Here is an 891,421-nt window from a genome sequence, read left to right as displayed (position 1 = left end):
GTCGCCTGGATGGGTGCCGTCCGACCGGGTCGACAGATCAACGCCAGGACACGAAGTCGGTCATAACAGGGGTCAGACCCGGGCCGACGGCGACAGGGACATCATCATCACAGTCCCAGCACACGCCGGTCTTCCCCATCGATTGCGACACCCCGTGCCGGTCGCAGAGCGTGCGGTACTCTGCTGATGTGTATTGACAGCCACGATCCGAGTGAAAGATCACGCCGGCGACGTGGCCACCGCGCGTGGCGACGGCCATCTCCAGGGCCTCGCCGACGAGCTCGGCCCGCATGGGGTCGGCGAGCGCGAAGCCCAGTACACGGCGCGAGAAGACGTCGAGCACCGTCGCCAGGTACAGCCAGCCCTCCCACGTGCGGACGTACGTGATGTCGCCGACCCACAGCACGTCGGGCGCCGGCGCCGCGAACTGGCCGTGCATGCGATCCGGGATCGGCGACGTCGGCTCGGGCGTGGTCGTCCGCACCCACCGCGGCGGCCGGCGCCCGCGCAGGCCCGCGGCCTTCATCAACCGCGCGACGCGCTTACGCGACGTCCCCGTCGTGCGCCCGCAGCTCCGCGACCACGCGCGGCACGCCGTCCTGGCCGCCCGAGGCCGCGTGGATGGCCCGAATCCGCGCCGTGAGGGCCGCTGTGGTGTCCCCCTCGTTTCCGTACAGCTCAGGTGCTAATTGCTCCCGATATGCCTTCGGCGTGAGATAGCCGAGGGCCGAGTGCGGACGGACGGCGTCGTAGCGATCAAGCCACTCCGCCACGACCTGGAAGGCGTGGTCCCGGCTCTCGAAGCGCTGGAGCCACACGCATTCCTGCTTCAACGTCAGGAAGAAGCGCTCGATCATGCCGTTCTGCTGCGGCGTTGTATGGGGTGAGGTACTCTTGGGTCAGGCCGTAGCGCCGCGCGACGCGGACGAACGCCTTCGCGCCGAACACGAGGCCATTGTCGCTGCGTAACACCAGGGCGGGGCTCGTCCGATCAATGCGCCGGCTGCGGAGGGCCTCCTCAAGTGCCGCCGCGGCAACCCCCGCGATTCCTGACCGCGACAAACGCCAGCCGACGATCGTCCGATCGTAGCAGTCGATGATCGCCGTGAGGTGGCACCAGCCGTCCCGCCCACAGAAGAGATGCGTCGTGTCGATCGCCCAGCGCTCATTCGGGCGGGTGGCCCGCGAGACCCATCCCTGGGCCCGGGGGCGATGCCCCTGGGGCCGGCGCTGACACTGCCACTGGTTCAGTTTGATGATGCGGTGGATCTTCTTCCGGTTCACCCGGGTCGCCGCGGCGCGCCGGATACGGGCGGTGATCATCCGCAGGCCGACCGCTGGCTCAGCGTCGATGATCGCGCGGAGGGCGCTTTCGAGCGCCGTCTCTACGATGGGGACGCGGGCGGCGGGCGCCACCGGCCGCCGGTAGTAGAAGGTCGACCGCGCCACGCCGAACCACCGGCAGAGCTGCACGATCGACACCGTCTTTCCTTCTTCGCGCATCTGGCCCTGCACCGTCAGAAGGGTTTCTCGGGTTTCCCGGTGAGGGCATCGAGCTTTTTTCGGGCGTCGAGCTCCAAGACGAGTGCGCCCACCTTCGCGCGCAACTCGCGGACCTCGCGGTCATGCGTGGCCTGCTCGTCCTCCGAGCGCGCCTTCAGCCCGCGCTCCCCGGACTTGAGGAACGTGTCCATCCAGCCCTCGACCTCGGACTGCTTGAGGTCGGGCTCGCGGCACACGTCCACGAGCTTCGCCTCGCCCTTGATCAGCTGCAGGAGCACCTCGACCTTGCGCCGAGCCGTCCATCGCTGAAAGTCTTTCTCCATCGTCGCTCCCTCTGGACCCGGGCACTATGCCCTGTCCAGTCCAGGAGGGGGACGACCTCACGCCCGCTGTAACGGCTCGCCCGTTGAAGCTGTTCGCTTCGACAACGACGCAGTGGGGCATCGGAAGCTGATACGACGGCTAACCAAGGGCGGCAGGACCGCACGGGTCGCTCTCGAGGCTACCGGCACCTACAGCCTCGACGTGGCCCTGGCCCTTCAGCGTGCCCACGGCATTGAGGTGATGGTGCGAACCCCCGGGCAGTGAAGCAGTTCGCTGGGGCGCTCATGCAGCGCGCGAAGACCGACGTCACTGCGGCGGTAGCCCTGTGCGAGTACGTCGCACGCATGCCGTTTGTAGCATGGGGTCCCCCGGCGGCGTCGGTATTGGTCTTACGCGCCATCGCGGCGGATTGCCACGCTCGTCGTCGAGCGGACGCGGGAAACAAATCGCTGGCAGGCACTCCAGGCGCCGACCCAGCATCCAGCCGTCGTGCGAAACGACGTGGCGGTGCACATTCGATACCTGGGTCGGCGAATCGACCTGCTGACGGCGGAGGCGGTCGCCGTGATCCGTAGTGACGCGACGCTGCAACGTGCGTTCGATCGGCTCACATCCGTGCGGGGCATCGCGACCGCGAGCGCCGTGCAGCTTCTGCCGGAACTCCTGGCGTTACCGGCGGACATGACGGTCCGGCAGTGGGTTGCCTACGCTGGCCTCGATCCTCGCCCGTCGCAGTCCGGGACGTCGGTGAACAAGCCGGTGCACATCTCGAAGGTCAGGAACGCCCACATTCCTCGGGCGCTGTTCATGCCCGCACTCGTCGCGACTCAGCACGAGCCCCGCGTGAAGGCCTTCTTCGAGCACCTCGTCGCTCGCGGAAAGACGCCCCTCCAGGCCTACGTGGCGGTGATGCGCAAGCTGCTCCACGCGATCTACGGCATGTTCAAGACGAACACGGCGTGCATTCCCGAGAAGTTCTATGCCACGGGTTGACCGCTCACTGGACAACGAAGGGAGTATCCAGTCTCGGAGGGGAGCCACCTCAGGACGTCCGCGAATTCCTCTACTACGATCTGGGCACAGACGCCCAGGAGGAGCGACCGATCAGTATACGATACGTTTGACAGATGTCACTGAGCTATTGTTTGAGCATGGGCTAGCTTCCCGTGCGGCACGCGATGCGCTTCGCTACGTCGCTCGCCGGGACGCCGGGCAGCGCGGCGATTCTGCGTACCCCGACCGCAGATTACATCACCTATCTCGTCCGGCACGTCTCCGCCGGTATTACTGGCCCATAGCGGGACAGTTCTCGAGCGGCGCGTCTTGCCGCGCATTTCCCTATCTTAGAGAGTCCTTCGCCACTGACACCTGGTTCCAGACAAGCACCCCGGACAACAGCAATGCCGAGATGAGAGGCGCCGAGAATCGCCCGGGAACGCTCTGCACGGCGGCTAGCTCGCGCAGGGGCTCAAGCGCTACTGCTTGCCATGACAGAAGCGCCGCCATCAACAGCGCCAGTTGCCCCTCGTATCGCTGGCGCCCCCTCAAGGCGAGCAGGCACACTGCGGTGCATCCCGCACTCACGCTGAAGTAGAGCTGCAGGGGGTGGACGCCAAGCGAGTGAGGCGCCGTGGCTGATATCAGTCCTCGCGCGACGTGATTGAAGAACGGCTCGGTTCCCGGCGGGTACTGTGTAGCCAATGGCAGTGAGGACACCTTCCCAAAGCAGCACGACGCGAAGAAGCAGCCAAGGCGACCGACGGCGAGAACGATGGCGGGCACAGGCGCCAGGGTGTCCGCTAGCCTTCTAAACGGCAGCCGCAGGCAGCGCGATACGAGAGGCGCGGCGCCAAACGCAGCTATGAACCCGCCTGCGGCGCGATAGCCTGGGCGCACGAGGACAGCGGGCCCCTCCCACAGCGTCGCAATCGGGAACCGGTGCTCGAACAGATGCGACTGCAATCGAGCGCCAATCACAGCAACGACCCCGAGCAGGACAGGTGAGCACCTTACCGACTGGATGTTCGTCCACCCAGCTTAAATAGACGGCTACCGCCTAACCGATAGCGACCCAGCCTCCCCATGCCACAAGATAGGGGGACACCGTGACTATTCTGGCAGCAACACGGGGACCGACAGCGTCAACGCGCTTCGGTAAGCTTCATCGATTCCAGGCGAGCCAGCAACCGCTTCGCGCAGCGAACGCACGCTCTCGTGGTCGCCTGGATTGGAAGCAATGCGATCCGCCATTGGTCGCAAGCGACCGTACACCTCGTCGCCAAGCATGCCGGCGGCGTTAGCCTTTTGCATATCATCGACGATCTTTCGCACGGCCTCGGTGCGAGAGTCGCCGCCATCCGCCGGACGGCGTATCGCTGGCCCAACCGTCGTGACCACAACCTTGCCTTCATTCGCGATGAGGTCATTCGTGAGATCGCCCAGCCAGGTCGGAAGCCCCTCCTTTAGCGGTTGATCGTCGGGGCCGTGGCGGTTGCCCCCGCCGACCTCGGCAGCTACGACCCCCGGAAGATCGTCGCTATCGAATGTGATGTCTTGCGCACGGCTACCCGGCTTGACTTCTAGCCCGGCAACTGAGGGACGCCATTCAATCGCCCTCGCGTCATCGCATTCCGCGCATGGGGCAAGATGAGCGTCGACCCACCCGAGTGATCCCGAGCCGGGTATGTCGGATACGCCCTTCGCGTTCATCCTAACCCAGGCAATCGGCTGGACAGCCGAACCTCCATTCGCGATATCGTAGGCGTACCTGAAACGACCATTGGTTAAGCGCTCCACGCGTACGCTTATGGACGGCTCGACGCGGCACGGGAGTTCGAACTGTCGGACGTCGAGTTCTTTCGTCGAGAGGCGATACGCGAACTCGAACTCGCAGCGCGATATCCGTCGCATCCACTCACCTGTCGAGCGGTGCACGAACACGTAGCCCTGTCGTTTGAGCTCCTCCACTGGCATTTCATCCAGCACAGTCGGCGGATACTGCCTGGCAGCGGCGATCCCGCGATCAAAGGCCGCCTTCGCGGCGGGATGTTCGACGGGCTCCAATCGATTCGGCGGGATAGGAATCACGAAATCGTCGCCCGCGAGTGCACCGCCCCAGATTCCTACCGATAGCTGCAGCGCCCCCCAGAACCACAACGCACGACGCACGCCCCATCTCCTTCCAATCGGCATCATCATTACAGCTCAAGATGCCAGTGTTTAATGGTGCTTGGCTCGCACAGAGAGCGTGGACTGCAGTCAGTCCCCGTCGGATAGGAATTGTCGTTGCGCGGAATCTCCAAGCACGCTTTTGTGAAACCAGCATGCCTTGCGAGCGTGCAGAATGGGTTCTCCTCGCCAACAGGTACACCGAAGTTAGAGTTCTGCCGTTGCGGTCGTATATCAACTGCCCGACCGCGCCCGTGATACTTGTGCGGCGTGAACCAGTTGCCATCGATGTCGAAGATGCCCCCAGGCTCGAGCGAAATGTCGTTGATAGCGAACTTCCCATGAGAGCCGCATACGTAGCCATCGGGATCGGTTCCCAACCACGATTGAGAGAGGTGCTCGAGCGCTGCCTTCATCGCTGGCGTTCCCCAGTGATTGCCATCCTCGTGGTTGCTCCAGCCTGGGGCGTGGCGCTGCCTACCACCGACTCGCTCGTAGAGCGCGGGATTATGGGGTAGTCGCACTAGCGACGTCAGTGTCGACGGGGCACCGATCTTGCTCCAGATGCCAGACAGCCCCGAAGACGGATTCGGATCTGAGGGTGTGCTGAACGTCAGCTGCGACACCATGCTGTACCCGGCCGCGAAGGACGCGTAGCACAGCCGACACACAACTCCGTCCCCCTGAGCGCAATAGGCGGTGTAGTCGATTGGCGGTAGGGGCTTGAGGTTAATATCGTGATCCCCGACGATATTGGAGTGCCCCCCTTGGCACTGCCCGTTGCCGCTGTTGAAAATCATGAGCGGACAGCCGCCGCCACCTCCGACAAATGACCCTTGCCCGTTTACCAGAACACAGGCGAACGGAAGGATGGCATTTGTGCTCAGGTTGCGCACAACTTCGCAGCACGCCTGAGGGGTCGTCTCTTGGTCGGCGGGAAGAATCCAGCAATGATCGCCACCGCAATGCGTCGCTAGTGCAGCAGTAGGATCGAGTGCCGCGACACAGAGAGGCAGCATCCATGTCGCGATGCCTCGCAAGGCTTTCTTACGAATCCAACGGTTGCCGACGGTCATGACGAGTCGCATATCTGGCCTGGGCGAGAACTGCCAACCTCTTCGCCGTGATGAGCTAGCGGTGTCAGCCGTCTTCGCGATCGCGTTTCGAACCTGCCCCCTCATTCAGTAAGCAAAAGCATGCGGGCATGGTGGTCACCGAGAGGCTCCGACCGGGCTGCCGGGTGGTCAAGTCTGGCGGTGAGCTCATCGAAGGCGCCGACCTACTAGCGGCGATGCCTGAATCCGACGATGTCGTTGCGCTTGTCGACGGCGAAGCGACGATCAAGCGCTTTGCTCGTGAGAAGGGCTATGTTTCCTTGAAGCCGGCGAGCACGTCCGACATCACCCGCGCCAGCAGGATGCCGGGCGTCGTCTGGGTGGCCGGGATCGCCGCGGCCGGCGCGTCCGCCTGGGTCTGGGCGGGCGCGCTCGACGCGTACTTCTGGAACGACGACTTCGTATGGCTCTACCTGCTGCACGATCGCCCGCTGCCGGAGGTGCTGCTGACGCCGATCGGCGGCAGCACGCTCGTGTTGCGCAATCTCGTCTTCGCGCTCCTCGACCGCACCGCCGGGCTCGATCCCGTTCCCTACTTCGCGAGCCTGCTCCTCACCCACGCGCTCAACGTCGTCCTGGTCGCGCGCCTCGCGTGGCGCGTGACGGGCGCCACCATGCTGGCGGGCCTCGCGGCGCTGGCGTGGGGAACCTGCCCGCCAGCGAATCGCTGACCTGGTACTCGGCCTTCGGCGGCGTCGCGTCGACCACCTGCGTGCTGCTCGCGCTCGGCCGTGTCGCCGGACGCCGTGTCGAGACGCTCGGGCGACGCGTGTGGCTCGTCGTCTTCGCGTGGCTCGTCCTGGGCGACCTCTTCTTCGGCACGGCGCTGCCCGTCGCCCTCGTGCTGCCGGCGGTCGTGGCGATCGCGTTCCCTGCGACGCCGCAGCGCCGCGCCGCCGTCCGCGCCGCGCTCGCCGTGGCCGGTGGCGTCGCGCTCGTGCACCTCGGTCTCCAGTGGGTGGCCACAACGGCGTTCGCGGCGGCGGCGGTGCAGGGCGCCGAGCTGCGGTGGCTGCTCCACGGACTCGAGCCCGCCGCGCGCTCGTTCGCCGCGCTGCTGCGCAGCGGGGTGACGTCGCTGCTGCTCGGCGCCTGGTGGTCACCGGTACCGGGCTCCGCGGCCACGGCGTGGATCGCGCTCGGCGTCGCCGCCGCCGGCAGCCTGGCCGTGCTGGGCCTGGCGCCCGCGCCGCGCTGGTTCGCCGCCTGCGTGCTCGTCGCCCTCGCCGTCTACGCCGCGGTGGCGGCATCCCGCGGCCCCCTGCTCGTCGGCCTGCTGGGCCAGGAGCCGGCGGAGATCGGCGCGACGCTGCGTTACCACTATGCGTCGCAGGCCTTCCTGGCCGTGGCCGCGTGCATCGGCCTGACGGCGCTGCTCGCCCGCTCGCCCGGCACGCAGGCCGTCGTCGCATGCGGCGTGGCCGCCGTCCTCCTCGCCGGGACGGTGCGCCGTCCGGTGCCGCTCGAGCTGCACGAGCTCACGCGCCGCCGCGTCACCGAGGCGCTCACCGCGCTCCGCGTCCGCATCGCGCTGACCCCGCCCGGGCAGACGGCGTCGATCGGCAATCGGCAGCTCCCGGGGCTCGGCTGGATGCCGAACACCACCGCCCCGCTTCCCGGGCTCGCCGCCCTCTTCGTGATCGCGTTCCCGTCGGACGCGATCGACGGCCGCCGCGTCCGCTTCGTCGAGCACGACCTGCCGACCTACTGGACCTTCACCGCGCGCCCGGGGCGGCTCGCCGACGTCCTCGCGCCCGACGAGCTCTTCGGCGGACCTCCCGCTGTCTCTCCACTGGATACAGCCGCATCCAGGTTGCAACAACATTGACAGCGTCGCCATCGCGGCGTACATGCTTCGCGACGATGCGACGTGCGATGCGCCCCATGCGCCGGATCATCGGCGCCCTCGCCCTGGTGGCGGTGCTGCTCGCCATCGTCGGCTCGGTGACGCATCGGCACGACGATCACGGCCTCGTACCGGTCGACTGTGCGGCGTGTCTCGCCGCACACCATGCGCCGGCCGTGCTCGCGCCCATCGTCGCGATCGCGACGCCGGTGGAGCGGAGCATCGCCGTCGGCGACGGGCCGCATCACACGCCCATCGTCGCGCGCGTGCACCGTACCGGCGGCCGCGCGCCGCCACGCCTCCCGCTGGTCTGATCATCCCTCGCAGGTCCGCGACCGCCGTACGGCTCGCGGACGGATCAGCGGAGTTCCGTGTGCCGCTCGGCGCACGGCGGAGGCTACGTGCAACGGTTCTGGTGGATGGCGTGCGCCGTGACGGCGGTGCTGCTCGCGCCCGGCGTGGTGGCGGCGCAGCACATACACGGCGCATCGGACGACATGGCGATCGGCTCGACGCGACGCGCAGGCGGCGCACTGTCGATCGTCTTCGACTGGACGACGCCCGTGCGGGCGGCGTTCAGCGACGCGCTGGGCTCGCTCGTGCTCCACGCCGCCGTCGACCCCGGCTTCGCCGCCGTCACCGAGCCGACAGGCGGCCTCTTCCCGCTCGAGGCCGACACCGAGGTCCACGTCGTCCTCGTCGCGAACGACCCCGATCGGACCGCGCTGAAGGTCGGCGAGACGCTGCTTGCCGCACCGGGCGACCGCGCGGTCCTCGGTATCGCGCGCGGCGGGGACCTGCACCAGCACCCGGAGTTCCAGCTCCGCACCCACGGCGACGCGACCGACTTCGTCGAGGGTCGGCTCGGCTTCCGGCTCGAGACGCCGTCCAGCCGCTATCGCGCCTCGGCCGTCTATACGCTCGAGCTCACGAACGGCCATCTCGCGCCGGTCACGTACACCACCGGGGCGTACGACCGCACCGCGATGCGATGCCAGACGACGGTCGCACGCGAGGTCGGCATGTGGCTCCGCGAACTCGCCCGCACCGCGAGTGATTGTCCAGGCGCCGTGTCCCCGGCCTGTGCGACGGCGTGCGCGGGCGAGGTCTCGGTGCGGCGCACGGCGCTCGCCCCGCGCCGTACGGCGATGCTGCGACGCCTCGCCGCGCGCTGCGCCGGCGTCGCCGAGCGCGGCCGGAGCAATGCATGGCACTCGCGGGCCCACGTCGGTCTCGCGGAGTGCCGCCTGGCTCGGAGCGTCGACGCGGCGCCGTGTCTCGCCGGCGCCTGCGCGCGCTCGCCAACCTCTTCGTTGCACGCGCGTGCCAGCCCGGCAGCCTCGTAGTGGCTCGCTGCACGCCGGCGGAGCGAGGCGGCCGGACGCACGACGTCGCACCGCCTCGTGGCGGCCGCCTGCCGGCGTCGCGTCGCCGACGGCCGCATGCTCGATCGCGTGACGCAGGCCCGACGCCGCGCGCGGCGTGCCGTCGGCCGGATCTGCGGCGACGCGGCCGCGGCGACGGTGCGCGCGACGTCCTGCGCCGCCGACGACCTCGTCTCCGCGGCCTGGCCCGCGGCGCGCAGCGACTTCGCCGCCTTCACGAGCCGGCCGGCGCAGGGTGCACGGCCGCTCGCCTCCTACTTCCCCTGCCTGCGCGGCGGCACGGCCGCCCACACCCACCTCCATGCGCACTGAGGAGACACGACGATGCGAACCGGACGACTCGTGGCCGCGGCGCTCCTGAGCACCTTCGCCTGGACCACGGCGGCACGTGCGCAGCACACGGGCGACATGCTGATCGGCTCGACCGCCCCCGGCGGCGGCGCCCTCGCCCTGCGCTACGACTTCGGGAGACCCGTGCGCGCGACGCTGAGCTTCACGGGACCGACCACCTCGCTCTTCACGTCGACCGATCCGGGCTGGGACCTGCTCGTCACACCGGGCGACGGCTTGTTCCCCCTGCCGGCCGGCGTCCCCGTCACGGTCGAGATCACCGCGATCGATCCGGACCTGTCGCTGAAGGTCGGGCCGAGCACGCTCGCCGCGCCCGGTGAGTTCCGCCTGCTCGGGACCACGTCGGCGATCCACGTCCACCCGAGCTGGCAGCTCGTGCTGGCGAACGGCACCACCGGCACGCGGTCCGTGTCGTTCCGGCTCACGACCACGAGCCCGAGCTTCGCCGCGTCGGCCTCCCATACCGCGACGGTGACGAACCTCCCCGAGCCGCCGCCGACCACGACGAGCAGCACCACGTCGACGACGGTCGCCCCCGGCTCGACGACGACCACCAGCACCACGCTGGTGCCGCCGCCGGCGCAGCGCCTCGGCGGCAAGAAGCTGGTCGCGAAGGACGCGGCCGACGCCCGCAAGCGCATGCTCGGCGTCGTCTCGACGGACCCGACGCTCCAGCTCGGCGCCGAGGATCCACGGCAGGCGAGCGCCGCCGTTCGCGTCCGCAGCGCTGCGGCCGGCATCGATCTGGTCTTCGTCCTGCCCGCCGCCTCGTGGAAGCCGATCGGCAAGCCCGGCAGCGGTCGCGGATGGAAGTACGCCGACAAGAAGCTGCGCGCGGGCGCGGTGCAGAGCCTCGTCCTGAAGCCCGGCAAGACGCTGAAGATCGCAGCGAAGGGCGCCGGCCTCGCGCTCGGGCTCACGCACGACCCGACGCCGATCCAGGTCGAGCTCGCGATCGGCGCCGAGCGCTGGTGCCTCGCCTTCGGCGGCGTCGTGCGCTTCACCACCGACCGCAAGCTCGACGCCAGGGACGCCGCCGCCCCCGCCGCCTGCGCCCCGTGATCGAACCTGCCGACATCCGGCGCATCGCCGTCGTTCTCGCGCTGAGCTTCGGGCTCCAGCTCGTGGGCGACGTCGCGGCGCACGCCGCGCACGAGACCGACGCCCGCGCCTGCGTCGTCTGCCACGTCGCGAAGGCGACGGCGTTCCCGCCCGCGGTCGCGCCGGCCACGCCGCCGGCCACGGTGACGACGACCGTCGTGGCGCGCGTGGACCGCCCGGCCCACCGCCCGGCGCTCGGCCCGGCGCGGGATCGAGGGCCGCCGGCAGCCGCGACCGTCGGCCACGCACCCATCCACGCCCACGCACCATGAACCAACTTCCATCGGAGGAAGCATCCCATGCACCGCTCGACCGCACTCCTCGGCGCGCTGACCCTCGCCGGCGCGCTCGTCGCCACGGCCCGGGCCGACGAAGAGCACCACCACGTCGATTGGAACATCGCCTCGACCGCCCCGAGCGGCGGCCAGCTCGCCGTCGACTGGAACTTCGCCACCGTCGTCGGCGTCGACTACGACGCGACGCTCACCGGCGTGCTGCCCCCCGGCTTCACGGGCTACAGCGGAACCGACCCGGGCTTCGCCTCGATCGCAGACGATGAGATCGACGAGGGCCTGTACCGCCTGCCGGCCGGCACGACCGTCACGCTCGAGATCACCGCGATCGACGCCGGCAGCGTCTCGATCTTCTTCGCGTCGCCGTCGCCCGCCACGTTGAGCGCCGTCGGACAGACGCACGTCCTCGGCACGCAGGACGCGCCGCCGCCGGGCGACCTGCACCATCACGGCGAGATGCGCCTGATCCTCAGCCTGCCGGTGGACCAGCCCGGCACGGGCACGTTCTCGTTCCGCCTCGCGGCCCCGGGCTTCACGCCGTCGGAGGAGTACACCGTCACCCTCGCGAACACCCACCTGTTCGTCGACTACGGTGCGGGCACGCCGAGCAGCAACCTCAAGTGCCAGAAGGCGATCGGCAAGAACGTCGCCAAGTTCCTCGGCGGCTACGCCAAGACGCTCTACAAGTGCCTCGACAAGGTCGCAGCGGTGGTCGCGGCCGAGGAGCAAGGCCTGCCCACCGAGTCGGCCGAAGCGCAGGCCGACCGCGCCTGCGGTGACGCCGGCGGCTCGCTGGTGCTCCGGACGACGCTGATCGGCCGGCTCGCGAACGTGTCGCAGAAGGCCCTCGACGGCGTCGCGAAGTCCTGCAGCTCGGCGTTCGGCGCCAACCAGATCGCCCGGCATCTGAACAAAGGCGCTTGCGACGTGCAGTACCTGGCGTCGCAGGGCTACGCCGAGGCGCACGCGGTGCTGGGCGCGATCACCTCGGGCGGCACGCCCGTCGTCGAGCTGCTGCCCTGCATCCTGCCGGCCCGAGCCGGCGAGGGCGAAGCGCCCTTCTGATCACCTCCCGTGGGGCCGCCGCCCGTGCGGCGGTCCCACGCCTCCGGCCGCGGGCTCCTCGTGGGCCCGCGGCCGGACCCTCGATTCCGGGAGAGCCGACGCATGCCACGACTGCTTCGTACCCTCGCCGTCCTCGCCGTCCTCCACGCCGCGCCCACGACGGCGGCGCCGCCCGTCGACGACGTCGACATGGTGGTCGGCGCCAGCGGCGAGAACGGCGGCCAGCTCCTCGTCGTGCACGACTTCGGACGCCCGATCCGCACGTCGTTCAGCGTCTCGGCGGACGGGCTCACGCGCTGGACCAGCACGCAGCCCGGCTTCGACGCCGTCGATCCGCTGACGGAAGCGGGGCCCGGCTTCCATCCCGTGAGGGCCGGCACGCCGATCCGCGTCGAGCTGCTCGCGGCCGACCCCGGTGCCTCGTTCAAGCTCGGCACGACCGTGCTCGACGCCCCCGGCGCGTCGGCGTTCGTCGCCAACGCGCCCGATCTGCACGTGCACGGCGAGTGGCGCCTCGTCCTGCCCGACGACGTACGCGGCGCGTTCCAGATCGCGCTGCGCCTCACCACCACGTCGCCCGCGTACCGCGCGTCGCCGCCGTACGTCTTCGTCCTCGTGAACGACCCCGACGTCTCGATTCCGACGACCACGCTGCCCGACGTCGGCAGGGCGCCCGACGTGCTGCTCGCAGGGCGCCGGCTGCGGCTTCGCGCCGCACGGACGGGATGGACCCTCTCCCTGCGCGCCGGCGATCGCGGCGTTCCCGCGATCGAGCCGGGCGGCGCCGACGACCCGTCGGTCGGCGGCGCCGCGCTCGTGATCGCCGGCCCGCAGGGCACGGCGACGCTTGCGCTGCCTGCCGTCGCCTGGGCCGTCCGCAAGGGCGGCCGCGTGCTGCGCTACGCCGACCCGCGCGGCGCCGCCGGACCCGTCCGCGCGGTCAGGTTGAAGACCGGCAAGCGGCTCGTCCTCACCGCCCGCAGCGACACCCCCGGGCTCGACCTCGCGACCGACCCCGGGCCGCTCCGCGTCGTCCTCACCTTCGGGACGCGGCGCACGTGCCTCGTCTTCGGCGGCACCACCAGCTGGAAGCCGGGAACGCGCTGGAACGCCCGCAACGCGCCGGCGCCCGCGGCCTGCGAATGAAGGGAATGCACGCCATGCACGGCATCCGCCTCCGCACCGCCGCGGCGCTCCTCGTCCTCGCCCCTGTCGTCGCACGGGCGCACCACGTCGTCGACTTCGTCGTGACGTCGGAGCGCGCCGACGGCGGGCGGCTGCTCGTCTCGTACGACTTCCGCAGCGTCGTCCCGGTGGGCTTCGACTTCAGGCTCGGCGACAACGCGATCTACTCGGGCACGAACCCGGGCTTCGACACCGCCGACGGCGACGAGTTCTTCCCCGGCACGAACGTTCCCTACCCCATCTTCCCGCCGGGCATCCCGATCCGGGTCCAGCTCATCGACAACGACGGCGGCCGCACCGCGATGAAGGTGGGCGGCGTCACGCTCGCGCAGCCTGGCGACGACGCCCTCGTCGGCGTGTCCGGCGCGGCTCCGCCCGGCGATCTCCACCGCCACCCCGAATGGCAGACGCTCTTCACGACGCCGCCGGGCAGGTTCGGCGAGGCCCGCATCGCGTTCCGCGTATGGACGGACGCACCGGGCTACGAGCCGTCGCCGATCTACTCGCTCGTCCTCACGAACGGTCATCTGCCGGCGCCCGAGTTCGCCGGCGACCGCTACGATCGCGACAGTGTCCGCTGCCAACAGGCGGTCGGCGCGGCAACGGCGCCGTTCGTGGCGGTCCTCTCCGCAGGGCTGCGCCGCTGCCTCGATCGCGTCCAGGTCGTGCGCGCGCGCCAGGCCGCGGCGATCGACGACACGCGGGCGTTCGCCGCGGCGGGCAAGGCCTGCGACGATCGCCTCGTCGCCCGCGTCGAGCGGGCGCAAGCCAAGGCCCGCGCCCGCCTCGTCCAGCGCTGCGGCGAGGGCGGCTCGGCGGACTTCGCCGAGACGACGATCGACCAGCACCTCGGCCTGCTGCGCTGCCGCACCGAGGGCATGCTCGCCGCCTCGTACTTCCGCGCGCGCACGTACCTTCGCCTGTTCGCAGCGTCGGACGGCCGCGCGCTCGCCGACCACTTCCCGTGCGTCGTGCAGACCGCCGGCGAGGAAGAGGGACCGAGCTGATGCGCCGCGCCGCCGTCGTCGCGCTCCTCCTCACGCTCGCAGGCCACGCGCTCGCCGATCCCGCGATCGGCGATCCGCCGGAGATACTGCTCGGCAACCGTCTCTTCGACGAGACCCGCTTCGCGCAGTTCGCCGCCGTCCACGGCGCCCCGGACCCGAACGCGCCGCTCGCCGTGGGCGACCCCGTCGTCGACGACACCGCGACCACCGGCACGCCGCTGCCGGGGCCTTTCGCCGGCCAGGCGATGAACTGCCGCGCCTGCCACCTCGACGTCGAGCACAAGACGACGCCGGGTGGCGGCGGACGCAACTACGCCGACTTCGCCCGCCGCAGCCCGATCCCCGCCCGCGACGACGGCGAGACCCACACCGTACGCAACTCGCAGCAGCTGCTGAACGCGTCGCTGCGCCGCGACGGAGCGTTCGCGCTCCACTTCGACGCCGAGTTCGCGACCCTCGAGGATCTCGTGGCGGCGACGTTCACCGGCCGCAACTTCGGCTGGTACCCCGACGAGCGCGCAACCGCGGTGGCGTGGATCGCGCGCGTCGTCCGCGAGGACGACGGCCGCGGCGCCCTCGCCCAGGCGTTCGGCGGGGCGTCCTACGCCGGCCTCTTCGCCGGCTACGACTCGCTCCACCCGATCGATCTGCCGATCCCGACGGCACGCCGGTTCGACGTCCGCCGCGCCAGCGACGAACAGATCCTGGCCGCCGTGGCGGCGTTCGTCGCGGACTACGTCCGCTCCCTCGTCGGCGCGCAGGACACGGCCGGCGCCTTCGCTGCGTCGCCCTACGACGTCTTCCTGCGCAAGAACGGCCTGCCCGTGGCCCCCCGCCGGGCGGAGAGCCCCGCGCGCTACACGCGGCGGCTCGCGCGGCTCGTCGCACGGCTCGACGCGCCGGCCTTCGTCGACGCTGCCGACGGACGCTTCCTCCTCCACCCGCACGACTTCGTCTTCGGCCCCGACGAGCTGCACGGGCTGCGCACATTCCTCTCGCCGAAGGCCGGCAACTGCGCCGCCTGCCATCCCGCCCCCGCCTTCACCGACTTCGGCGTCCACAACACGGGCGCCACCCAGGACGAGTACGACGCCGTCCACGGCCCCGGCAGCTTCGCGACGATCGCGATCCCGGACCTCGCCGCGCGCAGCGCCGACCCGGCCCGCTTCCTCCCACCCAGCGCCGCCCATCCACGCGCGCCGGGACCGTTCCGCGCGATCGCCCGTCCGGATCGTCCCGGCTTCACCGACCTCGGGCTCTGGAACGTCTTCGCCAACCCCGACGTCGCCGACACCCGCCGCACGCGAGCGCTCGCCAGGCTGGTGTGCGCGAGTCGCGGGACCCGCGGCTGCCCCCGCCGCCCCGCGGCGCTGCTTCCTGCCACGGTCGCGCTCTTCAAGACGCCGGGGCTGCGCGACCTCGGACACTCCGCGCCCTATCTCCACGACGGCAGCCGCGACACGCTCGCGGACGTCGTGCGGTTCTATGCGCGGAGCGCCGACCTCGCCCGTGCCGGCCTTCTGCGCAACGGCGCGCGGCAGCTGCGCAAGGTCCGCATTGCGGACGCCGAGATCGCGCCGGTGGCGGCGTTCCTGCGGGCGCTCGATGAGGACTTCGAATGACCTGGGCACAGGTCGCTGCGACGCTGCTCGTGGCCGCGGTCGCGCGCGCCGAGGTTCGCCTCGAGGCGAGGCTGACGCCCTTGCCCGGCGGGCCGCCGGAAGCACGCGGTCTCGCCGTGCTGACGCTGCGGGACGACGGCACGGTGCGCTGGGAGCTTCGCGTCGCGGACCTCGGCGGCTTCGCGACGGTCACCGAGCTGCGCGTCGGCGCGGCGGGGCCGGGCGTCGTCGCGCTCACCAACCCGCCGGCGAGCGGAACCCACATCGGCCGGTTCGGCCCGCTCGCCGCCGAGGCGCAGGCCGCGCTCGTCGATGCGCGGTGGTGGCTGCACGTCGCGACCGCGTCGGCGCCGGACGGCGCGCTGCACGGGCTCATCCTGCCTGCGGCGATCGACGGCCGCACCTGCGGCTGCGCAGGCGCGGCGAGCGGCGCGGCGTTTCGGGCCTGCGTTCGCACCGCCGTGCGCAGACTCCCCCGCGCGCAGCGGCGCACGCCCGGGGTGCGTGCGCTGAAGCGCGCGGCGCAGGCGGCGAGCTGCGGGCCGCCCACGCGCCGTGCCCGCACGCGGCCCGGCTGCTGCCTGCCGCGTACCCCGGCGGGCAACGTCGTGGTCGAGCGGCTCTGCGTGCCGCGGGCCGCCGGTCCGTGTACGCGCCTCGGCGGGATGCGCGCCTCCGGCGCGTGCTCGGCTTCGCCGCCTGCATGCTCTAGGGAAGCCCCATGACGACGATGCGTCGCCCGCTTCTCGCCGCGCTGCTGCTTCTCGCCTCCGCCGCCGGCGGCGCCGCCCAGGTTCCCGCCAAGGCCGACGTCGAGAGGGCCCTCGCCGCCGCGCGCGCGAGGTACGCCGGCCTCACCGAAGGCAGGAACGCCGACTACATCCCCGCGCTCGCGACCGTGCCGTCGACGCTGTTCGGCATCGTCGTCGTCACCGTCGACGGGCAGATCACGGCCGTCGGCGACGTCGAGCGGCGGTTCTCGATCCAGTCGATCTCCAAGGTCTTCACGCTGGCCGAGGTGATGCAGCAGCGCGGCGACGAGGCGATCGCGAACGGGGTCGGCGTCGACGCCACGGGCCAGGCGTTCAACTCCATCACCGCCATCGAGCAGTACAAGGGCCGCGAAATGAACCCGCTCGTCAACGCCGGCGCGATCGCCGTCACGAGCATGGTGGAGGGCGAGAGCGCCGACGAGGTCTGGGCGACGATCCTCGCCGGCTACGGTGCGTTCGCCGGGCGCACGCTGGCGATCGACGCCGAGGTCTACGCCTCCGAGGCGGCGACGAACCAGCGCAACCAGGCGATCGGCATGCTCATGCACGCCTACGGTCTGATCGCGAAGAACCCGGCCCAGGCGACCGACCTCTACACCCGCCAGTGCTCCGTCGCCGTGGACACGCGCGATCTCGCCACCATGGCCGCGACGCTGGCGAACGGCGGCGTGAATCCGGTGACCAAGGCGACGGTGATCGACGCCCGCCACGTGCCGGGCGTCCTCGCCGTGATGGCGACGGCCGGGCTCTACGACGACTCCGGCAAGTGGCTGTTCCGTACCGGCCTGCCGGCGAAGAGCGGCGTGGGCGGCGGCATCATCGCCGTCTCGCCGGGCAAGTTCGGCATCGCCGCCTTCTCGCCCCCGCTCGACGCCGCCGGCAACAGCGTGCGCGCCCAGCGCGCGATCATGGACGTGTCGAACGCCCTCGGCGGCAACCCCTACGCCGTGACGCCGCGCTGAGCGCCCGCGGCGCGCGCCGGTTTGCATCCCGGGTGGTCCTGCGACAGCGTGCGCTCCGCGCCGCATGGCCAGGCCCCGCACCCGCCCGAAGACCCGCCCCGCGTCCCGCCGGACGGCGACGCCGCGCGCGCCGCGGCGGGCGACGCTCACCGAGGCCGAGTTCGCCCGCGTCGCCCGCGCCTTGGCCGAGCCGCGCCGCTTCCGCATCCTCGCCGACATCGCCGCGTGCGACGCGGCCATGCCGTGCACCCACCTCACCGAGCGGCACGACGTCTCCGCCGCCACGCTCTCGCACCACCTGAAGGAGCTCGAGGCGGCCGGGCTCGTGGCCATCGCCCGCGAAGGGAAGTTCGCCCACCTCACGCTCCGCCGCAACGTCCTGCGCGCCTACCTCGCGCGTCTCGCGCGCCTCTGAGCCGAGCGTCCCCCCGTTGACTCGGGTCGGGGCGGGTGGAACGTTTCGATGGCCGTCGAAATGAACCCGCGACGGCAAGGAGACGTACAGTGGGCAGACTCACAGGCAAGGTGGCGGTCGTCACCGGCGCCGCCAAGGGCATCGGTGCCGCGATCGCGAAGGAGCTCGGGGCCGCGGGTGCGGCCGTGGTGGTGAACTACGCGGCGGACCGCGAGGGCGCCGAGCGCGTCGTGGGACACGTCACCCGGCGGGGCGGCAAGGCCGTCGCCGTCCAGGCCGACGTCGCCCGGCCGGACGACGTGCAGCGCCTCTTCGCCGAGACGCAGAAGGCGTTCGGCCGGCTCGACGTCCTCGTCAACAACGCCGGCATCTATCGCTTCGCACCGCTCGAGGAGGTCACGCCGGAGGAGTTCCATCGCCAGTTCGACGTCAACGTGCTCGGGCTGATCCTCGCGACGCAGGCGGCCGTGGCGCGCTTCGGGCCGGAGGGCGGCAGCGTCATCAACGTCGGCTCGGTGGCGAGCACGAAGCCGCTGATCGGGTCCGTGATCTATTCGGCCACGAAGGGCGCCGTCGACACCGTCACCCGCGAGCTGGCACGCGAGCTGGGACCGCGGAAGGTCCGGGTGAACGCCATCAACCCCGGCGTGGTCGCGACCGAGGGGGCGACCGCGATCGGCTTCATCGGCAGCGACGCCGAGAAGCAGATCGCCGCCGAGACCCCGCTCGGCCGCAACGGCGTCCCCGAGGACATCGCGCCCATCGCGGTCTTCCTGGCGTCGGAGGAGTCGGGCTGGCTCACCGGCGAGCTGCTCGTCGCCGCCGGCGGCTACCGCTAGCCGGCGCCGGGGCCGTCGCGACCGACCCGCGTCGGCGCGCGGCTCCGGCGGCCGGACCCGCGTCCGCGTTGACCTCGCCGGGCGCCGGCGCCAGGCTGGCGCCACCGTGACCGCCGACCGCGACGCCCAGCTCGCCCGCCTCGACGCCGACGGCTACGTCGTCCTCGACGGGCTGCTGTCGGCTCGGGATCTGCGCACGTACCGCGACGCGCTGGCGCCGCACTTCGCGCGTCAGGCCTTCGGCCGCAACGACTTCGAGGGCCGCCGCACCGAGCGCGTCTACACGCTGCCCGCCGTCCACGCGGCGTTCGCGGCGCTCGCGGCCCACCCGCACGTGCTCGCGCTGCTCGACGCCCTGCTCGCACCGCACTACCTCCTCACCGCCGGGCAGGCGATCCGCATCCATCCCGGCGAAACGGCACAGGCGCTCCACTTCGACGACAGCTTCTATCCCTTTCCCCGCCCGCGCGCGCCGATCAGCGTCGCCACCATCTGCGCCATCGACGACTTCACCGCCGAGAACGGCGCCACCGAGGTGATCCGCGGCAGCCACCGCTGGGGCGACGTCGTCCCGCGCGGCGTGGTGTCGGCGGGCGACTTCGCGCAGGCGACGACGTACGGCCGCGGCGCCGACTCCGCGCTGGCGCTGTCGGCCGAGCACGCGCCCGACGTCGTCGACGCCGCGCCGCAGCCCGTCGTCATGCCCGCCGGCTCCGTCGTGCTCTTCCTCGGTACGCTCTGGCACCGGGGCGGCGCCAACCGCAGCGCGGCGCCGCGGCTCGCGGTCACCTACCAGTACTGCGAGCCGTGGGCGCGCCAGCAGGAGAACTTCACCCTCGCGATCGCGCCCGAGGTCGCGCGCGCGATGCCCGAGCGCGTGCAGGAGCTGCTCGGCTACACGATCCATCCGCCGTTCATGGGGCACGTGGGCGGCGTGCACCCGAAGCGCCGGCTCGCGTAGACGTCACCCGCCGACGCGCCCGCTGCCCGCCGCGCAGGCGCGGGAGCCGCTGGTCGCGCCGGCGGCGAGCGTCCGGGCGGTGAGCAGCACGTGCCGGCCGCGCGCCGCGACGTCGAGGGCGTCGCCCGTCATGCGCTGGAGATCCTCCACCTGACCGAGGCCGGCGACGACGAAGACGCGGTCGCGGCGCGCGAGCACGTGGCGCAGGTCGCGCGGCCGCTCGATCCGGTGCGTGGGCCGATCGAGGTAGAACGCGAGCGAATCGGGCGTGTCGCCCCAGACCAGCACGGGTCCCACCGCTGCCGGGTCGCACGCCCGGATCAGACGCGCCAGGGGAGCGTCGCTGAAGCGTGCTTCGAGCCCGGGCACGACGAGACCGTAGAAGGCTGCCGCCGTCGCCATCACCGCGCCGACGAGGCCCGCGGCCGCCGTCTCGACGGGGGCGCGCCGCGCGAGCCGCGCCAGGACGCAGGCGATCGCGACGCTGGCGACGGCCAGCGCCGCACGCTGCGGGAAAGGCGTCGTGATGCGCGCGAGCCCGGCCGCGAGCAGGCCGGCGCCGGCCACGATCCAGGTGCCGCTCGCGACCACGAGGCCGCCCCGCACGAGCCGCCGCGTCGGCTCCGACACCCGACGCCGCGCCGCTTCGGCCAGGACGCGGCCACCGAGCAACGCGAGCGCCGGCATGGCCGGGAGGACGTAGGTGGCGAGCTTGCCGCTCGACACGGTGAAGAACGCGACCACGGCCGCCGCCCAGATCAGGCAGAAGCGCTGCGCCTCGTCGAGCCCGCGCTCCCGGCCGTCGCGCACGACCGCGGGCAGGAGCGCGCTCCAGGGCCAGAACACCGCGAGCGCGAAGACGGGCGTGTACCAGAACGGCGCCGGATGGAGACGCTCCGAGGCCGCGAGAAAGCGCTTCAGGTGATGACGGACGAGGAACTCCGAGAGATACGCCGGGTCGAGCCAGGCGGCGGCGACGTACCACGGTCCCGCCACCACGAGGCACGGGAGCGCGACCACGAGCAGGGAGCGCCCGCGCAGCAGGCGCACCCGCCCCGTCGTCGCCAGGTGCACGACGACGATGGCGCCGACGAGGACCGGCGCCACCGCGCCCTTCGCGAGGAGTCCCACGCCGAGCGCGACGCCGGCCAGAGCGAGCGGCGTCCGCGGCCCCTCCTCGCGGCTCCAGGCGTACAGCGCGACGAGCGCCGACGTCACGGCGACGGTGAGGAGCATGTCGAGCGACGAGAAGCGTCCGAGGCCGAGGAAGCCGAGCGCCGTGACGAGCATCGTCGCCGCCGCGACGGCGGCCGCGAGGCCCCAGGCGCGCAGCGCGAACCAGAAGACGAGCCCCACCGTCGCGAGCGCGCTGCACGCCGAGACCCAGCGCGCGGCGACCGTCGTCGGACCGCCGAGCGCGTACGCGACCGCCGTGAGCCAGTAATAGAGGATCGGCTTGTCGTGATACGGCCGGCCGTGCAGACGCGGCAGCAGCATGCCGCGCCAGTCGGTCGCGGCCCACAGGTTGCGGGCGATGAGCGCGTGGCGGCCCTCGTCGGGATCCCAGAGCGGATAGGCGCCGAGCCCCACGAAGAGGAGGAGCGCCGCGAGCGCGAGCACGGCGCAGGCGGCGACCGCGACGAGCGGCCGGGGTTGCCGCGACGAGCCTGCCGGCGCGACGCGGAGTCCGCGTCGCCCGGCCGTCGGATGCGATTGCACGCGGGGGCGGCTACCAGCGCGCACCTTGCGTGCACGTGAACGGCGCACGCGCCGCACGCCGCGCCGGTGCGCCACCCGAGCGCGAGGATGACACGAGCATGAACGCCACGGACGGCGCGCATTGTGTCGGCGCCGCGCGGGCTGCTAGCGCAACCGCGCCGGACGGCGTGCCGGCACGTACGACCTGAACGACAGCCGCAGCGTGGTCGACATCCCGACGCAGCAGGGAACGGCGGTGACGGCGAAGACGCCCACCTTGAGCGTGCAGGCGACGTCGGTCGCGGGCGAGGTCGGCGTGGGCCTCGAGTACTTCCTGAACCACGACGTCAGCGTCGGGCTCGCCCTGCCCGTCTACCTCTACCCCGACATCGCGACGACGGTGCAGCGCGGCCACAAGCCCGTCGAGCACGGCCACGTCAACTTCTCGGGCCTCGTGCCGCAGCTCCAGGTGAAGGCGTACTTCGAGTGAGCCGGCCGGCTCAGCCCGGTAGCCAGACGCGGTAGTACGTCGGCGTCTCGAAGCCCATGCGCCGGTACACCGGCTCGCCCATCGGCGACGCCTGCAGCGACGCCGCCGCGAGCCCGCGCCGCCGGCCCTCCGCCACCACCGCCCACGTCACCGCCGCGCCGTAGCCGCGCCCCTGCGCGTCGCCGACCGTCCCCACCCAGCCCACGCCCGCGAGGCCGTCGGCGGGATACAGCACCGCCCCTGCCACCGCCTCGCCGCCGCGCCAGGCGAGGAACGCCTGCGCGGCCGCGCCGGCCAGGCCGGCCAGCGAGGCGAAGCGCGCCGCGGTGCTCTGCGCGGGCACGCCGTACACGCTCCACGCGTCGAGCATCACGCGGCGGTAGGCGGTGACGTCGCGCGCGTCGGCGACGGCGCGCACGACGACGTCCTTCGGCGTCGCCGGCTCGGCGCCGGCGCCGACGAGCGCCATGCCCGGCACCTCCGCCAGCGGGAAGAAGCCCGCCTCGGGCAGCGCCTGCTCGAGGGCGGCGTCGGCATGGGCGCGCGTCCACGCCGACCACGGCAGCGCCGCCGGGGCGAACGCCGCGGCCGCGTGGGCGCGCAGCGCGACGGCGGCGAGCGGGCCGGTGACGATCGCCATGTTGGTCAGCACCGTGCCGTGGGGATGGCCGAGGCAGACGAGGCCGTCGTGCTCGTGCACGAAGCCGCCGGCGGTGACGCGCGCGTCGAGCCGGTTCATCGCCGCCATGTTGCGGTCCATGGCCGCGAGCAGCGCGGGGCGGGCCAGGGCGCCGGGTGCGGTGGCGGTGCTCACGGCTCGGACGGCTCGGCGAGCGCAGCGAGGAAGTCGGCGCCCCAGCGCGCGACCTTGGCAGGCCCGACGCCGGGCACGTCGAGCAGCGCCTCGGGTGTCGCCGGGCGCATCGCCGCCATGGCGAGCAGGGTCGCGTCGCTGCACACGATGTAGGCCGGCACGCCGGCGGCGTCGGCGAGGCGGCGGCGCAGCGCCTTCAGCCGCTGCACGACGGCGTCGTCGGCGACCGCCGGCTCCGCGGGCGCCAGCGTGCCGCTGCGGCCCTTGCGGGGCATGCGCGGCGCGGCGGCGAGCAGGTCGGCGCCGGTGCAGACGTCGCACGAGGTGCCGCACGCTTCGCGGCGCTCGCCGAAGTGGCCGACCAGCACCTGATGCCGGCAGCCGCGGTTGTCCACCAGGCGGAAGAGGTCGCGCGCCTGGCGGCGGCGCTGTGCCGCGAGCTCCTCGTCGCCGTCGTCCTGCAGCGCGTCCCAGCTCATCACGTCGGCCCAGGAGTAGAAGAGGATGCAGTCGCTCGCGAGGCCATCGCGGCCGGCGCGGCCGATCTCCTGGTACCAGCCCTCGACCGAGCGCGGCAGATCGCGGTGGATCACGTAGCGCACGTTGGGCTTGTCGATCCCCATGCCGAAGGCGACCGTGGCGACGACGACGTCGACGTCGTCGCGGCGGAAGGCCTCCTGCGTCCTGGTGCGGGCCTCGTGCTCCATGCCGGCGTGATACGCCATGGCGCGCACGCCGTGCTCGCGCAGCCACTCGGTCATCTGCTCGACCGCCTTGCGGGTGAGGCAGTAGACGATGCCGCTCTGTCCGGCCCGCGCCCGCACCAGACGGCCGATCGCCTCGCGCACGCCGAGGCCGAGCCCGTCGCCCTTGCGGTAGGCGTGCACGTGCAGGTTCTGGCGGAAGAACGAGCCGCGCACCTGCAGCGGCGCCTCCATGCCGAGCTGGCCGATGATGTCGCGCGTGACCGCCGGCGTGGCCGTCGCGGTGAGCGCCAGCACCGGCACGCCGGCGAAGCGCTTCTTCAGGCCCTGGAGGTTGCGGTAGGCGGGACGGAAGTCGTGGCCCCACTGGCTGATGCAGTGGGCCTCGTCGACGGCGACGAGCCGCAGGTCGACGCCGCCGAGCGCGCCGCCGACCGACGCCTCGAGCCCCTCCGGCGCCGCGTACACGAGCTCGTAGGCGCCGGCCCGCAGCCCCTCGACCCGAGCCCGCCGCTCCGCCGGCTCGAGGCTCGAGTTGAGGTAGGTGGCGCGCAGGCCGGCGGCGTCGGCCGCGTCGACCTGGTCCTTCATGAGCGAGATGAGCGGCGAGAGCACCAGCGTCGTGCCGCCGAGGCAGCGGGCGGGAACCTGGTAGGTGAGCGACTTGCCGGCGCCGGTCGGCATGACGCCGATACAGTCGCGGCCGCCGAGGACGGCGTCGATGATCTCGGCCTGGCCGGGCCGGAACGCCTCGTAGCCGAAGACGGAGCGCAGCACGTCGTGCGGCGTGGCCGCCGAGCCGATGGTGAGCGGGCGCTTCGGCGCCGGCGCCTTCAGGGCGGCGGCCAGGAGCCGCAGGGCCTCGATCGCACCGGTGTCGAAGAGCGCGCTGCGCTCGCGCCAGGTGGCGCGCAGCTGCTCGAGCCCGCCCAGGCAGCGGCGCCGCAGCGCCGGGTCCGCGGGATCGCCCGCCTCCCAGGCGGCACGCAGCGCGGCGACGGCCCGGGCGACGTCCTCGCGCGAGCCGAGCGGCGGCGGCGCGAACCCGGGGAGCGCGGTCTGGGCGGCGTCGTCGAGCTCGGCCATCGGCGGGAGCGGAGTCTAGTGCGCGGCGGGCGTCGGGGAAATCGCTACGATCGGAACCTGCACGGGACGTGGGCCCGGCTACGCGCTCGCGCCGCCGAGCGCAAGCGACCCGCGGCCGACTGCACGGTAGCGATGGCTGCGCAGTCGCCGCCGGTTGCCAGGAGCGCGGGCGACTTGCTAGCCACGCGCAGTGCCGACTCCCTCGACCCGCCGTCTCGTCCTCGCCGGCCTCGCCCTCGTGGTCGCCACCACGGCGGCGGCCCGCGACCGCGCTCCCCGTACCTTCGTCACCGAGCAGCAGCCGTTCGTGCTCGGCCAGGCCGTCGACTGGCTCGACGCCGACACGGTCGTCTGGCACGACGCGTTCATCCGCGACGAGGACGGCGACGGCGAGTTCGACATCCATCGCTCGCGCCTCGACGGCTCGGCGCGCGTCTGCCTCACCTGCGACCTCGAGGGACGCCACCAGGTGCCCGTCGTGCAGCCGGGCGGGCGCTGGATCCTGTTCCACTCGTGGCACGGCCACACCGTCACGATCGGCGCGCCGGGCTTCGGCGGCATCGGCTCGGACGTGTGGGTGATGACGGCCGACGGCCAGCAGAAGACGAACCTCACCCGCAGCGGCGACCTCGAGGACCACTTCCACGCCTACTGGTCGCCGGACGGGAAGTGGATCGTCTGGACCGCGCTCAACTGGAACGCGAGCGCCGGCGGCACCGGCAGGTCCGACGTACGCGTCGCCCGCTTCGATCCGAACGGGCCGAACGGCCCGCAGCTCGTCGACGAGCGCGTCGTCCGCCCGGCCAACGGGCACTGGTACGAGACGCAGTGGTGGGCACCCGACGGCTCGGGCTTCCTCTACACCGAGACCGTCGACACGGCGGTGAACCCGGAGCTGTTCTTCTGCCATCTGAAGAAGCGCGACCGCGGCGAGTGCCGCCCGGTGCGCCTCACCGACCACCTCGCCTGGGACGAGCAGGCGATCTTCACCCCGGACATGAAGCACGTGATCTTCATGTCGTCGCGCGACCTGCCCGGCGCGCACAACACCTGGACCACCGCGGCCCACCTGCTCGGGCTGCCGGCCGACTACGACTTCGCCCTCATCCTCTCGGTGTTCGCGAACAACTTCCTCCAACCCCGCTTCGAGCAGGCCACCGACCTCTGGGAGCTGACGCTGCAGTGGAACCGCGGCCGCACGCGCTTCAAGCCGGGCGCGCTGCGCCGGCTGACGCACACGGGCAACGACGGCTGGGTCATTCCCGAGTTCGCCTGGGACCCGAAGGGCAAGCGTCTCCTGTGGTCGCAGGCGCGCATCAGCGCCGCCACCCGCATCGACCAGGGCTGCACCATCCGCCGCCTGCGCGACGCCCTCGTCACCCGCCTCGCCGGTGTGCAGACCGTCGCCGACCTGCCCCTCGACCTCGACGTCCGGATCCGCGACGCCGCGGCGGAGATGCTGCGCGACCCGCGCGCCTACACGCCGCCCGACGACGCCTGCGGCGGCTCTTTGCCGGACACGCCGCCCGTCTTCGAGCAGCAGACCCTGATCGGACGCTACGAGTGACGGCCCCGCGGCGTCTTGCGAAGCCCGGCGGCGGCCGGCTACCCAGGCCGTCCGGAGGATCCATGACCCACGCGACCCGCACCCGCCTCGCCGCCGCCCTCACCCTCGCGCTGCTGCCCTCGCTCGCCGCCGCCCAGTTCGGCAACTGCGGGCCGGACGTCGAGAAGTACTGCAAGGGCGTCCTGCCCGGCCGCGGCCGCCTGCTGCGCTGCCTCGAAAGCCGCGCGGCGGACCTCACGCCCGCCTGCAAGCAGACCGTCGGCGTGCCCACCTTCACCAACCCGGAGAGCGCCTGCCACGACGACGTCGTGAAGTACTGTCGCGACGCCGCCCCCGACAAGGCGAAGGTGAAGGCCTGCCTGCAGGAGAACGCGGCGAAGCTCTCCGACGCCTGCAAGACCGCCCTCGTTGCGCACGGCAGCTGAAGCGCCCTGGCGCCGGACCACACGCCGCGGGCCGGGGCCGCGCGGCTCAGCGCGCGAGCTGCACGGCGACGAAGCGCTGCATCGCGCGGATGCAGGCCGTCGCGGCGCCGCCCGGAAAGTTCGCGAACGAGTGGCCGACGCCCGGGAACACCTCGAGCGCGGCCTCGCCGCCGGCCGACCGCCACACGTCGCGCAATCCCTCGGACATCGGCAGGGTGACGTTCTCGTCGAGCTCGGGATGCGCGATCCAGAGCGGCGGCAGGGCCTCGTGCTCGCCCGCGGCCACGATGCGCGGCACGCTGGCGCGCTCCATGGTGGCGGCGTCGCCGAAGAACGCGTCGTGGGCCGCTTTCAGGTGCTCGGGACGGAAGAAGCGATCGCGCGGCGGCACCGGATCGGTCATGCGCTCGCGCAGGTAGTGGTAGCGCGTCAGGGGATCGGCGACCGGCCACAGCGCCAGCACGTACGCGACGGCGAGCGGCGCCGCCGCGACCGGCGCCGTCCCGAGCGAGGACGTGGTCGCGTACTCGGCGGCGTTCGGGCGCAGCGCGGCGAGGAGTGCCAGGTGCCCGCCGCTCGAGCCGCCGACGAGCCCCGGCGGCGCCGCGAGCGCGCCCAGCTCCGCACCCGCGTCGCGTACGAACCGCAACCCGGCGACGACGTCGGCGACCGCGGTCGGGTAGCCGTGGTCGGGCGCCTGGCGGAAGTCGAGCGCGACCACGACCATGCCGCGCGCCGCGAGCGCGCGGCATATGTTGGCGTCGACGGTGCGGTCGAAGTGCGACCAGGCGCCGCCGTGCACGTCGACCAGCGCCGGGTACGGCCCACCGCCGCGCGGCCGGTAGACGCGGGCGAGCAGGCGCTCGCCCGCAGGCGCGGCGTACTGGACGTCCTCGACCTCGACGGCGTGGACCTCCTCGGCGTGGACGGTGGGACGCAACGCCGACCGCTCAGCCGTGCCGGCCGAGGCGCCGCAGCGTGCGCGGCGGGAGCAGCCAGCGCAGCGTCGCACCGCCACCCGGCGCGAGCGCGGTGAGCTCGACCGCGGCGCAGGCACCCTTCTTCAGGGCGATCGCCGCGCCGTCCGGCGACCCGGTGAGGAGCAGCGCGAGCAGCTGCCCGAGGTTGGGCTCGTGACCGACCAGCAGCACGTGGCGGCTGCGTGCGAACAGGCGCAGGGCGCGCAGCGTCTCGGCGGCCGGGACGTCGGGCTCGAGCGCCTCGAGCTCGCGCGGCGCCGGCACGTCCGGGAGGCGGGCAGCCACGATCGCCGCGGTCTCGGCGGCGCGCGCCAGCGGGCTGGTCGCGATCGCGTCGAACGACAGCCCGAGCGCGCGCAGGCCGGCGGTGGCGCGCTCCACGCGCCGGCGCCCGCGCCGCGTGAGGCCGCCGGCTGCGGTCGTCGCCGTCGCCGCGATCCTCGGCGACGCCGTGCCGCATCACGTAGAGCATCATGGCGCGGGAGCCTCGGGCGGCGGTGGCGCCGGCGCGAGCGCCGGGACCCAGGGCTTCGATGCAGCGCGCCGCTTGGTGCCGCGCCGTTCGAAGCGGCGCCAGGCGCCGAGGAAACGCCGGCGGCGGCGCCGGGCGCGCCGCGCGAGCCCGGCGAGGAGCCCGCCGGTCGCGAGCAGGGTGGCCGGCGGGAAGCTCGTGCGCTGGGCGGCGGCGTGCAGCCACGCCGCCTGCATGACGGCGTCCTGGTGGTCGCCGAGGACATCCTGGAGCGTCACCAGCCGCGCCACCACCGGCCCCATCGCCTCGGGATCGAGCCCGGCCAGCGCCTCGCACGCATAGCGCAGCCGCTTCACGCGCACGCGCAGCTCGTGCAGCGCCTCGTCCGACGCCTTCGCGACCGCGTCGCGCGACGCGAGCGCCCTCCCCCGCCGCTCGACGCCGCGGAGCAGCGGGCGCGTGACCGCCGGGGCGACTTCGGCCAGCCGCACCGGCGCACCGCGCGGCCCTGTGGCGCCGAGCTTCTCCGCTCGCGCCAGGAGTCGCCGGACGCGCGGCGTGCCCAGCCGTACGCGCAGCGCCTCGAGGGCACGCACCCGCTCCGCGGCGACGTAGTCGGCGAGCGGCGGCAACGCCCGGCGCGCGGCCGGGTCGAGCCGCTCGGCCCCGGCGGCGATCGCGGCGGCGAGGACGTCGAGGTCGCGAACGCTGCCGATGCCGCGGCCCAGCTCGGCGAAGCCGTCCATCAGTGCGGCGACCGTCGCCGCGGGCAGGAACCGCTCGAAGAGGCGCAAGGCGACGCGGATGCGGCGGGTCGCGACGCGCAGCTGGTGCACTCCCTCGACGTCGCCCGCGTGCGCCGCCTCGGCGTTCGCCGCGAAGCTCGCGAGGTAGAAGGCGACCAGGGCTCGTCCCACGCGGCGGGCATCGTCGTCCGGTCCCGGGGTCGGCGGGCCGGGCTGCGCGGCGTGCCGCCCGCCCATCAGCTACGCCCGCTCAGCGTCCGGCGCGGGCCCGCAAGCGTTCCTCGCCGCGCGCGCGGCTGGCGCGGCGGGCGCGCAGGAGGACCGGGCGATCCAGCAGCCGTCCCAGCAGGTCTGTCCGTCGTTCCGCGGCCCACAGCTCGAGCTCCGCGCGTTCGGCGCCCGCGTCGACCCGGATCACGAGCCGACCCTCGGAGCGCGACACGTCGAGCGAGCTAATCACACCCTGATGGGTCCGGTCGAGAGCGTCGGCGACGCGCAGGAGTGCCGCGAGCCCGCGCACGATACGCCGCCGCGCGGGCGGCAGCACCTCGACCTCCGGATCGGAGAGCCGCGGCGGCTGCTTGCGGTGTCCGCGGGCGACCTGGGCGAGCATCTCGATCTCCACGGGCGAGAATCCGAGCAGCTCGCTGTTCTTGACGATGTAGTAGGTATGCCGCTGGTGGCGGTCGTGCTCGACGGCGCGCCCGACGTCGTGCAGCAGCGCGGCGTACTCGAGCATCTCGCGCGACTCGATGGGCAGCCCGAGGTCGCCGGCGAGCGCGTCGAACAGCTGGCGGGCCAGCACGGCGACGTGCCGCCCGTGCACGTCGGCGCCGACCCAGCGGTGGGCGAGCGCCTCGACCGAGCGCCGCCGAACCCCGGTGGTGCCGGTCCGCGTCTGGCCGCCGACGCCCGCCAGGTCGAGCAGCACCCCCTCGCGCAGCGCCCACGAGCAGGCGACGAGGTCGGGCCCGCCCGCCCGCTGCAGAATGGTGTCGACGAGGACGACCGCCGCCGGCATCAGGTCGATGCGCTTCTGATCCATGCCCGGCAGCTCGGTGCGGTCGGCGGCCGACACCTGGAGCACGCGGCGCCGGATGCGCGCGATCTCGTCCGCGGTCGCGTGCGCGCCGTGGAGGCGCGCCGATTCTTCGCCCCGCGCCGCCAGCGCCATGGCGACGAGCGTATTGATGGTCCCCGACGTGCCCACCGCCTGCACCGCGCCGGCGCGCTTGGCGCGCTCGAGCGCGCCCATCTCGTGCGCGAGGTGGCGCTCGAGACGCTGGACCTGGCCCGCGCTCGGCGGATCCTTCGTGAGGAACGTGTCGGTGAGACGCGCGACGCCGAGCGGCAGGCTTTCCAGCCACAGCGGCTTGCCGTCGTAGGCCAGCGACAGCTCGACGCTGCCGCCGCCGACGTCGACGAGGAGGTGCGGTCCGCCCTCGAGGCCGATGGCGTGCCGCGCCGCCTGGAAGATCAGGCGCGCCTCCTCGAGCCCGGAGATGACCTTGATGGGCATCCCGGTCTCGCGCCGCAGGCGGGCGACGAACGCCGCCCCGTTGCGCGCCTCGCGCACGGCGCTCGTGGCGACGGTGCGCAGGCGCTGCACCTTGCGCGCCCGCGCCAGCCGCCCGAACGTGCGCAGCGCCTTCGAGGCGAGCGTCATGGTCTCGGGTGCGAGGCGACCGGTCGTGAACGCCTTGCGGCCGAGACGGACCATCTCCTTCACGCGGTCGACGACGACGATGCGACCGTCGGGCGTGACGTCGGCGATGACCATGTGCACCGAGTTGGTTCCGAGGTCGATCGCGGCGAGACGCACGCGGCGATGGTACTCCCCGCCGACGGCGAAGTCATGTCGCAGGCGTTGTCTGACGGCGCGCCGGCGCGCATACCACGGCGATGCTCGTGCCGCGCTGGCTGCGCATCGCGTTGTTCGCCACGGCGATCGTGAACCTCGTCGCGGCGGTCGGCTTCCTGCCGGAGGTCGCCGCCGTCCGCCGGCTGGCGCACCTGCCCGTCGACGCCCCGCCGATCTACCTGCGCACCATCGCGGTGTTCGTCCTCCTCTTCGGCACGGGCTACCTGTGGACCGCCGTCACCGGGCTGACGGACCGGCTCTTCGTCGCCCTCGCCGCCGCGGGCAAGCTCAGCTTCGTCGGCGTCACCGCGTGGTGCGTGCGGGACGGCTCGCTGCCGCCGGCCGCGCTGATCGCGGTCAGCCCCGACCTCGGCTTCGGGCTGGCGTTCACCGCCTGGCTGTGGACGACGCGCGCCGCCCCCTGGCCGCACTTCGCGCGCGTGCCGGGGGCACGCTGAGGCCGCGGCGGCATCGCGAGCGGGCGCGCCGCCCGGGGGCTCAGGGGGCGGGCAGCCGCAGCCGTGCCGGGTCGACGGCGAAGGCCGCGCAGCAGTGGGCGACCGCGTCGGCGAGCGCGACGAACCCGGCGCTGTCGCACGCTCCCGCCGCGGCCAGCTCGTCGGCCGCGCCCGTGCTATGGAGGTAGAACGCGAGCGGATCCGGCACGGCGGTCATCCCGAGCGCCGGGCGCACGTACTGGAACTCGAAGAGGTGGCGCACGAGCAGGCGCCAGAACGCGGGCGGCGGATACTCGGGGCGCAGCAGGCGCACGTTGTGCCGCACGTAGGTCTCGCGCTCGGTCGCGTCGAGCAGCGCGCGAGCGACGAGGTTCGCGCGCCAGTCCGGCAGGCGGCGCAGCGTGACCTCGGCCAGCGCGGCGCCGGGCGTTCCGTCGCGGCCCAGCGCCGCCAGGTCCGCGGCGGTCGTGCGGTGCAGCGCCGCCGGCGCCGCGGCGATGGTCGCGTCGAGGGCGTCGGCCAGCGCGGCGCGGCGGGCGTGACGCCGCGGGCGCGAGCGTGCACGGCCAGCCCAGCCGTGTCCGCGAGGTGCGCCCACTCGTGCGCCGCGCGCGCCGCGACCATGGCCCGCGCGTAGGGCAGCGGCGGCCCGTGCAACCGCTCCATGCCGGGCTCGTGGAGGTTGTAGGCGACGAGCCCGCGCGCCGCATGGAGGTAGCCGTAGCCGCGCTGGAGCGCGCCCGCGGCCGACGCCGGCAGCGCCGACGGCTCGACCACCGCCGCCCGGAAGTCGCGCGTCACCCGCGCCACCGCGTCGAGATCGTTGCGCACGGCGGCGACGGCCGCCGCGTCGGCGTCGCGCAGCACGGCGCGCAGCGGGCCGAGGCGGTCGGGCGTCGCCGGGTCCCACACGATGCGCCCGCGCTCGCCGACGACGAGGAGCGGCGGCGCGTCTCCCGCGAGCCAGTCGAGCAGCGCCGCCGTGACGGCCGGGTCGCGCACGCGCCAGCGTCCCTGGAAGGCGGCGACGGTCGACCGTGCGACCGTCGTCCAGCGCGCCACGAGCGCCGGCGGCTCGGTCTCGAGATGCGCCGGCACGAGGAGCCCGGTGCCGGGCACGGGCCGGTGCGCGCCGAGCAGAGCCGGCGGGCGGAGCGTCTCGTGCGCGAGCCGGCGCAGCCACGGCACCGCGTCCGCGGTCGCCCGCACGGCGTCCGCATCGGGGCGCGTGCTGCGCCGTGCGGCGGCCGCGAACGCGGCGCACTCGGCGTCGCTGCGCTCGAGCCACCACGCCGCGGTCTGGACGGCGGCCAGCGTCACCTCCCCCGTCGCCGCCATGCGGTCGCCGAGGGCCAGGAGCCACGCCAGCAGCTCGGGATCGGAGGTGGCCGGGTCGACGTCGGCCTCGTAGAGCAGCCAGGCGCTCGTGTTGAGGAGCTGCGCGTACGGCCGGACGGCGAGCGCGTCGCCGGTGACGACCGCGAGGTGCCGCCGGCGTGGCGGCACCCAGGCGGCGCGCGCCGCGAGCGCCGTGCCGCGGCTCCAGTAGCGCGCGAAGCCGGCGTCGAGGAGGTCGAGCCGGTCCGGGGACCAGCCGGCGCGGGCCTGCGCGAAGGCCCGGAACGCAGGGCTCGTCCCCGCCGCCGAGAGATGCTCGATCGGGACGAGGACGACCCGCGGATCGTGGACGTAGTAGTCGCCCGGCGACGGCGCTACGGCAGGAACCCCAGGTTGAAGTTGGCCGTCTGCCAGTAGTCGGACGCCGGCCCCTCGGTGTCGACCGGGAGGATGTCGGCCGCCACGGCCGCGGGAGGCATGTTCACCCAGCGCGTCAGGATGGTGCCGTAGACGTCGCGGAAGTCCGTCGAGCGGTGCGGCCCGGGCGCCTGGCGATAGACGGTGTTCTCGTTCCAGTCGAGGTTCGCGATGTCCGGGTGATTGCCGTAGACGCCGCCGTTCACGCTGCCGCCGACGACGAACATCGGCCCCTGCGAGCCGTGGTCGGTGCCGTTGTCGTTCTGCGGGATGCGGCGCGCGAACTCGCTCCAGACGAGGAGGCAGACCTTGTGGGCGAGGCCCATGCTGGCGACGTCGTCGTAGAAGATCTTGATCGCCGCGCCGATCTCGGCGAGCAGGCCGAAGTGCTGCCCGGTGGGCTGCGCGGCGCCCTGGTCGGAGTGCGTGTCGTAGCCGCCGTTGGCGAGCGCGAAGAAGCGCGCGCCGATGTTCGGGACGCCCTGCGCGCTGCCGTAGATGATCTTGGCGATCTCGCGCAGGTCGTAGCCGGTGCTGCGGTCGAGGCCGTCGTACTGCGCGCTCCAGCTCGCGCGGTCGGCCTGGTAGAGGTCGTGGAGCTGCGGGTAGCTCTCGCTGCTGACGAGCGTCGCATGCCCGCTGGCGCCGAGATAGGCCTTGCTCGGCAGCGCATCGCCTGCGGCGAGATCCTGGTGGAGCCGGCGGAACGCCTCGCGCTTGGTCGCGGTGTCGTCGTCGAAGTCGTAGTCGTACGGGAAGCCGAAGTCCTCGAGGCGGTCGATGGCGAGCACGCTCGTGCCCGACTGCCGCAGCTCCGGCGCCACCGAGCTGCCGATGGTGACGGCGGGCACCTGCGTGCCGCCGTAGCCGTACGCCGGATGGGCCAGGTGCCGTCCGCCCCAGCCCGTGCCCGTCAGGCCCGGCACCCCGAGCGGGTTCCCCGTCTGCCAGATCACCCGCGACTCCTCGTGCGAGAGGCTGTAGTCGGGGTAGCCGCAGCCCTGGATGACGGCGACCTTGCCGGCGTCGTAGAGCGCCTTCAGGCCGCCGACGCCCGGCCTGCCGCCGAAGCCGGCGAGACCGGGGTGGAGGCCGAGCTGGGCGCCGGTGCCGGGACAGTTGCCGATCGCCGTGGCCGCGAGCGCCGCCGCGGGGACGGCGATGCCGCCGCCGCCCGTGCGACGGTAGCCGTCGTACAGCGTGCGCAGGTTCGCGCTGCCGTTGGAACGCGGGATGACGGTGTTCTGCCCGTCGTTCCCGCCGTCGAGGAAGAGCACGATGAAGTAGCGATCGCCGATGGTGTCGGCCATCGCGCTGCGGACCAGGGGATGGGCGAAGAGGCCCGGGCCGAGCAGCGCGCCGGCCGTCGCGGCGCCGGTGCGCTGCAGGAACTGGCGTCGTGTGACGTTCATGCGAGGCGTCCCCCGTCCGTCAGTGGAGCTGGTAGGCCGGCGACTGCATCACCAGCGCGAAGAGGCCGTTCAGCTTCGTGTTGCGCACGTCCCAGTTCCGCAGGTCGATCGACGGCACGGTGCCGTTCTCGGTGAGATAGTCGACGAAGACCTGGCGCTCGGCCGGGCTCAGCTGGTCGCGCACGCCGAAGAGGTCGGTGACGGCGTCGACGATGGCGCCGGGATCGGTGAGGCCGGTGTTGACGAGACGATCCGTCTTGAGGGCGCCGCCGCCCCACCGCGCCATGATGATGTCGCGCGCGAAGTTGTAGCGGGCGAGCAACGTCGAGCTGCTGACCCAGCTCGTCTCCCAGTCCCAGCCGAAGACGCTCGGCGGGTCCATCAGCGTCTGCCCCATGTTGCCGAGGTGGTCGAAGACGCGGCGGTAGCTGCCGCCCTGGATCACTTGGTAGCGGCCGCGCGGCTTCAGGCCGAGGATGCGCAGCGTGCCGACGACGTAGTCGATCGGCCAGCGCACCGACTTCCGGCTCGCCTCCGTGTACGGCGGGCCGGCGGCGCTGGCGTAGAATTCGTCGTGGCACAGGAGCGAGCGGACGAGACGGCGGATGTCGAAGCTCACGTCGAAGCCCGAGTGCGCGACGATCTGGTCGACGAACGCCAGGCTCGGCTGCGGGTGCGCGAAGTACTCGCAGAGCCGGTAGGCGGTGCGGCGCGCGACCGTGTTCTTGCCCTGCGAGTCGGTGTGCTGGAAGAGGACGTCGACCACCTGGTCGATCTCGGTCGCGCCCTCGGGGCTCGCGAACGACGCGCCGCCGGCGGGAAAGCCCGGGCGCCCCGCGAAGAGCGTCTTCGGCCCGCGCTCGGGGAACTCGGCGGCGTAGTCGTGCCGGTAGTCGTCGAAGCGCGGCTTGTTGCTGCCGTCGTAGGTCCAGCCGGTGAACGCGCGCGCGATCTGCACGATGTCGGCCTGCGTGTAGTTGGGCTGCCCGGCGAGGTCGTAGACGCCCAACGTGAACAGCTCCTGGAGCTCGCGGGCGTAGTTCTCGTTCGGGATGCCCTTGTCGTTCCGGACCGTGTCCAGGAACTCCATCATCGCGGCGTCCTTGTTCATCGCCTTGACGAAGGTCTTCAGGTTGCCGTTGCAGTGCTGATGGAGCAGGCCGACGTAGAGCCCCATCCGCTTCACGTCGATCACCTTCGCGATCGCGACGGCGAAGTGGTCGTGCCAGAAGAGCGCGAGCTTCTCCATGAGCGGGAACTTCGCCTTGAGGATGTACGTGACCCACTTGTCGTGGGCCTGCTCGAAGTAGCTGCCGCCCGGCTTGAAGGCCTTCGCCTTGAAGCCCACCAGGCGGTCGGCCGCGGCGCCGCGGGAGAGCCCCGTGTAGCGGCTCACGTCGCGTGCGAGCGCCCCGAACCCGGTGCGCCGCAGGAGGTGTCGCGCCGCCGCCGCGCCGAGCGTTGCCCCCTCGTTGACCATGTGTCGTCCTCCGGTGCCGTCAGTCGGTGCCCGGCACCCAGCCGTTCGCCGGCGCCCCGGCGGCGATCCACGCGCGCACGATGTCGACGAGATACGCGTCGAGCTTCGGACGACCGTACGGCATGCGGGCGCCGAGGGCCGGATTGCCGCCGAAGTCGCCCGTGATCTTCCGATAGAGGAAGCTCGTGCTCGTCTGCGCGTTGGCCGCGTCGATCCGGCGCCAGCCCATACCCGCCGCCGCGAAGTTGCTCGGGATCACGTTGACGACGTTCGCGTACGCCGACGGCTGCTCGAGGAGCATGTTGCCCGCCTGCGTCTGCGAGTCGTGGCAGCCCGAGAGCGCACAGCTCCGGTTGAAGATCTGGCGCTGGATGCGATCGTACGTACCGGTGAAGAGCACCTGCGGATCGCAGCCCGAGGGCGGCGGGTCGCACATGAGCTTCAGCTTGTCGACGTCCTTGTAGATCTTGCCGAGCTGGAACGTCGACATCGACGTCAGCCGGATCTGCTTCTTGCCGCGCTTGCAGACGGCGCCGGGCAGCGGTCCGGTGAGCGGCACACGGATGCGGGTCGCGAACGTGCACTTGTCGGCGCTCGCCGTCGGCGGCTCGATCTCGTTGTTCGTGCGCTGCTGGAGCGCCTGGAAATCGGGATCGAACTTCGGGTCGCCGTTGTCCTGGGCGTGGTCGACGCGGATCGACTGCACGCCCGCGAGCGTGCACCGGGTCGGGTTGTAGGTGCTGTTCGCGCACAGCGCGACCTCGAACTCGCAGACGCCGTTGACCACGCCGTCCCTGTCGCAGGCCGGGTCGCCGTCGGCGCAGCGGATCATCCTGGGCTTCTTCGCCGGATGGTTGAGCGCTGCGTCGAAGGCGACCAGGCAATCGGTCGTCGCGCTGCCGCCGCCGCCGAACACCACCGCTCCGGCCGGAATCGCGCCGCCGAACAGCGCACTCGCGAGGACGGCCGCGACCGTCCACCCAGAGGCCGACATGGCGCGCCCATACCACGACCCGCGGCTTCCGCGTCAATGAAAAGTCACTGGACATCCGTCCCCGCGACGCGACGACGCCACCACGCCGGCGCGCCGCCCGGCCGAGGCCGCGTCGCGTGAAGAGCCGCGCGCGCGCGGCGACGACACGGGCGGGCACACGTGCCGCGCCCGTCAAGGCCGGCGCACGCGACGCCGCTCGCGCCCCCGCGAAGCGGCGCCGCGGGCTGGCACGTCGCTCGCTCCGCCGGCGGCGAGGGAGGAGACCGACATGCACCTACGCTACGCGCTGCTGGCCCTGCTCGCGCAGGGCGAAGCCCACGGCTACGAGCTGGTGAAGCGCTTCGACCGGCAGCTGGGCCCGCTCTGGCACCCGAACATCGGCCAGGTCTATCAGCTGCTCCACGAGCTCGAGGCGCGCGGCTTCGTCGTCCGCCGCGACGAGCGCTACGGCTGCCGCCTGCGCCGCCTCTTCCGCCTCACTGCCCGCGGCGACCGCGCGCTGCGCACCTGGCTCGCGCGCCGTCCGACCTGGCCGCCGCCGCTGCGCGAGGAGATCTTCGTCCGCTGCCTCGCCGCCGAGCGCGACGGCGCTCCCGCCATCCTCGCCCAGCTCGACCGCCAGGAGAGCGAGTACCGCCGCTACCTCGCCCTCGTCCGCGAGGAAGCTGCCCGCGACGGCGCCGCGCCACTGCGTCGCCTCGCCCGCGAAGCGGCCCTGGCCCACGCGGAGGCCCATCTGCGCTGGCTCGCGCACTGCCGCGAGGTGCTGGGCGGGGCTTCCGCGGCACGCTCGGTCGCGTGATCGCGGTGGCGCGTTCGGGGCGGGGGACGCGGGGGGGGGACGCCGCCCCCCCCCCGAACGCGCCGCCAGCCACACGCCGGGACCGCGGCTCCTCAGTTCTCCCGCGAACGGATGACGAGGTCGTGGATGCTCGCCGGCTGCGGCGTCGTCAGCTGGAAGACGACCGCCCGCGCCACCGCATCGGGCGTCAGCATGGGCGCCTGGCGGTTGAAGACGCCGAGCTCGATCCAGCGTCTCATCGCGTCGGGAAGGACCGCGGGGTCGAAGTCGCGCGCGAAATCGGTGCCGGCGACGTTGTGGATCTCCATGGTCATGACGCGAATGCCCGCCGTCGCCACCTCGGCGCGGAGGCTGCGCGCGAGGGTGAGCAGCGCCGCCTTCGACGCGGCGTAGACGCCGAGATACGGCCACGCCTCTTCGGCCGACGCGGAGCCCATGATGACGACGTCGCCGGCGCCGGCCGGCAGCATGTGGCGCAGGGCCGCGCGGCACGCGCACAGCGTGCCGATCACGTTGGTGTCGAAGATCGTGCGCCACTCGTCGAGCCGGCCGTCGGCGATCGCGCGCACGTAGCCGACGGCGGCGTTGTTGACGAGCGCGTCGAGGCGGCCGTGGCGCGCGACCGCGCCGTCGACGAGGGCGTCGATCGTCTCGGGCCGGCACAGGTCGGTCGGCACGGCGTCGGCCCGGCCGCCGGCGGCGACGATGTCGTCGCGCACGGCGGCGAGCTGCTCGGCGCGGCGGGCGCCGAGGACGACGGTCATGCCGGCCGCCGCCAGCGCGCGCGCGGTGGCGGCGCCGATCCCGGTCGAAGCGCCCGTGACGATGCCCACGCGTCCGGCCAGCGGTCGATCCATCGCGTCCTCTCAGGCGGCGCGCAGCGGCGCGAGCGCGGCGGTGAGCTCGGCCGGCGGCGTCGCCGGTACGAGCGCCGGCTCGTGCTGCCAGCGCCAGGTGGTGGCGGCCCGGACGGCGAGCACGCCGTCGCCGCCGCGCCGCATCTCCTGGTGCACGACGAGGCCGTCGGCGGCGGCCGCACACCAGGTGAGCGTCGCGAGCTCGTCGCCGTGGCGAGCGGCGTCGAGATACTCGAGGTCGCCCGCCACGACGTGCGGCATCGCGCCCGCGGCGACCAGGCGCGCCGCCGGCCAGCCGAGGCCGGCCAGCACCTCGAGCGTCGCCTCGACGAGGAGGTCGAGCCAGGCCGCGTTGTTGACGTGCACGAGCGCGTCGAGGTCGCTCCAGCGCACGCGTTGCACGGTGCGGACGGCGCCCGGCGGCGGCGGCGGCGCGCTCCAGGCGTCGCGCGCGGGGCCGGGCTCGGCGAGGTGGCCGAACCCCTCCTCGATCGCGGCCGGGATGCGTCGCGGCCGCCCGCTCGCGAGATCGACGTAGACCCAGTCGGTGCGCGCCGTGGCGACCGGCACCCCGGCGTCGGTCTGCACCTCGTAGCGGCGATGCGAGCGCACGCGGCGGAAGTCCTCGACCCAGGTGCGCACCGCCAGCACGTCGTCGGCGCGCGCGACGCCGCCGCGCGCGAACGTCGTGCGGCGCACGATCCAGTGGCCGCCGGCGGCGGCGTACCAGGCGGCGTCGAAGCCGGCGTCGGCGCTGGCGTCGATCGCGACCTGCGCGCAGTGGCGCAGGAGGCTCGCCGGGGTCAGCCGCCCGAAGGGGTCGACCTCGTGATGTCGCACACGGACACGCGCGGTGTAGACGTGGGCCACGACGCCGCGGCGTGGTAGCATAGACCTCCGGACGCCGACAGAGCCGCCCATGCCCCCGGCCTTCCCCCTGCCCCTGCGCAACGCCCTCGCCGCCCTCGCGGTCGAGGCGGCGACCGACGACGTCGCGTGCGCCGCGCTCGTCTGGCTGACGGCGCCGCACGCGACGCCGCCAGCCGAGGTCGCGGCGCGGCTCGCCGCCGGCCACCTCGTCGATCCGGGCAGCGCCGCGCTGCTGGACGTCCATGCGCCGTGGGCGGATGCGGTCGCGACCCACGCGCACCGGGCGGCACGCGCCGCCGCCGCCCGCCGCGCGCGGCCCTCGTCGCCCGGCGCCGGTGCCGTCGACCGAGCCCTCGACGATGCCGCCGCGCTCTGGGCCGAGGGTCTGTTCTTCGAGGTCCACGAGGTGCTCGAGGCGGCGTGGCAGCCGCTCACGGGCGACGCGCGACACGGGCTCCAGGGCGTCATCCAGATCGCCGTCGCGTTCCACCACCTGCGCCACGGCAACGCCCGCGGGGCGCGCAATCTGCTGCGCGACGGCAGCGAGCGGCTGCACGGCGCCGCCGATGCCCTGCCCCATCTCGACGCCCCGGCGCTGCTCGCCGGCCTCGGGCCCTGGCAGGTCGCCCTCGAGAGCGGCGCCGAGCCGCCGGCGACGCCCCCCCCGCCCCTCACGCTGCGCTGAGCGGCTACTCAGACCGCGAGCGTGCGCTTCATCGCGGCGACGGTGTCGAGCTGGACGCGAACCGTCTCCAGCTGGGCGATGCCGCGCTCGACCTCGGCGCGCAGCCGCTCGATGTCCTCGAGCGTGACCGGGGCCAGCGCCTCCTCGACGCGCGAGAGCAGCGCCCCGATCCCCCCCATGGAGCCGCCGAGGACGGGGTGGATGCGGCGGTCGATCACGTCGCGGGCGGCGAACAGCCGGGCCGCGCGATGGCGCAGCGCCGGCGTGCCGTCGGGCGCCTGGTCGGTCTCGGCGGCGGGCATGGCGGGCTTCTTCACCACCATCACCACGCGGCGCTCGCCGGCGACCGCGGGGATCGCGGGCCGCGCGACGACGGTGGCGACGCCCTCGTCGGCCGGCGCCACCCGCTCGAACGGACCGAGCGCCCGCACCCAGAAGCGCTCGTACTCGGCCCGACGCTCGGGATCGCGCAGGATCTCGTACGCCTCCTTCACGAGGCGGAAGCGGCCGGCGTCGCCGCCCACGTCGGGGTGGCCGGTCTTGGCGAAGTCGAGCCAGCACTGGCGCAGCGTGTCGGGCGTCGCCAACGGCGGCGCACCGAGCAGCCGGTAGAGGTCGGTACGGCGGCGCTCCTCCATCGAGGCCAGCATGACCGCCGCGCGATCGATGACGTACTCCGGGGTGACGCCCCGCCGGCGCGCCGTGCGGCAGATCTCCCAGTAGCAGCTCGAGGCGCGGCCGCGGGCGACGTCGGCGAGGAGATCGTAGAGGAGCGCGGCCTCGTCGTCGGGCCCGGTGAAGAGCTCTTCGAGGCCGGCGGCGTCGAGTATCCTCGACAGCCCATCCAGCGCCGCGCGCCTGTTCCACATATCTTCGGGTTCGCCCTCGTGCGGGCGCGCTTCTAGCAGAATCGCGGCGACGGCGGAAAGACGCGGCAGACGGAAACACGGCGCAGGTTCCGGTTGAAAACCGCCCCGGCATGGACCAGACTCCGCGCCCGATGTCACCCGCGCGTCGCGCCGCCCTGGTGGCGGCCATGCTCCTCGTTCCGGGTCTGCCGCACCTCGCCGGCGCTCAGGTACCGGCGGCGCAAGACGGGCGCCAGCAGATGCGCGACCGCTTCACCGGCACCAACAAGGCGGCGCAGCAGGCGAAGCTCGACGAGGCCGTGCGCAAGTTCCAGGACGAGGACCTGCCGACGCGGCTCGAAGGCGTCGGCGAGCTCGGCATCGCCGACGACCGCGCGAAGGCGATCGGCTATCTGATGCAGGGTCTCACCGACGACGAGCCGAGCATCCGGCTCAAGTCGATCGACACGCTGGGCAGCATGCGCGCCGAGGAGGCGATTCCGTCGCTCGTGCAGCTGCTCTTCCTGCGCGACACGGACGCCACCACCAAGCGCATCGTCCTCGTCTCCCTGGGCAAGATCGGCAGCGATCGCGCGACCCGCCCGGTGCTCGACTTCCTCGCCCGCGACAACGAGTCGCCGCTGGCCGGCAACGCGATCTTCTCGCTGGGCGAGATCGGCGATCCGATCGCGATCCCGGCGCTCGAGGCGATCGCCGCGCGCGAGACCGCCACGCCGCAGCTCCGTACGCTGGCCGACGCGTCGGTGCGCAAGATCAAGGAACGGCCGGCGCCCGAGGTCATCCCGCCGGCCCTCGTCGCCGAGCGCCGCGGCGGCCAGTCGGGGACGCCCTGAGGCGTCCCGCGACCGCGCGCCACGGCCTATCGTTTTCCCCGGTTCTTGAGGTGCTCGAGCAGCGCCTCGGTGATGAACGAACGCAACAGGCGGTTGTCCTCGAGACATCGCAGCCGAACGCGTCGCCAGAGGTGCTTGGGGACGCGGGCGTTCAGGTTGACGAGCGGCTCGGTGGCGTCCTCGCGTTGCGCCGACGACGAGCGTTGTACCACGGAAGATCCCTCCCGATACCCGTCGGTAGCACGCGTCCCCGGGGTCGAATAGCCCCCTTCGTGGGCAACATGCTTGCGGGAAATTGAGGGGTTCCGGACCGCGTGTTAGGGTCGCGCCGATGTCCGCCGCGCCGCTGCGGCTCACCGTCCGTGAGCACCTCTCGCCCGGCGGCTGGCACGCCCTGCGCCGTCGCGTGCTGCGCGCCGCCGCTGCTCCGGGGGTCGTGCTCGACCTGAGCGGCGTCGAGCGGCTCGACGCGCCGGGCACCGCGCGCCTCCTCCAGCTGGTGGCCGACGGCCGCGCGGCGGGCGTGCCGATCGGCATCGCTCACGCGGCCGAGGAGGTGCGGCGCCGGCTCGCCGAGCTGCCGCCGGTGATCGTCGAGCCCGCCGAGGCTCCGCCCCGCCGCTCCATCCTCGAATGGGTCGGCGGGCTCGCGCTCGACGCTGCCGGCACCGTGCGCGACGTCCTGCTCCTGATCCGCGACGTCCTTCCCGGCCTCGTCCCGTTCGGCGCGCAGGGCATCAAGTGGGACCTGACGATCGCGCAGATGGCCGCGGTCGGCGCGCGCGCCACCGGCATCGTGGTCTTCATCAGCTTCCTCGTCGGCATCGTCCTGGCGCTGAACGGCGCGCTCCAGCTGCGTCAGTTCGGGGCGCAGATCTACATCGCGAACCTGGTCGCGGTGTCGATGGCCCGCGAGATGGGACCGCTCATGACGGCGGTCATCGTCGCCGGCCGCAGCGGCTCGGCGATCGCCGCCGAGCTCGGCGCCATGGTCGTGTCGGAAGAGGTCGACGCGCTGCGCACCATGGGGCTGCGGCCCGCGCGCTTCCTCGTCGTGCCGAAGCTCGTGGCCCTGTGCCTCACGATGCCGCTGCTCTCGGTCCTGTCGACCGCCGCGGGCGTCCTCGGCGGCTACGCCGTCGGCACGCTGACGCTCGACCTGCCGCACGACGCCTACCTCAGCCAGACCGTGAAGGCGCTGTTCACCGAGGACGTGCTGGCCGGGCTGCTGAAGAGCGTCGCGTTCGGCGCCATCATCGGGCTCGTCGGCGCGTACCGCGGGCTGCACGTGCGCGGCGGCCCCGAGGGCGTCGGTCGGGCGACCACCGCCTCGGTCGTGACCGCGATCGTCCTCTGCATCATCGCCAACGCCTGCTTCACCGCCCTCTTCTACCTGGTCGGATGACGATGCCTGCCGCTCCGCCGCTGCTCGAAGTCGAGAACCTGGTCGTCGGCTACGGCGACCGCATCGTCCTCGACGGCGTCAGCCTGCGCCTCACGCGCGGCGAGATCCTCGTCGTCCTCGGGGCGAGCGGCTGCGGCAAGAGCACGCTGCTGCGGGCCATCGTCGCCCTGCTCGAGCCGGCGGCGGGACGCGTGCGCATCGACGGGCGCGACATCCACGCCGCGTCCGACACCGAGCGCGAGACGATCCTGCGCGACGTCGGCATGGCCTTCCAGGCCGCCGCGCTGCTGAACTCGCTCACCGTGGGCGAGAACGTGGCGCTGCCCATCGTGGAGCACTGGCGGCTCGACGAGCCCACCGCCGACATGCTGGCGCGCGTACGCCTCGCACGCGTCGGCCTGGCGCAGGCGGCGCGGCTGATGCCGGCGGAGCTGTCGGGCGGCATGCGCAAGCGCGCCGGCATGGCGCGGGCGCTCGCGCTCGAGCCGTCGCTGCTGCTCGTCGACGAGCCGTCGGCGGGGCTCGATCCGGTCACGGCGCGCGGCATCGACGACCTGATCCTCTCCCTGCGCGACGACGGCATCGGCTGCGTCGTCGTCACGCACGAGCTCGGCAGCATCGAGACCATCGCCGACCGCGCGCTCATGCTGGCCGGCGGCCGGGTCATCGCCGAGGGCACGCTCGACACCGTCCGCCGCAATCCGCACCCCGCCGTGCAGGCCTTCTTCCGGCGCGAGGCGCCGGCGCGCGACGCGGCGGCGAGCCTGCTGGAGAGCCTGGAGCATCCTGCGTGAGACGCACCCGACGCGACCTCGTCCTGACCGGCCTCTTCGTCCTGTTCGCCGGCGCCGTGCTGGCCGGCGGCCTGGCGTGGATCGCCGGCGCGCGCGTCTTCCGCACGGTCGACCGCTACACGGTGCAGTTCGACCGCTCGGTGAGCGGCCTCGCGCCCGGCGCGGTGGTCGAGTTCCAGGGCGTCAACGTCGGCCGTGTCGAACGCCTCCATCTCACCGAAGACCTGCCGCCCAAGGTCGCGGTCGCGATCGCCGTCTCGCCCGGCACGCCGATCCGCACCGACACGCGTGCGGCCCTCGTCGGCTCGCTGGTGACGGGCATCAAGTACGTCCAGCTCGAGGGCGGCCGCGGCGAGCCGCTGCCGCTCGGCAGCACCATCGAGGGCGACGTGGGCTCGCTCGAGGACATCCAGGCCCGGGTCACCGACGTCGCCGACCGTTTCAGCCGCGTCCTCACGAAGCTCGACGACGACGTCTTCACGCCCGACAACAACCAGAAGCTCGGCACCCTCATCGCCGACGTCAGCGCCGTCGCCCGCGAGCTGCGCAACGCGATGGAGGAGTTCCGCGAGCAGGAGACGGGCACGTCGCTCGTGCAGCTCGTGAAGCAGGTGGGTCGCGTCGCCGACCGCCTCGACGGCGTCCTCGCCGGCTTCCAGAGCAAGCAGGGCGACGTGCTGACGAACCTCAACGCGACCATCGAGAACCTGAACGGCGCCGTGACCGACTCGCGCGGCCTGCTGCGCGCGCTGAACACCCAGCTCCAGTCGACCGGCGGGTCGCTCGGCGGCCTGCTCTCGGACTTGACCCGCATCACCGCCCAGCTCGAGGAGACGCTCGACGTGATCCGCTCCGATCCCTCGCTCCTGCTCCGCGGCCGCCGTCCGGACGCCGACACGGTGGGCGAGTGACGCGCCTCCTCGTCGCGCTGGCGCTGGCCGCCGCCCTGGTCTCGGGCTGCTCGCTCGCCCGCGAGACGCCGGCCGTCCGCTACTACGTCCTCGCGCTGGAGCCTGCCGCGCCGACCGCGATGCCGGGCCCCGTCCGCGTCGGCACGTTCACCGCCGATCCCGCCTACGGCTCCGCGCGCATGGCGGTGCGCCCGTCGCCCTACCGCATCGACTACTCGTCGTATCACCGCTGGGCGGCACCGCCGCGCAGCCTCGTCGCCGCGACCGTGCGCGACTACTACGCGCACGTCCCCGACGACGGCCGCACCTACCTCGACGTCGAGGGCCAGGTCCGGCGCCTCGAGACCGTGCGCGACGGCCAGGGCGAGCGCGCAGTGATCGACGTCCAGCTGCGCGCCGTGCGCGGCGGCGAAGTGCTCGTCGATCGCGTCTACGCCGAAGAGGAGCCGCTCGACGGCAAGGGCGCGGACGCTGCCGCCGCGGCGACGAGCCGGGCGCTGGGTCGTGCGCTCGCACGGTTCACGGCCGACGTCGCGGCGACGTCGCGGTAGGATCCCGCGCATCTGCCGCAGCGCTCGATGCGTCCGCGCCGGGCACCCCGGCGGCACCGATCGGGTGCCTAGCAGCGCGGCTCGAGTCATCTTCGAAAGACGTCCCGCTGCCGGATGCACGGCAGCTACGCCCGTTCAGCCTGGAGGACTTCCACTGCCGTTCATCCGGGATAAAGGATGAGCCATGCGTAGCGGTCATCGTCACAGCGTGCTCGTCGTGGACGACGACCCGACCTTCGCAAACGGTCTGGCCGAGCTGATGCGCGCCGAGGGCTACGAGCCGCGCACCGCCGCCGACGGCGTCGAAGCACTCGACGCCCTGCGCACGCACCGTCCCTGTCTCGTCGTGATCGATCTCAACATGCCGCGCCTGAACGGCACCGGTCTCCACAGTCGCATGGTGTCCGACGCACGCCTGCGCTCGATCCCGGTCGTCGTCATGACCGGCGACGACCGCCCCGCCAGCGAGCTCCCGTCGCTGATCGGCGCCCCGATCCTCCGCAAGCCCCGCGACCTCGGCCGCCTGACGAGCATGGTCGCAACCTGCTGCGACCTCGACGCCCGCCGGGCGAGCTGAGCCCGGTCCGCTCGCCGCCCTGCTGCCGATCCGCTAGGTAGGGCCCGTCCACCGGGCCGAGGTGGCGGAACTGGCAGACGCGGGCGACTCAAAATCGCCAGCCCGTAAGGGTGTAGGGGTTCGAGTCCCCTCCTCGGCATGAGGAAAAGCAGGTAGATAGCCCGCTGGCGGTCGTCCCTGCGGCGGCCCCAGCGGGCGACCTGTCCCCAAACTGTCCCTATTCCTCGGATCCACTTAGCACTTCGAGCGCCGTGCCGCAGAAGATCTCGACGAGCGTGTCATAGTCCGGGATGCGATCCTTAATCGGCGCACACACCTTAAGAAGCCGGCAGGTTTGCCGAGCCACGAAAAACCGCGCCTGGTCCTTCTCCAACTCAGAGTAATCACCACTGTCGATCTGCCGTGCCTTGTCGAGCAGACCCTCCAGCCTCTTCGTGTTGTTCTGGATGACCTTCTCCAGCGGCCCCGCCATCGTCCCTATCGGAGACGGCGTCGACCGCCCCCGAAAGAGGCCCGTCAGCGACCACCGAGAAGCATTCACTGCGTCCAGTATGACGGGGGCTCCCTGCAAAACGGTAACCGCAGCGGCCAGTGTATTGAGAAGCTCAGGTCCCGTGAGTGGCATAGGCCCTCCCATAGCTGCGTTCGACGAATGCGAGCCCAGCAGATCGCATGCCAACAGCGTGTCGATGGGCCGTCTTGCAGCGCCCTCGATCGGCCCCGCGTTCCGTAGGCTCGCGACTCGATCCGCCTGAGTCGAGCGTCTTCTCGGCTGGACACCGCGTCTCCGATTGCGGAACCGGCCTGATCCTGTCGAACGCCTCCCCATGGTCGGCAGGCGATTTTCATACCGGCGCCGGAAGTGCTCGCAGCCCTCTCTCCATCCGCTTCGCCAATACCAGCGGCTGTTGCTTGCGAGATCGTCGAATAAGAAGACGATCGTGAAAAAAATCGCATCCAGAATGGTGCGAGCAAGCGGAGGGATCGCGACAGAGAGCTTAGGGCTGTAGTTGAGCAGCCGCACATCGCACAGATGCCGAACCGCTCGCTGATCCAGACGGCAACGCGGAACAGCGTCGTGACAAGGGCGTCGGATCCATCGACACGGAGACGTGCAGGATACTCTCGCTCAAGAAGATTCCCCGTGGCGACACAGAGGCGATTCAACGGCTCTTGGATGACTCCGAAGCTCAGGTCTCCCATCTGTCGCCTCTCATGGGTTCACCGCCTCGCGAAACATCGACGGCGAGTCGGTGCTACCTTAGCCCACTCCGGACACACGCGCTCGACGTTGTCGGTGCGTGGCGCCGACGCAGCACTGGCTCGCGGTCTCCCGCACGCCGTCGGTGCCTGCCGATCCTTGTTTTGCTCGGCGCTGTACCATGACGAGTTGCCGACGGCCGCGCTCGACGAGCGTGAATCGGCCCCTCCGAGCGTTGTTCCCCCAGGGAACAAACTCGCCCTCACGCGCCCTCTCTTGTGCCCACTGCTGCCCGCCGCGCACGCGCCGTGCGCTCGCTAAGTCGCGGAGTTCTTGCGCTTCGTCGTCGCGGCCGACGGGTTCGAGTCCCCTCCTCGGCACCTTGTAATCCAGGCAGTTAGCCCGCTGGTGGTCGCGCAGAGTGGCCCAGCGGGCTCGACTGTCCATGCGATATCCATGAGGCCGGGGAAAGTCGGGCGTAACCAGCGCTGTCCGTGTGACAGCGGCCTGAAGGCAAAGCACTGTTGCCACCGTGGACTCCCCGATCCCCGCAAGGCGATCGGGCACTTCGTCGACAACGACCAGAAGACCATCGGCTTGTTCACGCGCGACATGTTGGTGAACCAGCTTCGGCGAGACTGCCCGTGTATCGCTGGCTCCTTCGATCGGCTTTGGCTGGCCGAATTGGAGGAGATCAGCGACCGACTGAGGGGCGGCGAGCACCTAGCGGTCGGGCCGCAGGCACTCGCCGCACTCGCGGTTCAGGCGTTCGGAACGCAGCAGCCCGACGGAGGAGCGGCAGCCCCGCCGTCCTGATCGAGAAAGGCGCGAAGCTGGGGATCGGCAGCGGTCTCCGCCTCATCGGCGTCCGCCAGCACGGCGTACAGCTCCCACGGGATGCCGCCGGCATCGCGAACCCAGAATTTGTCCGCCTTCGCGTAGCAGCACGTCGTCCCGGTCTGCTGAAGGAGCGGAACGCCCGTCTGCTTTACCCGCACCATCTCGGAGGCGACGTCGCCCGTGCCGGGGTACCGGATGCCGAGATGGCTCAGGGTGCCGGGCTCTCCGCCGACGTTGAGGGAGAGGATCACGGGCGGATCCGCGATCTCAAACTTGGCGTAGTCGCGCCGCACCTTCGCTGGTTCGAGACGGAGGATCTTTCGGTACTGCTCGACGGCAGCCGGGATGCTCTCGACATAGAGCGCGACATGGAACGTGTTGGGCATGGAGGACTCCTTTTGGAAGATCGATGAGCGTCGATGTAGTGTTGTGACGTACATCGAAGCATGTCAATGTCTGAGTCATGCGATCGAAGTCCACCGGCTGCTGCGCCCCGGTCCTCCAAGCTCCGCTCGGGAAGGCGGAGGCGGAGGAGCTGGCGGCTGGACTGCGTGCCTTGGCCGACCCGGTCCGCCTGCGGCTCCTCAGCTTCATTGCGGCGCAGCCGAAGGCAGAAGCCTGCGTGTGCCACCTAACGGCCCCCGTCGAGCTGTCGCAGCCGACGGTGAGCCATCATCTCAAGCTACTCCACGAGGCCGGCATCCTGGATCGGGAGAAGCGCGGCACCTGGGTGTTCTATCGGATCAAGCCGGAACGGCTCGATGCGCTACGGGCGGCGCTGTCGACCAACGGTGTGAGTCGACGGTCCAAGGCGGCAGCACGATGACGGACAAGCCCTGTGTCCTCTTTCTCTGCACGCACAACTCCGCGCGCAGCCAGATGGGGGAGGCGCTGCTTCGCCACGCAGCCGGAGACCGGTTCCGGGCATGCAGTGCCGGCACCGAGCCGACCTCGGTGCATCCGATGACGATGCGCGTCCTCCAGGAGATCGGGATTGATACCGCCCCGCTGCGGTCCAAGGGTCTCAAGGAGATGCTCGGGCACGCGAAGGTGCGGACGGCGATCGTGGTCTGCGCGCAAGCGGCGGAGTCGTGTCCCCGGCTGTTCCCGTTCGCTCGCGAAGTCTTGCAGTGGCCGTTCGATGACCCGTCGAGGGTGCAAGGTGCGGAGGAGCTACAGCTTGCCGCCTTCCGCCGCACCCGTGATGAGATCCGGGAGCGGCTGCATCAGTGGCTCGCAACGCACTAGATCCCCGCAGAGCCTGGCGCTGGCTGCGACGGATCCCGACCTAGCCACCAGCCCCGCAGCGTGGCTCTCCGGGGGATCTCCGTGCGTCCTGGGGCGTTGTGGCGGTGCGGGCTTCGGCGATCTACTGCTCGGGGCAGAAGGAACCCCCGATGGACACAGAGACCGACGCTGAGCTGATCGCCTATCTCAACCGGCTCCATCAGAAGATGGCGATGTTTCGCGGCGCCTTCATCGATCAGGCAGTGACCGCGGATGTGATGATCGAGGAGCTGATCGCCCTCATGCTCGCGCCTGACCCGGGCCTCCGACAAATGCTTCAAGGCGAAGTGATCCAGCGCCAGGAGATCACCTTCGGCGTCAAGATCGACATCTTCAGCAACCTGCTCGGGCGTCGGTTCCCGATCTCAGCAACCCGGACTTGCTGCGCGGCCTCACCTGATGCGAAAGCGGCGGAACAAGCTGGCGCATCTCCTCCTCGACACGACCGAGGAGTTCTTGCGGCATCGGTATCAGGACCGACTCCAGCTGGCGTGGTACGACGCGGGGAAGAAAAAGCAGGAGTTGCTCAAAGACGATGAGGCCCACCAGTGGCTCCGTGACTGCACGAACCTGGTGGTCTTTCCTTTAGCCGCGCTTCAGCAGACGATCCGCGCCCGGGTCGACCCGACCCGCAGGAGATCGGACACGGTTGATGGGAGCCCAGCCCACTCAGCTGGCGACAAGCGCCCAGCACGAGAGACCCTCGGCTTTCGCGACCTGGGCACCAACTCGGACTTCGACTTTCGCGAGTTCCAAACGCTTGAAGGCGAGCGGGCCTCTCACAACGCAGAGCCGATGTCTCTTATCGGAGCCCACAATCGTGCAGCGCATCGCGGTCTCTCGGAGCTGATCGGGCGTACTCCCCTTGGAGACCACGATCGTGATGTCATGCCCAGGCCCAACCCTTGGACTCCGACGCTATGGCAGCCGAGTTCCATCCAGGTTTCGGCCTGCGGAATGGGGAACGGAGCAAGGTTCTCCTGATCCGGAGCCTTCAACTCTGTTGGCGTAAGCCATATCTTGGCGCCGGCCGAGTAGCTGCTGACACGGGAACCGAAGCGGGACGAGCGGCGCCCTTCTGTCGGTTGGAGTTCCCAGGATCTAGTGGACACCCCGGCGCTGCGCCTCCTGTGTCGCTTCAAACACGTCCGGGCTCAAGCCCCCGAGATGACTGTGGCGCCGAATACCGTTGTAGAAGGCGTCGATGTAGTCGGCCACGTCGGCGAGCGCGAGGGCACGAGTCCGGTAGATATGCTTCTTCACTCGCTCCTTTTTGAGGCTGCCGAAGAAGGACTCGGCGACGGCGTCCCAGCAGTTGCCCTTCCGGCTCATGCTCGGCTCGAGCCGATGGGAACGGCGTAGGCCGCTCCCTTGCCGAGGATGACGAGCGGTCGCTGCGCGCCGGCCAGCAGCGCGAGGGCGCGCGCGATCGCCTCCGGCGCGGAAGCTGCCGCGGCCGGGTCGACCACGGTGACGAGCGAGCGCTCGCCCTCCGCCGCCGCGAGCGTTGCCGCGAGGACGGCGGCGGGGAGGTCGGGGTACACGCCGCCGGGACGGCCCGATACGGCGGCCCGGATGGCACGCGCCACCCCACCCCGGCTTGCCGATCGCCTCGCAGGTCCGCGCCCAGCTCTGCTCCTGGATCGTGAAGCAGAAGTAGATGTAGGCGTTCGGGTTGGTCTGCCAGCCCTTGCACTTGAGGATCCAGCCTGGCTGGCCGCCGCCGGCGTTGCTGCCGCGCGGGACGGCGTCGCCGAACGGCGTCTTCGGGTACTGCGGATACTCCTCCAGGTAGCCGACGTGCTCGAGCCGCTCATGGTCGCGGAGCTTCACCCGGCACAGGTTCAGCACCGCGTCCTGCATCGACACGGCGACCTTCAGGCCCTTCCCGGTCTTCGCACGCCCGATCAGCGCGGTGAGGATGCCGAGGCGAGGTGCATGCCGGTGTTGCTGTTGCCGAGAGCCGCGGCGCTGCGACGTCGCGCAGCTGATTGCGCGTGACGTCGCCGGTGTGAGGCCGCTCGACCTTGAGGACGTCGGCGCCGAACCATGCCAGCAGCTGCGTGCACGCGGGTCCGGCCTGCACGCCGGTGAAGTCGATGATCTTGATGCCCGTGAGCGGCAGCTCCATGATCCTTGCCCTCCTTCGCTCCTGCCGTCGTTCGCGTGCGGTTCGGTGCAACGATCGCGCCACCGCGGCGCAGGCCGCAAGCGCAGGCAGCCGGCATCGGTCGTGCCGAGCGCTCGGCAGACGTGCCGAGCGCTCGAGCGAACGCCGGGAGGTGCCCGGCAGGGGACTCGCAGCTACGAGGCGCGCGGCACGCCCGGCGGCGACGCGACGCCGTCCGCCGCCGGTCCCGTGCGCCGCACGGGCGGTCGACCACCGAGCCACCGGGGCGCCCACCAGTTGAGGTCGCCGAAGAGGCGCATCGTCGCCGGCACGATCAGCACGCGGACGAGCGTCGCGTCGACCGCGACCGCGAGCGCGAGCGTCAGACCGAGCGACTTCACCAGGATCACGCGCGCCAGACCGAACGCGCCGAACACCGCCACCATGATCGCCGCCGCGCTGGTGATGAGCCGCCCCGTGCGCTCGAGGCCCTCCGCCACGGCCCACTCGTTGTCGCCGGTGCGCAGGTACTCCTCGCGGATGCGCGAGAGCATCAGCACCTCGTAGTCCATCGACAGGCCGAAGAGCGCGCAGAACATCACCACCGGCCCGGCGACGTCGAGCGGCTGCGGCTCGAACTGCAGCAGCCACGCCAGGTGGCCCTCCTCGAACACCCACACCAGCGCGCCGCCCGAAGCGCTGATCGAGAGGAGGTTCATGATCACCGCCTTGATCGGCAGGATCACCGAGCGGAGCATCACGAAGAGCGCGACGTACGTCACCACGAAGATGAACCCGATCGCATACGGCACGCGCGAGAGGATGAAGGCGTTCAGATCGACGTCGTTCGCGGGCGCCCCGGTGACGATGAACGTGCCGTCGCCGACGCGGCGGTCGGCGCGGATCGCGCGCACCAGCGCGCGCGCCTCTTCGCTGGTCGGCCCGGCGTCGGTCAGCACGATCAGCAGCGCGAGGTTGCCGGTGGTTCCGAGCCGGCGCACCTTCTGCGCCGCCAGCGGCAGATCCTCGAGCGGCGTCTCGGCGTCGGCGACGAAGTACTCGACGCTGAGCCGCGGGTCGGTGTTGACGGCGCCCTCGACGTCGACGACGCCCGGCAGCGTGCGGATGCGCTGCGCCAGCGCGTAGAGCGCCGGCACGCGCTCGGGCTCGTAGGCGAGCCCGTCCGGGTACTGCACGGCGACGAGGATTCGCGTGCGCGTCTGCTCCGGGAACGCGACGCGCAGCTCCTCGTAGACGTCGCGTGCCTCGATGCCGCGCGGCAGGGTGCCGATGTCGGCGGCGGCGATGGTGAGGCGGATGAAGGGCGAGCCGAGCAGCAGGAGCAGCGCCAGCGACGGCACCAGCACGAGCACCGGCCGCCGCATGACCCACGTGGCGATGCGGTGCCACATGCCGTCGAACGAGGCGAAGCGGCCCATCGGCAGCCGTCCCGCGTCGATGCGCGGCCCGAGCGCCACCAGCACCGCCGGCAGGAACGTCAGCGCCGCCACCACGGCGAGCAGGACCACCATCATCCCGCCGAGCCCCATGCTGGCGAGGAACGACCCCTGGAAGAACAGCATCGCGCCGAGGCCGATCGCCACCGCGAAGCCCGAGAACACGACCGCGTGTCCCGCGGTGTCGAGCGCCGTCACCAGCGCGTCCTCGCGGCTCGCCCCGCGCGCCACCTCGTCGCGGTAGCGCGTGACGATGAACAGCGAGTAGTCGATCGCGACGCCGAGCCCGATGAGCGACGCGACGTTGATCGCGTACACCGCCATGTCCGTCACGTGCGACAGCGCCGTGATCGCGGCGACGCCCGTGACCACCGCCAGCGCGCCGACGCCGACCGACACCGCGGCCGCCGCGAAGGTCCGGAACACCGCCACCAGGACGAGGAGCGCGAGCGGCAGGCTCACCAGCTCGGCGAAGAGCACGTCGTGCTCGAGCGTGCGGTCGAGATCGCTGCGATAGGCGAGATGGCCGGTGAAGCCCGTCTCGAGGCGGTCCGAGGTCACCGTCGCGCGCAGCGACGGATAGGCCTCCATGGCGGCACGGTACTCGTCGCGCAGGGTGACGATCGCGAACGCCATGCGACGGTCGGCCGACACCATGCGCCCGCCGACCACCTCGGGCGCGTCGTCCGGCGACAGCACGGAGCGCACCCGCGGGTCGTCGCGCAGCCCCGCGAGCGCCGCGGTCATCGCCTCGCGATAGGCCGCATCGCGCCAGGTGAGCCCGTCGCGCCCGCGGAAGAGCACGATGAACGAGGACTCGCCGGGATAGGCGAGCTCCTGCGAGATCAGCTGCTGCGCGATCTCGGATTCGATGCCCTTCGTGGTCCCCGAGCTGAGCGTGCCGCCGTGCCACAAGGTGAGGCCGGCGAGGAGCAGCACGAGGGCGGAGGCCGCGAGGATCGCCCGATGCCGGCGCAGCGCGAGTCGGGCGAGCCAACGGTACATCCCGGGTCCGCCGACACCTATCGCCCCTCCGGCGGAGCGACAAGCCTCGTCCTGCGCGCCGGGGCGCAACGGAGGGGTCGGGCCGCCGCGGCGGCCCGACCCTCGGGATCACTCCTCGTAGTCGTGCAGCTGCACCGCCATCCGGCCCTCGGTGGACACGATGCGCCGGACGTTCAGCGTCCGCGTCTTCGACGCGTCGCCGCGCGGGACCGTCACGATGGGCAGGGGCGTCGTTCCGACCGGGATGTAGAGATCCGCGCCGGTCAGGAACGACAGCGCGCCGAAGGGCACCGGCACGACGTCGAGGTGGGAGACGAAGTCGAGACCGACGTCGAGCAGGAACATCGCCACCGCGGCGGCGCCGACCTGGCCCGACGGCGCCGTCACCGGATTGATGACGTTCGTACCGTCCACCGAGAGGACGTCGTTCCGTGCCCCGCGATCGCCCCAGTACTCCTTGTAGCGGATGATCGACAGGCCGGTGTGCTGCGGGCTGCGCGAGAAGAACGGCTCGAGCGCCGGCGCCGCGTTGACGCGCACCAGCTTGTCGCTGCGCGGGAAGCGCTCGTAGAAATAGTGCAGCGGCAGCTGGCCCGGCAGCATCAGCACGAACTCGTAGTTGGCCTTCTGCCGGCCCACGAACGTGAACGCGCCGTCCGGACCGAGGACGTAGCTCGCCCGCGGCTTGCGGCTCGTGCGCCGCGCCGTGCGCGGCTGCACGCGCCAGATCTGGAGCAGCGCCCCGTTCGCGCCCGCGTTGTCCGGGAAGATCACGGCGCGGCCCGAGAGCTCGATCGCGCCGCGGGTCGGCACGATCGTCGGCGACGCCGGCTCCTCGCCGGTGAGGAAGCGGAACATCTCGCGGAACGCCTCCTTCGACGTCGCGACCTCGACGTGCTCCTGGTTCGGGATCGTCACGTTGGTCGCGCCGACGATCTGCGGCGGCGTCGGGCGGTTCACCGCCCCAGCCCACAGCGCCAGCGTCGGTACGCCGCCGGGCGGTGCGCTGCCGGTGCGGCCGTCGATGTTCACGTAGTGCGCGATCTTCGCCGCGCGCGCGGGATCGGCGAGGTAGCCGTGGCTGAACGTCGTGCCGAGCGAGTGGCCCATCAGGTCGATCTTGGGCTTCCCGGTCTTCGCCTGGAGCTCGGCGATGCGGGCGTCGATCCGTCCGTAGACGAACGCCGCGTCGGCCGAGTTGGCCGGGCTCAGCGCGGCCGAGTTGTACTCGACCACGGTGAGGATGTCGGGGTCGTAGCCGTTGCTCGCGAAGCGCATCGCCTGGGTGGCGAATTGCGCGCCGGAGCCGGAGCCGCCGTGCACGAAGATGATCGGCGTGGCGTCGCGGTAGGCGGGCTTCTTCTTGGCGTCGACGCCGGCGGTTGCGGCGAGGACGGCGAGCGGGACGACCGCCCAGACGAGTCGCTTCATGTCGTGTCTCCTCCGTCGAGTGCGAGGGCGCACCGCGTCACCGGGACGGCACGCGGGTGCCGCCAACAACACCGGCGACCCCCGTCGGGTCCAATACTTCGTCGTGCACCGATTGAGACGTCTGCGATATGACTCGGCGCGATGGAGCTTCGCCACCTGCGCTACTTCGTCGCCGTCGCCGAGGAGCTTCACTTCAGCCGCGCGGCGGCGCGCCTGCACATCGCCCAGCCGCCGCTGAGCCAGCAGATCCGGCATCTCGAGCACGAGCTGGGCGTCACCCTGCTCTTCCGCACGCGGCGCCGCGTCGAGCTGACGGACGCGGGCCGCGCCTTTCTCGAGGAGGCGCGCCGGCTGCTCGCGCAGGCCGAGCGCGCCCAGCGCATCGCGCGGCGGGCCGGCGGCGGCGAGGTGGGCCAGCTGTCGATCGCGTTCGTTCCCTCGGCCGACCTCGACCTGCTGCCGCGCGTGCTGCGCGTGTGGCACGCACGCTTCCCCGACGTCGAGCTGGAGCTGCGGACCCTCCTCCCCGCCGCGCAGCTCGAGGGTCTCGCCGGCGGGCACATCCACGTGGGGCTCGTGCGGCTCCCGGTCTCGGTCGGGCGTGACCTCGTCGTAGAGCCGCTCCTCTCCGAGCCCATCGTCGCCGTGCTGCCCCAGCGCCATCGGCTGGCGCGCCGCAGCCGCGTCCGGCTCGCCGAGCTGGCCGACGAGACCATCATGCTGTTCCAGCGTCACGTGGCGCCGGGCTACTACGACCTCCTCATCAGCGCCTGCCTCGGCGCGGGCTTCACGCCGCGCACGTTCCACCCCGGCTCGCTCCAGACGAACCTCGCGCTGGTGTCGGCCGGGCTCGGCGTCTCGCTGCTGCCGGCCTCCATCCGCAACCTGCGACGCGCGGGCGTCGTGCACCGCCCCCTCGCTCCGCCCGTCCCCCGCGTCGCACTGGCCGTCGCCTGGCGTCGCGACGAGCGCTCCGCGGTGGTGCCGGCCTTCGTCGACGTGGTTCGTACCGTCGCGCGTGGGACGCCAGGACGGGCGACGTAGAACGACGGCTCCCGTCCCGCCCGCAGCGGGGCGCCGCGCCCGCCGCGCGCCTCCGGATCGCCGAAGACGGTGGTGAATGGCGCGCATGAAACCGTGCGCCACCGTCCGCGGTGCGATCTACGGCTCCTTCTCATATCCGCTGTCGGGTCCGGCGGCCGTTGGCCCCGTGTCGATCAGCGGCGAGCTGCCGTTCGCGTTCCCGGTGAAGGTGCAGTAGCCGCCTCGTCGCCCCGGGCGCGCGGCGTGAGCCGGCGGCGCGTCTGCGCCGACGCGCCGGGCCCCGCGACCGCGCGGATGTCGCGGCGGCACAACGCCCGGCCGTCGGCGTCGGTCATCCGCAGGCGCGGGACGCGCTTCCCCGTGCGGCGGTCGTGGAGGACGAGCGGCTCGTTGCCGCGGCCGAAGACCCAGGCGTCGGACCACTCGCGCAGCGCGGTGAGAACGGTGAGCAGATCCTCGCCCTTCGCCGTCAGGCGATACTCCCAGCGCAGCCCCGTAGTGCCGACGTCGACGCGCTCGAACACCCCGTGGTCGACGAGGTGCTGGAGGCGCGCCGCGAGGACGTTGCGGGCGATGCCGAGGCTCTTCTGGAAGTCGCCGAAGCGGCGGGCGCCGAAGAACGCGTCACGCACGACGAGGAGACTCCACCAGTCGCCGATGACCTCGAGCGCGCGGCCGATGCCGCAGTTCATGTCCGCGAAGCTGGTCCGCCCCATGGCCCGGATACTATCCCGACAGGTGGTTGCTTCAAGCAACCAAAGCGACTACCCCGGGGCCCGGACCCGAGCGCCCCGAGGAGGACCGTCATGGCAGACAAGGCCACCCCCGCCGCACCCGAGTGGAAGTCCACCGCCTGCATCCTCTGCGAGTGCAACTGCGGCATCGAGGTTCAGCTGGGCGGCCCCGATGGCCGGCGCTTCACGAAGATCCGCGGCGACGACGCCCACCCCGCCTCGCAGGGCTACGCCTGTGAGAAGCCGCTGCGCCTCGACTACTACCAGAACGGCGCCCACCGGCTGACCAGGCCCCTGCGGCGCCGTGCCGACGGCGGCTTCGAGGAGATCGACTGGGACACCGCGATCCGCGAGGTCGCCGCGCGCTTCGCCGAGATCCGCGACACCCACGGCGGCGAGTCGATCTTCTATTACGGCGGCGGCGGACAGGGGAACCATCTCCCGGGCGCGTACGGGCGCAGCACGCGCGCCGTCCTCGGCTCGATCCATCGCTCGAGCGCGCTGGCGCAGGAGAAGACGGGCGAGTTCTGGGTCGCCGACAAGATGATGGGCGGCTACACCCGCGCCGACTTCGAGCACTGCGAGGTCGCGCTCTTCCTCGGTAAGAACCCGTGGTTCTCGCACAGCATCCCGCGCGCCCGCGTCACGCTGCGCGCGATCGCCAAGGATCCGGCGCGCTGCCTCGTGGTCGTCGACCCGCGCCGCACCGAGACCGCCGAGCTGGCCGACGTCCACCTCCAGGTGAAGCCCGGCACCGACGCGTGGCTGCTGGCGGCGATGGTCGCCGTCCTGGTCGAGGAGGATCTCGTCGCGCACGAGTGGCTCGGCGCCCACGCCGACGGCCTCGCCGACGTCCTGCCGCACTTCGCGTCGCTGTCCGTTGCCGACTACTGCGCCGCGTGCGGCGTGCCCGAGGAGCTCGTGCGCACCACCACGCGCCGCCTCGCCCAGGCGTCCAGCGTCGCGACGTTCGAGGATCTCGGCGTGCAGATGAATCGGCACTCGACGCTGGTCTCGTACCTGCACAAGCTGCTCGTCTTCCTCACCGGCAACTTCGGCAAGCAGGGCGCCGCCTACGTCCCGACGCCGTTCATGCCGCTCGCCGGCGGCAAGGAGGGCGGCGGCGGCGCGCCGCGGCGCACGCCGGTGACGGGCGCGCGCATCATCGGCGGCCTCACGCCGTGCAACGTCATCCCCGAGGAGATCCTCACCGACCACCCGAAGCGCTTCCGCGCGCTCCTCGTCGAGAGCGGCAACCCCGCCCACTCGCTCGCCGACAGCGCGCGCATGCGCGAGGCGCTCGCGGCGCTCGACCTCGTCGTCGTGATCGACGTCGCCTTCACCGAGACCGCACGCCTCGCGGACTATGTGCTGCCGGTCGCGAGCCAGTACGAGAAGGCCGAGGCGACCTTCTTCAACTTCGAGTTCCCGCACAACTACTTCCACGTGCGCAAGGCGCTGCTGCCGCCCCTGCCCGGCCTCTTCTCGGAGGCCGAGCTGCATGCACGACTCGTCGAAGCGCTCGGCGCCATGCCCACCGACGCCGTCGCCGCGCTGCGGGGCGCATGGGCCCACGGCCGGGTGCCCTTCCGCGAGAAGTTCTTCGAGCTGGCCGGCACGAGCCCGCAGCTGATCGCGATCGCGCCCGCCGTGCTCTACCGCGCCATCGGCGACCTCCTTCCCGAGGGGCTCGGCGAAGCGGCGGCCGTGTGGGCGCTCGCACACATCGCGGCACAGCGGCAGGCGGCGTCGCTGGCGCGCGCCGGCTTCGGCGGCAACCCGATGGACGCGGGCGACGCGCTCTTCGACGCGCTGCTGGCGGGACCGAGCGCCGTCGTCTTCGCCGTCGACGAATGGGACCAGACGCTGTCGCGGCTGCGCACGCCGAACGGCCGCGTCCAGCTGGCGATCCCCGAGCTGTTCGCGGAGTTGGACGGCCTCGCCGGCGAGACCCCGCCCGGACCGACCGCGGAGTTCCCGCTGCTGCTCTCCGCCGGCGAGCGACGGTCGTTCACGGCGAACACGATCATGCGCAACCCCGAGTGGAGGAAGAAGGACCGCGGCGGCGCCTTGCGCATGCATCCCGACGACGCCAGGCGCTTCGGCGTCGCCGACGGCGGGCGCCTGCGCCTGTCGACCAGGCGCGGCAGCGCCGAGGTCGACGTCGAGCTCTCGGACCGCATGCAGACGGGGCACGTCGCGCTGCCGAACGGCCTCGGCCTCGCCTTCCCCGACGCGCAGGGCGGCCAGGTCACCGCGGGCGTGGCGCCGAACGACCTGACCCGCTGCGAGGACCGCGACTGGGTGGCCGGTACGCCGTGGCACAAGAGCACACCGGCCCGGGTCGAGGCGCTCTAGCGCCTCGGCTTCTTCCGCGTCGTCGCCGACTTCGTCCGCCCGTGGCGCGCGTGCCACTCGGCGATCGACAGCTCGGGATAGCGGCGGTAGCGCGGGCCGCGCCCGTCGACGGCCACCCAGGTCGGCTTCGAGCCGAGCATCAGGTGCACGTAGGACGGCGGCGGCGGCAGCGGCGTGTCGATGGCACAGGCGTTCGGCCACACGCCGTCGGGCCACTCGTCGTCCTGGAGCCACAGGTGCGTCCCGCAGGTGCCGCAGAACCAGCGCTCCGCGCCGCTGCGCACCGCGCGCCTGCCGGGCTCGCGGACGAGTGCGTGCAGCATCTTCAGGTGGCGGCGCCCGCGCATGCGCAGCGTCTTGCGCACGCCCATGACGTTGATGCCGAACGGTCCGCCGCTGGTCTTGCGGCAGATCGAGCAGTAGCAGCGCTGGTAGGGATACGGCGTCTCCGAGTCGACGCGGAACCGCACCGCGCCGCAGTGACACGAGCCGCGCAACAGCATGTCGCCGGTCTAGCAAGGGACGACGCCGGCGCGAAGCCGGGTCGGTTGCGCCGGGACGGCGAATGCCGGAAGCACGCGCGCGTGATCACGACGCTCGGCCTCGTCGCCGCCCTCCTCACCACCGGCGCCTGGATCCCGCAGGTGCGCAAGACGCTCCACACGCGCAGCGCGCACGACTTCTCCTGGGCGTGGATGGTGGCCTTCGGCAGCGGCGTCGCGACCTGGGCCGTGTACGGCGTCCTGCGCGAGGACGTGGTCATCGTCGGCGCGAACGTCGTCACCGCGGCGCTCCTCGTGGCCATCGCCGGCGTGAAGCTCGGCGAGCGGCGCGGCCGGGCCATGGTGCCCGGCGACGCCCAGCCGGACCGGCTGCAGGGCGATCTCCCGCCGGCATAGCGTATTTCCCGTCCTTGCCAGCGGCAGTGCAGATTCGGGAACGCCCGCAGGCCCACCGGCATCGCAAGCTCGGAAGATGGCGGCGGCAGGCACGTCGGCTGTGCGGCACACGGCTTGCTTCGCTCTCGTTCCGAGAGGAGCGCCCGTGAACCAGCGGAGCGGCGATGCGATCGGTACCTGGGCGGCAGCGACGACGCTGCTGCTCGGACTTATGGCCTGTAGCCTTCCGCCCGGCGCCGCTCGCCTGGTCGGCAGCGGCGTGCTCGTCGCGGGCGGCGTCGCCGGCGTCCTCGTCGGCCTCGTCAACGTGCGCTGGGCGCTGCGCCTCGAGGGACACGATCTCTACCCGGCGATCCTCGGCACGCTGGTGCCGGCGGTGGCCGGGGTCGCGTTGCTCGCCCTCGCCTGGGGTGACGCCGCACCGCTGCTGGCGCTGCGGGGGCTCGGCGTCGTCGTCGCGGGCGTCGGCCTGGCCCTGCTCCTACCGCCCCCAGCCCCCGTGGCCGACGCGTTGTCGCGCGCTTCCGGTCGCCGTCGCGGCCGTCGCGGCGGGGCCGTTCGCTGAGACCGGGCTCCGGTGGCGCCCAACCCGCAGATGCGCGGCGCCGACCGGGGTCCGGCCTCGCAGGACCAGGCTCAAGCCCGGCGACGGTTCGGCCGATAGTGCGTCGGGGAGAGGATGGGATGCCGCACGTGGCCTGCGCCTACGAGTTCTGCGATCTGAAGCACGACGGCCCGGTCGAGGGCTCGACCTGCATCTGTTCGATCTGCCGGATGGGTCCCCTGCACCACTCCGGCTGCTGCACCGACCACTTCCGCGAGCAGCACCGCGGGATCGGCGCGTGCGAGCCGGTGGTCGAGCGGCGGCGCGGCCTCTTCGCCCGCGCCGCACGGTAGCCGCGGGGCTAGAGCACGCAGGCCTGCTCGGGCGGCGCCGACGGGTCGGCGTCGAAGTAGTAGCCGGGCAGGATGCACATCTCGTCCCACGAGCGGAACCCGAAGACGAGGTTGGCCGGCACGCAGGCGCCGGTGAAGGTCCTCTCCGGGAACGCCGGATCGAACCTCGGGCACTCCGCCGGATTCGCCCCTGCCGCCGTGCATATCTTCGCGCTGCCGTCGACGTTCTCGAAGCCGCCGTTGGCGATCAGCAGCTGGGTGACCGAGACCCCGGGCGCCTCGCCGGCGACTTCCTCGCAGCCGAGCCGGGTATGCGTCGCGTTGTCGTGCGTGCAGTTGTACTCGATGCGGTCGCCGACGCCGACGTAGAGCGGCGGATCGAAGCGGATCGACGGCGGGTCGGCGTACCGGGTGTTGGTGTAGAGACGCCGGCGGCTGCCGTCCTGACGCACGAGGTCCGCGGTGAAGAGCGTGCCGCGCTCGTGCATGTGGCCGATGAGCCAGGTCACGCACGCCGGACCTTCGGGCGGCAGCGTGCCGCTGAGGAAGGTGCCGAGGTTGCCGATGGGAGCGGTGCCCGGTGCCCAGCGGAAGCCGACCTCCTGCACCTTGCCGGGCGGAACCCGGATCGCGCCGTTGGCGACAACCTCGAAGATCGGCTGGAGCGTCCGCTTCACGTTCGCCGGCTTCGCCAGGATCAGCTTGAGCTTCGCCCGGCCCTTGCGCGGCCGCGTGTCGCCGTTGATCCAGTGCGAGTTGACGACGAGGCCGACCGCGTTCTTCACCTTGCCCGCGCCCGGCACGGTCCGCAGCTTCAGCGCCGTGCCGCGAGGCATCGGCTGGCGCGAGCTCGGTCCCTGCGCGGTGGCGACGATACGCAGGTTGGCGGGATCGCGGTCGCCGAACTCGAGACAGGCGGTGTCGTCGATCGCCTGACCCTTCACGCCCTCCACGCCCGCGAGGTCGCCCGTGTAGGCGTAGAGGATCAGATGGTGGCTGGCGAACGAGCCCTTGCCGCCCTGGTGCTGCATGACGATCTCGCTGACGTCGAGATCCGTCTTCGCCGGCAGCGGTACGTAGATGCAGACCTCACGGTTCGTCTTGGCCGGGATCTCGAACTTCTTGGTGACGATCGTCATGGTCCGGCGTGCGAGCGCGGAGCCGGGCGCGAGGAGCAGTGCGAGGACGAGAGCGGCAAGGACGGGGAGGCGCATGGGCGGCGGTGGTAGCACAGCCCCCCGGCCGACACGCAACGCAGTCGCCGCGTTGCGGGGCAGCGGCGCGCGGTGGTAGCGCCCGCCCATGGCACTCACCGGCATCGCGGGGAAGGTCGCGCTGGTCACCGGGGCGGCGCGGCGGCGTGGCATCGGACGGGCGACGGCCGTGCGGCTCGCACGCGAGGGCGCCGACGTCGCCTGCCTCGACATCGCCCGGCCCTACGATCGCTTCCCGGGCTATGGCGTCGCGAGCGCCGACGAGCTCGACGAGGTGGTGGCCGAGATCCAGGCCCTCGGCCGCCGCGCCGTCGCCCTGCGCGCCGACGTCGCGTCCTGGGACGAGGTGCACGCCGCGGTCGCCGCGGCAGCCGAGCACCTCGGCGGGATCGACATCGTCTGCAACGTCGCCGGCGGCGCGGGCGCGGGCATGGGAGCGGGGCCGCTGCTCCAGCTCCGCGAAGTGGAGTGGGACCGCGTCCTCGACGTCAACCTGAAGGGCACCTGGATCGTCGCGCGGGCGGGCGCCGAACGGATGCTCGCGGCGGGACGCGGCGGCCGCATCGTCAACGTGTCGTCGCAGGCGGGCAAGCGGGGCTTTCCGATGCTCGGCGCCTACTGCGCGGCCAAGGCGGGCGTCATCCTGCTCACGCAGGTCCTCGCGCAGGAGCTCGGCCCCGCCGGCATCACCGTCAACGCCGTGTGTCCCGGCACGGTCGACACCGATCTCCTCAACAAGGACCGCCAGTTCGAGCATATGCTCGGCATGCTCGAGGGCGACGCCGAGAAGTGGATCCGGCGCGAGATCCCGCTCGGCCGACTCCAGACCGCCGACGAGGTCGCCTCGGCGATCGCCTATCTGTGCAGCGACGACGCCGCCTACGTGACCGGCGAGGCGCTCAACGTGAGCGGCGGCCAGACGATGGTGTGACGCTCACCCGCCCGTCAGCGCCGCGAGCTGCTGCGGGTTCCAGTACTCGCGCCAGTCGACGATGAGCCCGTCGCGATAGCGCGTGCGGCTCATCCCGTCCCAGCCGATCTCGTGGCCCGTCGCACGGTGCACGACGTCGATGCGCCACTCCGCGAGCACGACGTCGCCCACCACCGCGAGGTGGAAGACGTCGAAGCGCAGCGGCCGCGTGTGCTCCGCGGACGCCCGCACGAGCGCCGCATACGCCGCCCTGCCGCGCAGCGGCTGCACGTGCAGCGGTGAGGTGAAGGTCATGTCGTCGGACCAGCAGGCGAGGTAGGCGTCGACGTCCTCGCGCAGCCAGGCGTCGACGCGTCGCTGGAAGTACAGACCGGCTTCCTCCGCGGTGGGCATGCGCGCTTCCTAGCATCGTTCCTCCGAACCCGCGCGCCCCACCTTTCCTCGCTGAAATCCCTCTGCTACGGTCGCCCGCATGGCCGACGTGACTGCCGTCTCCGACGACACCTTCGAGCGCGAGGTGCTCCAGAGCCCCACCCCGGTGCTCGTCGACTTCTGGGCTCCCTGGTGCGCACCGTGCCGCGCCATCGCCCCCACCGTCGAGGAGCTCTCGCGCGAGTACGCGGGCAAGCTGAAGGTCGTCAAGATGAACGTCGACGACAACCCCCGCACCCCGACCCAGTACGGCGTGCGCGGCATCCCCAACCTGATCGTCTTCAACGGCGGCCAGGTGAAGGAGCAGATCATCGGCGCGGTACCGAAAGCGAAGCTGGTCGACGCGATCTCGACCGTCGTCGCATAAACGACGCGCAGCCGATTCGACGACGCCCGTCGCGGTCCCCGGCGCTCCGACGTGCCCCAGGACCTCGGCGGGCGTTCGCATTTGAGCCCCCGGCGTCCGCCGGACCCGCCGTCCCGCTACGGCAGGCGTGCTGCGACGCGCGCGCCGTCCCCTCAGAAGGTGAAGCGCCGCGTCGACACCGACATCACCAGCCCCACCCCCGCCAGCAGGCACAGCATCGACGATCCTCCGTAGCTGAAGAAGGGCAGCGTGATGCCGACGACCGGCAGCAGACCCGTCGTCATCCCCACGTTCACCGCGACCTGCCAGAAGATCGTCGCCGACACCCCGAGCGCGCACATCAGACCGAAGCGGTCGCGCGAGCGCGACGCGATGAGCATGCCGCGGATCAGCACGGAGAGGTACAGGCCCATCAGCGTCGCGGCGCCGACGAAGCCCCACTCCTCGGAGAACACCGAGAAGATGAAGTCGGTGTGCTGCTCGGGGAGGAAGTTCAGATGGTTCTGGGTGCCCTTCAGGAAGCCCTTGCCCCAGAGCTGGCCCGAGCCGACGGCGATCTTCGACTGGATGATGTGATAGCCGGCGCCGAGCGGATCCTGCGCCGGGTCGAGGAACATGAGGATGCGCTTCTGCTGGTACTCCTTGAGGTGCGTCCACAGGATCGGCGCCGCCGCGACGAGCGGCGAGGCGAGCAACGCGAGCCAGCGCAGGCGCACGCCGCCGAGGATCATCATCGTCATCGAGACGGCGATGAGCAGCACCGCCGAGCCGAGATCGGGCTGTACGAGGATGAGCGCCGCCGGCACGAGCGTCAGGACGAGCGGAAACACCATCTCACGCGGCCCGAGCCGTGCCGGCGCGGTGCGCGAGAAGTAGTGCGCGAGCACGATGACCATCGAAAACTTCGCGAACTCCGACGGCTGGATCGACACCGGCCCGACACGCAGCCAGCGGCGCGACCCGCCGCCGACCTCGCCGATCAGCTCGACCGCGATCAGCAGCACGACCACGGCGACGTAGATCAGGTACGCGCGGCGATCGAGCCGCCGGTAGTCGAAGCTGACCATCAGCAGCATCACGACGACGCCGGCGCCGAACCACGTCAGCTGGCGCGCCGCAGACGTCGGCAGCCCGACGACGTCGGGCGTGTGCGAAGCGCTGTAGACGCACAGGATGCCGAGGCCGCTGACCGCAATGACGAGCAGCGGCAGCAGCCACTCAAAGTGCGTCAGGAGCCGGCGATCGAACCGCATGCGCCTCCTGGGTGACCCGCCGCGACGGCACCGCGTCCGGCGCCGCCGGGACGCGTCCCTGCCGCTCGAAGTAGTACTGGAGCACTTGCTGGGCGATCGGCGCCGCGTTCGCGCCGCCGCCGCCGCCGGCGTGCTCGACGAGCACCGCCATCGCGATCTCGGGCCGCTCGACGGGCGCGAAGGCGATGAACCAGGCGTGGTCGCGCGAGGCCCGCGTCTTGCGGTTCGAGTCGGCGAGCTTCACGACCTGCGCCGTGCCGGTCTTGCCGGCCACCTCGATGCCCGGGACGCGCGCCTTCTTGCCCGTGCCGTTCGGCGCCATCACGACGTCGCGCATGGCCGACTTCACCTCGGCGATGGTCTCCGGCGCGACCCCTGCCTCGCTCAGGACCTCGGGCGCGACCTCGCGCACGAGCGAGCCGTCGGGTGCCTCGATGCGCTTCACGTAGTGCGGGCGATAGCGCGTGCCGCCGTTGGCGATGGTCGCGGTCATGTGGGCGAGCTGGAGCGGCGTCACGGTGACGTAGCCCTGCCCGATGGCGACCGACAGCGTCTCGCCCGCGAACCACGGCTGCTTGAACCGTCGCTGCTTCCACTCCGTGTCGGGAATGATGCCGGGCTTCTCGTTCTCGAGCTCGACGCCGGTCGGAAGCCCGAGCCCGAACTTGCGCGCGTACTCCGCGATGCCGTCGACGCCGAGCCGCTGGCCGAACTGGTAGAAGAAGACGTCGCACGACTGGACGATGGCCTCGTGGATGCCGACACCCCCGTGGCCGCCGCGCCGCCAGCAGCGGAAGTAGTGATTGCCGAACGGCACACCGCCGCTGCAATGCACGCCGCCGCGCCCCGAGACGAGGTTGCGCTCGAGGATGCCGGCGGCCACCGCCACCTTGAACGTCGAGCCCGGCGGGTACTGCCCCTGCACGGCGCGATCGTTGAGCGGGCGCAGCGGATCCTGCGTCAGCGCCCGCCACTCGCTGTGCAGGATGCCGCGCGCGAAGACGTTCGGGTCGTAGGCCGGCTTCGACGCGAGCACGAGTATCTCGCCGTCCCGCGGGTCGATCGCGACGACGGCGCCGGCGCGGTCGCCGAGGGCGTTCTCGGCGACCTCCTGGAGCTCGCGGTCGAGCGTCAGGGTGAGCGTGTTGCCGGGCACGTCCGGCTCCTCGTGCAGCACCTGCACGCGGCGGCCGAGCGCGTCGACCTCGACCTGCTGCCCGCCCGGCACGCCGCGCAGCTGCGCGTCCCAGGCGCGCTCGAGGTTGGCCTTGCCGACGATGTCGCCCGGCCGCAGGGCGCTGGTGCTCTCGGCGAGGTCGCGCTCGCTCGCCTCGCCGACGTAGCCGAGCACGTGCGCCGCGAGCGACCCGAACGGGTAGAAACGGCGCGGGCCGACCTGGAGGGTCACCCCCGGCAGCTCGAGCTGGTGCGTCTCGAGCGCGACGACGCCCTGCCAGTCGAGGTCGCGGCGCAGCACGATCCCTTCGTAGGGCGGGCGCTTCGACGGCGCCTTGAAGCGCTCCAGGACGGCCTGCTCCGGCTCGGCGAGCTGCGTGGCGAGCGTACGCAGCACGGCGCGCCGGTCGGGCGCGTCCTCGGGCACGAAGACCACGTCGAACGACGGCCGGTTGTCGACCAGGATCTCGCCGTTGCGGTCGTAGACCACGCCGCGGGCCGCGGGCACGCGCACGAGCCGGATGCGGTTCTGCTCCGACACGATGCGCATCTCGGCGCCCTTCGCGACCTGGAGGAACCAGAGGCGGGCGAAGATGCACGCGAACACGAGCAGCACGACCCCGCCCGCCACCGCGATGCGAGTCACGAACTCGTTCGGGATGTCGCGTGACGAGAAGGGCACGGCCTACCTGTCGTCGATGCCGAGGAGGCGGTGCTCCCAGTTGACGAAGCCGAACACCGCCGGCGCCGCGGCGGCGGCGACCCCCGCCTCGAAGAGGCCGTAGCGCAGCGCGTGCTGCCAGAGCGGCGCCGACGCCTCGATCAGCCACGTGATGAGGACGGCGGCGGCCGTGTGCACGCAGGCCGCGGCGAACGCCATCACCATCGCCGGCAGCCCCCCTTCCGTCCAGAGCGTCCGGGCGACCAGGTACACGGTCAGGTAGACCACCGTCATCGCGAACGCATTCAACCCGAGCAACGTACCGGAGAACGTGTCGACGAAATAGCCCAGGAGGAACGCGCCGACGGCTCCGCCGACGCCATGCCGGTGCAGCCCGAGGTAGACGACGAGGACGAGGATCAGGTTCGGGGTCGGGATGCGCGGGAACAGCGTCGGAAACACGGCCGTCTGCAGCACCATGGCGAGGACGGCCGCAACGACGATGGCAAGGGCGCTGCGCACCGGCCCTCACTGCACTGCGGGCATGCCGGCCGCCGGCGGCACGGGCGTCGCGGGAACCAGCTCGGGCGCCGTCCCCGGCATCGGCGTGTGATCGATCCCCGGCCCGCCGGTCACGTCGGGGGCCATGAGCGGGGCGACCGGCCCGAGCGTCACCAGCACCTCCTCGAGATGGTCGAAGTCGACGGTCGGCTGCACGGTCGCGTACTGGAACAGTCCCTGCCCCTTCTTGTCGACGGCGACGATCGTCCCGACCGGCAGGCTGCGCGGGAAGACGCCGTCGAGGCCGGAGGTGACGACCAGGTCGCCCACCTGGAGATCCTCCGTGCGCTTCACGAACTTGAGGCCGCAGCGCCCGTCGACGGTGCCCTCGACGATGCCGCGGGCGCGCGTACGCTGCACGATCGCGTCGACGCCGCTGTTGTGATCGACGATCAGGAGCACGCGCGCGGCGTGCGGGCTCACGAGAAAGACGTGGCCGACGATCCCGTCGGGCGCCAGCACGGCGGCGCCCTTCTGTACGCCGTCGGCGTCGCCGCGGTCGAGCGTCAGGGTACGGGCGAGCCCGGTGGCGTCGTGCCCGATGACGCGGGCGGCGAGGAGATCGCCGGCGAGGCCCTCGCGGAAATCGAGGAGCGTGCGCAGACGCTGGTTCTCGAGCTCGACCTCCTCCAGGCGCACGGTGTTGCGTCCCGCGACCTGGAGCTCCTCGCGCAACGACACCACCTCGTCGCGCGCCTGGATGAGGCCCACGAGCTCCTCCCAGGCGCCGCCGACCGCACGGCTCGCAGCGCTCCCCGCGCGCTGGAACGGCGCCAGCGCCTCGAGGAAGAGCCGGCCGAGCCGGTCGTTGCGCAGCCGTTCCGCGCCGGCGCCCAGCACCAATCCGGCGGCCAGCGCCAGGAAGAGCGCCGCGGTCGCCAGGACGCGGTTACGCCGGAGAAACTCGATCATCACGCCCCACGGGGGCGGTCACTGGATCGCGATGTCTTTGAGGAGCGAGAGCTCGTCCAGGACCTTACCGGCCCCCATCACCACCGCCGTCAGCGGGTCGTCGGCCAGCATCACGGGCAGCCCGGTCTCCTCGCGCAGCAGCGTGTCGAGGTTGCGCAGCAGCGCCCCGCCGCCCGCGAGCACGATGCCCTTGTCGACGATGTCGGACGCCAGCTCGGGCGGCGTCCGCTCGAGCCCGATGCGCACCGCCTCGACGATCTGGTTGATGGGCTCGAGGAGCGAGTCGCGGATCTCCTCGTCGGTGATCTCGACCGTCTTCGGCACCCCGGCCACGAGATCGCGTCCCTTGATCTCCATGGTCTGCACCTCGTTGCCGGGATAGGCGGAGCCGATCGTGATCTTGATCAGCTCGGCGGTGCGCTCGCCGACGAGCAGGTTGTACTTGCGCTTGATGTACTGGACGATCGCCTCGTCCATCTTGTCGCCGCCGACGCGCACCGACTTCGAGAAGACGATGCCGGCGAGCGAGATCACGGCGACCTCGGTGGTGCCGCCGCCGATGTCGACGATCATGTTGCCGGTCGGCTCGGTGATCGGCAGCCCGGCGCCGATCGCGGCGGCCATCGGCTCCTCGACGAGGTAGACCTCGCGCGCGCCGGCCGACTCGGCCGACTCGCGCACCGCCCGCTTCTCCACCTCGGTCACGCCGAACGGCACGCAGATGATGATGCGCGGCCGCACGAGCGTTTTCCGATTGTGGATCTTCTGGATGAAGTAGCGGAGCATCGCCTCCGTGATCTCGAAGTCGGCGATGACGCCGTCTTTGAGCGGCCGGATGGCGGTGATGTTGCCCGGTGTGCGCCCGAGCATACGCTTCGCTTCCGCGCCGACGGCGAGGACGCGACGACCACCGCGCGCGTCCTTTTGCACCGCCACCACGGAGGGCTCGTTGCACACGATGCCCTCCCCCTTCACGTAGACGAGGGTGTTGGCGGTACCGAGGTCGATCGCGAGATCGTTGGAGAAGAGTCCGAGGAGGCGGTCGAAGATCATGTAGCGTTTGCCATGGCAGCTAGCAGAAAGGTCATGGGTGGGCAATGAAACGCACGGCGTCGTGCAGGTTTGCAAACCCGGAGGGCGTCTTGTAGCTGTGGCCGCCGGTCTCCCGTGCTCGAGTCCATTCGCAAGTATTCCTCGTCGCTCGGCGTGAAGATCCTCTACGGACTTCTCGCCCTCTCGTTCGCCCTGTTCTTCGTCGCGCCCGGCAACGATCCGCGCGTCAACGTGGTCGCCGAGGTACAGGGAGAACGCATCACGCGCCAGCAGCTCGACAATCAGACCGCGCTGCTCGAGCGGCGCTTCGCCGAGTTGCTGCGCGGCGCCGCGCTGCCGCGCGGCTTCGACCTGCGCAGCCAGGCGCTCGATTCGCTGGTCGACGACGCGCTCTTCGCCCACGAGGCGCACCGGCTCGGGCTGGTCCCCACCGAGACCGACGTCATCGCCGCGATCCAGGAGATGCCCGAGCTCCAGGAGGACGGGCGCTTCAACCGCGAGCTGCTCCAGCGCGTCCTCGAGCTGAACCGCGACCGCGGCGAGTTCGAGGCGCAGGTGCGCCAGGACCTCATGAATCGCCGCGTGCGCGCGCTCGTCACCGACGGCGTCCAGGTCACCGACAGTGAGGTCGAGGCCCGCTACGCGCTCGAGCGCGAGCAGGTCGACCTGCGCTACGTGCGCGTCGACGCCGCCGCCCTCGCCGAGGGCCTCGAGCCCGGCGACGAGGAGCTGGCGAAGTACCTGGCCGACAACGCCGACCGCTATCGCACGCCGCCGCGCGTGCGCGCGCGCTACGTCGCCTACCGGCCGGCCGACTTCGCCGACGAGGCCGCGCCGTCCGACGCCGACGTCGTCGCCTACTACGACCGCGTGAAGGACGACCACTTCGCGCAGCCCGAAGAGGTCCGCGCGCGGCACATCCTGGTGGCCGTGGCGGCCGACGCCGACGAGGCCACGCGGGTCGCCGCCAGCAAGAAGGCCGACGATCTCCTCGCCAAGGCCAAGGGCGGCGCCGACTTCGCGCTCCTCGCCAAGGAGAGCTCCGACGATCCGGGCTCGAAGGAGAACGGCGGCGACCTCGGCTTCTTCCCGCGCGGTCGCATGGTGCCCGAGTTCGACGCCGTCGCCTTCACGCTCGAGCCGGGTCAGGTGAGCGAGATCGTCGAGAGCCCGTTCGGCCTGCACATCATCAAGGTCGAGGAGAAGCGCGAGGACGGGGCGAAGCCGCTCGAGGAGGTGCGCGAGCAGATCGTCCGCGCCCTCACCGACGAGCGCGCGATGGAGCTGGCCCACGAGCAGGCGCGCACCGACCGCCGCGCGGTCGTCCTGGGCAAGAAGCTCAGCGACGCCGTCGGCGATCGCAAGGTCGAGGAGACGCCGCCGTTCGCCGCCGACGCCACCATCCCGGGCGTCGGCCGCATCGAGGCGTTCAACGACGCCGCGTTCGCGCTCTCGCCCGACCAGCCGAGCGACCTCATCGAGGAGGACGACGTCGTCTACCTGCTCGAGCCGATCGAACGCCTCGAGCCCGCGGTTCCGCCGCTCGACGAGGTGCGCGACACGGTCAAGGCCGACGTCGTCCGGACGACGAGTGAGCGCCTCGCCCGCGAGAAGGCCGACCAGATCCTGACCCGGGCACGCGAGATCGGCTTCGACGCGGCGGCAGCGGAGGGGAAGCTGCCGGTCGAGGAGACGGGGCCGTTCGAGCGCCGCAGCGGCGTCGTGCCGAAGCTCGCGGGCGCGAACGACCTGCGCAACGACGCGTTCGCCCTGACGCCCGAGTCGCCCCTCGGCCCCAAGGTCTACCCGGTCGGCAGCGACGCCGTCGTCGTCGCGTTGAAGGAGCGCACGCCCGCCGACATGCAGGGCTTCGCCGACGCGAAGGACGGCCTGCGCCAGCAGCTCCTCCAGGAGCGGCAGGCCGAGACCGTCACCGCGTTCGTCACCTACCTGAAGGAACGCGCGCAGGCGGCCGGCGCGCTCGCGGTGAACGCCGACGCCGTCGGCGGCGAAGGCTGACGCGCCGCCGGGCTTCCGGCTGCCCGGCACGCGGCCGTTCGGCTGCGTCCTGCTCCATGGCTTCACCGCCACGCCGGCGGAGATGCGGCCCCTCGGTGAGGCGCTCGCCGCGGCGGGCTTCCCCGTCGTCGCCCCGGCGCTCGCGGGCCACGGCACCGAGGTCGCCGATCTCGCGCGCACCGGATGGCCGGACTGGCTCGCGTCGGCCGAGGCCGCGCTCGCGGCCCTGCGAGCCGAGGTGCCGCGCGTCGCGGTCGCGGGACTGTCGATGGGCGGGCTGCTCGCCCTCGTGCTCGCCGCGCGGCGGCCGCACGACGTCGCGGCCCTGGTCCTCGCCGCCCCCGCCCTGCGCCTCGCCGATCGGCGCATCGGGCTCTTGCCCTGGGCCGCGCGCATCCCCCCGCTGCGACGCCGGCTCGGGCTCATCCCGAAGCGCGGCGGACGCGACATCGCCGACCCCGACGCGCGCGCCGCGAGCCGCGCCTACGACGCCGCGCCGCTCGACGCCGTGCTCGCGCTCCTCGCCCTGCGGCGCGAGGCCCGGCGCGCGCTGCCGCGCGTGACCCAGCCCGTGCTCCTGCTCCAGGGACGGCTCGACCGCACGGTCCCCGCGTCGGTGGAGGCGCTCGTGCGCCGGCGCCTCGGCTCGCGCCGGCTCGAAACCGCGACGCTCGAGCACAGCGGCCACGTCCTCACCGAGGACGTCGACCGCGCCCGCGTCGGCGCGCTCGTCACGGACTTCCTCGGCCGCGTCGAGGCCGCGACTCAGGAGCGCTGAGCCGCGTCTTCGCCGTCCGTGGTCGCGGGTTGGCCTCGCGATTCCATGGCGAAGTGCAGCCGCGGATAGCGCAGCGGCATGCGCATGAGGTTGGCGACGAAGACGCCGGTGGCCATGCGGTCGATCCACGACGACGTCGGCCACCCGAAGCGGATCGTGAGCTCGCGCCCGCCGAGCTCCTCGTCGAGGAGCTCGAGCACCGAGTCGATGCTCGCCGAGACGCCGCCGCTCTGGATCGGGAAGCGGTAGTGGTTGGGCGACAGCTTGTCGGGAATCGACTGGCGGGTGTCGAAGAAGGTCACGTACACGCGTCCGGGGACGACGGCGCAGTCGGCTTCGCCGGGCCGGCGGAAGCAGACGTCGAGCGGCCCGTCGTGCTCGCCGAGCGCCAGGATCATCTCCATCGGATAGTCGCTGCGCCGCTTCTCCTTCACCTCGGGCCCGAAGCGACGCGAGAGCGGGATGCCGGCCAGGATGAAGACGCCGACCACGCTCGCCCACAGCCCGGTACCGTACGGGCGGTGCGAGGCGAGATAGACGAAGCAGGCGACCAGCAGCGCCTCGAGCAGCACCGTCACCGTGCGCGACGTGTAGTACTCGAGGATGTCCTTCGTCCCGCGGAAGAAACGGTAGATGATGAGGCAGCCGATGCTGATGCAGAAGCTCGCCAGCAGGCCCACCGCGTACATCTCGGCGAGCAGCTTCTGCGACCCCGCCGTGAGCAGGATGACGGCGGTGTAGAGCGACGCGTTCAGGACGTGGATGCGGTAGAGCGACGCGCGCCGGTTCGTCGCCGCCAGCCAGTCGGCGCGATATCGATGGGCCACCCGCTCGAGCAGCTCGGCCGAGGCGACGAAGGCGGTGTTCACCGCCATGATCAGGATGACGCTGCCGATGAGGCCGATGGCGACGCCGAAGGGGACGTTGCCGACGACCGTCGCGAAGTGCGGGATGAGATCCGCCTCGTGCGCGTCGAAGTCGATGGGTGCCGACAGCGCGAGCGCCGAGATGATCGGTGTCACGATGCCCACGGTCAGGGCGAGGAACCAGTACGCCTTGCGGATCTCGCGCCAGCCCGAGACGAACCCCGCCGTCTGGATCACGGACTCGATGCCCGAGTACGCCAGCACGCAGCTCGCGACGCCGATCGTGAGCACCGAGATCGCGTGCGCCACGCCGCCCTCGGTGATGGTCGAGACCACGTCGGTGGCGCTGCCGAGCATCACCCCGGGCGCCGACGGATCGAGGTTCAGGAAGCCGAGCGCGATGAGGTTCAGCAGCGCGACGGCCGCCACGCTGAAGATCGCGAAGGTCACGCGCGCGCTCTCGCGGATGCCGAGGATGTTCAGGCCGGCGATGCTCCAGATGACGGCGAGCACCAGCACCTGCTCGACCCGATCGGGCATGTCCCAGAACGCGTCGCTCTGGTTCACCGCGCTGACGCTCGAGATGCAGGCGGTGAGGATGTACGTCACCATGATCGAGGCCACGGCCACGAACGACGCGACCGGCCCCAGGACCAGATACGAGAACGAGTAGACGCCGCCGCCGAAGATCTTGTTGTGCTCGAGTATCTCGGCGATCTCGACCATCCGGCTCGACAGCACGCGCATGAGGAGCGACGTCGCCGCGATGAAGAAGATCGCCTGGTGGCCGATGAAGCGGTGCGCCTCGGCCGGCGCGTAGAAGATGGACGTCAGCTCGTCCATCAGCGTGATCAGCCCGATCGCGAACCAGGTGAGGTACCAGCGGCCGCCGCGCGCGTAGCCGAGCAGGCCCTGCTGCCGCGCCATCCAGGCGAAGAGGCCGACGAGCCCGAGGTTCAGGAGCACCAGGACGATCGGCGTCACGCGAGCTCCAGGGCGTCGAACAGCTGGTCGAGCGCGGCGACGCCGCGGAGGCGCGTCCCCGCCGGCGCGGCCAGGCCGCGCGCGTTGCCCGCCGGCAGGATGCACGTGCGGAAGCCCTGACGCGCCGCCTCGCGCACGCGGATCTCGGCGCGCGCCGCCGAGCGCACCTCGCCCGTCAGCCCGACCTCGCCCCAGACGACGACGTCGCTCGGCAAGGGCCGGCCGCGCGCGCTCGACGCCACCGCGGCGACGACGGCGAGATCGGCCGCCGGCTCGTCGACACGCAGCCCACCCGCGACGTTCAGGAACACGTCCTGGTCGTGCAGCTGCACGCGCATGCGCTTCTCCAGCACGGCGATGAGGAGGGCGACGCGGCCGGGGTCGAGCCCGATCGCCGTCCGCCGCGGCATGGCGAGCCCCGAGCGCGAGACCAGCGCCTGGATCTCGACCAGCATCGGCCGCGTCCCCTCGAGCGTCGCCAGCACCGCCGAGCCCGGCGCGTCGACCGGTCGCTCGGCCAGGAACGCCGCCGACGGGTTCTGCACCTCGGACAGCCCACCCTCGCCCATCTCGAAGACGCCGACCTCGTTGGTCGAGCCGAAGCGGTTCTTCACCGCGCGCAGCACGCGCAGCGCGTGGGCGCCGTCGCCCTCGAAGTAGCAGACGGTGTCGACGAGGTGCTCGAGCACGCGCGGGCCGGCGAGCGAGCCCTCCTTGGTGACGTGGCCGATCAGGATGCACGCGGTGCCGCTCGCCTTCGCCTGCGTCGCCACCAGCGCCGCCGACTCGCGCACCTGCCCGACGCTGCCCGGCGCCGAGCCGAGCGCCGCCGTGTGCAGCGTCTGGATGGAGTCGATGACGACGGCGACCGGGCGCAGGCGCTCCATCTGCTCGACGACGGCCTCGGCGCCCGTCTCGGGCAGGATGAGGACGCCGGCGTCGGCGAGCCCGAGTCGATCCGCGCGCAGCCGCACCTGCTCGGGCGACTCCTCGCCCGCGACGTACAGCACCGGCTGCCCCTGCGCGGCGAGATTCGACAGCGCCTGCAGCGTCAGCGTCGACTTGCCGATGCCGGGATCGCCGCCGAGCAGCACGAGCGAGCCGGCGACCAGCCCGCCGCCGAGGACGCGGTCGAGCTCGGCGAGACCCGTCGAGCGGCGGATCGCGTCGCCCGCGGTGACGCTGGCGAGCGGGCGTGGTCCGTCGGCGGCCGCCGGGCGCGTCGCGGCGTGGGAGCTGCGCGGGCGCGCGTCCGGCAGCGCCTCCTCGACGAGCGTGTTCCAGGCTTGGCAACCGGGGCACTGCCCGAGCCAGCGCGGCGAGGCGTGACCGCACTGCTGGCAGACGAACGCGGTGCGGACCGCGGACTTGCGCCCCTTGTCAACCACGGCGAATCATCGAGTTGACAAGCGCGGACAGGGCCGGCATCACCCGCGCGTGCCTGCGCTGGAGCGCGAGCTCAGGGAAGAGCTGGACCGGCTCGATGCCGACGGGCTGCGGCGGAGACTGCGTCCCCTGGACGGTCCCTCCGATGCCGAGGTGCTGGTCGACGGGCGCCCGATGCTGCTGCTCTCGTCGAACAACTACCTCGGCCTCGCCACCCATCCCGCGTTGCGGGCGGCGGCGCGGGCCGCGACCGACGCCTGGGGCTGCGGCGCGGGGGCGTCGCGGCTGATCGCCGGGCATCTCGCGCTCCACGCCGAGGTCGAGGACGCGCTCGCGCGTCTGAAGGGCACCGAGGCCGCGCTGCTGTTCCCGTCCGGCTACCAGGCCAACGTCGGCGCGATCACGGCGCTCGTCGGTCGCCGCGATCACGTCTTCAGCGACGCGCTCAACCACGCCAGCATCATCGACGGCTGCCGGCTCTCGCGCGCCACCGTCCACGTCTATCCCCACAACGACGCCTCGGCCCTCGAGCGGCTGCTCGCATCGACCCCGCCCGGGGGGCGGCGCCTCGTCGTCACCGACTCCGTGTTCTCCATGGACGGCGACCGGGCTCCGCTGCGCGAGCTCGTCGCTGTCGCGCGTCATTACCACAGCCACGTGATGGTGGACGAGGCCCACGCGACCGGCGTGCTCGGCCCCGGCGGCGCAGGTCTCGCCGCGGAGACCGCCACGACGGCCGACGTCGCCGTGCACATGGGCACGCTCGGTAAGGCACTCGGCGGCGCGGGGGCGTACGTCGCCGGCAGCCGGGCGCTGATCGACCTGCTGGTGAACCGGGCGCGCAGCTTCGTCTACACGACCGGGCTGCTGCCGGCCGCCGTCGGCGCGGCGGGTGCGGCGCTCGGGCTCGTCGCGCGCGAGCCGGAGCGGCGCGCGGCCCTGCGCCGCAACGCCGAACGGCTGCGTGGCGGGCTCGTCGCCCTCGGGCTCGACGTCCCCGGCGACACCCACATCCTTCCCGTCATGCTGGGCGACAACCGTCGCGCGCTCGCGCTCGCCGCCGCGCTCGCGGAGGAGGGCGTCCTCACCCACGCGATCCGTCCGCCCACGGTCCCGGCAGGCAGCGCGCGCCTGCGCGTGACGCCGATGGCCACCCACACCGAGGCGCAGATCGATCGCGCCCTCGACGCCTTCGCCCGGGCGCTGCGCGCGCTCGGGCGCCCCGGAGCCGCACGATGACCACGCCGCCGACCGAGCCGCAGACCCTGGTCGCCTGGGACCGCGCCCACCTCTGGCATCCGTTCACGCAGATGGGCGACTGGATGCGCGAGGAGCCGCTCGTGGTCGCCGAGGCGGAGGGCTGCTGGCTCGTCGACACCAGCGGGCGGCGCTACCTCGACGGCGTCTCGTCGCTGTGGTGCAACGTCCACGGCCATCGTCACCCGGTGCTCGACGCCGCCCTGCGCGCACAGCTGGACCGCGTCGCACACACGACGCTCCTCGGGCTCGGCAGCGTGCCGTCGATCGAGCTCGCCCGCGCGCTCGTCCAGGTCGTGCCGCCCGGGCTGACGCGGGTCTTCTACTCCGACGCGGGCGCGACCGCCGTCGAGGCGGCGCTGCGCATCGCGCTCCAGTACCACCAGCTGCGCGGCGACGAGCGGCGCGTGCGCTTCGCGTCGCTGGTCGAGGCCTACCACGGGGACACGCTCGGCGCGGTCGGGATCGGCTATTCGGAGACGTTCCACCGCTTCGTCGCCGGCGCCGTCGTGCCCGCGGTGCGGCTCACGCCGCCGCACGTCTTCCGCTGGCAGCGCGGGCTCGACGCGGACGCGGCCCTGAACGCCGCGATCGCCGACGCCGAGCGCACGCTGGCGGAGCATGGGCCGACGCTGGCCGCGGTGGTGGTGGAGCCGCTGGTGCAGGGCGCCGCCGGCATGTGGATCCATCCGCCCGCCTATCTCCGGGCGCTGCACGCGCTGGCCCACCGGCACGGCACCCTCCTCGTCGCCGACGAGGTGGCGACCGGGTTCGGGCGCACCGGGCGCATGTTCGCCTGCGAGCACGCCGGCATCACCCCCGACCTCCTCTGCATCGCCAAGGGCATCAGCGGCGGCTACCTGCCGCTCGCCGCGACCCTCGCCACCGAGGCGGTGTTCGACGCCTTCCTCGCGCCCTACGAGGACTTCCGCGCCTTCTTCCACGGCCACACCTACACCGGGAACGCGCTCGCCTGCGCGGTCGCCACGGCCAGCCTCGGGCTGTTCCGCACCGAGCGCACGCTCGAGCGCCTGGGCGCCCGCATCGCACGGCTGCACGCCCGCCTCGACGCCGACGTGGCCCCGCTGGCGCACGTCGGCGAGGTCCGCCAGCAGGGCGTGATGGTCGGCATCGAGCTCGTCGCCGACCGGGCCGCGCGCACGCCCTACCCGGCCGCGGCGCGCATCGGCCAGCGCGTGGTGCGGGCCGCCCGCGCACGCGGCGTCGTCGTGCGCCCGCTCGGCAGCGTGCTCGTGCTGATGCCGCCGCTGGCGATCACCGACGGCGAGCTCGACCTCCTGGTCGACGTCACGCGCGACGCCATCGTCGAGGCGACGGAGGGCTGAGGCGATGGGCGCGCTGTTCGTCACCGGGACCGACACCGGCGTCGGCAAGACCTTCGTCACCTGCGGCCTCGCGCTCGCATTGCGCGCGGCCGGACGGCGCGTCGCGGTGATGAAGCCCGTCGAGACGGGCGTCACCGACGAGCCCGAGGACGCGGTGCGCCTGCGTGCCGCCGCCGCCGATCCGGCGCCGCTCGACGTCGTCTGCCCCTGGCGCTTCCGCGCCCCCCTGGCGCCGAACGAGGCGGCGCGCGCCGAGGGCGCCGCGGTCGACGTCGACGCCCTGGTCGAGCGCGTGGGCGCGCGACGCCGGACGGCCGACGTCCTCCTCGTCGAAGGCGCCGGCGGGCTCCTCGTACCGATCCGCGACCGGCTCACCTGGCTCGACGTCCTCGGCCGCACCGGTCTCGAGCTGCTGATCGTCGCCGCGAACCGCCTCGGCGTGGTGAACCACGCCGCGCTGACGGCCCGCGTCGCGCGCGACGGCGGCGTGCGCGTGCGCGGCTTCGTGCTCTCGCACCCGACTCCGCCCGGCGATCCGTCGTGCACCCGCAATGCGTCAACGATTGCCGAGCTGACCGGGCTCCCCTGCCTCGCGGTGGTGCCGCACGCCCCCGACCCGGCCGCAACGATCGCGGTTTTCGACGCGGCGCGTTTCGACTCGTGAGATTTTCACTTCCAGGACCGCGAATTCCCTGCCAATTTCCTTGACAGCACGGCGGATGCGGCGATACCCACGACAGCGCCTGTTTCGGCCCACCGGTAGTCGCCACGCGCATCGCTCGCAAGGAGGTCGGGAATGAAGAAGCTCGGGAGGTACCTTTCCTTTTCCACAGCACTGTTGTTCGTGCTGGGCGGCGTCGCCTTCACGGCGGATCAGACCATTCTGGGTCGATCCCTGGTCGTGAAGGACCCAGGTGCGGCCACCAAACGCAAGGTCAGCAGCGTCGCCAAGGAGAAGGGCAGCATCAACACGATCGTCGGCAACCCGACCCTGTCGGGCAGTGCCGGCGGCGCCATCCTGACCATCTTCGTCGACGGGGCATCCTCGGCGAACCAGTCCTTCGTCCTGAACCAGGGCATCAGCACCACGGGCAAGTCCTTCTGGACTCCGAGCGGCACGACGGGCTTCAAGTATCGTGACCCGCGCGGCGACCAGGGCGCCGTGAAGCTCGTCGTCGTCAAGCGCAGCCCCAACGGCATGTTCTCGATCAAGGCCCTCGTCATCGGCAAGAACGGCCCGGTGTCGATCGTGCCCCCGAACCCCGGCACCGAGGGCTGCGTCGCCCTGAAGCTCGGCGTCGGCAACACCTCGACGGGCGATCGCTACCACATGAAGTTCGGCCCCGACGGCACGGTGAAGAACGTCGGCACCAAGCTGTTCAAGGTGAACAAGCCGCTCACCGAGGGCTTCTGCCCGAACGGCCCGACGCCGACGACGACCACTACGACCACGACCACCACGACGACGATCGTGCCGACCACGACCACCACCAGCTCGACCACGACGACCACGATGTACGGATCGCCGAGCCGGGCCTTCCTCGTCACACCCGCGGACCTGCTCGAATAGGCCCGCTCGCCTGGGCCGGGTTCGCCCGGCCCGCCCAATCCCCGACGCCCCCGGGAGGTTCCGCCTCCCGGGGGCGTCGTGCATAGAGGCCCATGGTGCGCTCGTCTCGCCTCGCCGTCGCTCTCGCCGCGGCTCTCGTGGCGGTCGCCCTCGCCGTGGCGGCGCGCGGGCTCGAGCGGCGCACCACCTGGTACCTCGCGAGCGATCAGTTCGCGTTCCTCACCTTCGCCGGCGACCTCGCACACGGGCGCGTCTTCCACGACCCGAGCGCGCTCGCCCTGCTCGCGGGCGGCACGCTGCCGGCGACGCCGGCCGACGCCTACTACCAGACGTACATCTGGAACGACGGCCGCCTCTACACGCGTTATCCGCCCGGCTACCCGGCGCTGCTCGCGGCCGCCGGCCTCCTCGGCGGCGAGATCGGGCGGCATGCGCTGAACCCCGTCCTCTACTGCGTGCTGCCGCTCGTGCTGTTCGCGCTGGCGCGACGCATGGACGCCGGGCTCGCCGCCGGCGCCGCCGTCGTCTGGCTGCTGCTGCTCGTCCCCGCCGAGGTGCACTACTGGGGGCTGACCGTGGCCCGCGACCTGCCGGCGCACCTGCTGGCGCTCGGCGGCGTCCTCGCGGGCCTGGGCGGCGGCCTCGCGGCGAGCGGCCTCGCGCTCGGGCTCGCGGCGACCATCCGACCCGACGCCGCGCTGTGGGGTCTCGCGACCGGGGCGGCGTCCTGGCGCGCGCGGCCCCGGCCGGGTCGGGTCGCCGCCGCGAGCACGGCCTTCCTCGCGGGCGCGCTGCCGCTGTTCGCGTACAACACGGTGACGCAGGGCCATCCGTTCGCGTTCACGCAGGGCAGCGAGTTCCGGCACGTGCTCTCCGCGGCGCCCCAGGCGTTCGCGCTCGCGAGCGGCATGGTGTCGGGCGGCGGCTTCCGCCTGTCCCACCTCGCGGACACGCTGCCGCTGCACGCCGACTATCTGCTGCGCGCGTTCGGCGCGCTGCTGCTGCCGGCGGCGGGGGCCCTCGTGTGGGCGCTGCGCGCGCGGCGCCCGGCCGTCCTGGCGCTGGTGCCCTACGCGGCGTTCGCCTTCCTCTTCTACAGCTGCTGGGGGCACGGCGACGCGCGCTATCTCGTCGGCGTCGTGCTCTGCCTGCTGCTCTTCGCGGCGGTCGGCGTGACGCGGTGGGCGCACTGGCTCGCGACGCCGGGGTGGACGCGGCCACGGCGTGCGCTGGCGGCGGTGCTGTCGGTCGCCGTCGTCGCCGCTGCCCCGCGCGTGCTGCCGCGCAACGACCCGGACCGGACGCGCCCCGTCGAGTACGCGGTCGCCGCGGGCCTCGGACTCGCCGGCGTGGTCGGCCTGGTCGCGCCGGGCGCGGCGCCACTCGCCGCCTTCGCGCCGGCGCTCGTGCTCGCGGGCGTCGGCGTGGCGCGGGCGGCGAGCGGCAGCGGGGAACGCGACGCCTTCCAGCGCGCGCAGGTGACGCGGGCGCGGACGGCGATCGAGACGCTCGTCCCCGCGGGCGCGCTCGTGCTGACCACGCCCGCGCTCGGGCGTCCGGCCGAGAACATCACCCACTACACGCACGCCGAGGCCCACTACTTCGGCGAGCTGCAGGCGCTCGGCAGCACCGGGCGCCGGACGGCGGAGGCCTATCTCGCGCAGGGCCGGCGCGTGTTCGTGCTGTGGCCGTCCGGCGGACGCCGCCCCCCGCTCGGCGGCCGGCGGGTCGTGCGCTCCTGGCACGGCGGGCGGGCGTTGCTCGACTGGTTCGTCGATCCGCGGCGCGCGCCCGACGGCGCGGATCTGATCGAGGTTCTGGGCTTCCCGCCGATCATGCCAGCGCGGCCGCGAGCGCGGCCTGGTGCACCGTCTTGAGCGGTACGCCCGCGGCCAGCGCCAGGCGGCGGCAGTCGTCGAACTCCGGGGCGACGTTGCGCGTGCCGTCGGGTGCGACGGCGATCTTCACCCGCACGCCGCCCCACGGCGTCGCGACGGTGCGCTCCTCGCGCGGCAGCACGAGCCGCTGCCAGGTCGCGAAGCGCAGCCCGATCGTCGACGTCTCCGCGAAGACGATCGTCGCCAGCCGATCGCGATCCGCCGGCTCGGCGAGCACGCGCAGCGTGGTTCCCGGCCGGCTCTTCTTCATCAGGGTGGGGACGAGGAACGCGTCGCGGGCGCCCGCCGCGAGCAGGCGCTCGAGCACGTGCTCGTAGAGCTGCGGGCTCATGTCGTCGATCGTCGCTTCGAGCACGACCACCTCGTCGCCGGCCGCGGCCTCGAGCGGCGTGCCGACGAGGATGCGCAGCAGGTTCGGCCGGTCGGCGAGGACGCGGTCGCCCGCACCGTAGCCGACGCCGTCGAGCCGCAGGCGCGGAAGCGGCGCCGGGGTCGCGAGCGCCGCGACGATGGCGGCACCGGTCGGCGTCACCAGCTCGGTCGTGGCCTCGTCGAGCACCACGGCACGCCCGCGCACCAGCTCGGTGACCGCCGGCCCCGGCAGCGGCAGGCGGCCGTGCGACGTGCGGACGAAGCCGCGCCCGAGCGGCAGCGGCGCGGCGTGCACGACGTCGACGCCGAGGTGCACGAAGCCGAGCGCAGCGCCCACCACGTCGACGATCGCGTCGAGCGCCCCGACCTCGTGGAAGTGGACGGCGTCGGTGGGCACGCCGTGCACGCGCCCCTCGGCTTCGGCGAGCCGGGCGAAGATCGCGAGGGCACGATCGCGCACGGCGGGAGCGAGACCGCCCGCGCCGAGCAACGTGCGGATCTCCGCCCAGGCACGATGGCCGTGCGCATGGCGGTGTGCGTGCGGGTCGTCGGGATGCTCGCCGTGCACGCGCACCTGGAACTTCGTCGCCGCGACGCCGGCGCGCTCGGTGCGCTCGCTCCACACCTCCACGTCGCGGAGCCCGAGGGCGCGGATGGCATCCCGCACGGCGTCGATCGGCATGCCGAGGTCGAGCAGCGCTCCGACCGTCATGTCTCCGGCGATTCCGGAGAAGGCATCGAGGTAGGCGACGCGCATCCGAGGGGTCGTTCGTCGTTGCAGGTCTGATTGACGGGTGGTAGGGTCGCCCGATTCTCATCCGGGACAGGGTTGCATGAGACAGCGGGAACTTAGCACGTTGCAACGGCTCCTACACGAACGGAAGCAGGAGCTGCTCGGAGAAGCAGGACGCACGGCCTCGGGGATGTCGGAGCGCGAGCATTTCCCCGACCCCACGGATCGCGCCCTTCTCGAGGGCAACCGCAACCTGGTGCTCCGCATCCGCGACCGCGAGCGCAAGCTGATCTCGAAGATCGACGAAGCGCTGGGCCGCATCGACGACGGCACCTACGGCAAGTGCGAGGAGTGCGGCGCCGAGATCGGCTTCGCCCGCCTGAAGGCGCGGCCGGTCACCACGCTCTGCATCGCCTGCAAGAGCGAGCAGGAAGCCGACGAGCGGCGACGCCGCTACTCGTGATCGCGTGGCGCCCGGCGACTACGACGCCTTGCGCCACTTGATCGAGCACCCCATCGACGGGATCTGCGGCGTCGGCGGCGCACCGCCCGCCAGCAACGCCTCGAACGCCGCCGCGAGCTCGCGGCGCGCGACCTTGTCCGGCTCCTTCCAGTTGTCGTCGAGGCGACCGTGGTAGGCGAGACGGCGCTCGGGCCCGTACACGTAGATGTCGGGTGTGCACACCGCGGCGAACGCGCGCGCGACGGTTTGCTCCGCGTCGACCAGATACGGGAAGCCGTAGGCCTTCTCCGTCCAGCGCGCGAGCAAGCGCGACGGCGCGTCGTCGGGATAGGCGACGGGATCGTTCGAGCAGATGCCGACGAGCTGGACGCCGCGCGGCCCGTACTCCGCCGCGAGCGCGATCACGCGGTCCTCGATCGCCTGCACGTAGGGACAGTGGTTGCAGATGAAGAGGACGCAGAGGACGGGGCGGTCGCGGAAGTCGTCGCGCGCCGCGACTCCGCCGTCGACGGTGGGCAAACGGAAATCGGGGCACGGACTGCCGAGCGGGACGTCCTGGTTCTCCGTGAGCGCCATGCCCTCTCGCTAGCGCCGGCGCCCGGCGCCCGCAAGCCGGCCGGCGCGTGAACGTCGTCGTCGATCTGCCCGCCGTGCGTCCCGGTCGCTTCGCGGCCGCGCATGCCGGCGAGCCGCTCGGTGACGAGGCCCGGACACTGCGCTCCCTCCTGCGCGCCGCGCCGGCCCAGGTCGAGGAGATCCGCGACGGCATCGCGCTGGTGCTGAGGCTCGACGTGCAAGCGCTCGCGGCGCTGGCCGACGCCACGCGTGCCCTCGCCGACCGCTGGCCGTTCCTGTCGTTCCGCCTGCTCGAGGACGCACCCCGCTGCCGGCTCGAGGTGACGGGCACCGGCGCGGGCGGCGGCTTCGCGCGCGCGGTGTTCCGCGAGCTGGCCGCCTGAGCCCAGACGCGATCGGGTTGCGCGAGCGTTCCCGTCGTGTAGTTGAACCCGGCCCCGTTCATGTCGCCGGCCGCCCTCGCCATCCTCGCCACGCTCGCCGTCAGCGCCATCGCGCTCGTCGGCATCGTGTTCTTCGTCACGGCACGGCCGAAGGAGCGCAGCGAGACGGTCCTGCTCAGCTTCGCGGCCGGCGTGCTGCTCGCGACGACCTTCCTCGAGCTCGTGCCGGAGGCGGTCGAGAAGGCCGGCGGGGACGGGCGGATCTTCGTGGCGACGCTGGCGGCGATGATCGGCTTCTTCCTCCTCGAGCGCCTCCTGCACGGCTTCCACGAGCACGAGGAGATCCACACCGCGCCGTCGCGCTGGCTCATCCTGATCGGCGACGGACTCCACAACTTCATCGACGGCGTCGTCATCGCGGCGAGCTTCGCCGTGAGCCCCGAGCTGGGCTTCCTCACCACGCTCGCGGTGGCGATCCACGAGATCCCGCAGGAGCTGGCCGACTTCACGATCCTGGTGGCCGGCGGCTTCACTCTGCGGCAGGCGCTCTTCCTGAACCTGGCCTCCGGCATCACGGCCGTGTTCGGCGCCCTGGCCTTCATCGCGCTCGAGCACACGCTGGAGAGCCGCATCGCGTGGTTCATGAGCACGACCGCCGGCATGTTCATCTACATCGCCGCGTCCGACCTGATCCCGCAGCTGCACCACCATCGCAAGGGACCGAACGCGCTGGTCTACGCGCCCTTCCTCGGCGGCGTCGCCGTCATCGCGGCGCTGAGCGCCGTGCTCGGGCACTGAGCACGCGTCAGCCGTCCCCGTAGAGCGCGGTCGCGCGCCGCTGCATCTCGTCGGTGGACACGTCCTCGATGCGCGTCGACACGATCCACTGGTGCCCGAACGGATCCGCGACCCGTCCCGCCCGCTCGCCGTAGAACTGGTCCGCGACCGGGATGACGACCGTCGCACCGGCGGCGACCGCACGCGCGACCACGGCGTCGACGTCCGGCACGTTGAGCACGAGGCGCACCGCGGTTCCGCCGAGGCTCGCCGGGCTGTGGTTGCCCCAGGCGGCGTTCTCCTCGGCGAGCATCACCGGCGCGCCGCCGAGCCGCACCTCGGCGTGGATGACGCCGCCGGCGGGATCGACCAGGCGTCGCGTCTCCTCGGCACCGAAGGCGTCACGATAGAAGGCGAGCGCACGCGAGGCGTCGCGCACGCTGAGATAGGGGACGACGGTCGGATACTCCGGCATGTCCCGGATCATGCCGGAGGTGCGGCCCGGCGTCTTGGAGAAAAAGCTCACAGCGGCGCGCGCCGCAGGCGCAGCGCGTTGCCGATGACCGACACCGAGCTGAGGCTCATGGCCGCCGCCGCGAGCATGGGGCTCAGCAGGACGCCGAACCACGGATACAGCACGCCCGCGGCCACGGGCACGCCGAGCGCGTTGTAGACGAACGCGAAGAAGAGGTTCTGGCGGATGTTCGCCATCACCGCGTGCGAGAGACGCCGCGCGCGCACGATGCCGCCGAGGTCGCCCCGCAAGAGCGTGACGCCCGCGCTCTCCATCGCGACGTCGGTACCGGTCCCCATCGCGATGCCGACGTGGGCGCGCGCCAGCGCCGGCGCGTCGTTGACGCCGTCGCCGGCCATGGCGACGACGCGGCCCTCGCCGATCAGCCGCTCGACGACGTCGCGCTTGTGCGCGGGCAGGACCTCCGCCGCCACGTCCGTGATGCCGAGCTGCCGCGCCACCGCCTCGGCCGTGGCGCGCGCGTCGCCCGTCAGCATGACGATGCGCAGCCCCGCCGCACGCAACGCCGCCAGGGCGTCGGACGTCGTCGCCTTGATCGGATCGGCGACGCCGACGAGCCCCGCCGCCGCGCCGTCGACGACGACGAACATGACCGTCTGCCCCTCGGCCCGCAGAGCCTCCGCACGGCCCGCGAGCGCCCCGGGATCGATGCCGAGCGCGTCGAGGAGGGCCCGGTTGCCGAGCCCGACACGGCGTCCGTCGACGATGCCGGTGACGCCCTTTCCGGTCTCGGACGCGAAGTCGCGCGTCTCGGCGAGCGACATGCCGCGCTCCTCGGCACCGCGCACGATCGCGGCCGCCAGCGGATGCTCGCTGCCGCGCTCGAGGCTGGCCGCGAGGCGGAGCAGCTCGTCCCCTCCCTCGACGGTGACGAGCCGCGGCTTGCCCTCCGTGAGCGTACCGGTCTTGTCGACGACGATGGTGTCGACCCGCTCCATCACCTCGAGCGCCTCGGCGTTCTTCACGAGGACGCCCGCCTGCGCACCCCGCCCCGTCCCGACCATGATCGACATCGGCGTCGCCAGCCCGAGGGCGCACGGGCACGCGATGATGAGGACCGACACCGCGGCGACGAGCGCGCCGGCGAGCCGCGGCTCGGGGCCGACGAGCATCCAGACGACGAACGCCGCCACGGCCACCGCGACCACGGCGGGCACGAACCACGCCGCCACCACGTCGGCGAGCCGCTGGATCGGCGCGCGGCTGCGCTGCGCCTCGCTCACCATGCGCACGATCTGTGCGAGCAGCGTGTCGCGCCCCACCCGCGTCGCACGCACGACGAGCCCGCCCGTCCCGTTGACCGTGCCGCCGGTGACGGCCGCGCCCGCGCTCTTCTCGACGGGAACCGGCTCGCCGCTGATCATCGCCTCGTCGACGGCGCTGCGGCCCTCGAGCACGACGCCGTCGACCGGCACCTTCTCGCCCGGACGCACGCGCAGGCGATCGCCGACCTGGACGGCGTCGAGCGCGACGTCCTCCTCGCTGCCGTCGTCGCGGAGCCGCCGTGCGGTCTTCGGCGCCAGGCCGAGCAGCGCGCGGATCGCGCTCCCCGTCTGGCTGCGCGCCCGCAGCTCGAGCACCTGGCCGACGAGGACGAGCGTCGTGATGACCGCCGCCGCCTCGAAGTAGAGCGGCACGCCGTGCGCCCCCGCGGCCGGGATCGCATGCGGGAAGAGCACCGCGACGACGCTGTAGCCCCACGCCACGCCCGTGCCGATCGCGATCAGCGTGAACATGTTCCAGTTGCCGCTGCGCACCGAGGCCATCCCGCGCGCGAAGAACGGCGCCCCGCCGAAGAACACCACCGGGGTCGCGAGCGCGAGCTGGAGCCACGCCAGCGCCGTCCACGGCAGCGCGTGCTGCACGGGCTGGCCCGGCAGGAGATCCGACATCGCGAGCAGGAACAGCGGCACGGTGAGGACGGCGGAGACCCGGAGCCGGCGGCTCATGTCGAGCAGCTCGGGATCCGGACGCTCGGCGGTCTCGAGCGTGATCTCGCGCGGCTCGAGCGCCATGCCGCAGATCGGGCAGCTGCCGGGGCCGCGCTGCACGACCTCGGGATGCATGGGGCAGGTGTATTCGGCGTCGGGGTCCGCCGCAGGCGCGTGGCCCGCGGCGGGCGCCCCCGCGGCGCCGGACCCCACGGCATGCCCGTCGCACGCGTGAGCGCCGGCGGACGCACCGGCCGCCTTGGCGAGAAAGCCCTGTGGATCGGCCGCGAAGCGCTCGCGGCAGCGGGCGCCGCAGAAGTGGTACGCGACCCCGTCCAGCTCGTGGCGGTGCGGCGTCTTCTCCGGGTCCACGGTCATGCCGCAGACGAGATCGCGGGTGCCCTCGGCCATGCGCTCGGATCTGGAGACGCCGGACGTGCGAGTCAACGCGCGCGGCACGCGCCGTGCTTCTGCCTCTCCGCATGCGGTGGCTGCTCGTGGTGATGATGGTCGGTGGGCTGGGCATCGGCGGCGCATCCGGCGCCCGCAGCAGTCCGGCGCTGGAACCGCCGCGCGCAACGGATCTGTTGCGCGCGCAACGCATGGCCGAGGACGTCGAGGACCGCCGCCGGATGCCGGCGGCGCAACGGGGCTCGCGGTGGCGGCGGGGTGGCGAGGGCGGATGGGGAAGCCGCGAGGGGTCCGCGTCCCCGCGGGGCGGCGAGGCGATCGAGGAGACGCCGCCGTCCCGTCGGGGGCGCGGCGGAAAGTGAGACCGCGGGGCGGCGAACGCCGTCCCGCACGAAGGGCCGGCGGTGCGTCGCCACCCCCGACGTGCCGCCGGCCCCGCAGGCGCGCGAGAAAAGCTCGCGCCCGGCGCAACGACGGGAATCGACGCCCGCTGCGCGCCGGCTAGCGTGCTTTCTGTCGATGCGATCTCTCCGGCGCCGTCGCGTGCCGGCCGTCGCGCTCCTGCTTCTCAGCAGCAGCGTCGGCCCGCCGCCGTCAACCACCACGACGACACGGCCGGCCACCGGCACGCCGCGCGTCCCGGCCGACTACCCGACCTCCAGACCGCCGTCGCCGCCGCGCGCGCCGGCACGATGATCCTCTTCGCCCCGGCGACCACGTGGAGTCGGTGCGCGCGACGGCCTCAGCATCGCCGGCACCGATCCAGGCGCGCCGCCCACCATCGTCGGCACGTACGACGCCGTACGCTTGAATCGCGTCCGCGGCACGTCGCTCGCCGACCTCCACCTCGAGAACGGCGCCCTCGCGATCCGCGGGAACGGCGGCGCCGCGAACACGATCGCGCGCGTCACGACCGCCGGCACCCGCGGCGAGAGGGCATCGAGACTGGTCGACGCTCCCGGCAGCGCGATCGTCGACACCCGGTCACCGGCAGCTACCGCGAGGGCATCCGCGTGAACGGATCGGCCCGACGTCCGCGTCGAGCGCAATATGCTGACGTCGCCCCGCAGCGGCATAGGCGCTTGGCGACGTCCCCCGCGCCGTGCTGCGCGACAACGCCGTCCGGGACGCCTACGACCACGGCCTCCGCATCGACGATGCCGACGACCTCGTCCCCCCTCACCGACAACCAGACCGCCGACGACCACAGCGCCGGCCTCCGCCTCGAGAACGCGCCCCCGTTCGACAATCGTTGCCGGCGTCCTGGCCGCCGGCCATGCCGGCACCGGCAAGACGCCAGGCCGACGTCGTCGTCCATCCGTGACCTTCCCGGTTGACCACCGCGGAGGGCCTGGGTATAGCCGAGCCTCCTCGTTTCACCACCTCGCCGTGTCGTCCGTGCGCCGTCCTGGCGCGTTTCGTGTGGGGCCGTAGCTCAGCTGGGAGAGCGCTAGAATCGCACTCTAGAGGTCGGGGGTTCGACTCCCCTCGGCTCCACTTCTTCTTCTCGCAGGCTTAGGACACCGAAGAGAGCGGCCTTCGACCGCAAGTGGCAGTTCTGGTGGCAGTTCCACTCCGCACAGCGCGCTTCGAGTCGTGCGCTGACAGAGGGTGTCCTGCCCGCCGTCATAGCCGCTGCGGGGCTCGGAGTGACGCGGCGCCGGGTTACGATCGCGTCCGCCGTCATAGCTGAGACGACGTTAGCATCTTCCAGCTCCCGCGGAGCACGCCGTCATAGCTCGAGGCGGCCTGAGGCCGCCCTACCAAGAGCTGCGCCAGCAGCGGGGCTACGGCGGGAGCTACGACACGGTGAAGCGGTTCGTGCAGCCACTGCGCGCCGTGCGGCTGCAGGCCGAGCGCGCGCTGATCCGCTTTGAAACGCCGCCCGGCCACCAGAGCCAGATCGACTGGGGCCAGGCGCGCGTGCACTTTCGCCACCAGCCCGTCGTGCGCCATGTCTTCGTGCTGACGCTCGGCTTCAGCCGCCGGAGCTTCTACCGCGGCTGCGCGGCCGAGACGCTGCCGCTGTTTCTGGACGCCCACGAGCGGGCCTTCGAGCACTTCGGCGGCCACACCCAGGAGCACCTGTACGATCGGCCTCGCACCGTCTGTCACGGCGGCGTCGGCCGGGACGTCGTGTGGAATCCGACGTTCAAAGCGTTCGCCGACTACTGGAGTTTCGAGCCCCGAGTCTGTCAGCCGTACCGGGCGCAGACCAAGGGCAAGGTCGAGAGCGGGTGAAGTACTGCCGCCGCAATTTCCTGCCCGGCCGAACCTTCATCGACGAGGTCGACTTCGACGAGCAGCTGGTGCAGTGGACCACCGAGATTGCCGATGTCCGTGTCCACGGCACGACCCACGAGCGGCCGATCGATCGCTTCGCCCGCGAGCAGGCGCTGCTCATCCCCACGGCCGGCCAGGCCGGCTTTCGCCTCGACACCCGGCAGGCCCGGATCGTTGCCGACGACTATCTCGTCAGCTTCGAGACGAATCGCTACTCCGTCCCTTTCCGGCTGATCGGGCAGCCGGTCGAGGTCCTCCGGCAGGCGGGCACGCTGCACGTCTTCCATCGCGGGACGCTCGTGGCGACGCACCCTGAGCTCTGCGGCAAGCACGAGGTCCGCATCCTGCCTGAGCACGGGCCGTGGCCCATTGCCCGCATCACCCGGCAGCGGCCGTCGACCCGCGGGCCGGCGACGGGCGATCCGCGCCAGCTCGGCACCGACGTCGAGATCCGCGACCTCGGCGTCTACGACGCGCTCGGCGCCGGCGAAGCGGTGTCGTCATGAAGGCCGCCCAGCTCGAGCGACTGCAGGAGCATCTCCCAACGCCTCCGCCTCTTCAAGAGCCGCGAGCGCCTCGAAGCGCTGCTGCAGGAGGCGACGACGCGGGAGCTCTCCTACGCCTGACCTGACCCCCGAAGTCGGCCGCTTATGATGGCAGAGCGCCCTGCGCGTACTCGATTGGAGTCCGGTTCCCCAGCGCGCTGTGGGGCCGGGCCTCGTTGTAGTCGATGCGCCAGGAGCCGATCTTGGTGCGCGCCTCGCCGAGATCGACGAACCAGCTCTCGTTCAGACACTCGTCCCGCATCCGGCCGTTGAAGCTCTCGGCGAACGCGTTCTCGATCGGCTTGCCGGGCCGGATGAAGTGCAGCTGAACACCGCGGGCATAGGCCCACGAGTCGAGCGCCCGGCCGGTGAACTCCGGACCGTTGTCGCAGACGATCATGGCGGGCAGCCGGCGGCTCTGGGCAATGCGCTCGAGGACCCGCACGACGCGGAGGCCGGGCAGCGAAGTATCGACCTCCGTCGCGATCGCTTCGCGGCTGTAGTCGTCGACGATGTTCAGGATCCGGAACGTGCGGCCGGTGGCCAAGCTGTCGGCCATGAAGTCCATCGACCACCGCTGGTTTGGTCCCGTCGGCGACGCCAGGACGATGCGCGCGCCGGCGGCGAGCTTCTTCCGCCTCCGGCGGCGCACGGTGAGCTGCTCCTCGCGGTAAAGGCGATAGACCTTCTTGTGATTGACGAGCGTGCCGCCGCGACGGAGCAGCACGGTGAGCCGCCGGTAGCCAAACCGACGGCGCTGCGCGGCGAGCGCGATGAGCTGCGCGCGCAGCGCGGCGTCATCGGCCCGACGTGAGCGGTACGGGATCGTCGAGCGCACCGCTCCGAGCACCTCGCACGATCGGCGCTGGCTGACGCCGAACCCGTCCTGCAACCACCCCACCGCCAGACGGCGTGCAGCGGGCGTCACCACTTTCGCTGCGCCACGGCCTTGAGCATCTGCACGTCGAGCGTGAGGTCCGCGACGAGCGTCTTCAGGCGCCGATGCTCGTCGTCGAGGCTCTTCAGCCGTCGCGCGTCGCTCACCTCGAGGCCGCCGTACTTCGCCTTCCAGCGATAGAAGGTGTGCTCGCTGATGGCGTGCTTGCGGCAGACCGTCTCCACCTTCTGGCCTGCCTCCGCCTCCTTGAGCACGCCCACGCTCTGCTCTTCCGTGAACCGGCTCTTCCGCATGTCGCCCTCCTTCGCGCGGGGGCCTCTGCCATTTCAAGTGGCCGCGATCGCGGGGGTCAGGTCAATCTCGCCCCGCAGCACCGGCCTACGGTACTTCGTGATGAACACGAAGTGATAGTGGCACTCATAGACGGCGTGAGCGGCGCGACGGTCGCTGCGCATCCCGCCCTACGTACCGCAAGCCTCCTAAAGGCGTCACCTAAAGGTGAGGGGTTCTACCCTCCCAGAGTGGGACAATGAATCTCGGGCTGTTGCTGCGGACGCGCTACGGCGTCGGCACGCCGCGCAGTCTCCAGGGGCGCGCGGCCGCCCTGCGGACGGTCTTCGACGCGTGGGCGCAGTGGTGGGCGGCGACGAAGGCGGGCCGTGCGGCGTGCCGGTGGGCGATCATCCGATCTGTCGCGCAGTCACTCGACGCACGGTCGTCCGAAACGAATGGCATCCATATACCCGCCGGCATCGCGGCTTTCACCACGGGCTGCTAGCACGTTGTCAGATCAGGTCTGAGCACTTCCAGGTCAGCCATGCGGCGTAGAAATCAGACCCGACCGCCCAACCGAAGGGCGACCTGGGCAACGCCTCACGGGACAACGCCTTCGGGGCCTTCACGGCGTCATGACACAAAGCCAGCTTGACCTGCTCCCACAGATGACCTAGAGAGTATTACATGCTGCTCCACCGGAGCCTTAGGATTCTTGCCCTCGCGTTGCCTGTGATTTTCGGCGTGGGCTTCTCGACCTGCAGCCGGAACCCATACGGGATAAATGTCACCTTCGACGCGGCCAACAGCGATACCGTCAGACTCGATCTTGCAAGGGATGCGGGAGTAAAATGGGTACGAATCTTTGTTCCTTATGATAAGGTCGTGGGTGCCGACGGGGGAAACTTCGCGGCCCAGGAGGCAAACTTCAACACGATTGTCGCAGGGGGCTCTACTCAGTGGCTGGACGGAATCATTGCGGACACGATGCTCGCCCGTCAGCAGGCGCACGGCGCGATGTCGATCCTGATCGTTCTCAAAGGCAATCCCCCCTTCAACAAACGGACGACCGGCCTCCGCAGTTGCCCGACCAACCCCCAGAACGAAGGGTGGCCACCAAAGGATATCCAAGTCATTGCGCAGTTGACGGAGGCTCTCGCCCGGAAGTTCAAAGACCTGGCTGATGGTTTTGAAATCTGGAACGAACCAACCTCATGCACGCGATGGGGCGGTACTCGCCAGGAGTTCGTCACCCAGATATTGCCTACGATGTACGATGCTATCTTCGCCGTACAAGCGGAGCGTACGGTTCCGGCCGTCATTGGGGGTGTAGCGGTTGCGGGGCAACCGAACATCAACGTCGTCCGCAATTGGGTTACGTGGAACGGCAGCATGGTTCGTCCGCTGGACTTCGTTTCGGTGCACTACTATGCCACCCGGGCCAACACGAAGTCGCTGATGACCCAACTAAATGGCTTCAACGAATGCTACACGGGTCCGCCGAACTTCCTCGGAGCCCCGGCATGCACGACGAAGTTCTGGGTTACCGAGTGGGGCATGGCCAACAATCCTGATGCCCCCTGCACGGTATGCCAGAACGCCCACGACAGCCAGCCGGGGCAGGCCATCAGAGCTATTCTCGACCACTGCAACTCGCTCTCAAACTGCCAGAGAATGTTTTATTTCTCCCAGGGCATCTCTGGGTGCACGCCGACTGCATGCCAGCTCAGCCTCTTTAAGCCGAATAATGATCCTCGCGCTAAGTACTTCGACTTCCAGGACTACGCCTGGGTGGACGCTGACGACTTCTGCTGGGATTACGATGCAGGGATCTGCGTCACCCCGGGGCATGCGGTGTCCGACATGCACTGCGCAGCGTTCGCGGAGACGGCAGATCCGCATGCGTGGTCAGATAACGAACTTTGTACCCATAAAAACCTTGGTCTAGTATTCGCAAAGAGCGAGGCCGAAAAGACAGCCGCAGGGGCCGCGGGGCTGTATTGCGTCAAGATTGAGGAGCCGTCCGATCCGGATAGCTGGAACGATAACTATTTGTGCGCCAAATGGGATGTGGGTGTCCAGTGGAGTCATGCTGGCCCGATTGCGGGCAAGAGCTGCATCCAAATCACCGAGCCCATAGAGCCGGCGGGCCACACCTGGACGGATAACTGGCTGTGCTTCAATCCGAAGCCCGTGGTCCCGAGCGGCGAATCGCTCATGGGAGGCGGTGGGGACTCGATGAGTGATGGGGGAGAAGAACTCGAAGCCTCCCCCAGCGGCGCGTTCCTCTCCGGAAGACCTCGGTAACAGGAGATGCGAATCGCTGGCATGTGACGTTAGCCAGGGCCTGCTATCGCTGATATAAGCGCAAGCGATGTTTCGCGACGCGGCCCAAGCTCTTGGGCGCCGACTTCGGCGCCAACCGCCAGTGCAGGATGTTAACCGAGCGCTGATCAAGCGGGTAGCCCGAGGGCGTAGTGTCGTCGATGTCGGCTGCATGTGGAACGTCGATGGGGACTATGCGTTTGGGGCCGTTGCTCACGGTGCCGCAACGGTCACCGGGCTCGATGTTGTCACCGCCACGCCAGAATTCCTTCAGCGCAACGATTCGCTTGGAAACCGCGTGCGGTTCGTTCAAGGCGATATCAATGATTCCCGAGTGGCCGCTGTGGTAGGCCCACACGACGTGGTGTTCTGTTCGGGAGTCCTCTATCATGTGCCGCACCCGCTGCTGACGCTTGAGCGACTGCGATCAATTTGCAAGGCATATCTGATACTCACAACAGCGACCATCTCGGAGCGACGCGCTCCACAAGGTGCGGTGTTCTTCCCCTTTTTGGATGACCGGGGCCGACGGTTCTACAATTACTCTACGCCCGGTCGCGCGAAGGTCGGATTAGATCGCGAGTTTGTTCCCGAATGGGGATATGCGAATTACTATTGGGGCTTCACGCCCAGCTGCGCCATCGCGATGCTGAGGCTGGCTGGATTTCGCGTGCTGGAGCAGTTCTTGTGGCGCCGAGGAGCCTGCTTTCTCTGCGTTCCGGCCGACATTCCGGAAGGCGGTATCCCCACGCCCCGAGCCAGTTCCAACGGAACTCGCGAGTAAGAGCCTACCCCACAAGTGAGTCAACGCTGGATCCGCGGCTTGCTACGTAAGTACCCACATCTCGCGTGTCGCAAGGGCATGAAGTGGAAGTGGGGATGGCGGCAAAGCGACGGCGACGGTGGGCAGCCGTTGGCGATGGTGTGGCGGGTGCCGGACAACCTGTGGAATCGGATCGCGCCGCAGTTGCCATCGAGGAATTCCGGCCGACGGGTGAACGCCGGTGGATTTGACGTTCCCGTGAACATGGCCGCGTGCCATGAAAGCGCCGCCGATCGTGGTCTGCCCCCCGACGCCGGGCCATCACGCCACTCGTAAAGGTACGTCTTTGCGGTCCGCGTGAGTCCTCTGTCCGGCGGCGTACTGTGCCGGGGGTTTGCGCCCCAAGCTGCTGTACGGGCGGTGGTTGTTGAAGTCGTCCCGGTAGGCCCCGAGCACGACCTAGGCCTCAATAAGAGTCGCAAAGGAATGTGTGAGGCCTCGCAGCGCGTTCTCGAGCGCGGCCGCCGCGACGCCCTCATCCCGGACTTCGTCAGGCGCCAGCCGACGATCGTGCGGTCGATGATCGCCATGAGATGGCACCAGCCGTCACGGCCGCAGAGAAGGTGCGTCGTGTCGATTGAGGTGGTTCCCCTCCGAGACTGGACAGGGTACCCGGGACACCCGAGAAAGCCTTCTGACGGTGCAGGGCCTCATGCGGGCAGAAGGCCACCGCGTGTCGATCGCGCCGCTGTGCCGGTGGTTCGGCGTGCCGCGGTCGACCTTCTCCTATCGGCCGCCGGCGCCGCGCGCGTCGCGTCCGCTGGTCGTGGACGTCGAGCTGGAGGGGCAGATCCGGGCCATCATCGCCGCCGAGCCGGCCGCCGGCTTGCGCATGATCACGGCGCGGATCCGTCGGGCGACCGCCCAGCCGGTGAACCGCAAGAAGATGCACCGCATCCTGAAGCTGAACGGCTGGCAGGTCTCGTTTGCGGCCGCGACGGCTGGTGCCACCTGACGGCGATCATCGACTGCTACGACCGCACGATCGTGGGCTGGCGCCTCGCGACGTCCGGGATCGCTGGCGGCGCGGCGGCGGCGCTCGAGGAAGCGCTGCGGGCGCGCCGGATCGACGCGGCCTCGCCGCCGCTTGTCCTGCGGTCGGACAACGGCGTGGTCTTCGGCGCGAAGGCCTTCGTCGCGGTCGCGCGGCGCTACGGCCTCACCCAGGAGTACAGCACGCCCTATACGCCCCAGCCGAACGGGCTCATCGAGCGCTTCTTCCTAACCTTGAAGCAGGAGTGCGTCTGGCTGCACCGCTTCACGAGCCGCGATCACGCCTTCACGGCCGTCGCGGACTGGCTCGACAAGTACGCCCGCGAGCGGCCGCACTCGGCGCTCGGCTACCGCACGCCGAAGGCGTATCGCGAGCAGTTAGTGGCCTGACCTGTACGAAACCGAGGGGGACACCACATCCCCCCCCCCGCCTTCCACCAGCCGAAGATCTCTTCGACGAGCTTCCGCTTCCGTTGGCTGATGGCGTACCCCGGATGCCGCGTGGCGCGGCCGTCCCCGTGGGAGCCGCGATGCCGCGTGATCTGCTGCGCCCCGTGTGGCGTCACCCCCGCCGCGCGCCGCGGCTCCACGAAGCGGCGCCCGTCGTAGGCCTGGTCCGCGCCGAGCGTTCGCACCCGCTGGCCCGCCGCCTGTTGCCGCCGCACCAGCCGCAGCGCTTCCTCCCACTCCACCTCGCCCGTGGCCGCGGCCACGCTGAGATCGACGCACAGCCCGTGGCGATTCTCCATCAGCACGTGCGCGGAGTAGCTGAGCTTCGCCGCGTGGGCCGCGCCTTTGCGCGCCAGCTTCGCCGCGGGGTCGGTCGGCGACGCATGCGTCGCGTTGCTCCACCGCTCGCCGTGCCAGTTGACCGTCGGATTGCCCGGATCGTCCGGCGGCGGCCGATCCTCGGGCCGCTCGGCCTTCGGCCGGAAACTCTTGAGCGACGCCCAGGCCTCGATGTGCGTGCCGTCCACGGTGAAGTGCTCGCTCGAGAGCAGCTGGGCCGCCCGCGCCTGCGCCACGACGCCCTCGAAGAAGCGCCGCGCCACGTCGGCGGCCAACAGCCGGGCCTTCTTCTTGGCGAAGACCGTCGCGTCGAAGGGCCGCTCGTCCAGCCCCAGATCAAGGAAGTAGCGGAACTGCAGATTGTCCTGGAGCTGCTCGCAGAACTGCCGCTCGCTGCGCACACGGTAGAGTGCGATCAACAGCTGCGCCTTGAGGAGCGCCTCGGGCGGAATCGAGGGCCGGCCGCGCGGCGCGGACAGTGCGTCGCACACCGGCGAGAGCCGCACGAGCTCGGCATCGGCCAGCGCCTTCACCCGCCGGACCGGATGGTCACGCGGCACCATCCGCTCCGGGCTCAGCCACGTGAGCATCGAGACCTGCTGGCGCCGCTCGCCCCGCATCGGCCGCCCTCCTTGGCGGCCCGTCTTAGATCCGACCGCAGCGCCTGTCGAGCGCGCGTGGCGGGCTTTTCAGCACCCTGCTAGGCGCAATGCCGGTCACTTAACGTAAGTGACCGGATTCTGGATCTCAGCGTCCGCCGGGAGTAGATGGAGTGCCCTACCGGAGGTGGGGCGATGGCGGCAGGCGCGGAGATCACGCTGCTGGGGGCGGGTGAGCGGCCCGCGAGCTTCGAGCAGTTCAGCGCGGCGCTCGATCCGCAGTGGATCGCCGACGCGCTGGCCGCGACCGGGACAGCCTCTGTACGCCGCCGGAAGTTGCCGGCCGAGCACGTGGTCTGGCTCGTGATCGGCCTGGGCCTGTTCCGCGATCGCAACATCGCGCAGGTCGTGCACCATCTGGATCTCGTGCTGCCCACGCCCGGCGGCGCACGGCAACCGATCAGCAATGGCGCCATCGTCCAAGCGCGCGACCAGCTCGGCGCGGCGCCGCTCGCCGCCTTGTTCACGCAGACGGCGACCGCGTGGGCGCACGGCGCGGCCGCCGCGGATCGGTGGCACGGGCTCGCCGTCTACGGGCTCGACGGCACCACCCTGCGCGTCGCCGACACGCCGGAGAACGTCGCGCACTTCGGACGGCCGGCGAGTCGGCACGGCGAGGGGGCGGGATACCCGCAGCTGCGCCTGGTGACTCTGCTCGCCCTGCGCGCTCGCCTGCTCGCGGCCGCCGCCTTCGGCCCCTACACGACGAGTGAGCTCGCCCTCGCGACGCCCATCTGGGCGACGCTGCCCGAGCATGCCGTCGTCGTGCTCGACCGCGGCTTCTACGGCTACGCGCTCTTTCACGCCCTCGCCCTGCCGGACCGCGACCAGCACTGGGTCATCCGCGCCCGCGAGGGCCAGGGCGCGCTCACGCAGACCGTGGTCGAGCGCTTCGGTGCCGGCGATCACCTCGTGGAGCTGCAACCGAGTCGCGCCACCCGCGACAAGCATCCCGACTTGCCGCCCACATTGCGCGTGCGGGCCGTCCGGGTGCGGCGCCGGGGCGTCCGCCCCTACTGGGTCCTCACCTCGTTGCTCAATCCGGCGACGCACCCCGCCGCGGCGGTCGCCGCGCTGTATCACGAGCGCTGGGAACTCGAGCTCGCCTTCGATGAGCTCAAAACCCACACCTGCGAGCGCGTCGAAGCGCTGCGCAGCAAAGCCCCCGGCCGCGTCGCACAGGAACTCTGGGGGCTCTTGCTCGCCTACAACCTCGTCCGCCTCGTCATGAGCCGCGCCGCCCCCCGCGCCGACGTCCCACCGGGCCGCCTGAGCTACCGCTACGCGCTCCTGGCCGTGCGGGCTTTCTGGCAGGCCGCCTGGGACATCTCGCCGGGGACGCTACCGCGCCGCCTCGACGCCCTGCTCGACGAACTCACCGCCTTCGTCATTCCCGAGCGGCGGCCGCGCCACTACCCGCGGGCCGTCAAGATCAAGATGAGCAACTATCCACGTAACCGCCCGCAGCGTCGGAGGTCTCGTGCAAAGTGACTGGCATTGGGGCTAGGATCAGAATCGCACTCTAGAGGTCGGGGGTTCGACTCCCCTCGGCTCCACTCTTCTTCTCGCACGGACACGATCCCGGCGTGACCGCGATCACCTGACCGCGGTGCGGCCCGCTCCAGGCGGCGACGGCACGAGCGGGCCGGGCTCGTGATCTCGGGCGAGGCTCAGGTCGAGCGGAGGCTTCCGAGCGTGCGGCGGGCCGGCGCGAGACGGTCGGCCGCGTCATGGATCCAGCGGCGTGCCGTCGCGTCGAGCCGGAGCGCGATCGACGCCGTCCGTGGCGGCGGTGGATCGAGGGGAACCGTGGCGGCGGCGAACGGCGTGATCGCGCGGACGGGGATGTGGGGATGCATCGCCTGGACCCGTCGCGCCACCAACACCCGCAGCAATCGCTCGGCGGACTCGGACATCGGGATCATCGCGGCCTCCCACCGCGCGAGATACTCGGGCCGCGTACCGATGGCCTCGGCGAGCTCGGCGATGCCGAGGCCGAGCTGGGCGCGCAGGAAGCGGATCGCGGCCGCGTCGAGCCGCTCGCGACACGTCACCCGGGCGAGGGCCGCAGCGGTGGCGAGGTCCGTCATGTTCGGCACCACCCGCGCCGTCCAGACGTCGCACGGCACGCAGCCGTCGGCCTCGACGGCGTCGAGCAGTACGACGCCGGGCAGGTCGAGCACGGGCTCGGCCCAGCGCGGGACGCGGCGCGACTCGAGCGGTCCTCGACAACGACCGCACGTCGCGGCCGACCGCTGGCGATTCTCCGACATGCCGGCGCTCCGAGCAGTCGGCGTGCCATGGATGGCCCGACGAAACGGCGACTCGCATCACGCCGCGCCGCACGATGTCGCACCCGACACCCCGACGCTGCCCGAACGTCCTACGACGAAGGTGGGGGCAGCGTGGGCGGCGCCCGGCGCTCAGTCGGTGGCGACGGTGTCGTTGAGGCGCAGCTCCAGCTCGGCGTTGCGGCGCTCGAGCGCCTCGACGCGCTCCTCGAGCGCGCGCAGCTGCGGCAGCGAGGCGGTGCGCAGGCGCTTCGACACGCGCGCCTCGAGCTCCGCGAGGCGGCCGTCGACCGAGGCAAGCGCCTGCTTGCCGCGGCCCTCGATGTCGCGGATCGCACTCGTGGCGCTGCCGCGGAGATCCTTCTGGAGCGTCTTCAGGTCGGACACGATCTCCGACCTGGCGCGCCGGGCGAAGGTGCCGACGTCGCGCTGGAGACGGCCGACGAGCCGCTCGCCCTCGCGCCGCAGCCGCCCCACGGCGGCTGCGGCGTCGGATCTGATGGTGGTGGCGCCCATGATGCTCTCCTCCTCGTGGCAGCGAGCTCGCGCGTATCGCGCGCTCCGGCCTGTGCGGAGCATGCGGCATGCCAGGCGATCGGTTCCGACCCGGGCGGCGAGCGGCCGCCGCGTTCCCGTCGCCGCCAACGCCGTCGCCGGCGGATCTTCGGATCTGCGACGCCGGCGGACGGGCGCAGGCCCCGTACCCACGCCGCGCCGTGCGACACCGCTGGCACGGAAGTCGTGACCCGACGGACTGCGATGGGCCCTCTCGACTGGATGCGGCCGCTCTTCGACTTCACCAGCCGGCACGGGCGACGCACCAACGTCGTCGACGGTCGCGCGCATGTCGAGCTGCGCGCCGTCCTTCGGACGCGCGATCGTCGAGCTCGACGCCGACGCCTGCGACCTCGGCTACATCGCCAAGGTCGTCGAGCGGATCGAGCGGGAGCTCGGGCTCGAGGCGCTGCCGGGGCGGCGGCCGCCGCGGCGTGGCGACGAGCCTCTGCTCGCTGGCTCGAGTGCTGCGCGGACATGACGGCGCGTTCGCATCCCTGCGGCGACACCGCGCCGCGGTTCCCGCGCCCTTCCCAGCCGCGCGAAGGCGCGCCGCATCCGCCATCCCCGCCCCCCTGGCACGCGGTTCGCTCACTCGAGAGAGAGGCGGGCGAACGTCGCCCGCCCAGCGCAGGAGGAAGACGACGATGGACGACCGGAGCTTCTTTGCCGAGATACGGCGCCGGCTCGGGTGCGACGAACACCGCGCGGAGGCGATCACGCTCGTGGTGTTCCAGGAGCTGCGCGACTGCCTGCCCGAGAAGGAGGCGGCGGACGTCGCCGCGCAGCTGCCGCAGCCGCTCAAGAACCTGTGGTTCGAGCCCGGACGGGAAGGCAAGCCGATCGAGAAGACGCACCGCCCGGAGCTCGTCGCGCGGGTGCGTGCGCGCGTGCCGCTGCACAACGACGCCGAGACCGAGCGCGCGATCCGGGCGGTGTTCGGGGCGCTCCAGCACCTCCTGCGTAGCTCGCGCGGGCTCGAGGGGGAGGCGTGGGACGTGTTCAGCGTCTTGCCGAAGGATCTGAAGACGCTGTGGGTCGACGCCCGCGGCGCAGGAGAGCCGCCATGCCTGTGAGCACCACGCAGCCGGGAAAGGGACGCATCCGCGCGCTGAGCCGCCGCGGCACGAACGCCGGCAAGCTCACGCCGGCGAGGTGACGACGGGCCGGCGCTCCGAGCCGCGCGCCTGCGAGCAGTGCGGCGCTCTACTCCAGCGCCGCGTCTGGCGCACCGGCGTGCCGATGACACGCACGCTGCTCGACCGCATCACCTGGGACGTCTGCCCCGCCTGCCGCCAGGCCGAGCGCGAGATGGGCCAGGGGCGGATCGTGCTCGAAGGCACCTTCGTCGGCGCCAACATGACGCCGCTGCGTGCCCGCATCCGCAACGTCGCCGCGCGCGCCGCACTCGGGCAGCCCGAGCGCCGCGTCGTCACGATCACCCGCTGCGGCGACGCGCTCGAGGTGATCACGACCTCGCAGAAGCTGGCCCACCGCATCGTGCGCGAGCTGGAGAAGGCGTTCCGCGGCCGCGCCACCTACGCCTGATCCGACGACGGCACGCCGTTCGCCCGCTGGCGCCGCGAGGTCACGCCCGCCGCCGGCGGACGCCGCACGCGGCGGCGCGTGCCGGCGTAAGTCGCGCGCAGGCGACCGGGACGCCGAGCAGCGCCGGCACGGCACGCGCGGGATGCCGCGCGCCGCGGCGGTGTGCGCGCGAGCGTGCCGCCGCCTCGCCGCCCCGAGGTCGGGCTCAGCGGCCGCGGGCGAGCGTGCGCACGTATTCCGCCGCTGCCGTGAGCCGTGCGGCGTCGAGGTCGGTGAGCGCGCCGATGCCCTGGTGCTTCGGGTTCGAGCGGATGGCCTCCACGATCGCGACGACATCCATGCCGGCGAGCGTCGGATCGTCGGCCAGCGGTCGGACCTTGAGCGCGCGGGCATGGGGCGTGTCGGTGCGGCCGGACGCTCCGTGACAGGTCGCGCAGTGGCGCTGGAAGACCGCGGACCCGTCCGGCTCGGCGGCAACGGTGGCGGTGACGAAGAGCGCGATCAGGGCGACTGCGGCGGTTCCGGGGATTCGACTCACGGCTGGCTCTCGATGTCACCGATCGGCGTCGACGACACGGCCTTGCGCGAGAGGCCCGGCCGGGCACGTCGAAGGCCGCCAGATCTTTGTAGGCGAAACCCGCCCCCTCGGCGATGCCGGCGGCCGGCTGGAGCTCGGCACCCTCGCACCGGGCGTCCCGCTCGAGCTCGACCGGACAGACGCGGCCCGCGGGCAAGCCGCGTCTGTCCGGTCGGGGAGCGCCTCGCCATCTACGCCGGCGGAGGTCAGGCCGCCGTCGCCAGCTGGTGCGCACGCCGCGGCGCGCACACCGCTCCGAGCGTGTCGGCCACCTCTTCGCAGCCGAGCTCGTGCCGTGCGGCGCCCGCTTCGCGCCGCACCTCCTGCGCGAGATCGTTCAGCGACAGGATGCCGACGAGCACGTTCGCCGCGTCCACGACCGGGAGACGTCGCACCTGCGCCAGGCGCATGATCCGCTCCGCCTCGGCCAACGTGTCGCCCGTCCGACAGGCGTGTACGTGGCGCGCCATGGCCGCGCCGACCGGCAGAGACGACAGCGTCCGGCCCTGCGTGTAGGCGGCCATGCAGGCATCCCGGTCGGTGATCATGCCGATCGGATGCCGCTCCTCGTCGACCACGGGAATGCAGCCGCAGTCCTGCTCCCACATGATCTGCACCGCATGGTTGATGGTGTCGTCCGCTCGGCACGTGTGCACCGGGCGCTGCATCAGCTGCTCGACTTTCATCATGGCTCTCCTTCGCCGAGGCCCGGTCAGGCGACCGGGATGTCCAGATGCTTCGCCTTGCCCGCCGCCATCTTCGGGATGGTGATGGTGAGCATGCCGTTCTCGAGCGTCGCCGCCGCCTTGTCGGCGTCGACCTCGGCCGGCAGGGGCATCGAGCGCTGGAAGGCGCCGTAGCGGATCTCCTGGCGATAGAAGCTCCGCTTCGTCTCCTCGCGCTCCTTGCGGGTCTCGCCGCGCACGGTGATCGCGTCGTCGGTGACCGAGACGTGGAGGTCCTTCTTGTCGACGCCGGGAACCTCCAGCTTGACCGTGATCTCACCGTGCGACTCGGCGATCTCCGCCGCCGGCTCGAGCAGCCCCGCCCCGGCCTCGCCGAAGCGGAACGTGTCGCGCAAGAAATCCTCGAACAGGTCGTCGCGCCGCCCCAGCATGGGGAACGGGCGCCAGGTCGTGAGGGCTCTCATGGCAGGCCTCCTTTCTCGACCCATACCGGTCGCAAATCTCCTGCCAAGATTCCGGCGTGGAAACGGCGGCGGAGCTTCCGAAAGCCGCGATCCGCCCCCCTCGTCGCGCACGACGTGCGACCGCGGCGATCGGCCGCACCGGGCGAGATCTGCGGCCGGTTCGGCGAGCCCGTCCCTTTCCCGCGTGCGGTAGCGCGCGCCGTGCGACGCTCCGAGGAGCGCCAATGCGATCTCGGTGCGGCGCCATCATCCGCATCCGAGCGCGCCGCTCAGACGTGCTCGTAGAGCGTGATGCGCTCCGACTCGACCAGCGACGACAGCCGCTCGAGCACCGCCTGCCGCGCCGGCGCCGCCACCCACCCCTCCCAGTCCGCGCGGTGGCGCCAGGTCGAGATCACGACGTAGTGGTCGGGATCGTCGAGGTCCCGCCAGGTCTCGCCGGTGAGATAGCCGTGCTCCCGCAGGGCCTCGAAGCGCAGCTCGCGCTGGAGATGCTCGTAGGCCGGTCCCCGGCCCCGCCGGACACGCCGTTCGATCAGCACGCGGATCATCGACGACCTCCCCGGATCGGCGTCGATACGCGAGCGGCGCGGCCGATCCGTCCGCGCCGAACGCGTCGGGCAGCCGCGCGAGCCCGGCCGACGTGCACACGGGCCCGTCCGTGCACACGGTGATTCACGTAGCGGACGCGGGCGTCATCCGGTCGGCGTCCCGGGCCGGCTCAGCTCCACGAAGGCGTCGAGCACGTCGCTGCGGGTCAGCATGCCGACCAGGCGCCCCCCGGCGACGATGGGCATCGCGCCGATGCGCTCGCGGCGCATGATCCGGGCGGCGTCGGCAACCTGAGCGTCGGGCGGGAGCGTGACGACCGTGGTCGCCATCAGGTCTTCCACCGGGATCGTCTCCGGGTCGGCGCTCGGCCCGCCGCCCGCCGCGAGCTCGAAGACGGACGGAAAGGCGTCGCGCAGGTCGCGATCGGTCACGATGCCGACCAGGCGGCCGTCGGTCACCACCGGCAGCTGGTTGATGCGGTGCCGAGCCATGACGGTGCGGGCATGCGCGGCGGAATCGTGCGGCTTCACGCTGACGACCGGGTGCTTCATCCAGGGTTCGATTCGCATGCGCCGGTCGCCGCAAACGGCATGCCGAAACCCCGACGCCGGCCCATCGGCATGCGGCCGGCGTCCATTCCCAGCGCTGCCAAGGGCGAGAATCGCCGATTCCCACGCGCGGCGCCGAGGCCGCGGCGCAGCGTCTCGCCGCGGCGGTGGGACCGCCGAGGCAGAGCGTCTCGTCGACGCCGGGTTGGAGGTGAGCGAGAGGATCACGGCGCGGCGGCGGGTGTCTGCAGCGAGCGCACGTAGTCGGTGATGAGCAGGACCTTTCCCTGCACCTCGACGCGGCGGCTCATCTCCCAGCCCGGCTGCTGGCGGAAGGTCTCGCCCCAGACCGGCATCGCCGAGTCGCCGTGGGCGCGGACGCTCGAGGTGCCGTCGATGTACGCCGCGATCCGCTGGAACGGGAACTCGCCGCCGTTCGCCTTGGCGATCCCGGTGATATCCGGCGGCTTCGGCTGCATCAGGCTGCCGGCGATGCCGTCGCCTTTGCCGGCGGGACCGTGGCAGGCGGCGCAGTAGCGCAGGTACATGGCGCGGGCCGGCGTTTCGTCGGGCTCGGCGGCGCGGGTGGACGATGTGGCCGCGAGCAGCGCGAGCAGCGCGGCGGCGGGAGCGGCGTGACGGAGCGTGCGCGTCGAAACCATCGATGGAGTTCCTCCTTGCGGCGTCGCACGAGCAGGACCCGTGCCGCGCGCCCCGCCACGACGGCGTGCCGCGCGTTCCCACCCCTCGGACGGACCGCCGCACGGACTCCCGTAGGCGAGAACCCGCACCCGCCGGGTCTTGCGCCCGCGGTGGACGGCCCCTTGCACCCGGCGAGGGCATGCTGCTCGGCGACCTGCTCGATCGATCCGTGGCGCTCGAGGAGCGTGCGCAGCGGCTCTACGCGCGCTTCGCCGCGGGCGCGTCCGACGCCGCGCTGGCCGGCTTCTGGGCGCAGCTGGCGGCGGAAGAGACGGGCCACGCCGAGGCCGTACGCAGCGCCCGCGCGCAGCTGTCCTTCTCGGCGGCGCGGCGCACCCGCGTCGACGGCTGGGCCGAGGCGCTCGCCGAGATCGAGGGACGGCTCGCCGCGGCGGAAGCGCTCGGTGCCGACGCCGGCCTCGACGCGCAGCTCTCGGCCGCGCTCGCCCTCGAGGGCAGCGAGATCGACGCCATGCGACAGGCGGCCACCGCCGTGGCCGCGGGCGTTCCGCCGGCGGCAGAAGCCGCCCACGTGCGCGAGCTGGCAGCGGCGGCGCTGCGCCTCTCCGCCGACCCGCACGTCCAGCTCGAGGCGACGCGCCTGCTCGCGCAGGCGCACGTCATGGGACGCTGACCGCCTCGCGCTCCCGGCTCACCCGGCCCGCACCCAGGCCGCCAGCGTGTCGGCGCCGTTGCCGCGCATGCGATGACCGCGGCACGCCGACACCCGCCAGGCCTGGTCGTCGATCATGCGCTGGAACGGGGTGAACGTGGTGCGCTCGGCCCAGCCGAGCCAGTGCGCCTCCCAGAAGCTGTTGTAGCCGGCGCCGGCGATTACGACGTCGGCGTCGCCGAGCCATTCGGCGAGCGGGAAGAGAGCGGCGTCGCCGAGGAGGTCGCAGCGGACGGTGCCGTCACCCGCGCCCTGCGCGAGCGCGTCGATCTCGCCCGGCACGCCGGCATGCGTGACCACGACGAGCGCTGCGTCCGGGGCGACGCCGAGGTGCGCGCGCAGGGCGCCGCGCGGCCGGCACTCGTCGGGGTTGCACACCACCACCGGGTCGACGTGCTCGGTGATCACGCCGTGCAGCACGGGCTCGATGCCGACGATGCGGCGGAAGCGGCGCGGGTCGAAGCGGGCATCCGGCGGTCCGCCGAACCAGGCGCGCGGGCACGAGCGCACCAGCAGCCACGCCGGGCAGCCGGCGAGGGGTAGCAGGTGGCGCAGCGGGCCCCAGTAGAGGTCGGCGATCAGCAGGTCGGGGGCAAACGCGGCCAGGGCCCGGGCGAGCGCGCTCTCGGGCGCACGCACCGGGCTGCGCAGGTCCGCGGGGACGAGCGCGACGACCTCGTACGGCAGCGACGCCAGGATCGGGAAGCGCAGCTGCGGCCCGAACATCCGGTAGTCCGCGTCGACACCGGCGCGCCGCAGGGCCCGCCCCACGGCGACCCCACGCATGAGGTGGCCCGCCCCGACGTCGCCGCCGGTGAAGTAGGCGATCCGCATCGCGGCGCATTCTGCCCGTTCGCCGGACGGGGGGCCACGCACGGCGGGACACGAAATTGACCGCCGCGCAGCGCAGATTTCGCTTTCGACCCGCGCCCGAATGCGGCACCATCGTCGCGACGCAGGCGCCGCCGCGGCGGCCGGCGAAATCGCAGCGTGAGGCGGAGGTCGAGGATGCGGATGGGGATGCGGTGCACACTCGTGGCCCTGATCGGGCTCGTGATCGGCACGACGGCGCGCGTGGCCTGCGCGGCTCCGTCGCACACGCTCGACGACTACGTCGTCATGGGCCTGGAGCGCGTGCACCTGAAGGACCTCGCGACCGTGCGCTCGGGCGACGTCGGCGTCAACGGCGCCGTGCGGCTGGCGCTCGTCATCGGCCGCGGCAGCACCTTCGCGAACGGCACCACGCTGGTCGGCGACTGGGCGCGCGCGGACCGCGTCACCGTCTACGACTTCTACACCAACCGCCACCTGTCGCCGCCGGCGGGCCTCGTCGTGAACGGCGTCGGGCCGCTGCCGACCGGGCCGCTGCCGCTGGTCGATCCGCTCCCGCCGCTGCCGGCGTTCGCGCCGTCGGGCGTGTCGGTGGTGGTCATGGGCCAGCAGGCGCTGCCGCCCGGCACCTACGGCAACGTCACCGTCCGATCCGGCGGCCGCCTCGAGCTCTCGGCCGGCACCTACGAGTTCCACACCATCACCGCCGCGAAGGGCGCGTCCATCCTCGTGAGCGGCCCCGCGACGCTCAACGTCCAGCAGACGCTGCGCATGGGGAACGGCTCGGTCTTCGGGCCGGCGAGCGGCACGATCACCGCGGAGGGGATCGTCGTCAACGTGGGCGGGCGCGTCGCCCGCTTCGGCTCGGCCGCCCGCGCGTCGCTCAAGCTCTATGCCCCGAACGCGCGCGCCTCCTTCGGCCGCAACTTCCAGGGCATCGGCCAGTTCGTCGCCAAGACGGTCAACACCGACCACTCCACGAGCTTCTCGCGCGGCGACTGCGGCAACGGCATCGTCGAGACGGGCGAGCAGTGCGACCCGCCGGACGGCGTCACCTGCGACGCGAGCTGCCGCGCCATCGGCGCCACCACGACCACCTCGTCGAGCAGCACGACGTCGGTACCGACGACCTCGTCGACGACGACGTCCACGACGTCCACGACCACGACGACGGAGCCGACGACCACCACGACGTCGTCCTCGACCACGACCACCGAGCCGACGACCACCACGACGTCGTCCTCGACCACGTCGACCGAGCCGACGACCACCACGACGTCGTCCTCGACCACGACCACCGAGCCGACGACCACCACGACGTCGTCCTCGACCACGTCGACCGAGCCGACGACCACGACCACCGCGCCGCCGGTGACGACGACCACGACGACCAGCACGACGTCGACCACCGAGACGACCACCACGACCTCGTCGACGACCGTCCCGACCCTGGCCACGTCGACGACGACCGTGCCGCTGCCGCCGACGACGACCACGACGACGATGCCGGTCGCGATCTGCGGCAACGAGAAGGTCGAGTTCCCCGAGGAGTGCGATCCGCCGGGCGCCGCGTGCGGGCCGGACGGCTACTGCAACGAAGACTGCCTCTGCATCTTCGGCGGCGGCTCCTGAGCGCCCGGCCTGCCTCGCGCCGCCGCGGCGCGAGGCAGGCCCACGGCGGGCCGAGGGGGCCCGCCCCACGAGTGCCGGCGACGTGGACAGCGGCTGACCGGCTCCACCCGGCACCTGCCCGAGCGCACTGATTCTGCGCTTGTCAGCGTCCCCGCCGGGCGACTAAGCTCCCGCCGCTCGTCACCATGTCCCCTCTCGACACGCCCCCGGATGCACGCTCGTCGCTTTCGGCGGGCACGGTGTTCGAGGCGCGGTTCGAGATCGTCGAGCTCGTCGGCGAGGGCAGCTGCGGCAAGGTCTACCGTGCGCTGCAGTCGTCGACCGGGCAGGAGGTCGCGCTCAAGATCCTCCGCCACGACGACGGCCCCGCGGAGCGCACGAGCACGCTGCGGCAGCGCTTCCATCGCGAGATGCGGCTCGGCGCCGCGCTGTCGCACCCCAACATCGTGCGCCTGCTCGACTCCGGCGAGTGCCCGGATGGCACGCTCTACGCGGCCTTCGAGCACGTCGCCGGCTCGACCCTGCAGCGCGTGCTCGAGGAGGAGGGCAGCCTCGCGCCGGCCGAGGCCGCGCACCTCATGACCCAGGTGCTCGACGCCCTCGCCTGCGCCCACCGGCGCGGCGTCGTCCATCGCGACCTCAAGCCCGCGAACATCATGGTCACGCACACCGGCGCCCGGCGGAACGCGCTGGTCCTCGACTTCGGCCTCGGCGGCTTCGCCGAGGGGCATCGCGACTGGGCGAGCCCGCAGATCACGCGCACGCGCGAGATGCTGGGGACGCCCGCCTACGCCGCCCCGGAGCAGCTGCGCGGCGAGCCCACCACCACGCGCTCGGACCTCTACTCGTGGGGTCTCGTCTTCCTCGAGTGCCTCACCGGCGAGCCCGTCGTGCGCGGGGCGACGGTCCAGCACGCGCTCCACCAGCAGCTCGGCCCCGAGCCGATCGCGATCCCGGGCTGGCTCGCCGAGCAGCCGCTCGGCGCCCTGCTCGCCTGCGTCACCGCCAAGGAGGCGGACGCCCGCTCGCGCTCGGTCGTCGAGCTGGTCGCCGAGCTCGACGCACGGCCGGCGGTGCAGGGGCGCGATCCCGCGCTGCGCCCTCCTCCCGCTGCCGAAGGCGGGGCCGGGCACGATCAGCAGCGGCAGGTGACGGCGCTGAGCTGCCGCCTCTCCGCCAACGTCGTCGGCAACGGTACGGCGCGCATCGATGTGCTCGACCAGGCGCTGTGGAACGTGCGCGGCCGCTGCCTCGAGATCGTCGATCGGCTCGGCGGCCGCACGATCGGGACGCTCGGCGGCACGCTCCAGGCGGCCTTCGGGCATCCGCGCTCCGAGGAGGACGCGCCCCGGCGCGCCCTGCTGGCGGCGCTGGAGATCGTCGAGACGGTGCGCCAGTGCAGCGCCGAGACCGAGCGTCGCCACATCCGCCTGAGCGTCCGCGTCGGCATCCATACCGGCCCCGTCGTCGCCCGACGCGTGGGCGCCGGAACGACCGCCGATCGCATCGACGGCACCACGCTCGACGGCGCCTCGCATCTCGACGCGGCGGCGGGCCCGAACGAGATCCTCGTCTCCGCGCCCACCTACGCCCTGTTCCGCCAGCTCGACGCCGAGCCCGCCCCGCCCGTGCTCCTCCCCGGCGCCTCGACCCCGGCGGCGGTCCACCGCCTGATCGGGCCGCAGGACGAGTTCCGCCGCGGCCGGTTCCGTGCCACCACCACGCCCTTCGTCGGCCGGCCCGACGAGCTCGCCACACTGCGGCGCGCCTGGGAGCACGCCGTCCTGGGCGAGTCGCAGGGCGTGCTCATCGTCGGCGAAGGCGGCCTCGGCAAATCGCGCCTCGTGCACGAGCTGCGCAACGAGCTCGCCGGCGCGGCCTGGATCGAGTGCCGCTGCACCCCCGACACCCAGGCGAGCCCCCTGCGGCCGTTCATCGAGGGCCTCGCCGACGCGCTGGGCGGCCGCCCGCTGGCGGCCTTCCTCGACGCCCACGGCCTCGACGCCGCGCTCCTCGCGTCGCCGCTGGCCTCCCTGCTCTCGCTCGACGCGGAGCGCGCCGGCGGCGGCGGCGAGCCGTCGCCGCAGGAGCGGCGCAAGCGCACCTTCGACGCGATCGTCGCGCTGCTGCTCGGCCTCGGTCAGTCGGGCCCGACGGTGCTGGCCGTCGAGGACCTCCACTGGGCCGATCCCACGACGCTCGACCTGCTCGCGACGCTGCTGTCCGAGCTCGCCGGCACGAGCCGTGACGAGGATCCGTCGGCGCCGTCGCTCCTCGTGCTGCTCTCGACGCGCACTGCGTTCGGCCTGCCGCGCGCCGTCGCCGACCTGCCGAGCCTGCATCTGAAGCCCCTCTCGCGCAGCCTCGTCGGCGAGATGATCGCCTCGATGCTGCCGGCCGAGCGTCCGCTGTCGCCCACCGTGGTCGATCTCGTCGCGCAGCGCGCGGAGGGCGTGCCGCTGTTCGTCGAGGAGCTCGTGCGCATCGCCGCCGACGCCGGGACGAGCGCGCGCGCGAGCCACCCGGCCGAGCCGCTGGAGCTGCCGGGCACGCTGCGCAACCTGCTGATCGCCCGGCTCGCGGGACTCTCGCCGAGCGCGCGCCAGACCGCGCAGCTGGCGGCGGCACTGGGCCGCGAGTTCACCCATGCGGTGCTTGCCGCGGTCGCCGGCAAGGCGCCGGCCGACCTCGACCGGGATCTCGAGGAGCTGGCGGCCGAGGGACTCGTCCACCGCCGCCGCTGGCGCGACACCGAGCGCTGGATATTCAAGCACGCGCTCCTGCGCGACGCCGCCTACGAGTGCCTGGCGCCCGCCACCCGCCGGCGGGTCCACGAGACCATCGCGAGCGCGTTCCGCGACCGCTTCCCGGAGGTCGAGGCGCGCCAGCCCGAGACCGTCGCGCTGCACTGCGAGCGCGCGGGGCTCGCCGAGTCGGCGATCCGCTACTGGACGCGCGCCGCCCGCGTCGCGGCCGCGAAGTCCGCGAACGCGGAGGCGGCGATGCACTACTCGCACGCCATCGACCTGGTCGCCGAGCTGCCCGACACCGGGCAGTCGCGCACGCAGGAGCTGGAGCTCCAGCTCGACCGCGGGCACGCGATCGCCGCCTTCGAGGGCTTCGCCTCGACGCGGGTGGCGGACAGCTTCAAGCGCGCCCGCGTGCTCGGCGAGTCGGTCAGCGATGCGGCGCGGCAGTTCTGGGTCGCGAACGGGCTGTGGTCGTTCCATCTCGTGCGCGGCGACCGGGCGCTCACGTGGGAGTACGCGAACCGGCAGGCGGCGCTGGCGGAGCGCACGCGCGACCCCGTGCACGCGCTCGGCGCGCTGCACGCGGTCGGCTCCACGGCGTTCTTCGCCGGCGAGTTCGAGCGCGCGGCGCGGCTCCTCGCGCGCTCCAGCGCGCTCTGCGCCGAGCAGGCCGCCCGCATCGCCGCCGGCGAGCTGGTCGACCCGCGCGTGCGCGCGTTCTTCCAGTCGCCCTGCTACCACGGCTGGGCATTGCTGCACGCCGGCGACGCCCCGGGCGCGCTGCGGGTGCTCGAGGAGACGCTCGCGGCGGCGCGCCGGGCAGGCAGCGCCTACCACGTCGGCGAGGCGCTGAACCACGTGCTCGCCTACTGGCACGACGTCGGCGAGCCGGCGACGGCCCTGCCGCTGGCCGAGGAGTGCGTCGCCTTCTGCGCCGAGAAGGGTCTGCACTACTGGGGCATCGTCGCCGACTCCGTGCGCGGCTGGGCGCTCGTCCACCGCGGTGACGCCGACGACGGCCTGGCGCGGCTCGCGGCGGGCCTCGCCGCCTATCGCGCGACCGGCGCCAACACGCCCTACGCCTACCGCGTCGCCTACGAGGCCGAGGCGCTCCTCGTCGTCGGGGACTCCGCCAAGGGTCTGCGCGTGATCGAGCAGACGCTCGACGCCTTCGCCGACAACCTCGACCGTTTCTACGATGCCGAGCTGCACCGCCTGCGCGGCGAGCTGCTCGCGGAGCTCGGCGACCGCGCCGCGGCGGTGGTGGCGTTCGCGACCGCGGGCGCGCTCGCCGAGGCCGGCGGCGGCCGCTTCACCGCGCGGCGCACCGCCGCGAGCCGCGCGCGCGTCCTCGGCGACGCCGCCCCGGAGACGACGCATGCCCCCCGCTGACGGCGCCCCCTACATCGAGCTGCCGCAGGACCGCTTCCCGCTGCCCCCGTACACGCTGGGCACGAGCGGGCGGCGCTGCGGCTTCGAATCGCACGGCTTCTTCTGCAACGTGGATCACCCCGCGGCGCTCGGCGTGCTCTGCGAGCGGATGCTGAACACGCCGCTCCAGGGCCGGCACGACGTGCGCTTCGTGCCCGCGGGCGACCTCCTCCTCGTCACCGTGAACCGCTATCGCGGCACCGGCGGCCGCTCGCCCTACGCGCCGGGCGCCGCGCCGGCGGACTACCGTATGCCGTCGGTCCCGTATCTCGAGTTCTGCTTCATGGTGCCGGTGCGCAACGTGCGCGATCCGCGGCACGAGCGGCGTCTCTTCTGGTTCATGCCGCTCGTCTACATCGCCCCCTACGTCGGCAGCCGCGACGATCCCGATCCGGCTCCCGTCGACGACGCCTCCGTGCACGCCATCATCACCGGCCGCGAGGTCTACGGCTTCCCGAAGGCGCCGTCGCGCATCACCTACGACGTCCACGGCGGCGACTGCTGGGCGACGCTCGCCGCGCTCGTGCCCGACGCGGGAGGGACCATGCGCTACCAGCAGATATGCGACGTGCGCCCGAAGCCCGACCTGCCGCCGGCCGGGCCGATGTCACGCCAGGAAGGTCTCCAGCGGCTGCTCACCGCGGTCGTGACCGGCCCCGAGCAGACGCCGGTCCAATGGAGCGGCACGCCCGAGGGGGCGCTGGTCGCGAAGACCACGCCGACCAGCACGTGGCACTTCGACCGGCGTCAGGTGTTCGGCGCGCCGCTGCTGACGCTGAAGCAGCAGCGCGACCCGCGCAATCCCGAGCGTGCCGCCTATCAGGCCGTGGTCGCCACGCCGCTCGACGTGATGGACATGAGCTGCCAGCACGAGACCGCGCGCGACCACGTGATCGACGTGAGCGACCCCGCGGGCCAGGGCATCTGGGAGCAGCTCGGGCTCGACGCGGCCCACGACTTCTCGGCCGACGGCCAGGACTCGTACCGCGAGAGCGCCTCGTACCACCTCCTGTCGTGGCTCAGCTTCGGCGATCCCGCGCGCACGACGGTGTGGCCCATCACCTGACGCCGGCGGACGGCGCCGCCGTCAGCGCCTGGGCGACCAGCCGAGCGTCACGACGGTGGCCGCGACGGACATGCGGACGAACGCCTCGACCGCGGGCGCGACCGGCCCCCCCGTCGGCACCGTGGCGGACCAGAGCCAGAACCCGAGGCAGGCCGAGTGGCAGCCCTCGAGCGCCAGCCCGGCCATCTCGATCGTCACCCAGGGATAGAGGACGAACTCCGTGCCGTTCACGAAGGCTTCGACGGCGCTGAAGTAGTACTGGGCATGGTTGATCGAATGGCCGACGGCCACCAGCGCGGCGTCGGCGCGGCCCCAGGGAACCAGCACCGACCCGACGCCCCGTCGCGCCGTCTCCTGGGCGCGCGGGAAGCGCTGGAGCCGCTCGATCTCGCGCACGATCCATGCGGCGACGAACGCGTCCAGCGTGGGGTCGTCGCCGAAGAGCGTGCGCTCGCGATAGGCGTTGCGGAACTCGTCGTCGAAGCGGCGGAAGAGCGCGCTGGCGTCGCCGCCGTCGCCCGCCGACTCCATCGTCTCCTGCGTCTCGACCATACGGCGTTCCCTCTCTCCGCTGGCGTCAGAGCCGGCAGCCGAGCGGCCAGCTGAGCCGCCACGTCATCCCCGAGACCTCGCAGCAGCGGTCCGCGCCGGCGAGGGTTTCGCGGGCGGCGAGCCCGCTCGCGAGGTCGCCCGAGACGCTCAGCCGGGCGCGGACCGGCCGCGCCCGGGCGTCGCGCGCGCCCCAGTCGAAGTAGGACGTCACGAGCCGGTCCGCGGCGCAGCGGCCGAGGACCGGCAGGTCCGCCAGGCGGTGGGCGCCGCGGAACGCCTCGACCCCGGCGGCGTCGCCGAAAGGCCCCGTCGGCTCGACCGTCGCGTGGAAGAGGAGGCGCCCGGCCTCGTCCGTCATCCAGAAGATCGGCGGCCGCCACTCCATGTGCGCCAGCCGCTTCGCGAGCCCATAGTGCAGGTTGCCGTCGGCGACGGCGGGGAAGTAGCTCGAGCACATGCGCGGGAAGAACAGGTGCCGGTAGCGTCCCTCGCGATGACGCACGAACGGCACCGCCAGCCCGAACTCGCAGAAGTCGATCGCCAGCGGCATGGGCACGCCGCCGTAGACGACGGTGCTGCGGGTCTGCTCGCCGAACAGGAGCAGCACCGGGTGCGTCGGCGCGGCGGCGTCCGCGAGGCGGAGCGCCGGCGGCAGCAGGCCCGCCACGACCTCGCGCGGCCAGTCCAGCGTCGCGAGCCAGCCGTTGAAGCACGACATGCCGACGAAGCGGGCCCCCGCCGCGGCGGCGCCCAGCACGCGTCCGTCGACGGCTTGCGCGAGCATGCGCGAGCCTCGTACCACATTCGCGCGCTCTGCCACGACGTGCGGCGCGCGCTCCCATGACGAACCCCCTACTGATCTACGGCGCCACCGGATTCACCGGAAAGCTATGCACCCGGGCAGCCCTCGACCTCGGGCTACGTCCCGTGCTCGCGGGCCGCGACCCCGGGCGGGTCGCCGCGGCCGCTGCACCGCTCGGGTTACCCCATCGTGCCGCCCCGCTCGACGATCCCGCCCGCCTCGCCGAGTTGCTGCGCGGGATGCGCGTGGTGCTGCACGCGGCCGGCCCGTTCTCGGCCACCGCTGCCCCGATGGCCGACGCCTGCCTCGCCGCCGGCGTGCACTACCTCGACCTCACCGGCGAGGTCGCGGTGCTGGAGGCGCTCGCCGGACGCCATCGCACGGCGCGCGAGCGCGGGGTCATGCTGATGCCGGCCGTGGGCTTCGACGTCGTGCCCTCCGACTGCCTCGCGGCGTGGGTGGCGGGCCGGCTCGCGCGCCCGCGCCGGCTCGCGCTCGGCTTCACCGGTCTCCAGTTCGCCACCCGCGGCTCCCTGCGGACGCTCGTCGAGCACGCCGGCGTGGTGCGCGTGCGCCGCGACGGCCGGCTCGTCGACGTCGTGCCGGGGACCTTGCGCCGGGCGTTCGACTACGGCCGGGGCGCCCGCGAGAGCCTCCACGTGAGCTGGGGCGACGTCGTCACCGCGCACTATACGACGGGCATCCCCGACATCACGGTCTACTTCGACGCCACCCCCTCGCTGCGCGGCATGCTGGCGGCGAGCCGCCACCTGGGCTGGGCCCTGCGCACCCCGCCCTGGCAGACCTGGTTGAAGGCGCACGCCGTGCTGCTGCCGGAGGGACCGACGCCGGCGGAACGGGCCGCGGCCCGCATGACGATCGTCGCCGAGGTCGAGGACGGCGCCGGACGCCGGGCCGCCGGGCGCCTGCACACGCCCGAGGCGTACACGCTGACCGGACTCACGGCGGCGGCGATCGCCCGCCGCGTGCTGAGCGGCCGGGCCGAGCCGGGGTTCCAGACCCCCGGTCGGGTGCTCGGCCCGGACTTCATCCTCGGGTTTCCCGACGTGGTCCGTGAAGATCTGCTCGGATAGAGAGAGATCGCTTTCTGCTGAACCTTCGCCTGTGGTAACTCTCCGCGGCACGTGCCGTCCGAGGGGAGACCGATCCGCGTCGCCGTCGTGGGCGGAGGCTGCGCCGCCATGGCCGCCGCCTTCGAGCTGACCCGACCTGCGCTCGCAGGCCGCTACGAGGTCACCGTCTATCAGCTCGGCTGGCGCCTCGGCGGCAAGGGCGCCTCGGGCCGCGGGCCCGCCGGACGCATCGAGGAGCACGGGCTGCACCTCTGGATGGGTTTCTACGAGAACGCCTTCCGCCTCATGCGGGAGTGCTACGCCGAGCTCGGACGCGATCCGGCGACCTGTCCGATCGCCGGCTGGCGCGACGCCTTCGCCCCCGCGCCGCTGGTCGGCGTCATGGACCGCGCCGGCGACGGCCCGTGGCTGCCCTGGCTGGCCGATCTGCCGCGTCCCCCGGGCCTGCCCGGCGATCCCGACGCCGCGGGCCGGCGCTGGACGATCGCCGACTACCTCCTGCGCTCGGCGGCGATGCTGCGCGCCCTCTTCGCCTCGCTCGGCTCGCACGCGGAGAGCGGCCCGCACGGCGACGGGGCGGGCGCCTCCGCGAACGGCGGCGACGGCCTGGTCGAGCGCGTGACGCAGCTCCTGCGTGTCGGCGAGCTCGCGACGCTCACGGCGCTGGTCGAGGCGGTGAGCCTCCTCGAGCTGGTGCTGGGCCAGCTCGGACGCCAGGGCGACGCGCTCGTGCTGCGCCTCCTCGACGCGCTGGGGACAGGCGTGCGCCGGCACATCGCCGCGCGCGCCGCGACCGATCCGCCGCTGCGGCGGCTGTGGATCATCGCCGACCTGACGCTCGCCACCATGCGCGGGGTGATCCGCTTCGGCCTCATGACCGACCCGCGCGGCTTCGACGCGATCGACGACTACGACTGCCGCGAGTGGCTGCGCCTCAACGGCGCGTCCGAGGCCGCCCTCGCCTCCGGCTACCTCGCCGGCCTCTACGACCTCGGCTTCTCCTACGAGGACGCCGATCCCGCCCGCCCCCGCATCGCCGCCGGCCAGGCGCTGCGCAGCATGGTGCGCGCCTTCTTCACCTACCGCACGGCGTTCTTCTGGCGCATGGAAGCCGGCATGGGCGACGTCGTCTTCGCGCCGCTCTACGAGGTGCTCCGGCGGCGCGGCGTCCGCTTCGCGTTCTTCCATCGCCTCGAGAACGTCGGCCTCGCGCCGAGCGGACCGCCGCACGTCTGCCGGCTCGAGTTCGACGTCCAGGCCTTCGTCCGCCGCGCCCCCTACGAGCCGCTGGTCGACGTCGACGGCCTGCCCTGCTGGCCGTCGGAGCCCGACTGGAGCCAGCTCGTCGACGGCGAGCGCTGCCGGCAGGAGGGCTGGCGCTACGAGTCGCACTGGGACCGGCGGCGCATGAGCGCGCGGACGCTCACCGTGGGTGAGGACTTCGATCTCGTCGTCCTCGGCGTCGGCCTCGGCGCCGTGCCGCACGTGTGCCGCGAGCTCGTCGCCCGCGACCCGCGCTGGCGGGCGATGGTGGACAACGTGAAGACCGTCGCCACGCAGGCGTTCCAGATCTGGCTTTCGGCCGACATGGAAGCCCTCGGCTGGAGCGGTCCCGCACCCGCGGTCTCGGGCTTCGTCGAGCCGTTCGACACCTGGGCCGACATGCGTCACCTCCTGCCCCGCGAGCCCTGGCCGGTTGCGCCGCGCGCCCTCGCCTACTTCTGCAACGTGCTGGCGGACGAGCCGGGGGCGGCGGCAGACGATCCGGCCTACCCGCTCCGCCAGCACGAGCGCGTGCGCGAGCACGCGGTGCGCTTTCTCGAGCGCGACGTCGTCCACCTGTGGCCGCGCGCGGCGCGCCGGCCGGGCGGGTTCCGCTGGGATCTGCTCGTCGCCCCGGACGATCCGCACGGCGCGCCGCCGCCCGCCGACGGCCCGGGTCGGTTCGCGACCCAGTTCTGGACCGCCAACGTCAACCCGAGCGACCGCTACACCCTGTCGCTGCCGGGGAGCAGCGCCTACCGCATCTCGCCGCTCGACGACACCTACGACAACCTGACGATCGCCGGCGACTGGACCGCCTGCGGCTTCAACGCGGGATGCGTCGAAGCCGCGGTGATGTCGGGACGCCTCGCCGCGCACGCGATCGCGCAGTCGCCGCCGCTCGAGGACATCGTCGGCTACGACCATCCGTGAAGAGGACCCTGCCGTGAGCCAGGACGACCGCATCAAGCGCCCCCGCCCCGAACGCACCGCCCCGATCCGCGGCTGGAGCGGCCTCTTCGGGCGCCCCGGCGGCGAGGCCGGCCCCGGGGGCGGGCTCGACGACGTCGTCACGCGCTCGGTCGAGCTGGGCTATCGCGTCATCGACGAGTACGTGCGCCAGGGCCAGCGCGCCGCCGCCGGCCTGCGCGACCGCCGCACCGATCCCGAGACGCTGACGAGCGACCTCCAGGGGCTGCTCGGCCGCATGGCGCAGTACACCTCGGAGTTCCTCGGCGTGTGGGGCGAGTTCGTCGAGCTCGCCACCCGGGGGACGATGCCGGGCTTCGCCGCGACCGGCGGCGGCACACCGCCGCCGGCTTCCGCGCCGGCGGCGGCGACGGCCGCGAGCGACGAGCCGGGCGTGCGCGTCGAGCTGTGCGCGGCGCGTCCCACCGAGGTCGCCGTCGACCTGCGGCCGCACACGCCCGGCACGCGCCTGTGCGTGCAGGGCATGCGGGCGATGGACCCGGGCGAGCCGCGCCTCGAGGGCATCACGCTCGAGGCCGCCGCGCCCGGCGCGCCGCTCGTGCTGCGCGTCGTCGTCCCGCAGGAGCAGCCCGCGGGCACGTACAACGGCATCGTCGTCGAGGAGGACACGAGCCGGCCCGTCGGCACGGTGAGCGTCCGCCTGCCGCCCGCATGACCGGGGCCGCAGCCGTCCTGCCCGCCGCCGACGATCTCGTCGCCGGCCTCCTCGAGGAGTACGGCCGCGTGACCCGCGTCGCGCTCTGCGACTACCTCGAGCGCCGCGAGCCGCGCCGCCATCTCTACGACCTCGTCGCCGACTACCCCCGCCGCGGCGGCCGCATGCTGCGCCCGAGCCTCTGCATCGCGGCGGCACGCGCGTTCGGTGCGCAGCCGGAGGACGCCGTCCGCTCGGCCGTCGCGCTCGAGCTGCTGCACAACGCGTTCCTCGTCCACGACGACGTGCAGGACGAGAGCGACGAGCGCCGCGGACGCCCCACGCTGCACGTCCTCCACGGCGTGCCGGTGGCGGTCAACGTCGGCGACGCGCTGCTGCTGCTCGGCCTGCGCGCCCTCATGGACAACCGGCGCGCGCTCGGTCCCTGGCTCGCGATGCGCATCCTCGAGGAGGCGGAGCGCATGGGACGCGAGAGCGTCGAGGGTCAGGCGATCGAGCTGGGCTGGCGTCGCGACAACCCGCCGTGGCTCGAGGACGGCGACTATCTCCACATGGTCCTCAAGAAGACCTGCTGGTACACGACCGTCTACCCGCTGCGGGTCGGTGCGCTGCTCGGCGCCCGGCGCGCCGGCGCCCTCGACGCCTGCGTGCGCTTCGGCTTCTTCCTCGGCGCCGCCTTCCAGATCCAGGACGATCTCTTGAACCTGGTCGGCGATCCGCGGAAGTACGGCAAGGAGCTGGAGGGCGACATCTTCGAGGGCAAGCGCACGCTGATGCTGATCCACCTGCTGCGGCATGCCGACGACGCCGAGCGGGCGGCGCTGCTCGCGTTCCTCGCCCGCCCCCGGGCGGCGCGCCGTGCCGCCGACGTGCGCTGGGTGCGAGCCCGCATGGACGCGCACGGCAGCGTCGAGCATGCGCGGCGGGTGGCCCACGGCCTCGTGGGCGCGGCGCAGCACGAATGGCGGCAGCTCGCGCAGGCGCTGCCGGACGGACGCGACGCGCGCTTCCTGGGCGCCCTGCCGACGTGGGTGCTCACGCGCGCCTGAGGAGACCGCGACCATGGCCGACGACTTCGAATCCCAGGTGCGCTCGGCGATGGAGGCGCTCGGCGGCGCGCACGCCGTCCGCCACATGACCGACGTGGATCGCGCGGCACGCGCCGCCGTCACCGGCGGGACCCAGGTGCCCATCCACACGACGCACAGCGCGGCGGCGTACGATCCGCTCCACGGCATCTCGCATCTCGACGTCGAGATCGCGGTCGGCCTGCCGCTCGCGAAGCTGGCGCCCTTCCTCGACCCGCGCGGCTGGAGCCGCTTCAGCCCGAGCTTCGCCGCGAGCCACGCCGTCGCTCCGGGCACCTACGCCCCGCTCGCCGCCCAGGCCGCGGGCAGCGCCTGGTCCGGCTACCTGTTCGAGGACTTCCAGGTGCCGATCGGCCGCTTCCGCAACATCCTGAAGGTGCGCTTCGACCTGGATCCGGATCGCATCGTGGCGCGCTACGACCTGCACCATGGCCTCTCCTTCGAGTTCGTCGCCTGGCATGCGCCCGGCGGCGTCGAGATCGACCTCGGCGAGGTCGTCGCCACGCCCATCGACGCCGGCCGCACCGCCGTGCGGATCACGAAGACGCTCGCCTTCCGCGATCTGACCCCACGCGATCCGGGCCGTCGCATCGACCACGGGCGCTGGCTCGGCTACCTCGCGCCGGCCATGATGACGCTGCACGCCGCGGAGACGAGCGGGTTCGGCCCGCTCGTCGTGGACGAGGCCTGACCAACGCAGGCCGGAGAGGAGACCGTACGATGTACCGATCGGGAACCTATTTCTCCGCCCTGGCGAGCTTCTGGGGGGGCGTCGCCGAGGACGCGACGACGCGCTGCCGCCGCGCCTGGACCGAGATCGAGGAGCGCAGGTACTCGCCCGCGAGCCTGTTCTCCGACGGCGTCGGCTTCTGGACGACGACCGTCGAGCAGTACTGGAGCAGCATCCTCTCGAACGCCAGCACGCCGGTGCCGGTGGTGCTGTTCGAGGTGTCCGTGGGCGCCAAGGACCCGCGCACGGCGACGCAGAGCAAGACCGCCGCCGTGCCGCTCGGCCTGCTGGCGCCCGACCGCGCCCCGCACGCGACCCCGCTCGCCTGCATCGCGACCGAGCCGGCGGGCGCGAACCGCGTCGACATCCCCGCCGCGAACGTCCACGTCACGGTGACGCCGAACCGCAACGAGCTCGAGGTCTCGCTGGTCGGCCTGGCGGACGTCCACCTCGGCCCCGGCCACTACTGGGGGCTCGTCTACGCCGCCGGCACGCCGCTCGCGACCGTGCACGTCGTCGCCACGGCCTGACCGACCGTCACGCCTCGCGTCGCGCCACGCTGCCGAGCCGCTCGTGCAGCGCGTGCGCGACGCCGCGGAAGAAGCGCGCGGCGAAGCCGGGCCGCGTCGCGACGACCTCGCCCAGGACGCGGGTGTCGAGCACGTCGACGTGGACCTCGGACTCCGCGACCGCGGTCAGCGCGGCCTCGGCGGCGCCGAGCACGGCGCCTTCGCCGACGACGTCCGCGGGCCCGAGCCAGGCGAGCGCGGCCTCGTCCTGCCGGCCGCGACGCTCGAGCCGCACGGTGCCTCGGCGCAGCACGTACAACGACGTGGCGGGGGCGCCCTCGCGCACGAGCACGTCGCCGGCGCTGTAGACGAGACGTGTGCCAAGGTCCCCGAGCAATTGATCGTCCTCCGGGGTGAGGTAGCGGAGCGTCCGTGACACAGGCGTCACCGAAGCAAGCACGGTGCCAGCGCTCCGCGCTCGTGTGTGTGCGCGCACCGAGCGCCGTCGTCCGCGCTCGCGGACTCGGCGGCGCATGCGCGGAAGCGGCGCGGCGCTCAGGGTTTGTCGCGCCCGAGCCCGAACGCCTTGATCATCTGGTAGATGTTCGACTTCTTGAGGTCGAGCCGGCGGGCCGCCTCCATGACGTTCCAGCCGGTGTCCTCGAGCGTGTCCCGCAGCAGGCGCGCCTGGAAGCGGCGCGTCGCCTCCTGGAACGTCTCGCTCTGGCCGCCGTCCGCGCCGCGGCCGTTCGCGGGCGGGAAGAGATGGCGGCGCTGGATCTCGAGCACGCCCTCTCCGGCGGCGCGGATCATGGCCGCCTCGACGGCGTGGGCGAGCTGGCGCACGTTACCCGGCCATTCCGCGGCCTGGGCTGCGCGGATGGCGCCGTCGGACATCCGCATCCGCCCGAGCCCGTGCCGGCGCGCCGCCGTGGCGCAGAACGCGCTCACGAGGTCGGGGACGTCCTCGAGGCGCTCGGCCAGCGACGGCATGCGCAGCGGCATCACCTGGAGCCGGTAGAAGAGGTCCTCGCGGAAACGACGGCTCGCGACGGCGGCCGCGAGATCGGTGTTGCTCGCGGCGATGACGCGGACGTCGGCCTGCACGGTACGCGCCGAGCCGAGCGGGGTGTACTGCTTCGACTGCAGGAGCTGGAGCAGCTTCGCCTGCGCCGACGGCGACAGCTCGCCGATCTCGTCGAGGAGCAGCGTCCCGCGCTCGGCGGCGGCGACGCGCCCCGTGATGCGGCGCAGCGCGGTCGAATGCGCTCCCGGCAGCGCCCCGAACAGCTCGCTCTCGATCAGCGTCTCCGGCAACGCCGCGCAGTTCACCTCGACGAAGGGCTGCCCGGCGCGCGGAGAGCTGTCGTGGACGACGCGGGCGAGCTGCGTCTTGCCGGTTCCGTTGTCGCCGGTGAGCAGGATCGTCACCTCGAGCGGCGCCAGCAGCGCGGCCTGCTGGAGCACGGCCACGAGCGCCTCGCTGCGGCCGACGACGCCCTCGAGCCGCAGCGTCTGGCGCAGCCGCGCCAGCGGGTCGGCCTCCGCCGGTCGACGCTCGGCGAGCAGACGGTGGGCGCACAGCGCGAAGTGGCGGGCGAACGTCTCGGCCCGCTCCTGGTCCTCGGCCGAGAACGACTCGGGGACGTCGCGCCCCTGGAGATAGAGCACGCCCATCGGCGCCTCCTCCCCGATCGGCGCGCACAGCACGGCCTCGATCTGCCCGCTGAGGACGCTCTCGCGGCCGCTGAAGCGCTCGTCGCGGAGGGCCGACGAGGTGAGGATCGTACGCCCGCCCGTGAGCGCCATCGCGATGATGCCCTGCGAGACGCGCGCCCGCACCGCGTCGACCGCCTCGGGCGTGAAGCCGTGGGCGATCGACCACCCGGGCCCATGCTCCGGCTGCAGCTCGAGATATCCCTGGCGGGCGCGGGCGACCTCGACGATGAGCGCGAGCGCCTCGCGCAGGAGCGGCTCGAGCTCGGTCTGGCGGTTCAGATCGAGGAGGCGCCGATAGAGGTCGCGCTCGAGGCGATAGGCGTCGCGCTCCTCGCGCAGGCGCACGATCGATTCCGGCTCCTCCCGATCATTCATCGCCGCCTCGTGGTCGCCAATACTGCATCCGGCGTAACGCACGCAACGAACCGAACCGCGTCGGCCGCCCGCCATGAGCCATGGCACATGGCCCCTGCGAGGTCGCACGGCCGGCCTGCGGGCTCGCTCGTGCGGCCCCGGCGACAACGAGGGTCCGCACCCATGGAAGCGGATTCCGGACGCGCGCACGCCGCGCAGACGCGCACCCGCCGCGGGTCAACGCGCCACGAACCGCAGCGGCACCACCGTCGGGCCGAAGATGCCCGTGCGCGGCCGCCAGCCGATCGGGCCGTCGATCCGCAGGTCGTGCAGGCGGCGCGCGAGGATGGCCAGCGCCTCCTGCATCTCGGCGCGCGCGAGGTTGGCTCCGAGGCAGTAGTGCGCGCCCCCGCCGAACGTCAGCGGCGGCTCGCGCGGGACGGTGACGTCGAAGCGCTCGGGATGCTCGAAGGCGGCGGGATCGTGGTTGGCCGCCGCGGTGGACAGCGTCAGCAGCGTGTACGGCGGCACGAGGTAGTCGCCGACGACCACCTCTGCCGTCGTCATCCGCGGCGCCACCGCCACCGTACCCTGGAAGCGCAGGACCTCGTCGACGGCCGCCGGCGCCAGCTCGGGCCGCTCGCCGAGGAGACGCCACTGCTCGGGGTGCTGCGCGAACAGCGTCATCGCGATGCCGAGCTGGTTGCGCGTGGTGTCGTAGCCGGCGAACAGCAGCGCCCCGATCATGCTGCGCAGCTCGAGCGGGCTCAGGCGGTCGCCGCCGTCCTCGGCCTCGATGAGGCGGGTCACGAGGTCGTCCTCGGGTGCCCGCCGGCGCGCTTCGATGAAACGCTCGAGGTAGCCGGTGAGGCCCTCGTACGCGGCACGGATCTCGTCCATGTGGTTCGCGAGATCGAACGACAGGACCCAGGTGAGGCCGTTCGCCCACTCGCCGAAGCGCGCGTAGTCCTCGCGCGGCACGCCGAGGAGCTCGCAGATCATCTGGATCGGGTAGTGGTCGGCGAAGTCGGCCATGAACTCGCACCGTCCCGCCGGCGCGAAGCGCTCGACGAGCTCCTCGGTCAGCGCCGCCATCGACGGCCGTAGCCGCTCCACCGAGCGCGGCGTGAAGGCGCGGCTGACCAGGCGGCGCAGGCGGCTGTGGTCCTCGCCGTCGACCGACAGCAGGGCCCGCGACAGCAGATCGAAGATCGGCCCGTCGGTGAGCCCCTGGAGCCGCACGATGGGGAGCAGCGAGCTCACCAGACGGGTATCGCCGAGGAGCGCCTCGACGCTCCGCCGCTCGACGACGAGCGCGCCGATCGCCGTGCGTGCGAGACAGCTCCGGGCGCGGATCGCGGCGATCGCGGCGGCCGGGTCGGCCTCGAACTCCGGCGTCATGAAGTCGAGGAACGGCGCCTCGTCGAGAGACCTCATGTCTATGGTAATGCGGGGCCGCCCGCCGGGAGTCCAGCCGCGGGCCGCTCGGGCCTGGGCACCGCGGCGGCGCCGGCGAGCACCAGCAGCCCCCGCGACCGTCGTCCACCCGGCCGTCGCGCCGAGGATCGTGGTCGCGGCCACGGCTCGGCCACGCCGCGCCGGCCGAGGTCGGGCGGCCGGCGCCGATCGCTCAGTTCCGATTCTGCGCGTCGTGCTTCTGCTTCCAGATGCGCTCGCTCTGCGTCTTCTGCTCCTGCCGGATCGCGTGCCGCTCCTTCTGCGTGACGACGCCGTCTTCGCGCGCGTCCTCGTGCATCTCACGGACCTCGCGTTGGCCCTGGCGCAGGCGCTGCGCCTCCTTGCGCGTGAGCTCACCGCTCTCGACGCCGCGCCGGATGCGCTCCTGCTGGTTCTGCTGCCGCTCCTTCAGGGTGGGTGGGTCGTCGGCCTGCGCCGCGGCGCCCAGCGAGAGCACCAGCACGGCCACGACGAGCGTGGTACGCATGCCCTTCGGCTAGCACGCCCGCGAGCGCGCGGAAGCCCCGTCGTCGCACGGGGTACGCATGCGGGGGAGCGGACGGGGCGCGGGCACCCCGCCCGTCCCGTCAGCCCGCTTTGCGTTCCATGGTCCCGTTCGCAGACGTCCCCGCCCGCAGGAACGCCTCGATCTCGTCGATCCGCGCGTGCGCGTCGCGGTAGCCGATGTCGATCAGCGCACGCGTGTAGGCGGAGTCGAAGAGGAGATACGACATCAGGTCGGCGCTCTGCGCGTCCGGTGTCCCGAGCCCCTCCATCACGTAGCGCACGAGCACCGGCATGCGGTGCGCGAAGCGCTGGGCCACCAGCGCGAGGTCCTCCGACGGGCTCAGCACCAGCGGCTCCACCGGCCGCATCGGCTCGCTCGGTCCGGCGCCCGGCTCCGCAGGCGGTCCCCCGCCGCCGTACGACGCGATCAGCTCGTTCATGCGCTGGAGATGGTCGAGGTCGGCGTCGAGGTGGTCGAGGAAGATCGCGTTCAGGAAGACGCCGCAGATCTGCGCCAGCGGCGGACACGCCAGCTCCGAGCCCGCCGCGCCCGCCTCCTCGGCCGACGCGAGCTCCTCGCGCGACAGCACCTCGGCGGCACGCTGCGAGCGGATGCCGATCGCGAGCACGCGCGAGGCGCCGAGGCGGATCGCGGGACTGAACGGCGTCACCAGGCGCATGGCGCCGTCGCCGAACCAGAGCGCGCCCGCCGTCGTCTTCACCCGCACCGGTGGGAAGATCATCGGGATCGCGGCCGACGCCAGCACGTGGTCGACCGTCAGCTCGACCGGCAACGACACCCGCCGGCTCTTGCGCCACAGCGGATGCCCGGACCGCCCCTGGATGAAGGTGTAGCAGCGTCCCGAGTGATAGCTCGCCGCCGTGATCGCGACGGCGTACAGGTGCCCGCGCCGGATCGCGTCGGCGATGCCGCCGAGGGGCAGCGCCTGGCCGAGGTAGGCGCGCAGCGGCGCGGCGTCGAGCAGCGCGTGCGTGACGGTGTGCCCGAGCACGCCGCCGAGGACGAGATCCTTGAGGAGGCCCGCGACGCCGCGCCCGAGCGAGAGCGCGTCGGTGCGGAATACCTGCTCGCACGCGAGCCGTCCCCAGACGGCCGCCAGCTCGGTCGCGGTGGCGCCGAACGCCGAGCTGCCGGCGGCGACCATCGCCCCGTTGATGGCCCCGGCGGACGCACCGGTGACGATCGCGAACGGCGACGGCCCGTCGCGGAAGGCGGGGATCTCGCCCAGCCGCTTGAGGACGCCGGCCTGATACGCGCCGCGGGCGCCGCCCGCCGTCAGCACGAGCCCGGTCACGCGGACCCGTTCCCCTGGCGCGCCCTTCCCGGACCGGCAGCCCTGTGCACGAGGGGAGGGCCAGCAACCCCGGTGCCAGCGCAAAGCGCGCCGCGCGGCGACGAATTCGCCGCCCCGTGTGCGGCGCGTGCTCGCCGGGCAGGCAGCGACGTGACGAGAAATCGATCAGCGGCCGGCGCGCGTGCAGGTGAGCTGCTTCCCCGCCCAGCGCACCGTCGCCTCGGCGTCGCGGACCCAGAAGGCGATCGCGCCCTCGGCCTCGTAGCGGACGCCGTGCTCGCTGGGACGCAGCACGGCGACGACCTTGCGGTCGCCGCGGGTGAGCGCCACCGTCGGCGCCGGCGGCGCGGCACGGGCCGGCCCCGGCCGCGCCGGACCTCCCCCGCGCCCCGCACCGCCCGGGCCGCCCGCCTCGCCGTAGGAGGCGACCAGGACGAGGCTGCCGTCGCCGCACTCCCAGGTCTCCGAGCCGAACGCCTGCACGAGCCCGTAGCGGATGCGGAGCTCGGCCAGCCGCAGCTCGTAGGCGAAGGCGACGCACGCCGGCGGGTCGTCGTGCGTGAGGCAGGCGTCGCGACGCTCGACGAAGGCGCGCTGCTGCTCGTCGAGGCGCTCGCGCTCGCCCGGCAGCGCCGCCGCGCGCGCCTCCGGCAGCACCTCGGCCATGCTGCGATCGAGGCCGGCCAGCGTGGGGTCCGCGCAGAGGAGCTTCGCGACGCCGGTGGCGGTGGTGCAGTCGGGTGGCGGCGCCGCCGGGGACGCGGCGGCGAGCCCGAGCACGAGGACGGCGAGCACGCGGCGCATGCCCGTCCGTGTATGCCCGCGCCCCCCGGGACGCGAGCCGCGGCGACCGGTGCGGACGGGTCGAAGCCTCAGCGGCGGCTGCTGGCGACGACCGAAGCGCACGCCCGACGGCCTGCCGGCGCTGCCCTTCCCCTGCCGCTGGTGGCCCAGCTCCAGACCACCGGAGGATGCTGGGAGATCACCTACGGCGGTGCGCGGCTGAACGGCCCTACGTGTTCGAGGCGAAGTGACGGCCGGGGCGGGTTCCGGGCGGCCGAGCCCGGAACTCGCCCGTCGCCGGCCGTCAGGCCGCGATCGGCTCGGCCATCTGCTCGCCGAGTTCGGCGTTGCGCTCGTCGCCGAGACGCTTCTCGGCCATCGGGAACATCTCGTCCTCTTCCTCCTCGACATGGTGGGCGACGAGTTCCTTCAGGACCGTCATCTTGGCCTCGAAGTTCTCGGCGTCGGCGTCGAGATCCGGCAGCTCCGCCAGGACCAGCTTGACGACGTGGTGCTCCTCATAGGCCTCGCCGACCATATCGTCGGCCTTCTGCGTGCCGATCCCGCGCACCGCCGGATAGAAGATCGTCTCCTCGATCTCGGTGTGATGCTCGAGCGCCGCGATGATCTGCTCCACGGTGGAGCGCCGCGTCTTCGCGTCCTTCGCCTTCAACGCGGCCGAGAACAGGCGCTCGACCTCGCGGTGCTGTCGCTTGAGCAGGGCGGTTGCCTTCATGGGAGTCTCCCTCCTCCGATGGTGAGCGGGCCACGGCGTGCGACCCTGCCCACGAGGCAACACCCGTGCCATCGTCGGGGGCGGCGGATCGCCGCGCCGGACGGAGGCGACGTCGCCCGCACCGCGCCGTCGCGAACGCCGATTCTACAACCGCGCGTGCGACGGACCCCGACGGCGCGCCGGCACGGGCGGGTACGTCGCGGCCCCGGCCCGTTCGGGCCGGGGCCGCCGACGCTCAGGCGCTCAGGGCGCTTTGCACTTGAGGACGATCGGGTTGTTCGCCGCGCACGGCGTGATCGTGCCCTGGCGGACCGTCCCCGGGCCGTACGTCAGGGTGATCGTCGCCGGACCCAGGAGCGGGCCGTTCATCGGCAGCGCCCCGAGCCGGAGCTTGTACTGGAACCGGTTCGGGACCTTCTTGTCCGCCTTGAACAGCGCCTTCGACTTCCGGTCGACGCTGCGACAGATGATCTTCGGCAGCGACGTGCCCTTGGTGATGCAGGTGCCGATGCCGAAGGTCACCGACTGATCGGCGCCGCTCGCGGCCTGGAAGCGGACCGTGATCGGGCCGAGCGTGTTGAACGTGTCGGCGGGCGGGCTCGTCGGGAAGGTGCCCTTCGCGACCACCTTGCCGTTGCCGCCGGGGCCGGACTGGGCCTTGGCGGTGAGACGGTTCACCGTGAGCGGGCCGACCTCGTCGAGGTCGCAGGTGCCGCTCATGTCGGTGTCGGGCTCGCCCTCGCAGACGCCGGCCTGGCAGGTGTCGGGCACCGAGCAGGTGACGCCGTCGTCGCAGGACGTGCCGTCGGCCACCGGCGCCGAGGCGCAGGTGCCGAGCGGGTCGACGCAGGTGTCGGTGGTGCAGGCGTTGCCGTCGTCGCAGGCGATCGGCGTGCCGGCGAGGCAGAGGCCGCCGCCGAGATCGCAGGTCTCGACGCCGTTGCAGGCGAGACCGTCGTTGCACTGCGCGTCGGCGTTGCAGGCGACGCAGGCGGGCGGCGTCGCGGCGAAGGGCGCGGCGTCGACGTCGCCGACGACCGTGTCGCAGCCGGGATTACCGGGACCCGCGGCGCAGCCCCAGTAGTTGTTCTCGGCGTCGACGCCGGCCGGCGCGGCGCCGTTGACGACACCCGCGTCGCCGTTGCCCGCGATCTGGTTGTTCGCGACCGTGAGCGTCGCGCCCGGAGTCAGCCCACCGTACGTGTTGGTGAACGAGTCGAACACGCTGACGCCGTTGCGGAAGCCGCCGATGCGGTTGCAGGTGGCCGTGATGACCGTCGTCGCCGGCATGATGACGCTGCCCGAGCGCGACTGGACGAAGATGCCGGACGTGGCGGGCGTGGTGCCGCTGCCGCCGACGTTGCCGCCGTCGAGCACGTTGCCGGTGATGTTCACCGGGCCGTTGCCGCGCAGCTGGATCGCGTGCGCCGCCGAGACCGGGCCGATGGTGCCGGAGAGCGTGATGTCGTTGTTCACCAGGTTCACCGCCGCGTTCGGCTGCGTGGGATGGAGGCGCACGAACACCGCCGCCCCGACGACGGCGATGCCGACGTCCTTGTCGACGACGTTGTCCTCGAAGGCGAGCGGGTTCTCGAGACCCATGCCGTTCATCTCGAAGTCGAGCGCGTTGCCCGTGAAGGCGCTGAACGTGTTGCGGCGGATGCCGACGTTCGAGACCGCCTGGCCGTTGCTGGCGTAGAACTTGAACACGCCGATGGCGGTCACGCCGCCGACGAAGGTGTTCTCCTCGATGGCCGCGTCGCGCAGCTCCTCGACGTAGATCGCGTAGCTCGCCGGGTTCGTGAACGTCGTCCCCGTCACCGTGAGGCCGGTCAGCGTCGAGGTGTTGCCGTCGTTGGCGCCGTAGATGCCGAAGGTGTTGCCGGTGAACTGGCTGTCGGTCACCGACAGGTTCGCGATCTGGCTCGCCGACGACATGCGGATGCCGATCGCGTTGGTCGCGAACGTGCAGTCGTCGACGCTCACGTTGCTCACCGGCGTCGCCGCGCCGAGCGAGAAGTCGATGCCGCGCGAGGTCTGGCCCGTGAAGGTGACGCGGCGGATCTCGGTGCCGCTGCTCGTCACGCTCTGGAACGACACGCCGGTGGCGCCGTTCTCGATCGTGAAGTCGCTCAACACGAGGTCGTCGGCGCGCGCCGAGAAGGCGATCACCCCCGCCGACGGCTGGACCAGCGTCGCACCCTGCCCGGCGCCGGTGATCGTCAGCGTCTTGTTGAGGATCACCGTCGCCGGCACGGCGTGCGCGCCCGCGGCGAGCTGGATGGTGTCGCCGGCCGTCGACGCGGTGACCGCGGCGGCGATCGTGTTGCAGCTCGGCGTCACGACCGTACAGGTGTTGGAGCCGTCGCCGGGCACACCCCAGGTGGTGGCGGCGGCCAGAGCGGGCAGCGCGACGCCGACGAGCGCGGCACCTGCGATGGCGAGGAACGAGCGATGCGTGCAGGACTTCACTGAGGACCCTCCCTTGGGTGCCCCCCGGTTCCCCCCGGGGAAGCGGTGCGGCGAGCGAGCGCCACGAGGTCTGCTGTGTCCCATCCGCCGGCGTCCGGGGGCAAGGAAAAATCACTCGGTTCCGACTCGAAGCCGCGTCGTCCCCTCGCCGCCGCATCGACGCCGTGCGTACGCTCCCAAACGGGCGTTTCACCCGGGCGGCCGCACCCCTTTCGCGACGCCCCCGGTTCCGATAGCGACCCCGCACATGCCAAGTCCGCGCTTCGCGACCGTGCTCGTCCTGCTCCTCGGCCTCGCGGCCTGCGGCTTCGCGCCGAAGGGCCCGACCCGCGTCCAGATCAGCGCGGAGACGCTGCCGTGGGTCGACATGTCGACCTACCGGACGTGGGCCTGGTGGCGCGGCGCGCTCGAGTCCCGGCCCGACGCCGGCACCGACGAGGCGCTGCTCGACTGGCGCGTGCGCCAGGACGTGGCCCAGAACCTCGCCGCGCGCGGCTACCGCGAGTCGGTGTACGGCGAGCGCCCGGACTTCATCATGGTCTACGACGTCTCGCGCGACGTCGCCTCGACGTCGTCGTTCCGAGACTACCTCACCTATCGCGCCGACGGCGGCTCCGAGGACATGGGCGAAGCGTTCATGGGCTACCAGGAGGGGCAGCTGGTCCTGCGCGCCATCGACGCCGCGAGCAAACGCGTCGCCTGGCGGGGCCGCGCCACCGCCATCCTCGAGGGCCGCGTGCAGCCGGACCTGATCGACCGTGCGGTCGCCGACCTGCTGGCGAAGTTTCCCGCCCGCCCCGGGTCGTGATCAGCCGGCGGGCGGGCGCCAGAACGCCGCCACCCGCTCGAGCGTCCACATCACGGCGAGCGTCCCGACGGCGTAGGCCGGCAGTCGCTGCACCACGACCGGCGCGCGGCGCAGCGCCGCCCGCAGCGGCAGCAGCAGGACGACGAACGCGAGCTGCCCCAGCTCGACGCCGAGGTTGAAGCCCACGAGCGCGAGCGCCACGCCGTCGGCGGGCACGCCCACCTCGCGCAGCGCCCCGGCGAAGCCGAGCCCGTGCAGGAGGCCGAAGGCGAAGGCGATCACCCACGGATACCGGCGGGCCAGCGACGGCGCCGTCGCGGTGCCGCGCGCGACCTCCGCCGCCACCAGCACGATACTGAGCGCGATCGCCGCCTCGACCGGCGCCGGCGGCACCGCCACGATCCCCAGCACGGCCAGCGCCAGCGTCAGCGTGTGGGCGAGCGTGAACGCGGTGACGGTGGCGACGAGCGCGCGCGTGCGGTCGACGAGCAGCACCAGCACGAGCACGAAGAGCAGGTGGTCGATGCCCTCGGCGATGTGCTCCACCCCGAGGCGCACGTAGCGCGCGAACAGCGCGGCGACCGGCTCGCCGCCGGCGACGCCGGGCACGACGAGGGTCTCCGCCCCGCTGCGCAGCGAGCCGAGCGAGACGCGGCCGTCGGCCCAGGTGACGCGCACGAGCACGTCGACGCGGCTGCCCGGCAGCCCCTCGACGGCGACCTCCGCCCCCGCCAGCCCGGCGGCGCCGCAGTCGACGCGGAAGAAGCGCGCGACCTCGACGCTCTCCGTCTCGGGCTCCGCCGGCGCGCCGGGGTCCGCCAGCGTGCGGCAGTGCGCGGGCAGGACGGGCGTGAGCCCGCCGATCGGGTCGTCCGCGCCCCGCGGCATCGGGCTCTTCCACACCACGTCGAACAGCCCCCCGCCCACCTCGCGCAGCGCCAGCAGCGCCGGCTCGAACGAGTGCGGCATGGCGACGACCGGGAGCAGCAGCCCCGCGAGCGCGGCGACGAGCGCGTGACGGCTCACGGCGCCGCCTCGCGGCGCACGGGCCAGCGCGCGCGCAGATCCGCCAGCGCCTGCGCGTCGAGCGCCTCGCGCCGGGCGGCGCGCCAGTCGCGCGCGACGCGGTCGCGGATCGCGTCGAGCGGCGGCACTGCGCCGGGCCGGCGCACCGTCACCCGCACCGCGTGCGCGCCGTAGCGCGACGGGATGGGGCCCTGCCACGGACCCACCGGCAGCGCCAGCACCGCGTCGGCGAACTCGGCGCCGAAGAGGTTCGCGAGCTCGTCCTGCGAGCGGGCGGCGAGCGTGCCGCCGTGCAGGAAGGGATCGCCGAGCGTGCCGGGCGGCGTTCCGTCGGCGAGCGCCGGCAGCCACACGGCCGCGCGCGCCGCCTCGTCGCCGGCGGGCCGATGCGCGGCGAAGACGTGCTCGATCGTGACCCGGTCGGGCGTCGCCCAGCGCTCGGGATGCGCCGCCAGCCAGGCCTCGAGCTCGGACGTGGTCGGCAGCGGCAGCGGCGTGCTGCCCTCGAGCAGGAAGTCCATCTTCTGGACGAGCCGGCGGCGCACGATGAGGTCGCCGCGGTCGAGCCCGAGGTCGAGGGCCTCGCGGTAGCGGACCTCGTCGTCGATCCAACGCTCGACCATCGCGTCGGCCTCGGCGGGCGTCGGCGTCCTGCCGGTGCGGCGCTCGGCGTCGCGCACGAGCCCCTGCACCAGCGAAGCGGGCACGACGATCTCGCGCACCGGCGCCGGGGCCACCCGGTCGTAGAGGAGGAAGAGGGCCGTCCCGAGCACCACGAAGTGCACGAGCGGCTCGCGCAGGAACGTCGACCTCAGGTGACGGGCTCGTACCACACCGGCGAGGTCCAGGCCCGCTCCTGCACCGTGCGCGGCACGGCCGGATCGCTGCACGACGCCGGCCGCTCCGCCGGCGGCAGCGCGTTGCAGCCGACCGTGTGCCAGCGGCAGCGCGGGTTCTCGAGCACGCGCGCGTAGTAGAAGGCCGGCGCGGTGGGATCGAAGTCGGGGTCGGTCCACACGGTACAGAGCGAGCTGAAGCCCGCCCCCGACGTCGCGCACGTGCCGGGGTCGACGCTGGCGCCGTTGTTCGGATCGCCGGCGACGTCGTACACCCGCTGGTGCGACTGGCCGCCGGCGACCCAGCCCTTGACGATCTGGATGCGCTGGAGCGGCAGTCCGGGCTGCGCCGGCGTGCCCGCGTCGGCCAGCGCCGAGACGAGCAGGCGTGGCGCGCCGCCCGGGCCCGCGCCGAGCGAGCCGCCCATCGGCACGCCCTGCGCGTAGGCGACCTCGAGCATCGCCGGATCGCTGCACAGGCCGGCGGGCAGGTCCCAGCCGCCGAAGAGCCGCACGGCGATGCGCGGGCCGCTCGTGCCGAACGTCTCGCGCCGGCGGAGCGCGTCGAAGAGCGCCGGGCGCGCGTTCTCCTCGGCCCATACGCCGACGAGGCCGCCCGGGCTGAAGCGCCAGCCGCCGGGGTAGAATTGCCCGTTGCCGAGCAGCGTCGCGGGCGTGCCGTCGTCGGTGCCGCGATGGCCGATGAAGCCGTCCTCGGAGACGGCGCCGGGCGTGCCGTTGTGCGTGTCGGTGCTGGCCACGACGCCGAGCCGCAGCGGGTTCACGCCGATGCGCTGCTGCTCGCGCATGCCCTCCAGCAGCGCGCCGCGCAGGAAGTCGCGGCGCGAGAGACAGCCGCTGGTGATGGTGCCGCCGATGCCGGTGCCGTCGCCGCAGTCGGGCGGGGCGTCGTAGCGGCGCTTCTCGAACTCGCACTGCTCGTCGGACGCGCCGACGATGCCGCCGATGCCGTTGAAGCACTCCGAGCTGCCCTTGTGCTGGTAGACCTCGAAGAGCGGCTCCATCGAGCTGCGCAGCGCCGCCTGCGTGCGCTCGTCCTCGAAGCCCGCCGCCCCCGGGTACTCGAGCAGGAACATCTTGCCGTTGCTCTCGTTGGCGTTGTGCGGAACGACGAGCGCGTCGCAGCCGACGCCGCCGCCCTGACAGGTGTCGGCGAGCTGCGTCCACAGCTCGTTCGCCGTCGGCGCCTCGAACACCGAGGTCGGGTACGGCACGCGGTCGTTGCGGAAGATGACGTTGCGGTGGAGCGTGCTGACGAGCCGCGAGCCGGTGTACTCGTAGCCGACGAAGCTCGTGAAGGCGCAGGCGTCGCTGCGGTCGTAGGCGTCGGCGGCCGCCTCTTGGATGCGGCCCCAGACCGAGTCGCCCTGGGTGAGGCAGAGCGCGTTGTCCGGCCCGCAGACGTCGGGCAGGCGCGCGGGCGGGCTCAGCGCCACGCGCACGCCGAAGTGGGTCGTGCCGTCGTTGCCGCCGACGCGGTAGGCCTGACAGCTCGCCGAGTCGTAGACCGGCGAGCCCGGCGTCGTGCACAGCGCGACCTCGCCGAGGAACTCGGAGTGGTCGGTCACCGCGGCGAAGTCGAGCGGGCGGTCGATCGCGATCGTCTGCGTGCCGTTGCCCATCGGGTCGAGCGGCGGCAGCGATACCGGGTCGCCCTGCGCGAAGCGGTAGGCGTCGGCGGGCGTCGTGCGCACGTCGAACGCCTGCGCGTCGAACGACAGCGCGGTGTGCACGTGGAGGTCGCCGAAGTAGGCGTGGCGCAGGCGGCTGCGCTGACTGCACGCCGCGCGCTCCTCGGCGTAGGGCGCCTCGACGGTGCTGCGCACCGCGGCGATGCGCTGGGCGACGAGGCTGCCGCGCAGCACGGCCCGCGCCAGCGTCACCCGCGTCGCCGGCGCGCACACGCGTGCGCGCACGTCGGCGCCGCGGCGCAGCCGTGCCTTCGGACCGGCGAGATGGAGGCGCACGTCGTCCGGCGACAGCGCCACGCCCGGCGTCGGCCCGACCACGGCGTTGACGGTGAGGCGGCCGGCGACGACGAGCTCGACCGGGCCGAGCGCGCGCACCGTCGTGCCGCGCAGCGCCTTCAGGTCGCAGACCACGTAACGCCCCGCCGCGAGCGACAGCGTGCTGCCGGCGCCGCGCACCACGACGTTGCCGAAGCGCCCCGGCGCCAGCGTGCGCGCGGCGCCGCCCTGCACCACCACGGGCCGCGCCGCATCGCACGCGGCCGCCGTCCCGGGCAGCGTGCAGGCCTCCGCCAGCGCCGGAACGAGGTTGCCGGGGGCGTCGCCGGCGCGCGGGCACGTGCCAATCGCGCCCTGCACGTCGTCGCCGAGCACCGCGGCGCACGTCGCCGCGCCGGCGATCCGCACCGCCGGAGCCACGAGCTGCCGTCCCGCCGCGTCGAGACCGCCGCGCACGATGAGACGGCCCTGGCCGACGGCGACGTCGCCGCCGCGCACCTGCATCGCGCGCAGCCGCATGCTCTCGGCGGAGGCGAGCGCGTAGGCGTCGAGCCGGCGTCGGGCGGTGGCCGCCTCGAGCACGGGCGCAGACGTCGCGAGCACGAGACCCGCGACGGCGAGGATGAGCGAGCGCCGCATGCGGGGCTCATAACCGACGCCTCCGGTCACGGGCGAACGAAATCGCATGACACGGCGTGACAAGGCCGCCGGCGGGGGCGCGGCGGGGCGGCGGAGTTTGACACCCCGGCGGGCGATGGGATTGGCTGCGCCGGGCCCGGCGTTCCGGGCGAGGGGAGAGACGGATGCGCGATCGTCGGAACGGCGCCGCGGCATGGCGCAGCCTGTGCCTCGGCTTCGTGATGCTGGCGGCCCTCGTGGCCTGGCCCGCTGCCGCCGCGGCCAAGCCGTGCGTGAAAGCGTGCACCACGCTCGAGAGGAACTGCGCCGGGTTCGCGCGCACGGCCTTCAAGAGCGCGCGCGCCGCCTGCGCCGATCGCGACTGCCGCAAGACCGCCAAGCGCACGCACCGCACCGCGACGGCCGAGTGCCGCGCTGCCCGCAAGGCCTGCCGGCCCTGCTGCAAGATCGGCAGCCCGAACGCCTGCGCGCAGAAGACCGGCGTGCGGCTCGCGGCCGAGCCGCAGGAGACGGGCGATCCGGCGCTCGGCCGCGACCTGCTCCTCGGCGGCGACTACATGACCTGCGGCATTCCGTACAAGGTGTGGGAGCTGACGCCCGAGATCATCGCCGGCAGCTACGGCAACGCGGCCGACGCGCCCCGCATCCCCGGCCGCCCCGGCGACAACGCCGCCCTGCCCTACTTCCTCAACGTCTTCGAGGCGCCCGACAGCGGCGCCCGCGTCGTCGCCGCCAACTGCCTCATGTGTCACGGCAGCGAGTTCGACGGCACGTTCCACCTCGGCCTCGGCAACGCGACCGCCGACTTCACCGCCGGCGCCGGCGGCGCCGCCACCGGCATCGACCTGACCGACGCGTTCATGGACCTGCTCGGCCTCGACGACGCCGAGCGCGCGCAGCTCCAGAAGATCGCCGGCCGCGGCGCGGCGCTGAGCGGGCTCACCAGGATGCGCACCGTCGGCATGAACCCGGCCGAGCTGTTCGCCGTCATCCTGATGGTGCACCACGACCGCGACACCCTCGCCTGGAGCGACGAGCCGCTCGCGCCGCTGACGCCGCGCGATCACCAGGGCCAGCCGCTCGCCGATCCGCGCCTCACCTCGGACCCGCCGCCGTGGTGGCGCGTGCACAAGAAGAACGCGCTCTTCTACAACGGCATGGCGCGCGGCGATCATCGCGGCACGATGGCGCTCGCCACCTCGGTCTGCGTCGACGACGTCGCCCGCGCGCAGCAGGTCGACGAGCAGTTCCGCCACATCCAGGCCTACGTCGCCTCGCTGCGCGCGCCGGCCTATCCGCGCGCGATCGACACGGCGCTGGCGGCGAAGGGCAAGCCGCTCTTCGAGCGCGACTGCGCCATCTGCCACGGCACCTACGCCGACAGCGACGAGCACGAGAGCTATCCGAACCTGCTCTTCCCGCTCGACGCCATCGGCACCGACCCCGCCGTCGCCGAGGCCGGCACCGTGCACTCGCCCGAGCTGGTCGCCTGGTACAACGGCTCGTTCTACGGCGGCGTCACGCGCATGGTCCCGGACGACCCCTTCGCCGGCTACATGGCCCCGCCGCTCGACGGCATCTGGGCGACGGCGCCGTTCTTCCACAATGGCTCCGTGCCGACGGTCGAGCTGGTGCTGAACAGTCGCGCGCGGCCGGCGTACTGGCGGCGCGTCGACCAGGACAGCCGCCACTTCGACGAGGACGCCCTCGGCTGGCCGTGGGTCGCGAGCGAGGTGCCGCAGGCGGCGGCGCCGGCGGCGGAGCGCAAGTACGTCTACGACACGACGTACTGGAGCCAGTCGAACGCCGGCCATCCGTTCGGCGACCACTTCACGGCCGACGAGCGCCGCGCCGTCATCGAGTACCTGAAGACGTTCTGACGCCCGCAGCGCCGGCGGCGCGGGACCGGTTGCCGCCCCGCCGTCGCTCCGTCCCCGTCGATGCGAGGTGCGCGGCTCACCACGTGTCGACGCAGGGCCGCTTCTTGCCCGTCCGCGGCGCGGGCGGCGGCCCCTGGTGGAGCGCGCTCGCCACCACCCGGCGCGAGTCGATCGGATCGATGACGTCGTCGATCTCGAAGTGCGACGCCATGTTCACGCCCTTCCCGATCTCGTACATGCGCGCGACCATGTCGTCGAAGAGGCGGCGGCGCGCCGCCGGGTCCTCGACCGCGGCCAGCTCCTTGCGGAAGCCGAGCTTCACCGCGCCCTCGAGGCCCATGCCGCCGAACTCGCCGGTCGGCCACGCGACCGTGAGCACCGGCGCGTGGAAGCTGCCGCCTGCCATCGCCTGCGCGCCGAGCCCGTAGCCCTTGCGCAGCACGATGGTGCAGAACGGCACCGAGAGGCTGGCGCCGACGACGAACAGGCGCGCGGCGTGCCGCACCATGGCGCGCTTCTCGACCTCGGGGCCGACCATGATGCCCGGCGTGTCGCAGAGGAAGAGGAGCGGCACGTCGAAGGCGTCGCAGAGCTGCAGGAAGCGCGCCGCCTTGTCGGCGGCGTCGGGGTCGATGGCGCCCGCCAGGTGCATCGGGTCGTTGGCGACGATGCCGAGGGGCCGCCCCTCGACGCGCGCGAGCGCGGTCACCATGCCGGCGCCGAAGCCGCGGCGCAGCTCGAGCACCGAGCCGGTGTCGGCGAGCGTCTCGATCACGCTGCGCACGTCGTAGACGCGCAGGCGGTTCTCCGGGATCGCCGTCCGCAGGCGCCGCTGATCCGCGCACGACCAGTCCGCGACCGGCCCCTGGAAGTACGACAGGTACTGCTTCGCGACCCGCACGCCCTCCGCCTCGTCGCGCACGGCCACGTCGACCACCCCGTTCGCGCGCTGCACGCGCATCGGCCCGACCTCGTCGGGGTGGAAGACGCCGAGCCCGCCGCCCTCGATCATGGCCGGGCCGCCCATGCCGATGCTCGAGTCCTCGGTGGCGATGACGACGTCGCAGCAGCCGAGCAGCGCGGCGTTGCCGGCGAAGCAGCGGCCGGCGTTGACGCCGACCAGCGGCACCAGCCCCGACAGCCGCCCGAAGGAGCGGAACGCGAGGCAATCGAGCCCCGCGACGCCTGCGCCGTCGGTGTCGCCCGGCCGGCCGCCGCCGCCCTCGGTGAAGAAGACGACCGGCAGGCGCTGCTCGTGGGCGAGCGCGAAGAGGCGGTCCTTCTTGCGGTGGTTCTGCAGGCCCTGCGTCCCGGCGAGCACGGTGTAGTCGTAGGCCAGCACGGCGCAGCGTGCGCGCTCCGGCGAGAAGCGGTCGCCGTTCACGCGGCCGACGCCGCACACGAGGCCGTCGGCCGGCGTGCGCGCGACGAGGTCGTCGAGCGTGCGGCGGCGGCGCTGCGCCGCGAGGGCGAGCGCGCCGTACTCGACGAACGAGCCGGGATCGCACAGGTCGTCGACGTTCTCGCGCGCCGTGCGCTGGCCCTTCGCGTGCCGGCGCGCCACGGCCTCGGGCCGCGCGGCGTCGAGGCCGACGGCGTGGCGCGCGTGCACCTCGGCCAGGTCGGGCCGGACGTGATCCAGATCGACCGTCACCGCCACCGCCCCGGCGGCGACGGCGACGTCCCGGGCCGCGAGCACGACGAGCGGGTGCCTCTCCCGCACCGTGTCGCCCGCCGCCGCGCCCAGGCGGCGCACGACGCCGCCGGCCGGCGCGGCGACGACGTGCTCCATCTTCATCGCCTCCATGACCAGCAGCGCGTGCCCGGCGGCGACGGCGTCGCCCACCGCGACGTCGACCGTCACCACGGTGCCCTGCAACGGCGCGACGACGCACACCTCGTCGGGCCCGAGCGGCGGCACGTCCGCGAGCGGCGAGGACGGCCGCGGCGGCGCGGCCGCGCCCCCGGCCGTCGATCCCTTCCCGTGCGCGAGCACCGCGAGCGGATCGACCGCGTCGATCTGCGCCCCGGCGCGGCCCGCAGCGCCATGCGGCGGCGCCTCCGACGCGAAGAAGAGCGGCGCGGGCGCCGCCGGCTCGGGCGCGAGGAGCGCCGCGAGCTGCTCCTCGACGAAGCCGGTGTCGACCGCGCCCGCCGCCACCGCCGGCAGGGCGAGCAGGCGCTCCAGCAGCGGCAGGTTCGTCGGCACGCCCTCGACGCGGAACTCGCGCAGCGCCCGCCGCGCCTTCGCGACCGCCGTCGCATGGTCGGCGGCGTGTGCGATCAGCTTCGCGAGCAGCGCGTCGAAGCGCGGCGTCGTCGTGTAGCCGGCGTAGCCGAAGGTGTCGACGCGCAGGCCGGGACCGCTCGGCGGCTCGAACACCGCGATCGTGCCGCCCCCCGGACGCACGGTGCCGGCGGCGTCGAGCGTCTCCATGTTGACGCGCACCTGCACCGCGCAGCCGCGCGGCGCCGGGACGCGGTCCTGCGCGAGGCCCAGCTCCGCCAGCGTGGCGCCGGCCGCGAGGTGCAGCTGGAGGTGCACGAGGTCGAGGCCGGTCACCATCTCGGTGACGGTGTGCTCGACCTGGAGGCGCGGGTTGGCCTCGAGGAACACCGGCCCCGGCTCGCCCAGCAGGAACTCCACGGTGCCGACGCCGGCGTAGCCGACCGCGCGGCCGAGGCGCACGGCGGCGTCGGTGAGCCGCGCGCGGAGCACGGCCTCGAGACGCGGGCTCGGCGCCACCTCGACGAGCTTCTGGTGGCGGCGCTGGAGGCTGCACTCGCGTTCGCCGAGATGTACGACCGCGCCGCTGCCGTCGCCGACGATCTGCACCTCGAGATGCCGCGCCCGCGGCAACAGCCGCTCGACGTAGAGGGCACCGTCGCCGAACGCCGCGGCCGCCTCGGAGGCGCAGCGCCGATACGCGGCGTCGAGATCGTCGCCGGGCCGCACGACGCGCATGCCGCGGCCGCCGCCGCCGGCGCGCGCCTTCACGACGAGGGCGTCGTCGGGCCCGAGCGCGGCGCGGAACCGCCGCGCCTCCTCGAGCGTCGTCGCGGCGAAGGTTCCGGGCAGGACGGGAACGTCGTGCCGGCGGGCGAGGTCGCGGGCCGCCGTCTTGTCGCCGAGCAGCGCCAGCGTCTCGGGACGCGGTCCCACGAAGCCGAGGCCGGCGTCGCGGCAGGCCTCGGCGAAGTCGGCGCGCTCGGAGAGGAAGCCGTAGCCCGGATGGACGAGGTCGCAGCCCGTCTCGCGCGCGATCCCGATCAGCTGCGCCGCGTCGAGGTAGGCCGTCGGGCCGGCGCCGCGCAGCGGCCGTGCGACGTCGGCGCGGCGGACGTGCAGGGCCCGCGCGTCGTCCTCGGAGAACACCGCGACGGTGGGCCAGGCGAGCTCGGCGGCCGCGCGCAGGACGCGCACCGCGATCTCGCCGCGGTTCGCGACCAGGAGGCGCTTCGGGGTCGGGGGACGATGCATCGGGGCGCCAGTGTTGCCGTCGCCGGCCTGCCGGTGTCCAGCGCCGTGCGACACCGTCGGGCGTTGACAGCCCGCCCGCCGAGCACGCAAGGTCCGCGCATGGCGAGCGACGACCCGGCGTCCCAGCTCGATGCCCTGCGTCTCATGCTGACGTCGGCGAACGACCTGACGGCGGGGCTGCTGGCCGATCCGCTGGTCCCGCGGCTGCTGCGTGCCTTCGGCCGGCTGCCCGAGCCCGACCGCGAGCCCATCCTGCGCGTCCTCGAGCGCGACGCGACCTGGTGCCGCATCGCGGAGCAGACCGTCGAGGTGACCGGCGTCACGGTCCGCGCGAACCCGCAGGCCAGCCTCTACCTCCACGTCCTCGAGTCGCCGCCCACCGAGCCGCTCCAGCGCGACGTCGACGTGATCGCCTTCGGCATGATGCAGTTCGTGCATCTCCTGCCGCTCTTCTTCCAGGACGGCGTCCACGCGCAGTGGACCGCGGCGGCGCGAGTGCTGGCCGCGAACGCCTCCGAGGACACGATCGCGAACGTCCGCCGGATCGCGACCGAGGTGCTGGCGCTCGTCGAGGAGCCGCGCTCGCCGTCCTGAGGCGGCCGCCGCCCGTTCCCGCGTGCCCGATCCGCAGGTCGTCCTCGTCGGCCTCCTCGGCGTCCTGGCGGCGGCGTTCGCCGTCGGCTGGGCCGTGCGGCTCGTGCACGCGCCGCGCGCCGCCGCCCGGCCGGGCGCCGCCGGCCTCGGCATCGGCGCGCTCACCAACTTCTTCGACACGCTCGGTGTCGGCTCGTTCGCGCCCACCGCGGCGCTGTTCCGCGCCTTCCGGCTGGTCCCCGATCGGCTGATCCCGGGCACGATGAACGTCGGCCATGCCCTGCCGTCGGTGGCGCAGGCGCTGATCTTCATCGCGGTGGTCGCGGTGGATCCCGGCACGCTGACGGCGATGATCGGGGCCGCGATCGCGGGCGCGTGGCTCGGCGCCGGCGTGGTCGCGGGCTGGTCGCGCCGCCGCGTCCAGCTGGGCATGGGTGCGGCGTTGCTGGTGGCGGCCGCCCTCCTCGCCCGCCAGCTGCTGCTCGGCGCGCCGGTGGGGGCCGACGCGCTCGGGCTGTCGGGGCTGCGCTTCGTCGTCGGCGTGGCCGGCAACTTCATGCTCGGCGCGCTCATGACCCTCGGCGTCGGCCTGTACGGGCCGTGCATGATCCTCGTCACGCTGCTCGGCATGAACGCGACCGCGGCGTTCCCGATCATGATGGGCTCGTGCGGCTTCCTCATGCCGTTCGCCGGCTGGCGCTTCGTCGCCCGCGAGGCGTACAGCCCGGGCGTCGCGCTCGGCCTGACGCTCGGGGGCATCCCCGCCGTCCTCGTGGCCGCGTTCGTCGTCCGCTCCCTGCCGCTCGACGTCGTCCGCGTGCTGGTGCTCGTGGTGGCGGTCTACACGGCTGCGGCGATGCTGTGGGCGGCGACGCGCGGGCAGGCGGCGGCCGGCCGATAGCATCCCGCGCCCCGGCTGCGACGCGCCCGGCTCCCCCTTCAGTCCGGACGGACGCGCCGGGCGGCGGGCGCAGACGGTGCGAGCGGTGTGCGACGCCGCCGCGCCAGCTCGGCGACCTGATCCCCGGCGAGGAGCTTCAGCAGCACGTAGCGCATGTCGTCTTCGATCGCGGCCAGCTGGCGGACCCGCCCCGCGCGGACCTCGCGCGCGACCAGCTCCGTGGTGAGGATCACCGAGGCGCTGACGTCGACGTCGCGCAGCGGCGGTGCGTCGCCGGACAGCGCGCGCGCCCGCTCCGCGACCCGCCGGTGGATGGTCTCGAAGCGCCGGTACTGCCGCTCGCGCGCCGCCATCGCGCGCGGCCCCGCCATCGGCAGCTCCACGAAGTAGGCCCGCGCCATCGCGGGCTGGTCGGACCACCAGCGCAGATAGGCCCGGAGGCCCGCGTCGAGCGCGGCGAGGGCCTCCTGCGGCGTCGCGGCATCGGTCTCGAAGGCGGCGAGCTGGTCGAACAGCTGGTCGCCGAGCTGCTCGCTCAGCGCCAGGAAGCACGCGGTCTTGTCGGTGAAGAAGCGGTAGAACGTATTGCTCGACACGCGCGCCGCCGCGATCACGTCGGGCACCGTGGTCGCACCGTAGCCCCGCTCCCCGACCAGCTCCGCCATCGCCAGCAGGAGGCGCTGGCGTTGCGAATCCTCGACCGCCTCCTGCGGCAGCTTGTGACGTCCCCGCGGCAGGGGCTGGGCCCAGCCCTTGCGCCCGGCGCGGCGAACGAGGGGAACGGAGGCGGCGGTGGATCGCTCGGCGCCGTCGTCGGTGCCGGGGCTCGGGCGGCCGCGGCGGGTGCCGCGGCCGCCCGCTTGCGTGGGACTCATGTCGTCATTCCATAGCCCGTGCCGGGGGCGGCGCGACAACCGAATCGATCCGGCGGCCGATCGGTCGTCGCGCACGCGGTCCCACGCGGTCAGAGCATGGCCCGCTCCGCCTGGCGGCAGAGCGCCTTGAAGGCGTTCCACGGCTGGCGGCCGCGGGCGCGCTTCTTCTCGATGCGCGCGAGGACGCGGGTCACGCGCAGCGCCGGCTTCCCTGCGAGCTCGCCGTGGGTCGTGGCCGTGGTGAAGGTGCGGCGCGCCTGCGCGTACAGCTCGGCGAGCTGCTGCTGGTCGGCCGCGAGCGACGCCGGACAGAGCTTGCGGTCGCGGCGCGCGTTGCGGGCGCGGTCGGCGCCGGCGCACACGACGTCGCGGAAGAACACGTCGTGCCGGATCGGCTGGTACTTGCGGATGCCGCCCACCGGCGGCGCCACCGCCACCGGGATGATGCCGAGGTCGCTGAGGCAGGAGGCGTACAGCCGCCGCAGCGGCGAGTTGCCGATGTAGAGCGCGCCGTCCGGCCCCGTGCTCATCACCGCGACGGTCTCGTCGAAGCCCTGGGTGAACCAGCGCACCGATCCGTCGGCGCGATCGAGCAGCCCGAGCCCGGTGTTGGTGAAGAGCGTGGTGCTGAACTGGTAGCCCGCGCCGGCCTGGAAGGCGACGCCGTTCGCGCCGATGCCGGCGATGTTGGCGTTGCCCGAGATCAGGCCGGGCTGGAGGTCGAAGACGTCCAGGCCTGCGCTCCACGCGATGCGCGCCGTGGCGCCGTCGTCGATCACCTGGTGGATCGTGCTCGCGGTCGCCGCGTAGACCTCGCGGTTGTCGGCCGCGACGCCGATGGAGCCGCGGATCTGCTCGCCCAGCGGCAGCGACCACACCTGCTGGCAGTTCTGGTCGACGGCGAGCAGGTTGCCGACGTTGTCGCCGACGTACACCCGCGAGCCGTCGCGCGGCAGCGCCGGCGTCGAGGCCGTGCCGCCGGCGAACGAGGCGTGGCACACCTCGTCGACGGCGAAGGTCGGACCGACCGGCGTCAGCTCGAGCCGATAGAGGGCGCCCAGCGCCGAGACGCCGTCCGCGGTGCCGTCCTCGGCGTCGGGCGCGGTGGCACCCACCCAGAGCCGCCCGGTGGTGGGGTCGATCGAGAAGTAGTTCGCGACCTCGGAGCCGTTGCCGCCGAGCACGGCGATGATCTGCGCGAGCGTCACGCCGCCCGGATCCACGAACTGCTCGAAGAGCTGCTGCGCGCAGGCGGTGACCGCCGGCGGTGTGGTCGACGGCGGGCCGAGGGGCGCCGGCTCGCCCGGCAGCTGGAACGGCGCCGGCAGCACCGACAGCCCGGTGCGGCGATCGACGGCGTAGAGCCAGCCGTCACGGCTGAGCCCGACGATGGCGTCGGCCTGGGGATGGTAGTTGACGCCGAAGACGCCGGTGGCCGGACCGGGCAGACCCGTCGGGCGATCCCAGACGATGCCGCCGTCGGTCCGTACCGCCAGCACGCGGTCGTAGAGCCCGAGGTAAACGATCTGCTCGCCCGGACGGTCCGGATCGTCGAGGACGAGCGGGGTGCCGGTACCGACCGGGGTACCGGTGGTGTTCGGGATGGCCCAGCGGCGGGTGCCGGCGATCGGCTCGAGCGAGATCAGCACGACGTCCTCGTGCGGATTGAACGGCGCGAAGTAGAGGTTGCCGGCGTCGTCGAAGACCGGGCCGGTCGGGTTCCAGGTCTGCGGCTCGGCCACCCAGTCGGCCGCGAACATGGGGGCCATGGCGATCGACACCTCGTCGGTGTTCACCTCGTCGGCGTGCAGGCTCCGCCACGCCGCACGCGACGCCAGCGGCCCACCCGCCGGATCGGGCGTCCGGCAGCCCTTCGGCGCCCAGGTCGTGCGCCGCGGCGGCGGGAAGGTCTTCGCGATCGCCCCGCCGTCGCAGGCGGCGATGGTGCACTCGGCACCGTCGGCAGCGGCGGTGTTCCCGGCCGCATCCGACCCCTTCGCATACCCCGTGGCACCGGCACGTCCGGATGCCGCGACGACCATGCATGCGGCCAGGATCACGATCCCGGCAACTCTGCCGACGGCGACTCCCGTGGCTACGCGCCCTCTGCTGCCCATGTACGCCCCCTCGCCGCCGCGGAATCGAGGTCACCGCGAGCGGGGTTGAGTTAGCTCGTCTACTTGGAATCTTCCGAGACCGGCCGGTCGCCCGTCGAGGACGACGTGGCCGTCGCATTCGCAGCCCGACGGATTGGCCGGCCGGGACCGGTCGCGGCCCGCCCCCTGCCCCACGCCGACGGCGCCGGGGCCGGAGACGAGCCGCGCGCCCGCTCCGTCACTTACACTTGACCGTCTTGCCCCCGCCCGTGGCGATGCAGCTGGGCTTCGCCGGTGCGGTGTTGGGGAAGGTCGCCTCGCCGCACAGGCCGGTCTCCGCGACCGGTGGATCCAGCACGATGGTCGGCAGCAAGGGCAGCGCGGCGACGCCGTAGCTGCCGTTCTTCCCGAGGACCTTCACCTTGAGCGTCCCGGGCTTGGCCGGGAAGCGCTTGATCTGCACCGTGGTGATGCCGCCGATCGTCGGCACGATGGTGCCGGCGTTCTTGTACGTCCACGCCGTCGCGGCGCCGTTGACCTTCCAGCCGGCCTTCTCGGCGGCGACGTAGGCGCCGCCCGGGATGGTCACGTCGACCGGCAGCGCGCCGCTCGCGTCGGCGATCAGGAAGCGCACGCCGGCGGCGAGCGGATCGATGTCGGCGGCCCCGGGGACGGCGGCGAAGAAGCTCGTGAAGCTGAGCTTGTCGTCGCCGGCCGGCGCCAGGAGCTTATCGAGGACCAGCGCGGTCTTCGACGCCACCGCGGGACCGAGATTGGTGCACGGATCGCACGCATCGCCGTGCCCGTCGCCGTCGCCGTCCGCCTGCGTGGGGTTCGCGACGCCGGGGCAGTTGTCGAGCTCGTCGCACACCGTGTCGCCGTCCGTGTCCGGCAACCCCGTGTCGTCCGGACAGGCCACGGCCGACCCGCTGCACTGCTCGGCGACGTCGCATTCGCCCGCCGCCGGCCGGCACACCGTGCTCGCGGACGCGAAGGCGTCGGCGGGGCACGCCGCCGCGGCGCCGCTGCACTGCTCGGCGACGTCGCATTCGCCCGCCGCCGGCCGGCACTCCTCGCCCGCCAGGCGGTACGAGCAGGATGCCGTGCAGCAGGCGCTCGGGTCGCCGTTCAAGGCTCCCTCGTCACAGGCCTCGTCGCCGACGACGAGCCCGTCGCCGCAGGTGGGCTCGCAGGTCGACGGCTCGCCCGTACACTGGTACCCGGGCTCGACGACGCAGGTCGCGGAGCAGCCGTCGCCGGCGACGATGCCGCCGTCGTCGCATCCCTCGTCGCCGGCGACGACGCCGTCGCCGCACGTCATCACGGCCGGACAGGTGACGGCCGTGCGGAAATCGCGGATCTTGTCGCTCGGACCCGGGTTCGGACAGAGGAACGGATAGTAGCGCAGGTCCGCGTCGACGAAGACCTTCAGCCACACGATCATGTACATGCCCTGGGTGTCGTTCCCCTGGGTGGACTCCGAGTGCAGCGCGTTGCGCAGCTCGATGTACGCCTTCTCGGTGGAGCCCGGAATGGCGGTATAGAATGGGATCGCGTGCGTCGCGACGGGCGCGGTGGTGTCGCCGTCGGATCCGACGATGAGGGTTGGCGAGACGACGCCGTTCCAGTTGGTCCAGGTGGCGTTGAACGGCTGCGTCGCCACGACCGCCCGCAGCCACGGGGTGACGTTCGCGGCCTCGAGCGCACCGCCGCCGCCCATCGAGTGTCCGGCCGCCGCGAGGCGGCTCGGGTCGATCCGGCTGGCCACCGGGCTCGACGAGATCAGATAGGTGAGGGCAGCCAGGATCTGCTGTCCCCGCGAGGGCGCGTTGTCGAGCGGCGAGTTGGTGTTCATCAGCAGGACGACGAACCCGTGCGAGGCCAGACGCGGCCCGAGCCAGGCGTAGTTCGCGCTGCTGCCGAGGAAGCCGGGCGCGAAGGCGACGGCGCCGTAGGTCCCCTGGCTGGTGTCGGTCGGATAGTGGACGACCCCGCCGCCGAAGCCCGACACCGACGACGGCACGGACGCCGACGCGGTCGCGAACGGCCCGGTCCCGAGCAGCATCGCCGCCGTCGGATCCGGCCCCTTCGCATGCCCCGGGTCTGCGCCCGCCCGTCCGGGTGCCGCGACGATCATGCCTGCGGCCAGGATCACGGCTCCGGCGACCCTGCCGACGGCGACTCTCATGGATACGCGCCCCCTGCTGCTCATGAACGACCCCCCTTGCCGCCCCGGAATCCGGCGTCCCGCGAGCGGGTTTAAGTTAGCTCACCTATTTAATGCTTCCGAAACCCGCCCGTCGCCTGTCAAGGACGGGCTCGCGGTTGTCCTCGCAGGACGAAAAAATGGCCGGCCGGAACGAGGCACGCCGCGTCGTCGGGACGCACCTGCGGGGCAGCGTCGGTGCGCCCGCGCCGCGATGATGCTAGAGCCGCGGCGTGGCGCGTCTCGCGAACCCGGGTCTCGCGCTGCTGAGCGCGCTCGTCGCCCTGCTCGCCATCGAGGGAGCGCTGCGCCTCCTGCGGCCGTCGGCCCTGGCGCCCGAGATCCAGGCGCTCGTCTACGAACCCGACGACGACCTCGGCTACCGCTACCGCCCGAACGCCAGCGCCCGGGTCGCGCGCGGCTTCGAGATCGACACCGTCGTGCACGTCAACGGGCTCGGCTTCCACGACGTCGCGCGGTCGCTGCCGGCGACGGGCGGCCCGCGCGTGATCGCGCTCGGCGACGCGTTCACGTCGGCGAAGCACGTGCCGGTGGCGCAGGGCTGGACGCAGGCGCTGGAGGCGGCGCTGCGCGCGGCGGGACATGCCGGGGCCCAGGTGTGGAATCTCGGTCTCGACGGCACCGGGACCGACGTGCACGTCGCGCTCCTCGAGCGCTGGGTCGACCGCGTGCGCCCCGACCTCGTCGTCCTCGCCTTCTCCGCCGACGACGTGCAGGACATCGCCGAGCGGCGGACGTTCCGCGAGGACTACCGCGGCTACGTGCTGGCCTATCTCGATCCGGCGCAGCGCGACGCGCTGCGGGCGTTCGTCGACGCCAACGCCCCCGGCACCGCGAGCCGCCTCCTGTGGACGCACGTGTGGACGAGCCGCGCCTTCGCCCGGCTGTCCCCGGCCGCGGCGCTGCGGCGTACGAACTACGTGACGCCGACGCGCGTCGGCCTCCCCGCCGGCCTGGCCCGGCCCGACGCGCCGCCCCTCGAGGCGTTCGTCGGACGCCTGCACGCCATGGCCGCGCGGCATCGCTTCGCGCTGATCGTGGCGCCCGTGCCGCCGAAGCGCCATCCGCGCGGCAGCGCACGCCGGCTCGCGCGCGGCCTCGAGCCCGGCGTCCTGGCGACGCTCGACGTCGTCGACGTGCAGCCCGCGATGGCGGCGGACGTCGCCCAGCGCGGGACGTCGTGGGAGACGCTCTACTGGCGGCGCGACGATCACTTCGACGCCGACGGCTACGCGCTCTTCGGCCGCCTGCTCGCGCCGGAGATCGCGCGCCGCCTCCCAGCCCCCACGGCCGGTTGAGCCGCGTCACCCGCCGGACGGCGGCGCGCCGGCGAGCGCGCGCAGCGCCCGGTGCAGCCCGACGAGCGCCCGCGTATCGGCCGCGCAGTACGCGAGCAGATCGCGCCGCAGGCGCGCGGCGTCGCCGGCGCCGGCGCGCAGCGCGAGGAAGGCCTCGGACGCCGCGAGGCCGCCTTGCACGTCGCCGGCGTCGCCCCAGGCGACGTCCGGCGCCAGCACCGGCCCGGTGCGCTTCAGCGAGAACGACCCCGCGAACGCCGGATGATAGACGTGCGCGAGGACGATCTCGAGGAGGTCCACGAGCCGTGCGCGCAGCGCGGCCAGCGCCGCGGCGTCGGCCGGAAACGCTGCGCCGAGGCCGTCGAGCACGCGCGCCTCGTAGCCCGAGTACACGAGGATCGGCTCGTTGCCCGCCGTCGCGGCGAGCAGGCTGGCGACGAAGGCCGGGCGCGGATCGCCGGCGCCGTCCGCGAGGAAGGCCGCGTGCGCGAGCGCGCCGGCCGCATCCTCGCGGTGCAGCGACCACTGGAACGGCACGACGTCGTAGGGCCGCGTGCCCGGGAAGAGCGGCACGGCGGGCGAGATCGTCTCGAAGTCGAGGTAGCCGGCGGGCGGCGCGGCCGCGGCGAGGGCGGCCGCGAGCCCCGGCGAGGTCACCACCCGGCCCGTGCGCAGCGCCAGACGCGCACGCGCCTGCGGCCCGGTGAGCCACCAGTCGCCGGGGATGGCGCCGATGCGGGTGACGCCCGCGGCGTGCAGCGCGGCGTGCTGGTTCGCCGCCAGGCGCGGCAGGCGCATGATCCAGTCGTCGGGCATGGCCGCCGTGCAATGCGCCCAGAACGGACAGCGGTGCGGTCGCTGGCAGTGCGGCGAGGGGACGACGTCGGGCTGCACGCCCTGTCGCGTCGCGCGAATCGTGGCGAGCCGCGCCGGCACGGCGGCGGCGCGCGCACGCACGTCCTCGCCGACGTCGACCGCACGCAGGAGCCGGCCGACCGGCACCTCGTCGGCGTCGCGGATCTGCTCGCGGTCGAGGTGCAGGACCCACGCCGCCGCGACGTCGACGCCGGCGGCGTCCAGCACGTGGTGCTGGAGCGCCAGGTCGTCGAGGTGCTCGGCGCGCACCGCGGGCGCCGCCCGCACGGCCCAGAGGTCGACGCGACCGTCGGAGCGGCGGCTCAGCACATCGACGCGCACCCGCGCGCCGCCGGCCGAGACGACGCCGTCGACGATCGCCGGAACGGCCGCGGCGACCAGCAGCGCCCGCGTGCGCGCTTCGGGCTCGGCGTCGCCGACCGCGACCGCGCCGGGAAAGCGCTCGCGCGCGCGCCGGGCGATCGCCCCGCGGATCGCCCCGCCCCGCGCCGCCTCCGCGTCGGGCTGCTCCGCCGTCTCCGGTGCGTGCACATGGAGCCACACGCGCCGTGCGCACTGGAGCGCCGCCCGCCACTGCGACGCCGTCACCACCGTGGGCTCTCGGGACGCCACGCCGCTCGTGTGTAGCGCGCCCGCTTCCGGCGCGCACCCGCCGGAGACGTCGGCGCGCGGCGACCCCGCCGGATCGCCGCGCGCAGACAGGGGCCGCACAATCCGCGATCACCCCGGTGCGGTCGATGCTGCCGTCGTAGGTGAGCACGACGTCGACCGGTCCCGGGAACGGAGCCGTCAGCGCCTGCTTCTTCGACCCGACGGTGAAGCGCCACTGCCCCGGCGCGGTGGGCTTGGTCGTGAAGCTGCCCTTGGACGCTTTGTCCGGCGTCCGGCAGGAGCGCGAGGAAGCCGCCCTTCACCCGGAGCGAGCCGTTCGGGTTCGCCCCGCCGCCGGGTGGCCTTCAGCCGCAGGCGCGTCGGATTGAGGGGACCTTCCGACGGATCGCACACGTCGCCGCCGTCCTCCCCGTCGATGTTGCGCTGATCGGGGTTCGGGTCGAGCGGACAGTTGCCGTCGGGATCGCAGACGGTGTCGCCGTCGACGTCGCCTTACGCCGCCGGCGAGGCAGACGCCGCCCTGGCAGCTGTCGGGCAGCGAGCAGGCGCTGCCGCTCGTGCACACGGTGCCGTTCGGCTTCGGCACGGCGACGCAGGCTCCGGCCGGCTCGAGGCACGCACCGACGTTGCACTGGTCGCCCGCCTCCGTACAGTCGACCGGCGTGCCGGCCGTGCAGGTGCCGGCCTGACACGTCTCGCTGCCGGTGCAGATGAGACCGTCGTCGCACTCGGCGTCGGCCGAGCACGCGAGGCAGGGCGGGATGGCGCTGCGGAACGGGGTCGCGGCGACGGCGCCCACGGTCGGGTCGCAGCCGGCCGTGTTCGGGCCCGTCGCACAGCCCCACCAGTTGTCCGCGGCGTCGAGCATGCCCGACGTGATGGCGCTGCCGTCGATGCCCGTCGCGTTGCCCGCGATGGCGTCGTCACGCACCGTGCTCGCGGCCGCGTCGGCACTGACGCCGACGTCGTACGGCAGGTCGTCGTGGCCCGTGATGCGGTTGCAGGTCGCGACGTTGCCGGTGCTGTCGCCCGGCAGGCACAGCCCGAACGAGCCGCCCTGGAAGACGAGGCCGCTGACGGTCGCGCCGAACTCCGTCTGGAAGCCGGCGTCGCCCGCGGCGACGATCTCGTTGTCGCGCACCGTGACCAGGCTGTGGTTGCCCTGGAGGTATACCGTCGCGCTCTCGATCCCGGGCGAGAGGTCGTCGACGCCGTGGATCGTGAAGCCGCCGGCCGGCCCCCCGATCTCGACGCCGTTCATCCCGGGGGAGAGCCGGATCGTGCCCAGGTTCGCCGTGGGCGTCGCCGGCGGCGCGATGATCGTCGCGGCGCGTCCCGTCGTGGAGCGCAGGCTCACGCTGCGATCGATGGTGACGAACTCGGTGTACGTCCCCGGTCCGACGAGGACGACGTCGCCGCCGCCCACGCTCGCGAGCGCGATGCCCGCCCCGATCGACGCCGCGGGGACGCCGCACGAGCCGTGAATCCCGAGACTGGGGACGCAGATCACGGCGGCCGAGGCCGGCGACGCCGCCAGCACTCCGCCGAGCGCCAGCATCCCGACCCCAACCGATACGCATCAGCACACCGCATGCGAGACCCTCAACTAGAGATCTTGAGTTAAATAACTTAGACTCTAGCTGCACCCATGCAAATGCACCCCGCGTCAAAAGAGAAGATGAAATATACATGACGGTACCTCTTCGGCGCCCCCCTTTCGGCACGACCTTCGGGTCGTGCGCGCCGCACCGGGTGCAGCGCGCCGCGATTTGCTATGGAGCACCCATGACCACGACCCTGCACCCGGACGCGGGACGCCCCGCCCCGGTCGATGGACTCGTCGACGTCGCCGCGCTGATCGCCGCCTACTACCGCGAGCGTCCCGACCCGGCCGTGCCGGCCCAGCGCGTCGCGTTCGGCACCTCGGGTCATCGCGGCTCGTCCCTCCACGCGAGCTTCAACGAGGCGCACATCGTGGCGATCACGCACGCGATCTGCCTGTATCGGCGCGCCCAGGGCGTGAGCGGCCCGCTGTACCTCGGCTGGGATACGCATGCGCTCTCCGGCCCGGCCCGCCAGACGGCGCTCGAGGTGCTCGCCGGCCACGGGGTGGACGTCATGGTCGACGGCGACGACGGCCCCACACCGACGCCGGTCGGCTCGTGGGCGATCCTGGTCCACAACCGCGGCCGCGCCTCGGGGCTGGCCGACGGCATCCTGGTGACGCCGTCGCACAACCCGCCCGAATACGGCGGCTTCAAGTACAACCCGCCGCACGGCGGCCCGGCCGACTCCGAGGCGACGTCGTGGATCGAGCGCACCGCGAACGCACTGCTCGCGGAGGGCCTCGACGCCGTGCCGCGGGTCGCGTGGCCGGCGGCCGGTCGTGCCGCCACCGTGCACCCGTTCGACTACCTCGGCGGCTACACGCGCGATCTCGCGGCCGTCATCGACGTCGACGCCGTACGTGGCAGCCGGCTGCGCGTCGGCGTCGATCCGCTCGGCGGCGCCTCGGCGGCGTACTGGGGCCCGATCGCCGAGCGCCTCGGCATCCGGCTCGAGGTGACCAACCCGACGATCGATCCGACCTTCCGCTTCATGACCCTCGATTGGGACGGCGCCATCCGCATGGACCCGTCGTCACCGTACGCGATGGCGCGCCTGATCGAGCTGCGCGACCGCTACGACCTCGCCTTCGCCAACGACCCCGACGCCGACCGTCACGGTATCGTCACGCGCAGCGCCGGCCTCATGAACCCGAACCACTACCTCGCGGTGGCGATCGACTACCTGTACCGCCAGCGCCCGCGGTGGCGCGCCGACGCCGGCGTCGGCAAGACGGTGGTGTCGAGCAGCCTCATCGACCGCGTCGCGGCGCGCCTCGGCCGCCGCCTCCACGAGGTCCCCGTCGGTTTCAAGTTCTTCGTCGACGGGCTGCTCGACGGCAGCCTCGGCTTCGGCGGCGAGGAGAGCGCCGGCGCCTCGTTCCTGCGCCAGGACGGCACGGTGTGGACGACCGACAAGGACGGCCTGATCCTCGGCCTCCTCGCCGTCGAGATGACGGCCCGCACCGGCCGCGACCCGGGCGAGCTGTACGCGGCGATCACGGCGGAGCTCGGCGAGCCGGTCTACGAGCGCATCGACGCGGCCGCCAGCGCCGCGCAGCGCGCCGCCCTGAGCAAGCTGTCGGCCGATTCCCTCGCCTTGCAGGAGCTGGCCGGCCACCCGGTCACGGCGGTGCTCACGCACGCCCCCGGCGACGGCAAGGCGATCGGCGGCGTGAAGGTCGTCACCGACCAGGGCTGGTTCGCGGCCCGGCCGTCGGGAACCGAAGCGGTCTACAAGCTCTACGCCGAGAGCTTCGCCGGGCGCGACCACCTGCGCCGCATCCAGGCCGAGGCGCAGGCGGCGGTGGCGCGGGCGCTGGCAGCGGCGGGCGCGCAGTGAGCGGCGGGAGGCGGCGGGCGCGCGCCGCCTCCCGCGCCCCCTCAGCTCGCCGGCTTCACGAAGCGCAGCGTCATGCGGTCGCTCTCGCCGATCGCGACGTACTTGGCGCGGTCCTTGTCGCCGCCGCGCAGGACCGGCGGCAGCGACCACACGCCCTCGGGGTGATCGGTCGTGTCCTTCGGGTTGGCGTTGATCTCGGAGCGCGCGTCGAGCCGGAAGCCGGCCGCCTCGGCGGTGCGGATCACGAACTCCTCCGAGAGATAGCCGGTCTTGGCGGTCACCTTGGGGTCGGTCCCCGGCTTGGCGCGGTGCTGGACCACGCCGAAGACGCCGCCGGGCTTCAGCACGGCGAACGCCGCCGCATAGACGTCGGCGTCGACGCCGTCGTTCACCCAGCCGTGCGTGTTGCGGAACGTGAGCACGAGGTCGGCCGACCCGGGGGCTCCCAGGTCGCCGCCGGTGCCCTCGATCGAGGTGACGACCACCTCGCCGAACACCTCGGGCTGCGCCGCGAGGCGGTCGCGGAACTCCTTCGCGTAGCGCACGCGGTTGGGCATCGGGCTGTTCGGGTCCGTCGTCGCCGCGACCAGCTTGCCCTTGCCCCTAAGGACCGGCGCCAGCACCTCGGTGTACCAGCCGTTGCCCGGCCACAGCTCGACGACCGTCATGTTCTCGCGCAGGCCGAAGAACGTGAGCGTCTCGTAAGGATGGCGGGCGCCGTCGCGGGCGCGGTTCTCGGCCGAGCGCTGCGGTCCGGCGAGCGACGCCTGGAGCGCCGCGGCGGTGCCGTCGACCGGCGCGGCCGCCGTGGGCGCCGGCCGGGTCTTGCCGCACCCGAGGGCGGCGACGAGGACGAGGGAAAGGGCCAACGGGATCGATCGCATCCAGATGTGCTGCCCGCGGTCGCCCAGGCGCGCAATACGGTCCCGCCCTTGCCCGGTGCCGCAGTGCGGCGTAGTCGGGTCGGGCGAGGAGGTGAGACATGGGCGCTCCGGGAGGTGCGAGCTGGCTCGTGGAGCCGGTCGGGTCGACGGCCCAGTTCACGGGCGCCGACTTCAGCGAGGAGGATCTCCTCTACGCGCGTACCGCGGAGGACTTCGTGCGCGGCGAGGTGCTGCCGCTCCTCGACCGCATCGAGGCCAAGGAGGAGGGCCTCATGCCGGCGCTGCTGAAGCGCGCGGGCGAGCTCGGGCTCCTCATGGTCGACGTGCCCGAGGCGTACGGCGGGCTCGGGCTCGCGAAGACCACGTCCATGCTGGTCTCCGAGCGCAGCGCGCTCTGCGCCTCGTTCAGCGTCTCGTGGGGCGCCCACACCGGCATCGGCTCGCTACCGCTCGTCTACTACGGCAGCGACGAGCAGAAGCGCCGCTACCTGCCGAGAATGGCGACCGGCGAGTGGCTCGCCGCCTACGCGCTCACCGAGCCGCAGGCGGGTAGCGACGCGCTCGCCGCGCGCACCCGCGCGACGCTCGACGCCGACGGCACGACGTACCGCCTCACCGGCACCAAGCAGTTCATCACCAACGCCGGCTTCGCCGACATCTTCACCGTCTTCGCGAAGATCGACGGCGAGAAGTTCACCGCCTTCCTGGTCGAGCGCACGACGCCGGGGGTGAGCGTCGGCCCCGAGGAGCACAAGCTCGGCATCCGCGGCTCGTCGACGCGGCAGGTGATCCTGGAGGACGCGCCGGTGCCGGTGGCCAACGTGCTCGGCGACATCGGCAAGGGGCACAAGATCGCGTTCAACATCCTCAACATCGGCCGCTTCAAGCTCGGCGCCGGCTCGGTCGGCGCGGCCAAGGACTGCCTGTCGATCGCCCTCGCCTACGCGCGCGACCGCCATCAGCACGGCCGCGCCATCGCCAGCTTCGGCATGATCCAGCGCAAGCTCGCCGACATGGCGACGCGCATCTACGTCGCCGACAGCATGAGCTACCGGACCGCGGGGCTCATGGACGCGGCGTCGGCGGGCGTCGATCTCGCGGCGCCGGGCGCCTACCGCACGATCATCGACCAGTCGATCGAGGAGTACACGATCGAGGCGTCGGTGATGAAGGTCTTCGGCACCGAGACGCTCGACTTCGTCTCCGACGAGGCGCTGCAGATCCTCGGCGGCTACGGCTTCACCGCCGACTACCCCGTCGAGCGGCATTGGCGCGACGCGCGCATCAACCGCATCTTCGAGGGCACGAACGAGATCAATCGGCTCATCATCCCGGCGACGCTGGTGAAGAAGATCGGCCGCGGCGGCCTCCCCTACCTCGAGTTCCTCCAGCAGGTGGAGCGCGAGATCGGCGACCCCAACGCCTTCCCGGCGCCCGAGAGCGCCGGCGCGCTCGCCCGCGAGGTGCGTGCCGCCGAGGTCGCGAAGCGCATCATCGCCTACACGGCGAAGCTGCTGATCGAGCGCAGCCTCGATTCGCTGAAGGACAAGCAGCAGCACCTCGAGATCCTCGCCAACATGATCATCGACTGCTACGCCATGGACAGCGTCGTCGGCCGCTCGCTCGCGCTCCAGGAGATCGGCTCGCCGGACGACCGCGAGCTGCGCCGCATGATGACGAACGTCTTCGTCGCGTCGGCGAACGAGCGCGTCCTCGACGGCGCGCGCCGCATCCTCGTGAACGAGTTCGAGGGCGAGGAGCTGCGCCGCCACCTCGCGCTCCAGTCGATCGTCCCCCACATCCCGATCCGCACGATCGCGCAGAAGACGAGGATCAGCGAGGCACTGGTGGCCGGCGGCCTCGGACCGGTCTTCCTGCGCTGAGGTGTCGATGACCACGGTCCGGACCACGTCCCGCGACGCCCACGTCCACGGCCCCGACTGCGCGCACGAGCATCCGCCGCAGGAGCCCGTGCGGCGCGCCGAGCCCAAGGTGGGGCGCAACGATCCCTGCCCCTGCGGCAGCGGCCGCAAGCACAAGAAGTGTCACGGCGCCGCCGGCGCCGACCCGCCGCGATAGCGCGTGCCCGCCGACGTCTATACCCACGGACATCACGAGTCGGTGCTGCGCAGCCACGTCTGGCGCACCGCCGAGAACTCCGCGGCGTACCTCCTGCCGCACCTGCGCGCGGGCTTCGACCTGCTCGACGTGGGCTGCGGGCCGGGCACCATCACCGTCGACCTCGCCCGCCGCACGGCGCCCGGCCGCACCGTCGGCATCGACCGCGCCCCCGCCGTGGTCGCACAGGCGCGGGAGCACGCGACCAGCGCCGGCGTCGACGTCGTGCTGCGCGTCGGCGACGTCTACGCGCTGCCGTTCGCGGAGGCGTCGTTCGACGTGGTGCACGCCCACCAGGTGCTCCAGCACCTCACGGACCCGGTGGCGGCGCTGCGCGAGATGCGACGCGTGCTGCGGCCGTCCGGCGTCCTCGCCGCACGCGACAGCGACTACGCCCGCTTCTCGTGGGCCCCGGCCGACCCGCTTCTGGGGCGCTGGCTCGACGTCTACCGCCGGGTGGCCCGCCGCAACGGCGCCGAGCCCGACGCCGGCCCGCTGCTGAAGGCGTGGGCGCTCGCCGCCGGCTTCACGCGCGTGCGCGCCTCGAGCTCCACCTGGACCTACGCCGACGCGAAGTCGTGCGCCTGGTGGGGCGGGCTGTGGGCCGACCGCTGCGAGCTGTCCGCGTTCGCCGAGCAGGCCGTCGCGTACGGCCTCGCCAGCGAGGGCGAGCTGGCCGAGATCGCCGCCGCTTGGCGGCGCTGGGCGGCGCGACCCGACGCGTTCTTCGCCGTGCTGCACGGCGAGGTGGTCGCCTCCGGGTGAGGCCCCGCGCCGGGCTCAGCCCGCGCCGCCGCCCACCAGGTACCGCCCCAGATACGCCAGCAGCCCGTGGCCGTCGGCCGGCTGGCAGCGGAAGCCGACGTAGCCGTCGGGCCGCACGACGACGAGGGTCGCCACCGTCGCGTGCAGCCTGTCGTGGAGGCGGCCCTCGGTGTCGATCCACGTGCACACGCCCGGCGTCTCCAGCGTCGGCGCGCTGCCGGCGGGGAGGACGACGTGGGCGTCGAGCAGGTCCGGGAAGGCGCCGGCCGCGTCGGCAGCGATCGCCGCCAGGCGCGCGACGGCGTCGCGCGCGTGCGACGCGGGGATCAGGAGCAGCGCCTGCCGGCGCGCGCCGCGCAGCACCGTGAAGACCGAGGTCGCGTCGCCGTCGGGCGCCGTGAGCGGGGCGTCGCACAGGCGATCGCCGGCCGGCAGGCCGCCGCCGTGCGGCGGCCACTGCTCCCACGAGAGCGGACTCTGCCGATAGTTGATCGACAGCTCCCACCATTCGTTGCGCACCCGCTCCTGGACGGCGCCGAAGGCGCCGACGATCGGGGCGATGTGGTCCCGCAGCCAGCGTGCGATCGGGCTGCGCAGCGTGGCGATCGTCGTGAAGCGCTCGGCGTTGCGCAGGACCTGATCGCCGACGGCGCTGCGCTCGACGGAGTAGCTGCGGAGCAGCGGCTCGGTCTGGCCGCGGCCGCGCTGGATCAGGGCGAGCTTCCACGCGAGGTTGAACGCATCCTGCATGCCGGTGTTCATGCCCTGCCCGCCGGCCGGGCTGTGGATGTGCGCGGCGTCGCCGGCGAGCATCACGCGGCCGCGGCGATACTCGGCCACCTTGCGCTCGTTGATGCGGAAGTTCGTGAGCCAGATGGGATCGGACAACACCAGACCGCCGGGGCCGCGCGCATCGAGGACCGCCTGCGCATGGGCCAGCGTGACCTCCGCCTCCGGCTTCCCCGGCTGCGCGATGCCCTGATCGGCGATCAGGCGCACGCGGCGGCGATCGATCGGGAACACCGCGAGCACGCCCTCGTCGTTCCAGAAGATGCTGACCTCGTCGCGCGCGAGGTCGCCCGCGACGTGGACGTCGGCGAGCATCCAATCGCTCGGGTCCGGATGCCCGGCGAACTCCATGCCGAGCGTGTGCCGGACCGTGCTGTGGGCGCCGTCGCAGCCGACGAGCCACGGCACGACCAGCGTCTCGTCGCGGCCGTCGGGATGGCGGAGCGTCGCCTGCACGGCGTCGGCCGTCTCGACGAAGCCGGTCAGCTCGACGCCGCGCTCCACCGCCACGCCCGCGCCGGCGAGGTGCTCCGCCAGCAGCCGCTCGGTCTCGTTCTGCGGGATCATGAGCGGGAAGCCGAACGGGCTCTCCGTCCCGGTGAGATCCAGGTGCACGAGGCGCTTGCCGCCGGCGTACATGCTGCCGCCGCCGATCCTGAGCCCGGTCTGCAGGAACGCGTCGGCCAGCCCGAGGCCGTCGAGCAGCTCCATCGATCGCGTCCAGACGGCGAGTGCCTTCGACTTGTCGCTCGGCACCGGCGCCTTCTCGACGAGCCGACAGCGAACGCCGTGATGCGTGAGCGCGGCGGCGAGCGTCAGCCCGACGGGACCGGCGCCGACGACGAGCACATCGAGCGATGGTTCGACCATGGACGGCGCATAGCACAACGCGGCCGCGCAGGCCCGTCCGGGCGCACGGCGGCATGCTCAGCCGGTTCGTCGGACGCGACGCCGGGGTCGCACCGGCTCGTGGCGACGCCCGCCGTGGCCGGCGACCGCCGGGCGGCGGCGCGCCTATGGCCGGGTCCACGGCGCCGGCGACGCGGCGGTGCCATGGAGCGCCCGCACGCGTTCCCGCCGGTGCGCAGGCGCGCTACACACCGCAGCGCCCGCCCGCCGCCGCAGCGCTTCGGCCATCGCCCGCGACCGGACGCGCGCTTCCCGCTCGCATCCACGGGCATCGAGACGGTATGGAGCGCGCCATGCTTCGTCTCGTCCCGGCCGCCCTGCTCCTCGCGGCGCTGGCGGTCGCCCAGCCTGCGTCCGCCGCCTGCACCAGCAAGAAGTGCCCCGACCAGCTCGCCATCGACGACCTGCGGGCACGGATCAGCGCCCGCTGCGACTGCGCGGCCGCTGCATCGCGCCGCGCGTGGGTACGCTGCGTGAAGCAGGTGACGAACGGGGCCATCAAGTCGGGCGAGGTGCCGCGCGCGTGCGCGAAGGCCGCGCACCGCTGCGAAGCGGCGGCGACCTGCGGCCGCGGCGACGCGGTCGTCTGCTGCGAGGAGAAGCGCGGCGACGTGCGGGGCCGCATCGTCAAGAACGCCGGCCGCTGCCGCACGGGCACGGTGTGCACGGCGAATCCGACCACCGCCGACGCCTGCCGTCCCGACGCGGCCTGCGGGCCGCCGCCGCTCGACGATCCGGGCACGGCGGCGTGGGAGCCCGTGCCCACCGCTCGCGTCGCCGCCGAGTGCGGCCTCGACCCGGTCATCCTCGCCGAGGCGAACGGGGCGCTCGACCGCCCGTTCGCGGTGATCCGTCACGGCAAGCTCTGCCACGAGTACTACCCGCCGCCGCGCACCGTCGACGAGGTGAACGAGGCGTTCTCGACCACGAAGACGCTGGGCGCGCTCGTCACCGGCATCGCGGCCTGGGAGACGCGCAACCTGCCGCGGACTGGCCGCAAGACCGGCCCGATCTCGGACCTCGACCGCGTCGACCACTGGCTCGACGAGTTCACGTTCAACCCCGACGCACACCTCGCGCACGTGCTGGCGATGATCGGGCACAACGCGAACCTCGCCTACGGCCAGCGCACCTACCAGTACGACATCGTCGGCGGCGTGCAGATCAATCGCCTGAGCGACGTCGTGACCACCGCGCTCCAGCAGGATCCGGAGCGCCTCGGCACGAACCTCGAGGAGTTCACGCAGCGCTACCTCTATGCGCCGCTCGGCATGCACGCGTCGACCTGGACCAACGGCGACGCCAACAAGGTGTACGGCTTCACCTGGGAGACGACGGTGCGCGACATGGCGCGCGTCGGCCTCCTCATGCTGAACGGCGGGCTCTGGAACGGCGAGCGCATCCTGTCGTCGGAGTGGATCTACCGCATGACCCATCCCTCGTTCGAGGACACCAACTACGCCTACGGCTATCTCACCTGGCTCGCCATCGACTCCGAGGACGGCCTCTCGCAGTGCGCGCCGCCCGCGATCTACGGAACCTATCCGCACGGCCTCTCGGAGGCGCCCGACTGCGGCTTCGTGTCGGGACGCCCGTGCACGCAGCGGTACGACGCCGGCGTGTGGGCGGCGCTCGGGCTGTTCGGGCAGTTCATCATCGGCCACCGCGGGCTCGACCTCGTCCTGGTCGCGAAGGACATGGGGACGCAGGAGGACACCACCCGCCTCTGGCGCGCCGTCCGTCGCGCGCTGGTGCCGCTCGATCCGCGCTTCCAGGGCGATGAGGCGGCCTTCTGCACCGCCTACGACGCGGGCGAGTACGCCCCGGACCTGCGCTGAGCGCCGCCGTCAGGCGTCGAGCGTGATCTCGAGGATCACGCGGCGCTCGAGGCCGCCGACGAGGCGGCGGAGCAGCGTGCCGAGCCGCATCTGCCAGCCGTACTTGGCCTCGAGCGCGGCGTAGGCGCGCACCTCGCGCGCCGCATCGGCGACCAGCCGGCACGTGCCCGGGTACCACGGCCCGGAGACGGCGCCGAGCATCGAGCAGCGCGCCAGCGCGACGGCCGGGTTGCGGCGGATGCGCTTCACCTTGAACGACTCGCGCAGGGTGAACACGACGAGACGCCCATCCAGCGGCGCCGCCCAGACCGGCGTGTCGACGCCGCCGCCGTCGCGCTTCCAGCTACGCAGACTGACGTACGGGTCGGCGTCGAGGGGCGTCGGCATTGGCGTCCCTCCATGACAGCGCCCCGGCGCGGACGCCAGCGGAGCGCGGTCAGGGCTCCCCGGCGCGCCGGACGCGCCAGCGCAGCGCGACGGGATCGTCGGCCGGCGCGGCCTCGGGCTGACCGCCGTCCTCGCGGCGATCGATCCAGCGCGCGTGCGTCCAGTCGCCGAGCGCCGGCGTCGAGGCCGGATCGCGGCCGAGCGACAGCGAGAACAGCCGCACCGGCTGGCCGGGCAGCCGGACGACGAGCAGGCGCGAGCGCGTCTTCATCGCCAGCTCGACCCGTCCCACGACGACACGCTCGCCGCCGTCGTCGCGCACCTCGGTGAGCAGCGCGTCGGCCGCATTCTTGTCGGTGTTGATCTCGATGCGGACGGCGGCGCGGTCGTCGGGCACCATCGCGGCCGGCGCACGGACCTCGAACGCCAGCGTCGGCGGCAGCTCGTTCGTGTAGGTGTCGGAGAGCTGGAGCCGCAGCACGATCGCGCCGGCGACGGCCGCGACGATGCCGAGGAGCACCGCGCCGACGCGCGCGAGCGTCGCGCCCAGGGCCGCACGGCCACGGCCGACGCGCAGCACGCCCCACACCGCGAGCACCATCGCGACGAGACCGCCGAGCGGGCCCACGACGAAGGCCGCGAACATCCCGCGCGCGCCCTCGAAATCGCTCATGCCGGCGAGCCCGGCGAGCCAGACGCCGAGCGCCGCGGCGACGCCCCAGCCGACGACGGCGGCGACCAGCCCGGCGAGGGCGGCGAGCACCCAGCTCACGGCGCCATCGATGCGGCGGAGGCATGCATGCGCGAGGAGTAGCGGGGAGCCGCGCCGCGTCGCAAGGCGATAGCGGTTTCGCTGGCCCGCCGCGCGCGAACCGTGGCATGTCGCCCGTGGACGATGCGGCGGCTCGCCGGTCACGCGAAGCGTTCGAGGACGGCGCGGGGGCGGCGCGTGCGCGCCGTCGTCGCCGTCCTCCTCGCCGTCCTGCCGGCGGCCGCGCACGCCCACCCGCTGGCGCCGGCGCTGCTCGAGGTCGTGCAGCGGCCGAACGGCACCGCACGCGTCACCTGGCAGACGAGCCGTCTCCAGGTGCGCGGCGCGCGCGTGACGCCGTCGCTGCCGGCGGACTGCACGCCGCTCACGGCGCCGCGCGCCGCGCCAGCGCCAGCGCGCGCCGCACGCGCTGGAGCGTCGCCTGTCCGCCCGGCGGCCTCACGGGCGCGGAGCTCGCCGTCGCCGGGCTCGAGAGCGCGGGCCACGACGCCCTCGTGCGCGTGCGTCTCGCCGACGGCCGCCTCGTCCAACGACTACTCACCGCGGAGGAACCCCGCATGACGATTCCCGCCCGCCCGACGGCGCGCACCGTGCTCGGCGACTACGGCCGGCTCGGCGTCCGCCACATCCTGTCGGGCCCGGACCATCTGCTCTTCGTCTTCGGCCTCGTGCTGCTCGGCGGCACGCTACGCCGCGTGGCCGGCACGGTGACGGCGTTCACCCTCGGCCACAGCGTGACGCTGTCGCTGGCCGCGCTCGGGCTCGCCGACGTCCCCGCCGCGCCCGTCGAGGTGCTGATCGCGCTCAGCGTCTGGGTGCTGGCGCTCGAGGTCGCGCGGCCGCCCGCGCGGCGCGGGGCGATCGCACGCTGGCCGTGGATCGCCGCGGGCGGCTTCGGGCTGCTGCACGGGCTCGGCTTCGCCGCCGCCCTGCGCGAGGCGGGGCTGCCGTCGGGCGACGTGCCGCTGGCGCTCGTCGGCTTCAACGGCGGCGTCGAGCTGGGGCAGCTCGCGTTCGTGGTCGCGGTGCTCGCCGTCCTCGCCGCGGGGCGGCGCCTGCCCCTGCCCGCTCCCGGCTGGCTGCGCGCGGCGCCGGTCACCGCGATGGGCGCGCTCGCCACCTACTGGTGCCTCGAGCGCGTGGCGGTGCTGGTCGGATGAGGCGGCTCGCCGCCGCGCTCGTCGCCCTCGCCGTCGCGAGCCCGCTCGCGCACGCCGAGACGCCGCCCTGGTCGCGCACCGAGTCGCGTGCCGCCTGCGCCGCGCAGGCTCCGCTGCGCCGGCCGTTCTTCGGCGACCTCCACATCCACACCGCCGCGTCGGTCGACGCCTACATCTACGGCACGCGGCTCGACGCGCGGGCGGCGTACGCGTTCGCGCGCGGCGCCGAGGTGCCGGTGGCCGACGCGCAGGAGGAGCAGACGCGCACCGCCACCATCGACCGGCCGCTCGACTTCGCCGCGGTCACCGACCACGCCGAGTTCTTCGGCGAGGTGGCCGTCTGCCACGCGCCGGGCTCGCCGGCGGCGTCGCAGCTCCTGTGCACGAACCTCGAGCTGCACGAGCCCGACCAGGACGCCCGCTTCCTCACCCAGATCGGCTGGATGTTCCCGCTCGGCATCCCGCCGCCGGCGCCCGCGCTCGCGGTCTGCAACGTCCCCGGCGTCGACTGCGACGCAGCCGCCGTGTCGGTGTGGCAGCAGATGCAGGCCGCGGCCGAGGAGGCCTACGACCGCACCGACGCCTGCGCCTTCACGACCTTCGTCGGCTACGAGTACACGGCGGCGCCGATCGGACGGCACCTCCACCGCAACGTCGTCTTCCGCAACGCCCAGGTGCCGCCGGCGGCGGCGAGCTACATCGAGACCGCCACGGGCGGCATCCCGCAGGGCGTCTGGACGGCGATCGAGAACGAGTGCCTCGGCGCGGGCACGGGCTGCGACGCGGTCATCATCCCGCACAACCCGAATCTCAGCGACGGCGAGCAGTGGCTCGATCCCGTCGACGCCGCCGAGGCGCTGCGCCGCCAGCGCATCGAGCCGCTGGCGGAGATCCACCAGCAGAAGGGCAACTCCGAGTGCCGCTTCGACCGCCTCGCGGGCGCCGGCGCCGACACCGCCGACGAGCTGTGCACGTTCGAGGTCGAGCCGCGCGGCTCGCAGATCCCGAACCAGGGCGTCCCGCCGATCGCCGAGTACCCGCGCCGCAACATGATCCGCAACGCCCTGAAGGACGGCCTCGCGCTCGAGGACGCGCTCGGCGCGAACCCGTTCCGCCTGGGCTTCGTCGGCTCGACCGACACCCACAACGCCACCGGCGGCAACACCGCCGAGGACGGCTGGGAGGGCGGCGAGGCCGCCAACGACGCCTCGCCCGAGCTGAAGCTCTCCGACCAGCTGCGCACCAACCCCGGCGGCCTCACCGGCGTGTGGGCCGAGGAGAACTCGCGCGACGCGCTCTTCTCGGCGCTGAAGCGGCGCGAGACGTTCGCCACCAGCGGCGGGCGTCCCGTCGTGCGCTTCTTCGCCGGCAGCTACCCCGACGCCTCCTGCGACGACCCCGACCTCGTGCGCACCGGCTACGCCGCCGGCACGCCGATGGGCGGCGAGCTCGGCGCCGTGCGCGGCGCGCGCAGCCCGCACTTCCTCGCCTGGGCGGCGAAGGATCCCGCCGGCGTCGATCTCGAGCGCGTGCAGATCGTGAAGGGCTGGGTCGACGCCGCCGGCACGACGCACGAGCGCGTCTACGACGTCGCCGGCCCGGTCGGCGACGGCCCGGCCGTCGATCCCGCGACCTGTGCACCGGCCGGCGCCGGCGCCGCCGAGCTCTGCGCACGCTGGGAAGACCCCGAGTTCGACCCGCAGCAGCGCGCCTTCTACTACGCCCGCGTGCTCGAGCGGCCGAGCTGCCGCTGGAGCACGCGCCTGTGCCTCGAACGGGGCGTCGACCCGTTCGCGGCCGACTGCGCGGCGCAGGCAGCGGGCAAGGATCCGGCGTTCGCGTCGTGCTGCCTCGGCGAGGCGAACGACGCGTTCCTCTCGCCGCTCATCCGCGAGCGCGCCTGGACGTCGCCGATCTGGTACCAGCCCGACGGCGTCGGCCGCGTCCAGGGCACGCTGCGCTTCGGCAAGCGCACGGGGAAGGATCGGCTCGACCTGCGCCTGCACCTCGCCCGCGTGCCCGCGGCGCTCGATCCCGCCGGCGCGACACTCACCGTGACCCTCACCGACGACGACGAGATCTGGCGCGCGGAGCTGCCCGCCGGCACGCTGCGCGCCCGCGGGCGCGGCCGCTTCGTGCTGCGCGGCCGGGGGCCGGGCGGCCTCGTCGCCGCGACGCTGGCCCGCAAGCGCGACGGCAGCGCCGTGCTGCGCCTGCGCACGGGGCGTCTCGACCTGGCGCGCGCCGACCGCAGCGAGCATGCAGTGACCATCGCGCTCGCCGCCGGCGTCTGGCGCGCCGAGGTGCCGCGACGCTGGACCGCCGGCCGCCAGCGCCTCCGGACGGCGACGCCGTGAGACGTCTCGTCGGTTCGCCGGCGCTGCGCTTCCTCGTCCTGGGCGGCGCGCTGTGGCTCGCCCGCGACGTGGTGTTCCCCGCGCCGGCGCCGACGATCGTCTTCGACGCCGCCGAGGTCGCGCGCCTGCGTCGCGCCTGGACGGCCGCGCACGGCGCCGTGCCCGACGAGGACGCCATGCTCGACCAGGCGATCGACGACGAGGTGCTCTACCGCGAGGCGGTCGAGCGCGCGCTCGACCGCACGCAGCCGATCGTGCGCGACCGCCTCGCGCGCCTGGCCGCGTTCGTCGACGGCGGGCCGATCGAGGACGAGGACGCGCTCGCCGCCACCGCCCGCGCGCTCGACCTCGAGCGCCGCGACCTCGTCGTGCGGCGCCATCTGGTGCGCACCATGCGCCTCGCGCTGGGCCACCTCGGCGCCGCCGACGTGCCGGACGAGGCCGCGCTCGCCGCCTGGTACGCGGCGCACGCCGACGCCTTCCGCGAGCCGCCGCGCCTGCGCCTCACCCACGTCTACCTGCGCCGCGGCGAGGCGGCCGCCGCACCGGCGCTGCTCGAGCGCCTCGCGCCGCGACGCCGTGCCCCCGGCCGAGGCCGCGGCGCTGGGACGCCGCTCCCGCAGGGCGCGTCGCTCGGCCCGGGCTCGACGCCGACGCGCTCGCGCGCGTCCTCGGGCCGGCCTTCGCGCGCGACGCCGCGGCGCTGGCCGGTCGGGACCTGAGCGGACCCGTCGCGTCGCCTACGGCGTCCACCTGGTGTGGATCGCCGAGCGCCTCCCGGGCGGCTCCGCCGCCGCTCGACGCGGTCCGCGGCCGCGTCGCGCACGCGGTGCTCGCGGAACGCCGCGAGGCCCGCACGCGCGAGCGCCTCGCCGCGCTGCGGGCGCGCTACGCGGTACGCGTCGAGGCCGACGCCACGCCGGGATCGTAGCGCCGCGTCGCGCGCGCGGCCTCAGGGCGTGCCCTTGCCCTTGTAGAGGCCGGCGGCGTTCTTCTGCGTGGTCGCCGCCGTGAAGCGGGCGCCGAAGCAGGCGCCGCTCTCGCCCTGGAGCTGCACACGCAGCGGCAGCGCGAAGCCGGGCGCCGGCATGCCGTCGGGCCGCTGTGCCAGCGCCGAGCCCTTGCCCTTCAGCAGCACGGCGGCCTTCCCCGGCGCACCGGTCCTGAGCGCCAGGCTGACGAGGCCGTCGCCGATGCCCGTGCGGTTCTTGAACCGGAAGCCCCTCGAGCCGGTCGGCATCCAGCACGGGTCGGTGCCGCACGCACCGGGCGGCGCCGCCGCGGTGAAGAGCACCTTCGGCTTCGCGCCCGACTCGTCGTAGACGCACAGGGTGTAGCGCTCGTCGACGGTGGGCAGCCCGAGGTCGGCGAGCGCGACGCCGCCGCCGCCCTTCCACTTGAAGACGAGCGTCGGCGGGCGGCTCGAGATCACCGGCAGGCGGCGCGCGAGCAGCGATACCTTGTTGCTCGTCGGCGCCTCGCACACCGGGCGCGGCGCGGCGACGCAGCCGTCCTGCGGGTCGCAGCCACGGCACGCGCCGCACTCGAGCGGCGGGCCGCTGCACGTCCCGCCCGTACAGGTGTCGACCGTGGTGCAGGCGCTGCCGTCGTCGCACGACGTGCCGTCGGGCACGACGACGCAGCCGGCGACGGTGTCGCAGCTCTCGCAGGTCCCGCAGACCTCGGGGGCGCCGCCCCCGCAGGTGCCGGCGGTGCAGGTCTCGCCGACGTTGCAGGCGTCGCCGTCGTCGCAGCTCGTGCCGTCGGCGACCGGCACGCAGCCGACCTCGACGTCGCACGTCTCACACTGGCCGCACTCCTCGCCCGGACCGCCGACGCAGACGCCCGCGCTACAGGTGTCGTCGACCGTGCACGCGTTGCCGTCGTCGCAGCTGGTGCCGTCGGGGACGACGAAGCCGCCGCACGAAGAGCCGGTGCAGACGTCGTCGTCGGTGCAGGGGTTGCCGTCGTCACAGGCCGCACCGTCGGGAAGCGCGGCGCAGGGGTTCTGGCGCGTGCCCGTGAGCGTGGTCGGAAGGCCGTCGCAGGCGAACGGGTCGGCGAGCGCGAGCAAGCCGTTGCCGGTGTAGCTGGTGGCGTCCGCGACGCCCGCGAAGGGGATGCGCTGCTCGGGGCAGATCGGGTTGCCGAAGGGCATCGACGCGTCGAACGCGCCGCTCGCGGTGTCGATCGTGCCGACGTAGCGCAGGCCGCCGGCGCGCACGACGAGGATGCCGTCCCGCTGCTCGACGTCGTAGTCGAGCACGGCCGGCGGGTCGACGCCGGTGTCCTCGGACGAGGTCCAGACCCCGTTCATGTCGACGCACGCCGGCACCGGCGCGCCGCCGCCGCAGAGGCCGGCCTGGCAGGTGGTGCCGGTCGTGCAGTCGCGACGGTCGTCACAGGCGGCGCCGTCGCCGAGCGGCGTGCAGACCGACGGCGCACCGGTGCACGTCCAGCACGGCTCGACGCGGCAGGTGGCGTCGCAGCCGTCGCCCGGCGCCGCGTTCTCGTCGTCACACTCGCAGCGCGCGAGCGTCAGGCGGGAGGCTTCGGTGTGGTCGGGATGCGAGCACGCGACCGTGAGCTGGCCGTCGATCAGCGTCTCGCCGGGCAGCACGAGGCCGTCCCATCGGACGAGGCACGGGTGCCCGCCGGCGTCGAGCGTGAACGCCCCGGCGACGCTGCCCGTGAACGTCGCCGGCTCGCCGGCGACGTCGATGGTCAGCGTGACGTGGCCGCCGCCCGCGTCGACGATCACGTGCTGCTCGAGCGCCGGCGCCTGCAGGCGGCGCCAGGTCCCGTCGACCGCAGCATTCGCGGTGGTGGCGAGAAGGCCTGCCACGAGGACGAGCAGGCTCCGTGCGATCGTTCCGAGCTGCGCGCGCACCCCCCGAATCATGGGCGGGGTGGATACGATCCGGGCGTCGCGGAAGTCAAAGAAAAAAGTGCCGAAACGCCATCATAGGACGCTTCACCGGTCGCCGGACCGCAAGCTCGACCGCGGAAGCCTGGTCAGATGCTCAGGGACGGGAAGCTCGCTGCGGCCCCCCGTTCCCCACCAGCTCGCGGTGAGCAGATGCGGGCCCGGGGTGCTGCGCACCCACATCTCCTCGAAGGTGCGCTTGTACGCGGTGCGGGCGATGAGCCAGCGCCCGTCCGCCCCCTTCGCGTAGTCGTCGGTGTAGAAGGCGGCGCCGCGCAGCGCGAAGTCGCGGGTGGCGTCGATGACGACGTCCTCGAGCGCCCACACGCCGGTGGCCGTCGCCGGGCCCGTGAGGTCGATCTCGGGATGGTGGACGCGGTGGCTCGAAAGGAAGCTCTCCGCGCCCATCGCCTGGCGGAAGAACTCGAGGATCGCGGCGCGGCCCTCGAAGGCGTACTTGCCGCCGCTGTACGAGGCGATCGCGTCGTCGGTGAGGCAGTCGGCCATCTCGTCCCAGAGCTTCTGGTCGAGGCAGCGCATGTAGCGGTACTTGAGGCGCTTGATCAGCTCGATCTCGACGAGGTCGGCGGGCGTCATGGGGCGGGGGTAGCGGGCGCGCCGGCCGGCGGTCAAGGCGCGCCTTGCAAGCAGGGTGCAGAAAGGGCGACGCCGGCGAGACGGAAGTCGCGGCGCATCGGGGCGCGGCGCTGGCGCGATTTCTGCTGCGGGCAGCGCCATGCCACGCGCGATGCCGGCGGCGCCGGCGACGGCTCCGACCCCGGCTCGCGTCTCCACCCGCGACGACCTGCGCGCTCGCCTCGTACGGGCGCGGGCGAACGAGCGCGTGCCGCCGGAGCGCTACGGCTTCGATCTCGCCGCCGCCACGCGCCTCTACCGCGTCACGACGTTCCTCCACCGGCGCTGGTTCCGCACCGTCTGCCACGGCATCGAGCAGCTACCGCGCGGGCGCGTCATGCTGGTCGCCAACCACGCCTCGCACGCGCTGGCGTGGGACGGCGCGAACATCCTCTCCGCCTGCCTTCTCGACGCCGAGCCGCCGCGGCTCGTGCACGCGATGGCGGACCATCGCCTGATGCAGCTGCCGATCCTCGGCAGCTCGGCGCGGCGCATCGGCGCGGTCGACGGCAACCGCGCCACCTGCATCCGCCTCCTGCGCGACGGCGGCGCCGTGCTGGTGTTCCCCGAGGGCGCGCGTGCCCACGACCGTCGCTTCCGCGACCGCTACCGGCTGGCGCCGTTCGGCTCGGGCTTCCTGCGCGTCGCGATGCTGGCGCGCGCGCCGATCGTGCCCGTCGCCGTGGTGGGCGGCGAGGAGGAGGCGCCGCTGCTCGCCAACCCGGGCTGGCTGAAGCGCCTGGTCGGTACGCACGCGGCGCCGATCACGCCGACGCTCGTCCTGCCCCTGCCCGTGCGCTACCGCCTGCACTTCGGCGCGCCGATCCGCCTGCACGGGCCCTGCAACACCTCCACGGTCGCCGCCGGCGTCCGCCGCGTGCGCGAGGCGCTGTGCGCGCTGCTCGCACGCGGTCTCGCCGCACGCCGCCGCGTCTTCTGGTGACGTGCGGGGCGGGCGGTCAGGCGACCGGCGGCCGCAGCGGCGTGCGCAGCGACAGGGCCGCGAGCGGGAAGATCAGCACCGACAGGATGCCGGCGCCGACCAGCGCCGCGGCGTTCTCCGGCAGCATGCGACCCGTCGCCTTGCCGAGCTCGGCGATGACGACGATGAGCGGCAGGCTGGTCGCCGAGAAGAGCGCCAGCACGAGGCGCTCGCGCGCGCCGAGCTCGCGGCGGTAGAGCAGCGCCGGCAGGCCGCGCACGACGAGCAGCAGCGCCAGGAACAGCGGCACGCGCACGAGGCTCTCGGAGCTGGCGAAGAGCGCGCGCAGGTCGACCTGGGTGCCGCTCACGACGAAGAAGATCGGGATCAGGAAGCCGAACCCGAGCGCGTCGAGCTTCTGCCGGAACGGGCCGGCGCCGGGCCCGCGCGCGAGCAGGCCGACGACGCTGCCCGCCGCGAACGCGCCGAGCAGGATGTCGAGCCCGAGCAGGTCGGCGAGCACCACGAGGCCGCCGAGAAGGAACATCGACAGGCGGATCGGCAGCTGGCTCGTGCTCTGGAGCGTGCGCGCGAAGAGCCCGACCTTGAGCGGCGGCCCGAGCCGCAGCGCGACGGCGGCGCACGCGAGCGCGATGAACACGAACGTGGCCATCAGCCCCGAGCGCACGGCCACCCCGTCGTCGCCGGTGATGACGAGCGAGAAGAGCAGGATCGGGCCGAACTCGCCGAGCGCGCCCGCGCCGAGGACGAAGCGCCCGAACGGGGTGCCGAGCTCGCCCGCGTCGCGCAGGATCGGCAGCAGCGTGCCGATCGCCGTGGTGCCGAGCGCGATCGCCACCAGCACCTGGTCCGAGACGACGCCCGCGAGCCGCAGCGCGTGCGTCAGCCCGAGCGCGAGCGCCAGCGACGCCGCCCAGCCGGCGAGCCCGAGCTGGAGCGGCCGCCCGCGCAGCTCGTGGAAGTCGAGGTCCATGCCCGCGAGGAAGAACAGGAACGAGAGCCCGAGCGCCGCGAGCGCACGCAGGATGCCCTCGTTGGCGACGAGGTCGAGCACCTGCGGGCCGACGACGATGCCGAAGACGAGCTCGAGCACGACGAGCGGCAGGCGGAGCCGGATCGGCAGCTCGTTGAAGAGCGGCGCGACGGCGGCCACGAGCAGCACCACCAAGAGGGCGTGCGGATGCGTCTCGGCCACGCTCAGAAGGGGTCGTAGGTCGTGGGCGGCGGCGCGTGCGGCTGCGGCGCCGTCGACGGCGTGACGGTCGGGGTGGGTGGCGCCGGGGCGGGCGGCGCGTCCGCACGGCGTCCGCGCCGGGCGCGGCGTCGGCCGCCGGTGCAGGTGCGGCCGGGGCCGTGGGTACGTGCCGTGGGCGGCGCTGGCGCGGCCCGGCGGCGCCGCGCCCGCGGCCGGCAGGCGCCAGACGAGCTGCCTGCCGTCGACCCAGCCGTCGAGCCCGTCGCGATCGGCGACGACGTGCGCGTAGCCGTGCCGCAGCTCGGTGCGGAGGACGCGTGCGTGCAGCGGCAGCCGCCCGACCACCGGCGACGTGCCCGCCGGATCGGCGTAGACGGCGAGGCCGTCGACCGCCGCGTAGTAGACCTGCCCGTCGGCCGGGTTCGCGTCGCCGCCGAGCCAGCCGGGTAGCCGCGTGCTCGCGCAGCCCGCGAGCACGAGCGCCGCCGCCATCGTTCCCACGCCGAGGCGTATCCACCGCATTGCCGGGCGCGAGTCTGCTCCGCCGCCGTGTCCGTGTCGAACCGCGCGCAGGAGGGATTGCGCCCGCGCCGCCGCCGGTGCTCTACCGAGAGCCATGGTCGTCGTCCATCACCTGAACGAGTCCCGCTCACAGCGCATCCTCTGGCTCCTCGAGGAGCTGGGTGTGCCGTACGAGGTGCGACGCTACCAGCGCGACGCGACCACGAGCCTCGCGCCGCCCGAGCTGAAGGCCGTGCATCCGCTCGGCAAGTCGCCCGTGGTCAGCGACGGCGAGCGGACGATCGCCGAATCGGGCGCCATCGTCGACTACCTGATCCGCCGCTACGGGGAGGGGCGCCTGCAGCCCGACCCGGCGTCGCCGGACTACGATCGCTACGTCGAGTGGCTCCACTACGCCGAGGGCTCGGCGATGCTGCCGCTCATGCTCCAGCTCTACACCATGCGGCTCGGCGACGGCGGCGCGCCGCTGAAGCCGCGCATCGACGCCGAGATCGCGAACCACCTCGGCTACGTCGACGCCGCCCTCGCCGGGCGCCGGTTCCTGGTCGGCGACGAGCTCACCGGCGCCGACGTCCAGATGACCTTCGTCGGCGAGGTGGCGCGCATGTTCGGGCAGCTGGCCAGCTGGCCGAACCTCGCCGCGTACGTCGAACGCATGCACGCGCGGCCCGCGTTCCGGCGCGCCGTCGAGCGCGGAGGCGGCTACATGCTCGGCGGCTGAGCGCCCGCCGACGCGGCGTGGCGTGAAATGGTAAGACCCCGGCCGCGCCGGTCCGCTAGCTTCGCCGCATGCTCGATCCCTTGCGTCGGATACGGCCCCTCGTTGCGGTGCTCGCGGCCTCCTGGCTGCTCGGCGGCTGCGTCATGCAGTCGACCTACAACTCGATGCTCGCACAGCAGCAGTCGCTGGAGGCGGCGTTGCAGTCGGAGATCTCGGCCCAGCAGGTCGAGATCGAGCAGCTGAAGAACGGCATCCGCGTGCGCATGGCCGACGCGCTGCTCTACGGCGAGGGCCAGGTCGCCCTCAGCGAGAAGGGCATCAGGGCCCTCGATGCCGTGGCGCCGCAGTTCGCGGGCGAGACCTACGAGATCGACGTCGTCGGCAACACCGACGATCTGCCGATCGCCGCCGCGTTCGCCGGCCGCTTCCCGAGCAACTGGGAGCTCGCCGGTGAGCGTGCCTCGATCGTCGTCCGCCACCTCCAGGCGCAGGGCGTGGACCCCGGCCGCATGCGCGCGATCTCCGCCGGCCAATACCATCCGGTCGCGCCGAACGACTCGGCCGCCGGGCGCGCCCAGAACCGCCGCACCGAGATCCTGCTCCGTCCGCGCTGAGCGGACGCACACGTCGCGGCCGGCACCCCCGCGGCGTGCGCCGGCCGTGCGGCCGACCTCAGGTCGGACGCCGGCCGGTGAGCCGGAGCGCCAGCAGCCCCGCCAGCACGAGGGCGTAGGCGACGGGCTCCGTCAGGTCGACCTTCACCCGCCACACGAAGTGCAGCACCGCGAGGCCGGTGGCGAGGTAGGCGAGACGGTGCAGCAGCTTCCAGCGCGCGAAGCCGAGCCGCCGTACGGCGCCGGCCGTCGAGGTCGCCGCGAGCGGGACGAGGAGCAGGAACGCCGCCGCGCCGACATGGATGAAGCGACGCTTGGTGACGTCGGCCCACAGCGCCGCGCCGTCGAAGCCCTGGTCGAGGGCCACGTAGGTGGCGACGTGCAGCGCGGCGTAGGCGAACCCGAGCAGCCCGAGCATGCGCCGCAGGCGCAGCGGCCAGGTCCAGCCGAGGAGCGTCTTCGCCGGCGTGCACGCGAGCGCGGCGACGAGGAAGATCAGCGCCAGGAGCCCGAGCTGGTTCAGCGCCTCGGCGATGGGGTTGGCGCCGAGCGTGCCGTGCAGCGCACGCCGGCACAGCACCGCCAGCGGCACGAGCGCGCCGAGGAGGACGCCCGGCGCGAGCCAGCGCAGCGGGCGGGCGCGCGCCATCAGAAGTCCCTGCGCAGGTCCATGCCGGCGTAGAGGCCGGCGACCTGGTCGGCATAGCCGTTGAAGGGCAGCGTCGGCCGCCGCCACAGCTCGCCGATGCGGCGCTCCGTCGCCTGGCTCCAGCGCGGGTGGTCCACGGCCGGGTTCACGTTGGCGTAGAAGCCGTACTCGTTCGGCGCGACGCGGTTCCACGTGGTCTCGGGCGGCGTCGCCACGAGGCGGATGGCGACGATCGACTTGATGCCCTTGAAGCCGTACTTCCACGGCACCACGAGCCGCAGTGGCGCGCCGTTCTGGTTCGGCAGCACCTTGCCGTACAGCCCGGCGGCGAGAAGGCTCAGCGGGTGCATGGCCTCGTCGAGGCGCAGCCCTTCGACGTAGGGCCAGGGTAGGACGGTCGTGCGCTGCTCGGGCATCTGCTCCGGATCGAGCAGCGTGGTGAAGGCGACGTACCGCGCCCGCGATGTCGGCTCGACGCGGCGGAGGAGATCGCCGAGCGGGAAGCCGAGCCACGGGATCACCATCGACCAGGCCTCGACGCAGCGCATGCGGTAGATGCGCTCCTCGAGCGGAAACCAGCGCAGCAGGGTGTCGACGTCGACGGTCTGCGGCTTCGCGACCTCGCCCTCGATGCGCACCGTCCACGGACGCGCGCGCAGGCTGCCGGCGTTCGCCGCCGGGTCGCCCTTGCCGAGGCCGAACTCGTAGAAGTTGTTGTAGGTGGTGACGTCGGCGTAGGGCGTCGGCGCCTCGCCGCCGGCGGCGTCGACGCGGCTCGCGATCGGCAGATCGAGGGCCGCCGGCGCGGGCGTCGCGTCCTCGCGCCGGTCGGCGCGCGTGCCCTGCGTCAGCCACAGGAGCCCGCCGCCGACGGCGGCACCGGTGCCGACCAGGCGGACGGCGTCGCGCAGGAACTCGCGGCGGCGGAGGTAGAGCGACTCGGGAGTGACGTCGTCGGGCCTGGGCATGGGGGAGACGCCGGCCATTGGATGCCGGCGCCGGACCTCACGCTACGGACGCAGGGGCGTCACTTGCACTTCACCGTCTTGCCGTCGGTCCGGCAGCCCTGCAGGGGCGCGTCGAACGACGCCGTGCCGCACTGGCCCGTCGCCCCGGTGGGCGGGTCGAGGATCACGACGCCGGTGAGCGGCAGGTTCGCGGTGTTCACCGCGTATGCGCCGTTCTTGCCGGTCACCTTGATCTGCACGAGGCCGGGCGTCTTCTTCGAGAGATCCTTGATCGACAGCACCGTGATGCCGCCGACCGGCGGCACCTTCGCGGTGTACTTCCAGGCGAGGCCGTTCTTCGCGGCCTTCCAGCCCACCTTCGTCACGGGATCGTACGCGCCGCCCGGGATGGTGGCGTCGAGGGCGCGCACCCCGGTCGAGTCGGCGATCACGACGACCGCCCCCGAGGTCGCCGGATCGAGCGCCGGCGTGAAGGGATGCGGCACCACGACGTCGCCCTTGAAGATGAGCCCGTCGTCCGCCGCCGGCGTATCGAGCTTCTTCAGGACGAGGTTCGCCCTGGCCAGCGCGGAGCCGGTCTCGCAGCTCGTCCGACAGGGCGGCAGCAACCCCGGCGGCGGCAGCTCCTTGATCTCGACCGGGGGCGGGTTCGGCAGCAGGATCACGTCGACCGTCATCACGAACGGCCCGCGCGGCGGCTGCACGCCCTCGCACAGGCTCACGACCTTCCCGAGGCTCTCGTTGTTCGCGAACGTGGTGTTCGTGTGGCCCCAGATGAAGCGATAGGGATTCGGGCTGCCGGTGATGTTCGCGACGTTGTCCGCGATGACCGTGCCGGCGACCGGCTGCCCCAGGTGGAGCGTGCGGTGCTGGGTGCCGACCACGATCGCCTCGTCGATGGGATCGCTGCTGGTGAAGGTGTTGCCGGTGATCTCGGTGCCGTCGTCCTCGACACGGATGCCGAAGGTCACGTCCTCGAACCGGTTGTTCCGGATGACGTTGTCGTCGGCATAGTCGAGCGCGTAGCCGGGGGCGTACTGCGGATCGCTGCACTCCATCGGGAAGATGTTCTCGCTCATGCGCGAGCCGACCCAGATGCCGTTGTCCTCGCCGACGAAGGTGTTGTTCTCGATGACGTTGCCGTCGGCGCCGTAGCGGCGGTGGTACCAGCGCTGCGGCCGCGAGCTCCAGTACTCGCCGCAGTTCTTGTAGAGGTAGATGCCGCCCGCGGTGTTCGTCTGGAAGACGTTGTTGCGCACGACGTTGAAGCGCGAGCCGTCGATCGACAGCCCCTCGCGCCCGGTGCCCCAGTACCAGAAGTCGATCCCGGCGAGGGTGCGGACGCCGCCCGCCGGGCCGTTCTCGCCGTAGCCGTTGTCGATGATGAGGTTGTTCTCGACGACGCCGTTCTTCGAGCCCGCCTCGAGGTAGATGCCGCTGCTGCTGGCGCCCTCGACGCGGAGGTTCCGCAGCGTGACGCCCTCGACGTAGCCGTTCACGAAGATGCCGACGCCGCGCGAGTTCTTGCTCGTCCCGTCCTCGATGGTGATGTTCGAGAAGCCGTTCTCGTACTCGACGCCCGCGGCGAGCTCGCGGAAGCCTTCGCGCTCGATGTGATAGTTGTTGAGGAAGCCCTCGACGTGACAGTTGCGCACGGTGATGTCGGTGAGCGGCGTGTCGACCGGCGCGTGGATGTAGACCCCGTAGCGCCGGTCCGGCGCCGCGATGTGCGCGCCCTGGCAGTCGAGCGTGACGTTGGACGCCACGATCTCGACGCCGCGGGTCCAGGTGCACGACGGGTCGAGGTGCGACGTCGCCGTCAGCGTGACGACCTGATTGGCGCGATCGCAGGTGACGAGCTGTGAGCCGGGATCGACGGCGGCAGCGGGCCGCGGCGCGAGCGCCGCGAGCGCGGCGGTGCACGAGAGAAGAGCCAGGGTCGAAGGTCGTCGCATCGGGTCGGGTCTCCACGATCGCCGGGCCGCGTCGGGCCGCCACGCCGCCCGTTTTGCGACGCGGCGACGATCGTCCATGGGTCATGGCGCTACCGTCGCGGGCCGGGCCGGTCAAGAAGATTCCTCCGTAACGGCGCGCCGATCCGACGTCGTTTCGCGGCCTTGGCCGGGAATCGCGACCGACGTGGCGAGCGCCGCCCCGCCGCCCCCGTGCGGACCTGTGAGCCCCCCCATCCGGCGCTTCAAATCCCGGGAGGGGACGTGGTAGCGGGTCGCCCGGAGCGCGCCGATGTCCCGCGATCGCCCCGAACGCACGAGCCTCCTCAGCCGGGGGCTGCTGGTCCGCCGCACCCGGCTCGTGCTCGTGATGTCGATCGCGGGGGCGAGCACGTTCTCCGCGCTCGATCTGCTGGCGTGGCGGGCGGCGCTGCTGCCGACGTTCCTCTTCAAGCTGTTCGGCATCTCCTGTGCCGTCCTCGCCTTCGTGCTGATGGGGCGTCCGTGGGCACGGCGGCGCGCCTGGGGGCTCTCGATCCTCGTCGTCACCGTCGGCTATCTGCTGACCGGCACCGACCGCGTCGTCAGCCACGGCGGCGACTACCAGACGACGACCCTGCTGTTCGTCGGCGCCGCACTGACGACGGGCGCGATCGTTCCGTGGGGCGTGGCCGCGCAGGCGGTCACCGTCTCGGTCGCGGCGGCCGTCCTCGGCACCGCGGTGCTGCTGCACGACGGCACGCTCGCCTCGGTGAGCCGCGATCCGGCGGCCGCAGTCGTCATCGCGTTCCTGCTCTCGCTCGCGGCGGCCAACGAGGTGACGCGCTACCGCGTGCAGCTGCGCCGCGAGCTGCTCGAGCGGCGGCGGGCCGAGGCCACCGTGCGCCGGCTCGCAGCGCGCCTCGAGCAACGCGTCGCCGAGCGCACGCGCGCGCTCGAGGAGGCGCACGCGGCCCTGCACCATCACCAGGCCGAGCTGGCGCACGCGCTGCGCCTGCACACCGTGGGGGAGATGGCCGCGGCGCTGGCCCACGAGATCAACCAACCGCTCTGCGTCATCACCAACTATGCCCAGGGCGGCCTCCAGCGCCTGCGCGCGGGTCCCGTCGACCCGCACGTGCTGCGCACCGCCTTCGAGGAGATCGCGCGCGAGGGGCTCCGCGCCGGCGACGTCATCCGCGGCCTGCGCAACCTCGTGCAACGCGAGACCGCCGTGAGCGACGGCGTCGACGTCAACGCGCTCGCCGCCGACGCCCTACGCCTCATCGGGCCGCAGGCACGCGTGCACGGCGTCGTCGTGCGGCTCGAGCGCGCGGCCGTGCTGCCGCCGATCCAGGCCGACGCGACGCAGATCGAGCAGGTGATGCTGAACCTCGTGCTGAACGGCATGCAGGCCGCCGCGACGAGCGGCGGCCTGCGCGAGGTGGTCGTCGCCACGGCCGCGCGCGACGGCGGCGTCGAGGTCACGGTGCGCGACACCGGCCACGGCTTCGGCGCGGACGTCGAGCAGCGCATCTTCACGCCGTTCTTCACCACGAAGCCGCAGGGCCTGGGCCTCGGCCTCGCCATCAGCCGCTCGATCGTGGAGTGCCACGGCGGGCAGCTGTCGGCCACCGCACGACCCGGTGCGGGCGCGACGTTCCGCTTCTCGCTGCCCGCGCACGACCTCGGCCCGTCGGCCGCGGGCGGCGGCAAGGCGATCGCCATCTAGTGTCCGCCGCTACCGGCCGCAGAACACGTCGAGCGGCCGGCGCTCGTCGGGCGCCAGGGTCACGTCGAGCGTCGTAGGCCCGTCGGCCGAGCCGATGCGGCAGCCGCGCCGCCCGCGCGTCGCCGTGATGCGCTGCGTGCCCGAGGCGACCTCGAGCTCGAACGCGCCGCGCGGCTTCTTCCGCCGCGTCGTCACGGTCGCCGTCCCGACCGTGACGGTGACCTTCGGCAGCGCCTTGCCCGTCTTGCCGTTCGGCCGCAGCTTGCGCGCCCGCCCGCTCACGACGGCGACGCCGGTGCCGCCCCCGTCCCCACCGCCCCCGGCGGCGCGCCGGCAGTTGGCGCTCCACGCGGTCTTCAGCACCTCAAGCACGGGCGACGGCTCGTGCATGTTGAACGGGTCGATGAAGCCCGCCGGCTGCCAGACCCACACCGCCCAGCTGCCGAGCAGGTCCTGGACGGCGATGCGATCGGCGAGGTACTGCGCCGCGTTCGGGGCGTTGCGGTGCACGCCGAACTCGGTGAGCGCCACCGGCACGCCGTGCGTGTCGACGTACGTCTGGAGCGTCTGGAGATAGGTGCCGAGGAAGGCGGCGCCGACGAGCGTCGCCGCCCCGTCCACGTCGTACGTGCCCGGGTAGGTGGCGCCGCCGACCTGCTGGTGGGTGTAGTCGAACGGCGTGTAGTCGTGGGCCGTGTAGACGACGTGCGCGTCGGCCTGCGGGCGGACGTACGGCAGCCAGGTGACGTTCCCGTAGCCCTCCGGCTCGAGCAGGATCGGCGTCTCCGGATCGACCTGGCGGATGGCGGCGATGGCCGCGGTGTAGAGGCCGTTCACGTCCTCGAGCGTGTTGCCGTACTGGGCGTAGAACTGCGGCGGGTCGACGTAGCCGCGGCGCGCGTAGGCGTTGGGCTCGACCATGATGGAGTAGCCGATGACGGTCGGGTTCGCCCCGTAGCGCTCGGCGGTGTGGCGCAGCATGTCGACCCACGCGGCCTGCGCCGCCGGATCCGTCCAGATGCTCTCCTTCACGCCGGCCTCGCGGTTGCTGATCGCGTTCTCGTTGCGGCCGGGCCCGGAGCGGAAGGCGATGACGGCATAGAGGTTGGCCGCGCCTGCCATCGCGACGACGCGGTCGAGGTTCGCCTGGGCGGCGGCGTCGAGCGCGTACGGCGGCGCCTCGGCGAACAGACCGGCGTGCGAGAGCTGCACGTAGTTGGCGCCGGCGGCGGCCAGGTCGTCGAAGTCGGACTGGGCGAAGTCGCCGTCGCCGATGCCGTTGGTGGCGCCGCCCGGGTTGCGACCCTGGAAGACGTTGGCGCCGCGCAGGATGCCGGCGGACCAGAGCGCGTAGGCGTCGGCCGGGCAGTCGGCCGCGGCGGCGACGGAGGCCAGGGCGACGAAACCGGCGACGAGACCAGCGACGAGGGCGGACGGCATGCGCGGACGCTATCGCAATTCCCCGCCCGGGTGCAGCCCAAAGCCGCCGCCGCGGGCGCGACCAGGCCCGGTCCGCGAGGGGCGCGGCGGCGGCACCTCGTGCACCGCTCGAGCCGGGCACCGTCCCGGCGTCGGCCGCGAAGCGCGAGCGCGCGCCGCACCGACGCGCTCGTCGCGGCGGGCGGCAGCGGCTATGGAGCGGGACGGCGCCGCCGATGCTGCCCGTTCCCGTAGACCTCCCTGCCCTGCTCGCCCGCCTGCGCGCGGCGGAGCGCGGCGAGCAGGAGCGCCTGGCCGGGCTCGAAGCCCGGCTGCGCGCCTTCGAGGACGTCGAGCGGCCGGCGTACGCGCGCTGGCTGCGGCTCGAGCTCGGCCCGACCCTGAGCGCGCTCGACGCGCGCCGCGACGAGCTGCGCGCCCGGCAGGCCACCGCGTTCCGCGTGCAGACGCTCATCGAGCGCGACGGCTTCGCACCGCGCGAGGCCCTGCACGCGATCCTCCATCCCGAATCGGCGCCGCCGCGGCGCGACCGCATGGACCCCGACGTCGTCGACGCGCGCCACGCGAAGACCCTGCGCAAGCCGGGCCGAGCGCCACGCCGCGGCGGCGGGCCGCGGACGCACCGGCGCGCCGCGGCACCGGACGCGCGCGCCCGGTGACGCTGTTCCGCGCCATCGCGCGTCGGCTGCATCCCGACTCGCCGCACGCGCTGCGCGGCCCCGACCCCACCCGCCTGAAGGCGCTGTGGAGCGAGGCGCAGACGGCGTACGCCGCGGGCGACGCCGACCGACTGCTCGCGCTCGCCACCTGGCTCGACGCCGCGGGCGACGGCGGCACGCCGCCCGTCCTCCCCACGTCGCTCGGCGAGCGGTACGCGCGTCTGCGCGGCCTGGCGCGCGCCGCCGACGGCGTCGCGCGCCGCCTCGCCGCGCTCGAGGCCGATCCGGCCTGGGACTTCACCCGGCGCAGGGCGCGCGAGCGCATGCGGCTCCGCGCCGACGCCGCCCGCGGGCTCGACGCCGAGCTGCGCCGCCTCGAGGCGGCGATCGCCGAGGTCGGCGCGATGCTCGACGCGATCGGCCCGGCGCGCGCACCACGCCGCGCGCGCCGGCGCTGATGGATGTCCGCCAGCGATTGACGCCGCGGCGGCACATCGACTACCCGACGCGAGGTGAGCCGGCTCCGACTGCCCCCGCTAGGCTGCGTCGCCCCGCCCCCGCTTCCCCCGCCGCCGACTCCGACCCAGGCCGTCCGCATCCTGCTCACGCGGCGTCAGTTCCTGGGCGCTGCGGGCGCGGCGCTGGTGGTGGCGGCCTCGCCGTGGACGCGGGTGGAGCAGGCCTGGGCCGCCCGGCGCGGCCGCTTCTTCACCAAGGCCGAGCGACGCACCCTCGACGCGCTCGTCGACACCATCCTGCCGCCCGACGCCGATCCCGGCGCCGGCGCGCTCGGCGTCGTGCGCTACCTCGACCGCTACCTGACGGCGCTCGACTTCCGCACCCCGCTCCTCTACGCCGGCGGCCCCTTCAGCGGCCGCCGTCCCTTCATCGACTACGCCACCGGCCGGCCCGCGAAGAAGCGGCCGAAGAACGCGTTCGCGACGTTCGTGCCGCCCACCCGCCTCCAGGCGCTGCACTGGCGCTGGGAGCTGCTCGGCAGCGCCGGCCTCGATGCGGACGAGCGCGCCCTCGTGGCCCCGCTCGACGCCCAGCGCGGCGGCCCGCTGCGCGGCCTGCGCGACGTCTACCGCGACGGCCTGGCGCAGCTCGACGCGCTGGCGCGCATCGAGGCCGGCACCGCGTTCGCGAAGCTCGACGCCGAGACGCAGGCGGCGATCCGCGACCTCGCGCGCACCCGCTTCCCCGTCGACGCGCGCCGCGGCCGCGGTTTCGTCGACCTCGTCGTGCAGCACACGATCGAGGGCTGCTTCGCGGCGCCGGAGTACGGCGGCAACCGCAAGACGCGCGGCTGGGCGCTGCTCGGCGTCGAGGGCGACAGCCAGCCGCTGGGATACGCGCTCTACTCGCGGGCGACGGACGCGTACGCCGAGCGCCCGGAGCAGCCGCTCACGACGCCGAACCCCGACGAGATCGCGGCGCCGAAGCCGATCTCCGCCGAGGCGGAGTCGATCCAGACGTTCATCGCCGCGACCGGCGATGCGCTCGAGCGGGCCTGCTCGTGAAGCGACGCCGGCGCCGCGACGACGACGTGCTCGGCAACCGCGGCCTCGCGGCGTTCGACGTCTGCATCGTCGGCAGCGGCGCCGGCGGCGGCACCGCCGCGGGCGTGCTGGCGGCGGCGGGGAAGACGGTGCTCGTCCTCGAAGCCGGGCCGAACCCCTTCCCCGGGCTCGACCAGCCGGGCCCGCTCGCCCCGACGCTGCACTCCAACGACGAGCTCAAGTACCAGGTGCGCAACTTCATCACGCCGTCGCCCGGGCTCGAGCCGCGCACCTTCCGCCGCAGCGACGGCGACACCGCCGCCATCCACGACGACGTCAACGTGCTGCCGAAGTGCGTCGGCGGCGCCTGGTCGCACGCCGACATGAAGACGCCGCGCTTCACCGGCGTCGACTTCGAGATGGTGAGCGCGATGCAGCGCGCGAAGGACGCCCACCCGAGCCTCGAGGTGCCGGGCTTCTTCGCCGACGCGGGCAGCGCGAGCTGGGTCGACTGGCCGCTGCGCTACGACGACCTGGAGCCGTTCTACGACGCGGCCGAGCGCCTGCTCGGCGTCTCCGGCGACGACTCGAACCCGTTCGCGCCGCCGCGCCGGACGCCCTGGCCGATGCCGCCGGGGCTCGACATGTACCTGGCGCACGTCCTGCGCGAGGGCTGCAGCCGGACGACGTTCCTCGGCGGGCCGCTCTCGCCGCACCGCTACCCCGCCGCGATCAACACGCGCTTCTATCCCGAGGCGCCCGACCTGCAGCGGCCGCCCTGCAACCAGTGCGGCCCGTGCAGCGGCTTCGGCTGCCCGATCCACGCCAAGGGCTCGAGCGCGGTCACCGGCCTGCGCCGGGCGCTCCTCTCCGGCAACTGCCAGCTGCGCGTGAACTGCCAGGCGACGCGCCTCGCGAACGACGGCGGTCGCGTGACCGGCGTCGTCTACGTCGACGCGACCGGCGCCGTGCAGACGGCCACCGCGTCGGCCTACGTGCTCGCCGCCTCGGCGATCGAGTCCGCGCGCCTGTGCCTGCTCTCCCCGACGCCGGCCGGCGGCGCGCTCGGCAACGGCAGCGGGCATCTCGGGCAGAACCTCATGTTCCACTACCAGACGAACGTGAACGGCTTCCTGCCCCGCCGCGTGCACGGCAACCGCGGCATGGCCGTCACCAGCGGCCTCTCGGACTTCCGCGGCGTGGAGCCCGGCGGCGCCGAGGTCCGCGTCGTGCAGACCGACGCGGGCGCGCGTGCCCATCTCGGCGGCGTCGTCGAGTTCTCCGCCCCGCAGGGGCTCACGATCACCGAGGACGGCTTCGTCTACGCCTTCGATCTGCGCCGGCCGCTCGGCCAGCCGCTGAAGGACGCCATCCGCGACCAGCCCATCGGCCAGCACCTCTTCGGCCTCCTCATGCAGGGCGAGGACGCGCCCCGGCGCGAGAACGCCGTCACGCTCGACCCGAGCGTGCGCGACGTCTTCGGCCTGCCGGTCCCGCGCGTCACCTACGAGAACCACGCCTTCGAGCGCGAGGCGCGCAAGTTCTACCTGCCGACGATGCGCGAGATCGTCCGCAACAGCGGCACCGATCGCGTCTTCGCCGCGCCCTGCGACGCCGTCTTCGGCCCGCCGACCTCGCGCCACGTCCTCGGCACCCTGCGCATGGGCACCGACCCGGCGGCGTCGGTCACCCGTCCCGACGGCCGCTTCCACGAGGTCGACAACCTCTGGTGCGTCGACGGCGCCATCTTCCCCACCGGCGGCGGCTGGAACCCGACGCTGACGATCGTGGCGATGGCCCTCCGGATCGCGCACGGCATGGCCGGCACGACGCCGTAGCGCGCTACGACGTGGCGCGCGGCCGCGGCGCCAGCGCCGCGGCCTGCCGCTCGCTGAGCCAGGCCTGGGTCGCGGGCGGGTAGAACGCGAGCGTCACGAGGTCGTGCACGAGCTGGCCCGTCGGCGTCAGCGCGAGCGTATCGCCCTCGTCGGCGACGAGGTCGGCCGCGCGCAGGCGGTCGAGCACCGGGCCGAACTCGGCCTCGATCGGCGTGCCGAAGGTCGCCTGCCAGGCGCCGCGGTCGAGCGGGCGGCCGTCGCCGAGCGACTGCCCCAGGAAGCGGATGCGGCGGTCCTGATCGGCGAGCGCGAAGGTCTCGGCGACCGGGCTCTCGCCCGCCTCGACGCGCGCGCGCCAGGCGTCGAGGTCGGCGTGGTTGCGGTAGACCGTGGCCGCGAGACGCGAGCGGGCGCTCGGCCCGGCGCCGAACTGGTCGCCCGTACTGCCGGTGTCGTCGATCGCGTCGGGCCCCGGCGCCTGGCCGCCGTCGGGGCGCACGAACGTGTGCCAGCGCGTCTGCACGAAGCCCAGCGCGTCGGCGGTGCGCTTCACGTGCGCGCGCCAATGGAGCTTGCGCGGGAGATCGAGCCGCTCGGCGGGCGCGAGCGCGCGCGCCACCGGCGTGCGCTCGTTGACGCGCAGGCTGTAGGTCGTCACCGCGTCGACGCCGGTGGCGACGACGTCGGCGAACGCGCGCGCGAAGGTCGCCTCGGTCTGTCCCGGCAGCCCGTAGATGAGGTCGACGTTCACGACGAAGCCGCTCGCCACCAGCATGCGCAGCACGTCGAGCGCGTGCGCCGGCGCGTGCCGGCGGTGGACGCGGTCGAGCTCGCCCGCGTCGAGCGACTGCACGCCGACGCTGACACGGCCCACGCCGTGCGCCCGCAACACGTCCACGTGCGCGGGCGTCACCGATTCGGGCGAGCTCTCGACGCACCAGCGCGCGCGCGGCTCGCGCACCGTGCGGTCCAGCACCGCCCCGAGCAGGCGGTCGAGCAGGTGCGGCGGCAGCGCCGTCGGCGTGCCGCCGCCGAGATAGAGATGGCGTAGCCCCGTGCCCGGTGGAATCCAGGCGAGCTCGCGCACGGCGGCGTCCACGTAGCGCGCCTTCGCGGCCTCGTCGTCGCCGATGCGCTTGGCATAGAAGCAGAAGGTGCAGGCGTAGTTGCAGAACGGCACGTGTACGTACACCGCGAGCGGGCCGTCCCCGCGCCGCGTGCGCGCGGCGCCGGCCGCGGCGCGGAAGACCGGCGCCGCCATCGGATAGATATGCGGCGGCGCGTAGGGCACGTGCAGGGCCCCGGCGAGGGCGTCGGCGATGCGGTCGATGGCGGCGGGGTCGAACGTCATGCGCGTCCTCCGTCGGCGCACAGGGCGGCGATGTCGCGGGCGATCGCCCCCACGGCGTTCGGCCCGAGAGCGGCGAAGAACGCGTGCTGGCGGGCGGCGAGCGCGGCCAGGTCGCCCTCGCACATGGCGCGAAGCGCTGCGCGGAGACCGCGGCGCGTCTCCGCGTCGTGCAGCCGTGGGCGGACGAGCGCCCGCACCCGCTCGGTGCGACCCGCCTCGGGCATCCCGACGACGATGCTCTCCGGCGGCAGGCGGTCGGCCCAGTGGAAGGCGTGCGGCGCCAGGCCCTGCGCGCGCAGCGCCTCCAGGATGAGCCACTGGCTGTAGCCGAGCGGCGGGAGAAAGCCGGTCGGCACGCCGAGCTGGAAGCACTCGAGCGCCGTGGTGAGCCCGGGCGCCGCCAGGACGAACGCGGCCGACGCGAGCAGGCGCGCCGCCGCGGCCGGCGCCAGCGACGTGAACGTGATCCCGCGCCCGGCGTGGCGCGCGGCGAGCCGCGCCCGGCAGGGCTCGCTCGCCATGCAGACCGCGCGGCCCGCGAAGCTCGCGACCAGGCCGGCGTCGACGACGGCCTCGACGAGGAGATCGAGCCAGGCGCCGTCGGCGGCGGCGTCCCCGAACGGCGACGCCGTGCCGCCGAGCGCGATCACGAGTCCCGCGCCGTGTACCCGCGGGGCCGCCGTCGGCGGCACGACGGGGCCGATCACGGTCGCGAGCCCGGCGGCGCGTCCGCGGACGCCGACGAAGTCCTGGGCCCAGTAGCGCGTCGCGGCGCGGAACGCGGGCGGCACGTGGTCGCGCATCCAGAGGAGGCTGTCGACGACGAAGGTCGGGCGTCCGCGCCGCTGGGCGACGGCGAGATGCTCGCGCTCCATCAGCGAGAGGAGACCGGCGCTCGCGTCGATCGCGGCGCGGACCGCCGGCGCGTCGCCGGGCCCGGTGAGCACGTCGTCGAAGACGGTGCTGCGGCGCGCGGCTTCGAGGGCGCTGCCCTCGCCGAGGAAGACGGGACGCAGCCCGTGCCCCCGCAGCGCGCCGGCGAGCGTGGCGAGCTTGGTCGCCGGTCCGTAACCGATGGGCGCCGCGCAGCAGACGAGCGTCGGCGCCACGCGCGCCTCAGGCCGCCGCGGCGCCGCGCCGGGCGCGCTCGAGGAAGGTGAGATCCTTGAAGCCGGCGTCGGGACGGCGCGCGAGGTAGCCGCGGGCGAGCATGACGTCGAGCACGGCGTCCATGGCCGCGCTGCGCCCGAGCGCATGGACGTCGGGGGCGTTGTGCGCGAGCGCGCCGGACACGTGCCGCGCCTCCACGCCAATGTGGCGCGCGCCGATCGCGGCGGCGCGCTCGGGATCGTCGCCGACGACGCGCGCGCCGGCGACGAACGCGCGCACCATGCGCTCGACCACGTCGGGCCGCTCGGCGATCAGCGCCGCCGACGTCGTGAGCGAGCAGCCCGGCACGCCGGGCCAGACGTCGCGGGTCCGGCGCACGACGTCGCCGAGCCCGAGGTGGTGGAGCATGGTGGCCCAGGGCTCGACCATCGACGCCGCGTCGACGCCGCCGCCGACGAAGGCGAGGATCGCCGCGTCGCCCGACGGTAGGCGCAGCGTCTCGGCCTCGCCCCAGCCGAGGCTCTGCACCAGACCGACGGCGGTGAGATCCTTCATGCCGCCTTCCTGCGGCAGCGCCACGCGGGCGACGTCGGTAGGCGCGCAGCCGCGGCGCACCACGAGCGCCGCTTCCTCGCAGCCGGAGCCGCAGATCAGGACCAGCGGCTCGCCACGCGCCCCGGCCGCCGCGACACGCGTCCACGGGATCACCGCGAAGTCGACCTGCCCGCGCAGCATGCGCTCGGGCACCGCCCACGCGGTGGGCGCGTAGTCGAGCGCGACCTCGAGCCCGTGCGCGCGGAACAGACCGAGATCGGCGGCGACGTATGCAGGCAGCTGGCAGACCCCGCGCAGGAGCGCCAGGGTCACGCGATCCACGAACGCTCCACGGCCACGCGCGCGGTTCTAGCGGCGCGCGCCGACCGCGGTCAAGAAAACCGTCCTCGCCGGGCGTCGAGTTGACTCCGCCCCCCGCGCGCTCCTATGCCGCTCGGCGATGATCGTGCGGCGACCGCGCGGGGAGCCGGCGGGAACGCGCGCCCGGCTCGCCACCCGCGTCGACGGCGAGTCCGGCGCCTCCGCCCCGGGCACGCCGTCGATCGGGGTCCCGCGCGCGTGAACGCCTGGATCGCGTCGCTCCTCGCGGAGCCGTCGTTGCTGCGCATGGGCCATCTCCAGCGCGCCGCCGACGCCAACCTCGGCCTCGGCTGGATCTACTACGCACTCGGCCGCGCGCTGCGCCCGACCACCGCGGTCGTCGTCGGCTCGTGGCGCGGCTTCGTGCCGCTGATCCTCGGCAAGGCGCTCGCCGACAACGTCGAGAGCGGCACGGTGTGGTTCGTCGACCCGTCGCTCGCGGACGACTTCTGGACCGACCCCGGCGACGTCGACCGCCATTTCCGCCGCTTCGGCGTCGACAACGTGCGCCATCTGCGCATGACCACGCAGGAGTTCGTGACCAGCGACGCCTATGCGGCGCTGCCCCCGCCGGGGCTCGTCTTCATCGACGGCCTCCACACCGCCGAGCAGGCCGCCTTCGACTGGGAGGCGTTCGCACCGCGCCTCGCGCCCGGTGCGGTCGTCTGCTTCCACGACAGCCGGAGCGAGAAGACGTCGCCCATGTACGGTCCGGATCGCGCCTATCGCTGCAGCGTGGGCACGTTCCTCGCGACCCTGCGGGCGCGCCCCGACCTCCAGGTGTTCGACCTGCCCCTCGGTCCGGGCCTCACCCTCGTCCGCCGCCACCCATGAGCCGCCTCGCCGACTGGCTGTACCTCTTCCGCCGCGGCCGCAACCTCCCCGCACGCATCGGCGACCAGGTGCGCACGCTGCACGGCATCGCCGAGCAGATGACCACGCTGCGCACGCGCATCGACCGGGTCGAGCAGGAGGTGCGCGACGTCGGCGCGGGCGTCGCGCGCACGATCCACGGCATCGATCTCGCGAACTTCGAGAAGGCGTCGGCGGCGCAGCTGGCGGAGGTCGCCGCGGGCACCACGGCGCTGGCGCAGGCGCTCGGCGCCCTGCGGACGGAGCTGGCGCAGGCGCGCATCCAGCTCGGCGCCGAGCTGGATGCCACCGCCGCCGCCCTGCGCGACGAAGCGCGCGAGCAGGCGCTCGTCCTCGAGGGCGAGATCCGCGCGCCCGCCCGGCGGGCGGCCGAAGCGGCGCTGCTGGCGACGCTCCCGCCCGTCGAGGCCCGCGTCCCCGGCGTCAGCGTCCTGGTGCCGTGCTGGCAGCACGCGCCCCTGCTGCCCGCCGCGGTCGCGAGCGCCCGGGCCGCGCTCGACCGTCTCCCCGTTCCGGGCGAGATCGTGATCTCCGACGACGCCTCGCGCGACGCGAGCCGCGCGCGCGCCCGCGCGCTCGCCGCGGAGGACGCGCGCGTCCGCGTGCTCGAGAGCGACGTCAACCTCGGGCTGGCACGCGCCCGCAACGTCCAGCTCGCGCAGGCCCGCTTCCGTCACGCGCTCCTGCTCGACGCCGACAACACCCTCGAGCCCGACGGCGTGGCGACGCTGTACGCGTCGGCGGTGGCGACGGGCGCCGTGCTGACCTACGGGCCGAGCACCGTCGCCGACGAGCACGGCCGTCCGCGCACGGTCTACGGCGGCGAGCCGGCGGCGCCCGCGCTCCTGTGGGCGAACTGGATCGACACCATGTCGATCGTCGACGTCGACGCCCTCCTCGCGCTCGGCGGGCTCGACGCGGAGGCGCACGGGCTGCAGGACTGGGAGCTGGCGCTGCGCCTCGTGGCCCTGCGACGCCCGATCGCGTTCGTGCCGACGGTGGTCGGGCACTACCGGGCGTCGCCGCTCTCGATGATCGCCGACGCGCCGGGCACGCGGCGGCACCGGCGCCTCCAGCGCCTGTACGGCATCGACGGCCCGCTGCCCGATGCCGCGCTCAGCGCCGCCGTCCATCATCCCGCGCTCGGCTGGCTGTCGGCGGCGCCGGGCTGGAACGGCGCGCCGGCGCCCGCGCCGCCGGCGCCCGCCGCGGTCACCGTGCGGCGCCCGCGGCTCCTCGTGGTGGCGTCGGGCGGCGTGCGCAACCACGGCGACGACGCCATCCTGCGTGCGACGCTGGAGCGCCTCGCGCGCCTGCGCCCCGGCTGCGTCCCGGTGGTGGTCACCGACGGCGACGCCGTACCGGCCCTCGGGCGGCTCGGCGTGTGGGCGGGCACGACGGCGGAGCTGTGCTACGGGCTCGACCCGGAGGCGATCCGCGCCGGCGCACCCGCCGACGTCGCGGCGACGCTGATCGCCCGCACCGGCGCCGTGGGTCGCCCGATCGACCCGGCGCTCGCCGACCTGCGCGGGTTCGACGCCGTGCTGCTCGCCGGCGGCGGCAACCTCGCCGCGCCGTGGCTCTATCTCGTCGCCTGGCGGGCGGCGATCGCCGCCGCCGCACGCGGCAGCGGCGTGCCGGTCGTCGTCAGCGGCCAGGGGCTGGGCCCGCTCTCGGAGGAGATGCTGCCCCTGCTCGCGGTCGTGACCGCGAGCGCCGCCGCCTTCGGCGTGCGTGATCCGGGCTCCGCGGCGCTGCTCGCCGCGCACGGGCTCGGCGGCGACCACGTCACGGTCGCGGGCGACGACGCGCTCGGGCTGCAGGTCGACGTCGCCGGCGCGCGCGCGCCTGCGCGCCGGCGAGACTCGCCGGCGACCGCCCCCTCGTCGGCTTCCAGGCCCGCGTCGCCGACTACGTCGGCTGCGGCGGCGACGTGCTCACGCGGCTGGCGGCCGCCGTCGACGGCCTCGCCGCGGCGCGCGGCGCGACGGTGGTGGGCATCCCGATGAACGCGCAGGCGCCGCAGACGGAAGCCGAGCTCCAGCTCGCCCTGCGCGACGCGGTGCCGCACCGCCGCGCCCGTTGGGCGCTCGCCGCCGTCGACGACGACGCCGTCGCCGCCGCCGCGACCATCAAGGCGTGCACGGCCGTGGTCACGTGCAGCTTCCACACCGCGCTGTTCGCGCTCGAGGGCGGCGTCCCCGCGGCGCTCGTCGCCGGCACCGAGTACTACGTCCGCAAGGCGCAGGCCCTGTACGACGCGTTCGGCCTGCCGGCGCCGATCGCGGTCGCCCCCGGCGCCGACGCCGCCACCCTCGGCGCGACGCTCGACGGGCTCGGACGCGCGCCGTGGACGCGCCCGTTCGGGGCGGCGTCGGTGGAGTCCTGGCTCGACGGCGCGCTGCCCACCGCGGACTACTGATCGCCACGCGAGACGGTGTCGATCGCGGCCTGGATCCAGGACGCGAAGAGCGCCACGTTGGTGTCCCAGCTGAGCTTCCCCGGGCAGTCCGGGAAGCCGCCCGAGGTGAGGCCGGCGACGGCCCCGCCCACGATCAGCGGGCCGCCCGAGTCGCCGCGGCAGGTGTCGCTCGTCCTGCGCTTCGGCTTCCAGCAGATCGAGGTGCGAAGCTGCCCCTTGGCGAGGCCGGCCCGGCGAAAGACCTTCGGACACCGCTTCACGCGCACCTCGCCCTCGCGCTTCGTGCCCGCAGCGCCGCCGGCCCCGTCGGCGCCGAAGCCGACGATCGTGGCGTGGGTGCGCGGGCGCGGCACGGCGGTCGCCCAGGGCAGCGGCGTCACGTCGGTCACGGGCTCGGCGAGAAACAGCAGCGCGATGTCGGCCCACGCCGCGACGCCCGCCCGATACTCGGCGTGGACGACGGCCCCGATGCCCGGATGGAAGCTCTCCTGGACGCCGTTCGGCGAAAGGTAGATCCCGGCGTCGAGCACCTCGCCTTCCAGGCAGTGTGCCGCCGTGAGGACGACGTCGGACGCCACCAGCGTCCCCGAGCAGAGGCCGACGACGTCGCCCTCGAACGACACCATCACCGCGCCGACCGCGGGATACGCGGCCGTCGGCACGCCGTTGTGGATGCTGGTGCTCCCAGCGGAATCGGCGGCCGGTACGGCGGGCGAGGCGACCACGAGCCAGGCGGCCGCGAGCGGGACGACGAGGGCCAGACGACGACGGGCCAGCACGCGTGTCGGCTACCATGGCCGACTCGGGGTCACCAGACGGACTCTGCGTGGTCCAGCCTGCTGGACCTCCGCCCGGTGATGTCGGATATCCGCGGCATGCATGCTGCGATCCTCGCCCTGGGTCTGCTGCTCTTCGCGCTGACGAACGGCTGCCAGTGGCAGGCGCCCAGTCCGGCCGAGATCCGCGAGATCGATCCCGACACGCCCACCCGACCGAGCCAGCTCCCGCCGCCCGCCGAGGGCGTACTGGAGAACGAGGAGGTCATGGAGCCGGAGTCGGACCCCGATCAGTGACGGGGCCTGCGCCGGTCTCGTTCCGAGCCATGTCGAACCGGGGGCTCTTCGTCGTCGGGGTCGCCTTCGTCGCGTTCTGCGCCGCGGTGATGCTCCTGCCGCGCCGGACGATCCGCGACACCGAGCGGCGCGGCAGCGTGGTCGCGCGGACGGCCGACGGCACGCCCGTCGTGGTGACGCTGCTCCAGCGCGAGGTCGACGAGATCGTGATCCGGGGCGGCCTCCGCTCCATTCCCAGGATCGCGTCCGTCACCTGGTACGAGCCGATCCTGGTCGCGCACGACGCGCGCAGCGGCGCGGCGCGCTGGACACGCACGCTGGAGCGCATCGACGCGCACGACGTGCAGGAGCAGAGCCGCATCCTCGCCGCCGACGGCGACCGCGTCTGGCTCTTCGCGGCCGGCATCCTCGGCGTCGACGCGGCCAGCGGCGAGACCGTCGTCGACGCGGCGGCGCTCGAAGCGACGAACCCGGCGCTGCGCGACGTCCTCCCTCGCGAGGGCCGCTGGTTCGAGGTCGAGCGTAAGACGCGCAAGCTCCTCGTCACCGCCGCCGACGGCCGCCTCTGGCGCGTCGACGCACGGCCGCTCGCCGTCACGCCGGCGACGAAGGCCGCGCCCCACACGATCGCCGGCGACTACCTCCGTGGCCTCCAGCAGTGGAGCGCCGGGCCGGCGATCGGCCACGCGCCGCACGACTACACGCTCCAGGGCGACCTCCTGGAGACGCAATGGGTCGGCCTCCTCGCGCCGGAGGAGAAGTCGCGCTTCGAGGGGCAGCTCTCGCAGCCGCTGCGTCCGTCCAACGACCCGCCCCGGCGCCGCCGGCTCTGGTACGCCGATGCGAGCGCGCGCAACGGCATCACCGGGGTGACCTGGTCGTCCCGCGACCTCGCGCCGGCCGACGAATCGGCCGAGTTCCTCCAGGGCGGCCTCCTCCGCGACGGCGGCTACCTGCGCGTCCTGCGCCCGAAGGCGCCCGACGGCTTCCTCGTCCTGCACACCGACCGTCTCGGGGACGGCGGCCAGTACCTCCTGTCGCGCGTCGACACGCGCGGCAGGCCGCGGTGGACGGCGGCGCTGCCGCTGCGCCGGATCGCGGACCTGATCCCCGGCGACGACGTGCTCGTCCTGCTCGGCCCGGACCGCACCGCCGAGCACCCGGGCGACGCGCACGAGCTGCTCGTGACGCTCGACCTCGCCACCGGCCGCTGCCGCACCTGGGACTTCTTCGCCGACGCCGCGCTCGAGACCGCCTGCACCCCCACCGGGGGCTGACGTCGCGCCGGGAACCCGGCGCGGCTAGACTCGCCGGCGCCGTGCGCATCCTGCTGGTCTCCGATCTCCACTACACCCTGAAGCAGTACGACTGGGTGCAGTCCGTGGCGGCCGACTTCGACGTGGTGGTCATCGCCGGCGACCACCTCGACATCGCGGCGGTGGTCGACGGCGACGCGCAGGCGCTGGTCATCCTCAAGTACCTCGAGCGCCTGCACGGCAAGACGCGGCTCCTCGTCAGCTCGGGCAACCACGACCTCACGCGCGACGACGAGCACGGCGAGAAGACGGCGCGCTGGCTGCGCAAGGCGCGCGCCGCGGGCATCCCCATCGACGGCGACCTGTGCGACGTCGACGGCACGCTGTTCACGATCTGCACGTACTGGGACGGACCGGTCGGGCGCGCCGCGGTGGGCACGCTGCTCGCCGAGGCGGCGACGCGGCCGCACCGCCCGTGGATCTGGGTCTACCACGCGCCCCCCGACCAGACGCGCACCAGCTGGATCGGCAAGCGGTTCGTCGGCGACGAGTACCTGAACGGCTGGATCGCGCAGTACCGCCCCGATCTCGTGCTCTGCGGCCACATCCACCAGTCGCCGTTCCGCAAGGGCGGCTCCTGGGTCGACAAGATCGGCGACACCTGGGTGTTCAACGCCGGCCGGCAGATCGGCCCGGTGCCGACCCACGTCGTCATCGACACCGCGGCGCGCACCGCCGCGTGGTCGTCGCTCGCGGGCGAGCAGCAGGTCGGGCTCGACGACGCGGTCGTCGCGCCGCAGCCCGAGCTGATCCTCTAGTCGTCCGCGTCGCGCTGGTGGTGGAGCAGGCTGTCCAGCACCTCGTCGACCATGCCGAGGTGGTCGTCCTGGCCGCCGAACTGGCCCTTCAGGTCGGCGAGGTAGCTCGTCACCATCTGGAGGCGCTTCGCGAGCAGGCGCGACACCTCCAGCGTGACGTCGGGCACACGCAGGAACACGGACGTGTCCTCGACGACGCGGAAGCGCGCCGGCGTCCGCGTGCGCACCGACGCCGTGTGCGCCACGTCGAGCAGCACGGCGACCTCGCCGAACACCGCCCCCTGCTCGGTGATCGTGCCGACCCGCACGTTGCCCTTCAGCACGTCCACCGTCCCCTCGACGAGGACCCACACCAGGCCCGAGCGCTTGCCTTCGTGGATGAACGTCTCCCCGGCCGCGAGCCGGCGCTCCGGCAGATCCCGGCAATGATCGAGGATGGCGGCCACGGGTTCGTCCTACTCGCGTCGCCGTACCGGAGAAAGCGCGCCGGCGGCGGCGTCCACCTCCGCCGCGAGGCGTGCGACCAGCGCCGCCGCCGGCAGCACGCGCGCCAGCGGCGCGCCCTGCCCCGCCCATTGCGCGCCCCAGCCCCACTCGCCGCGCGCCTTCGCGGCGGCGTGGAGCGCCTTCGCCGCGTCGTAGGCGATCGGGTAGTCGGGCACGGCGGCCGCCGGCGTCGCCTCGCCGAGCGCGGTGAAGCGGTTCGCGAGGCAGCGCGCCGGACGGCCCGACACGGCCCTCGTCATCGTCGTGCGGTGCGCCGCCGGGCTCGCCAGCGTCGCCCGGAAGCCCGCGTCGGCCTCCGACTCGGGACAGGCGACGAACGCCGTGCCGAGCTGCGCGGCGGCCGCACCGGCGGCGAGCGCCGCGGCGATGCCCGCCCCGTCCATGATGCCGCCCGCGGCGATCACCGGCACCGGCAGGGCGGCGACGCAGAGCCGCGTCAGCGCGAGCGTGCCGAGGCACGCGTCGGGCGCCGACGGATCGAACACGCCGCGGTGCCCGCCCGCCTCGAAGCCCTGCGCGATCACCGCGTCGACGCCGGCGTCGACCGCGGTCTGCGCCTCGCCCAGGTTCGTCGCCGAGGCCAGCGTCAGGATGCCGGCGGCCCGCAGCGCCCCGACGTGCGCAGGCGGCGGCACGCCGAAGTGGAAGCTCACGACCGCCGGGCGCTCGGCCAGCAGCAGCGCCTGCATGGCGTCGTCGACGAGGTAGCTGCGGTAGATCTCGCGCAGCGTCGCCGGCGGCTCGGCGCCCACGGCGGCGAAGTGCGGCCGCAGGTACGCGCTCCACGCCGCCTCGCGCGCGGCGTCGGCGACGGCGGGCCGATGGCAGAAGACGTTCACCCCGAACGGCCGCGCCGTCGCGGCGCGGGCGGCGGCGATCGCCGCGCGCGCACGCTCCACGTCGACGGCGCCGACGGCGATCGATCCGAGGGCGCCGGCGTTGCTCACCGCCGCCGCCATGGCCGGCGTCGACACGCCGGCCATCGGCGCCTGCACGATCGGCAGCCCGATGCCGATCCGCTCGCACAGCCCGCTCACCGCACGGCGCTCCCGGGGAACCCGCGGATGCGCGCGCCGATCGCGCCGGCGTGCGTCGCGGGCAGCAGGAGGGCGATCACCGCAGGCACGGGCGCCGTCTCAAGCCCGCGTGCCGGCGGCGCGCTCGGTCGCCAGCGCATACATTCCCGCGAACATCGCCGGCACGTCGACCGGCGCGTCGAGCGGCTCGCCGCGGAACTCGCGGTACGCGCGGGCGACGTTGAAGACGATGCGCTCCGGCTCGGTCCACCCGGCGTACGGGCCCAGCTCGATGCGCCGGCAGGCGTCGAGCACGTCGCGGCCGGCGTCGAAGTGGCGGCGCGCCTCGGCGCGCACGTAGGCGAGGTAGTCGCGCATCTCGCGCGGGCCTTCGACGCCGCAGAGCGGTCCGTGCCCGGGCACCACGACCTCGGGCTGCAGCGCGACGATGCGGTCCAGCGCCGCGGTCCAGTGCGCGAACGTCCCCTCCCAGCCGATCGGCGTGCACAGGCGGAAGAGCACGTCGCCGGTGAAGACGACGCGCTCGCTCGGCAGGTGGACGATGACGTCGCCGATGGTGTGCGCCGGGCCGACGTAGACGAGGTGCACCGGCAGCCCGTCGAGGTCGAGCTCGAGGCGGTCGTCGAGGAGGCGCGTCGGCGGCGTCGGTACGACGCCGGTGAAGTCCCACTCGGCGAGCCGCTGCGCCAGCGCCTCGAGGATCGGGTTGCCGCTGCCGGCGCCGCCGCGCAGCGCCTGCATGCCCGCCGGCGTCTCCTTGCCGAAGGCGGCGGCGCAGAGGCGGTGGCCGATGATCTCGGCCTGCGGGAAGAGCTGGTTGCCCCAGCAGTGGTCGCCGTTGTGATGCGTGTTGACGACGCGGGCGACCGGCTCCGGGTGCACCCGCGCGTACTCGGCGATCAGGCGGCGCGTGTGCGGCAGGTCCCAGAAGGTGTCGACGACGAGACCGCCGCCGCGCGCGACGAGCCCGGAGTTGCTGTAGCCGAGCCCCTTGTCCTCCTGGAGGCAGACGTGGACGTCGCGGGCGATCCGGCGGAGCTCCATGGGGCGGCCGTAGCACCGGCCGCGCGCCGCCGGCAACCGCGACACCGCGGCGTCGCGGACACGGTGATCCGGCGGCCCCCGAGGCGCGGGGACCGCCGGACCACCGTCGAGCTCAGCGGACGCGGCCCACGCACTCGAGGCGCAGGCGATCCCGGTCGTGACGCCCCCGGGCGTCGCTCGTGTCCGTGCGGATCCAGCGCCGCACGCGGCGGGCGCGGCCCGTCGGCGCGGGCACCTGGACAAGGGCGGGCTCGGTGCAGGTGTTGCGCACGCCGATGGTGGTGCCGGCGGTGGCCGACGGGGTCACGATCTGCTGGCCCTTCAGCCGCGCCTCGAGCCCGGCGCCGCTCGCGAGCGCGAGGAGGCGGGCCCCGGCGAGACCGTCGGGCGCCGCGAGGATGTCGATGCGGCGCGGCTCGGCCGCCCGGCAGGCGCCGAGGCGCGGGTCGTCGTTGGCGAAGCAGAGGGAGACGGCGAAGGTGCAGCTGCCGTCGGCGGTGCCGTCGCGGTCGCAGACGGGGTCGCCGTCGATGCAGCGGAGGACGCGGCGCACCTTGCCGCCGCGGCGGTGCAGCACCGGCCCCGGCGTATTGAACTCGGCGAGGCAGTCGGTGCGCGGGTTACCGCCGCCGGGGATGCAGCGGCCGGGCGCCGGCAGCGTGCACTGGCAGAGGTCGCCGATGCCATCGCCGTTGAGGTCGCTCTGATCGGCGTTGGCCATGAACGGGCAGTTGTCGTCGGCATCGTCGATGCCGTCCCCGTCCGAATCGCGGGGATCGGGCCCCGGCGGCGTGACGATCGGATCGCAGGCGTCGCCCAGCCCGTCACCGTCGCTGTCCGCCTGGTCGGGGTTCGCGACGTCGACGCAGTTGTCGATCTCGTTCGGCACGCCGTCGCCGTCGTCGTCGTCCTGCCCCGGCGGCGGCGTCACCGTATCGCAGGCGTCGCCGATGCCGTTGCCGTCGCTGTCGGCCTGATCGGGGTTCGCGACGAGCGGGCAGTTGTCCTCGCCGTTCGGGACGCCGTCGCCGTCGGCGTCGCCGTCGGGCGTGAACGGCGCCTCGCAGACGTCGGGAAGGCCGTTGCCGTTCAGGTCGGGCGAGTCCACCGGCGCCGTGCAGGAGGCGATGGCGACGCGGCTCGGGCGACCCTTGCCGTCGTAGAGGAGGCGGATCGTGGCGGCACGGCAGGGCGCCGCGATGCGGGTCTCGAGGAGCAGCTGCATCGGCTCGTCCGCCAGCGTGGCGGGCGCGCCCGGGGCGAACTGGAACGGCACCGAGACGGTGTTCACGCGGTCGCGCAGCGTGACCCCGGACACGAACGTGCTCGCGACCGTCGTCCCGCTCTCGGCCCCGCGCAGCGTGAGCGCGAGCGTCACGCAGCTCGGAAGGCTGCGGCTCGCGCGCAGGTAGAGCAGCGCGGCGCCGTTCGTGAGCTCGTTCGCGGACACGCCCTTCGGCGCGAGCAACGCGCCGATCGTCTGCGTGGTGGCGAAGGTGGGGAAGGCGGCGAGCGTCGGCGCGCCGGGCGTCAGCGTGAGGCTGTCCGACGGCGCGCTCAGCTTCGTCGGCGGCAGGAGGAACAGCGTGTGCCCCGAGCGGAGGAAGAAGTCGTAGGCCTGGAGCGTCGGCGCGGCGGCGCGGCCGACGGAGACGGAGGCCAGGACGAGCAGCGCGGCGAGTGGGAGGCGGAGGGAGGAATGGCGCATCGCGAGGGCGAAAGAGCAGCCGACGTGCCATCGCCGAAGGCCCGCCGGCCGTGGCCGCGCGGCGGCGAGTGCGCCGTCCGCGACCCACCTGCGCGCGCGACGGTGGCACACCTGTGCCACCCGCGCAGAGGTCACAGCACGAGGTCGGTGCCCGAGCCGCCGTGCGCGCGGATCCGCCGGCAGACGCCGGCGATGGTCGCGCCGGCCTCGGCGGGATCGAGGCCGGCGGGGCGGATGTTCGAGATGCACTTGCGGTCGGCGTCGGTGGTCGTCGGCCCGGGACGCCAGGTGAGATAGCAGCCGAGGCCGTCGGCGGCGGCGAGCCCCGGACGCTCGCCGATCAGGTGCACGACGACGTCGGCGCCGGTCGCCGCACCGATCGCGTCGCCGACGGCGACACGCCCGTTGCGCACGGCGATCGGCGTCCCGAGCGGACCCAGCGCGGCGAGATGCCGCGCGAGGTCCGGCCAGAGGCGCTCGAGGTGCGCCTCGGCGGCGCGTGGCGAGAGACCGTCGGAGAGGACGACCTGCCACGCCGGCCGCGTCGCCGCGGGCAGCACCGTGCCCGGCGCGAGCCGCCGCCCGCAAGGAGGCTCGCGCACGTAGGCCGCCCGGTCGGGCGCGGCCGACGAGACGATGGTGAACCCGAGCCCGACGAGCCGCGCCTCGAACGCCGGCGACCACGCGGACCACACGGCGTCCCGCGCGGCGGCGTGATCGCGCTGGAAGGCGAGCCACGTCGCCGTACGCGGGCGGCTGCCGGCACGGCCGACGTCGAGGCGGGCCGGCGTCGTGCGGCGGGCGCGGTCGAAGTCCGGGGCCATGCGACCGGCGCTCACGCCAGCAGCCGCGCGTCGCCCGCGCGCGCCGTCAGCCGTCCCTCCGCCATGAGGCCGCGCGCCTCGCACCAGCGCTCGAACTCCGGTGCCGGGCGCAGGCCGAGCAGCTCGCGCAGCGCGGCGCCGTCGTGGAAGGACGACGTCTGGTACGAGAGCATGCAGTCGTCGCCCATCGGCACGGCCATGAGGTAGTTGCAGCCCGCCGTCCCGAGCAGCACGGCCAGCGACTCGAGGTCGTTCTGGTCGGCCGCCATGTGATTCGTGTAGCAGACGTCGACGCCCATCGGGACGCCGAGCAGCTTGCCCATGCAGTGGTCCTCGAGCCCGGCACGGATCACCTGGCGCGCGTCCCAGAGATATTCGGGGCCGATGAACCCGACCACCGTGTTGACGAGCAACGGCGCGTAGCGCCGCGCGACGCCGTAGCAGCGCGCCTCGAGCGTCACCTGGTCGAGCCCGCCGTGGGCCTCGCTCGACAGCTCGGAGCCCTGCCCCGTCTCGAAGTACCAGTGCGCGCCGCCGCCGAGCCGGCCGTGCGCGCGGATGGCGGCGTCGGCCTCGTCGAGCAGCGCGAGGTCGATGCCGAAGGCGCGGTTCGCCGCGGCGGTGCCGCCGACGGACTGGAACAGCACGTCGAGCGGCGCCCCGGCGGCGAGCGCGTGCAGCTGCGTCGTCACGTGCGCCAGCACCGAGACCTGCGTCGGGACCTCGAGGCGCGTGCGCACGTCGCTGAGCGCGTCGGCGACGCGACACACCACCTCGACGCGATCGTCGACGGGGTTCACGCCGAGCACCGCGTCGCCGCAGCCGTAGGCGAGACCCTCGAGCGTGCTGGCGACGATGCCGTCGACGCCGTCGCGCGGGTGGTTCGGCTGGATGCGCGTCGCCAGACGGCCGGGCATACCGAGCGTCGTCCGGCCGCGCACCACGACCGGCAGCTTCTTCGCCGCGAGCAGGAGATCGAGGTTCGACATCAGCTTCGCGACGGCGGCGGCCATCTCGGGGAGCAACCCCGGGCGCAGGGCCGCGAGGACCCCGGGCGCGTCGGCGAGGAGGTGCTCGCGCAACTCACCCACCGTCCAGCCGGCGGCGGGCGCGAAGGCGGCCGCATCCTGCGCCTCGAGGAAGACGCGCGTGAGCGCGTCGTCGGGAAGCAGCGGCTCCTCGACGAAGCGGCGCAGCGGCACGCCGGCGAGCGCGGCCTTCGCGGCGACGCGCTCCTCGCCGTCGGCGGCCGCGAGCCCGGCCAGGCGATCGCCCGACTTCTCCTCGTTCGCCTTCGCCATCACCTCGGCGAGGCTCGCGAAGGTGCGGCCGTGCCCGCGCAGCGCCATGCGCGCCCGAGGATAGCGGCGGCCGGTCCCGCGTGCGACCTTTCGTCGCACGCGAGCCGAGGCACGCCGCTCCGGCGGCGGAGCCGGCGCGGGGACCGAGCCTCCAGCGCGAGTGCGCCTGGCCGCCCGCCGGGCGTGGTGCCGGCCGGCGCCGGCGGCTATCGTCGCCTCCGTGCAGCCCTCCCTCGTCGAGCAGGCCGGCGGTCCCGAGGCGATCCGCGCCGTCCTGCGCGACTTCTACGGCCACGTCTTCGGCGACTTCATGATCGGCTTCCTCTTCAAGGGCGCCGACAAGGAGCGCCTGATCGCGAAGGAGACCGAGCTGACGCTGCACGCGCTCGGTGCCGACGTCGCCTACACCGGCCGCGACGTGCGCCAGGCGCACGCCACGCACCCGATCATGGGCGGCCACTTCATGCGCCGGCGCAAGCTCCTCGCCGACGCCATCGCGCGCGCCGCGCTACCCGACGCCGTCCGCGACGCCTGGCTCGCGCACACGGACTCGCTGCGGCCCGACGTCACCCGCGACCGGACCGACGAGTGCGACGCCGCCGGCGCCCACGCCCGCCTGCGCGGCGGCTGACGGCCCACGTTCTGGCACGCTGCCGGCGGCGTGTAGACGCCGGCGCATCCCTCGCGTCTCGGCGCCTCGACGTGGCGCGCTCCGCACCAGCTCTCGGGCGCGGTCGACGGTGGCGCCAAGCCGCGCGCGGCATTCCGCGGAGATTCCCCCCTTCCTGCCGGCGACGAGGATCCCCACCGTCGTCCGCTCGAGCGCCCGCGCGGCGTTGCGGAGACGCCGCCGACGCTTCTTGGTGGGGGAGTCGGTGAGTCCGGGCTCCAGCCAGGCGATGGCGCGAGCCAGCGGCCGTGCCACGCGCCGTGGCATTGGTCGCGAAGCGCATTCTCCGGTGCTCCGCCCGTCGACGAGGTAGCAGTGTGCTCGCTCGAGCCCGCCCAGGTTCGCGCAAGCGTCGACGGGTGGCCCGGGGGCCGGTGTGCATCCGGTCGGCTCCACCTGCCCATCCTCGCCGCTACTGGCAACTAGAGCTCCGTCGACGGTCGTCGACAGGATGTCGCCGCTGCCGGACAGCGCCATCGTCCCGTTGGACGACGGCGGGAGCGGAAGAGTCGTCCTCGCGTCCAGGCCTCGGGGCCATCGGGCCAGCCCGTATCCAGGTATCGTAGGCGGCTGGTGGAATACGAGGTATCCGATCCGGCTGCCGTCGGCGGCGACCCAGAACTCGCTTCCGACGTTCCCCGTTTCGACGACCCGCGCGGCCCCCACCGCGCAATCGAACACGGCGACGCCAGAGAAGGCCTCGCCGGGGTCGAACCCGAAGAGCACCAGGCAGCCGTCCCGAGACAGAGCGGGACTGCCCTTCACCCGAAGGTGGTCACCGTCCGCCGTCCTGCTGAGGAGACGCAGGGTGTGGGACGCGAGGTCGCGGGCATAGAGAGCCACGTCGCTCGACGTGTCGCCGGGCAGTAGACGCGAGCGCGTCGCGAATACCGCAACCGTCCCGTCGCTGCTGATGGCTACCGCGGAGACGCTCTCGGTGCCGGGGCCACCGAGCGGGGTCCGATCGAGCAAGGACGTGGTGCCGGAATACCTGTCTCGGACGAAGGCATGGAGGGTCGAGCACGCGGCTTCCGGGCAAGGGGGAAGCTCGGGGGTCAGGTTCGTTGCGCCGCTCATGAACGCCACCAGCCGTCCGTCGCCGGAGACCGACGGCGTGGCAACCGCAGCCCAGGCGGAACCGACGCCTCGAGCGAGGGCGCCCTCGGACGATACGCTCACGACCTCCGTGGTGCCGGCCACGAGATCACGAACGAAGACGTCGGCAGCCTGGTTGGTGTCGGCGGGCGTCAGGTTCGTGGCGCGGCTTACGAACGCCACCACGGTTCCGTCCGCGGAGATGGCCCCGTGAGAGCTGTCGCCGTTCGCCTGCAACCCGTCAGGCGTCACGCTGACGCGATGGGTGTCGCAGGCTCGGAGGTCTCGAACGAACACGTCGAGACCCAAGACCGGATCCGGAATGGCGTCAGGATCGGCGTTGGTGTCGCCCGCGACGATCGTCGAAGCGACACTGTCGAACGCGATGTGCTCGCCGGTGGCGGAGAGGCTTGGCCGAGCCCCGACCACCGGCTCCCCGAACTGGGACACACTGACCCATATGGAAGCGGCCGTTGCAGGAGCACCTGCCGCAACCAACACGGCGAACGCGAGAGCAACGGGATGGACGACCCGTGTCGCGCTTCGCGGTGACGAGGAGCGCACGCTGAGGAGTCTAGCGGAACACGGCCGGGGCGTGAAGCAAAAGTGGGTGCTTGCACACCTTTCTTTTCCACGCAGCGACCCGCCGTCCGGCAGCGATGCCCGACGGCCACGACGAACGGCGTAGCGAGGGCGCGCCATTGCGGCATGTCCTCGGCGGGCGCTGCCCCACCGGATGGCCGCGGCGACGCGCCGCCCGTCTCGCGGGACATCGGATCGGACGACCCAGCGACCTCGGCGACCACGCTCCACGAGGAGTTCGCATTTCGCCGACGGGTCGCCTCGAGCGTTGCCTGGCGCCGGTACTCGACCGGCAGGGCCCCACCCGCCTTGAGACCGTGGACGGCGCCGCGTCTGGTACCGCCCGGGCTGGATGCGTAGTCTCGCGCGCACCGTCGCATGCATCCCGTCACCACGGCCCTGCTCCTCGTCAACGTCGCCGTCTTCGTGCTCCAGGGCGTGATCGGCGACGAGCTGATCCTGGAATTCGCGCTCTGGCCGCTCGGGGCGCGGTCGCGGCACCTGGCGCCGAACGAGCTGGGGCACTTCGAGCTCTGGCAGCTCCTCACCTCGAGCGTGCTGCACGGCAGCCCGTCGCACCTCTTCCTCAACATGTTCGCGCTGTGGATGTTCGGGCGCGACGTCGAGCAGCTGCTCGGCTCGTGGCGCTTTCTGCAGCTCTACCTGGGCTCGGTGCTGTCGGCGGCGGTCGTGCAGCTCGCGGTCGTCTCCTACACGGCCGGCCCGGAGCCGTATCCGACGATCGGGGCGTCGGGCGGCGTCTTCGGGGTGCTGCTCGCGTTCGGCGCGCTCTTCCCGCGTCGCATCCTGATCCTGCTGTTCCCGCCCATTCCGATGCCAGCGTGGCTCTTCGTGCTGCTCTATGGCCTCGTCGAGCTGGCGAGCGGCGTCACCGGGACGCAGTCGGGCATTGCGCACTTCGCGCATCTCGGCGGCATGCTCGGTGCGGCGCTCGTGCTGGCGCGGTGGCGGCGGCAGGAGCGACGCCGGGCATGACGGTGCGGGCGGCGGTCACGAGCCGAACTTCGCCTCCAGCCAGTCGAAGAAGTCGGCCTGCCAGAGCGTCGTGGCGCCGAGCTGCGAGTGCTCGGCGCCGCCCGACGCGCGGTCGTACACCTTCGCGGTGACGCTGCGGGCGTTGACCAGCGCCTCCTGCATCTGCCCGATCTGCTCGATCGGCACGAACTGATCGCCCTCGCCCGCGAGGAGCAGGACGTCCTGCCGGATGCGGCCGGCGACGCCCTCCAGCGTGAAGGGCGCGAACGCGTCGGCGACGCCGAGCGGCGTCGACGTGCCGGTGACCCAGCCGCCCTGCGACAGCGACCACGCCGTCGCCGGGTCGACGCGGGCCAGCACCGCGCCCGCCGCATTCACCAGGGGCTCGAGGCCGATGCGGCGCAGCCCGAACGCGATCGGCGGGACGCGGCGGCGCACCACGGCGCCGGCGTCGTACATGGCGTCGTACGCCACCACGCCGTCGATGCGCTCGTCGAAGGCGGCGGCGCGCGGCGCGAGATAGCCGCCGAGGCTGAGGCCGACGAGCACGATCGCGGGCGGCCGCGGATGGGTGGCGAGGAAGGCGTCGAGCACCGCCGACGTCGGCCGCTCCCACTCGTGCGTGAACGGCACGTGCTGCTCGCGCAGCACGGCGCCCTGCCCCGGCCCCTCGAACGTCAGCACGGGCCAGCCGCGCTCGTGCGCGGCGGCGACGAGGAAGAAGTAGAGCTCCTCCAGCGTCGAGTCGACGCCGCCGCAGAACACGACGAGCGGCCCGTGCGCCGGGACGGACGCCGGATAGTAGATCGCGTTCAGATGGTGCGGCCCGTACGGCACCGTCAGCCGCTCGTACGGCACCCCGAGCGTGTCGAGCCCCTCGTAGAAGGCGCGGGTGTTGCGGGCGAACGAGTCCGGGCGCTTGGGATCGTCCGGCGGCAGGAAGAACTCGGCGCGGAGGTAGTAGGTGTGGGCGCGCAGCAACGCCTGTCCGCGGCTGCGCCGATCCGCGGTCGCCCGCGCGCGGGCGAGGTTGCGGTCGCCGAGCGCGGTCCACACCGCGTACCAGCCCTGCGCATCGCCGGCCCGCACGTGGCGCGTCGCCTCCAGCACCTCCGACACGTCGGCGCCGCCCGCCGCCGCGTGGTTCAAGGCCCGCAGGGCCTGGTGATGGTAGGTCTGGTCGCGCAGGAGCCGCCCGCTGCCGCGATCGTCCCAGCGCCGGTACGCGAGGACGGCGAGCACGGCCAGCGCCGCGAGGACGATCACGCGACCGGTACGGCGTCTCGTGGCGGGGCGTTCGGGCATGGGCATGGCGGCGATCCCTCCGGCGCCGAGCCTAGCGCGTCGGCGTATCGTCGACGTTGGCGGACGACGCCCGGGGTTTTGGTGGAACGCGCCACGGCATGCTAACGCAGCGGCCGCCGTGACGCCGCCGTTGCCGATCCCGAGCGTCTCGATGCACGTCGCGCGTGCCGCCTTCGCCGAGGCGATGGCGCGCGGGCACGACGAGCGCGCGCTCTGCGCCCGCTTCGGGCTGACGCCGGCGGCGCTGGCGGAGCCGAACGGACGCATCCCCGTCGACGTGCTGCGCGAGATCTGGAGCGAGCTGCCGGCGCTCACCGGCATCGACGATCTCGGCATCGCCGTCGCCCGGCGCGCCGGAGAGAGCGGCGCGCTGCCCGCGCTCGCCCACCTGCTGCGCTCGGCGGCGACCGTGGGTGACGGCCTGCGGCTGGCGCTGCGCTACCAGCGCCTCGTGACGGAGGCGGTGACGACCCACTGGGTCGATGCCGGCGACGAGATACGGCTGGTGGTCGACGACCGCGACCCCGCGTTCCGGCTGCCCCGCCACGCCATCGAGTTCGGCGTCGCCGCCCTGCTCCTCCTCGCACGCAGCGCCACGGAGCACGCGTTCGTGCCGCGGCGGATCGCCTTCCGCCACGCGGCCCCGCGTGACCATACCGAGTCGCGCCGGCTGTTCGCCTGCCCGATCGCGTACGACGCGGGCGTGAACGTGATCACCTTCGCCCGCGCCGACCTCGCACGCCCGCAGCGCTCGTCCGACCGAAGCCTGGCCGAGATCCTCGAGCGGCACGCACGCGCCCTCGAGGCGCGGCTCCCCGGGTGCGAATCGTTCGCCGCCGCCGTGCGACGTGCCCTCGTCGACCTGCTCGAGGCGAACGACCCCGGCCTCGCGACGGTGGCTGCGAAGCTGCGCGTCAGCCCGCGCACGCTCCAACGCCGGCTGGCGGCGGAAGGCACGACGCACCGGCGCGTGCGCGACGAGCTGCGGTGCGACCTGGCGTTGCGCCACCTCGAGTCCGGCGACCTCGGCCTCCAGGAGATCGCGTTCGTCCTCGGCTTCTCGGATCAGAGCACGTTCCACCACGCCTTCGTGCGCTGGACGGGTCGCACGCCGGGGGCCCATCGCCGGCAGCGGCTCGGTTGAGACGCCGCCATCGCCTGCCGCCCGCTGCGGCATGCGCCATGGCGTTGCGAGCCTGCCCGTCGACGCCGGGCGCGACGCGGGGAGCCCTGCGTCAAAATGAAGCGTTGCCGGGGCGGGCAGCGGCTGCCATCGCCTTCGCGAGCGGAAGCTCACGATCCATGTCCGCACCCCCCGTCGCCCGCCGCGGCTCCTCCTGGCTCGCCGTCCTCGTGCTGCTCGTCGCCGTCCCGGCGGCCGGACCCGCGCTCGGCTGCGACGCCCACTCGGTCTACGTCGAGCCGGACCGCATCCCGCAGCGCCGACGTCTGACCCTCGGCGTCGCCGAGCAGTTCACGCACATGGGCACCGTCATGATCGACGGCCACGAGGTGCCGTCCGAGGGCGAGCGGCTGAACAGCTCCATCACGCAGGTGTTCGCGACGTACGGCTTCACCGACTGGATCGGCGTGCAGCTGAACCTGCCGATCGTCGCGCGCGACTACCGCCGGCTCGAGAACGGCCGGCTCACCTCGGGCAGCGTCTCGGGCTTCGGCGACCTGACCCTCGTCGCCATCGGCACGCCGTTCGACGCCGAGCTGCCCGTGGGACGGCTGACGGCGAGCCTCATCGGCGGCCTCAAGCTCCCGACCGGCGACGCCTCGCTGCTGGCGGAGGAGCTCGGGGCGCTCCGTGGCGTCGCCCGCCGCCGCGACGCCCGCGACGGTGGCGTGACCCACCACGGCCCCGGCCCGGGGCACCCCGCCCCGTCGCCGGGCGGGCGGCGCACCGTGAGCGCCATCCGCGGCCACGATCTCGCCATCGGCTCGGGCTCGGTCGACGGGGTCGTCGGTGGCCAGCTCGGCTGGCGGCGCGGCCGCGCCTTCGCCTTCGGCTTCCTCCAGTACGCGGTCCGCAGCGAGGGCGCGTACGCGTACACGTTCGCGAACGAGCTCTCCTGGAGCGGCGGTCCGGGCTACGACGTCCTCACCGGCGACACCTGGAGCCTCGGCGTGCAGGCCGTCCTCTCCGGCGACACGAAGGGCAACGACACCCAGGCCGGGATCAAGCTCGACGACACCGCGCGCACGCGCCTCTACGTAGGCCCCGCCATCCTGTTCGACTGGACGGACCGTCTGGCGGCCGAGGTCGGCGTCGACGTCCCCGTCGTCCGCGACGAGACGTCGCTCCAGATGGTGCCCGACGTCCGCGTGCGCGCCGGGCTCAGCTGGCGCTTCTGAGCGGCGCGGCCGCTACGCGATCGCCTTCGCCGCGCGCAGCGCCGCGATCTCGTCCGCCGCGAAGCCCCAGTCCGCGAGCGCGGCGTCGGTGTGCTCGCCCGGCCGCGCCGGCGGCGACTGGATCGCACCGGGCGTGCGGCTGAAGCGCGGCGCCGGCGCCGGCTGCACGACGCCGCCCACCTCGACGAAGGTCCCGCGCGCGACGTTGTGCGGGTGCGCCGGAGCCTCGGCCATGGGCAGCACGGGCGCGAAGCAGGCGTCGGTGCCCTCGAGGATCGCGCACCACTCGTCGCGCGTCTTCGTGCGGAAGACCGCCGCGAAGCGCTCCTTCAGCGCCGGCCACTCGCCCTGGTCGTTCTGGGCCGGCAGCGTCGCGGGGTCGAGCCCGATGCGCCGGCACAGCTCGGCGTAGAACTTGGGCTCGATGGCGAGCACGCTGACGTACTTGCCGTCCCGCGTCTCGTAGATCTCGCCGAAGTGGGCGCCGGTGTCGAGGAGGTTGCGCCCGCGCTCCCCGTGCCACAGGCCGGCGCCGGCGAGGCCGTAGAAGAGCGTCATCAGGGACGCCGCGCCGTCGGTGATCGCGGCGTCGACGACCTGCCCCTTGCCCGACCTCTGCGTCTCGAGCAGGCCGGCGAGGATGCCGACGGCGAGGTAGAGCGAGCCGCCGCCGAAGTCGCCGACCAGGTTGAGCGGCGGCACCGGCGCCTCGCCGGCGCGGCCGATGGCGTGCAACGCGCCGGTGATGGCGATGTAGTTCCAGTCGTGGCCCGCCGCCTGCGCGAGCGGCCCCGTCTGCCCCCAGCCGGTCATGCGGCCGTAGACCAGGCGCGGGTTGCGGGCGAGGCACGGCTCGGGTCCGAGGCCGAGGCGCTCCATGACGCCGGGCCGGAAGCCCTCGATGAGGGCGTCGGCACGCGCGACCAGCCGCAGCACCGTCGGCACGCCGTCCGGCGTCTTCAGGTCGACGGCGATGCAGCGGCGGCTGCGGTTGTAGAGGTCGAACTCGACCGGCTTGGCGATGCCGAGCCCGGCGTCGGCGGTGCGCTCGACGCGCAGCACCTCGGCGCCGAGGTCGGCGAGCAGCATGGCGCAGAACGGGCCGGGGCCGATGCCGGCGAGCTCCACGATGCGGAATCCGGTGAGAGGTCCCATCCCGGGTGGGCTAGCAGAGACCGCCCCGCCAGACACGCGCCGCCGCGGTACGATGCCGCGAGCCGTTCGGGCCGACCGACGTCAGTGGTCGCCGGGGCCGGCGGCGAAGAGCGTATAGGCGCGCGCCCGCAGGGTGTCTCGCACCCCGGCATAGCCCGGATCGGCGGCCCGGTTCTCGAGCTCGTACGGATCGCCGACGAGATCGTAGAGCTCCTGCTCGCCGGTGTCGCGATCCTCGACGAACTTCCAGGTCTCGGTGCGCACGGCCACGAACTGCCGGCTGTTGAGGACGCGCCACTGCTCGAACAGGAGGTCGGTGCGCCATCCCGCGGTCTCCCCGAGCAGGAGCGGCACGACGCTGCGCCCGTCGAGCAGGTTCGGCGGCACGACACCCGCGAGCGCCGCCACGGTCGGGGCGACGTCGATGTTCTGTACCAGACGCGGGCTCGTCGCACCCGGCGCCGCGAGGCCCGGCGCGCGCAGCACCATGGGCACGCGCAGGCATTCCTCGAACTCGCACAGCTTCTGGAGGTGGATGCGGTGCTCGCCGAAGGTGAAGCCGTTGTCGGAGCTGTAGATGATGACGGTGTCCTGATCGACGCCCAGGGTGTCGAGACGGTCGAGGATGGCGGCGACGGCCTCGTCGATCGACTGGAGGGTCTCGGCGGTCACGCGATAGCTGAGGCCCGAGAGCGCCACGCGCAGCGGGTCGTTCAGCGGCAGCGAGCGGATGGCGAGCGGCTTGTCGCTGACGTCGACCTCCTCGAAGCTCGGCCCCATGGGCAGCGCCAGGTCGGCGAACAGCCCCGCGTGACGGGGAGCGGGCTGCGGGATGACCGCGTTGAGCGCCGCGTGCGGGCCGAACGGCGTGTAGTGCACCAGGAACGGCTTCCCGGCCGCCACCGCCTCGTCGATGAAGGCCAGTATCTGATCGCGCAGGACGTCCGTCGAGTAGTTCTCGGGACCCGCATAGGGCTGCACGAGGCCGGTCTCGGTGACGATCTCGAAATCGAAGTAGCTCTCGGCCCGCATGGCGCGCCACCGGTCCCACCCCGGCGGGATGTACCAGGTGGGCTGCGTGGGCGGCCCGATGAGATAGTACGAGTTGAGGTACTTGCCGAAGAAGCCGGTGCGATAGCCGGTCGCACGCAGCCACGTCGCCATCGTCGAGGCGTCGGGGCCGATGAACTTCGGCGCCCCGCCCTTCGGCGGCGAGATGGTGAGCGTGCCGTGGTTGTGCGCCCACAGGCCGGTGAGGAACGACGCCCGGCTCGGGCAGCACACCGGCGTCGAGACGAAGGCGTTGTCGAAGTGCATGCCCTCGCCCACCAGCCGCGACGAGACCGTCGGCATGAAGCCGAGCGAGTCCCAGCGCTGGTCGTCGGTCACGATCACGATGACGTTCGGCCGGCGGGAGGCACCGCACGCGAGACCGCGCGTGCCCAGCGGCGCACAGCTCGCGAGGCGGTTGACGACGGCGTCGCGTCCGAGGCCGTCGACCAGCACGCGCAGGGGACTCCTCGCCCGCTGCGCGCCGGCCTGGGCGGTCGACAGGTGCTTGGCGACCAGCTGGAGCTCCCAGGTCGGCACGCCCGCGACGGTGCGTAGGCGCAGCCGCATCGCGAGCCCGTTCGCCCGGCTGCGGCAGGCGACCTTCGTCGCCGCGATCCGACAGCCGTTCGGGACGATGGTGACGCGGACTGCGGCGCCGTCCTGGACGCGCAGGCGCAGCGCACCGGACTGCACGGCCGCCACGACGTCGATCTGGCGCAGCTCGGCCTCGAGCCGGACGCTGCCCGACGTGGTGCCCTCGGACGCGGCCGTCACCTGGAGCTTGCGCACCAGCACCTGCCCGGGCGGCGGCACCTCTGCAGCCCGCGTCGCCGGCGCACCGAGGAGCAGAGCCAGACACCCGGCGGCGACGAGCCCCGACGGGAAGCGGAGGTGTGGACGCGACCCGTCGGTTCCCATGCTGTGGGCGCGCTATACCGTGGGATCATGGCCATTGGCCAGTAAAATTCTGCGTCGCCGCAAAGCGCGGCCGAGCTCGTGCGGCGCGGCTCGGCGACGCCGCCGGGGGAGACGCTCGTGGCGGGCTGGCGCGCGCTCCGCCGGCGCACGCGCCGACGCCAGGTCGCGGCGATCACCACCGCAGCGTGACGGTCGCCGGGCAGCGCGGGACGGTGACCGCGTCGCCGCCGGCGCTCCGCACGGGCGTGCCGTCGATCTCGACGGCGACCAGCGTCCCGCCGAGCGGCGGCCGCAGCACGACGCCGCCCGGCGGGGCGGCGTCGCCGCGCAGCGCGAGCGCGAGCGTGCGGGCATCGACGCGGCGGAGCGTGAAACCGAGGCTGCCCCAGTAGGTGGCGAGCCCGTCGACGACGACCTCGCCCTCGTCGAGCCACGCGGCGGAGACCCCGTGCGCCACCACGAGCGCCTCGTCCTCCATGCGCTCGTATGCCAGCATCGTGCGCAGGGAGAGCACCCACTCCGCGGCGATCCAGGCGTGTGGTACGTCACCGATGTGGCCCGGGCTGCGCGGGTCGCGCCAGGAGATCTCCGGCCACTGGTTCCACGCCGGCGGGCGGCGATCGCCGATCAGGAACTCCGCCAGCTCGTTGGCCGCGTCCCGCTCGCCCAGGCACACCAGCGCGCCGACGATGCGCACCTCGTAGGCGGTGTAGTTCTTCCACGGCATCGTGCCGTCGCGCCGCTGCCGGAAGCCGGCGAGGTACTTCACGTAGGTCTGCGCGGTGGCGGCGCGGGGCAGCGTCGGCAGCTCGCCCAGGAGCGCGACCGCATTCGAGGTCGCGGTCGGATCGAAGTCCGCCCACTCGACCGAGCCCGGCACGTAGTCGAGCCCGCGCACCGCGATCGTCGTCTCGAGCGACGTGCGCACGTCGGCGCGCATCGCGTCGCGCCGCGCGCGCAGGCGCGCGGCCTCGGCCGCGTCGCCGCGCACGGCGGCGAGATACGCGGCGTCGCCGAAGGCGCGGACGGCCCAGAAGTCGTCCCAGTACGCGTGCACCGGATGCGCGAGGTAGCCCTCGTGGCTCGCGGATTCGGGCAGCAGACCGCGGAACGCCCGCTTCTCGGGCGTCTCGTACGCGGGCTCGAGACGCGTCTCGCGCAGGCGTGTGAGGAAGCCCACGGCCCGCTCGACCGCCGGCCACAGCGCGTCGAGGAAGGCGCGCCCGGCGCCGAAGCGGACGCACTCCGCGACCGCGAAGACCAGCTCGCCGTGGCTGTCGTGCTCCACGAGCCAGTCCGGCCCGCTGCGATCGACGACGCAGGGCACGTCTCCGTCGGGCTTCTGGAACGGCGCGTACCAGCGCACGAACGCCTGCGCCTCCCCGGCGCAGCCCATGCGCAGCAGCGCCGCCGCCATGATGGCGCCGTCGCGGATCCAGGCCCGCGTGTAGCGGCGGGGGCCGGGCTGGAGCGCCGGGCCGTCGCGCAGCGCCAGCACGTGGCCGACGGCCGTGCGCATCGTCTCGGCGAACGCCCGCCGGGGCTCCGGCAGCGCCACGGTCACCCGACCGAGGCGCTCGCGCCATTCGCGCCGGACGGCGTCCAGCACCGCGTCGCCGCGTATGCCCGGCGGTAGCGCGTGCTCCGCGTCCGCCGTCGTGCCGAACGGGATCGCCAGGTGGACCTCGCCCGCGCCGCCCGCCGGCAGCACGACGTCGAAGCGCAGCGCGCCCGATGCGAAGCCGAAGGCGTCCGCGACCTGCGCCCGCGGCGGCACGTCGCCCGCGTGGAGGTGCGCGACGACGCCGCCCTGGTCGAAGGTCGCGACGCCCCCGCCGCCGGCCGGCGTCAGCGCGTGCACCGTGCGCGCGGCGTCGACGCGCAGGCCGTGCGCCGACGCCGCGATGGTGCGGATCGGGCTCGTGCCGCCGAGCGTGCCGAACGCCTGCCACGGCGGCGTCACCTGGAACGGCCGGGCGGCGACGAACAGCCGCACCGTGCGCGCGGGACCGTCCTGCTCGAGGCGGTAGCGGACGAAGAGCACGGGCCGGCCGTCGACCCGCGCTGCGCACGCGGTGGTGCGGAGCACGAGCCCGCGCAGGCGCCACACCGACGACGGGATCGGCAGGCAGCCGTCCTCGAGCTCCTGCGTGACCGCGGCGTCGGCCCAGGTGACGAGCGTGCCGTCCAGGTGGAGGAAGGGCTCCAGCGAGAACGTGCCGCGGTCGACCTCGATGCGCCCCTCCTCGTCGACGAGGGCACAGGCGTCGCCGTCGGCGAGGCCGATCGGCGTCCAGTAGCTCTGCTCGCCGGCGAGCCAGCGGGGATGGTCGCCGCGCGGCTGATCGGCCGCGACGGCGCGGAAGAAGCTGTCGAGCGAGCGCGAGAACTCGTACGGACGTACCTCGACCCGCGTGAGGCCGAAGCCGTCGCCGGCGCTCTCGTCGAGCTCGAGGCGCAGGAAGCGCGCCGCGGTGCCGGGCATGTAGACCCAGCTCCGCTCGGCGTCGGCGTGCGTGGTCGTGTGCGCCGTCCGCCAGGCGGCGCCGTCGTTCGAGGTCCGCACGCGAAACGCGCGCGCGCGCCGGCCGTCCTCCCAGTGGAGGACGAGGCCGCCGTACTCGCGCTCCCCTTGGAAGTCGACCGCGAGCCACTGCGGCGCGCCGCCCGCGCTCCGCCAGCCCGCCTCGGGCGCGGCGGCGAAGAGCCGCTCCGGCCCGTGGCCCGGCAGCGCGCTCGACGCGCGTACGACGGGCGCCGCGCGGACCGTGCGGTCCTCGAAGCGCAGATCGGCGAGCCGGACGCTGCCGCGGCCGCCGGGGCCGGCCGCGAGCGCGATCTCGATGGCGGCGACGTCCGTGATCGCGCCGCCGCCCGCGGGGCCCCACGCGAACTCGAGCTCGCGCGAGCGGATCGCCATCGGCTGCCACTGCGCCGGCAGCGCGAACGCCTCCTCGCAATACCACCAGACGTTCTCCCCGCCCGGCGCGGCGAGCTTGATCTCGAGCCGGTTGCGCGGCCCGACGCCGCGCAGCGCGAAGACGAGCGCCCAGGTCTCGGGCAGACGCAGCGCCAGCTCCTTGCGCGCCACCACGAAGCCGCCGCCGCCGGCGAAGTCGAAGTCGAGGCGCATGGCGCGCGCGCCGTCGGGCCCGTCGTCCGGCGAGAGGCCCAGGCGGGCGAGTCCGGAGGCGATCGTCTGCCACCCGGAGAGGTCGGTGAAGTCGTCGCGCAGGATATCCGCCATGCGGGCGCCCACCGGCGCTGCGCGAGCCTTAGACGACGCCCCTGCGGCCGGCAACCCGAGCTGCTCGCGGCCCCGGCGTCGAGTGCGCTACAGAGGAGGCCGCGCACCCCATGACTCTCGCCGCCACCGGCCCGAAGCAGAGCAGGCTCTCCCGACAGACCTGGCGGCACTTCGTCAATGCCATCCGCAACCTCCTCACCAGCGAGGTGCGCGGCAAGGCGATCTTCCTGTGCGTCGCGCTCCTGCTCATCTTCCTCGCCATCAACGGCCTCAACGTCGTCAACAGCTACGTCGGCCGCGACTTCATGACGGCGATCGAGACCCGGGACCGGGCCGGGTTCTTCCGCGAGGCGCTGCTCTACGTGGCGGTGTTCGCGGCCTCGACGGTGGCGGCGGTGCTCGCGAGCTACACCCAGGACATCCTCGGCCTGGTGTGGCGCGACTGGCTCACCCGGCGGGTCGTCGGCATCTATCTCCGCGGCCGCTCCTTCGTGCGTCTCGGGCTGCCGAACCCCGACCAGCGCATCTCGGAGGACGTCCGGACGTTCGTCACCATGACGCTGTCGGTGAGCCTCATGCTGCTGAACGGGACGATCACCGTGATCGCGTTCTCGGGCGTGCTGTGGTCGATCAGCCGCCTGCTGTTCGTGGTCGGCTTCGTCTACGCGGCCGTCGGCTCGGTGGTCACCATCGCCCTCGGACGCCGTCTGGTGCCGCTCAACTATGCGCAGGCCGACCGCGAAGCCGACTTCCGCGCGCAGCTGATCCACGTGCGCGAGAACGCCGACGCGATCGCGCTCCAGCACCGCGAGCCACGGCTGCTGCGACGCCTCCTCCACCAGATCGGGGCGCTGATCGCGAACCAGCGCCGCATCATCGACGTGTCGCGCAACGTCGGCTTCTTCACGACCGGCTACAACTACATGATCCAGATCATCCCGGCACTCATCGTCGCGCCGATGTTCATGCGCGGCGACGTGCCGTTCGGCGCGGTCACGCAGGCGGCGATGGCGTTCTCGACGCTGCTCGGCGCGTTCTCGCTGGTGGTCACGCAGTTCCAGACGCTGACGTCGTACGCCGCGGTCATGGCCCGGCTGAACGTGCTGATCGACGCGCTCACGCCCGGCGCCGCCGCCGACGGCCTCACCGTCGTCGAGGACGGGAAGCGGGTGGCGTGGGAGCACCTGACGCTGCGGAGCCCGCGCGACGGGCGCGTCCTCGTGCGCGACCTCGACGTCGACACGCCGCGCGGCGTCCGCCTCCTCGTACGCGCGACGGACGGCACCGCCCGCACCGCGCTGCTGCACGCGACGGCCGACATCTTCCACTCGGGCGAGGGCCGCATCGTGCGGCCGCCGCTCGGGGACCTCGCCTTCCTGCCCGAGCGACCCTACCTGCCGCCGGGTACGCTCCGGCAGGTGCTCGTCGGCGAGCTGCACGGAGACGGCGCCGGCGACGCGGAGCCGTCCGGCGTGCTGCGCCAGCTCGGCGCCGAGCGCATCGTGGAGCGCGTCGGCGGGCTCGATCGCGAGGAGGATTGGAGCGACGTCCTCTCGCTGCGCGAGCAGGAGCTGCTCGCGATCGCGCGCGTGCTGCTGTCGCGGCCCTCGTTCGTGATCCTCGACAACCCGAGCCGCACGCTCGAGCGCGAGCACATCACGATGGCCCTCCAGGCGCTCTGCGCGTGTACCGTGACTTGCATCACCTTCACCGGGATCGACGAGGAGGAGAACCACGTGGCCGAGCACGACGCGCTGCTCGAGGTCGCCGCCGACGGGAGCTGGAGCTGGAAGCCGATCCGCGACGGCGTCGTCGTCGAGGGCGAGGCGCGGCGGGCGAGCGCGCCATGAGCACGCCCGGGCCGGTGCGGCTCGAGAGTCCCTCGGGGCTGGCCGCGGTCGTGAACCGCAACGGCTCCCTGCGGCGCCTGGAGCACCGCGACGTGGTAGTGAACACGTTCCCGGGCACCGAGATGGAGGGCGGGCCGGCGAACCTGTGGCTGCGCCGCCACGGCGCGGCGCTCGCGCCGGTACCGCTCCTCGGGCCGCGCAGCCCCGGCCGCATCGTGCTCGACGCGGCCGGGCTCCGCGTCTGCGGCGAGTGGGACGGCATCCGCTTCGCCGTGGCCCTCGTGCTCGCTCGCTCGGCGCCGGCGTGGTTCTGGCACGTGCGCCTCGAGAACGCGGGCGCGACGCCGGTGCGCGTCGACGTCGTGCACGCGCAGGACGTGTCGCTGGCGCCGTACGGCGCCATCCGCATGAACGAGTACTACGTGAGCCAGTACCTCGATCACGTCGCGCTGTCCCACCCCGCGCGCGGCGTCGCGCTCGCGGTGCGCCAGAATCTGGCCGTCGGCGATCGCAACCCGTGGCTGCTCGTCGGGGCGCTCGGCCGCGGCGTCGCCTGGGCGACCGACGCGCTCCAGCTGCACGGGCTCGCGACGCGGGTGGGCGACGCGCCCGCGGCGCTGGCGGGCGACCTGCCGAGCCGCCGCCTCCAGCACGAGCACGCGATGGCGGTGCTCCAGGACGAGGCCACGACGCTCGCGCCGGGCGCGGCCGGCACACGCGGCTTCTTCGGCTGGCTCGAGCCGCACCACCCGGCGCCCACCGCCGACGCCGACGTCGCGCTCGTCGATCGTGCCCTCGCCCTGCCCGAGGCGGCGGCGCCGGCGTGGCCCGCAGCGGACGCCGGCACGCCGCCGACGCCGACGCTGTTCAGCGCGCGGCCGGTGATCGCCGGCGCCGACCTCGACGACGCCGCGCTCGACCTCCTGCGGCCCGGGGAGCGCCGCCACGTCGAGCGCGACGGCGACACCCTGCTGTCGTTCTTCACCGCCGCCCATACCCACGTCGTCCTCCCCGCCAAGGAGCGACGCTGCCTGCGCCCGCACGGGCACATCGTGCGTACGGGCGACCGCCTCGCCCCCGAGGAGGCGTCGCTCACCTCGACGGCGTGGATGGACGGCGTGTTCCACTCGCTCGTCACGCAAGGGCACGTGAACATCAACCGCGTCCTCTCGACGGTGCGCTCGTACCTCGGGCTCACGGTCGCGGGCGGCCTGCGCCTCTTCGTCGAGCGCGCGGACGGCTGGCATCGGCTCGGCCTGCCGTCGCTCTTCGAGACCACGCCGTCCGGCTGCCGCTGGGCGTACGCGCTGCCCGACGGCGTCGTGCGCATCGCCAGCGCCGCGGCGACCACGCGCCACGCCCTGACGCTCACCGTCGACGTCGAGGGCGGCCCGCCCCGCCGCTTCCTCCTCTCGCACCAGATCGCGCTCGGCGGCGACGACGGACTCGAGCCGCGCCCCCCGCGCGTCGCCCGCGACGGCGACGCGGTGCTGCTGCACACCGATCCCGACACCGACATGGGGCGGCGGTTCCCCGCCGGCGTCGTGCGTATCGACGCCGCCCCGGGCGTGCTGGCGCGCGTCGCCGGCGACGAGGCGCTGTTCGCCGACGGGCAGTCGCGCGGCGAGCCGTATCTCGTGCTGGTCACCGCGCCCGCCACCACGCTCGCGTTCCACGTCACCGCGGGGCTCGTCGCCGACGAGCGCGTGCAGGACGCGGCGCCGGACGACGCGGCCGCGGGCGAGGCGTTCTGGCGCGCGATGGCGGGCGACGTCGCGCTGCCGGTGCCGGCGAGCCCCGCCGCCGGCGTGGTCGAGATCCTACCCTGGTTCGCGCACGACGCCCTCGTGCACTTCCTCGCGCCGCGCGGGCTCGAGCAGTACTCGGGCGGCGGCTGGGGCACGCGCGACGTCTGCCAGGGGCCGGTCGAGCTGCTGCTCGCGCTCGGCCGCTTCGACGAGCTGCGCGCCCTGCTCCTGCTCGTCTTCGCGAACCAGAACCCCGACGGCGACTGGCCGCAGTGGTGGACGTTCTTCGCCCGCGACCGCGGCATCCGCGCCCCCGACGCGCACGGCGACATCGTCTTCTGGCCGGTGCTGGCCCTGGCGCAGTACGTGCTCGCGTCCGACGACGGCGGCATCCTCGACGCCGAGCTGCCGTTCTTCCACCCCGGCGGCGACGACCGCGCCGAGCGCGGCACCGTCCTCGCCCACGTCGAGCGCGCGCTGGCGGCGATCGCCGCGCGCCGGATCCCGGGCACGCGCCTGGTCGCCTACGGGCACGGCGACTGGAACGACTCGCTCCAGCCGGTCGATCCGGTGATGCGCGAGCGCCTGTGCAGCAGCTGGACGGTGACGCTCCAGCACCAGACCGCGACGACGCTGGCGGCGGCGCTGCGTCACGTCGGCCGCGAGGCGCTGGCCGGGCCGCTCGACGACCTGGCGGCCGGGACCCGGACCGACTTCCAGCGCCTCCTCCTGGTCGACGGCACGCTCGCCGGCTTCGCCTGGTTCCACGAGGACGGCGGCGTCGAGCCGCTGCTGCACCCGCAGGACGCGCGCACGGGGATCCGCTACCGGCTCCTGCCGATGATCCACGCGATCATCGACGATCTCCTCACGCCCGAGCAGGCCGCGCGGCACGTCGAGCTCATGCGCGCGCATCTCCTCGCCGCCGACGGCGCCCGCCTCTTCGACCGTCCGCCGACGTATCGAGGCGGCGTACAGCGCGTCTTCCAGCGCGCCGAGACGAGCTCGTACTTCGGACGCGAGATCGGGATCATGTACGTGCACGCACACCTCCGCTACGCCGAGGCGATGGCCCGCTACGGCGACGCCGACGCCTTCTGGCTGGCGCTGCGACAGGCGGTGCCGATCGGGCTCCGCGACGTCGTGCCGAACGCGCGCCTGCGCCAGGCGAGCTGCTACACCTCGAGCTCCGACGCCGCGGTCGCCGACCGCTACGAGGCGCAGGCGCGCTACGCCGACGTGCGCGCCGGCACGATCCCGGTCGAGGGCGGCTGGCGGGTCTACTCGAGCGGCGCCGGCATCGCCTGCCGCCTGATCCACCAGCGTCTCTTCGGCCTGCGGCACGGGCGCTCGGCGACGGTGATCGACCCGGTGCTGCCGCGCGCGCTCGACGGGCTCGCGCTCGACGCGACGCTGGCGGGCCGGCGCGTGCGGATCGAGTACCGCGTCGCGCGCCGGGGCGCAGGCCCGGCGGCGCTCACGCTGAACGGCGCCCCGCTGCCGTTCGAGCGCGAGGCGAATCCGTACCGGACCGGCGGCGCGGTGGTGTCGACGGCGACGCTGCGCGCCCGCCTCGGCGGGCCGCACGACGTCCTCGTCGTCGCGCTGGCCTGAGCACGGCGGCCGCGCCGGCGCGGGTCACCCCGGCGACGCGGCCGCCAGCGGACACATCGTCGCCGCCTGGAAGCAGGCGCGCGAGCGCTGGAGGATCGCGGTGAGCCGGCTCGCCATGACGCGGCGGCCGACCGCCTGCTTCAGCGACGACCCGAAGCCGCGCAGCTGATCGGTCGACACGCGGTCGCGGTAGAACACCATCGTGCCCTCCGCCACGGGGATCAGCCCGGACACCGCCTGCGACGTGTTGTAGCCGTGGCTCACGTAGAAATCGCGGTCGACGACGACGATGCCGCCGTCGCCGAACGGCACCTCGAGCCGGTGGCGCAGCGCATAGTTCGGCCGGTCGTTGAGCTCGTAGGTCACGACGTAGAAGCGCTCGTCGAGGTTCGCCGGCTTGCCCTGCGGGTACGCCCCGAGCATCTGCCACACGGGCGGCGCATAGCGCCGCAGCAGGACGCCGGCGGCGAGCGCGGCGCGCAGCTCCTCCGATGGCCGGCGCACGTCGCCGCCCGCGCGGGCGTACGGCGCCAGGGCGTCGAGGCCGTGCGCCGCGTAGGCGCGGTAGCGCTCGAACAGCACCTGCGCCAGTACCTGTTGCGCCCTCGCGTGCGCATTGCCGCCGGCGGCGGCCGCCGCCTGGAAGGCGGCGATCTCGTCCGCCGACAGGTTCAGCTGGTCGCCCGGCCGCGCCGCCAGGTAGCGCGCCGCCTCGTCGGCCGGGAGCGCCACGCCCGCGAAGTCCGCGAGCGTCCCGTGGACGCGGGCCAGGGCACGCACCTGCGCGTCCACGTGCATGTCGAGCGCGGCGCGATAGTCCGCCGACACGTCCGCCAGCGGGCGCTCGACGAGGAACGCCAGACCGATCGCGAGCTCGTGGGAGGAGGCCGGGGCGACGTCCGTGAGGACGATGTCGCCGCCACGGATGCGCGACGCGGCGTCGGCCGACAGGCCGACGAACGCGAGCGCCTGCTCGACGTCCGCCGCCGCGGCCGCCGCGCGCACGAGGCACGACAGCACGAGGGCGCCGAAGCGCAGCACGCGGCGCACGCCGGCCCGCCGCGGCGGCCGCCCGCGCACGCTACCTCGGCGTGTCACGCACGAGGCCGCGCCGCTCGGCCGACTCGCACAGGTCCGGGTGATGCAGCCGCAGCGTCTCCCACGCCATCGACCAGAGCACCAGGCTCGTGCTGCGCGCCGGGTTGGCGAGGTTGAGCCACGGCTTGCGGCCGATCGTCCAGTGCACGCCGAAGCTGTGCGGGATGTCGGTCCGCATCGAGTTGAAGCGCGGATCGATCGCCGTCCACGCCTGCTGGAACTCGACCTGGAGGAAGTGCTGATCGGGAAAGCCGTAGCGGATGCCGCGCGCGTAGAGCTCGCGGTGATGCTCGCCCCACTCGGGCATCGGACGCCGGATGCGCGCCACCATGTCCTCGAAGCGGGCGCGATCCGGCGCCAGCACGAGCAGCCCGCTGTTGATGCCGCCCGTCACGTCGTCGGCGGAGGTCGGCTCGAGGATGGCGGGCGGGACGGGCGCGCCGTGCCGCACGCCGTGCATGTGGTGGATGTAGGCGTACTGGCTGGTCGCATCGACGCTCTCGATGACCGCCGCCGGAACGTCGAGGGTGAAGAGGTGATCGAAGCAGCGCAGCGGCAGGAGGTCGGCGTCGACGAAGCAGACGCGCGCGTACGGGAAGAGCTCCGCGTCGAAGAGGTGGAGCTTCGTGTACATGTCGCGGTAGGCGTCGGAGAGGAGCTCGGGGGGATACGAGCTGTCGTGCGCCCGCAGGCGCGGCACCAGCGCGACGCGGTCGTAGACCCGTGCGAGCGCGTCGCGGGCCTCGGCGGGCACGCTGTCGTCGACCAGGCAGACGAGCGTCGCCGGCGTGCGGAGGTGCCACCGCAGCGCGGCGCCGACGACGAGGCACCCGGGGAGATACGACTCGCCGCCCATGAGCAGCGTCGCGAACGCGTAGCGCTCGGGCGCGAGGTCGGGCGGCATCGCGGTGAAGACCCGCGGGTCGAGGTCGGGATCGACGATGTCGCCGTGGTGGTCGGCGAGCAGCAGCTCGCCGGCGAGCCCGCGGGCGAGTCGTCGGATGGCGATCTGCTCGGTGAAGCGCGCCAGCAGCCGCGCGGCGCCGGCGTCGAGCACTCCGGGCTTGTCGGTGTGGACTCCCATCGTATCGACCGCGAGGCAATGTATCGGCCGCCGGGGATGAGTCCACCCGGGGTCGCCAAGCATGGCGACGTCGCACCCGTTTGCGGCCGCGGCGTGCAGCAGGCTTAGCCTGTCCCGATGCATCGCTCGCCCCGGTCCCTCGCGGCCGCCGTGCGCCGGCTGCTGCCGCTGCTGATCCTCGTCGCCGCCGGCGGCGTGCCCGCGCGCGCCGACGTCCCCGCCGCGCCGGTCATGACGGTCTACCGCTTCAACGGGCCGCTCGACGTGCCGTACTACGGCGCGGACGCGGTCGCCCGCAGCGGCGCGACGACGCCCGCGGGCACGCTGGCCCAGGGCACGTCGGTCGTCCCCTGCCTCGTCGTGCGCGACGGCCGGCCTCTGGTCGACGCCGGCGGCACGCCCTGGGTCGGCTTCGAGATCGTGGTGGACGCGCGGCGCGCGGAGCGCGCCGACACGGCCCGCTTCAAGGCGACCGTCGCGCAGCGCAAGACGATGCGGGTCGCGAACCACCACTGCCCGCCGGGCGTGAGCCGGGTGCTCGACGTGCGGCGCCTCGCGGTGATCGAGAAGCCGCCCTCGTTCGATCCGCCCGCCGCCGGCCGCGCCGAGCCTGCCGGCGGAACCGGCCTCGACGCCGTCGTGCGCGCCTTCCACGCCTCGTCCCAGTGCGCCGAGGCGCACGATCGCCTCATGGGACGCCGGGCGGCGCTCGCGCGGGCCTGGGACGCCTTCGGCCGCGCCAACGCGGGCCGCTGGCCTGCGGCCGAGATCGCGCGGGCGCGGAACCTCGACTACGTCATGCGCACCGCCCTCTACGAGGGGCATCTCGACCGCGGCTGCACCGCCTACGGAGCCTGCGAGCGCAACGTCATCGCGCTGTCGATCCGCAACCGCGGGCGCGAGGGCTGCACGCCGTCGCAGGGCTGCCGCGCCGTCGGCGACTTCGAGGGCGTGGCGTCGGCGGTGTCGCAGTACAACATCTGGGACGAGCTCCTGACCCAGACCTCGGGGCTCACGTCCTGCTTCCTGCGCCCCGACCTCGTCGGCCACCCGGACTACCTGAAGCTGCGCGCGATGTACGCCCAGAACGTCGGCGACGTCGAGCGCATCCTGTACGGCGACGCCGACGACCTCGCCGCGGTCTTCCCGGACTCGACCGGCGCCCGCACGGCGATGCGCCACTACTACCACCCGCCGGCGATGGGGAAGTGCTTCCCCGACCATCCGCGCGTCGAGTTCATGAGCGGCGCGGTCGCCCGCCGCGGCGACGACTTCGTCCTGATCGCCGGCACCCGGATCGAGGTCGGCACGGCGCGCGACGGCGGCTACCTCTTCCGCGAGGCCCTGGTGACGGCCGGCCCCACGGGCGACGCCGTCGAGGTCGTCGACCGCTACCCCGGCTTCGTCGTGGACGGACGCAAGGTGTCCCTCGCGAAGCCGGCCGGCTGCCGCCCGTACGGTACGCCGGCCGGCTGCCGCTTCGAGCGTATCGGCCGCCACCGCAAGGTGCCGAGCTGGCTCGACGCCGGCCGTGCCGTCGCCCTCACCTGCCGCATCCGCGCTCGCGGCGAGACCTGCAACCGCCCGCCGACGCTCGAGACGGCGCGCGTCGGAGGCGTGTGCGACGTGGAGATGCAGCCGGTGGCCGGCGTGCCGTGACGAGGGGCCGCCGCGGGCAGGAGGGCGCTGCCGTTCAAGCATGATAGCTCTTGACGTCTTCACGTTGCTTGCGTTACCCACGACGCCCATGCCCCACGCGCGGCCCCCCACCCTCGCGGCGCACGACTCGCGGCGCGGATTGGCCACCATGCTGCTCGGCTGCCTCGTGCCGCTGGTGGGATGCGCGCTGCACCCGGGCCACACGATCCAGCCGTACGCCGACACCCCGTCGGCGGCGCATGCCCTCGAAGACCGGGCGGCGGCCGAATGCCGGACGCGCCGGTCGGGCGCACGGCCGCCGTACAGCTTCACCACGGACGGCTGCTCCTTCTGGCCGGACGGCACCTGGGCGGGCTGCTGCGTCGAGCACGACATCGCCTACTGGTGCGGCGGAACCCACTCGGAGCGCATGGTCGCCGACGCCGCCCTCCAGGATTGCGTCCGTCGGGACACGCACGACCCGGTCCTGTCGTCGGTCATGCGCGTCGGCGTGCTGCTCGGCGGCGGGCAGCTGATGCCGACGGCCTTCCGCTGGGGCTACGGCTGGCCCTACCCGTTCGCCGGTCCGTGATCGGCGTCCTGCTCGACACTCCCCAGGAGACCACATGCAGAGCGAGAGCTTCGCGACCCGCACCTTCACGGTCGACGACCCGGATGCCCGCCTTCGCGTGCCGGGCTCCCTGTTGGAATTCGTGCGTGAGGGGCCCGACTTCCGCCGCATCCCGCGGGGAACGCGCGTCCACATCGCCGAGATCGCGATCGTGCCGGTGTCGACCAGGGATCGCATCGTCTTCGGCCATGCCGTCGGCACGAACCGTGCGGCCCTCGGATGGACGTCGACGCGCAATCTGGCCGGCCGCTTCGTCAACGAGACGCTGGGCGAGGTCCCACCGCCGGCAGGGACGGGTCGCTACGGTCCGAACGCCGCCTGGCAGGGCGGGACCTTCATCGGCCAGAGGACGCTCGTACGGATCGTCGATGCGCGCCTCGAGATCGAGCACGTCGCTCTCGACACACTCGGTGCCTACCAAGCGCTCTGCGCCGCTGCGGCGGCCGACGGCGTGGCGATCACGCTCAACAGCGGCTTCCGGTCGTATGCCGAGCAGAAGCGACTGCACGAGGACTACACCCGCGATCCGAGCCGCTTCCCCCGCGCCGCAGAGCCGGGAAGCTCGAACCATCAGAACGGGATCGCATTCGACATCGCGGTCGCCGGCGGGGCCGGCAACCCGACCTACGACTGGCTCGCTCGGCACGCCACGGCGCACGGCTTCGTACGCACGGTGAGCAAGGAGCCGTGGCACTGGGAGCATGATCCGGCGAAGGCCGCGAAAGCGGCCCAGCGCGGCACCTTCACGACGCCCAACGTACGCATCTGACGACGCGTCCCGGCGCGCGCCCTGCCCCTCACGCCGCGGCCGGCCGCACGCTCACCACGATGCTCTTGTACGCCGGGATGTCGCTGAGCGCCTCCGTGCGCCCGATCGGCGGTCGCCGGGGCCGTTCTCGTGCTGGGTGAGGCCGAGACACCACGCGATGATGATGCGCTCGCGGGTGCGGACCAGCTCGGCGACGCCCCGGATCTCGTTCCGCCCGATCCCGGAGCCGCGCTCGACGGCCTCCCACGGCACGGCGCGCACGTCGGCCAGCAGCGCCTCGATGCCGAGCGTGTGGGCGCGGACCCAGTCCCACGCGATCGCCGATCCCGGGGTGCGATCCTCGGCCTCGACCAGCGCCTTCAGGATGCCCTTCAGGAGCGCGACGTCGCCGTTGATGCGCACGGGGAGGAACAGGTCCCCCGGGCGCCGACGTCGCGCTCGCCGTCGGCTTCCTCTTCGCCGAGGGGATCGTCCGCCACGCCGACGACGTCGTGCATGCGGCTCCCTGCGGCCCGGCGCGCAGCCCGGACGGTCTGCGCAACGTCGTCCGCGTCGAGCTGGCCCCCGGCGTGGACGTGGACGAGCAGCGGCTGGCGCGCAGCTTCGCCAGCACCGCCGGCTGCGGGCTGTGCGGCAAGACGTCGCTCGCGGCGCTCCCCGTCCTGCCCCGGCCGGCGCGCGCCGGGCGGCTCGCCGTCGACGCCGCCCTGATCCACGGCCTGCCCGAGACGCTGCGCCGAGCCCAGTCCGTCTTCGACCGCACCGGCGGGCTGCACGCGGCGGCGCTGTTCGACGCCGCCGGCCGCATGCTGGACGTCCACGAGGACATCGGCCGCCACAACGCCGTCGACAAGGTGATCGGCGCGCGGGTGCTGGCGCGCGCCACGCCGCTCGCGCGCCACATCCTCCTCGTGAGCGGACGCGCCGGCTACGAGCCGGTGCAGAAGGCGGCGGTCGGGGCGCCGTCGAGCCTGGCGGCGGAGCTCGCCGCGGCGGCCGGCATGACGCTGATCGGCTTCGTCCGCGACGGCCGCTTCAACATCATCTACGGCGGTGCCGAGCGCGTGATCTGAGGGTGCGGGGCGGCGGAGGCAGCCGCCGCCCGCACGCGCCTCACTTGATGAAGAGCATCTCCTGGTACGTCGCGAGCGGCCAGAGGTCGTCCGCGACCGTGCCTTCGAGCTCGTCGGCCGACTTGCGCAGATCGAGCATCGCCGGGAGCACCTTGCTGCAGCAATGCTTGGCGTGGTCGAGCGTCGACTTGAAGCCGTTCGAATCCATCGCCTCCTCCAGGGTGGCGATGCCGTCCTGGAGGTCCTTCACCATGGCCGTCACCTTGTCGAGCGTCTTGGTGTCGAAGGTGTAGCCGACCGCCTTCAGGTTGGCGCACGTCTGCGCCAGCTCGCCCTGGTAGCGGATCGCGGCGGGGAAGACGATCGTCTTCGCCATCTCGATCGCCGTGCGGCCCTCGACGTTGACGCTCTTGATGTACTGCTCGAGGTAGACCTCCTCGCGGCTCTCGAGCTCGCGCTTGGTGAGCACGCCGTACTTCTCGAAGACGTCCTCGATCTCCTTCGTGCCGAGGATCGGCAGCGCGTCGATCGTCGTACGGAGGTTCGGTAGGCCGCGCTGCTCGGCCTCCTCGTGCCAGGCGGCGGAGTAGCCGTCGCCGTTGAAGATGACGCGGCCGTGCTCCTTGATGATGGTCTCGAGCAGCGACTGCACGGCGGCGTTGAACGCGTCCTTGCCCTTGCCGGCGGCCGCCTCGAGCTGGTCGGCGATCCAGTCGAGGGACTCGGCGAGGATCGTGTTGATCGCGACCATCGGGCCGGCGATCGACTGGCCCGCGCCGACGGCGCGGAACTCGAAGCGGTTGCCGCAGAACGCGAACGGGCTGGTGCGGTTGCGGTCGCCGGGGTCCTTCGGCAGCGGCGGCAGCGTGTCGACGCCGACCGTCAGCGTGCCCTTGCCCTTCGACGTCTTCGCGCCGCCGGCGGCGATCTGCTCGAAGACGTCCGTCAGCTGGTCGCCGAGGAAGATCGAGATGATCGCGGGCGGCGCCTCGTTGGCGCCGAGGCGGTGGTCGTTCGCGGCCGACGCCACCACCGCGCGCAGCAGCGGCGAGTACTTGTCGACGGCGCGGATGACGGCGGCGCAGAAGACGAGGAACTGCGAGTTCTCGTGCGGCGTCTCGCCGGGATCGAGCAGGTTCCCCTGGGTCGCGTTGCCGAGCGAGAAGTTGACGTGCTTGCCCGAGCCGTTGACGCCGGCGAACGGCTTCTCGTGCAGCAGGCACGCCATGCCGTACTTCTCGGCCACGCGGCGCAGCGTCACCATGAGGAGCTGCTGGTGGTCGGTCGCGAGGTTCGCGCTCTCGAACACCGGCGCCACCTCGTACTGCCCGGGCGCCACCTCGTTGTGGCGCGTCTTCACCGGGATGCCGAGCTTGTAGAGCTCGTGCTCGCACTCGAGCATGAAGGCGAGGACGCGCTCGGGGATGGCGCCGAAGTACTGGTCCTCGAACTCCTGGCCCTTCGGCGGCGGCGCGCCGAACAGCGTGCGGCCGGTCGAGACCAGGTCGGGACGCGAGAAGTAGAAGTGGCGGTCGACGAGGAAGTACTCCTGCTCGGCGCCCGCGTACGAGAACACGGTCGCCGGCTTGGCGTGCCCGAAGAGCTTCAGCACGCGCTGCGCCTGCTTGTTGAGCGCCTGCATCGAGCGCAGGAGCGGCGTCTTCTTGTCGAGCGCCTCGCCGGTCCAGGACACGAACGCGGTCGGGATGCAGAGCGTGGTGCCGTTCGGGTTCTCGAGGATGTAGGCCGGGCTGGTGACGTCCCAGGCGGTGTAGCCGCGGGCCTCGAAGGTCGCGCGGATGCCGCCGTTCGGGAAGCTCGACGCGTCGGGCTCGCCCTGGATCAGCGTCTTGCCCTGGAACTCGGCGAGGGCGCCGCCCTGGCCGTCGGGGGAGAGGAAGCTGTCGTGCTTCTCCGCCGTGAGGCCGGTGAGGGGGTAGAAGACGTGGGCGTAGTGGGTCGCCCCCTTCTCGATCGCCCAGTCCTTCATGGCCGAGGCGACCATGTCGGCGACGGTCGGATCGAGGATCGAGCCCTCGTCGATGGTGCGACACAGCGACTGGAACACCGGCTTCGGCAGGCGCTGCTTCATCACGGCCCGGCTGAAGACGTTCGACCCGAAGAGCTCGCTCGCCGTGATCTTCGAGAACGACAGGGGCTCCGAGATCGGCTTGTACTTGGTCACGGCCTCGATGGCCTGGAGGCGTTCGGCGGTCCCGCTCACGATGGCTCCTTCCTACGTCCCGCGGCGGTCGTGCCGCGGCTGCCGGCGCAGCGCCGGGAAGCCCCGTGCGACGCAAAGGCCATGCCGACCCGTATGGGTCCCCGGGGCACGGTCTCCGTTGGGAAAATCGACGGCCCGATTCCCCGCTGCCGCTCGATCGGTGGGCGCCTGCCGCCGCAGTAGGCAGCGGCGACGTCAGGCGTCTCGCAGCGGCCGCGCCGTGGCACCCCGGATCAGGTCGACGAGGACGCGCGTGAGGCGCTCCTCGCGCATGGGCCGGCGCCGCTTGGACTCGGTGAGCAGCCACCCCTGCATGCTCACCCGGATGAGGACGGCGAGCGCCTCCGGGTCGCGGCAGAGCAGCCGGCGCGCCGCGACCGCGGTGCGGATCGCCTCGGTGCAGCGGGCGTCCATCATGTCCTCGATGGGCGCGGCCTCCTGCTCGATCTCCGCGTCGCCGATCCGCCGCGGCGTCACCAGCAGCTGGCGCAGCAGGGGGTCGGCGGCGATGGCGTGGTTCAGGTGGGTGATGCCGGTGAGCAGGCGGTCGAGCGGGTCGGGGATCTGCGCGGCACGCTCGATCGTGCCGCGCAGCGCCTGCTCCCAGCGGGCCTGGATGAGCGCGCGGATCAGGTCGGTCTTGGTCGAGAAGTGGGCGTAGATCGTGGCCGTCGAGACGCCCGCCTCGGCGGCCAGCGCGCGCATCCCGGTGCCCCCGAAGCCACGGCTCGGGAACAGCTCCCACGCCGCCTCGAGGATGGCGCGTCGCTTCGCCGCCGAGCGCGGGACGCGGTCGACGTCCGCGCCGGCCGCGGCGGCGCGCGTGGTTGACAGCGCGGGCGGACGCCGGGTAGTCGAGCGACGAGGCGAAACGATCCGCTCATTTCGTTTCAGTTTCGGCATCGCCGCTCCTCTACCACGACGCGACGCGCCGCCGACAGCCGGCGGGAGCCCCGCCCTGGGCCGCGTCGCGAACCGCGTCATCGACGAACCCGAACCCGAAGGAGACCCGGCATGACGACCCCCGACGTCCGCGTGCCCACGAAGCTCGCGCACTTCGTGCTGCGCTCGAAGCACTACCCGGAGACCGTCGACTGGTATCGGCAGGTGGTCGGTGCGCGCGTCGTGTTCGCCAACGAGCAGCTGACGTTCCTCACCTACGACGACGAGCACCACCGCATCGCGGTCGCGAACGTGCCCTGGCTCGAGGACGGGTCGCCCACCGCCGCCGGCGTCGACCACATCGCCTTCACGTTCGCGACGCTGGCGGACCTCCTCCATACCTATCGCCGCCTGAAGGACGCCGGCATCCTGCCCCACTGGTGCATCAACCACGGCCCGACGACGTCGCTCTACTATCGCGACCCGAACGGCGTGCAGGTCGAGCTCCAGATCGACAACTTCCCCGACGAGGCGGCGCTCATGGCCTGGGTACGGAGCGACGCCTTCCGGCAGAACCCCATCGGCGTCAGCTTCGATCCCGACGTGCTCGCGGCGCGCTTCGACCGCGGCGATCCGCTCGCGGAGCTGATCAAGCAGGGCTCCGCACCGCCTCCGGGCTGACATGGCCGACCTGACGACGCCCGTCCTCATCGTCGGCGGCGGCCCCGTCGGTCTCGCCGCGTCGATCTGTCTCTCGCGTCTCGGCGTGCCGTCGCTGCTCGTCGAGCAGCACGAGACGACGACGAGCCACCCGCGCGCCACGGTGGTGAACACGCGCACCTGGGAGCTGTTCCGCGAGTGGGGCGTCGACGCCGAGGTGCGTCGCGGCGGCCTGCCGGCCGAGCGCTCGCGCTACGTGGTCTGGGCCACGACGCTCACGGGGTGGGAGCTGGGTCGCCTCGACCTGATGGCGCCGAAGCCCGGCGAGGACGCGCGCACGATGGTGCGCAACCTCGGCCGCCAGAGCCCCGCGGTCACGGGCATCTGCCCGCAGGACGTCTACGAGCCCATCCTCCGCCGCACGGCCGAGGGGTTTCCGCTCGCCGACGTCCGCTACCACACCCGGCTCGTGACCTTCGCCCAGGACGCGGGCGGCGTCGACGCCACGATCCGCCGGCTCTCCGACGGCCGCGAGCAGACCGTCCGCGCGCGCTGGCTCCTCGCCTGCGACGGCGCCGCCAGCCCGGTGCGCGAGCGGCTCGGCGTCGCCATGGTCGGTCCGGACGACATCGGCCGCATCCTGAACGCCTACGTCCACGCCGACCTCACGCCCTACCTGGCCGGCCGCGAGGGCCCGCTCTACTGGATCCTCAACGCGGACGTCGCCGGCGTCTTCATCGCGCTCGACGGCGCCACGCGCTGGCTCTTCGACACGCCCTTCCAGCTCGGCCCGGACGAGACCGTCGCGCGCTTCACGCCCGCGCACTGCGCGGCGCTCGTGCGCCGCGCCGTCGGCGTGCCCGACCTGCCGGTCGACGTGCGCTCGATCGACCCCTGGATCATGCGCTCGCAGGTCGCGGAGCGGTACCGCGACGGCCGCTGCTTCCTCCTCGGCGACGCCGCCCATCGCTTCCCGCCCACCGGCGGCTTCGGCATGAACACCGGGGTCCAGGACGCGCACAACCTCGCCTGGAAGCTCGCCGGCGTGCTCCAAGGCTGGGCGCCCGAGGCGCTGCTCGACACCTACGAGAGCGAGCGCCGCCCCGTCGGCCAGTTCAACGCCGATCAGAGCTTCAAGAACACGCGCGCCATGCCGAGCCCCGGCACGCCCGCGGAGCGCGCCGCCGAGCCGCTCGCCCTGATCGAGCAGGACACGCCGGAGGGCGCCGCGGTGCGCGCCATGATCGCGGCGGGCATCGAGAGCACGCGCGAGCACTTCAGCGCCCAGGGGCAGGCGAAGGGCTTCGCCTATGCGTCGGCGGCGATCGCCCCCGACGGCTCCGACGACGGCACGCCGAGCACCGTGATCGACTACGTGCCGACGGCGCGGCCGGGCAGCCTCGCCCCGCACGCCTGGATCCGGCGCGACGGCGTCCTGGGCTCGCTGCTCGACCTGTTCGGCTCGCGCTTCGTGCTGCTCACCGGTCCCGACGCCACCGGCTGGCACCGGGCGGCCGCCGCCCGCGACGTGCGCCTTCCCCTCGCCGTCCACCGGGTGGGCGGCGACGTCCAGCTCGACGACGGCGCGCCCGCCGATTGGTGCGCGCTCTACGGCGTCGATCCGGACGGTGCCGTCCTCGTCCGCCCCGACGGCCACGTCGCGTGGCGTGCCCGCGGCGCGGCCGTGGACGCCGCGGCGGTCCTCCGCGACGTGCTCGCCCGGGCGACGGGACGATCGTGACGCCGCGAGGGGCGACGCCCGCTCGTCGCCTGTGCTAGGTGGCGCGGACCATGCGGGTCATCGCCTTCCTCGTCGCCTCCCTCCTCGCCTCCACGGCCGCCGCGGCCGACAAGAAGCTCGCCGAGGGCTGGACGCCCGAGGCCGTGAAGGAAGCGAACGTCGCCTGCACCGACGCCCTCGTCGACGGCGCCTGGAAGAACACGAAGCGCGAGCAGAAGCTCGACGAGACGCTCGCGCTGACGCCCGAGATCCGCGAGCAGCTGGCGCCCCAGATCAAGGCCTTCGGCAAGCTCTGCGAGTGCACGGTGCGAAAGATGGCCGAGAAGTTCAGCCGCAACGACTACGAGCACGACGACGGGCAGGTCGAGAAGTACGCGCGCGAGCTGGTCGAGAACGGAACCTGCAAGCTTCCCAAGCCGTAAGGCATCTGCTCGCCGCCGCGCATACGTGAATCCACGTACGCGCACGGGTGGACGGCAGCCCCGTGGCGCAGGCACCATCCGCACCATGCGGGGACGCACGCTCGCCGGTCTGTTGTCCCTGCTGCTCGCCGCTCCGGCCTGGGCCGTGTCCGTCGACCTCGCCCAGCTTCCGAACGGCGGTGGACCGGTGCCGAACGGGACGGTGCTGACCGATCAGTGGCGCTCGCTCGGCATCCTCTTCTCCGCACGCACCGCCGACGGCGACCCGATCGACGCCATCGCGCACGACTTCGGCACCGGCCTGAAGCACCTCTTCTTCAGCCCGGACGTCTTCGGCGCGGTCGCGATCTTCGACTTCGTCGAGCCCGGCACGGCGACCCCGAGCGACGTCCAGCACTTCCAGCTCGACGTGTACTTCGAGGCCGGCGAGTCGGCGACGCTCGTCGCGCTCGACGCCAACGGCATGGTCGTCGATCAGTCCGTGGTCGACAACGCCGCCGGCGGCGACGTCACGATGGCCGTCACCGGCGTGCTTCGCCGCGTCGAATGGCGAACGCAGGGCAACCCGGGCATCGCCGGCAAGCTCATCGAGTTCACGCCATACACTCCGCCGGATCCGCCGGATCCGCCCGACCCGCCGGATCCGCCCGATCCGGCACCGTGCGCGGCGGCGCCGATCGGCGGCTGCCGCAGTGCCGCCAAAGCGAAGCTGGCCGTCGACGCCCGCAAGGCCGGCAAGGAGAAGACGGCGCTCCGGCTGCGTGCCTTCACCGCCGCGACCACGCGCGCCGACTTCGGCGATCCGGTCGCCGGCACGACCCGCTACGCGGCCTGCATCTACGACGCCGGCGACCGGCTCGCCGGCGCCCTCGTGGTGCCGCGCGCAGGCGCCGCCTGCGGCCCGAAGCAGAAGCCCTGCTGGAAGGCGAAGAAGACGACGGGCTGGCGCTATGCCGACCCGTCCGCCGCGGCCGACGGCGTGAAGGCGATCACGGCCGCCGCCGGCGCCGCCGGCAAGGGCACGCTCCAGATGCAGGCGGGCAACGCCGCCCGCAAGGGTCGGACGGCCATGCCGACGGGCACGGCCGCCGCGCTCCAGGGCGCGACCCGCGTACGGGTGCAGATCGTGACCGGCGACGCCGCATGCTTCGAGGCGACGCTGGGCACGGTGACGAAGGCCGACGGCCGGCGGCTCGTGGCGAAGGCCCCGTAACCCGCCGGCGCCGGCCGCGCGGCGCCGCCCGTTGACCCACGGCCGGCGCGCACGGAAGGTGGCCGCGTGCCTCGGACCGCTCGCCGCGTCTCGCGCGTGACGCCCCCCGGGCCGGCGCGGCGCGGGTGACGGCGCGGCGCCCGCGCGGCTTCCGCATCCTCTTCGTCTGCCTCGTCTGCATCGGGCTCGGACAGTCGATGCTGTTCGCGATCCTGCCGCCGGCGGCACGCGAGCTCGGCATCTCGCCGGTCCAGATCTCGATCATCTTCGCGACCTCGGCCACGTTCTGGATCTTCGTCAGCCCGTGGTGGGGGCGGCAGAGCGACGTGTGGGGACGGCGGCCCGTCGTGCTGATCGGGCTCCTCGGGTTCGGCCTCTCGATGGGGCTCCTCGGTGCGACGATCGCGCTCGGCGGCGCCGGTCTGCTGCCGCCGCCACTGGTGTGGCCGCTGCTGATCGCGTCGCGCTGCGTGTTCGCGCTGGTCGGCTCGGGCACCGGACCCGCGTCGCAGGCGTACGTCGCCGATCGCACGTCGGCGAGCGAGCGGGCGCGCGGCGTCGCCTTCGTCAGCGCCGCCGTCGGCTTCGGCGAGACGGTCGGCCCGGCCGTCGGCGCGGTGCTGGCGACGCTGGCGCTCACCGCGCCGCTCTTCTTCACCGCCGGCCTCTCGGCCCTGAGCGCCGCCGTCATCTGGCGGTGGCTTCCCGAGGAAGGCCCCGTCCGCAAACACGGCGAGGCGCCGCGGCACATCCGCTGGACCGACCGCCGTGTGACGCCGTTCCTCCTCGTGACGGCCGCCCTCCAAGCAGTGCGCGCCACCACCGTCATCACCTTCGCGCTCTTCCTCCAGGACGTCCTCGGCCTGACCGCGACCGAGGCCGCCCAGCGCGCCGGCCTGGGATTCGTGGCGCTCGCCGCCGCGGGGCTCGTGTCGCAGCTCGTGCTGATCCAGCGCCTGCAGCCGACGCCGCGCCAGATGCTGCGCGCCGGCACGCCGCTCATGCTGGTCGCGTTCGGCCTGCTCTGCTTCGCCGACGGCCTGCCGGCGTTCCTCCTCGCGCTCGCTGCGCTGGGCGCCGGCGTGGGCCTCGTCCGTCCGGGCAGCGCCGCGGGAGCGTCGCTCGCCGTCGACGCCGACGAGCAGGGCGCCGTCGCCGGCCTCCTCGGCGGGCTCACGGTGCTCGGCAACGTCCTCGGGCCGGTCCTCGGCACCGCGCTCTACGAGCTCGACCCGCACGCGCCCTACCTGCTGAACGCGGCGATCATGGTGGCGACGCTGGCCTTCGTCTTCGCGAGCCCGCGGCTGCGCCGTCTCGGCACGTAGCGCCTGTCGATCCGGGCCCCGCTCGTTCGACGAGGAGGCAGGAGGACACATGATCGAGTGCTACGCCTTCCGGATGGTTCCCCCGTTCGCCCAGGGGCTCGTACGCGACCTGCGCGTGCGCTGGGCGCTCGAGGAGGCCGCCCTGCCCTACCGCATCGTCCACGTCGACATCGACGACGGCGGCGACGCCATGCCCCGCAGCACGTACCGCGAGGTCCAGCCCTTCGGACAGATTCCCGCGCTCCGCGACGGCGAGCTGCGGCTATTCGAGTCGGGCGCCATCGTCCTGTACCTGGCCGAGCGCTGCGAGCGGCTGCTGCCGCGCGACGCCGCCGGACGCGCGCGCGTGACGCAGTGGATGTTCGCGGCCATCGACACGATGGAGAACCCGATCCAGGAGCTGGCCGGCATCGACCTCTTCCATGCCGACGAAGCCTGGGCGCAGGCCCGGCGGCCGGCGGTCGTCGACGCGGTCCGCCGGCGCCTGGCGGAGCTCGCCGCCGCGCTCGGCGGCCGCGAGCACCTCGCCGGCGCGTTCTCGGCGGCCGACGTTCTCATGGCGACGGTGCTGCGCATCCTGCGCCACACCGACCTCGTCGCGGAGCAGCCCGTCCTGACGCGCTACCTCGAGCGCTGCGTGCGCCGCCCGGCGTTCACGAAGGCGCTCGCCGACCAGATGGGGGACTTCACGCAGGCGGCCTAAGCGTCGTCCACCGCCGCGAGGGCGCGCTCGAGCTCCGCGACGCTCGCGCGCGTCCGCGCCGCGGCCTCCTCGGCGAGACGCAGCTCCTTACGGAGCGCGGCGATCCGCTCGCCGCGCCGGTCGGCGTCGAGCCGCGCGGTGCGCAGCCGCGTCTCGAGACGTTGGCGTTCGGCGGCACGCCGCGCACGCTCGGCCTCACGCCGCCGGCGCTCGGCCTCCGCGGCCGCGCGGGCTGCAGCGTCGGCCCGCATCCGCGCGCGGCGCGCTCGATCGCCGCCGGCCTTCTTCGCCGCCGGGCGCGAGCGTGCCGGGCGGGCCGGCGCAACCGCCCCCACCATCGCCTCGAAGCCGGGCGGATCGCGATCCTCGGCGAGCGTGCCCGGCAGGCCGGGCGCGAAGCCGCCGCGCGCCGCCAGCGCCGCGAGCGTCGTGGTCACACGGCGCAGCGTCGCCTGTTGGCGGCATGGCCGCCTCGCCGAGCAGGCCCGCGGCGCGTTTGCGCAGCGTCGCCATCGCCTGACGATGCGCCGCCGCCGCCGCGAGGTCGCCGCGCATGCGCTCGGCGGCCGACAGCAGCGCGTGGAACGCCGGCCGCGCCTGCCAGTAGAGCTGGTTCACCGCCCACGCCGACAGCGTCGGCCGACGTCGCCGTGCCGCCAGCTCCGGCCGGCCGCGTCGCGCACCGCAGGGCGGCGACACCCTCCTTCCGCTGAGCGACGAAGTTCGCCGGGCGCGAGCGTGCCGGGCGGGCCGGCGCAACCGCCCCCACCATCGCCTCGAAGCCGGGCGGATCGCGATCCTCGGCGAGCGTGCCCGGCAGGTCGGGCGCGAAGCCGCCGCGCGCCGCCAGCGCCGCGAGCGTCGTGGTCACACGGCGCAGCGTCGCCTCGTTGGCGGCATGGCCGCTCTCGCCGAGCAGGCCCGCGGCGCGTTTGCGCAGCGTCGCCATCGCCTGACGATGCGCCGCCGCCGCCGCGAGGTCGCCGCCGCGCATGCGCTCGGCGGCCGACAGCAGCGCGTGGAACGCCGGCCGCGCCTGCCAGTAGAGCTGGTTCACCGCCCACGCCGACAGCGTCGGCCGACGCCGTGCCGCCAGCTCCGCCGCGCCGGCCGCGTCGCCCGCACCGCGCAGGGCGGCGACACCCTCCTTCCGCTGAGCGACGAAGTCTGCCAGGGAGGCGCGGTAGAGCGCCTGGAGCGCCTCGTCGAATCCCGCCACGCACGCGATCCTACCCCGGACCGCCGCGCGGGTCGCCTGGAGGAGGACCGTCCGTGAAGTTCATGTGCCTGGCATACGAGGAGGAGTCGCAGCTCGACGTCCTGTCGCAGAGCGAGTGGGACGCGCTGCGCCGCGAGACGATCGCCTACGTCGACCGGCTCCGCGCCGGCGGCCACCTCCTCACCACCTACGCACTCCAGCGCGCCGGCACCGCAGCGACGGTGCGCCGCCGCGACGGCAAACGTCTCGTCACCGACGGCCCCTTCGCCGAGGCGAAGGAGATCGTCGGCGGCTTCTTCCTGATCGAGGCCCGCGACCGCGAGGAAGCACTGGCCCTGGCGGCCGACTGGCCGTCGGCGCGCTTCGGCGCGATCGAGGTCCGGCCGGTCGAGGAGGCGCTGCCGGAGGCAACGCGGTACCGGTGAACCCCACCGTCCTGCTTCTCGGGTTCGAGTTCGCTTCCTCAAGCAGCCGCCGTCGCGACGGTTGCCTTCCAGTCCCTCCTCGTCGGGGATGACTCGGCAACCTTCACGGATCTGCGTGGCCCCGCGGCGGAGCGCATCAGGTTTCAGTCCCCTCCTCGTCGGGGATGACTCGGCAACGTCGGGGACGTAGCCGCTCGTCGGGAGGGTGGTCGACGTGTTTCAGTCCCCTCCTCGTCGGGGATGACTCGGCAACACCAGTGCCACGGGTTTCATCGTCGGATGCAATTCCGGTTTCAGTCCCCTCCTCGTCGGGGATGACTCGGCAACAGAATTGTGGCGCACCGGCCGCCCGCGGCGGCTGCGGGTTTCAGTCCCCTCCTCGTCGGGGATGACTCGGCAACTGAGGCGACTCACACCGCGCGCCCGTATGTGAGCTGTGTTTCAGTCCCCTCCTCGTCGGGGATGACTCGGCAACAGGAGGGCGACTATATGCATAGCCGGATCGCTACCGCGTTTCAGTCCCCTCCTCGTCGGGGATGACTCGGCAACCCGAGCGCGACCCCGGCGGCGCGGGTGCGCTGCGAAGCGTTTCAGTCCCCTCCTCGTCGGGGATGACTCGGCAACGCGAAGCCCCGGACCTGGGCCGCGGCACCGCTGTCGTGTTTCAGTCCCCTCCTCGTCGGGGATGACTCGGCAACCCTTCGCCGTCATCGGCGGTGGCGGGGCCGCGGTCCTGTTTCAGTCCCCTCCTCGTCGGGGATGACTCGGCAACGCGGTCGTGCTGGATCGCGCGCTGCAGACCAGCTTTTAGTTTCAGTCCCCTCCTCGTCGGGGATGACTCGGCAACGCTGGTGCTCCTGATCGCCGACGTCGTGCTCACGCTTCGTTTCAGTCCCCTCCTCGTCGGGGATGACTCGGCAACCCGTCACGGCGGCGACGGAGCCCATCACCGCCGCAATGTTTCAGTCCCCTCCTCGTCGGGGATGACTCGGCAACGACGTTCACGTTCGCGACGGGCGTCGGCAGCGTGCCCCGTTTCAGTCCCCTCCTCGTCGGGGATGACTCGGCAACCCGCGGCCCGTCATCCACCTAGCGGACGCGCTCTGTGTGTTTCAGTCCCCTCCTCGTCGGGGATGACTCGGCAACATCGCGACGTACGAGCCCGGACTCGCGCCGGCGTTCTGTTTCAGTCCCCTCCTCGTCGGGGATGACTCGGCAACGTGAGCGTGTGCCCGTTCGAGCCGCTCGATCCCCGATGTTTCAGTCCCCTCCTCGTCGGGGATGACTCGGCAACGTCAAGAGCCGCGAGCGGGGTCCGGGAGGCTCAGGGTTTCAGTCCCCTCCTCGTCGGGGATGACTCGGCAACTTACCCATACGTTCGTCCAACGTTCGGGTGAACGTTTGTTTCAGTCCCCTCCTCGTCGGGGATGACTCGGCAACCCTGGAGCCGCTCGAGCCACGCGCTCAACGACTCGGCATGTTTCAGTCCCCTCCTCGTCGGGGATGACTCGGCAACGATGTCGAACTCATACTCGACGCCGTCGCGCTGGATGTTTCAGTCCCCTCCTCGTCGGGGATGACTCGGCAACGTGCGCTACGTCTGAAAATGTACCTCGACGAGTCGCCGTTTCAGTCCCCTCCTCGTCGGGGATGACTCGGCAACCGGGACACGACGACGGTCGGCGCCATCGGCGCGCACAGTTTCAGTCCCCTCCTCGTCGGGGATGACTCGGCAACTCGATGCTGATGCGCTTCCCGTCGGCGCCGTAGAGGTTGTTTCAGTCCCCTCCTCGTCGGGGATGACTCGGCAACCAGATATCGCAGCGCAACCGGGACGACGTCCGCAAGTTTCAGTCCCCTCCTCGTCGGGGATGACTCGGCAACACGCCCGTCGTCGCCGAGGCGATCGGCAACAGCTGCACGTTTCAGTCCCCTCCTCGTCGGGGATGACTCGGCAACGCGAGCGTTCGAGCCACGACCCGAGCGACGGCGCCGGCGTTTCAGTCCCCTCCTCGTCGGGGATGACTCGGCAACCAGAGTGGCCAAGGCCTGCGTTCCGAGCTGGCCGGGGAGTTTCAGTCCCCTCCTCGTCGGGGATGACTCGGCAACACGCAGCTCCACCTCAACACCGCGGTCGTCGCCAACAGTTTCAGTCCCCTCCTCGTCGGGGATGACTCGGCAACCGGGACTCGTGTCGGGCGAGCTCGGCACCGGCCGCGTGCGTTTCAGTCCCCTCCTCGTCGGGGATGACTCGGCAACTTGTGGGGAGGGCGTCGACCGGTGGGCACGATCCACGTTTCAGTCCCCTCCTCGTCGGGGATGACTCGGCAACCGCTCCACCATACTCGGCAATTCGCGGAGTTGGGCGTGTCCTTTGACCATTTCCCTTCGCAACGCCGCGTTCTGCTCAACAACCTGCCGAATTTGCGAACTCCGGATCACCATATGTCCGCGCAGTAGTTCTGGAACTCGCAGCCCGTGCACCGTCTGCGCACCGGTGTGGGCTCGGGTAGCCGCTCTTCTGCGATCATGGTGCGGACACTGTCAACCGCCTCGAGAGTCCACGATCTGTCGGGCTCGGCAGCGTCCACGCGCACCACTTCATCGCTAGGAATCAGGTAGACGAAGCCGCATGGCACCGGACGGTCGAAGGACTCCTCGATCAACACCGCATACGCGGCAAGCTGCAGCCGATGGTTCCTTCGCACGCCGCCTTCGGTGTCCTTGAAGTCGATCGGGAAGCAGGCGTCGTCGGTTACCACGAGCAGGTCGATGCGTCCGGACAAGCCGAGGATCGCCGAACGCACCCAGACATCGAAGCGCCGCTCGCCGGCGACGAGCCCGTACTCCTTCAGGCGCCGCCGCCGCTCGAGCGCTTCGACGGCAGCTTGTGCGGCGTGGCCGCGACGCATCTTGTACGAGCGCACATGGTCGACGGGAAGGACGTATCGATAGAAGGGGATCCGAGGGCAGTATGCCCACTGCTTGAGATCGGTTACGTTCAGCTCGATCTCGGCAGCCGCATCCGTCATCGTCATCCCGTGCGCTGGACCGTGCGCCGCGCCTTGGCGTCCTTCTCACATACGGGGACGACAATGATGTGCCCGGCCTCGGAGCCGAGCGTGTCGGAGAGACGGGCGAACAGCTCGTTGCGTCGGGTAGCATCGAGCGGCCCCGAGAAGACACTGTACTGCGTGTGCGCCAGGCCGTAGTCGCGACACGTGTTCATGATCCGCATGCGGGTGCGGTCGTCCGGGATGTCGTAGACGACGAACGTCAGAAGCTGCTCCATCCTCACCACTTGAAGGCGAAGGCCCGGTAGGCAGTGCGATCTCTTAGGCTCGTCGCCAGGTTGCGCGCCTGGATCTGAATCACCGACTTGATCCGATGGCGGCGCCCCCGGAACCCGACTTCGCCCTCGAGTCGCTCAATGACCGAAGCTGCCACCGCGTGCCGGCCATCGTCGGTCAGGAGACCGCCGCGCATCTCGAGTGACGTCCCCTTTGTCACGAGCGACACGACGGCACGGTCGACGATGGGCTGCCGAAACTCCTCGATCAGGTCGAGCACGAGCGACGGCTTGCCGGGACGGTCGACGTGCAGGAAGCCGGCGAACGGCTCGAGGCCGGCGTTCATGATCGCGCCCCACACCTGCGTGTAGAGGATGCCGTAGCCGTAGTTCAGCGCGGCGTTCACCGGGTCCGTCGCGCCGCGGTGCTCGCGCACTGCGAAAGGGGTCTTTGCTTCGAGCAGGGCTCGGATCCCCGCCCAGTAGTGTCGTCCCGCTGAGCCTTCGAGCGCGAGCAGGCTAGGGCGTGCGTCGTCGATGGATGCGCCCTCCACGCCGTCAACCTCACGCCGGAGCTTCTCGATACCCTTCACCGCCGCCGAAAGGCGAGCGAACGCATCCGGGTTGGTGCCCTTCTGATATTTTCCGAAGTACTTCAGCAGCGCCGCCTGGTTGCCGAGCTTTCCGCGCACGACGGCCTGCGCCACCGTGAGGCCACGGTCGTCCGTGTAGGCGGCCATCTGCGCCCGGCGCGTGATGACCGTGGCCGTCAGCATGGGCGACGACACCATGGCGATCGGTCGGCCGGCCGAGCTGAGAAACGCGAGTCGAATGCCACGCTCGCAGCAGGCCTGGATGAGGTCTGTGGAGAGCGTGACACCCGCACCCGTAACGATGATCTCGCTCACGCGGAACAGGGGTAGCTCGACCTGCTCTGGCTGCGTGCGTGGCTTTGGAGTGGCGCCGCGCAAGCGTGCCGGCTCGGTTCGCTCGCCGGCGGAGGTAAGGACCGTGAGTCTCTGCGGAGGGGGTATCTCGAAAGGCAGAAGGAGCTGTGGCCCGCCGTCGACGAGCTCCAGCCGCGGTTTGGGGCCGCGGACGACAAGGCGCTCGCTGGTCTTGCCGAGAAAGACACCGGGCTTGCTGACGACGACGCTGTCCATGGATGTGTCCGCTGATGGGATAATAGCATGATGCGATCGGCCGAGGTGGAAGACTTTCGGCTTCGGGTGCTGTGGCAGATGCGACACGCGCGTGAAGCGTGACGATGCACGTGTTGCAGCTGCTCGGGCTCGGCCCCCCACATGCAGCCGCCAAGCTGGCCCATGGATTGCGACCGGGCGCTCGTGCGCCTTGTTTACGACCGCGGCACGATTTCTGCTCCTGAACCCGCCGTCCGGCTTCGACGTGCACGGGCGCCCAAGCGTTGTCTGGGATACCCGGGTCGGCGCCCATCGGACCCCGGCCTTTCGCTTGGTGGAGCTTCGGACCTGGCTGGCCAGCCACCGCATCCCTTGCGCCGACACGACGCGCTCCTTCGTGCCCCGTCCGACAGACTGGACGATGCCGACCGTACGCGTTCTTCCGGCGCACGCTGCTCTATGGGCGCGCGCTGGCGGCGCTCCTGCCGGCGCTCGCGTGGTGCCCCCGGTTCCATCTCGAGGCCGAGTGCCTGCTCGGCGGCCAGCCCGGTACGGCTTCACCTCGCATCTGGTGACCCCATCTTCCCGAGCAACGAGCCGCGGCGCTTCGATAGCCGCGTCGAGGAGCGCTTCGCGCGCGACATGGCGCGGGCGGCACCGGAATGGGACGTCGTGCGCGAGCCCGAGGCGGTACCCGCCGGCGCATCGCTCGCCGTCTTTCCGGACTTCGCGCTCAAGCACCGCTACGACGGGCGGCGATGGCTGGTGGATATCCTCGGGTTCTGGTCGCCGGCGTACGTCACGCGGAAGCTCACCCGCCTGCGGGCGGCGGGGATCCCGAACCTGGTGCTGTGCGTGGCCGAGGAAAGGAACTGCGGCGAGGACGACCTGCCGGCGGCGGCGCGGGTGGTGCGGTATCGGCGGTGGGTGAACGTCGGGGCGGTGCTGCGGGTGATGGGGGAGGGGTGATGCGGGATGCCCCGACGGTTGCGGGTGCACCGAAAACGGTGCACAAGGTCGAGCGGTAGGGAGTGCCCATGGCCGGGCTGCTCCCGAAGCTGGAATGTCGCTTCTATCGCATGCCGAGCGGTCACGAACCCGTGCGCAGATGGCTGCTGGACCTCTCCTCCGACGAGCGCCAAGAGATCGGCGCGGACATCAGACGTGCGCAGTGGCGATGGCCCGTCGGGCGGCCGTTGGTCGGTACTTTCGGACGAGGTCTCTACGAGGTCAGGTCGAGCCTTCGCGGCGACATCTATCGCGTCCTGTTCTGCGTGCGGCAGGACACGATGGTGCTTCTGCACGGGTTCAAGAAGAAGACGGTGGCGGTCCCGGCGGGTGATCTCGCGTTGGCCCGTAGGCGCCAGCACGAAGTGGAGCGTTCGGAATGACGACTCGTATTGGATCGACCTTGGACTCGCTGCTCGAGCAGACCGGCGACCTCGAGGAAGTGAACCTTCGAGCACAGAAGAAGGAGCTGGCGCTGGCCGTCGACAAACGGATGCGCGGGCTTCGGATGACGAAGTCTGCCCTCGCGAGCCGGATGCGGACGAGCCGGACCGTCGTGGATCGGCTGCTGGACCCTGCCGACACGAGCGTGACGCTGGCGACACTGGCGAAGGCATCGGCGGCACTGGGGTGTCGGCTGAGGATCGGGCTTGTGAGAGACGGGCTCGGGGCGAGAGCAGCGCTGGCTCAAGGGCGGGGTGCGAAGGCTCGGCCGAACGTTCGATACTAGTGCACCGCCGTTGACGTTGAATCAATATGACGTGCGCCCGTCCATCGTGGCATGGGACGCGGGATGGTGGTGCGGGTGTCGGCGCAGCAGCGCCGCGCGTTGACGGCGATCGTGGCAGCGGCCACGGCACCGGCGCAGGAAGTGCGGCGGGCGCAGGTGATTCTCTGGACCGCGGACGGCGTGAGCGGGGCGGACGTCGCCGCGCGACTCCACGTGTCCGCGGAAGCGGTTTCGCGGATCCGGCGGCGGTTCGTCGAGCATGGCGTGGCCGGGCTGGTGACGCGGCCGAAGGCCGGGCGCACGGACCACGCGGTCCCGGCGGCGACCGCGGAGCGCCTCGTCGAACTCGCGATGTCGCCGCCGCCCGCGGGCCGCAGTCGCTGGACCACGCGCCTGCTCGCGCGACAGGTGGGGCTCACCAGCGGCTGCGTCTCCGATCTCCTGCGCCGCAATGGGCTGAAGCCCCACCTGGTGCGCACGTACAAGGTGAGCCGCGATCCCGCGTTCGTGACGAAGGTGCGCGACATCGTCGGCCTCTACCTCCATCCCCCAGAGCACGCGGTGGTGCTGAGTGTCGACGAGAAGACGTCGATTCAGGCGCTGGAGCGCACGCAGCCGCCGTTGCCCCTGCGCGCTGGCCGGGCCGCGCGGCATACGCACGACTACAAGCGGCACGGGGTCATCGACCTGTACGCCGCCCTCGAGATCGCCACGGGCGCCGTGACGCATCGGCTCACCGATCGCCACCCGGCCGCTGACTTCCTCGCCTTCATGCGCCAAGTGGTGCGCACGTATCCCGGCCGCGAGTTGCACGTCATCCTCGACAACTCCGCGACGCACAGCACCCCGGACATCCGCGCCTGGCTCGCCGCGAACCCACACGTCCACTTCCACTACACGCCGACGCGCGCGTCGTGGCTCAATCAGGTCGCAGGCTTCTTCGGGATTCTCGGAAAACAATGCCTGAGCCAGAGCAATTGTCCCTCGAAGAAGGCGCTGCGCGCCCACCTCACCGCGTTCCTGCACGGGTGGAAAAAGAACCCGACGCCGTTCGTCTGGACGAAACCGGCCCAGGCCATCATCCGCTCCTACCGCCGCATGCTTGAGCGCATGTCGACGGCGGTGCACTAGTCGCTCGGGTCGAACGGTCGAACACCACCCGGCGACCCGCGTTTCCTCGGTTTTATCGTCCGACGGTCGGTCGTCGTCGCCATCAGGCGTCATCCCTCAGGCTCAGAGTCGAGGCCGCTACGTGTGTACGGAACCGAGGGGATCTTATTGCGACCGCCTGTCGGCCGTCAGCGGCAACTGAGTGAGTTCGGCGGTGGGCTCGCAGTGCTCGGCTATGTCTTATCGCCGACGCGCCGGTAGAGTGAGAAGTGATGAGACGATCGCTCGTGCCTGAGCGGTAGAACGCGGAAGTGAACAATACGATCTCGGTTCCAGCGGGCTTGCTCTTCCGAAAACGGGGCTATCCGGTCGACGGTCGCCCCAGGGCCGAGGTCGTCAAGTGGCGCCACCAGGTCGCCTGCTACCAGCACGCTTGGCTTCCATCCTTTCGGGTCGACGATAACGGAAATCGGATGCGGCTCGGTTCGGTGCTCGACGGACGTCACCTGTACGAAACCGCCTCGCCTGCCCAGGTAGTTGATGGCCCAGAGTACGTCGCGGACAGCCGGCGGGGCATGGCCGCGAAAGCCGAGTCCAATCTCGAACGGGCCACCAAAGCTGCACACCTCGCGGTAGATTAGCGTTGAACCGAATGGGCCACCTTCCGGGGGTACCTCGTCGTCCGCTGCCGCATCGTCGTCTGCTCCATACTCCCGAACGCGGCGCTGCGCTCTCATGAACGTGTTCGTGACCGCCAAGAACGGGGGCGGGAGTATCGCCGTCGCCGCCTCCTTGAGCAGAGCGAACAATCCGCGACCGGCGCTCTCACCTTCGGTACGATAGGCGGCATCGATCAGCGCGCACTTCACAGCGTACGGGGTTGGCACCAGCATCGTCTTGCCTCCCGCGCTCGTGGAGGCGCTCGACCGGAGCGAGAAGAGCGCCGCTGGTTCCAGGCGGCCAACCCACCATCGATCTGGAGCCGACAAGCCCACGTCAGGCTCCGAGACTGGCTGTGATTCGATGCATCTCGCTCACGAAGGCATCCATCGTATCGAATCGCTTCGACTTCACGACCTCATTCCGACCCAACGTGTTGAGCTCTTTGGTCGTTGCCTCGACACGCTCCCGGTACGAGTCTACCAACGCGCTCGCCGACGGTGCCGGTGGCGCTCCACTGCTCGTCGCGATGATTCCCTGGAAGCCGAGCACGTGCGGCAGCTGCGTGTTCCGGTGGGCCCCCCGTGGCCGTACAAACGTGTACGTAACGCTCTGGAGCAGAGCCTTGATGCGCTGGCGTCGGTCATCCTCTGCTACAGCGTATTCGAACGTAACGTCGTTGCGACCAACGCGATCGAGCTCAAGGTGAACGACTGCGGCGTACTGCCCACTGCTCGCTGGGCGATAGAAGAGCGCCTGACCGAGCCCAGACTCCTCTCCTGCGCTCGCGCCCCTGAACTCCGGATCGTACTTGACGTGCACGTACGAGTCGGTCCGAGTGTGCCCTGGCCTGCCGACGACCCAGCCGAACTCCACGCACGACTTGCGTGGGACGGAGTAACCGTACTGGACGAGCAGTGTGCCCTCGACATCGGTGAGTGCACAGCGCTTCATGATTTCCCCGAGAACCTCACTGGCCGGTCGAGCAAATTTGCCGTTTCCCTTCGACGAAATGGACCACTTCTGCTCGAGCTCACGTGCCTTCTTTCCGGTCTTCTCGACGAGCCAATCGCGGAAGCTCTCATCGGCATTGATACGGTTCGCATCGCTGCGACGCGCCGGGTGGCATAGTGGCAGATTCGCCTCGTCCGCGACCTCTCGGAAGTACTCACACTGCGCATGCTTGAGCATGTCGCCGCTGATAGCGTTCACTGTGTGGAACGACCCGTCTTCGAGGGCGACCTGTACCTGTCGAGTGAGCTGCCGGTTGCCCTCCGTGCCCTCGTTGCTGAGCGAGTGGAGGTCAAGTGTGAGAACGCCACTGATGCTGACCGAACGCACCATCTCATTCCCCCTTCCCAGCCAGCGGGCTGCTATCGTCTCTCTTGGTCTGCGCGTAGCCGAATCCGAGAAGCAAGTGCGCCACGAGGGAACTGGACGAGCCTGGCTCCTCCATGAGCTGGAGCACACTCGCAAGCTCGTCCTCGGTGACGAGCTTGATGCGCGGGCGCTCGCCCCCCTTCTTTCGAGAGTCCTCGACCTTGCGCGCGACGGCGGTGTTGAACCGCTGCACAAATTCGCCGAGCAGGCTTGCGAGAACCGGCTTGTCCGAGGCGTGCTGCTTCCAGGTCTGGGCCAGGCCGTAGAACGGCTCGAGCGCTGAGTCCTCGTCGAGCATCGCATGAATGGTGGCGCGACGCATCGCGGTCGCGACCGCCTGGAACCCCGCGTCGTCGATGATGCGCTTCACGAGCTCGTCCTGTGCCATGAGTATCCTCCGGACCGTGGCGGTCGAAAGAAACTGCGCGTACGCCCCCGCCGTGAGGCGCGCCGTTACCGCAACAGCCATCCGTGCCAGGAAAGTGAGCGTCGCCTCGAGCGTGCCAGTCGCCAGCATCTCACGGAGAGCGCGCAGCGTGTCGGCGTCGATCACTTTCCCCTTGTCGTTCACGAGCTGCCGCTGGAAGATATCGATATCTTCGATCACGTCGTCGCAGGCGACCGCGTCCGCTCGCGTCTCAATCGCCATCCAGCCCGGTAGGCCCAGGAAGGCGACGTTCATCACCGCCGAGGCCGTACCCATCTTTTTGTACGTGGTCACGTGGAGCCCCGAGATCACGTCGGAGGGCCTTCGCCGACCGAACCGGAACGGGTTTGGTCCCTCCGCGTACTCGGCGCTGTGGCGTACAAGTGCTCGGGTCGTTTCGAGGATGACCCGCACTTCGAGGTTGCCACCGCCTACTCGCCGATCGCGCAGGTTCCCTCGCACGGACGTGCCGAGAGTATGGAAGGGGATCCCTCCCGCTGCACCTGGCGCGATCGCGCAGAGCACGATGTCGTCGCTGACCACGTGGCCAGTCAGGCAATGGTACATGCCGACGAACCGCATCCATGACTCGAACCAGTCGAGCCGGGCAGATGGGAACTGAACCAACGCAACGCCGTTCGCCTTGACGCGGCAGATACCTTTGCCGGTCAGTGGTGTGAACCACTGGCTTGCCGTCAGCTTGATCTGGGGCCCAGCAGGCTCATCGGCCGAACGCGTCGCGCCCTTTCGCAAAGCGGCCAGGCGCGCGCGCAGCGCCTCCCGTGGAGGGTTGGCGCGTAGCGCCTTGTGCATGTGGAGGTCACCGAAGAACCCCTTGCGCATTCCGTTGAGCATTCGCAGCAGTGCGATTTCGGCGTGCGGCTCCTCGGTAACCGCGCTAAGCGTGGTGTCTTCGACCGTCGCGACTGTCGGCCGCTTCCGCTTGGCCCTGCCCCCCGTGCGTTTGCGCGCCGCATCGAGCTTCTTGGATTCGCCTGCGTAGTCGATCGCCCCAGCGGGGACACCAGAGTCTCCCTTCAGCACGCCGCGGATGTACGGGTAGAAGGGATCACCGTCCCAGCAATCGATAGCATCTGACTCGAGGTCGGGCGTAACATCAATGCGATAGCGCGATCCTTCGTCCTTGAGTGCGACCTCGCGAGGCTGACCGCCTCGCCCGATCGAGGCGAGCACTTGTGCCAGGCCAGCAGCGACGAGCACGTCCGCGTGCGTGCCTGTACTCTTGGACCACAGGTACCCCGCCATCACCTGTTCGCTCCTTCGCGCGCTCCTGCGGCGGTGCCGGCCTGATCGGCGAGCCGGAGGCCTCGCACGACGAACGTGTACAGCGGCCAGAGGTGCGCCGCTGTCGGATCGTTCGGATCAACAAGACAGCGGCTAGCATCGCGGCCGTCGTTGGCGAGGCAGATGCCCTCTCGCGGCGTGCCAGCCAGCACGCCTTCAAAAGCTTCAACCACGTGGCCGAGCGCGTCTTCGACCAGTTCGAAGGGTCTCGCATCCGTGGCGCGCGGCGCGTGGTGGCGAGCCACGGCGGAGGCGACCACGCACGTGGCATCGTTGACCAGTATTGCTGGGGTACCAAGCTCGAGAAGCCAGGAGCCGACTAGATCCATCGACGCAAGCGCGCCCTCGACCGCATGCCGGCCGAAGGGCGATCGGCACCGACGATCCCGTTCCGGATGATAGTCGGTATGTGCAAGCGGCTCGCCGGGCGTATCAGGCCGGGAGCGCGCGCGCTGCCACTCGTGGGCGGCCATCTGGCTTTCGCGATCGAGCTTCCCCACGTCGTGTAGGCCGGCCGCGAGGAGAACGAGGGCCTCTACGACGACTGCCGACATCCCGTATCGCACAGCGAGTCGCTCGACTGCTACCGGCTGCTTGGTGAGCCAAAGACGTGCAGCGGAGAGGACTCGCCTCACATGGTCCCGGTAGGACTCGCGCCAGTAGTGAGGACGGGTACCTCTAGGAGCCCGCCCGGCCGGAGGCTCTCGCACCGCATCATCGGATGGCACCCCGAGCTCAAGGCCAAGCTGGCGCGTGTACCGAGCAAGTGACGTGGGTACGGTATACGCCAGGCACGCTTCCTCGGCAGTGCGAAGAGGGCGCCATTCGAATGCACTCCACGCGGCGTCGCAGCCCGCGTCCTCAGACTCAGACAGGCCGTGGATCGAGGTCGGATCGATGTTGTGGAGGAATGCTCGCCAGGTTGTAAGGGGAACCGAGAGCGCGAGGGCTCCACGAGCAGGCTCGACGGTGCGGACATCATCAACCACGTACACTGAGACAGCCTGCACGTCGCGAATCAGTTCGCGCACGGCTGCAAGGTCCCCGCGCGACCATACGCTGCGAATCCGTTCGGCGCGGGTCCGTGCGCCCAACTGTCCGAACACTTCAGTCTCCAACTTGGCCATCTCTGAGCGTCCGAGGCCGGCTTCGAGGAGCGTACACTCGCCCGCCACGTCGAGCACCGTTGGACGCGTCGGCAGCGCCTGCCACGTATCCTCGATGACGCCCTTGAGTCCCTTGTACGGGCCCAACGCACGGCGGCCGTCCTTGCCGAGAGTGTTGTAGACGTACACCTGGCCAAGGCTTCGTGGGGGTGCGTAACGTGCACAGCGACCAGCTCGCTGTACAATCGCGTTCGCGGGCGCAACCTCCGTCATCAAGAGCTCGCAGGAGATGTCCATGCCTGCCTCGATCACCTGCGTCGTGACGACAATCGCATCACAGGGGGGCGCATCCGGGCCCATGATCTCGGCGACGCGATCTTCGGCACGCTTGCGGTCGTCCGTGTAGAACCGTCCGTGGAGCACAATCACCTGGCAACCTCGCGGCTTACTGGCGAGCAGTGCACGGCCGATGTCCTGCGCCCGTCGAACTGTATTCGCTACCACGAGCGTACGACCACCACGGTGAGCCGCCAGCACCTCTGTAGCGTCGAGCGGCCCGTCGCAGGTGGTCCAGGTTCGCTCACGCGACCGCAACGCGGGCATCTCGCAGAATTCGGCTCGTTGCGGTCCATCTTCGTAGAGGCAACGGCGTGAACAGAGAAGCTCGCGGGCCGCGGTGGTCAACGTCGCTGTCGCGAGCACGAACTGCGCGAGGCCTCGGAGATTCTCCATGAGATGGACGGCGGTGCCCAGGGCGCGCGCCGGCTCGAGCAAGTGCACCTCGTCGAACACCACAAGGGCCCCAACGAGGCCCCCTGCGTTGATGTTGTCGAGCTTGCGCGGGAGCGAGAGAGGCACGTGCAGATACGCTGACAGCAGCTGGTCAATCGTCGTGAATACGATGTCACCTTGCAGAAGGTCATCTTCGGGCTGGTCACCCGTTTGCACCGTGACCCGAACCGAGGGGTCGACCCGCTCGACGACCGGTCGCAGGTCGACCGCGAGCTTCCGGGCCAGCGTTCGCAAGGGCAACGCGTAAAGGATGCGGTCGGCGATCGGACGGCCGACGCGCCGAGCATGGAAAAACGGGGCGACCGTCGCGAGCGTCTTGCCTGAACCCGTAGGGGCCGTGAGCAGTAAGTCGTGTGCAGACTGCAGGTGCCGATCAACGCGCTCCTGGTACGCATAGGGTCGCCGCCCCCCGGTCAGCGCAGTAAATGTGTCTGCAAAGGAAGGTTCACTAGTAGGCTTCACAATAGGCGAAGGGGTGTTGCCCTGAGATGCCCCGTCTGGTCGGCTCACGCAGCCTCGACCTCCACTCTCCCATTCCCCCACACCGCGTACTTCCCCACGTGCACCGCCTCCCCCAGCCGCAACAGCGGCATCCACGGCCCGACCTCCCCCGCGTACACCGCCTCCCCCACGAACCCTGACGTCTCATGCACCGCGCCCGTCCGGTTCGACCGCCGCGTCCGCCGCTCCCATCGCGTCCGGCACTCCACCGTCCGCACCGCCGAGGCGGCTCCCCCGACGCCCGCGAAATCCATCTCCACCGGCCCGTCGCCGTAGAACGCCGCCAGCGACGACAGCCGGTCACGAATGCGACAGACGACGTCCGCGAAGGACGGCGTCTCGACCCACCGCCCGTCACGCTTGAGCGTCGTCGGCGTGACGAAGCGGATGCGCACGCGCCGGGCGCGCTCGTCGTTTGGCTGACACAGATGAGGAAGTCGCAGCCCGTCGAGCACTGGCCGCACCGCTGCCGTGCCGGCGTCGAACACGCCATGCTCTCCGTCCGGCGTCTGCCCCACCACCCGCCCGATGCGGAGCCGTCCCCGCGTCGGGCCGAGCCCACGGTCGGCCAGCGCGCGCAGCGCCACGACGAAGTACGGCGCGAGGTCATTGGCGCGTCCGAAGAGCGTCAGGCCGACATCGAGCTCGTCGCCCGGTCGCAGCCGAGCCGGCGCATCGACTGGCGGCTCGAGCACGAACGGACGCGGCAGGTCCTGCGCGCGCGACAGACGCTCCGCTCCTGCCGGCGGTGACGGTCGGAACACGGCGGGATAGGGACATGCGCTCAGGAGCGGGCACGCGCGACAGTCGAGAGATATGTCGTGGCAGACGAGCCGCCGGAAAGTGATCTCGAACGTCCCTCGCAGCATGTTCGGCAGGCGAGCCGAATTCGCGAAGATGGGATCCACTGCCGACACGGTGACGCGGTGGCGGAACACCGTGAGCCGGTCGAGCCCAGGAGGTTCGAACGGAAACGGGGGCGGGGATCCCGCTGGACAACCTGGCTGCACGGCAAGATCGGTAATATCGCCGCGCTCCTCGTGCCGTCAACGATGCGCGACGAGAGGATGACAGCGGCTGTCTGCTGGAGTGAGGCATACCCGGTCGCCGGCGGCTCGTCGAGATCGCTCGACGTCCCGGACGACCTGCCGCGACCGCGCCGCACCCGACTCGGCGCAGGGCGCGCAGCAGGTCGCGCCGGGACGCTCGCGTTTACGCCGCCTGCTCGTACTCGAGCACCGCCGCGACGGCGTGGATCACCGCCGCCACGCGTACCGCGCTCTGGATCGCCTCGCGCGGTACGCCTTCCTTGCGCAGCGTCGCCTCGTGCGCGGTGATGCACATGCCGCAGCCGTTCACCGCCGACACCGCGAGCGATGCCAGCTCGAAGTCGGCCTTCGGAACGCCGGGGTTGCCGATCACGTTCATGCGCAGGCGAGCCGGCATGCTGCGGTACTCGGCATCGTCCACCAGGTGCACGAAGCGGTAGTAGACGTTGTTCATGCCCATGACCGCCGCGGCGGCCTTGGCGCCCGCGAGCGCGGGGCCGCCGAGGCGCTCGCCGGCGCTCGCTTCGACGGCCCGCGCGAAGGCGGGGTTGCGCGCGGCGATGGCCGAAGCCACCGCCACGCTCCACAGCTGGGTCTCGGTGAGGCCCGGCGCGCCCTGCGGCGTCAGCACCGAGCCCAGGTTGAGCTTCAGGTCGCGGGCGTGCTCGGGCAGCGCCTCGCGGATCGCGTCGAGCGTCATCATGGCCTCCGTTACGCCGCCGTCAGGGTGGCGTCGCCCTTCTTCCAGTTGCAGGGGCACAGCTCGTCGGTCTGGAGGCCGTCGAGCACGCGCAGCACCTCTTCGGGGCTGCGGCCCACGCTCAGGTCCGTCACGTAGACGAAGCGGATCACGCCCTGCGGATCGACGATGAACGTCGCCCGCTGCGCCACGCCCGCCTCCGGGTCGAGGACGCCGAGCGCCTGCGACAGCTCGCGCTTCACGTCGGCGAGCATCGGGAACGGGAGGTCGCGGAGCTCCTCCTTGTCGCGCCGCCAGGCGAGGTGCACGAACTCGGAGTCGACGCTGACGCCGAGCACCTGCGCGTCACGATCCTTGAACTCGCGGTCGAGCTTGCCGAAGGCCGCGATCTCCGTCGGACAGACGAACGTGAAGTCCTTGGGCCAGAAGAAGACGACGAGCCACTTGCCCGCGTGGGTCTCGCTGGTGACGGGCTGGAACGCCGTCGTCATGTCGTTCGACACGACGCCGGTGACGTCGAATGCGGGGAACTTTTGACCGATGCCGAGCATGAAATCGATCCTCCTTGTGCGTCGGAGGATGCGCCCGGCGGCGGCGAACGGCCAATTCTTTCGGCCGATCGCCGCGATAGATCCGGCCCTCCCTCCTCGCGCCCTACTTCTTCGGGCTGCCCGCCGCGACGATCTCGCCGTCGGGCTGCACGAGCACGCCCTCCGCGCCCGACGGGCCTGGGACCGGCGTCGTCACCGTGCCGCCGGAGCCGAACTGCGGATCGAGGCTGCCGGTGACGGCATGAGCGCCGGACGCGACGAGCAGGAGCCGCAACGAGCGGGCGAGCGCGTGGGCCATGATCCCCGACGTCTCACGAATCCTCTCCGTCCCACGGCGACCGCGCGTCTGCGCGGTCCGGGCCGATCGCGACCGCGCCCTGCCTGCTGGCGCGCTTCGTCGTTGACGCCCGCGCCGCCCGCCCTCTACGTTCCCCTCGTGCTCGCCCGGCTCACCGCTCTCGCCCTGCTCGCCCTCGTCCCGTCCGGCCACGCCGCCCCCGCACCGTGCAGCCTCGGCGACCTCGCCGCCCGTGCCGGCGTCGAGATCGGCGCCGCCTTCGTCGAAGGCAGCGACCAGCCGGCGTTCCGCGCGCTGCTCGGGCAGGAGTTCGGCTCCACCACCATGGGCGTGTACTGGTCCGCCGTGCAGCCGCAGCCGGGCGTCTTCAACTTCGCCAGCTCCGACACGGCGATGGCCGAGGCGACGGCGCGCGGGCTCCGCGTCCGCGGGCATCCGCTCGTCTGGGGCCGTCTGGCGCTGCCTGCGTGGGTGAACGCGATCACCGACCCCGCCGTGATGCGCACGGTGATGCATACGCACATCGAGACGCTCGTCGGCCGCTACGCCGGCCGCGTCGCGCAGTGGGACGTGGTCAACGAGCCGCTGACGTTCTTCGGTACGCCGGGCACGACGGACGGGCTCGAGCCCTACGTCTTCCAGCGCCTGCTCGGCCCCGGCTACATCGAAGAGGCGCTGCGCGTCGCGCACGCCGCCGACCCGCAGGCGAAGCTCTTCGTCAACGAGCTGCTCGCGTTCGCGCCGGGCCCGAAGCAGGAGCGCTTCTTCCGTCTCGTGCAGGACCTCCTCGCCGCCGGCGCGCCGCTCCACGGCGTCGGCTTCCAGGGGCACATCACGCCGCCGTACGCGCCCGCCTACCGGCCGACGCGCGCCGAGATGGAGGCGACCATCGCCCGCTTCGCGGCGCTCGGCCTCGCGGTCGAGATCACCGAGCTCGACGTCAGCCTGCCGGCGCCGCACACGCCCTGCGCCCTCGCGCGGCAGGGCGAGACGTATCGCGACGTGATGGCGGCGTGCCTCGCGGTGCCGGCGTGCACGGGCGTCACGGTGTGGGGCATGGGCGACGGCTTCTCGTGGATCCGGAGCGTCCTCAACTACGACGGCGCGCCGCTGCCGTTCGACGCGGCCTGGCAGCCGAAGCCGGCGTACCGCGGTCTCGCGCGCGCCCTCTTCGCGGCGGCGGGCGCGCCGGCGGACTGCTCCGTCGCCGACCGCGGCGATCGCATCGATCTCGCCGGCTGCGTCTGCGAGACGCCGGTGCCGGCGGGCTGCGGCACGGCGTTGCCCGTGCAGCTGGCCGGCAACGTCGCGAAGGCCTGCGGGCTCATCGCCGACGCTCGCGCCGGCGGCGATCCGGCGGCGCGGCGGCAGCTGACGCGCGCGGCGTCGCAGCTCGGGCGCGCGGGGCGTACCGTGCGCAAGCTGGCGCGCAAGCGCTTCCTCGAGCCGTCGTGCGCGGAGCCGCTGGCGGCGACGGTGGCCGAAGGCCGCGCGCGGGCACGCGCCGCGCGACGCTAGTGTCCCGAGTCCGCAAACGCCTCGGGCGACGTGCCGGAGCCGCGTCCCACCCGTCAGAGCCGGGCGAGCCGCGCGCTCTCGTCCCACAGCCGCCGCGCTGCCTCGGCGTCGCGCGCGTTGCGGCCGGGCTGCTTCGCCTTGCGGTCGGCGAAGTAGCCGCCGGTCGGGCCGGCCGCGGGATCGGCGCACAGCCACACCAGCGTCTCGGCGCCCTGCTCCGGCGTGCGACGGAAGCGCTCGACGAGCCGCGTGCCCCAGTTGAAGAAGCCCTCGGTGTTCTGCCCGAAGCGCGTCGCCACGTTGCCGGGATGGACGCACGTCGCGGTGACGCCGCTGTCGCCGAGGCGCCGGGCGAGCTCCTGCGTGAAGAGCAGGTTGCAGAGCTTGCTCGCCGCGTACGCGTGGAAGGGACGATAGCGCGCGCCGGGCTGCGTCCAGCCGAGGTCGAACCGCCCCGCCATGCGATGCGCGACCGAGCTCACCGTGACCACCCGCGCCGGCGCGCTCGCGCGCAGCCGGTCGAGGAGCAGGTTGGTCAGCAGGAACGGCGCGAGGTGGTTCACCGCGAAGCAGGTCTCGATGCCGTCGGCGGTCTCCTGGCGACGGTCCATCATGAGGCCGGCATTGTTGAGCAGGACGTGCAGCGGGCGCTCGCTGGCGAGGAACTCGGCAGCGACGCGGCGCACGTCGGCCTGCACCGCGAGGTCCCCGTAGAGGACGGCCGGCTGCGCCTGCGGCGCGACCGCGCGAATGCGGGCGATCGTCGCCTCGGCGCGCGCCGGGCTGCGCGCGACCAGCACGAGCCGCGCGCCCGCTTTCGCGAGCGCCGAAGCCGCCGCCTCGCCGATGCCGCTCGTTCCGCCGGTGACGAGGCAGGTCTTGCCTGCGATCGACCAGCCGTTCACGAGGCGCGCAGCTGCCCCACGAGCGGCGCGTAGCCGTCGAGCATCGGCAGGACCTCCTCGGGCTTGCCCGACGGCACCGCGAGGATGCCGCGCCTGAAGCCGAGGTCGCGGTAGCGCCGCAGCATGTCGAGGTCGCCCGGCGCCCAGAAGAGCGAGAGCTCGATCGACTCGGGATCGCGCCCCTTCGCCTTCGCCTTCTCGCGCAGCTCGGCGATCACGCCCGGGAGATCGCTCACCGCGAAGCCGATCGGCACCCAGCCGTCGCAGTAGTCGACGACGCGGTCGAGGCTCTTGCGCGATGCGCTGCCGAGGATGACCGGCGGGTGCGGCTTCTGCACCGGCTTCGGGTACGACCAGATCGGATCGAAGTCGACGAGCTCGCCGTGGTACTCGGCCGCCTCCTGCGTCCAGATCTGCTTCATCGCCAGCACGCGCTCGCGCAGGAGCTTCCAGCGGCGCTTCGGGTTCGTGCCGTGGTTCTCCATCTCCTCGACGTTCCACCCGCCGCCGATGCCGAAGAGGAAGCGGCCGCCGGAGAGGAGGTCGAGCGAGGCGACCGCCTTCGCCGTCGTGATCGGATCGCGTTCGACGAGGAGGCAGATGCCGGTCGCGACCTTGATGCGTGTCGTCGCCGCCGCCGCGGCCGTGAGCGCGACGAAGGGATCGTGGCTGTGCCAGTACTCCGGCGGCAGATCGCCGCCGGCGGGATACGGCGTCCTGCGGCTCGCCGGGATGTGCGTGTGCTCCGGGAACCACACCGACTCGAAGCCGCGCTCCTCGCAGGCGCGCGCGAAGTCGTCGGGGCGGATCGAGTAGTCGGTGGGGAAGATGACGACGCCGAGGTCCATGCGGGCTCCCTAGCGCGCGGCCGCGTCCAGCACCAGCCGCGCGGGTTGCACGCGGCCGGCACGCCGCGTAACGCCGTCGCCGCAGGATGCCGGACGCGCCGACCACGTTCGCGATGACCGTCATCGGCCACGCCCGCACGCCGTGGCCGCGCAAGGAGGACGCGCCGCACCAGCCGTCGGCGGCGCCCGATTCCGCCGGCGTGCTCGCGATCCTGCCCGCCTATCGCGAGGGCCTCGCCGACCTCGGCGCGTTCGGCCGCATCTGGGTGCTGTTCGCCTTCCACCACCACGGCGAGACCTTCGCGCTGCGCGTGAAGCCGCCGCGCGGCGGGCCGAAGCGGGGCGTCTTCGCGACACGCGCGCCGCACCGGCCGTCGCCGATCGGGCTCACGTCGGTCGAGCTCGTCGGCGTCGACGTGGCGGCCGGCCGCGTCGAGGTGCGCGGCGTCGACCTTCTCGACGGCACGCCGATCCTCGACCTGAAGCCCTACCTCCCGAACGTCGACGCGTGGCCCGACGCGGGGCACGGCTGGCTCGAGCCGTACCTCGCGGCGGGCATCGAGCCGCGGCTGAAGAAGCCCTATCGTCCGCCGCGCTGAGACGTCACCCGAACGCCCACGCGATCCCCGCCCGCACGCGCGCCGCGCGCGCCGCCTCGAAGGCGCGCTCGCCGCCGACGAGGAGCGCCGCGAAGATCGGCTCGACGTCGTGGGTGAACGCCGCATGGCAGCCGGCGCGGTCGAAGCCGGAGCGATACAGGCCCTCCTGCCAGCCGAGCGGATCTGGCGCGTCGGTGCGCTCGAAGTAGAGACGGGCGAGCCCGGACCAGAGCGCGACGCGCGCGTCGCGCGCCGCCGGCTCGAGCGCGGCGAGCCGTGCGCGCAGGGTACCGAGCGCGTGCCAGGTGCGGCGCAGGACGCGCCCGGCGAGCCAGGCGACCAGGCGCTCGCCGAGGCTCGTGTGGCCGGCGGCGCGCACGGCCAGGCGGTCCTCGTCGAGCGCGAGGGCCGCCCACTCGCCGGCGGCCTGCAGCACGTTGCCGCCGAGCTCGGGCAGCAGCTCGCGCCGCCAGATGCGCTCCAGCTCCTCGGGCGCGTACCCCGACTCCACGAGCACCGCGGCGATCGCGGGCAGCTGCCAGCGGGTCTCGGTGTCGAGGAACAGATCGGCCAGCGCCTCCCAGACCGCGCGCCGCCGCGCCAGCTCCGCCCCCTCCAGCACCGGGCGCACGCGATATGCTCGGGAGTCCGCCCGGTCAACGCGTCGCGGGTGGACAGCTCCGCCCGGCCCGCCCTACTCTCCCGCCATGCACGACCTCGTCGTCCGCAATGCCACCCTCGTCGACGGTACCGGCGCCGCCCCCGTGGAAGGCGACCTCGCCATCGACGGCGAGCGCATCAGCAGCGTCGGCGGCACCGCCGGCCGCGGCCGCGAGGAGATCGACGCCAGGGGCCTCGTCGTCGCGCCCGGCTGGGTCGACGTGCACACCCACTACGACGGCCAGGTGACGTGGGACCCGCTGCTGACGCCGTCGTCGTGGCACGGCGTGACGACGCTGGTGATGGGCAACTGCGGCGTCGGCTTCGCGCCCGCGCGCCCCGACAAGCACGACTGGCTGATCGCGCTGATGGAGGGCGTCGAGGACATCCCGGGCACGGCGCTCGCCGAGGGCATCACCTGGGAGTGGGAGGGCTTCCCGCAGTACCTCGACGCGCTCGACGGCAAGCCGCGCGTGCTCGACGTCGCCGCGCAGGTGCCGCACGGCGCGGTGCGCGCCTACGTCATGGGCGAGCGCGGGGCGAAGAACGAGCCCGCCACCGCCGACGACATCGCCGCGATGGCGGCGATCGTGCGCGAGGGCCTCGCCGCCGGCGCGCTCGGCTTCACGACCTCGCGCACGATGCTCCACCGCGCCAAGGACGGCGAGCCGGTGCCCGGCACCTTCGCGGGGCCCGACGAGCTGCTCGGCATCGGCCGCGCGCTGGGCCAGGTCGGCTACGGCGTGGTCGAGCTCGCGGCCGACCTCATGCCCGAGGACCCGGAGCTGGCCTGGATGGAGCAGCTGTCGACCGAGACCGGCTGCGCGGTCACCTTCGCGTGCCTGCAGAACGACATCGACCCGCAGCAGTGGCAGCGCCTGCTCGCCGCCGCCGACCGCGCCGCCGCGCGCGGCGCGCGGCTGGTGCCGCAGATCGCGGCGCGGCCGACGAGCCTGCTGCTCGGCCTCCAGGGCGACGTCCACCCGTTCGCGCGCCACACGGGCTATCGCGCGCTCGCGGGGCTGCCGCTCGCCGAGCGCGTGCAGCGCCTGCGCGACCCCGCCGTGCGCGCCGCCATCCTCGCCGAGCCGCCGCCGCAGGTGGATCCGATCGTCGCCTTCATCGCCGGCGCCTTCCACAAGATCTTCCCGCTCGGCGATCCGCCCGACTACGAGCCGGCCGCCGACCGCAGCGTCGCCGCGATCGCGCAGGCGCAGGGGAAGACGCCGCACGAGGTCGCCTACGACCTGCTGCTCGAGCGCGACGGCCGCGCCTTCCTCTACCTGCCGCTGCTCGGCTACTCGGGCTTCGACTTCGAGGCGATCCGCACCATGCTGCTGCACCCGCGCGCGGTGGTCGGCCTGGCCGACGGCGGCGCCCACTGCGGCGTCATCTGCGACGCGGGCACGCCGACGTTCCTGCTGACGCACTGGGTACGAGACCGCCGCCGCGGCGAGCGCCTCCCGCTCGAGTGGGTGGTGCGCCGCCAGACGTCGGAGACCGCGGCCCTCTACGGCCTCGCCGACCGCGGCCGCCTCGCGCCCGGCCTCCTCGCCGACGTGAACGTCATCGATCTCGACGCGCTGGCGCTCGACGTGCCCGAGATGGTCTACGACCTGCCCGCGCAGGGCCGCCGCCTGATCCAGCGCGCCCGCGGCTACCGGGCGACGATCACGCACGGCGCGGTCACCTTCCGCGACGGCCAGTCGACGGGCGCGCTGCCCGGACGCCTCCTGCGCGGGCCGCAGGCCGCCTGAGCCGTCGGCTCGGCGCCAGCTCCGCGTCTTTGTAGAGGAAACACGCAGCGTGTAGAGACCGCCTGCATCGGAGCGGAACGCAGGAGCGGCGACACGCCAGGCTCGCGACGGCACGGCCGCTAGGGCCACGAGAGGAGGACGTGCATGGACCGGAACCAGGAACGGCGGGGCCTGTCGCGACGCGGGCTGATGACCGCAGGCGCTGCGACCGCGCTGGCCGCACTCGGCACCCGGGCGACGGCGACCGCGATCGCGGCGACGCCGCCCACGGTCCCGCACCCGGCGACGCCGCAGTACGTGCTCCAGGTCGCCGCGACCACGCTCGACCCCGACGGCAAGGCGGCCGTCCCCGGCATCACGGTGAACGGCACCTACCCCGGACCCCTGATCCGCGCCCGCGAGGGCGACGTGCTGCGCCTCCAGGTGGAGAACCGGCTCGCGACGAGCCCCACGTCGATCCACTGGCACGGCCTCCTCGTCCCCGCCGGCATGGACGGCGTGCCGGTGGTCTCGAACGCGCCCATCGCCGCGGAGCGGGTCGCGATCTTCGAGTTCCCGCTGCGCCAGAGCGGCACCTACTGGTACCACTCGCACTTCGGCTTCCAGGAGCAGATCGGCCTCGCCGGCCCGCTCGTCATCGAGCCGCGCGACGAGTCGCTGCACGCCGACCACGACGCCGTCGTCATGCTGTCCGACTGGACGCACCAGTCGCCCGAGGCCCTCTTCGCGAAGCTGCGCGGCGACACGAAGCCCGCGGCGGGGACGGCAGGCATGGCGAAGCCCGGCGACATGGCGAAACCCGACGCCGCCGCGAAGCCCGCGGGCGGCGCGATGCAGATGGACGGCGGCGGCAAGCCCGATCTGTCCGACGTGCGCTACGACGCCTTCCTCCTGAACGGCCGCGCGGCCGACGATCCCTGGACGCTCGCCGCGCGCCCCGGCGAGACGATCCGCCTGCGGCTCATCAACGCCGGCACCTCGACGTACTTCCGCGTGCGGCTCGACGGCCACCCGCTGCGCATCACCCACGCCGACGGCCTGCCCGTCGAGCCGGTCACCGTCGACCACGTCTCCATGGGCATGGCCGAGTGCTACGACGCGGTCGTCACGCTCGCCGGCTCCGGCAGCTTCACGCTGCACGCCGTGGCCCAGGACGGCTCCGGCCAGGCGATCGGCGTCCTGCACACGCCCGACGCGCGGCCGACGCCGAACGCGGCCCTGCCCGCCTTCGACGGCCGCGCGCTCGCCTATGCCGACCTGCACTCCCCGATCCCCACGACGCTGCCGCCCGGCGATGCGCACCCGATCGCTCTGCCGCTCGGCGGCGACATGCAGCGCTACGTCTGGACGCTCGGCGGGCAGGCGTGGCCCGAGGCGGATCCGCTCGTCGTCCGCCAGGGCGAGCGCGTGCAGCTGACGCTCGAGAACCGCACCATGATGTGGCACCCGATGCACCTGCACGGCCACTTCTTCCGCGTGCTCCAGGGTGCGGGCGAGTATGCGCCGCTCAAGCACACCGCGAACGTGGCGCCGGGCGAGACGCTGCGCGTGGAGTTCACCGCCGACAACCCGGGCCGGTGGTTCTTCCACTGCCACAACCTCTACCACCTCGAGGGCGGCATGGCGCGGATGTTCGAGTACGCGGTCTGACCCGGCGTCAGCGCAGGCGGTAGCGGATCGGAACGCGCTTCGGGCCGCCGACGAACGTCGACTCGGTGTACTCCGGCTCGCCCGCGAGCTCGATCGACTCGACCCGCGCGAGCAGCTCCGTGAGGAACGCGCGCAGCTCCATGCGGGCGAGGTGCGCGCCGAGGCAGAAGTGGACGCCGAGCCCGAACGCGACGTGATCCGCGGCGTTCGGCCGGCGCACGTCGAAGCGCATCGGATCCGCGAACACCGCCTCGTCGCGGTTGCCCGAGAGATACGAGAGCAGGAGCGCGTCGCCCCTGGCGATGCGACGCCCGCCCACGACCGCCTCCTCCTGCGCGTAGCGCATGAAGTGACGGACGGGCGTCACCCAGCGGATCATCTCGTCGACGGCGTTCGGGACCAGCGACGGGTCGTCGCGGAGCGCGCGCAGCTGGTCGGGGTGCTCGAGTAGTGCGATGAGGCCGCCCGCCAGGGAGCTCGACGTCGTATCGTGCCCGGCGGTGGCGATGATGACGTAGTAGCTGATGGTCTGGAGGTCGCCGAGGGGCGCGCCGTCGATGGTGGCGTTGGCGATCGTGCTGGCGATGTCCTCCGTCGGCTGGGCGCGGCGCGCCGCGGTCATGGCGTTGAAGTAGGCGGCGAAGTCCATGAGGGTCGCGAGCATCGTCGCCTCGCGGTCGGGGCCGCCGAACTCCGGATCCTCCGCGCCGAACAGCTTCTGGGTGAGCTGGAGCATGCGCGGCTCGTCCGACTCCGGCACGCCGAGGAGGCTCATGATGACGTGCAGCGGGTAGTAGAGGGCGACGTCGGCGGCGAAGTCGCAGCGCTCGCCGAGCTGCGCCATGCGGTCGACGTAGCGCCGGGCGAGGTCCGTCACGGCGCCCTCCAGCGATTCGCGCAGGCTCGCCGGCTTGAAGCGGTCGTTGGTGATGCGGCGATAGGCGCGGTGCTCGGCGCCGTCCATGTGGATCAGCGTCTTCAGCTCGGCACCCACGGCCTGCGCCCGCTCGAGTGCGCCGCGCGTGCGCAGCACCGAGTCGGTGGTGTTCCAGAAGCGGTCGTGCTGGCGCTCGACGTCGACGATGTCGGCGTGCCGGGTGAGCGCCCAGAACGGGGCGTACTCCTCGGACTCGACCCGGGGGATCGGGCTCTCGCGCCGCAGCCGCGCGGCGGCCTCGTGCCACGCCGCCGGCCGCGCGTAGGCGCGGGGGTCGATGAAGATACGGCCGGGGTCGTCGAGCCAGGGGTTCATGGGTGCTCCTTCGCCGCGACGGGCGGCCTCTCGCCTCTACTGCGGCCGTGAATCGGCGTGCAACGCGGCCGCGCGTGCTTGCCTGGAGGAGGCGGATGCGCGAGGGCGGTGCCTCACCATGCCGCGCAACCGCTTCCTCACCCTCGTCGTCCTGCTCGCCGGCGCGCTCGGCGCGGTCCCGCTCCGGGCGGCCGACGAAGACCCCTGGGCCATTCTCGAGAACGCCAGGAGCCTCGCCCGCGGCCCCCGACGCTGGAGCGCGCGGCAGGCGGTGCTGACGCTGTCCACGACGGACACCGCGGAAGCGCCCCCGGCACCGACGCGCATCGCACTCTTCCAGCGGCGCAACGGCGACGACGAGGAGACCGCCGCCTTCGTTCGCGAGCCGGCGGCGCTGGCCGGGCACGCGCTGCTGCTGCACGCCCACGGCGCACGCCCGAGCGAGGCCTGGCGCTTCGATCCGGCACGCGGCCCCGCCGAGGCCGTCGCCGGTGAGACGCTCGACGCGGCGGTCGCCGGCACCCCGCTCACGTTTCGCGACCTCGACCTGCTCGCCCGCATGTGGAGCTGGACGCCGGCCGACGCGGACGCCACGTTGCGCGGCCGGGAGAACATCGACCTCGAGGCCGCGTGGGCGATCGAGCTGGCGCCGAAGTCGCCCGACGTCCGCTATCGCCGCATCGTCGTCTGGATCGGCGCCCACGACGCGATCGTGCGCGAGATCCACCTCGTCGGCACGGGCACGCTGCCCGACCGACGCATCCGCATGACGCGCATCCGCGACGAGGGCGCCGTGCCCTGGATCGAGACGCTGGAGATCGAGGCCCGCGCCCCGCGGCGCACCACGCGCATCGACGTGACCGACGTCCGCTTCAACGCCGCAGTGCCGGCGGAGACGTTCACCCCCGCCGGCCTCGCCCGCGGCGAGCCGGGCTCGTGAGGCCCTTCGGGTCAGCGGGCGCTGGCGGTGGCCCCGGCCGGCTGCCAGTTCTCGACCAGCGTCTGGGCCACGAACTGCGACGCCGAGAGCGACGCCTCGAGGCTGGAGCGCGGCTGGTCGGTGGGCACCTGCCAGCCGGTGCGCGTGATCGTCCACAGCGTGCGACCGTCGCCGCCGTCGACGAGCGACGCGGTGAGGTCGACCGTGACCGTCGAGTAGTCCGCGGTGTACGGCTCCCAGCGCTTCAGGTCGACGCGCAGCGCCGGCGCGCTGCCGCTCGCGCCGGTGACGACCGTGAACCCGCGCCGCGCCAGCGCCTTGCGGAGGTCGCCGGCGAGGATGTCGGGGAGCGTCGAGCGCTTCTCGCCGAGAAGGCCGGAGAGGAGTCCGCGGTCGTCGATCACCAGCTCCTGTCCGGTCTGGTTCACCGGCGTGTCGACGGCGATCCGGGCCACCCCCGCGGGTCCCGGGGGCGGCGGCGCGACCGGCGTACAGGCCCCGAGCACCACGGCGGTGAGTGCAGCGGTGAGGGCCAGAGCCGGACGCGACCTCGTCATCGTGTCGCCTTAGGCGGAACGCGCATGCGACGCAACCGCAGAGCGGCGATGCACGACGGTCCGCCGCGCTCGACGCGGCGACGCCGTCGCGTCGCCTCTGCTCAGCGCGAGCGGCTGCCGACGAGGACCAGCGCCACGCCGCCCGCGAGCGCGAGCGCACCCGCGATGGGCGGGATCGGCAGGCTGTGCCGCTCCTCCTTCTTGGCCTCGATCGGGCCGAGGTCGACGATGGTCTTCTCGGTCTCCCAGCTGATGCCCCGCACGACGAGGCCCGCGATCCCGAGGACGATGAGAAGGACGCCGATGATCGTGGCTGCTTTCATGCCGGCCGGACGGAGCAACGCGCGTGCCGCCGGCCAGGGCCCAAAACCCCCCAGGCGCAAGGTCCCGGCGTGCGGCGCCCGACCGGATCGCCTTGTAATTTCTGGATTGCGACGGCACGGCGTTCCGTCGCAGGGAACGCCCGCGGGGCTGCGGCGAGACGGGACCCGGCCTGCCGGCGGCGCACGCGCCCACGCCGAGGGAGCGCTCTTCAGCCGCTCGCCGCGCTACCGGAGGCGGCCTGCCGCCGGCCTTAGGAGCCGCGGGCGGCGAGGCGCCGCAGGTTCTCCTCGTGCCCCGCCCGGCTGATCCGGTAGCGGGAGAGGAACGCGAGCGCGCACCCGTAGAGCACGACCAGGGTGGGGGCGAAGATGATCCCGAGCCGCTCGACGATCACGGGATCGACCGCATCCGGCTTGGCGTCGGCCGGGAAGCCGATCGCGCGCAGCAGGAGCGTCGAAACGAAGATGCCGATGCCCGACACCGTCTTCTGCACGAACGTGTTGGCCGCGAAGAAGAGGCCCTCGGAGCGGCGTCCGGTGGAGAGCTCGCTCTCCTCGACGATGTCCGCGATCATCGACGCCGTCACGATGCTCGACATGATGATCAAGGTGACGATGATCGTGTTGAACAGGAGCAGCAGGAGGAGCAGCAGCGCCGACGGATCGGGCGGCAGCAGCCCGAAGAGGCGGAGCGCGATCGGCAGCGGCCCCACCACGATCGCGGCGAGCGAGATGCGGATCGCCGCGGGCTTCTTGCCGAACCGCGACGACACGCGCGGCGCCAGCGCCAGCGCGATCGCCGCCGAGACGAAGTTGCCCAGCGCCAGCACCGTGATCTGGTCCGAGGTCAGGCGCCAGAAATAGGTGTTGAAGTAGATGTTGAGGGCGGCGCTGAGCCCGCCCGCCATCGCGGCGAACACGTTCGCCCCGAAGAGGACGAGGAAGTTGCGGTTGTGCAGCGACTCGCGCAGCTCCGCGAGCCACCCGCGCAGCCCGAGCGCGCGCGCCGGCGGCGGCGACTTCAGGTGCGGGATGTACCCGTGGGTGCCGATGGACGAGAGGAGGATCGCGGCCAGCATGACGATCGCCGCGACCACGCCGTACCCGCGATAGCCGTCGGGGTTGAGCTGGCCGATGGGATGCTGCGCGTCGGGCTGCAGGTAGACGGCGTAGGCGACGATCGCCATCGTGAGGCCGCCCCACCAGCCGAAGAAGAACCGCAGGCCGAGGACCTGCGTGCGCTCGTCGTAGCGCTGCGTCAGCTCGGCCGCGAGCGCCGTGCTCGGCACCTCGTAGAACGTGAGGCAGGTGCGCACGACGATCGCGAGCACCAGCAGCCAGACGAACAGCCCCTCGTGCGACAGCCCCGGCGGCGGGTTCCACAGGAGCACGTAGGACACCGCGATCGGCAGCGCGGAGGCGTACATGAACGGGTGGCGGCGGCCCCAGCGCGAGTGCAGGTGGTCGGACCAGTGGCCGACCACGGGGTCGCTCAGCGCGTCGGCCACCAGCGCCAGCATGAGGGCGAGGCCGACCCAGGCCTCGGGCAACCCGAGCACCTGGTTGTAGTAGAGCAGCAGGAAGAACGAGAACCCGTTGTCCTTGACCCCGAAGGCGACGGCGCCGAGGCCATAGAACAGCTTGGTGGACCGACCGGGGGCGGGGCGCATGCGCGGCGCGGGACCCTAGTCGGGGCGGATGCGGCTGTCGAGCCTGAGACGGCCGATCGACCCGCCGCGGGGCCCAGACGGTCACCCGGCCTGGTCGAGCAGGTCGAGGACGCCGCGCAGCGGGATGCCGACCCACCCCGGCCGGTTGTCGAGCTCGTAGCCCAGCTCGTAGACGACCTTCTCCATCGTCAGGACGTCGAGGAGGAGACGCCGGTCGTCGCGGGTGCGCGGCAGGAGCGGCGAGGCGCCCATGTCGTGCAGGTAGGCGCGCAGGAAGGCCGAGCTCACCCAGCGCGACCAGAAGGCGCCCCAGCGCTCCAGGCGGGGAACGTCGCCGGGCTTCAGGATGCCCCGGGTCCGCAGGCTGTCGAGGGCGCCGTGGACCGCGTAGTCGAACGAGCGCAGCATCCCGGCGACGTCGCGGAGCGGCGAGCGCTTCAGCCGGCGTTCGCCCAGCGGTCGCGCCGGCTCGCCCTCGAAGTCGATGAAGACGAAGTCGGTGCCCGAGCGCAGCACCTGGCCCAGGTGGAGGTCGCCGTGGCAGCGGATGCGCTGGCCGCCCAGACCGCGGCCGACGATGCCGCGGCAGATCTCGAGCACCTTCCCGTCCGTCGCGAGCAGCCGTCCCGCCGCCTCGGCCGCCGCCGGCGGCAGCGTCGCCAGGCGGTCGCCCAGCTTGCGGAACACCTGCCCGACGAGGTTGCGCAGCGACTGGTAGAGGCTGCGCTGGTAGAGCAGGCCGTACGGCTCGGGCGCGAAGGCCGGGTCGTCGGTCCTGCGGCCGAGCGCCTGATGGAGCGCCGCCAGGCGGAAGCCGAGCGCGCGCGCCACCTCGAGGTAGGCGCCGAGCAGCTCCATCACGAGCGCCGGCGGATCCTCGTCGGCGAGCGCGACGGTGCCCGCCGCAGGCACGGGCACCGCCTCGGCCGCCTCGGCCCGCAGCAGCGCCGTCTCGAGGAAGTGCTCGACCTGATCGAGGGTGGACTTCCAGAGATCGCCCTCGTTCGGCACCCAGCCCTGCACCACGGCCAGCGTGATCGGCTCGCCCTTGGGCCGACGATACTCGATGGCGCCGGCGAGCGGCGCGACGTTCGGGAACCGCGCCTGCTCCGTGAGGTAGCGACCCACCTCGAGCTCCGGGTTGCTGCCGTCCGACAAGCGGCGGAACAGCTTCAGCATGAGCCGGTCGCCGAAGCGCACCGAGGTGTTGCTCTGCTCCGCACCGAGCGCGGTGGGCGGCGGCAGCGTCGCGGGATCGCCGCGCAACGCCCCGAACTGGCGCGTGGTCGAGCCCACGAGCCTCCCCACCTGCCCCTGCAGCTTGCGCCGGCGCGCGATCAGATCGAGCAGCAGGCGGTCGACGGCGGGATCGTCGGCGGCGTCGACGCACACGCCCGCGCTCCGCTCGCCGCCGGCGTCGACCTCGAGGTCGACGAGCACCCGCGCGGGCCGGTCGTGGCGCAGCTTGGCGGCGCGATCGCCGGTGGCGAAGACGAGCGGCAGCGCATAGAGCGCCGGGTCGCCCTGCACGGGCGTCACCCGGGCGACGACGATCCAGGTGCCCACGTCGCCGTTCGGCACCGGGATCGCGTCGACGAGCGCGACCGCCTTCACGCCGCTGCTCTTCGCGCCGTACCAGCGCTGCGACGGCAGCACCATCGCGAGCGCCGCCTCGAGCGCCGGACGCTCCTCGCCCCGCAGCAGCGCCGTCCAGTCGCCGCTCACGTGGATCGCCGGCCGCGGCGGGCCGCCCGGCGCGGCCACGGCGGCCGGCCGCGTGTCGGGCACCAGCCCGAACCAGTAGAACGCGTGCGGCCCGAGCGTCAGGAGATACGGCAGCTCGCCGATGCGTGGGAACGCATGCTGGCCGAACAGCTCGATCGGCACCGCGCCGGCGTACTTCGCGAGATCGAGCTCGACGTACTGCACGAAGCGCGACAGGTTCGCGACCACGAGGATCGTCTCACCCTCGAACTGCCGCAGCAGGACGAGCACGCGCGGGTTGCTCGGCTGGAGGAACTCGATCGTGCCGCGGCTGAACGCCTGGTGCCGCCGGCGCAGGCCGATGAGGCGCCGCATCCACAGGAGGAGCGAGTGCAGGTTCTCCTGCTGCGCCTCCACGTTGACGCTCTCGTAGTGGTAGGCGGGATCGATGATGATCGGCAGGTGCAGCTTCTGCGGGTTGGCGCGCGAGAAGCCCGCGTTGCGGTCGGCGCTCCACTGCATCGGCGTCCGCACGCCGTTGCGGTCGCCGAGGTAGATGTTGTCGCCCATGCCGATCTCGTCGCCGTAGTAGAGGACGGGCGTCCCCGGTAGCGAGAAGAGCAGCGCGTTCATCAGCTCCATGCGCTTGCGGTCGTTGCCGAGGAGCGGCGCGAGGCGGCGCCGGATGCCGAGGTTGATGCGGGCGCGCGCGTCGAACGCGTAGACGCGGTACATGTAGTCGCGCTCCTCGTCGGTCACCATCTCGAGCGTCAGCTCGTCGTGGTTGCGCAGGAAGAGCGCCCACTGGCACGTATCCGGGATCGCGGGCGTCTGCTGGAGGATGTCGATGATCGGGAAGCGGTCCTCCATGTGCAGGCTCATGAAGAGCCGCGGCATGACCGGGAAGTGGAAGCACATGTGACATTCGTCGCCGGCGCCGAAGTAGGCGACGGCGTCCTCGGGCCACTGGTTCGCCTCGGCGAGCAGCATGCGGCCGCCGTACTTGCGGTCGACGTGGCGGCGCAGGTCGCGCAGGACCGCGTGCGTCTCGGGCAGGTTCTCGCAGTTCGTCCCCTCGCGCTCGACGAGGTACGGAATCGCGTCGAGCCGCATGCCGTCGACGCCCAGGTCGAGCCAGAAATCGAGCGCGACGAGCACGGCGCGACGCACCGCGGGACTGTCGAAGTTGAGATCGGGCTGGTGCGCGTAGAAGCGATGCCAGTAGTAGGCCTTCGCGACCGGGTCCCAGGTCCAGTTCGAGGGCTCGAAGTCCTTGAAGATGACGCGCGCGTCCTGCCAGCGCTCGGGCGTGTCGCTCCACACGTAGAAGTCACGGTGCGCGCTCCCCGGCGGCGCGTGCCGCGCGCGCTGGAACCAGGCGTGCTGGTCCGACGTGTGGTTGATGACCAGCTCGGTGACCACGCGCAGGCCGCGCCGGTGCGCCTCGCGCAGGAAGATCTTGAAGTCCTCGAGCGTACCGAAATCGGGGTGCACCGAGGTGTAGTCGGCGATGTCGTAGCCGTCGTCGCGCAGCGGCGACGGGTAGAACGGCAGCAGCCACAGCGCCGTGACGCCGAGGTCGCGCAGGTAGTCGAGCCGTGTGGTGAGACCGCGGAAGTCGCCGATGCCGTCGGCGTCGCTGTCCTGGAAGGCGCCGACGCGCAGCTCGTAGATGACCGCGTCTTTGTACCAGAGCGGATCGGCGGCCGAAGGGGCCGGGCGCTTCCGCGGTGCAGGGCGGCGGGAGGTGGACGGCATGCGCGACGCGGTCTCAGAGCCAGTAGTCGAAGTCGCGCTCGGTGCGCACGTGCTGGTGGACGCGGAAGACGTGCGCCGGCAGCCCGCGCGGATCGAGCGCGACGAAGTTGCGTCCGCCCTGCCACAGATAGCGCCCACCGCCCAGCAGGTCCTCCACCTGATAGGTGCGGTCGCCGGCGATGCCGAGCCCGGCGAGCGGCAGGTCGAGCCAGCCGGACTGCGGATGGTGCGGGTCGAGCGTCACCACGACGATCACCTGATTCGACCCGTCGGGCGTCGCCCGCACGTAGGCGAGGAGCGCGTCGTTGTCGGTGGGCACGAAGCGCAGCCCGCGCAGGTGCCGGAAGGCCGGATTCTCGCGCCGGATGCGGTTCACCAGCGTGACCAGCGGCCGCAGGCTGTGCGACGCCGCGAGGTCCCAGTGCCGCAGCTCGAACTTCTCCGAGTCCTGGTACTCCTCGGTGCCGGGCAGCGCGCGCGCCTCGGCCAGCTCGAACGGCGGCCCGTAGATGCCGAAGCTGCCCGCGAGCGTGGCTGCGAGCACGAGGCGGATCGCGTGCGCGCCGCGCCCGCCGGTCTGGAGGTACTCGTGCAGGATGTCGGGGGTGTTCGCGAACAGGTTCGGCCGCATGTACTCGCGCACCGGCGTCTGCGTCAGCTCGGTGAGATACGCGACCAGCTCGGCGCGCGTGTTGCGCCACGTGAAGTAGGTGTACGACTGCGAGAAGCCGACCTTCGCGAGATGGCGCATGACCGCCGGGCGCGTGAACGCCTCGGAGAGGAAGATCGTCTCGGGATGCCGCTCGCGCACCGCCGCGATCAGCCACTCCCAGAACGCGAACGGCTTGGTGTGCGGGTTGTCGACGCGGAACACGGTGACGCCGCGCGAGATCCAGAAGAGCACGACGTCGCGCAGCGCCGCCCACAGCGTCGTCCACGCCGTCCCCTCGAAGTCGAACGGGACGATGTCCTGGTACTTCTTGGGCGGGTTCTCGGCGTACTGGATGGTGCCGTCGGGGCGGTGGCGGAACCACTCGGGGCGCTCCGCGACCCAGGGATGGTCGGGCGCGCACTGGAACGCGAGGTCGAGCGCGATCTCCAGCCCGAGCTCCTTCGCGCGCGCGACCAGCGCGTCGAAGTCGTCGAGCGTGCCCAGCTCGAGATGGACGGCGGTGTGGCCGCCGGCCGGGCTGCCGATGGCCCACGGGCTGCCGGGATCGTCGGCCCCGGCGACCAGCGTGTTGTTGCGGCCCTTGCGGTGGCGGAGCCCGATCGGGTGGATCGGCGGCAGATAGACGACGTCGAAGCCCATCTCGGCGACGTACGGCAGGCGGGCAGCGAGGTCGCGGAGCGTGCCGTGCCGCCCCGGCTCCGGCGACGCCCCGCGCGGGAAGCACTCGTACCAGGCGCCGAACGCGGCGAGGGGCGGCTCGACCACGAGCGGCAGCGCGACGCCGAGCGCGGCCGCGCCGGCGCGGTCGGGATGCCGTGCCATGGTCGCGGCCAGCGCCGGCGACAGCGCCGCCTCGGCGCAGGCCGCGCTCGCTGCCGCCGCAGGGCGCCGGCCTGGGCCGTGAGCCAGCCGGCGTCGGCGCCCTCGGCGTGCGCCGCGGCCGCGCGCAGCAGCGCCACCCCCTCGCGCAGCTCGACGTCGACGCCCTGCCCCGCCTCCGCCTTGCGGGCGAGCCCGCGCCGCCAGGTCGCGAAGCGATCGATCCACGCCTCGACGTCGTACTCCCAGCGTCCGAGGGCGTCGGGCACGAAGCGGCCGACCCAGCGGTCGTCGCGCTCCGGCGCGAACGCGACGCTGCGCCACGTGGGCGCGCCGGCCGGGCGATAGAGAAGCCGCGCCGCGAGCAGGTCGTGGCCCTCCGCGACGATCGTCGCCACCACGTCGACCGGCTCGCCGACGACACGCGACACCGCATGGCGCCCGCCATCGACCTGCGGCTGGACGTCGGCGATGACGACGCGGGACGGCGGCGCGGGGCCCGCGTCCGGCACCGGCGCGGCGGCGGAGGCGGCGGCACCCGATCGGGTCGGTTCGAACCCCATCGGCACCGGCACCCTAGCAGCATTCACACCCGACGGAATCCTCAGAATGCACCCGCGCGCCACGCCGCCGCCTCGACGTCGAGCGCGGCCGCGAGCGCGGTCGCGGCCGGGTGCCGCGCGCGCACCGCCAGCGCGAGGCTGGCGGGAAGGTTCAGGGCCGCGTCGTCGCCGAGCCGCCGGCGCAGGCGCGCCGCCCAGTCCGACGGCAGGCGCAGCGACCAGTTCTCCGCCGCCGTGGTCCCCGGCGTGTTGTAGACCTCGGCGAGCCCGAACGCGTCGGCGAAGAAGACGAGCACGTGCTGCGCGCGGCTCGCGAAGAGGTCGGCGAAGTGCGCGCTCACGAGCCGGGTCGGATGCGCGGCGAGGTCCGCCGCGAGCGCCGCCTGCGCGCCCGGATCGGGCGCCAGCCGCCAGGCGAGATAGGCGGCGCGTTCGCGAACGTCGGTCCACTGCGGGGCGCGCCGCCAGATGGGCGGGGTGTCGTGCGTGCCGACCATCACCCAATCGGCGGGCGCGGCGTGCTCGGCGCGATACACGTCGGTGGGATCGTCGAGGCGCGCCTTCTGGGTCACACGGAAGCGCCCGAGCCCGAGCCGCTCGAGCACCCGCCGCAGCGGATAGGGACAGGTGCTCAGCACCTCGCAGGCGAGCGCGTCGGCACCGCGGCCGTGGCGGTGCGCCGCTGCGGTGAGCTCGAGGGCGAGCCAGGCGTAGCGCTCGACCTGCGCGGGCTCGAGCTCCGTGACCCAGTCGTCGGCCCAGCGCGGCACCGCCGGATCCCGCGTCAGCTGCTCGCGCCGAGCGATCGCGAAGCGCGCGAGCGACGGATGGTCGGGCAGATCGGGCGCGTCGCGCAGCCGCGCGCCGGCGCGCACGGCGGCGTGCACGTCGCCGGCGTCGGGGCGATAGACCCACGGGCAGACGAGACCCTGCGGATGGTCGATGCGGACGCCGTCGTAGTCGGCGAACATACGCTCGGCACGCGCCGCGACGAAGGCGGCGACGGCCTCGGGCCGTCCCGGATCGAGGACGGGATAGCCCCACGGCTGTCCCTCGGGGGTCGTGCGGCTCGGCGGCGCACCGAGCGCGTAGCCGGAGAGGAACAGGGCGCGATAGGCCCAGGCGTCGTGCTCCGACGGACCGACCTGCATGTCGCCCCACACCCGCATCCCGAGCTCGGCGAGCCGGACGCGCAGGGCCGCGTGCTGCGCCGCCGCGGCCCATTGGCCGAAGGCCCAGCGGGCGACGGTCGCCGCGTGGGTGCGGCGCAGGACGGCCCGGTGCGCGGCCGCCTCCGGCAGGTCGAGCCAGAGGTCGCGCTCGGCGTCGGGCCAGGCGCGCCACGAGGCACCGGCGTGCGCCGCCTGGAGGGCTTCGTAGAGCGCGTCGCGCTCGAGCCAGCTCGCATGCGTGCGGGCGAAGGCGTCGACCTCGGCGTGCACCGCCCGTGCGCGCGCGTCGCCGGCGGCGGCCCGCGCGCCGAGCGCGGCCCAGGCGAGGTCGAGGGCGGCGCCGTGCGCACGCCGGGCGTAGGCATAGGCGAGGCGATCCGGCGCCGCCCGCGGCCGCTGTGCGACGAGGGCGTCCACGACCTGCGGCTCCAGCAACCCCACGGCGACCAGCCACCCCGGCGCGACGCCCATGCGGCTGCGCGAGAAGAGCGTGCCGTCGTAGGGCGACGCGTTCACGTCCGAGGTCTCGCCCTGCGGGCCGAGCTGGATGCCGGTGAAGCCGAGACGGCGGACCCGGGCGAGGAAGTCGGCCGCACCGTGCGAGCCGCTCGTGCCGACCCCGGTGTCCTCGTCGGGCCGGCTGGGGAAGCAGCGGTCGGGGACGGCGAGCAGCAGTGTATCGACGTCGAGGAGGCGCAAGGCGTCTGCGACGGCAGGTGCGGGGCCGGCGGCGGCGCGGGTCATACGGGGCTCCGCTCGGGGCGTCGCATCGGCGGCAGGATGCAGCGCGGAGGGGCGACGGCTCAAGCGTGCTCCCGTGTGCCGCTTCGACTACACTCGGTGCGGTGTCGTTGCTCGTCCTGCTCCTGTTCGTCGCGGCGTGCGCGTCGCCGCCCCCGCCGCCCCCGCCGCCGCTGATCGCGATCGGCACGACGCCCGAGCGGCTCGGCGCCTTCGCGGATGGGCGGCAGCAGCTCAGCGTCGCCCTCGGCATCGAGACACGCCCCGTGCTCGACCCCGCCGTCGCGACGCAGAGCTTCCGCTTCGCCGCCGTGCCGCACGCGAGCGTGCTGGCGCTCGGCCTCGGCGTCGAGCCGACGGGCGCCCCGGCCGCGTGGCGGGCCGAGGTCGTGCTGACGCGGGCCGACGACACGAGCACGACGCTGCTCGACGAGACGCTCGAGGCCACGCCGCAGCGCTGGAACGACCGGCGCCTCGAGCTCGCGGCCGGCGAGCTCAGCGACGCCACGATCACGCTGCGGGCGACGCCGCAGGGCGAGCCCGTCCCGGACGGGCGGCGCCTGGTGTGGGCCGAGCCGCTGCTGCTGCCGCGCGTCCCCGCCGCCAGGCCGTCCGTGATCCTGGTCTCGCTCGACACCCTGCGCACGGATCACGTCGGGCCGCGCCCCGACGGGCGGCCGAGCCTCACGCCGCAGCTCGACGCGCTCGGCGCCGCGTCGACGGTGTTCGCGCACGCCTATGCGCCGTCGACGTGGACGCTCCCGTCGCACACGGCGCTCCTCTGGGGACGGCACGCGACGATCCTCGATCGCGCGCGGGCCGACTTGAAGCGGCCGCTCACCGAGGCGGTCGGCCCGGTCGCGTCGCTGGCGGAGTCCTTCCGCGACGCCGGCTTCGTCACCGCGGCCTTCACGGGCGGCGGCTGGATGTCGCCGAAGATGGGCCTGCGTCCCGGGGTCGGCTTCGCCAGCGGCTTCGATCGCTTCGTCGCGTATCCGGTTCCGACCGCCCATCCCGGCCAGTGCGTCCCGGCCCGCTTCGACGGCGACGCGGTGTTCCACTGGGCGACCGCCTGGATCCGCGAGTACGCCGCCGATCCGTTCTTCCTCTTCATCCACACCTACGAGCCGCACGACCGCTGCCCCTTCGTCGCTCCCGGCCGTCTCGACTTCGACGACATCGCGACGCAGCCGGAGCGCGTGCGCGCGCTGCGCACCTACTACGACACGCTCGTCGGCCGCACCGATGCGCTGGTGGGACGGCTGCGCGAAACGCTCGCCGCCTCCGGCCTCGACGACCGTACGGTGCTCGCGATCACCTCGGACCACGGCGAGGCCTTCTTCGAACACGGCGTCGGGGGACACGGCTGCACGGTGGCGCCCTGGGACGAGCTCGCCCGCGTGCCGCTCCTCGTCCACCGGCCGGGCGGCGCGCCGGCACGCGTCGATGCGCCGGTCGCGCTCGTGCAGGTGGCGCCCACGCTGCGGGCCCTCGCCGGCGTCGACGGCCCGCCCGCCGACGGTCCGCCCCTGCCGGGCCTGGACATTCCCGGCGGCACCGCGCCGGCGCTCGTGCACACCGGCTGCGGCGAGCACCTGGCCGTCCGCGCCGGTCCCCACAAGCTCATGACCACCCGCAGCAACACCGAGCCCGACCGCCTCTACGACCTCGTCGCCGACCCGGGGGAACGCGACGACCTCGCCCCGAGCCGGCCCGATACGGCGCGGGCGCTGCGCGCGGCCGCCGACGCCTACTGGGAGAGCGGCGGCCCGCCGGCCGACGACGAGGTCCCGGACGTCGACCCGACCCTGCGCGAGCAGCTGCGCGCCCTGGGCTACGCCTCGTAGGGCTCGCCCAAGCACCCGCCGTCTCCTGCCGACATTCCGGCCATGCGCCTCCGCCTCGCGGTCGCCGTGGCTCTCGTCGTCGGCCTCGCCGGCAGCGCCGTCGCGGCGCCACGCCGCGTGATCCTGCTGCGTCATGGCGAGAAGAACGGCGGCTTCGCGCCGTCGGCCGTGGGACAGCTGCGGGCCGAGGCCCTGGTCCACCAGTTCCTCGGCCAGGGCGCCGCCATGTCGCTCTTCCGGCCGCGCGAGCGGCCGGCGGGATCCTCAGCATCACGTTGCACACGATCGAGCTGATCTCGCCGGTCGCCGAATCGTGGAGCCTGCCGCAGACGAGCTTCAGCGTGGTCCCGGCGACGCAGGCCGGCACGCTCGACGACGTGGACCTCAACCGTCGCACGCAGGAGGCCCACCGCCACCTCATGCGCAGCCGTGCCTATCGCGGCAAGACGGTGATCGTCTGCTGGGAGCACGAGCACATCGCGGACGCGAAGCTCGAGGCCGAGTACCCCGGCGAGCGTGTCACCTGGCGCCAGCTGCTCGAGCTCGACCGCCTGCCCGACGGCATGGGCGAGCTCGTCCCGACGACCTGGCCCGACGACAACTACGACTACTTCTGGATCGTCACCTTCGACGCCAAAGGTCGACCGAAGACCTTCGAGTCGAAGCTCCAGGCGTTCACGGCGCCGTGGAACGACGTGCCGCAGAATCCCTGGGGCGAGCCGGAGCAGTAGGCCGCGCCGGCCCCCTCACGCCGCCGCGCGACCGTGAGGGCGGCGGACGGCGGCGGCGTCAGGCGCCCGCCGGACGGCGCTCGAGCTCGTCCAGCCACGCCTCCACGCGGCGCACGTCGGTGAGGCTGCGGAACGGGCGCGGCCCGGCCATGGGCGGATCGTCGAGCCCGCCGGGGAAGAGCGGGCGGGTCTCGACGAGGGCGTCGAGGTCGGGCTCGTCGAAGCCCATGCCCTCGCGGTGGAGCGGCTGCGCGCGGCGCTGGAGCGCCGCGGTGAGCGCATGGCCGACGCGGAAGATCAGCAGGAGCGGCGCGCTCGCCAGCACGCCGCGGGCGCGGCCGAGCTCGCCGCCGGCGAGGTACTCGAGGCCGAGCGAGAGCGTGTCGCGGGCGCGGGCGGCGACCGCACGCACCGTCTCGACGTCGGCCGGATCGACGCGATCGGCGGCGAGGACGCGGTTCACCAGCGCGACGAGCATCTGCGCGAGCGGTCCGAGGAGCTTCGGATCGTCGATGCCCGCGAGCACGCGTCCGAGGAACGAGTCCTCGCCCAGGGGCTCGCCGAGGGGCAGCGGCAGCGCCTCGGGCTCGCCGCTCTCCACCGCCTCCGCCGCCGGCGGCGCGCCCTCGACGCGAACGCGGCTGGGGTCGATCCAACGGTAGACCTCGAGCGCCTGGTGGTAGTCGACGAAGCCGAGGTCGGCCATGCGGCCCGAGCGCCAGCGGAAGGCGTCCTCCTCCATCTCGGCGTCGACGCCCCACTTCGCGTCCTGGAGGACGCGGCGCGCGAGGTCGGGATCGCCCTTGTAGAGCCGCTCGAGCACGCGCTCGAGCGTGCGCGCCGCCTCGGCGTGCGAGGTGACGAGCTCGACGAGAAACGTGCCGTCGGGGCTCGGCCACACGGGGTGCCGCAGATGCGGGTCGGGCGCTTCGTCGAGCGTGCGGTCGTGGACGACGGCGTAGCGCGCGATCGTCAGCGCGACGAGCTCGTCGTCGAGCCCGCGCACGGCGGCGGCGAGCCGCACCGGATCGAGCTCGTCGAGGACGTGCAGCCAGGCGAGCGCGCGCGCCGGGCGAACCCGGTCGCGATCCCAGACGTCGAAGTCGAGGCAGCCGCGGATCTGCTCCGGCGTGGCCAGACGCAGCAGATCGAGCGCGTCCTCGGGCCCCACGCTGCGCACGAGGTAGTACAGCTCCTCGACGCCGAGCTGCGGCACGATCGCTGCGGCGGACGCATCGCCGAGCAGCGCCTCGAGCCGCTTGCGCGGCTGGCGCGAGCGCGCGACGAGCGCACGCCAGCGGCTGAGCGCGACGACGTCGCTCCCGGTCCGGTCCTCGGTCATCGAGGGCGCGCCGTCAGCGCTTGCGAGCGGCCGCCTGGGTCGCGCGCGCCTCGGGCGAGCGGACCTCGCGCTGTCGCTGGCGGGTGAGGTTGCTGTTCGGCTTGGCGCGGTTCTTCGCGCGCCGCGACGACTTCCGCGACGGGCGGCCCGTGGCCGAGTCCTCGAGCGCGTAGGTCGCTTTCTTGGCGGCATGCGTGGAGCGGTTGCGCGCCGCGGTGCTGCCGGCGCCCACCTTGCGATCGCTGGCGCTGACGCCCGGCTTCGCGGTGTCGACCGGCATGTCGCGCCGCTTGCGCTTCGGCTGCTTCGGCTTGTCCGGCTTCGCCCGCTCCTGCTCCCATCGATGCCGCTCGGCCTTCGTCGCCATGGGTTGGGATTAAACGCACGGCGCCTGGGGCGCAAGGCAGGTCAGCGCTCGCTGTGGCCGAGGTCGCGCCCGGGCGCGATGCGGTCGCGGACGCGCTGCTTCACGTCCTTCGGCTCGGGGAAGCGACCCGCGTCGGCCCGCGACCAGACGAGCTCGCCGTCGAGGCGCACCTCGAAGACGCCGCCGCGGCCCGGGCGCAACGTCACCGCGGCCAGCTCCGCGTCGAACGTGGTCAGCAGCTCCTGCGCCAGCCAGGCCGCGCGCAGCAGCCAGCGACACTGCGTGCAGTAGGTGATCTCGACGTGGCCGCGCCGGCCGGCGTCGCCGGACGCGGAAGCGGGCGGCGACGGGTCGGCCATGCGCGGCGCGCGCCGGGATCAGGCGTTGGCGGCCCGCTGCGGATCGCGGGCCGGCTTCGCGGCCGTCGCGGCGGGGGCGGGGATCGCGGGCTTCGCGGCGCCGTTGGCGTGGCCGTTGGCGTGCCCGTTGGTGGCGCCGCAGCCCGCCAGCTCGGCGCGCGGCTCGGCCTTCTGCCCCGTCAGCGCGCGCCACATCTTGCGCATCTTGAGGCTCGACCACTCCTTCAGCACCGCCGGCATCATCAGCGGGTTGAACAGGATGTTCACCGTGAGGAAGCACTCGTACGTGCAGAAGCACTTCGACTCGCGGATGAACTTCCGCGTCGCGTCCGCCGCGGGGCTGAACCAGATCCGCTTGAAGTCGTAGTCCGCCTCGCGCACGTTCCCGAGCTTGCGGTCGATCAGCAGCTCGCACGGATACACGTCGCCGTTCGCGAACAGCGCCCCGCCGAGGTTCCCGGCGTAGCACGGAATCTGGTACGTGTTCTCGCGCGCGATCTTCGCAATCAGATTGTGCCGCACGATCCGCTTCGCGTTGATGAAGTCCGCGAACGGGAAGTGGTCGTAGCCGCTCAGTGACCCCGACTTGTACTCCCGCTCCATGTGGTCCGCGTACGCCTGGTACTTCTCGACGTCGAAGAACTTCGCCAGCGGCTCCTTCGGCGACCCGCGCGTGAGCAGCGTGAAGACCGTGTCGACGTCGAGGTGCGTGCGGAACCACTCGTAGTTCTCGATCAGCACGTCCTCGTTGTGCTTGGAGACCGTCGTCTCCACCTGCACCGAGAAGTTCTTGTAGTGCTTCTCGAGCTCGCGCAGCGCCTTGTAGGTCTCGATCGAGCGCTTGAAGAGGCCCGGGAAGACGCGGATCTCGTCGTGCAGCTCGCCCACCCCGTCGAGCGAGATGTCGATGTGCAGGTCGAGGTCCGGGCAGCTCTCCACCAGGTCCTTCACGATCGCCACCGTGCGCGCCGTGGTCGAGCCGTTCGACGGGATGCCGACGTTCCGCACCCCGGTGTTCTTGTGCCAAATCTTGACGATCTCGCCGATGTCCTTGCGCAGGAACGGCTCGCCCCCCGTCGGCAAGAGGAACATCAGGCTGCCCTTGCCGTAGCTGGCGGTGATCTTCTCGAGCTCCTCGAGCGACAGCTCCTGCTTGCGGTACGTCATCGACGGCTCTTCCCACCCCGGGTGGGCGCCGTCCGCCAGCAGGCAGTGCTTGCACTTCGCGTTGCAGGCGTCGGTGATGAACTGCACCAGGTACACGGGAAGCTCGCCCTTCTTGCGGAACATCTTCTTCCCGTGCTGCAGGTAGTCGAGGTAACCCATCTACGCTCCTTCGGCGTGGGCGCCGCCCACCGGGGGTCGAGCCTCCACGGGTAGCGGCCGGGTGGCTGCGGAGTCAAGTTAGAGTTTGCGCCAGCACGGCGATTTTCCAGGATTCGCCCCGCGCACCTGCGCGGTTCGGGCCGCGCTTGCCGAGGACCATCCGGATTCGTGTAGAAGGCGGCCCCATGGTGGTCGTGACGAACCGCATCCCGGTGGCGAAGGGGCACGAGATCGACTTCGAGGATCGCTTCCGCAAGCGGGTCCACCTGGTCGACCAGGCCCCGGGCTTCGTGCGCAACGAGGTGCATCGGCCGAAGCCGGTGCGCTTCGGCCACGAGCAGGGCGGCTGGATCGACGACCCGGACGCGCAGGGCTTCTACGAGGTGAAGACGTGGTGGCGGACGTTCGAGGACTTCGTCGCCTGGACGCAGAGCCCCGCCTTCGCCGAGGCGCACTCGAGCCGACCGCCGAAGGAGATGTTCGCAGGGCCGAACGTGCTGGAGGTGCACGAGCTCCTCACGAGCACGGACCTCGACCTCGGCTGATCGCTCCGCCCTGCGGACGTCCGGCCGCCGGTCTCGACGCGGGGTCCCTCACGTGCGACATCCCACCTTCCCGCGGCGGGACACGGAGTCCCGCCCGAGTGAAGGAGGAGAGAGCATGCGGAAGACGACCTGGGTCGGCGCGGCCCTGCTGCTGAGCGGCCTCGCCGCGAGCAGCGCCCTCGCAATCGGCGACGACACCGCCATCGGCGACCTGGCCGCGCGCGACAAGTCGATCGCGGCGACGAAGATCGTGTGCGAGGACTTCCTCGTCCTGAGCGAGCAGCGTCAGGCGGCGGTGGCCTGGTTCATCGAGGGCTACTCGCGCAACGGCAAGGTCGAGGAGGAGGAGGTCGGCGAGGCCGAGCTCGATCGTCCGGTCGCCGAGCTGGTCGAGGCCTGCAAGAAGCAGCCGAAGGAGTCGGTCTTCTCGGTGCTCAAGAAGGACTGGAAGAAGGCCGAGAAGAAGATGTAACGCCGCGGTCGCCGGGCGCCCTGCGGGGCGCCCCGCCCGGCCCGGCGCGAGCCGTCAGCGCCGGGCCCGGTAGCGCGCCGCACCGCGACGGAGCGCGGCGCCGACCTCCGCACGCAACGTCGCCGGCGCGAGCACCTCGACGTGCGGGCCGAGGCTCAGGATCCAGTTCGCCAGCTCCGCCGTGCCCCGCACCGTCATGGTGAGGAGCGTCGTGCCGTCCGCTCGCGCGACGAAGCGCTGCGTGCGGTGGATGCGCCGGGCCTTCAGGAGGGCCGCGCCTTCGGGACTGTGGATCAGCAGCTCCACCCGCGTCTCGGGTCCCTCGACGATGCCGAAGGTGCCCTCGGTGTGCCGCTCGGGCGAGTAGCCCGGCGGGTAGGCGAACGTCGCCGGCAGGCGCTCCACCGCGCGCAGACGCTCGACCGCGAGGTAGATGAGCTTACGGTGCTTGTGGCTGCGCCCGAGCACGTAGAGCCCGCCGCGGTACAGCGCCAACGTGTACGGGTCGACGAGATGCGGCGTGGCGGCGTCCTCGTCGTCGCGCCACGGGCTCGCGTACTCGACGCGCATGGTGCGCTGGTCGACGAGACACTTGAGGACCTCGCCGATGACCTCGTCGCAGCCCGCGTAGTCCTTCACCAGGTAGGGTACGGTGTAGAACTTGTGCTCGAGGTGCCCGAGCCGGCGGCGGACGTCGGGCGGCAGCAGCGCGTAGAAGCGGCTCCACAGCGCGGCCATGTCGTCCTTCAGGATCGTCCCGTCGAGGAACTGCAGGACGCTCGACGCGAAGTAGAAGCTGAGCGCCTGGTAGGCGTTGGAGCTCGGCGGCTGCCCCTGGTCGCGCAGGCGCAGGAAGCGCCGATCGCCGCGCGCGACCACCGCGACGAGCGACTCGCCGTCGCGGTCGACGAGCGCCGCCCGCAGCATCTTCACGTAGCGGGCGAGCGTGCGCTCGCCGACGCCGAGCTCGCGCTCGACGTCTGCCCAGCTCCAGCCGCGCGGCCGCTCCGTCAGCCCGAGCACGAGCCGCGCAACGCGGCTCCCCGCTCCGTACGTCGCCGGACGCGATCGTTTCTTCACCACGCCCCGCACGTCGCGCGCCGACGTGCGATCCTCGCCGTGCCCGAGCCGGGCCTGCCCGCGCCGTGCGACACGCCCGCCGTGTAGCGCCGGGCGGCGCGCCTGTAAATCCGCAACGGCCGAGCGCGGCGGCGTGGCGCTCGCCTCACCCGAGCGCACGCGTGCGGAACGCCGACGGCGACACGCCGAACCACCGCCGGAACGCCTTCCCGAACGCCGTCAGGTCCGCGAAGCCGACGCGCGACGCGACCTCGCCGAGATCGAGTCCCCGCTGGCGCACCAGCTGCTCGGACTGGGCACGGCGCACCTCGTCGACCACGTCACGGAAGTGACGCTGCTCGGCGGCGAGGCGGCGGGCGAGCGTCTTGCCGCTCATGCCCAGCGTGCGGGCGAGGGCTTCGCGGTCGACCCGGTCGCCGCGCGCGATGGCGTCGCGAACGGCCGCGGCCAGGCGGGCGCTCGCGGAGGTCGGCGGAAGGACGGCGGGACGGCTCAGAGCGGCGGCGAGCGCGGCCGCGGCGTCGGGGTTGGCGGCGCGGAGCGGACGGTCGAGGTCGCGCGTGCGGATGGCGATCGACGTCTCCGGTCGCCGGAAGCGCACGGGGCAGCCGAGCACGCGCTCGTACTCCTTGGTCGCGCCGCCGGGCGGGTGCGGCAGGCCGACCTCGGACGCGGCGGCGCCGCTGCGGCGGAGCGAGATCACGGTGCGCGTCACGACGTACTCGGCGGCGTGACGCGGCAGGTCGCGCCCCAGCGCCAGGCGGACGACCGTGCGCGCACCGCGCGGGTCGATGCACACGGCGTCGGGATTCTCCCAGCGCGCGCCGGCGAAGCGGCGAAACGCCTCGAGACCGTCGGCCACCGTCGCCTGCGAGCGCGCCAGATACGAGAGCACACCGCGGCCCCGGGCACGCTCGCCCATGTGCAAGCCGAGGAGCGGATCGTTGGCCGCGTCCTCCGCCCGCGCCAGAACGCGCGCCAGCTCGGCTCCGCCGAGCGACGCGTCGTCGTCGTGCAGGACGCGCGGATCGACGCCGGCCTCGGCGCAGATGCCGGCGGCGTCGAGTCCCACGCATGCGAGCTCCGCGAGGATCACGCGGTACGCGGCGCCGACCGACATCGGCCCGTTCTTAGCCGATCCGCGCCGCGTCGAACCAGGGTGGTGCGCACGTGGCGTGCGCACCTGGCGTGCGCGGCCGGGGAGGCGCTGCGGTTGTCCGCGGCGAACGAGCGATTGTCCGCGCGGGACGAGCCGCACGGGCGACGCGGGCTATAGTTCCCGCATGCTCGCCGCCGCCCTTCTGGTGGGCCTTCTGGCCTCCGCCACCGCTGCGCTCGCCGCCCCGGCCGACGCGATCACGCCCCGGCCCCTCCCCGTGCCGCCGCCGACGTCCTGGAAGCCGGACGACTGCCGCAGCGTGCCGTTCTCGCATCCGGCCCTGCTGCCGCGGACCGGGTTCCGGCGCGCGCATGGCGACCTCGAGAGCACCGACGAGGTCGAGCTGGCCTACGCACCGGTGTACGCGCGCGAGTGGAGCGTCGAGCCGAACCTCTACCAGGTGACGACGCCCGCGTTCGACGGCGCCGGCAACCTCTACATGACGCCGCTGCTGCCCCACGAGCCGATCCTCCTGCTGTCGCTCGACCCGAGCGGGGCACGGCGCTTCGTCGTGCCGCTCGCGCCGGGCGACCGCGGCGGCGGCGCCGTACCGGTGGTGCTGCGCGATCCCGACAGCGGCGACGAGGTCGTCTACGTGAACCGCTACGACCGCGTCGTCGCCGTGCGCACCGACGGCACGCTCGTGTGGGATGCGCCCACCGGGCTCGCGCCGGCGACCACGGCCGACCAGGGGCCGATCGGCCTCGCCTGGGTGCCGAACGCCGACGCCATCGTCGGCCTGACCCGCGACGGCTGGGTCTTCCTGCTCGACCGCCGAACCGGCTCGCCGGTGGTCCCGCCGCTCCAGCTGCCCGGCGAGCGCACGCCGCCGCGCAGCTCGAACGTCCCGCCCGCGCTCGCCGCCACGGTCGACACCCTGCTCCAGCCGCTGATCGCGTATCCGCCGGGCTTCAGCGTCGTCGGCCTCATCGAGGTGCTGCTCGGCGGCAACAGCGAGGTCGCGAACAACCTCTCCGTCGACCCGCGCACGAACCGGCTGTGGATCGCGGCCAGCGCCCGCGACGCGGAAGACGGCACGGTCGACGGCGTCTCCGAGCTGGGCGCCGTCTATCGCTTCGACGTGGTCCACGACGGCACCGCCTGGACGCTCCAGGAGATCTGCCACCGCAACTTCCCCGGCGGCTCGGCGTCGACGCCGTCGCTCGGCCAGGACGGCCGCCGCGTCTACCTCGGCGACGACGCCGGCGCGCTCATCGCGCTCGACGCCGCCGACTGCAGCGATGCCTGGACGGTGCAGCTCGACGCGCAGATCTTCGGCTCCGTCGCGACCACCTCGAACGGGCGCGAGGTGTTCGCCTCGTCGGCCAGCGGCATCTTCCAGGTGTTCGACGACGGCACGTCGGGCCGGCGCGGCTGGACCGCCGAGCTCGATCTCTACGACGTGCCGCCCGATCTCGCCGACTATCGCGGCCTCAACCTGCTGCTCGCCGGCGTCGGCGCGAACGGCCTCCTGATCCAGACCGGCGTCGGCCGTCAGGTCGGCACGCTGTCGCTGCCGGTGCGGACCGGCATCGCGCACGTCGACCGGCTGACCGGCCGCGCCCGCTGGTTCGCGGACGGCCTCGAGGAGTCGCTCGGCGCGATGAGCACCGGGCCGGACGGCGCACTCTACCTGCCCCAGGCGCCGCTGCGGCGCGCGTTCTCGCTCGCGCTCGGCCTCACCGCCGAGCCGCTCGTCGGCGGCGTCAGCAAGTGGTCGTCGACGCGCGACGACCTGCTCGCGCGCGACGCCGCCTGCGCGGCGGCGGACCGCGCCGCGAACGCCTGGACGCATCGGCGGACCTGCCTGCCGTCGGCGCTCGCGGACCTGGAGCAGGTGGACGCGCTGCGCGCGCAGATGCTCGCCGCGACCGAGCGCGCCGCACAGGGCGGTGTGCTCGCGACGGCCAAGGTGCGGCGCCTCCGCCGCCTCGGCGGCAAGGTGCGGCGTCCCACCCGGCCGGCGACGGTGGTCACCGTCGGCAGCTACCACAAGAAGGCGTCGCGGGCGCTCGGCCGCGCCTGCCGCCTGCTCTCGAAGCTCGCGAGCTGAGGCGGAGACCATCGGGCCCCGAGGCGGCGGCCTCACGGCGCCTGCCCGAGCCAGCCGAGCGTCGCGCGCAGCAGGATGAACCAGAGCGCCAGCGCGGACGCGGCGTAGAGCCAGAAGCGCAGGAGCACCTTGTTGAAGGTGCAGTGCACCGCGCTGTGGAGCACGCGGAAGCCGGCGAACAGCCAGCCGGCGACGACGTAGACCACGTCCACCTGCTGCGTCGCGAAGAGGTAGAGCGCGAGCGCATAGAACAGGACCGGCATCTCGAAGAGGTTCTTCAGGTTGTCGGACGGGTTCGCGACCGCCGGCGGCGAAAGCCGCGCCAGCTCGAGCGGCGTCACCTGGTCGGGAGGGATGCCGCTGCGGGTGAGGAACGGGATGCGGCGCGCGTACATGTACGTCCACACGACGAGCGTCAGCAGCATCGTCGCGAGGAAGGGCCCGAAGATCGCCGTCTGCTCCACGCGCCCGCGCTAACACGCGCGCGGCGAAGCTGGGAAGCGCGGCGCCGAGACCGGCGCTGCGGGCTCGAGGAGCGGACGGGCTTGACCGCAGCGCGAGGACGGGAAGAGAGTGACGCACATGTCACGATCGATCGCGGTCATCGGGGCGGGTCTCGGGGGGCTGTGCGCGGCCGTCAAGCTGCGTGAGGCGGGCTACGACGACGTCGTCATCTTCGAGAAGGCCGACCGCGTCGGCGGCACCTGGCGCGAGAACACCTACCCCGGCTGCGCCTGCGACACGCCGGTGGCGATGTACCAGCTGTCGTTCGCCCCGAGCCTCGGCTGGAGCCACATCTACCCACGCGCCGGCGAGATCCAGCGCTACACCGAGCAGATCGCCGACGACTTCGGGCTGCGGCCGCACCTGCGCCTCGGCGAGGAGACGGTGTCGGCGGCGTGGGACGAGGGCCGCGCCACGTGGCAGCTGCGCACGGCGTCGGGCGCACGGCACGAGGCGTCGGTGCTGGTCACCGCGCTGGGCCAGCTGAACCGCCCCGTGATCCCCGCCTACGAGGGCACGTTCCGCGGCCCGTCGTTCCACTCCGCACGCTGGCGCCACGACGTCGATCTCGCCGGCAGGCGCGTGGGCGTCGTCGGCTCGGCCGCGAGCGCCGTACAGATCATCCCCGAGATCGCCCGCGTCGCGGCCCGCGTGACCGTCTTCCAGCGCACGCCCAACTGGGTCATCCCGCGCATGGACCGGCCCATCTCCGACGAGGAGAAGGCGCTGCTGATGACGGCGCCGCACCTGGCCGCGAGCCACCGCGAGCAGATCTACCAGATGGCGGATCAGCTCTTCTGGCAGGCGTTCAGCTTCACCGACGTCGGCCGCGCCGCCTACACGCGCGTCGCGCTGAATCATCTGGAGACCCAGATCCCCGATCCGGCGCTGCGCGCGAAGCTCACGCCCGACTATCCGATCGGCTGCAAGCGCGTGCTGATCTCGGACGACTTCTACCCCGCCCTCGTGCGAGCGAACGTCGAGCTGGTGACGGCGCGCATCGCCGGGCTGAACGCGCAGGGGATCGCCACGCTCGACGGCGCGCAGCACGACTGCGACGTCCTCGTCTGGGCGACCGGCTTCGAGACGACGGGCTGGCACTGGTCGCTCGACGTGGCGGGTCGCGGCGGTCGTCGTCTGCAGGAGGCATGGAAGGACGCACCCGAGGCCTACTTCGGCATCACCACCGCCGGGTTCCCCAACCTGTTCATGCTGTACGGCCCCAACACGAACCTCGGCCACAACGCCATCACCTTCATGCTCGAGCGCCAGGCCGAGTACGCGGTGCGCGCGGTGCAGCTGCTCGACGCGCGCGGCGCCGCGGCGATCGAGGTCACGGCCGAGGCGCAGGCGCGCTTCAACCGTGAGCTCCAGGCGGCGCTCGCGCAGACGACCTGGGCCGACCCCGGCTGTCGCTCCTGGTACAAGACCGCCGACGGCCGCATCACGCAGAACTGGTCGTCGCACACGCGCGACTACGCCGCGCGTACGGCGCGCGTGGCGGAAGAGGACTACGCGCTGGCCTGAGCCGGCCGGCGCCTACCGGCCGTCGACGAAGGCGCCGCTCGGCGACCCGGTGCCGGCGGCCGCCGCACGCACGGACCAGTCGCCGCCCGTCGCGGCGGCGAGGACGAACGTCCCGCCCCACGCGGGCCGCGTCTTCACCTGCCGCAGCCCCGTGACACGCACGTTCGGCGCGCCGTGCAGCCGGGCCGGCCAGTAGAGCACGAGCTGCCGCTTGCGCCGCGCCCCGGTCCCCGAGGCGACGAGGACGCCCGTCTGCGCATCCCAGGCCATGGCCGTCAGCCGCCCGGGCGCCGCGCGTACCCAGCCGCGCGTCAGCTGGTCGAGCAGCGGCTGGCGCACGCCGGTCACGGTGTTCGTCGTGCAGTCGACCTCGAACTCGCCCCACACGTACGGCACGTGCCCGGCGCGCACGTCGCCGGCCTTGTGCGGGTCACCGCACGACTCGCGCCACGTCCACAGCGTCGCCGAGAAGCGGAACTCGTCCTGCCACGCCTGGTGCTGGCGGAAGTAGACGTCGGCCGGATCCGCGGCCCGGCGCGGGTCGCCGCCCCACTCGCCGACCAGCACGGGGACGTTGCCGTGGGTCGCGGCGTCGGCGCGGGCGCGGGCGAAGTCGCCGTACGGGATCGTGCCGCCGCCGATGCCGCCGCGGTAGATGTGCGGCGCGAAGGCGACGTTGCCGTCGTGCGCGAACGGCGGCGGATTGCCGAGGGCCAGGTCGGACCAGGCCGCGCTCGGCTCGAAGAACACGATGTGCGGGAAGCCCTTCCTGGCCGCCGCCTCGCCCGCGCGGATCGCCGGCACGGCTGCGGCGTAGAGGTCGGCCAGCTGCGCGATCTGCACGTCGGTGAAGGCGTTCGGCTCGTTGGTGAGGTCCCAGCCCGCGACCGACTTGAGCCCGCCGAAGCGCCACGCGACGTGATGCAGCATGGCGACGTAGCGGCTGCGGATGCCGACGCCGCCCGGTCCCGGCGCGTCGGCGAGGAACGCGGCCCACGACGCCATCACCGCAGGGCTCAGCTCACGCAGGAGGTTGAAGCAGCGGCTCGCGCCGCCGTCGAGCGTCGCCCACGCCGGCGCACCGTCCCAGCCGAAGGCGGGCGCGGACGGCGGCGTGCACGTCGTGCCCGGCGGCGCGGCGAGGCTCGGCCCCCAGGCGTCCTGGTGCAGGTCGACGATGGTGTAGACGCCGTGCTTGGCGAGCAGCTTGATGGTCTTCTCGACCGCGCGCAGGTACGCCTCGTCGTACTCGCCCGGCGCCGGCTCGACGCGCGACCACGACACCAGGAGGCGCACGACGTTCCAGCCGATCGCGGCGATGCGGTCGGCGTCCTCCGGCGGAAACGGGAACACGGTCGGGAAGGTCCCGTACTGCCAGTAGTCCGCGTGCGCGTTGACGTTGACGCCGCGGAGGATCACCTCGCGTCCCCGAGCGTCGACGATGCGCCCACCGGCGGGATCGGCTTCGGCATGCAGGGCCGGCAGCGCGAGGCGGAGGCCGCGTTTCGGCACGTCCTGGGCGACGGCGACGGCGGCGACGAGGGACAGCGTCAGCGCGACGAGGCGAAGCACCGCCGTAGCCTGCGGGCGGCCGCGGATGCGGTCAAGAGCCGCGCGGGCGGCGGACGAGGCCCCGAACCAGGTCCCCCCGCGGATTTGACCCCCCGGGCCGGCGCCTCCAAGCTGGCGGACGTGCCCGCCGTCCCCTGGCGACCGCTCGTCGCGCTGGTCCTGGTCGCCGGCCTCGCCGCGCGCGCGCCGGCGGCGCTGCGCGACCACGGCGCGGTGCCGCCGGAGTGGCAGGCGGCCCTCGCGGCCTACGGGCAGGATCCGGTCGCGAACCGCAGCGCGCTCGATCCGATCATGAAGGTGCCGCTCGACCAGCTGCCCGAGCTCTATCTGGTCGCGGTGGCCGACGCGGAGCTGCGCGCCGGCCATCCCCGCGCGGCCGTCCGTGCCTACCGCGAGCTGCGCCAGCGCGACGCCGGCCCGCTCTCAGAGCTCGCCGACCTCGCCCTGGGGACGCTCGCCCTCGAGCTCGGCGCGACGGCGGGGACACGCGACAACCTCGTCGGCCTCCTCGGCGATCCCGGGCCGAACGGCGCCATCGCGCGCCTGCTGCTCGCACTCGACGACGCCGGCGACGGCAACACCGACGCCGCGGTGGCGGCCTTCGAGCGGCTCGCGGGCGCGCCCGACGTGATGCCCGCCGTGCGCAACGCCGCCCGCCTCGGCGCCGGCTACGCGCGCTGGTGGGCAGGCCAGTACGAGGGGGCCGTGGCGGCCTTCGACCTGGCCGCCAACGCCGGCGATCCCCGCCTCGCCGACGACGCACGCTACGCCGCGGCGCGCGCCCGCCTCGCCCTCGGACAGGAGGACGCCGCGCGCCGCGCCTGGGAGGCGCTCGCCGCCGGCGTCCCCGAAACCCGGAACGCGCCCAAGCCGAGCAGCGCGCTCCTCGACCTCGAGTACCGCGCGGTCGTGCGCAGCGCCGCCCGCCGCTACCGCCGCGGCCCGGTCATGGGCCCGGCCGACCGCGCCCTGCTGGTCCTCGATCTCGACGGCGTGACGCTCGCGAAGGCCGCCCTCGCCCGCACGCAATGGGGCCCGCGGCCGGCGCATCCGCTGCCCGCGGGATCGCCGCCGCGCACGGAGACGGCCACCGCCGCGCCCGCCGCCGGCCCGACCGCCGCACCGTCCGGGACGCCGCCGCCCGACGCAGCCGGCGTCGCGGTTCACCCCGCGGGGCCCGCGCCGGAGCAGCGTCCCCATGCCGTCCTCGTGATCCTCCTCCTCGCCGGGGTCGTGCTGGCGGCGCTCGAGCTGCGGCGGCGGTCGCGCCGGGCCGATCCGCGGGCGCGCTGACGGCCCGTCAATCTGGCCAAACCAACGCGCCGCGCTAGAATACGCCCGTGCCGCTCCTGACGCCGTTGACGCCCGACCAGCGCACCACGTTCATCGTCGTGACGCTGCCGGTGAAGACGCTGCGCAAGCTCGTCGGCCGCCTCGGCACCGCACCGACGGGCACCCGCATCGACGGCATGGCGGTATGGGACCTCGCCTGGAGCCTCGTCGACTACTACGAGAACGACACCGAGGTGGCCGCGGCGGTCGACCGTACGCTCGAGCGCGAGGTCGGCGCCTCGCCGCTGGCCGGCGCGATCGCGGCCCCCGACGGCAGCCAGTCGGTCACGGATCTCCTGCTGGCGTCGAAGGATCCCGCCCGCGATCTCGCCTGGGCGCTGCTCACCGGGCCCGGCGGCGACGACGGCGCCCTCGCCGCCCGCTGCGTGCAGACGATCATCGCCGACTTCGACGCCGCCGACGAGCGCGCGCGCCAGGAAGAGAGCGCAGCGGGCGCCCAGCCGGCGCCGGCCGAGAGCACCGACCCGACCGCCGAGCTGCTGCGCGAGAAGGAGCGCGAGGCGAAGAAGGCGAGCACCAGCCGGGCCCGCGCCCTGAAGCGGCTCGACGCCGTCCGCGAGCGCGTCGTGGAGCTCGAGCAGGCGCTCGCAGGCGCCCGGCGCGACCTGCGCACCGAGCAGGACGCCCGGGCCCGCGTCGTCACCGAGCGCGACCGCCTCCAGGAGGAGCGCGAGCAGCTCCGCGGCCGCCTGCACAGCGGCACGGCCGGCGAGGTCGAGCGCCTGCGCGAGGAGCTCGAGACCGTGCGGCGGCGTGTGCGCAGCCTCGAGGGCGAGGTCGACGAGGCACGCGACGCCGAGCAGACCGCCACGGCGCGGCTGCGCGCGCTCGAGCAGGCGGCGTCGACCCGCCCGAGCGGCGGCGGTCCCGAGGAGGCGCCGGCCGCGGGCGGCCCGGGCTGGTACATGCCGATCTTCACCGACGAGTTCTACGAGTCGATCCGCCGCTGGGACCGCAAGATCGTCCACAACGCGTTCGAGAAGATCCACCGGCTCGCCGAGGACTGGCGTCACCCGAGCCTGCGCGCGATCCCGCTCGAGGGGCTGCCCGGCTGCTTCCGCATCCGCGTCGCCACCGACGTTCGCCTGATCTATCGTCCGCTCGAGGGGAATCGCATCGAGGTCATGTCGCTGATCGATCGCGAGGACCTCCAGCGCTACATCCGCCAGGCGAAGACGCGCGTCAGCTCCTGAGCGCCGTCGCGACGGGCCGGCGGGCGTCACGACCCGCATTGCGCGCCTGCGCCGGCGGCACTATGGCTTGCTCGTGGGCTCGTCGAGCTTGCTACTCGCGCTGCTCCTTAGCGCCCTGCCCGTCGCGAGCGGCGATCCGTGGCTCGGCCGCGTCACGACCGGACCGCAGAGCGAGCGCCCCGCCCGCGGCAAGCTGCTCGTCGCCGCCCAGAGCCTCCAGGATCCGCCGTTCGCCCGCAGCGTCGTGCTGCTCGTCTCCCACGACGCCGAGGACGGCTCGATGGGCGTCATCGTGAACCAGCCGCTCGACGTCACGCTCGCGAAGATCCTCCCCGACGTCACACACCGCCGGGACAGGCTCTGGCGCGGCGGCCCGATCCTGACCACCTCGCTGCTGACGCTGATCCGCCACCCGAAGAACGTCGCCGACACCGAGCCGCTGTTCGCGGACGTCCGCATGCTGACCAGCCGCGTGGCGTTCGAGCGGGCCCTCGCCAGCGACGTCCCCGCCGATCGCCTGCGGGCCTTCGCCGGGCATGCCGGCTGGGCGCCGGGCCAGCTCGAGACCGAGCTCGCGCGCGGCGACTGGTCGCTCATGCCCGCGACCGCCGAGATCGTCTTCGCGACCGAGCCTGCCCGTGTCTGGCCGAAGCTGATGCAGCGAGGGAACGGCGAGTGGACGCGCCTACGCGCCCCACAGCGCGTCGCGCAGGCCCGATGACCGCTCGAGCCGCCGCTCGATCGCCGCGGCGAGCACCGCGGCGCTGCCCCAGATCGCGACCCGGCTCCGCGCCCGCGTGATCGCCGTATAGAGCAGCTCGCGCGTCGTCACCCGCGACGGGGCGGCGGGCAGCGCGAGGAGGACGCGATCGAACTCGGAGCCCTGGCTCTTGTGGACGGTGAGGGCCCAGACGGTCTCGTGCTCGGGCAGGCGGGCGGGGGAAACGGGGCGCAGGCCCTGCGGCGTCGGGAACCAGACGCGCAGCGTGCCGTCGTCGTCCGGCAGCGCCACGCCGACGTCGCCGTTGAAGAGATGCTGGGCGGGATCGTTGCGCGTCACCATGATCGGGCGGCCCGCGTACCAGGGGCCGCGTTGCGAGGCGATGCCGCGGTCCGCGAGGCGCGCCTCGACGTCGGCGTTCAGCAGGGTGACGCCCCCGGGGCCGTCGCGGTGCGCGCACAGGACGCGGAACGTACCGAACGCCGCGGCGATCGCCTCGCGCGGCGCCCCGGCACGGACGAGGTCGAGATACGGGACGAATCCCTCGACGGCCGCGCCGGCGAGCGCGTCGCGCAGCCCCGCGACGCCGTCGACGGCGCGCCAGGCGACGTCGTCCGCGCCGGTGCGCAGCAGCGCGAGCGCGCCGGCGGCGTCGCCGGCGTTGACGGTCGCGGCGAGGCGGCCGATGCCGCTCGTGGCGGGGAAGCGATGGCTGTGGCGCAGCACGACGACCGAGTCGCGCAGCGGCGAGCGCGACGGCGTGCTCGGCGGCAAGGGGGCGCCGGCGAGGGCCTCCAGGCGTGCGCGCAGTGCGTCCGCCGGACCCGGCACGGGGCCGCAGACGTCGCCCAGCACCGCCCCCGCCTCGACCGACGCGAGCTGGTCCTTGTCGCCGAGGAGCACGAGACGCGCGGCCGGCCGCAGCGCATCGACCAGCTTCGCCATCAGCGCGAGGTCGACCATCGACGCCTCGTCGACCACGACGACGTCGTGCGGCAGCGGGTTATCGGCGTGATGACGGAAGAAGACCGAGTCGGGGATCGGGCCGAGCAGCCGATGCACGGTTGACGCGGTCGCCGGCAGCGCGGCCAGGATCTCGGGCGGCACCGGCAAGCCGTCGCGGGCGGCCGCGACCGCCTCCTGCAGGCGCGCCGCCGCCTTGCCGGTGGGGGCCGCGAGCGCCATGCGCAGCGGCGTCGCCGCGTGCAGCGCGAGCAACGCCAGCAGCCGCACCACGGTCGACGTCTTGCCGGTGCCGGGCCCGCCGGAGATGACGCAGAGGCCGCGCAGGACGGCCGTGGCCGCCGCCACGCGCTGCCAGTCGGGCGGCGCGACGCCGGCCGGCGGCGGAAGAGCGCCGCCAGGTCGCGGGCGACGGCCGCGTCGGCCGGCGCGGTCGGCAGCTCGACGGCGCGGGCGCGCAGGCCGCGCGCCACCCGCTGCTCGTAGTCCCAGTAGCGCCACAGGTAGAGCCGGTCGGCCGCGTCGAGCACGAGCGGCCGCGCCTCGCCCGGACGGCCGACGACGCCGCTCGCATGCAGCGCCGCCGTCCAAGTCGCGAGGGGCGGCGGCGTCGGTCCGTCGGGTGCGAGCGGGCGGCCGGCCACGGTCGACAGCTCGAGGCAGACGTGGCCGTCGCCCGTGCGCCGGCTCGCGAGCGCGGCGGCGAGGAGGAGCGGCTCCCCCCCCACGACGGCGCGACGATCGAGCAGCCGCGCGAAGTGGACGTCGAGGGCGTCGATCACGCCCGCGGCGGCGAGGGCGTCCAGCACCGCGCTCATGCGCCGCCCATCCAGGCGTCGAGCGCCTCGACCAACGCCGCCGACGGGCGATCGTGGAACACGCCGCACGCCGCCCCACGCGCCGGCTCGAGGCCGCGCAGGAAGACGTAGAAGACGCCGCCGAAGTCGCGCTCCCAGTCGAATCCGGGCACGCGCCGCGCGAGGAAGCGCCGCGCGACGACGGCGTAGACGAGGTATTGGAGCCAGTAGGCCTCGCGCGCCATCACCCCGGCGAGGCGCGCGGGCGTGTAGTCGTCGGGCGACGGCCCGAGCCAGTTCGACTTCCAGTCGAGCAGCCACCAGCGGCCGTCGGCACGGAACAGGAGATCGACGTAGCCGCGCAGGAAGCCCGCGACGGCGTCGAAGCGCAGCCCGCGCGCCGCCTCGTCGAAGGCGCCGCCGCCCAGGGGATGGGCGCGCAGCAGCGCACGCAGGCCGCCGACGTCGAAGCGGCCGAGCCGGTAGGTGAACTCCAGCTCCGCCAGCCGCTCGCGCGCCGGTACGCCGCCGACGCGCACCCGCCCGGCGGCGTCGAGCGGCGTCGCCAGCGCGCGTTCGGCGAGGCCGAGCACCGCGTCCTCCCATGCCGGCGCGAAGCCGTGCGCTTGCAGCTGCCGGCGAACGACGGCGCGCCGGGCGTCGGCTCCCGCCGTCTCGGGCACGAGGTGCTCCAGCACGCCGTGCAGGCACCGGCCCGCCGCCGCGCCGGGCGGGAACACGTCCGGCGGCGCCGGCGCGACGACGGCGCCGGGGTCGGCGTCGTGGTCGGGGCCTTCGTCGCGCCGGCCGGCGGCCAGGGTGGTGAAGCTCGTGATCGCCCACGACGCCGGCACCGGACGCACCAGGCGGCGGGGGGCGAGCGCCGCCGCGTCGACGGCGTCGCTCGGCAGGCGCTCGCCGCGGCCGTCGGGCAGCGGCACGACGCGGATCGCGCCGTCCGAGGCGCGCACGAGCCGATCGAGATCCGCGCGCAGATCGGCGTCGGACCGCTCGCGGAAGGCGGAGGCGCGGGCGGCGACCTTGTCGTCGTCGCGCGCCGGATCGCCGAGCAGCCAGGCCAGCGCCGAGAACCCCGCGTCGCCGGCGCCGCCCCACACGATGGTGCAGCGGTGCTCGGCGCGCGTGAGCGCGACGTAGAGGAGCCGCAGCCGCTCGGCCAGCTCCTCGGTGCGCGCGGCTTCGCGCGCCGGGTCGTCGTTGCCCCGCTTCACGCCGAGCGAGAGGCAGCGCCGGCGCTCGGCGTCGTGGTGCACGACGTCCGGCAGCTGGTCGCTCATCAGCCGGCCGTCCCACACGAACGGGCAGAAGACGATCGGATACTCGAGGCCCTTGCTCTTGTGGATGGTGACGATGCGGACGAGATGCTCGTCGCTCTCGAGGCGCAGCTGGTGCTCGTCGCTCTCGACCCGCCCGCCGGCACGCCGCTCCGCCATCCAGGCGACCAGCGCCTCGGGCCCGCCCGGTCGCGTGCTCGCGGCCTCCTGGAGCAGCTCGCCGAGGTGGAGGACGTTGGTGAGGCGCCGCTCGCCGTCGCCGAACGCGAGCAGGCGCGGCGCCACCTGCTCGTCGGCGAGCAGCGCGCGGAACATCTGTACGAAGCCCTTCTCGCGCCACCGCTGCCGCCAGCCCTGGAAGCGCAGCAGGATCGTCGACCACGCCGCCTCGTCGCCGGCGACGCGCTCCAGCTCGGCGCCCGACCGCCCCAGCATCTCGGTGGCGAGCGCCGCCCGCACGGCGCCCTCGGCGCCGGGGTCCGCGGCGGCACGCAGCACCAGCTCGAGCTCGCGCGCCTCGCGCGAGGCGAGCACGCTGTCCTGCGCGTGCTGGACGCTCGGGATGCCGAGACCGAGCAGCGCGTCGCGCACCAGCCGTCCCTCGCGATGCGTGCGCACGAGGACGGCGACGTCGCCGCCGGCGAGCGGCCGTCCGTCGTACGTCGCCGTACCGGCGGCGGCGGCGCGCAGCAGGCGAGCGATCTCGGCCGCGGTCGCGGCGGCGGCACGCAGGCGCGCCTGCGGCTTCGGGACCACCTTCGGACCGCCGGGCTCGCGGCCGAGGAACCAGACCGTGAACGGCGCGGCGTCGTCCGGGACGACGAGGCGCTTGCGGTCGCCGCGATCGGCGGGCTGCGCCGCGCGGAACTCCACGTCGTCGAGCAGGAACGGCCGCTCGGCGCGACGGAAGATCGCGTTGACCGCGGCGAGCAGCGGCGCATCCGAGCGCCAGTTGCGGTCGAGCGGCCAGCGCGCCGTGGCCTCGGCGCGGGCGCGCAGATAGGCGTAGAGATCGGCGCCGCGGAACGCGTAGATCGCCTGCTTCGGATCGCCGACGAGCACGAGCGGCCCGCCGCCGTCGCCCCAGACGCGGCGGAGGATCGCGTACTGCACCGGGTCGGTGTCCTGGAATTCGTCGACCAGCGCCGCCCGCCAGCGCCGCCGCACCGTGGCGGCGAGCGCCGCGCCGCCGGGCGCGTCGAGCGCCGCCGCCACCCGGCGCAGGAGGTCGTCGTAGGAGAGGAGGCCGCGCCGGCGCTTGCGCTGCGCCAGCGCCTCGGGCGCCGCCTCGAGCAGCGCGCGCCGCAGCGCCAGCCGCCGGGCCTCGTAGCCATCGCGCAGCTGGGCGCCGGCGGTCTCGAGCGTCTCGACGACGTCGAAGAACGCATGCGCCGGCGGCGTGCCGCTCTTGTTCCTGCCCTCGCGCAGGCGGTCGGCGCGCAGCTTGTCGAGCGGCGCCAGCGCGGCGATGCGTGGGGTCTCGGACGCGAAGTAGCCGTTCACGAGCTCGAACCAGCCGGGCAGCGACCCGAGCTTGTAGCGCACGCCGCTCAGCTGCTTCGTCTGCACGGCCGCGACGAGGCGCGCCTCGATGGTCGCGCGCTCCGCCAGCCAGAGGGCACGCGCGTCGCGCCAGGCCGCCGCATGGCGCGCCTCGACCTCGGCGGCCGGCGCCGGCACCTCGGGCGCCAGGACCCGCACGTCGGTCCGGCCGAGATGCGCGCCGAGGTGCTCCAGCAGGCGATCGGGGCCTTCGCGCTTCTCGAGCAGGTAGTCCGCGAACGGCGGCGACGCCTCCGCCACCGCCCGGCGCCAGTGGTCGTCGACCACCTCCTGCACGAGCTCGGCTTCGTCGGGCAGGATGTCGCCGTCGAACGGCTGCCCGCTCTCGAAGGCGTGGTCGGCGAGGATGCGCTGGCAGAAGCCGTGGATCGTGTGGATGGCCGCTTCGTCGAGCGTGGTCAGCGCGCGCGCCAGCGCCGCCGCGGCCGCGGCCCGATCGGGGAGGCGCGCGAGGAGGCCGGCGAGGAACGGATCGGGCTCGGCGTCGCCCGCCAGCACCGGCTGGGCGGCGACCAGACGCTCGCGCAGCTTGCGACGCAGATCCTCGGTGGCGGCCACCGTGTAGGTGACGACGAGGATGTCCTTCGGCGCCAACCCGCGCTCGAGAACGAGGCGCAGGTAGAGCTGGCCGAGCGTGTAGGTCTTGCCCGTGCCGGCGCTGGCCTCGACGACGGTCTGCCCCTCGAGCGCGACCGCGAGCGGATCGAACGGCGACTCGGCGGCGCTCACGCCGCGGTCCCCTTCATGGCCGCGAGCAGCGGCTCGAACACCCGGCGCGCCAGCGCGCTGAACTCCGCGTCCAGCGGATCGGTGTCGCGCCACGCGAGCACGTTCCACGCGTTCTCGGACTCGCCTGCTCCCGGCCGATACTCGTTGCCCTCCCAGCACTCGACCGCCGCCCACCACGCCTGCCGCTCGCCCCTCGGCAGCTGCTCCTGGTAGGCGTATGCGCTCTCGGGGAAGAGCCGCAGCAGCTCGCACCGCCCGCGCCGGTAGAGCGCGACCAGCTCCGCGAGCAGCGCGCCGGGATGCGCGACGCGGTGGAGCACGACGGCCTCGACGTCGCGCGAGCCGCCGAGCCACAGGCTGCGCGCGCCGCCCTTGCCGTCCGCCTGCAGCGCCAGGTGGCGCACCCAGAGGCCGAGCAGATCGCGCGCGCGCAGGCCGCCCATGCGCCACTCGATCAGGCCGCCGGCGAACACGCCGGGAACGATGCCCGCGAGACGCGTGCCGTCGGCGAGCGCGTGGGCGACGGGCACGGACACGCCGGCGCCGACCGCGCCGGCGTCCTCGAGGCGGCGGTGGAACGCCTCCACCTCGCGGGCCGCGCCCCGGAACGCCGCCCGGCCCATCTCCCCGTGCGGCAGCATCCCGCGCGCGCGCAGCAGCCGCTCGGCGGCGTCGGGATCGACGCCGTCGCGGCGGAGCGCGAGCAGCTCGGTGCGGGCGGTCCAGGCGCCGAGGCCGTCGAGGCCGAACGGCTCGCGGTCGTCGAGACCGGCGTCGTCGCCCGCGACCCGCAGCCGCAGCCGCTCGCGCAGGAAGTCCCGCGTCGGATGGGCGAGGAAGTCGACCAGCCGATCGAGCCCGACGTCCTCCGCCGGCGGCGCCGGCAAGGGCGCCTCGAGCAGCGGGCCCGACGCGCGCGCCGTCGTCCGCAGCGTACGGCTGGCCTCGCACAGCTCGGTCGAGTAGCTCGCCAGGCGCGCGTCGTCGCCGCCGAAGTAGCGGCGGCTGAACGGCTGCAGCGGATGCTCGACGACGACCTGCTCGCGCAGCGTGCGGCAGCCGGGCGCGGTGGGCGCGAAGCCGCGCTCGAGGACCTCGAGCAGCTCGCTCACGACGACCGAGGGTGGGATCTCGGCGTTGTCGCGGATGCCGCGTCCGACCCAGCTGAGATGGAGACAGCGCCGCGCGGACAGGATCGCTTCGAGGAACAGCCAGCGATCGTCGGCCCGACGCGAGCGATCCCCGCGGCGATGGTCGTCGGCCATGAGGTCGAAGCCCGGCGCCCGCCGCGTGCGCGGGAAGCTGCCGATGTCGAGCCCGAGCAGGCACACGACCGGGAACGGGATGCTGCGCATCGGCACCATCGCGCAGACCGTGACGCCGCCGGTGAGGAAGCGCCCGCGCGGCCGGCTCTGCTCGAGCGCGCGCTGGAGCTCGGCACGCACCAGCGCGCGCGACACGGGCGCGTCGGCGCCCGCCGCCTGCGCGGCCTCGGCGAACGCGGCACAGGCGTCGCGAGCCGCGGCGACGGCCTCGTCGTCGTCCGCACCGGGCGCGAAGAAGTCGTCCAGCAGCGCGAGCAGCTCGGCCGCCCACGCCGCCGGCGGCCGCGGGGCACGCAGGCGGGCGTCGAGCCCGAAGGCGGCGTCCGCGAACGCGGCGAGGCCGCCGAGGGCGCGAGCGGCGGAGCCCTCGATCTCGTCGAGGGGCAGGACGTCGCCGTCGAGCCGGCGGTTGCGGCCCGGCAACGCCCAGCCGAGCAGCAGCCGATCGAGCCCGAAACGCCAGGTGTGCTCGGCCGTCGGCGGCAGCCCCAGCTGCGCGCGCCCGGCCGCGTCGATGCCCCAGCGGATGCCGGCCTCGCGCACCCAGCGCTGGACCTGCGGCAGATCGGCCTCGTCCAGCCCGAAGCGCCGGCGCAGCGCCGGGACGTCGAGCAGCGCGAGCAGGCCGGTGGCGTCCCAGCGGCCATCCGGCAGGTCGACGAGGCGCAGGAACGCCTCGATCAGCGGGCTCTCCGCGCGCACGCTGCGGTCGGCGATGGAGAACGGGATCCAGCGCTCGGGCGGCGCCGTGCCGAACACCGCCTCGATGCAGGGTGCGTAGGTGCCGACGTCGGGGGTCATCACCACGACGTCGGCGGGGCACAGCTCCGGGTGGGCGTCGAAGAGCGCGAGCAAGCGGTCGTGCAGCACCTCGACCTCGCGCATCGGCGCGTGGCAGGCATGCAGGCGGATCGAGTCGTCGGCGGCGGCGACGGGCGTGCGCGCGCCCCCGTCCCAGGGCCGCTCGCGCAGCTCCAGGACGTCCATCTGCACGGCCTCGAGCAGCGTCGCCTCGCCCGGCTCCCGCCAGCAGTCGTCGTCCAGCGGCGCATGGGTCTGCAGCTCGTCGATGACGTCGCGTCCCTGCTGCCCGAGCGACGCGAGCAGCGCGTTGCCGCTCTCGCGATGCTCCGCCTCGGCGTCGCCGCCGAGATGGGCGATGGCGCGCGCCGAGAGTACGTGGGCCCAGTGCTCCCGCGACGGGTTCAGGACGAAGCAGTGGACGTCGCTCCGCGCCCCGAGCGCCGCGAACGCCTGCACCTGCGCCGGCGGCATGGTCGGAACGCCGAACAGCGCGACGCGGGCCGGCAGCGCGTCGCCCGCGGCGGCGCCGGCCATGGCCGCGAGAAACTCCTGCGCCAGCCGCGCGCCGTGCCGTCCGTCGGTTCCGGCCACGAGCCGGCGCCAGAGCACCGCCTGCCAGCGCGCGTCGGCGCCGCCCTCCCAGTCGCGCATCCAGTCGGGCCGATAGACGACGTACTGGTCGTAGAGCTCCGCCAGCCGCCCGGCGAGCGCGAAGCGACGCGTGCCGTCCGGGTCGTCGCCCATCCAGGCGTGCAGCGGCGCGAAGGTCGCGTCGCGCTCGAGCCCGCCGAGGAGCCCGAAGAGCCGCCACGTCGCCACCGCGGGCTCGAGCGGCGAGCGGGCGGGCACGTCCGGCAGCACGCGCCGCCACATCTCCCAGAGGAACGCCGCCGGGAAGGCGAAGCGCACGTGCGCGCACACCCCGTGCCGCCGCGCCAGCTCGAGCGACAGCCAGCGCGCCATGCCGGCGTTCTGGACGACGACGTGCTCGGGCGCGAGCGGGTCGTCGGGCGGGACGGCCAGCACCGCGGCGAGGCGGTCGACCAGCACCTCGAGGCGATTGCCCTGGTGGAGCGTCAGCATGACGGGCGTCTGCCGGAGTAGCGGACCCCGGCCTGCACCCGCAATGGCTACCGCAGGCGAAGCGTCAGCGGCTGTCGCTCAGCTGCCGGTCGCGCGCAGCGCCGCCGGCGGCGCCGGCAGGCGCACCGTGAACGTCGAGCCGACGCCGACCGTGCTCGTCACCGCGACCGAGCCGCCGAGCAGCTCGGCCAGGCGGCGCACGATGTGCAGCCCGAGCCCGACGCCGCCGAAGCGGCGCGTGGACGAGCCGTCCGCCTGGCGGAACATGTCGAAGACGTGGGGCAGCTGGTCGGCGGCGATGCCGATGCCGGTGTCGGCGACGCGGACCTCGAGCACGCCGTCGTCCCAGGTCACGTCGACCTCGACGCGGCCGGCGCGCGTGAACTTGAGCGCGTTGCCGGCGAGGTTGCGCAGGATCGTCTTCAGCTTGGTGCGGTCGGCGAGCACCGCGGGCAGGCCGCCGTGCCGCCACACGAGCGTGGTCTCCTCGGCGACCAGCGGGCGCAGCTCGCGGTCGAGCTCGCCGCAGATGCCGGCGACGTCGACCGCGGCGCGCGCGATCGGCTCGCGACCCGATTCCAGGCGGCCGACGTCGAGCGTCGCATTCACCAGCTCGAGCAGCTCCTCGGCGCTGCGCGCGACGCGGGCGAGCGTCTCGTGCTGCGGCGGCGCGAGCGTGCCGAACGCCTCCTCGAGCAGCATGTCGGTGTAGCCCATGATGACGTTGAGCGGCGTGCGCAGCTCGTGCGACATCGTGGCGACGAACTCGGTCTTGAGACGGCTCGCCGCCTGGAGGTCCGAGATCAAACGGGCGTTCTCCAGCGCCAGCGCCGTCGCCTGGGCCATGCCGAGCGCGAGCCGGCGCTCGAGTGGCGTGAAGGCACCCGTGCGCGTGCGGCGCCCGTGTGCCTGCACGCCGGCGATCCGGCCGCGTACGGTGATCGGGACGCACATCGCCGAGGCGACGTCGATGCTGCGCAGCAGCGCCGGATCGACGAACGGCTGCGCGTCGGGCGACGGGATCTCGATGAGGTCGTCCGGATGGGCGCGCGCGATCTGCTCGAGCCCCGCGGCGGGGAACGCCATCGCGGCGATGGTGGCGTGGATCGCGGGACGGCTTCCCGCCGAGGCGAGCATGCGCACGACCTCGCGGCGCTCGTCGAGCGTGAACGTCGTGCTCCAGTCGCAGCCGAGAACCTTCAGCGCGACGGCGTGTGCGCGGTCGAGCATGTCGGGCTGGCCGAGGTGCGCCGCGAGCGTCTGCGAGACCTCGAGCAGCGCGGCGGAGACCGCGGCCTCCTCCTCGGCGCGCTGGCGGGCGGCGTCGAGCGCCGTGTCGGCGACGAAGCGCGTCCGCCGCGCCCGCTCGCTGGCCGCGGCGGCGAAGACCGCGCCGATGAGCAGCACCGCCCCCGTCGCGACGAGGTGGCCGAGCTCCTCGAAGCCGCCGCGCACGAGGATCAGCGAGGCCGCGTTGGTCACGCCCGCGAGCGCAGTCATCGCGATCTGCGGCCCGACGCCCCACGGCAGCAGCGCGGCGGTGACGAGGCAGGCGACGAGCGACACCAGCGCCGTCGCCTCGAAGGTGCCGCTGACGGCGTCGGACAGGACGCCGCTGACGAAGAGCAGCGCCATGAGGCCGAGGACCAGGACCACCGTCGCCGTCCACCCGACCGCGCGTCGCAACGCGAGCCAGGTGCCGGCGACCAGCGCGATCTGCCCGGCCGCGATCGCGAACAGCGCCGCGAAGAGATGCGGGCGGAAGACCAGGTCGACGAGCGCGAACAGCGCGATCGCGACCACGATGAGGGCGAGGCCCGCACGGACCCGCTCCCGCAGCTGGGGTAGCGTCGCAGCGCGCAGGGCCGCGGGGGCGTCGGGGGATGGATCGGACGGCATTTCGGTGACGGCGGAGCAGGCCCGGGGCACGGCGGCGCCCACTCCCGACGCTGCCGGGGGATCGTGGGGGCCGCAACAAGCAACCGCCGTGCCGTTCGCCGGGCAATTGGCCGGCTGCTATACGCGCGGCCCATGCGCATCGCCGACGGCTGGGATGCCCAGGCGGACGTCTCCCTGCACGCCGGCGACACCCGCCATCTGCTCGCAGCCATGCCCGACGGCTGTGCCCAGCTGGTCATCACCTCGCCGCCCTACAATCTCGCAAAGGTCTACGAGCGTCGCCGCCGGCCCCTGGACGCCTGGGCGGCGGAGCAGGCGGCGGTGATCGCGGAGTGCGTCCGCGTGCTGGCACCGGGCGGCAGCCTCTGCTGGCAGATCGGCAACCACGTCGCCGACGGCGCCGTGCTGCCGCTCGACCTCGTCCTCTGGTCGCACTTCACGGCGCACGACTGCCTGCGGTTGCGCAATCGCATCGTCTGGCACTTCGCGCACGGGCTGCACTGCACGCGGCGCTTCTCTGGACGCTACGAGGTGGTCCTCTGGTTCACCAAGGGCGACCCCTACCGCTTCGACCTCGATCCGGTGCGCGTGCCGCAGAAGTACCCCGGCAAGCGCGCCTGGAAGGGGCCGCGCGCCGGCACCTACACCGGCAACCCGGCCGGCAAGAATCCCGGCGACGTCTGGGTGTTCCCGAACGTCAAGGCGAACCACGTCGAGAAGACGATCCATCCGTGCCAGTTCCCGGTCGAGCTCGTCGAGCGCTTCGTGCTCGCGGTGACCGCGCCGGGCGACCTCGTCGTCGATCCGTACCTCGGCGTCGGCTCGACGGCGTGCGCCGCGGTGCTGCACGGCCGGCGCGCCGCGGGCGCGGAGACCATGCCGGCGTACGTCGCGATCGCGCGCGAGCGCATCGCGCTCGCCGCGCAGGGCGCGCTGCGCACGCGGCCGATGCACCGCCCCGTGCACGAGCCCGATTCGCGCTCCGCGCTCGCCCGCCGCGACGATCCGGCGCCGCGCGCCAAGCAGGCGCGGCCGCGCACACCGGCCCAGGGCCTGCGGCTCACGGCGGCGGTGCTCGCGCGGCGCCGCGACGGCTGACGCCCCTCCTAGACGGGTCGCTCCCCGCGCGTTGACCGCCGCGACGGCGCTCTGCTAGCCGCTCGCGCATGCAGGCCGACCTCGTGGTCCGCGGCGGCACGGTGATCGACGGCAGCGGCGGCCCGCCGCGCGAGGCGGACGTCGTCGTGCAGGGCGATCGCATCGTCGCCGTCGGCACGCACGCGGGCGCGGCGACGACCGAGATCGACGCGCGCGGCAAGCTCGTCACGCCCGGGTTCGTCGACGTGCACACGCACCTCGACGCACAGCTCACCTGGGACCGGCTCGGCACGCCGTCGTGCTGGCACGGCGTCACGTCGGTCGTGGTCGGCAACTGCGGCGTCGGCTTCGCGCCCTGCCGCCCGGCCGACCGCGACTACCTCATGTTCCTCATGGAGGGCGTCGAGGACATCCCGCGCGCCGCGCTGGCCGCCGGCATGCGCTGGGAGTGGGAGTCGTTCGGGCAGTATCTGGACGCGCTCGGACGCGGCGGCACGGGGCTCAACGTCGGCGCGTACGTCGCCCATGCGCCGCTGCGCGTGTGGGCGATGGGGACGCGTGCCGCGAGCGAGACGCCGCCCACCGACGACGAGCTCGGTCGCATGACCGCCGCGGTCGACGAGGCCGTCGCCGCGGGCGCGCTCGGGGTCTCGACGGGACGCACGACGATGCACCGCGCGCCCGACGGCGAGGCCGTCCCCGGCACCTACGCCGCGCGGCGCGAGCTGGCCGCGCTGATCGCCCCGCTCGCGCGCCGCCGCGCCGGCCTGCTCCAGGTCGTGCCGTACGGCGCCGCGGGCGAGGCGGAGCGCGGCTTCGCGCGCGACCTCGACGAGATCGTCTGGGCGGCGCGCGAGACCGGCCGTCCGGTGAGCGTCACGCTGACCCAGGCGCGCCACTACCCCGACACCTGGCGCGAGGATCTGGCGGCGGTGGAGGCCGCGGTGCGGGCCGGCGCCCACATCGTCCCGCAGGTCGCCCCGCGCAGCATCGGGCTGCTGCTCGGCTTCGGCGGCCTGCTCTCGCCGCTGCTCCTCTTCCCCGAGGCCGGCGAGCTGTTCGGGAAGCCCGACGCCGAGGTGCTCGCGGCGCTGCGCGACCCCGCCGTGCGCGCGCGCCTCGCACGCGGCCTCGACCCGTGCGGCGAGATCATGGCCGGCATGACGACGCTCGACCGCGTCTTCCCGCTCGACGAGCCCAGCGTCCGCGGCTACGAGACCGCCCCCGCGCGCAGCGTCGTCGGTCGCGCCGCCGCGCGCGGCGTCCTCCCGGGCGAGGTCATCCTCGAGGCGCTCGCCGACTCGGAGCTGCGCCGCCTCTTCATGGTCGCACTCTTCAACTTCGACCTCGAGGCCGCGCGCACCATGATCACGCACCCGCTCTGCGTCCCCGGCCTCGGCGACGCCGGCGCGCACACCAGCCAGACCTGCGACGTCGGCGTGCCGACCTTCGTCCTCGCCTACTGGGTGCGCGAGCGCCGCGCCCTGACGCTCGAGGCCGCCGTCCACAAGCTCACGCACGCCACCGCCCGGGTGTGGGACATCCGCGATCGCGGCCTCGTCCGCCCCGGCGCCTACGCCGATCTCAACGTGATCGACTTCGACCGCCTCGACCTCGACCTCCCCGAGGTCCGCCACGACCTCCCGGGCGGCGCGCCGAACCTCTCCCAACGCTCGCGGGGCATCGAGGCGACGATCGTCAACGGGTGCGTCGTGGTGCGGGACGGGGAGCACACGGGGGCGCTGCCGGGCCGGGTGCTGCGTGGGGCGGGGGTTGCCGCGTAGCTCGTCGCGCCCACCGCGGGTGCAGCCACACGTTCCGCGGGCGAAGAGCCGGACGCGGCACTCACGCCGCCGAGCTGACGACCCCCGCCACCGGCAGCACGAAGAGGAAGGTCGCCCCCCGCGGCGCCTGCGGCTCGGCCCACAGCCGCCCCTCATGCGCCTCGACGATGGAGCGGCTGATCGACAGCCCCAGGCCCAACCCCTCCCGCTTGGTCGTGAAGAACGGATCGAAGAGCCGCGCCAGCACGGCCGGCGGCAGCCCCGGCCCGGTGTCGCTGACCGCGACCCCGGCGGCGCCGTCCTCGGTCCAGGTGCGGATGGTGAGGCGGCGCACGCGCTCGCCCTGGCGGTCCATGGCTTCGAAGCCGTTGCGCACCAGGTTCAGGATCACCTGCTCGATCTGTACCCGATCGACGAGCACCGTGACGCCGTCGACCACGAGGTCGAGCTCCAGCTCGACGCCGCGGTGCCGCGCCTCCACCTCGAAGAAGCCGACGGCCTCGTACACGAGCGCGTTCAGCGCATGCCGCGAGCGCGGCACCTCGGCGAGCCGGACGAAGTCGTGGATGCGGCGCAGAACGTCGCTGGCGCGCATCGCCTGCTTGCTGATCTCCTCGAGGACCTCGACGAAGGCGGCGGGACCGAGGTCGCCGGCGCGCAGGCGCCGGGCGCAGCCGCGCGCGTAGCTCACGATCGCCGCGAGCGGCTGGTTGATCTCGTGCGCGAGCCCGGCCGCCATGCCGCCGAGGGTGCTGAGCCGCGCCGCCTGCGCCAGCTCCGCCTGGTGCGAGCGCGCGTGGAGCTCGGCCTCGGCCTGCTCCGCGCGCCGCCGCTGGTGGTGATAACGCTCGGAGACGTGCGCCGCGTACACGCCGGCGAGCGCCCCCATCACGACCGCGACCGGCTGCGACGCGACCTGCGCCAGCCCGAGCACCGCGTGGACGTTCCACAGGATCGCCGCCGTGGCGACCGCCTGGACGACGAGCTGCGGACGCATGCCCCAGGGCAGGAGCGTCGCCGCACCGAGCGTCAGCACGAGGAGGATGGCCGGCGTCGTGGCGGCGTCGCCGGCGACGATGCCCGAGGCCGCGGTCGACAGGCACATGAAGCTCACGAAGAGGACGCCGAGCCCGATCGCCTGGCTCGCACTCAGCGGATGGCGCAGCCGCCACAGCGCCGTCGCGGCGACGAGGAGCTCGGCCGCGATGATGATCCACAGCGGCACGAGGCGGTCGGGGTGCACGACCGGATCGGTGGCCGCGAAGAGCAGGATACCCGACACCGTCAGCCACACGCCGGCGTGCAGACGGTCGCGGAGCAGGCGGGTGACGTCGTGGTCGAGGCGGCCGGCGCCGAGCATCGTTCCCCTGCCCCGGTCCTACCGCCATGCCGTCGTGGCTGACAACGGGGACGGGTTGTACGGCGCGACGCCCCGGGCCAGACTCGCGCCGCGATGGAGCACGTCGAGGTCCTCCGCACCGCCCTCCCCGCGAAGCTGCGCGGGCTGCGCGACGCCAAGGTCGTCCAGCTCGCGCGCGAGTGCTGGGGTTACGTGAACGACCCCCGCGTCCCGACCGGCTACAAGGTGCTCGCCGTCGGCGCCCTCCTCTACCTCGTGAACCCGGCCGACGCCGTCCCCGACTGGATCCCGGTCGGCGGCTACGCCGACGACGCCGCAGCGCTCGGCGCCCTGGTGCTGGCCGTCCGCAATATCCTCGCGGCCGCGGCGGAGGCGACGAAGGAGGTCGTCGACCACGGCGTGCAGCGCATGGAGGAAGCCTGGACCCGGCGCGGCGTCGGCCAGATCGCGCTCGGCCTGTGGGCGGCCTCCCTGGCCGCCTGTCTCGGCCTCGCCTATCACGTCGGCCGCGCGCTCCTGGTTCCGGGACACGACGTCGCGGACCCCTTCCTGTGGGCCGCCGTGGTCACCGCCGGCGCAGGTGCGGCCTACCACGCGCGCCTCGGCTGGCAGACGTGGACGACGTACACCGCGCTGCCCGCGTTCGTGCAGGCGCCGCTCGCCGAGGCGGTGGCGCGCAACGCGACGCGGGCACGCCTCGCCGGGCTCGTCGTGCCGATCGCGGCCCTCGTCGGGCTCGGGATCGCGCGCGCCGTGCTCGTCCTCGTGGGCTGAATCAGCTCGCGGACGCGGCGGGCTGCGGCGCCGCCGGCTGCGACGACGCAGTCGCCGCCGACGGCGCGGCGGCGGCCGGCGGCGCAGCGGCGGCCGCCGGCGCACCGTCGTCGACGGCCGGCTCGGGCGCGGCCGCCGGCTCGCTCGTCAGCAGCACGGGCGCCTGCCCGAGCTGCTCCTCCAGCGCGGCGACCCGCTCGGGACAGAGGTCGCGCGCGCCGCTCGCGAGGTGCTGCCACAGCGTCCCGTACTGCTGGGTGAGATCGCGGAAGAGCGTGGCGGTGCGGCCGAAGTGCTGGGCGACCTGCTCCTGGTAGCGGGCGCGATCCTCGCGGACCTGCGCCAGCTCGGCCTCGAGCGCGCGGGAACGCGCGTCGCCGCGCCGGCCGATCGAGATGCCGAGCCCGATGCCGAGGGCGACGAGCACGATGCCGACGAGCGCGAGGAGCCAGGGGTCGAAGGTCATCGGGGCTGGCTATCGGCTTCGCGCCGCCCCCGCAAGATCAGTCGTCGTCGTCGGCCGCCGCCGATCCCGGGCCGAGCGCGGTGCCGATCGGGCTGCGGTCGAGCGGTCCCTTGGGACGGCGCACGGGCGCCTCGTCGAGGTCCACCGGCTGCGGCGCCTCCTCCTCGTGCTCGCCGTCGTCGTACGGATCTTCCGGCTCGCCGTCGTCGTCGGCGTCGTCCCGCTCGTCGGGGTCGTCGAAGTCGTCGTGCTCCTCGTCGAGCGGATCGGGCTCTTCCCAGTTGGGCGAGGCCTCGCGCTGCACCTGATCGTCGATCTGCCTGAGGCGTTTGGCGCGCCCGGGGACGCCGGCGCCGTCGGACCCGTCGTCGTCCTCGGCCCGAACGCCCGTGCCGATCACGTGGAGGAGCAGAGCGATGACGACGAGCGCGCGCGCGCAGCGCATGCGAGAGCGCTACCAGCGGCGATCGTGCATGTCCACGACGCGCGCAGGAGCGCACGACGTTTCGCGCGCCCGCATCGGCACCCGCCACGGCCGAGCGCGCCGCACCGAGCACGTCGGCTGCGTCACGCCGCGCATGCGCGCACGCACCTGCCGGCGCGCCCCCGCCATGCGCGTCCCACGCGCCGTCGCCCGCACCTGCGCCCCGACGCCTCGCGGTTGCTGGCCGCAGCGGCCGCGGTGCATGGCCGCACGCACGGCGCGTGCGCCATGTGCCGGCGGCCGCGCAGCCGCACGTCGGCACGCATCTTGGACCCGACGCGCAGCACAACCATGCAGAACGACTGGGGACATGCCGTCGTCATCGACCCGCGCGAGCTCACGGGCCTGCGCGACGAGGTCGCGCGTCTGCGCCGCCAGAGCCGGCGGCGCGCGGTGCTGGCCGTCGCGCTGGCGAGCGGGCTCGGGCTCGCCGCGGCGTCGAGCACGGCCTGGGGCCTGCGCCTCGAGGCGGTGCTCGACACCACGAACGAAGAGCACGCCACGTGCCGCGCGGCGCTCGAGCCGTCGCAGGCAGCGCTGGCCGCGCTCGCGCGCAGCCAGGACTCGATCCTCTCCGCCACGCAGCAGGCGCCGTCGGTCGGCACGAAGTCGTGGGGCCGGCGCTTCACGGTGACGAAGTACATCCCGAGACACCCCGACTATGGGAAGTTCAACGACGGCTTCACCGCGACGATGAAGAAGGCCGACCCCAAGGAGCGCATCGTCGCCGTCGACCCGAAGCTGATCCCCTACGGCTCGTGGGTATGGATCGAGGGCCTCGGCTGGTACAGGGCCGAGGACTGCGGCGGCGCCATCAAGGGCTTCCGCCTCGACGTCCTCACCGCGACCACCGCCGACGCGATGGAGTACGGCAAGCAGGACCGCTTCGTGCTCGTGGTGCCGCCGGCGGGCGAGACCGAGGCGGCGAGCTAGTCGGCGCTCGTGGGGGGCAGGCGCGGCCCGTAGGCAGGACAACCCTGGGAAGTTGACCGAGCCCGGCCTATCGGACGTTGCTGGTCTGGCCCAGGCGGCGCGGCTCCGCCTCTCCCCCCGCTCGCACGCGCTATCCTGGAGTGCCCGAGCATCGACGGATGCGGGTGTGGTCACCACTCAGGGCGTACCACCGTGGGCTGTCTACGACGAAGCCCAGCGCCTCGGCTTCGGCCATGCGCCGATCGTAGGTGACGATCCGCGTGGAGGGATGGCGCCACGAGCTGCGCCGCCGCCAGATGGATCGCATCGAGTGAGCGCAGCCGATGGGCTCGAGCATGCCCGCAGCGTCGCAGTGCATCGTCGACGCGGATGAGATCGAGACGCCGCAGCACGCGCCGGGCGGAGGCCAGGGCCACCGGCCCGGTCGGTCGCACGGGGCGCAACACCTCCGTGCGGGCGAAGGCGCAGGACACGCGAACCGGGTCGCGCCGCAGCCGAGCGCGCAGGACCGTCGACTCGGCTTCGACGACGGCCAGCTTCACGAGCGCCGACGAATCCAGGATAGAGCATCAGCGTTCGTCGTCGCGCAGGCGAGCGAGCCGCGTCGACGGTCGCTCCGGGCGCGCGGGCGTGCGCACCGGCGACAGCTCGAGCAGGTCTCCCACGCCACGGGTGAGCCGTCCCGCCGCATCGAGTGCGTCGAGCGCGTTCCTCGTCGTGGCTGGTGCCAGGATGGCCACCGTACGGCCGCGGTCGGTGACTTCGAGCGGCTCGCCACGCCGGACGCGCCGCAGAGCCGCTGCTCGCTGCGCAACCCGGTCTACACGTGGCCGGTCGCAGGCCGAAATGCGGTGCCGCGGCGACCAGATGGCGATCACTGCTGTAGATCTCGCGCAGCCCCGCCTCCGACGCACGGGCACCAGGTGTAGCGCATCGGCTGCGCCGAGGAACATGTTCGCCGACAGGAAAGACATCCGTCGGGCTACGTCACGGATAGCGAGGTCCACAAGCCGGTGTCGGGATCGGCTGCGAGCTGCCGAAACTCCCGCTGCATGAGGCGCTTCTCCCGGAAAGTGACGCTGGAACGCCGTGATCATCTCCCCACGACCGACCGAGCAGCACGCCAGTCCGTCGGAGGCCTCGGCCTGGGTCCGCATCCTCGGGCTGCCCGGCTCCATGAGATAGAGCTTCGCAAGGTAGCAGGAGTCGAAGTAGATCGTCGGCCCTCGCGCATCGACGCGATGACCTCGGCGCTATCGGGCCCGCCGGTGTGCGGAGCGTGAACGCTAGCTCGATGGCGGCGAAGAGCAGCCCCGTCATCGGCCCCGCCAGCAGTGCCACCAGCGATGACGGCAGCGGCACCAGGCCGAAGCACACCACCACGACGTAGAAGATGACGCCGTACAGCGACACGTGCGTCACGGCCCGCGAGACCTCGCCCGCCAGCACATGCGAGCCGTCAGAACGGACCGGCTACCGCACCAGAATTCTCTTGCGGCAATATCCCATTATAGGATAGCACCTGATCCTCGATGTCACTTGTTCATCGGGCAGGAGCAGAAGGCCCCTGATGGGCGCTGACGGTCTCGTTCGCCGCACAAGCCGGGGCCTAGGAACAAACGACAGCCGGAGGCTCGAATAATCGGACGTTCCGTCGACTTCGCGGCTTTTGTCCCGACCACAAGCTGCCCAGGCTCGATGTGTACGGCGCGGCATACTGAAAAGGAGGACTGACATGCTTTCACGAGGAACTATCGTTGCGGTGGCGGCCGCGTTGTCCTGGAGCGCCGGGCTGCACGCAGCGACGTTCGACATCGGCGCCGGGGATGTGGCCGCCCTCGTTGCGGCCATCGACAGCGCCAACGGCACGCCGGAAGCCGACACGATCAATCTCGCCGCAGGCGCGTACGTCCTGACGGCCGTTGCGACGAGCGAGCCGTGGGGGCCGTCCGGGTTGCCGACGATCACGTCGGACATCGCGCTCGTCGGCGCCGGGTCGGGCGCCACCACCATCGAGCGTGATGGCTCGGCTCCGGCGTTCCGTTTCCTGACCATCACTGGAGGCCGGACGACCCTCTCGGGAGTCACGCTTCAGGGTGGCCTGGCCGTCGATGACGGGGTTCACCCGCAATCTCCAGCGGGAGGCGCCGTATTCAACGAAGGAGACCTCGAGATCCAGGACGTCGTCCTCCGCGCGAACTACGCCCAGCTGGAAGGCGGCGCGATCTTCAGCGCCGAGCGTACCTGGCTCACCGACGTGGTCATGGAAGACAACCAAGTCGGCGTGTCGGGTGGCGCGCTATTCCTCCTTTCCGGGAACCTGACGCTCGCGCGAGCGACGGTGACCAACAACGATGCGGGCGTATTCGGCGGCGCAATGGCGATCCTCGGCAGCCAGGCCGAGATCAGCGATACGAGCATCACGGGGAATACCAGCCCAACCGGCGGTCTCGACGCCCACGACTCGGAGGTCTTCCTCAGCCGCGTCGCGATCACCGGCAACGTCGGCACGTACTACGTTGGCGGAGTCGGGATCTCCGGCTTTGCGCGCGTCACGATCGACGACAGCCTCATCGCCGGAAACACCAGCGACGAGGCGGCAGGCCTACGCGTCGATGAGCAGGCCGTGGTGCTCATGACGAACACCACCGTCAGTGGAAACCACGCGACCGGAGACGGTGGCGGGGTGTTCGTCGACGGGCCTGGAAGCGCCGGGATTCCGGGGCGTCTCATCGCCGTGAACTCGACCATCGCGGGGAATACCGCCGATAGCGATCTCAGTGGCCATGGTGGCGGCGGCGGCATCTTCGTCGAGCTCGGGGGGCGCGCGACGTTCCGAGCCGTTCTCCTCGGCGACAACGTCGCGAACGAGGGGATGGATTGTCTCGGGACAGTGACGTCCGACGGCTACAACCTGATCGAGACGGTCGCCGGGTGCACCGTCAAGGGAACCAAGACGGGCAACGTCGTCGGCGTCGACCCCCTTCTGGGAGCGCTCGGTCCGAACGGGGGAGCAACCGACAGCATGCCGCTGCTTCCAGGGAGCCCCGCGATCGATGCGGCCGAGTACTGCCCCGGACTCGACCAGCGCGGGTTCGCCCGTCCCGTGGACGGCAACGGCGATACGCTGTCCCGGTGTGACATCGGTGCCGTCGAGCAGGAGGCGCTGCTCGCCTCGCTCACCCCAGCCGATACGTTCTTCTGCTACAAGGACAAGCGCGAAGCCTGGTCGCCTGCTTTCGTGCCGGTGCCGTCGCTCGCCTTCGACGATGCGATCGAGACGAGCAGCTACGGCGTCAACAAGCACAACTCACTCTGTTCGCCGGCCACGACCGCCGGCGACGACATCGCCGACCGGTCGATCTCTCTCATGGAATATACCCTCAGAAAAACGCCTGCCACGCCTTTCCACATGCGGCAGGTCGGGCTCCGGGTTTCGAATCGATTCGGCGCCGTGACGTTGGATACGGTGAAACCCAGCACTGTGCTGATTCCCGCCCAGACCTCGTACCTGGGTCCGGTCGCTCCTCCGAATCCCGTCGACCATGATGTCGATACCTTCCGTTGCTACGACGTGAAGCCGTCGAAGGGGAGCCGTGGCTTGGCGAAGGCGGTCTATGCCGTGGTTCACAGCGCCCTCCCCGACGACTATTTCAAGATTCGCAAGCTCTTCGCCGTAGGGAAGCCCCGACGCCTGTGCGTGGCGAGCAGCATCGACGGAGCCGGCGTCGAGAGCGCCACGGCTGCCTTGCTGTGCCATCAAGTCAAGGCGGCGAAGCCGCTCCTTCCAACGATCTGGCCCGATCCAGTGTTCGCACGCATCCCGGCGATCAACACCGGCGATGCGTTCGGCCAGCTTGGCGTCATGGCGATCAAGGAAGAGAGCCTCTGCGTACCGTCCATCATCAACCCATGACCTGAGACTGTCGCCGGGCCGGGGTCGACGCCGTCCGCGTGGACGGTCGTCGGCGTCTGCCCGGCGAGTTTTCATGGATACAATCAGTATGGCTAGCTATTGGCAGCGAGTCGGAGACCGAGCGCACCAGTCTGTTCCTGAGCGCGCGCGCCAGGCGGACACCGGCGCCGCGAAGCTCGCTGGCGTCGGGACCGCGGGGCGCCCGGGCAAGCGAGGTGACCTGCTCGCCGGCACCGCGCCACAGGGCGCGCCCCATCGGCCAGCACGATCTGCGGGCTGTACACCGAAGACCTAGCGCCGCGGCGTTCTGGGCCGTCGCACTCGCTCGTACCGCGCGGCCGGCCGCTCCCGCGCAATCGAAGCCGCCGACGGCCCCGCGGGGCGCGCCGGCTCCTTCTTCTTTGGCCCCAACCGCGTCGCGGGCGCCTCGAGGAAGTAGGCGACCGGCTTACGGTAGAGCGCGGCGTAGTCCTCGAGCTCGATCACGTCGATGCGGCGCTCGCCCGACTCGCACTTCGAAACGAAGGACTGCGGCCGCCCCAAAGCCCCGGCGACCGCAGTCTGGCTGAGCCCAGCCTCCTGGCGCGCGCGCCTGAGACGCACCAGGAACTCGCCGTATCGCTGCGAATGGACGCTCTTCATGTCCGCCGGCGCCGCCGACGGGGCTAAGCGAGCATCCCGAGATAGGCTATCCCAAAATCGTATGGCTCGTGCGCGGCGAGCCGCGCCGTGCAAGGACCGACCGGCGAGCCCACTGCCGATGTCTCGCCAGCGAGGTGCTGCGGGCGATCCTCGTCGGCATCGATCCGTCCGAGGAGATGCGCACGATGGCGAGCGACGCCAACATGTTCGCCATCGCCGCCGGGCACGTGCGCCTGCTGCCGGGCGACGGCACGCAGTCCCCTACCCCGACGGCTTCGCCCGTGCGTACTGCGTGCACACGATCTACTTCTTCTGGAACGAACCGCTCCGGCAGCTGCGCGAGCTGCGATGCGTCCTGCGCCCGGGTGCTCGCCTCGTGATCGCGTTCCGTCCGCGGAGCGATCCGGGTGCGCGCGACTTCTCGGAGACCATCTATCGGTTCCAGGAGGCCGACGAGGTGCTCGCGGTGATCGCGACAACGCCCGCAACGTCGCACCAGGCAGGTGAGCCCCAGCCGCGACAGCGCGCGCCACGCGTGGGTCGAGCGGTCGGGCAGCGTTGCACGTGCCAGCGCGGGTCGGTGGCGGCTGGCGGTGTCGGCGCGGCACATCGACGACCAGGGCGGCGCGGCCCAGCGGCGGGCCCGAGGCCGCAGCCGGCGGCGAGGAGAGAGGACGAGGAGGACCGGCACGCGGCCCCCGGGATCGTCACGCCGTCCGCGCTTTCCGGCTCTCGGCCCGCGTGCTACCCCGCTCGACATGGGCGCTTCGCAGGCGAGCCGCGGCCAGGCGGCGGTGGCGATTCCGGTCGTCGTGCTGCTGCTGATCCTGATCGTGCCGCTGGTCCTGCACTTCACGCAGAAGCGCCACGACGTGCTGCCGATGTCGGTGACGGCGGAGTACCCGCGCGAGCGGCCGATCGTGAGCGGCGAGGTGTTCGGCACCACCGTCGCCGCGATCATGGATCACGAGCTGAACGGCGGCACCGGCTGGCGCCCCAACGACTTCGTCCTGTGGGGGCCGTCGGCGATGGCCGACAACAACGCCAACCGCCAGCTCGGCATCCTCCAGGCGATCCGCGAGAGCACGCGCGTGCTGAAGGACCATCTCACCAAGGTGTCCGCGACCGAGTTCGATCCCAACCTCGTGGTCGCCGACACCGCCTTCCGCAACGACGCCACCCGCTTCTGGCTGCCGTCGGCCGAGAGCAAGTTCCGCGAGGGCACGGCGGCGATGCGCGCCTACGTCGCCGGCCTGCGGACGACGCCGCCCACCTCGAAGCCGATCGCGCGCCGCAACGCCGAGCTGATCCGCCTCTTCCAGTCCTGGACCGATCTCCTGGGCGACGCCCACGGCATGCTCTATCGCGACCGCGAGAGCGACGGCGGGAGCATCCCGCCGTGGCGCACCGACGACTACTTCTACTACGCGCAGGGCATGGCCCACGTGCTGCACCATCTCACGCTCGCGACCGCGCGCGAGTACGAGCAGGAGATCGCGAGCCGGGCCGAGCTCCAGCAGCTGTTCACCGAGGTCGCCGACGCGCTCGGCCGGGCGGCGGTCCTGAAGCCCGTCGTCGTGCTCGACGGCGGGCCCGCGAGCGTGATCGCGAACCATCGCCGCAACCTCGACGTCTACATCGTCGAGGCGCGCCAGAAGATGTTCTCGATCCGCGACGAGCTCGAGAAGTAGCGTGGCGGGCGCGACGGCGACGGGCGTCGCCACGCTGTTCTACGACGGCGGATGCGGCCTCTGTCATCGCGCGGTGCGCTTCGTGCTCGCCCGCGACCGCACCGGGCGCGCCTTCCGCTTCGCGCCGCTCCACGGCGAGACCTTCGACGCCCTCGTGCCGCCCGCCGCCCGCGCGACGCTGCCCGACAGCATCGTGCTGCGGACGCCGGACGGCGCGCTGCACGTGCGCAGCGCCGCGCTGCGTGCGATCGGCCGGATGCTCGGCGGACCCTGGAGCGTCCTCGCCGCCGCCGCGGGCGTGCTGCCGACGCGCGTTCTCGACGCCGCGTACGACGCGGTCGCGCGCGTGCGCCACCGCCTGTTCGCACCGCCGCCGGACGCGTGTCCCGTGCTGCCGCCGGCGCTGCGCGCGCGCTTCGACCCGTAGCGGGGTCAGGCGAGCGTCAGCCAGGCTTCCAGCGTCGAGAGCGTCGTGAAGGCGGCGCGCCGCGTGGCGGCGCGATCCGGCGTGGCGTCGAGGAGGGCGTCGAGCCCGGGCATGCCGTCGTCGGCGGCCGCGGCGCGGAAGAAGTCGGTGCCGGCGCCGGCGCAGTCGCCGAGACACGCCGTCAGCGCCGGGACGATGCGGCGGGCGTTCAGGGTCGCGGCGTCGAGCGCGAACAGGACGCCGAGGATGTCGGCCTGCGTCTCGACGGACGGCAGCACCCAGCACGTCGTCACCTCGGCGGGGTTGCGGCCGACGCGACCGAGGTGACGCAGGTCGCGCTCGAGCAGCGGCACGCGCCGGCGGGCGTCGAGGTCGAGCGCGAGGTCGAGTCGGCGCGCGGCCATGGTGAGCCGGTACTCGAGCGGGCGATACCAGCCGAGGAGCCGCTCGAGGAGATCGGCGTAGGCCGAGCGGTCGAGCTGACCGCGGGCGAGGGCACGCAGGACGGGCAACGTCTCGAGCTGGGCGAGGCGGTCGGCCGTCGCTTCGCTGAGGACGCCGCGCACCGGCCGGCGGCTCGACCGCGCGCGCGCATCGACGTGTTCCTGGATCATTCTGCCGATCGGCAGAAGCAACCATCGTACCGACCGTGATCGGCTTCGCGTGACGAGATTCATTCGATGGATACCGCGTCTATACGGCGGCGCGCTGCTGCGGCGTGTCAGACGAGTGACGATTCGTATCGCCTTTCCGACATCGCCCGCGGGCGCCGGCTAGACGCGGATCGCGCGCACGCCGGGAGGCGGCGTCGTGCGCACGAAGGTCGCGAGCGCGTCGAGCGCGTCCGCACGTGGGAAGCTGCGCCGCCAGGCGAGGCCGATGGTGCGGCCGGCGTGCGCGCCGGCGAGCGGGCGCGTGACGGTGCCGTCGTGGGCACGCAATGCCAACGCAGGCAGCAGCGTGACGCCCAGATCGGCCGCGACCAGATGCCGCAGGGTCTCGAGGCTGGTGGCGCGGAAGTCGTCGCCATCGCGCCGGCCGTCGGCGTCGCCGCAGACCGCGAGGGCCTGGTCGCGCAGGCAGTGCCCCTCGTCGAGCAGCAGCAGGCGGCTGCCGGCGAGGTCGGCCTCGCGCACGCGCCGCCGTCCCGCCAGTGCATGTCCGGGCGGCAGTGCCGCCCAAAACGGCTCCCGGAAGAGCGGCGTCGCGACGATGCCCGGCGCCTCGAGCGGGAGGGCCAGGAGGCCGGCGTCGAGGCGGTGCGCCAGCAGATCGTCGACGAGGGTGGCCGTCAGGCCCTCGCGAACGACGGGCCGCAGCTTCGGGAAGGCGTCGGCCAGACGCGGCAGCAGCCAGGGCAGCAGGTACGGCCCGAGCGTCGGGATGATGCCGAGGCGCAGCGGGCCGACGAGCGGCTCGGCATGCCCGCGTGCGACGTCACCCAGCGCCTCGAGCTCGGCCAGCATGGCGCGCGCGCGCTCGACCACCCGCTCGCCCGCCGGCGTCGGCCGCACCCGCTTGCCACGTTCGAAGAGGCGCACGCCGAGGTTGTCCTCGAGCTTCCTCACCTGCGCGCTGAGCGTCGGCTGGGTGACGTGGCAGTGCGCGGCGGCGCGCCCGAAGTGCCCCGTCTCGGCGATCGCGACGACGTAGCGCAGCTCGGTGAGCGTGACGGCGGTCAGGTCCATCGCGGGTGCTCGACGGCGGATCTAGACGACGACGTTCTACGACGCCAGGCAGCCCGGTGGTTGACTCTCGCATCGAACCTGCAAGACATGGCTCCCATGCCCGCGAGCGACCGACTGCACGAGCAGCGCCTGCGCCCGGAGACCATCGATCGCCATCGCGCGATCGCGTCCCTGGGCGAGGAGCTCGAGGCCGTCGATTGGTACGACCAGCGCGTCGACGCCACCGACGACGACGCGCTGAAGGCGATCCTCGCCCACAACCGTGACGAGGAGAAGGAGCACGCCGCCATGACGCTGGAGTGGCTCCGGCGTCGAGACCCCAAGCTGGACGAGGTGCTGCGCACCTATCTGTTCACCGAGGGCTCCATCCTGGCGGTGGAGAAAGCGACCGAGCACGGCGGCGGAGACGACGGCGACGAAGCCGGCGGCGCCGCGGGCGACGGCTCCCTCGGCATCGGCAGCCTCAAGCACCTCCACGCGAGATAGGAAGACGCCCCGACCATGGAAGACCTCCTCCGACGCCACGCACCGATCTCGTCCAAGGCCTGGGAGCTGATCGACGAGCAGGCCAAGCAGGCCCTCACCCCGAACCTCGCCGCCCGCCAGGTGCTCGACTTCGTCGGCCCGAAGGGCTGGCGCAAGAGCGCCGTGAACCTCGGCCGCGTGAAGCCGCTCGAGGGCACGGCGGTCGACGGCGTACAGGGCGCGATCCGGCAGGTCCAGCCGCTCACCGAGCTGCGCTCGGTGTTCGAGCTGTCCCGCCAGGAGCTCGAGACCGCGGAGCGCGGCGCGCCGGATCCCGATCTCGAGCCCCTCGTGCAGGCCGCCATCCGTATCGCCCGCGCCGAGGACAAGGCCGTCTTCCACGGCTGGAAGGCCGCCGGCATCGAGGGCATCGTCGACGCGTCGCCGCACGCGCCGATCACGATCCCGAACGACTACGAGCACTATCCGCGCGCCGTCGCCGAAGCGACGCGCGTGCTGCGCATGGCCGGCGTCGGCGGCACGTACGCGATCGCGCTCGGGCCGCGCTGCTACACCGGCCTGATGCAGGCGATGAGCCGCGGCGGCTATCCGGTGCTCGAGGTCGTGCGCCAGGTGGTCGGCGGTCCGGTCGTCTGGGCGCCTTCGGTCGACGGCGCGGTCGTGCTCACCACGCGCGGCGGCGACTTCGAGCTCACCGTCGGCCAGGACATCTCGATCGGCTACCTGCACCACAGCGCCACGTCGGTCTGCTTCTACCTCCTCGAGAGCATGACGTTCCGTGTGCTCACGCCGGAGGCGGCCGTGTGGCTCAAGTACGCCTGAGCGCCGTCTGACGCCGTGCCTCGCCGGCGGCATCGGCCGCCGGGCGGGACGCGGCGCCGTCAGCCCCGCGTGAGCTCGTCGTAGGCGCGCTGGAGGGCGACCGTCTTCTCGTGCGCGAGCTGCTGGAGCTCGGGCCCGAGGTCGGCGACGCGATCCGGATGATAGCGCTTCATCTGCTCGCGGTGCGCGCGCGTGATCTCGTCACGCGACGCGCCGCGCGGCACGCCGAGCACGGCCCATGGGTCCCACGCACCCGGCGGCGGGGCCGGGACGCGCGGCCGGAGCAGGGTCCGCACGACGCGGACGAGCGCGAGGATGAACGCGACGACGAGGAGAAGGCGGATCACCGGCCCGCGGCGGGCGTCTGGACGGACCGGCTGGGCGCGCTGCGCTGGAGCAGCGCGAAGAACTCGCTGTCGGGCGAGAAGATCATCGTCGTGTTCTCGCCGAGCGTCTTGCCGTAGGCCTCGAGCGTGCGCTGGAACTCGTAGAACGCGGGATCACGGCCGTACGCCTCGGCGAAGACGCGCGTCGCCTGCGCGTCGCCGGTGCCGCGGGCGATCTCCGAGGTCTGGCGCGCGTCGGCGAGGAGGATCTGCACCTCCTTGTCGGCCTCCGAGCGGATCTTGCGCGCCTCCTCGTCGCCCTCGGCGCGATACTTCTTGGCCAGGCGCTCGCGCTCCGTGCGCATGCGGTTGAAGACGTTCTGCTCGTTCTTCTCCGGCAGATCGGCGCGCTTGATGCGCACGTCGACGATCTGGATGCCGTACTCGCGCGCCTTCTCGTCGCTGCGCGCGGTGACCTCTTCCATCAGCCCCGCACGCTTGCCGCTGACGATCTCGGTGAGCGTGTGCCGGCCGGTCGTCTCGCGGAGGTTCGAGTAGACGATGTCGTCGAGCCGCGACTGCGCCCCCGACTCGGTGCGCACGGTGCGGAAGAACTGGAGCGGATCGAGGATGCGCCAGCGGACGTAGTTGTCGACCACGAGCTGCTGCTTGTCGCGCGTCAGCAGCTCCTTCGGCGTGGCGTCGTAGTCGAGCAGGCGCTTGTCGAAGTAGCTGACGCTCTGCACGAACGGGATCTTCCAGTAGAGCCCCGGCTCGTAGACGACGCGCACCGGCTTCCCGAGCTGGACGACCATCGCCATCATCCACTGCGGCACGACGAAGACGCAGAGGTTCCACGCGAGAACGACGCCGCCCACGAGCGCCCCGACGACGAGCCAGCGTCGATCCATCAGGGCGCAGCTCCACTGGACGTGCTCGGCTTGCGCAAAAGCGGCTCGAGCGGGAGATACGGCACCGCCTGCTTCCCCGACAGATCGTCCATCACGATCTTGTTCATGTTCGGCAGTATCTGCTCCATGGTCTCGAGATAGAGCCGCCGTCGTGTCACGTCCGGGGCCGTTGCGTAGGCCTCCTGCACGGCGACGAAGCGCTGCGCGGAGCCGGCGGCCTCGCGCACCTTCGCCTCGCGGTAGGCCTCGGCCTCGTTGATCAGCTGGGCCGCGACGCCGCGGGCACGCGGCACGACGTCGTTGGCGTAGCCGCGAGCCTCGTTGATGAGCCGCTCCTTGTCCTGCTGCGCGCTGATCACGTCTTTGAAGGCGTCGGACACCTGGTTCGGCGGGTCGACGTCCTGCAGCTTCACGGTGACGACCTCGACGCCCGTTCCATAGCGGTTGAGGACGTCCTGCATGGTCTTCTGGGCGTCGAGCTGGACGCGCTCCTTGCCCTCGGTGAGCGCGTCGTCGATCTTCGTGCGTCCGACGACCTCGCGCATCGCCGCCTCGCCCACGGCGCGCACGGTCTCCTGGGGATCGCGCACGTTGAAGAGGAAGTCGGTGGTGCCGGTGGCGTCGGCGCGGACCTTGTACTGGACGATGAACTCGAGCTTCACGATGTTCTCGTCGCCGGTCAGCATCAGCGCCTCGGCGGGCACCTCGCGGTAGTCGGCGGGCGGGCCGGCGGAGAGGGTGCGGAAGCCCACCTCCTCCTTGCGGATGGCGGTGACGCTCGGGCGCAGCACCTGCTCGATGGGCCACGGCAGGTGGTAGTGCGGGCCGGGCTCCGTCTCGCGCACGACCTGGCCGAAGCGCAACACGACGCCGCGCTCGTCGGGGCGAACGATGTAGATGCCGGTGAGCAGCCAGGCGGCGACGACGAGGGCCAGGACCAGGAACGGGTTCACGCCGAATCCGAAGCTCGGAACGACCCCGCCACGGCCGCCGCCACCGCCCCCGCCGCCGGGGATGCGAGCCCGGATCTGCGTCCACAGATCACGCAGCTCGGCGAAGGGGTCGCCACCCGGCGGGGGACGACGCGGGGGCCACTCGCCTGGGAAGCGGTCGGGCATCGCGCGGCGAAGGGAATGACGGGCGCCGCCCCGGCTGTCAACCTCGGGGCCGGATCAGTAGCGCCCGCCCGACACGTGGATGGTCTCGGCGGTGACGTAGGCCGCGTCGTCGCTGGCGAGGAACGCGGCCACGCCGGCGACGTCCTCGGCGGTGCCGAGGCGGGGGATCGGCAGGGTCGGGGCGACGCGATCGACCAGCGTCTGGTAGTGGGGCAGCTCGGTGACGCCCGGCGTCGCGATGACGCCCGGCGCGATGCAGTTCACCGTCACCCCGAACTTGCCGAGCTCGAACGCCAGCGAGCGCGAGAAGCCGATCACGCCCGCCTTCGACGCCGAGTAGTTCGTCTGACCCTTGTTCCCGAGATGGGCGCGCGAGCTCATGTTGACGACGCGGCCCCAGCCCTTCTTCACCATGTGCGGCGTCGCCGCCTTGCAGACGAGGAACGTGGCGCGCAGGTTCAGGTTCAGCACGGCGTCGAAGTCCTCGATGGTCAGGTCGCGCAGCAGCTTGTCGCGCGTGATGCCGGCGTTGTTGACGAGGACGTCGAGCCCGCCGAGCTCGGCGACGGTGCGCTCGACGAGCGCCGTCACGACCGCCGGATCGGTCACGCTGCCGGCGAAGACCGCTGCGCGGCCGCCGGCGGCGCGGATCGCCTCGGCCGTGCGCCCCGCGGTCTCATCGCGCAGATCGTTCACCATGACGGCGGCGCCCTCGCGCGCGAGCCGCTGCGCGATGGCTTCGCCGAGTCCCTGCCCCGCCCCGGTCACCAGGGCCACCTTGCCTGCGAGTCGCATCGTGCGGCGGGAGTAGCGTCCCCGGGGGCGGCCGGGCAAGCGCCGCGGCGGCTGCGGCGTCCCGCCCTGCACCGCGGCGTCATCGCCGCGTCGCGTCCGCGCCGCGAGGGCACGGCGCGGCGCACGGTGCCCGTGGCCCGTGCCTTGCAGCCCCACCGGCATGCGCACGCGCTCGCTCGTCGCCGCCGCCCTCACGGGAGTCCTTCTCGCCTTCCCGCATCGCGGAGCCGCCGAGCCGACCGATCCGGTCGTCTCCGACGCGCTCGCCGCGACGCTGGGCTCGCTGCGCCAGACGGCGCCCGACGCCGCGGGACCGCAGGACGAGCGCCTCGGTGCGCTCCAGACCTCGCCGGAGCTCCAGCAGGAGCTGAGCGACCTGACGGCAGCGATCTTCACGGAGCTGGTGGCCAGCACCGGCGGCGATCCGACCGCGATGACCGCGATCGTCGGCAGCGGCAAATCGGATCCCGAGGCCTTCGCGCAGCGCCTGTCGCCGGAGACGCGGCGCAAGCTCGAAGCCCTCGCCAAGAAGCTCGAGCGCTAGCGAATGGCGTCGATCTCGAGCAGCTCGCGGCCGATGACGAGCTGCTGGATCTGCGTCGTGCCCTCGGCCAGCGTCAGGTGGCGCAGGTCGCGGTAGAAGCGCTCGACGGGGAACTCGCGCGTATAGCCGTAGCCGCCGTGCACCTGGATCGCGAGGTGGGCGACGCGCAACCCCGACTCGGTGGCGAACAGCTTCGCCTGCGACGACTCGAGGATGCCTTTCTTCCCCGCTTCCAGCGCCGCCGCGGCGCGATAGCTCATGAGACGCGACGCATCCGTCAACGTCGCCATCTCGGCGATCATCTCCTGCACCAGCTGAAAGCCGCCGATCGTCTTGCCGAACTGCCGGCGCTCGCGCGCATAGCGCACCGCCGCGTCGAGCGCGGCGCGCGCCAACCCCACGGCCGCGAATGCGACCGAGCAGCGCCCGCGCGCCAGCCCCGCGAGCGCGACCCGCAGGCCCTTGCCCGGCGTGCCGAGGAGATTCGCCTTCGGCACGCGCACCTCATCGAAGGACAGCTCGGCGAGCGGCGTGGCCAGGTTGCCCATCTTCTCGAGCGCGCGCGCCTCGAACGGCGACTCGTCGCGGTCGACGAGGAACGCCGTCGGACCCTGGTCGCCGAGGCGCGCGAAGACGACGCCGGTCTGCGCGATGGTGCCGTTGGTGATGAGCGTCTTCGTGCCCGACAGGCACACCGCGTCGCCGTCCTCGCGCGCGACCAGCTCGACGGCGCTGGCGTCGGAGCCGACGTTCGGCTCGGTGAGGCCGAAGAAGGCGATGCGGCGGCCGTCGAGGAGCGGCGGCAGGAAGCGCGCGCGCAGCGCACCGCCGGCGGCGTCCGCGATGATGCCGGCGACCATGTTGTGCGTCGTCACCGAGCTGCGCAGCGAGCCCCAGCAGTAGGCCAGCTCCTCGACCAGCACCAGGTACGACGTGAAGTCGAGCCCGTGCCCGCCGTGCTCCGCCGGCACCGTGGCGCCGACGAACCCGGGCGCGACCAGGCGCGCGTAGATGCCGTCGGGCAGCGCGCCCTGCCCCTCCTGGGCCGCGACCAGCGGCGCGATCTCGCGCTCGAGGAAGCGGCGGGCGTTGTCGCGCAGGAGCGTCTGCTCGGGGCTCAGCTCGAGGTCCATGGTCGGCGGGCTTGTAGGCCCCGGCCTTCGCGGGGGTCAAGCCGCGCCTTGCGCCGACGGATCGCCGGCGCCAATATCCCGCCCATGGAGCGCATCGAGCTCACGCGCGACTGCGAAGCGGTCGCGATCCCCGCCGGCCATGTCGTCACCATCGAGCAGGGCACCGAGGCCATCATCACGCAGGCGCTCGGCGGTTCGTGGACGCTTCAGATCCCCGCCCTGGGCGGCCTCTACCGCATCGCCGGCCTGGACGGCGACGCCATCGGCAAGGAGCCCATCGCCCCCGTCGAGCACGACGCCGACGCCACGCTCGAGGACCAGGTCATGGCGGTGCTGCGCACCTGCTACGACCCCGAGATCCCGGTGAACATCGTCGACCTCGGCCTGATCTACGACATGGCCATCTCGCCCGGCGACGACGGCAGCCAGATCGACGTCAAGATGACCCTCACCGCGCCCGGCTGCGGCATGGGCGGCGCGATCGCCGCCGACGCGCGCCAGAAGCTGATCGCGCTCGAGGGCGTCGCCGACGCGAACGTGGAGATCGTCTGGGACCCGCCGTGGAACCCGCAGATGATCTCGCCCGAGGGCCGCGAGCGCCTCGGGATGGCCTGACCTCACGGGTCACGGGTCGACCCCCTCTCGAGCCTCCATCCCGGCGGGCCGCTCGGCACTCCTATCGCCCGTCTCGCGCGTCGCCGCCCGCCATGCCGGGCGCAGGATCATGGGCCGCCCCACGCCGCATGCGACGCCGCGTCGGCGGGGACGGCGTCGCGTAGAGGTGCGGCGCGCCGTCGTCCGCAGCCGCGCGCGCCTTCGACTGGAGCGCCGCGAGCGCCGCATCCCACGACACGCCGAGCGCATCCCGCGTCACCCGGGCAGCGCGGGCGTCGTCCTCGAGCCGCGCGATCGCTTCGACCGCCTGCTCGACGGCGCATGCCGCATCGAGCGCGGCCCGCGCCGCCTGGACGCTCCGCGGGCTCGCGTCGCTCCGCCGCATCACCGCCTCGACGAGGCGCGCGATCGCCGCGGCGCCGTCGGTCACGGCGAGGCGGCCGATTGTGCCCGGCGACGGCGCGCCGAACGCCGCGAACGGATTCTTCCGACCGTGGCCGTCGACGACCAACGTGCACGCGAGCGTCTCGAGGGCATCGCCCTGGACGGCGCGCAGCTCCCGAACGCGAACGCGCGCGGCGTCGAGCGCGGCCTCGGCGGCGTCGACCCGTCGCTGCGCGTCGACGTACTCGCGGTGGGCCCCCTCGAGTCGTCGCACGCTCTCCTGCACGAGGCGTGTATCGACCGCGGCGGCGGCGACCAAACACCGAGGCGCCGCGCTGCAGCCGCATTCCGGGACGCGCCTTCTTCGTCCGGGCTGGCATGGGCCTCCGTGCAGGGGTCGGTCGGTCGCGCCCAGGTACCAGACCGGCGTTGGTGGCGCCAAGCACGGGATGTCCGCGCGCGAACGGCCATCGGAGAGCCGTATCTCGCGAGCGGCACCGTCGCCGCAGGGTCCAAAAACGGCCCCGGTCGGCCGCAGCACCGCCGTTGCGGGGCTCGAAACGGCGTCGAGCGTGCGCAGCACCGCCCTTGCAGGATCAGGATGTGGATCGTCGTCGGACACGCACAGCACCGCCTCTGCGAGGTCCGAAACGCGGTCCCGGGGGCGCGGCACCGCCGTCGCACGATTCGAAACGAGGGTCCGCGCGGGACGGGAGCTGCGAGCAGCTTCGCGGTGTGACGGGCGCGCCGCTGGGCTAGACGAGACGTCCTACTGGCACGTGCCCGAAAGCCCCGAGCCCTCGACGGAGCAGGAGCAACACGCCGAGTAGTGACCGACGCCGGTGCCGGCGGGGGCGCACCCCGGCATGTCCGGGCAGCAGTCCTCCTGACACGCGCAGTGGTTAGGAATGGATCCGCCAGGGATTCGGAGCTTGCACGAGCAGCAGCAGCGCGAGCTCTGGGAGAACGCGCCGTCGGGCAGGCACCCGGCGAAGTTGGGTGTGCACTCGGTCGCGCACGTCTGAACACATTCGGTGACGCTGGCGATTCCCGCACTCTTGCAGACACACGGATCGGTGATCACCCGCCCGTCGATCATGCACTCCTGGGACCGCCCGCAGTCGCCACCTTCGCAGCAATCGCTCGGGCCCGGTTGCGAGCCGTCGAAGAAGCACTTCACCACCCGCCCGTGACACTCGAGGCAATCGGCCGAGCACGGCGCCGGTCCGTATGCCGCCTCCAGGGCGCCCAACACGTTGCCGCACTCCCCCTGATTCCCGCAGTGCGTGGTGATGCAGTCGTCGTGGACGTCGCAGCATTTGCCGATCGGCCCGCAGTCGAGCTCGTGCAGCTGATCACACCCGGAGGTGTTCGAGAGCGTGTTGGGGCCGGTGTAGGAGGCCGTGACGCCTGCGTCGCTCGCGCGACTCCGGTGAAGGAGCAGCGCCGCGCTGCTCACCCCGGCCGCGTCGGCAGGCGCGCCGGCAACGGTGACCACCGGTCCCGGGACGCCGCCGGCCGGCCGATACTGGAAGGTCGTCGAGTCGCCGGACACGGTCCAGACGATCTCGGCAGCACCGGCGGGGCCGTTGATGATCGTCCGATACCCGGTGCCGGTCGATCCGGTGACGACCTCGTCTGCTCCCACGGTCTGGCGGTCGCAGCTCGCGGCGTTGCCGCAGGGATCGCCCGAGCCGTCGCAGACCGTCAGTCCCTCGGTCTTGCACCGTTTGATGAGCGTGCGCTTGCAGCTCTTCCGACATTTGCGCCGCGGTTTAACGGTCGAGCCGGTGCACCCTTCGCGACAGATGCGAGTCTCGTCCTTGCACTCGCGCCGGCACTGCTTCGCGAGCGACGCGGCCTCCGTCCCGGGCGCGAGAAGCAGGAGGATGAGGGTGCCGAGCAGGACGCCCGCACGAGTGCGTCCTCGTCGAAGCCTCATCGTCCGTCTCGTGTGCATGGCACTCATCGTTCCGGCACCTGGAGGACGGTAACGCCGCGGGGAACCGAGCGTCAAGGAAATCGCTGGCTCGAAGGGGGCGGGGCTGACCCGCGCGAGTGGTTCACGCGCGTCAGCCCCGCCTCGTCCGTTTCCGGCCGAAACGTCGGCATCCCGGGAGCCCCGACTGGCTCGCCGGCGTCTCGGCTCGGCATGATCCGGTCACGACCATGGACGCGCGCCACTTGGCGGGGTAGTTTCATTCCTCGCATGCCTGTTCCGGCCACCGCCGTCGCGTTCGCCGTCGCCGAGCAGCCGCCGGCGTACGGGCAGCGTCAGCCGCGCCTGCTCGATCGCGTGCGCATCGCGCTGCAGACGCGGCACATGAGCCGCCGAACCGAGCAGGCCTACGTCTTCTGGATCCGACGCTACATCCTGTTCCACGGCCGGCGGCACCCGCCGACGCTCGGCGCGGACGAGGTGCCGGCGCTCCTCTCGGCGCTGGCGGTGGAGCGGCGGGTGGCAGCGTCGACGCAGAACCAGGCGCTGAGCGCCCTGCTCTTCCTCTACACGGCACGTGCTCGACGTCGATCTGCCGTGGCTCGACGGCCTCGTCCGCGCGCAGCGGCCGGCGCACGTGCCCGTCGTGCTGAGCCGCGCCGAGGTGGCCGCCGTCCTCGGGCAGCTCGGTGGAAGCCGGTGGCTCATGGCGGCGCTGCTCTACGGGGCCGGCCTCCGCCTGCTCGAGTGCCTGCGACTGCGGGTGAAGGACGTCGACTTCGAGCGTGGAGAGATCGTCGTGCGCAGCGGCAAGGGCGGGCGCGACCGGCGCACGATGCTGCCGGCGGTCGTGCGGGAACCGCTGGCCGCCCACCTCGCACGCGTGCGACGGCAACACGCCGACGACCTGGCCCGGGACGCCGGATGGGTGGAGCTGCCGCACGCGCTCGACCGGAAGTACGTCAATGCCGGCCGCTCGTGGCCGTGGCAGTGGGTGTTTCCCGCCACGCGCTCCTACCGGCATTCCGAGACGGGCCAGCAGCGGCGGCACCACTTCCACGAGTCGGCCCTCCAGCGCGTCGTGCGCGAGGCCGTGCTCGCGGCGGGCATCGCGAAGCCCGCGGGCTGCCACACGTTCCGGCATTCGTTCGCGACGCACCTGCTGGAGGACGGATACGACATCCGCACCGTGCAGGAGCTGCTCGGCCACCGCGACGTCCGCACGACGATGATCTACACGCACGTCCTCAACCGCGGCGGCCTGGGCGTGCGAAGTCCTGTCGATGGACTGGCGCCAGCGCGGTCGGGCGCTGCAGGTCCGGTGCGGATAGGCTGCGAACCGTCGCCGCCTATCCGCGCGAAGTCGGCCACACGTGCGGTCGAGGCCCGCCGGGATATTCGGAGTTTGCCTGTTCCTTCCCGCCCGCCCGGCGCCGCGGATAGGCCGCGAGCGCCGCGTGGGGGCCGGGATTAGGCAGGTCGGTCGAAGGTTCGTTAGACGTGCTGAGACAGGCTCGACGGATGAGATTCGCACTGGTTCCCATCGTGCTCCTTGGACTCTCTGAGATCTGCGGCTGTCGCCCGTCTCAACCGAAGCTTGAAGTCGGGGCTCTCTATTCGGTCGACGACGGCGAGGGCCACTATCGCATCGCAAAGATTCTCGCGCTCGATGATCGCGGCGTGCACATGAGGCTTTACAAAAAGAAGTTCTCCACGCGCCCGGCGACTGCCGACCCGAGCTCTTTGACACTGGGAAGTGTCGACGACGCCGACGGATTCGGGATGGGACATCTTCCCCTGACCCGAAGGGCATTCCTCGCATGGGAACCAGTCTTCATCGCACCCGGAGTCGTGAGTGCCGAAGAACTGGATGGATACGAGATATGGAAAGAGGGCGGAGGTTATTTCGGCGATGAGTAACGAGCAGTCGCCGGGCGCTCAGCGCTACGGCGTTAGACGCACCGCGGTCTCGTGCCTCGAGTCGAAGCATGTACTTCGAGCTGCTCAGTGAGATCGAGGACGTGGTCGTCATCGCGTCAAGGCAAGGCATCCGCGATCTCGCACGCCTCAGGCGGCAGCACGGCCGGGGGCGGTGGCGAAAGCTCAAGGGGGTCGCGTTCGTCCGCCTTCGGGGTGGGCGCGTGCGGCAGGCAGAGGTACACTGGTACGAGGCGCACGGTGTTGGGAGGGTCAGGATGAAAGTGAAGAGGCTGCTCGACTGATGAGCGCGATGCGGAAGAAGCAGTATCTGCTCTGCGTCCGCAACTCCGGGTGCGAAGACCTCGAGCTACGGAAGTTGTACGTGAAGCTGCCCGACGCGCTTGCGGCACGAGAGGGGTTCGTTCGTGTGGTGGACGAGTCCGGAGAGGACTACCTCTATCCCGCCGCCAATTTCGTGCTGGTCAGGCTGCCGCTGGCGGCTGAGCGAGCGTTGGCGAGACGGATGCCCGTGAGAGCGTCTAACCCGCCGCTGATCGCCAGGGGCGTTAGACGACTCCGGCGAAGAACATGACCGCACTTCCAAGGCGCATCTTCCTGCTCAGCGGCTCCGTCGATCACTGGATGCTCGGACGGAAGAAGCTGCTCTGGGGTCTCCCCCGTGGGCGGCATCGCAGGGAAGAGTGCCGCGCGATCTTGCAGGAGTGCGGCTTCGGATCGGCTGCTGAGTTCGTCGCTTGCGCCGGCCCGCTCGCACTCTTCCGAGCGGTCATCGATGGCGACGTCTTCTACGATGACACGCCCGTCTGGACCTACGGGAAGCAGCGCGGCGAACTCTATCCGGTCCGGTTTCGTTTCACTCGGGTCACCGACGTGAACCAGAACTGGTATACACGCCGTGACAACAACTGGCGCCTTGTTCTCCGGGATATCTGGCAGCCGAAGGGTAGTTGCCTCTTCGAGCCGCGGCCCGAAGTGATGTCGGATGGTGGTGTGGATCAGGGCGTCCTCTTCGCTCCGGTACAGGCGAGTGTCGAGCTCGTCGAGCGGTCCCAACAGCGGAGCGACCCGCAGCCGGATCCGCGACCTACGCCCCCGGTGCAGCTTCGTGCAGACGATGGCCATTTCGTCCGGTCGAAGTCGGAGCTGACGATCTGCAACTGGCTCCACCATCATCATGTGCCTCATGCGTATGAGCGTCGGCTACCCATACCAGAGAACGCGTTCTGTGATTTCCACATCGACCTCGGCGCTGGTTGCTACATCGAGCACTGGGGGCTCGATTCGCCCGCTTACCAGAGGCGTCGAGAGGAAAAGCTGAAGCTCTACCAGCGGCACAAGCTCAACCTCCTGGAGCTGGAGGAGGTGGATATCGCGCGCCTTGATGATGTCTTGCCGCGGAAGCTCCACCGCTTCGGAATCGGAGTGAAGTAAGATGGGCGAACCCTTCATCTCGTCGTCTAACCTGGCGATGGAGCGGACCGCGGGAACGAACGGGCGCGGCGAGAATCGAAGCGGGCGTGTTGCCCGCGGCCGCTCATCGCCTGGTCGTTAGGCAGCAGGAACCGAAGGGGAGTAGAGACTGCCTGTGCCGGTGATCTCCACCTTCTTCGGCATCGTGATCCGCATGTTCTACCAAGAGCATGGCGTGCCCCACTTCCATGTGGAGTACCAGGGGCAGCAGGCGACCGTCACCTTCGACGGGAAAGTGCTCGCCGGGGCGATCCGTTCACGGACCGCTCTGAGGTTGGTAGAAGAGTGGGCCAGCCTTCATGGGCCCGACCTGGAAGCGAACTGGCGGCGGGTGCAGGCGGGTGAGCCGCTTGAGAAGATCGCGCCGCTGGATTGAGGACAACCATGAGCTTCTTGCCGAACGTGACGAGAGCGGAGCACCGTGGCGGGTACTCCATCCATCTGACCTTCAACGATGGGCTGGAGGCGGTGGTGGACTTTGCTCCTTGGCTGAACGGGCCGGTGTTCGAGCCCCTCCGGGACCAAGACTACTTCGCGCGCTTCTTCATCGAGGGCGGCACGGTGACCTGGCCGAACGGCGCCGACATCGCCCCGGAGACTCTCTATGAGCGGGCGAAGTCGAGTGCGGCCGCCTAACCCGCCGATGGAGCGGACCGGCTACGCCGGCCGCTCATCGCCCGGCTGTTGGGCAGCCCCAGCGGACGAGGCACCATGGGTGAGAAGCGAACGACGATCCCTGTGGCAATCCAGGTCGAGGTCCTGTTCAGGGATCGCTGGCTGTGCTCACTCTGCCACGGGCGCCGACGATCTTTCCGCTGGCGATGAAATACCTCGCCTCGTTCGTTCGGGGGAAGGGCCTCGAAACTCCCGCTCGCGTACTACGACCTTCGCTATCGACGCGACGCCGCGCCGCTTCTTGACCAGCTCGCCTGCGTGATCGACCATATCACGCCGCATGCGAGAGGTGGGGCAGCCGCGTCGGAGCGTAAGCACCCCTCGTTCGGACACCGCGCGATGGTAGACTCCGCGGGCCGTCGCAGGAAGGGAACATGCGCAAGTCCCGCTTCGCGGAAGAGCAGATCGTGTCGATCTTGCGGGAGGGAGAAGCCGGCGTGCCGGTGGCTGAGCTGTTGCGCCGCCACGGGATCAGCCGCGCGACCTACTTCAACTGGCGCGCGAAGTACGCCGGGACGTCCGTCGCGGAGCTGCGGCGGATGAAGGAGATCGAGGCCGAGAACACGAAGCTCAAGCGGATGTACGCGGAGCTCGCGCTCGAGAACGCCGCGATCAAGGACGTCCTGCAGCGAAAGCTGTAGGGCCGGCCGCGAGGCGCCAGGTGACGGCGATCCTGGTCACGGAGCATCAGCTCCCGGTTCGACGCGCGTGCCGAGCGGTCGGGCTGTCGCGGACGGCATGGTATCGACGGCCGGCGGAGGCGACGACCCGGGATGCGGCGGTGATCGCGGCGCTGCTGGCGCTCGTCGAGCAGCACGGCCGCTGGGGCTTCTGGAAGTGCTTCACGCGCCTGCGCCTCGATGGCCACGGCTGGAACCACAAGCACGTGCATCGCGTGTACTGCGCGCTGCGCTTGAATCTGCCGCGGCGCACGAAGCGGCGCGTCCCGACCCGCCTGCGCGAGCCGCTGGTCGCCCCCTCCACACTCAACGGCATCTGGGCCCTCGACTTCATGCATGATGCGCTCTACGGCGGCCGGCCGTTTCGAACCCTCAACGTCCTCGACGAGGCGAACCGGGAAGCGCTCGCGATCGAGGTCGGGACGGCCCTCCCGGCGGCGCGCGTCGTGCGGGTGCTCAAGCAGCTGATCGAGATCTACGGGCGGCCTGAGGCGGTGCGCGTCGACAACGGGCCGGAGCTCACGGCCCAGCTCTTCGCCGACTGGTGTCAGCAGCACCGCATCGCGATCCGGTACATCCAGCCCGGCAAGCCCGATCAGAACGCCTTCATCGAACGCTTCAACCGCACCTACCGGAACGAAGTGCTCGACGCGCACCTCTTCGGGTCGGTGCGTGAGGTGCAACGGCAGACCGACGACTGGCTCGTGACCGACAACGACCACCGGCCGCACGAATCGCTGGGCGACGTCCCGTCCACGCGCTTTCTCCCGCGGCCCCCAACCCCGATGGAGTCCAGCAATGCCTGGGGTCCTTGACGGGGGTGCTTACGGGAGAATCTCGCCGTGGCATGTAACAAGTGCAACGCGCGTAAGAGCAGCAGTGAGAAGGGGCGTGCACCTGGCGAGGCATCCATCGAAGATCATCCGTGGCCGTTACGGTGAGCCCACACGGTGGGACGGGCTTGCCTCGGTCTTCATCGCGATCGGGCGTGAAGCGCCACAGCGTCTAACATCTCGAGAGCGGGTGTGGCTTCGTGAACTCGAGAAGAGAATCGGCAATGGCGACGGCGCTGGCTAGTCGAGCGCCAGTCGTTGTTAGCCAGGCGGCAAATCGCGCTCCCGCATGCTAGAAGTGGCAGCTCTCGATGGACTTGAGCTTCGAATGGGACCCGAAGAAGGCGGCGGGGAACCGAGAGAAGCATCGCGTCTCGTTCGAGGAGGCCGTTGGCGCATTCGGAGACCCTCTGGCCCGCATCTTCGACGACCCGGATCACTCCGGCAGCGAGGCGCGCGAGATACTAGTCGGTCACGATGCTCGCCGCCGGCTGATTGTCATCTGCTTCGTTCAGCGGTCCGCCCGCATTCGCATATTCAGCGCGCGCAGGGCGACGCGACAGGAAAGGCAGGACTATGAAGAAGGCACCTCGTAAGCGTAGCGTGGCCTCGGCGACGGACATGCGTCCGGAGTATCGCTTCGACTATCGGACGGCGAAGGCGAATCGGTTCGCAGGGCAGGTGCCGAAGAACGCAGTCGCCGTGGTGCTCGCGCCCGACGTCACATCGGTGTTCAACTCGTCCGATTCAGTCAACTCGTTCCTGCGCTCGGTAATCAAGGCGATGCCGGCGCGTAGGAAGGCGGGTCGGAGGGCTGGCTAACCTGCCGCTGCAGCCGACCGGCTCCGCCGGCGGCTGAGCGCCCAGGTCGTTAGCGCGCCAAGGTCGGAATGGATCAGAGGGCCTGTCAGCGATGCCGACGATCCTGCGAGTGGGGCCTTACCGGTTCTTCTTCTACGCGAGCGATCGCGCTGAGCCGCTTCACGTGCATGTGGAGGGTGGCGGCGGGAGCGCCACGTTCTGGCTTGCGCCGGTCCGCCTCCACTCGAGTCGCGGCTTGGTCCGCCATGAGCTATCCCGTGTATCGAGCATCGTCGCTGACCATCAGGAACGATTTGTGAGGGCGTGGAATGAGTACTTCAAGGGTTGAGCAGCCGTCGGCGGTGGCGGTCAGAATTGGGGAGGACGAACTCGCCATCGATCTGAGTGACGGCCGCTCCGTGACCGTGCCATTGGCCTGGTATCCGCGCCTGGTGTCCGGAACGGTCCGCGAGCGGCGACACTGGAGACTGATCGGTTCGGGCGAAGGCGTCCACTGGCCCGACCTTGATGAGGACATCAGTGTTGAAGGAGTTCTTGCAGGCCGCCCCTCCGCGGAGAGCCAAGGGTCTTTCGAACGGTGGCTCGCGAGCCGCAAGCGCGCTAACAAGCGGAGGCAGCCGGCGCGCTCGAGCCCCGGGAAATCCGGCGTGCGTCGCCGGGCGCGCGGCTGATCCGCACGACGTTAGACACACTGACGCCGGCTTGCTGCCCGAAGTCGACAGGCGGAGAACACAGCCATGAGCGCCGTCCGCAGAGAAGCCCTCGCCCTGAGTGCCAAGGCCCGTCTCAGCCTGATCGAGGAGCTGTGGGACAGTCTCGCGTCCACCCCTGAGGTGGTTCCTGTCACCGATGCTCAGCGTAAGGAGCTGGCACGGCGCCGCCGAGCGCATGCGCGAGATCCGCAGGCCGCTCGCCCGTGGGGCGAGGTGCGCCGGAGGCTCGAACGGCAGAAGTGAAACCGCTGTGGCTACTACCGGAGGCAGAGGTTGATCTTGCGGAGGCCCGAGCCTGGTACTCTGCCCGGCGTTCGACCCTGGGACGCGAGTTTCTCCGAGCCGTCGATCGACGCTTCGTCGCCATCAGACGGCATCCGGCTGCCTATGGGCTCGTCGATCACCATATGCGCCGTGCGCTCCTCTCTCGTTTTTTCCGTATGCCGTGTTCTACGAGATCGGTGAGGCCGAGATTCTAGTCTGTGCCGTCTTCCACTGCGCCAGGGACCCGCGGGCGTGGAGACGTCGCTGAGGTGCACAAGACGCCGTTGCAGCCGCCCGGCTGCGCCGGCAGCTGAACGCCGAGCCCGTTAGATGGCTGAAGTCGACGAGAGCCGACCGGCGGGCAGGCGCACGACGCTGTCGCGTGTTCATAGTCGCGCAGTGTGGCGCAGTGCGTCGTTGCGTGCAGTGCATGTGGTTGGCCGCGCTATCCGTATTGAGTGTCCGGTCCTACGTGTATCGCCACTCGCTGACGCTCATGGAGGGCTCGATCAGCACGGCCATCGCCGAGCTGCGCGGGCTACACCTCGTCCGTCCGCGCGCCGGGTGAGCTTCCGCGTTGCCACGAGGAGAGACTTCGATGCGAGAGCCAGACGCCACGACCGTGGCAATCGTGGGCGCGGGACTCTCCGGATTGATCGCGGCACGTGAGCTCCAGCGGCGGGACGTCGCGTTTCTCGTGCTGGAAGCTGCGGACCGTACCGGCGGGCGGGCGATGAGCGCGACGACGGCGCTCGGCTCGCGGGTCGACCTGGGCGGTCAGTGGATCGGGCACGACCACCACCGCATCGCCGCGCTCGCCGCCGAGCTCGGCGCGACGCCGTTCCGCATGCACACGAAGGGCGTCCCCACCCTGCTCGACGACGAGCGCCGCGTGTCCCTGGCGTCACCGTCCATGCTGCTGGCGGTGATCGCGCTCGTCGGTGTCGAGGCTCTCACTCGGCTCCCGACTCCGCGGCGACGGCGGAACACCACCGTCGCGTCGTTGCTGAAGAAGGTGCCGGGCGTCACGGCGCGCCGGCTCCTCGGCGTCCTGGCCGATGTGTCGTGGACGGCCGATCTCGACAAGATGACGGTCGACTCGATGGTCAACATGATTCGGCGCCAGGGCGGCCTCCGCACGATGCTGTCGACGGCAGGGGGCGCGCAGGACACGCTGGTCGAGGAAAGCATCGGCTCCCTCACGGATCACCTGGCCAGCGAAGTCGGACCCCGCATCCGCACCGGGCGTCGCGTGACGGCGATCGTGCAGGACGATGCCGGCGTCACCGTCGCGACGACGGACGGCGAGGTGCGCGCGTCGAAAGTGATCGTCACGGTGCCGCCGCCTTTGGCCAGGCGCATCCGGTTCGATCCGCCGCTTCCGATGGCGCTCACAGCCCTGCAGGAAACCACCTACATGGGCTCGGTCTTCAAAGGGATCGCCGTGTACGAAGCGCCGTTCTGGCGAGAGCGAGGCGGCGGCGAGTTCATCGTCCTCGACGCCCCCGGCCGCGCCGTCTTCGACAGCGGTGCACCCGGCGGGCCGGGCCATCTGGTCATCCTCGTCGGAGGTCCGACCGCGCGGCTTCTCGACGATCTCGACCCGGCGAAGCGCCGCGCGATGCTCCTCGACGACCTCGTCCCGCACGTCGGCCGCGAAGTCCTCGAGCCCGCGAGCTGGCACGAGAAGTCGTGGCACCTCGACGAGAACGCCGGCGGTGGGTACCTGGCACTGGCCGGACCGGGTTCACCGGCCGAGTTGCCGTTCCCGCACGCGCCCATCGACCACATCCACTGGGCCGGCACCGAGACCGCCCATGACCATCCCGGCTACCTCGACGGCGCCATCGAGGCCGGACTGCGGGCGACGGGGGAGATCGACGTGCGGCGTTGAGCGAGGCCCTCAGACCCCTTCGGGCGCGGCAGCCGCGACCGACGCGCCGCTGCGACGTCCGCGACGGCGGCGTCCGCCGCGACGGCGGCGGCGGCGCGCCGTGCCTTCGGCACCGGCCTCGCCCGCGGCCCCCGACGGCTCCGTGTCGTCGCCGCCCTCGTCGTCGCCGGTTTCGGGCGTGAGCAGCTCGGCTTCGAGCTCGACCGGCGCACCCTCCCCCGGCTCCAGACCCTGGAACCCGAAGGTGTCCTCGTCCGGCGCCTCGAGCGGCAGGTGGTCCGACAGCGGCACGACCGCGGTCTGCGACCGCGCCGCGCCGCGCGGCTCGGCGGCCGGCGGCGCATCGGGATCGAACACGCGGATCAGCCCGCGCGCGGTGACGTCGAGCTCCTTGATCCGGCGCAGCCGCGTGATCAGCCGCGGCGATCCCGGCGGCCGGCTGAAGCCGCGCGTACGCAGCTCGTTGGCGAGCGCGTCGAGCGTGACGCCGCTCGGCGAGCCGACCATGAGATCGCGCACCACGTCGACGATCTCGTCGTGGGGCGCGGTCTGCGGCACCGCCGCGGCCTCCTCGCTCGCGACCGCGGCGCGGTGCCGCGGCTCCTCGCGGCGGCGGGCGTCGTCGCGGTGCCGCGGCTCCTCGCGGCGGCGCGCGCGTCGTCGCGGTGGCGGGGCTCCTCGCGCGGCGTGACGCGCTCAGGCCGCTCGCTGCGACCGCGGCCGCCGCGGCGACCGCCGCGACCGCGCCGCCGGCTGCGGTCGGCGGTGCTCGACGCCGGCACCGGCTCCTCGACCTGCCCGCCCGCGAGCGCCCGGTACGAGGTGCGGCGGAACGTGACCCCGAGGCTCGCCGCGACGTCGCCCACGGCGTCGAACGCCTGATCGTCGGAGACGATCTCGATGACGTCGCCGGGCCGCGCACCCGCGAGCCAGACGCCCGCGGCGACGGCGATGCGCAGATCGCTCCAGTCGCGGACGCCGACCGACGGTGCGCTGTGGACCAGCGCCGCGCCCTTGTGCGCGAGCAGGCGGGCGGTGTCGTGGCCGACCACGCGCCAGTTGCCCACCGCGAAGAACTCGGTGCTCGTGCCGACCCAGTCGAGATCGAGGTGCGCGAGCACGCGCGAGATGTCGGCGGCGCGGCTGGTGTTCTCGACGTCGAAGAACACGCCGCGGCGGTGCGCCGGGCGCGGCCGCGGGGCATCGGGCTCGGGGATGCGCGCCGCGAGGCCGGGCTCCGGTACGACCGTCACGATGACGGGGGCGGGCTCGGGATCGAGCGGCGTCTCGAGGGGATGCTCGGCCGGGGTCGTCTCGACGACCGGCTCGGCCTCGGCGGCGAGCGGCGCGGCGACCAGCGTCTCGAGCGCTTCGAGCGGGTCGGCGACCTTCTCGGGGGCCTTCTCGGCCACCTTCTTGCGGCGGGTCCGCGGGGCGGCGGCGGTGGTCTTCCGGACCTTGGCGCGGGGTGCTTTCGGGGTGCTGCTCGCGGCCTTCCTGGGCCGTTTCGGCGTACTCACACCCGACGCATAGCACGCTCCGTCGGGGAGGTCAGCTTGCGCGGGCCCCGTCAACGGGGGGCGTGAGCGTCAGCTTTTCGGCGCCCCGGGGCCCGACGGAGGCCGCGGCGGCGCGCGTGCCCCGTGGCACCACCCTTGCTGTCCGCCTTTCGATGCAGGGCCCCGCCGTGGAGCGCCGGGCCGGCCACGGTGCCGGCGACCTCGCCGTCTTCAACGCGTGGCTCAACCGTAGCCGGCTGCGCGTCGTCGGCGCGATCGCCGCGTTCGTCCTGGTCACGCACGCGCTCGGCATCGACCAGGTCCGGCTCGCGCCCGCCCTGGCGGTCTGCGCGACCCTCGCGCTCTTCTCGCTGGCGGGGCTGCATGCGCCGGCGCGGACGCAGGGCTCCATGGCCTTCTTCGTCGCGCAGACGGCGATCGATCTGGCCGGCGTCACGGTCGGGCTGTGGGCGTCGACGAGCGGCGTCGCCAGCCTCGTCCTGCGCCCGATGTTCGTCCTCGTGATCGTCCCGGCGAGCCTCATCTCGGTGCCCGTCGGGCTGGGAACGGCGGCGGCCGCGACGGCGGCGCACGCGCTCCTCTTCGTGCTCGATCAGCCCGCGAACAGTGCCGACCTGCTGAGCCCGGGCTTCCTCGGACCCGCCTTCCTCTTCTTCCTCGTCGCCCAGCAGTCCTTCTTCTATGGCGGACACCTCGCCCGGAAGAACGACGACCTCGCGCGCCTGGCGGGCGTCCTCGAGCAGCACCGCCGCGACCTCGAGCTCGAAGCCCGCACGGCGGCGGCCCTCAACGCGGTGGCGCGCTCGCTCGGCTCCGACCTCGAAGCCCCGGCGTTGCTCGGCCGCGTGAACGACACCGCGCGCGGCTATCTGTCGGCGGACTGGGCGGGGACGTTCGTCATCGAGGCCGGCGGGACGAGCTTCCGCGTCGGCGCCTTGAGCGATCCCGAGGTGCCGGCGGTCGAGCTCGGCCGCATCCCGATCCCCTTCGGCTCGTGGCGCGCGCTCGAACGCCTGGCCGGCGAGCGGGTCGTCGCCCTCGGGCTCGACGAGGCGGCACGCGTCCCCGCGCCGTTCCTCGGCGGCCGCACCCTCGGCACCGTGCTGCTCGCCGGCCTGCGACGCGAGGACGCCCTCATCGGCTTCCTCGCCGTCGGCTGGTGGGAGGGCAAGGACCCGCCGCCGCAATGGACCGAGCGGTTGCTCGGAGGCATCGCCGAGCACGCCGCCATCGTGCTGCACAACGCCGACCTCCTCGAGCAGGTGCGGGCCGCGAGCCGGCTCAAGTCCGAGTTCGTCGGCACGATCTCGCACGAGCTGCGCTCGCCGCTGAACGTCATTCTCGGCTACGTCGAGATGCTGCTCGACGACGGCCTCGGCACCCTCGCGCCCGAGCAGCGCCGCGCCCTCGACCGCACGCAGCGCCAGGCGCTGACCCTGCTCGAGATGATCACCGCCATCCTCGACCTGAATCGGCTCGAGGCGGGCCAGCTCCCCCTCGCATGCGCGGACACGCCGATCGCCGGCCTGCTCGCCGAGCTGCGCGAGCAGCTGCCGGAGAGCTGGCGCCGGCCCGAGGTCGTGCTCCGCTTCGAGCTCGCCGACGATCTCCCCGTCGTGTGGACCGACGGCGCGAAGCTGAAGGCCGCGCTGCGCAACCTCGTCCACAACGCCCTCAAGTTCACCGCCGAAGGCCACGTGACGCTCACCGCCGAGGCCACCGCGGCCGGCGACCTCCTGTTCACCGTCGCCGACTCGGGCTGCGGCATCCCGCCCGACGCCCTGCCCTACGTGTTCGACATGTTCCGCCAGGTCCCGGGCGCGGGCGGCGGCGGCGTGGGCCTCGGGCTGCACATCGTGAAGCGCTTCGTCGAGGCGCTCGGCGGCACGGTCCAGGTCGAGAGCGGGGTCGGAGCCGGAACGCGCTTCACCGTGCGGCTGCCCGCGGCGGTGCGGCCGCGGCGCGCCGCCTGATCCGTCGTGCGTTGACTCGCGCGGGGCGCCCTGTCACCACGCGCTCCGGAGGGACGCTCCCTCCGCACGGCCTCGACGGGAGGACGCATGGGACGATCGCGCGCGGTGCTGGGGATCGGAATCTCGGGGCTGCTGCTCGGCGTCGCGCTGGCGACGGCGGCGCTCGCGCCCGACGTCGTGAAGGCGCTCGAGACCGACAAGCACGTCTACATCGCCACGCAGCGGGCCGACGGCACGCGCAGCGACGCGGCGCCGGTGTGGTTCACCTGGGACGGGACCAACGTCTGGACCACCACCGCACCCGGCAGCTGGAAGGCGAAGCGCATCGCCAAGGGCAGCCCGGTGTTCGTGAACGTCGGAACCAAGGACGGCCCCGGCTTCGAGGGCACCGCCGAGATCGTCACCGATCCCGCCCAGGCGGCGAAGATGGCGCCCGCCTACGACGAGAAGTACTGGATCTCGTGGATCGGCTTCTTCCGGCCGCGCCCCGAGCGCGTGCAGGCCGGCAAGACGCTGATCCTCAAGATCACGCCCGCGTCGTAGCCTCGCCGACGACCTCGCGCCGCTTGGGGTCGTAGCGCATCGTCATCTCGCCGCGCGCGATCTGGAGCAGGGTGTCGCCGACGAGCCGCTTGCGCCACCCCTGGAGCAGCACGGGCTCCTCGCCGTCCTCGGTCTTGCCGCCGGTCGCGGCGGCGACGAGCGCGTCGAGGTCGCGGGCGCTGGCGATCACCTCGGGCGCCAGCTCGTCGCGGTCGGCCGCGGCCTGGACGGCGGCGCGCAGCAGCGCCACGAGCCCGCTCGGCGGCGCCGAGCGCCGCACGCGCGGCGGCGGCTGCGGCCAGGTGTCGGGCGGCGACGCCTGCCCTTCCTTGATCGCGGTCAGCATCGCACGACCGTGGCGGTCGACGGTGCCGCCGGAGAGGCCGCGCACGCCGCGCAGCTCGTCCATCGTCGCCGGCGGGCGCTGGGCGAGGGTGACCAGCACGACGTCGTTGGCGAGGAAGTTGGGGCGGATGTTCGCCCGGCGCGCGCCGCTCTCGCGCCACCCGGCGAGCGCGCGCAGGACGGCCAGCTCCTCGGCGTCGAGCCGCTGCCAGCCCTTCACCGTGCGGTAGCGCTCGTCGTCGCCCAGCGCCTGCCAGCGTTTCGGGTCCTCGAGGTCCTCGAGCTCCTCGTGCACCCAGGCGAGCCGCCCGCGCCGCTCGAGGTCGGCGCGCAGCCGGTCGTGCATGGCGAGGAGGTGGATGACGTCGCCCCGCGCGTACTCGAGCTGCTCCTTCTTGAGCGGCCGCCGCGTCCAGTCGGTGTACGTCTGGTCCTTGCGGATGCGCACCTTCAGCACCCGCTCGAGCAGCACCGAGAGGCCCACCTGGAGCCCATAGCCGAGGAAAGCCGCCTCCACCTGGGTGTCGATCACTCCCCGCATGGGCTCGCCCATGAGCAGGGCCATGATCTCCAGGTCCTGTCCGCCGCCGTGCAGGATGACCGGGATGTCCGGATCCTTCAGGACGGGGAACAGCGGCTCGAGGCTCGGCAGGACGGTGGCGTCGAGGATGGCGCAGGCCTGCTCGGTGGCGATCTGCACGACCCCGAGCGTGGGCCGGTAGGTCCGCTCCCAGACGAACTCGGTGTCGATCGCCAGCCGCCCCGCCTTCCGGACCTCCGCGGCGAAGTCCTGCAGCTCGTCCGTGGTCGTCAGGAGCGGAGGGGGGGCCGACACAGCCCGCCCTGGTACCCGTGTACGTCGCAGGTCGCAACCCGCGGCGAAAGGCGGGTCGCGAGACTCCGGCAGGCCGGCTCTCTCGATCCCGTCCGTCTCGGGATCGGTCCTGGCGACGACGTCGTCGCCCGGCTCCTCCGGCTCCTGCCCCGGCCGACGAGGGCCGAAACGACAGCGGGAAGAGGCGACGCTCCGCGCCCCGGATCGCGTCCCACCGCTCACCCCGGCGCCGTCGCCTGGAACGACGGGCGTGCCCACAGCCGGTCGAGATACCGCGCCAGACGCGGCCAGCGCTGCGGGTCGACGCCCTCGCCGACCACGGGCAGGACGCCGAGGTGCGCATCGATCGCGGCGTCGGCGATGCCGAACGCGGGCAGCAGCGTGTCGCGCTCCGGGTGGACCTGGGGCTCGAGCCAGTCGCACACCGCCGGCAGCTCCTCGGCGAGGATCGCGGCGACGCGGCGCTCGTCGGCGGGCTGGCCGAAGAGGCGCGGCTTCACGAAGCGCTCGACGAGGAGCCCGCCGGCGACGTCGAAGATGCGCGTGTCCGCGTACTCCTCGAGGAACAGGGCGCGCGCGTACTCCTTGGCGTCGGCCGGATACATCGCCGGCGCCGGCTGGATACGCTCCAGGTACAGTGCGATCACGGACGAGTCGGGCACGTAGGTGCCGTCGTCCAGCTCGAGGATCGGGATCTTGCCGAGCGGGTGCTTGGCCAGCAGCGCGGGCGTCTTCGGAACCGGCACGAGGTCGCGCCGCTCGTAGGGGACGCCCTTCTCGGCGAGCAGCGTGCAGACCTTGCGCACGAACGGGGAGGCGGTGCTTCCATGGACGATCATGACGACGTCCTCCTTTCACGAAGACGTCGAACCGCCGTCCGCGGAATCGACATCCGCCTCCGCGAGCCGGCGCGTGAAGAAGGCACGCTCGGCGGCGTTGCGCGCGAGCGCCAGCGCGCGGCGCCAGGCCGCGGCGGCTTCGTCGCGACGGCCGAGACGCCGCAGCAGCTCGCCGCGCGCGGCGTGATAGAGATGCACGCCGTCCATGTCCTCGACCTCGGCGAGGAGCCAGAGCCCCGTGTCGAGCCCGTCGGCCATCGCGTGTGCCACCGCGCGGTTCACGGCCACGACCGGGGTCGGCGCCAGCTCGAGCAGCCGATCGTAGCAGGCGGCGATGTGGCTCCAGTCGGTCGCCGCCGCCGTCGGCGCGTTGGCGTGCAGCCCGGCGATCGCCGCCTGGAGCTGGTAGGGCCCGGGCGGGCCGAGCGCGATCGCCGCCTCCAGCACGCGGTTCGCCTCGACGATCTGGCGCCGGCTCCAGCGCGTGCGGTCCTGCTCCTCGAGCAGGACGAGCATGCCGGCGTCGTCGGTGCGGCCGGCCCGCCGCGCGTCGTGGAAGAGCATCAGCGCGAGCAGGCCGAGGGCCTCCGGCTGGTCGGGCACGAGCGCACACACGAGGCGGGCGAGGCGCAGCGCCTCGGCGCAGAGATCGGCGCGCACGAGCGCGTCGCCGGCCGTCGCGGCATAGCCCTCGTTGAAGACGAGGTAGAGGACCGCGAGCACGCCGCCCAGACGCTCGGGCAGCTGGGCGGCATCCGGCACGCGGTACGGGATGCCGGCCTCGCGGATCTTGCGCTGCGCGCGCACGAGGCGCTGCGCCATGGTCGGCTCGCTGGTGAGGAAGGCGCGCGCGATCTCGGGGGTCGTCAGCCCGCAGAGCGTACGCAGCGTGAGCGCGACGCGGGCCTCGAGCGGCAGCGCGGGATGGCAGCAGGTGAACACGAGCCGCAGGCGCTCGTCGGGGATCGCAGCGTCCACGGGCGCCTCCTCCTCGGCGTCGAGCCGGGCGAGCACGGCGAGATCCGCCTGCTTGCGCTGCCACCTCGTCGCGCGGCGCAGCTGATCGATGGCGCGGCGGCGGGCCGTCGTCACGAGCCAGCCCGGCGGGTTCTCCGGCACGCCGTCGCGCGGCCACGACGCGAGCGCGTGCGCCGCCGCGTCCTGGAGCGCGTCCTCGGCGAGGGCGAAGTCGCCGAGGACGCGGATCAGGAGCGCGAGCAGGCGACCCGGCTGGTCGCGCAGCGCACGCTCGAGCGCCGCCTGCGCCGCGGCCGCGGGCTCGGGATGGGGGCTCACTCGACCACGGGGCGCACCTCGATCGAGCCGCGGCGCGCGGTGGGAATCTGCGCCGCCAGCTCGAGCGCCTGATCGAGGTCGCGGCAGTCGAGCAGATAGAGGCCGCCGAACTGCTCGTGCGTCTCGGCGAACGGCCCGTCGGTGCACAGCACCTTGCCGTCGCGCACACGGACGGTGGTGGCGGTGCTCGTCGGGCGCAGGCGATGGCTGCCGCGCAGGATGCCCATGCGCTCCACCATCTCCCGGAACCGCCGGTGCTCGGCGACCAGCTCCTCGAAGCCGGGGTGTCCCGGCCATACGTCGCCGCGCTCGTCGCTGGCGATCAGAAAGGCATACAGCATGACGTCGATCTCCTTCTCGGGGTGGTGGGACGATCCCGTCCCCGCCCCGGTGACGAACGGCCCGGAGCGGAATCGACAGGGCCGCCGCGATTGACTCGTGCCCGTCCGGCGGGTGAACCCGTGCAGATCATGGCCCGAGGAACGGCGCGCCGCGCACCCCGGCCGGCGGCGCCGCGCCCGCCGGACCCGCCGATCGCCGCGCCGGTCCCGCTCGGGCTCCTCGGCGTGCTCGGCGCCGGGCTCGTCGCGCTCGTCCTGCTGGCCTTCCTGCCTGCGTTCTCGGCCGAGTTCCTCGACTTCGACGACGACAAGCTCTTCACGCTGAACCATCGCTGGCGGGGCCTCGGGCCGGAGCAGCTCGGCTGGATGGCCGCGACCGGCCACATGGGACACTACCAGCCGCTCACCTGGCTGTCGTTCGGGGTCGACTACGTCCTCCACGGCCTCACCGGACCGGCGTATCCGGAGGCCGGCGCCTACCACGCGACCAACGTCGTGCTGCACGCGCTCGGCGCCCTCGCCTTCCTCTGGCTCGCCTGGCGCCTCTTCGCCGTCACGCTGCCCGCGCTCGACCCGACCCGGCGTGCGCTCGCGGCGGCGGCCGCCGCGGCGCTGTGGGCCGTGCATCCGCTGCGCGTCGAGTCGGTCGTGTGGCTCACCGAGCGCCGCGACGTCCTCTCGACGCTCTTCTTCCTGCTGGCGCTCGACGCCTGGCTCGCGTGGGCGCCGCCCGCGACGGTGTTCACGCCGTCGCGGCGCACGGGGCTCGCGCTCGGCGCCTGTACGCTCGCCGCCCTCGCGGGCGTGCTCGGCGGGCTCGACCTCTCCGCGCCGGCGGCGCTGCGCGTCGCCTCGCTCCCCCTCCTCGGGCTCGGCGTCGCCGCGTGGGCCGCGTCGGTCGTCCTCGCGGGGCGCGGCAGCGGACGCGGCGGATGGCTCGTGCTCGCGGCGGGCTGCCTCGTGCTGTCGCTGCTGGCGAAGGCCTGGGGGATGGTGCTGCCGGCGCTCCTCGTCGTGCTCGACGCCTGGCCCCTGCGCCGCTTCGGCACGGCCCGCGTGCCGGCGCTCGTGCTGGAGAAGCTGCCGCTCGTCGTGCCGGCGCTGGTCTTCGCGCGCCTCGCGCACTGGGCGCAGGCGAGCACCGTCGGCGTCATGCCGGCGTGGGACACGCACCCGCTCGGGGCCCGCGTCGCGCAGGCGTTCTACGGGCTCGCGTACTACCCGGCGCGCACGCTCGCGCCGCTCGACCTGCTGCCGATCTACGAGCTGCCGGCGTCGATGTCGCTCGCCGAGCCGCGCTGGCTCCTGCCGGCGCTCGCCGTGCTCGTCCTCGCCGGGGCGGCCGTCGCGCTGCGCCGGCGCGCGCCGGCGCTGCTCGCCGCGGGATGCGCCTACGCCGTCCTGGTCGCGCCGGTGCTGGGGTTCGTCCAGAGCGGGCCGCAGCTCGTGGCCGACCGCTACGCGCATCTCGCGACCATGCCGCTCGTCCTGCTCGCCGCCGGCGGGGCCGCGGCGCTCGCGCGCACGCAGGGCGCGGCGGTCGCCCTCCTCGGCGCCGGGCTCGTCGCCGGCTCCGCCGCCCTCACCTGGCACCAGGCGACGTTCTGGACCAGCTCGACGGCGCTCTGGGAGCGCGCCTATGCCGTCGCACCGGAGAGCCCCCTCGTGCTCAACTCGCTCGGCGCGCAGCGCACGCGGGCCGCGGAGGCCGCCGGCGATCCGGCCCGGGCCCTCGCCCTGCTGCGCGAGGCGGACGCCCTCTATCGACGGGCCTTCGCGCGCAAGGAGGACCCGCTCGTCCTGCGCAACCAGGCCCAGGTGCGCACGGCGATGTCGGTCCACGACCGCGCCAACGCGCGCCTCCACCAGCGCGCCGCGCTCGAGCTGTCGCAGCGCGCGCTGGAGCTGGCCCGCGCCCGCAACGAGCTGACGCCCGACTACCTGCTCGCCTGGGGCACCGACCTCGTGAACGACGGCCAGCTCGACGCAGGCATCGCGCAGCTGCGCGCCTACGTCGACGCCGAGCCCGACCGCCTGCGCGGCCTCGTGAACCTCGGCGGCGCGCTGACGCTCGCGGGGCGCGCCGCCGAGGCGCTGCCGCATCTCGAGCGGGCGTGCGCGCTCGAGCCGGGGGATGCGCGCGGCTTCGTCGGCCTCGCCCGCGCCTATGAGGCGCTCGGCCAGCGCGCCGACGCGCTCGCCGCGTGGGAGCGCGCGCGCGTACTGGGCGACGCGCTCGCGGCGCAGCGCGTGCAGGCGCTGCGCGCCGGCGACTGAGCCCTACGCCTCGCTCTCGATCGCGACCTCGACGGTCATGCCGAGGTAGTCCTCGGGCTCGCCGGTGTAGGCGCCGGAGATCGGGATCGCCTGGCTCGGATCGCGCGTGACGCCGACGCGGATCAGGTTGGCGCTGCCCACGAGGCCGTTGGTCGGGTCGAACTCGATCCATCCCGCGCCCGGCAGGTAGACCTGTACCCAGGCGTGCGTCGCGCCGCCGCCCGTCGAGCCCTCGCCGTAGAGGTAGCCCGTGACGAAGCGCGCTCCGAGCCCGAGGCTCCGCACCGCCTCCATCATGAACAGCGCGAAGTCGCGGCAGCTGCCGGTGCGCTTCTCGAGCGTCTCGACCGGTGTCTGCGTCCCCTCCTCGTCCCGCCGCACGTAGGCGAAGCCGGCTTTGATCGCCTTCGTCATGTCGACGAGCATCGCGTGCGTGTCGGTGTCGGCACCGGCGGCGACGAACTCGGTCGCCCAGGCGTCGATGCGATGCTGCGGATCCGGATAGTGCCGCTCGGCGAGACGCCCGATGTCCGGCACCTCCGCGCCCGAGTAGCTGAACGGGTAGGTGCGCGCGTACGGCTCGATCGCGAAGTCGGGCTCGGAGGACGGGTAGTGCTCGAGGCGCAGCGTGCTGACACAGCGCAGCTCGTCGGCCGGCTCCTTGAAGCTCGCGACGGCGATCGAGTTGCCGAACACGTCGTGCAGCCAGCGGATGCTCGCCGCCGGCGCGAGCTCGATGTCGGTCGAGAGCAGGCGCAGGTCGTGGCTGTCGCGCGGCCGCACCATCAGCCGGTGCTCGCCGAACGCGACCGGGCGCGCATAGCGGTAGATCGTGGTGTGCCGGACGACGAGGGTGGCCATGGGATCGCGCCAGTGGACCCGAGCGGCCGGCCGGCGCAAGCCCGTCGCACGCCGCGGTCCGCCTTGACAGACACGGGGGGCCGCGGGCGAGCATCGCCTCGCCCATGCGCGCCCTCGGCCTGCTCGTCGCCGCGCTCGCCGTCCCCGGCGTCGGCGCCGCCGGGCCGAGCGCGCAGGTGAGCACCTTCGTCGGCACCGCCGCGCGCACGGTCGACTTCGGCACGGGCGGCGGCGCCGGCAACACGTTCCCCGGCGCCTCGGCGCCGTTCGGCATGCTCCAGTGGAGCCCCGACACGCTCCCCGGCCTCGTGAACTCGCCCGGCGGCTACACCTGGGACGACCGGACCATCCGTGGTTTCAGCCTGACGCATCTCAGCGGCGCGGGCTGCTCGGTGTTCCAGGACGTGCCGATCCTGCCGACCAGCCTGCCGATCACGCGCGCGCCGGCGGTCGCCGGAACGTGGGACATCGAGCCGCGTTACCTCGCGGCGTTCTCGCACGACGACGAGGCGGCCGAGCCGGGCTGGTATCGCGTGCGGCTCGACCCCGGCACGCCGCGCGCGACGCTGGTCGAGCTGGCGGCGCGCACGCGCTCGGGCGTCGGCCGCTTCACCTTCCCCGCCACCGCGACGGCGAGCCTGCTCTTCAACGCCGGCGGCAGCGCGATGGCGAACGGCGACGTCGGGCTCGCGATCGACCCCGCACGGCGCGAGGTGTCCGGCCACGTCGCGGCCGGGCAGTTCTGCTACCATCGCAACCGCTACGTCCTCCATTTCGTCGCGCGCTTCGAGCGGGCGTTCGCCGGATTCGGCACCTGGGGCGAGCAGACGCTGGCGCCGGGCTCCACCGCGGTCGCCCGCCAGGTCGCGAATCCCTTCCACCTGCGGCCGCAATCCGGCTTCCCCGAGTTCCCGCACACGAGCAACGGCGCGCAGGCCGGCGCGTGGGTGACGTTCGACGCGACGGCCGACCCGGTGGTGCGCGTGCGCGTCGCCGTCTCGTGGGTGAGCGTCGACGGCGCCCGTCGCAACCTCGACGCCGAGAGCCCCGACTTCGACGTCGACGCCGCCCGCGCCGAGACCCGCGCCGCGTGGGACGCGCTCCTCGGTCGCGTCGCCGTCGCCGGCGGCACGCCCGCCGACACGCGCACCTTCTACACCATGCTCTACCACGCCCTGCTCGCACCCAACGTCTTCAGCGACGTCGACGGCGCCTACGCCGGCATGGACGGCGCCGTGCACCGCACCGGCGGCTGGACCAAGTACGCGAACGTCTCGGGATGGGACGTCTACCGCACGCAGCTGCCGCTGCTCGCGCTGCTCGACCCCGCGCGGACGTCGCACCTCGTGCGCTCGCTGCTCGCCGACGCGGCGGAGAGCGGCTGGTTGCCGCGCTGGCCGGTGGCGAACGGGCATACGAACGTCATGGTCGGCGATCCGGCGTCGATCATGATCGCGAGCGCGCACGCGTTCGGCGCCCGCGACTTCGACACGGGTGCGGCGCTCGCAGCGATGGTGAAGGGCGCCACGCAGACCGGCCGCAGCCCGAACGCCGACTACGTCGAGCGCGGCGGCCTCGCCGACTACCTGCGCCTCGGCTGGGTGCCGCACGACGGCACCGAGACCTCCACCGGCTCGACGACGACCATCTTCGGGCGGCCCGAAGCGGTGTGGGGCTCGGCCGCGACCACGCTCGAATGGGCCGCCGCCGACTTCGCCCTCGCGCGCTTCGCGGCCGCCACCGGCGACGCGCAGGCGGCGCGCACGATGCTCCGCCGCTCCGGCGCCTGGCGCCTCCTCCTCGATCGCACCTCCGGCTACCTGACGCCGCGCTACGCCTCGGGCGCGTTTCCCGCCGCCTTCGATCCGCTCGCGGGCGAGGGCTTCGTCGAGGGCAACGCCGCGCAGTACCGCTGGTTCGTGCCGTTCGACCCCGCCGGCCTCGTGCGCGCGCTCGGCGGCCGCCCGGCGGCGATGCGGCTGCTCGACGCCCACCTCGCGCGGCTGAACGAAGGACCGACCTCGCCGTACGCCTTCCTCGGCAACGAGCCGTCGCTCGGCACGCCGTGGCTCTACCCCTGGATCGGCCGTCCGTGGCGCACGCAGGAGCTGGTGCGCCAGGCCCTGCGCGAGCTGTACGACACGACGCCCGCCGGTCTCCCCGGCAACGACGACCTCGGGACGATGTCGGCGTGGTGGGTGCTCGGCGCGCTCGGCCTCTACCCCGCCGTCCCCGGCGACGACGTGCTCGTGCTCGGCAGCCCGCTCTTCCCGCACGCCACCGTGCGCCTCGCCGGCGGCGACCTCGTGCTCGACGCGCCGGGCGCGCCGGAGCTGCCGTACGTGCACGCCCTGCGGCGCGACGGCCGCGAGCACCCCCGCGCCTGGCTGCGCTTCGCCGACGTCGCCTGCGGCGCGCGGCTCGACTACACGCTCGCCTCCGGGCCGGATCCGCGCTGGGGCGCGAAGCGGCGTGACGCGCCGCCGTCGTATGCGGCGCGCGGGACGCTGCGCCCGCCCCGCGGCGCCGCCTGCCGGTGAGGGCCCGTCAGCTCGCGAGCGAGCGCGACGCAGGCGCCGTGGCCGCGGCCGACAGCTCGGCGAAGCGCCGCAGGTAGCCCGGCACCAGGCGCGCCGGGGCGAGATCGTGCTCGGCGAGCAGCAGCTCGCGCACCGCGGGCAGGTGGTAGAACGGCACGGCGATGAAGCGGTGATGCTCCCAGTGGTAGTTCATGTTCACGGGTCCCAGCACCGCGCGCTCGAGGCGGTTCGGCGCGAAGGTCAGCATGCGCTCCGGCGGCGCGCCGCGGTCGGCGTGCTCGAGCGTGCTGCGTACGCCGTTGAGGCCCGCCGCCACGGTCAGCATCGGCGCCACCCACAGGAGCGCCCAGGCGAAGACGTGACCCGTCAGGGCCCAGAACGTGGCGATCAGCACGAGCTGGCAGACGGCGATGGCGGCAACGTCGCCCGGGCCGAGCGCGGCGACGCCGCGGCCGCCGACGTCGCGCGCGTAGCGGCCGCGCAGCAGCTTCTGCAGGTTCGGCACCAGCACGCCGCCGGCGAAGAAGAGGAGCGCCCAGCGCCGCAGACCCGCGCCCGTCTCACGGCCGTGCAGGGCGAGGTCGTAGTAGTAGCGGTCGGGATCGTCGTCCTGGCCCAGGCGCGCGTGGTGCTGGAAGTGGATGAAGCGCTGCTGGCGGAGCGCGTTCAGCAGCGGCGCGTGCAGCAGCCACGTGCCGACCGCGTCGTTGAGGCGCCGGCTGTCGGCCAGCTCGAAGTGCTGGCTGTGGTGCGCGAGCACCACGAGCGAGTGCTGGAGGACGCCGATCGCGATCGCGGCGGCGATCCACACGAGCGGGTTCGGCCACTGCCCCACGCACCACGCGGCGGCGACGACGAGCGTCCACGTGCGCAGCACGGGCGGCAGCCCGCGCCACGCGGAGCGCGCGAGCAGCGCCCGCGGCAGATCGCGCTGGCGCAGCGGCGTCGCCCGCGCGGCCGTCATCGCGTCGCCGTCCCGGCGGGTTTGCCGCCCGGCTTGCGCAGGACGAAGTCCATGTGGCTCGTCGAGCCGACGAGCGACTGCGCCACCGACACCGGCGCGAACGCGAGCATCAGCACCGGATAGAGCGGCTCGTGGATGCCGCGGAACGGCCGTCCCCGCCGCTTCGCCCAGGCGCGCAGCGTGCCGCCGCTCCACTGCGTCGCACCCGACGGCGAGCCGGCGACGCGCACCACCTCGAAGCCGGCGCGCTCGGCGAAACGGCGGATGGTCGCCGGGTCGAAGAGCACGAGGTGGCGCGGCACGTGCCACTGCGGCCAGAGGTCGCCGAAGAGGCGCGCCTCGAGCGAGGAGCGATCCGGCGTCTGCCCGATGACGACGCCGCCCGGCGCCAGCGCCTCGTACAGCGCCGCGAGCAGGCCGTGCGGATCGGGCACGTGCTCGATCACGTGGTGCAGGTTGATCACGCCCGCGCTGCCGGGCGCGACGTGCTCCCGCAGCGTGCGCTCGTCGGCGACGGCGGCGGCGATGTCCTGCGCACGGGCGCGCGCGACGAGCTCTTCCGACACCTCGGTGCCGAACAGGCGCCACGGCGCGCCGGCCTCGCGCAGGAGGCGCAGCCAGGTGCCGATGCCGCAGCCGTAGTCGACCATGAGGTCGCTGCCCGGCGGCATCAGGCGGCGCAGCGCCCGCAGCTGCTGGCGCGTGGTGACGCGGACCAGCGCGCGCACGATCGGCCCGCGCGCGTCGAGCGGCTGATAGCAGCAGTACTCCCCCTGGTAGAAGCGCCAGAGCTCGGCCCCCGCGGGGCGCTCGCGCAGGTAGGCGGTGTCGCACTGCGTGCACGCGACGAGCTGGAAGCGCAGCGACGCGAACGGCTCGTCGAGATGCGCGCTCTCCTCGTCGGCCATCCTGCCGGTGATCGGCGCGTGGGCGGCGCTGCCGCAGAACGGGCAGTCGACGACCTCGGTGACCGGGCCCCCGGCGGGGCCGACGGCGTGGGAGCTGGTGACTGGCATCGCTTCTCGAAGGACGCGGTGCGACGCGCCGACCCGTCCGGTCTTCCCGCATCGCCGCCGGCGCTGTCAACGTGGCGCCCCTCAACGCATCTGCCGTCGGCGGCTCGACGCCGCCGGGGCGGGGCTGCTATCGCCCGCCCATGTCCGATGCCTTTCGCGAGGAGCTGCGCACCTGGCTCGACGCCCACGTCCCCGACGATCTGCGGCGCGAGCACGTGGGCCGCCTGTCCGACGACGAGCGTGTGCGCCGCCTGCGCGCCTGGCAGGGTGCGATGGCGGCGGCCCGCTGGGTCGGCATCACCTGGCCGCGCGAGTACGGCGGCCGCGACGCGGGCATCCCCGAGCAGGTCGCCTACGTCGAGGAGATGGCGCGCGCCCGGGCGCCGGAGATCATCGGCAACCTCGGCATCGGCATCGCCGGGCCGCCGATCATCGCCTACGGTACCGACGAGCAGAAGCGCCGCTTCCTGCCGCGCATCCTCTCCTGCGAGGATCTCTGGTGCTTCGGCTTCTCCGAGCCCGGCGCGGGGTCCGACCTCGCCTCGCTGCGCACGCAGGCGGTCGTCGACGGCGACCACTTCGTGCTGAACGGCCAGAAGGTGTGGACGACGCTCGCGCACCACGCCGACTGGATCATGGTGCTCGCGCGCACCGACCCGACGACGAAGCGCGCCAAGGGCGTCTCGTGCCTCCTCGTCGACATGAAAACGCCGGGCATCACCGTACGCCCGCTGCGCCAGATCACCGGCGAGGCGGACTTCAACGAGGTGTTCTTCGAGAACGTGCGGGTGCCGAAGGCGAACCTCCTCGGCGCGCTCGACGACGGCTGGCAGATCGCGGTGTCGGCGCTGCAGAACGAGCGCGGCATCCTCTACGTCGTCGGGATGCAGATACTCCTGAAGGAGCAGCGCGACGGCGTCCTCGCGCTGGCGCGCGCCCGCGGCGCCGGGCGCGACCCGGTGCTGCGCCAGGAGATGGCGCGGCTCTACCTCGGCACCGAGGTCTTCCGCTTCACCTGCCAGCGCACGCTCGACAAGCTGATACGCTTCGGCTTCCCCGGCCCCGAGTCGGCGATCATCAAGCTGCACTGGACGGAGCTGACGCAGGCGCTCCCCGAGCTGGCGATGGCGGTCCTCGGCCCCGCCGGTCTCCTCTACGACGCGCCCGAGCCGCGCGGCGGCGAGGGCGATCCGGCGCAGCTGCCGCAGAAGGCGTTCCTCGCCGCGCGTGCGGCGAGCATCGCCTCGGGCACGTCCGAGATCATGCGCGGCATCATCGCCATGCAGGTGCTCGGCCTCCCGCGGGGCCAGTGACGGCGCCCCGCCCCCGCGGGCGGGTCCGCGATCTCTTCCTGCGCTGCCTCGGTGCGCTCACCGCGATCGCGTTCGCGTCGCTGTGGGTGCAGCTGCCGCTCCTGCTCGGCAGCCGCGGACTGTCGCCCGCGTGCGAGGTCGCGCCGCGCGCGCTCTCGCTCCTGCGCTTCGGCTGCTCGGACGCGCTGCTCGCGGCGACGGCCGCAGGCGGCGTGCTCGCCGGGCTCGGCATCCTCCTCGGCCTGGCGCCGCGGCTGCTGCTTCCCGTCGCGTGGCTGCTCTACCTCTCGCTCGCCACCGTCGGCGGCGACTTCCTCTCCTTCCAGTGGGACAACCTGCTGCTCGAGACGCTGGCCTTCGCGCTCCTGGTGGCGCCGCGCGGCTGGCGGCCGCGCGGCGCGCCGTCGCCGCATCCCGTCGGCGTCTTCCTCATGCAGTGGCTGTGCTTCCGCCTGCACGTCGAGTCGGGCGCCGCGAAGCTGCTGCTCGGCGACCCCGGCTGGCGCGACCTCACGGCGATGATCGCCTACTGGGAAACGGCGCCGCTGCCGACGTGGCTCGGCTGGTGGGCGCACCAGCTCCCCGAGACGGCGCAGAAGGGCTTCGCGGCGGCGACCTACGTCGTCGAGCTGGGCGTGCCGTTCCTGCTCTTCGGTCCGCGCCTGCTGCGCCCGCTCGGCTTTCTCCTGCTCGCGGGCTTCCAGCTCGGCGTCGCCGCGACGGCGAACTACGGCTTCTTCAACTGGCTGTCGCTGGCGACGTGCCTGTGGCTGCTCGACGACGACCACCTCGCCTGGCTCGCGGCCCGCGCCGGGCGACCGTTCGTGCCGGCGGCGCCGCGCGCGCCGCAGCCGCTCGCGACCGCGGCATACGCGACCCTCGCGCTCGTCGTCGTACCGCTCTCGCTGCTGCCGTTCTCGCGCTTCGTCGGACCACTGCCCGCATGGGCGGCGCCGCTGGTGCCCGTCTATCGGCTGGTCGCCCCGCTGCGCTCGCTGAACGCCTACCACCTGTTCGCGTCGATGACCTACGTGCGCGACGAGGTCGTGCTCGAAGGCTCCGACGACGGCGTCACCTGGCGCGAGTACGAGTGGCGCTGGAAGCCGGGCGACCCGGCGCGCGCGCCGGCGTTCGTCCAGCCGCACCAGCCGCGCGCCGACTTCCAGGCCTGGTTCCTGCTGCTCGGTGCCCGTCGCGGGGCGCCGTGGTTCGATACGCTGCTCGGCCGCATGCTCGCCGATCCCGCCGCGGTGGCGTCGCTGTGGGCGCACGATCCATTCGACGGTCGCGCGCCGGCGCAGCTGCGCGTCGCGGTGTATCGCTACCGCTTCACCGATCGCGCGACGCGCGCCGCGACGGGACGCTGGTGGGAGCGCACGCTCGAAGGCACGACGACGCCGCGCCACCGCGCAGACCCGCCGCCGGGCTAGTCGGCCGGACGCCAGCGGCCGTCGCGCAGCACGAGCCGGCGCGGCGGCAGCTCCGCATGGCCGGCCTCGTCCGGGTACTGGAGCGCCGGCTGGCCGCCGACGGTCACCACCTGCGGCCGCACCGCGCGCACCACGCGCCGGCGCGCGTCGGCGAGCACGGCGTCGATCGACGGGAAGCGCGCGAGGTCGTCGAGTGTCCGTACCGTCGGCGGGATCAGCGTGATGGCGCCCGACTCGTAGGCGGCGAGCGCTTCGCGTGGGCCGAACCAGCGGCAGCTCACCGTCTCGGTGCCGTCGGCGCACGCCTCCTGCACGTCGGGCAGGCGCGCGACGAGAAAGCGCGTGTCGAAGCGGCGCGGGTTCTGCTTCGGCGTGATCCAGCGCGCGAGGTAGTAGAGGGCGTCGGTCGCGGGCGTGAGATCGTGCTCGGCGAGCAGCTCGGCGAACGGCGCGCCGGCGTGGAGCCGTGCGCGCAGGTCCGCGAGGTCGGGCAGGTCGCACGACGCGACCGGCGCGCCGGCGCGCGTCGAGAGCAGGATGCCGACCTCCTCGAACAGCTCGCGCACCGCGGCGACCCAGTAGGGCAGCGCGTCGTCGGGGCCGTCGCCCTCGCCCGCCGGCGCCCACGCCTGATCGGGCGGCAGCCGCGCGCCAGGCACGACGTGGTCGCCGGGATCGACGACGCCGCCCGGGAAGGCGTGCACGCCGGGGAAGGTCACGCTGCCGTGACGCTCGAGCATCAGCACCGCGAACGGGTCGGCGGCAACCGGCTCGGCGCGCAGGAGGATCAGCGTGCTCGACGGCAGGGGCTCGGCGTCCGCCACGGGCGCATAGAAGCAGCCCGGGCGGCGCCGCTCAAGACGAAAACGCTCAGGCTTGGCGGTCGACGTGCCGCCCGCGCGTGTCGGACGGCGGATCGTGGGTCTCGGTCTGCGGGGCGCTCGCGGCGACGTGCTTCACGGCGGCGCGCCCTTCGAGCTCCTGCTGGTCGAGGGCCTTCTTCGTGGCGGCGACGCCGACCTCGCTGGCACGAGCGGCGGCGGCGGCGGGCTGGAGGGCGGGATCTGCGGCTCCGATCGCGATGGGCATGTGTGGAGTCCTCCATCTTCCGGTATCGGTGGAGACGCGCCGGGACTTGAACCGACGGGACCCGTCCCGCAGAAGCTGTCGCAGCCGCCCCGGCGCCCCACGACGCATGATCGAGGTCGACGACATATCCCGCTCCTATCGGCGCGGCGTGGACGTGGTCCATGCGCTCGATCACGTCACTCTGCACATCCCGGCGGGACGCTTCGTGGCGCTCATGGGTCCGTCGGGCTCCGGCAAGTCGACGCTCCTCAACCTGCTCGCGGGGCTCGATCGCCCGGACGGCGGCGAGGTCACCGTCGCCGGCAAGGCGCTCTCGCAGCTCGACGACGACGCGCTCGCCGCCTGGCGCGCACGCCACGTCGGGCTCGTGTTCCAGTTCTTCAATCTGCTGCCCGTGCTGACGGCGGTCGAGAACGTCGAGCTGCCGCTGCTGCTGACGGACCTGAAGCGCGCCGAGCGGCGCCGGCGTGCCGAGATCGCGCTCGCCGCCGTCGGCGTCCCGCATCGGGCGGATCACCGGCCGCAGCAGCTCTCGGGGGGCGAGCAGCAGCGCGTCGCGATCGCGCGCGCGATCGTCACCGACCCCGACCTGCTCGTCGCCGACGAGCCCACCGGCGACCTCGACGCGAAGAGCGCCGTCGCCATCCTGACGCTGCTGCGCGAGCTGAACCGCGCCTTCCACAAGACGATCGTGATGGTGACGCACGACCATCGCGCCGAGGCGTTCGTCGACGAGGTGATCCGTCTCGACAAGGGCGTGCTCGCCCCCGACGGGGCGGCGGCGTGACCTGGCCCGGGCTCGTCTGGCGCAACCTCTTCCGCCACCCGCTGCGCACGGTGCTGACGATGCTGTCGATCGCGCTGTCGATCTTCCTCGTCTGCGCGGTGCTGTCGCTGCCGGCGGCGCTCGACACCATCCTCGAGAAGGCGGTGTCGAACGTGCGCATCTCGACGCACCACGAGGCCGGGCTCACCTACCTCCTGCCCTACTCCTACCTCGCCAAGGTGCGCCAGGTGCCGCACGTGGCCGCGGTCAACCACTATACCTGGTTCGGCGGCGTCTACGACGAGCCGAAGAACATGTTCCCGCAGTTCGCGGTCGATCCCGAGACCGTGGGCGAGGTGTGGCCCGACTACCAGATTCCACCCGAGGAGCTCGCGGCCTTCCGCAAGACGCGTAACGGCGCGCTCGTCGGCGAGGGCACCATGCGCAAGTTCGGCTGGCGCGTCGGGCAGAACGTCACCCTCGTGCACTCGGCCTGGGGCGTCGACCTCTCGTTCCGCATCGTCGGGGTGATCCATTCGATCACCGGCAACGCCAACGTCATGTGGTTCCAGCACAAGTACCTCGAGGAGTCGCTCGGCCCACGTCCCGGCTTCGAGATGGGCGGGCTGCCGGCCGTCAGCATGATCTGGCTGCGGGCCGAGGGGCCGGAGCACGTCGAGGGCATCATCCGCAGCATCGACGGCATGTTCCGCAACGCCGAGGCGGTGACGGCGTCGGAGACCGAGAAGTCGTTCGTGTCGAACTTCATGGCCTCGTTCCAGAGCTTCGTGCGCGTGATCCTCATCGTCGGCTTCCTCGTGGTCGCGGCGGTGGTGCTGATCGCGGCGAACACGGCGTCGATGGGCGTGCGCGAGCGCATCCCCGAGATCGCGATGCTGAAGAGCCTCGGCTTCGGGCGACGGCCGATCCTCTTCGCGCTGCTCGCCGAGTCGACGTTGCTCGGCTTCGTCGGCGGCATGGCCGGCACGCTCGGGGCATGGTGGCTCTTCAGCGCGCTCGCGGCGGCGGGCAAGACGGGCAACGCCGCGTTCCTGGGGCCGCTCGGCAACTTCACGATGTCGCCGGCGATCCTGCTCCAGGGGCTCGCCATCGCCACCGTGGTGGGACTCGTCGCCGGCGCCGTGCCGGCGTGGACGGGCGCACGGCTGAACGTCGTCGAGGCGTTGCGCCGCCTGGCCTGAGCGATGGCGATCCCGCTCGCGTACACCACCCGCAACCTCGCGGTGCGGCGCTGGACGGTGGCCTTCACCGCCGGCGGCATCGCCCTCGTGGTCGCGGTGACGATGCTGCTCGCCGCCCTCGTCGGCGGCCTCACGCGCATGCTCGTCGCCACCGGCGAGCCCGACAACCTGATCGTCATGCGCAAGGGCTCGACGAGCGACGGCTCGAGTTTCATCACGCGCGACGCGGCCGAGAACGTGCGCGTGATGCCCGGCATCGGGCTCACCGCCGACGGCACGCCGCTGGCGTCGCCCGAGCTCGTCAACCAGCCGTTCCTGCGCACCCGGGAGGGGCTGCGCGAGAACGTGCTCGTCCGCGGCGTCGAGCCGATCGCCTGGGCCGTGCACCGCGACGTACGGCTCGCACAGGGCCGCATCTTCGACCCGCAGCTCGGCGAGGTCGTGATCGGGCGCGGGGTCGCGCTGCGCTACGAGGGGGCCACGCTCGGGAGCACGATCGAGTTCGGACGCCGCCGCTGGACGGTCGTCGGCATCAACGACGCGAACGGCACCGCCTTCGACAGCGAGATCTGGGCCGACGTCCGCGACATCCAGGGCGACACGCGACGGGAGGGCTACTCGGGCATGCGCATCACCGTCGCGCCCGGCGCCGATCGCCAGGCGCTCCAGCGCCGCATCGAGGCCGACGGCCGCTTCACGCTCGAGGCGAAGCCCGAGCAGGACTACTACCGCGAGCAGGCCGAAACGGCGCAGGCCCTCTACGTCCTGGTGCTCTCGCTCGCGAGCGTGATGGCCGTCGGCGCCACGTTCGGCGCCGCCAACACGATGTATGCCGCGGTGGCGGCACGCACGGCGGAGATCGGCACGCTGCGGGCGCTCGGGTTCGGGCGCGGCTCGATCCTCATGGCCTTCCTGCTCGAGTCGGTCCTAATCGCCGGGCTGGGCTTCGCCGCCGGCGTCCTGCTCGCCCTGCTCGCGATCTGGGGCGTCAATACGTTGCTTGCGGGCGTGGCCTTCAGCATGATGACGTTCAGCGTGGCGACCGTCCTCCTCGAGCCTTCGATGGGCGGCGTCCTCACGGCCCTCGGCTTCGCGGTCCTGATCGGCTTCCTCGGCGGGCTGGCCCCGGCCTGGCGCGCGTCCCGGCTCCAGGTCATCGAAGCGCTGCGACACGCATGACGGCAGACGCCCATCCCGAGCTGCGCGAGCAGCTCGCCCAGCTGCGGCTCGAGCGCGGCGACGCGGCCGCACGCGGCCGGCGGCGCTGGCCCTGGGTGATCGGCGCGCTGGTGCTCGTCGCGCTCGGGCTGGCCGCGCTCGCCGGCCGCGGCCGCCCCGTCGCCGTCGAGACGGCCACCGCGAAGACCGTCGCCGCCGAGCGTGGCGGCGCGCCGGCGGTGCCGGTGCTCTCGGGCGCGGGCTACGTGGTCAGCGCCGACCGCTACATCTCGATCGGCGTGCGTGTCGCGGGCCGCATCGACCGCTACGTCGTCGAGGAGGGCGACCACGTGCAGGTCGGCGATCCGCTGGTCGAGCTCGACGCGCGCGAGTACCGCGCCGCGGTCGACCGCGCCGAGGCCAATCTGCGGCTGGCGCGCGCCAACCGCGCCCTCGCCGACGCGCAGCTGCGCCGCGCGCGACCGCTCGGGCAGGGCGGCATCATCTCGCGCGAGGAGCTCGACGTGAAGGAATCCGAGGCGCGCAGCGCCGCGGCGCGCGTCGGCCAGGCGGAGGCCGAGCTCGAGCAGGCACGCGTCGCGCTCGACTACACCGTGCTGCGCGCCCCGCGCAGCGGCGTGATCCTCGCCAAGCTGAAGGAGGTCGGCGAGATCGCCGTCCCCGGCGGCTTCGACGGCTCCGGCGACCTGATCCGCATGGCCAACCTCGCCGACCTGCGCGGGCAGGTCGACGTCACCGAGAGCGAGCTCGCGAAGATCCGCCTCGACCAGCGCGCCGAGGTCGTCCCCGACGCCCTCCCCGACCGCCGCTACGCGGCCCACGTCGTGAAGCTCTACCCGCAGGTCGATCGGCAGAAGGGCACCCTGCGTGTCGAGGTGCAGATCGAGCAGCCCGACGACAAGCTGTGGCCCGACATGAGCGCGCGCATCACCTTCCTCGAGGAGGTGCCGGGCACGGCCGGGCCGAGCGGCGCGGTGCTCGCACCGAAGAGCACGGTGCACACCGACGGCGACGCGCGCTTCGTGTGGGTGGTCGCCGACGGCCGTGCGCGTCGCACGCCGGTGCAGGTCGGCCCCGCCTTCGGCGACGACCTGCAGGTGACGTCGGGCCTCGCCGGCGGCGAGACGCTCGTCGTCGGCGACGTGGCCGCGCTGCACGACGGCCAGGCGGTCACGACCGGCGCCGCGAAGTAGCGTCGCGCCTCGGCGCGGCAGCCGAGGCGGCCGCCAGCGGCGACGTCCGGCCGTAGCCACCGTCGCCACGGCACGGATGCCGAAATGTCGTCGGGCGCTGCGTTCGACACCCGCCGTCACGCCCCTCGCCGGCGGCACGACGGTTGCATCGCCAGGCGACGCGAGGCGGCGTCCGGACGGACCGGTCCAGGGCGCCGGCCGTCCGTGGCGCACGCCGACGACGACACGAGCTGCTGTCGGCCACCCGGACCGGCCGACGCGGGAGAGGTGATGGAGACGATCGACCACAGCCGACGCGACGCGAGCTGGCGTACGACCTCTGGGTCCGGCGCGGCCGGCCCCTGGGCTCTCCCGAAGAGGACTGGCACGCGGCCGAACGCCGCCTGGCCGACGACGATCGCCTGCTCCGCGACTACGCCGGCGGCCTCGTCCTCGAGGCGGCCGAGGGCTGACCACCATGGCGACGACGACCGCTGGTGAGGGGCGCGGCCGGCAACGTCGGCCAGGCCGACGTCGGCCCTCGCTTCGGGCCGAACGCGCCTCGCCCCCGACGTCGCCACCCCGGCGACGTCCGGCTTCTGCCGTGCGGAACGACCGGTCTCTCACCAACGACGCGCCGGACGTATGCTGAGCCGCGCGGCGAACACTCCCACGTACCTCGGCATCGGGAACGATCCGGTGGCCGCCGGACCATCGCCGGTCTTCCCCTACGTCCCGCCCGTGCCCTGAGCACGGCGGACCACCACCCACGAACCACCCCGACAGGACGCGCGCAGGAGGAGCCATCGCATGAGCAGGATCACCACGAAGGACGGGACCGAGATCTTCTACAAGGACTGGGGCAGCGGGCGGCCCATCGTGTTCCATCACGGCTGGCCGCTCAGCGCCGACGACTGGGACGCGCAGATGCTGTACTTCCTCGCCAAGGGGTACCGCGTCATCGCGCACGACCGGCGCGGGCACGGCCGCTCGACGCAGACGGCGACCGGCAACGAGATGGACACCTACGCGGCCGACGTCGACGAGCTCGTGAGCGCTCTCGGGCTCCGCGACGCCATCCACATCGGCCACTCGACGGGCGGCGGCGAGGTGGCGCGCTACGTCGCCCGGTACGGCAAGGGCCGGGTCGCGAAGGCCGTGCTGATCAGCGCCGTGCCGCCGGTCATGGTGAAGTCGGAGAAGAACCCGGGCGGCACGCCGATCGAAACCTTCGACGGCCTCCGCGCTGCGCTCGCCGCGAACCGCGCCCAGTTCTATCTCGACGTCGCGAGCGGCCCGTTCTACGGCTACAACCGCCCCGGGGCGAAGCCGGCCGAGGGCGTGATCCGGAACTGGTGGCGCCAGGGCATGATGGGCGGCGCCAAGGCGCACTACGACTGCATCGCGGCGTTCTCGGAGACCGACTTCACCGAGGACCTGAAGCAGATCGACGTGCCCGTGCTCGTCGTCCACGGCGACGACGACCAGATCGTGCCGATCGCCGACTCCGGGCTTCTGACGGCCAAGCTGGTCAGGAACTGCGAGCTCAAGGTCTACAAGGGGTTCCCGCACGGCGCGTTCACGATCCACGCCGACGTGATAAACTCGGAGATCCTCGCCTTCACCGAAGGCTGACCGGAACGGGCGCCCGCCTCCGACGTCGGCGGCGGGCGCCGCCGGCTACTGCCGGCCGACGAAGGTCTCGAGGACGCGCGAGCGGTTCGGGCTGCGCAGCTTGCGCAGCGCCTTCGCCTCGATCTGGCGGATGCGCTCGCGCGTGACCGCGAAGCGCTGGCCGACCTCTTCGAGCGTGTAGTCGGACTTCTCGCCGATGCCGAAGCGCAGGCGCAGGATCTGCTCCTCGCGCGGCGTCAGCGTCGCCAGCACCTTGCGGGTCTGCTCCTCGAGCGAGAGTGCCATCGCGGCGTCGGCCGGCGACAGCGTCTGCCGGTCCTCGACGAAATCGCCCAGCGAGCTCTCCTCGTCGTCGCCGATCGGCGTCTCGAGGGAGACCGGCTCCTTCACGATCTTCAGCACCTTGCGGACCTTGTCCGCCGGCATCTCCATCTGCTGGGCGATCTCCTCGGCGCTGGGCTCGCGGCCGTACTGCTGCACGAGGTAGCGCGAGGTGCGGATCACCTTGTTGATGGTCTCGATCATGTGGACCGGGATGCGGATCGTGCGCGCCTGGTCGGCGATGGCGCGCGACACCGACTGGCGGATCCACCAGGTGGCGTAGGTCGAGAACTTGTAGCCGCGCTGGTACTCGAACTTCTCGACCGCGCGCATGAGGCCGATGTTCCCCTCCTGGATCAGGTCGAGGAAGCCGAGGCCGCGGTTCGTGTAGCGCTTGGCGATCGAGACGACGAGGCGGAGGTTGGCCTCGATGAGCCGGCGCTTGCCCTCCTGCGCCTTGCTCTCGCCGCGGCGGATCACCATCAGGACCTCGCGCAGCGTCTCGGCCGGCATGCCGAGCTCGTCGGTGACGATCTTGATCTTGCGCCGGGCCTCCTTGATGGTCTCGCCCGCGTCGACGACCTGCGCCGCCGGCGCGTGGAACATGCGGCTGGCCTGGCGCGCGGCGTCCTTCTCCTCGTTCTTGATGCGCTGGGCGAACTTGATCACCTCGCTGCCGGGGTGGCCGAGACGCTCCTCGAGGCGCTTGGTCTCGAACTGCTCGCGGTCGACGATGCGGAAGCCGTCCTTCAGCTTGTCGACCATGCTGGTGACGTGCTTCGGGCCGATCTTGGTCTCGAGCAGGGTCTCGCGCGTCTGCTGCGCGATGACCTCGAGGCGCTTGTCGATCGCGACCTTGCGCGCCTTGGAGGTGCGCGCCTTCTTGCGCTCCGCCTCCAGCTTCTCCTGCTCGCCGGCGAGCCGCTTCAGCTTGCTCACCTGCTTCAGGAACGCGTCGGCGCGCTTGTCCTCGCGCGGACCGGACTCGGCGGTGTCACTCTCGGTCTGCTGCTCTTCGTCGCCGAAGAGATGGCGGGCCTCGATCTCGCCCTGCCGCAGCCGCTCCCCGAGGGTCAGGATGTACTGATGCGCGATGTCGAGGGAGAAGACGGCCTCGCGGACGTCCTTCTCGCCGGCCTCGATCTCCTTCGCGATCGCGACCTCCTCCTCGCGGGTGAGCAGCGGGACGCCGCCCATCTCCTGGAGGTACATCCGCACCGGATCGGCGGTCTCACCGGGGGCCCGCTCGACCTCTTCCTGCTCGGGCTTCTCCTCGCCCCACTCCGCCCCTTCCTGCTTCTCCCCGTCCTCCGCCAGCGCCGTTTCGTCGACCGATTCGGTCTCGACGTCGATCTCGCCGAGCATCGAGACGACGGTGTCGATCTCCTCGGCGCCCCCGCCCTCCGGCGCACCGTCGCCGCCACGCGGCTCCCGGGCCTCACGAGCCTCTCGCCGCGCTGCGGGCGCCGCCGCCGCCGCAGCCCGCGTCGCCGCGGGCCGGGACTCCTTGGCCGAGGTTTTCTTGTCGTTCGAACGCTTTTCCATGCGCATCACGCCACGGGCGGACGGCAGCATGGCGCTGCCGGCACGGCTCGGCCGGGGCCTCTCAACCGATACACGCGAGGCTCGGGCTGGTTCCGCTCAAGTAGTGGAAATCCTGAGGGATACGCAGTCCTGGCGGAGGCGGGTCGGGCGGTATTCAGCGAGCCAGAACGCGATCTCAGGGGGGCGAACCTACTGTCGCACCCCCACACAGTCAAGGAGAAAAGCATTATCCATGGCGTTCTCGCCCGCACCCGAGAGGGCGGAGATACGACGGGAAAGTGAGCCCGGCGCCTTCGACGTGACGTCGCCAGTCGCAAGCGGATATCCATCTTCTCAATGCATTTTCGGATCCCACCCGGGGTGCGCCACTGCCACTACTCCGGGCTCGACCTGGCGCTCGCCAATGGTGCTGTTCGCGGCCCCGAACGCTTCCCGGGGGAGGCCGCCGCGTTCGTGCTCGCCCACCCCGACGGACGGATCGACGGACGCGGCACGCGCGCTTCGTCGCCTGCTCGCGGCGGCCGCCGCCGTGGTCGCCGCCCGCCGCTTCCCGCGTCAGGTCACGTTGCTCGTCGTATGCTGCGATCGCCGTCGGCCGCGTCGGCCTGGAGCTCGCCGTCTCCACCGAGCCGCGCTACCACTACCAGGGCTCGCTGCTCTGCGCGCTGCTGCTGACGTTGGCCACGGCTGCGCTGCGCATCTCCACCTGGGTCGCCGCGCTGCTGCTGGTCGCATGCCCGATCCGTGCCGGAACGACGAGCCCGAGCACGTTGCGCCCGAGCGTCGACGCCGAGCTCGCGGCTCTGTACGCCGAAGTGCGCGCGAGGCCCGGGACGATGGCGCTCCTGCCGAACGCACCCTTCAGGCCGGCCGCGGTGGCGCTGCGCGCGCCGGAGGGACGGTTTCCCGGCCGTGCGGCCGCCTTCGTCCTGCACCATCCGGATGGCACGCTCGACGGCGGCGGATGCTCTTCGTCGCGGAGAGCTGGGAGCAGTATCACGCCGCGATCGCCGGCGGCGGTCCCATCACGCGGGTGCTGGCGCCGCCGGGAACGACCACCCGACGCAGCGCTCCGGTCACACGGCCACCTTTCGCGACCAAATGACCTCGTCGAGTTGACGGGCCGCACCGCGCTGGCTCAAAAGGGCGGTCATGCAACCGGCTCTGGTGGCTGCGGTCCTGCTGACGCTCGTTTCGGTGGCACACGCAAAGGTGTGGAAAGGCACCTTGACGACGGCCGAAGGCTCGACGCGGGTAACGGTGATCGGCCTGCTGGTCGGATCGGGAGATCGGATCGACGGCCGCTGGTACTGCCGTGGCTCCGTGTGTCCCGTCAAAGGCGCGAAGATCCGTTTCAAGTGCGCCGGGGGCGGGTTCGGAGTCTCGCCCACGACGGAAGGAATCCTCTGGACGGGACGCCGCAAGTCTCCGCGCCGGAAGTGGCAGCTCGCCAACCCGGCCCCGTGCGAGGTGCTGTTTCCGACCATCCAGGCGACGCTCTTCCTGGCCGACGGGAACCAGGGTCTCGTGAGCCTCAAACCTGGCCCCGCGAGTCCGAGCGGTGCCTTCCTCGACATGGACCTCGACGAGTAGCGCCGGTTCACGCCGCTTCGCCGAGATGCAGCTTCGCCCCGGCGGAGGGCTCTCGGTGGCGTCGCGTACCGCTCACGAGCGCCAGAGCGACCGCGACGCGTCGGGCGGCCGGTAGACGCAGAACGCCCCGGTACGGATCGACGCTTCGAGGTAGCGCTCGAGGGCCGGATGGTGGACGCGGATGCGCTTCAGCGCGTCGGTGATCGCCCGCGTGACCGCCACCCGTCCGCGCTCGGTCGCGCTCGCCGCACGGCGATCGCGGCCTCCCAGACCGACGGCGCTCGCCAGCTGGTGCGACAGCGCGTCGATCTCCGCGCGCGCCGCCGCCGTGCGATCGACGTCGGCGAGCGCCTCTGCCTCGCTCAGCTCGGCGCGCAGGTCGAGCAGGCGGGCGCGATAGGCGGCCTTGGCCGCCTCGTCGAGCATCGGCCCTGCGTCGCCGAGCGTGGCCCCCGGCCGCTCGGGCGCCTCACCGCGGGCGAGGGCGACCAGGTCGAGGACGTGCACGCTCTCGTCGGGATGGCCGAGCAGATGGGCGAGGTAGCGGAGCCCCTTGGTGTCGCGCAGCCGGCACGCGACGCCGTCGAACTGGACGGTCCAGTACTCGCCCTCGCGGCGGAAGATGCGTGCGCTCGGATCGTCGGCACCGGCCGGCGCGGCGCCGTCCCCCGACGCCGCCCGCAGCAGCCGGAACGCCGTCACGGGCCGCGGGAACCCACGCAGGGTGAGCGCTCCCGTCGGCTCGGCGTCGACGAGCGACTCGACGTCGGCCAGCGCGCGCTGCGCCAGCAGGATATCCCCGGGATGCGCCGCCTCCGACAGCCGGGCCGCGAGCTGCGTCACGGCGCCCACCGCGGCGTAGTCGGAGCGCGCGTCGAGGCCGATCGCCCCGAGCGTCGCGTAGCCCTGGGCCACGCCGATGCCGACGTGCAGCTGGATGCCACGTCGCGCCCAGCGGCTCGCGAGCGCCCCACCGGCTTCGCGCAGCGCGAGCGCGAGCGCCACCCCACGCTCGGCTGCGTCGGGCTGCTCCAGGGGGTCGTTGAAGAAGGCCGTGAGGCCGTCGCCGGTGAAGCGTTCGAGCGTGCCTTCGTGCGCGAGCACGAGGCCGCCGAGCGCGTCGTGGTAGCTCTGCAGGACGGCGAGCAGGTCCTCCGGCGCCGCACCGTCGGCGAACGCCGTGAAGCCGCGCAGCTCGAGCGCCACGACGACGATCTCGCGCCGATGGCTGCCGAGCGGATCGTCCGTCCCGCCGCGCAGCACCAGCTCCGCCACCTCGGGCGGCAGGAAGCGCTTCAGCTGCCCGAGCCGCGCGAGCTCCCCCAGCTGCGTCTCCACGCGGCGCTCGAGCCGCTCGTTCCACTCCCGCAGCTGGCGCGCCTGATCGTCGATGGTGTCGTAGAGCCGCTTGATGCGCAGCAGCGAGCGCACGCGCGCCAGCAGCTCGGGGCGACTGATCGGCTTGGTGACGAAATCGTCGGCGCCGGCGTCGAGGCCGCGCACCCGCTCCTCGGGCGCGTCGAGCGCCGTCACCAGCACGACGGGCACCCAGCGCGTCGCCGGGTTCTCGCGCACGGCGCGGCAGACGTCGTAGCCGCTCAGGCCGGGCATCAGGACGTCGAGCAGGACGAGGTCGACGCCGCCCTCGGCGATGCGTGCGAGGGCCTCGTCCCCGCTGGTCGCGGCCGTCACCGCGTAGCCCGAGACCTCCAGCAGATCGACGAGGAGCCGCAGGTTCGCCGGCGTGTCGTCGACCACGAGGACGTGTGCCGGCGTCATCCCGGCGCGACCATGCGCTCGACCAGTGCGACCAGCGCCTTCACGTCGATCGGCTTGTCGTGGTGGCCGTCGAAGCCCGCGGCCCGGACCTGGGGGCGCGCCGCGGAGGTCGCCGACGCCGTCACCGCGACCACCGGGATGGCGCGCGTCGCCGGATCGGCCCGCAAGAGCCGCAGCGCCGCGATGCCGTCCAGGCGCGGCAGCTGGAGGTCCATGAGGATGAGACTCGGGCCGAGCGTCTTCGCGAGCCGCACGCCCTCGTCGCCCGCCGTCGCCTCGGCGGTGCGAAAGCCGCGGTACTCGAGGACGTCGCGCACGAGCCGGCGGCTCCTGGGGTCGTCCTCGACGATGAGGATCAGCTCACCGGCCACGCGCGCTCCGGCAGATCGAAGGTGAAGGTCGCGCCGCGGCCGGGCGCGCTGTCGACGCGCAGCCGCCCGCCGTGCAGCTCGACCATCTGCTTGGCGACCGCGAGGCCGAGGCCGGTCCCCTCGCCGTTGGCCGTGCCGTTGCCGCTGCGCACCTGGTGAAACGCCTCGAAGATCGCTGCCTGCTCCGCCGGCGGGATGCCGACGCCGGTGTCCTGCACGGCGATCTCCACCCGATCCGCGCGGCGGCGCGCGCAGACGTCGACGGCGCCGCCGTCGGGCGTGAACTTGATCGCGTTCGACAGGAGGTTCACCAGCACCTGCTTCACCTTGCGCTCGTCCGCGACGTACGCGCCCACGCCGTCGTCGACGTGCGTCGCCAGCCTGATGCGCTGCCGATGCGCGCGCTCGCGCACCAGCGTCACCGCGTTCTCGACCGCCGCCGACAGGTCGAAGCGTGACAGCTCGAGCTCCATTCGACCGGCCTCGATCTTCGAGAGGTCGAGGATGTCGTTGATGAGCGACAGCAGGTGCCGCCCCGAGCCGTGGATCTCGTCGACGTACTGCGCCTGCTTCGCATTGAGCTCGCCGAACATGCGCGCAGCGAGGACGTCGGAGAAGCCGATGATCGCGTTGAGCGGCGTGCGCAGCTCGTGCGACATGCGCGCCAGGAACTCCGACTTGTGCCGATTCGCGCGGGCGAGGTCGGCGGTGCGCTCGTCGATGCGGCGCTCGAGACCGCGGTTGAGATCCCGGACCTCGTGCATGCTCGCCGCGAGCTCGGCGTTGAGCACGTTCACCCGATCCGCCAGCCCGAGCGAGAGCGTGACCGCGCTCGACAGGACCAGCAGCTCGAAGGCGCGGTCGGTGACGGCGTTGCTCGGCGCGAGGCCGTAGCCGCGCAGCGCCCAGACGAAGAGCGCCGCGATCGTCACCGTCCAGGTGAGCAGATAGTAGCGCGCCGGACGATACCCGGCGCGCCACGCACGATAGCCGCTCACCAGCAGCAGCACCGACCCCGTGAGGCCGACGGCGCCGCCGATGGGGATGAACGAGCGCACGTCGCCGAAGAGCGGCCAGACGAGAAACACCGCGCCGATCGCGGCGAACACGAGCAGCAGGCGGTCGAGACCCGGCGCGTGGCGCCGCGTATCGAGGAAGCTGCGCGCGAACACGGCCGACAGCGTGAAGGCGAGGCTCGCCGCGAGGTGCACCGACCACGACGCCCACGCCGGCGACCGCGGCCACAGGTACTGCGTCGCGAATCCCGCGACGGCGGCGTGGTAGAAGCCCCACGCCGCGATCAGGAGGACGTACAGGAGGTAGCTGCGGTCGCGCAGCGTGGCCCACAGGGCCAGGTTGTAGGCCACCAGGATCGCGACCACGCCGTAGAACGCGCCGTACGCGAAGGCCTCGGCCCGTCGCTTGGCGTCGAAGGCGGCGGGCGCCCACGACGTCAGCGGCAGCAGCATGGTGTCCTCGCCGCGGACGCGGAGGTACGCCGTCGTCGGGCCGGCGAGGCGGAACGTCGGGTTGCGGTAGTCGACCTCACGCTCGACGAAGGCATGGTGGTCCCCGGCACGGTGCTCGGTGAAGCCGCCGCCGGGCGCCGGCACGTAGAGGCGCACGTCGTCGACCGGTGCCCACGCGACCTCGAGGAGACGCTCGCCGCCGCCCGCCCCGGCCGGCCATGGGATGCGCACCCACCACGTCGAGCTGGTGAGCCCGAGGTTCGGCACGTCCGCGGTCGCAGCCACGAACTGCGCCGCCGCGGCGGGTGCGGTCACGTCGTCGATGGTCAGGACGCCGCTCCGATCCTCGAGCAGCGCGATGGCGGCGCCCCCGAGACGCAGGGCCGGTGTCTCCGCGGCGGCCGTCCGCTGTGCGACCGCCGCGAGGCCGACCGCGAGCACGGCGACGCACCATGACGACACGGGCGAGCATCCGCGAAAGCCGCTGCCGTGGTCAACCACACCGCATCCGCCGCGTGCCGGCACCCATGCTCCGAAGGCGTGAGCCTCGACCGAACGACGTGCGGTCCGATCTCACGCCCCCGACGTGTGACGACCACGGTCCGCACCGGCGCTGCCACCGTGGGGCTGCTGCTCCTCTTCGTTCTCGTCTGCGTCGCCGTGCCGGAACCGGGGTGGCCGGCGGCGAAGAAGCCGTGCGCGCGGCTCTGCCGCGAGCCGGTGGCCGCGTGCCGGCAACAGGTCGTCGCGGCGCACGCGTGCACGACGCTCCGGGGCTCGGCACGACGCGCCTGCCGGCGGGCGCAGCGGCCCGAGCGCAAGCGCTGCCGGCGGCTCCTGCTGACGGCGTGCCGCGCCGATCCGGCGTCCGATCGCTGCCTGGCCGACGGCCGGGCGCCCGTCGACACCCCGAGCGCCTGGGAGGCCGTCCTCGCCGACGTCGAGCGCGCCGGCGTCGTCACCGTCGACACCGCGCGCGCCGCATTCGCGCTGCTCGTCGCTCCGCTGCCCGGCGTGCCCACGCCGCCGGGTGCTACCGCGGGGACGGCGGCAGCCGTCGGCCACGACACCGGCGACGTCGGCGGCTGTGCCGCGCTGCGCTGGATCCGGGCCTTCCGCGACCAGCTGACGCCGGAGCAGCGCGACGCCGTCGACGCGGCGCTGGCCCGGGCGACCGCCGTGCCCGCGCCCGCGGCGACGCCCGCCGCCGACACGACACGCGACGCCGCGTCCGACGCCATGCGCTTCCGCAGGCTGGTCGACGACGCCGTCGCCGCCATCGGCGCGCGGCTCGGCGTCCCGCTCGCCGTCCCGATCGAGGTCGTGTTCATGGAGCCGGCGAAGCCGGGCGCCCCGGCGGCACTCGAGGCGCTCGACGCGGCCGGGGACGCGGCCGGACCACTCGCCCGCTGCCGGCTCTACGTCGCGGCGCGCGCGCGCGTCGATCCCGACGCGGCCACGGTGCGCGGCACGATCACGCACGAGGTCTTCCACTGCTTCCAGGCGCAGCTCGCAGGGCTCGCGCGCTACGTCGACGTCACGGCGCCGCAGTGGCTCGACGAAGGCGGCGCGAACTGGGTGGCGGCCGACGTCGTCGGCATCTACGCCGGCGTCGACTCCACCTGGGCGGACTGGTTCCGCAAGCCGGCGGTGCCGCTCGACCGGCGCACCTACTCGGGCATGGGCGTCTTCGCCGAAGCCGCGTGGCTCGGCGCGAAGCCGTGGGCGCTGTTTCCGACGCTGACCCGCGCGACGACGCACGGGGCCGCGTTCGGCGTGCTGTCGGCGCCGGTCGCCGTCCGCCTCCAGCGCAGCTGGGCGGCGTCGCTGCTGCGCCTGCCGGCGCGCGGCGCCGAGTGGGACGTGCAGGGCGGCGGCGTGCCCGGCCACGCCCTCGTGCCGCCCGAGACGACGCTGCCCGAAGGCGACGTCGAGGCCGTGGACGTCGCCCCGTACGCGGCGAGCGCGCTGCGTCTCACGGCGGCGGCGCCGAACCTCCTCGTCGACGTGGCCGGCGGCAACGTGCGCCTCGCCGACGCCGCGGGCCGGGACCTCGTCGCGCCCGCAGGGACGCTGCTCTGCACCGCGCCGCCGTGCACCTGCCCGAGCGGCGCACCGCCGCCGGGGACGACGCTCGACGTGCGCCTGCCGCTCGACGTCGCCGTCACCGGCTGGAGCACCGGCGCCCGCGGCGCGCTCACCGGCCTCTCGGTGGCCGAGCGCTGCCGGTACGATCCGACCAACGCCACCGGCTTCTGCCGCGCGCTGCAGCCGCTCACGACGCTCGGCCCCGCGCTCGCGACGGCGCTCCTCGAGGGCACGCCCGCCGACCTGCGTGCGGCGTGGGGGCCGTGGAAGGACACGATCGTCCTCGCGGCACCGGTGCCGGCGCCGATCGCCGCCGCCTGGGCCGGCGTGGTCAGGGCCTACGGCGACGTCACCACGGCCTACTACGAGGCCATCGGCTACGACATCGTCGACGCGCTCGTCTGCGAGGAGGGCGAGAGCGCCGAGGAGTGCGCGTACGAGATCACGCTCTCCGAAGCCTACGCCGAGGCGATCGCCGACCGCCACGGCGATCTCGTCGCCGCCGACGCCTACCTGCGCGAGGTCTGCGGCTTCCCGCTCGCGCTCGAGTTCGACTTCTGACGGAGCCTGTCATGTACGGACGATCGCTGCTGTCCCGCGCTGCCCTGGCGCTGGTCCTCCTGCTCGCGGCGCCGCCGCCCGCCCCGGCCATCGTGTTCTACTCGTCGCAGATCGGCTGGCGCTTCGCGTCCACCCCGGGCCGCGTCGACGAGGGGTTCGACTTCAAGCTCAACCGTCTCGAGCCGACGACGGTCGGCGTCCGCGGGCTGCTCCTCTCGCGTCGCGGCGCCCTCTGCCCCGCGCCCGGCACGCCGGACTTCCTGTGCGCCGAGGCGTTCAGCAAGGCCGGCAGCGTAGGCGGCCGGCTCACGCTCCACTCGTCGACCCGGCTCGTGCGCGCGGCGGCGACCGGCCTCGGGGCCGCCGTGGATGCGGTCTACGCCGACACCACGGTCGAGATCGTGCAGCTGGGCGCGGTCGGCGTCACGCCGCCGATCGCGATCGCCTACATCGTCTTCGGCCTCCACGGGACGGCGTCGACGAGCGCCTCCGACCCGTCGGTCACCGCCCTGGCGTTCTCGTCTGCACGCCTCGACGGCGCCGGCGTGCAGTGCGTCGGCACGATCTGCGAGCCGGTGCGCCGGCAGAACTGGACGCCGCAGTCCCTGCGTCTCAACCTGCGCACCGACGTCATCGTCGCGGCGCCGGACGGGCTACCCTTCGCCGCCGAGGTCGTCGCCGACTTCGCCGACACGTTCGAGCTGCTGGCGATCGCGCTGCACGACGAGAACGACGAGCCCATTCCGGGCGCCGCCGTGGTGGTGACCGACGGCGACGGCGCGACGCTGTTCACGATCCCGAGCACGGTCGAGACCACGACCAGCACCACCCTGCCCGGCGACACCACCACGACCACGTCCACCACCACCCCCGGCGGCGACCCCACCACGACGACCACGACGCCGCCGAGCGGCTGCCCGACCGGCGCCACGTTCGGGTCGATCGCCTGCCGCCTCGACGCCCTCGAGGCGCTGCTCCCGTCCGGCGCGGGCAACCTCGGGGCGAAGCTCCTCGCCCGCGTCACCGCGGCCAGGACGGCGTTGGCGACCGCCCAGGCCGGCGGCGCCCCGGGACGGATCGGCAAGGCGCTCAAGAAGGTGCGCAAGGCGCTGGCCGCCTTCGGCCGGACGCTGCGCACGCGCAAGGCGCAGCGCCTCGTGCCGGAGCCGGCGCGCACGCAGCTGCGCGATGCCGGCGCGGCGCTGATCGCCGACGTGCGTGCCCTCGCGAGGCTGGACGTGGCCGACAAACAGGGCGAAGGTGCGGCCCCACATGAGCATCGCACTTCTCGGTGGGACGGGGGCCCTGGGCCTCGGGCTCGGGATGCGTTGGGCCGCGGCCGGTGAGCCGCTGGTGATCGGATCGCGCTCGGCCGAGCGGGCCGAGGCGGCGGCGGCGAGCATCCGCGCCGCCGTCCCGGGCGCGACGGTCAGCGGCGCCCCGAACGACCAGGCGGCCGCGGCGGGCGACCCCGTCGTCCTCTGCGTCCCGTTCGAGGGCCTCGCCGAGCTGATCACGGCGCTGCGGCCGGCGCTCGCGGGCAAGGTGGTGGTCGACGCCATCGTGCCGCTCGCCTTCGCGAAGAGGTTCTGCGGCCTCGAGACCATCGCCGGCGCCGCCTCGGTGAGCGAGTGGCTCCAGACGGCGCTGCCCGACGCCAGGGTCGTGAGCGCCTTCAAGAACCTCCCCGCCGGCGCCCTCCAGGACCTCGCCCAGACGCTCTCCACCGACGCCCTCCTCTGCGGCGACGACAAAGAGGCGCGCGACCGCGTCGCCGCCCTCACCGCCCGTATCCCCGGGCTGCACCCGCTCGACGCCGGCGACCTGCGCAACGCCCGCTACCTCGAGGCGCTCACCGCGCTGCTCGTCAACCTGAACCGCCGCCACGGCGGGCACGGCGCCATGCGGGTCGAGGGGCTCGGCAAGCACTGACCGCCCATCGGGTCCTGCGGGGCGTGCAGTGCCTGCATTGCAGCCAGGCCGCCGCCTCCCCGTCCCGACCCTGACGAATCGCGGGGTTGGCGCGCCCAGCCCACTGGCACGCCGCGTGCGTATCGAGCCTCCCAACAGGAGGACGCCTCGATGCTGCCGTTCGGACTACCCCCCGTCGCCCCCGCCCTGACGCTGGCCGAGCTGCTCGGCCCGCTCGCCCCCCTCAGCCTGATCCCGGTCGTGGTCGGCCTCGCCGTGATCCTGGGGATGCTCGCGCTGCGGCCGCTCGCCGGCCGCGGCCTGCGGGCGCCCCAGCCGACGACGCGGCTCCGCCCCGGAACGCCCGCGCCGCTGCGGCCCGCGGCGTGAGCCGTCCGACGGACGACGCTCAGTACCGCGCGACCACCTGCTCGGCGAAATCGCGCATCTGGCGCGCGGGGTCGTCGGTCGGCTGGATCGCGAAGTGCGACAGCCCCGCCGCCTCGAGCGCGCGCACGCGCGCGATCACCGCGTCGGGCTCGCCGATGATCGCGGCCAGCTCCGCCAGCTCGGGCACGACGTACTCGCGCTCGTCGGGGCGCGCGTAGACGAGATGCCCCTCGTGCAGCAGGAGATGGCGCGTCGGCCCGGGCAGCGCCTCGGCCCATGCCTGGTAGCGCTCGACGAGCGGCTGCACCGACGCGGAGAGCGGCAGCGGCGCCGACTTCCACTCCACCTGCACGTGCAGCAGGTTGGTGACGAACGGCGCCGCTGCGGACAGCACTCGCTCCGAGGCGCTGGTCTCGCCCGGTGCCAGCACGACGGTCGGGAAGATGCCCTTCGACGGGATGCCCGCCACGTCGCGGCCGGCGCGCGCGGCGCTCTCGGCGATCGCGGCCCGCTGGAAGGCGAGCACGTCGGGCCCGACGCCCCAGGTGAGATGCGCGTCGGCCTCCTCGCCGCAGAGCGCCAGCGCCTTCGGCAGCAGCGCCGAGAGCGTGATCGGGATCGGATCGTGGAGGTTCAGGAAGCCGCGGTCGCGATGCAGGAAGCGCACCGGGTACGCCCCGCCCTCGATCTCGAGCACGGCGGTGTCGCCCGCGAGCAACGCGCGGATCGCGCGCATCTCGCGGCGCAGCGTCGCGAGCCGCATCGGCGGTAGCCCCATCGTGTAGCGGGCGGTGTTGCCCGCCCCGATGCCCAGCTCGACGCGCCCGGGCGCCAGCTGCGCGACCGTGGCGATGGCATGGGCGATCACCGGCGCGAGGCGCGTCGTCGGCACGGCGACGCCGGTGCCGAGGCGGATGCGCGACGTCCGCATCGCCGCGACGGCCATGGTCGCGTAGACGTCGGAGTACAGCATCTGCGAGTCGTAGAACCACGCCTGCGTGAAGCCGAGCTCCTCGGCCAGGGCAACCAGGGCGTGATCGCCCACGCGAGCGGGCAGCGCGACGCCGAACTCCATGTCGCCCTCCTACTCGGGCTTCAGGCGTCGAGGAAGACCTCGCGGAAGCGCGGCATGACGCGCGCCGGCGTGAAGTCGCGGAAGGCGTTCCAGTCGTGCGCGGGGCGCGGCTCGAACGCCGCGAGCCGGAGCGCGAGGTCGGCGGCGGACTCGTAGCGCAGCGCCCGCGCGCCGAGCAGGTCGAGATGCGCCTGCTCCGGCACCCAGCGACTGTCCGCGTAGGTGAACACCGGCCGGTTGCACGCGGAGAACTCCGCGATCGCCAGCCCGAAGCACTCGCCGCGCAGCCGGGCGTGCAGCATGGCGTCGCAGGTGGCGACGAAGCGCCACTTGCGCGCGATGTCGCGGGTCGCCGGCAGGTGCACGACGTTGCGCCGCGGGGCGCAGAACGGGGCGGTGTTGAGGAAGACGAACCAGACGTCCGGACGCGTCGCCGCCGTCTCCGCCACGACGCGCTGGACGAAGGGGATGTCGAACGCGTCCGGCCCGCCGTGGCGGCCGAAGACGATGGCGTCGCGCGGGATGCCGAGCTCGTCGCGCAGATCGCCGTCGGGCGGCGGCACGTCGACGATCAGCGGCACCCACGGCTGGCGGCCGCCGCTCACCACGCGCGAGAGCCACGGCGAGATGTAGGCGTAGGCGTCGCCGTGCGGCTCGTGGAAGGTGAACACGGCGTGGACGGCGGTGCGGCAGCCGCCGGCGACGATCCCGTCCCGTTGCCCGGTCTTGATCGTATAGAGGCAATCGACGCGCTCGCGCTCGAGGATGCGCTCGGCGGCCGCGAACGCGCCCTCGTAGAGGAACACCGGGAAACGCGCCTGGAAGCGGGCGAGGTCGTCGTGGACGACGCCCGCCGGCGCCACGACGATCGACCGGTTGCCGAGCAGCGCCTCGTTCCAGTGGGCGAAGTCGTAGAGGGCGACGTCGGTGCCGCGCAATCCGAGCTGCCCCGACCAGAAGGCGACCGTACGAGCCATCGGCGCGAAAGCACGCCGCGTGCCCGGCGCGTGCCCCGCGGGGCGGGACCGGCCGCCCGGCAGGGTCTGCCCGATGGGCAGATTCAGCCGCGCCGGCGGTACTGCTCGGCGTCGATGCCGTAGTCGGCCAGCTTCTGCTGGAGCTGCTGGCGATAGACGCCCATGTCTTCCGCCGCCTTCGAGATGTTGCCCTGATGGCGGGCCAGCGCGGCGCCGATGAAGTCGCGCTCGAAGCGTTCGACGACGCGCTGCTTGGCGTCGCGGAAGGTCGCGGACGCGCCGTCCGTCGCGGCCGGCTGCGCCGCGCCCTCGGCGTCGGGCGCCGCGCCGGCGAGCGTCCGCGGCAGATCGTCGAGCCCGATCGTCTCGCCGCCCGAGAGCGCGACCGCCTGCTCGAGTGCGTGCTCCAGCTCGCGGACGTTGCCGGGCCAGGCGTGCGCGCGCAGCGCCCGATAGGCCGCGGGGGCGAGCGTCGGCCGCGGCCGGCGCAACCGCGTCGCCGCCGCGTCGAGGAAGCGCTCGATGAGGAGCGGCAGGTCCTCGGGCCGCTCGCGCAGCGGCGGCAGGTTCACGGCCACGACGTGCAGGCGATAGAAGAGGTCCTCGCGGAACGTGCCGGCGCGCACGCGCGCCTCGAGATCCTGGTTCGTCGCTGCGAGCACACGCACGTCGACCTTGATGGTGCGGTTGCCGCCGACGCGCTCCAGCTCGCGCTCCTGCAGGACACGCAGGATCTTGGCCTGCGTCTCGAGCGGCATGTCGCCGACCTCGTCGAGCAGGAGGGTGCCGCCGTCGGCGACCTCGAACTTGCCCTCGCGCGCCGACACGGCCCCGGTGAAGGCGCCGCGCTCGTGACCGAACAGCTCGCTCTCGACCAGCTCGCGCGAGAAGGCGGCGCAGTTCACCTTCACGAAGGGCCGCTTCTGGCGCGGGCTGCGCCAATGGATGGCGTTGGCGACGAGCTCCTTGCCGGTGCCGCTCGGGCCGCGGATCAGCACGGTGAGGTCGGTGTCGGCGACCTTGCGGATGACGTCGAACACCCGCTGCATGGCGGCGCTCTTGCCGACGAGACGCTCGAAGCCGGTCGCCTCCGCCACCTGCTCGCGCAGGCGCGCGAGGTCGCGGCGCAGCGCCTGGCCCTCCAGCACGCGCTCGACGACGAGCACCAGCTCGTCGTTGTCGAACGGCTTCGGCAGGTAGTCGGCCGCGCCCGCCTTCATCGCCTCGACGGCCACCTTCTCCGACCCGTAGGCGGTGATCATCACGACGGCGGTCGCGCGGCCGCGCTCCTTCACCGCGCGCAGCACGTCCATGCCCGACTCGCCATGGCCGAGGCTCAGGTCGGTGACGACGAGATGGAACGACTCCGCGGCGATGGCGGCGCGCGCGTCCGCGAGCGAGGTCACGGCGGCGACGTCGTGGCCGCGACCGCGCAGGAGGCGCTGGATGGCGATGCCGATGGCGCGCTCGTCGTCGACGACGAGGATGCGTGCCGTCACGCCGCCACCACGCGCGACGCGGCCGGCAGCTCGACGGTGACGGTCGTCCCCCCCGCCGCTCCGGGCGCGAGCGCGATGCGCCCGCCGTGCGCGTCGATCGTGCGCCGCGCGATCGCCAGGCCGAGCCCCGTCCCCTGCGCCTTCTGCGAGAAGAACGGCTCGAACACGCGCGGCAGCGCGTCGGGCGCGACGCCCGTGCCGGTGTCGCCGACGCGCAGCACGACGCGGCTGCCGCCGTTCGCCGCCTGCACGGTGAGCCGGCGCGGCGCCGGCCCGCCGGCCATGGCGTCGACGGCGTTCTCGACGAGATTCACGAGCACCTGCCGCAGCTGCTCGCCGTCGCCGCGCACGGCGATGCCCGGCGCGAGGTCGCACACCACGCCGACGTCGGCCGCCTCGAGCCGCCCGCGCAGCCCGGCGAGCGTGCCGCGCACCAGGGCGGCGACGTCCACCGTCTCGGACGCCGGCTCGTCGGGCCGCGCGAAGCGCAGCAGCGCGGCGACGCGGCGCTCGACGCGCTCCAGCTCACCGAGGATCAGCGTCGCCAGCTCCGGCGCGTCGGCGGCGCCCGGCTCGCGGGCGAGCATCTGCGCGAGGCTCCGGGCCGCGGTCACGGGGTTGCGGATCTCGTGCGCGAGCGACGCGGCCGTCTCGCCGACGGCGGCCAGCTTCTCCGCCTGCGCCAGCGAGCGCTCGACGGCACGGGCGCGCCCGAGCAGCTCGGCACCGTCGAGGACGAGCGCCAGCTGGGCCGCGAAGCTCTCGACGGCCTCCACGTCGGCCGCGCCGAAGAACGCGCCGAGCGGGCCGGTCGTGATGAAGAGGTCGCCCCAGCGGCGTCGCGGGCTGACGATCGGCACGACGCCGGTGACGTCGGCGCCGACGAGCGCCAGCGCGATCGGCCGCGGCAGCTCCTCGAACGAGCCCGCGCCGTACACGCGCGTCGGCAGGAACGCGGCCGCCGCGCCGCGCGGCCAGACGTCGGCCACCGGCGCGATCGCGAGCGTGCCCTCGCACAGCGGCGCGCTGCCGTCGTCGAGGATCACCGCCGCGCCGCGCAGCTGGAGCACGCGGAACGACTCGGCCAGCGCGAGCCGCGTCGCCTCGCGGACGCCGAGCTCGGGGGCGAGCGTACGCACGAAGCCCTGGAGCTCGGCTCGCCGCCGGCGGCTGCGCCGGAAGAGCAGGTGCTCGAGCCCCGCCCGCACCCAGAGGTGGGCATGCCCGATCGCGACCACGATGAAGGCGACGGCGCCCACGTCGACGAGGATGCGCCCCCACGACGTCGGCACCCGCTCGCGGAGCAGCGGCCCGCCGACGTACGCGAGCGCCACCACGGCCCCCATCGACAGCGTCAGCAGGTAGAGCCGCACGACCTCGCCCAACGAGCGCATCACGAACGGGATCGCGAACGCGAAGCCGACGAGGGCGTCGAGGATCGCGATGCGCTCCTTCACGAGCGGCGACTCGCTGACCACCATCACCGCGAACAGCAGCGACAGGACGACGAGCGCCGCGCCCAGCACGACGACGTCCGAGCGCCGCGCCACGCCGAGCCCGCCGGGCCGCCAGCCGCCGTCCCGCGCGACGCGATGGATCTGGAGCAGCGCCAGGCCCAGGATCACGACGACGAACGCCACGAACACGAGCCGCGCGACGCGCCACAGCTCCGACGCCGGCTCCGCCGTCGCGCACACCACGGTGCAGAAGACCGCGACCGCGAGCGCGGAGCCGTAATTGACCAGCAGCCAGCGCCGGCTCGGCACCCGCACCTCGAGCGGGAAGTAGCGCGTCATGTGCCGGAAGGCGCTGGTCCCGAGGATGACGGCGACGTCGCGCAGGACGCCGAGGAGGCGCAGCCCCATGGGCTTCTCGGCCCGCATCTCCGGCGGGATCAGACCGAACGGGACGCCGCCCGCGTAGGCGACCGTCATCGAGACCGCGACCACGAGGCCGAGGAAGGGCAGCGCCCGCCGCTGCGGCCGCGCCCGCAGGCTCGAGCCGATGTCCCACGCGACCACCGCCCAGAGGAGGGCCACGGCGCCGTGCGCGGCGCCGGCGGTGATCAGCGAAGAGCAGAGGGGCGACGACTCCATCGGGCCTCGGGGGAGGTTCGCAAGGTCGATGCCAAGCGACCGCCACCTTCTAGGCCCACCGGGCGGAAGGATTCCAGGCCACCCGGCGGCAGCCGCATGGCGGCGCATGCAGCCGGTCGCATGCCCGGTCGGGCACCTGACCGGCGGCGCGTTGCCTCGCGGAGCCGATCGGGCAAGAACCCCCGCCCATGTCGGAGCGTCGCGACACTCCCGAGCAGGCCGAGTTCCGCCGGCATTGCCGCCGTTGGCTGGCCGAGAACAAGCCGGCCCCCCCGCCCTTCCGCATGCCCATCGCCGCCATCGAGGTGATGACCGAGGAGCAGCGCCGCTGGCTCTGCGCCTGGCAGAAGCAGTGCTACGACGCCGGCCTGGTCGGCTCCGACTACCCGAAGGAATACGGCGGCGGCGGCCACAAGGGCTTCCAGGCGATCGCCACCCAGGAGCTCGGCCGCGCGGGCGTGCCGTTCATGATCAACGTGATCGGCCTCGGCATGGCCGCACCGACGATCCTGAACCACGGCACCGAGGAGCAGAAGCGCCGCCTCCTGCCGCCGCTGCTGTCGGGCGACGAGATCTGGTGCCAGGGCTTCTCCGAGCCGAACGCCGGCAGCGACCTCGCCGGCGCGCAGGCGGCGGCGGTGCGCGACGGCGACCACTGGATCATCAACGGCCACAAGGTGTGGACGAGCCTGGCGCACTTCGCGAGCTGGATGATCATGCTCACCCGCACCAGCAGCGACGACAAGTACAAGGGGCTCACGTACTTCATCGTCCCGATCGCGAACACGCCCGGGGTCACCGTGCGGCCGCTCATCAAGATGACCGGCGAGACGGGCTTCAACGAGGTGCTGTTCGAGGACGTGCGCGTGCCGGACACGCTGCGCGTCGACGCGGTCGGCAAGGGCTGGACGGTGGCGATGACGACGCTCCTCTACGAGCGCGGCGCCGCCGAGGGCGCGGGCAGCGGCGGCGGCGCGTCGCTCGACGACCAGATAAAGGCGCTCGTCGCGCTCGCCAAGCGCACGCCGCGCGGCCCCGGCACGGCATGGGACGACGCGGTCGTCCGCGACAAGGTCGCCGCGCTCGCCGTACGCGCCGAAGGCCTGCGCCAGAACGGCCGCCGCGCCCGCGTCGAGGCGCTGTGCGACCATCCGATGCGACTTCCGCTGCAGCAGAAGGTGCTGGTGAGCGAGCTGCTCCAGGACATGGCGGGCGTCGGCGTCGAGATCGCCGGGCCGTGGTCGACGCTCTACTTCGGCGACCCGAACGCGCCCGACGCGGCGCACTGGCCGCACGCCCACATGAACTCGTACGGCTTCACGATCGCCGCCGGCTCGAACGAGATCCAGCGCAACATCCTGGGCGAGCGCGTGCTCGGTCTCGCCAAGAGCAAGTAAGGACGCACGACGATGGCACAGCCCAAGGATTTCGGCTTCGGCAGCGAGGAGCAGATGGTGCGCGACCAGGCGCGCAAGCTGCTGCGCGAGAAGGCGGGCATCGAGCGCCTCCGCGTGCTCGCCGCGAAGGATCACCACGCCGCCTACGAAGGCCCCGAGCCGCCCTGCGCGTGGGACGAGGCGCTCTGGGACGAGATGGTGGCGCTCGGCTGGACGGCGCTGTGGGTGCCCGAGTCGGCCGGCGGCGTCGGCATGAAGACCGTCGCCGTGACGGCGGTCGCCGAGGAGATCGGCCGCGCCGCCGCCCCCTCGCCGCTGCCGGCGACGCTGCAGGCGACCGCCGTGCTGCGCTGCGCGCCCGAGGAGAGCGCCAAGCCCTGGCTCGAGCAGATCGCGGGCGGCACCGCGGCGACGCTCGCCGTCGCCGGCCGGTCGGCGTCGTGGGAGCCGGGCGAGACGGACGTCACGGTCGCGGAGGACGGCACGCTGTCCGGCACCGCCTGCTTCGTGCAGGACGCCCGCAAAGCGGGGCTGTTCGTCGTCACCGCGAGGGACGCGTCGGGCGGCGTCGGCCTCTACGCCGTGCCGGCCGGCACGAACGGCGTGACGGTCGTGCCCGATCGCATCGTCGATCTGACGCGCGACCAGGCGCACGTCACCTTCGCGAAGGTGACGCCGGCGGGCACGATCGCCGCGCCGGGCGCGGGTGCGAAGGCGCTGGCCGACGCCGAGGCGTCGATCCTGGTGCTCGTCGCCGCCGACCTCTCTGGCGCCGCCGAGTGGGCGCTCCAGACCACCGCGGAATACGCTCGCGTGCGCACGCAGTTCGAGCACCCGATCGGCTTCTTCCAGGCGGTGAAGCACCCCATCGTCAACATGATGCTGGCCGTCGACCGCGCCCGCTCGGTGCTGTGGACCGCGGCCTGCGCGCTCGACACCGACCCTGCGTCGGCGCTGCGCGTCGCACGCATGGCCAAGTCGGCGGCGGCCGACGCGGCGGCGTTCTGCGCCGACCGCTCGGTGCAGCTCCACGGCGGCATCGGCTTCACCTGGGAGTGCGACGTCCACATCTGGTTCAAGCGCCTGCGCCACGGCCAGTTCCTGTGGGGCGACGGGCTGGTGCAGCGGCAGAAGATCGCGGCGGCGCTCGCGGCCTAACGGGCCGCGAGCCGTCCGCGGTCGAGCCCCGACCACTCGTCGTCGAGGCTCGACCAGGCGCTCATCGCGGAGACCTCCGCGATCTCGCCGAGCCGCGGATACTGCGGGTCGTCCGTGGACCACTGGCCACCGTCGCTCGGATAGTCGCCCTTCGGGATCTGCTCGACCGGCGCGCGCAGCCGGAGATCGACGCCGAAGTAGAGGCGGTCGCCCTCCTGGACGTCGAGCTTCCCCGCGTCCCAGTAGTCGCGCACCTGCGCCTCGTGCTTCTCGTCGAAGCCGTTGAAGAGGAAGCGGTTGGCGTTCTTCTCCACCACCTCGGCGAGCGACATGCCGATGCGGACGCCGCCCTTCCCGCGCCAGCGCGATTCCCTGTCGACCACCGTGATGGCGGCGAGGTGGCCCATCGGCTCCTCGTCGTAGAAGCGGACGTAGGCGCGCAGCGTGGGGTCGTTCGGGAAGAGGATCAGGCCCTTCTCGCCGTCGGGCAGCTCGCCGACGACGACGTTCGCGGCGCCGTAGCGCGTCTTCAGGTCCTCGACGGTGGTCTCCTCGGAGAACGTGCCGGGCAGGACGAGATCGGCGTCGGAGGGGGACGAGGACGTCCCGCCGCCGCACGCGGCGAGGGCGAGGAGAGCGAGCAGCGGCAGCCGGCGCCGGGTGATGGGCATGGCCACGTTGGCTAGCCCAGGCTGGCGGCCGCCGTCGAGACGTCGACCGGCTCATCGCTCCCGCGGCAGCCGCTGCCGCGTGCGGGCGTAGTCGGCCCACGGATCCGCCGCGAGCGCGCGCAGCCGGCGCCCGAGGTTCGCGACCGTGAAGCGGTCCGGCCGCATGCGCGGACCGAGCTCGTCCCAGGCGATCGGCGTCGACACCGGCGCGCCCGGCTTCGCGCGCGTCGAGTAGGCGGCGATCGAGGTTGCGCCGCGGACGTTGCGCAGATGGTCGATGAAGATGCGGCCGCGGCGCTTCGCCTTCGACATCGTCGCCACGAAGGCCTCGGGCGCCTCGCGCGCGAGGTCTTCGGCCACGCCGCGCGCGAAGGCGGCGCATGCCTCCCAGCTCGGGCCACGCCGGATCGGCGCCACCAGGTGCAGGCCCTTGCCGCCCGTCGTCTTGAGGAAGGTCTCGAGGCCGCGTGCCTGAAGCCGCGCGCGCAGGACGCGCGCGCCGGCGACCGTCGCCGTCCACGGCACGTCTTCGGCCGGATCGAGGTCGAAGACGATCCGATCCGGCTCCTCGAGGCGCTCGGCCACCGCGTTCCAGGTGTGGATCTCGAGGATGCCCATCTGCACCAGACCGACGAGCCCCGCGAGATCGTCGACGACGAGGTACTCGCCCAGCTTGTGCCGCTCCTGGATGCGTACGCGGCGCAGCACCTCGGGGGCCCAGGACCCCGTGTGCTTCTGATAGAAGCACGGCCCGCCGAGGCCATCCGGGCAGCGCACGAGCGACGTCGGCCGCGAGACTAGGTGCGGCAGGATCCAGTCGGCGATGCCGGCATAGAACTCCGCCAGCGCCCGCTTCGTGAGTCCCTGGCCGGGATACAGGACGCGGTCGGGGTGCGTCAGGCGCACGCCGGCGATCTCGAGGCCTGCGTCGCCGTCACGCGGTCCCGCGGCGGCGCTCATCGCCGCCTCCGGCTCGACGCGGGCGGCGGCGGCGCGCGCTCGCGCCCGATCGCCGTCGCCGGCTTGTCCTCGCGCAGACCGCGGAAGGTGGGATGGCGCAGCCGCCCGTCCGACGTCCACTCGGTGAAGCCGACCTCGACGACGAGGAGCGGCCGCACCCAGTGCGCGTGCGTCGCACCGGGCGGCCGCTCGAGAAACGGGCTGGCCGGGGCGCGGAGCCCGTCGAGCCGCTCGCGCAACGCCAGCGCCGCCGCCTGCATGAAGCCGGTCCCGACCTTGCCGGCATAGCGCAGCCGGCCGTCGGCGTCGTGCACGCCGAGCAGCAGCGCGCCGATGCCGGCGCGGCTCCCCTCCGGATCGGTGAAGCCGCCGACGACGAGCTCCTGCCCGTGCGCGCACTTCACCTTGAGCCACGTGCGCGTGCGACCGCCGACGTACGGCGCGTCGCGCCGCTTCGAGACGATGCCCTCGAGCCGCGCGCGGCACGCGGCCCGGAACGCCGCTTCGCCGCCGCCGACGACGTGCTCGCTGTAGCGCAGTGTCCCCGTGCGGCCGCCGCCGATCAGGGCGCGCAACGCCTGCTTGCGCGCCTCGAGCGGCACGCCGGTCAGGTCGATGCCGTCCCGATGGAGCAGGTCGAAGACGAAGTAGACGAGCGTCCCGCCGCCGGCCGCCGCGTTCTGGAGCGCGCCGAAGCTCGTGCGGCCGTCCGCGCCGACGACGGCGACCTCGCCGTCGAGCAGCGCGGCGGCGACCGGCAGCGCCGCCGCCGCACGCGCGACGGCGGGGAAGCGCTCCGTCCAATCCTTGCCGTTGCGGCTCGCGAGGGTGACGCGGCCGCGCGCGACGCGGCAGAGGATGCGATAGCCGTCGTACTTGCTCTCGTGGAGCCAGTCGTCGCCCGCCGGCGGCGCGGCGACGAGCGTCGCCAGCTGCGGCGTGATCGCGGCCGGCAGCGCGGCCCGCCGTTTCCCCGGCAGCGCCCTCACGGGACTTGATGCCGCGCGGGTTCGGCGTACGGAATGGGACGTTGCCACGCCGCGATCATACACGCGCGTCGCCGGTGCGAGAGTCCCAGGGCACGGCCGGCGCACCGAGCGCGCCCGCCGTGGCGGCCGCCCTGCGCGAGATGGGCGCGCTGCTCGCGCTGGAGAAGGGCAACTACTTCCGCGCCCGCGCCTTCACCCGCGCCGCCGACGTCGTCCTCCAGGTCCCCGGCGACCTCGCCGCGCTGGTCCTGGCCGGCCGGCTGACGGCGATCGCGGGCATCGGCGACACCATCGCCGCCGCCGTCGCGGAGCTGGTGACCACCGGGCGTCTCGCCGGCCTCGAGCGCCTGCGCAGCCGCTTCCCGCCCGGCACGGCCGAGCTGCGTGCCGTCCTGTCGCTGCGCCGCATCCGCACCGTGCACGACGCGCTCGGCGTCGCGTCGCTCGAGGCGCTGCGCGAGGCCTGCGAGAACGGGCGGCTGCGCGGCCTGCCCGGCTTCGGCGAGGCGACCGAGCGCGCCGTCTGCGCCCGGCTCGCGGCGCTCGCCGAGCGGGCACGCGGCGCGCTCCTGCCCGAGGCCGACGCCGAGGCCGCCCGCGTCCTCGCCCACCTGCGCGCGCATCCGGCCGCTGCACGCGTCGAGCTGGCGGGCACGCTGCGCCGGCGCGTCGAGCTGACCGAGCGTCTCGAGGTCGCGATCGCGACCCCGGCGCCCGACGCCGTCTGGCGGCACGCCGCCTCCCTGCCCGGCGCCGCAGCGATCGACGGCCCGGTGATCGTCCGGCCGGGGCTGCTCGACGTGGCCGTCCACGTGGCGTCACCCGAGCGCTTTGCCGCGACATGGATCGCCGCCACCGGCAGTCCACGCCACGTGGCCCGACTGCGGACGCGGGCGCAGGAGCGCCGGCTTCACCTCGACGGGCTCGTGGCCCCGTCGCAGCGCGAGGCCGACGTCTACGCACGGCTCGGGCTCGCAGACGTCGCGCCCGAGCTGCGCGAGGACGCCGGCGAGATCGAGGCGGCCGCCGCGGGGACGCGGGCGGACGCGCTGCTGCGTCACGACGCCCTGCGCGGCGCCGTGCACTGCCACACCGATTGGTCGGACGGCCGCGACACGATCGAGGCCATGGCCCGCGCCGCGGACGCGCTGGGCCTCGACTACCTCACCATCACCGACCATTCGGCGAGCGCCGGCTACGCCGGCGGGCTCGACGCCGACCGGCTGCGCCGCCAGGGCGATGCGATCGCCGCCGTCCAGGAGCGCGTGCGGGTGCGCCTGCTGCGCGGCACCGAGAGCGACATCCTGCGCGACGGCGCGCTCGACTTCTCCGACCCGGTCCTGGCGCAGCTCGACGTCGTGATCGCGAGCGTCCACGACCGCCACGGGCTCGACGCCGCCGGGATGACCCGGCGCCTCGTGCGCGCCATGCGCCATCCCGTGTTCAAGATCTGGGGACACGCGCTCGGCCGCTACGTGCGCAGCCGGCCGCCGTTCGCGGTCGACCTCGACGCGGTGCTCGACGCTGCCGCCGAGTCGCGCGTCGCCATCGAGGTGAACGGCGATCCGCACCGGCTCGACCTCGCGCCCGAGGGCATCCGCAAGGCGCGCGCCCGCGGCCTGCGCTTCGTCGTCTCGGCCGACGCCCACTCCACGCGCGCGCTCGCGAACGCGCGCTACGGCGTCGACATGGCCCGCCGCGGCGGCCTCGGCGCGGCCGACGTCCTCAACACCCTCCCCGCCGGCGCCTTCGCCGCGGCCGTCCGCCCGTGACGCCGCCGCGCGTGTTCCTGCTGTCGCCTGCGTCCTGCCGCGGCGCGCGCGCCCGCCTGCTCTTCGGCGATCGGGCGCGGTCCGAGCTGGCGACCGCGGTGCGCGCGCCCGCCGGCGCCGCCCTCGGCGAGGTGTTCAGCTTCCTCTCCGGGCTCTACTTCCGCGGCAAGCTCCACTACGCCACGGCGTTCGCACGGCCGCCCCGTCCGCTGCCGGGTGTGCTCGTGATCACCGCCACCGACGGCCTGCGCCCCCCGCAGAGCCGCGTCACCCTGGACGTGCTGCGCGGCTGGGCCGACGTCCCCATCGACGCCGCCGAGCCGCGCTACGCCGCACCGTTGCGGCGCGACCTCGAGACGCTCGTCCGGCGGCTCGACCCGCACCCCGAGACCGAGGTGGTGCTGCTCGGCAGCGTCGCCAGCGACAAGTACGCCGCCGTGCTCGCGCCCCTCCTGGGCGATCGGCTGCTGTTCCCGTCGGACTTCGTGGGGCGCGGCGACATGAGCCGCGGCGGGCTGCTGCTGCGCTGCACGCGCGAGGTGCGCGAGCTGGCGTACGTGCCGCTCGCGGGGACGGTGCGCCGCGGGACGCGCCCGCTGCGGCTGGACGGACGCCCGTCGTCGTCCCCACGTCGCCGGTAGCGGGCGCGTGCCCGCGCGCGAGCCGCTCGCGGACACGACGACCTCACCGCGCATCGACCTCGGCATGGAGGCGGGCAGATCGCCGCCCTGTTTCCCATCCTTGGACCACCGGCTACGGTGCGCGATGCATGCTCCCCGCCCGACCCGTCGGCGCCATCACGCTGGCGATCGTCCCCGCCCTCACGGAGGCCTCCATGGCTGACACGCCCCACGACGAAACCTCGAACAAGGCGCTGGTCACCGCCGCCTTCGACCGCTGGCGCGAGCGCACGGGCAGCCCGTTCGAGCTGCTCGACGCCGACGCCTCGTGGACCATCGTCGGCTCGTCGCCGCTCTCGAAGACCTACACGAGAAAGGACTTCCTCGAGCAGGTGATCGGCCCGTTCAACGCCCGCGTCTCCGTGCCCCTGAAGCCCACCGTGCGCGGCGTCTGGGCGGACGGCGACATGGTGATCATCCTGTTCGACGGCGTCGCCACCGCGAGCGACGGGCAGGAGTACCGCAACACCTACACCTGGTACTTCCGCATGCGGGAGGGACGCGTGGTCGAGGCCACGGCGTTCTTCGACACGCGCACCTTCGACGACCTGTGGACGCGCGTGACGCCGCACCCGCCGGCGTCCTGAGCCCGGGGCGCCTACCGGCGCTTGTGGACGTGGACGCTCAGGCCGAACACCGCGTCCGCCGCCTCCATGAGCGTCTCGGAGAGGGTCGGATGCGGGTGCACGCTGAGCGCCAGGTCCTCCGCCGTCGCGCCCATCTCGATCGCGAGCACGGCTTCGGCGATGAGATCGCCGGCGCCGTGGCCGACGATCGCCACGCCGAGCAGCCGCTTGGTCTCCGGGTCGACCACGAGCTTGGTCAGGCCGTCGGGGCGCGCCAGCGTGAGGGCGCGCCCCGACGCCGCCCACGGAAAGCGCGCGACGCTGACCGGCCGCCCGTCGCGCTTCGCCTGCTCCTCGGTGAGCCCGCACCAGGCGAGCTCCGGATCCGTGAACACCACCGCCGGAATCGCCTGCGGCTCGAACGCCGCGTGCCGCCCGGCGACCGCCGCCGCGGCGGTGAGCCCCTCGTGCGTCGCCTTGTGCGCCAGCATCGGCTCGCCCGCGACGTCGCCGATGGCGAAGACGTGCGGCTCGGCGGTGCGGCGCTGCGCGTCGACCTCGATGAAGCCCTTCTCGTCGATGCGCACCTTCGTGTGCCGCAATCCGAGGCCGCTCGAGTTGGGCTTGCGGCCGGTGGCGACGAGCAGGCGGTCGAACGTCCGCTCGGGCCGATCGACCTTGCCCTCGAGCGTCACCTGGCACTCGGTCTCGGCGAGGCGGACCTTCGTCACCTTCGTCTCCAGCAGCACGGCCTCGAGCCGCGGCTCGAGCCGCTTCACCAGCACGCGCACGAGGTCGCGGTCGACGCCGGGGAGCAGCGTCGGCGTCATCTCCACGAGGGTCACGCGGGAGCCGAGCGCCGCGTAGACGGACGCCAGCTCGAGGCCGATGTAGCCGCCGCCCACGACGAGGAGCCGCGGTGGCACGTCGGGCAGGTCGAGCGCCTCCGACGAGTTCATGACCAGCGGCGACTCCGTGTCGAGGATGGGCAGCCACGCCGGGCGCGAGCCGGTGGCGACGATGCAGTGCTCGAAGCGCAGGCGCGTGCGCTCGCCGCTGACCGGCGTGATCTCCAGCGTCGAGCCGTCGAGGAACGTGCCGCGGCCGCGGAGGCGCTTCACGCCGCGGCTCTGCGCCAGCTTGCCGAGGCCGCCCGTGAGCGTGCGTACGACGCCGTCCTTCCAGCCGCGCAGCCGCGCGACGTCGATCGCGGGCGGGGCGAAGGCGACGCCGCGCTCGGCGGCGTCCTTCGCTTCCTCGATGAGCGCCGCCTGATGCAGCAGCGCCTTCGACGGGATGCAGCCGCGGAACAGACAGACGCCGCCCGGCTCGGGCTCGGGATCGACCAGCGTCACGTCGACGCCGAGATCGGCGGCGCGGAAGGCCGCGGCGTAACCGCCCGGTCCCGCACCGAGCACGACGAGGCCGGCCTTGTCGGGCGTGCTCACTGCCCCCCCTCGAGGTCGAGCAGGAAGGGCTCTTCGAGCGCCTCGCACGTCCAGCGCAGGAAGCGGGCCGCGTCGGCGCCGTCGATGACGCGATGGTCGTACGACAGCGACAGCGGCAGCACCTGGCACGGGACGAACTGCTCGTCCTTCCATAGCGGGCGCACGCTGCCGCGCGACACGCCGAGGATGGCGACCTGGGGCGGGTTGACGATCGGGTTGAACGCCACGCCGCCGATGCCGCCGAGGTTCGTGATCGTGAAGGTCGCGCCCTGCATCATGTCGGGCTTGATGTTGCGGCTGCGCGCCGCCTCGGACACCTCGGCCAGCGCCTTCGCGAGCGCGACGATGTTCTTCTTGTCGGCGTCGCGGATGACGGGCACGAGCAGCCCGCGCTCGGTATCGACCGCCACGCCGATGTGGACGTACTTCTTGTGGATGATGCGGTTCCCCGCCATGTCGACGCTGGCGTTGAACTGCGGGAAGCGGCGCAGCGCCCCGGCGACCACGTGCAGCAGGATGGCGGTCCAGGTGAGGCTGCCGCCGGCCTCCTTCACGCGCGCCGCGTAGCGCTTGCGCAGCCCTTCGAGCTGCGTGATGTCGGCCTCGTCATGGTGCGTGACGGTGGGGATCTCGACCCAGGCGCGCGCCATGTTCTCGGCGGTCCTGCGGCGGATCTTCGACATCTCCTCGATCTCGATCTCGCCCCACCGGGAGAAGTCGGGCAGGGGCTCGGACACAGGGAAGCCGCTCGCTGCGGCGGGCGCCTTCGCGGACGGGCGCGCGGCCTTCTCCGCGGCCTTCTCCCGGAAGCTGCGCACCTCGGCCGCGGTGACGCGCGGGTCGCCGGTCGCGGCGACGACGTCCGCGAGACGGACGCCGAGCTCGCGCGCGAGGCGGCGGACCGAGGGCGCGGCGGCGATGGCGTCGGCGGGGACGGCCCTGGCCGCGGGCGCCGGCTCGGCGGCACGCGCGGCTGCGGCCTTCTGTCGCGCGGCGCCGGCCGCCGCGCGGGCGGCTCGGGCCGCGTCCCGCTCCCGCCGTCGGCGCCCGCGTTCCTCTGCACCGGCTGCGCGGCGCGGCCGGGCGCTTCGCTTCGGGCGCGGGCGAGCGCGCCGGCGCGGGCGCCTCCTCCGCCTCGGCCGGTGGTGTATCCGGCTCGCTCGGTGCGGCCTTCGGCGCAGGCGCAGGCGCAGGCGCCGCCGCCGCCCCCGACTCGCCGTCCGACAGCCGGAGCACCGCCTGCCCGACGCGCACGTCGTCGCCGACCTGCACCAGCACCGCGTCGACGGTGCCGGCGTCGCTCGCCGGCAGCTCGAACTGCGCCTTGTCGGTCTCGAGGCTCAGCACGGCCTGGTCCTTGTCGACGTGGTCGCCGGCCTTGACGAAGACCTCGACGACCGTGGCGGAGGCGATGTTCTCGCCCAGCTCGGGCACGCTCAGCTCTTTGCTCATGTCCTTCCAGCTCGCGGCGGCTCAGCGGAGCAGCGGGTTCACGCGCTCCGGGTCGATGTCGAGGTCGGTGAGGGCCTGCTCGACGACGGGCGGCTCGACGACGCCGGTGCGCGCCAGCGCCGCCAGCGCCGCCAGCGCGATGTGGCGCGCGTCGACCTCGAAGAAGTCGCGCAGCGCCTTGCGGCCGTCGCTGCGCCCGAAGCCGTCGGTGCCGAGCGAGGTCATGGGGAACGGCGCGAAGCGCGCGATCGACTCGGGCAGCGCGCGCACGTAGTCGCTGGCCGCGACGACCGGCCCGCGCCGCGAGCCGAGGCACTCGGCGACGTACGGCACCCGCGGCGCGCGGCTCGGGTGCAGCCGGTTCCAGCGGTCGACGTCGAGCGCGTCGCGGTGCAGCGCCTTGTAGCTGGTGACGCTCCACACGTCGGCCGCGATGCCGTAGCGCTCGCCGAGGATCGCGCGCGCCCGCACCGCCTCCTCGAGGATGGCGCCGGTGCCGAGCAGCTGCACGCGGCGCGGCGAGTCGTCGTCGGGCGCGCGGTGCAGGAGGTACATGCCGCGCAGGATGCCCTCCTCGACGCCGGCGGGCATGGCGGGCATCGCGTAGGGCTCGTTCGCGAGCGTCAGGTAGTAGAAGACGTCCTCCATCTTCTCGTACATGCGCCGGATGCCCTCGCGCACGATGACGGCGATCTCGTAGGCGTACGCCGGATCGTAGGCTTCGAGCTGCGGCACCGGATAGGCGAGCAGGTGGCTGTGGCCGTCCTGGTGCTGGAGACCCTCGCCGGCGAGCGTCGTCCGCCCCGCCGTCGCGCCCAGCATGAAGCCCTTGCAGCGCATGTCGGCCGCGGCCCAGACCAGGTCGCCGATGCGCTGGAAGCCGAACATGGAGTAGTAGATGAACATCGGGATGGTCGGGATGCCGTGCGTCGCATAGGCGGTGCCGGCGGCGATGAAGCTCGACATCGAGCCCGCCTCGGTGATGCCCTCCTCGAGGATCTGCCCGTCGCGCACCTCCTTGTAGTAGAGCAGGCTCTTCGCATCGACGGGCTCGTAGAGCTGGCCCACGTGCGAGTAGATGCCGCACTGGCGGAAGAGCGCCTCCATGCCGAAGGTGCGCGCCTCGTCCGGCACGATCGGGACGACGTAGCGGCCGACGTGCTCGTCCCGCAGGAGCTTCGCCAGCAGCCGCACGAAGGCCATGGTGGTCGCGACCTTGCGGTCGTCGCCGGCGCCCGCGAAGAACTCCTCGAACAGGCCCGGCGCGGGCGGCGGCAGCGGCTCGCAGTGCACGCGGCGGGCGGGCGCCGGGCCGCCCAGCGCCGCGCGGCGCTCGCGCAGATACGTCGCCTCCTCGCTGTCCGGCGCGGGCCGATAGAGCGGCGCGGAGGCGAGCGCCTCGTCCGAGATCGGGATGCCGAAGCGGGTGCGGAACTCCCGCAGCTCGTCCTCGTTCATCTTCTTCTGCTGGTGCGTGACGTTCTTGCCCTCGCCGTGCTCGCCGAGGCCGTACCCTTTGATGGTGCGGGCCAGGATGACGACCGGGCCGCGATCGTGCTCCACGGCGGCACGGTAGGCGGCGTACATCTTCACCGGGTCGTGGCCGCCGAGGTTCAGCTTCGCGAGCTCGCCGTCGCTCAGGTGCTCCACCAGCGTCGCGAGGCCGGGATACTTCCCCCAGAAATGCTCGCGGATGTAGGCGCCGTCGGAGACCGAGTACTTCTGCACCTCGCCGTCGACGACCTCGGACCAGCGGCGTGCGATGAGGCCCTCGGGGTCCTTCTCGAGCAGCGGGTCCCAGTCGCTGCCGAGGACCACCTTGATCACGTGCCAGCCGGCGCCGCGGAAGGCGCGCTCCAGCTCCTGGATGATCTGCCCGTTGCCGCGCACCGGACCGTCGAGGCGCTGGAGGTTGCAGTTGACGACGAAGATGAGGTTGCCGAGGTGCGCACGCGACGCGAGCGTGAGCGCGCCCAGCGACTCGGGCTCGTCGGTCTCGCCGTCGCCGAGGAAGGCCCACACATGGCCCTTCCCCTTCGGCTTCAGCCCGCGATCTTCGAGGTAGCGATTGAAGCGGGCCTGATAGATGGCCATGATCGGCCCCAGGCCCATCGACACCGTGGGGAACTCCCAGAAGTCGGGCATGAGCCACGGATGCGGATACGACGACAGCCCCGGCGTCGCGCGCAGCTCCTGGCGGAAGTTGTGGACGCGGGACTCGTCGAGGCGTCCTTCCAGGAAGGCACGGGCGTAGATGCCCGGCGCGGCGTGGCCCTGGAAGTAGATCTGGTCGGCGTCGACGCCGGCGTCCTTGCCGCGGAAGAAGTGGTTGAAGGCGACCTCGTAGAGGGTCGCGGCCGACGCGAAGGTGGAGATGTGGCCGCCGATGCCCTCGGCCTGGCGGTTGGCGCGCACCACCATCGCCATCGCGTTCCAGCGCACCAGGCTCTTGATGCGGCGCTCGAGCGCGACGTCGCCGGGGAAGGCCGGCTGGCGCGACGCCGGGATCGTGTTCACCTGCGGCGTCTCGAGCGTGGCCGCCACCGGCACGCCGGCCCGCCGTGCCCGCTCGACCAGGCGCGCGATCAGCTGCTCGGTGGGCCCCGTGCCGCTGGCGGCGATGAAGCCGTCGAGCGACTCGAGCCACTCCTCGAGCTCGGCCGGTGGAATCTCGCTGGGGACCGCAGGCGTCTCGTGCGCGTCGCTCATGGCTCCCTGCCTTCACCCCTACGGGATGAACGCGCCGGTCGCCAGTACGTGCGCCCATTCGCGCCCGGGCGCCGCGCGGACCCGCACCGGTGCCGAGCCCGTGGCATCCTCCGGGGTCACGGCGTACGCGCGGCTCATGGCCACCGGCGTCGACGACCGCACCCGTCGTTGGGTTGCGGAGCTCGATCGCAGCGTCGCCCAACGCACGGCGCGCGAGCGCGGCGACGCCCGCGGCCGATTCGGTGACGTCCCTGTCGACCTCTTCTTCGTCTCGCCGTGCAGGGTGATCACCTCGACCGCCGCTACGTTCGTACCTGGCTCGTGGCCTGCGTGGGCGAAGACGACGAGCGGGGCGGCGCTGGGACGCGATCAGCGCGGCGCTCTGAGGCTCACCCCGCGACGTCGTACAGCCGGCACCAGTTGTCCCACAGTATCTTCCGCTTCGCGGTCTCCGACAGCGGCAGCGTGAGGAAGGTCTCGACCGCGTGCGGGTACTTCGAGTCGGCGTGCGGGTAGTCGGTCGAGAAGACCAGGTTGTCGTCGCCGAAGACCTCGACGTACTGGCGCACGAGCGCCTCGTCGGCCTCGACCGAGAGCCAGCAGTTGCGGCGGAAGTAGTCCGACGGCTTCATCGTCAGCTCGGGCGCCTCCATCCTGCCGAGCCACTCCCAGTGCTCGTCGAGACGATAGAAGAGCCAGGGCGCCCAGGCGCAGTTCCCCTCCAGCAGCGCGAAGCGGATCCTCGGGAAGCGCTCGCACACGCCGCCGGCGGTGAGGCTCACGGCCGTCGCCATGATGCCGAGCGGCTGGCTGAACGTGTGCCACATCATCAGCTTGTCGAGCACCTCGAGCGAGAAGTCGGGGCGCAGGAAGTTCTGCCCGCCGCCGTGGAAGCCGACCGCCAGCCCGAGCCGTTCGCACTCGCCCCACAGCGGATCGTAGGCGGGATGGTGCCAGGGGCGGCGGTTCACCGCTCCCGGCGAGAGGAACACCGCCTTGAAGCCCATGCCGGCGCAGCGGCGCGCCTCGGCGACGGCGGCGGCGACGTCGTGCGGTGCGACCATGCCGGCGGCGAGAAAGCGATCGGGGTGGTGGCGGCAGAAGTCGGCGAGCCAGTCGTTGTAGGCGCGCGCGATCGCGGCCGCGAGGTCGGGCTCGAGGCCGTCGGGACCCATCATCTCGGGCGTGTCGAGGCCGAGCACGAAGAGGCCGCGCGTCGGGAAGAGCACGGCGACGTCGAGCCCCTCGGCGTCCATCGCCTCCTTCTGCGACGTCGGGTTCCAGCCCTGGCGCTCGGCGTGGTCGTACGGTCCCTCGTGCTCCGACTTCCACGCGCTGTGGTGGGTCTGCGGGCGCACGCGGCCGAGGCGCAGGATGACGTGCGACTTCACCTTGACGCGCATGTCGCGTCGCATCTCCGTGAGCCCGACCGGCGCGGCATGCTTCCACGCCGGATCGATCCACTGCTGCCAGAGATCGGCAGGCTCGAAGAGGTGCATGTCGCTGTCGGCGACGCGGAAGCCGTTCTTCACGAGGGGTTCGCTACAGCAGGGCGCCCGGTCGCGTCCAGACGCGCCACGGCGCACGTCTGCTTGCCCACCCCACGCGCCCGGGGATAGACGCCCGGCGCGATGCGCGTCCGCCGCGGCCCCGGCACGCTCTACCGCCGGCTCCAGTCGCTGCGCTTCCTCCTGCGCCGCGACCGGCGCGCGGTGCTGCGCTTCCTCGCGACGCCGTACCCGGCGCTGCCGCTGCGCGGCCGCCTCGCCCTCGTCGGCCGCTTCGTCCACACGACGAACCAGGTGCGCGCCTACCACGCGCAGGCCGAGATGCTCGCCGTGGCCGACGCCATCCTGCGACGAAGCGGCCCGACGGTGGTCGAGTGCGGCGTCGCCAAGGGCGCGAGCACCGCGAAGCTGAGCCTCGCGACCCGCATCGCCGGCGGCCACCTGCACGTCTTCGACTCCTTCCAGGGCATCCCCGCCAACGACGAGCGACACCACAACACCTGGGGCAAGCCGGTCGTCTTCCGCGCCGGCGCGTTCCGCGGCCGCCTGCCGAGCGTACGGCGCACGGTGGCGCGCTTCGGCGCGCCCGAGGTCTGCACGTTCCACAAGGGCTGGTTCGCCGACACGCTGCCCGGCTTCCACCCGGCCCTCGACGTCGTGCTGCTCGACGTCGACCTCCTCGCCTCGACGCGCACCTGCCTCGTGCACCTCTTCCCGCTGCTGCGTCCCGACGGCGTGCTCTTCTCCCAGGACGGGCACCTCGAGGCGACGGCGGCGCTCCTGCGCGACGACGCCTTCTGGCGCGACGCGGTCGGCGTGCCGCCGCCGCGGATGCGCGGCCTCGGTAGCGACCGGCTGGTCGAGCTGCGCCCGGCGACGGCGTAGCGGGCGATCCGTCAGTCGCCGCGCAGCACGATCGCCTCGGGCAGATCGTCGTGGCGGAGCGCCGCGCCGCGAAAGGCGCGCCCGGCGGCGGCCGCCGCCAGCGCGAAGGCGTCGGCGCGCCGGCCATCGAGACGCGCGGCCCAGACGCGCTCGGACGCGACCGCGAAGGTGAAGGCGCGGCGGGCGACCTCGCGGGAGCGGAAGCGCCAGCGGCTGGCCGCGGCGACGGAGCGCACGCGGGCGCCGGCGGCGGGCAGGCTCACGATGCGGAACTGATCGCCGCGGCGGACGAGCGTCAGCAGCTCGTCGCCGATGCGGCGGGTCTCGAGGGTCTCGACGGGCACGGGCTCTCTCCTGGTCGGGCGACGGCGCGCGGGAAACGCGCGGGCGCAGGCGGCGGAGCAAGCGGCGCGCCGTCCGGGATCCCGCGTCCCACCGGCGTCGCCGCCCGCTCCGGCGCGGCAACGACGTCCCCGGCCGGCAACTTCTACCGCGGCGGCCCGTCGCCCTCGCGACGCTCGAGGGCGGCGCGGTCCCATCCGCCCCGGTTCGCCGCCGCCTCGTACGTGCTCTGGAGGAACGCGAGCAGGACGGCGTCGGGATCGGCGGCCGTGCGCACGGCGTCGTACGGCAGGACGAACTCGCCGAGGTCCTTGCTCCAGAACGCGTCGCCCGGCTGCACCGGCTCGTCGGCGAAGCCGTCGGGCGACGGATAGGCGTACGAGTAGTAGGCGGGGTAGTCGATGGCGCCGCCGCCCGGCCAGAAGCCGGCGCTGCTGACCTCGTGCGAGTACGCCTCCCGCGCGACTACGTCCGGCAGGTGCGGCACGCCGCCCGGATGCGGCGGCGCCGTCCGCCCCGAGAAGCGGGTGACGGCCAGGTCGTTGCTGCCCCAGAAGAAGTGCACCGGGCTGCACTTGCCGAGGTAGCGCGCACGGAAGGCCGTGAAGACCCGCGCCGACTGCGCCAGGACGCGCCAGAAGCGACGCGCGTACTCGGGGTCGTAGGCGGCGTGGACGCGGTCGACGTCGAGCGGGGTCGCATCGGGCAGCTCGTTCGGCACCGGGTGGATGTGCACCGCGATGCCGAGCTCGCCGAGTGCCGCGAAGACCGCGGCGTAGAAGTCGGCCACCGCCATCGGCCGCAGGGCGACGGTGCGCACCGCTCCGTCGCTGGTCGCGACGATCAGCCGGTGATCGAAGAAGTCGAAGTCGATCTGGAACGTGCCGGTCCCGTACGGCATCGGCGAGGTCGTGAGACCGCGCACCGTCGGGTAGAGCGTCACGTGCCAGGAGTGGTTGATCCACGGCGTCTGCACCAGGCGGATCTTGCCGACGACCTGGAGCCAGCGGTGCAGCGTCGCGCAGGTGTCCTGCCACGCGGCGAGGGGCAGCGCGGGCCAGGGATCGAGGTGGGCCATACGACGACCTGTGCCTCATCCCGCGGGTCGCGGGAAGCCACCCGCCGCGTCAGCCCGGCGTCGCTCCGCCCTTCGTCGCCCGCTCGCGGTCGCGCAGCTCGACGCGGCGGATCTTGCCGCTCACCGTCTTCGGCAGCTCGGCGACGAACTCGACCTCACGCGGGTACTTGTAGGGCGCCGTCACCTGCTTCACGTGGTCCTGGAGCGCCTTGGCGAGCTCGGCGTCGCCGCGCTCGCCGGGGCGCAGGACGACGAACGCCTTCACGATCTCGCCGCGCACCGGGTCGGGGCTCGCGACCACCGCGGACTCGAGCACCGCCTTGTGCTCGAGCAGCGCGCTCTCCACCTCGAACGGGCCGATGCGGTAGCCGGCGGAGATGATGACGTCGTCGGCGCGGCCGACGAACCAGAGGTAGCCGTCCTCGTCGCGCCGCCCGCGGTCGCCGGTCACGTACCACTCGCCGCGGCGGCAGGCGGCGGTCTCCGCCGGGTTCTTCCAGTACTCGCGGAAGAGCGACGGCGGCCGGCCGCGCAGGGCGAGGTCGCCGACCTCGCCCGTCGCCACCTCCTGGCCGTCGGCGTCGACGACGCGGAGATCGTGGCCCGGGAACGGCATGCCCATCGAGCCGGGGCGGATCGGCAGGGTGGGGAGGTTGGCGGCGAGGACCGTGCTCTCGGTCTGGCCGTAGCCGTCGTGCACGAAGAGGCCGGACGCCTCGTGCCAGGCGTGGATGACCTCGGGGTTGAGCGGCTCGCCGGCGCCGGTGCAGTGCCGCAGGCGCGGCAGGCGCCAGTGCGACAGCTCCTGCTTCACCAGCATGCGGTACTCGGTGGGCGGCGCACAGAAGCTCGTCACCTCGTAGCGCTGGAGCAGGTCGAGCTGGCGCGCGGGATCGAAGCGGCCGTCGTAGAGCAGCATGGGCACGCCGTTCATCCACGGCCCGAAGAGCACGCCCCACGCCGCTTTCGCCCAGCCGGTGTCGGCCGTCGTCCAGTGCAGATCGGTGCGGCGCAGGTCGTACCAGTAGTCGCCGGTCCAGCGGTGCGCGAAGGCGTAGCCGTGCGCGTGCAGCACCGCTTTCGGATCTTTCGTCGTGCCCGAGGTGTAGAAGCACAGCGCCGGCTCGTCGCTGCGCGTACGCGCGGCGACGCCCGACGCCGCCCCCTGCGCGAGGACGCCGTCCCAGTCGTGCCAGCCCGCCGGCGCGCCGCCGACGGCGATGCGCACCGGCAGCTCGAGCCCGGTCGCCAGCGCCTCCTCGACCGCGGGCACGCAGCCCGTGGTGGTGACGATCGCGCGCGCGCCGCTGTGACGGATGCGGTAGGCGAGGTCCTTCGCGCGCAGCGTGCTGGTGCACGGGATGACGATGCATCCGAGCTTCAGCCCGGCCACCATCGCGAGGTGCCACTGCGGGATGCGCGGCAGCATGACGAGGATCGGCTCGCCGCGCGCGACGCCGAGCCCGGCGAGCGCGTTCATCGCGCGCGTGCTCTGCCGGGCGACGTCCCAGAACGTCCATCGCTCCTGCCGTCCCTGCTCGTTCTCGCAGTAGAGCGCGACGCGGCTGCGGTCCGTCGCCCAAGCGTCGACGAGGGCGCCGAAGTTGAACTCCTCGGGGACATCCCAGCGGAAGCCGGCGACGAGATCCTTGTAGAGGCGGCCGGGGGCGATCATCGCGCCACGGCCTCCCGGCGCCCGTGGCGGGCCGACGCCTCGATGTACTTGCGCGCGATGGGCGAGTGGTCGTCGGGCGGCACGATCGCCTCGATGACGACGAACGTCTGCAGCTGCTCGGCCTCGGCCAGCGCCGTACGCAGCGCCTTCGGCGTGTCGACGCGAAACCCCTGCCCGCCCCAGAGGCGCGCCAGCTGCGCGTAGGGCCAGCTCGGCACGTCGAGCAGCTCGGTCTGGTCGACGACCGGGCGGAAGATCTGCCAGCCGCCGTTGTTCACGACCACGACGACCGGGTTCAGCCCGTAGCGCGGTGCCTGCGCGATCTCGGGGCCCGTCATCTGGAAGGCGCCGTCGCCCGACAGCACGAGCGGCCGCCCCGCGCCGCCGAGCTGCGCGCCGAGCGCGCCGGGGACGCCGAAGCCCATCGAGGCGTAGAAGCCCTGCGCGAGGTAGCCGCCGTCGCGCGGCGCCCGTACGTCGAGCCCGCCGAACAGCATGTCGCCCGACTCGGCGACCACGAACCAGCCCTTGCGGTCGGCGAGGAAGCGGTTGACCTCGTGCAGCAGGTCGGTGACGCGCAGGGCCTTCGTCGCGTCCTTCGCCGGCGGCGGCAGGTTGTCGCAGTAGCGCACCCGCTCGCGGTGGCGGCGCAGCTTCGCGCGCAGCAGGCCGCGGACGAAGTCGCGGATCTGCACGTCGTCGTAGGTGTGATGGCTCACGTGCACGCGCCCCGAGACCGCCCAGATCGAGCGGTCGCGCGTCACCTGCGGCGGGCGCGAGCCCAGCTCCATGTCGGTGCGCATGGCGCCCAGGTTCAGCACCAGGTCGGCGCGGTCGACGCGGCGGAGCATCGGCTTCGGCGAGATGCCGCCGATGTGGACGCCCATGAACTGCGGATGGTCCTCGGGGAACGCGCCCTTCGAGAGCACCGTCGTGGCGACGGGCGCGCCGAGCTTCTCGGCCAGCCTGCGCACCTCGCGATCGAGCCCGTAGCGGTAGGCCTCGATGCCGACGGTGACGAACGGCCGCCGCGCGGCGTTCCAACGTGCCGTCGTGTCGCGCACCGCCTCGTCGCGGTTGTGCTCGTCGGAGCGCGCGTAGCGGAGCGCGCCGTCCCACTCGACCAGCTCGAGCGGCACGCTGATGCGGCGCTCGACCATGTCGCGATGGACCTCGACGTAGCCGGGCCGCCGCTCGCACCAGATGCGCTGCACGACCTCGTGCAGCGTCTCGGCGGCCGTGCGCGGATCGTCGAGCACCGCCGACGCGCAGGTGAGCTCGCGGTACATGCGCAGCTGCGACTCGATCTCCTTCGCCTGGTGATGGATCAGCGTGCCGAGCTTGCGCTCCTCGTCGCCGGGCCCGCCCGAGAGCACGAGCAGCGGCACGCGCTCGGCGAACGAGCCGGCCACCGGATTCACCATGTTGTGGCCGCCGGCGCCGTAGGTGACGCAGACGACGCCGAGCCGGCCGGTGGCGCGCGCGTACGCGTCGGCCGCGAAGCCGACGCCGGGCTCGTGCGAGAGCGTCACCACGCGCAGCCCGCGGCGGCGTCCGAAGCGCAGGAAGAGCCGCAGGACGAGGTCGCCGGGGATGCCGAAGAGATGCGTGACGCCGAGCTTCTGCAGGTAGGCGACCAGAAAGTCGCCGAGCGCCATCGTCCCCCGCAGCACCCGCCCCGCCCCCGCCGCCCGTCTATGCGAAGAACGCGACCACGTCGCCCGACGCGATCGTCACCTGGCGCGCCTCGTTGTTGCGGAAGACGCGCAACGTGACCGGCTCGCCCGGCTGGCGCCGCCACACCTGGCGATAGAGCGAGGCGCGATCGCCGATGTCGCGCCCGTCGACCGCGAGCACGACGTCGCCCGCGCGCAGCCCCGCGCGCTCGCCGGGCGCCCCGGGCATCAGCCCCGCGATGACGACGTGGTGGTTCATGGCGTAGCAGAACACGCCGAGCCAGGCGCGCTGGCCCATGCCGCGCGCCGCGCCGTCGAGAAACGCCTGCTGCGCGTCGAGGAAGTACTCGGACGGGATCGCCATCGAGAAGCGACCGATCTCGTTCAGGTTGAGCGAGACGACGCCGAGCACGCGCCCGTGCTGGTCGAGCAGCGGGCCGCCGCCGAGCCCCGGGTTCATGCTCGTCGTCATCATCGCGCGATCGAGCACGTACTCCCAGTTGGCGTCGAACGGGCCGATGTAGCTGACGCCGCCGGTGCCGACACGCGCCTGCTCCTCGCCCACGCTCGCGAGCTGGAAGACCTCGTCGCCGCAGCGCACGTCGCCGGTGCGGCGCATGGAGAGGTGCGCGAGGCCGCTGTCGGGGATGCGCACGAGCCCCAGCCCGGAGGCGAAGTCGTGCTTCACGACCTGGCCGACGTACTCGCGCCCGTCGAGCAGCGTGACGCGCACCTCGTCCGCACCCAGCAGGATGTAGTTGACGGTGAGGATGAGGCCGTTCGGATCGATGACGGTGCCCGAGCCCATGCGCTCGGTGCCGAGCAGACGGGCGGACGGATGCTCGGCGGGGATGTCCGCTCGAACGTGTGCCAGGCACGGCAGCACACGACCGAGCAGTCCGACGGCGGCGTTCACTTCGGGGCACGCTAGTCGGTGCCCCTGCGGGACGCAAGGCCGTCCATGCTAGAGAGCGCGTCGATGCGGACTCGACGCTCGGCCACGGCGCTGCTCGCGCTCGTCGGGCTCGCCGGCGCGCTCGTCGTCGCCGAGCTCGGGCTGCGTGCGCTCGGTCTCGGCGACCCCGTGCTGTACGACAACCGCATCGCGTGGGGCTTCCGGCCGCTCCCCGACCAGACGCATCGCCGCCTGTACGGCGCGACGGTGCGCATCAACGACGTCGGCACGCGCGGCCCCGACGTCGTCGTGCCGCGCCCGGCGGGCGTCACGCGCCTCCTCTTCCTCGGCGACTCGGTGACCTACGGCGGCAGCTACGTCGACGAGGCGGAGCTCTTCTCGCAGGTCGCGGGCGACGTGCTGGCGCGCGCGGGCGTGCCGCGCGTCGAAGCCCTCAACGCCGGCGTCAACGCCTGGGGCCCGCGCAACATGATCGGGCTCACGATGACCACCGGCGGCTTCGACAGCTCGGTCTGGATCGTCACCGCCCTCGACGACGACTTCCGCCGCGAGCGCACGCGCATCGGCGAGGTGCCGTACTTCAACCTCGCGCCGCGCTTCGCGCTCGAAGAGCTGCTGGTCCTGGGCGCGTACCGCGTGCTCGGGTGGTATCGCGTCGGCCGCCCGCCGTCGGACCTCGAAACGCTCGCCGAGGAGAATCTCGCCGCGTACGAAGGCCTCGTCGACGCCGCCCGCGGCCGCGACGCGCGCATCCTGCTCGTCTGGCACCCGACCGAGGGCGCGCTGCACGGCGCGCCCGAGCGGCACCACGCGGCGTTCGCGGCGATGGCGGCGCGGCGCGAGGCGGCGTTCCTCGACCTGACGGCGGCGTATCGTGCGGCCGGCGGCGACGTCTACGTCGACGGGATGCACCTCGGCGTCGCCGGGCATCGCGCCGCGGGCGAGGCGATCGGGGCGGCGTTGGTGGACCTGGTGGGCGAGCGCCGCAAGCGTGACAGATAGCCGGCTATGCGACATGCGCGGGCGCTCGAACGCACGCGCCAGCGCCGGCTGCACACCCGCCTCGCACGAGATATCCGTCGCGCGCGGATCGGGGGACCTTGCGCCGCGGCGCTCGAGGGCTGGTTCGGATCGCGATGAGGAGCGGGCGCCGTCAGCCGGGGGGCACACGGCCGAGCGTCTCGTGCAGCACGAAGAGCAGCACCGACGCCGCGCACAGCACCGGTCCCAGCACCTCGAACCCCGCGTGCGCCGCCATCGTGCCCACCAGCGCCGGCAGCGCGCTCTGCCCCACCGTCGCGCCGCAGACCTGGAAGCCGATCGCGTTCGGCGCGTGCGCCGCGCCGACGCGAGCCGGCGTCGCGGCCATCAGCGACGGAAAGACCGGCGCGCAGCCGATGCCGAGGAGCATGAGCCCGACCGGACCGAGCGCGCCCGGCGCCAGCCACAGGAGCGCCGCGCCGGCGACCATGGTCGCGATCGCGCCGCGCAGGAAGGTCCGCAGGAGCATGCGCTCGGCGACCGGGCCGAGGAGCACGCGGCCGACGGTGAAGCTGGCCCAGTAGGCCGCCACCCAGGCTGCGGCCGTGCTCTCGGCGACCCCGCGGCTGGTCGTGAAGAGGCTGTAGGCCCAGACGCCCGCGGCGGCCTCGATGCCGGTGTAGGTCGTGAAGGTGGCGACGCCGGCGAGAACGCGCGGCGCGCGCAACGTGCCGCGCACCGACGCGGCCACCGGCGCGCCGGTGCGGGCCGGGGCAGGCGGTGGCCACCGCGTACGCGTCGCCGCAAAGGCGACGCCGAGCGCGAGCTGCGCCGTCCCGACGAGCGCGTAGCCCGCCGTCCACGGCTGCCCCGCGGCGAAGAGGACGCCCAGCAGCAGCGGCCCCAGCGTGACGCCGACGCCGTAGCAGGCGTGCAGCCAGTTGAGCGTGCGCACGCCGTGCCGGGTGGCGGCGTAGGTGTTGATGCCGGCGTCGATGGCGCCGGCCCCGAGCCCGCCGAGCGGCGACCAGGCCAGCATCACCGCCCAACACGGCGCGGTCGCGTAGCCGAGGAGGCTCGCGCCGGTGAGGACGCAGCTCCACACCAGCACCGACCCTACGCCGAAGCGCGCCAGCAGCCGGCCGCTGGCGAAGCTCGCGACCAGGTAGCCGACCATGAAGGTGGCGAGGAGGACGCCGATCTCGCCGGGCGCGATGCCGAAGTCGCCCACGATCGACGGCACCGCGACGCCGAGCAGGCCGTCCGGCAGCCCGATCGCGGCGAAGCCGAGGAACGCGAGAACCAGCAGGACCGCGGCGGCGCGCTGCTCCCCCATCTCGCCGCCGGATGCTGCCCGACGGCGACCGTCCGCGCACGCCCTCAGCCGGGCGTGAAGCGGTTCTGCCCGTCCGCCGTCGACACGCGGCCGCGCACGCCGACGCCCTCACGCGTCTCGAGCGCGGCGAGCAGCTCGCGGTCGTCGGGCGTGTTGGCGAGGAAGCGCCGGCCGTCGTCGAGGCGACCGATGACGATGCCGCGCATCGGCGCGCCCTCGCGGTCGTGGACGACGGTGTAGGTCTCGATCGTCGCCGGGCCCGCGGGCGGCTCCTCGACGACCGCGGGCGACGGCTCGGCGTCGAGCCTCGCCTGCGCGGCCTTCGGGTCCTCGCGCACCCACGGCCCGGGCTTCGGGCCGCCGCCGTAGACGCCGACGGCGTGCTTGGTGACGTACCAGCCGAGCGCGGTCACGAGCCCCAGCGCGTCGGCCTTGCCGCGCAGGCGCGGCAGCATCTCGGCGATGCCGTGCATCGAGTAGTCGTTGCCCGGGCCGCCGAAGTACGGCAGGCCGCCGGTCGCCGTCAGCGGGCGCGGGTCGTCCGGCGCGATGCCGAGCGCGTCGCGGCCCAGCTGCACCGCCGACGGGAAGCAGGAGTAGAGGTCGAAGTGCGCGATGCGCTCGATGCCGACGCCGGCCGCGGCGAGCGCCTGCCGTCCCGCCTCGCGGATCGCCGGCGAGTGCGAGTACGCGACGCGCTCGGAGACGAGCCACTTGTCGTTGGCCTCGCCGCCGCCCCACACGTAGACCCAGCGATCCTCGGGGATGCCGAGCCGCCGCGCCTCGCCGGCCGACGTCATGAGGACGGCCGCGGCTTGGTCGACGTCGATGATCGCGTTCATGCGCTTCGTGTACGGGAAGCCGACGAGGCGGTTCTGCGGCGTGACGGTGGTGAGGTCCTCGGGCGCCGGCCGGTCGCGGAACCACGCGTAGGGGTTGTCGGCGGCGACGGCGGCGAGCCCGGCGCACAGGCGGCCGAGCTGGGCGCGATGCGCTTCGATCGACCAGCCGCGCGCGGCGCGGATGGCGTTCTCGAACAGCGGGTAGACCTGCACGGGGAGCTGGAAGCCGTGCGCGATCTCGTGTGCGCTGGTGCCCTCGCGGCGGTCCCCGACGACGGTGCAGGTGCCGTCGACGCCGTGCGACCACGCGAGCGACACCCCGGTCTTCTGCGCCCGCATCACCGTGCGCACGGCCTCGGCGCCGGCGAGCAGCGCCAGGCGCGTCTCGCCGCGCGCGATGCGGTCGGCGGTGTCGTTCACGAGCGACTGCGGCGAGTTGCCGCCGACGGTCGTGTAGCAGAGGTCGGCCGGCGTCGCACCGAGCCGCGCCGCGAGCGCGCCCGGCGGGTTGCGGTACGGCCAGCAGAAGACGTTGACGACCGCGATCGCGTCGAGCCGCGCGAGGAGCGACGCGCTCGCGCCCGCGTCCTCGGCGGCCCGGCGCGCCGCGACCTCCATCATCGCCAGCGGCTCGAGCGCCTCGGCGGGATGGACGTCGCGCTGGGTGAGCTGCCCGGCGCCGATCAGGATGGGGGCGCGGTCGTCGGCGCCGGACACGGTCACCCTACTTCGCCTTGGTGGCTTCGACGTCGACGCTGATCGTGACCTCGTTGCCGACCAGGAGCCCGCCCGCGTCCATGGTCTTCGAGAAGTCGATGCCGTAGGCCTGGCGATCGAGCTTGCCGGTGACGTGCCCGCCGCCGCGCAGGTTGCCCATCGGGTCCTGGATCGGTGCCGCGAACTCGGAGACGGTGAGCACCAGCTCCTTGGTGGTGCCGTGCATCGTGAGGTCGCCGGTCACGAGGAAGGTTCCGTCGGGCCCGGGCGCGATCTGCTTCGACTTGAAGGTGATGGTCGGGAACTTCGCCACGTCGAAGAAATCGGCGCCGCGCAGGTGATCGTCGCGCTTCTCGTTCTCCGTGTCGATGCTCGACGCGTCGATGGTGACGTCGATCACCGCCTCCGTGGGCTTCGCCGGGTCGCCGGTGATCGTGCCCGTGAACTTCGTGAACTTCCCGCGCACGGTGCTGACCATCATGTGCCGCACGCCGAACCCGATGGTGCTGTGCGCCGGATCGATGTTCCAGGTGGCGGACTGCGCCAGCGCCGAGGTGGCGAGCGCGAGGACGGCGAGAGCGGAGAGAGCGAGACGATGCATGCAGAGCCTCCTTTCGGGAGCGTGATACCTGTCGGTGGGCGGCGTGCGAGTCAACCAGGGCGGGGATGATCGTGGGCGGTGTCGTGGGTCCACGCGGGCGGCACCGCGCTCGCGTCCGTCGGCGCCGCGGATGGGGTCGCGCTGCGCGATCGATCCCGGCGCGCGCCCCCGGCCGAGCGCGCCCCCCGTCGCCCTGCCCACTCACGGCCGCACGCTGCGCAGGCACAGTCCCGCCACCTTCGTCGCGACGCCCGGCCAGGCCCCGAAGCGGTCCGCGGAGCTCGCCGCGCGCGCCGTGAACCTCGGCTGTCCTGCCGCGTCCTTCGCCTTGTAGCAGGTGAGGAAGGTCGCGCCGTCGCCGGCTTCCCCGCCGTCGAGGCCGGCGGGGGCGCAGACCGCCTGGGGCTTCTGCACGACCGAGGTCTTCGTTTCGTACGCGTCCGCGACGGCGGCCGTGCGGCGTACGAAGCGGGGCTGCGGAGCGCCGGCCTTGTAGCAGGCGAAGGCGTCGAGGAGCAGGGCAGACGGGACGGCGTCGCGCGCCGCGGGAACGCACAGCGTGCGGGCCTTCACGAGGTCGAGCGCGCGGGTGCCGAACGGGTCGGCGAGCGTCACGGCGCGGCGCGCGAAGCGGAGCTCTCCGGAGAGCGGCTTCACGCGGTAGCAGGCGAGGTGCGCGCTCGGGTCGCGGATCGGGTCGCCGTTCACGGCCACCGGGAGGCAGAGCGACTCGAGGCGCTGGGCGAACGTCCGGGTGGTGCCGAAGGCGTCGTCCACCTGGACGATCGCGCCGGGGAAGCGGACGTTCGAGCGGGCCTTGTAGCAGCGGTAGTGGTCGACGACGCGCTTCGCCGGCAGCTGCACCACCTGCTGGAACGTCGGCCGGTTGATCCAGTGGATCGCGGGGACGCTGGTGATGCCGGCGGCGGTGTGGCGGACCTCGTCGTCCGCGACCTGGCGCTGCCAGGCGGCGACGGCCGACGAGCCGAACTCGAGGGTGAGATCGCCCGCGGCGTCGGACAGCGACTGCCACAGGAGGGTCCGGCACGCGGCGAGCGCGCCGCCGCCGCAGTACGCGCGCGAGAACGGCGACGGGCCGGGGCGGCCGAGGACGCGGCGCAGATCCTTGTGGACGTGGCCGTACAGGCCGTCCTGGAACGCCGAGCCGATGTGGTTCGCGCGGTTCGGGTCGTCGAGCGTGAGGCCGAGCGCGCCGATGGCGCTGCCCGAGGGCAGGTCGAAGACGGCGTGCGCCAGGCGCGGCCACCAGGCGTCCATGATCGCGGGCGACTGCGGATCGTCGTAGGCGCCGTTCGCGTCGCGGTCGCGGCGGTGCGTGTCCCACGCCGCCAGGCGGTCGCGCATGCTCTGCGCGCGGGCGTCGACGCCGCCGGGCGCCGTCGCCCCCATCACCTCGAGCAGCAGCGGCAGCACCTCCTGCGCGCGCAGATCGACGGTGCCCGCATCCTCCATCGCGTCGACGGCGGCGGCGCGCGTCACCGGGCCCGCGGCGATCGCGGCCTCGACGCGGCGGTCGAACATCTGGCTGCGGTAGACCGGACCGTAGAAGTAGTTCGCGTCGTTCGCCCGGAAGCCGGGCGCCTGCTTGTTGTTCCACGAGGTGAGGAAGCCCTCCGGCGGATCGAGATCCCACGGCTGCTCGGCGAGACCGATCATGCCCTGCCAGTCCCACGCGCCCGTGCCCCACGCAGGCAGCGCCGGATCGACGCCGGCGGCGCGTCGCGGGCAGCGGCACGAATGCTGATAGCCGATGTGGCGCGCGTCGACGTAGAACCAGTTGAACGTGTAGTCGACGCCGGCGCCCATCGCCTGGCGGAAGGCGTCGAAGCCGCCGGCCATGAAGGCGGGATCGTTGACGCGGCGGAAGCCGATCGCCGAGCCGAGCTCGTTGCCGTAGGTCGTGCGCAGCGTCGCGACCGCGATCGGCGTGCCGTCGGTCAGACGGCCGCGGGCGACGATCGGGCCGTAGTGCGCCGTGCGCTCGACGCGCCACGAGAGCACGAGGTCGGGACCGACGACCGGCGGGCAGCCGTCGTTCACCGCCCCGTCGCCGTCGTCGTCGATCGCGTTGAGACACTGCTGCAGCAGCTCCGGCAGTAGGCCCACCTGCGGGCAGCCGTCGTTCACGAAGCCGTCGCCGTCGTCGTCGACGGCATTGGCGCACATCGCGCCGGTCTCCGAGACGGTCGGGATGCCGCCCGCGCTCGGCTTCGCGATCTGCACGTGGTTCCAGCGCTCGATCGGCTGGCAGACGCCGTGGCGCAGGTAGCCGAGCGAGTCGGGCGTCGCGGCGCCGCCGCCGGGCTCGCAGAGCCGCAGGACGAACTGGTCGATGTTGTCGGCGCCGGCGCTGGTCGCCGACCAGGCGTAGTCGCGGCCGCGGCCGAGCTGCACCCACAGATCGGTGCCGGCGAAGGCGGCGCCGCGCGCGTCGATGCCGGGGCCGTGCACGTCCTTCTCGATGAGGAGCTGCGGCATGTAGTACGACGTCTGCGGACCGAACACCGCGATCGGCGCGCCGGTGTCGGTGTGCTCGCGGCCGAACAGCATGGCGTTGCTCATCGCCCGCGGCAGGCCCAGCGCGCGGCCGAGGCCGGCGATCACGTCGAGCAGCGCGCCGAGCGGCGGGCCGCCGGGATCGACCGGCCGGAGCGTGGCGCAGTCGACGTCGGGATGCGCGGCGGGGTTCGGCGTGCCGGTGACGGGATACGGCGCGGGACGGCGCGTGGTCGTCGGCGCCTCGGGATCGTCGGCGAAGCGCAGGTCGTCGAAGACGGCGCGCGCGGCCGACGCGCTGCCGAGCGTCGCCGTCATGCGCTGCAGCGCGCAGTGGTTGCGCAGCTCGCCGCCGCCCCCCTTGCCGAAGATGCCGCCGACCAGCGACGCGATCGCGACCGCGTCTTCGAGCTTCCACGGCTGCGGCAGCTGCTGGAGCGCCGGGTACTCCGCGGGCAGCTTGGTCGCGTCGAGCAGCGCCTCCTGGACGTACTGGTTCACGCCGTCGCGGTAGGCGAAGAGGTCGTCGTAGGCGCCCTGCCCTTCGGCGCCGCTGGTGCGGATGGCCTCGATCTGGGCGGTGAGATCGGCCTCCTGGTAGGGCGCGAGCGCCAGCTGGTCGCGGTCCATGTGCTGGTTCGACGGCGAGCCGCCGAGGAACTCGGACAGGCGGGCGCGGCCGGTGTGGCGCAGCACGTCCATGAGGAAGAGCCGGTCCTCGGCCGCGGTGTAGCCCTGCGCGAACATCGTCGCCCAGCGCGTCGTGCCGTAGATGTGCGGGACGCCGAAGCCGGCGTCGCGCACCACGGTCACCCCGGCGGTGGGGGAGTAGACCCGCCCGACGTCGGCGTCGCGGACCCCGAACGAGGCGTCCTTGAAGTAGTCGAGCAGCTGCGACTCGGCGAGGCCGGGAACGGCGTAGACGAGGTCGCCGTACATGCCGAGCTGGTCGATCACGTGCGGCGGATAGCTGCCGGCGGCGGCCGCGAGGGCCTCGGTCGCGTTCAGCGAGCCATCCTGTCCGGGGGGCAGAATGTTGAGGAATCCGGTGGCGTCGCCGAAATCCTGGTAGCGCCCCACCGGGCCCTGGGCGGCGGCGGGCAGGGACAGGCAGAGCACGGCGAGGAGCACAGGCAGCGTCCGCATGTCCGGCTTGTCGCGTTCCTGCGCCGCGCGCGCATCCGTTGGACGGGGGATTTCGCCGGCGGCGACGGGGGAGAGGCGCGCGTTGACTCCCCCGGTGGGTCGCCGGCACGATGGCGCGAGTGCCTGGCGTCGTCTCGACCCTGCTCGGCGTGCTGCTCGTCGCGGCGAGCGCCGGCGCCGTCACCGTCGAGCGCGACCGGCCGTTCGACCCGAGCGGCCGCCTGCGCGCCGACGTCTTCGTGCCCGACGGACCCGGCCCGCATCCCGCCGTGGTGATGGTCCACGGCGGCTGCTTCACCGGCGGCAGCCGCCGCGACCGCTTCGGACCGAGCGCCGAGCAGCTCGCGCGCGCGGGCTTCGTCGCCGCGACGATCGACTATCGCCTCGCGCCGGCGGCCGAGTTCCCGGCACCGGTGCAGGACGTGAAGTGCGCGCTGCGCTGGCTCAAGTCGCAGCGCGACCTGCGCGTCGACGGACGCCGCGTCGGGCTCTACGGCTTCTCGGCCGGCGGCTATCTCGCGGCGTTCGTCGGGGCGACCGCGGGTCAGGGGTCGTACGACGCGCCCGCCTGCGGCCCCACGGCCGACGACGCGGTCGCCGCGGTGGTGGTCGCCGCCGGGCCGAGCGACTGGGTGCGCCGCTGCCGCGACGACGACATGCACGCGTGCGAGGAGGCGTTCCTCGGCGAGGCGTGCACGCCCGACGCGCCCGCACGCCTGTTCCGCGAGGCGTCGGTGACCACGCACGCCGCGTGGGTGCGCGCACCGTTCCTGCTGCTGCACGGCGAGGACGACGTCCAGGTGCCGCTCGCGCAGGCCGAGATGCTGCGCGACGCCCTGATCCGTGCCGGCAAGCGGGTGACGTTCCACGTCGTCCCCGACGGCACCCATACGCTGCGGGTGCCGCACGACGCGGCCGCCGACGAGGCGGGCCCGCGCATCCTCGAGTTCCTGCGCCGGACGCTGGACGCGCCTCAGGGCACGACGATCCGATAGGTCACGGTGCCGGTCGCGACCAGGCGACCGCTGCGCTCGCCGTGTACGGCGACCGTGCTCTGGAAGAGCTCGTCGGTACGCCGCACGACCGTGGCCACGGCGGCGACGTCCTCGTCACGCGCCGCCGCGTGCCAGGCGACGTGCAACGCCGGCGTCGACGCCTTGTTGCGCGGCTCGAGCGGCACGAGCGTCCACGAGGCGAGCGCGCCGGTGGTGTCGACGAGCGCGGCGACGGCGCCCGGGTGGAGCGCGCCCGTGGCATCGGCGTTGGCCGCCTGCCACGGCAGCACGGCGTGGGCGCCGCCGTCGGCGACGTCGCGCGCGGCGATGCCGAGCCGGCCCATGAACGGCGCCGCGGTGAACACGCGCACGAACGACGGCAGGCGGGCGTCGCCCGCGGCGCGCGCGGTCGCCGTCGCGAGACGCCGGCGGTCGGCCGGCCCCTCCGCCCCGCCGCGCCAGACGACGAGCCCGGTCGCGATCGCCTTGCCCGCCGCGGTGGCGACGTCGACCGCCACGTAGGCCAGCTCCTTTCCGCGGCGCAGCACACGCGCGTCGGCGACGACGTCCTCGGCGATCGCCGCCGCGAGGTAGTGGACCGTGGCGTCGACCACGACGCCGCCGGGCCCGGTCGCCGCGGCCGCTCCGATGGCGATCAGCGACGCCGCGACGCCGCCGTGGAGCGCGCCGCCGGGATTCGCGTTGGCATCGGCGAACGGCACGCGCAGCCGCGCCGCGCCGTCGCTCGCCGACTCCACCAGGACGCCGAGGGCCGCAGCGTACGCATCCGTCATCCGCCGCTCTTCGCCCACGGACAGGGGGGCGGGCAAGCCCCGGTCAGCGTTCGTCGGGCGAGAGCGCCGCGAGGAGCGATCCGAGGAGCTGGTCGATGCGGTCGCGCATGCGCGCGGCCTGCGCCAGCTCGTCGTCCGAGAGGCCGGCGAGCGCCGTGCGCGCGGCGTCGAGGTGCGCGCGCAGCTCGACCAGGACCGCACGCACGGCCTCGCCCGTCTCGCGGCAGTGCTCGGCGAGCCGCCGCATCTCGACGGACACGGTCTCGAAGACGCGGGCGCGGGTGTCGTTGCGCGCGGCGGCGATGCGGGCGTTCAGGGCGAGCACGCGCGTCTGCTCGGCGACGCCGTCGATGCCGTGCAGGATACGCTCGATGTGCGCCATGCCCTCGCGCACGCGGTGCAGCTGGTCGATCGCCTGGGACGAGGAGCCGCTCGCGGTCACGAGCGTGTCGACGAGACCCGCCACCGCATCCTGCACCCCGGCCGCGATACCCATCGGGCGGATCTCGTCGTCGAGCGTCGCGAACATCTGGTGCTCATGTCGGCACGCGCACGCGAAACCTGAATCGCACGCACGGGGACGCATACGCGGCACGCGTGGGCACGCGCACCTGAATGCGGCACGCGTCAGCCGAGCGCCGGCATGAGGCAGGAATGGATGCTGTGCTCACCCGGGATCTCCCCGGCGAGGAGCCGGATCGCGTGCTCGGCGTCGGCCAGCCCGAAGTCGTGCGTGTGCAGGCGCTCCAGCGGCACCCGGCCGGATTCGATCAGACGGATCGCCGCCCGGTACGCCGGGCTCGTCACGGCGAAGGCGCCGAGCAGCGTCAGCTCCTTCACCACGATCAGGTCGCTGACGAAGTCCGGCACCGGCCGGAACCCCTTCACCGCGGCGAGCACGATGCGGGCACCGCCGGCCGCGTACCACAGCGACTCGGCGAGGGGCGCCGTCGCCGCCGCCGCCACCTCCACGATGACGTCGGCCCCGCGCCCGCCGGTCAGCTCGCGGATGCGGGCGCGCACGTCCTCCTCTTCGACGTCGATGGTGTGGTCGGCGCCGAGGTCGCGGGCGAGCGCGAGCTTGGCGGCGTCGCGCGAGGTGCCGGTGACGATGATCGTGTCGGCGCCGACCGCGCGCGCCGCGATGACGCTGGTGAGACCGCGCTGGCCCGGCCCGAGCACCAGCACCGTGTCGCCCGGTCCCGTGCGCGGCATCTCGGCGGCCCAGCGGAAGCCGGCGCCGAGCGGGTTGAACAGCACGGCGAGGCTCGCCGGCAGGTCGGCGCGGATGGGATGGACGATCGAGAACGCGTCGAGGTGCATGTACTCGGCGAAGCCGCCCCACAGCCCGGGCGGCCGCGAGAGCGGCACGTAGCCGTGGCCGTGCAACCCGCCCTTGCGCCGGCAGCGCTGGTACGTGCCGGCGCGGCAGGCGCGGCAGTAGCCGCAGGGGATCACCGATTCGACGGCGACGCGCGTGCCGACGTCGACGCCCCAGCGCTCGGCGGCACGGTCGCCGATGGCCTCGATGACGCCGACCGGCTCGTGCCCGGGCACGAGCGGATAGCGCATGGGGATCGTGCCCTGGTACTGCTCGGCGTCGCTGCCGCAGATGCCGCAGGCCTCGACGCGCAGGAGCGCGGTGTCGGCGGTGAGGTCGGGCACGGGGAGCGTGCGCAGCTCGAGCTGGCGGGGCGCCGTCTGCACGACGGCGCGGCAGGTCGCGGGAGGCATACGTCCGGCGCTAGCGTCCCGACACCGCTCGCGTCAACGATGCACGCGCGGTCCGGCGCGAATCGCGCTTCGCCGCCCGCGCCGCGGGCACGCCGGACCGCCTTGACCCCGCCGGGACCCGCCCCTAGACGGGGTGGCCGTGCCGCTCCTGCCGCTCGTCGCGCGCCGCGACCCGCTCGAGATGCTGGCCGCCGTCGGCGGCGAGCCGGGCGCGATGCTGCTCGACCTGCCGGACCCGATCCACCCGGTCACGCTGATCGGCTGCCGGCCGGTGGACGAGCTGCGGATCGCAGCGGACGAGCGCGAGCCGCTCGCGCGCCTGGCGCGGTTCGTGGCGGCGGCGCCGCCGGTGGGCGACCTGCCCTTTCCGCTCGGCGGCGGGGTGGTCGCCTGCCTCACCTACGAGCTCGGTACGGCGATCGCGTCCCGGCCGTTGCCGATCCGCACCACGGGTCCGCTGGCGGTGCTGCGACGCTACGACCCGCTCGTCGTCTACGACCGCACGCGGCGGCAGTACGCGCTGGCGACGAGCGACCCGTCGCGCTGCGTCCCCTGGCTCGATCGCCTCGCGGCGCCCGTGGTCGCCGCCGACGCGGCGCTCGCCGCCGGTCCGCTCGCCGCCGGCATGACGCCGGCCGCGCACCACGCCGCCGTGGAGCGCATCCGCGCGCTGCTCGCCGCCGGCGACTGCTACCAGGTGAACCTCACCCTGCCCTTCACCGCGCCGCTCGCCGGCCCCGCGTGGGCACTCTTCGCGCGGCTCGCGCGGCGGCACCCCGTCGCCGGCGGCGCCTACCTCGACCTCGGCGACGCCCAGGTGGTCTGCAACTCGCCGGAGCTGCTGCTGCGTGTCCGCGGCCGCGACGTGCTGACCCGCCCGATCAAGGGAACGCGGCCGCGCGGCGACGACGCCGTGCGCGACGCCGCGCTCGCCGCCGAGCTGCGCCGCGACCCGAAGGAGCGCGCCGAGCACGTCATGATCGTCGACCTCGAGCGCAACGACCTCGGGCGCGTATGCACGCCCGGCTCGGTGCACGTACCGCGCTTCGCGGCGCTCGAGAGCCACGCGACGCTGCACCACCTCGTCTCGGACGTCGCCGGCACGCTGCGCCCCGAGGTCACGCTCGCCGACCTGCTCGCGGCGACGTTCCCCGGCGGCTCCATCACCGGCGCCCCGAAGCAGCGTGCGATGGAGGTCATCGCCGAGCTCGAAACCGGGCCGCGCGGAGTCTACTGCGGCGCGCTCGGTCTGCTCGCCGCGAACGGCGACGCGGAGCTGACGCTGCCGATCCGCACCGGCACCGTCGCCGGCGGCGGCGTGCGCTGGCATGCCGGCGGCGGCATCGTCGCCGACTCCGATCCCGCGCGCGAGCACGCCGAGGCCTGGCTCAAGACCGCCGCGCTGCGCCTGGCCCTGGGCGAGCCCGACGTGGCCGCGTGGGAGCGATGCTCGTCTGGCTGAACGGCCGCTGGCTCGCGGCGCGCGACGCCCGCGTCTCGGCGCTCGACCGCGGCCTCCTCCACGGCGACGGGCTCTACGACACGTGGCGCACGTACGGCGGCGTGCCGTTCGCGGTCGACGCCCACGTGCGCCGGCTCGCGGCCGCGTGCCGCATCCTGCGCCTGCCGCCGCCCGGCGACGCCGCGACGTGGGCCCGGCGCGCCGCCGACCTCGTACGGCGCAACCGCATGGCCGACGGCACCGTGCGCCTCACCATCACGCGCGGCCTCGCCGGCGACGGCCCGCTGCCGGCGCGGACGCCGGTCCGCCCGACCCTGCTCCTCACCGCCCGCGCACTGCCGCTCGATCTGGCCGCGCAGCAGACGCGCGGCATCGCCGCCGTGCTGCTGCCGTTCCCGCGCGACGTCGGGCCGTGGTGGGCCGGCGTCAAGCTGATCGGCCACGCGAGCGCGGTCGTCGGCAAGATGTACGCGCGCGCGCGCCGCGCCGCCGAGGGCCTGTACGTGACGCCGGAGGGCGAGGTCACCGAGGCGACGACCGCCAACCTCTTCCTCGTCGAGCGCGGGATGCTCGTGACGCCGCCCACCGGCGGCGGCGTCCTCGGCGGCGTCACCCGCGGCCTCGTCCTGCGCGCCGCGCGCCGCGCCCGCCTCGCGGTGCGCGAGGAGCCGATTCCGGTCGCACGCCTGCGCCGCGCCGCGGAGGTCTTCGTCACGGCGTCGACGATCGAGATCCTGCCGGTCGTGCGGCTGGAGGGCGACGCCGTGGGCGGCGGCGAGCCGGGCCCCGTCACCCGGCGCCTCCAGGCGTCCTACGCCGCGCTGGTCGCGGCCAGCCTGCGCCGCGCGCACTGAGCCGGCGCGCCTTGCAGGGAAGCGGTGATCCTGTTAGCGGCGGCGCCGCCGAGGAGGGACGACGATGACGCTGTGGCGCCAGATGCTCACCCGCAAGCCGGTCTCGGTGCTCCTGGCCGAGGTCGACGGCGACCACGGCCTGCGGCGTGTCCTCGGACCCGTCGCGCTGACCTCGCTCGGCGTCGGCTGCATCATCGGCGCCGGCATCTTCGTCCTCACCGGGCTCGCCGCGAACCAGTTCGCCGGTCCGGGCCTGACGCTCTCGTTCGTCGTCGCCGGTCTCGGCTGTACGCTCGCGGCGCTGTGCTACGCCGAGTTCGCCTCGACGGTGCCGGTCGCGGGCAGCGCCTACACGTACGCGTATGCGACGCTCGGCGAGCTGATGGCCTGGATCATCGGCTGGGATCTCGTGCTCGAGTACGCGGTGGCGTCGAGCACGGTCGCGCACGGCTGGTCGCACTACTTCGTGTCGTTCCTCGGCATCTTCGGCATCGAGCTGCCGCCCATGCTGATCGGCAACCCGTTCGACTACGATCCGGTGGCCCACACCTGGTTCGTCACCGGCGCGATCCTGAACCTGCCGGCGGCGCTGATCGTGCTGCTGATGACCACGATCCTCGTCGTCGGCATCAAGCAGAGCGCCAACTTCAACGCCGCGATGGTGATCCTGAAGGTCGCCGTGGTGCTCTTCGTGATCATCGTAGGCGCCGGCTACGTCGAGACGAAGAACTGGGACCCGTACCTGCCCTACGGCTGGGAGGGCGTGTTCAAGGGGTCGGCGTACATCTTCTTCGCCTACATCGGCTTCGACTCGGTCTCGACGCACGCCGAGGAGGCGCGCAACCCGCAGCGCGACGTGCCGATCGGCCTGATCGCGTCGCTGCTCATCTGCACGGTCCTCTACATCGGCGTCGCCGCCGTGCTGACGGGCATGGTGCGATACGACCAGATCGACATCCACGCCCCGGTGGCGCTGGCCTTCGGGGCGCGCGGGCTGCACGTCGCCGAGTTCCTGATCTCGGTCGGCGCCGTGGTCGGCATCACCAGCGTGCTGCTCGTGCTCATGCTGAGCCAGGCGCGCATCCTGCTGGCGCTCGCGCGCGACGGCCTCATCTCCCGGCGCATCTTCGGCGCCGTCCACCCGCGCTTCCGCACCCCGCACCGCGCGACCATCCTGACGGGCATCTTCGTGGCGACGGTCGCGTCGATCCTGCCGCTGAAGCTCCTCGCCGACCTGGTCAACATCGGCACGCTATTCGCGTTCGTCGTGGTGTGCGCGGCGGTGATGGTGCTGCGCTACACGCATCCCGAGGTGCACCGCCCGTTCCGCACGCCGCTGATGCCGCTGGTGCCGATCGGCGGCATCGTGATCAACGCCTACATGATGCTGAACCTGGGCTGGGAGAACTGGGTGCGGCTCGCCGGCTGGCTGGCGCTCGGCCTCGTCATCTACCTCGTGTACGGTCGCCACCACAGCCGCCTCGCGCAGGCCGGCAAGGCGGTCTGAGCCGAGGTTCTTGGTCGGCGGCCGGGGCTTCCGTCAGGCGCCGAGCGTCTCGTAGGCTGCGTTCGCGAGCCGCGTCGCGCGCGGGTCGACGAGGATGTGCGGGCCGAGGCGGTTCATCACGTAGCCGAAGCCCACGCCCGCCTCGGGGTCGGCGAAGCCGAGGTGCCCGCCGGCGCCCGGATGGCCGAAGGAGCCGGTGCCCGGTCCGAAGCGGGTGTCGGGGGCGTCCTGCGGCAGCATGAAGCCGAGGCCGAAGCGCGTCGAGACGCCGAGGACGAGGTCGGGCCCGACGGACTGCTCGGTGCGCATCGCGTCGATCGTCTCGCGCCCGGCCAGCCGCACGCCGTCCTGCTCGCCGCCGCGGGCCAGCACGCCGTAGGCGCGGGCGAGATCGCGCGCGCCCGCGTGCCCGTTGGCGCCGGGGATCTCGGCGCTGCGCCACGCCGGCAGGTTGGGGCCGTGGGCCAGCGAGATCGGGTTCATGAAGGCGCGCGCGGCGACGCCCTCCGGGTCGGACATGATCACGGCGGCGAGCCGCGGCCCCTCGAACTCCGGCGGCGGCATCGGGATCATGGTCAGGTCGGCGGCGCGCCCGTGATGCGACTCGTCGAGCCCGATGTGGAAGTCGAGCCCGAGCGGGCCGGCGACCTCGTCACGGAAGAAGGTCCCGAGGCTCCTGCCGCTCACCCGCTTCACCACCTCGCCGACCAGCCACCCGAAGGTGACGGCGTGGTAGCCGTGCGTGCTCCCGGGCTCCCACCACGGCGTCTCCGCGGCGAGGGCGGTGGTCATCGCGTTCCAGTCGTACAGCGCCGATTCCGGCAGCATCGGCTTCACTGCCGCCAGGCCGGCACGGTGCGAGAGCAGCCAGCGGACGGGGATGCGGCCCTTGTCGCCCTGCGCGAACTCCGGCCAGTAGCGCGCGACCGGTGCGTCGAGATCGACGCGCCCGGTCTCGACCAGCCGGTGCAGGCAGAGCGCCGTCATGCCCTTCGTGCACGAGTACACGTTGGCGATGGTGTCGCGCTGCCAGGGACGCGTGCGGCCTGGGTCGGCCCAGCCGGCCCACAGGTCGACCACGAGGCGGCCGTCTGCGACCACCGCGACGGCGGCGCCGATCTCGTCCTGGTCGGTGAAGTTGGCCGCGAAGGCGTCGCGGACGGCGGCGAAGCGGGGGTCGCAGGTTCCGTGGATCTCGGCAGCGGCGGACATGCCGCCGCTTCTAGGGGCTCGGCCCCGGGGGCACAACCCGGCGCCGCCGTCGCCGCGCGTCAGGGGTCGAGCGCGCGGCGTATGCCCGGCAGCCCGTCGCTCCAGGTCGCCGCGACGGCGTCCTGGAGATCGCGCAGGCGCTCGGCGCGGTGGCGCTCGACGCGACGCCGGATCGCCTCGCGCAGGCAGGCGTCGCGCTCGGCGCGCAGGGCGTGGGACGGGGTGAAGCTCGCGGTCATGATGCGGTCCTTTCGGGCGAGTGCGGTGGGCTGCGCGACGAAGCATGCGCCGTGCCACTGCGTCCGCCGCGTCGGCCTGGCGTCGTGCTACGGAGCCAACCGGCAGTTTGTAGAACGTCACCGCAGCGACGGCGTCGCTCGGCCGTCGGAGGTCGCCGCCGCCGCCGTCGTTACCGTGCCGCGAGAGCGGCACGCCGCCTGCAGGGCGGCACTGCCATGACCTCCCACCACCTCCGCGAGCTCACCGAAGCCCTCGAGACCGCCCGCCGTGTGCGGATGGCCGAGAAAGCCGGCACCGAAGACGACCTGCGCGTCATCGCCTCCGAGAAGGAAGCCGAGATGGAGGAGCGCGCGCAGGAGGAGCGCACCGCCAGCATCCTCGTCTCGCTGAGCGCACACGACCAACGCGCCATCGCCGACATCGACCGCGCGCTCGCGCGCGTCGAAGACGGGACGTACGGCGAGTGTGAGGGCTGCGAGAATCCGATCCCGATCGCCCGGCTGCGGGCGATCCCGACGGCCCGCCGCTGCATCGAGTGCCAGGAGGCCGAGGAGCGGCGCCAGGCGTCGCACGCGACGCGCGCGCCGTCTCCAGGCACGGGCTATGCGGCGGAGGCCGACGCCTTCGACGAGATGTGACCTTCTGCCGCGCGCGGATGCAGAAATGCCGGCGGCATTGGACAAGATGCAACCTCGCGCCGCGGGCGAGCGCCGCGCCCGCGGGCGCTTCCCTCGTCGCCGGGGACGGCACCTCGCTTGCTGCCGTGGAACGGCAGCGGCCGACGGCCGCAACCATCGACCAGGAGGTGTGCAGCGATGGAACGTCACCACGACGGCGAGCAGGAGCATCGCCGCGGTGCCTGGGACCGCGACGCCGGCCGCCGCTTCCGCGACCACGACGAGCAGGACTTCACCCGCCGCAGCTTCGCGCCATCGCGCGAGCGCGACTTCCGCGACGACGATCTGCGCGACGAGGACCATCCGTATCGTCCCGCAGGCGGTCGCGGCGGCGCAGACTTCGACATGCGGCGCGTGCGCCGCTTCGAGGAGCAGCACTTTCCCGAGGACCGGACCTGGCGCCCGGGCGGCGAGCGCCACCTCCAGTCCGACTACGGCGGCCATCACAGCGCCGAGGGCTGGCGCGAGCAGCACGGCTGGGGACGCGACGTCCCCCGTGACCTCTACCCCGACTCCGACCCGTACGGCGGTCGCTTCTCCGGTCGGGGGCCGAAGAGCTACCAGCGCGGCGACGAGCGCATCCGCGAGGACGTGTGCGACCGCCTCACCGCCGATGCGCACGTCGACGCCAGCGAAGTCACCGTCTCGGTGCGCGCGGGCGAGGTGACCCTCGAAGGGACCGTCGACGATCGCCGCGCCAAGCGGCGGGCCGAGGACTGCGTCGAGGGGGTGGCAGGCGTCCGGCAGGTGCACAATCGCCTGATGGTCCAGACGCAGAACCGCAGCGACGAGGAGATGCAGCCGTTCGAGTGGGGCGGCGAGCGCGGCTGGCGGGGCTTCGAGCCGTCGGCCGGCCGCGGCGGCTTCGCCACCCGCGCGCACCGTGAGCCGTCGTCGCATCGCGGCGCCCCGAGCGCCCGGATGCACGACGAGCAGCGCAGCGCATGGCTGGGCGAGGAGCCGGGCCGCTTCGGCAACCGCGGCCCGAAGGACTACCAGCGCTCCGACGACCGCATCCGCGAGGACGTGTGCGACCGCCTCACCGCCGACACCGCGGTCGACGCCACGAACCTCACCGTGACCGTGAAGGACGCCGAGGTGACGCTCGAAGGCACCGTCGACGACCGCGGCATGAAGCGCCGCGCCGAGGACTGCGCCGACCACGTCCCCGGCGTCCGCCAGGTGCACAACCGCCTGCTGGTGCAGCCGCAGCACGGCATCGCGGGCGAGCCGGCGACCTCGATCGGCACGGCGGCCAGCGCCGCAGCGACGGGCGGCACCGCCGCCACCGGCAGCGGCCGCGGCTGACGCCGGGACCGGTTTGTAGAACGTGCGCCCGGCCCGACGCCGTGGCCACGCAGACACGGGCCGTGCCGCAGTGGCACGGCCCGTGCTGTCTCCGGCATGACGCGCCTACCGACCGCCCTGCTGGCCACCGCGCTCCTCGTCGCCCCGGCCGCCGCGCGCGACGCGGACACCCCGCCCGCCCTGAACGACCCGGCCGTCGGCTCGGAGCGTGCGCCGGGCACCCACACCGGAAGCGCGCAGGAGCGCTTCGAGGCGGAGACCCGGCCGAAGAGCGACGACATGCTCGCGACCGCGGTACACGAGGAGCTCGTGCGCGACTCGCGGGTCGTGTCGGGTCGCATCCGCGTCGAGGCGCGCGAGGGTGTCGTCACCCTCCAGGGCGAGGTCGACAGCAACGCCGTGCGTGACGCCGCCGCCGAGACGGCGCAGCGCGTGAACGGCGTGCGCCGGGTGGAGAACGCGCTCACCGTGTCCGCGACGGCGGCGCCGGCGCCCGGGACGTCGCCGATCCCCGAGCGTCAGGCGCCGTGACGCGGTCGGGCCTGTCGTCCCCTACGACACCTCGCCGAGGACCCAGCGCGCGGTGTCCTCGGGCAGCGTCGGCAGGTGCTTCAGGAAGTCCTCGACGTTGTCGCCGACGAGCTTGGCGCCGAGGTTGTGGCGCAGGAACTCGTGATAGCGCGCCGCGACGCGCTCGGAGAGCAACCCGCAGCGACGCAGCGTCGGGATCACGAAGCCCTGCACCGGCCCGAGACGGCGGCCCGGGCTCTGGCTCGCCGTCAGCGCCTCGCGCTCGCGGTGCAGACAGGCGAACAGCTCGGCGACGTCGATGCCGATCTCGCCCCACGTCTCCATGAGCGCCGCGGCGAGGCCCTGCTGCTTGCGGTTGTCGACCACCGCCTGGGCGGCGTCGAGCGCGAAGTCCTCGAGGTCCTCGAGCTCCGCCGCCGACAGCTCGGGCACGCAGCGCTCGACGTACTGCACGCCGTAGGCGTGGTGGCGCGACTCGTCGCGCGCGACGTAGGTGAGCAGCTCCTTCAGCAGCGGCTCCTCGGTGAGGTTGCGCATGTCGCGGAAGCTGTAGAGCGCGAGGCCCTCGATGACGATCTGCATGCCGACCAGCTTCTTCAACCAGTCGCCCGTCTCGAGGGTGGCGTCGAGGACGCGCTTCAGCGCCGGCGCGATCGGGCGCACGCTGTCGAGCTTGTCGATGTAGCGCGCGAACACCTCGACGTGGCGCGCCTCGTCCATCGTCTGCGTCGCGGCGTAGAACTTGGCGTCGGTGTGCGGCACCGCGTTCACGAGCTGCGCCGCGACCATGAGCGCGCCCTGCTCGCCGTGGAGGAAGTTCGAGAGCCGGAACGCCGCCGTGCGCTTGTGCATCTCGAGGACGGTCTCCTCCGGCAGCGACTTCCAGTACGACGTCTCCTCGATCGGCAGCGACGCGCCGAGCGGCGTGGTCGCGAACTTCTTGAGATCGATCTCGCGATCCCAATCGAGGTCACGCACGCCCACCCACTGCGCCTCGGCCGCCTTCACGTAGAGGCGGCGCAGCTCGTCGACCTGCGGCTCGTAGCTCCACTGGTAGACGACCTGCATCGCCGTCGAGAGCCCGGGCTCCTGCGTGTCGGTGGTCAACCTGAAGTCGCTCATCGGGATCCTTTCTTCGTGGTCGCGGCGCGACCGGCGGCGGTGGCCTCCGGATCGCCGACCAGACGGACGAGACGCTGGAGGGCGTCGATGGCCTCGGCGATGCGCCCCGCGTCGATGGCCGCGAGGCAGACGTCGATGACCGGCACGATGCGGCCGGGATCGCGCTTCAGGCGCCGGCGCGCCTCGGCCAGCGGGGCCGAGGCGAGGAACGCGCGCACGCGCCGGGCGAGCATCTGCCAGATGCGGTTGCGGGTCATGTCGGCGACGTGGACGAGCAGGTCGCGGCTGGCGGCGTGGCGCTCCTCGCGGTCGCGATCGGGATCGGCGACGAGGTCGCGCAGGCGGCGCAGCACGTCGAGGTCGGCGGCACGTCGCCGCTCGATGCCGAGCCGCGCCATCTCGACCAGGAGCGGCATCATCACCTCGCCGAACTCGGCGAGGAGCCCACCGTCGACGCGGCCGCCGTGAAAGATCATCGGCGCGAGCACGTCGAGCGAGGCGTCGACCAGCGGCCGCACGGTGGTGCCGTCGCCCTGGCGCACGACCACGAGGCCGAGACCCTCGAGCACCTTGAGCGCCTCGCGTACCGAGGTCCGGTTGACGCCGAACTCGGCCGCCAGCTCGCGCTCCGGCGGCAGCTTCGCCCCGGCGGCGAAGCGGCCGTCGAGGATCGCGTCGCGCAGCTGCTCGGCGACGTCCTCGTGGAGACGGCGGCGCGCCGGCGGCCGGAACGGGAGCACGCGGGGCGACGGCACTGGGTGGGTAGCCTAGCCAATGGTCCAACCAATTGTCAAGCCGCGCGGCCGCCGGCGCCGGTCAGTCGCCGCGGCGCTCGAGCGGCTCCATGTGCCAGCGCGCCAGCGGAACGCGGGTCGTCGTGCCCGTCGGTGCAACCAGGGTCAGGGTGACGACGTCGTCCGGGAGCAGCGCCTCCCAGCGCGGCGGCACGTCGCCGTCGCCCCGCAGGCGATGGAAGGCGCCGCGCGGGACGAGGGTGATGCGCCGGCCCGACGGGTCGACCACGAGGTCGAGCAGCGGCGTCCCGCGTACGTGCAGCGTCGCGCGGCGCCCCGCGGCAGCCGACATGCCCATGGCCTGCGGCATGCGGCACGCCGCCCCATCGGCCACGCCGAGCAGCGTCCGGACGGCGGTGCTGGCGCAGGGGTCGAAGCGCTCGATGCCCGGAGTCGCGACCGCGGTGGTGACGCCGACGGGGTGCTCGCCGGTGCCGAGGCGCAACGTGACCGCGCCGGTCGGAGCGCCGCGCCGCGGAGTCGCTTCGTCACCCCGGCCTCCTCGTGCCGCCGAGGCGGCACCGTGGCAAGCCGCATGCGGTTGACCGCTCGCGGCGGAGCCCGTACGCCTGGAGGGAGATGCGCCGCCACGCGCCGGTCCTCCTGGTCGGGATCCTGCTCACCGGTTTGATCCTCGGGCAGGCGCTGCGCGCCTACTACGGCGTCGACTTCTCGCTCCAGGGCATCCGCGACGCCGTGCTGTCCCTCGGCTGGAAGGGACCCGCGATCTACTTCGTGCTGGTCGTCTTCCGGCAGTTCCTCGGCATCCCCGCCCTGCTGATCCTCACCGCCGGCGGCCTCTGCTTCGGACCCGCGATGGGCACCGCGCTCGGCGGCGGCGGCATCATCCTGTCCGGGTTCGCGAAGTTCGGGCTCGCCCGCTGGCTGGGCCGCGAGTGGGTGATCGAGCACCTCGGCGAGGCGTTCCGCCGCTTCGAGCCGCACGTGCAGCGTCTCGGGCCCACGGTGATCGGACTCTCGACGGCGCACCCGTTCGGCATCCTCTCGCCGTTCCACTGGGGCGCCGGGCTGTCGTCGGTGCGGCTCTGGCCGTTCGCGAGCGCGCTGGTGATCGGCGCACCGGTACGGGCGTTCGCGTGCTCTGCCTTCGGCTCGGCGCTGCTCGACGACGATACGACGGGCATGCGCATCCTCGCCGTCCTGCTCTCCCTGTCGCTGCTCCTGCCGCTCATGCTGCCCGGCGTGCGGCGCAAGCTCTTCGGGGCACCCGACGCCGGCGCGTCCTGAGGCGGCTGGCGGGCCGGCACGACCGCGCTATCATCGCCCCATGTCGACCCGCAGCTTCCGCCCGTCGCGCCGCCGCAGCGGGCCGGCGCCCGACACCGCCGCGATCGTGCGCGAGGCGCAGGAGGCCGCACGTGCCCGCAGCCAGGGCTACCGCGAGCGCTCACTCGCGCTGCACGGCTGGATCTGCGGCCGCTGCGCCCGCGAGTTCGATCACGCGACCCTGCACCTGCTCACGGTTCATCACCGCGACGGCAACCACCACAACGATCCGCCCGACGGCAGCAACTGGGAGAACCTCTGCGCCGACTGCCACGAGGCGGAGCACTCGAAGGACGTCCTCGCCGACTGGCTCTCGGGTCGCAGCGACCCGCGGCGCTGAGCGGCGCAGGAGAAGCGGCGCACGGTCCCGATCTGCGCCGCCGCCCATCCCGGCGACCGCTCGCGCGCCGGGTAGGGACGACGGCTCAGGGCTCGGCCCGCGTGCGCGGGTCGAGCACGTCGCGGACGGCGTCGCCGACGAGGTTCACCGCCAGGATGAGCCCGAAGAGCGCCACCGCCGCCGACAGCAGGTTCCACACGATGATCGGGTCGCGCGCCAGCTCGTCGCGCGCCTGATCGATCATCTGCCCCCAGCTGCCCGCGAGCCCGATGCCGAGCCACGAGAGCACCGCCTCGGTGAGCACGAGGCCCGAGAACATCAGCACGAACGTGATGACGACGAGGTGCGCGAGATTCGGCACGACGTGGCGCAGCATGACGTGCGGCGCGCCGGCGCCGAGCGCGCGTGCCGCCGTCACGTAGTCCTGCTCGCGCAGCTTCAGCGTCTCGCCGCGCGCGACGCGGCAGAAGCCGACCCATCCCGTGACCCCGAGCGCGATGCACACCTGCACCGTGCCGTGCCCCATCGCCATGATGAGCGCGATCAGCAGCAGCAGCCCCGGCATCGAGGCGAGCGTCGACATGAGGAAGAAGACGGCGTCGTCGACGCGACCGCCGAGGTAGCCCGCCGAGACGCCGAACAGGAGCGCGATGGGGATGACGATGAGGCTCGTGAGCCCGCCGATCAGGAGCGCGACGCGGGCGCCCTTCAGCGTCAGGTGCAGGACGTCGCGGCCGAGGATGTCGGTGCCGAGGAGATGGCGGCCGGGATAGCGCAGCGGCTCGTCGCCGTAGAAGTCGGTGGTGGCGAGCGGCGCGGAGTAGCTGCGCTCCTGGAAGTCGACGGGGAAGAAGCGGTCGATCACCGTGCGGGGCCGGTAGGCGTCGGCACCGCCGATCCAGGCCACCGAGTCGCCGAGCGCGATCGCCATGTAGAGCCCGACCACCGCCAGCGCGATCGGCCGGCGGCGTGCGATCTGGCGCGCGGCCTGGCGCCCGAGCGGGTTGCGCCACACGGCGCGCCAGAGCAGCGCCGCCACGACGACGAGCAGGAGGACGAGCAGGTTCGACTGGACGTACGGCTCCATCGTCACTCCAGCCGCACGCGCGGATCGACCAGCACGTAGCTCAGATCCGTCAGCACCTGCCCGAGGATGAAGAGCAGCGAGCCGATGTAGACCATCGTGCGCAGGGTCGCGAAGTCGTTGCCGTGGATGGCGTCGACGGTGAGCGCGCCCAGCCCGGGGATGCCGAAGAAGGACTCGAGCAGCATCGAGCCGGTGAACAGGAACGGGATCACCAGCACGACCTGGGTGAGGATCGGGATGAGCGCGTTGCGCAGCACGTGCACCGTCATCACGCGGGCGTCGCCGGCGCCCTTCGCGCGCGCCGTGCGCACGTGGTCGCGTCCCGTCTCCTCGATGAAGACGGTGCGGTAGAAGCGGATGCCCTCGCCCAGCCCCGACACGATGCCGACCAGGACCGGCAACGCGAGGAAGCGCAGGATCACCGCCGGGTTCGGATCGAACCCCGAGATCGGGAACCAGCGCAGGAGCTTGCCGATGAGGAACTGCCCGCCGATGATGTAGAGCAGGATCGACACGCTCATCGCGAGCACGCACAGGACGACGCCGAGCCGGTCGACGTAGGTCTCGCGCAGCAGCGCGACGAGCAGCGCCAGCGCCACGGCGAGCGGGATCTCGAGCAGGAACATCGGCACCGTCAGCGCCAGGCTCGGGCCTGCCCCCTCGCGCAGGCGGCGCGTGATGGGCACGTCGTCGGCGTCGCTGCGGCCGAAGTCGAACGTCAGCATGCGCCGGAAGTGGTCGACGAGGAGCGTGTCGGTCGGCGCCGCGGCGTTCCAGAAGAGCGGCTTGTCGTAGCCGTGGCTGGCGATCCACTGCGCGAGCGCGGCGGGCTGCGCCTTGTCACCCAGGGCGCGGCGCGCGATGTCCTCGGGCGTCGTCACCAGGAAGAAGAGGAGGAAGAGGAAGAGCAGGACGCCGAGGACCGTGACCGCCCCATAGGCGAGCCGCCGGACGAGGTACGAGAGGATCACCGCGACGCCCTCACCGGTTCCTGCGCACCAGCGTCACCACGGCGGGCGCCACGACGGCGATCGCGCCGGCGAGCAGCACCCAGGCGGGCCAGAGCACCGGCTGGTTCCACGCCGTCTGCAGGCGCGCGCGCGTCGCACCGTCGACGTCGCGATACTTGAGCGTCGAGTACGACATGCCGAGCGGCTTCGCGTTCTTCACCCACGCGTGGGTGAGCGTGTAGGTCTCGGGGTAGAAGAGCTCGATCCACGGCCGCTGCTGCTCGAGCAGGGTGCGCATCTCGTCGATGAGGCGCGTGCGCTCGGGGCCGTCCTCGAGGTCGCGCATGCGCAGGAAGAGCGCGTCGTAGTCGGGGTTCTCGAAGTTCGCGGTGTTCGGCCCGCCCTGGCTGCGCGCCATCTTGCTCCAGAGCAGGAAGAGGAAGTTCTCGGGGTCGGGGTAGTCGGCGACCCAGCCCCACATGAAGATCTGATACGTGCCGCGGCGGACCTTGTCCTGGAACTGGTTGTACGACGTCGCGGCGATGGTCACGTCGAGCCCGAGCCGGCTCCAGGCGTCGACGAAGAACTGGTAGCGCAGGCGCCCGCGCGCGCTGGTGTCGCCGGTGTCGAAGGTCAGCTGCAGCGGCCGGCGCGTCGCCGGGTCGATGCCGTCGGGATACCCGGCCTCGGCGAGCACCTGCTTCGCGCGCTCGAGGTTCGGCTGGCGGAACGGGTTCACGTAGGCGGCGTCGTAGCCGAAGACGCCCGGCGGGATCGGCGTCTGCGCCGGCACCGCACGCCCGTTCATGAAGACGCGCGCGAACTCGACGCTGTCGACCGCGAGGCTCATCGCCTGACGCAGCTTGCGGCTCTTCTCGCCCGCCGCGCCGCCGACGACGGCGTCGGTCATGTTGAAGCCGATGTAGTAGACGGCCGGGATCACCGCCTTGTCGAGCTCCATGCCGAGGGCGGCCATGTCGGGCGACAGGCCGCCCTCCTTCACCATGCGCTCGAAGCTCTCCTCGATGACGCCGGAGGCGTCGTAGTAGCCCTGGAGGAACTTGGTGAAGGCCGGGATGTCCTGCCCGTCGAGCGACAGCTCGATGCGGTCGACGAACGGCAGCGGCTTGCCGACGTACTGCGGATCGAGCCAGCCGCGCTCGCGGTCGCCGGGCGCGCCCTCCGACGGATACACCGTGCCCGGCGCGCCCGGGCGGAGCGCGCCGTGCCAGCGCGGGTTACGCTCGAGCACGATGCGACTGCGCTTGTCGTAGAGCGCCAGCCGATACGGCCCCGTTCCGACCGGATGCTCGGCGAAGCCGTCGCGCCCGTCCTCGCCGTTCCACCAGACGATCGCCTCCCAGGGCACGGGCGCCATGAACTCCATCGCCATGAGGTAACGCAGCTGCGGATACGCCTCGGACAGGGCCAGCTCGAGCTCGAGCGGCCCGGTCACGGTGACGCCCTCGATGCCGCCGACCTCGGCGTACTGCCGATCGATGCGCTTCGCCGCGAACGCGGGATCGTCCTTGCGGCGCTGGGCGAGCGCCTGCCCGAACGCCTCGAAGCCGACGAGGCGCACGAGGTTCGGCGCGATCGGGCTGTTCACCTCCGGATCGGCGAGCCGCATGATCGAGAACGCGGCGTCGTCGGCGACGACCGTGCGCGTGCGTGCGCCGGGCGTTCCGACCGCGAAGCAGTCGTCCTCGTGGAACTCGACGTCCGGCCGCAGGCGCAGCCGGTAGACGACGCGACCGTCGGCGCGCGGCTCCGGCTCGGGCATCGTCTCGAGCAGATTCGGGATCAGCCGATAGGGGCGATCGAGGAAGTGGTACTGGAGGAGACCGTCGTAGACCGGCCCGGTGATGACGTGGTCGATCGTGGTGTACGAGACCTGCGGGTCGAGCGTCTTCGGCGGCTCCGAGAAGGACGTGAACAGGATCTTCTTCGCCGACTCGCCGTCCGGATACGGGTTGTTGGTGCAGGCGACCGTCGCGATCACCGCGAGCAGCACCACCCCCACGATCCGCATCGGCGACCGTCATGGCATGGGGCGGCGGCGCGCGCCAACGCGGCGGACGGGAGCCGCGCACCCTCCACGTCGCGCGTGTCCCGCGGGCAGGCTACGATCGATCTCCGCGCCATGCCCGGACTGGTCCCCGCCCTCGCGCTCCTGATCGCCGTCGCGGTCCCGCTGTGGGGCTGGCTCGGGCGCGGGCGGGACTACGGCATCTGGGGCATCGTCATCCTCGCGGTGTCGCTCCCCGGGGCGGTCGCGCTGCACGCCCGGCTCGTCGAGTGGCTGGGGCCGACCGCCGGGCTGGCCGTCACCTGGGGGACGGTCTACGGGCTCTGCGCCGGCGGGCTCCACCTCGCGGCGCTGGTGCGCGCGCGGCTGCGCACGCCGTGGTTCCGCTGGCTCGTCAGCATCCCGGGCATGGCGTTCGTCGCCGCCGGGTTCATCGCCGGGCCATGGCTGCTCGTCCTGTGGCCCGTCCGCGCGCTGTGCACGTTCTTCGGCTGGGACGACGCCCTCGCCGTGCTGCGCTGGCTCGACCTCGCGCCCCTCGTCGTCGTGGCGCTCTCGGTCGGCACCTCGCTGCGCGCCGTCTCCGAGGTCGTCCGCATCCCGATGGGCGGCGACGGGCCGGCCGACCCCACCCGCATCCGGGTCGAGCGCTGGCGCCGGCGCGAGCCCGCCCCCCTGCCCGACCGCCCGCTGCGCATCGTGCAGATCACCGATCCGCACCTCGGCCCCTGGCAGCCCGTGCACCGCCTCCACCGGCGCATCGCCGACCTGGTCGAGCAGGACCCCGACCTCGTGCTGCTCACCGGCGACTTCCTCACCATGGAGGGCGCCGGCACGCCGGGGGCGCTGGCCGAGGCGTTCGCGCCGCTGCGCGCGGTGCAGGAGCGCTGCTTCGCCGTCTTCGGCAATCACGACCACGAGACGCCGGACGAGGTGCGCCACGCCCTCGCGACCAACGGCGTGCGGCTGCTGGTCGACGAGGAGGTCGTGGTCGAGACCGCCGTCGGCCCGGTGCAGATCGTGGGCGCCGACTACGTGGGACGCGGGCGCCGCGAGCACCTGGCCGCGCTCTTCGCCCGGCTGCCGCGCCGCGCGGGCGCGCTGCGGCTCCTCCTCCTGCACGATCCGTCGGCGTGGAAACACGTACCGCACGGCGAGGCCGACCTGACGCTCTCCGGCCACACCCACGGCGGCCAGCTCGGGCTGGTGAGCTTCGGCCTGCACTGGACGGTCCTGGCGCGCACGCCGTGGCCGGACCACGGGCTGTTCCACCACGGGCCGAATCGGCTGTACGTCCACCGCGGAACGGGTTTCTACGGCTTCCCGCTGCGGATCGGCGTGCCCGGTGAGGCGTCGGTGCTCGAGCTCGTGCTCGCGAGCTGAGCGGCGGCGACGGCGCTCAGAGCGCGAGCAGACGCCAGGCGCAGTAGCCGAGCGTCCCGAGCGAGGTGCCCACGAGCAGCGGCACGCGCCGCGGCTGCCCGCCGTAGTGCATGACCAGCGCGCTGATGCCGAACACGATGCCGAGGATGCCGAGCGCCGGCGTCGTGCCGCCGGGGTCCTCGCGCGGCACGATGCCGGAATCGATCGCGACCCAGAGCACGGCGAAGATGCCGGCGGCGATGACGAGGGCGCGTCCCGAGAGCATCAGAAGAGGAGGAACGGCGCGGCCATGGCCCCGAGCGTGACGCCGATCGAGAGCAGCGAGACCGAGACCGACTCGACCTTCTCCATGGTCGTGCCGTCGGCGCTCTCCTCGTCCACCTCGACCATCTCGTCCTCGGACGGGAACTCCTCGTACATCTCGCCGTCGCGCAGCGCCTGGCGCTGGTCCGGCGTCAGGGCCTCCCACATCGACGTGGTCGGCATGCCGAGGCGCGACGCCGAGAAGGTGCGGGCGGGAGCCTCCTTCTTGGCGCGCTGATCCATCCCGCAGGCCCCCCCGAGCAGGGCCACCACCACCGCCACCACGGCCACCCTACGCATGGCGCCGACCATACACCCCCGGCTGGTGGGTCGCGAGCATGGGGTCCGGCCTACCCGAGCCCCATGCGCTTGGCGATGATGACCTTCATGATCTCGTTGGAGCCGGCGTAGATCGTCTGCACGGCGGCGTCGGCGTAGTCCTCCGAGATCGGCGTCTCGCGCATGAAGCCGTAGCCGCCGTGCAGCTGGAGGCACTCCGACGTGACCTTCTTCTGGAGGTCCGTCGTCCACCACTTCGCCATGCTGACCTCGGTGACGATGTCGTCGCCGCGCACGTGCGCCGGCAGCAGCCGGTCGACGAACGCCTGCCCGACCTCGACCTCGGTCGCCATCTCGGCGAGCCGGAACTGGGTGTTCTGGAACGCCGCGATCGACTTCCCGAACGCCTTCCGGTCGCGCACGTACGTGATCGTGTCGTCGAGCGCGCGGCGGCACGAGGCGACGGCGGTGACGGCGATGACGAGCCGCTCCTGCTGGAGCTTCTCCATCAGCATCTTGAAGCCCGAGCCCTCCGTCCCGAGGAGGTTCGACACCGGCACGCGGCAGTCCTCGAAGAAGAGCTCGCTCGTGTCCTGGCCGCGCAGCCCGAGCTTGTCGAGCTTCTTGCCCCGAACGAAGCCGGGCGTGCCCGCCTCGACCAGGATCAGGCTCATGCCCTTGTAGGCCGGCTTCGCCGTCGGGTCGGTCTTGGTGACGACGACGAAGAGGTCGCCGATCTGGCCGTTCGAGATGAACGTCTTGGCGCCGTTCAGGACGTAGTGGTCGCCGTCGCGCCGCGCCGTCGTCTGGATGCCCTGGAGGTCCGAGCCCGCGCCCGGCTCGGTCATGGCGATGCCCATGACGACGTCGCCGCTCACCGCACCCGGCGCCCACCGCTGCTTCTGCGCCGGCGTGCCGTACTCGAGGAGATACGGCAGGCAGATGTCGGAGTGCAGCGGGATCATGATGCCGTGCGCCCGGATGCGGGCGAGCTCCTCGTTGACGATGGCCGCGTAGAGGAAGTCGGCACCGGCGCCGCCGTACTCGATCGGCGCGCACGGCCCGAGCAGCCCCTCCTCGCCCGCGCGCTTCCAGCTCGCGCGGTCGCTCATGCCGGCCTCGTTCCACCCCGCGACACGGGGCGCGAACTCCTTCTCGCAGAATCGGCGAACCTGCTGGCGGAAGAGCTCGTGCTCCTCGCCGAAGACGTCACGTCGCATGATGCTCCTACTTCTTGGGATTGGACCGCGTGCGCCCGCTGCGCGTGACCTCGGCGGCGGTGCGGCGCAGGCGCTCGATGCCGCCGAGGAACAGCTCGGTCGCGAAGCGGCTGGCGCCCTCGACGTCGGGCGGATTGCGCTCGACCATGCGCACCGCCACCTCGAGCGCGACGCCCGCCATCGCGCCGGCGAGGTAGGCGACGTCGATGTTCGGCAGGTCGCCGCGCGCCACCGCCGCCTCGAGGTCCTCGTGCAGCTCGGTGACGCCGGCGAGCAGCGTCGGCTCGCCGGTCATCGCGCGCATCACCGCGTCGTTGCGCCGCACCAGCTCGAACGTCACGCGGTCGTCGGCGACGAACTGGAAGTACGCGTGGTAGGCGCCGCCGACGAACTCCTCGAGCGTGGTGGCGCGATCACGCGCCGCGCGCAGGCGCGCGCGCACCTGGCGCGCGCTCTCCTCGACCAGCTCGCGGAAGATCGACTCCTTGTCCGGGAAGTAGTTGTAGAAGGTCCCGGCGGCGAGGTTCGTGCGGCGGATGATGTCGCGGATGCTGGCGGCGCCGTAGCCGAGCTCGGTGAAGACCTGGCGGGCCGCGGTGAGTATCTCGGCGCGGTTCTGCGCCTTGTTCTGCTCCCGCTTCCCCGTGCGGGAGAGGTGGGCCAGGGCAGCCATGGGGACCGGTTCTAGCGTCCCCGGGCGGGACACCGCCAGCGCCGGAGCGCCGCCGCGGACGACGGCGGCAGCGCGCGCGGCGCGGCCGGGACCGACTCGACGAGCACCGTCGCAGCCTGCGACTCGTGCGGAGCGCCCGTCAATCACGTCCGGCTGCGCGACACCCCGAGCGCCGCCGGCACCGCGGCGTCGGTGAGATCGTCGACCGCGAGATCGGCCCCCGCCGCGCGCAGGGTCGCGGGCGCGACGCCCCCGGTGCCGACGCCGACGCACACCGCGCCGACGGCGCGCGCGGCGGCGACGTCGCGCGGAAGCGGGTCGCCGATGACGACGACGCGGCAGACGGCGAGCGGCGCGCCCAGCAGGTCCGCGCGCCGCGGCGGGCGCCGATGCGCAGCAGCTCGGCGCGGTCGGCGTGGTCGCAGCCGTAGCCGCCGAACGCGAAGTGCGCGTGCAGGCCGGCCCGCTCGAGCTTGAGCGTCGCGCCGCCGCGCACGTTGCCCGTGCCCAGGCCGACGGCGACGTCGCCGCGCCCCCCCACCGCGGCGAGCAGCGCCTCGACCCCGGGCTTCACGTGGAAGCCGGTCGCGCGCGCGAGCTCCTCGGGCAGGACCGCGAGGTAGGCCGCGAGGATGGCGTCGATGCGCGCCGGATCGGGCGCGAGCCCCAAGAGCTCGAGCCCGGTGGCGACGATGAGCGGATCGGTGAAGCCGTTGAACTGGACGTCGTCCAGGTGGTCGGCCCGCCCGCACTCGGCGACGAACGCGCGCTCGACCGCGCGCCGGCCCGCGCCGCCCGCACTGATCAGCGTACCGTCGATGTCGAAGAGCAGGACCGTCGGGCGGCGCACGCACCGACGCTGACATGCGGCTTGCACGAGGTCGAGCGGCCCCGGATGACACGGCCGATGCCGGCCCCGGAGTCGCCGCTCGTCCACCACCTCGACGCCGACGGCGTCACCCTGTGCGTCTTCGAATGGGGCCGCGCCCAGCGCGGCGCCGCGCCGACGATCGTCCTCGCGCACGCGACCGGCTTCCACGCGCGTTGCTGGGACCGCGTCGTCGAGCGGCTCCCCGATCGCCACGTGCTGGCCGTCGACCAACGCGGCCACGGGCGCAGCCGCTATACGGGGCCGGCGCGCTGGGCCGACTTCGGGCGCGACCTGGCCGCCGTCGCGCGTGCGCTCGCGATCCGCGACGCGGTCGGCGTCGGCCACTCGATGGGCGGACACGCGACCACCGACGCCGCCGCGCTGCTGCCCGCCGCCTTCCGGCGTCTCGTGCTGATCGACCCCGTGATCGCGGCGCCCGCGCTGTACGGCACCCGCGCCTGGTCCACCGGCGACGACCAGCACCCGACCGCACGCCGGCGCGACCGCTGGACGTCGCCGGACGAGATGTTCGATCGCTTCCGCACCCGCGCGCCGTTCGACACCTGGGACCCGGGGGTGCTGCGCGACTACTGCGTGCACGGGCTGCGCCCCGACGGCGACGCCTTCGTCCTGGCCTGCGCCCCCGCGTTCGAGGCGAGCGTCTACATGGCCGCCCTCGCCGCCGGACCGATCCACGCGAGCGTGCGCGCGATCGACGTGCCGGTGCTCGTCGTGCGCGCCAAGGAGCCGCGCGATCCCCGCGACCTGCGCGACTTCCGCTACTCGCCCACCTGGCCGCACCTGGCTGCCGCCTTCCGCCACGGCCGCGACCTGCACCTGCCCGATCGCACCCACTTCCTGCCGATGGAGGACCCCGCCTTCGCCGCCGAGCTGATCGTCGAGCCGATCCTGGGTGACTGAACGCCGGACTGCGCAGTCGCGGATTGTGGCCGGCCTCCGGCCGGGGTACAGGGCGACACCCCGTGGACGCGCCCCGCGCCCGCCGGGACACGAGGACGACCGGCCATGGCGGACAGCGGCGAGGGACTGGCGGCGCTCGCGCGGCACCTCGCCGGTCGGCGCGAGGCGCTGCTCGCCGCGTGGCAGCGCCGGGTGGACGCCGACCCGCAGATCACCACCACGTCGACGATGCCGCGGAACCAGTTCCGCGATCACATCCCGGACATCCTCGACGACTTCGCCGCGCGCCTGCGCGCCGCCGGCGCCCCCCGGGCCGACGCGAGCGCCGCGCAGGAGACGCGCGAGGACGCCGCCGCCCACGGGCTGCACCGCTGGCAGCAGGGCTTCCACCTGCGCGAGATCACGCGCGAGTGGGCGCACCTGCACCTCGCCCTCCTCGCCGAGGTGGAGCGCTTCCCGACGCTGGCACCCGACGTCGCCGCAGCGACGATGGTCGCCGCGCGACGCCTGCTCGCCGAGCTCGTCGGCGAGGGGGTCTCCGAGAGTGCGTGCCGCTACTTCGCGCTCCAGCAGACCGAGGCCGAGGGTCAGGTGCGCGACCTCGAGCGCGCGCTCGCCGAAGGCCAGGGCATCGCGCAGCGCCAGGGCGAGGCCTGGCGCGAAGCGGCCCACGACCTGCGCGGCAGCCTCGGCGTGGTGCAGACCGTCACCACCCTGCTCGCGCGCGGCGATGCCGCCGAGGGGCGGCGGCACGAGATGCTCGCGATGCTGAAGCGCGGCATCGACTCGCTCCAGCATCTCCTCGAGGACGTCCTCAGCCTGGCGCGGCTCCAGGCCGGCCACGAGCAGCGCCAGGTTCAGCCCGTCGACGTCGCCGCGCTCCTCACCGAGCTCGCCGCCGGGGCGCGCCCGCTGGCCGACGAGCGCGGCCTCACCCTGGTCGCCTCGGGACCGCCGTCGCTGCCGGTAGCGGGCGACCCGACGAAGATCCGCCGCATCGCCCAGAACCTCCTCCTGAACGCGCTCAAGTACACGCAGGCCGGCCGCGTGACGCTCGTCTGGGGCGACGGCCGCGCCGACGATCCCGAACGCTGGATGCTCTGCGTGGAGGACACCGGGCCGGGACTCGAGGCAGGGCCCGCCGCGGCCGTCGCCGGCGCGCTGGCCGCGGCCACCGCCGAAACGCTCGCCGCACCGGACGCGGTGCCGGGCCGACCGTCGACCGGGCGGCCGGCCTCGACGACGGCCCTCGCCGCCGCGAGCCGGCCCGGCGAGGGCATCGGGCTCGCGATCGTGAAGCGGCTCTGCGAGCTCCTCGACGCCACGCTCGAGGTCCACACCGAGGCCGGCCGCGGCACGCTCGTCGCGGTGATCCTGCCGCGCACCTATCCCGACGCGCCGGCCGGCGGCTGACCCGGTCGACGAGACGCATCCGGGGCGGGAGCGCGGCCGTCGAGGCGAGCGGCGGCGGCAGCTCCCGCCCGCGCGACCCGCGCCGACGCGGCCGCCGCGCGCGGCCCGAGCTCACTCGTGGAAGAGCCGCAGGCACTCGTCGCGCAGGACGCCGCCGGCGATCGCCATCGTCGGATGGGCCTCGCGCAGCGAGGCGTAGAGCTCGTCGGGCTCGATGCGCACCGAGCGCCAGGTGAAGACGGGACCCGCGTGCGCGCGTCCCCAGGCGCCGATGTCGTCCTGCGAGCAGCCGTAGGCGACGCCCGCCACCTTCGTCCACACGCACATCGAGAGGCACATCGGACACGGGGCGTGGGTCGCATAGAGCACGGCGCCGGGCCGCAGATGCCGGTGCCCCTCGCGCATCGCCGCCTTGCGCAGGCAGGCGAACTCGGCGTGGCCGGCGGGATCGCCGTACGTCACCACTTTGTTGCCCGAGGCCGTGACGATGGCGCCGTCGCGCACCAGCACGGCGCCGAAGGCGTAGTCGCCGCGCTCGCGCGAGACGTGGGCCACACGGATCGCCTCCTCCATCCAGCGGGGGTCGGGATGCCCGGCCGGAAAGGGATTCGGCGGCGGCGCCGCGTCCGCGCCGCGCAGCGATGGGGGATCCCCGGGCACCTGCGCCTCCTTGCCCGGCCGGCCGGCGCCGCGCAATCCCGCCCGCGACGCCGGCGGCTCCCCAGGTCCGGGGGTTCCCTGAAGTACCGCCGACCGCCGCTCGCGGCGATGCAAAAGCGGTTGACAGCACGGCGCGATCCACGGAACGTCCGCACAGCGCATGGGCGACGACGCCGCCACCCCCGACAGCACCACCGCCCTGGAGCAGCTCCAGGTGACGCTGACCGCGGCGCTCAGCCTGGCCACCGATCTGTCGAGCAACGCGCTCCTCCAACGCCTGCTCGCGGTCTTCCGTGCGATGCCCGCCGACGACCGCCCGGTCATCATGGGCGTGCTGGAGCGCGAGGTGCTCGGCCGACTCCTCGCCCGCGGCACGGAGCGGAACGTCGGCCAGACCACGCATCCGAACCCGAACGCGCGGCTCTACGTGCGCGCGCACGAGTCGGACTACGAGCGCCGCCTGTTCGATCGCAAAGGGATGATGATCGCCGACGTCCGCGCGATGCGCATCGCGCCGATCATCCGCGACATCCCCGCCGTCCGCGAGCTGTTCCGGGAGGCGATGGCGGAGGCGCTCGGGCAGGTCGAGCCGCACCTGTGGAGCGTCGCCGAGGACCTCCTGCACGACGTGCTCGGCTGCATCGCCGACGCCCGCGCCGCGGCACGGCCGCCGGACGGCCCGTCGGACCCGCCCGTCGCCGGTGCCGATCCCGATCCGCCGCCGAGCCGCGACACCGGCAAGCGCCGATCCTGAGCGGACACTCTCGGCACACCGACTAGCGACGCATGGCCGCGGGCCGTGCCCGCGCCGCGGCGGCGTGCACGGCGGCACGCGCCCGCAAGAGATCGCGCTCGCGCCCGTTGCGGGTCAGCGACGCTGCGCGTTCGCACTCGGCGCGGGCCTCGTCGAAGCGTCCCAGCTTGGCGAGGAGGTCGCCGCGCACGCTCGGCAGGAGATGATAGCGGCGCAGCGCCGGGACGTCCGCGATGGCGTCGACGAGCGCCAGGCCCGCCGCCGGTCCCTCGGCCATGCCGACGGCGACGGCGCGGTTCAGCTCGACGACGGGCGACGGTGCCACCCGCGCGAGCGCGCCGTAGAGCGCGGCGATGCGCGCCCAGTCGGTCGCCTCCGCCGTCCGCGCCCGGGCATGACACGCGGCGATCGCCGCCTGGATCACGTAGGGCCCGGACGGCCGGCCGAGCGCTTCCGCACGCCCGAGCGCCGCCAGCCCGCGGCCGACGAGCAGCCGGTCCCAGCGCGCGCGATCCTGATCGAGCAGCAGCACCGGCTCCCCCGCCGGCGTGGTCCGCGCCCGGGCGCGCGACGCCTGGAGCTCCATCAGCGCGACGAGACCATGGACCTCGGCCTCGCCGGGCGCCAGCTCGGCGAGGATGCGCCCGAGGCGGAGCGCGTCCTCGCAGAGCGCGGGCCGCATCCAGTCCTCGCCCGCAGTCGCGGCGTAGCCTTCGTTGAAGACCAGGTAGACGACCTCGAGCACCGACGACAGCCGCGCGACGCGGTCGTCGCCGCGCGGGATCTCGAACGGTACCTGTCTCTCGGCGAGCGTGCGCTTGGCGCGCACGATGCGCTGCGCGATCGTCGCCTCGGGAACGAGAAACGCGCGCGCGATCTCGTCGGTGGTGAGTCCGCCGAGGAGCCGCAGCGTCAGCGCGACGCGCGCCTCGGTGGACAGGATCGGGTGGCAGGAGATGAAGACCAGGCGCAGCAGGTCGTCGCCGATGTCGTCGTCGACCGCGGCTTCGAGGTCGGGCGCGGTGCCCTCGAGCGCCGCCAGCTCGCGCCCGAGCTCCTCGTGCTTGCGCTCGAGCATCTGGCCGCGACGCAGGAGGTCGATGGCGCGATGCTTCGCCGTCGCCATGAGCCAGGCGCCCGGGTTGTCCGGGATGCCCGTCTCCGGCCAGCGCTCGAGCGCGACGACCAGCGCCTCCTGCGCGAGGTCCTCGGCGACGCCGACGTCGCGTACGATGCGCGTCAGCCCGGCGATCAGCCGGGCCGACTCGATCCGCCATACGGCGTTGATGGCAGCGCGGGCGTCGGCGTCGCTCACACCGCGCCTTCCCAGCAGGGGCCGATCTCGCGCACCTCGATCTCGGCCCACTCGACGGCGGGACACGCGCCGGCGATCTCGATCGCCTCTTCGCGGGTGGCGCAGTCGAGGAGGAAGTAGCCGCCGATCATCTCCTTGGTCTCGGCGAAGGGACCGTCGACGAGGCGCCGCGTGCCCGCGCGGACGCTCACCCGCACCGACTCCGTGCGCAGCGAGTCCCTCGCCAGCAGCAGCCCCCGCGCACGCAGGCCCTCGCCGAAGTGCGACATGCGGTCGTACGCGAGACGGCCCGCGGCGGCGGGACGGCGGCGGCGATCCTCGGTCTTCTCGACGACGAGCAGCATGAACGGCACGCCCGCCGCCTCCTCAGCCGAGACAGAACGCGTTCAGCTTGTTGCCGTCGAGGTCGCGGAAGTAGGCGGCGTAGAAGCCGGGGCCGCGGGGGCCCGGCCCGCCCTCGTCCTTGCCGCCGAGCGCGAGCGCCTTCGCGTGGATGCGGCCGACCTGTGCCTGGTCCTGCGCGAGCAGCGCGATCATGACGCCGTTGCCCACCGTCGCGGGCTTCTTGTCGAACGGCAGGATGATGCCGAACATCGGCGCGTCCGGTGCCGTGCCCCAGGCGACGAACGTCTCCATCTCCATGATGCGCTTCGCGCCCAGCTCTGCGAACAGGGCGTCGTAGAACGTGCCGGCGCGGGCGAGGTCGGCGACGCCGACCGTCGTATATCCGATCATGATGGGGCCCTCCTGGCCCCAGGGTTAAGCCCGATCGGGCCGGGTGGTGGAAGCCCGCTCGCGCGCGAGCGCGGCGACCCGCCAGCAGAGCGCAAGCGCGAGCGTCGCCGCCCCCGCCGCCTGGAGCGACGCCACCACCGCGCGCCGCAGGGGCAGCCGCAGGCCGACGAGGCTCCACTCGCTCGGCGGCGCCTGGAGGACGCCCGCGAGCGCGGCGAGCCCGAGCGCGGCGACCAGGACGACGAGCGCCGCGGTCTTCGCGCCCGGGGCGACGGCCGGTACCGCGGGCTGCGCGGCGGGCGTCGCCGCGGCAAGGCGGCGCCACGACCAACCGGCGAGCAAGCCGAGCCCCACCGCGGTGCTCGCGTGCTGGAGAAGCTTCCACACCGGGACGTCGAGCCCGCCCACGGTGCCGAGGTGCACGCGCAACCACGGGAAGAGCCGCGCGGGCAGCGTCGCGGCATGGGTGAACGCGTCCCACACGACGTGCGTCGCGGCGCCGAGCGCCAGCGCCAGGACGAGCACGATCGGCGACACCGCCGGCACCCCGGGACGCACCGGCGGCAGCCGCGCCTGCACCCAGCGCGGCAGCAACGCGACCACGGGCACCTTCAGCACGAGGTGGAACACCAGCCAGGCGACGAGCCCGACCGGGACGCAGAACCACGCGAGGCCCGCCAGCGAGTGGCTCGCCGGTTGCGACACGCGCAGCGGCAGGAAGTACACCGCGTCGGGCGTGAGGCTGCCGATCACGAGCGCGGAGAGCACGGCCTGTCGGCCGAAGAGCCGGCGCAGCGGCACCGCGGCGGCGGGATGGGCGAGCGTGAAGGGCACGCGCGCCGCATGATGCCGGGGCTTCGCGTCGACGAAAAGCCGGACGCCCGCATGGCACGTGCTACGGGTCGGTGCCCGGCCCCTCGAGGCAGCGGCCGAAGCGGACGACGTCCTGGTCGGCGTGCGGCCCGCCGGCGTACGTCTCGTCGCGCGCGACGTTCGGCACGAAGCCGGGCCTCGTGCACGGCGCGGCGGCGTCGGGTGCGAGGATGAACGTGCGCCGGTTCCCGGCGAAGACGTCGTCCGTGAACGTGTTGCCGGCGCTCATGCTGCCGTCCCAGCAGCGCACCCGGCCCGGCTCGCGGTCGCGCACCGCGCAGGTGAGGAACACGCCGGCGTTGGTGTTGCCCTCGAAGCGGTTCGCCTGGAAGCGGTTGCGATACGAGTCCGACAGATAGACGCCGTGCGCGCGGTTGTCGCGGATCAGGTTGCGCGCCACGACGCTGTCCTCGAGGTGCTCGGCGGTGATGCCCGCCGCGGTGTTGTCGCGCACGACGTTGCCGACGATGCGCGCGCGGGCGGTCCGGTTGAGCGCGATGCCGTCCCAGGTCGAGCCGGCGATGGTGCAGTCCTCGACGAGCAGCTCCTGCGTATCGTGCTCGGTGACGATGCAGGCGCTGCGGCACGCTTCGACGTCGAGCCCGCGCAGCGTCGTGCGCAGCCCGGTGCGGATCACGACGGCGCTGTTGCTGAGATAGGGGAACGCCGCCGCGAACTCGCTGTCGCCCGCGCCGCTGCCGACGATGCGCAGGCGCTCGAGCGCGACGTCGGCGGTCGGGCGCGCCGGGATCCGGCGGGTATGGTCGCCGACGATGACGACGGGCGCCTGCACGCCGCCGGCGAGGCGCAGCACGGTCGCGGTCCCCTCGCCCCGCAGCGTCACCCGATCGCGCGTGATCGCGAGCGGGCCCGGCAGCGCGAACTCGCCGGGCCCGAGGCAGAGCGTGCCGCCGCCCCGGCCGAGACGCGCGACCGCGCCCTGGACGTCGTCGCCGGGACGCAGCCGCCGCGCGCAGTCGTCGGCCGCTCGGACCGACGCTAGGAGCAGCGCCACCAGGACGAGCACGAGGGGTCGCACGCGACGATCCTCGGCGCCGCGGCGCAGGCATGCAACGGCCCCGGCTCACGGCGCTCGATCGAGCAGCTCGTCGTTCAGGGCCTCGAGCGAGCGCCGCTCCGCCGGCACCGCCCAGGCCCACGCCGCCAACGCCGCGAGCCCCATCAGCGCGGCGCCCGTGAGATAGCCGACGAAGACGCGCGCCGCGCTGCCGCTCTCGACGAGATGCGCGAAGTACGTCGGCGCCAGCACGCCGCCCGCGCCGGTGCCGACCGCGAAGAAGAGCGCGATGGCGGTGGCGCGCAGCTCGACGGGGAAGAGCTCGCTCACGGTGAGGTACGCCGAGCTGGCCGCGGCCGACGCCACGAAGAAGCAGGCCGACCAGGCGAGCGTCTGCGTCGTCGCCGTGAGCAGCCCGGCCTGGAACGCCCAGCCCGTCGCAGCGAGGAGCACGCCCGACGTCCCGTAGCACAGCGTGATCATCGGGCGCCGCCCGACGACGTCGAACAGCCGCCCGAGGAGCAGGGGCCCGAGGAAGTTCCCCGCCGCGAACGGCAGCAGGTACCACCCCGCGTGCGACGGCGGCACGCCGTGGAAGCGCGTCAGCACGAGCGCGTACGTGAAGAAGATGGCGTTGTAGGCGAACGCCTGCGCGAACATGAGGGTCACGCCCAGGTACGAGCGCGTGCGGAAGCGCGACAGCAGGACGCGCGCGATGTGCCCGTAGCCGACGGTGCCGAGCGCCCGCATCTCGACCGCCGGCGGCGGCGGCCCCAGGCGCGCGGGATCGCCGATCACCGCGCGCTCGATGGCGGAGACGATCGCCTCGGCCTCGGCGACGCGCCCGTGCAGGATGAGCCAGCGGGGGCTCTCGGGCAGGTGCCGGCGGATCAGGATGATCGCGAGCCCGAGCACGGCGCCGAGCGAGAACGCGAGGCGCCAGCCGAGCGCGGGCGGGATCAGCCGCTCGTCGAGCAGCACGATGCTGAGCAGCGCGCCCAACGCCGCGCCGAGCCAGTACGAGCCGTTGATGGCGAGGTCGGCGTGGCCGCGCACGCGTGCGGGCAGCAGCTCGTCGATGGCGGAGTTGATCGCGGCGTACTCGCCGCCGATGCCGGCGCCGGTCAGCGCGCGCATGAGCGCGAACGACCATGGACCCGTCGTGCACGCCGTCAGCAGCGTCGCCACGAGGTAGACGCCGAGCGTGACGAGGAAGAGCCGCTTGCGCCCGTAGCGGTCGCTCAGGCGCCCGAAGACGAGCGCCCCGCCGATGGCGCCGGCGAGGTACGCGCTCGCCGCGAAGCCCACCTGCGTGTCGGTGAGCGCGAGCGTATCCGCCTTCGTGAGCACGCTCGCGACCGCGCCGACGATCGTCACCTCGAGCCCGTCGAGGATCCACGTGATCCCGAGTGCGACGACGACCCGCCAGTGCCAACGCCCGAACGGCAGCCGGTCGAGCCGCGCCGGCAGATTCGTGCGCAGCGTCGTCACCGCACCCCAGTCGAGCGCAGCCGGCCCCGCAGGCCAAGACCCGCTCCTACAGGCCCAGCTCGCGCGCGATGATCACCTGCTGGATCTCGCTCGTGCCCTCGGTGATGGTCATGAGGCGCGCGTCGCGCCAGTAGCGCTCGACGGGGAACTCGGTGATGTAGCCGTAGCCGCCGAAGACCTGCATCGCCTCCCAGGTGACGTGCTGGGCGACCTCCGAGCAGAAGAGCTTCGCCATCGCCGCCTCGCGCATGCAGGGGCCGCGGTCGAAGAGCCAGGCGGCGCGCCACATCGTGAGACGGGCGTGCTCGACGTCCATCGCCATGCGCGCGAGCTTGAAGCGGATGGCCTGGAACTTGGCGATCTTCTGGCCGAACTGCTCGCGCTCTTTGGCATAGGCGAGCGCCGCTTCGAGGGCCGCCTGCGAGACCCCGCACGAGCGCGCCGCGTGCGTGATGCGGCCGCCCTCGAGCGCGCCCGTCACCTGCTTGAAGCCGCCCTCGACGCCGCCGAGGAGCGCCGTCGCCGGCACGCGCAGGTCCTCGAACGTGAGCGCCGCGGTCTCCGAGGTGTGGTGGCCGGCCTTCTTGAGCTTGCGCGAGACGACGAAGCCCGGCGTCTTCGTGTCGACGACGAACGTGCTGATGCCGTCGCCGCGCCGCGAGCGGTCGGTGTACGCGGCGATGAGGCAGTAGTCGGCGATGGTGCCGTTGGTGATGAACATCTTCGCGCCGTTGATCACGTAGTGGTCGCCGTCGCGCACGGCGGTGCTGCGGATCGAGGCGGCGTCGGAGCCCGAGTTGGGCTCGGAGAGCCCCCAGCAGCCGAGCTTCTCGCCGCGCAGCGCAGGTCCGAGATACTGCTCCTTCTGCCCCTCGGTGCCGAACTTCATGAGCGGCAGGCAGCCGAGGCCGACGTGGGCGAGCAGCGCCGCGGCGAAGCCGCAGTTGACGCGCGCGATCTCCTCGATGAGGAGGCAGCGCATCACCATGTCGCCGCCGCTGCCGCCGATCTCCTCGGGGTAGCCGACGCCGAGGTAGCCGAGCCGGCCCAGCTCGCGGAACTGGTCCATCGGGAACTGCTCGCGCGCCTCCAGCTCCTCGACGAACGGCGCCAGCGACTTCTCGGCGAAGCTCCGGACCGCGGCCCGAAAGGCTTCCTGCTCTTCGCTCAGGGTGAATCCCAGCATGGCGGCGGACCCTAGCAAAAGCCACTCGGCCGGAGCCAGGGATGCGGGCTCGGGCGCGAAGGGGCGCGGCGCACGCACGCCGCCGCTCACCGCCGGCGTGCGTCACGACCGGGGCGAGCCCGCAACCCGCCGCGCGCCGATGCCATCCGCCGGCGCCTCTGCTACATGCCGGCCATGGCGAACGCGGTGCGGGTGGAGAACATCGGGGAGCACACCGGGGAGACGGTCACGCTCCAGGGCTGGCTCGCCGCGCGACGCTCGAGCGGCAGGATCCACTTCCTCCAGGTCCGCGACGGCAGCGGCACGATCCAGTGCGTGATGGGCAAGCAGGACGTCCCGCCGGAGACCTTCGCCCTCGCCGACCACCTGCCGCAGGAGACCGCGCTCGCGGTCACCGGCAGCGTGCGCGCCGACGCACGCTCCCACCTCGGCTTCGAGCTCGGCGTCAGCGACCTGCGCATCCTGCACCGCCCCGCCGACGAGTTCCCGATCAGCCCGAAGGACCACGGCACCGCGTTCCTGCTCGAGCACCGCCACCTGTGGCTGCGCTCGAGCCGCCAGCACGCCGTGCTGCGCATCCGCGCCGAGGTGATCCGCGCCTGCCGCGAGTACCTCGACGAGCACGGCTTCCTCGGCTTCGACGCCCCGATCCTCACGCCCGCGGCGTGCGAGGGCACGAGCACGCTCTTCCCCGTCGACTACTTCGGGGAGCCGGCCTACCTCACGCAGAGCGGCCAGCTCTACGGCGAGGCCGGCGCGCTCGCGTTCGGCAAGGTCTACGTCTTCGGGCCGACGTTCCGCGCCGAGAAGTCGAAGACGCGCCGGCATCTCACCGAGTTCTGGATGGTCGAGCCCGAGATGGCGTTCGCCGGCCTCGACGAGGACATGGACCTGGCCGAGGACTTCCTCTGCCACGTCGTCACGCGCGTGCTCGAGCGCCGCCGGCCGGAGCTGCACGTGCTCGAGCGCGACACCGCCGCGCTCGAGAAGATCCGCAAGCCGTTCCCGCGCATCACCTACGACGAGGCGCTCGCGCTGCTCGCGGCCCAGGGCGTCACCGTGCCGTGGGGCGACGACTTCGGCGCCGAGGCCGAGACCACGCTGTCGCAGCAGTTCGACCGCCCGGTGATGGTCCACCGCTACCCGATGGCGGTGAAGGCCTTCTACATGAAGCAGGATGCCGCCGACCCGCGCCTCGCCCTGTGCGTCGACGTGCTCGCGCCCGAGGGCTACGGCGAGGTCATCGGCGGCGGCCAGCGCGAGGACGACCTCGCCGTGCTCGAGGCGAAGATCGCCGAGCACGAGCTGCCGCGCGAGGCCTTCGCCTGGTACCTCGACCTCCGTCGCTTCGGCTCGGTGCCGCACGCGGGCTTCGGCATGGGCATCGAGCGCTGCGTGACCTGGCTCTGCGGCCTGCACCACGTGCGCGAGACCATCCCGTTCCCGCGGCTGCTCGAGCGTCTGCGGCCGTAGCCGCGTCCTTGACCCCCTCCGGGGGCGCACATAAACCCGGCGGTCGATGCATCGACGCGGGTCGCTTCCGATCGTGCTCGTCGCGTGCCTCCTGCTCGCGGCCTCCGCCGGCACGGCGGACGCGCAGACCGCCCGGCGCGCCGCGGCCACCACCGCGAAGCCCGCGCCCACCGCCGCGCCGAGCCCGGAGCAGCGCCTGCTGACCCAGATGGCCGACCATCAGAAATGGGTCGGCGAGCAGGTGTGGGGCATCAAGGAGGGCGTCGACGCGGTGCCCGGCCTGGTCGCCGACATGAAGGATCAGATCACCGCGAACCAGGAGCAGATCACGAAGGCCCGTGAAGAAGTGAAGGGCCTCTACGTCGAGCTGTCGAGCCTGCGCCAGCAGCTCGCGCAGCTGAGGGACGACGTCGCGAGCGTCAACGACAACGTCTCGGGCTTCCGCACCTTCGCCGGCTTCTTCATCGCGGCGATGCTGCTGCTCCTGGTAGTGATCTTCGCGATGGTCGTCCGCCGCTGATTCGACGTCGCCGCGCTGGGACGGGCGGCGGCGGGCCGAAGCCTCCCGGCCGCAACGGGGCTTTGCGCACCGGTCCGTCCGTCCTAGGCTGAGTGGCATCCCCGACCCGGAGGAGCGCCCGCATGGCCGTCCGCCTGAATCACACCATCGTCAGCGCGAAGGACCGCGACGGGTCCGCGCTGTTCCTCGCCGAGATGCTCGGCCTGCCGTCCCCGCAGCTGCTCGGGCCGTTCGCCATCGTCCAGGTCGGCGACACCTCGCTCGACTTCCTCGCCGACGACGGCACCATCGCCGCCCAGCACTACGCGTTCCTCGTGAGCGAAGCCGAGTTCGACGCGATCTTCGCGCGCATCCAGGAGCGCGGCCTCCCGTACTGGTCCGACCCCCACCGGCAGCATCCGAACCAGATCAACACGTGGGACGACGGCCGCGGCGTCTACTTCCCGGATCCGAACGGCCACCTGCTCGAGGCCATCACGCGTCCGTACGGCAGCGGCGGCACGACGGCCGCGAACCCGAATCCGCTCGTGATGCGGCGGGTGGAGCCGGGCTCGGGCTGACGGCGGCTCGCCACCAGGCAGGGGGTTTCGAGCCCGACCCGGACGGCGAACGATCAGCGACGGTCGACGTCCGAAACGGCTCCGGTGTCGAGGGCGACGCGCTCCAGGATCGCGTTCTGCACGTGCAGCAGCCGCTCCTTGGCGGCGGGGCTCTCGCAGCGCGGCGACGACATCGCGGCGGCCGTGACCTCCTCGCCACGGGTGACCGGCGGGCACGGCAGGAACACGCCGTCGTCGCGCAGGCGCTCCAGGTGGCGCACGTCGATGCGGTACGGCCGGAAGGCGCGCGCCACGTCGTCCCGCGTCTCCCCGGGCCGAGACGAGGGCCAGCAGTCGGTGTAGATCACGTCCACGTCGCGGAGCGCGTCGTCGAGGTCGTGCGACACCGCGAGCGTGCCGGCGGCGCCCGCACGCAGCTCGGCGAGCAGCGCGGGCGCGGTCTCGTATCCGGGCGGGCACACCTGCACCACGCGGATCGGCAGGATCGACGCCGCCTCGAGCCAGCTCGTGCCGATGTTCGACGCGGGGCCGACGTAGGCCACCGCGAGACCGTCCAGCGTGCCGCGCCGCCGGCGGAGGTGCAGAAGGTCGCCCAGGATCTCGCACGGATGTCCCTCGGCGGTGCGCCCGTTGACGACCGGCAGGCGCTCGGACGCGGCCAGACGCACGAGATCCGCGTGTCCCCACGTGCGCACGACGAGGACGTCGAACCAGTTGGCGAGGTACGCGGCGACGTCGTCGACCGGCTCCGGGGCGCCGACCTCGCCGGGCATGTAGGCGACGATGGCGCCCATCGCCTGCGCTCCCAGCTCGAACGCGAGCCGATTGCGGAAGCCGCCGTCCGGGAACCACAGGGCGACGCGAACGCCGGCGAGACTCTGCGGCATGCGGTCGTCGCGCCACAGGGCGCTCAACACGTCGGCCCGGTCGAGCGTCTCGACGGCGCGCGCGGCGCCCCAGTCCCGTAACGAGAGGAAGTGCAGCATCGCGGCCCCCGCGGGCCGAGCGCTATCACCCGACCGTCCGGCGCACCACTCACGCGGAACGGTAGACGCACGCGATCGCGCCGCAGGGAAACCGCGTCGTCCCGACCAGCGCGAGCCGCTGCGGGACCCGCTGCGGCGCGAACAGAGGCAGCCCGGCGCCGAGGACGACGGGATGGACGAGGAGCCGGTACTCGTCGACCAGCCCGGTCGCCGCGAGGGCCTGGAAGAACCGCGACCCGCCGTGGGCCAGGACGTAGCCGCCCGGCTCGGCCTTCAGCCGGCGCACCTCCTCGGCCATGTCGCCGGCCGCGACCCGCACCTCGCCCCACGGCGTGTCGATGGGCGAGCGCGCGAAGACGACCTTCGGCACGTCGTTCATGGGCGGGGCGTAGGCCTCGTCCGAGGTCGGCCAGTGGGCCGCCATGTCGCGGTAGGTGACCGCCCCCATGGCGTGCGTGCCCGCTCCGGCGAGGGTCGCGACCGTGTCGCGCACGGCCGCCTCGTCCATGCTGTCGAAGACCCACTCCACCGCCCCGTCCGGGCCGCCGACGAAGCCGTCGACGGACAGGTGTGCTCTGACGATCAGCTCGCGCATTGCCGTCCTTTCCCGCGGGGAGCATCCCGCTCGGGACGACGACGAAGGAGGTCAGCGCGGATCGACATCGCGCGGGGCCTGCGGGCGCCGCTCGCCGAGGGCGTCCCCGCAACCGTGTAGCGTGCCGGCGTACGCGCAGGTGGACCGGGCGCACGGACCCCGGCTATGCGTGCCCCGTGCGACCCCCGGTCACGACGCTCGTCCTCATGCTGCTCGCGGGGCTCGTCGTGCCCGCCGCGGCGGTCGTGAACATCGGCCACCGCGGCGCCTCGGCCTACGCGCCCGAGCACACCCTGCCGGCCTACGACATGGCGCTGGCGATGGGCGCCGACTACATCGAGCAGGACCTCCAGCTGACGAGCGACGGCGTCCTCGTCGTGCTGCACGACGACACGCTCGACCGCACCGCACGCGGCCCGGCCGATGCCTGCACCGGCCCGGTCGCGACGAAGACCCTCGCGCAGCTCGCGACCTGCGACGTCGGCACCTGGTTCAACGAGCGCTACCCCGACCGCGCCAGGCCCGAGTACGTGGGCTTGCGCATCCCCACGCTCGAGGAGGTCTTCCGGCGCTACCGGCGGCGCGCGAGCTACTACATCGAGACCAAGAGCCCCGACACCGCGGATCGCATGGAGGAACGCCTGCTCGCCCTGCTCCGCCGCCATCGCCTGCTGCGTCCCGCACGCCGCTGGCGCGTGCTGATCCAGTCGTTCAGCCCGGCGAGCCTCCAGCGCCTGCATGCGCTGGAGCCGTCGCTGCCCCTCGTCCAGCTCGTGCCGCTCGTGCCGGCGGCGACGCGCGATCGGGTGCTGGACGACGTCGCGGGGTACGCCGTCGGCGTCGGCGCGATCGCGTCCACGGTCGACGCGTCGCTGGTCGCGGCCGCGCACGTGCGCTGCCTCGCCATGCATCCCTACACGGTGGACGACCCCGGCGAGATGGCGACCCTGCTCGCGGCGGCGTCGACGGCCTGTTCACGAACACGCCCGACCGGCTGGACACGGCGCTCGGCACCGGGGCGCTGAAGGCGAAGCGCGCCGTCCGTCGTGCGCTGAATGCACGGAAGTCGTGTCTGAAACGCCGTCGCTGACTTGACCCTTCCCGCGGCCATGTGGGACGCGCTTCCCGTGCTCCGATCCTGGCCGCTCCTCGCCGCGGCGCTGCTGCTGTCGTCCAGCGCACTCGCCGCGCCCACGGTCTCGTTCGAGTCGGATCGACTCGGCCATCTCTTCGTGCGCGGCGAGACGCCGGTCCTGCGCGTCACCGTTCGTGCCGACGAGAGCGGCTTCCGCGGCACGCTGCGCCTGCAGGCGCTCGACGCGTACGGCCGCCGCGCAGGTCGGCTCGGGACGTTCGTCGCGCTCGAGCCCTCCGCCGCGATGACGCACGAGCTCGTGCTGCGCACGAAGCGGCTCGGGTACTTCGCGGTGTCCGCCACGCTGGCCCGGCGCGGGCAGCGGCACACGGCGCACACCAGTGCCGCGCTCGTGCCGCCACCGCCCGCGACGCCCGCGCTCGACTCGGCGGTCGGCTACTACGTCTATCCCGGCGAGGACGCGGTCGCGGAGGCGCCACGCATCGCCGCGCAGATGCGCCTGCTCGGCATTCGCTGGGTGCGCTTCACGTTCAACTGGTGGCGCGACACGCGCGGCGTGCCGCCGTCGCGCGCCAGCCCGCGCTGGCTCGACTCGACGGCTTACGAACGATGGGTCGACGCCTTCCGCGCCGAGGGCATCGAGGTGCTGGCGACGCTCTTCGGCACCGCGCGCTGGGCCTCGTCGACGACGGACGACGTTCCCGTCGCCGGCATCCCGCGCTGGGGCATCGTCGCGCCGCGTGATCTCGGCGACTGGCTCCACATGGTACGCCTCCTCGCCGGGCGCCTCGCCGGCCGCGTGCGTCACTGGGAGATATGGAACGAGCCGGACATTCCGCAGTTCTGGCAGTCGTCGGCGGGCGAGTTCGCGACGCTCGTCCGCCAGACGGCGCAGGTCCTGCGCGACGTCGACCCCGACGCGCGCGTGGTCCTCAACTTCGTTCCGGACACGGCCGAGCTCGATCCGTTCGAGGCCGAGGTGCTGGCGTCGACGAGTGACCTGCTCGACGTCGTCGGCTGGCACTACGGCCACGCCGAGTCGGTCGCCCTGGCGCACCAGTTCCTCCCCGCGATGCGTCCCGGCGCCGCGATCTGGGACACCGAGGCCCTGGGCGCGCCGCGCCGCCACGTCTCCCGCTGGCTCGAGCAACGCGCCGCCGGCGCGGAGCGCATCTTCCCGTTCGTCTACCGCCTGCCCTTCGACGACGCGGGCAGCGGCTGGGAGCGCTTCGGCATGTACCCGGTGAACCTCGACTACACGCCGCGCTCCGACGCCGTGGCGCTGCGCACGCTGAGCGACCTGGTCGGCGACGCGCCGGCGATCACGCGCGAGTCGGCCGGGCTCGGCTACGCGGCGTTCGCCGCGTCCGGCACGTGCTGCGCGGGGACGGTGGTGCTGGCCGACATGAACCAGCTCGGACCGACCTGGGCCGGGCCGCGCGCCGGGGCGCGTCTTCTCGTGGAGGTGCCGAAGGACGTGCGGCGGCTCGTCGTCACGGACCTCATGGGGAACGACACGACGCTGCGGGTACGGCGCGGGCGGGCGCGCCTGCGCCTCACGGGGGTGGCGGTGTTCCTGCGCGCCCAGGCGCCGGCGACGTTGACCTCGGTGCGCGTGGTGCGGGCGCGCGCGGGACGCCGATAGGCCGCGCGCGCGGCGGCGCCGGGGCGAGGTACAGCCCCGGCGCCGCCGGCATGCGCTCAGCTCAGCGACAGCAGCAGGCTGAACTTCACCCAGAAGATGTCGAGCAGCCCGTTGTGCGTCATCTCGACCTGGACCAGGTCGTTGTCGGTGATGAACACTTGATCGATCATGTTCGTGCAGGTGTCGCCCGGCGGCGGGCCGATCGTGCAGGCGAGCGACGTCGACAGGCCGTTCACGTAGACCGTGAAGAAGAGCGTGCCGACCAGGCGCGGCAGGACGTCGTCGACCACCACCGCCTGAAGGCTGTGCAGCGTGCCCGCCCGTAGCGGCAGAGCCGAGCGCTCGCTGCTGAGGCTGTAGCTGAGACCGAACGGCGCCATGTAGACGGGCGTGTCGCCGAGGGTGAGGTCGATCGAGCTGCCGCCGGCGAGCACCTGGCTGGTGACGCCCGTCGCGCCGGTGGGGCCGGCGTCGCCGGTGGGGCCCGTCGGGCCGATGTCGCCGGTCGCGCCCGTCGGGCCGGTGTCACCCGTGGGACCCGTCGGACCGATGTCGCCGGTCGCGCCGGTGTCACCGGTCGCGCCCGTCGGGCCGGTGTCACCCGTGGGGCCCGTCGGGCCGATGTCGCCGGTCGCGCCGGTGCTACCCGTGGGGCCCGTCGGGCCGATGTCGCCGGTCGGACCGGTGCTACCCGTCGCGCCGGTCGGACCGCTCTCGCCCGTCGGGCCAGTGTCGCCGGTCGGGCCTGTGGGACCTGTCGGGCCGGTCGAACCGGTGGCGCCCGTCGGGCCTGTTGGGCCGGCATCGCCGGTCGGGCCGGTGTCGCCCGTCGCGCCGGTCGGGCCGCTCTCACCCGTCGCACCGGTCGGGCCGGCCTCGCCCGTGGGACCCGTGGCGCCTGTCGTGCCCGTCGCGCCCGTGGGACCGGTCGGGCCGGGCACGCCCTCGGCCGTCGACTCATAGACGATGAGCAGCTGGGGCGGCGGTAGCTCGCCCGAGGCACTGCCGAAGGAGGTCACCGGGCCCTTGAGGCCGCCGCGGTACTTGCGGGATCCGCCGGTCTGCACGAAGCGGCGCGGGTTCGGACGACAGCTGCGGCTCGCCGCCGCCTGCACCGCGACCCCGGTGTTCGTCGACGGATCGGCGACCCACGCCTGCACGGTGGCGGTCAGATCCCAGGTGATGGTCTGCGACACCGCGTCGTACACGCCCGCGGCGGCGATCTCCGGATCGGTGGCCGGGATCGGCGGCAGCGCCTCCGGCGACCACGGGCCGAGGAGGCGATGGACGGTCCAGTTCGGCAGCGACGCCGGGACGCGGCCGACGTGCAGCCGGAGCTGCGCCACGGAGACCGTCGTGCCCTCGGTGAGGGGCGGCACGGGGAACTGGAGGAGCGCGGAGTACGGATCGCACACCATGAGGAGGTGGGGCGCGTACTTCCACGGCGCCGTCGCGTCGACCGTGACGCTGCCCGTCGCCCCCAGCTCGCTCACCACCGTCACGCCGTGGGCTCGCCCCGCGAGCACTACCAGCGCCAACACCACCACCCCGAGCCTCGTCCGCACACACCCCATCGACACCTCCACACGCGCCCGAGCAGGCGGCGTAGCGTCCACCGTCGGGGCCAAGGGCGCGAGTGTCAAGCTATTAGCGTCGCGCGGACTCGCTCCCCTCGGACAACGCTGCCGGTGCGGAGGCGAGCGAAGCCGTATCGCCGATGGCCTGCGCCATCGGCACGAAGCGGTTCCACGCCGTCCGCGCCGCTTCGACCTGGCCGTCGGCCAGCAGCGCAACGGCGAGCTGGTAGTGGGCGCCGTAGTGCGTCGGCATCAGCGCGAGCACGCTGCGGAAGCGCGGCACGGCGCGGGACGGGTTGCGAAGCCGCCACGCGTAGAGGAGTCCGGCGCGCATGAAGGCGTCGGCGTTCGTGGGGTCGGCGGCGATGGCGCGCTCCCAGGCCCCCGCCGCTTCCGCCCAGTCCGCGCGGCCCTCGAGCAGGCGCGCCTGTGCACGCCAGGCTTCGGCGTGGACGGCGTCCAGCTCGGTCACGCGACGATACGCGGCGAGCGCCTCGTCGGCGCGGCCCAGCCGCTCGAGCGCGGCGGCTCGGTACTGCTGGGCGAGGGCCAGACGCGGCTGGCAGCGGACGGCGTCGTCGGCCCAGCGCAGCGACCCGGCGAGGTCGCCGGCGCGCACGTCGAGCGCGCTCAGGTTCATCTGCACGTAGGCGTAGCAGGGCGACAGCCGATGCGCCTCGAGCAGCATGCGCCGCGCCTCGGCGTCCAGCCCGCGCCCCATCGCGGCGTGCCCGGCGTTCAGCCAGGCGCGCGTGTTGGCGGGCGCCTTCGCGACGGCGTCCTGCCAGAGCGCGAAGTCGTCCTGGTAGACGCGGTTGCGCACGTGCGTCGCGGTGCCGAGCCCGAGGGCGAGCAGCGCCACGGCGACGGCGAACGGCCGCCGCCGCCCGCCGGCCAACGCCCAGAGCGCGAGCGCGCTCAGCGTGCCGAAGCCGAGCATCGCGAGGTACGGCCGGTGCTCGTTGACAGCCTCGGCGAGGGGCACGAAGCTCGACTCGGGCGCCAGCGTGACGACGATCCACAGCGCCGCGAACAGGGCCGCCGGCCGGCGCCGTCCCGCGCGCCACGCGGCGACGCCGAGCCCGCCCAGGACGAGGAGGCTGCCCCACGCACGCGGCTCGAGGACGGAGCGCGTCCAGGCGTAGTCGACGCGATCGATCACCAGCGCGTCGGGCCATACCCACAGGCGCAGGTAGTAGAGCAGCGCCGACCACTGCGTCATGAAGTACGTCCACGGCCCGACGTCGGCCTGGCGCGCGGTCTCGAGCACCCACGGCGGCAGCAGCAGCGCGCGGTACGCGATCCCGCCGACCGCGACCGCCGCGAGCGCGCCGACGAGCCCCCACGGCACGCGCCGCCGGTCGAGGCGCGCGTGCAGCAGGACGACCAGCGGCAGCGGCAGCGCGATCGACTTGGTGAGCATCGCCGCGGCGGCGAGCAGCACGCTGGCGGCGCGCCGCCCGCGCACCGCGGCGTCGAAGGCACCGAGGTAGCAGACGGCCGTCAGCAGCGCGGAGCGCGACGAGAGGTAGTTCGCCGGCTCGGAGTTGAGCGGATGCAGCGCGACGAGCAGCGCCGCGGCCGCGCCCACCGGCGGCCCCGCATCGCCGAGCCAGAGGTGGTCGCGCACGACGCGGTAGAGGAGCACGCACGCGAGCCAGTGCAGCAGCAGGCTCGTCGCGTGCCAGCTCCAGGTGTCGGCGCCCGACACCGCCCAGTTGAGGGCGAAGGTCGTGACCAGCAGCGGGCGGAGATCCTTGTTCTCGCGCAGGATCGTCGTCGTGTCGGGGTCGACGAAGAAGCGCGGGACGTTGGCGAGGCTGCGGAGATGGGGGTTCCGCTCCAGGGTGTGCCAGTCGTCGAAGACGAACGGTCCGTGGAGCGCGTTGGCGTAGGTCGTCGCGATGACGATCGCGAGCAACGCCGGAACGCCCCAACGCTCCACCACACCACCACCCCGCATGCGAGGTGCTATCGCAGGGGCGCGGGGACGGGGCAATCGCGCGGCAGGGTCCGCAGAGATGCGTATGGTCGCCGTGCGACGACCGGTGCTACGCCCCCTCGCCATCCGATGCCGCGCCGACGCCGCCGCTTCCTGGTCGCACTTCTGCTCCTCGCGGCCCTTGCCGCACCGCACGCACGGGCGGCCGACCTGCCGTCGCCGCCGCTCCCCGACTGCGCAGCCAACGGCCTCGTCCCCAACAACCTGACGGACTGCGAGGGAACGCTCGCCAGCTACCACGATCCCGCCGCCGTTCCGCGCCCCGGCCCGAACGGCATCGCGCTCGCCATCAGCAAGCGCGACGTCGACTTCCGCCGCGACGAGGACCTGCCCGGGCCGGCGCAGACGATCACCTTCAGCTACACGACCCCCGGCCTGCTCTCGGGCCCGGGGCCGGACGGCGGCACGTACTACGCGACCGCGCGCCTCGACTGGCCGGCGATGATGATCGACTTCAACGGCGCCCGCGTGAGCTGCCGCCAGGCGATCAGCCCGATCTGGGGCGGCGGCTGCGACGGCGCGCCGACCGCCGACGTGCCGAGCCCGGACTTCGCGTTGCTCGTGCGCCAGGGCGATTGCGGCCCGACGGCGACGGCCTGCACGTATCGCGTGACGTGGGGACCGTACGACCGGCGCGTGCGCGCGCCGATGATCTTCCGCCTGCGGTTCGATTGGTCGTTCCGCTTCGTCCTCCAGAAGAGCGACGGCACGTTCGACGGCTCGTGCGGCGCCGACCCGATCGAGGGCTGCGGAATCGGCGGCGGCATCAGCATCGTCACCTTCGCGACCACGCCCCCCGCGCCGCTCCACGCCATCGGCAGGGTCCGCCGCGTCGGCGCGAAGGCGATCGAGCTCGACGCCACCGGCTCGTTCCCGCTCGTCGAGCACGTCGCGTGGTCGTTCCAGTACCCGGTCGTGGGCGAGCCCACGAACCGCATCGAGCGCTCGACCGATCCCGTGTTCAGCTTCGACTTCGGCGAGATCGACGGCATTCCGGCCTCCTTCTTCCAGGGCACGGCGTTCGCGACGCTCGCCGTCACCGATCACTGGAACCGCACCGCGTTCGACTCCGTCCCGATCTCGTTCGCGGAGCCGGCGGGCACGGAAGGCCCGCTGCAGATGGCGTCGTTCACGCTCGTCGACGTCGACGAGGACGGCCGCGCCACGCTGGTCGCAGTGGTGAAGAACACGACCTCGAACCCGATCGAGAACGTCTTCGTGATCGGCACGGACGCGACGGGCCTGGTCTCCCCGAGCTCGACGCCCCAGGGCATCACGCTCGCCGGCGACGCCTCGGCGACCTTCACGGTGACGGTCGACTTCGACACCCGCCCCGAGCTGACGATCCGCGCCAGGGCCTTCGGCACCACCGACGACGGGCCGGTGAAATCGGCGCCGAAGTCGCAGCGCTTCGGCCGCGACGGCACGGCCGCCGGCGACACCACCGTCTCGCAGGCGAGCCAACCGGGCGACACCGTCCTGCACGTCGCCTCGAACGACGGCTTCGGCCCCGGCGACTACGTCCTCATCAACCCGACCGGCCCGAACGCGGAAGCTCGCAAGGTCGAAGCGCTCGGCTCGCTCGTCTTCACCACCCCGCTGGTCTACGCGCACGCCCCCGGCGAGCCGGTGCAGACCTTCGTCAACGACCTCGACACCGACGGCCCGACGATCGACGTGACCTCGCCGGTGGCGGGATCGGTCGTCTGCCAGGGCGCGACGGTGCAGGCGACGTTCACGTGCAGCGACGGGTTCGCCGGCGTGCAGACGTGCGGCTCGCCGGTGACGAGCGGACAGACGCTCGACACCAACGTCGTCGGCCCGCGTCTGACGACGCTGCGCGCGTGGGACATCGTCGGCAACGTCACCGAAACGACGGTGAGCTGGACGGTCGTCTCGGCGTCGGCGTCGGGCGGGTGCACCGTGCCGACCACGACGACGACGCAGCCGGGCGCCGTGACCACCACGACCACCCTCCCCGGCGCGACCACGACCACGACGCTGCCCCCGGCCGCCTGCGCCGGGGCGCGCGAGTGTCTGGCGGCGGTGCAGAGCCGCGCGCTGTGCGAGCCTCCGGTGCCGTCGAAGCTGCAACGCTTCATCGACCGCAAAGTGCGCGCGGCGCTGGCGAAGCTCGGCAAGGCGGCCTCCGCGTCGAAGGAGACGAAGGCGACCAAGCTGGCGTCGCAGGCGGGGAAGGTGCTCCAGGCGATCGTCAAGAAGGCGGGGGCGTTCGCCGCGAAGAAGAAGGGCGGCATCCCGGCCGCGTGCCGGGATGCGATCGCCGGGGCGCTGCAACCCGCGCAGCAGCGCCTCGGCGAGCATCGGCTGTAGTGTCTCGAGCCCGACGTCCGTTGCCGGAGATCGGGTGGGATCACGCCGCCCGAGATCTGGTGACGAGCTCCGGACTCGGGACACTACCGTTCCACCGGCGCGGTCAGGAAGTCGCGCTGGCGGACGATGCGCCCGTCGCAAACCTCGACGAGCATGGCCATTGCGATCTCGACGACGGTACCGCGAGGCGACGGCAGGCCGTCGACGCCGATGGTCGCGCTCCAGGCGCCGGTCCAGACGGCGCGATCGCCCTCCTCGACGATCACGTCGATCGCGACCCGACGGTTCCGGAAGAGGCTGCGGCCGAAGGCCGTCGCCTCGCGGAGCGTGCGAAGGTCGCCGCCTCTGCCCTCTGGCGTGAGCGACGTCGGCGACTCCTTCCAGTCGACGTCGGCGGCGTAGAGCCGCAGGAAGTCGTCGCTACCGTACGCCTCCGGCGAGCCGTCGTTGTAGAGCTCCACCCAGCGGCGGACGAGGTCGGCCGTAGCTCCCATCGTGGTCCTCTTTCGCTATTCGTAGGGCGGCACGTAGCCGGGAAATGACGTTCCTAATCTACTCCTGATCTCCGTCCGCCGCCCGCCGGCGCGCCCAGCGGCTCGGCGGCCGGCCGACGTGGCGTGAGAACGCGGTGCTGAACGCGCTCGCCGAGCCGTAGCCCACGCGCTCGGCGACCGCTTCGATGCCGAGGTCGCCGCGCGCGAGCAGATCCTTCGCGACCGCCATGCGCCAGGCGAGCAGGTACTCCATCGGCGACACGCCGACGGTGCGCGTGAAGCGCTCGAAGAACGCGGAGCGCGAGAGCGCGGCCGTCTTCGCGAGCTGGACGACGGTCCACGCGCGGGCGAGATGGCGATGCATCTCGCGGATCGCCGGTGCGAGGCGTGCGTCGGCGAGGCCGCGCAGGAGCCCCGGCGGCGCGTCCGCACCCGACGTCGCCCGCAGCGCGTCGATGAGCAGCAGCTCGACCAGCCGCGTGAGCGCGAGGTCGCTTCCCGCCTGCCGCACACGCGACTCCTCGCCGACGAGCCGCACCAGCAGCGACAGCCGCCGCGCGCCGCGCACGTGCACCATCTGCGGGAGCAGCGAGACGAGGAGCGACGCGTCGGGCGAGTCGAACGCGAAGTAGCCGCCGAGGAGCCGCACGTCGGGCCGCCCGCCGCGCGTGCCGTGGCGCACGGGGCCGGTCGCGGCGGCGGTGAGCTTCGCGTCGACGACCACCGGCGTCACCGGCACGAACCCCGAGAGCGTGAACCCCGGCGTCGCCGGCAGGAGCACGAAGTCTCCCGCCTCGAGCGTGACCGGCGGCTGCCCGTCGACCGCGAGCCGGCAGCGGCCGTCCAGCACCGTGCAGAAGCCTACGCGTTCCCCAGCACCACCACGCACGCCACCGCCCCCGGCCCCCCGACGTTGTGCGCCAGCCCGAGCCGCGCCTTCCGGAGCTGCCGCGCCCCCGCCTCACCGCGCAGCTGCGACACGACCTCGTAGATCATCCGCACGCCGCTGGCTCCGATCGGGTGCCCGAACGACTTGAGACCCCCGCTCGTGTTGATCGGGATGTCCCCGTCGAGCGCCGTGCGCCCCTCCTCCGCCAGCTTGCCGCCCTGCCCCTTCTCGCAAAACCCGAGATCCTCCGTGTTCGAGATCTCCGTCCACGTGAAGCAGTCGTGCACCTCCGCGAAGTCGATGTCCTTCGCCGTCACCCCCGCCATCTTGTACGCCGCCTGCGCGGCCTTCTCGGTCGAGCGGAAGCCGAGGTAGTCGAACGTGGGGTCGAAGTACGGCTTGCCCGTCTCCACCGCGAGCGCCGCGCCCTTCACCAGGATCGCCGGCTTCTTGAAGCGCTTCGCGAGGTCGGCGCGGCAGACGATCGCCGCGGCGGCGCCGTCGGTCGTGGGGCAGCAGTCGAAGAGGCCGAAGGGCGACGCGATGATCGGCGACTTCATCACCTGCTCGACGGTGATCTCGCTGCGCAGATGCGCCTTCTCGTTCTTGGCGCCGTTGGCGTGGTTCTTCACCGCCACCTTCGCGAGCGTCTCCTTGCCCATGCCGAAGGTGTGCATGTAGCGGTTCGCCGCCAGGGCGAAGAGGCCCGGCGCCGTGTTGCCGCGCGCCAGCAGCGGGTGGCCGAAGCGCGGCAGGCCGCGGCCGCCGCGGTCCTTCAGCTTCTCGGCGCCGAGGACGAGCACGACGTCGTACACGCCCGAGGCGATGGCGAGGCAGGCGTTGCGGAAGGCGTCGGTGCCCGTCGCGCAGTAGTTCTCGACGCGGGTGATCGGGCGGCCGTAGAGCCGGAGCGCGTCGCCGAGCGACGTCGCGCTCTTTCCGCCGCCGGGGCCCGGCATGTACGTCCCGAGGTAGGCGGCCTGGATCTCGTCGGGGTCGATGCCCGCGTCGTCGTAGGCCGCGAACGCGGCGTCGCAGATGAGCTCCTCGTACGTGCGCTCGTAGCGCTCGCCGAACTTGGTGCAGCCGATGCCGACGACGGCGACCTGGTCCTTCATGCGGGTCTCACCTTCCAGTAGTAGTTGCGATTGCCGGCGGCCTCGTGGAGACGGCGGAACGTCAGGCGCAGCGGCTTGTCGACGTCGATGTCGCCGTCGGCGCAGTCGGTGCCCTGGAGATAGATGCGGCCGCCGCCGTCGAGGTCGGCGATGACCATGGGCATCGGGTGCTCCGGGACCTGCGCGAGGTTGTCGATCGTGAACGTGAAGACCTTGCCGGTCTTCGCGAGCTTGTGATCGACCATGCCCTCGCGGGCGTGGCAGCCCTGGCAGACGACCGCCTGCGGGTACTGGACCATGCCGCACGCCGAGCAGCGGCTGCCGTAGAGGCGCGTGTCCTGCTTCAGCTCGCGCCACTCGATGTACGTCGACACGAGCTCGCCGGCGACCTCCGACGGCAGGACGCTGCGCGCGCGCAGCCAGCGCTCGTACGACTGCACCGGGATGCCGCCCGCGAGCCGCTCGGCCACGGGCACCGGCCGGCGCTGAGCGATGGCATCAGTCACGCGGAACACCAGCGCATCGGCACCCTCGCCGTAGGCGGCGGCGACGACGAACTCGCCGGGCTGCGCGGTCTCGAGCGCCTTGGCCAGAAGGACCAGCGGATCCGCCGACCCGAGCATCCCCGCCTCGGCCGCCAGCCCCGGCTCGAGCACCTTGGCGTCGACGCCGATCCGCTTCGCGGCGTCCGCCGCCGTGCGCCCGTCGGGCGCCGACAGCACGAGCCTCGCGACCTTCGCCGGCGGCAGCTCGGCCTTGCGCAGCGCGGCCTTCACCGCCTCGGGGACGTCGCGCGCGTAGCCGTACTGGTTGCCGAAGCGCGCGTCGGCCACCTGCACGTAGCGCTGCTCGTCGGTACGCCAGAGGTAGGTGAACTCCTCGGCCACCGACGCCGCGGCCACCAGCTCGGCGATGACGCCCTCGCGGCCCACGGCCAGCGCAGCGGCCCCGTCGCCGAGCTGCGCCTCCAGCTCCGAGCCCGGCTCGACGAGCCGCACGTCGGCGGCGGCCACCAGCGCGTGCGCCAGCCGCCCCGAGGCGACGCCGTCGCACGCCGCCGCCAGCGCCGCCACGCCGCAGCGGATGGAGCCGCCGAAGTCGGCCGTGGCGACCGCGCGCGGCAGGTCGGCGGCGGTCGCGACCACGCTCGCCACCTGCTTCTCGAGGTACGGCGCGCTCGTGCTGGCGAAGTAGAGCGCGTCGAAGCCGGCCGGGTCGGCGTCGCCGAGGCAGGCGAGCGTCGCGTCGACGGCGAGCGTCAGCGCGTCCTCGTCCCAGGCGGCGACGGTGCGGGTACCGGGCGCTGCGCGGCCGCCCCAGGCCTTGGCGATGTGGGCGCGCTCGAGACGACGGCGCGGGAAGTAGGTTGCAACTCGGGTGAGGCCGACCATGGAACGGCGACCTTAGTGCGGGCGGCGGCGCGTACGCAACGCCGGCCGACCCCAGGGCGGCTACGTCTCGCTGGCCTGTGCAGCCATGACCCGCTCGAGGTCCGCGATGCCCACGCGCACGCTGTCCCAGGCCTCCGCGAGCCCCGCCCCCTCGGTCGCGACCTGGAGCTGGTCGGCGAGGTGGCAGGTGGCTGCGGCCACCTCTGATGTCGGGGACGCGGGCGCAGGCGACGGCGATCGTCCCCAGGCCCACGCTGATCTGCGCCAGCACCACCCGCGCCTCCGGCTCCACGTCCCTGTCTTCCCGATTCCGCGCGGCGCGGCCGCCGGACTCCTGGGTGACGAACGTAGCGCGCCCCCCGCGGCAGGGCGTTGCACCGGGACGCCAATCCGTTGTCTCGTTGCGCCAACGTCCGCGGCCCACACGGCACGGCGCGATCGGCGGCCACGCCGCCGCGACCGATCATCGCCCGGCGAGCCGCAGCGTCAGCCGCGTCGGACCGCGCAGGACCATGGACCGCCGGTAGTCGACCGGCGCCCCGTCGCCTGCGAGATCCGGGAACCGCCGCAGGAGCGCGCCCACCGCCGCCTGCGTCTCGAGCCGCGCCAGCGCCGCTCCCAGGCAGAAGTGGACGCCGGAGCCGAACGAGACGTGGTCGTTCTCGCGCCGGCCGACGTCGAGCCGATCCGGATCGGGGAAGCGGTCCGGGTCGCGGTTCGCGGCGCCCAGTATCGTCGCGACCAGCGTCCCGCGGCGCACGCGCACGCCGGCGACCTCGCAGTCCTCGAGCGCGACGCGGTCGGTGAGCTGCACCGGACTGTCCCAGCGCAGGAACTCCTCGACCGCCGCCGGCAGCAGCGCCGGATCGTCCTGCAGCCGGCGGCGCTCGGCGGGATGGCGCAGCAGGCCCACCACGGCGTTGCCGATGAGGTTCGTCGTCGTCTCGTGGCCGGCGCCGAGCACGAGCACGACGAGCCCGATCAGCTCCGACTCGCCGAGCGTGTCGCCGCCGTCCTCGGCCGCGACCAGCGCGCTGATGAGGTCGTCGCGCGGCTCGGCGCGGCGCGCGGCGAACACGCGCGACATGTATGCCACCACCTCGTGGTAGGTGCGCTGGAGCTGCGCGAGGCCGCCGCTCGCCTGGAGCGGATCGAGGAGCCCGGTGAGGTCGTGCGACCAACGGCGCAGGCGGTCGCGGTCCTCGGGCGGCAGCCCGAGCATCTCGGCGATGACGATGACCGGCAGCGGATAGGCGAGGGCCTCGACGACGTCCATCGTGCCGCGCGCCGCCGGCGCATCGAGCAGCTCCTCGACCAGCTCGTCCACCCGCGGCTGCAGGCGCGCGACCATGCGCGGCGTGAACGCCTTGCTGACGAGGCGGCGCAGCCGCGTATGCCGCGGCGGATCGGTCATCAGCAGCGTCCCGAGGATCGTGTCGGCGAAGGCCGGATCGAGGTTGTCGAACGGCTTCATGCGCTGGAACAGCGTCGAGCGCTGGCGCTCCACCGAGAAGCGCTTGTCGTGCAGCACCGCGGTCACGTCGGCGTGGCGGGTGAGGATCCAGCCGCGCAGCACCTGGCTGAAGTAGGCCGGCGCCGCGCGGCGCAGCCGCGCGTAGAAGGGATACGGATCGGCGCGGTACTCGGGCAGGAACGGGTTGAATCGTCCCATGATCGGGTTGATCGCGCGCACCACCCACGGGCGCTCGAGCAACCGCTGCGCGACGCCGAGCATGGAGAAGCGCTGGCGCGGGGCGGGCACGGACGACGTCGCGGCATCCATCCGACGCATGGTGCCGAAGCCGCGCGCCGTGGTCGAGCGGTATCGCGCCCTCGTGGAGCCCATGCTACGACCCGGCGTCATGCGGTTGCGTGTGGTGCTGGGGGTGATGGTCCTGGGCTCGATGGTGGCGGGTATCGCCGTCGCGCAGGAGACGCCCCCGCAGACCCCTCCCAGCACGCCGTCCGGCTGGGCCGTGCTCGGGCGCGATGCGGTCACGCTCGGGCCGCGAAACCGGATCACCGGGCCGGCGGGCGTCACCGGCGGCGAGCTGCGTCTCCGGCGCCGGGCGCGCGTCTCCGCCGCCGCGGCCGCCCAGTCCATCCGACTTGCAGGCGGGGCCAGGGTCGGCGCCCTGTATTGCATCCTCGTCGTCGGCGGCAGCGGCTCGTGCAGCCCGCCGCCCGACCCGCTGGTCGACAAGGCGCTGCTGCCGGTCGTGCAGGCGACGCCGGGCGGCCAGGACATCAAGGTCCCGCGGCGTGCGCGCCGGCTCGAGGTCGATCCGGGTCGCTACCGCGACGTCGAGGTCGGCGCCGGCAGCGAGCTGCGGCTCGCGGCGGGCACGTTCGACTTCCGCTCCGTGACGCTCGGCGCCGGTGCGAGCCTGCTCTGCCTCGGGCCCTGCGAGATCGACGTCCGCCGCGGCTTCCAGCTCGGCGCCCGCGGCCACCTCGAGGCGGCGCCCGGCGCCGTCGCGCCCATCACCCTGCGCGTGCAGGGCGACAACAAAGGGATCGTGCGGCTGGGCGCCCGCTCGCGCGTCACGGCCGACGTCTATGCGCCGACCACCGAGGTGCGCTTCGGTGCGCGCAGCCGCCTCAGCGGGCGCGTCGTCGGCGAGGTCGTGAACACCGCGGGCCGCGTGCAGATCACGCATCCCGACGCCGCCACGCCTTGACCCTCCGCCGCCCGACGGATAGCCCGGCGCCCATGGGCGCGCGGCTGTCCATCGGTGCGGTGCCGCTCGGTGCGCACCCGGTGATCGTCGCCGCCGGCGGCGAGTCGGACGTCGATGCGCTCCTCGCCGCCGACGGCGCCCACGCCGTCGAGCTGCGCGCCGACCTCTTCGCGACGCCGTCGGTGACACACGTCACCGCGGCCCTCGAGCGACTGCGCGCCGGCGGGCGCCCGATCCTCTTCACCGCGCGCGCCGAAGCCGAGGGCGGCCGGCCGATGCCCGATGCACAGCGCGCCGCGCTCTACGACGCGGCGCTGCCGCTGGTGCAGGCGATCGACGTGGAGATCGCCTCGACGTCGCTGGCCGCGCGCCTCGTGCCGCAGGCCCGCGCGGCCGGCGTCCTCGTGGTGCTGTCGGCGCACGACTTCCTGCGCACGCCCGACGCGGACGCGCTGCTCGCCACCGTCGCCCGCGCCTTCGACGCCGGCGCCGACGTCGCGAAGCTCGCGGCCCACGCCGTCGCCGCGTCGGACCTGGCCGCGCTGCTCGCATGCACGATCGCGGCACGCGAGCGCGGCGTCGCGACGCTCGGCATGGGCCCGTGGGGACCGCTCTCGCGGCTCGTGCTGCCCGCCGCCGGATCGCTCCTCACGTACGCGTCGGCGGGCCAGGCGACGGCGCCCGGCCAGCTGCCGGTGGGCGAGCTGGCGGCACTGCTCGAGCGGCTCGGTCCCGCGTGACGTCGCGCGCCGCATCGCCCGTGCGGCGGTTCCTCGCGGCCGTCGCGCTGGTGCTGCTCTTCGCCGCGGGCCGGCCCGCGCTCGCGCAGCAGGCGCCGGGCACCACCGCCGCGGCGACCGCGAGCACCACGACGACGATCCCCGAGGAGGACGACGTCGGCTACGACAGCCCGCGCAGCACGATGCGCGGCTTCCTCTGGGCCGCCCGCGCCGGCGACTGGAAGACGGCCGCGACCCACGTCGACCTGCGCGATCACGCCGCGGGCGAGGGGCCGGAGATCGCGCAGCAGCTGAAGACGATCCTCGACCGCAAGCTGTGGGTCGACCTCGACGCGCTCAGCAACGACCCCGAGGGCGACAAGACCGACGGCCTCCCCGACCGGCGCGATCTCGTCGGCTCGATCAAGACGCGCGACGGCTCGGTGAAGGTGTTCATCGAACGCCTGCCCGGTGCCGCCGGCGCACGTGAGTGGAAGATCGCGCGCGTCAGCGTGCAGCAGCTGCCGGCGCTCTGGGACGAGTTCGGCGACGGCCCGCTCGCACGGCTGCTGCCCGACTGGTTCTTCGCCTGGCGCGTCTTCGACGTCCAGCTCTGGCAGTGGATCGCGCTCGCCGCGCTGCTGCTCGCGGCGACGGTGCTGGCGTGGATCGTCACCCGCCCGCTGCTCGCGCTCGGGATGTGGTTCGCGCGGCGGCACGAGTCGAAGCTCGACGCCGCCGTCGGGGAGCTCATCAAGGGGCCGCTGCGGCTCGCGCTCACCGTCGGCGTGTTCTGGGCCGGCATCTTCGCGGTGCGCCTGGCGCTGCCCGTGCACCGCTTCTTCATGGGGCTCCTGTCCGCGCTGCTGACGCTGGCGGTGACGTGGACCGTCCTGCGCCTGATCGACGGCCTCACGCGCGCGACGGCGATCCGCCTCGCCGAGCGCGGACAGACGGTCGCGACCTCGGCGATCCCGCTCACCCGCCGGATCGCGAAGACGTTCGTCGTCTTCCTGGCCCTGCTCGCGATCTTCCAGAACTTCGGCTTCGACATGACCGGCCTGCTCGCCGGCCTCGGCGTCGGCGGCCTCGCGGTCGCGCTGGCGGCGCAGAAGTCGCTCGAGAACCTGTTCGGCGGCCTGTCGCTCATCGTCGACCAGCCGGTGCGCGTCGGCGACTTCTGCCGCTTCGGCGACCGCGTCGGCACCGTCGAGGACATCGGCCTGCGCTCGACGCGCATCCGCACGCTCGACCGCACCGTCGTGACCGTGCCCAACGCCGACTTCTCCGGCCTCCAGCTCGAGAACTACGCGCTGCGCGACCGCATCTGGTTCAACACCACGCTCGGGCTGCGCTACGAGACCACGCCCGACCAGATGCGCTGGCTCCTGGTCGAGCTGAAGCAGGTGCTGCTCGACCACCCGAAGGTCGACCCGAACCCCGCCCGCGTGCGCTTCATCCGCTTCGGGCCGTCGACGCTCGACGTCGAGATCTTCGCCTACGTCCTCACCAGCGACGCGAGCGAGTTCCTGGCCGTGCGGGAGGAGATCTACCTGCGCTTCATGGACGTGGTCGCCGAGGCCGGGACCGGCTTCGGGTTCCCGTCGCAGACCTCCTACAACGCCATCGACACCGCCCTCGACCCGGCGCGCCAGAAGCAGGTCGCCGCCGAGGTCGCGAAGTGGAAGGGCCGCCCCCCGCAGCCGGATCGGCGGACCTCGGACGACGAGCCCCCGGCGGAGTGACGGCGCCGGCATCGACTTCTACATGGCGCCACGCCGTCCTTGACATGCTGCGGCATTCCCGTGCGATCTACCCGAGACATTCCCCAGGAGGTAACCGTCCGATGGCCGAGGCCGTGGCCCCCAACAGCTACAAGCTCGATCGCCGTGCGATCGACTTCACCCTCTTCGAGCACCTGAAGATCCAGCAGGTGTTCGAGCACGAGATATACGCCCACCTCAGCCGCGAAGACGTCGCCGCCGTGATCGACCAGTGCGCGCGCTTCGCGATGGAGGTGACGGGGCCCCTCAACAGCCCCGCCGACCGCGCCGGCTGCGTGCTGAAGGACGGCGTCGTGCACACCCCGAAGGGCTTCAAGGAGGCGTGGGCGAAGCTCTTCGAGCTCGGCTTCCTCGGCTTCGCGATGCCGCAGGAGGCGGGCGGCTTCGGCGGTCCGCACTGCATCGAGGTCATGCTCCAGGAGATCCAGAGCGGCGCGAACACCGCCTTCAACATGTACCCCGGCCTCACGCACGGCGCCGCCGACGTGATCCACCACTTCGCGCTGCCGGAGGACCAGGAGAAGTTCCTGCCGCCGATGCTGGGCGGCCGCTTCTCGGGCACGATGTGCCTCTCCGAGCCGCACGCCGGCTCGGACGTCGGCGCGACCAAGACCAGGGCGAAGCACCTCGAGGGCAACCTCTACGCCATCAGCGGCACCAAGTGCTGGATCTCCGCCGGCGACCACGATCTGGCCGAGAACGTGATCCACCTCGTGCTCGCCCGCATCGAGGGCGCGCCCCCCGGCACGAAGGGCCTGTCGCTCTTCATCGTGCCGAAGGTATGGGTGAACGACGACGGCTCGCTGGCCGAGTCCAACGACGTCGCCACCGCGTCGATCGAGCACAAGCTCGGCATCAAGGCGTCGGCGACGGCGGTGCTGAGCTTCGGCGAGAACGGCAGGTGTCGCGGCATCCTCGTCGGCGGCCAGCAGCATCAGGGCATCAAGCAGATGTTCCGCATGATGAACAGCTCGCGCATCGCGGTCGGCATCCAGGGCGTCGCGGTCGCGTCGGCGGCGTACCTGAACGCGCTCACCTACGCGCGCGAGCGGCTCCAGGGCTCGTCGGTGCGGCAGTTCAAGGACCCGAACGCGCCGCGCGTCGCGATCATCGAGCACTCCGACGTCCGTCGCATGCTGCTCGAGATGAAGGCCAAGGTCGAAGGCATGCGCACGTTGGCGGTGAAGCTGGCGCTGCACTCCGACCTCGCCCTGGCGCTGGCGAAGAGCGACCCCGCGAAGGCCGCACACCACCAGGGCCAGGTCGACCTGCTGACGCCGATCGTGAAGGCCTACTCGTCCGACCAGGCCTTCCGCATCGCCGAGATGGCGATCCAGACCTACGGCGGCGCCGGCTACGTGCAGGACAACCCGGTCGAGCAGTACTGCCGCGACGCCAAGATACTCTCGATCTACGAGGGTACGAACCACATCCAGGCGACCGACCTCGTCGCCCGCAAGCTGCAGGCGTCGAACGGCGAGCACTTCGCCGCCTTCCTCGCCGAGATCGAGACCTTCGTCCGCGAGCACGACCGCCAGCCCGGCATCGGCGCCGAGGTCCGCGCCCTCGGCGAAGCCGTCGAGGCGCTCAAGCGCTGCGCCGGCGCGCTCATGGAGTACTTCATGGGCGGCAAGATCGACCAGGTGACGCTCTGCGCGAACGCCTTCCTCGAGATCATGGCCGAGGTCACGATCGCCCACCTCCTCCTCGAAGCGGCGACCATCGCCGAGCGCCGGGTCGACTCCGATCCCGACGAGCAGAGCGAGGAGGACGACTTCTACGCCGGCAAGGTCGCGGCGGCGAAGCACTATGCCAACTACGTCCTCCCGGCCGTGCATGCCAGGACGCAGGCGATCACCGGCGGTGATCGCAGCGCGCTCGACGTCCCCGACCGGGGGTTCTCGACCGCGTACTGATTCGCGACGGCCGCCCGCCGTGCGACCTGCACGGCGGGCGTCGACCGCCCCGGGCTGCCGACGGGCCTCCCTCACGATGTGAGGCGCCCGCTCCCGACGGCGCCCCCCCGATGGCCCAGGCGTGTCCCTCTACCGGGGGCCGCACCGAACATCGTTCACCCCGATCTCACGCCCTGCAGGTGAGATGTGGCTCCGGCGGTGCACCGTCGCGGCGGTCCTGATTCTGCTCGCCGGGGCTGCCGGCGTCGCGCTGCCGCGCGGCGCCAAGCCGCGGGTCTGCGACCCGGGCCGCTTCCTTCTACCGGCCGGCAGCAGCGCGCTCGTCACGGGCGGCCCGACCGTCGCGGCCGACGCGGTCGTGCTGCTGGAGGCGACGGGGCGGCGGCTGGTCTCGATCGAGAGCGGCTGCGCGCCGGCGCGGGCCCGGACCCGCGCCACGCGCCAGGGCACGCGCCTGCGCATCCGCTGGCCGGCGTGCCATCAGGACCGCAAGGTCCGCCTCGCGGCGCTGATCGCGCCGGACTGCGTGACCATGCGCGGCACGTTGAAGGCCGTGCGCACGCCGCGGCGGGCGTTCGAGGCCTCACGTTCGATCTGCGGGGACGCGCGCGTGGACCCGGTCGTGGGCGAGGAGTGCGACGGCGACCTCGCCTGCCCGGACGGCATGTCCTGCGTTGCATGTCGCTGCACCGAGACGTCGGCGACGACGATCCCGACCACCACCACGCCTCCCGTCACCACCACCTCGAGCTCCACCACGCTGCCCCCCGCCGGGACCACCACCAGCACCGCGCCGACGCCCACCACCACGACCGTCACGACGACGTCGACCACCGCGACGACCTCGAGCAGCACGACGACCACCCTGCCCGGCACGCCGCCGCCGGACCCCGCCGCCGTCGCCCCAGCGCCGACCCCGGGCGAGATCGGCGCCTTCGCGAAGGGAACGACGTTCCTGCACACGAGCGGCATCCAGATCGGCGCCGACCCGACCGCGTTCGACGCCCGTCGCACCGCGCTGGTGCGCGGCCGCGTGCTCGACGCCTCCGGGGCGCCGCTCGCCGCCGTCACGATCTCGGTCCTCGATCACCCGGAGCTCGGCCACACGCTGACCCGGGACGACGGCCGCTTCGACCTGGCGGTGAACGGCGGCGGCTCGCTCGTCCTCCGCTACGAGAAGGCCGACCGCATCCCCGCCCAGCGCAGCGTCGAGGTGCCGTGGAACGATTGGGCCTTGGCCCCCGACGTCGTCCTGCTCGCGGCCAGCCCCACCGTCACCGCGATCGACGCGGAGGCCGCCGGGACGCAGGAGGCCGCCGGCGACGTCGTCGCCGACGATTCCGGGACGCGGCAGCCGATCCTGATCGTGCCGCCCGGAACGAAGGCCGAGCTGGTGCGGCCCGACGGCAGCGTCGAGCCGCTCGCGAGCTTCCACGTCCGCATGACCGAGTTCACGGTCGGCGCGCTCGGGCCACAGGCCATGCCGGCCGCGCTGCCGCCCGCGAGCGGCTACACCTATGCCGTCGAGTTCAGCGTCGACGAGGCCGCCGCCGCCGGCGCGCGTGAGGTCCGCTTCGATCGGCCGCTCGTCCACTACCTCGAGAACTTCCTCGACTTCCCCGTCGGCAGCGTCGTACCGGCAGGCGCCTACGACCGCACGCGCGGCACCTGGGCCGGCGCCCCGAACGGGCGCGTCGTGCGCATCGTGGGCACGGCCGGCGGTCTGGCGCAGCTCGATATCGACGGCGACGGCGTCGCCGACGACGCCAGCGGACTCGGCGTCGGCGACGGTGAGCGCGCGCGTCTCGCCGCGCGCTACGCGCCCGGACAGACGCTGTGGCGCGTGCCGATCGCGCACTTCTCGCCCTGGGACTGCAACTGGCCGTACGGCCCGCCGCCCGACGGACCGCCGCCGCGCAACCCACCGCCGCGCAACGATCCCCCGCCGAAGGGCGACGATCCCTGCAAGCAGAACGGCTCGGTGATCGAATGTCAGACCCAGATCCTCGGCGAGGACGTCCCGGTCGCCGGCACGAGCCTGCGGCTCCACTACCGCAGCAACCGGGTCGTCGGGCGTGCCGCGATGCGCGCGCTGGTCATCCCCGTGACCCCCGCCGCGGTACCCGCGCCGCTGAAGCGCGCGACGGTCACGGTCACGATCGCAGGCCAGCAGCACGAGAAGACCTTCCCGCCGGGACCCGACCAGGCCTGGACCTTCGTCTGGAACGGCCGCGACGCGTGGGGACGCCCGCTGCAGGGCCGCCAAGCGGCGCACGTGCGCATCGCCTGGGTCTACGACGCCTTCTATCTCCCGCCCGCGGACTTCCAGAGCGCGTTCGCGCAGATCGCCGCCGACGCCACGCCGATCACGGGCGACCGCGCGCGCAGCGAGATCACGCTCTACCAGGACTGGGACGCGATGGTCGGCGGACTGGACGCGCGCATCCTCGGCTTGGGCGGCTGGACGCTCGGCGTCCAGCACGCGTTCGATCTACGCGACCGCCTCTACCTCGGCGACGGCACCACCCGCAGCGGCGAGACGTTCGTCCACACCGTGAAGAGCCTCTCCGGGCCGGGCATCGGCACGCCGCAGCAGCAGGCCGACCTCAGCGCGCTGCACGGCATCGCGAGCGCGCCGGACGGCAGCCTCTACGTCCTCGCGGGGTGCCGCCTGCGCCGCCTGGCGCCGAACGGGGCGGTCGAGCATGTCGCCGGGCATCCGTCGGGCTGCGGTGTGGCGACCGGATTCGAGGAAGGCATCCAGGCGTCGACCGCCTCGCTCGGGGTGTCGCGCGGCATGGCGATCGGGCCGGACGGACGCACCATCTACATCGCCGAGGCCGGCCGGCACCGCATCCGGCGTATCGGACCCGACGGCGTGATCCGCACCATCGCCGGCACCGGCACGGCCGGCTTCGACGGCGACGGCGGCCCCGCGATCGACGCACGCTTCAACGAGCCCTGGGGCATCGCCGCCGCGGCGGACGGCAGCCTCTACGTCGCCGACGCGCTGAACAACCGCATCCGCCGCATCGGGCCCGAAGGCCACGTCGCCACCTTCGCCGGCACGGGGTCGGCCGGAAATCCGGCCGGCGACGGCGGCTCGGCCCGGCTCGCCGTCGTGTCCCTCCCGCAGAGCGTCGCCGTCGCGCCAGACGGCACGGTCTACGTCGCGCAACGGGGGCGGGTGCGTGCCATCGACGCCGCCGGCGTCATCACCTCCGTCCCTGGTGTCGGCACGCTCAGCAACCTCGACACGTTCCCCACCGCGCTGGCGGTGGCCATCGGTCCGGGCGGACATCTCTACGTCAGCGAGGCCCAGCGCGTCCGCCACGTGCTCCCCGACGGCTCCATCGACGAGGTCTTCGGCTCCGGTGCGAACACCTTCTGCCCGACACCGTCCGGGTGCGGCGAGAACGGCCCGGCGCGCGCCGCCGGCGCGTTCCTGCTGCGGTACCTGGCCGTCACCCCCGACGGGCGGGTGGCGTTCGTCGACGAGACCAACGACCGCACCCGCACGGTGCAGCCGTCGCTGCCCGCCTTCGTCGGGAGCGGCCTCGTCATCCCATCCGCCGACGGTGGCGAGGCCTATCGCTTCGACGGCGACGGCCGCCATCTGGAGACCTACGACGCGCTCACCGGTGCCGTGCGCTGGCAGCTCGGCTACGACGCCGCCGGCCACCTCGCCACCTTGACGGACGGTGACGGCAACGTCGTCACGGTGGAGCGCGACGCCGCCGGCGCAGCGACGGCGATCGTCGCCCCGGGCGGCCAGCGCACCGCGCTCGCCCTCGACGCCGACGGCTATCTCGCCAGCGTCTCGGCGCCGGGCGGGCGTACCTGGCACTTCGCCTACGGTCCGAACGGGGACGGGCTCCTCACCCGGATGACCGATCCCCGCGGTGCCGTGCATCACTACGGCTACGACGACCTCGGGTATCTGATCAGCGATGCGCGCCCCGGCGCCGGCACGACCACGCTCGCACGCGTCGACACGGCCGGCGGCAGCACGGTGACCCTCACCACCGGCGACGGGCTGGTCTCGACCTTCGCCGTCGAGACGCTCGCCGACGGCGTCGTGCGGCGCCACGCGACCGAGCCCAGCGGCGCGACGACCGAATCGCTCGTGCGTCCCGACGGCACGCAGCGAGTCACGCATGCCGACGGCACGGTGGTCGATCTCGTCGAAGGCCCCGATCCGCGCTGGAGCATGCAGGCGCCGCTCGTGCGCAGCGTCACCATGAAGCTGCCGGGTGAAGCCGGTGCGACGCGCACGTTCGACCGCACCGTCACGCTGGCGCAGCCGTCGCTGGCGCTCCTCACCCAGACCGACACGATCACCGTCGGCGGGACCACGGCGACCGTGGCGTGGAACACCGCCGCCCGGACCTTCACCGTGACCTCGCCCGCCGGACACCAGGAAGTCGTCACGGTGGACGCACAGCGCCGCGTGATCGGGCGCGCCATGCCCGGCATCGCCCCGGTCTCGTACACGTACGACGCTCGCGGCCGGCTCGAACGGGCCGCGCACGGCCCGATGCAGCTCGCCTTCACCTGGGACGCGGCGAACCGCCTGACGGCGCGCACCGACGCGCTCGGCGACCGCGTCGCGCTGGGCTACGACGCCGCCGGGCGGCAGGCGAGCGCCACGCTTCCGAGCGGGCGAACCTGGATGCTCGCCTGGAACGCGACCGACCTGCTGACCCACGTGACGCCGCCCGGAACCGCCGCCCACGTGCTGGCGTACGACGCCGCCGGCCGCGAGACCGCCTACACGCCGCCGGGCGGAACGCCGTGGGCCTTCACCCGCACGCTCGACGGTGCAGCCGACACGGTCGCGCTGCCCGACGGCCGAGGCGAGCAGCTGATCCTCGACGCGGGCGGCCGGGCGACGGGACTGGTGTGGAACGAAGCCGCCGTGTCGGTGTCCTACGTCGGCGTGACCAGCCGGCCCGACATCGTGACGCGGACCGCGGCGGGCGGCGGTGCGCCGCAGGCGCTCGACCGCGACTGGAACGGCCGCCTGCCGATCGCCGCCCGTTTCATCGGGCCGGCGACCGGCGCGTTCACCTGGGAGCACGACGCGCGCTTCCGGGTGCGGCGCACGCGGCTCGCCAGCGGCCTCGACACGATCGAGGTGGCGCGCAGCTACGACGCCGACGGTCGCGTCGCGTCGATCGGATCGTTCACCGTCACCCGCGCCGGGCCCGACGGCCTGCCCACCAGCATCAGCGACGGGATCGGCACGATCACCTACGCCTATGACGCGCTCGGCCGTCTCGCCGCACGCACGCACGTCGTGAACGGCATCGCGGTGTACGCCGTCGCGCTCGAGTTCGACGCGGCCGGGCGGATCGCGACGCGCATCGAGACCGACGCCGGCGGCCCCCACGTCGAGGCCTACACCTTCGATCCCGACGGACAGCTCCTCGAGGTCGTGCGCGACGGTGTCGTCGCCCAGCGCTACGAGTACGACGACCGCGCCAACCGCACCGGCCGGCGGCTCGGCGCGGGCGCGACGCAGGTCGCGGCGTACGATGCCCAGGACCGGCTGCTCTCGCGCGCTGCCGTCGGCTACGTGCTGGGTGCCGCCGGGTTCCTCGTCGAGCGGGGCGCCGACGTCTTCACGTACAGCGCCGCAGGCGAGCTCCTGGCCGCGACGGCCGGCGGCGAGAGCGTCACCTACGGCTACGACGGCCTGCGGCGGCGGACCACGCGCACCGGCGCGGGCGGCACGTCGCAATACCTCTACGGCAACCGGGACGACGACCTCGAGCTCACGGCCGTGCGCGATTCGTCCGGTGTGCTCACGTGGCACCACTACGACGACGGCGGCCGTCTGATCGCGCTCGACCGCGGCGGCACACGCTACTACGTGGCCACCGACCAGCTCGGCTCGCCGCGCGTGGTGGCGAGCGCCGACGGGACGGTCGTCCGGAAGCAGCGCTGGGACGCCTTCGGCGTCCTCGCCGAGGACAGCGCGCCCGGCTTCGCGCTCGCGACCGGCTTCGCCGGTGGCCTGTCCGACCCGGTCACGGGTCTCGTTCGCTTCGGCCTGCGCGACTACGAGCCTGCGTCCGGGCGGTTCACCAGCCGCGATCCGGCGCTCTTCGACGGCCGGCAGGGGAACCTCTACGCCTACGCCGGCAACGATCCGGTGAACCGCGTCGACCGCACCGGGCTCACCTCCGTCGAGGTGTCGGCCTACGAGGTCATCGGCGTGGACGCGAAGCTGGCGCTCACACCGGACGGGCTGTCGGCCTGCTTCGGCCTCGGCTTCGGGGGCGGCGGCGGGTCGGTCGCCCTCGACCCGTTCGGCGACCTCGACGACAACAAGGTGGCCCTCGATGCGAAGGTCAAGGGCCAGCTCGGCGGCGTCAAGGCCGAGCTGGGCGGCGAAGTCTCGGAGTGTCGCAAGACCAAGTTCAAGGGCGAAGGATGCGTGGGACCGCTCTGCTCGAAGCTCGACAAGACGCTCGACAAGCAGTTCAACGGCCAGCTGAAAGCCAAGCCCGAGGAGTTCCGCGAGGGCCTCGACGGGCTGCTCGGAAAGTTCAAGGACACGGGCATGGGGCTGAAGCTCAAGGTCGGCGCCAAGATCTGCCAGCAAGTGCGCTGGTGATCGCGCCGGCCGCCCGCCGTGCGGGTCGCTCGGGCCTACTTTCAGCTTCAGCTCCGTCGACATGACCGTGGTGCTCCCGGTCACGGTGGCGATGAGGCTCCCCCGCACCGACGTCGTGCTGCCGCTGACGCCGGCACGGCAGAAGCACGCGTCGGGCTGGTTGCACGCGGCGTTGAACGTGAGCTGCCGGCTGCAGCCCGCACCCGGTACGATGACCCACGAGCCGGTGCCGGTGCAGCCGAGGGACGAGTTGCCCAACGCCGCGGCCGTCTCGACGTCGTCGATCCAGAAATAATCGACGACGATGTTCTTGGTTCCGCCGTTGACGAGGTGACACGTCACGGACTGGAACCCGGCGGGATGGACAGCGCGGGCCGAGGGTGAGGCGGCGTGCGGCGGCGCCGCCTCACCCCTCGCCGTAGTCCCACGGCTTGCGCCGCGCCAGGTTGGCCAGCTCGGCGTGCCCTTCGGCGATCGGCCCCGTCGCCGCGTCGACGATGCGCCAGTGCAGCGTCGAGCCGAGGAACGGTTGCGCCTCGACGCAGACGACGCGCAGCTCACCCGGCGCGAAGCCGCACTGGGCCTGCACCGCCGCCAGCAGGCGCTCGTCGGCGAGGTGGCCCTCGCCGAAGTTCCAGCCGACGACCGAGCCCGCGACCGTCTCGCCGTCGGCGTAGGTCCAGCGCTGGAACGGCGTGTGGTCGGTGGCCTGCGGCAGCAGCAGCCCGAGAATGCGGCCCTGGAGGTGGAGCGTGCGGAAGGCGAGAAACCCGGCGTCGGCCTGCACCGCCTGCTCCGCGGGCAGGAAGCGTTGCTGCTGCTCGAGGAGAAGCGACGCCGCGCGCGTCAGGCGGTGGAGCTTCTCCTGGCTGCGGTCGCGGAAGAGCCACGCGTTCCACGCCCAGTTGCCGGCGTAGTAGCGCATCGACACCAGGAACGACACGCGCGACGGCACGAGGTTGCCGAGGAGCGGCAGCACGAGGAGCGCGATCACGAGGTAGACGGCGAGCAGCGGCGAGCCGACGTCGAACAGGCTCACGGTGGGATGCCCGAGGAAGAGAAAGAGCCCGGCGTAGACGCTGAGCACGTTCCATTCGAAGACCGCGGCGATCGGCATGTTGCTGAGGATGAAGCCGTGCAGCAGCAGGACGAATGCGATGCCGAGATAGAGCAGCGGGCCGTCCTGCGTGACGAAGAGCAGCGTCAGCGGCGCCGCGAACTCGAGGAACGTCCCGGCGTGCGCCATGAGGCGCGCCAGCGGCGACGGGCGTAGGTCGTCCGGGTAGGAGACGAACAGCCGGCGGCGCAGCCACGGGCTCTTCAGGAGCGGGTTGTTCGCCGTCATGATCGGCACGACGTAGGCGAACGCCGGCGTCAGCTTCGAGACGCCGGCCCAGAACCAGATCGCCAGCTGCACCCATTTGCAGGCCGCGATCCAGCTCCCCGCCAGCGTGAAGCAGACGAGCATCGCGAAGTGGTGCTCGACGCGCGCCGCGAGGAAGATGGTCTTGTCGCCGAGCCCGCACAGGGGCAGCAGCACCACGATCGGCACCAGCACCGACGGGCCGATCTCCGGCTGCACGAGCGCGCGCAGCAACGACAGCAGCAACGCGGCGTAGAGCGCGGCGTCGAGCCAGGTGCGCCGCGTCCCGCCGAAGAGCAGCAGGTTCGGGAACGGCGCCAGCTTCGTCGTGCCGGGGCAGAGAAAGTGCAGCCCCGCGGTGAACGGCGGCCACAGCTTCAGCCCGAGCGGCCCGCTCATGCAGCCGAAGCCGGCGACCTCGAACAGGCTCGCCCACAGGAACGCCTTCTGGAAGGCGACGTCGGCGAACACCCACGACGTGAACCCGGACACGGTGCCGAGCCCGGGCGTGAAGGAGCAGAAGTACATCCAGCCGGCGACGAAGAGCGCCAGCTTCACCGCGTGGAACGCGTACGCCGCGAGGGGATAGTCGAGCCCCTGCAGGACGTACATGTTCGTCCCGAGGCGGACGCGCTCGGTGAAGTCCTTCTTCTCCCACTCGGCGGGATCGAACTCGCTCGCGGGCGCCTGCGTCGCGGGCTGGCTCATGGCGTCCTCCCTGCGCTGGGCCTTCCTCTGACATCGAAGACCCCGCGCTGTCCATGAGCGGCCGCCCGATCAGGGCAACGGGCTCTTCGCGGGGACGGGCCAGTCGGCGCGTGCCGGCGTGCGCGCCACCAGCGGGCCCGGCGTGAAGGCGGTGTCGAAGTTGCACACCGACGGCGACGCCCCGGGCAGCGACAGGCAGCGGGCGAGGACGTCGGCGGTCGTCGGCCGGTCTTCGGCGGGCGTGCCGTAGCCGTCGAGCCACTCGAGATACTCCAGCACCACCGCGCGCAGCTCGTGCGGCGTGTAGGCGCAGTGTCCGGCGGTGCTGCCCCAGACCAGCGCGTGGTCCTTGCCGCCGTATGCCGCGGCGTCGGCGTAGACCTTCTGGAACTCCGGGGTCGTGATGTGGTCGCCGCGGCCGGCGAAGGAGAGGATGGGATAGTTCACGCGCTTCGCGGGACCGCGCGTAAAGTCGATGCGCGTGTTGTTCGCCATCTTCTTGCGTCCCGGCCCGCGCCGGAAGCGCGGCACCGCGGCGTTGAACGCCTGCGCCGCCGAGCCGGCGAACACGGTGGTGTAGTCGACCTCGTCGTTCCAGCCGGGACGCCGCCCGCCGAGGCGCTTCGGGTCGGCGACGACCTGCCCCATCGCCAGGACCGAGAAGCCGGTGACGTGCGCGAGGTTGAAGTTCGGCGGCGGGATGCGCGTCAGCGCGTACATCGCGTCGAGGCGCGCCCTCTGCGCTGCAGCCACGGCGGGATTCGCGCTCGGGGCGAGCCAGCCGAGGCACGTATTCATGATCAGGCCCAGCTCGATCTCGGTCATCTCCGGATTGCCGACGTCGGGCAGGCTGTCGAAGCTGCCGCCGGGGACGTCGTTGCACAGGAAATCGTAGACCAGCCGCACGTCGGTCGCCGCATCCACCGTCGGCAGGCCGCCGGCCGACGCCGAGCACAGCGGGATCGCGCCGTGGATCATCTTGCCCGCCCTGAGCCGCATCGTGGCGTCGACCGTCACCGCACCGCCGCCCGACATGCCCGTCACGATGATGCGCTTCGGCTTCCCCGGGCCCTTGCGCCCGAGGAACTTGAGGATCGCCTTCAGGTCGGCGCGGCTGCGGAAGACCGCCCAGCTCGTCTGGCTGAACGTCGACGCGGCCACCGCCTTCCCCATCGGCAGGACGATCTGATCGAAGCCGAGCATGGATATCTGGTTGCAGACGCCGGTGCCGGCGCCGGCGCAGTCGGCGTCGACGGAGCACGCCGTCGCCGGCGCGCCCATGCAGGTATGGTGCGGCGCGATGGTGAGCGGATCGAGCGTCAGCCCGTGGTTCACGAGGAAGACGTCGCCGTCCCAGGCGTCGGGCACGAGGATGCGGAAGTAGGAGCCGTTGCGCGCGGCGCCGAGGTACTCGGTGCAGCCGACGCCGGGCGGACACTGCGCGCGCGCCGAGCCGACGGCGCCGAGCAGGAGCAGGGTGGTGATCATCCAGGCGGGACGGAAACGCATGACGGCTCCCTTCAGGGTGTCGGATCGGCGTCGGGTGCGGGCGGCTCGCGCACGATCCAGCCGCCGCCGTCGCGGCGGACGCGCAGCCCCGGCTCGGCGCGGCGCGCGTGGTCGAGCGCCTCGGCGGCGGCGAACGGGTCGGGCGCCAGGACGAGCGCGTTGGCGAGCGCGATCCAGCGATCGGCGTCGGCGGGATCGCCGTCGGCCGCGGCGCGCAGGTTGCGCACGGCGGGGCCTGCGGCGCCGAGCTCGAAGTACAGGCCGCCGAGCGCCGCGTGCGTCTCGACCGAGGGTGTGCCGGCGACGGCGGCCTGGAGCAGCGCGAGCGTGGTGCGGAGGTCGCCCTGGCGGCGGGCCTCGGCCGCGTCGGCGAGCAACGCGGCGGCGGGACGGGAGACGCCGACGGCCGCGGAGGCTCGGGACGCGGCGCGGCGAGCCGTGCGCGCCGCAGCGGACGTGCACACGGCGAGGTCGGAGCTCGCCGACGCTGCGGGGACGGCGGACGGGCGCTCGCCCTCCCTTCGCCGTCCACCGAGGATCACGGCGGCGAGCAGCACGCCCGCGAGCGCTGTCGACAGAGCGGCGAGGCGGAGCGACCGCCGATGGTCTCGCGGGCTGGGCATTCGCGGGGCGCCGGGCCGCACGGTAGACAGCGCGTCTACCTGGTGTCAAGGTCGATCGTGCCATGGCGGCACGCGGCTCCGGCGATCACGCCCGCACGACGGCTCGGCACGGTGCGCGGTCGCGACGCCGCGCGCCGGCGCGCGGATCGTCCGGCGTCCAGCTCGGCGAAGACGCGGCGCGGGCGACGATCCTGCGCGGCGGCGCCATCGTCTTCGCCGCCGACGGTGCGCGTGCCGCGTCGGTGGCCCGCATCCTCCAGGAAGCGGGCGTCGCCCGCCGCACGTTCTACCGGCTCTACGCGGGCAAGGAGGACGTCATGGCCGCCCTCTACCACGCGGGCACCGAGATGCTGCTCGACCGCTGCCGGGAGGCGGTCCGCGCGGAGCACGACCCGCTGCGCCGCGTGGAGCGCTGCATCGACGTCCACCTCGGCCACGCGCGCGACCTCGGCCGTCTCGTCTGGGTGCTGGGCAGCGAGGCGCAGCACCACGAGTCCCCGCTGCGCGCGCGCCGCCTCGAGGTGCACGCGGCCCTCGCCGCGCTGCTCGAAGCCGCCGACGCCGCCCCGGGCCGGGCACGCGTCGATCCGATGCTGCCCCGCGCCCTCGTCCTCGCACTCGAGGGGGTCACCCGCATCATGCTCGAGGAGAGCGACGAGGGACGTGCGGTCACGGCCGCCCGGCTCGCGCGCACCCGCCGCGTCATGCTGCGCATCGCCACCGCCACGCTCGCCGGCACGGGCGCGGGCGTGGCGGCGCTGCCGACCGCGGACGCGACCGGTCGGCGGCCCGATCGCGGCGCGCCCGATCGTCCGCCGCTCAGTTGATCGCCGGACCGGTGCACTTCTCGGCATGGAGCGCGCCCGTGACGCCGCTCGACACCGTCGACTCGCCGAACAGCAGCGTGACGACCTCGCCGCCGAAGGCGCTGCTCAGCTCCGGATACGGGAGCCCGAACCCGAAGTGGTCCCGCCTCGGCGGGTCGAAGAAGGCGCCGCCCTGCCGAGACACCGTGTAGCCGAAGCGGAGGATCTTGCCGTCGGAGCTACGGCACACGGTGCCGTAGGCCATGCCGCCGCTGCCGCCCGTGCCGGTGATCGGCCGGCAGCGGCCGATCGCGGGCACCTTCCACGGCCGGGCGATGAGGATGGGCGTCGAGGCGCCCTTGTAGACGCAGAGGTCGGCCGCCAGCGCGGGCGATGCGGTGGCGAGGACGAGGAGGCCGAACACGGAGCGGGCGAGACGGGAAGTGCGCATGATGGGGTCCTTTCCGGGGCGCCCTTCCGCGCCCTCCCGAAAGCCGCGTGACCGGCGGCGTCACGATGTGACGCGCGGTCAGAGGGTCCAGCGTACGACCCGGCCCGGATCAGGCCGGTAGGAACAGGTGGCTCCGGTGCGCAGGGTGGCGTCCAGGTAGCGCCCCAGCGCCGCATCGGCGGCGGCGATGCGCCGCAGCGCGGCGTGGATGCGCTTGGCGACGCTGACGCGCGCCCGCTCCGACGCCGAGCCCCCGCGCCGGGACCGGCCCGAGAGGGTGAGCGCCCGCGCCAGCTCGTCCTCAAGGACGGCCAGCTCGCCGCGCAGGCGCTCGACGTGGCCGAGATCGTGCCGCGCCTCCGCCTCGTCCAGCTCGGCCGCGACCTCGCGACGCCGGCGCCGATAGGCGGCGATCGCCTGGTCGTCCAGCAGCACGCCGGCGTCGCCCGCGTCGACGGCGCCGCCGTTCGGCGCGGCCTTGTCCTGTGCCACGAGCTCGAGCGCGGCGACGTCACGGTCGGGATGGCGCAGCAGATGGGCGATGTAGGTGAACCCGAGGACGTGCTTGAGCGGCGTCCCCGTGGCGCCGAAGCCGACGTGCCAGTAGTCGCCGCGGCGCACGAAGATCGCCGCGCCGGCCGCCGCCGGGGCCGCCACGGACGCCCCGAACGACGCGCGCGCCGCGATGCCGGCCAGACCGAGCCCGGCCGCGCGCCGCGCGATCCGCCCGAGCTCGTCGCCGGTCGCCTCCCCGAGAGCGGCACGCGCGGTCGCGAGCGCCAGCTCGCTCTCGAGCACGAGAGCGTGCGCGCGGAGCCGACGGTGGACGGCGAGGCCCTGCTCCAGGAGTGCCCGCGCCCGTGCCGGAGCGCCGGCAGCGAGCGCCAGGAGGCCGCGGTGATGATCGACGGCGCCGAGACAGACGACGCCGAATCCCACCACGACGCACCGGCCCGCGTACGGCGCGAGGATCGCTTCGAGCTGCGCCGCGCGCGCTGCGTCGCCGACGGCGGCGCAGAGCATGGCCGCGTGCGCCGCGGCGGGCAGGCGGGTGTAGCCCGACGGCAGGTCGGCGAAGTCGCGCGCGGCGAGGTCGTCGAGCGCCGCGCGCGCCGCCTCGGTGCGACCCTGGACCGCGACCAGCCACGCCGCCACCCAGCGCAGCAGCGGCAACGACGGATAGCTGGCGATGGTGGCCTGGAGCGCGGGCGCGACCTCGCCGGCGCGCCCCTGCGCGGCCCGCAGCGCGAGGAGGAGCGTGCCGAAGACGATGCCGCCGTCGGGATGCGGCAGCGCCTGCGCGGCCGCGAGCCCCTCGCCGGCGAGGCGCTCGGCGTCGTCGAGGCGCCCCTCGGCGAGCGCGCGCAGCGCGCCGAAGCGCGCGACGTACCAGGCGTACCACGGGCGTCCCAGCTCCTGCGCGCGGGCCGCATACTCGGCGAAGGCGTCGTCGGCGTGCGCGTCCCCGAGCTCGAGGGCGTCGACGAAGCGCCATCCGGTCTCGACGATCGCCAGCTCCCGGTCGCCCGTGCGCGCGGCGAGCACCGCCAGCCGCTCGCCCAGCCGGCGCCGCTCCGCGGGCGGCTGCACGCCCCAGAGCGCCCAGCGGGCGTCGCTCAGCACGGAGCGGAGGACGGCAGCCTCGTCGTCGTCGCGCACGAGCCCGAGTGCGTCGGCGCAGAGGACCTGCCGCCGCTCCGCCGAGCCCGGGTGCGCGTAGAGCGCGTAGGCCAGCCGGGCGCCGAGCCAGGCGCGCAGCGCGCGCTCGGCGCCCGGCAGCGCCGCCAGCGCCTCCTCGAGGAGCTCGACGACCTCGGGCTCGAAGGTGACGTGGGCGCGCTGCTGGTGACCGGCGAAGCCCAGCGCCGCGCGGGCGAGCAGCACTGCCGCGCCGGGGGCGTCACGCCGGGCGCGTGCCAACGCCGCGGCACGCGCATGGGCGGTGCGCATCCCGGCCAGATCCCCCGCGCCCCAGGCGGCGACGAGGCCAGGCAGCCGCACGCGGGTCGACGCCGACGGTGCGGGCGCGCGTTGTTCCGCCGCGTTCCAGCGCCGCGCTCGCCTGGGCGGGCGAGCGCGGCCAGCGCCTGCGCGCCGGCATCGAGCGGGCGTCCGCCGCGGCGGCGTCGTCGCCCGCGGCGAGGAGATGATGCGCGCGCGCCGCGGCGCCGCCGTCCGCGCCCGCGAGCGCTTCGGCCGCCAGGCGGTGCCATGCCGTCCGCTCCTCCGGATCGAGCGCGTCGTAGACCGCCTGGCGCACGAGCTCGTGCGGGAAGCGTACGTCGGAGCCGTCCGTCGCGAGCAGGCCGGCCGCCATCTGCTCGCCGATCACGGCGTCGAGCACGATCGGCGGATGCGCCAGCGCCGCGGCGCGTACGAGCGCCGCGGGCGCCGCCGTCCGCCCGACCACGGCCCGCAGGCCGAGCGCCCGCCGGGCCGGTGCCGACAAGGCCGCCAGCGGCGTCCGCACGACGGCGGCGACGTCGAGCCCGGCGTCGTCCCCCGGATGCCGCAGCCAGCGGGCGAGAGCGAGCGGCAGGCCGCCCGTCGCCGCGTAGACCGCATCGAGCGCCTCGGCGCTGCTCGGCACCGTCGCCGCGAGCCAGTCCGCGACCGCCGCACGGCTGAGGACGCGCAGCCGCAGCCGCCGTCCCTCGCGCGCCACGGCGTGAAGCTCGCTCGCGGTCGCCGCCGGGGTCCCGTCCTCGGCGTCGCGGTACGTTCCGACGAGGACGACGCCCGGCAGGCCGCGCAGCGCGCGGGCCACCAGGCGCAGGAGCAGCAGCGAGGCGCGGTCGGCGACGTGCAGGTCGTCGAGGACGAGGACGAGCGGCGCCGCGCGCGCGTCGTCGCGCAGGGCGCACACGACGCGGTCCATGAGCGCGAATCGCGCCGCCTCCGGGTCGCTCGGGCGCGACTCGACCGGGCGTCCCTCGATGCGCTCGACGATGGCGTCCCAGGCGGGCATGCGGGCGCCGAGCACGCGCAGCGCCTCGATCCAGGGCCAGAACGCAGGCTGCCCGCCGCTCTCCCAGCAGCGGCCCCACGCGACCCGCCAGCCCTGCGCGCGGGCCGCCGCCGACATCGCGTCGGCGAGCCGCGTCTTGCCGATGCCTGCGGGCCCGGTGAGCACCAGCAGCGCGCCGCCGGTCTCCGCGTCACCGAGCGTTCGTGCGAAGACGTCGAGCTCGTCGCCGCGGCCGACGAACGCCGCGCCGGCCGCGGGCGTCGTGCGCGCCCGCGGCGTCGCCGTGCGGGCCGCTCCCGTGGGCACCGGGACCGGGCGCAGGGTGCCGCGGGGCGTCTGCCGGGGGCCCATCGCCGTGCGCGCTCAGCTCATCGCGTCTTCGGACACCTCGTCGACGGTGGCGAGGATGTCCTTCGTATCGAGCAGCCGCAGCTCGTCGTCCCACGGCACGCGCACGCCCGACGCCTTCGCGAACAGCACGCGCGCGCCGTGCGGCACGCCGGCGACGTTGACGCCGAAGCCCTCGTGCCCGACCTCTTCCGCCGCGCGCGCCACCTCGACGACCTCGCCGTAGAGCGACTCCTGCATCTTCTCCTTGGCGCCCGCGGGCAGGTACAGCCCGCTCTCGGCGCGCTCCTCTTCGCGGATGATCTTGACGAGCACCCGCGGCCCGAAGGGCATGATGTGGCGAACGACGCGCGGCATGCGTCAGCGCACCTGCGAGGCGGGGTGAACGGATCCCGACGGGTTCTGCACGCCGGCATCCTAGCGGGCGCGTCGCCGGAGGAACAAACGCCGCGCGCCGTCGCATGAGCCGGAGCCGGGGTGTATCGCCGCAGCATGCCCTTCGATCTCGCCGCCGCGTTCCGCGAGCAGGCCATGTACTGCGACGCGCTCGACTCGCCCTTCACCGCGGCGATCCTGCGACGCGCCGCCGACGACGTCGATGCCGACGGCTGGGTCGCCGACCTCCTCGCGCGCGACGACTGGACGCGCGCCGACGCCGCGCCGCTGCGCTGGACGGGCGCGCTGCACGCCGCCGTGCTCGGCGGACGCGCCCCTGCCCTCGCCGCGCTCTACCCGCCGCAGCGCTCGCACTGGGACGCCGACGCCGTGTTCGCCGCCGCCACCGCCGCCTACGCCGCCGACCCCGCGTGGTTCGCGGCGTTCGTCACCTCGCCGCCGCAGACCAACGAGACGCGCCGTGCGATCTGCCTCCTGCCCGGCTTCCTCGCCGCCGCCGCGGGCGGCGGCCCGCTGCACTGCCTCGAGGTGGGCGCGAGCGCCGGCCTCAACACGAACTGGGACCGCTTCGCCTATCGCACCGAGCGCTGGTCGTGGGGCTCGACCGCCGACGCGGCGCCGCGGATCGACAGCGCATGGCACGGGCCGGCGCCTGCGGTGGCGACGCCGATCGTGGTCGCGTCACGCGCCGCCTGCGACCGCCAGCCGCTCGACGTGCGCGATCCCGAGGCGCGCGACCGCCTGCGCGCCTACCTGTGGCCCGATCAGCCCGAGCGTCTCGAGCGCTTCGACCGCGCCGTGGCGCTGGCCGTGCGCCAGGGTACGCGCGTCGAGCGCGAAAGTGCCGACGTCTGGCTGGCCCGCCGCCTCGCCGGCCCGCTGCCCGAGGGCGTCACGATCGTCTACCACTCCATCGCCTGGCAGTACTTCCCGGCCGACGTGGCGGCACGGGCGCGCGCCGCGATCGAGGCGGCCGGCGCGCAGGCGACGCGATCGCGTCGCCTGGCCTGGGTGCGCTTCGAGCTCGACAGCGTGTTCCCGGGCGATCGCGGCCACGATGCGGGCGACGACCTGGCCGACGCCACCCGCTTCGGCGTCGATCTCCTCGGCTGGCCCGGCGGCGAACGACGCCACGTCGCGCGCGTCGATCCGCACGCCCGCTGGGTCGACACGAGCGATTGACGACGGACGGCCCGTCGGACGCTGCGGCCGCGACGATGCGCTCGACGGGCTAGCGACCGCGCCCGCCGCCGCCGCCCCCACCGCCGCCGCCGCGACCACCGCCGCCGCCGCCACCACCGCGACCGCCCCCACCGCCGCCACCACGGCCACCGCCGCCGCCTTTCCAGCCGCCGCCGCCCCAGCCGCGGCCGTTCCAGCCACGGCCGCCCCAGTAGCGCGGCCCGCCCCACCAGCCGCCCCACCCGAACGGGCTGCCCCACCAGCCGGGCCCCCAGTAGTACGGATACGGCGCCCAGGTCGCGCCCCAGTACGGCCCGTACCAGCCACCATAGTAGCCCCAGTACGGCCCGCCCCAGGGATCGTAGGGATAGTAGTAGGCGCGCCGCGGTGCCCACAGGTAGACCGTGTCGGCGCGGACGCGCGGGAACTGGTACGGCGAGTCGCCGACCTTCCCGGTCTGGATGCCCTCGACCGTGCCGACGACGGTGACCTCGCGGCCGGCAGCGAACACCGCCGGGTCGTAGAAGCCGCCGCCGCAGGCGACGAAGCGGCCCGTGGTCTCGTCGACCGGGCGCGGGCGCGCCTCGCCGTCGAGCGGCTTCTGGACGATCTCGAGGCAGGTCTCGCCCTCGCCCGGCGTGGTGCGGACGATCTGGCCGCCCCAGCGAATGCGCTCGCCGGTCGCGCCGGTGGCCTGCGTCTCGGCGACGGTGAGCGGCGGGAACTCGCCGGCGAGCTGGCGCGGCGGACGCGCGCACGCGGCGAGCACCGCGGCGAGGAGCACGACGAACGACAGACGGCGCATCAGTCCTCCGCGCCCGCCGGGCCGCGCCGCAGCGCCTTCTTCGCGGACTGCGCGTGCTTGGCGGCGAGCACCTTCTCCTTCGCGCGCTTCGAGCGCTTGCGCTTCTGGCGGCGCACGCGCGCGATCTCCTGCTCGCGGGCGCTCCGGCGCGCGCAGCGCTCCTCTTCGATCTTGTCGCAGAGGAGCCGGCGCGCGAGGAAGCGGTTCATCGCCTGCGTGCGGGCCTCCTGCATCTTCACCGCCGTCCCCGTCGGCAGGTGCCGCAGCACCACGCAGGTCGCGACCTTGTTGACGTTCTGCCCGCCGGCGCCGCCCGAGCGGACGAAGCGCTCCTCGAGGTCGGCTTCGCGCACGCCCAGGCGCTCGAAGCGGGCCGCCAGCGCCTGCTGCTTCTCGGGCGACACGGGGAACATGATCGACTTCATGGGTAGCGGGCGCCGCCACACGGCGCCACTACCCCGCGTCGATCAGGTCCCCGGAACGATGCGCCAGACCTCGCCCTGACCGGGCGAGCCGTTGCCGTAGTCGACGATGTACAGCTCGCCGCGCGCGTCCTCGCCGAACGAGCTGACGCCGCCGATGCTCGGCGGGCCCGGCGGATCGAGCGTCGCGGTGCGATCCTGGAGATTGGTCGCGAGGCCGCCCGCGTATTCGAAGGTGCGGATGAAGGCGGCGCAGATGTCGGAGTAGAAGTACGTGCCGCGCAGATCTGGGAGCGCGCAGCCGCGATAGACGTAGCCGCCCGTCACCGAGCAGCCCTGCGTGTGGTCGTAGGTCAGCACCGGGAACGTGAAGCCGGTCGGCGGGCTCGGGCACGAGGTCGCGGGCGGCGTCGGCTCGAAGCAGGCGTTGCCCTCGAAGACGTCCCAGCCGTAGTTCTCGCCGCCGGCGCTCGACGCGGGCGTGACGTTCACCTCCTCGATCGCGCCCTGGCCGACGTCGGCGATGTAGAGGTCGCCGGTGGCGCGGTCGAAGCTGAAGCGCCACGGGTTGCGCAGGCCGAGCGCCCAGATCTCGTCGCGCGGCGCGCCCGGTCCGACGAACGGGTTCGACGGCGGGATCGCGTACGGCGACACGGAGACGTCGAGGCGCAGCATCTTGCCGAGCAGCTGGGTCGGATCCTGTGCGCGCTCGTTCGGGTCGCCGCCGGAGCCGCCGTCGCCCATGCCGACGTAGAGGTAGCCGTCCGGCCCGAACTGGAGCTGGCCGCCGTTGTGGTTCGCGAAGTCCTGGTCGATGGCGATGACCAGCGTGCCGGTCGGGCTCGCCACGTCGGGATCGCCGCTGACGGTGAAGCGGCGGACCTCGGTGTTCCCGGCGTTGTTCGTGTAGTTCACGAAGAAGACGCCGTTGCTCTCGTAGTCGGGATGGAACGCGAGGCTCAGGAGCCCGCGCTCGCCGCAGCACGACACGGCGGCGGCGAGGTCGAGGAACGGCGCCGGCAGCAGGACGCCGTTCTTCACGATGCGCACGAGGCCGTCCTGCTCGACGATGAAGAGCCGGCTCGGATCGAGCGGCGGCGCGGTGACGAAGACCGGGCGCGTGAGGCCGCCCGTCACGAGCTGGCTGTCGATGCCGGTGCCCGGGGTGCTGGGCACGCCCGCGCAGAGCGCCGACGTGTTCTCGAGCTGGCACGTCGCCGAGCAGCCGTCGCCCGGCGCGCTGCCGCCGTCGTCGCACTCCTCGGGCGCCTCGGCGACGCCGTCGCCGCACACGGGCCCGGCGGGCGGCGTACAGCTCGCCGGCGCGGGCGCGCCCTTCGCCTTCACGAGGCCCGCCTGGTTACGCTGGAACGTCGTGAAGCGGGCGCAGTACACGTCGTCGCCGACGGTGAGCCGCAGCGCGATCGGGCCCTGCGCCTGCGTGACCGCGTAGCTCCAGTCGCTGCCGCCGCCGCTCAGCGCGATCGTGCCGCCGCTCGCGCCGGGCTTCAGCGTCAGCGTCTTCACGCCGTCGGCACGCAGGCGGTCGGTGAACTTGTAGCCCTTCGCGCCGGCGGGCTTGCCGAGCCCCCGCCAGAGCGCGGCGGGCAGGGTGATCGGACCGGCGGCACCGTCACCGGGATTGGCACCTTCGACCTCGAGCGTCGCACCGACCTGCGTCGGATCGTCGCCGGAGGCGGGATCGATCGCCGCATCCTTCGCGGCCTTGAACTTGACGGCGCGTCCCTTGACGTTGGCCGGATCCTTCAGCGTCAGCGCGTCGCCCGCGAGCGGACGTTCGGCGGCGGAGGCGAGCACGGGCACGAGCAGGACGAGCGCGAGCAGAACGGTGCGCATGGCCGGGCTCTAGCACGCGCGGGTCGAGCGTCAACGTCGTTTCTGCGCACGATCCGCGGCCGGTTTGAGCGCACCCCGCACAGGCGCTAGCGAGACGCGGTGCAGAACGCCGTGCAGGAGGCGACGGAGCTCGGCCATGCGCTCGAGCGCCTCGACGGGCGGCCCTATCCGGCCTATCGCGACGTCGCCCGACGGAGCTGGGCGCTCGGCGACGCGACCCTCGTCGTCGAGCACGTCCAGGCCGATGCGTTCGCGCCGCCGAGCCGCCTGCGCGTCGACGTCCCCGCCCGCGTGCTCGACCTGCCGGCGTGGGCCACGGCGACGGCCGACGCGCGCCGCGCCGCCGCCGACCGCTCCACCGGCTGCTGGCGGACGCGATCGGGCGCGGCGGGCGCGGCGATCTCGGCATGGCGCCGCCCGGCCCCGAGGTGCTGGAGCGCAGCGCCGTCGTCGTCGCCGCCGACGGTGCGCCTGTCGTACGCGCGACCGCCGGGCTGCCGGCGGCGGGCCGGCGCATCCGCGGCCGGGCGGCCGCGACGCTGCTGGCGCGGCGCTGCCCGCCGCGCTGCGCGCCGTGCTCGCGCCCGCCGCGCTCGATCGCGCCGCCCTGCGGGCCCACGTCGCCTGCGTCGAGGACCAGGTCGCGCTGCGCGCGGCGCTGGCGACGCACGGGCTGGTCGCCTTCCTCGCCGACGGCAGCGTCCTGCCGCGGGCGAGCGGCGTCGACCCGGCGCCGCTCGTATGCCGTGCCGCTGCGCGCGCCCGACGCGCTCGCGGTGACGCTCACCGCGCCGCATGCCGGCAGGCTGCGCGGGCTCGGCATCCGCGCGGGCGTCACGCTCATCGTCGGCGGCGGCTACCACGGCAAGTCGACGCTGCTGGATGCCGTCACCCATGCCGTCTACGACCATGCCCCCGGCGACGGCCGCGAGCGCTGCGTCGCGCGCGACACCGCCGTGCACGTGCGCGCCGAGGACGGGCGCGCGGTGCGCGGCGTCGACCTGCGCCCCTTCATCGCGACGCTGCCGCTCGGCCGCACCACGGCGCGCTTCGACACCGACGACGCCTCGGGCAGCACGTCGCAGGCGGCGGCGATCGTCGAGGCGCTCGAGGCGGGCGCCTCGGCGCTGCTCGTCGACGAGGACACGGCGGCCACGAACTTCATGATCCGCGACGCGCGCATGCGCCGCCTGGTCCCCGACGAGCCGATCACGCCGCTGCTCGATCGCGCGCGGCAGCTGCACGACGAGCGCGGCGTCTCCTCGGTGCTCGTCGTCGGCGGCGCCGGCGACTGGCTCGACGTCGCCGACACGGTGATCCGCATGCACGACTACGTGCCCGGCGACGCCACCGCCGACGCCCGCGCCGTCGCCGCCGCCCTGCCCCCGGCGACGCCGCGCCGCGGCCCCGGGGCCTGGCGGTGGGCGGGCCGCCGCGCCGCGCCGCGCCGGCGGCCGGCCGCGCGTGCGCGCCGCCGGCACGCACGCGATCGCGTTCGGCGACGACGCGATCGACGTCGCGCTGCTCGCGCAGCTCGTCGACCCGGCGCAATGCCGCTTCGTCGGCGACGCGCTCGCCCGCCTCGCCGCGGAGCTGGCGGACGGCCGGCAGAGCGTCGCCGACCTGCTCGACACGCTCGACGCACGCCTCGACGCCGAGGGCCTCGCGGCCGTCGTCGCGCCGACCTTCGGCGACCGCGCCCGCGCCCGGCGCTTCGAGATCGCGGCGGCGCTGAATCGCCTGCGCGCGCTGCGCCTGCGCGTCTAGCCGCGGCCGCGGGCCGACGCCGCGCCTGGACACCCGGGCGACGCCTCGGTTACGAGCCAAGACGCATGGGGTGCGTCAGGCAGCGTGCCGCGGTGCGCCCGTGACCACGTGGCTCCTGCGCGCCGTCGCCGTGGCGGCGGTCGTATGGATCGTTGCGACGCGCATCGTCCGCGAGCCGGCCCCGCCCCCGCCGGCCCCCGCGATCGCGGCGGTCCCCGCACCGCCGCCGCGCACGCGCCATCTGCTGCCCGACGGGCGCCCGCGCCACACGAACCGGCTCGCGCGCGAGTCGAGCCCCTATCTCCAGCAGCACGCGCACAACCCCGTCGACTGGTACCCCTGGGGGCCCGAGGCGTTCGCGCGCGCCGCCGCCGAGAACAAGCCGATCCTGCTCAGCATCGGCTACTCGACCTGCCACTGGTGCCACGTGATGGCCGAGGAGTCGTTCGACGACGAAGGCGTCGCCGCGTTCCTGAACGCGCACTACGTCGCCGTGAAGGTCGACCGCGAGGAGCGGCCCGACGTCGACGCGATCTACATGGCGGCGGTGATGTCGATGGGCGAGTCGGGCGGCTGGCCGCTGACGGTCTGGCTGACGCCCGATCGGCGCCCGTTCTACGGCGGCGGCTACTACCCGCCCGCGACCCAGGGCCGCCGGCCCGGCTTCCTCCAGGTGCTCCAGCGCCTCGAAGCCGCGTGGCGCGAGCAGCCGGGGACGATCGACGCCGCCGCGGCCGACGTCGTGCAGCGTCTCACGACGCAGCTCGCGCCCGCCGCCGGCGACGTGGCGCCCGACCCCGAGATGCTGCGCCGGGCCGTCGCCGTGCTGCAGGGCCGTTTCGACGCCGCGCACGGCGGCTTCGACCGCCGCCCGAAGTTCCCGCGTCCGCTGCTGCTCGACGTCCTGCTGCGCTGGCACCGCCGCACCGCCGACCCCGAGGCGCTCGCGATGGTGACGCGGAGCCTCGAGGCGATGGCGGCCGGCGGCCTCCACGACCAGGTGGGCGGCGGCTTCCACCGCTACGCCCCTGACGCCGGCTGGCGCGTGCCGCACTTCGAGAAGATGCTGGTCGACAACGCCCTGCTCGCGCGGCTGTACCTCGACGCCGCCGAGGTGACCGGCCGCGACGACTTCGCGGCGACCGGCCGCGACGTCCTCGACTGGATGCTGCGCGAGATGGCCGACCCCGCGGGCGGCTTCCACGCCGCGATCGACGCCGACAGCGACGGCGGCGAGGGACGCGCCTACACCTGGACCGCCGGCGAGGTGACGGCCGCGGTGGGTCCCGACCTCGCGCCGCTCGCGCTCGCGTACTTCGGCGTCGGCGCCGCCGGCGCGGAGGTCGACGGCCGCAGCGTGCTCCACGTCGTCGCCCCGCTCGCGGCCGTCGCCGCGCAGCTCGGCCTCGCTCCCGGCGACGCCGCCGCCCGGCGCGAGGCCGTCCGCGACCGCCTGCGCGCGGCCCGCGACACCCGCCCGCGCCCCCACGTCGACCGCAAGGTGATCGCGGGATGGAACGCGCTCGCCGTGTCGGCGCTGGTGCGCGGCGCACAGGTGCTGCGCGATCCGCGCTACATGGTGGCGGCGACGCGCACGGGCGCGTTGCTCGCCGAGCGGCTCCGGGTCGGCGACCGACTCGCGCGCAGCGCGCTGGGCGGAGTCGCGAGCGGCCGGGCGGTGCTGGAGGACCAGGCCGCCGCCGCCGGCGCCTTCCTCGACCTCGCCGAGCTGACCGGCGATCCGCGCTGGCTCGCGCGTGCGGTTGCGCATCAGGAGGAGCTCGACGCGCGTTTCGCCGACGCCGAGCGCGGCGGCTGGTTTCGCACCCCGGCCGACGGCGAGGCGCTGCTCGTGCGCGAGAAGCCCGACTGGGACGGCGCCGAGCCCTCGGGCAGCGCGCTGGCGCTGCGCAACGCACAGCGGCTGCACCTCCTCACGTCCGAGCCGCGCTGGCAGGCGAGCGCCGCGCGGGCGCTGCGGGCGTTCGGGCCCGCACTGCGCGAGAACCCGGACCACCTCGCCGCCATGCTGGCCGCCGTCGACTTCGCACTCGACGCGCCGAAGGAGATCGTCGTCGTTGCGCCGCCCGGGGGCGACCCGGCGCCGCTCGCGGAGGTCGCCCAGCGCGCCTTCGTGCCGAACCGCGCCCTCGTCGTCACGCGCGAGGGCGACGACCTCGCCGCGGTGGCCGCGCTGGTACCCTGGGTCGCGGGCAAGACCGCGCGCGACGGCGTCGCCACGGCCTACGTCTGCGAGCGGCAGGTCTGCCGGCAGCCGACGAACGACCCCGCCGAGCTGGCGGCCGAGCTCGCACGGGCGGCGCCGTTGCCGGAGGGCTGATCGCCGCCCCGCTCAGGGCGCACGGCACCCCACAGGCGCGCGGCTTGCTCATGGCTCCATGCGCCGCGCTCTCCGCTGCCTGGTCCTCGCGGGATTCTGCTGCACGTCTGCCCGGGTAGACGCCGTCGCCCCGAGCTTTCCGGGCGTCACCGGGGCGACGGTCACGTTCACGGAGGGCGAGGTGCCGATCCCGGACAACGCCTCGGTGGTCGCCGTCCTGAACGTCGACCTGCCGGGCCGGATCATCGACGTGGACGTGACCCTGTCCATCGCCCACGACACACCCGACCAGCTCGACGTCTACCTCGTCTCGCCGTCGGGAACGACGGTCACCCTCACCACCGACAACGGCCAGGGCAACGACGACGTCTTCCAGGGCGTGACCTTCGACGATCAGGCCCCACCGCGCGACCGCGGTACGCCCGAGAGCCCCGACCCGAACGCCAACGTGGCCGCCCACGTGCGCAACGTGACCTACGAGGACGGCGTGCCGATCGGCCGCGTGCAGCCCGAGGGCGCGCTCGCGGCGATGGTCGGCGACCCCGCGAAGGGCCCCTGGGCGCTGGTCGTCGTCGACGACTCGGGCGGCACGACCGGCGTGCTCGAGTCGTGGTCGATGGCGATCAGCACGCTGTCCGCCCTGCCCTCCGCCACGACGGCGAGCTTCGACGGGCCCGGCGCCGAGATCCCCGACGGCTCGCCGAAGGACGCCATCAACTCGCCGGTCACCGTCGCCGGCTTGGGCCGGCGCGTGCTCGACGCCGACGTCACGGTGCGCATCGCCCATCCGCGGTCCGGTCAGCTCGACGTCTTCCTCACCTCGCCGAGCGGCACGCGCATCGAGCTCGTCACCAACGTCGGCGGCAACGCCAGGGACCTGTATCTCGGCACGGTCTTCGACGACTCGGCGCCGCTGCCCGTGAGCGACATGCCGCTCCCCGAGGTGGACGGCGATCCCTTCGTCGCCGTCGTGCCCGAGGGCGCGCTGGGCGCGTTCCTCGGCGAGGACCCGAACGGCAACTGGGTGCTGACCGTGGGCGACCGCGCTTTCGGCAACGTCGGCGAGCTGCTCGGCTGGACGCTCACCCTGACCGCGACCGCCGGCTGCGGCGACGGGGTGGTGGACCCGGGCGAGGAATGCGACGACGGCAACGGCACCAACGGCGACGGCTGCGACGTCGACTGCACGATCAGCCGCTGCGGCAACGGGCAGGTGGGCGGCGACGAGCAGTGCGACGACGGCAACGTCCTCGACGGCGACGCGTGCTCGAGCACCTGCCAGCTCCCCGAGACCGCCTGCGACGACTGCGTGGACAACGACGGCGACGGCCTCGTCGACATGGCCGACCCCGGCTGCGGCGCCGCGCCGCTCGACCTGAAGCGCGTGACGCTGGTCGAGCGCAAGGGCGCGACCGGCCTCGTCGTGAAGGCGGCCGGCGTCGCCGCGGGCGCGGGCGCGGGGCCGCTCCAGCTGCTGATCGCCGACGGCAACGGCGTCGTCGCCTGCGCCGTCGTCGGCGACGCCCGGGTGCGCGGCAAGAAGGTGACGGCCAAGGGCGTCTTCGCGGGCGGATCGATCGCGGCGATCCTCACCGGCAAGCGCGGCGGCACTCTCGCCCTCAAAGGCAAAGGCCTCCGGCTCGACGCCCTCGACGACCCCGCGCTGACGGTGGGTTTGCGCGTCGGCGGCGCGGCGTTCGTCGGCCGCGGCACGCTGCGCGCGAAGGGCTCCCGGCGGACGCTGCCGTAGGCGGCGCCGCGGCGCGTGCCGCAGGGCCGTGGGGCATATCGGTTGCATCCTCGTCGACCCAGCATGCAGGGCAGCGGCACCATCGGGACGGGTCCGGCCGCGCGCCAGGTTCACCAGGCGCGGGGCCTCGTGCCCCACCGCCATGGGGAGGCGCACACGCCCTGCCACGGGGTTGGATCATGCGGATGACCTGGGTGGGACGTCACGATCTCGGCGGCCGGCGGGCAGCGCGCCGCGCGGCGGGCGCGCTCGTGCTGGCGGCGGGCCTTTTGGGGGTAGGACGCGCGGCCGCGGCCGACGTCACGGCGTCGTGGGACGGCATGCTGGCGGCGAAGAGGGGCCCGCAGGGCATCGTCGCCGCGAGCTTCGTGCAGACGGGGACCAGCGTCATCGGCACCGTCGCCATGAACCTCGACGACGGCTCGGCCTCGGGGCTCTTCCCCGTCGTCGGCACGCAGAGGGGCAGCAAGCTGAAGCTCTCGGGCGTCGACGCCGCCGCCGGCGCCAAGCTCACCTGGAAGGGCAAGGTCGTCGGCGACACGCTCGTCGGCAAGGGCCGCGTGAAGGGCGGCCTTTTGACCATGAACGGCAAGCTGCCGATGGCGAAGCGTCACGACGTGCCGCCGGCCGATCCGCCGGAGCACTGCGAGAGCGAGTTCTTCACCGGCCAGGTGATGGGCCGCGTGCTGTCGATCTGCAGCGCCTGCCACATGCAGGGCGGCGCCGCGCAGGCGACCAGCTTCCGCGTCACCATGAGCGATCCGCTCGCGACCCAGGACAGCGTCGCGCTGCACGTGGACTTCGCCAATCCCCCCGCCTCGCGCATCCTCCAGAAGCCGCTCGGCGCCCTGCCCCACGGCGGCGGCGTGCGGCTCGTCGCCGGCAGCGAGGAGTACGGCATCCTCGAGCAGTGGGTGAACCTCGTCGCCGGCGGCCGGCAGTGCGGCGGCGGCCCCGCCGACGCGCCGATGCTGCCGATGGCCTCGTGGGAGCTCGCCGTGCGCGCCGCCATGGACCTCATGGGCAAGCGTCCGACGCCCGCCCAGCTCGACCAGATCGAGGCGAACCCCGACGTGTACCCGGCGCTCGTCGACCAGTGGCTGCACACGCCGGAGTTCCTCGCCCGGGTGAAGGACACGTACGACGACGCGCTCCTCGTGCGGCGCGAGGACTTCAACGACGAGCGCCGCGACGAGACCGACGCGATCTACGGCGAGGCGCTCGAGCTGATCGGGTACATCGTCGACAACGACCGGCCGTTCACCGAGATCGGCACGGCGGACTACACGGTCGCGAACGCCATGTTCCAGCGCAATCGGCGCCGGATGCCGTACGCGATGGAGCCCGTGGCCGGCGACGCCTGGCGGCCGACGCACTACACCGACGGCCGCCCGCACGCGGGCCTCCTGTCGACGAGCGCGTTCTACGAGGTCTGGGACACCAACAACACGAACAAGAACCGGCGGCGCGCGAACCGCTGGTCGATCGTGTTCCACTGCTACAACTTCCTCGACACGCCGGTCGACGTCACCCGCGACGTCGACAACAACGACGCGGGCGCGGTGCTGAGCGCCGTCACGACGCGGGCCGACTGCAAGGGCTGCCACGACCGCCTCGACCCGATGGCGTCGTTCCTCTTTCCGACCGACAACGCCTCCGGCCTCGAGGACGGCAACGGGACGAGCTTCCGCACCGACTTCTTCAGCGCCAACCCCGAGCGCTGGCGCACGGCGAACCTCAGGCCGCCGGCGGTCTACGGCAAGCCGGGGACCGACCTCCAGGACCTCGGCCGGCTCCTCGTCGGACATCCGCGCTTCGCCGAGTGCCAGACGCGGCGCGCGTTCGAGATGCTCTTCCAGCGCAAACCGCAGTCGAACCGCGAGCTCGGCCTCGTGCAGAGCATCGCCCAGGCGTGGCGGACCCAGGACGGGCACGACTTCCGCAAGCTCGTGAAGCGCTGGATGACGTCGAACGCGTACACCGAGCGGCCGTCGAACGACGATCCCGCCTGGGTGCGGCGCGCGTCGCCCGAGCGGCTCGAGTCGCTCGTCGCCGACGTCGCCGGCTTCACCTGGACGCGCAATCCCGACGACGATCAGGACGACAACAACCCCGACTCGGACCCGCCGCGCACCGAGCCCGTGCCGCTGCTCACCACCGAGGAGCGCGCCTTCAAGGTCATCCTCGGCGGCATCAACGGCACCTCGGTGACCGGCCGCGCGACCAACCTCAACGCCTCGGTCCTGATGGTCACCCGCAAGCTCGCGGCGCTGGCGGCCAGCGCCGCGGTCGAAGACGAGCTCGCGCTGCCCGACGCGCAGCGCCGTCTGCTCGCGGGCGTCGCCGGCGACGAGGATCCGGCCGCCGACGAGGCCGCGATCCGCGCCGTGCTCTCGCGCCTGGCGCGGCGGATGTACGGCGTCCACTGGGCGCCCGACTCGCCGCACGTGGATCGCCTGGTGAACCTCTACGGCGCGCTCTGGAACGATCGCACGCAGGCGGGCGACGGCGCCGGGCAGGTGCCCGGCGAGCCGGGCGTCCGGGCCTGGCGCGGCGTTCTCGTCGCCATGCTGCGCTCGCCGCGGCTCATCACCTACTGACCCCGAAACCTCGCGGAGGGCTGAATCATGCGGACGACGTGGAATGCGGACTACTCTCGGCGCGCGGTGCTGAAGCTCGGGGTCGCCGGCGCGGCGCTGCTCGCCTGCCCCGGCCCGCTGCTGCGGCGGCGGGCGTTCGCGCAGAGCGCGACGCCCCACTTCATGGTGATGATGTTCGCCGACGGCGGCTGGGACCCCACGCAGACGCTCGACGTGCACGACCCGCTCGACATGACCGACGGCGTCGACGTCGACGTCCCCTTCGAGATCTCGGGCCTGCCGGCATCGCAGATCGCGACCGCGGGACCGCTCACCTACGTGTCGAACCCGACGACGCGGCCGGCGGTCGACGCGTTCTTCCAGGCCTGGGCCGGCCGCACGGCGATCGTCAACGGCGTCAACACGCGCTCGACGGCGCACGACCAGAGCCGCCAGCTCGTGCTGACCGGCTACCTCGACGCCACCCGCGCGGACTTCGCGGTGGTCGCCGCGCGCCACAACGGCTCCGACCTGCCGCTGCCGCACCTGCTCCTCGGCGGGCAGAGCTTCGGCGGCCAGTTCGCCGGCCTCTCCGGCCGTCTCGGCGGGCAGATGAGCCAGGCCATCGCCTACAACCGCATCCGCGACAACCGGCTCGCGGTCTCGGCGATCGGCGAAGCCTACGTGCAGCAGGCGCTCGAATGGGAGCGCATGCTCGACGAAGGCGCACCGGCGGACTTCGTCGCCGGCAAGGCGGCGCAGTTCCACGACGCCAACGGCCGCGCCGACAAGCTCGCGCGCCTCGCCACCTCGCTCAACATCAACATGGGCAACGGCCAGCTGCTCGCGCAGTCGCTCGCCAACGCCTTCCAGAGCGGCCTCACGACGAGCGTCTCGCTGCAGCCGAGCGGCGGCTTCGACACGCACAACGACAACACCCAGCAGAACGCGCGCTGGAACCAGGTGTTCACGTTCCTGAAGGACTTCGCCGACGAGCTGGCGGCGACGCCCGGCGTCGGCGGCGGCACGATGCTCGACCAGACCACGATCGTGTACTGCTCCGAGTTCGCGCGCACGCCGATGCTGAACGGCGACAACGGCAAGGACCACCATCCGTTCACCTCGATGCTGGTCGTCGGCAAGGGCGTCGCGCCCGGGGTCTACGGCCGCACCGACCGCCAGCAGCAGGGCGTGAAGATCGACCTCGCCACCGGCCAGCCGCGCACCAACGGCCAGCTGCTCGACGTGACCAACATGGTCGCGGGCCTCGTCACCCTCGCCGGCGCCAACGCCAACGATTACCTGCCGACGGTGACGCCCTTCACCGGCTTCATCGCCTGACCCGCGATGCGCGTCTCGACCCGCTCCGTGCGGCGCCGCGGCGCCGCCCTCCTCGCCGCGGCCCTCGTCTGCGCACTCGGCACTCCGCCCGCCGTGCGCGCCACCCTGGACGAGCCCGGGTTCCGTGCCGTGGCGGTCGCCCTGGCGCGCAACCCGATCTCGGCGATCGCGGTCGCGCCCGACGGCCGTCTCTTCGCCGCCGTCCAGGCGCTCGAGCAGACGAGCGGGGACGTGCCGGGCACGGCCGAGATCCGCGTCTACACGGCCTACGCCGAGAACGACGGCTCGGTGCTCGACGAGGGCACGGTGTGGGCGACGGTCGAGACCGTGCGCGCCACCAACAACGAGGAGGGTCTGCTCGGCATGGCCCTGGCGCCGGACTTCGCGACCTCGAAGCTGGTCTACGTCTACCTCACCACGACCGACGAGGAGGTGAACCAGCACGTGCGCGTCTATCGCGAGAACGCGGCGGGCACGGGCGAGTACCTCGGCACGGTGAAGCGCACGCTCGAGCCGCCGGACGAGTCGTCACAGCGCAACGGCGGGCCGCTCGGCTTCGGCGTCGACGGCTGCCTCTACCTCGGGGTCGGCGACAACGGCGGCGGCAGCCGCTGGAACGCCCAGCTGCTCACCGGCACGAATCCGCTCACGGGCGGCGAGAACGCGCAGTTCTGCACCGACGTCTGCCAGGGCCCGAAGCAGTACCCGGCGCGCACGATCGACGACGCCGACGGCCGCCAGAACCACGCGGGCAAGATCCTGCGCATGGCCGTCGAGGGCGCGTCGCCGGCGCAGCCCGGCCCCGGCGCGGTCCCGTTCGGGGCACAGCCGTTCGCCTTCGGAACCGGGCTGCGCAATCCCGGTGCGCTCCACGCGCACCCGCTCACGGGCCAGCTCTGGTTCGCCGACCGCGGCGACTCGCAGGAGTCGGAGATCGGCATCGCGCCGCGCGCCGGCAACCACGGCTGGCCGTGCCTCGAGGGCACCCGCATCAATACCGGCGCGGCCAGCTGCCTCGGCGGCAGCACCGTCGACGCGGTCTACGCGCAGCACCCCGACTGGCAGCGACCGGTGCTGACGCACGCGAACGGCGCGTCGCCGCCGACCGCCGTCGGCTCCTACACCGGGCTCGGCTACCCGGCCGAGTTCTACGGCGACGTCTTCTACCTGCTGCGCGACAGCGCCCGCATCTACCGCGTCGACCTGGAGCCGCCCTGCTTTCTCCCCGCTTCGACGGGCCTCGAGCCGCTCGTCTTCCACGACTCGAACAGCGACGGCGACTTCCGCGCCGTCTACGACATCGACGACGACGGCGACTTCGACAACCCGAGCTTCACGAACCTGACCGCGATCGCGCAGGGCCCGAGCCCGTTCGGCGCCGCCGTGCTCTACGTCGCCGGCAAGCAGAACAACGGCAACGACTTCACCGCCGACAGCGCCATCTTCCGCATCGAGTACGCCACCGCCTTCACGCCCTACGCCGGCCCCGCCGGCCGCGTCGCCGACGCCTGCTTCGCCGGCCTGGAGAATCCGTTCGCGCGCACGGCCTGCCTCGCACCCGGCGGGCCCTGCCCCGGCCAAGCCGACGGCACGCCGTGCGACGACGGCGACGTCTGCAACGGCACGGAGACCTGCCGGGGCGGCATCTGCCAGGCCGCGAGCACGCCGGCCGCGGACGGCACGTCGTGCAGCTCGCCCACCCAGTGCCGGAGCGACGGCGTCTGCCAGAGCGGCCGCTGCGCGGCAGGCCCGCCGCTGCCGAACGGTACGCCGTGCCCCGACGCCGATCCGTGCAACGGTCTCGAGACCTGCGTCGACGCCGTCTGCCAGCCGGGGGCGGGCCCGGCGCCGCTCGGCGGCGTGCAGCTCAGCGTCAAGGCCAAGGGCCAGGTGACGCTCGCCGGCTCGTTCGCCCCCGCTCCGGCGATCGCGCCGTCGACCACCGACGCGGTCACGCTCGAGCTCATGGCCGGTGCCGACGCCGTGCACCGCAGCGAGCTCGCGCACCCGGCGAGCGACCCGCGGTGGCGGGTGAAGAAGGGCGGCTTCCGCTACAAGGACGGCCGCGGCAACGCCGGCGGCCTCACGCTGCTCCAGCTGAAGCCGAAGGGCACGGGCATGGTGCTGAAGGCCAAGGCACGCGGCAGCGCCGTCACCGGCGCGACCGGCGTGAGCGCGAAGCTGATCGTGGGCGACCAGTGCTTCGTCTCGGCACTCGGCTGCGCGACGAAGGGGCGCACGCTGCGCTGCGCCCCGTGAGGCGCCGCGACCTGCACGACCGGCTGCCGCGGGAGGGGCCGGGGTGGCCCCTCCCGCGGCGCGGCTCACGGGTTCAGCCTCAGGTCGGCCACGATCGTCGTGGCGCCCGGACCCGGGAGGTTCGCACCGACGTTCAGCAGGGCGCTGGTCGACGACGGGATGCAGAAGATGGACGCGAAGCGTCCCTGTGCGGTCGTCCCGATCGGCAGCAGGGAGCCGGACGGCGCGCCGCTCAGATTGACCTGCCGGCAGGTGTTGCCGCCGAGGAAGCAGCCGCGCTGCCCCGCACCCTGCCCCGGGCAGAAGAGGCCGCCGTTCGGATCGAGCCGCGTCTCGGTGCGCGTGCCGGTGGTGAGCGGCGACAGGTTCACCGCCAGATTGCCGGCGAACTGCGTCGCCTGACCGGTGCCCGGATCGACCTCGCCGTTGAGCGGCTGGCAGTCGCGCGAGAGGCCCTGCGGGTTCGAGCTGATGCACGCCATGTTCTTGCGCGCCCCACGGTCGCAGGTACCGGGCTGAGGGGCGAACGCGCCGCCCGGCACGGCGGTCACGCAGATCGGACACGGCTGCGTGTTGTTGCCGGTGACGTAGGTCGCCGACTGGAGGTTGAAGCCGAGGTTGGTCGTCACGCCCGTCGAGACGTCGAGCGTGCCCGACACCGGCGTCGCGAACGTGTTGATCACGCACGACGAGGTGCCGAAGTTCGGGATCGCGACCGGCGAGCCGAAGAAGCAGCCCGTGTTCGTGCACTCGATGCTGTTGCTCGGGCCCGTCTGCGCCAGCGTCGGGCCGAGCGTGCAGCTGTTGCCCGTGCAGCCGGTGATGGCGATGCGGTTCACGACCCCGCTCGGGTTGGTGCTCGCCGTGACCGTGGCGTTGCCGCCGCCGATGTAGAGCTTGTTGCACTCGAGGTCGCTCAGCACCGTGAGGTCGTTGCGGCGGCGGTCGCCGCAGAGGCCGGTGCCCGTCGCCGCGATGAAGTCGAGCGAGGTCGGATTGGCCGGCGGCGCCGTGGTGCTGGTCGTGGACGTCGTCGAGGTGGTGGTGGAGGTGGTGGCGACGGTCGTGGTGGTGGTCGCCGGCACCGTGCTGGTGGTCGTGGTCGCCGGGCCGACCGTGGTGGTCGTGGACGACGGCGCGAGGTCGTCGACGATCGCCTGCACGCACGCGTCGATCAGGCTCTCGACGCTGGCGGCGTTCCCGAGCGTCTCGCAGTCGGCCGGGTTCTTGGCCTCGAGCTTCGCGAAGCAGCCGGTGGTCGGGTGCTCGAACTTCGCGACCACCTTGTCGACGCAGCCCGCGGCGTTCGGGTCGTTCGGCTTCCCGGGCGTCTGCGCCTTGGCGTAGCACTTGAGGAGGCCGCCGACCTTCTTCGACATGCAGCTCTTCTTGCCGGCGTTGCACTTGCTCTGCGTGGTCGGCGGCGGATCGACCGCCGCGACGAGCTGATCGACGCAGGCGTCGACCGCCGCTTCGAGCGCGGCGGTGTCGTCGAAGGTGACGCAGTCGTTGGGCGTCTTGCCCTCGAGCTTCTCGAAGCATCCCTTCGCGGGCGTGGCGCCGCCGTCGAACTTCGCCTTGGCCTTGGTCACGCAGTCCTTCGCGTTCGGATCGGTCGGCTTGCCCGGCGTCTCCGCGAGCTGGTGACACTTCAGCAGGCCCTTGAACTTGTTCGCGACGCATTTCGTCTTGCCGGCGACGCACTTGCCCTGCGGCTGCGCACTGGCAGCCACGGGCAGAAGCAGTGCCGCGGCGACGACGATCCATCGAGCGGTCCGTGCCATGGACTTTCCCCCCTGGTGTTGTGACCCTGAGGGCCCCGCTAGCACGGTTCCCAGGGGACGCGAAGTCCTTTCTTCCGCGGCCGGCCGCCGCACCGTACCGGACGAAGCGCACGACCCTCGGCGCACCGACATCGAGGCCGTGAGCCGCCTGCGCACCTCGGGCCGCGGCCGCCGGCCGGCTCGGCTCTCCCCGGCTTTTCGGCTAATCCGGAGGGCGATGCGGCACCTTCCGGCGGCCGGCCTCGTCCTCCTCTGCGCTGGCGTCGCGCTCGCCGACGGCCCGGCGCTGCGCTTCCTGCGCGACGACGCCGAGGTGCGCCGGGTCGACCTCGCGGCCCTGCGCGCCGGCTGCGGCGAGACGGTGATCACGATCGACGACCCCTACGCCGGCGGCACGCGGCGCTACGCCGCCTGCCCGCTGCCCGCCGTCCTCGAGCTCGGCTTCGGCGCGCCGCTGGCGTCGCTCGCGGGGCAGGACGTCGTCTTCCGCGCGCTCGACGGCTACACCCGCCCGGCATCGCCCGAGCGGCTCGCCGAGCCCGGCGGCTGGATCGCGTTCGCCGACGCGGACCGCTCCGCCGGCTTCGCGCCCCTCGGCACGATCGACCCGGCGCCGTTCTACGTCGTCTGGAGCGGGCCGGCGCAGAAGGATCCGCACGTCTATCCATGGCCGTACCAGCTCGACGCCGTGGAGGTGACCGATCTCGCGCGCCGCTGGCCGCACACCGTGCCGACCGGCCTCCCGCCCGACGGCCCCGCGTTCGCGGGGTTCCGTCTCTTCCGCAGCGACTGCATCGCCTGCCACGCCATGAACCGCGAGGGCGGCACGCTCGGTCCCGACCTGAACGTCCCGCAGAGCATCGTCGAGTACCGGCCGATCCCGCAGCTGAGGACGTACATCCGCGACCCCGAGTCGTTCCGCTACGGCAAGATGCCCGCGCACCCGGACCTCACCGACGCCGACCTCGACGCCCTGATCGCCTACTTCGAGGCCATGAAGACACGGAAGCACGACCCGCGGAGGCAGCCGTGAGCGCCCCTGCCGTCGCCGGCGCGCTGCTGCGCACGCACATGGCCCCGCTCGACACGGTGCACGGCCCGTTCGACGCGCACTGCTTCCACGACCTCACCTCGGGCCAGCCCGCGGTGGCCGTCGTGCGCGGCGATCCGCGCGGCGACGCGCCGCTGCTCGCGCGCGTCCACTCCTCCTGCATCACCAGCGAGGCGTATGGCGCGTGCGACTGCGACTGCGCCGAGCAGCTCGACGCGGCGCTGGCGCACATCGCCGCCGAGGGCCGCGGCATCCTCTTCTACCTGACGCAGGAGGGCCGCGGCGCCGGCTTCGCCGCGAAGGCCCGCGACCGCATGCTGGTGCAGGCGAGCGGCAACCGGCTGACGACGTTCGAGGCCTACGACCGGCTCGGGCTGGCACACGACCAGCGCCGCTACGACGACGTCGGGCTGGCGGCGACGCTCGTCGGCGCGACGGCGCCGCTCGTGCTGCTGACGAACAACCCCGAGAAGCTCGCATCGCTGCGCCAGGCCGGCGTCGCCGTCGCGGGCCACGCACCGCTCGCGATCGCGGCGCAGCCGTACAGTCGACATTACCTCGACGCGAAGAGCCGCTCGGGACACGTGCTCGACGCCGGCGCCGGCGCCAACGCCGAGCTGCCCGAGCCCGTCACTGCCGAGGCGCCGCGCGCCGTCGGGGCCGGCTGCCTGCGTCTCGCCTCGTACCTCCTGCCGATCCGCACGCCGCGGCCGGCGTGGTTCCGGCTGCATCTCTACTTCGACCTCGTGCGGCGGCGGGAGCGCGTGGTGCTCACGCACGGCGATCCCGCGCACGCCGAGCCGCTGCTCCACGTGCACCACGAGCGGCTCTTCGAGCGCTTTCCGCTGCGCGCGCCGGAGAGCCGGCGGCGCTGGCAGGAGGCGGCGGCGGCCATGGTCGCGCACGGCACCGGCGTCACGCTCGTCGTCGAGGGCGACCGCGAGCCGGACGCGACCGCGCTCGGGCTGCTCGCCTCGCACGTGCCGGGCGGCCGGGCGCAGCCGGTCAGGCACGCCGGCGGGCCAGCGTCACCGGCCGACTCATGACGCGCGCGGACTCGCGCTCAGCGCGCCGGTCGCCTGCGGCGACCACGTCGGGACGCGCCGAAGGGGCCTGCGCCTGCTCGCGGCTCGCGCCGCGGCGCTGCCGGCGCGCTGCGCGCGACCCGGCGGCGCCGTGGCCCATGCTCGACCTCGGCGCCGCCCCCGTACGCCGCGTGGTCGCGACCGGCATCGGCAGCTCCGAGGCCCACGCGCGCCTGCTCGCACACTGCTGCTGGACGTACGGCGACCTGCCCGCTCGCGTGGTGCCGCTCGACGCCGTGCCCGCCGGCCGGCCCGACGACGTGCTGGTCGTCTTCTCGCAGGGCCCGTCGGCGAACGCGCGCCTGGCGCTGGCGGGCGCGGAGCGCTGGCGCCGCGTGCTCCTCGTCACCGCGGCGCGGCGCGCCGAAGCGCTGGCGCCCTTCACCGGCGCCGGCGCGCGCGTCGTGCCGATGGCGGGCGAGGACGAGTTCGGCACGCTCGTGCGCCTGACGGGGCCGCTCGTGGGCTACGCCGCAGCGCTGCGACTCGCGCGCGCGCTCGGTGCCGGCGTGCCGTTCGACGCGGACGCAGCCGTCGCGGCCGTCGCGGGCGCCGGCGCCGCCGTCGCGGGCGTCGATCCGCACCGGCTCGACGGCCCGCTCACCTTCGTCGCGGCGGGCGGCTACGCGGCGGTCGCGACGAATCTCGCCTACAAGGTGATGGAGGCGCTCCTGCGGCCGCTGCCGCCGGTGTTCGACCTGCTGCACGTCGCGCACGGGCCTTTCCAGCAGGCGTTCGCCGGGCCCGTGACGTTCGTCGCGCTGACGCGCGACGACGCGCCCGACGAGGCCGCGCTGCTCGCGCGCCTCGAGGGCATGCTCGATCCGGCGCGCCATCGTCTGCTGCGCCTGCACGCGCCGCTCGCCGGTCCGCAGGCGATCCTCGCCCACGAGGCGCAGCTCGACGCCCTCGTCCTGCGCGCGCTCGCGGACGCCGACGTCGACCAGGTCGCGTGGCCGGGCAAGGGCCGCGACGGGCCGCTCTACGACCTCGACGCGCGCCCGCTCGCCCGCCGCCTGGACCGTCTCACCTGGCCCGAGGTCGCGGCGCTGGCGGCGTCGGGCGACGCGACCGCGTTCGTGCCGCTCGGCTCCATCGAGCAGCACGGGCCGCATCTGCCGCTCGCCACCGACGCCTGGATCGGCGACGCGCTCGCCGCGCGCCTGTGCGCCGCGATCCCCGAGGCCACGGCGCTGCCGACGCTGCGGCTCGGCTGCGCGTCGGAGCACCTCGGCTTTCCCGGCACGCTGCACGTGACGCCGGCGACGCTGGCGGCGGTGCTGGGCGACGTGCTGCGCGCGCTCGCCCGCCACGGCTTCGCGCGCGCCTTCCTCTTCTCGGCCCACGGCGGCAACGTCGCCGTGCTGCGCGACCTGCTGCCCGGTCTGCGCCGCGCCGCCGCGCCGATGCCGGTCGACGCGTTCGTCGATCTCGCCGCCGTCACCGGCACGCTGCACGCAGCCGCGCGGGCCGAGGGCGTCGCGCCCGCCGCCGGCGGCCACCACGCCGGCGAGATCGAGACCTCGATCCTGCTCGCGCTGCGCGCCGGCGACGTGCGCACGGCGGCGCTGGCGCCGGGCCTCGTGACCGACACCGCCGATCCGCAGGCCCTCTTCTACCCCGACCTGCGCCGGCACGCGCCGGACGGCGTCGTCGGCGATCCGCGGGGCGCCGACGCGGCCCGCGGCGCGCGCTACCTCGCGGCGTGGACGGCGCTGCTGGAAGCGGCGTACCGCGGCGCGAAGAACAGCAGGAACGCCACCGGCACCCAGAACACGTAGTAGAGCTGGTTCGGGACCACGCGCAGCAGCCATCCGAGATCGACGCCCAGGAGGATCAGCACGTCCGCCTGCGCCCACAGCCCGTAGTAGAGCGCGACGTAGGCGAGCACGGCGCGCAGGTACGGCGCCGCCGGCGTCGGCTGCCGCGGCAGCCAGACGCCGCGCATCCACAGCGCCAGCCCGAGGAAGCAGAGCTCGTACAGCAGCCAGAGCGTCTGCGGGTGGAGCGGACCGAGCGTGCGGTCGAGCCCCCACCAGCCGCCGTAGCCGACGATCGGGACGAACGTCGTCCACAGCGCTGCCTTCGCCAGCGCCGGGCCGAGCAGCGTGTCGGGCCGCGCCACGCCGAACACGAGCAGGAAGACGCGGAAGTCGCCGAGCAGGACGAAGAGCAGCGCGGGCAGCCCGCCGAAGACGATCAGCGGCGGATCGAGGATCGTCTCGAGCGTGAAGACGAGCGCCCACGCGCGTACGAAGCCCGCCGCGCGCGGCTCGGCGCCGGGCGTGGCCGGCGGCGTGCCGAGCAGCATCCACGCGAGCCACAGCGCCGGCGGAACGCTGAGCAGCCACAGGCCCTGAAGCTCGCTGGCGTAGAACGACGCCCAGATCGACGACACGCGCGCCGGCTTCTAGCCGACGCGGGGGACGCCGGCCAGCGACGCGCTACTCGCCGCGCACGCAGGGGTTCGGCAGGCAGGTGCCCGGCTCGAGCGCGGTGGCCTCGTCGGCGCGCATCACCTCGGCGTCGCAACGATCGGCGGGCAGCATGCGGCAGCGTCCCTCCGTATCCCCGGCGCGGCGGAAGAGACAGCAGCGCGCGAGGTCGGGGCTGCCGCAGTTCGACAGACGGGCCTGGCGCACCAGGCTGCGGTACGTGCGGCGATCGACGGTGCCCAGGTCGCGGGCGGCGCGCGCCGCCGTGACGACGCAGCGGAAGTAGTGGTACCGCGACGGCCACTCCGTGCCCGCCGCGTCGGCGTCGCAGCCACAGACCTCGCAGCCGTCCGTGCCGACCAGGGCGCCCGTCCCGGTGTCCGGACATGCGTCCACCGCGTCGGCTATCCCGTCGGCGTCCGCAGCCTGCGCGCCGGCACGCGACGCGGGCGCGAGCAGCGTGAGCACGAGGGCCGCGGCGACGAGGAGTGGGCGCATCCGCGGAGCCTGGAGCACCCGGCGTGCCACCGCCGCAGCCGCGATTCCGCGCCTGCGGGCGCACGGCGGGCGACGCACGCGTGACGCCCCGTCATCCCCACACGGTCCCCGGCCCGCGCGCGCCTCCGGCGCGGCCGTGCGGGCCGGGACCATGAGGAAGGCCTCGCGGTCTGCGCGGGAAATGCATTGACCGGCCGCGGCGGTCGCGGCTACGCCTGGCTCCCGATGCGCCCCGTCGTGCTGCTGCTCGCCGTCGCCTTGGCCGGAATCGCCGGCGCCGCGCCCCGCCCCGCCGCCTGCCCCGACGGGCGCTTCCCGCTCGCCGCCGTGCAGCCGATCGGCCGCGCCGGCGGCCTCGAGACGCTCGTCTGGGACGGCCACACGCTCGCCGTCGATGACGTCTGTCCACCGGTGCGCGCGCGCGTGCGCGCCACGGCACGCGGGACGACGATCCGTGCGCGTTGGGCGTCGTGCCCGGGCCTCGGCGGCCGCGTGAAGCTGAAGGCGCGCATCGCCGCGCCGGCGTGCGACCTCCTGCGCGGAACGATCACCGTCGACCGCCGGCCACGCAAGCGGCGCTTCGCGGTGTCGCGCCGCGGCTTCGACTACGGCGTACCGCTCGACCCGACCAGCCCGTGGCCCAAGTTCCGCCGCACCGCCGAGCAGACCGGCCGCAGTCCGATCCGCCCGACGACGACCGGCGGCCATCTGTGGACGTTCCCGACCGGCAAGGGGATCTTCAGCACACCCGCCGTCGGCGGCGACGGCACGGTCTACGTCGGGTCCGCCGACCGCACCTTCTACGCACTCGACGCCGCCACCGGCAGGCCGAAGTGGCAGCACCTGACGGGCGAGATCATCGACTCGTCGGCGCTCCTCGACGACCGCGGCCGCGTCTACGTGGGCTCGGGCGACGGCATCCTCTACGCCTTCGACGCGCCCACCGGCGCGCCGGCCTGGCAGTTCGCCGCCGATCCCGCCTCGGCGACGGGCGCGTTCATCAACTGGTTCGAGGGCAACGTCGCCATCGGGACCGACGGCACGCTCTACGTCCCGAACGACAACTTCCTCACCTACGCCATCGACCGCGACACGCGCGCGGTGCGCTGGGCGTTCCGCACCGCCGACCAGACGTGGTCGCTGCCGGCGCTCGATCCCACGACCGGCCGGCTCTTCATGGGCAACAACATCCAGCTGCTCCTGCCGAACGTGTTCGCGATCGACGCGGCCACTGGCACGGCGCTGTGGAGCCATGGCGTGGGCGGTACCGTCGCCGCGAGCCCGATGGTGACACGCGACGGGAAGGTGATCGTCGGCGGCTACGACGGCTTCGTGCGCTGCTGGGACCAGGCGAGCGGCGTGCCCTGCTGGAGCTTCGGCGCGCGCGACCACATCTACGCCAGCCCGGCCGAGCTGCCCGACGGTACGATCGTGCAGCCGTCGGCCGACGGCAGCGTCTACGGGCTCGACCCCGACACGGGCACGGTGCGCTGGCAGTTCGACACCCGCGACGCGATCCGCTCCTCGCCTGCGGTCGACGGCGACGGCAACGTCTACGTCGGCTCGGGCGAGGGCCGCCTGTTCGTCCTCCATCCCGACGGCACGCTGCGCTGGTCGATGCAGCTCATCGACGGACCGCGCGACGATCTCAACGCCTCGCCCGCCCTCGGCCACGACGCCATCCTCATCGCCGGCGAGAGCGGCGAGGTGTTCAGCGTGCCGTACGACTGGTGCCTGCGCCCCGAGGCCGCCGGCGACGGGCGCTGCCGCACCGGCGGCGAGGACCTGCCCGACGACGGCGCCTTCCTCCTGTGGGCGACGCAGTTCGGCCGGCTCCTGCCCGCGCCGCCGGCGGCGATCGAAGCGAATCAGCCGCTCACGCTCGCGCTCCTCGTGCGCGCCGCGGGCGACACGATCCTCGCGCACGTCGACACGGCCAGCGTCGTGGTCACCACCGAGCCGCCGGCGCCCCTGCGCGCCGAGGTGTCGGGCGACCGCAAGTTCATCACGCTCATCCCCGAAGGCCGCCTCGCCGGTCCGGCCGGCGGGCCGCTGCACGTCCGCGTGCACGGCGACTACCTCGTGAATCCCGACCGCCAGGGCCTGCGCTTCACCGGGGGGTCGGTCGGCGGAGCGTTCGCGGCCGACCTCACGTTCGACGTCCGGCCCGCCGCCGACGGCGGCCCGCTGCCGCTGCCCGTACCGGCGGCACCCGGCGACCCGGCCGGCATCTTCGAGCTGTCGCGCCTCGCCGCGCCGCTGCCGACGATCCTGCCCTCGTACAACCAGATCGGCTTCGACTCGCTCCACTACCTCGTCGGGCTGGTGGAGAGCACGGCCGACGGCCAGGCGATCGCCTGGGTCGTCGGCGGCAGGCTCGCCGAGGGCGAGAACCGCGCCGTCGTCGACCCCGCGACGCGCGTCCTCTTCCCGCTCGAGCTGCGCCACGACGGCGGGCTCGTCACGATGGCGAACGACAGCGGCTTCGCCATCGAGTTCAACAACATCCGCATCCCGTTCGCGCTCTTCCGCATCGCCACGCGGCTCGACGCGCGCGGTGCGGCAGAGACCAGCCCGACCATCAACGCGCTGACGCCGTGCGCGGGCATCACGTTCTACGGGCCCTTCTTCCAACAGCTCGGCTTCTGCAACCCGCAGACCGATCTGCTGAACGTCTTCGGCGGTGCGGAGCTCGCGCCGTACGAGGGCGGCGTGCAGACGGCCCCAGCCGGCGTCGGCGCGGTGGCGTGGAGCGCGACGCCGACCGGCGTCACCGCGACCCTCACCGGCAGCGCGCTGCGCCCCGACACGCACGCGGTCGGCATCCTCCTCGTCGACGTCCTCACCGGAAAGGCGGTGACGCTCGACTACGGCTTCACGACCACCCGCAGCATCGCGCCGGACGGCACGCTCGCCGCGGTCCACCTCCCGTTCCCGGCCGACACCGTGCCGCACGACGTCCGGGCGTGGCTGATGGTCGACGCGTATCCGGCCGCGCGCACCACGCTCGCGGTGCCGTGAGCGCCGGCCGTCCCCCGATCCCGGCGCCCGGGAATCGGGGGACGGCACGGTCGGGACAGACCCTAGTCGAGCAGGCCCCGCACCGGATCGAGGAAGGCACGGCCCGGCGACCCGTACATCGTCGTCGTGGTCGTGCTGGACGTGGTCGTGGTGGTCGGCTCGAGCGTCGTGGTCGTGGTCTCGAGCGTGGTGGTCGTCGTCTCGACGGTCGTGGTCGTGGTTTCGACGGTCGTGGTCGTCGTCGAGGGCGCGACCGTGGTCGACGTGGTGCTCGACGTCGTCGTGGTCGACGGCGCGAGCGTCGAGGTCGTCGAGCTGCTGGTCGTGGTCGTGGTCGGCACCGTGCCGTCGTTCGACGGCACGCAGAACTCATGGCGATGCCCGCGCATGCGACCACTCTGCTCGCCGAACTGGTTGTCGAGGAAGACCGCGGGGCGGCCGATGCCGCCGCGGCCCTTCACGTCGAAGCACAGCAGGTGGTCGGGACGCTCCACGGCGCCCGCGTCCTCGCCGTTCTTGTCGGTCGGCGCGCACAGGGTGCGCGGCTTGCGTAGGTCGATCGTCGTGGTCTCGAACTGCGTCGTGATCGCGACCTGCTTCGCGCCGGCGAAGCGTGCGGTACCCCGCGACGGCTTCACGCGATGGCAGGTGAAGTGGTCGACGAACGCGCCGAGCGGCGACGGCGGACCGTCGAGGCTCTTGGCGGTGGGCACGAGCAGGGCGACGGGTTTGCCGACGTCGAGCATGAAGGTGCCGAACTCGTTCACCATCTTCTGCTCGCGCGTGGGCGTCTCGCCCTGCCGGGTCTTGAACGGGTAGCGGGTCAGATGCGCCGGGTCGGCCGCGGCGAGCGACGCACGGTCGTCGTCGCTCCCGACGTCGGCGGGCGCACAGACGTCCGACACCTTGCGAAGCGACACGTCGTAGCTGCCGAAGCGGTCGACGAGCTCGACGTCCGCGCCGCGGAAGCCGACGCGTGCGCCGTAGCATTGGAAGGCGTTCAGGGCTCCGTCACCTGCGGGACACGTACAGTCGGCCGCACAGGCCTGGAAGGCGCCGCCCGGGGAGCCGGCGGGACAGCTGATGCTGCCCGGCGGATCGCACGCCTCGGGCGGTTCGACGATGCCGTTGCCGCACGTCTGTGCCGCGGCGGGCCCGACGGCGGATGCCGCGACGAGCACGCACGCCGCAACGATGAAACGCGGATTCATGATTGGCCACCTCCTCCGTGTGATGGTCGGTCGGATGCGACGAGGTCGCGTCGAAATGGGACCGGGCACGCCACGGAGGCGGTCCGCGGATCGGAGGGGACGCATACCTGCTCCGCCGGCGGTCACCGAGCCACGGGCTCTGCCGGAGGTGCTGCTCGTCCATGCCGTCCATCGTCCCGCTCCCAGGCGCGACTCGACGCGTCCCAGGCTGCCGGTGCTGGACGGGGTGTCAACGTCCAAAGTTGGCTTGTTTTGCGAATCGTCGTCGGCGCGTCCGACGTCGGGGCATCGGTCCCCGACTCTAACCCACCTGGAGCGGGCGCCCGTGCTCCCAGGTTCCCGCGGGGCTGTCGACCTCGACGCGGCACGCGCCGGCCGCGCCGGCGGGAACCACCACCTCGAGGGTGGATGGCGAGCGAGCCAGGACATGCGCGGCACGGCCACAGATGCGCACCGCGGTCGCGGCGGACAGGTCGCACCGGGTGGCGAGCAGCACGGTCTGACCGGGGCTCGCCGCATCGGGCGTGACGTCGTCGACGCACGCGCAGCGCCCGCCGCAGCACTGGACGTCGTTGCTCGCGTCCGAGGTGATCGCGTCGGCGATCACCTGACCGACGATGACGTTGGCGTGCCCCAGACGAACGTCGGCGCGCGGGGCGCAGATCTGCGCGGCGATGCGCGCGTTGCGCCCGAACGTCACCGGGCCGAGGCCGGCGAGGTGCACCACGAGGTCGCCGCAGTCCTGGCCCACCTGGCTGCCGCTGCCGACGCGGAGCCCGCCGCCTGGCCCGACGTCGAGCACGATGCCCTCGCCGAGCACGCGCGCCTTGCGGCTCACGCGGAGATCGCAGGCGACGTAGGCGCCGGAGGCGAGCAGCACCGTCGCGCCGTTGCGCACCTCGATCGTGCCGTACGCCCCGGGCGCGAGGTCGCACATGCCGTTCCCGGGTCGGATGTCGAAGGCGCAGTCGGCGTTCTTCGCCGCCACCACGCGGCGCGCGGGGGCGCACGCCGGGAACGGGACCGGGAAGCCGCAGGACGCCTCGATCGCCGCGTAGTCCGGCGCACACGACGCGCCGCACGTAGCCGGCAGGATGGGCGTCGCGAACGACGCGATCGGCGGCTGGTTCACGGTGACGCCCACGAGCGGACCGCCGCCGTTGCGGAACAGCTGGAAGAAGACGCTGCCGGCGCGCTGGAAGGTACGGTCGCCGGCGGCCTGCGAGCCGTCGGCGAAGGTGGCGTCGTCCATGCGCAGGATGCCGCAGTCGGAGCCGGGGCTCGGCGAGCCGCAGTTCACGCCGACGTTGCACGTGCCGGCGACCGTGATGTCCTTCAGCGCCGCCCGGCGCATGGCGAGGAGCGCGTAGGCGCCGAGATCGCGGCGCAACGGCTGCGCCGCGACCGGCAGCGCGACGGCGAGGAGCGCGACGGCGAGGAGCAGCAGATGGGGAAGCGTCATGGCGGCACCTCCTACGGGACGACGAGCGGCGTCGCCGCGGTGAAGGCGCCGGCCGTGCTCACGGCCCGCACCGGGCAGGCGCCGTTGGCCCCGACGGGGACCACCACGTGCAGCTCGTTCTGCGCCCGCAGCGTGATGCCGGCCGGCCGGCCGCAGATGGTGACGGCGTCGACGGCGCGCAGATCGCAGCCGCCGGTGAAGATCACCGTCGCACCGACCGGCGCCGTCGTCGGCGCGAAGGCGTCGAAGCACGCGCACACCTCCGCCGGACCGACGCCGCCGCAGGCGCTGACGCGGACGTCGAAGTCGGCGGGAATGCGGTCGCCGACGAGGCGTCCCGTGAGGTCGCTGCCGCGACCGACGAGCAGGGCACGCTCGGGGGCGCAGAACTCGCCCACGACGGTCGTGTTGCGGCCGAGCGAGAACCCGCCCGGCCCGCGCGCGAAGAGCGTCACCGCGCCGCACACGAGGCCGAACGTCGAGCCGTTGCCGATCGCGACGTCGCCGGACACCGCGAGGACCGCCGGATCGTCGGTGCGCGTCGTCGTGTTGCGCCCGAGGTTCAGCTGGCACAGCGCGTACGTCCCGCCGCGCAGCGTGAGCGCGGCGCCGTTCTGGACCGTCAGGCGCCCGTAGCTGCCGGGCGCGAGGTCGCAGCGGCCGTTGCCGGGGCTGGCGTCCGCGGCGCCCGTGCAGTCGCCGCGGGCCGGCACCGTCACGTCGGCGCCCGCGGTGCAGGCGGGGAACGGCGCCGGGAAGCCGCAGGCGACCTCGACGTCGCCGTAGTCGGGGACGCATCCCGGCGCGCAGCTGGCGGCGCCGTCGCCGTCGGCGTCGGCCAGGATCGGCAGCGGCGACAGCGGGAACGTGCCGTCGGGCTTCGGCCCGGGTCGCCGCAGCGTGACGCCCGCCAGCGACGACGCGTCGTTGCGGAAGAGCTGCCACAGGCTGCCGCCGTCGATGCGGGCGGCGTCGGACGCGAGCTGGGCGCCGTCGGCGAGAAAGCCTCGTTGCAGGTTCACGGTCCCGCAGTCGGAGTTGGTGGTCGGCCGGGCGCAGTTCACGCCGACGTTGCAGGCGCTGTTCAGCGTGAGGTTCTTCAGGTTGAGGCTCCGCATCGCGAAGAGGCAGAACGCTCCGAGGTCGCGATCGAGGGGCGGCCCCTGAGCGGCCGCGCCGGCGACGGTCGCGGCGAGCCCGAGCAGGGCACCGAGCGGCGCGGGCAGCCGAGGTGCGCGCATGGCGTGTCTCCTTTCCGCGTGGCGGTCGGCCCGTCGCGGCGCCGATCGTGCGGCGTCAGGCTTAGCGCGCGCCGCCGTCGCCTGCGCTCACGCCGTTGCAGGAGAGACAGACACTGCAACAGAGGAGGAGGTGCGGGGTCCTAGCGCAGCTGCGCAGGCGACGCGGCGTCTTCAGCCCGCGGCCTCGGACGCCGGCGTCGGGCGGAGGTCGAGCTTCACCGCGTCGGGCTCGACGTTCTCGAGCGCCAGCTCCTTCGGGTAGCGCAGCTCGCTGTCGACGACCTGGAAGGTGCGACGGCCGTCGCGCGCGAGCGCCGCGTCGACGGTCACCTCGAGCAGGCGCGGGCTGACGAAGTAGAATTCGCGCCGCAGCCCGGTCAGGGTCATCGTGATCTCGGCCGGCTGCACGGACTCGAGCTGGAGCTCCGGCGGCAGGTTCGCGACCTTCACCGGGACGGAGAACGTGCGCGTGACCGGCCGCGAGCCCGGCACCAGCGCGAGCCAGAGTCCCGACACCACCACGAGCGACGCGACCTTCTCGATCCAGTGCTCGCGCAGCAGGGGTCCCCAGAACGCCTGACGCCGCGCCGACGGCTCGAAGACGCGCTGCGCGTCGGCGACGATCGCCGTCAGCTCGGACGGATCGCGCAGCGTGAGCAGGCGACCGTCGCGCGCGACCGACACCTCGCCGCGCTCCTCGGACACCACGAGGCAGCAGGCGTCGGTGAGCTCCGCGAGCCCGAGCGCCGCGCTGTGCCGCGTGCCGCGTCCCGCGAGCTGCGCGAAGTCGATCGACAACGGCAGGTGCACGGCGAAGCGCTCGATGCGATGGCCGCGGACGATGACCGCGCCGTCGTGACCGGGCGAGTGCGGATCGAAGACGCTCTTCAAAAGGGGCACGCTGACCGCGCCCTCGAGCGGGATGCCGCCCCGGACGTGCCGCTCGAGGGGCTGGCGGCCCGGCAGCACGACCAGCGCGCCGACACGCGTGTGCGCGAGGTCGGCGAGCGTCTCGACGAGGATGTCGCTCGGCACCGCGTGCGCGACGCCGTCCTGCTTGCTCCGCCGCAGGCTCCACAGGGCGACGCGCTCGAAGAGCTGGCGCAGCTCTTCCTGGAAGATCACCACGATCATGACCACCGAGATCGCGAAGAAGCTGTGGAACAGCCAGGTGGTGAGCCGCAGATCGAGCGCCTGCGCGGCCACGTAGAGGCCGCCGACCAGAAAGAAGCCGAGCGCCACGAACGCCGACTGCGTGCGCCGCAGCCACACCACGAGCGTGTAGACCAGCGCGGTCACCAGCAGGACGTCGACCACGTCGCCGATCCGGACGGATTCCAGGACATCCGACATGGAGCGCTCCGAGCTATGCCGCGGCGCGGGCGGCACGCAACCCCGCCGCCTCGCCGGGTCTTGTCAGGCGCAGCGTGGGCCGGCACGGTGAGGGCACGTGTCGTCCTCCCTCGCCGTCCCCCACACGCCGCGGTTCCTCGGCGACCACGACCTCTATCTCCTCGCCGAGGGCACGCATCTGCGCCTGTGGGAACAGCTGGGCGCGCATCCGGTGACGGTGGACGGCGTCGCCGGGACGCACTTCGCGGTGTGGGCGCCGGACGCCGAGCGGGTGTCGGTGATCGGCGACTGGAACGGCTGGGACGCGACCGCGAATCCGCTCGCGACGGTGTGCGGGTCCGGCGTCTGGGCGGGGTTCCTCCCCGGCGTGCCGAGGGGCGCCGTCTACAAGTACGCCGTCGCCTCGCGCTACGACGGCCATCACGCCGAGAAGGCCGACCCGGTCGGCTTCCTCCACGAGGTGCCGCCGCAGACCGCGTCGCGCGTATGGACGCTCGACTACGAGTGGCACGACGACGCCTGGCTGGCGTCGCGCGCGGCGCGCGACGGTCTGACCGCGCCGATGGCGATCTACGAGCTGCACCTCGGCTCGTGGCGCCGCGATCCCGCCGACCCGCGCCGGCTGCTCTCGTACCGCGAGCTCGCGCCGCAGCTCGTCGAGTACGTGGCGTCGATGGGTTTCACGCACGTCGAGATCCTGCCGTTGATGGAGCACCCGTTCTACGGCTCGTGGGGCTATCAGACGACCGGCTACTTCGCGCCGTCGAGCCGCTACGGCGAGCCGCAGGACCTCATGTTCCTCATCGACTCGCTGCACCAGGCGGGCATCGGCGTGATCCTCGACTGGGTGCCCTCGCACTTCCCCACCGACGGCCACGGCCTCGGCTTCTTCGACGGCACGCACCTCTACGAGCACGGCGATCCGCGTCAGGGCTTCCACCCGGACTGGAAGAGCTTCATCTTCAACTACGGTCGCAACGAGGTGCGCTCGTTCCTGCTGTCGAGCGCGCTCTTCTGGCTCGAGGTGTACCACGCCGACGGCCTGCGCGTGGACGGCGTCGCCTCGATGCTCTACCTCGACTACTCGCGCCAGACCGGCGAGTGGATCCCGAACCGCCACGGCGGACGCGAGAACCTCGAGGCGATGGACTTCCTGCGCGTGCTGAACACGCGCGTCTACGAGCACGTGCCCGGCGTGCAGACGATCGCCGAGGAGTCGACGGCGTGGCCGATGGTGTCGCGGCCCACCTACCTGGGCGGCCTCGGCTTCGGCTTCAAGTGGGACATGGGCTGGATGCACGACACGCTGCAGTACTTCGCGCGCGATCCGATCCACCGCACGTTCCACCACAACGAGCTCACGTTCCGGATGCTCTACGCCTTCACCGAGAACTTCGTCCTGCCGCTGTCGCACGACGAGGTCGTCTACGGGAAGGGCTCGCTGCTCGGAAAGATGCCCGGCGACGCCTGGCAGCAGCTCGCCAACCTGCGCCTGCTGCTCGGCTACATGTACGCGCAGCCCGGGAAGAAGCTGCTCTTCATGGGCGGCGAGATCGGGCAGTACGCCGAGTGGGACCACGAGCGCAGCCTCGACTGGCACCTGCTCGACGACGCGGGGCACGCCGGCCTCCAGCGCTGGGTGCGCGACCTCAACACCGCCTACCGCGGCGAGGGCGCGTTCCATGAGCGCGACTGCGAGCCGGACGGCATGGCGTGGATCGACTGCGGCGACGCGCAGCAGAGCGTCCTCACCTGGACGCGCCGCGGCCGCTCGGCCTCCGAGGTGCTCGTCGTCGCCTGCAACTTCACACCGGTGCCGCGGCACAACTACCGCATCGGCGTCCCCTTCGCGGGCTGGTGGCAGGAGATCCTGAACAGCGACGCGCCGCTCTACGGCGGCAGCGGCCAGGGCAACCTCGGCGGCCTCGAGGCCCTGCCGGTGCCGTGGCACGGCGAGTTCCAGTCGCTCCTCGTGACGCTGCCGCCGCTGGCCGTCGTCGTCTTCAAGGGCAGCGCACCGGCCTGACGGCCGGATGCGTGGGCTCTTCGTCGTTCCGGCCGGCTGCGACACGACCCCGGGTGGCGTAGGACCGACGGCAAGGAGGATCCTCCCATGTCCGACGTCCGCCGCCTCGGCGCGCTCTTCTTCCCCGGCTTCGAGCTGCTCGACACCTTCGGGCCGCTCGAGATGTTCGGCAACTGTCAGGGCGCGATCGACGTCGTCACCGTCGCCGGCGCCGCGGGCCCGGTGCGCAGCGCGCAGGGCCCCGAGGTCGTGGCGCAGTACGGCCTCGCCGACTGCCCGCCGCTCGACCTGCTCCTCGTCCCGGGCGGCATCGGCACGCGCGACGCCGCCCAGGACGACGTCCTCGTCGACTGGGTGCGGACGCGCAGCGACGCCGCCGAGCTGGTGATGACCGTCTGCACCGGCACCGCCCTCCCCGCCCAGGCCGGGCTCCTCGACGGCCGCCGCGCGACCACCAACAAGGCCGTCTTCTCCTGGCTCGAGACGACGTGGCCGAACGTCCGCTGGGTGCGCGCCGCGCGCTGGGTCGAGGACGGGAAGTTCGTCACCTCGTCCGGTGTCTCGGCCGGCATCGACATGGCGCTGGCGGTGATCGCCAAGCTGCTCTCGCCGCAGCTCGCCGACGGCCTCGCGCTCGGCACCGAGTACGAGTGGCACCGCGACGCCGGCTGGGACCCGTTCGCCAAGGCGCACGGGCTGGTGTGAGCCCGCCGGCTAGCGCCCGGCGATCGCCGCCAACGCGCGCCCTTCGGCGGCGCGCGGCGGCGCGATGCCGAGCAGGGCCGCGACGGTCGGGGCGACGTCGAGGGCCGACACCACGCCGAGCGCGGTGCCCGCCGGGACACCGCGGCCGAGCGCGAAGAGGACGCCGCCCATGTCGTCGCGGCGCGGGTCGTAGCCGTGCGCGCCCTGCTGCCGTCCCAACCACAGCGCCACGCGCCGCTGCAGGCGCTGCCACAGATCGTAGGCGGCGAACATGCGCGGGGGCTCGGCCACGGCGACCACGTCGCCGACCCGATCGGGAACGTCGAAGTGCCAGTCGGGCGGGAGGCCGTCGACGGGATAGGCGCGCACTCCGTCGAGGCGCTCGAGGACGCGCAGCGCGGCCTCACGCCGCGCCGGCTCGGCGAGCCAGATGGTGGCGACGGCCTCGCTGTTCCAGACGTCGGCGGCGATGCCCGCGTCGGCGAGCACGTGGCGGACGTCGATCGCCTCGCCGGCCGTCGTCATGCCGTGGTCGCTCACCACGACGAGGGTCACGTCGTCCCAGAGCCCGCGCGCGTCGAGCCCCGCGAGCAGCGCGCCGAGCGCGGCGTCCTGCGCCACCATCGCGGCCGTGACCGACGCGGCGTCGGGGCCGTCGCGGTGCCCCTCCGCGTCGGCGCCGTGCCACCACGACATGATCAGCCGCGGGCGCTCCGCCGCCGGCAGATCGAGCCACGCCAGGATCTGCCGCACCTTCTCGTCCTCGCCGACGCCGGCGTCGAAGGGCGCCTTGCGGTACGTGGCGGCGACGCCCTCCCACGGCGTCTCCGAGCCGACCCAGAAGAACACGGCGCTGCGCACGCCCTGGCGCTCCGCGGCGCACCACAGCGGCTCGGCCCGGATCCAGCTCGCGTCGTTCTGGTAGACGAACGGCCCGCGCTCGCGATCGCGGAAGGCGTTGCCGACGATGCCGTGGCGGTCGACGCGGGCGCCGGTGGCGAGGGTCACGTGGCTCGGGAAGGTGCTGCTCGGGAACGGCGGCACGAGCCGCGTCGCGCGGGCGCCGTCGCGCGCCATGCGGGCGAGCGCCGGCAGCGGCGCGCGCTCGGGGTAGTCGAAGCGCACGCCGTCCCACGAGAGCAGGACGACGGTCGGCGCGCCGGCGGCGGCCGCCTGCCACGACGCGAGCAGCAGACAGACGACGAGGGCGGCGACGCGACGCACGGCGGGTCCTTGTGGCGACCTCGGGGAACGCGGGCAAGGCCCCGGCGCGCCGCCACGCCCTCGCGTCCCGGCGGATGATTCGGTTGACTTAATTCACCGGCGCTTCGTACGCGGCCCACGAAGGGAGCGCGCCCATGCCCACACGTCGCACCGCCGTCCTCGGGTTCGCCACCGTCCTCGCCGCGGGGTCGGCCTGGGCCGAGGCCGCCCATCCGCCCTGGCGACGCACCGAGACGCGCGCCGCGTGCGCCGATCACACGCTCCTGCGCCGTCCCTTCTTCGGCGACACCCACGTCCACACGACGTTCTCGATCGACGCGGTCATCCTCGACGACCGCAACGAGCCGCGCGACGCCTACCGCTTCGCGCGCGGCGAGGCGGTCGGCCTGCCGCCCTACGACGCGCTCGGGAGCGCGACCCGCACGGCACGGCTGCGCCGCCCGCTCGACTTCACCGCCGTCAGCGATCACGCCGAGGCCTTCGGCACCGAGTACATCTGCCTGACGCCGGGCATCCCGGGCTACGACTCCCCCGAGTGCGCGCTGCTGCGCCGCGACATCGGCACCTTCGTACCGAGCGCACCGCCGCTCAGCTTCACGACGTTGATCCTGCCGCCGGTGCTGAGCCCGGCGCCGACGCCGCCGCCGCTCTGCGGCCCGGGCGGGGCGTTCTGCCGCGCGCTCGACTCGGTCTTCTGGCAGGCCGAGCAGGACGCCGCCGAGGAGTTCTACGACCGCACGGCCGCGTGCGGGTTCACCACCTTCGTCGCCTACGAGTGGTCGGGCACACCGGCGAACCGCAACCTCCATCGCAACGTCATCTTCCGCAACGCCAACGTCCCCGTGCTGCCGACCTCGTACATCCAGGAACAGACGCCGCAGGGGCTCTGGGCACGGCTGCGGACCGACTGCCTCGACGCCGGCACCGGCTGCGACGTGCTCGCCATCCCGCACAACTCGAACTTCAGCACGGGCACGATGTTCGAGGCGCGCAACCCCGACGGCAGCCCGCTCACCGCCGCCGACGCCGCCACGCGGGCCGCGTTCGAGCCGCTGGTCGAGGTGATCCAGCACAAGGGCGAGTCGGAATGCCGGCCCGGCGTCGGCACCACCGACGAGCTGTGCGGGTTCGAGAAGGTGAACCGGCAGACGCTGTTCGGCCCCGCCAACCCGGCGCAGACGTTCCTGCCGCTCGGCTTCGTGCGCAACGCGCTGGCCGAGGGCCTGCGCGAGGAGGCGCGCACCGGCGTGAACCCGTTCCGCTTCGGCCTCGTCGCCGGCACCGACACCCACAACGGCACGCCGGGCGCCACCGACGAGGACGACTGGGCCGGGCACGCCGGCACCGCCGACGCGACGCCCGCGTTCCGCATCCAGGCCGGCGGCAACGTCGTCCACGACGAGTACAACCCCGGCGGCCTCATGGTCGTCTGGGCCGAGGAGAACTCGCGCGACGCGCTGTTCGCGGCCATGCAGCGCCGCGAGGCGTACGCCACCAGCGGCACGCGCCCGCTGGTGCGCCTCTTCGCCGGCCGTCTCCCGAGCGATCTCTGCCGTGACGCGCGCTTCGTCACGACCGGCTACCAGCGCGGCGTTCCCATGGGCGGCGAGCTCGGCGCCGTGCGCGGCGCCCGCAGCCCGCACTTCGCCGTCCTCGCCCAGCGCGACGCCGGTATCCAAGGCCATCCGGGCACGGCGCTGCAGCGCGTCCAGATCGTGAAGGGCTGGCTCGACGCGGACGGCCGGACGCATGAGGCGGTCTTCGACGTCGCCGGCGACGCCGCCAACGGCGCGGGCGTCGACGCCGCCTGCACGCCGACGGGCCCCGGTGCCGACACGCTCTGCGCGGTCTGGCAGGACCCGACGTTCGACCGCGACCAGCGCGCCTTCTACTACGCGCGCGTGCTCGAGAACCCGACCTGCCGCTGGAGCGCGCGGCTGTGCGACGCGGAAGGCGTCGACTGCACGCGTCCCGCGAGCGTCCCGCCCGCGTTCGCGCCCTGCTGCCGGGCCCCGCGCACGATCCAGGAGCGCGCCTGGACGTCGCCCGTGTGGTTCCGTCCCGAGGCCCTCGGCGCGGTGAAGGCGAAGCTGCGCTTCGGGCCGGCGGGCGGCGGTCGCGACGTGCTGCGCCTGACGGCCCGCCTCGGCGCCGCGGTCGACCCCGACAGGCAGCCGCTCGAGGTCGTCCTTCGCGACGACGACGACATCGTGCGCCTCGCGATCCCCGCCGGCACGATGCGGCGCCGCGGCGACAAGCCCGTGTGGAGGCTCGCCGGCACGCCGCAGATCGCCTCGCTGCGCGTGGCGCGGCAGCTCGACGGCACCACGACCGTCGTCCTGCGCACGGTGCCGCGCGACCTCTCGGCCGCGGCGCGCGCCGACCACTTCGTCGAGCTGGAGATCGGCGCGGGGACGCAGCGCGCGACGCAGAGCCGACTCTGGCAGCTGCGCGGCGACGTCCTGCGCACGAGCTGAGCCGTGCGGCCCGCCCTGCACTTCCTCGCCATCGGCGCCGCGCTCTTCGTCCTCGGCGGCGGGCTCGCGCGCGACGCTCCCGCGGTCTCGGCGCCGCGGCGTGCGGCGCTGCGCGCCGAGTTCGCGCGCCAGACCGGGCGGCCGCCGTCGCCGGCCGAGGAGGCCGCGCTCGTCGACCGCGAGCTCGACGAAGAGATCCTGCACCGCGAGGCGCTCGCGCGCGGGCTCGACCGCGATGACCCCGCGATCCGCGCGCGGCTCGTCGAGAAGATGCGCTTCCTGCACGGCACGGAGCACGCCGGCGGCGACGACGAGGCGGCGCTGTACGCGGAAGCCGTCGCGCTCGACCTCGGGCGCGAGGACCCGTTCGTCCGCCGCAGCCTGGTCGAGCGCATGCGCCTCCTCGCCCGCCGCGCGCCGTCCGCGCCGGAGCCCGACGAAGCCGTCCTCGCGGCGTTCCTCGCGGCGCATGCCGAGCGCTTCCGGCTGCCGCCGCGCGTGCGGACGACCCCGGTCTTCTTCGCCCGCGACCGCGCCGACCCGGCGGGTGACGCCGCCGCGGCGCTCGCCCGCCTGCGCGGCCCGTCGCCGCCGGACCCCGCCACGCTCGGAGATCCGCTCGCGGCGGACGAGCTCGACGCACGCGGGCTCGCGGCGCTCCTCGGCCCGGACGGCGCCGCGGAGCTCGGCTCCGTCGGGACCTGGTCGGGGCCGCTCGCTTCGGCCTGGGGCGTCCATCTCCTGCGCCTCGAGGCGCGCGACGACGGCCGCATACCAGCGCTCGCCGAGGTGCGGTCCCGGGTGCTCGCCGCCTGGCGCTTCACGGAGGGTGAGCGCGCCTATGCGACGTACCTGGCCGGCCTCCGCCGCCGCTGGGGCGTGGTCGGGACGGAGGGCGCGGGATGACGCGCGTGCTCGCGCTGTGGACGCTCGTCGCCGGCGTCGCCGCCGCACACCCGCTCGCACCGGCGCTGCTCGAGCTGCGCGCGCACGCCGACGGCCGGGTCGACGTCGTCTGGAAGGTGCCGGCGCGCGGCGTACCCGGCGTCGAGCTCGTCCCGGAGCTGCCCGCCCACTGCCGCACGCTCGACGCACCGGCGGTGGTCGAAGACGACGACAGCCGCACCAGCCGCTGGCGCGTCGACTGCGGCGCACGCGGGCTCGTCGGCGAGGTCGTCACGGTGCACGGACTCGCCCTCGCGCGCACCGACGCGCTCGTGCGCCTCGTGCTCGCCGACGGGCGCATCGCCCAGGAGGTCGCCCGGCCGAGCGCGCCCGCGCCGACGCTGCCGGCGCCCGCGCGTCCCGCCACCGTCGTGGGAGGCTACCTGCGGCTCGGCGTCGCGCACATCGCCGGCGGGCCCGATCATCTGCTCTTCGTGCTCGGCCTCGTCCTGCTCGCGGGAGCGACCCGGCGGCTCCTGGCGACGGTGACCGCGTTCACGCTCGGCCACAGCGTGACGCTGGCGCTGGCGATGCTCGGCGTCGTCGCCGTACCGGCGATGGCGGTCGAGGTCGCGATCGCGGGCACGCTCTACCTCCTGGCCGTCGAGCTGACGCGTGACCCGGCGGCGGGCAGCGCCTGGCGGCGCCACCCCGCGGCGATGGCCTTCGCGTTCGGGCTCCTGCACGGGCTCGGCTTCGCGTCGGCGCTGCGCGAGGCGGGGCTGCCGCCGGACGACGTCCCGCGCGCCCTGCTCTCGTTCAACGCCGGCATCGAGCTCGGGCAGCTGCTTTTCGTCGCCGCCGCGCTCGCCGCCGCGGCGGCGTGCCGCCGCATCCGGCCCGCCGCTGCGCCCGGGGCACGGCTGGCAGTGCCCTACGCCGTCGGCTCGCTGGCCGTGTACTGGGGGCTGGAGCGCCTGACGGCGCTGCTGCGCGCGTGATCCGGCCGGGTCGGTTGCGGCGAGTGCCGCGACGACGGTAGAGCCGCGGCGCGATGCGCGACCTCGTGACCGGCGCCGGCGGGCTCGTGGGCCAGAACCTCGTTCGCGCGCTCGTCGCCCGCGGGCGCCGGGTCCGCGTCCTCCTGCGCCGGCCGGTGCCCGACCTGGAGACGCTGCCCGGCGTCGAGCCGGTACGCGGCGACATCACCGTCCCGGGCGACCTCGTCCGCGCCTGCGACGGCGTCGAGCACGTCTACCACTGCGCCGCGCTGGTCTCGATGTGGGAGCGGCTCGGCGACGCCATGTGGCGGACGAACGTCGAGGGCACCGACCACGTCGTCGCCGCCTGCCGCCGCGCCGGCGTGCGCCGGCTGATCCACTGCTCCAGCGTCGACGCCATCGGCCTGCCCGAGGGCGACGCGCCCAGCACCGAGACGATGCCGTGGAACTGGGATCGGCTCGGCGTCGACAACCCCTACGCGCGCACCAAGTGGGAGTCGCAGCGGCGCGTGCTGGCGGCGGTGGCCGGCGACCTCGACGCGGTGGTCGTGAACCCAGCCTACATGTTCGGGCCGTGGGACACGCGGCCGTCGAGCGGGCGCATGATCCTCGAGGTCGCAGCGGGGAGGGCGATCGGCTGGACGAGCGGCGGCAACAACTTCGTCGACGTCGAGGACGTCGTGCTGGCGATGATCGAGGCGGCGTCCCGCGGCGTGCGCGGCGAGTGCTACATCCTCGGCCACGTGAACCTCACCTACCGCGAGATATTCTCGGAGATCGCCGACGCGCTCGGTGTGCGGCCGCCGCGCTTCGCGATCCCGCGGCCGCTCGCGCGGCTCGGCGGCTTCGCGGGCGACCTCGCCGGCCGGCTCGGCGGCCGCGAGCCGGCGGTGAACTCGCTCACGGCCCGGCTCGGCTACGTGCGTCACTACTACGATCCGACCAAGGCGACCGTCGCGCTCGGGCTGCGGCGCACGCCGATCCGCGAGGCGATCGCGAAGGCCGCGGCCTGGTTCCGCCAGGCCGGCATGCTGCGCTGACGTGCCGTCGCCGGACGTGACCGCGGGCCGCGAGCACGCGCCGCCCTGACGGGCACGCGGGGCGCGGCGACCGGCGGCCATCCGCGCCCCGCGCAGGACCGGGCGCGGCGAGCCCCCCTCCCGCCGCGCCCGGCCCGGATCACTCGAGGAAGGCGCCCGACGGCGAGCCGCCGTCGCAGACGATCTTGACGTCGGGCCCGACCTGGAAGAACGGCGGGGTCGGGATCGTCGGCGGCCGCGGGTCGCCCGGAAGGAGCTTGCCGCAGTCGGTGCACTCGACGTTCGTCCACGCCGGCGTGCCGTGGAGCATGCCGCCGATCCAGTCGAGGAACACCGGCACGCCGCCGGTCGTGTCGGAGTAGACCTTGTTGTTGAACCAGATCGTGTGCCGCGAGCCGGTGCCGATGTAGTAGCGGTAGTTCGACGGCACGGCGGCGGCGGTGGCGAGGGCCTGCTCGCGCATCCTGGCGTTGAACGCGCAGCTCCCCCCCCACCACGTGAGCGCGGCGGCGGGGTTATTGTCGTTCAGCATCACGTTGTAGAAGCCGGTCTGCCCGCCCGAGCCGCCGTCGAACGCGGTCGTGTAGTGCGCCCAGCGGGTCTCCGGGAAGTACGACGTGACGGCCTTCGTGTAGCCCGGGATGCCGGTGCCGTCGACGAGCGACTCCTGCACGCCCGGGATGTCGTCCGGGATGTGCGCGGCGAAGTTCCAGTTCGGGAACTCGTTCTCGAGGAAGTCCCGGGTGATGACGCCGTTGCCGGCGTCGGCGAGGATCTGGAACTCGGACGCGGGCCACACCTGGTGGTGCACCGCGCCGTTGAACCACGCGCCGTAGGCGCCGGCGCTCGAGCCCGTGACGAAGATCTGCTCGGGGTTCACGAAGTGCTCGCGCGCGAACTTCTCGGCGATGCGCGAGTTGTGCCAGCCGCGGTGCTCGACGTGCAGCGGATAGTCCTGCGCGGCGTCGCCGAAGTGGATGTCGCACGAGCAGTACGACACGAAGACGATGTTCCAGTCCCGGAACGGGTTGCTCGGGTTGGCGAGGTCGAAGAAGCCGACCGGAGCGTTCTGCGGGTTGTCGCCCTGGGTCACGTTGGGGTCGCAGACCGGGATCGAGCAGGTGAGCTGCTCCCAGCAGGCGCCGCCGCCCTGATAGTACATGAGCAGCTTGTTCACCGAGCCGCGCTTCACGAAGAAGCTGTAGGGCGAGCCCTCCATGCAGACGGGCGTGATCCGGTTGCCCTCGTACGGGGTCGTGCCGGTCGGCGTGACGGTCGTGAACTGCGTGTCGCTCAGGTTGGGCGACACCGTCGTCTGCCGGACGACGTCGCCGACGAGGGCGTCGACCTGCCCCCCGAGCCCGCCGGAGGTGGCGGCGGTGCCGCAGCCCTTGCGGCGCTGCTTCGTGAACTCGGTCGTGAAGGTCGACGACACGCGCCCGCGCCGGGCCGACAGGCGGGCCTCGTGCGGATCGGCGGCGAGCTTGCGGACGTAGTCGCTCTCGGCGGCGAGGAGCTTCTGGCACTTCTTGCCCGCGGCCTGGAGCAGCTTCTTGCCGCAGCGCGCATCGGCGGGATCGCCGAGATCGAGGTTCTCGTTCACCGCCGTCAGGATGGCGCCGGTCGCAGAGCCGACGAGCGACACCAGCGCGTCGGTCGAGAGCGTCGTGGCGGCGCAGTCGACGCTCTGCGCGGCCGACTTCGCCTCGGCCTTGGCCCAGTCGCTCGCCAGCAGGCCCCCGATGCGGATCAGCCGCGCGTCGCGGCGCACGGCGTCGCCGTCGCGCTCCCAGTTGGCGAGCGTGCGCAGGACGCGCTTGCAGTACGTGCCCGCCGCACGCTGCTTCACGGCGACGCAGACGTTGACGGGATAGAGCTTCGCGGCCAGGGCTTCGCCGGCGGCGAGCGCGGGGCTCGAGAGGCCTAGGACCAGCAAGATGCGCGTCACACGCGACGTCATGGGCAGTCCTCCTTCGACGGGTGATGAGCGCCGTCGAGCCTAAGATCCGTACCCGCGAACGGTCAATGCATTCCGTGCGCCGGCGGGCGGGAAATCCGCGACGCGCCGCGCCGACACGACGCCGCGCCTTGACGGCCCACGACACGGCGGATAGCGCGGGCGCATCGCCGTCTCCGCCCACCGCCGTCGCCGCCGGGTGCCTCCGTGGACGTGCGCGCTGCTCGGTCTCGTGGTCGCCGGCTGCGCCGCGCGCGGCCCCGTGGCGGAGCCGCGGCCGTTCCGCTTCGGCGTCGACACGCTCGCGTTCCCCAACGAGACGGCGTGGGAGTACCGCGTCGACGCGCACGGCAACACCGAGATGCTCGGCCGCGACCCGGAGCCGGACTTCGTCCTGCGCTGCGGCGCGATGGTGCGCACGGGACGCCTGTTCCACCGTCAGGCACGGTTCGATCCGGCGGCGCCGCCCGCCGACGAGACCACCTATCGCCGCCTCGTCGCCGAGGTGCTGGCGCGCGACCCGCGCGCGGCGCCGGGCCCGCCGATCGTCATTCCCGCCTTCGCCGACCTGCACGCCTTCAGCGCCGCGCACGAGGCGCTGTTCAAGGCGGCGATGCCGAGCGCCTACCAGAGCTATCTCCAACGCGGCAACTGGCGCATGATCTTTCCGTTCACCGCCACGCAGCAGCGGGCGCAAGCCGAAGAGATGCTCGCCGCGGTACGGGCCGGCGCGACGCCCATCCTGCACATCGTCGAGTTCCCGACCCTCTACCTGAACCACCTGATCCTCGTCTTCGACGCCGAGGACGACCCGGAGACGATCCGCTTCCGCGCCTGGGATCCGAACGACGCCGCCGAGCCCATCGTCGTCACCTGGGATCGCGGCGCGGCGCAGTTCCGCTATCCGCGCGTGCCCTACTACGCCGGCGGTCCCGTCCGCGCCTACACCGTCTACGATGGCCTGCTCTACTAGGCGGCGCGCGGCCGGCCTGCTCCTGCTCCTCGTCCTCGCCGGGTGCACGAGCGGCCACCTCCTCGATCGCGCCCGCACGCGCGAGACGCTGGCCGCCTATCGCGGCGTGTGGCTCGACGACGAGCTGCTCGTCGTCGCGTGGGACGCGACCGTCAGCGACCACCGCGGCCGTCCCGTCGGGCACGCCGCCCGCGTGACGGCCGTGCCGCTGGAGCCCCTGCGCCGTACCGAGGCGCCGCCGGTCGACACGATCCCGAGCCGGACATTGACGCGCGTGCCGGCGTCGCCGGGCCGCGCGGTCCCGCTCGACGGCGCGGCGGCGAGCGCACGCGACGACGGCGTCCTCGTCGTGCGCGACCCGCCGGCGCCCGACGCCGTGCTCTATCCCGGCACGCTGACCCGCGTCCCGATCGCGCCGTGGGTGTGGCCGCTGCTGCCCTTCACCGCGGCGTTCGACGTCGTCGGCACCCCGGTCCTCGTGCTGCTCGCGCCGGCGGTGATCGTCCCCGGCGACTGATCAGCCCGGCGTGCGGTCGGGCCGGTGCGGCAGATCGGCGCGGAAGAACGCGTCGAGCTCCGCATGCGGGGTGGCGTCGGCCATCGCGTCGAACCGGCCCTCGCCGGCGAGGGCGCGCGCGGCGCGCACGAAGCCGCCCCAGGCGGTGCGCGCGAGCCCGCTCCCGACGCTGAGCCGGCGCACGCCGAGCCCCGCCAGCTCGTCCACGGTGAAGCCGCTGGCCGCGCCGACGAGCACGTTCACCGCCTTCGGCGCGACCGCGGCCACCACGGCCGCGATCTCGTCGCGCGTGCGCAGCCCCGGCGCGAACAGGCAGTCGGCGCCGGCGTCGGCGTACGCGTGCAGGCGCCGGACGGTCTCGTCGAGGTCGGGACGGCCGACGAGGAAGCACTCCGCGCGCGCGGTGAGCACGACCTTCGGCCCCGCCGCCTCCGCCGCCGCCCGCACGCGCTCGACCGCGAGCGTGAAGTCGAGCAGCGGCGCGGCGGGATCGTCGGTCGCGTCCTCGATCGAGAGGCCGGCGATGCCGGCGCCGAGGCAGCGGCCGACGTTGGCCGCGACGTCCTCCGGCGCCCGCGCATAGCCCGAGGCGAAGTCCGCGTTCACGGGCACGTCGGTCGCCGCCGCGACGGCCGCGACGTGCGCCAGCGCGACCTCACAGCCGACGGCGGCGTCGCTGTCGGGCAGCCCGAGCCCGAAGGCCGCCCCGGCGCTCGTCGTCGCGAGCGCCGGGAAGCCGAGGTGCTGGAGCCAGCGGGCGCTGCCGACGTCCCACGGGTTCGGCATCACGAAGCAGCCCGACGCGTGGAGGTCCCGGAAGGCACGGCGCTTCTCGTCGACGGTGGGCATGGCCGACCGTGCCCCGACCGCACGCGCCGGCGCAAGAGCCCGCGACGGAGGCCGCACGCCTCACGACCCCAGCACCGCCAGCGCCCGGCGCACCGCCGCCAGGTAGACCGGCGACGGCCGGCGCGCGTGCTCGCGCAGGCAGGCCTCGGTGAGCTTGATCGCATGGTCGTCGCCGCTGGCGACCGCCATGTCGACGAGGGTCGCGGCCGACTCGCGCGGCGGCCGGACCTCGCCCGGCGCCGGCGCCGTCGTCGCGAAGGCGGCATAGAGCGCGGCGCTCGCCTGCCAGGCGTAGCGCGTGCCGACGCGGGCGACCGCGGGCGGCAGCACGGCCAGCAGCGAGCGGATCGCGGTGACGTCGGTCACCGCGTGCACGAAGACGACGGCGGCGAGCGGATCGCGCGCGTTGGCGAGAAAGACGCGCGCGAACGTCTCGCTCAGGTCCGACAGCGTGTCGGCCGGATCGGCGTCCACCGCGAGCATGCCGAGGACGTCGGCGAACGGCGCGAACCGGTCGAGCGCCTCCAGCGACGACACGATCGTGCCCGTGAACACGCGCTGCGCCGCCGGCACGCGGGGCACGCGCGCCAGCGCCGCGGCGGCAGGCAGCGCCGGGCCGACGACCGGCGACGCGGGCAGCACCCGATACGACGCGGCCCACAGCGCCAGCGCGTCGCCCAGCTCGCGCACGCGCAGCGGCGTCTCGGCGTCGGCGAGGCTGCGCGCGGCGTGGCCGACGCGGATCACGCCGTGCGCCGCGGCGGCACACAGCCCGGGCAGCAGGCGCGCCGTCCAGCGGACGAGGACCTGGCGCCATGGCGCCGCGGCGAGATCGCGGGCGAAGAGATCGCTCCAGTCGCCGACCCGCTCGTAGCGGCCGAGCGCCTCGGCCCAGCGGTCGGCGGCGATCGGCGCGCGCCCGGCGGGACGCGGCAGCAGGCCGGCACGCTGCGCCTCGAGCCAGGGCAGCACCGCGTCGACCCGTCCGAGGGCGGCGAGCGCCTCGGCGACCATCGGCGCATGGGTCGTGAAGCCGTTCGCCAGGTCGGGCCCGTAGGCGGACAGGAAATCGAGGGCGGGTTCCATGGCGCGGTAGTCGGCAGGCATCGGCGTGCTCCTCCCGACCGCGAGGGTGCCCCGGGCGCCGCGGCGGGGCGCGCGGATTGCCATCTCGGGAGCCGATGGATATTTCGCCGACATGTCGGACGATGAGACAGCGGGGGCGCATCTGGCTGCGAACCTCCGCCGGCTGCGTGACGGCCGCGGCCTGTCGCAGCAGCAGATGGCACGGCTCGCCGGCATCCCGCGCCCCACCTGGGCGAGCCTCGAAGCCGGCGCGGCGAATCCGACCCTCCAGGTCCTCGTGCGCGTCGCCGCCGCGCTGCAGGTCTCGGTCGAGGAGCTGATCGGGCCGCCGCGCACGGCGTGCCGCCTCTTTCCCGCCGCCGAGGCGCGCCTGCGCCGGCGCGGCGGGGCGGTGCTGCGCGACCTCGTGCCCGAGGCGATCCCGGGCCTACTGGTCTCGCGCCTCGAGCTGGCGCCCGGCGCCTCGCTGGCCGGCGTGCCGCATACGCCGGGCACGCGCGAGTACCTCGTCTGCGAGCGCGGCCGCATCGAGCTCACCGCGTCGGGCGAGCGCTGGGCGCTCGCTCCCGGCGACGTGCTCGTCTTCCGCGGCGACCAGCGACACGGCTACCGCAACGCCGACCCGCACGAGCCGGCGCTCGGGATCAGCGTGGTGTGCTTCGGCGCCCTGCCCGACGCTACTCGATCGCGTACACGTAGGTGACCGGCAGGCCGCGGCGCAGGAGCTGCACCGTCACCTGCGTGCGGTCGCGCAGGGCGTCGAGGAGGGCGGCGCCGTCGTCGAGCAGCGGCGTCCCGTTCACGAGCACGACGACGTCGCCGGGCCGCAGGCTCATGGCCTCCCAGAGCGAGCCCGCCCGCACCTCCCGCACGCGGACGAGGCGGCGGCCCTCGTAGCCCGGACCGAGGTCGCCCGGCGCGCGCTCGAGGTCGCGCGCCAGGCGGGCGCGCCGGCGCAGCGCCGCCTGCACGTCGGCGGCGCGCAGCGTGAGCGGTTGCGCGGCGGGCGGTACGCCGCCCTCTTCGCATCCGCCGCCGGCACGCGCCGGCCCGGGCGCGGGCACGGCGTCCGACGGCGGCGGGCGCGGGCGGCGGCACAGATCCGAGCCCCCGCAGCTCGGCCTCGACGCGGGCGGCGAGCACGTCGTACGGCTGCGGGCCGCGCAGGTAGCGCCCGTTCACGAACAGCGTCGGCACGACCGAGACGCCGAGCGCACGTGCGGCGGCGACGTCGGCCTCGACCGCGGCTCGCGGCGCGCCGGACGTGACGCAGGCCGCGTAGCGTGCCGGATCGACGCCGGCGTGCGCCGCATGCCGCGCCAGCGCCGCGGCGGAGAGGTCGTCCTGGGCCTGGAGGACGCGGTCGGTGAACGGCCAGTAGGCGCCCTGCGCGCCCGCGCACGCGGCCGCCTCGGCGGCGCGGACCGCGTCGCGGTGGACCGGCAGCGGCAGGTCGCGCGCGACCAGGCGGACGTGCTCCGGGTAGCGCGCGAGGAGCCGTGCGAAGACCGGCTGCATGCGCGCGCAGTACGGGCTCTGGAGATCGACGAACGCGAGCACCGTGACCGGTGCGTCGGGCCGCCCGCGCACGGGCCGGCCGTCGGCCGACACGGCGACCACCGGCGGCTCGGGCTCGGCGAGCGTGATCTCGACGCCCGCCGCGGCGAGCGCCGCCGCGACGAACGCGTCGGAGCCCTCTGCGCCCGCGTGACCGCGCACGTAGGCGTCGATGGAGAGGCCTTCGGCCGCGGCAGCCGGACCGAGCACGCGGCCGCGGACGATCTCGTCGAGACGGCGCGCCCGCAGCTCCCAGCGCGCGCGCTCGAGGTCGTGGAGCGGCAGCCGGATGGCCTCGTCGAGACGCGCCGCCGTGATCGCCTCGCCGCCGACGCGGGCGACGACCTCGTCGGCCGCCGCGGCGAGCGTCGTCGTGCTGACGGGGGCGGGCGGCGGCACCTCGGGCGCGCCCCCGCATCCCGCCGCCGCCAGCGCGACGCCGCACGCGAGCCGGACGCCGGCACGCCACCTCATGCCCGAGGGTGTGCGTGCCGCGCGGCCCGGGTGCAAGCTACGGGCGGTCCGGATTGATGGTCCAGACGCCCTCGGCGATCTTGTTCTGCCCGGCGATGCTCGGGTGGAAGCAGTCCGCCGCGTCGATGTCGCCGGGCTCGAACGGCGTAGTGCCGACCGACGGCGTCTCCTCGTCGACGTAGTCGACGACGACCTCGATGCCGCGCGGGTTGAGCCCGTTCGCGTTCGAGTCGTACGCCAGCGCCTCCTCGCGCAGGATCTCGTTGTAACGCCGCTGGCGCGCGCCGACGCCGGCGCGGCGCACGGCGTAGGTCTCGCCGTTCAGCGTGCCGCCGTCGGTGACGATGCGGCAGATGCTGAACGTGCTCCACTGCGTGTTGCAGGTGGTGCCGGTCTTCACCAGCCCGACCTCGCGCAGGTCCTGCACCCGCGGGATGCCGAGGAGGAAGATCGTCGAGCCCAGCGGCAGGTTCGTCACCAGCGGATTGAGGCCGGCGCGCACGGCATCGCGCCACTGCTGATCGGTGTACATCGGGTTGCCGCAGCTGGCCGGATCCACGCAGTCGCGGTTGCAGATGTCGTTGCCGCCGAGGAGCACCTCGACGTGGTCCGGCACCGGGACCTGAGCCAGGATGCCGGCCGCCTGCGCCGCGAAGCTGTTGCTGCCGCCGCGCATCTCGGCGCCGGAGACCGACTGCCGCTGCGACGCCACCGCCGGGTTGATCGCCAGGTAGCGCTTGTGGATCGAGTTCATGGAGGCGTGCGTGCCGTTGAACCAGCTGTACTGCGGCTTGTCCGCGGCCAGCAGGCAGATGGCGCCGCCGATGCCGCCCGAGGTGCAGTCGGCGGCAAAGCCCTGCGAGATGCTGTCGCCGGCGACGCTGATCTTCTTGGGCGGCGGCGCGCAGTCGCACGACGCCGTGCAGGCGCCGAGGCAGGCGGCCGCGTCGGCGCCGTCGCAGGCCTCGTAGTCCTCGCGGATGCCGTTGCCGCAGAAGGGACCGGGCGCCGTCGACGTCGTGGTCGTCGGCTCCAGCGTGGTCGTGGTGGTGACGATCGTGGTCGTGGTCGGCTCGAGCGTCGTCGTGGTGGTGCTCGTGGTCGTGGTCGTGGTCGGCTCGAGCGTCGTCGACGTGGTGGTGGTGGTCGTCGTCGTGGGCTCGGTCGTCGACGTGGTCGTGGTCGTCGTGGTCGTGGTGGGCTCGGTCGTCGACGTGGTGGTCGTCGTGGGCTCCGGCTCCGTCGTCGACGTGGTGGTCGGCGGCTCCGCCGTGGTGGTCGTCGTGCTCGTGGTGGTGGTGGTGGTCGGCGGGAGGACTTCGGGGCACACGCCCTCGGCCGACGGCTTCGACGCCTTGAAGAGCTTCGTCCCGCCGTTCGTGATCGCGCTGGTGGGACCGAACTCCGCGCTGTAGCGATCACCGCTGGCTCCCGTCTGGCCGATCTGGAGCGCGAAGCAGCCGCCCGTGCCGGGGTTCGCCGGCACCACGTCGATCGCGCCGTACTTGCCGCCGAGCACGATCTTGATCTGGAAGAGGCCGCTCGTCGTCCGCTTCAGCTGCACGACCTTCACCGGGCCGTTCACGCCCTTCGCGTCCTTGTACTGGAACCCGGTGGTGCCGGTGGCGCGCCAGAACGGCTTGCCCGCACCGTCGATCCCCTGCGGCAGGACGAGGCGCTGCTGGGTGGGGCCGTCGCCGTCGACGAACAGCTCGAGGATCGCGCCGCCCGCGCTGCCGGCGAGCGTCGGATCGCCGACCAGCGTGTTGTTGCTCGGCTTCTCCTTGGCGACGCCGACGACGACGCGCTTCGCGTTGGCGCCGGTCGGGTTCTTCACCGTGAAGGCGTTGCCGAGCAGCGTCTGCTCGGCCGCCAGCGCACCCGTGGCCATGGCGAGCAGCGCCCAGCTGGCGCCGAGCCACCGTCCGATCGTCGTCATGTCGCCCCCCTTTGCCTCGCACCCGACGCGACCGCGGGCACGATGCAGACCGCAGGCGGCGTACCGTCGCCTCCGGCGGGATGTCAAGGAAAAGCGCTAGTGCGCCGCCGCCTCGACCAGCACCGCCAGCCGCGTGCCGTCGCCGGTGAGGAGGGCGAGGCGCCCGTCCGCGACGGTCCAACGCTGCACCCGCCCGAGCGCTGCGAGGAACGCGGTCTCGACGTCGGGTGCGTCGAGGCAGGCCATCCTGGTCGCGGCGAGGGGACCGAACGTCAGGCTGTCGCGATCCACCCGATACGTACCGGCGAGACGGTTGCAGCCGCCGAACCCCGACACCCGCCCGTCGCGGTGGAAGGTGAGGTAGGGCACGCGGGCGACGTCCGCGCCCACCGCCCGGCCGTCGAGCTCGACGAGGCTCCACTGATGCTCCGCGAAGCTCGGCACGCGGGCGCGACCGCAGGCCATCACGACCACGAGCACGACGAGGAGTCCGACTGCCTGGCGACGCATCGCCGGCTCCCGACCCGGGCACGACGGCGAAGCGGACGGCGCGGCCGACCGGCGGCCGGGCGAGAGCCCGCGCCGCACGGTCGCGCGATCCGCCCTACTCGCCGTCGTCGCCGAGCGTCTCCTGCTTCGGAACCTTCTCGCCGGGCGTGGCGAGGCACTTCTGGACGAGCTCGACGTTCGTATCGAGCCGCCGCGCGATCTCGGCCTCGCTGGCCATGGAGCCCAGCTCGCGCTGCACGTCCTGCACCTGCGCACAGGTCGGCAGGGCCGGGTCCGCCGCGAGCGCGGCGGTGCCCATGAGCAGCAGGGCGCCCGCCACGAGCGAGGCCGTCCGGAGCGTGGTGTGCGTCATGCGTCACCTCCTCGATTCGAGTCATGGGCCTGTAGCATCTTTCCCCCGGGGCATCCCAGCCCGGACGGCTTCACAGGCCGTAGCGCGCGTACGATCCGAAGAAGCCGTGCTCGTGGAGCCCGTAGCCGACGAGGTCGCCGAGACGGAAGCGCGCCGCGTGGTCGACGACGCCGACCCAGCCCCACGTGTCGAGCTCCGCCATGTCGCGCTCGAGCCCCTGCACGACGAGCGGCCCCTGGTACATGCCGTGGCGCCAGTCGGACTCCATGCCGTAGCCGGTGCCGACGGCCAGGTAGCAGTGCGTGAGGTGCTCGACGTGGACGTCGAAGCCGCCGCCGGGCGCCTGCGGGAAGGACAGCACGCTGCCCGACTCGATCATCCGCGTCCCCTCGCGCAGCCGGTGCCGATGCTCGGGACGGCCGAGCCACTCGACGGGCTTGGCCGGATCGGCCCAGATGCGCACCGCCTCCTCGAGCGGCCGCTGGCCGTCGTCCTGCTCGTTCAGGATGTAGAGGATGGAGAAGTCGTCGAACTGCATCGGCGCGTAGTTCCACATCCCGGTGAGCTGCCCCTCGCCCTGCCGGATGCCCGGATGCTCCGCCTCGCCCACGGGGCGCACGCCCCACGAGCGGTCGCGCGTGCCCTTCCAGCGGTCGGGCGTGACGGCGAAGGTCTCGCCGGCGACGGTGAGCGTGCCCGCCCAGTAGCCGGTCTGCGCGAACCGCTGCGTGTCGAAGAGGACGCGGCCGTACTTGCGCATGTACTGGCGCGGCTCGAGGAACGCGGGGATCGCGCCGCGCCAGGTGAGATCGAACGACAGCCCGTGCTCCGTCGGCTCGAGCACCGCGCGCAGCTGCTCGAGCGGCTGCACCACCTCGACGCGGAACGGCCCGGTGCGCGTGTCCATGCGGTCGCCGAGCTCGCGCGAGGCGCGCACGACGACGTGCTTGTCGCCGCGGCGCACGACCGCGAACGCGTCCTGCACGGCGAGGTTCGGATACTGCCCGAAGCCCATGACGAGGAAGAGCTCGTCGCTCGAGCCGTGCAGGTTGAAGTAGTAGCGGTCGTAGAAGTTGCGGTCGCTGGTCCCCGCGAAGCGGATCGGCTCCGAGATCTGGTGCAGCGGATAGTCGTCCATCGACGAGAGCATGCGCCGGGTGTGCCGCGGGCGGGGCCGGCGCGTCAATCCGCGCCCCGGTTCGCCACTGCGGCCGCGCCGGCGTAGGTTTCCGCGATGGCCGACCGCTCGCGCTACGCGTCCGAGGGCACCCCGCCCGACTACAGCCACCGCCTCCACGCCGGCAACGTCGGCGACGTATGGAAGCACGTCGTCCTGGTCGAGGTGCTCGCGCAGGTCGCGGCGACGGGGGCACGGGCGGCGTACGTCGAGACGCACGCCGGCGAGGGACGCTACCCGCTCGCGGCGACCGGCGAGTGGACCCTGGGCATCGGGCGGCTGTGGACGGCGGCGGCGCCGGCGCTCGAGCGCTACCTCGCTATCTGCCGCGCGCACGGACGCGGCGACGCCCGGCCGACGAACCATCCCGGCTCGCCGCTGCTCGCGCGCACGATCCTCGGACCCGACGCGCCGCTCGCGCTCTGGGAGCGCGACGCCAAGGCGGCGGCGCGGCTCGCGTCGGTGCTGGACGACGGCCACACGCGCATCACCACCGCCGACGGCCTCGCAGCCCTGGACGACGCGCTCGGCGCCGCCTCGAGCCGCGCGCGGACCGTGGTCGCGTTCGTCGATCCGCCGTGGTCGCGCAAGGGCGACTGGCACGACGTGCCGGAGACGGTCGCGGCCGCGGCACGCCGCCATCCGCGCGCGTGCCTGCTCCTCTGGTATCCGCTGAAGAGCCTCACGCGGCCGAACGCGATGATGGACCGGCTCGCCGCCGGCGGCGTGACCGGTGTCGCCGCGGAGCTGGTGACGACGCCGCTCGAGCACCAGCGGCGCCGCTTGAACGGCAGCGGCATGCTGCTGATCCACGCGCCGGCCGACGTCGCCGCGCGCGTCGCCGCGGCGGCGCCGGCGGTCGCCGCGCACTGCGCCACGTTCCCGGGGGTCTGGTCGCTGCGCCTGCGCGCGTTCGGGCCGACGGCGGCCTGAGCCCGGTACGACCGCGCGCTCAGCTGCCGAGCGTGATCGTCCAGCTCCACTCGAGATCGGCGTCGTCGTCGCCGAGCACGGTGCTCGAGCCGCCGCGGACCACCGCGCAGAGCAGGACGTACTCGTCGTCCGGATGTAGCGACGACGTCTCGCCGAACGGGATCGCGATCCCCGAGGGGCTCTGGATGTTGCCGTCGGCCTCGCCGAAGTGCCCCGTGCACTTGAGGTAGCGCTGGAGCGGCGGGCCCGTGTTGGGCGTACCCGACGCCTTCACGTGCCCCGTCAACGTGAACGGCGTCTGCTGCTTCACCTTGAGCTTGATTTGGAAGCGGGCGTCGAGGCCGGTGGTCGCGACCGTGGTCTCGCTGCCGCCCTGGCTCTTCTCGCCGAAGGTGCCGCTGGCGTGGAGCTGACAGCGCCCGAGATCCCAGGTGACGGCGCCGTTGGCGAACGCCTCGGCGGTGCCGCGCATCGAGTGGAGGGTGTACTCCTGGGTGTCGGACCCGCCCGCGGATCCGAGCGGCAGGGTCACGGGACCGGTGTCGAACGTCTTCGGGTCGAGGTTGCCCCCCGACTGCGCCTGCGACGAACCCAGGATGTCGTAGAAGACCTCGACGGACGCGACGAGCCCGCCGCCGCAGAGCACGGTCGTCGACGTGGTCGAGGACGACGTGGTCGTGGTGGTCGGGACGGTGGTGGTGACGACGGTCGTCATGGTCACCGTCGTGGTGGTGGTCGCGATCGTCGTGGTCGTCGTGGTGGAGGTGGTCATCGTGCTGGTCGACGTCGTGGTGGTCGTCGGGAGCAGGTCTAGGATCTTCTTGATCAGCTCGTCGGAGAGATCGCCGAGCAGCTTCCTGAGATCGTCGATGGAGTCCTTGTCGAAGTCGCGGTCGACGGGGATGCGGTGGATCACGTCGCCGGTGGCCGGATCGACGATACGGATCTCCCCCGTCATGTGGCCGCCGTCGATCGCGAGGTCGCCCTCGACGCGCGCGTTCGGGGTCAGCAGCTCGTCGCGCACCGGCGTCGACGGGTCGAGCTTGCCGTCGGCCTGAAGCTGCAGCTCGCGCGCGTGCGCGTCGAGGAAGCGCTGGTCGGTGTTCACCCAGCGGGTGCCCGCGTCGTGGGTCGCGTCGAACACGCCGGTGAGCAGGCCGGCCGCGATCGAGCCCGTCCGGCCCGATCCGCCCTCGACGGGGATGCTGCCCATGGTGACGACGAGTCCCCCGCCGGGGCTGCCCGTGGCCGACGTCACGCCGGCCACGGCCGCCGTGGCGGCGACCGCCCCCGGCCCGCGCAGCGGCTTCACGGTGGCGACGGCCGCGAGCGCCGGATCGACGCGGAACACGCGACTGACGCCGCTGCGCGCGCCGCGCGCGCCGACGTCGGCGACGGCCGCGAACAGCACGCCGGGGGCCGGGCGCAGCACCGTCTTGGCGCGCTTGCCGATGCCGTCGACCGCGACGACCTCGCCCGTGTCGGCGCCGAGGAGCGCCAGCTGCCGCAGCGTCTTCGCCGGCGGCGGACCGCCCGCGACCTTCAGCGTCAGCGCGCCGCGGCGCCCCTTCCCCGCCGCGGCCGCCACCGTGGCCAACAGCAGGACGGCGAGGACCGCGACCGCACGGGAGCGCATCTCGGCGGCCAATCTCACACATCGCCCGGAGCCGTGTCATCCCTCGCATGCCCCGGCGCCTGCGCGAGCGGCTCAGCCCGCGGCCCGGCGGCGTGCCTGCGCCGCCGCTTCGGCGGCCCGCGCCTTGCGCCGCTGGACGCGGCGCTCGTGGCGCTTCGAGAGACGGTCGATGGCCCGCACCCAGCGGTGCCGGAGCATGCGGCGGATCTGGTGCTTGCGCAGGCGCGGCAGCCGATCGGCGTAGGGCACGCGGCGGTGCAAAACCTCCTGCACCGCGTGCACCGAGAGCAGGATCTGCCCGGCGCTGAATCCGAGCAGCACGAACCCGGCGATCCAGAACACGAACGCCGGTCCGGGCAGGACGCTCAGCAGCGCCGCGATGACGAAGCAGACGACGGCCCCGACCGTCCGCAGGACGAGTCGCGCGCTGCGCGATCGAGGCAGGAAGCGCTCCACGGCGTCAGAGGTTGTTGCGGTAGTCCTCGTCGATCATCTGGTCGATCGAGGTCGCCATCGCGTCGTCGCCGCCGAACTTGCGCGCCATCATGCGCCCGAACGAGACCTTCTCGGGCGGCGGCCAGGCCTCGGGCCGCCACAGCTGCGAGCGCAGGAAGGCCTTGGCGCAGTGGAAGAAGCACTCCTCCACGGTGACCCGGATGGCGAGCAGCGCCGGCTTGCCGCGCGCCGCGAGACGCTCGCAGACGGCGGGATCGCGCGTCAGCTCGGCACGCCCGTTCACACGCAGGGTCTCGCCGGTCCCCGGCACGAGGAAGACGAGCCCGACATGCGGGTTCGCGAGGATGTTCTGGAGACCGAAGACGAGCCGGTTGCCGGTGCGATCCGGCACGAGCAGCGTGCGCGCGTCGGGGACGGCGACGAAGCCCGGGCCGTCGCCCTTCGGCGAGACGTCGAGACGCCCCTCGGCGTCCGCGGTGGCCATGAGCAGGAACGGCGAGCGCGCGATGAAGGCACGCGCGAACTCACCGACCACGGGCTCGATCTTGGCCTCGGTCGCCGTGCCGGGCGCGCCGACGATCGCCCGCAGGGCCTCCACGCTGTCGATGCGGTGCGGATCGGTGGACGTCATGCGCCCATAAGTCCACGGCCCCGCCCGAGGGGCAACAGTCGCCGCCCGCCCCGGCCCGCGCGTGCGGGCCGGGGCGGCGCCGGGTCAGGGCAGCGGCGCGCAGGCCGCGGGTGCGGGCGACTTCGCCACGCCCAGGAACTTCGCCGGCGTGTCGTTCTTCGCCGCCGGGGTCTTGGCCGGCGCGGTCGCGCAGTAGCCGGCGCTCGGGTCGAGCTGGAGCCGCAGGCTGGCCACGCCGAGGGGCGCGCCCGCGAGCGGCAGGAGGCCGTCGCCCTTCCCCATGATCTTGAGGGCGCCGTTGCGCAGCGTGATGGTGGTGATCGGCCCCGCCTCGCCGCGGCGATCGAGGTACTTGTAGCCCGGCTTCACCGCCGTGCCGATCCGCGTCCAACGCCCGGCCGGCAGCGGGATCACGACGCCGGCGCTCCCGCCGGAGACGGCGAGGAAGGCGCCGTCGGCCGAGCCCGCCAGCGTCGGATCGCCGGCGCTGCCCCACGCCGGGACGACGATCGGCTGCGGCACGTTGCGGACGCCCGCGGAGCGGAAGGTCAGTCGTCGCTTGCGCAGGTCGAGCGGCGGCTTCGCGTCGTCGTTCATCTTGAAGGCGGTGGCGACGATCGGCGCGAGCGGCGTGCTGGAGGCGTCGGCCGGGTCGCTGCCCGCGTCGAGCTCGTCGCGATCGAGGAAGCTGTCCTCGTCGCGGTCGACGGCCATGCGCACCGCCGTTCCCGGGGGCGCGCAGGTGAAGGTCTGCGCCTGGCCCGGCACCATCGCCAGCGCGCGCAGCGACGCGGCGGTGCGGACGTCCGTCGCGCGGTCCATCTGGAAGAAGCCGTCGGCGCGCCGGTAGCCGCCGCGGGCCTCGCCGGCGACGACGCCGTGGACGATCACCTCGCACTCCCCCCGGTCGTCGCGCGCGAGCATGAGATCGAGACGGCTCCCCGCGTCGGCGGCCGTCACGCCGTCGAGCGTCACCTGCTGGCCGGCGATCGGGAACAGGTTCGAGTCGAACACGAACATGAAACGCTGGAGGTCGTTCTCCTCCGCGATCGACAGCGAGAAGACCGAGGCGCTGAGGAAGTTCGCCACCGTGTCGACGCTGCCGTCGTGGAGCACGCCGTAGCCGCGCACCTGCGGCAGGTTCGGGTTGGCGCCGGCGGAGCGGAACATGCCGATCTTGGTGTAGACGTTGCGGAGGTGCGGGACCTTGAACATCTGCGTCTCGCCCTCGAAGGTCGAGAACCCGTCGCTGCCGAAGAAGCCGGCGGCGCGGTCGAGGCGGTGGCAGCCGTTGCAGTTGAAGAGCACGTCGGTGTTGCGACCGAAGTAGAGGTCGCGGCCGGCCTGCTCGTTCGCGCGCAGGGCGTTGTCGAGGCGCCGGAACGGGTTCGGCGGATAGGTGACGCCGAGGACGAAGTCGGTGAAGGCCTGCATCTCGGCATCGGTGAGCTCGGTCTCACGACCGATGAGCCCGACGAACGCCGGGTTGAACTTCTTGAACGCGACCTCCTCGTCGAACGGATTCCCGCCGGGATCGTTGCCGCCCGTGCGGTCGCCGCGCCAGTGCATCGACCCGTGGTTGGCCATGCCGCGCAGGCTCTGCGTCGTCATCGGGCCCTTCAGCGGATGGAAGTCGACGAAGGTGCCGAGCAGCGGCGGAATGCGCACCGGGATCGGGTTCGGGATGGTCTCGTCGTCGGGGTTGCCGAGATCCCACGCGAGGTGGTCGAGGTCGCCGAAGACGTGGCAGCTGGCGCACGACGCCTCGCCGTTGCTCGACGTGTAGGCGGCGTCGTACAGGAACCGCCGCCCGGCGCGGACCTGCGGCGGCTCCGGCGTGTACACCGGCACGTGGGCGCGCTCGGTGCGCGTCGCGAGGTCGATCACCGATACCGCGTTGTCGAAGCGCGTGAAGACGTAGAGGCGGTTGCGGGCCTCGTCGAGCACGAGCCCGGTCGGACCGCCGCCGCTCACCGGGATGTGGTCCGCGGCCGACGGCATGAACGTGTCGTTCTCGAGCGCGACGGTGTCGAAGACGCCGACCTTCGACGAGCCGAACGCCGCCACGTAGAGCGTCGTGCCGTCGCTCGACACCACCATCTCCACCGGCTGCGCCAGGCTCTTCTCCTTCACGCCGGGCGGGGCCGGGCGGACCGCATAGTCGATGTGCTTGTTCAGGTGGCGCGGCGTGACGCTGCTGCCGTCGATGACGGTGATGCGCGCCTCGTGCAGATGCCCCTGCACGGTGGTGCTGCCGAAGAACGTGCCCGGTCCCTCGAAGCGGACCTCGTTCCGCGCCTCGGTGTTGCTGACGTAGACCTTGCCGCTCACCGGGTTGGTCGCGATGTTGAAGAGCACGGTGCCGACGTGCGGGAAGCTCGCCGTCTCCACCGGCACCGGCGCGTTCGCGTCGATCGCGAAGACGTCGAGATCGGGCAGCGTGAAGCGCACGGCGGCGTTCCAGCTGCGGCCGAGCGGATCGGCCCAGACGGCCGTCTGCGGATCGTAGCGCACGATGAGGCCGACCTCGGGGCCGCGGTCGCCGTGCTTGTCCAGGTTCGGCGCCGGCAGGCCGCCCGGGAACACGCCGCCCGGACCGCACGGCGGCGCGCCGGCGCCGCCGTCGCAGACCACGGCCTCGCTGATGGCGGTCGTCTGGTTGCCGGACTGGAAGACGGCGGCGTAGACGGTGCTGCCGTCGGCGCTGCGCGCGAGCGCGCGCGGGCTGTCGCCGAACAGCGCCACGTTGGCGATCGGGGTGCCCTCGAAGGTGGCGTCGAGGCTGGTGACGACGTCGAATACCTGCACGATCGCGCGCGGCGTGCTGGTCGCCGCCGGCTGGTCCGGCACCGGACAGTTCTGGCCGCGGCGCGCGGTGGTGACGAACGCTCGTCCGTTGCCGGGGCCGGCGAAGACGATGTCGCGCGGCTCGTCGCAGGTGAGGAGCGTGCGCACCACGCGCGGCGGGCTCGCGGCGACGTCGACGATGCTCACCGAGTCGGAGAGCAGGTTGACGACCCAGACCTCGCCGTCGGAGCGCGCGGCGACGGCGATCGGCTCGAGGCCGACGGGAACCGACCCGGTGCGGGTGAGGCCCGCGGCGTCGATCGTGAAGATCTCGAGCCGGTTGTCCGGCGTGTTGACCGCGAACAGCCGGCTGCCGTCGGGGGAGAGCGCGAGGGGACGCGTCTGCCCCGATTCGAAGTTGACGAAGCTCTGGGCGGCGGCCCGCGGTGCACCGGCGAGGAGCAGCGCGCCGAGCCCCGCGGCCGTGGCCGCGAGCATCCCCCGAGAACGTCGCGCGAAGCCAAGCATGTCGGGACCATGCGTGGCGGCCTCCGGTGTTTGCAATCGGGGAATGCCCGAATCGCCGCGGGGCACACCTGAACGGCGTACCGCGCCGGGAGGGTGGCGCGGTTTCCCACCTGCGATGGCCTCCGCTACAGTGCCCCGCGAGAACGTCGCCGTCGTGCTCCGACTCCGCCCCATCCGCGTGATCGCGTGGCTCTGTCTGCTGCTCCAGCTGGGCGGCGCCGCGTTGGCGTTCGAGACCGTGCTCTGCGTCGCGTCCGACGGCCACGTCGCCCTCGAGACCGCCCATGCAGGTACGTGTGAGGCGGAAGCCCGCCGCCATCATGAGGCGGACCACGACGCCGGGCTCGGGGCGCCGTGCAACGGCCATCCCTGCACCGACATCGCCCTCGGCGAGACCGCCGGGCGGGCGCTGTCGCGGGCCGGCGACGACGTCGTCGCAACCCCGGCCCTGGTGGGCCTGGTGCCGCCGCCCGCCGTCGCCACCCCGGCCGCGCAGCCGCTGCTGACCCGCGCCACCGCCGGCAGCGAGGCGCGCCTCGTGGCCCGTCGCACCGTCGTCCTCCGCAACTGAGCCGCCATCCTCCGCGCGTCGCGGCTCCGCGACGCGTCCCGCCGGCGCGCTCGCGCCGGCACGGCTCGACTCTTTCTCCGGAGGATGTCCATGGACGCGCTCGTCCCGATGGTTCGACCCATGGCGTTGCTGGCCGCGCTGGCCTGCACCGCCCCACCCGCGCTGGCTCGCGACGCGGCGATGCCGGCGTCGCCGCCCGAGGCGGCGGCCGCGCCGGCGCCGTCCGGCGCGATCACGCTGCGCGACGCCGTCGCCGCGGCGCTCGTGCGCAGCCCCGAGCTGGCCGCGTTCTCCGCCGAGGTGCGCGCCCGCGAAGCCGCGACCCTCCAGGCCGGCCTGCTGCCGAACCCGGTGCTGCGGACCGACCTCGAAGACTTCGGCGGCAGCGGCCGGCGCGCCGCCTTCCACAGCGCGCAGACGACGATCAGCCTCGCCCAGCTCGTCGAGCTCGGCGGCAAGCGCGCGAAGCGGCAGCGCGTCGCCAGCCTCGAGCGCGACCTCGCGGGCTGGGACTACGAGGCCCGGCGCGCGACCGTCCTCGCCGAGGTGACGAAGGCCTTCGTGGCCACGCTCGCGGCGCAGGAACGGCTGGCGCTCGCCGACGAGCTGGTGCGCGTCGCCGCGGCGTCGGTGCGCACGGTTGGCGATCAGGTGGCGGCGGGTGCGGTGTCGCCGATCGAGCGGGACCGCGCCGAGGTCGCGCTCGACCGCACGCGCCTCGAGCGCGTGCAGATCGAGCACGACGTCGCGGCCGCGAAGGCGACGCTGGCGGCGACCTTCGGCGCGGAGCGCGTGACCTTCACGGCCGTGCGCGGCGACCTCGCACGCGTGACCGCCCCCGCGCCCGAAGCCGAGTTCCTCGCCCGCGTCGACGCCAATCCCGACCTCGCACGCTGGACCACGGAGCTCGAGCAGCGCAGCGCCGCGATCGAGCTCGAGCGGGCGCGGGGCATCCCCGACATCACGGTCGGCGTCGGCGGGCGGCACTTCGACGAGGACGACACCAGCGGTGCGGTGGTCGAGCTGTCGATCCCGCTGCCCATCTTCGACCGCAACCAGGGCGGCGTCCGCGAGGCGCACGAGCGGCTCGCGAAGGCGAAGGCCGAGCGCGCCGCCGCCGAGGCGTCGGTGCGCGGCGCGCTCGGCCGCGCGTACCAGGAGTTCCACGCGGCCTGGGACCAGGTGGTCTCGCTGCGCGACCGGGTGATCCCGCGCGCGCGCGCGGTCTTCGACGGCGCGAGCGACGCCTACGCCCGCGGGCTCTACCGCTGGCTCGAGGTGCTCGACGCGCAGCGCACCCTGTTCGCGGTGCGCGACCAGTACGTCCAGGCGCTCGCGACCTACCACGCCGCCCGCGTCGACGTGGAGCGACTCAGCGGCACGCCGATCGCCGGCGAGCCCACGGCGGAGGAGGCCCGGCCATGACGACACGACTCCTGGCCTGCGGGCTGGTGCTGCTGCTCGCCCTCCCGGGCTGCGGCGGCGGGCACACGGCGGCCGACGGCGACGCCGTCGCCGGCCACGATCACGATCACGATCACGGCGACGCGCCCGCCGGCCACGACCACGAGACGGCGCACGGCGGCGCCGGACACGACGAGCACCGCAACGAGATCCACGTCACCCCCGCGCAGCGCGCGCGCTACGGCATCACCACGGCGCCCGCCGGGCCGGGCGAGCTCGACCTCGGCGTCGACCTGCCGGCCGAGGTGCGGCCCGACGGCGACCGCCTCGCGCACATCGTGCCGCGCTTCCCGGGCATCGTGAAGGACGTACGCAAGAACGTCGGCGACCGCGTGAAGAGCGGCGACGTCCTGGCGACGATCGAGAGCAGCGAGAGCCTCGCGCCCTACCCGCTCGTGACCCTCACCGACGGCACCGTCATCGAGAAGCACCTGACGCGCGGCGAGGCCATCGATCGCGAGAAGCAGGCGTTCGTCATCGCCGACCTCTCGCAGGTGTGGGTCGACGCGAGCGTCTTCCAGCGCAATCTCGACGACGTCCGGCTGGGCCAGGCCGTGCGCGTCTCCGCCGGGCCCGGCGGCCCGACCGCGCTCGGCACCGTCACCTATCTGACGCCCGTCGTCGACGTCCCCACGCGCACCGCCACGGCGCGGGTCGTGCTGCCGAACCCGGGCGGCGCCTGGCGCCCCGGCATCTTCGCGACCGTGCGCGCGCTCCGGCCCGTGCCGGTGCCGCTCGCGATCCCGCGCGACGCGGTGCAGACGATCGAAGGCCAGACCGTCGCGTTCGTCGACCGGGGCGACGGCTTCGCCATCCGCCACGTCGTCCTCGGCCGCGCCGGCGACACGCTCGTCGAGGTGCTCGACGGGCTCGCGCCGGGCGATCCGATCGCGGTCACGAGCACGTTCCTCTTGAAGGCCGAGGCCGGCAAGGGCGCGGCCGAGCACGCACACTAGGAGCGGGCCGATGCTGGAACGGGTCCTCCGCTTCTCCATCGTCCACCGCTGGCTGGTGGTGATGCTGACCCTCGTGGCCGCGGCCTACGGCGTCCACGAGCTCACGCGCCTCCCCATCGACGCGGTGCCCGACATCACCAACAACCAGGTGCAGGTGAGCACGATCGCGCCGGCGCTGTCGCCCGGCGAGATCGAGCAGCAGGTCACCTTCCCGATCGAGACGGCGCTCGCCGGCATCCCCGGGTTGGTCGAGACGCGCTCGCTCTCGCGCAACGGCTTCTCCCAGGTGACGGCCGTCTTCGGCGACGACGTCGACGTCTACTTCGCGCGCCAGCAGGTCGCCGAGCGTCTGGCGCCGCTGCGCGCGACCCTGCCGCCCGGAGCCGATCCGCAGATGGGTCCGATCTCGACCGGGCTCGGCGAGATCTACATGTGGACCATCGAGTACGAGCACCCGGACGGCGCCGGCGCTCCGGCGGCCGACGGCCGACCCGGGTGGCAGCCGGACGGCAGCTTCCGCACGCCCGAGGGCGCCGTGCTCGCCACCGACGTCGAGCGCGCGATCTACCTGCGCACGGTGCAGGACTGGATCATCCGCCCGCAGCTCGTCGGCGTGCCCGGCGTCGCCGGCGTCGACGCCATCGGCGGCTTCGTGAAGCAGTACGTCGTCACGCCCGATCCGGAGCTGCTGGTCGCCTACGGGCTCACGTTCGCCGATCTCCTGGCCGCGCTCGAGCGCAACAACGTCAGCACCGGCGCCGGCTTCATCGAGCACAACGGCGAAGCGCATCAGGTGCGCGCGACGGGCCGGCTGGAGACGCCCGAGCAGCTCGCGGACATCGCGATCACCGAGCGCGGCGGCGTTCCGATCCGCGTGCGCGACGTCGCCCGCGTCGCCGTCGGCCCCGAGCCGCGGACCGGCAGCGCGAGCGAGAACGGACACGAGGTCGTCGTCGGCACGGCGCTCATGCTGATCGGCGCCAACAGCCGCACCGTCGCGCGGGCCGTCGACGAGAAGATGGTCGCCGTGAACGCCACGCTTCCCCCGGGCATCCGCGCCAAGACGGTGCTGGATCGCACGACGCTGGTCGACGCGACCGTCGCCACGGTGCGCACCAATCTCGCCGAGGGCGCGATCCTCGTCGTCGTCGTGCTGATGGTGCTGCTCGGCAACCTGCGCGCCGCGCTGCTGACGGCGCTCGCCATCCCGCTGTCGATGCTGCTGACCGCCATCGGCATGGTCGAAGGCCGCATCAGCGGCAACCTCATGAGCCTCGGCGCCATCGACTTCGGGCTCATCGTCGACGGTGCGGTGATCATCGTCGAGAATTGCCTGCGCCACCTCGCCGAGCGGCAGCACGAGCTCGGCCGCGTCCTCACGCGCGCCGAGCGGCTCCGCGTCGTGTTCGACGCCAGCCGCCAGGTGCGCAGCGCCACCGCCTTCGGCGAGGCGATCATCATCACCGTCTACGTGCCGATCCTCTTCCTCACCGGCGTCGAGGGGAAGATGTTCCGCCCGATGGCGATCACGGTGATGCTCGCCCTCGGCGCCGCGTTCGTCCTGTCGCTGACCTTCATCCCGGCGATGGTGGCGCTGTGCATCACCGGCCGCGTCGAGGAGCGCGAGCACGTCGTCCTGCGCTGGGCCCGGCGCCTGTACGCGCCGGCGCTGGGCTGGGCGCTGCGCTGGCGCCGCAGCGTCGTGGCCACGGCGGTCGCGCTCTTCGCGGCCTCGTTGCTGCTCTTCGGGCGGCTCGGGCAGGAGTTCGTGCCCACGCTGGCCGAGCTCGACATCGCGATCCACGCCCTGCGCATCCCGAGCACCGGCCTCGCGCAGTCGTCGCGCATGCAGACCGACCTCGAGCGCGTCATCGCCACCGTGCCCGAGGTCGCGTTCGTGTTCTCGAAGGTCGGCACGGCCGAGACGGGCGCCGACCCGATGCCGCCGAACGTCGCCGACACCTTCGTCGTCCTCCAGCCACGCGCCGACTGGCCCGACCCCTCGGACACGAAGGAGGACGTCCGCCGCCGCATCGAACGGGCGCTCGGCGCCACGCTCGGCAGCAGCTTCGAGTTCACGCAGCCGATCCAGATGCGCTTCAACGAGCTGATCGCCGGCGTGCGCAGCGACGTCGCCGTGAAGCTCTTCGGCGACGATCTCGACGCCCTGCTGCCGCTGGCGCAGCAGATCGGCCGCCTGCTCGCCGAGACGCCCGGCGCCGCCGACGTACGCGTCGAGCAGGTCGAGGGTCTGCCGACGCTCAGCGTCGACCCCGACCGCGAAGCCATCGCCCGCAACGGCCTCACCGTCGCCGACGTGCAGGACGCGATCGCGATCGGCGTCGGCGGGCGCACGGCCGGCCAGCTGTTCGAAGGCGACCGCCGCTTCGACGTGGTCGTACGCCTCGCCGACGACGTGCGCACCGACGTGGAGCGCCTCGCGGCACTGCCGATCCCGCTGCCGGCGCACGACGAAGAGGTGGCGCGGGGCCGGGAGCGCGGCAGCGCGCCGTCGCGCTTCGGGTTCCTGGCGCTCGGCGCGGTCGCCGACCTCGTCCAGACCGAAGGCCCGAACCAGGTGAGCCGCGAGAACGGCAAGCGTCGCATCGTGGTGCAGGCGAACGTCCGCGGCCGCGACATCGGCTCCTTCGTGGCCGACGCGCAGGCGCGCATCGCGGGCGGCGTCGCGATGCCGGCCGGCAGCTGGCTCGCCTGGGGCGGCCAGTTCGAGAACCTGGTGCAGGCGAAAGCGCGCCTGCTCGTCGTGGTGCCCGCGTGCTTCGCGGTCATCGGGCTGCTCCTCTTCGGCACGTTCGGCTCGGTGCGCCAGTCGGCCATCGTGTTCTCGGGCGTGCCGCTGGCCCTGACGGGCGGCATCGTGAGCCTCTGGCTGCGCGGCATGCCGTTCTCCATCTCCGCCGCCGTCGGCTTCATCGCCCTCTCCGGCATCGCCGTCCTGAACGGCCTCGTGCTGGTGACGTTCATCAACGAGCTGCGCACGCAGGGCCGCGCGACGGACGACGCCGTCCACGACGGTGCGCTCACGCGCCTGCGGCCGGTGCTGATGACGGCGCTCGTCGCCTCGCTCGGCTTCGTGCCGATGGCGCTCGCGACCGGCACCGGCGCCGAGGTGCAGCGCCCGCTGGCCACGGTCGTCATTGGCGGCCTCGTCACCTGCACCGCGCTGACGCTCGTCGTGCTGCCCGCGCTCTATGCGCTCTTCGCGGGCCCGGTCGTCCGCCGCGACAGCGGGGAGGCGACGCTCGGCTGACCGCCGCAGCGGCGGTAGACGTCGGCGAGCACCCACAACGGTCCGATGAGGAAGAACTGCACGTCCTGGGTGAACGAGGGCTTGCGTCCCTCGATGCCGTGGCCGACGAACTGCGCGATCCAGGCGACCACGAACACGCCGGCCAGCGCCGCCACGTACCAACCGCCGAGCACCGCGTGCAGGGCCGCGAGCGCGGCGAGCCCCGCGCCGGTGAACACCGCCATGCCCGCCGCGAGCGCCGGCGAGAGCCGCAGGTAGTACAGGTAGTAGAGGAGCACGAGAGCGGCGCCGATCGCGGCGCCGTCGAGCGAGCCCCCGAGCGGGATCGCGCGCAGGAGCCCGAGCACGTCGAGATAGATGATGGGGACGACGATGCGGTGGATGGTTTCGTTGGCCGGGTTGCGGTGACTCTCGCCGTACGCGGCGAGCCAGGCGTCGAGCGTGCGCATCGGGGATCGGAGATACGGGGCGCCCGCGCCTCGGCCAACTCGCATTCGCCGGCCCCCGGGCGGGGTCGCAAGCCTGCGACTTGCAAGCGTTCCGGCGCTGTGGGACGCCCCGCGGCAGACCCGACTCGCATCATGCCCCGCCGCACGCCGACCCGTCCCCGCAAGGAAGCCCGCCAGCAGCGCTCGCAGGCGACCGTCGACGCCATCCTCGAAGCCGCCGCCCGCCTGCTCGCCGGCGGCGACCTCGCGCGCGTCACCACGAACCAGATCGCCGAGCTGGCCGGCGTCAGCGTCGGCTCGCTGTACCAGTACTTCCCGAGCAAGGAGGCGATCCTCGGCGAGCTGATCGACCGCCATGCGGAGCAGACGATGGCCCGCCTGGCGGCGGTGCTGGTCGCCTTCGCCGAGCGTCCGGTCCCGGAGGCGCTGCGCGAGATCGTCGCGATCCTGCTCGAAGCCGACACGGTCGACCGCAACCTCCACCGCGTCTTCCTCGACGGGCTGCCCGCCGCCGGCCGCACGGCGCAACGCCAGGAGGAGATCCGCCGCGTCACCCTCGTGGTCCGCGAGCTGCTCGCGCTGCGCCGCGTCGACCTGCGCGTCGGCGACCTCGATCTCGCGGCCTTCGTCGTCGTCCAGGCCCTCGAGGCGGTGACGAACGCGGCGGTGCTCGAGTACCCGGACCGCCTGCGCGACCCGGCGCTGATCGACGAGATCGCTGCGCTGGCGGCGCGATATCTCGTCGAGTGACCCTCGTGCGCCGGGTCCCGCCCGTGAGACGCCGGCGCGGGAGGAGATGATCGCAGGGAGCTCGACGTCGCGGTCGTGCCGGTGTCCGAGCGACGGCTACCGGAGCGTGCAGGCGACGCCGCCCGGGTCGGCCCAAACGTCGCGTCGCCGGCTGCGCGTCGTCCGCACGGCACCGCCGGGCGTAGGACCGTCCGCGTCACCCCACCTCGTCGATCACCGCCGCCAGCCGCCTCACCCCGTCGCGGATCGCCGCCGGCGTGAGACCGCCGTAGCCGAGGATGAAGCCCGCCCGCGGCGGCGGCGTCAGGTAATGCGGCGTGATCGAGTAGACGCCGACGCCCGCCGCGGCGGCGCGGCGCACGAGCGTGCCGGTGCGCGACGGCGCGAGGTCGCGCATCCATGCCACCACGTGCAGGCCCGCCGCGGCGCCGACGACCTCCACGCGCTCGCCGAGGTGCGTCGCCAGCGCGGCCAGCAGCGCGGCCCGGCGCTCGCGATGGCGCGTGCGGGCGCGGCCGACGTGACGCTCGAACGCACCGCTCGTGAGGAAGTCGGCCAGCGCGTCCTGCTCGAGGCGCGGGCTGCCGCCGTCGGCGACCAGCTTCGCGCGCAGGAACGGCTCGACGAGCGGCGGCGGCAGGACGACGTAGCCGAGCCGCAGCGCCGGGAAGAGCACCTTCGAGAACGTGCCGAGATAGACGACGCGCCCGGCGGCGTCGACGCCCTTCAGCGCCTGCAGCGGGCGGCCGTCGAGGCGGAACTCGCCATCGTAGTCGTCTTCGAGGATCCACGCGCCGGCCTGCTCGGCCCACGCGAGCAGGGCCGCGCGCCGCGGCCACGACATCACGCCGCCGAGCGGGTACTGGTGCGACGGCGTCACGTGCACGACACGCAGCCGCCGGTTCGCGAGCGCCGCCGGATCGAGGCCGTCCGCGTCGACCGGGATCGGCGCCAGCTTCGCGCCGATGGCGCGGAACGCGCCGCGCGCGCCCTCGTACCCCGGCTCCTCGACGGCCACGGCGGCGCCGGGGTCGACGAGCACACGGGCCGCGAGGTCGAGCCCCTGCTGCGAGCCGCTGACGACGATGATCTGCTCCGGGTCGCAGGCGACGCCGCGGGCACGCCCGAGGTAGCCGGCGAGCGCCGTACGCAGCGCGGGCGATCCCTGCGGCGGGCCGTAGTCGTAGGCGCGAAGCGGCGCGCGGCGCGCGCGCCGGCCGAGACAGCGCTGCCAGGTCTCGACCGGGAAGTCCTGGAGCGTCGCGAGACCGTAGCGGAAGTCGTACGGCAGGCCGGGCCGCTCGCTCGCGTACGCCGAGAGCAACGGCCGCCGGCGATCGGCGAGCAGGCGCGCCGCGAAGCGCGACAACGGCACGGCGGGCGATCCCACGTCGCGCGACGTACGCGGCTCCGAGGCGACCCCCTCGCCGACGAACGTGCCCGCACCGCGGCGGCCGGCGAGGTAGCCCTCGGCGAGCAGCTGGTCGTAGGCGAGCAGGACGGTCGTCCGCGACAGGCCGAGCTCCGCAGACAGGGCCCGCGTGGCCGGCGCCCGGGCGCCCGGCGCGAGGCGCCCCGCGACGATCGCGTCACGCAGCGCGCGATAGAGCTGGCGCCAGAGCGGACCGCTGCCGTCGAGTCGGAGGACCATCGAAAGTGGCCTCACCCTGCGCGCCGGAATTGGCCGTTTCAAATAGCCACGCCCGCGGCTACTCCGGCAGCATGGAGAGCATCGGCCCCGAGGCCCTCGTCCGCACCTACTGCATCGCGAAGAGCCGCGGCGACGTTGCGGCGGCGCTGCGCGTCTGTCACCCGGATTTCGTGCTCGAGACCATCCCCTTCGGCACCCGCTCGCAGGGCGCGGGCGAGACGGCGCTCCATCTGACGGCGTTCTTCGCAGCCTTCCCCGACTACACCGTCCTGCTCGAGGGCCTCGCCGCCGACGGCGACGCGGTGGTCTGCTGGGGCGACGTCCGTCTCACGCTGCGCGGCCCGCTCGGCCCGCTGCCGCCCACCGACCGCACCGCCCGGCTGCCGATGTGCTCCATCTTCACCGTGCGCGACGGGCTCCTCGCCGGCGAGCGCTTCCACTTCGACCTGCACGCCCTGTGCACGCAGCTCGGCCTGTCCGTGCACGAGGTCGACGCCGCGCTGGCGCCCTTCCGCACCGTCCCGCACGCCGCCCTGGAGGCCTGACGTGGCCGTCGCCCTGCCGACGCGCGCATCCGGCGATCGTGCCGTCGTCGCCGACCGCACCGTGTTCCGCACCTGCACGCTCTGCGAGGCGATGTGCGGCCTGCGCTTCGACGTCGCCGGCGACCGCATCGTGCGCGTGGCCGGCGACCCGGACGACCCGTGCTCCAGGGGCTGGGTGTGCCCGAAGGGCCTCGCGATCGCCGACGTGCATCACGACCCCGATCGCCTGCGCACGCCCCTGCGCCGCACGAAGAGCGGCGACTTCGAGCCCATCGGCTGGGACGCGGCGCTGGATCTCGTGGCCGAGCGGCTGCTCGCGGTGAAACGCGCGCACGGCGGCGACGCGGTGGGCGTCTACATCGGCAATCCCGTCGTCCACAACCACGGCGCCCTGCTCCTGCGCGCCGCCCTGCTCCGGGCGCTCGGCACGCGCAACGCCTACAGCGCCAGCTCGCAGGACACCGCGCCGCGCTTCGCGGCGTCGTACTACCTCTACGGCGCGTCGCTCGTCGTGCCCGTGCCCGACGTCGACCGCACGCAGTACCTCCTCTGCATCGGCGCGAACCCGGTGGTGTCGAACGGCAGCTTCGTCAGCGCGCCGAACTTCAAGGAGCGGCTGCACGCGCTGCGCCGCCGCGGCGGGCGGCTCGTCGTCGTCGATCCGCGGCGCTCCGAGACGGCGAGGATCGCCGACGAGCACGTGCCGATCCGCCCCGGCACCGACGCCGCGCTCCTGCTCGCCATGGTGCAGGTGCTCGCGGCGCGCGGTCGCGTCGACGCGGCGGCGATCGCCCGCGCCGCCGACGGCTGGGAGGCGGTCGTCGCGCGGCTCGGCGCGTTCGCGCCCGAGCGGGTGGCCGGCTTCACGGGGGTGCCCGCCGCCACCATCGAGCGGCTCGCGCTCGAGTTCGCCGACGCCCCGTCGGGCAGCGCGTACTCGCGCATCGGCACCTGCAACGCGCACCACGGCACCCTCTCGCAGTGGGCGACGGACCTTTTGAACCTCGCCGGCGGCCGCCTGGGCGCGATCGGCGGCGCGATCTTCCCCGAGCCGGTCGTCGACACCGCGCGCCTCGGCCGCTTTCTCGGCGACGGCCACGGCCGCTGGCGCAGCCGCGTGCGCGGGCTCCCGGAGACCCTCGGCGACCTCCCCGGCGCCACGCTCGCCGACGAGATCGAGACGCCCGGCGACGGCCAGATCCGCGCGCTGCTCACCTACGCCGGCAACCCGGTGCTGTCGCTGCCGAACGGCCGCCGCGTCGAGGCCGCCATCCGCCAGCTCGACTTCGTCGCCTGCATCGACCTGTACGTCAACGAGACGACCCGCCACGCCGACGTCATCCTTCCCCCCGCATGGGCGCTGGCCGAGGACCACGTCGACGTGCTGGTCGCGAGCTTCGCGGTGCGCACCGTCGCACGCTGGTCGCCGCCGGTGGTCGCGCGCGGCGCGGACGAGCGTGCCGACTGGGAGATTCTGCTCGCGCTCGCCCTGCGCCTCGGCGGTGGCCCGATGGGCATGCGGGCGCTGGACGCGGCCTATCGGCTCGGCGCGCGCGTCGGCCTGCGGTGGCATCCGACCTCGACCACGGGCCTCGTCCTGCGCCTGGGCCCGCACGGCGACCGCTTCCTCCCCTGGTCGCGCGGCCTCACCATGCGGCGGCTGCGCGCCGCCCCGCACGGGCTCGACCTCGGGCCGCCGCGCGCCGGCGTCGCCCACCGCGTGTTCCACCGCAGCGGCCGCATGCAGCTGGCCGCGCCGCCGATCCTGCACGGGCTGGGCGTCCTCGAGACCGACGTCGCGCGGCCGGCGGGCGACATGCTGCGCCTGATCGGCCGGCGCGATCTGCGCTCGAACAACTCGTGGATGCACAACGTGCCCGCCATGGTGAGCGGCCGCGACCGCTGCGTCCTGCTCGTGCACCCCGACGACGCGCGCCGCGCCGGCGTCGCCGACGGCACCGACGCGGTGTTGGAGAGCCGCGTGCATGCCGGCACGGTGCGCGTGCGCGTGTCGGACGAGATGCTCCCGGGGGTCGTCAGCCTGCCGCACGGCTGGGGCCACGCCGCGAGCGCGCGCTGGCAGCGCGTCGCCGGCGCGCACCCCGGCGTGTCGGCGAACGACTGGACGGACGACGCGGAGGTCGAGGCGATCGTCGGACAATCGGTCCTGAACGGCGTGCCGGTGCGCCTGCGCGCGGCGACGGCGTAGCCCGGCGACGGGGCCTCCGGAGCCGCATCCGGCGCCGGCGCACGCGCCGCCGCGACGGCCTGCGCCGAGACGTCGATCGGCTCGGGCGCACAGCGTCACGGCGGCGTGCCGAGCGTCGCCGCGCCGCGCATGACGACCGTCAGCTGCGCGACCGCGCGCTCCGCCAACGCGCGCTCCGCCTCCTCGGCACCCGGACCGGGTGGGAGATCGAGCAGCTCGCCGGTCATGGTCGCCACCGCACCGACGATGAGGTGCGCGACCGTCTCGCGCGCGCTGCGATCGAGGTGCCGCAGGGCCGGCAGCGCCGACAGGTCGTCGGCGAGGTCCTGGGTGATGAAGCGGATCTCGCGCGCGATCTGCATCCGCACGCTCGGCGTGCCACCGTGGCGCTCGCGCACGACGAACTCGAAGACGCGGCGGTGCTCGCGCACGAACCCGACGTAGACGCGCACCGATTCGGTTCGCATGTCATGGCCGCTGCGCGCCGCCTGGCGGGCTTCGCGCATCAGCCGGCGCAGCGTGAGGAAGGTCTCGTCGACGAGCGTCAGGCCGAGCTCGTCCATGTCGCGGAAGTGGCGATAGAACGCGGTCGGCACGACGTGCGCCGCGCGGGCCACCTCGCGCAGCGACAGCGCGCCGAAGCCACGACCCTCGCCCATGAGCCCGAGGGCGGCGTCGAGGAGCGCCTGGCGCGTATGCAGCTTGCGTTCGATCCGCACGCTCACGCCTCGGAGCCGTATCATTTCGAGCACGATCGTTCACGGAATCGTCCCTTTGCGACTTAATTTTTCTGCCTCGCGCTCATTCTCAGTGAACAAGTGTTGACCGACTCTCCGGGAGGGGGTAGGAGGTCGGTCATGCGCGGGCGTCCACGAAAGCTCGCCGGCGTGGCCCGGCGTCTCGTCGATCCGGCCACGCTGGAATTCTGGCTCCAGCACCTCGATCCACTCTTCGCCGTGGAGCGGGTGCGCGCCCGCGTCGAGGCGGTGCAGGCGGAGACGCCTCGCGTGCGCACGTTCGTGCTGCGACCGAACCGGCGGTGGCGCGGCTTCCGCGCCGGGCAGCATGCGACCGTCACCGTCGAGGTCGACGGACGCCGGCTCACGCGCACGTTCTCCCTCGCCGGCGGCGAGGACGAGCCCACGCTGCGGCTCACCATCGCACGACAGCCCGACGGGCGCGTGACCGGCGCGCTGCACGATCGGGTGCGGCCGGGCGCGATCGTCGAGCTCGGGCAGGCGCAGGGCGACTTCGTGCTGCCCGACGATCCGCGCGCGCCGCTGCTCCTCCTCGCCGGCGGCACCGGGCTGACGCCCTTCCTCTCCATGCTGCGCACGCTCGCGGCGCGCGGCGCGCGGCGCGACGTCGTCCTCCTCTGCTGGGCACCGCGGCCAGCGGAGCTGATCGCGCGCAACGAGCTGGGCGCGCTGCCCGCGCGGCTCCCCGGCCTGCGCGTCCATACCGCCTTCACGCGCGACGGCATGGCACGCTTCTCCGGCGACGGGCTGCGCGCCCTGGCTCCGGACTGGGCTGCGCGTCGCGCCTACGTCTGCGGCCCCGACGCGCTCACTGCCGCCGTCGCCGCACATTGGGACGCGGCCGGCCTGACGACGCAGCTGCGGCGCGAGTGGTTCGGCGCGCCGCGCGCCGCCGCCGCAGGCGCCGGGCCGGTCGCCGTCGCCTGCACGCGCAGCGGCCGCACCGTCACCGTCCCCGGTGAGCGCAGCCTGCTGGTCGAGCTCGAAGCCGCCGGCCTGCGGCCCGCGCACGGCTGCCGCGCCGGCATCTGCCGCCAGTGCACCTGCACGCTCGCGGCCGGCGCGGTCGAGGAGCTGCGCACCGGCACCACCCGCCACGAGATCGACGAGCCGATCCAGCTGTGCGCCGTCCGCGCCCGCACCGATCTCGTCCTCGCCGTCTGAGGAGACCCCACCATGTCGAGCCGTTCGCGCGCCCTCTCACCACAGGAGCTCCAGGCCTTCGGCCGCGAGCTGGATGCGCTCCGCGACGAGGTGCTCGCCGACGTCGGCGAGGCCGACGCCGCGTACGTGCGGCGCGTGCGCGCGTTCATGCGCTACAGCGGCGCGGCGGGCCGCGGCCTGCTCTTCTTCGGGCTCCTTCCGCCGGCGTGGCTCGCCGGCACCGGGCTCCTCGCGCTCTCGAAGATCGTCGACAACATGGAGCTCGGGCACAACGTCATGCACGGGCAGTACGATTGGATGCAGGACCCGACCCTGCACTCGCAGACGTTCGAGTGGGACAACGTCTGCCCCGCCGACGGCTGGCGACGCACCCACAACCTGACGCACCACACCTACACGAACGTCCTCGGGAAGGACCGCGACATCGGCTACGGCCTGCTGCGCGTCTTCCCCGAGCAGCCGTGGTCGCCGGCGAACCTGCCGCAGCTCCTCTACGCCGGCGGGCTCGCGCTCGTGTTCCAGTGGGGCGTGGCGATCCACGACGCCGACCTGGGGCCCGACGGCGAGCGCCGCCCGGCCGACGTCGCACGCGGCCTCGCGCCGGTCGCGAAGAAGGCGGCGCGCAAGCTGGCCAAGGACTACGTCGTCTTCCCGTTGCTCGCCGGGCCCGCCGCGCCGGCCGTCTTCCTCGGCAACCTCACCGCCAACCTCGTCCGCAACGTCTGGGCGTTCGCCGTCATCTTCTGCGGCCACTTCACCGCCGACGTCGAGGTGTTCCCCGAGTCGGTGCTCGAGGACGAGTCACGCGGCCACTGGTACGTCCGCCAGCTGCGCGGCTCGAGCAACCTCGAGGGCGGCTCCCTCTTCCACCTCCTCACCGGCAACCTGAGCCACCAGATCGAGCACCACCTCTTCCCCGACGTCCCCGCCCGCCGCTACGCCGAGATGGCGCCGCGCGTGCGCGCGATCTGCGACCGCTACGGCCAGCACTACAACACCGGCTCGTTCGCGGCGCAGCTCTGGTCGGTCGTGAAGCGCATCGCCACCCACAGCCTGCCGTCCTTCGGCGGCAGCCCCGCGCCCGTGGAGGCCTGAGATGTCGACCATGCTCCAGATCGAAGCCGTGAAGGATCTCGTCGAGGAAGCGATCGACCGCGGCACGACCGCCGTCCAGCGCATCCACGAGGCGATCCTCGCCGTGCCGTTCGATGCCGTGCCCGCGGGCGGCCCCGTCGGCGACGCGGCGGCGCGCGTACGCGACGGCGGTACGCAGGCCGTCGGCGCCGTCTACGACGCGATCCGGCGCATCAATCGCGAGATCGGCGGGCTCGCGTCGCACGTCTTCGAGGCGATCGAGGGCCACGAGGCCGTGCGGCGCAACGTCGGCGACGCGCCCGATCACTCGACGGTGCCGTAGCTCCCCGCCCCGCCCGGCGCCGCGCGCCGCGCCTCGGCGACCGCCTCGCCGAGCGCGACGAGGAACGCGTCGAGCACCTCCGCGTGCACGGCGTTGACGGTGCAGTGGAGGCTCGCGGGCGGCCCCTGCTTGTCGACGTACCAGCCGCGCCGCCGGAGCGCGTCGCCGACCGCGAACGCGTCGACGTCGGCGAAGCCGAACGCGACGAGCATGGTCGCCGGATCGCCGCGTACCTCGACGCCGGGCATCGCCCGCAGCGCGGCGACGAGCCGCTTCGTGGTCGCGCGTGCGCTGCGCGTGAGCCGCAGGTAGCCGTCGGCGCCGAGGTGGTGCAGGACCGCCCACGCCGCCGCGATCGCGCCGCCCGATTTCGTGCCGAGGACGCCCGACGAGCCGTACAGCCCGCCGAGCCAGTTGTCGGTGACGAACGTCTGGAAGCGGCGCAGCGCGCGCGTGCGGTGCACGATCACCGACGCGCCTTTCGCCGTGTAGCCGAACTTGTGCAGGTCGACCGAGATCGACGTCACGCCGGGGACGCGAAAGTCCCACGCCGGCACGGGCTCGCCCAGGCGCTCGAGGAACGGCAGCGCGGCACCGCCCATGCAGGCGTCGACGTGGCACGCGATGCCGCGTGCCGCGGCGAGCGCAGCGACGTCGGCGATCGGATCGATCACGCCATGCGGGTACTGCGGCGCGGAGGCGGCGAGCAGCACCGTGCGGTCGGTGATCGCCGCCGCCATCGCCGCGGGATCGGCGCGCCAGTCGGGCCCCACGGGGACGCGCACGGAGCGCACGCCGAAGTAGTGCGCGCCCTTCTCGAAGGCGGCGTGCGCGCTCGCGGGCAGCACCATCTCGGGCTCCCCGATCCCGCGCTCGATGCGCCCCCGCTCGCGCGCCGCCAGCACGGCCATGAGCAGCGACTCGGTGCCGCCCGAGGTCATGAAGCCGCCGGCCTCGTCGTCGCCGTGCAGCCATTCCGTCACGACGCCCACGACCTCGCGCTGCATGCGCGCGAGGCTCGGGAAGGCGTCGGTGTTGAGCGCGTTCTCGGTCATGAAGCGGGCGTAGGCGTCGCGCTGGAGGTCGTGGACCTCCGGGCCCGCGGAGTAGGCGAGCGAGAACGCGCGGCCGGCGCGCCAGTCGACGTCGCCGGTGCGCAGGGCTTCGAGACGCTCCAGGACCTCCGCCGCAGGCAGGCCGTGCTCGGGAAGGGGCATGGCGTCTCCGTAGCGCGGCGGCGCCGCCGCGGGAAAGCCGTTGCGGGGACCATCGCCCCGGATAGCCGCCTCGTCCTGCTCGCGGCCACGACCGCGGCCGCCGACACGGTCAGCACGCTCGCGTTCGACCTGCGCGGCTGGTCGGCCTTCTACCAGACCGCGGACGGCAGCGGCTCGGTATCGTGCGCCGACGGCCAGACGGCGCGGGTCCGCGTCTCGACGCCGCGACCTCAGGCGTCGGCGCGGCGCGTGTGCTCGCTGATCAGCTCGACGAGCCGCGGCCAGAGCGCCGGCGGCAGGTCGTGGCCCATGCCGTCGATCACCTCGAGGCGCGCACCCGGAACGGCGCCCGCCGTGTCCTCGCCGCAGGCGAGCGGCACGAGCGGATCCTGCCGGCCGTGGATCACCAGGGTCGGAACCCGCACCCCGGCGAGACCGGCGCGCCGACTGCCCGACGAGAGGATCGCGGCCAGCTGGCGACCGATGCCGAGCGGATGGAAGCCGCGGTCGTACGCCGCCGCGGCGCGCGCGCGCAGGAAGTCCTCCTCGATCGGATAGCCGGGGCTGCCGATCGTGCGGAAGGCGGTGACGGCCGACGCGATCGCGCCCTCGCGATCGGGCGGTGGCGGGGACATGAGGACCATCGCCGCTTCCGCCGTCGGACCGGGCAACCCCGGCGCCCCCGACGACGACATGATCGAGGTGAGCGAGCGCACCCGCTCGGGATGCTCGATCGCGAGCGTCTGCGCGATCATGCCGCCCATCGAGACGCCGACCACGTGCGCCGACGCCCAGCCGAGGGCGTCGAGCAGACCGGCGACGTCGCGCGCCATGTCGGCGAGGATGTACGGCGCCTCGGCCGTCTCGCCCCGTGCCGCCGCCCCCATGGCGGCGGCGATGTTGGGAAAGCCGAGATCGTCGAGCCAGGTGGAGCGGCCGACGTCGCGGTTGTCGAAGCGCACCACGCGGTGCCCGCGCGCCACGAGCTGCTCGCAGAGCCCGGGGTCCCAGTGGATCAGCTGCATGCCGAGCCCCTGGATCAGGAGCAGCGGGCGACCGTCCGGCGGCCCGTGGACCTCGTACTCCAGCTCGATCCCGTTCGTCTGCGCGCGCGGCATGCCCGCGGTCATACCGTCCCCGGGGCGCCCGATGCGAGAGTCGGCCGAGCCGTTCGCGCGCCGGGATGGGCGGGACGATCCCGGGGACGCGCGGCCGCGGGTCCCGGGGTCCTCCGCGCCGACCTTGGCCAGACGGCCCCGGATGATGCCCTCCTCGATCCGGATCGTGTCGGCGAAGGTGCGGGCGCACCCGGGCCACACCACGCCCGCGTCGCACGGGGTGCGGAGTGTGGACCCCCCGAACGGAACGCGCTAGATCGCCAGCATGCAGACCCGGATGCGCGCCCTCCTCCTCGTGGCCGTGATCGTCGGCATGGGCGGCTGCGGCTACAACACCATCCAGGAACGCGACGAGCAGGTGCAGGCCGCATGGTCCGAGGTCCTGAACCAGTACCAGCGCCGCGCCGACCTCGTGCCGAACCTCGTGAAGACGGTGCAGGGCATGGCGGCGCAGGAGCGCGCCGTCATCGACTCGGTGACGCAGGCGCGGGCCAAGCTCGGCAGCATCCAGGCGACCCCTCAGCTGCTGAACGACCCGGACGCGTTCGCGCGATTCCAGGCCGCGCAGCGCGAGCTCGGCAGCGCACTCTCGCGCCTCCTCGTAGTCGCGGAGAACTATCCGCAGATCAAGTCCGACCAGAGCTTCCGTGACCTCCAGGCCCAGCTCGAGGGCACCGAGAATCGCATCACGGTCGCGCGCGGGCGCTACATCGAGGCGGTGAAGTCCTACAACCTCATGGTGCGCCAGTTCCCGTCGAACCTCACCGCCAAGCTCTTCGGCTACAGCACCAAGCCGAACTTCCAGGTCGAGAACGAGCGCGAGCTGTCGAAGCCGCCCACGGTCGACTTCGGCGAGCCGGCGGCGAAGCCGGCGCAGTGAGCCGACTCGGCGCCGCGCTCGCCGTGGCGGTCGCGCTCGTCGCGGCGGTCGCCACCGCCGACGTGCCGGTGCCCACGCTGACGGCGCGGGTGACCGATCTGAGCGGCGCCCTCTCTGCGAGCGAGAAGTCGGCGTTGGAGCGGCGGCTGCGCGACTTCGAAGCCGCCAAAGGCTCGCAGATCGCCGTCCTGATCCTGCCGACGACCGAGCCCGAGACCATCGAGCAGTACGGTATCCGCGTCGCCGACGCCTGGAAGCTCGGACGCAAGGGCGTCGACGACGGGGCCATCCTCGTCGTCGCCACCGACGACCGCACGCTACGCATCGAGGTCGGCTACGGTCTCGAGGGCGTGCTGCCCGACGCGATCGGCAAGCGCATCATCGACGAGGTGATCGTGCCCCGCTTCAGGGACGGTGACCTGCCCGGCGGGATCGCCGCAGGCGTCGACCGCATGATCGCGGTCGTCGACGGCGAGCCGCTGCCGCCGCCGACGCCGCGGAACGGGCTGCGGGACATCGGCCCCATCGCCATCCCGGCGCTGTTCGTCGGACTGCCGTTCGTGGCCGCGGTCCTGCGCTCCATGTTCGGCCGACTCGCCGGTGCCGTGATCGCCGCCGGCGTCACCGGGGTGGTCGGATGGCTCGCCGTCGGCTCGCTCGTCGTCGGCCTGGTGCTCGCCGTCTTCGCGTTCCTGATGGCCCTCGGCGGCGGCGTGCCCGGACGCGTCGTGCACGGCGACGGCTGGAGCGGCGGCGGCTTCGGCGGCGGCGGGGGCTTCGGCGGTGGCGGCGGGGGCTTCGGCGGCGGCGGCGCCTCGGGGAGATGGTGAGCATGCGTCCGCGTCGCATCCTGCGCCATCTGGCCGCCGGGCCGTTCCTGACGCGTCGGACGTTTCCGCCCGCCGTGCTCGACGCGATCCGCGATGCCGTCGCGCGCGCCGAGCGCGGCACGACGGGCGAGATCCGCGTCGCCATCGAGGTGGCGCTGCCGACGCGCGAGCTGCTCCGGGAGCCGTCGCCCTGCGAGCGCGCGCTCGACGTCTTCGGCCGTCTCCGCGTCTGGGACACGGACGAGCGCAACGGCGTCCTCCTCTACGTGCTGCTCGCCGACCACGACGTCGAGATCGTCGCCGACCGCGGCCTCGCCGGCGTGACGCCGGCGGAGTGGGCGACGATCTGCCACGACCTGACGCGCGCCTTCGCCGCACGGCGATTCGAGGCCGGGACGTGCGCGGCGGTGGCGGCGATCGGCGCACTGCTGCGGCGCGAGTTCCCCTCGGCAGACGGCGGGCGCGACCAGCTGCCGGATCGACCGACGCTGCTCTAGACCAGCCGCTCCGCGCCGTGGGTGATCTCCGCCGGCGCCAGGGCCGCGATCAGCACCACGGTCGCGACGTCGACGTACGTCTCGGGGTCGAGGACGCCGCCCAGCACGGCCATCTGTCCCGCACGCGTCAGCAGCTGCTCGTCGTAGAGCGCATGCGGCGCCGCGGCGCGCACCAGCGCGACGAAGGCCGCGAAGTTGCCGGCCCGCGTCGGCTCGAGCTGCGGACCGAGGCCGTCGTAGAGCAGCTCGTCCTCGTAGACGACCACGTCGGACACGCCGTGGGCGACGATGTGGAGGAACCCGATACGCTCCTCGGTGGCGCGGGTCGTCGTGGTGGTCGTGGTGCGCGTCATCATGAGGCCGCCGGTCATGACCGCGCGGACGGGATCGAAGCGGCGCCGGCGATGCTCCTCGGTGACGGTGTCGGAGACGATGCGCGTCCCGCGCAGGAGGAGCCCGATGCGCTCCCAGCGGATCGCGAAGGGGCTGCCGTCGCGCGTGGTCAGGTGCAGCGCCTCGTCGCGCAGCTGGAACGTGCGCGGGACCACCCAGAGCTCGCCCGGCCCGGCCGGGTCGATGTCGAGAACCAGCGGGGCGAAGCCGTGGGCCGCGAGCGTCACCGCGAGGCGATCGGCCTCGTCGCGCGCGGCGACGCGGGCCACGATGCGCGGGCCGTCCCCGCGCAGCCGCTGCTGCGCGTCCCAGACCGAGACGCCCAGCGCCTCGGCCAGGGCGTCTGGATCGGCGCGCGGGTGCTGGAGCGCCACGACCACCATGTGCCCAGGGTGCGCGCGGACGCGGCTGGTTTCCAGCAGCCCCGTTCGGCTCCACATGCGCGGGACCCGGTGCTACCCTCGCTCCCTGGAGTCGTCCATTTCCGTGGAGCGCGCCGCCCCGCCCTTCTTTCTCGTCGGCAATCCGAGGTCCGGCACCAAGATGCTCCGGGAGCTGCTGAACCGCAGCCCCGACGTCTGGATTTCGGACATCGAGTCGCACTTCATCCCGCACTTCACGCGGACGCTCGATCGCTATGGCGACCTGCGCGAGCGCACGGCCTTCGACGCGCTGGCGACCGCGCTCGAGGGCACGCGCGCCTTCTGGTACTGGCGCACGCGCGGCATCCGCATCGATCGCGACACGTGGTGGTCGCGCTGCCGGGCGCGCGACTGGCCGGGCGTCCTCGAGGCGCTCTTCCATTGCGTCCACGAGGAGGAGATCCCCGACCCGCCCCAGCCCTGGGAGACGATCGTCTGGGGCGACAAGACCCCGGTCTACATGGCCGAGCTACCCCTCCTCGCCCGTCTCTTCCCGCAGGCCCGCTTCATCCATCTCCTGCGCGACCCGCGCGACTGCGCGCTGTCCACCGCCAAGGCCTGGGGCAACTCGCCGCTGCGTACCGCACAGGAGTGGGCCGACCGCGTCCGCGCCTGCCGCACCGCCGGCGCGGCCATCGGCCCCGCGCGCTATCTCGAGCTGCGCTACGAGGATCTGACCGCCGACGTCCGCCGGCATCTCGGCCGTCTGTTCACGTTCCTCGGCCTTCCCACCCCCGCCGACGCCGGTACCTTCCTCCGCATCCCGGAGAACTACGGCGACGCCCGCGGTCGTACCGAAGTCGTCGCCGGCAACAGCCGCAAGTGGGAGCAGGAGATGTCGCGCTCCCAGCGCCGTCGCATCGAGGCCATCACCGCCGACCTGCTCGACGACCTCGCCTACCCGCGCGAGTTTCCCGACCTCCCCGTCCGGCGTCTCTCGCCGCTCGCCTACTCGGCATATCGCGGCCGCGACGCCCTCCGTCAGCTGGCGTTCCGGGCGCGGTCGGAGGGCGGGTGGATCCGCGGGCTCCGCTTCCTGCTGGCGCGCTGAGGAGGTTGCCGCCGTCGCGGCTCACGCGCCCGCCGGACGCTCACCCCGCCGCGTCGCCGTCCTCCCGGCACTTCGACGCCAGCCGGCGGAACGCCAGGAGGACCATCGCCTCGCGGGTGAGGGTTTCGGCGCGGCCGTCGCGGTGGCGCAGGCGGAGAAGCGCGCCGCTGGTGGCGCGGACCGTCGAGCCGGTGCCTTCGAGGAACTCGCGCGCGAGGGCGAAGTCGTCCGGGGTCACATGGACCCGCCCGGCCTGGAGCCAGGCGTCCGCCATGCGCACGGCAGCGACCTCGAAGCGGGTGACCACTGCACGCGGGCGGGTCTTGAGCAGATCCTGGTGATCCATGTGCCTCCTCCTGCCCCCCGCAGACGGGGGCGGTGGCGCACATGTGTCAGCCGGTCTGCTGGAGGACGCAGCGACGCAGGCGCTGTGCGCGCGGCACGGTCCGCTTCACCTGGCGGATCTCGGCGACGATCTGCCGCGTGCACGCGGGCGAGAGCATCTTCCTGCGGCGCAGCTTCCGCGCCGCGCGGATCGCCTTGCGCAGCTCGCGATGCGAGCCGTTCGAGAGCTTGCGCGCGCTGCGGACGAGATCCTTGGGCGTCGCCGAGATGTTCGGGGCGACGCTCGTCTGCAGGCGCACCCCGTTGCATCCGTTCTCGAACGACTGGCGCACGGCCGCGGGCACCGGCTCGCCGTCGCACGTCGTCAGGCCGCCGCTGCACTCGCACATCGCCTGGCCGAAGCACCGCGTGCCCGCGCACTCCTTCGAGACGACGAGGCAGATCGAGCCGCGGTCGCAGCAGTCCCAGTCGTAGAGGAAGCAGCCCACGCAGGTGCGGCACTGACCGCTGTCGGGACAATCGGCGTCGGTGATGCAGCAGCGGCCGTTGTCGACGTTGCTACAGCCGCTGACCGGATCCGAGAGGTCGTCGGTGCACGGGTTGGCGTCGTCGCAGCGCGCGGCGGCCGCGGGATCGACCGTGCAGCAGAGCGTGCCCGAGCAGTCCGCCTTGCAGTCGTCGCCGTCGACGGTGTTGCCGTCGTCGCAGACCTCGCCGGGCTCGATGAGCCCGTTGCCGCAGGTGCCGGAGGCGGTCGCGGCGACGCGCGCCTGCGTGACGCCGGCGGTGAATCTCCCGGCCGGCGCCACCACCGGCACGTACTCGTAGACACGGGACGCGCCCGGCGCGCCGACGAGGAGCCCGCCGGCGCCGGCGGCGACCGCGGCGCCGAAATGGTCGAAGGCGCCGGTGGCGGGGTTCGCGAGCGTCTGCCGGAGGGTGCCGCTGCCGAGGTCGAAGAGATAGGCGGCGCCGGTGTCCGGGCTGCCCGAATCGTCGCGCGGCGCGCCGACGAGGACGGCGTCGCCGAAGAAGGCGACCGCGCTGCCGAAGCCGCCGCCGCGCATCGGGTTGGGATGATCGAGGACCAGCAGCGGCATGCCGGTCAGCCGGTCGAACACGTAGACGCGGCCCGCACCGGCCATCGGCGCGCCGATCGCAGCGTGCGCGGTGCCGAGCGCGACCGCGGCGCCGAACAGCTCGTTCGGCACGCCCGTCGGATTGACCAGCGTCGCGAGGAGGACCGCCGTGTCGCGGGCGTAGAGATACGCCGCCCCCGTCGGCGCGGTGCCGTCGCGGTCGGACGGCGCGCCGACCAGGATCGTGCCGCCGTCGGCGGCCACCGAGGCGCCGAAGAAGTCGCCCGTCATCGGGGACGGCTTCTGGTACGTCACCTGCCGGTTGCCGGTGGCGGGGTCGACGAGAAAGGCGATGCCGCTGTCGAGCGGTCCTGCCAGCGGCGCGCCGACGACGAGGCTCGTGCCGCTGGGCGCGACCGAGAAGCCGAACTGGTCGCCGGCCTGCGCCCCGGGCGCGGCGAGCGAGCGCAGCAGCGCCGTGCCGTCGAACAGGTGCACGGCGCCCGCCGCCTCGTCCTGATCGGGCGCGCCGCCGACGACGATCGTGTCACCGAGCGCCGCCACGGCGCGGCCGAAGTTGGGCATGCCGCCGACCGGGCTCGTGATCACCGCGGCGCCGGCGTCGACGTCGAGCGCGGGAAAGCGCTGCACGGCACCGGTGCCGCCGGCGTCGCGCGGCGCACCGACGACGACGTCGCCGCCGAGCCCGGCGACGGCGGCACCGAACTCGGCCGCCGGCAGCCGGTTGCGGAACACCGCCTGGGTGACGCCGTCGGCCACCAGCACCGCAGCGCCGCCGTCGATGCTGCCGAGATCCGATCCCGGCGCACCGACCAGTACGCGACCGTCGCCCAGCCCCGCGAGCGCGGCGCCGAAGCCGTCGCCGGGGGCGCCGCCGGCGGTGCTCTCGATCGTCTCGAGGAGCGCGCCCTGCGCGAGATCGAAGCGATGCACGCGTCCGCCGGCGCCCTCGCCTGGCGCGCCGACGAGGAGCACGCCGTCGCGCACCGCCACCGCCGCACCGAACGCGCCCCCGGGAGTCGGCGTCGGCGACGTGAAGATCGCCCGCACGACGCCGCGCTCGCCGCCGACGAGATGCACGGCGCCGGCGCCGCCCGACGTGCCGGGCGCCCCGACCACGAGGTCGCGTCCGGCCGACGCGAGCGCGGCGCCGAAGCCGTCGCCGACCTCGGGCTGCGGCGACTGCACGACGAAGCGAACGTCGTTCTCGACGCCCGCGAACGCGACGACGCGCCCCGCGCGCGGCCCGCGGCCGGGTGCACCCACCGCGAGGCCGTCGACGGTGACGGCGAGCGCGGTGCCGAAGCGGTCGTCGCCGGTCGTGACGTCGGGCGCGACCAGGCTGCCGGTGAAGTCACCCGCCGGATCGAACAGCAGCACCCCGCCGGTTCCGGGCACACCCTCCCGCGGCGCCCCGGGCGCGCCCACGGCCACATGCCCCGCGACCACCGCGACCGCCGCCCCGACCTCCGAGCCCGCGACCAGCGTCGGCACGGTGAGGCGCAGCGGCGCGCGGTCCTCGAGCGATCGGAAGAGGTAGGCGGCTCCCACCTGCGTAGCGACGTCGCCGGGCGCGCCGACGACGAGACCGTCGCCGGCGCCCTCGCCCACCGACGCGAGCGCAGCGCCGAAGCGCCCGCCCGGCACCGGGTCGGCGGGCAGCAGCACGCGGACGATCCCCCCGAAGCCCGGGGTCCCGGGCACGCCCGCGACGTCGAGCACGAGCGCGGCGCCGGCGTCGGGACCGCCCGCGCCCTCGTGCGGCGCGCCGATCACGAGCCGCATACCGCGGGCGAGCACCGACGCGCCGAGCGCTTCGCCCGGCGCCCCGACCGATGGCAACCGTCGCAAGGTGCGACCGAGCGTCACCCGCGGCGGCGACGGAAGCGCCGGCGGCACCGTCGTCGTCGTGGTCGGGGGCGTCGTCGTCGTGGTCGTCGGGATCGGCATCGCCGCGAGCGTCAGCGCGTAGGCCCGTACGCCCTCGCAGCCGAGGTCGCTCGCGACGATGGTGTAGACGCCCGCCGGGCCGAGCGCCATGTCGCACGGCCCCGTGCAGAAGCGCTCGCCGTTGCCGAACGTCACGCGGGTGCCGGCGGGATCGAACAGCTCCCAGCGAATGCCGCTCTCGCTCGTCGGCCCGACGCCGATGCGCAGGCGCGCGCCCGCCTCGGCGTCGAAGGTGAACGCATCGATATCGCCGTTCGGCTCCAGCGAGTCCTCGAGCTGCTGCCCGAGCACGATCGGGCGCGTACCCGCGCAGGTCGGCCGCGGCGGCCCGTTCGTCCGGCCGTTGGCCGTCGCCGACACGGCCGCGACCGCGAGCCGGTAGAGACGACCGGGCTTTCCGCCGGGATCGACGACCATGAGGAAGTAGGAGCCGTCGACCGGCAGCGGCGCCGTCTCGCAGCGCCCGAAGCAGCGCTTGGCGCCGTCGGAGGTCGGCACGATCGCGCCGTTGGGAGCGAGCGCGTAGAGACGCCACCAGGGAGCCGGGGTGGCGCCGCACTGCTCCGCGTGGACGCCGATCGTCAGCACTTCACCGGCCTTCGCCACGAACGTGTAGAAGTCCGCCGTGCGCGGCGACTCGGCGACACGCGACTCGCCGCAGCGGATGACCGGCATCTCCGCGTGCACGGGCCCGGCCGCCATCAGCACGGATGGCACGACACAGGCAAGCAAAGTAGACAGCCGAAAGGCGGGACTCATGCGGAGCGCTCGGGCTCGGGAGTGGGCAGACTACTACCTGCGTCCTCTACCCGGAAGGCCTGGCGGCTGTACGTCGCGCATGCACGGGCGTCGGCATGGAGGACGCGCGCGGCAGAGGGCATGTGTCATGCGCCATCGTCGGCCGGGGTCGTACCAAAGGGCGGCGCGACGTGCGGCCTCGCCTTGATTCCCGCGCCACTCCGGGGGCATGGTCCAGCCTCCGTGCGCCACGGGCCGCCCGAAGCGATCCTCGCTATCCTGCGCTCCGCGCAGTCGGATACGCCCGACGCGCGGCTGCCCGACGTGCTCGACGCGTTCCGCCGCCAGTGGCTCGCGCTCGGGCAGCGACGTTATCCGTCCCTCGGCGCGGACGTGGAGGACGCCGTGCAGGACGCGCTCCTGAAGCTCGTCTCCTCCGACAAGCTCGAGCGCCTCCACGACGCCAGCCGGATCGAGGCCTGGGCACGCAGCATCTTCGTCCACACCGTGATCGACCTCGCCCGCGATCGGCAGCGTCATCAGAAGCGACGCGTCTGGATCGGCGGCCCGGAGGACGACGCCGAGGAGGCGCTGCGCGAGCGCGTGCCCTCCCACCTGCCCACCCCGGAGGAGATGCGCCGCCTGAAGGAGCGCCTCGAGATCGTGGCCGAGACCTGCCAGCGGCTGGAGGTCGCCCGCCTGCGGTTCGTCGAGGACCTCCCCGAGAAGGAGATCGCCGCCCGCCAGTCCCTCAGCCGGGACGGCGTCGCCGGGCAGCTCAAACGCATCCGCAAGGGCATCCGGACGGCCTTCGATGACACGGACTAGGGGTTTGTCCCGACACATGACCCCGGGAACGCCCGTCAGGGAGGTACGGCCGTGACGCACGAAGACGCCATTTCCGCATTGCTGGGTGCCAGGCCGGGGGACGCCCCCCTCCCCCGGCCCACGGCCGCCGCCTTCAGCGCCGCTCGCGAGCACGTGGCGCATTGCTCGGATTGCTGGGAGGCCCTGCGGCTGGCGCACGAGCTGGCGGCCGGTGCCGCCCCGCCCGGTGCAGATCGCATGGCGGCTCTCTTCGGCTGCGGCCAGACCCGGGACGACCTGTGGCAGCTCGTCGGCCTCGAGGCCGTCGCCATCCGCAACGGCCATCCCGACCTGGCCCGCCATCTCGGCTGGTGCCTCGCGTGCCGCGGCCGCCTCGCGGAGCTCGTGGTCGTCGAAGCCATCGCCGCTCGCGGCGAGCTCGGAGACGCCATCGCCGCTCCTGCCGCGGCACCCTGGCGCGACGTCGCCGGCCGCGCGGGCGAGACCGTGCGCGAGATCGTGGGCCGCATCGTCGTCGGCGTTCGTCAGGCCGCCGCCGCGTTCACCGAGGTCCCCGACGGCTTCGCGGTCCTGGCCCCCGCCGGGGGCGGCGCGATGCGCGGCGAGGCCGCGACGTTGCCGCACGCTGCACTCGGCCAGCACATGCAGTTCGCCCTCGCCGACTCCGGGCTGTGGGCCGAGATGGCGCTCGAGCCGGCGGGCCGCGAGCGCGTCGGGCTGGCGCTCTCGGTCTCGGGCCCCACGCCCCATCGGCTCTCCGTCCACCTGCGCGAGCTGCTCGCGGATCGCACCGAGCTGGTCGCGCGCTACACCGTTCACGACGTCACCCCGGTCCTCGTGAAGGGACTGCGGCCGGGGCGCTACGTCCTCGAGATCCACGAGAGGGACCAGGCGCTCCGCTTCAAGCTCCGTTTCGACGTCGAGCTCGGCGCGTGACACGCGTGGCCCGCGGCCTGGCGCACGCGGTGGACCCAGCCCCCCATCCGATGCTAGGTGCCGTCCTCCGAGACGACGTTCGTGCTCGACCGAGCAGGACCGACAGAGCTCCGCTGGCCGCGCGCCGACGCCTCGCCGCGCGGATCCGGCATCTCCCGAATGCGGCAGCCATCCGTCCGGTGATGCGGCTCGTCCCCGTTCTGTGGGTCGAGGCCGTCGGCGGTTCACTGCGATGGCGTCTCGACATACCGGAGCACGACCTCGGCGAGCCGCTGCACGAGGAGGTGCGCCAGCCGTGCGACGAGGCGACGCTTCGGGCCCTCGTCGACGGCGCGGCCGAGCTCCTGCACGGAGCCGAGCATGCCGGCTTCGCGCGCGAGGCGCAGGCGCGTGGCGCCGTCCTCTATCGCACCCTCGTCCCCGAGCGCCTGCGGCCGAAGCTGCGCGCGCTGGCCGGACGACCGCTGCTCGTCAGCACCTCGCTCACGGGGCTGCCCTGGGAGCTGCTCCACGACGACGAGGAGTTCTGGGGGCTGCGCTACGGCCTCGGCAAGCGGCTGCTGCTCGATCGCCCCGTCGCGGCGCTCGGCAGCGCGGGGCCTGCAGGGGCGCGGCCGCGCGCCCTCGTCATCGCCTCCGACCCGCGCGGCGACCTGCCGTTCGTGCGCCGCGAGGCCGACGCCATCTGCGAGGCGCTGGAGGCGCGCTGCGACGTCGTCTGCATCGCCGATCGCCTGGCCACGTTCGACGCCGTCAGCGCCTACCTCGGCGAAGGCTTCTCGCTCATCCACTGGGCGGGGCACGTCGTCGCCGACGCCGCGGGCACGCCCGGGCTGCTGCTCGCCGACGAGCGCGTCCTCTCGCCGCACGTCGTCGAGTCGAACCTCGCGGGCCGGCCGCTGGTGTTCCTCAACGGCTGCGCCAGCGCACGCGGCGCCTCCACCGGCGGCGAAGGCGACGGCGGCGCCTGGGAGGCGACCGTCTCGAGCGTCGCCAACGGCTTCCTCTTCGGCGGTGCGCTGGGCGTCGTCGGCACCCTGTGCGAGGTCAGCGACCGCCATGCCGCCCCGCTCGCCGAGCGCTTCTACGCGCAGGTCCTCGGTGGCGCCACGCTGGGCGAGTCGCTGCGCCACGCGCGCGCCGGCTGCCGTGCCGACGTCGACTGCGAGCGCTCGCCGAGCTGGCTGTCGTTCGTCCTCTACGGCAATCCCGGGCAGCGGCTGCTCGCGCCCCCCGACGACGAGACCCCGGCGGCGCTACCCGTCGTCGTCGAGGCGCCGACGCCCGGCGCCCTCCCGGCCCGCGGCGCCGGTGCGTCGGCGCTGCGCGATCGGCGGCGCTGGCTCACGTTCCTGCTTCTCGTGATCGCGATCGCCGGCGGGGTCCTGTGGCGCCATCGGGTGCGGCCGGCGTCCCCGCTCGTGATCGGCGTCATGGAGGTGAAGGCCCGCGGCGCCGCGCCGGCGTGGATGCGCGAGCTGACGCGCGACGGGCTCATCACCATCCTGAGCAAGTTCCCGCCCATGCAGGTGGTGTCGCGCCAGAAGATCGACTTCGTGCGGACCAAGCGCCAGATCGGCGAGCTGGAGGCGGCGGAGGCGCTCGGCATGACGCGGCTGCTCTCGGCCACGGTCTCGGTCGACGCGTCGCTCGTGACCCTCGACCTCGAGGTGATCGACCCCGCCAGCGGCATCCTCGTCGCGAGCGAGCGGGTGCAGGGGCCCGAGTCGGAGCTGATGCACCTCGAAGCGGAGTTCGCGCTCCAGGCGCTGCGCGCCCTCGGGTTGTCGCCGACGGCCGAGCAGGTCCAGGCGGCGCTCGCGACCCGCGGACCCGAGACGCTGCGCGCGTACCGCCTCCTCAGCGAGACGCTCGGCGAGCCGACGCCGCCGTCCGGCGGCACCTCCGGCACGACGCCGCCGCCCACCCCCGATCGGCCCGCCCCCGACACCTCGTGGCTCTTCGACGGCGGCGTCGCGTTTGCGCAGGCGCCCGACGACGACGAATCCGCCATCCGCACGCTGCTCGGCCGCTACGCCGAGGCACTCCAGGCCAAGAGCGTCGAGCGCCTGGCCGCCCTCCAGCTGACCATGAGCGACGCCCAGCGGGCGTCGCTCGACCGCTACTTCGCGAACGCCGGCGACCTCGCGGTGCGCATCGACGACGTCGACGTGCTCGTCGAGGGCGACGAGGCGCTCGCCACGTTCACGCGCCTGGACGCGTTCACCGACGGCGGCACCGGACGTACGATGCGGCTCGAGGTGCGCATCACGGGAACCCTGGTGAAGAACGCGGGCGCCTGGAAGATTCGCGGGCTGCGGGAGCCGTCGTGAAACGCCGCATGGCGGTCCTCGTGCTCGGCGTCGCGTGCCTCGTCGCCGCGCCGCCGGCGCAGGCCGACGAGCTGCGCGACCAGTTCCGGGCCCGCACGCGGACGGGCCAGCGTGTCCGCACGCTCCTCTCCCCGCTCGGCCGCCTGCTCGCCGATCAGATGTCGCGCGCGGTGCCGGTGACCTCGGGTTCGCCCGGCGTCACCTTCCGCTTCGACTACGCGAGCGGCGCCTTCGAGCGCGAAACCGAAGTCCTCGGCCAGCTCTTCGTCGAGCAGGCGAAGACGATCGGTCGCGGCAAGTGGAACGTCCGCATGAACTGGTCGTACATCGACTTCCGCTCCATCGACGGCATGGATCTCGACGACCTGCACGACACGCATCCACCGATGGTCACCGACGTGGGCGGCATCCAGGGCACCGTGCGCGTGCCCAAGCTGTCCCTCGGCATCGTCACCAACCAGGTGACGACGAGCGCCACCGTCGGGCTCACCGACGATCTCGACCTCGACCTCACGATCCCCGTGCTCTACACCGAGCTCGACTTCGCGCTCAGGCTCAAGCCCACCGGCGCACCGCTCCAGCAGGACGACGAGGCGCTCGACCACTTCGGAATCGGCGACATCCTCCTGCGTGCCAAGTACCGCCTCCTCTACGGCGACCACGGCACGGTCGCGGCGGGCCTCCAGCTGCGCTTCCCGACGGGCAGCCGCGGCGACTTCCAGGGTACCGGCGTCTTCGAGGTGAGCCCCGCGCTCTATGCGACCTCGCGCGCGTATCCGCTCGGTGGACCGTTCAGCATCCGCGGCCACGTGAACGCGTTCGTCGACTTCAACACGAACGACGTCGCGCGCAGCCAGGCGCGCGCCTCGCTCGGCCTCGACCTCCACATCGGCAGCCGCGCGACGCTGGGCCTCGCATTCCTCGCGCGCGAGCCGTTCGCGAAGATCGGCGGGCCGGGCACCTTCGACTGGCCGCGCTGTCGCGCCAACCCGGCCACCGGCGCATGCGACGGGCCGATCACCTACGCGCCGGTCTTCGGGCTCAGCCGCGGGCGGCCGAGCTTCTACGATCTCGCGATCGGCGGGCGTACGCTCCTCTGGCGCGACACGCTGATCGGCTTCGTCAGCGTCCTCGTCCCGCTCAACGACGACGGCTTCCGCGCCGAGGCGATCCCGATCGTCGGCATCGAAGCGGCGTTCTAGTGTCCCGAGTCCGAAGTTCGTTGCCGAGGATCGGGTGGGATCGCGCCGCCCGGCGCGGCGCGACGACGAGGCATGGCCGTCGCCATGGTGAGGAGGAGCAACGCAGGCGGGCGGCGTGAGATCGCCCGAGATCTGGTGACGAACTTCGGGCTCGGGACACTAGAGCCGCACGGCGCCGACCGCGGACACCACGCGACGGATCGCCTCGGCCTGGTTGTGGGCGTCGAGCTTCGCGAGCACGTGCCGCAGGTGCGTGCGCACGGTCGCGCGGCTGACGGCGAGCGCGCACGCCGCCTCGTCGAGCGTGCAGCCCTCGACCAGCAGGGCGACGAGCCGCGCCTCGGACGGGGTGAGGCGGAACAGGTCGCGCAGCACCACGGCCGGAACCTGCGGCGGCCGCGCGGGATCGCGCACGACGAGGAGCACGGTCGCGTCGGCCGCCGCGATCCCGCGCGGCAGGGCGCTCGCCAGGAGCTGGAGCGGGCGGCGGCCGCTGGGACGCGGCAGCGCGAGCACGCCGCCCTGGCCGCGCGCGGTCGCGGCGACCAGCCGGCGCAGCGCCCCGGTCGTGCGCCGGTCGGCGGCGTGGAGGCCGTCCGCGCCCTGGCGCAGGCCGTCGCCGCCGCGGAGCAGCGCACGCCCGCGCTGGTTCTGGTGCAGCACGCGCCCGCGGGCGTCGAGCATGAGGATGGCCGGATCGACGGTCTCGAACGACGCCTCCATGGCGAGCCGGGCGGCTTCCGCGGCGGCCAGCCGATCCTCGCGTTCGGCGGCGCGCTGGAGATGGCGCAGCACGATCTCGACCGCGGCCGTCTCGTCGGCGTCGAGATGGCCGCGCGCACGGCTGCGCGCGAGGCTCACCACGGTGATCCCGCGCGCCGGCGTCATGACCACGCCGAAGCCGCCGCAGCCGAGCCCCTGCGGCCGCAGCCACTCCTGGAAGTACGCCGAACCCAGCAAGGCACCGTCGTCGCAGACCGACGCGGCCGGGATCCATCCGCCGGGCGCGAGGCGCGCCGGATCGACGCGCTCGCCGTAGGCGTTGTGCTCGGGCCGGCCCCAGCGCGCATCGTAGGCGCGACGAAACGCGTCGTCGTGCCCGACCGTGACGTCCATGCGGCTGGCGCCGGTCGCGGGGTCGAGCGTGAAGAAGCCGAGCGCCGGACAGCGCACCAGCGCGCCGAGCCCCTCGAGCACGGCCGGCCAGCGCTCCCGCCGCGCGCCGAGATCGTGGATGAGGCCAATCAGCTCCGTGGGAACGCCCATGCCGCGCCCGGACTATCGCACGCCGGGCACGCGCGGCGTCAACCGACCGTCGCTCGCGGCGACGCAGCGTCATCGCGCGCCGGATGCGCGCCGGCGGCGCGCGCCCGTGGCGCGCATGGCGGCGGCCCGCGGCGCCGGGTCCGCCCCCGCCACCAGCTCCGCGGCGACCTCGGCGATCGCCGCGCGCAGGATACGGGCGACCACGTCGATCTGCGCCGGGGTGATCACCAGCGGCGGACAGAGGACGAGGAGATCGCCGCTCGCGCGGACGATGAGCCCGCGCCGCAGAGCGGCCTCGCGGATACGCAACGGGACGCGGTCCTCGGGTGCGAACGGCGCACGCGACGCCCGCTCGCGCACGATCTCGATCGCCGCCATGAGCCCGCGCGCGCGCACCTCGCCCACGATCGGCAGGTCGCCGAGCGCCTCGAGCCGGCGGCGGAACTGCGGCGCCTTGCGGCGCACGTCGGCGACCAGGCGTTCGCGCTCGAGGATGTCGAGGTTGGCCAGCGCCGCCGCGCAGGCGACGGGATGGCCCGAGTACGTGAAGCCGTGGTGCAGGACGAAGTCCTCCCCCGCCCCGACGAGGACGTCCCACACCCGGTCGTGCAGGATGACGCCGCCGAGCGGCTGGTAGCCGCTCGTCACGCCCTTCGCGAAGACGAGCACGTCCGGCACGACCCCGGTGTGCTGGATGCCGAACATCTTGCCGGTACGCCCGAAGCCGGTGATCACCTCGTCGACGACGAGCAGCAGGTCGTACCGGTCGCAGATGGCGCGCAGGCGCTCGAACCAACCGGCCGGCGGTACGATCACGCCGCCGACGCCCTGCACCGGCTCGACGATCACCGCGCCGACGCGCGCCGGTCCCGCCTCGACGACGACCCGCTCCAACGCGTCGATACAGGCGACCGCGCACGCCGGACGCGCGAGCCCGAGCGGGCAGCGCCAGCAGTACGGCCGCGGCGCGCGGTGGACGCCCGGCATCATCGGCCCGTAGTGGCGGTGGAAATTGTCGAGCCCGGTGAGGCTGGCGGCCCCCGTCGAGGAGCCGTGGTAGGCGCCCTCGAGGGCGACGAAGCCGATCTTGTCCGGCTGGCCACGCAGCCGCCGATACAGGCGCGCGAGGCGGATCACGGTCTCGTTCGACTCCGAGCCGCCGGACGTGAACACCACGTGCCGCAGGCCGGGCGGTGCCAGGCGAGCGAGCCGCGTCGCGAGACGGATCGCGGGCTCCGAGGTGAAGCCGAGCAACGTCGGCACGAAGGCCAGCCGGCGCGTCTGCGCGGCGACGGCGCGCGCGATCTCGCCGCGTCCGTGGCCGACGCCGACGTTCCACAGCGCGGCGAGACCGTCGATGTACCGCTTGCCGTCCGCGTCCCACACGTGGATGCCGCGCCCGCGCACGAGTCGCAGCGTGCCGCGGCGCCGGGCCACGGCCGGCGAGCCGAAGCCGTGGATCAGGTGCGCACGGTCGAGCCGATCGAGCACGTCTCGCACCCGCTCCTACGAGCATTCCGTCGCGGCAGGCGTCAAGCCGCGGACGCGGCGCGCGGCTCAGGGCGTGGCGCTCGCGGTCTTGCTCGGCGCCGCGGGCGCCTTCTTCGCGCTGCGCGCGGACGCGCCGCCGGCCCGGGCACCGGCGTTGGGAGCGGTCCTGGCAGCGGACTTGGCGGTGTTGCTCTTCGCAGGCGCGGCCTTCGCGGGTGCAGTCCTGGCGGGCGCAGGCTTGGCGGACGCGGGCTTGGCCGACGCCGTCTTGCCCGCCGACTTGGCGGACGCCGGCGCCGAGGCTGCCTTCGCCGCGCCGGTCTTCTGCGCACTGCGCTTGGTGGTGGCGGTGGGCGCCTTCTTCGCCGCGGCCGCGCGGCGCTTGGGCGCGGGCTGCTGGGCGGCCATCTGGGCGTCCGGGTCGTCGATGCGCTGCGCGAGCAGCAGCACCGTGTCGACGTACGCATCGGAGCGGTTGTAGTGCCAGATCACGCGCCGCTTCTCGGCGTCCGTGCTGGTCGGCGTCCAGCCGAACGAGGCCAGGTAGCGCGCGCAGGAGCTGGCGGCGTCGGCGGTCGAGAAGAGGTCGACGTGGCCGTCGCCGTCGCCGTCGCGGCCGTGCTTCAGATAGCTCGTCGGCAGGAACTGCGGGTTGCCGAACGCGCCCGAGCCGGAGCCGCGGATCTCGAGCGGATCGTACTGGAGGCGGTCGGCGACGGCGAAGGTGGCCAGCACCTCGGGATAGAACGTGTCCTCGAGATAGCGGCCGCGCGCGCGCACGCGCTCGACGGTGACCGGATCGCCGGCGCCGTGGCGCTCGATGTTCCAGCGCAGGTTCGCGGGCTCGTTCGCCATCGCGAGGCGCGCGAGGCGGTGCAGGATGCGGCTCGTGCCGACGTTCCGCCCGCAGCCGGTCTCGACGTACATGATCGCCGCGACCACGGTGCCCGGCACGCCGTGCGTGACCTCGGCCGCGCGCAGGACCTCGAGGTGCTGGTCGTAGCAGCGTCGCGCCGCCTGGGCCGCGGCCGCGGTGCGGAAGTTGCGGTAGCGGGAGGTCGGCTCGCGCGGATCGAGCCCGAAGGGCAGGCCGTCGAACGCCGGCATGCGCGGATCGGAGAACGTGCGCACGGCGCGCTCGCGCGGGACGCCGTCGGCGACGAGCTTGTCGACGAGGTAGTCCCAGCCGCCCACGTCGGCGTGCGCGACGCCCGCCGCGAGCAGGGCGAGCCCCACCGCCAGTCCCCCGATCGCCCCCCGCCACGTTCCCGCCGTCCACGTCCTTTTCATGCTGCGCTCCACCACCACGACGTCGTGTCCCGCGACCGTTCTAGCGCACTCCCTCATGTCGGCACAGCGACGGTGGATCTTGAGCCCGGCTCAGCCCTCGAGCACGGCGCCGTCGGGGACCACCCGCGCGCCGTCGCCCGCGCGCAGCGTGACGTTGCCGCGCGCCACCGCCCGGCCGGCGAAGCGGACGTCGCCCTCGACGACGAAGCGCGCGCAGTCGACGAGCGAGGGCGCCCCGGCGGGGAAGCGCGCCTCCAGCTCGGGCACCTGGCGGAAGAAGGTCTGGTCGAGATCGACGTAGAGCGGCCCCAGCGTGCGCCGCGGCGACACGACCACGTGCCAGTCCGGCGCCAGCAGGTAGGCGTCGGACCAGAGCGCGAGCAGGTCGGACGTGGTCTTCACCGGCACGAGCCGCGCCCGCGGCACGCAGAGCGCGCGGGCCCCGGGGAAGATCGCGATCGCGGCGCCCATCGCGCTCTCGAGCTGCACCACGCGGGGCGAGCGCGGATCGTCGGGATCGACCGGCTTCTCGTTGGCGATCAGCGGCAGCGGCAGGACGCCGCGGTAGGCGTCGAGCGCGCTGCGCAGCGCGCGCAGGTTCACCCACAGGTTGTTGGTGTTGAAGTAGCGGTGGACGGCGATGTCCTGGAAGTCGGCCCTCTCGTCCTCGGGGCACTGCGCGCTCTCGCGCAGGAGGAGTCCGCCGTCACGGCCGCGCGCGAGGTGCCCGCCCTTCTTGTCGGCCTCGGTCCGCTCGGCGACCTCCATCGCGAAGGGTGCGCCGCTCGACGCGAACCAGCCGAGGATGTCGAGGTCGAGCACGGCGCCGAGGTTGTCGGCGTTGGACACGAACGCGTGCTCGAAGCCGCCGTCGAGCAGCGCCGCCAGCGTGCCCGACGTCTCCAGCGCCGCGTAGATGTCGCCGTGCCCGGGCGGACACCACTCGTGCTCCGGCTCCCGCGGCCACGACACCGGCGCGAGCCCGTCGCGCGTGATGCGCGGCACCTTGTGCTGGAGGAAGTCGAGCGGGATGCCGAGCACCGGCAGCGTCGGATACCTCGCGAGCGCGGCGAGCGAGGCGTCGCGGGTGCGGAAGCTGTTCATGAGCACGAGCGGCAGGCGGCAGCCGTGCTCGCGGCGCAGGTGCAGGACCTGGCCGACGATGACGTCGAGGAACGAGTGCCCGTCCTTCGCGGGCAGAAGCGACTTCGCCTGCGTCATGCCCATGGTCGTGCCGAGGCCGCCGTTCAGCTTCACGACGACGGTACGGTCGAGCGCGACGCGGCCGGCGTCGCGCACGTCGTGGAGCTCGGTGCTGCGCGGCAGGTCGTCGACGGGGCTGATGTCGCGGCACGAGATGGTGCCCTGCTCGCCGGCGGCGAAGCGCGTGAACGCGTGCCGGAAGGTCTCGATCGCGAGACCGGGAAGCCCCGCGCCGCGCATCTTCTCCGCGAATCGCGCGAAGGGATCGGACGCCATGGTCGGCCGACTTACCATCGCCCACGCGGACGCGCCACGCGGACGCGCCTCGCGGACGCGCCTCGCGACCGCGCATCCGACACGGCACGCGCCACGCACGGGGCGGCGCGACTTGACCGGCTCGCGCAGCGGATGGGAAGCCGGAATCCGATGCGGACTCGTCTGCTCGCCCCCGTGCTCGCCGTCGCCGTCCTCGCCGCCGCGCCGTGCGCCGATCTCCTCGTGCCGGAGCCGGCCGACGCCGCCCCCGTGAAGACCGCGCGCTGCCGCCGTGCGGCCAGCAAGCTCGAGGCCCTCGAGCGCCGCATCGAGCGCGCCCGCCGCGCGCGGCCCGCACGCGCGAGGCGGCTCGCCCGCCTCGGCCGCTCGATCGCCGACCGCTGCGTGGCGCTCAACCAGGTGCAGGTGCTGGGAACGCACAATAGCTACCATATCCAACCCGGCCCGCAGCTGTTCCCCATCCTGGTCGCCTTCAGCCCGCTCTTCCTCGACGTCGAGTACACGCACGTCCCGCTGGAGGAGCAGCTCGAGACGCAGGGCATCCGCCAGATCGAGCTCGACGTCTTCGCCGACCCGCACGGCGGCCTCTACGCGCGCCGCGGCGCCCTCACCGTCATCGGCCGGGACCCCGACACGAACATCCCCGAGCTGCTCGCGCCGGGCTTCAAGGTCCTGCACACGCAGGACGTCGACTTCGAGACCACGTGCCTCACCTTCGTCGACTGCCTCCGCACGGTGAAGGCGTGGTCCGACGCCAACCGCGGCCACCTGCCGATCATGATCATGGTCGAGCTGAAGGACGACCCGATTCCCGACCCCGGCCTCGACTTCGCGATCCCGATCCCGATCCTCGGGCCGGAGCTCGACGCGCTCGACGCCGAGATCCGCAGCGTCTTCCCGCCGGAGCGGCTGATCACGCCCGACGACGTGCGCGGCAAGGCCGCGACGCTCGACGAGGCGGTGCGCACGCGCGGCTGGCCGTCGCTGCGCGAGAGCCGCGGCCGCGTGCTGTTCGCGCTCGACAACGGCGGCGCCAAGTCGGCGCTCTATCGGGAAGGCCGCCCGAGCCTCGAGGGCCGCGTGCTCTTCACGAACGCCGATCCCGGCGCGCCCGACGCCGCCTTCGTCAAGCGCAACGACCCGATCGGCGACACCGACATCCCGGACCTCGTCGCCACGGGCTACATCGTGCGCACACGGGCCGACGGCGACACGCGCGAGGCCCGCAGCGGCGACACCGCGCCGCGCGAAGCGGCGCTGGCGAGCGGGGCCCAGTACGTCAGCACCGACTACCCGGTGCCGAACCCGGACTTCGGTACCGGATACCAGGTCGCGATCCCCGACGGCGCGCCGGGCCGCTGCAATCCGGTGAACGCGCCGCGGGGGTGCCGGTCGTGGGCGCTCGAGACGCCCACCGACTGACGTACGCGAACGGCCTACTGGCAGGCCGGGTTCTTCTTCAGGTTCTCGAGCAGCGTGTTGCAGGTGCCGACCAGCGAGCTCTTGCCCTCGGGCGTCGCGGCCGTCTGCTTGAAGCCTTCCGTCTGCGCGTCGAGGGCCTTGTTGAGCGTGTCGCGGCCCGCCTCGGGCAGCTTCGGCAGGCAGGCGTGGAACGCGGCGATGTAGTCGTCGCACTCCTTCACGCCGACGCCGCTGTCCGCGGGGCCGCCCCCATGCTCTCCGCCGCCGCAAGCGATCAACGTCATCGCCGTCGCCACCATCAGGGCACCGAACATCTGTCTCATAACGACCCTCCTTCCGGCGCCCGCCTGTATCCGGGGTGGCTGAGGGGCGCAACCTGCGACGAGCCCAAGCGCGGCGCTTGCGTCGTCCGACCGGCACCGGATGGTGGGCCGCCATGGCCGCATCGCTCGCCGACGACCCGCATCCGCCGCTGCCCGACGAGGCGCGCGCGGCGCTGCTCGAACGCTTCAACGCGATCAACCGCCCGCTCTTCGGCGGTCACCTCGGCTACCGCCTGGTCGACGCACGGCGCGGCTGGGCGCGGCTCGAGGTCGAGAGCCGTCCCGAGCTGACGAACCCGCACGGCGTCATGCACGGCGGGGCCAGCTTCGGGCTCGCCGATTCGGCGGTCGCCGCGGCGCTGCTGACGATCTATCCGCCCGGCAACGCGCTGCTCACCATCGAGATGAAGATCAACTACCTCGAGCCCATCGCCGGCGGCACCGTCGCGGCCGAGGCGCGCGTCCTGCGCGCGAGCCGGCGCAGCGCCTACGCCGAGGTCGACGTGCTCGCGGGCGGCAAGCTCGCCGCCCGCGCCACCACCACCTATATGATCAAGCCGCCGCCCGGCTGAGGCACCGCCGCCGCGTCGTCGTCGAGCGGCGCGAGCCCGCGGATGGCCGGGCCGGCCAGCCGCGCACCGTCGGCGGCGAAGCGCGAGCCGTGGCAGGGGCAGTCCCAGGTCGCCTCCGCCTCGTTCCAGGCGACGATGCAGCCGCGGTGCGGGCAGACCGCCGAGCGCTCGGCGACGCGACCGTCCTCGTCGCGGTACACCGCGACCTTGCGCAGGCCGCGGCGAACGACGGCGCCGTGGCCCGGGCGAATCGCCTCGACCTCGGCCACGTCGCCGGGCGTCAGCCAGCTGCCGAGACGTGCGGCGACCCCGAGCGCACCGCGTGAGAGGTCGCCGACGGCGCGCAGCCGCAGCCGGCTCGGGTCGTAGACCTCGGACCAGGGATTGCCGCGGCCGGCGATCTCGTCGGCGACCAGCATGCCGGCGATCGTCCCGTGCGTGAGGCCGGTGCCCGAATCGCCGGTGGCGATCCAGACCTGCGGGCGGGAGCCGACGCGGCCGATGAAGCCGAGCCCGTCGAGCGACGCGAGCACCTGTCCCGACCAGCGATGGGTGACGTCGCCCAGCATCGGGAAGCGCTCCCGCGCCCAGGTCTCGAGCCGATCCCAGCGTCCCGGCGACGCGCCGGCGTCGCCGGTGCGATGGTCCTCGCCGCCGACGACGAGCAGGTCCGCGGCGCCGTCTGGCCCCCGGACCACCCGCACGTAGTGGAACGGCTCCGCCGTGTCCCAGTACAGCGCCACCGGCACCGTCCCCGCCGGGATCGTGGCCGCGATGGCGTAGGTACGATTCGCCACCTGCTTCTCCTCGAGCCCGTGGACGTCGGTGAGCGGCGCATGGGTCGTCAGCACGACGGCATCGGCCTCCACCGTACGCTCGCCCGCCACGACGACGCGGACCGGCCCGTCGCCGCCGAGCTCGACGGCGCGCGCGCGATAGACGTGGCCGCCGTGGCGCTCCACGGCGGCCGCGAGGCCGCGCAGCAGGCGCACCGGATCGCACTGGGCCTGGTGCGCGATGCGCAGGCAACGCCCGGTGGCGAGACCGCGCACGGGCGGGTGCGTCGCCTCCTCGACGTCGAAACCGACCTGGCGCGCCGCCGCCGCCTCGTCGTCGAGCCGCCGGGGATCGTCGCCGGGCTGCGGGCAGAGCCAGCCGTCGACGCGCTCGAAGCCGCAGTCGATCTCCTCGAGCAGCACGATGGCCTCCAGGCGATCGATCGCGGCGGCGTGGCTGCGGGCCGCGAGCCAGGCCCGCTCCTGGCCGTGGATGCGCACGATGCGCGCCCATCCGTCGTCGAGCCAGGTGGTGAGGTGCGCCGTCGAGCGGGCCGTGTCGCCGCAGACGACGCCACGCTCGTCGAGCACGACGACGCGCCGCCCCTCGCGTGCGAGCAGATACGCGCTCGCGAGCCCGGCAGCACCGGCACCGACGACGCAGACGTCGGCGTGCACGTCACCCGTGAGCGGCAACGGACGCGCGGCGGCCTCGGCGAGCGGGTCGATCCACGGCACGCGATTCATGCGGTCCCTCCTCCCGGCCCGCCGCACCAGCGCGCATGGCCACACCCGCAGAGCAGCATCCGTGCCGAGCCGGCGTCCGCGCCGCTTGCGGCGTGCGCGTACGCGGACTCGCGCCGCGTCTACACTTTACAAGGGCTCCGCCGCCCGGCCGTCCGAATCGGCGCGGAGAATCGGGCCGGCACCGCTCGTGCAAGGAGCGCCCGTGGAACGCCGCCGCGCAACGCGGCCGGCTCCAGGGAGGACACACGAATGAACGCTGATACCCTGAAGGGCCAGTGGAAGCAGCTCCGCGGCCACGTCCAGAAGCAGTGGGGCAAGCTCACCAACGACGACCTCGATCAGGCCGAGGGCGAGGCCGACATCCTCGCCGGCAAGATCCAGGAGCGCTACGGGCGGACGAAGGAAGAGGCCCGCAAGGAGATCGACTCCTGGCTCCAGTCGCAGTGAGAAAGGAGGCGTGCATGCGCTCGTCATCGCTGTCGCGTCTCGCCGTCGCCGGCATCGTGGCGCTCGTCGCGATCGGCTGCGGCGACCGCGAGCCCACCACCACCGCCGCCACCGACACCGCCCGGAACACCCGTGACGCCGGCGGCGGCACCGTCACCCCACTCGACCAATCCGAATCGGCCGCCGATCGCGAGACGACGCGCCGCATTCGCGAGGCGCTGGTCGAGAACGACGCCCTGTCGACCAACGCGAAGAACGTGAAGGTCGTCACCGTCGAAGGTGCCGTCACCGTGCGCGGTCCCGTGAACAGCCCTGCGGAGAAGGCGACCGTGGTCGCGCTCGCGCAGAAGGTCGCGGGTCCCGCCAAGGTCGTCGATCAGCTCGAGGTGGCGGCGCCGTGAGGCGCACGCCGCCCAGGAGGTAGATCCATGGCAAGCTCCGTCGTCTGCATCGCCCGCACCGAGCTCCAGGCCGAGGCCGTCGTGATGGACCTCAAGGCCGCGGGCTTCTCGGGCAACGACATCTCCGTCCTCTTCCCCGACACCAGCACCACGCGCGACTTCGCGCACGAGCAGAACACCAAGGCCCCCGAGGGAGCGGCGGCCGGTGCCGGCACCGGCGGCGTCCTCGGCGGCGCCCTCGGCTGGCTCGCAGGGATCGGGGCGCTCTCCATCCCCGGCCTCGGTCCGTTCATCGCGGCCGGGCCGATCATGGCCGCGCTGAGCGGTGCGGCCGTCGGGGCCACCGTCGGTGGGCTCACGGGCGCGCTCGTCGGGCTCGGCGTCCCCGAGTTCGAGGCGAAGCGCTACGAGGGTAAGATCCAGGACGGCAACATCCTGATCGCCGTCCATACCGAGGACGGCAAGCAGAAGGCGCGCGCGAAGGAGATCTTCGACCGCGCCGGCGCCGAGGACGTCGCGTCGGCGAGCGAAGCCCGCGTCTGACGTCCCTCGTCGTCGCCCCGCCGACGCTGCCGCCCGGCAGCGCGGCGGGGCCGATCGCGCCGCCCGCGCCTGCGCGAACGGCGCCTCCACCCCGGCGACCTCGAAGGGATCGACGACGTCGATCACGAAAACGCCCGCACCGGCCATCGCCCCGCGCGGGCGCAGCCGCACACCGTACGACCCGTCTTCCCCGCCGCCGCGCACGCGCTACAGTGCGCGACGGCACATGACAGCTCCCGACGGCGCCGTCCGCACGAGCCCGATGCGTCCCGTTCCCGTGATGCTCGGCCTGGCCGGCCTGGTGCTCACGTGGTGGCTGTCGGACATCGTCCTCCTCACCTTCCTCGCCATCGTGCTGGCCTGTGCGCTCCAGCCGGTGCACGGCCTGCTGACGCGTCACGGCGTTCCGCGCGGGCCGGCGATCGTCGCGGTCTACGTCGCCGTGCTGCTCCTCGTGCTGGTGGCCGCCGTCGCCGTCGTCCCGATCGTCGTCGACCGCGTCGTCGCCTTCCTCATGGAGCTGCCGCGCCACTACGACGCCGTCCTTGCGGCGCTCCATGAGAGCCGGTTGCGCCTGCTGCGGTTGCTCGGGTCGCGGCTCCCCGCGCTCGACGCCGTCCCCGCGACGATCACCGGCGCGCTGTCGATGGACTCGTTGCGCGGCGTCTTCGGTCTGACGACCGGCGTCCTGGCCGCCGTGTCGCTGGCGGTCGCGACCTTCGCGCTCTCGCTCTACTGGGCGCTCGACGTGCCGCGGGTCGAGCGCCTCGTGCTGTCGCTGGTCCCGGTCGAGCGGCGCGCCGAGGCGCTCTCGGCATGGCACGAGCTGGAGGCGCGTCTCGGCGCCTTCGTCCGCGGCCAGGTGCTGGTGATGATCGCCGTCGGCGTCGCCGCTGCCGCCGGCTACGCGGCGATCGGTCTGCCGGACGCCATCGTGCTCGGCCTGATCGCCGGCGTCTGCGAGGCCATTCCCGTCGTCGGCCCGCTGGTCGCCGCGGTGCCGGCGATCCTCCTCGCGCTGCCGCTCGGCAGCGGCACGGTGCTCGCGGTGACCGCCTGGGCGTCGCTCGTGCAGCTCGTCGAAAGCCACGTGCTGATGCCGCGCGTGATGGCCCACGCCGTCGGCCTCAGCGCTCTCGCTTCGCTGCTCGCCCTGCTCGTCCTGGGCTCGCTGGTCGGGCCCCTCGGCGTGATCGCCGCCATCCCCGCCGCCGTCGCGCTCCAGGTGCTCGTCGAGCGCTCGGTCCTCGGCGACGGGCTCGACGTGCCCGCGAGCGAGCCGGCGACGCTGCGCGGCCTGTGGGCCCGCGCGCGCAGCCTGCGGACGCGGCTGCGCGAGCGGTTGCGGCAGCGCGAGACGCGCATGGGGATCGATCCGGCCTCGCCCGACCACCGCGGCGACGAGCTGGATCAGCGCCTCGAGACCGCCGTCGAGCGCATCGTGCGTCGTCTGGGCGCCGCCCAGGCGACGCTGCGCGCCGCCCCGTCGGCGGAGGCGGCGCGCATCCTCCACGAGCTCGACGCCGCGGTGCGGGAGATCGAGCTGGCGACGGCGCCGCTCGACGCCGCCACCGAGCCGTCGCCACGGCACGCCGAGCGCGTGCACGCCGCCGTCGAGCACGCCGCGGCGGTCCTGCGGCGGCTCGACGACGGCGCATCGACGGCCTGAGGTCAGAACAGGTCGTCGAAGAAATCGCCGACCTTCTTCTCGAGGTCGTCGAGGAAGTCGCCGCCGTCGTCGGCGATGTCCTGGAAGACCGACGGCATCAGGTTCTGGATCTCGTCCGGCGCGAAGAGGCCGAACGGCGCCTCGCCGGCGGGCGCGAAGCGGTTGCGCACGCGCGGATCGCCGTTGGCGATCGCCGCCACGTTGACGCGCGGGATGGCCTCGCCGAAGCGCGCTTCGATCGCGTCGAGAAATGCATTGGCGATGAGGGCGTGGGCCGTGCGCGTCGGATGGACGCCGTCGAGCCCGAAGACGCCGCCCAGGTACTTCGTGGTGAGGACGAGCGTCCCGTCGCCGCGGACGTCGTAGCCCGTGGTCGCGATCCCGTCGAAGAGCGCGAACACGTCGACGCGGGCGACGGGAACGCCGCGCGTCGTCTCGATCTCGTCGAGGGCGGCGGCGATCTCCGCGTTGAAGGCCTGGATCGTGGCGCGGATGCGCGCCCGCTCGTCGGCGTCGAGCACGTCGCCGCACGACGGCGTCGGCAGGGTGGCGGTGTCGAGATCGAGCGGCAGGAGGTCGTCGGCGGCGACGGGCAGGATCGTGCCGTCGCCGCGGCGGCACTGCGTCACCTCGCCGGCGGCGGGGCGCAGCGCCGCGATCTGGGTCACGTCGGGCAGGTTCGCCACCGCCATGGGCGCGCCCGTGTCGGCGAGCGCGTTCAGCAGGCGGCGATACATGACGCCGAACGCCTCCGGCGTCTCGTCGACGGCGTTCGGGTTGGTGGCCGTCGCCATGTCGAGGACGTCGTTGTTGCCGAGCCACACGAGCAGGAAGGTCGGCCCGATGTCGCGGGCGCGGCGCACCTGCGACACGCCTTCGTCGCGCAGCGGCAGGCCGAGGATGGCGAACTTCATGAGGTCGCGGCCGTCGGCGTCGCCGCCGAAGAGCTGGCCGGCCACGTCCCCCGCGTCGACCTGCTCGAACACCGTGGCGACGCTCTCGCCGGGTACGGCGAGGTTGCGCGCCGCGACGCCGGCGTTGGCGCGGAAGCCGATGCCGCTCGACCGGCGCTCGATCTCGCCGGGGTCGAGCCGGCCGTTGCGATTGCGATCGACGATGCGGAACGGCGGCGGGAAGCCCGGCGCCGTCATGGCCGGCTGCTGCAGCTTCACCCCCGCCCGCCGCGCGATCAGGCGCGGTGCGGCGTTGCGCTGTCCCATCGGACCGTTGCGCCGCAGCCCGCCGTCGCCGAAGCCGGCGAGGATGCTGTCGCCGATCACCACGGTCCGGCGCAGCAGCGCCGAGCCGGCGGTCGCCGCGTCCGGCAGGCCGAGGCCGACGCCCGGGCCGGCCACGAGGCCGGCCAGGGCGATGGTGCAGACACGTCGTGCGTTCATGGTGAGACGTCCTTCCCGTCCCTCAATTGGTCTCGACGCGCAGCTCTTCGGTGACGGCACGGACACCCGGGGTGGTGCGCGCCAGGACGGCCGCGCGCAGCCGGTCCTCCGACGACGGCACGGTGCCGGTGAGGCGCGCGACGCCGTTCTTCACGTCGACGTCGACGCCCGCCTTGCCGAGCGCCTCGCTCTGCGCGAGCTTCTGCTCCACGCGCTCCTGGAGCTCCTCGTCCTTCGCGGCGACCTGCTCCTGCCGCTCCTCGGGCACCACCTGGAGCGCGTTCTTCACCGTGCGGACGCCCTCGACCTTCTTCGCGTCCTGCTCGGCCGCCGCCTTGGCCTCGTTCGTCGCCACGATGCCGAAGAGCGTGACCGTGCCGCGCGTGGTGTCGACGTTGATGTCCATGCCCGGCACGCGCTCGTCGGCCAGCAGCCGCAGCTTCACCGCCGAGGTGAGCCACATGTCGCCGACGCCGCCCGTCGTCGCGCCGGCGACGCCGCGCTCCTTCTGGATCTCGGCGTCCCCGAGTCGGTCGGGGCTCTTGATCTCGGTCTCGACGCGGCGGACGCCCGGCACCGCCGACACCGTCTCGAGGGCGTCGAGATGCGCCGTCAGCGTCGGCACCGTGCCGGCGAGCAGCACCACGCCGGCGTTCACCGACTGGACCGAGACGTCGGCGAGCTGTCGGTCGCGCTTCAGCGTCTCGACGACGCTCTCGCGCAGCTTCTCGTCGAGCACCTGCATCGACTCCTGGCGCGACGGCGCGACGACCTGGAGCATGTTGCGCACTTCGCGCACGCCGGCGATCTGCGCGACGGCGTCCTCGGCCTTCGCCTTCTCGGCCTCCGAGTCGACGGTTCCGTGCAGCGTGACCCGGCCGTCGATGGTGTCGACGTTCACGGCCATCGCCGAGACGTCGTCGGCGGTGACGAGGGCGATCTTCGCCTTCGTCGTGATCCACGCATCCGCCGGCGCCGCGGCGCGAACGTCGGGGGTGATGACGAACCACGCGCCCGCGGCGAACGCCGCGAGCGTGAGAGCGATCGACTTGTGCATGCGAGTCTCCTCCACTCCGATGGGATCCCGCAGGCCTACCGCGGGTCTGCGAAGGTTCAGCAGGTTCCGCGCCAACCGCGGCGCCGCCGCCGCAACGCCCGCGTCTCCAAAGGATCCCCGGCGCTGGGCCGAGCCCGCGGGACACCGGCCGCGGGACGAGCGCCTTACAACCTTTCCAGGAGTTACAACGCCGCGGGCGGCGCGCGCCGCACGCGCGTGGCGGCCATGGTGGCATGGCCGTTGCTCCTGCTCACGACGAGACGTCTGCGAAAGGAGAACCCACCATGCTGAGCTGGGCGATCACGTTCTTCATCATCGCGCTCGTCGCCGCCGCGCTGGGCTTCGGCGGCGTCGCCGGCATGTCGGCCGACATCGGCTGGCTCCTGGCGGTGCTCGGGATCGTCGTCCTCGCCATCGGTATCTTCGGGCGTGCGATCGGCGGCCGATCGACACCACTCCCGTAGCGCCCGCTGCCCGTGTCACGGCGCTGCCCCCGCGGCCCCCACCCGACCCTGCGCGGCCCGGGCGCTCGCATCCGCCCGGGCCGCGTCGCACTTCTGCTCCACGTCCTCGTTCTCGTCCTGCCGGCGGCGCACGCGCAGGCGCGCGACGCCGGCGATCCGATCCGCCTCGCCTGGGGCGAGGGCGAGGTGTCGGGCTATTCGGCGATCTACGCATCCGGCGGCAAGGCGCACGTCGGTACCGTCGTCTTCCACCAGACGCGCACGGGCGACGTGATCACCGCAAAGCGCGTGGCCTACTTCGCCGACGGCTCGAGCGACGAGGACGTCGCGGTCGCGCGCGTCGGAACGACGCTGGAGACGCTGCACGGGCGGACCACGATCCGGGACACGCGCGGCAAGCCCACCGTCGATCTGCGCATCGACGTGGCCGGCGACCGCGTCCGCGGCTTCTACACCGACGACGGCGAGCGCGTGGAGATCGACGAGGCCATGGCGCTCCCGCCCGGCACCTACTTCGGGCCCCTCGTCTTCGTGGTCGTGAAGAGCTTCGCGAAGAACGCCGAGGACGGCCGGCTCGTCTTTCGCACCGTGGCGCCGACGCCGAAGCCGCGCGCGCTCGACATGGAGCTGGTCGCCGACGGCGGCGACAGCGTCCGCCGCCCCGGCGTGCGCCTCACCACCCGCGGCTACGCGCTGCGCCCGACGGTGTTCTGGCTGATCGATCCGCTGATCCGGAAGCTCGCCCCCGACACCCACTTCTACGTCGACGACGGCGAGCCGCCCGCGATGGTACGCTACGTGGGACCGCGCAACTACGCCGGGCAGCGCATCGTCGTCGAATGAGCGCGCGCCATCGCGGCCCCGGCCCGGCGTCCGACTCGAGCCAGGCGAGGTGTGCCAGCAGCCGCGGCGGCTGCGGATCGGAATCGACGAGGCCGCTCACGACCGCCGCGTTCGTGTCCACCCGTTCATGTCCACCCCCGGATGACGCCGACCACGGGCAGGTGATCGGACGCGATGCGCGCGAGACGCGAGCCGTGCGCGCGCACGGATTGCAGCGCCACGGCCGGCCGCACGACGACGCGGTCGAGCGCGAAGAGCGGCAGCCGGGCCGGAAAGGAGCGCGCTCCGCCGCAGGCGAAGCCGCGGCGCAGCGCACGCAGCGCGCGGCCCGGGCCGAGCCACTCGTTGAGGTCGCCGAGCAGCACCGTGAGCCCGCCCGGCGCGGGGTCGGCCCCCAGCAGCGCGAGGAGCTGGCGGACCTGGGCGCGCCGCTCGGCGCCCTGGAGCCCGAGGTGGGTCACGAGCGCGCGGCAGCGGCGCCCGACGAGCGACAGGTCGACGTCGAGCGCGCCGCGCGGCTCGCGCCCGGCGCGCGACAGATCGTGACGGCGCACGGCGGCCACGCGATGGCGCGTGAGGAGCGCGTTGCCGCCCGTGCCGGGATGATGCGTGCGGGTCGGAGCCGCGATGGCCGTGTGTCCGGTGTGCGCGGCGATGACGTCGACCACCGCGGGCTCGATCTCCTGGAGGCCGACGACGTCGGCGTCGAGCTCCGCGACCACCCGGGCCACGCGCTCCGGATCGCAGCGGCCGTCACCGCCGCGGCAGCCGTGGACGTTCCACGTCGCCACGACCATGCCGTCAGCCGATCAGCAGGTCGGCGAAGAGCGAGAGCCCGAGGATCCCCGGCAGGAGGCCGAGCGCGGTGCCGGCGAGATACGGCAGGAAGCGCACCTGGAGCGCCCCCGCGACCACGCCGACGACGGTGTACGGCGCCACGGGGACGAGGCGCACGGCGGCCACCCCCGTCGTCCCGGCACGCGCGAGCTGCCGTGCGACGCGCCCGAGCGCCGGGCCGGTGAGCCGCCGCACGGTATCGCGCCACAAGAGCCGGCCGATCGCATACGCCGCCCCGGCGGCGAGCAGGCTCCCGACCAGGGCCAGGGGTGCGCCGAGCGCCGGCCCGAAGAGCAGCACGGTGGCGGCGATGAGCGCGGTCACGGGCACGAGGAACGTCGCCGCGACGACGAAGCCGGCCAGTGCGACCAGCGGCCCGGCGGCGCTCTCGCGCAGCGGCGCCAGCGACGCCGCCAGCGTCGACGGCACGATCGCGTCGTGCAGGCCGGTGGCGTTCCACAGCGCCGCGAGACCGAGCAGCACGGCGAGCACGCCGAGGCCGCGGAGCGCCGTGCGCAGCACCGGCTCGCGCAGGCCCGGCGGCAGCGTCTCGGCGAGGGGCGCGACGTCGGCGACGGGGCGCTCGAGGTCGGGGAACACGGTGGGAGGCAGGGTCTCGTCGAGCCAGCCGGGATCGACGTCGGCGAGCGGCACCAGTGTGCGCGGGCCGCCGCGCAGGCGCTCGATCGCCTGGCCGACCGAGCCCGCGGCGCGCACGGCGTCGGCGAACGCCGCCGGCGCCACGCCGAGATGCTCGCCGAGGAGCCGGTCGCGGAGGCCGACGATCGTCGCACCGATCCGGTGGTCGCCGTGCGACTCGAGCGCGAGGTCGCACTCGGTGTCCATCCCCATCGAGCGGTTGCTGAGGTTCGCCGAGCCGATGCGCAGGAGCGCGTCGTCCGCCATCATCACCTTCGCGTGGACGTTGACGAAGACGGGTCCGTCGGAGCCCGGCACGCAGGGGGCATAGGCGTAGAGGCGTCCGAAGCGATCGGCGGCCCGCAGGCGGCGCACGAGACGCGCCCGCAGCACGCCCATCGTGCCCTCCTCGAGCCATCCCGAGCAGGTCTGCGGCACGACGAGGATCACCTCGGGCCCGTGCGGCTTCGCGAGCGCCGCCGCGAGCGCCTCGCCGAGACCGATCGCCGTGAGGTACTGGTTCTCCACGTAGAGCACCTCGCGCGCGGCCGCGATCGTATCGGCGAACAGCGCCTCGACCTCGCGCACCTCGCGGCGGCCGGCGTAGGCCGGCTCGGTGCGCGCGAGCGCGACGTCGACGTCGGTGAGATCGGCGCGCAGCGCCGGCGGCCAGGCCTCCGAGGGCCGACGCGGCGCCCGCAGGCGCTTCCCGCCCGGTCGCCCGCTGCAGCGCCGCGTGTGAAGGCGCTCCAGCTGCACAGGGGGCCGCCGACGGCGATCTGCACGTCGTGGAACGGAGCGTACGGCGTCCCGTCGGGCCCACGGCGCCGCGGGTCCGCGGCGGCATGCTCCGAGGTGTCCCAGCGCGAGGTGGTGAGATCGAGCCCGCCGACGAAGGCCATGGTGTCGTCGATCACGACGATCTTCTGGTGATGGCAGCCGCCGAGCGGATGCTCGGCGTCGAGCCGGAAGCGCACGCGGCGATGGCGGCGCCAGCCCGAGCGCCAGGTCGGGAGCAGCTCGCGCTCCAGCGCGAACACCAGCGAGAAGTTCCAGTCGAGGACGTGGACGCGCAGGTCGCGCCGCGCCCGGCAGAGCTCGTCGAGGAACTGCCCGAGGCTGCGGCGCTCGGGCTCGGCGGCGGCGGGGAAGAGCGGCGTGCCCTCCTGCACGTCCCAGCCGACGACGAGGATGCTCTCGCGCGCCCGCCGCGCGGCGGCGGCGAAGGCGGCGAAGTAGTCGGCGGCGTCGACCAGGAAGGCGACCCGGTCGGCTCGCTCCACGCACCAGGCGTTGCGTCCGGCAGCCACGATGGCGTCGTCTGCGGCGCGCGTCGCGTGGCGGGACTGCGCGAGCGGTTGCACGGCCATGCGCCGGTCAGCAGGTCGCATGCCATCGGCAACTCCGCGTTTCCGAAGGGCGCCGCGCTGCGCGGCCGGGGCGGCGTGTAGAAACTACATGGCCGCGGTCAGGCGTGCTGCTTGTAGACGTTCAGCCGGTTGTAGAGCGTCTTCAGGCTGATCCCGAGGACCTCGGCGGCCTTCTTCTTGTCGCCCTCGAAGTACTCGAGGGTGGCGAGGATCAGCTGCCGCTCGGCCTCGTCGAGCGAGGTGCCGACGCGGAAGGACGGCGGCGCGCCCGGCGTCGCGGGCGCGCTCGCCGGCATGCCCAGCTCGGGCGAGAGACACTTCGCGTCGATCTCGGCGTCGGCGAGGATGTGCGCGCGGTGCACGACGTTCTTGAGCTCGCGCACGTTGCCGGGCCACTCGTGTCGTTCGAGGCGCGCGAGCGCGGCGGCGCTGAACTGCTTCCGCGCCCCCTCCTGCTCGTTGAGCATCTGCAGGAAATGCTCGGCCAGGCGGACGATGTCGCCCTCGCGGTCGCGCAGCGGCGGCAGGACGATGGGGAAGACGTTCAGGCGGTAGTAGAGATCCTCGCGCAGCCGGCCCTCGCCGACCGCCTGCGTGGGGACGCGGTTCGTCGCCGCCACGACGCGCACGTCGGTCTGCACCGGGTCGTCGCCGCCGATGCGCATGACGCTGCCGGTCTCGAGCACGCGCAGGAGCTTCACCTGGAGCTCGATGGGCATCTCGGTGACCTCGTCGAGGAACAGGGTGCCGCCCGAGGCGCGCTCGAAGTGGCCGCGATGACGTTGCGCGGCGCCGGTGAAGCTGCCGCGCTCGTGGCCGAACAGCTCCGTCTCGATGAGGTTCGGCGACACCGCGCCGCAGTTGATGGCGAGGAACGGCCCGCGCCGGCGCCGGCTGAGCTCGTGGATGGTCTGCGCGACCAGCTCCTTGCCGGTGCCGCTCTCGCCCTGCACCAGCACGGTGGCGTCGGTGGGCGCGACGCGGGCGATCATGTCGTAGACCTGGTGGATGGCCGGCGACGCGCCGATCAGCTGGCCGAGGCGGCCGAGCTTGCGCAGCTCGCCGCGCAGGTTGCCGATCTCGTGCCGCAGGTCGAGCGTGCGCGTGACGTTCTCGAGCACGCTCTTCAGGCGCGGCAGGTCGATGGGCTTCGTCAGGTAGTCGAGCACGCCGAGCCGCATCGCCGTCACCGCCGACTCCACCGTCGCGTGGCCGGTGACGAGGATGATCTCGGGCCGGCGCGGCTGGCCGTCGAGGTCGCGCAGCAGGTCGAGCCCCGAGCCGTCCGGCAGCATGAGGTCGGTGACGATGACGTCGGGCAGGCGCTCGCCGAGCGCGCTGCGCGCCTCGCCCACCGTGCTGGCTCCGCGCGTGGTGAACCCCTCCTGCTCGACGAGCGCGCACAGGGCCTCGAGATGGGGCGGATCGTCGTCGACGAGTAGGGCGTCGGGCATCAGCAGCGCGTCTCCTGGGTGTCGCGAGGCGAAATGTCAACGGTGACCGCGAACCCGCCGCCGGCGGCGACCTCGACCATCGTACCGGCCTCGGCGAGGGCCGCGCGCCACGGCCGCAGCTGCGACGCGAGGTCGCCCGGCGGGCTCGGCCCGGTGACGGTCACGCTACCCCTGCCGCCCGCGGTCGCGGTGGCGACCGTCACCTCGCCGCCCTCGCCGGCCGCTTCGATGGCGGCGAGCACAACGTCGAGGAGCACCTGCCGCACCACCTCGGGCACCGCCGGGCCCTGGGCGACGCCGTCGTGCACGATGAGCCCCACGCGCTGCGCGAGCGCGTAGGGCCGCACGAGGGTGACGAGCGACGCCGTCACCGGCGCCAGCACCGCGTCGCCGCCGCGCGGAACGGCGAGGAAGCCGAGCACGGCGTCGAGCAGGCGCTCGAGGCGCACGCATCCCTCGTGCATCCCCGACGCCCAGCGCCGCGTGCGCTCGCCGGGGGGCGCCGCGTCCGCCTCGAGCGCCTTCACGAGGAGCGTTCCGTGCAGCGTGACGGTGCCGAGCGCGCCGCGCGCGTCGTGCCCGACGGCGCGTACGATCCGCGCCAGACTGCGCAGACGCGCCGCCGCCAGCGCGTCCTCGTCCCACGGCGTGCCGCTCACGCGCACACCCCCGGACCGCACTCGAGGTCCTGCGGCCGCTCCGGCGGGCGCGAGTGGGTCGCGGCGGCGAGCTCGCGGATCGCGCTGCGCAGTCCCTCTTCGACGACCGGGTGATACCAGGGCATGGCGAGGGCCTCCTCGACGGTGCACTCCGCCTGGATCGCCCAGGCGAGGAGATGTGCCAGGTGCTCGGCGTCGGGCACCGCGAGCTCGCCGCCGACCAGGCGCGTGTCGTCGCGGCGGGCCCACACGCGCACGAGGCCGCGGTTGCGCGCCATCACCCGCGCCCGGCCCTGGGTCGCGAAGTCGGCGGCCCCGAAGGCGACGGCGTCGCGGTCGAGGGCGTCGAAGCGCTCGCCCACCATCGCCAGCTGCGGCTCGGTGAAGACGATGGCGAGCGGCGTGCGGCGGCGCGGGCGCTCGAGGTCGGGGAAGCGGGCCGCGTTGCGGCCGGCGATGCGACCGTCGTCGACCGCTTCGTGCAGGATGGCGCGCCCGCCGCCGGCGTCACCGGCGACGAACACCGGGCTGGTGCCGCACTGGCCGGTGCCCGCGTCGTGCAGCGGCACGCCGCGGTCGTCGCAGGCGAGCCCGGTCGCGGCGAGCCCGAGCGCATCGACGTTTGGCCCGCGTCCCGTCGCCGCCAGCACGCGCTCGACGTCGAGCGGCCGGCGTCCCCCCTCTCCGTCGAGCCAGAGCCGGACGCCGTCGCCGCGGGGCTCCGCCGTGACCGTGACGCCGAGCGCGAACGCGAGCTCGGCCCCGAGGGCGTCGCGCGCCGCGGCCGCCACCGCGGGGTCGCGGAGGCCGCCGACCTCGCGCAGCCGATCACAGATCGTCACGCGGACGCCGAGGCGCGCCAACGCCTGGCCGAGCTCGAGGCCGATCGGACCGGCGCCCAGCACCGCCACCGACGACGGCAGGGCGGTCAGCTCGAACACGTCGTCGCTCGTCAGCACGCGCTCACGGACGGGCTCGAGCAGGGCCGGGACCTGCGAGCGCGAGCCGGTGGCGATCACGACCGCGCGGGCGTCGAGGTGGGTGCCGTCCTCGAGCGCGAGCGCCGTCGGGCCGACGAAGCGCGCCCGGCCGCACACCCGTTCGCCCGCCGCCAGGGCGCCGAGGGCCTCGAGGACGCCGGCCACGAAGCGGTCGCGCTCGCGCCGCACGCGTCCGAGCACGGCCGCCGCGTCGACCCGTACGCCGTCCGGCACGCGGATGCCGAACTCCCCGGCACGCGCCACGGCATGCGCCGCCTCGCCCGCCGCCACGAGCAGCTTCGACGGCATGCAGCCGACACGGGCGCAGGTCGTGCCCGACGGGCCTCCGTCGATGAGCACGGCCCGCGCTCCGGCCAGGCGGGCGGCGCGGTGCGCCGCGATCCCGGCGGAGCCCGCACCGATCACGGCGACGTCGCAGGTTCGCGTCACGGCGCCCGGAGCATAGCCGAGCCGGCATCGGGCGGAAGACCGCTTGTACATCCTGCAAGGCCGTGGCGGGGGGCGAGTTGTAGAAAAGACAATTCGGCACGCCGCCAATGCCTTCGGGATTTCACCTGGTTGCGCGTGGAAACGCCGTCACCCGAGCTGGCACGCCGTCTGCACAAGCACTTCGCAACCGCACGGAGGTGACCACACCATGGCGCGACCGAATTCCGATCACGACGAGCAGCTGAACCAGCTTTTCGAGCCCCTGACCATCATGCCCGTGCAGTACTTCACGGCCCTTCGCCGACGGGCGGCCCGCCATGGTGAGAAGCGGCTGATGATCGCCATCCTCGAGGACGCGGTCGCGGTCTACCTCGGCCACCGCGAGCCGACGACGTCCAAGCGCCGCCGTCTGTTCCGCGACACGGAGCGCTGGCTGCGCAGCCGCGACAAGACCTGGGTCTTCTCGTTCGAGCGCATCTGCGAGATGCTCGACCTCGACCCGGCCTGGATCCGCCGCGGGCTGCGCCGTCGCCGCGAGGCGATCACGGGCATGCCGTCGCCGCTGGTGCCGGTGCACCTGCCGCCGTCGCCGTCGCGGCGCCCGGGATTCGGCTTCGCGGATCGTGGGCCGATGGCGGCCGAGGGCGAGCGCCGCGTCGCGGTCGGCTGATCCTTCGATGGCCACCGCCCGGGCCCTGCGCACGTCGGAGCCGGCGCCGAGCGTCGCGGAATCGTTCGACCGCCTCGTCGACGCCGCGCAGGGTCTGGCCACGGATCAGGTCGGGCTGATCCGGCTGGAGATCGAGGCCACGCTCGTGCGGCTGAGCGCCGGCGCGCTCCTCGTCCTGCTCGGGCTCCTGGTCATGATCTCGGGGTGGGTGGCGGCGCTCTGCGGCCTGCACATCCTCCTCTCCCAGTGGATGCACCCGGCCGCGAGTCTGGGGCTGCTGGCGACGACCACTCTCGCCGCCGGCGCCGTGGTCGCCTGGATCGGTAGTCGCCGGCTGCTCGGAAGCTGAGCCATGGCCACGCCGGAGGAACGCGCCGTCCTCGAGCACCGGGTCGCGGAGCACCGCGACGAGCTGCGCACGGCGCTGCACGACCTCGAGCGCGCCGCACGCGCCCGTGTCGACGTCCGCGACGCCGTTCGCGAGCGGCCGGTGCCCTGGCTGGTCGGGGCACTGCTGCTCGGCGCCTGGCTCGGCCGCCCGCGCCGTTGATCCCTTCCCGTTCGCAACCAGAAGGAACGCGCCCATGAACATCGACGACACCACCGAGACCCTCCAGAACGGCCTCGACCAGGCGGCCGAGCAGCTCGAGCGCCTGCGCGGCGAGCTCACGACCTTCGAGGACCGCGCGCGCTCGCTGATCCAGGAGCGGCCGCTCACCTGCCTCCTCGCCGCGCTCGCCGGCGGCTACGTCCTGGCGCGCCTCGCGGCGCCGCGGCGCTGACGTGGCCTCGGCGTCCCGTGCCGGGACGGGCAGCCATCCCCCATCCGTCGCGACGCACCCGCGCCGCGGCCGCGTCGACCGCGATCGCACCGTCGAGGAGATCGAGACGGCCGCGGCCGAGGGCATCGCCTGGCTGCGACGCCAGGTGCGCGCGAACCCCTGGGAGACGGTCGGGGTCGTCGGCGCCGCCGGCTGGCTCCTCGGCGGCGGCCTGACGCCGCGGCTCGTGGGCGTGCTCTTCGCCACCGCAGGCCGGCTCGTGGTCACCGACGTCGTCTCCGCGGCGCTGCGCGGCGCCATGCGTGCCGACGGCTCGGCGACCGGCGGCAACCCCGCCGACGAATGACTCCGTCGTGCCCCGTGGCCGTTCGCCCCGCTGCGGCGTCGAACGCGCCCGCGGCAGACGTCTTCGAAGGGCACGTCGATTGCTCTAGTGTGAGGCCATGACGTTCGATCTTCCCCCGCTCCCCTGGAACCCCGACGCCCTCGAGCCGCACATCTCGGCCACCACCATCAAGCTCCACCACGGCAAGCATCATCGCGGCTACCTCACCAAGCTCGAGAAGGCGATCGGACAGACGCCCAAGGCGCGTCAGGACCTCGAGACGATCGTTCGCACCAGCTCGAACGGCGTCTTCAACAACGCGGCCCAGGCGTGGAACCACGCGTTCTACTGGAAGAGCCTCCAGCCGAACGCGCCGGCCGAGCCGCCGCGCGGCGAGCTGCGCGCGGCCATCGAGACCGGCTTCGGCACGGTCGAGAGCTTCCGCACGAAGCTGCGCGAGGCGGCCATCGGCCACTTCGGCTCCGGTTGGGCCTGGCTCGTGGCCGACCGCGGCGGACGCCTCTCCGTCAGCACCACGCACGACGCCGACACGCCGATCGCGCACGACCAGATCCCGCTCCTCACCATCGACGTGTGGGAGCACGCCTACTACCTCGACTACCAGAACGAGCGCGACCGCTACGTGCAGGCGGCCATCGACCACCTGCTCAACTGGGACTTCGCCGCCGAGAACCTGCGCGGCGCGACCACCGCCGAGCGCCAGACGGCGCAGAGCCGCTAGACGCGCGGCGGTCAGCCCGGGGCGAGGACGAGCGTCACGCGCGTCCCTCGCCCCGGGGCGCTGTCGATCTCCACGCGCCCGCCGTGCCGCTCGGCGACCGAGCGCACGATGGACATGCCGAGGCCGGTACCTTCGCTCTTCGTCGTGAAGAAGAGGTCGAAGGCGCGTGCCTGGGTCTCGGGCTCGAAGCCGTGGCCGGTGTCCTCGACCAGCAGCATCAGGGCGCCGTCGGCGCAGCGCGCACTGCGCAGCGTGAGCGTGCCGCCGGGCTGCATCGCGTCGAGGGCGTTGAGGACGAGGTTCAGCAGTGCGCGCTGGACGTCGCGCGGGTCGAGCGGGAAACGCTCCGCCCCATCGTCGAGCGCCAGGACGACGTTCACCTGGCGCTCCGTCACGCGGTCGTGCGCCAGGGCGAGGCAGTCGTGCACGAGCTCGCTCGGGAGGGTGGGCTCGCGCTGCACGGCGGCCGAGCGACCGAAGGCGGTGATGTCGACCACGAGGCGCGCCAGGCGGTCGATGGCGCGCTCGGCCTTGCGGACGAGATCGAGGCCCGGCTCGTCGGCGGCGGCGCCGAGCCGCTTGCCGAGCAGGGCCAGGAACAGCTTGATCCCGCCGAGCGGGTTGTTGATCTCGTGCGCGACCTGGGTCGCCACGCGGCCGAGCGCGGTGAGGGCGCCGCTGCGTGCGCGCGCCAGCTCGTCGGCGCTCTTCATCGCCACCGCGGCCTGGGCGGCGAACACCCCGAGCACGTCGTGGTCGTCCCCCGTCATCGCGACCCCGGCCGGACGCACGACCACGAGCGCGCCTCGCCGCTTGCCGTCGACGACCAGCGGGACCGCGACCACGCCGGCGTGCGCCGCCTCGGGGGCGGGCTCGCGTCCGGCCTGCACGGCCTCGGCGGCGGCGTACAGATCCGCGTCCGCGACCGGCGCCGCGCCCGCGCTCGCGTGCAGGCTCGGCGTGCCGCCGGCATCGAGGAACACGCAGGCCCGCGACGTCTCCGTCGCCTCGCGCGTCGCCTGGACCACCACCTCCAGCACGGTCTCGGGACGGTTCGCCGAGGCCAGCGACTCGCCGAGCCGGCGCAAGAGCGAGCGATCCCGGGCCCAGCGACGCTGCCGGAGCGCGTGCGCGACCTTGCGCCGCAGCTCGTCGGTGACGAACGGCTTCGTCAGGTAGTCGAACGCCCCCTCCTTCACCGCGTGTACGGCGCCGTCGATCGTGGCGTGCGCGGTCATGATGAGGACGGGCAGGCCCGGCTGGCGCCCGTGCGCCTCGCGCATCAGGGCGAGGCCGTCGATCGGATCCATGCGGAGGTCGAAGAGCGCGAGGTCGAACGGCGCCGCAGCGAGGAGCGGCACCGCCGCCGCGGGATCGCCGACCGCGGTGACGTCGAGGCCCATCGATTCGAGGCGCATCCCCAGCACCTCGAGGATATGCGGATCGTCGTCGACCACGAGGACGCGCCGCGCGCTCATGGCCGTCGCTCCAGCTCGAGATCGAGGCGGCGCATGGCGTCGACCGTCTCGCGCAGCCGCGCCGTCTCCGCGCGCAGCGCGGCGACGTCCTCGTCGCAGCGCTCGCGGTCGCGCAGCACGGCCACGAAACCGCGCGCCGCGGCCGCCTCGGGGCTCTCGGGATACTCCGCCGCGAGCCGCGCGAACACCGCCCGCGCCGCGCGCAGGTCGCGCACCCGGCTCTGCGGGTCGACGCGCAGCACGCCGATCAGCCAGAGCGCCTCGGCCGCTGCGGGTGCCTCCGGCCATCCGTCGACGACCGCGGCGAGCTTGCGCAGCGCCTGGCGGTCGTCGTCGGAGGCGAGCGCGGCGCGGGCGGCACCGAGCGCGCGCTCGGCCTCGGACGGCGGGGGCGGGCTCGGCGGGGCGGGCGGCGCCGCCGGCGGCCGCGGGCATGCGCTGGCGAAGAGCGCGATGCCGAGGAGGACCGTGCCGAGCCGTCTCACGCCGGCCTCCCGTCGCGCGGCAGGCGGACCGTGAAGCAGCTGCCGGCGCCCGGCGCCGACGCCGCCGTGATCGCGCCGCCGTGCGCCTCGACCACGCTCTTCGCGATCGCCAGCCCGAGGCCCGTCCCGCCCTGCGCGCCGGGCGCCTGCACGTAGGGATCGAAGATGCGCGGCAGCGCCTCGGCGTCGATCCCGACCCCGGTGTCGCGCACCGCGATCTCGACGCTGCCCTGCCCGGCGACGCGCGCGAGCACCTCGACGAGGCCGCCCTCGGACGTCGCCTTGACGGCATTGGCGAGCAGGTTCGTCACCACCTCCAGCAATCGTTCCGGATCGCCGTATAGCACGAGGTCCGCGTCGCTGCGCGCGAGGACCCGCACACCCGCGGCGTCCGCTTGCGGCTGGAGCTCCCCGGCCGCACGCTCGACGAGACGCCCGACGTCGACCGCACGCCGATCGAACGGTGCGAGGCCCGCGCGCAGGCGCGAGAGGTCGAGGATACGGTTCACGAGCCGCAGCATGCGCTCGGTGGCGGCCCCGACGATGTCGACGAGACGCTCCTGGCGCGGCGTCAGCGGCCCGGGCACACGCTCGCGCAGGAGCTGCACCGCCTCGCGCACGGCGGTGAGCGGGGTGCGCAGCTCGTGCGAGATGTGCGCGAACAGCTCCTGCTTCAGCCGGTCGAGGTCACCGAGCCGCGTCGCCATCTGCTCGAAGGCACGGGCGAGGTCGCCGATCTCGTCGCGCGAGCGCACGCCCAGTCGGCCGGTGAACGTCCCCGCCGCCACCTCGTCGCTGGCGCGCGCGATCCGGCGCAGGGCCGCGCCCATTCGCAGCGCGAGGATGGCCGCGCTGAGCAGTGCCACGAGGAGGCTCGCGGGGAGCGCGACGGCGATCGTCGTCCAGGTACGGCTCTCGAGCCGGGCGGTGCGCCGCCGCCAGCGGTCGGCCGCGGCGAAGGTCGCGACGGAGAGCTCGTGCAGGGTGCGCTCGACGGCGAGGAGCGGGCGCAGGACGGCCCACGCGGCCGCGGCGTCGACGGCCGGGTCCGCCCGCGCGGGCGGCGGTCCCACCTCCGCCGACGCCTGCGCGGCGAGCGCCTCGCGGAACCGGGCCACGCCGCGATCGGACTTGCGCAGGAGACGCCGCTCCCGCTCCGTCAGCAGGAAGGGCCCGAGCCGATCGATCTCGGCCTCGACGTCGGCCAGCCGGCGATCGCGCAGGGTCGTGTATCCGGGATCGTCGAGGACGGCGGCGCGCCGCTGCGCGCGGATCAGGCTCTGCACGCCCTCCTCGAGCCGCGACTCGAGCCGCATCGCCGGCACCGTGCGGGTGGCGATGGCCTGGTTCGCGATCACCAGCCGATTCACGACGGTGAGGCACCAGGTCGCCACGCCGCCGAGCAGCAGGACCGCGACCGACGCGGCGAAGAAGACCTTGACGGCGAGCCGCATGGCGCACCGCTCGGTCTACACGCCCGCGGGATAGCCGACCAGCCGGCCGTCCCGCTACCAGATCGCGGTGTCGGCCGGCTCGTCGATGACGCGGTTCTCGATGTGACCGAGCTTCTCGATGGCGATGCGCACGACGTCGCCGGCCGCGAGATAACGCTTCTGCGGCCCGCCCACGCCCGCGGGCGTGCCGGTCGAGATCACCGTGCCGGGCTCGAGCGTGCAGACCGTCGAGAGCGTCGCCACCATGTCGAAGCAGGTGAAGATGAACTCGCGCGTGTTCGAGTGCTGGCGGCGCTCCTCGTTGACCCAGGTCGTGATCTCGAGCGCGTGCGGGTCGCCGACCTCGTCGGGCGTGACCAGGAACGGGCCGAGCAGTCCGTGGGTGTCGAACGACTTCCCGAGCGTCCACGTCGGCGCCTTGAACTGCCAGTCGCGCACGCTGACGTCGTCGGCGACGGTGTAGCCCGCGATCACCTCGTGCGCCCGCTCGACCGGCACGTGCCGGCAGCGGCGGCCGATGACGAACGCCAGCTCGGCCTCGAAGTCGAGCTTCGACGAGACCCGCGGCAGGTGGATCGGAGCGTACGGGCCGGTGACGCAGGACGACTGCTTGTTGAAGAAGAGCGGGAACTTCGGACGCTCGAGCCCCGCCTCGGCGATGTGATCGGCGTAGTTGAGGCCGATCGCCAGGAACTCCGGCGGGCGCAGCACCGGCGCATGCAGGTGGACGTCGGCGAGCGGCAGACGTGCGCCGGCGCGCTCGGCCGCGGCGCGGGCGGCGTCGAGCGCCGGCGCCCCCGCCGCCAGGAACGCGCACATCTCCTGCGGCAGCGCGGGCGCGGCGGCCGCCAGGTCGACCAGCTCCTCGCCGACGGCGACGCCGAGACGCGTGCGCCCGTCGTGGCTGAAGGTGGCGAGCTTCACAGGCGCCTCAGCGCGGCGAGCGCTTCCGGGACGTGCTGGGTGGCGCGCAGCTGCGAGTTGAAGACGTGGCGCACGACGCCGTCGCGATCGATGACGAAGGTGACGCGGCCGGGCAGCAGGCCGAGCGTCGCGGGCACGCCGTACGCCTTGCGCACCTGGCCGCCGCGGTCGGTGAGCAGCCGGAACGGCAGCTTGTACTTCTCCGCGAAGCGGGTGTGCGCGTTGGCGTCGTCGGAGCTGACGCCGATCACCTCGGCGCCCGCGGCGGTGAAGTCCTCGTACTGGTCGCGGAAGGCGCACGCCTCCTTCGTGCAGCCCGGGGTGTCGTCCTTCGGATAGAAATAGAGGACGACGGGCTTGCGGCCGCGGAAGTCGGAGAGCCGCACCGTCGCACCCGCACCGTCGGGGAGCGCGAACTCGGGCGCCGCGTCGCCCGGCTTGATGCCCGGCTCGCCGCCGCCGAACAAATCGAGGAGTCCCATGCGGCGTCGCCTAGCACGGAGGCGACGCGGGGCAAACCCGCGCCGTCCTCAGTAGATGCCGAGCGCCAGCCCCGCCGCGAGGGCGTGGCCGAGGTCCTCGGCCGCCGCCACGTCGGCCGGACCGGCGTCCCCGCGGACGATGAGCGGCTCGGCGACCTGGCGCCACTTGTAGCCGCGGGCGATGCGCGCGACCTGCACCGCGGTGTTGCTCCCGTCGTTGCCCGCCTTCACGAGGACGGCGTAGGCCGTGCCGTCGACCCGTCCCTGGGCCGGGTAGAAGGTGCGGTCGAAGAAGTCCTTGATGGCCCCGGCCATGTAGCCGAGGTTCTCGGGGGTCACGACGAGGATCGCGCCGGCGCCGACGAGATCGTCGAGGCCGGCGTCGAAGGCGCGCCGCAGGACCGTCTCCACGCCCTCCTCGCGGCGCGCGCCGCGGAGGGCGGCCTCGGCCAGCGCCTGCGTGCTGCCGCCCTGCGAGTGGAACACGATGAGGAGCCGCTTCACGCAGGCCAGCCGAGCGTGCTCCGGCACGGAACGCAAGACCGGCCCGGCCGCGCGCCGCGACCCGCGCGGCGCATCGGCCGCTCACTGGCCCCGCCGCCCCACCGCGCGTCCGACCAGGCTCGCGACCACGACCGCCAGATAGAGCTGCCCGACGATGGCCTCGAGGCCGGTCACGAGCCGCGCCGGCACGCTCACCGGCACGATGTCGCCGAAGCCCGTCGTGGTGAGCGTCACCGTGCTGAAGTACTGGAAGGTCGACAGGACGACGCCCGGACGCGCCGGGACGCCGCCGAGCGCGACGCCTTGATACGACCCCGGCACGAGGACCTCGAGCAGCGCGTGCACGCGCGTGAAGATCGTGAGGATCATGAGGAATCCGCACAGCGCCCCCAGCACCGCGTCGCGCTCCGCCGTCGTCGGGCGCACGACCTCGCGCAGGACCACGACGAGGATCCAGAGCAGGAACGCGATCGAGACGACGTCCTCTCCCAGGCGGTGGGGCACGTACCCCACCCCCAGCACGCGCAGCTCGAACGCCAGCGCGACGACGCCCATCATGACCGCCACCGCCAGCGTCTCGCGACGCGCGCTGAGGGCGTAGATGCTCGCGACCAACACCGCGACGTGAGCGGCGAGCAGCAGCCCCTCGGCCAGCTCCGAGGAGGCGGCGAGGCCGTTGAGGACGTAGAGCGTGCCGATCGCGGCCAGCAGGAGTGGGAACGACCCCGGCTGGATCTGCGACCGCATCGCGTGCAGGGCGCGGCGCGAGCGGCTCGTCTCGTGGTCGTCGTGCGGGTGGCTGGGCATCGGGCGCGGGCGGGCCGGCCCTGCATAGCAGCGGGCACCCGGGCGATCTTGCCATTTCGTGCCCGCCGCGTGGCGGCGCTCAGGGCTCGACGCGCACGCCGCGCCAGAACGCGACGTAGTCGCGGATGTTCGCCGCCGCCGCCTTCGGCGCCGGATAGTACCAAGCGGCGTCGGGGTTCGTCTCGCCGGCGACCACGACGTCGTAGTAGCTCGCCTCGCCCTTCCAGCCGCAGGTGGTGTGCGTCGCGCTCGGGCGCAGCAGATCGCGCCGGACCGCGTCCGGCGGGAAGTAGTGGTTGCCCTCGACCAGCTCGCAGCGGTCGCTCTCGGCCAGCACCGTGTCCTTCCAGATCGCGCGCGCCATGGCTCCGCTCCTCCTCGCGCCGACCATGCCGTACCGGCGCGTCCTGGCAAGCCGTGCGCCGAGATGCTACCCGCGTCCGATGCAGCGGGCGGTGGAGGCGGGGGCGACATGCCGCGAGGCGTGCCCGGTATGCGACGGGCGCGTCGTCGCGATGCGCGGCAAGCTCGTCTGCGAGCGCTGCCGCGCGGTCGTCGAGACCTGCTGCGACGGCGGCAAGCAAGGCGCCTAGGCGCCGCGTCAGGCCGAGTCGGCGACCGCCGCGCCGCGGCTCTCGGCCTCGGCGACGACGCGCTCCATGGTCGCGAGCAGCTCGCCGGCGCGCAGCGGCTTCGCGACGTACGCGTCCATGCCGGCGGCCAGGCAGCGCTCCGCGTCGCCCTTCATCGCGTGCGCGGTGAGCGCGACGATCGGCGTACGGTCGCCGCGCTCGCGCAGGGCGACGGTGGCCGCGAAGCCGTCGAGGCGCGGCATCTGGACGTCCATCAGCACGACGTCGTAGCGGCGCGCGCCGAGGGCCTCGACGGCCGCGACGCCGTCCTCGACGGCGGTCACGCGGTGTCCGAGCCGCTCGAGCAGCTTCACCGCCACGAGACGGTTCACCGGGTTGTCCTCGGCGAGGAGCACGTCGAACGGACGCTCCGGCGGCTCGAGCGGCGGCGCCGCGGCGGCGAGCGCCGCGGCGGACGACGGCGCCGCGGCCCCGGTCGCCTGCTGGACGGCGCGCAGGAGATCGCCGGACTTCACCGGCTTCGTGAGATACGCGGCGACGCCGAGCTCGCGGGCGCGCTCCGCATCGGGACACAGACCCGCCGAGCTCAGCACGACGAGCGGCGTCGTGGCGAGCGTGGGCTCCGCGCGGATGCGCTCGGCGAGCGTGAGGCCGTCCATCTCCGGCATCTGCACGTCGAGCAGCGCGACCGCGAACGGGCGGCCCGCACCCTGCGCCGCACGCAGCGCGGCCATCGCGGCGGTGCCGCTCTCGACCGCGAGCGGCCGCCCGCGCCAGCCGCTCACCATCGCTTCGAGGATGCGGCGGTTGGTCGCGTTGTCGTCGACGACGAGGATCGGCAGCCCGGAGAGGTCGGCGGCGCTCGTCGGAATCGCCGCCGCGGCGCGGCGATCGAGCCCGAGCCGACACGTGAAGTGGAACGTGCTGCCCTGGCCGAGCGTGCTCTCCACCCACACGCGCCCCTGCATCAAGCCGACGAGCTGGCGGCAGATCGCGAGCCCGAGCCCGGTGCCGCCGAACCGGCGCGTGGTCGAGCCGTCCGCCTGCGTGAACGCCTCGAAGACGCCCTCGAGCCGGTCGGCGGCGATGCCGATCCCGGTGTCGCGCACCGCGAAGTGGAGGAGGACGTGATCGGCGTCGCGCTCGGCGACGCGCACCGAGACGACGACCTCGCCGGCCGCCGTGAACTTGATCGCGTTGCCGACGAGGTTGACGAGCACCTGCCCGAGGCGCACCGGATCCCCGATCACCGCTTCGGGCACGTCGGGCGCGACCTCCGCGATCAGCTCGAGCCCCTTGGCGTGCGCGCGCAGCGCCAGCGTCTTCAGGCGGTCCCCGACGTCGTCGCGCAGCGGGAACGGCAGCGCCTCGAGATCGAGCTTGCCCGCCTCGATCTTCGAGAAGTCGAGGATGTCGTTCAGCAGCGCCAGCAGCGAGTCGGCCGAGGTGCGCGCGATCTCCAGATACTCGCGCTGCTCGGCGGTGAGGCCGGTGCCGAGCACGATGTCGGTCATGCCCATGATGCCGTTCATGGGCGTGCGGATCTCGTGGCTCATGTTGGCGAGGAACTCGCTCTTCGCCCGACTCGCCGCCGTCGCCGCCGCGACCGCATGCTGCGCGTGCCGCGACAGGCGGAAGCCGTAGACCATGACGACGACCACGACGAGCGCCAGCAGCCCGCCGAGGATCCACTCCGCGCCGCGCATCCACTCCGCGAGCGCCGCCTGGTTGGCGAGGTCGCCGCTCTGCTGCTCGCGCGCCGTCGCCTCCAGCGCGTCGAGCGCCGCCGACACCTGCCCGTAGCGGGCGGCGACCATCGCGGCCCGTTGCGCCGCACGCTCCGTCAGTCCGGATCGAAAGTAGGAGAAGACGACGTTGACGCCGTTGACCGCCTCGTTGAGCGCATCGGCGACGCGACCGAGCGCGGCCAGGATCGCGGCGCGCGCCGGCATCGCGAGCCCCTCGGCGTCGCGGCGGGCGGCGGCGAGGGCGGCGTCGAAGCGGTCGAGCGCGACCACGAGGCGTTCGATTTCGCCCTCGACGTCGCGGGAGTCGAAGACGTCGAGCCCCGGCGCGCGCACCGCCGTCGCCGCGCGCCCGAGGTCGGCGTAGCGATCGAGCCGCTCCGACCAGGCGTGGTTGATCCGCACCGACTCGGTGAAGTCGCGGATCAGCCAGTGGCTCAGGACGAAGCTCGCGCCGATCGCGAGCAGGCAGCACACCGCCTGGAGCGCGTAGAGCGCCATCCAGGCCGCGCTGCGCATCCCGCTCGTCGATTCCGTGCGCGCCCCGGGCTCCATCGTGCGACGAATAGTATCGGGCGCCGGTGAGTCCTTCTTGAGGTCGCAGCGCGCGCCGATTCAACGCAGGATGCGACGTCGATCGCCGCACTCAGGACGTCCTGCGAAGGGCGCGCAACGCCCGCGCCAGCGCGCGCGCGGCGGACGCGTCGAGCGTCCCGCCCGCGTCCTCGACCAGCCGGCCGGACAGCACGGCGACGGTGGTTTCGAGCGGCACCGCTTCGGCCAGCGCCGGAGCGAGAGCGGCGTCGATGCGATCGAGCGCGAGGCGCAGCGTCTCGAGATCGGGGAGCGCAGCGGTTGCGGCCGCGCCGCGGGGCACCACCACGGCCTGCTGCGCGGCGACGGCCGCGCCGACGAGGGCGCGGGTCAGCGCGACGTACGGGGCAGGCGCGAGACCGAGCCGCACCGCCGCCTGCTCGGCACGCGCGAGCACGACCGCCTCGCGTGCGGGATCGACGATCGGCCGCCCGGCCGCCTGCTTCGCGGCGGCGATCGCCGGCATCAGCATCATGCGCCGCCCGACGAGATCGCACGCGTGCGCGGTCGCGGCCGGCATGGCGGCGTCGTCCGGCAGCCCGAAGCGTGCGCGCAGCGCCGGCAGGGTGCCGCCCTGCTCCGCCGCGCGCAGCCAGGTGTCGAGCTCGTCGGCGAGCGCCGCCGCGTCGGGCGGCAGCCAGTACGCCTTGCGGTCCCGGGCGAGCACGCGCGGCGCCTCGAGCGGCACGCCGGCGAGCTCGGGCGCGAGCGCCGCCGCCTCCAGCTCGTCGGTCACGATGCCGTCGACGCGGCCGTCGCGCAGCAGCATGCCGAGGGCGCGGTTGTCGTCGACCACGACGAGCCGCACGTCGGGCAGCGTCGCGCGGGCGACGCGCTCGAGATGACCGCCGCGATTCACGGCGACCGCCGGTGTCCGCGGCGCGGTGCGCCGGAGCAGCAGCACGGCCGCGGTGCGCACGACGGCGTCGGTGAAGCGTCCCTGCCAGAGCCGCTCGGGGCGGATCGTGACCCCGCTCATGGCGACGGCGAAGTCGCCGCGCGCGAGCGCCGCGGACAGGTCGGGCCAGCGGAACGGCACCAGCTCGAGCCGCCGTCCGCGCGCCCGCGTGAACGCCTCGGCCACGGCGACGTCGAAGCCGGTGAGCTCGCCGCCGGGCGCGCGCAGCGAGAACGGCGGATAGTCGCCGCTGCTGCCGACCCGCAGCGGCAGCGCGGACGGAGCGGGCGGCGGCACCGGGCGCGCGCACGCGGCCAGCACGAGCGCGAGGACGACGACGGCGGCTCGTCGCGTGCGGCGCCTCACACCCGCAGCAGCACGCCGCGCGCCGGGCGTCCCGTCGCCCGCGCCACCGCGGCGGCGTAGAGCGCGACCTGGCGGCGGTACTGCTCCACGCGCTCGCCCAGCTCGAGATCCGTCTTCCAGTCGATCACCGTCCATCCCGTCGGCTCCTCGAAGGCGGCGTCGATCACGCCCTCGACCAGCGTGCCGTCGTCGAGCCGCAGCAGCACCGGCGTCTCACGCCGGCACACCGTCGCCGCGGCGGCCCGGCGCAGCAACGGATGTGCGAGCGCCGCCAGCACCACGCGCGCGGCGGCCGTGACCTCGTCGGCCGCGGCCCCGAGGATGCGACCCTGGAGCACCGCCACCGCGTCGACGGTCGGCGCGTCGGCGTCGAGGGGGACCGCCGCGAGCACGGCGTGGACGAGCGTCCCGAAGCGCGTGCCGTGCGGCCGCGCGCCGGGCGCCCCGACGGCCTCGAGCCCGACGTCCTCGCCGCCGCGCGCATCGGCCGCGGCGCGCTCCGTCGCGGTGGTGACGACGAGGCTCGGCGTGCCGGCGGCGGCGCGCACCCGCGCGTGCGTCGCCAGCCATGCGGCGTGCGCCTCCACGCCGGCGTCGGAGCGCGCGCCGGACTCGTCGGCGCGCAGCAGCGCCTGCTGCTTCTGCCCCACCTTCTCCTCGACGCCGAGGCGCAGCGCCGACGGCGCCCACCACACGACGGCGTGGGTGCCGAGCGCCGGTCGGTGCAGCCCCGGCGCGACCGAGCCTTCGGGCCGCGGCACCCGATCCGAGCGCTCCACCACGCAGTCGCCGCGCAGCTCGGGACAGCCCGGCGGCTGCGTCTCCTCCGGCACGCGGCTGCGGTCGGCGGGCGGGTACAGGGCGGGCCACAGCGGCGACAGCCAGCTGTCGGCGAGGACGTCGCCCGGGCCGTCGCCGAGCGCGCCGACGACGAGCAGGTCGCGCGCGCGTGTGGCGGCGACGTAGAGAAGACGCACCGCCTCCTCGTGCTCGCGTGCCTGCTCCTCCTCGCGCGCGCTGGCCAGCTCCGCCGGCGCCGCCCCCGCGAGGCGCAGCGCGCAGAGGTTGCGCGCGGGGTCGACGTGACGCTGCGGCTCGAGCGGCGTCATGCTGGCGGTCGGATCGACCAGCATCACGACCGGGAACTCGAGGCCCTTCGCGCGGTGCACGGTCATGAGGCGCACGCCCTCGGTGCCGTCCTCGACGATCGGCGCCTCGCCCGCCTCGCCGTCCTCGGCGTCGCGCTCGAGACGTTCGACGAAGGCGCGGAACGAGGTGACGCCCTGCCGCTCCGCGCGCCGCGCCATGTCCATGAGGCGCGTGACGTTCGCCAGCGCCTGCTCGCCCGTCGGCCAGATCGCCAGCCCGGCGTGCGCGCGCACCGCGGCGAGCAGGCGGGCGATGGTGTCGGCGAGCGGCCGGCGGTTGCGCCGCCGGTGCAGGTCGCGCAGGACGGCGAGCGCGTCGGCCACCTCGACGAGCTCGGGCGGCAACGCGTCGGGCAGCCGGCGGAACGGGTGCAACGAGCCCATCGCCGCGCGCCAGGCCAGAAGCTGCGCGTCGGAGAGCGCGAACAGCGGGCCGCGCAAGGTGGCGAACAGGGCCAGCTCGTCGTCGGGCCGCTCGATCGCGCCGAGCGCGCTGCGCAGCGCCGCCACCTCCTCCCGGGCGTGGAACGAGCTGCCGCCGACCAGCACGTGCCGCAGGTGCCGCGCTTCGAGCGCGCGCACGTAGGGCCGCGTCACGTCGGCGCCCCACGAGCGCAGGCGGCGAAAGAGGAGACAGACGTGGCGCGGCTGCACCCGAACCTCCACCGTGGGCTGCTCGCGCTCGGTGACCGTCCAGCCGCTGTCGCGCACGAGCCAGTCGACGAACGCCGCCACCGCGTCGGGGAGCGACTCGTCGATCTTCCACTGCACGGCCTTGCCCCAGTCGCCGAACGGCTGCGGCGCCGGCAGCACGACGAGCGCGGGCTGCGTCGGATGGTCCGCACGGTGCGGCGCCAGCGGCACGTAGGCCGCCTGCGTGCCCGCCGCCGCCTCCATCGCCGGCCGCATCGCCGCGTTCACGGCCTCCTGGATGGCCGGCACGGAGCGGAAGCTCACCGTGAGGTGGAGGACGTCGGCGCCGGCGGCCAGCAGCCGGGCCTTCACGCCCTCGTAGAGCTGCACGTCGGCGCGCCGGAAGCGGTAGATCGACTGCTTCGGATCACCGACGAGGAAGAGCTTGCCCGGCACCGGCCGCACCCGCCGCCAGTCGGTCTCGGCGGGATCGTCGGCGGCGAGCAGGAGCAGCAGCTCGGCCTGGAGCGGATCCGTGTCCTGGAACTCGTCGACGAAGAGGTGCGTCCAGCGCCCCTGGAGCTCCGCGCGCGTGGCCGCGTCGTCGCGTACGAGGTCGCGGGCGCGCAGCAGGAGGTCGAGGAAGTCGAGGCAGCCGGCGCGCTCCTTGCGCTTCTCGTACGCGTCGACGACCGCCATGAGGTCGTCGCGCAGCCGCGGCGCGAGGTCGGCGCCGGCCGCACGCACGAACTCGTCGAGCGCGGCCTTCACGGCGTCGCGGCGGGCGACGAGCTGCTGCTTCGCGGTGTCGCCCGGACGCGGCCGCCACCCGCGCCAGCGCCAGTGCCGCTGGCGTGCGAGCCCGCCCAGCTCGGCCTCGAGCCCGTCCCAGTCGCGACCCGACGACGCCTCGCGCCGGCGCACGTCGTCGACGAAGCGCGCGACCTCGCGCAGCGAGCGCACGAAGTAGTCCTCGGGATCGCCCTGCGCGGCGCCGGCGCCGAGCGCTTCGAGCTCGCGCATCAGCTCGTCGATCGCCGCGTCGCGCGCGAACGGGTGCGGCGCCCACGCGGCGCGGAAGTCGCGCCACGCCGACAGCTCGCGGGCGGCGCTGCGCAGCTTCTGGCGCGGGCCGTCGTCGCTGCGCCCGCGCTGGCGCAGCACGCGCCGCACGCCCTCGCCCGGGCGGCCCAGCTGGCCCTCGAACCAGCGCTCGAAGACCTGCTCGAAGAGGGTCTCGGCGGTGTCGTCGGGCGCGACCTGGAACATCGGGTCGACGCGCGCGGCGACCGGCCGCTCGCGCAGCAGGTCGGCGCAGAACGAATGGATGGTCGCGATCCGTGCCAGCTCGAGCTGGGCGAGGGCGCGATCGAGGTTGGCGCGCGCCGCCGGCGGCGTCGCCGTGTCCTGGCGCGCGCGCTCGATGGCGGTGCGCAGGCGCAGCTTCAGCTCGCCCGCGGCGGCCTCGGTGAAGGTCACGGCGACCAGGCGATCGAGGCGCGTGCGCCCGGCGCACAGCGCCGCGACCATGCGCGCGACCAGCGCCGTCGTCTTACCCGTGCCCGCGGCGGCCTCGACCACGAGCGTGGTGTCGAGCTCGTCGCGGATGCGGTCGCGCGCGGCCTGGTCGGCGAGCGGCTCCGTGCTCACGACAGGGCCCGCAGCCGCAGCAGCGGGCCGAGCCGCTCCGCGGGCTTGAGACGCACGCGCTGCTCCTCCCACGGGCCGCACACCGCCTGGTAGTCGCACCAGCGGCAGGCGCGCTCGGCCGGGGCGGCGGGCAGGAAGCCGTCGCGCAGGGCGTCGCCGATGGTCGACACCACCGTGCCGACGACGTCGCGGCTCTGCGCGTCGAGCCGCACCTCACGGATCGTGTACTCGCCGGTGGACGTGCAGTAGTAGAGCCGGCCCGAGGTCACGGGCTCGCCCAGCACCTTCTCGGCCGCCAGCGCGTAGAGCAGCGGCTGGAGGATCTGTCCGCCGCCCACGACGACGCCCGCCGGCGCGGCGACCTTGCCGGTCTTGTGGTCGGTGACGCGCAGCTGGCCGCGCGGATGGCGCTCGACGAGGTCGATGGCCCCGCGCAGGCGCAGCGTCTCGGCGAGCACGGGCACCGGGTCGCCGCCGCTCGCCGGATCGGCGTGACGGCGGTCGCCGCGCGGCAGGCCGAACGCCAGCTCGAAGCGCTGCGGCACCCAGCCGTCCTCGGCGTCGGCCATGCGTCGCAGCCACTCGCGCAGGTCGGCGCGCAGCGCGTCGATGCCGTCCTGCCACACGCGCGGGATCGCCGGCTTGAGCGCGTCGTGGCGGCGCCCGGCCTCCTCGCCCAGCACCGCGTCGCCGACGGCGAACGCGGCGTCGAGACCCTCGGGCCGCAGCGGCAGGCTGCCCGCGTCGCGCAGCCGCGTCAGCACGCCGAACTGCACGTCGTGGAAGAGGCTGCCGCGCGTGAGCGGGTCCATCACGTCGAGCGCCACCGGCTCCTCGCGCGGCGCCAGCCGGTGCACGGCCTGGAGGAAGAAGCGGTACGGGCAGGCCGCGTAGTGCTGCAGCGCGGTGGGCGAGTACGAGCGCCGCTCGAGCTGATGCGGCGCCAGCATGGCGCGCGCGAGGTCGTCGGGATCGACGAGGCCGTCGGCGGGCGTCCAGCGCTTGATCCAGCGCCGCGCCCGGGCGCGCAGCGCGCGGGCGAGATGCGGATTGGCGGCGAGGAGATAGTTGGCCGTGCCGACGACGGTCGCCTCGTCGGCGTCGAGCAGCGGCGCCAGCAGCGTCAGGTCGTACTCGGCGGCGTCGATGGCGTCGTCGGGGCGCTCGGGCGCCGGCCAGCCGAGGCGCGCCGCGGCTTCGCGCTCGGCCTGCGCGGCCAGCTCGCCGAAGCCGGGCAGCTCGCCGAGGGCCGCCCGCAGCGCCTCCAGCGCGTAGAAGGACGCGACCCGCGGCCGCGCGCGCTCGACGTCGACGCGCGGGTACGAGAGGTGGACCCGCCGGCGTGCCGCACCCACCGCGAGCCGCAGCGCGAGCCGCTCGCCCGCCACGCGCTCGGGCTCGGTGGGCAGCTCGCGCGCGAGCGCCCGGCGCTGGGCGTCGAGCAGGATCGGATCCTCGACCAGCTTCGACGGAAAGAGGTTCTCGGCGAGGCCCGGCACGAGCACGACGTCGAAGGCGAGGCCGCGCGCGGCGCGCGTGGTGCCGACGAAGACGGCGCCGTAGCGGCGGCGCGGCGGCGGCTCGGTGAGGTCGCGCAGGCGAGGGCCGAGCACGAGCCGCACCTCGTCGAGGTCGACGGGTCCGACCGGCGCCATCGGCGCCAGCTCGGCGAGCGTCGCGAGCACCGGCGCGGGATCGCGCAGGGCGGCGGCGGCGAGCGCCGACAGCCGCTCGATCCAATCCCCCCAGCGCGCCGCGGGCGGCAGCGTGCCGAGGCGCTCGACGATCGGGATCGCGAAGGCGCGCAGATGGCCGAGGTCGGCGAGCTGCTTGTCGACACGCGCGGCGCGGGCCTCGTCTTCGTCCTCGAGCTCGGCGCGCTGGGCGCGCAGCTCGGCTTCGAGGCCGTCGAGGCGGCGCTGCCAGCGATCGAGGCCGCCGCCGATCACCGCCGCGTCGACGAGGAGCCGCTCCCAGCGCGGCGGCGCCCGCAGCGTGCCCGCGACCGCGCCGGCGGCGTCGGGATCGGCGAGCAGCCCGTCGTCGTCGTCCGGCGGCGGCGGCGGCGCGGCCGGGAGCAGCTCGTTCTCGGGCGGCACGTAGTCGGCGCGCGCCGGTGCGTCCGGGTCGGGCACCTGGCCGAGCGACAGGTATTCGGCGAAGCGGCGCGCCGAGCAGCCCTCGCCGGCGCACGCGAGCAGCGTCAGCAGGGCGCGGCCGCCGGGGTGCGGGCGGCGCGCGCCGCGCGCGAAGAAGAAGGGGATCTCGGCGCGGCCGAAGGCCTCCTCGAGGTGCGACGCGTACTGCGTCGGCGCGTGCAGCAGGACCGCCATGCGGTCGAACGGCGTGCCGGCCGCCGCCTCGGTCTGGATCGCGCGCACGATCTCGACGCACTCGCGCGCCTCGCCCGGCCAGGCACGCAGGTGGACGCCGTCGTCGAGGCGGCCGCGCGGCGGCATGCCCGCTGCGAAGAGGTGCTGCTGGAGCGCGGTGAGCGCGCCCGCGCCGCGCACCGGTAGCTGCGTCGCGGGACGGCGGAGCGCGCGCGCGATCCGCCGCTCGGCATCGGCGTCGCCGGTCGGAACGGTGGCGAGCACCGGCGCGCCGGTGCCGGCGAGGGCGCCGACGAGGGCCTCCTCGAGCGCCGTCGCGATCGGCAGGTCGAGGAGCAGGACCGGCAGGCCGATCGGCGCCGGCGCGGGCAGCGCGCGGGCGGCAGCGACGGCCGCCGCGAACATCGTGGCGCGATCGGCGAGCTGCGCCGCCGCCAGCTCGCCGGCGATCGCCGTGGCCAGCGCGGCGAGATCGGCCCCGCCGTGCGGCAGCGCCGCGAGCGCCGCGGGCCCGACGTCGTGCATGCGCAGCTCGGCGATCGTGCGCGCCACCGCGGGCGGGAAGCCCGGCCGGTCGGCGACCGGCGCGAAGAAGCGGAACGTCCCGGCCTCGTGCAGGCGATGCACGGCCCGCGCCGCGACGGCGGCCATGCCGAGCTCGGTCGCGGGCGCGAGGCCGTCGCGGGCGAGCGCCGGCGCCGCGAGGCGCGCGGCCAGGCGGTCGAGCGTGAGGCGCACGACACCGAAGCGCGCGCCCGCCGCACCGAGCTGCTGGCGCACGAGATCGTCGCACGCCTCCCAGGTGGGCGCGACCACGAGCACCTCGGCCGCGTCGCCGCGGGCACGCAGCCAGGTGCCGGCGGCGGCGACGCGCGCGGCCGCCGACGGCGCGCAGACGAGGCCGGTGTCGGGAACGACGTCGGCGCCACCACCCTGCGCCGGCGTCCCCGTTCCTCGCCGCCGTCCGCGCCCCGCCATCGCTCCTTCATCGCGCAGCAGCGGCGGAGCGGCAAGGGCGAACGGCGTCGGCGGCTGGCGTCAGCGTCTGGGCGCGCGGGTCGTGCGGCGGCGCTCCTTCTCGGCCGCCGCCTGCTGCTCGCGCTCCCACGCCGCCGGCGTCGGCGCACGCTGCTCCTCGGCCCAGGCGTCGCGATGGCGCAGCATCGGCACGTGCGCGTCCCAGCAGGACACGGAGCAGAACGCCAGCGCGACGCGCGGGCGGTTGCAGGTGGACACGTTGCAGACCCAGTAGGTCGCGACGAACGGAATCTCCTTCTTGCAGGTCGAGCAGCGCTTCCAGAAGGCGGCCGGGATGCCCATGCGACGAGTGTGTGGGGCGGCCGCCGCGCGAGCAAGCGGGGCGGCGCAGATCGCGCCCCCGGGCGGCGGGTCACGATGCGAACAGCGCCTCGCAGCCGGTGCCGGCGAGGAGGGCGTCGAGCGCGTGGCGGTCGGCGTCGGCGAGCGCGGCGCGGCCGTCGCGCAGCCAGCCGAGGCACTTCTTCTGGTAGGGGAACGGCGGCTGCGTCCACGGCCGGCCGTCGATGGTCGCGGTCACGCGCTCGGCGCCGCGCGCGACGGCGTCGGCGTTGGCGAGCAGGAACGGCACGTAGACGCGGCCGACCTCGACGAGGAGCGCGCGCACCGTGTCCGCAACGGCGTCGCGCCGCAGCCACTGGTCCTCGTGCGGCGCGAGCCCGGAGAGATCCTCGACGACGTCGACCCAGGCGACGACGCGCGGCGCGAGGTCGAGCGCGATCGCGCGCGACGTCGGGTCGAAGCCGGCGAGCTGCGTCAGCTGGCCGTAGAGCGCGAAGTCGCCGGCGCCGGGCCGGCCGCCCATCACGAAGCGCGCCTCGGCGAGCCGCGCGTCGAGCAGCGCGAGCAGGCGGCGGTACGAGTCCTCGATCACCGGCGCCGTCCGGGGGTTCGAGCCGACGACGCCGAGCCGCCCGACCTGGCGCGCGCCGAACGCCTCGCCCATGGCGACGAGGTCGGCCTCGGGCGCCTGCCCATGCGCCCATCGAGGCAGCAGGCGCTGCGCGTGCGCCACGTCGGGCGCGAACGCCCAGCGGTAGTGGAACATCGCCTTCGTCAGCCACTCGTCGGCGTAGTCCTCGAGCAACGCGTCGACGAACGCGACCACGGGATCCGCGGGCACGACGCGACGGCCGGTGTGCGTCGCCTCCAGGTGGCGGATCAGCGGCGTCGAGTCGGTGTGCGCCGCCGGAGTGCCGTCCGCCCCGGGGAGGATCAGCTGCGGCAGCAGCTCGACCCGCGGCCGCGGCAGGCCGCGCGCCTCGGGCGACAGCGCCGTCACCCACACGTGGGGGATGCGGCGATAGCGCAGCACCGCGCGCAGCTTGCGGCTGTAGGGCGAGCCGGGCATTCCGACCATGGTGAGCGGCTGATCGTGCATGACGGGCGTCTATTGGCACGGCTGGTGCCAGGAGGAAACCCGAGTGCGGAACCCGAGTGCGTCGGACGGTCGCGGCGACGCGGCGGTCGGCGCGGGGTTCCATGGACGTCCTCCCTCCGGGCGGCGGGACGCCACGGTCCCGCCGCCCATCGCGCCCCTCCCTATTCGAGCGTGTCCATCGCCGCCTGGGCGGCGGCGAGATTCGCTTCGACCGCCGTCATGCACGATGCCGACACGTGGCGGCGCTTCGCCGCCTTCGTGAGCATGTGCTCGACGCCGTCGATCTGCTTGCCGGCGCGGCGCATCGCCTTCGTCCACGCCGTCCCGCCCCTGGCGTCGGCGGCATCGAGCCGATGCTGGAGGCTACGCATCCGCTTGCGCAGCTGTTTTCGCACGCCGGCGCTGGCCGTCGTGGAGTCGCAGCCGCTCGCGGCAGCCGCCTCGCCGAGCGTACAGTCGACGAGCGCGACGCCCGCGAGGCCGTCGCACGCCGCCGTCGTCGCCTCGGTCGTGCTCGTGGTGGTCGTCGGCAGCGGCGTCGTCACCGTGGTCGTGGTGGAGGCGCCGGGGACCGTCGTGGAGGTCGTCGTGCTGGTGCTGGTGGTCGTCGTGGTCGTGGTGGGAACGACCGGCAGCTGCGGCACCGTGGGATCGCACTCCCCGCTCGACGAGGGCAGCGACGTGAGGATCGCCACCACGCCCCGATCGAGCACGTCGCCGGTGAGCGGGTTCGACGTCAGGTCACGCACCGGCACCGTCACGAGGCCGTCGGGTGTGAGCGGGCACGAGCAGCATTCGGCCAGCTGCTGGTCCGCCGCGAACACGTAGAGGTTCGCACAGAGCGTGCCCGGCTCCACGACGCCGGGCCGCGCCGCGGCGTCGCGCTCGGGCCGGCAGTAGCAGCGACCTGCGCCGCTGCCGTTGTCCACGATCGCCGCACAGCGACCCGTGAGCTCGTCGAGCTCGCTCGGGCTCAGCGTGGTTTCCTGGAACGGCGTCTCGGTGACGGCGCTCGCCGACCCGTCCGGCGTGATCTCGACGTGGGCGCCCCACGCCTTCAGGCCGATGCTGCCCGGGTTGGTGATGCGGACGTCGCCGTCGAGGCTCTTCGCCGTCGGCGAGCCGGCGCACGCGAAGCGGTCCACGGCGAAGATACCGCTCGGCAGCGTCTGGGCGCGCGCGCGCGGGCTCGCGCAGACGACGGCGAGCGCCGCGGCGGCCACGGCGGCCGCACGGGACTCAGGGTGCATCCGGAACATGGCGGTGCCCTCCTTTCTCCGAGGTCGGAGCCGCGGCGGGCGACGTGCCCGCGCAGACCCCCGACGTCGCGCTCACGGGTGTCCCTCGGACGGGCACTCGCAGACGCCGTGGCCGCTGCCGTTGCCGAGGATGTCGCCGCAGCGACCGACCATGGAATCCAGCTCGTCGGCACTGAGCGCCGCCGGCGTGAACGCGGTCTCGGTCAACGCGCCCGAGCCCTGGATGTGGGTTCCCCAGGCGAGCAGCGTCGGCGTCGGCGTCGGCGCCGCGGCGTTGCAGCGCAGGTAGCTGTGGCCGCTGCGGCCGGTCTCCACCGTGCCGGTGGACGAGAGGATCTTGACGACGCCCGACGGGAAGGGGTCGTCGGTGAGCGGATTCGAGGTGAGGTGCCGGTTCACCGACAGCGTGACGAGACCGTTCGGCGTCACGGGACAGCCGCAGCACTCGGCGAGCTGCTGGTCGGGCCGGAACACGTAGATCATGGCGCAGAGGTCGCCGTTGGTCGGATCCGCGAGCGTCGGCGCACCCTGCGTGCCGGGGTTCGTGATGCGTACGCTCGCATCCTGGAAGTTGGAGCCCGACGGATCCGCGCTCGCCTGATCCCACCCGTACGCGTGATCGAAGTAGTTGAGGCTGAACACGTCCGTCTGCTGCGCCACCGCGGGTGCCGTCCACTGGCCGAGCGCGAGCGCCACGGCCGCCATCGCCGCAATCGTCTTGTGTGTCATCGCTCCTCCCTTTCTGTGTTGGTGGTCCCTTCGGCGGGGAGCGCCCGCAGGCACGTCCCGCGCCGGTGCCTCCGATGGCCACGCGGCCGGGCGTCGCAGCCCAGGCGGCGACGCCAGCGCCACGCGACCTGCGGGCGGCAAAGAGCACTCGGCGTGCCACGACGCGGACGACGACGTGACGCGAGGATGCGGCGCCGCGCCGGAAGATCGCTACGGGGCGCCGCCCCTCGCCAGAGGCGAAGTGCCCCGGTGCCGGCGCCCGCCGAAGACCCCGGCCGTCGCGATGGCGAGGAGGAGCGACGCAGCCGGACGGCGCGAGGCCGCCCGAGATCTGGTGGTGAAGCTCGGACTCGCGACTAGCAAGTGAGCAGACGGGCTGGCCTGCGAGACGCTCGTCCGGTGGACGGGGGCGTGGCGGAGCCGTTCGTGCCCAGAAACGGGAACCGGCCGGAGCGGGTCGCCCGCGGCGCCGGGGCCAGGCGCCGCCGGCGCGTCAGTCGACGAGCGTGAGCGCCTGCCGCGGACAGCGGCGCACGGCGAGATCGACCTTCGCGCGCAGCGCCTCGTCGACGGGATCCGTCTTCACGCGGGCGAGATCGTCGTCACCCACGACGAAGACCTCGGGCGCGACGTGCGAACACACGGCGTTGCCCTCACAGAGCCCGGGGTCGACGATCACGCGCATGGGGCGCCATGTGCCGGCATCGCCGCCGTCGGGTCAAGACGACACACGTCCCGGATCGGGCCACTCGTCGGGAGCGAGACGGCCCTCGAGCCGACGCACGACCGCGTCGGCCGCGGACGGACCAGCGGCGGCGAGCCGTTCGCGGACGGTGCGCTCGAGCGCATCCGCGTACTGCTCGCGCGCTTCGCCGAGCAGCGTCTCGAGCCGGCGCGAGGGCAGCAGCGCGCGCAGCGCCGCCGGCGGCAGATGCAGGTTCTTGCTCTTCTCGCCGATCCAGTCGCGCCCGAGCCACCACCCGGCGCCGGCGACGACGAGGCCGCCGACGCCGCCGAGCACGAGCCCGATCGGCCCGCCCGCGACGCCGGCCAGCAGGTGCACGTGCGCGAGCAGCGCGAGCCCGCCGCCGCCGCCGAGCGCGGCGCCGAGGGGTGCCGCCGCGATGCTGGCGGCGGCGCCCGCGAGATCGGCGACGTCGGTCGCCAGCGCCATACCGACGCCCGGGGCGGCGACCTGCGGCGCCGTCGTGTCCCAGCGCACCTCGCCGTCGAGACGGCTGCCGCCGCGGCGGACCACGCACGCCTGGACGGCACGCACGAAGTCGTCGTGCGCGTCCTCGGCGTGGGCGGCGAGCGTCGCGCCGTAGGCGTCCGCGCGCGCATGCACGTCGGCCTCGAGGTCGGCGATGCGGCCGCCGCGGACGCGGAACGCGGCCAGCGCCGGCGCGATGCGGCCGTCGAACAGCTCCTCGCACGCCGTCTGCGCGAGCGATCGCGCCGTCGCGCGCGCGGCCTCGTCGACGCAGCCGACGACCCCGTCGCGGAGATCGCGCAGCCAGCGCTCGCGGCGGCGCGCGGCCTGCACCAGCGCGCGCACCCAGTCGGCGTCGAGCGGCACGGCGATCGCCGCGGCCTGCCGCCGCGCCGACGCCGCCGAGAGCGCGGCGGCCACGAGTCGCGGGAGGACGGCGAAGAGGAGCGCGGTCAGCGCGAAGAGATGGATCCACGGCGCCGCCGGCGCACCCTCGGACCGCAGCAGCAGCGCCGGATCGAGCGGGCCGGTGAACGTCCGCCCGGCGAGCAGGGCCGCGGGGCCGAGGACGAGGCGCACGACGGTGCCGGCGCCCTCCGGATCGCGCACGAAGGTGCTGCGCCAGACGACGTCGTATTGGAGGAACACGCCGCGCACGTAGACGCCGGCGATCGCCCCGACGACGAGCGCCAGCGCGCCCGCGTGCAGGACGAGGCGCGTGCGTACGCCGAGCAGCGGCGCCGCGGCGTCCCGCCACGACGCCCAGAAGCGCTCCGCGATCGCGCGCAGCTCGGCCGCGGCGAGACCGGCGGCCGCGGCGCGCTCGCGCTGCAGCGCCATCCACGCCGCCGGCCAGAGCGGCGACAGCACGCGTCGCACGAGCCAGGGCAGGCGCGGCAGGGAGCCACGCAGCGCCGGCATCGCCGGCGGCGTGGCGCGCGGGCGGCGGCGCCAGGCGACGCGCACGAGCGGTCCGAGCACGACCACGAGCACGTTCCACGCCACCAGCACGAGCAGCGGATTCCACAGCACCGACACCGCGCCCGACGGCCCGAACGAGTTCGCGACCGCGCCGAGCACGAGCCCGGCGGCGACGAGCACCCACAGCGCCCGCCCGGGCGCCCGCGCCAGCCCTTCCAGCGCGCGCACCGCCGGCGGCAGGCGCCCGACGAGGAAGCTCGCGCGTCGGACCAGCCAGGCGGCTTCGTCGTCGACGTGGCCCGCATGCGCGAAGGCGGCGGCCTGCACGTCGGCGGTGAGGGCCGGCGCCTCGGTCTCGACGGCGTGGACCAGGAGGACGCGGGCGGCGTCGGCGTCGTTCATCGGGTCGGGCCACCGTGCCACACGCGCCCGCCGGACGAAACGCGCGTTCGCTTCCTTGACACCACGCGCACGGGGACCCTATGCGGGCCGCATGTCCGCGGCCCCGCCGCCGATGAACTTCCTCGACGTGGACTTCTACCTGTCCGATCCGTGGCAGGCGTACGCGTGGCTGCGGCGCGAGGCGCCCGTCTGGTGGGACGCGGCGAACGGCTTCTGGGTCGTCGCCCGCCACGCCGACGTCGCCTACGTGTCGACGCACCCGGAGCTGTTCTGCTCGTCGCAGGGCTATCGGCCCAACGTCGGCCCTGACCCGTCGCTGATCTCGCTCGACCCGCCGCGCCACACCGAGACGCGGCGCCTCGTCAACAAGGGCTTCACGCCGCGCATGGTGGCGCAGCTGGGGCCGCACGTGCGCGACATCGTCGCGCGTACGCTCGACGCGCTGCCCGCGAGCGGCACGTGCGACTTCGTCGCCGAGGTCGCGATGCCGCTGCCGATGCTCGTGATCGCCGAGCTGCTCGGCTACCCGCAGGAGGACTGGCGGCGCCTCCAGCACTGGTCCGACGAGATGAACGTCGGCGACGCGTCGAAGCCGCTCGAGAGCGTCATCCAGGCGTACCAGGAGTTCTGCGAGTACCATCGGCCCGTCGCCGCCGCGAAGGCGATCCGGCCGGGCGAGGACCTCGTCTCGAAGCTGCTCGCCGGCGAGGTCGACGGCCACCGGCTCGACGCCGACGACGTGCTGCGCACCGCACTGCTGCTCCTCGTCGGCGGCAACGAGACCACGCGCAACACGGTGTCGGGCGCGATGCTCGCGCTCAGCCGGCATCCCGCGCAGCGCGCCGCGCTCGCCCTCGACCCGACCCTGCTGCCGACGGCGATCGAGGAGTTCCTGCGCTGGGTGACGCCGATCATGAACTTCCGGCGCACCGCCACCCGCGACCTCGAGCTCGGCGGCGCCCGCATCCGCGCCGGCGAGCAGGTGGTGATGCTCCACGGCTCGGCGAACCGCGACGAGTCGGTCTTCCCCGACGCCGACGTCTTCGACGTGCGGCGCGATCCGAACCCCCACCTCGCGTTCGGCGTCGGCACGCACTTCTGCCTCGGTGCCAACCTGGCCCGGCTCGAGATCCGCGTGCTCTTCGAGGAGCTGCGGCGGCGCTTCCCGGACATGCGCGTGCCCGAGGCGGCGCGCGCCGAGCGCTATCCGTCCACCTTCATCCGCGGCTGGTCGACGATGCCGGTCGTGTACACTCCCGAGGAGCGTGCTCATGCCTGACCTCTCCGGCCGCGTGGCCCTCGTCACCGGCGGCGGCAGCGGCATCGGCCTCGGCTGCGCGCAGGCCTTCGCCGACGCCGGCGCCCGCGTCGCCCTCATGGGCCGCGACGAGGGCCGCCTGGCCGGCGCCGTCGCCGCGCTCGGCGCCGAGCGCGCCGCCGCCTTCGCGGGCGACGTCGGCGTCGAAGCCGATGTCGAGCGGGTCGTCGGCGAGGTCGTCGCACGCTTCGGGCGGCTCGACGTGGCGCTGAACGCCGCCGGCACCGGCTCGCTCGCGCCGGTCACCACCCACCCGGCCGACGAGTGGGCACGCGTCATGCGTACGAACCTCGACGGCACGTTCCACTGCGTGAAGCACCAGGGCGCGGCGATGGTGGCGGGCGGTCGCGGCGGATCGATCGTCAACGTCTCGTCGATCGCGGGCGCCCTCACCCACCGGCTGATGAGCGCCTACTGCGTCTCGAAGGCCGGGCTCGAGATGCTCACGCGCTGCGCCGCCGACGAGCTCGGCGAGCACGGCGTGCGTGTGAACGCGATCCGGCCGGGGCTGGTTCCGACCGACCTCGCGACGCCGCTCACCAGCGTCCCCGCGGTCGTCGAGAACTACCGCGATCTCATGCCCCTGCGTCGCCTGGGCAGCGCCTGGGACATCGGCCGTGCGGCGCTCTATCTCGCCAGCGACGACGCCGGCTGGGTCACCGGCCAGGTGCTGTCCGTCGACGGCGGACACACGCTGCGCATGGGCCCCGACGTCGCGCTGATGTTCCGCTGAGCGCACCCCCGTCGCGCACGCGAGCGATGCACCGGCGCCGCGTGCTTGCCTCTTGTGAAACATGTGTTTTAAACGTTCGTTCGTGACCCGTCGCGACCCCGGACGCACCCGCAAGAAGCTCCTCGACGCGGCGGCGCAGCTGTTCGCGGCGCACGGGTTCCACGGCACGACGGCGCGCGAGATCGCGGAGCGCGGCGGCGTGAACCTGGCGGCGGGCCACTACCACTTCGGCTCCAAGAAGGACCTCTACCTCGAGGTGCTGCGGGCGCAGTTCGCGCGCATCCAGGCGACGATGGCGGCCCGCGGCGCGCTGCCGCCGTCGGACGTGAAGCGGCTGTCGCGCGCCGAGGCGCGCACCACGCTGCGCAACCGCGTGCAGGTGATGCTCGATCTCCTGCTCGGCCCGCCGATCGGGCTGCACGGCACGCTGATGCAGCGGGAGATGACCGATCCGAGCGAGGCGCTGCCCGTCATCGTCGACGAGTTCGTCGCGCCGCAGATGGACGAGCTCTGCCGGCTGATCCGCTGCCTCGCGCCGCAGCTCGACGCCGAGACGGTCGACCGCTGCGCGCGCAGCATCGTCGCGCAGGTCGTCTTCTACCGCTTCTGCATGCCGGTGGCGCTGCGCATCCTCGGCTGGAAGCGCTACCCCGAGGGCTTCGCACGGGACATGGCCGAGCACATCACCGCGTTCTCGCTCGGCGGCCTGGCGGCGGTGCGCCCGCGACGGAGGCTCCGTGCGCCGCGGTGAGCTGGTCCTCGTCGCGAGCGCCGCGCTGGCGCTCGCCGCCTGCGGCCCCGTCGCCGTGCTGACGAAGCCCGAGGGCGACGGCGGCTGGTCGGTGCAGCGCCGCCAGGCGGAGCTGGCGGCCCGCGCCGCCGCCGCGGCCGTACCGCTGGACGGCGGCGCCGGCGACGAGGCGCCCGTGCCGGCTGGCCCGCTCGCGCTCCCCGACGTCGTCGAGCTGGCCGCGCAGCGCAATCGGCGCATCCTCGAGGCGCGCTACGCGCTCGACGCCGCCGGGGCGCGCGTACGCGACGCGCGCGGCCGCCTGCTCCCCGCGACCACCGGCACGGGCCGCTACACCTGGTACACGGACCCGCTGACGACGGCGATCGAGCTGCCGCCCGGCCTGCTGCCGCCGGGGGCGATCCCGCCCGTGGTCGCGATCCGCGAGGCCGAGGTCGGGCGCGTGTCCGGCACCGTCGCCGTGCCGCTCGACCTCAGCGGCGAGCTGTGGACGGCGCTGCGCTCGGCGCAGGCCGGCTACCGCGGCGAAGCCGCGCGCCTCTGGGCGACCACGCTGCAGGAGCAGCTGGTCGCCATCCGCGCGTACTTCGGCCTGCTCGAGGCGCAGCGCCTGCGGCTCGTCACGCGCGGCCGCATCGCCGCGCAGGAGGAGCAACGGCGCACGGCGCAGGCGCGCTACGACGCCGGCCGCCTCACGCGCAACGAGCTGCTCGTCGTGCAGGTGGCGCTGAGCGAGGTGCAGCAGGAGCTGGTGGCGCGCGAGCTCGCCGTCGACCAGTGGCGCTGGGCGCTGAACGATGCCACCGGCCGGCCGGTCGACGCGCCCACCGAGGTGCAGGACGTCCTCGGCGAGCCGGCGCTGCCGGCCGCCGACGCCGCGCTCGCGGACGCGTTCGCCCACAACCCGGTGCTGGCGTCGCTGCTCGAGGAGCAGCAGCGGCTCGAGGAGGCGGCGCGCTCGCTCGCCCGCAGCCGCCTGCCGCGCTTCGAGGGCGGCGGCTCGATCGACTGGACGAGCGAGCAGATCGTCCAGCCGGACACGATCGGCGGCGGCTACGTGGGCTTCTCCTGGGACCTCGGCACCGACGGCCGCCGCGAGGCCCGCCTCGCCGAGGCGCGCATCGAGGCCGACCGCAACCGCACCGCCATCGAGCGCGAGCTGCGCGGGCTCGAGAGCGCCGTGCGGCAGACGCGGCGGGCGGTCGAGGAGCGGCTCGCGGCGCTGGCCGCCGCGCGCACCGCGGTCACGCAGGCCGACGAGAACCTGCGCATCCGCCAGCAGCAGTTCGAGTCCGGCCGCGCCACCAGCGAGGACGTCCTCGATGCCGAGACCCGCCTCGCCGCCCAGCGCGCCACGCTCGCGACGGCGCTCTACCAGGCGCACACGCGCCGCGCGGAGCTCCAGCAGCTGCTGGGTCTGCCGCTCGCCGCGCTCGCCGCGACCACGAGGTAGCGTCATGCCGAAGCGCGCCGTCGTCATCGTCGTCCTGCTCCTCGCCGCCGTCGCCGCGGTGGCCTGGCTCCGCCGCGACGGCGGGCCGCACCGCTACACCGGCTTCGTCGAGGGCGAGGAGCGCGTGATCCGCAGCGAGGTCACCGGCCGCGTCCTCGACGTCGGCTTCCGCGAGGGCGCGTCGCTGGCCGCGGGCGCGGTGCTCGCGCGCCTCGACGACCGCGACGTGGCCGCGCGCGAGGCGGCGAAGCGAGCCGAGGTCGACATGCTCGACGCGCAGATCCGGCGCCAGGGGGAGCAGGTCACGCTCGTCGGGGAAACCTGGGTCCGCCAGCGCGACGCGACCGCCGCCGACGTCCGCCAGGCCGAGGCCGCGGCGGCGCTCGCCGAGCGCACCTACGCACGCGAGGAGGAGCTGGCGCGTACCGGCGCCAGCACGCGCCAGCTGCTCGACGACCAACGCAGCGCCCGCGACCAGTCGCGCAGCGCGCTCCAGCGCGCCCGCGAGATGCTCGGGCGGGCACAGGCGGAGGAGCGCGAGATCGCGCTGGCCCGCCATCAGCTCGACGTGCTGCGCGAGCAGCGCGCGGTGACGGCGGCGCAGCTCGACGAGCTCGTCGTCCTGCGCAGCAAGTTCACCATCCACGCCCCCGCCGTGCCCACCGTCGCGCAGACGCAGCTGGTGTGGCCGGGCGAGCTGGCCCAACCGGGAACGCCGGTCGCCGCGGTGCTCGATCCGAAGGACACCTACGTGCAGCTCTACGTCCCCGTCGCCGACGTCGCGGCGTTCCGGCTCGGGCGCAAGGTCGAGGTCGAGCTCGACAGCCGGCCGGGACAGCGGCTCGCGGGCGAGGTGTCGTTCGTCGCCGACCAGGCCAACTTCACGCCGGAGAAGATCGAGACGCGCGACGACCGCCTCGGCCAGGTGTACCGCGCCAAGATCACGCTCGCCGACGCCCAGGGGCTCCAGCCCGGAACGGAAGGCGACGTCTACCTCGTGGGGGAATGAGCGAGCCGCTCGTGCATCTCGTGCGGCTGCGCAAGCGCTTCGGCGCCCGCGTCGCGCTGGCCGGCGTCGATCTGCGGGTCGAGGCACCGGAGATCCTGGGCGTCGTCGGCCCCGACGGCGCCGGCAAGACGACGCTGCTGCGCGCCCTCGCGGGGCTCCTCGAGGTGGAGGCCGACGTCGCCTGCGTGCTCGGCGAGGACCTGCGCGGCGACGTGCAGGCGCTGAAGGCGCGCGTCGGCTACGTGCCGCAGGTCTTCAGCCTCCACCGCGACCTCTCCGTCGAGGAGAACCTGCGCTTCACCGCGACGCTGCACCGCCTCTCCGCCGACGAGTTCGCGGCCCGCAGCCGCGAGCTCCTGACGCGCACGGCGCTGGAGCCGTTTCGCGCCCGGGCGGCGGGGGCGCTCTCCGGCGGCATGAAGATGAAGCTCGCGGTCGCGAACGCGCTGCTGCCGCGTCCCGACCTGCTGGTGCTCGACGAGCCTACCGCCGGCGTCGACGTCGTCGCGCGCGGCGAGATATGGGAGCTGCTCACCGAGGTGCGGCGCGACGCCCTCGTCGTCCTCTCGACGAGCTACCTCGACGAGGCTGCCGGCTGCGATCGCCTGCTCTACCTCGACGACGGCCGCCCGATCGCGACCGGCACGCCCGCCGAGCTGCGTGCCCACATCGGCCTCGAGCTGTACCGCGTGTGGACCGACGACGCCCGGGCCGCGGCGACGGCGGCGCGCGCCCTGCCCTACGTGCGCGGCGCCCGCGTGACCGGCCGCGCGACACGCATCGAGGTGCCGGTCGCACGCTCGCCCGGCGCGGCCCGCGTCCTGGCCGACCTCGCCGCCCTGCCCGGCGCACGCGTGCGCTTCGTCGAGCCGCTCGCGATCGACATGGAGTCGACGCTGCTCGCGCTCTCGAACGACTCCGCCGGAGCGCCGCCGTGACCGACGACGCGGCCATCGTCCGCACCGAGGGGCTGACGAAGCGCTTCGGCGACTTCACGGCGGTGGACGCGCTCGACCTGCACGTCGAGCGCGGCGCGATCTTCGCGTTCCTCGGCGGCAACGGCTCGGGGAAGAGCACGACGATCCGCATGCTGATCGGTCTGCTCCACCCCACGGCCGGCACGATCCGGGTCGACGGCGTCGACGTCCGCCGTGATCCGCGCGCGGTGCGCGATCGCATCGGCTACATGGGCCAGAAGGTCAGCCTGTATCAGGGGCTCACGCTGCTCGAGAACGTCGAGTTCTACGCCGGCCTGTTCGGCCTCGAGGGCGACGGGCTGACGCGGCGGTGGGACGCGCTGCGCGCGCGCTTCGCGCTCGCCGAGGCGGAGGACGAGCGGCCCGAGAACCTGCCCGCCGGCATCCGGCAGCGCGCGGGCCTCGCGGTCAGCATGCTGCACGCGCCGCGGCTGCTCTTCCTCGACGAGCCGACGGCGGGGGTCGACGTCCGCAGCCGCGCGCTCTTCTGGGAGGTGATCCACGAGGAGGCGTCGCGCGGGGTCACGGTCTTCGTCACCACCCACTTCCTCGAGGAGGTCGAGTACTGCGACTGGGTGTCGTTCATCGATGCCGGCCGCCTCGTCGCCGACGCCACGCCCGAGGCGCTGCGCGAGCGGTTCTCGGACGGCTATCGCGTGACGGTGACGCTGCCGGCGCCGGATCGCGACGCCGCCGCGGCGCGGCTGCGCGACGCGGGCTTCACGGTCACCGGCGACGCGGACGGCCTCGTGGCGCACGCCCCGGGGCTCGGCGACGCGCGGCTCGCCGTCCTCGCGGCGCTCCAGCACGCGACGCCCGGCGCCGTGCGGATCGAGCAGCCCTCGATGCTCGACGTGTTCCGCCGCGTGCTGGAATCCGCCGCGGCCGCCCCCAGCGGGAGCGCCGCATGAGCTGGCGTCGCCTGCGCACGCTGCTGCGCCGCGAGACCCGGGCCACGCTGCGCGATCCGTTCACCATGACGACGCTCGTCCTCGTGCCCATCCTCGCACTGCTCGCCTTCAGCTTCGTGCTCTCGACCGAGGCGACAGGCCTGCGCCTCGCGGTGCTCGACGGCGACCACTCCCCGCAGAGCCGGCGCCTCCTCGCCGACCTCGCCGCCGGCGACACGTTCACGCCCGAGCTGGTCCGCACACGCGCCGAGATCGACGCCCGCCTGCGCTCGGGACGCACCAGCGCGGGCCTGGTGATCCCCCCCGATTTCGGCCGCCGGCTGCTGGCGGGCGGGCCGACGCCCGAGATCGAGGTGATCTACGACGGCGCCGAGGCGGTCCTCGCCGGCAACGCCGAGGCCTCGCTCCAGGGCATCGTCGCCTCGACCGGCGCGCGCCTCGGCGGGACCCGCGGCGGCAGCGGCATCGCCGTCACGACCGGCGTCTTCTTCAACCCGAAGCTGTCGGGCACGCCGTTCATGGTCGCCGGCGTGTTCGGCTTCGTCCTGTCGTTCCTGACCACGCTCATCACCGCCGTCGCCGTCGTCAACGAGCGTCTCGCAGGCACGTTCGACCAGCTCCAGGTGACGCCGGCGACGTCGCTCGAGATCTTCCTCGGCAAGCTGCTGCCGATGGGCGCGGTGTTCGCGCTCGACGTGGTGCTGATGGTGGTCGTCGCGGGGCTGCTGCTCAGGGTGTGGCCGGCGGGCAGCGTCGCCTTCTTCGTGATCGTCTCGTCGTTCTACGTGCTGACGTCGCTGGCGCTGGGGCTCATCTTCTCGGCGACGTCGGCGACGCCGGCCGAGGCGGTGCAGAAGACCGTGCTCTTCAGCATCCCGCTGGTGCAGCTCTCGGGCTTCGCGTTCCCCATCCGCAACATGCCCGTGCCGCTCCAGTGGGTGACCGAGCTGTTTCCGGCGACGCACTACATCCGCGTGAGCCGCGGCGTCTACCTGCGCGGCGAGGGGCCGCTCGACCTGCTGCCGGAGCTCGCGATCCTCGCCGTCTTCAGCGTCCTGCTGCTCGGCGCGGCGCTGCGCACGCTGGGGACGCGGGCGTGATCCGCCTGCGGCGCATGCTGGCGAACGTGGGCGCCGTCGCCTACCGCGAGGCGACCGTGCTGCGTCACGACCGCGGCTTCCTCAGCACGGTGCTGGCGCAGCCGATCGTGATGCTGCTGCTGTTCGGGCTCGGGCTCTCCAATACGCCGGCGAACGTGCCGTGGGCGGTGGTCGACCGCAGCCAGAGCGGGCCGTCGCGCCGCCTGGTCGAAGAGATCCGCACGACCGGCTATTTCCTCGCCCCGACGCCGGTCGACGGCTACGAGCGGGCCCGGGCCATGCTCGAGCGCGGCGACCTCGTGGCGGTGGTCGTGATCCCGCGCGACTTCCGGCGCGCGCTCCTGCGCGGCGACGCCGCCGTCCAGGTGCTGCTCGACGGCAGCGACCCGCTCTCGTCGGCGCGCGTGGGCGCGTACGTCGCGCAGGCGGTGCAGGCCTTCGCCCCCGCGCGCGACGCCCCGGTGCGCGCGCGGGAGCCCGAGCCGCGGCCGCCGGCGGGGCCGATCGACGTCCGCCAGCGCTTCCGTTACAACCCGACGCTCGCCGACCGGGACTTCTTTCTCGCCACCCTCGCCGGGGTGCTGCTGACGAACCTCTGCCTCAGCGTGACGGCGCTCGGCATCGTCGGCGAGCGCGAGTCGGGGACCTTCGAGCAGGTCCTGTCGCTGCCGACGACGCCGCTCGAGATCGTGCTCGGCAAGCTCGTCCCGCTCGTCGTCGTGAGCTACGTCCTGCTCGCGATCGCGATCCTCGGCGCCGGGCTGGCGTTCGGCATCTGGCCGCGCGGCAGCCTGGTCGCGCTCGGCATCGTGACCCTGCCGTTCGTGCTCGCGTCGCTGGCGATCGGCGTGTTCGTGTCCGCGTTCGCGCGCAGCTCGGTGCAGGCGGTCTTCCTGACCGTGTTCTTCATCCTGCCGTCGTTCGTGCTCTCGGGCGTCATGTTCTCGTACGAGCTGATGCCGCCCGCCATCCGCGTCGCCGGCACGGTGCTGCCGCTGCGCTGGTACCAGATCGCGCTCCGCCGCATCTTCGCGCGCGGCGGCGACCTCGGCGACGTGGTCGTGCCGATGCTGGCGATGCTGGCGATCTTCGCCGTCCTGCTGGCCGCGATCCGCTGGCGACTGAAGCCGCGGCTGGCGTAGCCGGCGGTCAGTGCACGGTGTCCGACGGCTCGGGGTCGCTCTGGCTGGCCTCGTGCGCCAGCGCCTCGTCGGTGGCGTAGAGCGGCAGGGCGCCGCGCACGGCCACGCCGAGCCCCTCCTGCGCCGTGCAGGCCAGCACCTCGGGCTCACCCGCCCGCGAGAACGAGAGCAGCGAACGCAGCCCGCCCGGGCCGAGGTCGATGACGACCTCGTGCGGCTCGCGGCCCTCGCGCCGCAGCTGCGCCAGGAGGAAGGCGCTCAGCCACGGGACGCAGGGATCCTCCTCGCCCGCCAGCTCCCGCGCGCGCAGCGGATCGAGGGACACCCGCATGACGACGGCCGATCCGGACGCCAGGTCTGCGCGGCCGCGGCCGCAGCGCTGGCACACGTGGATCTGCTTCAGCTCGAGCCGTCGCACGCCCGGCCACTACCGTCGGACCGCGGGACCGTCAACCCGCGCGCGGAGCGCTTGCGGCTGCTCCTGACATCCGGTCGGATTCTGGTATGCTCCGCCCGTCAGTCCTCATGGCCACCATCTTCTCGCCACGGACCGGGGCCCCGGAGCGGCCCGCAGATTGAAACCACCGGGCCGTCGGATCCTGGCGGCGGGGTTCGGGCGACGATGAGCGAGCCCCCCGGACGCCCCTTCCACCGGTGGAGCCCGCCGGCATGACACCGCTCCTCCTCGTCGTCGCCCTGCTGATCGTCTTCGGCTCGATCCTCGCGGCCGCCGAAGCGTCGATCAGCCGCATGACCAAGGTCCGTGCCCTCGCCCTCAAGTCGGAGGGGCGGCGCAACGCCGGCCTGCTCGAGCGCATCGAGTCCGATCCGCCCGCTTACCTGAACGCCGTCTATCTGGCGGTGATGTTCGTGCAGAACGGCTCGGCCATCCTGGTCGCGCTGATCGCCGAAACGTACTTCCAGAACGACACCCTCGTCATCACCGTCGCCTCGGTGGTGTTCACGATCATCTACTTCGTGGTCGTCGAGGCGATGTCGAAGACGTTCGGCATCCTGCATTCCGACCGCGCCGCCCTGGCCCTGGCCCCGGTCGTCTTCTTCCTCGGCCGCGCGCTGAGCGGGCCGACGCGGCTCCTCATCGGCCTCGCGAACGTGCTGCTTCCCGGCAAGGGCCTGAAGCAGGGACCGTTCGTCTCCGAAGAGGACATCCGCAGCATGGCGGAGGTCGGACACGAGGAGGGCAGCATCGACGCCCAGGAGCGCGAGCTGATCCACTCGGTGTTCACGTTCGGCGACACCCTCGTGCGCGAGGTCATGGTGCCGCGCCCGGACATCGTCGCCGTCGAGGTGAGCGAGCCCATCGCGCGCGTGCTCGAGACCGTCACCGAGCACGGCTACTCGCGCATCCCCGTCTACCGCAACGAGCTCGACCACGTGGAGGGCGTGGTCTACGCGAAGGACGTGCTCAAGGTCCTCGGCCTCGACAAGGACGACACCCCGCTCGTCGAGGTGATCCGGCCGGCGCACTTCGTCCCGGAGTCGAAGCGCGTCGCCGACCTCCTGCGCGAGATGCAACGGCACAAGTTCCACCTGGCGCTGGTCACCGACGAGTACGGCTCGGTGTCGGGTCTCGTGACGCTCGAGGACGTCCTCGAGGAGCTGGTCGGCGACATCGCCGACGAGTACGACCCCGACGAGCCCGAGATGGTCGCGCTCGCCGACGGCGTCTTCCGCGTCGACGGCGCCATGCCGATCCACGACCTCAACGAGAAGCTCGGCGTGAAGCTGCCGAGCGAGGAGTGGGACACGGTCGGCGGGCTCCTCCTCGGTCTCCTCGGCGCCATCCCGCGCGAGGGCCAGGAGGTGCGCTGCGAGAACCTGGTGTTCCGCGCCGAGCGGGTCGTGCGGCGCCGGGTGGAGTCGGTGCTCGTCACCGCCGTGCCCGCCGAGCCCGAGTCGTCGCAGGCGAGCGGCTGACCCGGGGTACCGGGGCCTTTCGGCCCGACCCGCGCCGCCGCGCCCCCGCCCCGGACGTGCGAAGGCCCGGCGACGCGTCCGCGCCGCCGGGCCTTCGTCCTGCCCAACCGAGCCGCGGGGCTCAGCTCTTGATCATCATCCCGTAGAACGAGCGGTAGACGAACACCGCCGACACGACGAAGAACGCGGCGGCAAGCCCGATGCTGACGCCGAACGGCAGCGTGATCGCCAGCTCGACCGCGAGCAGCCCGAACAGCGTCGTGAACTTGATGATCGGGTTCATCGCCACCGACGAGGTGTCCTTGAAGGGGTCGCCGACCGTGTCGCCGACGACGGTCGCGGCGTGGAGCGGCGTGTTCTTCGCCTTCATCTCCGTCTCGACGACCTTCTTCGCGTTGTCCCAGGCGCCGCCGGCGTTGGCCATGAAGATCGCCTGGAAGAGGCCGAAGAGCGCGATCGAGATCAGGTAGCCGATGAAGAAGTACGGCTCGAGACAGGCGAAGGCGAGGGTCGAGAAGAAGACCGTGAGGAAGATGTTGAACATGCCCTTCTGCGCATACTGCGTGCAGATCTCGACGACCTTCTTGGAGTCCTCGATCGAGGCCTTCTCGACGCCCTCGAGGCGGATGTTGCGCTTGATGAACTCCACCGCGCGGTAGGCGCCCGTCGACACCGCCTGCGTGGAGGCGCCCGTGAACCAGTAGATCACCGCACCGCCCATGATGAGGCCGAGCAGGAAGGGCGGGTGCAGCACCGAGAGGTTCTGCAGGTTCTCGGTGAGGCCGTGGGTGAGCGCCATGATGATCGAGAAGATCATGGTCGTGGCACCGACCACGGCGGTTCCGATGAGCACCGGCTTGGCCGTGGCCTTGAAGGTGTTGCCGGCGCCGTCGTTCTCCTCGAGGAAGTCCTTCGCCTTGTCGAAGTCGGGAGTGAAGCCGAACTCCTTCTTCACCGCCTCCTTCACGTTCGGAACGTTCTCGATCAGCGACAGCTCGTAGACCGACTGCGCGTTGTCCGTCACCGGACCGTACGAGTCGACGGCGATCGTCACCGGGCCCATGCCGAGGAAGCCGAAGGCCACGAGGCCGAAGGCGAAGATGGCGGGCGCCAGCATGATCGGCGTGGTCGTGCCGGGCAGATTCGCGCCGAGACCGGCGAGGCTGACGAAGAAGGCGATGCCCATCAGCGTCACGATGACGACGCCCATCCAGTAGGCGCTGAAGTTGCCGGCGGTGAGGCCCGCGAGCACGTTCAGCGACGCGCCGCCCTCTTCCGACGCCTGCACCACCTCGCGCACGTGGCCCGAGTTGGTCGAGGTGAAGATCTTGATCACCTCGGGGATGATCGCGCCCGCGAGCGTGCCACAGGTGATGATCGTCGACAGCTTCCACCACAGCGACGGGTCGCCGCCGAGGGTGGGGATGAGCAGCCACGACATCAGGTAGGTGATGACGACGGAGACGATCGAGGTGAGCCACACCAGCTCGGTCAGCGGCTTCTCGAAGTCCATCTTCGACGCGTTGCCGAAGCGACCGACCTGGATGCCCTCGTTGATGAGGTACGAGGCACCCGAGGCGATGATCATCATGACGCGCATCGCGAACAGCCACACGATGAGCTGTACCTTCACGGTGTCGTCCGGGACCGCGAGCAGGATGAAGGAGATCAGCGCCACGCCGGTGACGCCGTAGGTCTCGAAGCCGTCGGCCGTGGGGCCGACCGAGTCGCCGGCGTTGTCGCCGGTGCAGTCGGCGATCACGCCGGGGTTGCGAGCGTCGTCTTCCTTGATGTTGAAGACGATCTTCATGAGGTCGGAGCCGATGTCGGCGATCTTCGTGAAGATGCCGCCGGCGATGCGCAGCGCCGAGGCACCGAGCGACTCGCCGATCGCGAAGCCGATGAAGCACGGGTAGGCGTAGTCGGAGGGCACGAACAGCAGCACGCAGAGCATCAGGAAGAGCTCGATGGAGATGAGCAGCATGCCGATGCTCATCCCGGCCTTCAGCGGGATCGCGTAGCAGGGGAACGGCTTGCCCTCGAGCGCCGCGAACGCCGTCCGCGAGTTCGCGAAGGTGTTGATGCGGATGCCGAACCAGGCGACGACGTAGCTGCCCGCGATGCCGATCAGGCTGAAGAGGACGATGGTGGCGACCTTCACCACCGGCATCTCCCGCAGCACCCCGAAGTACAGCACCATGATGGTGCCGATGAAGAGCTCGAGGATGAGGATGAACTTGCCCTGCGTGATCAGGTAGGTCTTGCAGGTCTCGTAGATCAGCTCCGAGATCTCCAGCATCGACCGGTGCACGGGCATGTTCTTCAGCTGCCCGTAGATCACGAGCCCGAACGCGAGCCCGAGCAGGCAGACGACCAGGCCGATCATGAGCAGGTGGTTGCCGGCCATACCCAGGAACGTCGCATGGGTGAGGTCGGGGACGACGAGGTCAATCTCGCTCTTGTGTCCCTCGGTGGCAGCCTGGGCGACGGTCGCGCCCAGCACCGCGAGCACCGTGAGGGCGGCTCGGAACAACAGGTGCATTCTCACTCCTCCTGGAGGGGGGATGGCAAAAGGCGCCGGTTTCTAGCCGATGGCGCCTGGGGATGCAAAGCTCGGAGCCCCAGGTGTGCCCGACGATCCCGGCGGCGCCCGGGACGGCCTCGTCTGGCCCCTGGCGCCTCCATGGCGAGAGCGACCTCGCCGGCCCGGGGAAGACCGGAAGCCGGCGAGCGATCGCTTCGCCCCGCCGGCCGCCGCGCCGATTCCTATTGAAAATGAAGTTCAATTTCGCTACGAGCACGGGCCTCGGCTCCCGTCGTCACTGAGGTCGTCCCAGTCCCGGCTCAGCGTCTCGAACGCGTCTGACACGGAAATCCCGGCCGATGATGCACACTACGAAGGAGACGCGAATGACGACGAGGATCCTCACTGCCGGCGCGCTGGTGCTGGCGCTGGGCACGGGCGCGCTCGCCCACGTGCTCGATCCGGTCGCCGACAAGGCGGCCATCAAGCTGCGCGCGGACGTCGCGAAGCAGCAATCCAAATACACCCTCTGCCTGGTGAAGGCCGCGACCAAGTGCGAGGCGCGCGGCGTCGTGTCGGGCGTCGAATGCGACCTGACGACCGGCGCCGTGGCCTACGAGCCGACGCCCGGCACCGAAACCGCGAAGTTCCAGGCCGCGATCGCGAAGTGCGATCTCAAGCAGACGCTCGCCAAGAAGGGCACCGACTACGTCGGCATCGGCTGTCCCGGCGACTGCGACCCAGGCGCACCCGGCGTCCAGCAGTGCAGCGGCCTGCCGGCCTACGAGGCCCTCGTCGAGGCACCCGACGCGAGCGCCGTGAAGGGCCAGCTCGGCTTGCTCCTCACCGTCGTCGATGCCGGCTGCGCGAGCCTCGGCGCCTCCACGAGCGCCGCCCGCATCGCCTGCGTCAAGAACGCCGTCGCGCAGCTCGCGAAGTACGCGTCGGGCGTCTTCAAGTGCCAGCAGAAGTGCGAGCTCGACGCCAAGGGCTCGAAGGGCGGCGGCGCCACGACGAACGGTCCCGTCTGTCTCGTCGGCCCCGGTGCCCATCCGGTGGTCGCGACCTGCGTCGCGAAAGCCGCGTCCAAGGTGACGATACCCGCCGCCGTGGGCGTCAGCTCGGTCGTCGGGGCGGTCCTGAACGAGGTCACCGACGGCCTCTTCAACCGCGAGGACGCCACCGATCCGAACAGCCCGAACGGCACGCTCTCACCGTGCGGCACCTGCGGTGACGGCGTCCGCACCGGCACCGAGGCGTGCGACGGCGCCGACACGGGCATCTGCCCCGGCGCCTGCAACGCCGATTGCACCTGCGCCCCGCCGCCGGTCGATCCGATCCTGGGCGGCGCGGCTGGCACGTTCTGCCAGACGGCGGTGAACCCGGCGACCGCCGACTTCCAGCCGCTCTGCGTGCCGACGGCCGGCACGGGCCGTCATTTCCGCATCGAGGGCATGCAGAATCTCGGCAACAACGGGTACGTCTACCTGGCGCTCGGCTTCCCGGCCGCGCCGACGGGCAACCCGGCGACGAGCGCGGGCGATGGCCGCTTCATCCTCACGGGCGGGAAGAGCGTCTCCTGCGCCAACGGCTGGACCTACTTCCGCTACAGCGGCGTGCAGGATCCGCCCAGCGCGTCGCTCTGCGCGAACCCGGTGTTCGGCGGCTACAACCTCGCGGCGGCCGAGGTCTGCGTCGACGTCTCGGCCGGCGTGCCGGCGCGTACCACGTTTTGGGTCACGGGCGAGAACGGCGCGAACTGCCGCGACAAGGACAGCCTGACGCTGGCCACCGCTCTCTACTCGAAGAGCGATTGGGCGGTCGCCGAGGCAGTAGGCACCGCCGATCACTTCGTCAAGCTGAGCAGCGCCTCGCTGGCGACGGCGACCAACGTCGCCATCTCCTCGAACACCGTCCTGCCCTGACCGGATGCAGCGGGGGCGGCACGCCGCCCCCGCTGCGGGTAGCCCGACGCGGACCCGCTCGCTATACGCTTTCGATGGGCACGATCCGGCGGTTCCTCGAGGAGCACTTCCTGCACTTCAACGCCCGCGAGCTGGTCGCGGCGGCGCGCGCCTGGGAAGCGCACCTCGGCGCCGGCGGCAAGATGATGATCACGCTCGCCGGCGCGATGAGCACCGCCAAGATCGGCAACCTGCTCGGGCAGATGATCCGCGCCGGCAAGGTGCACGCGATCTGCTGCACCGGCGCGAACCTCGAGGAGGATCTGTTCAACCTCCTCGCCTACGACGACTACGAGATCATCCCCGACTGGCGCGCGCTGTCGGCGGCGGACGAGAAGGCCCTCTACGAGCGCGGTTTCAACCGCGTCACCGACACCTGCATCCCCGAGACGGTCATGCGCCACCTCGAGGCGCGGCTGCTCGAGCGCTGGCAGGCCGCCTGCGCCGCGGGCGAGCGCAAGTTCGAATCGGAGTTCCTCTGGGACGTGTTCGAGGACGGCTCGATGGAGCGTCACTACCGCATCGGCAAGGAGAACAGCTGGTTCCTCGCAGCCCAGGAGGCCGGCCTGCCGGTCTGGGCGCCGGGCTGGGAGGACAGCACGACCGGCAACATGTTCGCCGCCGCCTGCTACCGCGGCACGCTCGCGCACCATCAGTGCGTGAAGAGCGGCACCGAGCAGATGGAGCACCTGATCCGCTGGTATCTCGACAACTGCAACCGCGGCACCCACGAGCCGAGCGTCGGCTTCTTCCAGGTGGGCGGCGGCATCGCCGGCGATTTCGCGATCTGCGCCGTGCCGACGATCATCCAGGACCTGAAAATCGAGGACGTCCCGTTCTGGGGCTACTTCTGCCAGGTGAGCGACGCGGTCACGAGCTACGGCGGCTACTCCGGCGCGGTGCCGAACGAGAAGATCACCTGGGGCAAGCTCGACGTCGACACGCCGAAGTTCATGATCCAGTCCGACGCGACCATCTGCGTGCCGCTCGTCTTCGCGTATCTGCTCGGACAGTGAGCGTGGACACGGCCGCGCCGCTCCTCGTCACGGGTGCCGCCGGCTTCATCGGCGCACGCTTCGTCGATTCGTGCACGCGCCGCGGCATCGCCTGCACCTCGGCCGACAAGGCGTCGCACTTCGGCGCGCGGGCCGAGCATCGCGACGTCGACTTCGGCGCCATCGTCGACCGCGACGATCTCCTGCCCTGGCTCGAGCGCGACCGCCCGCCGCTCGCGGGCATCGTCCATCTCGGCGCCTGCACCGACACGACCGAGACGGACATCGCGTACCTCGACCGCGTCAACGTCCGCTACTCCGAGCGCCTGTGGCAGTTCGCCGTCGCGGAGCGCGTGCCGATGGTCTACGCCAGCTCGGCGGCGACCTACGGCGACGGCAGCGAAGGCTTCGACGACGACGAGGCCCGCATCCCGCGGCTCCGGCCGCTCAACTTCTACGGCGACTCGAAGCAGCGCTTCGACTGCTTCGTGCTGGACGCCGAACGCGCCGGCCAGAGCCCGCCGGCGTGGTCCGGCTTCAAGTTCTTCAACGTCTACGGCCCCGGCGAACGCCACAAGGGCCGTATGGCGAGCGTCGTCCTGCACGCCTTCGACCAGATCCGTGCGAGCGGCACGGTGCGCCTGTTCCGCAGCCACCGCCCCGACGTCCCCGACGGCCACCAGCGGCGCGACTTCATCCACGTCGACGACGTGGTCGACGCGCTCCACTTCGCGCTCGCCCGCCCGCTTCCCCGCGGCATCTACAACCTCGGCACGGGGACGGCGCGGACGTTCCTCGACCTCGCGCACGCGACCTTCGCCGCCCTGGGCGTGCCGCCGAGCATCACCTGGACGGACACCCCGATCGATCTGCGTGCGCGCTATCAGTACCGCACGGAGGCCACGATGGACCGTCTCGCCGCCGCCGGCTGGGCGCACCCGACGGTCGCACTCGAGGACGGGGTCCGCGCCTACGTGCGCTGGCTCCTCGCACACGCTCCCGCGCCCGGCACCTGACCCCGGTCGCCCTGCGGACGCCCGCGCATCTGCGCACCGGGCTCCGTCTCGCAAGCGTTTTCCTTGACAGTCCGGTTACCGGTCTGTGAACCTCCGCGCATGCGGAGCCAGTCGCCCCTAGGTACTCGTGTCCCCGGCCTCCGGGTCGGGATCGCCGTGGCGCTCGTCACGGCGGCTGCCATCTCGACCCTGCCCGGCCCCGCCCGCGCCGCGCTCACCGTCGCCGAGACGAAGTGCAAGCAGCGGGCGGGGATCGAGGGCCGCGTGCTGCTGAAGAACGTGCAGAAGCAGCTCGGCAAGTGCCTGGACAAGGTGAGCAAGGGCCTGCTGCCGCCGATGACCGACTGTGCGCTCGACGCCGGCGTCGCGGCGGCGATCACGAAGGCCGAGGCGAAGCTCACGCAGAAGATCGTCGCGACCTGTAGCGACGCGGTCGTCGCGGGTCTGGTCTTCGGCGGCGACTGCTACGGCACGACGACCGGCGCCGACCTCGCCAGCTGCCTCATCGACACGCACGAGGCGCAGGCGTTCGCGCTGGCCGCCACGGTCTACGCGAACTCGGGCTCGCTGCCCGCTCCGCAGCAGAAGTGCCAGGCCGCCGTCTCGAAGGAGACGCAGAAGTACCTCGGCAAGCGCCACAAGCTGATCGCCGGCTGCAAGGACAAGGTGAACGGCGGCAAGCTCCCGGGCACCACCGATTGCGCCGCGTACACCGCGGCGAAGGTCGACGCCGCCGCGGCCAAGAGCGCCGCGAAGATCCCCACGCAGTGCGCCGACGCCGTCGTCGCCGCGCTCCCCCTCGGCGCACCGTGCACCGGCGCGACGACGGGCACCGGGCTCGCGGCCTGCGCCGTCGGCGTCACCGCGCAGCGCGACGATGCGCTCATCACCGTCGAGTACGGCGCCGGCCCCACCGGCACCACGTCGGCACTGAAGCTGATCACCGACGCCGCGAGCGAGTGCGTGAAGGGTCCGCTCAGCCGCTGCCGCAACGGCGACTACCTGATCTCGAACGACCGCATCCGCGTCGTCGTGCAGAGCGTGCAGCGCAACCTGTTCGGCGTCGGCCAGTACGGCGGCCAGATCATCGACGCCGACCTCGTCCGCACCGGCCTCGATCCCGACCGCGACAACTTCGAGGAGTGGTCGACGTCGCTCAACATCGAGAACACCGCGCACTACACGAACCTGACGATCGTCAACGACGGCAGCGACGGCCAGGCCGCCATCCTGCGCGCCACCGGCGTCGACGACCTCCTCGACTTCATCAACCCGAGCACAGTGGTCGCCGACTTCGGCTTCCCGTTCCCGGCCGCCGCCAACGACACGGACCTGCCCGTCGAGATCGTCACCGACTACGTGCTCGAGCCCGGCCGCAACTGGGTGCGCGTCGAGACCACGGTGCACAACACCGGCGCGTCGCCGCTCAGCATCTACTTCGGCGAGTACCTGAACGGCTCGGGTCATTCGCGCCAGTTCCAGGGCGCCTACGGCTTCGGCTCGCCCACGATCACGCTGCGCTGCCCGGTGGGCGTGCCGAACCCCTGCAACACCATCGTCTACGCCGGCGTCGGCGAGGGCATGGGCGTGTCGTACGGCTACACCAACGAGGTGCCGCAGTCGTCGGCGTTCTCGACCGCCGGCGTCGCCGTGCCGCTGATCGGCACCGAGGTCGTCCTCGCCGTCATCGGCGCCGCGACCCCGCCGTGGACGATGACGGCGAACGGCTCGCCGGGCGACTCGATCACGTTCCGCCGCTACTTCATCGTCGGCGACGGCTCGGTGTCGTCGGTCCTCGACGCCCGCAACCGGGCCCTGCTGCTGCCTGCCGGGCGCATCGAGGGGACCGTCACGGCCGGCGGCGTCGGCGTGCCGGGCCTCCAGGTGACGGTCCTCGGCCCCGGCAGCGGCGGCCCAACCGGCCTCACGCGCAACGTCGTCACCCACGCCTACACCGACATGACGGGCCGCTACTCGGCGTCCGTCGCGCCCGGCACCTATCAGGTGATGGCCAACGTCGAAGGCTCGCCGTTCGAGGGCGGCGGCAGCACGCCCGCCGAGCACACGGTGTCGGTCGCCGCCTACGGCACGGTGACGCGCAACATGGCGATCCCGGCGACCGGCACGCTGGTCGTCAATCTCGTCGACGAGACGAGCAGCCCGATCCCCGGCAAGGTCACCGTCGTCGGCTTCGATCCGAGCCCGACGCCGCGCAACACCCAGAGCATCTTCGGCCTCATCAACGTGTCGACGTCGCTGTTCATGGACGGCGGCCCCGACGCCCTGCCGTTCGGTCTGGCCCAAGCCCACTTCATGAACCAGAGCGGCACCACGGGCGCCGTCGCGCTCGAGCCGGGCAGCTACCAGGTCGTCGTCTCGCGCGGCCAGGAGTTCTCGGTCGACAAGCACAACGTCACGATCACCGCGGGCGCCACCACCACGGTCAACGCGAAGATCGCCCGCGTCATCGACTCGCCCGGCTTCGTCACGGCCGACTTCCACGTCCACTCGATCGACAGCCCGGACAGCGAGGTCTCGCGCAGCGACCGCGTGAAGACCGTGCTCGCCGAGGGTCTCGACTTCTTCACCCCGTCCGACCACGACATCCGCACGAGCTTCCAGCCCGACGTCGACGCCATGGGCGCCACCGCGCTGGTCGGCACGGCAGTGAGCGGCGAGATCACGACCTTCGACTACGGCCACTTCAACGCCTGGCCGATGACGATCGACCCGCTGCAGGTGAACGGCGGCAGCGTCGACCACGGCGGCGCCGCGCCCGCGGGCTTCGACTTCCCCGCCTACGGCTATTTCAACCTGACGCCGGCACAGATCGTGGCGGCCGCGAAGGCCGATCCGGGCACCAACACGGTGCAGCTGAACCACATCCACAGCCACTTCGGCATCGACGGCAACTCCGGTCTCGCCATCGACACCGGCGTGTCGCCGCCGGCCTCGCCGTCGTCGTCGATCATCGGCCCGGCGCGCCGGCTCGATCCGTCGATCCCGAACTACTTCGACGCCAGCTACGACGCGATGGAGGTGTGGATCGGCGACGACCGCGGCCACATCTACACCTACTTCCTCGGGCAGAACGCCGGTGACTGGTTCAATCTCCTGAACCAGGGGATCGTCCGCACCGGCGTCTCCGACTCCGACACGCACGGCAAGGTGATCGTCCAGGTGGGCTCGCCGCGGAACTACGTCGCCTCGCCCACCGACGATCCGGGCTCGCTGAGCGCGATCGCCGAGACGCTGTCGGCCAACGTCAACGACGGCCGCAGCGTCGGCACCAACGGGCCGTTCGTCCGCATCACCGCCGACGCCGCCTCGACGGCGCAGACCGCCGGCCTCGACCTCGCGCTGCCGACGCTCATCAGCACCACCGACGGCAACGTCACGGTCACGGTCGACGTCCAGAGCCCGACCTGGGCGGAGTTCGACAAGGTCGAGCTCTACGTGAACTCGACCACGACCCGCAGCACGACCACCAAGGAGTCCGGCAACGGCCCGGTGTCCGTGAAGCGCTACGCGATCACGCCGGACTACACGCAGAACGTGAGCCCCACCCTCGTCAACGTGCATCCGTCCGTGCCGGGTGCCGACCGCCTCGAGGCGACGGCGGTCTTCAACCTGACCGGCCTCACCGAGGACGTCTGGATCGTCGCCATGGTGAAGGGGACCGACGGCGTCTCGCGGCCGCTCTTCCCCGTCTCGCCGAACAGCCTGCGGACCACCGGCAACACGACGCTCGCCAACCTCACCGACGGCAACCTCGGCGAGCTCGGCATGACCACGCTGGCCTTCACCAACCCGCTCTTCGTGGACGTCGACGGCGGGGGCTGGACGGCACCCGGCCTCCGGGTCAACCCCTGATTCGACGTCTCCTCGCTGCCCTGCTGCTCGGGGCCGCGTCCGTCGCCCACGCGGCGACGGACCGGCCCCCGGCGCTGGCCCAGCTCCTCGCCCGCGCGCGGCTCGTCGTCCTCGGCGCCGTCACCGAGGTCCGTACCTTCGACGAGGGCCGCATCGCACTGGCCCGCGTCCGCGCCGACCGCGTGCTGAAGGGCGAGCGCGACGCCGCCGACGTGCAGGTGGTCGAGCGGCGCGACCTCTCGTCCACCCCCGACCTGCTGCGCGTCGGCGACGCGGTGCTGCTCTTCCTCGCGCCGGCCGCGCGCTCGTCCTCGCTCGCGGCGGCGCTGCCGCCGGGTGGCCGCTACGTCGAGGCGGTGCAGGGCCGCGAGGGCGTCTTCGCCGGCGGCGCGACCGACGTCGCCGAGGCGGCCGGCGTCGTGTCCCGTATCGCCGAGGCGACGACGGCGCCGGCACCCGATCCGGCGGAGCGCGCGGCCCGCCGCCGGGCCCTCGTCTTCGACGAGATCGGCGCCCGCCTGCCGCGCGTCGTCGCCGACGGCGCGTTCGCACTGCCCGGCGTGCCGGACCTCGCGGCCACGCTGTCCGAGGCGGAGCGCGAGCGACTGACGGCGGCGCTCCAGCGCACCGATCTGCCGAGCTGGGTCCGCGTCGCCCTCGTGCGCGGCGTCGCCGCCGCGGAGCTGACGACGCTCGCGACCGTGCTGCGCACGCTGCCGGCGCCGGATGCGGCGACGCTCGAGGCGTCGTGGGTGGCGCTGCGCGAACTCGGCTCCCCGCCGACGGCAGACGAGCTCGACGCCGCGCTCGCGGGACCCGATCCGGGCGCCCGTGCCGCCGCCGCACGCGCCCTGGTGGCGACGAACGCGGCCGGCAGCGCCGAGCGGGTCGCCCGGCTCGCGCTCGCCGACCCGGACGCCGACGTCCGCGTCGCCGCCGCGGAGGCGCTCGCGAACGCCACGGATCCGCGCACGCTCGCGCTCCTCGAGAAGACGTTCCTTCAGGGCGACTGGCCGGTCCGACAGGCCGCCGGCCGCTCGATCAGCGCGATCGGGGGCCGGCCGGCGCAGGAGACCTTCGAGCGGCTCGCGTGGTCGGGCCGTCCCGAGGTGCCGACCTACGCGGTCACCCTGCTGATGCTCACGGGCATCGCGCCCGACGATCCGATGCTGGTCCGCATCCGCACCACGCATCCGGACGAGGCGGTGCGCCATCTGGTGGAAGACGGCCTTCCGAAGGGGCACGTGCACGAGTGACGCGTCTCCGTCGCGCCGCCGTGTGGGCCGTCCTCTGGGTCGCGCTCGTGGGCCACGGTCCCGAGCGTACGCCCAGCCGTGAGATCGTCCGGCTCCAGGGCCATCGCAGCGCCGGCGCCGCCGCGGACGCCGGCGGCGCGACGGCGCTCGTCGTCTCGGCGCTCGGCACCGACCACCCGTTCGCCGTGTCCGATCTGCGCACGTTCGGCTTCGCGGAGCAGACGAACGACGACACCGTCGGCCAGAAGGTCGTGCTCCAGGGCTCGCGCGAGCTGCTCTCCCGCTTCGCCAACGCGCGCCCGGAGCAGACGGTCACCATCCTCGCGGAACGCCGTTCCGGCTCGTCCGACCTGTTCCTACTGGCGCTCGATCTCTGTCCGCCGCACTGACGCGTTCGTTGCAACTCGGATGCGTCTCAGTGTCGGACGCTTGACCCGTATCGGGTCGCCTGCCTAAGAGGCATGCGGTCGTGCCTCGCGTCACGCATCGCCGCGCCCGTGTGCTGTCGCTCGTGCTGGCGGTGCTGCTGCTCGTGCCGCTCTTCCTCGAAGGGCATGCGCACCGCGACGAGCAGTCACGCGAGCACTGCGCGGTCTGCGTCGTCACCCACGCGCCGGCGCTGACGCCGGCCACGCCCACATCGGGCGGCACGGTGCTCACCGCGACGACGCTGCGGGCGACGACGCCGCCGAGCTACGGCGGCGTCGACCGGCCGACGCCCGCGGGCCGCGGGCCGCCAGCCCTCGTGCGACGAGCCGCAGCGTAGCGCCGCCCTCGCACGCGCGACTTCCGCGGGCGTGGGGACGGCATGTCGTCCGTCGTCCGTCACCACAGCGAGGTTGCGATGCGAAGCACCGCGAGAGGCTCCACGGCCGCGATCGTGCTGGCCATGGGCCTGTCCTGGCCGGCACAGACCGGCGCCCAGACCGTCGGCGAGCTCAAGCAGGAGCTCGACGCCATGAAGCGACAGATGCGTCAGATGCAGGAGATGCTCGAGCGTCAGGAGCGTCTCATCGAGAAGCTCGAAGCCCGCCCGGCGGCCACCGGCGCGACGGCCGCGCCGCCGAAGCCGACCGCAACGGCGGCGCCCGCCACCGCGCTCGATCGCGCGCTCGAGGAGGCCCGGGCGAGCGCGCCGCCGCCCGCCGCCGGTCCGACGACGCCCGGTACGTCGCCGGGGCCGGCGATCGCCTCGACGCCGCTCGGCGCGACCGGCGCGAACCTGCGGCTCATCGACCTCGCGATGGACACGATGGTCGCCGTCGGCGCGTCGACCGCGACGGACGAGGAGCTCGGCCAGCTCCAGGGCGGCGGCCACGATCCGAATCGCCGCGGCTTCACCCTCCAGCAGGCCGAGCTGTCGCTGTCGGGCGCCGTCGACCCGTACTTCACCGGCGAGGCCCACATCGTCTTCACGCCCGACGCCGTCGAGCTCGAGGAGGCGTTCGCGACCACGCAGGCGCTCCCGTACGGCCTCCAGATCCAGGCCGGACAGTTCCTCACCGACTTCGGCCGCATCAACCCGACGCATCCGCACCAGTGGCCGTGGATCGATCAGCCGGTCGTGAACTCGCGCTTCTTCGGGCCGGACGGCCTGCGCAATCCCGGCGTCCGCCTCGGCTGGCTGGCGCCGCTGCCCTGGTTCTCGCAGGTGCACCTCGGGGCGCAGAACGCGGGCGGCGAGACGGCCGTCAGCTTCCTCGGCGACACGGGCGGCGGCCACGATCACGCGCACGGCGACGCGGAGGTCGACGACGAGCCGACCACCGTCGGGCTGCGCCCCGCGTTCGGGCGCGACGTCAGCGACCTCGGCGATCTCCTCTACCTGACGCGCTGGGAGAACGCCTTCACGCTCACCGACTCGACGACCGCGCTCCTCGGCGGCTCCGCGCTGTTCGGCCCGAACGACTCGGGTCCGACCGGCCGCACCACCATCTATGGCGGCGACCTCACGGTGAAGTGGCTGCCGTCGTCGAACTTCCGCGGCTGGCCGTACGTGACCTGGCAGTCCGAGGTGATGGCGCGCAACTTCAAGGCGAACGCCGTCCACGACCCGCACGAGGACCTCGACCTGCCCCCGGCGACGCTGGACGACTGGGGCTTCTACTCGCAGCTCCTCTGGGGCTTCCACTACGGCTGGGCTACGGGCGTCCGCTTCGAGTACGCGACCGGCAGCGGCCCCAGCGTCGGCGGGCGCCAGAACGACCCGAACCGCGCCGATCGCTTGCGCGTCTCGCCGCTCCTCACCTGGAACCCGACCGAGTTCTCCCGCCTGCGGCTCCAGTACAACTACGACCACGCCGACTGGCTGTCGGATCCCGACCAGAGCACCGTCTGGCTCGGTCTCGAGATCCTCTTCGGCCAGCATCCGGCGCACCGCTATTAGGAGGCGACGTCATGATCCGCGTCCTCGCGCTCCTCGTCCTCGCGGCCGCTGCGGCGCACGCCGAGCCGCTCCGCGTCTGCGCCACCACCCCGGACCTCGCCAGCATCACGACCGGCGTCGGCGGTCCCGACGTCACCATCGTCACGTTCGCACGCGGCACGGAGGATCCGCACTTCGTCGAGGCCAAGCCGAGCTTCGTGCGCGACCTGAGCCGCTGCCAGCTCCTCGTGCTGAACGGCCTCGAGGTCGAGATCGGCTGGCTGCCCGCGCTCCTCGACCAGGCCCGCAACGCCGCCGTACGACCCGGCGGCCCCGGCTACCTCGACGCCGCGACGGCGATCACGCCCGCCGAGGTGCCGAGCGGTACCGTCGACCGCTCGATGGGCGACGTCCACCCCTACGGCAACCCGCACTACCTCACCGATCCCATGAACGGGCTGCGCGTCGCCGGCGCCGTACGCGATCGCCTCGCACGACTCGTTCCCGAGCAGGCGGCGGCGTTCGGCACGCGCTACGACGCGTTCCGCACCGCCGTGGGCACGAAGCTCCTCGGCGAGACGCTCGTGCAGAAGTACGCCGAGTGGGAGAAGCTCGTGCAGCTCGCCGACTACGACAAGCTCGACGCCTTCCTCGCCGGCGCGGGCGACGCCGGGGCCCTCGGCGGCTGGCTCGGCGCGATGCGGCCGTATCGCGGCACCAAGGCCGTCGACGACCACCCGCTGTGGCCCTACTTCGCGCGCCGCTTCGGGCTCGTCGTCGTCGGCCACATGGAGCCCAAGCCCGGCATCCCGCCCACGACGCGGCACCTGGCCGAGCTGATCGAGCTGATGCAGGCGCAGGACGTGCGGCTGATCCTGGCCGCGTCGTACTACGACCCGCGCCACGCCCGCTTCCTCGCCGAGCACACACAGGCGAAGGTCGTCGCGCTCGCGAACCAGGTCGGCTCCCGCCCCGGCGTCGACGATTACCTCGCGGTCACCGACTGGAACGTCTCCCACGTGGTCGACGCGCTGGCGGGCCGCGGATGAACGACGCCCCCGTCGTCCTCGCGGCGCACGGCCTCGCGCTCGCGTACGACGGCCGCCCGGTGCTGCGCGACGTGGACCTCACCGTCCACGCGGGCGAGGTGTGGTTCGTCGTCGGGCCGAACGGCGCCGGCAAGAGCACCCTCCTGCGGGCGATCGTCGGCGTGCTGCCGCCGCGCGCCGGCCGCCTGACGCTGCACCCGACGCTCGCCGCCCGCGAGCGCACGGGCTTCGTGCCGCAGCGGGCCGACCTGAATCCCGTGCTGCCGACGACGGTGCGCGAGTTCGTCCTGCTCGGCACGGTGGGCGCGCGGCTGCCGGCGCGCGAAGAGTCGGAGCGCGTCGCCGCGGCGCTCACGCGCGTCGGTCTCGCGGACATGGCGCGGCGAGACCTCTGGTCGCTCTCGGGCGGCGAGCGCCAGCGCGCCATGGTCGCCCGCGCCCTCGTCCGCCGCCCGAGCCTCCTCGTGCTCGACGAGCCGACGAACCACCTCGACCCCGGCGCCGAGGACGCGCTGCTGCGCCTGCTCATGGACCTGAACGCCGCCGAGCACCTGACCGTCCTCGTCGTGACGCACGACCTCGCGCTCGCCGCGCGCCATGCGACGCACGTGGCGCTCGTCGAGCGGGGCACGGTCACGGCCGGGCCGCGCGACGCCGTTCTCGGCGGCGACCGCCTCGCCCGCGTCTTCGGACTGGGTCCCGGAGGGGTGCCGTGATCGCCGACTTCCTGGCGGCCTGGCCGCTCTTCCACGCCGCCTGGATCACCGGCTGGCTGCTCGCGGTGCTCCTCGGGATGCTCGGCGTCCTCGTCGTGGCGCGCGACCAGATCTTCATCGGCGCGGCGGTGTCGCAGGCGTCCGTGCTCGGCCTGGCCGTCGCGTTCCGGCTCGGCGACCAGCTCGGCGGCGACGCGGCGTGGATGCGCTCGGACGGCTTCCTCTCGCTCATGGCCGTCGCCTCGTCCGCCCTGGCGGCGGTGCTCACCGCCCGCGGCGGCGGTGCGGGCGCGACCCACGAGGCGCTGACCGGCTGGGTGTACCTGCTCGCCGCGAGCGTCGCGATCCTGGTGGTCGCGCACAGCCCGCACGGCCTCGAAGAGGTCCATCGCATCCTGTCGTCGAGCATCATCGGCGCCGGACACGCCGACGTCCTCGTCACCGGCGCGCTCGTGCTGGTCGCCGCCGTCGCCATCCGGCGCACGCACCGCACGCTGCTCCTCCTCGCCGTCGATCCCGCGATGGCAGCGGCGGTGGGCGTCGGCGTCGGGCGCTGGAACGTGGCGCTGTCGCTCGCCGTCGGGGTCGCGGTGGGCGTGGGCATCCGCAGCGCCGGCGTCCTGTTCACGTTCGGGTGCCTCGTCCTGCCCGCGCTCGTCGCCCGCAATCTGTGCCGCGAGATGCGGCCGCTCTTCGTCGTGGCACCCGCCGTCGCGCTGGCGACGTCGGGCGCGGGCTTCGTGCTCGCGCACCACGGCGACTATCCCCCCGCCCAGATGACCGTCGCCCTGCTCTGCGCCCTGCTCGCCCTCACCGCGCCGCTGCGCGCGCGACGGCACGCGAGCTGAGCCGTCATGCCCCGGCCTCTCGCCCTGCTCGTCGTCGTCGCCGCCGTCGCCTGCGCGCGGCCGCCGATCGCGCCGCCGCCCCATCCCCCGGCGCGCATCGCGATCGTTGCGCCGGACAACCGCACCGGCGACCAGCTCGTCGTCAGCGGCCGGTGGGACGTCGCCATGCTGCTCGGGCGGCCCGTCGTCACCGCTCCCGACGTCCTCGCCCGCGACCTCGCGGCCGTGCTCGCCGCGCGCGGCTTCGCCGTCGCACCGGACGACGGCGACGCGGCCGAGCTGCGCGTCACGCTGCGGCGGTTCGTGCCCGACACGCCGCGCGGCGAGTTCGTCGACGTCGATCTCGACGCGACGCTGCAGGCCCCGGGGGACGGCGCCGTGCTCTGGCGGCTGCACCGCGACCGCTGGATCGTGCCGACACGCGGCGCCCCGACCGTCGCCGACGCGCTCGGCCTGGCTGCGCGCGCCGTCGCCGAGGCCCTCGTGGGCGACTGGACCCCGACCGCGCTCAGCTCTCCGGCCGCGAGGTGAGCACGACACGGCCGCCGGGGTCGGAGACCAGCTCGACGTCGGTGACCTCCTCGTTCTCCACCTCGGGCAGCATGACGACCGCGGCGAGCCGGCCGTCGCCGTCGAGCGCGACCTTCGGCACCGAGACCGTGGTGTCGTCGTCGATGCGGACGCGCACGCGATAGGTCTCGCCCGCGGGGAGCGGCGGCAGGCCGAAGCCGTGCACGAGCAGCACCGGGCGCAGGGGCGCCCACACCGCGTAGCCACGGCCGTCGCGTCCTGGCGGCGCGGGCACGAGCGCGTGGACGCGGGCCCCCGGCGCCGTCAGCAGCTCGTCGACGGGCTGGCGCGCGCGCGGCGTGGCGACGAGCTCGGCGAGCACCTCGCCCTGCCGCGCCAGCCCCGCGACGCGATCCTCGACGCCCGCCAGGCGGCCGATCAGCTCCGCGCGTTCGCGTGTGGCGGCGGCATCGGCGTCGGTGCGATCGAGCGTGCGCTCGATGCGGGCGAGCGCGTCGGAGAGCGTCGTCTGGTCGCTGCGCAGCGCCGCCAGCTCGCGCGAGAGAAGGTCGGACGCGGCGACCCGGGCCTCGGCGTCCTTGATCCGCGCCGCATGGAGCCGCCACGCAGTGAGGACGCCCGCGGCGACCAGCGCGGCGCCGACGGCCAGCGCCGTGCCGAGACGCGGCCGGCGGTGCGGCACGCTCGCCGGACGCAGGACCGGCTCGCGCGGCAGCGCGAACACCTCGCGCAGACAACCGTCGCAGCCGCCGGCGAGATGGTTCCGGATCACCTCGGTGACCTCGGGGTCGAGCTCTCCCGCCGCATACGCCGGTAGCCGGGCGTATATCTCGGCATGCGTCACGTGCAACCGTATAGCGCGTCGACGTACGGAGCGCCCGTGCTTTTCCTCCGCGGGGCGGCTCTGGTAGGGACACCGCCCATGCCTGCACAGATCGGAAAGATCTACGTCACGCCCGGCGGCGCCGAAATGATCGTCACGAAGGGTGGTCCGGGCGCGCTCACCGACGGCGACACGCCCCTCGTCATCAAGAACAGCGGCGCGTTCGCCGACGGCGCGACGCCGGGCAGCGGCCAGCTCCAGCTCGGCAAGCGCTACAAGTCGGCCGACGGCGCCGTCGAGGTGCTGGTCAACAAGGCCGGCGCGTGCGACCTCCGCTACGAGGGCCAGCCCTTCGAGCTGAAGGAGGCGAAGCCGCTGCCGTCGTCCGACTGAGCCGACCGCCTACCGGCGCTGCCGGTAGAGACGGTCGCTCACGACGGTCGTCATCTTCGTCGCGTCGAGCCCGCAGTCGAGGAACGCCGCAACGCGCTGCGCGTGCGGCGCCGGGTCCTGCACGAGATCGTTGTAGCCGACGTACAGCACCTCGACGTTCGGCCGCACCGCCATCCACTCGTCGACCTGCCGCAGGTGGCGCTCGAAGAACGTGGCGAGCTGGGCGTCGGGCGTCACGTCCGTCGGCTTGCCGCGGCGGATCAGCATCTGCCGCTGTGACGCCAGGATCTCGTCCATTCTGCGGCGCATGAAGACGACCTTGAAGTGCTCGCTCCCGGGCAGGTGCTTCAAGAGCGCCGAGATCAGCTTCACGACCTTGCCGCGTGCCTCCGGCAGCCAGCTCTGGTCGCTCTCGAGCTTCTTCACCCGCTCGAGCTCGTAGTAGCCCTCGGGGTTGTCCTCGTCGGCGGTGCGGATACCGTCCGTGACGACGGGCAGGCCGCCGGCCTCGAGCATCTTCATCATCATCGACGTGCCGGAGCGGGGCAGACCGGAGACCAGGGTGACGAACGTGTGCGCCATCAGGAGAACGCGCGCTCCAGCGACGCGAGCACGTCCGCCTCTTCCGGCGACACCCGGTTGCCGAACCCGAGGAACCCGCCCGACGCCTCGGCCACCACCCGAGCGCGGCCGAGGACGTCGTCCCTCAGCCGTGCGCGCTCCGCCGGCGACAGCCGCTCGCAGAAGCCCTGCACGTAGGCCACCCAGGCGTCGACGAGGTGCGCGCCGGGTTTCTCGCGCAGCCAGGCCTTGAGCATCGCCTCGCCCTCCGAGCCCTTCGCCACGCCGGCGTCGTGCGCTGCCTGCATGATGGCGTCGTGCTCGCCGGTCTCGACCTTGCCGTTGGCCCACGCCACCGCGACCAGCGGCACGAGCCCGATGGCGGTCACCGTCGCCGGCCCGACCCCGAGCTCGATCAGCCGATCGAGCGCCTGGTCGGTATCGATCCCGGTCGCCACCCGCAGCACCTTGCGCATCTCGTCGCGCTCGCGCATCGCGCGCAGCTTGTCGATGCGCCGCTGCTCCTCGCGGCGGAAGAACTCCTCTTCGAGGGCCTTGCGTCGATCGTTCAGTGCGTCGTCGTTCACGAGGGGTAGGGCTGCCATGGGGGCGCCGGGCTGTCCAGCGGGGGCGTCGTTTCGTCGTGGCGGGGGGCGCGATCGCAACGCACCGCTCGCCGCACCGCCGCACTCCTCCCGCCAGACCGACCGTCGCGGCGCCGCATCGACGCCCGCGCTGCGGCGTCGCGCCCCGCATCACCACCGCCAACGATGCACGCCCGCGCAACCACGCAAGGAGGTGGAGATGTGCGCCGCGGAGCGGCAAGGCCCTCCCGCCGCGATCGAGCCGGCAACGCCACGACGCCTCCGATGCGCGTCTGGTGGGGACGAGGTGCGCGCATCCGTAGCGCGGGCGACGGGGCGCCGGGCGGAGCGCCTGTGAAGCGTCCGGAGCGCGCCGGTGCGGGAGGGATGCGGCGCTACGGCCGGCGCGAGCCGAAGCGAAGCCCGGTGCCCCGTCGCCCGCGCGCCCCGACGCCGCCCCTCCCAGGCCCCCCTCACGCGCACCGGTCGCACGTCCCCTTCAGCTGGATCGACACCGCACGCGAGAGGACCGACGGCCGCCTCCCCGACCCCGCGGCCTTGATGCGCACCCGGACACCGGGCAGACAGGCGACGGTGCCGCAGTCGGTGCACATGAAGTGCGGGTGCTCGGCCTCGTCGCGCGACGCCGTGGTGCGCTTGCGCTCGAAGCGCCAGACGTGGTCGCCGACGTCGGTGCGGGTGACCAGCCCAGCCTGGGTGAGATCGATGAGGTTGCGGTAGATGGTGGCGCGGTCGAAGCCCGAGGACGCGAGGTCGGCGACCAGCTCGGCGTGGCTGAGCGGCGTTCGCGCCGCCTCGAGCCGCTGGAGCACGGCGAGGCGCGGGCCGGTGCTGCGCAGGCCCGCGGCGCGGATCGTGGCGCGGGCCTGCTCGACGTCGATCCGGGCGCGCTTCGGCACGGGCGCGAGGCTAGCGCCGCAGGCCCATGATGGCAACGCGAGGGCGGTCGGTCTGCGAAGGGCGGACGCGTGCTGATCGAGGCCCTGTGGGTGGGGATCGGCGGGTTCGTCGGCGCCAACGCCCGCGTCCTCGTGAACACGCTCGTGACGACGCGGCTGGGCGTGCTGCTGCCCTACGGTACGTTCGTCGTGAACGTGAGCGGTTGCTTCCTCATCGGCCTCCTGGTCGGCGCCATCGAGGCCCGCGTGCTCTCGCCCGCCGTGCGGCCGCTGGTCATCACCGGCTTCCTCGGCGCCTACACGACGTTCTCCACCTTCGGCATCGAGACGGTGACGCTCGCGGGCGAGGGCAGCCTGCTCCTCGCGAGCGTCTACGTCGCGGCCAGCATCGTCGTGGGCATCGCCGCGACCGTGCTCGGGCTCGGGCTCGGTCGCGCGTTGGCATGACGATCCGCGACCTCACCACGCCCGCGCTCCTCGTCGACGCCGCGACGCTCGACGCCAACCTGCGCACCATGGCCGCCGCTCTGCCCGGCCCGCGTCTGCGCCCGCACGTGAAGGCGCACAAGTGCACCGCCCTCGCCCGCCGCCAGGCGGCGCTCGGCGCGTCCGGGTTCACCTGCGCCACGATCCGCGAGGTCGAGGGCATGGCCGCCGCCGGGCTCGGGCAGGACCTGCTGCTGGCCAACGAGGTGCTCGACGCGCGCCGCCTCGGCCGCCTCGACGCGCGCGTCACCGTCGCCGTCGATTCCGAGGCCACCATCGACGCCGCCGTCGCCGGCGGCGTGCGCGAGGTGCTGATCGACGTCGACGTGGGGCTGCCGCGCTGCGGCTGCGCCCCCGGCGACGCCGCCCGCCTCGCCGATCACGCGCGCCGGCGCGGCCTCTCGGTGCGCGGGGTCATGGGCTACGAAGGCCACGCGATGCTGCTGCCCGAGCGCGCCCGCCGTGCCGAGCTGACGGCGGCCGCCAGCGCGATCCTCCATGCCGCGCACGCGGCGGTCGGCGGCGACGTCGTCTCCGCCGGCGGCACGGGCACGTACGACCTGCACGCCGCGCCGACCGAGGTGCAGGCCGGCTCCTATGCGCTCATGGACACGGCCTACGCGAAGCTCGAGCTGCCGTTCCGTCCGGCGCTGTCGATCCTCGCGACGGTGATCTCGTCGGGTCCGCAGCGCGCCGTCGCCGACGCCGGCCTGAAGGCGCTCGGTATGGACCACGGCGACCCGACGATCGAGGGCGCAAGCGTGTGGTTCTGCTCCGACGAGCACGTCACCTTCTCGCCGCCGGTCCCCGTCGGCACGCGCGTACGGGTGTGGCCGGCGCACGTCGATCCGACGGTCGCGTATCACGCCGCGATGCAGATCGTGGACGGCGAGCGCGTCGTCGAGACCTGGCCCGTCGACCTGCGCGGCTGGTAGGCCGCGCGCGCGTCACGCCCGCACCTTCCACGCCCGCGTGCCCTCGGGGTGCTCGTACCATCCCGGGTCGGCGTAGTCGGCGCTCACCTCGTCGCGCACCTTCACGATCGTGAACATGCCGCCCATCTCGATGTTCCCGAACGGCCCCTTGCCCGCCATCATCGGCAGCGTGTTCTTCGGACCCTTCATGTGCTGCGCCATGTCCTGCATCTCGGACATGCCGCGTTGACCCATGCCCATGTAGCCGGGCAACAGCGCCTGGATGCGCTCCTCGACGCCGCGCTGATCCGCGCCGAGCGTGTTCTCGATGTCGTGCGCCATCGCGTTCATCGTGTGGTGCGACTTGTGGCAGTGCAGCACCCAGTCGCCGGGCACGTCGGCGACGAACTCGATGTCGCGTGTGGCGCCGACCGGGACGAGCGTCGTCGTCTCGGGCAGCTGCGCCGACGCCGGCACCGGCCCGCCGTCGGTCCCGGTGACGCGGAACTTGAAGCCGTGGAGATGCATCGGGTGCTCGTCCATCGACAGGTTGCCGAAGCGGATGCGGACGCGCTGGCCGGTCTTCACGACGAGCGGCGCGGTCGCGGGAAAGACCTTCGAGTTGAAGGTGAACATGTTGAAGTCGAGCATCACCGCGGGATCGGGCCGGTAGGTGCCGGGATGGATCGCCCACGCGTGCAGCATGATCGCGAAGTCGCGGTCGACCGGGGGCGTCGCCGCCTCGCGCGGGTGGATCACGAAGAGGCCCATCATGCCGACGGCCATCTGCAGCATCTCGTCGGCGTGCGGGTGGTACATCTGCGTGCCGTGCTGGCGCAGCGTGAACTCGTAGGCCCACGTCTCGCCCGGCATGATCGCGGGCTGGGTGAGGCCGCTGACGCCGTCCATGCCGGGCGGCAGCAGCACGCCGTGCCAGTGGATGCTGGTGCGCTCGGGCAGCTTGTTGGTGACCAGGATGCGCACGCGGTCGCCCTCGACGGCCTCGATCGTCGGGCCCGGCGTCGTGCCGTTGTAGCCCCAGCACTTGACGCGCATGCCCGGCGCGAACTCGCGCCACACCGGCTCGGCCGTGAGGTGGAACTCCTTCACGCCGTCCTTCCACTCGAACGGCAGGCTGGCACCGTCGGGCGTGACGACCGGGGGCGGCGCCACCGCCGCGCCGGGCGCGAGCGTGGTGCTCGTCGTGGGCAACGGCTCGGCGGCGCGCGCGAGGCGATGGCCGAGGCTCGCGCCCGCGGCGGCGAGGAACGAACCCAGGAGCTGGCGGCGGGTGGCCATGTCAGTGTCCTCCGTGGTGGTGGTGCCGATGCGCGTCGGCGGCGGGTGCGCCGTCGGTCGCCGGCGCGGCGGCGACGGCGACCGGCAGCCGCGCGGCGAGCGCACGCTCGAGCGCGGTGCGGGCGAGCCAGAAGTCTCGCACCGCCTCGATGTAGCCGCGCAGCGCCTCCACCTCGGCCTGCTTCGCCTGGAGCAGCGCCAGCGGGCCGAGCAGCATGTAGTTGTAGTGCTCGATCGAGAGCGCGACGACGCGCGCGCGCAGCGGCAGCAGCGCGGTGCGGTAGCGTCCCGCGATCGCCCGCGCCGACGCGACGCGGGCCCGCGCCGCGCCGACCTCGGCGCGCACGTCGAGCCCGCGCGCCGCCAGCCGCGCCTCGCTCTGGCGCAGCTGGCTCTCGAGGCGGCCGCGCTCGGCGTTGCCCTGGTCGAAGATCGGCAGCACGAGCGAGAGCGACGGCCCGACCAGCCACGTGCCCTCGCGCTCGTGCTCGACGGCGACGCCGACGTCGGCGATCGGGAACCAACGCGTCACCTGCTGCAGCCCGAGCGCGTCGCGCAGCACGGCGACCTCCTGCTGCACGGCGAGGAGATCCGGCCGCTGGGTGTAGGCCGCCTCCTCGAGCGCCGGCAGGTCCGGCTCCGCCTCCGGCACGGCCGGGAGCTGCGCCGGCACGCTCCACCCGCCGCCCGCGCCGACGCCGAGCAGCCGCCCGAGCCGTTCGCGCGCCGGCGCGATCTCGGCCTCGGCACGGGCGACCTCCAACTCCAGCTCGGTCGCGAGCGCCGTCTCGCTCGCGAGCTGGAGCTCGCTCACGTTGCCGGCCTCGTGCAGGCGCTCGGTGAGCGCGCGTGACACGTCGGCGACCTCCGCCACGGTGCGCAGCACCGCCACGGTGTTGTGCGCCGCCACGAGATCCCAATAGGCGGCGCGCACCTCGGCGGCGAGGTCGAGCACCTCGGCCGCCACGCGGTGCTGCACCTCCACCACCTGCGCCGCCGCGATGCGCGTGCGCGCCGGCAGGAAGACGAGGTTCACGAACTCCTGCGCGAGATCCATCTCGATGTTGGTCCCGGACGGCGAGCGATCGGGGAAGCGGAAGGCACCGGTCAGCACCGGGTTGCGCAGGAGGCCGGCCTGCACGAGGTCCGCCTGGGCGACGCCGAGATCCTCGTAGGTCGCCTGCAGGCTCGGATTGCGCAGGAGGGCGACCTGCACCGCGGCGTCGACGTCCAGCGGCTGTGCCAGCAGGTCGTCGACGGCCGCGTCCACGGCGGCGTCCTCCGCCGTGCCCCGACGCCAGTGGACGCGTTGGTCGAGTCGCGCCACGACGGCGTCGCGGACCCCCGGGAACGCGGCCTCGGGGCGCACGTGGCCGCACGCGGTCGCCGCGGCGAGCAGTGCCGCGAGACCGAGGCGGAGCGCGACCGGCGTCGCGCGCCGGTGGTCGAGAGACGATCGAGACATGCACGTTCCTCGGACGAGCCGGCCCCGGGGGGCCGGGCTGCGGGTGGGCCGATCATCCCGCCGGCAAGGCGGGACGGGCAGCTCAAACGAGGAGCGTGCGCAGGCGCAGATACAGCGGTCCCGGCGGCGCGCCGCGCGCGCCGGAGCGCACGGGATCGCCGAGCGACGGGGCCGCCGCGGCGCGCAGCGACCCGAGCGGCGGCGCGGGCAGGACCGCCAGCACGGGGGCGAGGGCGCTCGGGGTCGTGGCCGGAGCCTGAAGCGCGGCCGCACAGCAGCTGGCGTGTGCGGCCGGCGGCAGCGCTCCCGCGCCGTCCGTGCCGCCGGCGTCGTGATGGCAGGGCGGCGGCGCAGTCTGCGTGGACCCGTCGCCGGCGAGACAGCGCGTGGGGCACAGCACGACGCCGGCCAGCAGCATGACCAGAGCCGCGATCGGAGCCACGCGGGCGGCGAATCGACGACGCATCACCGGCTTCTGTGGTACGCCGCCGAACCCCGGTGAGCAAGCGGCGCCGCGCGTCCGGGCGGACGCGCCGCCGCCGCCATGGCGTCGCGAGCGCTACTGGTTGCAGGTGAGATCGGCCGGGCAGGCGAAGCCGCTCGCACACACCGAGCCGACGCCGGAGTCGTACCAGTCGTCGAGGCAGCAGCTCATCCGGCGCAGCGTCGGACCGTACGGGCCGGACAGGTTCGAGAGCGCCCCCGCCAGCGCCATCTTGTCGGCGTCGCCGCCGAACCGCCCGCGCTCGTCGGGGTCGACGAAGAGGTCGACCATCTCCAAACGGTTGCCGAAGAAGTACGACTTGAGGACGCGCGGCTTGCAGACGCGGTTGCAGGCGGGCAGCGCGATGCCGTTCGCCGTCGGGCATGCCGGGCAGTCGTCGGGCGTCCCGCAGCCCTGGTTCGGGGCGTTGCCGCAGTACTTCTGCCCGGGCGCCGCGCAGGTGGTGGGCTGGCCGGGGAGGAGCGCGGCGCAGACGGCGTCGTCCATGCAGGACGGCGCGATACGGCAGCGGCCGCCGAGACACGCGGCACCGGCCGCACACTGCGACGTCGAGGAGCATGCGCGCTCGTCCTCGCGGACGCAGAAGCCGCCGACACACGCGCTGCCCGGGACGCAGTCCGTCGCCGTCGTGCACGCCGGCTGGGCGGTGTTCACGCAGCGTCCGACGCTGTCCGGACGGGAGAGGAAGTAGCGGAACTTCGTCGCCTTCGTCCCGCGCTGCGTCTGGTGCCCACAGAGCGCCCCGCGCAGGTCGCGCGACGGGGCGGGTCCACCGGGCGCGGTGCGGAGCTGCATGCGCAGGTCGCGGCCGTCGCAGCTCGAACCATCGTTGCCCGGCGGGCACGCCACGGGCGTCGGCGAGTCGATCGCGAAGCCGAGCGCCGTGGGAAGCAGGTCGGTCGTGTGCGCGACCGCCGAGCTCTCGTAGACCTCGCCCGAGGGCGGCACGTTACGGGCATGCGACGCCAGGTCGGGCAGCGTGCGCGGATCGAAGACGATCAGGCGCGTGCGGTAGCCGTTCTCGCCGAAGCGGTGCTTCGAGTTCGGCAGATGCCACCCGTTGTCCGACAGGTACATGATCACCGTATTGCGGGCGAGGGACGGCTCGACGCCGTCGATCCAGGTGCCGGTACAGGTGTGCGGCGACGTCACCTCGTAGCGGCCCTCGCCGTTGCGCCCCACGCAGTGCGGCTGGCTGGCGCGCTCGAGGAACTTGCGTAGCTCGCGGACGTTGTCGTCGACCCACCAGACGTTGGCATAGAAGGCGCGTACCGAGCCGAAGTTGCTCTCGTCGAACGCGCGGACCAAGGGCGGGCAGGTCGAGCCGCTGCAGAAGCGGCCGAGATCGAACAGGCCGCCCAGGCCGTTGAAGCGCGGCCCGAAGAGGTAGCTCTCGACGGTGGCCGGGGCGCGCAGCGGCTGGTGCGGGATGCGCGGCGCGTACCAGATGAAGAACGGCTGCGACGTGAACGTCGCCGTGGTGCCCGGCACCTTGTAGAGCATGTCGTCGATGAACTGGAACACCTGCTCGATGCCGCGCTCGGTGAGCGGCGTGTAGGTCTCGTCCTGATCGGTCCCGCACTCCGGCTCCTGCTCGGCGTCGTCGCCGGGCTGACACGAGAGTCGGCCGAGACGATGCCCCGAGCCGCGCTCGCCGGCATCGAAGCCGGGATTCCCGGACGACGCAGTGAACTTGCCACCCAGATAGGTACAGTATGAGCCGATGCGCTGCGACGCATCCCACGGATCGGCAGGCGCGTCGTCGCCGGGCAGCGACTTCAAGACGCTCGGGAGCGTCGCGAAGTACGACGAGAGCCGCGAGTTGCGGCCACCGAAGCTCTTCTGGAAGCGCCCGGTGAGCATCGTCATGAGCGACGGGTAGCACCATGCCGCGGTGTTGTGCGCGATCGGGAACGTGGTGCCGTAGCCGGTGAGGACGTCGAGATTCGGCGTCGCGGGCGCGGGGATCGGCGTACCGCTCTGCGTGGAGCGACACTCGCGCGCCGAGCCGTAGTGACACTCGCCCTGGTCGTCGGCGATGAAGAGCAGAATGTTCGGCCGCGTTTTGCCGGGTGACGGCATGCACGCCGAGCCGTCGAGACACATCCCGCCCGCGGGACACGCGAGGCCGCCGGGACAGATGGTCGGCTGCGAGGCGCAGCAGGGAACCGCACCGACCTGGTGACGCGAGGAGTAGAAGACGCTCGGCGGCTCGCAGAGTCCGAGGTTACGCTTGAACGAAACCGCGGCCGATGCGCTGCTCGGTGCAACCAGGCCTCCGACGGTGAAGACGAACAAAGCGACCAGACCTGGGAACACCCGTACGAGCATGGGGGAATCGCGTACGTCACGCCTCGTCATAGTGTCAAGAAAAAACGCCGAAACGACGGCCTTTTCGCACGCTGGCCGTGTGTGACTGCAAGCCACATCGCGTGCGTTCATGCACGATCGCTTACGTTGCTGCCGACCATGGTCGCAGGCGACCGTGCGCTGAGACCCGCATGTGCACGTGCTAAGTGACGCCGCGATGAACGCCCTGCTCCGACGTTGGCCCACGCTCGCCACCCGTCTGCCGCGCGTCACGCTCGTCGACGGCGCGACGCCGGTCGCCCCGCTCGCCCGCCTCGGCGGCGCACGCGGCATTTCGCGGCTGTGGATCAAGCGCGACGACCGGACGAGCGCCGTGTATGGCGGCAACAAACCACGCAAGCTGGAATGGCTCCTGGGTGCGGCACGCGCGGCCGGATCGCGTGCGGTCATCACGTTCGGCGGCATCGGCACGCATCACGGCCTCGCCACCGCCGCATGCGCGCGCGCCGTCGGCATGCGTACCGTGCTCGTGCTGATCCCGCAGCCGGTCACGCCGCACGTGCGTCATTGCCTGCTCATCGACCACCTTTTGGGCGCCGAGCTGCACCTCGCATCCGGCGTACCCGACGTCGTGCGACGCGGGGTGATGCTGCTCGCGCGCGGCCGCTGGCGCGGCGAGCCGCTCGCGGTGATCCCCACCGGCGGCTCGTCGGCGCTCGGCACGCTCGGCTACGTCGATGCGGCGCTGGAGCTCGCGGAGCAGGTCGCCGCGGGTGCGCTGCCCGAGCCCGACGCGATCTTCGTCCCGCTCGGCAGCGGCGGCACGGTCGCGGGCCTCGTCCTCGGGCTGCGCCTCGCGGGCCTGCGCACGCGCGTCGTCGGCGTCCTCGTCACCGACATCCTGCCGCCGTCGCCGCGGCGGCTGCGCGCGCTCGCCCGTGCCGCTGCCCGGCGCCTCGCGCCCGAGGTCGCGGCGCCCCCGCTCTCGCTCGAAGACTTCGCCATCGACCGCGACTTCGTCGGCCCCGCCTACGGCGCGCCGACCGCCGCGGCGGAGGCGGCGCGCGATCTCGCTCGCGAGCTCGAAGACGTGCGTCTCGAGACGACGTACACCGGCAAGTGCCTCGCGGCGCTGCTCGCGCGCGCGGCGACGCCGCCGTGGCGCGATCGCACGCTGCTCTTCTGGAACACGTTCAGCAGCGTCGATCCCGCCGATACGCTCGGGCCGCTGCCCGACTGGCGGACGTTGCCGGTGCCGTTCCACCGCTTCTTCCGGGACGACGACGCCCGCGCCGCCTGAGCGCCCGCTCAGGCGAGCAGCGTGCGGGCGGCGCCGGCGAGCGCACCGCCCAGCACGAGCCAGGTCGAATCGATCCGTCCCCACCACAGCAGCGCACCGCTCGCCGCGCACAGCAGCACCGACGGCACGTCGACGAGCGCCGCACGCGCGAGAGGCACGCTCACCACGGCCATGAGGGCCCACGAGGCGACGTTGACGCCGTCGAGCAGCCCGCCCGTCAGCGGCGACGCGCGCAGGCGGCGGATCACCGGCGCGGTGAGCGCCACGAATACGAAGGCGGGCAGGAAGATGCCGGCGGTCGCGGCGAGCGCGCCCGGCACGCCGGCGAGCAGGTAGCCGACGAACGTCGCCGTGGTGAAGAGCGGGCCCGGCGTCACCTGCCCGATGGCAATGGCATCGAGCAGCTGCTGCTCGCTGAGCCACCCGAGGCGCTCCACGAGATCGGTGCGCAGGAACGCGAGCAGCACGTAGCCGCTTCCGAACAGCACCGAGCCGATCTTCACGAACACCCAGAAGAGCCCCGACGGCGTCGCCGCCACGGCCGTGGCGGCGGTCGCGCTCGCGACGCCGAGCGGCGCGGCGGCGACGGCGAGCCCGGCGCCGACGCGCAGCCCCGCCGCCACGACGCCCGCGACCAGCAGCACGAGAAGCTCGTTCACCCCGAGCACGACCGCCGCGATCGCGGCGACCGCCACGCCCGCGAGCGTGCGGTCGCGGATCGCCGCGCGCCCGAGGCGCCAGAGCGCCTGCGCGACGATGGCGACGACCACCGCCTCGACGCCCGCGAGCACGCCGGCGGACGCCGGCAGGCTCTCGAAGCGTACGTACGCCCACGCCAGCACGAGCACGATGAGCGTAGCCGGCAGGATGAAGCAGACGCCGGCGACCACGAGGCCCGCGGCGCCGGCGCGATCGTGGCCGATGTGGATCGCCAGCTCGGTCGAGTTCGGCCCCGGGATGAGGTTCGTCGCGCCGACGAGATCGAGGAAGCGTGCGCGATCGAGCCAGCGCCGCCGCCCCACGACCTCGTGCTCGACGAGCGCGATGTGCGCCGCCGGCCCGCCGAACGCCGTGGCGCCGAGGCGCAGGAACAGCCGCGCCAGCTCGCCGAGCCGCTCGGCCCTCAGAGCTTCCCGTCGGTCACGTTCCAGGTGATGTCGCCCTTGTGGAGCGGCGCGAGCACCGTCTTCTCCCAGGTGCCGTTCTTCCACGCGTAACGCCGCAGCTCGCCCTGCTCTTCCGAGGCGACGTAGATCTCGAGCGCGCCGTCACCGTCGAGGTCGGCGAGATGGACGGGGTGCTCGTATCCCGACGAGCCCTTGTCGATGACCGTCGCCTTCCACGCGCCGCCGTCGCCCTGCTCGAAGAGCCAGAGGCCCGACGACAGCGCGCCGGCGACGATGTCGATCTTGCCGTCGCCGTTGACGTCGCCGGCCTGGATCGCGCGCATCTGCCGGTCCGGCACCGTGGCGACCGTCGTGCCCTCGAACTTCCCGTCCTTCCACTTGTACTGCTTCACGGTGACAGGACGGACGAGCGCGCCGCCCTGGCCGATCGCGCCCTCCCACGCGACGTACACCTCGGAGACGCCGTCCTTGTCGACGTCGGCCGCGAGGACCTCCTTCGCGTGCGTGTCGCCGGGCGCGTCGACGATCGACTTCTGCCACGTGCCCTCGGCGTCGCGCTTGTACATGCGCACCTCGCCGGGCTGCTCCTCGTCGAGCTTGTTCGGCGCGCTCGGCGTCGCGAAGAACTCCGGCTTGCCGTCGCCGTCGATGTCGCCGATCTCGATCTCGTGCACGAAGGTGTTGGGCGTCGCGTCGACCTGCTCGACGCGCCAGTTCTCGTCGGGGTGGACGATCACGATGACGCCCTGGTCGTGCGTGGCGATCACCAGCTCTTCCTTGCCGTCGCCGTCGACGTCGGCGTGCTCGAAGTCGCGCAGCCGATCGAACTTGCCGCCGAACTTCGGATTCCAGTGCGTCTCCTGCTTCCACTCGCCGTCGGCGAACTTCCACGTGCGCAGCAGCGCCTGGTTGCCGCCGATGGTGAGGATGCCGTCGTCCCACGGCACTGCCTTGTGGAAGACGTTGGAGTCCGGGTCCTCGAGGACCACCGTCTTCCAGCCCTCCGGGGTCTCGCGCACGATGATCAGCTTCGCGGGGCCGGGCACCTGTTCCGTCTTCCCGTCGGCGCCGCGCTTCTCGACGAACTGCGCCTGCGTGACGAGGAGGGCGGGGAACGGCCCGCCGGTCAGGGCTTCGCGCGTCGGCGGGACGTCGGCGGCAGGGACCGGCGCCGCGGCGCCGCCGCCGGAGCCCCCCCCTTCTCCGCCACAGGCGACCAGACACGACACGAGGAGGAGCGTCAGGTATCGGCGCATGGCGCGGCATGGAGCCGTGTCCCGGCCCGGTTGTCAATTCGAGGGGGTCACGGCCGCGGTGCCATCCATCCGACCACCTCCCGGGCGTGACCGCCCACACTGCGCCCGGGGGGCCGGAGCCCACCGCCTTGCAGGCGGTCCGCCAGCGGGTCCGCACGGCGCTCGCACGCGAACGCCGACGCCGCGCCGGCCCCTCCACGTCTCGCCCGCCCCGGGGCCGAGGGGCTAGACTCCGGCCCATGAGCAAGGCCTTCACGCGCGAGCCCGACGGCGACGACGCGACCGACGACGACGTCACCGACGACGACGCGCGCCTGCCCGGCGGCTTCACGAACTACATCACGCCCGCGGGCCGCCAGCGGCTCCACGACGAGCTGAACCGCCTGTGGAAGGTCGACCGTCCGAAGCTCGTCGACATCATCGCCTGGGCCGCCAGCAACGGCGACCGCTCGGAGAACGGCGACTACATCTACGGCAAGCGCAAGCTGCGCGAGATCGACCGCCGCATCCGTTTCCTCTCGAAGCGCCTCGACAGCGCCGTGATCGTCGACAACGCCGGCAAGGAGCACGACCGCGTCTACTTCGGCGCGACGGTCACCTACCAGGGCGAGTCCGGCGAGGAGCAGACGGTCAGCATCGTCGGCGTCGACGAGTACGATCCGGCGCGCGGGCGGGTGTCGTGGATCTCGCCGATCGCGACCGCGCTGCTGAAGGCGTCGGTGGGCGACGTCGTCACGCTGCGCACGCCGCGCGGCCCCGAAGAGCTCGAGGTCCTCGACATCCGCTACGAGCCGCTGCCCTGAGCGGCGGCGCCGACTACTCGCGCCAGCCGCGCTCGAACGGCAGCCGCCAGCCGAACGGGGCGACGAGGTTGTGCATGGACTTGGGGCCCCAGGTGCCGCACTTGTAGAGCTGCACCTCCGGCGGATCGTCGAGCAGCGGCTGCGCAACCTCCCACAGCCGCTCGATGCCCTCGGCGTTCGGGAAGAGCGTCTTGTCGCCGCTCATGGCGTCGAGGATCAGGCGCTCGTAGGCCTCGAGCACGTCCGTCTGCGCCTCCTTCTCCTGGAGCGCGAACTGGAGGCTGAGCTTCTCGAGCACCATGCCGGGGCCCGGCCGCTTGCCGTAGAACGAGAGCGACACCTTGGACGACTCGCCGAGGTCGAAGGTCAGATGGTCGGGCCCCTTCGTCCCCACGCCCGACTGCGGCGGGAACATGCTGCGCGGCGGCTCGAGGAACGCGATCGAGACGATACGCGCGCCCTCGGCCATGTGCTTACCGGTGCGCAGGTAGAACGGCACGCCCGCCCAACGCCAGTTGTCGATCTCGCACCTGAGCGCGATGAACGTCTCGGTCTGCGAGTCCGGATCGACGCCGTCGAGCGAGCAGTAACCCTCGTGCTGGCCGCGCACGACGTTGTTCACGTCGAGCGGGCGCATCGAGCGGAAGACCTTGTTCTTCTCTTCGTTGATGGAGCGCGGCTCCAGCGCCGTCGGCGGCTCCATGGCGACGAAGGCGAGTATCTGGAAGAGGTGCGTCACGACCATGTCGCGGAACGCGCCGGCGGTCTCGTAGAACGGCGCGCGCTTGCCGACCGCGAGCGTCTCGGGAACGTCGATCTGGACGTGGGAGATGTGCTGGCGGTTCCAGATCGGCTCGAAGAGGCCGTTCGCGAAGCGGAACGCGAGGATGTTCTGCGCCGCTTCCTTGCCGAGGAAATGGTCGATGCGAAACACCTGGCTCTCGTCGAAGACCGCATGCACCGCGGCGTTGAGCTCGCGGGCGCTCGCGAGGTCGGTGCCGAACGGCTTCTCCATGACGACGCTGGCGCGCTCGGCGAGCCCCGCGTCGCCGAGCATGCTCACCACCGCGCGGGCCGCACGCGGCGGCACGCTCACGTAGTGCAGGCGGCGCACGCCGTCGCCGAGCTGGCGCTCCATGGCGGCGACGACGGCGGCGAGCCCGGCCGGACCGGCCGACTGCGGCACGTAGTGGAGCGTCGCCGCGAACGCCGCCCACGTCTCCTCGCTGAACGGCGAGCGCGAGAACTCGTCGCAGGCGGCACGCGCGAAGGTGCGGAAGCCGTCGTCGTCGAGCTCCTCGAGCGACGTGCCGACGATGCGACAGACCGGCAGCAGGCCGACGCGGCAGAGCTGGAACAGGCCGGGGATCAGCTTGCGCCGGGCGAGATCGCCGGCTGCGCCGAAGAGCACCACCACGTGCGGATGCATGGGCCGCAGGCGCGTGCCCGCGGCGTCCGTCGGATTCTCGAGCTGCGTCGGCGCCGATCCCGGCATGCGCGTCATAACGAAGCCACCTCCTCGAGGCCGCCCTCGTTACAGGCCGGATGGTCCCGCTTCAACGCCGAAGCCCGAGACGTTCGCGGACCTCGGCGAATCCGGGATCGGCGCTCGCCCATCCGGCGTCGGCGTCGAGCATCGCCGCGAACGTCTGCCCGCTCGGCGAACGACCCTGCTGCGGATCGACGCCGCGATCGAGGAGGAACGTGACGGCGTCCCAGTTCCGAGCGTCGGCCGCGTAGAAGAGGATGCGCTCGCCCCTGGGGCCGGTGGCGTTCAGGTCGGCCCCATGGGCGAGGAGCATCGACAGCACGTCGATGCCGACGCTGTGCCCGGCCCCCGCGAACCAGAGCGGCGTCCCCATCGGCCCGGTGCGGTTCGGGTCCGCCCCCGCGTCGAGCAGCATGCGGACCGGCGCCGGCCCCGTCTGCCGCACGATCTGGAGCGCCATCTCGAGCGGGAGCTCGTAGCCGGCGCCGAGATTGGTATCCGCCCCGGCGGCGAGCAGGATCGGCAGCGCCTCCTGCCGCTCCGGGGTAGCACGCAGCTGGCGCAGGGCGGCCACCAGCGGCGTCATGCCGGCGAGGCCGGCGGCGTTCACGTCGACCTGCGGAACCAGCGCCGCAACGGCCGCCGCATCGTTGCGCCGGATCGCCTCGACCAGGTCGCGCGACGGCCCCGCCGTGAAGAACGTCAGCTCCCCGGCGGCGTCGCCGTACGCGCGCAGCTGCACGCGCCAGGACGCCTGCGTGGCGACGGCCACGACGGGCGGCGCGACCGCGACGACGAACGCCAGCCCGCGCCAGAGGGGCGAGCGGCTGCGCACCCACGTGACCGCCGCCGCCGCGAGCACGCCCGCCGGCAGCGCGAGCAGGACGAGGGCGACCTGCGCCGGCGCGGTTCCGGACGGCTTCGCCGCGGCGAGCCCGAGCACGAAGACGAGGAGCACCACCGCCGCATCGAGCGCGACGCAGAGCCAGAAGATCAGCGCGAGCATGACGGGGCGTCGCGCGACGTCGCGGCCAGCGCCGCGGCAGCGGCGAGCTTGTGCCGCGCCTGCCAGGGCGACCCGACCGCGCGCCCCATGGCGTGCAGGACGGCGTCGACGTCCTCGCGCCCGAGCGCCGCAGCGGCGTCCCGGAACACGCGCTCACGATCGTACCAGTACACCGCCCAGCCGCGGGCCTCGGCCGCCGCTGCGAGCGCCTGGCGGTACATGACGGAGTCCGCGACGGTCTGCGCGCGATTGTCGGCGATCCGCTCCTCGGTCGTGGGCGGAAGCGCGGGGCACCGGCGGATCGCGATACACGCGATCGACACGGGAACGGCTCCGGCCACCGCCGCGAGGTGCTCGCACGCACCGCGCGCGGCGGCCACGCGCACGCGCTCGACCAGAGCCACCGCCTCCTCGAGCGTGATCGCCCGCGCCCACGGGCTGTTCCGATAGCGCCCCACCGCCCAGGAGCCTTCGTGGTGATGGGGGTGCGTCGGCAAGTCGGGCGCGGTGAGGTCGATGCGACGGCGGTCCAGGATCTCGCCGTCGCCCGCGACGGTGACGAGCTCCGCCGAGTTGCCGTGCTCCGCGACGCCGACCGCCGCAGGTCGCTGCGCTCCTCCGCCGGCCATGGGATCGTCAGTCTCCCCGCGTGCCGGGCGTGCACCGGCGGCCGGGCGTCTTCGCGACACGCACGCGTCCGTTCTCGGCGACCGCGGCCCGCACCAGCCGCTTGAACGCCGTCGCGTCGAGCGACTCACCCTCCCGGATGTCGATGGCGCGCCGCGTGCCGCCCTCCAGGCCGGCGTTGAAGAGACCGCGGGGATCGTCGAGGGACGCGCCCCGGGCGAAGGTCAGCTTCACCACCTGCGCGTACGCTTCGCCCGTACAGACGATGCCGTCGTGGGACCATACCGGCACGCCCTGCGGATTGCTCGGCTTCGCCCACTTGCACGCTTCCACGACGTCGGGATCGGCCTCGTGGATCAGACGACGCACGGTCGCCAGCGTCGCCGCGCGCCAGCCGCCCAGGGAGCGGATGCGCGCGTCGACCAGACGGGCGGCGTCGCCGGAGGCCGGCTTCACGGCGGTCTTCGCTGCACGCGCCATCGCTCCCACCTGCTCGCGGTCCAGCCGGGACACAAGCGCGGCGGCGGCGACCGGACGTCCGCGCCCCGCCCGCGTGCGCGCGCGCAGCGCTCCCGGCGAGCAGCCGAACCAGCGGTGGCATGCCTTCCCGAAGTTCGACGCGTCCTCGTAGCCCAGGCGATAGGCGACCTCGGCCGCGGTCAGCGCGGTGTCCGACAGCAACGCGAGCGCGCGCTGCCGGCGACGGACGTCGCGCAGCGCGCGGTACGTCGTGCCGGCCTCGCGCAGCCGGCGGATCAACGTGCGCGACGACACCGCGAGCCGCCGCGCCACCTCTTCGAGCGAGCGGCCGCCCTGCCCGCCGTAGGTCATGAGCTCCTCGACGAGCGCCGGCGTATAGCGGTGGCCCGTCAGGCGCTCGGCCTGGGCTTCGAGGGTCCGCACCGCGACCTGGTACACGGCGGCATCGGCGAACGGCGACGGCTGCGCGAGCCACACCGCCGGGATCACGAGCGCGCTGACCCGCCGGATGAGCGCCCTCTTCGCCAAGACCCGTCGCGCCGCCGACCTGGCGATCCATCCGCTGCTCCTAGGTGCGGCCGAGCACTTCGTCGATCATCCCGTGGTCTACGGCTCGGGCGACCTCGCGCGTGCCGTCCGTCCGGGGCTGCGTCTCGGCGGCGCGCAGCTGATCCAGATCGGCCCCGGCGAGGGCGCAGCCGTTGCACCGCGATCATTGGGCCATGCTGTGGCGCTACCCCGACTACGGCCGCCAGGTGCGGCTGCAGCTCATGCTGGCCGTCAGCGACTTCACGGCGGACAACGGCGCGACGCAGGTCGTCCCCGGCAGCCATGTCTGGAGCGAGGATCGTCTCGCCGATCCCTCCGAGGCCGTGCCGGCCGTGATGCCGGCGGGCTCCGGGCTGCTCTTTCTCGGCTCGACCCATCACGGCGGCGGCACGAACCGTACGGCGGATCAGTATCGCACCGGGCTCACGCTGGGCCTCGATTCCGCGGCCGTCCGGCAAGAGGAGAAACATGGACCTCTCCCTCGGCCCCGGCGTGGTGCGGAGCTACCCGGAGCAGGTCCAGCGTCTCCTCGGATGGACGTACGCGCCGGAGACCTACATGGGCTGGGTCGAGATCGACGGCGAGATGGCGGACCCGACCCGGCGGCTCGGCTGAACCCGCGGCCGCTACGGCAACCCGGCGCCGGGAACGTCGACGCGCACCGTCTCCACCCGCGCCGCACGCGCCGTGCGGCACGCCTCGCGGTTCGTCGTCGGCGCCGTCAGCACGAACAAGGTCCGGCGATCGTCGCCGCCGAGCATGCAGGCGATGGCCATCTGCCCGACGGGAATCCGGTGCGTCACCGCGCCGCCCTCCCGCACCCGCACCACCTCGTTGCTGATCGGCGACGCCACCCAGATCGCGCTCTCGGCGTCGAGGCAGATGCCGTCGGGAATGGCGCCGTCGAGCCTGGCCCATTCGCGGCGGCGCGAGAGGCTGCCGTCGTCGGCGACGTCGAACGCCGTGAGGCACGCCCCGAACGACTCGCCGACGACGAGCGTGCGCCCGTCGGGCGTCAGCACGGTGCCGTTCGGAAAGCGCAGGTCGGCGGCGGCGATCCGCACGGTGCCGTCGGGAAGGACGAGCGCCAGCGCGGCGGGATCGGGCAGGCCGCCGTCCTCGAGGTTCGATCCGAAGTTGCCGACGTAGGCGCGGCCGCGCGCGTCCACGACCATGTCGTTGCAGTGGTAGGTCGCGATGTCGCCGAGGTCGGCGACCGGCGCGAGGCCGCCGGGGTCGAGCCGCAGCAGACGGCGGTCGACCATCGAGACGACGAGCAGGCGGTCGTCGGGCGTCCAGCCGAGGCCCGACGGCCGGCCGGGCACTTCGACCACGGTCTCGACCGTGCCCTGGGCGTCGAGCGTCAGCACGCGGTCGTCGTGCATGTCCGAGAGCCACAGCTTGCCGGCGTGCCAGCGTGGCCCTTCGAGGAAGACGAAGCCGTCGGCGAACACGGTGGAAGCGAGGGACATGGCAGCCTCGTAGCACGGTGCCCGCGGGCCGCCTACGGAACCGGCACGTCAGGCCTGCGAGGACCCGGGAGATACTCGTCGATCTGGCGTCGATAGCCCGCGACCAGGGCGATCGGCCCCAGCACCGAGGACACGAGGCGCATCCCGAACGCAGTGGGCTGGACGTCGTCGTCGAACTCGGCGAACAGCGCCGCAGCCAGCAGGAGAGACGGATATCCGTTGCGATCCGTCCTGCCATCCCGTGCGAGGCCGAATAGCACCCGGAAGAAGTCGTGGATGCGGCCGGCCGGCCGGATATCCTCGATGACGACGGCCTCGTCGTCACATGGATTCCACTGGAAGTGCCGCGCTCCGGCGGGAAGCGTCATCGACTGCCCCGCGCGAACGATACAGTGCTTCCCATCGACCCGTAGATGCAGCTCACCAGAGAGCACGGACACCGACTGCTCCTTGCCGGGATGTCGGTGCTCACCGGGAATCTCTCCGTGGGGACGGAGAGCATACTGGGCCGTGAACGCCTGCGCCGTCGACACCAGCACCCGCATCGACTCGCCCGTGACCGGATTCTCGAGGAGCTCTGCCATCGGGACACTCCCGTTCTTCGAGGCCGACCGACTGCCGCCCGCGCCGGCCGACCCATAGCACGACCGGAGCCGGACGAGCGCACCTACCGCGGCGGCCTCGACATCGGCGTGAGGAGCGGGCATGCGCCCACTGCAATCTCGCCGACGACGTCGAAGCCGTGGCGCCGATACAGCGAGACGTTACGCGGGTTCGTCGACTCGAGGTACGCGGGCACGCCGTCCTCGTCGCACCGCGCCAGGGCGTGACGCATCAGCGCGTCGCCGACACCTTGCCCGCGTCGGCTCGGATCCACGCCGATGAGCGGCAGGTACCAATGACGGCCCGCGGGATGCACCTGCGCCATCTGCTCGAGGGCACCGAAGGCATCGTCGAGACGGGCCGGTTCCGCCGTCTCGCGAACCACCGTCTCGAGGGTCTCGGCGTCGGGGTGCACGTCGGGAGGTAGCCAGAGCGCAGCGCCGGAGAAGTCGGCACAGACGTATGCGGACCCGCACGCGAATCCCCGTCCTGCGAATGCGCGGACGAACGCGGGACCTGATTGCAGATACGCATAGGGCGACGGCCACAGGAAGCGTGCGAATGGATCCGTGATGAACGCGGCGACGATGGCGGAAATCGCCTGGGGCACCTCGTCGGGTCGGGCACTGCGAACCTCGGTCGCGGGACGGTTCATCGCATCCTCCTGCCGTTTGGTGAGGTACGTGCGGCACGGGTTTCGTTTTCGGATCCCGGCGGCCGGCCGGCGCCAGCGGAGCGACGTCAGGCGGCGGCGCGGCGACCCGCGACCTGCACCACTCGTGGCATTCCGGCGACGGTGTCGGGATCGGCGGCGAACTGGAAGAGATCCCTCACCACTTCGTCGATCTCCTCTTGCGACGCCAGACCGTCCTCCAGCACGGCGCCGGCGATGTTCTCCATCGTCAGCGGGTTGAGGAGCTTGGCTTCCCCCTGCGTGCCGACCGGCTGCACCACCCAGACCCCGACGTCTTCGAAGCCACCCTGCTTCAGCAGCCCGGGCAAGCGCGGTCCGATGTTCGGGTCACCGCCCCGTCGGCCCACGGTCGCACAGTAGAGCTCGTGATACCGCCGGAACGCCTTCGACTCCGGGTAGGTGAAATGCCCGCTGAAGTCGATATCCTCGGCCCCGAGGACTCCACCGGGGCGCAGATGGCGGTAGAACGCGCGCACGGCGGCAGCAGGATCGCTGAGGTGCGTCAGGAGGAATCGCGAGTACACGACATCGAAGTCACCGGCCCCCAGGTCCTCGCGGACATCGGCCACGCGAAACTCCACGTTGTCGACACCTCGCTGCTGCGCCTCGGTGCGCGCCATCTCGAGCTTCTCCTCGTCGATATCGACGCCGATCACCCTGCCATGCGGGCCGACCCTCCGAGCCAGCTCCACGGTGGCGTCTCCGCCGCCACAGCCGACATCGAGACACACGAGCCCATCACGCAGACCGAGCCGGTCGAACAGCGACATCGAGCTCGCATGCATGACGCGCGCGAGAATGCGGAGCCGTTCCCGGCCTTCGACACCGCCCCGAATCGCGTAGTGGCCAGAATCTCCCATGGCGATCTCCCGTTCAGTCGCGAGGCCTGCGGTGGTGCCTCCCGACGTCGCCCGGCCAACGCCACTGCCGCCCTGCCGCCGGCGCCTCCGGTCGGTTGCGGCGGCGGGTCAGGCGGAAGGATGCCACAAGCTGCGCACCTCGCAGATGGCGCCGGTCGCGTCGACCTCGAAGACGTGGGGATTGCGCAGGCTCACGAACAGGCCAGCTTCTGCATCCTACCCTGACGACTCAGCGTGTCGGATCAAGATCGCCTTCATGAGACTACCTTCGGCCCGAGAACCTGGCGCGTTCGGCGACGACTGCCCTGCGCCCTACACGTCGATCTCGAATCCGAGACCCGGATCGCAGGAGACCGCGCCGCGTCTTGCCGGCCAGCCGCCGCGCGGAGCGCGGTCGGTCTGCACCGGCGGGCTGGGCGTCACCTCATGTCGCAGGGAGGATGTGCTCATCGAACGACACGAGCGTCTTGATCCCCATTATGTACGTCGCACCCTCGGTCGTACTGGCACTGTGAGGAAGGCGCGCCGGCAGAACGAGCTTGTCGCCTGCCTCGAGATGGTGCGTCTCACCGGTTTCGGTCTCACAGAAGTCGAGGGACCCGTCCACGACATAGAGCGTTTCGTCGCCTCGGTGGAGGTGGGGCCCGAGCTCGCTTCCCGGCTTGTCGATCCACGACACGGGCCAATAGCCGTCTCGCATGATCTCCGCGATCGCTTGCTCCTTCGTGTGGAAGTGACCGGGGAATACACTCGTCACCCAACGTGGTCGCTGCCGGGCCGCTCCGTCACCGCCGCGCTGCTCAAGCGCCGCGGGTTGATCCGCCGTCGCACCCCGCGCCGCGTGATCGGCCATCCCGGCAAGCCCAACACGCTGATCGTGACGCCGAATCAGGTCTGGTGCGCCGACGCCCGCACGAAGCGCCGGACCAGCAGACGCCCGCGTCCGTCTACCAGCCGTCGCCCAGACCGATGCCGAGCAAGCCGCCCCCACTCGCGTATCCCGATCGCCTCGAAGTCCGCTACGTCAGCGCGAACGGAGGCATTCGCTGGAATAATGCGTGGGGACCGTGTCCACAACCTGCATCGGCGAGTACGTCGGCCTCGACGAGATCGACGACGGAATCTGGAACGTCTACGTCGGGCGCCTGCGACTTGGGCGCCTCTTGGAGCGCTCGATGAAGATCGAGGATGCCTATGGGAGACTCCATCGACACCGGCGACTGTTACCCATGTCCTCGGACTGATCTGTCACCATGTCCTCACCCGCTCACGAATGGAACACGGCCGTCACCACCGCCCCTTAGACTCGTATCGATGCTTCACGTGGCTGCTGATGTAGGCGTTGAGCCCATGCCCCGCCTGCGCTAGCTGCTGCATTGCCTCGACATTGTCCGTACCCGCGCTCTGGGCTGTGTACGTGTACTTCGAGCGATCACCAAAGTAGACGACGATGAAGTTAGGGCCCATGTCGTAACCGACAACGCCGGAGTCGCCACCGCGGTTCGCATACCGTTGCATACTTGTCTCCCATTTTCAGCCGGTGAGCAGGTCCGCCCAACGTCTGCCCAACGTCTATTGTCCCGCAGCGCAGCCCACCGCGGGCGCCACCCAGTTCGGCGTCATATGCCGTTCCGCCCGCAGCAGTCGCGTGCGCTCGTATCTGTCGAATCTGCCCGACGGGCCTCATGCCTCCTCCTCCTTGCTCGGCGACGCACCACCATCCAATTCGGCGACATAACCCCGTGGGCTTCGTTCGGGACGGCGCCCCGCTCGACGTCCACCAGCCCATCGAGCGGCGAGCGCACTCCCGCGGGGCCGCGGTTCAGGACGTGCGCATGGATCATCGTCGTCGAGACGCCGTGGTGACCCAGGAGCTCCTGGACAGTGCGGATGTCGTAGCCGTCCTCGAGGAGATGGGTCGCGAAGGAGTGGCGGAACGTCTGGCATGAGGCCGGCTTCGTCAGGCCGGCGGCGCGAACGGCGCGGGCGACGGCGTTCGGGAGCACCGTCTCGGGGAGATGATCTGCCCACGGGCGAGGTCCGCGTCCTTCACGCGCAGCGACGCGCGCTCACGCAGCCTCAGGCCCGAGCAGTAGAGCGGGTCGGCCAAGAGCCGTGGCTCGCCTTGCATCGACGCCAGGACGCAACGCACCTCGTCGCGCGACATCACGAGCGGAACGCGCTCCGTGCGCGCGCTGGACTGGCGAACCCGCAGGGCCTCCCGTAGACGAGCCATGAGCCGCGGCTCGCCGGCGATCGAGGCCGACGTCGCGGGACCACTCGTCCAGAACGCCGACGCCTGCATGGCGCAGGACTCCAAACCCCGCCCGCGCGCCGGATCAACCCCGAAACACGACGATCCGGAAAGATATCCGCGCAGCGAACACGGGCGTCAACGCGCCGGGGCCGGCGACTCGAACGACAGCTTCGGCGCCCGATAGATCGGCGACTGCCGGAACACCGTGTGATCGTGCGTCCCGATGAAGCCGTCGAACGCGAGTCCGAGATTCATCGTTCCCGGGTCGTGGTCGTTCATGAAGTCGTTCAGCGACTGGTCGTCCTTGAAGCCGAAGATGGTCGTGACCGACGGGCCGTTGCGCGTCGTATCGACGAAGGTGTCGAGGCTGACGAGCCCGGGGATCGCCGCGAAGCGCTGGCGCCCCTCGCGCTCGAACCACGCCTCGAAGTCCGGCACGCGACCGGGCAGCACGTCGTAGGTCTGCACGAAGAAGCTGCGTCCCGCGCTCGGCGGCGGCGTCGGCTTCGGCAGCAGACTCGGCGGCAGCGGCGGCATGGTGGCCGCGGTCGGCGGGCCGCCGGGCATCGCGTGCCCCATCGCGGCGTGGTCCACGCCTGCGGGGTCTGCCGGCGCCTGCCCCATGCCCGCGTGCCCCATCGCCGCGTGGTCCATCCCCGCGTGCGCGCCGCCGGTCGTGAGCGAGCTGATGTAGGCGACGATGTCGCCGAGCTGGGCCAGCGTCATCTCGGGATACACCGGCATCGTCGAGGTGTTGGTCTCGCTGATGTAGCCGTCGCCCTCGATGAGGATGGCGTCGGGGTTGAGGATCGCCTCCGCGAAGTACGCGGGTGGATGGTGCGCGCCCATGCCGGTGAGGTCCGGACCGACGCCGCCCGACCCCGCCTCCGCCGAGAACGCCTCGCCCTCGACGCGGTGACAGGAGTTGCAGCCGAAGTCGACGAAGAGCTGGCGGCCGCGCGCGACGTCGCCCGGCGGCGGCGTCAGCTGCCAGCCCGCGGGTACGCCGCCGAGCTTGTGCAGCGCCTCCATCGTCATGCGGACGGGCGGCTTCTTCGGCTGCGGCCGAGCCGTCGCGGCCGGTGCCGGAGCCGCGGGCGCGGGTGCATCCTTCTGCGGCTCCGCGCCGCAGGCCAGGACCACTAGGAAGGGACCGAGGACGGCGACGCGCCGGGCGATTCGCTGCACGAGAGCACTGCGCCACACGGCGTCCCGACCCGCAAGCGCGACGCCCAGCCGCTGTGCGCCCCGCGATATCGAGAAATTTCTTGACTTCGACGCGGAGCGCCGGCATACACGCACCCGTGACGATGCTGCCCGCAGCGACTTGCTGTTGCTGTATCTCGGCCCGGGGGAACTCCCTCGCCGGTCGCTGCGCGCTCGTCGCCGTGTCCTAAACGGATCGAACGCAACGCGGACCACGGCCTGGGAGGTTCCTGACCCCCCGGGCCTTTTTTGTTTCCGCGCATCCCGTTCACCCACATCATCCGACGACACGGCCCGACGAGAAGGAATCCTCCGATGCAGCAGCCCACGACCCCGAAGCCCCTGACCGACCTCGAGCGGCGCTGGCTCCGCCTGAAGCGACACCTCCGCTCGTGCAACCAGAGCGCCCGCGCGCTCCGCGACGCCGCCCGCGCCATGCAGGCGACCGCCACGCTGCCTCCCCTGCCCTTCGCCCCGGAGCGGAGCTGGCTTTGTCGAGGCTCCGCGACCCTCCTGGCGGCCTAGCCGCCTAGATCTGCACGATATTTCGCTCCTCACCCCGAACGTCGGGCCCCTCCCGGCGAACGGCACACCCGCGTCCTGAACTCGACGCCCATATCCGCCGAAAAAGGAGAACCCAGCATGCGCCCCAGTACCCTGTTGGCCCTCATCGCCACCGCCTTCCTCGCGATGGCCCCGCTCACCGCCTCCGCACAGGAGCTCCTGAACGTGTCGTACGACCCGACGCGGGAGCTCTGGAAGGCGCTCAATGCCGCCTGGGCCCCGAAGTGGGCGGCGCAGAATGGCGGCGCCGCACCCACGGTGCGCATGTCGCACGGCGGATCCGGCAGCCAGGCCCGGGCGGTCGTCGACGGCCTCGAGGCTGACGTCGCGACGCTCGCGATGTGGCCGGACACCAACGCCATCGCCAAGGCCGGGCTCATGCCGCTCGGCTGGGAGAAGGACCTCCCGAACAACTCGACCGCCTACACCTCGACGATCGTCTTCGTGGTCCGCAAGGGCAACCCGAAGGGCATCAAGGACTGGCCGGACATCATCAAGCCGGACGTCCAGATCATCACCCCGAACCCGAAGACCTCGGGCAACGGCAAGCTCTCCTTCCTCGCCGCGTGGGGCTACGTGAAGCTGCACGGCGGCTCCGACAAGGAGGCGCTCGACTTCGTCACGAAGCTCTACGAGCAGGTGCCGGTCCTCGACCTCGCGGCCCGCGGCTCGACGGTGACCTTCGTGCAGAAGCGCATCGGCGACGTGCACCTCACGTGGGAGAACGAGGCGCACCTCGAGGTCGAGGAGGCCAAGGGGCAGGTCGAGATCGTCTACCCGTCGGCGAGCTTCCTCGCCGAGCCGCCGCTCGCGATCGTTTCCAAGAACACGGAGCGCAAGGGCACGACGACCGCCGCCAAGAGCTACCTCGAGTTCCTCTACACCCCCGAGGGCCAGGCGATCATCGCCAAGCACTTCTACCGCCCTACCGACCCGGGAATCCTCGAAGCGAACCGCGCCACGTTCCCGGACATGAAGCTCTTCGACGTGACCCAGGTCGCGAAGAACTGGGACGACGCCTACGACAAGTATTTCGGCGACGGCAAGGTCTTCGACCAGATCTACAAGCCGAAGAAGTGAATCCAGAGGCTGACCGTACCAACGGAGGCACACTCCCATGGCAACCGACGTCAACCGCCGCGTGCTCCCCGGGTTCGGACTGAGCCTGGGGTACATGATGACCTACCTGACCTTGCTCGTGTTGATCCCGATCGCGGCCGGGTTCATCCGAGCCACCAACCTGTCCTTGGAGCAATTCTGGGCCGCGGTCTCGACCGAACGCGCGATCGCGGCCTACCGGCTGACGCTGTTCGTATCGTTCGCGTCCGCCGCGGTGAACGTGGTCCTCGGCCTGCTCGTCGCGTGGGTGCTCGTGCGATACGAATTCCCGCTCAAGCGTCTCCTCGACTCGCTGGTCGACTTCCCGTTCGCGCTGCCCACCGCCGTCGCCGGTCTCGTCTACTCCAACCTCTACGTCGAGAACGGCTGGTACGGGCAGTTCCTGGTGCCCCTCGGCATCCAGGGCTCGTACTCGGTGCTGGGCATCGTCCTCGTCCTCACCTTCATCGGCTTCCCCTTCGTCGTCCGCACGCTCGAGCCCGTGCTGCAGGGGCTCGAGCGGGACGTCGAGGAAGCCTCGGCCTGCCTGGGGGCGGATCGCTTCCAGACCTTCCGGCGGGTGATCTTCCCGTCGATCCTCCCCGCGGTGATCACGGGCTTCGCGCTCGCCTTCGCCCGCGGGCTCGGCGAGTACGGCTCGGTCGTCTTCATCTCGGGCAACATGCCCTACCAGACGGAGATCGCGCCGGTTCTCGTCGTCGCCCAGCTGGAGGCCTTCCAGTACAACGAGGCGACGGCGATCGCGGTCGTGCTGCTCGTGATCTCGTTCGTCACGCTCTTCGGCATCAACGCCCTCGAGCGCTGGAGCTCGCGCCATCATGTCTGACCACACGGCAGGCAAGGTCGTCGCGGGCGCCACGCCCGTCCCTCTTCGCGCCCACGAGGATCCGACCTGGGTCCGCTGGACGCTCACCCTGGCAGCCGTCAGCGTCATCGTGCTGCTGATCGTCGTCCCGCTCGTGAACGTCTTCACCGAGGCGTTCGCGGACGGCGCGGCGGTCTACTGGCAGAACATCGCCCGCGACCACGACACGCTCCACGCGATGAAGCTCACGCTCATCGTCGCGCCGGTCGCCGTCCTCCTGAACCTGATCTTCGGCCTCGCGGCGGCCTGGGGCATCGCGCGCTTCCGCTTCCCGGGGCGCGCGTTCGTCACCGCGCTCATCGACCTGCCGTTCACCGTCTCCCCCGTGGTGGTCGGCCTCCTGCTGGTCCTGCTCTTCGGCCTGCACGGCTATCTCGGGCCCTGGCTGCGCGAACACGACATCAAGATCATCTTCGCGCTGCCCGGGCTCATCATCGCGACCTGCTTCGTCACCTTCCCCGTCATCGCCCGCGAGCTCATCCCGCTGATGGAAGCGCTCGGCTCGGAGGAGGAGGTGGCGGCCGTGAGCCTCGGTGCCCGCGGCTGGCAGATGTTCCGGCTGATCACGTTGCCGAACATCAAGTGGGGCCTGCTCTACGGCCTCATCCTCTGCAACGCCCGTGCGATGGGCGAGTTCGGCGCCGTCTACGTCGTCTCCGGACGCATCACCGGCGGCACCGACACGATGCCGCTGCGGGTCGAGAAGCTGTTCCAGGAATACAACATGCCGGGTGCCTTCGCCGTCGCGTCGGTCCTGGCCATGCTCGCCGTCGTCACGCTGCTCCTGAAGAGCGTCCTCGAGTGGAAGACGCGACGCGAGCTCGAAGAGGCCAAGCGGCTCCAGACCGCCGGAGGTGAAGCATGAGCATCACGGTGAAGAACGTCACGAAACGGTTCGGCAACTTCCTCGCCCTCGACGACGTCAGCCTCGAGGTGCCCGGCGGCTCGCTGCTCGCGCTGCTGGGGCCGTCGGGCTCGGGCAAGACCACCCTGCTGCGCATCATCTCCGGGCTCGAGGTCGCCGACGAGGGCAGCGTCTACTACCACGAGGAGGACGTCACCTCGGCGGCGGTGCGCGAGCGCAACGTCGGCTTCGTCTTCCAGCACTACGCGCTCTTCCGCCACATGAACGTGTTCGACAACGTCGCGTTCGGGCTGAAGGTGCGCAAGGCGGGCAAGGAGCACATCCGCCAGCGCGTGCACGAGCTGCTGCGGCTGGTGCAGCTCGAGGGGCTCGAGCGCTCGCTGCCGTCGCAGCTGTCCGGCGGCCAGCGCCAGCGCGTCGCGCTCGCCCGCGCCCTCGCGGCCGAGCCGAAGGTGCTGCTCCTCGACGAGCCCTTCGGCGCGCTCGACGCGAAGGTCCGCCAGGAGCTGCGGCAGTGGCTGCGGCGGCTCCACGACGAGCTGCACGTGACCAGCGTCTTCGTCACGCACGACCAGGAGGAGGCCTTCGAGGTCTCCGACCGCGTCGTCATCATGAGCCAGGGGCGCATCGAGCAGGTCGGCACGCCGGCGGAGATCTTCGAGAACCCGGCGAACCCCTTCGTCATGGACTTCCTCGGCAACGTGAACGTGTTCCACGGGCACGTACAGGACGGCCGCGCGAAGCTCGGATCGCTCGACATCGCGGCACCGGAATACGACGGCTCCGAGGAGCGCGCGGCCACCGCCTTCATCCGCTCCCACGAGCTCGAGATCCTGAAGTCGAAGAACGGCCGCCCGAGCCTCGAGGCGAAGGTGGTGCACGTCAATCCGGCGCGCCCGGTCGTCAAGGTGCGCGTCTACTCGGAGGCCTTCGGCGTCGTGCTGAACATCGACGTCAGCTGGGAGAAGTACGCGGAGCTGCGCATCCAGACGGGCGACGTCGTGCACGTCGCGCCCCGCCAGGTGCGGCTCTTCGTGCAGGAGTACTCGATATGACCGGTCGTCAGCAGAAGGAGAAGGTCATGGACGACGCACGGGACCACGACGCCGTGGACGGGGGCGGTCAGACCATCGAGCGTGTCCGTGAGACGCTCGATCGCATCCACGCCGCGCTGCGCGGCCTGCGCTACGGGTCGGTGACGGCCATCGTGCAGGACGGGGTGGTGGTGCAGGTGGAACGACTCGAGAAGTTCCGGGTCGAGCGACGGAAGGGAACGGCCGGGTGACCGACCGCTCCCACAGAGGCGACGCCACGCCGGACGACGTCGTCCGCGCGGCGATCGTCGCCGAGCGCAGGGACGCCCTGCGCGGGCCCGACGGGCCCGAAGGCCGCGCGCTCGGCGCGGCCATCGGCACGAACGTGCGCCGCGAGCGCGAGCGCATCGGGCTCGCCCTCGACGCGCTCGCGGCCCGCAGCGGCGTCGCGCCGGACATCCTCGCGCGCCTCGAAGACGGCCGCGCGGTGCCGAGCCTGCGCGTCGTCTGGTCGCTCGCGACGGCGCTCGGCGTCCCTTTCGCGCACCTGCTCGTCCAGCAGGAAGGCGCGGTCTTCTTCCGCGTGCAGCGCGCCCGCGAGGGCCGCACGGTGATCTCGGGCACGGGCGATCTGCGCTCGCGCCTGCTCTCGCCGCCCGGCCTCGTGCCCGAGCTCTACGAGCTCGCGTTCCGGCCGGGCGCCGTCGAAGCCGCCGAGCCCCACGCGCCGGGCACGGTCGAGCACCTCGTCGTCCTGCGCGGCGGGCTCATCCTGCACGCCGACGACGCCATGGCGCGTCTCGAGGCCGGCGACGCCGTCTTCTTCCAAGCGGACCGGCCGCACACGTATCACAACCCGACGGCGGCGGAGACGGTAGTCCATTGCGTCATGGCCTACGCGTCGCACGCCGCGCGCCGACCCGACGGCGGGAGGCCCTGACCCCGGCGCATCGCCGGAAGGAAACCTCGCCATGTCGACCGCCCATTCGCCCACCGCGACGGCCCCGCGCCGCGAGCAGATCGCCGAGACGATCCGCCGCGTGCTCGCCGACGAGCTCGGTGTTCGCCCCGCGGCGCTCGCACCCGAGGTCTCGCTCCACGACGACCTCGCCGCGGACTCGCTCGACCTCGCCGGCGTCGGCATCGCGCTCGAAGCCGCACTCGGGATCGACGTTCCGCTCGCGCTCCTCGACCGCGTGCGAACCTGCGGCGAGCTCGTCGAGGCGCTGGTCACGGTCGCCGCCGGGCCGACCGAGGTACCGGAGAGCGTGTCGGCGCCCCTGGCCCGGGTCACGATCTCGACACCCCACGGCGGCGGCGCGATCACCCGCACGCTGCGCCTCACACCCTACGCGCTCGAGACGATCCTCGCCGACGCGCGGCGCCTCGGCCGCGGCACCTACGTGCGCGTGCTCCTCGCGCCGCGAACGCCGGCCGAGGCCTTCGGACACCTCGCGTTGCGGTTCGAGCCCCTCGCCGATCGCGGAATCGTCGTGCGTCTCCGCCGCGCGACGGACCGCGACTGGCCTGGATGTTGCTATGATTGATGACAAGCTGTGCTGGACGCACGCGTCGCCGTGCGTCCAGGGCTCACCCGACTGCGGGAGGCCAATGCGCTGACACCTGAGCGCCGCTGACCGGTCCACCGGAGGCACGCCAATGCCAATCCTTGGGAGGAACGGTCATGGACACTCGGTCGAGAGGACACCGGTGGCGCAGCGCCACGGTCCTCGCGGCGCTGCTGGCGCTACCCGCCTTCGCGGGCGACGCCTTCGCCAGGCGCGAACCAACGCGCGAGGAGCTGCTCGATCGCATCGAGCGCCTCGAAGCGATCATCCAGAAGCAGGGGCTCGACAAGGCCTCGGCGTCGGAGGGGGAGGAGGGAGTACCCGTCGATAAGCCTCAGGTCGAGGCGATCGTCGACGAGAAGCTGCGCAAGCAGAAGGTGCTCGCGGGGTGGAAGGACGGCTTCTTCCTCGAGTCACCCAGCGGCGACTTCAAGCTGAAGTTCCGCGGCTACATCCAGACGGACGCCCGTGTGTTCCCGCTCGAAGGGGGCGACACGGGCACGGACTCGTTCTACCTGCGTCGCGTCCGTCCGATCTTCGAAGGCACCGTCTACAAGTACTTCGACTTCCGCATCATGCCGGACTTCGGCGACGGGCAGGTGACGCTCCAGGACGGCTACATGGACGTCAACTACTTCAAGCCCTGGGCGGCGTTCCGGGCCGGGAAGTTCAAGGTACCGCTGAGCCTCGAGCGCCTCGAGGGCGGCTCCGAGCTGCTCTTCATCGAGCGCTCGATCGCGAACGGCCTCGCCCCGAACCGTGACGTCGGCTTCCAGCTGTCGGGCACGCTGTGGGACGAGGCCCTGCTCTGGCAGGTCGGCGCCTTCAACGGCACCGTCGACGGCGGCAATTCCGACGGCGACACCACGTCCGACAAGGAAGGCGCCGCGCGCATCTGGGCGCAGCCGTTCCGCAACACGGACTGGAGCTGGGCGAAGGGCTTCGGCGTCGGCTTCGCCACCACCTTCGGCGACGTCAAGGACGACTCGTCGAGCGCCAGCCCCTTCCGCCTGCGCACGCCGGGCCGCTCCACGTGGTTCCGCTACGCCACGTCGAGCAACGTGTCGGTGTTCGGCGACGGCGAGCGCACCCGCATCTCGCCGCAGGGCTACTACTTCTGGGGCCCGTTCGGCCTCATGGGTGAGTGGATCCAGTCGACGCAGCGCCTGCGCCTCGACGACACCAAGGCGGGCACCAGCACCGAGGGAACCTTCACGAACAGCGGCTGGTTCACGCAGGCCTCGTACGTCCTGACCGGCGAGGACGCGAGCTACAAGATGGTGACCCCGATCAATCCGTTCGATCCGTGGAACGGACGCTGGGGCGCCTTCGAGCTCGCGGCCCGCGGCGGCATCACCGAGGTCGATCCGGAGCTCTTCGACAAGGGCTTCGCGAAGAACGGCCAGTCGGCGCAGCGGGCCGCGAACTACGGCCTCGGCGTCAACTGGTACCTGAACAAGAACTTCAAGGTGCAGGCCAACTGGGAGCGCACCGAGTTCAACGAGGAGGTCACGTTCGGCAAGGACGACCGCAACCACGAGGACGTGTTCCTGATGCGGTTCCAGGTCTCCTACTGAGGTCTCTCCCCCCGGAGCCGGGCACGACCGGCTCCGGGGATGGTGTCGCCGTCCGTCCTCCCCCCTCCACGGGGCCCGAGCTCCGTGCAGGACGGACGGCGGCACCGCCCTTCGACACGACCGACACGACCCCATGACCATGACCATCCAGATCGCGACGAGGATCGGCCGCAACGGCGGCTGTAGCGAGGCCCGGGAGCGTGCGCTCCCGGGCCGTCGCCCCGACCAGACCTCCGTCATGCCCACGCCCCGGCGTTCACGCCCACGAAGGACACATACACATGCTCGACTCCCGCCTCGCTCCCACCTCCCCTCCGGCGCCGCGCCGCCCGGTCCGGCTCGCGCCGCGGCTGCGCGTCGTCCACGGCGGCCGGCGCGGCTTCGATTCGATCGACCAGCTGCGCGAGCGACGCCTCATGCTCGCCGCGCTCGACGACGCGGTCCGCACCATCCTCGGCTCGAACCCCGCGTTCGACGGCCGCCCCGTCGACCGCCGCCGCGAGCTCGCCTGGCTGCGCAGCCGCACCCTGCGCCACCCGTTCACGTTCGAGCGCATCTGCATGCGGCTCGGGTTCGACCCCGACCGCCTGCGCCGCCGCATCCTGTGCGCCGCGCGGCGCGCCGGCACGCTGGCGCTCCTGCTCGCGCTGCTCGCCGCGCGGCCGGCCGCCGCCGAGCCGCTCCCCCACCTCGGCACCGCGTCCTGGTACGGCTGGGAATTCGCCGGCCGGCGGACGGCGTGCGGCGAGCGCTTCGATCCGCGGGCGCTGACGGCGGCCCATCGCACGCTGCCGCTCGGCACCAACGCGCGCATCACGAACCTCCGCAACGGACGCATCGTCGTCGTCCGCATCACGGATCGCGGCCCCTACGTGGAGCCGCGCGTCCTCGACCTCTCCCTCGCCGCCGCCCACGCGCTCGACATGGTCGACTGCGGCGTCGCCGACGTCCTCATCGAGCCCCTCTGAAACCCCCGCCCGAAAGGAGTCCCCGCCATGTCCACCATCGCCCGCCGCCGCACCCGCGCCGCCCTCGTCCTCGGGATGACCACCCTGCTCACCATGCTCGTGCTCGCCGCCGTCCGCCATGCCCGCGCCGAGGCCACCGCACCGCCCCGCGTCCGGCTCGCGTACTTCCCCAACGTCACGCATGCCGCCGCCATCGTCGGCGTCGCGCGCGGCACGTTCGCCGATGCGCTCGGCGACGAGGGCGCCCTCGAGCCGAAGACCTTCCCCGCCGGCCCGGCGCTGATCGAGGCGCTGTTCGCAGGCGAGGTCGACGTCGGCTACGTCGGCCCGAACCCTGCCATCAACGGCTACGTGAAGAGCAAGGGCGAGGCGCTGCGCGTGATCGCCGGCGCCTCGAGCGCCGGCGCCCAGTTCGTCGTCCGTGCCGACGCGAACATCGCCAAGCCCGCCGACCTCTCCGGCAAGACGTTCGCGACGCCGCAGCTCGGCGGCACGCAGGACGTCGCGCTGCGCCTCTACGTCCGGCGTCACGGGCTCGACACCGCCGACCGCGGCGGCACGGTCACGATCCAGCCGGCGCAACCGGCGGACATCTTCACGCTCTTCCGCGAGGGCAAGATCCAGGGCGCCTGGATGGCGGAGCCGTGGGTGTCGCGTCTCGTGATCGAGGGCGGCGGCCGGGTCTTCCTCGACGAGCGCGACGAGTGGCCCGACGGGCGCTTCGTCACGACCGTCGTCGTCGCCCGCACCGAGTTCCTGACCCAGCACCCCGATCTCGTCCGCCGCCTGCTCGAAGCCCACGTCGACAGCATCGCGTTCCTCAACGAGCGTCCCGACAAGGCCCAGAGGGTCGTCAACGCCGAGATCGCCCGGATCACGACGAAGGCCCTGCCCGACGCGGTGGTCGCGAGCGCATTCGAGAACACCGAGTTCACGACCGATCCCCTGCCGAACACGCTGCAGAAGGCGGCCGACTCGGCCTTCGAGCTCGGCTTCCTCGGCACCGAACGCCCGCAGCTCTTCGGCATCTGGGCGCTCCAGCCGCTCGAGGCCGTGGTGGCGGCCCGCAAGAACCGCGTCGCCGCACGCTGACGGAGGCGTCGCCATGCAGGCCCCCATCGTCTGGCAACGGCTGCCGCCCGAGACCGCGCCCGAGCGCCCGGCGCTCGCGCTCCAGCACGTCCACCGCACGTTCCCGGGCCGCGACGGCCCGGTGAGCGCGCTCTACGACGTCGATCTCGAGATCGCACGCGGCGAATTCGTCTGCATCGTGGGACCGAGCGGGTGCGGCAAGTCGACGCTGCTCGGGCTCGTCGCCGGGCTCGACTTCCCGAGCCGCGGCACCATCGAGACCGACGGCTTCCGCGTCCGCGGCACGGGCAACGACCGCGTCCTGCTCTTCCAGGACGCGGCGCTGTTCCCGTGGCTCGACGTGCGCGGCAACGTCGAGTTCGGGCTGCGCCAGCTCGGGCTCTCCCGCCGCGATCGCCGCGTCGTGGCACGGCACTACCTCGGGCTCGTCGGCCTGGCGTCCTTCGAGCGCGCCTTCGTCCACCAGCTCTCCGGCGGCATGCGGCAGCGCGTCGCGCTGGCGCGTGCGCTCGCCGTCGATCCGCAGATCCTGCTCATGGACGAGCCGTTCGGCGCACTCGACGCCATGACCCGCGACCGCTTGCACGCCGAGCTCCAGGCGATCTGGACGGAGACGGGCAAGACCGTCCTCTTCGTCACGCACAACACCCGCGAGGCGGTGGCGCTCGGCGATCGCGTGCTCGTGATGTCGCCGCGGCCCGGCCGCATCCTGGCGGAGTTCACGATCGACCTGCCCCGCCCGCGCGTGCTCGAGGACGCGACCCTGCTCGGGCGCGTGCGCGAGGTGCTCGCGGTGCTGCGCGACAGCGCCGTACAGGAGGGATCGGCATGAACACCGGGCTCTGGGCGGCACGCGCCGGCTTCTTCGTCGCGCTGCTGGCGCTGTGGGAAGGCGTCGCGCGACTCGGCATCTGGCCGCACTATCTCTTTCCGCCGCCGTCAGACGTGCTGGCGGCGCTCGCCGGCGGCCTGCGCGACGGCCTCTTCGTGCGCGGCGCGCTCGCGAGCCTGTGGCGGGTGGCCGTCGGCTACGCGATCGCCGTCGGACTCGGCACCGTGCTCGGCGTCGCCATCGGCCGCTCGCGTCTCCTCGACGCGACGCTCGGCTCGCTCGTCCTCGGCTTCCAGGCGTTGCCGAGCGTCTGCTGGCTACCGCTCGCGATCCTCTGGTTCGGTCTCGACGAGCGGGCCATCGTCTTCGTCGTCGTCATGGGGGCGCTGTTCTCGGTGACGCTCGGCGTGGAGGCGGGCGTCAAGAACCTGCCGCCGGTCTACCTGCGGGCGGCGCGCAACCTCGGGGCGGGCGGGCCGTCGCTCTATACCCAGGTGATCCTGCCGGCCGCACAGCCCGCGATCCTCGCGGGCCTGAAGCAGGGCTGGACGTTCGCCTGGCGCTCGCTCATGGCGGCCGAGCTCCTCTACTACACGCTGAGCCTCGGCAACCTGCTCCAGGGCGGTCGCGACCTGAACGACGCGGCCCGGGTGATGGCGGTGATGCTCCTCATCATCGGGCTCGGCGTCACCATCGACCGCGGCCTCTTCTCGCCGCTCGAGCGACGGCTGCGGGAGCGCTGGGGGTTCGGCGTCGCCTGAGCGCGCCCATCGACGCCCCGGCGCGGCCCTGGTAGGCGGGCCCCATGTCGACGACCACCCCGACGTTGCGCGCACGCCGCGAAGCGGTCGTGCGCGAGCACATGGGCTCGGAGAACCGGCACGCGTTCGAGGTCACGCTGGGGACGTTCGCGCACCCGCGCTACGAGCTGGTCGCAACCGGTGAGGTGTTCGACGGCGCCGACGCGGTGCGCGGCTATTACGCCGCGTCGCGCGCCGCGTTCCCCGACCAGCGCAACGAGGTGACCGCGCTCCGGCACACCGACGACGGCGTGCTCGTCGAGTTCGATCTGCTCGGCACGCATCGCGGCCCGCTGCGCGGCATCCCCGCCACCGGCCGGGAGTTCCGCTGTCCGATGGCGGCGCTCTTCTTCTTCGACGCCGGGGACCGCATCGTCTGCGAGCGGGTGTACTTCGACTCCGCCACGATCCTCCGCCAGCTCGGTCTCCTGCCCGGCGCCGCCTGAAGCCGGCCGCGCCCCGCGGCATGGCGTTGCGCATGCGGGCGCATCGCACCGGTCCTGTGTTATGGAGTGGACGGGAGGAACCGCAGATGCCCCCCAAGCCGGGACAAGACCTACCCCCGCTCGACGCCGCGCTCCACGACGTCATGGCGGACGAGCGACGCGATTGCCTGCGCGGGCCGGACAGCCCGGAGGGCCGTGCGCTCGGCGCCGCGGTCGGCGGCAACGTCCGGCGCTCCCGCGCGGCGGCGGACATGAGCCTCGAGGAGCTCGAGTCGCGCAGCGGCATCCCGGCGGAGCTGCTCGCGCTGCTCGAAGCCGGTCAGGCGGTGCCGAGCCTGCGGGCGCTCTGGGGGCTGGCGACGGCGCTCGGCGTCCCGTTCGCGGCCCTCCTGCTCCAGCGCGAAGGCGCGGTCGCGTTCCGCGTCCTGCGCGGCGGCGAGGGGCGCGTGATCCTCTCGGCTGGCGGCGAGCTGCGTTCGCGGCTGCTCTCGCCGCCCGGCGTCGCCCCCGAGGTCTACGAGCTGACGCTCGGTCCCGGCTGCGTCGAAGAGGCCGCGGCCCATGCGCCCGGCACGGTCGAGCACCTGACCGTGCTGCGCGGCTGCCTCGAGGTCCACGCCGGCGACGAGCAGGCCCGCCTCGAGCCCGGCGACGCGCTCTTCTTCCAGGCCGATCGCGCGCACGGCTACCGCAACGCGGCGGCGGGCGAAACCGTCGCCCAGCTCGTCATGGGCTATGGTCCGCCGGCGGGCGGCACGCGCGGCGGCGCCGCCTGACGCGCACGGCGCGGCGAATGGCCGCGCGGCGCGGACACTCAGTCGACGTCGACGGGCGTCACCCGCCCCGAGCCGAGCTCGAAGACGCCGCCGGCGAGCGCGAGCGTCCCCGCCGTGAGCCCGCCGCCGATGACCGGCGACGCCTGGCGCAGCTGGCGCGCCTGGAAGCGCACGTTCGCCGCGATCGCCGTCGTGAGGTCCTTCGTGCGGTCGATGCCGGGCACGATGTGCTGGTAGAGCGTGCTGATCTGGCCGGGAACGGCGGCGCCGGCGAGCGCCGCCTTCACCGCACCGCAGCTGCCGTGCCCGAGGACCAGGATCGCCTGCACGCCCAGCACTGCGACGGCGTACTCGAGGCTCGCGATCTCGGTCGGCGTGGCGACGTTGCCGGCGACGCGCACGACGAAGAGGTCGCCGAAGCCCTCGTCGAACACGATCTCGATCGGCACGCGCGAGTCGGCGCAACCGAGAATGGCGGCATAGGGCTTCTGCCCCTCGCCCAGTTGCTTCAGGCGGTCGAGCTCGCGCCGCGGCTGGAGGAGCTCGCCGCCCGCGAACCGCGCGTTGCCGGTGCGCAGCTCTTCGAGCGCGGCCTGCGGCGTCGGCGGCGGCGCTTCCGGCGCGACGCCCTCCGCGGCCCAGACCCGCTGCGTGCGTCCTCCCGCCAGCGCGAGCGCACCCGCCCCGAGAAGCAGGCGACGACGCCCGATGCCGCCGGCGTCCCCCCGTCGACCGTCCATCCTGTCCACGAATCTGCTTGTCGCCCGTCGGCGAACCGGCTTCAAGGGTCGCGGCACCAGCGGGTCCGGGGCTCGTGCGACCTCGGGCGACCCGATACGACGATCCCACCACGACGACGATCGAACGATGACGGACACCAGCACCGCCACACCCGTCGCGCTCCTGGGCCTCGGGTTCCTCCTCGGCCTGCGGCACGCCCTCGACGTCGACCACCTGGCCGCGGTCTCCACCATCGTGAGCCAGGGACGGGGGCTGTGGCGCTCGTCCCTGGTCGGCGCGATCTGGGGCCTCGGGCACACCGCGGCGCTGCTCGTGGTCGCGATCGCCGTCGTCGGGCTGCATGCGGAGATGCCGGCGGCGCTGGGCCATGCGCTCGAGCTCGGCGTCGCCGTGATGCTGGTCGTGCTCGGATCGCGGTTGCTGTGGTCGCTGGCGCGCGGTGCACGCCTGCACGTCCATCCGCACGAGCACGACGGCGTGCGCCATGTCCATCCGCACCTCCACGCGGACGCCGAGCACCACGATCACGTGCCGCACCGGCGCCCGTTCCTCATCGGCTGCGTGCACGGGATGGCGGGCAGCGCGGGGCTCATGCTCGCGGTCGCCGCGACCATCTCGGATCCGGCACTGGCGCTGCTCTACGTCGCGGCCTTCGGCCTCGGGTCGGTGGGCGGCATGATGGCGATGAGCACGCTCCTCGGCGTCCCGCTCGCGCTGGCCGGCGCGCGCTTCGCGCGTGCCGAGACGGGGCTGCGCGTGCTCGCCGGCCTGGCGAGCGTCGGCGTCGGCGTCCAGCTGGCGATCGAGATCGGACGCGACGCGGGATTCCTGGCGTAGACGCGACGAACGGCCGGCTTGTCTCGGCGGTCGCCCTTCGACTACGACCGCGGCATGAAGATCTACGACTCCTTCGGCCCGAACCCGCGCGCGCTCCGCTTCTTCCTCCTCGAGAAGGGCATCGCGCTGCCGAAGGAGGACGTGAACCTGCTCGGCATGGAGAATCGCCAGGCGCCGTACACCGACAGGAACCCCGGCGGCCAGATACCGGCGCTCGAGATGGCGAACGGCCGCGTCATCGGCGAAACCGTCGCCATCTTCGAGTACCTCGAGGAGACGCACCCGACGCCGCCGCTCGTCGGCACCACGCCCGAGGAGCGCGCCGAGACGCGCTGCTGGCAGCGCCGCGTCGAGCTCAGGATCACCGAGCATCTCTACAACGGCTTCCGCTTCGCCGAGGGCCTCGAGATCTTCAAGCCGCGGCTGCGCGTCCTGCCCGAGGCCGCCGACGGCCTCAAGGCGACGGCGCGCGACAACCTGGCGTGGCTCGACCCGCTGCTCGCCGGCAAGCCGTTCGTCGCAGGCGACCGCTTCACCATCGCCGACATCATCCTCTACTGCGCACTCGACTTCGGCCGCGGCGTGGGCCAGCCGTTCGATCCGTCGCTCGCCAACGTCGCCGCGTGGTTCGCGCGCGTCGGCGCGCGGCCCGCGGCCGCGGCGAGTCTGCACCCGATGGCGGAGGCGATCGGCTCGGCGGGCTGACGTCGGCGCGCGCCGCGCGCATCCGCAGCCTACCGGCTTCGATCCTTAGAAATCCGGCGCGCGCGTGCTACACGCGGCGCATGAAGCCGTTCGCGAAGCCGCCGCCGAACGAGAACGGATTCGCCGCCATGCCGCCCCTCTCCGCGGCGGAGCGGAAGCGGAAACGCGAGCTGCTCACCCGCCCGACGAAGCCGGTCCGCATCCGACGCGGGACCACCGTCGCCGACCTGGTCACGCAGTACGCCGACGCCAGCATCCAGGCCCGCAACCTCGGGAGCGTCGCCCGGGTGATGGAGAAGATGCTCACCGATCCGAAGCGGCCGACCGTCTATCTCGGACTGGCCGGCCCGCTGATCGCGGCCGGGCTGCGGCAGGTGATCCGCGACCTCGTCGCCAGCGGCTGCGTCGACGTCGTGGTCTCGACCGGCGCCATCCTCTATCAGGACCTGTATCAGGCGCGCGGCGGTACGCACTGGCGCGGCACCCCCGACGCCGACGACGCGACGCTGCACGGGCTGCGCGTCGACCGCATCTACGACACCTACGTCGACGAGGAGCTCTTCTGGGAGTTCGACTCGTGGTGCGGTCGCATCGCCGACGAGATGCCCGAGGGCGCATACTCGTCGCGCGCATATCTGGCCGAGCTCGCGAAGCGGCTCGACGACCCCGAGTCGATCCTCGTCACCTGCCGCAAGCGCGGCGTGCCGGTCTTCAGCCCCGCCCTGAACGACTCGTCCATCGGCATCGGCCTCACCGAGCACCGCCTGCGCATGCGCCGTCAGGGCCGCGCGGGCATACGCATCGACTCCATCGCCGACAACCACGAGATCGTGCAGACGATGGTCCGCTCGCGTGCGACCGCCGCGGTCTACGTCGCGGGCGGCGTGCCGAAGAACTGGATCAACGACGGCGTGGTGATGAGCTATCTCTTCGGCCGCGAGCGCGGCCACGACTACGCCGTCCAGGTGACGGCCGACGCGCCGCACTGGGGCGGGCTCTCCGGCTCGACGCTCGACGAGGCGAAGTCGTGGGGCAAGGTCGGGGAGCACGCCGCGACGGCGATGTGCTTCGTCGAGCCGTCGGTGTCCCTACCGCTGGTCGCCGGCTACGTGCTCCAGAAGCGCCTCGGGACGAAGCGCCCGCGGCTGCGCTGGACGTGGGACGGCGAAGAGCTGGTCGGGCTCGAGACGCGCACGCGCGGACGCTGAGGCGGAGCCGCGGCCGGCCGAGCCGATCAGGGACAGGTGATCGGCTCGCTCGCCTCGGCGACGGCATCGTTCTGCGGGTTCACGATCTGCGCGAGGACCGCGCCCGCGTCGAGCGGCGGCGGCACCGGGCAGACGCACGTGTCCATGAACGGAAACGGCGGCGTCGCCACGAACGTCGTCGCCGCCGGCTGACCCGGCTTGCGCTCGCAGCACGAGAGATCGAAGGCGCAGAGGGCGCACGGGGTACGCGTCCACGACCCGCAGGTGAGCTCGCCGCCGAGCGTCTGGAGGAAGTTCACGCGCAGCGCCCAGCCCTCCGGCGCCGACGCTTCGCCCGACGCGGTCTCGCGGAAGCGAACGCCGGGCGGGCAGTCGGGGCAGCAGGTGCATGCCTGCGACGGGCAGCCGACGCTCGTCAGCGCGACGCGCGCGCCGCACGCCGGCTCGCCGGGGAGATCCGGATAGGCGTCGCACGCGGCGTCGCAGCGGTCGACGCCGAGGCAGGTGGCACACGACCGCTTCGTCACCTCGCCGGGACGGAAGCACATGTCGGTGCACGAGTAGACGCGGTCCGTCGCCAGCGACGCCTTGTCGTCGCGCTCGAGGCCCGGCGCGTGCCAGTCGCCGAGACCCATGTGCAGCAGCTCGTGGAAGAAGGACCATCGCGCCGTTCGCACACGCCCCTTCGCCGGTGAAGAACCGGGGCCCGAGGTTGATGCCGAAGGGCGCCGGCAGGACGCCGCGGGTCAGCGCGGCGACGATGTCCACCTGCGCGCACGAGCTGGTCGCGCAGCAGCGGAAGGTGACGCCGTTCTTCAGCACCTTTCCCGCGATCGACTTGCCGACCGAGTCCATGCCGAGGCGCTTCAGGCAGGCGAGCCCGGTGCCGAGCGCGTCGACCATCGTGGCCTCCGCCTCGCCCACCTCGTCCGTGGTGCAGTTCTCGCCGCCGACGAGCGCCCGGTCGACGCCGGCGCCCACCTCCTGGAAGAGCGGCGCGGCGAAGCCGATCGGGGCCTTCCCGGGCTCGGCGATCTCCACCTCGACGCCGTCGGAGGCGACCTGGGTCATGGTCACCGTGCGCTCGGCCGTGCCGTCGTCGTCGAGATACACACGGACCGTGGCCGCACGGGACGCGCGCGCGTGGCGTCGATCGCCAGCTCCGGCGTCTGGTCGCCGCCCCGGTCGGCGACCATGCTGGTGGCGTCGCCGTCGTGCACCCAGCGCACCAGCGTCGCCCCGCCGCGCACGATCGCGTCGGTGCCGCCGGTGGGCGTCGTGGTGCGCACGAAGCGCAACGTGCCGTCGGGGCTGAGCGGCACGTCGGTCGCGCCGCCGGCGACGAGGTCGTGGACGGCGAGCAGCAGGGCGATGGAGAGCTCGTCGTCGGCCGCGCCGAGATCGCAGGTCTCGCCGCCGGCGGTGTCGGCGTAGCCGTCGCCGCAGGCCGAGCGCGTCGCCGCGAAGGCGAGCGCGGGCGTCCTCCGCGCCTTCACCTTGCCGCGGAGCGTGCCGCAGTCGGGAGCGGCGAGAGTCCCCTTCAGGACGACGCGCGTCCGCTCGCCGCAGCTGCGCCAGCGCGCCGCGACGCGGGTCGCGCGCTTCGCGGCCTTCACCCGCGCCTTCGCCGTTCCGCAGCTGCCGTCGAGCGTGATCGTCTTGGCGGCGAGCGCGATGCCCTGACGGCCGGCCGCGGCCGGCGCCAGGATCGCGGTGCCTTCCGGAAGGAGGAAGCGACCGTCGGGACAGGCGGCGGGCTTCGCCAGGGCCGGGGCGGTCGAGAGGGCGACGAGGACGACGGCAAGCACGCGGGATGCGGAGCGGCAGGCTACAGACGACGACCCACCCTTCCAACCGCTCGCCCTGCCGGCGGACGACGCGGAGGCCTCCGCCGCGCATCGCCCACGCCCGGGCATCACCGGAACGAACGCCGTCCGGGCGCCGGGTGCGTTCCGGTCGAACCGGCGCGGGTCGCCGTGCTATGGGCGCTCCGCCCATGACGGCTCGGCGACGCCTCCTCCGTCTCGCCCCGCTGGTGGCGGCGGGGTTCACGCTCGGGATCGCGATCCCGCGCGCGGCGCAGGTGGCGCACGTCCATGCGGGTGGGCAGCGGGCGCACGTCCATCTGGGCGGCGACGCGCACGACCACGGCGCGCCGCTCCGGCGCGCGTCTCATCACCACGACCACTCGCACGCCGGCGCCGGCCACCATCACCACCACGGCGACCACGACCATGGGCACGGCGCGGCGGGCGCCCACGCCCTCGTCGTCCCGCACGACGCCGCCCACGTCCACTGGCAGGCCCCGTTCCAGCGCGCGGTTCCCGCCGCGCTCCCGCCCGTCGTCGTCCTCGCCACCGCCGGCTCGACGCCGGCGACAGCCGCGCCGCGCGTGCCCGAGCGCGTGCGGCCGAGCTCGCGCTCCCGCGGTCCGCCGCGCGCCTGACGCGTCCCACCCACCGGTTTCTCCGCTCCAGTCCGTACGAGCGACGCGGCCGCGCGTATGCGTGCGTCGTCCCGTGTGCGCCGTCGCGTCCGAGGGGAACGTCCATCATGCGCACGAGAGGATCGCGCGCGCTCGCCGTCGCCGTGTGGCTGCTGGCGACGATCGCGCGCGCCCAGGAAGCACCGGAGCCCGAGTCGCCGCCCGGCGACGTGCTCGACTCGCCCGTCGTCGAGGAGCGCGACGAGCCCACCGCGGGCGCCGAAGCCGGCATCCGCCTGCCCGAGGTCGTGGTACAGGCGCGGCCGCCCGTGTCGGCCGCGTCGTCCGACGACATCGCCTACGAGACCTTCGAGCTGCGTCCGCACACGACGCTCCAGGAGGTGATGAACAACGTCCCGGGCCTGATCGTCCGGCAGCACCAGGGCGGCGGCAAGGCGACGCAGTATCTGATCCGCGGCTTCGACGCCGACCACGGCACCGACTTCCTCGTCACCGTCGACAAGCTGCCCGTGAACCTCGTCTCGCACGGCCACGGACAGGGCTACGCCGACCTCAACTTCGTCATCCCCGAGACGATCGAGACGCTCCAGCTCCGCAAGGGAACCTACTTCCCCGAGCTCGGCGACTTCGCCAACGCAGGCGCGCTCAACCTGGTCACCAAGTCGGCCTTTGCGGAGGACTTCGCGCTCGCCGAAGGCGGCAGCTTCGACCGCATGCGATTCGTCGCGGGCGTCTCGCCGAAGTTCGGCGAGGTGCAGACGCTCTTCGCGGCGCAGGCCTACTACTCGAACGGCCCGTTCATCCACCCCGAGCACTTCGCGCGCTACAACGCGTACGGGAAGCTCACGGCCACGCCGCACGAGAACGCGGTGCTGTCCCTCGCGGGCACCTTCTACCAGGCCGACTGGGACGCGTCGGGGCAGATCCCGCAGCGCCTCGTCTCCGACGGACGGCTCGACCGCTTCGGCTCGCTCGATCCCACCGAAGGCGGCCGCACCGACCGCGAGAACCTCGACCTGCACTACGACTGGGAGCCCACCGCGGATCAGACGATCTCGCTCCAGGGCTGGGCCAGCCGCTACAAGCTGAAGCTCTGGTCGAACTTCACGTTCTACCAGGACACCATCTTCCCGGGCCCCGACGGCGACATCCCGCGCTTCCACGAGGGCGCCGGCGGGCGCGTGTTCGACGCCTTCCAGAGCGGCCCGCCGCGCCCCGGCCAGCGCGCCGTGCCCGGCGACGGCATCGAGCAGAACGACGCGCGCTGGCTCTACGGGTTCAACGGCAGCTGGGCGAAGCGCTGGGAGCTGCTGCACCTGCCCCTGACGACGACGCTCGGCTTCCAGACCCGCACCGACGACATCGACGTCGCCGTGCACCGCCAGGTGCAGCGCGACCGCTTCTTCACCGTCAGCAAGACGAACATCGTCGAGGGCTCGTACGGCTTCTACCTCACGCAGAGCATCGTCTTCACCGACTGGCTGCGCTTCGAGGGCGGGCTCCGCGGCGACTGGTTCACGTTCGACGTGAGGAACCGCCTGCCCTCGAACCAGGGCACGGATCCCGACTTCGAGGCCGTGCCGCTCGGCGGCTACGCCGACCAGGGCATCGTCAGCCCGAAGGCGAACCTCGTCCTGACGCCCGAGCCGAACACCGACGTCTACCTGAACTTCGGCAACGGCTTTCACTCGAACGACGCCCGCGCCGTGATCCAGGCCCAGATGGCCGGCGACGACGACTTCAAGCCGCTCGTGCAGTCGGTCGGCTACGAGATCGGCACGCGCACGCGCCAGTGGGACGATCGCCTCTCCGCGTCCGCGGCGCTGTGGCTCATCGACCTCGAGAGCGAGGTCGTGTTCTGCGGCGACTGCGGCTTCATCGAAGGTCCGCAGACCGGCACGAGCTTCGGCGTGCAGGGCCCGACGCGGCGCTGGGGCGTCGACTTCGAGACCCGGTTCCGGATCACCGACTGGCTGTTCGCCGACTACGACCTCTCGTGGGCCGACCCGCGCTACAAGGACGGTCTCGCGATTCCGATCGCTCCCACCCTGTTCATGAACGGCGGCCTCACCGCGGAGCTCGCCGACGGCTTCTCGGCGGCGTTCCGCATCCGCTACCTCGACGACCGTCCCGCCAACGAGAACCGCACCATCGTCGCGCCCGGCTACGTCCTGATGGATCTCTTTCTCAAGTACCGCTGGCGCAACGTCGAGCTCGGCCTCGACCTCCTGAACCTCGGCAACTTCGATTGGCAGGAGGCGGTCTTCGCGGACACTTCGTGCGTCGCGAGCGAGGTCCGGGGCGGCCGCTGCGGCAATCCACGAGGCCCGATCGACGACATCCACTTCACCCCCGGCGATCCCTTTGGTGTACGCGGCCGGGTGATCGTGTACTTCTAGCCGGATGCACCTCTCGCTGTTCGAGCTCTGGACGGTCATGGGTCCGTTCGCCAAGGGCGTGGTCCTGCTGCTGCTCGGCATGTCGATCGCCTCGCTGGCGACGGCGGTCGAGCGCTGGATGGCGATCCGCGCCGCCGCCCAGGACCTCGGCCGGTTCGAGCCCGAGTGGCGCGCGGTGCTGACGGCGCCCATCAGCGCCGAGGCGCGCCGCGAGGCCTACGACCGCAGCGTCCGGCGTACGATCATCGCGACCGGCTCGAGCCTCAAGAAGGGTCTCAGCGTGCTCGCGACGGTCGGCGCGACGGCGCCGTTCGTCGGGCTCGTCGGCACCGTCATGGGCATCGTCAACGCCTTCCAGCAGATCGCGACCTCCGAGGCGGGCGGCGTGGGCAAGGTGTCGGCCGGTATCGCCGAGGCGCTCGTCACCACGGCGATCGGCATCGGCGTCGCCATCCCGGCCGTATGGCTGTTCAACGCGCTCACGCAGCGCATCGCCCGCCTCCTCACCGAGCTCGAGGTCCGGGCGCAGGACATCGCCGTCACCCAGCTGCGCGGAGAAGGTGCATGACCTTCGACGACGGCTCGGGCGGCGACGATCTCCGCTCCGACATCAACGTGACGCCGCTCGTCGACGTCATGCTGGTGCTGCTCGTGATCTTCATGGTGGTGACGCCGCTGCTGCGCGTGCAGGTGCCGATCGACCTGCCGCTCGCGAAGCAGGCCGAAGACGCGAACCAGGTCCCCGATCAGGTGACGCTGTCGGCCACCACCGACGGCGTCGTGCGCGTCAACGGCGAGATCGTCGAGCGGGACGCGCTCGAGGAGAAGCTGCGCCAGCTCTACGCCACGCGCACCGAGAAGGTGATCTTCCTCGAGGCCGATCGCGCGCTGCCGTATGCGACCGTCGTCGAGCTGATGGACACCTGTCGCGCCGCCGGCGTCGAGCGCATCGGCGTGCTCACGCAGAAGAAGCCCGACGAGGGCTGACGGCGGCAGGGACGGCGCGCCGCCGGTGCCGGTCCGGGGCCGGAGCCCCGGACCGCGACGGTCAGCGTGTGTAGACGGTCTGGCGGCTGCGCCCCCCGCCGATGACCTGGACTGTGCGGTTCCACTCGCCGGCGGCCGGGCGCTGGGAGCCGGTCAGCGCGTATGGCCGCTCGGCGGCCTGCTTCTGGATCGAGGGCGGCAGGCGCGGGTCGCGCATGGGGATGGGGCCTTTGTCCGCCGACGCGGGGATCGCGAGGGCGAGGAGACCGAAGATGGCGAGCATCGAGGTCTTCATGATTGCTCTCCTTTCGAAACCGGGTCCGCTACCCGTCTGACGTCCAGGGTGTCGGATCCGTTCGACGCGTCGAGCCCCGCAGGGCTACGCCCGCTGCCCAACCGCCGGGCAGCGGGCGCTCGCGCCACGGGCACGTGGAGCATCCGCGCGCGCGCCGGATCGCGACCTTGGCGGGCGCCGGCACGGGCATGGGCGTTGCTCTCGGGGACGTGCTCCGCTCGTGGCTCCTCGTCCTCGCGCTGGCGCTCGCAGCCTGCGGACCGGTGCGGTCGCGGGCCACCGAGGCGCGGCTCGACGTCGCGGACGCCGCGCGCGCGGCACGGCTGTCCGCCGCCGCCGCGAGCCTGCTGCGGAGCCTGCCGCAGGGAGGGCGCACCACGGTCGTGCTGTCGCGACGCCCCGGCCTCGGCGCCTGGGCCCGACGCTCGGGCCGCATCGAGGTGACGCCCGCGCTGGTCGACCTGCTCGACGACGACGAGCTGGCCGCAGCCGTGGCCCACGAGCTGGGCCACCTCGTCGCCGGCGGTCACGTCGACGCGGCCGCCGCCCTCGCGGGCGCCGGAGACGCGGCCGGCGAGGAGCGCGCCGACGCCGTCGGCTGCCGCCTCCTCGCCGCCAGCGGTCGTCCCACCGGGGCGCTCCCGCGCCTGCTGCGACGCCTCGGCCCGGCGCTGGGCGAGTGCGACTTCGCGGCGCGCGCCGCCACCGCCGAAGCCGGGGCCTGCGCAACGCCATAGCCGAGCGAAAAAAGTCCAGGTGTGTCCGGCTGTATCCGGCTTGCCTGCTCCAGGGCCGGCCCCGTACAGAAACGGGGAAGCGCATGACGGCGACAGCTCCCGCGATCGGGCGTCCGACGGCCTGGGCGTGCTCGACCTTCGGGCACGCGCTGCTCCTGGCGCTTCTGCTGCTGTGGCCGCTCGCCGCGCCGGTGCCGATCACGAAGCCGGTGACGCTGATGCCGCTGGCGTTCGTCTCCCGTCCCGGCGGCGGCGGAGGCGGCGCGATTCCCGGACCGCCCTCGCCGCCCCAGGGGCCGCCCGCGCCCGCGGTCGCGCCGGCACCGCCGCCGAAGCCCGAGGCGGTCGTGAAGCCGGTGCCGGTGCCAAAGCCGGCTCCGGTGGTGGCCGCGAAGCCGAAGCCCAGGCCGATGCTCGAGCCGTCTGCGCGGCCGAGCGCCGCCCCGCCGACGACCGCAGCGAGCGGCGACGGCGCGGCCGGCAGCACCGGCACCGCGGGCGGCAGCGGTGGCGGCGGGGCCGGAACCGGGAACGGCACGGGCGGCGACGGCGGCAGCGGCGCACGGCCGGCCTACGGCGTGAACCCGAAGCCGCCCTATCCGATCGCAGCGCGACGGCTCGGGCAGCAGGGCGTCGTGCTGCTCCAGGTGCGCGTCCGCCCCGACGGCTCGCCGGCGGACGTGCGCGTGCAGCGTTCGTCGGGCCACGAGCTCCTCGACGAGGCGGCCGCGAGCACCGTGCGCACGCGCTGGAAGTTCATCCCGGCCCGGCGCGGCGACGAGCCGGTCGAGAGCACCGTCACGTTCCCCATCCGCTTCGATCTGAAGGCGGGCTGACACCGGAACGACGCGGGCGACGTCGCTCTTCGCCGACGAGCCGGAGCACGTTCGAGCCTGCGCCCACGGCATCGCCGCCGCGGCGGTGGGCGGCGCGTCCGCGACGCACGGGAGCGCGGCTCAGGGCTGCTCGGCCCACGCCGCCGTCACGTGCGCGAGCCACCACGGCGGCGCCGCCTCGAGCAGCGTCGCCATGTTGCTGTAGTCGCTCCAGCGCGTGATCCGGCCGTGCGCGACCTCCTGCACCGAGACGAACGGCAGCGAGACGACGTGGTCCTCGGCGAACACCCAGTCCTCGGTGTGCTCGGTGACCACGCAGCTGGCGTCGGCGACCACACGGTGGACGTGCTCGGTGTGGCGCAGCACGCGCGCGAAGCCGATCTCGAGCTTGCGCACGATCGCCGCCGGCCCCACCACCTTCGCGGCCGGAATCGGCACGTCGTCGTAGACGGCGTCGTCAGTGAAGTAGGCGCCGAGCGCAGCGAAGCGATGCGCGTAGAGGTCGGTCCAGAAGCGACGGACGAGGGCGGCGTTGGCGTCGGCGGGCGTCATGCGGGGACCGTAGATCCCGGCGGCGTCCGCGGTCAACGCGCGCGGCCTACTGGAGCACGGTCCCGGCGAGCCGGAACCAGAGCGTGCGCTTCCCGCCGCATGCGACGCAGGTGAGGTCGGCGGTGCGCAGCGTGACGCCGTCGACCTCGCGTGCCGCGTGCTGGTCGAGACGCATCGCCTCGCCGCACGTCGTGCACTCGACGCGCTCGGCGATGACGTCGATCTGCGCCGGCGATTCCACCTCGCGCGGCCGCTCCGGGCTGCCGCCGGGCTCGACTTCGGCGAGACGGGCCCGCTCGCGGGCGAGCTTGGCTTCCTCGCGCGCGAGTGCGCGCCGCCCTGGACGGGACCGCGTGGCCATGGGCGGATCGTAGCCCGAGTCGTGCATATCGGCGACCCTCGATTTCGTACCAACGGACAGTTGCGGAGGAGCGGTACACGCTGCTACTCGACCCCGTCCCACACGCGGCCGTTCCGCAAAATCTGCCCGTACAAGGAGTCCACGCGGCATGTTCCACAAGTGTCTCGTCGCGCTGGCGACGTTCGCCAGCCTGTTCGTCGTCGGGTCCGCCCGCGCCCTCACCACCCCGAAGCTGACCCTCGTCGTCCCGAAGAAGGGCGACGCCAGCCTGCGCTGGAACTTCCGCGGCAACGACCGCAAGGACGCGGTCACGGTCGAGATCCAGCACACCCTGAACGACGGCGGCTGGACGCCCTGGCGCAGCATCGGCGGCGCCAAGCGCAAGCAGACCGTCGCCGTGGGGACGCTGGCGTCCGGCACCCACGCCTGGCGGGCACGGGCCGTCGACTCGGACGAGACCACCGCCTGGAGCGCGAACGTCGGGCTCACCGTCGCCGCCCCGCCGGCCGCGCCGGGTCCGGACGATCCGCCGCTCGCCGCCGGCGAGAGCGAGTGCCCGTCCGGCTGGGTCGCCGAGGTACTGCGCCTCGCCAACGAGGAGCGCCGCAGCGCCGGCGTCGCGGCGCTGGCGAATCATCCCGCCCTCGCCAAGGCCGCCCGCCGGCGCGCCATCGACATGGCCGCGTCCGGCAAGCTCAGTCACGACGGGTGGACGACGATCATCCGTCTCTTCGGCTACCTGGGCGGCCTGCTCGGCGAGAACATCGCCTCCGGCTACGCCTCGCCGGCGGCGGTGATGTCGGGCTGGATGGGCAGCAGCGGCCACCGCGCGAACCTCCTGCGCAGCGGCTACCGCGACAGCGGGATCGGCTGCGTCCTCGATGCGCGCCGCCGCCCATGGTGGGCGCACGACTTCGGCGGCTGAGCGCCGCGATCGGCCGGGGCGCGCCCGACGCGCGCCCCGGCCGCCGGTGTCACTGCGAGCGCAGCGTCTTGCCCTTGCAGCGCCACGGGCCGACGGCGCCGGCGCGGTACTCCGCGCTCCCGCCGCCGATGAGGAGCGCCGTCTCGAGCGACAGCGACGCATCGCCGCCGGCGCAGGCCGCCGGGCGCGCGATCGTGGCCCGGCGCACGAGTACCTGCACCTTCACCGTCTCGACGCTCGGACGCCGACGGTGGAGCACGACCTTCACCCGCGCGCCGGCGGCGCTCGTGAAGATCGCCACCTTCTTCTTGCGACGCTTCGGATCGAGCGACCACGGCATCGCCGTGTCGCCGGACACGAGCTCGCCGCCGCCGCCGACGGCGTCGAGCAGGTCGGCGACCGAGAGCGTCGCCTCCTCGAGCGCGAAGCTCGTGGGCAGCGTGGTCGTGCCCTTCAGCCGCAGGATGCCGCGGCCGGCGCGATCGACCTTCGCCGCCCGCCCCCGCACGCTGAGCGCGGTCGGGACGACCGGATGGGGACCCGGCCCGGGGCCGGCGCTGCCGCAGAAGGTCACGGCGAAGCCCGTGAACGGCTGGCCGCCGGGCACGGTCGACGCCGCCGTACAGCCGAAGCCGCTCGCGATGTCGTCGTACTGCCATGCGTACGCGGCCTGACAGGCGGTCTTGAACGGGACGTAGTAGGGCGCGCCGCCGCCGGCCTGCTGCGCGGCCAGGAGCCACGACGTGTTCACCACCCCGGCCGCGGCCGAGTAGAGCGGCAGCCCGCCGGCCTCGTCGCTGGTGCAGGTGCCGAGGCCGCTCGTCGGCGGCGGCATGCAGAGATGGGCGACCTCGCTGCCGCCGTCGACGGGGAAGGTCGCGGTCTGGCAGGTGTAGCCGAGCGCGTCGCCGTAGTAGCTGCCGTCGCTCTGCGTGGTGCGATAGCCGCCGCACGGCGTGCCGTCCTGGCCGGCGCCGCAGGCGGAGGCCCCGCTCACCGCGTCCGCCCAGCGGTAGTCGTTGAAGCCCGGCGTCGTCGACTGCGGCGGGTGCGTGTAGAGGCAGACGCCCTGCCCCGGCGGCAGCGTGTACGACGATGCGAAGGTCGGCTGCACGAAGGAGGTCACCGGGGGGCAGTCGAGCTGCGAGAAGGCGGTGGGCGTGCCCTGGTTCGGCGACGCCTGCGCCGTGCCGTCGACCATGTTCTTGGCGCAGTAGAGGTCGAGGTACGTGACCGAGCCGTTGCTCGCGCCGCAGCTCCAGGTGTCCGGCAGCGTGTCGTTGCACTGGAGCGCCGCCGGCGGATCGGGACGCTGGCAGCGCGTGCAGGGGTCGAGGCAGCCGATGACGACGTCGTTCTCGATCACCTGGAGCGGCGCCGGGCACGACGCGTTCAGGTCCGCGGTGCAGCCGACGTCGTAGCAGGCGACGACGTCGGTCGACGGCGTTCCGGGCACGACCTGGCCGCCGCCGACGGGCGCGGCCACGGTCTCGACGTTGTAGCCGGCGGCGAGGCTGACGTCGTAGTTGATCGTCGCCGACGTGGACGTGACCTCGAACTGCGTCACCGGGTTCGTCGGCGAGCCGCCGCCGTTCGCGGCGCTGCAGTCGAGCAGCGCGCGGCCCGAGTTGTCGGTGTCGTAGCAGGCGCCGGTCGCGCAGGAGAGGCTCGGCGGGGACGTCGAGGTGTCGAGGGTACAGCCCGTGCGCGGCCAGAAGCTGCCCGACGTCCACGTCTGCGGCATGCAGAAGACGGCCGCGGTGCTGCACTTCCCGTCGCTCCCGCAGGCGGCGCCGCCGGGACAGTCGGCCGCGGTGCTGCACGTGCACGTCCCGTCCTGCGTGTCGCATGTGCCCGATGGGCAGGCGGCGTTGCTCGCACACGCGCCGGCGAGCGCCCAGTTGCCCGACTGGGGCGGATACGCCGACGGATCCTGCGTGCTGCGCTGGCCGATCCAGATCGGCTGCGTGCAGGCGTTCTGGAACGTGTACGTGTACTGCGTCGCCGGATCACACTGCGCCGCCGCCGACGCCGCGAAGCCGAACGCCATCCCCGAAACCATCACCGCACGCCACATGCTGGAGCATTGAACCAGCCACCTGGCCAGGTTCCAAGCAGCGCGCGGACGCGCCGGCGTCAGCCCGCGGGGGGCGGGCCGTCGGTCACCAGCTGGAGGGGCACCCCGGTCGTGCTCGGCAGGACGGCCGCGTCCGTGACGAGCAGCGTCGTGCCGGGGGTGACGAGCGGGGTCAGCGTCGTCAGGAAGGCGCCGGGAACGACGATGCGCTGCACCTCCGCCGGGTCGGCCGCGGCGGACGTCCCCGTGTAGCCGGGCACGGCCAGCGCCTTCCAGCGCATCGGCGCGCCCGCGGGATGGTCGAGGGCCTGAAAGACGTGCGTGCCGAGCGGCTGCTTCGCATCCCGGATCGTCACGCGGGCGCGTCCGACCTCGAACCCGCTGCGGTAGACGAGCAGCCGCTGGTCCGCGCCGCTCACGACGAGCGACACGGGGCCGTCCGCGCCTTCGACCGGCGTCCAACGGAAGGCCTGGTCGCCTTCGAGCCGGGGCGCCGGATCGAGGGTCGCGCCGTTCGCCGCGACCGGGGTGAGGAGCCCGGGATGGACCACGTCGCGCGGCGCCTCGCCCTCCTCCGCGATGACGACGGTCATACCCATCGGGCTCACCTCGAACAGCTTGCGTGCGAACGCCGAGGGCAGGTGCACGCAGCCGTGCGACGACGGATAGCCCGGCAGCCCGCCCGCATGCAGCGCGACGCCGCCCCAGGTGAGTCGCTCCTGATACGGCATGGGCGCGTCGTCGTAGGTCTTCGAGCGGTGATCCTCATCCTTCTGGAGGATCGTGAAGACGCCGGTGGGCGTCTCGTAGCCGGGCTTGCCCGTGCTCGCGGTGGCGACGCCGATGCGCACGCCGTTGCGGTACACGTACGCGCGCTGCTCGTTGAGGCTGACGATGACGAGCATCGGGCCGCGCGGCTCCGCGTCGCCGTCCCAGATCCATTCGCCCTGCGCGAGCGTCTTCGGATCGGTGCCGAGGGGCCTCGAGGTGGTCGCGCCCCAGAACGGCACCTTCGCCTCGACCGCCACCACCACCGCCGCACAGAGGACGAGCGCCCGCCCCCACCGCACACGCATCGCCATGGGCGCGACGCGCTACCATCGCGCCGGGACGCCGGCAACGCGGCCCCGCGACCTACAGACGGAAGCGGTCGCCGACGGTCGGGGGCCGCGGCCGCCGGTCGGGACCGACGACGGCCTCGACCTCGGCGAGAAACGCGACGAACTCTTCGAGCGAGCGCACGGGGGGATCGGGGCGCAGCGTGCGCTGATCCGGCACGTCGGCCACGAGGGCGTCAGCCGCGCCGCTGCCGGGCTTCGTCGAGGAGCCGCGCGAGGTCGTCACGCCGATCGAGTAGCGCGAAGTACTCCTCCAGCAAAGGCCCGTCGAGCGCCGGCAGGTGGAGGGTCATCAGGGCGACGATGTCGGCCTCGTCCTGGCGGCGGCGGGATGGATCGTTCACGAGGACCTGGAGCTTCAGTCCGATGAGGCCCTCGACGTCGACCACGGTGCACGAGCCGGATCGCGTCGAGGAAGGCGTTCGCCACGCCGAGGCCCTAGCACGTAGGCGGACCCGCGCGACATCGTGACCGGCTCTCGGAGCTCCTGCCCGGCTTCGGCGCGGCGCACGAGGTGGCCGATGCGCTGACGGCGGCGCCGCACGCGCCCGCTCGCAGCGCCGCATAGCGACGCCCCTGCGCGCGGCTTGCAGCCGGGCGACGTGCCGTGCTCGAAAGCGCCGACGCCATGCCCACGTCGTCCGACGCCGACCTCCCGCCCTACGAGCCGGCCCGGCTGCTCGGCGCGCCGTTCCCCGAGCGCGTCCGGCTCGTCTGCCGCACCTGGGCCTCGCAGGTCTTCCCGACGCCGCCGATCGTGATGGCGATGTACTGGGCGAAGTACCTCTTCTTCTACGCCGGCGGCTGGGCGTTCTTCGTCTCCTTCTCGGCCGGCTACCCGGGCTTCACCGCGCCGGGCGCCTGGGCGTTCACGGCGGTCGCATTCCAGAAGGCGATCCTGTGGTCGATCTTCTACGAGCTGATGGGCTTCGGCTGCGGCATGGGCCCGATGAACGCGCGCTTCAATCCGCCCTTCGGCGGCTTCCTGCACTTCCTGCGTCCCGGCACGACGAAGCTGCCGCTCTTCCCGGGCCTGCCGCTGGTCGGCGGCACGCGCCGCACCTGGCTCGACGTCGCGCTCTACGCCGCCAACCAGGCGCTGCTCCTGCGCGCGCTGCTCGCCCCCACGGTGACGCCCGATCTCATGTGGCCGAGCGTCGTCCTGATCCCGCTCCTCGGGATCACCGACAAGACGCTCTTCCTCGCCGCGCGCGCCGAGCACTACTGGGTGGCGCTCGTCTGCCTGACCGTGGCCTTCGCCGACGCCCTCTGGCTCTCCGCCTGCAAGGTCGTGTGGTGCGCGATCTGGTTCTGGGCGGCCACCTCGAAGGTCAACCACCACTTCCCGTCGGTCATCATGGTGATGATGAACAACGGCCCGTTCTTCCCGCGGTGGCTGAAGAAGCGGCTGTTCGTATCCTACCCCGACGACCTGCGACCGTCGCGCCTCGCCGGCGCGATGGCGCACGGCGGGACGGCGTTCGAGTACTTCATCCCCGTCGGACTGCTGCTCGCGAGCGGCGACCCGACGCTCACCGCGCTGATGCTGGTCGGGATGGCGTGCTTCCACGGCTTCATCGCCATCAACAACCCGAGCGGCATGCCGATCGAGTGGAACATCCTCATGATCTACGGCGCCATCTTCCTCTTCGGGGTGCATCCCGAGGCGGGGCTGCCGGCGGTGCTGTCGGCACCGTGGCTGTGCGCGTTCCTCGTCTTCTGGCTCGTCGCCGTGCCGACCTACGGCAACTTCGTGCCGCGCCACGTCTCGTTCCTGCTCTCGATGCGCTACTACGCCGGCAACTGGGCCTACAACATCTGGCTCGTGCGCAAGGGCAGCGCGGCGAAGCTCGGCAAGCTCGTGAAGGCGTCGGGCACCATGCGCGAGCAGCTCGAGAAGCTCCTCCCCGACCCGCAGGCAGCCGACGTCGCAATCGCGCTCTCGATGGCCCACCGCTTCATGCACCTGGAGGGCCGCCCGCTGCTCGAAGCGCTGCCGAAGGCGGTCGACGACATCGAGGACTACGAGTGGATGGAGGGCGAGGTGCTCGGCGGCATGGTGCTCGGCTGGAACTTCGGCGACGGCCACCTGAACGGCACGCAGCTGCTCGAAGCGGTGCAGGCGCAGTGCGGCTTCGAGCCGGGCGAGGTGCGGGTGGTGACGATCGAGTCGCAGCCGCTCTTCGGTCCCACGATGCAGTGGCAGGTGGTCGACGCCGCCACCGGCGTCGTCGCCCGCGGCGAGACCGCGATCGCGCCGATGCGCGACGTGTCGCCGTGGCCGTCCGGCCGCTTCGCCGAGGCGCTCGGGCGGTCGCGGTCGGCCGCGCGCGCCTGAGGCGACGCCGCGATGGCGGGCTCCGATCCCGAGGCCGTCGTCGTCGGCTCGGGCCCGAACGGCCTGGCGGCCGCGATCGCGCTGGCGCGGGCCGGCGTGTCGGTGCTGGTGGTCGAGGCCGAGGACACGCCCGGCGGCGGCACGCGCAGCGCCGCGCTGACGCTGCCCGGCTTCGTGCACGACGTCTGCTCGGCCGTGCATCCGATGGGCGAGCTGTCACCGTACTTCCGCCGCCTGCCGCTCGGGGCGCACGGCCTGGTCTGGCGCCACCCGCGCGCGTCGGTCGCGCACCCGCTCGACGACGGCCCGGCGGTGATGCTGCGCCGCTCGCTGGACGAGACCTGCGCCGGGCTCGGCCGCGACGGCGACGCCTGGCGGCGGCTCGTGGGGCCGTTCCTGCGCGATCCCCACGCGCTGCTCGCCGACGCGATGGCGCCGCTGCGCGTGCCGTCGTACCCCGTCCTGCTCGCGCGCTTCGGCCTGCGCGCGATCTGGTCGGCGAATCGGCTGGCGCGGCTGTGCTTCCGCGCGCCGCGCGCGCGCGCGCTGTTCGCGGGCTGCGCCGGGCACTCGCTGCTGCCGCTGACGCAGCCGCTGACGGCGGCGATCGGCACCATGTTCGCGCTGACGGGCCACGTCGTCGACTGGCCCGTCGCCGAGGGCGGCTCGGAGGCGATCTGGCGTGCGCTCGCGTCGTACCTCGCGAGCCTCGGCGGCCGCATCGAGACCGGGCGGCGGATCGCCGCCCTCGCCGAGCTACCCGCCGCGCGCGTCGTCCTCTTCGACACCTCGCCCGACCAGCTCGCCCACGTCGCCGGCGACGCGCTGCCGGCCGGCTATCGCCGCCGGCTGCTGCGCTACCGCTACGGGCCCGGCGCCTTCAAGCTCGACTGGGCGCTCGACGGACCGATCCCGTGGCGCGATCCGGCGTGCCGGGAGGCGTCGACCGTCCACGTCGGCGGCACGCTCGAGGAGATCTGCGCCTCGGAGGACGACATGTACCACGGCCGCCACAGCCCACGGCCGTTCCTGATCCTGTGCCAGCAGAGCGAGGTCGATCCGACGCGCGCGCCGGCGGGACGGCACACGGGCTACGCCTACTGCCACGTGCCGCACGGCTCGACGATCGACATGACCCAGGCCATCGAGCGCCAGGTGGAACGCTTCGCGCCCGGGTTCCGCGACCGCATCCTGGCACGCCACACGCTCGGTCCCGCCGACCTCGAGCGCTACAACCCGAACTACCGCGGCGGCGCGATCACGGGCGGCGTCGCCGACGCGCTCCAGCTGTGGAACCGCCCGGTGACGCGCCTCGACCCGTACGCGACGCCGAACCCGCGCCTGTTCATCTGCTCCGCGTCGACGCCGCCCGGTGGCGGCGTACACGGCATGGGCGGCTTCTGGGCGGCGCGCTCGGCGCTCGCGCGCCTCGGGAAGCCGCTGCCGGCGCTCGACGCCGCGTAGCCGGCTACGCCTCGTCGCCGTCGGGCCCGAGGTGCATGCGCCGCTCGACCGCCGCCCAGCGCGCCGTCGCGCCCGGCTCGGCGCGCAGCCGCGACACGACGATGCCGACCGCGAACGACAGCGGGATCGTCACCAGGGCCGGGTTGCGCAGCGGGAACCAGGCGACGTCGGCGCCGAGCAGCTCGACGTGCACCGTCGGCGAGAGGACGATGAGCAGGATGGTCGCCAGCGTGCCGGTCGCCATGCTCGCGACCGCGCCGGCGGTGGTGCAGCCGCGCCAGAAGATCGACAGGACGAGCGCCGGGAAGTTGGCGCTGGCCGCGATGGCGAACGCCAGCGACACCATGAAGGCGACGTTCTGCCCCTCGAAGGCGATGCCGAGCCCGACCGCCACGAGCCCGAGACCCACGGTCGCCGCGCGCGCGACCAGGAGCTGCTCGGCCGGGTCGGCGTGCTCGCCGCGCACGACGTTCACCCACAGGTCGTGCGACAGCGCCGCGGCGCCGGAGAGCGTCAGCCCCGCCACCACGGCGAGGATGGTCGCGAACGCCACCGCGGCGATGAAGCCGAGGAACGGCGTGCCGCCCAGCAGCTCGGCGAGCAGCGGCGCCGCCATGTTGCCGCCCGCGTCGACGGCGCGGATGGCCTCGGGTCCGACCAGCACCATGGCCCCGAAGCCGAGCACGAAGGTCAGGAGATAGAACGCGCCGATGAGCCCGGTGGCGTAGAACACCGAGGTCCGCGCCGCCCGCGCGTCCGGCACGGTGTAGAAGCGCATGAGGATGTGCGGCAGCCCCGCGGTGCCGAACATGAGCGCGAGCCCGAGCGACAGCGCGTCGAGCGGGCTCGCGACCAGCTTGCCGGGCGCGAGCACGCCGTCGCCGTAGCGCTCCGCGGCGGCGGCGAAGAGCGCCGCGGGGTTGCCGCCGAAGCGCGCGAGCACCAGCACCGCCAGCAGCGCCGCGCCGGTCAGCAGCAGCACCGCCTTCACGATCTGCACCCAGGTGGTCGCGAGCATGCCGCCGAAGAGCACGTAGGCGATCATGGCCGCGCCGACGACGGCGATCGCCTGCTCGTACGAGAGCCCGAAGAGCAGCTTGATGAGGCCGCCGGCGCCGACCATCTGCGCGATCAGGTAGAAGACGACGGTCGCGAGCGTGCCGGTGGCGGCGGCGATGCGCACCGGCGTCTGGCGGAAGCGCAGCGCGACGACGTCGGAGAAGGTGTACTTGCCGAGGTTGCGCAGCGGCTCGGCGATGAGGAAGAGCACGACCGGCCAGCCGACGAGCCAGCCGGTCGAGTAGATGAGGCCGTCGAAGCCGGTCGTCGACACCAGCCCGGCGATGCCGAGGAACGACGCCGCGCTCATGTAGTCGCCCGCCAGCGCGACGCCGTTCTGGCCGGCGGTGATCGAGCGCCCGGCGGCGTAGAAGTGCTCCGCCGTGCGCGTGCGGCGCGCCGCCCACCAGGTGATGCCGAGCGTCACCGCGATGAACAGGAAGAAGAACGCCATCGCGACGGCGCTCGGCTCGCCGATCGTGGTCGCGGGCGTCATCGCTCGCGCAGGCTCCGGAGCGCGGGATCGTAGTGCGCGTTGGCCCAGCGCACGTAGACCCAGGTGAGCAGCCAGGACGCGACGATCACCGCCGCGCCGAGCACGATGCCGAGGCTCAGCCCCGGCGCGACCAGCCAGCCGAGCACCGGTCGCGCGAAGGCGACGGCGCCGATGAAGCCGAAGTAGATCGCGACCACGGCGGCGGTGAGCAACGTCGCCACGCGCGTCCGGGCGCGCGCCAGCGCCCGCAGCGCGTCCCCGTCGTCCCGCGGCCGCGCCGCCCGCCGCTCCTGCCCCCGCGCCATCGCGGCGCGACCGCTATCGTCGCGCCGCCCCGGCCGTCAAGGCGCAGGCCGCCGAGAGACGCCCCGCGCGACCGTCGCCGACGTCTGCGTGCCGGCCCGCGGCTCACCACGCGAGCGGCTGGCGGTCGCGGAAGAAGCCGCCGCTCGGCCCGCCGTCGGGCAGGGTCGCCAGCCAGACGATGGTGTCGATGCCCTCGGGGATCGAGCGCGGCGCCTGCTCGCCGCCCATGCGCGTGCGCACCCACCCGGGGTCGGCGGCGTTCACGAGCACGTTGCTGCCCGCGACCGCGCCCGCGACCAGCCGCGTGAGCGCGTTGAGCGCCGCCTTCGACGCCGCGTACGACGGCGCGACGTCGCCCATGGTGGCGAGCTGGCCGAGCCCCGACGACACGTTCACCACCCGCCCGTAGCCGCGCGCCCGCATCCCGGGCACGAACGCCTGGCAGAGCGCGACCGGGCCGAGCAGGTTCGTCTCCATCGTCTCGCGAAACAGCGCCGGCGGGACGGCGAGGACGCTGCGGTTCTCGTCCGGGTAGATGCCGGCGTTGTTGACGAGCACGTCGGCGCCACCGAAGCGGGCATCGACGGCCCGCGCGAACCCGGCGATGCCGGCGGCGTCGCGCACGTCGAGCGGAAGCGCCACCGCGTCGCCGCCGATGCCGCGCGCGGCGGCCTCGCCGTCGCCGCGGTCACGGCTGCCGATCACGACCGTGAGACCGTGCCGGGTGAGCGCCGTCGCCGCCGCCAGCCCGAGCCCCCGATTGCCGCCGGTCACCACCGCCACCCGCCGTCGCTGGCTCATGCGCCCACGCTAGCAGCGCGCCGGCACCATGGAACCACCGACCGCGACATGGCGCAGCGATACGATTTTGCCGCCGCACCCGGTGCGGCACCGCGCAGGCCGGTGGGCGGCGGGAGCCGGGCGCCGGTATGGGGTTTGCTCGCTGCCAGGCCGCCGATGGAGTCGTCCGCTGCCGCGCTGGAAGCGGCGTTCGAGGCCGAGGAGCGCGAGCGCTGCCGGCAGGGGGCCCTCACCGGGGCGCTCGCCGGGCTGCCGGCCATGGCCGCGTTCGCGCTCTACGACTTCACCTTCTTCCCGGACAAGGCACACACGTTCCTCGTCCTGCGGCTCCTCGTCGTCGTCGGGGCGGCGGTCGCCATCGCGTTCCTGCGCCGGCCGGCCGGCGCCTGCTACGCCCGGCCGCTCGCGTTCGCCGTATTCCTCCTCGTCGGCATGACCGTCGTGGCGATGACCGTCGCCACCGGCGGGCGCGCCAGCCCGTACTACGGCGGCATCAACATCGTGCTGCTCGCCGCGACGCTGGTGATGCCGTGGACGCCGGGCTGGTCGGCGGCGGCGTCCGGCTCGCTCATCGCGGCCTACGTGGCGGGCGTCATGGCGACGAGCGCGAGCGCCGACCCGCGCATGCTCGTCCACAACCTCGCCTTCCTCGGCTCGACGGCCGTGATCGCGTTCCTCAGCACCGTCTTCCAGCGCCGCGTGCGCTGGCGCGAGTTCCGCACCCGCACGCAGCTCCAGGCCGCGCTCGCCCACAAGCGCGACTTCCTCGCCAGCATGTCGCACGAGCTGCGCAGCCCGCTGCACGTCATCGTCGGCTACGCCGGCATGCTGCTCGAAGAGGCGGGCGCCGTGCCCGACCCGGAGCCGCGACGCCTCGTCGAGCGCATCCGCGAGCGCGGCGTCTTTCTGCACGGGATGATCTCGGACCTCCTCGACCTCTCGAAGGTCGACGCCGGGCGCATGGAGATCCGCATCGCGCCCGTTGCGGTCGACGCGCTCGCCCGGCGCGTCGCGTCCGTGTTCGCGCCCCTCGCCGCGCAGAAGGGCGTCACGCTGCGCGCGCACGTCCCGGCGGGTCTGCCGGCCGTCGCGAGCGACCCGCTGCGGCTCGAGCAGATCCTGTCGAACTTCGCCGGCAACGCGGTGAAGTTCACGCCGCAGGGCGAGATCGCCATCGAGGTGCGCGCCCTGCGCACGACGGCGACGCTCGAGGCCGAGGGCTTCCGCGTCCTCGCCGACGCCACCGCCGTGCCGCTGCGCGGGCCGGCCCTGGCGATCGCGGTGCGCGACACGGGCATCGGCATCCGCCACGAGGATCTGGCGCGCCTGGCCGAGGACTTCCGCCAACTCGACGGGGCCGCGCGCGGCGAGTACGGCGGCACGGGCCTCGGGCTCAGCATCGCCCGCCGCCTGGCCTCGCTCCTCGGCGGCTGGATCGGCGTCCGCAGCCGCTACGGCGCGGGCACGACGTTCGTGCTCGTCCTGCCGATCGACGCCGACGCCCTCCGCGCCGTCGCCTGAGACCCCTTGCGCGGCCCGCCGGTCGTACGCACCTGGCCGGGACCATGCTGACCAAGCATCCGGCGGCCGCGCGCGGCCGCACCCGCATCGACTGGCTCGACAGCCGTCACAGCTTCTCCTTCGGAGACTGGTACGACCCGAGCCGCATGGGCTTCGGCCCGCTGCGCGTGATCAACGAGGACCGCGTCGAGCCCGGCCAGGGCTTCGGCACGCACGGGCACCGCGACATGGAGATCGTCACCTGGGTGCTCGCCGGCGCGGTCCAGCACCGCGACAGCCTCGGCACCGGATCGGTGATCCGGCCCGGCGACGTGCAGGTGATGAGCGCCGGCACCGGCATCCACCACAGCGAGTTCAACCCGTCCGCGGTCGAGCCCGTCCACTTCCTCCAGATCTGGGTGATGCCCGAGACGCGCGGCGTGGCGCCGCGCTACGCGCAGGAGGCGATCCCGGCCGACGCCATGCAGGGCAAGCTGGCGCACGTGATCTCCCGCTTCGACGGCGCAGGCATCGTGCACGTCCATCAGGACGCCGACGTCCACGTCGCGCGGCTGGCGCCGGGCGACGCGGTGACGCACGCGCTGCGCCCGGGCCGTGTCGCCTGGGTGCAGGTTGCCGAGGGCCGCGTCCGCGTCGGCGACACGGCGCTCGCGGCGGGCGACGGCGCGTCGCTCGAGGACGAGACGGCCGTGACGATCACCGCCGACGCCACCGCCGAGGTCCTGCTCTTCGACCTGCCGAGCGCCTGAACGTCAGCCTGCGGCGGCGGGCCGACCGCCGATCGGGGTGAACACCCCGGTCAGCGGCAGGCGCACGACGAAGCGCGTATCGCCCGGCTGGGACGAGACGTTGAGCTGGCCGCCGTGACGGAAGACCACCGTCCGGTAGGCCAGCTCCAGCCCCAGCCCGGTGCCCTTCCCGGGCGGCTTCGTCGTGAAGAACGGCTCGAAGATGCGCGACTGGATGTCGACGGGGATGCCGGGGCCGTCGTCGCCGACCTCGATCGCCGCCCACTTGTGGTCGCGGCGGGTGCGGATGGTGATGGTGCCCGTGCCGTCGAGCGCGTCGATCGCGTTGTCGATGAGGTTGGTCCAGACCTGATTCAGCTCGCTGCCGTAGACCGGGATGCGCGGCAGCGTGCGGTCGTACTCGCGGTGCACGACGATCTTCGAGTGCTTCAGACGATGGTTCAGGATGACGAGGGTGTCGTCGATACCCTCGTGGATGTCGACGTCCTGCTGCGGCCCGCGATCGAGGTGCGAGTATGACTTCATCGCCTTCACGATGCCGACCAGGCGCTCGCCGGCGGTGCCGGCCTCGTCGAGCAGCCCGCGCGCGTCGAGGGCGGCGGCGAGCCAGATGATGGTGGCGTCGAAGACCTCGTCGGACAGCTCCGATTCCAGGCTGGAGAGCGTCTCGGGCGTGAGCCCTCCCGCCGCCAGCGCCGGCGCCACCTCGAAGCCGCGCGTGCAGCCGCGCTCCTCGCACCACAGCGCCAGCGACTCCTCGGCCTCGGACGTCGCCATGGCGTCGAGCGTGTGATGCCCGGCGCGGTATCGTTCCGCGAGACGGACGGCGTCGCGCAGCGCATCGAGCGTCTTCTGCTCCGGACCGGCCGCGGCCAGGGCCCAGGCCGCCTCTTCGAGATCGCCGAGGAGCTTGCCGAGCCGGTCGACGGCGCGCGCGACGGCGGCGGCCGGGTTGTTGAGCTCGTGCGCGAGACCGGCGGCGAGCGTGCCGAGCGCCGCCATCTTCTCGCGCTGCTGGATGTGGCTCTCGAGCCCGCGCAGGCGCGACGACACCGTGCGGAACATCGAGCGCTCGAAGGCGGGGCACTCGTGCAGCAAGCGCCGGAAGTCGTCGGGCGCCAGCTTCCAGATGCGGGACCGAACCAGCGTCTTGATCGAAACCTCCGCCGGCTGGTCGGAGAGCAAGGGGATCTCGCCGACGTACGATGGCCCGAGATGCCGCCCCGCGGGAAGCTGCGCGCCCTCCGCAGCACGCAGGGCGACCGTCTCGCCCTCGACCAGCACGATGAAGGCGTCGAGCGGCTCGCCCTGGCGCATGAGGTAGGTGCCGGCGTCGACGTGCGATTCCACGAGACGCCCGGGCAGCCAGCCGCAGCGGTCCCAGGGCAGGTCGGCGAAGAACGGAAGGGCGCGAACGGCGGCGTCGGTGATCATAGCTGTGCCAGATGTTGGTGCACGAACTGCACGGTGATGGAGCCCTCGCCCACGGCCGAGGCGACGCGCTTCACGGAGCCGCAGCGCACGTCGCCCGCCGCGAAGACGCCGGGCAGGCTGGTTTCGGTGAGAAACGGCTCGCGCACGAGGGGCCACGGCGTCGGCCGCTCGGCGCTCGGCGGCAGGTCGCGTCCGGTGAGGACGAAGCCCCTGGCGTCGCGCACGACGCAGCCGCCCAGCCAGTCCGTGCACGGCACGGCCCCGATGTAGATGAAGACCGCGTCCGCGCGCAGCCGCTCCGCCGTCCCGGTGCGCACGTCGCGCAGCGTGACCGCTTCGAGGCGATGGTCGCCGTGCGCGGCGTCGAGCACCATGCGCGTGCGGAGCGTGACGTTCGGCGTCTGCTCGAGTCGCTCGACGAGATAGTGCGACATGCTGGCCGCGATGGAGTCGCCGCGGCAGAGCAGCGTCACCGAGCGGGACGTCTGCGCGAGGAACAGGGCGCCCTGCCCCGCCGAGTTGCCTGCGCCGACGACGAAGACGTCCGCGTCGCGATACTCGATCGCCTCCGTGAGCGCCGCGCCGTAGTAGACGCCGACCCCCGTCAGCTCCTGCACCCCGCGCGCCTCGTGGGCGCGATAGGTCACGCCGCTGGCGACGAGCAGCGCGTGACAGCTCACCTCGGTGCCGTCCGAGAGCCGGACGAATCGGTACGGGCCGTCGATGCGCACGGCCTCCGCGTTCGAGAGCAGCATCTCGGCGCCGAAGCGCCGCGCCTGCGCCAGCGCGCGGCGGGCGAGATCGGCGCCGGAGAGGCCGGCGGGAAATCCGAGGTAGTTCTCGATGCGCGAGCTGGTGCCTGCCTGACCGCCCGGCGCCTCGTGCTCGACCACGGCGACCTTGAGCCCTTCCGAGGCGCCGTACACGGCGGCGGCGAGCCCGGCCGGCCCGGCGCCGACGATGAGCAGATCGTAGAACTCGCGCGCCGGCCGCGTCGTCATGCCGAGCCGCTCGGCGAGCGCGTGCGGGTCGGGATCGGGGATCCGCGTCCCGTCCTCCAGGACGACCAGCGGCAGGGCCGCCCCCGCGCCCAGCGCCTGTGCCTCGGGGTCGCGGTCGAGGTCGAGCCGACGGTACGGGATCTGGTTGCGGGTGAGGAAGTCGCGCAGGGCGTGGCCGCGCGGCGACCAGTGGTGATCGACGAGCAGGATCCCGCCCTGGCCCGGCCGCGCCGCCCCGGCCCAGTCGTCGAGCACGTCGTCGAGCACGGGGTACAGCTGCTGCTCGGGGGGATGCCACGGCTTCAGCAGGTAATGATGCAGCCCGACCCGGTTGATCGCGTCGATGGCGGCGCTCGTGTCGGCGTAGGCCGTCAGGAGGACGCGCTTCGCGTCCGGCACGAGCGGACGGACGTGCTCGAGCAGCTCGATGCCGGTCATCCCGGGCATCCGCTGGTCGACGAGGAGGAGGGCGACGGGTTGGAGCCGCTCGCGCAGCTGCGTGACCGTGCGCAGCGCCTCCTCCGGGGAACCTGCGGCGATGATCCGATAGCGCTCGGCGTAGCGCGTGCGGAGGTCGCGAGCGATGGCGCGCAGGACCTCGGCGTCGTCGTCGACGGTGAGAATGACGGGCCGCGGGCGTCCGGACGTTGGCATGGCCGGGCGACCTTACGCCGGATCCGAACCCAGCACGACGGGGGATCCGGGCGCCCCGTTCGTGCCCCGGGCCCGCGCCGAGGCGCGATCCCGGCCCCACGCCGGCGAATGGCAGCGCACGGTTTCCCAGCATCGGGCGCGGAGGCTACAACCCCCCGCGATGTCGTTGCGGGTGGTCGCCATCCTCTTCCTGCTGCTCATCGCAGGCACGCTCGGGCTCCTCACGTGGCGGACGCTGCGCGAGGGCTGGTCGGTCGAGCTCACCACGATCGGCCGCAAGAGCGGGCTGCGCCGCTCCGTCACCATCTGGTTCGTGCGCGACGGCGATCGCGTCTGGCTCCAGGCGGGCCAGGGGGGCAAGACGGACTGGTACCGCAACCTCCTCGCCTCCCCGCGCGTGGAGCTCGATTTCGGCGGCAACGAGCGGCGGCGCGGCGAGGCGTTCCCCGTCGACGACGCCGCCGAGGTGGCGCGGATACATGCCCGCTTCGTCGACAAGTACTGGATGACCCGCGTCTTCCGCCTCTTCGGCCGCGAGTTCGGCGGCGGCCGCGTCGTGCGCGTCGAGCTGTTCTCGCCGGACGAGTGAGCGAGCCCCGACGTGATCGTCGCGTCCCGCACGCCGTCCGACGCGACGGTCATCGCCAGCGCCCCGGAGACGCCGGGCTGCGCGTCGCACGCCAAGCGCTGGGTGCTCGCGGCCGCGATCCTCGGCTCGAGCCTCGCGTTCGTCGAGGCCTCGGTGCTGAACGTCGCGCTGCCGGCGATCCAGCAGGCGCTCGGCGCGACCGTCGGCGAGATGCAGTGGATCGCGAGCGGCTACACCGTCCTGCTCGCGTCGCTGACGCTCGCGGGCGGCGCGGCCGGCGACCGCTTCGGGCGCCGGCGCGTGTTCCAGCTGGGGACGCTCGGCCTGGGGATCGCGTCCATCGGCGCCGCGCTCGCCCCGGACGCGGCGACGCTCGTCCTGGCGCGCGCAGCGCAGGGGCTCGGGGCGGCGCTGCTCGTCCCGAACAGCCTCGCGCTGCTGAGCGCCGCCTTCCCGCGGGCCGAGCGCGGGCGGGCGATCGGCACGTGGTCGGCCGTGACGTCGATGGTGGGGGCGCTGAGCCCGCTCGTCGGCGGCTGGTTCGTCGACGCGCTGTCGTGGCGGCTCGCCTTCGTCGCGTTCCTGCCGCTCGTCGCCCTGACGCTCGCCATCGGCGCATGGCGCGTTCCCGACCCGCCGGTGATGCGCCGGCCCGCGCCGGTCGACTGGCCCGGCGCCGCGCTCGCCACCATCGGCCTGGTCGGCCTCGTCGGCGGGCTCATCGCCCTCGGCGGCGGCGCGACGCCCGGCGCCCTCGCGGCGCTCGGCGCCGGCACGGCCGGGCTGGTGGCGTTCGTCGCCTGGGAGCGACACACGGCTGCGCCCATGGTGCCGCCGGCGCTCTTCGGGTCGCGTGCGTTCTCAGGCGCGAATCTCCTCACCGTGCTCGTGTACGGCGGCGTCACCGGCGTGTTCTTCCTGCTGCCGTTCAACCTCGTCGAGGTCCAGGGCTACTCCAGCACCGCGACCGGCGCGGCCTTCCTACCGTTCGCGCTCGCGCTCGCCATGCTCTCGCGGCGAGCGGGCGCACTCGCCGATCGCGTCGGCACGCGGCCGCTGTTGGTGCTCGGGCCGCTGTTCACGGCGGCCGGGCTCGCCTGCTTCGCGATTCCCGGCGTCGGCGGCACGTACTGGGCGACGTTCCTCGCCCCGATGACGCTCACCGGCGTCGGCATGGCCCTCACCGCGGCGCCGCTCACCGCGGGCGTGCTGGCCGCGGTGCCGCCGGGTGCCGCGGGCGTCGCCTCCGGCGTCAACAACGCGGCGGCGCGGGTGGGCACGCTGCTCGCCGTCGCCGTCGTGGGCGTCGTCGCCCTGGCGCTCTACACGGCCGCGCTCGACCGCCGACTGGCGGCGTCGGGCGTGCCCGCCGAGGTCGCGCGCGTGCTGGTCGAGGAGCGTCGCTCCCTCGCCGACACCGCGCTGCCCCCGGGGCTCCCGAGCGCCGAGCAGGCGCGGCTCGCGGCCCTCGTCGACGCGGCCTTCGTCGACGCCTTCCGTCGCGCCGTCCTTTGGTGTGCATTCGTGACGCTGCTCGGCGGCCTCACCGGGCTCGTGACGCTCGGGACCCTCGCCGCCGATCGCGATGAAGGAGACTCGCCGATGCCCGTCTGCTCGCACCTCGACATGATCCGGCCGGTCCATCCCCACGCGCGCGGCTGCGAGGAGTGCCTGCGCCTGGGCGACGCCTGGGTCCACCTCCGCCTGTGCCTCACCTGCGGCCACGTCGGCTGCTGCGACTCGTCGAAGAACCGCCACGCGACGAAGCACTTCTGGGCCAGCCAGCATCCCATCGTGCGCTCGCTCGAGCCGGGCGAGGACTGGCGCTGGTGCTACGTCGACGAGACGGTGGTGTGAGCGGCGACGTCCCGCCCGCTTCGCCGGCGCCCACCACGGCCTGGACGCCGCTGCGCCATCGCGCCTTCCGCGCCGTCTGGATCGCGGCGCTCGCGTCGAACGTCGGCACCTGGATGCAGGAGGCCGCCGGCGCGTGGCTCATGACGTCGCTCGCGCACGGCAACCCGCTGCTCGTGGCGCTCATGCAGACGGCGGCGAGCCTGCCCTTCTTCCTGCTCGCGCTGCCGGGCGGCGCGCTCGCCGACATCGTCGACCGCCGGCGCTACCTCCTCCTCACCCAGGCGTGGATGCTGCTGTCGGCGACGGTGCTCGGCCTGTGTACGCTCGCCGGCCTGACGACGCCGTGGCTCCTCATCGGGCTCACGTTCTCGATCGGTGTCGGCGCGGCGCTCAACAACCCGGCGTGGGCGGCGATGATCCCCGATCTCGTCCCACGCGCCGAGCTGCCGGCGGCGGTGGCGCTCGGCAGCGTGGCGCTGAACGCGTCGCGCGCGGTGGGACCGGCCCTGGGCGGCGTGCTCGTCGGCGCGCTCGGCCCCGGCTGGGTGTTCCTGCTGAACGCGGCGTCGTTCCTCGGCGTGCTCGCGGTGCTGTTCCGCTGGCGGCGGTCGGTGCCCGCGTCGACGCTGCCGCGCGAGGACGTGCTCGGCGCCTTGCGTGCCGGGGCGCGCTACGTGCGTCACTCGACGCCGCTGCGCACGGTGCTCGTGCGCACGACCGGCTTCATCGTCTTCGCGAGCGCCGTGTGGGCGCTGGTGCCGATCGTCGCGCTGCACGATCTGGAGCTGGACTCCGTCGGCTACGGCATCCTCCTCGGCTGCCTCGGCGCGGGCGCGGTCCTCGCCGCGGCGGTGCTGCCTGCGCTGCGCCGGCGGCTCGGCACCGACCGCCTCATGATGGCGGCGACGCTCGTCTATGCGCTCGCCAGCGCGACGCTCGCGGTCGTGCGCGTGCCGCTCGTCGCCGGCGCCGTCCTCGTCGGCGCGGGCGCGGCATGGATGGCCGCCATGTCGACCGTCAACACCGCGGCGCAGAACGCGGTGTCGTCGTGGGTGCGGGCACGGGCGCTGGCGACGAGCCTGTTCGTGATCCAGGGCGGCATGGCCTTCGGCGCGCTCGGCTGGGGCTGGGTGGCGACCCACGCCGGCGTGCAGACCGCGCTGCTCGCCGCCGCCGGCGGCCTCGTCGTCGGCCTCGTCGTGGTGACGCGCTTCCCGCTCGCCGCCGCCGAAGGCCTGGACCTGACGCCCGCGGAGGGCCTCCCCGAGCCCGAGATCGCCGGCGCGTTCGATCCCGACGACGGCCCGGTGCTGGTGACGGTCGAGTACCGCGTCGATCCGACGCGCGCCGCCGCTTTCGGCTCCGCCATGCGCGACTTCTCGCGCATCCGCCGGCGCGACGGCGCCGAGCTGTGGGGCCTCTTCCGCGACGCCGCCGACCCGAGCCGCTTCGTCGAGACGTTCACGGTCGACTCGTGGGCGGAGCACCTCCGCCAGCACGCGCGCATGACGGTGTCGGACCGCGCGCTGCGCGAGGTGGTGCGCGGCTTCCACGAGGCCCCGGAGCCGCCGATCGTGACGCACCTCCTCGCCGCGCGGCTCGGCCCGCGCCCGGGGTGACGCCGCTGGGCAACCAAGGGGTTGCCTCGTGATCCACGCTGGGGCATTGAGGCAACCAGGAGGTTGCCCATGTCCGACACCGACCGCATCGAGAAGTCCGTCGTCCTGCGCGCCCCGCGCGCCCGCGTCTGGCGCGCTCTGAGCAACGCCGAGGAGTTCGGCACCTGGTTCCGCGTGAAGATGCACGGCCCGTTCGTCGCGGGCACCGCCGTGCGCGGCAACATCACGTATCCGGGCTACGAGCACGTCGTCATGGAGGTCCACGTGGAGCGCATGGAGCCGGAGCGACTGTTCTCCTATCGCTGGCACCCGTACGCGATCGATCCGGCGGTGGACTACACCGCCGAGCCGACGACGCTGGTCGAGTTCCGGCTCGAGGACGCCCCCGGCGGCACCCGCCTCACGGTGATCGAGTCCGGCTTCGACCGCATCCCCGCCGGGCGCCGGGCCGAGGCGTTCCGCATGAACGAGGGCGGGTGGAGCGAGCAGGTGCAGAACCTGAGCCGCCATGTCGCCGGGGCGTAGCGCGACGCGCGCCCGAGCGGGCGGCGTGGCGCCCGTCTTCGCGGCGCTCGGCGACGAGACGCGCCTGCGCCTGGTCGCCCGGCTGTGCGCCGAGGGACCGTTGCCGATCGCACGCCTCGCCGACGGCGCGCCGGTGACGCGTCAGGCGGTGACGAAGCATCTCCACGCGCTGACGCGCGCCGGCCTCGTCCGCAGCCGCCGCCCGCCGCGGCAACGCCAGCGCGTGTGGGAGCTGCGGCCGCAGCGGCTCCAGGAGGCGCGCGGATATCTCGACGCCATCGCCGGGCAGTGGGACGCGGCGCTCGCCCGCCTCGCGGCGTTCGTGGAGAGCTGACGCGGGGCCGGCGTGTGCCGGCCCCGTCCGTCGCCTCAGGCGCCCGCGGCGGCGCGGTCGGGCGCCACCTCGACGGGCACGCCGTCGCGGAAGACGATGGTCTCGTGCAGCGCTGGCGCGAGGCGGGCCCCCGGCACGACGATGCCGACGAGGTTCAGCGGATCCGCCGCGGCGATGGTCACCGTCTCGGACGACCCTTCCCGCCGGCGCACCGCGCGCAGCGCCTCGACCGCCTCGGGCAGCGCGAACTGCTCGCCGACCATGCCCTGCACGAAGCGCCCGCCGCGCACCGTGCCGCGCGCCTCGAGCGCGCGCAGCGCCGGCAGCAGCACGCGCCACGGCGGCATGCGGCTCTCGCGCGCCAGCACCTCGCGCACGACGACGCCCCAGCGGCGCAGCAGGAGCAGCGCGAAGCGCTCGGGGTCGTCGTCCGCCGGGGCCGCGTCGACCGACGCCGCATCGCCGTCGCGCAGGAGCGCCCAGCGTCCCGCCGGCAACGCCCGCCGACGCGCGGGCGTGGGACGTCCGTCCTCGGGACGCGCGATCAGCGCCCGCAGCCCGGCGATGCCGTCGCCGGTGACGAGCCCGTGCGACACCAGCGTCCACAGCGCCTCCTCGACGACGGGGACGCCGAGGCCGGCGGTGCGCGCGAGGTCGGCGGTGAAGGACGCGCCCCGGCGCACGAGCGTCGCGTGCACGGCCGCGGCTGCCGGCGGCAGCGGTCCGGGATCGCCGGCCGGCGCGAGCAGCCACGGCAGGCTCTCGCGACGCAGCAGCGCGAGCGGCGCCGCACGGCCCGGCGCGCGCAGGCGGCGGGGCTCGTCGTCGGCGTCGTCCGGCACGGCGACACGCAGGCGCCCCCACGCCACCTCGCCGGCGAGGCAGAGGTGCTCGAGGTCGTCCGGATCCCAGCGGCTCATGCGCGCGGGCAGCACCTGCTCCTCCCACGCGCGCGCGGGCAGCTCGAGGCCCTCGAGCTGGCCCAGGATCTCGAGCAGGCCGCGCCGGCCGTGGAGCCGCGTGCCCGGCTGCACGTGCTGCCAGCGGAACCAGAAGCGCATCAGGTCGGCGGCGCTGACGGGCTCGATCTCGCGGCGCAGGCGGCCGAGCGTGAGACGATGGATGCGCGCCAGCAGGGTGCGGTCGCACCACTCCTCGCCGGCGGCGCCGGGGCGGTAGCGCCCGCGCAGCGCCGCACCCGCGAGCTCGAGGCGCGCCAGCCCCACGGCGACGCGGCCCGGGGGCAGGCCGCAGCGCGCGGCCAGCTCGTCCACCGTGACGACGCCGACGGCCTCGAGCCAGCCGCCGACGATCGCGCGCAGCGCGTCCTCCTCCGTCTCGACGCCGCGGCGGCCGGCGAGGCCGCCGAAGAGCGCGTCCTGCACCGGTGGCTGGAACGCGACACCCGGCAGCACGAGCCGCAGCAACGCGGTGCGCTCGGCGGCGACGAGGAGATCACCGGCGCGCGTGGCGCGCCCCGCGGCGACGAGCGACGCCGCGAGCGCCTCCCAGCCGTGCCGGGCGAGCGCCGACACGGGCAGGATGCCGAGCGACAGCAGCGCATCGTGCAGCTCGTCGGCGTCGCGCACGACGGGCCACGCCTGCGCGGCGACCTCGGCCACCGCCGCGGCGTCGAGCGCGCCGAGCCCACCGGCCAGCTGCGGCACCGCCTGGCGCAGCGACACGGCGCGGGCGCGGCGTTCCTCGAGCGGCGCGTCGTCGAGATACGTGTACGGGTTCGAGCTCAGGATCTCGTGCGAGAACGGCGACGGCGCGATGGTGTCGATGCCGACCGCACGGATGTGGCCTGCGGCGACGTCGTCGAGCACCGCGGCGAGCCCGCGAAGGTCCATCGCCTCGTGCAGGCAGTTCTCCACCGTCTCCGTGACCAGCGGATGATCGGGGATCGGAATCGGGCCGCCGCCCATGTTCTCCTGGCAGCCGAGCTGCTCGGGGAACACCGCCGCGAGGAGGTCCTCGGCGCGCATGCGCTGGAGCGGCATCGGCACCTTCCTGCCGCTCTCGTGGCGCAGCAGCGCGAGCGAGCGGGTCGCGTTCCAGCGCCACCGGTTCGTGAACATGGGCGACGCGAGCGCCGCCTGCGCGAGGTCGTCGGCGAGGCTCTGGCGGGAGATCATCCCGAGCACGCCGTCGAGCGGGAAGCTGTGCTGCGCGCCGAGCGAGAGCACGATGCCGTCGTCGCTCGCCGCCGCCTGCAGCTCGAAGTTGAAGGTGCGACAGAAGCGCTTGCGCAGGACGAGGCCGAAGGCGCGGTTGATGCGGCCGCCGAACGGCGCGTGCACGACGAGCTGCATGCCGCCCGCCTCGTCGAAGAAGCGCTCGGTGACGATGGTCTCGACCGACGGCACCACGCCGCCCAGCGCCGCCGCGGCCTCGAGGACGTAGGCCTGGAGCTGGTGCGCGCCCGCGTCGTCGAGCCCGCACGCCGCCATGAGCCATCCCCGCGGCTCGCCAGCACGGGCCACGATCTCGCTCCGCAGCGCCGAGACCTCGTCCGACAGCTCGCGCGTGCGCGACGGCGCCTCGCCGAACCAGAACGGCACCGTCGGCGGCGCACCCGCGGCGTCCTCCACGCGCACGCTCGTCGCCTCGACGCGGCGGATGCGCCACGAGCGGTTGCCGAGGAGGAAGATGTCGCCGCGCATGCTCTCGACGGCGAAGTCCTCGTTGACCTTGCCGACGAGCAGCCCCGCCGGCTCCTCGATCACGTCGTAGTCGGCGGTGTCGGGAATGGCGCCGCCGCCGGTGATGGCGGCGAGGCGGGCACCGCGACGGGCGCGCAGGCGGTCGTTGACGCGGTCCCAGTGGAGATGCGCCGAGCGCCGGCCGCGGCGCGTGCTGACGCCCTCGGCGAGCAGCAGGAGCAGCTCCTCCAGCTGCGCGCGCTCGAGGTCGCGCCACGGCCAGGCGCGGCGCACCAGCGCGAGCAGCTCGTCGACGCCGAGCTCGCCGCTCGCCACCGCCGCCACGCACTGCTGCGCGAGGATGTCGCGCGGCCCGGGTGGGACGACGAGCGCGTCGAGGAGGCCCGTGCGGACGGCGCGCACCGACGCGGCGGCCTGCACGAGATCGTCGCGCGTCAGCGGGAAGAGCACGCCCTTCGGGGTCGCGCCGCGGGCGTGGCCCGAGCGGCCGACGCGTTGGATCAGCGTCGCCAGCGTACGCGGCGCGCCGACGTGGCAGACGAGGTCGACCGCGCCGACGTCGATGCCGAGCTCGAGCGACGCCGTGGCCACGACGAGCGGCACCCGCCCGCTCTTCAGCTTCTCCTCGGCTTCGAGCCGGATGCGGCGCGCCATGCTGCCGTGGTGCGCCGCGACGCGCCCCTCGCCGACGCGCTCCGCGAGCAGATGCGCGCAGCGCTCGACGAGACGCCGCGTGTGCACGAAGCAGATCGTCGTCCGGTGCTCGGCGCTGAACGCCGCGACGCGGTCGAGCACGGCGCCCCAGTACTCGTGCGTCGCGATCGGCCCGACGGGCTGGTCGGGCAGCCAGATGCCGAGGTCGAGCGGGCGCCGGTGTCCGACGTCGACCAGCACCGGGTCGGGCCGCGCGCTACCGACGAGCAGCCGGCCGACGAGGTCGATCGGGCGCTGCGTCGCCGACAGACCGATGCGCTGGAGCGGCCGTGCGGCGAGCGCGTCGAGACGCTCGAGCGTCAGCGCCAGGTGCGCGCCACGCTTGTCGGGCGCGACGGCGTGGATCTCGTCGACGATGATCGTCTCCGCGCCGGCGAGGAAACGGCGGCTCTTCTCCGCGGTGAGGAGGATGTAGAGCGACTCGGGCGTGGTGATGAGGACGTGCGGCGGCCGCCGCGTCATCGCCTGGCGCTCCGCCGCGGGCGTGTCGCCGGTGCGCACCATGACGCGCAGGTCGGGCAGCGGCGTGCCCGCGGCCTCCGCACGGGCGCGCAGCTCGGCGAGCGGGGTCGCGAGGTTCTTCTGGACGTCGTTGCCGAGCGCCTTCAGCGGCGAGACGTAGACGACGTAGGTGCGGTCCTCGAGCGCGCCGGCGGCGGCGAGCCCGATCAGCCGATCGAGCGACCAGAGGAACGCAGCCAGCGTCTTGCCCGACCCGGTCGGCGCCGCGATCAGCACGTCGCGGCCCGAGGCGATGGCCGGCCAGCCGGCCTCCTGGGCCTCGGTCGGAGTGGCGAAGCGCTCCGTGAACCACGCCGCGACCAGCGGCGAGAAGAACGGCACCCCACCCCGCGTCATACTGCGCGGCTCCTAGCCTGCGCCGTGCGGCCGCTCAACCCGGCCTCCGCCGTCTGCTTTCCTCCCGGCCGAGGGCCCGGCTATATCGACCGACGTGTCCCGCAAGACCGGCCGGTCGCGCCAGCAGCGCTCGGGCCCTGGCGGCCAGCCACCTCGCGGCGGCGGAGCGCGCGGCCCGGCCCCTCGTCGTCCCGAGCCCGCGCCGCGGCCCGAGACGCCGCCCCGAGCGCCGGTCGACTGGGTCCCGATCGCAAAGCGCGCCGTCTTCGGCGTCGCCGTCGTCGTGCTGCTCTGGCAGACGTGGCTCGGTCTCGAGCGGCAGATCACCTGGTACCTGGCGGTCGACCAGTTCGGCTATCTGAACTTCGCGCACGACCTGCTCCAGGGGCGCGTCTTCCACCAGTGGGAGCCGCTGAAGGCGCTGCAGCAGTTCCTGCCGCCGCGCACCGACATCCTGGTGCAGACGTACGTCAACGAGGGCGGCAAGCTCTATTGCCGCTACTCGCCTGGCTTCCCGATCCTGCTCGCGGGGTGGATCGGTCTCTTCGGCGACGATGCGGCACACGTCCTGAACAGCTGCATCTTCCTCGCGCTGCTGCTCGTCGTCACCCGCTTCCACTGGCGCGCCAGCCACTCGCCGTGGCGCGGCGGCGCGAGCGCGGCGATGATCGCGCTGTTCCCCACCATGATCCACCTGTGGGGCCTCACGCTGACGCGCGACCTGTCGGCGCACGTCGCCGCCTTCACCGGGCTGCTGCTGCTGAACCCGGCGGGCGGCACGCCGCTCGCCGGGTGGCGCACCCTCGCGGGCGGGCTCGCGCTCGGCTTCGCCGTCACCATCCGGCCGGACGCGGCGATCTACGTCATCCCGGCGTCGGCGATGATGGGCGTGCGCTGGTGGCGCGAGGGACGCCGCATCCCGATGCTCGCCCGCTCCGCGGCGGTGGGTGCGCTCGGCATCGCGATCGGCCTCGCGCCCTTCCTCGCCTACAACGCCGCGGCCGTCGGCAACCCGTTCCTGCCCACGCAGGGGATGGAGCTGCCGCTCCTGCCGTCGCTGCCTCCGCCCCCCGCGAAGCCGAAGCGCCCGGTGCTGCCGAAAAAGCCCGCCGACAAAGCACCCGACGCGGCCGCGACCTCGGCGCCCGCCCAGGCCGCGAACCAGGCCGCCGACGCCCCTGCCGCACCGGCGACGACCGGGCCTGCGGCGGATGCGCCCCCGGCCGGCGAGCAGACGCCGAAGGTCGGGTATCCGTCGCGCGGCTGGCGCGGCGGCACGTTCGACCAGGTCCAGGGCGGCGGGCTGCGCATCTCGAACCTCGAGACCACGCTGCCGGGCAACTGGAACATCCTGCTGCGCGCCTACACCGGGCCGATCCTGCTGCTCGCCCTGTTCGGTGCAGCGACGGCGCTCATCTTGCGGCCGGCCTTCGCCGTGGCGGCGATCATCTACTGCGTCGTCGGCTTCGTCTTCTTCAGTTGCTGGCCGCGGCCGGATCACCGCTATCTCGTCGGCGTCTTCATCTTCCTGCCCATGCTGATCGTCGAGGGCGTCTGCGGAGGCCTCGACCTGCTCCGCCTGCTCCAGCGACGCGGGCGGGCCGACCTCGCGCACGCGCTCGCCGGCGTCGGCGCGCTGCTGCTCGCGCTCGGCGCGGCGGTGTCGTGGTCGTCTGCCGCCGAGCTCCAGCCGCCGCTCCAGGCGCTGGCGACGACGATCCAGGTGCTCGGCGCGCTCGGCCTGGCCGCGGCCTTCGCCCTGCCCGGACGACGGCTCGTGCAGGTGCTGGCGATGGTGCTGATGCTCGCGCTCGTCGGCCTCAAGGTGCAGCGCGTGCAGGCCGAGGAGGGCCGGCGCGCGCCGTTCCAGAAGCCGCAGATGCAGCGCGCGCGCGCCAACATGGAGCGCCTGCTCGAGAAGAACGCCGTCGTGATCACGAGCGAGGCGGTCGGCCGGCCCGCGGAGAACATCGAGTGGTACGGCGGCCGCGGCTGGGCGCTCTACCTAACCGACCTGGAGCGCTGGCGGCTGACGCCCGACAAGATCGCCGGGCATCTCATCTTGAACGGCTTCCGGCCCTACCTCTTCCTGCGCCCGAACGAGCCCGACAAGGACGAGATGATCGAGGAGCTGCGCAAGGTCGCCAGCGTCGACAAGGTCGCCGACCTCACCCCCGACCAGGCCATGTCGCACTTCGTCGCCGCCCCGTTCCACCGCGGCGTCCGCATGGAGCTGTGGCGCGTCTCGATGCCGGAGTTCGAGCAGCGCATGCGCGAGCACGGCATGGCGCCGCCGCCCGGCCGCTAGGCTCGGGCCTTCCGTGGCCCGCGGACGCGCTCAGGCACTCGGGCGCGCCTCGGCGTGCGGCAGCGACGCGTGGGGCAGCGACGGCGGCACACCGTCGAGTGCGTCGCCGGTCGCGGCGTCGTCGGCGACGTCCTGCTGGGCGGCGCGCTCGAGGTAGGTGCGGCAGTACTCGAGCCACTTGAGATGCGCCTCGGTATGCAGCAACGCCGCCTCCACGCCGAAGTGGCCGACGAGGCTGCCGCCGTCCTCGGCGTGCGGCAGACGCCGCTTCTGTGCCTGCAGACGCGTGATCTCCCGGCGATAGAGCTGCTCCTGCTCGACGACGCGGGCGATCGCCTGCCCGCGCCGCGCCGGCTCCAGCACCAGGAGGCGGATCAGGGTCTCGTCGCGTACGGGACGCGGGCGCACCGGCGGACGGTGCAGCCAGCGCTCCAACACGCGCTGCCCCTTGCCGGTGAGCGCGAACATGCGGCGGCCCGGGTAGGGCTCGTTGCTGGGCTCGCCCTCGATCTCGTTCACCAGGCCGGCGCGCTGGAGCGCACGCAGCGTCTGGTAGACCTGCCCGATGTTCAAGTGCCACAGCGTCCCGACCCGCTCGTCGAAGCGACGCTTCAGACGGTAGCCGTAGTCGGCCTGCTCCATCAGCAGGCCCAAGAGTGCGTAGCGGACCATGCGACCTCCTGGCGATCCGGGTTACGTCGCCGGTGCCAGGCGTACCGCCGGTGCGCGTCTGCCAACAACACGTGAATGCCGGAGCGCGCACCCAGGAAACAGGCGAGCCGCGTCCCGGCATAGGGAGGAGCTATGGCTTACGGCCGCATCCGGCGAACCAGTCGGCGATACGGGCGAGGATGCCGCGGGCCGGACGCGGATCGACGCGCCACATGCGAAACGTCCCGCTCAGCTGGATGGGCACCGGGAACGGCGCATTGGCCACAGCGACGCTCATGTAGGTTCCCGACCACCCGTTCTCGATCTGCTCCTTGGCCCCGAAGATCACGACCTCGCGCACGGGCCGACCGCCGCCGGGGCGGAAGTTGCCCGTCAGCTGCGCCACCCAGAGCGCGTCCTGCACGAGCGGCTCGCCCTTGATGACGTCGTCGAAGGCATCCCTGCCAACGAGCTTGACGGCCAGATTCGCGAAGCCGCGATCCTCGGCGGGGAGCGCGTCCCACTGGTCGCGGATGGCGTCGAGGTCGGCCGGCGTCGGCGTCCACGACGTCCGCGTCTCCGCCGCCTTCCTGTAGGCCGCGGCCACGTTCGCCGGCAGGCCGACGAAGCGCACCTCGACGTCCATCGTGCCGTTCACGTTCGACACCGACCAGAACGCGGGCACGAGGATGCGCGCCGGGTTGTTCTGGAAGGCGAGATCGGCGAGCAGGAACCAGCGGCCGGTGAGATCGGGCGGGGCGCCGACGATCTCGGTGGTCTGCACCGTCGCCTCGGGCGCTCCTTCGACCACCGTGGTGCCGGTCGTGCCCGCGGCGGGAGTGGGCGCCGGCTCCTCTGCAGCCACGACGAAGGCGACGAGGAGCACGGCGGCGACGGACGCGACGGCTCGCGACATGGCGCGTCTGTAACGGCGGCCCGCCGGACGGTCAAGGTTGTGCCCCGGGCGAGGTCTGCTAGACCGCGCGCGTGCGCGGCAGCTGGACGGATCGCCTGGCGGGGCTGGCGGGGCTGCTCCTGATCGCGGTGCTCCAGGTCCACCGTCTCGACGACTCCGACACGTGGTGGCACCTCGCCAGCGGCCGTCTCATCGCCGACACCGGCACGGTGGTCCGCGGCGATCCCTTCTCGTTCACCGCGCCGGAAGCCCCATGGGTGAATCGTCAGTGGCTCTTCGAGCTCGGGCTCTACGGGCTGTGGGTGCTCGGCGGCGCCGCGGCCGTCGCGCTCGGCTGCGGCGCGCTCTACCTCGGTGCGTTCGCGGCGGCGTGGCGGCTGGCGCAGCGACGGCTGCCGGCGTGGGCCGCGGCGATCGTCGTGCTGCTCGCGGCGCTGATCACGGTCGAGCGCTTCACCGCGCGCCCCGAGGCGGTGACGCTGTGCCTGCTCGCGACCTCGCTCCTCGTCCTCGACGGGCGCATCGGCTGGCGCGCCGTTGCGCTCCTGGTCGCGATGCAGGTCGTGTGGGCGAACTGTCACGCGCTGTCGGTGCTCGGCGTCGGCGTGATCGGGCTCGCGCTCGCGGGCACGCTCGTCGCGCGCTGGGTGCCTCTCCCCGCCGGCTGGACGGCGGCGAGCCGGCGGCCGCCGGACGAGGAGCAGCGCCTCGGCGTCGCGCTCGTGGGCTCGGCCATCGCCGAGGCGTGTACCCCGTTCGGCCTCACCGGTGCCCTCTTCCCGCTGCGGCTCCTCACCGTCATCCGCGGCCGGGACGTCACCTCGCTCGGGATCGTCGAGCACCGGCCGACGGCGCTGGCCGAGCTGTCGCCGGCCGCCGCCTTCGGCCTGGTCGCGCTCGTGGCGCTCGCCGCGCTGGCGGCGATGGTCTCGTTCCGTCGCTGGCGACTGTCGTCGCTGCTGACGGCGGCGACCTTCGTCGCGCTCGGCGCCATGGCGCGCCGCAACGTCGCGCTCGTCGGGCTCGGCGTCCTGCCCTTCGTCGCCGAGGGTTTCGGCCCGCTGGCCCGGCGGCTGGCGGCCGCGTCGCACCGCCTCGTACCGACGCTGAACCTGGCGATGGCGGTCACGGCGCTCGTCGTTGCCGGCTGGGTCGTGCGCGGCACCTTCTACCAGTCGATGCGGATGACGCGGGCGTTCGGCCTCGGCGAGTCGCGCCTGCTCTTCTCGGCCGGGGCGGTCGACTGGCTCCAGGCCAACGCGCCGGAGGCGCGGGTGTTCAACGACGATCTGCTCGGCGGCTGGCTCCTCTGGCGCGCCTGGCCGCAGCGTCGCGTCTTCTTCGACGGCCGCCTCCAGATGTATCCGCCGGCGGTCTACGAGGAGTACGAGGCCGCGCTCGCCGATTCGGCCCGCTTCGCGGCCCTGGCCGAGCGCCGGGGGATCGGCGCCGTCGTGCTGCATCACCCGGCGCCGGGGCGGCTCGAGCTGGCCGGCGCGATCGGGCGGATGCCCGGCTGGCGCATCGCGTACCTCGACGGCGGCGCGATCGTGCTCGTCCGCGACGGTCAGCCGACGTCGACGGTCGAGGGCGTCACCGGCCCGACCACCGCCATCGAGGCGACCGGCGCTGCGGCCCTGCTCGAGACCGTCGTCGCGCCGCTTCGCGTGCCGGTCGAAGAGGCCGTCAGCCGCTATCAGCGCGGCCGCGCGCTCCTCTGGCTCTGGGGCCCGCGCGTCGCACCGCTCGCGCGCGCCGACTTCGAGGCCGCGCTCGCGCTCTGGCCCGGCTTCGACGCACCAGCGACGGGGCTCCGAAGCCTCGCATCCGTGCCACGTCCTTGACTGCAAACAGGCGCCGGCACTAGAAGCGCGCGATGCTGCGCACCCCTCGGTCGTTTCTCGTCTCCGTCCTGGCGTTCCTCGTGGCCTGCGGAGGCGGCGGAAGCGGCGCCGGTGGGGGCGGCGGCAACGGCGCAACGGCGGCGAAGGTCGATGCGGACGCCGTCAAGAAGAACGTCATCGAGTACTTCCAGCAGGCCGTCGACACGCCCGGCGTGGCGTTCTCGGTCACCACGCTGGAAGACGCCGAGTTCCCCGGCTGGCAGAAGGGCAACCTCGAAGCCCAGCTCGGCGAGCAGAAGCAGGACGTCCTCTTCTACATCACCAACGACGGCAAGTGGCTGTTCCGCGGGGAGGCGCTCGACATCACGATCGACCCGCGCACGGCGATCATGCAGCGCGTCTCGCTCGACCAGGAGCCGTCGCGCGGCCCGGCCGACGCCAAGGTGACGATCGTCGAGTGGTCCGACTTCGAGTGTCCGTTCTGCAGCCGAGCGCACGACATCATCGAGCAGGAGGTCCTGCCCGCCTACGAGGGCAAGGTCCGCTTCGTCTTCAAGCAGCTTCCGCTCACGCAGATCCACCCCTGGGCGGAGCCGGCTGCGATCGCCACCGAATGCGCGTTCCAGCAGGGCAACGACCAGTTCTGGAAGCTCTACACGGCACTCTTCACCAACCAGAAGGACATCGACAAGGACAACTTCTGGTCGAAGGTGGAGGAGTACGCCAAGGCGGCCGGCGACATCGACGTCGCCAAGCTGAAGACCTGCTACGACGCGCGCGAGACGCTGGCGGCGGTGGAGAAGGACGTGAAGGAGGCGGCGGAGATCGGCATCACGTCGACGCCCGCCTTCATCGTGAACGGGCGGCGGGTGAACGGTGCGCAGTCGGCCGACGCCTTCAAGCAGGTGATCGACGAGGAGCTCGCGGGCGACAAGCCGAGCTGACCCTCGCCGCATTGCGTAACGAATCCGCGCGACTGGGCGTCTGCGCTCCAGTCGCGATGACTGCCCGGTTCATATTGACGGCTTGGGCGGATGCCTTTAACCGGGAAGGCATCCGCTGCGACACGCGCCCCATCGACCAGTCGTCGTTCCATCGGAGAACGACTCGTTCAGCGGACCCGAACCTGGCCGCTCGGCCACCGAGGAGGCTTCCCATGAATCGTATCGCAGTGATCGCGACGATGGCGTGTGCGCTCGCCGTCGCCAGCGTTGCCCCGGCCCGAGCCAAGGTGATCGGGGCGCAGAAGGGGCTGGCGTGCAACGCCGTGTGGAACGTCAGCGACGACGCCACCGTCGCACCGGGCAACAAGTTCACCACCGTCACCTGCGTCGACGGCACGCCGTGCGACAAGGACGGCTCGACGAACGGCTCGTGTACGATCGAAGTCTCGGCCTGTAGCCTGTCGACGGCGATCGACGGCTGCACGCCGGACGCGTCGCTCACCAAGCTGAACTTCCCGAAGGGCAACGCGAAGAAGTTCCCCGGCCTGTCGGCGCCGTCGACGACGGAAGCGTCGTGCGGCACCACCGGCACGGCCATCCTCACGCTGGCCAAGAAGGGCAAGAAGCCGTCGCCGAAGGGCAAGGGCACCCTCAAGATGGTGGTCAAAGCGCCCGGCGGGAACGGCAAGAACCTGATCAAGGTGCAGTGCCTTCCCTGTACGGACCCGAGCGGCGACTGCAGCGGGGTCCAGGCCGCCTGCTTCGACGTCTGTCCCGAGCGCGAGGCACCCGGCCTGCCGCAGGAGCTCAACATGCTAGTGCCGCCGACGGGCTCGGACCTCGACAACGGCTACAGCGGCGAATCGCACAACTTCCCCGTGGTGAACGGCTCGTCGCTGAACTTCTGCCTCTCCGAGTGCGACGGCACGTCGGACACCACGTGTCGGTCGTGCGGAAAGGTCGGCGCTGGCACGAAAAACGGCCCGACGTTCGGCGCGCCGCTGCCCCTCCTGTCGAACAACGTCCCCGTCTGCGTCGTGAACGAGTTCCGTCGCGACCGGATCGACGGGACGTACGACACGACCACCGGCGCGGCCACGGCCAACGTCAACCTGAACTCGCGCGTGTTCGTGCTCCAGCCGGACAGCCAGGTCTGCCCGCGCTGCTCGGGCAACGGTACGATCGGTTCCACGGGCACCTGCCAGAGCGGCCGTAGCCAGGGTCAGCCCTGCACCGTGAACGGTCTCACCAGCGTCGTCGGCTCGAGGGGAGATCAGAACTATCAGCTCTCCTCCGACTGCCTCCCCTCGGGACAGCCGGCCGGCGTCCTCGTGATCGACCTGCCGCTCACGACGGGCGAGTCGCGCAAGGAGGGCTCGAAGCCGTGCCCTGGCCAGACCATCGATGATTCGTGCAGCGGCAGCTGCACCGTCGACTGCTCGTCCACGCCCGCACCCAAGGGCGGCATCAACCAGACCTGCTGCTCGAACAACCCGATCCTGCCGTGCTTCCCGACCGCACCCGATTCGGCTGGCTTCATCGTCCGCACCGGTAACCCGGTCCCCGTCGCGCCCGCATTTCCCGACACGACGTCACCGAAGACGAGCGAGGGTGCGGTGCTCGCGGCGGTGTTCTGCGAGGCGCGCACGACGGACGCGACGGTGGACAACCTCACCGGTCTGCCGGGTCCGGGGGCCATCCTTCTGCCCGTCATCCAGACCATGACGCTCTCCCAATAGGCTCCCGGGAGTCCGCTCGACGCCGAACGGCGGAGGTCGCACGATGCGGCCTCCGCCGTTCGTGTTTTCGGGCACGTAGGCCGGTCGCGCCATGGCACTGCACGGGGCAAAACGCATTGCAATCCCACCCTCACTTGCGCTAGCAAGGCGCCGCTTCAGCACCGGTGCCATCGAAGTCTTCGGACAAGGAGGGGGGCATGGTGGATCGCCGCCTTGGTCTGGCCGTCGCGGCCGTCGTCGTCTGTATTCTCTCGTCGCTGGTCGGACCGGAACGGGCCGAAGGCACGCTGCGCTTCGGAGATCTCCAGATCTCCGGCAACGTCCAGGCGCAGCAGCTCTTCCGGCATCCGGACGCTACGGATTGGTCGTTCGTCCAGCAGCGCAATACCGCACGCATCCGCCTCGATTACGACTGGTACGAGGGCGGCAAGCTCATCGGAAAGTACTCGATCCCGTTCCTCGAGCGCTCGAAGCTGTCGGTCTACTGGCGCGGTGTCTACGACAGCGTCTACGACTATACGCCCGGCTTCGTCGAAAAGACGGACGTCCACGGCTTCGCGTACCCGAACGGCCGCAACGTCTTCGAGGCGGCGACCAGTCCTGGCAGCATCGCCGTCCAGCGCTCGCGCGACGGCGTCACGGTGCGCCGCCAGCTGAGAGAGAATCAGCTCGAGATCACCGGCCTCTCGCATGGCGAGCGCGACGCGATCAAGTTCGAGAACCAGCTGCGCGAGGCGTACATTGACCTAAAGCTGCGCGGCGTGCCGCTGCAGATCCGCGCCGGCCGCCAGCAGATCGTCTGGGGTGAGACCGACAACTTCCGCATGCTCGACCGGGCGAACCCGCTCGACCTCACCTGGCACTTCCAGCAGGAGATCCCGGCCCCCGCGTTCGGCTGGGACGAGATCCGCCGCCCGCTGTGGATGATCAAGTTCCTCTACGACTTCGGGAACATGGGACCGCTGTCCCAGACCTTCCTCGAGTGGTACTGGAACCCCGGCGACTGGGAGCCGGCGAAGCAGGCCTTCCTGCCGCAGCCGTGGGGCCTGCGCTTCTACAACCCGCTGACCAATCCGTACGACGGCGCGTTCTTCTTCGGCCAGTGCGTGCAGACCGGCGGCAGCGCCGACGTCGTCGTGACGGGCGGACCGCGCCGCGGTCAGACCGCCTGCAATCGCCTGATGGGCGGCTCCGAGCTCTTCGGCCGCGGCAACTACAACCGCAACCCGATGGAGAACAGCCAGGTCGGCGTGCGCTACCATGCGATCACTCCGCAAGGCGTCGAGTTCACGCTCAACTACTTCTACCAGCGCTTCGCCGGCGACGACGGCACCAACTACGCCCCGCTGAGCGCGCTCCTCGACACGCCCGACAACCGCGAGCGCGCATCCCGCCTGTATCGGCGGGGCGTGTTCCCCGCCGAGGCGATCAACCCGTACGTCCACACCATTGGCATGTCGGCGAACTACTCGGACGAGACGTACACGCAGGCCGTGTTCCGCTTCGAGACGATCTACGACATGGGCATTCCGTTCTTCGACGTGTCGAAGGTGTCCGTGGTCTCGACCCCTGCGCTGCCCGGCACCACGAAGAAGGACATGTGGAAGGGCATGATCGCGTTCGACCGCCCGACCTGGGTGCGCTTCCTCAACAAGAAGAGCACGATCTTCCTCACCGGGCAGTTCTTCTGGCACTACCTCGTCGACAACCCGGGCTGCGAGGCGCAGACGATCGCGAACCTTCCCGCTCAGCAGCGCAAGCGGTCGAGCCAGTGTCTCGTCGGGGGCCTCGACCTGCCCTCGGGTGTGCGCCCCTCGGAGGTTTCCTTCCGCGACAAGATTCGCGACTGGGAGACGCTGGCCACGTTCGCGATGTTCACGTTCTATCGTGGCGGCTCGATCATCCCGACCCTCGGTATCGCGGTCGATACGACGAACCAGTGGAACATGGAGCCGTTCTGGGCGGTCGACTGGGTGATCCGCGACGACCTCGTCGTCAACCTCGGCCAGCGCTACTTCGTCACGCCGAGCGGCGGCTCGACGATCTTCGAAACGTGGGGCCTCGCCGGTCTCAACCAGGGCCGCTCGGAGACGCACCTCCGCGTGACCTGGCAGTTCTAGCAACCACCGCGGTTTCGCGGTTGAACGGGAGCGGGGGGCCGTTTAGACTCCGGCCCTTCCGCTCCCGCTCATGTCGCATCGCCCCACCCGCCACCGCGTAGCGCTCGCCATAGCGCTGCTCGGCGTGGCGGTGAGCCTGGCGACCTGGTGGGTCGGCCACGGCCTCGCCACCGACGCCAGCTACACCAGCTTCTGCAACGTCGGCGGCGCCGTGAACTGCGACGTCGTGCTCGGCAGCCGGTGGAGCACCTTCCTCGGCGTACCCGTGTCGCTCTGGAGCGTCGTGCTCTTCACGGTCGGGGCCCTCGCCGCGTTCCCCGGCGCGTTCGCCGGCGTCGCCAGCGGCTTCGCCGATCTCCTCCTGATCGGCCTCGCGTCCTGGAGCCTCGGCTTCGCGCTGGTCCTCGCCGCCGTCGCCTTCGCCGTGCTCCGGAACGCCTGTCTCTTCTGCCTGACGCTCGACGTGATCGTCGTCGCCTGGTGCATCGCCGTGCTGCCGCTCGTGCGCGACTTCGCGCCCTCGGCGCGCGTGCCGCTGCCGCGGCGCCGGCCGGCCGCGTACGGCGTCGCCGGCGGCGCACTCCTCCTCGCCGTCGCTACCGGTACCATCGCGGCCATCCGCGCTCCGGAGGAAGGCCCGACCACGTTGGCCGCAATCCGCTCCCGGGAGCCCGACTTCTTCCGCTTCTACACCGGGCTTCCCGTCGTCCCGCCGGCCGACGTGCTCGGCGCAGCGACGAACGCCAAGGGACCCACGGATGCGCCGGTCACCATCGTCGAGTTCTCCGACTTCCAGTGCCCGGCATGCGGCGCCGCTTTCCGCGACCTCCACGCGCTCACCAAGGCGAATCCCAACGTGCGGCTGGTGTTCCGCCACTATCCGCTCGATTCGAGCTGCAACCCGCAGATGGAGCGCGCGCTGCATCCCGACGCCTGCCAGGCCGCCGCGGCGGCCGAGTGCGCCGGGCAGCTCGGGAAGTTCTGGGAGTACCACGACCTCCTCTTCGAGAATCAGCGCACGCTCGATCGCGACAGCCTGTTCCGCTACGCGCGCGAGCTCGGTCTCGACATCACCGCGTTCCGCACCTGCCTCGACGACCCCGCGACGATGGCGCGGGTGCGAGCGGACGTCGCCACCGGCGAGAAGCTCGGCGTCGACTCGACGCCGACGATCTTCGTCAACGGCCGTCGCATCTCGGGCGCGCTCGACCCGCGCTACTTCGCGATGGCGCTCGTCATCGAGCAGGACACCAAAGGCCGCGGCGCCGGCGCGCCGCCAGGCGACGGCTGAACACCGCCGCGAAAGGACCCCATGGATCTCAGCGAAGAGTCCAAGTACCGTCTCGCGTACCTCACCCTCCGCCTCGCGTTCGATCGCCTGCTCTCGACGCGCGATCCCGCCGCGACCCCCGGCATGCTCGAGTTCCTCGACGTGCTCGCCGGGACGCATCTCGCTGCCGAGGGTGCCGGCAAGCGCTACGCCTCGCAGCGCGACAAGATCGAGAGCTTCATCGACGCCGAGTTCGGCGAGGAGCTGCTCGCGCTCGCGAACAGGGCGATCGACGAGATCGGCTGACCACCGGACGCGCGGTGACGGCCACGGATCGTGGCGCGCGAGCGCGGCTCGCGCGTTGGCTGCCGGTGATGATGTGGGCGGCCGTCATCAGCGCGTTCTCCTCCGACCGGTTCTCGGGCGAGCACACGAGCGCGATCCTGCTCCCCGTGCTCCAGGCGCTCCTGCCGGGCGCGCACCCGCATACGCTGCTCGCCGTCCATGCGGGCCTCCGCAAGGCGGCCCACGTCACCGAGTATGCGATCCTGGGCGCGCTCCTGGTCCGCGCGCTGCGCGGCGAAGGGGCGACGCCGCTGCGGGCAGCGCTGCTGGCGGCAGGACTCGGCGTCGTCTGGGCCGCCAGCGACGAGATGCACCAGGCCTTCGTGCCGTCGCGCACGGCGGCGCTCGGCGACGTCGGCTTCGACACGGCCGGCGTCCTCCTCGGCAGCCTCGTCTGGACGCTCCGCGGCCGGCGTGCGCCGGCGGCTCAGCTCCGGTAGAGCGCCTTCAGACGACGCAGCGCCTCGAGATGCGCCGCGGCCTCGTCGAGCCACGCGCGCAGGCGCAGGACCTGCGCGTCCATACGCGCGAGCTCGTCGTCGGAGAGGCCGCCGAGGAGCGTGTCGAGCCGACGCTGGAGATCGAGCGCGCCCTGCACACCGGCGACCGCCACGTCGCCGAGCCGGCGATCGAGCTCCGCCTTCCACTCCAGGAGAGCGTCGATCTCCGCAGGAGCGTCCGACACGCCGTCACCCGCCGCATCGGAAGCGACGCGCCACCACACGACACCCCGGGCAGCAAGCGACATGCCATGCGCCTTGCTCCGACCTGCCCGGCACGCAGCAGGACGAGGTCAACGCCGCGACCGTTGGCGCGCGGAAAATTGACCCCCCGGGGACCCTGGGCTATGGCTCCGCGCCATGCGAATTCGCGCCGCATCGTCGCTGCTCTGTGCCTTCGCCCTCGCCGTCGCCTGTGCACCGCCGGCGGACAAGCCGGCCGAGAAGCCGACCGACGCCGCCGCCGCGGAGCCCGCCGCGGACGCAGCCAAGGGCACCGAGACGGTGGAGGACGTCGCCGTCGTCGCGACCTATTCCGGCAAGAAGCTCACCTCGGCCGACGTGCTCGCCGAGATCGACCGACTGCCCGGTCCGTCGCGCGCGTACCTGTCGGCACCCGACCGCAAGCGCCAGTTCGTCGAGAACATCATCCTGAACGACCTCCTCTTCGAGGAGGGCAAGAAGCAGGGCTACGACAAGGACCCCGACATCGATCGGCAGATCGTCGACATGCGCAAGCGGCTCGTCGTGCAGAAGCTGATGCGCGAGCTGCAGAAGCCGCCGGAGATCACCGACGAGCAGGCGAAGCAGTACTACGACGACAACCCGAGCCTCTACTCGACGACACAGATCAAGGCCTCGCACATCCTCGTGAAGGACGAGGAGACGGCGAAGGAGATCTACGCCGAGCTCGAGAAGGAGCCGTCGAAGTTCGCCGAGATCGCGAAGGAGAAGTCGACCGACCGTACGAGCGGTGGGCGCGGCGGCGACCTCGGGAAGTTCGCGCAGGGCCGCATGGTGCCCGAGTTCGAGAAGGTGGCGTTCTCGCTCGAGCCCAACAAGCTGAGTGAGCCGGTGAAGACGCAGTACGGCTGGCACATCATCATCGTCACCGAGCGCGAAGAGGGCGAGCGCAAGCCCTTCGACCAGGTAAAGGAGCAGATCCGCGCCACCATGCGGAACAAGGCGCTGCAGGACGCCATGCAGACGCGCTTCGACGACCTCAAGAAGGGTGCGAGCCTGACCATCGACGAAACCGTGCTGGAGGGCATCACGCCGCCCCCGGTCACGGCGGGAGCCCCCGGCGCGATGAGCCCGCACGGCGGCGGACACTGAGCACACGGGGCGCGGTCGCCCGCGCCCCTCGCATCCCTTGCGCGCCCGCGCGCGGGCGTGCTTGGGTCCCGGCGTGCGCGCCCTGGTCTGCGATCTGAGCGTCCCGCGGCAGGTGGTCTCGGGCATCCTGGGACGCCTCGACAAGCGCTTCTACCTCGGCCCCTTCTCCCCCGCGTCGCTGCGCGAGGTGCCCGACCCGGTCCTGCCGGCGGACGACTGGGTGCTGATCCGCACGCGCCTGTGCGGCATATGCGGCAGCGACTACAAGCAGATGTTCCTCAACGGGAGCATGGACAACCCGATGACGGCGCTCATCTCCTTCCCCCAGGTGCTGGGACACGAGGTGGTCGGAACCATCGCGCGCGTCGGACCGGGCGCGCGTGCGCGACGGGTCGGCGAGCGCGTCGTGCTGAACCCGTGGCTGTCGTGCGGGCCGCGGGGCATCACCCCGCCCTGCGCCGCGTGCGTCGACGGGCAGTACTCGATCTGCCGCAACTTCGCGCACGGCGTGATCCCGCCCGGCATCCACACCGGCAACAGCAGCGCCGCCACCGGCGGCTTCGCCCCGTTCGTGCCGGCGCACGAGTCGATGTGCATCCCGATCCCCGACGGCGTAAGCGACGAGGAAGCGGTGCTCGCCGACCCCTTCTCGGTTTCCCTGCACGCGGTCCTCAAGCGGCCGCCCGCCCCGGGTGCGCCGGTGCTGGTCTACGGCTGCGGCACCCTCGGCCTGCTCTCGATTCCGATCCTGCGCCTGCTCCATCCTGAAAGCCGCGTCATCGCGGTGGCGCGGTTCCCGCATCAGCGCATGCTCGCCGAGCGACTCGGGGCACACGTCGTGCTGGCGCACGAGCCGGTCGCGGAGCTGGTGCGCCGTATCGGTGCGGAGACCGACGCCGAGGTGCTGACGCCCTGGTACGGCATGCCGTGGCTCTACGGCGGCGGCGGCGACGTCGTGTACGACAGCGTCGGGCTGCCGGAGACGGTCGAGGTGGGCATCCGCGTCGTCGCGGCGCGCGGCGCCGTCGTGGTGACGGGCGTCGAGATGCCGCGACGCTTCGAGTGGACGCCGCTCTACTTCAAGGAGGTCGCGGTGATCGGCTCCAACGCCTTCGGCGTCGAGACCTTCGAGGGGCGCCGGTGGCACGCGATGGAGATCTACCTCGAGCTGGTCCGGCGCGGCGCCATCGACGCCACCCCGATCCTCACCCACCGCTACCGCCTCGACCAGTGGCGTGACGCCTTCCTCGCCTGCGGCGACCAGGGCGGCTCGGGCGCTGTGAAGGTACTCTTCACGTATGACGACGACCGACCGCGCCAAGGCAACGGCTGCGGCTGACGTCGTCCGGCGCCTCCGCGCGAAGGGCCACGAGGCGTGGCTCGCGGGCGGCTCCGTGCGCGACGGCCTCCTCGGCCGCCCGCCGGAGGACTACGACGTCGCGACGAGCGCCACGCCGGAGACGGTCCGCCGACTGTTCGAGCGCACCGTCCCGGTCGGGATGCGGTTCGGCGTCATCCTCGTCCTCGACGGCCCGCACCGCTTCGAGGTCGCGACCTTCCGCTCCGACGCGGCGTACGTCGACGGCCGTCGCCCGTCGGCGGTGCACTTCGGCACCGCGGAGCAGGACGCCGAGCGCCGCGACTTCACGATCAACGCGCTCCTCGCCGATCCGTTCACCGGTGAGATCATCGACTACGTCGGCGGCCGCGACGACCTGCGCGCCGGTGTGATCCGCGCGATCGGCGATCCGCATGCGCGCATCGCCGAGGACCGCCTGCGCATGCTGCGCGCGGTGCGCTTCGCCGCGCGCCTCGGCTTCACCATCCACCCGGATACCCGCGCGGCCATCCGCGCGGCGGCGCCGACGGTCCTCGACATGGCGGCCGAGCGCATCGGCGACGAGATCGCGAAGATGCTCACCGAGGGCAGCGCGCGGCGCGCGTTCGAGCTGCTCGACGATACGGGCCTCCTGCGCGTCGTGCTGCCGGAAGTGGCGGCCATGCGGGGCGTCGCGCAATCCCCGGACTTCCACCCCGAGGGCGACGTCTGGCGCCACACGCTGCTGCTCCTCCAGCAGCTGCCGGCGGGTGCCGCGGAGACGCTGGCCTTCGGGGCCCTCTTCCACGACGTCGCGAAACCGCTCTGCGCCGGGATGCATCGCGGCCGCCGCACGTTCTACGGCCACTGCGAGCGCGGCGCCGACGTCGCCGCCGCCGTCCTCCAGCGCCTGCGGCGCAGCCGCGACACCTGGGAGCGCGTGGCCTGGCTCGTGAAGAACCATCTGCGTCCGGTGCAGGCCCCGGCGATGCGTCTCGCGACGCTGAAGAAGATGCTCGCCGAGGACGGCTTCGAGGAGCTGATGCGGCTCTGCCGTCTCGACGCGCTGTCGGCCAGCCTCGATCTCCAGTACGTCCTCTTCTGCGAGGAGCGGCGCGCGGCGTTCGCGATCCAGCAGCTCCGCCCGCCGCGGCTCCTCGGCGGCGACGACCTGATGGCGCTCGGCTACGCGCGCGGCCCGACGATCGGTCGCATCCTGCACGCGCTCGAGGACGCCCAGCTCGAAGGAGAGGTCTCGACGCGTGCCGAGGCCGAGGCCTGGGTACGGACCCGGTTCCCGCCGCCCGCCTGACGGCGCCCGCGCGGCACCGCGGCTCGGTCCGCGGATTCCGTCAGCCCGCGGCGACGCCGCGCAGATACTCGACGAGCAGGCGCACGCCGTAGCCGGTGGCGCCGCGCGAGGCGAGCGGCAGCTCCCTCTCGGCGAACGCCGGACCCGCGATGTCGAGGTGCGCCCACGGCGTCGTGCCGACGAACTCGGCAAGGAACAGCGCGCCGATGATGGTTCCGGCTTCGCCGCCACCGACGTTCTTCAGGTCGGCGACCGGGCTCTTGATGTCGTCACGGTACTCGCGCACGAGCGGCAGCTGCCAGCAGAGCTCGCCGGACGTGCGACCCGCCGCAAGAAGCGCCTCGGCCAGGGGCTGATCGTTGGCGAGCAGGCAGGCATACAGCGAGCCGAGCGCGATGCGCGCCGCGCCTGTGAGCGTCGCGAGGTCGACGATGGCATCGGGCCGGCTGCGGCCGGCGACGAGCAGCGCGTCGGCCAGCACCAGGCGGCCCTCCGCGTCGGTGTTCAACACCTCGACGGTACGCCCGTTGGCGTAGCGGATGACGTCGCCCGGCTTCTGTGCACGTCCGCCGGGGAGGTTCTCCGTCGCCGGCACGTAAGCGGTGACGTCGACCGGCAGCTCGAGCGCCGCGGCCGCGGCCACGGCGGAGAGCACCGCAGCGCCTCCCGCCATGTCGTATTTCATCGTCTCCATCGACTTCGCCGGCTTCAGCGACAGGCCGCCGGAGTCGAACGTGACGCCCTTGCCGACGAGCGCGATGCGCTTCGTGGCGCCCTTGCCGGCGTGGCGGAGCGTGACGAAGCGCGGCTCCTCGGCGCTGCCGCGCGCGACCCCCTGCAGCCCCGCAAGCCCCTCCTTGGCGATGCGCTTCGCATCCCAGCTTTCGGCGCTCAGCGTGCTCGCGCCCGCGCAAAGGCGGCGGGCGTGCTCGGCCAGGTGGCGCGGCGTGCCGATCGACGGCGGCTCGTTCACGAGGTCACGGGCGGCGAACACCGCCGTGACGACGCTGGCGACGGCGTCGAGCGCCGGCCGCGCCACGGCCGGCTTCGTCAGCAAGTCGCTCGCAAGCAGTAGCGACTCGGCGCGCGGCGGGCGCGTCTCGGAGCGGTAGCCGTCGAACCGATAGCCCGCGAGCGCGAAGCCCTCGGCGATCGCTCCGAGGACTCCGGCGTCTCCGGCGTACGTGCCAGCCCATACGGCGACGCGACGGGCGCCGATGCGCTCGGCCTCGCGCCGGGCGCGCGCACCGGCGCGGCGCCACGCGTCCGCGCCGTTGCCGGCGCCGATGCCGAGCAGCGCCACCATGCCGCCCTCGCGCGGGTGCAACAGCAACTCGTCGACGCGGCCGCGCAGATCGCTCTCCTTCGCCCGCTTCGCGAGGGCCGCGGCGAGAGCACGCCCGAGCGGCTTCACCGCTTCGGCGACGCCACCGTCGCGCACCGGCACGACGAGGAGATCGGCGCGCACGCCGGACGGGGTCGCCTTGACGGCGCGGAGGGTGGGCAGGGTGGCGAGCGGTTCGGACGTCGGCACGGGGCGGGACTCTGACACACTACCTCCGGCGCCGGAAGGCGCGCCGGCGGCCCGGGTCAGAGTCGCAGCGCGCGTGCGCCGGTCGTCTGGTCGGGCCGCACGACGACGTCGATACCGCGGCCACACAGCCAGGCGAGGCGGGCTCCGACCACGTCGACGGCCGTCGGCGACGGCGGCCGCACCCGGACCTCGAGCCGCGTCCCCCGCCCCGCGTGCAACGCTTCGTCGGCGAGCGCCTGGGCAGCGTACGGGGTGAACGGTCCCGTGTGCCGAACGGGATGCTGCGGATCGCCCCCGGGAGCCATGATGGCCGCGCGGATGGCGAGCTCGGCGGGCAGCGGAACGCCGCGGCCCGCGCGCATGACGAGCGCGACGAGCTCCTCGTAGGTACGCACCTCGTCGAAGGCCGATTCCTCGAACGGCAGCCCGAACGCGGTCTCGAGGGCGACTGCCAGCTCGGCGAGATCGAGCGAGTCGGCGGCGAGATCGTCGACCAGCGACACCGAGGAATCCAGCACGTCGGACGAGACGCCGAGCACGTCGGCGACCACGGCGCGCACACGCAGCTCGATGCGCTCGGCGAAGCCGACGGCGACGTCACGCTCGCGAGCGCGCTCGTCCACGCGTGTCGTCATCGTCCACCTCCTCGTCTGTCGGCGTGAGACGGCCATCGGGCGGCACGCGCCACCCGATGGCCGACCAACTCAGGAGCCGGTGGCCCGGCGCAGTGGCGGCAACATGCCGTCACGGGCCACGTGCAGGGGCACCACCCGCGGGCTCGGCTCGCCCATGCGGCGACGATAGGCATGCAAGCCGCGGCGCAGATAGCCCGAATCGAGCCCCAGCACGTCGCAGATGTTCTCGAACGAGAAGATCCACGTACGGTCGTTGCTCTCGAGCCACGCCTCGGCGTCTTCGAAGAGGGCCCGCCGGCGGTTGTCCCGCGCGCCAGCCAGCTTGCGGTAGACGTCGACCGCGTCCTCGAGAACCGCGATCATCAGACGGCGCTCACCGTCGTACTCGGTGCGGCGGCGCAGCCGGTCGAAGTACTGGGTGGGAAGAATGGTGTCGGGCTGGAACAGGCCCGGCACGCGCTCGTCGTGCCGGTCTTCGGGGGCTGCGTCGGGTCGCTCGCTCATCGTCCTTTCCTCGTCCGGATGCGCTCCCGAGGAGCGCGTCAACGGTCGGTTGGACGGGCCCCCCCGGGGGAAATTCAGGTCGTCTGCGCCTTCGCCAGGGCCTTCGACGGATCGAACGCCGGGGGCTGGCTGACCGAGGCGATCGTCGTGTTCTCGAAGAGATCGACCACCCGCCGCTGGCCCTCGGCCCATACGCGGTTCATGCCGCATGCGCCCAGGAGGAAGCAGTCGGGATGGTCGCCCACGCAGACGTTCAGGGAGATGGGACCTTCGACGGCCTCGATCACGTCCCGGAAGGTCATCTGCTCCGCGGGCTTGGCCAGCGCGTAGCCGCCGCGCGGCCCGCGGCGGGACTTCACCAGTCCGGCGTGGATCAGCTGCTGCACGATCTTCTCGAGGAACTGCCGGGGCATGCGCTCCCGCTCCGCGATCTCGGAAAGGACGCAGCTGCGGTCGTTGGCCTCTTCCTCGGCGAGGTGGATGACGGCCCGAAGGGCATAGTCCACCTTACGGCTCACCTGAAGGAACGCCATGGCCTACAGGTCCTCCAACGTCCGTCCGCCGACGGCTTCCTGGAGCGCGCCGTCCATGATGCGCTGGGCGAACGGCTCGGTGGTATGCGAGAGCGCGTCCACGGCATCCCGGATGGCCAGGTGGTCCTCGCACGCCGAAGCAGCCTCGAGCGCCGTCATGGCCGCCCGGATGGCCTCGCCCTCGCCCGCCAGCAGCAGGTCCGCGTGCTTCACGAGCTGGCCCCGGGTGGCGTGCAGGATGCCGTCCGCGTCGACGCGGGCTTCGCGCAGGAAGCGCTGCTCGACGTCCGACTCGGCGAAGTCGAACGACTCCTCGAGCATGCGCTCGATCTCCTCGTCGGTGAGCCCGTACGACGGCTTCACCAGCGCGGTGCGCTCGCGGCCGCTGCGCAGATCGATCGCCGTGACCGAGAGGATGCCGTTGGCGTCGACCAGGAACGTCACCTCGAGGCGTGGTACGCCGGCCGGCAGCGGGTCGACGGGGATCTCGAAGCGGGCGAGGCTGCGGTTGTCGGCCGCCAGCTCGCGCTCGCCCTGGAGGACGTGGATGTCGACCGCCGTCTGGCCGTCGACCGCCGTCGTGAACGTCTCCTTCACGCCGACCGGGATCGTGTTGTTGCGGTCGATGAGCCGCGTGAAGACGCCGCCCATCGTCTCGATGCCGAGCGACAGCGGGATCACGTCGAGCAATAGCATGTCGCGCTGGCCGCCGGTCAGGATGCCGGCCTGGATGCCGGCGCCGAGGGCGACGACCTCGTCGGGATCGAGACGCGTCAGCGGCGGTCGGCCGAACAGGCGCTCCATATGCGCCCGGACCAGCGGCACGCGCGTCGAGCCGCCGACGGCGATGACTTCCTGGACGTCGCCCGCCTCGATGCCGGCATCGCGCAACGCCTGGCGACACGGCCGGCTGGTACGTTCGACGACGTCGCGCACGGCATCCTCGAGCTCGGTGCGCGTGACCGTGCGGCGCTTGGTCGTGCCGTCGGGCAGGCCGAGCTCGACGGTGGTCTGCGCCGCGTCGGAGAGCGCGATCTTCGTACGTTCGGCCAGCGCGCGTATCTGCGCCCGCACCTGCGGGTGCTCGTGCAGCGCCGCGGGCAGCTCGGCGAGCAGCAGCCCGGCGACACGATCGTCGAGATCGTCACCGCCGAGGCGCGTGTCGCCGCCGGTCGCGAGCACCTCGAAGACGCCGCCGCGCAGCTTCAGGATCGAGACGTCGAACGTGCCGCCGCCGAGGTCGTAGACGGCGATCGTGCCCTCGCCGCCCTGATCGAGGCCGTAGGCGAGCGACGCGGCCGTCGGCTCGTTCACGAGCCGCAGCACCTCGAAGCCGGCGAGGCGGCCCGCGTCGCGTGTCGCCTGCCGCTGGCTGTCGTTGAAGTAGGCCGGCACGGTGATGACGGCGCGATTCACCGGCGCACCGAGAGCGGCCTCTGCCCAGCGCTTCAGCTCGCGCAGGACGTGCGCAGCGATCTGCGGCGGCGTGATCTCGTGCCCCTGCGCCACGAAGCGCACCGGCCCGGCCGTCCGCTCCGCAAAGCGATAGCGGCGGCGGTCGTCGGCGGTGACGTGTTCGAAGCCGAGGCCCATGAAGCGCTTCACCGACAGGAAGACGTCGAACGGCAGCTCGCCCGCGAGCGCCCGCGCCGCCTCGCCGACGCGCACCTCGCCGTCGGGCAGGAACGCGACCGCCGACGGCAGCAGCCGCGAGCCCGTCTTCGGATCCGGCAGCACCCGCGGGCCGTCCGGACCGAGCACCGCCACCAGGCTGTTCGTGGTGCCGAGGTCGATGCCGACGACGTGCTCCATTCAGGCCTCCGCCGCCTCGGCGACGTCGTCGCGCAGCGTACGCAGGTAGGCGATCTCGGAGAGCCGCGTCTTCAGCTCGTCGAGTACCGCCGGCGCCGCCGGATCGGCGGCGTCCCAGGCGACGTAGCGTGCGCGCAGGTCGGCGATCGACGCGGCGATGCGGGCGTCGAGACCGCCCTGGATGGCCTGCGCCTCGCGCCGGCGGACGGAAGGCTCGGCGTCGCGCAGCTCCTCGAGCCGCTCCTGGGTCCCGAACACCTCGGCGGCGAGCGCGGCGGGGACGCGGTTGTTGTCCTGCCCCAGCGAACGGCCGTGCAGCTCGAGCCAGTAGCGGCCGCGCGCGACGGGCTCGCGCAGCGTGCGCCAGGCACGGTTCGCAGCCGCGCTGGCGGCGAGGCTCAGCTCGCGGTCGCGCGCACCGGCGGTCTGGTGACGATCCGGGTGCACGACGCGCGAGACGTCGTGCCAGCGCTGCTCGAGATCGGCGACGTCGACGGCGAGCCGCCGCGTCAGTCCGAGCACCGCGTACAGGTCGGCGCCGGCGCCGAGCGCCTGGGGGGCGCCGCATTGCGGACAAGCGAGCCCGCCCGTCGTCGGGCCGGCGCAGCGCCAGCACCCGTTCGTCGCCGCCGTCGCGTGCATCGTCCGGTCACACCACGAACGAAGACCCGCAGCCGCAGGTCCGCTTCACGTTGGGGTTCTGGAGCACGAAGCCCGACGCCATGAGGTCGTCGGAGAAGTCGAGCTCGGTGCCCTTCAGGTAGAGAAAGCTCTTGCGGTCGACGAGCATCTTCGCGCCGGCGTGCTCGAACACCTTGTCGCCGTCGCGCTGCTGGTCGATGTCCATCTTGTAGGTCAGCCCCGAGCAGCCGCCGCCGACGACCTTGACGCGCAGGCCGGCGTCCGGGAGGCCCTTCTCGGCGACGAGCGCATGGATGCGCTGCGCCGCCTGGTCGGTCATCCCGATGAGCGCAGCCGTCGCCGGCCGGGGGGCCGGCGCAGAGGGAGTGGGATTCGTCGCGGTCACTTGGCCGCGGCGGCCTTCTCGGCCGTCGCCTCCGGCTCGGCGCCCTCGCGCTTCTTCTTCCAATCGGCGACCGCGGCCTTGATGCCGTCTTCGGCCAGCACCGAGCAGTGGATCTTCACCGGCGGCAGGGACAGCTCCTCGACGATGTGGGTGTTCTTGATCGCCAGCACCTCGTCGACCGTCTTCCCCTTCACCAGCTCGGTCACGTAGCTCGAGCTCGCGATCGCGCTGCCGCAGCCGAAGGTCTTGAACTTCGCGTCCTCGACCACGCCAGCGTCGTTGATCTTCAGCTGCAGCTTCATGACGTCGCCGCACTCGGGCGCGCCGACGACGCCGGTGCCGACGCTGGGGTCGTCCTTCGCCATCGAGCCCACGTTGCGCGGGTTCGCGTAGTGATCGATCACCTTGTCGCTGTAGGCCATGGGATGCTCCTCAGTGCTCGCGCTGCCAGGACACCGACTTCAGGTCGATGCCTTCCTTCATCATCTCGTAGAGCGGCGACAGGTCGCGCAGCCGCCGCACCTCGTGGACCACGCGCTCCAGCACGTAGTCGACCTCTTCCACCGTGTTGAACCGGCCGAGGCCGAAGCGGATCGAGGTGTGGGCGAGATCGTCGCCGACGCCGATCGCCTTCAGCACGTAGGACGGCTCGAGCGTCGCCGACGTGCACGCCGAGCCCGACGACACCGCGATGGGCGCCGGCCCGCCGCTGCCGACCGTGATCGGCGTGCCCGAGCCGTTGAGCCCCATCAGCAGCGACTCACCCTCGACGAAGGCGAAGCTGACGTTCAGGTTGCCGGGCAGGCGGTGGGTCGGGTGCCCGTTCAGATAGACCTCGTCGAGCTCCGACCAGAGGCCGTCGCGCAGGCGCTCGCGCAGGCCGAGGATACGCTGGCTCTCGTCGGCCATCGTCTCACGCGCGATCTCGCACGCCGTGCCGAGCCCGACGATGCCGGGGACGTTCAGCGTGCCGGAGCGCATGCCGCGCTCGTGGCCGCCGCCGTGGATGATCGGCGTCAGGCGCACGCGCGGACCCTTCGAGCGCACGTAGATCGCGCCGATGCCCTTCGGGCCGTAGATCTTGTGGGCCGTGAGGGACAGGATGTCGATGTGCATCGCCTCGACGTCGAGCGGCAGCTTGCCCATGCCCTGGACGGCGTCGCTGTGGAAGAGGACGCCCTTCTCGCGCGTGATCTTCCCGATCTCGGCCAGCGGCTGGACGGTGCCGATCTCGTTGTTCGCGAACATGATCGACACCAGCACCGTCTTGTCGGTGATCGCCTTGCGGACGTCGTCCGGATCGACCATGCCGTAGCGGTCGACGGGCAGATAGGTGACCGTCGCCAGGCCCTTGCGCTCGAGCATCCGGCAGGTGTCGAGGATCGCCTTGTGCTCGGTGACCTGTGTGACGATGTGGTTGCCCCTGTCCTTGTAGAACTCGATCACGCCCTGCAGCGCCAGGTTGTCGGACTCGGTGGCGCCGCTCGTGAACACGATGTCCTTCGACCTCGCGTTTATGAGCCGCGCGACCTGCTCGCGGGCAGCGTCGACCGCCTTCTCCGCCTCCCATCCGAAGCCGTGGCTGCGGCTGGCGGCGTTGCCGAAGGTGTCGTTGAAGTACGGCAGCATGGCGGCGAGCACCCGCGGGTCGACGGGGGTCGTCGCGTGGTTGTCCATGTAGATCGCGCGCGTCGTCATGGGTTACGCCTCGGGCTCCTGCCTCCTGCTGCCGGCACCGGACAATCCGGACCGGAGAGGTCCAGTTAAGGTCGCCGGGTCGGGGTCTGTCAAGGCCGACGCGGAGCGGCGGACGACTTTTCCGGCGCTCCCGCGGCGAGCACCCGACGCAGCACCTGCCCGGTGTGCGACGCCTCGCAGGCCGCGACGGCCTCGGGGCTCCCGGTGACGACGATCCGGCCCCCCAGCTCGCCGCCCTCGGGGCCGAGATCGATCACGTGGTCGGCGCTCTTGATGACGTCGAGGTTGTGCTCGATCAGCAGCACCGTGTTGCCGGCGTCGACCAGGCGCTGGAGGACCTCGAGGAGGCGGCGGACGTCGTCGAAGTGCAGCCCCGTGGTCGGCTCGTCGAGCACGTAGAGCGTCCGGCCGGTGGCACGTTTCGCCAGCTCTCTCGCCAACTTGACGCGCTGGGCCTCGCCGCCGGAGAGAGTCGTCCCGGACTGCCCGAGGCGCAGGTAGTCGAGCCCGACCTCGCGCAGCACCTCGAGCCGCGTGCGCACGGCCGGGAAGTTGGCCAGCACCTCGAGCGCTTCGGCGACGGTCAAGTCGAGGACGTCGGCGATCGAGAGGCCCTTCAGCGTCACCTCGAGGGTGTCGCGCTCGTAGCGGCGGCCCCGGCAGACGTCGCAGGTGACGTACACGTCCGGCAGGAAGTGCATCTCGATGGCGATGACGCCGTCGCCGGCGCAGGCCTCGCAGCGCCCGCCCTTCACGTTGAAGGAGAAGCGCCCCGGCCCCCAGCCGCGCGCGCGCGACTCGGGGAGCTGCGCGAACAGGTCGCGGATCGGGGCGAAGAGCCCCGTGTAGGTGGCGGGGTTCGAGCGCGGGGTGCGGCCGATCGGGGCCTGATCGATCTCGATGACCTTGTCGACCAGCTGCCAGCCGACGATCTCCGCGTGCGCCCCCGGCTCGTCGCGCCCGGCGCCGAGCTTGCGGGCCAGCGCCCGGTAGAGCGTGTCGACGACCAGCGTCGACTTGCCCGACCCCGAGACGCCGGTGACGCACGTCATGGTGCCGAGCGGGATCTGCACGTCGAGATGGCGCAGGTTGTGCGCCGAGGCGTCGCGCACGCCGATCGACCACCCGGCTCCGCGCCGCCGCTGGGCCGGCACCGGAATCGCGAGCGCGCCCGAGAGGTACTGCCCCGTCAGCGACGCCGGGTTCGCCATCACCTCGGCCGGCGTGCCCTCGGCCACGACGCGCCCGCCGTGGACGCCGGCGCCGGGCCCCATGTCGATGACGTGGTCGGCGGCGAGGATGACGTCGGGATCGTGCTCGACGACCACGACCGTGTTGCCGAGATCGCGCAGCCGCAGAAGCGTCTCGAGGAGCCGGGCGTTGTCGCGCTGGTGGAGCCCGATCGACGGCTCGTCGAGCACGTAGAGGACGCCCGTCAGCCGCGACCCGATCTGGGTGGCGAGACGGATGCGCTGCCCTTCCCCGCCGGAGAGCGTCGCGGCGCCGCGGTCCAGCGTCAGGTAGTCGAGGCCGACGTCGAGGAGGAAGCCGAGGCGGGCACGCAGGTCCTTCAGGATGGGCGTCGCGATCGCCTGCTCGGTCGGCGCGAGCGCGAGGCCGTCGAGGAAGATCACGAGATCGCGGATGGGCATGGCGCTGACGTCGACGATGCTGCGCTCGCCCAGCAGCACGAAGCGCACCTCGCGCCGCAGGCGTGTGCCCTCGCAGTCCGGGCAACGCGTCTCGGCGACGAGCGCGTCGATCTCGTCGCGCACCCAGCCCTTCGTCGACTCGCGCTGGCGGCGCGCGAGGAGCGGCAGCAGACCCTCCCACGGCTTCGTCGCCTTGCGGCCGCCGAGGCGGATCGGCGCGTCGCCGGACCCGTCGAGGACGAGCCGGCGCGCCGCCTCGGGCAGCTCGTCCCACGGCATGTCGACGGCGACGCCGGCGTGACGCGCCAGGGTCGCCCAGGCCTCGTCGAAGCCGGGCAGCACGCGCAGCAGCCCGCCGCCGAGCGTGCCCGGCAGGGGCCGCTCCGGGTGCGCGACGAGCAGCGCCGGGTCGATCCGGCGCAGGACGCCGAGCCCGCCGCAGGTCGGGCACGCACCCTGCGGGCTGTTGAAGGAGAAGAAGCGCGGCGCGATCTCCGGGTACGACGTGCCGTCGACGGGGCACGCGTGCCGCTCGCTGAAGAAGAGCGCCTGCGCCGCGTCGGCGCCCGGCTCGGTCGACTCGAGCAGCGCGATGCCGTCGGCGTGACGGAACGCCACCTCCACCGCTTCGGCCAGCCGCCGCTCGATGCCCGGGCGCACGATCACGCGGTCGACGAGCACCTCGATCGTGTGCCGCTGGGTGCGCGCAAGCGCGATGTCCTCGCTCAGCTCGCGCAGCGTGCCGTCGACGCGGACCCGCACGAAGCCGCCGCGGCGAAGGTCGTCGAGCTCCTTCCTGTGCTCGCCCTTCCGGTCGCGCACCACCGGCGCGTACACCCACAGCTTCGTGCCCTCCGGCAGGCGGGCGAGCCGATCGACGACCTGCGGCGCCGACTGCGCGGCGATCTCGCGCCCGCACACCCAGCAGCGCGGATGGCCGACGCGCGCGAACAGCAGCCGCAGGTAGTCGGCGATCTCGGTGACCGTACCGACGGTCGAGCGCGGATTGCGGCCGACGCCCTTCTGCTCGATGGCGATCGCCGGCGACAAGCCCTCGATGCCGTCGCAGTCCGGCTTCTCCATCTGCTCGAGGAACTGCCGCGCGTAGGCCGACAGCGACTCCACGTAGCGCCGCTGGCCCTCGGCGTAGAGCGTGTCGAAGGCGAGCGTCGACTTCCCCGACCCCGAGAGCCCCGTGACGACCACGAGCCGCTCGCGCGGGATGTCGACGTCGACGTTGTCGAGGTTGTGGCCCCGGGCCCCGCGGATGCTGATGCGGCCGGCCATCGTCCCGCCCCGGCCGGTCAGCGCTCCAGCGTGCGGCGCACGTCGGCGACAATGCCTTCGAGCCAGCCCCGGTACTCGGCCAGGTGCGCCGGCGTGTCGGCCTCGAAGCGCAGGACCAGCACCGGCTGCGTGTTCGACGCGCGCAGGAGGCCCCACCCGTGCGGCAGCCGCACGCGCACGCCGTCGATGTCGATCAGCTCGCGCCCCTCGGCGCGCAGGCGGTCGCGGACGCCGTCGGCGACGCGAAACTTCACGGCGTCGGGGCAGTCGACGCGTATCTCGGGCGTCGTGTGCGACGGCGGCAGGTCGGCGAGCAGCTCCGCCACCGTCCTGCCGCTGCGGGCGAGCAGCTCGAGCAGCCGGGCGCCGGCATAGACGCCGTCGTCGAAGCCGAACCAGCCGTCCTTGATGAAGATGTGACCGCTCATCTCGCCGCCGAGGAGCGCGCCGGTCTCCTTCATCTTGGCCTTCAGCAGCGAGTGCCCGGCCTTCCACATGATCGGCACGCCGCCGCGCGCAGCGATGTCGTCGTAGAGGCGCTGCGAGCACTTCACCTCCGACACGACGGTGGCGCCCGGCCGGCGAGCGAGGACGTCGCGCGCGAAGAGGACCAGCAGCTCGTCGCCCCAGACCATGCGCCCCGCCGCGTCGACGACGCCGATGCGGTCGGCGTCGCCGTCGAAGGCGACGCCCAGCTCGGCGCCCGTTTCGCGCACGGCGGCGACGAGCTGGTGCATGTTCTCCTCGACCGTCGGGTCGGGGTGGTGGTTCGGGAACCGCCCGTCCATCTCGCAGTAGAGCGCCGTGACGTCGGCCCCGAGGCGCTCGTACACCGCCGGTGCGATCGGGCCGCCGGTACCGTTGCCGGCGTCGACCACGACCCGCACCGGGCGGGCGAGACGACCGACGGCGGCGGCCACGTAGTCGACGTAGGTCGGGGTCACGGGCCGATCGGTGATCGTGCCCGGCCCGCTCGGAAAGCGTCCCGCCTCGACGCGCCGGCGCAGGTCCGAGATGGCGTCGCCGTGCAGCGCCTCGCGGCCGAGGCAGATCTTGAAGCCGTTGTGGTCGGCCGGGTTGTGGCTGCCGGTGACCTGGATGCCGCCGTCCAGCTCCCAGTGGAAGATGGCGAAGTAGACGAGCGGCGTGGCGACGGCGCCGACGTCGACGACGTCGAGCCCGGTGCTGCGGATGCCCTCCCGCAGCGCCGCCGCGTATCCGTCGGAGGTGAGGCGGCAATCGCGGCCCACCGCGACCCGCCGCGCCCCGTGCTCGCGCGCCAGCGCGCCGTAGGCTCGACCGAGGCGGTCCGCGAAGTCGGCGTCGAAGTCCCGGTCGGCGATGCCGCGAATGTCGTATTCGCGGAAGATCGCCGGATTCAGTTGAGCACCTCGACCGAGTGCCGCTCCCGCAGCTCGCGGGACAGCCAGTCCTCGAACCGCTTCTCGATCTGCTCGCCGTACAGCCGCTCGCGGATCTCGTCCTTCACCTCGGCGAGCGAGCGGTGTCCACCGACCTCGTTCTGATCGACCTTCAGCACGAAGAAGCCGCGACCGGTCCGCACCACCTCGCTCACCTCGCCCGGCCGCAGCGAGAACACGGCCCGCTCCAGCGTCGGGTCCATCTCGCCCTGCTTGAACGTACCGAAGACGCCGCCGCTGTTGGCGCCGGGGCCGTCGGAGTACTCGGCCGCCAGCGCCCCGAAGTCCTCGCCGGCGAGCGCCTTGGCGCGCGCCTCCTCGGCCCGGCTCTGGGCATGCGCCACGGCATCGGAGCCGTCCGCGGGCCCGACCTCGACGAGGATGCCGCGCACGGTGACGCCGCTGGCGACGGCGAAGCGGTCCTTGTTCGCGTCGTAGTAGCGTTGGACCTCTTCCGGCGTGACGTTGACGCGGCCGCGGATCTCCCGGTTCACGAGCTGCGACTTCTCGAGCTCGCCCTTGATGCGGACCCGGTACTCCTCCGGGGTGAGGCCCTGCTGCGCCAGCGCCTCGTTGAACTTCTGGTCGTCGAGCCGCCCCCGCACCTTCACCTGCTCGATGTAGCGGTCGACCTCGACGTCGGTGATCTTGATGCCTTTGGCCTCGACCTCCTTGTCGAGGAGCTTGTCGGTGATGAAAGCGTCGAGCACCTGGCCGTCGGACATGCCTTCGCGGGCATGCTGGGCGGCGTAGCGACGCAGCTCGCGTTCGGTGATCGGCTCGCCGTCGATGGTGGCGACGATCCGGTTGACGACCTCGGCGCGAACCGGACCGGCGATCAGCAGCAACGCCGTCACGGTCGCCGCGCCCATGCGGCGGAACATCATCGGCGGGGCTATCACGCGCTTCCGATGGTCTGCAAGACGGAGCGGAGCTCGGCGATGAGCCCGTCGTGGTCCCGGGCCTCGGCGCGCACCGCCAGCGCCGAGCCGCTCAGCATGCGCAGCTTGCCCTTGGTGCCGCGGACGACCTCGAGCAACCGGTCGGGCTGCACCGGGGTCGCCGCGTCGAACTCGAAGACGATCGCGTCGCCCTTGCGGCGCGCCGCGAGGATGCGCAGGTCCTTCAGCCAGCGCCGCAGCTCCATGAGCCGCAGCAGCGTGTCGACCATCGGCGGCAGCGGCCCGTAGCGATCCTCGAGCTCGCCGCCGATCTCCTCCAGGTCCGGCACCCCGCGGATGCCGGCCAGGCGCTTGTACCAGACCAGGCGTTGGCGCTCGTCGGACACGTAGGTGGCCGGGATGAAGGCCGGGATGCCGAGCTGCACCTCGGGCTCGACGTCCGGCTCCGCGCGCTCGCCGCGCAGCTCGCGCACGGCCTGGTCGAGCATCTGGGTGTACAGCTCGAGTCCGACCGCCGTGATCTGGCCGGATTGCTGCTTGCCGAGCAGGTTGCCGGCGCCCCGGATCTCGAGGTCGTGCGCCGCCAGCCGGAAGCCGCCGCCGAGATCGTCGAGCTCCTGGAGGACGCGCAGGCGCTTCTGGGCGTCGGCGGTGATGAGATGCTCGCCCGGGATCAGGAGGTAGGCGTACGCGCGGTGGTGCGAGCGGCCGACGCGCCCGCGGATCTGGTAGAGCTGCGCCAGCCCGAGCGTATCCGCGCGATTCACGATCAGCGTGTTGGCGCGCGGGATGTCGAGCCCCGATTCGATGATCGTCGAGGCGACCAGCACGGTCGTCTCGCCGTGCATGAAGCCGAGCATCGTCTTCTCGAGCGCGTCCTCGGGCATCTGCCCGTGTGCGACGGCGATCTTCGCCTCCGGGACGATCTCGCCCAGGCGACGCGCCATCCCGTCGATGTTCTCGACGCGATTGTGGACGAAGAAGACCTGCCCGCCGCGCCCCAGCTCGCGCATGATCGCGTCGCGGATGACCGTCTCGTCGTAGCGCGCGACGTAGGTGCGGATGGCGAGACGATCGACCGGCGGGGTCTCGATGATGCTGAGATCGCGAATGCCGGACAGGGCCATGTTGAGCGTGCGCGGGATCGGCGTGGCCGTCAGCGTCAGCACGTCGACGGTCGAGCGCATCGCCCGGATGCGCTCCTTGTCCTTCACGCCGAAGCGATGCTCCTCGTCGACGACGAGCAGGCCCAGGTCCTTCCACGTCACGTCCTTCTGGAGCAGGCGATGCGTGCCGACGACAACGTCGACGCGCCCCTCGGCCGCTCGCGCGAGCACCGCCTTGTTCTCGGCGGCGCTGCGGAAGCGCGAGACCATCTCGACGTTGATGGGGTAGCCCTGGAAACGCCGCGCGAAGCTCTCGGCGTGCTGCTGCGCGAGGATCGTCGTGGGGACCAGTACGGCGACCTGTTTGCCGGCGAGGACCGCGAGAAACGTCGCCCGCATCGCGATCTCGGTCTTGCCGAAGCCGACGTCGCCGCACACCAGGCGATCCATCGGGCGATCGCTGGTGAGGTCGGTGACGACTTCGTCGATGGCGCGCTGCTGGCCGGGCGTCTCCTCGAAGGGAAAGCGCGCGACGAACTCCTGGTAGAGGTCGTCGGCCGTGGCGTACTGTCGCCGGCCGTGGGCATCGCGCGCGGCGTAGATGCGCAGCAGGTCGTGCGCCATCGCGAGCACGCTCTCCTTCGTCTTCGCCTTGACCCGCTCCCACGAGTTGCCGCCGAGCTTGTCGAGCTGCGGGGCGGCGCCGTCACCGCTCACGTAGCGCTGGACGACGTTGATGCGATCGACGGGGACGTAGAGCCGATCCCCGCCGAGGTAATCGAGGTGGAGGTAGTCGCCCTCGGTGCCCGCGACCTGCAGGTGCCTCAGCCCGCGGTAGTGGCCGATGCCGTGATCGGTGTGCACGACGTAGTCGTTCGGCTTCAGCTCGGCGAGGCTCGAGAGGAAGTCCGCCGGACGCGGGCGACGGCCGCGTCGCACCTGCCGGCGCTCGCCGAAGATCTCGGCCTCGGTGACGACGACGAAGCCGTCGTCGGGCAGCCGCACCCCGTGCGTCAGCTCGCCGACGAGCGCGAGCGGCTTGCGCCCGCTCGTCGCCAGCGCCTGCGGAAACGGCGCGCCGCTCGCGAGGAGCTCGAGCCCGTGCGGCGCAAGCAGGGCGACGAGCCGGTCGCACTGCGCCTCGGTGCTGCCGACCAGCACGGGGCGCTGTCCCTCGCGCTGCCAGGCGAGGAGCTGCGCCGCGATGGGTGCGAGATGCGAATCGGTGGAGGGCGCCTGCGCCTTCAGCGCCAGCGCGTCGGTCGAGTACGTCGTCGCCCGCAGCGCGCCGCCGGCGAGCTCCTCGAGGCCCTCGGTCTCGATCCGCGACCGCCCCGCGAGGACCGCCCGCGCGGCCGCCGGCGCCAGGAAGAGCGCCTCCGCCGGCGGATGGAAACGGCCCTCGTGCATGGCCGTCGCCGCGTGCTCCGTGATCTGGGTCCAGAACGTCTCGAAGGCGGCGTCGACCTCGGCGCCGCTCTGCACCCAGACGAGCGTCTCGGCGGGAAGGTAGTCGGCGAGCGCGGCGAGGTCGTCGTAGAGGTAGGGCAGCAGCAGCTCGGTGCCGGGTAACGCCAGCCCGTTGCGCACCGCCTCGACGAGGTCGCGCCGCTCCTGCCGTGCGAGCCCGACGTCCCCCGCCCGCTCGTCCACGCGCCGGGTGACCTCGGAGGTCGCGAGCCGCGTCCGCCCCAGCTCCTGCACGGGCAGCAGCAGCACCTCGTCCACACGGTCGAGCGACCGTTGCGAGGTGGGATCGAAGAGCCGCAGGCTCTCCACCTCGTCGCCCAGGAACTCGATGCGCACCGGTTGCGCGTAGCCGGCCGGGAAGACGTCGAGCAGCCCGCCGCGCAGCGCGAGGTCGCCCGGGTCCTGCGCGAGGGGCACACGGTGATACCCCCACTCGATGAGCCGCTCGGCGAGCTCGTCGGGGGCCAGCGTCTCGCCGGGGCGCACGCACGCGACCGCCGCCGCGAACACCTCGCGCGGCAGGCACCGCTGCATCCACGCCTCGACGGTGGTGACGATCACCGGCGCGTCGGTGCGAAGCAGATGGTAGAGTCCCTCCGCCCGCGCCGCGACCGTCTCGCGGCCCGGCGACAACGCCTCGAACGGCGGCACCTCCCACCCCGGCAACACGTGCACCCGGCGCACCAGCGGATCGCCACGGCGGCGATCGCCGAGAAAGAAGCGCAGGTCGGCCGCGAATCCCTCCGCCGCGGCCGCGTCGGCCGCGAGCACGAGCACCGGGCGCCGCCCCTCTTCGAGCAAGCGGGCGAGCGCCAACGCCGGCCCGCTTCCCCGCAGCCCCGACACCCGCACCACGGGTGCAGCCCCACCGGCGAGGTCGTGCCCGACACGCTGGACGAGATCCTTCAGGGCGGCGGCCATGGAACCTTCGAGGGGTAGCCGCGCGACGCCGACGCGGCAAGTCGAGCGGCCGCGTCCGGCCTCACGCGCATCACGCGCGCACGACCAGCCGGCGGCTCGCGCCGCGGCGGCGGAGCCGCGCGCGCCGGGGTCGGCCGCGGGGAAGGCCGCGCGCCGCAGGCCGCAGGTCAGCTCTGCGAGCGGTCCAGCGAGTACACCGGGATCACCACCCGAGCGTCGATCGGATGGGTGGTGAGAACCTCGACCTCGCCCGCGAGCGGCGACACCAGGGGGCCGCGCAGGCGCAGGGTGAGCTTCCACTCGGCACCGGGACGCAGCGTCGTGAGCTCCCACGCGACGGGATCGGGGGCGGTCACGCCGGTGACGGCCAGCGGGTTGCGGCCGAGATTCCGGATGCGGACGTCGTGGGGCTCGGCGCTGCCGTCGCGGGCGACGTCGAACGTGACCTGCGGGGGAAGGATGGCGAGGTCGCCCTGGACGTTCGCCATGACGGGAAGACGCACCACCGGACGCGCCGCGCTCGTCGTCCGCAGGACGACCTCGTCGTTGAAGCGGCCCAGCGGCAGCTCGCCGACGACGTCGACCACGAGCTTCTGCTCGCCCGGATCGTCGCCGGGCTCGATGAGGACCCGCAGCGGCTGCGGCGCCTGCTCGACGAGCACCACCTGAGCGGTGCCGCCGGGACGCCCGGGCGCTATGCGGACCTCGCGCCGCACGCGCTCGCCGCGGCGCAGGCGGCCGAGATAGAGCGGCTGCGGGGCGATCACGAGATCCGTCAGGACGTCGCCCGTGACCGTGAGCCCGAGGCGGGGCGACACCGGGTCGTTCGTGTAGACCGTCACCGTCTTCGTGGTGCGGCCTGCCAGGCGACGCGTATCGAGGGTCACGAGCACCGTCGTCTCGCTGCCCGGGGCGACCAGCGTCCCCGCGGCGGCGCCGACGGTGCATCCGCAGGTGCCTTTCACCTGCTCGACGCGGAGCCAGTCGGTGCCGTCGTTGCGCACGCGGAAGACGTGCTCGACGGCCGCCCCCTCCTCGACGGTGCCGAAGTCGTGGACCGGAGCTTCGATGACGACGCGCGGCGCGAGCGCCTGGGCGAACGCGAGCGGCGCGGCCATGATGGCCGCGCCGCCGAGGAGGAGAAGACATCGACGCAGCACGACGATCGCCTTAGACGACGATCGGGTGCCGCGCAAATCCGCAGCCGATCACTGTCCCCAGACGCAGGTGCACTCGGTCGGAACGCCCTGCGCGGTGCACGTGCCGACGCAGTCCTGGTCCGAGAAGCACGGGATCGGCCCGCGGGCGCAGAAGCCGTCTTCCCTGCACGCGCCGAGGCCGCAGGTGTTCGGTGCCGACGGGCTCGCGTCGCACTCCTCGCCGTCGTCGAGGCGACCGTTGCCGCAGAGGTGACGGAGGTTGAGCGTGTAGTTGATGGTGTTCGTCTGGTAGCGGCTGCCGTTGTCGGCCACGCCGCGGGCGCGCGCCTTGATCACCAGCTGGAGGGACGTGAACACGTCGGGCCCGAGCGTCGCGTACTGCTCCCACAGGCAGCGGAACACCTGGGCCGACACCATCGGCAGCAGCTGGACGAAGCCGACGTTCGGCTCGCCGCTGGTGGAGGGCGCGGTCTCGCTGTTGATCGGATCGAGCCGCGTGCCGGCGAAGATCTTCTGGGTGCGGAGCTCGCGACACGCGAGCGGGAACCCCTTACGCGTCGGAACCGCCCCGCGCAGGCCGCTCAGGCCGCGCACCTTGTACTTGACGTCGACCCGCGTGACGTTGATGCCGTTCACGCTCATGTTGTTGCGCAGCTGCATCCAGCCGCCGCACGGGTTCGCGAACGACAGGTTGCGGTTCGGGAACGAGATCGTCCGCTGCCCGAAGGTGAGCCACATCCCCATCGAGAAGTTGCCGTCGATGATGGCGTTGCCGACGACCGGCACCTCACACTGGATCTGGTCGTCGGAGATGTCCTCCTCGCCCTTGTAGAAACCCATGGCGCGGAACACCAATCCGGCGTTGCTGGCCAGCGCCAGCGCCGGCGTCAGCAGCGTCCCGGCGACCAGCGCCGTGGCGATCACGCCGCGCAGCATCGGCCCCGTCCTCATCTCTCGCATGACGTCTCCTCCCCGCCCCTCGATGCTGACGCCTGCACGCGTCAGAGGTGGTTCACGATCTCGGTGCCCGTGAGGTCGACGAGCCGTACACGCCCGATCGCCTCCACGGCCACGAACCTGATGCGGCCGCCGGCCGTCTTCTTGTCGCTGCGCATCGCCAGCGCGAGCGCCGGCCCCCGGAGGTCGTCCGGGATCGCGACGGGCAGCCCCGCCCGCCGCAGCAGCGTCTCGATGCGCTCCACGACGTCCGCGCCGCAGTGGCCGAGCCCATGCGACACGCGTGCCGCCGCGATCATGCCGATGGCGACGGCTTCACCGTGGAGAAAGCTCCGATACTCGGTCAGCAGCTCGACACCGTGTCCGACGGTATGACCGAAGTTCAGCGTCGCGCGCTCGCCCGACTGCTCGAGCTCGTCGTTCGCGACCACCGCCGCCTTGTGGCGCGCCGACGCTGCGACGATGGCGACGAGCCGGGCGCGGTCGTGACGCAGGATGGCGTCGAGGTCGCGCTCGATGGCGGCGAACAGCGCCGCGTCGCGGATCACGCCGTACTTGATCACTTCGGCCAGGCCCGCGAGGAACTCGCGCGGCGGCAGCGTGCGCAACACCTCGACGTCGCAGAGGACGAAGCGCGGCTGATGGAACGCGCCGATCAGGTTCTTGCCGGCCGCATGGTTGACGCCCGTCTTGCCGCCGATGGCGGCGTCGACCTGGGCGAGCAGCGTGGTCGGCACCTGCACCACGGGCAGCCCGCGCAGCAGCGTGGCGGCGGCGAAGCCCGTGAGGTCGCCGACGACGCCGCCGCCGAGCGCCACCAGCGGCGTGCGTCGCTCGATGCCGGCGTCGAGCAGCCGATCCCACAGCAGCTTCAGCCAGGCCACGTTCTTGTGCTCCTCGCCGTCCGGGATCTCGACGACGATCGGCGCGAAGCCGGCCTCGCGCAGCGACCGCTCCACGGGCTCGCGGTAGAGCGCGCCGACGCGTTCGGACGTGACCAGCCCGCACGCGCCGTGGAACCCGAGCGACGCGAGCCGCGGTCCGACGGCCGACAGCAGCCCGCCGCCGACGACGATCGGGTAGGCGCGCTCCTCGAGATCGACGAGGATCTCTTCTGCCCGCTCCGCCGTCACCGCCACCACCGCCGCCGCGCCCCGCATGCCCGGCTCACCCGGCCTCCACGACGGCACGCACCCGCGCCGCAACCGCGTCGGGATCGAGCCCGGTGGTATCGACGGCGTGCGTCGCCAGCGCGTACACCGGCGCCCGCTCGGCGAGCAGGGCACGCACGCGCGCGAGCCGCTCGTCCTCGCCCGCATCCGCCAGCAGCGGCCGCGAGGCGGCGTCGCCGACGCGGCGCAGGATCTCCTCGGGCGTCGCCTGGAGGCAGACGATCGGTCCCGCCGCGGCCAGCACCTGCCGGCTCTCGGGATCGAGCAGCGCGCCGCCGCCGATGGCGATGATCGCCGGCGACATGGCGCACGCCCTGACCACCGCGGCCCGCTCGCGCGCCCGAAACCCCGGCTCGCCCTCGGCCGCGAAGATCTCCGCGACCGTGCGACCCGCGTCGGCCTCGACGAGGGCGTCGGTGTCGACGAACGCGCGTCCCATCGCGTGCGCGAGTCGCCGTCCGACTTCGCTCTTTCCGGTGGCCATGAATCCCGCGAGGATGATGTGCTGCACGTGGGGCTCGTCGCCGCGGCGCGCGCCGCGGGGGAGGGAGCCGCCGGGCGGAGGCCCGGCGGGGCTCCCGTACCCGTGACTCAGCTCCCCCGCTCCTGCCACAGGCGCTCCGCCGGCGGAAGGGCCGCCGAGCCCGCGTCGACGACCTTCGGCGTGAGGAAGACGAGCAGCTCCTCCTGGCGCTTGGCGTCGAGACGCCGCTTGAAGAGCCATCCCAGCCCGGGGACGTCGCGCAGGTACGGGATGCCCGCCTCGCGATCGTCGCCGATGTGCCGGAAGATGCCGCCGAGCACGACCGTCTCGCCGTCGCGGATGAGCACGTTCGAGTTCGCCTCGCGGCTGATCTCGTTCGGGATGCCGTCGACCGCCCGCGAGAAGTCGGGGACGGACGACTTGGCGTAGATGTTCATCAGCACGAAGCCGTCGGCGGAGACCTGCGGCGTCACGACCAGCGTGATGCCGGTGTTGATCTTCTCCGTCGCCGTCGTCTGGCCGCCGGCGACGCCGCCGGTGCCCGTGTTGATGACCGTGCCGGTGGACGGCATCTTCACGCGCAGGATCGTCAGGCTCTGGATGGTCGCGGCGACGTTGTTCATGGTGATGACGCGCGGCCGGCTGATGACCTTGCCCTTGCCTTCCTCTTCGAGCGCGGTGATGCGCGCGGAGAGCTGATTGGCGCCGTCGAGCGAGCCGAGCGCCAGGTTCAGCGCCGAGCCCGTGCCGGCCCCGAAGCCCGACGCGAAGTTCGCCGGTACCGGGAAGTCCGCGAGGAACGGCACCGGCGTGGGAAGCGCGCCCGTACCGGTCGGCGGCGCGGGAACGCCGGCGCCGAGGCCGCTGCCGCCGATGCCGATGGAGCCGGGGAAGTTCGAGCCGGTCGGCGTGCCGGTGCTGGGACCGCCGTTGTACTGGTAGCCCCACTGCACGCCGAGGCCGCGCGCGAAGTCCTCCGTGGCCTCGATGATGTTCGCCTCGATCAGGACCTGCGGGCTCTGCACGTCGAGCTCGCGAATCAGCTGCTCGGCGTCGGTGATGCCCCGCTGGACGTCGCGGATGATGATCGTGTTGGTGCGGTCGTCGAACGTGACGCTGCCGCGGTCGGTGAGGACGCCCTTCACCTTGTCGATGAGGGCCTCGTCGGCGCGGGCGTAGTTGACGCGCTGGTAGGCGATGCGCAGCGGCTCGAGGTCGCGCTCGGCGTCCTTCGCCGCGAGCAGCGCCTCGCGCTCCTCCCGGAGACGGCCGATCGTCGAGATGCGGACGACGTTGCCCTCCTGCGTGGCCTCCAGGCGGTTCGTGCGCAGCACGAGATCGAGCGCCTGATCCCACGGCACGTCGGAGAGGTGCAGCGTGATCTTCCCCTTCACGTCGTCGGTGGCGATGATGTTCATGCCGCTGACGTCGGCGAGGACGCGCAGCACGTTCTGGATGTCGGCGTCCTTGAAGTCGAGGGAGATGCGGTTGCCCCGGTAGCCCTGCGTGCCGACGGCCGAGTTCGCCGCGCGCGGGACGCTGGTGCGGTGCCGCTCCGGCTCGGGCGGCGACACGCGCGCAGACGCCGCCATCAGGATCGGCTCCGGCGCGACGTCGACGGCGTCGGCGAGCGCGGCCGCTTCCTGGAGCGCGATCACCGCCTCCTCGTCGTACGCCGGCGGCGCCTTCACCGGCTTCTGCCTCCTGCGCGGCGTCGGCGGCACCACCGCGGCCGGGGCCGGGACGGGCGCGGCCACCGGCATCGCGGCCGGGACGATCTCGACGACGTCGATCTCCACCGCCTCGGCGGCCGGGGCGGCGATGGCGGCGAGGTCGTCCGGCGGCAGCTCGGTGATCGACTGGGTGTCGATCGCGGCCACCGGATCCACGCCGGCACCGCCGATGGTCGCGACGAGGTCGGTGCCGTCGGTGCGGACGCCGTCCAGCGTCGCCGGGGCCGCGAGGTCGATGACGACCCGCAGCTTGCCGTTGAAGCGGGCGGCGCGGACGCCCTTCACCACGCCGTCGGCGACGGGGAAGCGCGCCTCGCGGCCGTCGCCGACCGCCAGCGGGCCGCTCACGTCGAGCACCAGGCGCGGCGGGTTCTCGAGAGTGAAGTTGCGAACGCGGGACGGCGTACGGCCGACGTCCACGATCACGCGCCGGCCACCGCCGGCGGCGTCGACGCGCACGTCACGCACGGCCAGCCCGGCCGCTTCGGTCGCCGCGGCTCCCTCGCTCTCCGCCGCCTGCGGCACGCCGATCGGCGACCACGCGGCGACGAGTGCGAGCACCACGAACTCACGCCAGAACCTCCTCATCGCTTCCCCCTCTCACCGCTGGTGAGCTCGAGCACCACCTCGGCCGTCTGGGCCTCGCCGTAGAAGTCCTCGGACTCCTCGCGAACCAGTACCCGGCCCCGCTCGATTGCGCGCACCTGGCCGCCGTTCGGACCGATCGGCGTCCCCACCCGGATGATGTAGCCGAGCCCGGCGTCGTCCTCGACGACCGCGCGCGGCGCATTGGTATCGTAGATCACGGCCACGAGTCGCAGCTGGCCGATCTCGTAGCGCTGGAGCGGCGTCACCGTCGTCCCCGCGATCGCGGTCGCACGCGGCGGTCGGAACGGATCGCGACGCCCGGTCGCATCGTACGGCGGATCGTCGGCGCGCGGCGCGGCCGGCCGCGGCGTCCGCGCCTTCGGCGCGGCATCCGCCGGCGGCGCGGCGGATGCCGTCGCCGCGACGCCCGCCGCCAGCAGCACGGCGAGACCGAAGCCCATCCTTGCCGGCGTCCGCATCATGCCCCCTTCCCCACGCGACCCTTCGCCTTGTCCTTGCTGCCGGCACCCGCCTTCTTCTTCTCTTCCTGGAGCCGCTGGCGTTCCGCTTCCTGGAGGAAGCGGAACGTCGTCGCGGTGCACGAGGCCGTCAGCACGACGCGATCGCCCACGACCTGCGGCTTGTCGAGGCGGATGTCGCCGACGTTGACGATGCGGTCGAGCCGCTTCACGCGGTCGAGGAACATCACGAGGTCATGGTACGTTCCGCGCATCTCCATCTGCACCGGCACTTCCGCATAGTAGTCGGAGTAGGTCTCCGGCTTCTGGCGGAACAGCGTGATGTCCATGCCCACGGAGCGGCCGCTGGCGGCGACGTCGGAGAGGAGGCTCGCGATCTCGCGCTGGTCGGGCAGGCGTGCCTCGGCGCGCCGCAGCTCCGCCGACAGGTCGCGCAGCTCCTTCTCGGACTCCGCCCGCAGGTCGGTCTTCTCCTGCTTGCGCTTGAGGTCCGTCTCCTTCTGATCGAGCTCGGCCCGCAGCTCGCCGAGCCGCTCCTGCCGCGGACCCCACACGTACTGGTAGTCGAGCAGGAACACGGTGAGCACCAGGAAGATCAGCGCGCCGAGCTTCTGCACCGGCGGCCGTTCACGCAGGTCGTCGAGCAGCCCCAGGATCATCGCTTCGTCCTCGCCGACGCCGGCACCGGCTTGGCGCCCGCGGTCTGGCCCGGGGCGGACGCGTCCTGCACGCCCGCGGTGAGGTAGGTGACGGTCCCGGCGATCACGAACTTCTTCTGCTTCGCGCCGCTCTCCTCGTCCTGGCTCGTCTCCTGGAGATCGACCCCCTTGAAGTAGGGCGACTCCGCGAGACGCCGCAGGAACTCGGCGACCGTCTGCTCGTCGACCCCGAAGCCCGTGATCTTCACCTGGGGGCCGCTCTGCTGGAGCTCGGTCAGCCAGAGGCGATCCGGCGTCGCCGTCGAGAGGTCGGCCAGCATGCGGACCGGGCCGGCGGTCCGACTCTCGAGCGCGCCGATCACCTGGAGCTTCTCCCGCAGCTCCTGCTTCTGCTGCTCGATGCGGCTGATCTCGCTGAACGGGCCCTGGATGGCCTCGAGCTTCCGATCGACGGACGCCAGGGTGGCGTGCGTCGCGCTCACGCGACCTTCCTGCCAGATGTGCGCCAGCGCGAGCAGGCCCACGGCGGCGACCACGACGAGCCCGCCGACGGCGAGCTCCTGGCGCTGGCCGGCGACCCGCTGGGCGTCTTCCTGCGGTAGGAGGTTGATGCGGATCATTTGTCCCCCGGACGCCGGGTCGCGAGGCCCACCGCGACGGCAAGGGCCGGCCCGTGCTGCTCGATGAGGTTGCGGTCGACGCGCCCGTCGATCGTGAGCCGGCGGAACGGATCCGCGACCTCGACCGGACACTCGAGCCGCTGCTTCAGCTGCGCCGAGAGGCCGGGCATGCGCGCCGGCCCGCCCGACAGCACCACCGCGCCGAGCGGCTCGTCGGTGGCGGCGGTCCAGAAGAAGCTGAGCGCGCGCTGGATCTCCTCGACGATGAACTCGGTGACCGAGCCGACGATGCCTTCGGCGGCGTCGGGCTCGATGCCGCCCGCGGCTTCGCCGCGCTTCAGCCGGTCGGCGTCCTCCGGCGAGCAGCCGAGCTGCCGCACGAGCGCGTCGGTGAACTCCGCGCCGCCCACCGGCACGTCGCCGGTGAAGGTGGAGCGCCCCTCCTTCAGGATGTTGATGGAGGAGTAGCGCGCGCCGATGTTGACGAGCGCGACCGGGCCGCCCTGCTCCGGCGGGTCGTAGTTCAGCTCGAACATGTTCTCGAGCGCGAAGTAGTCGACGTCGACGACGACCGGCTCGAGCCCGGCGGCGAGGATCGTCTGCGTGTAGGAGTTGATGATCTCCTTCTTCACCGCGACGACCAGCACCTCCATCTTGTTGCCCGACTCGATCCAGTCGATGACCTGGAAGTCGAGGTTCACGTTGTCGAGCGAGTCGGGCACCAGCTGCCCGGCCTCCGCGTAGACCGCGCCGTCGACGTTCGCGCCGGGAGCGCCCGGCAGGATGACTTTCTTGACGATCACGGCCGGGCCGGGCACGGCGGTGATCACCTGCTTCGACTGGACCCCGGTCTCCGCCAGGAGCGCGACGATGGCGTCGACCACCGGCGTTTCGTCCTGGATGACGTTCGACTGGATGACCGTCGGCGGCAACGGCGCCGTGGCGAGCGCCGACAGGCGCGGGCCGCTCGGGCCGTGGCGGACCTCGGCCAGCTTCACGCTGCTCGAGCCGATGTCGAGCACCAGGAAGCCGTCGGTGCGCCGGAACGGGTTCGGCAGCTTTGCGCCGAGGATCCGGCCCAGAAGGCCGGAGGGCTTGGCGCCCACGGATGGCGTCACGGCTTCACCTCCTCATCCTCCACTTCCACCCCCGTCCCCCAGCGGGACGGCAGCCACGAACCACCGCTCGGACAAGCCCCCTTGCGCGAGCGCGCGGAGTATGCGCCCCGCAAAGCGGGCTTGTCAAAGCATTGTGCGGAAACCCCTCTGAACGACTCCGCGCCCCGAAGGGTGCAACGCGCGTGCCCAGTCGGGCCGGGATGATTTCCGCCCCAGAAACGAGAAGACCCGGCCGCCTTCCGACGACCGGGTCTCCTCGTGTGCAGAAAGGAGGGGCTGGAAACGAGAGAAAGCAAGCGAGATGCCACGGGGGCGATGCCGGAATCCCGCGACAAATCGAGGTCGCGGTGCAGCAAAGCGTCGCGTCTTCGCCGCCGAGCGGCGCCGGCGTGACGGGTCGGGGTTCCTGACACCCCTTTGACACCCTCGGGGTCGGCCCCTACAGCCTGGCCAACGATGCACGGGCTCGTCGAGATCGCACCGCTTCCGCCCGTGCCGCTCCACGATCTGCTCACCTATCGGGTGCCGGACGCCATGCGCGAGCGCGTTCGCCCCGGCATGCGCGTCCGCGTACCACTCGGCCGCGCGACGCGCACCGGAGTCGTCGCCGGCTTCGCCGACGGCGCGCCGTCGGCGACGCTGCGCTCCGTGCTCGACGTCCTCGATGCCGACCCGTTCCTCCCCGGCGACCTGCTCGAGCTCTGCCGCTGGACCGCGCGCTACTATCTGGCGCCGCTGTCCGAGGTGATCGCGACGATCGTCCCCGGGCGCGTCCCCGACGCGGCGCGCGAGCGGGCGCTGGCGATCGTCCGTCCGCTCGACGCCGATGCGCTCGCCGCGCTCGTCCGGCGGGCGCCGAGCCGCGCCCACGCGTACGGCGTCCTGGCCGCGAGTCCCGGCCCTCGTCTGCGCGCGCCGCCGCGAGGCTGACACGCCGGCGGCTGCGCGGGCTCGTCGGGCAGGATCGTGGCCGCCCGCGACACCGAGCGCGCGCGGACGCCGACGCCCGCGACGCCGTCGCCGCGGCCCACGCTCACGCCCGAGCAAGAGGCCGCCGCCGCCGTGCTGGCCGCCGCGCTCCGCACTGGCGCGCCCGCGACCCATCTCCTCCACGGTGTCACCGGCAGCGGCAAGACCGAGGTCTTCCTGGCCGCGGCCGACGCCGCGCTCGCGCACGACCGCGACGTCCTCGTGCTCGTGCCCGAGATCGCGCTCACGCACCAGGTCGTCGAGCGCGTCCGCGGCCGCTTCGGCGACACGGTCGCCGTGCTGCACAGCGGGCTCGGCCCGCGCGAGCGCTGGAGCGAGTGGCGGCGCATCCGCCGTCGCGAGGCGCGCGTCGTCGTCGGTGCGCGCTCGGCGGTGTTCGCGCCGGTCGGTCGGCTCGGCCTGCTCGTCGTCGACGAGGAGCACGACGCCGCCTACAAGCAGGAGGACGGGCTGCGCTACAATGCGCGCGACCTCGCCGTCGTGCGGGCGCGCCTCGCGAGCGCCGTCTGCGTGCTCGCGTCGGCGACGCCCTCGGCGGAGAGCTGGCATGCCGCCCGCGAGGGACGTCACCACCTCCTCCAGCTGCGCAGCCGGCCGACGGGCCAGCCGCTGCCGGCGATGGAGGTACACGACCTCCGCGGCCGCGAGAAGACGCGCGGCGGCCCGGTGCTCGTCGACGACGCCATGCGGGCGGCGATCGCGGCCAACCACGAGGCGGGCAACCAGACGCTCGTCTTCCTCAACCGCCGCGGCTTCGCCACCTACCTCCAGTGCCCGACGTGCGGCGCGACGGCGACCTGCCCGCAGTGCAGCGTCACGCTCACCTGGCATCGCAGCGCCGGCGCGCTCGTCTGCCATCACTGCCACCATCATCGCCGGGCCCCGACCGTGTGCGAGGCGTGCGGGGCCGAGGGCGTCGTCGCGCTCGGCGTGGGCACGGAGCAGATCGAGGAGACGTTGCGCACGGCGCTGCCGGAGGCGGTCGTCGGACGCATGGACCGCGACGCCGCGAATCGCCCCGGCGCGCAGCGCCGCATCCTCGCCGCATGGCGCGCCGGCGAGACGGACGTGCTCGTCGGGACGCAGATGGTGAGCAAGGGGCACGACGTCCCGGGTGTCACGCTGGTGATCGTCCTGCTCGCCGACCTGTCGCTCAACGTGCCCGACTTCCGCGCCGGCGAGCGGACGTTCCAGCTCCTCGAGCAGGTCGCGGGCCGCGCCGGCCGCGGCACGCAGGCCGGCCACGTGCTGATCCAGACGCTGCGGCCCACGCATCCGAGCCTGGTCGCCGCGCTCCAGCACGACTACGCCGGCTTCATCGCGGGCGAGCTCGAGCGCCGTGAGGCGCTCGGCTATCCGCCGTTCGCCCGCCTCGTCGCCTTGCGTCTCGACGGTGCCGACCCCGTGGTCGTCGAGCGGGAGACCACGGGCCTCGCGACGCGCCTGCGCACCCAGAGCGCCGCCGTGGGCCTCGCGCCCGACGCGGTGCTCGGCCCCGCGCCGGCCACCATCGAGCGCCTCCGCAACCGCCATCGCTGGCAGATCCTGCTGCGCGCGCGTGCGGTGCCGGCGCTGCGCCAGCTGGCGCGCGCGGCCCGCGCCGCGCTCCCGGCCCTGCGCAAGCGCGGCGTGCGACTCGTCGTTGATGTCGATCCGTACTCCATGTAGAGCCCGGGCGGGGCGATGGCGATCCGCCGCATCCATACGTACCCCGACCCGGTGCTGAAGGACCCTGCCCGGGACGTGGGCGACATCGACGGGACGCTCGCGACCCTGATCGAGGACATGGCCGAGACCATGTACGCCGCGCCCGGCATCGGGCTCGCGGCGCCGCAGGTCGGCGTCGGCCAGCGGGTGATCGTGCTCGACGTCCACGACGCCGACGAGGGGCCCGGGAAGCACCTCCTGAAGCTCATCAACCCGGTGATCGCCGAGCATGAGGGCGAGGTGATCTGGGAAGAGGGCTGCCTCTCGGTCCCCGAGTTCACCGCCGACGTGAAGCGCGCCCAGCGCGTGCTCGTGAAAGCGTGGACGCCCGATCAGAAGGAGATCGAGATCGAGGCCGAGGACCTCCTGGCCGTCGCCCTCCAGCACGAGATCGATCACCTCGAAGGCAAGGTGTTCCTGGATCGGCTCTCGCGCCTGAAGCGCGAGCTCTACCGCACCCGGCAGAAGAAGCTCGCCCGTCAGGGCCGGTCGGGCGGCTCCGGCTCCGGGCGCTCGAACGTCATCTGAGCTGGCGCATCGTCTTCATGGGCACGCCGGCGTTCGCGTGCCCGAGCCTCCGCGCGTTGCTCGCGCGACGCGACCCCGTCGTCGGCGTCGTGTGCCAGCCGGATCGGCCGCAGGGCCGTGGGCTCGCGGTGACGGCCCCGCCGGTGAAGACGCTCGCGCTCGCGCACGGCGTCCCGGTCCTCCAACCGACGAAGGTGCGCGACGCGGCGTTCCTCGAATCGCTGCGGGCGCTGGCGCCCGACCTCGTCGTCGTCGCCGCGTACGGCCGCATCCTGCCGCGCCCGGTGCTCGATCTGCCGCCGCACGGCTGCATCAACGTCCACGCCTCGCTGCTGCCGCGCCATCGCGGCGCCGCGCCGATCGCCCACGCTATCCTCGCCGGCGACGCCGTCACCGGCGTCTGCATCATGGCGATGGCCGAGGAGATGGACGCGGGTGACGTCCTGCTGCGGCGCGAGACGCCGATCCGCCCGGACGACACCACCGGCGGGCTCACGGAGCGGCTCGCCGCGCTCGGCGCCGACGCGCTCAGCGACGCCATCGACGGCCTCCAGGGCGGCACGCTCGTCGCGGTGCCGCAGCCGGCGGAGGGCGTGACCTTCGCCCCGAAGCTGGAGCGCGCCCAGGCGCGCCTCGACTGGACGCGCGACGCCGCAGCGCTGGAGCGCCTCGTGCGCGCGATGCAGCCGGAGCCGATCGCCTTCACGACCCTCGACGGCCGCGCGCTGCGCGTCTTCCGCGCCGCGGCCGATCCGGCGCCCGCGGCGGCCGAGCCCGGCGTCGTGGTGGCGGGTGGACGCGACGAGCTCGTCGTCGCCACCGGCGCCGGCACGCTGCGGCTGCTCGAGATGCAGGCCGAGGGCAAGAGGCGGCTCCACGCCGCCGCGTTCCTCGCGGGGCGCCGCATCCCGCCCGGCACGCGGCTCGGACCGTGAAGCGCCGCCGCCCTGAGGCCCGCACGCGGCGCAGCGACGCCGAGCCCGACGCGCGTGGCGTCGCGCTCGACGTCCTCCTGCGCGTGGAGCGGGGTGACGCCTGGGCCGACGTGCTCCTGGGGCACCGGCTCGCCGAGACGGCGCTCGCTCCCGAGGACCGCGCGCTCGCGACGACGCTCGTCTACGGCGTGCTCGCCTGGCGCGGACGGCTCGACCATCACCTCGCCGCGCTCGTCCGCGACGGGCTCGAACGGCTCGACCCGCCGGTGCTCGCAGCGCTGCGCCTCGGGCTCTTCCAGCTTCTCTTCCTCGAGCGCGTCCCTGCCTTCGCGGCGGTGGACACGAGCGTGACGCTCGCACGCCGGCGCGGCGCGGGTGCGGCCGGGCTCGTCAACGCCGTCCTGCGCCGGGTGGTGCGCGAGGGCGCGCACGCATTGCCGCTGCCCGACGCCGCAGCCGATCCGATCGGGCGCCTCGCGGTCGAGCTGTCGCATCCGCGCTGGCTGGTCGCGCGCTGGGCCGACGAGCTGGGTCTCGACGCGCTGCCGGCGCTGCTCGCCGCCGACAACCGCGCGGGCGAGATCGTGCTGCGCACCAACCGCCTGCGCACGGACGCCGCGGCGCTGGCCGCAACCCTCGCGGCCGAGGGCGTGCAGGTCGCGCCGGCCCGCTTCGACCCCGACGCGCTCGTCGTCGCCGCCGGGGCCGGGCGCCTGCGCCACGGCAACCTGGCGCGAAAGGGCGGTTCACGTTCAGGGCGAAGCGTCGCGGCTGGTCGCGCGGCTGGTCGCGCCGCCGCCGAGCGCGCGCGTGCTCGACGCCTGTGCGGCGCCGGGCGGCAAGACGACGCTGCTGGCGGCGCTGGCCGGCGACGGCGGTATGGTCGTGGGCCTCGACCCGCACGCCGGCGGCGCGCGCCGCATCGCGGCCGAGGCGACGGCTGCTGCGCGCACGGTGCGCGCCGTGGTCGGCGACGCGCCGCCGCGCTGCGCCCGGGCTTCGACGCCGTGCTCGTCGACGCTCCGTGCAGCGGGCTCGGTACGCTGCGCCGGCATCCCGAGGCCCGCTGGCGACGCACCGCCGCCGACCCGTCGCGACTCGCGGCGCTCCAGCGCGCCCTCCTTGCCGGCGTCGCGCCGCTCGTGCGCCCCGGCGGCACGCTCGTCTACGCGGTCTGCACGATCATGCGCGCGGAAACCGACGACGTGCTCGCGGCCTTCCTCGGCGACCATCCCGGCTTCGCCGTCGAGCCGGCGACCGCGGTCCTGCCGGCCGCGGCGCACGCGCTCGTCGACCCGGCGGGGCTCTTGCGGACCCATCCCCACCGGGACGACCTCGACGGCTTCTTCGCCGTCCGCCTCCGCGCGCCTCACTGAGCCCCTCCGGTCTGGAACCGGATGGGACCGTCGGCTACGAGAGCAGACGTGCCGATCGTCGCACCGTCCATCCTGTCGGCCGACTTCGGCCGCATCGCGGACGAGGTCCGCGCCGTCACCGCAGCCGGCGCCGACTGGATCCACGTCGACGTCATGGACGGCCACTTCGTGCCGCCGATCACCATCGGACCGGTCGTCGTCGAGGCGGTCCGCCGCGCGACGGCGCTGCCGCTCGACGTCCATCTGATGATCGAGCGCCCCGAGCTGAAGCTCGACAGCTTCGCCAAGGCGGGCGCCGACCGCATGACCGTGCACGTCGAGGCGTGCGAGCATCCGGCGGTCGTGCTCCACGCCATCCGGGAGGCCGGATGTGCGCCCGGCATCACGCTCAATCCGGAGACCGATCTCGAGCGCGTCCGCCCGCTCGTCCAGCACGCCGACCTGCTCCTCATCATGACCGTGCATCCCGGCTGGGGCGGCCAACCGATCGTCGAAGGCTGGGAGGAGCGCATCGCCGCGGCCCGCCGCATCGTCGACCAGGAGGGTGCGCGCTGCCTGATCGAGGTCGACGGCGGCATCAAGGCGTTCAACGCCGCCCGTGCGGTCGCTGCGGGCGCCGACGTGCTCGTCGCCGGCTCGGCCGTGTTCGAGGCGTCCGACTACGCGCAGGCGATCCGCGCCCTGCGCGGCGACTGACCCGAGCGCCGGGTTCGGCCGGAGGCGACGGGCGACCCGCCCGGTCGTTTCGACCCGCCGCCTCCGACCACACGCCGCGGGAGGTCAGCTCCCGCGGCCGGGAGACGCCGCCGGGGCAGCGTCGCCGACCGTGATCTGCTCGCGCAGCTGCTCGTAGAGCTTCTCGCCGATGCCCTTCACCTTGCGCAGGTCGTCGGGCTTCGCGAACGGCTCCTTCTGCCGATGCTCGATGATCGCCTGGGCCTTGGCGGGACCCACACCCGGGAGCGTCGCCAGCTCCTGCGCGGTCGCCGTGTTGACGTCGATCTTGCCCGCCGCCGCCCAGGTCGTGGCCGAGCCCAGCAGCAGACCTGCGGCGAGCATCCACGCCGCCGCACCTCCGAATCCCCTCATCACGTCACCTCCCGCGACGGCGTCTCTCTCGCGCCGTCGTCATGCCCTCGAAGGCAACGGCCGTGCCACGCGAAAGCGGCCGCCGTGCGGGACGCGGCGGGGCGGGCGCGCAACGTCATCTGCAACACCGCGTTGCGGTGCGCCGGCCAACCTTCCCTTCCGGGAGCGCCTATGTTAATCGACCGGTCCGCACGGAAACGTGGTGGGCTGATGAGTGTGCGGGGTGTGGCTCAGTCTGGCTAGAGCACTGCGTTCGGGACGCAGGAGTCGCTGGTTCAAATCCAGTCACCCCGACCATCTTGGCGGAGGCGGCCGTCCGTGAGGCGGAGAGCCGGGTTGTGGAGGCTGCGGAAGACGGTGCTGGGGGGAGCCCTGTTGCTCCCCCTGGCCTTCGCTGCGTTCGCGGTCGCCGGCGAGGCGACGCTGCGGGTGAAGGCGCGCCTGCGCGGAGGTCCGGGGAAGGACGCCGCGCTGGTCGGCTGGGTCGATGCCGGCGTCGCCGTGCAGATCGTCGGCGAGTTGCGCGGCTGGCAGCAGGTGCAGGTGCCCGACGGCCGCAGCGGCTGGATATGGCGCGAGCACTTCGTCGCGCTCGCCCCGCCGACGCCTGCCGCCACGGCCCCCGACGCGGCGACGGCGGTCGTCGACGCGACGCTCCCCGCGACGCTCCCCGCCACGCTTCCGCCGGCGCCGGCCACGAACGCCGGACTGGCCGACCAGGTCGCCACGCTCCAGGCCGACGTCGCCGCGCTGAAGGCGCGAACCCCGCCCGGCAACGACGAGATCGAGCGGCTGCGGGCGGAGATATCGCGCCTCACGAGCGCGCAGCGCCAACTCGAGGAGCGACTCGGCACCGGCGTCGTACCCACCGCCGTTCCGCGCGACGCAGGCCCGGCGTCACCGCCGCTCGAGGGCCCGGCCGGCACCGCCGGGATATTCCTGCTGATCGGCGGCGTGGTCGGCTGGATCGGCGCCCTGATCGTTCGTCGCGTGCGCGACCGCCGGCAGCGCATCCGCATCTGAAACGCGGCGGCTGCGCACACGCACGAACGCACTCGCCCACCAAACAGGCAGCTGCCTGCCCAGCAAGCAGGCCGTGGTAGCAAAACGGCGTCCTCCCCACGGACTTCATTGGGCTTCCATGACGCGCGCCGGTGGCACCCCGGTTGCTGCGTCACGAGGCAGATCCACGCACGAGATCGAAAGGAGAACGTGTCGGCGCGTCGCGGGAGACGTCCTCGACGCTCGCGAGCCGTGGTCACGGCTCTCTGGATACTCGCCTCCGCACGACCCGCGTGACACGAGATCAGCGACGCATCACGGGCCTCTTCGGGGGCGGAAATCCACCTTTACAAGCATGGAGCCGTTCGAGTAAGGGGACCGTTCCCCGGCTCCCAGGGTCAGACTGGAGGCAGCGACCATGAAGAAAGTCGAGGCGATCATCAAACCCTTCAAGCTCGATGAAGTGAAGGAGAGCCTCTCGTCGATCGGCGTGCAGGGTCTCACGGTGAGCGAAGTGAAGGGCTTCGGTCGCCAGAAGGGTCACACCGAGCTGTACCGCGGCGCGGAGTACGTCGTCGACTTCCTGCCGAAGGTGAAGCTCGAGATCATCGTCCGCGATGAGCAGGTCGCGGAGGTGGTGGAAACGATCGAGAAAGCCGCCAAGACGGGTCGCATCGGCGACGGGAAGATCTTCGTGCTGCCCATCGACGAGATCATCCGCATCCGGACCGGCGAGCGCGGCGCCGCAGCAATCTGAGTCCAACCGCACACGAGAAGGGAGCACGGAGGCGCAGCATGTCCACCCAGACACCCAAAGACGTCCTGAAGTTCGCCAAGGACCAGAAGGTCGAGGCCGTCGACCTCAAGTTCCTCGACTTCCTCGGCACCTGGCAGCACTTCAGCATCCCCACGAGCGAGCTGGACGAGGCCCTCTTCGAGGAGGGCAGCGGCTTCGACGGCTCGTCGATCCGCGGCTGGCAGCCGATCAACGCGTCGGACATGCTGATCGTCCCGGATCCGACCACCGCGGTGATCGATCCCTTCATGGTCAACCCGACGCTCAGCCTCATCGGCAACGTCGTCGACCCGATCACGAAGGAGTCCTACTCGCGCGACCCGCGCAACATCGCGCGCAAGGCCGAAGCGTACCTGAAGCAGACCGGCATCGGCGACGTCGCCTACTTCGGCCCGGAGCCGGAGTTCTTCATCTTCGACGAGGTCCGCTTCGACCAGAACCAGCACTCGGGCTACTACTTCGTCGACTCGACCGAGGGTGTCTGGAACAGCGGCCGTCGCATCGAGTTCGTGAACGATGCCAGCGGCCGGATGGTCGAGTCGCTGAACCTCGGCTTCAAGCCCCGCTACAAGGAGGGCTACTTCCCGGTCGCGCCGACCGACACCCAGCAGGACATCCGCGCGGAAATGGTGCGCGAGATGGAGAAGGTCGGCATGCGGATCGAGAAGCACCACCACGAGGTGGCGACCGCCGGCCAGGCCGAGATCGACATGCGCTTCCTGCCCCTCGTGAAGATGGGCGACGCGCTCATGTGGTACAAGTACATCGTCAAGAACGTCGCCCGCCGCCACAACAAGACGGCGACGTTCATGCCGAAGCCGATCTTCGGCGACAACGGCTCGGGCATGCACGTCCACCAGTCGATCTGGAAGGGCGAGAAGCCGCTCTTCGCCGGTGACCGCTACGGCGGCATGAGCGAGCTCGCGATGCACTACATCGCCGGCATCCTGAAGCACGCGAAGGCGCTCGCGGCGTTCACCAACCCGACGCTCAACTCGTACCACCGCCTGGTGCCGGGCTTCGAGGCGCCGGTGAACCTCGCGTACTCGAGCCGCAACCGCTCGGCCGCAGTGCGCATCCCGATGTACTCGCCGTCGCCGAAGGCGAAGCGCATCGAGGTCCGCTTCCCCGACCCGACCTCCAACGGCTACATGGCCTTCTCCGCCATGCTGATGGCGGGCCTCGACGGCATCGAGCGCCGGCTCACGCCGGGCGATCCGCTCGACAAGGACATCTACGCGCTGACGCCCGAGGAGCTGAAGGACGTGCCGTCGATGCCGGGCTCGCTCGAGGACGCGATCGCGGCCCTCAAGGCCGACCACGAGTTCCTGCTCAAGGGCGACGTCTTCACCGAGGACGTGGTCGAGACCTGGATCGACTGGAAGACCTCGAACGAGATCAACCAGGTGCGGCTGCGCCCGCATCCGTTCGAGTACCAGCTGTACTACGACGCCTGATCGGCCCCGCCGATCCAGCGTTTCCCGCACACGGCGGGCCGGGGGCCCCCCCGGCCCGCCGTCGTCGTTTTCGGCCCCTGATCCCGGGCAGGGCGCACGGCGTCGCGCTTGCGATCCAGCCGGTTCCGGGCAAAACCTTTTCCGGTGAAGAAGGCGATCATCACCGTCCTGAAGACGCTGCTCACCATCGGCATCTTCGTCTCGCTCTTCGTGGAGTTCGGCGGCGGGACGGTGGAAGTCTCCCGGGCCGGCCTCGCCGACGGGTCGATCTTCTACCAGTCGAACCCGACCATGCCCGGCTTCCTCGGCCGCATGAAGGCGCGCGTCACCGGCGCCGCCCTGCCCGACCCGTACGTGCCGCTGGCCAGCGACAAGGTCTGCACCTACGCCATCGAGGGCCTGCCCGTCCTCGTGAAGACCGAGAGCGGCGCGATCGACAAGATCCGGGCGCTGCACCACTGCCACGACGGCAAGTTCGACGTCGTGCTCGCCGGCCCGGACACGAAGGACAAGGAGCCGCTCGCCGCGGCGACGGGCGCCAGCGTCTGGCTCGAGAAGCAGGGCGTCCAGCGCGTCCCGATGACGGTCGAGGACCTCTGGGCCGAGGTGAAGGGCCTCGACCTCGCCGTGTTCGTCCCCTGGATCCTCTTCGCGACGTTCGTGAAGCTGCTCGGCATCATCGCGAACATCGTCCGCTGGCAGGTCCTGCTCTCCGGCCAGGGGCTGCCGTTCGGCTTCGGCTGGCTCACCGCGAGCTACTTCATCGGCCGCTTCTTCGGCATCGTGATGCCGTCGACGCTCGGTCTCGACGGCTGGCGCCTCTACGACACGATCCGCGTCTCGAAGAAGCCCGTCGAGTGCACCACCGTGCTCGCCGTCGAACGCATCATCGGCCTCGTCGGGCTCCTGGCGACGATCCTGCTCTTCATGCCGTTCGCCGACCTCTCCGGGCGCGACCTCGCCGACATCGTGCAGGCGATGGCGATGCCGCTCGCGGCGACCATGCTCTTCGGCCTCATGCTGCTCCTGAAGCCGGAGCTGTTCGCGCCGTTCATCCGCCTGATCCCGATCGTGAAGATCCGCAACTTCATCCAGAACACCATCGAGGCCGCGACCGCCTACTCGTCGAACCGCGGCGCGCTCCTGATCGCGCTCCTCTGCGCCGTCTTCGGGCAGATCACCACGATGGCGATGTACTTCGGCAACGCGATGGCCCTCCAGGTGGAGAACGTCAGCGCGCTGCAGATCTTCTACGCCGCGGCGGTGATGACGCTCGGCACCTTCGTCACGCCCACCGCCGCCGGCGAGGGCGTGCGCGAGCTCGTCTTCGTCGAGATGCTCGGCGGCCACGTGCCGGCGGCCAAGGCGTTCCTCATCGGCCATCTCGGCTTCTGGATCGAGAAGTTGCTGCTGTCGTTCCAGGGCGGCGTGTTCCTCATCTGGGCGCCGAAGTCGTACGAGCGGGTGACGCCGGAGGAGATGGCGCGGATCAAGGAGGAGACGGCGCGGGAGCAGGCGGCGCGGCGCGCGGCGTCGGCGGCGTGAGAGCGGGTCGCGTGCCGCCGCGACCGCCCGCCACCCGGCCGACAGGGCGCCGCGCCGGCGCGGCGTGCAAACGTCGACCGTATCTCCCGCCTTCGGTGGGGCGGGGTCGTCGGGAGGCCTGCGACCCGATGCGTGCTGGCGCTTCCGGAGGGGGCGGGGCAGTGTGGGTGGGTGCGTCGTGGGGCTCTCGTCGTCGGGGCGTTGGTCGTGCTGGGGGTGCTGTGGGCGCTCTTCGCTACGGACGACGAAACGGCGCGACCGAGATACGTCGTCGAGGAGGTCGATCGGGGGCCGATCACGGCGACGGTGACGGCGACCGGAATCGTGAATCCGGTCGAGTCGGTGGAGGTCGGGACCTACGTGTCCGGACCGATCCAGGAGATCCTGGTCGACTTCAACTCGCCGGTGACGAAGGGACAGCTGCTGGCGCGCATCGATGCGCGACCGTTCCAAGTGAAGGTGCAGGCGGCGGACGCCGAGCTCGCGAACACGCGGGCGGCGCTCGCGAAGGCGAAAGCCGATCGCAGCCTGCGCGACCAGACGCTGCGGCGGGCGCGGCAGCTCGCCGGCCAGGGCATCGTCGCGCAGAGCGAGCTCGACGCTGCGGTGAGCGAAGCGGCCGGCGCGGCGGCGCAGGTGACGCTCGCCGAAGCCGCGATCCAGGGCGCCGAGGCGCGCGTGCGCGAAGCCCGCGTCAACCTCGACTACACCAACATCGCCTCGCCGGTGGACGGCGTCGTGGTGTCGCGCAACGTCTCCGTCGGGCAGACGGTCGCCGCGAGCTTCCAGACGCCGACGCTGTTCCTGGTCGCCGCCGACCTGACGAAGATGGAGGTCGTCGCCAGCGTCAGCGAGGCCGACATCGGCGGCGTCGCCGTCGGCCAGGAGGCGACGTTCACCGTCGACGCGTACCCGCGGGCGACCTTCGCCGGCCGCGTCGCCCAGGTGCGCAATGCGCCGGTGACGCTCCAGAACGTCGTCACGTACGACGTGCTGGTGAGCGCCGCCAACGACGACCTGCGCCTGAAGCCCGGCATGACCGCCAACGTCGCCATCGTCACGGCGCACGTCGCCGACGCCGTGCGGGTGCCGACGAGCGCGCTCCGCTTCCGGCCGCCCGCGAACGCCTGGACCGGCGCGCACGCGGCGCCGCCCGCACCGAGCGACCACGCCGTGTGGCTCGAGGAGCGCGACGGCAGCCTGCGCCCGGCGCCGGTCACGCTCGGCATCGCGGACGAGAAGTGGACGCAGGTGACGGGCGGCGTCGATCCCGGCGCCCAGGTGGTCACGGCGGTGGCGCGCGACCCCGACGTCGGCGCGTCGCGCCCGCAGCTACCCGGCTTCACACCGGGCGGCGGCGGCCGGCGGCGATGATCGACGTCCGCGACCTCGAGAAGCGCTACGCGCTCGGCGGCGAAGGCAACGAGGTCGCGGCGCTGCGCGGGATCACGCTGCACGTCGCGGCGGGCGATCTCGTCGCGATCATGGGCACCTCGGGCTCCGGCAAGTCGACGCTGCTGAACGTCCTCGGCTGCCTCGACCGCCCGACGGCGGGCGTCTACCGGCTCGACGGCGTCGACGTCGGGGCCCTCGACGCCGACGCCCGCGCTGAGCTGCGCAACGCCAAGCTCGGCTTCGTCTTCCAGAGCTTCAACCTGCTCTCGCGCACGGCGGCGCGCGAGAACGTCGCCCTGCCCCTCGTCTACGGCCCCGTCCCTGCCGCCGAGCACGCCGCGCGCGCCGACGCCGCCCTCGCCGCCGTCGGCCTCACCGGCTTCGGCGATCGCACGCCGACGCAGCTCTCGGGCGGCCAGCAGCAGCGCGTCGCGATCGCGCGCGCGCTCGTCGGCCGGCCGAAGGTGCTGCTCGCCGACGAGCCCACGGGCAACCTCGACAGCGCGACCTCGGACGAGGTGATGGACCTCCTCGTCGGCCTCAACACGCGCGAGGGGCTGACGATCGTCGTCGTCACGCACGAGCCCGACGTGGCGGCGCGCACGCGACGCGTGCTGGTGCTGCGCGACGGGCGCCTCGTCGCCGACGGCCCGCCGGAGACCGTGCTGGGCGCGCGGAGGACGGCGTGACGCTGTGGGGCTCGACGCTGCTGATCGCGCTGCGCGCGCTCGGCCGCAATCCGCTGCGCTCGGGCCTCACCGTGCTGGGCGTGGTCATCGGCGTCGCCGCGGTGATCGCGATGGTGAGCGTCGGCCAGGGCGCCGCCGCCGCGGTACGCGCGCAGATCGACAACCTGGGCACCAACGTCGTCATGGTCGTGCCCGGCGCCACCACCGCCGGCGGCGTGCGCTCCGGCTCGGGCTCGGTGACCACGCTCACCGAGGGCGACGCGCGCGCGATCGCCCGCGATCTCGCCGCCGCCGCCGAGGTCACCTGGGTGAAGCGCGAGGTCGCGCAGGTGGCGTACGGCAACCGCAACTGGTCGACCGGCATCCAGGGCAGCTCGCCGACGTTTCTCGCGGTGCGCGACTGGCCGCTGCGCGCCGGCCGCTTCTTCACCCAGTCCGAGGAGGACAGCGCCGCCCGCGTCGCGGTGCTGGGCCAGACGCTCGTCGAGCAGCTCTACGCGCCCGGCGAGGATCCGATCGGCACCACGCTGCGCATCAGGAACGTGCCCTTCCGCGTCATCGGCACCCTCGGCCGCAAGGGGCAGACGACGTGGGGACAGGATCAGGACGACGTCATCATGGTGCCGTTCCGCACCGCCGAGCGCCGCGTCCTCGGCACGACGGCGCTCGGCAGCGTCAACATGATCGTCGTCTCGGTGCGTGCCGCCGACCGCATGGACGACGTCAGCGAGGCCATCACGACGCTGGTGCGCGCGCGCCATCGCATCCCGGCCGGCGAGGACGACGACTTCACGGTGCGCAACATGGCCGAGATGTTCGAGACCTCGGTGGCGGCGAGCCGGGTGATGTCGCAGCTGCTGGCGGCGATCGCGTCGATCTCGCTGCTCGTCGGCGGCATCGGCATCATGAACACGTTGCTCGTCTCCGTCACCGAGCGCACGCGCGAGATCGGCGTCCGCATGGCGGTCGGCGCGAAGGCGCGCCACATCCTGCTCCAGTTCCTCGTCGAGTCGACCGTGCTGAGCCTCGCCGGCGGCGCGCTCGGCGCCCTGCTGGGCGTCGCGATCGCGAGCGGGATCGGTCGCTTCACGGGATGGCCGGTGCTGATCGCGCCCGAGGCGGTGGCGATCGCGCTCGGGTTCGCGGCGGCGGTGGGCCTCGTCTTCGGGGTGTATCCGGCGCGGCGGGCCTCGCGGTTGGATCCGATCGCGGCGCTGCGCCACGAATGACCTCGCGGCGCCGACCTGGACGGCGCTGCCCCCTGAGCGATCGTGTCCTCAGCGCGAGTAGGCGGCGATCAGGGCGTCCATGTGCGACTGCCACTCCGTGACCGCGTTGGTCATGCAGGTGGTGAGGATGCGGGCGGCGGTCGGGTCGTCGCCGCGGTGTCGGGCGGCGAGGACTTCGGACTCGGCTTCGGCGGCGCGTGCGTCGAGGGCGTGCTCGAAGGGCGTCCAGTGCTCGCGGATACGGGGGGTGAGGGCCGGGAGGTCGTGCTCGACCAGGTCGAGGAGGCGGCGGGTCTTCCACCAGGGGCTGCCGGGTTCGGTATCCCTGCCGCCGTCGGCGAGGACGGCGGGAACGGTGCCGTCGAGCCAGACCGGCAGATAGGCGGCGATGCACGGGCTGCCGAGCGCGATCCAGGCGGGGCGCAGGGCGCCGGCCTCGACGGGCAGCGAGGCGATCATCGAGGCGGTCGTATTGTCGAGCGGATCCGCGTGCATGCAGAGGGTGAAGAAGTCGTCGTCCTGGAACGGGCGCGGCCGGCGGGACGGACCGTCGGCGTGGTGGTCGCGGAGGATGGCGCGCAGGCGAGCGACGTCGAGCGCGCCGCGGCCTTCGCCGAGGAGGGCGGCGGCGCGGCGCCAGCGTCCGGCGCAGACGTTCGGCGGGACGCCGGTCGTGTCGGCGTAGGCGGCGGCGAAGTCGACGGGGCCGGCGGCGGCGGACCACCAGCCCTGCGCGACGGCGAAGGCGGTGACGTCGGCGGCGCCGCGCTCCCAGTCGGCGCCGAGCGACAGCCCGTTCGAGATGTGGGCGACGTCGCGAACGCGGCGGGCCACCCAGTGCCGGTCCGAGGTCTCGAGCATCCACGCCGAATTCTTGTCGGCGACGAGGAAACCGTTATGGTATGGCCACTCGACGTGGAACTGTCCGGATCCTCCCTGCCCATGCTCCTCGAGAAGCGCCGTCATGACGTCGAGCGCTTCGCTGGCGCTGCGCCCGCGCTCGAGGCCGAGGCGGACGAGGTCCATCCCGAGCAGGCCGCGCGGCCCGAGCGCCTCGCGTGCGAACACGGTCTCGTTGCCGATGGCGACGCCGTGCTCGTTGACCCCGTGCTCGAAGCCCCACAGCCACCACGGCTGGGAGCCGATCATCGCGGCCGTCTCGCGTACCTGGGGCAGCTCGATGGACTGGCAGCGGACGCGGGCGCCGTCGGGGTGCACACGCCGCGGCACCTGCACGATGCGTTGGCATTCGCGCGGCGGGCGGTCGCTGTTCTTCGCGAACAGCGTCGTCCCATAACGGGCCGCCGGTCCGAGAACCACGAACGAGTCACAGCCCATGCGATGGACGTGTCCCGCGCAGGTGCGGCCTGTCAAGTCGCACGGGCGCCCAGTATTCTTTCGATCTGCATGCCTCGTCTCCTGAGCCTCCTCACGCTGTGCAGCATGGCGATCGTCGCAGCGCCCGCGCTGGCGGGCCCGCGGCTCCCCCCCATCTACGGCCTGGTCTCGGGCGAAGAGCGCGATCACACCCTGCAGAAGGGCGAAGGCGCCTGGGCGCTCGCGACCCGGCTCACGATGAGCCCGTCGCACCTGCGCTCGCTCAACCCCCGCACCAACCTCGACGGCGCGCGGGCAGGCTCGACGATCCGCATCTCGGATCGGCACATCGTGCCCACCCTGCTGACCGACGGCCTCGTCGTCGACATCACGGACCGCACCGTCTACTGGTTCGAGGACGGCGACGTGAAGGCGCGCTTCCCCGTCGCGGTGGGCCGCAACAACCGCTGGCCGACGCCCCAGGGCTCCTTCCACATCCTCGAGCGCCGCAAAGATCCGGAGTGGCGCGTGCCGCCGTCGATCCAGGCCGAGATGCGTGCCGCCGGCAAGCCGGTCCAGACGCGCGTGCCCCCCGGCCCGAAGAACCCGCTCGGCAAGTACTTCATCGCGCTCTCGAGCGGCGGCGTCGGCTTCCACGGCACCAACGCACCGTCGAGCGTCGGCCGCTACGCGACGCACGGCTGCATGCGCATGCACGCCGGCGACGTCGAACGCCTGTTCCACGAAACCACCAACGGCATGGCCGTCGACATCGTCTACGACCCCGTGTCGCTCGCCGTCGACGCCGACGGACGCATCTGGCTCGAGGTGCACGACGACGTGTACCGCGGCCGCAAAGCCGATCTCGAGCTGGTCCGCCAAGCGCTCACGATCGCGAACCTCACGACGTGGGTCGACTGGAACCGTGCCGGCGAGGTCGTGAAGCGGCGCTGGGGCACCGCCGAGGAGATCACGCTCACGCCGGTGCCGCCGGGCCATCCGGCCGCGCCGCCGGCCGAGCAACCGGTCATGCCGGGCGGCGGCGTCGTGCCCGCCGCGCTCCACCAGCGCTGAGCCGAGCTGCACGGCTCAGGCGCGCGGCAGCTGCAGCGTGAACGTCGATCCCTCGCCCGGGGCCGATACGACGGCGACGTCGCCGCCGTGGGCGCGCGCGATGGTGCGGGCGATGAAGAGGCCGAGACCGACGCCCTCGACGCGCGTCGCCGCTGCACGGCGGTAACGCTCGAAGATGCCGCCGAGGTCGGCCGCGGCAATGCCCGGCCCCGTGTCCTGCACCGACACCGTGACCGCCGCATCCGAGGCGGCCACGCGCAGGACGATGCCGCCGCCCTTCGGCGTATACTTGATGGCGTTGCCGAGGAGGTTCAGGAGCACGCGCTCGAGCTGCGGGCGGTCTCCCGGCACCAACGGCACCGTGCCCTCCTCGAGCACCAGCTCGACGCCCTTGCGACGCGCACGCGGCGCGTGGTTCGCGACCAGGCGGGCGACCACCTCGCCGAGGTCGACCGGGTGGAGATCGACGCGATGCGAGCCGGCCTCGATGCGCGCCAGCTCGACGAAGTTCGAGACCAGCGCGTGGATCTGCTCGCCGCTCTCGCGGATGCGCCCGAGCGTGTCGGCGAGCATGGCCGGCGACGGCCGCTCCTCCGGATCGCTCAGCAGCTCCGTGTAGCCGAGGATGACCGTCAGCGGGCCCTTGATGTCGTGGGTCACCATCGACAGGAAGTCGAGGCGCGCGCGCTCGGCGAGGTGTCTGTCGCGGACGTCGCGCACGACGGCGACGAGCCCCTCGCCCGCGGCCCCGAGGCTCATCTCCCAGACCCCGGCTTCTACCGGTACGTCGACGCGCCGGACCTCTCCCCGCCAGGCCCCGTCCGGGTCGGCGCGTACGGCGGCGATGATCGCTTCGAGGTCGGCGGCGGTGGCGCCGGCCGCGGCCGGCGCCACCACCTCGGCCAGCCGGCGGCCGATGGCGTCGTCGCCCCAGACCGCGCGCAGCACGGGGTTCATCGAGGCGATCACGCCGTCGGCCGCGAGCATCACGATGCCGTCGCGTGCTCCGGCGATGGCGACCTCGGATTCCGGGGCGCCGATCCCGATGACGACGGGTCGCCGGCGGCTCGTGGACCTCTCGGATGCTGCACTCATTCCCGGCATTCCCGGCAGCAAGCCGCATGCCCGCTGGCCGGGGACCGTGGCTCCGGGATTCCCGCACGCGTGGCATCGCCGTCGCCGCACGCGCGCGACGAAGCGGCACCGTTTTGACGCCCCGGCGGGCTCCGATATCCTCCCGGGCTTCCATGACGGCGCGCTTCTGTTCGCAGTGCGGTACCGCCCTCAACCCGGGCGCAAAGTTCTGCTCCGAATGCGGCACCGACCTGCGAACCGACGCGCCACCCGTGGCCGTCGCGGGCGCGGCGGCGGCCACGGGTACGCCTGCGGCGGCGCCCTGGCAGATCACGACCGCGGGGCTCACGGTGCTCGGCTCGCTCGCCGTCGCCGGGATCGGCATCTGGGCCATGATCCTGACGCCCGAGCCGCCGCGCGCGGCGCCTGGACGCGGCGCCCCGCCGCAGGCTGCCGCGTCCGCGACACCGCCGGCCCCCGTCGAGCTGCCCGCCGAGGTCACGACCTTCATGAACGACCTCGCCACGAACGCGAAGGCGGCGCCCGACGACCTCGCGATGTGGAACCGCCTCGGTCAGGTCTACTACCGCGCCGCGCAGATCGATCCGAAGTGGTACGCGGAGGCGATGGCCGCGTTCGAGCACGTGCTCGCGCGCGACGAGAGCAATCGGGACGCGCTGCGCGGCAAGGCGAACATCTTCTACGACCGCCAGGACCACGTACAGGCGATCCCGCTCTACGAGCGCATCCTCGTCCTCCAGCCCGACGACCCGAACGCCGAGACCGACCTCGCGACCATGTATCTGTACGCGGGCGACCCCGCGAAGGCGATCCGCAAGTACGAGGAGGTGCTGCAGCGCCACCCCGATTTCCTCCAGGCGCACTACAACCTCGCCGTCACTCACGCGCAGCTCGGCCACACCGATCTCGCGCTGACCAGCTTCCGCAACGCCCGTCGGCTCGCCACCGACGACAACGTGCGCAAGCAGATCGACGAGATGACGGCGCGCCTCACGGGCGAGCGCGCACCCACCGGCATGGGCGGCGCGGGCACGCCGGCGCCCGGGAGCATGGCCGCCGTCCCACCGCCCGCGGGCGAGCCGCCGGCCGGTGCACTCCCCGCCATTCCGCCGCCGCCGCCACCGCCGCCGCCCAACCCCGACCTGTCCGCGTTCCAGAACGCCGTCGAGCGCAGCTTCCGCACCGCGCCGATCATGGGCGAGCGCATCACCGGCTTCGAGTGGACGGGGCCCGGCAGCGCGCGCGTCGTGGTCGAGAACTTCCCGATGGACGCCATGCCGCAGGAGGTCCGCGACCGCTTCACCGCCCGCCTCGCCGCCGACGTGCGCACCGCGGTCGCGGCGCATCCGACCGAGGGGGTGAAGCTCGATCTCGTCGACCAGGGGTCGGGTGGGGTGATGGCGTCGATCGCGCCGTGAGGGGTCGGGGGCGGCAGGGCGCCCGATGCCGTCGCCGCGGCGTCCTACGCCGCCCGGGCGAGGCGACGCCGGCGCGGCGCCCTTTGGGCGAGGCGAAGCCTCAGCCCGCGTAGCCCCACTTGGCCTTGTTCGCCGCGACCTGCTCCGCCGTCGGGTGCTCGATCTTCTTCTGCTGTGCGACCTTGAAGTCGCCGCTCTGGTCGACCATCGCGTAGTTGAGCGCGACGTCGTCCTTGAAGGCTTCGGGCGTGGCGACCTCTTCGAAGATCGCCTGCCACGGGCACTCGGGCTCGCAGGCGCCGCAGTCGATGCACTCGTCGGGGTGGATGTAGAGCTGGTTCGGGAACCGCTCGCGATCCGCCCCCTGGTACTCGTAGATGCAGTCGACCGGACAGACGGCGACGCAGCCGGTGTCCACGCAATCGCGGCACAGCCGCGTGATGATGTATGCCATGACGAGCTCCTGAGAGGTCGGGGGCCGGATCCGGCCGGCGCCTCTCCTAACCCCGAGGGTGTGCCTTTGCAACCGTTTCTGCGTCGTTTGACAGCGTCGCGGGGGCGGGACTAAGCGCCGGATCCCCGCGCTCGCCGGCGAGCGGACGCGGGGTCGGAGGTTCGTCTGCGTCCCATCCCGATCGGGCTCATCGGCGCCGGCAAGCATGGCGCGCGCTACCTGAATCATCTCCGCGCCGACGTGCCGGCGCTCGCACTCGCGGCGCTGTCGCGGCACGACGCCGCCCAGGGACGCGCGCAGGCGGCAGAGCTCGGCTGCCGCTTCCACGCCGACTGGCGCGAGCTGGTCGCCGATGCGGGCGTCGCCGGTGTGATCGCCGTCGTGCCGCCGGCGCTGCACCGGCCCATCGCCGATGCCGTCGCGGGCGCGGGCAAGGCGCTCCTCATCGAGAAGCCGCTCGCGACCACGTCCGCCGACGCCTTCGCGATCGCGCGTCGCCTGCGCGAGGCCGGGACCCCGGCGCTCATGGCGCACACGCTGCGCTGGAACACGGTCGTGGCCGCCGCGCGCGAGCGACTCGGGCGGCTCGGGCCGCTGCGCGCGCTCGCGGTGAACCAGCGCTTCGAGCCGTCGCCGCTGGCGTGGCTCGACCGGCCCGAGCTCTCCGGTGGCGGCATCGTGCTGCACACCGGCGTCCACAGCTTCGATCTCGTGCGCCACCTGACCGGACGCGACGTCGTGCGCGTCCGCTGCCTGACGGCGCGCGTCGTCACCAAGCGCACCGAGGACAACTTCATGGCCCTCCTCGAGCTGGAGGGCGACCCCGCCCTCGTCACCGTGAGCGGCTGTCGCGCGACGGCCGGCCGCTCGGGACTGATCGACGCCGCCTGCGCCGAGGGCCAGCTGGTCGGCGACCACCAGCAGCACTGGCTCCAGACCGTGCGCGGCCTCGAGCGCACCCCGGTCGCCCTGCCGCCGGCGGCGATGACCGTGGCCGACGCCCTGCGCGCCTTCGCCGCCCTCCTGGTCGACGGCACCCCGCCCCCGGTCGCACCGATCGACGGCGCCCACGCCGTCGCCATCGCCGAGGCCTGCCTGCGCTCGGGAGCCGGGGGCGGCGACGCGGTCGACGTCGCCCGTCCCTGATCCACCCGCCCCGGACGGGGCAGACGCGCGCGCCCCGGGTTGCATCCGGACCGCGAGCGCTGCTAACTGAATCTAGGTTCAGTCATGAAGACCTCCTCACTTGCTGCCGCCCCGCACGCCAACCGCTTCGCCCGACGCCGGGAGCGCACCGCGAGGGAGCTGCTCGCGGCCGCCACGACGGTGCTGGCGCGCCAGGGCATCCGGGCGACCAAGATCGCCGACATCGCTGCCGAGGCCGACGTCGGCGTCGGCACCTTCTACCTCCACTTCGAGACCAAGGAGGCGCTGGTCGACGCGGTCGTGCAGGACGTGATCCTGCGCTTCAAGGCCGCCGTCGACGCCGCCCGCGACGCCGCGCCCGACCCGCTCGGGCGCATCCGGGCCTCGACCAGCGCCGCCTGCCGCTTCGCGCGCGACCACCGGCCGCTCTTCAAGATCGTGTTCGGCGCCGACGGTGCGCATCACGAGCTGGTGCGCCGCGCGCAGGCCCTGTTCGCGGTCGACATCGAGAGCAACCTGCGCGCCGGCATCGACGCCGGCGTGCTGACGCCGCTGCACACCGCGCTCGCGGCGCAGGCGCTCGTCGGCATGATCACGCAGCTCCTCGCCTGGTGGAGCGAGCACGAGGCCGTCCCGATCGAGTGGCTCGAGGAAACCATCAACCATCTCTCGCTGCACGGCACGCTCCGGCAGCCCGGCTGAAGATCCCGCATCTGGAGGACCCGCCCATGTCGCAGGCCCCGATCGACGACCACGACGCGCGCGAGGAGCAGATCGAGCTGCTCTCCACCACGTTCAACACGACCTACACCTGGAACTACGAGATGGTGCGGCGCGAGCTGCACACGCTCTACGAGAAGGCCAAGCGCGATCAGTGGAACGCCACCGATCAGCTCGCCTGGCAGACGCCGGTCGACGCCGCGGCCGAGATCTTCCCCGACTTCCAGATCCCCGTGTACGGCACGCACATCTGGGAGAAGCTGACGCCGAAGGAGATCGAGAAGCTGCGCGTCGAGCAGCTGCGCTGGTCGCTGTCGAACTTCATGCACGGCGAGCAGGGCGCGCTCCTCGCCACCGCCCAGATCGTCGACGCGACCCCGTGGATGGAGGCCAAGTTCTACGGCGCGACGCAGGTCGCCGACGAGGCCCGTCACGTCGAGGTCTTCAGCCGCTACCTGCACGAGAAGCTGGGTGGCCCCTACCGCATCAACCCGCATCTGAAGGCGCTGCTCGACCAGATCCTCACCGACTCGCGCTGGGACATGAAGTACCTCGGCATGCAGATCCTCGTGGAGGGTCTCGCGATGGCCGCGTTCGGCTTCATGCACAAGATGTCGTCGGAGCCGCTGCTCACCGATCTGCTCCATTACGTGATCCGCGACGAGTCGCGGCACGTCGCCTTCGGCGTCCTGTCGCTGGGCGACTTCTTCAAGGAGATGCCGGCGCGGGAGCTGCGCGAGCGCGAGGAGTTCGTCTTCGAGGGTTGCCGTCTGATGCGCGACCGGCTACTCGCGGAGGAGGTCTGGCACACCATGGGCTGGCCGGTGGCCGAGGTCCGAGAGCTCGTCCTCTACTCGCCGTCGATGATCGAGTTCCGCAAGATGCTCTTCTCGAAGATCGTCCCCAACGTGAAGCGGCTCGGGCTGCTCACGCCGTGGGTGCGCGAGCGCTTCGCCGAGCTCGACATCCTCCAGTTCGAGCACGAGGAGGCCAGCGCCTGAGCGCCCTCAAGAAGATCGCGCCGTGGGCGGTCACGCTCGCGATCTTCGCGTTCCTGTTCTCCCGCTATCCGATCGGGCAGGTGGTCGAGACCCTCGCCGCCGGGCGCTGGGGTCTCTACCTCCTGCTGATCGTCCCCTACTCGGCGTTCTACCTGCTGGTCGACACGCTGGTCCTCCAGCAGGCGGTGTCGTGGTTCCTCGTTCGGGTCCCGTACCGCGACGTCCTCCCGGTGCGCGCGACGGCCTACATCCTGTCGCTGGTGAACACGCAGCTCGGCCAGGGCGGCATCGCCGTCTACCTGCACCGGCGCCACCACATCCCGTTCTGGCAGGTGACGGGCGTGGTCGTGTTCATCGCCCTGGTCGAGATCTACCAGCTGGCGTTCTACTCGTTCGTCGGCGCGGCGGTGAGCAACGAGCCGAAGGCGCCCTGGGAGGTGTACGCGGTGATGGCGGCGTATCTCGCCGCGCACCTGTGGTTCTTCTCGCGGCCGCGCCGCGGCAGGATCGGCGAGATGGCGATCTTCCGCGCCTTCTTCCAGGCGAAGCTCTGGCAGTACCCCGCTCTGCTCCTCCTGAAGACGCCGAACCTGCTCGCCGCCGTGCTGATCAACTGGCTCGCGCTGCCGCTGTTCGGGATCGACATTCCGCTCGTCACGCTGCTGACGTTCCTGCCGCTGGTCTACTTCTTCGCGGCGCTGCCGATCGCCGCCGCCCACCTCGGACCGAGCCAGGCCGCGTGGGTCTACTTCTTCGGCGCGTACGCACCGGGCGAGAAGCTGATCGCCTACAGCCTCGCGGCACACCTGATGTTCATGGTGACGAACGCGTTCTGGGGCCTGCTCTTCCTGCGGCGGGCTTCACGCGAGCTGTCGGGGTAGGACGCGGGCCGCGACCGCGGCGAGGTTCCACGCCGCGGTGACCGCGCCAACCAGCCCGAGCAACGCCGGCCAGCCGCCCCACGGCAGCGCCAGCGCGCCGCACGCGAGCCCGAGGCAGGCGTAGTTCACGACGCCGGCCCAGTGCCCGATGCGGCTGCGCGCGAGCCGCGGCGCCGGCCCGCCGGCGCTGAGACGCCACGACGCGACCACGTACGCCGTCACCGACACCACGATCGCCAGCGGCACGATCCAGGAGACGAGGCCGCGCGCCGCCGCCGCAGCGAGGCCGCCCAGCACGACGAGCACGTCGGCGGCCGTGTCGAGCATCGGCCCGTGGCGCGTCGGCGGCCGCCGGCGCGCCATGGGCCCGTCGACGTAGTCCGTCAGCGCCGCCGCGCCCCACGCGCACAGCGGCAGGACGCCGCCCTCCAGGATCAGCGCCGGCAGGAGCAGCCCGAGCAGCAGGCGGACGCCGGTGAGCGCATCGGCCATGACCGGCCCCTCAGCGCTTCGCGCCCTCGGTGATGCGCATCGGCGCCGCTCGCCGGTCGCGACGCAGCAGCACGTAGAGCGCGCCCGCGCCGCCGTCGCTCGGCCGCGCCGACGCGAACGCGAGCACGACCTTGCCGAGCACGCCGCGTGCGAGCCACGTCTTCAGGCCCTCCTTCAGGACGGGCGTGTGATCCTTCGAGTTGTGCCCGCGGCCGTGGACGATGAGCACGCAGCGGCGCGCGTCGCGGAACGCCTGGAGGACGAAGCGCTCGACGGCACCCCGCGCCTCCACCGCGGTCTGACCGTGCAGGTCGAGGTGCGCCTGCCACGCGAAGTCGCCGCGCCGCAGGCGGCGCACGAGGCGCGGATCGAGCCCGACGACGGCGCCCTCGACGTACTCGCGCGTGTCGGTCACGTCGAAGTGGGTCGCGCCGGTGACGAGGTCGGAGAGCGCGGCCAGCGCCTCGGCCTCCTCGCTGATCGGCGTCGCGGGCGCGGCGGTGGGCGGCGGCCGGTCGATGCGCTCGCGCGACGTCGCGGGCAGCGGCACGACGTCGAGCATCGCCCGCGCGAAGAGCGACGCCTCGTCCGGCGGCGGCGCGGCCGGAGGCATCGCCCCGGGCGGCGACGCGGCGGGCGGTGCGCCCGCCCGCGACGGCGCCCCGTCGGCGGGCCCCGGCTCCGACCGGCGGCGGCTTCGGCGCGGACGGCGGCGGTGCGGGCCTGGCGGTCAGATGGCGGCGCAGGTCGCGGAAGGGCGCGTTCAGGCTCGGGGTCGGCCCCGCCGGCGTCGCCGACGGCGCCTCCGCGTCGTCGCCCGTGCGTCGGCGTCGCCGGGCCATGCGGCGGGGCTACCACACGCCCCGCGGCGAGGACAGCACGTTCAGGCCCCGAGCGGCTGGAGCGGCACGTGCAGCAGGAAGCAGGATCCGACGCCGGGCGTGCTCCACACCTGGACCTCGCCGCCGAGCTGGCGCAGGACCTGGCGCACGACGTACAGCCCGAGCCCGACGCCGCCGAAACGCCGCGTGTCGGGCGGCTCGAGCTGGCGGAACATCTCGAAGACGAGCGGCACGTCGTCGGGCGCGATGCCGATGCCGGTGTCGGCGACCGCGAACACCACCGTCGACGGCTCGACGCGCGCACGCACCATGACCGTCCCGCCGGGCGCGAACTTGAGCGCGTTGCCGACGACGTTGCGCAGCGCCGTCGCCAGCTTGTCCCGGTCGGTGTCGATGGTGGGCAGCCCGGCGATCTCCCAGTCGAGCGTGAGCGCCGGATCCCCGAGGCGGGCGACGGTCTCCCGGTGCAGCGCCGCACACAGGGCGTCGAGCTCGACGCGCTCGAGCGCGAGCGGCGAGTCGCCGGCCTCGAGGCGGCCGAGGTCGAGCGTCGCAGTCACCAGCTCGAACAGCTCGCGGGCGCTCGTCTGCACGCGGTGAACGACGTCGAGCTGCGCGGGCGGCACCGCCCCGAAGGCTTCGTCCGCGAGCAGGTCGGTGTAGCCGAGGATGACGTTCAGCGGCGTGCGCAGCTCGTGCGACACGGTCGCGACGAAGTTCGTCTTCAGCTGGTGCGCCGCGCGCAGGTCGGCCTGCTGGCGCTCGACGCGCGCTACCAGCTCGGCCTTCTCGAGCGTGGTCGCGACGAGCGCGGCGAGCGTCTCGACGAGGCCGGCCCAGCGATCGTGATCCCCCGGGGGCGCCACGGCGCGGCCTGCGACGGCGCCGAGCACGCGCCCGCCGCGGCCGAGGACCGGTGCAGCGAGCATCGGCAGCCCACCGTCATAGGTCACCACCACACGGCGCTCGCGCACCGCGCGCGCGGCGTCCTCCGGCGCCTCGAAGGGCATATCCGACGGCAACGGCCCGGGACACGCCCGCCGGGCGATCAACCGGTCGCGGGCGCAGGTCCACAGCCCGACGACGGTCGCGTCGAGCAGTGCGGTTGCCGCGTCGATCCACGCGTCGAGCGCCGGCTCGAGGCGATCCTCCTCGAGCAGCTCACCGATCAGCCGGGCGAGCCTGCGCTCGCGACTCGTGCCGGCGTCCACGGGACGACCGGCAGACCGGGCTGCCGGTCGCGTGAACCCCTGCACGCCGGACTCAGTCGGTCTCGTCGTTCTCGACGAGCGGCGTCTGACGTTCCGCGGCGAGCTGTTGGAGGGCACGCCACGCGAGCTTGCTGGGCAGCACGTGGCCGTTCTCCCATCGGCTCACCGTCGAGAAGGTCACGCTGAGCGACTGCGCGAGACCTTCCTGGGTGAGACCGGCGCGCTGGCGCCAGGCCCGGATGAGACGACCGGCATTGGGGGGCGGACCGCTCACGGCGGTAGGCATGTGTACGTGCATGGGATTCGACCAAGGCCCCAAGCAACCCAGGTGCCACCGCCAACATCCGCGAAAAACCTGGACTTCCGTCTGGACCCTGCCATGCGGAGCGTCATCCCAGTAGCGCATGACCAAAGGCTGACGCCCGACCTTGCGGCAGAGGGGGGGCGTTGCTAAGCGCGGGACGTGCCCGCGACCCCGCAGCAGATCCTCGATCGGCTCCGCGCCGTGGCCTACCCCGGGTTCTCTCGCGACATCGTGTCCTTCGGCCTGGTGCGCGACATCGAGGTCTCGTCCGACGGGGTGACCGTGCACCTCGCCCCGAGCACGGCCAACGAGGACGTCGTGCGGCAGATCGTCGCCGCCGTGGAAGCGACACTGGCCGGCGTCGCCGGGCCCGTGCGCATCGTTCGCGAGGTCGCCCCGGTGCCGCCGGGGCGCCGCGGTCCCCAGCCGGTGCCCGGCGTCGCGACCGTGGTCGCCGTGGCGAGCGGCAAGGGCGGCGTCGGCAAGTCGACCGTGGCCACGAACCTGGCCCTCGCCCTCTCGGCCATGGGCCACCGCGTCGGTCTCATGGACGCCGACGTCTACGGCCCGAGCGTCCCGCTCCTCCTCGGCATCGAGGAGAAGGCCCGGGGAGGCGACGGCCGGCGGCTCGTGCCCATCGAGCGCCACGGCATCCGCGTCATGTCGATGGGCTTCTTCCTCGACGAGGTCACGCCGGTCGTCTGGCGCGGGCCGATGCTGACGAAGCTCGTCACGGAGTTCCTGCGCAACTGCGAGTGGGGCGAGCTCGACGTCCTCGTGCTCGACCTGCCGCCGGGCACGGGCGACATCCAGCTCACTCTGACGCAGCAGCTGCCGATGCAGGGCGGGGTCGTCGTCACCACGCCGCAGGACGTCGCGCTCGCCGACGTGCGGCGCGGCATCCAGATGTTCCGCCAGTGCGGGACGCCCGTCCTCGGCGTCGTCGAGAACATGAGCTTCCACCTCTGCCCCGGCTGCGGCGCGCGCGCCGACATCTTCGGCCACGGCGGCGGCGCCACCATGGCGCGGGAGCTGGGCGTGCCGTTCCTCGGCGAGATCCCGCTCGCACGCTCCGTGCGCGAGGCCGGCGACGCGGGCGTACCGCTGGTCGCAGCCGAGCCGGCGAGCCCGCTGGCGCGCGCGTTCCACGAGCTCGCAGAGCGCGTGCTCGTGCGCCTCGCCGAAGGGAAGCGCGAGCCGGTCAGCGCCGCGTCGTAGGCGACGCGGCGGGCGCCTCGCCGGTGGCGGGCGCACGGAACGACTCGAGCAGCACGACGGCGACGCCGAGCGTGATGCCGATGTCGGCGACGTTGAACATCGGCCAGCTCCACTCGCCGACGTGGAGATGGAAGAAGTCGACCACCTCGCCGGAACGCAGCCGGCACGCGAGGTTGCCGAGCGCGCCGCCGACGATGCCGCCGAGCGCGACGACCACCCAGCCCCGCTCCGGCGGCGTGCTGCGCAGGTACGAGACGAGGAGCCACAGCGCCGCCACGGTGACGACGAGAAAGAGCGGGATGCGCAGCCACTCGGGCGCTCCGGACAGGAGCCCGAACGCGGCGCCGGAGTTGCGCACGTAGAGCAGCCCGAAGCCGGGCACGACCGGGATCTCCTGGCCGACGGTCATCGTGCCCTCGACGATCCGCTTGGTCGCCAGATCGACGACGAACACGACCAGCGCGACGAGGGTCGCGCGCACGAGACGCCGGTCGACCCCGCTCATGCCACGACCCCGGCGCAGCGCGCGCACAGCGCCGGATGCCGCGCGTCGACGCCGACGGGGCGCACGATCCAACACCGCTCGCACTTGGCGCCGTCGGCGCGCGCGACCCCGATGCGCAGCCCGGGGACGAGCGGGCTCTCCGGCGCGTCGACGGCTCCGCCCAGGTCGACGAGCGCGACCAGGAAGAGCGCCGGGAGGTCGGCCGCGCGCGCGGCCAGCACCGACGCCAGCTCGGCCGGCGCCGTGAGCGCGACGCGCGCCTCGGTGCCCTGCTTGAGGAGCCCGGCCGACCGCGCCTCCTCGAGCGCCTTGCTCACCGCGCCGCGCGCGGCGAGAAGTCGATCCCAGTCGGCGGCCAGCGCCGCGTCGGTCCACGCCGCCGGCACCTCGGGGAAGCCGGCCAGGAAGACGCTCTCCTGCCCGGTCGCCGGCAGGTGCTGCCACAGCTCCTCGGCGGTGAACGACAGCACCGGCGCCATGAGACGCACGAGCACGTCGAGGATGCCGTGCAGCGCCGTCTGCGTCGCGCGGCGCTCCGGCGCCTGGGGCCGCTCGCAGTAGAGGCGGTCCTTGCGCACGTCGAGATAGATGCGGCTCAGGTCCACGCCGCAGAAGTTGTTCAGCGCGTGGTAGATGACGTGGAACTCGTAGTCGTCGTAGGCGGCCCGCACGCGATGCGCGAGCGCCGCCGTGCGGTGCAGTATCCAGCGCTCCGCCTCCGGCAGCTCGGCCAGCGGGAGCGCGTCGTTGGCGGCGTCGAAGTCGAAGAGATTGCTCAGGAGGAAGCGGGCGGTGTTGCGGATGCCGCGGTACGCCTCGACCAGCTGGCCGATGATCTGCTCGGAGACGCGGACGTCGTCACGGTAGTCCTCGGCCGCCACCCACAGGCGCAGCACCTCGGCGCCGTGCTTCTTGATGACGTCTTCGGGCGCGACGACGTTCCCCAGCGACTTGGACATCTTCCGCCCCTGCCCGTCGAGCGTGAAGCCGTGGGTCAGGACGACGTCGTAGGGCGCGCGGCCCTCGACCGCGACGGCGGTGAGCAGCGAGGTGTGGAACCAGCCGCGGTGCTGGTCGCTGCCCTCGAGGTAGATGTCGGCCCAGCCGTCGCCGAGGTCGGCGCGTTGCTGCACCACCGCGGCCCAGCTGACGCCCGAGTCGAACCAGACGTCGAGGATGTCGGTGGAGCGCGTGAAGGTCTTCCCGCCGCAGGAGCACGCGAAGCCGGGCGGCACGAGATCTTCCACCGGGCGTGCGAACCAGGCGTCGGCACCCTCGCTCTCGAAGAGTCCGGCGACGTGGTCGCAGACGGCCTGCGTCGCGTGCGGCTCGCCGCAGCCCTCGCAGAAGAGCGCCGGGATCGGCACGCCCCAGGCGCGCTGGCGCGAAATGCACCAGTCGGGCCGCGCCTCGATCATGCCGAGGATGCGGTCGCGGCCCCACGCCGGCACCCAGCTGACGCGCTGGATCTCGGCCAGCGCCGCAGCGCGCAGCGTGCGCGCGGGACCGCCGGGCAGCGCCACCATCTTGTCCATGAGGATGAACCACTGCGGCGTGGCCCGGAACACGATGGGGTTCTTGCAGCGCCAGCAGTGCGGGTAGCTGTGGGGGAAGTCGTACGCCGCGAGCAGCGCGCCGTGCTGCTGGAGGTGGGCGATGATCTGGCGGTCGGCGTCGAAGACGCGCACGCCCTGCCACTCCGGCACGTCGGCGGTGAAGCGGCCGCGCTCGTCGACGGGCGCGTAGACGTCGAGGCCGTAGCGCAGCCCCGTGACGTAGTCGTCCTGGCCGTGGCCCGGCGCGGTGTGGACGAGGCCGGTGCCGCTGTCGAGCGTCACGTAGTCGGCGAGGACGACCGGCACCTCGCGGTCGAGCCACGGATGCCGCAGCTTCATCCCTTCGATGGTACGGCCACGGAAGCGTCGCAGCTCGCCCGCCGGTGCCGGCACGCCCATCGCCTTCGCGAGCGCAGGCACCAGCTCGGCGGCGACGATGAGCCGCCGCCCGCCCAGCTCCACGACGACGTACTCGTGCTCCGGGTGCACGGCGACGGCCATGCTCGCGGGCAGCGTCCACGGGGTGGTCGTCCAGGCGGCGGCGGCGACGTCCTCCACGCCGTGCAGCACGGTCGCGCCCCTGCCGACGACCGGGTACGCCACGAACGCCGACGGCGAGGTGACGTCGGCGTACTCGACCTCGGCCTCGGCGAGCGCCGTCGCGCACGACGGACACCAGTGCACCGGCTTGTTCTTGCGCTCGACGAGGTCGGCGGCGATGCACTTCCCGAGGATGCGCATCTGCTCCGCCTCGTAGTGGAAGTCCATCGTGAGGTACGGATGCGCCCAGTCGCCGAGGATGCCGAGCCGCTGGAACTCCGCGCTCTGGATGTCGACGTACTTCTGCGCGTAGGCGCGGCAGCGGGCGCGGACGTCGACGATCGACATCGCGGCCTTCTTGGCGCGGCCGATCTCGCGCTCGACCTGGAGCTCGATGGGCAGCCCGTGGCAGTCCCAGCCCGGCACGTACGGTGCGCGATGTCCGGCCATCGCCCGCGACTTCACGACGAGGTCCTTCAGGACCTTGTTCATCGTGTGGCCGATGTGGATGTTGCCGTTGGCGTACGGCGGCCCGTCGTGCAGGAGGAAGCGCGGGAGGTCGCGCGCCACGAGGCGCTCGTACAGGCCGAGGGCACGCCAGCGCGCCAGGATCTCCGGCTCGCGCTGCGGCAGGTTGGCGCGCATCGGGAACTCCGTGCGCGGCAGGTTCAGGGTCGACTTGTAGTCCATCGCCGGGAACGGCGACCGTACCAGCGGGGTCCCGACCCTGCAAAGGCGCTCAGGCCCGACGCCCGTGCGGGATCGGCGCGGGCAGCGCGAGCCCGGCCACGACGAGATCGACGAGCTGCCCGACGCGGCGGGTGAGCTGTGCCGGCGTCGCCGCCGCCGCCGCGCTCGCGATCTCGATGCCCTTCACCCCGTCGACGATCAGCTCCGCGGCGCCGCGCGCCGAGAGCCCGACCCGGGCCGGATCGACCTCGCCCGCGGCGATCGCCGCGGCGACCAGGCGCGCGAGCACGCGCACCAGGCGTTTGCGGAACTCCGCCGCGACGTCGCCGGCGACGCGGTCGTTCTCGTCGAGCAGCTCCGCCGCGTGGGGCGACGTGCGCGCCAGCGTCGCCACCGGTGTGAGCTTGGCGGTGAACAGCGCCCGCAGCCGAACCGCGAGCGGGCCGTCGGCCGCCGCGGCGGACTCGGCGGCGGCCAGCCCCTCGGTGTGCAGCTGCCGCGCCAGCGCGCGGAACACGTCCTCCTTGTTGCGGAAGTGGACGTAGACCGAGGCGCGCGACAGGCCCGCCGCCTGGGCGATGTCCTCGAGGGCGGTGCGGCGGTAGCCGTACGCCGTGAAGCGCTCGAGCGCCCCGGCGAGGATGCGGGCGCGGCTGTCGGGGCGCGGGCGGGCCGTCGGCATGGGCGGGGTACGGATTGACGTTTCAGGCTCAGTTTGTCAATTCTGGCGTCGCGCGACGGCGCTCCGACTCCGTCCGCCCGGGAGGCACGACATGGCCGCGCAGGCTCCGACGACCGTCCTCATCACCGGCTGCTCCACCGGCATCGGCCGCGCCACCGCCGAGCGCCTCGCCGGCAAGGGCTTCACCGTGTGGGCATCGGCCCGCCGCCCCGAGCAGCTCGCCGACCTCGCCGCGCACGGCTGCCGCACCGTCGCGCTCGACGTCTGCGACGAAGCCTCGATGCGGGCCGCGCTCGCGACCATCGAGGCGCAGGACGGCCCGGTCGGCGCGCTCGTGAACAACGCCGGCTACGGCCAGGAGGGCGCGTTCGAAACCACGCCGATGGCCGAGATCCGCCGCCAGTTCGAGACCAACGTCTTCGGGCTCGTGCGCCTGACCCAGCTCGTCCTCCCGGGCATGCGGCGGCGCGGCGCCGGCCGCATCGTCAACCTGAGCTCGATGGGCGGCACGCTCACTCTGCCCGGCGGCGCCTACTACCACGCGACCAAGCACGCACTGGAGGCGCTGAGCGACGCGCTCCGCTTCGAGGTCGCCGGCTTCGGCATCCAGGTGGTCGTCGTCCAGCCGGGCCCGATCCGCACCGCCTTCGGCGACACCGCCATCGACGCGATCCGCGCCGCCGCGGCGGACGGCGGCCCGTACACCGGCTTCCACGAGAGCCTCGCGAAGGCGATCCGCGACGCCTACGACGGCCCGATGGGCAAGCTCGCGCTCGGCCCCGAGGCCGTCGCCGCGGTCATCGAGAAGGCGCTGACGGCGCCGCGGCCGCGCACGCGCTACACCGTCACCGCGGCCGCGCGCATGATGATGGCGCTGCGCCGCTGGCTGCCGGACCGCGCCTTCGACGCCGTGCTGCGCACGCAGATCCCGCCGCCGCAGCCGGCCTGAGGCGCGGGCGGGTCAGGCCGGCGCGAACGCCTCGGTGGCGCGCGCGACGCACGCCGCCCGCGACTCGCCGACGGGATTCGGGAACACGATCGACATCGCCGCGCCGGCCATGCCGTAGGCGCGCAGCCGCTCGCGGCAGTGCTGCGCGTCGCCGACGAGCGTCACCGCGTCCGCCATCGCGTCGGTGACCGCCCTCTCCGCGGCGCCGACGTCGCGCGCCTTCATCGCCGCCCGGATCGCGGCCACCTCGTCGGCGAAGCCGCTCTCGGCGAGCATGTTGCCGTAGAACGGCAGGTTCGCGTAGCGCGCCAGCATGCGCTTCGCCTCGTGCAGGCACGCGGCGCGGTCGTCGCCGAGGTAGCAGGTCGTGAAGTGGCAGATCTCGTATCCGCCCGCCTGCGGGTCGCGCCCGGCGCGCTCCATGCCCTTGTGCAGATGGGCGAGCGCCTTGCGGTAGCGCTCGAGCGGGAAGAGGTTGAAGATCACGCCGTCCGCGATCTCCCCTGCGACCTCGATCATGCGCGGCGCGAGCGCGGCGGTGAGGAGCTTCGGCGGCGTCGCCGGACGCGGCTGGTGCGGCCCCTTCACCCACGCCTGGCGCAGCAGGGCGACGACGTCGCGGACGCGCTGGATCGGGTTGCCCATGTCGATGCCGAGCGACGCGTTCACCGGCCGGTGCCCGACGCCGAGCCCCAGCATGAGCCGTCCGCCGGTGAACGCCTGCACCGCCGCCGCCTGCTGCGCGAGCAACGTCGGATGGCGCAGATAGACGTTCGTGATCGCCGTCCCGACGAGAAGCGTCGTCGTCGCCTGGCCGATGGCCTGGGCGTAGGCGAGCGAGTCGTTGAACGACTCCGGGATGAAGACGCCGGCGAAGCCGCGCGCCTCGGCCCGGCGGCTCCAATCGATGATCTCGTCGGGCTGGGCGTCGCGGAGCGGCGAGAACGACAGGGCGATGCGTTCCATCGAGGCGTCCTAGCCCGGCGCCGGGGCCGGTGGGAAGGCCGCTCCGCCCGACGGACGGTCCGCGCGCTCCCCGCGAACGTCGGCACTCCTGCCTCGGCGCCGCCCTGGCGCGCGTGACCATCGAAGAGGCGGTGCGTGCCGTCGCCGAGCCCGCACCGGCGCTCGCCGCGGATCCCGCCACGCTCACGTGGCGCGCGATCCCCGGGCGCGCTCAGACCGGTCTGCCGGTGACGATCCCACCGCCTGACGCCGCGCGGCGGCGCCATGGCGGCGAATGGCAAGCGTTCGCGAGCGGAACGGGCATAAGAGCCGCCGATGCGAACGCAGTCCGCGCGGGCGGCGACGACGCCCCTGGCCCTCCTTCTGGCGACGCTCGTCCTCCCCTGGTGCACCGGATGCCCGCAGATGGCGATCACGACCGCGGCGACCGAGGCGGCGAGCTCGCTCGCCGACGATCGCTCCATGGAGCAGCAAGCCGCCGACCTCGACACGAAGGCGTCGATCGACAAGGCCTTCCTCGGCGCATCGGCGAGCCTGGCGGCCGACGTCGACGTCGACGTTTACCTCGGCCACGTCATGCTGACGGGCGTCGTCCCGACCTGGGAGCTCCGTCGCCAGGCGGTCGAGCTGGCGCGCGGCGTGGCCGGCGACGCGATCTACGACGACCTCGAGGTCGCCGCCGGCGACGGCATCGGCGACCGCGCGTCGGACTTCGCGGTGAACAAGGAGCTGGGCGTGAACCTGCTGGCCGCCGAGGGCATCGCCTCGCAGAGCCTCCAGCACCGCGTCGTGAACGGCGTCGCCTTCATCATGGGCGAGGCGCACGACGCGGGGCAGGTGGAGACGGCGCGCGCGGTCGCCCTGCAGACGCCGGGCGTGTCCCGGGTCGTCACCCACATCTTCATCCGCTGAGGCCATCGCCCCCGGCCGTCGTCCCCGGCTTGCATGGGGCGACGCCCGCCCGCTACATCGATCCCGTGCCGAAGCGGATGCTCCTCGACTACCAGAAGGGCGCGTTCCCCGCCTACGACCTCGAGCCGGAGAACGGCATCCCGGTACCCTGTGCGCTGGGTCAGCCCTGGGTCAACGAGGACACGCTCCTCACGCTGAAGAAGCTTCGCATCCCGCGCACCGATCCGTGGGGCAAGCCGCTGCCCGGCGAGCCCGACGATCCGATCGCGCCGCGGATGAAGTCGACGCGGAACCCGGTCTGAGCCTGTCGCCGCGAGGCGCCGGGTCGGCCGGGCCATGCCTCGGCGCGACGGCGGTCGTGCGGCTCGCGGTCGTGCCGATCGCCGCCGCCCTGCTCGCGGGCTGCGCGCTCCGTCAGCCGCCCGCCGCGGCTCCGGACCTCCGCACCGCCGCCTACTCGGTCGGCGGCCAGCCCATCGACGTCTTCGCCTGCGGGCGCGGCCCGGGCGGCGTGCTCGTCCTCGGCGGCGTGCACGGGGACGAGCGCGGCAGCGCGCAGCTCGTGCGCACGCTGGCGGAGCGCCTGCGCTGTCCACACGACGAGCCGATCATGATCGTCCCGACGCTCAATCCCGACGGCATCGAGGCGGCGACCCGCAGCAACGCGCGCGGCGTCGACCTGAACCGCAACATGGCCGCGCGCAGCTGGACGCCCCGGCCGGTGCACGGCCCGGAGCCGCTCTCGGAGCCGGAGAGCCGGGCGCTCGACGACCTGCTGCGGGCGGTCCGCCCCGTGCTGACGATCAGCGTGCACGAGGGCGACGCCGCGCTCGTCGACTGGGACGGGCCTCCCAGCAGGGCGGCGAGCATGCTCGCGGCGTGCACCGGGCTGCCGCTCCAGCGCATCGGCGCCCGGCCCGGATCGCTCGGCGCGCTCCTCGGCGCCGACTGGGGCTGGCCGCTGGTCACCATCGAGCTGCCGCGCACGACGTCGCAGCTGCCGGCGGAGACGGCGTGGGACTACTACGGCCACTGCCTGCTCGAGGCGATCGCCGACCGCGGGTGAGCGCGCGCCGTCTCAGAACGCCGTGCCGCCGTGCGGCGCGACCGTGATCGTCGCGCCGTCGACCAGCACCGGCACGACCCGCCGCCCGCCCGTCAGCTTCAGGAGCTCGGGCACCGCGTCGCGCCGTCGCGCGACGTCGATCTCGGTGATCGCCATACCGCGCGCCGCGAGCTCGGCGCGCAGCACGTCGGAGTGCGGGCAGCCGGTCCGCGTGTAGAGCAGGACCGGCCCGCCCCCGCTCACGGGATCTCCGTCCCGCAGATGAGCGTCGCCGAGGCGCTGAACATGCCGCCGAGGCCGTGGCAGATGGCCGTCTTCGCGCCGGCGACCTGCCGCGCGTCGCACTCGCCGCGCAGCTGGCGCGCCGCCTCGACGAGCGTGAACATGCCGTACATGCCCGAGTGCGTGTACGAGAGCCCGCCGCCGTTCGTGTTCATCGGGAACGATCCGCCCGGCGCCGTGCGGCCGTCGCCGACGAACGCTCCGCCTTCGCCCGGCTTGCAGAAGCCCGTCGCCTCGAGGCCCATGACCGGCACGATCGTGAAGGCGTCGTAGAACTCGGCGACGTCGATGTCGGCGTGCGTGACGCCCGCCATCGCGAAGGCCTGCTCGCTCGCCATCTTCGCCGCGTCCCAGAACGCGAAGTCCGGCATCTGGCTCACCATGACGTGGGTGGACGCCTCGCCGGTGCCGAGCACGTAGACCGGCCGCTTCGGCAGATCGCGCGCGCGCGCCGCCGACGTCAGCACGACGGCGCCGCCGGCGTCGGTGACGAGGCAGCAGTCGAGGAGATGCAGCGGCCAGGCGATCAGGCGCGACGCCAGCACGTCGTCGACGGTCAGCGGGTCGCGCATGATCGCGCGCGGGTTCAGCTGCGCCCACTTCCGCGTCGAGACGGCGAGCGTCGCGAGCTGCTCGCTCGTGCTGCCGTAGACGTGGCGATGGCGCGCCGCCGCGAGCGCGTAGCCGGTCGGCGGGCCGGCGAGCCCGAAGGGATGCTCGAACTGGACGCGGAACGCGTCGGCGCCGAAGCGCGTCCCGGGCATGCCGACGCGGGAAGCGCCGCTCTCGCCGTGGGTGATGAGCGCCACGTCGACCAGCCCCGCCGCGATCGCCGCCGTCGCGTGCTGGACATGGGCGATGAACGAGCAGCCGCCGATCTGCGTGCCGTCGATCCAACGCGGGCGGATGCCCAGGTACTCCGCCGTCTCCGAGCCCATCCAGAGCCCGGCGCTGAAGACCGCGTCGACGTCGCGGACCGTCAGGCCGGCGTCGGCGAGCGCGTTGCGCGCGGCCTCGGCGTGGAGCTGGAAGGCCGACTTGTGCGGCAGCTTGCCGTGCTCGTCGGCCTCGGCGGCGCCGACGATGGCGACCTTGCCGCGCAGCGCGCGGGCGGCGGCGCTCACTGCGCGGCTCCGGCGGGCCGGAAGTGCGGCAGCGTGACCTCGGGCGTGACGTCGGCCCAGGTGACCTCCACCGGCATGCCGATCTCGAGCGCGGCCGGGTCGGGCGTCACGCCGACGAGGTTCGTCATCATGCGCGGGCCCTCGTCGAGCTCGACGATCGCCATCACGTAGGGCGACGGCAGCGGGAAGTTGCGCGCGCCGCGATGGACGATCGTGAACGTGTGCAGCGTGCCGCGCCCGCTGACGGCGGTCCACTCGAGGTCGGCCCCGAGGCACCGCGGGCACGTGGCGCGCGGATAGAAGAAGACGGGCCCGCACTGCCGGCAGCGCGGGAGCATCAGCTCGTGCCGTTTCGCCGCCTCCCAGAAGGGACGCGTCTCGGGTGTGGGCGTCGGAAGGGGTCCGGCGTAGTCGGCCATGTTCGGAGAACCTCGAGCGGGCGCAAACGTGCCGCGTGGATGGACTTCGCGGACCCGGTTCTATAGAAACCCGCGTCGAGAGCGGTCAAGCGCCAGGCGCGCCCGGTGAGGCCGATGCGGTTCTCCTTCCTCGTTCTACTGCTCGCGCTCGCATCGCCCGCCCGGGCCGAGGAGGGCGCGGCCATTTCGTGGGACCAGGCCGCCGAGCACGTCGGCGAGCACGTCACCGTCGAGGGCCGGATACTCGGCGTCCACTGTTCGCCCACGTCCTGCCTCATGGCGTTCGAGCCCACGTTCAACCGCTTCACCGCCGTGGTGCAGGCCGCCCACTTCGACGTCTTCCCGCCCGCCGACCTCCGGGCGCGCTACGAGGGGCGCATGGTTCGGGTGCGCGGCACCGTGCGCATGGTCGAGCGCAAGCCGGAGATCGAGCTGGCCGCCGCCGACGATCTCACGCTCGTCACTACCGAGGAGGAGCGGCACGAGCAGGAGCGCTCCGAGAAGGAGATGCAGGTCCAGATGCTCGAGCGCATCGACGCCGTGCTCACGAACCTCACGGACCTCACCGAGCGCATGCTCCAGACGCAGGAGCGCATGGAGCAGCTCCTGCTGGCGCTCGAGCAACGGCAGGCGGCGATGGCCGCGGCGTCGTTCCCGGGACCGGCCGAGCCGCCGCCGGCGCCGACCTACGGCGCGCCGCTGCCGCGGCCGGCGTTCGAGGCGCTGCGCACGGTGAAACGCGGCATGTCGAAGCAGGAGGTCCTGCGCCTGATCGGCCCGCCCCAGGTCGAGGAGCCGGCGCCGAACGGCTGGGTCATCTGGCACTACGGCTTCGGGCGCGACATCAGCTTCGACGCGCGTGGCCGCGCGCAGTCGCTCGCCGGCTTCCCGCAGCCGTAGCCGCGGCCTCAGCGCCGACGCTGCAACGCCGCCACCAGGCGCGGCAGCATCTCGCCCGACGGGCCGCGCAGCACGACCCGGCACGCCGCCGTCAGCTCCGACTCGTGGGGGTTCACCTCGACGATCTCGCCGCCCCGCTCCCGCACCTGGAACGGGAGCTGAGCCGCCGGATGGACCGTCGCCGACGTGCCCGCGACGAGCATCACGTCGGCGCGCTCGGCCTCCTCGAAGCAGCCGGCGAGGACATCGGGCGGAATCGGCTCGCCGAACGAGACGGTGTCGCTCTTCAGCAGCCCGTCGCAACGCGGGCAGCGCGGCGGCAGGACGGCGAAGTCGATGGTGTCGCGGGCGAACCGGGTGACGCAGGCGATGCAGCGGATGAGCGTGGCGTTGCCGTGGATCTCGAGGAGCCGCTCGGTGCCGGCCTGGCGGTGGAGGTCGTCGACGTTCTGCGTGATGACGGCGCGCAGCACCCGCATGCGTTCGAGGTCGACGAGGGCATGGTGCCCCGGGTTGGGCTGCGCCGCGGCGAGCGTCGCCCACAGCTCGCGCATGGGGCCCGACGGCTCGAGGCGCTCGCGCCAGGCCGCCGCGGGATCGGCGAGAAACCGCTGCCAGCCGTTCATCGGCGGCTCGCCGTGCTTGGTCCACAGCCCGCCCGGGCCGCGGAACGGCGGGATGCCGCTCTCGACCGACATGCCCGCGCCGGTCAGCGCGACGACGTAGCGCGCCTGCGCGAGCCGCCCGGCGGCCTCCTCGATCGCGTCCTCCAGCGCGTCCTCTTCGGGCGACGCCACGATGCCGGGAACCGTTCCCCGTCCCCTCCCGGCTGTCAACCACGCGCGTACGCGACGCGTCGAGTTTGACTCGGACGCGGACGCCGGTCATGCCTCGCCGCATGACCGCGCCCGGCGCCGACACGGCCGGCGTCCTCCTGGCGGGTGGCCGTGCGACGCGCATGGGTGGCCGCGACAAGGCCTTCGCCGACGTCGACGGGGAGCCGATCGCGCTGCGCACCATCCGCCTGTTCCGCACGCTCTTCCCGCAGGTGCTCGTCTCGACGCAGCGGCCCGAGCGCTTCCGCGACCTGGGCGTCGAGACCGTCGCCGACGTCTTTCCCGGCTGCGGCCCGCTCGCCGGCATCCACGCCGCGATGCGGGCGAGCCGCCATGCGCGCGTCTTCGTCGTCGCCTGCGACATGCCCGGCCTCACCGCCGAGCCGATCCGCTATCTCCTCGCGCGCCCCGGCGATGCCGACGCCGTCGTCCCGCGCTGGGAGGACGACATCGAGCCGCTGCACGCCGTGTACGCCGTGCGCACGCTGCCGATCGTCGAGCGCTGCCTCGCGAGCGGGCGTCACGCGCTGCGCGAGTTCCTGCCGCTCGTGCACGTCGACTGGGTGAGCGAGGTGGCGCTGCGCGCGGTCGAGGGCGGCGCCCGCGCGCTGCTCAACCTCAACACGCCCGAGGAGCTGGCCGCGGTCGGCGGGTGGCTGCCGGAGACCGACCGCTGAGCGCCCACGACCCGGGCAGCGAGCTCGTCGACGTGGTCGACGACGACGGCCGCGTGGTCGGCGTCGTCACGCGGCGCGAGATGCGCGCGCGCCGCCTGCCCCACCGCAGCACGTACATCCTCGTCTTCGACGCCGCCGGCCGGCTCTTCGTCCACCTGCGCACGCCGACGAAGGACGTCTACCCGGCGCACTGGGACGTCTGCGTCGGCGGCGTGCTCGGTGCGGGCGAGGCCTTCGACGCCGGCGCTGCGCGCGAGCTGCGCGAGGAGCTGGGCGTGGACGCGCCGCTCGAGGCGCTGTTCCCGTTCCGCTGGGCAGACGCCGCGAGCGTCGTCCACGGCCGGGTGTACGCCGCCCGGCACGACGGGCCGTTCCGTCTCCAGCCGGAAGAGATCGTGCGCGGCGAGTTCCTGGTGCTGGACGCGGTCGCGGCGCGCGCCGCGGTCGCGCCGTTCTGTCCCGACGGGCTCGCGGTGCTGGACGCCTACCGGCGGCGATAGCGGCTCACGCCTCGCCCTCGCTCGCACCGAGGAGACGCGCCACCGCGCCGCGCAGCGCCGGCAGGTCGAGCGGGACGCCGAGCTCGATCGCGCCCATGAGCCCCAGCGCCGCGACGACGAGGAGCTGTGCGCCCACCCGCGGCTCGACGTCGTGCCGCACCGTCCCGCGCGTCTGGCCGCTGCGGGCCGCGCCCTCCACGCGCCCGATCGCCTCGTCGATGATGGCGACGAGGCGCCCGCGGATCGCGGGCGAGCGGGCCGCCGCCTCGATCAGGCGGAAGAGCTGCACCGGCCCGAGAAGCGGGCTCGCCGCGCGGCCGCGGCCGCCCGTCGGCCGGGCAGCGCTCGCGAGCGCGCCGGTGAAACGGTCGAGGGTGTGGCCCAGGTCGTTCGCCTCGTCGCCGGTCGCGATCACGGCGTCGAGGAAGCCGCCCAGGACGTGCTCCATCACCGCCACGAGGAAATCGTCGCGATCCTTGAAGTGGACGTAGAACGCGCCGCGGGTGAAGCCGGCGCGGGCGCAGATCGCGTCCAGGCTGGGCGCGTCGAGCCCCTCTGCCGCGAAGGCGGCGAGGCCTGCCTGGATCAGCGCGTCGCGCGTCTCCTGCTTGGCCTGGGCGCGCCCGCTTGACGACATACGAGCCCGTATGTAATCCGGGAGACCTCACATACCAAGCCGTATGTGAGCCGGAGGACCTCGATGGCGACCGCGACCGCCGCATCCACCCACCCCACCCCCCTTCTCGAGACCGCGCGGGTCTGGATCGCCCACCTGCTGTGCTTCGTGCTGCCGGTCGCCTGCCTCCTCTACCTCGCCACCGGGCCGTGGAGCGGCTTCGGTGCGGCGGCGTGGCTGCTCGTCCTCGCCGGCTCGGTCCTGGTCGACATGAAGAGCCCGGCGGAGCACCGGCAGCCGGCCGCCACCCTCCCCGGCTGGCCGTTCGACTCGGTGCTCTGGGTCCTCTCCGCGATGCACTTCGTGATCCTCGGGTGGTTCGTGTGGCGCGTCTCGGTGCACGGCTTCTGGACGCTCGATACCTTCGTCGGGCTCACCCTGATCGGCGTCAACGCGGGCTACTCCGGGATCGTCGTCGCGCACGAGCTGCTGCACCGGCCGCAGGGGCACTTCTTCTTCCTGGGACGGCTGCTCATGGGCAGCGTGCTGTACGAGCACTTCGCCACCGAGCACATCCGCGGCCACCACTCGCGCGTCGCGACCGCCGACGATCCGGCGACCGCCCGCTTCGGCGAAACCTACGCCCGCTTCCTGTACCGTACCCTGCCGGCGCAGTTCCGCAGCGCGTGGCGCATCGAGAAGAAGCGGCTCGGCGACGAGCACATGCGCTGGACCGATCCGCGCATGCTGCGCCATCGCGTGCTCCAGGGTCTGGTCGCCGAGTGGGCCGTCGCCGTCGGGATCTGGATCGCGCTCGGCATCGGCGCGTTCTTCGCCTACTTCCTCGTCGCCTCGATCGCCATCCGCCTGCTCGAGGCCGTCAACTACTTCGAGCACTGGGGGCTCGCCCGCCGCGGCAAGCGCGTGACGCCGATCGACTCGTGGGACACCGACTCGCGCTTCACGCTCTACACGCTCGTCGGGCTGTCGCGGCACGCCGACCACCACGCCTTCGCGTCGCGGCCCTACCAGCAGCTGCGCTTCTGGGAGGAGAGCCCGAAGCTGCCGTACGGCTACTTCGGCACGGTCGTGTTCCTGCTCGTCCGCAACCGCCGCTTCCGCGAGGTCATGACGCGCGAGCTCGAGCGCCGTCGCCTCGGCCCCTTCGCGGACGCCGACGCCGCCTGAGCGCCCGCCCCTGGCGCGCCGCCCGCGCCACCGTGTATCGGGCGCCATGCTGAAGACGGCGCTGCTCTGGGTGATGGGGCCGCTCTACGTCCTCGCCGGCGTGATGCACTTCGTGCGGCCGGACCTCTATCTCCAGATCATGCCGCCCTACCTGCCGGCGCACCTCCTCCTCGTGCTGCTGTCGGGGGTCGCGGAGATCGTGCTCGGCATCCTCGTCCTCGTCCCGCGGACGCGCGTCCTCGCGGCCTGGGGACTGATCGCGCTCCTCGTCGCCGTCTTCCCCGCCAACGTCTACATGGCGACGGCGAACCCGCAGCTCGTCCACCTGCCGAGCTGGCTGCCGGCACCGTCGCCGACGGCGAACTGGGTGCGCCTCCCGTTCCAGCTCGTCTTCATCGCCTGGGCATGGTGGTACACGCGCCCGGACCCGCGCTGACGGGCGATGGCGCTGCTCGTCGCCGTCGCGAGCGCGACCGACCCACGCCTCGCGCCGTACCGCTCGCTGCGCGCCCACGACCGCCGCGAGCGCGACGGCCTCTTCGTCGCCGAGACGCGCGAGGTGGTGCTCCAGCTGCTCGCCGGCCGCCGCTTCACCCCCCACTCCGTGCTCACGACCGAGGCGGCGCTGCCCGGGCTGGCCGCGGCGCTCGACGCGCATGCCGACCTGCCGGTGCTGGTGGCACCGCTCGACGTCGTCAAGGCGGTCGTCGGCTTCGACTTCCACCGCGGCTGCCTGGCGCTGGGGACGCGGCGCGCGCCCTACACGCTCGACGCGCTCCGCGCCTCGCAGCCGCGACGCCTGGTGGTGCTCGAGGACGTCTCCAACCCCGACAACGTCGGCGGCGTGTTCCGTGCCGCGCATACCCTCGGCGCGGACGCCGTCCTCTGCGGCGGCGCCACCAGCGACCCGCTCTACCGCAAGGTCGTGCGCGTCTCGATGGGCGCGGTGCTGCACCTGCCCTACGCCACCGTCGCCGACACCGCCGCGGCCCTCGCCTGCCTGCGCGCCGACGGCGTGTCGATCCTGGCCCTCGTCAGCCGCGACGGCGACGACGTGACCGGCGTCGCCCCGCCGGCCCGCTGGGCCGTCGTCGTCGGCAACGAGGGCACCGGGCTGTCGGCGGCGAGCCGCGCCCTGGCCGACCGCCGCGTGCGCATCGCGATGGTGCCGGGCGTCGACTCGCTGAACGCGACCGTCGCGTGCGCCATCGCCCTGCACCGTCTCGCCTGAGGCCCCCCGGGCCCAGGCGCCCCGCCTTGCGACCGCTGCGGCGCGTCGATAGCTTCCGCCGCCGATGCCCGAGTTCAGCGAGCGCTTCTTCCGCAGCGGTACGCTGCGCATCCACGTCCGCGACTGGGGCGACGCCCGCCTGCCCCCGCTGGTGATCGTCCACGGGCTGCGCGACCACTCGCACTCCTTCGACGACCTCGCCCGCGCGCTCTGCGACCACTTCCACGTCCTCGCGCTCGATCTCCGCGGCCACGGCGACAGCGAGACGACGCCCTGGTACGGCTTCGGGCACTTCATCCTCGACGTCCACAACCTGATCCGCGCGCTGCGCCTGCAGAAACCGATCCTCGTCGGCCACTCGATGGGCGGCGAGATCGTCGCCACCTACGCCGGCAGCTTTCCCGACGTCCCGTCGAAGGTCGTGTGCATCGAGGGGCTCGGCCCGCCGCCGCCGGTCATGGCGCACGAGGTCAAGTGGATGATCGACACCTTCGGGCGCATCGACCGTGCGCTCACCGGTCAGCCCGGCCTCGCCGACCTCGACGCCGCCTACGAGCGTCTCCGCCAGCGGAACCCGCGGCTGCCCGAGGCGAAGGCGCGCGAGCTGGCGCTGCTCGGCACGCGCGCCCGCGAGGACGGCACGCTCGAATGGAAGTTCGACGCCATGCTCGCGACGCTCGGCATGCACGGCCCGTACAACGTCGAGTGGACGATGGCCTTCTGGCGCCGTATCACCGCGCCGACGCTGATCGTGCACGGCAGCGAGTCGGGCGAGTTCTGGCGCGGCACGCCGGGCGCGATCTACCTCGATCCCGACGATCTCGCGCGTCGCCTCGCCTGCTTCGCGCATCACCGCTTCGTCGAGATCCCCGGCGCCGGCCACATGGTGCACTTCGACCGGCCGGCGGAGCTGGTCGCGGCGATCCGGGGCTTCCTCTCCGGCGACGCGGCCTGACTACCCGACCGCGCGGGCGGGCGGCACCGCGCGGGCGGCGATGGCCGTGGGATCGTCGAAGACGAGCGCCCCGTCCTCGAGCGCGCTCGTGTGGATCATCTTCTTGTCGCGCCGGTAGTTCTGCGGGTTGAGCCACGGCTCGCGGTTCCCCTGCTTCGGGAACAGGTGCATCACCCGCTGCATGTAGCCGGACGAGAAGTCGTCGATCCACGCGCGCGCCGGCATGTCGGCGTCGCCCGGGCGCAGGCGCGGCACGACGCGGCGGGCGCCCTTCGCGTCCATGTGGTTCAGCACACGGCAGGTCCAGTGCGCCGTGAGGTCGGCGCGCAGCGTCCACGAGGCGTTGATGTAGCCGAACGTGCAGACGAGGTTCGGCACGTCCGAGTACATCATGCCCTTGTAGGTCCAGGTCCGGCTGAAATCGACGGGCGCGCCGTCGACCGCGAACTGCATCTCGCCGAGCACGACCAGCTCGAGGCCCGTCGCCGTGACGACGACGTCGGCATCGAGCGTGCGGCCCGATTGCAGCTGGATGCCGGTCTCGGTGAAGGCGGCGATGTGGTCGGTCACCACCTCGGCCTTCCCCGAGCGCAGCGCGACGAAGAGGTCGCTGTTCGGCACCAGGCAGAGACGCTGGTCCCACGGGTTGTAGCGCGGCGTGAAGTGGGTCTCGACGTCGTAGTCGGGGCCGAGCTCCTTGCGCACCATGTCGAGCAGCTTCTGCTTCACCTGCTCGGGGTGCGTGCGCGTGCGGCCGTAGAAGAACTGCTGCAGCGCCGTGTTCTTCCAGCGCGTGATCGCATAGGCCCACGTCTCGGGCAGGATCCGGCGCAGCGCGTTCGCGATCACGTCACGATCGGGCCGCGACACCACGTAGGTCGGCGAGCGCTGGAGCATGGTCACGTGCGCGGCGTCGCGCGACATCGCCGGGACGAGCGTCATGGCGGTGGCGCCGGAGCCGATCACGACGACGCGCTTGCCGCGGTAGTCGAGGTCCTCCGGCCACTGCTGCGGATGCACGATCGTGCCGCGGAAGCGCTCGCGCCCGGCGAACTCCGGCGCGTGCCCCTGGCGGTAGCTGTAGTAGCCCGCGCACATGAGGAGCACGTTGCAGGTGAAGCGCGTCGTCTCGCCGCCTTCGCGCTGCACCTCGACCGTCCAGGCGGCGTCGCCGCTCGACCACGTCGCCCGGGTGGCGCGATGGCCGTAGCGGATGTGCGCGTCGATGCCGTACTCGGCCGCCGTCTCCTTCACGTAGTCGAGGATCGACGGGCCGTCGGCGATGGCCTTCGCCTGGCGCCACGGTTTGAAGTCGTAGCCGAGCGTGTGCATGTCGCTGTCCGAGCGGATGCCGGGATAGCGGAACAGATCCCAGGTGCCGCCCATCGATTGCCGTCCCTCGAGGATGGCGAACGTCTTCGTCGGGCACTCCCGGCGGAGGTGGACGGCGGTGCCGACGCCGGAGAGACCGGCGCCGACGATGAGGACGTCGAAGTGCTCTGCTCGCATGCGACGCCGTACGGCTAACCCGGATCGCCGCGCGAAGGAAGGTCGACCGGCCGAGCGGCTTGCCCCGGGGCGTCATCCGCGCGAGGGTCCGTCCATGGCAGATGCGCGGCGGTACGCCCTCGAGCCCTTCTTCGGTCCCGGCCGGCCCGAGTTCACGCAGCACATCCCGCACTGCAAGCGGATCGGCATCGAGGTCGTCGAGACGGGACCCGGCGCGGCGACGGTGCGCCTGCCGTGGCGCGACGAGCTGATCGGCGACCCGCAGCGCGGCGTCGTGTTCGGCGGCGTCATCACGACGCTGCTCGACCACGCCTCGGGGCTCGCCGCGGCCTGCGCCCTCGAGGAGCTGAAGCCCATCGCCACCCTCGACCTGCGCATCAACTACCTGCGCGCCGCGACGCCGAAGCACGCCCTCGTGGGGCGCGTCGAGTGCTACAAGGTGACGCGCCACGTCGCCTTCGTGCGTGGCGCGGCCTGGGACGCGTCGCCCGACGATCCATTCGCGACGATGGTGGCGACCATGATGCTGGGCGCCCACGACCGCATGAGCCCGCTCATGCGAGCTGCGCGCGACGCACGCTGACGGCGGCTCGAGAACGCCGGGCAACGCCGGCGCGCTGCTGGTCCGCTTCGCGCCGGCGGACGCCCGCCCCGGCGGTCGGCGTGGGCCCACCCGCGACGCCGTCGGACGGACGACGCCAACTCGAACTCCATGGCGCGCTCCCTACTCAGCACGCCGATCTACCTGGCGATTTACCTGGCGGCCGGCGGTCTGGCGGCGGTAGGCTCCCGGGCCATGCTCGGTCGCCTCCTCCCGGCTGGACTCCTCCTGGCCGGACTCCTCCTGGTCGCGGTGAGCGACCGCGCCGTCGCGAAGAAGCCGGCGCCCGTCCCGTGTCCCGCCGGCCTCTTCGGGATCGAGAACACGCCGCCCTTCGCGGGCGCGGCCCTGGTCACGCTCGACGCCGGGGCGATCACCTTCGACGCCGGCTGCAGCGACCCGGCGCCCGCGACCATCAAGCCGGCCCGCAAGCGCACCAGGCTGTCCGCGCGCTGGCCGTCCTGCACCGACCTCCCGCGCGGCGCGAAGCTCGAGGGCGCCATCGCGGCGCCGGCCTGCGACACCATCACCGGCGTCGTCGTCACCAGGAAGGCGAAGCCCAAGCGCCGCAAGCTCCGCGCCACGCGCCTCGGCCCCACCGACCTGGTCGCCAGCCTCGACGACGTCGACACCCAGCGGCGCATGCTCGACGAGAACTCGCCGACGCTCATCCGCGCCGTCGCCGAGGCCTACAATCCCGAGCTGCGCCAGCTCATCGCGATGGGGCCCGGCGCGGTCGACAGCCTGCTCGCCCCCTTCCGGCAACGCGTCACCCTGGCGCACGACATTCCGCTCTCGCTGTACGCCTTCGCGCTCGAGCGCATCGGCGATCCGCGCGCCGTGCCCGCGCTCGCCGACTGGCTCGACGTCAACCTCTTCGCGTCGACGATCTTCGCCACCGACTTCGTCACCCACACGATCAAGGTGCTGGGCGGCTTCGGCGGTCTCCAGGACGACTTCCTGTACGACATCGACGAGAAGCTCGACACGATCGCCCAGGCGAAGGCGGGCACGACGGCGACGGCGGCCGCCGCCAATGCGATCGCGCCGCGGGCCACGATTCCCGAGTCCAAGAACCGGTGCGAGGCGACGCTGCTCGTCACCGGAATCGGCGCCGACGGGCGGCAGACGACGGCTCGCCTGAACTACACGCTGCTGTTCTACGACCTGCAGGAGCAGATCGACCTCGAGGCGGACGCGACCCAGAAGGCGGTGCTCGCGCGGATGCTCGCGAACCTGCGCGCCAACGACGAGGCCAACTACGGCGGCACCGACTACCGCGCGATCGGCGACGTGAGCGTGAAGTCGAACTGCGGCGGTACGGTCACCGAGAACGTCATGAACGCCGTCGCCGAGCGCCGCGGGTTCCCGCTCCGCCTCGGCTCGGGCGGCGCCGCCGCCGACGACATCCGCGACCTGGCCAGGACGTTCGGCAACGAGATCGGCGTCGGCGCCCTCGACACCTTCAGCGTGATCGCGCACGAGCGCCCGACGAGCGGCAAGTCCGTGCACGTCGAGGTGCCGGTCGGCGTGAGCGGCGGCTTCGTCACCGTCTTCAGCAAGGACAACCAGGGTGCGCCCCGGCTCCACACCGTCGACACCGGCAACCTATCGACGCTCTCGCAGGTCTGGACGCCCATCCAGCAGCTCTACAACTTCCGCCCGTTCGCCGTCGGCACCAACTTCGAGGCCACGGCACCGAAGTTCTACCGCGTCGATCCCGACCGCATCCTCGACATCCGTCTCGACACCAGCGCATGCCCGTGCGAGTTCGCCTACGGCGGCGCGATCCCCGTCGCGATCACCGAGCCGACGGCGGCGACGACCAGCGAGCGCGTCATCACCGTCGCGGGCACCGTCGGCAGCCCCGACGTGACGAGCGGGAACCTGCGGCTCAACGGCTCGGCCCAGGCGGTCGTCGTCGCCGGCGGCACCTTCACCACGAAGGCCGTGCTGTCGAGCGGCGACAACCGCATCCGCGTCGCCGTGGACGGTCCGGACGGGGGCCGCGGCTGCGCCGAGACGACGATCCGGTCGGAGACCGAGCGGACGACGATCTCCGCCACCCTCACGTGGGACGCGTCGGACGCCGACCTGGACCTCTACGTCACCCAGCCCGACGGCGAGACCGCGTGGTACGGCAGGAAGACCACGTCGGTCGGGGGTCGGCTCGACGTCGACAACACGAGCGGCATCGGCCCCGAGAACTACTTCCTCGGCTTCGATCCCGGCGCGCCGATGCTGACCGGCACCTACGCGATCCGCGTCCACTACTACTCGGACCACCGCGCCGCCGAGGACACCCCGCCGCGCGCGGTCCGCTGGCGTGTCACCCTGCTGCTGAACGAGGGGACGCCGAACGAGAAGCGTCAGTTCTTCGACGGCGTGCTCGGCGTGCCGAGCCCGGGCAACGCGGCGCCGGGGTCGGCCGGACCCGACTGGGCCGACGTCGCGCAACCCGCGCTGTAGGAGCGCGGCCCTCGATGGGTCCGGGCTTCTCCCGGCCCCCCTCAGCGCGTCGCCAGATGCCGTGCGAGGAACTGCCGCATCAAGGCCGCGATGGTGGCCCCGTCGGTTTCGAGGGCGAAGTGCCCCGCGTCGAGCAGATGGTACTCGAGCGTCTTCACGTCCCGCTTGTACGGCTCCGCGCCTGCGGCCGGAAAGATCGGGTCGTTCTTCCCCCATACGATCAGCATCGGCGGTTGGTGCACGCGAAAGTATTCCTGCCACTTCGGATAGAGGGGCGGATTGCTGCCGTAGCTGAGGAAGAGATCGAGCTGGATCTCGTCGTTGCCCGGGCGGTCCAGCAGATACTGGTCTTCGGCGGCCCCGTCCGGGCTGACGAGCTCGGGCTTCGGCACACCGGTCGTGTACTGCCATTTCGTCGCCTTGTAGGTGAGCAGGCCGCGAAGGGCGTCCCGCTTCTCCTTGCTCTCCGGCTGCGCCCAGTACTCCTTGACCGGCTTCCAGAAGTCGTTGTCGAGCCCCTCGTCGTACGCGTTGCCGTTCTGCACGACGATGGCGGTGATCCGCTCGGGGTGCGCGACGGCGAGGCGGTAGCCGATCGGCGCCCCGTAGTCCTGGACGTAGAGCGCGTGTTTCCCGAGGCCGATCCGTTCGGTGAACTCACCGATCACCTTCGCGAGGTTGTCGAAGGTGTAGGCGAACCGGTCGTGCGGCGGCATCGAGCTGTAGCCGTAGCCGGGATAGTCTGGCGCCACGACGCGATAGGTGTCGGCCAGCGCCGGGATCAGGTTGCGAAACATCTGCGAGCTGGTCGGAAAGCCATGCAGCAAGAGGATGGCCGGTGCCGTCGGGGACCCCGCTTCGCGGTAGAACACGTCGAGCTCGCCGACCTTCACGGTCTTGTAGAGCACCGGCGGCGCGCCCGGCGCAGCCGCGGCGTGCGCGGACGCCGTCGCCGCCGCGCAGACGACGGCGGCGACGACGATCGAGGATCGCATGAGGATCGCCTTCGGCATGCGCCACACCGGGCGATTCGCGCGGGCTCGGGATTGCTGTGCAGCGAACATGCTCGCGCAGTAGCTCATTGGCGCACACCGCACACGTCCTGGTAGACGAGAGGTCGTCTCTCGATTCCCAGAAGGATGCGCCGATGGACCGGTTCGACGCCATGTCGGTTCTGATCGCAGTCGCCGACGCTGGCAGTCTGTCCGCCGCCTCGCGCAAGCTCGGGATGCCGCTCGCGACGGTGAGCCGCAAGATCGCCGAGCTCGAGCAGCACGTGAAGAGCTCGCTCCTCCGCCGCTCGGCGCGTCACACGACCCTGACCGACGCCGGACGGGCGTACGTCGCGGCCTGCCGGCGCATCGTCGAGCAGGTGACGGAAGCCGAGCGCGAGGCGTCGGGCGAGTACCGTACGGCGCGCGGCGATCTCGCGGTCACCGCCCCGGTGATGCTCGGCCATCTGCACCTGCTGCCGATCGCCGTGGAGTTCCTGCGCGAGTATCCCGACGTCGATCTGCGCCTCCTCCTCAGCGACCAGCTGCAGGATCTCCACGCGAGCAAGCTCGACGTCGCGATTCGGATCGGGCGCCTGCCGGACAGCAATCTGATCATGACGCGGGTCGGATCGATCCGGCACGTCGTGTGCGCGAGCCCGGCCTACTTCGCGGTGCGCGGGCGTCCCCAGTCGCCGGGCGCGCTCTCCGCACACGCCTGCGTCACCTTCGACAGCTTCGGCGCGCCGCATGCCTGGACGTTCACCAAGGGGACGCGCGAGATCCTGGTCCCGATCCGTCCGCGGCTCATCGTCAACACCGCGGAGGCGGCCATCGACGCCGCGATCGCCGGCATCGGCGTGACCAGGGTGATGTCCTACAAGATGGCCGCGGCCCGGCGCGCCGGGCTCCTGGAGGTCGCGCTCGAGTCCTTCGAGCCCGTCCCGTGGCCCGTCAGCGTCGTGTGCGTGGGGCGACGCCCCCTGCCGCTCAAGGTGCGCACGTTCGTCGACTGGATCACGCCCCGGCTCAAGGCGCGGCTCGCCGCGGCGTGACCTGCGCCAGGCGCTGCGGCCTCGCCGCCCGGCACCTGCGCCACCGGAGCCCGCCGCCTGCGGGCCGTCTACTCGAGAAACCCCGCCAGCGGCGGCCCGCCGTCGCGCCCGACGGCCGGGATCTCGCGCACACGATCCGGCGCCACGCCCGTCCCGTCGTCGACCACCGCGCCGTCCTCGCCGACGTGCCCGTCGGGCACGAAGAGCTGCGGATGGTCGAACGGCGCCCGGCGCCGGCGGACGCGTTCGTCGGTGAGCGTGCGCAGCCACGCCTCCAGCGCGGCCAGCTCCTCCGGCGTGTTCTGGAGCACGTTCAGGCCGGCGATCTCGAGCCTGCCGGCGGCGTCGTGCTGCGGCCGCACGTCGCCGCCGCGCGAGTAGAACTCGAGCACGCTGGCGAGCGTCAGGTGCGAACCGTTGTGGAAGTACGGCGCCGTGAGCTCGACGTTGCGCAGGCCGGGAACCTTCATCGCGCCGTCGTTCGCGATCGGCTCGGGCGGCGGGTCCGCGAGGCGCCGCACGGTCGAGAGCGGGTTGCCGCGCTCGTCGCGGCCGCCGACGCCGAGGTCGTCGAGCGTGGGCACGAGGCCGACGTTGTTGAAGCCGCGGTCGAGCGCCTGGCCCTCGCGGATGCGAGTCGGGCTCTCGCGCACGCGGCGCACCGACGCCCCGGTCAGCTCCGCGCCCTCGTGGCAGTTGATGCAGCGGCCGCGCGTCTGGCTGCGGAAGACGTCGACGCCCTGGATCGCGAGCGGCGAGATGGCGTCCTCGTCGCCGCGCATGAAGCGGTCGTAGGGCGTGTCGTCGGCGACCAGCATGGCTTCGTAGGCCTGCACGGCGAGCCCGAAGAAGAGGGCGAAGTTCGCCTGCATGAGCGTGTACTCGCGCGTCGCCGGATCGCCGTCGAGCCGCCGCACCACCTCGCTGCGGCCGTCGGGGTGGACGCGGATGCGGGCCCGCGCCCGCCACCACTCGGGACGGAACGCACGCTGGATCAGCGTGTCGTAGCGCGTGACGCGCAGCCCGGGCTGCGGCCAGCGCGACAGCGCGCCCAGCACCGAGTCGTCGGGCGCCACCTGCTGGAGCGCCAGCGGGCGCAGGCGGCGCACGCGGCGGCCGAGCTCCTGGCGGCCGCGCAGGAACTTGCCCGACGTGTGCCGTGTATCGCGACCCTGGGCCGCCATCTCGACGCTGTTGCCGACCGGCATCACCGCCTGCGACGCCAGGCTCGCGTCCTCGAGCCGCACGCGCACCGCGGTCGGCCGGCGCGGATCGTCGGCGCGCCAGACGCGCGCCTCGGGGTCGTCGTCGCCGAGGCCGTTGACGCCGTTGAAGACGTTCTGCGCGCGGCCGTCCCAGAACTGCCGGTGGTTGAAGACGGCGTTGATCACCGACGGCGCATGCCGGCCGACGACCTGGCGCACGTTGACGTCGCCGACGCGGAAGCCGGTCTCGTCCGGCAGCGCCGTGAGGCGCTCGCGCGCCTGGCCCGTCCAGCCGCCGAAGCCCCAGTGCGCGATGCCCTGCGAGCCGACGACGTCGTTGCTGCCCGGCGAGAGGGGGAAGTCGGCCGGCGTCAGCTGATGGTTCGGGCCGAGCGGCGGACCGAACGCGAGGTCCGGATCCGCGCTGCCGTCGGGCCGGGCGCGGCGCGTGCCCGGATTCAGCTGGTTCTTCGAGCGCGCGTCGGCGCCGGCGTGGAAGTGGCAGGTGCCGCAGGCGGTGACACCGTCGCTGCCGACCTGCATGTCCCAGAAGAGCGCCTTGCCGAGGACGACGAGCGCGGCGCGGTCACGGACGAACGCGTCCAGGTTCGCCGGCTCGGGCACCGGGACGGTGCGCAGCGACGGCGGCCGCGGCGGATCGTCCGCGGCCGCGGCGGCGCCGGCGAGGACCGCCAGCACCGCCGCCGCTGCGATGAGGCGCCGCACGTTACGGCGTGGTCGCCTCGCAGCGCTTGGTCGCCTTGTTCCAGCGACAGTCGGCCTGCTTCTTCTTCATGAGCGGCTCGTCGTTGTTCCAGTCCGACTTCTTGCAGACGTTGCGGCCGGCCTTGGTCGAGACGTCGACCGCGCCGCAGAACTGCGCCTGCGAGCAGCCGCGGGCGTCGACGACCGCGCCGGCGGGCGTGTCGGCGCAGGCGTCGGCTGCGTCGCGCACGCCGTCGCCGTCGGCGTCGGCGGTGGCGGCGGCGAGCTCGGCCGTGATCGACGCGACCTGGCTCGTCTTCTCGGCCAGGTCGGCGGTGCACTGCGCGAGCTCGGTGCTCACCACCGGCGAGATCGTGAGCGTGTACTGGCCGGCGACGCCGTCGAGCGCGCCGACGAAGACCGAGTAGTGGCCCTCGTACGTCGGCGTGACCGGGATGCTGAGGGTCACCGGCTGGCCCGCGGCCGACGCGATCGCGAAGCCGAGCAGCTCGAGCCCGGTGGTGCCGAGCGGGTCGTCGACCGGACTCGGGGCGGTGACGAAGGTCTGGTGACGCACGGCCCCGGCCCCCGTGTCCCAGCCGCCGTACACCGCGATCGCGAGGCGCACGGTCGCACCGTCGTTCGGATCGTCCGCCAGGTTGAGCGTCAGGCTGACGAGCCCTTCACCGCGCAGGTCCTCGAGCGGCGACACGTGGATCAGGCCGTAGTCGAGACCGTGGCCCCAGCCCTGTCCGTCGTTGTCGGGGTCGGTCCACGACTTGCCGCCGACGGCGAGCACGGCGTCGGTCGGAAGGTCGGGCTCGTTCTCCGCGTTGTACGACTCGATCTGCGCGAGCAGGCTGCCCGACGGCGCGGGCGCGGTACCCGTCTGGATCGTACGTGCCGTGGTGACGCCGTGCATGCCCGCGTACCACATGACGGGCAGCGCGGTGACGAGGCCGTCGACGGGACCGTTCGTCCACAGGGACGACGCGTTCGCCGGCATGCCGTCGACGCCGTTGGTGCTGCCGCCGAGGCCGGAGCCGTAGCCGGAGACGTTGTACGTCGCGTGCCCGAACGCCTGCGGCGCTCCGGCGAGCACGCCGGCGACCAGCACCGGCACGAGATGTTTCGACAGTCGCATGTCCAGTCCTCCCCTGACCGCCCCGGGTGGACGGAGCGCGTCGCAACGGGCCGCAGCGTAGCCCGCCGCCCGAGACGTCCGCGATGTGACACAGTGTCGCAGGCCGGTGTGATGCCGCGCCGCGGGAGGCGGATCAGCGCGTCTGAACGATGACGCGGTAGCCCTGGAGCCCGGTGTACGCGTAGCACACCGGGTCGAGCGGATCGCAGGTCGCAGCGGGATACGCGCTCGGGTCGCCGAGCGACGCCGGGTTGCCGCCGACGACGATGCTGTAGCGACCGGCCGGCAGCTTCGCCTTGTACGTCACCTTCGTCTTCGACTTCGGATTCGCGGCGTGGCCGCGGTAGACGATCGTCGACCAGAAGTTGCCGACGTTGTTGAACGTGTGGGTCTCGAACTCGGTCGTGTCGTCCCACCCGTCGTAGATCGACAGCGCCGGCACCAGCGCCGAGCGCGCGACGCCCGCCGTCGTGCCGCTCGTCACGACCACGCCCTGCTGGCGCTCCACCGTGATGACGAGCTTCGCCTTCTCGCGCAGATCGAGCGCGATCCAGTTCGACGTATGGGTCCATCCCTTCAGACCCTCGGGATTGGACGGCTCGCTCCAGCTCTTGGCTCCGACCGCGTAGACGAGCTGCGCCCGTTGCCGGCGGTGCATGCGCAGCGTCCATTCGTAGCTGATCCCGGACGGATCGGGATCGCCGAAGCTGAGCGCATCGTTCGTGACCTCGCCGATGGGCCCACCGGAGTGCGCGAAGGCCATGCCGCCGGACAAGAGCACGCCCAGCACGACCGCGGGGACGACGGCCCGACGCATGGCAAAGCACCGTAGAGGTCGCTTCTCGTCGGCGGGATGCGTCACGTGGTCGCAGGACCGGGTCGCGGCTGCCATGGGCGGTTCCGTACCGGAACGGCGCCATGAAGGCGATGAGGGCCGGGCATGCAGCCGAGCCCCGCTCGCGGTGCTGCGACACGTGGTCGCAGGGGCCCGCGTCCGTTCACACCACGACCGCGCTGCGCTACCTCTGTGCCGATGCGGGCCGTGCGGACCGCGGCTCTCCTCCTGGCCGTGCTGAGCGTCGTCGCGTCGCGGCCCGCCGCCGCGACCTTCACCACGTTCGAGACCAGCCAGGTCCGGCCGCTCGCCCTCTCCCCCGACGGCAGCCGTCTCTTCGCCACCAACACGCCCGACGGCCGCCTCGAGGTGTTCGACGTCGGCGCCGGCGGCCTGCGCCACACGGGCTCGGTGAGCGTCGGCCTCGAGCCCGTCGCGGTCGCCGCACGCACCGACGCCGAGGTGTGGGTCGTGAACCACCTCTCCGACAGCGTCAGCGTCGTGCGCCTCGACGGCGGCGCGCCGCGCGTCGTGCGCACGCTGCCGGTCGGCGACGAGCCGCGCGACGTCGTCTTCGCCGGCGGCCGCGCCTTCGTCACCGCCGCGCACCGCGGGCAGCACCACCCCGGGCCTGCGCCGGCCGGCGCCGCGGGCGTCGGCCGCGCCGACGTGTGGGTGTTCGACGCCGCGAGCGACGCCGCCACGCCCGTCCGCATCGTCACGCTCTTCGGCGACACGCCGCGCGCCCTCGCCGTCTCGCCCGACGGCGCCGCCGTCTACGCCGCCGTCTTCCAGTCCGGCAACCAGACGACGATCGTGCACGAGGGCGCCGTCTGCGACGGCGGCCCCGGCGCCGCGCCCTGCGCGCTCGGCCCGCTCGTGATGCCCGGCGGGCTCCCGGGTCCGGTCGCGAACGTCGAGGGCGTTCCCGGCCCCGAGACCGGCCTCGTGGTCGCCTTCGACCGCGCCACCGAGCACTGGCGCGACGGGCTCGGCCGCGTCTGGGACGACGCCGTGCGCTTCACGCTGCCCGACCGCGACGTCTTCCGCATCGACGCGACCACGCTCGCCGTCACCACCGACTGGGCCCACGTCGGCACCGCGCTGTTCGCGATGGCGGCGCACCCGACGAGCGGCGCGCTCTACGTCGCGGGCACCGAGGCGCGCAACGAGGTGCGCTTCGAAGGCCCCGGCGTCCTCGGCGGCAGCACCGTGCGCGGCCGCCTGCACGAGTCGCGCATCACCGTGCTGCGCGACGGCGAGCCGGCGGCGCCGCACCACCTGAACCCGCACATCGACTACGGCGTCGTGCCGAGCCCGCCCGGCGTCGCCGAGAAGAGCCTGGCGCTGCCGCAGGCGCTCGCGATCTCGCCCGACGGCGCGACGCTGTGGGTGGCCGCGTTCGGCTCCGGCGTCGTCGCCGCGGTCGACACCGCAGCGCTCGAGGCGGGCACGTTCACGCCCGACGTCGCCGATCACGTGCCGCTCACCGGCGGCGGCCCGAGCGGCCTCGTCGTCGACGCCGCGCGCGGGCGCCTCTACGTGCTGACCCGCTTCGACGACGCGGTGTCGGTCGTCGACCTCGCGACCCGGCGCGAGATCGACCACCAGCCGCTCTTCAATCCCGAGCCGGCGAGCGTCGTCGCCGGGCGGCCGCTGCTCTACGATGCGCGCGCGACGTCGAGCAACGGCGAGGCGTCGTGCGCGAGCTGCCACCTCGGCGGCGACGTCGACGGCCTCGCCTGGGACCTCGGCAACCCCGACGCCGCCGTGCTCGCGAATCCCAATCCGATCCACTTCGGCGAGGCGCAGCCGTTCCATCCGATGAAGGGCCCGATGCAGACGCAGAGCCTGCGCGGCCTCGCCCGGAACGGCCCGATGCACTGGCGCGGCGACCGCACCGGCGGCCACCTCGACGACGGCGACGCGCTCGACACGACGCAGGCGTTCGAGGCGTTCGACGTCGCGTTCGACGGCCTCCTCGGCCGCGGCGGCCCGATCGACGCCGCCGCCATGCGCCGCTTCGCCGACTTCGCGCTGCAGATCGTCTACCCGCCCAACCCGAACCGGGCGCTCGACGGCGCGCTGTCGCCCGAGCAGCAGGCGGGCCGCGACCTCTTCGTCGGCCGCGTCACCGACCAGGCCGGCTTCAACTGCGTCGCCTGCCACGCGCTGTCGCCGCGCGACGGCGCGTTCGGCGCCGACGGCCAGTCGGCGCTGCAGGGCGGGCCGCAGCTCATGAAGATCCCGCACCTGCGGAATCTCTACACCAAGGTGGGCATGTTCGGGGTCCCACCGGTGCCGGCGCTCGGCGGCGGCGGCGGCGCCGCGACCGGTCCGCAGATCCGCGGCTTCGGCTTTACGCACGACGGCAGCGTCGACACCATCGCGCGCTTCCTCGGCGGCAGCGAGTTCACGCTGACCGACGCCGAGCGCCGCGAGCTCGAGGCCTTCCTCCTCGCCTTCGACACCGACCTGGCGCCGATCGTCGGCCAGCAGGCGACCGTGACGCCGGCCGACGCCGCGGCCGACCGCGTCGCGCTGCTGCGCGCGCGCGCCGCCGCGGGCGACTGCGATCTCGTCGCACACGGCGTGCTCGCCGGCGAGGCGCGCGGCTGGATCGCGGTCGCGGACGATCTCTTCGTCTCCGACCGCCGCGCCGAGCCGCCGCTCGCCGCCGGCGCGCTCGTCGCGCAGGCCGCGATCGCCGGGCAGGAGCTGACGCTCACCTGCGTGCCGCCCGGCGAGGGCCCGCGCCGCGCCATCGATCGCGACGGCGACGGCTTCCTCGACCGCGACGAGCTCGACGCCGGCACCGATCCCGCCGACGCCACAAGCCGCCCCGAGGGCGACCCGCTGCCGCTCGCACGCGTCCCGATCCGTACCTCGGCGCTGGCGCTGCGCGGGCGCGTGGCCGCGACGGCGGCGTTCGCGGCGAAGACACGCAAGGACGCGGCCGCGGCGCGCGTCGTCCCGCCGCCGCGCGACTCGGCGTTCGATCCGACCCGCTGGGGCGCCGTGCTCCAGGTCTACGGCGCGGGCTTCACCGCCGATGCGACGCGCGTCGCGCTCGCGCGAGACGGCTGGCGGCTGGCCGGCTCGGAGCGCAGGGCCAAAGGCTACCGCTTCCGCGGGCGCGGCCCCGTGAAGAGCGTCCTTCTCGGTCCCGATCTGCTGCGCGTGCGCGCGAAGGGCCTCGGCTATACGCTCGACGAGCCGGCACAGGGCCGCGTCGCGGTGACGCTCGCACCCGGGCTCTTCGTCTCCGGCGGCTGGTGCGCGGCCGCACCGGCGAAGCCGCGCGGAAAGCAACGCTCGACGGCGAAGAGCGACCGGCCCGGCCGCTTCCTCGGTGCGCCGAACACGCCGGCGCCGAACGGCTGCCCGCCGCTGCCCTGACGGCCGGCTTCTTCCACGTCAGCCCTGCACGTGCCGATGATCGCCCGCCCCGCGGTCCACACGTACCTCAGAGGCACTCGCACCCGACGTAGCACGCACGGCACACACGACCGGCTCGACTCCTCGACTGCGCCGTTCCGCGCGGGGTAGCTTTCGGCCTCCGGAGGATCATCGGTGAGGGAATCCCGCTCGCGTTCCAAGGTCCGCAACGCAGTCGGCTACGGCCTCCTCGCCGTCGGCGTCGCCGTGTTCGCCGTCCGTCTCCTGCACGCTGGTCCGTATGCGATGCCGCGCGGCGCGAACCTGTTCGGCGGGTTGGGCGCACTGCTGCTCGGCGGTGTCCTGGTCTTGCCGGCCACGTCACCATGGCTCGGTCGGCTGGCGCTGGCGACCACCCCCGTGGTGCTCTTCTTCGGGCTCTACGCGACTATGGCGGAGCTCGAAGAGGTGGTGTCGCTCCATGCCGTCGACAGCGCCGGCAGGCCGGTGGAGCTGCGCCTCTGGATCGTCGACCGCGAAGACGGCGAGTGGGTTGGGATGGCGCGCGCGAAGGCGGTCGCGCACTCCTTGGATGGAGCGCACCTCGAGCTGCTGCGAAACGGGGAGATCCGATGCGTGGTGCCGGTGCTTCACGACGACCGCCCCACCGTCAGGGCGATCCACGCTCTCAAGGTCGAGAAGTATGCGGTGGCGCGCGGCGCCGCAGCGATCGGTCTCTACCCGCGCGAGGCCAGGGAGACCGCCGCGGCCTTGCGCCTCGATCCGTGCCCGGGCGGATGAGCCCGCGGGAAGAACACCGCCCTCCGGGCAGTCTGGACAGACAGCCACCAACGACCGCGGACCCGAGATCGTCGCACCCACGGGTGGGTCGACGGGTGTCGGCCGTATCACCAGACCCCGGGCATCGGTCCGTCGTCACTCGCCACGATGTCTCGCGCTCGCACCGTCGGATCGACTCGGCAACGAGACCCGTCAGGCTGGACGCCCCTCCATCCGGGCGATGAGTCCCCCCGAGAAGGGGGCGCGCTCGGCCGCGACACCCTCTTCGAGCGTCCGGCCCACGTGCCGAGCAGGCGCCGGCGCGATCCTCACAGCGATTGGACTTCCAAACGGGTTAGCCCGCGAGTTATCGTGCCGTTATGCTTTGCCGCGTTGGTCTCCATTGTGCGGCGCTCGTCGCCGTCTTCGCCCTTCTCCTTCCCGCCGGCGCGACGGCCGCTCCCTGCGGCCAGCCCGGTCAGCGCGCGTGCTGCATCGGCGAAGGCGTCGCCTGCGTCGACGGCGCCCGCGAGGTTCCCGGCTGCGCCGGCGACTGCGCCTGCGGCAACAGCATCTTCTCCTCGTCGGGCACCTGTCAGGCGATCACGCCGTGCGGCGGCGCCGGCCAGCGTGCCTGCTGCGCCTTCTTCCTCGAAGGCAGCGCCTGTGCCGACGGGCTCGTCGAGGTGCCGTTCTGCAACGGCAACTGCTACTGCGGGGGCACGGCGACGGGCGCGATCGCCGCGTCGGGCACGTGCATCCAGCCGTCGCCGTGCGGCGGCGTCGGACAGCGTGCCTGCTGCGACGGCCTCAGCGAAGCGCCGGCCTGTCAGGACGGGCTCACCAAGGTGCCCGGCTGCACCGGCGACTGCTTCTGCGGCGGGCCACTCGCCACCGGCCAGCACGCCGTGCACATGTGCGGCCGCATGGAGCCGATCGACGAGCCGACGACCGACTCGACGCCGGCCTCGCTCGCCGACTACCGCAGCCGTGACGATCGGCCCGCCTGCCCGCTGCTCGGCTACGCCGACCTCCACGTCCACATGATGGCGCACCTCGCCCACGGCGGCGCGGTCCTCGTCGGCAAGCCGTACGACGAGGCGGGCGGCGTCAATGCGGCGCTCCGGCACGACTTCGCCACCGACCTCGACATCGTCAACGCCAACGGCAGCGAGCGGCCGGCGCCGCTCTTCTGCCCCGCGTGGCTCCCGGACTGCGGCGCCAAGCTCTTCCACGGCGACCACCTGCTGATCGACGACGTCGTCGGCCAGGGCACCCAGGACGGCACGACCTCGAACCTCGGCGCCCCGCTCTTCAACGGCTGGCCGACGGCACGCTCCACGACCCATCAGCAGACCTACTACCGCTGGCTCGAGCGCGCCTGGCGCGGCGGGCTCCGGCTCATGTCGATGCTGGCCGTCACCAACGAGGCGCTCTGCAAGGGAAGCAAGCGGCTCCGCCAGGTCGACTGCAACGATTCCATGGCGCCGATCGACGCACAGCTCGCACTCGCGCGCGACTTCGAGGCGTTCGTCGACGCCGAATCGGGCGGCCCCGGCCAGGGGTGGTTCCGCATCGTGACGACGCCGGCAGAGGCCCGCCAGGAGATCGCCGCCGGCAACCTCGCCGTCGTGCTCGGGATCGAGGTCGACAACCTCTTCAACTGCAAGTTCGGCCAGTGCGACGAGGCCTACGTCGAGGAACGCCTCGACCACTACTACGACCTCGGCGTCCGCCACGTCTTCCCGGTGCACAACTTCGACAACGGCTTCGGCAGCCCGGCCACCTGGCAGGACGCGATCCACGTCGGCAACCGCGTCTCGGAGGGCCGCTGGTGGGAGGCCGAGGAGTGCGCGCCGCAGGGATACCGCTTCCACCTCGACTTCGCGCTCGCCGGCATCCTGAACCTGCTCGGCTTCGGCAACTTCGACCTGCCCGCGCCCTACCCGCAGACCGCCACCTGCAACAAGCTCGGGCTCTCGCCCCTCGGCAAGACGTTCGTCGGCATGCTGATGGACCGCGGCATGATCATCGACGTCGACCACATGTCGAACCACTCGCTCGACGAGACGCTCACCCTCGCCGAGGCGCGCTTTCCGAAGTACCCCGTGGTGGCGAGCCACGTGCAGTTCTTCGACCTGAACGCGTCGTCGATCCGCCACGAGCGCATGCGCACGCTGGCCCAGCTCCGCCGCATCCGAAGCGTCGGCGGCATGATCGCCGCCATGACCAAGGACGACGTGCAGGACACCGACAAGCGCGGCGAGCAGCACTCGCTGCCCTACGGCGTCGTGCCGAACGACTGCCGCCACTCGTCGAAGACGTTCGCCCAGGCGCTGCAGTACTCGGTCGACGTCATGGAGGGGCCGGTGGCGTTGGGCAGCGACTTCAACGGCATCGCCGGTCATTTCGGACCGCGCTTCGGCCACGAGGCCTGCGCCAACGACGGCAACGAGCGCAGCGCGCAGCTGCGCGCGAACCGGCGCGTGTCCTATCCCTTCGCGCTGGCGGGCTTCGGCACGTTCGACCGCCAGGTCACCGGCCAGCGCACCTTCGACTACAACGTCGATGGCTTGGCCCACATCGGCCTGCTTCCCGACATGGTCGAGGACCTGAAGGTCATGGGCGTGCCGGAGCAATACACCACGGCCCTCTTCCAGTCGGCCGAGGCCTTCATCCACGTCTGGGAGCGGGCGAGGGGGCAGACGGTGCCTGCCGCGCTCTGCACGCCGGGCCGCAGCGCCGACGACCTCCAGTGCCATCAGACGCGTACGGCGAAGCGTCAGCCCAGGTTCGCGCCGCGCCCCATCACCATATCCGACCGCTTCGGCACGGCGACGGCGCTGGTCAAGAACGTCCGCACGCTCTGCAACGCCGCCGACACCGGCCTCGGCATCGCCACGGATGCGGGAGCCCACCTCCTCTGCCACGATACCAAGGAGCCGAAGAAGCAGACGCCCGCGCTGAGCCGCCTCGCACTCCGGGACGCATTCGGCGACATCGCGCTGACGCCGGTGAAGCCGCTGCGCGCCTGCTTCCCGGCCGAGGTCGACGGGACGGCGGCGACGGCGCCGCTCGAGGCCTACCGCTGCTACCGCGCCCGCACCAGCGCCGGGACGACGCCGTTCACGCCGCGTGCGGTCACCATCCGGGATGCCTTCGGCAGCCGCACCGGCATGCTGTCGAAGCCGACCGAGCTGTGTCTGCCGGCCGGCGTCGACGGCGGCGCCGCGGGCGATCCCGGACGGGCGCTGGTCTGCTATCGGGTCGACAACGCGGGGAGACCGTTCGCGTCGCGCAATCTGACGGCCGTGACCCAGCTCGGCGCGCAGTCGTTGACGGCCCGCCCGCTGCTGCCGATCCTGTGCGTACCGGCGCGGGTGCTGTAGGCGTGCCGTCGTAGGTGCCGGCTTCACGCGGCTGCTCGCCGCCGAGCGCCCCGATCCCCGCTACGTCGATGAGCGTATGGGCGGCACGCGCCTGCCCGGCCTACGCTCCGCTCGATGACGCCCGAGCGCGCGCGCGTACGACCGTTGCTGCTGCTCCTCGTGGCCGCGCTGGCACTCCCGCGCGTCGCGGGGGCCGTCGCCGCCGGCTGGAGCATTCCCAGCTATCTCAGCACCGACGGTCGGACCGCCCTCGCACCGTCGCTCGGCATGCTCGGCGACGGGACGCCCGTGGCGACGTGGGCGGAGCAGACGCCGACGGGCTGGTTCCCGGTCATGGCGTCGCGCCCGATCATGGGGGAATGGTCGCCGCCGTACGCGATCTCGAGCGGCCCCATCGACGCACCCGGCGTCTACTCGTTCGGACCGCGGATGGGGATCGCGAGCAGCGGCAGCTTCCTCGCCGCCTGGCTCGTCCATCGTGACCAGCCGAAGGGCGACGGCACGTTCGTCCACCAGGCCGTGGTCGAAGGCGCGACGGGAACCATCGGTCCCGGCGGCGCGCCGGGGTTCGGCGAGTACTTCTTCGCCGGACGCCATCCCCCGAACGGCTTCTTCTACGAGCACACGCCGCACGTGTTCCTGACCCCCGACGGGAACGGCGTCGTCCACTATCCGTACCGCAACTGCTGCGGCGGGACGTTCATCGGCCTCACCGGCATCGCCGGTGCGCAGCCGACGGGGACGGCGGGTGATCCCCAGACGAGCATCCTCTCCCACTTCCAGGGCGGCACGAACGACGACGCGAACCCGTCGATCCCCGCGTTCGCGACCGCCGGACGCAGCGCGGGCTGGACGACCGCCGCGAACCCGCTCATGGCCGTGGCGGTCACGCGCGCGACCTACGTCGAGAACCCGACCAACGCCGAGCTGTTCACCACGGAGAATCCCTCGTCGTGGCCGACGAGCGGCATCGTGCTGCCCCTGCCCGGATTCGGCACCTCGCTCGGCATCACCGCCGACGGCCGCGTGCTCGCGACGGCCCCCAAGGACGGCCGGCTCCTGCTCTGGCGAACCGGCGACGGCACGGCGCGGGTCGTCGACGACGACACCGGCAACGCCACGAACAAAGCCGCGATCGCGACGTTCTGGGACGGCTCGGCGACGATCGCCTACATGGCACAGGACTCCGAGCACGGCGTCTTCCGGATCCGCGTGGTCCAGGTGAGCGGCATCGGCAGCGTGACGCCGCCGCGCGACGTCTCCGGCAGCGAGGGAGTCGCGCGCAATCCCGTCGTCGCCTACGACCCCGACGGCACGGTGCACGTCGTCTGGTCGCAGGGCGCCGGCACGATCGGCAACGAGACGGCGGGCTTCGGCACCGGCGTCTACGCCTCGTACAAGCTGCCGGACGGCGAGTTCCTCGCCGTTCCGTCGACCGTGATCACCGGCGTCACCGCGGCGCACGCGCCGCGGATCGCCGTCGACAAGGACGGCCGCGTGACGGTCGTCGCGCAGGTCCACGACGGCACGCGCTGGCGCATCGCCTCCTTCACGCACGACAACCCGGCGATCCCGAAGAACGAAGTGCCGCCCGTCATCGGCTGGGACGGTCCGCTGAACGCCGGCACCGTCGTCGCCTGCGACGAGGGCACGTGGACCGCCGATCCCACGAGCTACGCGTTCCAGTGGCTGCTCGACGGCGTGCCGCAGGGACCGTCGTCGCCGGTGGCGACACGCACCGTCACGGCCGGCGACCTCGGCCACGTGCTCGTCTGCCACGTCATCGCGGCGAACCCGTTCGGCAGCGGCCAGGCCGACAGCGCGCCGGTCGCGCTGACGGCGGGCGGCGGACCGGGCGGTGGTGGCGGCGATCTCGTCGTCGATCCGAACGCCATCATCGACGGCACCGGCATCCGGGCGACGCTGAACGTCGCCGTCCCGGGCCCGGGCACGCTGAACGCCGGGTCGCCGGCGCCCGCGCCGCAGGCGCGCTCCGCGCTCGCTGCGGCGCGGAAGAAGCGTCAGACGCCGCCGCTGCTCGAGCCGGCGTCGATGCGCGTGGAGGCGGCGGGCACCGTGCCGCTCACCGTGACGCTCGCGAAGGCCGGGAAGAAGAAGCTCAAGAAGAAGCGCAAGAAGGGCATCGTCGTGCCCGTGCGGATCGACTTCACACCCGACGCCGGCACCGCCGGCGTGGCGGTCGTCGACGTGACCTTCAAGAAGCCGCGCAAAGGCGGCAAGTAGCGCACGCGGACGCCGGCAGCGCCCGCGGCCGGCAATCGTTCCGACCAGGCCGCCTCGCCCCGGTCATCCTCCCGGCTCGGGGTTCGGCCCGCGCGAGACCGCTCCCACTCGTTCTCGGCGGACAATCCTTCGTCCTGCGTGGACAACGGGAATTCCGCCATTGACACCGACCGGGTGCCCCCTCGATGGAGACGGAATAGGTCGACTTACTTAATTGGCTCGCGAGTTGCGTCGCGAGCAACAAAAGGGGGGCGTTTCGATGTGCAACGAGAGGGAGCTGTCCGTTCGGTTCGGGGCCCGTCGGCTCGCGACGGTGCTTCTCGCGGTTCTGGCGCTGATCGCACCGGTGTGCGCCGGCGCCGACACGGACTACGCCAAAGGGCCCGACCCGACCGTGGGGAGCCTGCTCGTGACCGGCCCCTACGCGACGGCATCGGTGTCGGTGCCCTCGTCGGTCGCCGGCTTCGGCGGCGGGGTCATCTACTACCCGCTCGATACCAGCGAGGGGACCTACGGCGCGGTGGTGTTTGCGCCCGGCTTTCTCGCCAACAGCTCGCACTACTCCTGGTTGGGCGAGCGCATCGCCTCGCACGGGTTCGTCGTCTTCCTCATCAACACGAACGGTCCTCTCGACAACGCCGTGTCGCGCGGACAGCAGATCCTCGCGGCCCGCACCTACCTGCTGACGTCCAGTGCGGTGACCGCCCGGCTCGACCCCGCCCGCCTCGCGGTGGCCGGCCACTCGATGGGCGGCGGTGGCTCACTCGAGGCCGCCAAGATCACGTCCGGCCTGCGGGCGGTCATCCCGATGCAGCCCTTCAACAGCAACTGGACCAACTGGAACGGCGTGACCGCGCCCACCCTGATCATCGGCTCCGACGGCGACACCACCGCGCCCGTCGGCACCTATGCCATCCCGTTCTTCGACAGCATCCCGGGGACCACCCAAAAGGCCTACATCGAGCTTCGCAACGCGCTCCACCGCGAACCCGTGAACACCGCCTTCGACGGCGCCGAGAACCCGGTCCACGCCATGTACACGGTGGTGTGGCTGAAGGTCTTCGTCGACGACGACGCGCGCTACGCGCCGTTCCTCTGCCCGAACCCCGGCCCCAGCGACGCCATCCGCGACTTCCGCATCGACTGCCCGAGCGTCCCCACCTGCGGTGACGGCGTGGTCGCCGGCGACGAGGCCTGCGACGACGGCGGCACGCTCGACGGCGACGGCTGCTCGAGCACCTGCACGCTCGAGGCCGGCTGGTCCTGCACGGGCACGCCGTCGGCATGCGAGCCCACGTGCGGCGACGAGCTCGTCGTCGGCGACGAGGAGTGCGACGAGGGCGCGCTGAACGGCGATCCGAGCGCGTGCTGCACGGCCTCGTGCTCCTACCGCCTCGCGGGCGAGACGTGCCGGCCCGCCGCCGGCGACTGCGACCTCGCCGAGCACTGCACCGGCTCCTCCGGGCAGTGCCCCGACGACGCCGTCGCGCCCGCCACCACCCTCTGCCGGCCCGCCGCCGGCGACTGCGACCTCGCCGAGCACTGCACCGGCTCCTCCGGGCAGTGCCCCGACGACATCGTCGCGCCCGCCACCACCCTCTGCCGGCCCGCCGCCGGCGACTGCGACCTCGCCGAGCACTGCACCGGGGCGGCCGTGGCGTGCCCGCCCGATACGGGGCTACCGGACACGGACGGCGACACGGTGTGCGACGCGCTCGACAACTGCGTCGACGTCGCGAATCCCACGCAGGCCGACGGCGACGGCGACGCGCAGGGCGACGCGTGCGATCCGTGCACCAATCTGGTTCCCACCGTGGGATCGAAATCCGCCTTGACCCTCGACAAGCTCCTGCCGCCGGCCGGCGACGACAAGCTCAGCTTCACGAGCTTCTTCGCCGCCGTACCCGGGACCGCCGACATCGATCCGCTCGCCGACGGCGTGCGGTTCCTGATCGTGGACGCGACCGGCGCGCTGCCGGTGGACGTGACCATCCCGGGAGGCGCCTACGTGCCGGCCGACAAGGCCGGCTGGAAGGTCAACGCGCGCGCGACGGTGTGGACCTACAAGAACGCCGGCACGGTCGTGCCGGCAGTCGACGGGATCATCACCGTGCAGATCAAGCGCGACCCGGCCAAGCCGGGAACGCTCAAGGTGAAGGTGGTGGGCAAGAACGGCGGCTACGCCGTCGATCCGACCGCCCTCCCATTGGTGCCGACCATCGTCCTCGACCCACCGGTTGCGGAGACGGGCCGGTGCGGCGAGGCGGCCTTCCCCAACACCCCGCCCGCGAAGCCGAGCTGCGCCGTCACGGGCGGGGGCAAGACGATCAAGTGTAGATGACCGAGCGGGAGCGCCCCGCGCCTCCGACGATGGACATGACCACGACGAGCAGCGATGACGAAGATGCTCGTCGTGGTCATGCCACCGCCGAGCCGAAGCTCACGACCGCGAGATGCACGCATGGCCGAACGTTCCGACTCGGGATTCGACCTGACCCCTCCGCCTCCGGAGCAGCGCAAGCTTCTGGAGGGGGACCTGACGACCGATGAAGCGAACGTGCTGCTCGGTCAGGGCACGGAAGCGCCGTTCTGCGGCGCGTTCCTGAACGAGAAGCGCCCGGGCGTCTTCACCTGCCGGCTCTGCGGCCTGCCCCTGTTCCTCAGCGGGGAGAAGTTCGAGAGCGGCACCGGCTGGCCGAGCTTCACGGCGCCGTTCGACCGGGCGCACACGCGAGAGACGCGCGACACGAGTCACGGCATGGTGCGCACGGAGCTCCTCTGCGCGCGCTGCGGAAGCCACCAGGGACACGTGTTCCCGGACGGCCCGCCGCCCACGGGCCTGCGCTACTGCATCAACTCGGTGTCGCTGGGATTCACGCCCGCCGGCGAGCCGTTGCCCGACGCGCTGGGCCGCGGCGTCCCGGAGGGCGCGGCATGGCGCCGGTGACGGCATCGCGACCGTCCCGCAGGAGGGCTGAGATGGCGACGACCGAGACGGCGATCCTCGCGGGTGGGTGCTTCTGGGGGATGCAGGACCTCTTCCGGAAGCTGCCGGGCGTGGTGACCACGCGCGTCGGCTACAGCGGCGGCGACGTTCCGAACGCGACGTACCGCCATCACGGCTCGCACGCCGAAGCGATCGAAGTGGTCTTCGATCCGGCGATCCTGTCGTATCGCGATCTGCTCGAGTTCTTCTTCCAGGTCCACGATCCGACCACCGTGAATCGGCAGGGCAACGACGTCGGGACGTCGTATCGCTCCGGCATCTACTACACCTCCGACGAGCAGCGCCGCGTCGCCGAGGATACGATCGCCGACGTGAACGCCTCCGGCCTCTGGCCGGGGCCCGTCGTCACCGAAGTGCGTCCGGCCGGTCCGTTCTGGGAGGCGGAGCCGGAGCATCAGGACTACCTGCTGCGCCTTCCGGGCGGGTATACGTGTCACTTTCCGCGACCGGGCTGGAAGCTCCCGCGGCGCGCGAGCGCACGCACGGCCTGACGGCGGCGGTGCGTCGGCGACGCGGCGGGAGCCGATCGGGCATGCTAGGGGTTGCGCATGCGATTCGGCATCCAGCTCGGTATCGGCCTCGACGACGTCGCGCGGCTCCGCGATCAGGCCCAGCTCGTCGAGGAGCTCGGGTACGACGTCGTCTACTTCCCGGACCACCTCGTCTACGAGGGGCCGGAGCGCCAGCGGGTGCCGGGCCCAGCGTTCGACGCGATGGCGCTGGCGGTCATCGCCGCCGGGGCCACGCGCCGGGTGCGCATCGGGCACCTCGTGCTCTGCAACCTGCTCCGCCACCCGGCGGTGACGGCCCAAAGCCTCGCCACGCTCGACCACGTCTCCGGCGGCCGAGCGCTCGCCGGCCTCGGATCGGGCTGGACGGAGACCGAGTTCCGCATGACCGGCATCCCGTTCCCCCCGATCGGCGAGCGGCTGCGCATGCTCGACGAGTCGCTCACCTGCATCCGCGGGCTCTGGCAGGACGAGCCCTTCACGCACCACGGCGAGTTCTTCCACTTCGAGGGGGCCGACCTCGTCCCGAAGACGGTCCAGAAGCCGCACCCGCGGATCGTTCTCGGCGGCGGCGGCAAGGGGCTGCTGCGCATCGCCGCGCGCCACGCCGACGTGCTGAACGTCGTCCCCGCGGTCGGTCACCGCGGCCACATCTCGATGGCGAGCGTGGCCGCCCTCGACGACGACGCCACCCACGCCGCGATCGACTTCGTGCGGGCCGAGGCGGCGCGCAACGGCCGCGATCCGCAGGCGATCGAGATCAGCAACTTCGCCTTCACCATGCTCCTCGCCGACACGCCGGCGGCGTCACGCACGATGCGCGAAAGCCTGGCCGCAGGGCTGGGCGTCTCCCCGGAGGCGGCGGCCCGCGCGCCCCTGTCGCTCGTCGGCACCCCCGACGAGCTGGTGGCGGAGCTCCGGCGTCGCCGGGACGCGTGGAACCTGCGCGAGCTCGTCTTCCAGATGGCGGACGAGGCCGCCGTGCGCCGGTTCGCACGCGAGGTGATGCCGGCCCTGCGGGAGTGACGGCAACCGTGACCGCGTTCGCGGGTGGATATCGACCGGCTCGTTCCCGCCTCGAGCTCGGAGGGTGATCGATGAAGGAGACGGACGTCCTCCTCGTGGGATTCGGTTTCTCCGCCATCCCGCTCCTGCGCGAGCTCGACCGCTCCGGGGTGCGCTACACGATCGTCTCGGAGAAGGACGGCTCGATCTGGGCGTCGCTCACCCGCTCGACGGGGCTCGATTTCGACCTCGTCAGCTCGTACTACACGAGCTTCTACACCTTCGACCTGGTCGAGAGCTTCGGCGAGGACCGCTATCCGACCGCGCGCGAGTTCTACGACATGCATCTCCGGTACTATCGCCAGTACCAGGATCGCATCGTCGCCGACCGGGTCACGCTGATCGAGAACACGCGCGGCCGCAGCATCGTCCACACGGCGAGCGGCGAGCGCTTCGAAGCCAAGCACGTCGTGATCTCGACCGCGTATCGTCGCCGCGTGGTCGAGTCGCTCACCACGTTCGACTGCAGCATCCGCGACCAGACCGTCGTCTTCGACACGATCGGAGACTCCGCCAACCTCATGATCTCGAAGCTGGTGACGGGCGACAACACGATCATCTGCCTCCAGAACGGCTTCCTGGCCCTCGACAAGCTGCTCTTCATGGGGGAGCAGACCTACAGCCTCGACCAGCTCGAGGCGCATCAGATGGCACGGAGCTTCCCCCGCCTCTACGGCGCGGTGATCAACTTCAACTTCGTGCCGATGTACAAGGTCGTCCCGAACTTCAAGCCGGTCGCCGCGATCATGGCCCTCGTGCGGGGGGTCCAGCACGTGCTGGGACGCCTCTTCACCCCGGAGAACTTCCACGTGCCCTTCGCGGACACGCGGCGCGTGATCCGGGCCGACCGACCGCCGAAGGCCCACGTCCCGAACGGCATCATCGCGATCAAGTACTGGCCGATCGACACGTATGCGCGGAAGTTCGCCGAGGAGCTGCCCGAGCGGATCACGCAGGGCTTCCTGCTGAACGACCTCCCCTTCTTCGTGTCCGAGGGCCTGGTGAAGCTCTGGAGCAAGGACGACACCACGGTCGACGAGACGCGCAAGACCATCGAATGCGACGGGACGATCGTCCACTACGACCACCTGATCAAAGGCGACGCCGAGGTGCCGCGGCTTCCGCGGATCACCCACGAGCGGGACGGACGGGTCGTCGACTACGAGTACGTGTACCGCGAGAACCATCTCGGCGTGATCCCGCGCGTCCTCGAGAACGTCTACCTGCTCGGCTACACGCGGCCGCTCACGGGCGGCCTCTCCAGCATCACCGAGATGCAGTCGCTGCTCATCCACCGGCTGATCACCGACGACCCGTTCCGCGCCGACATGGCCGCACGCCTCGACGAGAAGATCGCGCGCTACGACCGGAAGTACTTCGTCACCACCGCGCCGGGTCCGCGCGATCACCTCACCTACTACGGCTTCTACACCGACGAGGTCGCGCGGGAGCTCGGCATCGAGCTGCGCCTCGCCGACTGCCGAAGCCTCCGCGACGTCGCGAAGTATCTCAGCTACCCGAACAACCCGGACAAGTTCCGGCAGACCGGCCGCTATGCGATCGACGGGTGCGCCGACTTCGTCGACCACGTCTTCACACAGCACGACGGCTTCAAGCTGGTCTGGCAGCTGGGCGTCACCTACCTGGGCTATCAGCTGCTGACGCTCGCGGTCTTCACCTCGCTGTTCCTCCACGGCTGGATCGGCGGCTGGGTGCTGGCGGCGGCCGTCGTCGGCCAGATGCTCTTCGGCTACTGGGCGATGATCCCGGTCACCAACAGCTGCCCCTTCTTCCGCACGAAGCTCCTGTCCTTCCTGCTGTACCTCCCGATGCTGCTGAACCCCGTGACGACGCTGCTGATCTTCCCGCTCGACTTCGTGCTGACCTACGCCCTGCGGCAGCTTCCGGGCGCGCGCTACCCGTTCAACGACCTCAAGAACAAGAAGAAGCACCGCGGGTTCTGGGAGCGGTACAAAGCGGTCTACAATCGCGTGCGACGACCGGCGGACGTGCGGCCGGCGGTGGGGAGCTGACCCGCGCTTCCGCCGCGCGCCGGCGTCGCCGCGACGTCGCGCGGCACCAGCACGGGGTCCACACCCTGGAAGCAATCTCGCGGCCATGTCGCGTCGCGCGACGTGCCGTGGCCGAACCACGCGCCGGCGTCCAGTCGGGCGGACATCGCGTCTCCCGAATGCGACGCACCCCGCGCGCGGCCGCACGAGCCGCGGGCGTGCGGCGCTCAGCATGCATCTTGCTGGCCCCCGGCGGCGACCGGGCACGGAGCCGGACCGCCCCACGCGAGGAGGAGCCGCGATGAACGAGTTCGAAGACGCATGGACGAACGCTGCACGTCACGTGGAGGGCGCGTTGGCGGGGCAGCTCGAGCCGCGGCAGGTGCAGCGGCTCGTCGGCTTGCTGCGCGCGACGAGCTCCCCCGGCGCGCTCTCGCTGGCCGCGCTCGGCACGAGGCCTGCCGGCGCCGGGGAGGGGGACGGGTCGGTCTTCCTACGCACGCTCGCCGAGGGCGCGGCGCAGCACCCGCGGGTGCGGGCGGTGGGCCTCGACCCGGAGCGCATCGAGGAGATCCTACGCGCGATCCTGGTCGAGCGCACCGGGATCGATCGCCAGGGCGTCGACGCCGAGCTGCTCGGACGGCTGCTGTCGGCGGGAGCGGAGCGCGCCGGGATCCCGATCCGCCCCGAGGAAGTGCCGCGTATCGTCCGTCTCCTGACCAGCGGGGAGTTCTTCGGCGACCTGGGCGAAACCACGGCCATCGTCGTCGACACCGTCCCGAAGATTCCCCTGGCGCTGCTGCGCGACGTTCCCGATCTGTGGAAGCTCCCCCGGGTGCTCCGCCTCGCGGTGAGACGGGACCTCGGCCTCCTCCTGCCCGCCGTGCCGACGCTGCTCGGCGATCTCCGCGACGGGCGGCTGGACCACCCGCCGGGTCTCCTCGTTCACACCATGCGAGCCCTCTACGCCATGACCACCCTCAGGACGATCGCCGAGACCATCTCCGCGCTGATCGACCCCGGGAACCAGTCGGTACGGCTCGCCATCGTGATCTACGCGCGCGCGAACGGGATCGACATCGAGGAGCGCCATCTCGATCTCCTGCGGGGCACCCTGCTCGACACGCAGGATCCGGACCTCGGCCCCGTACTCGCCGAAGCCATCGCGCTGCTGCGGACGCGTTACGGCGCCGACGACCTCGAGCGCGTGCTCGGGCAGCTCGCAGCCTAGGGAGATCGCGCCATGGGCACGTATCCGATCATCCTCGCGCACGGCATCTGCCGGTTCGACATCCTCCTGGCGCACACCGTGCCCCTGCACGACAATGGCCGGAGCGACTGCAGGCACTACTGGCGGCTGATCCGCAGCACGCTCACGCGCGAGGGGTTCTCGGCGCACCACGGGAACGTCCCGTGGGCCAGGGGAGTCCACGATCGCGCCACCGCGCTGCGCGAGGACGTGGAGCGCGTCCTCCGCGAGGCCGGCGCTCCCAAGGTGCACATCATCGGCCACAGCATGGGCGGACTCGATGCCCGCCACATGCTCTACGAGCATCGCGGCGACGCGATCCACGACAAGGTCGCGTCGCTGACGACGATCGGCACACCGCACCTGGGCACGTCGTTCGCCGACGTCGCCCTCGAGCCGGCGCGGCCGCTCCTCGTCATCCTGGCACTCCTGCGCATCGACGACCTCGACGGCTTCCGCGACCTGACGACCACCAGCTGCCGCGCGTTCGACCAGCTCGCCGCCGACTTCGAGCGCGGCTGCGGGGTTCGCTTCCGCACGATCGCGGGCGCGCAGGAGCAGGCACGGGTCTTCACGCCGCTGCGCGACTCCTGGGCCGTCATCCAGGCGTACGAGGGCGACAACGACGGCCTGGTGTCCGTGACCTCGGCGACCTGGCGTCCGGAGTATCTCCAGCACCCGGTGCTCGATGCGGACCACCTGAACCAGCTCGGCTGGTGGCACGTCACCGACCTGGGGCTGGACCTCGTCCCACCGTTCTCGCCCCCGAGCGGGGAGCGGCGCGAGGCACTCGAGCATCGCATGCAGACGTTCTACGTGGACCTGGCGCGCGAGCTGGCGGCGGCGTTCCCGTCCCCCTGAGGAGGCACGCACCGAGGTCGCGCACGAGCGCCCCCAGCCGCGCGTTCGTCGCGTGCTTCGCGTCGACGAGGCGCAGCCGCAGCAGCTCGCGTCCCGCCGCCTGCAGGAGCCGCGCCGTATAGTCGGGGTCGGCGAGGTCGGGGAACCGGCGGCGCAGCTCCCCCTCGAGGTAGCGGTGGACGTTGCGCTGCGCGGCGGCGAGTCGCTCGTGCAGGGCCGGCGGCGCGCCCTCCGGCGGGACGAGGAACAAGCGCCACGTCGCGGGATGCGCATCGAGCGCGTCGAGCACGCCTTCGAACGTGCTCGCCAGCGAGCCGGGGCGCCCGATCGCGGCGACGAACTGCGCGGAGGCCCGCGTGCCCTCGCGGTCGATCAGCGCGACGAACACGCCCGCCAGGTCGCCGAACTGCTGGTACAGCACGGGGCGCGTGATGCGCGCAGCGCCGGCGATCCGGCCCGGGGTGGCCGCGTGGAAGCCCTCGGCGTCGACGATCGCGTGCGTGACGTCGAGGATCTGCTCCCGGCGCTCCGTCGCGCTCAGCCGCTTGCGCATGCCCATCGTCGTTGACCTGGTAACTTACCACCTGTAAGAATGCAACTCGTGCACTACCCCGCGCTCGCGGAACGCGCTCGCAGCCAGCGCACCGCGCTTCCCGCCGTCTACGGCAAGATCGACTTCGACAAGACCCCGTTCCGCTTCACGCGCGACCCGGCCGACAGGTCGGCGCTGCCCGCGTGGGTCGCCCCGCGCCGGCCGCTCCTCGACGACGAGCGCGCGGTCGAGCTCGTCCGCTCGACCACGATGCTGGGCGACGTCGTCGCCGACCGCTACGCCGCGCTGCTCGGGCGCTATGGCCTGCAGGAGCTCGTCGGCATGCTGCGCCAGGCGTGCCGCGAGGGCGTCGAATGCGTCCCGGGCGCCCCCGACGAGCTGCGCGCGCTGATCGCGTCGATGGAGGCCAGGCCCACCTGGCTCGACATGGACCTCGTCGAAGAAGGCGCTCGCCACCTGCGCGTGAGCGCGGCCTACCTCTCGCCGTTCCTCATCCGCGGCGCGTTCCTGGCGACGTTCCTCAACAGCTATGCCGCGCTCCCCATGGCGCTCACCGGCGCGCTCTCGGAGCGCCGCGCGGCCTTCCGCATCAACGAGACGGCGAGCTTCTTCGCCGTCACCACCCTGCCCGGCGCGCTGGATCGCCACCAGGCCGGCTTCGAGGCGGCCGCGATGGTGCGGCTGATGCACTCGATCGTCCGCTTCAACGCGCTGACCCGCTCCGATCGCTGGGACGTCGACGTCTACGGCGTGCCCGTCCCGCAGATCGATCAGGTGCCCGCCGGCATGGTCAACGTCTACCTGCTAGCGATGCGCGCCCGCCGCCGCGGCCGCACCACCTTCGACGCACGCGAGCGCGTCATGCTCGAATTCAGCCGCTACCGCGCCTACCTGCTCGGGCTGCCCGAGGAGCTGCTGCCAGCGACACAGGACGACGTCATCCGCGTGGTACACGCGCGCGCCGCCTGTCTGCGGGACGACTTCGACACGACCTGCCACGCCCTCGTCGGCGCGACGATGGAGGCGTACCTGCGGCCGACGCGGACCCCGTTCGATCGCGCCTTCGACGCCGTCGAGAAGAGCTGGAGCAAGATGTTCCTGCTCGGCTTCCGCGGTGGTGACCGCAAGGCCGCCGCCGCCATGGGCGTGCCGATCCGCGCTGCCGACTTCGCCCGCGTCGCGCTCACGGCGCCGTTCATCCTCGGGCGCTTCACGGGCGTTCGTCTCGCGAGCCGCCTGCCCCTCCTGCGCAACGCGGTCGACGGCTACACGGTCCGCCTCGTCGGCAAGCGCCTCGCCGCCTACGGCCGGCCCGAGTACACCACCGACCCGTCGACCTACCGCGGCTGAGGGGGGCGCTCGGACGGCGTCGGTGCGCTGATCGCCGACCGCCGCACGGCGGCGCGCAACGCGACGTACGTCGGAGCGGGCGATTCAGAACGTCAGCTGATCGAAGCTCTCGAGGTTGATCGGGCCGAGCGGCGTGCACGCATTCGAATCGGCCGGTACCGCGAACGCCACGAGGCGTCGGTGATCGGCACAAAGTCGGCGGGCGGATTCCGGCGCCCCATGCGCGCGAAACGTCGTCGGTCGGGAGGACGCCTTCGGCCACCCCGAACGATACGAGCACGTTCGCGTGGGGGATGCGCAGGTACCCGCTTGCCGACGGGCGAGACGATCTGCATGAGCGCGTCCGAAGTCGGGTGCTTGCGCGCCGCATGCGCGGCGACCGGGCGCGTGAAGCCCGCCGCCAGGAAGGTGGAGACGGGGCGCCCGATCTGCCGTGTGTTCTCGGCGAGCGTCAGCGTCCCAGCGCCGGCAGGTCCGGCTGGCCGGCGTCGTACACGACGCGCTCGCCGTCGAGCCGCGCGTGTCTGGTCAGGGTGTGGATCTTCGGCGTCCCGGGCCCCACGACGTGCCGCACTTCGACGCCGCGGGCGAGGAGCGCGTCGGCGATGAGCCGGCGATGGCAGCGCCACGGCACGGCCTCGGCGCACATGATCGCCGTCGAACGCCGCTCGGCGTTCGCGAGCAGGGTCGCGAGCGCGTCCCGAAACTCGGTGCCGTCCATGTGATCGGCGTAGGCGCGGAAGCTCTCCTCACGCCAGGCACGATGCGGCGAGTCGGGCTGCGCGCGGCGGCGGCCGCCCAGCTCCGGCATCCAATCGTACCCGAACCCACGCTCCGCCAGCGACGTCGCGAGCGCGTCGCGGGCGAAGTGCGGATGCCGGCGCGAACCGGGGTGCCGTCGGACGTCGGCAACGGCGCGGATGCCGTGCGCGGCGAGCAGTGCGAGAAAGTCGTCGAGCGCGCGGGTGGAATGGCCGATCGTGTGGACGACCACGTCCGCGAGTGTAGCAGATGCGTGCGCAGGGAGATGCGCGCGGCGCCGGTCGCTCGGCGCATGCGATGCGGCCTGCAGGGCTCGTTGCCGGACCGATCGCGCAGGCAGGCGAGGTACGGCTTCCCGAGGCGCCCTTTCGCGCACGTCGGCGAAACGAAAGGCAGCCCGCCGGCGCTCGCGCGCCGCGGGACGATGGCGTAGGGCTCGGGCGTGGAAACGGCCACCGACGCCTTCATCGAGCGCTTCACCGTCGCGCCGACGGGCAGCGGGACGCTCGACGGTCTCCGCTTGGCCGTGAAGGACCTGATCGACGTCGCCGGGCATCGGACGGGCTGCGGCAACCCGCGCTGGCGCGAGACGCATCCGCCGGCGGTGGCGCACGCCGTCGCCGTCGAGCTGCTGCTGGCGGCGGGCGCGCGCCTCGTCGGCAAGACGATCAGCGACGAGCTGGCGTTCAGCATCATCGGCGAGAACGCCCACTACGGCACGCCGCGGAACCCCGCGGCGCCCGATCGCATCCCCGGCGGGTCGTCGAGCGGCTCGGCGTCGGCGGTGGCGGGCGGCGAGTGCGACGTCGGCCTCGGCACCGACACGACCGGCTCGGTGCGTGTGCCGGCAGCGAGCTGCGGCGTCTTCGGCATGCGGCCGACGCACGATCGCGTCTCCCTGGCGGGCGTCATGCCGTTCGCGCCGAGCTTCGACACGGTGGGGGCGATGGCGCGCGATCTTCCGACCCTGGCGCGCGCCATGCGGGTCCTCGCCGGGCTCGAGGATCGTCCCGCCGGCCCGTCGCCGCGGGTCGCGCTGGTGCGCGAAGCCTGGACGCTCGCCGAGCCGGGCGTCCTCGACGCCGGGCGCGCCTGGCTGGCGACGCACGGCGTGCACGCCGAGGAGGTCGGACTGGCCGACCTCGTGGGCTCCGAGGGCCGCAATCCGGCGACCTGGCTCGCGACCCACTGTCAGCTCCAGTGGGCCGAGATCGCGGCGTCGCTCGGCAGCTGGGTGGCGTCGGCTCGGCCGCAGTTCGGCGACCTGATCGCCGCCAACTTCCGGCTGCTCGACCAGGTCGATCGCGCGCGGCTCGGCGAGCGCGTGGCGCTCCGCGAGCGGCTGGCGGCGCGGCTCGGCGGCGCGCTCGCCGACGGACGGCTCCTCTGCATCCCCACGACCTCGGCGCCGCCGCCGCGCAAGGGCCATCCCTTCGGCGACCGCACCGACGACGCCTACATGACGCCGACGCTCACGCTGCAGACGTTCGCCAGCATCGGGCGTCTACCGCAGGTGACCGTGCCCGCCGGCATGGTCGACGGCGCACCGGTGGGCGTATCGTTCCTCGCGGGGGCGGGCGAGGATGCACGGCTCCTCGCCTGGCTCGCCGGCGTCGTGCGCTGATCGCCGGCGCCACGCTCGCCCAGGCGTGTATCCGGCGCGCCGGGCGTGGGCGCCGGGTCCGATCGCAGGACCGCGACACGAGTGATCACGCGCCTGCGCGCGCGCCGCGTCATCGGTTTTGCTTGCTTCCCGTTGACGCCGCCGCATGCGCTGCGATACCGCGAGTGCCTGGGGGGAGTCACTGATGCGCACCGTCTCGCCGATCGTCCGCTTGCTCTCGATGGCGCTCATGGCAGGCCTGTGGGCCGCCCCGGCAGTCGCGCAGATCGACGTCACCGGACGATGGAAGGTGACCCAGCACGAGACCACCTTCGGGTTCACGTACGAAAGCCTGTTCACGCTCGTGCAGGCGGGCTCCGCCGTGACGGTCGAGCCGCCGTCCGGGTACTCCGGCGGCACGGTCGATCCGCTCAGCGGCGCCCTCCACCTGGACGGTCAGGGCTCCTGCTTCAACATCTTCACCGGCCAGGTCATCATCATCCCCTGGTCCATCGACGCCGTCGTGGCGGCGGACGGACAGACGTTCACCGGCACGTTTCAGGAGTCCGTCCAACCGACGCGGAGCTGTTTCAACATCAGCGGGCCGCTCGAGGCCGTGCGCCTGCCCGAGACGTGCGGCAACGGCGTCGTCGACGACGGCGAGCAGTGCGACGAAGGCGCGAGCGGTGGAGATTGCTGCACGGAGCTCTGCACGCCGCGCCCGTCCGGATGGACGTGTGCCTCCGACGGCGCCGCCTGCACCGCGGGTGCCTCGTGTGACGGGGCCGGCACCTGCGTCCAGCACCTGAAGCCTGCCGGCACGCTCTGCCGGCTGCCGGAGAACGCATGCGACACGGCCGAGGTCTGCGACGGCGTCTCGTCGTCATGTCCGCCGCCGACCTCGCCCACCGAGCCCGACGTCGACGGTGACGGCATCCTCGACGGCTGCGACTTCTGCCTCGGCGGGCCGCTCGAGAAGGTCACGCTCCGCTTCGGCAGCTTCCAGCCGGGGCGCAAGGACTTCCTGAAGCTCCGGGCCGGCGTGCGCCTCCCGCCGGGGACGCCGTTCCACAACCCGCAGTTCGATCCCCAGTTCCTGGACAAGATCGTCACGCTGCGCGACGCGACCGGCCGGGCGATCGTCGCCGAGCGGATCCCCGGCACGACCGTCAGCGGCCCGCCCTTCGAATGGAAGCAGAAGGGCACCCGCTGGACGTTCGTCAACCGGGGCACCACCCTCACGCAGGTGGCGCGCATGCAGATGGGCCCGTCCCGTCGCGATCCGAACGTCTGGGACGTGCGCGTCGCCATCCCGCAGGGCGTGCTCCCGGACGACGCCGGCCCGCCGCCCTATGCGGTGGAAGTGGAGCTCTATCGCACCGGGAACCCGAGCGAGGACTGCGGGCGCACCGTGCTCGGCCTGCCGGGATCGCCCTCGCCGCGCTGCGCGGCGCCGAACGGGAGGGGCGTGATCGCGTGCAGGTAGGTGGAGGCGTGCTCGCTCCCCCTCTCCTCGATGTGGTCCCCGCGAGCACGCCTTCGCGAGGATGAATTCGGAGCGGCCCCGAGCATGGTCACGGTGACGGAGCCCTTCACGGTGGCGAGGCCGTAGCGGCCGAGGCCGAGAAAGGTCGACAGGCCCGCCCGGGAGGACGCCGTGAGAGAGTTCCCGCCGGTGCTGAAGAAAGCGTAGCCCGTGGCAATGTCTCCGGCGCTGAAGTCGATCGTCGTGTTGCGGCCGACCGAGCCCTGCCCGACGTACAGGTACGCGCGCGCCGCGCTCCGGAAGGTGAACGACGTACCCACCTCGAGGTGGCTCACCTTGACGTCGACGGCATCTCCGTCGCGCGTCGAGTCGATCTTCAGGCTTCGATCGACCTGCACAGTCCCTGCGTCGAGATCGTCGATGCCCTCGAGGCTGAGCGAACGAGCCGCGTGGAAGTCCTCGCCCATGACGAGCTGGTCGAAGGCGCCGCCGAGATCGACGGTCGCGTCTCGCTTGATCGTCACGGGCTCCCCCGCGAGGCCGATCCGCACGGTCTGCGCGGCGGCCGCCCCGCCCCGCACCTTGAGCGACCCGCCGATCGTCGCGGCAGTGCCGGGAATCGTCACGTCGGCTTCACCGGGGAGATCGAGCGTCAGCGATCCCGGGAGCGCCGAGTCGAGCGCGAGGACCATCGCCGCCACCGCCGTCGACGTGGCGGGGCTGCGGAGGATCGGGTTGGTCGGCGGCGGGGAGGACAGCAGCGAGCCGCTGACGCTCACCAGCAGACCGCCGTCGGGCATGCGCGTCGCCACCACGAGGTCGGCGTCGAGCTGGGTGACCGTCGTGGTCTTGCCGCTGACCGTGACCGCGAACGTCGCGGCGGCGGGGTGGGCTCCCGCCAGGAGAAGTGCGGTGCTCGCCATGCCGGCGAGGAGTCAGTAACCGTGTGCCCTGCGAATCATCGGATCGTCCCTCCTCGTTCTCGCGTTGGCGCGTCCGTTCAGCGGCTTGCGGCTCCGATCGCCGTCAGGGTCCAGCGCAGCAGCAGCTCGTCGGTCGACTCGAAGCGGACCACCCGTCCGGTGGTGCTGGTGCCGCAACGATAGATGCCGAAGACTCGAGGCCGGCGGCGGGCGACTCGCGATGATGCCCGGCGGCGACCGTTTGTCCTAGTCCGATCAGTGGACTAACCTGACTCCATGGCGATCATCGCGAACGTCCACGAGGCCAAGACGAACTTCTCGAAGCTTCTCGAGCGGGCGCACCGGGGCGAGGAGGTCGTCATCGCGAAGGCGGGCAAGCCGTACGCTCGGCTGGTGGCCGTGACGCCGCCTGGCGACCGCAAACCCGGGACGTTCCGGGGCCGCATCGCTGGGGATGTGCTGGGAGGAGTCGGTCCCGACGACTCGCGGTGGGGGTGAGCACCTTCCTCCTCGACACGTGCGCCCTACTCTGGTGGATGGCCGATGCCCCCGAGCTGGGCCGCACCGCACGCCGAACGATCGCCAAACCCGACAATCAGATCGTCGTCTCTGCCGCCTCGTTGTGGGAGATCGCGATCAAGCGACGCAAGGGACGTCTCACCGGCGTCGACGAGTACCTGGTGCGCTATCCGGAGCTACACGATCGATGGGGGTTCCTGCTCGCCTCGATCGATCCCGAAGACGCCGTCGTGGCAGGCCTGCTCGACATTCCGCACGATGACCCCTTCGACCGCATGCTGATCGCGCAGAGCCGACGTCTCGAGGCGCGGATCGTGACCTGCGACGAGGCGATCACGCGGCACGTGCGGCGGTGCGTCTGGTAGGCCGCCGGAGGCGGTCAGCGGCCCTCTCCTTTGCGCGCTCGCTCGAGGCGCAACTGCACCCCTCCGACGCCAGCAGGCCGGCAGGACGTATACCTTCTGCGGCGCCCCGACCGCGCCTGGGTTCGAGTCGTCGAAGTGGGGAACGCGCGCGTGGCGCGAGCTACTTCAAGCCTCGAAGTGGGGCGCGCGAGCGTGGCGCAGGCCATTTCAACTCCCGAAACGGCTCCGCACGCCTGCCGTGAGCCGTTTCAATCCCTGCAAAGCCGGTGCTGCCCACCCGGATCGGCCCTACACCGCGTCCGGCCCGAGCCGAACGAGCATCTTCCCCGCGTTCGCGCCCGTGAAGAGCCCGAGGAACGCCTCCGGCGCCTTCTCGATCCCCTCGACGACCGTCTCCTCCCACTTCAGCTTCCCCTCGCGCACCCACTGGCCCATCTCCATGAAGAACTGCGGGACCATGTCGAGGTAGTTCGTGACGATGAAGCCCTGGAAGGTGATGCTCTTGCCGACGACGAGGATGATGTTGCGCGGCCCCGGCGGCGGCTCGGTCGCGTTGTACTGGCTGATCATCCCACACGCGACGATCCGCCCGAGCCGATTCATCTGCTCGAGCGCGACCTCGAGGTGCTCACCGCCGACGTTCTCAAAGTAGATGTCGATGCCCTTCGGCGCCGCCTTCTTCACCGCCGCCCCGAGGTCGCCGCAGGTCTTGTAGTTCACGACCGCATCGACGCCGGCCTCGCGCTTCAGCCACGCGAGCTTCTCGTCGGACCCGGCCGAGGCGACGACGCAGCACCCCTTCGCCTTCGCGATCTGGCAGACCGCCGACCCGACGGCACCCGCCGCCGCCGAGACGAAGACCGTCTCGCCCGCCTTCGGCTGCCCGATGCGCAGGAAGCCCGAGTACGCCGTGAGCCCCGGCATCCCGAGCACGCCGAGGTACGCACCGAGCGGCGCCACGGTCGGATCGACCTTCTGCACCATGGCGCCGTCGGAGACCCAGTACTCGCGCCACCCGCCGCTCCCGAAGCCGCAGACGTACTCGCCGGCGGCGAAGCCAGAGTGCTTCGACTCCACCACCTGGCCGACGGAGCCACCGTCCATCACCTGCCCGACCTGGAACGGCGGGACGTAGCTCTCGCGATCCATCATGCGCCCACGCATGTACGGGTCGACGGACATGAACACGTTGCGGACGAGGAACTGGCCGTCGGCGGGGCGCGGCATCGGGACTTCGACGAGGGCGAAGTTGTCGGCGGTCGGGGTGCCGACGGGGCGGGTCTTCAGGTGGATCTCACGGGGCATGGGGTGCTCCTCCGGGGGCGGACTGTTTCACGGGTTCCGCAGTGACGCCATGCTCGGTGCGTTGAGCGGTTAATGTAGCGGGCACACGCGTGTCGATCACGACTCGACGCGGCTGCGTCCCGTCCAGCGAGCGCCAAGCGGCAGCAGACGTTTGAGTGGGGTCTTGGCGCACACCGTTCGCGCTGCGCGGAGGGCAGCGATTGCCGGTGCGGGTTCATCGGCCGGCTATGAGGCGACTTCCGATAGAGTCCGGCTCGACGTGCGCGACGGCGTGTGCGGACGTGCTTGGAGGCGATGGCTCAAAACACACGCGCCAAAACGCTGGGCCGTCGCGACGCTGCGCAGCACGGGTATCTTTCCGGATGGACGTGCTACAGGGTTGCTTCGTACGCATAAGGAGCCTACATTCGCCCGCCATGCGAGTTCGGTCCGCATGCTCGCCGGCGAAGCTCATCGCATCCTCGGCGAACGCCCAAAAGCTTCCCAGCGGCTCCGTTTATCAGATGGCTCCCCGAGAAGCCCTCGCCAACGCCGATGGCTTGAGGAATGCGGCACCGGCCAGCAGCGTCCCCGACGCGCCCCGCGGGGTGGATCGGCCAGCACCACTCCGCCACTGCACTACGCGTGGAGCATCGTCGGGACGCGCGGCGCCAAGCCGCTCAACTCAAGCGAACGCTCCGATTCGGACGGATGGCTAGTCCGTGACTTCAGCAGATCGCGCGCGAATACTCGCTCCGAGCAAAAGCGCAGCGTTCGATGCTGCCTACCGGCAACATGCGAGCACATTCCGAACATGGCTGATCGCGTTCGGGGTAGGGCTGCCTGTATTCCTTGCCAGCAACGACCGGATCCTGAGGGCATTCGTACGTGCCCCACACGCGCGCTGGATCGCATTGCTGTTCCTAGGTGGGGTGATTCTTCAGGTACTGCTAGCGCTCGTAGACAAGTACGCTGATTGGTTCTGCGTTTCAGCGACCGACGATCGGCGAAGTACGGATTCGTGGAGAGCAACGCTCGGTGTTTGGTGGCTCCTGCACGACTGGCCAAGCGTCGCGGTAGACCTCGCTTCGATCGCGTGCTTCTCCATCTCTGCGTATGCGGTCTTGAACCTCCTGTGTGAGATCTGACGGTGTGCGGACAATCCCGTAGCCATCGAACACTTTCCAACGCGGGCTTGCAGCGGCCGGCGGCTGGCACCGACGGCATCCCGTCGCTGAACTAGGCTGCAGAGCCAGTGGACGTCGAAGCTTTCCTCGCCTTTCTTCAAGGAGCCACGTCGAGTTCCTCGGCACTCCTGTTGGCGGCAGCCTTCCTCGCGGCGCTCCTCGCGAGCTGGTTCCTAAAGGGCCTACTAACCGAGAGTGGAAAGCGTGCCGCTCAAGGGATTTCGCCCGGCACACCTGCTGCCGTCGCACGTGTCATCGCCATAAGCCTCGGCTGCGGAGCGACCTGGATCGCCCAAGCCTACCTTGCGTTCTTTGCGTTTTCTTTCGGGCTCGGCGCATTGTGGCTGCCCCTGACCCTGATCGCGAAGCCTGAGCCATGGAAGAATGTCCTGGTGATCGCGCCCTTCTCCGCGGTGCTCTCGTACGGTTGTCTCCGCATTCTTCGTCACGCCGGGTCGTGGCGTCGAGACCTCCTTGCGGGCCTCCGAGTTGGGAACTCGACTCCCGAAACGTAGACCGGGTTTGATTTCCAAAGTGGCAGGATCCTTCGGCCGGCACGGAGCCGAGAGCCCATCCTCTCGATGATGACAAAGGAACACTCGCCCAATGCCTGACAAGCACCCTTATGTCTCGGCGCCTGGCGGACTCGTTCAGGTGATCACGCACCTCCGCAGGTCGTTTCCGGCCACCGTCACGGCTGAGACACTCCGCAAGCTGGGATACGCCCCGAAGAACGAGAGCTACGTACTGAACGTTCTTCGTCATCTCGAGATGATCGATGACCAAGGTCAGCGCACAGCTGACGCGCAGACCATCTTCTCGCAGCACGACGACACTGCCTTCGCGAAGCAGTTCGCCGGCCTCGTCAAGAAGGCGTACTCAAGCCTTTTCGAATTGCATGGGGAAGCCTCGTGGACGCTCGACCAGGAAGCGCTCATCACGTTCTTCCGATCCTCGGATCAGACGACCGACATCGTGGGCAAGCGGCAGGCGAGCACGTTCCAGCTGCTGGCCGGCTTCGCGGGCCACAAGGACGTTCCAGAAGCGAAGGGCAGGAAAAAGGACGCCACAAAGCAACTAGTGCGTCCTGCGAAGCGCAGTGCTGCGCCCCCTAATCCAGGCGCGACACACGCACACGCGAAGGATGCCGATGACGCCCCGAAGGACCCGGCGGTCGGTGGATCAGCCGTGGGGTTAACCGTGCGTATCGAGATCAACCTGCCTGCAGACGGGGATCAGGACACCTACGATCGCATCTTCAAGAGCATCCGCGACAACTTGCTCAATGGCTAACGCACTCGGCGTCTTCGAAGCCATCGTTCGCCGGGCTGGGCGACACACCGAGGCGCGCTCCCAGCCAACAGGAGGCACACATCCGTTCGACGAGCGGGACATCCATCCGGGACTTCCTTCGGTCGTGCGCGATCTGTTCGACGACGGGCACTATGCACAGGCGACGTTCGAGGCGTTCAAGCTTGTCGACAAACAGGTTCAACAGCACTCCAAGCTCGGCGAGTCCGGCTTCAAGCTTATGATGCAGGCATTCGCCGATACGTCGCCGGCGATCCAACTCACTCCTCTATCCACAGTGAGCGAACGCGACGAGCAAAAGGGCTTCCAGTTCCTCTTCGCCGGCTCCGTTCTTGCGATTCGCAACCCCAGGGGGCACGAAGTGTCGCTTCCCGATGGCCCTGACCGGTGCTTGGACCACCTGTCACTTGCATCGCTGCTATTGCGACGCTTGGACGAGAGCGGTTTCAGGTGCGCATCCTAACCTGAGCTGTCAGAGGCCGGTGCTAGCGAGCGTCGCGGAGACAAGAGCGATCTCTCACACGCGCTCGATCACCGTTCCCGTCCCAAGCCCCCCACCACAGCACATCGACACCAACCCATACCTTCCGGCCGTCCGTTCCAACTCATGCAGCGCGGTCGTGATGAGCCGCGCCCCCGTGGACCCCGTCGGGTGCCCGAGCGCAATCGCCCCCCCGTTCGGGTTCACCCGCTCCGGGTTCGGCCGCAGCTCCTTCTCCCAGGCCAGCACCACCGACGCGAAGGCCTCGTTCACCTCGAACGTCGCGATGTCGTCGATCGTGAGACCCGCCTCCGCGAGCACCTTGCGCGACGCCGGGATCGGCCCCTTCAGCATCGTCACCGGATCGACGCCGACGAGCGTCGTCGATACGATGCGCGCCCGCGGCGTGAGCCCGAGCCGCTTCAGCCCCTTCTCCGACGCCAGCAGCACCGCCGACGCCCCGTCCGACACCTGCGACGACGTGCCCGCCGTGTGGATCCCGTCCGGCTCGACGACCGCCTTCAGCGCCGCGAGCTTCTCGAGCGACGTCTCGCGCAGGCCCTCGTCGCGGTCGACGAGCTTCGTCTCGCCCGTCGGCTTGCCGTCCTCGCCGAGGATCGGCGCCTCGACCGGGACGATCTCGCGCGCGAAGCGGTTCTCCTTCCAGGCCTGGATCGCGAGCTGCTGGCTGCGGAGGCCGAAGCGATCCGTGTCCTCGCGGGTGATGCCGTACTCCTTGGCGATCATCTCCGCGCCCTGGAACTGCGTCTTGAACGCGTAGCGGCTGCGGTAGGCCTTCGAGAGCGGGGAGCCGCCCTGCGAGTTCGAGCCGAGCGGGACGCGGGTCATCATCTCGACGCCGCAGGCGAGCGCGACGTCTTCGATGCCGGCGCCGACGAGCGCGGCGGCGATCGACGTCGCCTGCTGGCTCGAGCCGCACTGGCTGTCGACCGTCGTCGCGGCGACCTCCATCGGCAGGCCGGCGGCCAGCCACGCGCAGCGCGCGATGTCGAACGACTGCTCCGCGACCTGCGACACGCAGCCGCCGATGACCTGGCCGACCTGCGCCGGGTCGATCTTCGCGCGCTCGACCGCGGCCTTCTGCACCGCGCCGAGGAGATCGGCCGCGTGCATGCCCGCGAACCCGCCCTTGCGGCGCCCGATCGGGCTCCGCACTGCCGATACGATGTACACGTCCTGCATCCGGTGGGCTTAACGCGAACCCGGTGCGTGACGCCAGCGTCACACCCTCGGCACGCCCCGCCGGCGCCGGCCACGCCGAGACCGTCCTCGTCGCGCGCGGACCGCGCGGCCCATGGACTTACGCTCATTCGGTCGTTTACCTTCGCAAGTCATGGAGTCGGTCACGCTGTCGGGCAGGTACCAGCTCGTGCTGCCGCGCGGCGTGTGTGACCGGCTCTCGGTTCGTCCGGGCTCGAAGCTCACCGTCGTCGCCAAGGGCGGAGTCATCTACCTCGTGCCCGAACGTCCCATGAAGGCCTTTCGCGGCATCGTTCGGGGCGCCACAGGCGAAGGACTGCGCGACAGGAAAAATCGGTTCTGACGCTCGGCGATGCGAGCGGCGGGATCGAGGATCTCGCGGCCTGCTGTCGGCTGATCGGTTCGCTAGCACCTCCAGTGGTGCGACCGACTCGGGTGAGCGCGATCGAGGTCTACAAAGTCCTGCGGCGCGATTTCTCGGAAGAGCGCGTACTGGAGGCGGTGGCGGCCATGCACCGCGCCGAGGTCGTCCCGGTCGACGAGACACTCGCGCTCGAGGCCGCCGACCTGTCATTGGCGCATCGACTCGCGATGGCCGACGCGATCATCTACGCGACGGCACTCCGCACCGGTGCGACCCTCGTGACGGGCGACGCCGACTTCACGGCACTGCCGGACGTCGTCGTCATTCGCTGAGCGCCTCACAGCGTCGGCACGCCCCGCCGTCGCCGGCCGCGCGGAAACGCCGCGTCGATGCGGGCGATCTCGCCCGCCGTCAGGCGCAGGTCACCGGCCGCCGCGTTCTCCTGCGCGTGCGCGACGCTCGACGCCCGCGGGATCGTGAACGTCCCCGGCTCGCGCACCAGGAACGCCAGGGCAACCTGGAACGGCGAGACGCCGTGCGCGTCGGCCACCGTCTGCAGCACGCGCCCGCCGGCCGAGCGCGGCGACGGGAACGCGCCGGACCCGAACGGGCTGTAGCCGACCATCGCGACCTCGTGCGCGCGGCACCACGGCAGCACCGCGTGCTCGATGGCGCGCTCCTCCAGGTGGTAGAGCACCTGATTGCAGGCCGGCGTCCCGAGCGCGGCCACCTCGGCGAGATCATCCTCGTCGAAGTTGCTGACGCCCCACGCGGCGATCTTGCCCTCGGCGACGAGCCGATCGAACGCGGCGACCGTCTCCGCCAGCGGATGCCGGCCGCGCCAGTGCAACAGGTAGACGTCGAGCCGCTCCGTCCGTAGCCGGCGCAGCGAGCGCTCACACGCGGCGATGGTCCCGGCACGCGACGCGTTCTCGGGCAGCACCTTCGAGACCAGGAACACCTCGTCGCGCCGCCCGGCGAGCGCCTCGCCCACCATCTCCTCGACGACGCCGCGGCCGTACAGCTCGGCGGTGTCGACGTGGGTCATGCCGGCGTCGAGCCCGGCGCGCAGGGTGCGGACGACGCCGGCGCGCGACGCCTCTTCGAGCTGCCACGTCCCCTGCCCGACCACGACCACGCTCCCGCACGCACCGAACGACCGCTCCTGCATGGCGGCCATCCTAGCGTGATCGTCGCGGGACGGGACCTCTGCCGCAGTCCGCGCGCGCACGGACCGCAGCCCTCCCGCTGCACCCTGATGCCGCGACGCCAGCACGGACGGGCCGCACGCTTCTGGCACCCGTCGTGCTACTACGCGGCATGGCCACCGCCGCCCCCGACTCCCGCTGCGACGACGCCCCCGGCCGCCTCGTGCCGGTCATCGACCGCAACCGCTGCGAGGCGAAGGCCGATTGCATCGAGGTCTGCCCCTACGGCGTCTTCGAGCTGCGCGCGCTGACCGCCGAGGAGCGCGCGCCGCTGTCGCTCATCGGCCGCGTGAAGCTCTTCGTCCACGGCGGCAAGCAGGCGTTCGCCGTCCACGCGGACCAGTGCCGGGCGTGCGGGCTGTGCGTGACGGCGTGCCCGGAGAAGGCGATCAAGCTACGCGCGTCGTGATCAGCGTCATCTCGCGCGGGGCGCGGGCTTACGATTCGACGCGGAGCGCTTCTCGCCCCGCCCACGCCGATCCCGCGAGTCGACGTACTGGCGCAACCAGGCCCGCGAGCTGAGCCACAGGTTTCCCTGTCGGACCGCGCGCAGCCGCTCACTCAAGACCAGCTGCCGCAAGTAGACGGCTGGGTAGGGACCGGTGGCGGCGAGTGCGCTGAGCGGAACGAGCTTGGCGTCACCCGCGAGATTCGGGATCAGGAAGCGGCTCAGCGTATCGCTGACGGCGCGAGCGACGATCTCCGTCAGCGGTCGCAAGTTGCCCTCGTCGGCACTCTTCAATGCGTGGAGATATTTCGACCGGTCCGAAGCGAGGATCACGGCGGGAGAGTAGCCGCGCTGGAGCAGGAGAAAGTTCAGCACGAGCCTTCCGACACGTCCGTTGCCGTCGACGAAGGGGTGGATGCGCTCGAACCAGGCGTGATGCTCGGCCGCATGCGCGATCGGGTGCCGGCCAGCGGGCCGCGCCGTGGAGGCGCTCCATTGCGCCATGTCCGCCTGGATCGCCGGAGGCACCGACACCCGCACCGCTCGAACCCGCACGCCGCTCTTGCGCCATGCGCCCGGCGCGTCACGAGTGGCAGGCGGCTCGACGGCCCACACCGCACCGACGGTGATCGCGTGGATCTCCGACACGACGTTGAGCGGAACACCGTCGCACTCCGCCGCCATGCGATAGACCCAATCGGCGGCTCGGGCGTAGCAGTCGACCTCGAGGCTTTCGAGGAGCGTCGCGGCCGGCCGGCGCCGCTCCACGAGCGCCTCGACCTCGGCCCGCGTCATCGTGTTGCCCTCGATGGCGGTCGAGTTGTGCACGTCGTCGAGCCAGATCGCTCGCAGAATCTGGTCGGCCTCGACGGCTCGCGGGAGGCCGCCGAGATGCGAATGCAGCAGGGTCACTTCTTCGTCGACGCGGGCGAGGACCTCGTCGAGCGACGGACGCCCCGGCGCACGCGAGCCGGATTTTTTCCTACTCCATATCGGCACGTAATCGAGAAAGTAGCAAAACGGCGTCGCCGGCGCCAGTTTCCTACGACTTATATTGCGACGGCCCGAGGAGTAGGAAAAGCCCGCAACTGCCTGGGATCACTGGGCCAGCAGCACCCTACCCCCGGAAGTGCGGCAGCACGCCCTCGGCGAACAGCCGCGCCGGCTCGCGCGTGTCCTTCCCGAAGAACTCGATCACGAACGTCGTGCACCCGAGCTTCACGTGCCGCTCGATGCGCCGGGTCACCTGCGCCGGCGTGCCCCAGATGCCGTGCTCCTCGAGCCCGCCGCCCATGTGCCCGCCGTAGATGCGCGCCGCCTTCGCCATTGCGTCCTTCGCCCCGGCCTCGTCCGCCGCGATGACGACGAGGCACTGCTGCGACACCTCGATCTCGGCCGGGTCGCGGCCGACGGCGTCGCAGTGGCGGCGCAGGACCTCCACCTTGCGGCCGAGGTCGGCCTGGTGGACGGCGAGGTTGTTCCAGATGTCGGCGTGCTTCGCGGCGATGCGCAGGAGCTTCTTCTCGCCGCCGCCACCGATGAGGATGGGCGGCACGCGCACCGGCTTGGGCTCGCAGATCACCTCCTGCACGCGAGCGTAGCGGCCGTCGAGCGTGACCGCCGGCTCGGTCCACATCTTGCGGAAGAGCACGCACGTCTCCTCGAGCGCCTCGAGCCGCTCCGCCACCGGCGGGAACGGCGCGCCGTAGCCCTCGAACTCCGCCGCGAACCAGCCACTGCCGAGCCCGGCGATGACGCGGCCGCCGGCGATGTTGTCGATGGTCGCGATCTGCTTCGCGAGCAGCGCCGGGTTGCGGAAGTACGGCGGCGTCACGAGTGTGCCCAGCTCGACCTTCTCCGTCACCGCGGCGACGGCGGCGAGCAGGCTCCATGCCTCGAGGATCGGGAACGCGGGCATCGGCACGCCGTAGAGGTGGTCGCACACCCACACCGAGTCGAAGCCGAGGCGGTCGAACTCGACGGCGGCGGCGCGGGCGTCGGCCCACGAGCGCTTGATCTGGGGAAGGGTCACGCCGAAGCGCACGGGTCGGGTCATGGGTCAGGCTCTCCTCTCGACGACGCGCCGCAGCCACGCCGGGTCTTCCTGCATCGCGGCGTGGACCGCGCTCTCGCTGCCGGCGAGCTCTACCACCACGCGGAGCAGGTTGTCCCGCGCCCAGCGCGCCAGCGGATTGCGGAGATGGCTCAGCTGGCCCATGCGCTGCGACGTGTCCTGCACCCGGCGCACGGGGCGGCGGCGACGCTGCTCCCAGCGCGCGAGCGCGTCGCCGCCGCGGCGCAGCTCGCCCGCGAGCAGCGCGACGTCGACGAGGGCGCTGTTGGCGCCCTGCCCCAGGTTCGGCGCCATCGCGTGCGCGGCGTCGCCGACGAGGACGAGGCGGCCGTCGGACCAGCGCGCGCAGTCGACGCGGCGGACGGTGTTGACGAGCAGCGCGTCGGCGTCGCCGAGGCTCGCGAAGGCGCGCCCCGCCGGCTCGCAGACGCCGCGCCAGTGCGACGCGAGCGCCGCCACGTCGCGCGCGGCGAGCGCGTCGCGCAGCGCCGGAGCACGCGTCGACGCGAACACGTAGGTCGCGCCGTCGAGCGGGGCGCCGCCGAAGATGCCGAGCGGCGTCCACCACTCGCCGACGCCGTCCAGCACGCCGGGCGCGACCAGGGCGCGCACGTAGGTGAGGCCGTCGCGCGTGCGGGCGTCGAAGCGGCCGCCGGCGCGGACGCGGGAGTGGACGCCGTCGGCGCCGACGACGAGATCGTACGTCTCCGTCCGCGTCGCGCCGCCTTCCTCCCAGACGACACGCCCGTCGGCCGACGCCTCGCGCACGTCGGCGCCGAAGCGGGACGTGATGCCCGGGGCGGCAGCCACCGCGTCGAGCAGCGCCGTCTGGAGGTGGCTGCGGCGGATGGCGAGCAGGTGGTCGAGGCCCTCGCCGAAGTCGGGCACGGTGGTGTGCAGGATCGGCCGGCCCGCGGCGTCCATGACGGCGCCGGCACGCAGCACGGTGCCGACGTTCCGCAGCGACGCCTCGAGGCCGAGGCCGTAGAGCACCGCGAGGCCGTTCGGCTGGAGCAGGATGCCGGCGCCGACCGCGCGCGGCTCGGCGACGCGCTCGAGCAGCGTCACCTCGGCGCCGTCGCGCGCCAGCAGCAGTGCGCACGCGGCGCCGCCGATGCCGGCGCCGGCGACGAGGACGCGGCTCACATCCGGCGCCCGACCGTGCGCAGCAGCTGGCCCAGCTTGTGGTACGCGGGCGTCGGGCTCTCTTCGCTCTTCGGCTCGTAGGGACCGGTCAGGTAGGGCAGGTACATCGAGCGGCGCAGGCTCGCGGCGCCCTCGCGCTGCGAGAGCGCGACGCGATGCCACAGCCGCCCGTCGTGCACGGTGAGATCGCCGGCCTCGGTCTCGACGCAGACCTCGCTCGCATCCTCGCCGTGCGAGACGAAGTAGACCTTGCGGAAGCACATCGACCAGAAGCCCTGCGTGTGGCTGCCGGGGATCAGTCGCAGGCCGCCGTTGTCGCGCGTGCAGTGGTCGAGGTGCAGGCCGACGTTCAGCATCTCCTGCGGCATGCGGCCGTAGAAGAGATCGCGCAGGCCGTCGGTGTGCCAGCCGAGCCGCGGGTACACGCTGCCGGGCACGTTGAGATACCGATTGATGACCACGCCGTCCTTCTCGCTGTCGCCGATGCGCGCCTCGGCGCCGACGAGGCCGAGGATCGGCCGGAAGCGCTCGTCGCGCACGAAGGCGTGGATGCGCTCGGAGAAGACCGACGTGAACGCGAGCCGCTGTAGGAACGGCCGCTGCTCGTGATCGCGACCGAAGAAGAGCGGGATGCCGAAGACGTGCGTGCGGCCCTCGCGGAACCACTGCGCCTCGATGCGCTCCATCTCCTCGCACAGCATCGCGACCTCGTCGGGCGTCGCGACGCGGCGGAAGTGGATGAAGCCGTGCTCGCGCAGGAACGCGCGCTGCTCGTCGGTGATCGTCGCGCCGAGCGTGAACTTGGTGTCGAGTGGAAGCGGCGTCGCCATCGCGATGGACCGGGATACCATCCGGCGACGCGTCGTCGCCACCCGTCGAACCCCCTTGCACGGGGGCGGCGATCGGTGGCATGCCTCCGGCCGTTGGCATCCTACAAGGCAGTGACCGTTCGGGTGCACGCCGGGCTGCTGAAGCGCCTCCAGCGCGCTCGCAACGCCCGGACCCCGTCCGAGCTGATCCAGGCGCTCCTCGCCGAAGCCGCCGAGAACGCCCGCACGACGCGCGACCATCTCGACGACGTCGCTGCGCCGCCGGTGCGCGGCTCGGCCCGCAGCGCGACCTGACGCGCCCTCACCGCGTGATCCGCACCCAGACCTGTGCGTCGAACGGCACGAGCCGCTCGGGCGGCACGCCCGCAGCGGCGAGCGCCGCGCGACGGTGGAGAGCGGACCCGAAGGGGCGGACGTTGCCACGCTGGAGCCTCCTCGATGCGACCACCCGCGGCGTCGCAGGCTCTCGCCGTCTAGTGTCCCGAGTCCGAAGCTCTGCTCGGTCCGGACGAGGGCCTCACGGCGACCTGCACCGGCGACCATCGCCCCGGCTCGGCGGTGACGCAGATCGCGGACGTCGACGTCTCGCTGCGCTGGAAGGCGCGCCCGGAGGGCCCGCGGGCGTGGACGAGGGAGCGGCGACCGAAGCCGCTCGGGAGCGGCGCCGCTCGTCGCCCCCGCGCCGGTGTTCGCGGAGCGCCGCCCGACGCCGCCGTGCGGGCTGCTGCTCGCCGACGGCCACCCGACCGCGGCGAGCTACGCGCGGCTCGCCGAGCTGGTCGCGAACGCGCTCAATGCGGCAGCGCTCCCGGCGGCGACGGCGGGGCCGGCGGCACCAGGCTCGAATCCACCTGCCCTGCCGGCCCCATGACGGGCTCCAGCACCGTGTAGCGGCCGGCGCGCTCGCGCTCGCGGTAGTACTTGTCGAGGAATGCCGCGAGCGTCGGGAACATGGTCCGCACGCGGGCGAGATACGGGCCGACGTCGTGCTCGATCACGAGCGGGCGCGTCGCGACCAGGCGGGCGATGGCGCCTTCCTCGTCGAAGGCGGCGCGGGCGTCCTCGGGGTGCACGAAGCCGGTGGTGGCGAGATAGAGGACGTACTCGCGGTCCTGGAGCGCTGCGCGCCGCCCCGCGAGGAAGTACGTCATCTGCTCGCTCGGTAGGATCAGCAGCTCGCGCTCGGCGGGCTCCTTCGCGAGCAACGCGAGCAACGCCGCGTTGTCGTCCGCGGCGACGGGGATGGTGCGGATGCCAGCCGCGCGCGGCAGCGTCGGCCCGATCGGGGCGGCGATCACGGCACGGGCCTGCTGCACGGGCGTGCGCAGGATCGCGACGGCGATCGCGGCGGCGAGTGCGAGCACCGCCGCACGCCGCACGCCGCGCGGTCCCGCGGCGACGGCCAGCGCCCACGCCAGCAGCGGCAGCAGCGCCGGCAGCAGCATGAGCGCGTGCGGCATGTCGGCCGCGGGATACATGGCGAGGCAGCAGCCGGCGGCGGTCCAGGCGAGCAGCCACGGCGCGGCGTCGCCGCCGGGTCCCGACCGGCGGGCCGCGAGCAGCGGCACCGCCGCCAGAGGCACGAACACCGGCAGCCACAGGACGAGGCCGAACGTGCCGGCGCCGAACCAGCCCCGGACGTCGGGCGGCTTCAGCGGGATGAACCATGCGACGCGCTGGGGCAGCTCGAGCAGCGTGTCGGCGAGCAGGCGGCCGAGCGTGCCCTCGGCCGCGAACACGACGCCGACCGCGACGGGGGCGAGCGCAGCGCCCGCGGCGAAGACGAGCAGCGCGGCGAACGGCTGCGCACGCACGCCGCCGCCCCGGTCGCCGCCGCCGCGCCCCGCGGCGACCGCCACCAGCCCCGCGAGCGGCAGCGCGAGCACGAGCGCCGCCGGCGTCCGCTCGCGCAGGTAGGCGACGACGACGCCCGCCGTGGCCAGCACCGCCGCCCACCACAAGAGCCGTCGCCATGCCGGCTCGCCCTGGGTCCGGTCGGGCGCGAGCAGGAACAGCGCCACGGTTACGGCGGCGAACACGCCGGCGGTCTGCTTGAACGTCATCCCGACGCCGACGAGGACGCCGGCGACGAGCGCCGCGACCAGCGGACGGGCGCGACCTCGGAGCAGCACCGCCACCGCCAGGAGCTGGCAGGCGAGGGCGTAGTGATTCGCGTAGGGGGCGTTGAAGACCCAGATCGGCGTGCCCCAGATGACGACGAACGCCGCCGTCACCGCGAGCGCCAGCCCGCGTCCCGCGACGTCGCGCGCCAGCACGAAGACGAGCGCGCCGAGCAGCAGCTTCACCGCCAGCAGCCCCGCGCGCACGACGGCGAGCTCCTCGCCGAACAGCCGCAGCAGCGCCCCGTTCAGCACGAACACGGAGGGGCCGTAGAGCTGCTGGAAGTCGCGATAGGGCAGCTCGCCCCTCGCTACCCGCCAGGCCGGGTAGACGATGTGGCCCTCGTCGATCCACTCGAGCCCGAGGTGCAGCCCGAAGGCGAGATACGCCGTCGCCGCGAGCGCGAGCAGCGCGCCGGCGAGCCACGACACCGCCCTCATGCGGCGGGTCCGGTGGTCGGCGGCGTCGGCCGGCGGGTGCCGCCGGGCTCGATCCGCCGCCGTACGAGCAGCGCCAGCACGCGCTGGAACGTCGCCACGCGCTGGTAGCGCGAGTGGACGAACGGACTGTCGATGTCGGGATTGCGGTAGTTCACCGGCACCTCGACGATGCGGCGGCGCGCGCGCAGCACCTCGACGCCGAGCTCGGGGAACACCTCGATGCCCTCGGCGACCAGGTTCGGCCGGATGGCGCGATACGTCGACGCCCACAGGCCGCGATACATCGAGCAGACGTCGGTGAAGCGCGCCTCGAACTGCCACCAGAGCACGCCGGTGAGCTTGGCGAGAAGCAGGTGCGCGGCGCGCACGCTGCCGCGCATGTTGCTGCCCTGCTCGAGCATCTGGCGCGTCGTGCGCGTGCCGACGACCATGTCGGCCTCGCGCAGATAGACGAGCAGCTTCGCCACGTCGCGCGGCGCGAAGGTCTCGTCGTGGTAGCTGAGGAGCAGGATCGAGCCGCTCGCGGCGTCGAGCCCGGCGGTGACGAGCCGGCCGACGGGCAGGTCGCCGACCACCAGCCGGTGCACGCGCTCCAGCCCGGCGAGGCGCTCCTCGTCGGGCAGGCGGCCGCGGCTCACGACCACGAGCTCGGCGATCTCCGGCCGCTCGAGGAAGCCCGCGACCGCGTCCGCGACGCGCGCCTCCCACTGGTCGACGACGAGCACGAGGCTGGCGCGGTGGCGCTCGGCGCGCTCCTCGCGCGCGAGGTAGTTCGCGTGGTGGAGATCGTCGCGCGAGTTCACGTTCACGTAGCCGCCGCTCAGGTGGAACGGCAGCAGGCGCGCGCCGGTGCGGCCCTGCGCCCCGAGCCACGCGACCCAGTCGAACGGACGCCGGCTCGGCAGATCGGCGAACTCGGCCGCGAGCTGCGGGTAGACGGCGGGCGTCAGCAGCCACGTGCCGGTGCCCATGAGGCGTCCCTGGGCGACGCGCGGCTTCTCCTCGACCGCCGTGATGAAGCCGCGCTCCACCGTCACCGCGTAGTTCTTGCGCACCTGCCCCGCCGACTCCGCCTGGCGCACGCCGCAGGTGACGAAGGCGTCGCGCCATGGCACGTCGAGCAGCCGGCGGTGGTTCGAGCCGACGTAGCACTCGTCGGCCAACACCACGACGCAGGGCGCGTCGAGGCCGCGCGTGCCGAGGAAGATCGAGTACGACAGCTCGAGGTCGAGGCGGTCGTTCTGGAGATAGGTGATGCGCACGCCGAAGCGCGCGCCGTCGCCCAGGTGCTCGCGGATGACGTGGCCGTGGTGGCCGACGACGATGCGCAGCTCGCGCACGCCCAGCTGGTCGCGCAGCAGCTCGACGTTGCGCTGCACGAGCGGCACGCCGTCCACCTCCAGCATCGATTTGGGGATGGTGTCGGTGTACGGGTACGCGCGTACCCCCCGTCCCGCGGCGGGGATGAGGCCGATCAGCTCGCCCATGTCATCGCTGGCACGTCCGGACGACCCCGGGCGCGGGTCGGCGTCTACCGTGTCGCCCGCGCGAGGGTCAATCGCGCCGGCGACGCTGCGGCAGCCCGCACGGCGCAGGCGGCGTCGCGCTTGGCAGGCGCGCCGCCGGCCGGCTAGCGTGCGGCCGGTGCCCTCGACCCGTGCCCGCCGGGCGGCAATCGTCGCCGCCGTCCTGCCGGCCGTGGTGGCGCTGGTCGCGTATCGCGACCTCGTCGGCGCGTTCTTCTTCAACGACGACTTCCAGGTCCTCTACGAGCTGGCGAACGGCGGCGGCCTCGTCCGTTTCCTGCTCGGCCCGATGTTCGGGCACGTGAACACCGCCCGCAACGCGCTCCTCGCGCTGGAGCACGCGGCGTTCGGCCCGCATCCCGCGCCGTTCTATGCGATCGCGCTCCTCATCCATGCCGCCAACGCGGTCCTGCTCCAGCGCCTCGGGGCGCGGCTCACGGGCGCGGGCGGCATCGCCGCGCTGGTGGCGACGGCCTGGGCAGTGTCGCCGATGCACGCGGGCACGCTGACGTGGTGCGCGGCACACGGCCACGCGCTGCTGACGACCGTGCTGCTGGTCCTCCTCCTCCGGCTCGACGCCCGCGACCGCAGCGGCCGCGTCCTCGGCGGCGGCGCCGCCGCCGGCTGGATGCTGGCGCTCTTCGCCATCGCCACGCTGTACGGCACCGGCTTCGGCGTGGCCGCGGCGTTCCCCCTCGCGGCGCTGGTCGCCGCGCCGCACGCGACCTCGACGCCGAGCCGCCTCCTCCTCTTCGTCGTCCCGCCGCTGCTGCTCGCGACGTTCGCGCTCCTCCACCACCTCTTCCCGCCGCCCCACACGGCGATCATGCAGACGGTCATGCCCGCGTTGCGCGACGTGCTGTCCCGCCCCGACGGCACCGCGTCCCTGCTCGGGCACCTCGCCGACACCGGCACGACGGGCCTTGTCGGCGGACCGTTCACGGGCGCGCTGCGCGGCCGGCCGTGGCTGGTGGCGGCGAGCCTGCTCGCCGTCACCGGCGTCCTCGGCGCAGGGCTGTGGCGCGGCCGCGCCCGGGACCGGCGCTGGATCGTCGCGGCCCTGCTGCTCGCCCTCGGCGCCTGGGGGGTGGTGGCGCTGGGACGGGGCGTCCAGTGGGCGACGGCCGACATGCGCGGCGCGGTCGGCGAGCGTTACCACTACGCCGCGCAGACGATGCTGGCGCTGGCGCTCGTCGTCGCCCTCGGCACCCTCGTGCGCCGTGTGGGCACGGCGATCGCCGGTGCCTGGGCCGCCGCGGGCGTCGCCGGGCTCGTGCTCGCGCCGCTCCTGCTGCCCCTCCACACCGGCGAGCGACGCCTCACCGCGGCGGCTCTCGGCGAGATCGCGGCGCAGGTGGCGGCCGCGCCGCCCGGCGCCACGGTCCGCATCCCCAATACGGCCTTCCCGCCGATGGAGTTCCTGGCCATGTTCCAGGGCCGCTGGACCTTCCCCGGCCTCGCCGGCGTGTACGTGATCTTCGGGCCGGCCACGGAGCCGGCGGGACGGCGCGTCGAATTCGTCGCCACCGACCCCGAGCAGCTCGCCGCGCGACGCCGGGGCGGACGCATCGCCACCCTCCTGGTGCCGCCCTGAGACGACCGCCGTCCCGGTTGGCCACACGGACGGCCCGTGCCATGAAGGCGAGCCTCGTGTCTCCGTCCGTGGACATCGTCGTGCCCGTGCTGAACGAGGCGCCCTGCGTGGACGAGCTGTGCGACCGGGTCGCCGCGCTCGGACTGTTCGAGGGGCTGATCTTCGTCGACAACGGCTCCACCGACGACACCATCGCCCGCATCCAGCGGCGCGGGGCGCGCCTCGTCCGCCACGAGCGCGACCTCGGCTGGGGCACGTCGATCCGCGACGGCATCGCGGCCGGCGACGCCGAGCTGATCGTCCTCATCGACGCCGACCTCGAGTACCCGCCCGAGGCGATCCCGCGTCTGCTCGAGGCCCTGCGCCGGCATCCGGTGGTGTACGCGTCGCGGTTCCTCGAGCCCGAGCCGCCGGCCATGAGCCGCATCCGTGTGCTCGGGAACCGGGTGATGAGCGGGGTCTTCAACCTGCTCTTCCGCCAGCGCACGACCGACCTCTGCACCGGCCTGCGCGGGGTGCGCCGCAGCGCGCTGCCGCTCGAGCGGCTGCGCTGCGCCGGCTGGGAGAACGTCGCCGAGCTGGGCGCGATGGCGACCGAGGCCGGCGTGCGCATCGCCGAGGTGCCCGTCCGCTACGAGCCCCGCGACCGCGGCGAGTCGAAGATGCGCCACGTGCCGGTCGCGCTCGGGCTCGTCCTGCACATGCTGCGCTTCCGCCTGCGCGGGACGGGCGGCGTCGACCGTCGCGCCCGCGCCGCCTGACGCGTCGTCGGCTCAGACCGCCGCGGCGGCCTGCTCGTCGCGGTCGGGACGCGGCGTACCCGCGGGCCGGCACTCGCGGATGAGCGCGGTCGTCCGCATGCGCGTGACGCCCTTGGTGAGCCCGCGCAGGCTGAGCGTCCACACCTGGATCAGGCCGTCGAGCTCGCGCGCCGCCTCGGGCTTCAGCTCGAAGACGAACTGTCGCGGCCCCGCGAGGCGGAACGGCGTGGTGTTGTTCGGCAGGCCGGCCTCGATCCAGCCGGCGACGTCGTAGCGCAGCTCGGCGGTCGTCGGCGCCAGGACGGCGTCGCGCGTCGCCCCGTGCGTGTGCTTGTGCAGGACGTAGGTCTCGAAGTCTTCCCACAGCCGGTCGAAGTCGACGATCTCGCGGTCGGCGCCGCGCGCGCGCAGCAGGTCGCGCGTGCCCTGCATGGCGACCCGGCAGACGGCCGGCCACTCGAAGAACGCCGCCATCGCCCGGTACTTGTACATGAGGTTGTCGCCGATCTCGCCGGCGAGCAGCCGCTCCCAGTTCTCGGGCTGCTGGTAGAACGCCTCGCAGGCCTCGCGCGTGGGGAAGAGCTCGTTGCGCGTCTCGGTGACGAACTGCTCGAGCAGGCGGCGGACGGGGCCGTCGGTGCTCTCCATCGACCGCCGCATCTGGATCATCCACTCCGACGGCTTCACGCCGAAGCGGTAGGCGAGCGCCGCCGCGTCGTCGAACCACGAGTTGTTGAAGAAGATCGAGAACGCCAGCGCGAAGCGGCGCGCTTCGAGGTAGTCCTCGAACGACATCGTGTCGGTGGCGACGACCACCTCGTCGCAGTCGAGCACCTTGTCGCCGGCGTAGATGCCGTAGTTCTTCGGCAGCACGCGGAAGCGCGACTCGAACTGGTAGCGCGCCCGCGAGTCGGCGGTCTCCAGCTCCGACCCCTTCAGCATCATGGCCTGGAAGAGGTGCATCTCGTTGGTGCCGGCGTCGAGCAGCTCGGCGATGCCGGCGAGGTGCGACTCGAGCGTCTCGCCCGGCAGGCCGAGGATCAGGTCGGAGAGCGAGCGCAGCCCGCGGCCGCGCACGTGGATCATCACCTGCGCGTAGGCTTCCTTCGAGATGTTGGAGCGCTTGATGTTCTTGAGCGTGGTCTCGTCGAGCGACTGCACGGCCTGGTAGATCACCATCGCGCCGTTCGCCTTCTCGAGCGACTGGATCACGCGCTCGGGCCGGTTCTTGCCGGTGGTCGCGTCGATGTAGTTCGGCCAGCCGTACCGCTTCTGGGCGTCGCCGATGTAGCTCGAGATCTCGATGTCGCGCTCGAACATGCCGTAGTTCGAGTCGGCGATGCGCAGGAAGCCCATCGAGGGGCAGACGGCCTGGATGCGCCGGCCGATGTACTCGATCTCCTCGCGGATGCGGTCCTTGGTGAAGTTGTGGACCTTCGTGTACCAGCGCACGCCCTGCACGCAGAAGGTGCACTGGAACGGGCAGCCGCGGTTGGTCTCGAGGAGCGGGGCGAGCTTGCCGTCGAAGAACTCGTCGAGCGCGCCCGACAGCCACGGCGACGGGATCTCCTCGATCTGCGCCTCGCGCTCCCACATCGGGGTGCGCACCAGCTCGCCGTCGGGCCGCCGGTAGATGCACGACGGCACCTCCGTGGTCCCGAAGCCGCGGATCGAGCTGCCGGCCTCGGCGAACGCCCGCACCACCTCGCGCGCCAGGAAGTCGCCCTCGCCGAGCACGTAGACGTCGATCTCCGGGTGCGCGGCCACGTAGGCCACCTGCCGATCCGGCTCGAGGTGGATGTTGGGGCCGCCCATCACCACCAGCGTCTCGGGCCGCAGCCGCTTCGCCAGGCGGGCGAAGTGGAAGCTCAGCGACTCGTTCCACATGTAGTTGGTGAGCATGAGGACGTGCGGCGGCTCGGACTCGAGCGCCGCCTGCAGCCGATCGGGATAGGCGAACAGCCGCGACTCGACCGACGGCAGGTCGCGGTCGATGACGGCCTTCATGTAGGCCACCCCGAGCGGCATGCAGTCGTTGGCCAACACGCCCGAGAAGTTGTGGCGCAGATCGGCCAGATAGACGCGCACGTCCATGGGCGGAGTTGACCACGCGCCCGCTGAAACGGTCAACCGAGATTCCGGTCGCCGCGAGCCACCGGCCCCCACCCCACATGGCGGACCGCACGGGCTCGCGTCGTCAGGCGGACAGCTCGCCCCCGGAGTGGGCCACGAGCGCGGCCCGCAGCTCGTCGTAGGTGCGGGTGATCGGGAACTGCGGGAACTCGTCGATCACGTTCTGGGGAGGGCGGTAGAGGATGCCGGCATGGGCGGCCCCCAGCATCGCCGTGTCGTTGTAGGAGTCGCCCGCCGCCACCACCCGGAAGTCGAGGCCGCGCAGGGCCTCGACCGCCCGGCGCTTGGCGTCGGGCTGGCGCAGCGTCCACCCGGCGATGCGTCCGCCCGCCTCCACCTCGAGGCGGTGGCAGAAGAGCGTGGGCCAGCCGAGCTTCTGCATGAGCGGGGTCGCGAACTGCTCGAAGGTGTCGGAGAGGATGACGAGCTGCGTGCGGCTGCGCAGCCACTCGACGAACTCGACCGCCCCCGGCAGCGGATCCATGCCCGCGATGACGTCCTGGACGTCGGGCAGGCCGAGGCGGTGCTCGTCGAGGATCGCCAGGCGGCCGGCCATCAGCTTGTCGTAGTCGGGCTCGTCGCGCGTCGTCCGCCGCAGGGCCGCGATCCCGGTACGCTCGGCGACGTTGATCCAGATCTCGGGGACGAGCACGCCCTCCAGGTCGAGACAGACGATCATGGGCGCGGACCCTAGCGGCGGCCCTCCGCGCGGACAAGGGCGACCGGCGCGCACGGCGACGGCGGCCGCGGCGCCAGGACCGCGACCGCGAGCGTCGCGTCGGCCGCCACGGCGCGCGCCCCGCCGTGGGTACGGAACGGGTCGGGTCGGCCGGGGCACGCGAGCGGGTCGCCGGGGGCGGGGATCGGCAGCTCCGGGCCGCCGGCCAGACCGAAGCGCACGAGCAGTGCGGGGATGCCGAAGTCGCCCGTCCAGTCGTAGCCGGGGCGCGCGGCGGCGAGCGGGACGCGCGTGCCGTCGGCGGCGAGGTAGAGCGGACGGCCCGACGTCGGGTCGAGGAGGCGCGCCCAGCAACCGGGCGCGAGCGCGACGTCGGCGAGCCAGCGCGCGGCCTGGCGCGCTCCCTCGCACCACTGCGGCTCGCCCGTCGCCCGCGCCAGGGTCTCGAGCGCCTCGACGGCGTGGCGCGACTCCCAGGTGGCGAGCGCCGCCGGCTCGAAGACGCGCATCGGCGCCGGCCGTCCCTCGGCGTCGTACTGCTGGGCCCAGCCGGCGCGGGGCTCACCGTGCTGCACCGCGAGCAGCCAGCGGCCGCCGTGCCGGGCCGCGCGCAGCAGGTCGGGCCGGCCGAGCGCCGCCGCGGCGACGACGAGCGTGTCGATGGCGAGCGGCGTGGTGCCGTCGTTCAGGCTCGCGGTGTCGTCGCGCGAGCGGCGCACGACGTGCATCCAACGCGGGCGCCACACGTGCGGCCAGGCGCCGGACGGCAGCTGCGCGCCCGCCAGCAGGTCGACGCCGCGCACGGCCGCGTCGCGGTAGCGCGCGTCCCCCGTCGCCTCCCACAGCGCGAGCAGGAAGCGCACGGCGCCGGGCGTGACGTCGTCGTCGAGCGTGATGCGCGGCGACACCCACGGGAACCAGGCGGTGAGCCGTCCCCGCTCGACCGGCATCTCCGAGACCCAGCCCCCCGGCGCGAGCTGGAGGGCGATCAGCAAGTCGCCCGCGCGGCGTGCCGACGCGAGCCATTGCGCCCTCCCCGTCGCCCGCCACCCGGCGACCAGCGCCAGCCCCGCCGACGGCGTGCCCGGGCTGCGCACGACGACGAGGTCCCAGTGCGGGCCACCGAGCCTCTGCGCCAGCCACTCCGCGACCCGCATGACCCACGTGTGCCCGTGCGGACGGCCGTCCGCCTCGGGCGCGAAATGCCAGCCGCCGTCGGCCGCCTGCGCCGCGACGAGCGCATCGAGCACCGCCGCCGGCTCCGCCGGCACCGCCGCCGCGGCGACCCGCGCCAGCAGAATCGCCGCGACCGCGACCGCGCCGGCGCGCGGCAGGCACCGTCCCGCGCGCAGAGGCGCCGCGCGGCTCACGCCCTGGCGCTGGGACGCGACGAGACCGCCTCGTACCAGCGCGCCAGGTGCCGCTGATCGGGCTGGACGCGGATGTCGGTCACGCGCCCGAAGTCGACCGCGCACAGCGCGGTGATGTCCGCGATCGTGTAGCGCTCGCCGGCGACGAACGGCCGCGGCGCCAGCTCCGCGTCGAGCCAGGCGAGCCGCGTCGCCGCCCACGTCTTCGCCACCGCGCCGTACTCGGGCACCTGCGGGATGCGGCCCGCGAAGAACTCGTGCGTGTTGCGGAACGACTGCGTCACCGGCCCGAACAGCTCGAGCTCCATCCGCCGCTGCCACATCTCGACCAGCGCGCGGTCCTTGGCGTCGGTGCCCATGAGCGGCGGCTCCGGATGCGTCTCCTCGACGTAGCGGCAGATCGCCACGCTCTCGGCGATGATCGTGCCGTCGTCGAGCTCCAGCACCGGCAGCGTCGCCATCGGGTTCTTCCGGCGGAAGTCCTCGGCGTCGTTCTCGCGCGTCGCGATGTCGACCTGCACGACGGGCACCGTCACACCCTTCTCGGCGAGGAAGATGCGGACGCGGCGCGGGTTCGGCGCACGACGGGCGTCGTAGAGCAGCATGGGCGGGGGTCCCTCCTGCGGCGGACGACTACGCGGGGGGCGGCGGGGAGGCAAGGCGCGCCCGGCCGCGGGCGCGCCTTGCGGGCGTCCCAGGCGGCGCGTTGACCCTGGGTGGCCACGTCGACGCGTGAAGGCCGTCGCGGTCCGCGAGCTGAAGAACCGGCTCAGCGGCTATCTGCGCGAGGTCGACGCCGGGACGGTGCGGCAGGCGCTGGCCCGCGCCGCCAGTCGCCGGACCGTCCTGGAGATGTCCGCCGACGTCGCCGCGCGCGCCGAAGCGCGCTTCCCGGCCGAGCCGGTGCGCACCCTCGATGCGCTGCACCTCGCGAGCGCCCTGGCGCTCCGGCGGCTCTTTCCCGATCTGACGATGCTCAGCACCGACGCCCGCGTCCGCGACGACGCCGCGCTGCTCGGCCTCCCCGTCCTGCCGGCGCCGAGGAGCGGGTGATCGCGACCCGACGGCGCGCGGCTGCGGCGCCCGCGGCTCAGATCGGCAGGTTGCCGAACGCCGAGCCGATCGTGCCGTGCTTCGTGTACGCGTCGGTGACGTTGGTCGCGATGCGCATGAGGTGCACCTCGTCGGCGCCGTCGGCGAAGCGCGACCAGCGCGCCTGGAGCAGCATCCCGGCGAGCGGCGTGTCCGTCGAGTAGCCGAGCGCGCCGTGCACCTGGATGGCGCGGTCGACGACGCGCCAGAGCGTGTTCGCGACGTGGTACTTGCACATCGACACCGGGGTCGCGAAGGGCTCGCCGCGCTCGATGAGATAGGCCGCGTGCAGGACCATGAGCTTGGCGGCGTAGAGCTCCATCGACGACTCGGATATCTTCCATTGGATGCCCTGCTTCTCGGAGAGCAGGGAGCCGTGCGCGAAGCGCTTGGTGGCGCGGTCGATCAGCTGCTCGAGCGCGTACTCGACCTGGCCGATCCAGCGCATGCAGTGAGCGAGGCGCGCCGGCCCGAGGCGCACCTGGCCGAGCCGATGGCCGCCGCCGCGCTCGCCGAGGATGTTGGCGGTCGGGACGCGCAGGTTCTCGATGCGGATCTCGCAGTGGTTGTGGCTGCCCGACATCGTCTTCACGTCGCGCACGATCTCCCAGCCCTCCGCGGGCAGGTCGACGATGAAGGCGGTGTTGCGCGCCTGCGGCGGGTCGGCGTCGGGATCGGTCTTGGCGATCAGGATGGCGAAGTTCGCGCCGCGCGCACCGCTGATGAACCACTTGTGGCCGTTCACCACCCAGTCGTCGCCGTCCTTCACGGCGTGGGTCTTGATGAGCGTGGGATCGGAGCCCGCGACTTCGGGCTCGGTCATCGCGAAGCACGAGCGCGCGTAGCCGTCGCAGAGCGGCTTCAGGTACTTCCGCTTCTGCTCCGGCGTGCCGAAGTGGAGCAGCGTGTGCATGTTGCCCTCGTCGGGCGCCTGGCAGTTCAGCACGAAGGCGCCGAGCGACGTGCGCGCCGACTCGGCCGACACCGCGGCCATGGCCGTCGGCCCGAGGCCGAGCCCACCGAACTCGGCCGGCATGTGCGGCAGCCAGAGCCCCCACTCCTTCGCCTTCTCGCGCAGCGTGAGGATCGTCCGGATGAGCTTCTGACGGCCCTCGGGGTCGTGACGGTCGATCGAGAGATCGCCCTCCCCGGGCTTCACGACCGCGGTCATGAACGCGCGGACCTTCTGGCGGATGTCTTCGACGTCGGGCGGGAAGGTGAAGTCGATGGCCATGGGCGGGCATCCTCGCCCGGAACGCCCGCGGGGGAAAGAGTCGCGGGGCGATCCGCCCGGGGCGACCCGCGAGCCGCCGTCAGCCCACGTCGAAGCGCTTCGAGAGGATCAGGCGCAGCATCCGCATGCCGGTCTTCATGCTGTGCCAGCGGCTCGACGAGTGCTTCGACTCGCCGCCGCGCCGGCTGAAGTAGTGCACCGGCACCTCGATGAGCCGCTGCTCGCTGCGCAGCACCTCGATCATCATCTCGGGCGAGAACGCCGCGTCGTCGCGCGTGAGGAAGGGGCGGATCTTGCGGTAGGCGTCGCGCCAGATCGCGCGGTAGGTGCAGCCGACGTCGGTGAGCCGCGGCTCGAGCTTCCACCACAGCGCCTCGATCAGCTTGCCGACGACGACGTTGCCCCAGCGCAGGATGCCGTCCATGTTCGCGCCCTGCTGGATCATCTGGCGCGTCGTGCGCGTGCCGACGACCATGTCGGCGTCCTTCAGGTACTCGAGCAGCTTGCCGAGGTCGCGCGCGGCGAACGTCCCGTCGGCCTCGACCAGGACGAAGATGTCGCCGCTGGCCGCCTCCATGCCCTGGCGGAGCGCGTCGCCGTAGCCGACGAGCTTGCGCGAATGGACGACGGCGCCGGCCTCGCGCGCGAGGTCGCCGGTGCCGTCGGTCGACAGGTTGTCCATCACCACCACCTCGTCGACGTGGGGGCGGAAGTCGCGCACGACGCGGCCGATGGCGGCCGCCTCGTTCCACGCCGGGATGACGACGCTCACCTTCGGACGGCGCGCCGAGCGGGCCAGGAAGGCGGCGGTGTTGAGGTCGTCGACCGAGTTCACGTTGACGTAGTGCCCCGTCAACACGAACGGCCGCACGAGACCGCCGCGCTTCGCCGCCTGGTCGATGACCTCGGTGAGCTCGAGCCGGCCGGTGCGCGCCGAGCGCGGCGTACGGCGCGCGTCGTCGAAGATCTGCGGCGTGAACAGGTAGGTGCCGCAGCCGACGTACGGCGTCGGCGGCTTCTCCGGCTTCTCCACCAGCGCCGTGATGCGCCCGTCGTCCAGCTCGACCGAGTAGTTCTTGGCGATGAGCTCGGTGTCGTCGGTGTGGTGGATCGCGCACACCGCCTCCCACGGCTCGGGCACCGCCGCGAGCTCGGCGTGGTTCGAGCCGAGGTACAGCTCGTCGCCGAGCATCAGCACGAAGGGCTCGCGGACGTGGGGCTCGACCACCTCGAGCAACGTGCCGAGGCCCTCGTCGACACGCGGGTTGTCGACGAACGTCAGCTCGACGCCGAGCTCGCGCCCGTCGCCCAGACGGGCGCGCACCTGCTCGGCGAGATGGCCCACCACGATGACCTGCCGCCGGATGCCGAGGGCGTCACGCAGGAGCTCGACGTTGCGGACGAGGAGCGGCTTGCCGTCGACCTCGAGGAGGACCTTCGGCACGGTCAGGCTGCGTGGATGGATGCGACGCCCGCGGCCGGCGGCGGCGATGACGGCGAGCTGAGGAGCGGGCACGACCGTGCCTGATAACCGTGCCCGGCCCGGGCACACAAGCCGGCGAACGCCCGGCTCGCGACCGGGGCTTCCCCTACCGCTGCGATGGGATAGGAGGTGGGTGTGGCCCGGCGCGGGTCACGCGCGACATGGAACGGTCGTCCACCGCCCGAGACCGCGCGATGCTGCTGCTCGTCGACGACAACGACGACGCCCGTGAGGCGCTCGCCTATCTCATCGAGCAGACGGGCTGCCAGGTGATCGAGGCCCGCGACGGCGAGCAGGCGTTGGCCGTCCTGCGCCGGGGCATCCGTCCCGGCCTGATCCTGCTCGACCTGATGATGCCGGGGCTCGACGGCTGGGCCTTCCGCAACGAGCAGCGCAAGCTCGACGGCGCGCGCGACGTGCCGGTCGTGATCTACTCCGGCTCGCCGACCGTCGAAGAGGACGCCCGCCACCTCCAGGTCGCGGGCTGGCTGCGCAAGCCGCTCGACTTCGAGCGCCTGCTGCGCGTCGTCAGCGAGCACTGCGGCGTCTGAGCGCCGCCAGGCATTCCGCCGCGCCGAGCGCCGTCAGCAGCCAGATCAGGGGCTCGACGCCCAGACGGAAGCGCATGTTCTCGCCGTACTCGCCGAGGCTCGAGAACACCGCGAGGTAGACGTACAGCGCGCCGCACACGACCAGCGCCGTCGCGCGCGCCGCTTCGCGGGGCGTCGGCGACCCGCCGTGCCGGCGCCGGCGGACGAGCAGCACCACCGCGAGCGGGGCGAGCACGTGGACGCCGACCACGGTGGCGAGGAAGCGCGCCGGGTCGAGCCAGGTCGGGCTGCCGATCGCGACCGGCGCGAAGCGGCGGCGGACCTGGCGGCCGCTCGTCAGCAGCACGGGCTCGGGCAGCGTCCCCGACGCCCACTGGCGCAGCACGCCCGGGACGTCGAGCCCGCTCGTGGTGCGCGCGGGGGTGCAGAAGAGCGAGATGTACATGCGGCCGAAGTTCGCGATCGGCTGCCAGAACAGGGCGTAGGCCCGCGCGGTCTTGATCAGCACGACGTCCGGGTGGCGCAGCGCGAAGGGCGTGAAGCTGCGCTCGAACGCCGCGAAGAACGCGCCGGCGACGGCGGTGTTGAAGCCCCAGTTCTCGACCCCCCAGCGCGCGGCCAGCGCGGCGTCGCGCTCGCGGTACTCGGCCGGCAGGATGTCGCCGAGACGCGCGACGCCGCCGGGGGCGAGCGCCTCGGCCATCCAGGGCGGGTCGCCGTGATCGAGGACCCAGCGCCCGAACGGCTCGGCATAGCCCGCCCCGCGCAGGCCGTTCATCAGGTTGAAGCCGGTCCACGACGAGGTCGTCATCGTGAAGCGGCCGTAGACCCAGGTGTTCTTCGCGCACCAGGCGCCCTGCAGAAGCAGCACGGGCAGGAGGAAGGCGCCGGCGGCGCGGGCCCGGCGGCCGCGCGCGAGCCAGGCGACGAGCGCCAGGCCGGGCAGCCAGAAGAACGACCACGTCGCCCGCGTCAGCGCGAGGAGCCCGGTGCACAGGCCCGCGAGGGCGGCGGCGCGCGGCGCCCCGGTGCGCCCGAGGCGCATCAGCGTCGCCGCGAGCCCGAGCACGAGCAGCATGCCGAGATTCTCGTAGAACGTCTGCCCGAAGGCGTTGTACTCGAGGACGATCAGGTCGACGTCGAGCACGAAGTAGAGCGCCGCGAGCGTCACCACGACGAGCCGCCCCGGGAAGAGCCCGAGCAGCAGGCGATGCAGGAGCACCGCCGCCGCCACCGACGTCGCCCCCTGGAGCACGAGCAGCGCCTGGGTCACGCCGTGCGGCCACGAGAACGCCTTCACCAGGAGCCCGAAGATCAGGTTCGACACCGGCGGCGTCTGCTGGAGGAGCAGCAGCACGACGCCGAGATGGTCGCGCAGCAGCTCGAGCGGCGCGTGGTGCGCCATGTAGACCTCGGGATTCGCGGTCTGGAGCGCCTGGCCCTCGGCCCGGAACGCGACCAGCAGCCAGGCGCGCTGCACGAGACCCACGAGGGCGACGAGCCCGGTCGCGAGCCAGGTGCGCCGGCCGGCCGTCATCCCGGCCCCGGCCGCACGAGCCGCCACGCGCCGGCGGCGCCGACCAGGGTGACCGTCCAGATGAGCGGCTCGACGCCGAGGCGGAAGCGCATGTTCTCGCCGTGCTCGCCGAGGCTCGAGGCCAGCGCGAGGTACGCGATCAGCGTGCCGCAGACGAGGAGCACGACCGCGCGCGTCGCGTCCGGCTCCGGCAGCGGGCCGCGCCCGCGCCGCACGAGCCAGCCGAGCGCGGCGAGCGGTGCGAGCAGGTGGACGCCGATCGCGGTCGCGAGCAACCGCGGCTCGTCGAGCCAGCGCGGCGTCCCGAGCGACGCGGGCCGCAGCGCGAGCCGGCGGCCGAACGCGAACGCCCCCGACGTCACCCCGAGCTGCTGCGGCACCACGCCCGTCGTCAGGTCGCGCACGACGCCGGCCGGATCGAGCGCGCTCGCCGCCGTCGCCTCGGGCGCGAACAGCGCGACGTACTGCACGCCGTAGTTCGCCATCGGCTCCCAGAAGAGGCGGTACGAGCGCCACGTCTTGTCGAGCACGACGTCGGGCCGGTCGAGGGCGAAGTGCCAGAAGTTGTGCGCGAAGCCGTCGAAGAGGGCCGCGGCGGCGGTGGTGTTGAGCGCCCACGGCCCGATGCCCCAGCGCGCCGCGAGCTCCTGATCGCGGCGCGGGTACTCGGGCGGCACCATGGCCTCGATCGACGCCGCCGGGTGCCGCATCGCCTCCGCCAGCCAGGGCGGGTCGTTGCGCGCGATCAAGTACTGCCGGAAGACGTCGCCGTAGCCGAGGCGGTCGAGGCCGTTGGTCACGTTGTAGCCGCCCCACGACGACGTGACCCACGACAGCCGCCCGAAGACCCAGGCGTTCTTCGCCACCCACGCGCCCTGGAGCACGACCAGCGGCAGCAGGAAGGCGAGCACCGCGCGGCTGCGCGCCCGCGGCACGAGCAGCGCCACGAACAGCGCTCCGGGCAGCGCCACGTAGGACCACACCGCCCGCGTCAGCACGAGGAGCCCCGCCACGAGTCCCGCCCACGCGGCATCCCTCGCCCGCCCGGTCCGGCGCACGCGCAGGAGGAGCACCGCCAGGCCCAGCGTCAGCAGCATGGCGAGGTTCTCGTAGATCGTCTGCCCGAACGAGTTGTACTCGAGCACCACCACGCCCGTGTGCAGGACGAAGGCGATCGCGACCGCCGTCGTCAGCACGAGCCGTCCCGGGAAGCAGGCGCGCAGCAACCGATGCAGCAGCAGCGCGGTGGCGATCGTGATCGCGCCCTGGAGCCCGGTGAGCACCTCCGCCCCCGCGACCGGCCACGAGACGACGTGGGTGAGGAGGCCGATGAGGAGGCTCGATAGCGGCGGCGAGGCCTGGAGCAGGAGCAGCGTCAGGCCGAGATCCTGATGCAGCAGCGCGATCGGCGCGTTCTGCCCCGTGTACCACATCCGGTTGTCCGCGATCAGCGCACGCAGCTCGTCGCGGTAGGCAAGGAACAGGACGACCCGGTGCACGATGCCGACCAGCGCGACGAGCAGCGCCGCGACCCGCGCGGCGCGCGCATCGTCTGCCGGGATCATGCCCCTCTATGACCCGGCGGACGGCCGGGAGGCAAAGGTCGGCAGGCGAACCGGCGGCCGCGTGCCTACGACGTAGGTCGGGGCGGCAGGGTGAAGCGCATGCCGTCCGCGCCGACGGTGATCTCGCCGGCGTAGACGTCGCCGGCGCCGCGCAGGAAGATGCGCTCCGTGAACCAGTTCGTCGGCGCCGGCACGAGGTGGCTCAGCACCAAATGCGGCACCTTGGCGTCGCGCGCGACCTCGGCCGCCTCCACCACCGAGGTGTGGTAGTCGAGGATGTCGTTGGCCATGTGCCCGAGGCGCTCGTTGCCCATGCGCCGGGCGATGCCGGCGCTGCGCTTCACGATGTCCGGCTGGAGCGCCTCGTGGATCAGGATGTCCGCGCCGGTCGCGTGCTTCACGACGCTGGCGCTCTTCTTGGTGTCGCCGGAGAGGACGACGCTGCGGCCCTTCCATTCGATGCGGTAGCCGAGGCCGTCGATCGGCGCGTGGTCGACGCGAAAGGCGATCACCTTGAGCCCGTTGCGCTCGAAGACGACGGTGCTGGCGTCCGCCTCGGGGCCGAGCACCAGCTCGTGCGCGACCGCGTTGGCGGCGCCGCGAGGCATGTACTGCTCGGTGTGGTGGGCGGTGCGCGCGTCCTCGTCCGCCGAGTAGGCCATGTCGAAGCCCTCGACGACCCTGGCGGTGCCGGGCGGGCCGTAGACGTCGAGCTGCTTCTTGCGGCCGCCGATCCAGCTCTGCGTCATGGCCTCGCCGAGATCCCCGATGTGGTCCGAGTGGAGGTGCGTCAGCAGCACGGTGCCGACGGCGCCGGTGGGCAGGTTGGCGAGGTCGACCTGCTCCCACGAGCCCGGGCCGGTGTCGACGAGAACGATCTCGCCGCCGGCGACGATCGCCGTACAGGCGGAGGCGCGATTCGGGTCGGGAAGCGGCGAGCCGGTCCCGCACAGGAGCACGGTCATGTCGGGGCTCTGGAGCAGCGCCGTGTCGGCGCGGCCGAGGTTCTTCTCGATCTGCCGGTCGATCATGCGCTCGCAGCCCGAGACGAACAGGACGAGCACTCCCAGCAACGCAACCGATCGCATGTCAAAACCCTCCTCTCGCGCGGCGGGCGAGGTCCCAGCCGATCGCGGTGACGGTGATCAGGATGAGCCCCGCGAAGCCGCGACGGAGCACGCGGGGCGAGGCGCTGCGGGTGGCGCGCGCGCCGAGCTGCGCGGCGAGCGTCGAGCCGACGAGCAGGACCATGGCGAGCTCGAGGTCGACGTGGCCGCGGCGCGCGTGGACGAGCGTGCCCATCGTCGCCGTGGCGCACAGGGCGAGGATGCCGGTGCCGGCGGCCTGGCGCAGCGGAAAGCCGAGCCCGTAGACGAGGACCGGCATCAGCGCGACGCCGCCGCCGATGCCGAGAAAGCCGCTCAGCACGCCGAGCCCCAGCCCGAGATAGGCGAGCAGCGGCGCCGACACGCGCCGCAGCGGCACGGCGGGCAGGTCGATCGCCGGCGGCAGCACGATGCGCGCGAGCGGACCGCGGCGGGCGTGCACCGTCTCCTCGAGATCGCCGCGCCCGCCGCGCCCGAACATCGCCGCCGCGACCAGCAGCACGACCGCGTAGCCGAGCATCGCGACGAGCCGCGCGAGCGGGATGTGGCCGCCGCCCAGCGCCACGCTCCCCGCGTCCTCGAGGCGCGCCAGCGCCATGGCGCCGACCTCGACGCCGAGGAGGCTCGGCAGGAGCAGCACGAGGTCGCAGCGCACCTCGCCCTGGCCCTGGCTGCGGTGACCGAGCAGCGCGGCGGCGGCGGTGCCGACCATCTGGCAGAGCCCAGTGCCGACGGCGATCTCGAGCGGCACGCCGAAGGCGATGGTGAGCAGCGGCGTCAGGAGGAAGCCGCCGCCGACGCCGAACATGCCGGCCACCCAGCCGACGCCGAGCCCGAGCGCCGCGACGCCGGGCAGCGAGACGGCATGGCCGGCGACGTCGAGCGTCCAGCCCACGTCAGATGGCGTAGTCGACGGGGCGCCCGTCGCGCCGGCCGCGGCGCCGATCGATGCGGTTGAACACCGCGGCCACGAGCACGCCCCACGCCGCCGGCACGACGATGCAGGCGCAGGCGTAGAGCCAGCCGCGGCTCACGCCGGCGCCTCGACGCGCAGCGGGGTCGCGCGGCCGGCCGGCAGATGGGCGCGCAGGTCGGCGATCAGCTCGTCGCGCAGCGTGCGGTAGCCCGGGTCGCTCCACAGGTTGCGCCACTGATGCGGGTCGGCGCGCACGTCGTATATCTCGCCTTCGCTGCCGTCGTAGCCGAGGTCCGGCAGCGGGATCGGGCCGCCGGCGATCATGCGCGCGAGGTCCCAGCCCTGGTCGCGCGTCGTCGGCTCGTAGACGGTGCAGACGAAGCCGTCGCGGTAGATCGTCCGCAGGTGCATGCCGATCTGGGCGAACTGGCTGTCCCACTCGGTGATGACGCGCTCGCGGCCGGAGCCGGGCGCGGTGGGCAGCGGCGCGCCCTCCATCCACGCCGGCACGGCGACGCCGGCGATGCGGCAGAACGTCGGCGCGAGGTCGAGCTGCCCGACGGGCTCCTCGATCACGGCCGGCGCGATGCCGGCCGACGGCGCCGGCTTCCACACGAACGGAATCCGCATCAGGGAGTCGACGTGGTACGGGCCCTTGTAGAGCAGCCCGTAGTCGCCCTGCAGCTCGCCGTGGTCGGTGGTGAAGAAGACGTCGGTGTCCGCGTCCCAGCCGCGCGCGGCGACGCGGGCGAGCACGCGGCCGCAGGCCTCGTCGATGAGCTCGTTCTCGACGTGCGTCAGCGCGTTGACCTCGCGGATCTGGTCGTCGGTGAGGTCCTTCGGCACGAGCGTCATCGGGCCGCCCTCGTAGTTGCGCCAGCGGCCCTCCCACCACGCGAGCCAGTGCCGAGGCTTCTGGGAGAGGATGTCGACGATCTTCTCCTTCGAGCCGGGATGCCCGGGCGGCAGATCGAGCTCGCGCCACGGCACGCGCTTCGCCTCCGACGCCGGCGGATCCCACGGGTGGTGCGGGTCCGGGAAGCTCATCCAGCAGAACCAGTCGGCGTCGGCCGGCAGCGCGTCGAGCCAGGCGATGGTGCGGTCGGCGATCCAGTCGGTGTGATACCACTCGCGCGGGATCGGGTTGTAGGCGACCTCGGGCGCGCCGGTCTCGCCGCCGCCCGCCGCCGACAGGAGCGGCGCGAAGCCGCTCGTCGCCTCGGGATGCTCCGTCTGCAGCCAGCGCGAGTAGTGCCAGCTGCCGAGCGGCACGTGCATCGCGAGCTCCAGGTGCTCGAAGCCGCGGTAGGGGCCCGACATGCCCTCGCGCCCGACGCGGTTCTCGAACCACTTCCCCTTCATGTCCATCGCCGGCTCGAAGTGCGCCTTGCCGATGAGCGACGTCCGGTAGCCGTTCTGGCGCAGCACCTCGGCGACGCTCGGCGCGTCCAGCGGCAGCGGGATGCCGTTGGCGGTGACGCCGTGCGTGCGCACGTACTGCCCGGTCAGCATGGTCGAGCGCGCCGGCATGCAGACGACGTTCTGGTTGTGCGCGCGGCGGAAGTTGATGCCGGTCGCGGCGAGGCGGTCGACGACCGGCGTGCGCGCGATCGTGCCGCCGTTGCAGCCGAGCGCGTCGTAGCGCTGCTGGTCGGTGGTGATGAAGAGGATCTTGCGGCCCATGGCGACGACCTCCGATCAGGATGCGAGGTGGAGCTTGAACGGCCGGCGCTCGACGCGATGGCGCGGCACGTGGGCGAAGAGCGCCTCGCAGCCGGTGCCGGCGAGGGCGCGGTCGACGCGGGCGCGGTCGGCGTCGCCGAGCGCCTCCCAGGCGCCGCGCACGCGCTGCACCATCCAGAGCGTGTACGGCAGCGTCACGCGGTCGACGGCCACCCCGCATACCGTGCCGCGGTGCATACCGACGACGCGCGGGATCTCACGGCCGATCTCGTAGCTGCCCTCGTCGATCGCCGCGTCGACCGCGCGCACGCAGTCGAGGATCATCGGCATGGCGTCGCGCCCGATCATGCCGAGGAGCGCGCGCATGCCGCCGGGCAACGCGTCGTCCGCGGCCAGCGGCCCGAAGCCCGCCGGATCGGGATGGTTGGTGCGCTCGATCCAGTGACAGGTGCGGGGGGCCGTCGTGCGCAGCAGCGTCCCCGACGCCGCGTCGAGGTAGAAGTGGGCATAGAAGGGCCCCATCATGGCGCAGTCGGCCAGGGTGGGTGCGGCGCCGAGGAGCCAGCGATGCTCGGCCAGGTGCTCCTCCAGCAGGGCGAGGAGCGCGTGCACGTGCGTCTCGATGGCGGGGATCGTCTCGGGCACGACGCCGGCCACGAGGCAGAACGCCTTCACCGCGTCCGCGAACCGGAGCGCGCCCGGATCGCCCATGATGGCGACGAAGTCGTGGCGCGCCTTGGCGGCGCTCTCCTCGTAGTTCCAACGCCAGTGGATGCCGGGGAGCAGGAGGAACTCGTCGGTGTAGAGCTCGACGAGGTGGGCGGCGATGCGCTGGAGCGGCGTCGGCGGCAGGAGCACCGGCTCGGGGTAGCGGCGCTCGAGCGCGTCGAGGATGTCGCTCGAGTCCTGGACGGTCTCGTCCTCGGGCGTGACCGCGACCGGGATCATGTCGAAGCCGACGCGCGGGCGGATCACCGTGCGATAGACCTCCGCGTCGGAGAGCACCTCGAGGTGCGGCACGCGCTTCATGCGGAAGGCCGGGCGCACCTTGCCGGTGAAGTAGGATATCTCCGCGCCGTAGTATCGCCAGAGCCCGTCGCTCGCCATGGAGCCGCCATACGACAAGTTGCATTCGACGTGCAACTTACGTGGCGACGGCGCGGACTTTGGTCGCGACGCAGTGTTGAAGCGATCGCCCCGGGACCATTGCCACGAGCCTCAGCGCGCCTAGGCAGGCGCGACGATTGTCGTCCGGCCACGAAAGGACCGCGTAGAATGTGGCGCACGCAAGACCCACACCTGCCCCGTCGTCGGGCGCATCTCATACGCAACGGCCTGCGCTGTGGCGTCGGAGGCATGCTCGGGAGCCGACCTTCACCGCCCTTAACACCGCGAAGCGGCCCTTTTAGCGCGGGTGGGGCACGAAGACCTGGCAGCGCTCATCCGCGCCCTCGATGCCGGCGCGCTCGACAGCGGGAAGGACGTCACATAGACGCCCTTCCGAGGTCACCGCTCGGGCGGACTTGAACATGGAGCGGGACATCCTCCAAAGGGGCTACGAGGTGAAAGCCAACGAGACGAAGCTCATACGGATCATCGAGGGCACGAACCAGTACCTGGTCCCGCACTTCCAGCGACCCTACACCTGGCAACGCAAGAACTGGGACACCCTCTGGGCCGATGTCGAAGCGCTGCTCGGAGGAGAAGCACCGTCAGAAACGCCCCGGGAGCATTTCATGGGCGCGATCGTGACGGCGCCCGCCCACTCCGTACCGGAAGGGGTTACCAAGTACCTACTGATCGATGGCCAACAGCGCTTAACGACGCTACTCACAATGCTTGCCGCAATTCGGGATCGTGCGCGCCTACTCGACGATCAAAAGCTCGCGAACCGGATTCACGAACTCTACTTAACGAACCGGTATCAAGACGGGCTTGACCAGTACAAGCTCCTCCCCACTCAGGGCAATGAGCCACAGCACAACGATCGCTCCGCCTTCATGCGAATAGTCGACGCCGAAGAGCAGGCCCATCCAGGAAGCGCGCTTCACACCGCCTACCAGCACTTCGCTCGGCTCCTCAAACCCACCACCGTCGAGCGCGTCAACGCACTGGCGAACGCAGTACTTGCTCACGTCCTGCTCGTCAGCATCGTCCTCGAACGCGACGACAATCCATACGCGATCTTCGAGAGCCTGAACGCCAAGGGCCAACCCCTTTCCCAAAGCGATCTCGTCAGGAACTTTTTCTTCATGAGCATTGATTCCTCCCGACACGATCATATCTACTCAACGAAATGGACGCCCATGGAGCGAGCGATCGGACGAGAGAACATGGAGACCTACATTCGCCACTTCCTGATCCGTCGAGGGACGGTCGTCAAGGAGGCAGATGTCTATTTCGCGCTGAAGACGGAGGTCGAAGATCGAGGCCGAGAACACGCCGAACCCATGCTCGACGAACTCGTCAAGTTCTCGCAGCACTATGTGAAGTTCATCGACGCGAGTCGCGAGCATTCGACCGATATTCGCGAGCGTCTCGTGAGACTCCAAAGGCTCAGGGCGACGGTCTGCTACCCCTTCTTACTCAATGTCTTCGAGGATCGTGCATCCGGGAAGATGACGGATCGAGAAGCCATCGACATCCTCGATGTAATCGAGAACTTTGTCGTACGTCGCTACGTCTGCGGCACTATTCGCGCAGAGCTCAATGAGGTGTTCACCGCGCTCTATCGAAACGCGTCGCGCTTTACGAGGCTCGGCGAGGGCGTTCGAGAAGTTCTCGGCTCACGGAACTATCCCCTCGATGAGGAGTTCTTCGAGAATCTCCAGACGCGCAAGCTTTATGCGGTGGGCGAGGCCCGAGATCGCGCGCGCCTCATTCTCGAACGCCTTGAGGAGTGCCGCGCAGGCAAAGAGCGGGTCGGAACCGACAACTTGACGATCGAACACATCATGCCTCAGACGCTCACGGACTGGTGGCGCGAACACCTCGGCCCGAGCGTCGACGAGACGTACGAACTCTATCTGCACACGATCGGGAACCTCACCCTCACTGCATACAACGCCGAACTATCAAACGCTGACTTCCCCAAAAAGGCCGAACTCCTGCGCGAGAGCCGACTAACCCTCAACTCCGAACTGCCCGAGCTCTCCCGTTGGACGCGAGAGGAGATCGAACTACGCGCAAAATCCCTCGCAGAGAGAGCGCTGGAAGTCTGGCCTAACTTCGCTCCGCACGCTTCCGCGAGACGCCACCGTGCAGTCCGAGGCACAACGCCGAAGCGGGTGGTTGTCCTAGGCGAAGCATTCGAGGTCAAGAGCTGGCAGGATGTCCTTCGAGTCACTTTGACACAGCTCATGCTGCTCGGCACGGAGGTAATCGATCAGCTGCTGGTCGAGTTCCCCAAAAATATTCGGCGTTCTGGTACCGGATTGACAGCCCCCAAGGCCTTGAGCAGCGAACTGTACTATGAGGGCCATCTGAATGCGGAGCAGATATATCGGCTCTGCTCACAGATCGTTCAGCAGGTCGGTCTTTCTTCGGGTGAATGGCACGTGGACAACGAATGAGACCTGGTTGATCAACACATCGATGAAGTTGACGGTCGATTCGGAACGCGCAGCGTCACGCGGACGGCGACGTCGATTGATTAGCGCAACACCAGCGCCGTGTCCGACGCCAGCACGCCCGCGAACGCCTCGCCTTCGCCGTGACCGTCGCTGGCGACCTCCACCGTGCCGGCGAGCGCGCACGCGGCCGGCGCGCTCGCGAAGTTCACCGCCACCACCCGCCGGTCGACGCTGGAGCGACGCTCCCACGCGAGCACGCCGCCCGGCGCGTCGAGGAGGCGCCAGGTGCCGCCGCGCAGCGCCGGCGACGCCCGCCGCGCCGCGAGCAGCCGCCGGTAGAGGTGCAGCATCGACGCCGGCTCGGCGCGCTGCGCGGCGACGTGCACCTCGCCCGCGTGCGGCGGCCACGGCAGCCACGGCTCCGCCGCCCAGCCGTGGAGCGGCGTCGCGTCCCACGGGATCGGCGCGCGGCAGCCGTCGCGCCGCCCCGGGTCGACGCGGCGCGCAGGCGGCACCTGTGCGTCCTCGAGCCCGAGCTCTTCGCCCGCGTAGAGGAACGGCGTGCCCGGCAACCCGAGGAGCAGGACCGCCGCGGCGCGCGCCCGCGCCTCGGAGCCGAAGCGGGTGCGGTGCCTCGGGGTGTCGTGGTTCGAGAGCACGAGCGACGGCCGGCCGCCGCCGGGGGCGAGGCGCGCCTGCACGGCCAGGAGCCGCTCCCGCCAGGCGGCGGCGCTCCACTCCACGTGCAGGCACCGCGGCAGGTCGAAGCCCAGGTGCAGGCGATCGCGGGCGACGTAGTCCTCGAGGCGCTCGTCGAGAAGGAGATAGACCTCGCCCACGAGGACGCGGTCGCCCGGGTACGCGTCGACGAACCGGCGCAGGTCGCGCAGGATCTCGCCGACCGAAGGGTGGTGGTTCAGCACCGCGTGCGGGATGCCGCGGCGGTCGGGCGGCTCGTCCGGCAGCGCCGGGTCCTTCGCCAGCGCGTGCACGACGTCGACGCGGAAGCCGTCGACGCCGCGGTCGAGCCAGAAACGCAGGACGTCGTGCATGGCGGCGACGACCTCCGGATTGCTCCAGTCGAGGTCGGGCTGCTCCGGCAGGAAGAGGTGCAGCCAGTACTGGCCGCTGTCGGGATCGAACGTCCAGGCGGGCCTGGTGACGTCGAACGCCGCGACCCAGTCGTTCGGCGGCCCGCCGCCGGGCGCGGGGTCGCGCCAGACGTACCAGTCCCGCTTCGGGCTGGTGCGGCCGCGGCGCGACTCGAGAAACCAGGGGTGACGGTCCGAGGTGTGGTTCGGCACCCAGTCGAGCAGCACCTTGAGCCCGCGGCCGTGGGCTTCGGCGACGAGGACCTCGAGCTCGGCGAGGGAGCCGAAGAGCGGATCGACGTCGCAGTAGTCGGCGACGTCGTAGCCGAAGTCGGCCATCGGCGAGCGGAAGACGGGCGAGAGCCAGACGGCGTCCACGCCCAGCCAGACCAGGTGATCGAGGCGGGCCCGGATGCCGGCGAGGTCCCCGACGCCGTCCCCGGACCGGTCGAGGAACGAGCGCGGGTAGATCTGGTAGACGACCGCCTCCTGCCACCAAGGCACCTGCGCCATGCGGATCCGTTACACCGGCGATGCACGAGGCGCGAGCCGCTTCCGCCGCATGCGGACGCGGGGTCGCCCGCGGGGCTCGTGCCAGCCGCCGCGTCTATGTATGGTCGGCGACCGCCCGACCGGTTCGTCCGGCGCGGCCTAGACAGGAGAGCCACCGAATGGAGCGCTACACCATGGAGCACACGCCGGCGGGGACGGTCCGCGTCCCGACGGTCCACCGCGGACCCCGGCTGCTCTCGCACGCGATGTTCAACAAGTCGACGGCCTTCTCGCTCGAGGAGCGCAAGGCGTTCGGCCTCGAAGGGCTCCTGCCGCCGGTCGTCAGCACGATGGCGCAGCAGGCGGTCCGCTCGTACCAGAGCATCGTCCGCAAGACCGAGCCGCTCGAGCGCTACATCGGCCTGGCCGCGCTCCAGGACCGCAACGAGCACCTCTTCTACCGCGTCCTCCTCGACCACCTCGAGGAGTTCCTGCCCATCGTCTACACGCCGGTCGTCGGCGAGGCGTGCCAGAAGTACAGCCACATCTTCCGCCACGCCCGCGGCATCTGGATCACGCCCGAGCATCGCGGCCGCATCGACGAGGTCCTCGGCGCGGCGCCCTTCGAGGACGTGCGGCTCATCGTCGTCACCGACAACGAGCGCATCCTCGGCCTCGGCGACCAGGGTGCCGGCGGCATGGGCATCCCGATCGGCAAGCTCGCGCTCTACACGACGGCCGCCGGCATCCATCCGGCGACCACGCTGCCCATCAGCCTCGACGTCGGCACCGACAACAAGGCGCTGCTTGAGGACGAGCTCTACATCGGCTACCGCCGCCCGCGCCTGCGCGGGCCGGAGTACGACGCGCTGGTCGACGAGTTCGTGCAGGCGGTGCAGAAGTGCTTCCCGCGCGCGCTCCTGCAGTGGGAGGACTTCAAGAAGGGCACCGCGTTCGCGCTGCTGGAGCGCTACCGCGAGACGCTGCCGTCGTTCAACGACGACATCCAGGGCACGGCGGCGGTCACGGTCGCCGCGCTGATCGCGGGCACGCGCGTCAGCGGCGTACCGCTGAAGGAGCAGCGCATCGTCATCCTCGGCGCGGGCGCGGCCGGCGTCGGCATCGGCCGTCTCATCCGCCGCACGCTGCAGAACGCCGGCGTCACCGGCGAGAAGCTGGCCAACGCCGTCTGCTGCCTCGACAGCAAGGGCCTCGTGGTCGACGACGGCTCCATCCGCGACATGTACAAGCGCGAGATGGCGTGGACGCCGGCGCAGGCCGAGGCCTTCGGGCTCGGCGCCGGCCAGCCGCGCGACCTCCTGTCGGTCGTGAAGGCGCTCAAGCCGAGCGTCCTCATCGGCACCTCCGGCGAGCCCGACACCTTCACCGAGGACATCGTGCGCGAGGCGGCGAAGCACGTGGAGCGCCCGCTCATCATGCCGCTCTCGAACCCGACCAGTCAGTCCGAGGCGAAGCCGGTCGACGTCATCCGCTGGACCGACGGCCGCGCCCTCGTCGCCACCGGCAGCCCGTTCGCGCCGGTCGAGCACGACGGCCGCACCCACGTCATCGGCCAGGGCAACAACGCGTTCGTGTTCCCCGGCATCGGCCTCGGCGCGATCGTGTCGCACGCGAAGGTGGTCACCGACGGCATGCTCGAGGCGGCGGCGAAGGCGCTGGCGGAAGAGGTGACGCCGGACGATCTCGCCACCGGCAGCCTCTACCCGCGCATCGGCACCCTGCGCCGGGTGACTGCCCGCGTCGCCGGCGCCGTCGTGGCGGCGGCCCTTGCGGACGACGTCGCCCAGCGCCAGCTGAAGCCGGGCGAGATCCCGCCGGCGGTGCGCTCCGCGATGTGGGACCCGAGCTACCCCGAGCTGGTCCCGGTATGAGCGACGACAACCCGCTTCTGCTGGGCGCCTCGCCGCCGCGGTTCGACCGCATCCGCGCCGAGCACGTGGTGCCCGCGATGCGCGCCCTGCTCGCGGATCTCGGCGGCGCCCTCGAGCGGCTCGAGGCGTCCGCCGCGCCCACCTGGGAGGGCGTGGTGGAGCCCCTCGAGGAGATCGGCGACCGGCTCGGCCTCGTCTGGGGCACGGTCGGTCACCTGATGGGCGTGCAGAACAGCGACGACCTGCGGCGCGCCCAGGAGACGATGCAGCCCGAGGTCGTCGTCTTCTCGCTGCGGCTCGCGCAGAGCCGGCCGATCCACCAGGCGCTGAAGGGGCTCCAGGCGCAGGCCGGCGCGCTCGACGCCACCCAGAAGCGCATCATAGACTCGCTCGTGCGCGACGCCGAGCTGGCCGGCGTCGGGCTCTCGGGCGAGGCGCAGGCGCAGTTCAACGCCATCCAGCAGGAGCTGGCGGAGCGCTGCACGAAGTTCGCGAACAACGTGCTCGACTCGACGAAGGCCTTCGCGCTGACGCTGCGCGATCCCGCCGAGGCCTCCGGCCTTCCCCCGAGCGCGCGCGAGCTGGCCGCGCAGGCGGCGCGCGCCGCGGGCGAGGCCGACGCCACCGCCGAGCGCGGCCCCTGGCGCATCACGCTGGACGTGCCGAGCTACGTGCCGTTCATGCAGCACGGCACGCGCCGCGATCTGCGCGAGCGGCTCTACCGCGCCTTCGTCACCCGCGCGGCGAGCGGCGCGCACGACAACACCGACCTCATCCGTCGCATCCTGCACCTGCGCCGCGCGCAGGCGAAGCTGCTCGGCTTCGGGAGCTACGCGGCGCTCAGCCTCGCGACCAAGATGGCGCCGAGCGTCGCCGCGGTGGAGCAGCTCCTCGAGGAGCTGCGCGCGGCGTCGTGGGAGCCGGCGCAGCGCGACCTCGCAGACCTGCGCGCGCTCGCGCGCGAGGCCGGCGCGCCCGAGGCCGCCGGGCTCATGAACTGGGACGTCGCCTTCTGGACCGAGCGCCTGCGCGAGCGGCGCTACGCCTACAGCGACGAGGTCCTGCGCCCGTACTTCCCGCTGCCGCGCGTCCTGGGCGGCCTGTTCGCGCTCGCCGAGCGACTCCTCGGCGTACGTATCGAGGCCGCGGACGGCGCGGTGCCCGTCTGGCATCCCGACGTGCGCTACTTCCGCGTGCGCGACGCCGGCGGCGCCGAGATCGCGTCGTTCTTCCTCGACCCCTACAGCCGCCCGTCGGAGAAGCGCGGCGGCGCGTGGATGGACGAGTGCGTCGGCCGGCGCCACGGCCGCCTGCCCATCGCCTACCTCATCTGCAACCAGGCGCCGCCCGTCGGCGACCGCCCGTCCTGCATGACCTTCGACGAGGTGACGACGCTCTTCCACGAGTTCGGCCACGGCCTCCAGCACATGCTGACGCGGGTCGAGAGCGGGCTCGCGTCGGGCATCCGCAACATCGAGTGGGACGCCGTCGAGCTGCCGAGCCAGTTCATGGAGAACTGGTGCTACCATGAGGAGACGCTGCTCGGGCTGTCCGGTCACGTCGACACGGGCGCGAAGCTGCCGCAGGAGCTGTTCGACAAGATCGTCGCCGCACGCACGTTCCGCGCCGGCTCCGACACGCTCCGCCAGCTCTACTTCGCCATGACCGACCTCGCGCTGCACACGACCTACGACCCCGACGGCCCCGCCTCGCCGTTCGAGCTCCAGCAGCGCGTCGCCGAGCGCACGACCGTCCTGCCGCCGCTGCCCGAGGACCGCTTCCTGTGCGGCTTCACCCACGTCTTCGCGGGCGGCTACGCCGCCGGCTACTACAGCTACAAGTGGGCCGAGGTGCTGTCCGCCGACGCCTTCTCGGCCTTCGAGGACGCGGGGCTCGACGATGCGGTCGCCGTGGCCGAGGTCGGCCGGCGCTGGCGCGAGACGGTGCTGGCGCTCGGCGGCAGCAAGCCGCCGATGGAAGTCTTCGTCGCCTTCCGCGGGCGTCCGCCGACGACGGCGGCGCTGCTGCGCCACAGCGGGCTGCGCCCGACCGCCTGAGCGAGCCGAGCGCGGCCGGGAAGCCGCAGGGCGCCGGTTTCCCGCCGAGCGGGCGATCCACCGCGGCGAGCGGCGTCGAACCGTCTTGCGGTCGGGTCGGCGGCACCCGTAGACCCGGCGGATGCCCGGCACCCTGCCCCACACCCCCACTACCGCCGTGGTCGTCACCGGCGGCGCTTCCGGCATCGGCCGTGCCTGCGCGCTCGCCCTGGCCGACGCCGGCCGCCCCGTCGCCGTCTGGGACCTGAACGGCGACGGCGTCGCCGAGACCGCCGCGCTGGTGCGCGAGCGCGGCGTCGCGGTCCACACGCTCGCGATCGACCTCGCCGCCGCCGCCCCGGACGCGCTCGACGCCGCCGTCGCCGCCGCCCGCGCGCAGCTCGGCCCGGTCGGCGGCCTCGTCCACGCCGCCGGCGTGAGCGGCCCGATGCCGATCGACTTCATGACCGCCGAGAGCTGGGACGGCGTGCTCGACGTCAACCTGCGCGCCGAGGCGCTCCTCGTGCGCGCGATGGTGAACGTCCTGCGCGAGGCGTCGCCGGGCGCGGCGATCGTCGGCATCGCCTCGGTGGAGGCGATCATCGGCAACGGGATGATCCCCGCCTACTGCGCCTCGAAGGCCGGCCTCCTCGGCCTCACCCGCTCGCTCGCACATCGGCTCGGCTTGGAAGGCATCCGCGTGAACGCCGTGTGCCCCGGAGCAGTCGACACGCCGATGTTGGCGCCGGTGCTCGCGATCCCCGAGGCGAAGGACCAGCTTACGAAGCGCATCCCGCTCCGCCGCATCGCCGAGCCGGCGGACGTCGCGCGCGTGGTGCGCTTCCTGCTCTCGGACGACGCGGCCTACGTGCACGGCGCCGCGATCGTCGTCGACGGCGGCATGACCGCGGTCCTCTGACCCACCGGCGAGCGCAACGCCTGGCGACGGCGTCGCGGGCGGCCGCGCAACCGCCCGGGCAGCCGGACCCGACGGGTCTCGGCTGCCCGGCCGTAGGTCAATCGCGGATTGGGAAGACGCCCAGCACGCAGATGAGCCAGTTCGTCCCACCCGGCCCGAGCTGCCACAGGTTGGGCAATGCGAAGGTGGTGGCGCCGTCACCGCCGTAGAGCGTGCCGATCACGGCGAACAACGCCTGGTAGTTGTCGATCAGGAGGGTCTGGCCATGCGCGAAGAGGGTGCCCGTCGGCGGGTAGTCCCCGGCGAACGGAATGAGCTCACCGACGGAGCACCCGACGCCGAACTGCCCGCTCGTGCTGGTCCCCGTCGATGGGGCCACGAGGCTCAGGGAGTCGAAGCGCGCCTGCGGCAGATAGAGCGCGTCGCTCTCTGCCTTGGTGTAGAGGTTGCTCGTGTCGACCGCCCCGGTGGCGCCGGTGGGTCCGGTCGGCCCGATCTCGCCGCCCGCGCCGGTGGCGCCCGTCGGTCCGGTCTCTCCGGTCACGCCGGTCGGGCCCGTCGGCCCGGCGTCCCCGGCCGGCCCCGTCGCACCCGTGGGCCCGAGGTCGCCCGTCGGCCCGGTCGGACCCGTGGACCCGGGGTCGCCGGACGTTCCGGTCGCGCCCGTGGGCCCGGTGTCTCCCGTCGCGCCGGTCGGCCCCGTCGGGCCGGTCTCGCCCACCACACCCGTAGCGCCCGTCGGCCCGGCGTCTCCGGTCGCCCCCGTCGGGCC

The 891,421-nt window shown here is 73.0% G+C and carries 792 protein-coding genes, 3 tRNA genes, 19 pseudogenes and 1 CRISPR repeat array; of the genes and pseudogenes, 406 read left to right on the top strand and 408 right to left on the bottom strand.

The window, feature by feature from the left end:
• Nucleotides 1-37: 37 nt before the first annotated feature.
• The 4 genes from KIT14_12455 to KIT14_12440 are packed head-to-tail and all read right to left on the bottom strand — an operon-like array spanning nt 38 to nt 1,781.
• The gene (locus KIT14_12455) at nt 38-526 is read right to left on the bottom strand and encodes a DDE-type integrase/transposase/recombinase (GenBank protein MCW5891347.1); all 489 of its coding nucleotides are present in this window, start codon (nt 524-526) and stop codon (nt 38-40) included.
• 16 nt (nt 527-542) lie between these two features.
• The gene (locus KIT14_12450; protein MCW5891346.1) at nt 543-857 is read right to left on the bottom strand and encodes a transposase; all 315 of its coding nucleotides are present in this window, start codon (nt 855-857) and stop codon (nt 543-545) included.
• Nucleotides 757-1,515 (bottom strand): transposase family protein, encoded by a 759-nt coding sequence (locus tag KIT14_12445; GenBank protein MCW5891345.1) that lies wholly within the window; start codon nt 1,513-1,515, stop codon nt 757-759. The genes KIT14_12450 and KIT14_12445 overlap by 101 nt, the downstream gene beginning before the upstream one ends.
• Before the next feature lie 2 nt (nt 1,516-1,517).
• Entirely contained in the window at nt 1,518-1,781 is a 264-nt protein-coding gene (locus KIT14_12440) for a hypothetical protein (GenBank protein ID MCW5891344.1), read from the bottom strand.
• A 535-nt stretch (nt 1,782-2,316) separates the two neighbouring features.
• Between KIT14_12440 and KIT14_12435 the strand changes: the two genes are divergently transcribed.
• Entirely contained in the window at nt 2,317-2,820 is a 504-nt protein-coding gene (locus KIT14_12435; GenBank protein ID MCW5891343.1) for an IS110 family transposase, read from the top strand.
• Between the two features lie 345 nt (nt 2,821-3,165).
• Here KIT14_12435 and KIT14_12430 read toward each other — a convergent pair whose 3' ends face one another.
• From KIT14_12430 to KIT14_12420, 3 genes are all read right to left on the bottom strand, one after another.
• The gene (locus tag KIT14_12430; GenBank protein MCW5891342.1) at nt 3,166-3,789 is read right to left on the bottom strand and encodes a prolipoprotein diacylglyceryl transferase; all 624 of its coding nucleotides are present in this window, start codon (nt 3,787-3,789) and stop codon (nt 3,166-3,168) included.
• A gap of 147 nt (nt 3,790-3,936) precedes the next feature.
• Nucleotides 3,937-4,995: a hypothetical protein gene (locus KIT14_12425; GenBank protein MCW5891341.1), complete on the bottom strand. Its 1,059-nt coding sequence runs from the start codon at nt 4,993-4,995 to the stop codon at nt 3,937-3,939.
• A gap of 29 nt (nt 4,996-5,024) precedes the next feature.
• A complete protein-coding gene (locus KIT14_12420; GenBank protein ID MCW5891340.1) occupies nt 5,025-6,071 on the bottom strand; it encodes a hypothetical protein in 1,047 nt (348 codons plus the stop codon).
• A 128-nt stretch (nt 6,072-6,199) separates the two neighbouring features.
• On the opposite strand from KIT14_12420, the gene KIT14_12415 reads away from it, so the two are divergent.
• The 16 genes from KIT14_12415 to KIT14_12340 all read left to right on the top strand — a co-directional run bounded on the left by KIT14_12415 (nt 6,200) and on the right by KIT14_12340 (nt 19,915).
• On the top strand, nt 6,200-6,781 hold the full coding sequence (locus KIT14_12415; protein ID MCW5891339.1) for a hypothetical protein: 582 nt from the start codon (nt 6,200-6,202) through the stop codon (nt 6,779-6,781).
• A complete protein-coding gene (locus KIT14_12410; GenBank protein ID MCW5891338.1) occupies nt 6,751-7,938 on the top strand; it encodes a hypothetical protein in 1,188 nt (395 codons plus the stop codon). The genes KIT14_12415 and KIT14_12410 overlap by 31 nt, the downstream gene beginning before the upstream one ends.
• 35 nt (nt 7,939-7,973) lie before the next feature.
• Complete coding sequence (locus KIT14_12405; protein ID MCW5891337.1) at nt 7,974-8,270, top strand: hypothetical protein; 297 nt, start codon at nt 7,974-7,976, stop codon at nt 8,268-8,270.
• A gap of 87 nt (nt 8,271-8,357) precedes the next feature.
• Complete coding sequence (locus KIT14_12400) at nt 8,358-9,302, top strand: hypothetical protein (GenBank protein ID MCW5891336.1); 945 nt, start codon at nt 8,358-8,360, stop codon at nt 9,300-9,302.
• Nucleotides 9,303-9,398: 96 nt separating this feature from the next.
• On the top strand, nt 9,399-9,653 hold the full coding sequence (locus KIT14_12395; protein ID MCW5891335.1) for a hypothetical protein: 255 nt from the start codon (nt 9,399-9,401) through the stop codon (nt 9,651-9,653).
• Nucleotides 9,654-9,665: 12 nt separating this feature from the next.
• Complete coding sequence (locus KIT14_12390; GenBank protein ID MCW5891334.1) at nt 9,666-10,754, top strand: hypothetical protein; 1,089 nt, start codon at nt 9,666-9,668, stop codon at nt 10,752-10,754.
• On the top strand, nt 10,751-11,065 hold the full coding sequence (locus KIT14_12385; protein ID MCW5891333.1) for a hypothetical protein: 315 nt from the start codon (nt 10,751-10,753) through the stop codon (nt 11,063-11,065). Before KIT14_12390 ends, KIT14_12385 begins: the two co-directional genes overlap by 4 nt.
• A gap of 27 nt (nt 11,066-11,092) precedes the next feature.
• A complete protein-coding gene (locus tag KIT14_12380; GenBank protein ID MCW5891332.1) occupies nt 11,093-12,151 on the top strand; it encodes a hypothetical protein in 1,059 nt (352 codons plus the stop codon).
• Nucleotides 12,152-12,253: 102 nt separating this feature from the next.
• A complete protein-coding gene (locus KIT14_12375; GenBank protein ID MCW5891331.1) occupies nt 12,254-13,297 on the top strand; it encodes a hypothetical protein in 1,044 nt (347 codons plus the stop codon).
• Nucleotides 13,294-14,343 (top strand): hypothetical protein, encoded by a 1,050-nt coding sequence (locus tag KIT14_12370; GenBank protein MCW5891330.1) that lies wholly within the window; start codon nt 13,294-13,296, stop codon nt 14,341-14,343. Before KIT14_12375 ends, KIT14_12370 begins: the two co-directional genes overlap by 4 nt.
• On the top strand, nt 14,343-15,965 hold the full coding sequence (locus tag KIT14_12365) for a hypothetical protein (protein MCW5891329.1): 1,623 nt from the start codon (nt 14,343-14,345) through the stop codon (nt 15,963-15,965). Before KIT14_12370 ends, KIT14_12365 begins: the two co-directional genes overlap by 1 nt.
• The gene (locus tag KIT14_12360) at nt 15,962-16,690 is read left to right on the top strand and encodes a CHRD domain-containing protein (GenBank protein MCW5891328.1); all 729 of its coding nucleotides are present in this window, start codon (nt 15,962-15,964) and stop codon (nt 16,688-16,690) included. The genes KIT14_12365 and KIT14_12360 overlap by 4 nt, the downstream gene beginning before the upstream one ends.
• Nucleotides 16,687-17,700, top strand: a complete 1,014-nt coding sequence (gene glsA / locus KIT14_12355) for a glutaminase A (protein MCW5891327.1) — start codon at nt 16,687-16,689, stop codon at nt 17,698-17,700. Before KIT14_12360 ends, glsA begins: the two co-directional genes overlap by 4 nt.
• 64 nt (nt 17,701-17,764) lie before the next feature.
• Nucleotides 17,765-18,115, top strand: a complete 351-nt coding sequence (locus KIT14_12350) for a helix-turn-helix transcriptional regulator (protein MCW5891326.1) — start codon at nt 17,765-17,767, stop codon at nt 18,113-18,115.
• 89 nt (nt 18,116-18,204) lie between these two features.
• Nucleotides 18,205-18,954 (top strand): glucose 1-dehydrogenase, encoded by a 750-nt coding sequence (locus tag KIT14_12345; protein MCW5891325.1) that lies wholly within the window; start codon nt 18,205-18,207, stop codon nt 18,952-18,954.
• A 106-nt stretch (nt 18,955-19,060) separates the two neighbouring features.
• The gene (locus tag KIT14_12340) at nt 19,061-19,915 is read left to right on the top strand and encodes a phytanoyl-CoA dioxygenase family protein (protein MCW5891324.1); all 855 of its coding nucleotides are present in this window, start codon (nt 19,061-19,063) and stop codon (nt 19,913-19,915) included.
• 3 nt (nt 19,916-19,918) lie between these two features.
• Here KIT14_12340 and KIT14_12335 read toward each other — a convergent pair whose 3' ends face one another.
• On the bottom strand, nt 19,919-21,535 hold the full coding sequence (locus tag KIT14_12335) for a glycosyltransferase family 39 protein (protein ID MCW5891323.1): 1,617 nt from the start codon (nt 21,533-21,535) through the stop codon (nt 19,919-19,921).
• A gap of 301 nt (nt 21,536-21,836) precedes the next feature.
• On the opposite strand from KIT14_12335, the gene KIT14_12330 reads away from it, so the two are divergent.
• Nucleotides 21,837-22,103 carry a hypothetical protein gene (locus tag KIT14_12330; GenBank protein ID MCW5891322.1) on the top strand — a complete coding sequence of 89 codons (267 nt, stop codon included), beginning with the start codon at nt 21,837-21,839 and terminating at the stop codon, nt 22,101-22,103.
• Between the two features lie 10 nt (nt 22,104-22,113).
• Here KIT14_12330 and KIT14_12325 read toward each other — a convergent pair whose 3' ends face one another.
• Entirely contained in the window at nt 22,114-22,917 is an 804-nt protein-coding gene (locus KIT14_12325; GenBank protein ID MCW5891321.1) for a GNAT family N-acetyltransferase, read from the bottom strand.
• Nucleotides 22,914-24,707, bottom strand: coding sequence for an ATP-dependent DNA helicase RecQ (locus tag KIT14_12320; protein ID MCW5891320.1), 1,794 nt, complete (start codon nt 24,705-24,707; stop codon nt 22,914-22,916). Before KIT14_12320 ends, KIT14_12325 begins: the two co-directional genes overlap by 4 nt.
• Before the next feature lie 190 nt (nt 24,708-24,897).
• Here KIT14_12320 and KIT14_12315 point away from each other — a divergent pair, with 190 nt between their 5' ends.
• Both KIT14_12315 and KIT14_12310 read left to right on the top strand, forming a co-directional pair.
• Complete coding sequence (locus tag KIT14_12315; protein MCW5891319.1) at nt 24,898-26,274, top strand: PD40 domain-containing protein; 1,377 nt, start codon at nt 24,898-24,900, stop codon at nt 26,272-26,274.
• Between the two features lie 62 nt (nt 26,275-26,336).
• Complete coding sequence (locus KIT14_12310; protein MCW5891318.1) at nt 26,337-26,699, top strand: hypothetical protein; 363 nt, start codon at nt 26,337-26,339, stop codon at nt 26,697-26,699.
• 46 nt (nt 26,700-26,745) lie between these two features.
• Here KIT14_12310 and KIT14_12305 read toward each other — a convergent pair whose 3' ends face one another.
• From KIT14_12305 to KIT14_12290, 4 genes are all read right to left on the bottom strand, one after another.
• Nucleotides 26,746-27,639: an alpha/beta hydrolase gene (locus KIT14_12305; protein ID MCW5891317.1), complete on the bottom strand. Its 894-nt coding sequence runs from the start codon at nt 27,637-27,639 to the stop codon at nt 26,746-26,748.
• Between the two features lie 10 nt (nt 27,640-27,649).
• On the bottom strand, nt 27,650-28,060 hold the full coding sequence (locus KIT14_12300) for a histidine phosphatase family protein (protein ID MCW5891316.1): 411 nt from the start codon (nt 28,058-28,060) through the stop codon (nt 27,650-27,652).
• Between the two features lie 90 nt (nt 28,061-28,150).
• Nucleotides 28,151-29,068 carry a CHAD domain-containing protein gene (locus tag KIT14_12295; protein ID MCW5891315.1) on the bottom strand — a complete coding sequence of 306 codons (918 nt, stop codon included), beginning with the start codon at nt 29,066-29,068 and terminating at the stop codon, nt 28,151-28,153.
• Nucleotides 29,069-29,147: 79 nt separating this feature from the next.
• The gene (locus tag KIT14_12290) at nt 29,148-30,719 is read right to left on the bottom strand and encodes a Ppx/GppA family phosphatase (protein MCW5891314.1); all 1,572 of its coding nucleotides are present in this window, start codon (nt 30,717-30,719) and stop codon (nt 29,148-29,150) included.
• A gap of 80 nt (nt 30,720-30,799) precedes the next feature.
• Here KIT14_12290 and KIT14_12285 point away from each other — a divergent pair, with 80 nt between their 5' ends.
• The gene (locus KIT14_12285) at nt 30,800-31,216 is read left to right on the top strand and encodes a hypothetical protein (GenBank protein MCW5891313.1); all 417 of its coding nucleotides are present in this window, start codon (nt 30,800-30,802) and stop codon (nt 31,214-31,216) included.
• A 40-nt stretch (nt 31,217-31,256) separates the two neighbouring features.
• Here the strand turns inward: KIT14_12285 and KIT14_12280 are convergent, their stop codons facing one another.
• The 5 genes from KIT14_12280 to KIT14_12260 form a co-directional block, all read right to left on the bottom strand.
• Nucleotides 31,257-31,478: a hypothetical protein gene (locus KIT14_12280; GenBank protein MCW5891312.1), complete on the bottom strand. Its 222-nt coding sequence runs from the start codon at nt 31,476-31,478 to the stop codon at nt 31,257-31,259.
• Entirely contained in the window at nt 31,430-32,722 is a 1,293-nt protein-coding gene (locus tag KIT14_12275) for a hypothetical protein (GenBank protein ID MCW5891311.1), read from the bottom strand. Before KIT14_12275 ends, KIT14_12280 begins: the two co-directional genes overlap by 49 nt.
• Nucleotides 32,723-32,928: 206 nt before the next feature.
• Nucleotides 32,929-34,383 carry a DUF1501 domain-containing protein gene (locus tag KIT14_12270; protein ID MCW5891310.1) on the bottom strand — a complete coding sequence of 485 codons (1,455 nt, stop codon included), beginning with the start codon at nt 34,381-34,383 and terminating at the stop codon, nt 32,929-32,931.
• 19 nt (nt 34,384-34,402) lie between these two features.
• A complete protein-coding gene (locus KIT14_12265; GenBank protein ID MCW5891309.1) occupies nt 34,403-35,863 on the bottom strand; it encodes a DUF1800 domain-containing protein in 1,461 nt (486 codons plus the stop codon).
• A gap of 19 nt (nt 35,864-35,882) precedes the next feature.
• On the bottom strand, nt 35,883-36,857 hold the full coding sequence (locus KIT14_12260) for a hypothetical protein (protein MCW5891308.1): 975 nt from the start codon (nt 36,855-36,857) through the stop codon (nt 35,883-35,885).
• 268 nt (nt 36,858-37,125) lie between these two features.
• Here KIT14_12260 and KIT14_12255 point away from each other — a divergent pair, with 268 nt between their 5' ends.
• A complete protein-coding gene (locus KIT14_12255) occupies nt 37,126-37,659 on the top strand; it encodes a PadR family transcriptional regulator (protein MCW5891307.1) in 534 nt (177 codons plus the stop codon).
• A 92-nt stretch (nt 37,660-37,751) separates the two neighbouring features.
• Here KIT14_12255 and KIT14_12250 read toward each other — a convergent pair whose 3' ends face one another.
• On the bottom strand, nt 37,752-38,516 hold the full coding sequence (locus KIT14_12250) for an SDR family oxidoreductase (protein MCW5891306.1): 765 nt from the start codon (nt 38,514-38,516) through the stop codon (nt 37,752-37,754).
• 9 nt (nt 38,517-38,525) lie between these two features.
• Nucleotides 38,526-39,407 (bottom strand): hypothetical protein, encoded by an 882-nt coding sequence (locus KIT14_12245; protein ID MCW5891305.1) that lies wholly within the window; start codon nt 39,405-39,407, stop codon nt 38,526-38,528.
• Nucleotides 39,408-39,435: 28 nt separating this feature from the next.
• On the opposite strand from KIT14_12245, the gene KIT14_12240 reads away from it, so the two are divergent.
• Nucleotides 39,436-40,071 carry a DUF309 domain-containing protein gene (locus tag KIT14_12240; protein MCW5891304.1) on the top strand — a complete coding sequence of 212 codons (636 nt, stop codon included), beginning with the start codon at nt 39,436-39,438 and terminating at the stop codon, nt 40,069-40,071.
• 8 nt (nt 40,072-40,079) lie between these two features.
• Here the strand turns inward: KIT14_12240 and KIT14_12235 are convergent, their stop codons facing one another.
• Nucleotides 40,080-40,709: a J domain-containing protein gene (locus tag KIT14_12235; GenBank protein MCW5891303.1), complete on the bottom strand. Its 630-nt coding sequence runs from the start codon at nt 40,707-40,709 to the stop codon at nt 40,080-40,082.
• A 362-nt stretch (nt 40,710-41,071) separates the two neighbouring features.
• Between KIT14_12235 and KIT14_12230 the strand changes: the two genes are divergently transcribed.
• On the top strand, nt 41,072-41,773 hold the full coding sequence (locus tag KIT14_12230) for a HEAT repeat domain-containing protein (GenBank protein MCW5891302.1): 702 nt from the start codon (nt 41,072-41,074) through the stop codon (nt 41,771-41,773).
• Nucleotides 41,774-41,799: 26 nt separating this feature from the next.
• Here KIT14_12230 and KIT14_12225 read toward each other — a convergent pair whose 3' ends face one another.
• On the bottom strand, nt 41,800-41,985 hold the full coding sequence (locus KIT14_12225) for a hypothetical protein (protein MCW5891301.1): 186 nt from the start codon (nt 41,983-41,985) through the stop codon (nt 41,800-41,802).
• 119 nt (nt 41,986-42,104) lie between these two features.
• Here KIT14_12225 and KIT14_12220 point away from each other — a divergent pair, with 119 nt between their 5' ends.
• The 6 genes from KIT14_12220 (at nt 42,105) to KIT14_12195 (ending at nt 46,150) form a co-directional block, all read left to right on the top strand.
• Entirely contained in the window at nt 42,105-43,178 is a 1,074-nt protein-coding gene (locus KIT14_12220; GenBank protein ID MCW5891300.1) for an MlaE family lipid ABC transporter permease subunit, read from the top strand.
• A complete protein-coding gene (locus KIT14_12215; GenBank protein MCW5891299.1) occupies nt 43,175-43,972 on the top strand; it encodes an ATP-binding cassette domain-containing protein in 798 nt (265 codons plus the stop codon). Before KIT14_12220 ends, KIT14_12215 begins: the two co-directional genes overlap by 4 nt.
• Nucleotides 43,969-44,883 (top strand): MCE family protein, encoded by a 915-nt coding sequence (locus tag KIT14_12210; protein MCW5891298.1) that lies wholly within the window; start codon nt 43,969-43,971, stop codon nt 44,881-44,883. The genes KIT14_12215 and KIT14_12210 overlap by 4 nt, the downstream gene beginning before the upstream one ends.
• Nucleotides 44,880-45,434 carry a membrane integrity-associated transporter subunit PqiC gene (locus KIT14_12205; protein MCW5891297.1) on the top strand — a complete coding sequence of 185 codons (555 nt, stop codon included), beginning with the start codon at nt 44,880-44,882 and terminating at the stop codon, nt 45,432-45,434. Before KIT14_12210 ends, KIT14_12205 begins: the two co-directional genes overlap by 4 nt.
• Nucleotides 45,435-45,618: 184 nt before the next feature.
• On the top strand, nt 45,619-46,011 hold the full coding sequence (locus tag KIT14_12200; GenBank protein MCW5891296.1) for a response regulator: 393 nt from the start codon (nt 45,619-45,621) through the stop codon (nt 46,009-46,011).
• 55 nt (nt 46,012-46,066) lie between these two features.
• Nucleotides 46,067-46,150, top strand: a tRNA-Leu gene (locus tag KIT14_12195).
• Nucleotides 46,151-46,228: 78 nt separating this feature from the next.
• Here KIT14_12195 and KIT14_12190 read toward each other — a convergent pair.
• On the bottom strand, nt 46,229-46,483 hold the full coding sequence (locus KIT14_12190; GenBank protein ID MCW5891295.1) for a hypothetical protein: 255 nt from the start codon (nt 46,481-46,483) through the stop codon (nt 46,229-46,231).
• Nucleotides 46,484-47,545: 1,062 nt separating this feature from the next.
• Between KIT14_12190 and KIT14_12185 the strand changes: the two genes are divergently transcribed.
• Nucleotides 47,546-48,028: an SEC-C domain-containing protein gene (locus KIT14_12185; protein MCW5891294.1), complete on the top strand. Its 483-nt coding sequence runs from the start codon at nt 47,546-47,548 to the stop codon at nt 48,026-48,028.
• On the opposite strand, the gene KIT14_12180 is transcribed toward KIT14_12185, so the two are convergent.
• Entirely contained in the window at nt 47,974-48,438 is a 465-nt protein-coding gene (locus KIT14_12180) for a VOC family protein (GenBank protein ID MCW5891293.1), read from the bottom strand. The genes KIT14_12185 and KIT14_12180 overlap by 55 nt on opposite strands.
• A 77-nt stretch (nt 48,439-48,515) precedes the next feature.
• On the opposite strand from KIT14_12180, the gene KIT14_12175 reads away from it, so the two are divergent.
• The 3 genes from KIT14_12175 to KIT14_12165 all read left to right on the top strand — a co-directional run bounded on the left by KIT14_12175 (nt 48,516) and on the right by KIT14_12165 (nt 49,878).
• Nucleotides 48,516-48,878 carry a helix-turn-helix transcriptional regulator gene (locus tag KIT14_12175; protein ID MCW5891292.1) on the top strand — a complete coding sequence of 121 codons (363 nt, stop codon included), beginning with the start codon at nt 48,516-48,518 and terminating at the stop codon, nt 48,876-48,878.
• Entirely contained in the window at nt 48,875-49,300 is a 426-nt protein-coding gene (locus tag KIT14_12170) for an arsenate reductase ArsC (protein ID MCW5891291.1), read from the top strand. Before KIT14_12175 ends, KIT14_12170 begins: the two co-directional genes overlap by 4 nt.
• A gap of 149 nt (nt 49,301-49,449) precedes the next feature.
• Nucleotides 49,450-49,878 carry a hypothetical protein gene (locus KIT14_12165; protein MCW5891290.1) on the top strand — a complete coding sequence of 143 codons (429 nt, stop codon included), beginning with the start codon at nt 49,450-49,452 and terminating at the stop codon, nt 49,876-49,878.
• 562 nt (nt 49,879-50,440) lie between these two features.
• Here KIT14_12165 and KIT14_12160 read toward each other — a convergent pair.
• The 5 genes and pseudogenes from KIT14_12160 to KIT14_12140 form a co-directional block, all read right to left on the bottom strand.
• A pseudogene (locus KIT14_12160) lies at nt 50,441-50,695 on the bottom strand (IS3 family transposase).
• Complete coding sequence (locus KIT14_12155) at nt 50,668-50,883, bottom strand: hypothetical protein (protein ID MCW5891289.1); 216 nt, start codon at nt 50,881-50,883, stop codon at nt 50,668-50,670. Before KIT14_12155 ends, KIT14_12160 begins: the two are co-directional and overlap by 28 nt.
• A 46-nt stretch (nt 50,884-50,929) precedes the next feature.
• Nucleotides 50,930-51,470: pseudogene (locus KIT14_12150) on the bottom strand (CoA transferase).
• A 173-nt stretch (nt 51,471-51,643) separates the two neighbouring features.
• The gene (locus KIT14_12145; GenBank protein MCW5891288.1) at nt 51,644-53,911 is read right to left on the bottom strand and encodes an MMPL family transporter; all 2,268 of its coding nucleotides are present in this window, start codon (nt 53,909-53,911) and stop codon (nt 51,644-51,646) included.
• 108 nt (nt 53,912-54,019) lie between these two features.
• Nucleotides 54,020-55,342 (bottom strand): alpha/beta hydrolase, encoded by a 1,323-nt coding sequence (locus KIT14_12140; protein MCW5891287.1) that lies wholly within the window; start codon nt 55,340-55,342, stop codon nt 54,020-54,022.
• A 141-nt stretch (nt 55,343-55,483) separates the two neighbouring features.
• On the opposite strand from KIT14_12140, the gene KIT14_12135 reads away from it, so the two are divergent.
• Entirely contained in the window at nt 55,484-56,386 is a 903-nt protein-coding gene (locus tag KIT14_12135; protein MCW5891286.1) for a LysR family transcriptional regulator, read from the top strand.
• A 173-nt stretch (nt 56,387-56,559) separates the two neighbouring features.
• Here KIT14_12135 and KIT14_12130 read toward each other — a convergent pair whose 3' ends face one another.
• Entirely contained in the window at nt 56,560-57,102 is a 543-nt protein-coding gene (locus tag KIT14_12130) for a helix-turn-helix transcriptional regulator (GenBank protein ID MCW5891285.1), read from the bottom strand.
• Nucleotides 57,103-57,192: 90 nt separating this feature from the next.
• Here KIT14_12130 and KIT14_12125 point away from each other — a divergent pair, with 90 nt between their 5' ends.
• Nucleotides 57,193-59,478, top strand: a complete 2,286-nt coding sequence (locus tag KIT14_12125; GenBank protein ID MCW5891284.1) for a molybdopterin-dependent oxidoreductase — start codon at nt 57,193-57,195, stop codon at nt 59,476-59,478.
• Here the strand turns inward: KIT14_12125 and KIT14_12120 are convergent.
• Entirely contained in the window at nt 59,475-59,981 is a 507-nt protein-coding gene (locus KIT14_12120; GenBank protein MCW5891283.1) for a GFA family protein, read from the bottom strand. The two genes, KIT14_12125 and KIT14_12120, sit on opposite strands and share 4 nt — an antisense overlap.
• 81 nt (nt 59,982-60,062) lie before the next feature.
• Here KIT14_12120 and KIT14_12115 point away from each other — a divergent pair, with 81 nt between their 5' ends.
• The 3 genes from KIT14_12115 to KIT14_12105 all read left to right on the top strand — a co-directional run bounded on the left by KIT14_12115 (nt 60,063) and on the right by KIT14_12105 (nt 61,274).
• Nucleotides 60,063-60,377 (top strand): hypothetical protein, encoded by a 315-nt coding sequence (locus tag KIT14_12115; protein MCW5891282.1) that lies wholly within the window; start codon nt 60,063-60,065, stop codon nt 60,375-60,377.
• A gap of 145 nt (nt 60,378-60,522) precedes the next feature.
• Nucleotides 60,523-60,942, top strand: a complete 420-nt coding sequence (locus KIT14_12110; protein MCW5891281.1) for a hypothetical protein — start codon at nt 60,523-60,525, stop codon at nt 60,940-60,942.
• Nucleotides 60,943-61,061: 119 nt separating this feature from the next.
• Complete coding sequence (locus tag KIT14_12105; protein ID MCW5891280.1) at nt 61,062-61,274, top strand: hypothetical protein; 213 nt, start codon at nt 61,062-61,064, stop codon at nt 61,272-61,274.
• An 8-nt stretch (nt 61,275-61,282) separates the two neighbouring features.
• Here the strand turns inward: KIT14_12105 and KIT14_12100 are convergent, their stop codons facing one another.
• Nucleotides 61,283-62,488 carry a hypothetical protein gene (locus tag KIT14_12100; protein MCW5891279.1) on the bottom strand — a complete coding sequence of 402 codons (1,206 nt, stop codon included), beginning with the start codon at nt 62,486-62,488 and terminating at the stop codon, nt 61,283-61,285.
• Between the two features lie 88 nt (nt 62,489-62,576).
• Here KIT14_12100 and KIT14_12095 point away from each other — a divergent pair, with 88 nt between their 5' ends.
• Entirely contained in the window at nt 62,577-63,419 is an 843-nt protein-coding gene (locus tag KIT14_12095; protein ID MCW5891278.1) for a glucose 1-dehydrogenase, read from the top strand.
• Nucleotides 63,420-63,422: 3 nt separating this feature from the next.
• Here the strand turns inward: KIT14_12095 and KIT14_12090 are convergent, their stop codons facing one another.
• Nucleotides 63,423-63,812, bottom strand: a complete 390-nt coding sequence (locus tag KIT14_12090) for a nuclear transport factor 2 family protein (GenBank protein ID MCW5891277.1) — start codon at nt 63,810-63,812, stop codon at nt 63,423-63,425.
• A 79-nt stretch (nt 63,813-63,891) separates the two neighbouring features.
• Here KIT14_12090 and trxA point away from each other — a divergent pair, with 79 nt between their 5' ends.
• Nucleotides 63,892-64,218: a thioredoxin gene (trxA, locus tag KIT14_12085; protein ID MCW5891276.1), complete on the top strand. Its 327-nt coding sequence runs from the start codon at nt 63,892-63,894 to the stop codon at nt 64,216-64,218.
• A gap of 152 nt (nt 64,219-64,370) precedes the next feature.
• On the opposite strand, the gene rodA is transcribed toward trxA, so the two are convergent.
• The 5 genes from rodA to KIT14_12060 are packed head-to-tail and all read right to left on the bottom strand — an operon-like array spanning nt 64,371 to nt 69,834.
• On the bottom strand, nt 64,371-65,471 hold the full coding sequence (rodA, locus tag KIT14_12080) for a rod shape-determining protein RodA (protein MCW5891275.1): 1,101 nt from the start codon (nt 65,469-65,471) through the stop codon (nt 64,371-64,373).
• Nucleotides 65,437-67,329: a penicillin-binding protein 2 gene (gene mrdA, locus KIT14_12075; protein ID MCW5891274.1), complete on the bottom strand. Its 1,893-nt coding sequence runs from the start codon at nt 67,327-67,329 to the stop codon at nt 65,437-65,439. The genes rodA and mrdA overlap by 35 nt, the downstream gene beginning before the upstream one ends.
• 3 nt (nt 67,330-67,332) lie before the next feature.
• Complete coding sequence (gene mreD, locus KIT14_12070) at nt 67,333-67,830, bottom strand: rod shape-determining protein MreD (GenBank protein MCW5891273.1); 498 nt, start codon at nt 67,828-67,830, stop codon at nt 67,333-67,335.
• Between the two features lie 6 nt (nt 67,831-67,836).
• Nucleotides 67,837-68,781 carry a rod shape-determining protein MreC gene (gene mreC, locus KIT14_12065; GenBank protein MCW5891272.1) on the bottom strand — a complete coding sequence of 315 codons (945 nt, stop codon included), beginning with the start codon at nt 68,779-68,781 and terminating at the stop codon, nt 67,837-67,839.
• Between the two features lie 18 nt (nt 68,782-68,799).
• The gene (locus KIT14_12060) at nt 68,800-69,834 is read right to left on the bottom strand and encodes a rod shape-determining protein (GenBank protein MCW5891271.1); all 1,035 of its coding nucleotides are present in this window, start codon (nt 69,832-69,834) and stop codon (nt 68,800-68,802) included.
• A gap of 114 nt (nt 69,835-69,948) precedes the next feature.
• On the opposite strand from KIT14_12060, the gene KIT14_12055 reads away from it, so the two are divergent.
• Nucleotides 69,949-71,853, top strand: coding sequence for a peptidylprolyl isomerase (locus KIT14_12055; GenBank protein MCW5891270.1), 1,905 nt, complete (start codon nt 69,949-69,951; stop codon nt 71,851-71,853).
• An 82-nt stretch (nt 71,854-71,935) separates the two neighbouring features.
• Nucleotides 71,936-72,631, top strand: a complete 696-nt coding sequence (locus KIT14_12050) for an alpha/beta fold hydrolase (protein ID MCW5891269.1) — start codon at nt 71,936-71,938, stop codon at nt 72,629-72,631.
• Here the strand turns inward: KIT14_12050 and KIT14_12045 are convergent.
• Both KIT14_12045 and radA read right to left on the bottom strand, forming a co-directional pair.
• Nucleotides 72,619-74,481, bottom strand: coding sequence for an amino acid permease (locus tag KIT14_12045; GenBank protein ID MCW5891268.1), 1,863 nt, complete (start codon nt 74,479-74,481; stop codon nt 72,619-72,621). The genes KIT14_12050 and KIT14_12045 overlap by 13 nt on opposite strands.
• Nucleotides 74,478-75,869, bottom strand: coding sequence for a DNA repair protein RadA (gene radA / locus KIT14_12040; GenBank protein ID MCW5891267.1), 1,392 nt, complete (start codon nt 75,867-75,869; stop codon nt 74,478-74,480). The genes KIT14_12045 and radA overlap by 4 nt, the downstream gene beginning before the upstream one ends.
• 58 nt (nt 75,870-75,927) lie before the next feature.
• On the opposite strand from radA, the gene bioF reads away from it, so the two are divergent.
• The 5 genes from bioF to KIT14_12015 all read left to right on the top strand — a co-directional run bounded on the left by bioF (nt 75,928) and on the right by KIT14_12015 (nt 81,917).
• A complete protein-coding gene (bioF, locus tag KIT14_12035) occupies nt 75,928-77,106 on the top strand; it encodes an 8-amino-7-oxononanoate synthase (protein ID MCW5891266.1) in 1,179 nt (392 codons plus the stop codon).
• Nucleotides 77,103-78,470: an adenosylmethionine--8-amino-7-oxononanoate transaminase gene (bioA, locus tag KIT14_12030; GenBank protein ID MCW5891265.1), complete on the top strand. Its 1,368-nt coding sequence runs from the start codon at nt 77,103-77,105 to the stop codon at nt 78,468-78,470. Before bioF ends, bioA begins: the two co-directional genes overlap by 4 nt.
• 4 nt (nt 78,471-78,474) lie before the next feature.
• A complete protein-coding gene (gene bioD / locus KIT14_12025) occupies nt 78,475-79,134 on the top strand; it encodes a dethiobiotin synthase (protein ID MCW5891264.1) in 660 nt (219 codons plus the stop codon).
• Between the two features lie 132 nt (nt 79,135-79,266).
• Nucleotides 79,267-80,040: a hypothetical protein gene (locus tag KIT14_12020; protein MCW5891263.1), complete on the top strand. Its 774-nt coding sequence runs from the start codon at nt 79,267-79,269 to the stop codon at nt 80,038-80,040.
• Between the two features lie 137 nt (nt 80,041-80,177).
• Entirely contained in the window at nt 80,178-81,917 is a 1,740-nt protein-coding gene (locus KIT14_12015) for a hypothetical protein (GenBank protein MCW5891262.1), read from the top strand.
• On the opposite strand, the gene larC is transcribed toward KIT14_12015, so the two are convergent.
• A complete protein-coding gene (gene larC, locus KIT14_12010; GenBank protein MCW5891261.1) occupies nt 81,874-83,067 on the bottom strand; it encodes a nickel pincer cofactor biosynthesis protein LarC in 1,194 nt (397 codons plus the stop codon). The genes KIT14_12015 and larC overlap by 44 nt on opposite strands.
• Nucleotides 83,068-83,143: 76 nt before the next feature.
• Here larC and dksA point away from each other — a divergent pair, with 76 nt between their 5' ends.
• Nucleotides 83,144-83,506 carry an RNA polymerase-binding protein DksA gene (gene dksA / locus KIT14_12005; GenBank protein ID MCW5891260.1) on the top strand — a complete coding sequence of 121 codons (363 nt, stop codon included), beginning with the start codon at nt 83,144-83,146 and terminating at the stop codon, nt 83,504-83,506.
• A gap of 18 nt (nt 83,507-83,524) precedes the next feature.
• On the opposite strand, the gene KIT14_12000 is transcribed toward dksA, so the two are convergent.
• Nucleotides 83,525-84,082, bottom strand: coding sequence for a thioredoxin family protein (locus KIT14_12000; GenBank protein ID MCW5891259.1), 558 nt, complete (start codon nt 84,080-84,082; stop codon nt 83,525-83,527).
• A gap of 47 nt (nt 84,083-84,129) precedes the next feature.
• Between KIT14_12000 and KIT14_11995 the strand changes: the two genes are divergently transcribed.
• Both KIT14_11995 and KIT14_11990 read left to right on the top strand, forming a co-directional pair.
• A complete protein-coding gene (locus tag KIT14_11995) occupies nt 84,130-84,465 on the top strand; it encodes a hypothetical protein (protein MCW5891258.1) in 336 nt (111 codons plus the stop codon).
• Between the two features lie 60 nt (nt 84,466-84,525).
• Nucleotides 84,526-85,263: a ZIP family metal transporter gene (locus KIT14_11990; GenBank protein MCW5891257.1), complete on the top strand. Its 738-nt coding sequence runs from the start codon at nt 84,526-84,528 to the stop codon at nt 85,261-85,263.
• Nucleotides 85,264-85,270: 7 nt separating this feature from the next.
• Here KIT14_11990 and KIT14_11985 read toward each other — a convergent pair whose 3' ends face one another.
• The gene (locus KIT14_11985; GenBank protein MCW5891256.1) at nt 85,271-85,729 is read right to left on the bottom strand and encodes a VOC family protein; all 459 of its coding nucleotides are present in this window, start codon (nt 85,727-85,729) and stop codon (nt 85,271-85,273) included.
• 35 nt (nt 85,730-85,764) lie between these two features.
• The gene (locus KIT14_11980) at nt 85,765-88,119 is read right to left on the bottom strand and encodes a heavy metal translocating P-type ATPase (protein ID MCW5891255.1); all 2,355 of its coding nucleotides are present in this window, start codon (nt 88,117-88,119) and stop codon (nt 85,765-85,767) included.
• Nucleotides 88,120-88,190: 71 nt separating this feature from the next.
• Here KIT14_11980 and KIT14_11975 point away from each other — a divergent pair, with 71 nt between their 5' ends.
• From KIT14_11975 to KIT14_11960, 4 genes are all read left to right on the top strand, one after another.
• Nucleotides 88,191-88,481: a hypothetical protein gene (locus tag KIT14_11975; GenBank protein MCW5891254.1), complete on the top strand. Its 291-nt coding sequence runs from the start codon at nt 88,191-88,193 to the stop codon at nt 88,479-88,481.
• 1,062 nt (nt 88,482-89,543) lie between these two features.
• Nucleotides 89,544-89,616 (top strand) — tRNA-Ala (locus KIT14_11970).
• 237 nt (nt 89,617-89,853) lie between these two features.
• Nucleotides 89,854-90,360 carry an IS21 family transposase gene (gene istA, locus KIT14_11965; protein MCW5891253.1) on the top strand — a complete coding sequence of 169 codons (507 nt, stop codon included), beginning with the start codon at nt 89,854-89,856 and terminating at the stop codon, nt 90,358-90,360.
• Nucleotides 90,357-90,908 carry a hypothetical protein gene (locus KIT14_11960; GenBank protein MCW5891252.1) on the top strand — a complete coding sequence of 184 codons (552 nt, stop codon included), beginning with the start codon at nt 90,357-90,359 and terminating at the stop codon, nt 90,906-90,908. Before istA ends, KIT14_11960 begins: the two co-directional genes overlap by 4 nt.
• A 142-nt stretch (nt 90,909-91,050) precedes the next feature.
• Here KIT14_11960 and KIT14_11955 read toward each other — a convergent pair.
• Both KIT14_11955 and KIT14_11950 read right to left on the bottom strand, forming a co-directional pair.
• Nucleotides 91,051-92,138 (bottom strand): IS3 family transposase gene (locus KIT14_11955; protein ID MCW5891251.1). Its coding sequence is split into 2 segments (ribosomal slippage): nt 91,051-91,889 and nt 91,889-92,138, totalling 1,089 coding nucleotides; the frame shifts between segments, so codons are not numbered across the junction.
• 33 nt (nt 92,139-92,171) lie between these two features.
• A complete protein-coding gene (locus KIT14_11950) occupies nt 92,172-92,300 on the bottom strand; it encodes a transposase (protein ID MCW5891250.1) in 129 nt (42 codons plus the stop codon).
• Nucleotides 92,301-92,374: 74 nt separating this feature from the next.
• Between KIT14_11950 and KIT14_11945 the strand changes: the two genes are divergently transcribed.
• From KIT14_11945 to KIT14_11930, 4 genes are all read left to right on the top strand, one after another.
• Nucleotides 92,375-92,623: a hypothetical protein gene (locus KIT14_11945; protein MCW5891249.1), complete on the top strand. Its 249-nt coding sequence runs from the start codon at nt 92,375-92,377 to the stop codon at nt 92,621-92,623.
• 182 nt (nt 92,624-92,805) lie between these two features.
• Nucleotides 92,806-94,425, top strand: coding sequence for a hypothetical protein (locus KIT14_11940; GenBank protein ID MCW5891248.1), 1,620 nt, complete (start codon nt 92,806-92,808; stop codon nt 94,423-94,425).
• Nucleotides 94,426-94,615: 190 nt separating this feature from the next.
• Nucleotides 94,616-95,227, top strand: coding sequence for a methyltransferase domain-containing protein (locus KIT14_11935; GenBank protein MCW5891247.1), 612 nt, complete (start codon nt 94,616-94,618; stop codon nt 95,225-95,227).
• A gap of 735 nt (nt 95,228-95,962) precedes the next feature.
• Nucleotides 95,963-96,649 carry a transposase family protein gene (locus KIT14_11930; GenBank protein MCW5891246.1) on the top strand — a complete coding sequence of 229 codons (687 nt, stop codon included), beginning with the start codon at nt 95,963-95,965 and terminating at the stop codon, nt 96,647-96,649.
• On the opposite strand, the gene KIT14_11925 is transcribed toward KIT14_11930, so the two are convergent.
• Nucleotides 96,607-97,668, bottom strand: a complete 1,062-nt coding sequence (locus KIT14_11925) for an IS5 family transposase (GenBank protein MCW5891245.1) — start codon at nt 97,666-97,668, stop codon at nt 96,607-96,609. The genes KIT14_11930 and KIT14_11925 overlap by 43 nt on opposite strands.
• A gap of 174 nt (nt 97,669-97,842) precedes the next feature.
• On the opposite strand from KIT14_11925, the gene KIT14_11920 reads away from it, so the two are divergent.
• On the top strand, nt 97,843-99,198 hold the full coding sequence (locus KIT14_11920) for an IS4 family transposase (protein ID MCW5891244.1): 1,356 nt from the start codon (nt 97,843-97,845) through the stop codon (nt 99,196-99,198).
• A gap of 179 nt (nt 99,199-99,377) precedes the next feature.
• Here the strand turns inward: KIT14_11920 and KIT14_11915 are convergent, their stop codons facing one another.
• Complete coding sequence (locus tag KIT14_11915) at nt 99,378-99,890, bottom strand: helix-turn-helix domain-containing protein (protein MCW5891243.1); 513 nt, start codon at nt 99,888-99,890, stop codon at nt 99,378-99,380.
• A 240-nt stretch (nt 99,891-100,130) separates the two neighbouring features.
• Nucleotides 100,131-100,514 (bottom strand): hypothetical protein, encoded by a 384-nt coding sequence (locus KIT14_11910; GenBank protein ID MCW5891242.1) that lies wholly within the window; start codon nt 100,512-100,514, stop codon nt 100,131-100,133.
• A gap of 328 nt (nt 100,515-100,842) precedes the next feature.
• On the opposite strand from KIT14_11910, the gene KIT14_11905 reads away from it, so the two are divergent.
• The 3 genes from KIT14_11905 to KIT14_11895 all read left to right on the top strand — a co-directional run bounded on the left by KIT14_11905 (nt 100,843) and on the right by KIT14_11895 (nt 102,101).
• Nucleotides 100,843-101,034 (top strand): hypothetical protein, encoded by a 192-nt coding sequence (locus KIT14_11905; GenBank protein MCW5891241.1) that lies wholly within the window; start codon nt 100,843-100,845, stop codon nt 101,032-101,034.
• 166 nt (nt 101,035-101,200) lie between these two features.
• Nucleotides 101,201-101,629, top strand: coding sequence for a DUF2267 domain-containing protein (locus KIT14_11900; GenBank protein ID MCW5891240.1), 429 nt, complete (start codon nt 101,201-101,203; stop codon nt 101,627-101,629).
• A gap of 166 nt (nt 101,630-101,795) precedes the next feature.
• Complete coding sequence (locus KIT14_11895) at nt 101,796-102,101, top strand: hypothetical protein (GenBank protein MCW5891239.1); 306 nt, start codon at nt 101,796-101,798, stop codon at nt 102,099-102,101.
• A 205-nt stretch (nt 102,102-102,306) separates the two neighbouring features.
• Here the strand turns inward: KIT14_11895 and KIT14_11890 are convergent, their stop codons facing one another.
• The 6 genes from KIT14_11890 to KIT14_11865 all read right to left on the bottom strand — a co-directional run bounded on the left by KIT14_11890 (nt 102,307) and on the right by KIT14_11865 (nt 105,590).
• A complete protein-coding gene (locus KIT14_11890) occupies nt 102,307-102,639 on the bottom strand; it encodes a c-type cytochrome (protein ID MCW5891238.1) in 333 nt (110 codons plus the stop codon).
• Nucleotides 102,640-102,884: 245 nt separating this feature from the next.
• The gene (locus tag KIT14_11885; protein ID MCW5891237.1) at nt 102,885-103,367 is read right to left on the bottom strand and encodes a CBS domain-containing protein; all 483 of its coding nucleotides are present in this window, start codon (nt 103,365-103,367) and stop codon (nt 102,885-102,887) included.
• A 23-nt stretch (nt 103,368-103,390) separates the two neighbouring features.
• Entirely contained in the window at nt 103,391-103,828 is a 438-nt protein-coding gene (locus KIT14_11880) for an Hsp20/alpha crystallin family protein (GenBank protein MCW5891236.1), read from the bottom strand.
• Nucleotides 103,829-104,097: 269 nt separating this feature from the next.
• Nucleotides 104,098-104,379 carry an antibiotic biosynthesis monooxygenase gene (locus KIT14_11875; GenBank protein MCW5891235.1) on the bottom strand — a complete coding sequence of 94 codons (282 nt, stop codon included), beginning with the start codon at nt 104,377-104,379 and terminating at the stop codon, nt 104,098-104,100.
• A gap of 144 nt (nt 104,380-104,523) precedes the next feature.
• A complete protein-coding gene (locus tag KIT14_11870; GenBank protein ID MCW5891234.1) occupies nt 104,524-104,949 on the bottom strand; it encodes a CBS domain-containing protein in 426 nt (141 codons plus the stop codon).
• A gap of 203 nt (nt 104,950-105,152) precedes the next feature.
• Nucleotides 105,153-105,590, bottom strand: a complete 438-nt coding sequence (locus KIT14_11865) for a c-type cytochrome (GenBank protein ID MCW5891233.1) — start codon at nt 105,588-105,590, stop codon at nt 105,153-105,155.
• Nucleotides 105,591-105,769: 179 nt separating this feature from the next.
• On the opposite strand from KIT14_11865, the gene KIT14_11860 reads away from it, so the two are divergent.
• Complete coding sequence (locus KIT14_11860) at nt 105,770-106,264, top strand: hypothetical protein (GenBank protein MCW5891232.1); 495 nt, start codon at nt 105,770-105,772, stop codon at nt 106,262-106,264.
• A gap of 18 nt (nt 106,265-106,282) precedes the next feature.
• Here the strand turns inward: KIT14_11860 and KIT14_11855 are convergent, their stop codons facing one another.
• On the bottom strand, nt 106,283-107,137 hold the full coding sequence (locus KIT14_11855; protein ID MCW5891231.1) for a hypothetical protein: 855 nt from the start codon (nt 107,135-107,137) through the stop codon (nt 106,283-106,285).
• Nucleotides 107,138-107,323: 186 nt separating this feature from the next.
• Between KIT14_11855 and KIT14_11850 the strand changes: the two genes are divergently transcribed.
• From KIT14_11850 to KIT14_11840, 3 genes are all read left to right on the top strand, one after another.
• Nucleotides 107,324-108,766, top strand: coding sequence for a hypothetical protein (locus KIT14_11850; GenBank protein ID MCW5891230.1), 1,443 nt, complete (start codon nt 107,324-107,326; stop codon nt 108,764-108,766).
• A 239-nt stretch (nt 108,767-109,005) separates the two neighbouring features.
• A complete protein-coding gene (locus tag KIT14_11845; protein MCW5891229.1) occupies nt 109,006-112,908 on the top strand; it encodes a TOMM system kinase/cyclase fusion protein in 3,903 nt (1,300 codons plus the stop codon).
• On the top strand, nt 112,895-114,013 hold the full coding sequence (locus KIT14_11840) for a hypothetical protein (protein ID MCW5891228.1): 1,119 nt from the start codon (nt 112,895-112,897) through the stop codon (nt 114,011-114,013). The genes KIT14_11845 and KIT14_11840 overlap by 14 nt, the downstream gene beginning before the upstream one ends.
• 21 nt (nt 114,014-114,034) lie before the next feature.
• Here KIT14_11840 and KIT14_11835 read toward each other — a convergent pair whose 3' ends face one another.
• Both KIT14_11835 and KIT14_11830 read right to left on the bottom strand, forming a co-directional pair.
• Nucleotides 114,035-114,565 (bottom strand): hypothetical protein, encoded by a 531-nt coding sequence (locus tag KIT14_11835; protein ID MCW5891227.1) that lies wholly within the window; start codon nt 114,563-114,565, stop codon nt 114,035-114,037.
• A 25-nt stretch (nt 114,566-114,590) separates the two neighbouring features.
• Nucleotides 114,591-115,349, bottom strand: a complete 759-nt coding sequence (locus KIT14_11830; GenBank protein MCW5891226.1) for a hypothetical protein — start codon at nt 115,347-115,349, stop codon at nt 114,591-114,593.
• Nucleotides 115,350-115,405: 56 nt separating this feature from the next.
• On the opposite strand from KIT14_11830, the gene KIT14_11825 reads away from it, so the two are divergent.
• From KIT14_11825 to KIT14_11800, 6 genes are all read left to right on the top strand, one after another.
• Nucleotides 115,406-116,461 carry a saccharopine dehydrogenase NADP-binding domain-containing protein gene (locus tag KIT14_11825; protein MCW5891225.1) on the top strand — a complete coding sequence of 352 codons (1,056 nt, stop codon included), beginning with the start codon at nt 115,406-115,408 and terminating at the stop codon, nt 116,459-116,461.
• A gap of 108 nt (nt 116,462-116,569) precedes the next feature.
• Complete coding sequence (locus KIT14_11820) at nt 116,570-118,657, top strand: NAD(P)-binding protein (protein MCW5891224.1); 2,088 nt, start codon at nt 116,570-116,572, stop codon at nt 118,655-118,657.
• Between the two features lie 13 nt (nt 118,658-118,670).
• Entirely contained in the window at nt 118,671-119,369 is a 699-nt protein-coding gene (locus KIT14_11815; GenBank protein MCW5891223.1) for a hypothetical protein, read from the top strand.
• Nucleotides 119,366-120,418, top strand: a complete 1,053-nt coding sequence (locus tag KIT14_11810) for a polyprenyl synthetase family protein (GenBank protein ID MCW5891222.1) — start codon at nt 119,366-119,368, stop codon at nt 120,416-120,418. The genes KIT14_11815 and KIT14_11810 overlap by 4 nt, the downstream gene beginning before the upstream one ends.
• A gap of 13 nt (nt 120,419-120,431) precedes the next feature.
• Complete coding sequence (locus KIT14_11805) at nt 120,432-121,148, top strand: hypothetical protein (protein MCW5891221.1); 717 nt, start codon at nt 120,432-120,434, stop codon at nt 121,146-121,148.
• Nucleotides 121,149-121,177: 29 nt separating this feature from the next.
• The gene (locus KIT14_11800; protein MCW5891220.1) at nt 121,178-121,717 is read left to right on the top strand and encodes a hypothetical protein; all 540 of its coding nucleotides are present in this window, start codon (nt 121,178-121,180) and stop codon (nt 121,715-121,717) included.
• A gap of 7 nt (nt 121,718-121,724) precedes the next feature.
• On the opposite strand, the gene KIT14_11795 is transcribed toward KIT14_11800, so the two are convergent.
• From KIT14_11795 to KIT14_11760, 8 genes are all read right to left on the bottom strand, one after another.
• Entirely contained in the window at nt 121,725-122,093 is a 369-nt protein-coding gene (locus tag KIT14_11795; protein MCW5891219.1) for a cyclic nucleotide-binding domain-containing protein, read from the bottom strand.
• A 158-nt stretch (nt 122,094-122,251) separates the two neighbouring features.
• On the bottom strand, nt 122,252-123,790 hold the full coding sequence (locus KIT14_11790; protein MCW5891218.1) for a sigma 54-interacting transcriptional regulator: 1,539 nt from the start codon (nt 123,788-123,790) through the stop codon (nt 122,252-122,254).
• Between the two features lie 216 nt (nt 123,791-124,006).
• Nucleotides 124,007-125,206 carry a cytochrome P450 gene (locus KIT14_11785; protein ID MCW5891217.1) on the bottom strand — a complete coding sequence of 400 codons (1,200 nt, stop codon included), beginning with the start codon at nt 125,204-125,206 and terminating at the stop codon, nt 124,007-124,009.
• A 193-nt stretch (nt 125,207-125,399) separates the two neighbouring features.
• A complete protein-coding gene (locus KIT14_11780) occupies nt 125,400-125,714 on the bottom strand; it encodes a hypothetical protein (GenBank protein MCW5891216.1) in 315 nt (104 codons plus the stop codon).
• Between the two features lie 100 nt (nt 125,715-125,814).
• Nucleotides 125,815-127,050 carry a patatin-like phospholipase family protein gene (locus tag KIT14_11775; GenBank protein ID MCW5891215.1) on the bottom strand — a complete coding sequence of 412 codons (1,236 nt, stop codon included), beginning with the start codon at nt 127,048-127,050 and terminating at the stop codon, nt 125,815-125,817.
• A 165-nt stretch (nt 127,051-127,215) separates the two neighbouring features.
• Nucleotides 127,216-127,854: a hypothetical protein gene (locus KIT14_11770; protein ID MCW5891214.1), complete on the bottom strand. Its 639-nt coding sequence runs from the start codon at nt 127,852-127,854 to the stop codon at nt 127,216-127,218.
• A 283-nt stretch (nt 127,855-128,137) separates the two neighbouring features.
• Complete coding sequence (locus KIT14_11765; GenBank protein ID MCW5891213.1) at nt 128,138-128,569, bottom strand: hemerythrin domain-containing protein; 432 nt, start codon at nt 128,567-128,569, stop codon at nt 128,138-128,140.
• A 243-nt stretch (nt 128,570-128,812) separates the two neighbouring features.
• Entirely contained in the window at nt 128,813-131,041 is a 2,229-nt protein-coding gene (locus KIT14_11760) for a right-handed parallel beta-helix repeat-containing protein (protein ID MCW5891212.1), read from the bottom strand.
• Nucleotides 131,042-131,288: 247 nt separating this feature from the next.
• On the opposite strand from KIT14_11760, the gene KIT14_11755 reads away from it, so the two are divergent.
• Nucleotides 131,289-131,849, top strand: a complete 561-nt coding sequence (locus KIT14_11755; GenBank protein MCW5891211.1) for a DUF4136 domain-containing protein — start codon at nt 131,289-131,291, stop codon at nt 131,847-131,849.
• Here the strand turns inward: KIT14_11755 and KIT14_11750 are convergent, their stop codons facing one another.
• The 3 genes from KIT14_11750 to KIT14_11740 are packed head-to-tail and all read right to left on the bottom strand — an operon-like array spanning nt 131,850 to nt 136,338.
• A complete protein-coding gene (locus KIT14_11750) occupies nt 131,850-132,875 on the bottom strand; it encodes a HupE/UreJ family protein (protein ID MCW5891210.1) in 1,026 nt (341 codons plus the stop codon). It abuts the gene before it with no gap.
• A complete protein-coding gene (locus KIT14_11745) occupies nt 132,872-133,708 on the bottom strand; it encodes a peptidyl-prolyl cis-trans isomerase (GenBank protein MCW5891209.1) in 837 nt (278 codons plus the stop codon). Before KIT14_11745 ends, KIT14_11750 begins: the two co-directional genes overlap by 4 nt.
• Nucleotides 133,687-136,338 carry a DUF3604 domain-containing protein gene (locus KIT14_11740; GenBank protein ID MCW5891208.1) on the bottom strand — a complete coding sequence of 884 codons (2,652 nt, stop codon included), beginning with the start codon at nt 136,336-136,338 and terminating at the stop codon, nt 133,687-133,689. Before KIT14_11740 ends, KIT14_11745 begins: the two co-directional genes overlap by 22 nt.
• A gap of 164 nt (nt 136,339-136,502) precedes the next feature.
• On the opposite strand from KIT14_11740, the gene KIT14_11735 reads away from it, so the two are divergent.
• A complete protein-coding gene (locus KIT14_11735; protein ID MCW5891207.1) occupies nt 136,503-138,218 on the top strand; it encodes a hypothetical protein in 1,716 nt (571 codons plus the stop codon).
• A 76-nt stretch (nt 138,219-138,294) separates the two neighbouring features.
• Here KIT14_11735 and KIT14_11730 read toward each other — a convergent pair whose 3' ends face one another.
• Complete coding sequence (locus KIT14_11730; GenBank protein ID MCW5891206.1) at nt 138,295-141,699, bottom strand: ATP-grasp domain-containing protein; 3,405 nt, start codon at nt 141,697-141,699, stop codon at nt 138,295-138,297.
• 99 nt (nt 141,700-141,798) lie between these two features.
• Between KIT14_11730 and KIT14_11725 the strand changes: the two genes are divergently transcribed.
• Both KIT14_11725 and KIT14_11720 read left to right on the top strand, forming a co-directional pair.
• On the top strand, nt 141,799-142,293 hold the full coding sequence (locus tag KIT14_11725) for a hypothetical protein (protein ID MCW5891205.1): 495 nt from the start codon (nt 141,799-141,801) through the stop codon (nt 142,291-142,293).
• A gap of 64 nt (nt 142,294-142,357) precedes the next feature.
• On the top strand, nt 142,358-143,194 hold the full coding sequence (locus KIT14_11720; GenBank protein ID MCW5891204.1) for a permease: 837 nt from the start codon (nt 142,358-142,360) through the stop codon (nt 143,192-143,194).
• A gap of 38 nt (nt 143,195-143,232) precedes the next feature.
• On the opposite strand, the gene KIT14_11715 is transcribed toward KIT14_11720, so the two are convergent.
• The 3 genes from KIT14_11715 to KIT14_11705 all read right to left on the bottom strand — a co-directional run bounded on the left by KIT14_11715 (nt 143,233) and on the right by KIT14_11705 (nt 148,353).
• Nucleotides 143,233-144,069: a TetR/AcrR family transcriptional regulator gene (locus KIT14_11715; GenBank protein MCW5891203.1), complete on the bottom strand. Its 837-nt coding sequence runs from the start codon at nt 144,067-144,069 to the stop codon at nt 143,233-143,235.
• Nucleotides 144,070-144,158: 89 nt separating this feature from the next.
• Complete coding sequence (locus tag KIT14_11710) at nt 144,159-146,129, bottom strand: PQQ-binding-like beta-propeller repeat protein (GenBank protein MCW5891202.1); 1,971 nt, start codon at nt 146,127-146,129, stop codon at nt 144,159-144,161.
• Nucleotides 146,130-146,403: 274 nt separating this feature from the next.
• Nucleotides 146,404-148,353, bottom strand: coding sequence for a DUF4215 domain-containing protein (locus KIT14_11705; GenBank protein MCW5891201.1), 1,950 nt, complete (start codon nt 148,351-148,353; stop codon nt 146,404-146,406).
• A 251-nt stretch (nt 148,354-148,604) separates the two neighbouring features.
• Here KIT14_11705 and KIT14_11700 point away from each other — a divergent pair, with 251 nt between their 5' ends.
• Nucleotides 148,605-149,690, top strand: coding sequence for a hypothetical protein (locus KIT14_11700; GenBank protein MCW5891200.1), 1,086 nt, complete (start codon nt 148,605-148,607; stop codon nt 149,688-149,690).
• A 6-nt stretch (nt 149,691-149,696) separates the two neighbouring features.
• On the opposite strand, the gene KIT14_11695 is transcribed toward KIT14_11700, so the two are convergent.
• Both KIT14_11695 and KIT14_11690 read right to left on the bottom strand, forming a co-directional pair.
• Nucleotides 149,697-151,178, bottom strand: a complete 1,482-nt coding sequence (locus KIT14_11695) for a DUF2779 domain-containing protein (GenBank protein ID MCW5891199.1) — start codon at nt 151,176-151,178, stop codon at nt 149,697-149,699.
• A 298-nt stretch (nt 151,179-151,476) separates the two neighbouring features.
• Nucleotides 151,477-152,736, bottom strand: a complete 1,260-nt coding sequence (locus tag KIT14_11690; protein MCW5891198.1) for a hypothetical protein — start codon at nt 152,734-152,736, stop codon at nt 151,477-151,479.
• Nucleotides 152,737-152,963: 227 nt separating this feature from the next.
• Between KIT14_11690 and pgm the strand changes: the two genes are divergently transcribed.
• On the top strand, nt 152,964-154,625 hold the full coding sequence (pgm, locus tag KIT14_11685; protein MCW5891197.1) for a phosphoglucomutase (alpha-D-glucose-1,6-bisphosphate-dependent): 1,662 nt from the start codon (nt 152,964-152,966) through the stop codon (nt 154,623-154,625).
• A 41-nt stretch (nt 154,626-154,666) separates the two neighbouring features.
• Here the strand turns inward: pgm and KIT14_11680 are convergent, their stop codons facing one another.
• Complete coding sequence (locus tag KIT14_11680; GenBank protein MCW5891196.1) at nt 154,667-155,509, bottom strand: class I SAM-dependent methyltransferase; 843 nt, start codon at nt 155,507-155,509, stop codon at nt 154,667-154,669.
• Between the two features lie 98 nt (nt 155,510-155,607).
• Between KIT14_11680 and KIT14_11675 the strand changes: the two genes are divergently transcribed.
• From KIT14_11675 to KIT14_11665, 3 genes are read left to right on the top strand one after another with little or no spacing between them, the layout of a single operon-like run.
• The gene (locus tag KIT14_11675; GenBank protein ID MCW5891195.1) at nt 155,608-157,392 is read left to right on the top strand and encodes an acyl-CoA dehydrogenase family protein; all 1,785 of its coding nucleotides are present in this window, start codon (nt 155,608-155,610) and stop codon (nt 157,390-157,392) included.
• Nucleotides 157,393-157,399: 7 nt separating this feature from the next.
• Nucleotides 157,400-157,588, top strand: coding sequence for an SEC-C domain-containing protein (locus tag KIT14_11670; protein MCW5891194.1), 189 nt, complete (start codon nt 157,400-157,402; stop codon nt 157,586-157,588).
• A gap of 3 nt (nt 157,589-157,591) precedes the next feature.
• The gene (locus tag KIT14_11665) at nt 157,592-158,392 is read left to right on the top strand and encodes a methyltransferase domain-containing protein (GenBank protein MCW5891193.1); all 801 of its coding nucleotides are present in this window, start codon (nt 157,592-157,594) and stop codon (nt 158,390-158,392) included.
• Nucleotides 158,393-158,407: 15 nt separating this feature from the next.
• Here the strand turns inward: KIT14_11665 and KIT14_11660 are convergent, their stop codons facing one another.
• Entirely contained in the window at nt 158,408-160,051 is a 1,644-nt protein-coding gene (locus KIT14_11660) for an FAD-dependent monooxygenase (GenBank protein MCW5891192.1), read from the bottom strand.
• 332 nt (nt 160,052-160,383) lie between these two features.
• Between KIT14_11660 and KIT14_11655 the strand changes: the two genes are divergently transcribed.
• Nucleotides 160,384-161,928: a serine hydrolase gene (locus KIT14_11655; protein ID MCW5891191.1), complete on the top strand. Its 1,545-nt coding sequence runs from the start codon at nt 160,384-160,386 to the stop codon at nt 161,926-161,928.
• Nucleotides 161,929-161,937: 9 nt separating this feature from the next.
• Here the strand turns inward: KIT14_11655 and KIT14_11650 are convergent, their stop codons facing one another.
• The 3 genes from KIT14_11650 to KIT14_11640 form a co-directional block, all read right to left on the bottom strand.
• The gene (locus KIT14_11650; GenBank protein ID MCW5891190.1) at nt 161,938-162,315 is read right to left on the bottom strand and encodes a PPOX class F420-dependent oxidoreductase; all 378 of its coding nucleotides are present in this window, start codon (nt 162,313-162,315) and stop codon (nt 161,938-161,940) included.
• Between the two features lie 49 nt (nt 162,316-162,364).
• Nucleotides 162,365-163,087, bottom strand: coding sequence for a hypothetical protein (locus tag KIT14_11645; protein ID MCW5891189.1), 723 nt, complete (start codon nt 163,085-163,087; stop codon nt 162,365-162,367).
• Between the two features lie 140 nt (nt 163,088-163,227).
• Nucleotides 163,228-163,455, bottom strand: a complete 228-nt coding sequence (locus KIT14_11640) for a hypothetical protein (protein ID MCW5891188.1) — start codon at nt 163,453-163,455, stop codon at nt 163,228-163,230.
• A gap of 189 nt (nt 163,456-163,644) precedes the next feature.
• On the opposite strand from KIT14_11640, the gene KIT14_11635 reads away from it, so the two are divergent.
• Genes KIT14_11635 through KIT14_11625 form a run of 3 tightly spaced genes read left to right on the top strand, consistent with a single transcriptional unit; the run spans nt 163,645 to nt 167,326 of the window.
• A complete protein-coding gene (locus KIT14_11635) occupies nt 163,645-164,247 on the top strand; it encodes a HupE/UreJ family protein (protein MCW5891187.1) in 603 nt (200 codons plus the stop codon).
• The gene (locus tag KIT14_11630) at nt 164,244-166,604 is read left to right on the top strand and encodes a DUF3604 domain-containing protein (protein MCW5891186.1); all 2,361 of its coding nucleotides are present in this window, start codon (nt 164,244-164,246) and stop codon (nt 166,602-166,604) included. Before KIT14_11635 ends, KIT14_11630 begins: the two co-directional genes overlap by 4 nt.
• Nucleotides 166,601-167,326: a hypothetical protein gene (locus KIT14_11625; GenBank protein ID MCW5891185.1), complete on the top strand. Its 726-nt coding sequence runs from the start codon at nt 166,601-166,603 to the stop codon at nt 167,324-167,326. Before KIT14_11630 ends, KIT14_11625 begins: the two co-directional genes overlap by 4 nt.
• A 230-nt stretch (nt 167,327-167,556) precedes the next feature.
• On the opposite strand, the gene KIT14_11620 is transcribed toward KIT14_11625, so the two are convergent.
• Together KIT14_11620 and KIT14_11615 are read right to left on the bottom strand one after the other, a co-directional pair.
• Nucleotides 167,557-169,506, bottom strand: a complete 1,950-nt coding sequence (locus tag KIT14_11620) for a hypothetical protein (GenBank protein MCW5891184.1) — start codon at nt 169,504-169,506, stop codon at nt 167,557-167,559.
• A gap of 72 nt (nt 169,507-169,578) precedes the next feature.
• Nucleotides 169,579-170,127, bottom strand: a complete 549-nt coding sequence (locus KIT14_11615; protein ID MCW5891183.1) for a nuclear transport factor 2 family protein — start codon at nt 170,125-170,127, stop codon at nt 169,579-169,581.
• Between the two features lie 139 nt (nt 170,128-170,266).
• On the opposite strand from KIT14_11615, the gene KIT14_11610 reads away from it, so the two are divergent.
• Complete coding sequence (locus tag KIT14_11610) at nt 170,267-171,109, top strand: acyltransferase family protein (protein MCW5891182.1); 843 nt, start codon at nt 170,267-170,269, stop codon at nt 171,107-171,109.
• Between the two features lie 16 nt (nt 171,110-171,125).
• On the opposite strand, the gene KIT14_11605 is transcribed toward KIT14_11610, so the two are convergent.
• Nucleotides 171,126-172,826, bottom strand: coding sequence for a cation:proton antiporter (locus KIT14_11605; GenBank protein MCW5891181.1), 1,701 nt, complete (start codon nt 172,824-172,826; stop codon nt 171,126-171,128).
• Between the two features lie 94 nt (nt 172,827-172,920).
• Here KIT14_11605 and KIT14_11600 point away from each other — a divergent pair, with 94 nt between their 5' ends.
• Complete coding sequence (locus KIT14_11600; GenBank protein ID MCW5891180.1) at nt 172,921-173,547, top strand: glutathione S-transferase; 627 nt, start codon at nt 172,921-172,923, stop codon at nt 173,545-173,547.
• Nucleotides 173,548-173,654: 107 nt separating this feature from the next.
• The gene (locus KIT14_11595) at nt 173,655-174,161 is read left to right on the top strand and encodes an OmpA family protein (protein ID MCW5891179.1); all 507 of its coding nucleotides are present in this window, start codon (nt 173,655-173,657) and stop codon (nt 174,159-174,161) included.
• Nucleotides 174,162-174,219: 58 nt separating this feature from the next.
• Here the strand turns inward: KIT14_11595 and KIT14_11590 are convergent, their stop codons facing one another.
• The 3 genes from KIT14_11590 to KIT14_11580 are packed head-to-tail and all read right to left on the bottom strand — an operon-like array spanning nt 174,220 to nt 177,733.
• A complete protein-coding gene (locus KIT14_11590; protein MCW5891178.1) occupies nt 174,220-174,810 on the bottom strand; it encodes a sulfoxide reductase heme-binding subunit YedZ in 591 nt (196 codons plus the stop codon).
• Nucleotides 174,810-175,796, bottom strand: coding sequence for a protein-methionine-sulfoxide reductase catalytic subunit MsrP (msrP, locus tag KIT14_11585; protein MCW5891177.1), 987 nt, complete (start codon nt 175,794-175,796; stop codon nt 174,810-174,812). The genes KIT14_11590 and msrP overlap by 1 nt, the downstream gene beginning before the upstream one ends.
• 41 nt (nt 175,797-175,837) lie before the next feature.
• A complete protein-coding gene (locus KIT14_11580; protein ID MCW5891176.1) occupies nt 175,838-177,733 on the bottom strand; it encodes a right-handed parallel beta-helix repeat-containing protein in 1,896 nt (631 codons plus the stop codon).
• Between the two features lie 289 nt (nt 177,734-178,022).
• On the opposite strand from KIT14_11580, the gene KIT14_11575 reads away from it, so the two are divergent.
• Nucleotides 178,023-179,441, top strand: coding sequence for a hypothetical protein (locus KIT14_11575; GenBank protein ID MCW5891175.1), 1,419 nt, complete (start codon nt 178,023-178,025; stop codon nt 179,439-179,441).
• 9 nt (nt 179,442-179,450) lie between these two features.
• Here KIT14_11575 and KIT14_11570 read toward each other — a convergent pair whose 3' ends face one another.
• Nucleotides 179,451-180,881, bottom strand: a complete 1,431-nt coding sequence (locus KIT14_11570; GenBank protein ID MCW5891174.1) for a cellulase family glycosylhydrolase — start codon at nt 180,879-180,881, stop codon at nt 179,451-179,453.
• A gap of 215 nt (nt 180,882-181,096) precedes the next feature.
• Between KIT14_11570 and KIT14_11565 the strand changes: the two genes are divergently transcribed.
• The 4 genes from KIT14_11565 to KIT14_11550 are packed head-to-tail and all read left to right on the top strand — an operon-like array spanning nt 181,097 to nt 184,880.
• On the top strand, nt 181,097-181,540 hold the full coding sequence (locus KIT14_11565) for a hypothetical protein (GenBank protein ID MCW5891173.1): 444 nt from the start codon (nt 181,097-181,099) through the stop codon (nt 181,538-181,540).
• The gene (locus KIT14_11560) at nt 181,537-181,998 is read left to right on the top strand and encodes a hypothetical protein (protein ID MCW5891172.1); all 462 of its coding nucleotides are present in this window, start codon (nt 181,537-181,539) and stop codon (nt 181,996-181,998) included. Before KIT14_11565 ends, KIT14_11560 begins: the two co-directional genes overlap by 4 nt.
• Nucleotides 181,999-182,052: 54 nt before the next feature.
• The gene (locus tag KIT14_11555; GenBank protein ID MCW5891171.1) at nt 182,053-183,063 is read left to right on the top strand and encodes a gluconate 2-dehydrogenase subunit 3 family protein; all 1,011 of its coding nucleotides are present in this window, start codon (nt 182,053-182,055) and stop codon (nt 183,061-183,063) included.
• A complete protein-coding gene (locus tag KIT14_11550; GenBank protein ID MCW5891170.1) occupies nt 183,060-184,880 on the top strand; it encodes a GMC family oxidoreductase in 1,821 nt (606 codons plus the stop codon). The genes KIT14_11555 and KIT14_11550 overlap by 4 nt, the downstream gene beginning before the upstream one ends.
• A 4-nt stretch (nt 184,881-184,884) precedes the next feature.
• Here the strand turns inward: KIT14_11550 and KIT14_11545 are convergent, their stop codons facing one another.
• From KIT14_11545 to KIT14_11535, 3 genes are read right to left on the bottom strand one after another with little or no spacing between them, the layout of a single operon-like run.
• Nucleotides 184,885-186,231, bottom strand: coding sequence for a radical SAM protein (locus tag KIT14_11545; GenBank protein ID MCW5891169.1), 1,347 nt, complete (start codon nt 186,229-186,231; stop codon nt 184,885-184,887).
• Nucleotides 186,228-187,340: a hypothetical protein gene (locus tag KIT14_11540; protein MCW5891168.1), complete on the bottom strand. Its 1,113-nt coding sequence runs from the start codon at nt 187,338-187,340 to the stop codon at nt 186,228-186,230. The genes KIT14_11545 and KIT14_11540 overlap by 4 nt, the downstream gene beginning before the upstream one ends.
• Before the next feature lie 7 nt (nt 187,341-187,347).
• Nucleotides 187,348-188,217 carry an ABC transporter substrate-binding protein gene (locus KIT14_11535; protein MCW5891167.1) on the bottom strand — a complete coding sequence of 290 codons (870 nt, stop codon included), beginning with the start codon at nt 188,215-188,217 and terminating at the stop codon, nt 187,348-187,350.
• Nucleotides 188,218-188,454: 237 nt separating this feature from the next.
• Between KIT14_11535 and KIT14_11530 the strand changes: the two genes are divergently transcribed.
• Genes KIT14_11530 through KIT14_11520 form a run of 3 tightly spaced genes read left to right on the top strand, consistent with a single transcriptional unit; the run spans nt 188,455 to nt 191,551 of the window.
• Complete coding sequence (locus KIT14_11530; protein ID MCW5891166.1) at nt 188,455-189,090, top strand: class I SAM-dependent methyltransferase; 636 nt, start codon at nt 188,455-188,457, stop codon at nt 189,088-189,090.
• On the top strand, nt 189,087-191,138 hold the full coding sequence (locus KIT14_11525; GenBank protein MCW5891165.1) for a glycosyltransferase: 2,052 nt from the start codon (nt 189,087-189,089) through the stop codon (nt 191,136-191,138). Before KIT14_11530 ends, KIT14_11525 begins: the two co-directional genes overlap by 4 nt.
• A complete protein-coding gene (locus KIT14_11520; protein ID MCW5891164.1) occupies nt 191,063-191,551 on the top strand; it encodes a hypothetical protein in 489 nt (162 codons plus the stop codon). Before KIT14_11525 ends, KIT14_11520 begins: the two co-directional genes overlap by 76 nt.
• Here the strand turns inward: KIT14_11520 and KIT14_11515 are convergent.
• Complete coding sequence (locus KIT14_11515) at nt 191,545-192,330, bottom strand: trypsin-like serine protease (GenBank protein MCW5891163.1); 786 nt, start codon at nt 192,328-192,330, stop codon at nt 191,545-191,547. The two genes, KIT14_11520 and KIT14_11515, sit on opposite strands and share 7 nt — an antisense overlap.
• Nucleotides 192,331-192,426: 96 nt before the next feature.
• On the opposite strand from KIT14_11515, the gene KIT14_11510 reads away from it, so the two are divergent.
• The 3 genes from KIT14_11510 to KIT14_11500 are packed head-to-tail and all read left to right on the top strand — an operon-like array spanning nt 192,427 to nt 194,698.
• A complete protein-coding gene (locus KIT14_11510) occupies nt 192,427-192,624 on the top strand; it encodes a hypothetical protein (GenBank protein MCW5891162.1) in 198 nt (65 codons plus the stop codon).
• A 29-nt stretch (nt 192,625-192,653) separates the two neighbouring features.
• Nucleotides 192,654-193,901, top strand: a complete 1,248-nt coding sequence (locus KIT14_11505) for a hypothetical protein (protein MCW5891161.1) — start codon at nt 192,654-192,656, stop codon at nt 193,899-193,901.
• Nucleotides 193,902-193,942: 41 nt separating this feature from the next.
• Nucleotides 193,943-194,698, top strand: a complete 756-nt coding sequence (locus KIT14_11500) for a metallophosphoesterase (GenBank protein ID MCW5891160.1) — start codon at nt 193,943-193,945, stop codon at nt 194,696-194,698.
• Here KIT14_11500 and KIT14_11495 read toward each other — a convergent pair.
• The 6 genes from KIT14_11495 to KIT14_11470 all read right to left on the bottom strand — a co-directional run bounded on the left by KIT14_11495 (nt 194,695) and on the right by KIT14_11470 (nt 201,167).
• Complete coding sequence (locus KIT14_11495; protein ID MCW5891159.1) at nt 194,695-195,144, bottom strand: cyclic nucleotide-binding domain-containing protein; 450 nt, start codon at nt 195,142-195,144, stop codon at nt 194,695-194,697. The genes KIT14_11500 and KIT14_11495 overlap by 4 nt on opposite strands.
• Nucleotides 195,145-195,153: 9 nt before the next feature.
• Nucleotides 195,154-196,242, bottom strand: a complete 1,089-nt coding sequence (locus tag KIT14_11490) for a nitronate monooxygenase (GenBank protein ID MCW5891158.1) — start codon at nt 196,240-196,242, stop codon at nt 195,154-195,156.
• Nucleotides 196,243-196,341: 99 nt separating this feature from the next.
• Nucleotides 196,342-197,286 carry an MBL fold metallo-hydrolase gene (locus tag KIT14_11485; protein ID MCW5891157.1) on the bottom strand — a complete coding sequence of 315 codons (945 nt, stop codon included), beginning with the start codon at nt 197,284-197,286 and terminating at the stop codon, nt 196,342-196,344.
• A gap of 112 nt (nt 197,287-197,398) precedes the next feature.
• Complete coding sequence (locus KIT14_11480; protein ID MCW5891156.1) at nt 197,399-198,994, bottom strand: thrombospondin type 3 repeat-containing protein; 1,596 nt, start codon at nt 198,992-198,994, stop codon at nt 197,399-197,401.
• 131 nt (nt 198,995-199,125) lie between these two features.
• Nucleotides 199,126-199,833, bottom strand: coding sequence for an ethanolamine ammonia-lyase subunit EutC (locus tag KIT14_11475; protein ID MCW5891155.1), 708 nt, complete (start codon nt 199,831-199,833; stop codon nt 199,126-199,128).
• Nucleotides 199,830-201,167 carry an ethanolamine ammonia-lyase subunit EutB gene (locus tag KIT14_11470; protein MCW5891154.1) on the bottom strand — a complete coding sequence of 446 codons (1,338 nt, stop codon included), beginning with the start codon at nt 201,165-201,167 and terminating at the stop codon, nt 199,830-199,832. The genes KIT14_11475 and KIT14_11470 overlap by 4 nt, the downstream gene beginning before the upstream one ends.
• Nucleotides 201,168-201,339: 172 nt before the next feature.
• Between KIT14_11470 and KIT14_11465 the strand changes: the two genes are divergently transcribed.
• Together KIT14_11465 and KIT14_11460 are read left to right on the top strand one after the other, a co-directional pair.
• Nucleotides 201,340-201,750: a group 1 truncated hemoglobin gene (locus KIT14_11465; protein MCW5891153.1), complete on the top strand. Its 411-nt coding sequence runs from the start codon at nt 201,340-201,342 to the stop codon at nt 201,748-201,750.
• 2,094 nt (nt 201,751-203,844) lie between these two features.
• On the top strand, nt 203,845-204,462 hold the full coding sequence (locus KIT14_11460) for a rhomboid family intramembrane serine protease (GenBank protein MCW5891152.1): 618 nt from the start codon (nt 203,845-203,847) through the stop codon (nt 204,460-204,462).
• Between the two features lie 15 nt (nt 204,463-204,477).
• On the opposite strand, the gene KIT14_11455 is transcribed toward KIT14_11460, so the two are convergent.
• On the bottom strand, nt 204,478-205,650 hold the full coding sequence (locus tag KIT14_11455) for an alpha/beta fold hydrolase (protein ID MCW5891151.1): 1,173 nt from the start codon (nt 205,648-205,650) through the stop codon (nt 204,478-204,480).
• A gap of 235 nt (nt 205,651-205,885) precedes the next feature.
• On the opposite strand from KIT14_11455, the gene KIT14_11450 reads away from it, so the two are divergent.
• Nucleotides 205,886-206,911: an AraC family transcriptional regulator gene (locus KIT14_11450; GenBank protein ID MCW5891150.1), complete on the top strand. Its 1,026-nt coding sequence runs from the start codon at nt 205,886-205,888 to the stop codon at nt 206,909-206,911.
• A gap of 158 nt (nt 206,912-207,069) precedes the next feature.
• The gene (locus tag KIT14_11445) at nt 207,070-208,128 is read left to right on the top strand and encodes a hypothetical protein (protein MCW5891149.1); all 1,059 of its coding nucleotides are present in this window, start codon (nt 207,070-207,072) and stop codon (nt 208,126-208,128) included.
• Between the two features lie 12 nt (nt 208,129-208,140).
• Here KIT14_11445 and KIT14_11440 read toward each other — a convergent pair whose 3' ends face one another.
• From KIT14_11440 to KIT14_11430, 3 genes are all read right to left on the bottom strand, one after another.
• Nucleotides 208,141-209,283 carry a CoA transferase gene (locus KIT14_11440; GenBank protein ID MCW5891148.1) on the bottom strand — a complete coding sequence of 381 codons (1,143 nt, stop codon included), beginning with the start codon at nt 209,281-209,283 and terminating at the stop codon, nt 208,141-208,143.
• A gap of 81 nt (nt 209,284-209,364) precedes the next feature.
• On the bottom strand, nt 209,365-211,254 hold the full coding sequence (locus KIT14_11435) for a sulfatase (GenBank protein ID MCW5891147.1): 1,890 nt from the start codon (nt 211,252-211,254) through the stop codon (nt 209,365-209,367).
• 172 nt (nt 211,255-211,426) lie between these two features.
• On the bottom strand, nt 211,427-214,501 hold the full coding sequence (locus tag KIT14_11430) for a discoidin domain-containing protein (GenBank protein ID MCW5891146.1): 3,075 nt from the start codon (nt 214,499-214,501) through the stop codon (nt 211,427-211,429).
• A 110-nt stretch (nt 214,502-214,611) separates the two neighbouring features.
• On the opposite strand from KIT14_11430, the gene KIT14_11425 reads away from it, so the two are divergent.
• A complete protein-coding gene (locus tag KIT14_11425) occupies nt 214,612-216,351 on the top strand; it encodes an ABC transporter ATP-binding protein/permease (GenBank protein MCW5891145.1) in 1,740 nt (579 codons plus the stop codon).
• On the top strand, nt 216,348-219,713 hold the full coding sequence (locus tag KIT14_11420) for a hypothetical protein (protein MCW5891144.1): 3,366 nt from the start codon (nt 216,348-216,350) through the stop codon (nt 219,711-219,713). The genes KIT14_11425 and KIT14_11420 overlap by 4 nt, the downstream gene beginning before the upstream one ends.
• Nucleotides 219,714-219,737: 24 nt before the next feature.
• Here the strand turns inward: KIT14_11420 and KIT14_11415 are convergent, their stop codons facing one another.
• Both KIT14_11415 and KIT14_11410 read right to left on the bottom strand, forming a co-directional pair.
• The gene (locus tag KIT14_11415; protein ID MCW5891143.1) at nt 219,738-220,793 is read right to left on the bottom strand and encodes a hypothetical protein; all 1,056 of its coding nucleotides are present in this window, start codon (nt 220,791-220,793) and stop codon (nt 219,738-219,740) included.
• Between the two features lies 1 nt (nt 220,794).
• Nucleotides 220,795-221,895 (bottom strand): hypothetical protein, encoded by a 1,101-nt coding sequence (locus tag KIT14_11410; GenBank protein ID MCW5891142.1) that lies wholly within the window; start codon nt 221,893-221,895, stop codon nt 220,795-220,797.
• A gap of 150 nt (nt 221,896-222,045) precedes the next feature.
• Between KIT14_11410 and KIT14_11405 the strand changes: the two genes are divergently transcribed.
• From KIT14_11405 to KIT14_11395, 3 genes are all read left to right on the top strand, one after another.
• Entirely contained in the window at nt 222,046-223,554 is a 1,509-nt protein-coding gene (locus KIT14_11405; GenBank protein ID MCW5891141.1) for a hypothetical protein, read from the top strand.
• A gap of 88 nt (nt 223,555-223,642) precedes the next feature.
• Nucleotides 223,643-224,125, top strand: coding sequence for a hypothetical protein (locus tag KIT14_11400; GenBank protein MCW5891140.1), 483 nt, complete (start codon nt 223,643-223,645; stop codon nt 224,123-224,125).
• Nucleotides 224,126-224,159: 34 nt separating this feature from the next.
• A complete protein-coding gene (locus KIT14_11395; protein ID MCW5891139.1) occupies nt 224,160-224,933 on the top strand; it encodes a M15 family metallopeptidase in 774 nt (257 codons plus the stop codon).
• A gap of 51 nt (nt 224,934-224,984) precedes the next feature.
• On the opposite strand, the gene KIT14_11390 is transcribed toward KIT14_11395, so the two are convergent.
• A complete protein-coding gene (locus tag KIT14_11390; GenBank protein MCW5891138.1) occupies nt 224,985-225,335 on the bottom strand; it encodes a hypothetical protein in 351 nt (116 codons plus the stop codon).
• A gap of 17 nt (nt 225,336-225,352) precedes the next feature.
• Between KIT14_11390 and KIT14_11385 the strand changes: the two are divergent.
• A pseudogene (locus KIT14_11385) lies at nt 225,353-226,006 on the top strand (formate dehydrogenase accessory sulfurtransferase FdhD).
• Between the two features lie 40 nt (nt 226,007-226,046).
• On the opposite strand, the gene KIT14_11380 reads toward KIT14_11385, so the two are convergent.
• A complete protein-coding gene (locus tag KIT14_11380) occupies nt 226,047-228,230 on the bottom strand; it encodes a glutamine synthetase III (protein ID MCW5891137.1) in 2,184 nt (727 codons plus the stop codon).
• 195 nt (nt 228,231-228,425) lie between these two features.
• Complete coding sequence (locus tag KIT14_11375) at nt 228,426-229,133, bottom strand: TetR/AcrR family transcriptional regulator (GenBank protein ID MCW5891136.1); 708 nt, start codon at nt 229,131-229,133, stop codon at nt 228,426-228,428.
• Between the two features lie 111 nt (nt 229,134-229,244).
• Here KIT14_11375 and KIT14_11370 point away from each other — a divergent pair, with 111 nt between their 5' ends.
• The 6 genes from KIT14_11370 (at nt 229,245) to KIT14_11345 (ending at nt 235,176) form a co-directional block, all read left to right on the top strand.
• Nucleotides 229,245-229,793: a VOC family protein gene (locus tag KIT14_11370; protein ID MCW5891135.1), complete on the top strand. Its 549-nt coding sequence runs from the start codon at nt 229,245-229,247 to the stop codon at nt 229,791-229,793.
• 1 nt (nt 229,794) lies between these two features.
• Nucleotides 229,795-231,513 carry an FAD-dependent monooxygenase gene (locus KIT14_11365; protein ID MCW5891134.1) on the top strand — a complete coding sequence of 573 codons (1,719 nt, stop codon included), beginning with the start codon at nt 229,795-229,797 and terminating at the stop codon, nt 231,511-231,513.
• Nucleotides 231,514-231,563: 50 nt separating this feature from the next.
• A complete protein-coding gene (locus KIT14_11360; GenBank protein ID MCW5891133.1) occupies nt 231,564-231,935 on the top strand; it encodes a hypothetical protein in 372 nt (123 codons plus the stop codon).
• Between the two features lie 85 nt (nt 231,936-232,020).
• A complete protein-coding gene (locus KIT14_11355; GenBank protein MCW5891132.1) occupies nt 232,021-233,148 on the top strand; it encodes a hypothetical protein in 1,128 nt (375 codons plus the stop codon).
• A gap of 125 nt (nt 233,149-233,273) precedes the next feature.
• On the top strand, nt 233,274-234,473 hold the full coding sequence (locus KIT14_11350; protein MCW5891131.1) for an MFS transporter: 1,200 nt from the start codon (nt 233,274-233,276) through the stop codon (nt 234,471-234,473).
• A 49-nt stretch (nt 234,474-234,522) separates the two neighbouring features.
• A complete protein-coding gene (locus KIT14_11345; protein ID MCW5891130.1) occupies nt 234,523-235,176 on the top strand; it encodes a glutathione S-transferase family protein in 654 nt (217 codons plus the stop codon).
• Here KIT14_11345 and KIT14_11340 read toward each other — a convergent pair.
• On the bottom strand, nt 235,173-235,613 hold the full coding sequence (locus tag KIT14_11340) for a hypothetical protein (GenBank protein ID MCW5891129.1): 441 nt from the start codon (nt 235,611-235,613) through the stop codon (nt 235,173-235,175). The genes KIT14_11345 and KIT14_11340 overlap by 4 nt on opposite strands.
• Complete coding sequence (locus KIT14_11335; GenBank protein ID MCW5891128.1) at nt 235,610-236,395, bottom strand: hypothetical protein; 786 nt, start codon at nt 236,393-236,395, stop codon at nt 235,610-235,612. Before KIT14_11335 ends, KIT14_11340 begins: the two co-directional genes overlap by 4 nt.
• Before the next feature lie 53 nt (nt 236,396-236,448).
• Between KIT14_11335 and KIT14_11330 the strand changes: the two genes are divergently transcribed.
• On the top strand, nt 236,449-236,820 hold the full coding sequence (locus KIT14_11330) for a YciI family protein (GenBank protein ID MCW5891127.1): 372 nt from the start codon (nt 236,449-236,451) through the stop codon (nt 236,818-236,820).
• A 64-nt stretch (nt 236,821-236,884) separates the two neighbouring features.
• A CRISPR array of direct repeats spans nt 236,885-239,152; the repeat unit is 37 nt; unit sequence GTTTCAGTCCCCTCCTCGTCGGGGATGACTCGGCAAC.
• 106 nt (nt 239,153-239,258) lie between these two features.
• Here the strand turns inward: KIT14_11330 and cas4 are convergent.
• Genes cas4 through cas1 form a run of 3 tightly spaced genes read right to left on the bottom strand, consistent with a single transcriptional unit; the run spans nt 239,259 to nt 241,272 of the window.
• Nucleotides 239,259-239,858 (bottom strand): CRISPR-associated protein Cas4, encoded by a 600-nt coding sequence (gene cas4, locus KIT14_11325; protein ID MCW5891126.1) that lies wholly within the window; start codon nt 239,856-239,858, stop codon nt 239,259-239,261.
• A complete protein-coding gene (gene cas2, locus KIT14_11320) occupies nt 239,855-240,112 on the bottom strand; it encodes a CRISPR-associated endonuclease Cas2 (GenBank protein ID MCW5891125.1) in 258 nt (85 codons plus the stop codon). Before cas2 ends, cas4 begins: the two co-directional genes overlap by 4 nt.
• A gap of 2 nt (nt 240,113-240,114) precedes the next feature.
• The gene (gene cas1, locus KIT14_11315) at nt 240,115-241,272 is read right to left on the bottom strand and encodes a CRISPR-associated endonuclease Cas1 (GenBank protein ID MCW5891124.1); all 1,158 of its coding nucleotides are present in this window, start codon (nt 241,270-241,272) and stop codon (nt 240,115-240,117) included.
• Nucleotides 241,273-241,710: 438 nt separating this feature from the next.
• On the opposite strand from cas1, the gene KIT14_11310 reads away from it, so the two are divergent.
• The 4 genes from KIT14_11310 (at nt 241,711) to KIT14_11295 (ending at nt 244,120) form a co-directional block, all read left to right on the top strand.
• A complete protein-coding gene (locus tag KIT14_11310; GenBank protein ID MCW5891123.1) occupies nt 241,711-242,220 on the top strand; it encodes a DUF790 family protein in 510 nt (169 codons plus the stop codon).
• Between the two features lie 68 nt (nt 242,221-242,288).
• Complete coding sequence (locus tag KIT14_11305; GenBank protein MCW5891122.1) at nt 242,289-242,642, top strand: type II toxin-antitoxin system RelE/ParE family toxin; 354 nt, start codon at nt 242,289-242,291, stop codon at nt 242,640-242,642.
• Entirely contained in the window at nt 242,639-242,989 is a 351-nt protein-coding gene (locus tag KIT14_11300) for an XRE family transcriptional regulator (GenBank protein MCW5891121.1), read from the top strand. Before KIT14_11305 ends, KIT14_11300 begins: the two co-directional genes overlap by 4 nt.
• 63 nt (nt 242,990-243,052) lie before the next feature.
• Nucleotides 243,053-244,120 (top strand): IS630 family transposase, encoded by a 1,068-nt coding sequence (locus KIT14_11295; protein ID MCW5891120.1) that lies wholly within the window; start codon nt 243,053-243,055, stop codon nt 244,118-244,120.
• Between the two features lie 212 nt (nt 244,121-244,332).
• Here KIT14_11295 and KIT14_11290 read toward each other — a convergent pair whose 3' ends face one another.
• From KIT14_11290 to KIT14_11255, 8 genes are all read right to left on the bottom strand, one after another.
• On the bottom strand, nt 244,333-244,992 hold the full coding sequence (locus tag KIT14_11290) for a hypothetical protein (protein ID MCW5891119.1): 660 nt from the start codon (nt 244,990-244,992) through the stop codon (nt 244,333-244,335).
• A 103-nt stretch (nt 244,993-245,095) separates the two neighbouring features.
• Nucleotides 245,096-246,103, bottom strand: a complete 1,008-nt coding sequence (locus KIT14_11285; GenBank protein ID MCW5891118.1) for a DevR family CRISPR-associated autoregulator — start codon at nt 246,101-246,103, stop codon at nt 245,096-245,098.
• A 1-nt stretch (nt 246,104) separates the two neighbouring features.
• Complete coding sequence (locus tag KIT14_11280) at nt 246,105-247,832, bottom strand: hypothetical protein (GenBank protein MCW5891117.1); 1,728 nt, start codon at nt 247,830-247,832, stop codon at nt 246,105-246,107.
• Nucleotides 247,832-250,279: a CRISPR-associated helicase Cas3' gene (gene cas3 / locus KIT14_11275; GenBank protein MCW5891116.1), complete on the bottom strand. Its 2,448-nt coding sequence runs from the start codon at nt 250,277-250,279 to the stop codon at nt 247,832-247,834. The genes KIT14_11280 and cas3 overlap by 1 nt, the downstream gene beginning before the upstream one ends.
• Nucleotides 250,276-251,208, bottom strand: coding sequence for a CRISPR system precrRNA processing endoribonuclease RAMP protein Cas6 (cas6, locus tag KIT14_11270; GenBank protein MCW5891115.1), 933 nt, complete (start codon nt 251,206-251,208; stop codon nt 250,276-250,278). The genes cas3 and cas6 overlap by 4 nt, the downstream gene beginning before the upstream one ends.
• A gap of 274 nt (nt 251,209-251,482) precedes the next feature.
• Entirely contained in the window at nt 251,483-252,019 is a 537-nt protein-coding gene (locus KIT14_11265) for a carboxymuconolactone decarboxylase family protein (GenBank protein ID MCW5891114.1), read from the bottom strand.
• An 11-nt stretch (nt 252,020-252,030) separates the two neighbouring features.
• A complete protein-coding gene (locus KIT14_11260) occupies nt 252,031-252,570 on the bottom strand; it encodes a peroxiredoxin (GenBank protein MCW5891113.1) in 540 nt (179 codons plus the stop codon).
• Nucleotides 252,571-252,673: 103 nt separating this feature from the next.
• Complete coding sequence (locus KIT14_11255) at nt 252,674-252,868, bottom strand: hypothetical protein (GenBank protein ID MCW5891112.1); 195 nt, start codon at nt 252,866-252,868, stop codon at nt 252,674-252,676.
• A gap of 138 nt (nt 252,869-253,006) precedes the next feature.
• On the opposite strand from KIT14_11255, the gene KIT14_11250 reads away from it, so the two are divergent.
• Nucleotides 253,007-254,386, top strand: coding sequence for an endo-1,4-beta-xylanase (locus tag KIT14_11250; GenBank protein ID MCW5891111.1), 1,380 nt, complete (start codon nt 253,007-253,009; stop codon nt 254,384-254,386).
• A 53-nt stretch (nt 254,387-254,439) separates the two neighbouring features.
• Here the strand turns inward: KIT14_11250 and KIT14_11245 are convergent, their stop codons facing one another.
• Nucleotides 254,440-255,291 (bottom strand): SDR family NAD(P)-dependent oxidoreductase, encoded by an 852-nt coding sequence (locus KIT14_11245; protein MCW5891110.1) that lies wholly within the window; start codon nt 255,289-255,291, stop codon nt 254,440-254,442.
• Nucleotides 255,288-256,139 (bottom strand): LLM class F420-dependent oxidoreductase, encoded by an 852-nt coding sequence (locus KIT14_11240; GenBank protein ID MCW5891109.1) that lies wholly within the window; start codon nt 256,137-256,139, stop codon nt 255,288-255,290. The genes KIT14_11245 and KIT14_11240 overlap by 4 nt, the downstream gene beginning before the upstream one ends.
• An 86-nt stretch (nt 256,140-256,225) precedes the next feature.
• Here KIT14_11240 and tsaA point away from each other — a divergent pair, with 86 nt between their 5' ends.
• Entirely contained in the window at nt 256,226-256,738 is a 513-nt protein-coding gene (tsaA, locus tag KIT14_11235; protein ID MCW5891108.1) for a tRNA (N6-threonylcarbamoyladenosine(37)-N6)-methyltransferase TrmO, read from the top strand.
• A gap of 4 nt (nt 256,739-256,742) precedes the next feature.
• On the opposite strand, the gene KIT14_11230 is transcribed toward tsaA, so the two are convergent.
• Nucleotides 256,743-257,360, bottom strand: a complete 618-nt coding sequence (locus KIT14_11230; protein ID MCW5891107.1) for a hypothetical protein — start codon at nt 257,358-257,360, stop codon at nt 256,743-256,745.
• An 85-nt stretch (nt 257,361-257,445) separates the two neighbouring features.
• Between KIT14_11230 and KIT14_11225 the strand changes: the two genes are divergently transcribed.
• Nucleotides 257,446-259,155: an amidohydrolase family protein gene (locus KIT14_11225; protein MCW5891106.1), complete on the top strand. Its 1,710-nt coding sequence runs from the start codon at nt 257,446-257,448 to the stop codon at nt 259,153-259,155.
• Between the two features lie 144 nt (nt 259,156-259,299).
• On the top strand, nt 259,300-260,805 hold the full coding sequence (locus tag KIT14_11220) for a multicopper oxidase domain-containing protein (GenBank protein MCW5891105.1): 1,506 nt from the start codon (nt 259,300-259,302) through the stop codon (nt 260,803-260,805).
• Nucleotides 260,806-260,812: 7 nt separating this feature from the next.
• On the opposite strand, the gene KIT14_11215 is transcribed toward KIT14_11220, so the two are convergent.
• Complete coding sequence (locus tag KIT14_11215; GenBank protein MCW5891104.1) at nt 260,813-262,057, bottom strand: cytochrome P450; 1,245 nt, start codon at nt 262,055-262,057, stop codon at nt 260,813-260,815.
• 118 nt (nt 262,058-262,175) lie between these two features.
• Between KIT14_11215 and KIT14_11210 the strand changes: the two genes are divergently transcribed.
• Complete coding sequence (locus tag KIT14_11210; protein MCW5891103.1) at nt 262,176-262,997, top strand: outer membrane lipoprotein-sorting protein; 822 nt, start codon at nt 262,176-262,178, stop codon at nt 262,995-262,997.
• Nucleotides 262,998-263,008: 11 nt separating this feature from the next.
• On the opposite strand, the gene KIT14_11205 is transcribed toward KIT14_11210, so the two are convergent.
• The 6 genes and pseudogenes from KIT14_11205 to KIT14_11180 all read right to left on the bottom strand — a co-directional run bounded on the left by KIT14_11205 (nt 263,009) and on the right by KIT14_11180 (nt 272,980).
• Nucleotides 263,009-263,554, bottom strand: coding sequence for a hypothetical protein (locus tag KIT14_11205; protein ID MCW5891102.1), 546 nt, complete (start codon nt 263,552-263,554; stop codon nt 263,009-263,011).
• A 101-nt stretch (nt 263,555-263,655) separates the two neighbouring features.
• A complete protein-coding gene (locus KIT14_11200; GenBank protein ID MCW5891101.1) occupies nt 263,656-263,877 on the bottom strand; it encodes a DUF3185 domain-containing protein in 222 nt (73 codons plus the stop codon).
• A 251-nt stretch (nt 263,878-264,128) separates the two neighbouring features.
• Nucleotides 264,129-265,547, bottom strand: coding sequence for an MFS transporter (locus KIT14_11195; protein MCW5891100.1), 1,419 nt, complete (start codon nt 265,545-265,547; stop codon nt 264,129-264,131).
• 81 nt (nt 265,548-265,628) lie between these two features.
• Nucleotides 265,629-269,009 carry a maltose alpha-D-glucosyltransferase gene (gene treS / locus KIT14_11190; protein MCW5891099.1) on the bottom strand — a complete coding sequence of 1,127 codons (3,381 nt, stop codon included), beginning with the start codon at nt 269,007-269,009 and terminating at the stop codon, nt 265,629-265,631.
• Between the two features lie 13 nt (nt 269,010-269,022).
• A pseudogene (locus KIT14_11185) lies at nt 269,023-271,064 on the bottom strand (alpha-1,4-glucan--maltose-1-phosphate maltosyltransferase).
• Between the two features lie 41 nt (nt 271,065-271,105).
• Nucleotides 271,106-272,980 carry a 4-alpha-glucanotransferase gene (locus tag KIT14_11180; protein ID MCW5891098.1) on the bottom strand — a complete coding sequence of 625 codons (1,875 nt, stop codon included), beginning with the start codon at nt 272,978-272,980 and terminating at the stop codon, nt 271,106-271,108.
• Between the two features lie 101 nt (nt 272,981-273,081).
• Between KIT14_11180 and KIT14_11175 the strand changes: the two genes are divergently transcribed.
• The 3 genes from KIT14_11175 to KIT14_11165 are packed head-to-tail and all read left to right on the top strand — an operon-like array spanning nt 273,082 to nt 275,555.
• Nucleotides 273,082-274,824: a sulfatase gene (locus KIT14_11175; GenBank protein MCW5891097.1), complete on the top strand. Its 1,743-nt coding sequence runs from the start codon at nt 273,082-273,084 to the stop codon at nt 274,822-274,824.
• Between the two features lie 42 nt (nt 274,825-274,866).
• Complete coding sequence (locus tag KIT14_11170; GenBank protein ID MCW5891096.1) at nt 274,867-275,118, top strand: hypothetical protein; 252 nt, start codon at nt 274,867-274,869, stop codon at nt 275,116-275,118.
• Entirely contained in the window at nt 275,100-275,555 is a 456-nt protein-coding gene (locus KIT14_11165) for a hypothetical protein (protein ID MCW5891095.1), read from the top strand. Before KIT14_11170 ends, KIT14_11165 begins: the two co-directional genes overlap by 19 nt.
• 58 nt (nt 275,556-275,613) lie before the next feature.
• Here the strand turns inward: KIT14_11165 and KIT14_11160 are convergent, their stop codons facing one another.
• Genes KIT14_11160 through KIT14_11145 form a run of 4 tightly spaced genes read right to left on the bottom strand, consistent with a single transcriptional unit; the run spans nt 275,614 to nt 278,949 of the window.
• The gene (locus KIT14_11160; GenBank protein MCW5891094.1) at nt 275,614-276,897 is read right to left on the bottom strand and encodes a hypothetical protein; all 1,284 of its coding nucleotides are present in this window, start codon (nt 276,895-276,897) and stop codon (nt 275,614-275,616) included.
• Between the two features lie 13 nt (nt 276,898-276,910).
• Nucleotides 276,911-277,264, bottom strand: a complete 354-nt coding sequence (locus KIT14_11155; protein MCW5891093.1) for a hypothetical protein — start codon at nt 277,262-277,264, stop codon at nt 276,911-276,913.
• A 41-nt stretch (nt 277,265-277,305) separates the two neighbouring features.
• Complete coding sequence (locus tag KIT14_11150) at nt 277,306-277,623, bottom strand: SelT/SelW/SelH family protein (protein MCW5891092.1); 318 nt, start codon at nt 277,621-277,623, stop codon at nt 277,306-277,308.
• 18 nt (nt 277,624-277,641) lie between these two features.
• Nucleotides 277,642-278,949 (bottom strand): radical SAM protein, encoded by a 1,308-nt coding sequence (locus tag KIT14_11145; GenBank protein ID MCW5891091.1) that lies wholly within the window; start codon nt 278,947-278,949, stop codon nt 277,642-277,644.
• Nucleotides 278,950-279,134: 185 nt separating this feature from the next.
• On the opposite strand from KIT14_11145, the gene KIT14_11140 reads away from it, so the two are divergent.
• Both KIT14_11140 and KIT14_11135 read left to right on the top strand, forming a co-directional pair.
• Nucleotides 279,135-279,494 carry an antibiotic biosynthesis monooxygenase gene (locus tag KIT14_11140; protein ID MCW5891090.1) on the top strand — a complete coding sequence of 120 codons (360 nt, stop codon included), beginning with the start codon at nt 279,135-279,137 and terminating at the stop codon, nt 279,492-279,494.
• A gap of 115 nt (nt 279,495-279,609) precedes the next feature.
• Nucleotides 279,610-279,966, top strand: a complete 357-nt coding sequence (locus KIT14_11135) for a hypothetical protein (protein MCW5891089.1) — start codon at nt 279,610-279,612, stop codon at nt 279,964-279,966.
• Between the two features lie 54 nt (nt 279,967-280,020).
• On the opposite strand, the gene KIT14_11130 is transcribed toward KIT14_11135, so the two are convergent.
• Both KIT14_11130 and KIT14_11125 read right to left on the bottom strand, forming a co-directional pair.
• A complete protein-coding gene (locus KIT14_11130; GenBank protein MCW5891088.1) occupies nt 280,021-280,989 on the bottom strand; it encodes a WYL domain-containing protein in 969 nt (322 codons plus the stop codon).
• A 202-nt stretch (nt 280,990-281,191) separates the two neighbouring features.
• The gene (locus KIT14_11125; protein ID MCW5891087.1) at nt 281,192-282,166 is read right to left on the bottom strand and encodes an AraC family transcriptional regulator ligand-binding domain-containing protein; all 975 of its coding nucleotides are present in this window, start codon (nt 282,164-282,166) and stop codon (nt 281,192-281,194) included.
• A gap of 163 nt (nt 282,167-282,329) precedes the next feature.
• Here KIT14_11125 and KIT14_11120 point away from each other — a divergent pair, with 163 nt between their 5' ends.
• Nucleotides 282,330-284,258, top strand: a complete 1,929-nt coding sequence (locus tag KIT14_11120) for a PQQ-binding-like beta-propeller repeat protein (protein MCW5891086.1) — start codon at nt 282,330-282,332, stop codon at nt 284,256-284,258.
• Nucleotides 284,259-284,290: 32 nt separating this feature from the next.
• On the opposite strand, the gene KIT14_11115 is transcribed toward KIT14_11120, so the two are convergent.
• Nucleotides 284,291-284,722 (bottom strand): MAPEG family protein, encoded by a 432-nt coding sequence (locus tag KIT14_11115; GenBank protein ID MCW5891085.1) that lies wholly within the window; start codon nt 284,720-284,722, stop codon nt 284,291-284,293.
• A 118-nt stretch (nt 284,723-284,840) separates the two neighbouring features.
• On the opposite strand from KIT14_11115, the gene KIT14_11110 reads away from it, so the two are divergent.
• Nucleotides 284,841-286,289, top strand: coding sequence for an NAD(P)/FAD-dependent oxidoreductase (locus tag KIT14_11110; protein ID MCW5891084.1), 1,449 nt, complete (start codon nt 284,841-284,843; stop codon nt 286,287-286,289).
• A 12-nt stretch (nt 286,290-286,301) separates the two neighbouring features.
• Here the strand turns inward: KIT14_11110 and KIT14_11105 are convergent, their stop codons facing one another.
• The gene (locus KIT14_11105; protein ID MCW5891083.1) at nt 286,302-287,861 is read right to left on the bottom strand and encodes a cellulase family glycosylhydrolase; all 1,560 of its coding nucleotides are present in this window, start codon (nt 287,859-287,861) and stop codon (nt 286,302-286,304) included.
• A gap of 120 nt (nt 287,862-287,981) precedes the next feature.
• Here KIT14_11105 and KIT14_11100 point away from each other — a divergent pair, with 120 nt between their 5' ends.
• The 3 genes from KIT14_11100 to KIT14_11090 all read left to right on the top strand — a co-directional run bounded on the left by KIT14_11100 (nt 287,982) and on the right by KIT14_11090 (nt 291,128).
• Entirely contained in the window at nt 287,982-289,154 is a 1,173-nt protein-coding gene (locus KIT14_11100) for a hypothetical protein (protein MCW5891082.1), read from the top strand.
• Nucleotides 289,155-289,201: 47 nt separating this feature from the next.
• The gene (locus tag KIT14_11095; GenBank protein ID MCW5891081.1) at nt 289,202-290,407 is read left to right on the top strand and encodes a hypothetical protein; all 1,206 of its coding nucleotides are present in this window, start codon (nt 289,202-289,204) and stop codon (nt 290,405-290,407) included.
• Nucleotides 290,408-290,495: 88 nt separating this feature from the next.
• Nucleotides 290,496-291,128: a YqgE/AlgH family protein gene (locus tag KIT14_11090; GenBank protein MCW5891080.1), complete on the top strand. Its 633-nt coding sequence runs from the start codon at nt 290,496-290,498 to the stop codon at nt 291,126-291,128.
• Here the strand turns inward: KIT14_11090 and recD are convergent.
• The 4 genes and pseudogenes from recD to KIT14_11070 all read right to left on the bottom strand — a co-directional run bounded on the left by recD (nt 291,093) and on the right by KIT14_11070 (nt 301,586).
• A pseudogene (recD, locus tag KIT14_11085) lies at nt 291,093-292,909 on the bottom strand (exodeoxyribonuclease V subunit alpha). The gene KIT14_11090 and the pseudogene recD sit on opposite strands and share 36 nt — an antisense overlap.
• Nucleotides 292,906-296,475, bottom strand: coding sequence for an exodeoxyribonuclease V subunit beta (gene recB / locus KIT14_11080; GenBank protein ID MCW5891079.1), 3,570 nt, complete (start codon nt 296,473-296,475; stop codon nt 292,906-292,908). Before recB ends, recD begins: the two are co-directional and overlap by 4 nt.
• Nucleotides 296,472-299,687, bottom strand: coding sequence for an exodeoxyribonuclease V subunit gamma (gene recC, locus KIT14_11075; GenBank protein ID MCW5891078.1), 3,216 nt, complete (start codon nt 299,685-299,687; stop codon nt 296,472-296,474). Before recC ends, recB begins: the two co-directional genes overlap by 4 nt.
• Nucleotides 299,688-299,765: 78 nt before the next feature.
• Nucleotides 299,766-301,586, bottom strand: coding sequence for a HAMP domain-containing histidine kinase (locus KIT14_11070; protein MCW5891077.1), 1,821 nt, complete (start codon nt 301,584-301,586; stop codon nt 299,766-299,768).
• A 105-nt stretch (nt 301,587-301,691) separates the two neighbouring features.
• On the opposite strand from KIT14_11070, the gene KIT14_11065 reads away from it, so the two are divergent.
• Together KIT14_11065 and KIT14_11060 are read left to right on the top strand one after the other, a co-directional pair.
• A complete protein-coding gene (locus tag KIT14_11065; GenBank protein MCW5891076.1) occupies nt 301,692-302,684 on the top strand; it encodes a site-specific DNA-methyltransferase in 993 nt (330 codons plus the stop codon).
• A 68-nt stretch (nt 302,685-302,752) separates the two neighbouring features.
• Nucleotides 302,753-304,468 carry an amidohydrolase family protein gene (locus tag KIT14_11060; protein ID MCW5891075.1) on the top strand — a complete coding sequence of 572 codons (1,716 nt, stop codon included), beginning with the start codon at nt 302,753-302,755 and terminating at the stop codon, nt 304,466-304,468.
• A 61-nt stretch (nt 304,469-304,529) separates the two neighbouring features.
• On the opposite strand, the gene KIT14_11055 is transcribed toward KIT14_11060, so the two are convergent.
• Nucleotides 304,530-305,828 (bottom strand): hypothetical protein, encoded by a 1,299-nt coding sequence (locus KIT14_11055; GenBank protein MCW5891074.1) that lies wholly within the window; start codon nt 305,826-305,828, stop codon nt 304,530-304,532.
• 93 nt (nt 305,829-305,921) lie between these two features.
• Here KIT14_11055 and KIT14_11050 point away from each other — a divergent pair, with 93 nt between their 5' ends.
• A complete protein-coding gene (locus tag KIT14_11050; GenBank protein MCW5891073.1) occupies nt 305,922-306,602 on the top strand; it encodes a DUF1232 domain-containing protein in 681 nt (226 codons plus the stop codon).
• Nucleotide 306,603: 1 nt separating this feature from the next.
• Here the strand turns inward: KIT14_11050 and KIT14_11045 are convergent, their stop codons facing one another.
• Nucleotides 306,604-307,068, bottom strand: coding sequence for a DUF1043 family protein (locus KIT14_11045; GenBank protein MCW5891072.1), 465 nt, complete (start codon nt 307,066-307,068; stop codon nt 306,604-306,606).
• 37 nt (nt 307,069-307,105) lie between these two features.
• On the bottom strand, nt 307,106-307,513 hold the full coding sequence (locus KIT14_11040; GenBank protein ID MCW5891071.1) for a hypothetical protein: 408 nt from the start codon (nt 307,511-307,513) through the stop codon (nt 307,106-307,108).
• Nucleotides 307,514-307,843: 330 nt separating this feature from the next.
• Between KIT14_11040 and KIT14_11035 the strand changes: the two genes are divergently transcribed.
• A complete protein-coding gene (locus tag KIT14_11035; GenBank protein MCW5891070.1) occupies nt 307,844-308,485 on the top strand; it encodes a 3D domain-containing protein in 642 nt (213 codons plus the stop codon).
• Between the two features lie 130 nt (nt 308,486-308,615).
• On the opposite strand, the pseudogene KIT14_11030 reads toward KIT14_11035, so the two are convergent.
• Nucleotides 308,616-309,048 (bottom strand): annotated as a pseudogene (locus KIT14_11030) (type II toxin-antitoxin system VapC family toxin).
• Nucleotides 309,049-309,054: 6 nt separating this feature from the next.
• Entirely contained in the window at nt 309,055-309,333 is a 279-nt protein-coding gene (locus tag KIT14_11025) for a prevent-host-death family protein (GenBank protein MCW5891069.1), read from the bottom strand.
• Between the two features lie 887 nt (nt 309,334-310,220).
• On the opposite strand from KIT14_11025, the gene KIT14_11020 reads away from it, so the two are divergent.
• Nucleotides 310,221-312,401 carry a hypothetical protein gene (locus KIT14_11020; protein ID MCW5891068.1) on the top strand — a complete coding sequence of 727 codons (2,181 nt, stop codon included), beginning with the start codon at nt 310,221-310,223 and terminating at the stop codon, nt 312,399-312,401.
• A 474-nt stretch (nt 312,402-312,875) separates the two neighbouring features.
• Here KIT14_11020 and KIT14_11015 read toward each other — a convergent pair.
• A pseudogene (locus KIT14_11015) lies at nt 312,876-313,043 on the bottom strand (helix-turn-helix transcriptional regulator).
• A 134-nt stretch (nt 313,044-313,177) separates the two neighbouring features.
• On the opposite strand from KIT14_11015, the gene KIT14_11010 reads away from it, so the two are divergent.
• The 3 genes from KIT14_11010 (at nt 313,178) to KIT14_11000 (ending at nt 315,161) form a co-directional block, all read left to right on the top strand.
• Entirely contained in the window at nt 313,178-313,423 is a 246-nt protein-coding gene (locus KIT14_11010; GenBank protein ID MCW5891067.1) for a hypothetical protein, read from the top strand.
• Nucleotides 313,424-313,801: 378 nt separating this feature from the next.
• On the top strand, nt 313,802-314,734 hold the full coding sequence (locus KIT14_11005; GenBank protein ID MCW5891066.1) for a DUF2333 family protein: 933 nt from the start codon (nt 313,802-313,804) through the stop codon (nt 314,732-314,734).
• A 1-nt stretch (nt 314,735) separates the two neighbouring features.
• Complete coding sequence (locus tag KIT14_11000) at nt 314,736-315,161, top strand: DUF393 domain-containing protein (protein MCW5891065.1); 426 nt, start codon at nt 314,736-314,738, stop codon at nt 315,159-315,161.
• 5 nt (nt 315,162-315,166) lie between these two features.
• Here KIT14_11000 and KIT14_10995 read toward each other — a convergent pair whose 3' ends face one another.
• Nucleotides 315,167-315,775: a hypothetical protein gene (locus KIT14_10995; GenBank protein MCW5891064.1), complete on the bottom strand. Its 609-nt coding sequence runs from the start codon at nt 315,773-315,775 to the stop codon at nt 315,167-315,169.
• Between the two features lie 159 nt (nt 315,776-315,934).
• On the bottom strand, nt 315,935-316,849 hold the full coding sequence (locus tag KIT14_10990) for a LysR family transcriptional regulator (protein ID MCW5891063.1): 915 nt from the start codon (nt 316,847-316,849) through the stop codon (nt 315,935-315,937).
• A gap of 96 nt (nt 316,850-316,945) precedes the next feature.
• Here KIT14_10990 and KIT14_10985 point away from each other — a divergent pair, with 96 nt between their 5' ends.
• Together KIT14_10985 and KIT14_10980 are read left to right on the top strand one after the other, a co-directional pair.
• The gene (locus KIT14_10985; protein ID MCW5891062.1) at nt 316,946-317,335 is read left to right on the top strand and encodes a ferritin; all 390 of its coding nucleotides are present in this window, start codon (nt 316,946-316,948) and stop codon (nt 317,333-317,335) included.
• 15 nt (nt 317,336-317,350) lie between these two features.
• Nucleotides 317,351-318,157 (top strand): bacteriocin family protein, encoded by an 807-nt coding sequence (locus KIT14_10980; protein MCW5891061.1) that lies wholly within the window; start codon nt 317,351-317,353, stop codon nt 318,155-318,157.
• A 59-nt stretch (nt 318,158-318,216) separates the two neighbouring features.
• On the opposite strand, the gene KIT14_10975 is transcribed toward KIT14_10980, so the two are convergent.
• Genes KIT14_10975 through fabG form a run of 4 tightly spaced genes read right to left on the bottom strand, consistent with a single transcriptional unit; the run spans nt 318,217 to nt 321,307 of the window.
• Complete coding sequence (locus KIT14_10975; GenBank protein MCW5891060.1) at nt 318,217-318,504, bottom strand: J domain-containing protein; 288 nt, start codon at nt 318,502-318,504, stop codon at nt 318,217-318,219.
• On the bottom strand, nt 318,501-319,394 hold the full coding sequence (gene hflC / locus KIT14_10970) for a protease modulator HflC (protein ID MCW5891059.1): 894 nt from the start codon (nt 319,392-319,394) through the stop codon (nt 318,501-318,503). The genes KIT14_10975 and hflC overlap by 4 nt, the downstream gene beginning before the upstream one ends.
• Nucleotides 319,394-320,512 (bottom strand): FtsH protease activity modulator HflK, encoded by a 1,119-nt coding sequence (gene hflK / locus KIT14_10965; protein MCW5891058.1) that lies wholly within the window; start codon nt 320,510-320,512, stop codon nt 319,394-319,396. Before hflK ends, hflC begins: the two co-directional genes overlap by 1 nt.
• A 54-nt stretch (nt 320,513-320,566) precedes the next feature.
• Nucleotides 320,567-321,307, bottom strand: coding sequence for a 3-oxoacyl-ACP reductase FabG (fabG, locus tag KIT14_10960; protein MCW5891057.1), 741 nt, complete (start codon nt 321,305-321,307; stop codon nt 320,567-320,569).
• Between the two features lie 160 nt (nt 321,308-321,467).
• Here fabG and KIT14_10955 point away from each other — a divergent pair, with 160 nt between their 5' ends.
• The gene (locus KIT14_10955; GenBank protein MCW5891056.1) at nt 321,468-321,851 is read left to right on the top strand and encodes a hypothetical protein; all 384 of its coding nucleotides are present in this window, start codon (nt 321,468-321,470) and stop codon (nt 321,849-321,851) included.
• Here KIT14_10955 and KIT14_10950 read toward each other — a convergent pair.
• Nucleotides 321,848-322,984 carry an acyl-CoA dehydrogenase family protein gene (locus KIT14_10950; GenBank protein MCW5891055.1) on the bottom strand — a complete coding sequence of 379 codons (1,137 nt, stop codon included), beginning with the start codon at nt 322,982-322,984 and terminating at the stop codon, nt 321,848-321,850. The two genes, KIT14_10955 and KIT14_10950, sit on opposite strands and share 4 nt — an antisense overlap.
• An 84-nt stretch (nt 322,985-323,068) precedes the next feature.
• Here KIT14_10950 and KIT14_10945 point away from each other — a divergent pair, with 84 nt between their 5' ends.
• On the top strand, nt 323,069-323,599 hold the full coding sequence (locus KIT14_10945; protein MCW5891054.1) for a DUF59 domain-containing protein: 531 nt from the start codon (nt 323,069-323,071) through the stop codon (nt 323,597-323,599).
• Nucleotides 323,600-323,660: 61 nt separating this feature from the next.
• On the opposite strand, the gene KIT14_10940 is transcribed toward KIT14_10945, so the two are convergent.
• Both KIT14_10940 and KIT14_10935 read right to left on the bottom strand, forming a co-directional pair.
• Nucleotides 323,661-324,257, bottom strand: a complete 597-nt coding sequence (locus KIT14_10940) for a hypothetical protein (GenBank protein MCW5891053.1) — start codon at nt 324,255-324,257, stop codon at nt 323,661-323,663.
• Between the two features lie 495 nt (nt 324,258-324,752).
• Entirely contained in the window at nt 324,753-325,925 is a 1,173-nt protein-coding gene (locus KIT14_10935) for a hypothetical protein (GenBank protein ID MCW5891052.1), read from the bottom strand.
• A gap of 342 nt (nt 325,926-326,267) precedes the next feature.
• Here KIT14_10935 and KIT14_10930 point away from each other — a divergent pair.
• The 13 genes and pseudogenes from KIT14_10930 (at nt 326,268) to KIT14_10870 (ending at nt 335,214) form a co-directional block, all read left to right on the top strand.
• Nucleotides 326,268-327,219 (top strand): annotated as a pseudogene (locus tag KIT14_10930) (integron integrase).
• Between the two features lie 224 nt (nt 327,220-327,443).
• Entirely contained in the window at nt 327,444-327,842 is a 399-nt protein-coding gene (locus KIT14_10925) for a hypothetical protein (GenBank protein MCW5891051.1), read from the top strand.
• A gap of 68 nt (nt 327,843-327,910) precedes the next feature.
• Nucleotides 327,911-328,144, top strand: coding sequence for a hypothetical protein (locus KIT14_10920; GenBank protein MCW5891050.1), 234 nt, complete (start codon nt 327,911-327,913; stop codon nt 328,142-328,144).
• Between the two features lie 8 nt (nt 328,145-328,152).
• Complete coding sequence (locus KIT14_10915; protein ID MCW5891049.1) at nt 328,153-328,434, top strand: hypothetical protein; 282 nt, start codon at nt 328,153-328,155, stop codon at nt 328,432-328,434.
• The gene (locus KIT14_10910; protein MCW5891048.1) at nt 328,431-329,294 is read left to right on the top strand and encodes a hypothetical protein; all 864 of its coding nucleotides are present in this window, start codon (nt 328,431-328,433) and stop codon (nt 329,292-329,294) included. The genes KIT14_10915 and KIT14_10910 overlap by 4 nt, the downstream gene beginning before the upstream one ends.
• 154 nt (nt 329,295-329,448) lie before the next feature.
• Nucleotides 329,449-329,709, top strand: a complete 261-nt coding sequence (locus KIT14_10905; GenBank protein MCW5891047.1) for a DUF4160 domain-containing protein — start codon at nt 329,449-329,451, stop codon at nt 329,707-329,709.
• 8 nt (nt 329,710-329,717) lie between these two features.
• Nucleotides 329,718-329,969, top strand: coding sequence for a DUF2442 domain-containing protein (locus tag KIT14_10900; protein MCW5891046.1), 252 nt, complete (start codon nt 329,718-329,720; stop codon nt 329,967-329,969).
• Between the two features lie 413 nt (nt 329,970-330,382).
• Nucleotides 330,383-331,503: pseudogene (locus KIT14_10895) on the top strand (IS3 family transposase).
• A 329-nt stretch (nt 331,504-331,832) separates the two neighbouring features.
• Nucleotides 331,833-332,117, top strand: a complete 285-nt coding sequence (locus KIT14_10890; protein ID MCW5891045.1) for a BrnT family toxin — start codon at nt 331,833-331,835, stop codon at nt 332,115-332,117.
• Between the two features lie 317 nt (nt 332,118-332,434).
• Nucleotides 332,435-332,671: a DUF4160 domain-containing protein gene (locus KIT14_10885; GenBank protein ID MCW5891044.1), complete on the top strand. Its 237-nt coding sequence runs from the start codon at nt 332,435-332,437 to the stop codon at nt 332,669-332,671.
• Nucleotides 332,652-333,014 carry a DUF2442 domain-containing protein gene (locus KIT14_10880; GenBank protein MCW5891043.1) on the top strand — a complete coding sequence of 121 codons (363 nt, stop codon included), beginning with the start codon at nt 332,652-332,654 and terminating at the stop codon, nt 333,012-333,014. The genes KIT14_10885 and KIT14_10880 overlap by 20 nt, the downstream gene beginning before the upstream one ends.
• 66 nt (nt 333,015-333,080) lie before the next feature.
• A complete protein-coding gene (locus KIT14_10875; GenBank protein MCW5891042.1) occupies nt 333,081-333,299 on the top strand; it encodes an addiction module protein in 219 nt (72 codons plus the stop codon).
• 619 nt (nt 333,300-333,918) lie between these two features.
• Nucleotides 333,919-335,214 (top strand): FAD-dependent oxidoreductase, encoded by a 1,296-nt coding sequence (locus KIT14_10870; GenBank protein MCW5891041.1) that lies wholly within the window; start codon nt 333,919-333,921, stop codon nt 335,212-335,214.
• A gap of 9 nt (nt 335,215-335,223) precedes the next feature.
• Here KIT14_10870 and KIT14_10865 read toward each other — a convergent pair whose 3' ends face one another.
• Complete coding sequence (locus KIT14_10865) at nt 335,224-335,736, bottom strand: hypothetical protein (GenBank protein ID MCW5891040.1); 513 nt, start codon at nt 335,734-335,736, stop codon at nt 335,224-335,226.
• A complete protein-coding gene (locus KIT14_10860) occupies nt 335,628-336,626 on the bottom strand; it encodes a hypothetical protein (protein MCW5891039.1) in 999 nt (332 codons plus the stop codon). The genes KIT14_10865 and KIT14_10860 overlap by 109 nt, the downstream gene beginning before the upstream one ends.
• A gap of 260 nt (nt 336,627-336,886) precedes the next feature.
• Between KIT14_10860 and KIT14_10855 the strand changes: the two genes are divergently transcribed.
• The gene (locus tag KIT14_10855; GenBank protein MCW5891038.1) at nt 336,887-338,707 is read left to right on the top strand and encodes a GAF domain-containing sensor histidine kinase; all 1,821 of its coding nucleotides are present in this window, start codon (nt 336,887-336,889) and stop codon (nt 338,705-338,707) included.
• An 87-nt stretch (nt 338,708-338,794) separates the two neighbouring features.
• Complete coding sequence (locus tag KIT14_10850) at nt 338,795-339,250, top strand: pyridoxamine 5'-phosphate oxidase family protein (protein ID MCW5891037.1); 456 nt, start codon at nt 338,795-338,797, stop codon at nt 339,248-339,250.
• Here the strand turns inward: KIT14_10850 and KIT14_10845 are convergent.
• The 4 genes from KIT14_10845 to KIT14_10830 all read right to left on the bottom strand — a co-directional run bounded on the left by KIT14_10845 (nt 339,234) and on the right by KIT14_10830 (nt 342,906).
• Nucleotides 339,234-340,430, bottom strand: coding sequence for an HRDC domain-containing protein (locus tag KIT14_10845; GenBank protein MCW5891036.1), 1,197 nt, complete (start codon nt 340,428-340,430; stop codon nt 339,234-339,236). The two genes, KIT14_10850 and KIT14_10845, sit on opposite strands and share 17 nt — an antisense overlap.
• Before the next feature lie 218 nt (nt 340,431-340,648).
• A complete protein-coding gene (locus KIT14_10840; protein MCW5891035.1) occupies nt 340,649-341,269 on the bottom strand; it encodes a glutathione S-transferase family protein in 621 nt (206 codons plus the stop codon).
• Between the two features lie 15 nt (nt 341,270-341,284).
• A complete protein-coding gene (locus KIT14_10835; GenBank protein MCW5891034.1) occupies nt 341,285-342,565 on the bottom strand; it encodes an RNA polymerase sigma factor in 1,281 nt (426 codons plus the stop codon).
• The gene (locus tag KIT14_10830; protein MCW5891033.1) at nt 342,562-342,906 is read right to left on the bottom strand and encodes a YciI family protein; all 345 of its coding nucleotides are present in this window, start codon (nt 342,904-342,906) and stop codon (nt 342,562-342,564) included. The genes KIT14_10835 and KIT14_10830 overlap by 4 nt, the downstream gene beginning before the upstream one ends.
• 129 nt (nt 342,907-343,035) lie before the next feature.
• Between KIT14_10830 and KIT14_10825 the strand changes: the two genes are divergently transcribed.
• Entirely contained in the window at nt 343,036-345,183 is a 2,148-nt protein-coding gene (locus KIT14_10825; protein ID MCW5891032.1) for a hypothetical protein, read from the top strand.
• Nucleotides 345,184-345,186: 3 nt separating this feature from the next.
• On the opposite strand, the gene KIT14_10820 is transcribed toward KIT14_10825, so the two are convergent.
• Nucleotides 345,187-346,044: a transglutaminase family protein gene (locus tag KIT14_10820; GenBank protein MCW5891031.1), complete on the bottom strand. Its 858-nt coding sequence runs from the start codon at nt 346,042-346,044 to the stop codon at nt 345,187-345,189.
• A 104-nt stretch (nt 346,045-346,148) separates the two neighbouring features.
• Between KIT14_10820 and KIT14_10815 the strand changes: the two genes are divergently transcribed.
• Nucleotides 346,149-348,584 carry a GH92 family glycosyl hydrolase gene (locus KIT14_10815; protein ID MCW5891030.1) on the top strand — a complete coding sequence of 812 codons (2,436 nt, stop codon included), beginning with the start codon at nt 346,149-346,151 and terminating at the stop codon, nt 348,582-348,584.
• 7 nt (nt 348,585-348,591) lie between these two features.
• Here KIT14_10815 and KIT14_10810 read toward each other — a convergent pair whose 3' ends face one another.
• Nucleotides 348,592-349,548 (bottom strand): fatty acid desaturase, encoded by a 957-nt coding sequence (locus KIT14_10810; GenBank protein MCW5891029.1) that lies wholly within the window; start codon nt 349,546-349,548, stop codon nt 348,592-348,594.
• Nucleotides 349,545-350,564, bottom strand: coding sequence for a class I SAM-dependent methyltransferase (locus KIT14_10805; GenBank protein MCW5891028.1), 1,020 nt, complete (start codon nt 350,562-350,564; stop codon nt 349,545-349,547). The genes KIT14_10810 and KIT14_10805 overlap by 4 nt, the downstream gene beginning before the upstream one ends.
• A gap of 140 nt (nt 350,565-350,704) precedes the next feature.
• Between KIT14_10805 and KIT14_10800 the strand changes: the two genes are divergently transcribed.
• A complete protein-coding gene (locus KIT14_10800; GenBank protein ID MCW5891027.1) occupies nt 350,705-351,877 on the top strand; it encodes an acyl-CoA dehydrogenase family protein in 1,173 nt (390 codons plus the stop codon).
• On the top strand, nt 351,874-353,307 hold the full coding sequence (locus KIT14_10795) for a lipase maturation factor family protein (protein MCW5891026.1): 1,434 nt from the start codon (nt 351,874-351,876) through the stop codon (nt 353,305-353,307). Before KIT14_10800 ends, KIT14_10795 begins: the two co-directional genes overlap by 4 nt.
• Here KIT14_10795 and KIT14_10790 read toward each other — a convergent pair.
• Nucleotides 353,304-354,131 (bottom strand): NUDIX hydrolase, encoded by an 828-nt coding sequence (locus KIT14_10790; GenBank protein MCW5891025.1) that lies wholly within the window; start codon nt 354,129-354,131, stop codon nt 353,304-353,306. The genes KIT14_10795 and KIT14_10790 overlap by 4 nt on opposite strands.
• Nucleotides 354,132-354,177: 46 nt before the next feature.
• Complete coding sequence (locus KIT14_10785) at nt 354,178-354,396, bottom strand: hypothetical protein (GenBank protein ID MCW5891024.1); 219 nt, start codon at nt 354,394-354,396, stop codon at nt 354,178-354,180.
• A 106-nt stretch (nt 354,397-354,502) separates the two neighbouring features.
• Between KIT14_10785 and KIT14_10780 the strand changes: the two genes are divergently transcribed.
• From KIT14_10780 to KIT14_10755, 6 genes are all read left to right on the top strand, one after another.
• Nucleotides 354,503-355,183 (top strand): ABC transporter ATP-binding protein, encoded by a 681-nt coding sequence (locus KIT14_10780; GenBank protein MCW5891023.1) that lies wholly within the window; start codon nt 354,503-354,505, stop codon nt 355,181-355,183.
• Nucleotides 355,180-356,364, top strand: coding sequence for an ABC transporter permease (locus tag KIT14_10775; protein MCW5891022.1), 1,185 nt, complete (start codon nt 355,180-355,182; stop codon nt 356,362-356,364). The genes KIT14_10780 and KIT14_10775 overlap by 4 nt, the downstream gene beginning before the upstream one ends.
• 3 nt (nt 356,365-356,367) lie before the next feature.
• Nucleotides 356,368-357,543, top strand: a complete 1,176-nt coding sequence (locus KIT14_10770; GenBank protein MCW5891021.1) for an ABC transporter permease — start codon at nt 356,368-356,370, stop codon at nt 357,541-357,543.
• Nucleotides 357,540-358,736: an efflux RND transporter periplasmic adaptor subunit gene (locus KIT14_10765; GenBank protein ID MCW5891020.1), complete on the top strand. Its 1,197-nt coding sequence runs from the start codon at nt 357,540-357,542 to the stop codon at nt 358,734-358,736. The genes KIT14_10770 and KIT14_10765 overlap by 4 nt, the downstream gene beginning before the upstream one ends.
• A 143-nt stretch (nt 358,737-358,879) precedes the next feature.
• Nucleotides 358,880-359,188 carry a DUF2934 domain-containing protein gene (locus KIT14_10760; protein MCW5891019.1) on the top strand — a complete coding sequence of 103 codons (309 nt, stop codon included), beginning with the start codon at nt 358,880-358,882 and terminating at the stop codon, nt 359,186-359,188.
• A gap of 337 nt (nt 359,189-359,525) precedes the next feature.
• Nucleotides 359,526-360,350 (top strand): alpha/beta hydrolase, encoded by an 825-nt coding sequence (locus KIT14_10755; protein MCW5891018.1) that lies wholly within the window; start codon nt 359,526-359,528, stop codon nt 360,348-360,350.
• 45 nt (nt 360,351-360,395) lie between these two features.
• Here KIT14_10755 and rpoD read toward each other — a convergent pair whose 3' ends face one another.
• The gene (gene rpoD, locus KIT14_10750; protein MCW5891017.1) at nt 360,396-362,216 is read right to left on the bottom strand and encodes an RNA polymerase sigma factor RpoD; all 1,821 of its coding nucleotides are present in this window, start codon (nt 362,214-362,216) and stop codon (nt 360,396-360,398) included.
• Between the two features lie 1,152 nt (nt 362,217-363,368).
• On the opposite strand from rpoD, the gene KIT14_10745 reads away from it, so the two are divergent.
• Nucleotides 363,369-363,809, top strand: coding sequence for a hypothetical protein (locus KIT14_10745; GenBank protein MCW5891016.1), 441 nt, complete (start codon nt 363,369-363,371; stop codon nt 363,807-363,809).
• A gap of 681 nt (nt 363,810-364,490) precedes the next feature.
• On the opposite strand, the pseudogene KIT14_10740 reads toward KIT14_10745, so the two are convergent.
• The 3 genes and pseudogenes from KIT14_10740 to KIT14_10730 all read right to left on the bottom strand — a co-directional run bounded on the left by KIT14_10740 (nt 364,491) and on the right by KIT14_10730 (nt 367,890).
• A pseudogene (locus KIT14_10740) lies at nt 364,491-365,588 on the bottom strand (response regulator).
• A complete protein-coding gene (locus KIT14_10735; GenBank protein MCW5891015.1) occupies nt 365,585-365,959 on the bottom strand; it encodes a response regulator in 375 nt (124 codons plus the stop codon). The pseudogene KIT14_10740 and the gene KIT14_10735 overlap by 4 nt, the downstream one beginning before the upstream one ends.
• Nucleotides 365,944-367,890: a hypothetical protein gene (locus KIT14_10730; protein ID MCW5891014.1), complete on the bottom strand. Its 1,947-nt coding sequence runs from the start codon at nt 367,888-367,890 to the stop codon at nt 365,944-365,946. Before KIT14_10730 ends, KIT14_10735 begins: the two co-directional genes overlap by 16 nt.
• Before the next feature lie 126 nt (nt 367,891-368,016).
• Here KIT14_10730 and KIT14_10725 point away from each other — a divergent pair, with 126 nt between their 5' ends.
• From KIT14_10725 to KIT14_10710, 4 genes are all read left to right on the top strand, one after another.
• Nucleotides 368,017-370,077 carry a hypothetical protein gene (locus KIT14_10725; protein MCW5891013.1) on the top strand — a complete coding sequence of 687 codons (2,061 nt, stop codon included), beginning with the start codon at nt 368,017-368,019 and terminating at the stop codon, nt 370,075-370,077.
• 11 nt (nt 370,078-370,088) lie between these two features.
• A complete protein-coding gene (locus KIT14_10720) occupies nt 370,089-371,423 on the top strand; it encodes a hypothetical protein (protein ID MCW5891012.1) in 1,335 nt (444 codons plus the stop codon).
• Nucleotides 371,350-372,009, top strand: a complete 660-nt coding sequence (gene npdG, locus KIT14_10715) for an NADPH-dependent F420 reductase (protein MCW5891011.1) — start codon at nt 371,350-371,352, stop codon at nt 372,007-372,009. The genes KIT14_10720 and npdG overlap by 74 nt, the downstream gene beginning before the upstream one ends.
• A 150-nt stretch (nt 372,010-372,159) precedes the next feature.
• Complete coding sequence (locus tag KIT14_10710) at nt 372,160-372,378, top strand: hypothetical protein (GenBank protein MCW5891010.1); 219 nt, start codon at nt 372,160-372,162, stop codon at nt 372,376-372,378.
• Between the two features lie 19 nt (nt 372,379-372,397).
• On the opposite strand, the gene KIT14_10705 is transcribed toward KIT14_10710, so the two are convergent.
• The 4 genes from KIT14_10705 to KIT14_10690 form a co-directional block, all read right to left on the bottom strand.
• Nucleotides 372,398-373,453 carry an LLM class flavin-dependent oxidoreductase gene (locus KIT14_10705; protein MCW5891009.1) on the bottom strand — a complete coding sequence of 352 codons (1,056 nt, stop codon included), beginning with the start codon at nt 373,451-373,453 and terminating at the stop codon, nt 372,398-372,400.
• Nucleotides 373,454-373,473: 20 nt separating this feature from the next.
• The gene (locus tag KIT14_10700; GenBank protein MCW5891008.1) at nt 373,474-374,430 is read right to left on the bottom strand and encodes a hypothetical protein; all 957 of its coding nucleotides are present in this window, start codon (nt 374,428-374,430) and stop codon (nt 373,474-373,476) included.
• Nucleotides 374,431-374,513: 83 nt separating this feature from the next.
• Entirely contained in the window at nt 374,514-375,929 is a 1,416-nt protein-coding gene (locus KIT14_10695; GenBank protein MCW5891007.1) for a sigma-54-dependent Fis family transcriptional regulator, read from the bottom strand.
• Nucleotides 375,926-378,025, bottom strand: a complete 2,100-nt coding sequence (locus KIT14_10690) for a hypothetical protein (protein MCW5891006.1) — start codon at nt 378,023-378,025, stop codon at nt 375,926-375,928. The genes KIT14_10695 and KIT14_10690 overlap by 4 nt, the downstream gene beginning before the upstream one ends.
• Before the next feature lie 188 nt (nt 378,026-378,213).
• On the opposite strand from KIT14_10690, the gene KIT14_10685 reads away from it, so the two are divergent.
• The gene (locus KIT14_10685; GenBank protein MCW5891005.1) at nt 378,214-379,422 is read left to right on the top strand and encodes an acyl-CoA dehydrogenase family protein; all 1,209 of its coding nucleotides are present in this window, start codon (nt 378,214-378,216) and stop codon (nt 379,420-379,422) included.
• Nucleotides 379,423-379,434: 12 nt separating this feature from the next.
• Nucleotides 379,435-380,580 (top strand): acyl-CoA/acyl-ACP dehydrogenase, encoded by a 1,146-nt coding sequence (locus KIT14_10680; GenBank protein ID MCW5891004.1) that lies wholly within the window; start codon nt 379,435-379,437, stop codon nt 380,578-380,580.
• Here KIT14_10680 and KIT14_10675 read toward each other — a convergent pair.
• The 3 genes from KIT14_10675 to ligD (KIT14_10665) are packed head-to-tail and all read right to left on the bottom strand — an operon-like array spanning nt 380,577 to nt 383,200.
• A complete protein-coding gene (locus KIT14_10675) occupies nt 380,577-381,251 on the bottom strand; it encodes a hypothetical protein (protein ID MCW5891003.1) in 675 nt (224 codons plus the stop codon). The two genes, KIT14_10680 and KIT14_10675, sit on opposite strands and share 4 nt — an antisense overlap.
• 51 nt (nt 381,252-381,302) lie before the next feature.
• The gene (ligD, locus tag KIT14_10670) at nt 381,303-382,211 is read right to left on the bottom strand and encodes a non-homologous end-joining DNA ligase (protein ID MCW5891002.1); all 909 of its coding nucleotides are present in this window, start codon (nt 382,209-382,211) and stop codon (nt 381,303-381,305) included.
• The gene (gene ligD / locus KIT14_10665) at nt 382,208-383,200 is read right to left on the bottom strand and encodes a non-homologous end-joining DNA ligase (protein MCW5891001.1); all 993 of its coding nucleotides are present in this window, start codon (nt 383,198-383,200) and stop codon (nt 382,208-382,210) included. The genes ligD (KIT14_10670) and ligD (KIT14_10665) overlap by 4 nt, the downstream gene beginning before the upstream one ends.
• Nucleotides 383,201-383,208: 8 nt before the next feature.
• Here ligD (KIT14_10665) and KIT14_10660 point away from each other — a divergent pair, with 8 nt between their 5' ends.
• From KIT14_10660 to KIT14_10650, 3 genes are all read left to right on the top strand, one after another.
• Nucleotides 383,209-384,972: a DNA polymerase/3'-5' exonuclease PolX gene (locus tag KIT14_10660; GenBank protein MCW5891000.1), complete on the top strand. Its 1,764-nt coding sequence runs from the start codon at nt 383,209-383,211 to the stop codon at nt 384,970-384,972.
• 56 nt (nt 384,973-385,028) lie between these two features.
• Nucleotides 385,029-385,613, top strand: a complete 585-nt coding sequence (locus tag KIT14_10655; GenBank protein MCW5890999.1) for a hypothetical protein — start codon at nt 385,029-385,031, stop codon at nt 385,611-385,613.
• Nucleotides 385,614-385,807: 194 nt separating this feature from the next.
• On the top strand, nt 385,808-386,239 hold the full coding sequence (locus KIT14_10650) for a nuclear transport factor 2 family protein (protein ID MCW5890998.1): 432 nt from the start codon (nt 385,808-385,810) through the stop codon (nt 386,237-386,239).
• Nucleotides 386,240-386,250: 11 nt separating this feature from the next.
• Here the strand turns inward: KIT14_10650 and lpdA are convergent, their stop codons facing one another.
• From lpdA to KIT14_10630, 4 genes are all read right to left on the bottom strand, one after another.
• Nucleotides 386,251-387,666 carry a dihydrolipoyl dehydrogenase gene (gene lpdA / locus KIT14_10645; protein ID MCW5890997.1) on the bottom strand — a complete coding sequence of 472 codons (1,416 nt, stop codon included), beginning with the start codon at nt 387,664-387,666 and terminating at the stop codon, nt 386,251-386,253.
• Complete coding sequence (locus tag KIT14_10640) at nt 387,663-388,859, bottom strand: 2-oxo acid dehydrogenase subunit E2 (protein ID MCW5890996.1); 1,197 nt, start codon at nt 388,857-388,859, stop codon at nt 387,663-387,665. The genes lpdA and KIT14_10640 overlap by 4 nt, the downstream gene beginning before the upstream one ends.
• A gap of 280 nt (nt 388,860-389,139) precedes the next feature.
• On the bottom strand, nt 389,140-391,827 hold the full coding sequence (gene aceE / locus KIT14_10635) for a pyruvate dehydrogenase (acetyl-transferring), homodimeric type (GenBank protein MCW5890995.1): 2,688 nt from the start codon (nt 391,825-391,827) through the stop codon (nt 389,140-389,142).
• 389 nt (nt 391,828-392,216) lie between these two features.
• Nucleotides 392,217-393,359 (bottom strand): amidohydrolase, encoded by a 1,143-nt coding sequence (locus KIT14_10630; protein ID MCW5890994.1) that lies wholly within the window; start codon nt 393,357-393,359, stop codon nt 392,217-392,219.
• Nucleotides 393,360-393,458: 99 nt separating this feature from the next.
• On the opposite strand from KIT14_10630, the gene KIT14_10625 reads away from it, so the two are divergent.
• The gene (locus tag KIT14_10625; protein ID MCW5890993.1) at nt 393,459-394,220 is read left to right on the top strand and encodes a class I SAM-dependent methyltransferase; all 762 of its coding nucleotides are present in this window, start codon (nt 393,459-393,461) and stop codon (nt 394,218-394,220) included.
• 11 nt (nt 394,221-394,231) lie between these two features.
• Here KIT14_10625 and KIT14_10620 read toward each other — a convergent pair whose 3' ends face one another.
• From KIT14_10620 to KIT14_10600, 5 genes are all read right to left on the bottom strand, one after another.
• The gene (locus KIT14_10620; GenBank protein ID MCW5890992.1) at nt 394,232-394,564 is read right to left on the bottom strand and encodes a hypothetical protein; all 333 of its coding nucleotides are present in this window, start codon (nt 394,562-394,564) and stop codon (nt 394,232-394,234) included.
• A 143-nt stretch (nt 394,565-394,707) separates the two neighbouring features.
• A complete protein-coding gene (locus KIT14_10615) occupies nt 394,708-395,640 on the bottom strand; it encodes a hypothetical protein (GenBank protein MCW5890991.1) in 933 nt (310 codons plus the stop codon).
• Between the two features lie 49 nt (nt 395,641-395,689).
• The gene (locus KIT14_10610) at nt 395,690-397,315 is read right to left on the bottom strand and encodes an acyl--CoA ligase (GenBank protein MCW5890990.1); all 1,626 of its coding nucleotides are present in this window, start codon (nt 397,313-397,315) and stop codon (nt 395,690-395,692) included.
• Nucleotides 397,312-398,988: an alpha-keto acid decarboxylase family protein gene (locus KIT14_10605; protein ID MCW5890989.1), complete on the bottom strand. Its 1,677-nt coding sequence runs from the start codon at nt 398,986-398,988 to the stop codon at nt 397,312-397,314. The genes KIT14_10610 and KIT14_10605 overlap by 4 nt, the downstream gene beginning before the upstream one ends.
• A 22-nt stretch (nt 398,989-399,010) precedes the next feature.
• Nucleotides 399,011-399,907: a serine protease gene (locus KIT14_10600; GenBank protein MCW5890988.1), complete on the bottom strand. Its 897-nt coding sequence runs from the start codon at nt 399,905-399,907 to the stop codon at nt 399,011-399,013.
• Nucleotides 399,908-399,970: 63 nt separating this feature from the next.
• On the opposite strand from KIT14_10600, the gene KIT14_10595 reads away from it, so the two are divergent.
• Nucleotides 399,971-400,909 (top strand): hypothetical protein, encoded by a 939-nt coding sequence (locus KIT14_10595; protein MCW5890987.1) that lies wholly within the window; start codon nt 399,971-399,973, stop codon nt 400,907-400,909.
• Nucleotides 400,910-401,060: 151 nt separating this feature from the next.
• Here KIT14_10595 and KIT14_10590 read toward each other — a convergent pair whose 3' ends face one another.
• From KIT14_10590 to KIT14_10575, 4 genes are all read right to left on the bottom strand, one after another.
• Nucleotides 401,061-402,224, bottom strand: coding sequence for an MFS transporter (locus tag KIT14_10590; protein ID MCW5890986.1), 1,164 nt, complete (start codon nt 402,222-402,224; stop codon nt 401,061-401,063).
• 44 nt (nt 402,225-402,268) lie between these two features.
• Nucleotides 402,269-403,687: an acetyl-CoA acetyltransferase gene (locus tag KIT14_10585; protein ID MCW5890985.1), complete on the bottom strand. Its 1,419-nt coding sequence runs from the start codon at nt 403,685-403,687 to the stop codon at nt 402,269-402,271.
• 103 nt (nt 403,688-403,790) lie between these two features.
• Nucleotides 403,791-404,384 (bottom strand): YceI family protein, encoded by a 594-nt coding sequence (locus KIT14_10580; GenBank protein MCW5890984.1) that lies wholly within the window; start codon nt 404,382-404,384, stop codon nt 403,791-403,793.
• A gap of 201 nt (nt 404,385-404,585) precedes the next feature.
• A complete protein-coding gene (locus KIT14_10575) occupies nt 404,586-408,047 on the bottom strand; it encodes a penicillin acylase family protein (protein ID MCW5890983.1) in 3,462 nt (1,153 codons plus the stop codon).
• A gap of 119 nt (nt 408,048-408,166) precedes the next feature.
• On the opposite strand from KIT14_10575, the gene KIT14_10570 reads away from it, so the two are divergent.
• Nucleotides 408,167-409,042 (top strand): alpha/beta hydrolase, encoded by an 876-nt coding sequence (locus tag KIT14_10570; protein MCW5890982.1) that lies wholly within the window; start codon nt 408,167-408,169, stop codon nt 409,040-409,042.
• Here the strand turns inward: KIT14_10570 and KIT14_10565 are convergent.
• The 3 genes from KIT14_10565 to KIT14_10555 form a co-directional block, all read right to left on the bottom strand.
• Entirely contained in the window at nt 409,021-409,836 is an 816-nt protein-coding gene (locus tag KIT14_10565; protein MCW5890981.1) for a hotdog fold thioesterase, read from the bottom strand. The genes KIT14_10570 and KIT14_10565 overlap by 22 nt on opposite strands.
• Nucleotides 409,837-409,879: 43 nt before the next feature.
• Nucleotides 409,880-410,365 carry a hypothetical protein gene (locus tag KIT14_10560; protein MCW5890980.1) on the bottom strand — a complete coding sequence of 162 codons (486 nt, stop codon included), beginning with the start codon at nt 410,363-410,365 and terminating at the stop codon, nt 409,880-409,882.
• A gap of 98 nt (nt 410,366-410,463) precedes the next feature.
• Nucleotides 410,464-411,570, bottom strand: a complete 1,107-nt coding sequence (locus tag KIT14_10555; GenBank protein ID MCW5890979.1) for a zinc-binding dehydrogenase — start codon at nt 411,568-411,570, stop codon at nt 410,464-410,466.
• Between the two features lie 139 nt (nt 411,571-411,709).
• Between KIT14_10555 and KIT14_10550 the strand changes: the two genes are divergently transcribed.
• From KIT14_10550 to KIT14_10540, 3 genes are all read left to right on the top strand, one after another.
• Nucleotides 411,710-413,032: an anthranilate synthase component I family protein gene (locus KIT14_10550; protein MCW5890978.1), complete on the top strand. Its 1,323-nt coding sequence runs from the start codon at nt 411,710-411,712 to the stop codon at nt 413,030-413,032.
• Entirely contained in the window at nt 413,017-413,886 is an 870-nt protein-coding gene (locus tag KIT14_10545) for an aminotransferase class IV (protein MCW5890977.1), read from the top strand. The genes KIT14_10550 and KIT14_10545 overlap by 16 nt, the downstream gene beginning before the upstream one ends.
• A gap of 82 nt (nt 413,887-413,968) precedes the next feature.
• Nucleotides 413,969-415,393: an amino acid permease gene (locus KIT14_10540; GenBank protein MCW5890976.1), complete on the top strand. Its 1,425-nt coding sequence runs from the start codon at nt 413,969-413,971 to the stop codon at nt 415,391-415,393.
• Nucleotides 415,394-415,426: 33 nt separating this feature from the next.
• Here the strand turns inward: KIT14_10540 and KIT14_10535 are convergent, their stop codons facing one another.
• Nucleotides 415,427-416,605: a beta-lactamase family protein gene (locus tag KIT14_10535; protein ID MCW5890975.1), complete on the bottom strand. Its 1,179-nt coding sequence runs from the start codon at nt 416,603-416,605 to the stop codon at nt 415,427-415,429.
• 59 nt (nt 416,606-416,664) lie between these two features.
• Nucleotides 416,665-416,844, bottom strand: a complete 180-nt coding sequence (locus KIT14_10530) for a hypothetical protein (protein MCW5890974.1) — start codon at nt 416,842-416,844, stop codon at nt 416,665-416,667.
• 216 nt (nt 416,845-417,060) lie between these two features.
• On the opposite strand from KIT14_10530, the gene KIT14_10525 reads away from it, so the two are divergent.
• The 4 genes and pseudogenes from KIT14_10525 (at nt 417,061) to KIT14_10510 (ending at nt 419,361) form a co-directional block, all read left to right on the top strand.
• Nucleotides 417,061-417,483, top strand: a complete 423-nt coding sequence (locus tag KIT14_10525) for a TraR/DksA family transcriptional regulator (protein MCW5890973.1) — start codon at nt 417,061-417,063, stop codon at nt 417,481-417,483.
• Nucleotides 417,484-417,660: 177 nt separating this feature from the next.
• Nucleotides 417,661-418,296: pseudogene (locus KIT14_10520) on the top strand (BON domain-containing protein).
• Complete coding sequence (locus KIT14_10515) at nt 418,285-418,830, top strand: BON domain-containing protein (GenBank protein MCW5890972.1); 546 nt, start codon at nt 418,285-418,287, stop codon at nt 418,828-418,830. The pseudogene KIT14_10520 and the gene KIT14_10515 overlap by 12 nt, the downstream one beginning before the upstream one ends.
• Before the next feature lie 96 nt (nt 418,831-418,926).
• A complete protein-coding gene (locus tag KIT14_10510; GenBank protein MCW5890971.1) occupies nt 418,927-419,361 on the top strand; it encodes a BON domain-containing protein in 435 nt (144 codons plus the stop codon).
• 21 nt (nt 419,362-419,382) lie between these two features.
• Here the strand turns inward: KIT14_10510 and KIT14_10505 are convergent, their stop codons facing one another.
• From KIT14_10505 to KIT14_10495, 3 genes and pseudogenes are all read right to left on the bottom strand, one after another.
• Nucleotides 419,383-420,483 carry a ferritin-like domain-containing protein gene (locus tag KIT14_10505; protein ID MCW5890970.1) on the bottom strand — a complete coding sequence of 367 codons (1,101 nt, stop codon included), beginning with the start codon at nt 420,481-420,483 and terminating at the stop codon, nt 419,383-419,385.
• A 509-nt stretch (nt 420,484-420,992) separates the two neighbouring features.
• Nucleotides 420,993-421,223 (bottom strand): annotated as a pseudogene (locus KIT14_10500) (FadR family transcriptional regulator).
• Nucleotides 421,224-421,299: 76 nt separating this feature from the next.
• Entirely contained in the window at nt 421,300-421,722 is a 423-nt protein-coding gene (locus tag KIT14_10495) for a hypothetical protein (GenBank protein MCW5890969.1), read from the bottom strand.
• Between the two features lie 134 nt (nt 421,723-421,856).
• On the opposite strand from KIT14_10495, the gene KIT14_10490 reads away from it, so the two are divergent.
• Nucleotides 421,857-422,525, top strand: coding sequence for a TVP38/TMEM64 family protein (locus KIT14_10490; GenBank protein MCW5890968.1), 669 nt, complete (start codon nt 421,857-421,859; stop codon nt 422,523-422,525).
• Between the two features lie 40 nt (nt 422,526-422,565).
• On the top strand, nt 422,566-422,904 hold the full coding sequence (locus KIT14_10485; protein MCW5890967.1) for a YajD family HNH nuclease: 339 nt from the start codon (nt 422,566-422,568) through the stop codon (nt 422,902-422,904).
• Nucleotides 422,905-422,989: 85 nt separating this feature from the next.
• Here the strand turns inward: KIT14_10485 and KIT14_10480 are convergent, their stop codons facing one another.
• Genes KIT14_10480 through KIT14_10470 form a run of 3 tightly spaced genes read right to left on the bottom strand, consistent with a single transcriptional unit; the run spans nt 422,990 to nt 426,973 of the window.
• On the bottom strand, nt 422,990-423,991 hold the full coding sequence (locus KIT14_10480; protein ID MCW5890966.1) for an ABC transporter permease: 1,002 nt from the start codon (nt 423,989-423,991) through the stop codon (nt 422,990-422,992).
• A gap of 2 nt (nt 423,992-423,993) precedes the next feature.
• A complete protein-coding gene (locus KIT14_10475; protein MCW5890965.1) occupies nt 423,994-424,959 on the bottom strand; it encodes an ABC transporter permease in 966 nt (321 codons plus the stop codon).
• Between the two features lie 13 nt (nt 424,960-424,972).
• Entirely contained in the window at nt 424,973-426,973 is a 2,001-nt protein-coding gene (locus tag KIT14_10470; protein MCW5890964.1) for a peptide ABC transporter substrate-binding protein, read from the bottom strand.
• 111 nt (nt 426,974-427,084) lie between these two features.
• Here KIT14_10470 and KIT14_10465 point away from each other — a divergent pair, with 111 nt between their 5' ends.
• The gene (locus tag KIT14_10465; protein ID MCW5890963.1) at nt 427,085-428,353 is read left to right on the top strand and encodes a metallophosphoesterase; all 1,269 of its coding nucleotides are present in this window, start codon (nt 427,085-427,087) and stop codon (nt 428,351-428,353) included.
• Between the two features lie 16 nt (nt 428,354-428,369).
• Here KIT14_10465 and KIT14_10460 read toward each other — a convergent pair whose 3' ends face one another.
• The 5 genes and pseudogenes from KIT14_10460 to KIT14_10440 form a co-directional block, all read right to left on the bottom strand.
• The gene (locus tag KIT14_10460; protein ID MCW5890962.1) at nt 428,370-428,618 is read right to left on the bottom strand and encodes a hypothetical protein; all 249 of its coding nucleotides are present in this window, start codon (nt 428,616-428,618) and stop codon (nt 428,370-428,372) included.
• A complete protein-coding gene (locus KIT14_10455) occupies nt 428,618-428,956 on the bottom strand; it encodes a hypothetical protein (GenBank protein MCW5890961.1) in 339 nt (112 codons plus the stop codon). Before KIT14_10455 ends, KIT14_10460 begins: the two co-directional genes overlap by 1 nt.
• A gap of 50 nt (nt 428,957-429,006) precedes the next feature.
• Nucleotides 429,007-430,155 carry an acyl-CoA dehydrogenase family protein gene (locus KIT14_10450; GenBank protein ID MCW5890960.1) on the bottom strand — a complete coding sequence of 383 codons (1,149 nt, stop codon included), beginning with the start codon at nt 430,153-430,155 and terminating at the stop codon, nt 429,007-429,009.
• A gap of 7 nt (nt 430,156-430,162) precedes the next feature.
• Nucleotides 430,163-430,828 carry a TetR/AcrR family transcriptional regulator gene (locus tag KIT14_10445; GenBank protein MCW5890959.1) on the bottom strand — a complete coding sequence of 222 codons (666 nt, stop codon included), beginning with the start codon at nt 430,826-430,828 and terminating at the stop codon, nt 430,163-430,165.
• A 143-nt stretch (nt 430,829-430,971) separates the two neighbouring features.
• Nucleotides 430,972-431,678, bottom strand: a pseudogene (locus KIT14_10440) (HAD hydrolase-like protein).
• A gap of 57 nt (nt 431,679-431,735) precedes the next feature.
• Here KIT14_10440 and KIT14_10435 point away from each other — a divergent pair.
• Both KIT14_10435 and KIT14_10430 read left to right on the top strand, forming a co-directional pair.
• Nucleotides 431,736-432,620 (top strand): alpha/beta hydrolase, encoded by an 885-nt coding sequence (locus tag KIT14_10435; GenBank protein MCW5890958.1) that lies wholly within the window; start codon nt 431,736-431,738, stop codon nt 432,618-432,620.
• A gap of 105 nt (nt 432,621-432,725) precedes the next feature.
• Nucleotides 432,726-434,033 carry a sensor histidine kinase gene (locus KIT14_10430; GenBank protein MCW5890957.1) on the top strand — a complete coding sequence of 436 codons (1,308 nt, stop codon included), beginning with the start codon at nt 432,726-432,728 and terminating at the stop codon, nt 434,031-434,033.
• 111 nt (nt 434,034-434,144) lie between these two features.
• Here the strand turns inward: KIT14_10430 and KIT14_10425 are convergent, their stop codons facing one another.
• A complete protein-coding gene (locus KIT14_10425) occupies nt 434,145-434,693 on the bottom strand; it encodes a nucleoside deaminase (protein MCW5890956.1) in 549 nt (182 codons plus the stop codon).
• 160 nt (nt 434,694-434,853) lie between these two features.
• On the opposite strand from KIT14_10425, the gene KIT14_10420 reads away from it, so the two are divergent.
• Nucleotides 434,854-435,447: a hypothetical protein gene (locus KIT14_10420; protein ID MCW5890955.1), complete on the top strand. Its 594-nt coding sequence runs from the start codon at nt 434,854-434,856 to the stop codon at nt 435,445-435,447.
• A 22-nt stretch (nt 435,448-435,469) separates the two neighbouring features.
• On the opposite strand, the gene KIT14_10415 is transcribed toward KIT14_10420, so the two are convergent.
• The 7 genes from KIT14_10415 to KIT14_10385 all read right to left on the bottom strand — a co-directional run bounded on the left by KIT14_10415 (nt 435,470) and on the right by KIT14_10385 (nt 442,065).
• The gene (locus KIT14_10415; GenBank protein MCW5890954.1) at nt 435,470-436,762 is read right to left on the bottom strand and encodes an RNA polymerase sigma factor; all 1,293 of its coding nucleotides are present in this window, start codon (nt 436,760-436,762) and stop codon (nt 435,470-435,472) included.
• Complete coding sequence (locus tag KIT14_10410) at nt 436,759-437,115, bottom strand: dehydrogenase (protein ID MCW5890953.1); 357 nt, start codon at nt 437,113-437,115, stop codon at nt 436,759-436,761. The genes KIT14_10415 and KIT14_10410 overlap by 4 nt, the downstream gene beginning before the upstream one ends.
• 13 nt (nt 437,116-437,128) lie before the next feature.
• On the bottom strand, nt 437,129-437,497 hold the full coding sequence (locus KIT14_10405; GenBank protein ID MCW5890952.1) for a VOC family protein: 369 nt from the start codon (nt 437,495-437,497) through the stop codon (nt 437,129-437,131).
• Between the two features lie 24 nt (nt 437,498-437,521).
• Nucleotides 437,522-438,331: a DUF4184 family protein gene (locus tag KIT14_10400; protein MCW5890951.1), complete on the bottom strand. Its 810-nt coding sequence runs from the start codon at nt 438,329-438,331 to the stop codon at nt 437,522-437,524.
• Nucleotides 438,332-438,392: 61 nt separating this feature from the next.
• Nucleotides 438,393-439,409, bottom strand: coding sequence for a right-handed parallel beta-helix repeat-containing protein (locus tag KIT14_10395; GenBank protein MCW5890950.1), 1,017 nt, complete (start codon nt 439,407-439,409; stop codon nt 438,393-438,395).
• Between the two features lie 45 nt (nt 439,410-439,454).
• Nucleotides 439,455-440,879: an MFS transporter gene (locus KIT14_10390; protein MCW5890949.1), complete on the bottom strand. Its 1,425-nt coding sequence runs from the start codon at nt 440,877-440,879 to the stop codon at nt 439,455-439,457.
• Between the two features lie 46 nt (nt 440,880-440,925).
• A complete protein-coding gene (locus KIT14_10385; GenBank protein MCW5890948.1) occupies nt 440,926-442,065 on the bottom strand; it encodes an acyl-CoA dehydrogenase family protein in 1,140 nt (379 codons plus the stop codon).
• Between the two features lie 174 nt (nt 442,066-442,239).
• Here KIT14_10385 and asnS point away from each other — a divergent pair, with 174 nt between their 5' ends.
• From asnS to KIT14_10370, 3 genes are all read left to right on the top strand, one after another.
• The gene (asnS, locus tag KIT14_10380; GenBank protein ID MCW5890947.1) at nt 442,240-443,538 is read left to right on the top strand and encodes an asparagine--tRNA ligase; all 1,299 of its coding nucleotides are present in this window, start codon (nt 442,240-442,242) and stop codon (nt 443,536-443,538) included.
• A 46-nt stretch (nt 443,539-443,584) separates the two neighbouring features.
• On the top strand, nt 443,585-444,058 hold the full coding sequence (locus tag KIT14_10375; GenBank protein MCW5890946.1) for a hypothetical protein: 474 nt from the start codon (nt 443,585-443,587) through the stop codon (nt 444,056-444,058).
• Between the two features lie 122 nt (nt 444,059-444,180).
• Nucleotides 444,181-444,618 (top strand): VOC family protein, encoded by a 438-nt coding sequence (locus KIT14_10370; protein ID MCW5890945.1) that lies wholly within the window; start codon nt 444,181-444,183, stop codon nt 444,616-444,618.
• Between the two features lie 53 nt (nt 444,619-444,671).
• On the opposite strand, the gene KIT14_10365 is transcribed toward KIT14_10370, so the two are convergent.
• The gene (locus KIT14_10365; protein ID MCW5890944.1) at nt 444,672-445,604 is read right to left on the bottom strand and encodes an ornithine carbamoyltransferase; all 933 of its coding nucleotides are present in this window, start codon (nt 445,602-445,604) and stop codon (nt 444,672-444,674) included.
• 49 nt (nt 445,605-445,653) lie between these two features.
• A complete protein-coding gene (locus KIT14_10360) occupies nt 445,654-446,199 on the bottom strand; it encodes a dihydrofolate reductase family protein (protein ID MCW5890943.1) in 546 nt (181 codons plus the stop codon).
• A gap of 206 nt (nt 446,200-446,405) precedes the next feature.
• On the opposite strand from KIT14_10360, the pseudogene KIT14_10355 reads away from it, so the two are divergent.
• Nucleotides 446,406-447,289: pseudogene (locus KIT14_10355) on the top strand (glycerophosphodiester phosphodiesterase).
• A gap of 37 nt (nt 447,290-447,326) precedes the next feature.
• Entirely contained in the window at nt 447,327-448,940 is a 1,614-nt protein-coding gene (locus KIT14_10350) for a hypothetical protein (GenBank protein ID MCW5890942.1), read from the top strand.
• A gap of 56 nt (nt 448,941-448,996) precedes the next feature.
• On the opposite strand, the gene KIT14_10345 is transcribed toward KIT14_10350, so the two are convergent.
• Together KIT14_10345 and KIT14_10340 are read right to left on the bottom strand one after the other, a co-directional pair.
• Nucleotides 448,997-450,358 carry a collagen-like protein gene (locus tag KIT14_10345; GenBank protein MCW5890941.1) on the bottom strand — a complete coding sequence of 454 codons (1,362 nt, stop codon included), beginning with the start codon at nt 450,356-450,358 and terminating at the stop codon, nt 448,997-448,999.
• 229 nt (nt 450,359-450,587) lie between these two features.
• Nucleotides 450,588-452,480: a tetratricopeptide repeat protein gene (locus KIT14_10340; protein ID MCW5890940.1), complete on the bottom strand. Its 1,893-nt coding sequence runs from the start codon at nt 452,478-452,480 to the stop codon at nt 450,588-450,590.
• A gap of 108 nt (nt 452,481-452,588) precedes the next feature.
• On the opposite strand from KIT14_10340, the gene KIT14_10335 reads away from it, so the two are divergent.
• Nucleotides 452,589-454,853 carry a hypothetical protein gene (locus KIT14_10335; GenBank protein MCW5890939.1) on the top strand — a complete coding sequence of 755 codons (2,265 nt, stop codon included), beginning with the start codon at nt 452,589-452,591 and terminating at the stop codon, nt 454,851-454,853.
• Between the two features lie 83 nt (nt 454,854-454,936).
• Here KIT14_10335 and KIT14_10330 read toward each other — a convergent pair whose 3' ends face one another.
• The 6 genes from KIT14_10330 to KIT14_10305 form a co-directional block, all read right to left on the bottom strand.
• Nucleotides 454,937-455,347 carry a nuclear transport factor 2 family protein gene (locus KIT14_10330; protein MCW5890938.1) on the bottom strand — a complete coding sequence of 137 codons (411 nt, stop codon included), beginning with the start codon at nt 455,345-455,347 and terminating at the stop codon, nt 454,937-454,939.
• A 58-nt stretch (nt 455,348-455,405) separates the two neighbouring features.
• Nucleotides 455,406-456,236: an AraC family transcriptional regulator gene (locus KIT14_10325; protein ID MCW5890937.1), complete on the bottom strand. Its 831-nt coding sequence runs from the start codon at nt 456,234-456,236 to the stop codon at nt 455,406-455,408.
• Entirely contained in the window at nt 456,209-457,354 is a 1,146-nt protein-coding gene (locus tag KIT14_10320) for an acetyl-CoA acetyltransferase (GenBank protein ID MCW5890936.1), read from the bottom strand. Before KIT14_10320 ends, KIT14_10325 begins: the two co-directional genes overlap by 28 nt.
• Nucleotides 457,351-458,745 carry an OB-fold domain-containing protein gene (locus KIT14_10315; protein MCW5890935.1) on the bottom strand — a complete coding sequence of 465 codons (1,395 nt, stop codon included), beginning with the start codon at nt 458,743-458,745 and terminating at the stop codon, nt 457,351-457,353. Before KIT14_10315 ends, KIT14_10320 begins: the two co-directional genes overlap by 4 nt.
• Before the next feature lie 60 nt (nt 458,746-458,805).
• Nucleotides 458,806-458,946 (bottom strand): hypothetical protein, encoded by a 141-nt coding sequence (locus KIT14_10310; GenBank protein MCW5890934.1) that lies wholly within the window; start codon nt 458,944-458,946, stop codon nt 458,806-458,808.
• 262 nt (nt 458,947-459,208) lie between these two features.
• A complete protein-coding gene (locus KIT14_10305) occupies nt 459,209-460,417 on the bottom strand; it encodes a cytochrome P450 (protein MCW5890933.1) in 1,209 nt (402 codons plus the stop codon).
• Between the two features lie 172 nt (nt 460,418-460,589).
• Between KIT14_10305 and KIT14_10300 the strand changes: the two genes are divergently transcribed.
• The 6 genes from KIT14_10300 (at nt 460,590) to KIT14_10275 (ending at nt 472,762) form a co-directional block, all read left to right on the top strand.
• On the top strand, nt 460,590-461,426 hold the full coding sequence (locus KIT14_10300; GenBank protein ID MCW5890932.1) for a hypothetical protein: 837 nt from the start codon (nt 460,590-460,592) through the stop codon (nt 461,424-461,426).
• Nucleotides 461,427-461,458: 32 nt separating this feature from the next.
• Nucleotides 461,459-462,166, top strand: coding sequence for a type I 3-dehydroquinate dehydratase (locus KIT14_10295; protein ID MCW5890931.1), 708 nt, complete (start codon nt 461,459-461,461; stop codon nt 462,164-462,166).
• A gap of 20 nt (nt 462,167-462,186) precedes the next feature.
• Nucleotides 462,187-463,890: a mechanosensitive ion channel family protein gene (locus KIT14_10290; protein ID MCW5890930.1), complete on the top strand. Its 1,704-nt coding sequence runs from the start codon at nt 462,187-462,189 to the stop codon at nt 463,888-463,890.
• A gap of 101 nt (nt 463,891-463,991) precedes the next feature.
• Nucleotides 463,992-465,845, top strand: coding sequence for an acyl-CoA dehydrogenase (locus tag KIT14_10285; GenBank protein MCW5890929.1), 1,854 nt, complete (start codon nt 463,992-463,994; stop codon nt 465,843-465,845).
• Between the two features lie 184 nt (nt 465,846-466,029).
• Nucleotides 466,030-472,467, top strand: a complete 6,438-nt coding sequence (locus KIT14_10280; protein MCW5890928.1) for a hypothetical protein — start codon at nt 466,030-466,032, stop codon at nt 472,465-472,467.
• Nucleotides 472,468-472,558: 91 nt separating this feature from the next.
• On the top strand, nt 472,559-472,762 hold the full coding sequence (locus tag KIT14_10275) for a hypothetical protein (GenBank protein MCW5890927.1): 204 nt from the start codon (nt 472,559-472,561) through the stop codon (nt 472,760-472,762).
• Between the two features lie 111 nt (nt 472,763-472,873).
• Here the strand turns inward: KIT14_10275 and KIT14_10270 are convergent, their stop codons facing one another.
• The 3 genes from KIT14_10270 to KIT14_10260 form a co-directional block, all read right to left on the bottom strand.
• On the bottom strand, nt 472,874-474,538 hold the full coding sequence (locus tag KIT14_10270; protein ID MCW5890926.1) for a DUF3556 domain-containing protein: 1,665 nt from the start codon (nt 474,536-474,538) through the stop codon (nt 472,874-472,876).
• Between the two features lie 69 nt (nt 474,539-474,607).
• Entirely contained in the window at nt 474,608-476,047 is a 1,440-nt protein-coding gene (locus tag KIT14_10265) for a hypothetical protein (GenBank protein ID MCW5890925.1), read from the bottom strand.
• 11 nt (nt 476,048-476,058) lie between these two features.
• The gene (locus KIT14_10260) at nt 476,059-476,604 is read right to left on the bottom strand and encodes a hypothetical protein (GenBank protein ID MCW5890924.1); all 546 of its coding nucleotides are present in this window, start codon (nt 476,602-476,604) and stop codon (nt 476,059-476,061) included.
• A 128-nt stretch (nt 476,605-476,732) separates the two neighbouring features.
• Here KIT14_10260 and KIT14_10255 point away from each other — a divergent pair, with 128 nt between their 5' ends.
• Nucleotides 476,733-477,497, top strand: a complete 765-nt coding sequence (locus KIT14_10255) for a TetR/AcrR family transcriptional regulator (protein MCW5890923.1) — start codon at nt 476,733-476,735, stop codon at nt 477,495-477,497.
• On the opposite strand, the gene KIT14_10250 is transcribed toward KIT14_10255, so the two are convergent.
• From KIT14_10250 to KIT14_10235, 4 genes are all read right to left on the bottom strand, one after another.
• Entirely contained in the window at nt 477,490-477,927 is a 438-nt protein-coding gene (locus KIT14_10250; protein ID MCW5890922.1) for a hypothetical protein, read from the bottom strand. The genes KIT14_10255 and KIT14_10250 overlap by 8 nt on opposite strands.
• A 78-nt stretch (nt 477,928-478,005) precedes the next feature.
• Entirely contained in the window at nt 478,006-479,877 is a 1,872-nt protein-coding gene (locus tag KIT14_10245; GenBank protein MCW5890921.1) for a hypothetical protein, read from the bottom strand.
• Complete coding sequence (locus KIT14_10240; protein MCW5890920.1) at nt 479,828-481,246, bottom strand: AAA family ATPase; 1,419 nt, start codon at nt 481,244-481,246, stop codon at nt 479,828-479,830. The genes KIT14_10245 and KIT14_10240 overlap by 50 nt, the downstream gene beginning before the upstream one ends.
• A gap of 12 nt (nt 481,247-481,258) precedes the next feature.
• Nucleotides 481,259-481,600 carry a co-chaperone GroES gene (locus KIT14_10235; protein MCW5890919.1) on the bottom strand — a complete coding sequence of 114 codons (342 nt, stop codon included), beginning with the start codon at nt 481,598-481,600 and terminating at the stop codon, nt 481,259-481,261.
• A 135-nt stretch (nt 481,601-481,735) separates the two neighbouring features.
• Here KIT14_10235 and KIT14_10230 point away from each other — a divergent pair, with 135 nt between their 5' ends.
• Nucleotides 481,736-482,821: a DUF2332 domain-containing protein gene (locus KIT14_10230; GenBank protein ID MCW5890918.1), complete on the top strand. Its 1,086-nt coding sequence runs from the start codon at nt 481,736-481,738 to the stop codon at nt 482,819-482,821.
• A 49-nt stretch (nt 482,822-482,870) separates the two neighbouring features.
• Here KIT14_10230 and KIT14_10225 read toward each other — a convergent pair whose 3' ends face one another.
• Genes KIT14_10225 through KIT14_10215 form a run of 3 tightly spaced genes read right to left on the bottom strand, consistent with a single transcriptional unit; the run spans nt 482,871 to nt 485,905 of the window.
• The gene (locus KIT14_10225; GenBank protein MCW5890917.1) at nt 482,871-483,626 is read right to left on the bottom strand and encodes a Slp family lipoprotein; all 756 of its coding nucleotides are present in this window, start codon (nt 483,624-483,626) and stop codon (nt 482,871-482,873) included.
• The gene (locus KIT14_10220; GenBank protein MCW5890916.1) at nt 483,626-484,039 is read right to left on the bottom strand and encodes a peptide chain release factor-like protein; all 414 of its coding nucleotides are present in this window, start codon (nt 484,037-484,039) and stop codon (nt 483,626-483,628) included. Before KIT14_10220 ends, KIT14_10225 begins: the two co-directional genes overlap by 1 nt.
• Before the next feature lie 54 nt (nt 484,040-484,093).
• On the bottom strand, nt 484,094-485,905 hold the full coding sequence (locus KIT14_10215; GenBank protein ID MCW5890915.1) for a PQQ-dependent sugar dehydrogenase: 1,812 nt from the start codon (nt 485,903-485,905) through the stop codon (nt 484,094-484,096).
• A gap of 111 nt (nt 485,906-486,016) precedes the next feature.
• Between KIT14_10215 and KIT14_10210 the strand changes: the two are divergent.
• The 6 genes and pseudogenes from KIT14_10210 to KIT14_10185 all read left to right on the top strand — a co-directional run bounded on the left by KIT14_10210 (nt 486,017) and on the right by KIT14_10185 (nt 497,942).
• A pseudogene (locus KIT14_10210) lies at nt 486,017-487,672 on the top strand (ABC-ATPase domain-containing protein).
• Nucleotides 487,673-487,772: 100 nt separating this feature from the next.
• Complete coding sequence (locus KIT14_10205) at nt 487,773-490,013, top strand: thioredoxin domain-containing protein (GenBank protein MCW5890914.1); 2,241 nt, start codon at nt 487,773-487,775, stop codon at nt 490,011-490,013.
• A gap of 58 nt (nt 490,014-490,071) precedes the next feature.
• Nucleotides 490,072-491,763: a proprotein convertase P-domain-containing protein gene (locus tag KIT14_10200; protein ID MCW5890913.1), complete on the top strand. Its 1,692-nt coding sequence runs from the start codon at nt 490,072-490,074 to the stop codon at nt 491,761-491,763.
• 179 nt (nt 491,764-491,942) lie between these two features.
• Complete coding sequence (locus KIT14_10195; GenBank protein MCW5890912.1) at nt 491,943-494,363, top strand: hypothetical protein; 2,421 nt, start codon at nt 491,943-491,945, stop codon at nt 494,361-494,363.
• 27 nt (nt 494,364-494,390) lie between these two features.
• A complete protein-coding gene (locus tag KIT14_10190) occupies nt 494,391-495,683 on the top strand; it encodes a DUF1501 domain-containing protein (GenBank protein ID MCW5890911.1) in 1,293 nt (430 codons plus the stop codon).
• Between the two features lie 27 nt (nt 495,684-495,710).
• A complete protein-coding gene (locus KIT14_10185; GenBank protein MCW5890910.1) occupies nt 495,711-497,942 on the top strand; it encodes a PQQ-dependent sugar dehydrogenase in 2,232 nt (743 codons plus the stop codon).
• A gap of 65 nt (nt 497,943-498,007) precedes the next feature.
• On the opposite strand, the gene KIT14_10180 is transcribed toward KIT14_10185, so the two are convergent.
• Nucleotides 498,008-499,726, bottom strand: coding sequence for a hypothetical protein (locus KIT14_10180; protein MCW5890909.1), 1,719 nt, complete (start codon nt 499,724-499,726; stop codon nt 498,008-498,010).
• A gap of 217 nt (nt 499,727-499,943) precedes the next feature.
• On the opposite strand from KIT14_10180, the gene KIT14_10175 reads away from it, so the two are divergent.
• From KIT14_10175 to KIT14_10165, 3 genes are all read left to right on the top strand, one after another.
• A complete protein-coding gene (locus KIT14_10175; protein ID MCW5890908.1) occupies nt 499,944-500,759 on the top strand; it encodes a cytochrome c in 816 nt (271 codons plus the stop codon).
• Nucleotides 500,756-501,823, top strand: a complete 1,068-nt coding sequence (locus tag KIT14_10170; protein MCW5890907.1) for a GTP cyclohydrolase II — start codon at nt 500,756-500,758, stop codon at nt 501,821-501,823. The genes KIT14_10175 and KIT14_10170 overlap by 4 nt, the downstream gene beginning before the upstream one ends.
• Before the next feature lie 137 nt (nt 501,824-501,960).
• On the top strand, nt 501,961-503,643 hold the full coding sequence (locus KIT14_10165; protein ID MCW5890906.1) for a creatininase family protein: 1,683 nt from the start codon (nt 501,961-501,963) through the stop codon (nt 503,641-503,643).
• Here KIT14_10165 and KIT14_10160 read toward each other — a convergent pair.
• Together KIT14_10160 and KIT14_10155 are read right to left on the bottom strand one after the other, a co-directional pair.
• On the bottom strand, nt 503,556-504,260 hold the full coding sequence (locus KIT14_10160) for a hypothetical protein (GenBank protein ID MCW5890905.1): 705 nt from the start codon (nt 504,258-504,260) through the stop codon (nt 503,556-503,558). The two genes, KIT14_10165 and KIT14_10160, sit on opposite strands and share 88 nt — an antisense overlap.
• A gap of 46 nt (nt 504,261-504,306) precedes the next feature.
• On the bottom strand, nt 504,307-504,795 hold the full coding sequence (locus KIT14_10155) for a hypothetical protein (protein ID MCW5890904.1): 489 nt from the start codon (nt 504,793-504,795) through the stop codon (nt 504,307-504,309).
• Nucleotides 504,796-505,020: 225 nt separating this feature from the next.
• On the opposite strand from KIT14_10155, the gene KIT14_10150 reads away from it, so the two are divergent.
• A complete protein-coding gene (locus KIT14_10150; protein MCW5890903.1) occupies nt 505,021-507,816 on the top strand; it encodes a PQQ-like beta-propeller repeat protein in 2,796 nt (931 codons plus the stop codon).
• 62 nt (nt 507,817-507,878) lie between these two features.
• On the opposite strand, the gene KIT14_10145 is transcribed toward KIT14_10150, so the two are convergent.
• The 4 genes from KIT14_10145 to KIT14_10130 all read right to left on the bottom strand — a co-directional run bounded on the left by KIT14_10145 (nt 507,879) and on the right by KIT14_10130 (nt 513,083).
• A complete protein-coding gene (locus KIT14_10145) occupies nt 507,879-509,027 on the bottom strand; it encodes a hypothetical protein (protein MCW5890902.1) in 1,149 nt (382 codons plus the stop codon).
• 301 nt (nt 509,028-509,328) lie between these two features.
• Complete coding sequence (locus KIT14_10140) at nt 509,329-510,489, bottom strand: hypothetical protein (protein ID MCW5890901.1); 1,161 nt, start codon at nt 510,487-510,489, stop codon at nt 509,329-509,331.
• A gap of 11 nt (nt 510,490-510,500) precedes the next feature.
• Entirely contained in the window at nt 510,501-511,730 is a 1,230-nt protein-coding gene (locus KIT14_10135; protein MCW5890900.1) for a hypothetical protein, read from the bottom strand.
• Nucleotides 511,731-511,901: 171 nt separating this feature from the next.
• Nucleotides 511,902-513,083 (bottom strand): diadenylate cyclase, encoded by a 1,182-nt coding sequence (locus tag KIT14_10130; GenBank protein MCW5890899.1) that lies wholly within the window; start codon nt 513,081-513,083, stop codon nt 511,902-511,904.
• 97 nt (nt 513,084-513,180) lie between these two features.
• On the opposite strand from KIT14_10130, the gene glgB reads away from it, so the two are divergent.
• Nucleotides 513,181-515,109 (top strand): 1,4-alpha-glucan branching protein GlgB, encoded by a 1,929-nt coding sequence (glgB, locus tag KIT14_10125; protein ID MCW5890898.1) that lies wholly within the window; start codon nt 513,181-513,183, stop codon nt 515,107-515,109.
• 87 nt (nt 515,110-515,196) lie between these two features.
• Nucleotides 515,197-515,814 carry a DJ-1/PfpI family protein gene (locus KIT14_10120; protein ID MCW5890897.1) on the top strand — a complete coding sequence of 206 codons (618 nt, stop codon included), beginning with the start codon at nt 515,197-515,199 and terminating at the stop codon, nt 515,812-515,814.
• Nucleotides 515,815-515,823: 9 nt separating this feature from the next.
• Here the strand turns inward: KIT14_10120 and KIT14_10115 are convergent, their stop codons facing one another.
• Nucleotides 515,824-517,038, bottom strand: a complete 1,215-nt coding sequence (locus KIT14_10115; protein ID MCW5890896.1) for an alkaline phosphatase family protein — start codon at nt 517,036-517,038, stop codon at nt 515,824-515,826.
• Between the two features lie 134 nt (nt 517,039-517,172).
• Here KIT14_10115 and KIT14_10110 point away from each other — a divergent pair, with 134 nt between their 5' ends.
• Genes KIT14_10110 through KIT14_10095 form a run of 4 tightly spaced genes read left to right on the top strand, consistent with a single transcriptional unit; the run spans nt 517,173 to nt 522,441 of the window.
• Nucleotides 517,173-519,515, top strand: a complete 2,343-nt coding sequence (locus KIT14_10110) for a DUF3604 domain-containing protein (protein ID MCW5890895.1) — start codon at nt 517,173-517,175, stop codon at nt 519,513-519,515.
• Between the two features lie 3 nt (nt 519,516-519,518).
• Nucleotides 519,519-520,421: a peptidyl-prolyl cis-trans isomerase gene (locus tag KIT14_10105; protein ID MCW5890894.1), complete on the top strand. Its 903-nt coding sequence runs from the start codon at nt 519,519-519,521 to the stop codon at nt 520,419-520,421.
• Nucleotides 520,418-521,401 (top strand): HupE/UreJ family protein, encoded by a 984-nt coding sequence (locus KIT14_10100; protein MCW5890893.1) that lies wholly within the window; start codon nt 520,418-520,420, stop codon nt 521,399-521,401. Before KIT14_10105 ends, KIT14_10100 begins: the two co-directional genes overlap by 4 nt.
• 53 nt (nt 521,402-521,454) lie before the next feature.
• Nucleotides 521,455-522,441, top strand: coding sequence for an NAD-dependent epimerase/dehydratase family protein (locus KIT14_10095; GenBank protein MCW5890892.1), 987 nt, complete (start codon nt 521,455-521,457; stop codon nt 522,439-522,441).
• Nucleotides 522,442-522,580: 139 nt separating this feature from the next.
• Here KIT14_10095 and KIT14_10090 read toward each other — a convergent pair whose 3' ends face one another.
• On the bottom strand, nt 522,581-524,401 hold the full coding sequence (locus KIT14_10090) for a hypothetical protein (GenBank protein ID MCW5890891.1): 1,821 nt from the start codon (nt 524,399-524,401) through the stop codon (nt 522,581-522,583).
• 196 nt (nt 524,402-524,597) lie between these two features.
• On the opposite strand from KIT14_10090, the gene KIT14_10085 reads away from it, so the two are divergent.
• Together KIT14_10085 and KIT14_10080 are read left to right on the top strand one after the other, a co-directional pair.
• Complete coding sequence (locus KIT14_10085) at nt 524,598-525,371, top strand: hypothetical protein (GenBank protein ID MCW5890890.1); 774 nt, start codon at nt 524,598-524,600, stop codon at nt 525,369-525,371.
• A complete protein-coding gene (locus KIT14_10080) occupies nt 525,355-525,888 on the top strand; it encodes a hypothetical protein (GenBank protein ID MCW5890889.1) in 534 nt (177 codons plus the stop codon). Before KIT14_10085 ends, KIT14_10080 begins: the two co-directional genes overlap by 17 nt.
• Here the strand turns inward: KIT14_10080 and KIT14_10075 are convergent, their stop codons facing one another.
• Both KIT14_10075 and KIT14_10070 read right to left on the bottom strand, forming a co-directional pair.
• Nucleotides 525,889-526,737, bottom strand: a complete 849-nt coding sequence (locus tag KIT14_10075) for an isocitrate lyase/phosphoenolpyruvate mutase family protein (protein ID MCW5890888.1) — start codon at nt 526,735-526,737, stop codon at nt 525,889-525,891.
• A 60-nt stretch (nt 526,738-526,797) separates the two neighbouring features.
• Entirely contained in the window at nt 526,798-527,844 is a 1,047-nt protein-coding gene (locus tag KIT14_10070) for a DUF4243 domain-containing protein (protein MCW5890887.1), read from the bottom strand.
• Between the two features lie 91 nt (nt 527,845-527,935).
• Between KIT14_10070 and KIT14_10065 the strand changes: the two genes are divergently transcribed.
• Entirely contained in the window at nt 527,936-528,526 is a 591-nt protein-coding gene (locus KIT14_10065; protein ID MCW5890886.1) for a helix-turn-helix transcriptional regulator, read from the top strand.
• On the opposite strand, the gene KIT14_10060 is transcribed toward KIT14_10065, so the two are convergent.
• From KIT14_10060 to KIT14_10040, 5 genes are all read right to left on the bottom strand, one after another.
• Nucleotides 528,430-529,854 carry a thioredoxin domain-containing protein gene (locus KIT14_10060; protein MCW5890885.1) on the bottom strand — a complete coding sequence of 475 codons (1,425 nt, stop codon included), beginning with the start codon at nt 529,852-529,854 and terminating at the stop codon, nt 528,430-528,432. The two genes, KIT14_10065 and KIT14_10060, sit on opposite strands and share 97 nt — an antisense overlap.
• A gap of 37 nt (nt 529,855-529,891) precedes the next feature.
• The gene (locus KIT14_10055) at nt 529,892-531,793 is read right to left on the bottom strand and encodes a hypothetical protein (protein ID MCW5890884.1); all 1,902 of its coding nucleotides are present in this window, start codon (nt 531,791-531,793) and stop codon (nt 529,892-529,894) included.
• A gap of 96 nt (nt 531,794-531,889) precedes the next feature.
• The gene (locus KIT14_10050) at nt 531,890-532,303 is read right to left on the bottom strand and encodes an META domain-containing protein (protein MCW5890883.1); all 414 of its coding nucleotides are present in this window, start codon (nt 532,301-532,303) and stop codon (nt 531,890-531,892) included.
• A gap of 94 nt (nt 532,304-532,397) precedes the next feature.
• Nucleotides 532,398-532,655 (bottom strand): hypothetical protein, encoded by a 258-nt coding sequence (locus tag KIT14_10045; protein ID MCW5890882.1) that lies wholly within the window; start codon nt 532,653-532,655, stop codon nt 532,398-532,400.
• Between the two features lie 70 nt (nt 532,656-532,725).
• The gene (locus tag KIT14_10040) at nt 532,726-533,805 is read right to left on the bottom strand and encodes a hypothetical protein (protein ID MCW5890881.1); all 1,080 of its coding nucleotides are present in this window, start codon (nt 533,803-533,805) and stop codon (nt 532,726-532,728) included.
• A gap of 84 nt (nt 533,806-533,889) precedes the next feature.
• Between KIT14_10040 and rlmJ the strand changes: the two genes are divergently transcribed.
• Nucleotides 533,890-534,765, top strand: coding sequence for a 23S rRNA (adenine(2030)-N(6))-methyltransferase RlmJ (gene rlmJ / locus KIT14_10035; GenBank protein MCW5890880.1), 876 nt, complete (start codon nt 533,890-533,892; stop codon nt 534,763-534,765).
• 19 nt (nt 534,766-534,784) lie between these two features.
• Here the strand turns inward: rlmJ and KIT14_10030 are convergent, their stop codons facing one another.
• The 4 genes and pseudogenes from KIT14_10030 to KIT14_10015 form a co-directional block, all read right to left on the bottom strand.
• On the bottom strand, nt 534,785-536,401 hold the full coding sequence (locus tag KIT14_10030) for a hypothetical protein (GenBank protein MCW5890879.1): 1,617 nt from the start codon (nt 536,399-536,401) through the stop codon (nt 534,785-534,787).
• 72 nt (nt 536,402-536,473) lie between these two features.
• Nucleotides 536,474-536,857, bottom strand: coding sequence for a hypothetical protein (locus tag KIT14_10025; protein MCW5890878.1), 384 nt, complete (start codon nt 536,855-536,857; stop codon nt 536,474-536,476).
• A gap of 4 nt (nt 536,858-536,861) precedes the next feature.
• Nucleotides 536,862-537,488 (bottom strand): pyridoxamine 5'-phosphate oxidase family protein, encoded by a 627-nt coding sequence (locus KIT14_10020; protein ID MCW5890877.1) that lies wholly within the window; start codon nt 537,486-537,488, stop codon nt 536,862-536,864.
• 627 nt (nt 537,489-538,115) lie between these two features.
• Nucleotides 538,116-540,773, bottom strand: a pseudogene (locus KIT14_10015) (hypothetical protein).
• 184 nt (nt 540,774-540,957) lie between these two features.
• Between KIT14_10015 and KIT14_10010 the strand changes: the two are divergent.
• The 4 genes from KIT14_10010 (at nt 540,958) to KIT14_09995 (ending at nt 547,065) form a co-directional block, all read left to right on the top strand.
• A complete protein-coding gene (locus tag KIT14_10010) occupies nt 540,958-541,374 on the top strand; it encodes a hypothetical protein (GenBank protein ID MCW5890876.1) in 417 nt (138 codons plus the stop codon).
• Nucleotides 541,375-541,464: 90 nt separating this feature from the next.
• Nucleotides 541,465-542,799 carry a TolC family protein gene (locus tag KIT14_10005; GenBank protein ID MCW5890875.1) on the top strand — a complete coding sequence of 445 codons (1,335 nt, stop codon included), beginning with the start codon at nt 541,465-541,467 and terminating at the stop codon, nt 542,797-542,799.
• Nucleotides 542,796-543,794, top strand: a complete 999-nt coding sequence (locus KIT14_10000) for an efflux RND transporter periplasmic adaptor subunit (GenBank protein ID MCW5890874.1) — start codon at nt 542,796-542,798, stop codon at nt 543,792-543,794. Before KIT14_10005 ends, KIT14_10000 begins: the two co-directional genes overlap by 4 nt.
• 10 nt (nt 543,795-543,804) lie before the next feature.
• On the top strand, nt 543,805-547,065 hold the full coding sequence (locus KIT14_09995; GenBank protein MCW5890873.1) for a CusA/CzcA family heavy metal efflux RND transporter: 3,261 nt from the start codon (nt 543,805-543,807) through the stop codon (nt 547,063-547,065).
• On the opposite strand, the gene KIT14_09990 is transcribed toward KIT14_09995, so the two are convergent.
• Nucleotides 547,005-547,514, bottom strand: coding sequence for a DUF962 domain-containing protein (locus tag KIT14_09990; GenBank protein ID MCW5890872.1), 510 nt, complete (start codon nt 547,512-547,514; stop codon nt 547,005-547,007). The two genes, KIT14_09995 and KIT14_09990, sit on opposite strands and share 61 nt — an antisense overlap.
• Before the next feature lie 132 nt (nt 547,515-547,646).
• Between KIT14_09990 and KIT14_09985 the strand changes: the two genes are divergently transcribed.
• Nucleotides 547,647-548,264, top strand: a complete 618-nt coding sequence (locus KIT14_09985) for a TetR family transcriptional regulator (GenBank protein MCW5890871.1) — start codon at nt 547,647-547,649, stop codon at nt 548,262-548,264.
• 196 nt (nt 548,265-548,460) lie between these two features.
• On the opposite strand, the gene KIT14_09980 is transcribed toward KIT14_09985, so the two are convergent.
• A complete protein-coding gene (locus KIT14_09980; protein MCW5890870.1) occupies nt 548,461-549,915 on the bottom strand; it encodes a PLP-dependent aminotransferase family protein in 1,455 nt (484 codons plus the stop codon).
• Between the two features lie 71 nt (nt 549,916-549,986).
• Here KIT14_09980 and KIT14_09975 point away from each other — a divergent pair, with 71 nt between their 5' ends.
• Both KIT14_09975 and KIT14_09970 read left to right on the top strand, forming a co-directional pair.
• Nucleotides 549,987-550,460 (top strand): ester cyclase, encoded by a 474-nt coding sequence (locus tag KIT14_09975; protein ID MCW5890869.1) that lies wholly within the window; start codon nt 549,987-549,989, stop codon nt 550,458-550,460.
• A 91-nt stretch (nt 550,461-550,551) separates the two neighbouring features.
• Nucleotides 550,552-552,669, top strand: coding sequence for a molybdopterin-dependent oxidoreductase (locus tag KIT14_09970; protein MCW5890868.1), 2,118 nt, complete (start codon nt 550,552-550,554; stop codon nt 552,667-552,669).
• A gap of 95 nt (nt 552,670-552,764) precedes the next feature.
• Here the strand turns inward: KIT14_09970 and fabR are convergent, their stop codons facing one another.
• Complete coding sequence (gene fabR, locus KIT14_09965) at nt 552,765-553,388, bottom strand: HTH-type transcriptional repressor FabR (GenBank protein ID MCW5890867.1); 624 nt, start codon at nt 553,386-553,388, stop codon at nt 552,765-552,767.
• A 138-nt stretch (nt 553,389-553,526) separates the two neighbouring features.
• Here fabR and KIT14_09960 point away from each other — a divergent pair, with 138 nt between their 5' ends.
• From KIT14_09960 to KIT14_09950, 3 genes are read left to right on the top strand one after another with little or no spacing between them, the layout of a single operon-like run.
• On the top strand, nt 553,527-554,591 hold the full coding sequence (locus KIT14_09960) for an iron-sulfur cluster-binding domain-containing protein (protein MCW5890866.1): 1,065 nt from the start codon (nt 553,527-553,529) through the stop codon (nt 554,589-554,591).
• Nucleotides 554,592-554,603: 12 nt separating this feature from the next.
• The gene (locus tag KIT14_09955) at nt 554,604-555,686 is read left to right on the top strand and encodes an acyl-CoA desaturase (GenBank protein MCW5890865.1); all 1,083 of its coding nucleotides are present in this window, start codon (nt 554,604-554,606) and stop codon (nt 555,684-555,686) included.
• Nucleotide 555,687: 1 nt separating this feature from the next.
• Nucleotides 555,688-556,008, top strand: coding sequence for a hypothetical protein (locus tag KIT14_09950; GenBank protein MCW5890864.1), 321 nt, complete (start codon nt 555,688-555,690; stop codon nt 556,006-556,008).
• Here KIT14_09950 and KIT14_09945 read toward each other — a convergent pair.
• Together KIT14_09945 and KIT14_09940 are read right to left on the bottom strand one after the other, a co-directional pair.
• Nucleotides 555,990-557,225, bottom strand: coding sequence for an aspartate aminotransferase family protein (locus tag KIT14_09945; GenBank protein ID MCW5890863.1), 1,236 nt, complete (start codon nt 557,223-557,225; stop codon nt 555,990-555,992). The genes KIT14_09950 and KIT14_09945 overlap by 19 nt on opposite strands.
• Before the next feature lie 230 nt (nt 557,226-557,455).
• Entirely contained in the window at nt 557,456-558,343 is an 888-nt protein-coding gene (locus tag KIT14_09940) for an alpha/beta fold hydrolase (GenBank protein ID MCW5890862.1), read from the bottom strand.
• A 277-nt stretch (nt 558,344-558,620) separates the two neighbouring features.
• Between KIT14_09940 and KIT14_09935 the strand changes: the two genes are divergently transcribed.
• The 3 genes from KIT14_09935 to KIT14_09925 are packed head-to-tail and all read left to right on the top strand — an operon-like array spanning nt 558,621 to nt 560,550.
• Nucleotides 558,621-559,223 (top strand): LemA family protein, encoded by a 603-nt coding sequence (locus KIT14_09935; protein MCW5890861.1) that lies wholly within the window; start codon nt 558,621-558,623, stop codon nt 559,221-559,223.
• Complete coding sequence (locus KIT14_09930) at nt 559,220-560,053, top strand: TPM domain-containing protein (protein MCW5890860.1); 834 nt, start codon at nt 559,220-559,222, stop codon at nt 560,051-560,053. The genes KIT14_09935 and KIT14_09930 overlap by 4 nt, the downstream gene beginning before the upstream one ends.
• On the top strand, nt 560,047-560,550 hold the full coding sequence (locus tag KIT14_09925) for a TPM domain-containing protein (GenBank protein MCW5890859.1): 504 nt from the start codon (nt 560,047-560,049) through the stop codon (nt 560,548-560,550). Before KIT14_09930 ends, KIT14_09925 begins: the two co-directional genes overlap by 7 nt.
• Here KIT14_09925 and KIT14_09920 read toward each other — a convergent pair.
• Nucleotides 560,547-561,326: a hypothetical protein gene (locus KIT14_09920; GenBank protein ID MCW5890858.1), complete on the bottom strand. Its 780-nt coding sequence runs from the start codon at nt 561,324-561,326 to the stop codon at nt 560,547-560,549. The two genes, KIT14_09925 and KIT14_09920, sit on opposite strands and share 4 nt — an antisense overlap.
• A gap of 103 nt (nt 561,327-561,429) precedes the next feature.
• Between KIT14_09920 and KIT14_09915 the strand changes: the two genes are divergently transcribed.
• Nucleotides 561,430-562,416 (top strand): sulfotransferase, encoded by a 987-nt coding sequence (locus KIT14_09915; GenBank protein MCW5890857.1) that lies wholly within the window; start codon nt 561,430-561,432, stop codon nt 562,414-562,416.
• 40 nt (nt 562,417-562,456) lie between these two features.
• On the opposite strand, the gene KIT14_09910 is transcribed toward KIT14_09915, so the two are convergent.
• Together KIT14_09910 and KIT14_09905 are read right to left on the bottom strand one after the other, a co-directional pair.
• Entirely contained in the window at nt 562,457-562,762 is a 306-nt protein-coding gene (locus KIT14_09910) for a hypothetical protein (GenBank protein ID MCW5890856.1), read from the bottom strand.
• A gap of 46 nt (nt 562,763-562,808) precedes the next feature.
• The gene (locus tag KIT14_09905) at nt 562,809-566,513 is read right to left on the bottom strand and encodes a hypothetical protein (GenBank protein ID MCW5890855.1); all 3,705 of its coding nucleotides are present in this window, start codon (nt 566,511-566,513) and stop codon (nt 562,809-562,811) included.
• 279 nt (nt 566,514-566,792) lie between these two features.
• Here KIT14_09905 and KIT14_09900 point away from each other — a divergent pair, with 279 nt between their 5' ends.
• From KIT14_09900 to KIT14_09885, 4 genes are all read left to right on the top strand, one after another.
• The gene (locus tag KIT14_09900; GenBank protein MCW5890854.1) at nt 566,793-567,377 is read left to right on the top strand and encodes a sigma-70 family RNA polymerase sigma factor; all 585 of its coding nucleotides are present in this window, start codon (nt 566,793-566,795) and stop codon (nt 567,375-567,377) included.
• 237 nt (nt 567,378-567,614) lie between these two features.
• Complete coding sequence (locus KIT14_09895) at nt 567,615-568,313, top strand: hypothetical protein (GenBank protein MCW5890853.1); 699 nt, start codon at nt 567,615-567,617, stop codon at nt 568,311-568,313.
• 182 nt (nt 568,314-568,495) lie between these two features.
• On the top strand, nt 568,496-570,646 hold the full coding sequence (locus tag KIT14_09890; GenBank protein ID MCW5890852.1) for a CHAT domain-containing protein: 2,151 nt from the start codon (nt 568,496-568,498) through the stop codon (nt 570,644-570,646).
• An 8-nt stretch (nt 570,647-570,654) separates the two neighbouring features.
• On the top strand, nt 570,655-571,848 hold the full coding sequence (locus KIT14_09885; GenBank protein MCW5890851.1) for a transporter: 1,194 nt from the start codon (nt 570,655-570,657) through the stop codon (nt 571,846-571,848).
• Between the two features lie 159 nt (nt 571,849-572,007).
• Here the strand turns inward: KIT14_09885 and KIT14_09880 are convergent, their stop codons facing one another.
• The 4 genes from KIT14_09880 to KIT14_09865 all read right to left on the bottom strand — a co-directional run bounded on the left by KIT14_09880 (nt 572,008) and on the right by KIT14_09865 (nt 577,338).
• The gene (locus KIT14_09880; protein MCW5890850.1) at nt 572,008-573,114 is read right to left on the bottom strand and encodes a hypothetical protein; all 1,107 of its coding nucleotides are present in this window, start codon (nt 573,112-573,114) and stop codon (nt 572,008-572,010) included.
• Between the two features lie 69 nt (nt 573,115-573,183).
• Entirely contained in the window at nt 573,184-574,614 is a 1,431-nt protein-coding gene (locus KIT14_09875; GenBank protein ID MCW5890849.1) for an aspartate aminotransferase family protein, read from the bottom strand.
• 57 nt (nt 574,615-574,671) lie between these two features.
• Nucleotides 574,672-575,895: a lytic murein transglycosylase gene (locus KIT14_09870; GenBank protein ID MCW5890848.1), complete on the bottom strand. Its 1,224-nt coding sequence runs from the start codon at nt 575,893-575,895 to the stop codon at nt 574,672-574,674.
• A 90-nt stretch (nt 575,896-575,985) separates the two neighbouring features.
• The gene (locus tag KIT14_09865; GenBank protein MCW5890847.1) at nt 575,986-577,338 is read right to left on the bottom strand and encodes a UTP--glucose-1-phosphate uridylyltransferase; all 1,353 of its coding nucleotides are present in this window, start codon (nt 577,336-577,338) and stop codon (nt 575,986-575,988) included.
• Between the two features lie 186 nt (nt 577,339-577,524).
• Between KIT14_09865 and KIT14_09860 the strand changes: the two genes are divergently transcribed.
• Nucleotides 577,525-578,796 (top strand): phosphatidylinositol-specific phospholipase C1-like protein, encoded by a 1,272-nt coding sequence (locus tag KIT14_09860; GenBank protein ID MCW5890846.1) that lies wholly within the window; start codon nt 577,525-577,527, stop codon nt 578,794-578,796.
• Between the two features lie 14 nt (nt 578,797-578,810).
• On the opposite strand, the gene KIT14_09855 is transcribed toward KIT14_09860, so the two are convergent.
• On the bottom strand, nt 578,811-579,119 hold the full coding sequence (locus KIT14_09855; GenBank protein ID MCW5890845.1) for a hypothetical protein: 309 nt from the start codon (nt 579,117-579,119) through the stop codon (nt 578,811-578,813).
• Between the two features lie 113 nt (nt 579,120-579,232).
• On the opposite strand from KIT14_09855, the gene KIT14_09850 reads away from it, so the two are divergent.
• Nucleotides 579,233-579,691, top strand: coding sequence for a PaaI family thioesterase (locus KIT14_09850; GenBank protein MCW5890844.1), 459 nt, complete (start codon nt 579,233-579,235; stop codon nt 579,689-579,691).
• Here the strand turns inward: KIT14_09850 and KIT14_09845 are convergent.
• Nucleotides 579,664-581,214, bottom strand: coding sequence for an FAD-dependent oxidoreductase (locus tag KIT14_09845; protein MCW5890843.1), 1,551 nt, complete (start codon nt 581,212-581,214; stop codon nt 579,664-579,666). The genes KIT14_09850 and KIT14_09845 overlap by 28 nt on opposite strands.
• Before the next feature lie 249 nt (nt 581,215-581,463).
• On the opposite strand from KIT14_09845, the gene KIT14_09840 reads away from it, so the two are divergent.
• The 4 genes from KIT14_09840 (at nt 581,464) to KIT14_09825 (ending at nt 584,274) form a co-directional block, all read left to right on the top strand.
• Nucleotides 581,464-581,661, top strand: coding sequence for a CsbD family protein (locus KIT14_09840; GenBank protein MCW5890842.1), 198 nt, complete (start codon nt 581,464-581,466; stop codon nt 581,659-581,661).
• Between the two features lie 14 nt (nt 581,662-581,675).
• Nucleotides 581,676-582,062: a BON domain-containing protein gene (locus KIT14_09835; GenBank protein MCW5890841.1), complete on the top strand. Its 387-nt coding sequence runs from the start codon at nt 581,676-581,678 to the stop codon at nt 582,060-582,062.
• A 27-nt stretch (nt 582,063-582,089) separates the two neighbouring features.
• The gene (locus tag KIT14_09830; protein MCW5890840.1) at nt 582,090-582,605 is read left to right on the top strand and encodes a hypothetical protein; all 516 of its coding nucleotides are present in this window, start codon (nt 582,090-582,092) and stop codon (nt 582,603-582,605) included.
• 262 nt (nt 582,606-582,867) lie between these two features.
• Nucleotides 582,868-584,274: an AI-2E family transporter gene (locus KIT14_09825; GenBank protein MCW5890839.1), complete on the top strand. Its 1,407-nt coding sequence runs from the start codon at nt 582,868-582,870 to the stop codon at nt 584,272-584,274.
• A gap of 2 nt (nt 584,275-584,276) precedes the next feature.
• Here the strand turns inward: KIT14_09825 and KIT14_09820 are convergent, their stop codons facing one another.
• Nucleotides 584,277-585,671, bottom strand: a complete 1,395-nt coding sequence (locus KIT14_09820; GenBank protein MCW5890838.1) for a hypothetical protein — start codon at nt 585,669-585,671, stop codon at nt 584,277-584,279.
• A gap of 22 nt (nt 585,672-585,693) precedes the next feature.
• A complete protein-coding gene (locus KIT14_09815) occupies nt 585,694-586,728 on the bottom strand; it encodes a BON domain-containing protein (protein ID MCW5890837.1) in 1,035 nt (344 codons plus the stop codon).
• Between the two features lie 284 nt (nt 586,729-587,012).
• Between KIT14_09815 and KIT14_09810 the strand changes: the two genes are divergently transcribed.
• Both KIT14_09810 and KIT14_09805 read left to right on the top strand, forming a co-directional pair.
• Nucleotides 587,013-587,192, top strand: coding sequence for a DUF1328 domain-containing protein (locus tag KIT14_09810; GenBank protein ID MCW5890836.1), 180 nt, complete (start codon nt 587,013-587,015; stop codon nt 587,190-587,192).
• A 12-nt stretch (nt 587,193-587,204) separates the two neighbouring features.
• Entirely contained in the window at nt 587,205-588,035 is an 831-nt protein-coding gene (locus KIT14_09805; protein ID MCW5890835.1) for a hypothetical protein, read from the top strand.
• Between the two features lie 125 nt (nt 588,036-588,160).
• Here KIT14_09805 and KIT14_09800 read toward each other — a convergent pair whose 3' ends face one another.
• Complete coding sequence (locus KIT14_09800) at nt 588,161-588,832, bottom strand: endonuclease/exonuclease/phosphatase family protein (GenBank protein MCW5890834.1); 672 nt, start codon at nt 588,830-588,832, stop codon at nt 588,161-588,163.
• A 4-nt stretch (nt 588,833-588,836) separates the two neighbouring features.
• Nucleotides 588,837-590,099 carry a VTT domain-containing protein gene (locus tag KIT14_09795; GenBank protein ID MCW5890833.1) on the bottom strand — a complete coding sequence of 421 codons (1,263 nt, stop codon included), beginning with the start codon at nt 590,097-590,099 and terminating at the stop codon, nt 588,837-588,839.
• 257 nt (nt 590,100-590,356) lie between these two features.
• Between KIT14_09795 and KIT14_09790 the strand changes: the two genes are divergently transcribed.
• Nucleotides 590,357-590,962 (top strand): hypothetical protein, encoded by a 606-nt coding sequence (locus KIT14_09790; GenBank protein ID MCW5890832.1) that lies wholly within the window; start codon nt 590,357-590,359, stop codon nt 590,960-590,962.
• A 17-nt stretch (nt 590,963-590,979) separates the two neighbouring features.
• Here the strand turns inward: KIT14_09790 and KIT14_09785 are convergent, their stop codons facing one another.
• The 3 genes from KIT14_09785 to KIT14_09775 are packed head-to-tail and all read right to left on the bottom strand — an operon-like array spanning nt 590,980 to nt 594,475.
• Nucleotides 590,980-592,335, bottom strand: coding sequence for a sigma-54-dependent Fis family transcriptional regulator (locus KIT14_09785; GenBank protein MCW5890831.1), 1,356 nt, complete (start codon nt 592,333-592,335; stop codon nt 590,980-590,982).
• Nucleotides 592,335-592,994 (bottom strand): hypothetical protein, encoded by a 660-nt coding sequence (locus tag KIT14_09780; GenBank protein MCW5890830.1) that lies wholly within the window; start codon nt 592,992-592,994, stop codon nt 592,335-592,337. The genes KIT14_09785 and KIT14_09780 overlap by 1 nt, the downstream gene beginning before the upstream one ends.
• Nucleotides 592,991-594,475, bottom strand: coding sequence for a dihydrolipoyl dehydrogenase (locus KIT14_09775; GenBank protein MCW5890829.1), 1,485 nt, complete (start codon nt 594,473-594,475; stop codon nt 592,991-592,993). The genes KIT14_09780 and KIT14_09775 overlap by 4 nt, the downstream gene beginning before the upstream one ends.
• 157 nt (nt 594,476-594,632) lie before the next feature.
• Here KIT14_09775 and KIT14_09770 point away from each other — a divergent pair, with 157 nt between their 5' ends.
• From KIT14_09770 to KIT14_09745, 6 genes are all read left to right on the top strand, one after another.
• Nucleotides 594,633-595,094, top strand: coding sequence for a hypothetical protein (locus KIT14_09770; protein ID MCW5890828.1), 462 nt, complete (start codon nt 594,633-594,635; stop codon nt 595,092-595,094).
• Nucleotides 595,095-595,101: 7 nt separating this feature from the next.
• A complete protein-coding gene (locus KIT14_09765) occupies nt 595,102-595,443 on the top strand; it encodes a phage holin family protein (protein ID MCW5890827.1) in 342 nt (113 codons plus the stop codon).
• A 3-nt stretch (nt 595,444-595,446) separates the two neighbouring features.
• The gene (locus tag KIT14_09760; protein MCW5890826.1) at nt 595,447-595,644 is read left to right on the top strand and encodes a hypothetical protein; all 198 of its coding nucleotides are present in this window, start codon (nt 595,447-595,449) and stop codon (nt 595,642-595,644) included.
• Nucleotides 595,645-595,678: 34 nt separating this feature from the next.
• The gene (locus tag KIT14_09755) at nt 595,679-595,876 is read left to right on the top strand and encodes a hypothetical protein (GenBank protein ID MCW5890825.1); all 198 of its coding nucleotides are present in this window, start codon (nt 595,679-595,681) and stop codon (nt 595,874-595,876) included.
• 1 nt (nt 595,877) lies between these two features.
• Nucleotides 595,878-596,222 (top strand): hypothetical protein, encoded by a 345-nt coding sequence (locus tag KIT14_09750; protein MCW5890824.1) that lies wholly within the window; start codon nt 595,878-595,880, stop codon nt 596,220-596,222.
• Between the two features lie 97 nt (nt 596,223-596,319).
• A complete protein-coding gene (locus tag KIT14_09745) occupies nt 596,320-596,943 on the top strand; it encodes a superoxide dismutase (protein ID MCW5890823.1) in 624 nt (207 codons plus the stop codon).
• An 11-nt stretch (nt 596,944-596,954) separates the two neighbouring features.
• Here KIT14_09745 and KIT14_09740 read toward each other — a convergent pair whose 3' ends face one another.
• The 8 genes from KIT14_09740 to KIT14_09705 all read right to left on the bottom strand — a co-directional run bounded on the left by KIT14_09740 (nt 596,955) and on the right by KIT14_09705 (nt 603,441).
• The gene (locus KIT14_09740) at nt 596,955-598,421 is read right to left on the bottom strand and encodes a response regulator (protein ID MCW5890822.1); all 1,467 of its coding nucleotides are present in this window, start codon (nt 598,419-598,421) and stop codon (nt 596,955-596,957) included.
• The gene (locus KIT14_09735) at nt 598,418-598,906 is read right to left on the bottom strand and encodes a hypothetical protein (GenBank protein MCW5890821.1); all 489 of its coding nucleotides are present in this window, start codon (nt 598,904-598,906) and stop codon (nt 598,418-598,420) included. The genes KIT14_09740 and KIT14_09735 overlap by 4 nt, the downstream gene beginning before the upstream one ends.
• Entirely contained in the window at nt 598,903-600,360 is a 1,458-nt protein-coding gene (locus tag KIT14_09730) for a HAMP domain-containing histidine kinase (protein MCW5890820.1), read from the bottom strand. The genes KIT14_09735 and KIT14_09730 overlap by 4 nt, the downstream gene beginning before the upstream one ends.
• A gap of 54 nt (nt 600,361-600,414) precedes the next feature.
• Entirely contained in the window at nt 600,415-601,284 is an 870-nt protein-coding gene (locus KIT14_09725; protein MCW5890819.1) for a fumarylacetoacetate hydrolase family protein, read from the bottom strand.
• On the bottom strand, nt 601,281-601,766 hold the full coding sequence (locus tag KIT14_09720) for a peroxiredoxin (protein ID MCW5890818.1): 486 nt from the start codon (nt 601,764-601,766) through the stop codon (nt 601,281-601,283). Before KIT14_09720 ends, KIT14_09725 begins: the two co-directional genes overlap by 4 nt.
• Nucleotides 601,767-601,814: 48 nt before the next feature.
• Nucleotides 601,815-602,279 (bottom strand): flavodoxin family protein, encoded by a 465-nt coding sequence (locus KIT14_09715; protein MCW5890817.1) that lies wholly within the window; start codon nt 602,277-602,279, stop codon nt 601,815-601,817.
• A 72-nt stretch (nt 602,280-602,351) separates the two neighbouring features.
• Nucleotides 602,352-603,077, bottom strand: a complete 726-nt coding sequence (locus KIT14_09710; protein ID MCW5890816.1) for a two pore domain potassium channel family protein — start codon at nt 603,075-603,077, stop codon at nt 602,352-602,354.
• Nucleotides 603,078-603,156: 79 nt separating this feature from the next.
• A complete protein-coding gene (locus KIT14_09705; protein ID MCW5890815.1) occupies nt 603,157-603,441 on the bottom strand; it encodes a DUF427 domain-containing protein in 285 nt (94 codons plus the stop codon).
• Between KIT14_09705 and KIT14_09700 the strand changes: the two genes are divergently transcribed.
• On the top strand, nt 603,440-603,670 hold the full coding sequence (locus KIT14_09700; GenBank protein MCW5890814.1) for a hypothetical protein: 231 nt from the start codon (nt 603,440-603,442) through the stop codon (nt 603,668-603,670). The two genes, KIT14_09705 and KIT14_09700, sit on opposite strands and share 2 nt — an antisense overlap.
• Nucleotides 603,671-603,678: 8 nt before the next feature.
• On the opposite strand, the gene KIT14_09695 is transcribed toward KIT14_09700, so the two are convergent.
• From KIT14_09695 to KIT14_09650, 10 genes are all read right to left on the bottom strand, one after another.
• The gene (locus KIT14_09695) at nt 603,679-605,934 is read right to left on the bottom strand and encodes a response regulator (GenBank protein MCW5890813.1); all 2,256 of its coding nucleotides are present in this window, start codon (nt 605,932-605,934) and stop codon (nt 603,679-603,681) included.
• Nucleotides 605,935-606,061: 127 nt separating this feature from the next.
• Nucleotides 606,062-607,204, bottom strand: coding sequence for a transporter substrate-binding domain-containing protein (locus KIT14_09690; protein MCW5890812.1), 1,143 nt, complete (start codon nt 607,202-607,204; stop codon nt 606,062-606,064).
• 65 nt (nt 607,205-607,269) lie between these two features.
• Complete coding sequence (locus KIT14_09685) at nt 607,270-610,704, bottom strand: UvrD-helicase domain-containing protein (protein ID MCW5890811.1); 3,435 nt, start codon at nt 610,702-610,704, stop codon at nt 607,270-607,272.
• Nucleotides 610,701-614,015 carry a PD-(D/E)XK nuclease family protein gene (locus tag KIT14_09680; protein MCW5890810.1) on the bottom strand — a complete coding sequence of 1,105 codons (3,315 nt, stop codon included), beginning with the start codon at nt 614,013-614,015 and terminating at the stop codon, nt 610,701-610,703. Before KIT14_09680 ends, KIT14_09685 begins: the two co-directional genes overlap by 4 nt.
• A 60-nt stretch (nt 614,016-614,075) precedes the next feature.
• Nucleotides 614,076-614,357: a hypothetical protein gene (locus KIT14_09675; GenBank protein MCW5890809.1), complete on the bottom strand. Its 282-nt coding sequence runs from the start codon at nt 614,355-614,357 to the stop codon at nt 614,076-614,078.
• Nucleotides 614,358-614,427: 70 nt separating this feature from the next.
• Nucleotides 614,428-615,456, bottom strand: a complete 1,029-nt coding sequence (locus KIT14_09670) for a glutathione S-transferase C-terminal domain-containing protein (protein ID MCW5890808.1) — start codon at nt 615,454-615,456, stop codon at nt 614,428-614,430.
• A gap of 161 nt (nt 615,457-615,617) precedes the next feature.
• Nucleotides 615,618-616,715 (bottom strand): hypothetical protein, encoded by a 1,098-nt coding sequence (locus KIT14_09665; protein ID MCW5890807.1) that lies wholly within the window; start codon nt 616,713-616,715, stop codon nt 615,618-615,620.
• A 72-nt stretch (nt 616,716-616,787) separates the two neighbouring features.
• Nucleotides 616,788-617,444 carry a hypothetical protein gene (locus KIT14_09660; GenBank protein MCW5890806.1) on the bottom strand — a complete coding sequence of 219 codons (657 nt, stop codon included), beginning with the start codon at nt 617,442-617,444 and terminating at the stop codon, nt 616,788-616,790.
• Nucleotides 617,445-617,937: 493 nt separating this feature from the next.
• Nucleotides 617,938-618,129, bottom strand: a complete 192-nt coding sequence (locus tag KIT14_09655) for a ferredoxin (GenBank protein ID MCW5890805.1) — start codon at nt 618,127-618,129, stop codon at nt 617,938-617,940.
• A gap of 33 nt (nt 618,130-618,162) precedes the next feature.
• Entirely contained in the window at nt 618,163-619,980 is a 1,818-nt protein-coding gene (locus tag KIT14_09650; GenBank protein ID MCW5890804.1) for a DUF2868 domain-containing protein, read from the bottom strand.
• 91 nt (nt 619,981-620,071) lie between these two features.
• Between KIT14_09650 and KIT14_09645 the strand changes: the two genes are divergently transcribed.
• From KIT14_09645 to KIT14_09605, 9 genes are all read left to right on the top strand, one after another.
• Nucleotides 620,072-621,259 (top strand): cytochrome P450, encoded by a 1,188-nt coding sequence (locus KIT14_09645; protein MCW5890803.1) that lies wholly within the window; start codon nt 620,072-620,074, stop codon nt 621,257-621,259.
• Nucleotides 621,252-622,031: an SDR family oxidoreductase gene (locus KIT14_09640; GenBank protein MCW5890802.1), complete on the top strand. Its 780-nt coding sequence runs from the start codon at nt 621,252-621,254 to the stop codon at nt 622,029-622,031. The genes KIT14_09645 and KIT14_09640 overlap by 8 nt, the downstream gene beginning before the upstream one ends.
• An 82-nt stretch (nt 622,032-622,113) precedes the next feature.
• Entirely contained in the window at nt 622,114-622,782 is a 669-nt protein-coding gene (locus tag KIT14_09635; GenBank protein MCW5890801.1) for a CerR family C-terminal domain-containing protein, read from the top strand.
• The gene (locus tag KIT14_09630) at nt 622,769-624,235 is read left to right on the top strand and encodes a TolC family protein (protein ID MCW5890800.1); all 1,467 of its coding nucleotides are present in this window, start codon (nt 622,769-622,771) and stop codon (nt 624,233-624,235) included. Before KIT14_09635 ends, KIT14_09630 begins: the two co-directional genes overlap by 14 nt.
• Before the next feature lie 4 nt (nt 624,236-624,239).
• Nucleotides 624,240-625,244, top strand: coding sequence for an HlyD family efflux transporter periplasmic adaptor subunit (locus KIT14_09625; protein MCW5890799.1), 1,005 nt, complete (start codon nt 624,240-624,242; stop codon nt 625,242-625,244).
• Entirely contained in the window at nt 625,241-626,182 is a 942-nt protein-coding gene (locus tag KIT14_09620; protein ID MCW5890798.1) for an ABC transporter ATP-binding protein, read from the top strand. Before KIT14_09625 ends, KIT14_09620 begins: the two co-directional genes overlap by 4 nt.
• Nucleotides 626,179-627,132 carry an ABC transporter ATP-binding protein gene (locus KIT14_09615; GenBank protein ID MCW5890797.1) on the top strand — a complete coding sequence of 318 codons (954 nt, stop codon included), beginning with the start codon at nt 626,179-626,181 and terminating at the stop codon, nt 627,130-627,132. Before KIT14_09620 ends, KIT14_09615 begins: the two co-directional genes overlap by 4 nt.
• A complete protein-coding gene (locus KIT14_09610; protein ID MCW5890796.1) occupies nt 627,129-628,232 on the top strand; it encodes an ABC transporter permease in 1,104 nt (367 codons plus the stop codon). Before KIT14_09615 ends, KIT14_09610 begins: the two co-directional genes overlap by 4 nt.
• Complete coding sequence (locus tag KIT14_09605) at nt 628,229-629,374, top strand: ABC transporter permease (protein MCW5890795.1); 1,146 nt, start codon at nt 628,229-628,231, stop codon at nt 629,372-629,374. The genes KIT14_09610 and KIT14_09605 overlap by 4 nt, the downstream gene beginning before the upstream one ends.
• A 7-nt stretch (nt 629,375-629,381) precedes the next feature.
• Here KIT14_09605 and KIT14_09600 read toward each other — a convergent pair whose 3' ends face one another.
• Nucleotides 629,382-629,792: a hypothetical protein gene (locus tag KIT14_09600; protein MCW5890794.1), complete on the bottom strand. Its 411-nt coding sequence runs from the start codon at nt 629,790-629,792 to the stop codon at nt 629,382-629,384.
• 251 nt (nt 629,793-630,043) lie between these two features.
• Here KIT14_09600 and KIT14_09595 point away from each other — a divergent pair, with 251 nt between their 5' ends.
• Nucleotides 630,044-631,312 carry an HlyC/CorC family transporter gene (locus KIT14_09595; GenBank protein ID MCW5890793.1) on the top strand — a complete coding sequence of 423 codons (1,269 nt, stop codon included), beginning with the start codon at nt 630,044-630,046 and terminating at the stop codon, nt 631,310-631,312.
• Nucleotides 631,313-631,433: 121 nt separating this feature from the next.
• Here KIT14_09595 and KIT14_09590 read toward each other — a convergent pair whose 3' ends face one another.
• Nucleotides 631,434-633,854 carry a sodium-translocating pyrophosphatase gene (locus tag KIT14_09590; protein ID MCW5890792.1) on the bottom strand — a complete coding sequence of 807 codons (2,421 nt, stop codon included), beginning with the start codon at nt 633,852-633,854 and terminating at the stop codon, nt 631,434-631,436.
• 368 nt (nt 633,855-634,222) lie between these two features.
• Between KIT14_09590 and KIT14_09585 the strand changes: the two genes are divergently transcribed.
• The 12 genes from KIT14_09585 to KIT14_09530 all read left to right on the top strand — a co-directional run bounded on the left by KIT14_09585 (nt 634,223) and on the right by KIT14_09530 (nt 648,449).
• Nucleotides 634,223-635,761, top strand: coding sequence for a hypothetical protein (locus tag KIT14_09585; GenBank protein MCW5890791.1), 1,539 nt, complete (start codon nt 634,223-634,225; stop codon nt 635,759-635,761).
• A 74-nt stretch (nt 635,762-635,835) separates the two neighbouring features.
• Nucleotides 635,836-636,816: a deoxyhypusine synthase family protein gene (locus KIT14_09580; protein ID MCW5890790.1), complete on the top strand. Its 981-nt coding sequence runs from the start codon at nt 635,836-635,838 to the stop codon at nt 636,814-636,816.
• Between the two features lie 2 nt (nt 636,817-636,818).
• Nucleotides 636,819-637,811, top strand: a complete 993-nt coding sequence (gene rfaD / locus KIT14_09575) for an ADP-glyceromanno-heptose 6-epimerase (GenBank protein ID MCW5890789.1) — start codon at nt 636,819-636,821, stop codon at nt 637,809-637,811.
• Nucleotides 637,812-637,910: 99 nt separating this feature from the next.
• Nucleotides 637,911-641,684 carry a CehA/McbA family metallohydrolase gene (locus tag KIT14_09570; protein MCW5890788.1) on the top strand — a complete coding sequence of 1,258 codons (3,774 nt, stop codon included), beginning with the start codon at nt 637,911-637,913 and terminating at the stop codon, nt 641,682-641,684.
• Between the two features lie 182 nt (nt 641,685-641,866).
• Nucleotides 641,867-642,940 carry a HEAT repeat domain-containing protein gene (locus KIT14_09565; protein ID MCW5890787.1) on the top strand — a complete coding sequence of 358 codons (1,074 nt, stop codon included), beginning with the start codon at nt 641,867-641,869 and terminating at the stop codon, nt 642,938-642,940.
• Nucleotides 642,937-643,329, top strand: a complete 393-nt coding sequence (locus tag KIT14_09560) for a hypothetical protein (GenBank protein ID MCW5890786.1) — start codon at nt 642,937-642,939, stop codon at nt 643,327-643,329. Before KIT14_09565 ends, KIT14_09560 begins: the two co-directional genes overlap by 4 nt.
• Nucleotides 643,330-643,409: 80 nt before the next feature.
• Nucleotides 643,410-643,706: a hypothetical protein gene (locus tag KIT14_09555; protein MCW5890785.1), complete on the top strand. Its 297-nt coding sequence runs from the start codon at nt 643,410-643,412 to the stop codon at nt 643,704-643,706.
• 114 nt (nt 643,707-643,820) lie between these two features.
• Nucleotides 643,821-645,326 (top strand): hypothetical protein, encoded by a 1,506-nt coding sequence (locus tag KIT14_09550; protein ID MCW5890784.1) that lies wholly within the window; start codon nt 643,821-643,823, stop codon nt 645,324-645,326.
• 11 nt (nt 645,327-645,337) lie between these two features.
• Nucleotides 645,338-646,354, top strand: a complete 1,017-nt coding sequence (locus KIT14_09545) for a zinc ABC transporter substrate-binding protein (protein MCW5890783.1) — start codon at nt 645,338-645,340, stop codon at nt 646,352-646,354.
• Nucleotides 646,351-647,070 carry a metal ABC transporter ATP-binding protein gene (locus tag KIT14_09540; GenBank protein ID MCW5890782.1) on the top strand — a complete coding sequence of 240 codons (720 nt, stop codon included), beginning with the start codon at nt 646,351-646,353 and terminating at the stop codon, nt 647,068-647,070. Before KIT14_09545 ends, KIT14_09540 begins: the two co-directional genes overlap by 4 nt.
• On the top strand, nt 647,067-647,918 hold the full coding sequence (locus KIT14_09535; protein MCW5890781.1) for a metal ABC transporter permease: 852 nt from the start codon (nt 647,067-647,069) through the stop codon (nt 647,916-647,918). Before KIT14_09540 ends, KIT14_09535 begins: the two co-directional genes overlap by 4 nt.
• A gap of 6 nt (nt 647,919-647,924) precedes the next feature.
• On the top strand, nt 647,925-648,449 hold the full coding sequence (locus KIT14_09530) for a hypothetical protein (GenBank protein MCW5890780.1): 525 nt from the start codon (nt 647,925-647,927) through the stop codon (nt 648,447-648,449).
• Here the strand turns inward: KIT14_09530 and KIT14_09525 are convergent.
• Nucleotides 648,427-649,293, bottom strand: a complete 867-nt coding sequence (locus KIT14_09525) for a zf-HC2 domain-containing protein (GenBank protein ID MCW5890779.1) — start codon at nt 649,291-649,293, stop codon at nt 648,427-648,429. The two genes, KIT14_09530 and KIT14_09525, sit on opposite strands and share 23 nt — an antisense overlap.
• Before the next feature lie 78 nt (nt 649,294-649,371).
• Between KIT14_09525 and KIT14_09520 the strand changes: the two genes are divergently transcribed.
• Nucleotides 649,372-649,665 carry a hypothetical protein gene (locus KIT14_09520; protein ID MCW5890778.1) on the top strand — a complete coding sequence of 98 codons (294 nt, stop codon included), beginning with the start codon at nt 649,372-649,374 and terminating at the stop codon, nt 649,663-649,665.
• A gap of 9 nt (nt 649,666-649,674) precedes the next feature.
• Here the strand turns inward: KIT14_09520 and KIT14_09515 are convergent, their stop codons facing one another.
• The 3 genes from KIT14_09515 to KIT14_09505 all read right to left on the bottom strand — a co-directional run bounded on the left by KIT14_09515 (nt 649,675) and on the right by KIT14_09505 (nt 651,730).
• Nucleotides 649,675-650,247 carry a sulfotransferase gene (locus tag KIT14_09515; GenBank protein ID MCW5890777.1) on the bottom strand — a complete coding sequence of 191 codons (573 nt, stop codon included), beginning with the start codon at nt 650,245-650,247 and terminating at the stop codon, nt 649,675-649,677.
• On the bottom strand, nt 650,247-650,813 hold the full coding sequence (locus tag KIT14_09510; protein MCW5890776.1) for a hypothetical protein: 567 nt from the start codon (nt 650,811-650,813) through the stop codon (nt 650,247-650,249). Before KIT14_09510 ends, KIT14_09515 begins: the two co-directional genes overlap by 1 nt.
• Before the next feature lie 470 nt (nt 650,814-651,283).
• Nucleotides 651,284-651,730 carry a transcriptional repressor gene (locus KIT14_09505; protein MCW5890775.1) on the bottom strand — a complete coding sequence of 149 codons (447 nt, stop codon included), beginning with the start codon at nt 651,728-651,730 and terminating at the stop codon, nt 651,284-651,286.
• 72 nt (nt 651,731-651,802) lie between these two features.
• Here KIT14_09505 and crcB point away from each other — a divergent pair, with 72 nt between their 5' ends.
• A complete protein-coding gene (gene crcB / locus KIT14_09500; protein ID MCW5890774.1) occupies nt 651,803-652,177 on the top strand; it encodes a fluoride efflux transporter CrcB in 375 nt (124 codons plus the stop codon).
• Nucleotides 652,174-653,151: an alanine racemase gene (locus KIT14_09495; protein ID MCW5890773.1), complete on the top strand. Its 978-nt coding sequence runs from the start codon at nt 652,174-652,176 to the stop codon at nt 653,149-653,151. Before crcB ends, KIT14_09495 begins: the two co-directional genes overlap by 4 nt.
• Before the next feature lie 12 nt (nt 653,152-653,163).
• On the opposite strand, the gene KIT14_09490 is transcribed toward KIT14_09495, so the two are convergent.
• The 4 genes from KIT14_09490 to KIT14_09475 form a co-directional block, all read right to left on the bottom strand.
• Nucleotides 653,164-654,429, bottom strand: coding sequence for a copper oxidase (locus tag KIT14_09490; GenBank protein ID MCW5890772.1), 1,266 nt, complete (start codon nt 654,427-654,429; stop codon nt 653,164-653,166).
• A 1-nt stretch (nt 654,430) separates the two neighbouring features.
• On the bottom strand, nt 654,431-655,894 hold the full coding sequence (locus KIT14_09485) for a TolC family protein (protein MCW5890771.1): 1,464 nt from the start codon (nt 655,892-655,894) through the stop codon (nt 654,431-654,433).
• Nucleotides 655,895-655,976: 82 nt separating this feature from the next.
• Nucleotides 655,977-656,360, bottom strand: coding sequence for a hypothetical protein (locus KIT14_09480; GenBank protein ID MCW5890770.1), 384 nt, complete (start codon nt 656,358-656,360; stop codon nt 655,977-655,979).
• A gap of 93 nt (nt 656,361-656,453) precedes the next feature.
• The gene (locus KIT14_09475; GenBank protein ID MCW5890769.1) at nt 656,454-658,730 is read right to left on the bottom strand and encodes a sulfatase-like hydrolase/transferase; all 2,277 of its coding nucleotides are present in this window, start codon (nt 658,728-658,730) and stop codon (nt 656,454-656,456) included.
• A gap of 196 nt (nt 658,731-658,926) precedes the next feature.
• Here KIT14_09475 and KIT14_09470 point away from each other — a divergent pair, with 196 nt between their 5' ends.
• Entirely contained in the window at nt 658,927-660,009 is a 1,083-nt protein-coding gene (locus tag KIT14_09470) for a pyridoxal-phosphate dependent enzyme (protein MCW5890768.1), read from the top strand.
• 8 nt (nt 660,010-660,017) lie between these two features.
• Here KIT14_09470 and chrA read toward each other — a convergent pair whose 3' ends face one another.
• Together chrA and KIT14_09460 are read right to left on the bottom strand one after the other, a co-directional pair.
• Nucleotides 660,018-661,160 carry a chromate efflux transporter gene (chrA, locus tag KIT14_09465; protein ID MCW5890767.1) on the bottom strand — a complete coding sequence of 381 codons (1,143 nt, stop codon included), beginning with the start codon at nt 661,158-661,160 and terminating at the stop codon, nt 660,018-660,020.
• Complete coding sequence (locus tag KIT14_09460; protein MCW5890766.1) at nt 661,133-662,392, bottom strand: VCBS repeat-containing protein; 1,260 nt, start codon at nt 662,390-662,392, stop codon at nt 661,133-661,135. The genes chrA and KIT14_09460 overlap by 28 nt, the downstream gene beginning before the upstream one ends.
• 239 nt (nt 662,393-662,631) lie before the next feature.
• Here KIT14_09460 and greB point away from each other — a divergent pair, with 239 nt between their 5' ends.
• Nucleotides 662,632-663,195, top strand: a complete 564-nt coding sequence (greB, locus tag KIT14_09455; protein MCW5890765.1) for a transcription elongation factor GreB — start codon at nt 662,632-662,634, stop codon at nt 663,193-663,195.
• A gap of 13 nt (nt 663,196-663,208) precedes the next feature.
• Here greB and zwf read toward each other — a convergent pair whose 3' ends face one another.
• The 4 genes from zwf to KIT14_09435 form a co-directional block, all read right to left on the bottom strand.
• Nucleotides 663,209-664,690 carry a glucose-6-phosphate dehydrogenase gene (gene zwf, locus KIT14_09450; protein MCW5890764.1) on the bottom strand — a complete coding sequence of 494 codons (1,482 nt, stop codon included), beginning with the start codon at nt 664,688-664,690 and terminating at the stop codon, nt 663,209-663,211.
• Between the two features lie 61 nt (nt 664,691-664,751).
• Entirely contained in the window at nt 664,752-665,690 is a 939-nt protein-coding gene (locus tag KIT14_09445; GenBank protein MCW5890763.1) for a hypothetical protein, read from the bottom strand.
• Nucleotides 665,678-666,319: a hypothetical protein gene (locus KIT14_09440; protein ID MCW5890762.1), complete on the bottom strand. Its 642-nt coding sequence runs from the start codon at nt 666,317-666,319 to the stop codon at nt 665,678-665,680. The genes KIT14_09445 and KIT14_09440 overlap by 13 nt, the downstream gene beginning before the upstream one ends.
• Nucleotides 666,320-666,326: 7 nt before the next feature.
• Entirely contained in the window at nt 666,327-667,325 is a 999-nt protein-coding gene (locus KIT14_09435) for a helix-turn-helix domain-containing protein (protein ID MCW5890761.1), read from the bottom strand.
• A 194-nt stretch (nt 667,326-667,519) separates the two neighbouring features.
• On the opposite strand from KIT14_09435, the pseudogene KIT14_09430 reads away from it, so the two are divergent.
• Nucleotides 667,520-667,762: pseudogene (locus KIT14_09430) on the top strand (phytanoyl-CoA dioxygenase family protein).
• A 52-nt stretch (nt 667,763-667,814) separates the two neighbouring features.
• Nucleotides 667,815-667,961, top strand: a complete 147-nt coding sequence (locus tag KIT14_09425) for a hypothetical protein (GenBank protein MCW5890760.1) — start codon at nt 667,815-667,817, stop codon at nt 667,959-667,961.
• Between the two features lie 11 nt (nt 667,962-667,972).
• Here the strand turns inward: KIT14_09425 and KIT14_09420 are convergent, their stop codons facing one another.
• The 7 genes and pseudogenes from KIT14_09420 to KIT14_09390 all read right to left on the bottom strand — a co-directional run bounded on the left by KIT14_09420 (nt 667,973) and on the right by KIT14_09390 (nt 674,270).
• Nucleotides 667,973-668,818, bottom strand: a complete 846-nt coding sequence (locus tag KIT14_09420; GenBank protein ID MCW5890759.1) for an SMP-30/gluconolactonase/LRE family protein — start codon at nt 668,816-668,818, stop codon at nt 667,973-667,975.
• A 32-nt stretch (nt 668,819-668,850) separates the two neighbouring features.
• Complete coding sequence (locus KIT14_09415) at nt 668,851-669,402, bottom strand: cupin domain-containing protein (GenBank protein ID MCW5890758.1); 552 nt, start codon at nt 669,400-669,402, stop codon at nt 668,851-668,853.
• A gap of 83 nt (nt 669,403-669,485) precedes the next feature.
• Nucleotides 669,486-670,076, bottom strand: a complete 591-nt coding sequence (locus tag KIT14_09410; protein MCW5890757.1) for a GNAT family N-acetyltransferase — start codon at nt 670,074-670,076, stop codon at nt 669,486-669,488.
• Between the two features lie 86 nt (nt 670,077-670,162).
• The gene (locus tag KIT14_09405; GenBank protein ID MCW5890756.1) at nt 670,163-670,975 is read right to left on the bottom strand and encodes a class I SAM-dependent methyltransferase; all 813 of its coding nucleotides are present in this window, start codon (nt 670,973-670,975) and stop codon (nt 670,163-670,165) included.
• 424 nt (nt 670,976-671,399) lie between these two features.
• Nucleotides 671,400-671,828 (bottom strand): cupin domain-containing protein, encoded by a 429-nt coding sequence (locus tag KIT14_09400; GenBank protein MCW5890755.1) that lies wholly within the window; start codon nt 671,826-671,828, stop codon nt 671,400-671,402.
• Between the two features lie 766 nt (nt 671,829-672,594).
• Nucleotides 672,595-672,981, bottom strand: a complete 387-nt coding sequence (locus KIT14_09395) for a tyrosine-type recombinase/integrase (GenBank protein MCW5890754.1) — start codon at nt 672,979-672,981, stop codon at nt 672,595-672,597.
• 1,091 nt (nt 672,982-674,072) lie between these two features.
• Nucleotides 674,073-674,270: pseudogene (locus KIT14_09390) on the bottom strand (c-type cytochrome).
• A 483-nt stretch (nt 674,271-674,753) separates the two neighbouring features.
• On the opposite strand from KIT14_09390, the gene KIT14_09385 reads away from it, so the two are divergent.
• From KIT14_09385 to KIT14_09315, 15 genes are all read left to right on the top strand, one after another.
• Nucleotides 674,754-674,963, top strand: a complete 210-nt coding sequence (locus KIT14_09385) for a hypothetical protein (protein MCW5890753.1) — start codon at nt 674,754-674,756, stop codon at nt 674,961-674,963.
• Between the two features lie 117 nt (nt 674,964-675,080).
• On the top strand, nt 675,081-676,082 hold the full coding sequence (locus KIT14_09380) for a sulfate ABC transporter substrate-binding protein (protein ID MCW5890752.1): 1,002 nt from the start codon (nt 675,081-675,083) through the stop codon (nt 676,080-676,082).
• Between the two features lie 37 nt (nt 676,083-676,119).
• Complete coding sequence (gene cysT / locus KIT14_09375; protein ID MCW5890751.1) at nt 676,120-676,947, top strand: sulfate ABC transporter permease subunit CysT; 828 nt, start codon at nt 676,120-676,122, stop codon at nt 676,945-676,947.
• Nucleotides 676,940-677,851, top strand: coding sequence for a sulfate ABC transporter permease subunit CysW (gene cysW / locus KIT14_09370; protein ID MCW5890750.1), 912 nt, complete (start codon nt 676,940-676,942; stop codon nt 677,849-677,851). The genes cysT and cysW overlap by 8 nt, the downstream gene beginning before the upstream one ends.
• Nucleotides 677,848-678,906, top strand: coding sequence for a sulfate/molybdate ABC transporter ATP-binding protein (locus KIT14_09365; GenBank protein MCW5890749.1), 1,059 nt, complete (start codon nt 677,848-677,850; stop codon nt 678,904-678,906). The genes cysW and KIT14_09365 overlap by 4 nt, the downstream gene beginning before the upstream one ends.
• A gap of 26 nt (nt 678,907-678,932) precedes the next feature.
• Entirely contained in the window at nt 678,933-679,136 is a 204-nt protein-coding gene (locus tag KIT14_09360; protein ID MCW5890748.1) for a YezD family protein, read from the top strand.
• Entirely contained in the window at nt 679,133-679,825 is a 693-nt protein-coding gene (locus tag KIT14_09355; protein ID MCW5890747.1) for a helix-turn-helix domain-containing protein, read from the top strand. Before KIT14_09360 ends, KIT14_09355 begins: the two co-directional genes overlap by 4 nt.
• A 31-nt stretch (nt 679,826-679,856) precedes the next feature.
• Nucleotides 679,857-680,432 (top strand): acyl carrier protein, encoded by a 576-nt coding sequence (locus KIT14_09350; GenBank protein MCW5890746.1) that lies wholly within the window; start codon nt 679,857-679,859, stop codon nt 680,430-680,432.
• A gap of 137 nt (nt 680,433-680,569) precedes the next feature.
• Entirely contained in the window at nt 680,570-682,030 is a 1,461-nt protein-coding gene (locus KIT14_09345; protein MCW5890745.1) for a hypothetical protein, read from the top strand.
• 281 nt (nt 682,031-682,311) lie between these two features.
• On the top strand, nt 682,312-682,998 hold the full coding sequence (locus KIT14_09340) for a septal ring lytic transglycosylase RlpA family protein (protein MCW5890744.1): 687 nt from the start codon (nt 682,312-682,314) through the stop codon (nt 682,996-682,998).
• Between the two features lie 27 nt (nt 682,999-683,025).
• Nucleotides 683,026-684,090 (top strand): ABC transporter substrate-binding protein, encoded by a 1,065-nt coding sequence (locus tag KIT14_09335; protein ID MCW5890743.1) that lies wholly within the window; start codon nt 683,026-683,028, stop codon nt 684,088-684,090.
• A gap of 13 nt (nt 684,091-684,103) precedes the next feature.
• On the top strand, nt 684,104-684,922 hold the full coding sequence (locus KIT14_09330) for an ABC transporter ATP-binding protein (protein ID MCW5890742.1): 819 nt from the start codon (nt 684,104-684,106) through the stop codon (nt 684,920-684,922).
• Nucleotides 684,919-685,683, top strand: coding sequence for an ABC transporter permease (locus KIT14_09325; protein MCW5890741.1), 765 nt, complete (start codon nt 684,919-684,921; stop codon nt 685,681-685,683). The genes KIT14_09330 and KIT14_09325 overlap by 4 nt, the downstream gene beginning before the upstream one ends.
• 44 nt (nt 685,684-685,727) lie before the next feature.
• Entirely contained in the window at nt 685,728-686,168 is a 441-nt protein-coding gene (locus KIT14_09320) for an ester cyclase (GenBank protein ID MCW5890740.1), read from the top strand.
• Between the two features lie 86 nt (nt 686,169-686,254).
• Entirely contained in the window at nt 686,255-686,944 is a 690-nt protein-coding gene (locus tag KIT14_09315; GenBank protein ID MCW5890739.1) for a helix-turn-helix transcriptional regulator, read from the top strand.
• Nucleotides 686,945-686,982: 38 nt separating this feature from the next.
• Here the strand turns inward: KIT14_09315 and KIT14_09310 are convergent, their stop codons facing one another.
• On the bottom strand, nt 686,983-687,693 hold the full coding sequence (locus KIT14_09310) for a carbonic anhydrase (protein MCW5890738.1): 711 nt from the start codon (nt 687,691-687,693) through the stop codon (nt 686,983-686,985).
• 118 nt (nt 687,694-687,811) lie between these two features.
• Between KIT14_09310 and KIT14_09305 the strand changes: the two genes are divergently transcribed.
• From KIT14_09305 to KIT14_09295, 3 genes are all read left to right on the top strand, one after another.
• Nucleotides 687,812-688,522 (top strand): urease accessory protein, encoded by a 711-nt coding sequence (locus tag KIT14_09305; protein MCW5890737.1) that lies wholly within the window; start codon nt 687,812-687,814, stop codon nt 688,520-688,522.
• Between the two features lie 54 nt (nt 688,523-688,576).
• Nucleotides 688,577-689,227: a glutathione S-transferase family protein gene (locus tag KIT14_09300; protein ID MCW5890736.1), complete on the top strand. Its 651-nt coding sequence runs from the start codon at nt 688,577-688,579 to the stop codon at nt 689,225-689,227.
• Between the two features lie 80 nt (nt 689,228-689,307).
• Nucleotides 689,308-690,435, top strand: a complete 1,128-nt coding sequence (locus KIT14_09295; GenBank protein MCW5890735.1) for a deoxyhypusine synthase family protein — start codon at nt 689,308-689,310, stop codon at nt 690,433-690,435.
• A gap of 26 nt (nt 690,436-690,461) precedes the next feature.
• Here the strand turns inward: KIT14_09295 and KIT14_09290 are convergent, their stop codons facing one another.
• Both KIT14_09290 and KIT14_09285 read right to left on the bottom strand, forming a co-directional pair.
• Nucleotides 690,462-691,112, bottom strand: coding sequence for a hypothetical protein (locus KIT14_09290; GenBank protein ID MCW5890734.1), 651 nt, complete (start codon nt 691,110-691,112; stop codon nt 690,462-690,464).
• 396 nt (nt 691,113-691,508) lie between these two features.
• On the bottom strand, nt 691,509-692,243 hold the full coding sequence (locus KIT14_09285; GenBank protein MCW5890733.1) for a hypothetical protein: 735 nt from the start codon (nt 692,241-692,243) through the stop codon (nt 691,509-691,511).
• Nucleotides 692,244-692,431: 188 nt separating this feature from the next.
• Here KIT14_09285 and KIT14_09280 point away from each other — a divergent pair, with 188 nt between their 5' ends.
• The 4 genes from KIT14_09280 to KIT14_09265 all read left to right on the top strand — a co-directional run bounded on the left by KIT14_09280 (nt 692,432) and on the right by KIT14_09265 (nt 696,267).
• Nucleotides 692,432-692,881, top strand: a complete 450-nt coding sequence (locus KIT14_09280; GenBank protein MCW5890732.1) for a hypothetical protein — start codon at nt 692,432-692,434, stop codon at nt 692,879-692,881.
• 107 nt (nt 692,882-692,988) lie between these two features.
• Nucleotides 692,989-695,280, top strand: a complete 2,292-nt coding sequence (locus KIT14_09275; GenBank protein ID MCW5890731.1) for a TonB-dependent receptor — start codon at nt 692,989-692,991, stop codon at nt 695,278-695,280.
• Nucleotides 695,281-695,284: 4 nt separating this feature from the next.
• The gene (locus KIT14_09270; protein ID MCW5890730.1) at nt 695,285-695,848 is read left to right on the top strand and encodes a MotA/TolQ/ExbB proton channel family protein; all 564 of its coding nucleotides are present in this window, start codon (nt 695,285-695,287) and stop codon (nt 695,846-695,848) included.
• Nucleotides 695,845-696,267: a biopolymer transporter ExbD gene (locus KIT14_09265; GenBank protein ID MCW5890729.1), complete on the top strand. Its 423-nt coding sequence runs from the start codon at nt 695,845-695,847 to the stop codon at nt 696,265-696,267. Before KIT14_09270 ends, KIT14_09265 begins: the two co-directional genes overlap by 4 nt.
• Before the next feature lie 61 nt (nt 696,268-696,328).
• Here the strand turns inward: KIT14_09265 and KIT14_09260 are convergent, their stop codons facing one another.
• On the bottom strand, nt 696,329-696,562 hold the full coding sequence (locus KIT14_09260) for a hypothetical protein (GenBank protein ID MCW5890728.1): 234 nt from the start codon (nt 696,560-696,562) through the stop codon (nt 696,329-696,331).
• A gap of 209 nt (nt 696,563-696,771) precedes the next feature.
• On the opposite strand from KIT14_09260, the gene KIT14_09255 reads away from it, so the two are divergent.
• Together KIT14_09255 and KIT14_09250 are read left to right on the top strand one after the other, a co-directional pair.
• The gene (locus KIT14_09255) at nt 696,772-697,299 is read left to right on the top strand and encodes a M48 family metalloprotease (GenBank protein ID MCW5890727.1); all 528 of its coding nucleotides are present in this window, start codon (nt 696,772-696,774) and stop codon (nt 697,297-697,299) included.
• An 83-nt stretch (nt 697,300-697,382) separates the two neighbouring features.
• Nucleotides 697,383-698,135 carry an energy transducer TonB gene (locus KIT14_09250; GenBank protein MCW5890726.1) on the top strand — a complete coding sequence of 251 codons (753 nt, stop codon included), beginning with the start codon at nt 697,383-697,385 and terminating at the stop codon, nt 698,133-698,135.
• A gap of 120 nt (nt 698,136-698,255) precedes the next feature.
• Here KIT14_09250 and KIT14_09245 read toward each other — a convergent pair whose 3' ends face one another.
• Entirely contained in the window at nt 698,256-698,687 is a 432-nt protein-coding gene (locus tag KIT14_09245) for a nuclear transport factor 2 family protein (GenBank protein MCW5890725.1), read from the bottom strand.
• Nucleotides 698,688-698,733: 46 nt separating this feature from the next.
• Nucleotides 698,734-699,048 (bottom strand): hypothetical protein, encoded by a 315-nt coding sequence (locus KIT14_09240; GenBank protein MCW5890724.1) that lies wholly within the window; start codon nt 699,046-699,048, stop codon nt 698,734-698,736.
• A 148-nt stretch (nt 699,049-699,196) separates the two neighbouring features.
• Between KIT14_09240 and KIT14_09235 the strand changes: the two genes are divergently transcribed.
• On the top strand, nt 699,197-699,973 hold the full coding sequence (locus KIT14_09235; GenBank protein ID MCW5890723.1) for a CAP domain-containing protein: 777 nt from the start codon (nt 699,197-699,199) through the stop codon (nt 699,971-699,973).
• A 49-nt stretch (nt 699,974-700,022) separates the two neighbouring features.
• On the opposite strand, the gene KIT14_09230 is transcribed toward KIT14_09235, so the two are convergent.
• Nucleotides 700,023-701,717: a hypothetical protein gene (locus tag KIT14_09230; protein ID MCW5890722.1), complete on the bottom strand. Its 1,695-nt coding sequence runs from the start codon at nt 701,715-701,717 to the stop codon at nt 700,023-700,025.
• On the opposite strand from KIT14_09230, the gene KIT14_09225 reads away from it, so the two are divergent.
• Nucleotides 701,677-702,063, top strand: a complete 387-nt coding sequence (locus KIT14_09225) for a hypothetical protein (GenBank protein MCW5890721.1) — start codon at nt 701,677-701,679, stop codon at nt 702,061-702,063. The two genes, KIT14_09230 and KIT14_09225, sit on opposite strands and share 41 nt — an antisense overlap.
• A 46-nt stretch (nt 702,064-702,109) precedes the next feature.
• On the opposite strand, the gene KIT14_09220 is transcribed toward KIT14_09225, so the two are convergent.
• The 3 genes from KIT14_09220 to KIT14_09210 are packed head-to-tail and all read right to left on the bottom strand — an operon-like array spanning nt 702,110 to nt 703,557.
• Nucleotides 702,110-703,132 (bottom strand): L,D-transpeptidase, encoded by a 1,023-nt coding sequence (locus KIT14_09220; protein ID MCW5890720.1) that lies wholly within the window; start codon nt 703,130-703,132, stop codon nt 702,110-702,112.
• A 52-nt stretch (nt 703,133-703,184) separates the two neighbouring features.
• On the bottom strand, nt 703,185-703,337 hold the full coding sequence (locus KIT14_09215; GenBank protein MCW5890719.1) for a hypothetical protein: 153 nt from the start codon (nt 703,335-703,337) through the stop codon (nt 703,185-703,187).
• A gap of 7 nt (nt 703,338-703,344) precedes the next feature.
• A complete protein-coding gene (locus KIT14_09210) occupies nt 703,345-703,557 on the bottom strand; it encodes a hypothetical protein (protein ID MCW5890718.1) in 213 nt (70 codons plus the stop codon).
• 239 nt (nt 703,558-703,796) lie between these two features.
• Between KIT14_09210 and KIT14_09205 the strand changes: the two genes are divergently transcribed.
• Entirely contained in the window at nt 703,797-705,506 is a 1,710-nt protein-coding gene (locus KIT14_09205) for a DUF3556 domain-containing protein (GenBank protein MCW5890717.1), read from the top strand.
• Between the two features lie 12 nt (nt 705,507-705,518).
• Nucleotides 705,519-706,970 carry an NAD(P)/FAD-dependent oxidoreductase gene (locus KIT14_09200; protein ID MCW5890716.1) on the top strand — a complete coding sequence of 484 codons (1,452 nt, stop codon included), beginning with the start codon at nt 705,519-705,521 and terminating at the stop codon, nt 706,968-706,970.
• A gap of 4 nt (nt 706,971-706,974) precedes the next feature.
• Here KIT14_09200 and KIT14_09195 read toward each other — a convergent pair whose 3' ends face one another.
• The 3 genes from KIT14_09195 to KIT14_09185 all read right to left on the bottom strand — a co-directional run bounded on the left by KIT14_09195 (nt 706,975) and on the right by KIT14_09185 (nt 709,632).
• The gene (locus KIT14_09195; protein ID MCW5890715.1) at nt 706,975-708,525 is read right to left on the bottom strand and encodes a sodium/solute symporter; all 1,551 of its coding nucleotides are present in this window, start codon (nt 708,523-708,525) and stop codon (nt 706,975-706,977) included.
• Nucleotides 708,522-708,830 carry a DUF485 domain-containing protein gene (locus KIT14_09190; GenBank protein MCW5890714.1) on the bottom strand — a complete coding sequence of 103 codons (309 nt, stop codon included), beginning with the start codon at nt 708,828-708,830 and terminating at the stop codon, nt 708,522-708,524. The genes KIT14_09195 and KIT14_09190 overlap by 4 nt, the downstream gene beginning before the upstream one ends.
• A 103-nt stretch (nt 708,831-708,933) precedes the next feature.
• Nucleotides 708,934-709,632, bottom strand: coding sequence for an SDR family NAD(P)-dependent oxidoreductase (locus KIT14_09185; GenBank protein MCW5890713.1), 699 nt, complete (start codon nt 709,630-709,632; stop codon nt 708,934-708,936).
• A 156-nt stretch (nt 709,633-709,788) separates the two neighbouring features.
• Here KIT14_09185 and KIT14_09180 point away from each other — a divergent pair, with 156 nt between their 5' ends.
• The gene (locus tag KIT14_09180) at nt 709,789-711,153 is read left to right on the top strand and encodes a HAMP domain-containing histidine kinase (GenBank protein ID MCW5890712.1); all 1,365 of its coding nucleotides are present in this window, start codon (nt 709,789-709,791) and stop codon (nt 711,151-711,153) included.
• A gap of 44 nt (nt 711,154-711,197) precedes the next feature.
• A complete protein-coding gene (locus KIT14_09175) occupies nt 711,198-711,902 on the top strand; it encodes a pirin family protein (protein MCW5890711.1) in 705 nt (234 codons plus the stop codon).
• Between the two features lie 3 nt (nt 711,903-711,905).
• Here the strand turns inward: KIT14_09175 and KIT14_09170 are convergent, their stop codons facing one another.
• Together KIT14_09170 and KIT14_09165 are read right to left on the bottom strand one after the other, a co-directional pair.
• Complete coding sequence (locus KIT14_09170; GenBank protein MCW5890710.1) at nt 711,906-713,336, bottom strand: cyclic nucleotide-binding domain-containing protein; 1,431 nt, start codon at nt 713,334-713,336, stop codon at nt 711,906-711,908.
• Nucleotides 713,333-714,991 (bottom strand): FAD-dependent oxidoreductase, encoded by a 1,659-nt coding sequence (locus KIT14_09165; GenBank protein MCW5890709.1) that lies wholly within the window; start codon nt 714,989-714,991, stop codon nt 713,333-713,335. Before KIT14_09165 ends, KIT14_09170 begins: the two co-directional genes overlap by 4 nt.
• 160 nt (nt 714,992-715,151) lie before the next feature.
• Between KIT14_09165 and KIT14_09160 the strand changes: the two genes are divergently transcribed.
• The 5 genes from KIT14_09160 to KIT14_09140 all read left to right on the top strand — a co-directional run bounded on the left by KIT14_09160 (nt 715,152) and on the right by KIT14_09140 (nt 719,915).
• Nucleotides 715,152-715,580, top strand: coding sequence for a nitroreductase family deazaflavin-dependent oxidoreductase (locus tag KIT14_09160; GenBank protein ID MCW5890708.1), 429 nt, complete (start codon nt 715,152-715,154; stop codon nt 715,578-715,580).
• 12 nt (nt 715,581-715,592) lie between these two features.
• Nucleotides 715,593-717,437 carry an MFS transporter gene (locus KIT14_09155; GenBank protein MCW5890707.1) on the top strand — a complete coding sequence of 615 codons (1,845 nt, stop codon included), beginning with the start codon at nt 715,593-715,595 and terminating at the stop codon, nt 717,435-717,437.
• Entirely contained in the window at nt 717,434-719,056 is a 1,623-nt protein-coding gene (locus KIT14_09150) for an MFS transporter (protein ID MCW5890706.1), read from the top strand. The genes KIT14_09155 and KIT14_09150 overlap by 4 nt, the downstream gene beginning before the upstream one ends.
• Nucleotides 719,057-719,125: 69 nt before the next feature.
• Nucleotides 719,126-719,581 (top strand): SRPBCC family protein, encoded by a 456-nt coding sequence (locus tag KIT14_09145; protein ID MCW5890705.1) that lies wholly within the window; start codon nt 719,126-719,128, stop codon nt 719,579-719,581.
• Nucleotides 719,565-719,915 carry a helix-turn-helix transcriptional regulator gene (locus KIT14_09140; GenBank protein MCW5890704.1) on the top strand — a complete coding sequence of 117 codons (351 nt, stop codon included), beginning with the start codon at nt 719,565-719,567 and terminating at the stop codon, nt 719,913-719,915. Before KIT14_09145 ends, KIT14_09140 begins: the two co-directional genes overlap by 17 nt.
• A 35-nt stretch (nt 719,916-719,950) precedes the next feature.
• Here the strand turns inward: KIT14_09140 and KIT14_09135 are convergent, their stop codons facing one another.
• Nucleotides 719,951-724,153 (bottom strand): DEAD/DEAH box helicase, encoded by a 4,203-nt coding sequence (locus KIT14_09135; GenBank protein ID MCW5890703.1) that lies wholly within the window; start codon nt 724,151-724,153, stop codon nt 719,951-719,953.
• Between the two features lie 283 nt (nt 724,154-724,436).
• On the opposite strand from KIT14_09135, the gene KIT14_09130 reads away from it, so the two are divergent.
• Nucleotides 724,437-726,461 carry a hypothetical protein gene (locus tag KIT14_09130; GenBank protein ID MCW5890702.1) on the top strand — a complete coding sequence of 675 codons (2,025 nt, stop codon included), beginning with the start codon at nt 724,437-724,439 and terminating at the stop codon, nt 726,459-726,461.
• Between the two features lie 30 nt (nt 726,462-726,491).
• On the opposite strand, the gene KIT14_09125 is transcribed toward KIT14_09130, so the two are convergent.
• The gene (locus tag KIT14_09125) at nt 726,492-727,133 is read right to left on the bottom strand and encodes a helix-turn-helix transcriptional regulator (protein MCW5890701.1); all 642 of its coding nucleotides are present in this window, start codon (nt 727,131-727,133) and stop codon (nt 726,492-726,494) included.
• Nucleotides 727,134-727,263: 130 nt separating this feature from the next.
• Nucleotides 727,264-728,028 carry a hypothetical protein gene (locus tag KIT14_09120; protein ID MCW5890700.1) on the bottom strand — a complete coding sequence of 255 codons (765 nt, stop codon included), beginning with the start codon at nt 728,026-728,028 and terminating at the stop codon, nt 727,264-727,266.
• Nucleotides 728,029-728,099: 71 nt separating this feature from the next.
• Between KIT14_09120 and KIT14_09115 the strand changes: the two genes are divergently transcribed.
• From KIT14_09115 to KIT14_09085, 7 genes are all read left to right on the top strand, one after another.
• Nucleotides 728,100-729,872, top strand: a complete 1,773-nt coding sequence (locus KIT14_09115) for a hypothetical protein (GenBank protein MCW5890699.1) — start codon at nt 728,100-728,102, stop codon at nt 729,870-729,872.
• A gap of 32 nt (nt 729,873-729,904) precedes the next feature.
• A complete protein-coding gene (locus tag KIT14_09110) occupies nt 729,905-730,816 on the top strand; it encodes a DsbA family protein (protein MCW5890698.1) in 912 nt (303 codons plus the stop codon).
• A 212-nt stretch (nt 730,817-731,028) separates the two neighbouring features.
• The gene (locus KIT14_09105; protein ID MCW5890697.1) at nt 731,029-732,555 is read left to right on the top strand and encodes a hypothetical protein; all 1,527 of its coding nucleotides are present in this window, start codon (nt 731,029-731,031) and stop codon (nt 732,553-732,555) included.
• 197 nt (nt 732,556-732,752) lie between these two features.
• The gene (locus KIT14_09100) at nt 732,753-734,675 is read left to right on the top strand and encodes a hypothetical protein (GenBank protein MCW5890696.1); all 1,923 of its coding nucleotides are present in this window, start codon (nt 732,753-732,755) and stop codon (nt 734,673-734,675) included.
• A 70-nt stretch (nt 734,676-734,745) separates the two neighbouring features.
• On the top strand, nt 734,746-735,966 hold the full coding sequence (locus tag KIT14_09095; protein MCW5890695.1) for a thioredoxin domain-containing protein: 1,221 nt from the start codon (nt 734,746-734,748) through the stop codon (nt 735,964-735,966).
• Between the two features lie 21 nt (nt 735,967-735,987).
• On the top strand, nt 735,988-736,251 hold the full coding sequence (locus tag KIT14_09090; GenBank protein ID MCW5890694.1) for a hypothetical protein: 264 nt from the start codon (nt 735,988-735,990) through the stop codon (nt 736,249-736,251).
• A gap of 65 nt (nt 736,252-736,316) precedes the next feature.
• Complete coding sequence (locus tag KIT14_09085) at nt 736,317-736,730, top strand: VanZ family protein (protein ID MCW5890693.1); 414 nt, start codon at nt 736,317-736,319, stop codon at nt 736,728-736,730.
• Here KIT14_09085 and KIT14_09080 read toward each other — a convergent pair.
• Nucleotides 736,718-736,975: a hypothetical protein gene (locus tag KIT14_09080; protein ID MCW5890692.1), complete on the bottom strand. Its 258-nt coding sequence runs from the start codon at nt 736,973-736,975 to the stop codon at nt 736,718-736,720. The genes KIT14_09085 and KIT14_09080 overlap by 13 nt on opposite strands.
• A 175-nt stretch (nt 736,976-737,150) precedes the next feature.
• Between KIT14_09080 and KIT14_09075 the strand changes: the two genes are divergently transcribed.
• The 3 genes from KIT14_09075 (at nt 737,151) to KIT14_09065 (ending at nt 740,755) form a co-directional block, all read left to right on the top strand.
• Nucleotides 737,151-738,125: a peptidylprolyl isomerase gene (locus KIT14_09075; protein ID MCW5890691.1), complete on the top strand. Its 975-nt coding sequence runs from the start codon at nt 737,151-737,153 to the stop codon at nt 738,123-738,125.
• Nucleotides 738,126-738,456: 331 nt separating this feature from the next.
• On the top strand, nt 738,457-739,464 hold the full coding sequence (locus KIT14_09070) for a zinc-binding dehydrogenase (GenBank protein ID MCW5890690.1): 1,008 nt from the start codon (nt 738,457-738,459) through the stop codon (nt 739,462-739,464).
• A complete protein-coding gene (locus tag KIT14_09065) occupies nt 739,424-740,755 on the top strand; it encodes a CCA tRNA nucleotidyltransferase (protein ID MCW5890689.1) in 1,332 nt (443 codons plus the stop codon). The genes KIT14_09070 and KIT14_09065 overlap by 41 nt, the downstream gene beginning before the upstream one ends.
• Nucleotides 740,756-740,795: 40 nt before the next feature.
• Here KIT14_09065 and KIT14_09060 read toward each other — a convergent pair whose 3' ends face one another.
• The 22 genes from KIT14_09060 to pilM form a co-directional block, all read right to left on the bottom strand.
• Complete coding sequence (locus KIT14_09060) at nt 740,796-742,289, bottom strand: leucyl aminopeptidase (GenBank protein MCW5890688.1); 1,494 nt, start codon at nt 742,287-742,289, stop codon at nt 740,796-740,798.
• Between the two features lie 56 nt (nt 742,290-742,345).
• Complete coding sequence (locus KIT14_09055) at nt 742,346-742,924, bottom strand: acyl carrier protein (protein ID MCW5890687.1); 579 nt, start codon at nt 742,922-742,924, stop codon at nt 742,346-742,348.
• A gap of 69 nt (nt 742,925-742,993) precedes the next feature.
• A complete protein-coding gene (locus tag KIT14_09050) occupies nt 742,994-743,428 on the bottom strand; it encodes a hypothetical protein (protein MCW5890686.1) in 435 nt (144 codons plus the stop codon).
• Between the two features lie 74 nt (nt 743,429-743,502).
• Nucleotides 743,503-743,961, bottom strand: a complete 459-nt coding sequence (locus tag KIT14_09045; protein ID MCW5890685.1) for an Rrf2 family transcriptional regulator — start codon at nt 743,959-743,961, stop codon at nt 743,503-743,505.
• A 3-nt stretch (nt 743,962-743,964) separates the two neighbouring features.
• Complete coding sequence (hscA, locus tag KIT14_09040) at nt 743,965-745,773, bottom strand: Fe-S protein assembly chaperone HscA (GenBank protein ID MCW5890684.1); 1,809 nt, start codon at nt 745,771-745,773, stop codon at nt 743,965-743,967.
• Nucleotides 745,774-746,415: a hypothetical protein gene (locus KIT14_09035; GenBank protein MCW5890683.1), complete on the bottom strand. Its 642-nt coding sequence runs from the start codon at nt 746,413-746,415 to the stop codon at nt 745,774-745,776.
• A gap of 7 nt (nt 746,416-746,422) precedes the next feature.
• Nucleotides 746,423-746,734: an iron-sulfur cluster assembly accessory protein gene (locus tag KIT14_09030; protein MCW5890682.1), complete on the bottom strand. Its 312-nt coding sequence runs from the start codon at nt 746,732-746,734 to the stop codon at nt 746,423-746,425.
• Nucleotides 746,735-746,796: 62 nt separating this feature from the next.
• Entirely contained in the window at nt 746,797-747,222 is a 426-nt protein-coding gene (gene iscU / locus KIT14_09025) for a Fe-S cluster assembly scaffold IscU (GenBank protein ID MCW5890681.1), read from the bottom strand.
• A gap of 10 nt (nt 747,223-747,232) precedes the next feature.
• Nucleotides 747,233-748,498, bottom strand: coding sequence for an IscS subfamily cysteine desulfurase (locus tag KIT14_09020; GenBank protein MCW5890680.1), 1,266 nt, complete (start codon nt 748,496-748,498; stop codon nt 747,233-747,235).
• 89 nt (nt 748,499-748,587) lie between these two features.
• Complete coding sequence (uvrA, locus tag KIT14_09015) at nt 748,588-751,437, bottom strand: excinuclease ABC subunit UvrA (GenBank protein MCW5890679.1); 2,850 nt, start codon at nt 751,435-751,437, stop codon at nt 748,588-748,590.
• A 17-nt stretch (nt 751,438-751,454) separates the two neighbouring features.
• Nucleotides 751,455-752,819 (bottom strand): phosphomannomutase/phosphoglucomutase, encoded by a 1,365-nt coding sequence (locus KIT14_09010; GenBank protein ID MCW5890678.1) that lies wholly within the window; start codon nt 752,817-752,819, stop codon nt 751,455-751,457.
• Nucleotides 752,816-753,745, bottom strand: coding sequence for a peptidyl-prolyl cis-trans isomerase (locus tag KIT14_09005; GenBank protein ID MCW5890677.1), 930 nt, complete (start codon nt 753,743-753,745; stop codon nt 752,816-752,818). The genes KIT14_09010 and KIT14_09005 overlap by 4 nt, the downstream gene beginning before the upstream one ends.
• A gap of 11 nt (nt 753,746-753,756) precedes the next feature.
• Nucleotides 753,757-757,257, bottom strand: a complete 3,501-nt coding sequence (gene mfd, locus KIT14_09000; protein MCW5890676.1) for a transcription-repair coupling factor — start codon at nt 757,255-757,257, stop codon at nt 753,757-753,759.
• A gap of 167 nt (nt 757,258-757,424) precedes the next feature.
• Complete coding sequence (locus KIT14_08995; GenBank protein ID MCW5890675.1) at nt 757,425-758,417, bottom strand: DUF1573 domain-containing protein; 993 nt, start codon at nt 758,415-758,417, stop codon at nt 757,425-757,427.
• A gap of 48 nt (nt 758,418-758,465) precedes the next feature.
• Nucleotides 758,466-759,377: a hypothetical protein gene (locus KIT14_08990; protein ID MCW5890674.1), complete on the bottom strand. Its 912-nt coding sequence runs from the start codon at nt 759,375-759,377 to the stop codon at nt 758,466-758,468.
• Between the two features lie 41 nt (nt 759,378-759,418).
• Nucleotides 759,419-760,534, bottom strand: a complete 1,116-nt coding sequence (gene aroB, locus KIT14_08985) for a 3-dehydroquinate synthase (GenBank protein MCW5890673.1) — start codon at nt 760,532-760,534, stop codon at nt 759,419-759,421.
• A gap of 7 nt (nt 760,535-760,541) precedes the next feature.
• On the bottom strand, nt 760,542-761,057 hold the full coding sequence (locus KIT14_08980) for a shikimate kinase (GenBank protein MCW5890672.1): 516 nt from the start codon (nt 761,055-761,057) through the stop codon (nt 760,542-760,544).
• Nucleotides 761,058-761,137: 80 nt separating this feature from the next.
• On the bottom strand, nt 761,138-763,351 hold the full coding sequence (gene pilQ, locus KIT14_08975; GenBank protein MCW5890671.1) for a type IV pilus secretin PilQ: 2,214 nt from the start codon (nt 763,349-763,351) through the stop codon (nt 761,138-761,140).
• Nucleotides 763,348-763,833 (bottom strand): pilus assembly protein PilP, encoded by a 486-nt coding sequence (locus KIT14_08970; GenBank protein MCW5890670.1) that lies wholly within the window; start codon nt 763,831-763,833, stop codon nt 763,348-763,350. The genes pilQ and KIT14_08970 overlap by 4 nt, the downstream gene beginning before the upstream one ends.
• Nucleotides 763,830-764,489: a type 4a pilus biogenesis protein PilO gene (pilO, locus tag KIT14_08965; protein ID MCW5890669.1), complete on the bottom strand. Its 660-nt coding sequence runs from the start codon at nt 764,487-764,489 to the stop codon at nt 763,830-763,832. Before pilO ends, KIT14_08970 begins: the two co-directional genes overlap by 4 nt.
• Entirely contained in the window at nt 764,486-765,109 is a 624-nt protein-coding gene (locus KIT14_08960; protein ID MCW5890668.1) for a PilN domain-containing protein, read from the bottom strand. The genes pilO and KIT14_08960 overlap by 4 nt, the downstream gene beginning before the upstream one ends.
• Nucleotides 765,106-766,227 carry a type IV pilus assembly protein PilM gene (gene pilM / locus KIT14_08955; GenBank protein MCW5890667.1) on the bottom strand — a complete coding sequence of 374 codons (1,122 nt, stop codon included), beginning with the start codon at nt 766,225-766,227 and terminating at the stop codon, nt 765,106-765,108. Before pilM ends, KIT14_08960 begins: the two co-directional genes overlap by 4 nt.
• Before the next feature lie 456 nt (nt 766,228-766,683).
• On the opposite strand from pilM, the gene KIT14_08950 reads away from it, so the two are divergent.
• Genes KIT14_08950 through KIT14_08925 form a run of 6 tightly spaced genes read left to right on the top strand, consistent with a single transcriptional unit; the run spans nt 766,684 to nt 772,459 of the window.
• The gene (locus KIT14_08950; protein MCW5890666.1) at nt 766,684-767,157 is read left to right on the top strand and encodes a hypothetical protein; all 474 of its coding nucleotides are present in this window, start codon (nt 766,684-766,686) and stop codon (nt 767,155-767,157) included.
• A 36-nt stretch (nt 767,158-767,193) separates the two neighbouring features.
• The gene (gene priA / locus KIT14_08945) at nt 767,194-768,885 is read left to right on the top strand and encodes a primosomal protein N' (GenBank protein MCW5890665.1); all 1,692 of its coding nucleotides are present in this window, start codon (nt 767,194-767,196) and stop codon (nt 768,883-768,885) included.
• Nucleotides 768,886-768,900: 15 nt separating this feature from the next.
• On the top strand, nt 768,901-769,452 hold the full coding sequence (def, locus tag KIT14_08940; protein MCW5890664.1) for a peptide deformylase: 552 nt from the start codon (nt 768,901-768,903) through the stop codon (nt 769,450-769,452).
• On the top strand, nt 769,449-770,387 hold the full coding sequence (gene fmt / locus KIT14_08935) for a methionyl-tRNA formyltransferase (protein MCW5890663.1): 939 nt from the start codon (nt 769,449-769,451) through the stop codon (nt 770,385-770,387). Before def ends, fmt begins: the two co-directional genes overlap by 4 nt.
• Entirely contained in the window at nt 770,384-771,763 is a 1,380-nt protein-coding gene (locus tag KIT14_08930; protein ID MCW5890662.1) for a 16S rRNA (cytosine(967)-C(5))-methyltransferase RsmB, read from the top strand. Before fmt ends, KIT14_08930 begins: the two co-directional genes overlap by 4 nt.
• A 21-nt stretch (nt 771,764-771,784) precedes the next feature.
• The gene (locus tag KIT14_08925; protein MCW5890661.1) at nt 771,785-772,459 is read left to right on the top strand and encodes a ribulose-phosphate 3-epimerase; all 675 of its coding nucleotides are present in this window, start codon (nt 771,785-771,787) and stop codon (nt 772,457-772,459) included.
• Between the two features lie 84 nt (nt 772,460-772,543).
• On the opposite strand, the gene KIT14_08920 is transcribed toward KIT14_08925, so the two are convergent.
• Nucleotides 772,544-772,822, bottom strand: a complete 279-nt coding sequence (locus KIT14_08920) for a helix-hairpin-helix domain-containing protein (protein ID MCW5890660.1) — start codon at nt 772,820-772,822, stop codon at nt 772,544-772,546.
• A gap of 249 nt (nt 772,823-773,071) precedes the next feature.
• Between KIT14_08920 and KIT14_08915 the strand changes: the two genes are divergently transcribed.
• From KIT14_08915 to KIT14_08880, 8 genes are all read left to right on the top strand, one after another.
• Nucleotides 773,072-773,149 (top strand) — tRNA-Pro (locus tag KIT14_08915).
• A 78-nt stretch (nt 773,150-773,227) separates the two neighbouring features.
• On the top strand, nt 773,228-773,875 hold the full coding sequence (locus KIT14_08910; GenBank protein ID MCW5890659.1) for an SH3 domain-containing protein: 648 nt from the start codon (nt 773,228-773,230) through the stop codon (nt 773,873-773,875).
• 397 nt (nt 773,876-774,272) lie between these two features.
• Nucleotides 774,273-774,611, top strand: coding sequence for a P-II family nitrogen regulator (locus KIT14_08905; GenBank protein MCW5890658.1), 339 nt, complete (start codon nt 774,273-774,275; stop codon nt 774,609-774,611).
• Between the two features lie 38 nt (nt 774,612-774,649).
• On the top strand, nt 774,650-776,107 hold the full coding sequence (gene glnA, locus KIT14_08900; GenBank protein ID MCW5890657.1) for a type I glutamate--ammonia ligase: 1,458 nt from the start codon (nt 774,650-774,652) through the stop codon (nt 776,105-776,107).
• A 144-nt stretch (nt 776,108-776,251) separates the two neighbouring features.
• The gene (locus tag KIT14_08895) at nt 776,252-777,652 is read left to right on the top strand and encodes a flippase-like domain-containing protein (protein ID MCW5890656.1); all 1,401 of its coding nucleotides are present in this window, start codon (nt 776,252-776,254) and stop codon (nt 777,650-777,652) included.
• A 171-nt stretch (nt 777,653-777,823) separates the two neighbouring features.
• Nucleotides 777,824-779,026, top strand: a complete 1,203-nt coding sequence (locus tag KIT14_08890; GenBank protein ID MCW5890655.1) for an efflux RND transporter periplasmic adaptor subunit — start codon at nt 777,824-777,826, stop codon at nt 779,024-779,026.
• On the top strand, nt 779,023-779,736 hold the full coding sequence (locus KIT14_08885) for an ABC transporter ATP-binding protein (GenBank protein MCW5890654.1): 714 nt from the start codon (nt 779,023-779,025) through the stop codon (nt 779,734-779,736). The genes KIT14_08890 and KIT14_08885 overlap by 4 nt, the downstream gene beginning before the upstream one ends.
• Nucleotides 779,733-780,965 (top strand): ABC transporter permease, encoded by a 1,233-nt coding sequence (locus tag KIT14_08880; protein MCW5890653.1) that lies wholly within the window; start codon nt 779,733-779,735, stop codon nt 780,963-780,965. Before KIT14_08885 ends, KIT14_08880 begins: the two co-directional genes overlap by 4 nt.
• A 48-nt stretch (nt 780,966-781,013) precedes the next feature.
• Here KIT14_08880 and KIT14_08875 read toward each other — a convergent pair whose 3' ends face one another.
• Entirely contained in the window at nt 781,014-782,303 is a 1,290-nt protein-coding gene (locus tag KIT14_08875) for a C69 family dipeptidase (GenBank protein MCW5890652.1), read from the bottom strand.
• Between the two features lie 69 nt (nt 782,304-782,372).
• On the opposite strand from KIT14_08875, the gene KIT14_08870 reads away from it, so the two are divergent.
• Nucleotides 782,373-783,356 carry a L,D-transpeptidase gene (locus KIT14_08870; protein ID MCW5890651.1) on the top strand — a complete coding sequence of 328 codons (984 nt, stop codon included), beginning with the start codon at nt 782,373-782,375 and terminating at the stop codon, nt 783,354-783,356.
• A gap of 15 nt (nt 783,357-783,371) precedes the next feature.
• On the opposite strand, the gene KIT14_08865 is transcribed toward KIT14_08870, so the two are convergent.
• Nucleotides 783,372-784,346: a HAMP domain-containing histidine kinase gene (locus KIT14_08865; GenBank protein MCW5890650.1), complete on the bottom strand. Its 975-nt coding sequence runs from the start codon at nt 784,344-784,346 to the stop codon at nt 783,372-783,374.
• 257 nt (nt 784,347-784,603) lie between these two features.
• On the opposite strand from KIT14_08865, the gene KIT14_08860 reads away from it, so the two are divergent.
• Entirely contained in the window at nt 784,604-785,869 is a 1,266-nt protein-coding gene (locus KIT14_08860) for a tetratricopeptide repeat protein (protein MCW5890649.1), read from the top strand.
• A gap of 100 nt (nt 785,870-785,969) precedes the next feature.
• On the opposite strand, the gene KIT14_08855 is transcribed toward KIT14_08860, so the two are convergent.
• Nucleotides 785,970-786,323: a 4Fe-4S dicluster domain-containing protein gene (locus KIT14_08855; GenBank protein ID MCW5890648.1), complete on the bottom strand. Its 354-nt coding sequence runs from the start codon at nt 786,321-786,323 to the stop codon at nt 785,970-785,972.
• A 240-nt stretch (nt 786,324-786,563) separates the two neighbouring features.
• Here KIT14_08855 and KIT14_08850 point away from each other — a divergent pair, with 240 nt between their 5' ends.
• From KIT14_08850 to KIT14_08835, 4 genes are all read left to right on the top strand, one after another.
• Nucleotides 786,564-787,469, top strand: a complete 906-nt coding sequence (locus KIT14_08850) for a Gfo/Idh/MocA family oxidoreductase (GenBank protein ID MCW5890647.1) — start codon at nt 786,564-786,566, stop codon at nt 787,467-787,469.
• A gap of 84 nt (nt 787,470-787,553) precedes the next feature.
• Nucleotides 787,554-788,171, top strand: a complete 618-nt coding sequence (locus KIT14_08845; protein MCW5890646.1) for a TetR/AcrR family transcriptional regulator — start codon at nt 787,554-787,556, stop codon at nt 788,169-788,171.
• Between the two features lie 26 nt (nt 788,172-788,197).
• On the top strand, nt 788,198-789,190 hold the full coding sequence (locus KIT14_08840) for a ferritin-like domain-containing protein (protein ID MCW5890645.1): 993 nt from the start codon (nt 788,198-788,200) through the stop codon (nt 789,188-789,190).
• Nucleotides 789,124-790,071 (top strand): flippase-like domain-containing protein, encoded by a 948-nt coding sequence (locus KIT14_08835; GenBank protein ID MCW5890644.1) that lies wholly within the window; start codon nt 789,124-789,126, stop codon nt 790,069-790,071. The genes KIT14_08840 and KIT14_08835 overlap by 67 nt, the downstream gene beginning before the upstream one ends.
• On the opposite strand, the gene KIT14_08830 is transcribed toward KIT14_08835, so the two are convergent.
• From KIT14_08830 to KIT14_08815, 4 genes are all read right to left on the bottom strand, one after another.
• Nucleotides 790,051-790,563, bottom strand: a complete 513-nt coding sequence (locus KIT14_08830; GenBank protein MCW5890643.1) for a CDP-alcohol phosphatidyltransferase family protein — start codon at nt 790,561-790,563, stop codon at nt 790,051-790,053. The two genes, KIT14_08835 and KIT14_08830, sit on opposite strands and share 21 nt — an antisense overlap.
• Nucleotides 790,564-790,573: 10 nt before the next feature.
• Nucleotides 790,574-791,176 (bottom strand): Smr/MutS family protein, encoded by a 603-nt coding sequence (locus tag KIT14_08825; protein ID MCW5890642.1) that lies wholly within the window; start codon nt 791,174-791,176, stop codon nt 790,574-790,576.
• Between the two features lie 270 nt (nt 791,177-791,446).
• A complete protein-coding gene (locus tag KIT14_08820; protein MCW5890641.1) occupies nt 791,447-792,616 on the bottom strand; it encodes a HAMP domain-containing histidine kinase in 1,170 nt (389 codons plus the stop codon).
• A gap of 52 nt (nt 792,617-792,668) precedes the next feature.
• Complete coding sequence (locus tag KIT14_08815) at nt 792,669-792,902, bottom strand: helix-turn-helix transcriptional regulator (GenBank protein MCW5890640.1); 234 nt, start codon at nt 792,900-792,902, stop codon at nt 792,669-792,671.
• A 177-nt stretch (nt 792,903-793,079) separates the two neighbouring features.
• On the opposite strand from KIT14_08815, the gene KIT14_08810 reads away from it, so the two are divergent.
• Entirely contained in the window at nt 793,080-794,138 is a 1,059-nt protein-coding gene (locus KIT14_08810) for an Mrp/NBP35 family ATP-binding protein (GenBank protein ID MCW5890639.1), read from the top strand.
• On the opposite strand, the gene lspA is transcribed toward KIT14_08810, so the two are convergent.
• The 3 genes from lspA to KIT14_08795 are packed head-to-tail and all read right to left on the bottom strand — an operon-like array spanning nt 794,122 to nt 798,111.
• Entirely contained in the window at nt 794,122-794,643 is a 522-nt protein-coding gene (gene lspA, locus KIT14_08805; protein MCW5890638.1) for a signal peptidase II, read from the bottom strand. The genes KIT14_08810 and lspA overlap by 17 nt on opposite strands.
• Nucleotides 794,640-797,429 (bottom strand): isoleucine--tRNA ligase, encoded by a 2,790-nt coding sequence (ileS, locus tag KIT14_08800; GenBank protein MCW5890637.1) that lies wholly within the window; start codon nt 797,427-797,429, stop codon nt 794,640-794,642. Before ileS ends, lspA begins: the two co-directional genes overlap by 4 nt.
• Nucleotides 797,430-797,478: 49 nt before the next feature.
• Entirely contained in the window at nt 797,479-798,111 is a 633-nt protein-coding gene (locus KIT14_08795) for a TetR/AcrR family transcriptional regulator (protein ID MCW5890636.1), read from the bottom strand.
• A 91-nt stretch (nt 798,112-798,202) separates the two neighbouring features.
• On the opposite strand from KIT14_08795, the gene KIT14_08790 reads away from it, so the two are divergent.
• Complete coding sequence (locus KIT14_08790; protein MCW5890635.1) at nt 798,203-799,060, top strand: SDR family NAD(P)-dependent oxidoreductase; 858 nt, start codon at nt 798,203-798,205, stop codon at nt 799,058-799,060.
• Between the two features lie 12 nt (nt 799,061-799,072).
• Here KIT14_08790 and KIT14_08785 read toward each other — a convergent pair whose 3' ends face one another.
• Nucleotides 799,073-800,026, bottom strand: coding sequence for an LLM class flavin-dependent oxidoreductase (locus KIT14_08785; protein MCW5890634.1), 954 nt, complete (start codon nt 800,024-800,026; stop codon nt 799,073-799,075).
• A 315-nt stretch (nt 800,027-800,341) separates the two neighbouring features.
• Between KIT14_08785 and KIT14_08780 the strand changes: the two genes are divergently transcribed.
• From KIT14_08780 to KIT14_08770, 3 genes are all read left to right on the top strand, one after another.
• A complete protein-coding gene (locus tag KIT14_08780; protein ID MCW5890633.1) occupies nt 800,342-800,938 on the top strand; it encodes a BON domain-containing protein in 597 nt (198 codons plus the stop codon).
• A gap of 65 nt (nt 800,939-801,003) precedes the next feature.
• Entirely contained in the window at nt 801,004-801,240 is a 237-nt protein-coding gene (locus KIT14_08775; GenBank protein MCW5890632.1) for a hypothetical protein, read from the top strand.
• A gap of 71 nt (nt 801,241-801,311) precedes the next feature.
• The gene (locus KIT14_08770; GenBank protein MCW5890631.1) at nt 801,312-802,004 is read left to right on the top strand and encodes a DUF2817 domain-containing protein; all 693 of its coding nucleotides are present in this window, start codon (nt 801,312-801,314) and stop codon (nt 802,002-802,004) included.
• A 12-nt stretch (nt 802,005-802,016) separates the two neighbouring features.
• On the opposite strand, the gene KIT14_08765 is transcribed toward KIT14_08770, so the two are convergent.
• The 3 genes from KIT14_08765 to KIT14_08755 are packed head-to-tail and all read right to left on the bottom strand — an operon-like array spanning nt 802,017 to nt 803,829.
• Entirely contained in the window at nt 802,017-802,247 is a 231-nt protein-coding gene (locus KIT14_08765) for a glutaredoxin family protein (protein ID MCW5890630.1), read from the bottom strand.
• Nucleotides 802,244-803,389 carry a thiolase gene (locus tag KIT14_08760; GenBank protein ID MCW5890629.1) on the bottom strand — a complete coding sequence of 382 codons (1,146 nt, stop codon included), beginning with the start codon at nt 803,387-803,389 and terminating at the stop codon, nt 802,244-802,246. The genes KIT14_08765 and KIT14_08760 overlap by 4 nt, the downstream gene beginning before the upstream one ends.
• A gap of 17 nt (nt 803,390-803,406) precedes the next feature.
• Complete coding sequence (locus tag KIT14_08755) at nt 803,407-803,829, bottom strand: Zn-ribbon domain-containing OB-fold protein (protein ID MCW5890628.1); 423 nt, start codon at nt 803,827-803,829, stop codon at nt 803,407-803,409.
• Between the two features lie 114 nt (nt 803,830-803,943).
• Between KIT14_08755 and KIT14_08750 the strand changes: the two genes are divergently transcribed.
• A complete protein-coding gene (locus KIT14_08750; protein ID MCW5890627.1) occupies nt 803,944-804,729 on the top strand; it encodes a hypothetical protein in 786 nt (261 codons plus the stop codon).
• An 8-nt stretch (nt 804,730-804,737) separates the two neighbouring features.
• Here KIT14_08750 and KIT14_08745 read toward each other — a convergent pair whose 3' ends face one another.
• On the bottom strand, nt 804,738-805,526 hold the full coding sequence (locus tag KIT14_08745; GenBank protein ID MCW5890626.1) for a hypothetical protein: 789 nt from the start codon (nt 805,524-805,526) through the stop codon (nt 804,738-804,740).
• Nucleotides 805,527-805,627: 101 nt separating this feature from the next.
• Between KIT14_08745 and KIT14_08740 the strand changes: the two genes are divergently transcribed.
• Nucleotides 805,628-806,242 carry a molybdenum cofactor guanylyltransferase gene (locus KIT14_08740; protein MCW5890625.1) on the top strand — a complete coding sequence of 205 codons (615 nt, stop codon included), beginning with the start codon at nt 805,628-805,630 and terminating at the stop codon, nt 806,240-806,242.
• Nucleotides 806,218-806,742: an NUDIX domain-containing protein gene (locus tag KIT14_08735; GenBank protein MCW5890624.1), complete on the top strand. Its 525-nt coding sequence runs from the start codon at nt 806,218-806,220 to the stop codon at nt 806,740-806,742. Before KIT14_08740 ends, KIT14_08735 begins: the two co-directional genes overlap by 25 nt.
• 4 nt (nt 806,743-806,746) lie before the next feature.
• On the opposite strand, the gene KIT14_08730 is transcribed toward KIT14_08735, so the two are convergent.
• Nucleotides 806,747-807,379, bottom strand: a complete 633-nt coding sequence (locus KIT14_08730) for a TetR family transcriptional regulator (GenBank protein MCW5890623.1) — start codon at nt 807,377-807,379, stop codon at nt 806,747-806,749.
• A 63-nt stretch (nt 807,380-807,442) separates the two neighbouring features.
• Between KIT14_08730 and KIT14_08725 the strand changes: the two genes are divergently transcribed.
• The 4 genes from KIT14_08725 (at nt 807,443) to KIT14_08710 (ending at nt 810,732) form a co-directional block, all read left to right on the top strand.
• On the top strand, nt 807,443-808,546 hold the full coding sequence (locus KIT14_08725; protein ID MCW5890622.1) for a fatty acid desaturase: 1,104 nt from the start codon (nt 807,443-807,445) through the stop codon (nt 808,544-808,546).
• Nucleotides 808,547-808,592: 46 nt separating this feature from the next.
• A complete protein-coding gene (locus KIT14_08720) occupies nt 808,593-808,982 on the top strand; it encodes a DoxX family protein (protein MCW5890621.1) in 390 nt (129 codons plus the stop codon).
• A 6-nt stretch (nt 808,983-808,988) separates the two neighbouring features.
• Nucleotides 808,989-809,777: an RNA methyltransferase gene (locus KIT14_08715; protein ID MCW5890620.1), complete on the top strand. Its 789-nt coding sequence runs from the start codon at nt 808,989-808,991 to the stop codon at nt 809,775-809,777.
• A 64-nt stretch (nt 809,778-809,841) separates the two neighbouring features.
• A complete protein-coding gene (locus tag KIT14_08710) occupies nt 809,842-810,732 on the top strand; it encodes an alpha/beta hydrolase (GenBank protein MCW5890619.1) in 891 nt (296 codons plus the stop codon).
• Here the strand turns inward: KIT14_08710 and KIT14_08705 are convergent, their stop codons facing one another.
• Nucleotides 810,733-812,241: an NAD(P)/FAD-dependent oxidoreductase gene (locus KIT14_08705; GenBank protein ID MCW5890618.1), complete on the bottom strand. Its 1,509-nt coding sequence runs from the start codon at nt 812,239-812,241 to the stop codon at nt 810,733-810,735. It abuts the gene before it with no gap.
• A 94-nt stretch (nt 812,242-812,335) separates the two neighbouring features.
• Between KIT14_08705 and KIT14_08700 the strand changes: the two genes are divergently transcribed.
• Together KIT14_08700 and KIT14_08695 are read left to right on the top strand one after the other, a co-directional pair.
• A complete protein-coding gene (locus tag KIT14_08700) occupies nt 812,336-812,824 on the top strand; it encodes a PaaI family thioesterase (GenBank protein MCW5890617.1) in 489 nt (162 codons plus the stop codon).
• A 129-nt stretch (nt 812,825-812,953) separates the two neighbouring features.
• Nucleotides 812,954-815,311 (top strand): DUF2135 domain-containing protein, encoded by a 2,358-nt coding sequence (locus tag KIT14_08695; protein ID MCW5890616.1) that lies wholly within the window; start codon nt 812,954-812,956, stop codon nt 815,309-815,311.
• A 41-nt stretch (nt 815,312-815,352) separates the two neighbouring features.
• Here the strand turns inward: KIT14_08695 and KIT14_08690 are convergent, their stop codons facing one another.
• Nucleotides 815,353-816,306 (bottom strand): alpha/beta hydrolase, encoded by a 954-nt coding sequence (locus tag KIT14_08690; protein MCW5890615.1) that lies wholly within the window; start codon nt 816,304-816,306, stop codon nt 815,353-815,355.
• A gap of 152 nt (nt 816,307-816,458) precedes the next feature.
• Between KIT14_08690 and KIT14_08685 the strand changes: the two genes are divergently transcribed.
• Nucleotides 816,459-817,358, top strand: a complete 900-nt coding sequence (locus KIT14_08685) for a LysR family transcriptional regulator (GenBank protein ID MCW5890614.1) — start codon at nt 816,459-816,461, stop codon at nt 817,356-817,358.
• A 68-nt stretch (nt 817,359-817,426) separates the two neighbouring features.
• Here the strand turns inward: KIT14_08685 and KIT14_08680 are convergent, their stop codons facing one another.
• From KIT14_08680 to KIT14_08670, 3 genes are all read right to left on the bottom strand, one after another.
• Complete coding sequence (locus KIT14_08680) at nt 817,427-819,289, bottom strand: cytochrome C peroxidase (GenBank protein ID MCW5890613.1); 1,863 nt, start codon at nt 819,287-819,289, stop codon at nt 817,427-817,429.
• 1 nt (nt 819,290) lies between these two features.
• Nucleotides 819,291-820,412 carry a hypothetical protein gene (locus KIT14_08675; protein MCW5890612.1) on the bottom strand — a complete coding sequence of 374 codons (1,122 nt, stop codon included), beginning with the start codon at nt 820,410-820,412 and terminating at the stop codon, nt 819,291-819,293.
• 133 nt (nt 820,413-820,545) lie between these two features.
• On the bottom strand, nt 820,546-821,229 hold the full coding sequence (locus KIT14_08670) for a hypothetical protein (protein ID MCW5890611.1): 684 nt from the start codon (nt 821,227-821,229) through the stop codon (nt 820,546-820,548).
• Nucleotides 821,230-821,484: 255 nt separating this feature from the next.
• Between KIT14_08670 and KIT14_08665 the strand changes: the two are divergent.
• From KIT14_08665 to KIT14_08620, 10 genes and pseudogenes are all read left to right on the top strand, one after another.
• Nucleotides 821,485-824,091 (top strand): annotated as a pseudogene (locus KIT14_08665) (hypothetical protein).
• An 801-nt stretch (nt 824,092-824,892) separates the two neighbouring features.
• Complete coding sequence (locus tag KIT14_08660) at nt 824,893-825,426, top strand: hypothetical protein (GenBank protein ID MCW5890610.1); 534 nt, start codon at nt 824,893-824,895, stop codon at nt 825,424-825,426.
• Between the two features lie 359 nt (nt 825,427-825,785).
• Complete coding sequence (locus KIT14_08655) at nt 825,786-828,794, top strand: membrane dipeptidase (GenBank protein ID MCW5890609.1); 3,009 nt, start codon at nt 825,786-825,788, stop codon at nt 828,792-828,794.
• 114 nt (nt 828,795-828,908) lie between these two features.
• Nucleotides 828,909-831,038 (top strand): hypothetical protein, encoded by a 2,130-nt coding sequence (locus KIT14_08650; GenBank protein MCW5890608.1) that lies wholly within the window; start codon nt 828,909-828,911, stop codon nt 831,036-831,038.
• 259 nt (nt 831,039-831,297) lie between these two features.
• On the top strand, nt 831,298-833,379 hold the full coding sequence (locus KIT14_08645; GenBank protein ID MCW5890607.1) for a DUF4215 domain-containing protein: 2,082 nt from the start codon (nt 831,298-831,300) through the stop codon (nt 833,377-833,379).
• A 120-nt stretch (nt 833,380-833,499) separates the two neighbouring features.
• Entirely contained in the window at nt 833,500-833,985 is a 486-nt protein-coding gene (msrB, locus tag KIT14_08640; protein ID MCW5890606.1) for a peptide-methionine (R)-S-oxide reductase MsrB, read from the top strand.
• 32 nt (nt 833,986-834,017) lie between these two features.
• Nucleotides 834,018-834,536, top strand: coding sequence for a peptide-methionine (S)-S-oxide reductase MsrA (gene msrA, locus KIT14_08635; protein ID MCW5890605.1), 519 nt, complete (start codon nt 834,018-834,020; stop codon nt 834,534-834,536).
• A 57-nt stretch (nt 834,537-834,593) separates the two neighbouring features.
• The gene (locus KIT14_08630; protein ID MCW5890604.1) at nt 834,594-835,580 is read left to right on the top strand and encodes an LLM class flavin-dependent oxidoreductase; all 987 of its coding nucleotides are present in this window, start codon (nt 834,594-834,596) and stop codon (nt 835,578-835,580) included.
• Between the two features lie 71 nt (nt 835,581-835,651).
• Nucleotides 835,652-837,652 carry a thioredoxin reductase gene (locus KIT14_08625; protein ID MCW5890603.1) on the top strand — a complete coding sequence of 667 codons (2,001 nt, stop codon included), beginning with the start codon at nt 835,652-835,654 and terminating at the stop codon, nt 837,650-837,652.
• 280 nt (nt 837,653-837,932) lie between these two features.
• Nucleotides 837,933-838,862 (top strand): hypothetical protein, encoded by a 930-nt coding sequence (locus KIT14_08620; protein MCW5890602.1) that lies wholly within the window; start codon nt 837,933-837,935, stop codon nt 838,860-838,862.
• 742 nt (nt 838,863-839,604) lie between these two features.
• On the opposite strand, the gene KIT14_08615 is transcribed toward KIT14_08620, so the two are convergent.
• On the bottom strand, nt 839,605-840,282 hold the full coding sequence (locus tag KIT14_08615) for a TetR/AcrR family transcriptional regulator (protein ID MCW5890601.1): 678 nt from the start codon (nt 840,280-840,282) through the stop codon (nt 839,605-839,607).
• Between the two features lie 51 nt (nt 840,283-840,333).
• On the opposite strand from KIT14_08615, the gene KIT14_08610 reads away from it, so the two are divergent.
• Nucleotides 840,334-841,644 (top strand): DUF2236 domain-containing protein, encoded by a 1,311-nt coding sequence (locus KIT14_08610; protein ID MCW5890600.1) that lies wholly within the window; start codon nt 840,334-840,336, stop codon nt 841,642-841,644.
• A gap of 451 nt (nt 841,645-842,095) precedes the next feature.
• Here the strand turns inward: KIT14_08610 and KIT14_08605 are convergent, their stop codons facing one another.
• On the bottom strand, nt 842,096-842,962 hold the full coding sequence (locus tag KIT14_08605; protein ID MCW5890599.1) for a DUF488 domain-containing protein: 867 nt from the start codon (nt 842,960-842,962) through the stop codon (nt 842,096-842,098).
• On the opposite strand from KIT14_08605, the gene KIT14_08600 reads away from it, so the two are divergent.
• Nucleotides 842,849-844,030 (top strand): amidase, encoded by a 1,182-nt coding sequence (locus tag KIT14_08600; GenBank protein MCW5890598.1) that lies wholly within the window; start codon nt 842,849-842,851, stop codon nt 844,028-844,030. The two genes, KIT14_08605 and KIT14_08600, sit on opposite strands and share 114 nt — an antisense overlap.
• Before the next feature lie 184 nt (nt 844,031-844,214).
• A complete protein-coding gene (locus KIT14_08595) occupies nt 844,215-845,495 on the top strand; it encodes a hypothetical protein (GenBank protein ID MCW5890597.1) in 1,281 nt (426 codons plus the stop codon).
• On the opposite strand, the gene KIT14_08590 is transcribed toward KIT14_08595, so the two are convergent.
• A complete protein-coding gene (locus KIT14_08590) occupies nt 845,381-846,307 on the bottom strand; it encodes a hypothetical protein (GenBank protein ID MCW5890596.1) in 927 nt (308 codons plus the stop codon). The two genes, KIT14_08595 and KIT14_08590, sit on opposite strands and share 115 nt — an antisense overlap.
• 387 nt (nt 846,308-846,694) lie before the next feature.
• Between KIT14_08590 and KIT14_08585 the strand changes: the two genes are divergently transcribed.
• Together KIT14_08585 and KIT14_08580 are read left to right on the top strand one after the other, a co-directional pair.
• Nucleotides 846,695-846,916 (top strand): type II toxin-antitoxin system prevent-host-death family antitoxin, encoded by a 222-nt coding sequence (locus KIT14_08585; GenBank protein MCW5890595.1) that lies wholly within the window; start codon nt 846,695-846,697, stop codon nt 846,914-846,916.
• A complete protein-coding gene (locus tag KIT14_08580) occupies nt 846,913-847,302 on the top strand; it encodes a type II toxin-antitoxin system VapC family toxin (protein ID MCW5890594.1) in 390 nt (129 codons plus the stop codon). The genes KIT14_08585 and KIT14_08580 overlap by 4 nt, the downstream gene beginning before the upstream one ends.
• 288 nt (nt 847,303-847,590) lie before the next feature.
• Here KIT14_08580 and KIT14_08575 read toward each other — a convergent pair whose 3' ends face one another.
• Nucleotides 847,591-848,607: an NADP-dependent oxidoreductase gene (locus tag KIT14_08575; GenBank protein ID MCW5890593.1), complete on the bottom strand. Its 1,017-nt coding sequence runs from the start codon at nt 848,605-848,607 to the stop codon at nt 847,591-847,593.
• Between the two features lie 1,772 nt (nt 848,608-850,379).
• Between KIT14_08575 and KIT14_08570 the strand changes: the two genes are divergently transcribed.
• The gene (locus tag KIT14_08570) at nt 850,380-851,066 is read left to right on the top strand and encodes a DUF5343 domain-containing protein (GenBank protein ID MCW5890592.1); all 687 of its coding nucleotides are present in this window, start codon (nt 850,380-850,382) and stop codon (nt 851,064-851,066) included.
• Complete coding sequence (locus KIT14_08565) at nt 851,059-851,547, top strand: TIGR02391 family protein (GenBank protein ID MCW5890591.1); 489 nt, start codon at nt 851,059-851,061, stop codon at nt 851,545-851,547. Before KIT14_08570 ends, KIT14_08565 begins: the two co-directional genes overlap by 8 nt.
• 54 nt (nt 851,548-851,601) lie before the next feature.
• On the opposite strand, the gene KIT14_08560 is transcribed toward KIT14_08565, so the two are convergent.
• The gene (locus KIT14_08560; protein ID MCW5890590.1) at nt 851,602-852,768 is read right to left on the bottom strand and encodes a steroid 3-ketoacyl-CoA thiolase; all 1,167 of its coding nucleotides are present in this window, start codon (nt 852,766-852,768) and stop codon (nt 851,602-851,604) included.
• Nucleotides 852,769-852,919: 151 nt separating this feature from the next.
• Between KIT14_08560 and KIT14_08555 the strand changes: the two genes are divergently transcribed.
• Nucleotides 852,920-853,129: an AbrB/MazE/SpoVT family DNA-binding domain-containing protein gene (locus KIT14_08555; GenBank protein ID MCW5890589.1), complete on the top strand. Its 210-nt coding sequence runs from the start codon at nt 852,920-852,922 to the stop codon at nt 853,127-853,129.
• Between the two features lie 92 nt (nt 853,130-853,221).
• Entirely contained in the window at nt 853,222-853,482 is a 261-nt protein-coding gene (locus KIT14_08550; GenBank protein ID MCW5890588.1) for a type II toxin-antitoxin system VapC family toxin, read from the top strand.
• Between the two features lie 5 nt (nt 853,483-853,487).
• On the opposite strand, the gene KIT14_08545 is transcribed toward KIT14_08550, so the two are convergent.
• Entirely contained in the window at nt 853,488-854,321 is an 834-nt protein-coding gene (locus tag KIT14_08545) for an aldo/keto reductase (GenBank protein ID MCW5890587.1), read from the bottom strand.
• Between the two features lie 149 nt (nt 854,322-854,470).
• Between KIT14_08545 and KIT14_08540 the strand changes: the two genes are divergently transcribed.
• Nucleotides 854,471-854,767 carry a ferredoxin family protein gene (locus KIT14_08540; GenBank protein MCW5890586.1) on the top strand — a complete coding sequence of 99 codons (297 nt, stop codon included), beginning with the start codon at nt 854,471-854,473 and terminating at the stop codon, nt 854,765-854,767.
• A gap of 6 nt (nt 854,768-854,773) precedes the next feature.
• Here KIT14_08540 and KIT14_08535 read toward each other — a convergent pair whose 3' ends face one another.
• The 4 genes from KIT14_08535 to KIT14_08520 form a co-directional block, all read right to left on the bottom strand.
• Nucleotides 854,774-855,805 (bottom strand): Fic family protein, encoded by a 1,032-nt coding sequence (locus tag KIT14_08535; GenBank protein ID MCW5890585.1) that lies wholly within the window; start codon nt 855,803-855,805, stop codon nt 854,774-854,776.
• A 118-nt stretch (nt 855,806-855,923) separates the two neighbouring features.
• On the bottom strand, nt 855,924-856,862 hold the full coding sequence (locus tag KIT14_08530; protein MCW5890584.1) for a TIGR03560 family F420-dependent LLM class oxidoreductase: 939 nt from the start codon (nt 856,860-856,862) through the stop codon (nt 855,924-855,926).
• Between the two features lie 3 nt (nt 856,863-856,865).
• The gene (locus KIT14_08525; GenBank protein ID MCW5890583.1) at nt 856,866-858,026 is read right to left on the bottom strand and encodes an FAD-dependent monooxygenase; all 1,161 of its coding nucleotides are present in this window, start codon (nt 858,024-858,026) and stop codon (nt 856,866-856,868) included.
• Nucleotides 858,023-858,856: a phytanoyl-CoA dioxygenase family protein gene (locus KIT14_08520; protein MCW5890582.1), complete on the bottom strand. Its 834-nt coding sequence runs from the start codon at nt 858,854-858,856 to the stop codon at nt 858,023-858,025. The genes KIT14_08525 and KIT14_08520 overlap by 4 nt, the downstream gene beginning before the upstream one ends.
• Nucleotides 858,857-858,967: 111 nt before the next feature.
• Here KIT14_08520 and KIT14_08515 point away from each other — a divergent pair, with 111 nt between their 5' ends.
• Nucleotides 858,968-859,150: a hypothetical protein gene (locus KIT14_08515; protein ID MCW5890581.1), complete on the top strand. Its 183-nt coding sequence runs from the start codon at nt 858,968-858,970 to the stop codon at nt 859,148-859,150.
• Nucleotides 859,151-859,647: 497 nt separating this feature from the next.
• Here KIT14_08515 and KIT14_08510 read toward each other — a convergent pair whose 3' ends face one another.
• Nucleotides 859,648-861,417: a hypothetical protein gene (locus KIT14_08510; protein ID MCW5890580.1), complete on the bottom strand. Its 1,770-nt coding sequence runs from the start codon at nt 861,415-861,417 to the stop codon at nt 859,648-859,650.
• Nucleotides 861,414-862,904 carry an NTP transferase domain-containing protein gene (locus KIT14_08505; protein MCW5890579.1) on the bottom strand — a complete coding sequence of 497 codons (1,491 nt, stop codon included), beginning with the start codon at nt 862,902-862,904 and terminating at the stop codon, nt 861,414-861,416. The genes KIT14_08510 and KIT14_08505 overlap by 4 nt, the downstream gene beginning before the upstream one ends.
• 157 nt (nt 862,905-863,061) lie before the next feature.
• On the opposite strand from KIT14_08505, the gene KIT14_08500 reads away from it, so the two are divergent.
• Both KIT14_08500 and KIT14_08495 read left to right on the top strand, forming a co-directional pair.
• Nucleotides 863,062-864,537: a hypothetical protein gene (locus KIT14_08500; GenBank protein MCW5890578.1), complete on the top strand. Its 1,476-nt coding sequence runs from the start codon at nt 863,062-863,064 to the stop codon at nt 864,535-864,537.
• 56 nt (nt 864,538-864,593) lie between these two features.
• A complete protein-coding gene (locus KIT14_08495) occupies nt 864,594-865,298 on the top strand; it encodes a glycosyltransferase family 2 protein (GenBank protein MCW5890577.1) in 705 nt (234 codons plus the stop codon).
• A 12-nt stretch (nt 865,299-865,310) separates the two neighbouring features.
• On the opposite strand, the gene KIT14_08490 is transcribed toward KIT14_08495, so the two are convergent.
• The 4 genes from KIT14_08490 to KIT14_08475 all read right to left on the bottom strand — a co-directional run bounded on the left by KIT14_08490 (nt 865,311) and on the right by KIT14_08475 (nt 870,085).
• The gene (locus tag KIT14_08490) at nt 865,311-867,392 is read right to left on the bottom strand and encodes a radical SAM protein (protein ID MCW5890576.1); all 2,082 of its coding nucleotides are present in this window, start codon (nt 867,390-867,392) and stop codon (nt 865,311-865,313) included.
• A 103-nt stretch (nt 867,393-867,495) separates the two neighbouring features.
• Nucleotides 867,496-868,110 carry a bifunctional phosphoserine phosphatase/homoserine phosphotransferase ThrH gene (thrH, locus tag KIT14_08485; protein ID MCW5890575.1) on the bottom strand — a complete coding sequence of 205 codons (615 nt, stop codon included), beginning with the start codon at nt 868,108-868,110 and terminating at the stop codon, nt 867,496-867,498.
• Nucleotides 868,111-868,121: 11 nt separating this feature from the next.
• Nucleotides 868,122-869,480, bottom strand: coding sequence for a hypothetical protein (locus KIT14_08480; protein MCW5890574.1), 1,359 nt, complete (start codon nt 869,478-869,480; stop codon nt 868,122-868,124).
• Nucleotides 869,477-870,085 carry a glutathione S-transferase family protein gene (locus tag KIT14_08475; GenBank protein MCW5890573.1) on the bottom strand — a complete coding sequence of 203 codons (609 nt, stop codon included), beginning with the start codon at nt 870,083-870,085 and terminating at the stop codon, nt 869,477-869,479. Before KIT14_08475 ends, KIT14_08480 begins: the two co-directional genes overlap by 4 nt.
• Before the next feature lie 127 nt (nt 870,086-870,212).
• Here KIT14_08475 and KIT14_08470 point away from each other — a divergent pair, with 127 nt between their 5' ends.
• A complete protein-coding gene (locus KIT14_08470; GenBank protein MCW5890572.1) occupies nt 870,213-870,533 on the top strand; it encodes a hypothetical protein in 321 nt (106 codons plus the stop codon).
• A gap of 37 nt (nt 870,534-870,570) precedes the next feature.
• Here the strand turns inward: KIT14_08470 and KIT14_08465 are convergent, their stop codons facing one another.
• On the bottom strand, nt 870,571-871,806 hold the full coding sequence (locus KIT14_08465; GenBank protein ID MCW5890571.1) for an acyl-CoA dehydrogenase family protein: 1,236 nt from the start codon (nt 871,804-871,806) through the stop codon (nt 870,571-870,573).
• Between the two features lie 79 nt (nt 871,807-871,885).
• Nucleotides 871,886-873,322: a glycosyltransferase gene (locus KIT14_08460; GenBank protein MCW5890570.1), complete on the bottom strand. Its 1,437-nt coding sequence runs from the start codon at nt 873,320-873,322 to the stop codon at nt 871,886-871,888.
• Between the two features lie 161 nt (nt 873,323-873,483).
• Between KIT14_08460 and KIT14_08455 the strand changes: the two genes are divergently transcribed.
• On the top strand, nt 873,484-873,840 hold the full coding sequence (locus tag KIT14_08455; protein ID MCW5890569.1) for a response regulator: 357 nt from the start codon (nt 873,484-873,486) through the stop codon (nt 873,838-873,840).
• On the opposite strand, the gene KIT14_08450 is transcribed toward KIT14_08455, so the two are convergent.
• The 7 genes from KIT14_08450 to KIT14_08420 form a co-directional block, all read right to left on the bottom strand.
• Entirely contained in the window at nt 873,818-875,377 is a 1,560-nt protein-coding gene (locus KIT14_08450) for a hypothetical protein (GenBank protein MCW5890568.1), read from the bottom strand. The genes KIT14_08455 and KIT14_08450 overlap by 23 nt on opposite strands.
• Complete coding sequence (locus tag KIT14_08445) at nt 875,374-876,942, bottom strand: hypothetical protein (protein ID MCW5890567.1); 1,569 nt, start codon at nt 876,940-876,942, stop codon at nt 875,374-875,376. The genes KIT14_08450 and KIT14_08445 overlap by 4 nt, the downstream gene beginning before the upstream one ends.
• A gap of 65 nt (nt 876,943-877,007) precedes the next feature.
• On the bottom strand, nt 877,008-878,030 hold the full coding sequence (locus KIT14_08440) for an MBL fold metallo-hydrolase (protein MCW5890566.1): 1,023 nt from the start codon (nt 878,028-878,030) through the stop codon (nt 877,008-877,010).
• A gap of 1 nt (nt 878,031) precedes the next feature.
• A complete protein-coding gene (locus KIT14_08435) occupies nt 878,032-878,943 on the bottom strand; it encodes a sulfite exporter TauE/SafE family protein (protein ID MCW5890565.1) in 912 nt (303 codons plus the stop codon).
• Between the two features lies 1 nt (nt 878,944).
• A complete protein-coding gene (locus KIT14_08430; protein MCW5890564.1) occupies nt 878,945-879,082 on the bottom strand; it encodes a hypothetical protein in 138 nt (45 codons plus the stop codon).
• Nucleotides 879,079-880,647 carry a sulfatase-like hydrolase/transferase gene (locus tag KIT14_08425; protein MCW5890563.1) on the bottom strand — a complete coding sequence of 523 codons (1,569 nt, stop codon included), beginning with the start codon at nt 880,645-880,647 and terminating at the stop codon, nt 879,079-879,081. Before KIT14_08425 ends, KIT14_08430 begins: the two co-directional genes overlap by 4 nt.
• Before the next feature lie 15 nt (nt 880,648-880,662).
• Nucleotides 880,663-881,754 (bottom strand): glutathione S-transferase C-terminal domain-containing protein, encoded by a 1,092-nt coding sequence (locus tag KIT14_08420; protein ID MCW5890562.1) that lies wholly within the window; start codon nt 881,752-881,754, stop codon nt 880,663-880,665.
• A gap of 422 nt (nt 881,755-882,176) precedes the next feature.
• Between KIT14_08420 and KIT14_08415 the strand changes: the two genes are divergently transcribed.
• On the top strand, nt 882,177-884,219 hold the full coding sequence (locus tag KIT14_08415; GenBank protein ID MCW5890561.1) for a DUF262 domain-containing protein: 2,043 nt from the start codon (nt 882,177-882,179) through the stop codon (nt 884,217-884,219).
• An 80-nt stretch (nt 884,220-884,299) separates the two neighbouring features.
• On the opposite strand, the gene KIT14_08410 is transcribed toward KIT14_08415, so the two are convergent.
• The gene (locus KIT14_08410; GenBank protein ID MCW5890560.1) at nt 884,300-885,823 is read right to left on the bottom strand and encodes a DUF3459 domain-containing protein; all 1,524 of its coding nucleotides are present in this window, start codon (nt 885,821-885,823) and stop codon (nt 884,300-884,302) included.
• 173 nt (nt 885,824-885,996) lie between these two features.
• Here KIT14_08410 and KIT14_08405 point away from each other — a divergent pair, with 173 nt between their 5' ends.
• The 3 genes from KIT14_08405 (at nt 885,997) to KIT14_08395 (ending at nt 890,649) form a co-directional block, all read left to right on the top strand.
• Complete coding sequence (locus KIT14_08405; protein MCW5890559.1) at nt 885,997-887,694, top strand: NAD-dependent malic enzyme; 1,698 nt, start codon at nt 885,997-885,999, stop codon at nt 887,692-887,694.
• Complete coding sequence (locus KIT14_08400; protein MCW5890558.1) at nt 887,691-889,751, top strand: M3 family metallopeptidase; 2,061 nt, start codon at nt 887,691-887,693, stop codon at nt 889,749-889,751. The genes KIT14_08405 and KIT14_08400 overlap by 4 nt, the downstream gene beginning before the upstream one ends.
• Before the next feature lie 121 nt (nt 889,752-889,872).
• Nucleotides 889,873-890,649, top strand: coding sequence for an SDR family oxidoreductase (locus KIT14_08395; protein ID MCW5890557.1), 777 nt, complete (start codon nt 889,873-889,875; stop codon nt 890,647-890,649).
• Nucleotides 890,650-890,746: 97 nt separating this feature from the next.
• On the opposite strand, the gene KIT14_08390 is transcribed toward KIT14_08395, so the two are convergent.
• A partial coding sequence (locus tag KIT14_08390) for a tail fiber protein (GenBank protein ID MCW5890556.1) occupies nt 890,747-891,421 on the bottom strand: 675 nt, incomplete at its 5' end.

It is taken from the genome of bacterium (assembly GCA_026129405.1).
Lineage (GTDB): Bacteria > Desulfobacterota > Binatia > DP-6 > DP-6 > JAHCID01.
The sequence above is the reverse complement of the archived record's forward strand: the minus strand, read 5'-3'. Positions and strand labels throughout refer to the sequence as shown.

Coding starts and splice junctions, on each gene's coding strand:
- KIT14_11430 (MCW5891146.1), bottom strand. CDS start 214,501: ATGGCGGATATCCTGCGCGACGACTTCACCGACCTCTCCGGGTGGCAG.
- KIT14_10120 (MCW5890897.1), top strand. CDS start 515,197: ATGTCCGACGTCCGCCGCCTCGGCGCGCTCTTCTTCCCCGGCTTCGAG.
- KIT14_11925 (MCW5891245.1), bottom strand. CDS start 97,668: ATGCGGGGCGAGCGGCGCCAGCAGGTCTCGATGCTCACGTGGCTGAGC.
- KIT14_09890 (MCW5890852.1), top strand. CDS start 568,496: ATGCGGCTCGTCCCCGTTCTGTGGGTCGAGGCCGTCGGCGGTTCACTG.
- KIT14_10285 (MCW5890929.1), top strand. CDS start 463,992: ATGGCCGAGGCCGTGGCCCCCAACAGCTACAAGCTCGATCGCCGTGCG.
- KIT14_10485 (MCW5890967.1), top strand. CDS start 422,566: ATGTCGACCCGCAGCTTCCGCCCGTCGCGCCGCCGCAGCGGGCCGGCG.
- KIT14_09815 (MCW5890837.1), bottom strand. CDS start 586,728: ATGCACAAGTCGATCGCTCTCACGCTCGCGGCGTTCGCCGCGGGCGCG.
- KIT14_09475 (MCW5890769.1), bottom strand. CDS start 658,730: ATGCTCGTACGGGTGTTCCCAGGTCTGGTCGCTTTGTTCGTCTTCACC.
- KIT14_11020 (MCW5891068.1), top strand. CDS start 310,221: ATGCTTTCACGAGGAACTATCGTTGCGGTGGCGGCCGCGTTGTCCTGG.
- KIT14_11435 (MCW5891147.1), bottom strand. CDS start 211,254: ATGGGAACCGACGGGTCGCGTCCACACCTCCGCTTCCCGTCGGGGCTC.
- KIT14_09830 (MCW5890840.1), top strand. CDS start 582,090: ATGGCAAGCTCCGTCGTCTGCATCGCCCGCACCGAGCTCCAGGCCGAG.
- KIT14_09585 (MCW5890791.1), top strand. CDS start 634,223: ATGACGACGAGGATCCTCACTGCCGGCGCGCTGGTGCTGGCGCTGGGC.
- KIT14_12190 (MCW5891295.1), bottom strand. CDS start 46,483: ATGGCGGGGCCGCTGGAGAAGGTCATCCAGAACAACACGAAGAGGCTG.
- KIT14_08740 (MCW5890625.1), top strand. CDS start 805,628: ATGACCGCGCCCGGCGCCGACACGGCCGGCGTCCTCCTGGCGGGTGGC.
- KIT14_08970 (MCW5890670.1), bottom strand. CDS start 763,833: ATGATGCGGACGCCGGCAAGGATGGGCTTCGGTCTCGCCGTGCTGCTG.
- KIT14_11820 (MCW5891224.1), top strand. CDS start 116,570: ATGGCCGCCGCCTTCGAGCTGACCCGACCTGCGCTCGCAGGCCGCTAC.
- KIT14_11260 (MCW5891113.1), bottom strand. CDS start 252,570: ATGCTCGGCATCGGTCAAAAGTTCCCCGCATTCGACGTCACCGGCGTC.
- trxA (MCW5891276.1), top strand. CDS start 63,892: ATGGCCGACGTGACTGCCGTCTCCGACGACACCTTCGAGCGCGAGGTG.
- KIT14_08415 (MCW5890561.1), top strand. CDS start 882,177: ATGGAGCGGGACATCCTCCAAAGGGGCTACGAGGTGAAAGCCAACGAG.
- KIT14_10840 (MCW5891035.1), bottom strand. CDS start 341,269: ATGATCGTCCATGGAAGCACCGCCTCCCCGTTCGTGCGCAAGGTCTGC.
- KIT14_08780 (MCW5890633.1), top strand. CDS start 800,342: ATGCGAACGCAGTCCGCGCGGGCGGCGACGACGCCCCTGGCCCTCCTT.
- KIT14_10370 (MCW5890945.1), top strand. CDS start 444,181: ATGGCCGTCCGCCTGAATCACACCATCGTCAGCGCGAAGGACCGCGAC.
- KIT14_11045 (MCW5891072.1), bottom strand. CDS start 307,068: ATGACCTTCGACCCCTGGCTCCTCGCGCTCGTCGGCATCGTGCTCGTC.
- KIT14_11565 (MCW5891173.1), top strand. CDS start 181,097: ATGCTGCCCGTTCCCGTAGACCTCCCTGCCCTGCTCGCCCGCCTGCGC.
- tsaA (MCW5891108.1), top strand. CDS start 256,226: ATGCCGGACGCGCCGACCACGTTCGCGATGACCGTCATCGGCCACGCC.
- KIT14_11545 (MCW5891169.1), bottom strand. CDS start 186,231: ATGACGTTCGACCCCGCCGCCATCGACCGCATCGCCGACGCCCTCGCC.
- KIT14_12050 (MCW5891269.1), top strand. CDS start 71,936: ATGCGGCCCCTCGGTGAGGCGCTCGCCGCGGCGGGCTTCCCCGTCGTC.
- KIT14_10275 (MCW5890927.1), top strand. CDS start 472,559: ATGAGGCTCCCCCGCACCGACGTCGTGCTGCCGCTGACGCCGGCACGG.
- KIT14_09755 (MCW5890825.1), top strand. CDS start 595,679: ATGAACATCGACGACACCACCGAGACCCTCCAGAACGGCCTCGACCAG.
- KIT14_12140 (MCW5891287.1), bottom strand. CDS start 55,342: ATGAAGCGACTCGTCTGGGCGGTCGTCCCGCTCGCCGTCCTCGCCGCA.
- KIT14_09885 (MCW5890851.1), top strand. CDS start 570,655: ATGGCGGTCCTCGTGCTCGGCGTCGCGTGCCTCGTCGCCGCGCCGCCG.
- KIT14_08750 (MCW5890627.1), top strand. CDS start 803,944: ATGCGGTTCTCCTTCCTCGTTCTACTGCTCGCGCTCGCATCGCCCGCC.
- KIT14_12310 (MCW5891318.1), top strand. CDS start 26,337: ATGACCCACGCGACCCGCACCCGCCTCGCCGCCGCCCTCACCCTCGCG.
- KIT14_10140 (MCW5890901.1), bottom strand. CDS start 510,489: ATGACGCTTCCCCATCTGCTGCTCCTCGCCGTCGCGCTCCTCGCCGTC.
- KIT14_10315 (MCW5890935.1), bottom strand. CDS start 458,745: ATGGTCGGCCTCACCCGAGTTGCAACCTACTTCCCGCGCCGTCGTCTC.
- KIT14_11950 (MCW5891250.1), bottom strand. CDS start 92,300: ATGCGCAGCGACCGTCGCGCCGCTCACGCCGTCTATGAGTGCCACTAT.
- KIT14_10825 (MCW5891032.1), top strand. CDS start 343,036: ATGGCCCGAGGAACGGCGCGCCGCGCACCCCGGCCGGCGGCGCCGCGC.
- KIT14_12360 (MCW5891328.1), top strand. CDS start 15,962: ATGACCTGGGCACAGGTCGCTGCGACGCTGCTCGTGGCCGCGGTCGCG.
- KIT14_09850 (MCW5890844.1), top strand. CDS start 579,233: ATGGCCGCATCGCTCGCCGACGACCCGCATCCGCCGCTGCCCGACGAG.
- KIT14_08540 (MCW5890586.1), top strand. CDS start 854,471: ATGGCCACCGCCGCCCCCGACTCCCGCTGCGACGACGCCCCCGGCCGC.
- KIT14_11830 (MCW5891226.1), bottom strand. CDS start 115,349: ATGCTCGCGCAAGCCGTCGACGGACGCGTGCTGGGCGCCGCCGCGGCG.
- KIT14_10990 (MCW5891063.1), bottom strand. CDS start 316,849: ATGGACCTGACCGCCGTCACGCTCACCGAGCTGCGCTACGTCGTCGCG.
- KIT14_11725 (MCW5891205.1), top strand. CDS start 141,799: ATGGCGAGCGACGACCCGGCGTCCCAGCTCGATGCCCTGCGTCTCATG.
- KIT14_10515 (MCW5890972.1), top strand. CDS start 418,285: ATGGTCCAGACGCAGAACCGCAGCGACGAGGAGATGCAGCCGTTCGAG.
- KIT14_09105 (MCW5890697.1), top strand. CDS start 731,029: ATGAATCGTATCGCAGTGATCGCGACGATGGCGTGTGCGCTCGCCGTC.
- KIT14_09300 (MCW5890736.1), top strand. CDS start 688,577: ATGAAGATCTACGACTCCTTCGGCCCGAACCCGCGCGCGCTCCGCTTC.
- KIT14_08690 (MCW5890615.1), bottom strand. CDS start 816,306: ATGCGATCCTCGATCGTCGTCGCCGCCGTCGTCTGCGCGGCGGCGACG.
- KIT14_09345 (MCW5890745.1), top strand. CDS start 680,570: ATGGACACTCGGTCGAGAGGACACCGGTGGCGCAGCGCCACGGTCCTC.
- KIT14_11420 (MCW5891144.1), top strand. CDS start 216,348: ATGAGCACGCCCGGGCCGGTGCGGCTCGAGAGTCCCTCGGGGCTGGCC.
- KIT14_08950 (MCW5890666.1), top strand. CDS start 766,684: ATGCACGGGCTCGTCGAGATCGCACCGCTTCCGCCCGTGCCGCTCCAC.
- KIT14_09765 (MCW5890827.1), top strand. CDS start 595,102: ATGGCCACCGCCCGGGCCCTGCGCACGTCGGAGCCGGCGCCGAGCGTC.
- KIT14_11865 (MCW5891233.1), bottom strand. CDS start 105,590: ATGGTTTCGACGCGCACGCTCCGTCACGCCGCTCCCGCCGCCGCGCTG.
- KIT14_09540 (MCW5890782.1), top strand. CDS start 646,351: ATGAACGACGCCCCCGTCGTCCTCGCGGCGCACGGCCTCGCGCTCGCG.
- KIT14_10385 (MCW5890948.1), bottom strand. CDS start 442,065: ATGCTGGGATTCACCCTGAGCGAAGAGCAGGAAGCCTTTCGGGCCGCG.
- KIT14_09990 (MCW5890872.1), bottom strand. CDS start 547,514: ATGCGCACGCTCGACGCCTGGCTCGCCGCGTACGGCGAGAGTCACCGC.
- KIT14_11355 (MCW5891132.1), top strand. CDS start 232,021: ATGCGGGGACGCACGCTCGCCGGTCTGTTGTCCCTGCTGCTCGCCGCT.
- KIT14_10720 (MCW5891012.1), top strand. CDS start 370,089: ATGTACGGACGATCGCTGCTGTCCCGCGCTGCCCTGGCGCTGGTCCTC.
- KIT14_11605 (MCW5891181.1), bottom strand. CDS start 172,826: ATGCGGTGGATACGCCTCGGCGTGGGAACGATGGCGGCGGCGCTCGTG.
- KIT14_10610 (MCW5890990.1), bottom strand. CDS start 397,315: ATGATCGCCCCCGGCCGCCTCTACAAGGATCTCGTCGCCGGCTTCCGC.
- KIT14_09050 (MCW5890686.1), bottom strand. CDS start 743,428: ATGAGCGAGCGACCCGACGCAGCCCCCGAAGACCGGCACGACGAGCGC.
- KIT14_12285 (MCW5891313.1), top strand. CDS start 30,800: ATGCTCGTGCCGCGCTGGCTGCGCATCGCGTTGTTCGCCACGGCGATC.
- greB (MCW5890765.1), top strand. CDS start 662,632: ATGAGCAAGGCCTTCACGCGCGAGCCCGACGGCGACGACGCGACCGAC.
- KIT14_08545 (MCW5890587.1), bottom strand. CDS start 854,321: ATGCAGGAGCGGTCGTTCGGTGCGTGCGGGAGCGTGGTCGTGGTCGGG.
- KIT14_09160 (MCW5890708.1), top strand. CDS start 715,152: ATGTCGTTGCGGGTGGTCGCCATCCTCTTCCTGCTGCTCATCGCAGGC.
- KIT14_12165 (MCW5891290.1), top strand. CDS start 49,450: ATGGACACAGAGACCGACGCTGAGCTGATCGCCTATCTCAACCGGCTC.
- KIT14_10560 (MCW5890980.1), bottom strand. CDS start 410,365: ATGTTCGCGACGCTCGACGACGAGATCCGCCCGATGGGTATCGCGGCC.
- def (MCW5890664.1), top strand. CDS start 768,901: ATGGCGATCCGCCGCATCCATACGTACCCCGACCCGGTGCTGAAGGAC.
- KIT14_09695 (MCW5890813.1), bottom strand. CDS start 605,934: ATGCGCAGCGCGGCCTGGATGGCGCTCTACGCGCTCCAGGCGGTGTGC.
- KIT14_09495 (MCW5890773.1), top strand. CDS start 652,174: ATGACGATCCGCGACCTCACCACGCCCGCGCTCCTCGTCGACGCCGCG.
- KIT14_10345 (MCW5890941.1), bottom strand. CDS start 450,358: ATGGTGTGCGATCCGTACTCCGCGCTCCTCCAGTTCCCCGTGCCGCCC.
- KIT14_08695 (MCW5890616.1), top strand. CDS start 812,954: ATGGCGCGCTCCCTACTCAGCACGCCGATCTACCTGGCGATTTACCTG.
- KIT14_11810 (MCW5891222.1), top strand. CDS start 119,366: ATGACCGGGGCCGCAGCCGTCCTGCCCGCCGCCGACGATCTCGTCGCC.
- KIT14_11060 (MCW5891075.1), top strand. CDS start 302,753: ATGCAGGCCGACCTCGTGGTCCGCGGCGGCACGGTGATCGACGGCAGC.
- KIT14_10420 (MCW5890955.1), top strand. CDS start 434,854: ATGGGCGACGACGCCGCCACCCCCGACAGCACCACCGCCCTGGAGCAG.
- KIT14_09970 (MCW5890868.1), top strand. CDS start 550,552: ATGTGCGGCCTGCGCTTCGACGTCGCCGGCGACCGCATCGTGCGCGTG.
- KIT14_10755 (MCW5891018.1), top strand. CDS start 359,526: ATGAGCAGGATCACCACGAAGGACGGGACCGAGATCTTCTACAAGGAC.
- KIT14_10890 (MCW5891045.1), top strand. CDS start 331,833: ATGGACTTGAGCTTCGAATGGGACCCGAAGAAGGCGGCGGGGAACCGA.
- KIT14_10675 (MCW5891003.1), bottom strand. CDS start 381,251: ATGCCCATCACCCGGCGCCGGCTGCCGCTGCTCGCTCTCCTCGCCCTC.
- KIT14_11480 (MCW5891156.1), bottom strand. CDS start 198,994: ATGCGCCATTCCTCCCTCCGCCTCCCACTCGCCGCGCTGCTCGTCCTG.
- KIT14_09925 (MCW5890859.1), top strand. CDS start 560,047: ATGGTGAGCATGCGTCCGCGTCGCATCCTGCGCCATCTGGCCGCCGGG.
- KIT14_09640 (MCW5890802.1), top strand. CDS start 621,252: ATGCCTGACCTCTCCGGCCGCGTGGCCCTCGTCACCGGCGGCGGCAGC.
- KIT14_10240 (MCW5890920.1), bottom strand. CDS start 481,246: ATGGGCCCCCGGCAGACGCCCCGCGGCACCCTGCGCCCGGTCCCGGTG.
- KIT14_11240 (MCW5891109.1), bottom strand. CDS start 256,139: ATGGACCTCGGCGTCGTCATCTTCCCCACCGACTACTCGATCCGCCCC.
- KIT14_11780 (MCW5891216.1), bottom strand. CDS start 125,714: ATGCGTACCACGCTCGTCGTGGCCGTGCTGGTGCTCTCGCTGGGCGCC.
- KIT14_09655 (MCW5890805.1), bottom strand. CDS start 618,129: ATGCGCGTGATCGTCGACCCCGGGCTCTGTGAGGGCAACGCCGTGTGT.
- KIT14_10320 (MCW5890936.1), bottom strand. CDS start 457,354: ATGAAGGACCAGGTCGCCGTCGTCGGCATCGGCTGCACCAAGTTCGGC.
- KIT14_08685 (MCW5890614.1), top strand. CDS start 816,459: ATGGACCGGTTCGACGCCATGTCGGTTCTGATCGCAGTCGCCGACGCT.
- KIT14_09955 (MCW5890865.1), top strand. CDS start 554,604: ATGTCGAGCCGTTCGCGCGCCCTCTCACCACAGGAGCTCCAGGCCTTC.
- KIT14_08520 (MCW5890582.1), bottom strand. CDS start 858,856: ATGGCGACGCCGCTTCCACTCGACACCAAGTTCACGCTCGGCGCGACG.
- KIT14_10935 (MCW5891052.1), bottom strand. CDS start 325,925: ATGAGGCTTCGACGAGGACGCACTCGTGCGGGCGTCCTGCTCGGCACC.
- KIT14_10180 (MCW5890909.1), bottom strand. CDS start 499,726: ATGGCACGGACCGCTCGATGGATCGTCGTCGCCGCGGCACTGCTTCTG.
- KIT14_09840 (MCW5890842.1), top strand. CDS start 581,464: ATGAACGCTGATACCCTGAAGGGCCAGTGGAAGCAGCTCCGCGGCCAC.
- KIT14_11055 (MCW5891074.1), bottom strand. CDS start 305,828: ATGCTCGGCGCCGGCCGCCTCGACCACGACGTCACCCGCCTGCTCCGC.
- KIT14_11525 (MCW5891165.1), top strand. CDS start 189,087: ATGAGCCGCCTCGCCGACTGGCTGTACCTCTTCCGCCGCGGCCGCAAC.
- KIT14_12240 (MCW5891304.1), top strand. CDS start 39,436: ATGCCCCCGGCCTTCCCCCTGCCCCTGCGCAACGCCCTCGCCGCCCTC.
- KIT14_09705 (MCW5890815.1), bottom strand. CDS start 603,441: ATGGCGCGCGCGATCTGGAAGGACACGGTGCTGGCCGAGAGCGACCGC.
- KIT14_08595 (MCW5890597.1), top strand. CDS start 844,215: ATGCGCACCGTCTCGCCGATCGTCCGCTTGCTCTCGATGGCGCTCATG.
- KIT14_10490 (MCW5890968.1), top strand. CDS start 421,857: ATGCGCCGCCACGCGCCGGTCCTCCTGGTCGGGATCCTGCTCACCGGT.
- KIT14_11510 (MCW5891162.1), top strand. CDS start 192,427: ATGCATGCTGCGATCCTCGCCCTGGGTCTGCTGCTCTTCGCGCTGACG.
- KIT14_08490 (MCW5890576.1), bottom strand. CDS start 867,392: ATGGACGTGCGCGTCTATCTGGCCGATCTGCGCCACAACTTCTCGGGC.
- KIT14_10920 (MCW5891050.1), top strand. CDS start 327,911: ATGTACTTCGAGCTGCTCAGTGAGATCGAGGACGTGGTCGTCATCGCG.
- KIT14_09835 (MCW5890841.1), top strand. CDS start 581,676: ATGCGCTCGTCATCGCTGTCGCGTCTCGCCGTCGCCGGCATCGTGGCG.
- KIT14_10745 (MCW5891016.1), top strand. CDS start 363,369: ATGCAACCGGCTCTGGTGGCTGCGGTCCTGCTGACGCTCGTTTCGGTG.
- KIT14_11870 (MCW5891234.1), bottom strand. CDS start 104,949: ATGCGAATCGAACCCTGGATGAAGCACCCGGTCGTCAGCGTGAAGCCG.
- KIT14_08925 (MCW5890661.1), top strand. CDS start 771,785: ATGGGACCGTCGGCTACGAGAGCAGACGTGCCGATCGTCGCACCGTCC.
- asnS (MCW5890947.1), top strand. CDS start 442,240: ATGGCGAACGCGGTGCGGGTGGAGAACATCGGGGAGCACACCGGGGAG.
- KIT14_08875 (MCW5890652.1), bottom strand. CDS start 782,303: ATGGGCTGTGACTCGTTCGTGGTTCTCGGACCGGCGGCCCGTTATGGG.
- KIT14_10065 (MCW5890886.1), top strand. CDS start 527,936: ATGTCGGACGATGAGACAGCGGGGGCGCATCTGGCTGCGAACCTCCGC.
- KIT14_09045 (MCW5890685.1), bottom strand. CDS start 743,961: ATGGCGTTCCTTCAGGTGAGCCGTAAGGTGGACTATGCCCTTCGGGCC.
- KIT14_11790 (MCW5891218.1), bottom strand. CDS start 123,790: ATGAATGATCGGGAGGAGCCGGAATCGATCGTGCGCCTGCGCGAGGAG.
- KIT14_11505 (MCW5891161.1), top strand. CDS start 192,654: ATGTCGAACCGGGGGCTCTTCGTCGTCGGGGTCGCCTTCGTCGCGTTC.
- KIT14_10870 (MCW5891041.1), top strand. CDS start 333,919: ATGCGAGAGCCAGACGCCACGACCGTGGCAATCGTGGGCGCGGGACTC.
- KIT14_09245 (MCW5890725.1), bottom strand. CDS start 698,687: ATGACGCCCGCCGACGCCAACGCCGCCCTCGTCCGTCGCTTCTGGACC.
- KIT14_10445 (MCW5890959.1), bottom strand. CDS start 430,828: ATGGCTGCCCTGGCCCACCTCTCCCGCACGGGGAAGCGGGAGCAGAAC.
- KIT14_08960 (MCW5890668.1), bottom strand. CDS start 765,109: ATGATCCGCATCAACCTCCTACCGCAGGAAGACGCCCAGCGGGTCGCC.
- KIT14_09335 (MCW5890743.1), top strand. CDS start 683,026: ATGTCCACCATCGCCCGCCGCCGCACCCGCGCCGCCCTCGTCCTCGGG.
- KIT14_11035 (MCW5891070.1), top strand. CDS start 307,844: ATGCAGAACGACTGGGGACATGCCGTCGTCATCGACCCGCGCGAGCTC.
- KIT14_08505 (MCW5890579.1), bottom strand. CDS start 862,904: ATGGGCGAGCTGATCGGCCTCATCCCCGCCGCGGGACGGGGGGTACGC.
- KIT14_11290 (MCW5891119.1), bottom strand. CDS start 244,992: ATGCTGGTGCCAACCCCGTACGCTGTGAAGTGCGCGCTGATCGATGCC.
- KIT14_10300 (MCW5890932.1), top strand. CDS start 460,590: ATGCTACGACCCGGCGTCATGCGGTTGCGTGTGGTGCTGGGGGTGATG.
- KIT14_09910 (MCW5890856.1), bottom strand. CDS start 562,762: ATGGATCACCAGGATCTGCTCAAGACCCGCCCGCGTGCAGTGGTCACC.
- KIT14_09995 (MCW5890873.1), top strand. CDS start 543,805: ATGCTGGAACGGGTCCTCCGCTTCTCCATCGTCCACCGCTGGCTGGTG.
- KIT14_10020 (MCW5890877.1), bottom strand. CDS start 537,488: ATGACGTCCACCGATCCGCACCGCATCGACAGCGTGGAGGCCCTGCGG.
- KIT14_12220 (MCW5891300.1), top strand. CDS start 42,105: ATGTCCGCCGCGCCGCTGCGGCTCACCGTCCGTGAGCACCTCTCGCCC.
- KIT14_12100 (MCW5891279.1), bottom strand. CDS start 62,488: ATGCGCCTCCCCGTCCTTGCCGCTCTCGTCCTCGCACTGCTCCTCGCG.
- KIT14_11300 (MCW5891121.1), top strand. CDS start 242,639: ATGACGACTCGTATTGGATCGACCTTGGACTCGCTGCTCGAGCAGACC.
- KIT14_09240 (MCW5890724.1), bottom strand. CDS start 699,048: ATGGCCACGCGGTCCCGTCCAGGGCGGCGCGCACTCGCGCGCGAGGAA.
- ligD (MCW5891002.1), bottom strand. CDS start 382,211: ATGAGCGCCGCCGCGGGACCGCGTGACGGCGACGCAGGCCTCGAGATC.
- KIT14_10690 (MCW5891006.1), bottom strand. CDS start 378,025: ATGGAGTCGTCGCCCCTCTGCTCTTCGCTGATCACCGCCGGCGCCGCG.
- KIT14_09580 (MCW5890790.1), top strand. CDS start 635,836: ATGGGCACGATCCGGCGGTTCCTCGAGGAGCACTTCCTGCACTTCAAC.
- KIT14_10910 (MCW5891048.1), top strand. CDS start 328,431: ATGACCGCACTTCCAAGGCGCATCTTCCTGCTCAGCGGCTCCGTCGAT.
- KIT14_11975 (MCW5891254.1), top strand. CDS start 88,191: ATGCGGTGGCTGCTCGTGGTGATGATGGTCGGTGGGCTGGGCATCGGC.
- KIT14_09745 (MCW5890823.1), top strand. CDS start 596,320: ATGACGTTCGATCTTCCCCCGCTCCCCTGGAACCCCGACGCCCTCGAG.
- KIT14_09030 (MCW5890682.1), bottom strand. CDS start 746,734: ATGACCGACCAGGCGGCGCAGCGCATCCATGCGCTCGTCGCCGAGAAG.
- KIT14_09385 (MCW5890753.1), top strand. CDS start 674,754: ATGCAGCAGCCCACGACCCCGAAGCCCCTGACCGACCTCGAGCGGCGC.
- KIT14_08675 (MCW5890612.1), bottom strand. CDS start 820,412: ATGCGACTGTCGAAACATCTCGTGCCGGTGCTGGTCGCCGGCGTGCTC.
- KIT14_09935 (MCW5890861.1), top strand. CDS start 558,621: ATGCGCGCCCTCCTCCTCGTGGCCGTGATCGTCGGCATGGGCGGCTGC.
- KIT14_10450 (MCW5890960.1), bottom strand. CDS start 430,155: ATGCGACGTGACGTCTTCGGCGAGGAGCACGAGCTCTTCCGCCAGCAG.
- KIT14_10100 (MCW5890893.1), top strand. CDS start 520,418: ATGACGCGCGTGCTCGCGCTGTGGACGCTCGTCGCCGGCGTCGCCGCC.
- KIT14_10330 (MCW5890938.1), bottom strand. CDS start 455,347: ATGGGAGCTACGGCCGACCTCGTCCGCCGCTGGGTGGAGCTCTACAAC.
- KIT14_11005 (MCW5891066.1), top strand. CDS start 313,802: ATGGGCGCTTCGCAGGCGAGCCGCGGCCAGGCGGCGGTGGCGATTCCG.
- KIT14_09120 (MCW5890700.1), bottom strand. CDS start 728,028: ATGTCGCGAGCCGTCGCGTCCGTCGCCGCCGTGCTCCTCGTCGCCTTC.
- aceE (MCW5890995.1), bottom strand. CDS start 391,827: ATGAGCGACGCGCACGAGACGCCTGCGGTCCCCAGCGAGATTCCACCG.
- KIT14_09650 (MCW5890804.1), bottom strand. CDS start 619,980: ATGAACGACGCCGACGCCGCCCGCGTCCTCCTGGTCCACGCCGTCGAG.
- KIT14_09140 (MCW5890704.1), top strand. CDS start 719,565: ATGTCGCCGGGGCGTAGCGCGACGCGCGCCCGAGCGGGCGGCGTGGCG.
- KIT14_10200 (MCW5890913.1), top strand. CDS start 490,072: ATGCGCCGCGCTCTCCGCTGCCTGGTCCTCGCGGGATTCTGCTGCACG.
- KIT14_09720 (MCW5890818.1), bottom strand. CDS start 601,766: ATGGGACTCCTCGATTTGTTCGGCGGCGGCGAGCCGGGCATCAAGCCG.
- KIT14_11610 (MCW5891182.1), top strand. CDS start 170,267: ATGCCACGCGCGATGCCGGCGGCGCCGGCGACGGCTCCGACCCCGGCT.
- KIT14_08885 (MCW5890654.1), top strand. CDS start 779,023: ATGATCGACGTCCGCGACCTCGAGAAGCGCTACGCGCTCGGCGGCGAA.
- KIT14_09205 (MCW5890717.1), top strand. CDS start 703,797: ATGCCCACGTCGTCCGACGCCGACCTCCCGCCCTACGAGCCGGCCCGG.
- KIT14_10155 (MCW5890904.1), bottom strand. CDS start 504,795: ATGCGCCCACTCCTCGTCGCCGCGGCCCTCGTGCTCACGCTGCTCGCG.
- KIT14_09170 (MCW5890710.1), bottom strand. CDS start 713,336: ATGATCACCGACGCCGCCGTTCGCGCCCTTCCGTTCTTCGCCGACCTG.
- KIT14_11410 (MCW5891142.1), bottom strand. CDS start 221,895: ATGGGAGTCCACACCGACAAGCCCGGAGTGCTCGACGCCGGCGCCGCG.
- KIT14_10555 (MCW5890979.1), bottom strand. CDS start 411,570: ATGCCTCCCGCGACCTGCCGCGCCGTCGTGCAGACGGCGCCCCGCCAG.
- KIT14_10805 (MCW5891028.1), bottom strand. CDS start 350,564: ATGCCAGTCACCAGCTCCCACGCCGTCGGCCCCGCCGGGGGCCCGGTC.
- KIT14_09175 (MCW5890711.1), top strand. CDS start 711,198: ATGCTGACCAAGCATCCGGCGGCCGCGCGCGGCCGCACCCGCATCGAC.
- KIT14_10830 (MCW5891033.1), bottom strand. CDS start 342,906: ATGCTGTATGCCTTTCTGATCGCCAGCGACGAGCGCGGCGACGTATGG.
- KIT14_10055 (MCW5890884.1), bottom strand. CDS start 531,793: ATGACGACGATCGGACGGTGGCTCGGCGCCAGCTGGGCGCTGCTCGCC.
- KIT14_08605 (MCW5890599.1), bottom strand. CDS start 842,962: ATGCCCGGCGACGTCGATCAGGTCCTTCACGGCCAAGCGGAGACCGTC.
- KIT14_10480 (MCW5890966.1), bottom strand. CDS start 423,991: ATGGAGCCGTACGTCCAGTCGAACCTGCTCGTCCTCCTGCTCGTCGTC.
- KIT14_08830 (MCW5890643.1), bottom strand. CDS start 790,563: ATGGCCGATGCGCTCACCGGCGTCCGCCTGCTGCTCGGGCTGCTCCTG.
- KIT14_11110 (MCW5891084.1), top strand. CDS start 284,841: ATGTCACGATCGATCGCGGTCATCGGGGCGGGTCTCGGGGGGCTGTGC.
- KIT14_09260 (MCW5890728.1), bottom strand. CDS start 696,562: ATGAAGACCTCGATGCTCGCCATCTTCGGTCTCCTCGCCCTCGCGATC.
- KIT14_12130 (MCW5891285.1), bottom strand. CDS start 57,102: ATGGGGCGGACCAGCTTCGCGGACATGAACTGCGGCATCGGCCGCGCG.
- KIT14_11145 (MCW5891091.1), bottom strand. CDS start 278,949: ATGGGTTACCTCGACTACCTGCAGCACGGGAAGAAGATGTTCCGCAAG.
- KIT14_09380 (MCW5890752.1), top strand. CDS start 675,081: ATGCGCCCCAGTACCCTGTTGGCCCTCATCGCCACCGCCTTCCTCGCG.
- KIT14_10165 (MCW5890906.1), top strand. CDS start 501,961: ATGCTCGACCTCGGCGCCGCCCCCGTACGCCGCGTGGTCGCGACCGGC.
- hscA (MCW5890684.1), bottom strand. CDS start 745,773: ATGGAGCACGTCGTCGGCATCGACCTCGGCACCACGAACAGCCTGGTG.
- KIT14_09940 (MCW5890862.1), bottom strand. CDS start 558,343: ATGCCGCGCGCGCAGACGAACGGGATCGAGCTGGAGTACGAGGTCCAC.
- KIT14_11885 (MCW5891237.1), bottom strand. CDS start 103,367: ATGATGAAAGTCGAGCAGCTGATGCAGCGCCCGGTGCACACGTGCCGA.
- KIT14_09800 (MCW5890834.1), bottom strand. CDS start 588,832: ATGGTCGTGGCGACGTGGAACGTCCACGGCTGCCGCGGCGGTGACGGC.
- KIT14_11225 (MCW5891106.1), top strand. CDS start 257,446: ATGCACGACCTCGTCGTCCGCAATGCCACCCTCGTCGACGGTACCGGC.
- KIT14_10080 (MCW5890889.1), top strand. CDS start 525,355: ATGGCCTGCTCTACTAGGCGGCGCGCGGCCGGCCTGCTCCTGCTCCTC.
- KIT14_12090 (MCW5891277.1), bottom strand. CDS start 63,812: ATGCCCACCGCGGAGGAAGCCGGTCTGTACTTCCAGCGACGCGTCGAC.
- KIT14_08585 (MCW5890595.1), top strand. CDS start 846,695: ATGGCGATCATCGCGAACGTCCACGAGGCCAAGACGAACTTCTCGAAG.
- KIT14_09980 (MCW5890870.1), bottom strand. CDS start 549,915: ATGGTCCTCCGACTCGACGGCAGCGGTCCGCTCTGGCGCCAGCTCTAT.
- KIT14_09165 (MCW5890709.1), bottom strand. CDS start 714,991: ATGCCAACGTCCGGACGCCCGCGGCCCGTCATTCTCACCGTCGACGAC.
- KIT14_09270 (MCW5890730.1), top strand. CDS start 695,285: ATGCACCTCTCGCTGTTCGAGCTCTGGACGGTCATGGGTCCGTTCGCC.
- KIT14_10800 (MCW5891027.1), top strand. CDS start 350,705: ATGTCCGATGCCTTTCGCGAGGAGCTGCGCACCTGGCTCGACGCCCAC.
- KIT14_11990 (MCW5891257.1), top strand. CDS start 84,526: ATGTCGCCGGCCGCCCTCGCCATCCTCGCCACGCTCGCCGTCAGCGCC.
- KIT14_08650 (MCW5890608.1), top strand. CDS start 828,909: ATGACGCCCGAGCGCGCGCGCGTACGACCGTTGCTGCTGCTCCTCGTG.
- KIT14_09410 (MCW5890757.1), bottom strand. CDS start 670,076: ATGAACCGTCCCGCGACCGAGGTTCGCAGTGCCCGACCCGACGAGGTG.
- mreC (MCW5891272.1), bottom strand. CDS start 68,781: ATGATCGAGTTTCTCCGGCGTAACCGCGTCCTGGCGACCGCGGCGCTC.
- KIT14_12060 (MCW5891271.1), bottom strand. CDS start 69,834: ATGATCTTCGACCGCCTCCTCGGACTCTTCTCCAACGATCTCGCGATC.
- KIT14_10785 (MCW5891024.1), bottom strand. CDS start 354,396: ATGCCCATCGCGATCGGAGCCGCAGATCCCGCCCTCCAGCCCGCCGCC.
- KIT14_11880 (MCW5891236.1), bottom strand. CDS start 103,828: ATGAGAGCCCTCACGACCTGGCGCCCGTTCCCCATGCTGGGGCGGCGC.
- KIT14_11580 (MCW5891176.1), bottom strand. CDS start 177,733: ATGCGACGACCTTCGACCCTGGCTCTTCTCTCGTGCACCGCCGCGCTC.
- KIT14_09340 (MCW5890744.1), top strand. CDS start 682,312: ATGCTCGACTCCCGCCTCGCTCCCACCTCCCCTCCGGCGCCGCGCCGC.
- KIT14_12020 (MCW5891263.1), top strand. CDS start 79,267: ATGAAGAAGCTCGGGAGGTACCTTTCCTTTTCCACAGCACTGTTGTTC.
- KIT14_09880 (MCW5890850.1), bottom strand. CDS start 573,114: ATGGGCGTTCCCACGGAGCTGATTGGCCTCATCCACGATCTCGGCGCG.
- KIT14_12405 (MCW5891337.1), top strand. CDS start 7,974: ATGCGACGTGCGATGCGCCCCATGCGCCGGATCATCGGCGCCCTCGCC.
- KIT14_08405 (MCW5890559.1), top strand. CDS start 885,997: ATGGAGCACACGCCGGCGGGGACGGTCCGCGTCCCGACGGTCCACCGC.
- KIT14_11220 (MCW5891105.1), top strand. CDS start 259,300: ATGGACCGGAACCAGGAACGGCGGGGCCTGTCGCGACGCGGGCTGATG.
- KIT14_10680 (MCW5891004.1), top strand. CDS start 379,435: ATGGCACAGCCCAAGGATTTCGGCTTCGGCAGCGAGGAGCAGATGGTG.
- KIT14_09425 (MCW5890760.1), top strand. CDS start 667,815: ATGGACCTCTCCCTCGGCCCCGGCGTGGTGCGGAGCTACCCGGAGCAG.
- KIT14_10225 (MCW5890917.1), bottom strand. CDS start 483,626: ATGCGCCGTCTGTCGTTCGTCGTGCTCCTCGCCGCGGTGCTCGCCGCG.
- KIT14_11215 (MCW5891104.1), bottom strand. CDS start 262,057: ATGAACCCCTGGCTCGACGACCCCGGCCGTATCTTCATCGACCCCCGC.
- KIT14_12135 (MCW5891286.1), top strand. CDS start 55,484: ATGGAGCTTCGCCACCTGCGCTACTTCGTCGCCGTCGCCGAGGAGCTT.
- KIT14_11440 (MCW5891148.1), bottom strand. CDS start 209,283: ATGGGACCTCTCACCGGATTCCGCATCGTGGAGCTCGCCGGCATCGGC.
- cas1 (MCW5891124.1), bottom strand. CDS start 241,272: ATGGACAGCGTCGTCGTCAGCAAGCCCGGTGTCTTTCTCGGCAAGACC.
- KIT14_09700 (MCW5890814.1), top strand. CDS start 603,440: ATGGCTCCGCTCCTCCTCGCGCCGACCATGCCGTACCGGCGCGTCCTG.
- KIT14_09590 (MCW5890792.1), bottom strand. CDS start 633,854: ATGCACCTGTTGTTCCGAGCCGCCCTCACGGTGCTCGCGGTGCTGGGC.
- KIT14_10005 (MCW5890875.1), top strand. CDS start 541,465: ATGGACGCGCTCGTCCCGATGGTTCGACCCATGGCGTTGCTGGCCGCG.
- ileS (MCW5890637.1), bottom strand. CDS start 797,429: ATGGACTACAAGTCGACCCTGAACCTGCCGCGCACGGAGTTCCCGATG.
- KIT14_11295 (MCW5891120.1), top strand. CDS start 243,053: ATGGTGGTGCGGGTGTCGGCGCAGCAGCGCCGCGCGTTGACGGCGATC.
- KIT14_09625 (MCW5890799.1), top strand. CDS start 624,240: ATGCCGAAGCGCGCCGTCGTCATCGTCGTCCTGCTCCTCGCCGCCGTC.
- KIT14_12375 (MCW5891331.1), top strand. CDS start 12,254: ATGCCACGACTGCTTCGTACCCTCGCCGTCCTCGCCGTCCTCCACGCC.
- KIT14_11935 (MCW5891247.1), top strand. CDS start 94,616: ATGTGGAACGTCGATGGGGACTATGCGTTTGGGGCCGTTGCTCACGGT.
- KIT14_09220 (MCW5890720.1), bottom strand. CDS start 703,132: ATGGCGATGCGTGTGCGGTGGGGGCGGGCGCTCGTCCTCTGTGCGGCG.
- KIT14_11800 (MCW5891220.1), top strand. CDS start 121,178: ATGTACCGATCGGGAACCTATTTCTCCGCCCTGGCGAGCTTCTGGGGG.
- KIT14_09065 (MCW5890689.1), top strand. CDS start 739,424: ATGACGACGACCGACCGCGCCAAGGCAACGGCTGCGGCTGACGTCGTC.
- rodA (MCW5891275.1), bottom strand. CDS start 65,471: ATGCGGTTCGATCGCCGGCTCCTGACGCACTTTGAGTGGCTGCTGCCG.
- KIT14_11255 (MCW5891112.1), bottom strand. CDS start 252,868: ATGGCCCACGCGCTCGCCCGCTCGTTGCGGCTCCTGCTCGTCGCGTCC.
- KIT14_10590 (MCW5890986.1), bottom strand. CDS start 402,224: ATGGGGGAGCAGCGCGCCGCCGCGGTCCTGCTGGTTCTCGCGTTCCTC.
- KIT14_08410 (MCW5890560.1), bottom strand. CDS start 885,823: ATGGCGCAGGTGCCTTGGTGGCAGGAGGCGGTCGTCTACCAGATCTAC.
- KIT14_11985 (MCW5891256.1), bottom strand. CDS start 85,729: ATGATCCGGGACATGCCGGAGTATCCGACCGTCGTCCCCTATCTCAGC.
- KIT14_11690 (MCW5891198.1), bottom strand. CDS start 152,736: ATGCTGGCGCTCGGCGGAGTGCTGGCGGCGTCGCCGGCCTCGGCCGCC.
- bioA (MCW5891265.1), top strand. CDS start 77,103: ATGACCACGCCGCCGACCGAGCCGCAGACCCTGGTCGCCTGGGACCGC.
- npdG (MCW5891011.1), top strand. CDS start 371,350: ATGAGCATCGCACTTCTCGGTGGGACGGGGGCCCTGGGCCTCGGGCTC.
- KIT14_10855 (MCW5891038.1), top strand. CDS start 336,887: ATGCAGGGCCCCGCCGTGGAGCGCCGGGCCGGCCACGGTGCCGGCGAC.
- KIT14_08815 (MCW5890640.1), bottom strand. CDS start 792,902: ATGCCTACCGCCGTGAGCGGTCCGCCCCCCAATGCCGGTCGTCTCATC.
- KIT14_10430 (MCW5890957.1), top strand. CDS start 432,726: ATGGCGGACAGCGGCGAGGGACTGGCGGCGCTCGCGCGGCACCTCGCC.
- KIT14_09740 (MCW5890822.1), bottom strand. CDS start 598,421: ATGAGCGCGCGGCGCGTCCTCGTGGTCGACGACGATCCGCATATCCTC.
- KIT14_09710 (MCW5890816.1), bottom strand. CDS start 603,077: ATGCCCAGCCACCCGCACGACGACCACGAGACGAGCCGCTCGCGCCGC.
- cysW (MCW5890750.1), top strand. CDS start 676,940: ATGTCTGACCACACGGCAGGCAAGGTCGTCGCGGGCGCCACGCCCGTC.
- KIT14_12255 (MCW5891307.1), top strand. CDS start 37,126: ATGCACCTACGCTACGCGCTGCTGGCCCTGCTCGCGCAGGGCGAAGCC.
- KIT14_11850 (MCW5891230.1), top strand. CDS start 107,324: ATGCGGTGCACACTCGTGGCCCTGATCGGGCTCGTGATCGGCACGACG.
- KIT14_09420 (MCW5890759.1), bottom strand. CDS start 668,818: ATGTCCCTCGCTTCCACCGTGTTCGCCGACGGCTTCGTCTTCCTCGAA.
- KIT14_10510 (MCW5890971.1), top strand. CDS start 418,927: ATGACGCGCCTACCGACCGCCCTGCTGGCCACCGCGCTCCTCGTCGCC.
- KIT14_10030 (MCW5890879.1), bottom strand. CDS start 536,401: ATGCGCTCCCGTGCGGTCGCGGTCCTCGCCGTCCTGCTGTTGGCCACG.
- KIT14_12270 (MCW5891310.1), bottom strand. CDS start 34,383: ATGAACGTCACACGACGCCAGTTCCTGCAGCGCACCGGCGCCGCGACG.
- KIT14_08465 (MCW5890571.1), bottom strand. CDS start 871,806: ATGGCCATCGACTTCACCTTCCCGCCCGACGTCGAAGACATCCGCCAG.
- KIT14_10235 (MCW5890919.1), bottom strand. CDS start 481,600: ATGCCGCGCGTCGTTCGCCACATCATGCCCTTCGGGCCGCGGGTGCTC.
- bioD (MCW5891264.1), top strand. CDS start 78,475: ATGGGCGCGCTGTTCGTCACCGGGACCGACACCGGCGTCGGCAAGACC.
- KIT14_10465 (MCW5890963.1), top strand. CDS start 427,085: ATGCCCGGACTGGTCCCCGCCCTCGCGCTCCTGATCGCCGTCGCGGTC.
- KIT14_10135 (MCW5890900.1), bottom strand. CDS start 511,730: ATGCGCGCACCTCGGCTGCCCGCGCCGCTCGGTGCCCTGCTCGGGCTC.
- KIT14_10810 (MCW5891029.1), bottom strand. CDS start 349,548: ATGACGGCCGCGCGGGCGACGCCGCTGCGCCAGCGCGATCTGCCGCGG.
- KIT14_09920 (MCW5890858.1), bottom strand. CDS start 561,326: ATGGTGGTCGTGGCGCTCCAGCACCCGCGCGCCGATCCAGACGCCCTG.
- KIT14_12450 (MCW5891346.1), bottom strand. CDS start 857: ATGATCGAGCGCTTCTTCCTGACGTTGAAGCAGGAATGCGTGTGGCTC.
- KIT14_11920 (MCW5891244.1), top strand. CDS start 97,843: ATGGCGGCAGGCGCGGAGATCACGCTGCTGGGGGCGGGTGAGCGGCCC.
- KIT14_09180 (MCW5890712.1), top strand. CDS start 709,789: ATGGAGTCGTCCGCTGCCGCGCTGGAAGCGGCGTTCGAGGCCGAGGAG.
- KIT14_09570 (MCW5890788.1), top strand. CDS start 637,911: ATGCGGAGCCAGTCGCCCCTAGGTACTCGTGTCCCCGGCCTCCGGGTC.
- KIT14_12200 (MCW5891296.1), top strand. CDS start 45,619: ATGCGTAGCGGTCATCGTCACAGCGTGCTCGTCGTGGACGACGACCCG.
- KIT14_12370 (MCW5891330.1), top strand. CDS start 13,294: ATGAAGGGAATGCACGCCATGCACGGCATCCGCCTCCGCACCGCCGCG.
- KIT14_10375 (MCW5890946.1), top strand. CDS start 443,585: ATGCATCGACGCGGGTCGCTTCCGATCGTGCTCGTCGCGTGCCTCCTG.
- KIT14_08425 (MCW5890563.1), bottom strand. CDS start 880,647: ATGGGCCGCAAGATCCTCTTCATCACCACCGACCAGCAGCGCTACGAC.
- KIT14_08565 (MCW5890591.1), top strand. CDS start 851,059: ATGGCTAACGCACTCGGCGTCTTCGAAGCCATCGTTCGCCGGGCTGGG.
- KIT14_10265 (MCW5890925.1), bottom strand. CDS start 476,047: ATGCGTTTCCGTCCCGCCTGGATGATCACCACCCTGCTCCTGCTCGGC.
- rlmJ (MCW5890880.1), top strand. CDS start 533,890: ATGGCCGACCGCTCGCGCTACGCGTCCGAGGGCACCCCGCCCGACTAC.
- KIT14_11160 (MCW5891094.1), bottom strand. CDS start 276,897: ATGACCGAGGACCGGACCGGGAGCGACGTCGTCGCGCTCAGCCGCTGG.
- KIT14_11180 (MCW5891098.1), bottom strand. CDS start 272,980: ATGACCCGCGCCGCCGCCGGCCCCGCACCTGCCGTCGCAGACGCCTTG.
- KIT14_10955 (MCW5891056.1), top strand. CDS start 321,468: ATGCGCACGCGCTCGCTCGTCGCCGCCGCCCTCACGGGAGTCCTTCTC.
- KIT14_11120 (MCW5891086.1), top strand. CDS start 282,330: ATGCTCGCCGCCGCCCTTCTGGTGGGCCTTCTGGCCTCCGCCACCGCT.
- KIT14_09135 (MCW5890703.1), bottom strand. CDS start 724,153: ATGACGCGGGGTGGGGTGCCGTTCTTCTCGCCGCTGGTCGCGGCGTGG.
- larC (MCW5891261.1), bottom strand. CDS start 83,067: ATGCGCGTCGCCTACCTCGATGCCTTCTCCGGAATCGCCGGAGACATG.
- KIT14_09760 (MCW5890826.1), top strand. CDS start 595,447: ATGGCCACGCCGGAGGAACGCGCCGTCCTCGAGCACCGGGTCGCGGAG.
- KIT14_08475 (MCW5890573.1), bottom strand. CDS start 870,085: ATGCTGCTCTACGACGCCCGTCGTGCGCCGAACCCGCGCCGCGTCCGC.
- KIT14_09905 (MCW5890855.1), bottom strand. CDS start 566,513: ATGGCGGCCGGGCCCGTGCACGCGGAGATGCCGGTCATCCGCTGCGGC.
- KIT14_10780 (MCW5891023.1), top strand. CDS start 354,503: ATGATCGAGGTCGACGACATATCCCGCTCCTATCGGCGCGGCGTGGAC.
- KIT14_11860 (MCW5891232.1), top strand. CDS start 105,770: ATGCTGCTCGGCGACCTGCTCGATCGATCCGTGGCGCTCGAGGAGCGT.
- KIT14_10295 (MCW5890931.1), top strand. CDS start 461,459: ATGGGCGCGCGGCTGTCCATCGGTGCGGTGCCGCTCGGTGCGCACCCG.
- KIT14_11305 (MCW5891122.1), top strand. CDS start 242,289: ATGGCCGGGCTGCTCCCGAAGCTGGAATGTCGCTTCTATCGCATGCCG.
- KIT14_10075 (MCW5890888.1), bottom strand. CDS start 526,737: ATGCCCACCGTCGACGAGAAGCGCCGTGCCTTCCGGGACCTCCACGCG.
- KIT14_08785 (MCW5890634.1), bottom strand. CDS start 800,026: ATGGAACGCATCGCCCTGTCGTTCTCGCCGCTCCGCGACGCCCAGCCC.
- KIT14_08395 (MCW5890557.1), top strand. CDS start 889,873: ATGCCCGGCACCCTGCCCCACACCCCCACTACCGCCGTGGTCGTCACC.
- KIT14_09675 (MCW5890809.1), bottom strand. CDS start 614,357: ATGGGCATCCCGGCCGCCTTCTGGAAGCGCTGCTCGACCTGCAAGAAG.
- KIT14_09090 (MCW5890694.1), top strand. CDS start 735,988: ATGGATCTCAGCGAAGAGTCCAAGTACCGTCTCGCGTACCTCACCCTC.
- KIT14_12455 (MCW5891347.1), bottom strand. CDS start 526: ATGAAGGCCGCGGGCCTGCGCGGGCGCCGGCCGCCGCGGTGGGTGCGG.
- KIT14_10530 (MCW5890974.1), bottom strand. CDS start 416,844: ATGACCGCGAGCTTCACCCCGTCCCACGCCCTGCGCGCCGAGCGCGAC.
- KIT14_09820 (MCW5890838.1), bottom strand. CDS start 585,671: ATGAACGCACGACGTGTCTGCACCATCGCCCTGGCCGGCCTCGTGGCC.
- KIT14_09490 (MCW5890772.1), bottom strand. CDS start 654,429: ATGGCCACCCGCCGCCAGCTCCTGGGTTCGTTCCTCGCCGCCGCGGGC.
- KIT14_11805 (MCW5891221.1), top strand. CDS start 120,432: ATGGCCGACGACTTCGAATCCCAGGTGCGCTCGGCGATGGAGGCGCTC.
- KIT14_10535 (MCW5890975.1), bottom strand. CDS start 416,605: ATGTCCGCCGCTGCCGAGATCCACGGAACCTGCGACCCCCGCTTCGCC.
- KIT14_12105 (MCW5891280.1), top strand. CDS start 61,062: ATGCCGCACGTGGCCTGCGCCTACGAGTTCTGCGATCTGAAGCACGAC.
- KIT14_11195 (MCW5891100.1), bottom strand. CDS start 265,547: ATGCGCCCCGCCCCCGGTCGGTCCACCAAGCTGTTCTATGGCCTCGGC.
- KIT14_09730 (MCW5890820.1), bottom strand. CDS start 600,360: ATGCGGCTCGCCGTCAAGGTCTTCTTCGCCGCGTCGGTCGCGGTCCTG.
- KIT14_10770 (MCW5891021.1), top strand. CDS start 356,368: ATGGCGATCCCGCTCGCGTACACCACCCGCAACCTCGCGGTGCGGCGC.
- KIT14_08575 (MCW5890593.1), bottom strand. CDS start 848,607: ATGCCCCGTGAGATCCACCTGAAGACCCGCCCCGTCGGCACCCCGACC.
- KIT14_09125 (MCW5890701.1), bottom strand. CDS start 727,133: ATGGTCCGCTACGCACTCTTGGGCCTGCTGATGGAGCAGGCCGACTAC.
- KIT14_10685 (MCW5891005.1), top strand. CDS start 378,214: ATGTCGGAGCGTCGCGACACTCCCGAGCAGGCCGAGTTCCGCCGGCAT.
- glnA (MCW5890657.1), top strand. CDS start 774,650: ATGTCCACCCAGACACCCAAAGACGTCCTGAAGTTCGCCAAGGACCAG.
- KIT14_09265 (MCW5890729.1), top strand. CDS start 695,845: ATGACCTTCGACGACGGCTCGGGCGGCGACGATCTCCGCTCCGACATC.
- KIT14_10705 (MCW5891009.1), bottom strand. CDS start 373,453: ATGGAGTTCGGCGTCGCGCTGCCCGCTCGCGTGGGCGATCACGCCCTG.
- KIT14_09515 (MCW5890777.1), bottom strand. CDS start 650,247: ATGGCGCACACGTTCGTCACCCTGGTCTCCGGTCTGCCCCGCTCCGGC.
- KIT14_08860 (MCW5890649.1), top strand. CDS start 784,604: ATGACGGCGCGCTTCTGTTCGCAGTGCGGTACCGCCCTCAACCCGGGC.
- KIT14_09485 (MCW5890771.1), bottom strand. CDS start 655,894: ATGTCTCGATCGTCTCTCGACCACCGGCGCGCGACGCCGGTCGCGCTC.
- msrA (MCW5890605.1), top strand. CDS start 834,018: ATGGCGACGACCGAGACGGCGATCCTCGCGGGTGGGTGCTTCTGGGGG.
- KIT14_11730 (MCW5891206.1), bottom strand. CDS start 141,699: ATGCATCGTCCCCCGACCCCGAAGCGCCTCCTGGTCGCGAACCGCGGC.
- KIT14_10710 (MCW5891010.1), top strand. CDS start 372,160: ATGCTGCCGTTCGGACTACCCCCCGTCGCCCCCGCCCTGACGCTGGCC.
- KIT14_09315 (MCW5890739.1), top strand. CDS start 686,255: ATGCCCCCCAAGCCGGGACAAGACCTACCCCCGCTCGACGCCGCGCTC.
- KIT14_09960 (MCW5890866.1), top strand. CDS start 553,527: ATGCGCGGGCGTCCACGAAAGCTCGCCGGCGTGGCCCGGCGTCTCGTC.
- KIT14_08715 (MCW5890620.1), top strand. CDS start 808,989: ATGGCGCTGCTCGTCGCCGTCGCGAGCGCGACCGACCCACGCCTCGCG.
- KIT14_10700 (MCW5891008.1), bottom strand. CDS start 374,430: ATGGCTCGTACGGTCGCCTTCTGGTCGGGGCAGCTCGGATTGCGCGGC.
- KIT14_08620 (MCW5890602.1), top strand. CDS start 837,933: ATGAACGAGTTCGAAGACGCATGGACGAACGCTGCACGTCACGTGGAG.
- KIT14_08725 (MCW5890622.1), top strand. CDS start 807,443: ATGGCGACCGCGACCGCCGCATCCACCCACCCCACCCCCCTTCTCGAG.
- KIT14_10880 (MCW5891043.1), top strand. CDS start 332,652: ATGAGTACTTCAAGGGTTGAGCAGCCGTCGGCGGTGGCGGTCAGAATT.
- KIT14_09325 (MCW5890741.1), top strand. CDS start 684,919: ATGAACACCGGGCTCTGGGCGGCACGCGCCGGCTTCTTCGTCGCGCTG.
- uvrA (MCW5890679.1), bottom strand. CDS start 751,437: ATGGCCGGCCGCATCAGCATCCGCGGGGCCCGGGGCCACAACCTCGAC.
- KIT14_11135 (MCW5891089.1), top strand. CDS start 279,610: ATGCGGAAGACGACCTGGGTCGGCGCGGCCCTGCTGCTGAGCGGCCTC.
- KIT14_09825 (MCW5890839.1), top strand. CDS start 582,868: ATGCGTCCCGTTCCCGTGATGCTCGGCCTGGCCGGCCTGGTGCTCACG.
- KIT14_11345 (MCW5891130.1), top strand. CDS start 234,523: ATGATCGAGTGCTACGCCTTCCGGATGGTTCCCCCGTTCGCCCAGGGG.
- KIT14_09790 (MCW5890832.1), top strand. CDS start 590,357: ATGCTCCGAGGTGTCCCAGCGCGAGGTGGTGAGATCGAGCCCGCCGAC.
- KIT14_10995 (MCW5891064.1), bottom strand. CDS start 315,775: ATGATCCAGGAACACGTCGATGCGCGCGCGCGGTCGAGCCGCCGGCCG.
- KIT14_11825 (MCW5891225.1), top strand. CDS start 115,406: ATGACGAACCCCCTACTGATCTACGGCGCCACCGGATTCACCGGAAAG.
- KIT14_08730 (MCW5890623.1), bottom strand. CDS start 807,379: ATGTCGTCAAGCGGGCGCGCCCAGGCCAAGCAGGAGACGCGCGACGCG.
- KIT14_10925 (MCW5891051.1), top strand. CDS start 327,444: ATGAGATTCGCACTGGTTCCCATCGTGCTCCTTGGACTCTCTGAGATC.
- recC (MCW5891078.1), bottom strand. CDS start 299,687: ATGCTGACGCTCCACCAGGGCAATCGCCTCGAGGTGCTGGTCGACCGC.
- KIT14_10190 (MCW5890911.1), top strand. CDS start 494,391: ATGCGGACGACGTGGAATGCGGACTACTCTCGGCGCGCGGTGCTGAAG.
- KIT14_08870 (MCW5890651.1), top strand. CDS start 782,373: ATGCCTCGTCTCCTGAGCCTCCTCACGCTGTGCAGCATGGCGATCGTC.
- KIT14_09480 (MCW5890770.1), bottom strand. CDS start 656,360: ATGCGTCGTCGATTCGCCGCCCGCGTGGCTCCGATCGCGGCTCTGGTC.
- KIT14_11575 (MCW5891175.1), top strand. CDS start 178,023: ATGTCCCGCGATCGCCCCGAACGCACGAGCCTCCTCAGCCGGGGGCTG.
- KIT14_11155 (MCW5891093.1), bottom strand. CDS start 277,264: ATGGCGACGAAGGCCGAGCGGCATCGATGGGAGCAGGAGCGGGCGAAG.
- KIT14_08720 (MCW5890621.1), top strand. CDS start 808,593: ATGCTGAAGACGGCGCTGCTCTGGGTGATGGGGCCGCTCTACGTCCTC.
- KIT14_09950 (MCW5890864.1), top strand. CDS start 555,688: ATGTCGACCATGCTCCAGATCGAAGCCGTGAAGGATCTCGTCGAGGAA.
- KIT14_08445 (MCW5890567.1), bottom strand. CDS start 876,942: ATGATCCCGGCAGACGATGCGCGCGCCGCGCGGGTCGCGGCGCTGCTC.
- KIT14_09305 (MCW5890737.1), top strand. CDS start 687,812: ATGACGGACACCAGCACCGCCACACCCGTCGCGCTCCTGGGCCTCGGG.
- KIT14_10875 (MCW5891042.1), top strand. CDS start 333,081: ATGAGCGCCGTCCGCAGAGAAGCCCTCGCCCTGAGTGCCAAGGCCCGT.
- KIT14_11855 (MCW5891231.1), bottom strand. CDS start 107,137: ATGCGGATCGCCTACTTCACCGGCGGCGACGTCGGGGCGGGCCACCTC.
- KIT14_09100 (MCW5890696.1), top strand. CDS start 732,753: ATGGTGGATCGCCGCCTTGGTCTGGCCGTCGCGGCCGTCGTCGTCTGT.
- KIT14_12180 (MCW5891293.1), bottom strand. CDS start 48,438: ATGCCCAACACGTTCCATGTCGCGCTCTATGTCGAGAGCATCCCGGCT.
- KIT14_10650 (MCW5890998.1), top strand. CDS start 385,808: ATGGCTGACACGCCCCACGACGAAACCTCGAACAAGGCGCTGGTCACC.
- KIT14_09280 (MCW5890732.1), top strand. CDS start 692,432: ATGACGGCTCGGCGACGCCTCCTCCGTCTCGCCCCGCTGGTGGCGGCG.
- KIT14_11755 (MCW5891211.1), top strand. CDS start 131,289: ATGCCAAGTCCGCGCTTCGCGACCGTGCTCGTCCTGCTCCTCGGCCTC.
- KIT14_10335 (MCW5890939.1), top strand. CDS start 452,589: ATGCCGCGCCGACGCCGCCGCTTCCTGGTCGCACTTCTGCTCCTCGCG.
- KIT14_09360 (MCW5890748.1), top strand. CDS start 678,933: ATGGACGACGCACGGGACCACGACGCCGTGGACGGGGGCGGTCAGACC.
- KIT14_10255 (MCW5890923.1), top strand. CDS start 476,733: ATGGCGGCACGCGGCTCCGGCGATCACGCCCGCACGACGGCTCGGCAC.
- KIT14_08440 (MCW5890566.1), bottom strand. CDS start 878,030: ATGCGATCGGTTGCGTTGCTGGGAGTGCTCGTCCTGTTCGTCTCGGGC.
- KIT14_10580 (MCW5890984.1), bottom strand. CDS start 404,384: ATGCATCGTCTCGCTCTCTCCGCTCTCGCCGTCCTCGCGCTCGCCACC.
- KIT14_11200 (MCW5891101.1), bottom strand. CDS start 263,877: ATGAAAGCAGCCACGATCATCGGCGTCCTTCTCATCGTCCTCGGGATC.
- KIT14_12320 (MCW5891320.1), bottom strand. CDS start 24,707: ATGGCCGAGCTCGACGACGCCGCCCAGACCGCGCTCCCCGGGTTCGCG.
- KIT14_10980 (MCW5891061.1), top strand. CDS start 317,351: ATGGAAGACCTCCTCCGACGCCACGCACCGATCTCGTCCAAGGCCTGG.
- KIT14_12120 (MCW5891283.1), bottom strand. CDS start 59,981: ATGCTGTTGCGCGGCTCGTGTCACTGCGGCGCGGTGCGGTTCCGCGTC.
- KIT14_11370 (MCW5891135.1), top strand. CDS start 229,245: ATGACGACCCCCGACGTCCGCGTGCCCACGAAGCTCGCGCACTTCGTG.
- KIT14_09945 (MCW5890863.1), bottom strand. CDS start 557,225: ATGCCCCTTCCCGAGCACGGCCTGCCTGCGGCGGAGGTCCTGGAGCGT.
- KIT14_09415 (MCW5890758.1), bottom strand. CDS start 669,402: ATGGCAGAGCTCCTCGAGAATCCGGTCACGGGCGAGTCGATGCGGGTG.
- KIT14_11470 (MCW5891154.1), bottom strand. CDS start 201,167: ATGGCGCTGCGCGGGCACGGCCGCACCTTCGCGAGCCTCGCCGAGGTG.
- KIT14_09250 (MCW5890726.1), top strand. CDS start 697,383: ATGACGGCGACAGCTCCCGCGATCGGGCGTCCGACGGCCTGGGCGTGC.
- KIT14_10000 (MCW5890874.1), top strand. CDS start 542,796: ATGACGACACGACTCCTGGCCTGCGGGCTGGTGCTGCTGCTCGCCCTC.
- KIT14_10280 (MCW5890928.1), top strand. CDS start 466,030: ATGTGGCTCCGGCGGTGCACCGTCGCGGCGGTCCTGATTCTGCTCGCC.
- KIT14_09200 (MCW5890716.1), top strand. CDS start 705,519: ATGGCGGGCTCCGATCCCGAGGCCGTCGTCGTCGGCTCGGGCCCGAAC.
- KIT14_12245 (MCW5891305.1), bottom strand. CDS start 39,407: ATGCTACCACGCCGCGGCGTCGTGGCCCACGTCTACACCGCGCGTGTC.
- KIT14_12390 (MCW5891334.1), top strand. CDS start 9,666: ATGCGAACCGGACGACTCGTGGCCGCGGCGCTCCTGAGCACCTTCGCC.
- KIT14_11980 (MCW5891255.1), bottom strand. CDS start 88,119: ATGGCCGAGGGCACCCGCGATCTCGTCTGCGGCATGACCGTGGACCCG.
- KIT14_09075 (MCW5890691.1), top strand. CDS start 737,151: ATGCGAATTCGCGCCGCATCGTCGCTGCTCTGTGCCTTCGCCCTCGCC.
- pilO (MCW5890669.1), bottom strand. CDS start 764,489: ATGATCCTGGGGCTGCTCGACGACCTGCGTGAACGGCCGCCGGTGCAG.
- KIT14_08455 (MCW5890569.1), top strand. CDS start 873,484: ATGCTGCTGCTCGTCGACGACAACGACGACGCCCGTGAGGCGCTCGCC.
- KIT14_09770 (MCW5890828.1), top strand. CDS start 594,633: ATGGCGCGACCGAATTCCGATCACGACGAGCAGCTGAACCAGCTTTTC.
- KIT14_11765 (MCW5891213.1), bottom strand. CDS start 128,569: ATGAAGGCAACCGCCCTGCTCAAGCGACAGCACCGCGAGGTCGAGCGC.
- glsA (MCW5891327.1), top strand. CDS start 16,687: ATGACGACGATGCGTCGCCCGCTTCTCGCCGCGCTGCTGCTTCTCGCC.
- hflC (MCW5891059.1), bottom strand. CDS start 319,394: ATGGATCGACGCTGGCTCGTCGTCGGGGCGCTCGTGGGCGGCGTCGTT.
- KIT14_08855 (MCW5890648.1), bottom strand. CDS start 786,323: ATGGCATACATCATCACGCGGCTGTGCCGCGATTGCGTGGACACCGGC.
- KIT14_09035 (MCW5890683.1), bottom strand. CDS start 746,415: ATGCACGCGACGGCGGCGACGAACGGGTGCTGGCGCTGCGCCGGCCCG.
- KIT14_10150 (MCW5890903.1), top strand. CDS start 505,021: ATGCGCCCCGTCGTGCTGCTGCTCGCCGTCGCCTTGGCCGGAATCGCC.
- KIT14_09860 (MCW5890846.1), top strand. CDS start 577,525: ATGCGGACTCGTCTGCTCGCCCCCGTGCTCGCCGTCGCCGTCCTCGCC.
- KIT14_11670 (MCW5891194.1), top strand. CDS start 157,400: ATGACCACGGTCCGGACCACGTCCCGCGACGCCCACGTCCACGGCCCC.
- KIT14_09520 (MCW5890778.1), top strand. CDS start 649,372: ATGCCTGCACAGATCGGAAAGATCTACGTCACGCCCGGCGGCGCCGAA.
- KIT14_10130 (MCW5890899.1), bottom strand. CDS start 513,083: ATGTCGGATGTCCTGGAATCCGTCCGGATCGGCGACGTGGTCGACGTC.
- KIT14_11590 (MCW5891178.1), bottom strand. CDS start 174,810: ATGGCGCGCGCCCGCCCGCTGCGCTGGCTCGCGCCGGGCGTCCTCCTC.
- KIT14_10460 (MCW5890962.1), bottom strand. CDS start 428,618: ATGCTCTCGGGACGCGCCCTCGTCATCGCCGCCGGCATCTTCGCCGTG.
- KIT14_08755 (MCW5890628.1), bottom strand. CDS start 803,829: ATGGCCGACTACGCCGGACCCCTTCCGACGCCCACACCCGAGACGCGT.
- KIT14_11400 (MCW5891140.1), top strand. CDS start 223,643: ATGCCCCACGCGCGGCCCCCCACCCTCGCGGCGCACGACTCGCGGCGC.
- mfd (MCW5890676.1), bottom strand. CDS start 757,257: ATGGCCGCCGCCCTGAAGGATCTCGTCCAGCGTGTCGGGCACGACCTC.
- KIT14_10050 (MCW5890883.1), bottom strand. CDS start 532,303: ATGCGTCGCCAGGCAGTCGGACTCCTCGTCGTGCTCGTGGTCGTGATG.
- KIT14_11485 (MCW5891157.1), bottom strand. CDS start 197,286: ATGGAGCTCCGCCGGATCGCCCGCGACGTCCACGTCTGCCTCCAGGAG.
- msrP (MCW5891177.1), bottom strand. CDS start 175,796: ATGGCCGGCGTCTCCCCCATGCCCAGGCCCGACGACGTCACTCCCGAG.
- KIT14_11740 (MCW5891208.1), bottom strand. CDS start 136,338: ATGCGGCGCTCGCTCATCCTCGCCGTCGCGGGTCTCGTGCTCGCGACG.
- KIT14_11680 (MCW5891196.1), bottom strand. CDS start 155,509: ATGCGATCGATCCCGTTGGCCCTTTCCCTCGTCCTCGTCGCCGCCCTC.
- KIT14_09275 (MCW5890731.1), top strand. CDS start 692,989: ATGCGCACGAGAGGATCGCGCGCGCTCGCCGTCGCCGTGTGGCTGCTG.
- pgm (MCW5891197.1), top strand. CDS start 152,964: ATGACCACGACCCTGCACCCGGACGCGGGACGCCCCGCCCCGGTCGAT.
- KIT14_08570 (MCW5890592.1), top strand. CDS start 850,380: ATGCCTGACAAGCACCCTTATGTCTCGGCGCCTGGCGGACTCGTTCAG.
- KIT14_11770 (MCW5891214.1), bottom strand. CDS start 127,854: ATGCGCCGCGTGCTCGCCGTCCTCGTGCTCGGGCTCGCCGCCGCGTCC.
- KIT14_09460 (MCW5890766.1), bottom strand. CDS start 662,392: ATGCGCCGATACCTGACGCTCCTCCTCGTGTCGTGTCTGGTCGCCTGT.
- KIT14_11125 (MCW5891087.1), bottom strand. CDS start 282,166: ATGTCGGTCGGCGCCGCGTACCGCGTGATCCTCGCGGAGCTCGCATGC.
- KIT14_11600 (MCW5891180.1), top strand. CDS start 172,921: ATGGTCGTCGTCCATCACCTGAACGAGTCCCGCTCACAGCGCATCCTC.
- KIT14_08705 (MCW5890618.1), bottom strand. CDS start 812,241: ATGCGAGCAGAGCACTTCGACGTCCTCATCGTCGGCGCCGGTCTCTCC.
- KIT14_09595 (MCW5890793.1), top strand. CDS start 630,044: ATGACACCGCTCCTCCTCGTCGTCGCCCTGCTGATCGTCTTCGGCTCG.
- KIT14_11280 (MCW5891117.1), bottom strand. CDS start 247,832: ATGGCGGGGTACCTGTGGTCCAAGAGTACAGGCACGCACGCGGACGTG.
- KIT14_10505 (MCW5890970.1), bottom strand. CDS start 420,483: ATGAGCGACTTCAGGTTGACCACCGACACGCAGGAGCCCGGGCTCTCG.
- KIT14_08790 (MCW5890635.1), top strand. CDS start 798,203: ATGGCCGCGCAGGCTCCGACGACCGTCCTCATCACCGGCTGCTCCACC.
- KIT14_11835 (MCW5891227.1), bottom strand. CDS start 114,565: ATGGTCGAGACGCAGGAGACGATGGAGTCGGCGGGCGACGGCGGCGAC.
- KIT14_11375 (MCW5891136.1), bottom strand. CDS start 229,133: ATGCCGAAACTGAAACGAAATGAGCGGATCGTTTCGCCTCGTCGCTCG.
- KIT14_09445 (MCW5890763.1), bottom strand. CDS start 665,690: ATGCTCGCGCTGATCTTCTGGCTCTGCGTCGCGCTCGATGCGGCGGTG.
- KIT14_10305 (MCW5890933.1), bottom strand. CDS start 460,417: ATGGGACGATTCAACCCGTTCCTGCCCGAGTACCGCGCCGATCCGTAT.
- KIT14_09895 (MCW5890853.1), top strand. CDS start 567,615: ATGGCGGCTCTCTTCGGCTGCGGCCAGACCCGGGACGACCTGTGGCAG.
- KIT14_09020 (MCW5890680.1), bottom strand. CDS start 748,498: ATGACGACGCGCGCGATCTACATGGACAACCACGCGACGACCCCCGTC.
- KIT14_12415 (MCW5891339.1), top strand. CDS start 6,200: ATGGTGGTCACCGAGAGGCTCCGACCGGGCTGCCGGGTGGTCAAGTCT.
- KIT14_08700 (MCW5890617.1), top strand. CDS start 812,336: ATGGCAGATGCGCGGCGGTACGCCCTCGAGCCCTTCTTCGGTCCCGGC.
- KIT14_11210 (MCW5891103.1), top strand. CDS start 262,176: ATGCCGCGCAACCGCTTCCTCACCCTCGTCGTCCTGCTCGCCGGCGCG.
- KIT14_09665 (MCW5890807.1), bottom strand. CDS start 616,715: ATGTTCCGGATGCACCCTGAGTCCCGTGCGGCCGCCGTGGCCGCCGCG.
- aroB (MCW5890673.1), bottom strand. CDS start 760,534: ATGCGGGGCGCGGCGGCGGTGGTGGCGGTGACGGCGGAGCGGGCAGAA.
- treS (MCW5891099.1), bottom strand. CDS start 269,009: ATGCCGTCCACCTCCCGCCGCCCTGCACCGCGGAAGCGCCCGGCCCCT.
- KIT14_10245 (MCW5890921.1), bottom strand. CDS start 479,877: ATGCGCACCGCCCATGCGCGTGCCGCGGCGTTGGCACGCGCCCGGCGT.
- KIT14_11310 (MCW5891123.1), top strand. CDS start 241,711: ATGGGCGCGCGCTGGCGGCGCTCCTGCCGGCGCTCGCGTGGTGCCCCC.
- KIT14_09190 (MCW5890714.1), bottom strand. CDS start 708,830: ATGGCGCGGGGGCAGGAGCGGCGGGCGGCGCGGCCGCGGGACGACGGG.
- KIT14_11365 (MCW5891134.1), top strand. CDS start 229,795: ATGGCCGACCTGACGACGCCCGTCCTCATCGTCGGCGGCGGCCCCGTC.
- KIT14_10220 (MCW5890916.1), bottom strand. CDS start 484,039: ATGTTCCCCGTGTCGCCCGAGAAGCAGCAGGCGCTGGCGGCCCGCTTC.
- KIT14_10250 (MCW5890922.1), bottom strand. CDS start 477,927: ATGCGCACTTCCCGTCTCGCCCGCTCCGTGTTCGGCCTCCTCGTCCTC.
- KIT14_12260 (MCW5891308.1), bottom strand. CDS start 36,857: ATGTCGGCCTCTGGGTGGACGGTCGCGGCCGTCCTCGCGAGTGCGCTG.
- KIT14_10230 (MCW5890918.1), top strand. CDS start 481,736: ATGCCCTTCGATCTCGCCGCCGCGTTCCGCGAGCAGGCCATGTACTGC.
- KIT14_10850 (MCW5891037.1), top strand. CDS start 338,795: ATGGGACGATCGCGCGCGGTGCTGGGGATCGGAATCTCGGGGCTGCTG.
- KIT14_08840 (MCW5890645.1), top strand. CDS start 788,198: ATGTCGCAGGCCCCGATCGACGACCACGACGCGCGCGAGGAGCAGATC.
- dksA (MCW5891260.1), top strand. CDS start 83,144: ATGAGACAGCGGGAACTTAGCACGTTGCAACGGCTCCTACACGAACGG.
- KIT14_08645 (MCW5890607.1), top strand. CDS start 831,298: ATGTGCAACGAGAGGGAGCTGTCCGTTCGGTTCGGGGCCCGTCGGCTC.
- KIT14_11735 (MCW5891207.1), top strand. CDS start 136,503: ATGCGCGATCGTCGGAACGGCGCCGCGGCATGGCGCAGCCTGTGCCTC.
- KIT14_12380 (MCW5891332.1), top strand. CDS start 11,093: ATGCACCGCTCGACCGCACTCCTCGGCGCGCTGACCCTCGCCGGCGCG.
- KIT14_09185 (MCW5890713.1), bottom strand. CDS start 709,632: ATGAGCCAGCGACGGCGGGTGGCGGTGGTGACCGGCGGCAATCGGGGG.
- KIT14_12230 (MCW5891302.1), top strand. CDS start 41,072: ATGTCACCCGCGCGTCGCGCCGCCCTGGTGGCGGCCATGCTCCTCGTT.
- KIT14_08400 (MCW5890558.1), top strand. CDS start 887,691: ATGAGCGACGACAACCCGCTTCTGCTGGGCGCCTCGCCGCCGCGGTTC.
- KIT14_11660 (MCW5891192.1), bottom strand. CDS start 160,051: ATGGTCGAACCATCGCTCGATGTGCTCGTCGTCGGCGCCGGTCCCGTC.
- KIT14_09295 (MCW5890735.1), top strand. CDS start 689,308: ATGAAGCCGTTCGCGAAGCCGCCGCCGAACGAGAACGGATTCGCCGCC.
- KIT14_09620 (MCW5890798.1), top strand. CDS start 625,241: ATGAGCGAGCCGCTCGTGCATCTCGTGCGGCTGCGCAAGCGCTTCGGC.
- KIT14_11910 (MCW5891242.1), bottom strand. CDS start 100,514: ATGGGCGCCACCACCATCAGATCCGACGCCGCAGCCGCCGTGGGGCGG.
- KIT14_10455 (MCW5890961.1), bottom strand. CDS start 428,956: ATGCGTAGGGTGGCCGTGGTGGCGGTGGTGGTGGCCCTGCTCGGGGGG.
- KIT14_09320 (MCW5890740.1), top strand. CDS start 685,728: ATGTCGACGACCACCCCGACGTTGCGCGCACGCCGCGAAGCGGTCGTG.
- KIT14_11460 (MCW5891152.1), top strand. CDS start 203,845: ATGCATCCCGTCACCACGGCCCTGCTCCTCGTCAACGTCGCCGTCTTC.
- KIT14_10615 (MCW5890991.1), bottom strand. CDS start 395,640: ATGGCCCACCTCGATCCCTGGCCCGCGCTGCCCCTCGCCGCGTGGCAG.
- KIT14_12175 (MCW5891292.1), top strand. CDS start 48,516: ATGCGATCGAAGTCCACCGGCTGCTGCGCCCCGGTCCTCCAAGCTCCG.
- KIT14_10470 (MCW5890964.1), bottom strand. CDS start 426,973: ATGCGGATCGTGGGGGTGGTGCTGCTCGCGGTGATCGCGACGGTCGCC.
- KIT14_10060 (MCW5890885.1), bottom strand. CDS start 529,854: ATGAGGTGGCGTGCCGGCGTCCGGCTCGCGTGCGGCGTCGCGCTGGCG.
- KIT14_11050 (MCW5891073.1), top strand. CDS start 305,922: ATGGAGCACGTCGAGGTCCTCCGCACCGCCCTCCCCGCGAAGCTGCGC.
- KIT14_12000 (MCW5891259.1), bottom strand. CDS start 84,082: ATGGCGCTCACGGAGAACCAGGACGTCCCGCTCGGCAGTCCGTGCCCC.
- hflK (MCW5891058.1), bottom strand. CDS start 320,512: ATGCCCGACCGCTTCCCAGGCGAGTGGCCCCCGCGTCGTCCCCCGCCG.
- KIT14_11285 (MCW5891118.1), bottom strand. CDS start 246,103: ATGGTGCGTTCGGTCAGCATCAGTGGCGTTCTCACACTTGACCTCCAC.
- KIT14_11170 (MCW5891096.1), top strand. CDS start 274,867: ATGCGCCTCCGCCTCGCGGTCGCCGTGGCTCTCGTCGTCGGCCTCGCC.
- KIT14_10815 (MCW5891030.1), top strand. CDS start 346,149: ATGCGCGCCCTCGGCCTGCTCGTCGCCGCGCTCGCCGTCCCCGGCGTC.
- KIT14_09400 (MCW5890755.1), bottom strand. CDS start 671,828: ATGGCCGATCACGCGGCGCGGGGTGCGACGGCGGATCAACCCGCGGCG.
- KIT14_10625 (MCW5890993.1), top strand. CDS start 393,459: ATGCGCGTCCGCCGCGGCCCCGGCACGCTCTACCGCCGGCTCCAGTCG.
- KIT14_11785 (MCW5891217.1), bottom strand. CDS start 125,206: ATGAGGTCTCTCGACGAGGCGCCGTTCCTCGACTTCATGACGCCGGAG.
- KIT14_11630 (MCW5891186.1), top strand. CDS start 164,244: ATGAGGCGGCTCGCCGCCGCGCTCGTCGCCCTCGCCGTCGCGAGCCCG.
- KIT14_08610 (MCW5890600.1), top strand. CDS start 840,334: ATGCAACTCGTGCACTACCCCGCGCTCGCGGAACGCGCTCGCAGCCAG.
- KIT14_12235 (MCW5891303.1), bottom strand. CDS start 40,709: ATGGAGGAGCGCCGCCGTACCGACCTCTACCGGCTGCTCGGTGCGCCG.
- KIT14_11940 (MCW5891248.1), top strand. CDS start 92,806: ATGCTGCTCCACCGGAGCCTTAGGATTCTTGCCCTCGCGTTGCCTGTG.
- KIT14_11900 (MCW5891240.1), top strand. CDS start 101,201: ATGGACGACCGGAGCTTCTTTGCCGAGATACGGCGCCGGCTCGGGTGC.
- KIT14_11570 (MCW5891174.1), bottom strand. CDS start 180,881: ATGCCGTCCGCCCTCGTCGCTGGTCTCGTCGCCGGTTTCGTCGCCCTG.
- KIT14_11895 (MCW5891239.1), top strand. CDS start 101,796: ATGACACGCACGCTGCTCGACCGCATCACCTGGGACGTCTGCCCCGCC.
- KIT14_08625 (MCW5890603.1), top strand. CDS start 835,652: ATGAAGGAGACGGACGTCCTCCTCGTGGGATTCGGTTTCTCCGCCATC.
- KIT14_08845 (MCW5890646.1), top strand. CDS start 787,554: ATGAAGACCTCCTCACTTGCTGCCGCCCCGCACGCCAACCGCTTCGCC.
- KIT14_08510 (MCW5890580.1), bottom strand. CDS start 861,417: ATGAGGGCGGTGTCGTGGCTCGCCGGCGCGCTGCTCGCGCTCGCGGCG.
- msrB (MCW5890606.1), top strand. CDS start 833,500: ATGGCCGAACGTTCCGACTCGGGATTCGACCTGACCCCTCCGCCTCCG.
- KIT14_11205 (MCW5891102.1), bottom strand. CDS start 263,554: ATGACGAGGTCGCGTCCGGCTCTGGCCCTCACCGCTGCACTCACCGCC.
- KIT14_09545 (MCW5890783.1), top strand. CDS start 645,338: ATGATCCGCGTCCTCGCGCTCCTCGTCCTCGCGGCCGCTGCGGCGCAC.
- KIT14_09645 (MCW5890803.1), top strand. CDS start 620,072: ATGTCCGCGGCCCCGCCGCCGATGAACTTCCTCGACGTGGACTTCTAC.
- KIT14_10575 (MCW5890983.1), bottom strand. CDS start 408,047: ATGCGGACGCTGCCTGTGCTCCTCGCCGTGCTCTGCCTGTCCCTGCCC.
- KIT14_08530 (MCW5890584.1), bottom strand. CDS start 856,862: ATGACCCGACCCGTGCGCTTCGGCGTGACCCTTCCCCAGATCAAGCGC.
- KIT14_11650 (MCW5891190.1), bottom strand. CDS start 162,315: ATGCCGACGCCCCTCGACGCCGACCCGTACGTCAGTCTGCGTAGCTGG.
- KIT14_10820 (MCW5891031.1), bottom strand. CDS start 346,044: ATGGCCACCCTCGTCGTCCGGCACACCACGATCTACCGCTATGCGCGC.
- KIT14_09365 (MCW5890749.1), top strand. CDS start 677,848: ATGAGCATCACGGTGAAGAACGTCACGAAACGGTTCGGCAACTTCCTC.
- KIT14_11715 (MCW5891203.1), bottom strand. CDS start 144,069: ATGAGTCCCACGCAAGCGGGCGGCCGCGGCACCCGCCGCGGCCGCCCG.
- cysT (MCW5890751.1), top strand. CDS start 676,120: ATGGCAACCGACGTCAACCGCCGCGTGCTCCCCGGGTTCGGACTGAGC.
- cas4 (MCW5891126.1), bottom strand. CDS start 239,858: ATGACGATGACGGATGCGGCTGCCGAGATCGAGCTGAACGTAACCGAT.
- KIT14_09440 (MCW5890762.1), bottom strand. CDS start 666,319: ATGGCCGGCGGAGGAGCGCAGCGACCTGCGGCGGTCGGCGTCGCGGAG.
- KIT14_12365 (MCW5891329.1), top strand. CDS start 14,343: ATGCGCCGCGCCGCCGTCGTCGCGCTCCTCCTCACGCTCGCAGGCCAC.
- KIT14_10950 (MCW5891055.1), bottom strand. CDS start 322,984: ATGGACCTCGAGCTGAGCCCCGAGCAGACGCTCCTGCGCGACAACGCC.
- KIT14_10215 (MCW5890915.1), bottom strand. CDS start 485,905: ATGCGCACCGTTCTGCTCGCGCTCGTCCTGCTCGTGCCCGTGCTCGCC.
- KIT14_09530 (MCW5890780.1), top strand. CDS start 647,925: ATGCCCCGGCCTCTCGCCCTGCTCGTCGTCGTCGCCGCCGTCGCCTGC.
- KIT14_10565 (MCW5890981.1), bottom strand. CDS start 409,836: ATGACGGATGCGTACGCTGCGGCCCTCGGCGTCCTGGTGGAGTCGGCG.
- KIT14_10885 (MCW5891044.1), top strand. CDS start 332,435: ATGCCGACGATCCTGCGAGTGGGGCCTTACCGGTTCTTCTTCTACGCG.
- KIT14_11070 (MCW5891077.1), bottom strand. CDS start 301,586: ATGCCGTCCGATCCATCCCCCGACGCCCCCGCGGCCCTGCGCGCTGCG.
- KIT14_10340 (MCW5890940.1), bottom strand. CDS start 452,480: ATGCGGGGTGGTGGTGTGGTGGAGCGTTGGGGCGTTCCGGCGTTGCTC.
- KIT14_09470 (MCW5890768.1), top strand. CDS start 658,927: ATGAACGCCCTGCTCCGACGTTGGCCCACGCTCGCCACCCGTCTGCCG.
- KIT14_12125 (MCW5891284.1), top strand. CDS start 57,193: ATGGCAGACAAGGCCACCCCCGCCGCACCCGAGTGGAAGTCCACCGCC.
- KIT14_09845 (MCW5890843.1), bottom strand. CDS start 581,214: ATGAATCGCGTGCCGTGGATCGACCCGCTCGCCGAGGCCGCCGCGCGT.
- KIT14_10045 (MCW5890882.1), bottom strand. CDS start 532,655: ATGACGCACACCACGCTCCGGACGGCCTCGCTCGTGGCGGGCGCCCTG.
- KIT14_08560 (MCW5890590.1), bottom strand. CDS start 852,768: ATGCAGGACGTGTACATCGTATCGGCAGTGCGGAGCCCGATCGGGCGC.
- iscU (MCW5890681.1), bottom strand. CDS start 747,222: ATGGCCTACAGCGACAAGGTGATCGATCACTACGCGAACCCGCGCAAC.
- KIT14_10540 (MCW5890976.1), top strand. CDS start 413,969: ATGCTCACCCGCAAGCCGGTCTCGGTGCTCCTGGCCGAGGTCGACGGC.
- KIT14_10765 (MCW5891020.1), top strand. CDS start 357,540: ATGACGGCAGACGCCCATCCCGAGCTGCGCGAGCAGCTCGCCCAGCTG.
- KIT14_10660 (MCW5891000.1), top strand. CDS start 383,209: ATGCCGCGCGGGTTCGGCGTACGGAATGGGACGTTGCCACGCCGCGAT.
- KIT14_10095 (MCW5890892.1), top strand. CDS start 521,455: ATGCGCGACCTCGTGACCGGCGCCGGCGGGCTCGTGGGCCAGAACCTC.
- lspA (MCW5890638.1), bottom strand. CDS start 794,643: ATGAGCGGGGTCGACCGGCGTCTCGTGCGCGCGACCCTCGTCGCGCTG.
- KIT14_11620 (MCW5891184.1), bottom strand. CDS start 169,506: ATGATTCGGGGGGTGCGCGCGCAGCTCGGAACGATCGCACGGAGCCTG.
- KIT14_08655 (MCW5890609.1), top strand. CDS start 825,786: ATGCTTTGCCGCGTTGGTCTCCATTGTGCGGCGCTCGTCGCCGTCTTC.
- KIT14_10405 (MCW5890952.1), bottom strand. CDS start 437,497: ATGATCGGATATACGACGGTCGGCGTCGCCGACCTCGCCCGCGCCGGC.
- KIT14_11655 (MCW5891191.1), top strand. CDS start 160,384: ATGCTTCGTCTCGTCCCGGCCGCCCTGCTCCTCGCGGCGCTGGCGGTC.
- zwf (MCW5890764.1), bottom strand. CDS start 664,690: ATGCCGGGATCGGCGCCGACGCAGCTCGAGAATCCGACGGACGCCGCG.
- KIT14_09810 (MCW5890836.1), top strand. CDS start 587,013: ATGCTGAGCTGGGCGATCACGTTCTTCATCATCGCGCTCGTCGCCGCC.
- KIT14_08990 (MCW5890674.1), bottom strand. CDS start 759,377: ATGCGAGAGATGAGGACGGGGCCGATGCTGCGCGGCGTGATCGCCACG.
- KIT14_09350 (MCW5890746.1), top strand. CDS start 679,857: ATGTCGACCGCCCATTCGCCCACCGCGACGGCCCCGCGCCGCGAGCAG.
- rpoD (MCW5891017.1), bottom strand. CDS start 362,216: ATGGAAAAGCGTTCGAACGACAAGAAAACCTCGGCCAAGGAGTCCCGG.
- KIT14_12145 (MCW5891288.1), bottom strand. CDS start 53,911: ATGTACCGTTGGCTCGCCCGACTCGCGCTGCGCCGGCATCGGGCGATC.
- KIT14_11615 (MCW5891183.1), bottom strand. CDS start 170,127: ATGACGCCCGCCGACCTCGTCGAGATCGAGCTGATCAAGCGCCTCAAG.
- KIT14_10360 (MCW5890943.1), bottom strand. CDS start 446,199: ATGCGCGAGCTGATCGTCAGAGCACACCTGTCCGTCGACGGCTTCGTC.
- KIT14_09230 (MCW5890722.1), bottom strand. CDS start 701,717: ATGCCGCAGACGTGGACGTCGGGCAGCTTCTGGCCGCGCACGGGCTGT.
- KIT14_09195 (MCW5890715.1), bottom strand. CDS start 708,525: ATGACGCCCGCGACCACGATCGGCGAGCCGAGCGCCGTCGCGATGGCG.
- KIT14_11265 (MCW5891114.1), bottom strand. CDS start 252,019: ATGACGCTCGACGCGATCCGCGAGGCGCTGCCCGAGCACGCCCGCGAC.
- KIT14_12095 (MCW5891278.1), top strand. CDS start 62,577: ATGGCACTCACCGGCATCGCGGGGAAGGTCGCGCTGGTCACCGGGGCG.
- cas2 (MCW5891125.1), bottom strand. CDS start 240,112: ATGGAGCAGCTTCTGACGTTCGTCGTCTACGACATCCCGGACGACCGC.
- KIT14_10090 (MCW5890891.1), bottom strand. CDS start 524,401: ATGACGTCGCGTGTGACGCGCATCTTGCTGGTCCTAGGCCTCTCGAGC.
- KIT14_10070 (MCW5890887.1), bottom strand. CDS start 527,844: ATGCCTGCCGACTACCGCGCCATGGAACCCGCCCTCGATTTCCTGTCC.
- KIT14_11675 (MCW5891195.1), top strand. CDS start 155,608: ATGGGCGCTCCGGGAGGTGCGAGCTGGCTCGTGGAGCCGGTCGGGTCG.
- KIT14_09005 (MCW5890677.1), bottom strand. CDS start 753,745: ATGATGTTCCGCCGCATGGGCGCGGCGACCGTGACGGCGTTGCTGCTG.
- KIT14_08630 (MCW5890604.1), top strand. CDS start 834,594: ATGCGATTCGGCATCCAGCTCGGTATCGGCCTCGACGACGTCGCGCGG.
- KIT14_10365 (MCW5890944.1), bottom strand. CDS start 445,604: ATGCTGCACTTCCTCTCGTTACGGGACTGGGGCGCCGCGCGCGCCGTC.
- KIT14_09610 (MCW5890796.1), top strand. CDS start 627,129: ATGAGCTGGCGTCGCCTGCGCACGCTGCTGCGCCGCGAGACCCGGGCC.
- pilQ (MCW5890671.1), bottom strand. CDS start 763,351: ATGAGGAGGTTCTGGCGTGAGTTCGTGGTGCTCGCACTCGTCGCCGCG.
- KIT14_08450 (MCW5890568.1), bottom strand. CDS start 875,377: ATGACGGCCGGCCGGCGCACCTGGCTCGCGACCGGGCTCGTCGCCCTC.
- KIT14_12395 (MCW5891335.1), top strand. CDS start 9,399: ATGCTCGATCGCGTGACGCAGGCCCGACGCCGCGCGCGGCGTGCCGTC.
- fabG (MCW5891057.1), bottom strand. CDS start 321,307: ATGCGACTCGCAGGCAAGGTGGCCCTGGTGACCGGGGCGGGGCAGGGA.
- KIT14_09985 (MCW5890871.1), top strand. CDS start 547,647: ATGCCCCGCCGCACGCCGACCCGTCCCCGCAAGGAAGCCCGCCAGCAG.
- KIT14_11905 (MCW5891241.1), top strand. CDS start 100,843: ATGTCGAGCTGCGCGCCGTCCTTCGGACGCGCGATCGTCGAGCTCGAC.
- KIT14_09660 (MCW5890806.1), bottom strand. CDS start 617,444: ATGACACACAAGACGATTGCGGCGATGGCGGCCGTGGCGCTCGCGCTC.
- KIT14_12265 (MCW5891309.1), bottom strand. CDS start 35,863: ATGGTCAACGAGGGGGCAACGCTCGGCGCGGCGGCGGCGCGACACCTC.
- KIT14_11425 (MCW5891145.1), top strand. CDS start 214,612: ATGACTCTCGCCGCCACCGGCCCGAAGCAGAGCAGGCTCTCCCGACAG.
- KIT14_09775 (MCW5890829.1), bottom strand. CDS start 594,475: ATGTACAAGCGGTCTTCCGCCCGATGCCGGCTCGGCTATGCTCCGGGC.
- KIT14_09330 (MCW5890742.1), top strand. CDS start 684,104: ATGCAGGCCCCCATCGTCTGGCAACGGCTGCCGCCCGAGACCGCGCCC.
- KIT14_08670 (MCW5890611.1), bottom strand. CDS start 821,229: ATGCGTCGGGCCGTCGTCCCCGCGGTCGTGCTGGGCGTGCTCTTGTCC.
- KIT14_09095 (MCW5890695.1), top strand. CDS start 734,746: ATGTCGCATCGCCCCACCCGCCACCGCGTAGCGCTCGCCATAGCGCTG.
- KIT14_10915 (MCW5891049.1), top strand. CDS start 328,153: ATGCGGAAGAAGCAGTATCTGCTCTGCGTCCGCAACTCCGGGTGCGAA.
- KIT14_08825 (MCW5890642.1), bottom strand. CDS start 791,176: ATGCCTCCGGCCGCGCCGCCGCCGGACGAGGCGTCGCTCTTCGCGCGG.
- KIT14_10525 (MCW5890973.1), top strand. CDS start 417,061: ATGACCTCCCACCACCTCCGCGAGCTCACCGAAGCCCTCGAGACCGCC.
- KIT14_11705 (MCW5891201.1), bottom strand. CDS start 148,353: ATGAGAGTCGCCGTCGGCAGGGTCGCCGGAGCCGTGATCCTGGCCGCA.
- KIT14_10110 (MCW5890895.1), top strand. CDS start 517,173: ATGCCCACACGTCGCACCGCCGTCCTCGGGTTCGCCACCGTCCTCGCC.
- KIT14_09405 (MCW5890756.1), bottom strand. CDS start 670,975: ATGGGAGATTCTGGCCACTACGCGATTCGGGGCGGTGTCGAAGGCCGG.
- KIT14_12350 (MCW5891326.1), top strand. CDS start 17,765: ATGGCCAGGCCCCGCACCCGCCCGAAGACCCGCCCCGCGTCCCGCCGG.
- KIT14_10145 (MCW5890902.1), bottom strand. CDS start 509,027: ATGAATCCGCGTTTCATCGTTGCGGCGTGCGTGCTCGTCGCGGCATCC.
- KIT14_08920 (MCW5890660.1), bottom strand. CDS start 772,822: ATGCTCGCCGCAGGTCTGCTGCTGGGCTCGGCCACGACCTGGGCGGCG.
- KIT14_09865 (MCW5890847.1), bottom strand. CDS start 577,338: ATGCGCGGCGCGGGGCTTCCCGGTCTCGCGATCGAGACCTTCCGGCAC.
- KIT14_08795 (MCW5890636.1), bottom strand. CDS start 798,111: ATGCCGACGGCCCGCCCGCGCCCCGACAGCCGCGCCCGCATCCTCGCC.
- KIT14_09855 (MCW5890845.1), bottom strand. CDS start 579,119: ATGAGACAGATGTTCGGTGCCCTGATGGTGGCGACGGCGATGACGTTG.
- KIT14_11445 (MCW5891149.1), top strand. CDS start 207,070: ATGTCCGCACCCCCCGTCGCCCGCCGCGGCTCCTCCTGGCTCGCCGTC.
- thrH (MCW5890575.1), bottom strand. CDS start 868,110: ATGATCGTCTGTCTCGACCTGGAGGGCGTGCTCGTCCCCGAGATCTGG.
- KIT14_10585 (MCW5890985.1), bottom strand. CDS start 403,687: ATGATGGAGGTCGCGGCGCGCCGGGCCGCCGAGGACGCGGGCGCGAGC.
- KIT14_11875 (MCW5891235.1), bottom strand. CDS start 104,379: ATGATCCGCGTGCTGATCGAACGGCGTGTCCGGCGGGGCCGGGGACCG.
- KIT14_09235 (MCW5890723.1), top strand. CDS start 699,197: ATGTTCCACAAGTGTCTCGTCGCGCTGGCGACGTTCGCCAGCCTGTTC.
- KIT14_10195 (MCW5890912.1), top strand. CDS start 491,943: ATGCGGATGACCTGGGTGGGACGTCACGATCTCGGCGGCCGGCGGGCA.
- KIT14_09670 (MCW5890808.1), bottom strand. CDS start 615,456: ATGCACGATCAGCCGCTCACCATGGTCGGAATGCCCGGCTCGCCCTAC.
- KIT14_10175 (MCW5890908.1), top strand. CDS start 499,944: ATGCGGCACCTTCCGGCGGCCGGCCTCGTCCTCCTCTGCGCTGGCGTC.
- KIT14_10270 (MCW5890926.1), bottom strand. CDS start 474,538: ATGAGCCAGCCCGCGACGCAGGCGCCCGCGAGCGAGTTCGATCCCGCC.
- KIT14_11040 (MCW5891071.1), bottom strand. CDS start 307,513: ATGCGCTGCGCGCGCGCGCTCGTCGTCATCGCTCTGCTCCTCCACGTG.
- KIT14_10900 (MCW5891046.1), top strand. CDS start 329,718: ATGAGCTTCTTGCCGAACGTGACGAGAGCGGAGCACCGTGGCGGGTAC.
- KIT14_11635 (MCW5891187.1), top strand. CDS start 163,645: ATGACGATTCCCGCCCGCCCGACGGCGCGCACCGTGCTCGGCGACTAC.
- KIT14_12420 (MCW5891340.1), bottom strand. CDS start 6,071: ATGACCGTCGGCAACCGTTGGATTCGTAAGAAAGCCTTGCGAGGCATC.
- KIT14_09785 (MCW5890831.1), bottom strand. CDS start 592,335: ATGCCCGACGCCCTACTCGTCGACGACGATCCGCCCCATCTCGAGGCC.
- KIT14_10435 (MCW5890958.1), top strand. CDS start 431,736: ATGCCGGCCCCGGAGTCGCCGCTCGTCCACCACCTCGACGCCGACGGC.
- KIT14_11360 (MCW5891133.1), top strand. CDS start 231,564: ATGCGGGTCATCGCCTTCCTCGTCGCCTCCCTCCTCGCCTCCACGGCC.
- KIT14_10040 (MCW5890881.1), bottom strand. CDS start 533,805: ATGCTCTCGTCGATGGACGACTATCCGCTGCACCAGATCTCGGAGCCG.
- KIT14_09145 (MCW5890705.1), top strand. CDS start 719,126: ATGTCCGACACCGACCGCATCGAGAAGTCCGTCGTCCTGCGCGCCCCG.
- KIT14_08905 (MCW5890658.1), top strand. CDS start 774,273: ATGAAGAAAGTCGAGGCGATCATCAAACCCTTCAAGCTCGATGAAGTG.
- KIT14_11150 (MCW5891092.1), bottom strand. CDS start 277,623: ATGGCCGACCCGTCGCCGCCCGCTTCCGCGTCCGGCGACGCCGGCCGG.
- KIT14_09680 (MCW5890810.1), bottom strand. CDS start 614,015: ATGGCGGGGCGCGGACGGCGGCGAGGAACGGGGACGCCGGCGCAGGGT.
- KIT14_09055 (MCW5890687.1), bottom strand. CDS start 742,924: ATGACGACACGCGTGGACGAGCGCGCTCGCGAGCGTGACGTCGCCGTC.
- KIT14_11945 (MCW5891249.1), top strand. CDS start 92,375: ATGAATCTCGGGCTGTTGCTGCGGACGCGCTACGGCGTCGGCACGCCG.
- KIT14_11840 (MCW5891228.1), top strand. CDS start 112,895: ATGCCCCCCGCTGACGGCGCCCCCTACATCGAGCTGCCGCAGGACCGC.
- KIT14_08555 (MCW5890589.1), top strand. CDS start 852,920: ATGGAGTCGGTCACGCTGTCGGGCAGGTACCAGCTCGTGCTGCCGCGC.
- KIT14_11140 (MCW5891090.1), top strand. CDS start 279,135: ATGGTGGTCGTGACGAACCGCATCCCGGTGGCGAAGGGGCACGAGATC.
- KIT14_10595 (MCW5890987.1), top strand. CDS start 399,971: ATGCGGACTCGACGCTCGGCCACGGCGCTGCTCGCGCTCGTCGGGCTC.
- KIT14_10545 (MCW5890977.1), top strand. CDS start 413,017: ATGCTCGTCTGGCTGAACGGCCGCTGGCTCGCGGCGCGCGACGCCCGC.
- KIT14_12215 (MCW5891299.1), top strand. CDS start 43,175: ATGACGATGCCTGCCGCTCCGCCGCTGCTCGAAGTCGAGAACCTGGTC.
- KIT14_12170 (MCW5891291.1), top strand. CDS start 48,875: ATGACGGACAAGCCCTGTGTCCTCTTTCTCTGCACGCACAACTCCGCG.
- KIT14_11395 (MCW5891139.1), top strand. CDS start 224,160: ATGCAGAGCGAGAGCTTCGCGACCCGCACCTTCACGGTCGACGACCCG.
- KIT14_10985 (MCW5891062.1), top strand. CDS start 316,946: ATGCCCGCGAGCGACCGACTGCACGAGCAGCGCCTGCGCCCGGAGACC.
- KIT14_09110 (MCW5890698.1), top strand. CDS start 729,905: ATGCTGCGCACCCCTCGGTCGTTTCTCGTCTCCGTCCTGGCGTTCCTC.
- KIT14_10945 (MCW5891054.1), top strand. CDS start 323,069: ATGGAGCGCATCGAGCTCACGCGCGACTGCGAAGCGGTCGCGATCCCC.
- KIT14_08420 (MCW5890562.1), bottom strand. CDS start 881,754: ATGGCGAGCGACGGGCTCTGGCGATACTACGGCGCGGAGATATCCTAC.
- KIT14_12250 (MCW5891306.1), bottom strand. CDS start 38,516: ATGGATCGACCGCTGGCCGGACGCGTGGGCATCGTCACGGGCGCTTCG.
- KIT14_09975 (MCW5890869.1), top strand. CDS start 549,987: ATGGAGAGCATCGGCCCCGAGGCCCTCGTCCGCACCTACTGCATCGCG.
- KIT14_08710 (MCW5890619.1), top strand. CDS start 809,842: ATGCCCGAGTTCAGCGAGCGCTTCTTCCGCAGCGGTACGCTGCGCATC.
- KIT14_09870 (MCW5890848.1), bottom strand. CDS start 575,895: ATGAAAAGGACGTGGACGGCGGGAACGTGGCGGGGGGCGATCGGGGGA.